This is a genomic window from Ponticoccus litoralis, assembly GCF_039769985.1.
In the GTDB taxonomy this organism is placed as follows: Bacteria; Pseudomonadota; Alphaproteobacteria; order Rhodobacterales; family Rhodobacteraceae; genus Ponticoccus; species Ponticoccus litoralis.
In genome coordinates this window covers 1,028,227-1,940,589 of the sequence record NZ_JBDNCH010000002.1, presented here as the reverse complement: position 1 = coordinate 1,940,589, position 912,363 = coordinate 1,028,227, and the positions used below count along the sequence as shown (strand labels likewise).

The 912,363-nt window shown below is 67.8% G+C and carries 737 protein-coding genes, 7 tRNA genes, 3 rRNA genes, 1 other RNA gene, 137 pseudogenes and 3 riboswitches (2 of these 888 cut by a window edge); of the genes and pseudogenes, 461 read left to right on the top strand and 424 right to left on the bottom strand.

The features are described from left to right. Positions 1-462, top strand: the 3' portion of a protein-coding gene (locus ABFB10_RS10525) for an SDR family oxidoreductase (RefSeq protein ID WP_347166493.1). 264 nt of this gene lie to the left of the window's left edge; only the last 462 of its 726 coding nucleotides appear in the window; its start codon lies off the left edge, out of view; the stop codon is at positions 460-462. Positions 463-595: 133 nt separating this feature from the next. Then, complete coding sequence (locus tag ABFB10_RS10520; protein WP_347166492.1) at positions 596-1,459, top strand: DMT family transporter; 864 nt, start codon at positions 596-598, stop codon at positions 1,457-1,459. Between the two features lie 51 nt (positions 1,460-1,510). On the opposite strand, the pseudogene ABFB10_RS10515 reads toward ABFB10_RS10520, so the two are convergent. Together ABFB10_RS10515 and ABFB10_RS10510 are read right to left on the bottom strand one after the other, a co-directional pair. Further along, positions 1,511-2,249, bottom strand: a pseudogene (locus ABFB10_RS10515) (SDR family oxidoreductase). A gap of 107 nt (positions 2,250-2,356) precedes the next feature. Continuing rightward, positions 2,357-4,142 (bottom strand): annotated as a pseudogene (locus tag ABFB10_RS10510) (IlvD/Edd family dehydratase). A gap of 106 nt (positions 4,143-4,248) precedes the next feature. Between ABFB10_RS10510 and ABFB10_RS10505 the strand changes: the two are divergent. The 4 genes from ABFB10_RS10505 to ABFB10_RS10490 are packed head-to-tail and all read left to right on the top strand — an operon-like array spanning position 4,249 to position 6,459. Further along, the gene (locus ABFB10_RS10505) at positions 4,249-4,713 is read left to right on the top strand and encodes a hypothetical protein (RefSeq protein WP_347166491.1); all 465 of its coding nucleotides are present in this window, start codon (positions 4,249-4,251) and stop codon (positions 4,711-4,713) included. Next, entirely contained in the window at positions 4,714-5,427 is a 714-nt protein-coding gene (locus tag ABFB10_RS10500; protein WP_347166490.1) for an AzlC family ABC transporter permease, read from the top strand. Beyond that, on the top strand, positions 5,424-5,753 hold the full coding sequence (locus tag ABFB10_RS10495; protein ID WP_023850283.1) for an AzlD domain-containing protein: 330 nt from the start codon (positions 5,424-5,426) through the stop codon (positions 5,751-5,753). Before ABFB10_RS10500 ends, ABFB10_RS10495 begins: the two co-directional genes overlap by 4 nt. A gap of 13 nt (positions 5,754-5,766) precedes the next feature. Further along, on the top strand, positions 5,767-6,459 hold the full coding sequence (locus tag ABFB10_RS10490; RefSeq protein WP_347166489.1) for an RraA family protein: 693 nt from the start codon (positions 5,767-5,769) through the stop codon (positions 6,457-6,459). 263 nt (positions 6,460-6,722) lie between these two features. Here the strand turns inward: ABFB10_RS10490 and ABFB10_RS10485 are convergent, their stop codons facing one another. From ABFB10_RS10485 to ABFB10_RS10470, 4 genes and pseudogenes are all read right to left on the bottom strand, one after another. After that, positions 6,723-7,202 carry a phytanoyl-CoA dioxygenase family protein gene (locus tag ABFB10_RS10485; protein ID WP_347166488.1) on the bottom strand — a complete coding sequence of 160 codons (480 nt, stop codon included), beginning with the start codon at positions 7,200-7,202 and terminating at the stop codon, positions 6,723-6,725. 115 nt (positions 7,203-7,317) lie between these two features. Beyond that, a pseudogene (locus ABFB10_RS10480) lies at positions 7,318-7,614 on the bottom strand (phytanoyl-CoA dioxygenase family protein); the annotation flags it as partial. Positions 7,615-7,617: 3 nt separating this feature from the next. Further along, the gene (locus ABFB10_RS10475; RefSeq protein WP_347166487.1) at positions 7,618-8,556 is read right to left on the bottom strand and encodes an NAD(P)-dependent oxidoreductase; all 939 of its coding nucleotides are present in this window, start codon (positions 8,554-8,556) and stop codon (positions 7,618-7,620) included. A 98-nt stretch (positions 8,557-8,654) separates the two neighbouring features. Further along, entirely contained in the window at positions 8,655-9,416 is a 762-nt protein-coding gene (locus ABFB10_RS10470) for an SDR family oxidoreductase (RefSeq protein ID WP_347166486.1), read from the bottom strand. A 118-nt stretch (positions 9,417-9,534) separates the two neighbouring features. Between ABFB10_RS10470 and ABFB10_RS10465 the strand changes: the two genes are divergently transcribed. The 6 genes from ABFB10_RS10465 to denD are packed head-to-tail and all read left to right on the top strand — an operon-like array spanning position 9,535 to position 15,554. Continuing rightward, entirely contained in the window at positions 9,535-10,566 is a 1,032-nt protein-coding gene (locus tag ABFB10_RS10465; protein WP_347166485.1) for an L-idonate 5-dehydrogenase, read from the top strand. Then, a complete protein-coding gene (locus ABFB10_RS10460) occupies positions 10,566-11,165 on the top strand; it encodes a LysE family translocator (RefSeq protein WP_347166484.1) in 600 nt (199 codons plus the stop codon). Before ABFB10_RS10465 ends, ABFB10_RS10460 begins: the two co-directional genes overlap by 1 nt. Continuing rightward, entirely contained in the window at positions 11,162-12,538 is a 1,377-nt protein-coding gene (locus ABFB10_RS10455; protein ID WP_347166483.1) for an FAD-binding oxidoreductase, read from the top strand. Before ABFB10_RS10460 ends, ABFB10_RS10455 begins: the two co-directional genes overlap by 4 nt. Before the next feature lie 9 nt (positions 12,539-12,547). Next, on the top strand, positions 12,548-13,675 hold the full coding sequence (locus tag ABFB10_RS10450; protein ID WP_347166482.1) for a fumarylacetoacetate hydrolase family protein: 1,128 nt from the start codon (positions 12,548-12,550) through the stop codon (positions 13,673-13,675). Then, entirely contained in the window at positions 13,672-14,577 is a 906-nt protein-coding gene (locus tag ABFB10_RS10445) for a sugar kinase (protein ID WP_347166481.1), read from the top strand. The genes ABFB10_RS10450 and ABFB10_RS10445 overlap by 4 nt, the downstream gene beginning before the upstream one ends. 14 nt (positions 14,578-14,591) lie before the next feature. Beyond that, complete coding sequence (denD, locus tag ABFB10_RS10440) at positions 14,592-15,554, top strand: D-erythronate dehydrogenase (RefSeq protein ID WP_347166480.1); 963 nt, start codon at positions 14,592-14,594, stop codon at positions 15,552-15,554. Positions 15,555-15,738: 184 nt separating this feature from the next. Here denD and ABFB10_RS10435 read toward each other — a convergent pair whose 3' ends face one another. After that, complete coding sequence (locus ABFB10_RS10435; protein WP_347166479.1) at positions 15,739-15,969, bottom strand: DUF2842 domain-containing protein; 231 nt, start codon at positions 15,967-15,969, stop codon at positions 15,739-15,741. 212 nt (positions 15,970-16,181) lie between these two features. Beyond that, entirely contained in the window at positions 16,182-17,477 is a 1,296-nt protein-coding gene (locus ABFB10_RS10430; protein ID WP_347166478.1) for an adenylosuccinate synthase, read from the bottom strand. Between the two features lie 150 nt (positions 17,478-17,627). On the opposite strand from ABFB10_RS10430, the gene ABFB10_RS10425 reads away from it, so the two are divergent. Further along, positions 17,628-18,023, top strand: a complete 396-nt coding sequence (locus ABFB10_RS10425) for a DUF6524 family protein (RefSeq protein WP_347166477.1) — start codon at positions 17,628-17,630, stop codon at positions 18,021-18,023. Positions 18,024-18,213: 190 nt separating this feature from the next. On the opposite strand, the gene ABFB10_RS10420 is transcribed toward ABFB10_RS10425, so the two are convergent. The 7 genes from ABFB10_RS10420 to ABFB10_RS10390 all read right to left on the bottom strand — a co-directional run bounded on the left by ABFB10_RS10420 (position 18,214) and on the right by ABFB10_RS10390 (position 25,607). Next, positions 18,214-19,161 carry a 2-hydroxyacid dehydrogenase gene (locus ABFB10_RS10420; protein ID WP_347166476.1) on the bottom strand — a complete coding sequence of 316 codons (948 nt, stop codon included), beginning with the start codon at positions 19,159-19,161 and terminating at the stop codon, positions 18,214-18,216. 12 nt (positions 19,162-19,173) lie between these two features. Beyond that, the gene (locus tag ABFB10_RS10415; RefSeq protein ID WP_347166475.1) at positions 19,174-20,343 is read right to left on the bottom strand and encodes a pyridoxal phosphate-dependent aminotransferase; all 1,170 of its coding nucleotides are present in this window, start codon (positions 20,341-20,343) and stop codon (positions 19,174-19,176) included. A 291-nt stretch (positions 20,344-20,634) separates the two neighbouring features. Further along, entirely contained in the window at positions 20,635-21,396 is a 762-nt protein-coding gene (locus ABFB10_RS10410) for a hydroxypyruvate isomerase family protein (protein WP_347166474.1), read from the bottom strand. Further along, a complete protein-coding gene (gene otnC / locus ABFB10_RS10405) occupies positions 21,393-22,043 on the bottom strand; it encodes a 3-oxo-tetronate 4-phosphate decarboxylase (protein WP_347166473.1) in 651 nt (216 codons plus the stop codon). Before otnC ends, ABFB10_RS10410 begins: the two co-directional genes overlap by 4 nt. After that, on the bottom strand, positions 22,040-23,299 hold the full coding sequence (otnK, locus tag ABFB10_RS10400) for a 3-oxo-tetronate kinase (protein WP_347166472.1): 1,260 nt from the start codon (positions 23,297-23,299) through the stop codon (positions 22,040-22,042). The genes otnC and otnK overlap by 4 nt, the downstream gene beginning before the upstream one ends. Further along, positions 23,296-24,198: an L-threonate dehydrogenase gene (gene ltnD, locus ABFB10_RS10395; protein ID WP_347166471.1), complete on the bottom strand. Its 903-nt coding sequence runs from the start codon at positions 24,196-24,198 to the stop codon at positions 23,296-23,298. The genes otnK and ltnD overlap by 4 nt, the downstream gene beginning before the upstream one ends. A 203-nt stretch (positions 24,199-24,401) precedes the next feature. Further along, positions 24,402-25,607 carry an NAD(P)/FAD-dependent oxidoreductase gene (locus ABFB10_RS10390; RefSeq protein ID WP_347166470.1) on the bottom strand — a complete coding sequence of 402 codons (1,206 nt, stop codon included), beginning with the start codon at positions 25,605-25,607 and terminating at the stop codon, positions 24,402-24,404. Between the two features lie 120 nt (positions 25,608-25,727). Here ABFB10_RS10390 and ABFB10_RS10385 point away from each other — a divergent pair, with 120 nt between their 5' ends. The 3 genes from ABFB10_RS10385 to ABFB10_RS10375 all read left to right on the top strand — a co-directional run bounded on the left by ABFB10_RS10385 (position 25,728) and on the right by ABFB10_RS10375 (position 29,804). Next, positions 25,728-27,107 carry a phosphomannomutase gene (locus ABFB10_RS10385; RefSeq protein WP_347166469.1) on the top strand — a complete coding sequence of 460 codons (1,380 nt, stop codon included), beginning with the start codon at positions 25,728-25,730 and terminating at the stop codon, positions 27,105-27,107. Between the two features lie 111 nt (positions 27,108-27,218). Further along, a complete protein-coding gene (locus ABFB10_RS10380) occupies positions 27,219-28,541 on the top strand; it encodes a UDP-glucose dehydrogenase family protein (protein ID WP_347166468.1) in 1,323 nt (440 codons plus the stop codon). Between the two features lie 198 nt (positions 28,542-28,739). Next, positions 28,740-29,804: a Hint domain-containing protein gene (locus ABFB10_RS10375; protein WP_347166467.1), complete on the top strand. Its 1,065-nt coding sequence runs from the start codon at positions 28,740-28,742 to the stop codon at positions 29,802-29,804. 274 nt (positions 29,805-30,078) lie between these two features. Here the strand turns inward: ABFB10_RS10375 and ABFB10_RS10370 are convergent, their stop codons facing one another. Continuing rightward, positions 30,079-30,570, bottom strand: a complete 492-nt coding sequence (locus ABFB10_RS10370; protein ID WP_347166466.1) for an SH3 domain-containing protein — start codon at positions 30,568-30,570, stop codon at positions 30,079-30,081. Positions 30,571-30,675: 105 nt separating this feature from the next. Here ABFB10_RS10370 and ABFB10_RS10365 point away from each other — a divergent pair. Then, a pseudogene (locus ABFB10_RS10365) lies at positions 30,676-31,663 on the top strand (2-hydroxyacid dehydrogenase). Positions 31,664-31,751: 88 nt separating this feature from the next. Here the strand turns inward: ABFB10_RS10365 and purU are convergent. Beyond that, positions 31,752-32,636, bottom strand: coding sequence for a formyltetrahydrofolate deformylase (purU, locus tag ABFB10_RS10360; RefSeq protein ID WP_347166465.1), 885 nt, complete (start codon positions 32,634-32,636; stop codon positions 31,752-31,754). A 290-nt stretch (positions 32,637-32,926) separates the two neighbouring features. Between purU and ABFB10_RS10355 the strand changes: the two genes are divergently transcribed. The 4 genes from ABFB10_RS10355 (at position 32,927) to ABFB10_RS10340 (ending at position 39,801) form a co-directional block, all read left to right on the top strand. Next, on the top strand, positions 32,927-33,859 hold the full coding sequence (locus ABFB10_RS10355) for an SMP-30/gluconolactonase/LRE family protein (protein WP_347166464.1): 933 nt from the start codon (positions 32,927-32,929) through the stop codon (positions 33,857-33,859). Positions 33,860-34,368: 509 nt separating this feature from the next. Further along, positions 34,369-36,702 carry a Tex family protein gene (locus ABFB10_RS10350; RefSeq protein WP_347166463.1) on the top strand — a complete coding sequence of 778 codons (2,334 nt, stop codon included), beginning with the start codon at positions 34,369-34,371 and terminating at the stop codon, positions 36,700-36,702. A 732-nt stretch (positions 36,703-37,434) separates the two neighbouring features. Beyond that, positions 37,435-39,216 carry a gamma-glutamyltransferase gene (ggt, locus tag ABFB10_RS10345; protein ID WP_347166462.1) on the top strand — a complete coding sequence of 594 codons (1,782 nt, stop codon included), beginning with the start codon at positions 37,435-37,437 and terminating at the stop codon, positions 39,214-39,216. A 72-nt stretch (positions 39,217-39,288) separates the two neighbouring features. Beyond that, complete coding sequence (locus ABFB10_RS10340) at positions 39,289-39,801, top strand: alkylphosphonate utilization protein (RefSeq protein ID WP_347166461.1); 513 nt, start codon at positions 39,289-39,291, stop codon at positions 39,799-39,801. 51 nt (positions 39,802-39,852) lie between these two features. Here the strand turns inward: ABFB10_RS10340 and ABFB10_RS10335 are convergent. Beyond that, positions 39,853-41,419 (bottom strand): annotated as a pseudogene (locus tag ABFB10_RS10335) (2-isopropylmalate synthase). 15 nt (positions 41,420-41,434) lie between these two features. Continuing rightward, positions 41,435-41,791: a cupin domain-containing protein gene (locus ABFB10_RS10330; protein WP_347166460.1), complete on the bottom strand. Its 357-nt coding sequence runs from the start codon at positions 41,789-41,791 to the stop codon at positions 41,435-41,437. Positions 41,792-42,086: 295 nt separating this feature from the next. Between ABFB10_RS10330 and ABFB10_RS10325 the strand changes: the two genes are divergently transcribed. After that, positions 42,087-44,642, top strand: coding sequence for a calcium-binding protein (locus ABFB10_RS10325; RefSeq protein ID WP_347166459.1), 2,556 nt, complete (start codon positions 42,087-42,089; stop codon positions 44,640-44,642). Then, a complete protein-coding gene (locus tag ABFB10_RS10320) occupies positions 44,582-44,998 on the top strand; it encodes a hypothetical protein (protein ID WP_347166458.1) in 417 nt (138 codons plus the stop codon). Before ABFB10_RS10325 ends, ABFB10_RS10320 begins: the two co-directional genes overlap by 61 nt. Positions 44,999-45,301: 303 nt before the next feature. Here ABFB10_RS10320 and epsE read toward each other — a convergent pair whose 3' ends face one another. Next, positions 45,302-46,531, bottom strand: coding sequence for an exopolysaccharide biosynthesis GT4 family glycosyltransferase EpsE (gene epsE / locus ABFB10_RS10315; RefSeq protein ID WP_347166457.1), 1,230 nt, complete (start codon positions 46,529-46,531; stop codon positions 45,302-45,304). 158 nt (positions 46,532-46,689) lie between these two features. Between epsE and ABFB10_RS10310 the strand changes: the two genes are divergently transcribed. The 8 genes and pseudogenes from ABFB10_RS10310 (at position 46,690) to ABFB10_RS10280 (ending at position 63,494) form a co-directional block, all read left to right on the top strand. Further along, entirely contained in the window at positions 46,690-47,544 is an 855-nt protein-coding gene (locus ABFB10_RS10310) for a glycosyltransferase (RefSeq protein ID WP_347166456.1), read from the top strand. Between the two features lie 96 nt (positions 47,545-47,640). Then, positions 47,641-49,002, top strand: coding sequence for an oligosaccharide flippase family protein (locus ABFB10_RS10305; protein ID WP_347166455.1), 1,362 nt, complete (start codon positions 47,641-47,643; stop codon positions 49,000-49,002). A 228-nt stretch (positions 49,003-49,230) separates the two neighbouring features. Then, positions 49,231-55,708, top strand: a pseudogene (locus ABFB10_RS10300) (type I polyketide synthase). Continuing rightward, positions 55,705-56,712, top strand: a complete 1,008-nt coding sequence (locus tag ABFB10_RS10295) for a glycosyltransferase family 2 protein (RefSeq protein WP_347166454.1) — start codon at positions 55,705-55,707, stop codon at positions 56,710-56,712. The pseudogene ABFB10_RS10300 and the gene ABFB10_RS10295 overlap by 4 nt, the downstream one beginning before the upstream one ends. A gap of 12 nt (positions 56,713-56,724) precedes the next feature. After that, positions 56,725-57,150 (top strand): annotated as a pseudogene (locus ABFB10_RS24085) (formyltransferase family protein); the annotation flags it as partial. A gap of 328 nt (positions 57,151-57,478) precedes the next feature. Continuing rightward, complete coding sequence (locus ABFB10_RS10290; RefSeq protein ID WP_430523006.1) at positions 57,479-61,231, top strand: MupA/Atu3671 family FMN-dependent luciferase-like monooxygenase; 3,753 nt, start codon at positions 57,479-57,481, stop codon at positions 61,229-61,231. After that, positions 61,228-61,890, top strand: a complete 663-nt coding sequence (locus ABFB10_RS10285) for a 4'-phosphopantetheinyl transferase family protein (RefSeq protein ID WP_347166453.1) — start codon at positions 61,228-61,230, stop codon at positions 61,888-61,890. Before ABFB10_RS10290 ends, ABFB10_RS10285 begins: the two co-directional genes overlap by 4 nt. 269 nt (positions 61,891-62,159) lie before the next feature. Next, positions 62,160-63,494 (top strand): GumC family protein, encoded by a 1,335-nt coding sequence (locus tag ABFB10_RS10280; RefSeq protein WP_347166452.1) that lies wholly within the window; start codon positions 62,160-62,162, stop codon positions 63,492-63,494. 180 nt (positions 63,495-63,674) lie between these two features. On the opposite strand, the gene ABFB10_RS10275 is transcribed toward ABFB10_RS10280, so the two are convergent. The 6 genes and pseudogenes from ABFB10_RS10275 to ABFB10_RS10250 all read right to left on the bottom strand — a co-directional run bounded on the left by ABFB10_RS10275 (position 63,675) and on the right by ABFB10_RS10250 (position 71,541). Beyond that, positions 63,675-64,394, bottom strand: a complete 720-nt coding sequence (locus ABFB10_RS10275; RefSeq protein ID WP_347166451.1) for a CpsD/CapB family tyrosine-protein kinase — start codon at positions 64,392-64,394, stop codon at positions 63,675-63,677. A gap of 710 nt (positions 64,395-65,104) precedes the next feature. Beyond that, a pseudogene (locus ABFB10_RS10270) lies at positions 65,105-67,207 on the bottom strand (NAD-dependent epimerase/dehydratase family protein). Between the two features lie 7 nt (positions 67,208-67,214). Beyond that, positions 67,215-68,174 carry a glycosyltransferase family 2 protein gene (locus ABFB10_RS10265; RefSeq protein ID WP_347166450.1) on the bottom strand — a complete coding sequence of 320 codons (960 nt, stop codon included), beginning with the start codon at positions 68,172-68,174 and terminating at the stop codon, positions 67,215-67,217. After that, positions 68,171-69,416: pseudogene (locus tag ABFB10_RS10260) on the bottom strand (glycosyltransferase). The gene ABFB10_RS10265 and the pseudogene ABFB10_RS10260 overlap by 4 nt, the downstream one beginning before the upstream one ends. Next, on the bottom strand, positions 69,413-70,426 hold the full coding sequence (locus tag ABFB10_RS10255; RefSeq protein WP_347166449.1) for an NAD-dependent epimerase/dehydratase family protein: 1,014 nt from the start codon (positions 70,424-70,426) through the stop codon (positions 69,413-69,415). Before ABFB10_RS10255 ends, ABFB10_RS10260 begins: the two are co-directional and overlap by 4 nt. Next, a complete protein-coding gene (locus ABFB10_RS10250) occupies positions 70,414-71,541 on the bottom strand; it encodes a Gfo/Idh/MocA family protein (protein ID WP_347166448.1) in 1,128 nt (375 codons plus the stop codon). Before ABFB10_RS10250 ends, ABFB10_RS10255 begins: the two co-directional genes overlap by 13 nt. 222 nt (positions 71,542-71,763) lie before the next feature. On the opposite strand from ABFB10_RS10250, the gene ABFB10_RS10245 reads away from it, so the two are divergent. Then, positions 71,764-72,537, top strand: coding sequence for a WecB/TagA/CpsF family glycosyltransferase (locus ABFB10_RS10245; RefSeq protein ID WP_347166447.1), 774 nt, complete (start codon positions 71,764-71,766; stop codon positions 72,535-72,537). A 2-nt stretch (positions 72,538-72,539) separates the two neighbouring features. On the opposite strand, the gene ABFB10_RS10240 is transcribed toward ABFB10_RS10245, so the two are convergent. The 5 genes from ABFB10_RS10240 to ABFB10_RS10220 form a co-directional block, all read right to left on the bottom strand. Next, complete coding sequence (locus tag ABFB10_RS10240; RefSeq protein ID WP_347166446.1) at positions 72,540-73,307, bottom strand: SDR family oxidoreductase; 768 nt, start codon at positions 73,305-73,307, stop codon at positions 72,540-72,542. Then, positions 73,304-74,866 carry a GMC oxidoreductase gene (locus ABFB10_RS10235; RefSeq protein WP_347166445.1) on the bottom strand — a complete coding sequence of 521 codons (1,563 nt, stop codon included), beginning with the start codon at positions 74,864-74,866 and terminating at the stop codon, positions 73,304-73,306. The genes ABFB10_RS10240 and ABFB10_RS10235 overlap by 4 nt, the downstream gene beginning before the upstream one ends. Beyond that, positions 74,863-76,917, bottom strand: coding sequence for an acyltransferase family protein (locus ABFB10_RS10230; protein ID WP_347166444.1), 2,055 nt, complete (start codon positions 76,915-76,917; stop codon positions 74,863-74,865). Before ABFB10_RS10230 ends, ABFB10_RS10235 begins: the two co-directional genes overlap by 4 nt. 293 nt (positions 76,918-77,210) lie before the next feature. Beyond that, positions 77,211-78,428 carry a glycosyltransferase family 4 protein gene (locus ABFB10_RS10225; RefSeq protein ID WP_347166443.1) on the bottom strand — a complete coding sequence of 406 codons (1,218 nt, stop codon included), beginning with the start codon at positions 78,426-78,428 and terminating at the stop codon, positions 77,211-77,213. A 54-nt stretch (positions 78,429-78,482) separates the two neighbouring features. Then, positions 78,483-79,937 (bottom strand): hypothetical protein, encoded by a 1,455-nt coding sequence (locus tag ABFB10_RS10220; protein ID WP_347166442.1) that lies wholly within the window; start codon positions 79,935-79,937, stop codon positions 78,483-78,485. 212 nt (positions 79,938-80,149) lie between these two features. On the opposite strand from ABFB10_RS10220, the gene ABFB10_RS10215 reads away from it, so the two are divergent. From ABFB10_RS10215 to ABFB10_RS10185, 7 genes and pseudogenes are all read left to right on the top strand, one after another. Next, positions 80,150-80,800, top strand: a complete 651-nt coding sequence (locus ABFB10_RS10215) for a glycosyltransferase (RefSeq protein WP_347166441.1) — start codon at positions 80,150-80,152, stop codon at positions 80,798-80,800. 46 nt (positions 80,801-80,846) lie between these two features. Beyond that, complete coding sequence (locus tag ABFB10_RS10210) at positions 80,847-81,533, top strand: glycosyltransferase (RefSeq protein ID WP_347166440.1); 687 nt, start codon at positions 80,847-80,849, stop codon at positions 81,531-81,533. 345 nt (positions 81,534-81,878) lie between these two features. Beyond that, positions 81,879-82,454, top strand: coding sequence for a hypothetical protein (locus tag ABFB10_RS10205; RefSeq protein WP_347166439.1), 576 nt, complete (start codon positions 81,879-81,881; stop codon positions 82,452-82,454). A 515-nt stretch (positions 82,455-82,969) separates the two neighbouring features. Beyond that, a pseudogene (locus ABFB10_RS10200) lies at positions 82,970-85,772 on the top strand (molybdopterin oxidoreductase family protein). 74 nt (positions 85,773-85,846) lie between these two features. Further along, a pseudogene (locus ABFB10_RS10195) lies at positions 85,847-86,595 on the top strand (4Fe-4S dicluster domain-containing protein). A 422-nt stretch (positions 86,596-87,017) separates the two neighbouring features. Beyond that, positions 87,018-87,608, top strand: a complete 591-nt coding sequence (locus ABFB10_RS10190; RefSeq protein ID WP_347167991.1) for a dimethyl sulfoxide reductase anchor subunit family protein — start codon at positions 87,018-87,020, stop codon at positions 87,606-87,608. After that, the gene (locus ABFB10_RS10185) at positions 87,566-87,841 is read left to right on the top strand and encodes a hypothetical protein (protein WP_347166438.1); all 276 of its coding nucleotides are present in this window, start codon (positions 87,566-87,568) and stop codon (positions 87,839-87,841) included. The genes ABFB10_RS10190 and ABFB10_RS10185 overlap by 43 nt, the downstream gene beginning before the upstream one ends. A gap of 578 nt (positions 87,842-88,419) precedes the next feature. Here ABFB10_RS10185 and ABFB10_RS10180 read toward each other — a convergent pair. From ABFB10_RS10180 to ABFB10_RS10165, 4 genes are all read right to left on the bottom strand, one after another. Continuing rightward, the gene (locus ABFB10_RS10180; protein ID WP_347166437.1) at positions 88,420-89,031 is read right to left on the bottom strand and encodes a DUF1523 family protein; all 612 of its coding nucleotides are present in this window, start codon (positions 89,029-89,031) and stop codon (positions 88,420-88,422) included. A 13-nt stretch (positions 89,032-89,044) separates the two neighbouring features. Then, a complete protein-coding gene (locus ABFB10_RS10175) occupies positions 89,045-89,314 on the bottom strand; it encodes a hypothetical protein (RefSeq protein ID WP_206562943.1) in 270 nt (89 codons plus the stop codon). Between the two features lie 87 nt (positions 89,315-89,401). Beyond that, positions 89,402-89,734, bottom strand: coding sequence for a hypothetical protein (locus ABFB10_RS10170; protein ID WP_206562942.1), 333 nt, complete (start codon positions 89,732-89,734; stop codon positions 89,402-89,404). 198 nt (positions 89,735-89,932) lie between these two features. Next, positions 89,933-90,730 (bottom strand): alpha/beta hydrolase, encoded by a 798-nt coding sequence (locus ABFB10_RS10165; protein ID WP_347166436.1) that lies wholly within the window; start codon positions 90,728-90,730, stop codon positions 89,933-89,935. Positions 90,731-90,808: 78 nt separating this feature from the next. Between ABFB10_RS10165 and ABFB10_RS10160 the strand changes: the two genes are divergently transcribed. From ABFB10_RS10160 to ABFB10_RS10150, 3 genes and pseudogenes are all read left to right on the top strand, one after another. Further along, the gene (locus ABFB10_RS10160) at positions 90,809-92,281 is read left to right on the top strand and encodes an NAD-dependent succinate-semialdehyde dehydrogenase (RefSeq protein WP_347166435.1); all 1,473 of its coding nucleotides are present in this window, start codon (positions 90,809-90,811) and stop codon (positions 92,279-92,281) included. Between the two features lie 35 nt (positions 92,282-92,316). Next, positions 92,317-92,634, top strand: a complete 318-nt coding sequence (locus ABFB10_RS10155; protein ID WP_347166434.1) for a hypothetical protein — start codon at positions 92,317-92,319, stop codon at positions 92,632-92,634. Positions 92,635-92,835: 201 nt separating this feature from the next. Then, positions 92,836-94,038 (top strand): annotated as a pseudogene (locus ABFB10_RS10150) (aminopeptidase P family protein). A gap of 129 nt (positions 94,039-94,167) precedes the next feature. Here the strand turns inward: ABFB10_RS10150 and arfB are convergent. The 6 genes and pseudogenes from arfB to ABFB10_RS10120 all read right to left on the bottom strand — a co-directional run bounded on the left by arfB (position 94,168) and on the right by ABFB10_RS10120 (position 99,651). Beyond that, positions 94,168-94,587 carry an alternative ribosome rescue aminoacyl-tRNA hydrolase ArfB gene (arfB, locus tag ABFB10_RS10145; RefSeq protein WP_347166433.1) on the bottom strand — a complete coding sequence of 140 codons (420 nt, stop codon included), beginning with the start codon at positions 94,585-94,587 and terminating at the stop codon, positions 94,168-94,170. Between the two features lie 261 nt (positions 94,588-94,848). Then, positions 94,849-95,489, bottom strand: a pseudogene (locus tag ABFB10_RS10140) (queuosine precursor transporter). A 346-nt stretch (positions 95,490-95,835) separates the two neighbouring features. Next, on the bottom strand, positions 95,836-96,732 hold the full coding sequence (locus tag ABFB10_RS10135; protein ID WP_347166432.1) for an esterase-like activity of phytase family protein: 897 nt from the start codon (positions 96,730-96,732) through the stop codon (positions 95,836-95,838). Between the two features lie 7 nt (positions 96,733-96,739). Beyond that, positions 96,740-97,663 (bottom strand): penicillin-insensitive murein endopeptidase, encoded by a 924-nt coding sequence (gene mepA / locus ABFB10_RS10130; protein ID WP_347166431.1) that lies wholly within the window; start codon positions 97,661-97,663, stop codon positions 96,740-96,742. Then, positions 97,660-99,027 carry an MFS transporter gene (locus tag ABFB10_RS10125; protein WP_347166430.1) on the bottom strand — a complete coding sequence of 456 codons (1,368 nt, stop codon included), beginning with the start codon at positions 99,025-99,027 and terminating at the stop codon, positions 97,660-97,662. Before ABFB10_RS10125 ends, mepA begins: the two co-directional genes overlap by 4 nt. A gap of 87 nt (positions 99,028-99,114) precedes the next feature. Next, on the bottom strand, positions 99,115-99,651 hold the full coding sequence (locus ABFB10_RS10120; protein ID WP_347166429.1) for an acyl-CoA thioesterase: 537 nt from the start codon (positions 99,649-99,651) through the stop codon (positions 99,115-99,117). 131 nt (positions 99,652-99,782) lie between these two features. On the opposite strand from ABFB10_RS10120, the gene ABFB10_RS10115 reads away from it, so the two are divergent. From ABFB10_RS10115 to yaaA, 3 genes and pseudogenes are all read left to right on the top strand, one after another. Continuing rightward, on the top strand, positions 99,783-100,076 hold the full coding sequence (locus tag ABFB10_RS10115; RefSeq protein ID WP_347166428.1) for a YggT family protein: 294 nt from the start codon (positions 99,783-99,785) through the stop codon (positions 100,074-100,076). A gap of 160 nt (positions 100,077-100,236) precedes the next feature. Next, a pseudogene (recQ, locus tag ABFB10_RS10110) lies at positions 100,237-102,289 on the top strand (DNA helicase RecQ). Between the two features lie 101 nt (positions 102,290-102,390). Next, entirely contained in the window at positions 102,391-103,161 is a 771-nt protein-coding gene (yaaA, locus tag ABFB10_RS10105) for a peroxide stress protein YaaA (protein ID WP_347167990.1), read from the top strand. A gap of 159 nt (positions 103,162-103,320) precedes the next feature. Here the strand turns inward: yaaA and ABFB10_RS24080 are convergent. Then, a pseudogene (locus ABFB10_RS24080) lies at positions 103,321-105,793 on the bottom strand (hybrid sensor histidine kinase/response regulator); the annotation flags it as partial. Positions 105,794-105,980: 187 nt separating this feature from the next. Here ABFB10_RS24080 and ABFB10_RS10090 point away from each other — a divergent pair. The 3 genes and pseudogenes from ABFB10_RS10090 (at position 105,981) to pbpC (ending at position 114,103) form a co-directional block, all read left to right on the top strand. Further along, the gene (locus ABFB10_RS10090) at positions 105,981-111,413 is read left to right on the top strand and encodes an alpha-2-macroglobulin family protein (protein WP_347166427.1); all 5,433 of its coding nucleotides are present in this window, start codon (positions 105,981-105,983) and stop codon (positions 111,411-111,413) included. A gap of 20 nt (positions 111,414-111,433) precedes the next feature. Next, positions 111,434-111,970 carry a putative glycolipid-binding domain-containing protein gene (locus ABFB10_RS10085; protein WP_347166426.1) on the top strand — a complete coding sequence of 179 codons (537 nt, stop codon included), beginning with the start codon at positions 111,434-111,436 and terminating at the stop codon, positions 111,968-111,970. Continuing rightward, positions 111,870-114,103, top strand: a pseudogene (gene pbpC, locus ABFB10_RS10080) (penicillin-binding protein 1C). The gene ABFB10_RS10085 and the pseudogene pbpC overlap by 101 nt, the downstream one beginning before the upstream one ends. A 245-nt stretch (positions 114,104-114,348) precedes the next feature. On the opposite strand, the pseudogene ABFB10_RS10075 reads toward pbpC, so the two are convergent. Both ABFB10_RS10075 and ABFB10_RS10070 read right to left on the bottom strand, forming a co-directional pair. Then, a pseudogene (locus ABFB10_RS10075) lies at positions 114,349-115,528 on the bottom strand (acetyl-CoA C-acyltransferase family protein). Between the two features lie 422 nt (positions 115,529-115,950). Continuing rightward, complete coding sequence (locus tag ABFB10_RS10070; RefSeq protein WP_347166425.1) at positions 115,951-116,205, bottom strand: hypothetical protein; 255 nt, start codon at positions 116,203-116,205, stop codon at positions 115,951-115,953. Positions 116,206-116,304: 99 nt separating this feature from the next. On the opposite strand from ABFB10_RS10070, the gene leuC reads away from it, so the two are divergent. The 9 genes from leuC (at position 116,305) to ABFB10_RS10025 (ending at position 123,943) form a co-directional block, all read left to right on the top strand. Next, positions 116,305-117,720, top strand: coding sequence for a 3-isopropylmalate dehydratase large subunit (gene leuC / locus ABFB10_RS10065; protein ID WP_347166424.1), 1,416 nt, complete (start codon positions 116,305-116,307; stop codon positions 117,718-117,720). Positions 117,721-117,732: 12 nt separating this feature from the next. After that, positions 117,733-118,338: a 3-isopropylmalate dehydratase small subunit gene (gene leuD, locus ABFB10_RS10060; protein WP_347166423.1), complete on the top strand. Its 606-nt coding sequence runs from the start codon at positions 117,733-117,735 to the stop codon at positions 118,336-118,338. Positions 118,339-118,665: 327 nt separating this feature from the next. After that, the gene (locus ABFB10_RS10055; RefSeq protein WP_347166422.1) at positions 118,666-119,496 is read left to right on the top strand and encodes a hypothetical protein; all 831 of its coding nucleotides are present in this window, start codon (positions 118,666-118,668) and stop codon (positions 119,494-119,496) included. A 23-nt stretch (positions 119,497-119,519) separates the two neighbouring features. Then, the gene (locus tag ABFB10_RS10050; RefSeq protein WP_347166421.1) at positions 119,520-119,804 is read left to right on the top strand and encodes a hypothetical protein; all 285 of its coding nucleotides are present in this window, start codon (positions 119,520-119,522) and stop codon (positions 119,802-119,804) included. After that, positions 119,801-120,451 carry an endonuclease/exonuclease/phosphatase family protein gene (locus ABFB10_RS10045; RefSeq protein ID WP_347166420.1) on the top strand — a complete coding sequence of 217 codons (651 nt, stop codon included), beginning with the start codon at positions 119,801-119,803 and terminating at the stop codon, positions 120,449-120,451. The genes ABFB10_RS10050 and ABFB10_RS10045 overlap by 4 nt, the downstream gene beginning before the upstream one ends. A 239-nt stretch (positions 120,452-120,690) precedes the next feature. Next, complete coding sequence (leuB, locus tag ABFB10_RS10040; RefSeq protein WP_347166419.1) at positions 120,691-121,794, top strand: 3-isopropylmalate dehydrogenase; 1,104 nt, start codon at positions 120,691-120,693, stop codon at positions 121,792-121,794. A gap of 260 nt (positions 121,795-122,054) precedes the next feature. Next, on the top strand, positions 122,055-123,005 hold the full coding sequence (locus ABFB10_RS10035) for a DMT family transporter (RefSeq protein ID WP_347166418.1): 951 nt from the start codon (positions 122,055-122,057) through the stop codon (positions 123,003-123,005). Positions 123,006-123,049: 44 nt separating this feature from the next. Continuing rightward, positions 123,050-123,126, top strand: a tRNA-Pro gene (locus ABFB10_RS10030). A gap of 220 nt (positions 123,127-123,346) precedes the next feature. Beyond that, positions 123,347-123,943: a histidine phosphatase family protein gene (locus ABFB10_RS10025; RefSeq protein ID WP_347166417.1), complete on the top strand. Its 597-nt coding sequence runs from the start codon at positions 123,347-123,349 to the stop codon at positions 123,941-123,943. A 134-nt stretch (positions 123,944-124,077) separates the two neighbouring features. Here the strand turns inward: ABFB10_RS10025 and ggpS are convergent, their stop codons facing one another. Both ggpS and ABFB10_RS10015 read right to left on the bottom strand, forming a co-directional pair. Next, positions 124,078-125,580 (bottom strand): glucosylglycerol-phosphate synthase, encoded by a 1,503-nt coding sequence (gene ggpS, locus ABFB10_RS10020; RefSeq protein ID WP_347166416.1) that lies wholly within the window; start codon positions 125,578-125,580, stop codon positions 124,078-124,080. Positions 125,581-125,584: 4 nt separating this feature from the next. Continuing rightward, positions 125,585-126,367, bottom strand: coding sequence for an HAD family hydrolase (locus ABFB10_RS10015; protein WP_347166415.1), 783 nt, complete (start codon positions 126,365-126,367; stop codon positions 125,585-125,587). A gap of 482 nt (positions 126,368-126,849) precedes the next feature. Here ABFB10_RS10015 and xylB point away from each other — a divergent pair, with 482 nt between their 5' ends. From xylB to ABFB10_RS09990, 5 genes are read left to right on the top strand one after another with little or no spacing between them, the layout of a single operon-like run. After that, positions 126,850-128,301: a xylulokinase gene (gene xylB, locus ABFB10_RS10010; protein ID WP_347166414.1), complete on the top strand. Its 1,452-nt coding sequence runs from the start codon at positions 126,850-126,852 to the stop codon at positions 128,299-128,301. Positions 128,302-128,313: 12 nt separating this feature from the next. Then, positions 128,314-128,736, top strand: coding sequence for a hypothetical protein (locus tag ABFB10_RS10005; protein ID WP_347166413.1), 423 nt, complete (start codon positions 128,314-128,316; stop codon positions 128,734-128,736). Next, a complete protein-coding gene (locus tag ABFB10_RS10000; RefSeq protein ID WP_347166412.1) occupies positions 128,733-129,638 on the top strand; it encodes a 2-dehydro-3-deoxygalactonokinase in 906 nt (301 codons plus the stop codon). Before ABFB10_RS10005 ends, ABFB10_RS10000 begins: the two co-directional genes overlap by 4 nt. Beyond that, on the top strand, positions 129,635-130,240 hold the full coding sequence (locus tag ABFB10_RS09995) for a 2-dehydro-3-deoxy-6-phosphogalactonate aldolase (protein ID WP_347166411.1): 606 nt from the start codon (positions 129,635-129,637) through the stop codon (positions 130,238-130,240). Before ABFB10_RS10000 ends, ABFB10_RS09995 begins: the two co-directional genes overlap by 4 nt. A gap of 60 nt (positions 130,241-130,300) precedes the next feature. Beyond that, on the top strand, positions 130,301-131,002 hold the full coding sequence (locus tag ABFB10_RS09990; protein WP_347166410.1) for a GntR family transcriptional regulator: 702 nt from the start codon (positions 130,301-130,303) through the stop codon (positions 131,000-131,002). A 43-nt stretch (positions 131,003-131,045) separates the two neighbouring features. On the opposite strand, the gene rlmN is transcribed toward ABFB10_RS09990, so the two are convergent. Next, entirely contained in the window at positions 131,046-132,236 is a 1,191-nt protein-coding gene (gene rlmN, locus ABFB10_RS09985; RefSeq protein WP_347166409.1) for a dual-specificity RNA methyltransferase RlmN, read from the bottom strand. A 215-nt stretch (positions 132,237-132,451) separates the two neighbouring features. Continuing rightward, a pseudogene (locus ABFB10_RS09980) lies at positions 132,452-132,983 on the bottom strand (invasion associated locus B family protein). Positions 132,984-133,151: 168 nt separating this feature from the next. Here ABFB10_RS09980 and ABFB10_RS09975 point away from each other — a divergent pair. Next, a complete protein-coding gene (locus ABFB10_RS09975; protein WP_347166408.1) occupies positions 133,152-134,147 on the top strand; it encodes an asparaginase in 996 nt (331 codons plus the stop codon). Positions 134,148-134,230: 83 nt separating this feature from the next. On the opposite strand, the gene serB is transcribed toward ABFB10_RS09975, so the two are convergent. The 3 genes and pseudogenes from serB to ABFB10_RS09955 all read right to left on the bottom strand — a co-directional run bounded on the left by serB (position 134,231) and on the right by ABFB10_RS09955 (position 139,512). Further along, the gene (gene serB, locus ABFB10_RS09970) at positions 134,231-135,088 is read right to left on the bottom strand and encodes a phosphoserine phosphatase SerB (protein WP_347166407.1); all 858 of its coding nucleotides are present in this window, start codon (positions 135,086-135,088) and stop codon (positions 134,231-134,233) included. Between the two features lie 114 nt (positions 135,089-135,202). After that, a pseudogene (locus ABFB10_RS09965) lies at positions 135,203-136,859 on the bottom strand (Y-family DNA polymerase). Between the two features lie 187 nt (positions 136,860-137,046). Beyond that, positions 137,047-139,512, bottom strand: a complete 2,466-nt coding sequence (locus ABFB10_RS09955; protein WP_347166405.1) for a mechanosensitive ion channel domain-containing protein — start codon at positions 139,510-139,512, stop codon at positions 137,047-137,049. Positions 139,513-139,706: 194 nt separating this feature from the next. Here ABFB10_RS09955 and ABFB10_RS09950 point away from each other — a divergent pair, with 194 nt between their 5' ends. The 4 genes from ABFB10_RS09950 to ABFB10_RS09935 all read left to right on the top strand — a co-directional run bounded on the left by ABFB10_RS09950 (position 139,707) and on the right by ABFB10_RS09935 (position 142,255). Further along, positions 139,707-140,468, top strand: a complete 762-nt coding sequence (locus ABFB10_RS09950; protein ID WP_347166404.1) for a potassium channel family protein — start codon at positions 139,707-139,709, stop codon at positions 140,466-140,468. Beyond that, on the top strand, positions 140,465-140,956 hold the full coding sequence (locus tag ABFB10_RS09945) for a GNAT family N-acetyltransferase (RefSeq protein WP_347166403.1): 492 nt from the start codon (positions 140,465-140,467) through the stop codon (positions 140,954-140,956). Before ABFB10_RS09950 ends, ABFB10_RS09945 begins: the two co-directional genes overlap by 4 nt. A gap of 69 nt (positions 140,957-141,025) precedes the next feature. Next, a complete protein-coding gene (locus ABFB10_RS09940; RefSeq protein WP_347166402.1) occupies positions 141,026-141,427 on the top strand; it encodes a hypothetical protein in 402 nt (133 codons plus the stop codon). 120 nt (positions 141,428-141,547) lie between these two features. Further along, entirely contained in the window at positions 141,548-142,255 is a 708-nt protein-coding gene (locus ABFB10_RS09935; RefSeq protein ID WP_347166401.1) for an NYN domain-containing protein, read from the top strand. A 296-nt stretch (positions 142,256-142,551) separates the two neighbouring features. On the opposite strand, the pseudogene ABFB10_RS09930 reads toward ABFB10_RS09935, so the two are convergent. The 5 genes and pseudogenes from ABFB10_RS09930 to argH all read right to left on the bottom strand — a co-directional run bounded on the left by ABFB10_RS09930 (position 142,552) and on the right by argH (position 148,501). Continuing rightward, positions 142,552-145,132, bottom strand: a pseudogene (locus ABFB10_RS09930) (DUF4175 domain-containing protein). Positions 145,133-145,171: 39 nt separating this feature from the next. Beyond that, positions 145,172-146,438: pseudogene (lysA, locus tag ABFB10_RS09925) on the bottom strand (diaminopimelate decarboxylase). A 229-nt stretch (positions 146,439-146,667) separates the two neighbouring features. Next, positions 146,668-146,976 (bottom strand): DUF2834 domain-containing protein, encoded by a 309-nt coding sequence (locus ABFB10_RS09920; RefSeq protein WP_347166400.1) that lies wholly within the window; start codon positions 146,974-146,976, stop codon positions 146,668-146,670. Beyond that, on the bottom strand, positions 146,976-147,116 hold the full coding sequence (locus ABFB10_RS09915) for an argininosuccinate lyase (RefSeq protein WP_347166399.1): 141 nt from the start codon (positions 147,114-147,116) through the stop codon (positions 146,976-146,978). Before ABFB10_RS09915 ends, ABFB10_RS09920 begins: the two co-directional genes overlap by 1 nt. Continuing rightward, positions 147,113-148,501 carry an argininosuccinate lyase gene (gene argH / locus ABFB10_RS09910; protein ID WP_347166398.1) on the bottom strand — a complete coding sequence of 463 codons (1,389 nt, stop codon included), beginning with the start codon at positions 148,499-148,501 and terminating at the stop codon, positions 147,113-147,115. Before argH ends, ABFB10_RS09915 begins: the two co-directional genes overlap by 4 nt. Before the next feature lie 21 nt (positions 148,502-148,522). On the opposite strand from argH, the gene ABFB10_RS09905 reads away from it, so the two are divergent. Continuing rightward, positions 148,523-149,083 carry a TlpA family protein disulfide reductase gene (locus ABFB10_RS09905; RefSeq protein ID WP_347166397.1) on the top strand — a complete coding sequence of 187 codons (561 nt, stop codon included), beginning with the start codon at positions 148,523-148,525 and terminating at the stop codon, positions 149,081-149,083. A gap of 136 nt (positions 149,084-149,219) precedes the next feature. Here ABFB10_RS09905 and ABFB10_RS09900 read toward each other — a convergent pair whose 3' ends face one another. The 8 genes from ABFB10_RS09900 to ABFB10_RS09865 form a co-directional block, all read right to left on the bottom strand. Next, the gene (locus ABFB10_RS09900) at positions 149,220-149,438 is read right to left on the bottom strand and encodes a hypothetical protein (protein WP_347166396.1); all 219 of its coding nucleotides are present in this window, start codon (positions 149,436-149,438) and stop codon (positions 149,220-149,222) included. Between the two features lie 218 nt (positions 149,439-149,656). Further along, positions 149,657-150,316: an extensin-like domain-containing protein gene (locus tag ABFB10_RS09895; protein ID WP_347166395.1), complete on the bottom strand. Its 660-nt coding sequence runs from the start codon at positions 150,314-150,316 to the stop codon at positions 149,657-149,659. Beyond that, the gene (locus ABFB10_RS09890; protein WP_347166394.1) at positions 150,313-151,236 is read right to left on the bottom strand and encodes a prephenate/arogenate dehydrogenase family protein; all 924 of its coding nucleotides are present in this window, start codon (positions 151,234-151,236) and stop codon (positions 150,313-150,315) included. The genes ABFB10_RS09895 and ABFB10_RS09890 overlap by 4 nt, the downstream gene beginning before the upstream one ends. Next, on the bottom strand, positions 151,233-152,318 hold the full coding sequence (gene hisC / locus ABFB10_RS09885) for a histidinol-phosphate transaminase (RefSeq protein WP_347166393.1): 1,086 nt from the start codon (positions 152,316-152,318) through the stop codon (positions 151,233-151,235). Before hisC ends, ABFB10_RS09890 begins: the two co-directional genes overlap by 4 nt. A gap of 553 nt (positions 152,319-152,871) precedes the next feature. After that, positions 152,872-153,666 carry an SDR family NAD(P)-dependent oxidoreductase gene (locus ABFB10_RS09880; RefSeq protein ID WP_347166392.1) on the bottom strand — a complete coding sequence of 265 codons (795 nt, stop codon included), beginning with the start codon at positions 153,664-153,666 and terminating at the stop codon, positions 152,872-152,874. Further along, the gene (locus tag ABFB10_RS09875) at positions 153,666-155,030 is read right to left on the bottom strand and encodes a TRAP transporter large permease (protein ID WP_347166391.1); all 1,365 of its coding nucleotides are present in this window, start codon (positions 155,028-155,030) and stop codon (positions 153,666-153,668) included. Before ABFB10_RS09875 ends, ABFB10_RS09880 begins: the two co-directional genes overlap by 1 nt. Then, complete coding sequence (locus ABFB10_RS09870) at positions 155,027-155,548, bottom strand: TRAP transporter small permease subunit (RefSeq protein ID WP_347166390.1); 522 nt, start codon at positions 155,546-155,548, stop codon at positions 155,027-155,029. The genes ABFB10_RS09875 and ABFB10_RS09870 overlap by 4 nt, the downstream gene beginning before the upstream one ends. 53 nt (positions 155,549-155,601) lie before the next feature. Then, on the bottom strand, positions 155,602-156,624 hold the full coding sequence (locus ABFB10_RS09865; protein ID WP_347166389.1) for a TRAP transporter substrate-binding protein: 1,023 nt from the start codon (positions 156,622-156,624) through the stop codon (positions 155,602-155,604). A gap of 164 nt (positions 156,625-156,788) precedes the next feature. On the opposite strand from ABFB10_RS09865, the gene ABFB10_RS09860 reads away from it, so the two are divergent. The 6 genes and pseudogenes from ABFB10_RS09860 to ABFB10_RS09835 all read left to right on the top strand — a co-directional run bounded on the left by ABFB10_RS09860 (position 156,789) and on the right by ABFB10_RS09835 (position 162,876). Next, complete coding sequence (locus ABFB10_RS09860) at positions 156,789-157,634, top strand: IclR family transcriptional regulator (protein ID WP_347166388.1); 846 nt, start codon at positions 156,789-156,791, stop codon at positions 157,632-157,634. Further along, complete coding sequence (locus ABFB10_RS09855) at positions 157,631-158,800, top strand: acetyl-CoA acetyltransferase (protein WP_347166387.1); 1,170 nt, start codon at positions 157,631-157,633, stop codon at positions 158,798-158,800. Before ABFB10_RS09860 ends, ABFB10_RS09855 begins: the two co-directional genes overlap by 4 nt. Continuing rightward, positions 158,797-159,900, top strand: a pseudogene (locus ABFB10_RS09850) (AMP-binding protein); the annotation flags it as partial. The gene ABFB10_RS09855 and the pseudogene ABFB10_RS09850, both read left to right, overlap by 4 nt. After that, positions 159,866-160,408, top strand: a complete 543-nt coding sequence (locus tag ABFB10_RS09845) for an AMP-binding enzyme (RefSeq protein WP_347167989.1) — start codon at positions 159,866-159,868, stop codon at positions 160,406-160,408. The pseudogene ABFB10_RS09850 and the gene ABFB10_RS09845, both read left to right, overlap by 35 nt. Next, a complete protein-coding gene (locus tag ABFB10_RS09840; protein WP_347166386.1) occupies positions 160,405-161,244 on the top strand; it encodes a PPC domain-containing DNA-binding protein in 840 nt (279 codons plus the stop codon). Before ABFB10_RS09845 ends, ABFB10_RS09840 begins: the two co-directional genes overlap by 4 nt. A 324-nt stretch (positions 161,245-161,568) precedes the next feature. Continuing rightward, positions 161,569-162,876 carry a short-chain fatty acid transporter gene (locus ABFB10_RS09835; RefSeq protein WP_347166385.1) on the top strand — a complete coding sequence of 436 codons (1,308 nt, stop codon included), beginning with the start codon at positions 161,569-161,571 and terminating at the stop codon, positions 162,874-162,876. A gap of 265 nt (positions 162,877-163,141) precedes the next feature. Here ABFB10_RS09835 and ABFB10_RS09830 read toward each other — a convergent pair whose 3' ends face one another. From ABFB10_RS09830 to puuE, 3 genes and pseudogenes are all read right to left on the bottom strand, one after another. Continuing rightward, a complete protein-coding gene (locus tag ABFB10_RS09830) occupies positions 163,142-164,566 on the bottom strand; it encodes a uracil-xanthine permease family protein (RefSeq protein WP_347166384.1) in 1,425 nt (474 codons plus the stop codon). Between the two features lie 52 nt (positions 164,567-164,618). Continuing rightward, a pseudogene (locus ABFB10_RS09825) lies at positions 164,619-165,103 on the bottom strand (ureidoglycolate lyase). Continuing rightward, the gene (gene puuE, locus ABFB10_RS09820) at positions 165,100-166,512 is read right to left on the bottom strand and encodes an allantoinase PuuE (protein WP_347166383.1); all 1,413 of its coding nucleotides are present in this window, start codon (positions 166,510-166,512) and stop codon (positions 165,100-165,102) included. The pseudogene ABFB10_RS09825 and the gene puuE overlap by 4 nt, the downstream one beginning before the upstream one ends. 145 nt (positions 166,513-166,657) lie before the next feature. Here puuE and uraH point away from each other — a divergent pair, with 145 nt between their 5' ends. Then, a complete protein-coding gene (gene uraH, locus ABFB10_RS09815) occupies positions 166,658-167,014 on the top strand; it encodes a hydroxyisourate hydrolase (protein WP_347166382.1) in 357 nt (118 codons plus the stop codon). A gap of 90 nt (positions 167,015-167,104) precedes the next feature. Here the strand turns inward: uraH and ABFB10_RS09810 are convergent, their stop codons facing one another. After that, positions 167,105-168,016: a LysR family transcriptional regulator gene (locus tag ABFB10_RS09810; RefSeq protein WP_347166381.1), complete on the bottom strand. Its 912-nt coding sequence runs from the start codon at positions 168,014-168,016 to the stop codon at positions 167,105-167,107. A gap of 189 nt (positions 168,017-168,205) precedes the next feature. On the opposite strand from ABFB10_RS09810, the gene ABFB10_RS09805 reads away from it, so the two are divergent. Beyond that, a complete protein-coding gene (locus tag ABFB10_RS09805) occupies positions 168,206-169,444 on the top strand; it encodes a urate hydroxylase PuuD (protein WP_347166380.1) in 1,239 nt (412 codons plus the stop codon). A 107-nt stretch (positions 169,445-169,551) separates the two neighbouring features. Here the strand turns inward: ABFB10_RS09805 and gcvP are convergent, their stop codons facing one another. From gcvP to gltX, 5 genes are all read right to left on the bottom strand, one after another. Next, positions 169,552-172,398 (bottom strand): aminomethyl-transferring glycine dehydrogenase, encoded by a 2,847-nt coding sequence (gene gcvP / locus ABFB10_RS09800; protein WP_347166379.1) that lies wholly within the window; start codon positions 172,396-172,398, stop codon positions 169,552-169,554. 156 nt (positions 172,399-172,554) lie between these two features. After that, positions 172,555-172,914: a glycine cleavage system protein GcvH gene (gene gcvH / locus ABFB10_RS09795; protein ID WP_347166378.1), complete on the bottom strand. Its 360-nt coding sequence runs from the start codon at positions 172,912-172,914 to the stop codon at positions 172,555-172,557. A gap of 16 nt (positions 172,915-172,930) precedes the next feature. Continuing rightward, positions 172,931-174,055: a glycine cleavage system aminomethyltransferase GcvT gene (gcvT, locus tag ABFB10_RS09790; RefSeq protein ID WP_347166377.1), complete on the bottom strand. Its 1,125-nt coding sequence runs from the start codon at positions 174,053-174,055 to the stop codon at positions 172,931-172,933. A 143-nt stretch (positions 174,056-174,198) separates the two neighbouring features. Next, positions 174,199-174,285, bottom strand: a riboswitch (glycine riboswitch). An 8-nt stretch (positions 174,286-174,293) separates the two neighbouring features. Then, complete coding sequence (locus ABFB10_RS09785) at positions 174,294-174,785, bottom strand: RrF2 family transcriptional regulator (RefSeq protein ID WP_347166376.1); 492 nt, start codon at positions 174,783-174,785, stop codon at positions 174,294-174,296. 742 nt (positions 174,786-175,527) lie between these two features. Further along, positions 175,528-176,847 (bottom strand): glutamate--tRNA ligase, encoded by a 1,320-nt coding sequence (gene gltX / locus ABFB10_RS09780; protein WP_347166375.1) that lies wholly within the window; start codon positions 176,845-176,847, stop codon positions 175,528-175,530. Between the two features lie 111 nt (positions 176,848-176,958). Between gltX and ABFB10_RS09775 the strand changes: the two genes are divergently transcribed. Together ABFB10_RS09775 and thpR are read left to right on the top strand one after the other, a co-directional pair. Continuing rightward, entirely contained in the window at positions 176,959-177,900 is a 942-nt protein-coding gene (locus ABFB10_RS09775; protein WP_347166374.1) for a 1-phosphofructokinase family hexose kinase, read from the top strand. Then, positions 177,900-178,430, top strand: a complete 531-nt coding sequence (gene thpR / locus ABFB10_RS09770) for an RNA 2',3'-cyclic phosphodiesterase (RefSeq protein ID WP_347166373.1) — start codon at positions 177,900-177,902, stop codon at positions 178,428-178,430. Before ABFB10_RS09775 ends, thpR begins: the two co-directional genes overlap by 1 nt. Positions 178,431-178,565: 135 nt before the next feature. Here the strand turns inward: thpR and ABFB10_RS09765 are convergent, their stop codons facing one another. Beyond that, a complete protein-coding gene (locus tag ABFB10_RS09765; protein WP_206562864.1) occupies positions 178,566-179,120 on the bottom strand; it encodes an ActR/PrrA/RegA family redox response regulator transcription factor in 555 nt (184 codons plus the stop codon). A gap of 83 nt (positions 179,121-179,203) precedes the next feature. After that, complete coding sequence (locus ABFB10_RS09760) at positions 179,204-179,815, bottom strand: SCO family protein (protein WP_347166372.1); 612 nt, start codon at positions 179,813-179,815, stop codon at positions 179,204-179,206. 78 nt (positions 179,816-179,893) lie between these two features. On the opposite strand from ABFB10_RS09760, the gene regB reads away from it, so the two are divergent. From regB to trxA, 9 genes and pseudogenes are all read left to right on the top strand, one after another. Continuing rightward, the gene (gene regB, locus ABFB10_RS09755; protein ID WP_347166371.1) at positions 179,894-181,285 is read left to right on the top strand and encodes a sensor histidine kinase RegB; all 1,392 of its coding nucleotides are present in this window, start codon (positions 179,894-179,896) and stop codon (positions 181,283-181,285) included. Positions 181,286-181,367: 82 nt separating this feature from the next. Continuing rightward, positions 181,368-182,888 (top strand): PAS-domain containing protein, encoded by a 1,521-nt coding sequence (locus ABFB10_RS09750; RefSeq protein ID WP_347166370.1) that lies wholly within the window; start codon positions 181,368-181,370, stop codon positions 182,886-182,888. Between the two features lie 49 nt (positions 182,889-182,937). After that, the gene (tsaE, locus tag ABFB10_RS09745) at positions 182,938-183,420 is read left to right on the top strand and encodes a tRNA (adenosine(37)-N6)-threonylcarbamoyltransferase complex ATPase subunit type 1 TsaE (protein ID WP_206562860.1); all 483 of its coding nucleotides are present in this window, start codon (positions 182,938-182,940) and stop codon (positions 183,418-183,420) included. Continuing rightward, complete coding sequence (locus ABFB10_RS09740) at positions 183,408-184,109, top strand: phosphotransferase (protein WP_347166369.1); 702 nt, start codon at positions 183,408-183,410, stop codon at positions 184,107-184,109. The genes tsaE and ABFB10_RS09740 overlap by 13 nt, the downstream gene beginning before the upstream one ends. Beyond that, complete coding sequence (locus ABFB10_RS09735; RefSeq protein WP_347166368.1) at positions 184,093-184,350, top strand: hypothetical protein; 258 nt, start codon at positions 184,093-184,095, stop codon at positions 184,348-184,350. Before ABFB10_RS09740 ends, ABFB10_RS09735 begins: the two co-directional genes overlap by 17 nt. Further along, entirely contained in the window at positions 184,350-185,021 is a 672-nt protein-coding gene (locus ABFB10_RS09730) for a nucleotidyltransferase family protein (RefSeq protein ID WP_347166367.1), read from the top strand. Before ABFB10_RS09735 ends, ABFB10_RS09730 begins: the two co-directional genes overlap by 1 nt. Beyond that, positions 185,014-187,923 (top strand): double-strand break repair protein AddB, encoded by a 2,910-nt coding sequence (gene addB, locus ABFB10_RS09725; protein ID WP_347166366.1) that lies wholly within the window; start codon positions 185,014-185,016, stop codon positions 187,921-187,923. The genes ABFB10_RS09730 and addB overlap by 8 nt, the downstream gene beginning before the upstream one ends. After that, positions 187,920-191,304: pseudogene (addA, locus tag ABFB10_RS09720) on the top strand (double-strand break repair helicase AddA). The gene addB and the pseudogene addA overlap by 4 nt, the downstream one beginning before the upstream one ends. 73 nt (positions 191,305-191,377) lie before the next feature. After that, a complete protein-coding gene (trxA, locus tag ABFB10_RS09715; protein WP_347166365.1) occupies positions 191,378-191,698 on the top strand; it encodes a thioredoxin in 321 nt (106 codons plus the stop codon). A 355-nt stretch (positions 191,699-192,053) separates the two neighbouring features. Here trxA and ABFB10_RS09710 read toward each other — a convergent pair whose 3' ends face one another. Continuing rightward, entirely contained in the window at positions 192,054-193,013 is a 960-nt protein-coding gene (locus ABFB10_RS09710; RefSeq protein ID WP_347166364.1) for a phosphotransferase, read from the bottom strand. A 78-nt stretch (positions 193,014-193,091) separates the two neighbouring features. On the opposite strand from ABFB10_RS09710, the gene hslV reads away from it, so the two are divergent. Both hslV and hslU read left to right on the top strand, forming a co-directional pair. Continuing rightward, complete coding sequence (gene hslV, locus ABFB10_RS09705; protein WP_347166363.1) at positions 193,092-193,649, top strand: ATP-dependent protease subunit HslV; 558 nt, start codon at positions 193,092-193,094, stop codon at positions 193,647-193,649. A 60-nt stretch (positions 193,650-193,709) separates the two neighbouring features. Next, positions 193,710-195,017, top strand: coding sequence for an ATP-dependent protease ATPase subunit HslU (gene hslU, locus ABFB10_RS09700; protein ID WP_347166362.1), 1,308 nt, complete (start codon positions 193,710-193,712; stop codon positions 195,015-195,017). 87 nt (positions 195,018-195,104) lie between these two features. Here hslU and ABFB10_RS09695 read toward each other — a convergent pair whose 3' ends face one another. The 6 genes and pseudogenes from ABFB10_RS09695 to pip form a co-directional block, all read right to left on the bottom strand. Next, positions 195,105-195,809, bottom strand: a complete 705-nt coding sequence (locus ABFB10_RS09695) for a hypothetical protein (RefSeq protein ID WP_347166361.1) — start codon at positions 195,807-195,809, stop codon at positions 195,105-195,107. Positions 195,810-196,379: 570 nt separating this feature from the next. Continuing rightward, positions 196,380-197,934 (bottom strand): annotated as a pseudogene (locus ABFB10_RS09690) (ABC transporter substrate-binding protein). 49 nt (positions 197,935-197,983) lie between these two features. Then, on the bottom strand, positions 197,984-199,642 hold the full coding sequence (locus ABFB10_RS09685) for an ABC transporter ATP-binding protein (RefSeq protein ID WP_347166360.1): 1,659 nt from the start codon (positions 199,640-199,642) through the stop codon (positions 197,984-197,986). A 261-nt stretch (positions 199,643-199,903) separates the two neighbouring features. Next, positions 199,904-201,101 (bottom strand): annotated as a pseudogene (locus ABFB10_RS09680) (ABC transporter permease). Then, positions 201,098-202,093, bottom strand: coding sequence for an ABC transporter permease (locus ABFB10_RS09675; protein ID WP_347166359.1), 996 nt, complete (start codon positions 202,091-202,093; stop codon positions 201,098-201,100). Before ABFB10_RS09675 ends, ABFB10_RS09680 begins: the two are co-directional and overlap by 4 nt. Positions 202,094-202,179: 86 nt before the next feature. Then, complete coding sequence (pip, locus tag ABFB10_RS09670) at positions 202,180-203,151, bottom strand: prolyl aminopeptidase (RefSeq protein ID WP_347166358.1); 972 nt, start codon at positions 203,149-203,151, stop codon at positions 202,180-202,182. Positions 203,152-203,198: 47 nt separating this feature from the next. Here pip and ubiG point away from each other — a divergent pair, with 47 nt between their 5' ends. Next, the gene (gene ubiG / locus ABFB10_RS09665) at positions 203,199-203,951 is read left to right on the top strand and encodes a bifunctional 2-polyprenyl-6-hydroxyphenol methylase/3-demethylubiquinol 3-O-methyltransferase UbiG (protein ID WP_347166357.1); all 753 of its coding nucleotides are present in this window, start codon (positions 203,199-203,201) and stop codon (positions 203,949-203,951) included. Between the two features lie 123 nt (positions 203,952-204,074). Here ubiG and ABFB10_RS09660 read toward each other — a convergent pair whose 3' ends face one another. The 4 genes from ABFB10_RS09660 to ABFB10_RS09645 are packed head-to-tail and all read right to left on the bottom strand — an operon-like array spanning position 204,075 to position 206,340. After that, the gene (locus ABFB10_RS09660) at positions 204,075-204,530 is read right to left on the bottom strand and encodes a MarR family winged helix-turn-helix transcriptional regulator (RefSeq protein WP_347166356.1); all 456 of its coding nucleotides are present in this window, start codon (positions 204,528-204,530) and stop codon (positions 204,075-204,077) included. Then, on the bottom strand, positions 204,502-205,335 hold the full coding sequence (locus ABFB10_RS09655) for a carbon-nitrogen hydrolase family protein (RefSeq protein WP_347166355.1): 834 nt from the start codon (positions 205,333-205,335) through the stop codon (positions 204,502-204,504). The genes ABFB10_RS09660 and ABFB10_RS09655 overlap by 29 nt, the downstream gene beginning before the upstream one ends. Then, entirely contained in the window at positions 205,335-205,592 is a 258-nt protein-coding gene (gene grxC, locus ABFB10_RS09650) for a glutaredoxin 3 (protein WP_206562843.1), read from the bottom strand. Before grxC ends, ABFB10_RS09655 begins: the two co-directional genes overlap by 1 nt. A gap of 34 nt (positions 205,593-205,626) precedes the next feature. Next, positions 205,627-206,340 (bottom strand): ComF family protein, encoded by a 714-nt coding sequence (locus tag ABFB10_RS09645; RefSeq protein ID WP_347166354.1) that lies wholly within the window; start codon positions 206,338-206,340, stop codon positions 205,627-205,629. Positions 206,341-206,370: 30 nt separating this feature from the next. On the opposite strand from ABFB10_RS09645, the gene ABFB10_RS09640 reads away from it, so the two are divergent. Together ABFB10_RS09640 and hemH are read left to right on the top strand one after the other, a co-directional pair. After that, positions 206,371-207,192, top strand: a complete 822-nt coding sequence (locus ABFB10_RS09640) for a methyltransferase domain-containing protein (protein ID WP_347166353.1) — start codon at positions 206,371-206,373, stop codon at positions 207,190-207,192. 58 nt (positions 207,193-207,250) lie between these two features. Continuing rightward, the gene (gene hemH / locus ABFB10_RS09635; RefSeq protein WP_347166352.1) at positions 207,251-208,312 is read left to right on the top strand and encodes a ferrochelatase; all 1,062 of its coding nucleotides are present in this window, start codon (positions 207,251-207,253) and stop codon (positions 208,310-208,312) included. A 79-nt stretch (positions 208,313-208,391) separates the two neighbouring features. Here hemH and ABFB10_RS09630 read toward each other — a convergent pair whose 3' ends face one another. Continuing rightward, a complete protein-coding gene (locus tag ABFB10_RS09630; RefSeq protein ID WP_347166351.1) occupies positions 208,392-208,622 on the bottom strand; it encodes a hypothetical protein in 231 nt (76 codons plus the stop codon). A gap of 148 nt (positions 208,623-208,770) precedes the next feature. Next, positions 208,771-209,367, bottom strand: coding sequence for a L,D-transpeptidase (locus tag ABFB10_RS09625; protein WP_347166350.1), 597 nt, complete (start codon positions 209,365-209,367; stop codon positions 208,771-208,773). 170 nt (positions 209,368-209,537) lie between these two features. On the opposite strand from ABFB10_RS09625, the gene dalA reads away from it, so the two are divergent. Then, positions 209,538-210,107 carry a divisome-associated lipoprotein DalA gene (gene dalA, locus ABFB10_RS09620; RefSeq protein ID WP_347166349.1) on the top strand — a complete coding sequence of 190 codons (570 nt, stop codon included), beginning with the start codon at positions 209,538-209,540 and terminating at the stop codon, positions 210,105-210,107. 110 nt (positions 210,108-210,217) lie between these two features. Here the strand turns inward: dalA and ABFB10_RS09615 are convergent. The 10 genes and pseudogenes from ABFB10_RS09615 to hslO all read right to left on the bottom strand — a co-directional run bounded on the left by ABFB10_RS09615 (position 210,218) and on the right by hslO (position 221,775). Continuing rightward, a pseudogene (locus tag ABFB10_RS09615) lies at positions 210,218-210,716 on the bottom strand (L,D-transpeptidase family protein). A 37-nt stretch (positions 210,717-210,753) separates the two neighbouring features. Further along, a complete protein-coding gene (locus tag ABFB10_RS09610) occupies positions 210,754-211,560 on the bottom strand; it encodes an ion transporter (protein WP_347166348.1) in 807 nt (268 codons plus the stop codon). Between the two features lie 2 nt (positions 211,561-211,562). Beyond that, entirely contained in the window at positions 211,563-212,801 is a 1,239-nt protein-coding gene (locus ABFB10_RS09605) for a class I SAM-dependent RNA methyltransferase (protein ID WP_347166347.1), read from the bottom strand. Between the two features lie 6 nt (positions 212,802-212,807). Beyond that, positions 212,808-213,335 carry an AAA family ATPase gene (locus ABFB10_RS09600; protein WP_347166346.1) on the bottom strand — a complete coding sequence of 176 codons (528 nt, stop codon included), beginning with the start codon at positions 213,333-213,335 and terminating at the stop codon, positions 212,808-212,810. Next, positions 213,332-215,168: pseudogene (locus ABFB10_RS09595) on the bottom strand (ABC transporter ATP-binding protein). Before ABFB10_RS09595 ends, ABFB10_RS09600 begins: the two are co-directional and overlap by 4 nt. Next, on the bottom strand, positions 215,165-217,024 hold the full coding sequence (locus tag ABFB10_RS09590) for an ABC transporter ATP-binding protein (protein WP_347166345.1): 1,860 nt from the start codon (positions 217,022-217,024) through the stop codon (positions 215,165-215,167). The pseudogene ABFB10_RS09595 and the gene ABFB10_RS09590 overlap by 4 nt, the downstream one beginning before the upstream one ends. After that, positions 217,024-218,868, bottom strand: coding sequence for an ABC transporter ATP-binding protein (locus tag ABFB10_RS09585; protein ID WP_347166344.1), 1,845 nt, complete (start codon positions 218,866-218,868; stop codon positions 217,024-217,026). Before ABFB10_RS09585 ends, ABFB10_RS09590 begins: the two co-directional genes overlap by 1 nt. A 177-nt stretch (positions 218,869-219,045) precedes the next feature. Continuing rightward, on the bottom strand, positions 219,046-220,209 hold the full coding sequence (locus ABFB10_RS09580; RefSeq protein WP_347166343.1) for a CCA tRNA nucleotidyltransferase: 1,164 nt from the start codon (positions 220,207-220,209) through the stop codon (positions 219,046-219,048). Then, positions 220,206-220,805, bottom strand: coding sequence for a CoA pyrophosphatase (locus ABFB10_RS09575; RefSeq protein WP_347166342.1), 600 nt, complete (start codon positions 220,803-220,805; stop codon positions 220,206-220,208). The genes ABFB10_RS09580 and ABFB10_RS09575 overlap by 4 nt, the downstream gene beginning before the upstream one ends. Then, on the bottom strand, positions 220,792-221,775 hold the full coding sequence (gene hslO, locus ABFB10_RS09570) for an Hsp33 family molecular chaperone HslO (RefSeq protein ID WP_347166341.1): 984 nt from the start codon (positions 221,773-221,775) through the stop codon (positions 220,792-220,794). Before hslO ends, ABFB10_RS09575 begins: the two co-directional genes overlap by 14 nt. Before the next feature lie 76 nt (positions 221,776-221,851). On the opposite strand from hslO, the gene ABFB10_RS09565 reads away from it, so the two are divergent. Continuing rightward, the gene (locus tag ABFB10_RS09565; protein ID WP_347166340.1) at positions 221,852-222,289 is read left to right on the top strand and encodes an NUDIX domain-containing protein; all 438 of its coding nucleotides are present in this window, start codon (positions 221,852-221,854) and stop codon (positions 222,287-222,289) included. A 5-nt stretch (positions 222,290-222,294) separates the two neighbouring features. Here the strand turns inward: ABFB10_RS09565 and ABFB10_RS09560 are convergent, their stop codons facing one another. Next, a complete protein-coding gene (locus tag ABFB10_RS09560; protein ID WP_347166339.1) occupies positions 222,295-223,566 on the bottom strand; it encodes a PP2C family protein-serine/threonine phosphatase in 1,272 nt (423 codons plus the stop codon). A 165-nt stretch (positions 223,567-223,731) separates the two neighbouring features. Between ABFB10_RS09560 and ABFB10_RS09555 the strand changes: the two genes are divergently transcribed. Then, entirely contained in the window at positions 223,732-224,067 is a 336-nt protein-coding gene (locus ABFB10_RS09555) for an Hpt domain-containing protein (RefSeq protein WP_347166338.1), read from the top strand. Positions 224,068-224,159: 92 nt separating this feature from the next. Here ABFB10_RS09555 and ABFB10_RS09550 read toward each other — a convergent pair whose 3' ends face one another. The 3 genes and pseudogenes from ABFB10_RS09550 to ABFB10_RS09540 form a co-directional block, all read right to left on the bottom strand. Then, a complete protein-coding gene (locus ABFB10_RS09550) occupies positions 224,160-224,417 on the bottom strand; it encodes a hypothetical protein (RefSeq protein WP_347167988.1) in 258 nt (85 codons plus the stop codon). 120 nt (positions 224,418-224,537) lie between these two features. Further along, positions 224,538-225,343 (bottom strand): annotated as a pseudogene (locus ABFB10_RS09545) (pyridoxal-phosphate dependent enzyme); the annotation flags it as partial. A 73-nt stretch (positions 225,344-225,416) separates the two neighbouring features. Next, positions 225,417-226,196 (bottom strand): hypothetical protein, encoded by a 780-nt coding sequence (locus tag ABFB10_RS09540; protein ID WP_347166337.1) that lies wholly within the window; start codon positions 226,194-226,196, stop codon positions 225,417-225,419. Between the two features lie 122 nt (positions 226,197-226,318). Here ABFB10_RS09540 and ABFB10_RS09535 point away from each other — a divergent pair. The 3 genes and pseudogenes from ABFB10_RS09535 to msrA all read left to right on the top strand — a co-directional run bounded on the left by ABFB10_RS09535 (position 226,319) and on the right by msrA (position 228,789). Beyond that, positions 226,319-227,546: pseudogene (locus ABFB10_RS09535) on the top strand (argininosuccinate synthase). Positions 227,547-227,607: 61 nt separating this feature from the next. Further along, positions 227,608-228,024, top strand: coding sequence for a DUF1810 domain-containing protein (locus tag ABFB10_RS09530; RefSeq protein WP_347166336.1), 417 nt, complete (start codon positions 227,608-227,610; stop codon positions 228,022-228,024). A gap of 120 nt (positions 228,025-228,144) precedes the next feature. After that, entirely contained in the window at positions 228,145-228,789 is a 645-nt protein-coding gene (gene msrA / locus ABFB10_RS09525; RefSeq protein ID WP_347166335.1) for a peptide-methionine (S)-S-oxide reductase MsrA, read from the top strand. Between the two features lie 64 nt (positions 228,790-228,853). Here the strand turns inward: msrA and ABFB10_RS09520 are convergent, their stop codons facing one another. Then, entirely contained in the window at positions 228,854-229,732 is an 879-nt protein-coding gene (locus ABFB10_RS09520; protein ID WP_347166334.1) for a ribokinase, read from the bottom strand. A gap of 50 nt (positions 229,733-229,782) precedes the next feature. Beyond that, the gene (locus ABFB10_RS09515) at positions 229,783-232,038 is read right to left on the bottom strand and encodes an NADP-dependent malic enzyme (protein ID WP_347166333.1); all 2,256 of its coding nucleotides are present in this window, start codon (positions 232,036-232,038) and stop codon (positions 229,783-229,785) included. A 143-nt stretch (positions 232,039-232,181) separates the two neighbouring features. Here ABFB10_RS09515 and mutS point away from each other — a divergent pair. Next, a pseudogene (gene mutS / locus ABFB10_RS09510) lies at positions 232,182-234,813 on the top strand (DNA mismatch repair protein MutS). A gap of 49 nt (positions 234,814-234,862) precedes the next feature. Here mutS and ABFB10_RS09505 read toward each other — a convergent pair. Further along, the gene (locus tag ABFB10_RS09505) at positions 234,863-235,426 is read right to left on the bottom strand and encodes a nucleotide exchange factor GrpE (protein ID WP_347166332.1); all 564 of its coding nucleotides are present in this window, start codon (positions 235,424-235,426) and stop codon (positions 234,863-234,865) included. 3 nt (positions 235,427-235,429) lie between these two features. Continuing rightward, positions 235,430-236,500, bottom strand: a complete 1,071-nt coding sequence (gene hrcA, locus ABFB10_RS09500) for a heat-inducible transcriptional repressor HrcA (RefSeq protein ID WP_347166331.1) — start codon at positions 236,498-236,500, stop codon at positions 235,430-235,432. 105 nt (positions 236,501-236,605) lie between these two features. On the opposite strand from hrcA, the pseudogene rph reads away from it, so the two are divergent. The 3 genes and pseudogenes from rph to hemW all read left to right on the top strand — a co-directional run bounded on the left by rph (position 236,606) and on the right by hemW (position 239,052). Continuing rightward, positions 236,606-237,327 (top strand): annotated as a pseudogene (gene rph / locus ABFB10_RS09495) (ribonuclease PH). Beyond that, positions 237,324-237,935, top strand: a complete 612-nt coding sequence (gene rdgB / locus ABFB10_RS09490) for an RdgB/HAM1 family non-canonical purine NTP pyrophosphatase (protein WP_347166330.1) — start codon at positions 237,324-237,326, stop codon at positions 237,933-237,935. The pseudogene rph and the gene rdgB overlap by 4 nt, the downstream one beginning before the upstream one ends. Positions 237,936-237,966: 31 nt before the next feature. Continuing rightward, entirely contained in the window at positions 237,967-239,052 is a 1,086-nt protein-coding gene (hemW, locus tag ABFB10_RS09485) for a radical SAM family heme chaperone HemW (protein ID WP_347166329.1), read from the top strand. Between the two features lie 32 nt (positions 239,053-239,084). On the opposite strand, the gene ABFB10_RS09480 is transcribed toward hemW, so the two are convergent. The 6 genes and pseudogenes from ABFB10_RS09480 to rho all read right to left on the bottom strand — a co-directional run bounded on the left by ABFB10_RS09480 (position 239,085) and on the right by rho (position 245,868). Continuing rightward, positions 239,085-239,990: a ParB/RepB/Spo0J family partition protein gene (locus ABFB10_RS09480; protein WP_347166328.1), complete on the bottom strand. Its 906-nt coding sequence runs from the start codon at positions 239,988-239,990 to the stop codon at positions 239,085-239,087. A 17-nt stretch (positions 239,991-240,007) separates the two neighbouring features. Further along, on the bottom strand, positions 240,008-240,811 hold the full coding sequence (locus ABFB10_RS09475) for a ParA family protein (RefSeq protein ID WP_347166327.1): 804 nt from the start codon (positions 240,809-240,811) through the stop codon (positions 240,008-240,010). Continuing rightward, entirely contained in the window at positions 240,804-241,424 is a 621-nt protein-coding gene (gene rsmG / locus ABFB10_RS09470) for a 16S rRNA (guanine(527)-N(7))-methyltransferase RsmG (protein ID WP_347166326.1), read from the bottom strand. Before rsmG ends, ABFB10_RS09475 begins: the two co-directional genes overlap by 8 nt. Then, positions 241,421-243,299, bottom strand: a pseudogene (mnmG, locus tag ABFB10_RS09465) (tRNA uridine-5-carboxymethylaminomethyl(34) synthesis enzyme MnmG). The gene rsmG and the pseudogene mnmG overlap by 4 nt, the downstream one beginning before the upstream one ends. Positions 243,300-243,302: 3 nt before the next feature. Beyond that, entirely contained in the window at positions 243,303-244,589 is a 1,287-nt protein-coding gene (gene mnmE, locus ABFB10_RS09460; RefSeq protein ID WP_347166325.1) for a tRNA uridine-5-carboxymethylaminomethyl(34) synthesis GTPase MnmE, read from the bottom strand. A gap of 7 nt (positions 244,590-244,596) precedes the next feature. Further along, a complete protein-coding gene (gene rho / locus ABFB10_RS09455; RefSeq protein ID WP_347166324.1) occupies positions 244,597-245,868 on the bottom strand; it encodes a transcription termination factor Rho in 1,272 nt (423 codons plus the stop codon). A gap of 530 nt (positions 245,869-246,398) precedes the next feature. Between rho and ABFB10_RS09450 the strand changes: the two genes are divergently transcribed. The 4 genes and pseudogenes from ABFB10_RS09450 to dnaQ all read left to right on the top strand — a co-directional run bounded on the left by ABFB10_RS09450 (position 246,399) and on the right by dnaQ (position 249,109). Then, positions 246,399-246,998 carry a Maf family protein gene (locus ABFB10_RS09450; protein WP_347166323.1) on the top strand — a complete coding sequence of 200 codons (600 nt, stop codon included), beginning with the start codon at positions 246,399-246,401 and terminating at the stop codon, positions 246,996-246,998. Next, positions 246,995-247,768, top strand: coding sequence for a shikimate dehydrogenase (locus ABFB10_RS09445; protein ID WP_347166322.1), 774 nt, complete (start codon positions 246,995-246,997; stop codon positions 247,766-247,768). Before ABFB10_RS09450 ends, ABFB10_RS09445 begins: the two co-directional genes overlap by 4 nt. Then, on the top strand, positions 247,725-248,426 hold the full coding sequence (gene coaE, locus ABFB10_RS09440) for a dephospho-CoA kinase (protein ID WP_347166321.1): 702 nt from the start codon (positions 247,725-247,727) through the stop codon (positions 248,424-248,426). The genes ABFB10_RS09445 and coaE overlap by 44 nt, the downstream gene beginning before the upstream one ends. Next, positions 248,419-249,109, top strand: a pseudogene (dnaQ, locus tag ABFB10_RS09435) (DNA polymerase III subunit epsilon). The gene coaE and the pseudogene dnaQ overlap by 8 nt, the downstream one beginning before the upstream one ends. A gap of 1 nt (position 249,110) precedes the next feature. On the opposite strand, the gene secB reads toward dnaQ, so the two are convergent. Both secB and ABFB10_RS09425 read right to left on the bottom strand, forming a co-directional pair. After that, positions 249,111-249,614, bottom strand: a complete 504-nt coding sequence (gene secB / locus ABFB10_RS09430; RefSeq protein ID WP_347166320.1) for a protein-export chaperone SecB — start codon at positions 249,612-249,614, stop codon at positions 249,111-249,113. A gap of 57 nt (positions 249,615-249,671) precedes the next feature. Then, complete coding sequence (locus ABFB10_RS09425) at positions 249,672-250,178, bottom strand: FxsA family protein (RefSeq protein WP_347166319.1); 507 nt, start codon at positions 250,176-250,178, stop codon at positions 249,672-249,674. Positions 250,179-250,282: 104 nt separating this feature from the next. Between ABFB10_RS09425 and ABFB10_RS09420 the strand changes: the two genes are divergently transcribed. The 3 genes from ABFB10_RS09420 (at position 250,283) to ABFB10_RS09410 (ending at position 252,581) form a co-directional block, all read left to right on the top strand. Beyond that, positions 250,283-250,942 (top strand): Tim44/TimA family putative adaptor protein, encoded by a 660-nt coding sequence (locus ABFB10_RS09420; protein WP_347166318.1) that lies wholly within the window; start codon positions 250,283-250,285, stop codon positions 250,940-250,942. Next, positions 250,939-251,979: a murein transglycosylase A gene (gene mltA, locus ABFB10_RS09415; protein WP_347166317.1), complete on the top strand. Its 1,041-nt coding sequence runs from the start codon at positions 250,939-250,941 to the stop codon at positions 251,977-251,979. Before ABFB10_RS09420 ends, mltA begins: the two co-directional genes overlap by 4 nt. 176 nt (positions 251,980-252,155) lie before the next feature. After that, positions 252,156-252,581, top strand: a complete 426-nt coding sequence (locus ABFB10_RS09410; protein ID WP_347166316.1) for a Smr/MutS family protein — start codon at positions 252,156-252,158, stop codon at positions 252,579-252,581. Between the two features lie 322 nt (positions 252,582-252,903). On the opposite strand, the gene ABFB10_RS09405 is transcribed toward ABFB10_RS09410, so the two are convergent. Continuing rightward, complete coding sequence (locus ABFB10_RS09405; RefSeq protein ID WP_347166315.1) at positions 252,904-253,881, bottom strand: polysaccharide biosynthesis/export family protein; 978 nt, start codon at positions 253,879-253,881, stop codon at positions 252,904-252,906. Between the two features lie 541 nt (positions 253,882-254,422). Here ABFB10_RS09405 and ABFB10_RS09400 point away from each other — a divergent pair. Beyond that, positions 254,423-255,619, top strand: a complete 1,197-nt coding sequence (locus ABFB10_RS09400) for a sugar transferase (protein ID WP_347166314.1) — start codon at positions 254,423-254,425, stop codon at positions 255,617-255,619. A 70-nt stretch (positions 255,620-255,689) separates the two neighbouring features. On the opposite strand, the gene ABFB10_RS09395 is transcribed toward ABFB10_RS09400, so the two are convergent. Both ABFB10_RS09395 and ABFB10_RS09390 read right to left on the bottom strand, forming a co-directional pair. Next, positions 255,690-256,367 carry a YjbF family lipoprotein gene (locus ABFB10_RS09395; protein WP_347166313.1) on the bottom strand — a complete coding sequence of 226 codons (678 nt, stop codon included), beginning with the start codon at positions 256,365-256,367 and terminating at the stop codon, positions 255,690-255,692. Next, positions 256,364-258,472, bottom strand: a complete 2,109-nt coding sequence (locus ABFB10_RS09390) for a YjbH domain-containing protein (protein WP_430523041.1) — start codon at positions 258,470-258,472, stop codon at positions 256,364-256,366. Before ABFB10_RS09390 ends, ABFB10_RS09395 begins: the two co-directional genes overlap by 4 nt. A 256-nt stretch (positions 258,473-258,728) precedes the next feature. Here ABFB10_RS09390 and ABFB10_RS09385 point away from each other — a divergent pair, with 256 nt between their 5' ends. The 11 genes and pseudogenes from ABFB10_RS09385 (at position 258,729) to ABFB10_RS09340 (ending at position 272,297) form a co-directional block, all read left to right on the top strand. Continuing rightward, entirely contained in the window at positions 258,729-259,565 is an 837-nt protein-coding gene (locus ABFB10_RS09385; RefSeq protein WP_347166311.1) for a flagellar motor protein MotB, read from the top strand. Between the two features lie 96 nt (positions 259,566-259,661). Continuing rightward, positions 259,662-260,957, top strand: coding sequence for a flagellar hook protein FlgE (locus ABFB10_RS09380; protein ID WP_347166310.1), 1,296 nt, complete (start codon positions 259,662-259,664; stop codon positions 260,955-260,957). Between the two features lie 35 nt (positions 260,958-260,992). Next, positions 260,993-262,441, top strand: coding sequence for a FlgK family flagellar hook-associated protein (locus ABFB10_RS09375; protein ID WP_347166309.1), 1,449 nt, complete (start codon positions 260,993-260,995; stop codon positions 262,439-262,441). 12 nt (positions 262,442-262,453) lie between these two features. Beyond that, positions 262,454-263,356: a flagellin family protein gene (locus tag ABFB10_RS09370; RefSeq protein ID WP_347166308.1), complete on the top strand. Its 903-nt coding sequence runs from the start codon at positions 262,454-262,456 to the stop codon at positions 263,354-263,356. A gap of 96 nt (positions 263,357-263,452) precedes the next feature. Next, on the top strand, positions 263,453-264,559 hold the full coding sequence (locus ABFB10_RS09365; RefSeq protein ID WP_347166307.1) for a flagellar basal body P-ring protein FlgI: 1,107 nt from the start codon (positions 263,453-263,455) through the stop codon (positions 264,557-264,559). A 68-nt stretch (positions 264,560-264,627) separates the two neighbouring features. After that, positions 264,628-265,497 carry a flagellar motor stator protein MotA gene (gene motA, locus ABFB10_RS09360; protein WP_347166306.1) on the top strand — a complete coding sequence of 290 codons (870 nt, stop codon included), beginning with the start codon at positions 264,628-264,630 and terminating at the stop codon, positions 265,495-265,497. Continuing rightward, positions 265,497-267,791: a hypothetical protein gene (locus ABFB10_RS09355; RefSeq protein ID WP_347166305.1), complete on the top strand. Its 2,295-nt coding sequence runs from the start codon at positions 265,497-265,499 to the stop codon at positions 267,789-267,791. The genes motA and ABFB10_RS09355 overlap by 1 nt, the downstream gene beginning before the upstream one ends. Before the next feature lie 139 nt (positions 267,792-267,930). Continuing rightward, positions 267,931-268,185: pseudogene (locus ABFB10_RS24075) on the top strand (FHIPEP family type III secretion protein); the annotation flags it as partial. A gap of 25 nt (positions 268,186-268,210) precedes the next feature. After that, entirely contained in the window at positions 268,211-270,007 is a 1,797-nt protein-coding gene (locus ABFB10_RS09350; RefSeq protein ID WP_430523005.1) for a flagellar biosynthesis protein FlhA, read from the top strand. After that, complete coding sequence (locus tag ABFB10_RS09345; RefSeq protein ID WP_430523004.1) at positions 270,004-270,771, top strand: flagellar biosynthetic protein FliR; 768 nt, start codon at positions 270,004-270,006, stop codon at positions 270,769-270,771. Before ABFB10_RS09350 ends, ABFB10_RS09345 begins: the two co-directional genes overlap by 4 nt. A gap of 5 nt (positions 270,772-270,776) precedes the next feature. Then, positions 270,777-272,297, top strand: coding sequence for an EscU/YscU/HrcU family type III secretion system export apparatus switch protein (locus ABFB10_RS09340; protein WP_347166304.1), 1,521 nt, complete (start codon positions 270,777-270,779; stop codon positions 272,295-272,297). Between the two features lie 44 nt (positions 272,298-272,341). On the opposite strand, the gene ABFB10_RS09335 is transcribed toward ABFB10_RS09340, so the two are convergent. From ABFB10_RS09335 to ABFB10_RS09295, 9 genes and pseudogenes are all read right to left on the bottom strand, one after another. Beyond that, positions 272,342-272,749: a flagellar basal body-associated FliL family protein gene (locus tag ABFB10_RS09335; RefSeq protein WP_430523003.1), complete on the bottom strand. Its 408-nt coding sequence runs from the start codon at positions 272,747-272,749 to the stop codon at positions 272,342-272,344. A 109-nt stretch (positions 272,750-272,858) separates the two neighbouring features. Beyond that, positions 272,859-273,587, bottom strand: a complete 729-nt coding sequence (gene flgH, locus ABFB10_RS09330) for a flagellar basal body L-ring protein FlgH (protein WP_347166303.1) — start codon at positions 273,585-273,587, stop codon at positions 272,859-272,861. Positions 273,588-273,595: 8 nt separating this feature from the next. After that, on the bottom strand, positions 273,596-274,009 hold the full coding sequence (flgA, locus tag ABFB10_RS09325; RefSeq protein ID WP_347166302.1) for a flagellar basal body P-ring formation chaperone FlgA: 414 nt from the start codon (positions 274,007-274,009) through the stop codon (positions 273,596-273,598). After that, positions 274,009-274,795, bottom strand: a pseudogene (gene flgG, locus ABFB10_RS09320) (flagellar basal-body rod protein FlgG). Before flgG ends, flgA begins: the two are co-directional and overlap by 1 nt. 10 nt (positions 274,796-274,805) lie before the next feature. Further along, positions 274,806-275,520 (bottom strand): annotated as a pseudogene (locus ABFB10_RS09315) (flagellar hook-basal body complex protein). 1 nt (position 275,521) lies between these two features. Next, a complete protein-coding gene (locus ABFB10_RS09310) occupies positions 275,522-275,791 on the bottom strand; it encodes a flagellar biosynthetic protein FliQ (protein WP_347166301.1) in 270 nt (89 codons plus the stop codon). 3 nt (positions 275,792-275,794) lie between these two features. Beyond that, complete coding sequence (gene fliE / locus ABFB10_RS09305) at positions 275,795-276,088, bottom strand: flagellar hook-basal body complex protein FliE (RefSeq protein ID WP_347166300.1); 294 nt, start codon at positions 276,086-276,088, stop codon at positions 275,795-275,797. A gap of 31 nt (positions 276,089-276,119) precedes the next feature. After that, positions 276,120-276,509 (bottom strand): flagellar basal body rod protein FlgC, encoded by a 390-nt coding sequence (gene flgC / locus ABFB10_RS09300; RefSeq protein ID WP_347166299.1) that lies wholly within the window; start codon positions 276,507-276,509, stop codon positions 276,120-276,122. A gap of 12 nt (positions 276,510-276,521) precedes the next feature. Continuing rightward, positions 276,522-276,899, bottom strand: a complete 378-nt coding sequence (locus tag ABFB10_RS09295; RefSeq protein ID WP_347166298.1) for a FlgB family protein — start codon at positions 276,897-276,899, stop codon at positions 276,522-276,524. Between the two features lie 85 nt (positions 276,900-276,984). On the opposite strand from ABFB10_RS09295, the pseudogene ABFB10_RS09290 reads away from it, so the two are divergent. Then, positions 276,985-278,468: pseudogene (locus ABFB10_RS09290) on the top strand (FliI/YscN family ATPase). Here ABFB10_RS09290 and ABFB10_RS09285 read toward each other — a convergent pair. The 6 genes and pseudogenes from ABFB10_RS09285 to ABFB10_RS09260 form a co-directional block, all read right to left on the bottom strand. Then, positions 278,386-279,597, bottom strand: coding sequence for a DUF1217 domain-containing protein (locus ABFB10_RS09285; RefSeq protein WP_347166297.1), 1,212 nt, complete (start codon positions 279,595-279,597; stop codon positions 278,386-278,388). The pseudogene ABFB10_RS09290 and the gene ABFB10_RS09285 sit on opposite strands and share 83 nt — an antisense overlap. Then, a complete protein-coding gene (gene flbT / locus ABFB10_RS09280; protein WP_347166296.1) occupies positions 279,594-279,998 on the bottom strand; it encodes a flagellar biosynthesis repressor FlbT in 405 nt (134 codons plus the stop codon). The genes ABFB10_RS09285 and flbT overlap by 4 nt, the downstream gene beginning before the upstream one ends. Further along, positions 279,995-280,378 carry a flagellar biosynthesis regulator FlaF gene (gene flaF / locus ABFB10_RS09275; RefSeq protein ID WP_347166295.1) on the bottom strand — a complete coding sequence of 128 codons (384 nt, stop codon included), beginning with the start codon at positions 280,376-280,378 and terminating at the stop codon, positions 279,995-279,997. The genes flbT and flaF overlap by 4 nt, the downstream gene beginning before the upstream one ends. A gap of 82 nt (positions 280,379-280,460) precedes the next feature. Beyond that, positions 280,461-281,751, bottom strand: a pseudogene (locus ABFB10_RS09270) (flagellin N-terminal helical domain-containing protein). Between the two features lie 205 nt (positions 281,752-281,956). Continuing rightward, a complete protein-coding gene (locus ABFB10_RS09265) occupies positions 281,957-282,301 on the bottom strand; it encodes a flagellar protein FlgN (RefSeq protein ID WP_347166294.1) in 345 nt (114 codons plus the stop codon). Beyond that, positions 282,294-282,563: a rod-binding protein gene (locus ABFB10_RS09260; protein ID WP_430523002.1), complete on the bottom strand. Its 270-nt coding sequence runs from the start codon at positions 282,561-282,563 to the stop codon at positions 282,294-282,296. The genes ABFB10_RS09265 and ABFB10_RS09260 overlap by 8 nt, the downstream gene beginning before the upstream one ends. 1,303 nt (positions 282,564-283,866) lie before the next feature. Here ABFB10_RS09260 and fliK point away from each other — a divergent pair. From fliK to ABFB10_RS09245, 3 genes are all read left to right on the top strand, one after another. Beyond that, a complete protein-coding gene (gene fliK, locus ABFB10_RS09255; RefSeq protein ID WP_347166292.1) occupies positions 283,867-284,226 on the top strand; it encodes a flagellar hook-length control protein FliK in 360 nt (119 codons plus the stop codon). 3 nt (positions 284,227-284,229) lie between these two features. Next, entirely contained in the window at positions 284,230-284,949 is a 720-nt protein-coding gene (locus ABFB10_RS09250; protein WP_347166291.1) for a flagellar hook capping FlgD N-terminal domain-containing protein, read from the top strand. A 216-nt stretch (positions 284,950-285,165) separates the two neighbouring features. Next, positions 285,166-285,348: a hypothetical protein gene (locus ABFB10_RS09245; RefSeq protein ID WP_023848817.1), complete on the top strand. Its 183-nt coding sequence runs from the start codon at positions 285,166-285,168 to the stop codon at positions 285,346-285,348. A gap of 71 nt (positions 285,349-285,419) precedes the next feature. Here the strand turns inward: ABFB10_RS09245 and ubiB are convergent. Beyond that, a pseudogene (gene ubiB, locus ABFB10_RS09240) lies at positions 285,420-286,948 on the bottom strand (2-polyprenylphenol 6-hydroxylase). Beyond that, complete coding sequence (gene ubiE / locus ABFB10_RS09235; protein ID WP_347166290.1) at positions 286,949-287,701, bottom strand: bifunctional demethylmenaquinone methyltransferase/2-methoxy-6-polyprenyl-1,4-benzoquinol methylase UbiE; 753 nt, start codon at positions 287,699-287,701, stop codon at positions 286,949-286,951. Positions 287,702-287,776: 75 nt separating this feature from the next. Between ubiE and mutM the strand changes: the two genes are divergently transcribed. The 9 genes and pseudogenes from mutM to ABFB10_RS24060 all read left to right on the top strand — a co-directional run bounded on the left by mutM (position 287,777) and on the right by ABFB10_RS24060 (position 296,723). After that, the gene (gene mutM, locus ABFB10_RS09230; protein WP_347166289.1) at positions 287,777-288,628 is read left to right on the top strand and encodes a bifunctional DNA-formamidopyrimidine glycosylase/DNA-(apurinic or apyrimidinic site) lyase; all 852 of its coding nucleotides are present in this window, start codon (positions 287,777-287,779) and stop codon (positions 288,626-288,628) included. Positions 288,629-288,692: 64 nt separating this feature from the next. Next, on the top strand, positions 288,693-289,469 hold the full coding sequence (locus ABFB10_RS09225; RefSeq protein WP_206562758.1) for an enoyl-CoA hydratase: 777 nt from the start codon (positions 288,693-288,695) through the stop codon (positions 289,467-289,469). Between the two features lie 165 nt (positions 289,470-289,634). Then, positions 289,635-289,907, top strand: a complete 273-nt coding sequence (gene rpsT, locus ABFB10_RS09220) for a 30S ribosomal protein S20 (RefSeq protein WP_347167985.1) — start codon at positions 289,635-289,637, stop codon at positions 289,905-289,907. A gap of 482 nt (positions 289,908-290,389) precedes the next feature. Then, the gene (dnaA, locus tag ABFB10_RS09215) at positions 290,390-291,772 is read left to right on the top strand and encodes a chromosomal replication initiator protein DnaA (RefSeq protein ID WP_347166288.1); all 1,383 of its coding nucleotides are present in this window, start codon (positions 290,390-290,392) and stop codon (positions 291,770-291,772) included. A 146-nt stretch (positions 291,773-291,918) separates the two neighbouring features. Continuing rightward, complete coding sequence (gene dnaN, locus ABFB10_RS09210) at positions 291,919-293,037, top strand: DNA polymerase III subunit beta (RefSeq protein WP_347166287.1); 1,119 nt, start codon at positions 291,919-291,921, stop codon at positions 293,035-293,037. 64 nt (positions 293,038-293,101) lie between these two features. Beyond that, positions 293,102-294,196, top strand: coding sequence for a DNA replication/repair protein RecF (recF, locus tag ABFB10_RS09205; RefSeq protein WP_347166286.1), 1,095 nt, complete (start codon positions 293,102-293,104; stop codon positions 294,194-294,196). A gap of 107 nt (positions 294,197-294,303) precedes the next feature. Further along, positions 294,304-294,687 (top strand): annotated as a pseudogene (locus tag ABFB10_RS24070) (ATP-binding protein); the annotation flags it as partial. Further along, complete coding sequence (locus ABFB10_RS24065) at positions 294,569-295,705, top strand: DNA gyrase subunit B family protein (protein ID WP_430523001.1); 1,137 nt, start codon at positions 294,569-294,571, stop codon at positions 295,703-295,705. The pseudogene ABFB10_RS24070 and the gene ABFB10_RS24065, both read left to right, overlap by 119 nt. Next, positions 295,602-296,723 (top strand): toprim domain-containing protein, encoded by a 1,122-nt coding sequence (locus ABFB10_RS24060; protein ID WP_430523000.1) that lies wholly within the window; start codon positions 295,602-295,604, stop codon positions 296,721-296,723. The genes ABFB10_RS24065 and ABFB10_RS24060 overlap by 104 nt, the downstream gene beginning before the upstream one ends. 259 nt (positions 296,724-296,982) lie before the next feature. Here the strand turns inward: ABFB10_RS24060 and ABFB10_RS09195 are convergent, their stop codons facing one another. From ABFB10_RS09195 to dsbD, 6 genes and pseudogenes are all read right to left on the bottom strand, one after another. Beyond that, complete coding sequence (locus ABFB10_RS09195; RefSeq protein WP_430523040.1) at positions 296,983-297,516, bottom strand: L,D-transpeptidase; 534 nt, start codon at positions 297,514-297,516, stop codon at positions 296,983-296,985. Between the two features lie 56 nt (positions 297,517-297,572). Then, a complete protein-coding gene (locus ABFB10_RS09190; RefSeq protein WP_347166284.1) occupies positions 297,573-298,199 on the bottom strand; it encodes a DsbA family protein in 627 nt (208 codons plus the stop codon). A gap of 20 nt (positions 298,200-298,219) precedes the next feature. Further along, on the bottom strand, positions 298,220-298,912 hold the full coding sequence (locus ABFB10_RS09185; protein ID WP_347167984.1) for a L,D-transpeptidase: 693 nt from the start codon (positions 298,910-298,912) through the stop codon (positions 298,220-298,222). Then, on the bottom strand, positions 298,909-299,502 hold the full coding sequence (locus tag ABFB10_RS09180; RefSeq protein WP_347167983.1) for a TlpA family protein disulfide reductase: 594 nt from the start codon (positions 299,500-299,502) through the stop codon (positions 298,909-298,911). Before ABFB10_RS09180 ends, ABFB10_RS09185 begins: the two co-directional genes overlap by 4 nt. 7 nt (positions 299,503-299,509) lie before the next feature. Continuing rightward, positions 299,510-299,728, bottom strand: a pseudogene (locus ABFB10_RS09175) (TlpA disulfide reductase family protein); the annotation flags it as partial. Then, positions 299,725-301,548, bottom strand: coding sequence for a protein-disulfide reductase DsbD (gene dsbD / locus ABFB10_RS09170; RefSeq protein ID WP_347166283.1), 1,824 nt, complete (start codon positions 301,546-301,548; stop codon positions 299,725-299,727). The gene dsbD and the pseudogene ABFB10_RS09175, both read right to left, overlap by 4 nt. A 79-nt stretch (positions 301,549-301,627) precedes the next feature. Here dsbD and ABFB10_RS09165 point away from each other — a divergent pair, with 79 nt between their 5' ends. Together ABFB10_RS09165 and ABFB10_RS09160 are read left to right on the top strand one after the other, a co-directional pair. Continuing rightward, complete coding sequence (locus ABFB10_RS09165) at positions 301,628-302,293, top strand: response regulator transcription factor (protein WP_347166282.1); 666 nt, start codon at positions 301,628-301,630, stop codon at positions 302,291-302,293. Beyond that, entirely contained in the window at positions 302,290-303,642 is a 1,353-nt protein-coding gene (locus ABFB10_RS09160) for an ATP-binding protein (RefSeq protein ID WP_347166281.1), read from the top strand. Before ABFB10_RS09165 ends, ABFB10_RS09160 begins: the two co-directional genes overlap by 4 nt. 301 nt (positions 303,643-303,943) lie before the next feature. On the opposite strand, the gene ABFB10_RS09155 is transcribed toward ABFB10_RS09160, so the two are convergent. From ABFB10_RS09155 to ABFB10_RS09125, 7 genes are all read right to left on the bottom strand, one after another. Beyond that, a complete protein-coding gene (locus tag ABFB10_RS09155; protein ID WP_347166280.1) occupies positions 303,944-304,222 on the bottom strand; it encodes an amphi-Trp domain-containing protein in 279 nt (92 codons plus the stop codon). Positions 304,223-304,252: 30 nt separating this feature from the next. Next, entirely contained in the window at positions 304,253-305,434 is a 1,182-nt protein-coding gene (locus tag ABFB10_RS09150; RefSeq protein WP_347166279.1) for a metallophosphoesterase family protein, read from the bottom strand. A 147-nt stretch (positions 305,435-305,581) separates the two neighbouring features. Beyond that, the gene (locus ABFB10_RS09145) at positions 305,582-305,836 is read right to left on the bottom strand and encodes a hypothetical protein (protein ID WP_347166278.1); all 255 of its coding nucleotides are present in this window, start codon (positions 305,834-305,836) and stop codon (positions 305,582-305,584) included. Continuing rightward, on the bottom strand, positions 305,836-306,264 hold the full coding sequence (locus ABFB10_RS09140; protein WP_347166277.1) for a phosphoglycerate mutase family protein: 429 nt from the start codon (positions 306,262-306,264) through the stop codon (positions 305,836-305,838). Before ABFB10_RS09140 ends, ABFB10_RS09145 begins: the two co-directional genes overlap by 1 nt. Then, complete coding sequence (locus tag ABFB10_RS09135) at positions 306,257-307,342, bottom strand: HprK-related kinase B (protein ID WP_347166276.1); 1,086 nt, start codon at positions 307,340-307,342, stop codon at positions 306,257-306,259. The genes ABFB10_RS09140 and ABFB10_RS09135 overlap by 8 nt, the downstream gene beginning before the upstream one ends. Next, positions 307,339-308,220, bottom strand: coding sequence for a GAK system ATP-grasp enzyme (locus ABFB10_RS09130; protein ID WP_347166275.1), 882 nt, complete (start codon positions 308,218-308,220; stop codon positions 307,339-307,341). Before ABFB10_RS09130 ends, ABFB10_RS09135 begins: the two co-directional genes overlap by 4 nt. After that, positions 308,213-309,856: an aminoglycoside phosphotransferase family protein gene (locus ABFB10_RS09125; protein WP_347166274.1), complete on the bottom strand. Its 1,644-nt coding sequence runs from the start codon at positions 309,854-309,856 to the stop codon at positions 308,213-308,215. The genes ABFB10_RS09130 and ABFB10_RS09125 overlap by 8 nt, the downstream gene beginning before the upstream one ends. Positions 309,857-309,978: 122 nt before the next feature. Here ABFB10_RS09125 and ABFB10_RS09120 point away from each other — a divergent pair, with 122 nt between their 5' ends. From ABFB10_RS09120 to ABFB10_RS09105, 4 genes are all read left to right on the top strand, one after another. Continuing rightward, on the top strand, positions 309,979-311,127 hold the full coding sequence (locus ABFB10_RS09120) for a GAK system CofD-like protein (RefSeq protein WP_347166273.1): 1,149 nt from the start codon (positions 309,979-309,981) through the stop codon (positions 311,125-311,127). 131 nt (positions 311,128-311,258) lie between these two features. Further along, positions 311,259-311,426 (top strand): ribbon-helix-helix protein, CopG family, encoded by a 168-nt coding sequence (locus ABFB10_RS09115; RefSeq protein WP_023848834.1) that lies wholly within the window; start codon positions 311,259-311,261, stop codon positions 311,424-311,426. Positions 311,427-311,461: 35 nt separating this feature from the next. Further along, the gene (locus ABFB10_RS09110; RefSeq protein WP_347166272.1) at positions 311,462-312,982 is read left to right on the top strand and encodes a CHAD domain-containing protein; all 1,521 of its coding nucleotides are present in this window, start codon (positions 311,462-311,464) and stop codon (positions 312,980-312,982) included. Beyond that, complete coding sequence (locus tag ABFB10_RS09105; protein ID WP_347166271.1) at positions 312,976-313,722, top strand: ParA family protein; 747 nt, start codon at positions 312,976-312,978, stop codon at positions 313,720-313,722. The genes ABFB10_RS09110 and ABFB10_RS09105 overlap by 7 nt, the downstream gene beginning before the upstream one ends. Before the next feature lie 235 nt (positions 313,723-313,957). Here the strand turns inward: ABFB10_RS09105 and ABFB10_RS09100 are convergent, their stop codons facing one another. The 5 genes and pseudogenes from ABFB10_RS09100 to bhcA all read right to left on the bottom strand — a co-directional run bounded on the left by ABFB10_RS09100 (position 313,958) and on the right by bhcA (position 319,919). Continuing rightward, complete coding sequence (locus ABFB10_RS09100) at positions 313,958-314,935, bottom strand: type I glyceraldehyde-3-phosphate dehydrogenase (protein ID WP_347166270.1); 978 nt, start codon at positions 314,933-314,935, stop codon at positions 313,958-313,960. 145 nt (positions 314,936-315,080) lie between these two features. Next, positions 315,081-316,047: pseudogene (gene bhcD / locus ABFB10_RS09095) on the bottom strand (iminosuccinate reductase BhcD). Positions 316,048-316,545: 498 nt separating this feature from the next. Then, positions 316,546-317,709: a 3-hydroxy-D-aspartate aldolase BhcC gene (gene bhcC / locus ABFB10_RS09090; protein ID WP_347166269.1), complete on the bottom strand. Its 1,164-nt coding sequence runs from the start codon at positions 317,707-317,709 to the stop codon at positions 316,546-316,548. A 60-nt stretch (positions 317,710-317,769) separates the two neighbouring features. After that, positions 317,770-318,735 carry a beta-hydroxyaspartate dehydratase BhcB gene (bhcB, locus tag ABFB10_RS09085; protein ID WP_347166268.1) on the bottom strand — a complete coding sequence of 322 codons (966 nt, stop codon included), beginning with the start codon at positions 318,733-318,735 and terminating at the stop codon, positions 317,770-317,772. Then, the gene (gene bhcA, locus ABFB10_RS09080) at positions 318,732-319,919 is read right to left on the bottom strand and encodes an L-aspartate--glyoxylate aminotransferase BhcA (RefSeq protein ID WP_347166267.1); all 1,188 of its coding nucleotides are present in this window, start codon (positions 319,917-319,919) and stop codon (positions 318,732-318,734) included. The genes bhcB and bhcA overlap by 4 nt, the downstream gene beginning before the upstream one ends. A 169-nt stretch (positions 319,920-320,088) precedes the next feature. Between bhcA and bhcR the strand changes: the two are divergent. Beyond that, positions 320,089-320,932 (top strand): annotated as a pseudogene (bhcR, locus tag ABFB10_RS09075) (HTH-type transcriptional regulator BhcR). Here bhcR and ABFB10_RS09070 read toward each other — a convergent pair. The 7 genes and pseudogenes from ABFB10_RS09070 to xdhA form a co-directional block, all read right to left on the bottom strand. Next, complete coding sequence (locus tag ABFB10_RS09070) at positions 320,916-321,782, bottom strand: bifunctional allantoicase/(S)-ureidoglycine aminohydrolase (protein ID WP_347166266.1); 867 nt, start codon at positions 321,780-321,782, stop codon at positions 320,916-320,918. The pseudogene bhcR and the gene ABFB10_RS09070 sit on opposite strands and share 17 nt — an antisense overlap. Positions 321,783-322,092: 310 nt before the next feature. Further along, positions 322,093-324,248, bottom strand: a pseudogene (locus ABFB10_RS09065) (malate synthase G). 143 nt (positions 324,249-324,391) lie between these two features. Then, positions 324,392-325,700 (bottom strand): annotated as a pseudogene (gene guaD / locus ABFB10_RS24055) (guanine deaminase). 79 nt (positions 325,701-325,779) lie between these two features. After that, positions 325,780-327,378: a xanthine/uracil/vitamin C permease gene (locus ABFB10_RS09050; protein WP_347166264.1), complete on the bottom strand. Its 1,599-nt coding sequence runs from the start codon at positions 327,376-327,378 to the stop codon at positions 325,780-325,782. Between the two features lie 39 nt (positions 327,379-327,417). Beyond that, a complete protein-coding gene (gene xdhC / locus ABFB10_RS09045; protein ID WP_347166263.1) occupies positions 327,418-328,278 on the bottom strand; it encodes a xanthine dehydrogenase accessory protein XdhC in 861 nt (286 codons plus the stop codon). Beyond that, positions 328,275-330,596, bottom strand: coding sequence for a xanthine dehydrogenase molybdopterin binding subunit (xdhB, locus tag ABFB10_RS09040; protein ID WP_347166262.1), 2,322 nt, complete (start codon positions 330,594-330,596; stop codon positions 328,275-328,277). Before xdhB ends, xdhC begins: the two co-directional genes overlap by 4 nt. A 13-nt stretch (positions 330,597-330,609) precedes the next feature. Then, a pseudogene (xdhA, locus tag ABFB10_RS09035) lies at positions 330,610-332,072 on the bottom strand (xanthine dehydrogenase small subunit). Between the two features lie 160 nt (positions 332,073-332,232). Between xdhA and ABFB10_RS09030 the strand changes: the two are divergent. Further along, positions 332,233-333,165: a LysR family transcriptional regulator gene (locus ABFB10_RS09030; protein WP_347166261.1), complete on the top strand. Its 933-nt coding sequence runs from the start codon at positions 332,233-332,235 to the stop codon at positions 333,163-333,165. 9 nt (positions 333,166-333,174) lie between these two features. On the opposite strand, the gene ABFB10_RS09025 is transcribed toward ABFB10_RS09030, so the two are convergent. The 3 genes from ABFB10_RS09025 to ABFB10_RS09015 all read right to left on the bottom strand — a co-directional run bounded on the left by ABFB10_RS09025 (position 333,175) and on the right by ABFB10_RS09015 (position 337,379). After that, positions 333,175-333,948: an inositol monophosphatase family protein gene (locus ABFB10_RS09025; protein ID WP_347166260.1), complete on the bottom strand. Its 774-nt coding sequence runs from the start codon at positions 333,946-333,948 to the stop codon at positions 333,175-333,177. Positions 333,949-334,071: 123 nt separating this feature from the next. Next, positions 334,072-336,687, bottom strand: coding sequence for an ABC transporter permease (locus ABFB10_RS09020; protein WP_347166259.1), 2,616 nt, complete (start codon positions 336,685-336,687; stop codon positions 334,072-334,074). Next, positions 336,684-337,379 (bottom strand): ABC transporter ATP-binding protein, encoded by a 696-nt coding sequence (locus ABFB10_RS09015; RefSeq protein ID WP_347166258.1) that lies wholly within the window; start codon positions 337,377-337,379, stop codon positions 336,684-336,686. The genes ABFB10_RS09020 and ABFB10_RS09015 overlap by 4 nt, the downstream gene beginning before the upstream one ends. 15 nt (positions 337,380-337,394) lie before the next feature. Here ABFB10_RS09015 and ABFB10_RS09010 point away from each other — a divergent pair, with 15 nt between their 5' ends. Then, positions 337,395-338,066, top strand: coding sequence for an arylesterase (locus tag ABFB10_RS09010; protein ID WP_347166257.1), 672 nt, complete (start codon positions 337,395-337,397; stop codon positions 338,064-338,066). Here ABFB10_RS09010 and ABFB10_RS09005 read toward each other — a convergent pair. From ABFB10_RS09005 to ABFB10_RS08980, 6 genes are all read right to left on the bottom strand, one after another. Next, on the bottom strand, positions 338,058-338,264 hold the full coding sequence (locus ABFB10_RS09005) for a hypothetical protein (RefSeq protein ID WP_347166256.1): 207 nt from the start codon (positions 338,262-338,264) through the stop codon (positions 338,058-338,060). The genes ABFB10_RS09010 and ABFB10_RS09005 overlap by 9 nt on opposite strands. An 80-nt stretch (positions 338,265-338,344) precedes the next feature. Continuing rightward, positions 338,345-338,986 carry a hypothetical protein gene (locus ABFB10_RS09000; RefSeq protein WP_347166255.1) on the bottom strand — a complete coding sequence of 214 codons (642 nt, stop codon included), beginning with the start codon at positions 338,984-338,986 and terminating at the stop codon, positions 338,345-338,347. Positions 338,987-339,512: 526 nt separating this feature from the next. Then, positions 339,513-340,061 carry a L,D-transpeptidase gene (locus ABFB10_RS08995; RefSeq protein ID WP_347166254.1) on the bottom strand — a complete coding sequence of 183 codons (549 nt, stop codon included), beginning with the start codon at positions 340,059-340,061 and terminating at the stop codon, positions 339,513-339,515. Positions 340,062-340,328: 267 nt separating this feature from the next. Continuing rightward, complete coding sequence (locus ABFB10_RS08990; protein ID WP_347166253.1) at positions 340,329-341,006, bottom strand: MotE family protein; 678 nt, start codon at positions 341,004-341,006, stop codon at positions 340,329-340,331. 10 nt (positions 341,007-341,016) lie between these two features. Further along, the gene (locus tag ABFB10_RS08985) at positions 341,017-341,364 is read right to left on the bottom strand and encodes a hypothetical protein (RefSeq protein ID WP_347166252.1); all 348 of its coding nucleotides are present in this window, start codon (positions 341,362-341,364) and stop codon (positions 341,017-341,019) included. 11 nt (positions 341,365-341,375) lie between these two features. Beyond that, positions 341,376-341,879, bottom strand: a complete 504-nt coding sequence (locus ABFB10_RS08980; RefSeq protein WP_347166251.1) for a flagellar basal body-associated FliL family protein — start codon at positions 341,877-341,879, stop codon at positions 341,376-341,378. A gap of 116 nt (positions 341,880-341,995) precedes the next feature. Here ABFB10_RS08980 and fliF point away from each other — a divergent pair, with 116 nt between their 5' ends. From fliF to fliP, 4 genes are read left to right on the top strand one after another with little or no spacing between them, the layout of a single operon-like run. After that, positions 341,996-343,600 carry a flagellar basal-body MS-ring/collar protein FliF gene (gene fliF, locus ABFB10_RS08975; RefSeq protein ID WP_347166250.1) on the top strand — a complete coding sequence of 535 codons (1,605 nt, stop codon included), beginning with the start codon at positions 341,996-341,998 and terminating at the stop codon, positions 343,598-343,600. Continuing rightward, positions 343,597-344,208, top strand: a complete 612-nt coding sequence (locus tag ABFB10_RS08970; RefSeq protein ID WP_347166249.1) for a FliH/SctL family protein — start codon at positions 343,597-343,599, stop codon at positions 344,206-344,208. Before fliF ends, ABFB10_RS08970 begins: the two co-directional genes overlap by 4 nt. Beyond that, positions 344,205-344,486, top strand: a complete 282-nt coding sequence (locus tag ABFB10_RS08965; RefSeq protein WP_347167982.1) for a FliM/FliN family flagellar motor switch protein — start codon at positions 344,205-344,207, stop codon at positions 344,484-344,486. The genes ABFB10_RS08970 and ABFB10_RS08965 overlap by 4 nt, the downstream gene beginning before the upstream one ends. Before the next feature lie 3 nt (positions 344,487-344,489). Beyond that, positions 344,490-345,224, top strand: coding sequence for a flagellar type III secretion system pore protein FliP (fliP, locus tag ABFB10_RS08960; protein WP_347166248.1), 735 nt, complete (start codon positions 344,490-344,492; stop codon positions 345,222-345,224). A gap of 39 nt (positions 345,225-345,263) precedes the next feature. Here fliP and ABFB10_RS08955 read toward each other — a convergent pair whose 3' ends face one another. After that, the gene (locus ABFB10_RS08955; protein WP_347166247.1) at positions 345,264-346,217 is read right to left on the bottom strand and encodes an aldose epimerase family protein; all 954 of its coding nucleotides are present in this window, start codon (positions 346,215-346,217) and stop codon (positions 345,264-345,266) included. 64 nt (positions 346,218-346,281) lie between these two features. On the opposite strand from ABFB10_RS08955, the pseudogene ABFB10_RS08950 reads away from it, so the two are divergent. Then, positions 346,282-347,500, top strand: a pseudogene (locus ABFB10_RS08950) (MFS transporter). A gap of 131 nt (positions 347,501-347,631) precedes the next feature. Here the strand turns inward: ABFB10_RS08950 and trhO are convergent. Together trhO and ABFB10_RS08940 are read right to left on the bottom strand one after the other, a co-directional pair. Next, the gene (gene trhO / locus ABFB10_RS08945) at positions 347,632-348,549 is read right to left on the bottom strand and encodes an oxygen-dependent tRNA uridine(34) hydroxylase TrhO (protein WP_347166246.1); all 918 of its coding nucleotides are present in this window, start codon (positions 348,547-348,549) and stop codon (positions 347,632-347,634) included. A gap of 15 nt (positions 348,550-348,564) precedes the next feature. Then, complete coding sequence (locus ABFB10_RS08940; protein WP_347166245.1) at positions 348,565-349,806, bottom strand: Hsp70 family protein; 1,242 nt, start codon at positions 349,804-349,806, stop codon at positions 348,565-348,567. A gap of 105 nt (positions 349,807-349,911) precedes the next feature. Here ABFB10_RS08940 and pncA point away from each other — a divergent pair, with 105 nt between their 5' ends. From pncA to ABFB10_RS08885, 11 genes are all read left to right on the top strand, one after another. Continuing rightward, positions 349,912-350,505, top strand: a complete 594-nt coding sequence (gene pncA / locus ABFB10_RS08935; RefSeq protein ID WP_347166244.1) for a bifunctional nicotinamidase/pyrazinamidase — start codon at positions 349,912-349,914, stop codon at positions 350,503-350,505. Between the two features lie 251 nt (positions 350,506-350,756). Beyond that, positions 350,757-352,046, top strand: a complete 1,290-nt coding sequence (gene pncB / locus ABFB10_RS08930; RefSeq protein WP_347166243.1) for a nicotinate phosphoribosyltransferase — start codon at positions 350,757-350,759, stop codon at positions 352,044-352,046. 377 nt (positions 352,047-352,423) lie between these two features. Next, positions 352,424-353,398, top strand: a complete 975-nt coding sequence (locus tag ABFB10_RS08925; protein WP_347166242.1) for an ABC transporter substrate-binding protein — start codon at positions 352,424-352,426, stop codon at positions 353,396-353,398. A gap of 18 nt (positions 353,399-353,416) precedes the next feature. Next, positions 353,417-354,169, top strand: a complete 753-nt coding sequence (locus tag ABFB10_RS08920; protein ID WP_347166241.1) for an ABC transporter permease — start codon at positions 353,417-353,419, stop codon at positions 354,167-354,169. Next, a complete protein-coding gene (locus tag ABFB10_RS08915) occupies positions 354,166-354,759 on the top strand; it encodes an ABC transporter ATP-binding protein (protein WP_347166240.1) in 594 nt (197 codons plus the stop codon). Before ABFB10_RS08920 ends, ABFB10_RS08915 begins: the two co-directional genes overlap by 4 nt. 260 nt (positions 354,760-355,019) lie before the next feature. Continuing rightward, the gene (locus tag ABFB10_RS08910; RefSeq protein WP_347166239.1) at positions 355,020-355,739 is read left to right on the top strand and encodes a LuxR C-terminal-related transcriptional regulator; all 720 of its coding nucleotides are present in this window, start codon (positions 355,020-355,022) and stop codon (positions 355,737-355,739) included. Between the two features lie 15 nt (positions 355,740-355,754). After that, complete coding sequence (locus ABFB10_RS08905) at positions 355,755-356,942, top strand: FIST N-terminal domain-containing protein (RefSeq protein ID WP_347166238.1); 1,188 nt, start codon at positions 355,755-355,757, stop codon at positions 356,940-356,942. Continuing rightward, the gene (locus tag ABFB10_RS08900) at positions 356,920-359,586 is read left to right on the top strand and encodes a hybrid sensor histidine kinase/response regulator (protein ID WP_347166237.1); all 2,667 of its coding nucleotides are present in this window, start codon (positions 356,920-356,922) and stop codon (positions 359,584-359,586) included. Before ABFB10_RS08905 ends, ABFB10_RS08900 begins: the two co-directional genes overlap by 23 nt. A gap of 58 nt (positions 359,587-359,644) precedes the next feature. Continuing rightward, positions 359,645-360,772: an S-(hydroxymethyl)glutathione dehydrogenase/class III alcohol dehydrogenase gene (locus ABFB10_RS08895; protein ID WP_347166236.1), complete on the top strand. Its 1,128-nt coding sequence runs from the start codon at positions 359,645-359,647 to the stop codon at positions 360,770-360,772. 7 nt (positions 360,773-360,779) lie between these two features. Continuing rightward, positions 360,780-361,604, top strand: a complete 825-nt coding sequence (gene fghA, locus ABFB10_RS08890) for an S-formylglutathione hydrolase (RefSeq protein WP_347166235.1) — start codon at positions 360,780-360,782, stop codon at positions 361,602-361,604. Between the two features lie 27 nt (positions 361,605-361,631). Beyond that, the gene (locus ABFB10_RS08885) at positions 361,632-362,033 is read left to right on the top strand and encodes a c-type cytochrome (protein ID WP_347166234.1); all 402 of its coding nucleotides are present in this window, start codon (positions 361,632-361,634) and stop codon (positions 362,031-362,033) included. A gap of 577 nt (positions 362,034-362,610) precedes the next feature. On the opposite strand, the gene ABFB10_RS08880 is transcribed toward ABFB10_RS08885, so the two are convergent. From ABFB10_RS08880 to ABFB10_RS08865, 4 genes are all read right to left on the bottom strand, one after another. Beyond that, positions 362,611-362,686 (bottom strand) — tRNA-Thr (locus ABFB10_RS08880). A gap of 45 nt (positions 362,687-362,731) precedes the next feature. Continuing rightward, the gene (locus ABFB10_RS08875) at positions 362,732-364,276 is read right to left on the bottom strand and encodes a heme biosynthesis protein HemY (RefSeq protein WP_347166233.1); all 1,545 of its coding nucleotides are present in this window, start codon (positions 364,274-364,276) and stop codon (positions 362,732-362,734) included. Position 364,277: 1 nt separating this feature from the next. Beyond that, positions 364,278-366,014: a hypothetical protein gene (locus ABFB10_RS08870; RefSeq protein WP_347166232.1), complete on the bottom strand. Its 1,737-nt coding sequence runs from the start codon at positions 366,012-366,014 to the stop codon at positions 364,278-364,280. Positions 366,015-366,052: 38 nt separating this feature from the next. Then, on the bottom strand, positions 366,053-366,760 hold the full coding sequence (locus ABFB10_RS08865; protein ID WP_347166231.1) for a uroporphyrinogen-III synthase: 708 nt from the start codon (positions 366,758-366,760) through the stop codon (positions 366,053-366,055). A 75-nt stretch (positions 366,761-366,835) separates the two neighbouring features. Here ABFB10_RS08865 and tsaD point away from each other — a divergent pair, with 75 nt between their 5' ends. From tsaD to ABFB10_RS08835, 6 genes and pseudogenes are all read left to right on the top strand, one after another. Beyond that, a complete protein-coding gene (gene tsaD / locus ABFB10_RS08860) occupies positions 366,836-367,915 on the top strand; it encodes a tRNA (adenosine(37)-N6)-threonylcarbamoyltransferase complex transferase subunit TsaD (RefSeq protein WP_347166230.1) in 1,080 nt (359 codons plus the stop codon). Beyond that, positions 367,912-368,860, top strand: a pseudogene (locus tag ABFB10_RS08855) (NAD(P)H-dependent glycerol-3-phosphate dehydrogenase). The gene tsaD and the pseudogene ABFB10_RS08855 overlap by 4 nt, the downstream one beginning before the upstream one ends. 3 nt (positions 368,861-368,863) lie before the next feature. Further along, a complete protein-coding gene (locus ABFB10_RS08850) occupies positions 368,864-369,136 on the top strand; it encodes a YciI family protein (RefSeq protein WP_347166229.1) in 273 nt (90 codons plus the stop codon). After that, positions 369,133-369,552 (top strand): EVE domain-containing protein, encoded by a 420-nt coding sequence (locus tag ABFB10_RS08845; RefSeq protein ID WP_347166228.1) that lies wholly within the window; start codon positions 369,133-369,135, stop codon positions 369,550-369,552. Before ABFB10_RS08850 ends, ABFB10_RS08845 begins: the two co-directional genes overlap by 4 nt. Before the next feature lie 244 nt (positions 369,553-369,796). Continuing rightward, the gene (locus tag ABFB10_RS08840; RefSeq protein ID WP_347167981.1) at positions 369,797-370,192 is read left to right on the top strand and encodes a DUF1761 domain-containing protein; all 396 of its coding nucleotides are present in this window, start codon (positions 369,797-369,799) and stop codon (positions 370,190-370,192) included. Between the two features lie 318 nt (positions 370,193-370,510). Next, on the top strand, positions 370,511-371,161 hold the full coding sequence (locus tag ABFB10_RS08835; RefSeq protein WP_347166227.1) for a glutathione S-transferase family protein: 651 nt from the start codon (positions 370,511-370,513) through the stop codon (positions 371,159-371,161). 116 nt (positions 371,162-371,277) lie between these two features. On the opposite strand, the gene ABFB10_RS08830 is transcribed toward ABFB10_RS08835, so the two are convergent. The 3 genes and pseudogenes from ABFB10_RS08830 to ahcY form a co-directional block, all read right to left on the bottom strand. Beyond that, complete coding sequence (locus ABFB10_RS08830; protein ID WP_347166226.1) at positions 371,278-371,619, bottom strand: DUF2853 family protein; 342 nt, start codon at positions 371,617-371,619, stop codon at positions 371,278-371,280. 130 nt (positions 371,620-371,749) lie between these two features. After that, the gene (locus ABFB10_RS08825) at positions 371,750-372,715 is read right to left on the bottom strand and encodes a ketopantoate reductase family protein (RefSeq protein ID WP_347166225.1); all 966 of its coding nucleotides are present in this window, start codon (positions 372,713-372,715) and stop codon (positions 371,750-371,752) included. 139 nt (positions 372,716-372,854) lie between these two features. Beyond that, positions 372,855-374,244 (bottom strand): annotated as a pseudogene (ahcY, locus tag ABFB10_RS08820) (adenosylhomocysteinase). Between the two features lie 208 nt (positions 374,245-374,452). Here ahcY and ABFB10_RS08815 point away from each other — a divergent pair. The 3 genes and pseudogenes from ABFB10_RS08815 (at position 374,453) to ABFB10_RS08805 (ending at position 376,222) form a co-directional block, all read left to right on the top strand. Then, the gene (locus tag ABFB10_RS08815; RefSeq protein WP_347166224.1) at positions 374,453-375,151 is read left to right on the top strand and encodes an FkbM family methyltransferase; all 699 of its coding nucleotides are present in this window, start codon (positions 374,453-374,455) and stop codon (positions 375,149-375,151) included. Positions 375,152-375,163: 12 nt separating this feature from the next. Continuing rightward, positions 375,164-375,758: pseudogene (locus ABFB10_RS08810) on the top strand (hypothetical protein). Beyond that, positions 375,752-376,222, top strand: a complete 471-nt coding sequence (locus tag ABFB10_RS08805; RefSeq protein ID WP_347166223.1) for a GNAT family N-acetyltransferase — start codon at positions 375,752-375,754, stop codon at positions 376,220-376,222. Before ABFB10_RS08810 ends, ABFB10_RS08805 begins: the two are co-directional and overlap by 7 nt. 185 nt (positions 376,223-376,407) lie before the next feature. Here the strand turns inward: ABFB10_RS08805 and wrbA are convergent, their stop codons facing one another. Then, entirely contained in the window at positions 376,408-376,992 is a 585-nt protein-coding gene (gene wrbA, locus ABFB10_RS08800; protein ID WP_347166222.1) for an NAD(P)H:quinone oxidoreductase, read from the bottom strand. Positions 376,993-377,122: 130 nt separating this feature from the next. Between wrbA and ABFB10_RS08795 the strand changes: the two genes are divergently transcribed. Beyond that, positions 377,123-377,560 (top strand): metallopeptidase family protein, encoded by a 438-nt coding sequence (locus ABFB10_RS08795; protein WP_347166221.1) that lies wholly within the window; start codon positions 377,123-377,125, stop codon positions 377,558-377,560. 166 nt (positions 377,561-377,726) lie between these two features. Here ABFB10_RS08795 and ABFB10_RS08790 read toward each other — a convergent pair whose 3' ends face one another. Next, entirely contained in the window at positions 377,727-379,385 is a 1,659-nt protein-coding gene (locus tag ABFB10_RS08790; protein ID WP_347166220.1) for an NAD+ synthase, read from the bottom strand. A 130-nt stretch (positions 379,386-379,515) separates the two neighbouring features. Between ABFB10_RS08790 and ABFB10_RS08785 the strand changes: the two genes are divergently transcribed. The 16 genes and pseudogenes from ABFB10_RS08785 to ABFB10_RS08705 all read left to right on the top strand — a co-directional run bounded on the left by ABFB10_RS08785 (position 379,516) and on the right by ABFB10_RS08705 (position 390,145). Continuing rightward, on the top strand, positions 379,516-380,190 hold the full coding sequence (locus tag ABFB10_RS08785; protein ID WP_347166219.1) for an MORN repeat-containing protein: 675 nt from the start codon (positions 379,516-379,518) through the stop codon (positions 380,188-380,190). Between the two features lie 110 nt (positions 380,191-380,300). After that, positions 380,301-381,771: pseudogene (locus tag ABFB10_RS24050) on the top strand (MORN repeat-containing protein). Between the two features lie 190 nt (positions 381,772-381,961). Then, positions 381,962-382,069: pseudogene (locus tag ABFB10_RS08770) on the top strand (integrase); the annotation flags it as partial. Positions 382,070-382,291: 222 nt separating this feature from the next. Next, the gene (kdpF, locus tag ABFB10_RS08765; RefSeq protein ID WP_347166217.1) at positions 382,292-382,381 is read left to right on the top strand and encodes a K(+)-transporting ATPase subunit F; all 90 of its coding nucleotides are present in this window, start codon (positions 382,292-382,294) and stop codon (positions 382,379-382,381) included. 10 nt (positions 382,382-382,391) lie between these two features. Next, positions 382,392-384,405, top strand: a pseudogene (gene kdpB / locus ABFB10_RS08760) (potassium-transporting ATPase subunit KdpB). A gap of 99 nt (positions 384,406-384,504) precedes the next feature. After that, entirely contained in the window at positions 384,505-384,855 is a 351-nt protein-coding gene (locus ABFB10_RS08755) for a potassium-transporting ATPase subunit KdpA (RefSeq protein WP_347166216.1), read from the top strand. 7 nt (positions 384,856-384,862) lie between these two features. Continuing rightward, positions 384,863-385,684: a potassium-transporting ATPase subunit KdpA gene (locus tag ABFB10_RS08750; RefSeq protein WP_347166215.1), complete on the top strand. Its 822-nt coding sequence runs from the start codon at positions 384,863-384,865 to the stop codon at positions 385,682-385,684. Between the two features lie 43 nt (positions 385,685-385,727). Further along, positions 385,728-385,964 (top strand): potassium-transporting ATPase subunit KdpA, encoded by a 237-nt coding sequence (locus ABFB10_RS08745; protein WP_347166214.1) that lies wholly within the window; start codon positions 385,728-385,730, stop codon positions 385,962-385,964. 7 nt (positions 385,965-385,971) lie between these two features. Beyond that, positions 385,972-386,169 (top strand): potassium-transporting ATPase subunit KdpA, encoded by a 198-nt coding sequence (locus tag ABFB10_RS08740; RefSeq protein WP_347167979.1) that lies wholly within the window; start codon positions 385,972-385,974, stop codon positions 386,167-386,169. A 24-nt stretch (positions 386,170-386,193) separates the two neighbouring features. Beyond that, complete coding sequence (locus ABFB10_RS08735) at positions 386,194-386,763, top strand: potassium-transporting ATPase subunit C (protein WP_347166213.1); 570 nt, start codon at positions 386,194-386,196, stop codon at positions 386,761-386,763. A 17-nt stretch (positions 386,764-386,780) separates the two neighbouring features. Further along, a pseudogene (locus tag ABFB10_RS08730) lies at positions 386,781-387,452 on the top strand (histidine kinase); the annotation flags it as partial. Positions 387,453-387,888: 436 nt separating this feature from the next. Beyond that, a pseudogene (locus tag ABFB10_RS08725) lies at positions 387,889-388,221 on the top strand (DUF4118 domain-containing protein); the annotation flags it as partial. A 207-nt stretch (positions 388,222-388,428) separates the two neighbouring features. Beyond that, on the top strand, positions 388,429-388,815 hold the full coding sequence (locus ABFB10_RS08720; RefSeq protein ID WP_347168080.1) for a hypothetical protein: 387 nt from the start codon (positions 388,429-388,431) through the stop codon (positions 388,813-388,815). Positions 388,816-388,829: 14 nt separating this feature from the next. Next, positions 388,830-388,931, top strand: a pseudogene (locus ABFB10_RS08715) (hypothetical protein); the annotation flags it as partial. 102 nt (positions 388,932-389,033) lie between these two features. Next, on the top strand, positions 389,034-389,438 hold the full coding sequence (locus tag ABFB10_RS08710) for a sensor histidine kinase (RefSeq protein ID WP_347167978.1): 405 nt from the start codon (positions 389,034-389,036) through the stop codon (positions 389,436-389,438). After that, positions 389,435-390,145, top strand: coding sequence for a response regulator (locus ABFB10_RS08705; RefSeq protein ID WP_347166212.1), 711 nt, complete (start codon positions 389,435-389,437; stop codon positions 390,143-390,145). The genes ABFB10_RS08710 and ABFB10_RS08705 overlap by 4 nt, the downstream gene beginning before the upstream one ends. Before the next feature lie 122 nt (positions 390,146-390,267). On the opposite strand, the gene ABFB10_RS08700 is transcribed toward ABFB10_RS08705, so the two are convergent. The 10 genes from ABFB10_RS08700 to ABFB10_RS08655 all read right to left on the bottom strand — a co-directional run bounded on the left by ABFB10_RS08700 (position 390,268) and on the right by ABFB10_RS08655 (position 399,893). Beyond that, positions 390,268-391,794 carry a cryptochrome/photolyase family protein gene (locus ABFB10_RS08700; RefSeq protein WP_347166211.1) on the bottom strand — a complete coding sequence of 509 codons (1,527 nt, stop codon included), beginning with the start codon at positions 391,792-391,794 and terminating at the stop codon, positions 390,268-390,270. A 43-nt stretch (positions 391,795-391,837) separates the two neighbouring features. Next, positions 391,838-392,503, bottom strand: a complete 666-nt coding sequence (locus ABFB10_RS08695; protein ID WP_347166210.1) for an SDR family NAD(P)-dependent oxidoreductase — start codon at positions 392,501-392,503, stop codon at positions 391,838-391,840. Positions 392,504-392,584: 81 nt separating this feature from the next. Beyond that, a complete protein-coding gene (gene modC / locus ABFB10_RS08690) occupies positions 392,585-393,658 on the bottom strand; it encodes a molybdenum ABC transporter ATP-binding protein (protein ID WP_347166209.1) in 1,074 nt (357 codons plus the stop codon). Then, positions 393,655-394,347 carry a molybdate ABC transporter permease subunit gene (gene modB, locus ABFB10_RS08685; RefSeq protein ID WP_347166208.1) on the bottom strand — a complete coding sequence of 231 codons (693 nt, stop codon included), beginning with the start codon at positions 394,345-394,347 and terminating at the stop codon, positions 393,655-393,657. Before modB ends, modC begins: the two co-directional genes overlap by 4 nt. Continuing rightward, complete coding sequence (gene modA / locus ABFB10_RS08680) at positions 394,347-395,096, bottom strand: molybdate ABC transporter substrate-binding protein (protein WP_347166207.1); 750 nt, start codon at positions 395,094-395,096, stop codon at positions 394,347-394,349. Before modA ends, modB begins: the two co-directional genes overlap by 1 nt. Before the next feature lie 292 nt (positions 395,097-395,388). Beyond that, the gene (locus ABFB10_RS08675; RefSeq protein ID WP_347167977.1) at positions 395,389-397,266 is read right to left on the bottom strand and encodes a sensor histidine kinase; all 1,878 of its coding nucleotides are present in this window, start codon (positions 397,264-397,266) and stop codon (positions 395,389-395,391) included. Between the two features lie 94 nt (positions 397,267-397,360). Then, positions 397,361-397,942, bottom strand: coding sequence for a DUF6505 family protein (locus tag ABFB10_RS08670; protein WP_347166206.1), 582 nt, complete (start codon positions 397,940-397,942; stop codon positions 397,361-397,363). Next, a complete protein-coding gene (locus ABFB10_RS08665) occupies positions 397,939-398,643 on the bottom strand; it encodes a biotin/lipoate--protein ligase family protein (protein WP_347166205.1) in 705 nt (234 codons plus the stop codon). The genes ABFB10_RS08670 and ABFB10_RS08665 overlap by 4 nt, the downstream gene beginning before the upstream one ends. Continuing rightward, entirely contained in the window at positions 398,640-399,701 is a 1,062-nt protein-coding gene (locus tag ABFB10_RS08660) for an Mrp/NBP35 family ATP-binding protein (protein ID WP_347166204.1), read from the bottom strand. The genes ABFB10_RS08665 and ABFB10_RS08660 overlap by 4 nt, the downstream gene beginning before the upstream one ends. Beyond that, positions 399,702-399,893 carry a DUF6494 family protein gene (locus ABFB10_RS08655; protein ID WP_347166203.1) on the bottom strand — a complete coding sequence of 64 codons (192 nt, stop codon included), beginning with the start codon at positions 399,891-399,893 and terminating at the stop codon, positions 399,702-399,704. Positions 399,894-399,947: 54 nt separating this feature from the next. Between ABFB10_RS08655 and ABFB10_RS08650 the strand changes: the two genes are divergently transcribed. Beyond that, positions 399,948-400,700: a hypothetical protein gene (locus ABFB10_RS08650; RefSeq protein ID WP_347166202.1), complete on the top strand. Its 753-nt coding sequence runs from the start codon at positions 399,948-399,950 to the stop codon at positions 400,698-400,700. Here the strand turns inward: ABFB10_RS08650 and ABFB10_RS08645 are convergent. Next, positions 400,678-402,623, bottom strand: a pseudogene (locus tag ABFB10_RS08645) (4Fe-4S binding protein). The gene ABFB10_RS08650 and the pseudogene ABFB10_RS08645 sit on opposite strands and share 23 nt — an antisense overlap. A gap of 372 nt (positions 402,624-402,995) precedes the next feature. On the opposite strand from ABFB10_RS08645, the gene ABFB10_RS08640 reads away from it, so the two are divergent. The 10 genes and pseudogenes from ABFB10_RS08640 (at position 402,996) to ABFB10_RS08595 (ending at position 412,920) form a co-directional block, all read left to right on the top strand. Beyond that, positions 402,996-403,532 carry a DUF3305 domain-containing protein gene (locus ABFB10_RS08640; RefSeq protein WP_347167976.1) on the top strand — a complete coding sequence of 179 codons (537 nt, stop codon included), beginning with the start codon at positions 402,996-402,998 and terminating at the stop codon, positions 403,530-403,532. After that, positions 403,529-404,110, top strand: coding sequence for a DUF3306 domain-containing protein (locus ABFB10_RS08635; RefSeq protein WP_347166201.1), 582 nt, complete (start codon positions 403,529-403,531; stop codon positions 404,108-404,110). Before ABFB10_RS08640 ends, ABFB10_RS08635 begins: the two co-directional genes overlap by 4 nt. Continuing rightward, a pseudogene (locus tag ABFB10_RS08630) lies at positions 404,107-404,708 on the top strand (TorD/DmsD family molecular chaperone). Before ABFB10_RS08635 ends, ABFB10_RS08630 begins: the two are co-directional and overlap by 4 nt. A gap of 76 nt (positions 404,709-404,784) precedes the next feature. Beyond that, the gene (locus ABFB10_RS08625) at positions 404,785-404,970 is read left to right on the top strand and encodes a twin-arginine translocation signal domain-containing protein (protein ID WP_206563838.1); all 186 of its coding nucleotides are present in this window, start codon (positions 404,785-404,787) and stop codon (positions 404,968-404,970) included. A gap of 274 nt (positions 404,971-405,244) precedes the next feature. Beyond that, positions 405,245-408,233: pseudogene (locus ABFB10_RS08620) on the top strand (formate dehydrogenase subunit alpha). A gap of 12 nt (positions 408,234-408,245) precedes the next feature. Further along, positions 408,246-408,839 (top strand): formate dehydrogenase FDH3 subunit beta, encoded by a 594-nt coding sequence (gene fdh3B, locus ABFB10_RS08615; RefSeq protein ID WP_023848587.1) that lies wholly within the window; start codon positions 408,246-408,248, stop codon positions 408,837-408,839. 127 nt (positions 408,840-408,966) lie between these two features. After that, complete coding sequence (locus ABFB10_RS08610) at positions 408,967-410,208, top strand: formate dehydrogenase subunit gamma (protein ID WP_347166200.1); 1,242 nt, start codon at positions 408,967-408,969, stop codon at positions 410,206-410,208. After that, positions 410,208-411,464, top strand: coding sequence for a c-type cytochrome (locus ABFB10_RS08605; protein WP_347166199.1), 1,257 nt, complete (start codon positions 410,208-410,210; stop codon positions 411,462-411,464). Before ABFB10_RS08610 ends, ABFB10_RS08605 begins: the two co-directional genes overlap by 1 nt. Beyond that, positions 411,461-411,589 (top strand): hypothetical protein, encoded by a 129-nt coding sequence (locus ABFB10_RS08600; protein ID WP_285803642.1) that lies wholly within the window; start codon positions 411,461-411,463, stop codon positions 411,587-411,589. Before ABFB10_RS08605 ends, ABFB10_RS08600 begins: the two co-directional genes overlap by 4 nt. Beyond that, a complete protein-coding gene (locus ABFB10_RS08595; RefSeq protein WP_347166198.1) occupies positions 411,589-412,920 on the top strand; it encodes a sigma-54-dependent transcriptional regulator in 1,332 nt (443 codons plus the stop codon). The genes ABFB10_RS08600 and ABFB10_RS08595 overlap by 1 nt, the downstream gene beginning before the upstream one ends. 129 nt (positions 412,921-413,049) lie before the next feature. Here ABFB10_RS08595 and ABFB10_RS08590 read toward each other — a convergent pair whose 3' ends face one another. The 10 genes and pseudogenes from ABFB10_RS08590 to ABFB10_RS08545 form a co-directional block, all read right to left on the bottom strand. Next, a complete protein-coding gene (locus ABFB10_RS08590) occupies positions 413,050-413,559 on the bottom strand; it encodes a substrate-binding domain-containing protein (RefSeq protein ID WP_347166197.1) in 510 nt (169 codons plus the stop codon). A gap of 29 nt (positions 413,560-413,588) precedes the next feature. Then, a pseudogene (locus tag ABFB10_RS08585) lies at positions 413,589-413,921 on the bottom strand (helix-turn-helix domain-containing protein); the annotation flags it as partial. A gap of 27 nt (positions 413,922-413,948) precedes the next feature. Continuing rightward, on the bottom strand, positions 413,949-414,770 hold the full coding sequence (locus ABFB10_RS08580) for an ABC transporter substrate-binding protein (RefSeq protein WP_347166196.1): 822 nt from the start codon (positions 414,768-414,770) through the stop codon (positions 413,949-413,951). A gap of 35 nt (positions 414,771-414,805) precedes the next feature. Next, positions 414,806-415,546 carry an ATP-binding cassette domain-containing protein gene (locus ABFB10_RS08575; protein WP_347166195.1) on the bottom strand — a complete coding sequence of 247 codons (741 nt, stop codon included), beginning with the start codon at positions 415,544-415,546 and terminating at the stop codon, positions 414,806-414,808. Then, a complete protein-coding gene (locus ABFB10_RS08570; protein ID WP_347166194.1) occupies positions 415,539-416,249 on the bottom strand; it encodes an ABC transporter permease in 711 nt (236 codons plus the stop codon). The genes ABFB10_RS08575 and ABFB10_RS08570 overlap by 8 nt, the downstream gene beginning before the upstream one ends. Before the next feature lie 236 nt (positions 416,250-416,485). Beyond that, positions 416,486-416,836, bottom strand: coding sequence for a substrate-binding domain-containing protein (locus tag ABFB10_RS08565; RefSeq protein WP_347166193.1), 351 nt, complete (start codon positions 416,834-416,836; stop codon positions 416,486-416,488). Between the two features lie 76 nt (positions 416,837-416,912). After that, positions 416,913-417,290: pseudogene (locus tag ABFB10_RS08560) on the bottom strand (substrate-binding domain-containing protein); the annotation flags it as partial. A 246-nt stretch (positions 417,291-417,536) separates the two neighbouring features. Further along, positions 417,537-418,583, bottom strand: coding sequence for an ABC transporter permease (locus tag ABFB10_RS08555; protein ID WP_347166192.1), 1,047 nt, complete (start codon positions 418,581-418,583; stop codon positions 417,537-417,539). A 16-nt stretch (positions 418,584-418,599) separates the two neighbouring features. After that, positions 418,600-420,150 carry a sugar ABC transporter ATP-binding protein gene (locus tag ABFB10_RS08550; protein ID WP_347166191.1) on the bottom strand — a complete coding sequence of 517 codons (1,551 nt, stop codon included), beginning with the start codon at positions 420,148-420,150 and terminating at the stop codon, positions 418,600-418,602. After that, a complete protein-coding gene (locus ABFB10_RS08545; RefSeq protein ID WP_347166190.1) occupies positions 420,147-420,800 on the bottom strand; it encodes a DUF2291 family protein in 654 nt (217 codons plus the stop codon). Before ABFB10_RS08545 ends, ABFB10_RS08550 begins: the two co-directional genes overlap by 4 nt. Before the next feature lie 399 nt (positions 420,801-421,199). Here ABFB10_RS08545 and ABFB10_RS08540 point away from each other — a divergent pair. The 6 genes and pseudogenes from ABFB10_RS08540 to ABFB10_RS08515 form a co-directional block, all read left to right on the top strand. After that, a pseudogene (locus tag ABFB10_RS08540) lies at positions 421,200-421,493 on the top strand (FGGY family carbohydrate kinase); the annotation flags it as partial. Positions 421,494-421,560: 67 nt separating this feature from the next. Then, positions 421,561-421,896, top strand: a pseudogene (locus ABFB10_RS08535) (FGGY family carbohydrate kinase); the annotation flags it as partial. A 277-nt stretch (positions 421,897-422,173) separates the two neighbouring features. Continuing rightward, entirely contained in the window at positions 422,174-422,776 is a 603-nt protein-coding gene (locus tag ABFB10_RS08530; protein WP_347167975.1) for an FGGY-family carbohydrate kinase, read from the top strand. Continuing rightward, a pseudogene (locus ABFB10_RS08525) lies at positions 422,773-424,282 on the top strand (glycerol-3-phosphate dehydrogenase). The gene ABFB10_RS08530 and the pseudogene ABFB10_RS08525 overlap by 4 nt, the downstream one beginning before the upstream one ends. Further along, a complete protein-coding gene (locus ABFB10_RS08520) occupies positions 424,282-425,214 on the top strand; it encodes a sugar phosphate isomerase/epimerase family protein (RefSeq protein ID WP_347166189.1) in 933 nt (310 codons plus the stop codon). Before ABFB10_RS08525 ends, ABFB10_RS08520 begins: the two are co-directional and overlap by 1 nt. 82 nt (positions 425,215-425,296) lie before the next feature. Next, positions 425,297-426,250, top strand: a complete 954-nt coding sequence (locus ABFB10_RS08515; protein WP_347166188.1) for a sugar-binding transcriptional regulator — start codon at positions 425,297-425,299, stop codon at positions 426,248-426,250. 358 nt (positions 426,251-426,608) lie between these two features. Here ABFB10_RS08515 and fba read toward each other — a convergent pair whose 3' ends face one another. Both fba and ABFB10_RS08505 read right to left on the bottom strand, forming a co-directional pair. Next, entirely contained in the window at positions 426,609-427,643 is a 1,035-nt protein-coding gene (gene fba, locus ABFB10_RS08510; RefSeq protein ID WP_347166187.1) for a class II fructose-bisphosphate aldolase, read from the bottom strand. A gap of 8 nt (positions 427,644-427,651) precedes the next feature. Continuing rightward, positions 427,652-428,638: a class 1 fructose-bisphosphatase gene (locus tag ABFB10_RS08505; protein WP_347166186.1), complete on the bottom strand. Its 987-nt coding sequence runs from the start codon at positions 428,636-428,638 to the stop codon at positions 427,652-427,654. A 125-nt stretch (positions 428,639-428,763) separates the two neighbouring features. On the opposite strand from ABFB10_RS08505, the gene ABFB10_RS08500 reads away from it, so the two are divergent. The 7 genes and pseudogenes from ABFB10_RS08500 to ABFB10_RS08475 all read left to right on the top strand — a co-directional run bounded on the left by ABFB10_RS08500 (position 428,764) and on the right by ABFB10_RS08475 (position 434,087). After that, positions 428,764-429,030 (top strand): DeoR family transcriptional regulator, encoded by a 267-nt coding sequence (locus tag ABFB10_RS08500; protein ID WP_347166185.1) that lies wholly within the window; start codon positions 428,764-428,766, stop codon positions 429,028-429,030. Then, positions 429,006-429,539 (top strand): DeoR/GlpR family DNA-binding transcription regulator, encoded by a 534-nt coding sequence (locus tag ABFB10_RS08495; protein WP_347166184.1) that lies wholly within the window; start codon positions 429,006-429,008, stop codon positions 429,537-429,539. Before ABFB10_RS08500 ends, ABFB10_RS08495 begins: the two co-directional genes overlap by 25 nt. Then, positions 429,536-430,303, top strand: a complete 768-nt coding sequence (locus ABFB10_RS08490) for a triose-phosphate isomerase (RefSeq protein WP_347166183.1) — start codon at positions 429,536-429,538, stop codon at positions 430,301-430,303. The genes ABFB10_RS08495 and ABFB10_RS08490 overlap by 4 nt, the downstream gene beginning before the upstream one ends. A gap of 4 nt (positions 430,304-430,307) precedes the next feature. Next, positions 430,308-430,763, top strand: a complete 456-nt coding sequence (locus ABFB10_RS08485; protein ID WP_023848565.1) for an RpiB/LacA/LacB family sugar-phosphate isomerase — start codon at positions 430,308-430,310, stop codon at positions 430,761-430,763. A gap of 165 nt (positions 430,764-430,928) precedes the next feature. Next, positions 430,929-432,446 (top strand): FGGY-family carbohydrate kinase, encoded by a 1,518-nt coding sequence (locus tag ABFB10_RS08480; RefSeq protein ID WP_347166182.1) that lies wholly within the window; start codon positions 430,929-430,931, stop codon positions 432,444-432,446. Beyond that, positions 432,443-432,916: pseudogene (locus ABFB10_RS24045) on the top strand (FAD-dependent oxidoreductase); the annotation flags it as partial. The gene ABFB10_RS08480 and the pseudogene ABFB10_RS24045, both read left to right, overlap by 4 nt. Continuing rightward, positions 432,807-434,087, top strand: a complete 1,281-nt coding sequence (locus ABFB10_RS08475) for a glycerol-3-phosphate dehydrogenase/oxidase (RefSeq protein WP_430523039.1) — start codon at positions 432,807-432,809, stop codon at positions 434,085-434,087. The pseudogene ABFB10_RS24045 and the gene ABFB10_RS08475, both read left to right, overlap by 110 nt. A 378-nt stretch (positions 434,088-434,465) precedes the next feature. Here the strand turns inward: ABFB10_RS08475 and ABFB10_RS08470 are convergent, their stop codons facing one another. Next, the gene (locus ABFB10_RS08470) at positions 434,466-434,816 is read right to left on the bottom strand and encodes a phosphogluconate dehydrogenase C-terminal domain-containing protein (protein ID WP_347166181.1); all 351 of its coding nucleotides are present in this window, start codon (positions 434,814-434,816) and stop codon (positions 434,466-434,468) included. Then, entirely contained in the window at positions 434,746-435,294 is a 549-nt protein-coding gene (locus tag ABFB10_RS08465; RefSeq protein WP_347166180.1) for an NAD(P)-binding domain-containing protein, read from the bottom strand. Before ABFB10_RS08465 ends, ABFB10_RS08470 begins: the two co-directional genes overlap by 71 nt. A gap of 115 nt (positions 435,295-435,409) precedes the next feature. Here ABFB10_RS08465 and ABFB10_RS08460 point away from each other — a divergent pair, with 115 nt between their 5' ends. After that, positions 435,410-436,759, top strand: coding sequence for a four-carbon acid sugar kinase family protein (locus ABFB10_RS08460; protein WP_347166179.1), 1,350 nt, complete (start codon positions 435,410-435,412; stop codon positions 436,757-436,759). Between the two features lie 156 nt (positions 436,760-436,915). Here the strand turns inward: ABFB10_RS08460 and nanR are convergent, their stop codons facing one another. Together nanR and ABFB10_RS08450 are read right to left on the bottom strand one after the other, a co-directional pair. Next, entirely contained in the window at positions 436,916-437,650 is a 735-nt protein-coding gene (nanR, locus tag ABFB10_RS08455; RefSeq protein ID WP_347166178.1) for a transcriptional regulator NanR, read from the bottom strand. After that, a complete protein-coding gene (locus ABFB10_RS08450; protein ID WP_347166177.1) occupies positions 437,647-438,726 on the bottom strand; it encodes a Gfo/Idh/MocA family protein in 1,080 nt (359 codons plus the stop codon). Before ABFB10_RS08450 ends, nanR begins: the two co-directional genes overlap by 4 nt. A 108-nt stretch (positions 438,727-438,834) precedes the next feature. Between ABFB10_RS08450 and ABFB10_RS08445 the strand changes: the two genes are divergently transcribed. Then, positions 438,835-439,386: a hypothetical protein gene (locus ABFB10_RS08445; RefSeq protein ID WP_347166176.1), complete on the top strand. Its 552-nt coding sequence runs from the start codon at positions 438,835-438,837 to the stop codon at positions 439,384-439,386. Continuing rightward, on the top strand, positions 439,386-440,078 hold the full coding sequence (locus ABFB10_RS08440; protein ID WP_347166175.1) for a RuBisCO large subunit C-terminal-like domain-containing protein: 693 nt from the start codon (positions 439,386-439,388) through the stop codon (positions 440,076-440,078). Before ABFB10_RS08445 ends, ABFB10_RS08440 begins: the two co-directional genes overlap by 1 nt. Positions 440,079-440,280: 202 nt before the next feature. On the opposite strand, the gene ABFB10_RS08435 is transcribed toward ABFB10_RS08440, so the two are convergent. Continuing rightward, entirely contained in the window at positions 440,281-441,426 is a 1,146-nt protein-coding gene (locus ABFB10_RS08435) for an ROK family transcriptional regulator (protein ID WP_347166174.1), read from the bottom strand. Positions 441,427-441,701: 275 nt separating this feature from the next. Between ABFB10_RS08435 and ABFB10_RS08430 the strand changes: the two genes are divergently transcribed. The 15 genes and pseudogenes from ABFB10_RS08430 to infB all read left to right on the top strand — a co-directional run bounded on the left by ABFB10_RS08430 (position 441,702) and on the right by infB (position 463,612). Continuing rightward, complete coding sequence (locus ABFB10_RS08430) at positions 441,702-442,727, top strand: sugar ABC transporter substrate-binding protein (RefSeq protein WP_347166173.1); 1,026 nt, start codon at positions 441,702-441,704, stop codon at positions 442,725-442,727. 126 nt (positions 442,728-442,853) lie between these two features. Continuing rightward, complete coding sequence (locus tag ABFB10_RS08425; RefSeq protein WP_347166172.1) at positions 442,854-443,924, top strand: ABC transporter permease; 1,071 nt, start codon at positions 442,854-442,856, stop codon at positions 443,922-443,924. A gap of 88 nt (positions 443,925-444,012) precedes the next feature. Beyond that, positions 444,013-444,813: an ATP-binding cassette domain-containing protein gene (locus ABFB10_RS08420; protein ID WP_347166171.1), complete on the top strand. Its 801-nt coding sequence runs from the start codon at positions 444,013-444,015 to the stop codon at positions 444,811-444,813. 212 nt (positions 444,814-445,025) lie between these two features. Continuing rightward, a pseudogene (locus tag ABFB10_RS08415) lies at positions 445,026-447,405 on the top strand (glycogen/starch/alpha-glucan phosphorylase). Further along, positions 447,402-449,598 (top strand): annotated as a pseudogene (gene glgB, locus ABFB10_RS08410) (1,4-alpha-glucan branching protein GlgB). The pseudogenes ABFB10_RS08415 and glgB overlap by 4 nt, the downstream one beginning before the upstream one ends. A gap of 28 nt (positions 449,599-449,626) precedes the next feature. Next, a pseudogene (gene glgC / locus ABFB10_RS08405) lies at positions 449,627-450,884 on the top strand (glucose-1-phosphate adenylyltransferase). A 6-nt stretch (positions 450,885-450,890) separates the two neighbouring features. After that, positions 450,891-452,323: pseudogene (gene glgA, locus ABFB10_RS08400) on the top strand (glycogen synthase GlgA). Continuing rightward, positions 452,320-454,426 (top strand): annotated as a pseudogene (gene glgX / locus ABFB10_RS08395) (glycogen debranching protein GlgX). The pseudogenes glgA and glgX overlap by 4 nt, the downstream one beginning before the upstream one ends. Then, positions 454,423-456,045 (top strand): annotated as a pseudogene (gene malQ / locus ABFB10_RS08390) (4-alpha-glucanotransferase); the annotation flags it as partial. The pseudogenes glgX and malQ, both read left to right, overlap by 4 nt. Further along, positions 455,969-456,334, top strand: coding sequence for a 4-alpha-glucanotransferase (locus tag ABFB10_RS24040; RefSeq protein ID WP_430523038.1), 366 nt, complete (start codon positions 455,969-455,971; stop codon positions 456,332-456,334). The pseudogene malQ and the gene ABFB10_RS24040, both read left to right, overlap by 77 nt. 64 nt (positions 456,335-456,398) lie before the next feature. After that, positions 456,399-458,033, top strand: coding sequence for an alpha-D-glucose phosphate-specific phosphoglucomutase (locus ABFB10_RS08385; RefSeq protein WP_347166169.1), 1,635 nt, complete (start codon positions 456,399-456,401; stop codon positions 458,031-458,033). Positions 458,034-458,246: 213 nt separating this feature from the next. After that, the gene (gene rimP, locus ABFB10_RS08380; protein ID WP_206563800.1) at positions 458,247-458,837 is read left to right on the top strand and encodes a ribosome maturation factor RimP; all 591 of its coding nucleotides are present in this window, start codon (positions 458,247-458,249) and stop codon (positions 458,835-458,837) included. After that, positions 458,837-460,469 (top strand): annotated as a pseudogene (gene nusA / locus ABFB10_RS08375) (transcription termination factor NusA). The gene rimP and the pseudogene nusA overlap by 1 nt, the downstream one beginning before the upstream one ends. Before the next feature lie 8 nt (positions 460,470-460,477). Beyond that, entirely contained in the window at positions 460,478-461,113 is a 636-nt protein-coding gene (locus tag ABFB10_RS08370; RefSeq protein ID WP_347166168.1) for an RNA-binding protein, read from the top strand. A 9-nt stretch (positions 461,114-461,122) separates the two neighbouring features. Then, a complete protein-coding gene (gene infB / locus ABFB10_RS08365; protein WP_347166167.1) occupies positions 461,123-463,612 on the top strand; it encodes a translation initiation factor IF-2 in 2,490 nt (829 codons plus the stop codon). Between the two features lie 101 nt (positions 463,613-463,713). On the opposite strand, the gene ABFB10_RS08360 is transcribed toward infB, so the two are convergent. The 4 genes from ABFB10_RS08360 to ABFB10_RS08345 form a co-directional block, all read right to left on the bottom strand. After that, positions 463,714-463,854 (bottom strand): hypothetical protein, encoded by a 141-nt coding sequence (locus ABFB10_RS08360; RefSeq protein ID WP_347166166.1) that lies wholly within the window; start codon positions 463,852-463,854, stop codon positions 463,714-463,716. Between the two features lie 177 nt (positions 463,855-464,031). Further along, positions 464,032-464,430, bottom strand: a complete 399-nt coding sequence (mutT, locus tag ABFB10_RS08355; protein WP_347166165.1) for an 8-oxo-dGTP diphosphatase MutT — start codon at positions 464,428-464,430, stop codon at positions 464,032-464,034. A gap of 88 nt (positions 464,431-464,518) precedes the next feature. Beyond that, on the bottom strand, positions 464,519-465,736 hold the full coding sequence (gene argJ, locus ABFB10_RS08350) for a bifunctional glutamate N-acetyltransferase/amino-acid acetyltransferase ArgJ (protein ID WP_347166164.1): 1,218 nt from the start codon (positions 465,734-465,736) through the stop codon (positions 464,519-464,521). A 2-nt stretch (positions 465,737-465,738) separates the two neighbouring features. Continuing rightward, positions 465,739-466,455 (bottom strand): peptidylprolyl isomerase, encoded by a 717-nt coding sequence (locus ABFB10_RS08345; RefSeq protein WP_347166163.1) that lies wholly within the window; start codon positions 466,453-466,455, stop codon positions 465,739-465,741. Here ABFB10_RS08345 and ABFB10_RS08340 point away from each other — a divergent pair. From ABFB10_RS08340 to ABFB10_RS08325, 4 genes are all read left to right on the top strand, one after another. Continuing rightward, positions 466,454-466,588, top strand: coding sequence for a hypothetical protein (locus ABFB10_RS08340; protein WP_347166162.1), 135 nt, complete (start codon positions 466,454-466,456; stop codon positions 466,586-466,588). The two genes, ABFB10_RS08345 and ABFB10_RS08340, sit on opposite strands and share 2 nt — an antisense overlap. Positions 466,589-466,763: 175 nt before the next feature. Beyond that, positions 466,764-469,508 (top strand): preprotein translocase subunit SecA, encoded by a 2,745-nt coding sequence (gene secA, locus ABFB10_RS08335; protein ID WP_347166161.1) that lies wholly within the window; start codon positions 466,764-466,766, stop codon positions 469,506-469,508. 148 nt (positions 469,509-469,656) lie between these two features. Beyond that, complete coding sequence (locus tag ABFB10_RS08330; RefSeq protein ID WP_347166160.1) at positions 469,657-470,649, top strand: translocase; 993 nt, start codon at positions 469,657-469,659, stop codon at positions 470,647-470,649. Positions 470,650-470,670: 21 nt separating this feature from the next. Then, positions 470,671-472,230 carry a phosphate ABC transporter substrate-binding/OmpA family protein gene (locus ABFB10_RS08325; protein WP_347166159.1) on the top strand — a complete coding sequence of 520 codons (1,560 nt, stop codon included), beginning with the start codon at positions 470,671-470,673 and terminating at the stop codon, positions 472,228-472,230. Positions 472,231-472,288: 58 nt separating this feature from the next. Here ABFB10_RS08325 and radC read toward each other — a convergent pair whose 3' ends face one another. From radC to dnaK, 5 genes and pseudogenes are all read right to left on the bottom strand, one after another. Further along, entirely contained in the window at positions 472,289-473,059 is a 771-nt protein-coding gene (gene radC / locus ABFB10_RS08320; RefSeq protein ID WP_347166158.1) for a RadC family protein, read from the bottom strand. Between the two features lie 213 nt (positions 473,060-473,272). Further along, on the bottom strand, positions 473,273-473,827 hold the full coding sequence (locus ABFB10_RS08315) for a DnaJ C-terminal domain-containing protein (RefSeq protein WP_347166157.1): 555 nt from the start codon (positions 473,825-473,827) through the stop codon (positions 473,273-473,275). Positions 473,828-473,840: 13 nt separating this feature from the next. Next, positions 473,841-473,918: pseudogene (locus ABFB10_RS08310) on the bottom strand (hypothetical protein); the annotation flags it as partial. A gap of 104 nt (positions 473,919-474,022) precedes the next feature. After that, the gene (locus ABFB10_RS08305) at positions 474,023-474,418 is read right to left on the bottom strand and encodes a DnaJ domain-containing protein (RefSeq protein WP_347166156.1); all 396 of its coding nucleotides are present in this window, start codon (positions 474,416-474,418) and stop codon (positions 474,023-474,025) included. 81 nt (positions 474,419-474,499) lie between these two features. Beyond that, on the bottom strand, positions 474,500-476,425 hold the full coding sequence (gene dnaK / locus ABFB10_RS08300; protein WP_347166155.1) for a molecular chaperone DnaK: 1,926 nt from the start codon (positions 476,423-476,425) through the stop codon (positions 474,500-474,502). Between the two features lie 208 nt (positions 476,426-476,633). Here dnaK and ABFB10_RS08295 point away from each other — a divergent pair, with 208 nt between their 5' ends. Further along, positions 476,634-477,248, top strand: coding sequence for an alpha-ketoglutarate-dependent dioxygenase AlkB family protein (locus tag ABFB10_RS08295; RefSeq protein ID WP_347166154.1), 615 nt, complete (start codon positions 476,634-476,636; stop codon positions 477,246-477,248). Positions 477,249-477,697: 449 nt separating this feature from the next. Here ABFB10_RS08295 and ABFB10_RS08290 read toward each other — a convergent pair whose 3' ends face one another. Together ABFB10_RS08290 and ABFB10_RS08285 are read right to left on the bottom strand one after the other, a co-directional pair. After that, positions 477,698-478,291 (bottom strand): COG3650 family protein, encoded by a 594-nt coding sequence (locus ABFB10_RS08290; RefSeq protein ID WP_347166153.1) that lies wholly within the window; start codon positions 478,289-478,291, stop codon positions 477,698-477,700. Positions 478,292-478,336: 45 nt separating this feature from the next. Then, complete coding sequence (locus ABFB10_RS08285) at positions 478,337-479,167, bottom strand: ABC transporter permease (protein WP_347166152.1); 831 nt, start codon at positions 479,165-479,167, stop codon at positions 478,337-478,339. Between the two features lie 154 nt (positions 479,168-479,321). On the opposite strand from ABFB10_RS08285, the gene cysQ reads away from it, so the two are divergent. The 8 genes and pseudogenes from cysQ to ABFB10_RS08245 all read left to right on the top strand — a co-directional run bounded on the left by cysQ (position 479,322) and on the right by ABFB10_RS08245 (position 488,125). Further along, the gene (gene cysQ, locus ABFB10_RS08280) at positions 479,322-480,119 is read left to right on the top strand and encodes a 3'(2'),5'-bisphosphate nucleotidase CysQ (protein ID WP_347166151.1); all 798 of its coding nucleotides are present in this window, start codon (positions 479,322-479,324) and stop codon (positions 480,117-480,119) included. A gap of 4 nt (positions 480,120-480,123) precedes the next feature. Then, a complete protein-coding gene (locus tag ABFB10_RS08275) occupies positions 480,124-481,350 on the top strand; it encodes a glycosyltransferase family 2 protein (protein WP_347166150.1) in 1,227 nt (408 codons plus the stop codon). A gap of 165 nt (positions 481,351-481,515) precedes the next feature. Further along, positions 481,516-482,406: a UTP--glucose-1-phosphate uridylyltransferase GalU gene (gene galU / locus ABFB10_RS08270; RefSeq protein ID WP_347166149.1), complete on the top strand. Its 891-nt coding sequence runs from the start codon at positions 481,516-481,518 to the stop codon at positions 482,404-482,406. A gap of 337 nt (positions 482,407-482,743) precedes the next feature. Continuing rightward, complete coding sequence (locus tag ABFB10_RS08265) at positions 482,744-483,448, top strand: glycosyltransferase (protein ID WP_347166148.1); 705 nt, start codon at positions 482,744-482,746, stop codon at positions 483,446-483,448. Next, positions 483,445-483,936: a glycosyltransferase gene (locus tag ABFB10_RS08260; RefSeq protein ID WP_347166147.1), complete on the top strand. Its 492-nt coding sequence runs from the start codon at positions 483,445-483,447 to the stop codon at positions 483,934-483,936. Before ABFB10_RS08265 ends, ABFB10_RS08260 begins: the two co-directional genes overlap by 4 nt. A gap of 83 nt (positions 483,937-484,019) precedes the next feature. Continuing rightward, complete coding sequence (locus ABFB10_RS08255) at positions 484,020-485,000, top strand: glycosyltransferase family 2 protein (RefSeq protein WP_430522999.1); 981 nt, start codon at positions 484,020-484,022, stop codon at positions 484,998-485,000. After that, positions 484,997-486,699: pseudogene (locus ABFB10_RS08250) on the top strand (DUF5927 domain-containing protein). Before ABFB10_RS08255 ends, ABFB10_RS08250 begins: the two are co-directional and overlap by 4 nt. A 4-nt stretch (positions 486,700-486,703) precedes the next feature. After that, a complete protein-coding gene (locus tag ABFB10_RS08245; protein ID WP_347166146.1) occupies positions 486,704-488,125 on the top strand; it encodes a sulfotransferase family 2 domain-containing protein in 1,422 nt (473 codons plus the stop codon). A gap of 168 nt (positions 488,126-488,293) precedes the next feature. Here ABFB10_RS08245 and ABFB10_RS08240 read toward each other — a convergent pair whose 3' ends face one another. The 6 genes and pseudogenes from ABFB10_RS08240 to ABFB10_RS08215 all read right to left on the bottom strand — a co-directional run bounded on the left by ABFB10_RS08240 (position 488,294) and on the right by ABFB10_RS08215 (position 492,182). Continuing rightward, entirely contained in the window at positions 488,294-488,758 is a 465-nt protein-coding gene (locus tag ABFB10_RS08240) for a PTS sugar transporter subunit IIA (RefSeq protein WP_347166145.1), read from the bottom strand. 54 nt (positions 488,759-488,812) lie between these two features. Beyond that, a pseudogene (gene hpf / locus ABFB10_RS08235) lies at positions 488,813-489,377 on the bottom strand (ribosome hibernation-promoting factor, HPF/YfiA family). A gap of 258 nt (positions 489,378-489,635) precedes the next feature. Further along, positions 489,636-490,394, bottom strand: coding sequence for an LPS export ABC transporter ATP-binding protein (lptB, locus tag ABFB10_RS08230; protein ID WP_023848514.1), 759 nt, complete (start codon positions 490,392-490,394; stop codon positions 489,636-489,638). Then, positions 490,395-490,901: a lipopolysaccharide transport periplasmic protein LptA gene (gene lptA, locus ABFB10_RS08225; protein ID WP_347166144.1), complete on the bottom strand. Its 507-nt coding sequence runs from the start codon at positions 490,899-490,901 to the stop codon at positions 490,395-490,397. Further along, positions 490,898-491,515: an LPS export ABC transporter periplasmic protein LptC gene (gene lptC / locus ABFB10_RS08220; RefSeq protein WP_347166143.1), complete on the bottom strand. Its 618-nt coding sequence runs from the start codon at positions 491,513-491,515 to the stop codon at positions 490,898-490,900. The genes lptA and lptC overlap by 4 nt, the downstream gene beginning before the upstream one ends. Before the next feature lie 13 nt (positions 491,516-491,528). Continuing rightward, positions 491,529-492,182, bottom strand: a complete 654-nt coding sequence (locus ABFB10_RS08215; protein WP_430522998.1) for a ribonuclease D — start codon at positions 492,180-492,182, stop codon at positions 491,529-491,531. Between the two features lie 851 nt (positions 492,183-493,033). Between ABFB10_RS08215 and ABFB10_RS08210 the strand changes: the two genes are divergently transcribed. After that, positions 493,034-493,726, top strand: a complete 693-nt coding sequence (locus ABFB10_RS08210) for a sugar transferase (protein WP_347166142.1) — start codon at positions 493,034-493,036, stop codon at positions 493,724-493,726. Between the two features lie 132 nt (positions 493,727-493,858). Here the strand turns inward: ABFB10_RS08210 and ABFB10_RS08205 are convergent, their stop codons facing one another. Continuing rightward, the gene (locus ABFB10_RS08205) at positions 493,859-494,527 is read right to left on the bottom strand and encodes a YiaD family glycine zipper/OmpA-like lipoprotein (protein WP_347166141.1); all 669 of its coding nucleotides are present in this window, start codon (positions 494,525-494,527) and stop codon (positions 493,859-493,861) included. A 155-nt stretch (positions 494,528-494,682) separates the two neighbouring features. Further along, a pseudogene (locus tag ABFB10_RS08200) lies at positions 494,683-495,526 on the bottom strand (methylated-DNA--[protein]-cysteine S-methyltransferase). Positions 495,527-495,784: 258 nt separating this feature from the next. Between ABFB10_RS08200 and nth the strand changes: the two are divergent. From nth to ABFB10_RS08185, 3 genes and pseudogenes are all read left to right on the top strand, one after another. Beyond that, positions 495,785-496,431 (top strand): annotated as a pseudogene (nth, locus tag ABFB10_RS08195) (endonuclease III). After that, positions 496,428-497,417, top strand: coding sequence for an adenosine kinase (locus ABFB10_RS08190; protein WP_347166140.1), 990 nt, complete (start codon positions 496,428-496,430; stop codon positions 497,415-497,417). Before nth ends, ABFB10_RS08190 begins: the two are co-directional and overlap by 4 nt. Positions 497,418-497,564: 147 nt before the next feature. Beyond that, entirely contained in the window at positions 497,565-498,740 is a 1,176-nt protein-coding gene (locus ABFB10_RS08185) for a S8 family serine peptidase (protein ID WP_347166139.1), read from the top strand. A 53-nt stretch (positions 498,741-498,793) separates the two neighbouring features. Here the strand turns inward: ABFB10_RS08185 and ABFB10_RS08180 are convergent, their stop codons facing one another. The 6 genes and pseudogenes from ABFB10_RS08180 to ABFB10_RS08155 all read right to left on the bottom strand — a co-directional run bounded on the left by ABFB10_RS08180 (position 498,794) and on the right by ABFB10_RS08155 (position 504,809). Beyond that, on the bottom strand, positions 498,794-499,267 hold the full coding sequence (locus tag ABFB10_RS08180) for an Hsp20 family protein (protein WP_347166138.1): 474 nt from the start codon (positions 499,265-499,267) through the stop codon (positions 498,794-498,796). A 194-nt stretch (positions 499,268-499,461) separates the two neighbouring features. After that, positions 499,462-500,256, bottom strand: coding sequence for a trypsin-like serine peptidase (locus ABFB10_RS08175; RefSeq protein ID WP_430522997.1), 795 nt, complete (start codon positions 500,254-500,256; stop codon positions 499,462-499,464). Between the two features lie 157 nt (positions 500,257-500,413). Further along, a pseudogene (glcF, locus tag ABFB10_RS08170) lies at positions 500,414-501,771 on the bottom strand (glycolate oxidase subunit GlcF). A 1-nt stretch (position 501,772) separates the two neighbouring features. Beyond that, positions 501,773-502,105 carry a hypothetical protein gene (locus tag ABFB10_RS08165; protein WP_347166137.1) on the bottom strand — a complete coding sequence of 111 codons (333 nt, stop codon included), beginning with the start codon at positions 502,103-502,105 and terminating at the stop codon, positions 501,773-501,775. 7 nt (positions 502,106-502,112) lie between these two features. After that, positions 502,113-503,306 (bottom strand): FAD-binding protein, encoded by a 1,194-nt coding sequence (locus ABFB10_RS08160; RefSeq protein WP_347166136.1) that lies wholly within the window; start codon positions 503,304-503,306, stop codon positions 502,113-502,115. A 66-nt stretch (positions 503,307-503,372) separates the two neighbouring features. Continuing rightward, the gene (locus tag ABFB10_RS08155) at positions 503,373-504,809 is read right to left on the bottom strand and encodes an FAD-linked oxidase C-terminal domain-containing protein (RefSeq protein WP_347166135.1); all 1,437 of its coding nucleotides are present in this window, start codon (positions 504,807-504,809) and stop codon (positions 503,373-503,375) included. A 109-nt stretch (positions 504,810-504,918) separates the two neighbouring features. On the opposite strand from ABFB10_RS08155, the pseudogene ABFB10_RS08150 reads away from it, so the two are divergent. After that, positions 504,919-505,332 (top strand): annotated as a pseudogene (locus ABFB10_RS08150) (CopD family protein); the annotation flags it as partial. Positions 505,333-505,347: 15 nt separating this feature from the next. Beyond that, positions 505,348-506,070 (top strand): DUF599 domain-containing protein, encoded by a 723-nt coding sequence (locus tag ABFB10_RS08145; RefSeq protein WP_347167970.1) that lies wholly within the window; start codon positions 505,348-505,350, stop codon positions 506,068-506,070. Between the two features lie 309 nt (positions 506,071-506,379). Here the strand turns inward: ABFB10_RS08145 and ABFB10_RS24035 are convergent. From ABFB10_RS24035 to ABFB10_RS08115, 5 genes and pseudogenes are all read right to left on the bottom strand, one after another. Further along, positions 506,380-508,329, bottom strand: a pseudogene (locus ABFB10_RS24035) (vWA domain-containing protein). Beyond that, the gene (locus tag ABFB10_RS08130) at positions 508,326-508,856 is read right to left on the bottom strand and encodes an RNA polymerase sigma factor (RefSeq protein WP_347166133.1); all 531 of its coding nucleotides are present in this window, start codon (positions 508,854-508,856) and stop codon (positions 508,326-508,328) included. Before ABFB10_RS08130 ends, ABFB10_RS24035 begins: the two are co-directional and overlap by 4 nt. A gap of 187 nt (positions 508,857-509,043) precedes the next feature. After that, on the bottom strand, positions 509,044-511,851 hold the full coding sequence (gene polA, locus ABFB10_RS08125) for a DNA polymerase I (protein ID WP_347166132.1): 2,808 nt from the start codon (positions 511,849-511,851) through the stop codon (positions 509,044-509,046). Between the two features lie 119 nt (positions 511,852-511,970). Beyond that, the gene (trhA, locus tag ABFB10_RS08120) at positions 511,971-512,639 is read right to left on the bottom strand and encodes a PAQR family membrane homeostasis protein TrhA (protein WP_347166131.1); all 669 of its coding nucleotides are present in this window, start codon (positions 512,637-512,639) and stop codon (positions 511,971-511,973) included. 115 nt (positions 512,640-512,754) lie between these two features. Further along, complete coding sequence (locus tag ABFB10_RS08115) at positions 512,755-512,934, bottom strand: zinc-finger domain-containing protein (RefSeq protein WP_347166130.1); 180 nt, start codon at positions 512,932-512,934, stop codon at positions 512,755-512,757. A 151-nt stretch (positions 512,935-513,085) separates the two neighbouring features. On the opposite strand from ABFB10_RS08115, the pseudogene ABFB10_RS08110 reads away from it, so the two are divergent. After that, positions 513,086-514,100, top strand: a pseudogene (locus ABFB10_RS08110) (ABC transporter ATP-binding protein). Positions 514,101-514,224: 124 nt separating this feature from the next. Here the strand turns inward: ABFB10_RS08110 and ABFB10_RS08105 are convergent. Both ABFB10_RS08105 and ABFB10_RS08100 read right to left on the bottom strand, forming a co-directional pair. After that, positions 514,225-514,596, bottom strand: coding sequence for a histidine triad nucleotide-binding protein (locus ABFB10_RS08105; protein WP_347166129.1), 372 nt, complete (start codon positions 514,594-514,596; stop codon positions 514,225-514,227). 72 nt (positions 514,597-514,668) lie between these two features. Beyond that, a complete protein-coding gene (locus ABFB10_RS08100; RefSeq protein ID WP_347166128.1) occupies positions 514,669-516,246 on the bottom strand; it encodes a DUF5928 domain-containing protein in 1,578 nt (525 codons plus the stop codon). Positions 516,247-516,407: 161 nt separating this feature from the next. Between ABFB10_RS08100 and ABFB10_RS08095 the strand changes: the two genes are divergently transcribed. Next, the gene (locus tag ABFB10_RS08095; RefSeq protein ID WP_347167969.1) at positions 516,408-517,226 is read left to right on the top strand and encodes a sulfotransferase family protein; all 819 of its coding nucleotides are present in this window, start codon (positions 516,408-516,410) and stop codon (positions 517,224-517,226) included. 52 nt (positions 517,227-517,278) lie between these two features. Here the strand turns inward: ABFB10_RS08095 and ABFB10_RS08090 are convergent, their stop codons facing one another. Further along, the gene (locus ABFB10_RS08090) at positions 517,279-517,503 is read right to left on the bottom strand and encodes a DUF2798 domain-containing protein (RefSeq protein WP_347167968.1); all 225 of its coding nucleotides are present in this window, start codon (positions 517,501-517,503) and stop codon (positions 517,279-517,281) included. A 146-nt stretch (positions 517,504-517,649) separates the two neighbouring features. Between ABFB10_RS08090 and ABFB10_RS08085 the strand changes: the two genes are divergently transcribed. Next, the gene (locus ABFB10_RS08085; protein WP_347167967.1) at positions 517,650-519,809 is read left to right on the top strand and encodes an esterase-like activity of phytase family protein; all 2,160 of its coding nucleotides are present in this window, start codon (positions 517,650-517,652) and stop codon (positions 519,807-519,809) included. Positions 519,810-519,939: 130 nt separating this feature from the next. Here the strand turns inward: ABFB10_RS08085 and ABFB10_RS08080 are convergent, their stop codons facing one another. Next, positions 519,940-520,518 carry a DUF1285 domain-containing protein gene (locus tag ABFB10_RS08080; protein WP_347166127.1) on the bottom strand — a complete coding sequence of 193 codons (579 nt, stop codon included), beginning with the start codon at positions 520,516-520,518 and terminating at the stop codon, positions 519,940-519,942. A gap of 72 nt (positions 520,519-520,590) precedes the next feature. On the opposite strand from ABFB10_RS08080, the gene ABFB10_RS08075 reads away from it, so the two are divergent. The 4 genes and pseudogenes from ABFB10_RS08075 (at position 520,591) to ABFB10_RS08060 (ending at position 527,318) form a co-directional block, all read left to right on the top strand. Next, positions 520,591-521,598: an AAA family ATPase gene (locus ABFB10_RS08075; RefSeq protein WP_347166126.1), complete on the top strand. Its 1,008-nt coding sequence runs from the start codon at positions 520,591-520,593 to the stop codon at positions 521,596-521,598. Further along, on the top strand, positions 521,595-522,473 hold the full coding sequence (locus tag ABFB10_RS08070) for a DUF58 domain-containing protein (RefSeq protein WP_347166125.1): 879 nt from the start codon (positions 521,595-521,597) through the stop codon (positions 522,471-522,473). Before ABFB10_RS08075 ends, ABFB10_RS08070 begins: the two co-directional genes overlap by 4 nt. Continuing rightward, positions 522,470-525,282: pseudogene (locus tag ABFB10_RS08065) on the top strand (DUF4159 domain-containing protein). Before ABFB10_RS08070 ends, ABFB10_RS08065 begins: the two are co-directional and overlap by 4 nt. Continuing rightward, positions 525,279-527,318, top strand: coding sequence for a glutamine amidotransferase (locus ABFB10_RS08060; RefSeq protein ID WP_347166124.1), 2,040 nt, complete (start codon positions 525,279-525,281; stop codon positions 527,316-527,318). The pseudogene ABFB10_RS08065 and the gene ABFB10_RS08060 overlap by 4 nt, the downstream one beginning before the upstream one ends. 42 nt (positions 527,319-527,360) lie before the next feature. Here the strand turns inward: ABFB10_RS08060 and ABFB10_RS08055 are convergent, their stop codons facing one another. The 3 genes from ABFB10_RS08055 to ABFB10_RS08045 are packed head-to-tail and all read right to left on the bottom strand — an operon-like array spanning position 527,361 to position 528,852. Then, the gene (locus ABFB10_RS08055) at positions 527,361-528,290 is read right to left on the bottom strand and encodes an AEC family transporter (protein WP_347166123.1); all 930 of its coding nucleotides are present in this window, start codon (positions 528,288-528,290) and stop codon (positions 527,361-527,363) included. Between the two features lie 30 nt (positions 528,291-528,320). Next, positions 528,321-528,533, bottom strand: a complete 213-nt coding sequence (locus ABFB10_RS08050) for a hypothetical protein (RefSeq protein ID WP_347166122.1) — start codon at positions 528,531-528,533, stop codon at positions 528,321-528,323. Beyond that, on the bottom strand, positions 528,496-528,852 hold the full coding sequence (locus ABFB10_RS08045; protein WP_347166121.1) for a hypothetical protein: 357 nt from the start codon (positions 528,850-528,852) through the stop codon (positions 528,496-528,498). Before ABFB10_RS08045 ends, ABFB10_RS08050 begins: the two co-directional genes overlap by 38 nt. A 263-nt stretch (positions 528,853-529,115) precedes the next feature. Here ABFB10_RS08045 and ABFB10_RS08040 point away from each other — a divergent pair, with 263 nt between their 5' ends. The 4 genes from ABFB10_RS08040 to ABFB10_RS08025 all read left to right on the top strand — a co-directional run bounded on the left by ABFB10_RS08040 (position 529,116) and on the right by ABFB10_RS08025 (position 533,127). Then, on the top strand, positions 529,116-530,006 hold the full coding sequence (locus tag ABFB10_RS08040; RefSeq protein WP_347166120.1) for a CPBP family intramembrane glutamic endopeptidase: 891 nt from the start codon (positions 529,116-529,118) through the stop codon (positions 530,004-530,006). A gap of 217 nt (positions 530,007-530,223) precedes the next feature. Continuing rightward, complete coding sequence (gene accD, locus ABFB10_RS08035) at positions 530,224-531,165, top strand: acetyl-CoA carboxylase, carboxyltransferase subunit beta (RefSeq protein WP_347166119.1); 942 nt, start codon at positions 530,224-530,226, stop codon at positions 531,163-531,165. A gap of 51 nt (positions 531,166-531,216) precedes the next feature. Further along, positions 531,217-532,494 carry a bifunctional folylpolyglutamate synthase/dihydrofolate synthase gene (locus ABFB10_RS08030; RefSeq protein WP_347166118.1) on the top strand — a complete coding sequence of 426 codons (1,278 nt, stop codon included), beginning with the start codon at positions 531,217-531,219 and terminating at the stop codon, positions 532,492-532,494. Between the two features lie 414 nt (positions 532,495-532,908). Further along, the gene (locus ABFB10_RS08025; RefSeq protein ID WP_347166117.1) at positions 532,909-533,127 is read left to right on the top strand and encodes a hypothetical protein; all 219 of its coding nucleotides are present in this window, start codon (positions 532,909-532,911) and stop codon (positions 533,125-533,127) included. 81 nt (positions 533,128-533,208) lie between these two features. Here ABFB10_RS08025 and zapE read toward each other — a convergent pair whose 3' ends face one another. Beyond that, positions 533,209-534,264 (bottom strand): cell division protein ZapE, encoded by a 1,056-nt coding sequence (zapE, locus tag ABFB10_RS08020; RefSeq protein ID WP_347166116.1) that lies wholly within the window; start codon positions 534,262-534,264, stop codon positions 533,209-533,211. A gap of 144 nt (positions 534,265-534,408) precedes the next feature. Between zapE and ABFB10_RS08015 the strand changes: the two are divergent. After that, positions 534,409-535,654, top strand: a pseudogene (locus tag ABFB10_RS08015) (MFS transporter). Positions 535,655-535,804: 150 nt separating this feature from the next. On the opposite strand, the gene ABFB10_RS08010 reads toward ABFB10_RS08015, so the two are convergent. The 5 genes from ABFB10_RS08010 to ABFB10_RS07990 all read right to left on the bottom strand — a co-directional run bounded on the left by ABFB10_RS08010 (position 535,805) and on the right by ABFB10_RS07990 (position 539,240). Then, entirely contained in the window at positions 535,805-536,713 is a 909-nt protein-coding gene (locus ABFB10_RS08010; RefSeq protein ID WP_347166115.1) for an ornithine cyclodeaminase family protein, read from the bottom strand. Positions 536,714-537,041: 328 nt separating this feature from the next. Beyond that, positions 537,042-537,497, bottom strand: a complete 456-nt coding sequence (locus tag ABFB10_RS08005) for a YaiI/YqxD family protein (RefSeq protein ID WP_347166114.1) — start codon at positions 537,495-537,497, stop codon at positions 537,042-537,044. A 3-nt stretch (positions 537,498-537,500) separates the two neighbouring features. Then, positions 537,501-538,331 (bottom strand): S-formylglutathione hydrolase, encoded by an 831-nt coding sequence (gene fghA / locus ABFB10_RS08000; RefSeq protein ID WP_347166113.1) that lies wholly within the window; start codon positions 538,329-538,331, stop codon positions 537,501-537,503. Between the two features lie 70 nt (positions 538,332-538,401). After that, entirely contained in the window at positions 538,402-539,016 is a 615-nt protein-coding gene (locus tag ABFB10_RS07995) for a TetR/AcrR family transcriptional regulator (RefSeq protein ID WP_347166112.1), read from the bottom strand. 62 nt (positions 539,017-539,078) lie between these two features. Beyond that, on the bottom strand, positions 539,079-539,240 hold the full coding sequence (locus ABFB10_RS07990) for a hypothetical protein (RefSeq protein ID WP_347166111.1): 162 nt from the start codon (positions 539,238-539,240) through the stop codon (positions 539,079-539,081). Positions 539,241-539,409: 169 nt separating this feature from the next. Here ABFB10_RS07990 and mbfA point away from each other — a divergent pair, with 169 nt between their 5' ends. From mbfA to ABFB10_RS07965, 5 genes and pseudogenes are all read left to right on the top strand, one after another. Beyond that, positions 539,410-540,381, top strand: a complete 972-nt coding sequence (mbfA, locus tag ABFB10_RS07985; RefSeq protein ID WP_347166110.1) for an iron exporter MbfA — start codon at positions 539,410-539,412, stop codon at positions 540,379-540,381. Between the two features lie 166 nt (positions 540,382-540,547). Then, positions 540,548-541,294 carry a dihydroxy-acid dehydratase gene (locus ABFB10_RS07980; protein ID WP_347166109.1) on the top strand — a complete coding sequence of 249 codons (747 nt, stop codon included), beginning with the start codon at positions 540,548-540,550 and terminating at the stop codon, positions 541,292-541,294. 143 nt (positions 541,295-541,437) lie between these two features. Further along, complete coding sequence (locus ABFB10_RS07975; protein WP_347166108.1) at positions 541,438-542,208, top strand: DUF6478 family protein; 771 nt, start codon at positions 541,438-541,440, stop codon at positions 542,206-542,208. A 10-nt stretch (positions 542,209-542,218) separates the two neighbouring features. Next, positions 542,219-542,594 (top strand): annotated as a pseudogene (locus tag ABFB10_RS07970) (hypothetical protein). A gap of 284 nt (positions 542,595-542,878) precedes the next feature. Further along, positions 542,879-543,793, top strand: coding sequence for a DMT family transporter (locus ABFB10_RS07965; RefSeq protein WP_347166107.1), 915 nt, complete (start codon positions 542,879-542,881; stop codon positions 543,791-543,793). 184 nt (positions 543,794-543,977) lie between these two features. Here ABFB10_RS07965 and ABFB10_RS07960 read toward each other — a convergent pair whose 3' ends face one another. From ABFB10_RS07960 to ABFB10_RS07930, 7 genes and pseudogenes are all read right to left on the bottom strand, one after another. Next, positions 543,978-544,727: an NAD(P)/FAD-dependent oxidoreductase gene (locus tag ABFB10_RS07960; RefSeq protein WP_347167966.1), complete on the bottom strand. Its 750-nt coding sequence runs from the start codon at positions 544,725-544,727 to the stop codon at positions 543,978-543,980. After that, the gene (locus ABFB10_RS07955; RefSeq protein WP_347166106.1) at positions 544,724-545,296 is read right to left on the bottom strand and encodes an NAD(P)/FAD-dependent oxidoreductase; all 573 of its coding nucleotides are present in this window, start codon (positions 545,294-545,296) and stop codon (positions 544,724-544,726) included. The genes ABFB10_RS07960 and ABFB10_RS07955 overlap by 4 nt, the downstream gene beginning before the upstream one ends. Before the next feature lies 1 nt (position 545,297). Beyond that, positions 545,298-546,117: pseudogene (locus ABFB10_RS07950) on the bottom strand (ABC transporter permease). 79 nt (positions 546,118-546,196) lie between these two features. Continuing rightward, positions 546,197-547,087 (bottom strand): ABC transporter permease subunit, encoded by an 891-nt coding sequence (locus tag ABFB10_RS07945; RefSeq protein ID WP_347166105.1) that lies wholly within the window; start codon positions 547,085-547,087, stop codon positions 546,197-546,199. A 10-nt stretch (positions 547,088-547,097) separates the two neighbouring features. Beyond that, positions 547,098-547,586 (bottom strand): TOBE domain-containing protein, encoded by a 489-nt coding sequence (locus ABFB10_RS07940; RefSeq protein ID WP_347167965.1) that lies wholly within the window; start codon positions 547,584-547,586, stop codon positions 547,098-547,100. A gap of 100 nt (positions 547,587-547,686) precedes the next feature. Next, a pseudogene (locus ABFB10_RS07935) lies at positions 547,687-548,466 on the bottom strand (ABC transporter ATP-binding protein); the annotation flags it as partial. A gap of 61 nt (positions 548,467-548,527) precedes the next feature. Further along, complete coding sequence (locus ABFB10_RS07930) at positions 548,528-549,613, bottom strand: polyamine ABC transporter substrate-binding protein (RefSeq protein WP_347166104.1); 1,086 nt, start codon at positions 549,611-549,613, stop codon at positions 548,528-548,530. A gap of 147 nt (positions 549,614-549,760) precedes the next feature. Between ABFB10_RS07930 and ABFB10_RS07925 the strand changes: the two genes are divergently transcribed. The 3 genes from ABFB10_RS07925 (at position 549,761) to ABFB10_RS07915 (ending at position 552,766) form a co-directional block, all read left to right on the top strand. After that, on the top strand, positions 549,761-550,423 hold the full coding sequence (locus ABFB10_RS07925; protein ID WP_347166103.1) for a GntR family transcriptional regulator: 663 nt from the start codon (positions 549,761-549,763) through the stop codon (positions 550,421-550,423). 183 nt (positions 550,424-550,606) lie between these two features. Next, a complete protein-coding gene (locus ABFB10_RS07920; RefSeq protein WP_347166102.1) occupies positions 550,607-552,001 on the top strand; it encodes an aspartate aminotransferase family protein in 1,395 nt (464 codons plus the stop codon). A 102-nt stretch (positions 552,002-552,103) separates the two neighbouring features. Next, complete coding sequence (locus ABFB10_RS07915; RefSeq protein WP_347166101.1) at positions 552,104-552,766, top strand: NYN domain-containing protein; 663 nt, start codon at positions 552,104-552,106, stop codon at positions 552,764-552,766. Positions 552,767-552,780: 14 nt separating this feature from the next. Here ABFB10_RS07915 and ABFB10_RS07910 read toward each other — a convergent pair whose 3' ends face one another. Together ABFB10_RS07910 and ABFB10_RS07905 are read right to left on the bottom strand one after the other, a co-directional pair. Then, a complete protein-coding gene (locus ABFB10_RS07910) occupies positions 552,781-553,155 on the bottom strand; it encodes a rhodanese-like domain-containing protein (RefSeq protein WP_347166100.1) in 375 nt (124 codons plus the stop codon). An 11-nt stretch (positions 553,156-553,166) separates the two neighbouring features. After that, on the bottom strand, positions 553,167-554,063 hold the full coding sequence (locus tag ABFB10_RS07905; RefSeq protein ID WP_347166099.1) for an MBL fold metallo-hydrolase: 897 nt from the start codon (positions 554,061-554,063) through the stop codon (positions 553,167-553,169). A 426-nt stretch (positions 554,064-554,489) separates the two neighbouring features. Between ABFB10_RS07905 and mutL the strand changes: the two genes are divergently transcribed. The 5 genes and pseudogenes from mutL to lpdA all read left to right on the top strand — a co-directional run bounded on the left by mutL (position 554,490) and on the right by lpdA (position 563,589). Next, the gene (mutL, locus tag ABFB10_RS07900) at positions 554,490-556,346 is read left to right on the top strand and encodes a DNA mismatch repair endonuclease MutL (protein WP_347166098.1); all 1,857 of its coding nucleotides are present in this window, start codon (positions 554,490-554,492) and stop codon (positions 556,344-556,346) included. After that, entirely contained in the window at positions 556,343-557,503 is a 1,161-nt protein-coding gene (locus ABFB10_RS07895) for a DNA recombination protein RmuC (RefSeq protein ID WP_347166097.1), read from the top strand. The genes mutL and ABFB10_RS07895 overlap by 4 nt, the downstream gene beginning before the upstream one ends. A gap of 386 nt (positions 557,504-557,889) precedes the next feature. Then, positions 557,890-560,549: pseudogene (aceE, locus tag ABFB10_RS07885) on the top strand (pyruvate dehydrogenase (acetyl-transferring), homodimeric type). Positions 560,550-560,570: 21 nt separating this feature from the next. Beyond that, positions 560,571-561,827 carry a dihydrolipoyllysine-residue acetyltransferase gene (gene aceF / locus ABFB10_RS07875; RefSeq protein WP_347166093.1) on the top strand — a complete coding sequence of 419 codons (1,257 nt, stop codon included), beginning with the start codon at positions 560,571-560,573 and terminating at the stop codon, positions 561,825-561,827. A gap of 10 nt (positions 561,828-561,837) precedes the next feature. Continuing rightward, a complete protein-coding gene (gene lpdA, locus ABFB10_RS07870; protein ID WP_347166092.1) occupies positions 561,838-563,589 on the top strand; it encodes a dihydrolipoyl dehydrogenase in 1,752 nt (583 codons plus the stop codon). Between the two features lie 125 nt (positions 563,590-563,714). On the opposite strand, the gene ABFB10_RS07865 is transcribed toward lpdA, so the two are convergent. Both ABFB10_RS07865 and ABFB10_RS07860 read right to left on the bottom strand, forming a co-directional pair. Further along, positions 563,715-564,362 carry a ChrR family anti-sigma-E factor gene (locus tag ABFB10_RS07865; RefSeq protein ID WP_347166091.1) on the bottom strand — a complete coding sequence of 216 codons (648 nt, stop codon included), beginning with the start codon at positions 564,360-564,362 and terminating at the stop codon, positions 563,715-563,717. A gap of 5 nt (positions 564,363-564,367) precedes the next feature. Then, positions 564,368-564,934, bottom strand: a complete 567-nt coding sequence (locus ABFB10_RS07860) for a sigma-70 family RNA polymerase sigma factor (RefSeq protein ID WP_347166090.1) — start codon at positions 564,932-564,934, stop codon at positions 564,368-564,370. Between the two features lie 345 nt (positions 564,935-565,279). Between ABFB10_RS07860 and ABFB10_RS07855 the strand changes: the two genes are divergently transcribed. Genes ABFB10_RS07855 through ABFB10_RS07835 form a run of 5 tightly spaced genes read left to right on the top strand, consistent with a single transcriptional unit; the run spans position 565,280 to position 569,030 of the window. Next, the gene (locus tag ABFB10_RS07855) at positions 565,280-566,578 is read left to right on the top strand and encodes an NAD(P)/FAD-dependent oxidoreductase (protein ID WP_347166089.1); all 1,299 of its coding nucleotides are present in this window, start codon (positions 565,280-565,282) and stop codon (positions 566,576-566,578) included. Next, the gene (locus tag ABFB10_RS07850; RefSeq protein ID WP_347166088.1) at positions 566,575-567,351 is read left to right on the top strand and encodes a DUF1365 domain-containing protein; all 777 of its coding nucleotides are present in this window, start codon (positions 566,575-566,577) and stop codon (positions 567,349-567,351) included. The genes ABFB10_RS07855 and ABFB10_RS07850 overlap by 4 nt, the downstream gene beginning before the upstream one ends. Continuing rightward, positions 567,351-567,914 (top strand): DUF3833 family protein, encoded by a 564-nt coding sequence (locus tag ABFB10_RS07845; RefSeq protein ID WP_347166087.1) that lies wholly within the window; start codon positions 567,351-567,353, stop codon positions 567,912-567,914. Before ABFB10_RS07850 ends, ABFB10_RS07845 begins: the two co-directional genes overlap by 1 nt. Further along, positions 567,911-568,642: an SDR family NAD(P)-dependent oxidoreductase gene (locus ABFB10_RS07840; RefSeq protein ID WP_347166086.1), complete on the top strand. Its 732-nt coding sequence runs from the start codon at positions 567,911-567,913 to the stop codon at positions 568,640-568,642. The genes ABFB10_RS07845 and ABFB10_RS07840 overlap by 4 nt, the downstream gene beginning before the upstream one ends. A 58-nt stretch (positions 568,643-568,700) precedes the next feature. Further along, positions 568,701-569,030: a DUF3775 domain-containing protein gene (locus tag ABFB10_RS07835; protein WP_206563701.1), complete on the top strand. Its 330-nt coding sequence runs from the start codon at positions 568,701-568,703 to the stop codon at positions 569,028-569,030. Positions 569,031-569,059: 29 nt separating this feature from the next. Here ABFB10_RS07835 and ABFB10_RS07830 read toward each other — a convergent pair whose 3' ends face one another. Then, the gene (locus ABFB10_RS07830) at positions 569,060-570,313 is read right to left on the bottom strand and encodes a DNA polymerase IV (RefSeq protein ID WP_347166085.1); all 1,254 of its coding nucleotides are present in this window, start codon (positions 570,311-570,313) and stop codon (positions 569,060-569,062) included. Here ABFB10_RS07830 and ABFB10_RS07825 point away from each other — a divergent pair. Continuing rightward, on the top strand, positions 570,312-570,767 hold the full coding sequence (locus ABFB10_RS07825) for an NUDIX domain-containing protein (RefSeq protein ID WP_347166084.1): 456 nt from the start codon (positions 570,312-570,314) through the stop codon (positions 570,765-570,767). The two genes, ABFB10_RS07830 and ABFB10_RS07825, sit on opposite strands and share 2 nt — an antisense overlap. 148 nt (positions 570,768-570,915) lie before the next feature. Here ABFB10_RS07825 and ABFB10_RS07820 read toward each other — a convergent pair whose 3' ends face one another. The 3 genes from ABFB10_RS07820 to ABFB10_RS07810 all read right to left on the bottom strand — a co-directional run bounded on the left by ABFB10_RS07820 (position 570,916) and on the right by ABFB10_RS07810 (position 572,417). Beyond that, positions 570,916-571,185 (bottom strand): hypothetical protein, encoded by a 270-nt coding sequence (locus ABFB10_RS07820; protein ID WP_347166083.1) that lies wholly within the window; start codon positions 571,183-571,185, stop codon positions 570,916-570,918. Positions 571,186-571,365: 180 nt separating this feature from the next. Then, a complete protein-coding gene (pyrF, locus tag ABFB10_RS07815) occupies positions 571,366-572,091 on the bottom strand; it encodes an orotidine-5'-phosphate decarboxylase (protein ID WP_347166082.1) in 726 nt (241 codons plus the stop codon). Between the two features lie 53 nt (positions 572,092-572,144). After that, on the bottom strand, positions 572,145-572,417 hold the full coding sequence (locus ABFB10_RS07810; RefSeq protein WP_347166081.1) for a hypothetical protein: 273 nt from the start codon (positions 572,415-572,417) through the stop codon (positions 572,145-572,147). Positions 572,418-572,612: 195 nt separating this feature from the next. Here ABFB10_RS07810 and clpB point away from each other — a divergent pair, with 195 nt between their 5' ends. Then, a complete protein-coding gene (gene clpB / locus ABFB10_RS07805; RefSeq protein WP_347166080.1) occupies positions 572,613-575,228 on the top strand; it encodes an ATP-dependent chaperone ClpB in 2,616 nt (871 codons plus the stop codon). A 160-nt stretch (positions 575,229-575,388) separates the two neighbouring features. Here clpB and ABFB10_RS07800 read toward each other — a convergent pair whose 3' ends face one another. Continuing rightward, positions 575,389-575,874 carry a fasciclin domain-containing protein gene (locus tag ABFB10_RS07800; RefSeq protein WP_347166079.1) on the bottom strand — a complete coding sequence of 162 codons (486 nt, stop codon included), beginning with the start codon at positions 575,872-575,874 and terminating at the stop codon, positions 575,389-575,391. A gap of 213 nt (positions 575,875-576,087) precedes the next feature. Further along, positions 576,088-576,531, bottom strand: coding sequence for a DUF302 domain-containing protein (locus ABFB10_RS07795; RefSeq protein WP_347166078.1), 444 nt, complete (start codon positions 576,529-576,531; stop codon positions 576,088-576,090). 117 nt (positions 576,532-576,648) lie between these two features. Between ABFB10_RS07795 and ABFB10_RS07790 the strand changes: the two genes are divergently transcribed. From ABFB10_RS07790 to ABFB10_RS07760, 7 genes are all read left to right on the top strand, one after another. Beyond that, positions 576,649-578,169: an FMN-binding glutamate synthase family protein gene (locus ABFB10_RS07790; protein WP_347166077.1), complete on the top strand. Its 1,521-nt coding sequence runs from the start codon at positions 576,649-576,651 to the stop codon at positions 578,167-578,169. Between the two features lie 104 nt (positions 578,170-578,273). Beyond that, the gene (msrP, locus tag ABFB10_RS07785; protein ID WP_347166076.1) at positions 578,274-579,185 is read left to right on the top strand and encodes a protein-methionine-sulfoxide reductase catalytic subunit MsrP; all 912 of its coding nucleotides are present in this window, start codon (positions 578,274-578,276) and stop codon (positions 579,183-579,185) included. Then, positions 579,185-579,799 carry a protein-methionine-sulfoxide reductase heme-binding subunit MsrQ gene (msrQ, locus tag ABFB10_RS07780; RefSeq protein ID WP_347166075.1) on the top strand — a complete coding sequence of 205 codons (615 nt, stop codon included), beginning with the start codon at positions 579,185-579,187 and terminating at the stop codon, positions 579,797-579,799. Before msrP ends, msrQ begins: the two co-directional genes overlap by 1 nt. 768 nt (positions 579,800-580,567) lie before the next feature. Beyond that, positions 580,568-582,029, top strand: a 16S ribosomal RNA gene (locus tag ABFB10_RS07775). Positions 582,030-582,182: 153 nt separating this feature from the next. Then, positions 582,183-582,258: transfer RNA gene (locus ABFB10_RS07770), tRNA-Ala, on the top strand. Positions 582,259-582,279: 21 nt separating this feature from the next. Further along, positions 582,280-582,356 (top strand) — tRNA-Ile (locus tag ABFB10_RS07765). Between the two features lie 589 nt (positions 582,357-582,945). Further along, positions 582,946-585,803 (top strand): 23S ribosomal RNA (locus tag ABFB10_RS07760). Between the two features lie 35 nt (positions 585,804-585,838). Here ABFB10_RS07760 and ABFB10_RS07755 read toward each other — a convergent pair. Next, positions 585,839-586,066: a hypothetical protein gene (locus ABFB10_RS07755; RefSeq protein ID WP_347164816.1), complete on the bottom strand. Its 228-nt coding sequence runs from the start codon at positions 586,064-586,066 to the stop codon at positions 585,839-585,841. Here ABFB10_RS07755 and rrf point away from each other — a divergent pair. Then, positions 586,055-586,171: ribosomal RNA gene (gene rrf / locus ABFB10_RS07750) — 5S ribosomal RNA — on the top strand. The two genes, ABFB10_RS07755 and rrf, sit on opposite strands and share 12 nt — an antisense overlap. Together the 16S, 23S and 5S rRNA genes with 2 tRNA genes alongside form the textbook arrangement of a ribosomal RNA operon. A gap of 966 nt (positions 586,172-587,137) precedes the next feature. Here the strand turns inward: rrf and ABFB10_RS07745 are convergent. Next, positions 587,138-587,224 (bottom strand) — tRNA-Leu (locus ABFB10_RS07745). Between the two features lie 146 nt (positions 587,225-587,370). Here ABFB10_RS07745 and ABFB10_RS07740 point away from each other — a divergent pair. Then, a complete protein-coding gene (locus ABFB10_RS07740) occupies positions 587,371-588,354 on the top strand; it encodes a complex I NDUFA9 subunit family protein (protein WP_347166074.1) in 984 nt (327 codons plus the stop codon). 110 nt (positions 588,355-588,464) lie between these two features. Here ABFB10_RS07740 and ABFB10_RS07735 read toward each other — a convergent pair whose 3' ends face one another. Together ABFB10_RS07735 and ABFB10_RS07730 are read right to left on the bottom strand one after the other, a co-directional pair. Continuing rightward, entirely contained in the window at positions 588,465-588,728 is a 264-nt protein-coding gene (locus tag ABFB10_RS07735) for a DUF6455 family protein (protein WP_347166073.1), read from the bottom strand. A 65-nt stretch (positions 588,729-588,793) separates the two neighbouring features. Next, on the bottom strand, positions 588,794-589,399 hold the full coding sequence (locus ABFB10_RS07730) for a M48 family metalloprotease (RefSeq protein WP_347166072.1): 606 nt from the start codon (positions 589,397-589,399) through the stop codon (positions 588,794-588,796). A 422-nt stretch (positions 589,400-589,821) separates the two neighbouring features. Here ABFB10_RS07730 and ABFB10_RS07725 point away from each other — a divergent pair, with 422 nt between their 5' ends. After that, positions 589,822-590,052 carry a hypothetical protein gene (locus tag ABFB10_RS07725; RefSeq protein WP_206566391.1) on the top strand — a complete coding sequence of 77 codons (231 nt, stop codon included), beginning with the start codon at positions 589,822-589,824 and terminating at the stop codon, positions 590,050-590,052. A 34-nt stretch (positions 590,053-590,086) separates the two neighbouring features. On the opposite strand, the pseudogene ABFB10_RS07720 reads toward ABFB10_RS07725, so the two are convergent. Next, positions 590,087-590,351, bottom strand: a pseudogene (locus tag ABFB10_RS07720) (DUF167 domain-containing protein). 97 nt (positions 590,352-590,448) lie between these two features. On the opposite strand from ABFB10_RS07720, the gene ABFB10_RS07715 reads away from it, so the two are divergent. Then, positions 590,449-591,027 (top strand): nitroreductase family protein, encoded by a 579-nt coding sequence (locus ABFB10_RS07715; RefSeq protein WP_347166071.1) that lies wholly within the window; start codon positions 590,449-590,451, stop codon positions 591,025-591,027. Continuing rightward, positions 591,024-591,723: pseudogene (locus tag ABFB10_RS07710) on the top strand (EI24 domain-containing protein). The gene ABFB10_RS07715 and the pseudogene ABFB10_RS07710 overlap by 4 nt, the downstream one beginning before the upstream one ends. Before the next feature lie 87 nt (positions 591,724-591,810). Here the strand turns inward: ABFB10_RS07710 and ABFB10_RS07705 are convergent. Together ABFB10_RS07705 and mce are read right to left on the bottom strand one after the other, a co-directional pair. Then, positions 591,811-592,095: a DUF1467 family protein gene (locus ABFB10_RS07705; RefSeq protein ID WP_347166070.1), complete on the bottom strand. Its 285-nt coding sequence runs from the start codon at positions 592,093-592,095 to the stop codon at positions 591,811-591,813. Next, positions 592,095-592,490 (bottom strand): annotated as a pseudogene (gene mce, locus ABFB10_RS07700) (methylmalonyl-CoA epimerase); the annotation flags it as partial. The gene ABFB10_RS07705 and the pseudogene mce, both read right to left, overlap by 1 nt. 155 nt (positions 592,491-592,645) lie before the next feature. Between mce and ABFB10_RS07695 the strand changes: the two are divergent. From ABFB10_RS07695 to ABFB10_RS07685, 3 genes and pseudogenes are all read left to right on the top strand, one after another. Beyond that, positions 592,646-593,364, top strand: a pseudogene (locus ABFB10_RS07695) (response regulator). A gap of 195 nt (positions 593,365-593,559) precedes the next feature. Further along, entirely contained in the window at positions 593,560-594,036 is a 477-nt protein-coding gene (locus ABFB10_RS07690; protein ID WP_347166069.1) for a hemerythrin domain-containing protein, read from the top strand. A gap of 204 nt (positions 594,037-594,240) precedes the next feature. Beyond that, the gene (locus ABFB10_RS07685) at positions 594,241-594,519 is read left to right on the top strand and encodes a hypothetical protein (protein WP_347166068.1); all 279 of its coding nucleotides are present in this window, start codon (positions 594,241-594,243) and stop codon (positions 594,517-594,519) included. Positions 594,520-594,607: 88 nt separating this feature from the next. On the opposite strand, the gene ABFB10_RS07680 is transcribed toward ABFB10_RS07685, so the two are convergent. From ABFB10_RS07680 to aspS, 3 genes are read right to left on the bottom strand one after another with little or no spacing between them, the layout of a single operon-like run. Continuing rightward, positions 594,608-595,111 (bottom strand): DUF1993 family protein, encoded by a 504-nt coding sequence (locus ABFB10_RS07680; RefSeq protein ID WP_347166067.1) that lies wholly within the window; start codon positions 595,109-595,111, stop codon positions 594,608-594,610. After that, positions 595,112-595,513: an acyl-CoA thioesterase gene (locus tag ABFB10_RS07675; RefSeq protein WP_023848319.1), complete on the bottom strand. Its 402-nt coding sequence runs from the start codon at positions 595,511-595,513 to the stop codon at positions 595,112-595,114. Positions 595,514-595,517: 4 nt separating this feature from the next. After that, positions 595,518-597,299, bottom strand: a complete 1,782-nt coding sequence (aspS, locus tag ABFB10_RS07670; RefSeq protein ID WP_347166066.1) for an aspartate--tRNA ligase — start codon at positions 597,297-597,299, stop codon at positions 595,518-595,520. 447 nt (positions 597,300-597,746) lie between these two features. Between aspS and carB the strand changes: the two are divergent. Next, positions 597,747-601,096, top strand: a pseudogene (carB, locus tag ABFB10_RS07665) (carbamoyl-phosphate synthase large subunit). A gap of 106 nt (positions 601,097-601,202) precedes the next feature. Here the strand turns inward: carB and ABFB10_RS07660 are convergent. Then, on the bottom strand, positions 601,203-602,039 hold the full coding sequence (locus ABFB10_RS07660; RefSeq protein ID WP_347166065.1) for a hypothetical protein: 837 nt from the start codon (positions 602,037-602,039) through the stop codon (positions 601,203-601,205). Positions 602,040-602,131: 92 nt separating this feature from the next. Then, positions 602,132-602,854 carry a MipA/OmpV family protein gene (locus tag ABFB10_RS07655; protein ID WP_347166064.1) on the bottom strand — a complete coding sequence of 241 codons (723 nt, stop codon included), beginning with the start codon at positions 602,852-602,854 and terminating at the stop codon, positions 602,132-602,134. A gap of 174 nt (positions 602,855-603,028) precedes the next feature. Here ABFB10_RS07655 and gpmI point away from each other — a divergent pair, with 174 nt between their 5' ends. The 5 genes from gpmI (at position 603,029) to ABFB10_RS07630 (ending at position 607,993) form a co-directional block, all read left to right on the top strand. Beyond that, on the top strand, positions 603,029-604,534 hold the full coding sequence (gene gpmI, locus ABFB10_RS07650) for a 2,3-bisphosphoglycerate-independent phosphoglycerate mutase (protein ID WP_347166063.1): 1,506 nt from the start codon (positions 603,029-603,031) through the stop codon (positions 604,532-604,534). Next, positions 604,531-605,649: a murein hydrolase activator EnvC family protein gene (locus tag ABFB10_RS07645; protein ID WP_347166062.1), complete on the top strand. Its 1,119-nt coding sequence runs from the start codon at positions 604,531-604,533 to the stop codon at positions 605,647-605,649. The genes gpmI and ABFB10_RS07645 overlap by 4 nt, the downstream gene beginning before the upstream one ends. Positions 605,650-605,656: 7 nt before the next feature. Then, on the top strand, positions 605,657-607,003 hold the full coding sequence (locus ABFB10_RS07640) for a S41 family peptidase (RefSeq protein WP_347166061.1): 1,347 nt from the start codon (positions 605,657-605,659) through the stop codon (positions 607,001-607,003). A gap of 112 nt (positions 607,004-607,115) precedes the next feature. Continuing rightward, entirely contained in the window at positions 607,116-607,610 is a 495-nt protein-coding gene (locus tag ABFB10_RS07635; RefSeq protein ID WP_347166060.1) for an RNA pyrophosphohydrolase, read from the top strand. Continuing rightward, positions 607,607-607,993, top strand: coding sequence for a hypothetical protein (locus ABFB10_RS07630; protein ID WP_347166059.1), 387 nt, complete (start codon positions 607,607-607,609; stop codon positions 607,991-607,993). The genes ABFB10_RS07635 and ABFB10_RS07630 overlap by 4 nt, the downstream gene beginning before the upstream one ends. Before the next feature lie 117 nt (positions 607,994-608,110). Here the strand turns inward: ABFB10_RS07630 and ABFB10_RS07625 are convergent, their stop codons facing one another. From ABFB10_RS07625 to dapE, 5 genes and pseudogenes are all read right to left on the bottom strand, one after another. Then, a complete protein-coding gene (locus ABFB10_RS07625) occupies positions 608,111-608,815 on the bottom strand; it encodes a helix-turn-helix transcriptional regulator (protein WP_347166058.1) in 705 nt (234 codons plus the stop codon). Positions 608,816-608,890: 75 nt separating this feature from the next. Next, positions 608,891-611,203, bottom strand: a complete 2,313-nt coding sequence (rnr, locus tag ABFB10_RS07620) for a ribonuclease R (protein WP_347166057.1) — start codon at positions 611,201-611,203, stop codon at positions 608,891-608,893. Between the two features lie 56 nt (positions 611,204-611,259). Beyond that, positions 611,260-611,844, bottom strand: a complete 585-nt coding sequence (locus tag ABFB10_RS07615; protein WP_347166056.1) for a TIGR04282 family arsenosugar biosynthesis glycosyltransferase — start codon at positions 611,842-611,844, stop codon at positions 611,260-611,262. After that, a complete protein-coding gene (locus tag ABFB10_RS07610; RefSeq protein ID WP_430522996.1) occupies positions 611,829-612,260 on the bottom strand; it encodes a GNAT family N-acetyltransferase in 432 nt (143 codons plus the stop codon). Before ABFB10_RS07610 ends, ABFB10_RS07615 begins: the two co-directional genes overlap by 16 nt. Continuing rightward, positions 612,257-613,397, bottom strand: a pseudogene (dapE, locus tag ABFB10_RS07605) (succinyl-diaminopimelate desuccinylase). The gene ABFB10_RS07610 and the pseudogene dapE overlap by 4 nt, the downstream one beginning before the upstream one ends. A gap of 235 nt (positions 613,398-613,632) precedes the next feature. Here dapE and ABFB10_RS07600 point away from each other — a divergent pair. Together ABFB10_RS07600 and ABFB10_RS07595 are read left to right on the top strand one after the other, a co-directional pair. Further along, a complete protein-coding gene (locus ABFB10_RS07600) occupies positions 613,633-613,935 on the top strand; it encodes a hypothetical protein (RefSeq protein ID WP_347166055.1) in 303 nt (100 codons plus the stop codon). Next, entirely contained in the window at positions 613,857-614,705 is an 849-nt protein-coding gene (locus tag ABFB10_RS07595; RefSeq protein WP_347166054.1) for a Hint domain-containing protein, read from the top strand. The genes ABFB10_RS07600 and ABFB10_RS07595 overlap by 79 nt, the downstream gene beginning before the upstream one ends. Positions 614,706-614,745: 40 nt before the next feature. On the opposite strand, the gene ABFB10_RS07590 is transcribed toward ABFB10_RS07595, so the two are convergent. The 5 genes and pseudogenes from ABFB10_RS07590 to ABFB10_RS07570 form a co-directional block, all read right to left on the bottom strand. Further along, positions 614,746-615,069 (bottom strand): hypothetical protein, encoded by a 324-nt coding sequence (locus ABFB10_RS07590; RefSeq protein WP_206566416.1) that lies wholly within the window; start codon positions 615,067-615,069, stop codon positions 614,746-614,748. A 258-nt stretch (positions 615,070-615,327) separates the two neighbouring features. Beyond that, positions 615,328-616,364 (bottom strand): annotated as a pseudogene (locus ABFB10_RS07585) (sodium:calcium antiporter). 33 nt (positions 616,365-616,397) lie between these two features. Beyond that, positions 616,398-616,640: a GlsB/YeaQ/YmgE family stress response membrane protein gene (locus tag ABFB10_RS07580; RefSeq protein ID WP_347166053.1), complete on the bottom strand. Its 243-nt coding sequence runs from the start codon at positions 616,638-616,640 to the stop codon at positions 616,398-616,400. A 280-nt stretch (positions 616,641-616,920) separates the two neighbouring features. Next, entirely contained in the window at positions 616,921-617,748 is an 828-nt protein-coding gene (gene dapD / locus ABFB10_RS07575; RefSeq protein ID WP_347166052.1) for a 2,3,4,5-tetrahydropyridine-2,6-dicarboxylate N-succinyltransferase, read from the bottom strand. 277 nt (positions 617,749-618,025) lie between these two features. Next, positions 618,026-618,943, bottom strand: coding sequence for a threonine/serine dehydratase (locus tag ABFB10_RS07570; RefSeq protein ID WP_347166051.1), 918 nt, complete (start codon positions 618,941-618,943; stop codon positions 618,026-618,028). Positions 618,944-619,014: 71 nt separating this feature from the next. Here ABFB10_RS07570 and ABFB10_RS07565 point away from each other — a divergent pair, with 71 nt between their 5' ends. Continuing rightward, on the top strand, positions 619,015-619,857 hold the full coding sequence (locus ABFB10_RS07565) for an LOG family protein (protein ID WP_347166050.1): 843 nt from the start codon (positions 619,015-619,017) through the stop codon (positions 619,855-619,857). Positions 619,858-620,016: 159 nt separating this feature from the next. On the opposite strand, the gene ABFB10_RS07560 is transcribed toward ABFB10_RS07565, so the two are convergent. Next, positions 620,017-621,912 (bottom strand): polysaccharide biosynthesis protein, encoded by a 1,896-nt coding sequence (locus ABFB10_RS07560; RefSeq protein WP_347166049.1) that lies wholly within the window; start codon positions 621,910-621,912, stop codon positions 620,017-620,019. 377 nt (positions 621,913-622,289) lie between these two features. Between ABFB10_RS07560 and ABFB10_RS07555 the strand changes: the two genes are divergently transcribed. Both ABFB10_RS07555 and ABFB10_RS07550 read left to right on the top strand, forming a co-directional pair. Further along, the gene (locus tag ABFB10_RS07555; protein ID WP_347166048.1) at positions 622,290-623,312 is read left to right on the top strand and encodes an aspartate-semialdehyde dehydrogenase; all 1,023 of its coding nucleotides are present in this window, start codon (positions 622,290-622,292) and stop codon (positions 623,310-623,312) included. A 622-nt stretch (positions 623,313-623,934) separates the two neighbouring features. After that, positions 623,935-624,276 (top strand): hypothetical protein, encoded by a 342-nt coding sequence (locus tag ABFB10_RS07550; RefSeq protein ID WP_347166047.1) that lies wholly within the window; start codon positions 623,935-623,937, stop codon positions 624,274-624,276. Between the two features lie 75 nt (positions 624,277-624,351). Here the strand turns inward: ABFB10_RS07550 and ABFB10_RS07545 are convergent, their stop codons facing one another. Continuing rightward, positions 624,352-624,993: a carbonic anhydrase gene (locus tag ABFB10_RS07545; RefSeq protein ID WP_347166046.1), complete on the bottom strand. Its 642-nt coding sequence runs from the start codon at positions 624,991-624,993 to the stop codon at positions 624,352-624,354. A gap of 186 nt (positions 624,994-625,179) precedes the next feature. Here ABFB10_RS07545 and ABFB10_RS07540 point away from each other — a divergent pair, with 186 nt between their 5' ends. From ABFB10_RS07540 to speB, 4 genes and pseudogenes are all read left to right on the top strand, one after another. Continuing rightward, entirely contained in the window at positions 625,180-625,548 is a 369-nt protein-coding gene (locus ABFB10_RS07540; protein WP_347166045.1) for a hypothetical protein, read from the top strand. Between the two features lie 28 nt (positions 625,549-625,576). Further along, positions 625,577-626,957, top strand: a pseudogene (locus ABFB10_RS07535) (leucyl aminopeptidase family protein). After that, positions 626,954-627,814, top strand: a complete 861-nt coding sequence (locus ABFB10_RS07530) for a C40 family peptidase (protein ID WP_347166044.1) — start codon at positions 626,954-626,956, stop codon at positions 627,812-627,814. The pseudogene ABFB10_RS07535 and the gene ABFB10_RS07530 overlap by 4 nt, the downstream one beginning before the upstream one ends. 340 nt (positions 627,815-628,154) lie before the next feature. Next, positions 628,155-629,111, top strand: coding sequence for an agmatinase (gene speB, locus ABFB10_RS07525; protein WP_347166043.1), 957 nt, complete (start codon positions 628,155-628,157; stop codon positions 629,109-629,111). Between the two features lie 126 nt (positions 629,112-629,237). Here speB and ABFB10_RS07520 read toward each other — a convergent pair whose 3' ends face one another. The 3 genes and pseudogenes from ABFB10_RS07520 to ABFB10_RS24030 form a co-directional block, all read right to left on the bottom strand. Further along, positions 629,238-629,582 (bottom strand): DUF2794 domain-containing protein, encoded by a 345-nt coding sequence (locus ABFB10_RS07520; RefSeq protein WP_347166042.1) that lies wholly within the window; start codon positions 629,580-629,582, stop codon positions 629,238-629,240. 39 nt (positions 629,583-629,621) lie between these two features. Continuing rightward, positions 629,622-630,014 (bottom strand): PaaX family transcriptional regulator C-terminal domain-containing protein, encoded by a 393-nt coding sequence (locus ABFB10_RS07515; protein ID WP_347166041.1) that lies wholly within the window; start codon positions 630,012-630,014, stop codon positions 629,622-629,624. A gap of 148 nt (positions 630,015-630,162) precedes the next feature. Further along, positions 630,163-630,408 (bottom strand): annotated as a pseudogene (locus tag ABFB10_RS24030) (PaaX family transcriptional regulator C-terminal domain-containing protein); the annotation flags it as partial. A gap of 104 nt (positions 630,409-630,512) precedes the next feature. Here ABFB10_RS24030 and paaI point away from each other — a divergent pair. From paaI to serA, 5 genes and pseudogenes are all read left to right on the top strand, one after another. Then, positions 630,513-630,956 (top strand): hydroxyphenylacetyl-CoA thioesterase PaaI, encoded by a 444-nt coding sequence (paaI, locus tag ABFB10_RS07510; RefSeq protein ID WP_347166040.1) that lies wholly within the window; start codon positions 630,513-630,515, stop codon positions 630,954-630,956. After that, entirely contained in the window at positions 630,949-632,133 is a 1,185-nt protein-coding gene (gene pcaF / locus ABFB10_RS07505) for a 3-oxoadipyl-CoA thiolase (RefSeq protein ID WP_347166039.1), read from the top strand. The genes paaI and pcaF overlap by 8 nt, the downstream gene beginning before the upstream one ends. Positions 632,134-632,164: 31 nt before the next feature. Beyond that, positions 632,165-633,470: pseudogene (gene paaK / locus ABFB10_RS07500) on the top strand (phenylacetate--CoA ligase PaaK). Positions 633,471-633,791: 321 nt separating this feature from the next. Then, entirely contained in the window at positions 633,792-634,937 is a 1,146-nt protein-coding gene (locus ABFB10_RS07495) for a phosphoserine transaminase (protein ID WP_347166038.1), read from the top strand. A gap of 94 nt (positions 634,938-635,031) precedes the next feature. Continuing rightward, positions 635,032-636,627, top strand: a complete 1,596-nt coding sequence (gene serA, locus ABFB10_RS07490; RefSeq protein ID WP_347166037.1) for a phosphoglycerate dehydrogenase — start codon at positions 635,032-635,034, stop codon at positions 636,625-636,627. A gap of 221 nt (positions 636,628-636,848) precedes the next feature. Here the strand turns inward: serA and ABFB10_RS07485 are convergent, their stop codons facing one another. After that, the gene (locus ABFB10_RS07485; protein ID WP_347166036.1) at positions 636,849-637,304 is read right to left on the bottom strand and encodes a GFA family protein; all 456 of its coding nucleotides are present in this window, start codon (positions 637,302-637,304) and stop codon (positions 636,849-636,851) included. Positions 637,305-637,423: 119 nt separating this feature from the next. On the opposite strand from ABFB10_RS07485, the gene ABFB10_RS07480 reads away from it, so the two are divergent. Further along, positions 637,424-638,191, top strand: a complete 768-nt coding sequence (locus ABFB10_RS07480) for a metallophosphoesterase (RefSeq protein ID WP_347166035.1) — start codon at positions 637,424-637,426, stop codon at positions 638,189-638,191. Here ABFB10_RS07480 and ABFB10_RS07475 read toward each other — a convergent pair. Together ABFB10_RS07475 and ABFB10_RS07470 are read right to left on the bottom strand one after the other, a co-directional pair. Next, positions 638,188-639,948: pseudogene (locus tag ABFB10_RS07475) on the bottom strand (SulP family inorganic anion transporter). The gene ABFB10_RS07480 and the pseudogene ABFB10_RS07475 overlap by 4 nt on opposite strands. A gap of 276 nt (positions 639,949-640,224) precedes the next feature. Continuing rightward, positions 640,225-641,035: pseudogene (locus ABFB10_RS07470) on the bottom strand (ABC transporter permease). Positions 641,036-641,157: 122 nt separating this feature from the next. Here ABFB10_RS07470 and ABFB10_RS07465 point away from each other — a divergent pair. From ABFB10_RS07465 to ABFB10_RS24025, 4 genes are all read left to right on the top strand, one after another. Further along, on the top strand, positions 641,158-641,751 hold the full coding sequence (locus ABFB10_RS07465) for a GcrA family cell cycle regulator (RefSeq protein ID WP_229245950.1): 594 nt from the start codon (positions 641,158-641,160) through the stop codon (positions 641,749-641,751). A 193-nt stretch (positions 641,752-641,944) separates the two neighbouring features. Next, positions 641,945-643,321 (top strand): 30S ribosomal protein S12 methylthiotransferase RimO, encoded by a 1,377-nt coding sequence (gene rimO / locus ABFB10_RS07460; protein ID WP_347166034.1) that lies wholly within the window; start codon positions 641,945-641,947, stop codon positions 643,319-643,321. A 377-nt stretch (positions 643,322-643,698) separates the two neighbouring features. Continuing rightward, the gene (locus ABFB10_RS07455; protein ID WP_347167962.1) at positions 643,699-644,811 is read left to right on the top strand and encodes a GmrSD restriction endonuclease domain-containing protein; all 1,113 of its coding nucleotides are present in this window, start codon (positions 643,699-643,701) and stop codon (positions 644,809-644,811) included. Positions 644,812-644,814: 3 nt separating this feature from the next. After that, positions 644,815-645,429 carry an MAE_28990/MAE_18760 family HEPN-like nuclease gene (locus ABFB10_RS24025; protein WP_430522995.1) on the top strand — a complete coding sequence of 205 codons (615 nt, stop codon included), beginning with the start codon at positions 644,815-644,817 and terminating at the stop codon, positions 645,427-645,429. Positions 645,430-645,632: 203 nt separating this feature from the next. Here ABFB10_RS24025 and ABFB10_RS07450 read toward each other — a convergent pair whose 3' ends face one another. Both ABFB10_RS07450 and ABFB10_RS07445 read right to left on the bottom strand, forming a co-directional pair. After that, a complete protein-coding gene (locus ABFB10_RS07450; RefSeq protein WP_347166033.1) occupies positions 645,633-646,532 on the bottom strand; it encodes a helix-turn-helix transcriptional regulator in 900 nt (299 codons plus the stop codon). Next, positions 646,519-646,977, bottom strand: a complete 459-nt coding sequence (locus ABFB10_RS07445; RefSeq protein ID WP_347166032.1) for a hypothetical protein — start codon at positions 646,975-646,977, stop codon at positions 646,519-646,521. Before ABFB10_RS07445 ends, ABFB10_RS07450 begins: the two co-directional genes overlap by 14 nt. A 373-nt stretch (positions 646,978-647,350) precedes the next feature. On the opposite strand from ABFB10_RS07445, the gene ABFB10_RS07440 reads away from it, so the two are divergent. The 3 genes from ABFB10_RS07440 to ABFB10_RS07430 all read left to right on the top strand — a co-directional run bounded on the left by ABFB10_RS07440 (position 647,351) and on the right by ABFB10_RS07430 (position 649,896). Continuing rightward, positions 647,351-647,938: a thymidine kinase gene (locus tag ABFB10_RS07440; protein WP_347166031.1), complete on the top strand. Its 588-nt coding sequence runs from the start codon at positions 647,351-647,353 to the stop codon at positions 647,936-647,938. A gap of 169 nt (positions 647,939-648,107) precedes the next feature. Then, the gene (locus tag ABFB10_RS07435) at positions 648,108-649,349 is read left to right on the top strand and encodes a lytic murein transglycosylase (RefSeq protein ID WP_347166030.1); all 1,242 of its coding nucleotides are present in this window, start codon (positions 648,108-648,110) and stop codon (positions 649,347-649,349) included. 169 nt (positions 649,350-649,518) lie between these two features. Beyond that, positions 649,519-649,896: a hypothetical protein gene (locus tag ABFB10_RS07430; protein ID WP_347166029.1), complete on the top strand. Its 378-nt coding sequence runs from the start codon at positions 649,519-649,521 to the stop codon at positions 649,894-649,896. 84 nt (positions 649,897-649,980) lie between these two features. On the opposite strand, the gene ABFB10_RS07425 is transcribed toward ABFB10_RS07430, so the two are convergent. Beyond that, positions 649,981-650,286: a 3-oxoacyl-[acyl-carrier-protein] synthase III C-terminal domain-containing protein gene (locus ABFB10_RS07425; RefSeq protein ID WP_347166028.1), complete on the bottom strand. Its 306-nt coding sequence runs from the start codon at positions 650,284-650,286 to the stop codon at positions 649,981-649,983. Continuing rightward, on the bottom strand, positions 650,226-651,101 hold the full coding sequence (locus tag ABFB10_RS07420; RefSeq protein WP_347166027.1) for a beta-ketoacyl-ACP synthase III: 876 nt from the start codon (positions 651,099-651,101) through the stop codon (positions 650,226-650,228). Before ABFB10_RS07420 ends, ABFB10_RS07425 begins: the two co-directional genes overlap by 61 nt. A 113-nt stretch (positions 651,102-651,214) precedes the next feature. Here ABFB10_RS07420 and ABFB10_RS07415 point away from each other — a divergent pair, with 113 nt between their 5' ends. Continuing rightward, complete coding sequence (locus tag ABFB10_RS07415) at positions 651,215-651,463, top strand: hypothetical protein (protein ID WP_347166026.1); 249 nt, start codon at positions 651,215-651,217, stop codon at positions 651,461-651,463. 157 nt (positions 651,464-651,620) lie between these two features. Here the strand turns inward: ABFB10_RS07415 and ABFB10_RS07410 are convergent. The 4 genes and pseudogenes from ABFB10_RS07410 to doeA all read right to left on the bottom strand — a co-directional run bounded on the left by ABFB10_RS07410 (position 651,621) and on the right by doeA (position 655,351). After that, positions 651,621-652,575: pseudogene (locus ABFB10_RS07410) on the bottom strand (2-hydroxyacid dehydrogenase). Between the two features lie 115 nt (positions 652,576-652,690). Further along, positions 652,691-653,029: a tRNA-binding protein gene (locus ABFB10_RS07405; protein ID WP_347166025.1), complete on the bottom strand. Its 339-nt coding sequence runs from the start codon at positions 653,027-653,029 to the stop codon at positions 652,691-652,693. Beyond that, positions 653,022-653,837: a pyrroline-5-carboxylate reductase gene (gene proC, locus ABFB10_RS07400; protein ID WP_347166024.1), complete on the bottom strand. Its 816-nt coding sequence runs from the start codon at positions 653,835-653,837 to the stop codon at positions 653,022-653,024. Before proC ends, ABFB10_RS07405 begins: the two co-directional genes overlap by 8 nt. A 317-nt stretch (positions 653,838-654,154) precedes the next feature. Continuing rightward, complete coding sequence (doeA, locus tag ABFB10_RS07395) at positions 654,155-655,351, bottom strand: ectoine hydrolase DoeA (RefSeq protein ID WP_347166022.1); 1,197 nt, start codon at positions 655,349-655,351, stop codon at positions 654,155-654,157. Between the two features lie 113 nt (positions 655,352-655,464). Between doeA and ABFB10_RS07390 the strand changes: the two genes are divergently transcribed. The 4 genes from ABFB10_RS07390 (at position 655,465) to ABFB10_RS07375 (ending at position 660,148) form a co-directional block, all read left to right on the top strand. Continuing rightward, positions 655,465-655,938, top strand: a complete 474-nt coding sequence (locus ABFB10_RS07390; protein ID WP_347166021.1) for an Lrp/AsnC family transcriptional regulator — start codon at positions 655,465-655,467, stop codon at positions 655,936-655,938. 452 nt (positions 655,939-656,390) lie between these two features. Next, the gene (locus ABFB10_RS07385; protein WP_347167961.1) at positions 656,391-657,815 is read left to right on the top strand and encodes an NAD-dependent succinate-semialdehyde dehydrogenase; all 1,425 of its coding nucleotides are present in this window, start codon (positions 656,391-656,393) and stop codon (positions 657,813-657,815) included. A gap of 13 nt (positions 657,816-657,828) precedes the next feature. Further along, positions 657,829-659,202, top strand: coding sequence for an aspartate aminotransferase family protein (locus ABFB10_RS07380; RefSeq protein ID WP_347166020.1), 1,374 nt, complete (start codon positions 657,829-657,831; stop codon positions 659,200-659,202). A gap of 136 nt (positions 659,203-659,338) precedes the next feature. Next, positions 659,339-660,148, top strand: a complete 810-nt coding sequence (locus ABFB10_RS07375) for a division plane positioning ATPase MipZ (protein ID WP_347166019.1) — start codon at positions 659,339-659,341, stop codon at positions 660,146-660,148. 109 nt (positions 660,149-660,257) lie between these two features. Here the strand turns inward: ABFB10_RS07375 and ABFB10_RS07370 are convergent, their stop codons facing one another. Both ABFB10_RS07370 and ABFB10_RS07365 read right to left on the bottom strand, forming a co-directional pair. Next, entirely contained in the window at positions 660,258-660,803 is a 546-nt protein-coding gene (locus tag ABFB10_RS07370) for a DUF3859 domain-containing protein (protein WP_347166018.1), read from the bottom strand. A gap of 163 nt (positions 660,804-660,966) precedes the next feature. Continuing rightward, positions 660,967-662,567: pseudogene (locus tag ABFB10_RS07365) on the bottom strand (phosphoenolpyruvate carboxykinase). 350 nt (positions 662,568-662,917) lie between these two features. On the opposite strand from ABFB10_RS07365, the gene ABFB10_RS07360 reads away from it, so the two are divergent. The 7 genes and pseudogenes from ABFB10_RS07360 (at position 662,918) to ABFB10_RS07330 (ending at position 668,350) form a co-directional block, all read left to right on the top strand. Next, positions 662,918-663,619, top strand: a complete 702-nt coding sequence (locus ABFB10_RS07360) for a response regulator transcription factor (protein WP_347166017.1) — start codon at positions 662,918-662,920, stop codon at positions 663,617-663,619. Positions 663,620-663,622: 3 nt separating this feature from the next. Continuing rightward, a complete protein-coding gene (locus ABFB10_RS07355; protein ID WP_347166016.1) occupies positions 663,623-665,344 on the top strand; it encodes an ATP-binding protein in 1,722 nt (573 codons plus the stop codon). Between the two features lie 5 nt (positions 665,345-665,349). Next, positions 665,350-665,766 (top strand): HPr kinase/phosphorylase, encoded by a 417-nt coding sequence (locus tag ABFB10_RS07350; protein ID WP_347166015.1) that lies wholly within the window; start codon positions 665,350-665,352, stop codon positions 665,764-665,766. Between the two features lie 2 nt (positions 665,767-665,768). After that, positions 665,769-666,692, top strand: a complete 924-nt coding sequence (rapZ, locus tag ABFB10_RS07345) for an RNase adapter RapZ (RefSeq protein WP_347166014.1) — start codon at positions 665,769-665,771, stop codon at positions 666,690-666,692. Beyond that, positions 666,689-667,087, top strand: coding sequence for a PTS sugar transporter subunit IIA (locus ABFB10_RS07340; RefSeq protein WP_347166013.1), 399 nt, complete (start codon positions 666,689-666,691; stop codon positions 667,085-667,087). Before rapZ ends, ABFB10_RS07340 begins: the two co-directional genes overlap by 4 nt. A gap of 45 nt (positions 667,088-667,132) precedes the next feature. Next, complete coding sequence (locus tag ABFB10_RS07335; RefSeq protein ID WP_347166012.1) at positions 667,133-667,411, top strand: HPr family phosphocarrier protein; 279 nt, start codon at positions 667,133-667,135, stop codon at positions 667,409-667,411. A 191-nt stretch (positions 667,412-667,602) separates the two neighbouring features. Then, positions 667,603-668,350 (top strand): annotated as a pseudogene (locus tag ABFB10_RS07330) (lysophospholipid acyltransferase family protein). A 150-nt stretch (positions 668,351-668,500) separates the two neighbouring features. Here ABFB10_RS07330 and ABFB10_RS07325 read toward each other — a convergent pair. After that, on the bottom strand, positions 668,501-669,376 hold the full coding sequence (locus ABFB10_RS07325) for a 3-hydroxybutyryl-CoA dehydrogenase (RefSeq protein ID WP_347166011.1): 876 nt from the start codon (positions 669,374-669,376) through the stop codon (positions 668,501-668,503). A 155-nt stretch (positions 669,377-669,531) separates the two neighbouring features. On the opposite strand from ABFB10_RS07325, the gene ABFB10_RS07320 reads away from it, so the two are divergent. Then, the gene (locus tag ABFB10_RS07320) at positions 669,532-670,362 is read left to right on the top strand and encodes a DUF6473 family protein (RefSeq protein ID WP_347166010.1); all 831 of its coding nucleotides are present in this window, start codon (positions 669,532-669,534) and stop codon (positions 670,360-670,362) included. A gap of 158 nt (positions 670,363-670,520) precedes the next feature. Further along, complete coding sequence (locus ABFB10_RS07315; protein ID WP_347166009.1) at positions 670,521-671,660, top strand: alpha-D-ribose 1-methylphosphonate 5-triphosphate diphosphatase; 1,140 nt, start codon at positions 670,521-670,523, stop codon at positions 671,658-671,660. A gap of 90 nt (positions 671,661-671,750) precedes the next feature. Here the strand turns inward: ABFB10_RS07315 and ABFB10_RS07310 are convergent. The 3 genes and pseudogenes from ABFB10_RS07310 to ABFB10_RS07300 form a co-directional block, all read right to left on the bottom strand. Next, positions 671,751-672,820: pseudogene (locus ABFB10_RS07310) on the bottom strand (5-(carboxyamino)imidazole ribonucleotide synthase). 9 nt (positions 672,821-672,829) lie between these two features. Beyond that, complete coding sequence (gene purE / locus ABFB10_RS07305; RefSeq protein WP_206566509.1) at positions 672,830-673,312, bottom strand: 5-(carboxyamino)imidazole ribonucleotide mutase; 483 nt, start codon at positions 673,310-673,312, stop codon at positions 672,830-672,832. A gap of 64 nt (positions 673,313-673,376) precedes the next feature. Further along, positions 673,377-673,601, bottom strand: a complete 225-nt coding sequence (locus ABFB10_RS07300) for a YdcH family protein (protein ID WP_347166008.1) — start codon at positions 673,599-673,601, stop codon at positions 673,377-673,379. Between the two features lie 158 nt (positions 673,602-673,759). Between ABFB10_RS07300 and ABFB10_RS07295 the strand changes: the two genes are divergently transcribed. After that, positions 673,760-674,170, top strand: coding sequence for an Hsp20 family protein (locus ABFB10_RS07295; protein WP_023851941.1), 411 nt, complete (start codon positions 673,760-673,762; stop codon positions 674,168-674,170). 4 nt (positions 674,171-674,174) lie between these two features. Next, entirely contained in the window at positions 674,175-674,402 is a 228-nt protein-coding gene (locus ABFB10_RS07290; protein ID WP_347166007.1) for a DUF1150 family protein, read from the top strand. On the opposite strand, the gene ABFB10_RS07285 is transcribed toward ABFB10_RS07290, so the two are convergent. Then, on the bottom strand, positions 674,335-675,165 hold the full coding sequence (locus tag ABFB10_RS07285) for a Hint domain-containing protein (RefSeq protein WP_347166006.1): 831 nt from the start codon (positions 675,163-675,165) through the stop codon (positions 674,335-674,337). The two genes, ABFB10_RS07290 and ABFB10_RS07285, sit on opposite strands and share 68 nt — an antisense overlap. Before the next feature lie 140 nt (positions 675,166-675,305). Here ABFB10_RS07285 and ABFB10_RS07280 point away from each other — a divergent pair, with 140 nt between their 5' ends. Then, the gene (locus tag ABFB10_RS07280; protein ID WP_347166005.1) at positions 675,306-675,566 is read left to right on the top strand and encodes a hypothetical protein; all 261 of its coding nucleotides are present in this window, start codon (positions 675,306-675,308) and stop codon (positions 675,564-675,566) included. Positions 675,567-675,576: 10 nt separating this feature from the next. On the opposite strand, the gene ABFB10_RS07275 is transcribed toward ABFB10_RS07280, so the two are convergent. The 3 genes from ABFB10_RS07275 to trxB form a co-directional block, all read right to left on the bottom strand. After that, a complete protein-coding gene (locus tag ABFB10_RS07275) occupies positions 675,577-677,652 on the bottom strand; it encodes a bifunctional sulfate adenylyltransferase/adenylylsulfate kinase (protein WP_347166004.1) in 2,076 nt (691 codons plus the stop codon). A 236-nt stretch (positions 677,653-677,888) separates the two neighbouring features. Next, positions 677,889-678,233: a ribonuclease E inhibitor RraB gene (locus ABFB10_RS07270; protein ID WP_347166003.1), complete on the bottom strand. Its 345-nt coding sequence runs from the start codon at positions 678,231-678,233 to the stop codon at positions 677,889-677,891. Between the two features lies 1 nt (position 678,234). Further along, the gene (gene trxB, locus ABFB10_RS07265; RefSeq protein ID WP_347166002.1) at positions 678,235-679,239 is read right to left on the bottom strand and encodes a thioredoxin-disulfide reductase; all 1,005 of its coding nucleotides are present in this window, start codon (positions 679,237-679,239) and stop codon (positions 678,235-678,237) included. Positions 679,240-679,434: 195 nt separating this feature from the next. Between trxB and ABFB10_RS07260 the strand changes: the two are divergent. The 3 genes and pseudogenes from ABFB10_RS07260 to ABFB10_RS07250 all read left to right on the top strand — a co-directional run bounded on the left by ABFB10_RS07260 (position 679,435) and on the right by ABFB10_RS07250 (position 681,299). Further along, positions 679,435-679,936: pseudogene (locus tag ABFB10_RS07260) on the top strand (Lrp/AsnC family transcriptional regulator). Positions 679,937-680,037: 101 nt separating this feature from the next. Continuing rightward, on the top strand, positions 680,038-680,670 hold the full coding sequence (locus tag ABFB10_RS07255; protein WP_347166001.1) for a PAS domain-containing protein: 633 nt from the start codon (positions 680,038-680,040) through the stop codon (positions 680,668-680,670). A gap of 140 nt (positions 680,671-680,810) precedes the next feature. Further along, on the top strand, positions 680,811-681,299 hold the full coding sequence (locus tag ABFB10_RS07250) for a hypothetical protein (protein WP_347166000.1): 489 nt from the start codon (positions 680,811-680,813) through the stop codon (positions 681,297-681,299). Between the two features lie 204 nt (positions 681,300-681,503). Here the strand turns inward: ABFB10_RS07250 and ABFB10_RS07245 are convergent, their stop codons facing one another. The 5 genes and pseudogenes from ABFB10_RS07245 to lgt form a co-directional block, all read right to left on the bottom strand. Then, positions 681,504-682,292: a Hint domain-containing protein gene (locus tag ABFB10_RS07245; RefSeq protein WP_347165999.1), complete on the bottom strand. Its 789-nt coding sequence runs from the start codon at positions 682,290-682,292 to the stop codon at positions 681,504-681,506. A gap of 249 nt (positions 682,293-682,541) precedes the next feature. After that, entirely contained in the window at positions 682,542-682,682 is a 141-nt protein-coding gene (locus tag ABFB10_RS07240; RefSeq protein WP_347165998.1) for a hypothetical protein, read from the bottom strand. Positions 682,683-682,842: 160 nt separating this feature from the next. After that, a pseudogene (gene pgeF, locus ABFB10_RS07235) lies at positions 682,843-683,595 on the bottom strand (peptidoglycan editing factor PgeF). Beyond that, entirely contained in the window at positions 683,585-684,619 is a 1,035-nt protein-coding gene (locus tag ABFB10_RS07230) for a class I SAM-dependent methyltransferase (protein ID WP_347167960.1), read from the bottom strand. The pseudogene pgeF and the gene ABFB10_RS07230 overlap by 11 nt, the downstream one beginning before the upstream one ends. Before the next feature lie 46 nt (positions 684,620-684,665). After that, a complete protein-coding gene (gene lgt / locus ABFB10_RS07225) occupies positions 684,666-685,568 on the bottom strand; it encodes a prolipoprotein diacylglyceryl transferase (RefSeq protein WP_347165997.1) in 903 nt (300 codons plus the stop codon). Between the two features lie 93 nt (positions 685,569-685,661). Here lgt and ABFB10_RS07220 point away from each other — a divergent pair, with 93 nt between their 5' ends. After that, positions 685,662-685,910, top strand: a complete 249-nt coding sequence (locus tag ABFB10_RS07220) for an accessory factor UbiK family protein (protein ID WP_023851954.1) — start codon at positions 685,662-685,664, stop codon at positions 685,908-685,910. A gap of 32 nt (positions 685,911-685,942) precedes the next feature. Here ABFB10_RS07220 and ABFB10_RS07215 read toward each other — a convergent pair. The 4 genes and pseudogenes from ABFB10_RS07215 to dapF form a co-directional block, all read right to left on the bottom strand. Further along, positions 685,943-686,639 (bottom strand): annotated as a pseudogene (locus ABFB10_RS07215) (CDP-alcohol phosphatidyltransferase family protein). A gap of 7 nt (positions 686,640-686,646) precedes the next feature. Then, positions 686,647-687,387, bottom strand: coding sequence for an FMN-binding negative transcriptional regulator (locus tag ABFB10_RS07210; protein ID WP_347165996.1), 741 nt, complete (start codon positions 687,385-687,387; stop codon positions 686,647-686,649). Between the two features lie 79 nt (positions 687,388-687,466). Further along, positions 687,467-688,719 (bottom strand): annotated as a pseudogene (mtaB, locus tag ABFB10_RS07205) (tRNA (N(6)-L-threonylcarbamoyladenosine(37)-C(2))-methylthiotransferase MtaB). Then, positions 688,716-689,546: a diaminopimelate epimerase gene (dapF, locus tag ABFB10_RS07200; protein WP_347165995.1), complete on the bottom strand. Its 831-nt coding sequence runs from the start codon at positions 689,544-689,546 to the stop codon at positions 688,716-688,718. The pseudogene mtaB and the gene dapF overlap by 4 nt, the downstream one beginning before the upstream one ends. A 128-nt stretch (positions 689,547-689,674) precedes the next feature. On the opposite strand from dapF, the gene ABFB10_RS07195 reads away from it, so the two are divergent. After that, positions 689,675-689,750 (top strand) — tRNA-Lys (locus ABFB10_RS07195). A gap of 352 nt (positions 689,751-690,102) precedes the next feature. Here ABFB10_RS07195 and ABFB10_RS07190 read toward each other — a convergent pair. Together ABFB10_RS07190 and ABFB10_RS07185 are read right to left on the bottom strand one after the other, a co-directional pair. Beyond that, positions 690,103-690,975: a hypothetical protein gene (locus ABFB10_RS07190; RefSeq protein ID WP_347165994.1), complete on the bottom strand. Its 873-nt coding sequence runs from the start codon at positions 690,973-690,975 to the stop codon at positions 690,103-690,105. A gap of 2 nt (positions 690,976-690,977) precedes the next feature. After that, positions 690,978-691,592, bottom strand: a complete 615-nt coding sequence (locus tag ABFB10_RS07185) for a hypothetical protein (RefSeq protein ID WP_347165993.1) — start codon at positions 691,590-691,592, stop codon at positions 690,978-690,980. A gap of 802 nt (positions 691,593-692,394) precedes the next feature. Between ABFB10_RS07185 and ABFB10_RS07180 the strand changes: the two genes are divergently transcribed. Beyond that, entirely contained in the window at positions 692,395-692,754 is a 360-nt protein-coding gene (locus ABFB10_RS07180; protein WP_347165992.1) for a hypothetical protein, read from the top strand. 2 nt (positions 692,755-692,756) lie between these two features. Here ABFB10_RS07180 and ABFB10_RS07175 read toward each other — a convergent pair whose 3' ends face one another. The 4 genes from ABFB10_RS07175 to ABFB10_RS07160 form a co-directional block, all read right to left on the bottom strand. Continuing rightward, on the bottom strand, positions 692,757-693,365 hold the full coding sequence (locus tag ABFB10_RS07175; protein ID WP_347165991.1) for a hypothetical protein: 609 nt from the start codon (positions 693,363-693,365) through the stop codon (positions 692,757-692,759). A 30-nt stretch (positions 693,366-693,395) separates the two neighbouring features. Beyond that, complete coding sequence (locus tag ABFB10_RS07170) at positions 693,396-694,073, bottom strand: hypothetical protein (RefSeq protein ID WP_347165990.1); 678 nt, start codon at positions 694,071-694,073, stop codon at positions 693,396-693,398. Between the two features lie 51 nt (positions 694,074-694,124). Beyond that, a complete protein-coding gene (locus ABFB10_RS07165) occupies positions 694,125-694,991 on the bottom strand; it encodes a GntR family transcriptional regulator (RefSeq protein WP_347165989.1) in 867 nt (288 codons plus the stop codon). Positions 694,992-695,115: 124 nt separating this feature from the next. Further along, positions 695,116-695,910: an SDR family NAD(P)-dependent oxidoreductase gene (locus ABFB10_RS07160; protein WP_347165988.1), complete on the bottom strand. Its 795-nt coding sequence runs from the start codon at positions 695,908-695,910 to the stop codon at positions 695,116-695,118. A gap of 153 nt (positions 695,911-696,063) precedes the next feature. Between ABFB10_RS07160 and ABFB10_RS07155 the strand changes: the two genes are divergently transcribed. From ABFB10_RS07155 to ABFB10_RS07135, 5 genes and pseudogenes are all read left to right on the top strand, one after another. Next, a complete protein-coding gene (locus tag ABFB10_RS07155; protein ID WP_347165987.1) occupies positions 696,064-697,038 on the top strand; it encodes a TRAP transporter substrate-binding protein in 975 nt (324 codons plus the stop codon). Between the two features lie 48 nt (positions 697,039-697,086). After that, positions 697,087-697,578, top strand: coding sequence for a TRAP transporter small permease (locus ABFB10_RS07150; RefSeq protein WP_347165986.1), 492 nt, complete (start codon positions 697,087-697,089; stop codon positions 697,576-697,578). 9 nt (positions 697,579-697,587) lie between these two features. Beyond that, positions 697,588-698,136 (top strand): annotated as a pseudogene (locus tag ABFB10_RS24020) (TRAP transporter large permease subunit); the annotation flags it as partial. A 4-nt stretch (positions 698,137-698,140) separates the two neighbouring features. After that, a complete protein-coding gene (locus ABFB10_RS07140) occupies positions 698,141-698,875 on the top strand; it encodes a TRAP transporter large permease subunit (protein WP_347167959.1) in 735 nt (244 codons plus the stop codon). 197 nt (positions 698,876-699,072) lie between these two features. Next, positions 699,073-700,128 (top strand): RuBisCO large subunit C-terminal-like domain-containing protein, encoded by a 1,056-nt coding sequence (locus ABFB10_RS07135; RefSeq protein WP_347165984.1) that lies wholly within the window; start codon positions 699,073-699,075, stop codon positions 700,126-700,128. A gap of 468 nt (positions 700,129-700,596) precedes the next feature. Here the strand turns inward: ABFB10_RS07135 and ABFB10_RS07130 are convergent. Next, a tRNA-Met gene (locus ABFB10_RS07130) sits at positions 700,597-700,673 on the bottom strand. Positions 700,674-701,164: 491 nt separating this feature from the next. On the opposite strand from ABFB10_RS07130, the gene ABFB10_RS07125 reads away from it, so the two are divergent. Both ABFB10_RS07125 and ABFB10_RS07120 read left to right on the top strand, forming a co-directional pair. Further along, entirely contained in the window at positions 701,165-702,058 is an 894-nt protein-coding gene (locus ABFB10_RS07125) for a LysR family transcriptional regulator (protein ID WP_347165983.1), read from the top strand. A 46-nt stretch (positions 702,059-702,104) separates the two neighbouring features. Continuing rightward, positions 702,105-702,812, top strand: a pseudogene (locus tag ABFB10_RS07120) (NAD(P)-dependent oxidoreductase); the annotation flags it as partial. Between the two features lie 303 nt (positions 702,813-703,115). Here ABFB10_RS07120 and ABFB10_RS07115 read toward each other — a convergent pair. The 4 genes and pseudogenes from ABFB10_RS07115 to ABFB10_RS07100 form a co-directional block, all read right to left on the bottom strand. After that, positions 703,116-704,111 (bottom strand): annotated as a pseudogene (locus ABFB10_RS07115) (isocitrate/isopropylmalate dehydrogenase family protein); the annotation flags it as partial. Continuing rightward, positions 704,108-705,211, bottom strand: a complete 1,104-nt coding sequence (gene tcuB / locus ABFB10_RS07110; protein ID WP_347165982.1) for a tricarballylate utilization 4Fe-4S protein TcuB — start codon at positions 705,209-705,211, stop codon at positions 704,108-704,110. The pseudogene ABFB10_RS07115 and the gene tcuB, both read right to left, overlap by 4 nt. Next, positions 705,201-706,601 (bottom strand): FAD-dependent tricarballylate dehydrogenase TcuA, encoded by a 1,401-nt coding sequence (tcuA, locus tag ABFB10_RS07105; protein ID WP_347165981.1) that lies wholly within the window; start codon positions 706,599-706,601, stop codon positions 705,201-705,203. Before tcuA ends, tcuB begins: the two co-directional genes overlap by 11 nt. A 163-nt stretch (positions 706,602-706,764) precedes the next feature. Continuing rightward, a complete protein-coding gene (locus tag ABFB10_RS07100; RefSeq protein WP_347165980.1) occupies positions 706,765-707,028 on the bottom strand; it encodes a hypothetical protein in 264 nt (87 codons plus the stop codon). Here ABFB10_RS07100 and ABFB10_RS07095 point away from each other — a divergent pair. The 8 genes and pseudogenes from ABFB10_RS07095 to ABFB10_RS07060 all read left to right on the top strand — a co-directional run. Further along, positions 706,913-707,239, top strand: a pseudogene (locus ABFB10_RS07095) (AbrB family transcriptional regulator); the annotation flags it as partial. The gene ABFB10_RS07100 and the pseudogene ABFB10_RS07095 sit on opposite strands and share 116 nt — an antisense overlap. 103 nt (positions 707,240-707,342) lie before the next feature. Further along, entirely contained in the window at positions 707,343-707,840 is a 498-nt protein-coding gene (locus ABFB10_RS07090) for an AbrB family transcriptional regulator (RefSeq protein WP_347165979.1), read from the top strand. A gap of 143 nt (positions 707,841-707,983) precedes the next feature. After that, on the top strand, positions 707,984-709,069 hold the full coding sequence (locus ABFB10_RS07085) for a tricarboxylate transporter (protein WP_347165978.1): 1,086 nt from the start codon (positions 707,984-707,986) through the stop codon (positions 709,067-709,069). 81 nt (positions 709,070-709,150) lie between these two features. Then, entirely contained in the window at positions 709,151-711,157 is a 2,007-nt protein-coding gene (locus ABFB10_RS07080; RefSeq protein WP_347165977.1) for a tripartite tricarboxylate transporter permease, read from the top strand. 14 nt (positions 711,158-711,171) lie between these two features. Beyond that, positions 711,172-712,266, top strand: a complete 1,095-nt coding sequence (locus tag ABFB10_RS07075; RefSeq protein WP_347165976.1) for a 4-oxalomesaconate tautomerase — start codon at positions 711,172-711,174, stop codon at positions 712,264-712,266. A 153-nt stretch (positions 712,267-712,419) separates the two neighbouring features. Further along, a complete protein-coding gene (locus ABFB10_RS07070; RefSeq protein ID WP_347165975.1) occupies positions 712,420-714,096 on the top strand; it encodes a thiamine pyrophosphate-binding protein in 1,677 nt (558 codons plus the stop codon). After that, positions 714,093-714,506, top strand: a pseudogene (locus tag ABFB10_RS07065) (Rossmann-fold NAD(P)-binding domain-containing protein); the annotation flags it as partial. The gene ABFB10_RS07070 and the pseudogene ABFB10_RS07065, both read left to right, overlap by 4 nt. A 55-nt stretch (positions 714,507-714,561) precedes the next feature. Continuing rightward, on the top strand, positions 714,562-715,077 hold the full coding sequence (locus ABFB10_RS07060) for an NAD(P)-dependent oxidoreductase (protein ID WP_347165974.1): 516 nt from the start codon (positions 714,562-714,564) through the stop codon (positions 715,075-715,077). Here the strand turns inward: ABFB10_RS07060 and ABFB10_RS07055 are convergent. Beyond that, positions 715,043-715,984: a LysR family transcriptional regulator gene (locus ABFB10_RS07055; RefSeq protein ID WP_347165973.1), complete on the bottom strand. Its 942-nt coding sequence runs from the start codon at positions 715,982-715,984 to the stop codon at positions 715,043-715,045. The genes ABFB10_RS07060 and ABFB10_RS07055 overlap by 35 nt on opposite strands. 62 nt (positions 715,985-716,046) lie before the next feature. On the opposite strand from ABFB10_RS07055, the gene ABFB10_RS07050 reads away from it, so the two are divergent. Beyond that, on the top strand, positions 716,047-716,814 hold the full coding sequence (locus ABFB10_RS07050; protein ID WP_347165972.1) for a sulfite exporter TauE/SafE family protein: 768 nt from the start codon (positions 716,047-716,049) through the stop codon (positions 716,812-716,814). A 139-nt stretch (positions 716,815-716,953) separates the two neighbouring features. Here ABFB10_RS07050 and ABFB10_RS07045 read toward each other — a convergent pair whose 3' ends face one another. From ABFB10_RS07045 to ABFB10_RS07035, 3 genes are all read right to left on the bottom strand, one after another. Then, positions 716,954-718,009 carry a 4-oxalomesaconate tautomerase gene (locus tag ABFB10_RS07045; RefSeq protein WP_347165971.1) on the bottom strand — a complete coding sequence of 352 codons (1,056 nt, stop codon included), beginning with the start codon at positions 718,007-718,009 and terminating at the stop codon, positions 716,954-716,956. Positions 718,010-718,022: 13 nt separating this feature from the next. Beyond that, positions 718,023-718,694: a 4-carboxy-4-hydroxy-2-oxoadipate aldolase/oxaloacetate decarboxylase gene (locus ABFB10_RS07040; RefSeq protein WP_347165970.1), complete on the bottom strand. Its 672-nt coding sequence runs from the start codon at positions 718,692-718,694 to the stop codon at positions 718,023-718,025. 79 nt (positions 718,695-718,773) lie between these two features. Then, complete coding sequence (locus ABFB10_RS07035) at positions 718,774-719,505, bottom strand: PIG-L deacetylase family protein (protein ID WP_347165969.1); 732 nt, start codon at positions 719,503-719,505, stop codon at positions 718,774-718,776. Between the two features lie 217 nt (positions 719,506-719,722). On the opposite strand from ABFB10_RS07035, the pseudogene tal reads away from it, so the two are divergent. Further along, positions 719,723-720,690 (top strand): annotated as a pseudogene (gene tal / locus ABFB10_RS24015) (transaldolase). Positions 720,691-720,900: 210 nt separating this feature from the next. Here the strand turns inward: tal and ABFB10_RS07020 are convergent. Next, positions 720,901-721,665: an HpcH/HpaI aldolase family protein gene (locus ABFB10_RS07020; protein ID WP_347165968.1), complete on the bottom strand. Its 765-nt coding sequence runs from the start codon at positions 721,663-721,665 to the stop codon at positions 720,901-720,903. 438 nt (positions 721,666-722,103) lie between these two features. Between ABFB10_RS07020 and ABFB10_RS24010 the strand changes: the two are divergent. The 3 genes and pseudogenes from ABFB10_RS24010 to ABFB10_RS07010 all read left to right on the top strand — a co-directional run. Continuing rightward, positions 722,104-722,325 (top strand): annotated as a pseudogene (locus ABFB10_RS24010) (chemotaxis protein CheB); the annotation flags it as partial. A gap of 50 nt (positions 722,326-722,375) precedes the next feature. Next, positions 722,376-724,094, top strand: a complete 1,719-nt coding sequence (locus ABFB10_RS07015; RefSeq protein WP_347167956.1) for a CheR family methyltransferase — start codon at positions 722,376-722,378, stop codon at positions 724,092-724,094. Next, entirely contained in the window at positions 724,006-724,527 is a 522-nt protein-coding gene (locus ABFB10_RS07010) for a PAS domain-containing protein (RefSeq protein ID WP_347165967.1), read from the top strand. The genes ABFB10_RS07015 and ABFB10_RS07010 overlap by 89 nt, the downstream gene beginning before the upstream one ends. Positions 724,528-724,660: 133 nt before the next feature. Here the strand turns inward: ABFB10_RS07010 and ABFB10_RS07005 are convergent, their stop codons facing one another. From ABFB10_RS07005 to ABFB10_RS06995, 3 genes are all read right to left on the bottom strand, one after another. Next, positions 724,661-726,256, bottom strand: coding sequence for a PAS domain-containing sensor histidine kinase (locus tag ABFB10_RS07005; RefSeq protein WP_347165966.1), 1,596 nt, complete (start codon positions 726,254-726,256; stop codon positions 724,661-724,663). A gap of 299 nt (positions 726,257-726,555) precedes the next feature. Then, a complete protein-coding gene (locus tag ABFB10_RS07000; protein WP_347165965.1) occupies positions 726,556-727,839 on the bottom strand; it encodes a transporter substrate-binding domain-containing protein in 1,284 nt (427 codons plus the stop codon). Next, positions 727,836-728,273 (bottom strand): response regulator transcription factor, encoded by a 438-nt coding sequence (locus ABFB10_RS06995; protein WP_347165964.1) that lies wholly within the window; start codon positions 728,271-728,273, stop codon positions 727,836-727,838. The genes ABFB10_RS07000 and ABFB10_RS06995 overlap by 4 nt, the downstream gene beginning before the upstream one ends. Before the next feature lie 183 nt (positions 728,274-728,456). Here ABFB10_RS06995 and glpK point away from each other — a divergent pair, with 183 nt between their 5' ends. Next, positions 728,457-729,941 carry a glycerol kinase GlpK gene (gene glpK / locus ABFB10_RS06990; RefSeq protein ID WP_347165963.1) on the top strand — a complete coding sequence of 495 codons (1,485 nt, stop codon included), beginning with the start codon at positions 728,457-728,459 and terminating at the stop codon, positions 729,939-729,941. 306 nt (positions 729,942-730,247) lie between these two features. On the opposite strand, the gene cobS is transcribed toward glpK, so the two are convergent. Genes cobS through cobU form a run of 3 tightly spaced genes read right to left on the bottom strand, consistent with a single transcriptional unit; the run spans position 730,248 to position 732,512 of the window. Further along, positions 730,248-730,985 (bottom strand): adenosylcobinamide-GDP ribazoletransferase, encoded by a 738-nt coding sequence (gene cobS, locus ABFB10_RS06985; RefSeq protein WP_347165962.1) that lies wholly within the window; start codon positions 730,983-730,985, stop codon positions 730,248-730,250. Beyond that, positions 730,982-731,989 (bottom strand): nicotinate-nucleotide--dimethylbenzimidazole phosphoribosyltransferase, encoded by a 1,008-nt coding sequence (gene cobT, locus ABFB10_RS06980; RefSeq protein WP_347165961.1) that lies wholly within the window; start codon positions 731,987-731,989, stop codon positions 730,982-730,984. The genes cobS and cobT overlap by 4 nt, the downstream gene beginning before the upstream one ends. Positions 731,990-732,005: 16 nt before the next feature. Continuing rightward, complete coding sequence (gene cobU / locus ABFB10_RS06975; protein ID WP_347165960.1) at positions 732,006-732,512, bottom strand: bifunctional adenosylcobinamide kinase/adenosylcobinamide-phosphate guanylyltransferase; 507 nt, start codon at positions 732,510-732,512, stop codon at positions 732,006-732,008. A gap of 43 nt (positions 732,513-732,555) precedes the next feature. On the opposite strand from cobU, the gene ABFB10_RS06970 reads away from it, so the two are divergent. The 3 genes and pseudogenes from ABFB10_RS06970 (at position 732,556) to cobD (ending at position 735,823) form a co-directional block, all read left to right on the top strand. Beyond that, entirely contained in the window at positions 732,556-733,905 is a 1,350-nt protein-coding gene (locus tag ABFB10_RS06970; protein ID WP_347165959.1) for a histidine phosphatase family protein, read from the top strand. Further along, positions 733,902-734,838, top strand: a pseudogene (gene cbiB, locus ABFB10_RS06965) (adenosylcobinamide-phosphate synthase CbiB). Before ABFB10_RS06970 ends, cbiB begins: the two are co-directional and overlap by 4 nt. A gap of 10 nt (positions 734,839-734,848) precedes the next feature. Beyond that, positions 734,849-735,823 (top strand): threonine-phosphate decarboxylase CobD, encoded by a 975-nt coding sequence (gene cobD, locus ABFB10_RS06960; RefSeq protein WP_347165958.1) that lies wholly within the window; start codon positions 734,849-734,851, stop codon positions 735,821-735,823. Here cobD and ABFB10_RS06955 read toward each other — a convergent pair. From ABFB10_RS06955 to ABFB10_RS06930, 6 genes and pseudogenes are all read right to left on the bottom strand, one after another. After that, positions 735,820-737,262, bottom strand: a complete 1,443-nt coding sequence (locus tag ABFB10_RS06955) for a cobyric acid synthase (RefSeq protein WP_347165957.1) — start codon at positions 737,260-737,262, stop codon at positions 735,820-735,822. The genes cobD and ABFB10_RS06955 overlap by 4 nt on opposite strands. Continuing rightward, a complete protein-coding gene (locus tag ABFB10_RS06950; RefSeq protein ID WP_347165956.1) occupies positions 737,259-738,059 on the bottom strand; it encodes a metallophosphoesterase in 801 nt (266 codons plus the stop codon). The genes ABFB10_RS06955 and ABFB10_RS06950 overlap by 4 nt, the downstream gene beginning before the upstream one ends. Beyond that, entirely contained in the window at positions 738,056-738,655 is a 600-nt protein-coding gene (locus tag ABFB10_RS06945; protein ID WP_347165955.1) for an HAD family hydrolase, read from the bottom strand. The genes ABFB10_RS06950 and ABFB10_RS06945 overlap by 4 nt, the downstream gene beginning before the upstream one ends. A gap of 6 nt (positions 738,656-738,661) precedes the next feature. Further along, positions 738,662-739,001: pseudogene (locus tag ABFB10_RS06940) on the bottom strand (Lin0512 family protein). After that, on the bottom strand, positions 739,001-739,342 hold the full coding sequence (locus ABFB10_RS06935) for a Lin0512 family protein (protein ID WP_206566249.1): 342 nt from the start codon (positions 739,340-739,342) through the stop codon (positions 739,001-739,003). Before ABFB10_RS06935 ends, ABFB10_RS06940 begins: the two are co-directional and overlap by 1 nt. Positions 739,343-739,723: 381 nt before the next feature. Beyond that, on the bottom strand, positions 739,724-740,380 hold the full coding sequence (locus ABFB10_RS06930) for a TetR/AcrR family transcriptional regulator (protein ID WP_347165954.1): 657 nt from the start codon (positions 740,378-740,380) through the stop codon (positions 739,724-739,726). Positions 740,381-740,499: 119 nt separating this feature from the next. Between ABFB10_RS06930 and ABFB10_RS06925 the strand changes: the two genes are divergently transcribed. Continuing rightward, positions 740,500-742,545 carry an FAD-dependent oxidoreductase gene (locus ABFB10_RS06925; protein ID WP_347165953.1) on the top strand — a complete coding sequence of 682 codons (2,046 nt, stop codon included), beginning with the start codon at positions 740,500-740,502 and terminating at the stop codon, positions 742,543-742,545. Positions 742,546-742,929: 384 nt separating this feature from the next. Here the strand turns inward: ABFB10_RS06925 and cobO are convergent, their stop codons facing one another. Then, the gene (cobO, locus tag ABFB10_RS06920; protein WP_347165952.1) at positions 742,930-743,553 is read right to left on the bottom strand and encodes a cob(I)yrinic acid a,c-diamide adenosyltransferase; all 624 of its coding nucleotides are present in this window, start codon (positions 743,551-743,553) and stop codon (positions 742,930-742,932) included. A 33-nt stretch (positions 743,554-743,586) separates the two neighbouring features. Further along, positions 743,587-743,791: riboswitch (cobalamin riboswitch) on the top strand. An 80-nt stretch (positions 743,792-743,871) separates the two neighbouring features. Between cobO and ABFB10_RS06915 the strand changes: the two genes are divergently transcribed. The 7 genes and pseudogenes from ABFB10_RS06915 to cobJ all read left to right on the top strand — a co-directional run bounded on the left by ABFB10_RS06915 (position 743,872) and on the right by cobJ (position 752,161). Beyond that, complete coding sequence (locus tag ABFB10_RS06915; protein ID WP_347165951.1) at positions 743,872-744,267, top strand: DUF1636 family protein; 396 nt, start codon at positions 743,872-743,874, stop codon at positions 744,265-744,267. Then, a complete protein-coding gene (cobW, locus tag ABFB10_RS06910) occupies positions 744,264-745,316 on the top strand; it encodes a cobalamin biosynthesis protein CobW (protein WP_347165950.1) in 1,053 nt (350 codons plus the stop codon). The genes ABFB10_RS06915 and cobW overlap by 4 nt, the downstream gene beginning before the upstream one ends. Before the next feature lie 32 nt (positions 745,317-745,348). Continuing rightward, a pseudogene (gene cobN / locus ABFB10_RS06905) lies at positions 745,349-748,695 on the top strand (cobaltochelatase subunit CobN). 58 nt (positions 748,696-748,753) lie between these two features. Beyond that, positions 748,754-749,899, top strand: a complete 1,146-nt coding sequence (gene cobG / locus ABFB10_RS06900; protein WP_347165949.1) for a precorrin-3B synthase — start codon at positions 748,754-748,756, stop codon at positions 749,897-749,899. Beyond that, positions 749,900-750,529, top strand: coding sequence for a precorrin-8X methylmutase (locus tag ABFB10_RS06895; RefSeq protein ID WP_347165948.1), 630 nt, complete (start codon positions 749,900-749,902; stop codon positions 750,527-750,529). After that, positions 750,526-751,251: a precorrin-2 C(20)-methyltransferase gene (locus ABFB10_RS06890; protein ID WP_347165947.1), complete on the top strand. Its 726-nt coding sequence runs from the start codon at positions 750,526-750,528 to the stop codon at positions 751,249-751,251. The genes ABFB10_RS06895 and ABFB10_RS06890 overlap by 4 nt, the downstream gene beginning before the upstream one ends. 160 nt (positions 751,252-751,411) lie before the next feature. Next, entirely contained in the window at positions 751,412-752,161 is a 750-nt protein-coding gene (gene cobJ / locus ABFB10_RS06885) for a precorrin-3B C(17)-methyltransferase (RefSeq protein ID WP_347165946.1), read from the top strand. On the opposite strand, the gene ABFB10_RS06880 is transcribed toward cobJ, so the two are convergent. Continuing rightward, the gene (locus tag ABFB10_RS06880) at positions 752,134-752,889 is read right to left on the bottom strand and encodes a cobalt-precorrin-6A reductase (RefSeq protein ID WP_347165945.1); all 756 of its coding nucleotides are present in this window, start codon (positions 752,887-752,889) and stop codon (positions 752,134-752,136) included. The two genes, cobJ and ABFB10_RS06880, sit on opposite strands and share 28 nt — an antisense overlap. On the opposite strand from ABFB10_RS06880, the gene cbiE reads away from it, so the two are divergent. The 6 genes from cbiE to cobF all read left to right on the top strand — a co-directional run bounded on the left by cbiE (position 752,888) and on the right by cobF (position 758,169). Beyond that, positions 752,888-754,078, top strand: a complete 1,191-nt coding sequence (gene cbiE, locus ABFB10_RS06875; RefSeq protein ID WP_347165944.1) for a precorrin-6y C5,15-methyltransferase (decarboxylating) subunit CbiE — start codon at positions 752,888-752,890, stop codon at positions 754,076-754,078. The genes ABFB10_RS06880 and cbiE overlap by 2 nt on opposite strands. Then, entirely contained in the window at positions 754,075-754,452 is a 378-nt protein-coding gene (locus ABFB10_RS06870; protein WP_347165943.1) for a cobalamin biosynthesis protein, read from the top strand. Before cbiE ends, ABFB10_RS06870 begins: the two co-directional genes overlap by 4 nt. Next, the gene (cobM, locus tag ABFB10_RS06865) at positions 754,449-755,243 is read left to right on the top strand and encodes a precorrin-4 C(11)-methyltransferase (protein WP_347165942.1); all 795 of its coding nucleotides are present in this window, start codon (positions 754,449-754,451) and stop codon (positions 755,241-755,243) included. Before ABFB10_RS06870 ends, cobM begins: the two co-directional genes overlap by 4 nt. A 138-nt stretch (positions 755,244-755,381) precedes the next feature. Next, the gene (locus ABFB10_RS06860; RefSeq protein WP_347165941.1) at positions 755,382-756,692 is read left to right on the top strand and encodes a cobyrinic acid a,c-diamide synthase CobB; all 1,311 of its coding nucleotides are present in this window, start codon (positions 755,382-755,384) and stop codon (positions 756,690-756,692) included. Beyond that, the gene (gene cobA / locus ABFB10_RS06855; RefSeq protein ID WP_206566268.1) at positions 756,689-757,435 is read left to right on the top strand and encodes a uroporphyrinogen-III C-methyltransferase; all 747 of its coding nucleotides are present in this window, start codon (positions 756,689-756,691) and stop codon (positions 757,433-757,435) included. The genes ABFB10_RS06860 and cobA overlap by 4 nt, the downstream gene beginning before the upstream one ends. Then, entirely contained in the window at positions 757,432-758,169 is a 738-nt protein-coding gene (gene cobF / locus ABFB10_RS06850) for a precorrin-6A synthase (deacetylating) (RefSeq protein WP_347165940.1), read from the top strand. Before cobA ends, cobF begins: the two co-directional genes overlap by 4 nt. 87 nt (positions 758,170-758,256) lie before the next feature. Here cobF and ABFB10_RS06845 read toward each other — a convergent pair. From ABFB10_RS06845 to ABFB10_RS06825, 5 genes and pseudogenes are all read right to left on the bottom strand, one after another. Then, a pseudogene (locus ABFB10_RS06845) lies at positions 758,257-758,908 on the bottom strand (energy-coupling factor ABC transporter ATP-binding protein). Further along, positions 758,899-759,690, bottom strand: a complete 792-nt coding sequence (gene cbiQ / locus ABFB10_RS06840) for a cobalt ECF transporter T component CbiQ (RefSeq protein ID WP_347165939.1) — start codon at positions 759,688-759,690, stop codon at positions 758,899-758,901. Before cbiQ ends, ABFB10_RS06845 begins: the two are co-directional and overlap by 10 nt. After that, entirely contained in the window at positions 759,687-760,262 is a 576-nt protein-coding gene (locus ABFB10_RS06835) for an Ig-like domain-containing protein (RefSeq protein ID WP_347165938.1), read from the bottom strand. The genes cbiQ and ABFB10_RS06835 overlap by 4 nt, the downstream gene beginning before the upstream one ends. Further along, positions 760,259-760,876 (bottom strand): cobalt transporter CbiM, encoded by a 618-nt coding sequence (gene cbiM / locus ABFB10_RS06830; RefSeq protein ID WP_347165937.1) that lies wholly within the window; start codon positions 760,874-760,876, stop codon positions 760,259-760,261. The genes ABFB10_RS06835 and cbiM overlap by 4 nt, the downstream gene beginning before the upstream one ends. A 4-nt stretch (positions 760,877-760,880) precedes the next feature. Continuing rightward, the gene (locus ABFB10_RS06825) at positions 760,881-761,663 is read right to left on the bottom strand and encodes a DUF4198 domain-containing protein (RefSeq protein ID WP_347165936.1); all 783 of its coding nucleotides are present in this window, start codon (positions 761,661-761,663) and stop codon (positions 760,881-760,883) included. A gap of 142 nt (positions 761,664-761,805) precedes the next feature. Further along, positions 761,806-762,012, bottom strand: a riboswitch (cobalamin riboswitch). 250 nt (positions 762,013-762,262) lie between these two features. Here ABFB10_RS06825 and ABFB10_RS06820 point away from each other — a divergent pair. The 3 genes from ABFB10_RS06820 (at position 762,263) to ABFB10_RS06810 (ending at position 763,952) form a co-directional block, all read left to right on the top strand. Next, positions 762,263-763,096, top strand: a complete 834-nt coding sequence (locus ABFB10_RS06820) for an SDR family NAD(P)-dependent oxidoreductase (RefSeq protein ID WP_347165935.1) — start codon at positions 762,263-762,265, stop codon at positions 763,094-763,096. Between the two features lie 73 nt (positions 763,097-763,169). After that, complete coding sequence (locus ABFB10_RS06815; protein ID WP_206566276.1) at positions 763,170-763,373, top strand: twin transmembrane helix small protein; 204 nt, start codon at positions 763,170-763,172, stop codon at positions 763,371-763,373. A gap of 3 nt (positions 763,374-763,376) precedes the next feature. Then, positions 763,377-763,952, top strand: a complete 576-nt coding sequence (locus ABFB10_RS06810) for a cob(I)yrinic acid a,c-diamide adenosyltransferase (protein ID WP_206566277.1) — start codon at positions 763,377-763,379, stop codon at positions 763,950-763,952. Between the two features lie 317 nt (positions 763,953-764,269). Here ABFB10_RS06810 and ABFB10_RS06805 read toward each other — a convergent pair. Next, positions 764,270-765,635 (bottom strand): annotated as a pseudogene (locus ABFB10_RS06805) (cytochrome P450). Positions 765,636-765,762: 127 nt separating this feature from the next. Here ABFB10_RS06805 and ABFB10_RS06800 point away from each other — a divergent pair. From ABFB10_RS06800 to ABFB10_RS06790, 3 genes are all read left to right on the top strand, one after another. Then, positions 765,763-766,374 carry a hypothetical protein gene (locus ABFB10_RS06800; protein ID WP_347165934.1) on the top strand — a complete coding sequence of 204 codons (612 nt, stop codon included), beginning with the start codon at positions 765,763-765,765 and terminating at the stop codon, positions 766,372-766,374. A gap of 130 nt (positions 766,375-766,504) precedes the next feature. Further along, entirely contained in the window at positions 766,505-767,680 is a 1,176-nt protein-coding gene (tuf, locus tag ABFB10_RS06795; protein WP_347165933.1) for an elongation factor Tu, read from the top strand. Between the two features lie 217 nt (positions 767,681-767,897). After that, positions 767,898-768,188, top strand: coding sequence for a DUF5818 domain-containing protein (locus ABFB10_RS06790; RefSeq protein WP_347165932.1), 291 nt, complete (start codon positions 767,898-767,900; stop codon positions 768,186-768,188). Between the two features lie 92 nt (positions 768,189-768,280). On the opposite strand, the pseudogene rpoC reads toward ABFB10_RS06790, so the two are convergent. From rpoC to ABFB10_RS06775, 3 genes and pseudogenes are all read right to left on the bottom strand, one after another. Further along, positions 768,281-772,532, bottom strand: a pseudogene (rpoC, locus tag ABFB10_RS06785) (DNA-directed RNA polymerase subunit beta'). A 102-nt stretch (positions 772,533-772,634) separates the two neighbouring features. Beyond that, a pseudogene (gene rpoB, locus ABFB10_RS06780) lies at positions 772,635-776,776 on the bottom strand (DNA-directed RNA polymerase subunit beta). A 436-nt stretch (positions 776,777-777,212) separates the two neighbouring features. Further along, positions 777,213-778,115, bottom strand: coding sequence for an ImuA family protein (locus tag ABFB10_RS06775; RefSeq protein WP_347165931.1), 903 nt, complete (start codon positions 778,113-778,115; stop codon positions 777,213-777,215). A gap of 299 nt (positions 778,116-778,414) precedes the next feature. Between ABFB10_RS06775 and ABFB10_RS06770 the strand changes: the two are divergent. Continuing rightward, positions 778,415-779,466, top strand: a pseudogene (locus ABFB10_RS06770) (aldo/keto reductase). A gap of 21 nt (positions 779,467-779,487) precedes the next feature. On the opposite strand, the gene ABFB10_RS06765 reads toward ABFB10_RS06770, so the two are convergent. Continuing rightward, on the bottom strand, positions 779,488-780,354 hold the full coding sequence (locus tag ABFB10_RS06765; RefSeq protein WP_347165930.1) for a helix-turn-helix domain-containing protein: 867 nt from the start codon (positions 780,352-780,354) through the stop codon (positions 779,488-779,490). Positions 780,355-780,487: 133 nt separating this feature from the next. Between ABFB10_RS06765 and ABFB10_RS06760 the strand changes: the two genes are divergently transcribed. Beyond that, positions 780,488-780,667 (top strand): DUF2061 domain-containing protein, encoded by a 180-nt coding sequence (locus tag ABFB10_RS06760; protein ID WP_347165929.1) that lies wholly within the window; start codon positions 780,488-780,490, stop codon positions 780,665-780,667. A gap of 391 nt (positions 780,668-781,058) precedes the next feature. After that, positions 781,059-781,961 (top strand): EamA family transporter, encoded by a 903-nt coding sequence (locus ABFB10_RS06755; protein WP_347165928.1) that lies wholly within the window; start codon positions 781,059-781,061, stop codon positions 781,959-781,961. On the opposite strand, the gene ABFB10_RS06750 is transcribed toward ABFB10_RS06755, so the two are convergent. Then, positions 781,933-782,796, bottom strand: coding sequence for a DUF817 domain-containing protein (locus tag ABFB10_RS06750; RefSeq protein WP_347165927.1), 864 nt, complete (start codon positions 782,794-782,796; stop codon positions 781,933-781,935). The two genes, ABFB10_RS06755 and ABFB10_RS06750, sit on opposite strands and share 29 nt — an antisense overlap. Before the next feature lie 237 nt (positions 782,797-783,033). On the opposite strand from ABFB10_RS06750, the gene ABFB10_RS06745 reads away from it, so the two are divergent. The 3 genes from ABFB10_RS06745 (at position 783,034) to ABFB10_RS06735 (ending at position 784,721) form a co-directional block, all read left to right on the top strand. Next, a complete protein-coding gene (locus ABFB10_RS06745; protein ID WP_347165926.1) occupies positions 783,034-783,636 on the top strand; it encodes a TetR/AcrR family transcriptional regulator in 603 nt (200 codons plus the stop codon). A gap of 84 nt (positions 783,637-783,720) precedes the next feature. Beyond that, complete coding sequence (locus ABFB10_RS06740; RefSeq protein WP_347165925.1) at positions 783,721-784,398, top strand: PspA/IM30 family protein; 678 nt, start codon at positions 783,721-783,723, stop codon at positions 784,396-784,398. 44 nt (positions 784,399-784,442) lie between these two features. Then, entirely contained in the window at positions 784,443-784,721 is a 279-nt protein-coding gene (locus tag ABFB10_RS06735; RefSeq protein WP_023851971.1) for a hypothetical protein, read from the top strand. 175 nt (positions 784,722-784,896) lie between these two features. Here the strand turns inward: ABFB10_RS06735 and glyA are convergent, their stop codons facing one another. Continuing rightward, a complete protein-coding gene (glyA, locus tag ABFB10_RS06730) occupies positions 784,897-786,192 on the bottom strand; it encodes a serine hydroxymethyltransferase (RefSeq protein ID WP_347165924.1) in 1,296 nt (431 codons plus the stop codon). Positions 786,193-786,355: 163 nt separating this feature from the next. Here glyA and ABFB10_RS06725 point away from each other — a divergent pair. Next, positions 786,356-787,119: pseudogene (locus ABFB10_RS06725) on the top strand (NAD kinase). Between the two features lie 155 nt (positions 787,120-787,274). Then, the gene (gene nhaA, locus ABFB10_RS06720; RefSeq protein WP_347165923.1) at positions 787,275-789,071 is read left to right on the top strand and encodes a Na+/H+ antiporter NhaA; all 1,797 of its coding nucleotides are present in this window, start codon (positions 787,275-787,277) and stop codon (positions 789,069-789,071) included. A gap of 57 nt (positions 789,072-789,128) precedes the next feature. Here nhaA and prpE read toward each other — a convergent pair whose 3' ends face one another. Then, entirely contained in the window at positions 789,129-791,018 is a 1,890-nt protein-coding gene (gene prpE / locus ABFB10_RS06715) for a propionate-CoA ligase PrpE (RefSeq protein ID WP_347167955.1), read from the bottom strand. Positions 791,019-791,581: 563 nt separating this feature from the next. On the opposite strand from prpE, the gene ABFB10_RS06710 reads away from it, so the two are divergent. Continuing rightward, on the top strand, positions 791,582-792,352 hold the full coding sequence (locus ABFB10_RS06710; protein WP_347165922.1) for a hypothetical protein: 771 nt from the start codon (positions 791,582-791,584) through the stop codon (positions 792,350-792,352). A gap of 144 nt (positions 792,353-792,496) precedes the next feature. On the opposite strand, the pseudogene ABFB10_RS06705 reads toward ABFB10_RS06710, so the two are convergent. Then, positions 792,497-794,777: pseudogene (locus ABFB10_RS06705) on the bottom strand (NADP-dependent malic enzyme). 452 nt (positions 794,778-795,229) lie between these two features. After that, on the bottom strand, positions 795,230-795,415 hold the full coding sequence (locus ABFB10_RS06700; RefSeq protein WP_347165921.1) for a DUF3072 domain-containing protein: 186 nt from the start codon (positions 795,413-795,415) through the stop codon (positions 795,230-795,232). A gap of 113 nt (positions 795,416-795,528) precedes the next feature. On the opposite strand from ABFB10_RS06700, the gene ABFB10_RS06695 reads away from it, so the two are divergent. The 6 genes from ABFB10_RS06695 (at position 795,529) to ABFB10_RS06670 (ending at position 801,682) form a co-directional block, all read left to right on the top strand. Then, positions 795,529-795,930, top strand: a complete 402-nt coding sequence (locus tag ABFB10_RS06695; RefSeq protein ID WP_206564241.1) for a cytidine deaminase — start codon at positions 795,529-795,531, stop codon at positions 795,928-795,930. Further along, a complete protein-coding gene (locus tag ABFB10_RS06690) occupies positions 795,930-797,216 on the top strand; it encodes a thymidine phosphorylase (RefSeq protein WP_347167953.1) in 1,287 nt (428 codons plus the stop codon). The genes ABFB10_RS06695 and ABFB10_RS06690 overlap by 1 nt, the downstream gene beginning before the upstream one ends. Then, positions 797,213-798,415 (top strand): phosphopentomutase, encoded by a 1,203-nt coding sequence (locus ABFB10_RS06685; RefSeq protein WP_347165920.1) that lies wholly within the window; start codon positions 797,213-797,215, stop codon positions 798,413-798,415. The genes ABFB10_RS06690 and ABFB10_RS06685 overlap by 4 nt, the downstream gene beginning before the upstream one ends. 44 nt (positions 798,416-798,459) lie before the next feature. Next, positions 798,460-799,455, top strand: coding sequence for an adenosine deaminase (locus ABFB10_RS06680; RefSeq protein ID WP_347167952.1), 996 nt, complete (start codon positions 798,460-798,462; stop codon positions 799,453-799,455). Continuing rightward, a complete protein-coding gene (gene upp, locus ABFB10_RS06675) occupies positions 799,452-800,084 on the top strand; it encodes a uracil phosphoribosyltransferase (RefSeq protein WP_347165919.1) in 633 nt (210 codons plus the stop codon). The genes ABFB10_RS06680 and upp overlap by 4 nt, the downstream gene beginning before the upstream one ends. A 179-nt stretch (positions 800,085-800,263) precedes the next feature. Beyond that, positions 800,264-801,682, top strand: coding sequence for an SPOR domain-containing protein (locus ABFB10_RS06670; RefSeq protein ID WP_347165918.1), 1,419 nt, complete (start codon positions 800,264-800,266; stop codon positions 801,680-801,682). Between the two features lie 417 nt (positions 801,683-802,099). On the opposite strand, the gene ABFB10_RS06665 is transcribed toward ABFB10_RS06670, so the two are convergent. The 3 genes from ABFB10_RS06665 to ABFB10_RS06655 all read right to left on the bottom strand — a co-directional run bounded on the left by ABFB10_RS06665 (position 802,100) and on the right by ABFB10_RS06655 (position 806,282). Next, positions 802,100-803,002 carry a hypothetical protein gene (locus tag ABFB10_RS06665; protein ID WP_347165917.1) on the bottom strand — a complete coding sequence of 301 codons (903 nt, stop codon included), beginning with the start codon at positions 803,000-803,002 and terminating at the stop codon, positions 802,100-802,102. 266 nt (positions 803,003-803,268) lie between these two features. Next, positions 803,269-804,660 (bottom strand): COG3904 family protein, encoded by a 1,392-nt coding sequence (locus ABFB10_RS06660; protein ID WP_347165916.1) that lies wholly within the window; start codon positions 804,658-804,660, stop codon positions 803,269-803,271. Beyond that, complete coding sequence (locus ABFB10_RS06655) at positions 804,657-806,282, bottom strand: AMP-binding protein (RefSeq protein WP_347165915.1); 1,626 nt, start codon at positions 806,280-806,282, stop codon at positions 804,657-804,659. Before ABFB10_RS06655 ends, ABFB10_RS06660 begins: the two co-directional genes overlap by 4 nt. 77 nt (positions 806,283-806,359) lie before the next feature. Here ABFB10_RS06655 and ABFB10_RS06650 point away from each other — a divergent pair. Continuing rightward, a pseudogene (locus ABFB10_RS06650) lies at positions 806,360-807,006 on the top strand (sulfotransferase family 2 domain-containing protein). Between the two features lie 111 nt (positions 807,007-807,117). Here ABFB10_RS06650 and ABFB10_RS06645 read toward each other — a convergent pair. Continuing rightward, positions 807,118-807,972 (bottom strand): DUF4394 domain-containing protein, encoded by an 855-nt coding sequence (locus ABFB10_RS06645; protein WP_347165914.1) that lies wholly within the window; start codon positions 807,970-807,972, stop codon positions 807,118-807,120. 379 nt (positions 807,973-808,351) lie between these two features. Beyond that, positions 808,352-808,987 carry a ribonuclease T2 family protein gene (locus tag ABFB10_RS06640; protein WP_347165913.1) on the bottom strand — a complete coding sequence of 212 codons (636 nt, stop codon included), beginning with the start codon at positions 808,985-808,987 and terminating at the stop codon, positions 808,352-808,354. A 158-nt stretch (positions 808,988-809,145) separates the two neighbouring features. Between ABFB10_RS06640 and ABFB10_RS06635 the strand changes: the two genes are divergently transcribed. Continuing rightward, positions 809,146-809,919, top strand: a complete 774-nt coding sequence (locus tag ABFB10_RS06635; RefSeq protein ID WP_347165912.1) for a DUF1013 domain-containing protein — start codon at positions 809,146-809,148, stop codon at positions 809,917-809,919. A 251-nt stretch (positions 809,920-810,170) separates the two neighbouring features. Here the strand turns inward: ABFB10_RS06635 and recR are convergent, their stop codons facing one another. From recR to ABFB10_RS06610, 5 genes are all read right to left on the bottom strand, one after another. Then, on the bottom strand, positions 810,171-810,767 hold the full coding sequence (gene recR, locus ABFB10_RS06630; RefSeq protein WP_347165911.1) for a recombination mediator RecR: 597 nt from the start codon (positions 810,765-810,767) through the stop codon (positions 810,171-810,173). Beyond that, positions 810,764-811,828, bottom strand: a complete 1,065-nt coding sequence (locus ABFB10_RS06625) for a TraB/GumN family protein (RefSeq protein ID WP_347165910.1) — start codon at positions 811,826-811,828, stop codon at positions 810,764-810,766. Before ABFB10_RS06625 ends, recR begins: the two co-directional genes overlap by 4 nt. A 188-nt stretch (positions 811,829-812,016) precedes the next feature. Beyond that, complete coding sequence (locus tag ABFB10_RS06620; RefSeq protein ID WP_347165909.1) at positions 812,017-812,361, bottom strand: YbaB/EbfC family nucleoid-associated protein; 345 nt, start codon at positions 812,359-812,361, stop codon at positions 812,017-812,019. Between the two features lie 94 nt (positions 812,362-812,455). After that, the gene (locus ABFB10_RS06615) at positions 812,456-812,890 is read right to left on the bottom strand and encodes a hypothetical protein (RefSeq protein WP_347165908.1); all 435 of its coding nucleotides are present in this window, start codon (positions 812,888-812,890) and stop codon (positions 812,456-812,458) included. 82 nt (positions 812,891-812,972) lie between these two features. Next, entirely contained in the window at positions 812,973-814,733 is a 1,761-nt protein-coding gene (locus ABFB10_RS06610) for a DNA polymerase III subunit gamma/tau (protein ID WP_347165907.1), read from the bottom strand. A gap of 162 nt (positions 814,734-814,895) precedes the next feature. On the opposite strand from ABFB10_RS06610, the gene ypfJ reads away from it, so the two are divergent. From ypfJ to ABFB10_RS06590, 4 genes are all read left to right on the top strand, one after another. Next, positions 814,896-815,738 carry a KPN_02809 family neutral zinc metallopeptidase gene (gene ypfJ / locus ABFB10_RS06605; protein WP_347165906.1) on the top strand — a complete coding sequence of 281 codons (843 nt, stop codon included), beginning with the start codon at positions 814,896-814,898 and terminating at the stop codon, positions 815,736-815,738. A 326-nt stretch (positions 815,739-816,064) separates the two neighbouring features. Beyond that, the gene (locus ABFB10_RS06600) at positions 816,065-816,283 is read left to right on the top strand and encodes a hypothetical protein (protein ID WP_347165905.1); all 219 of its coding nucleotides are present in this window, start codon (positions 816,065-816,067) and stop codon (positions 816,281-816,283) included. Beyond that, positions 816,273-817,592: an ankyrin repeat domain-containing protein gene (locus tag ABFB10_RS06595; RefSeq protein WP_347165904.1), complete on the top strand. Its 1,320-nt coding sequence runs from the start codon at positions 816,273-816,275 to the stop codon at positions 817,590-817,592. Before ABFB10_RS06600 ends, ABFB10_RS06595 begins: the two co-directional genes overlap by 11 nt. Positions 817,593-817,697: 105 nt before the next feature. Next, positions 817,698-818,273 (top strand): protein-tyrosine phosphatase family protein, encoded by a 576-nt coding sequence (locus tag ABFB10_RS06590; protein WP_347165903.1) that lies wholly within the window; start codon positions 817,698-817,700, stop codon positions 818,271-818,273. A 129-nt stretch (positions 818,274-818,402) separates the two neighbouring features. Here ABFB10_RS06590 and ffs read toward each other — a convergent pair. After that, positions 818,403-818,502: signal recognition particle sRNA small type (gene ffs, locus ABFB10_RS06585), an RNA gene on the bottom strand. Positions 818,503-818,562: 60 nt separating this feature from the next. Here ffs and ABFB10_RS06580 point away from each other — a divergent pair. Further along, positions 818,563-819,662 (top strand): annotated as a pseudogene (locus ABFB10_RS06580) (THUMP domain-containing class I SAM-dependent RNA methyltransferase). Positions 819,663-819,938: 276 nt separating this feature from the next. On the opposite strand, the pseudogene ABFB10_RS06575 reads toward ABFB10_RS06580, so the two are convergent. Continuing rightward, positions 819,939-821,922 (bottom strand): annotated as a pseudogene (locus tag ABFB10_RS06575) (bifunctional 2',3'-cyclic-nucleotide 2'-phosphodiesterase/3'-nucleotidase). 187 nt (positions 821,923-822,109) lie between these two features. Between ABFB10_RS06575 and nudC the strand changes: the two are divergent. The 6 genes from nudC to ABFB10_RS06545 all read left to right on the top strand — a co-directional run bounded on the left by nudC (position 822,110) and on the right by ABFB10_RS06545 (position 825,957). Next, the gene (gene nudC / locus ABFB10_RS06570; protein WP_347165901.1) at positions 822,110-823,072 is read left to right on the top strand and encodes an NAD(+) diphosphatase; all 963 of its coding nucleotides are present in this window, start codon (positions 822,110-822,112) and stop codon (positions 823,070-823,072) included. A gap of 149 nt (positions 823,073-823,221) precedes the next feature. Next, complete coding sequence (locus ABFB10_RS06565) at positions 823,222-823,689, top strand: SRPBCC family protein (protein ID WP_347165900.1); 468 nt, start codon at positions 823,222-823,224, stop codon at positions 823,687-823,689. Between the two features lie 62 nt (positions 823,690-823,751). After that, complete coding sequence (locus ABFB10_RS06560; protein ID WP_347165899.1) at positions 823,752-824,144, top strand: hypothetical protein; 393 nt, start codon at positions 823,752-823,754, stop codon at positions 824,142-824,144. Continuing rightward, a complete protein-coding gene (locus ABFB10_RS06555; protein ID WP_347165898.1) occupies positions 824,038-824,559 on the top strand; it encodes a DUF4198 domain-containing protein in 522 nt (173 codons plus the stop codon). The genes ABFB10_RS06560 and ABFB10_RS06555 overlap by 107 nt, the downstream gene beginning before the upstream one ends. Continuing rightward, positions 824,556-825,608 carry an FAD-binding oxidoreductase gene (locus tag ABFB10_RS06550; protein ID WP_347165897.1) on the top strand — a complete coding sequence of 351 codons (1,053 nt, stop codon included), beginning with the start codon at positions 824,556-824,558 and terminating at the stop codon, positions 825,606-825,608. The genes ABFB10_RS06555 and ABFB10_RS06550 overlap by 4 nt, the downstream gene beginning before the upstream one ends. Then, complete coding sequence (locus ABFB10_RS06545) at positions 825,514-825,957, top strand: FAD-binding oxidoreductase (RefSeq protein ID WP_347165896.1); 444 nt, start codon at positions 825,514-825,516, stop codon at positions 825,955-825,957. Before ABFB10_RS06550 ends, ABFB10_RS06545 begins: the two co-directional genes overlap by 95 nt. Positions 825,958-826,222: 265 nt before the next feature. On the opposite strand, the gene ABFB10_RS06540 is transcribed toward ABFB10_RS06545, so the two are convergent. The 8 genes from ABFB10_RS06540 to ABFB10_RS06505 form a co-directional block, all read right to left on the bottom strand. Next, on the bottom strand, positions 826,223-826,444 hold the full coding sequence (locus tag ABFB10_RS06540) for a hypothetical protein (RefSeq protein ID WP_347165895.1): 222 nt from the start codon (positions 826,442-826,444) through the stop codon (positions 826,223-826,225). Positions 826,445-826,516: 72 nt separating this feature from the next. After that, complete coding sequence (locus ABFB10_RS06535) at positions 826,517-826,879, bottom strand: MarR family winged helix-turn-helix transcriptional regulator (protein WP_347165894.1); 363 nt, start codon at positions 826,877-826,879, stop codon at positions 826,517-826,519. A gap of 614 nt (positions 826,880-827,493) precedes the next feature. Further along, positions 827,494-828,231, bottom strand: coding sequence for an OmpA family protein (locus ABFB10_RS06530; RefSeq protein ID WP_347165893.1), 738 nt, complete (start codon positions 828,229-828,231; stop codon positions 827,494-827,496). Positions 828,232-828,245: 14 nt separating this feature from the next. Beyond that, positions 828,246-830,675 (bottom strand): DUF4384 domain-containing protein, encoded by a 2,430-nt coding sequence (locus tag ABFB10_RS06525; protein WP_347165892.1) that lies wholly within the window; start codon positions 830,673-830,675, stop codon positions 828,246-828,248. A 54-nt stretch (positions 830,676-830,729) separates the two neighbouring features. After that, a complete protein-coding gene (locus ABFB10_RS06520; protein WP_347165891.1) occupies positions 830,730-832,934 on the bottom strand; it encodes an SH3 domain-containing protein in 2,205 nt (734 codons plus the stop codon). Between the two features lie 149 nt (positions 832,935-833,083). Beyond that, entirely contained in the window at positions 833,084-833,806 is a 723-nt protein-coding gene (locus tag ABFB10_RS06515; protein WP_347165890.1) for an amino acid ABC transporter ATP-binding protein, read from the bottom strand. Further along, entirely contained in the window at positions 833,806-834,618 is an 813-nt protein-coding gene (locus ABFB10_RS06510; protein ID WP_347165889.1) for an amino acid ABC transporter permease, read from the bottom strand. The genes ABFB10_RS06515 and ABFB10_RS06510 overlap by 1 nt, the downstream gene beginning before the upstream one ends. Positions 834,619-834,628: 10 nt before the next feature. Further along, entirely contained in the window at positions 834,629-835,441 is an 813-nt protein-coding gene (locus ABFB10_RS06505) for an ABC transporter substrate-binding protein (protein ID WP_347165888.1), read from the bottom strand. Between the two features lie 157 nt (positions 835,442-835,598). On the opposite strand from ABFB10_RS06505, the gene ABFB10_RS06500 reads away from it, so the two are divergent. The 9 genes from ABFB10_RS06500 to ABFB10_RS06460 all read left to right on the top strand — a co-directional run bounded on the left by ABFB10_RS06500 (position 835,599) and on the right by ABFB10_RS06460 (position 844,763). Further along, a complete protein-coding gene (locus tag ABFB10_RS06500) occupies positions 835,599-836,417 on the top strand; it encodes a metallophosphoesterase (RefSeq protein WP_347165887.1) in 819 nt (272 codons plus the stop codon). A 294-nt stretch (positions 836,418-836,711) separates the two neighbouring features. Next, entirely contained in the window at positions 836,712-837,989 is a 1,278-nt protein-coding gene (locus ABFB10_RS06495; RefSeq protein ID WP_347165886.1) for an ABC transporter substrate-binding protein, read from the top strand. Positions 837,990-838,044: 55 nt separating this feature from the next. Next, positions 838,045-839,460 (top strand): carbohydrate ABC transporter permease, encoded by a 1,416-nt coding sequence (locus ABFB10_RS06490; RefSeq protein ID WP_347165885.1) that lies wholly within the window; start codon positions 838,045-838,047, stop codon positions 839,458-839,460. A 94-nt stretch (positions 839,461-839,554) separates the two neighbouring features. Continuing rightward, positions 839,555-840,631, top strand: a complete 1,077-nt coding sequence (locus tag ABFB10_RS06485; RefSeq protein ID WP_347165884.1) for a carbohydrate ABC transporter permease — start codon at positions 839,555-839,557, stop codon at positions 840,629-840,631. Further along, positions 840,628-841,701, top strand: a complete 1,074-nt coding sequence (locus ABFB10_RS06480; protein ID WP_347165883.1) for an ABC transporter ATP-binding protein — start codon at positions 840,628-840,630, stop codon at positions 841,699-841,701. The genes ABFB10_RS06485 and ABFB10_RS06480 overlap by 4 nt, the downstream gene beginning before the upstream one ends. After that, a complete protein-coding gene (locus ABFB10_RS06475) occupies positions 841,698-842,579 on the top strand; it encodes a Gfo/Idh/MocA family protein (protein WP_347165882.1) in 882 nt (293 codons plus the stop codon). Before ABFB10_RS06480 ends, ABFB10_RS06475 begins: the two co-directional genes overlap by 4 nt. Then, positions 842,546-842,719 carry a hypothetical protein gene (locus ABFB10_RS06470; RefSeq protein ID WP_347165881.1) on the top strand — a complete coding sequence of 58 codons (174 nt, stop codon included), beginning with the start codon at positions 842,546-842,548 and terminating at the stop codon, positions 842,717-842,719. Before ABFB10_RS06475 ends, ABFB10_RS06470 begins: the two co-directional genes overlap by 34 nt. Before the next feature lie 3 nt (positions 842,720-842,722). Further along, on the top strand, positions 842,723-843,727 hold the full coding sequence (locus tag ABFB10_RS06465; protein ID WP_347165880.1) for a Gfo/Idh/MocA family protein: 1,005 nt from the start codon (positions 842,723-842,725) through the stop codon (positions 843,725-843,727). Continuing rightward, positions 843,720-844,763 (top strand): Gfo/Idh/MocA family protein, encoded by a 1,044-nt coding sequence (locus ABFB10_RS06460; RefSeq protein WP_347165879.1) that lies wholly within the window; start codon positions 843,720-843,722, stop codon positions 844,761-844,763. Before ABFB10_RS06465 ends, ABFB10_RS06460 begins: the two co-directional genes overlap by 8 nt. 12 nt (positions 844,764-844,775) lie before the next feature. Here ABFB10_RS06460 and ABFB10_RS06455 read toward each other — a convergent pair whose 3' ends face one another. The 6 genes from ABFB10_RS06455 to urtA form a co-directional block, all read right to left on the bottom strand. After that, positions 844,776-846,281: a methyl-accepting chemotaxis protein gene (locus ABFB10_RS06455; protein WP_347165878.1), complete on the bottom strand. Its 1,506-nt coding sequence runs from the start codon at positions 846,279-846,281 to the stop codon at positions 844,776-844,778. A 214-nt stretch (positions 846,282-846,495) separates the two neighbouring features. Next, on the bottom strand, positions 846,496-847,194 hold the full coding sequence (gene urtE / locus ABFB10_RS06450) for an urea ABC transporter ATP-binding subunit UrtE (RefSeq protein ID WP_347165877.1): 699 nt from the start codon (positions 847,192-847,194) through the stop codon (positions 846,496-846,498). Positions 847,195-847,278: 84 nt separating this feature from the next. After that, positions 847,279-848,001, bottom strand: coding sequence for an urea ABC transporter ATP-binding protein UrtD (gene urtD / locus ABFB10_RS06445; protein ID WP_347165876.1), 723 nt, complete (start codon positions 847,999-848,001; stop codon positions 847,279-847,281). A gap of 61 nt (positions 848,002-848,062) precedes the next feature. Continuing rightward, positions 848,063-849,295 carry an urea ABC transporter permease subunit UrtC gene (gene urtC, locus ABFB10_RS06440; RefSeq protein WP_347165875.1) on the bottom strand — a complete coding sequence of 411 codons (1,233 nt, stop codon included), beginning with the start codon at positions 849,293-849,295 and terminating at the stop codon, positions 848,063-848,065. Positions 849,296-849,517: 222 nt separating this feature from the next. Then, a complete protein-coding gene (gene urtB / locus ABFB10_RS06435; protein WP_347165874.1) occupies positions 849,518-851,473 on the bottom strand; it encodes an urea ABC transporter permease subunit UrtB in 1,956 nt (651 codons plus the stop codon). A gap of 95 nt (positions 851,474-851,568) precedes the next feature. Continuing rightward, a complete protein-coding gene (gene urtA, locus ABFB10_RS06430; protein WP_347165873.1) occupies positions 851,569-852,861 on the bottom strand; it encodes an urea ABC transporter substrate-binding protein in 1,293 nt (430 codons plus the stop codon). Between the two features lie 399 nt (positions 852,862-853,260). On the opposite strand from urtA, the gene ABFB10_RS06425 reads away from it, so the two are divergent. The 11 genes and pseudogenes from ABFB10_RS06425 (at position 853,261) to ABFB10_RS06375 (ending at position 861,115) form a co-directional block, all read left to right on the top strand. After that, a complete protein-coding gene (locus tag ABFB10_RS06425; protein ID WP_347165872.1) occupies positions 853,261-854,118 on the top strand; it encodes an urease accessory protein UreD in 858 nt (285 codons plus the stop codon). Next, positions 854,115-854,417: an urease subunit gamma gene (locus tag ABFB10_RS06420; RefSeq protein WP_347165871.1), complete on the top strand. Its 303-nt coding sequence runs from the start codon at positions 854,115-854,117 to the stop codon at positions 854,415-854,417. Before ABFB10_RS06425 ends, ABFB10_RS06420 begins: the two co-directional genes overlap by 4 nt. Positions 854,418-854,479: 62 nt before the next feature. Beyond that, positions 854,480-854,644 (top strand): peptidase M23, encoded by a 165-nt coding sequence (locus tag ABFB10_RS06415; protein WP_347165870.1) that lies wholly within the window; start codon positions 854,480-854,482, stop codon positions 854,642-854,644. Then, the gene (locus tag ABFB10_RS06410; protein ID WP_347167951.1) at positions 854,641-854,946 is read left to right on the top strand and encodes an urease subunit beta; all 306 of its coding nucleotides are present in this window, start codon (positions 854,641-854,643) and stop codon (positions 854,944-854,946) included. Before ABFB10_RS06415 ends, ABFB10_RS06410 begins: the two co-directional genes overlap by 4 nt. Positions 854,947-855,013: 67 nt before the next feature. Beyond that, positions 855,014-855,343 (top strand): hypothetical protein, encoded by a 330-nt coding sequence (locus tag ABFB10_RS06405; protein ID WP_347165869.1) that lies wholly within the window; start codon positions 855,014-855,016, stop codon positions 855,341-855,343. Between the two features lie 13 nt (positions 855,344-855,356). Then, positions 855,357-857,082: pseudogene (gene ureC / locus ABFB10_RS06400) on the top strand (urease subunit alpha). Positions 857,083-857,464: 382 nt separating this feature from the next. Then, positions 857,465-858,043: a hypothetical protein gene (locus ABFB10_RS06395; RefSeq protein WP_347165868.1), complete on the top strand. Its 579-nt coding sequence runs from the start codon at positions 857,465-857,467 to the stop codon at positions 858,041-858,043. Then, positions 858,040-858,672: an urease accessory protein UreE gene (locus tag ABFB10_RS06390; protein WP_347165867.1), complete on the top strand. Its 633-nt coding sequence runs from the start codon at positions 858,040-858,042 to the stop codon at positions 858,670-858,672. Before ABFB10_RS06395 ends, ABFB10_RS06390 begins: the two co-directional genes overlap by 4 nt. Next, positions 858,668-859,300, top strand: coding sequence for an urease accessory protein UreF (locus ABFB10_RS06385; protein ID WP_347167950.1), 633 nt, complete (start codon positions 858,668-858,670; stop codon positions 859,298-859,300). Before ABFB10_RS06390 ends, ABFB10_RS06385 begins: the two co-directional genes overlap by 5 nt. 106 nt (positions 859,301-859,406) lie before the next feature. After that, positions 859,407-860,018, top strand: coding sequence for an urease accessory protein UreG (gene ureG, locus ABFB10_RS06380; RefSeq protein WP_347165866.1), 612 nt, complete (start codon positions 859,407-859,409; stop codon positions 860,016-860,018). Then, positions 860,015-861,115 (top strand): NAD(P)/FAD-dependent oxidoreductase, encoded by a 1,101-nt coding sequence (locus tag ABFB10_RS06375; protein WP_347165865.1) that lies wholly within the window; start codon positions 860,015-860,017, stop codon positions 861,113-861,115. Before ureG ends, ABFB10_RS06375 begins: the two co-directional genes overlap by 4 nt. Positions 861,116-861,346: 231 nt before the next feature. On the opposite strand, the gene ABFB10_RS06370 is transcribed toward ABFB10_RS06375, so the two are convergent. From ABFB10_RS06370 to ABFB10_RS06350, 5 genes and pseudogenes are all read right to left on the bottom strand, one after another. Further along, a complete protein-coding gene (locus ABFB10_RS06370; protein WP_347165864.1) occupies positions 861,347-862,111 on the bottom strand; it encodes a FadR/GntR family transcriptional regulator in 765 nt (254 codons plus the stop codon). Beyond that, on the bottom strand, positions 862,080-863,039 hold the full coding sequence (locus tag ABFB10_RS06365) for an ABC transporter ATP-binding protein (RefSeq protein ID WP_347165863.1): 960 nt from the start codon (positions 863,037-863,039) through the stop codon (positions 862,080-862,082). The genes ABFB10_RS06370 and ABFB10_RS06365 overlap by 32 nt, the downstream gene beginning before the upstream one ends. After that, positions 863,036-864,901, bottom strand: coding sequence for a dipeptide/oligopeptide/nickel ABC transporter permease/ATP-binding protein (locus tag ABFB10_RS06360; protein ID WP_347165862.1), 1,866 nt, complete (start codon positions 864,899-864,901; stop codon positions 863,036-863,038). The genes ABFB10_RS06365 and ABFB10_RS06360 overlap by 4 nt, the downstream gene beginning before the upstream one ends. Further along, positions 864,898-865,845 carry an ABC transporter permease gene (locus ABFB10_RS06355; RefSeq protein WP_347165861.1) on the bottom strand — a complete coding sequence of 316 codons (948 nt, stop codon included), beginning with the start codon at positions 865,843-865,845 and terminating at the stop codon, positions 864,898-864,900. Before ABFB10_RS06355 ends, ABFB10_RS06360 begins: the two co-directional genes overlap by 4 nt. A 168-nt stretch (positions 865,846-866,013) precedes the next feature. Further along, positions 866,014-867,591 (bottom strand): annotated as a pseudogene (locus tag ABFB10_RS06350) (ABC transporter substrate-binding protein). A 99-nt stretch (positions 867,592-867,690) separates the two neighbouring features. Here ABFB10_RS06350 and ABFB10_RS06340 point away from each other — a divergent pair. From ABFB10_RS06340 to ABFB10_RS06295, 10 genes and pseudogenes are all read left to right on the top strand, one after another. After that, a pseudogene (locus tag ABFB10_RS06340) lies at positions 867,691-868,373 on the top strand (DUF1028 domain-containing protein). A gap of 255 nt (positions 868,374-868,628) precedes the next feature. Then, positions 868,629-869,105, top strand: a complete 477-nt coding sequence (locus ABFB10_RS06335; RefSeq protein WP_347165858.1) for a hypothetical protein — start codon at positions 868,629-868,631, stop codon at positions 869,103-869,105. 40 nt (positions 869,106-869,145) lie between these two features. Next, positions 869,146-870,403, top strand: a pseudogene (locus ABFB10_RS06330) (imelysin family protein). Between the two features lie 61 nt (positions 870,404-870,464). Next, complete coding sequence (locus tag ABFB10_RS06325; RefSeq protein WP_347165857.1) at positions 870,465-870,707, top strand: (2Fe-2S)-binding protein; 243 nt, start codon at positions 870,465-870,467, stop codon at positions 870,705-870,707. A gap of 69 nt (positions 870,708-870,776) precedes the next feature. Then, on the top strand, positions 870,777-871,262 hold the full coding sequence (gene bfr, locus ABFB10_RS06320) for a bacterioferritin (protein WP_347165856.1): 486 nt from the start codon (positions 870,777-870,779) through the stop codon (positions 871,260-871,262). A 31-nt stretch (positions 871,263-871,293) separates the two neighbouring features. After that, a complete protein-coding gene (locus tag ABFB10_RS06315; protein WP_347167949.1) occupies positions 871,294-872,814 on the top strand; it encodes a di-heme oxidoreductase family protein in 1,521 nt (506 codons plus the stop codon). Next, entirely contained in the window at positions 872,814-873,596 is a 783-nt protein-coding gene (locus tag ABFB10_RS06310) for an imelysin family protein (protein ID WP_347165855.1), read from the top strand. Before ABFB10_RS06315 ends, ABFB10_RS06310 begins: the two co-directional genes overlap by 1 nt. Then, a complete protein-coding gene (locus ABFB10_RS06305; RefSeq protein ID WP_347165854.1) occupies positions 873,517-873,780 on the top strand; it encodes a hypothetical protein in 264 nt (87 codons plus the stop codon). The genes ABFB10_RS06310 and ABFB10_RS06305 overlap by 80 nt, the downstream gene beginning before the upstream one ends. Before the next feature lies 1 nt (position 873,781). Then, a complete protein-coding gene (locus ABFB10_RS06300; protein WP_347165853.1) occupies positions 873,782-874,840 on the top strand; it encodes a DUF1513 domain-containing protein in 1,059 nt (352 codons plus the stop codon). Between the two features lie 418 nt (positions 874,841-875,258). Beyond that, positions 875,259-875,732: a DUF2938 family protein gene (locus ABFB10_RS06295; RefSeq protein WP_347165852.1), complete on the top strand. Its 474-nt coding sequence runs from the start codon at positions 875,259-875,261 to the stop codon at positions 875,730-875,732. Positions 875,733-875,794: 62 nt separating this feature from the next. Here the strand turns inward: ABFB10_RS06295 and ABFB10_RS06290 are convergent, their stop codons facing one another. The 3 genes from ABFB10_RS06290 to ettA form a co-directional block, all read right to left on the bottom strand. Further along, entirely contained in the window at positions 875,795-876,001 is a 207-nt protein-coding gene (locus ABFB10_RS06290; protein ID WP_347165851.1) for a cold-shock protein, read from the bottom strand. A gap of 157 nt (positions 876,002-876,158) precedes the next feature. Next, positions 876,159-876,593, bottom strand: a complete 435-nt coding sequence (locus ABFB10_RS06285) for an RbsD/FucU family protein (protein WP_347165850.1) — start codon at positions 876,591-876,593, stop codon at positions 876,159-876,161. A 206-nt stretch (positions 876,594-876,799) separates the two neighbouring features. Beyond that, complete coding sequence (gene ettA / locus ABFB10_RS06280) at positions 876,800-878,455, bottom strand: energy-dependent translational throttle protein EttA (protein ID WP_347165849.1); 1,656 nt, start codon at positions 878,453-878,455, stop codon at positions 876,800-876,802. A 404-nt stretch (positions 878,456-878,859) separates the two neighbouring features. Between ettA and ABFB10_RS06275 the strand changes: the two are divergent. Both ABFB10_RS06275 and dacB read left to right on the top strand, forming a co-directional pair. After that, positions 878,860-879,454, top strand: a pseudogene (locus tag ABFB10_RS06275) (nicotinate-nucleotide adenylyltransferase). 57 nt (positions 879,455-879,511) lie between these two features. Next, on the top strand, positions 879,512-881,026 hold the full coding sequence (gene dacB / locus ABFB10_RS06270) for a D-alanyl-D-alanine carboxypeptidase/D-alanyl-D-alanine endopeptidase (RefSeq protein ID WP_347165848.1): 1,515 nt from the start codon (positions 879,512-879,514) through the stop codon (positions 881,024-881,026). 54 nt (positions 881,027-881,080) lie between these two features. On the opposite strand, the gene ABFB10_RS06265 is transcribed toward dacB, so the two are convergent. Continuing rightward, positions 881,081-881,509, bottom strand: coding sequence for a L,D-transpeptidase (locus ABFB10_RS06265; RefSeq protein ID WP_347165847.1), 429 nt, complete (start codon positions 881,507-881,509; stop codon positions 881,081-881,083). Positions 881,510-881,687: 178 nt separating this feature from the next. Next, a complete protein-coding gene (locus ABFB10_RS06260) occupies positions 881,688-882,110 on the bottom strand; it encodes a tellurite resistance TerB family protein (RefSeq protein ID WP_347165846.1) in 423 nt (140 codons plus the stop codon). A gap of 102 nt (positions 882,111-882,212) precedes the next feature. Here ABFB10_RS06260 and ABFB10_RS06255 point away from each other — a divergent pair, with 102 nt between their 5' ends. The 3 genes from ABFB10_RS06255 (at position 882,213) to ABFB10_RS06245 (ending at position 886,829) form a co-directional block, all read left to right on the top strand. After that, entirely contained in the window at positions 882,213-883,817 is a 1,605-nt protein-coding gene (locus ABFB10_RS06255) for a lysine--tRNA ligase (RefSeq protein WP_347165845.1), read from the top strand. Between the two features lie 83 nt (positions 883,818-883,900). Continuing rightward, a complete protein-coding gene (locus ABFB10_RS06250; protein ID WP_347165844.1) occupies positions 883,901-884,317 on the top strand; it encodes a DUF4864 domain-containing protein in 417 nt (138 codons plus the stop codon). Positions 884,318-884,567: 250 nt separating this feature from the next. Beyond that, positions 884,568-886,829 carry a glycosyl hydrolase family 28-related protein gene (locus tag ABFB10_RS06245; protein WP_347165843.1) on the top strand — a complete coding sequence of 754 codons (2,262 nt, stop codon included), beginning with the start codon at positions 884,568-884,570 and terminating at the stop codon, positions 886,827-886,829. Positions 886,830-887,036: 207 nt separating this feature from the next. Here the strand turns inward: ABFB10_RS06245 and ABFB10_RS06240 are convergent, their stop codons facing one another. Beyond that, on the bottom strand, positions 887,037-887,699 hold the full coding sequence (locus tag ABFB10_RS06240) for a hypothetical protein (RefSeq protein ID WP_347165842.1): 663 nt from the start codon (positions 887,697-887,699) through the stop codon (positions 887,037-887,039). Positions 887,700-887,890: 191 nt separating this feature from the next. On the opposite strand from ABFB10_RS06240, the gene parA reads away from it, so the two are divergent. The 8 genes and pseudogenes from parA to uvrC all read left to right on the top strand — a co-directional run. Beyond that, the gene (gene parA / locus ABFB10_RS06235) at positions 887,891-888,532 is read left to right on the top strand and encodes a ParA family partition ATPase (protein WP_206564155.1); all 642 of its coding nucleotides are present in this window, start codon (positions 887,891-887,893) and stop codon (positions 888,530-888,532) included. Positions 888,533-888,622: 90 nt separating this feature from the next. Then, on the top strand, positions 888,623-889,465 hold the full coding sequence (locus ABFB10_RS06230) for a DUF6206 family protein (RefSeq protein ID WP_347165841.1): 843 nt from the start codon (positions 888,623-888,625) through the stop codon (positions 889,463-889,465). Between the two features lie 128 nt (positions 889,466-889,593). Further along, positions 889,594-891,783, top strand: a complete 2,190-nt coding sequence (locus ABFB10_RS06225; RefSeq protein WP_347165840.1) for a primosomal protein N' — start codon at positions 889,594-889,596, stop codon at positions 891,781-891,783. Between the two features lie 266 nt (positions 891,784-892,049). Next, positions 892,050-892,844, top strand: a complete 795-nt coding sequence (locus tag ABFB10_RS06220; RefSeq protein ID WP_347165839.1) for a S49 family peptidase — start codon at positions 892,050-892,052, stop codon at positions 892,842-892,844. Positions 892,845-892,847: 3 nt separating this feature from the next. After that, positions 892,848-893,036 carry a hypothetical protein gene (locus ABFB10_RS06215; protein WP_347165838.1) on the top strand — a complete coding sequence of 63 codons (189 nt, stop codon included), beginning with the start codon at positions 892,848-892,850 and terminating at the stop codon, positions 893,034-893,036. Position 893,037: 1 nt separating this feature from the next. Further along, the gene (locus tag ABFB10_RS06210; RefSeq protein WP_347165837.1) at positions 893,038-893,985 is read left to right on the top strand and encodes a calcium/sodium antiporter; all 948 of its coding nucleotides are present in this window, start codon (positions 893,038-893,040) and stop codon (positions 893,983-893,985) included. 9 nt (positions 893,986-893,994) lie between these two features. Continuing rightward, positions 893,995-894,778: pseudogene (locus ABFB10_RS06205) on the top strand (SDR family oxidoreductase). A 324-nt stretch (positions 894,779-895,102) separates the two neighbouring features. Then, positions 895,103-896,856 (top strand): annotated as a pseudogene (gene uvrC, locus ABFB10_RS06200) (excinuclease ABC subunit UvrC); the annotation flags it as partial. A gap of 72 nt (positions 896,857-896,928) precedes the next feature. On the opposite strand, the gene ABFB10_RS06195 reads toward uvrC, so the two are convergent. From ABFB10_RS06195 to ABFB10_RS06120, 16 genes and pseudogenes are all read right to left on the bottom strand, one after another. Further along, positions 896,929-897,462, bottom strand: a complete 534-nt coding sequence (locus ABFB10_RS06195) for an acyl-CoA thioesterase (RefSeq protein ID WP_347167948.1) — start codon at positions 897,460-897,462, stop codon at positions 896,929-896,931. An 86-nt stretch (positions 897,463-897,548) separates the two neighbouring features. Next, positions 897,549-898,307: a TIGR02186 family protein gene (locus ABFB10_RS06190; RefSeq protein ID WP_347165836.1), complete on the bottom strand. Its 759-nt coding sequence runs from the start codon at positions 898,305-898,307 to the stop codon at positions 897,549-897,551. Then, positions 898,307-899,217: pseudogene (locus tag ABFB10_RS06185) on the bottom strand (sulfite exporter TauE/SafE family protein). Before ABFB10_RS06185 ends, ABFB10_RS06190 begins: the two are co-directional and overlap by 1 nt. Before the next feature lie 74 nt (positions 899,218-899,291). Next, positions 899,292-900,056, bottom strand: coding sequence for a class I SAM-dependent methyltransferase (locus ABFB10_RS06180; protein ID WP_347165835.1), 765 nt, complete (start codon positions 900,054-900,056; stop codon positions 899,292-899,294). Positions 900,057-900,173: 117 nt separating this feature from the next. Beyond that, positions 900,174-901,139, bottom strand: a complete 966-nt coding sequence (locus ABFB10_RS06175) for an ABC transporter permease (RefSeq protein WP_347167947.1) — start codon at positions 901,137-901,139, stop codon at positions 900,174-900,176. A 9-nt stretch (positions 901,140-901,148) separates the two neighbouring features. Next, positions 901,149-902,235 (bottom strand): annotated as a pseudogene (locus tag ABFB10_RS06170) (ABC transporter permease); the annotation flags it as partial. Between the two features lie 208 nt (positions 902,236-902,443). Next, positions 902,444-904,045 (bottom strand): ABC transporter ATP-binding protein, encoded by a 1,602-nt coding sequence (locus tag ABFB10_RS06165; protein ID WP_347165834.1) that lies wholly within the window; start codon positions 904,043-904,045, stop codon positions 902,444-902,446. A 23-nt stretch (positions 904,046-904,068) separates the two neighbouring features. After that, positions 904,069-904,545 carry a hypothetical protein gene (locus tag ABFB10_RS06160; RefSeq protein WP_347165833.1) on the bottom strand — a complete coding sequence of 159 codons (477 nt, stop codon included), beginning with the start codon at positions 904,543-904,545 and terminating at the stop codon, positions 904,069-904,071. 71 nt (positions 904,546-904,616) lie between these two features. Beyond that, positions 904,617-905,621 (bottom strand): BMP family lipoprotein, encoded by a 1,005-nt coding sequence (locus tag ABFB10_RS06155; RefSeq protein ID WP_347165832.1) that lies wholly within the window; start codon positions 905,619-905,621, stop codon positions 904,617-904,619. A 116-nt stretch (positions 905,622-905,737) separates the two neighbouring features. Further along, positions 905,738-906,151: a GNAT family N-acetyltransferase gene (locus tag ABFB10_RS06150; RefSeq protein ID WP_347165831.1), complete on the bottom strand. Its 414-nt coding sequence runs from the start codon at positions 906,149-906,151 to the stop codon at positions 905,738-905,740. Further along, on the bottom strand, positions 906,141-906,737 hold the full coding sequence (tsaB, locus tag ABFB10_RS06145) for a tRNA (adenosine(37)-N6)-threonylcarbamoyltransferase complex dimerization subunit type 1 TsaB (protein WP_347165830.1): 597 nt from the start codon (positions 906,735-906,737) through the stop codon (positions 906,141-906,143). The genes ABFB10_RS06150 and tsaB overlap by 11 nt, the downstream gene beginning before the upstream one ends. A 114-nt stretch (positions 906,738-906,851) precedes the next feature. Further along, positions 906,852-907,415, bottom strand: coding sequence for a NifU family protein (locus tag ABFB10_RS06140; RefSeq protein ID WP_347165829.1), 564 nt, complete (start codon positions 907,413-907,415; stop codon positions 906,852-906,854). 253 nt (positions 907,416-907,668) lie between these two features. Beyond that, entirely contained in the window at positions 907,669-908,124 is a 456-nt protein-coding gene (locus ABFB10_RS06135) for a universal stress protein (RefSeq protein ID WP_206564135.1), read from the bottom strand. Then, positions 908,079-908,474: a hypothetical protein gene (locus tag ABFB10_RS06130; protein WP_347165828.1), complete on the bottom strand. Its 396-nt coding sequence runs from the start codon at positions 908,472-908,474 to the stop codon at positions 908,079-908,081. The genes ABFB10_RS06135 and ABFB10_RS06130 overlap by 46 nt, the downstream gene beginning before the upstream one ends. A 9-nt stretch (positions 908,475-908,483) precedes the next feature. After that, a complete protein-coding gene (locus ABFB10_RS06125) occupies positions 908,484-909,344 on the bottom strand; it encodes a branched-chain amino acid aminotransferase (protein WP_347165827.1) in 861 nt (286 codons plus the stop codon). Positions 909,345-909,509: 165 nt separating this feature from the next. Further along, positions 909,510-909,989: a VOC family protein gene (locus ABFB10_RS06120; protein WP_347165826.1), complete on the bottom strand. Its 480-nt coding sequence runs from the start codon at positions 909,987-909,989 to the stop codon at positions 909,510-909,512. A gap of 312 nt (positions 909,990-910,301) precedes the next feature. Between ABFB10_RS06120 and ABFB10_RS06115 the strand changes: the two genes are divergently transcribed. Then, positions 910,302-911,504 (top strand): hydantoinase/carbamoylase family amidase, encoded by a 1,203-nt coding sequence (locus ABFB10_RS06115; protein WP_347165825.1) that lies wholly within the window; start codon positions 910,302-910,304, stop codon positions 911,502-911,504. Positions 911,505-911,554: 50 nt separating this feature from the next. Further along, positions 911,555-911,743, top strand: a complete 189-nt coding sequence (locus tag ABFB10_RS06110) for a hypothetical protein (protein ID WP_347165824.1) — start codon at positions 911,555-911,557, stop codon at positions 911,741-911,743. 168 nt (positions 911,744-911,911) lie between these two features. Here ABFB10_RS06110 and ABFB10_RS06105 read toward each other — a convergent pair whose 3' ends face one another. Continuing rightward, positions 911,912-912,363 carry the 3' portion of a response regulator transcription factor gene (locus ABFB10_RS06105; RefSeq protein ID WP_347165823.1) on the bottom strand. 244 nt of this gene lie beyond the right edge of the window, so 452 of the gene's 696 nt are visible here — the last part of the coding sequence; its start codon lies off the right edge, out of view — the gene reads right to left on this strand; it ends in the stop codon at positions 911,912-911,914.

Genomic DNA, 912,363 nt, shown 5'->3' with positions numbered 1-912,363 from the left:
ACGGACGCGGACTTCGACTTTGCCTTCACGCTGAACGTCCGGTCGCAGTTCCACACCATGCAGGCCGCCCTGCCCGGCATGATCGGGCGCGGCGGCGGCTCCATCGTCAATATCGCCTCGGTGGCGGGCAGCATCGTGGCGGCCCCCAACCGCTGCATCTACGGGGCGTCCAAGGCGGCGGTGATCGGGCTGACCAAATCGGTGGCGCTGGACTTCGTGACCAAGGGCATCCGCGTGAACTGCATCTGCCCGGGCACGGTGGACAGCCCCTCGCTGCATGACCGGCTTCGGGCGATGGGCGACTACGCCGAGGCCCGCCGCGCCTTCGAGGCGCGCCAGCCCATGGGCCGCATCGGCACGGCGGAAGAGATCGCGCATCTCGCGGTCTACCTCGGGTCCGAGGAAAGCGCCTTCACCACCGGACAGGCGCATGTGATCGACGGCGGCTGGGCGGTCGGCTGATCCCGGAGAGGGCCGGTTTCTTCGAAAGAAACCGGCCCGCATTCCGTGCCGGAATGCGCCATCGCCTGAAGGAGAACACCCGTGTCAGATACAAAACCCAGGGGAAGACCGCACCGGTGCAGGCGTGCTGCTGATGGCGCTCGCCGTCACATGGTTCACCTGCATCGACAGTTCCGCCAAATGGCTGATCCTCGGCGGCATCCCGGCGCTGCAGGTGGTCTTTGTCCGCTACCTCGGGCACACGCTGGTGGCCATCGCCACCTTTGCCCCGCAAGAGGGGCTGGCGGCCTTCCGCTCCAACGCGCCGTTCAAGCAGCTCTTGCGGTCGCTGTTCCTGCTGGGCAGCACAACGCTCAACTTCACCGCGCTGCAATACCTGCCGATCACGGTGACGACGACGATCATGTTCGCCGGACCCATCGTGGTGACCCTGCTGGCGATCCCGATCCTTGGAGAACAGGTCGGCCTGCGCCGCATCGTCGCCGTCTGCGTGGGCTTCGTGGGCGTGCTGGTGGTGATGCAGCCCTGGGGCGCCGAATTCCACCCGGCCATGCTGCTGACGCTCGGCGCGCTCTGCATGGCCTCGATGTATTTCATCATGACCCGCCTGCTGGCGGGGGTCGAAGGCAACGCGGTCTCGCAGATCTGGTCCGCCGGCATCGCGGCGGCGGCGCTCTTTCCCTTCGTGCTCAAGGGCTGGACCTGGCCCAGCGGCGTCGACTGGATCGCCTTCCTGCTGATCGGCTGCTTCGGCGCGCTCGGCCATATCGCCGCGACCACGGCGCACCGCTGGGCCGATGCCTCGATCCTGGCGCCGGTGATCTACATCCAGCTCTTCCTGGCCGCCATCGCCAGCATCCTGCTTTTCGATACATGGCCGACGCTCTGGACGCTGGCCGGGGGCAGCATCATCATCGCCTCGGGCCTCTACATCTGGCAACGCGAGCGCATGGTCCGCAAGGGGGGCGTGCGCAAGCCGGTGCCCGCCACCCGCTGACGCAAAAGGGGCGCGGTCTCCCGCGCCCCCTTTCCACGATACCGAACCCGCTCAGCCGCGCCCGATATAGGGCATCGCGCTGGCCATCACGGTGATGAACTGCACGTTCGCCTCCAGCGGCAACGAGGCCATGTGCAGCACCGAAGAGGCCACATGCGCCACGTCCATGACCGGCTCGACCGCGATGGAACCGTCGGCCTGCGGCACACCCGTGGTCATCTTCGCCGCCATGTCGGTCAGCGCGTTGCCGATGTTGATCTGTCCGCAGGCGATGTTGTAGGGCCGCCCGTCCAGCGAAATGGACCGCGTCAGCCCCGTCACCGCGTGTTTCGACGCCGTATAGGCGGCAGAGCCCCAGCGCGGCACATCCGACGAGACAGAGCCGTTGTTGATGATCCGCCCGCCCTGCGGGTCCTGTGCCCGCATCCGGGCAAAGGCCGCGCGCGCGCAGATGAACGACCCGGTGGTGTTGATGTCCATGCAGCGGCGCCAGTCCTCCACCGACAGCTCGTCGATGGTGCCGCCCATGACCGAGATCCCGGCATTGTTGAACAGGCAGTCGATCCGCCCCCACTCGGCCAGCGCCTTGTCGAAGGCGGCGTCGACCTCGGCCTCGTTGACCACGTCGCAGGGCAGCGCCAGCGCGTTCTCGTGGCTGTCGGCCATCTCGGCCACCGTCGCCTCGGTGCGGCTCGACGATGCCGACCTTCCAGCCCGCCGCAAGGAAGGCCTCGGCGCAGGCCTTGCCGATCCCGCGCGCGCCGCCGGTGATGATGATTGTCTGTGTCATGTCCCCTCCATCCCGGGCATCGGCCCGATGGTTCTTCTGTCCTCAAATATCCCGGGGGCGCGCAGCGCGGGGGCAGAGCCCCCTGAAACGCCCCCCGACAGGTGCCGTCAGTGGTTGTCGCGCGGCAGCACGCGGGCGACCTTCTGGTAGGCCGTCGCCAGTTCCGTGCAACCGCCCTCGCCCAGCTGGCCCACGTGGCGGCGGTAGATCTCCTGCCACGGGGTCTGGTTGACGATCTCGGGCGCCTCCCAGTGCCTCCTCGGCGGGCGGCCCACTCGGCCTCGTCGACCAGAGCGTCCATGCGGCTGGCGTTCAGGTCCAGACGCACGGTGTCCCCGGTCTGCAGATAGGCCAGCCCGCCACCGACCACCGCCTCGGGAGAGGCGTTCAGGATCGACGGCGATTCCGAGGTGCCCGACTGCCGCCCGTCGCCCACGGTGGGCAGATGGGCGATGCCCTGCCTGATCAGCGCATCCGGCGGCTGCATGTTCACCACCTCGGCGGAACCGGGATAGCCGACGCAGCCGACGTTGCGGATGAACAGGATGCAGTGCTCGTCGATCTTCAGATCGGGATCGTTGATCCGGTCGTGGTAATCCTCGGGGCCTTCGAAGACCACGGCCCGCGCCTCCAGCACGCCCTCGTTGCCGGGCTGCGACAGGAAGCGTTTCTGGAAATCCTCCGAGATCACGCTGGTCTTCATCAGCGCCGAATCGAAGAGGTTGCCCGACAGGACCTTGAAGCCCGCGTTCCGGCGCATCGGCGCAGCACAGGTCTTGACCACGTCCTCGTCCATGCTCTCGCAGCCGGCCAGGTTCGCGCCCATGCTGTTGCCGGTCGCCGTCATCGCGCCCTCGCGGATATGCCCCGCCTTCATCAGCTCGCCCATGACCGCGGGCACCCCGCCGGCGCGGAAGAAGGATTCGCCCAGGTACTCACCCGCGGGCTGCATGTTCACCAGCAGCGGCACGTCGAAGCCGATGGTCTCCCAGTCCTTGACGTTCAGCTCGACGCCCGCATGCCGCGCCACGGCCTGCAGATGCGGCGGCGCGTTGGTCGAGCCGCCGATGGCAGAGTTCACCACGATGGCGTTCTCGAAGGCCTCGCGGGTCAGGATGTCCGAGGGCTTCAGGTCGTCCAGCACCATCTGCACGATGCGCTTGCCGGTCTCGTAGGCCATGGCCATGCGCTCGCGGAAGGGCGCCGGAATGGCCGAGTTGCCGGTCAGCGACATCCCCAGCGCCTCGGCCATGGCGTTCATCGTCGAGGCCGTGCCCATGGTGTTGCAATGCCCCAGCGAGGGCGCCGAGGAACAGACCCGGGACATGAATTCCTCGTAGTCGATCTTGCCCTCGGCCAGCAGGCGGCGGCTTTCCCAGACGATGGTGCCGGACCCGGCGCGCTTGCCCTTCCACCAGCCGTCCAGCATCGGGCCGCCGTTCAGCGCGATGGCGGGAATGTCGACCGTGGCCGCACCCATCAGCATGGCGGGCGTGGTCTTGTCGCAGCCGGTGGTCAGCACGACGCCGTCCAACGGATAGCCGTGCAGCACCTCGACGAGGCCGAGATAGGTCAGGTTGCGGTCCAGCGCGGCGGTGGGCCGCTTGCCGGTCTCCTGGATCGGGTGGACCGGGAACTCCATCGGCACGCCGCCGGCCTCGCGGATGCCCGCCTTGATGCGGTCCATCAGGAAGACATGGATCTTGTTGCACGGCGCGATGTCGCTGCCCGAGTTGGCAATGCCGATGACCGTACCGCCCGCCACTGGATCTCTTCGCGGGTGAAGGTGCTGTTCTGGTAGCGTTCGACGTAAAGCGCCGTCATCCCCGGGTTGTTCGGATTGTCGAACCACTCTTGCGAGCGGAACCGCTTGTTCGCGCGCGTGTCACTCATGTCTTCTCCTCCGGCGCCTTGGCTGATGTGGCTGCGCCCTTGTGGCAAACTTTCATTTTGGTATACCAAATGCAAGAGGAGTCATACCGCTTTGGGAGGAGGGGTCATGAAAGCAGTCCCGGTTGCGTCGGCCTTGGTGGCGTTTGTCCTGTCCACGGCCCTGCCCGCCGCGGCACAGGAGTTGACGGAGTGCGTCGCGGCACGGATCGATCAGGGCAGCCTCCCCGGCGCCTGTGTGGCAGAAGGCCTGTCGGCCTGCGACAGCGAACCTTCGGACATGCCCGCCGTTGCCATGCTCTGCTACCAGAAGGCGCAGGACGGTTGGGGCGACGGCCTCGCCGCCCGCATGGCAGAGGTCCGCGCGACGGCATCCCAGCAGATCGCGGCCCTGACCTCGGTCGAGGTGAAATACGACCTGCTCGGCAAGCTGATGCAATGCGACCGCCTGGAAGCGCTTGCGCTGATCGGCGAGGGCGATGCGCAGGCGATCCAGCGCGACAAGGCCCGCTGCGCCGCCGCCGCGACCGGGCTGACCCTTGTGCGGCTGCTCATCAGCGCAAAGGATCTGTAGATGACCCCAACACAGGCTTTCTGGCGCGGCTATCGTGACTGCGCCCCCTTCATCGTGATCGTGGCCCCCTACTCGATGCTGTTCGGCGTCGTGGCCCGGGACGCTGGCCTCGACGTGCTTCAGGCCATGGCCATGGCGGTTCTGGTCATCGCGGGGGCCTCGCAGTTCACCGCGCTGGCGCTCTTGCAGGATCAGGCCCCGGTCTTCATCGCGCTGCTGACCGCGCTGGCGGTCAACCTGCGCATGGCAATGTATTCGGCGGCGCTGGTGCCGCATCTGGGCCATGCACGCCTGGGGACACGGGCGCTGATGGCCTACCTGATGGTCGATCAGGCCTTTGCCGTGGCGGTGCGCACCTACGAGGACAATCCGCAGATGCCCAAGGCGGCCAAGGTCGCCTATTACTTCGGCTGCATGATGCTGATCTGCCCGATCTGGTACGGCTTCACGCTGACCGGCGCGCTGGTCGGACAGGCGATCCCGGCCAGCCTCTCGCTGGATTTCGCCGTCCCGGTCTGCTTCATCGCCCTCGCCGCGCCGCTGCTCCGGACCCTGCCGCACATGCTGGCCGCCGGGGTTTCGGCCATTGCGGCGCTGGCCTTCGCCTGGGTGCCCCGGAGTCTCGGGCTCCTGGTCGCGGCGGCGCTGGCCATGGTGACGGGCGCGCAGGCGGAACTCTGGCTGAAGCGCCGGGCTGAAAGGAGTGTCGCATGATCTCGGATACCGCCTTCTGGCTGCTGACCGCCGGGCTGGGGATCGGCACCTTCCTGATCCGCTTCTCCTTCCTGGGACTACTGGGCGGCAGGCAACTGCCGGACTGGGCACTGCTGCACCTGAAATACGTGGGCGTCGCGGTCTTCCCGGCGCTGGTCGCACCGCTGGTACTCTGGCCCGAGGCGACGGGGGGCACAACCGACCTGCCCCGCCTGCTGGCCGCACTGATCGCCTTTGCCGTGGGCCTGCGCGGCAATGTCATCGCCACGATCCTCGCGGGGATGGCGGCGCTCTACGGATTGCAATTTCTCACAGGCTCTTTCTGAAAGGACCACAGCAATGATCGAAGAACCGCCCGTCCTCACCCTGATCGAGGGCTTCCCGCGCCCGACCCAGGCCCAGATCGACGCGCTGAAGGGCATCCCCACCGGATTTGTCTGCGACGCGATGAACGGCCTCGGCTCGCTGGCGACACAGATCGCCCCCATCGGCCCCGACATCGACTGTGTCGCCGTGGGCCCGGCGCTGGTCGCGGACAACGGCGCCGCCGATATCCTCGCCACCCTCGCCGCCATCGAGGTCGCGCAGGCGGGCGACATCGTGGTTGCCTCGGTCGCGGGCCACCGGGGCTGCTCCGCCTCGGGCGATCAGGTCATGGGCATGCTGAAGAACCGCGGCGCCGCGGGTTTCGTCACCGACGGCCCGATGCGCGACTACGAAGGCATCGTCGAGGTCGGCCTGCCGGCATGGTGCACCGGGCTGAACCCGAACTCGCCCTACGGCAGCGGCCCGGGTACGGTCGGCGGCACCGCCGTGGTGGGCGGCGTCAGCGTCAGCAGCGGAGACCTGATCGTCGCCGACCGCAACGGCGTCGTGGTCATCCCCCATGCCCGCATCGACGCGGTCATCGCCCGCGTGGCAGAGGTGAAGGCGCTGGAAGACGGGCTCGAGGCCAAGGTCCGCAACGAAGGCTTCTGCACCCCGGTGGACATCCAGAAGATGCTGGCCGAAGGCCGAGCCGTGAAGGCCTGAACAGAACCCGGGCGCCGGTGACCGCCGGCGCTCTCAGGTATTTGTCTCCAAGAAGAAACCCAAGCCGGCTCTTTCGCGCAGACCTGGGTTTCTTCTTGGCCCAAATACCTTGAAGCCACGCGCGCCCGACGTGGCACCGTCGAAAAGGCGCGCCCCCGGCCATGCTTGCATCTGTTCGCAGGGCAGTGGCCCCGAGCGCGCGCCTCTGTCTTCTTCCCTATCCAGATCCTCACCCCGGCCAACCGCGCCTCCCGGCATCCGGTTCAGGCAAAGGCGCTTCGAGCCCCACCCGAGGCCTGGGTCTTGAAGATCGAGGTATTGTCCTTGGCGGGCGGCAGCGGCATCGTGACCGGCACGTTTGCCAGCCGTGGCGTCAGGCAGGGGGCGCCGGTCACGACACGGTCCTGCAGGTCGGCCCAGAAACCGCGCTGCCCCAGGGCATGGATATAGCTCGAGGCGCCGAGTATCGGCCAGGCGTCGGCGCGGGCCAGTTCGTAAAACAGGATCTTGCGCGCCCGGTCGGACCGGTTCGGCGCAGAGCCGTGCAGCGTGCGGACGTGGTGGATGGTCATGTCGCCCGCCTTGCCGGTCAGGGTCACCGCCTTGTCCTGTTCGAACAACGGATCCTCCGGGTCGACCGCTCCGCAGAACACGCCGCCCGCGTGGTGCGACAGCACCGGGCCCTTGTGGGTGCCGGGGATCACCTTCAGCGGGCCATTGGCCTCGTCCACATCCTCCAGCATCAGGCCGAAGGCCAGCAGGTCGTCGTTGGTATGCGGGTAGAAGGCCCAGTCCTCGGTGCCATTCCACCGCCGCCCCGCCGCCCGGCGCCTTGGTGTTCAGCTTCGAGGTGTTGATATAGGTGTCCGGCCCCAGGAGATCGGTCAGCACCTCGGTCACGCCCGACTGGGTCAGCGCCTCCCAGAACACCGGGTCCTGCTTGTGCGGCAGCTTGATCCGGGTCAGGCGTGGCGCCTCAGCCGTATGGCCGGTGTCGAGATCGTAGACATCGTTGCTGTCGGTCACCTCGCGCGAGGCCTCGATCAGCCGGTTCGTCACCTCCTGAAGGCGCGAGAGCAATGCGCCGGTCACCGCGCCCTCGACCTTGAGATAGCCGTTTTCCGCGTAGAAGTCTTTCTGGTCCTGCGTCAGCATGGCCTATCCTTTCGAACCTGTGTCCGGTTCCCCGGCGGTGATTTCTTCCATATCGATCCCGTTCAGCGCGCCGACGATGTTGGACAGCATCGGCACGTAGTCCTGCCCGGCGCCGATCGCCTCGGCATGGGCAAAGTACTGCCGCGCGGCGCCCGCCATCAGGGTCATCATCCCCGCATCGGTCGCCATGGCATTGACGTAGCGCAGGTCCTTCGCCGCATTGGCGATGGCGAACTTGTGGGCGTCGCGGTTGCGGTCCACCACGTAGTTCATGAAGGTGTCGAAGAAGCCGCAACCCATGCGGCTGGGGGCGATCACCTCGCGCAGCTGCGCCGGGCTGATGCCGACCTTCGCGCCCATCACCACCGCCTCGGAGTAGAGCGCCGCGTAGCTCATGGAGAGGAAGTTCATCATCAGCTTCATCTTGTGGCCCATGCCGACCGCGCCCATGTGGGTGATCGAGCCGGACCAGCAGGCGATGACCGGGCGCACGCGCTCCAGCACCGCGGCGTCCGCGCCGACCATGGCATCCAGCTGGCCCTCTTCCGCCTCCTTCGGCGTCCGGCCCAGCGGCGCGTCGACCATGTGGCAGCCCTTTTCCGCCAGGAGTTTCGCCATGGCGAGGGTCGAGGTCGGGTCCGCGGTCGTGGTGTCGATCACCACCAGCCCTTCGCGCGCACCGGCAAGGATGCCGTCCGGACCCGCGATCACCTCTTCGACCAGCGGCGAGTTGGACAGGCACAGGTGGATGATGTCGCAGCGCTCCGCCATCTCGCGCGGGGTCCGGACCTCTTCCGCCCCCATGCTCTTGAGGCTCTCGACCGGCTCGCGGTTGCGGTTGCCCTTGATGACCAGCGCGTAGCCGCCCTTCAGGATGTTCTTGGCCATGCCGTGACCCATCAGCCCGACGCCGATAAAGCCCACAACGGGTTTCTCTGTCATGCTCCGTTCTCCTCCCAAATCCCGGTTCGATGTATTGCGCCCCAAGGGACGGCGGGCGGGGCGCCTTTCGCGTCAGCGAAACAGCGTCCGCCCGTCGGTCACAGGGATGCGGTGATGCCGCCGTCCACGAACAGCGTATGGCCGTTGACAAAGCTGGACGCGGGCGCCGACAGGAAGACGCAGGCGCCCACCAGCTCCTCGACCTTGCCCCAGCGCCCGGCGGGCGTGCGCTTTTCCAGCCATGCGCTGAACTCGGCATCCGCGACCAGCGCCGCGTTCAGAGGCGTATCGAAATAGCCCGGCGCGATGGCGTTGCAGTTCAGCCCGTGTTTCGCCCAGTCGGTGGCCATGCCCTTGGTCAGGTTGCCGATGGCGCCCTTGGAGGCCACGTAGGGCGCGATCCCGGGCCGGGCCAGCGCCGTCTGCACCGAGGCGATATTGATGATCCGTCCGGCGCCGCGCTTGATCATGTGGCGCGCAACCGCTTGGCCCACGTAGAAGGCAGAGTTCACATTGGTCCGCATCAGCCGGTCGAAGGCCTCGACCGGGAAATCCTCCAGCGGGGTGCGGTGCTGCATCCCGGCGTTGTTCACCAGGATGTCGATGGCGCCCTTTTCCGCCTCGAAGCCGTCGATGGCGGCGCGCACGCCCTCGGCATCGGTGGCGTCGAAGACCAGTTCTTCGACCGTCGCGCCCTCGGCCCGCAGCGCTTCGGCGGCCTCGGCCAGCCGTTCGGCGTTGCGCGCGTTCAGAACGACAGAGGCCCCCGCCTGCGCCAGACCGCGCGCCAGCGCGAACCCGATCCCCATGGAAGAGCCGGTCACGAGCGCCCGGCGCCCGCTGAGATCGAAAAGTTGCATGTGTCCTCCCGTCCTGCCGCCCGTGGCAGAGGTTGACATTTCGTGCCCGAGCAGACTTGATTGCGCAAAATGGTATACCATTCCGGCGCACATGCAAGGCGCCACCTGGAGGACACCCATGAAAGCGCTTTACGCCCATGCGGCGCGCGACCTGCGCCTGTCGCCCTGTGACGCGGGCGACCCCGGTGCCGGAGAGGTCCGCCTTCGGCTCGCCCGTGGCGGGATCTGCGGGTCCGACCTGCACTATTACCAACACGGCGGCTTCGGCACCGTGCGCCTGAAGGAACCGATGATCCTCGGGCACGAGGTCTCGGGCCATGTCGAGGCGGTCGGCGACGGGGTCGAGGGGCTGGCGCCCGGCGATCTGGTGGCCGTCTCGCCCTCGCGGCCCTGCGGCGCCTGCGGGGAATGTCTGCGCGGCCTGCCGAACCACTGCCTGAACATGCGCTTCTACGGCTCTGCCATGCCCTTCCCGCATATTCAGGGCGCCTTCCGCGAGGTGATCGTGGCCGATGCCGCGCAATGCGTGAAGGCCGAGGGGCTGAGTGCCGCAGAGGCCGCCATGGCCGAACCGCTGTCGGTCACGCTGCACGCGGTGCGCCGCGCCGGTAGCCTCGTCGGCAAGCGTGTGCTGGTCACCGGGTCCGGTCCCATCGGCGTGCTGGCGGTGCTTTGCGCGCGTCGCGCCGGGGCCGAAGAGATCATCGTCACCGATATCGCCGACGGCGTACTGGGTTTCGCGCGCGAGGCCGGGGCGGACATGACGCTGAACACGCTCAGCGACCCCGAGGCGCTGGCCCCGTACCAGCAGGGCAAGGGCAGCGTCGATGTGCTGTTCGAATGCTCGGGCGCCGAACCGGCCCTGCGCGGCGGCATCGCGGCGCTGCGCTCGCAGGGCCTTGCGGTGCAGCTTGGCATGTCCGGCGACATGAGCATTCCGCTGATGCAGGTCACCGCCAAGGAACTGTCGCTGATGGGCTCCTTCCGCTTTCACGAGGAATTCGGCACCGCCGTCGCGCTGATGCAGAAGGGGCTGATCGACGTCAAACCGCTGCTCACGCATAGCTTCGCCTTCGACGACTTCCAGAAGGCCTTCGACACAGCCGGCGACCGCAGCCGCGCCATGAAGGTGCAGCTGGAAATCGCCTGATGCTGACCTTCGCCGCGGCCGTCTTCTTTCTGATCGTGACGCCCGGTCCGGGTGTCCTTTCGGCTGCGGGCGTGGGATCGGGCTATGGCTTCCGCGCCGGGCTTCGCTATCTCACCGGCCTCTTCATCGGCACCAATATCGTCGCGCTTGGCGTGATTTCGGGCGTGGCCGCCGTGGTGCTGGCGGTTCCGGTGGTGCGCACGGTGCTGATGGTGGCCTCTGTCGGCTACCTGCTGTATCTCGCCGCCGGGATCGCCTTTGCCGGGTCGAAACTGGCCTTCATCGAGGCCAAGACCGCGCCCGGCATCGGTTCCGGCCTGCTGTTGCAGGCGATCAACCCCAAGGCCTATGCCGTCAACACCACGCTTTTCGCGGGCTTCCCCTTTGCCCCGGACAATCTGGCCTTCGAGACCATCGCCAAGCTGGTGATCGTTGCCGCGATCTGGATCCCGATCCACCTCGGCTGGCTCTACGCCGGTGCAACCCTGCACCGCCTGAACCTGTCCGAGACGGCGCACCGCCGGATCAACCACCTGATGGCCGCCTCGATGCTGGCGGTCGTTGCCCTTGCCCTTTACGCCGGACTGACCCCGTCATGACCATCGACACCGCCCTTTCCCGCCTGACCGACCTGCTTGGCGACCGCCTGTCCACCTCGGACGCGGACCTTGCCCTGCACGGCCAGAACGAGACCTATTACGCCGACACCCCGCCGCATGGCGTCGCCTATCCCGAGACCACCGAAGAGGTCTCGGAGATCCTGAAGATCTGCCACGACGAAAACTGCCCGGTGACCGCCTACGGCGCGGCCTCCTCTCTGGAGGGCCAGCACCTTGCGATCCGTGGCGGCATCAGTCTCGACATGAACCGGATGAACCGCGTGCTGGCGGTCAATGCCGAGGACATGAACGCCGTCGTGCAACCGGGCCTGACGCGCATCGCGCTGAACGAGGAACTGCGGGCCACGGGCCTGTTCTTCAGCGTCGATCCCGGCGCCGATGCCTCTATGGGCGGGATGGCGGCGACGCGGGCCTCGGGCACGACCGCCGTCAGATACGGCACCATGCGCGACAACATCCTCGCCATGGAGGCGGTCATGGCCGACGGCACGGTGATCCGCACCGGCACCAAGGCACGCAAATCCTCGACCGGCTACGACCTCAACCACCTCTTGATCGGGTCAGAGGGCACGCTGGGCATCATCACCGAACTGACGGTGAAGCTGCACGGCATCCCCGAGGCCATCTCGGCGGCCACCTGCCGCTTCGAGTCCGTCGAGGATGCGGTCAATTGCGTGATCCTGACCATCCAGTCCGGCCTGCCCATGGCGCGGATCGAGCTGCTGGACGAGATGATGGTGCGCGGCTTCAACCAATACGCCGGTGCGGGCCTGCCCGAGAAGCCGCACCTCTTCCTAGAATTCCACGGCTCGCCCGCCGGTGTGACCGAGCAGATGGAAACCTTCGCCGCCCTCGCCGGGGACTTCGGCGCCGAGGCCATGAAGACCGCCACCACGACAGAGGACCGCAACGCGCTTTGGGCGATGCGGCACAAGGCGCATTACGCCTCCGCCGCGCTGGGGGCCGGCAAGCACATCTGGCCCACGGATGTTTGCGTTCCGATCTCGCAACTGGCAGAGGCAGTGGTGCAGGCCCAACGCGACGCCGTCGCCATGGGTCTGACCTGCACCATCGTCGGCCATGTCGGCGACGGCAACTTCCACGCCGGCCTGTCGGTCGATCCCGGCAATGCCGACGAGATGGCCCGCGCCAAGCTGTTCACCGGCAAGCTGGCCGAAACCGCGCTGCGCCTTGGCGGCACCGTCAGCGGAGAGCACGGGATCGGCATCGGCAAGCAGGGCTACATGGACGCCGAACACGGCCCCGCGCTGGCCTATATGCGCGCGATCAAGCAGGGGTTCGACCCCAAGAACATCCTGAATCCCGGCAAGATGCTGCCGGACAACCACTGAGGAGACGCCATGCTGCCGACATCCAACCCCGATCCCGACGCCCTTCTGATCGGCCGCGTCTGGCGCGAGGGGCTTGGCCCCTCCGTCGTGCGCGTCGCCGGGTCCGCCCTGATGGACATCACCTCGCGGCAGGTGCCCACGGTCTCGGCCCTGCTGGAGCGCGACGACCTCGTGGACTACGTCCGGGGCGCGGCGGGTGAGCTGATCGGGTCGCTGGACGACGTGGCCTCTGGCACGCTGAAGCTGCTGGCGCCCTGCGATCTTCAGGCCGTGAAGGCCAGCGGCGTGACCTTCGCCGAAAGCATGGTCGAACGGGTGATCGAGGAACAGGCGGCGGGCGACGCCGACCGCGCCGACGAGATCCGCAAGAAGGTGCAGTCGGTCATCGGCGACAGCCTTTCCGGCATCGAGCCGGGCAGCGAGAAGGCGATGGAGGTCAAGCGCGTCCTTCAGGCAGAGGGCCTGTGGTCCGCCTATCTGGAAGTCGGCATCGGCCCCGACGCCGAGGTCTTCACCAAGTGCCAGCCCATGGCCTCTGTCGGCTGGGGCGATTTGATCGGTCTGCACCCGATCTCGACCTGGAACAACCCGGAACCGGAAATCGTGCTCGCCGTGACCTCGACCGGCAAGATCGTCGGCGCGACGCTGGGCAACGACGTGAACCTGCGCGACGTCGAGGGGCGGTCGGCCCTGCTCTTGGGCAAGGCCAAGGACAACAACGCCTCGTGCTCGATCGGGCCCTTCCTGCGGCTGTTCGATGACAGCTTCGGCATGGACGACGTGGAGAACGCCGAGCTGACCCTGACGGTCGAGGGCGAGGACGGCTTTACCCTGAACGGCCATTCCTCGATGACCAAGATCAGCCGCCGCCCCGCCGATATCGTCAAGCAGACCATCGGCCAGCACCACCAGTACCCCGACGGCTTCATGCTGTTCCTCGGCACGCTCTTCGCGCCCATTCAGGACCGCGACAAGCCCGGTCAGGGCTTCACCCACAAGATGGGCGACGTGGTCCGCATCGAAGAGGCCAAGCTGGGCCAGCTGAAGAACACCGTCCGCCTGTCGACCGAATGCCCCCCGTGGGAGTTCGGGGCAGGCGCGCTGATGCGCAACCTCGGCCAGCGGGGCCTGCTGTGAGCCGCCTGCTCTGCGTCGGAGAGATCATGGTCGAGATGGCCCCCGCCGACGGGGGGCTGTTCGGCATGGGTTTTGCCGGGGATACCTTCAACACGGCGTGGTACGCGCGCCGCCTGCTGCCCGATGACGTGGGCGTCGGCTACCTGACCGCCGTCGGCACCGACGCCGTGTCCGATAGCATGGTGGATTTCATCGCGGCGCAGGGTGTCGACGCCAGCGCCGTGCAGCGGGTCCCGGACCGCACCGTGGGCCTCTACATGATCCAGTTGCAGGATGGAGAGCGCAGCTTTTCCTACTGGCGCGGGCAATCGGCGGCCAAGACGCTGGCCGATGACGCGGCGGCGCTGGACGCGGCCTTCGCCGAGGCCTCGGTGATCCAGTTCTCAGGGATAACGCTGGCGATCCTGTCGGACGCGGCGCGCGCCCGGTTCTGCGCGGCCCTGACCCGCGCGCGGGCCAATGGCGCGCATGTGGCCTTTGACACCAACCTGCGCCCGCGCCTCTGGGCCGGGCCGCAGGCGATGCGCGACGGGCTGTTGCTGGGCGCGGGCGTCGCCGACACCGTGCTGCCCTCGTTCGACGAGGAACAGATGTGCTTCGGCGACGCGACCCCGGCCGAGACCATCGCCCGTTACCGCGCGGCAGGGGCCCGCACCGTCGTCGTCAAGAACGGCGCCGACCGCTGCCACATCTGGGACGCGGACGAAGGCGAGGCGACCCATGACCCCGCCCCCGTGGCCCGGGTCGTGGATTCCACCGCTGCCGGGGACAGCTTCGGCGCCGGCTTCCTTGCGGCCCGCATGACGGGCGCATCAGCCCTTGAGGCCACGCAGCAGGGCGCGGCGCTTGCGGGCAAGGTGGTGCAGAAACGCGGCGCGTTGGCGCCGGAGATTTTCGAATAAACGGAGGAGAGACAATGAAGGTTCTTATCATCGGCGGCGGCGGTCTCGTCGGTCAGAAACTGGCGCGCAAACTGGCCGAGCGCGGCACCCTGCGCGGTGAAACCATCGACACGATGGTCCTTGCCGACATCGTCGACCCGCAGCCGGTCGAGGCCGGTTTCACGGTCGAGACCGCGGCCTGCGACATCGCCGACCCGGCATCGCTGGCGGCGACCATCGACGACAAGACCGACGTGATCTACCTGCTGGCCGCCATCGTCTCGGCGCAGGCCGAAGAGGACCTGGATATCGGCCTCAAGGTCAACATGATGGGCACGCTCAACGTGCTGCAACGCTGCCGCGAGCTGGGCACCAAGCCGGTGCTGGTCTTCACCTCTTCGGTGGCGGTGAACGGCGGCGAGGTCGAGCAGCCCTACAACGACCAGACGCTTCTGAACCCGCAGACCTCCTACGGCGCGCAGAAGGCCATCGGCGAACTCTTGGTCAACGACTTCTCGCGGCGCGGTCTGGTCGACGGGCGCGGCTTCCGCCTGCCGACGATCTCGGTGCGTCCCGGCAAGCCCAACCGCGCGGCCTCGGGCTTCATGTCGTCGATCTTCCGCGAGCCGCTTCAGGGCGAGACCGCGAATTGCCCGGTGGACGAGGACTTCAACCACTACTACCTCAGCCCGCGCAAATGCGTCGAGAACCTGATCAAGGGCGCCGAGATCCCCGAAGAGAAGCTGGGCAAGAACCGCTGCATGATGATGCCGGGCCGGGTCTGGACGATTCGCCAGATGATCGACGCCATGACGGCGGTCGTGGGCCCCGAAACGGCAGAGCGTATCACCTGGAACAAGCAGCCAGAGCTTGACGCGATCCTCGCGGGCTGGCGCATGGACATCCGCGCCGACAAGGCAGAGGCGCTGGGTCTGGAAGCCGACGCCAGCTTCGAGGACAACATCCGCTACTTCCTCGAAGACGACATCGCCAAGTGATGCACCCCGGGCGCCCGTCAGCGGGCGCCCTGCGGGACGGCGGGCCGGGCTGCGGTGCCACGGCACTGGATGGCCCCCTGCCCCGCACCGAACATGCCCAGCCGCACAAAGGCGGCCCCGGCAAGGCACATCAGGACCGCTCACCGCCTCGGCGCAACAGGCTCCGGCAGGGGCACCCTTGCCCTTACTTGTCGGACTTGTCGGCCTCCGGATCGGCCTGCCCCACGCCCTTGAAGACGAATTTGAACGGCAAGGCCCAGAGGAAGCCCAGCCCCACGTAGACGAGGAATTCCACCGCGATCGAGGGCCGGTCCAGCCAGTTCACGGTCGTCACCGCCGCCACGATATAGGCGGGCAGACCCACCAGCAGGATCACCAGCGACCAGCGCCGCCGCGCCTTGTAACTCAGGGCCATGGCCTGTCTCCCGTTGCGCGGACCGGCATGACGCCCGCCCGCGTTCCTGCATTCCGCGCCCGCATCGGCGCGCTGTCTGCGGCGCCGCGCAGATCATGCCTGCACAGCACCGTCAATCCAACCCGGCAGCGGCGGCTGGTTCGCGACGCCGCCCGGGACCGGGCCGCGCCAGAGTGTCGTTGCGGGGTGGAGTCGCCCCCACCCTGCCGCGCTCAATCCGCGAAGGGATCGGTCACGAGGATCGTGTCGTCGCGTTCCGGCGAGGTCGAGAGCAGCGCCACCGGGCAGCCGATCAGTTCCTCGACCCGGCGCACGTATTTCACCGCAGCGCCCGGCAGGTCGGCCCAGGACCGCGCGCCTTCGGTCGATTCGCTCCAGCCTTCCATCTCTTCGTAGACGGGCGTGCAGCGCGCCTGTTCCTCGCTGGCGAAGGGCAGGTAATCCAGCCGCTTGCCGTCCAGCTCGTAGCCGACGCAGATCTTCAGTGTCTCGAAACCGTCGAGCACGTCGAGTTTGGTCAGCGAGATGCCGTTGACGCCCGAGGTCGCGCAGGTCTGGCGCACCAGGGCCGCGTCGAACCAGCCACAGCGCCGCTTGCGGCCCGTGACGGTGCCGAATTCGCGCCCGCGCTCGCCCAGCCGCTGGCCGTCGTCATCGTCCAGCTCGGTCGGGAAGGGGCCTTCTCCGACGCGGGTGGTATAGGCCTTCACGATGCCCAGCACGTAGTCGATGGCGCCCGGCCCGATGCCGGTGCCCGTGGCCGCCTGCCCGGCGATCACGTTCGAGGAGGTAACGAAGGGATAGGTGCCGAAGTCGATGTCCAGCAGCGCGCCCTGCGCCCCCTCGAAGAGGATCCGCGTGCCCGCCTTGCGCTTTTCGTTCAGCACCTTCCAGACCGGCGCGGCATAGGGCAGGATCTGCTCGGCGATCTCGCTCAGCGCGGCGATCAGCGCCTCGCGGTCCACCGGCTCGATCCCCAGCCCCTTGCGCAGCGGGTCGTGGTGCTGCAGCGCGCGGTCCACCCGCGCCTCCAGCGTCGCCCGGTCGGCAAGATCCGCGACACGCACCGCGCGGCGGTCGACCTTGTCCTCGTAGGCGGGGCCGATGCCGCGCCCGGTGGTGCCGATCTTGGTGCCCTTCGAGGCCGCCTCTTCGCGCGCCCGGTCCAGCTCTCCGTGGATCGGCAGGATCAGCGGCGTGTTCTCGGCGATCATCAGCGTCTCGGGCGTGATCTCGACGCCCTGCTCGCGGATCGTCGCGATCTCCTTCACCAGGTGCCAGGGATCCAGCACCACGCCGTTGCCGATCACCGACAGCTTGCCGCCGCGCACCACGCCCGAAGGCAGCGCGTTCAGCTTGTAGACCTTGCCGTCGATGACAAGCGTATGACCCGCGTTGTGCCCGCCCTGAAAGCGGCAGATGACGTCGGCGCGTTCCGACAGCCAGTCCACGATCTTGCCCTTGCCCTCGTCGCCCCACTGAGCGCCCACGACAACCACATTCGCCATATCGGTCCCCTTCTTTGCCGGGAAATGTCTGCAAACCCGCGCCGGTATAGTCGCCGCGCGCCACGGGTGAAACCGCTAAATCGCGGCAAGAGGCTGGACAGGGGCGAATGAAGAGGGCAGCAAGGCAGCGATCCGAACGGGAGCCCGCCCATGTCCTTCACCCTTCGCTGGCTTTTCGCCTTCCTCCTGCTGGCCGCCACCTACAATCCGACGCGGCTCAACTTCCTCCGCTGGGCAGAGGCCAACTGGTCCACGCAGATGCCGCTGGTCGTGCTGGCGGCGCTGGTCCTGCTGGTGGGCTACGTGATCTACATTCGCGCCACCCTGCGGTCGATCGGCGCCTCCGGCATGCTGCTTGTGCTGGCCCTGGTGGGCGCGATCCTCTGGGTGCTCTGGGACTTCGGCCTCGTCAGCCTCGACAACCCCGGCTTCGCCACATGGCTCGGCATCCTCGCGCTCTCCATCGTGCTGGGCGTGGGCCTGTCCTGGTCCATCATCCGCCGCCGCCTGTCCGGTCAGGTCGACATGGACGACGTCGAAGAATAGCGCCACACCGGCCCCGACGCCGCGATCTGCACCGTCGGGGCGAGGGGCCAGCCCCTCGCGCTCCCCGGGATATTTGTGGACAGAAGAAACAGGGGCCGGCCCGCCCCTTCTTCTGTCCACAGATATCCTGGGGTCCGGGGTGAAACCCCGTACCGGTCGCCTCGCGCAAGCGAGGCGAAACCCTGTCCGATCAGTTCACCGCGGTCGGCAGCGCCGCGCCCTCCAGAAAGGCCCGCACGTTGGCCAGCTGCAACAGCGCCATATCGCGCCGGGTCTCGACCGATCCGGACCCCTGGTGCGGCTGCAACACGACGTTCTCCAGCTTCAGGAAGCGCGGATCCAGATTGGGTTCGTTCAGGAAGACATCCAGCCCGGCCCCGCCGATCCGCCCCTCTTCCAGCGCGTCCAGCAAAGCCCCCTCGTCGACCGTCGTCCCGCGCGAGATGTTCACCAGCACGCCGCGCGGCCCCATGGCGTCGATCACCTCCTTGGACACGTAGCCCTCGGTCGCCGATCCGCCGACCAGAGCCACGACAAGGAAATCCACCGCGCCCGCAAGGCGCGCCGGATCGGCATGATAGGTCCAGCCCGGCGTCTCCTTCTCGGAGCGCGAATGGTAGTGGATCTCCATCTTGAAGGCCGCCAGCCGGTCCGCGATCTCACGCCCGATCCGCCCCAGCCCCACGATTCCCACCGTCGAGCCCGAGACCTTGCGGTTCAGCGGAAGCTCGCCCTTCTTCGCCCAATCGCCCGAACGCACATGCGCCTCACCCAGACGCATGGTCCGCGCCTGCGCCAGCAGCATCGCCACGGCAAGGTCCGCCACATCGTCCGACAGCACATCCGGCGTGTTCGTCACCTTGATGCCCCGCGCGCTGGCCGCCGCCACGTCGATGGCATCGTAACCCACGCCATAGTTCGCAATCACGCCAAGGTTCGGGAAGAGGTCCATCTCGGCCCCGCCAAAGGGCTTGTGCCCCTTGTAGGCCACCGCGCGAATCGCTCTGCGCTGGCCCTCGGGCACGCCGGACATGGCATCAGGGCCGTCCACAAATGTCGCGGGATAGGCCTCGGCAAGCCGCGCGCGCTCGTCTTCCTTGAAGCTCGCGCCAGAGATCAGCAGGACAGGGTCAGTCATCGGTCAGGCCTTTCACAGCAGGTCACGGATGCGCCGCAGCGCCTCCTGAATGTTCTCGGTGGAATTGGCATAGGAGAAGCGCAGGTAACCCTCGCCATGGGCGCCGAAGGAGGTCCCGGCCACGGTCGCCACCCCCGCCTCGTCCAGGAAGCGGTCCTGCGCCTGCATGGCCGTCAGCCCGGTGCCCTCGATGTTCGGGAAGGCATAGAAGGCGCCCGCGCAATCGGCGCAGCGCACCCCCGGCAGGGCGTTCAGCCCCTCGACGATCACCTGGCGGCGCCTGTCGAACTCGGCCACCATGCGCGTCACCTCGTCCTGCGGCCCTTCCAGCGCGGCGATACCCGCGAACTGGGTCGCGGCGTTGACGCAGGAATGGTCGTTGATGCACAGGCGCGTGACGTGGTCCACGAGGCTCTCGGGCCAGACCGCGTAACCCAGCCGCCAGCCGGTCATGGCATAGGTCTTGGACCAGCCGTCCAGCATGATCAGCCGGTCGCGGATCTCGGGATATTGCAGCAGGCTGACGTGCTCGCGCCCGCCATAGAGCATGTTGGAATAGATCTCGTCCGACATCAGCGCGACCTGCGGGTGCTCCATCAGCCCGGCGACCAGCTTGTCGATCTCCGCGCGCGGCGTGACCCCGCCCGTGGGGTTGGCGGGCGAGTTGATGATGATCAGCCGCGTCTTCTCGGTGATCTGGCCCAGCACCTCCTCGGCGGAGAAGGCAAAGCCGTTCTCTTCCCTCAGCGCGATCGGCACCGGGGTGGCGCCGGAATACTTGATCACCGATTCGTAGATCGGAAAGCCGGGGTTGGGATACATGATCTCGGCGCCCGGTTCCCCGAACATCAGGCAGGCAAAGAACATCGTCGGCTTGCCGCCCGGCTGCACCACCACGTGATCCGGGTTCACCTCGACCCCGTGACGGCGGTTCAGGTCGGCGGCCACCGCCTGCCGCAGCGCCGGCAACCCGTTCGCCGGCGTATAGCCGTGATGGCCGTCCTGCAGAGCCTTGATCCCGGCCTCGACGATATGCTCGGGCGTGCGGAAATCCGGCTGACCGATGCCGAGATTGATGATGTCGCGCCCCTCGGCGGCCAGCTTGCCCGCGCGCGCCAGCACGACAAAGGCCGACTCGGTGCCAAGCCGGGACATGCCCCCGGCAAGCTTCAACTGCGTCATGGCGTGTTCTCCTCCCGTCGCGGCCACCCTGAGCGGCCAGGTTTCGCAATTTGGTATACCAAAATCCGCCCCAAGGGAAAGCCGCTTTCACCGCCTCGCAACAGGCCGTCCCACAGCGCAGAGACGCGCACACCTCGTGTTTCTTCTTGGCAAAAATACCTCTGTGCGACGGCGCCGCCCGAACCGGACCTGTCCGACAAGGCGCGCCTGCGGGCATCTTTTCTGCAAAAAAGCCACCCGAAGGAGGCATCCAACCGCGCCGCCTGCCGGGGACGGCGCGGCGGAGGGGCCTCAGCGGGTCAGGGTGAACCAGCCCAGCGTGTCCTCGGTCGGGCCGCCGGGCTTGTATTCCGCGCCCATCGGTGCGGCCCATCCCAGTGCGTCGATCACCTTGAACATATACGAGAAATCCACCTCGCCCCGGTCCGGTGCACCACGGTCCGGCACCCCCGCGAACTGGATATGGCCGATGATGGGCAAGAGTCTCTTCAGTCGGTTGGTCAGGTCGCCCTCCATCAGCTGCACGTGGTAGCAATCGAACATCAGCTTCAGGTTCGGCGCCCCCACCGCCTCGATCACCGCGCGCGCGTGGCCCGTGGTCGCAAGGTAGTAGCCCGGTGCGTCGTAGTGGTTCAGGGGCTCGATCAGCACCGTGATCCCATGCGGATGCGCCGCCTCGCAGGCGTAGGAGAGATTGGCGACAAAGGCCGCGTCCGCCTCTGCGCCAGAGGCGAAACCGGCCATGACATGCACGTTGGCCGCGCCGATGGCCCGGGCGTAGGCCAGCGCCTCGTCGATGGCGGCGCGGGCCTCGGCCTCGCGGCCCGGCAGCGCGGCCAGCCCGTTTTCGCCCGCCGCCGTATCGCCGCGCCGGGTGTTCAGGCCCAGCATCGGCAGGCCGGTCTCTTCCAGCGCCGCGCGGACCTCTGCGACCGGCTCGTCATAGGGCCAGTGACATTCCACCGCGTCGAACCCCGCCGCCTTCGCGGCATGGATCGCCTCGGCCAAAGGCCGGTCGGTCCAGAGGAAACCAAGGTTGGCCGAAAACTTCATGTGTCCCACTCCACGTCGAATGTATTGACCACCGCGCGGACCTGTCCGCCGGTCAGGGGCTCCGCCCCCATGCCGCGCGTCATCAGCGCCAGCCGGGCGGTGGCTTCCAGTTCCTCGATGGCGTTGCAGGCCGCCTCGACGTCCTTGCCCGCCACCACGGGGCCGTGGTTGGCCAGCATCACCGCCGAGCGCTTGCCCGCCAGCCCGCGCACCGCCTGCCCCATGGCCGGATCGCCCGGCACGAAGAAGGGCAGCAGCTTCACCCGGCCCACCTGCATGATGCCATAGGGCGTGTAAGCGGGCAGGAAGTTGTCCTCGTCCACCCCCGGCAGCAGCGACAGCGCGACCGAGTGGCAGCTGTGCAGGTGCACCACCGCCCCCGCGGTGCCGCGCGTGTCGTAGAAGGCCGTGTGCAGCGGCATTTCCTTGGTCGGCCTGTCGCCGTCGATATGCTGGCCCGCCGCGTCGAAGCGCGCCAGCCGCCCGGGATCGAGCCGGCCGAAGCTGGTGCCGGTGGGCGAGACCAGCAGGCCGCCGTCCTCAGTCCGGGCCGAGATATTGCCGGTCGAGCCATGGGTCAGCCCCCGGTCGAAGAGCGATTTCGCCAGCGTGCAAAGCTGCTCGCGCAGGCGGGCCTCTGCGCTCATGCCGTGGCCCCCAGCGCGTCGGCAAAGAAGGTCTCGGCGCCGAAATTGCCGGACTTCAGCGTGATCGCGATGCGCGCGCCGCCGCTGTCGCAGGTGCACCAGGGCACGCCGGGCGCGATTTCCGCGCCGATGTCCAGCCGCGCGATGCCCAGCGCCTGCGACACCGCACCCGAGGTTTCGCCGCCCGCGACGACGATGCGCCGCGCGCCCCTGTCCCGCGCCGCGACTGCCAGTTTCGCCAGCGCGCGCTCGACCACGGCGCCCGCCTCTTCGCGGCCCAGCGCGGCCTGCGCGGCGCGCACCTGGTCGGGCTCTGCCGTGGCATAGAGCAGCGGTGCCTTGCCAAGATCCTGCGCGGCGAGCCAGTCCAGCGCCTGCTGCGGGCCTTCCTCGTCCAGCTTGACCGGATCGAGGCGGAAGCTGACCGCGCCGGTGGCCTTGTAGGCCTCGACCTGCCTGCGGGTCATGGCAGAGCAGCTGCCGGACAGGACCACCGCGCCGGGGCCGATCTGCTCGGGCGCCTTGGCGGTATCCGCCTTCAGCGCCCCGTCCTGCATCCAGAGCGCAGGCAGCGGCATGGCGACGGCGCTGCCGCCGGTCATCAGCGGCATGTTCCGGCAGGCCTCGGCGATGGTATAGAGATCCTCGTTCGCCACCGCGTCGATGACCACATGGGCGACGCCCTCGCCGGCCAGACGCGCCAGTTCCGCCCTGAGCGCCTCGGCGCCCTGCGCCACGGTCAGCCGGTCGGCAAGGCCCACGGGCCGCGTCACCTGCGGCTCCAGCAGGCGCATCAGGTTGGAATCGGTCATCGGCGTCAGGGGATGGTCCTTCATCGGGCTTTCCGCCAGCGGCTGACGCCCGACGAAGAGGTTGCCCATGAAGATCGACCGGCCGTTTTCCGGGAAGGCGGGGCAGTAGATCGTCTGATCGGTGCCAAGGTCCGCCATCAGCGCCTCGGCGACCGGGCCGATATTGCCCTCGGGCGTCGAATCGAAGGTCGAGCAGTATTTCCAGAAGAAGCGCTGCGCGCCCGCCGCCTGCAGCCACTTCAGCGCGGCGCGGCAGTCGGCGACGGCCTTGTCCACCGGTTCCGTCCGGCATTTCAGCGCGATAACCTCGAAGGGGGCGGTGTCGGTGGGCGGTGCGTCCGGCACCCCCAGCCGCAGCGAGACCGGCACGCCGGAACGGGCCAGAAGGCCGGCAAGGTCGGTGGCGCCGGTGAAATCGTCGGCGATGGCTCCGAGAAGGGTCATGTCTTGTCTCCCGGCAGGCTCAGGCCTGCGTGCGTGGCGTAAAGTTTGGCAATGGCGGCGTCGTCCTCGCCCCCCATGCCCATGCCGCTGGCCGCGACCCACTGCTGCAGCGCCGCCGCCGTCAGGGGCGCGCTGAACTTGGCGCTGCGGGCGATATCGGAGACGATGCCGAGATCCTTCAGCCAGATGTCCACGGCAGAGAGCGGCGTGTAGTCGCCCGAAACCACATGCGGCGCGCGGTTTTCAAGCACCCAGCTGGTGCCGGCGCATTCGGGGATGACCTCGACGAATTGCTCGGGTGTGACGCCCTGGGTCATGCCGAAGGTCATGGCCTCGCCCATGGCGGCCAGATGCACGCCGACCAGCAGCTGGTTGATCGCCTTCATGGCAGAGCCCGGCCCGGCCTCGTCGCCCAGTTCGAAGACCCCGGCGGCCATGGCGTCGAGCACCGGGCGCGCCCCGGCGAAGGCCTCGGGTGCGCCGGAGGCCATGACCGACAGCTCGCCCGAGGCGGCCTTGACCTGCCCGCCCGAGATCGGCGCGTCGAGGTAGAGCACCCCCGCCTCGGCACAGCGCGCGGCCATGGCGCGGGCGAAGTCCGGCGCGACGGTGGCGCAGGAGACCACGACGGCGCCGGGTTTCATCTGCGCCACGGCGCCCTGCTCTCCGAAGAGCACCGCCTCGGTCTGCGCGGCGTTCACCACGACGGTCACGACAACATCGGCCTCTGCGTAGTCGCCGGGGCCGGTCACGGGCCTGCCGCCCTCGCCCGCGAAGCGATCCACCCGGGCGGCGTTGACGTCGGCGCCCCATGTCTCGAGCCCTGCTTTCAGGCAGTTTGCCGCCACCCCATAGCCCATGGAGCCGAGGCCGATCACGGCCACCCTTGTCTGTGTCACGATGTCCTCCCGGAAGGTCTGATTGCGCTACCAGCACATTCGGGGCGGATCATCCCTTGCCGGAGCAAAAAGCGCAAGCGGATCGCTCGGAGGGCGCTTTTTCGGCAGCGTGGCAAGGGCTTGAGGCGCTGCGCAGAGGTATTTGGACCAAGAAGAAACCCCGGGGGAGGCGCAGGATCGCGGCGTGGGACGGCTTGCCGGGGTCAGATCACGTTCTTCTCGAGAAAGGGGGTGCCGGTCAGGATACGGTCCACGCCCAGCGGCGAGAGATCGAGTGTGCGGTAGGCGCCGTGGACGATCAGTTCGGCAATGGCGCGTCCGGTGGCCGGGGCCTGCTGAAGGCCGTGGCCGGAGAAGCCGTTGGCAAAGAGCATGTTCGGCACCTCGGGGTGCGGGCCGACGATCATGTTTTGGTCGAGCCTGTTCCAGGCATAGTGGCCGGCCCAGCTGCGGATCACCTTGATCGCCTCGAAAGCCTCGGAGCGGGCGGCGAGGACGGGCCAGATCCGCTCTTCGAACTCGGCGTGGCTGGGCTCGAAATCACCGACATCCACGGCGCGGTCGTCTTCCGGCGGGCATTGGGTCATGAAATAGTGGCCCTCGGGGCGGCAGTAGACACCCGAGGGGTCGATCATCAGCGGCAGACGGCCATGGTTGACGCGGGCCGAGCCCTCGGGGCTTCGGGCGCAGTCGTAGAGGAAGACCGTGCGCTTGCGCGGCTCGACCGGGATGTGCAGCCCGGCCATCCGCGCCACCTGTGCAGCGCGCGGCCCGGCGGCGTTGACCAGCGTGCCGCAGGAGACCCGGCGGCCCGAGGCGAGGGTGACATGGGTGATGCGGCTGCCCGCGCGCGCGAGGCCGGTGACCTCGTCGCGGATATAGTCGACACCCTGCGCCCGGGCCCTGTTGCGAAAGCCGTTCATCAGGCCGGTGTTGTCGAACCAACCCTCGCCGCTTTGCCCGTAGGAGGCGAGGCGGATATCCCCGGTCCTCAGGTGCGGGAAGGCCGCGGCCAGTTCTTCCGGCGACCAGAGCACGACATCGGCGCCGCAGGCCCGTTGCACCGCGTGGTTTTCGCGCAGGGTTCGTTCCTGGTCCGGTGTCGCGGCAAGGTAGAGATAGCCGCCCTCGTGGAAGTTCAGGTCGGGCGCGTCCTCTCCGCTGGCCATGCATCGGGCGAAGTCGCGGATCACCTCGGCGCCATACTGGCTGATGGCCACGTTGATCGCGTTGGAGAACTGGGTGCGGATCGAGGCCGCCGACAGCGCCGTCGAGGCCTGCGCATAGCTCGGGTCGCGTTCGACCACCAGCACGCGCCCGTCGAACCCTTCGGCGCCGGACAGGTAGCAGGCCACGCTGGACCCGATCGCCGCGCCCCCCACGATCACCACGTCGTAGACTTCCGACATTGCCTGCCTTTCGTTGTCTGCCGGACTCAGGTTCCACGTTGCCGCCGCAGATGCAACGGTTGGCGCTTGCCTGCCCGGGCCGGACGCGGGAAAACCCCGGCATCAAAGAGGGAGACGACGATGGCGCCGAAATTCGGAACAAGCGGCCTGCGCGGGCTGGTGACGGAGCTGACCGCGCCGCTGGTGCGCGACTACGTGACGGCCTTCCTGACCGCCTGCCCGCATGGCGGGGCGGTTCATGTCGGGCGCGACCTGCGCCCGTCCTCGCCCCAGATCGCGGGCTGGGTGATCGACGCGGTGCGTGCCATGGGGCTGACAGCGGTGGACTGCGGCGCGGTGCCGACGCCGGCGCTGGCGCTGTCCTCCATGGCTGAGGGCGCGGCGGCGATCATGGTCACCGGCAGCCACATTCCCGCCGACCGCAACGGGCTGAAGTTCTACGTGCCGGGCGGCGAGATCCTGAAAGAGGACGAGGCGCGCATCAACGCCGCCCTTGGCCAGACCCCGCCCGAGGCGCCGCTGGGCGCGGCAGAGACCCGGGACGCGGCGGCGGGCTATCTTGCGCGCTACACCGGCGGCTTTGCCGCGGACACGCTGGCCGGCAGGACGGTGGGCGTCTACCAGCATTCCTCGGTGGCGCGCGACCTGATGGTGGCGGTCGTCGAAGCCCTGGGCGGGCGGGCCGTGCCCATCGCGCGCTCTGACACCTTCATTCCCGTCGACACCGAAGCGCTGGACCCCGACACCCAGGCGCTGTTTGCCGGATGGTTCGCAGAGCATGCGCTGGACGTCCTGATCTCGACCGATGGCGACGGTGACCGCCCGATGGTGGTCGACAATGCCCGGCGGGTGGTGCCCGGAGACGTGCTGGGCACGCTCACCGCGCGGCACCTTGGCGCCGGGGTGGTCTGCACGCCGGTCTCGTCGAACAGCATGGTCGCGGACCCGGTCTTTGGCCTGAGGGTAGAGCGGACGCGCATCGGATCGCCTTTCGTGATCGCGGCCATGGAGGCGGCCCGCGCCGCGGAGCCCGACGCGAAGGTGGTCGGCTACGAGGCCAACGGCGGCTTCCTGCTGGGCTTCGACACCGGCGCGCTGACGCCGCTGATGACGCGCGACTGCCTGCTGCCGATCCTTGCGCCGCTGGCGGCGGCAAAGGCGGCGGGGACCACGCTGGCGGCGCTGATCGACGCGCTGCCGCCGCGCTTCACCGCCGCCGACCGGATCGCCGGGATCGCGACGGAGCGGGCGCAGGCCTTCATCGCCGACCTGACGGAGAACAGCGCCGCCCGGGCGGCCTTTTTCACAGGCTGCGGAGCAGAGGTCGCGCTGGACCTGACCGACGGGCTGCGGGTGACCTTCGAGGGCGGCGCCGTCCTGCACCTGCGCCCCTCGGGCAACGCGCCCGAGTTCCGCTGCTACGCCGAAGCCGACAGCCGCGAGACCGCCGCCACGCTGGTGACCCGAACGCTGGCATCCCTGCGCGCGCGCCTCGGGTGAATTCCTCAGCATATCCCCGCCGGTTCCGACCGTCGTGTTGACAGAGCCCCGTTGCGGTCGCATGTGGGAACGATGCAAGGGCCGGGCAGAGGCCTGAAAGGACTGTAGACGATGAAAATTGCCATGATCGGTACGGGCTATGTCGGCCTGGTCTCGGGTGTCTGTTTCTCGGATTTCGGGCACGAGGTTGTCTGCGTCGACAAGGACCCCCGCAAGATCGAGATGCTGGAACGCGGCGAGGTGCCGATCTACGAGCCGGGGCTCGACACGCTCATGGCGAAGAACGTCGAGGCCGGACGCCTGACCTTCACGCTCGACCTCGCCAAGGCCATCGACGGCGCCGAGGCGGTCTTTATCGCCGTGGGCACGCCGACCCGGCGCGGCGACGGTCACGCCGACCTGACCTATGTCATGGCCGCCGCCGAGGAAATCGCCCGCGCGGCGAAGGACTATGTCGTGGTCGTGACCAAGTCGACGGTGCCGGTGGGCACCAACGCCGGGGTGCGCGAGGCCGTGGCCGCCGCCAACCCCGCGCTGGACTTCGACGTCGCCTCGAACCCCGAGTTCCTGCGCGAGGGCGCGGCCATCGACGACTTCATGAAGCCCGACCGCGTGGTGGTGGGCGTCGAGACCGAACGCGCCGCCAAGGTGATGGAGGGCATCTACCGCCCGCTCTACCTGCGCGACTTCCCCATCGTCACCACGGACCTCGAATCCGCCGAGATGATCAAATACGCCGCCAATGCCTTCCTCGCGACGAAGATCACCTTCATCAACGAGATTGCGGCGCTGTGCGAGAAGGTCGGCGCGGACGTCAAGCAGGTGTCCAAGGGCATGGGCATGGACGAGCGCATCGGCAACAAGTTCCTGCACGCAGGCCCCGGCTATGGCGGGTCGTGCTTTCCCAAGGACACCAAGGCGCTGGCCCGCATCGGGCAGGAACACGCCAGCCCCATCAGCATCGTCGAGACGGTGATCAAGGTGAACGAGGACACCAAGCGGCGGATGATCGGCAAGCTGCTCGATCTCTGCGGCGGGTCCTTCAACGGCAAGACCGTGGCGGTGCTGGGGGTGACTTTCAAGCCCAATACCGACGACATGCGCGACGCGCCCTCGCTGACCATCGTGCCGGCCCTCGTGGGGGGCGGTGCCAAGGTCCGCGTGGTCGACCCGCAGGGCCGTCGCGAGGGTGAGCAGCTGCTGCCCGGCGTCGACTGGGCCACCGATCCCTACCGCGCCGCCGAGGGCGCCGACCTGCTGGTGATCCTGACCGAGTGGAACGAGTTCCGCGCGCTGGACCTGACCCAGCTTGCCGGCAGCATGGCGACTGCCCGCATGGCCGACCTGCGCAACATCTACAGCCCCGAAGACGCGCGTGCCGCCGGCTTCACCGGCTACGAAAGCGTCGGTCGCAGCGGCTTCGAATCGGCCTGAGCAAGGACCTTAACACCCTGAGCGAAAGCCGATTTTAGCGACACAACCTAAAGGCGGCATTTTTGTGACTGGCCGGGCACAGGCCCGGATTCAGGCACCTGCGACCCTGCCCGCAGCCCGGCGCAGCATTCTCAGGATGTGCCCCGTTCGATACTGTCTTGGTAACAAAACAAGAAAACTGAGGCAGGCATTTCAGGCATGGCAACGGGCTATCGCGGCACGTTCGTCATCTCCTGGTCGCAGACGGAAATAGACGGCCTGAAGGCCGCGCCTCCATCTGCACTGATCGTCGGGGCCGCATGGTCCTGGCACGGGGTTCCGGTGCGGGTCGATGGGCCTTCGTCGATCCTCCAGCTCGACCGGGCAGAAGGCGACGCAGACATCAGGACGCGCGCGGCGCGCATGGTGCGCCGGCTGGTGGGCGCGGCGCTGACGCAGGAAACGCGCCTGGATCGCGTGGCGGTCGAACACCCGGTCACCGACAGCAGCTTCGTCGTCACCGACGGCGCGAAAAGCTATACGGTCACCCTGATCGAGGTCAGCGGGGAAAGCCCGCCGCTGCTGATGTTCCTCGACGAGATCCCGCCCGCGGGGCGCGACCTCTGGGTCGTGCATCACCGGCTGGACGCGCGCGCCTGCCGGGCCACGGACGACCAGGCCAGCGGGGTCATCTGCTTTACCCCCGGCACGATGATCCTGACCCCCTCCGGCCCGGTTCCGGTCGAGACGTTGCGCGCAGGCGACAGGGTGCAGACCAAGGACAGCGGGGCACAGGAAATCCGCTGGACCGGCTCGCGCTACATGACCGGGGCGCGCCTCTTCGCGATGCCGCGCCTGCGCCCGGTGCGCATCCGCCCCGGCGCCTTCGGCATCGGCGAGCCGGACCGCGAGATCGTCGTCTCGCCCGAGCACCGGATGGTGGTGAAGGGCGTCGTGGCCCGCGCCCTGTTCAACACCCCCGAAGTCCTGGTGGCGGCCCGCGACCTGCTGAACGGCGACAGCGTCGTGCTGGACACCGCCGCCCGCGACGTCACCTATCACCACCTGATGCTGCCCCGGCACGAGGTGCTCTTCGCCAATGGCGTGGAAACCGAAAGCTTCCACCCGGCGAATACCGCGCTCTCCTCGCTCGCCGAGGACGATCGCGCGCGGCTCTTGCGGGAAATGCCCTCGGCGGTCGAGAACCCGCATCTTTACGGGTCCTACGCCCGGCGGAACCTGTCGAAGTCCGAAGCCGCGATCCTTCTGCACGAGGCCGCCTGAGGCGGGCCGCGGGACAAGGGGGCTCTGCCCCCTCACCCCCGAGGGTATTTGGACCAAGAAGAAACCAAGGGCCCTGCCCCGTGCCGCACGGCGTGCCGGGTTTGCCACCCGAGAGGGCGCCCGGCGCATCCGAGGTACAGGTCCGGCACGCCGGCCCTTCGTTGGTCTGGAAATCGGCCCGGGGGCGCCCGCGTCGCGGCAGCGGCCCAAGCGGCGATGGCGACGGGCAGAGGCCGGTCCGGGCGTCCGGCCCGAAGTCTGGCTGCGACGGGCGCTACTCGCGCAGCTCGTCGGGTTTGACGCCCCAGAGCGCCGCCTTGGGTGCCCAGCCGCTGTAGCCGCCTGCCGTCAGTTCGCACCAATGCGGCTCGCAGGCGCCGAGGCGGGCGACAACGCCCAGTTCGAGCCGGGCGTTCACGCGGCTGTCCGGATCGGGCCGCTGGTAGAGCGACACCATGTCCTGCTCGACAATCACCGTCCGCACCCCCGAGAGCAGCGAGTAATGCACCCAGCCGCCCGCGCCGTCGCGGTCACGCACCCGGCGCCAGTGCCCGTGTTCGGCGGTGATCTCCAGCGGCATGTCGCGGCGCTTGTAGACCCAGTCGATCCGGTGTGTCAGCGACGGACCGCGCCGCACGTTGCCCTCTGCCGCCTTCATCGAGACGTAGCGCGGCAGCGGCAGATTGGTGATCGGTCCAAGTTCCTGCCCCGCAGAGGCGATCTGCGCGCAGAGGATGACCACTAGCACGATGGCTTTCCTGAACATAGGTCGGTCCTGCCCGAGTTTTTCCGGCGGGGTTCTTGTGCCCCGCATTATCCTGTACCAGTCTAGCCAAGCGCCGGTGCGCCGGGAAGGTCAGGGAGAGCCGCAATGCCATCAAAACGTCTGAGTGTTGTCGTCACGCGACGCTTGCCGGAGGTGGTGGAGACACGCCTGTCCGAGCTCTTCGACGTGACGCTGCGCAGCGACGACAGCCCGATGACCCGGGGCGAGCTGGTGGACGCGGTCCGGTCGGCGGATGTGCTGGTGCCCACGGTGACCGACCAGATCGATGCCGGCCTGATCGGTCAGGCGGGTGAGCGGTTGAAACTGATCGCCAACTACGGCGCCGGCTTCGACCACATCGACGTCTCGACCGCGCGCTCGCGCGGGATCCTCGTGTCCTACACGCCCGGCGTGGTGACCGAGGACACCGCCGACATGGTGCTGGCGCTGATGCTGGGCGTCACCCGGCGCCTGCAGGAGGGCATCACCGTCATGCAGAAGGGCGACTGGTCCGGCTATGCCCCGACCGCGCTCTTGGGCGGGCGGCTGGGCGGCAAGCGGCTGGGCATCCTCGGCATGGGCCGGATCGGGCAGGCGGTGGCGCGGCGCGCGCAGGCCTTCGGCATGCAGATCCACTACCACAACCGCCGCCGCCTGCGCCCCGAGGTCGAGGAACCGCTGGAAGCGACCTGGTGGGAGAGCCTCGACCAGATGGTGGCGCGCATGGACATGATCAGCGTGAACTGCCCCTCGACGCCATCGACCTACCACCTGCTGAACGCCCGGCGGCTGAAGCTGATGAAGCCGTCGTCGGTGATCGTGAACACCTCGCGCGGGGAGGTCATCGACGAGAATGCCCTGACCCGGATGCTGAAGGCGGGCGAACTGGCAGGCGCGGGTCTCGACGTCTACGCGCACGGGATCCGAGGGCAATCCCGAGCTGCGCGACATGCCCAACGTGGTGATGCTGCCGCATATGGGATCGGCCACCTACGAGGGCCGGATCGAGATGGGCGAGAAGGTCATCATCAACGTCAAGACCTTCGCAGACGGCCACCGCCCGCCGGATCAGGTCGTGCCCTCGATGCTCTAGGCGCGGCGACCCCGGGCCCCACCGCGAAACGGCCCCCGGCCCCGCGCAGGGCCCGCCCCGCACCATGGCGCAGGGCAGGCCGAAGGCGTCAGCCCATGCGTTCCGATGCGTAAGAGCCCGGCGAGGGCGGGAAGACCACGGTCTTCTCGCCGTTCAGGAAGACCCGCCCATGCACATGGGCATGCACCGCCCGCGACAGCACCTGCGATTCCACGTCCCGGCCCAGCGACACGTAGTCCTCGCCGGACTGCGCATGGGTGACGCGGATGATGTCCTGCTCGATGATCGGCCCCTCGTCGAGATCGGCGGTCACGTAATGCGAGGTCGCGCCGATCAGCTTCACGCCTTTCTCGAAGGCCTGCTTGTAGGGGTTGGCGCCCTTGAAGGAGGGCAGGAAGGAGTGGTGGATATTGATGATCCGCCCCGACATCTTCTGGCACATGGCATCCGACAGGATCTGCATGTAGCGCGCCAGCACGATCAGCTCGGCGCCGGATTCCTCGACCACCTGCAGGATGCGGGCCTCGGCCTCGGGCTTGTTGTCCTTCGTGACCCTGATGCAGTGGAAGGGGATGTCCTGGTTCACCACGACCTTCTGGTAATCCATGTGGTTCGAGATCACCGCGACGATCTCGATCGGCAGGGCGCCGATGCGGGCGCGGTAGAGCAGGTCGTTCAGGCAGTGGCCGAAGCGGCTGACCATGATCACGACCTTGCGCTTGACGCTCTCGTCGAAGAACTCCGAGTTCATGCCGAACCGCGCCTTGATCGCCTCGAAGCCGCTTTCGAGATCGGCAAGGCCCGCGCCGTCCTCGGACTGGAAGCTGACGCGCATGAAGAAGTTGCCGGTATGGGCATCGTCGAACTGGGCGCTGTCGGTGATATTGCAGCCCGTTTCGGCAAGGTAGGTGGAAACGGCGGAGACGATCCCGCGTTTCGAGGCGCATTTGGCGCGCAGGGCGAATTTGGTCATCGAAGTCCCTTGGGTGGTGCTGAGGGTGGTGCGAGTCGGTCGAAGCCTGCGGGGATGGCGTCCCATGCCCCCGGCGGGCTGTCAAAGCCAATTCCGGCACCCGGGACCCGCGCCCCGACACCCTGCCCGAAAATGCAGCGCGCCGCCGGATCCGGGCGACGCAAAGCCCTTCGAAGGGCTTTGCAAATCCCGTCCACGGGATTTCCCCCACCCCGGGCAGGCCCCGCATTTGCGATGCCCCTTCCGGCCCCATAGGCTACCCGCACCGTGACCAGGCAGGAGAACGCGCCATGTGGCAGCCGTCAGAGACCTATCCCGACCCCGCCATCGAGGTGCTCGACCCGCGCTTCGAGGCGCTGACCCTGCACCATGCCGCCGTCGAGCGCCTGTATCACGGCAGCCGCTGGGCCGAGGGGCCGGTCTGGTTCGGCGATCAGAACGCCCTGGTCTGGAGCGACATTCCCAACGACCGACTGCTGCGCTGGGACGAGGCCTCGGGTACGGTCACGACTTTCCGCACCGGCGGCTTCACCAATGGCAATACCCGCGACCGGCAGGGGCGGCTGGTATCCTGCCAGCACCAACGGCGCGCCGTGCTGCGGACGGAATGGGACGGCACCCTGACCGTGCTGGCGGACGGCTTTCAGGGCAAGCGGCTGAATTCGCCCAACGACGTGGTGGCGAAGTCGGACGGCAGCATCTGGTTCACCGACCCGGTCTTCGGCATCTCGGCGGAGTACGAGGGCGGCCTGGCCGAGCCGGAACTGCCCACCAATGTCTACCGCATCGACCCGGACGGCACGCTGAGCCTCGCCGTCGAAGGCGTGAACCAGCCCAACGGGCTGTGCTTCTCGCCCGACGAGAGCCTGCTGTATATCGTCGAAAGCGGCGCGCGGCCCAAGCGCATCCTCGTGGCCGAGGTTTCTGCCGACGGGCGCAGCGCCCCGGAGCCGCGCCCGCATATCGACGCCGGTGCGGGCGGCAACCCCGACGGCTTCCGCGTCGATGTTCAGGGCAACCTCTGGGCCGGATGGGGCACCGGCGCGGGCCGCAACGGCGTGCGCATCTTTGCCCCCGACGGCAGCGCCATCGGCCATATCCACCTGCCCGAACGCTGCGCCAACCTGTGCTTCGGCGGGCGCGCGCGCACGCGTCTCTTCATGGCCGCCAGCCAGTCGCTCTACGCGCTCTACGTCAAGGTCCCCGGCGCGCCGTATTTCTGACCCGGCGCGCCGCCGAGGGCAAAGGCCTGCGCGCTCTCCGCGGCCCCTCCCCCGGTACAAAGCCGCCAGGGAGGCGCCGAACCATCCCCGCACCCTGGCCCGGCGGCCCCTCTCCGGCTGCCGCTTGATCCCCACCCAGTCCACGCAACACCCGTCGACTCGCGCTGCGGACAACCACATCACCGGCCCCCCGCACCGCCGCTGCGCCCTCTCCAACAGCCCGCCTTTGGCGGGACGGACGGCCCTGCTGTCGAAGACAGACCTTCTGCATCATGCGCGGCGGCGTCGCCCGGTATCCGCGCCCGGCGACCGATCGCACCACCGGGTGCGGCCAGGCCTTTCCCGGCCCCCACCCCTGCCCCTTCGCGCCCCCTTGCGCTTCTTCTTGGTCCAAATACCTCGACGCCACACCGCCCCCGGCACACCGCCGCCACCAGGGCGCCACCCCCTTGGCGACCCGCGCGCACCCGGCTAAACCGGCGCTCCAACGCCCGACCGGAGGACGCCCCGTGGACCAGACCGAAGCCCGCATCAGCCGCACCATCGCCACCGAGATCGCCGCCAGCCCGGCGCAGGTCACCGCCGCCGTGGGCCTTCTGGACGGGGGCGCCACCGTCCCCTTCATCGCGCGCTACCGCAAGGAGGTGACGGGCGGCCTCGACGACACCCAGCTGCGCACGCTGGGCGACCGCCTGACCTACCTGCGCGAGATGGAAAAGCGCCGCGCCGCCATCCTCGACTCGATCAAATCGCAGGGCAAACTGACCGACACGCTGGTCCGCGACATCGCGCAGGCCGACAGCAAGGCCCGGCTCGAAGACATCTACCTGCCCTACAAGCCCAAGCGCCGCACCAAGGCGATGATCGCCCGCGAAAATGGCCTCGAACCGCTGCTGCGCGGGATCATCGAGGACCGCTCTGCCGATCCCGCCACCCTTGCCGCAACCTTCACCAATGAAACGGTCGAAACGACCAAGGCCGCGCTGGACGGCGCCCGCGACATCCTCGCCGAAGAGCTCTCGGAAAACGCCGACCTTCTGGGCCGCCTGCGCGACTTCATGCAAAAAGAGGCGCAGATCACCGCCCGCGTGGTGCCGGGCAAGGAAGAGGCCGGGGCCAAGTTCTCGGATTACTTCGACCATTCGGAGGCTTGGGCGAAGATCCCCGGCCACCGGGCGCTGGCCATCCTGCGCGCCTCGAAGGAAGAGATCGTCACCGTCGAGATCGCCCCCGACCCGGAAACCGGCGCCGAGCGCGCCAAGGGCATCGTCGCCTCGGCCATCGGCATCCCCGGCGACGCGCCCGGGGATCAGTGGCTGCGCGACGCGGCGGGCTGGACATGGCGGGTGAAGCTGTCGCTGACCATGTACATGGACCTGATGACCGACCTGCGCCGCCGCGCCCATGAAGAGGCCATCGCCGTCTTTGCCCGCAACCTCAAGGATCTGCTTCTGGCGGCGCCTGCGGGCAACCGCGCGACTCTGGGGCTCGACCCGGGCATCCGCACCGGCGTGAAGGCCGCCGTGGTGGACGCCACCGGCAAGCTGGTCGAGACCGCGACGCTCTACCCCTTCCAGCCCAAGAACGACCTGCGCGGCGCGCAGGCCGAGATCGCGCGGCTGGTCAAACGCCACGGCGTCGAACTGATCGCCATCGGCAACGGCACCGCCAGCCGCGAGACCGAGCGGCTGGTGGGCGACACGCTGAAGCTGCTCGACGGGCCCAAGCCCACCAAGGTCGTCGTGTCAGAGGCCGGCGCCTCGGTCTATTCCGCCTCGGAACTGGCGGCGATGGAATTCCCCGACCTCGACGTCTCGCTGCGGGGCGCGGTCTCCATCGCGCGCCGCCTGCAGGACCCGCTGGCGGAACTGGTGAAGGTGCCGCCCGAAAGCATCGGCGTCGGCCAGTACCAGCACGACGTCGACCAGCGGCGTCTGGCGCAGGCGCTGGAAGGCGTGGTCGAGGACGCGGTGAACGCCGTGGGCGTCGACCTCAACATCGCCTCGGCGCCGCTTCTGGCGCATGTCTCGGGCCTTGGCGCCTCGGTCGCGCAGGCCATCGTCGCGCACCGCGACGCGCATGGCGCCTTCGCCTCGCGCAAGGCGCTTCTGAAGGTGGCGGGCCTCGGTCCGCGCGCCTTCGAGCAATGCGCGGGCTTCCTGCGCATCCGCGACGGGGCGGAACCGCTGGATGCCTCGTCCGTCCACCCCGAGGCCTATGACGTGGCCCGCCGCATCGTGCAGGCCTGCGGGCGCGACATCCGCCAGATCATGGGCCAGCCGCAGGCGCTGAAGGGCCTGCGGGCAGAGCAGTTCGTCGACGACCGCTTCGGCCTGCCCACGGTGCGCGACATCCTGACGGAACTGGAAAAGCCCGGCCGCGACCCGCGCCCCGGCTTCAAGACCGCCGCCTTCACCGACGGGGTCGAGGACATCAAGGACCTCAAGCCGGGCATGATGCTGGAAGGCACGGTGACCAATGTCGCGGCCTTCGGCGCCTTCGTGGACATCGGCGTGCATCAGGACGGGCTGGTCCATGTCAGCCAGCTGGCGGACCGCTTCGTCAAGGACCCGCATGAGGTGGTCAAGGCGGGCGATGTGGTCAAGGTCCGCGTGACAGAGGTCGACGTGCCGCGCAAGCGCATCGGGCTTTCGATGAAGAAGGACGGCGGCGCCTCGGATCGCGGCGCACCGCGCGGCGGCGCCGCGCGCCCCGAGCGCACCGACCGTGGCCCCGGACGGCCCCCGAAGGGACCGAGGGGCGGCAGCGCTCCGAAGCAGCCGCAGGGCGGCGGTCAGGGCGCGCTTGGCGACGCGCTGCTGGCGGCGATGAAGAAGAAGTAGGGCGCGGGGATACGCTTGGAGGCAAGATCGCCCCCAGATGGCATCGCTCCGCGAGACCTCAGGCAACGCCGCACTGCCGTTCCGCAACAGCGACCGCGCCGCCTGTCCCAGTGCGCAGGCGCGCGGTCCGTCACGACAAGCTGAGCCGCGCCATCGCAGGGCCGTGGTCCGGCGATCTACCGTCTCTGGATGGCAGTTTATCCCGGCCAAGTCCGTATGCCCTCCGTCAGGTCGAGCCTGCATCAGCCAAATCGCCGGGCCGTCGCACCGAAGGTGCGCCGATCTTTCTGGCTCGCCTCCGGCGAGACGGAACGGCCCGTCATGTCGGAGACATGCCTCTGGCATGATGACGCGGCGGCCTGCGGCCTTGATTCCGCGCCGGGTGGTGGACGGCGATGGGCTGACGGTATGTGTGGTCAGAGCAATCAAGTTTCTGAGAGTTTGGTTTTGCACAGCCAAACATCTGCGCCGTGCCGGATCGTGACCGAACCCCGGCGGACGCGCGCACAGGGCCGACTGACTCGGCATCGCTTCCGGACGGTCCGGCAGCCTACGGCGCGCTGCCATCTGTCGAAGCCACCCGCCAGCCAGCCCGCTTTTCCGCACCGCACACCGCCCCAAACCGTGCCTCTCCGCACGGCAGCCGCCCGCCCATGTTCACCCGCGCAGGGTTCCCACGCGACCCATCCCATGGTTGAGTATCGCCATAACAATCACTCGGGAGGTGAACACATGCGATTTCTGACACTCATGCTGGCCGCGACCAGCCTGTCCGGGGCGGCCCTCGCGCAGGACGCGGCGGATGCCGTCGCGCCCGAGGGCGCCTCCAGCGGCGACCTCGCCGCCATCTCTCCCGAAGTCGCCGCCGCGCTCGAGGCCAAGGCCGCGGGCCAGCCCGTCGAGGCGCAGGAGTGGATGGTCGCCGCCGCCAATCCCCATGCCGTCGCCGCCGGGGCCGATGTCCTGCGCGCGGGCGGCACCGCCGCCGATGCCATGGTCGCCGTGCAGACCGTGCTGGGGCTGGTCGAGCCGCAAAGTTCCGGCCTTGGCGGGGGCGCCTTCCTCGTCTGGCACGATGGCGAGACCGGCGAGATCACCACGCTGGACGGGCGCGAAAAGGCCCCGCTGGCGGCCACACCCAAGCTCTTCCAGAACGACGCCGGAGAGCCGCTGGGCTTCTTCGATGCCGTCGTCGGGGGGCGCTCGGTCGGCGTTCCGGGCACGCCCATGCTGATGTACCGCGCGCATGAGAAGTGGGGCACCGCCGAGTGGTCCAGCCTCTTCGACGCCGCCACCACGCTGGCCGAGGAGGGCTTTGCCGTCTCGCCCCGGCTTGCCGAACTGGTCGCCGGGGATGCCGAGCGGCTCGGGCGCTTCGACAGCACCGCCGCCTATTTCCTGCCCGACGGCCAGCCGCTGGCCGAGGGCAGCCAACTGACCAACCCGGATTACGCCAACGTGCTGAAGCGGCTGGCCGAGGAAGGCCCCGACGCCTTCTACACCGGCGAGATCGCGCAGGGCATCGTCGACACCGTGAAGGCGGTCGAGGGCAACGCCGGCGTGATGGAGATGATCGACCTCGCGCTGTACGACGTGGTCGAACGCGACGCGGTCTGCGCCGATTTCCGCGGTTTCGAGGTCTGCGGCATGGGGCCGCCGTCCTCGGGCGCGCTGACCCTGGGCCAGATCCTCGGCATGATGAACGCGCTGGAGCCGGGGACGGCGGACGACGCCGACACATGGCGCGTGATCGGCGACGCCTCGCGCCTCGCCTTCGCCGACCGGGGCCGCTACATGGCTGACAGCGACTTCGTCCCGATGCCCACCGCCGGGCTGGTGGACCCGGATTACCTGTCCGCGCGCGCCGAGCTGCTGAAAACCGACAAGGCCCTGACCGAGGTCAGCCCCGGCGAGCCCGAATGGGACCACGCCCAGCTTTGGGCCGACGACCAGAGCATCGAGTTCCCCTCGACCTCGCATATCTCGATCGTCGACCAGTACGGCAATGCGCTGTCGATGACGACGACCATCGAGAACGGCTTTGGCTCGCGGCTGATGACCGACGGCTTCCTGCTGAACAATGAGCTGACCGACTTCTCTTTCCAGTCGCATTCGGCGGGTGTGCCCATCGCCAACCGGGTCGAGCCGGGCAAGCGTCCGCGCTCTTCCATGGCGCCGACCATCGTGCGGCAGGACGGCGCGCCGGTGTTGGTGATCGGCTCGCCCGGCGGGTCGCGCATCATCGGCTATGTCGCGCAGGCCATCGTGGCGCATGTCGACTGGGGCATGGACGTGCAGCAGGCCGTGGCCATGCCGCATGCGGTGAACCGCTTCGGCACCTACGATCTGGAGGAAGGCACCCCCATGGCCGAGATGCAGGGCGCGCTGGAAGAGATGGGCTTCGAGGTTTCGGTCCGCGACCTGACCTCGGGTCTGCACGCCATCTCCATCGGCGAGGACGGGCTGAAGGGCGGCGCCGACCCGCGCCGCGAGGGCATCGCGCTGGGAGAGTAGGCGCGTTTCGACGCATGGACAGGCGGGGTGGGGTCGGGTCTTCAGGGCGCAAGCCGGATAGGAGACCCGACCATGACCCAATGCGCCCTGTGCAAGGCCGAAGACACGCAGCCCGTCACGGTTGGCCCCAAGGACGATGAAGTCGCGCTGTGCGCCATCTGTGCGGCGGGCGTCTCCGAAGGGCCGACGGACGCGCCGCACTGGCAGTGCCTGAACGAGGCGATCTGGAGCACGGAACCCGCAGTGCAGGTCCTGGCCTGGCGCCTGCTGACCGCGCTGGACGCGGCCTGGGCGAACGACCTGCTGGACATCGCCTACCTGGAGCCCGAGGTGCTGGAATGGGCGCAGGCGCGTCAGCCCACCGGCGATGCCGTCGTGCATCGCGACTGCAACGGCACGGTGCTGCAGAACGGCGATTCCGTGACGCTGATCAAGGCCCTGCCGGTCAAGGGTGCCGGGTTCACCGCCAAGCAGGGCACCGCCGTGCGGAAGATCTCGCTGGAACCGGACAATGCCGAGCATATCTCGGGCCGGGTCGAGGGGCAGCGCATCGTCATCCTGACGAAGTTCGTCAAGAAGTCCTGACCAAGATCGGGCCGAAATGAAAACGCCGGGGTCATGGCCCCGGCGTTCCGCTTAGAGTTCCTTGTAGGAAATCTCGCGCTTGTCGGCGCCCGCACCGACCTTGGCGCGGCGCACGATCAGGCGGTTGAGCGCCTCGGATATAGGCCCTGACCGACGCCACCACCGTGTCGGTATCCGCCGACTGGCCGGTGGCGATCACGCCCTCCTCTTCCAGCCGCACGGATACCGTCGCCTGCGCGTCCGTTCCCTCAGTCACCGCGCTGACCTGATACAGCTGAAGCCGTGCCTTGTTCGGGTGCAGCTCGCGCACCGCCTTGAACGAGGCATCGACCGGCCCGTCGCCCTCGGAGGTGGCGGTCAGGTCCTGTCCCTCGATCTCCAGCTCGATCTCGGCCTTCGCCGGTCCGCCGGTGCCGCAGGTGACAGAGAGGTTCACGAGGCTGATCGCATCCGCGCCCTCGGTCGTGGCCGAGACCAGCGCCAGAACGTCGTCGTCGAAGACCTCTTTCTTGCGGTCGGCCAGATCCTTGAAGCGGACGAAGATGTCCTTCAGCTGGTTGTCGCCCACCTCGGTGCCCAGATCCTTCAGCTTGGCGCGCAGCGCGGCCCGGCCCGAGTGCTTGCCCAAGGGCAGCGAGGTTCCGGAAAGACCCACGTCCTCGGGGCGCATGATCTCGAAGGTCTCGGCGTTCTTCAGCATGCCGTCCTGGTGGATGCCGCTTTCATGCGCGAAGGCGTTCTTGCCGACGATGGCCTTGTTGGGCTGCACGATGAAGCCGGAAACCGTCGCGACGCGGCGCGAGATATGCATGATCTTCCCGGTGTCGATCCCGGTCGAGAACGGCATGATGTCGTTGCGCACGCGCATCGCCATGACCACCTCTTCCAGCGCGGTATTGCCCGCGCGCTCGCCCAACCCGTTGATCGTGCATTCGATCTGCCGCGCACCGGCCTCGACGGCGGCGAGGCTGTTGGCCGTCGCCATGCCAAGGTCGTTGTGGCAATGGGTGGCAAAGACCACCTCGTCGGCGCCCGGAACCGTCTCGATCAGGCGGCGGATCAGGTCGGCGGACTCGCGCGGGGCGGTGTAGCCCACGGTGTCGGGAATGTTGATCGTGGTGGCGCCCGCCTTGATGGCGATCTCGATCACCCGGCAGAGGTAATCCCACTCGGTCCGCGTGGCATCCATCGGCGACCACTGCACGTTGTCGGTCAGGTTGCGGGCATGGGTCACGGTCTGCTCGATCCGCTCGGCCATCTCGTCCTGCGTCAGGTTCGGAATGGCGCGGTGCAGCGGCGAGGTACCGATGAAGGTGTGGATACGGGGCCGCTCGGCGTGCTTCACCGCTTCCCAGCAGCGATCGATGTCGGGCAGCTGCGCCCGCGCCAGCCCGCAGATCACCGATTGCTTCGAGCGTTCGGCGATCTCCTTCACGGCGCGGAAATCGCCCTCGGAGGCGATCGGGAAACCCGCCTCGATGATGTCGACACCCATGTCGTCGAGCAGCTCGGCAATCTCGAGCTTCTCGTCATGGGTCATGGTGGCGCCGGGGCTTTGTTCGCCGTCGCGGAGGGTGGTGTCAAAGATCAACACGCGGTTCTTGTCTTGGTCGGTCATCTTGTCTCTTCCCTGTCAGATTCGCGGTTTCATCGAGGCTTCGCGGTCGCTGTCGCCCGAATTGGGCTCGCCCTTGGGCTCGATCAGCATCACGGTCACCTCCGTCTCGGCGCGGGGCCGGTGTACGACGCCCCGGGGCACCACCACAAGCTCGCCCGCGCGCACGGTCTGCGGGGCGGCGTCCTGGTACTCCATCACCATCTCGCCCGAGAGGACGAGGAAGAAGTCGTCGGTACTGTCGTGCTTGTGAAAGGGGTATTCGCCCTTGATCTTCACGACCATCACGTCGTTGTCGTTGTAATCGGCGATGACATGCGGGTCCCAGTGGGACGAGACCATCGCCAGCTTTTCAGCCAGTTGAACGGATTTCATGGGGTCCTAACCTTGGATATGCGGGTGTGACGGCGCGGCACGCTTACCTCTGAGCACGCGCGCCGAGACTGGCCGCGCTCAGAGGCCGGTTAGGAGCAGGTCGATGCCACGCGCAAACGGCGCCGGAAGGCGCGCGGGGTCTGCGATATGGTGGATCATCGACATGGGCGCCACTATAGACCGCATTCGTTAAATGAAAACCCGTGAAATCACGCCGACGCGATTGCGCCCCGCTTTGAGAAGCGCGCGCCATGGGGCATAGTGGCGTGAGGCTGGAAAAAACAGGGCAGACCCGATGATCCGCACATGGCTGGCCGCTGGCGCGCTGGCGCTTTCCGCTTACCCCGCAGGGGCAGAGCGTGACGCGGCGCGCGTCTATATCTTCGGCAATTCGCTGGTGAACCACCTGTCAGAGCAGTCCGCGCAGACCAGCGTGCCCTACTGGCTGGGCCAGATGGCGCAGGCCGGGGGGCGCGGGCTGGCGCTGGACGGTGAATGGGGCTTTCTGCGCGATTTCGCCGACAGCCTGCCGCCGGTGCCGAACTGGTCCTTCCCGGCTGTGCAGGGGGCGTGGTCCTCGGGCGATTTCGGCAGCGCCGATTTCGACGCGGTGATCGTGACGCCCGCGAATTTCATCCAGTACCAGCTGCCCGACGTGCCCTATGACGGCGACAACCCCTCGGGCGAAAGCCCCTTCGGCGCGACGCTGCGGCTGTTCGACTGGGTGCATGAGGCCGAACCCGGCGCGCGGCTTTTCGTCTACGAGGGCTGGTCAGAGATCGGCAGCGTCACCGGCGGCTTCCCGCCCTCGCCCGAGGCCGCCCGCCGCTATCAGGACCACAACGCGGGCGACTACCACCTGTGGTACACCGACCTCATCGACCGTCTGAACACCGCCCGCCCCGACCGCAGCGTGACGCTGATCCCCGTGGCCTCGGCGCTGGCCGACCTCTTGGGCGAGGGCGGGCTGCTTCAGGACATGCCCGCTGAGGCGCTTTATACCGATGCCGACGGCCACGGCACGCCGACGCTCTACCTGCTGGCGGCCATGGCGGTCTGGCCGCATCTCTACGAAACACCGCCGCCCGAAGGCTTCACCCCGCCCGCCACCCTGCACCCGCTGCTGGCCGAACACTACGCCGAGATCGCCGCCGCGCTCTGGCAGGCCACGCCCGCCCCCGCCCCGGAGCGCGCCGAGGCCGCACCGGACACACCCGAAACCGCCGCCGAGCCCCTGCCCGAACGCCAGCCTGTCGCCCTGCCGCCGCCGGGCCTGCGCCCCGAAGGGGTGCCCGCGCTGGGGATGGGGCTGAACGGGCTGGCGGACTGGTCCACCCAGCACCCCTTCCTGAACCTGATGAAGACCGCCCGCCCATGGGTCGGCCATGCGGATGGCCAGTGGGGCGCCGTCTCGACCGAGGCGTTGCGCGCCGGCGGCCACCTGTCCGAGGACGGCTGGCCCCTGTCGCTGCCCGAAGGCGTCACGGCGCTGGAAGCCGTGCTGCTGACCGACCAGCCCGAAGAGGCCGAATTCCTGCGCGGCGACTACGTGCTGACCTATAGCGGCAAGGGTGACCTGTCCCTGACCGGGCGCGCCCGCCGCATCCGCCCGGAACCGGGCCGCATCACCTTCAGCTACGACCCGGGCGAAGGCCTCGTCGGCGTGAAACTGACCGCCACCGATGCCGCCGACCCGATCCGCGACATCGCCATCGTCCGGCAGGAGATGCTGCCGCTGCACGAGGCCGGTGCGCTCTTCAACCCGCTCTGGCTGGAGCGGGTGCAGGACTTCCGCTCGGTCCGCTTCATGGACTGGATGATGACCAACGGCTCGCCGATCCAGACCTGGGCGGACCGCCCGCGCCTGACCGATGCCACATGGACCGAATGGGGCGTCCCGCCCGAGGTGATGATCCGGCTGGCCAACCAGATCGGCGCCGACCCGTGGTTCACCATGCCGCACATGGCCGACGACGACTATATCCGCCGCTTCGCCGGGATGGTCGCCGAAGGGCTGGACCCGCGCTTGAAGGCCTATGTCGAATACTCCAACGAGGTCTGGAACCGCATCTTCCCGCAATCCGTCTGGGCCAACGATCAGGCGACGGCTCTCTGGGGCACATCGGAAACCGGCTGGGCACAGTTCTACGCGATGCGCGCCGCGCAGGTCATGGACCTCTGGTCCGAGGCCTTCGAGGACGAAAGCCGCCTGATCCGCGTGGTCGCCACCCACACCGGCTGGCCCGGGCTGGAAGAGACGATTCTGCAGGCCCCGCTGGCCTACCTGAAGCTGGGACACCTGCCCGCCGACAGCTTCGACGCCTACGCGGTGACCGGCTATTTCGGCTACGAGATGGGCGGCGAGGACATGGCGCAGCGCATGAACGCCTGGCTCGACCGCTCCGAAGAGGCGGCAACGGCAAAGGGCGAGGCGCAGGGCCTGCGCCGCGTCGCCCTGCGCGAGTTCGTCAAGGACACCCGCTTCGACGCCGCCATCGCCCCGGTGACGCTGGCGCTACAGGAAGGCTCTCTGCGGCAACTGGTCGAAGAGGTCTTTCCCTACCACGCGGACGCGGCGGACAAGGCCGGTCTGCGGCTGGTGATGTACGAGGGCGGCACCCATGTCACCGCCCACGGCGCGCAGGTCGACGACGAACGCCTGACCGATTTCTTCACCGCCTTCAACTACAGCCCCGAGATGGCGAAGCTCTACGAGCTCCTGCTGGCGGGCTGGACGGCCAGCGGCGGCACGCTGTTCAACGCTTTCGTGGATGTGGCCCCCGCGTCGAAATGGGGCTCCTGGGGGCGCTGCGGCATCTCGACGACGCCAACCCGCGCTGGGACATGCTGACCGCCTTCAACGCCTCCGGTCCCAACGGCTGGGAAGCGCGCGACGCGCAGGCCTTCGCCAATGGCGTGACGGCGGTCGCGGGCAACGGCGCCCAGCGGCTCGAGGGCACCCCGGAAGAGGACGTGCTGCTCGGCGGAGCCGGCGACGACGTGCTGGTCTCGGGCGGCGGCGCCGACGTGCTGGGCGGCGGCGCGGGCAATGACCGCGCCATCCTGCCCGGCCTGCGCGCCGACTACAGCGTCACCCGCGCCGAAGGCCGCCTTCTGGCCACCGGCCCGGACGGCACGGTGATCCTGCACTCCATCGAGACGCTGGAATTCTCGGACGGCCAGAGCCTGGCGGCAGAGGATCTCTGACCGCCGCAGCACCTCCCCGCATCACAGCCCGCTCCCGACAGCACCCCCGGCGCGCGCCCTCGAAGCCCCCGGTCTTCTTCTGTCCCGAAATATCCCGGGGGAGCGTAGCGGGGGCAGAGCCCCCTCCACGCCCGCCAGGCCAAGCCGCGCCCGGCAGGGACACCACAAGGCGCCGGGGGACAAGCAAGACCCCGCGCCCGGGACCGCAAGCCAGGCCCCGGCAAGACCTCGCGGACCACAGCCTACCGGTCCGCACCCAGCCAAGGGCCCCATACCCGCCCCGCCAGCCCGCTCCGGGATGGCTCAGGCCGACGGCGCCCCGCCCGCATCCTTCAGCCGCGCGATCTCGTCCGCCAGGACCTCGGCCCCCAGCGAGGCGCGGAAATGCGCCTCGACATGGGCGCGGCCCTCGACCGACAGGCGCATCAGCGCATCCGGGTCACCCGCCAGCGTGCGGATCGTGCGCGCCAGCTGCCCGGGGTTCTTGGGTTCCACCGGGTAGCCCGTCGAGCCGTCCGAGATCAGCTCGCGCACGCCGCCCGCATCGGTGCCGATGGTCGGCACGCCCATGGACATCGCCTCCATGTAGGCCACGCCCAGCGGTTCGTGCCACGAGGCCAGCACGAACAGATGTGCCTCTTCCAGCTTGGCCCGCACGGCGCCGGAATCGATGGCGCCCAGCAGCTTGACGTGATCCTGCAGGCGCAGCTTCTTCAGCTGCTCTTCCAGGTCCTTGCGGAAACCGTCGCCGCCCTGGTCGTCCTCTCCGGCAATCTCGACGCGGATGTCGACGCCCTGGTCCAGCAACTGCCGCGCCGCGGTCATCAGGTCCTGATGGCCCTTCACCACGTTCAGCCGCCCGCAGGAAAAGATCCGCAGGGGCCGCCCGTGCTCCGGCGGCGCATAGGGGGTCGTGCGCTCCAGCACCGCCGTGTCCACCCCCATGGGCCGCACGATCAGGCGTTCGGGCAGGTCCTCGGGGGGCAGGGTCTGATGCACCTCCTCCAGCAGGCGCTGCGTGATGATCGTGGCAAAGCGCGCCTCCCGCCACTTCAGCCGCTGCCCGGAGCCGTAGTCCGACAGCGGCCCGTGCAGGGTCAGCGAATAGCCCGGGCCGCCCATGTGATGGGCCAGCATGGCGATCAGCGCCGCCCGCCCGCAGGAATGCGCATGCACGTGATCCAACCGGTGCCGCACCGCCTGTGCCCGCAGCAGGTCGGCGGCAGCCGGGGACAGCGCCACATCCTTCATCACCGCCGGCCCGGCCCGCAGAAGCCGCGGCCACAGCGCCCGCGGCAGCCGCGCCGCGCCGGTCGCCATGTGCAGCGGATCGACCTTGCCAAGATAGGCGGTGCGCGCCATGGCCTGCGTCGACCAGTCATGCGCGATCAGCCCGGCAGGCGGCTTGCGCGTCGACAGGACCTTCACGGCATGGCCCATCCGCTCCAGCGCGAGGATCTCGCGCCAGAAGAAGATATGCGTCTGTCCCGGAAACTGCGGGACGATATATCCTATACGCAGGCCTTGCGTCACGGTGAATCCCTGGATGGCGGCAGCCCTGCCCTCCCAACGGCAGATATCCCGGAGTATTCTGCGGCTTTCCATGGTTTGGCCACAGTTGACGGGCATTCCGAAGGGATTGGGGGCTGGATTTTTCGCAGGTGTGGCCCCATGGGTACGGGTTATGACACATGACACCGCGAGCCGGGCCTGTTGCCCTGTCGATCATCCTTCCGGCAAGCAACGAGGCGGCGCTGATCGGCGACTGCCTCTCTGCCGTGCTGGCCTCGGACTGGCCGGGGTCGCTTGGCGCCGTGGAAACCCTCGTCATCGCCAATGGCTGCCACGATGCCACCGCCGAGCGCGCCCGCGCCCTGCAGCCCGCCTTTGCCGAACGCGGCTGGCCGCTGACGGTGCTGGACCGCGCCGAAGGCGGCAAGCTCGGCGCGCTCAATGCCGGCGACGCCCCGGCCAGCGGTCCGATCCGCGTCTACCTCGACGCCGACGTCACCGTTTCGCCGTCGCTGCTCCATCAACTGGCCCTCGGCCCTCTCCCCGGACACCCCCTCTACGCCAGCGGCTCGGTGCGGATCACCGCGCAGGGCGCCGCCAGCCGCGCCTATGCCCGCTTCTGGCGCCACGTCCCCTTCATGGTAAACGGCGTGCCGGGCTGCGGCCTCTTCGCCGTCAACGCCGAGGGCCGCGCGCGCTGGGGCGCCTTCCCCGACATCATCTCGGACGACACCTTTGTCCGCCTCAGCTTCGCCCCCCGGGAACGCCGCAAAGTCCCCGCCCCCTACCTCTGGCCCATCGCCGAGGGGCTGGCCGCCCTGATCCGCGTGCGCCGCAGGCAGGACGCCGGGGTCCGGCAGATCGAACGCGAGCACCCGGCGCTGCTGGCCAACGACGACAAGCCGCCCTTTCCGACCACCAGGAAACTCGCCCTCGCCCTGCGCGATCCGCTGGCCTTTGCCACCTACACCGCCGTGGCGCTGGCGGTGAAACTCTCGCCCCAAAGCGACCAAAGCTGGACCCGCAGCCGATGAGCGACCCACGCCCCCCTTCGCGCCGCCCCCGGGCTTCTTCTTGGTAAAAATACCTCTGCGCGGCGCCGGCCCCGCCGCACAACGCCCGGGGCGCAGATGACCCTTCTCGCCCGCCTGCAAGGCGCCTCGCTGGGCGCCCGCGTCATGCGCTCGTCGCTGTTCACCCTGGGCGGCTTCGGCGCCAATCAGGTGATCCGGCTGGCCTCGAACCTGATCCTGACGCGGCTGCTCTTCCCCGAGGCCTTCGGCCTCATGGCGCTGGTCACCGTCTTCCTCGTGGGCCTCGGCCAGTTCAGCGACGTCGGCGTGACCCCGGCCATCCTGCAATCGAAGCGCGGCGACGACCAGAGCTTCCCGGACACCGCCTGGACGATACAGGTGGCGCGCGGGGTCGGGCTGTGGTTCGTGGCCGGCGCCTGCGCCTGGCCCATGGCCTGGGCCTACAACGAACCGGTCCTGGCGCAGATGCTGCCCGTCGCGGCGCTGGTTCTGGTCATCAACGGCTTCAGGCCCACGCGCATGGTGACGGCCAACCGGCACCTGATGCTGGGCCGCGTGACCCTGCTGGACATCGGCACGCAGGTCGGCGGCGTCGTGACCGCCGTCGTGCTGGCCTGGTGGATGCAATCGGTCTGGGCGCTGGTGATCTCGGGCATCGTCGGCGCCGCGCTCGAGGTCCTGCTCAACAGCCGCTTCCTGCCCGGCCCCGCCAACCGCCTGCACTGGGAACGCGCCGCGGCGCAAGAGCTGATCGGCTTCGGCAAATGGGTCTTCCTCGCCACGGTCTGCGGCTTTGTCTTCAGCCAGGCCGACAAGATCCTGATCGTACCGTTTCGCGCCGCTCGATCTCTTCGGGGTCTACAATATCGGCTATTTCTGGGCCTCCTTCCCGATGATGCTGGGCAGCATGCTGGTGCTGAAGATCCTGATCCCGATCTACCGCGAACGCCCCCCGCCGAGAGCCGCGCCAACTTCCTGAAACTGCGCCAGATGCGCCTGGGCGTGACCGGCCTGCTGCTGGGCTTCACCGGCCTCTTCGCCCTGGGCAGCAGCTGGATCGTCCATACGCTCTATGACGGGCGCTATCATCAGGCCGGGGCCATGGCGGTGCTGCTGGCCTGCATGCAAATGCCGCAGATCATCGTGCAGACCTACGACCAGGCGGCGCTGGCGGCAGGCGATTCGCGCCGCTTCTTCGTGCTGGCGCTGGTGCGCGCGACGCTGATGGTGCTCTGCATCCTCGCCGGCATCCAGGCCGCCGGGCTGGTGGGCGCGATCCTCGGAATCGGCGCCGCCTATCTATTGGCCTACCCGGTCGTGGTCTGGCTGGCCCGCCGCATGGGCGCCTGGGACCCGATGCACGACATCGCCTATGGGCTGGTTGCGGCGCTGCTGGCCCTGGCTGCGATCCGGTTGAACTGGGACGACATAGCCGCCCTGAGCGAGAGCTTCCCCTGAATCGTGACCGGGTATTCCCGTCTCGCGTTCAGGCAGAAGCGCATGAACAGGCCCTATTTCCGATTCCGCAACAATTCGGGTATACTGCCCGAGTGTTGGGAAACACGAAACAAGTGTCGGAAAAAGCCGGAGAAATACGGCTTTTTTTCGGGGAGTACCTAAAAAACGCCGTATTCCCCACTCATTTCCGAATGAGGGTGGCGGCGTCTTACGTGGGGTAGGGGAAACATGACAGACGCAGCGGATATCGGCGAGAACGACATCGCCATCGTCGGTATGGCGGCGCATCTGCCGGGGGCCGAAGACATCGGCGCCTACTGGCGGAACCTGCGTGACGGCGTCTCCTCGATCCGCAGGCTGACAGAGGCCGAGCTGCGCGAGGCCGGCGAAGACCCCGGCCTGATGCGCCACCGCGATTACGTGCCCTTCGCCGCCCCCCTCGACGGGTTCGAGATGTTCGATGCCGACTTCTTCGGGTTCTCGCCCAAGGAGGCGGCGATCATGGACCCCCAGCACCGGCAATTCCTCGGAAACCGCCTGGGAGGCGCTGGAGACGGCGGGCCATGTGCCCGAGAATTTCCCCGGTCAGGTCGGCGTCTTCGCGGGCTGCGGGATGGGGTCGTATTTCTACTTCAACGTCTGCTCGAACCCGGATCTGGTCGAGAACACCGGCATGTTCCTGCTGCGCCACACCGGCAACGACAAGGACTTCATGACCACGCGGCTGAGCCATGTGCTGAACCTGCACGGGCCGTCGATCAACCTGCAGACGGCCTGCTCGACCTCGCTGGTGGCGACGCATTACGCCGCGCAGGCGCTGCTGAACGGCGAATGCGACATGGCCATCGCGGGCGGCGTGACCATCGAGCTGCCGCAGGGGCGCGGCTATCTCTACAAGGAAAACGAGATCCTCTCGCCCGACGGCGCCTGCCACGCCTTCGACCACCGCGCGCAGGGCACCGTCTTCGGATCCGGCGCGGGGGTCGTGGTGCTGCGGCGGCTGGCGGATGCGGTGGCCGACGGCGACCACATCTGGGCGGTCATCAAGGGCAGCGCCGTGAACAACGACGGCGCGCAGAAGGCGGGCTACCTCGCGCCCTCGGTCGAGGGGCAGGCGGATGCGGTGGCCGAGGCGCAGAGCATGGCGGGGGTGACGGCGGATACCGTCGATTACGTCGAGTGCCACGGCACCGGCACCTACCTTGGCGACCCCATCGAGGTGGCGGCGCTGACGCAGGCCTTTGCCGAGACCTCGGACGCCCTGGGTCACTGCCGCATCGGTTCCGTCAAGACCAATATCGGCCATCTGGATACGGCGGCGGGCGTGGCCTCTCTGATCAAGGCCAGCCTCGCGCTGCACCACCGCCAGATGCCGCCCTCGCTGGGCTTTGAGGCGCCGAACCCCGCCATCGACTTCGAGACCTCGCCCTTTCGCGTCAACGACCGGCTGACCGCCTGGAAGCGCGGCGCCCATCCGCGCCGCGCCGGGGTGAACTCGCTGGGGGTCGGCGGCACCAATGCGCATGTGGTGCTGGAAGAGGCACCCGAGCGCGACGCGCCCGCCGAAAGCGACTGGCCGTTCCAGATCCTCACCGTCTCGGGGCGGTCCAAGGCGGCGCTGGATGCCAATGCGGCGCGGCTGGCCGCGCATCTGCGCGCCCATCCGGGGCAATCGCTTGCGGATGTGGCCTGGACGCTGAAAGAGGGCCGCCGCGCCTTCGAGAAACGCCGCATCGTGGTGGCCGAAACGCCTGAGCAGGCCGCCCGCCTGCTGGAGGGCGCCGAGCCGCGCCGGATGCACGACCATAGCGCGCTGGACCGGCCCGAGGTGGTCTTCATGTTCCCCGGCGGCGGCGCGCAATACGCCGGCATGGCGCGCGACCTTTACGAGACAGAGCCGGTCTTCGCCGAGTGGATGGACCGGGGGCTGGCGCATCTCGAAACGCTGACCGGGGCATCCGGCGGCGATGGCGCTGAAGGTATTTTGACCAAGAAGAAGCCGGGGGTCCGGGCGCTTTGGCTGCCCGAGCGCGGGGATGAGGCGGCGGCGGACAAGGCGCTGCTGAAGCCCTCGCTGCAACTGCCGCTGATCATGATCACCGAGGTCGCCCTGGCCCGGCTGTGGATGAGCTGGGGTCTGGAGCCTGTGGCCCTGACCGGGCATTCCATGGGCGAGAACACCGCCGCCTGCATCGCGGGCGTGATGAGCTTCGAGGATTGCATCGGGCTGGTGCACCTGCGCGGCGCGCTCTTCGACGAGGTGCCGGAGGGCGGGATGCTGTCGGTTGCCCTGCCCGCAGAGGAGCTGCGGTCGCTTCTGGGCGAGGCGCTGGACCTTGGCGCCGTGAACGCGCCGGGGTTGTCGGTGGCCTCCGGCCCGCAGGCGGACCTGGACGCGCTGGAGGAACGGCTGAGGGTGCAGGAGGTGGAGTGCCGCCGCATCGGCATCGACATCGCCGCGCACAGCCGGATGCTGGCGCCGATCCTCGAGCGCTTCCGCGCCTACCTGCGCGCGATCCCGCTGCATGCGCCGCAGATCCCGCTGACCTCGAACCTGCACGGGCGCGCGATGACGGCGGAAGAGGCGCAGAGCCCCGACTACTGGGTCGATCACCTGCGCGGCACGGTCCTGTTCGCCGATTGCCTGGGCGCTCTGGCCGGGGAGAACCGCGTCTTTCTGGAGGTCGGGCCGGGCAAGGCGCTGACCTCGCTGGCGCGCCAGCATGGCCAGACCAACGCCAATGCGGTGCTGTCGTCGCTGCGCCACCCCGATGAGGCGGTGGCCGACGACGTTCATATGTTCGAGGTGCTGGGCCGGCTCTGGGCCCTGGGCGTGGACATCGACTGGGGGCAGGTCTGGGGCGAGGCGCCGCGCCACCGCGTGCCGCTGCCGACCTATGCCTTCCAGCGCAGCCCCTATTTCATTGCCCCCGGCGAGGCGGCGACCGAGGCGGCGCCGCAATACCTGATGCGCAGCGACGAGATCGGAGGCTGGGGCTGGGCGCCGGTCTGGCGACCGCGCGGCGCGCCGGTCGAGGTCGATGTGGTCGACGGGCTGGAGGAGGCCGCGCCGCAGGTCTGGCTGGTCTTCCTGGACGACGCCGGGATCGGCACCCGGCTGGTCGAACGCCTGCGCGGCGCCGGGCAGGCGGTGATCGACGTCCGGGCAGGCGATGCCTTTGCCCGGACGGCAGAGCATTCCTACCTGCTGGCGCCGGAACGCGGGCGCGAGGGCTATGACCTGCTGATGCAGGACCTGTCTCAGCGCGGCCTTGTCCCCACCCGGATCGCGCATCTCTGGCTGCTGACCGCGGACGAGGGCCACCGGCCCGGGTCCTCCTTCCTGCACCGGGTGCAGGAGCAGGGCTTTTACGCGCTGCTGTTCCTTGCGCAGGCGCTGGAGGCGGAGAGCATTCCGCGACCGCTGCACATCTCGGTGGTCACCAACGGTGCGGCCCGGCTACGGGACGAGGCGCTGCCCTACCCGTCCAAGGCAACGCTGGCGGGACCGGCGCGGGTGATCCCGCGCGAGCTGCCGGGCGTGACGGTCGGCACGCTGGACCTGACCCTGCCGGTCACGGCGGAACCCTCGTTCCTCGGGGCCGCCGGGGCGCGTGCCGCGCAGGCGCAGGCCATGGATGCGCTGGCCGGCCGGGTGCTCGAAGAGCTGCTGTCCGAACCCGGCAACCGGATCGCGGCGCTGCGCGGCGACCGCCGCTTCGAATGCGCGATGAAGCCGCGCGCCCTGCCCGAGGCCGCCGAGCTGCCCGAAGGCGGCACCGTCCTGCTGACCGGCGGCTTTGGCGGCGTCGGGCTGACGCTGGCGCGGGCCATGGCGCGGCGCGGCACGAACCTTGTCCTGCTGGCGCGCAGGGCCCTGCCCGATCGCGCCGACTGGGCCGACTACCTCGCCCGCCATGCCCCGCAGGACCGCACCGCCCGCCGCATCCGCGCCGTCGAGGCGCTGGAGGCCGAGGGCGCCGAGGTCCTGACCACGGCCGCCGATGTCTGCAACACCGGCCAGATGCAGGCCGCGCGGGCCGAGGCCGAGGCGCGCTTTGGCCGCATCACCGGGGTCATCCACGGCGCCGGGATCATCGACGACGCGCCGCTGCTGGCCAAGACCCCCGCCAGCATCGAGGATGTCTTTACCCCCAAGATCCACGGCACGCTGGTCCTGGAAGAGGTCTTCCCCGACGGCGATCTGGACTGGATGGCACTGTTCGCCTCTTCCTCCACCGTCACCGCGCCGGTGGGGCAGGTCGACTACGTCGCCGCGAACGAGTTCCTGAACGCCTATGCGCAGGGGCGGCAGGGCAGGACCCGCGTCACCGCGATCAACTGGGGCATCTGGGCCGAGGTCGGCATGGCCGCCGAGGCCGTGGCCGCGCGCACCGGCGACATCGCCCCGGCGCCGGTGCAGGAGGTGGCGCTGCCGCTGCTGGACACCGCCAGCTTCGACAATCACGGCAACCGGGTCTTCGACAGCACGCTGGGGCAGGACGACTGGATCATCGACGAACACCGCACCCGCGACGGCGACGCCCTGCTGCCCGGCACCGGCTACCTGACGCTGGCCGCCCATGCGCTGAGCGCCCACCACGAGGACGGCCCCTTCGAGATCCGCGACCTTGCCTTCCTGCGCCCCCTGCGGGTGGCCGAGGGCGGCGCCCGCCAGATGCGCACGCGGCTGGTGCGAAGCGACTCGGGCTATCGCTTCGAGGTGCTGGCCGATGCCACGCTGAACGGTCGCAAGGGCCGCGCGCCCATTGCCGAGGCTTCGCTGTCGCTGCTGCCGATCCACCGCCCGGCGCCGCTGGACCTGTCCGAGATCCGCGCCCGCTGCAACGCCCGTGTCGAGGGCAACGGCGCCAAGCTGAGTGCCGCGCAAGAGGTGCTGCTGGACTTCGGGCCGCGCTGGCGCGTGCTGGACCGCACCGCCCTTGGCAAGGGCGAGGGGATCGCCGACCTGTCGCTGCCCGCCGAGGCCGCCGGGGATAACTGCCTGTTGCACCCCGCGCTTCTGGACATCGCGACCGGCTGGGCGATGGAGCTGATCGACGGCTGGCAGCCCACGCATCTCTGGGCGCCGGTGCGTTATGCCTCGGTCCGGGTGCATGCGCCGCTGGGCGACAGCATCGTGTCCTGGGTCCGCAACGCCGCCCGCAACCGCGCCGATGCGGAAACCGCCAGCTTCGACGTCACGCTCTGTGCGCCGGACGGCACCGTGCTGGTCGAGGTCAAGGGTTTCACCATCCGCAAGCTGGCCAGCACCGACATCCTGCGCGCCACCCCGGCCCTGACAGCGGCCGAGGTCGAGGTCGACGGCAGCGACGCCACGCAGCCGCTGTCGCCCGCCGAAGAGCGTCTGGCCCACAACCTCAGCCAGGGCATCCGCCCGGAGGAAGGGCCAGAGGCCTTTGCCCGCGCCCTTGCCCTTGGCCTGCCGCAGGTCGTCGTCTCTTCGATGGATCTGGACGCGCTGACGCAGCAGGCCGGGGCCACCAGCGCCGAACGCGGCCCGGTGCAGACCTTCGACCGCCCGCAGCTCGACAGCGACTTCGTCGCCCCCGAGGGCGAGATCGAGACCCGGCTAGCCGGTTTCTGGCAAGAGCTTCTGGGCGTCTCGAACGTCGGCGCCGAGGACAGCTTTTTCGACCTTGGCGGCCACTCTCTGATCGCCGTGCGCCTCTTCGCCATGGTCAAGAAGGCCTTCAACGTCGATTTCCCGATCTCCATCCTGTTCGAGGCGCCGACGATCCGCGCCTGTGCCGCGCTGATCGAGGCGCAGACCGGGCCGCTGGACCAGCCCGGAGAGGCCCCGAAGGCGCCCGAGCGCCGCTTTACCCACCTTGTGCCGATGCATGACGGCGACGGCGGCGCGCGGCAGCCCTTCTTCCTGATCGCGGGCATGTTCGGCAACGTGCTGAACCTGCGCCATCTCGCGCATCTTCTGGGCGCCGACCGGCCCTTCTACGGGGTGCAGGCGCGCGGTCTTTACGGCGGCGAGGCGCCGCACGAGACCATCGAAGAGGCCGCCCGCGACTACATCGCCGAAATCCGGCAGGTGCAGGCGCAGGGGCCCTACATGCTGGGCGGCTTCTCGGGCGGCGGCATTTCCGCCTACGAGGTGGCGCGCCAGCTTGAAGCGGCGGGCGAAGAGGTCTCTCTGGTGGTGATGCTGGACACGCCGCTGCCGCAGCGCCGCCCGCTGACGCGCGGCGACCGGCTGGCGATCCAGTGGCAGCAGGCCCGCGCCAGGGGGCCGCTTTATCCCTTTGTCTGGGCGAAGAACCGCGTCGCCCGGGAAATCGCGAAACGCCGCCGGGCAGAGCCCACCGGCGCGGTTCACGGCTTCCACAACGCCGAGATCGAGGCCGCCTTCTACCGCGCCATCGCCGCCTATACCGTCGCCCCCTGGAGCGGTCGGCTGGTGCTGTACCGCCCGCCGCTGACGGGCAAGTGGACGGTCGGCGGCGGGCGTCTGGTCAGCTCCGAACGGGCCTATGTGACGCAGGACAACGACTGGGGGCTGGTGGCCCCGCAGGTCGAGGTGCACGAGGTGCCGGGCGATCACGACAGCATGGTGCTCGAACCGAACGTCCGTGTTCTGGCCGCCCTGATGGGTCGCGCCATCGAAGAGGCCGAGGCCTTCTCGGGCGGGCGCGACGACGTGGTGCCTTTCCGGGGGAGGGCGGCGGAATGACCCCGGCGCCTCGTATACTTGTTGTATCCCTGAACTTCCGCACCGCCGAGATGACCCTGCGCTCGGCAGCCTCGGCGCTGCGCGCGATGGAGGGGCTGAACGCAGAGCTGGTGATCGTGGACAACGACTCGGGCGACGGGTCGTTCGAGGCGATGCAGGCCCATGTCGCGGCGCAGGGCTGGCCGGTGCGGGTCATCGCCTCTGGCCACAACGGCGGCTTCGGCGCGGGCAACAACGTCGGCATCCGCGCGGGCATGTCGGACGGCAAGGCGCCGGACTATGTATACATCCTGAATTCAGACGCTTTCCCGCGCCCCGACGCCCTGCGCCTGCTGGTCGATCACCTCGAAACCCACCCGCAGGCCGGGATTGCAGGCAGCTATATCGAAGGCGAGGACGGCGTGCCCCATGTCACCGCCTTCCGCTTCCCCTCGGTCTGGTCCGAACTGGAAGGCGCCGCGCGCTTCGGCCCGATCTCGCGGCTGCTGGCCGGGCACCGCGTGCCGCTGGAGATCCCCGAGACCACGCAGCGGGTCGACTGGCTGGCCGGCGCCTCCATGCTGATGCGGCACGAGATGCTGGAGCGCATCGGCCTCTTCGACGAGACCTTCTTTCTGTATTTCGAGGAAACCGACCTGTGCCGCCGGGCCGCGGCCGCGGGCTATGAAACGCATTACCTGCGCGACAGCGTGGTGGCGCATATCGGCTCTGTCTCGACCGGCATGAAGACCTGGTCGCGCATCCCCGGTTTCTGGCTGGACAGCCGCTGGCATTACTTTTCAAAGGCTTACGGAAAGGGCGGCGCCATTCTGGCAACCCTTGCCCATGTCACCGGCGGCGGGCTCTGGCGCCTGCGCAGGCTGGTGCAGGGCAAACCGCCCGCCGACCCCCCGCGCTTTTTGCGCGACATGATTGCACATGACATGCATGCAATGCTCCGGCCGCTGCCGGGAAAGCCGCAGGCGGTCCGGGCGGCGACGCGCCGGGCCGCGGGCAAGCTCTGAAGGATTAACGACATGGCATTTTCCTCGATCCTCATCGGCGACCAGTCCCTGCTGGTACAATGCGCGGAACAGCTGCTGGCCCGGGGCAATGCGGTCTCTGCGGTTGTCACCCGCAACACCGACGTCGCGGGCTGGGCGCAGGCCCGGGGCCTGCGGGTCGAGGCGCCGGGCGCCGACCTTGGGGCGCGGCTTGCGGGCCTGTCCTGCGACTGGCTGCTGTCGATCGCGAACCTGTCCATCATCCCCCGGGACGTGCTGGCCCTGCCCGCGAAGGGCGCGGTGAACTTCCACGACGGCCCGCTGCCGCGCCACGCCGGGCTGAACGCCCCGGTCTGGGCGCTGATCGAGGGCGAGACCCAGCACGGCATCACCTGGCACCTGATCGAGGGCGGCGTGGACGAGGGCGATATCCTGGTGTCGCGCGCCTTCGACATTGCCGCCAATGACACCGCGCTGACCCTGAACACCAAGGCCTACGAGGCGGCCATCGCCTCTTTCCCGGCGCTGCTGGACCAGCTGGAAGGCACGCCGCGCCGGGTGCCGCAGGACCTGTCCGCGCGCAGCTATCACGCCCTGACCGACCGGCCCGCGCAGCAGGGCGTGCTGGACCTCACCCGCCCGGCGGCGGATCTGGCGCGGCTGCTGCGCGCGCTGGATCACGGCCCCTACTGGAACCCGCTGGCGCGCGCGAAGCTGCGGACGGCGGGCGGGCTCTGGCTGGTCACGGGCGCCACGGAAACCGCCAGCCAGGCCGCGCACTGGCACCGTGCTGGAGACCTCCGAGGCCGCGCTGACCGTCGCCTGCGGGGGCGGCGCGCTGCGGCTGTCGCTGGCGCGGATCTGCGGCGCCCCGGTCAGCGCCACCCAGGTCGCCTCGGTCGGGGACGTCCTGCCCACCGGCCCGCTGCTGCCCGTGGCCGAGATCGCCGCGATCGCCCGCCACGATGCGACGCTGCGGCGCGCCTTCGCCACCTTCGACGCGGCCATGCTGCCCGGCCTGCGCGGCACGGGCAGCGGGATCGAGACGCGCGCGCTGCACCTGCCCGAGGGCTGCGACCGCGACGCGCTGACCGCGCTTTGGGCGCGGCGGATCACCGGCCAGTCCGCGCCGGACCTCGCCTTTGCCGACGATGCCGTCAGCCGCGCGGCGCAAAGCGGCCTCTGCCTGCCATGGACGCCGCGCCGCGCCAGCGAAAGCGGCCTGTCCGACAGCGCCGGGCCGGTCTTTGCCGATCTCTTCGCCCGCGACCCCGACCTCGACTGGCCCGAGACCCCGGCGCTTGGTATCTCAGAGGCGGCCCATGTGCCCGGCACCGCGCTGACGCTTCAGCGCACCGGCGCCCTGTCCTACGACACCGCCCGCATCGACCCGGCGCAGGCAGAGCTTCTGGCCGCCCGGCTGGAGCTTTGGGCCACAGCGCCCGACACCCCCCTGCCCAAGGCGGAACGGGCGCAGGTCCTCGACCTGTGGAACGCCACCGACACTGGCCACGATCGCGGGCTGACCATGCAGGCGGCCTTCGAGGCGCAGGTGGCCAGGACCCCCGACGCCGTGGCGCTGATCTTCGAGGACCAGCGCGTGACCTACGCCGACCTGAACGCCCGCGCCAACCGCGCCGCGCACCTGCTGCGCGAGATGGGCGTCGGTGCCGAGATCGTCGTCGGCCTGTGCTGCCGCCGCTCTGTCGACCTGATGGTGGGCGCGCTGGCGATCCTCAAGGCGGGCGGCGCCTACCTGCCGATGGACCCGGGCTACCCCGCCGACCGGCTGAAGCACTTCGTCGAGGACAGCGGCGCCCCGGTGATCGTCACGCAGGCGGGCGTGGCGCCGCAGCTGCCAGAGCATCAGGCCGCGCTTCTAGTGCTGGACGCGGAACCGCGGCTTGCCACCGCGCCGGACAGCAACCCCGCCCCTCTCAGCGGGCCGGAGAACCTTGCATACCTGATTTATACAAGCGGCTCGACCGGCAAGCCCAAGGGCGTGATGATCGAACACCGCAACGTGCTGAACTTCTACACCGGCATGGACGCGCATATCCCCGCGCAGGGCAAATGGCTGGCGGTGACCTCTCTCAGCTTCGACATTTCCGTGCTGGAATTGTTCTGGACCACCGCGCGCGGGCTGACGGTGGTTCTGACCGGCGACGAGGATCGCGGGCTGATCTCGAAGGGGCCGATGACCACCGGCGGCGCCGGGATTGAATACAGCCTGTATTATTGGGGCAACGACGATGGCACGGGCCGCGACAAGTACCGCCTGCTGCTGGAAGGCGCGCAATTCGCCGACGAAAACGGCTTTGTCGCCGTCTGGACGCCCGAGCGGCATTTTCACGCCTTCGGCGGCCCCTATCCGAACCCCTCTGTCACCGGCGCCGCCGTCGCGGGTGTGACCAAGCGGATCGGCGTGCGCGGCGGCTCCGTCGTGGCCCCCCTGCACCACCCGGCGCGGATCGCCGAGGAATGGGCGGTGATCGACAACCTGACGAACGGGCGCGCAGGCATGGCCATCGCCAGCGGCTGGCAGCCGGACGATTTCGTCCTGCGCCCCGAGAACACGCCACCCGCCAACAAGCCCGCGATGATGGAAAGCATCGAGACCGTGCGAAAGCTGTGGCGCGGCGAGGCGGTGGCCTTTCCCCGCAAGGACGGCACGCTGCACGAGGTGGTGACGCAGCCGCGCCCCGTCTCCAAGGAGCTGCCGGTCTGGGTCACCACCGCCGGCAACCCCGAGACATGGCGCGAGGCCGGGCGCGCCGGCTGCAACGTCCTGACGCACCTTCTGGGCCAGTCCGTCGACGAGGTCGGCGGCAAGATCGCGCTGTACCACGAGGCCCTGCGCGAGGCGGGGCACGACCCGGCCAATTTCAGCGTCACGCTGATGTTGCACACCTTCCTGTCGGACAGCCGCGACCACGCGCGCGAGATCGCCCGCGAGCCGATGAAGGACTACCTGCGCTCTGCCGCCGGTCTGATCAAGCAATACGCCTGGGCCTTTCCCGCCTTCAAGCGGCCCGAGGGGGTGTCGAACGCCTTCGACCTGCAACTCGACGGGCTGGAACCCGAGGAACTGGACGCCATCCTCGACTTCGCCTTCGAACGCTATTTCACCGACAGCGGGCTGTTCGGCACGGTCGAGGATGCGCTGGCGCGGACCGACGACCTGAAGCGCATCGGCGTGACGGAAATCGCCTGCCTGATCGACTACGGCATCGACCGCGAGACGGTGCTGGAGGGGCTGAAGCCGCTGGCGCAGGTGGTCAAGGCCGCGAAGGCCGCGCCAGAGCTTGCGGCGGATGACTTCTCTATCGCCGCGCAGATCGTGCGGCACGGGGTGACCCATCTGCAATGCACCCCCTCGATGGCGCGGATGATCGCCATGAACGACGAGGCGCGCTTTGCCCTGCGTGGTGTGCAACATGTATACGTCGGCGGCGAACCCCTGCCCGGGGCGCTGGTGGACGAGTTCCGGGGCCTGACCGGCGCCACCCTGACCAATATGTACGGCCCGACCGAAACCACGATCTGGTCCTCGGTCGAGCCGGTCACGGGCGGCGAGGCGGTGGTCAATATCGGCCAGCCGCTTGCGAACCAAAGGCTTTACGTGCTGGACGACGACCGCCAGCCGGTCGGGGTCGGCATGGAGGGCGAGCTTTGGATCGGCGGCGAGGGCGTCACCCGCGGCTACTGGAACCGTCCCGACCTGACCGCGGACCGCTTCACCGACAACCCGTTCCACGCCGGGCGGATGTACGGGACGGGCGATCTGGTCCGCCGCCGCGCCGATGGCCGCATCGACTTTGTCGGGCGGGTCGACGGCCAGATCAAGCTGCGCGGTCACCGGATCGAACTGGGCGAGATCGAGGCCGCGCTGGAGGCGGTGCCGGGTGTGACCCAGGCCGTGGTGGTCCCGCGCGAGGATCAGCCCGGCGACCTGCGGCTGGTCGGCTATTATACAGGCGGTATGCAGGACGAACCGACGCTGCGCGCCACCCTCTCCGAGACCCTGCCGGCCATCATGGTGCCCGCCCGCTTCGTCGCGCTGGACGCCTTTCCGCTGACCCCGAACAAGAAGGTGGACCGCAAGGCCCTGCCCGCCCCCGCCGCACGCAGGGTCGAGGCCCCGGCGCCCCGGCGCGAAGCGGCGGCCACCGCCGCCCCGGCCCGGCCCGGCAAACCCGCGAAATCCGTCGAACAGGCGGTGGCGCGGATCTGGACCTCTGTGCTTGGCGTTTCGGAAATCGGGCCGCGCGACAGTTTCTTCGACCTCGGCGGGCATTCCCTGCTGGCGGTGCAGGCGCATCGCGCCCTGCGCGACGAGCTGGGCGCAAAGCAGCTGTCGATCACCGACATCTTCCGCTTCCCGGTGCTTTCGGACCTTGCCGAGCGGGTCTCGCAGCTGGTCGACGGCCTGCCTGCCCCGCACCCCGCACAGGCCCCTGCCGCAGCGCCCGAGCGCGCGCAGTCGCGCAGCGATGCCATGGCGCGGCGCCGCGAGATGCGGGCCCGCCGCCGCGCATGAGCCCCCTGTCCGACCTGCCGGACCTCATTCGGCAGGTCACCCGCCCCGGCCTGTTCTGGGGAACCGCCCGGATCGGCGAGGAGGGCAGGCTGTTCCCCGAGGAGGCCGCCCATGTCGCGCGCGCGGTCCCGGCGCGCCGGGCCGAGTTCCTCGCCGGCCGGATCGCCGCCCGCCGGGCGCTGGCGCAGCTTGGGTACAAGACGCCGCCGCTGCCCGCCGGACCCGACCGCGCGCCGCTCTGGCCCGCCGGGGTGTCGGGCAGCATCAGCCACAGCGCCGGCGCCGCCATCGCCGTGGTCGGTGACAGCACCCGGCACCCGCTGCTGGGCGTCGACATCGAACCCGCCGAGCCGCTGCCCGTGGCGCTGATCGCCGAGATCTGCCGCCCCGAAGAGATCGCGGACCGGCCTGCCGGGGACCGGCCCATGCTGGCGCGCAGGCTCTTTTCCGCGAAAGAGGCGCTGTACAAGGCGCAGTATCCGCGCAGCCGGACGGTCTTTGGCTTCCATGGCCTGACGGTCGATCTGCACAGCGGCGAGGCCCGCTTTCCGCCGCACCCCGAGACCGCCGGCTTCGCGCCCGACTCGCAGCAGGCCCTGCGCCTTGCGCAGACCGCCGGGCCGCGGCTGATCCTGTCTTTGGGCCTCGCACCCGACTGATTCCCCCGACCAGCCCGCCACCCGGGCGCCACATTTGGCGCTGATTTCGCGTAACTTTCTGTGTTTACGGCAGAAATATGGCGCCGGTTCACGGGGTGGACACGCATTGTTTCCCCCGGGCCGCCGGAAAGTCCGTGGCAAAATTGCGGCATCCGGCCTAGATTGCGGCGTGAAGGCGGCGAAGGCCGGACGCAATCCCGGCGAGACCGGGACGCAACCGGGACAGGCTGTCTCCGCATTGGGGGCCTCTTTGCGGGAGCGCGAGAAGAATGAACCAGTTCCAGTCGATCGACGAGGTCTTTGCCGCCCTGCGCCGTCGCGGGTGGCTTATTGTCATCGTGGCCGTGGTGGGCTGCGTGCTGTCCGTGCACCTCGCGCTGGGGCAGGTGAAGGCATACGAGGCCACCGCCGTCGTGCAGATCGAGGACGCCCGCCTGCCCGACCAGCTGGCCGGTGCCAGCGCCTCGCAGAGCGCCGATGCCTCGCGCCGCGTGCGGCTGATCGAACAGCGGCTGATGGCGCGTGACAACCTGGTCAACATCATGGAAAAGCACGACCTTTTCACCGATCGCCCGGGCATCACCATGAACGAGCGCGTCGCCGCCATGCGCGAGGCCGCCCGGATCCAGGAAATCGTGAACGCGGCGCAGGCCTATGCGCCCGGCGGCAACGCCCCGTCCGGGCTGATCATCACCGTGCGGCTGAACGACGCCCAGAAGGCGGCGGATGTGGCCAACGACCTGATGACCCTGGTGATCGACCAGTCGCGCGACCGCAGCAGCGGCCGTGCCCGCGAAACCCTTGATTTCTTTTCCGCGGAAGAGACCCGGATCGCCGGGGCGATCGAGGCGCAAGAGGGCCAGATCGCCGCCTTCAAGCGCGAGAACGCCGAGCAGATCCCCGACGGCGTGACGGAACTGCGCGCCCAGCTTGGCACCCTGCGCGACACCGACCTGGATCTCGACCAGCAGATCGTGACGCTGGAGGCGACCACATCACGGCAGCGCGAAGAGGTCACCGCCCGTCAGGTCGAGCTGTTGCAGGACCAGAAGCTGCTGATCACCGAACGCATCGCGCAGATCGAAGCGCTGCTTGCCGGTGCCCCCGAGGTGGAGCGCGAGCTGAACCGGCTGGAGCGCGAGCTGACCAAGCTTCAGGATCAGTACAGCGTCATCACCCGCCGCAAGGCCGAGGCCGAGATGGGTCAGCTTCTGGAAGACCGCCAGGCCACCGACCGGTTCGAGGTGCTGGAAACCGCGCTGGTGCCCGAGGCCCCGGTCTCCCGCTCGCGCAAGCAGCTTGCGATGATGGGCGGATTTGCCAGCATTCTTGCCGGGCTGGCCGCCGCCTTCATCGTCGAACTGATGAACCCGGCGATTCGCAGCGCCGCGCAGATGGAGCGTATGCTGGGTGTGCAGCCGGTCGTCTCGATCCCCACAATCACCACCCGCCGCGACCGGACGATTGGCGGGCTGAAGCTGGGCGCCAAGATCCTGATGTTCCTGGCGCTGATCGCCGCCGGGCTGCGACTGCTGGCCAACCGCGTGCCTGCCCTGGCGGAACTGGCGGGGCGCTTCCTGCCGCGCCGGATTGCCCGCGGCTGAAAGACAACCGGGCTGCGCCGCTTTGACGGGATTGCCGGGCGCATATTGGTCCGCCTCGGGGCCTTGTCCCTGCGCACCCATGCGCCCCGTACAACCCGACCGGGCCCGTGACACGGGCCGGGGCGCGGATGCTCCGGCAGCGCGACCGGCAGGGGTGTCCCGGCCAAGACAGCGGATGCGTCAGTAGGTGTAGCGGTCCATTTCCGTGCCTTCGGCCTTGTTCAGCACCATGCCCAGCAGCGGGGTATCCGCGCCCAGCCGCCGCTCGACGTCCTTGATTTCCTTTTCGGTCGTCAGCCCGCCGCCAATCACCAGCAGCACGCCGTCGAACATCGGGCGGAAGGCAATCACGTCGTCGTAGAACAGCGCGGGCGGCAGGTCGAACAGCATGACATCGGTGCCAAAGCCGGTCTCGATCCGGTGCAGGGTCTCGGCCGTGCGCGGATCCTGAAGCAGTTCCGATGCATAGGGCTCCATCACGTCGTTGAAACCGAAGGCGATGTTGCGCCCGGCCTGAACCGGGTTCCGGCCCATGCGCTTGAGGTGATCCCCGGGGCTGGTCCGCCCCCGCAGCATGTCGCCAAGCGAGCCCGGCCTGTCGACGCCCATGACCTGATGCAGGGTCGAGCGGCGCAGATCGCAATCCAGCAGCAGCGTCCGACAGTTTTCCTGCCGCGACAGCGATATGGCAAGGTTGGCGGCGGTAAAGGTCTTGCCGCAGCCCTGCCCCGGCGAGGTGATCGCGATCCGCTTCCAGCCGTGTTCGTGCAGTGCCTGCAGCAGGCGTGTGCGCAAGACGTCAAAGGCGGTATGGGCCGGGTCGTCGCGCCGCGCGGTGATGATGCGGTTGCGGTGCAGGTGGCTCTCGTCGACGGTGATCTCGCCCAATGCGGACCACAAGCGGTCCGGCTCGGGCGCGGGCCGGTGGGGGGCTCGGCGGGCCGGGCTGCCGTCGCCGCCGGGGCCACCGGATCGGTCAGCGTCAGCGGCGCGGCGGCCTCGGCCGGCAGCGGTCTTGCAGGCGGCTTTGCGACATGGCCAAGGGCCTCTGCCTCGGCCTCGGCGGCCCGCCGCGCCTCTGCCTCTAACCGCTCCGCATCGGCGCGCGCCTGACGGGCCCGCGTCTCGGCCAACCGGCGTTTCTCGGCAAGATCCCTGCGCCGCTGGTCTTCGTCGACAGTCTTGTGACGGGCGGCATCGGCGCGCGCCTGCCCGGCCTCGGTCGTGTCGCGGGCTTCTTCGGGTGCAGCCGAAGCCACCGCCTGCCCCTCTTCGGGACGGGCAGGGCCTTCGGCACGGGTTTCACGGGGCGGAAGCGGGGCGGCGGCCTCGTCGCCGGGTATCTTGCCGGTCGCTGTCTGGTGTTTCCGGCGGAACCGGGGGCGGTCCATCATGGTCATGCCCCCCGCCCCGGTGCAGTCCGACACCGACCCGCGGTACGCCCACCCGGGCGGGCCGCCGTCTGACTTGCGATGCTGACTTGTCCTGCGGTCACGCGCGATAGCCCCGTTTCCGGTCTGAATGCCGATCTTTCTTCCGTTTAACCAAAGAAATCAGGCCAGAATAAGTCCGTTTTACGGGAATTGTTCACGGTTGGCGCCGCGCCCCGCCTAGAAGCCAAAGAGATTGGCGCGCACAATCGCCTTGTCAACAAAGCTGGGGCGATCGGTCTCGGGCTGCCAGCCCAAAGCCGCCTTCGGGTGCCGGTTGTCGAAGGGCGAGAAATGCGCCCGGCTTTTCCAGTCCGCCAGCGAGGGCCGGATGACCCCGGGCCGCCGCAGGGCGTATTTCTTCAGCCCGTATTTCACCGCGTCCGAGGCATAGAAGGCATAGAGGTTGCCCGGCACGACGCGGATCTTCGCGCCCAGAGCCTTGTGGATCTCGTTGAAGTAGCCGCGCGCGGACAGCATCGGCTCTCCGATCAGGTTGAAGCTCTGGCCCGTGACCGGCGCGTCGATCATGCGCACCAGCCCGTCGACGACATCGTCGATCAGCACGAAGGGCAGGATGTTGTTGCCGTGGCCCCAGATGCGCACCGCACCGGCCCCGTGCCAACGCCCGATGCCCCAGTGCTGCAGGGGCCCGCCGGGGCCGACGACGATGCCGGGCCGGGCGATGACCACCGGCAACCCGCGTTCCGCGTGCAGCTTCATCAGCTGGCGTTCGCATTCGGCCTTGGAGCGCGCGTAGATATTGCGGTCGCTCATGTCCTCGGGAAAGCCGGTGTCCTCGGTGATGGTCACGCCCGGGTCGGACATGTCGTAGCTGGCGATGGTGCCGGTATAGACCAGCCGCTTCACCCCCGCCCGTTCAGAGGCCATGGCGATCCGCGTCGTCACGCCCACGTCGTTCACCAGCGCGTCGGCCCATGTCTTGTCCATCGACTTGGCAAGGTTGAAGACCACGTCGATGCCCTGCATCGCCTCTGTCAGCGCGTCCAGATCGTACAGAGAGGCGGCCATGGTCTCGACCTGATCGGGCAGGTCGGGAAAGGGACCGTGACGCCCGCGCGACAGCACGCGCACATCGCGCCCCTCGGCCACAAGGCGCCGGGTCAGCGCGCGCCCGATGAAGCCGGTGCCGCCGATGACCATGGCGCTGGGTTTCGGGTCGCGGGTGCGCACGGCGGGTGCCTTCACCGCCAGCACCTCAGCAGGCAGCGCGTCGATCACCGCATCAAGCGTGCGCATCACTGCCACCGCGCTTTCGCCCGAGAACCGCGCATCGACCGGGGTGCGGTCGGCGATGGCGCCGTAGACCGCCCGGTTCATGCCGAGAAAGCTGCGGCCATAGGGGTTCTGCCTGTTCAGGCTGCGCATCTGCACCAGCGCGTTCCGCCAGCCCTCGCGGCGGTGCTGCCGGGTCAGCTCCAGCTGTTTGCGCAGCGGATTGGCGACCAGATCGGCGGCATTCTCACGCTCTACCAGCAGAACGTCCTGCGCGAAATCCAGCCGCGCCCGCGCCGAGGACCCGCGCAGCGTGACAGAGCGGTCGTCCACCGTCTCGACCATGGAAATGGTGAAGTTCACGTCAACCTGGCCCGCCCGCGCCAGCACCCGGACGCTCTGGGGACGCGGGTCGTCGCCCGGCAGCATCACCGGCTTCGACGCCTCGGCGTGCAGCACCTCGACCGGGCCAAAGAGGTCATGGGCGAAGGCCACCAGATGCGGCCCCAGTTCCAGCACAAGGTTCTTCGGCTCGCGCAGCAGCCACAGGTTGTAGGGCCCCGACCGCAGCGGCGCCGGGGCAGCGCCCAAGTGATCTCTGCCGAAGAGATGCGCCCGTAATCCCCCGCCATCATCGCGGCCTTCATGCGCTCGTAGGACGGCAGGCCGAGAAAGTTGTGCCCGGCGTGGAAACGCGCGCCGCCCTGCTGGGCTGCGGCCAGCACTCTTGACGCACCGTCACCCGATTCGGCCACAGGTTTTTCCACAAGCACGTGTATGCCCGCGGCAAGGCATTCTGTCGCGATTTCCTCATGAACGTTGGGCGGCGTGAGGATATGCACCGCATCGCAAAGCTGCGCGTCGATCATGGCCCCGAGCGTTGTGAACACCCGCGCGCCGTGGGGGGCCGCCGATGCCTGCGCCGCCGATCTCGTTCAGATCGCAGACCGCCGAGATCGTCACACCGGGGGTGGCCGCCAGGGCTTCGGCGTGCCAGTCGGCGATGTATCCGGCCCCGATCAGACCGACTCGGATGGGGTTTGCCATGAATGCCTCACTTATATTCGATAATCCGCATTTTCGCTCCGGTCAGGCGTCGCAGATGGTAGCGCGCGAGGCCGATCATGTTGGGAAATTTCGACAGGGTGATTAACGCCGCGTGGTTGCGGACGTCATCGGCGGGCAGGCCCAGCCGCCTGAGACCGCGTGCCGTGCGGATGTGGTTCACCACGTAGACCAGCAACGCCAGCAGGCTCAGCCATGGCTCGGTGAACAGCCCCAGCACGAAAAGCACCGGCAGCACGGCGCCGTAAAACAGCACCCGGCGCACTTCGGTGACGAAGAAGTCCGGGTGCAGCCCGTGGACCTGCCCAAAGGCGTGCCCGGTGCGCACGGCCCGCGCCCACCACTGGCCAAAGCGCGTCATGGCGGCGTCGTGGCGCGTCATCTCCAGCGGCAGCCGATGCAGCGCCCAGCCCGCCTTGCGGAACCGGCAGCAGACGTCGTCGTCCTCTCCGGCGATGACCACCGGATTCATGCCGCCGACCTGCCGCCAGAGGTCGGCGCGCACCATCATGTCGCCGCCGCAGGTCAAGATCTCGCCCGCCGGGCGGCGCCATTCGAAATCGCAGAGCTGGTTGTAGACCGAGGCATCGCGGTGGATCTCGGACCGCCAGCCGGTGACCATGCCGACATGCGGGTTCGCTTCGAGAAAGGCGCGCCCGGCATCCAGCCAGCCATCCACCAGCGCGCAATCGCCGTCGATGAACTGCACGATCTGCGGGTCGTCCAGCGCGTCGAAACCCGCGTTGCGGGCGCGCGCGGCGGTAAAGGGCACCGACATGTCAAGGCGGACAACCCCGGCGCCGCGCGCCTCTGCCGCGGCCACAGAGGCGTCGGTGGACCCGCTGTCCACATAGATCACCTGCCGCGCCTTGCCGCGCACCGAATCGAGCGCCGCGACAAGCCGCGCGCCCTCGTTCCGGTCGATCAGGACCACATCAATAGGCGTCATTCTGGCACCTCCGGGCGGCGCGGCATGGGTCTGCCGTCGATATAGCCGCAAAACAGGGATGAGAGGCGCGCGGCCTCCCGGGAAACATCAAAGGCCGCCTCGACGCGCGCGCGGCCCTCGGCGCCCATGCTCCGACGCAGGCTGTCCGAGCGCAAGAGCCCGGCGATGGCCTGCGCCAGCGCCCGAATGTCGCCCGGCGGCACCAGCCGCCCGCTGGCGCCGTCCTGCACCAGTTCCGGCACACCGGCAATCTGCGTCGTGACCACCGGAACATGAGAGGCCAGCGCCTCCATCAGGACCACGGGCACGCCCTCGGCAAAGCTGGGCAGGGTGAAGATATCGGTCTCTGCCAGCGCCTCGGCAACCTCGGACTGGCTGCGGTAGCCAAGGAACTGCACGGTCTCGCCCAGCCCCAGCGCGCGGGCCTGCGCCTCGAGTGCGGGGCGGTCGGGGCCGTCGCCGATCAGGGTCAGGCGCAGCGCCGGAAACCGCGGCTTCAGCGCCGCCACCGCCTCCAGCAACACCGGCACGCCCTTCACCGCCGCCAGCCGCCCGACGAACAGCAATTCCTGCCCCTCGTGCGGGGCGGGGCGATAGCGCGCCGGATCGACGCCGCAGTGGATGATGTGGAAGCGGTCCCAGTGCTCCTGCCCCGCAAAGCACATCAGCTGCGAGCGGCAGAAGTCGCTGATGCAGGCAACAAAGCGCGCCCGCGCGGCCTTTTCGTCGATCTCGCCAGTGGTGCGGTTCGAAGAAGATGTCGGGGCCGTGGATGGTAAAGCTGTAGGGGATGCCGGACAGCTCTGACGCCAGCATCGCCACGGTGCAGGAGGCCTTGGCGATATGGTTGTGCAGATGCTCGACGCCGCGCTGCGCGAGGTGGTCAGCCAGCACGGCGGCCTCTGCGAAATAGATCAGGTTGTAGAGCCGTCCCTTGATGCCCTTGGGCGCGGTCTTCCACGCCAGCGCCAGCGCCCGCAGGTAGCGCCCCGGCTGCTGCATCCAGCGCAGATGGGCAGAGAACAGGCGACGCGGCGACTTGCAGGCGTCCAGAACCTTGAAGGTCCGCGCATGTTCGTCGCGCTGTTCCGGCCCGACGAGATGTTCCGCGCCTGTCGTGCGGATCGAGCAGGTTTCGACCGGGTGGCCAAGCGCGCGCAGGGCCGCCACCTCGCGCTGGATGAAAGTGTCAGAGGCGCGCGGATACTCTCCGGTCAGGTAGGCGATGCGCGGCAGGCTCATGTCTCGGCCTCGCGGGTGCGGGCCATGAGGCCCTCAAAGGTGTCGGTGTCCTCACCCGGGAAGGCACTGCGCATCGCCGTGTTCGGATAGCGCAGCGGCATCATGCGGGCGCGCAGGATCGGTTCCCGGAAGAGGCCCGGCAGGCGGCTGGCCAGGGGCTTCAGCAGCCGGACCAGCGCCAGCCACGCGCCATAGGGTACGGTGACGTTCAGGCGCGGCCAGCCGTAGCAGCGGCGGTGCACCTTCAGGAACCGCGCCCGCGTGGGCCGGTCGTCGTCGAAGACGTTCAGGACGGATGTGCCCTGCGGAGCGGTCCGCGCGCAGTCCACCGCGACCCGCGCCACGTGGTCCACATGGGCCAGCGGCAGCTCCCCGTCCGAGCCGATGGTGACAAACAGCTTCGAGGCCCAGAACCCCTGAAGCGCATGCCGGGACCGCCCCGGTCCCCAGATCGCGCCCGGGCGCAGGATCCAGTTGCCCCCGGCCTCGCCATCCTGCGCCATCATCGCCTCTTGCAGGCGCTTGGACCCGGCATAGGGATCGCGGGCGCTGCGCAGGTAGGCCTCTGGCTGGTCCAGAGCGTCGGGCGCGAGCGCGATCAGCGGGCTGGCCTCTGTCACCGGCTCGCCCGGCGACAGCGCGTCGGTGTCGTAGACCGCCAGCGACGAGACCATCACCAGCCGCAGATCGGCGGCCCCGCAGGCCGCCAGCACCGCGCCGGTGGCGGCGAGGGTGTCGCGCACCAGCACCTGCGGGTTGTCCCCCATGAAGGCGGCGGCATGGATCAGCGCCTCGACCGGCGCCAGCAGGGCGCGCAAGCGCCCGGCCTCGGTCGAGAGGTCGATCCGCGCAACGGTGATGCCCGCATCCGCCTCCCACTCCGGCAAGGGCGCGCTGCGGCAGAGCGCCAGCACCGGGTGCCCGCGCCGCCGCGCTTCGGCCACGCAGGCGCGCCCGACAAAGCCATTCGCGCCGGTGACGGCGATAAGACCAGCGTTCAGGTCGCCCATGGCATCGGCTCCATCGGCGCGCAGCGGGTGACCATGTCGACCGCCGCGCCCTCGCGCGCGTTCTGGATCGCCAGCGTGACCTCGGTCAGGTGCAGGGCGAAATCGTTGGACAGGCGGCAGGGGCGCCCCTCGCGCGCCGCCGCCAGCACCTCTGCGGGGCCGAGCATGAAGTTCATCGCCGCAGCCCCCCAGCGCTTGACCTTGGGATGCGTCGGGCCGGGCAGCTTCACGCGGGACGGAAAGGGATGCTCCATCAGCCGGCGCCGCAGGGTCAGACGGCGGGCAAAGCGCACCTTGGCCTCGTTGTCCCAGGCCGCCTTGCAGGACAGCACACCCCTGTCGCCGACGATGCGGATGCCGTGGTCGTGCGGCGCGACGATGGAACAGGTCAGCCGCGTCACCGGCCCGTTCTCGAAATAGAGAACCGCGACAGAGACGTCGGGCGCATAGGGGCCGCCGCCGCCCTTGTCGGCGGGCGGGATCGTCTCGGCGCTGGCGGCCACGACGCGACGCACCGGCCCGAACCACGAGATCAGCCATGTCAGGTAATAGCCCGCGTGTTCCAGCGTGCAGCCGACGCGGAATTCGTCCTCGGCGGGCCAGGGCGCGCCGGTGTCCGAGCGCCACTTGTCATAGGCCGCCTGCGGAATGAAGCCGTCGTCGAGTTCCGCGTAGATCGCGCGCGGGGTCCCGGCCAGACCGGCCCGCAAGGCATGGCCCAGCGTCTGCGCCGCCTCACCCAGGGCCGAGCAGGGCGCCGAGGCCAGCGCCAGCTGCTTGTCCGCCGCCAGCGCATGCAGCGCCTGCGCGTCCTCCAGCGTCATGGCAAGCGGCTTTTCCGAGTAAACCGGGTGCCCCGCCAGAAGGCAGGCGCGGGTGGTTTCGAAATGTGATTCGGGATTCGTGAGGTTCAGCACTAGCGCCCCCGGAGACGCGGACAGCAGCGCCTCTATCGAGGGTTGCGGAACAATGCCCCAGGAAGTGCAAAACCGTTCCAGCCGGGCGGCATCACGGTCATGTGCACCGACCACCTCGATGCCCTCCATCGCAGCCAGCGACAGCATGTAGAGATCGGCCACAAACCCGCATCCCAAAAGGATAATCTTGTCACGCACGTTCTGCGCCCCCGCTTCCGGCGAACAGTTTGTTTCCCGATTCTGACGCCTGTGACAGATATTTCCACCTTGGATAAACGAAGCAAAAGACAGAGAATTGAGGCGGGAATTTGGCGCCGGGGGGCGCAATCCGGAAACACCGTCAATGACGGGATCCAGCTTCATCCCTGCTGCGGGATGGGGTCTGGGGCTGATGTTTCCTGCGCAGGCCAAGGAGGTCGCATGAAAGGTATGCTTTTCTCTGTCGCGGATCAGCCGATCCGGGTCAATGTGCCGGATTGGTACGCGCTTGCCGACCATGTGGTGTCCCGCATGGAGCGCCGCGAAGGCTTTGCCCTTGCCACGCTCAACCTCGACCACCTCGTGAAGCTGCGCGAGCCGGGCGCCTTCCGCGACGCCTATGCGGCGCAGGATCTGATCACCGCCGACGGCAACCCGATTGTCTGGATGTCGCGCCTTGCCGGGCGCCCGGTGAAGCTCATTCCCGGATCCAACCTGATCATCCCGCTGGCGCGCATGGCCTCCAACGTGGGGGTCACCGTGGCGCTGTTCGGCTCGACCGAAGAGGCGCTGGCCGAGGCCAAGGCCCATATGGAAGGCGAGCTGCGCGGCCTGAACGTGGTCTGCTGCATCGCGCCGCCTATGGGCTTCGACCCGGCCGGGCCAGAGGCCGAGGCGATGCTGAAGCAGATCGAGGCCTCTGGCGCCGGCCTGTGCTTCGTCGCGCTTGGCGCGCCCAAGCAGGAAATCTTCGCGGCGCTGGGTCGGCGCGTGACGCCGGGTCTGGGCTTTGCCTCGATCGGCGCCGGGCTGGACTTCTTCGCGGGCCGTCAGAAACGCGCGCCGCAATGGGTGCAGCGGCTTGCGCTGGAATGGCTGTGGCGCATGGCCCTGGACCCCAAGCGGATGACCAAGCGCTACCTGAAGTGCATGGCGATCCTGCCCCGGCAGATGGCCCAGGCCGCGGCGCTGCGGCTGTCGCGTCACAAGCTCTGACATCACGACAGGCTCCGCGCGCGGGGCCTGCGCATCAGCAGCGCATCTTTCAGCTTTCGCTTGAGGCTGCGGGGCGGCAGGATCTCCTGCCCCATCTCGAAGGTCGATCCGGTCAGCGAGGGGTCGCACATCAGGGCCAGCCTGACGCCCCAGCGCGCCGCGACCTCTGCGGGCAGCCCGTCGGGAATACCCATCCCGGTCCGCAACATGCCCGGCATCCAGTCGGATATGACGATCCCCGGAAAGCGATCCGCAAGGTCGGCGATCAGCGCCCGGCTGTGGATGCGCGCAGCCCCCTTCGACACCGCATAGGCCGAGGACGCGGGCAGCGGGTTCAGATCCGCGAAGGTGGCGACGTTCAGGATGCGCCCCTGCCCGCGCGGGCCCATGTCCTCCAGCGCGGCGCGGGTGCAGTTGACCGTGCCGCCAAGGTTGATCGCGACCGTCTGCATGAAGCTGTCGCCGCTTTCGTCCAGTGTGTCCCGGCGCGGGTAGATGGCGGCATTGTTGATCAGCAGGGCCAGGGCGCCATGGGTCGCGGTCAGCCCGGCAAAGCAGGCCCGGACAGCGCCCCAGTCGGCCACGTCCACCGGGACGGGAACGAAGGTACCGGTGCAGGCGGCCCCGGTTTCCGCCAGCGGCGCGGCGCGGCGGCCCAGCCCCGCCACGGTGAACCCCTGCGCGCAGAGCTGCACCGCCAGCGCCCGACCCAGCCCAGAGCCCGCGCCCGTCACCACGGCGAAACCGTCCTGCGGGGTCAGCTGCGTCATGTCTCCTCCGTCAGAATGCCCCGGGCCACGCGCAGGGCGTTGGCGGCCACGGTCAGGCCCGGGTTCACCCCCATCGAGGTCGGCATGAACCCGGCATCCGCCGACCAGAGGTTCGTCACGTCATGGCTTCGGCAGTCGGGGCGCAGCACAGAGCGCGCCGGATCGGTGCCGAAGCGCAGGGTGCCGCAGGGATGGCCCCAGTTCAACTCTGGCGCGACGCCGAGGAAGAGCCTTCTGTGCCCCCGGAACCCCTTGCGGATCGCGGTGCGAAAGGCTCTTCGGCGCGCCTTCAACTCGTCCGAAAGCCTGTAGGTCACGGACAGGCGCGCCGGCTGCGCCCTGTCGAAGGTGACGCGGTTCTCGGGGTAGGGCAGATCCTCCATCAGCCCGACGAAGACCTGCGCGCCGCCCAGCATCCGCTGCGCCAGAGCGGCGGGCAGGCGCGCGGCGGGGTGCAGGCGGGACAGGCCGCGCTGCGTCAGCATCCGGTTCATGTAGAACAGGATTTCCCCGTAAGAGGCGCGGATGCCCATGGCCTGCACCGTGCCCAGCCGCTGCCCGTCGCGGTGATAGAAGTCGCGCAGCGCGATCGCCTTTGTCGCGCCTTCGTCCGGCCCCTTCGGCCAAACTGCGAACATTTCGTTGAGATGAAACATCAGGTTGCGCCCGACCAGCCCCGAGCGATTGGCAAGACCCGTGGGCCAGGCCTCGGAGGCCGAGGCCAGCAGCAGCCGCGCCGAGCCAAGCGCCCCGCCGCAGAGGATATAGCGCCGTGCCCGAAGCCGGTGCTTCTGGCCGCCGACCAGCACCTCTGCGTGGTCGATCATGTCGCCGTTCGCCACCAGCCGCAGAACCTGCGCGCCCTCCAGCAGCGCCGCCTTGCCGGTCGCCAGCGCCGGTTCCACCCCGGCAGAACGCCCGTCCATCTTGCAGGGCTTCGGGCATTTGCGGCCAAGGCAGTTTTCGCAATCCGCCACCCGGTCGACGGCGGTCGGAGCGTGATAGGGATGCAGGCCGCGCGCCCGCAGGCTGACCATCAGCCCCTCTTCCATCCGCGACAGCGCGGGCGGCGCGCGCAGCGGCAGCGGCTCTTCCGCCGAAAGCGGATCGGCGCTGCCATGGACGCGGTACATCCGGGCGGCGCTGGCATACCACGGCGCCATGGCGTCGAAACCCACCGGCCAGCCGCCGCTGGGGTGCGGGCGCGCGGCGCTGTCGTCGAGGTCGTGCCGTTCCGGCCGTTCCAGCGTCGCGGCGTAGAAGGCGGAACTGCCGCCCACCCCGGCGCCCAGCGGCGCGTAGAAGGCCTGTTCCACGCCATCCAGCGTGACATGCAGCGGCTCGGGCCAAAGCCCGCGCGCAAGCCGCGCCTCGGGCACGAAGATCTCGGACAGCCCGTTGCGCTCGGACCGCAGGCCCGCGCGGCCCTGTTCCACGAAGAGCACCTTCTGCCCCGCCTCGGCCAGCGCGCGGCCCAGCGTGCCGCCGCCCAGCCCGGCGCCGATCACCAGCGCATCCCATGGCCCCCGGTCGAGCGGATCTTGCCCCGGCGCGGTCATGGGCTGCTGGCGCCATGCAGCACCGCGCGCGCCGAAGGCCCGCGGAAGACCGGGGCAAAGAGGTCGCGGACCCGCAGCGCCGCCGCGTTGGTGACGTGGTTGTTGTCGAAATACTGGCCGGTGCCGTCCTCGACCGCGCGGCAGGTGCCCCCGTCACAGAAGCGGGGCCAGCTGTCGAGGACCGTGATGGCCCCGCGCTCTGCCAGCGCGACCCACGGCGCCTCGGCCATGGCGGCGCGCGGGGCCAGCGCCGCTTCGGGCACCTCTGCCTCTGTCTCGGGCGCGGGGGCGAGCGGCCAGCCCGCATGGGCGGCCTCGCGCGCGGCCTTGCGGCTGTCGTAGCGCGGGATCTCGGGCGGCTGGCGCAGCACGAAGACCTGCGGCACCCGCTGGCGCAGCTCCGCCACCGTGCTGGCCGCTGCCTCGGACAGCAGGGCGCCCTGCGCCTGCCCGGTGTTTTCGGGCCGGTCCGTCGGATAGAGCGCGATGCGGTTGTGCGCATCGCGGCCCACCCCCTGACCGGAGGCATAATAGCTCCACCGTCCGATCAGCAGGACCCTGTCGAGGCTGTCGAGCCGCCCGATGGCCTGCCGGATCTGAAGGTTCGCCTGCGTGCAGGCCATGTCCTGCGCGGGAGTCGCGGCGCTTTCGACCTTGCGGAGGCCAAAAAGCGGCGGGCAACCCGCGCGCCACAGGATGAGGCCGGGCACATCCGCCTCATGCGCGGCAAGGTCCAGCCCCTCCTTGAAGGCGCGGGTGTGGCTGTCGCCCCAGACCAGCACGCGCGGCGGGCCCTCGGGGCCGATGGGACAAACCTCCAGCCCGTCCAGCGGCAGGCTGTCGGCGATGTAGCAGCGGCTGAAGTCCTGCAGGAAGTCGCCGGAAGCGGCGATATGGACCCGCGCCTCTGGCCCGAAGCGGTCGGGCAGGCCGTCGGCCTTGTAGACATAGGCCCCCAGCGCCAGCACGCAGGCCGAGGCGATGGCCGTGCCGCCCAGAACCACGCCGCCCGGCAGGCGGCGGGCATAGCGCACCGGGTTCTCGATGAAGCGCCAGGACAGCCAGGCCAGCAGGACCGACAGCGCCATCCACACCACCGCCTCGCCCGCATTGGCATATCCGTCGCGCAGGTAGGTCGACAGCGTGTAGACCGGCCAGTGCCACAGGTAGAGCGAATAGGAGATCACCCCGAAGAACCGCGCCAGCGGATGCGTCAGCAGCCGGTTGATCGGATTGTCGCCGGTGCCGCTGGACAGCAGCAGCAGCGTGCCCGCCACCGGCAGCACCGCCAGCAGCCCCGGAAAGGCCGGTCCCGCCGGGATCAGCACCACCGACCCCAGCACCAGCAGCAGCCCCAGCCACGACAGGGCAGCCCTGCCGCGCCATGGCCGGTTGCTCCCCTGCCCCCAGATCGCCAGCAGGACGCCCGACAGCATTTCCCACGCGCGGAAGGGAAAGAGATAGAAGGTCGCGGTGGGCGAGACCGGCGTCAGCGCGATGCAGGCCGCCAGCGACAGCGCCCAGGCCGCCACCAGCGCGCCGATCAGCCCCCAGCGCCAGCGCGCCAGCAGGAGGATCACCAGCGGCAGGAAGACGTAGAACTGTTCCTCGACCGCAAGGCTCCATGTGTGCAGCAGCGGCTTTTCTTCCGAGACGGTGTCGAAATAGCCCGCCTGCCGGAAGAACAGCACGTTCGACAGGTAGAGGGTCGAGGCGATGGCCGCCTTGCCGTATTCGCGGAACTCGAAGGGCAGAAGCAGCGCCCAGGCCACCGCGCCGGCCCCGAGGACCGTGGCGAAGAAGGCCGGCGCAAGGCGGCGGAAGCGGCGGATGTAGAAATGCTTCAGCCGGATGCGGCCCGTGGCATCGTATTCGCGCCAGAGGATGCCGCCGATCAGGAAGCCCGAGATGACAAAGAAGACGTCGACGCCGACAAAGCCGCCCTGCAGCGGAAAGCCGAAATGGTAAAGCACGACAGAGACGACCGCGACGGCGCGCAGGCCGTCGATGTCGCCGCGATAGGGCATGGGGCTGATGGGCGGCCCGCTCATGCCTTGGGGCGCCCCTTGGGTGCGGCTGTCATCCTGCTCCTTCCGGTTTCTCCGGTCGTGCCTGTGCTGGGGATACTACCGCCCGTCGGCGGCAAGGTCAGCGACAAGAATTGCAATTTTCTTCACGATACCCGGTTTCACGGCGGCAATGTGGCCTTTCGCGGGTCATGGCGTGAAGGCGCCCGGATTTCGGGCGGTGTGCGGCGGGGCGGGCCGGGTCAAGAGGTATTTGGACCAAGAAGAAGCAGGGGATGGCCCCTGCCCGGTGCGGCTGCGCCTTTGGCTCCGGGCGGTCAGGGGATGAGGGTCAGATCGGCGGGCCTGTCCTGCGCGCGCACGGCCCGGTAGACCCGGGCGACCTGACGGGCCTTCTGCGCCCATGTGAAATGCTGCCCGACCCTTGCGCGGGCGGCGGCGGCCATGGCGGCGAGGGGCGCGGGATCCTCGGCCAGGCGGTCGAGTTCGGCGCGGAAGGCCGCGGTGATCTGGGCCCGCGTGCCGCAGGGGACCTTGAGGCCGGTTCCGGGGGTCACAAGCTCGCCCGGGCCGGCATAGTCGACGATCAGCGGCACGACACCCAGCGCCATCGCTTCCAGAACCACGCCGCCGCCGAATTCGCGGATCGAGGGGAAGGACAAGAGGTGGCAGCGGGCCATGATGCCCTGCACCTCGGCATGCGGTTGCCAGCCGTGGAAGGTGATCCCCGGCAGGCCCTGCGCCTGTATTTCCAGCGCCGGGCGCATCGGCCCGTCGCCGATGATGTCGAGGTGAAGCCTGCCCTGTTCCAGCAGCGGGCGGGCCGCCTCTATCAGCATGTCGCAGCCCTTGTAGGGCACCAGCCGCCCGGTGAAACAGGCGCGCAGGGGGCCGGGGGCGGGCGCCGCCACGCGGCTGAAGCGCGCCGGGTCGATGCCGTTTTCGGGCAGCCAGACCAGCTTGTCGCGGACCGTCGCCGGGAATTCCGACGCCGTGTGCCGCGATCCGGCAAGGATGGCCGAGGCATGGCGCAGGGTCGCGCCGCGCCCCGGCAGCAGCTTGTAGGCAGAGCGGACACGGCTCAGCCACTCTTTCTCGGCGTCGCGTTCGGCCTCGAAGCCCTTGGGCCAGGGCACGCCGCCGTTCAGCGGGCCGAGGATGAAGGGCACGCCCGCCCGGGCGCAGCGCCCCGCCGGGGACGAGGAGATGGTGGGCGAGAGCGGCGTGATGCGGTGGACGATGTCGAAATCGCGGATCGATGGACCGAAATGTTTCCAGACCAGCCGCTCGAAATAAGGGTAGCTGAGCGCGTTGATCGCCTGCACCATGGTCCAGCCCTTGCCCTCGCCCATGCGCAGCCGCTCTGCCAGGCGCCACATCGGCGCGGCGAAGGCTTCCGAATCGATGGCGGTGAAATCGGTGCCTTCCACCATGCCGGCGCGCAGGAAGGCCGCGCGGTTGCGCACCTGCGTGACGATATGCACCTCGGCCTCCGCGCGCAGGGCGGTGGCGAGGGACCAGCCGACCAGCGGCACGCTGACCCATTCGGGGTTGGCCGCCTCGGCGATGGCCGAGGACGCGGGGGCGGCTCACAGGATGGATTTCCATTTCAGCCCCTTCGGCCCGGTCTTGCCCTTCGGCCCCTTGCTTCCGGTCTCGCCCTGCAGCCCGCCGGGCCCGATCTTGCGGAGGCCCAGGCGTTCGGACCGCAGCCTCTCGGCGTAGCCGGTCAGGGCGCCGGCCACCAGCAGCGTCAGCGGCGTGATGGTCGCGTTTGGCAGGAGGTCCAGCATGTTGATCGCCAGCAGCAGGGAGAGCGGCGCGATGAACTGCGAGACCTGGCCCGCGCGCGCCGCCGCCTCGCGCCCGATCAGCAGGAGCGGCAGCAGCAGTAATCCGAATTCCGCGAGGAAGCCGACCCAGCCGTAGACGCCGATGACGATGATCCAGCGCCCGTCCGTCACCGTCAGGATTGTGCCGAAGACCGGGTCGAGGATGTGGTTCCGCCCCCAGCTGCCCCAGCCGAAGATCGGCTTTTCATAGGCGCGGTCCAAGAGCGTGTTCTCATTGCTGAAGCGGAAGTCGAGCGAGGCCGCGCGGTCCGGGTCGATGGCGGCGGCCTGGCTCAGCAGCCATTGCTGCGGCACCAGATCGGCGCCCTTGAGGATAGGATAGGCCAGCGCGATGGAGCCCAGCACCACCGCCACGCGGATCTGCATCCGCGTCGGCAGGACGATCACCATGGGCACCAGCAGGACGGCGAAGATCAGCGCGCCCAGAGACTTGGACAGCACCAGCACCGCCGACAGGTAGAGCGCGGCGAAGAGGTACTTCAGCCGCCCGCTTCCCGCTTCCGACCAGCGCCAGAGCGACCAGGCCGAGACGACCGCCGTCATGCAGAAGAAGGCCACCCAGAGGCCGTGGTACAGAAAGACCACCGGGCGAAAGCCGCCAGCCCGCATCGATTGGCCGAAGAAGTGCTGGTAGTAGCCGTAGACCCAGAGGTTCAGCTGCGGCGAGAGGCGGATCTCGATCAGCATGAACAGCGAGTAGACAAGCCCCCCGACCATCAGCGCGCGCAGAAGCTCGCGCTGCGCGCCGCTGCTGGCAAGGTGCTGGCGGGCCAGCAGGAAGGGCAGGATCCTCATCATCTGTTCCAGCGGGAGCGCGACCATGTCCTTCAGCCCCAGCCCGGGCAGGCCGATCTGGCCGTAGAAGACCGGCTCTGCATTGGTGGCGACGGTCAGCACCGGCGAGAATATGAAGGTGAAGACCAGCGCCTTGCCGACGGCGCTTTGCGGCAGCAGCGGGACCCTGTTGCCGTCCTTCCACAGGATCAGGGCAAAGGCGGCAAGCGCGGGCAGGTTGTGTTTCGTGAAGGGCGGGAACATCGGCAAGTCGAAGACCGCAGGCGGTTCCGGCAGGAAGAGATAGCCCAGCATCAGCGACCAGATCACCGCACGGTCGCGCGGCAGGCGCGTGAACATCACGCCCGCGATCAGCGGCCAGAGGGCCAGCGCGAGATAGGCGATCGGGTTGGGCATCGGTCCCGTCAGATTGTGGCCGCATCGGGCCGTTCCCCGCCCTTGTACCGGGATCACGGGGCAAAGTCGCGGCTGCAATGCGGTGAAAGCGGGGTGCGTGACACAACTGCGGGATTGCCGCCATACTGGAAACGATATCCCGCCCGGGGTCATGGAATCACCGCATTTTCAGGATAATCAGGGAACAAGGGGAACGCCGGGGGCTGACGACCATGACAAAGGACAGGCTGCGCATCGCCTACCTGTGCGATCTGTCGCCGCTTGACCGGAACCTCTATTCCGGGGGCAACGCGCGGATCTTCGAGGCGCTGCAACGCCATGCGGGCGATGTCACGATCCTGCCGCAGCACTGGGGCGCGGCAGAGCCGCTGCGGCGCGCAATCGAAGGCCTGCCCGAGCACTGGACGATCCGCCTGCGCTGGCGCGCGCATTTCGCGCTGCGCCACGTGATCGGCAGGGCGGCGGGGCGGGCCCTGCGCGGGGGGCGCTTCGACGTGGTCTTCGGTGCCTATTCGCTGCCCGCCTTCTCGGGCGTTCCGATCCCCGGGGACGTGGTCAGCGCCTTCACCTCGGATGCGGTGCAGTCCGTCTATCGACAGTCCGAGATCGGCCAGCAGTTCGACCGCCCGGGCGGCATCGGCGCGGCATTGGACGGCTGGGTGGAACGGCGCGAGCGCGCCGCCCTGCATCGCGCGGATCTGCTGCTCTGGCCCTCCGACTGGCTGAGCCAGGCGGTGACGGCGCGCTACGGCACCGATCCGGCGCGCGCGCATGTGCTGCCGCTAGGGCGCCAATATCGCGCCGCAGCCAGCCCCAGCCCCGCGCGCCTTGGCCCCCGACCGTACCGCTGCACCTGCTGGTGATCGGGCGCGACTGGTGTGCCAAGGGCGGCCCCCGGCCTTCGACTGCATGACCGCGCTGCGCGACAGCGGCATCGATGCCCGCCTGACGGTGATCGGCTGCACGCCGCCAGAGGCTCACCGGTCAGAGCATGTCACCGTCCACCCGCAGTTGAACAAGGCCGTGCCGGAGGAATTGCACCGCTTCGAGGCGGCGATTGCGGCGGCGCATTTCCTCGTCCAGCCGTCTTACGAATCCTACGGCTTCGCCTTCTGCGAGGCCTCGGCCATGGGGCTGCCCGCGCTGTGCCTGCGGGTCGGGGGCGTGCCGGTCCGGGACGGCGTCAACGGCCACGCCCTGCCCCCCGGCGCGACACCCGGGGATTTTGCCGCGCTGATCCGGCGCTATCTGGACGACGCCCCCGCCTATGCGGCGCTCTGTGCCTCGGCCCGGCGGGAATACGAGGTTCGTCTGAACTGGGATGCCTGGGGATGGGCACCGCGGCCTTGCTGCGCAGGGCCGTCGCGCAGAAACAGGGGCGCGCGCTGGCGTGACCGGGGTCGCGTGCTACCTCTGCGGGGCAGATCCCGGCAGGAGCACACAGATGTCCCACTCTCCGCTGACCGACCACAGGGCGCAGGGGCGGCAATCCGGCGGCGCAGGCTGGATCGTCACCAGCCGGTTCGTCCCCGCCCCGGCGGAGCGGATGCGCACGGTTTCGGGCGCGGGCGCCGCGCGGCTGTCCACCCGCCTTGACCCGGCCCCTCAGCCCGCGCCCATGTCAGCACCCATGCCTAAACCGGCATCGATGGTCCCGCCGCCGCAGCCCGCGCCCAACGGCGGGCCGGACCTGCGCTCCGATCAGAGCCATTCGATGCCGGTCAAGCCCGGGGCGCTGCGCGCGGCGGGCATCCTCACCAAGAGGGCATGCGCCGCCAAGACCTCCCTGCCTCTGTTCCGACCTTGACCGCAGGCCCCCCGAGTGTACCGCAGCAGCCTAGTCACCATCACACGCGCCTTTCCGGTCCTTGCGCTTCTGACGCTTCTGGCCACGGCTGCGGAGTACATCGGCCCGCGGGGCCGCGCGCGGCGGCGGCCTTCGTGCTCTATGCGCTGGCCGCCCTGTTCGCCCACCGGGCCGGCCTTCTGAAAGAGCGCGCCTTGCTGAAGCAGGCCCTTGCGGGACGCGGCGCCGACGGCACGCGCCTGCCGGTCGCCGGGTTCCTGCTGCGGGCGGCGCTCTTTATCGGGGCTCTGGTGGCGCTGATCTACGGTCTGGGCTGGGGCATCGCCGTCACGGCGGAGGTGCCGGAACGGCTTCAGCGTGCCACGGTGGTCGGCGGCATCCTGCTGGGCATCGCGATCCACGGCGTCCTGCTGGCCCATATCGGCACGGTGCTGCCCGCCTGCGCCGTGGGCGGCGACAGCACGCTGCGCGCGGCCTGGCGGCGCGGCGCCCCGCGCTTCGGGCACACGCTGGGGCGGCTGGCCTACGGGCCCTTCCTCTTCACCGCCGTCACGCTCTTCCTCTTCCTCGTGATCGAGGGAACGCTGGGCGAGGCCAGCGGACTGCGGCTTGCCGCCCAGCGCCTGCTGGGCGCGGCGATGGCGCTGTTCTCGACCGTGCTGGCGGCGACGGCGCTGGGGATCACCTACGAGGAAGCCGGGTCACGCTGAAACGCCTGCCCCCCGCATGGCTCGACCGGGGCGCGCGGCCTGCCGACGGGCCTACCAACGGGCCTGTCGGACGCAGCCGAGGAGAGGGGCGAAAACAGCCACCGCGACCGCCGCAAGGCCACCATCGCCGCCCCGCGGGCCCGGACGGTCAGGCTGATCGCGCCCACAACCCACCCGGCGCCGGAACAGCCCCTTCCCCGCGAAGCCCTGCCCCCCTCGGTGGCCGGGATCGACGCACGCCGGAGGGCTGAGGCGCATCGCCCCCCGCAACCGGGCATCCACGCTCGCCGGGCCTTCGCCCCGGGGCACCGGCGCCACAAGCACACCCCCGGCAAAAGGGCTCCTGACCCCTGCTTCTTCTTGGCAAAAATACCAATCGCCGGGGTCAGCCCCGGGCGGCTCGGCCCGCCGCCCCTGTGCTCCGGCGCCATGTCGCCAGCCGCAGCGGCAGCGACCAAGCCCGCCCTTGCCCAAATCCCGACAATCGCTAGGGTTTCCCGCATGGGAGTGCGCCGATGAAAGACGAGGCAGAGATCGACCTGACCCCGGCGGTCTCCGACACGGTCCGCAAGACCACCTGCTACATGTGTGCCTGCCGCTGCGGCATCGACGTCCACCTGAAGGACGGGCGCGTGACCTATATCGAGGGCAACCGCGACCACCCGGTGAACCGCGGCGTGCTCTGCGCCAAGGGCAGCGCCGGGCTGATGCAGCACCTCTCCCCGGCGCGACTGCGGGCGCCGCTGCGGCGCACAGGCCCGCGCGGATCCGGCCAGTTCGAGGAAATCTCCCGGGAAGACGCGCTGGAGACGGCGCGCGGCTGGCTGGCGCCCCTGCGCGAGACGGCGCCGGAGAAACTCGCCTTCTTCACCGGGCGCGACCAGAGCCAAAGCTTCACCGGCTGGTGGGCGCAGCAGTTCGGCACCCCCAACTACGCGGCGCATGGCGGCTTCTGCTCGGTCAACATGGCGGCGGCGGGGATCTACACCATGGGCGGCGCCTTCTGGGAGTTCGGCACCCCGGACTGGGACCACGCACGCCTCTTCCTGCTGTTCGGCGTGGCAGAGGACCACGATTCGAACCCGATCAAGCTGGGGCTGGCGCGGCTGAAGGAACGCGGCGCCAAGGTCATCGGGATAAACCCCGTGCGCACCGGCTACAACGCCATTGCCGACGACTGGGTGGGCATCACGCCGGGCACCGACGGGCTGCTGGTGCTGTCGCTGGTCCACTGCCTGTTGAAAGCGGGGCGGATCGACACGGATTACCTGTCGCGCTTCACCAATGCGCCGGTGCTGCTGGTCTCGGACCCGAAATCGCCGGACTTCGGCCTCTTCCTGCGCGACGACGCGGGCCGCCCGCTGGTGATCGACCGCCGCACGGGCAAGCCCGCCGCATGGGACGCGCCCGGGGTGCGCCCGGACCTCACCGGCACCCTGCGCCGCGCCGGGCAAACCCACGTCAGCGTGATGCACCGCATCGCGGAACGCTACCTGTCGGACGCCTACACGCCCGAGGCGGTGGCCGGGCGCTGCGGCCTGCCCGCCGCCCGCATCCGCGCGCTGGCGGCGGAAATCGCCCGCGCCGCCTTTGACGCGCCGGTGGTGCTGGAGCGCCCGTGGACGGACTTCCGCGGCGAGCGGCACCAGACCATGACAGGCCGCCCGGTCGCCATGCACGCCATGCGCGGCGTCTCGGCCCATGCCAACGGCTTCCAGACCTGTCGCGCGATCCACCTGCTGCAGATCCTCATCGGCGCGGTCGAGACCCCCGGCGGGATGCGGTTCAAGCCGCCCTACCCGAAGCCCGCCGAGGCCCACCCCCGCCCGCATGCCCGCGCCCGTGCCGGGGCAGCCGCTGGACGGCCCGCATCTGGGCTACCCGCAGGGCCCCGAGGATCTGGCGCTCAAGCCGGACGGCAGCCCGGCGCGGATCGACAAGGCCTTTACCTGGGAGAACCCGCTGTCGGCGCATGGCCTGATGCACATGGTGATCTCGAACGCCCACGCGGGCGATCCCTACCGCATCGACACGCTGGTCCTCTACATGGCGAACATGGCGTGGAATTCCTCGATGAACACGCGCGGCACCATGGCGATGCTGGCGGATACGGACGACAGCGGCGCCTATGTTATCCCGCATGTCATTGTCTCGGATGCCTATTCCTCGGAGATGGTGGCCTATGCCGACCTCGTCCTGCCGGACACCACCTACCTCGAACGCCACGACTGCATCTCGCTGCTGGATCGTCCGATCTCGGAACCGGATGCGGCGGCGGATGCGATCCGCTGGCCGGTGGTGGAACCGGACCGGAACGTGCGCGGCTTCCAGTCGGTGCTCTGCGATCTCGGCGCGCGGCTGGGCCTGCCCGGCTTCACGGCACAGGACGGAAGCCCGGAGTTCCGCGATTACGCCGACTACATCATGCGCCACGAGCGCCGCCCCGGCATAGGCCCGCTGGCGGGCTGGCGCATGGGCCCCAATGGCCTGCAACACGGGCGCGGCGGCCCGAACGAGGCGCAGCTGGACAGCTACATCGGGCAGGGGGCTTCTTTCAGGCCCACGTCCCGGAAGAGGCGGCCTATTTCAAGCCCTGGAACCGCGCCTATCAGGACTGGGCGGTGGAGCTTGGCCTGACCGACAAGCCCGCCCCCTACCTCTTCCAACTCTACGCCGAGCCGCTGCGCCGCTTCCAGCGCGCCGCCGAGGGGCACGGGCCAGAGCAGCCGCCCGACCACCTGCGCGCCCGCATCGCGCAGACCCACGATCCGCTGCCGCTCTGGTACGAACCCGACATGGCCGGGGGTTTTCCCCTGCACGCCCTGACCCAGCGGCCCATGGCCATGTACCATTCCCTGGGGCTCGCAGAACGCCTGGCTGCGGCAGATCCACGGACAGAACCCGCTCTACGTGCCGACCGCGCTGATGCGCGAACACGGGCTGACCGACGGCGACTGGGCGCGGCTGACCTCGGCGCATGGCTCGATCACCGTGCCGGTGCTGGAAATGGCCGCGCTGAACCCGCAGACGGTCTGGACATGGAACGCCATCGGCAAGCGCGGCGGGGCCTGGGCGCTGGACCCCGGCGCCCCCGAGGTCACCAAGGGCTTCCTCATGAACCACATCATCCACGAGCTGCTGCCGCCCGAGGGCGACGGGCTGCGCTGGTCCAACTCGGACCCCATCACCGGGCAAGCCGCCTGGTTCGACCTGCGCGTGCGCATCGAAAAGGCCGCAGGGCCGGAGGCGGCGATTCCGCCGCAGGCCAGCCCCGTCCCACCGGCCCCGGCATCGCGCCCCCGGACAAAGGGCTCCTGACCCATGCTTCTTCTTGGCAAAAATACCGACTGCCACGGCCAGCCCCGGGCGGATCGGCCTCCCGGAGGGCACCCATGACCACCCTGCCGCCCCCCGGCCCGGTCAAGCTGGGCCTCGTCATCGACCTCGACACCTGCGTCGGCTGTCACGCCTGCGTCGTGGCCTGCAAGGGCTGGAACGATCAGGCCTATGGCGCGCCGCTGTCGGATCAGGACCCCTATGGCGCCGCCCCCTCGGGCACCTTCCTCAACCGCGTGCACAGCTACGAGGTCACGCCGCCGGACGCCCCGCCGCAGCTGGTGCATTTCCCCAAGTCCTGCCTGCATTGCGAGGATGCGCCCTGCGTCACCGTCTGCCCCACCGGCGCCAGCTACAAGCGCACCGAAGACGGCATCGTGCTGGTCAACGAGGCCGCCTGCATCGGCTGCGGCCTCTGCGCCTGGGCCTGCCCCTATGGCGCCCGAGAGATGGACGGCGCCGAGCAGGTGATGAAGAAATGCACCCTCTGCGTCGACCGCATCTACAACGAGGTCCTGCCCGAGGAAGACCGCCAGCCCGCCTGCGTCCGCACCTGCCCGGCGAAGGCCCGCCATTTCGGCGACCTGAACGACCCGGAGAGCGCCGTCAGCCAGCTGGTGGCCGAGCGGGGCGGGATCTCGCTGATGCCCGAGATGGGCACGAAGCCCGTCAACCAGTACCTGCCCCCCGCCCCCGCGACACCTGGGAGGGCGAGGTCGATGTGCTCGCCCCCTGGCTCGAGCCGGTGGCCGAAGAGCCGAAAGGCTTCCTCGCATGGCTCGACAAGACGCTGGAGCGGCTGTGAGACGACCCGACTTCGCCCCGACGCCCCGCTGTCGCACCGCGCGCCACAGGCCCGCGACCCGGGGCAGCCATGGCGCCAGGCCGCAGGCAAAGGCCCCGGCCCGGCCCCTGCGCGCCCTGCCACCCAAGGACCCGGACCGGGGCGCCGCTTGCCTCGCGCGCTGTCACCGCGCGCGCTTGATGGACCCGGGCGCGGCGCTGTCGTTGCCCTGCGGGTGGATCGGTCGACACACCACCTGCACAAACCTCGGCGCCCCCCTGCGGCGAGCCGACCGGCGCGCGCAGCACCGCAACCCGTCGAGGCCGGACCCCGCCGCAGCCCACGCGCCGGGGTCACGCCGCGCCACCCGCCGAAGGAGACGCTGATGCATCCGGCGCGCTCGCTGATCCTGTTCACTACGCTGTCGGGCCTCGGGCTTCGGCCTGCTGACCTGGCTGGGCCTCGACCCTTCGCCGCCCGGGTGTTGGGTCGCCTTCGCCTTCTTCGGCCTGGGTTTCGCGCTGGCACTGGGCGGGCTCGCGGCCTCGGCCTTTCACCTCGGCCACCCGGAGCGCGCCCTGCGCGCCTTCACGCAATGGCGGTCAAGCTGGCTGTCGCGCGAGGCCTGCCTCTCGGTCGCGGCCCTGACGGTTTCCGGCCTCTACGCCGCCGCGCTGGTATTCTTCGGGGCGCATGTGGCGCCGCTGGGCTGGCTCTCGGCCTTGCTGTGCCTCGCCACGATCACCGCAACCGCGATGATCTACACACAGCTGCGCACGGTGCCGCGCTGGCACCACTGGTCGACGCCCGCGCTCTTCGGGCTGACGGCGCTGGCGGGTGGCGCGCTGCTGTCGGGGCGCGCGATCCCCGCCGCCGTGCTGCTGGCCGCCACGGGGCTGGCGCAGCTGGGCTGGTGGCAAAGCGGCGACCAGCGCGAGGCGGCCCGGCCAGCACCCGCGCCTCCGCCACCGGCCTCGGCGCGCGCGGCACTGTGCGTCCCTTCGAGCCGCCGCACACCGGCGACAGCTACCTGACCCGCGAGATGGCCTTTGTCGTCGCCCGCAAACACGCCCGGAAACTGCGGATGATCGCGCTGGTCCTGATGGCTGGCCTGCCGGCGCTTCTGCTGCTGGCGGCACCGGGCCATGTCACCGGCGCACTGGCCCTGATGATGCATCTGGCGGGAACCCTTGTCGCGCGCTGGCTGTTCTTTGCAGAGGCGCGACACGTCATGGCGCTGTACTACCCGCCCCGGGCCGAAAGCTAGGCCATGCCGACTGTCCTGCTGCTGCCCCTGTCTGCGCTGGCCGATACCGCGCCGCGCGGGCGCAAAAGGCGCTGAGCGGCTGGGCGCCGGTTCTGTCGGCGCAGGATGGCGAGACAGGGAAAGGCGCACTGGACCGGCTGACCAATGCGGTCTCTCTCTGCACAACGGACTGGCCGAGGCGATGGATTGCGGTGCCCTGCATGCCCGCGCCGGGCACGCCGTGGATCAGGCCGCAGAGACCTGCCTGCAAAAGGCCGACCTGCGCTGCCATCGCAATAAGGGACGCGGGCGTGCCGGTTAGATGCCACCGTTGGGATAATGCGGTTTCGTTCGGCGAAAGCTGCGGTCGACTGAGGCGGGCAGGTTCGCTCGGACAGGCCGTGTTCGCCTTGGCAAGGCCCCCCATTCTATCCGGGGAGCCTTTTCATCTGGAGAACCCCTGTTCGTCCTGGGAACGCCGGGGGCATCAGGAAAGGCCTGGCAAGACGTCAGCCGAAGCGGTCAGGGGCCATCCACCGCCGCACGGGCTGCGCGGATCGGCCCATACCCTGACCCGCGAGCGGCAGCACCGCGTCGCCTTACTTGCGGAACCAGCCCTTCACGCGGTCGCTGCCCGCGTCGAGACGGTCGCCGGTGCGCTCCAGCGCCGGGTCGATGCGGCGCGCGCGGAAGCGCAGCCAGCGCACCCGCAGGGCCCAGAAGACCGCCAGCAGCACCACCAGCACCACGATGGTGGTCCAGGGGATGATGCGCACGTCCGGGCCTTCGACCGGGCGGACGGAAATGGCGTTCGGGAAGATCGACAGGAATTCGTTGCGCCAGCCGTAATGCTTCAGCGCCACCCAGCGCGGGTTGTCCGGGGCCGAGCGCATGTCCGTCGCCTCGGCCTGCAGGTTCGAGGTGTCGAACTTGAAGTAGGGCGGCCAGCCCCAGCCCGTGTCCTCGTTGCGGTAGACCATGATCTTGCCGTTCTCCAGCCGGGTCTGGATGAAGAAGACGTCGCGGCTGGGCAGGGTGCCGTCGGCGCCCACATCGGCCTGCGCCCAGAACCAGCGGTTCTCGCCCGGGTCGACGCGCTTTTCATAGGTATCGGTGATCCGCACGATATCGTGCTGCGGCAGCGTGTAGTGCAGCACCATGCCCACCAGCAGCCAGAAGACGATGATCAGCGTCCATTTCACGTAGGTCATGCGGCGGGGCCTTTCATTCGAAGTTGGTGCGGTAGACGATCAGGGCCACAAGACACAAGGGCAGCAGGTAAACAAGCAGCAACAGGGTCCTCGTGCGGCGTTTGTCATGCTCTGCCAGTTCCTCGCGGACATAGTCCTCCCGGTCGCGCGGCTCGTCCGCCTCGGCGGCCCAGTCGTCCTGCAGCAGGTCGCGCCTGCGTGCCCGAAGGTACAGCCACAGCGACCCGTAGACCACCGTCAGCACGACGAACCCCATGATCAGAAACCGCGCAAGCGCGAACATTGCCGTCTCTCCTTTGGTTCAGGTGATACGGCTGGCGCTGAAAATCAACGACGAATGGCCCGGGGCGGAGCAGTTTGGCCGGGCCTGTCACCAAGTTGCGGTCTTCCAGCGGCCCGGCGCGGTGCTGACCGCCAGCACGAGGACCGGCGCCCAGATCAGCGCGGCCTTCAGCCCCAGCGCGGCAAAGTGGCGAAAGGCCGGGGCCGCGTTGTCGCCCGTCAGCAGCGCGAAAGTGGCCCCGCGCAGGTGGTAGAGCAACGCGAAGCCAAGGCCCGAGACCGCCCAGAGCAGCAGCGCCGAGAGCCCGGCCAGCGCCACCAGCCCGCCGGGGCTTTCGGGCACCAGAGGCTCCAGCCCGCGCGGCACGAGGATCGCGGCGGCGATCAGCAGGACGGCGGGCAGGGCAAGCGACAGGATCATGCCGCAAGATCTGGGGCAATGCGCCCACCGGATCAAGGCGATCACGCCGCCACCGTCCGGACACCGCGCATCCGGGGCCATGCGCGCAGCGGATCAAGTCTGCGACGGCTGCCCCTCCAAGCGCAGACCCGGCAGCGGTGCCCCGTTTCCCGGCGCCCCGGCGGCCACGTCCCCGTCTCGATACCCGGCCCCTTGGCCTTATCGGTCCAGCAGCGTCGTCACCATGGCGCTGCCCGGGTCCTTCAGCGCGTCGATGACGTCGAAATGATGCTTGCCCGGGACCACCACGTTGCCGCAGCCCCACGCCTTTTCCAGCCAGCGCGCGTGGTCGAGGAAGACGGGCCTTTCGTCGCCGCCCACCTGCACCGTCACCGGCACCTTTGGCGGCGCCATGGCAATCGGGCTTTCCGCCATGGCCTCGGCCCGGTCCAGACCCAGCACCGCGTTCATCGTCAGGTCCAGCAAGGGCCGCAGGTCGCTGAGCGGAGAGATCGGCATCACATGCGCCACCCGCCCGGCCACCGCCTCGGGCAGCATGCCGGGCGCCAGCATCCGCGCCACGAGGTGCCCGCCCGCGGAATGCCCGGTCAGGCGGATGGGGCCGCTCACTTCCTGCGCGGCGACGGTGACGGCCTGCGCCACCTGCCGGGTGATGTCGCGGATGCGCACCCGGGGGCAGAGGTCATAGGACGGCATCACCACCGCCCAGCCCCGCGCCCGCGCGCCCTCGGCGAAATGCGACCAGATCGAGCGGTCGAACTTGTGCCAGTAGCCGCCATGGACAAAGACGACGAGGCCCTGCGGCACGCCCTCGGGCAGGAACAGGTCCATCATCTCGCGCGTTCCATGACCGTACATCAACCCCGGCCTCAGCCGCCGGGCGACCGAAAGACGGGCGCGATAGGCCTCGGCCTCCGCCTCCCAGCGGGGTGGAAAGCTGGCGGCATCGGGGATATGCGCCGCATTGGCATAGGCATCGTCATTGGGGTTTGGCATGGTTTCCTGGCTCCGGCTCTCGACAACGATCGAAACAGATGCTCAGGCTGATGCCAAGACTTGGACAAGGAGGGCAAGATGCTCGACCATGCGACCAACCTGAAATCCCTGCTGAAGGACCCGGCCCTGCTGGAAACCCGCGCCTATATCGACGGCGCATGGGTCGAGACCGCCAAGACCTTCGAGGTGACCAACCCGGCGCGCGGCGACGTCATCGCCAAGGTGACGGACCTCAGCCGCGAAGAGGTGGCGACGGCCATCGATGCCGCCCATGCCGCGCAGAAGGACTGGGCGCAATGGACCGGCAAGGAACGCGCCGCCGTGCTGCGCCGGTGGTTCGACCTGATGATGGAGAACCAGGACGACCTTGGCACCATCATGACCGCCGAACAGGGCAAGCCGCTGGCCGAGGCGAAGGGAGAGGTGGCCTATGGCGCCTCTTTCGTCGAGTTCTTCGCCGAAGAGGCCAAGCGCATCTACGGCGAGACCATCCCCGGCCATGCCCGCGACAAGCGCATCACCGTGATTAAGCAGCCCATCGGCGTCGCCGCCTCGATCACGCCGTGGAACTTCCCCAACGCGATGATCACCCGCAAGGCCGCTCCCGCGCTGGCCGCCGGCTGCGCCTTCGTCGCCCGCCCCGCCGCCGAAACGCCGCTGTCCGCCATCGCCCTTGGCGTGCTGGCGGAACGCGCGGGCATCCCGGCGGGCGTGTTCAACGTGGTGCCCTCCTCCTCGTCCTCCGAGGTCGGCAAGGAATTCTGCGAGAACCCCAAGGTGCGCAAGCTGACCTTCACCGGCTCGACCGAGGTCGGGCGCATCCTGCTGAGGCAGGCCGCCGATCAGGTCATGAAATGCTCGATGGAGCTGGGCGGCAACGCGCCCTTCATCGTCTTCGACGACGCCGATCTGGATGCGGCGGTCGAGGGCGCCATCGTCTGCAAGTTCCGCAACAACGGCCAGACCTGCGTCTGCGCCAACCGGATCTACGTGCAGGACGGCGTCTATGACGCCTTCGCCGAAAAGCTGGTCGCGGCGGTCGGCAAGCTGAAGGTCGGCGACGGCCTGGAAGAGGGCACGGACCTTGGCCCGCTGATCAACCAGAAGGCCATCGACAAGGTGCAGGAGCATATCGCCGACGCCGGGTCCAAGGGCGCCACGGTGGTCTACGGCTCGGAAACGCAGGACCGCGACGGCACCTTCTTCGGCCCGACCGTGGTCACCGGCGCGACGAAGGACATGGCCTTCTCGACCGAAGAGACCTTTGGCCCGCTGGCGCCGCTGTTCCGCTTCAGGGACGAGGACGAGGTGATCGCACTGGCCAACGACACGATCTTCGGCCTTGCCTCCTACTTCTACGCGCGTGACCTCAGCCGCGTGTACAAGGTCGCCGAGGCGCTGGAATACGGGATCGTGGGCGTCAACACCGGCCTGATCTCGACCGAGCTGGCGCCCTTCGGCGGCGTCAAGCAGTCGGGTCTTGGCCGCGAGGGCAGCCACCACGGCATCGAGGATTACCTCGAGATGAAATACATCTGCATGACGGTATGACGAGCCGCGACCCGGCGGCCGCCGACGGGCCGTCCATGCTTGCCCGGTTGCGCGCCGAGGCCCATACCGGGTCCGGCGCGCGCTGGCTGTATTCCGATCAGGCCGACGCTCTGGCGCGCTATGCGCTGAAGTTCCACGAGGGCGTGCGCCTGATGGAGGCCTGCGCCCCGACCTTCCACGAACCGGTGCGCGATGTTTCGTGGGAGATGATCGGCGCGGATTGCGAGGGCGAGAACTGGGAGGATCACCGCGACCCCCAGCGCGCCTACCGTCTGTTCCGGGCCAAGCTGCGCAGGGCCGCGCAGGACGGCGTGCGGCTGAAGTACAAGCTCTGGCTGGGACGCGGCGCCTAGCCTCCGGCCCGGGCCGGGGCAGGCGCGTCCCCTCGGCGCCCCAACTTTCCCCTTGCCAGACAGACAGCCTTGCGCCAACGCTTGCCCCATGGGCCGGGCGATGGCGTCGCCCCCAGCATGGCCCTGTCCGTCCTGCACGCCGGGACCTTGCTTTGCCGACGCGGCGGGGAAGGTCCTTCCCTCCGCGACAAGGAGGGTTTCATGGAACGTCCCCAGCACTACCGCTTTCATCAGGGCGAAAAATCCCTGCCCTTTGCGCCCGCCGAATACGACGCGCGCCTGAAGGGCCTGCGGGCCATCATGGCCGAGACGGGCGTCGAGGCCTGCGTGCTGACCTCGATGCACAATATCGCCTACTACTCGGGCTTTCTCTATCTGTCCTTCGGGCGGCCCTACGGGCTGGTCGTCACGGCGACCGACAGCGTCACCATCAGCGCGGGCATCGACGCCGCGCAGCCCTGGCGGCGCAGCCACGGCGACAATATCACCTATACCGACTGGGCGCGGAACAACTTCTGGCGCGCGGTGGAAACGGTCGCCGGCACCGGCAAGGTGGTGGGCTACGAGGGCGATCACCTGACGCTGGTGCAGATGTCCCTGCTCGAGGAGTTCCTGCGCCCCGCCCTGAGCCTCGACATCGCCCCCGCCACCATGCGCCAGCGCATGATGAAATCCCCGCAGAGCTTGACCTGATCCGCGCCGGGGCCGCCGTGGCGGACGTGGGCGGCTATGCCATCCGCGAGGCCATCCGCGAAGGCACGCGCGAGATCGACGTCGCCATGGCGGGCCGCGACGCGATGGAACTGGAAATCGCCAAACGCTTCCCCGAGGCCGAGTACCGCGACACATGGGTCTGGTTCCAGTCCGGCATCAACACCGACGGCGCCCACAACCCGGTCACATCCCGCAAGCTCCGGCGCGGGGACATCCTGTCCCTGAACGCCTTCCCGATGATCTCGGGCTATTACACAGCGCTCGAACGCACGCTCTTCGTGCAAGAGGTCGACGCGGCCAGCCTGAAGATCTGGCAGGCCAATGTCGCCGCCCATGAATACGGCATGTCGCTGCTGAAACCGGGCGCCACCTGCTCCGAGGTGACGGGCAGGATCAACGCCTTCCTCGCCGAACGCGACCTGCTGCAATACCGCACCTTCGGCTACGGCCACAGCTTCGGCCTGCTCTCGCATTACTACGAGCCGCGAGGCCGAGCTGGAACTGCGCGAGGACATCGACACGGTGCTAAAGCCCGGCATGGTCATCAGCATGGAACCGATGCTGACCATCCCCGAGGGCCAGCCCGGCGCCGGGGGCTACCGCGAGCACGATATCCTCTTCATCACCGAAGAGGGCGCCGAGAACATCACCGGCTACCCCTACGGCCCGGACACCAACGTCGTCGGCTGACCCGCCGGGCGGCCCGTTTCCCCGGGCCGCCCCACCGAGGCACGACACCGCGCCCTGCCCCTTCTTCTGTCCCGAAATATCCCGGGGGAGGCCGCAGGCCGGGGGGCAGAGCCCCCGCTGCCCGCCGGATCAATCCGGCTCCACCCGCCCGCGCAGGGCCTTGACCTCGCCGCGCTCCTTCTTGGCCTTCAGGCGGCGCTTCTTCGATCCCAGCGTCGGCCTGGTGGCGATCCGCCGCTTCGGCGTTTCCAGGGCCTTGCGGATCAGCTCTGCCAGCCGGTCGCGCGCGATCTCGCGGTTGCGGGCCTGGCTGCGGGTGTCCTCCACCTGCAACACCAGCGCGCCCTCCTTGGTCCAGCGCCGCCCCGCGATCCGGCGCAGCCGCGCCTTGACCGGGGCCGGCAGGTTCGGCGACCGCTCTGCCTCGAACCGCAGTTCGACCGCGGTCGAGACCTTGTTGACGTTCTGACCGCCGGGACCGGACGCGCGCACGAATTGCTCGGTCAGTTCCCAGTCCTCGATGGTGATGCGTTCGTTGATCCGGAGCATGTGCGAAAGATGGGCCGCTGTGGTGCATTGAAAAGGGCCGCCCCGTGGGACGGCCCTTCGAGAATTCGGAGGCGGGCCGGTTAGGCGCTGCCAATCCGGGGATTGTCACCCCAGGGGTCTGCCCCTAGAGCGCGTCCTCCCGCACTGTTCCGACACCCTTCTCCAATGCTTCTCTCGACACTGGATCACCTCCTTTCAGCTGTTGAAAACGCAAGACCAGCGTTGCACGCAATCCTGCATCCACAAAGCCTTTTTTACCGACTATGCGAAGTTTCGGGTCTCCGTTGCCTTCGAAACGATCAGTTTGAAAGGCACCAGCGCGATCAGTGCCAGGGACAGCTTCACCAGCCAGTCCGCGAGGCCCAGCGAAACCCAGAGCGGCGCCACCGGGCCCAGGCCCAGAAGCGGCAGGGCCTCGCCCGCCCAGGACACGTCATTGCCGGGCTCGAGGACGGTCAGCGCGCCGGAAAAGGCGACGGTGAAGAAGATCGCGGTGTCGAGCGAGGAGCCGACCAGCGTCGAGGCCAGCGGCGCGCGCCACCACTTGCCCCCGCGCAGGCGGTCGAAGATCGCCACGTCGACCATCTGCGCGGTCAGGAAGGCCAGGCCCGAGGCCAGCGCCACCCGCAGCGTCACGGCGGGGAAGGTATAGCCGTCGCCCTGCAGCACGATCTGCGTGCCGATCAGCGAGCAGACGACCCCCACGACAAAGCCCGCGACGACCACGCGGCGCGCCGCCGCGGCGCCGTAAAGCCGGTTCATCAGGTCGGTGACGAGGAAGGCGAGGGGATAGGTGAAGGCCCCCAGGTCAGCCAGTTGCCGAAGAGGAACTGGACGAGGATGTTCGAGGCCAGCACGATGGCGGCCATGGCAAGGATGCCGGGAATATGCTTGCGCGTCATGATTGGACCCGTTTTTGCAAGGTTGCGGGGACTTGGCCCGCCGCTGCGGACGGGCGGGCTATACCGGGGCCGCGCCCTTGTGGCAAGGGTCCTGCCGCTTGCGCCCGGCGCGCGCATGGCATGGCGGGCGACGGACAGGCGTGGGGGCAGGTCCGTCGTCGGGACACTTGGCGCGCAGGCGTCGTGCGCCACGATGGCGCCGGTCTGTGTGTCGGGGGCCGGAGGGGGCTCTGCCCCCGCTCCTGCGGAGCCCCCCGGGATATTTCCGGACAGAAGAAGACGGGGCCTCGGAGCCTTGCGCGGCACGGTTTCCCGATTGCACGCGCGGGCCTTGGACGGTTTCGCTTCAGAGGCCTTCCCGGACGCGGTATTCCACGAATTCGGTGCGCTGGATGGGCTGGAAGTTGTCGTCCGAGATCATCGTCAGCCGGATATCTCCCGCCGCGTCGCGCCAGACCGAGAGGCCTTCGAGGTTGTCGTGGCGCAGCGTATGTGTGCTCAGCAGCGTATCGTCCCGCGCGATCCGGTCGCCTTCGAGCGTGAACCGCCGCACCCGGCTGCGAAAGCCGAAGCCGGAGAAGCCGCGTTCCAGCACGTAGAGCCGACCGGCATCGTCGAAATCCGCCCCGACGACCAGAAACCCGTCCGAGCGCGGGATGGAGAAGGGCTGCTCCCATGTGTCGCCCTCCAGGCGGTAAACGGGGAAGGGCCGCGTCAGCTGTCCCGAGCGCTCGGGCATGGTGTAGAGCCGCCCCTCTGCGTCCACGGCCAGAGCCTCCAGCCCGCCGTTCGGGTTGGGGATCTCCCTGAAGGCCGGGGCAACGGGCAGCGGGTCGGCCCGGGACAGGCTGGGGTAGGCCCAGACGCGGTGGGCGCCCTCGAAGGAGATGAAGATCCGGCCCTGCCCGTCTATTGCCAGCCCCTCGGCATCGGAAAAATAGACGGACAGCGCGCCGCCCGAGGCATTGCCCAGCGGGGTCAGCGCCGCGCCGTCGACGCCGGCAATCAGGCCCCCCTCGCGCCGGAACCGCCCCGTCACCAGGGCGCCGCGGTCCGAGATGGCGGTGAAGCCCCTGCCCCCGTCGGAAACCTCGAGGCCCGAGAAACCGCCGAAGCCCGGCGTCTTCGCGCTCCAGGTATAGCTGCCGAGGTATTCCGCCGGGGTGATCTGCGCCGCCGAGGCCGTCAGCCAGAGGCACGAGACGAAGAGCGCCGCAAGACGGCGTGTGAAACGCGGAAACACGGGGCGCTCAGTTCGCGGCCAGAACCGCGGCGCAGGCGTTCGGCAGGTCGCCCATGGTCAATTCGCGCCTGGGCGGCGCGGGCTTGGCGTTGGGGTCGGGCGGCGGCGGGTTGAGGATATTGTTCACCCAGGCCTGCGCGTCGGCGCAGCCGTCCCCGGCGGGCGGCGCGGCCTGATCGACACAGCCCCCGGCGCCCCCGGGGCAGTTCAGGCGCACGTGGAAATGGTAGTGGTGCCCGTACCGGGGCCGGATCTTCCGCAGCCAGGCGCGGTCGCCCTTTTCGTCGTTGCACATCTGCACCTTGGCACCGGGGAAGACGAAGATCCGCGCCACGCGCGGGTCCGAGGCGGCGGCCTTGAGGATCTCGTGGTGCGCGCGGGTCCAGTTGTTGTTGGTATAGGCCCCCGAGGACCGGCGGGTGGAGATCGACGAGATGTTCTCGCGCTCGCGGGCCGAGAGCGTCAGAGTGTCGGCGGGCAGCATCCAGATGTCCACGTCCAGCCCGATCTGGTGGCTGGCGTGGCCCGTCAGCATCGGTCCGCCGCGCGGCTGGCTCATGTCGCCGATGTAAAGCCCGTTCCAGCCGGGTTGCTGCGCGGCCTTGCGGCTGAGGTCCTGCACGTAATCGACCAGCTCGGGGTGGCCCCAGTTGCGGTTGCGCGACAGGCGCATCGCCTGCCAGGTCGGGCCGGTTTCGGCCAGCTGCACGCCCCCGGCGACGCAGCCCTTGGCGTAGGAGCCATGCGGGGCGGGTGCCTGCGGCGAGGGCCCGGCCTTGGCGCCGAACAGCTGCTTGGCCTCTTTTGAGGACAGGACCGGGTCCATCACGCGGGTCGGCGTATGCATCACGGCGCCGGAAATGTCGCGCGGGGCGGGGCCGCACGACAAAAGCGTCGCGGCCAGCGAAAGGGAAATCAGGGTGCGGATCATGCTGCTCGTGCTCCGTCTGGATGGACGTAGCGTAGCAGAAACAACCCCACGAGGAAAAGCAGGATCACCGGCAGAAAGGCCAGCTGGTTCGAATTCGTGAGAATCCCGAAGGCGGTGATCAGCGCGGGCGCAAGGAAGGCGGTGGCCTTGCCGGCAAAGGCGAAAAGGCCGAATGCCTCGGCCGGATTATGCGGGTCGGTGTGGCGCACCATCATGCTGCGCGAGGCCGAGTAAAGCGCCCCGCCCGCGCCGCCGATGGCCGCGCCGCAGATGTAGAAGAGGGTATCGGGCAGGGTCGATCCCTCGGCCAGCGGGATGCCGAAGATCTGCTCGCGCGACATGCCGACGATGATCGCGCCGACGCCGATCATGGCCCAGATACAGAAGGCGATCACCGGCTTCGGCCCCAGCTTGTGGTCGGCGATGCCGCCGATCCACGAGATCACCGCCGCGGCCACGGCGGCGATGATGCCGAAGACGCCGATCTGGATGGTCTCCCAGTCCAGCACCTGCCGGGCGTAGATGCCGCCATAGGCGTAAAGCGCCGTCAGCGCGTCGCGGTAGAACAGCGAGGACAGCAGGAAGGCGCGGGTCGAGGGCTGCACGGACACGCGGCGGATGCTGGCCCAGAGCCCGCCCAGAACCGCGCCGAACTTTGGGCGCGCGCGGTCCAGCGCCGGGTTCTCGCGGGTCCAGAGGATGAAGGGGATCAGGAAGACGGCGAACCACAGCGCGATGAAGGGCCCGACAAAACGCGTGCCCTCGCGTGTCTCGGGGTCGAGGCCAAAGGCGGGGGCCAGCGCGATCAGCGTCTTGCCGCTTTCGTTCTCGGCGAAGAACAGTAGCATCAGGAACAGCGCGACGACACCGCCCCAATAGCCGAAGGCCGTGGCCCCGCCGGAAATGCGACCGACCTCTTCGGGGGTGCCCAGTTCCGGCAGGAAGGCATTGTTGAGGTTGAAGGCGACCTCGGAACAGACGAAGCCCAGCCAGAACAGCGCAAGAGCCAGCATCAGGTTCGAGCCGTCGGGCATCAGCATCCACAGCGATGCCGCGCAGGCGACGGCAAGCGCGGTGAAGACAAGGATCCATGGCCGCTTGCGCCCCGAGGCATCGGCCCAGGCGCCCAGGAAGGGGGCCGAGAAGGCGATGATCAGCCCGGCCACGGTCTGCGCCGAGGACCAGAGCGTCTGCGCCTCGACCTTGGCATCGTCGACGGCACTGCCCTGCGCGATCAGCATGTCGGTGGCGACCGCCGCGAAATAGGGCGCGAAGATGAAGGTCAGGCCCAGCGTCGCATAGGGCTGCTGCGCCCAGTCGAAGAACATCCAGCCCCAGATGCGTTTTCTTGGTGAAGTGCCCATGCCTGCCCCCGTCTGCCTGGCGCGATAGAACATCCGGGGCGGGGGCTGTCCAGTGCGATGGGCCCGGTGCTGCCGCCCGCCTTCGTCTCAGCCCCGCGCCGGGGGCCGGGGCCGCTGATCCTCGGCGGCGATCCAGCCCTGCACCCAGTCCGGCAGCGGCGGCGAGGGTTCGGCGTGGCGCATCGCCTGCATCACCCGCTCGGGCGCGACGATCCCGTTGCGATCCGTGCAGGCCGTGCGGAAGACCGCCTGGCTGGAGCAGTCGCCGTCCGGGCGCCACATGCTCTGGTCGATGTAGCTGAAGCGCCGGTCCCAGCCCAGAAAGCGCGAGCGGATCTCGATGCGGTCGAACATCCGCACCCGGCGGCGGTAGCGCACCACCGATCCCGCCACCGTCAGCCCCCAGCCCTCTTCTTTCAGCACGTCGATCAGCCCGGTCCGCATCGCGAAGGGAATGCGCCCGAGATCGTAGATCGTCAGCGTGCGCCCGTTGTTGAGCTCGTTCCACGGGTCGAGATCCCGGGGCAGGCACCGGTGGTGCGAGACATGGGTGTCGAAGAGGCCAAGCCGGGGCATGCCCTCGGCACGGCGGGCGTCCTTGAGGAGGCGGAAGAAGGGATACATGCGGGGGTCTCCTTTGTGCCCTCGCTGCCGCGCTGCGGCGCCCGCGTCAACCGCAACCCTGCGGCACACTTGCCCTTTTCCCCCACCATGCTTAGGTCTGCGCCGACCCGGTTCATGACGAAAGGCCCGCGATGCAGTCCCTTTTCCAGATCATCATGCTGATCCTCGACGTGGTGTGGTTCATCATCATCGCCCATGTCATCATGAGCTGGCTGATCAACTTCCGGGTCCTGAACCTGCGCCAGCCGCTTGTCGCGCAGATCTGGGACGGGCTGAACCGCCTGCTGGAACCGATCTATTCGAAGATCCGCCAGATCCTGCCGCAGATGGGCGGGCTGGACCTGGCGCCGCTGATCGCGCTGCTGGGCCTTCTGGCGATCCGCATCGTCCTGCAGAACAATGCCGGTCTGTTCTTCGGCTACTGACCGGCGCGCCCCGAAGTCTTCGACGAAGACTTCGCCCTGCGCAGAGTTTTCGTCGAAAACTCTGCGCAGGCGGCTCCGGCCCGCCCATCTCGGGGGTTGATTCACCGAATCTCAATGTGGGATTGTCGATGCTGAGCAGAGACAAGATATAGACAGGCCCATGCCAAAGGATCAGCCGCCCGCAGAGGCGTTTCTGAAGGACATCTTCGGCTTCGACAGCTTTCGCCCCGGTCAGGGCGAGATCGTCGAAACCGTGGCCGGCGGCGAGAACGTGCTGGCCATCATGCCCACGGGCGGCGGCAAATCCCTGTGCTTTCAACTGCCCGCGCTGATGCGTTCGGGCGTGACGGTGGTGATCTCTCCGCTGATCGCCCTGATGCGCGACCAGGTGCGCGGGCTGCGCGAGGCGGGCGTGGTCGCGGGGGCGCTGACCTCCGGCAACACGCCGGAAGAGACCGACGCGGTCTGGGACGCCCTGCACGACGGCTCGCTGAAGCTGCTCTACCTCGCGCCGGAACGGCTGGCCAATGCCGGCACGCAGCGGATGCTGGCCGAGGCGGGCGTCTCGATGATTGCCGTGGACGAGGCGCATTGCGTCAGCCAGTGGGGCCACGACTTCCGCCCCGACTACCTGCGCATCGGCGAGCTGCGGCGCATGCTGGACGTGCCGCTCGCCGCCTTCACCGCCACCGCCGATGTGGAAACGCAGCAGGAGATCGTCACGCGGCTCTTCGACGGGCAGGCGCCGCGCACCTTCCTGCGGGGCTTCGACCGGCCCAACATCACGCTGGCCTTCCAGCCCAAGAACGGCCCGCGCGCGCAGATCCTGTCCTATGCCGCCGCCCGGCGCAGCCAGTCCGGCATCGTCTACTGCGGCACCCGCGCCAAGACAGAGGCCATCGCCAAGGCGCTGCGCGACGACGGTCACCCGGCCTGCCACTACCACGGCGGGATGGAGGCCGACGACCGCCGCCACGTCGAGGACCGCTTTGCCCGCGAGGACGGGCTGATCGTCTGCGCCACCGTCGCCTTCGGCATGGGCGTCGACAAGCCCGACATCCGCTGGGTCGCCCACGCCGACCTGCCCAAGTCCATCGAGGCCTATTACCAGGAGATCGGGCGCGCCGGGCGCGACGGCGCCCCCGCCGAGACGCTGACGCTCTACGGCCCCGACGACATCCGCCTGCGCCGCGCCCAGATCGACGAGGGCAATGCCCCGCCCGACCGCCGCGCCGCCGACCACGGGCGGCTGAACGCCCTTCTGGGTCTGGCCGAGGCTCAGGGCTGCCGCCGTCAGGCGCTGCTGGCCTACTTCGGCGAAGCGGCGCAGCCCTGCGGCAACTGCGACCTCTGCGAGACCCCGCCAGAGCTGTTCGACGGCACCGAAGCGGTGCGCAAGGCGCTCTCCGCCGCGCTGCGCACCGGCGAGAGCTTTGGCGCCGGGCACCTGATCGACATCCTGATGGGCGCCGATACCGACAAGATCCGCCAGCGCGGCCACGATGGCCTGCCGACCTTCGGCGTCGGGCGCGACCTGTCCAAGGGCCAGTGGCATGCGGTGTTCCGGCAGATGATGGGGCTGGACCTGATGCGCCCCGACGCCGAGCGCCACGGTGCGCTGGTCATGACCGACCGCGCCCTGCCGATCCTGCGCGGCGAAGAGACGATCCGCCTGCGCCGCGACGTGCTGAAGGCGCAGGACCGCCGCCCCGCCGCCCGGGCGCTGGTCAGCGAAGAGGATGCGCCGCTGTTCTCTGCCCTCAAGGCCAAGCGCACCGCGCTGGCGCGCGAGGCGCAGGTGCCGCCCTACGTGATCTTCCCCGACCGCACCCTGATCGAGATGGCCGAAAAGCGGCCCGAGACACTGGACCAGATGGCGCGGATCACCGGGGTCGGCGCGAAGAAGCTGGACCGCTACGGCGCCGACTTCCTCGGCGGTCCTGACCGGCGCGGGCGCACCGGACCTGCACCCGCTGCGCCGCAAACAGGCCGCGCAGGGCACCGGCGCGCTGTACGACGCCCTGCTCGAGGCACAGGCCGACCTGCTGCGCGGCGCCGACGGGACAGAGAAACCGCTGTCCTGTTCGGCCTCGCTGCTGGCCAAACTGGCGGAACAGAAACCCGACAGCGACGCGGGCCTCACCCGCCTGCTGGGGGAACGGCGGGCGGAACGCTTTGGCGCCGCCTTCCTGGACGTGCTGCGCAACGCCTGACGGTGCCCGCCTGCATCGAAAACTCCGCCATCCCGCGGCAGCGGCTGGACCTCCTGCGGCGAAACCCGTAACCCGGGGCGCGAACTGGACAGGAGACGGGTATGCTGGTGGTGATTTCTCCGGCCAAGCGGCTGGACTGGCAGGACCGCGACATCGCGATGACGCGCCCGGTCTTCGAGGAAGACGCACAGCGGCTGGCCCGGACGGCGCGCAACCTGTCCCTGCGCGATCTCAAGGCGCTGATGGATCTGTCGGACGACCTGGCCCGGCTGAACCGGGACCGCTTCCGCAGCTTTTCCGACGAGCCGCAGGACGCGGCGCTGCGTCCCGCGATGCTGGCCTTTGCCGGGGATACCTACATGGGCCTCGAAGCCGGGTCGCTGGATGCCGAGGAACGGGACTGGGCGCAGGAGCACCTGCGCATCCTCTCCGGCCTCTACGGCGTGTTGCGGCCCGCAGACGGCATCCAGCCCTACCGTCTGGAAATGGGCACGCGGCTGAAGACACGGCGGGGCGGATCGCTTTACGACTACTGGCGGGACGCGCCCGCCAAGGCCCTGCGCGCCCAGGCCGAGGCGGTGGGCACCGACGTTCTGGTGAACTGCGCCAGCCAGGAGTATTTCGGCGCGGTCGATCTGAAGGCGCTGAACCTGCGCGTGATCACGCCGGTCTTCCTGGAAGACAAGCCCGGCGGGCCGAAGGTCGTCAGCTTCTTCGCCAAGCGGGCAAGGGGTGCCATGGCCCGCTTCATCGTCCAGAACCGCCTGACCGATGCAGAGGCTTTGACGGGCTTCGACGCGGGCGGCTATCGCCACTGCCCCGAGCTGTCGCAGCCCGACGCCCCGCATTTCCTGCGCCCCGCCGAAAGCTGACGCGCCGCCTTCTCCGCCAGGACGGATCCCCCGCCCGCGTCGCGGGGGGCATGGCGCGACAGGCGGTCCGGCGAAGGCCAGCGACGGCGCGGTCCCGATCCCCGGCCCGCTCTTCCGGCACCGGTCAGGACGCTTGCCGCCCCCGTCCCCGCCGTCGCGGCTGGCGTAGCGTTCCAGTTTTTCCGCAAGCGCGGCCTTGCGCAGCGGCTTTGACAGGTAGTCGGTCAGCCCGGCCTCCAGCACGGCCTCGCGGTCGCCCGCCATGGCATGCGCGGTGACGGCGATGATCGGAACCGGCGCGCCGTCGCCCTCCAGCCGCCGGATCTCGCGCGTGGCCTGCTTGCCGTCCATGCGCGGCATGGAAATATCCATGAAGACGATATCCGGGCGCCGTTCGCGAAAGGCCTCGACCGCCTCCAGCCCGTTGTTGGCAAAGCGCAGCGCGATGTCGAAGCCCGCAGCCATCTTCCTGAAGACCAGCTGGTTGGTCTTGTTGTCCTCGGCCACAAGCACGTCCAGCAGGCCCGCCGCAGGCACCGGCGCAGGCTCCATGTCCAGCGGCGCCTGAACCCCTTCGAGCGCCGCGAAGAGCCTGCGCCGCGCCACGGGCTTTTGCAGGATCACCGGCGCCCCGCCTTCCTCGTCGCCCCCCGGCGCATCCCCGGCCCGGTCACACAGCAGGATCGCGGCGATGTCGCGCCCGCCGCGCCGGACCCGATCCAGAAGCTCGGGGCCGCCCATGTCCGGCAGATTCTGTTCCGCGATGATCAGGTCGGGGCGCAACTCCAGCAGATCCAGCGCCTCTGCCCCGGTCTGGCAGAAGGTCACCTCCAGCCCGAGAATCGCCAGTTGCCTCGACAGGATCGACCGACTCAGCCCGTTGTCGTCCACGACCAGCACCCGCTTCAGATGCGCGGGCAGGCTGGCCCCCGGAGCATAGGCGGGCTCTTCAGCGGGCAGCACCAGACGGACGCCGAAGCAACTGCCGCGCCCCGGCTCGGACTCGACCCAGATTTCGCCGCCCATCCGCTCGATCAGCCGCCGGGTGATGGCAAGGCCAAGCCCGGTGCCCTCGAAGGTGCGGTCGCGTTCGTCCTCGACCTGGTTGAACTCGCCGAAGACGTGATCGACCTTGTCGGGCGAAATGCCGATGCCGGTGTCCTCGACGGTCAGGTGAATGGCGGTCCGGCCCGTGCTGTCCTCGACGCCGACGACCCCCACACGGACATGGCCCCGCACTGTGAATTTCACCGCATTGCCGACGAGGTTCGTCAGGATCTGCCGGATGCGGCCAACATCGCCGATGAAGCGCGTCGGCAGGAACATGTCGTAATCCAGCAGCAGCGCCACGTCCTTGTCGCGCGCGGTCGGCTGCAAGAGGGTCACGACCTCGTGGATGGCGCGTTCAAGGTCGAAGGGTTCGGGATGAAGGATCAGCCGGTCCGCCTCGATCTTGGAGTAGTCGAGGATGTCGTTGATGATGACCAGCAGCGCCTCGCCCGAGTTGCGGATCGTGTCGAGATAGAGCGCCTGTTCCTCGTTCAGCGCGGTGTCCGCCATCAGGTCCGCCATGCCGATCACGCCGTTCATCGGGGTCCGGATCTCGTGGCTCATATTGGCAAGGAAGGCGGATTTGGCGCGGTTGGCCGCTTCGGCCCGGATCGTCGCCTCTTTCAGGCGCTGCTGGTCCTGCTTGATCTGGGTGATATCGATGCGCAGGCCGACGCGGCTCGCCGTCCCGTGTCTCGCGCTCGTAGATGCGCAGCCAGCGGCCATCGTCCAGCAGCTGCTCGTGTTCCTGCCCGCCCTGACGGTGGCGCGTCATGCGCTCTTCGAGCCAGGCCTCCTCGCGGCCCACCGCCTCGGCGTACTGGCCGCGCTCAAGACCGTAGCGCAGGATCTCCTCGAAGGTGGCGCCGGGCACGATGGCCGGGGCGCTGGCCCGGTAGCAGTCGCGGTAGGGCGCGTTGCACATCATCAGCCGGTCTTCGGAATCGTAGATGACAAAGCCGTCGGGCAGTTCCTCGACCGCGGACCACATGCGCATCAGCTCGGTGATGTCGACGCTCAGCTTGACGATGCCGCCGTCCGGGCGCCGCCGGTCGCGCAGCTTGACGAACCGCCCGTTCCACAGGCGCAGCGTCTCTGTCGGGATCGGGTCCTGCGCCCAACGCGACAGCATCCGCAGCTGCCAACCCTGCGGATCCTCGCCCTGAAGGTCCACAAGCCCCTCTTCGACCATGATTTCAAGGATCTGCGCGTAGTGCACGCCGGGGCGCACCGCTTCGATGCCGTCGAAGGTGGCCAGATAGGCGGGATTGGCCAGTTCCAGCCGCCCGGCCTCGTCGAACATGGCAAAACCGTCGCGGATCGTCTCCATCGCGGACCACAGCTGGTCGGTCACGATTTCCAGGTGCTGCGTGGCCTGCCCAAGCTCTTTCTTCACGCGCTGGTTCTCGTCGCGGACGGTCGCCACCTCGCTGCGCGTTTCGCGGATTTCATGGCTCAGCTGAAGCGCGTGCTTGCCAAGACGCTTGTTCGCCTCGAACAGCTCCTTCTGTTTCAGGTCCAGCAATCGTTCCGCCGCCAGCCGAGCGCGCCGCTCTTCCGCCAGCCGATCGGCAAGGTTCATCCGTCACCCTCCGAGGCACTCGCCCTTCCCTTGTGACGAAACTCTCTGAAGAACCGCTTAACCCCGGACCAAACCCGCCGCGAAAGCCTGTCGGTCGGGTATACCTTGCCCCCGCAAGCCCCGAGAATCGTTGCCGCTCGGGGGGCGCCATGGCACCATCGGGGCATTGATCGCGAAGGAGCTTTTCATGCGCCCTGTTGCCTTGGCCCTTGCCCTCGGGCTTGCCGGACTGTCCGCCCACGCCCAGGACCTCATCCCCGACAGACGGCTCGTGGTCACCCGGGACATCGACTATCGCGGCAACGACCTGAGCGCGCTTTTCGACACCACGCTCGACAGTTGCCAGAGGCTTTGCCTGAACGATCCGGCCTGTATGGCCTTCACCTTCAACAGCCGGTCGAACAGCTGTTTCCCAAAATCCACGGTCACCGACCGCGAGACCTATCAGGGCGCGATTTCCGCCCGGGTCGTCGATGTCGATGCGGCGCTGATCGCGCAGGGCGAGACGCGCGCCGGGGATCTGGACTTCCTGCGCGGCTCGGATCTGGAGAACGCCCGGAAAGAGGCCGAGGCCATGGCAGAGCGCCATGCCGGGGGCCAGTATTCCGAAACCGCGCTGACCGATGCCGCCACGCAGGCGCGCGAGGCGGGCAACCTGCGCGACGCGATCCACTGGACCGGCGCGGCGCTGGCGCAATCCGACAGCCCCGCGCTGTGGCTGCAATACGCGGAGTGGTCGGTGGACTACGCCGACACCCTCAGCGGCGCCGACCAGCGGCGCTATCGCGGGCGGGCGCTGACTGCCACGATCAACGCCTACCTGCGCGCCGACAGCGACGCCCAGCGGTCCACCGCGCTCTACCAGATGGCGCTGGCGCTGGAAGCCGACCGCCGGGGCCGCCAGATGATCCCGGCCCTGCGGCTGGCCGAAAGCATCGCCTCGCGCGCCGACACCAGCGCGCTGCTGGACGAGGCGATCCAGAAATACGGCTTCCGCATCGCCGAACATACGGTCGAGGCGGACAGCGCCGATCCGCGCATCTGCGCCGAGTTCAACGAGACCCTCAGCCGCGCCGGGCAGGATTACGCGCCCTACGTGCGCCTGCCGGATCCGCGCATGGCCGTCACCCACGACGACCAGCGCATCTGCGTGACGGGCGTCGAGCACGGCCAGCGCTACACGATCACCTTCCGCTCTGGCCTGCCGTCGGAAAGCGGCGAGGAGCTGGCCCGCGACGTCGAGATCACCGCCTATGTGCGCGACCGTTCGCCCTCTGTCGTCTTCCCGGGCCGCGCCTACGTCCTGCCCCGCACCGAGGACGCGGGCCTGCCGCTGGAAACGGTGAACCTGGACGCAGTGGATCTGGTGCTGCGCCGGGTCTCTGACCGCAACCTGATCCGGGCCTTGCAGGACAACTACTTCGGCCAGCCGCTGAACGAATACGAAGAGCAGTATTTCGCCTCGGACATCGCCGAGGAGGTCTGGACCGGCACCGGCGCGGTGCAGAACACGCTGAACACCGACATGCTGACGCGCCTGCCGATGGGCGAGGCGCTGAAGGGGCGGCCCGCCGGGATCTACGCGCTGACCGCCTCTGTCGCGGACGCGGGGGACGACAACAATGCCCGCGCAACGCAGTGGTTCATCCTGTCGGACATCGGCCTGACGACCATGCAGGGCAGCGACGGGTTGACCGTCTTTGCCCGCCATCTGGGCAGTGCCGAACCGCTGGCGGGGCTGGAGGTCTCGCTTCTGGCGCAGGCCAACCGGGTGCTCGACACGGTGCAAACCGACGCCGAAGGCATCGCGCGCTTCGACGCGGGGCTCTTGCGCGGCACCGCAGGCGCCGCCCCGGCGCTGGTCATGGCGCAGGACGGCGAGGCCGACCTTGCCTTCCTCTCGCTGACCGATCCGGCCTTCGACCTCTCGGACCGGGGCGTCGCGGGCCGCGCGCCTGCCGGGCCGCTGGACGCCTTCCTTGCCACCGACCGGGGCGCCTATCGCGCCGGAGAGCAGATCCACGTCACCGCCCTGTTGCGCGACGCGCAGGCAGAGGCCGTGGCCGATGTGCCCCTGACCGCGATCCTGATGCGCCCCGATGGCGTCGAATATGCGCGCCACCTGTCCAATGGCGCCGGGGCGGGGGGCCATGTCTTCACCCTGCCGCTGGGCGGCGACGTGCCGCGCGGGACGTGGCGGCTGGACCTCTTCGCCGATGTCGACGCCGCCGCGCTGGCCTCTGACACCCTGCTGGTCGAGGACTTCGTGCCCGAGCGTATCGACTTCGAGCTGCTGCTGCCCGAGACGCCGATCAACCCGCTGGCCCCGCCGCCGCTGGGGGTCGAGGCGCGCTATCTCTTTGGCGCTCCCGGCGCAGATCTGGCCATCGAGGGAGAGCTGCGCCTCTCCACCTCCAACACGCTCGACGCCTTCCCGGGCTACCACTTCGGACGCCATGACGAGGACCGCGCCGTGCGCAGCGGCACCTTCCCCGCCGACCTTGTCACGGACGAGGCGGGCAAGGCCCAGCTGCGCCTGCCCCTGCAAGAGATCGACGCCCTTGGCCGCCCGCTGTCGGCGCGCGTGACCCTGCGGCTGTCCGAGGCCTCGGGCCGCCCGGTGGAACGCAGCGTGACCCGCGCCGTCGCGCCGGAGACCGCGATGATCGGCATCAGGCCCGCCTTCGACGGCACGCTCTCCGAGGGCGCGACCGCGCGCTTCGACGTGATCGCGCTTGGGCCGGACCTCTCCCCGGTCGAGATGCCGGTGACCTGGACGGTCAACCGCGTGAACACGCGTTACCAGTGGTACCAGCAATACGGCTCGTGGAACTGGGAGCCGGTGACGACCCGCGAGGCCGTCGCCCGGGGCGAAGGCACATTGGGCGCCGATCCCCTGCGGATCGAGGCCGCGACCGACTGGGGCGCCTACGAGGTCGTGGTCGAGCGCGCGGATGGCGCCTATCTTGCCGCCTCCACAAGCTTCTCGTCGGGCTGGTACGCCGCCGCCTCTGAACGCGACACGCCCGACATGCTGGAAATGTCGCTGGATGCCGAGGCCTACGCCCCCGGAGAGACCGCAACCCTGCGCATGGTGCCGCGCTACGCCGGCAAGGCGCTGGTGACGGTGCTGGCGGACCGCGTGGTTTCCATGCAGGCCATCGAAGTGTCGGAGGGCGAGAACACCCTGCAACTGCCGGTGACGGCGGATTGGGGCGCGGGCGTCTATGTCACCGCGCAGGTGATCCGGCCCATGGATGTCAGCGCGGGCCAGAACCCGGCGCGCGCCCTGGGCCTGACCCATGCCGCCGTCGATCCCGGCCCGCGCGCATTGGCGGTGTCGCTGGATGCCCCCACCGAGACCGCCCCGCGCGAGACCCTCAGCGCCGCCGTGATGATCGACGGGCTGGCCGAGGGCGCGACGGCCCACGCCACGGTGGCCGCCGTCGATCTTGGCATCCTCAACCTGACCGGCTTCGAGACACCGGACCCGGCGGGCTACTACTTCGGCCAGCGCCGTCTGGGCGTCGAGATCCGCGACATCTACGGCCGGTTGATCGACGGCAGCAACGGCGCCATGGGCACGATCCGCTCGGGCGGCGACGGCGGCGCGTCGATGTCGCTGCAAAGCCCGCCCCCGACAGAGGCGCTGGTGGCCTTCTTCTCGGGCCCCGTCACGGTGGGCGCCGATGGCCGGGCCGAGGTTTCCTTCGACCTGCCCGACTTCAACGGCACCGTGCGGCTGATGGCCGTGGCCTGGTCGCCCGAGGGCGTGGGCGCTGCCGAGGCGGATGTGATCGTGCGCGACCCGGTGGTGATCTCCGCCTCGATGCCGCGCTTCCTTGCGCCGGGCGACGAAAGCCGCCTGCTGGTGGAACTGACCCACACCAGCGGCCCGGCAGGGGAGATGCCCTTCGCGCTGACCTCGGACGGCGTGGCGCTGGAGGCCACGGCGATCCCCGGCTCGGTGACGCTGGAAGGCGGCGGCAAGCTGTCGCTGAGCGTGCCGCTGACCGGCGGAGAGATCGGCGACCACGGCATCACGCTGGCGCTGACCACGCCGGACGGCAAGCGGCTGACCAAGGACCTGACGCTGGGGGTGCGGGCGAATGACCCCGCCACCGGCAGCACCCTGCGCCTCAGCCTTGCCTCCGGGCAGACCTTCACGCTGGACGACTCCATCCTCGCCGGGCTGCGCCCCGAAAGCGCCGAGGTGCTGGTATCCGCCGGGGCGCTGGCGCGCTTCGACGCGCCGGGGCTGCTGGCCTCGCTGGACCGCTACCCCTATGGCTGCACCGAACAGGTGACGTCGAAGGCGCTGCCGCTGCTGTACCTGTCCTCGGTCGCCGAGCCGCTTGGCTTCGGCAATCGCGACCGCATCGCGCTGCGGATCGAACAAGCCATGACGCAGATCCTGACCCGGCAGGCGTCGAACGGGGCCTTCGGCCTCTGGGGCGCCTACTCGGGCGATTTCTGGCTGGACGCCTATGTGACCGACTTCCTGTCACGCGCCCGGGCGGCGGGCCACGAGGTGCCCAAGGTCGCCTGGCAGAACGCGCTCGACAACCTGAAGAACCGCATCGCCTATGCGCCCGACTTCGACGAGGGCGGCGAGGACATCGCCTATGCGCTGATGGTTCTGGCCCGCGAAGGCCGTGCCGCCATGGGCGACCTGCGCTACTACGCCGACGAAAAGGCCGATGCGCTGTCCACGCCCTTGGCACAGGCGCAGCTTGGCGCGGCGCTGGCCAGCTACGGCGACCAGCCGCGCGCCGACCGGCTCTTTGCCAAGGCCGCCGCGCGCATCGCAAACCGCCAGGAGGCGACCGCGCAGGCGTGGCGCGCCGACTACGGCAGCGTGCTGCGCGACGCGGCGGGCGTGCTGTCGCTGGCGGTCGAGGCGCGTTCGGAGGCGGTGGACCGCGAGGCGCTGACCGCGCGGATCGCCGCCGCCGACGGGCCGCTGTCCACGCAGGAACAGGCCTGGTCGCTGCTGGCGGCGCATGCCATGGTGCAGGATCCGACCGTCTCGGGCCTTGCGCTGAACGACCAGCCGCTCTCGGGTCCCTTCGTGCGGCGCCTGGACGGCGCCACGCTGGAGCCGCAGCGCCTGACCAACACGGCGCAGACGCCGACCTTCGTCACCGTCACCGCGCTTGGCGTGCCCGAGGGCGCGACAGAGGCGGCAGGCTACGGCTACGGCATCACGCGGGATTACTACCGGCTCGACGGGCAGCCTGCGGATCTGGCCTCGCTGAAGGCCGGCGACCGGCTGGTCGCGGTGCTGACGGTGAAGCCCGCCGAGGATGTCCAGGCGCGGCTGATCGTGGACGACGCCCTGCCCGCCGGGTTCGAGATCGACAACCCCTCGCTTCTGCGGGCGGGCGACATCGGCGCGCTGGACTGGCTGGAGACCTCCGAGACCGAGCATTCCGAGTTCCGCACCGACCGCTTCGTCGCCGCGCTGGACCAGCGGGACGCGGAACCGCTGCGTCTGGCCTATGTCCTGCGCGCGGTGTCCCCGGGCACCTTCCACCACCCGGCGGCGCTGGTCGAGGACATGTACCGCCCGGAATACCGCGCGACGACGGCCTCTGGATCGGTTATCATCGCGGAATGACAGGAGAAACCATTGCAACCATGCATTGGCGCGCGCTTGATCGGGACGGCGAGGACAAGTGCCGCCTCGCCCGGACAAGCGGCGGCTTCATGCTGGTGGGCCACGCCCGTTTCCGCGACGGGCTGGGCTGGGCGGCGCTCGATTACGTCGTGCGTCTGGGCGGGGACTGGCACGCGCTGGGGGCCGATGTGAGCGGCGACTACGGCGGCGAAACCATCGCCTGGCGGCTTGCCCGGGCCGGACAGGGCTGGGCGCTGAACGACGAGGCCCTGCCGGGGCTGGAGGGTGTGACCGACATCGACCTCAGCTTTACCCCGGCGACGAACACCATGCCGCTGCGGCGCCTGCCCGAGGTCGGGCGGCTGGACTGCACCGCCGCATGGCTGCGGCTACCGGGGCCGAAGGTCTCGGCCCTGACGCAGGGCTACACGCGCGAGCGTGGCGGGCTGGTGCGCTATGCCGCCCGGGAAACCGAGTACGAGACCCATCTGGCGGTCGATGCAAATGGCTTCGTCACGCTCTACCCGGGTCTCTGGGAACGGGCGGATCATGGCTGAGAGGGGCGACCCAGCCGGGTCGGACGCCCTGTCCGGCCGGGTCGCCCCGGGGCGGGGGCGGAAATTTCCAAAATTTCCGGGCCGTTTTCCGCGTCGGAAAACGGCGCCCGCCCGCCGCCTCGCGCTGCTGGCGCTGGCGCTCTGGTCGGTCGGCGCGGCGCGGGACGGGTTCGACCGCTTCATCGAGGCGACCCGGATCCCCTCGCTGATCCATGCCACCTCTCCCGAGGTGCGCGACCGCAATGGCACGCTGCTGCGCGCCTATACCATCGACGACGGGCGCTGGCGCATGGCACTGTCGCCGGATCAGGTCGATCCGCTGTTCTACCGGATGCTGGTGGCCTACGAGGACCACCGCTTTTACGACCACGCCGGGATCGACCCGCTGGCCACCCTGCGCGCGCTGGCGCAGGCGGTGCGGCACGGGCGCATCGTTTCCGGCTCGTCCACGCTGACCATGCAGGTCGCGCGCCTTCTGGAGGACGGCACCACCGGCCAGTGGCAGGGCAAGCTGCGGCAGATGCGGCTGGCGCTGGCGCTGGAACGGCGGTTGTCCAAGGAGGAAATCCTTTCGCTTTATCTGGGCCTTGCGCCCTATGGCGGCAATGTCGAAGGGCTGCGCGCCGCCGCGCTGATCTGGCTGGGGAAGGAACCCGCGCGGCTGACCCCGGCAGAGGCCGCGCTGCTGGTCGCCCTGCCGCAGGCCCCCGAAAGCCGCCGCCCGGATCGCCACCCAGAGGCCGCGCGCCTTGCCCGCAACCGGGTGCTGGTCCGCATGGCCGAGGCGGGCGTGATCCCGATGAGCGCCGCGCGCTCGGATGCCCTCGACCCCGCGCCGCCGGGGCGCAAGCCGATGCCGCAACTGGCGCCGCACATGGCCGACCGGGCGCTGGCGCTGGGGCCGGGGCGGCACGACCTGACGCTCGACGCGCGCCTGCAAGGCAGCCTCGAAGACCTCCTGCGCCGCCACCGGCGGGGGCTGGACCCGCGCCTGTCGCTGGCCATCGTGGTGGCGGATCACCAGAGCGGCGAGATCCTCGCCGCCATCGGCTCGCCCGATTATACCGACACGCGCGGGCAGGGTTTCGTCGACATGACGCAGGCGCTGCGCTCGCCGGGCTCGACCCTGAAGCCGCTGGTCTACGGGCTGGCCTTCGACCGCGGGCTGGCGCACCCCGAGACGCTGATCCTCGACACGCCGGTGCAATACGGGCGTTACGCGCCGCAGAACTTCGACGGGCTTTATCGCGGAGAGCTGCCGGTGCGGCAGGCGCTGCAACTGTCGCTGAACATCCCGGTGGTGCGGCTGACCGAGGCGCTGGGTCCGGCACATCTGATGGCGGCGCTGGACGGCGCCGGGGTCGAGGCGGTGGTGCAGGGCGGCGCGCCGGGGCTGGCGCTGGCGCTGGGGGGCGTCGGCGTCTCGCTGGAGCAGATGGTGCAGCTTTATGCGGCGCTGGCGCGCGGCGGCGATCCGGTGGCGCTGCGCTGGCACGGGGGCGGGCATGAGGCCGGGCGCGGGACCCGGCGGATCCTCAGCCCGGCCTCGGCCTGGCAGGTCGGCAATATCCTCGCCGGGCTGGTGCCGCCGCCCTCTGCAGGGCCGCCGGGGCGCGTGGCCTACAAGACCGGCACCTCTTACGGGCACCGCGACGCATGGGCGCTTGGCTGGGACGGGCGGCACGTGGCGGGCGTCTGGATCGGGCGGCCCGACGGCACACCGGTGCCCGGCGCCTTTGGCGGCGAGCTTGCCGCGCCGCTGCTATTCGAGGCGCTTGGCCGCGCCGCGCCGCGCCTGACGCCCCTGCCCCCGCCGCCGCCCGAGACGTTGATCACCAGCCGCGCCCGCCTGCCCGAGGCCCTGCAACGCTTCGGCCCGCGCGAGGCGGTGCCCGCCTTGCAGGTGACCTTCCCGCCCGAGGGCGCGCGGCTGGAAACCGCGGGTGGCGCCGGTATCCCGGTGAAGCTGCGCGGCGGGCGGCCCCCTACACGCTGCTGAAGGACGGGGCGGTGGTGGCGACGGGGCTGCGGCGGCCCGAATTCACCGCGCCGCTTGCGGGCATCGGGTTCACCACGCTGTCGGTGATCGACGCCGAGGGGCGCTCTGGCCGGGTTTCGGTGGAGCTGCGCTGAGGGCTGGGAGGGGGCTCTGCCCCCGCGCCTGCGGCGCCCCCCGAGGTATTTGGCGGACCAAAGAAGGGGCGGTTCCCATGCCCTGGCGCGCCGGGGGCAGGCTGCCCGGGGCCGAGATGCGCCGCCGCAGCTTGCGACGGTGTGGGGGGCGCTGCCCCCTCGGCCCATGCGGGCCTCACCCCCGGGATAGTTGCGGACAGAAGAAACGGGGGCCGGCGGTTTGACTGGCCCCCGAAAGGAGTGGTTCAGAGGCGCTCTATGGCCAGCGCGATGCCTTGCCCGCCGCCGATGCACATGGTTATCAGCGCCCGCGCGCCGCCGGTGCGGTCGAGTTCGTACATCGCCTTGACCGTGACGATCGCGCCGGTGGCGCCGACCGGGTGGCCCAGTGGCGATGGCGCCGCCGTTGGGGTTCACCTTGGCCGGATCGAGGCAAAGGCCCTTGTTCACGGCGAGGGCCTGCGCGGCGAAGGCCTCGTTCGATTCGATTACGTCGAAGTCGGAGATCGAGAGGCCGGTGCGGGCGAGCAGCTTTTCCACCGCCGGGATCGGGCCGATGCCCATGACCTCGGGGCGGACGCCCGCATGGGCATAGCCGAGCACCCGGAAGCGCGGTGTCAGCCCCGCCCTTTCGGCGGCCGCGGCCCGGGCGAGCACGATGGCCGCCGCGCCGTCGTTGATGCCCGAGGCATTGCCCGCCGTCACCGTGCCGTCCTTTCTGAAGACCGTGCGCAGGCCGCCCAGCGCCTCTGCGGTGGTCGCCTTGGGGTGTTCGTCGGTGTCGAAGGCGACCGTGTCGCGCTTCACCTTGACCTCGACCGGGACGATCTGCTCCTTGAAGCGGCCCTCGGCGATGGCCTTGGCCGCGCGGGTCTGGCTTTCCAGCGCGAAAGCGTCCTGCTGCTCGCGCGTGACGTCATGTTCGGCGGCGACGTTTTCCGCCGTCACACCCATGTGGCCGGTGCCGAAGGGGCAGTTCAGCGCGCCCAGCATCATGTCCAGCGACCGCACGTCGCCCATCTTGGCGCCCCAGCGGGCGTCGGGCAGGATGAAGGGGCTGCGCGACATGCTTTCGGCGCCCCCGGCGAGCGCGAAGTCCGCGTCGCCCAGCATCAGCCCCTGCACCGCCGAAACGATGGCCTGCGCGCCCGACCCGCAGAGGCGATTGACGTTCATCGCGGGCGTGTCCTGCGGGATGCCCGCCTGCATCGCGGCAACGCGGCTGAGGTACATGTCGCGCGGTTCGGTGTTGATCACATGGCCGAAGGTCACCGAACCGACCTGCGCGGGGTCGACGCCCGCGCGCTCCATCGCGGCCTTTGCCGCCACGGTGGCCAGGTCGATGGGGGGCGTGCCTGCAAGGCTGCCTCCGAAAGTGCCGATGGCGGTGCGTGCGCCGCCGAGAATCACGATATCGTCGCTCATGGTGTCCTCCAGATCCGGGTTGCGGACAGGATGACGCCGCGCGGCGGGGATGAAAACCGCAAACGCTGCGGCATGGATGGGCGGGCGGCGCGGAGCAGGGCGACACCCGGCCATCGTCATCTGCGACAGAGGGCTGGCGGAACTCTCCGCCGCGCTCGGAGGCGAGTGGCCTGCATCAGGGTCTGCGCCGACATAGGGAAGCCGGTCCGCCGCCCTGGTGAAAGCCTGTCCCGGGGCAGGGTGCTCGGGTCCGGGCACAAAAGTGCGGGCCCGACCGCGCGGCGGCGCCTGCGGGCATCCCTGTGGTCGCAGGGGCGCATGCGCGGATGATCGGCCCCGGCCATGGCCCCGTCCGCACCGGCATACCCCAACCGCCGGTTCATCGCCGGACCCGGCGCCGGGGGTCCTTTGCCCCGACGCGGTCAGGTCAGGACGCCGGTCACGACCATCAGGGTCAGACCGGCGATCGCGAGGATCATCGCAAGGCTCACAATGTTCATCGCTGTCGGCATGATCGCCCCCCGGATCGTGTCGACCAACGCCCCTCGACCGGAAAGGTTCACCGCCAGTGGCGCTTGCGAGACTCGGGCAAAGCCTGTATTTGCGGCTTCATGACCCAAGTCTTCGACCTCGGGGATCGCGCCCGTCTGCGCGAACGTTTTTTCGGCGCCGAGCACTCTGTGCTGGCGCGCCTAGACGGCTGACATGCCTTTCGGGCCGCCCCCCGGCGCCCAGCCCAAAGCCATTACCCAATAGCCAAACCACGGGAGAGGACCATGTCCCCCAAGACGCTCTACGACAAGATCTGGGATGCCCACGTCGTCCACGAAGATACCGACGGCACCTGCCTTCTGTACATCGACCGCCACCTCGTCCACGAGGTCACCAGCCCGCAGGCCTTCGAAGGGCTGCGCATGGCGGGCCGCAAGGTGCGCGCGCCGGAAAAGACCATCGCCGTGCCGGACCACAACGTGCCCACCACCGAGGGGCGCGAGAACCCCGAAACGATGACCGAGGACAGCCGCATCCAGGTGGCCGCGCTGGACAAGAACGCCCGCGACTTCGGCGTGCACTACTACCCGGTGGATGACATCCGTCAGGGCATCGTGCACATCGTCGGCCCGGAAAACGGCTGGACCCTGCCCGGCATGACCGTGGTCTGCGGCGACAGCCATACCGCGACCCACGGCGCCTTCGGCGCGCTGGCGCATGGCATCGGCACCTCGGAGGTCGAGCACGTGCTGGCCACCCAGACGCTGATCCAGAAGAAGTCCAAGAACATGAAGGTCGAGATCACCGGCAAGCTGCGACCCGGTGTGACCGCCAAGGACATCACGCTTTCGGTGATCGGCCACACCGGCACCGGCGGCGGCACCGGCTACGTGATCGAATATTGCGGCGAGGCGATCCGCGAGTTGTCCATGGAAGGCCGCATGACGGTCTGCAACATGGCCATCGAGGGTGGCGCCCGCGCCGGCCTGATCGCGCCCGACGAAAAGACCTACGACTACGTCAAGGGCCGGGCGCATGCGCCCAAGGGCGCCCAGTTCGAGGCGGCGCTGAACTGGTGGAAGACGCTTTATTCGGACGATGACGCCCATTGGGACAAGGTCGTGACCATCAAGGGCGAAGAGATCGAGCCGGTCGTGACCTGGGGCACCTCGCCCGAGGACGTGCTGCCGATTTCCGCCGTCGTGCCCTCGCCCGAGGACTTCAAGGGCGGCAAGGTCGAGGCGGTGAAGCGCGCGCTGGCCTACATGGGCCTGACGCCGGGCCAGAAGCTGACCGACGTGGCCATCGACACGGTCTTCATCGGCTCCTGCACCAATGGCCGGATCGAGGATCTGCGCGCCGCCGCCGAGGTGGTGAAGGGCAAGAAGATCAAGGTGACACGCGCCATGATCGTGCCCGGCTCGGGCCTTGTCCGGGCGCAGGCCGAGGAAGAGGGCCTGGCCGATATCTTCCGCGAGGCCGGTTTCGAATGGCGCCTTGCGGGCTGTTCCATGTGCCTTGCGATGAACCCCGACCAGCTGTCCGAGGGTGAGCGCTGCGCCTCGACCTCGAACCGCAACTTCGAGGGCCGTCAGGGCTACAAGAGCCGCACGCACCTCATGTCCCCCGCCATGGCTGCCGCCGCCGCGCTGACCGGTCACCTGACCGACGTGCGCGCGTTGACGACCGAGACCGCATAAGGACCGCCGACAATGGAAAAGTTCGAGACACTCACCGGGATCGCGGCCCCCATGCCGCTGGTCAACATCGACACCGACATGATCATCCCCAAGGTCTTCCTGAAGACCATCAAGCGGTCGGGCCTTGGCGTGAACCTCTTCGACGAGATGCGCTATGACCGGCAGGGCAACGAGATCCCCGATTTCGTGCTGAACCAGCCGCAGTACCGCGACGCCGAGATCATCGTCGCGGGCGACAACTTCGGCTGCGGGTCGTCGCGCGAGCACGCGCCCTGGGCGCTGAAGGATTTCGGCATCAAGTCGGTCATCTCGACCAGCTTCGCCGATATCTTCTACAACAACTGCTTCAAGAACGGCATCCTGCCCATCGTGCTGCCGCAAGAGGCCGTCGATGTGCTGATGAAGGACGCCGAAAAGGGGTCGAACGCGCGGATGATCGTGGATCTCGAGGCGCAGACCGTGACGACCTCGGACGGCGAAAGCTTTGCCTTCGACGTCGATCCCTTCAAGAAGCACTGCCTGCTCGAAGGTCTGGACGACATCGGCCTGTCGATGGAGAAGGCGCCCGCCATCGACGCATTCGAGGCGAAAGCCGCGCAGGATCGCCCCCGGGTCTGACTCGCCGTCGCGATCCTTGAGAGCCTATTGACCGGGGCGTCGCAGAAGCGGCGCCCCTTTCTTGTGGGCGATTTCCCTTTTTCTACAAGATGCTGCGGCCTTCCCAAGGTCTGCCAAGACCCGCCCCGCGGAATGATGCAACGCGGCACCACCGGCCCCGCGAAACCGCGCGAAACGCGGTGGAGACCGTCAATCGGCCTTGAGGCGCCACGGGAAAAAGGGCAAAACTGGGGCAAGATTGAGGCAACCCGCCGTAAAGTGCGGGAATCGGGATGGAACAAGGGCGCGGCATTGCATCGCGCCTGTCCGGAACGAAAGGGCAGAAATGTGATCACACGGATGGTGACCGCCGCCGCGCGGGCAATTCTTGTGGCGTTGCTGATCGCGATGCCCGCGCTGGCCCTGCCCGGGGTCCGCGCCGAAAGCGCCCAGGTGGTCGCGCTGCTGTCCCTTGCCGCGGCGATGCTGACCTTCGTGGAATACGTCTCCGACAGCCCGTCCCTGATCGAATTCCGCGACGCCGCGCCGTTCAACCGCATCCGCTTTTTCGCCCTTTTCGCCATCGTGGCGATGCTGACGCTGATCTGCCGCGGGCAGGTCTACCCCAGCCCCCTGACACAGACCCTGTCCGACATCGGCGCCGATATCGGCGCGACGATGGACTTTCCCTTCTCGCCGGTGCGCCTGATGGTGCTTGTCCTGCCCGAAGACGCGTCAAAGATGCAGGTCGAGCTGATCCGCGAGCTTGCGGGCCTGTCCTACCTGACCTCCCTGACCGTTCTGCTCGCCTTCGTCGCGCTGGTGCGGCTGATGGACTGGCCGATCCGCAGGGGCGCCTTCAATTTCTGGGTGAACCTGCCGCTTTACGACCCGACCGCGGGCGGCGATATCCTGATGCGCCTCAAGCGGGGCAGCCATATTAACGTGGCCTTAGGGTTTCTTCTGCCATTCCTGATCCCGGCGGCCCTGAAGGCTGCTTCGGCCTATGTGACGCCCCTGTCGCCGGTCGATCCGCAAACCCTGATCTGGACGATGACGGCATGGGCCTTTCTACCGGCAAGCCTGATCATGCGGGGCGTGGCCCTGATGCGCATCGCCGTGCTGATCGAGGAAAAGCGCCGCCGCGCCTACGCGCAGGCCCACGTGCAACCGGCCTGATCCTTGCGCTGACCTATGTTCTGGTGCTTGCGCTGGCCGCCTCGGCAGAGCCGGTGCGCCTTGCCACATGGCACGGCGACTTCAGCCGCAAGGGCCCGGGCCTGCTGCTGAAAGAGCTGGAAAGCGGCGGCCCCGACCTGTCGACCATCCTCGGGGCGGAACCGGATGTATTGCTGCTGACGGATTTCGACTACGACGCCGGGGCCGCGGCGCTGGGGGCCTTGCAACGACGGTTGAAGGCCGGCGGCCTCGGACCTGCCCCACCGGTTCGCGGCGCGGCCCAACACCGGGCGGGCGACGGGGCTTGACCTCGGATGGCGACGGCCTGCTGGGCGGGCCGCGCGACGCGCAGGGCTTTGGCTGGTTTTCCGGGCAGGGCGGCATGGCGGTTCTGGCGCGCTGGCCAGTATCGCTGGCCGCCGATCGCAGCGCGACCCTGTGGAAGGACCTCCCCGACAGCGCGATTGCCGCCGACGACCCGGGCTTTGCGGTGCAGCGCCTGTCCTCGACCGCGCACTGGCGGCTGACGGTGGCACTGCCCGGCGCGCCGCTGACCCTGCTGACGCTGGCCGCGACGCCCCCGGTCTTCGACGGGCCGGAGGATCGCAACGGCAGGCGCAACCGTGACGAGGTGCTGCTCTGGATCAGGGTGCTGGACGGCGCGCTCGGCCCCGCGCCAGAGGGGCCGGTGATCCTGCTCGGGAATTTCAACCTCGACCCCGCGCGGGGCGATGGCCGGCATGAGGCGGCGCGCAGGGTGCTTTCGCATCCCCGGCTCCGCGATCCGCACCCCGGGACGGACACCGTGACATGGGACAGCACCGGGCCGATGCGGGTCAGCTACGTCCTGCCCGACAAGGCGCTGCCGCTTGCCGGTGCCGGGATCACCCCGCCATCGCCGGACCCGGCGCTGGGGCCGCATCGGCTTGTCTGGATCGACATCGCGCCCCCCTGAACGCGCCCGGGCCGCCGCGCACCCTGCCCCGGTTCCGGCCCCGGGGACGCGCCCCCTGCCTGCGGTCGGGCCTGCCTGACCGTCCGTCCGGTCCGGGTCGACGCGCCAACCGCTCTGGCCAGCCCCGCGTCCGGCTGCCGAAGCCGGTGCCCCGGCGGCCCCCAAAGGGCGCGGCTTTCTTGACGCCCCGTCCTGCCCGCGCTACGCGACTGCGGACCCACGAACAGAGGATGACCCGCATGACCACCCCTTCGCTTCTTATCCTGCCCGGTGACGGGATCGGCCCCGAAGTCATGGCGGAGGTGCGCAAGGTCATCGACTGGTTCGGCGCCAAGCGCGACCTCACCTTCGACGTCTCCGAAGACCTCGTCGGCGGCTGCGCCTATGACAAGCACGGCACGCCCCTGCACGACGACACCATGGCCAAGGCGCAAGAGGTCGACGCGGTGCTTCTGGGCGCCGTCGGCGGGCCGCAGTACGACTCGCTCGACTTCAGCGTCAAGCCCGAGCGCGGCCTGCTGCGCCTGCGCAAGGAAATGGACCTGTTTGCCAACCTGCGCCCGGCCCAGTGCTTCGACGCTCTGGCCGACTTCAGCAGCCTGAAGAAGGACGTCGTCGCCGGTCTCGACATCATGATCGTGCGCGAACTGACCTCGGGCATCTACTTCGGCGAGCCGCGCGGCATCATCGAAGAGGGCAATGAGCGCGTCGGCATCAACACCCAGCGCTACACCGAATCCGAAATCGACCGGGTTGCACGGAACGCCTTCGAGCTTGCGATGAAGCGCAACAAGAAGCTGTGCTCGATGGAAAAGGCCAACGTCATGGAATCCGGCGTGCTGTGGCGCGAGGTCGTGACCGAGGTCGGCAAGGACTACCCCGAGGTCGAGCTGTCGCACATGTACGCCGACGCGGGCGCCATGCAGCTGTGCCGCTGGCCCAAGCAGTTCGACGTGATCGTCACCGACAACCTGTTCGGCGACCTTCTGTCCGACGCCGCCGCCATGCTGACCGGCTCGCTGGGCATGCTGCCCTCTGCCAGCCTCGGCGCGCCGATGGCCAATGGCCGCCCCAAGGCCATGTACGAGCCGGTGCACGGCTCGGCCCCCGACATCGCCGGTCAGGGCAAGGCAAACCCCATCGCCTGCGTGCTCTCCTTCGCCATGGCGCTGCGCTACTCCTTCGATCAGGGCGCAGAGGCGACGCGCCTTGAAAAGGCCATCGAGACCGTGCTGGCGGACGGCTACCGCACCGCCGACCTGCTGGGCGAAGAGGGCAAGGACCCGGTTTCGACCTCGCAGATGGGCGATGCCATCATCGCGGCGCTGGACGCCTCGCTGTAAGACGCTTCCGGCCCCTGCCTCGCGGCGGGGGCCTTTTGATCCGACGCCCCGCCCGTGTTGCGCCACGGGGCCGGAACCGCGCCCGCCGGGAACGCGATCCCCGGGCTGCCCGATCCGCCGCACCCCTGCCCGGACAGTCGCCTTTCGCCAACATCCTTCGGACATGATACGGGAATTGGCCGATGCCCGGCGCGCGGACTTGCATCCCGCAAGGGCCTGTGAATAGCCTCCGGGAACCGGCTTCAGACAGGCGACGTCCCATGACCTCCAATGCGAAAGGCGCGCTCTTCGCGCTGCTCTCCTTCGGTACTTTCGCAACGCATGACGTCGTGGTGAAGGCCCTTGGCGCGACCTACTCGCCCTTCCAGATCATCTTCTTCTCGACGCTGCTGTCCTTCCCGCTTGTCACCTTCATGCTGATGCGCGACCGCACACCCGGCACGCTGATCCCGGCGCACCCGTGGTGGACGGCGCTGCGCACCGGGGCGGCGGTGATCAACGGCATGTGCGCCTTCTATGCCTTCACCGTGCTGCCCTTGGCGCAGACCTATGCCATCCTCTTCGCCACGCCGCTGGTCATCACCCTTCTGTCGGTGCCGATCCTCGGCGAGAAGGTCGGCTGGCGCCGCGGCCTTGCCGTCTGCGTCGGTCTGGCGGGGGTCATGGTGGTGTTGCGGCCCGGGTCGCACCCGCTGTCCTCGGGCCACCTCGCGGCCATGGGCTGCGCCATCTTCGGCGCGACCTCGGCGATCATCGTGCGCAAGATCGGGCAGGACGAGCGGCCCGCCGTGCTGTTGCTCTACCCGATGGCGGCGAATTTCGTCGTGGTCGGCGGGCTGATGATCGCGGTCTACAAACCCATGCCGCTGCCCGATCTCGGCGGCGCGGCGCTGATTTCCTTGCTGGGCTTCGTCGCGGGGCTGTGCCTGATCGCCGCCTACAAGGCCGGAGAGGCCACCATCGTGGCGCCGATGCAATATTCCCAGATCATCTGGGCGACGGCCTACGGTTGGTTTCTGTTCGGCGAGACGGTGGACGGCTTCACCGTGATCGGCGCCGCCATCATCATCGCCTCGGGCGTCTACATCGTGGTGCGGGAAAGCGCGCGGGGCGGGTCGTCCCAGACGCCGGTGCTGCGCACCCGGTCACGCGGCTACGGCTCGTCTTTTCGGATCTCTCCGTTCCTGCGCCGCACAAATGCCGGAAACTGAGGCTTGCCAAAGGCGCCAGCCTCGGCTATGCCGCCCGCCACGGTCGGAGTGTAGCGCAGCCTGGTAGCGCACCTGCTTCGGGAGCAGGGGGTCGGAGGTTCGAATCCTCTCACTCCGACCAATTTGCAAAGGCCCCACGGGGCCAGCTCCCTTCAGAACATGATATCGACGCTTGCGCATGTCCTTCTGGACAGTACGCCCTGTCGGCCTGCCCGCTTGCGCAAGCCCGGCGAAGGCTGCCCGAATGGCTGGCCGCCATGCGGTCCGTCCGCGTGTTGACCGCCAGAGACTGCGACGCGAAACTCGCCGTCAGCCCCGGCGTGCCGCCCGATGGATCCCCGATGCCTGTCACCGTTCGATATCTGACTCACCCGCAGGTTCTTATCGAGCCGCGAAAGGACGTCCGGCGCTGGTCGCTGAGCCCCGCCGGGCGCGAACGGGTCGCGGCGCTGGCCGCAGGCCTCGGGTCCCTCTCGCAGACGCGCAGGGTGATCAGCAGCGACGAGACGAAGGCGGTCGAGACCGCCGCCCCGCTGGCCCAGGCGCTGGGGGTCGGGCTGGAGATACGGCCGCGCATGCATGAGAACGACCGCAGCGCGACGGGCTTCCTGCCCCCGGCGGAATTCGAAGCGGTGGCAGACCGGTTCTTCGCCGAACCCGCCAGCAGCGTGCGGGGCTGGGAGACGGCGGAAGATGCGCAGCGGCGCATCCTGTCGGAAGTCGACGCCTGCCTCGCGGCTCCGCAAGAGGGGGACGTTCTCTTCGTCGGTCACGGCGCGGTCGGGACGCTTCTGTTCTGCGCCCTGTCCGGCCTCGGGATCGACCGCCGCTTTGATCAGGGCCCCGGCGGCGGCGGATGCTGGTTTCAGTTCGACATCCAGCACAGGCAGCCGCGGCAGCGCTGGCAGCCGATGGAAGCCCTGATCGCCGGCGGCTGAGGGCGCGCAGCCATGGTACAGGCCGCCCCGATCAACCGGGCAGCGCCCTATGCACAGGCCCGGCGCGGCGTTTCCCCTATGCCGATCGCGCGCCGATCCCGATATCGCCGCTGTCCCGCCGGGGTGTGACGGCGCTATTCGGCGGCAAGGCCGCGTCCGGCGCCAAGGCTCTTGTCGAAGCCCTTCATCTGATCCTCGGCCCAGAAACGCACGTCCTGCCGGGCCACGATCTCGCGATTCTCCGCCATGCGCCCCCGGCGTTCGGCCTCGTCCAGCTGAAGGGCGAAGAGAATCGCGCTGTCCATGGACTTGTGAGAGAAGGGGTTCGTCGGCACCGCCGCGCCCAGTTCCACCGCCGCCCCGGCGAATTCCGACAGCACCAGAACGCCGTCGCCGTCGGTCCGCGCCGCGCAGTATTCCTTGCAGACAAGGTTCATCCCGTCCGCCAGCGGCGTGATCCAGGCGACCTCGGCGGCGCGGTAATAGGCCACGAGATCCCTGAAGGGCACCGGGCGCGAGATCAGCGCCACCGGCTGCCATTCGAAGGTGCCGTAGCGCCCGTTGATGCGGCCCGCGATGGCCTCCAGCGCCTCCTGTATCTCGACATAGGCGGTCATGTTGGCGTTGGCGGCGACCGAAACATGCATCAGCCGCACCGTGCCGCGCAGCTCGGGGTTCGATTCCAGCAGCCGCTCGAAGCTTTCGAGCTGCTCGATGCCGCCCTTTGTGTAATCCGTGCGCCCGACCGAGAGGATCAGCTTGGCCTCGCCCTTCTCGGCGCGGATCTGCTGCACGCGGGCCTCGGTCTCTTGGCTGCGGGCCAGCGTCTCGATGTAATCCACGTCCACGCCGACCGGGCTGGCCTGCAGCCGCACGGTCCGGCCCTGATAGTCGAGGTCGGTGACCACGGACTGTTCCGACAGGGCCGAGGTTTCGGTGGTCATCTCGGGCTTCACCTTCTGGCGCTTCAGCGTCTCGACCTCCAGCAGCGAGCGCGCGGCAGAGACGAAGTTGTTCACGTAGCGCGGGATGTGGAAGCCCACGACATCGCAGCACAGCAGCGATTCGAGGATCTCCTTGCGCCACGGCAGCACGTTGAAGATATCGGCGCCCGGGAAGGGCGTGTGGTGGAAGAAACTGATCTTCACGTCGGGCCGCAGCGTGCGCAGGTAGCCCGGCACCAGCCACAGGTTGTAGTCGTGCACCCAGACCACGGCACCCTGCGCGGCCTCGGCGGCGGCGGCCTCGGCAAAGGCCCAGTTCACCTCTCGGAAGGTCGGCCAGTCGACGGGGTCGTAATTGTAGCGCTCCTTGAAGCCGTGCAGGATCGGCCAGAAGGCCTCTTTCGACGAGACGTGGTAGAAGCTGCTGACCTGTTCCTTGGTCAGCGGCAGGCGCGAGACGGTGTATTTGCCGTGCTGGTCGTCGATCTCGATCACCCGCTCGAAGCCGGGATTGGCCGGGTCGGCGGCCTCTTTCCACGCCACCCAGGCGCCCTTGTCGACGCGCCCGAAAAAGCTTTTCAGCGTCGGCACGATGCCGTTCGGGCTTTTGTTCTCGCGGTATTCGGTTTTGCCGTTCACCGCGACCTCTTCGTAGGGCTGGCGGTGATAGACGATGACCAGATCGGACGGCATGGGGTCAGGCTCCTTTCGGGATATCGTGAAGGTCGAGCGCGGCGATGGCTTCCATGATGCCCGCCGCGCCATGGGCTTCCGCATGGTAAACCGTGGGGTGGCCCGCCAGTTCCGCCAGAAGCGCCGGTTCGGAATTGCCGACCGCGACGGCGGGCAGGCCCGACACCAGCATCGACAGGTCGTTCAGCGTGTCCCCGGCGCAGAGCACGCGTGGCTCGGGGATGTTCAGGTACTGCACCAGCCGCCGGATGGACGGCCCCTTCGACACCCCGCGCGGCAAGACGTCGAAATAGCGGTTGTCGGAAATCAGCCAGTCGTGGCCCAGATCCGCGACGATCTGCTTGGCGGAAGGATCGAAACCCGCCGCGTCGAGGTCATAGCTGACCCGGTAGCGAAAGGCGGTGGGTTGCAGCGTCAGGCCCGGGTGCCCCTCCAGCAGGGCGGCGACCTGCGGCCCGGCCTCGCCCCAGCGGTCCGCGATATCCTGTTCCAGTGCCGGGATCGGATCGACATGGCCATCGGGGCGGACCTCGGCGATGGTGGTGCCCACGTCACCCACCACGTATTCCGGCCAGGGCAGCCCCTCTTCTCGGCACATCTGCATGATGAAGGCCGGGTCGCGCCCGGTGACGAAGATCAGCCCGACAGAGGCGCGGTTCTCCTCGATCCACCGGTACAGCCGTGCCCGGGCATCGTCGGTCCCGCCAAGGAAGGTGCCGTCGAGGTCGGTCGCCAGAACCATGCGGCGGTCGGCGATCACGGGACGGGGGGAGGCATGGACAGTCATCGGTTTTCTCCGAATGGCAGCGGCATCTCGGGCAGGGGATGCGCCCGCGACAGGCCGGGCGCGGCAGGGTGCAAGGGATCGGGGGGCGCGGACTTGGGTGCGCAATCCTTCATGAGAGCTCCTTTCGGGGGCTCGGGGCGGGCTGACAGGGCAAATGACGCGCAGCCCGCCGGAAGGTCCGGCCCGTGTGCGGGGCGAGGGCACGGCAGGTGCCCGGCGCGGCGATGACCCGAGGACTGCACGGCCCCCGAGGCGGGTCAAGGCGTCTGACCCATGACGAAAGGGTAGGCCCGCGTGCCCGGGGGTCAAGGCAAAATTGCCGCAGCGCAGCGAAACCCTTGCAAAGCCCCGCCTTTCCGCCTGCGAAAGGGGATGTTAGGGGTAACATCGTCCGAAACGCGGCAGGCGGCGGACCCGCGGGGCAGTTGCGCCCCGGCGGGCTGCATCACAGCCTGCGGCGCAGCCATCGGGGAGCGCGGGGCATGAGCTATCTGGGGATCGATCTGGGCACCTCGGGCCTGCGCGCCCTTTTGACCGACGACGGCGGCGCGCCCCTTGCTTCGGTTGAACGGCACTACGGCCTGTCGCACCCGCACCCCGGCTGGTCCGAGCAGGACCCGGCCCTGTGGATCGCGGCGCTGGAAGGGGCGGTCGAGGACTTGCGCCGCACTCAGCCCGCCTTTGCCGCGCTGCGCGGCATCGCGGTGGCGGGCCACATGCACGGCGCCACGCTTCTCGATGCCTCGGACGCGGTCCTGCGGCCCTGCATCCTGTGGAACGACAGCCGCGCACACGCAGAGGCGGCGGCGCTGGATGCCACGCCGGGCCTGCGCGAGACCTCGGGCAATATCGTCTTTCCGGGCTTTACCGCGCCCAAGCTGGCCTGGGTGCGGAAACACGAGCCCGAGATCTTTGCGCGCGTCGCCAAGGTGCTGCTGCCCGCCGCCTACCTGAACCTCTACCTGACCGGCCTGCATGTCGCGGATATGTCCGACAGCGCCGGAACCGCGTGGCTGGACACCGGCGCGCGCGACTGGTCGGACGCGCTGCTGCGCGCCGGGGGCATGCGCCGCGATCAGATGCCCCGCCTTGTCGAGGGATCAGAGGCCGCCGGACCCCTGCGCGAGACGCTGCGCCGCACCTGGGGGCTGGACGGTCCGGTGACCGTCGCGGGCGGCGCCGGGGACAACGCCGCCGCCGCCTGCGGGATCGGCGCGCTGGCCGACGGGCAGGGCTTCGTCTCGCTCGGCACCTCGGGCGTGCTGCTGGCGGCGCGGGACGGCTATGCGCCCGACCCGGCCAGCGCGATCCACAGCTTTTGCCACGCCGTTCCGGGCCGCTGGTACCAGATGGGCGTGATGCTGTCGGCCACCGACAGCCTGAACTGGCTGTCCTCGATCACCGGCCCGACCCCGGCGGAGCTGACCGCGCCGCTGGGCGAGACGGTCAGGGCCCCCGGTCCCGTGCGCTTCCTGCCCTACCTCAGCGGCGAGCGCACGCCCCACAACGACTCCGCCATGCGCGGCAGCTTTACCGGGCTGGGGTCGGGCACCACGCGCGACGACCTGACCCGTGCCGTGCTGGAAGGCGTGGCCTTCGGCCTGCGCGACTCGCTGGATGCGCTGCAGGGCACCGGTGCGCGGCTGGACAGCCTGCTGGCGATCGGCGGCGGGGCGCGCTCGCGCTACTGGCTGAAGCTCATTGCCAGCACCTTCGGCCTGCCCCTTGTGCTGCCTGCGGATGCCGAATTCGGCGCCGCGCTGGGGGCCGCGCGGCTGGCGCTTTGTGCCGAGGCCGGCACCGCGCCGGAACAGGTCATGACTGCCCCCGGCACCGCCACGCAGATCGACCCCGAGCCCGCCCTGGTCGAGGCCTGCGCGGCGGCCCACCGGCAGTTTCGCGCCGCCTATCCCGCCATCCGCGCCATCCAGTAGGGAGGGGCGACGGTGCGGCGGATCCTTCACGCAGGCTTTGACAAGGCCGGAACCACCAGCGCCCGGACGGCACTGGCCGTCAATGCCGCGCGGCTGGCGCCGCACCTGCGGCTGCTCGGGCGCGAGGGCCTGCACCCGGGCCGCGCCGCGCAATGGCCCGCCTTGGTCGAGAGCGCGCGCCAGCGGTCCAATGGCCCGATGACGCCGCTGCCCGGGACGGCGCGCGACGCAGGGACCAACAGCCCAGCCGCCAATGCCCGGCCCAAGTCGGGGCGGGAAGCGGCCTGTCCGGGGCTCAACCGCAGCGGCCAGACAGATATCCGTGTTGCGCGCGTCAGGGCCATGCTTCAGATCGGGACGGGACGGGATGGCGGCAGGGCCGTGGACAGCGGCAATCAGGACGACGACCGGAACGCAGACGGGGGAAAGACATGACGACAGAAACGCCGGTGGCCTGGATTGCCGCCGACTGGGGGACCTCGCATCTGCGGGTCTGGCTGATGGACGCAGAGGACCGGGTGATCCGCCGCCTGACCTCGGACAGGGGCATGGGCGGGCTGGCCCCCGATGCCTTTGAATCGGCGTTGCTGGACCTTGTCGGTGACACCCTGGGCGAGGGTGTGACCGACGTGCTGATCTGCGGCATGGCGGGCGCGCGGCAGGGCTGGGCCGAGGTGCCCTATGCCAAGGTGCCCTGCCCCGCGCCCACCGCCGCCATGAAAATCCTGACCGCCGACCCGCGCCTGTCGGTGCGCATCCTGCCGGGCCTGTCGCAGGCCCAGCCGCCCGACGTGATGCGCGGCGAGGAAACCCAGATCGGCGGCTTCCTCGCGCTGGAGCCGGGCTTTGACGGGGTGCTCTGCCTGCCCGGGACGCATTGCAAATGGGCCCATGTCAGCGCGTCCGAGATCGTGTCCTTCCGCACCTTCATGACCGGCGAGGTCTTTGCGCTGCTGACCAAACACTCGGTCCTGCGCCATTCCACCGGCGGCGACGACTGGGACGCGGCGGCCTTCGACGCGGCGGTGTCGGACGCGCTGTCCAAGCCCGGGCGGCTGTTGTCCGACCTCTTCACCCTGCGCGCCGACGGGCTGCTGAACGGCACCGGCGCGGGGGTGTCGCGGGCGCGGCTGTCGGGCCTGCTGATCGGCGCGGAACTGGCGGCGGCGCGGCCCTACTGGCTGGGCCAGCCGGTGGTGATCCTCGGCGAGGACGCGCTGGCAAGAAACTACCTCGCGGCGCTGACCGCGCAGGGCGCGGAGGCGCGCAGCGTCGCCGCCGAAGACATCACGCTGGCGGGGCTGAAAGCCGCGCGCACCGGAAAGGACAAGACATGACCCGGGACATCATCGCCATCCTGCGCGGGCTGACCCCCGACGAGGCGGAGCCCATGGCCGAGGCGCTGATCGCCGCCGGCATCACCCGGATCGAGGTGCCGCTGAACTCTCCGCAGCCCTTCGACAGCATCGCGCGGATGATCGCCGTCGCGGGCAGCGACGCGGTGATCGGCGCGGGCACGGTGCTGGACCCGGCGGACGTGCTGCAGCTGGCGCAGATCGGCGCGCGGATGGTCGTGTCGCCCGACTGCAACCCGCGCGTGATCGTGGCGACCAAGGGCGCGGGGCTGCTGTCCTACCCCGGCGTCTTCACCGCGACAGAGGCCTTCACCGCGCTGCGCAACGGCGCCGACGGGCTGAAATTCTTCCCCGCCTTCAAGCTGGGCCTCGACGGCTTTTCGGCGCTGAAGGCGGTGCTGCCCGCCGAGGCGCCGACCTATGCCGTGGGCGGTGTCGGCCCCGAGAACTTCGCCGACTGGCGCAGGGCCGGGATCACCGGCTTCGGCATCGGGTCCAACCTCTACAAGCCGGGCCGCCCGGTGGCCGAGGTCGCGGCCCGCGCGACAGAGATGGTTGCCGCCTTTGATGCCGCCTTTGCCTGAGGCTTGACCCGCTGCATGCAGGATGCATGCTGAATGCAGGCCGTATGCAAAGGAAAAGCCATGGACCGCAAGACCGAAGCGCACAGCACGCTGAAGGCCCGCATCCTGTCGCAGGCGCTGGCGCCGGGCGCAGAGCTGGACGAAACGCGGCTGGCGCAGGAATTCGGCCTGTCGCGCACGCCCCTGCGCGAGATCCTGCAAGGCCTTGTCTCCGAGGGCTATGCCAGCGCGCAGAAACATCGGGGCGCCCGGGTGGCGGGGATGGAGGCGGCCAGCCTGCGCGCCTTCTTCCAGACCGCACCCGGATTGCTGGCCACGGCGGCACGGCTGGCCAGCACCGAAGGCGCGCCCGAGCAGGCGGAGGCCCTGCAAGAGGCGCTGTCAGCGATCCGCGTCGCGACAGAGGCGGACGACGCGACCGCCGCCGCGCTGGCGACCCACGCGCTGCTGCATCAGATCGGGGAGATGACCGCCAATCCCTACCTGCGCCCCGCCCTGACCCGCGTGCTGATCGACTACACCCGACTGTCGGCCCCGGTCTTCGAAACCTCGGGCAAGAAGGACCGCAAGCAGCTGCGCAAGCTTCTGGCGCAGAAGGAAATCCTGGTGCAGACGATCACCGCGCAGGACCCCGCGCAGGCGGCAGAGGCGATGCGGGCGCTGTGGCAGATGGCGCAGACCCGCATGATGGCGCGCCTGCAACCGGAGCCGCTGCCCGAAGAACCGGATGAAACGGAGCAGCCGCCCGCGCCCGCAGGCTGATCCGCCCGGACGCGGCGCCCCCCGTCGCAAAGCCCGCAGGCGGTCAGAGACCGGCGTCCTGCGCGATCTGAGCCCGCGACTTGCGGGCGCGTTCCGTGGCGGACTTCAGCTGGCCGCAGGCGGCCATGATGTCCTCGCCCCGGGGCGTGCGGATCGGCGAGGCGTACCCGGCCTTGTGCACGATATCGGCGAAACGCTCGATCCGCTCCCAGTCCGACCGCTGGTAGGGCGCGCCGGGCCATTCGTTGAAGGGGATCAGGTTGATCTTGGCCGGGATGCCCTGGATCAGCTTCACCAGCCGCCGCGCGTCGGCGTCCGTGTCGTTCACGTCCTTCAGCATCACGTATTCAAAGGTGATCCGCTCGGAATTCGACAGGCGCGGGTATTCGCGCAGCGCGTTCAGCAGCTGCTCGATGTTCCAGCGCTTGTTGATCGGCACCAGCTTGTTGCGCACCTCGTCCGTGGTGGCGTGGAAGCTGACCGCCATCAGGCAGCCGATTTCCTCGGCGCATTTGGCGATCTCGGGCACCACGCCCGAGGTCGACAGCGTGATGCGGCGGCGCGACAGGGCGATGCCCTCGCCATCCATGGCGATCTTCATCGCGTCGCGCACGTTGTCGAAGTTGTACAGCGGCTCTCCCATGCCCATCAGCACGATATTGGACAGCAGGCGCGGGCCGTTGTCCCCCGTGCCGGTGCCGGGCGCGGGCCATTCGTCGAGATCGTCGCGCGCCAGCATGATCTGGCCGACGATTTCCCCGGCGGTCAGGTTGCGCACCAGCTTCTGCGTGCCGGTGTGGCAGAAGGAACAGGTCAGCGTGCAGCCGACCTGGCTGGAAATGCACAGCGTGCCGCGATCGGTCTCGGGGATATAGACCACCTCGACCTCGTGCCCGCCGGCGATGCGGACGAGGTACTTGCGCGTGCCATCGGCAGAGACCTGCTTCGACACGATTTCCGGCAGGTCGATGGTGAATTTCTCGGCCAGAAGCGCGCGGTAGGGCTTGGCCAGGTTGGTCATCGCCTCGAACTCGCGCACACCCCAGTGATAGAGCCACTGCCAGATCTGGTTGACCCGCATCTTGGCCTGCTTCTCGGGCGTTCCCGCCTCGATCAGCGCCTCGCGCAGGGCGGTGCGGGTCAACCCGATCAGGTTGACCTTGCCGCTTTCGCCCTCGGGCAGCTTGCGGGGGATCGTCAGGACGTCCTGGGTGATGGGTGTTTCGGCGGTCACGGCAGCGAGTCTCCGGGTTCAGAAGCGGCGCGTATACACCATTTGGGGCTTCAGGGAAACGGCATCAACGGGCGCGTCATGGTGACACGCCCGCAAACTGGCCTGGTCTGGTGCGGCGGGTCCGCAGTCGTTCGACGGACCCGTGATCGGTCTGGCTGGCGATGCACCGCTCGGACACCCCTGTCCGATGATGGTTCACCGCGGCACAGGCGCTCTTAGCTGGAACAGCGCTGCGCGGCATCCTCGACGGCGGCGGTGAAGCCGAGCAGCGAGAAGGTGTCTTTCGTCGTGGTGCCCCGGCTCGACCGGGCGGTGGCCACGGCATCGGCGCCGCGCTTCATCGCGGTGATCAGGCGCGCGTCGTCCTGCGGCGTGGCCGGCCAGGCCCATTCGCCCTCGGTATAAAGCTCGAAGGTGGTGCCGCCGATATCCAGCTCGACCGTAGACCCGCTGGCGAAGGGATACCCGCCGGTAAAGGCGACCTGACCGCTGACACCCGCCCCCGGACGGTGGAAGACCATCAGCAGGATCTCGCCCCGCGTCACGGCGACAACCCGCCCGTCCTTGGTGTTGACGCTTTCCTTGTAGGTGGTCACCGCCCAGCATTCGCGCGGATCGTTGCCTTCGAAGACAGACCAGTCGGTCATCGAGATCGACGCGGTTGGTGCTGGAGTCCTGTGCCGATGCCATGCCTGCACCGAGCGCCAGCACACACGCACCCAAGACCCGCCCAAGTCCTGAAATCATTTCTGCAGCCTCCAGCTGACTGTGCCCCATTTTCTCTGCCCCTTGCCCGCCTTTTCATGGCGTTTGAGGTATATGGGCATTGTGTCTCGACGGCGGGACAATAGCCTGAAAAAACCGGGGCGTGAAAGCCCTGTTGGCAGATTATCGCTCAAGCGTGAGGTGCATGTTATGACCGGCCCCCATCCCATGGTCGAAATTCATCGCGGCGGTTTTGTCGAAAGCCGCCACAGCGGACATGCCGTGGTTTGCGATTCCGGCGGCACGATCGTCGAGGCCTGGGGCGACCCGGATGCGGTGATCCTGCCGCGAAGCGCCGCCAAGATGCTGCAGGCGCTGCCGCTGGTGGCCTCGGGCGCGGCGCGAGCGGCGGGGCTGGGGCCGCGCCAACTGGCGCTGGCCTGTGCCTCGCATCAGGGCGCGCCTCTGCATGTGGCCGAGGTCGGCACATGGCTGGAGCGGCTGGGCCTGAGAGCCGAGGATCTGCGCTGCGGCCCCGAACCCTCACGCGACAAGACCCTGCGGTTCGAGATGATCCGCACCGGACAGAGGCCCGGGCGGATCCACAACAACTGTTCCGGCAAGCACACCGGCTTTCTGACGCTGGCGCGGCATCTGGGGACCGGGCCGGATTACGTGGCGCCCGAGCATCCGGTGCAACGCGCCTGCCGGGCGCATTTCGAGGACATGACCGGCGCCCCCAGCCCCGGCTTCGGGATCGACGGCTGTTCCGCCCCGAACTTCGCGACAACCGTGGCCGGGCTGGCGCGGGCCATGGCGCGCATGGCAGGGGCCGCCGGTCGGGCCGGGGCGGCAGAGCAGGCCAGCGCCGCACTGGTCGAGGCCATGATCGCGCATCCGGATCTGGTGGCCGGAGAGGGCCGCGCCTGCACGCTGCTGATGCGCGCGGCCTCAGAGCCGGTGGCGATCAAGACCGGGGCCGAGGGGGTCTTTGTGGCGATCCTGCCGCAGCGCGGGCTTGGGCTGGCGCTGAAGATCGCCGACGGGGCGACCCGCGCCTCGGAATGCGCGGTGGCGGCGCTGCTGGTCCGGCTGGGCGTGCTGGAGGCCGGCCACCCGGATGTCGCGCGCTTCCTGAACCCGCCGATCCGCAACTGGGACGGCCAGGTGACGGGCGAGATCCGCACGGCGGACCGTTTCGGCTGAACGCGCGAAGTCTTCGAAGACTTCGCACCGGAAATCGGCGCGATTTCCGCCACCGGCACCGGGCACCGCGCGCCCGCAGGCCGTCACCAGTCGCGCATGTAGCCCTGCAGGTACAACAGCGCGGTCAGGTCGCCGTGGTTCACGCGCAACTCGCATTGCGCCTGAACGCTGGGCTTGGCATGCAGGGCGACGCCCATGCCCGCGCGGCCCAGCATGCCCAGATCGTTGGCCCCGTCGCCCACCGCGAGCACCTCCGCGGGGGTGAGGCCCAGCCGCGCGGTGATCGTCTCCAGCGCCTGCACCTTGGCCTCGCGGCCAAGGATCGGGCGCCCGACCTCTCCGGTCAGCAGGCCGTCTTCGACCAGCAGGGTATTGGCCTGGTTCTCGTCGAAGCCCAGCAGCGCCGCGACCCGCCCGGTGAAAGCGGTGAACCCGCCCGAGACCAGCGCGCAGTGCCCGCCTTCCGCATGCATGCGGTCCAGCAGGGTCCGACCGCCGGGCATCAGGGTGATGCGGGTCTCGACCACACGGTCGATGACCGCCTCGGGCAGGCCCTTCAGCAGGGCGACCCGCTCGATCAGGGCGCCCTCGAAATCCAGCTCGCCATTCATCGCCCGCGCGGTGATGTCCTTGACATGGGCGCCCACCCCGGCCTCTTCGGCCAGTTCGTCGATGCACTCCTGCTGGATCATGGTGCTGTCCATATCCGCCAGAAGCATCCGCTTGCGGCGCCCTTCGGCGGCCACGAGGTTCAGGTCGGCCATATCGGCCACCTCTGCGCGGAGCCGGTCGAACTCGGCGGGGCACGTCGCGACCGGGAATTCCGCCGCCTCGTCCGGGGCCAGCCAGTCCACGGTGCCGCCACCGCAGGCGTTGCGGAGGCTTTCGACGAGGGCGGCATCAAGCCCGCCGGGCCGGGCGATCAGCGATACGATGAACATGGGCGGTCCCTTTGCCGGTTTCGGCGCGGTTTTGGCATCAAGCGCCCCGCTTGACCAGAGCGCCAAATGTCTTCGAAGACATTTGCCCGGATTTTCGAAAATCCGGCGCCCGGGTCAGGCGAAGCTGCCCTGACAGAACCAGCCCGGGGACAGCCTGTCGCCATGGGCGTAGTACAGCCACAGCCGTTCCCCGTGATCGGTATCCACAAGCCAGTAGTCGCGCGGGCCGCTGCGCCACTCCGGGTCGTCGAACCACCATTCCGGCAGGATGCGTTCCGGCCCGGTGGCCTGCGTCACCCGCCAGTCGCGGCGGCGCCAGCGCAGCCGCTCGGGCGGGCGCGGCACGTCGGGCGCCATGACCGGTTCCGGCGGCCAGAGCATCAGCGGGCGCGGCCCCGGCGGCGCGGGCCAGTCCGGCGCCGGGGCCGACCATGCCGCCGCCAGCACCTGCGCGGCCTTCTCGGGGATGTGGCTTTGCGCCGGGTGGCGGCGGGTCACCGCCTCCATCCCCAGCCGCGCGCCGAGCCGCCCGATCAGGTCCTCCAGCGCCGCACCGCCCGCCGGGCGCCGGGCGCCTTGGGCCGCTGCCTCGAGGTGGCCGGCGGCGGTGCGGGCGTGCAGCGGCTCGTGCTGCACCGCTTCCAGCCGCAGCATGTCGATGCCCGGGCCCGCGTCGAAGGCCCCGACCCGCATCCGCAAGAGATCCATCAGCCGCGCCGCCTCGGCGCTGGCCACGGCGGCGGTCACCACCTGCCACTGCATGACATGATCGCAGCGGTGCGCCTCGACCCGCAGCACCCGCGCGCCACGCCCCTGCCCCGTCAGAAGGGTGCACAGACGCTCTGTCATCCGCCGCAGCGCCTCTGTCACGTCCTCTTCCAGCCCGATCGGATCGGGAAGGGTCAGGCGGACGGCAAAGCGCCGGGGCGGCGCGGTCGGAGAGACCGGTTCCTGCGCGCTGCCCAGCGCCTGATCGAGCCGGTCCAGAAGGCCGCGCCCGAAGCGGCGGGTGACGCTGGCGCGCGGCAGCCCCAGCAGGTCCTGCACCCGGCGCAGGCCCAGCCGGTTCAGCTGTTCGCAGGTCGCCGCGTCCAGCCGCAGGGCCGCCACCGGCAGCGGCGCCAGCGCGCGCCAGGTCTCTCCGGGCCGGGCGATGGTGCCCGCGCCGGTGGCCCGCACCGCCGGGGGCAGGGTGGCGCCACCGCGCTCCCAGTGGCGGCGCTTGCCGGCGCGGGCGCGGGTGGCGGGCGCCTCCTCGGTCGATGGCATCGCCCGTGCGCGCCGTCCCGGGCCGTGCCCCCGCGTAGCGCGCCAGCGCCCATGCCCCGCCCAGCGTGTCGGCGATGCCCACCCGCGCCGTCAGCCCGAGGTCGGCGCAATCCTGCACCACCTGCGTGGCCAGCGCCTCTTCGCCGCCGAAGAGATGCGCGCAACCGGTCAGGTCGATCACCAGCGCGGCGGGCGGCTCCGCCGAAACCCAGGGCGAGAACTTGCCCGCCCAGCGGTGCAGCGTGCCAAGGAAGGCGGCCTCGCGATGCGCCACGCGGGGCCGCGTCAGCAGGTCGGCGCACATGGCGTAGGCGTCGCGCAGCGGCTGCCCCGGATAAAGCCCCGCCTGCGAGGCCGCCAGCGACAGCGACCCCAGCACCTGCGCCGGGCCATCCTCGTCCACCGTGGCAAAGGGCAGTTCGGCCAGGTGCGGCTCTGCCCGGATCAGGCGTTCGGCACCGAGGCGGGGAAACCAGAGCGAGAGGATACGGCGGGCGGGCATGCGGGAATCGACAGCATATGTTCACTTTACGTTCTACAATGTCGATACGGGCCGAGTCGAGTCCGCTCTGCGCGCCTTCTGCGCCGCACGGCCCTCTGCCGGCGGCCAGCCCGCCCGGGCCGCCCAGACGGAAAGCGCCCCCCGCAGACCTCTGCGGGGGGCGCCAGACAGCGTCTGACCGCAGACCTCAGCTTTCTTCCGGGGCCGTGCGGACGTGGAAGGGCTGAGTCGCGCCCTGCTTCGATTCGCCCAGGAAGATGGTCTGATGCGGGAAGGGGATCTCGATGTTGCGCTCGTCGAAGACCTGCTTGAGGTAGCCGTTGTATGCGCGCCCCACACCCCACTGCGTGCCCGGCTCGCACTTGATCCGGGCGCGCACCACGACGGCGCTGTCGCCGAAGGCATTCACGCCGAACCATTCCAGCTCGTCCATGATCTTCGCGGCCTGCTCGGGGTCGGCCCGCAGCATGTCGAAGGCATCGTGCATCGCCTGTTTCACATCCGCGATGTTCTCGCGGTAGGCCACGCCCATGTCGCAGACGAAATAGCCGAAATCGCGCATGAAGTTCGACACCATGTCGACCGAGGAGAAGGGGATCAGGTGATAGGCCCCGCTGACGTCGCGCAGCGAGACAGAGCGGATCGTCAGCTTTTCCACCACGCCGGTGGTGCTGCCCGCCGTCACCACGTCACCCACGTTCATCGCGTTCTCGAACTGGATGAAGATGCCGGTGATGATGTCCTGCACCAGCTTCTGCGCGCCGAAACCGATGGCAAGGCCCAGCACCCCGGCAGAGGCCAGAAGCGGCGCGATGTCCAGCCCGATCTCGGACAGCACGAACATCAGCGTGATCACGAAAAGCGCGATGGTGAAGGCGTTGCGGGCCAGCGTCAGCAGGGTCTTTTCCCGGGCCGTGGCGACGGTGCCGAACTCGGGGTTCAGGCGGTAATCCACCCAGGACGTCATGGCGACCCAGATGATGAAGGCGACCAGCAGCACCGCGCCGACCGAGAAGATCGTGCCGGTCAGGCGCAACCCGATCTGGCTGGCCATCCAGGCCCGCAGGTCGATCAGGTTGATGGCGTTCAGCGCAATGGCGACCACGCCGACGAAGATCAGCGCCCGCAGCACGAAAAGCGCCTTGGGCACGAAGGTGTTCAGCCGCCGCTCCAGAAGCGGCAGGCGGGCGTTCACGGCCTCGGGCAGTTGCACGCCGCGGACCATGGCGCGGGTCAGGATACCCGACAGGGTGATTCCCAGCAGGATGACCACCAGCACCTGACCCGAGTTCATGAGCGACCGGAAGGCGGCATCGGCGGGCTGCACCAGCACCAGCATCAGCATCACCACCAGATACAGTAGCACCGGCCAGTGCCAGTGCCGCATCAGGAAACCCAGCGCGCCCCCGCGCCGCTGGTCCAGCTCGGCGTCGGCTTCGGGCTCTGCCATCGGAAACTCCTCTGGCGTGTCCTCGGTCTCCGGCGCCTCCGCCGTGGAAAGGCGGCGCTCTGCCGGCATCGGCCCCTCGGCCAGGACAGAGCCATCCGCCGCAACCGCCCGTTCCGTCAGGACGGCGCCTTCCTCGACCACGATCCCGTCCTCGGTCACCGTCGCGGGGGTTCCGGTCTGGGCAAGGTGCTGCTCTGCCGCGTGGTGGTGGACGGGCTGCGCGCCGCGCTGCAGCCACTCGGCCACCGGCCTGCGGTTGCGCAGCACCATCCAGATGGCAATCGCCACGACCACCAGCGCCACCAGCGCCGAGAGCGCGCGACCGGCGGCCAGCGAGACATTGGCATTGAGGATCGGCACCACCAGAAGCTGGCCATAGCCGACAAGGCTGATGATCCAGTTCAGCCGGCTTGCCAGATAGGCCGCCGCCTCGTCCGAAACCGGAAGCGGGCGCAGGTCGCGGGCGCTGGGGGACAGGGCCATGCGCATGACGACCTTGGCCATCTCGACCAGCAGGAAGGCATTGAGATACAGCGTCTGGCGAATGCCGATCTCGCCGAAGTTGCCCAGGAACAGCGTGGCGATCAGGTAGCCGGTGGCCCAGGCGACGACGACGATCAGCGCGTCGATCAGCCCCGAGGCAAGGAACAGCATGACCGTCCGGACCACCCCGCTTTCCGCCGCGCTGGCCCCCATGCGCCGGTACAGCGCCTTGCCCATGCGCCGCAGCACCAGATAGACCGCCACCGTCACGACGATGATCAGCGCAAGCTGTTGCAGCGCCTCGACCAGCACACCGGCCTCGTTGCCGCTGAAGCCGTCGAAGACAGCGGGGATGGTGTTCAGCTGCGCCCAGAGCGCGGCCAGACGCGCGGCAGAGCTTTCCGCCACCTCCTGCGTGATCAGGGCAATGCGGCGGCTGAAGGACAGCGCTTCGGGCGGCGGCGCCTGCTCTCCGGCAAGGGCATCCACGACCCCGTCGCCAACCGGTTTCTCCGCCGTCTGCTGCGCGGCGCGCAACTCCTCGATCAGCGCGGCGCGGCTTTGGTCATCCTCGATGACGTCCAGCAGCAGATCGAGGCTGCTGGGCGGCGGCGGCGTCGCCTCTGCGTCCTGAGCCAAGGCGCCGGAAGGCGAGAGGGACCCCAGCGCCAGCGTCACAAGCGCCACCAGCGTCAGGAGCCAAAATCTGAATATCGTCATGTCACCACGTGTCTTGTCGTTCTGCCCGGCAGGGGCGCCCCGGTGTTCTGCCTGCGGAAGCATGCGACCGGCCCGGGGCCCTGCGCCCCACTGTCCAGCGCGGACATAGCCCGGGGCAGGCCGGATACCAGCCAAAGCTTGGCGACAGGGGCGGTTTCTGCCAGTTTCAGCCCAAACGACATCAGGATAACGCGATGCGCAACCGGATAAGGGGCCTTTATGCCGGAGACAGCGACGCGGCGCACAGGTTCCGCTATGCGCTTCTGGCCTTCGACGTGGTCACGATCCTCTATGTGATCCTGACCTCCTTCTCGAACCACGGGCCGGTGGTCGAAACCATCGACGTGCTCTTCGGCATCGTCATCCTCGCCGATTTCTCCGCGCGGATCTGGATCTCGACCAACCGCTGGCGGCTGCTGACCCGGCTGAACACTGTCGCGGACATGGTGGCCATCGTGTCCTTTCTTGCGCCGCTGGCGGGCGAGGGGCTGGGCTTCATGCGCGTGCTGCGGACGCTGCGCCTGCTGCATACCTATCAACTGTCGGAACGGCTGCGGCAGGATTTCCCCTACTTCCGGCGCAACGAGGACATCATCCTTGCCGTCCTGAACCTGTCGGTCTTCATCTTCATCATGACCGGGCTGGTCTACGCGACCCAGCACCTGACCAACCCGCAGATCCGCAACTTTGCCGATGCGCTCTATTTCACCGTGACGGCCCTGACCACCACCGGCTTTGGCGACATCACCCTGCAGGGCACGCTGGGGCGGATGATCTCGGTTGTGGTGATGCTGTTCGGGATCACCCTGTTCCTGCGGCTGGTGACCGTGCTCTTCCGGCCCGACAAACTGCGCGTGCCTTGCACCCGCTGCGGGCTTGTGCTGCACGATGCCGACGCGGTGCACTGCAAGCACTGCGGCAAGGTCATGAACATCGAAACGGAGGGCCAGCTATGAGCCTGACCCTGAGAGAAGCGGCACGCGGCGCCGACGATGCGCTGGTCTGGGAGATCATCCGCCCGACGGTGGAAAGCGGCGCCTATTTCTGCGCCGACCCCGACGGCGGGATCGCGGGCGGGCTGGCCTATTTCTGGCCCGAGACCGCCCGGGTCTGGATCGCCGAAGAGGCCGGGGAGCCGCTGGGCTGCTTCTACCTGCGGCCCAACCAGCCCGGCAACGGCAGCCACGTCTGCAATGCCGGATACTGCACCACCGGGGCGGCCCGCGGGCGCGGCGTGGCGCGGCGGATGCTGGATGCCTCGCTGGACGAGGCGCGGCGGCAGGGCTTCGCCGCCATGCAGTACAACTTTGTCGTGGCCACCAACACGCGGGCCATTGAGATATGGCAGCGCGCCGGGTTCCAGACCGTCGACCGCCTGCCCGGCGCCTTCCGGCATCCGGACAAGGGCCGCGTGGATGCTCTGGTGATGTTCAAGGAACTGTGACCGCGCAAATGAACTTTCAGCCCCGGCAGGGCGTTGGCGTGCAGAACCTGTGACGAAAGGACTGACCCCATGACCCTGACCAAAACCGCCATCGTCGGCGCTGCCATGATCCTCGGAACCGCCGCTGCCGCCCAGCAGGCGCCCTACCTGACCCTGAACGTCGGCGAGATGTCGCGCGAGGTTTCGAACCAGGAGGTTCTTCTCAGCGAGCTCGAGGCGACCCCCGCAGGCCCGACCCTCGGCGTCGACCTGACACCGGATGCGGCGCTGTGGCTGACCGAGGCCGTGGCCGCCAACCCGGGCGCCCAGATGAGCATGTCGATCTGCGGCAACAAGCTGGTGACCCCGCTGGTCGGCGACATGATCACCGACGGCTCGATGAAGGTGACCGGCTCGATGGAAACCTTCGAACCGCTCTATGCCAGCCTGACCGATGGCGTGGTCGATTGCACCGTGCTGCCCGAGATGTAATCGGCGCCGGAACCTGAACGACGCGAGGCCGGGGATTGTCCCCGGCCTTTGTCGTTTCCCAACCCGGCCCTCGCATCCGCGGCCCCGCCGGGTTAGGAAGGCACCAACAACGGAGGCCACATGGCAGACAGCAAGCTCCTGGCGGTCCTGATCGACGCCGACAATACATCGCCGCGCTACACCAAGGCGATCTTCGACGAGATCGCGACACTGGGCGAGGCCTCGGTCCGCCGGTGCTACGGCGATTTTTCCAGCCAGCAGATGTCGGGATGGAACAAGGTGCAGGCGGAATTCGGTCTGGTGCCGCACCACTCGCCCGCCAATACCGTCGGCAAGAACGCCAGCGACATCGCGCTGGTGATCGACGCGATGGACCTGATGCACCGCGACCGCTTCGACGGCTTCGTGCTGGTCTCGTCGGATTCCGACTTCACCCGGCTGGCCAGCCGCATCCGCGAACAGGGTCTCGATGTCTTCGGCATGGGCATGCAAAAGACCCCGGATGCCTTCCGAAAGGCCTGCAAACGGTTCATCTTCCTGGAAAACCTCGACAGCGCACCCGAAAAGGGCACCGAGGCGAAGCCGAAGAAGAAGCACGACCTGACCGAGGTGCGCGACCTCATCTTCAAGGCGATGGATGCAATCGAACAGGACGACGACTGGTATCGCCTGGGCGACATCGGCCAGGTGATCACGGCGGCAAACCCGGATTTCGACACGCGCACCTACGGCAAGCGCAAGCTCTCCGACCTCGTGGGCGAGTTGAAGGTCTTCGAGACCCGAAAATCCTCCTCCGGCAACCAGCTTCTGGTGCGGCGCGTGGACTGAGGCCTCCCGCCGCTCCTGCCGCGACACGAAGATCCTGCCGGGCCTTCGGACCAACTGCGCTGCGACCACCCCCGCAGCAGCCCGCGTCCAGCCGAAGGCCGCGCCGCCCCCTCTTCTTTGGTCTTCCAAATACCCTCGGGGGAGCGCCGCAGGCGCGGGGGCAGAGCCCCCTCTTCCGGGACAACGGGCGTCCACGAATGCTTTACCGACTCACCATAGGGTAGAGGGCGGTAGGGAGGGGGAACATTGAAATCCCGCAAAGCCACCGCGCGGTGGCCCGGCGACGCGGGCGCGTCTCAGAACCGGTCCAGCAGCCTTTCCAGGTAATCGCGTTCCTCCTGCGACCGGTCCGCGTCGCCCGACCGACGGCGCAATTCGCCCAGCAGCTCCTCGGCCCGGCGATAGACGTCCTCGCCCTGCAACAGCCCTTCGTCGGTGCCGACCCGCCCCGAGTTGCCGGAATCGCGGCCCAGCGGATCGCGCTGTTCGCGCGGGTCGCCGCCCTCGGCAAAGCCCTGCTGGCCGCCGCCCTGCTGCTCCTGCTGCTGCTCGGCCATGGCCTCGCCAAGGCTGCGGATGCCCTCGCGCAGCGCCTCCATGGCCTGGCTCTGGCGGTCGATGGCCTCGGCCAGGTCGCCGTCGCGCAGCGCCCGTTCGGCCCCGTCCATGGCTCCCTCAGCGCGCTCCAGCGCCTGCCCGGCGCGCTCTCCGGCTTCGCTGCCCTGCCCCGGCAGGTTCCGGCGCTGGCGGTTCAGTTCATCCCGCAGCGCCTGCTGACGCTGGGCAAGCCCGTCCTCCAGCGACCCCTCGCCGCCCTGACCCGGCTGCCCTTCGGCGCGATCCCGACCCTGCCCCTGACCGGGTTGCTGGCCGGGCTCTTGCCCCGGTTGCTGACCCGGCGGACGCCCGCCCTGCTGGCCCTGGTTCAGGTCGCGGAACGCCTCGTCGGACAGCTCCTGCTGGTCGCGCAGCGTCTCGGACAGGCCCTCCATCGCCTGCTCGCCCGGCGACTGCCCGCCCTGGCCCTGCCCCTGGGTGATCTGCATGTTCTCCAGCATCTCCTGCAGCTGGCGCATCGCCTCGGCGGCCTCGGCCATGCGGCCCTCTTCCATCAGCTCCTGGATGCGGTCCATCATGCGCTGGATGTCGTCCTGCGACATCTCCACCATGTCCTGCGGGTTGCCGCCCTGCTGCATCTCGGGGTTCTGTTCCCGCTGGCGCTGCTGTTCCTGCGCCAGCTGGCGCATGTAGTCGCGTGTCGCCTCGCGCAGCTCCTGCATCAGCTCGGCGATCTCCTGCTCCGAGGCGCCGTTCTTCATCGCCTCTTCCAGCCGCTCCTGCGCGCGCTGCATGCGCTGGCGCGCGTCCTCCAGGTCGCCCTCTTCCATCTCCAGCGCCAGATCCCAGAGCGCCCGGGCGATCTCCTCCTGCTGGGCGTCGGTAAAGCCGTAGGGCGCCAGCGTCTCGATCCGCTCCATCAGCAGCCGCGTCCGCAGCGCCATCATGTCCTTGCGAAACAGCTCGTCGGGCCGGTTCAGCACCGCCCGCAGGGTCACCGCGATGTCCTCCGCATTCAGGCGGTTCCACAACAGCGCCTGCCGCTGCTCGATCACCGCCGCCGCGACCGGGTCGAAGAAGCGCCGCCCGGGCAGCGTCAGATACTCCGGTTCCGACAGGCCGCGCTGGCCGCGCCCGTCCTCGACCCCAAGCTCCAGCCGCACCGGCAGGTTGGCCCAGTGCATGTTCCGAGAAATTGGCCACCAGCGTTTCGGTGAATTCGGACCGGGCGCCGGTGACCGGCATCGGCAGGGGCACCTCGATCACCGGGCGCGCTTCGGGGTCGATGGCACGGCCATAGCGCCGGTCGACCGCCTCCAGATCCAGCGCGATCCGCGCCACGCCCGCAACCACGCCATGGTCGTCGGTCCCGGCAAAGGGTATCTGCGCCTCGCCCTCGTAGCTGGTCTCGATCTCGCCCTCGCGCCGCACCGAGGGTGCCTCGTCGGGCACCATGGCAATCTGCCAGACCCGCCCGCCGGGGCCGTCAACGGCCACCTGCCCAGAGCGCAGCACCTCGAAATCCTGCGCCGTGTCCTGCGCCTCGGCCTCGCTCAGATCCCGGCCCGACACATCCTCGGCCACCGACAGGGCGCCCACCTCGCCATACATGCGCAGGGTGATCTCGGCGCCCTCGGGCACCGACAGGACGCCGGTGATGTCGTTCAGGTAGACCGTCGGCAGGCGCGTGTAGGACGGCGGCTGCATCCAGCCTTCCCAGGCCGGGCCCTGCGCCAGATCCGGCCCGCCCGCGCCCATCGAGGTCACGGATTGCACCCGCATCAGCGACCCGAAGAGGATCGCCACCGACAGCACCAGCAACGCCGGGTAGCGCAGCGCAAAGGGATCGACCGCGGCGACCCGCATGTCCGGCTCGACCGCGCGCGCCCCTTTCAGGCGGTCGCGCATGCGGGACTGATGCGCATGCCAGACCGCCAGCGAGGCCGCGTCCCCGGCGCCGATGGCCTGCCTGTCCAGCGCCGCCTGAATGGGGTTGCCGCGCATCGTCCGGTCAAGCCGCGCCAGCGCCTCGCCGCGGGTGGGCCAGCGGAACATCCGCAGCCCCCGCCACAGCGCCCAAGCGGCCCCGGCCAGCAGCGCAAGCCCGGCGCCCCAGACCCATTCCACGGCGACCTCATCCTGCAGCCCCAGCATCAGCAGACCCAGCGCCACGAATGCCGGGGACCACAGCGGCCAGAAGGCCCGGGTTCCGCGCTCCGCCACCATGCCGGCGCGCGTCAGCGCCAGCGGCCAGCGAAGCGTGCGGAAAATTCCCTGTGCGGAGGTCTGACGGTCGGTCGTGGCGCGGTCAGGGGCCATGTCGCTCCTCGCAAGCTGGATGCCTGCAAGGAGGATACCCTACAGCCATGCAGGGATCGTATCGCGGTTTATCATCTCGTCAAAGGTCGTACCGGGCGCGAATGACCGAGAATTGATCGGCTCGAACCAGCACCTCGGGCACCAGCGGACGCGAGTTGTACTCGCTCGCCATGACCGCGCCATAGGCCCCGGCAGAGCGGAACGCCACGAGATCCCCGGCCTTGACCGGCGGCAGGTCGCGGCCCTTCGCAAAGGTGTCGCCGCTTTCGCAGACCGGGCCGACCACGTCGAAGGGCGCCATCTCGACACCCGGCGCCGCCTCGATCACCGGCACGATGTCGTGATGCGCCTCGTACATGGCGGGCCGCAGCAGGTCGTTCATCGCCGCGTCGAGGATCAGGAAATTGCGCCCCTCGCCCTCTTTCACGTAGATCGTGCGGGACACCAGAATGCCCGCGTTGCCGACGATCAGCCGCCCCGGCTCGATCTCAATCTCGCAGCCCAGGTGGCCGACGGTGCGCTGCACCATGGCACCGTAATCCGTGGGCAGCGGCGGCGCCTCGTTGGACCGCGTGTAGGGAATGCCCAACCCGCCGCCCAGATCCAGCCGCGTGATCTCGTGGCCATCGGCGCGCAGCACCTCGGTCAGCTCGGCGACCTTGCGATAGGCCTGCTCGAAGGGCTCCAGCTGCGTCAGCTGGGATCCGATATGCACGTCGATCCCCACCACCTTCAGCCCGGGCAGCGAGGCCGCCTCGGCATAGGCGGCCCGCGCCTTGGCGATGGGAATGCCGAACTTGTTCTCGGACTTGCCGGTGGCGATCTTGGCGTGGGTCTTGGCATCCACATCCGGGTTCACCCGCAGCGCGATGGGCGCCTCGACCCCCAGCGCCGTGGCGATGCGCGAAATCGCCCGCATCTCCGGCTCGCTCTCGACGTTGAACTGGCGGATGCCGCCCTGCAGGGCGGCGCGGATCTCTCCCTCGGTCTTGCCGACACCGGAAAACACGATCCGCTCACCCGGCACGCCCGCCGCCACGGCGCGGGCGTATTCCCCGCCAGAGACCACGTCCATCCCGGCGCCCTCCTCCGCCAGCGTCTTCAGGATCGCCTGGTTCGAAGCCGCCTTCATGGCATAGCAGACCAGATGCGGCCCCCAGGCCAGCGCCTCATCGAACAGCCGGAAATGCCGCACGAGGGTCGCGGTGGAATAGAGGTAAAAGGGGGTCCCCACCTGCTCGGCGATCTCGGCCACCGGCACGTCCTCGGCCCAAAGCTGCCCGCCCCGGTAGATGAAATGATCCATTGCGCCCTCCTGGAAACACGCGCCGCTCTACCGCAAAGCCCCGGGCCGCAAAACCCCCGATTTCGCGGGCTTGCGGTCACCCCGCAACAAGGCCTTCGACGTGCCATGCGTTACAAATCGCCCGGAAACTCTCGCGCGCGTCGCCCTTCTCTGGTCCGAAAATACCGCGGGGGGGAGGCTGAAGGCCGGGGGGCAGAGCCCCCCTCATCTCGCGCGGGCTGACACGGGATCAGACCGGCCGGGACCGGAACCACAGGTACAGCGGCAAGCCGCAGCTGACACCGATGCAGAAGGTCGCAGGGATCGCCAGCAGCGCCACCCAGTTGCGGCGCACCGCGACCTCGGCCAGCACCCACAGCGTCAGGGTCACCGCGGCGATGGTCAGATCCGAGGTCAGCCCGCGCGTGGCGTCGGTGACGAACCACGCGTCGACCAACCCCGGCAGGTCCCAGCCGTTGGCGGACAGCCAGCGCAGGAAATAGGCCATCGGATGCACCGCACCCCAGACCGCCAGCGCCAGCCAGAGATGCCGCAGCATCAGCGGCTGCCGATGCCGACCTTGGCGGTGCCGGTCACCGTGACACCGGCCTTCTCGCCCGTCCCGGGGCGCTCCGGTTCGCCATCGGCGCCGCAGGCCGCAAGCGTGACCATGACAAGGATCAGTCCAAGCCGTTTCATTGCAGAATCTCCTTCCAGCGCGCCACCTGCGCGCGCACCTGCGCGGGCGCCGTGCCGCCGTAGCTGACCCGCGAGGCCACCGAGTTGTGCACCCCCAGCACGTCGAAGATGCCCTCGGTGATCGCCCCGTTCACCCCCTGCATATCCGCAAGCGTCAGGTCCGGCAGGTCGCAGCCGCGGCTTTCGGCCATGGCCACAAGCGTCCCGGTGACGTGATGCGCCTCGCGGAAGGGTAGCCCGGTTTCGCGCACCAGCCAATCCGCCAGGTCGGTCGCGGTCGAGAAGCCCGCCGAGGCGGCGGCCTCCAGCGCGGGCACATTGGCGGCCATGTCGCGGACCATGCCCTCCATCGCGGCCAGCGCCAGCATCCAGTTGTCAGCGGCGTCGAAGACCTGCTCCTTGTCTTCCTGCATGTCCTTGGAATAGGCCAGCGGCAGCCCCTTCATCACCATCATCAAGGCCACATTGGCCCCGAAGATCCGTCCGATCTTGGCGCGGATCAGCTCTGCCGCGTCGGGGTTCTTCTTCTGCGGCATGATCGACGAGCCGGTCGAGAAGCGGTCCGACAGGGTGACAAAGCGGAACTGCGCCGAGGACCAGATCACCAGCTCTTCGGCGAAGCGCGACAGGTGCATGGCGCTGATCGAGGCCACCGACAGGAACTCCAGCGCGAAATCGCGCGCCGACACCGCGTCGAGCGAGTTCGCCATGGGCGCGGCGAAGCCCAGTGCCTCGGCGGTCATCTGGCGGTCGATGGGAAAGCCGGTGCCGGCCAGCGCGGCGGCGCCCAGCGGCGATTCGTTCATCCGCTTGCGGGCATCGCGGACCCGGGACAGATCGCGCGAAAACATCTCGACATAGGCCATCATGTGGTGGCCCCATGTCACCGGCTGCGCGGTCTGCAGATGCGTGAAGCCCGGCATCACCCAGTCGGCCCCGGCCTCGGCCTGCGCCAGCAGCGCCTTCATCAGCGCCTCCAGCCCGGCCTCGGCGGCGTCCAGCTGGTCGCGTACCCAGAGGCGGAAATCGGTCGCCACCTGATCGTTGCGCGACCGGCCCGTGTGCAGGCGGCCCGCCGGTTCGCCGATGACCTCTTTCAGCCGCGCCTCGACGTTCATGTGAATGTCTTCCAGCGCGGTCGAGAATTCGAAGGTTCCGCCCTCGATTTCTGACAAGACCGTGAGCAATCCTTTCCGGATCGCCTCGGCATCGCTATCACTGAGGATGCCCGTGGCAGCCAGCATGGCGGCATGGGCCCTCGACCCGGCGATATCCTGCGCCGCGAGCCGCTTGTCGAACCCGATCGAGGCGTTGATCGCCTCCATGATCGCGTCCGGTCCGGCGGCAAAGCGACCGCCCCACATCTGGTTCGAGGTCTTCGACATGCCCTGTCCTTCGGAGGTCAAATGAATAAGCTGGTTCACGCGCTGCTCTATACCGCCACACTGGCGCTTGCAAACCCGGCGCTGGCCGATGTCGAGGCCGCCAAGGCCTCTGCCACGGGCGACATGAAGAAGCTGGTCTGGCACAGCGACCCCGACCCGGCCTCGGATACGGGTTTCATCACCTTCGACGAGAAGCCGCTGACGCTGGCCGACTGGCAGGGCAAATGGGTTGTGGTGAACTTCTGGGCGACCTGGTGCGCGCCCTGCAAGAAAGAGATGCCGATGCTCTCGGCGCTGCAATCCGACATGGGCAGCGAGACCTTCGAGGTCGTGACCATCGCCACCTCGCGCAACGCGCCCGCCAAGATGCAGGACTTCTTCGAGGAAATCGGCGTCGACAACCTGCCGCTGCACCGTGATCCGCAATCGGCGCTGGCGCGGTCCATGGGCGTGTTGGGCCTGCCGGTGACGCTGATCCTGAACCCCGAGGGCGAGGAAGTCGCCCGCCTGACCGGAGAGGCCGACTGGGCCTCGGACGAGGCCCGCGCGATGCTGACGGCGCTGACCGGCGCGGGATCGTGAACAAACCCCCGGGCCTTGCGGTCCGGGCGGCCCCCGGCTCGCGGGCCTTCGACCAGATCACGATCCACGCGGGACGGGCCTTTGGTCCCCGCAGAGCCATGCCGCTGTGAAACCCGGCCGCAGGGCAGAAGCGGTCTTAGACCTGTCTGAGCATGCCCGGGCGGTAGATCACCGGCGCGGGTTCGACCTCGGGTTCGGGCGCGGCCCCGGTATCGGTTTCCGTGGCGGGCGGATGGCAATCGGGACCCGGAGCGACACGCTGTTCCACGGCTGACGCATCCCCCCGAAAGGGGCTCATCGTGTAAGCCAGCGATGCCGGGATGGCCAAGGCAAGGGCCAGGAACAGGGTGCGCATGTCGTCTTGTCGCTCCGGGTCGTCGGCCCCCACCGACAGGGGCAAACTGGGCGGAATTACGGCAGCGGGCAACAGGGTTTCGCCACAAACCGCCGATAGCGCCCCAGGCCGGAAACAATCCGCCCCCAGGGCGCTGACCGTTGCGCATGCACGTGTGGCTGGCAGCCGCCGCACGGCCAGGGGGGCGAGATCACCCCCTGCGAAAGCCCGCCGCCGGATCACCGGCAATAGGCACCGTTTCCGTGTTGCGCGATGTCGAAGTGGAAGTGGTCTTCGTGGTGGCCGTCGGATCCCGGCCCCAGCACCGTGCCGAAGATCCCGCAGGCCCGGCTGTGCATGGTCTTGAGGTCCGGCCCGTAGGTCTTGGAGCGCCAGTCGTTCAGCACCGTGACCTGCGTGCCGTCGCGCAGGTGGATCGCAGAGATGTCGATGGCCCGGCCCTTGGCATGTTCGGACAGGCGCGCGCCCCGCTTGTGGTTGCGCGTCCGGCAGGCGTAATGCGCCGCGACCCGCAGCTCTCCGATGCCGCCGCCCTTGGCGCCCACCGCCGGCACCGCCGCCACCTGCAACCATTGCTTCAGCGCCTTGGCGGTGCCGCATTCGATGGTGGCCGACTGGCTCAGGCCGATGTGCCCCACCGCCCGCAGCCGCACCGCGTTCTCGACGCCGCAGCCGCCCGGTCCGGGAATGTCGCCGATGGCCTCGCCCACCAGCAGCGGGTCGCCACAGAGCCCCCCGCCCTCGACAGAGCCGTCCTTGCCGAAGGCGGCGGCGAAGAGGGCCTTCATGCCCGCGACCCCCTCCTTGGCCCGGTCCTTCGCGCCCCCGCAGCCGGATAGCATCAGGGCAAGCATCAGGGTCAGGGCAATCGGTTTCACGGGTCTACCTTCGCACGGCCAAAGTCCGGTTTATCCGTATCCTGTCCGGCCTGCAGAATGCCACGGCGGATGGCCCGGGTGCGGGTGAAATAGGCGTGAAGCTGCTCACCGTCGCCCGTCCGGATGGCGCGTTGCAGGGCGAAAAGCTCTTCGGTGAAGCGGCCCAGCATCTCGATGGTGGCTTCCTTGTTGGTCAGGAAGACATCGCGCCACATGGTCGGATCGCTCGCCGCGATGCGGGTGAAGTCGCGAAACCCGGCGGCAGAGAACTTGATGACCTCTTTCTCGGAGACCTTCGACAGGTCGTCGGCCACGCCCACCATGGTGTAGGCGATGAGGTGCGGGATATGGCTGACCACGGCGCAGACGAGGTCGTGGTGGTCGGCCTCCATCCGCTCGGTATTGGCGCCCAGCCGGTGCCAGAACGCCTCCAGCCGCGCGACATCCGCCTCGGGCGTGCCGGGGGTCGGCACGATCAGGCACCAGCGGTTGTCATAGAGCGAGGCAAAGCCCGCGTCCGGCCCGGAATGCTCTGTCCCGGCCATGGGGTGCGCGGGTACGAAATGGACACCCTCGGGGATGTGCGGCGCGACCTCTTCGATCACCGTGCGCTTGACGGACCCCACGTCGGTCACCGTGCAGCCGGGCTTCAGGTGCGGCGCGATCTCGCGGGCCAGCGGGCCCATCGCGCCCACCGGCACGGCCAGCACCACGAGGTCGGCGTCCTGCACCGCCTCGACCGCGCTGTCGCAGACCACGTCGCAGAACCCCAGCTTGCGCGTCTTGTCCCGGCTTTCGGCAGAGCGCGCATAGCCGCGGATCTCGCCCGCCACATCGTCGCGGCGGCAGGCCCAGGCGATGGACCCGGCGATCAGGCCCAGCCCCAGCAGCGCAACCTTTTCGTAGACCGGCGTGCTCATCGCGCGCCGGCCTTGAACTGCCCCACGCAATAGGCCACGCGACGGCACGAGGCCTCGTCCCCCACGGTGATCCGCAGGCAGTTGGGCAGGTTGTAGCCCGCCACGCGCCGCACGATCAGCCCCTGCGTCTGCAGGTAGGCGTCGCAGGCCTCGGCCTCTTCGCGGCTGCCGAAACGGGCCAGCACGAAATTCGCCGTCGAGGTGTCGCAGGGCACGCCGTGCTCGGCCAGCGCCTCGGACAGCCAGGCCCGCAGGCGGGTGTTGTCGTCGCGGCACTTCTCGACATAGGCGGTGTCGCGCACGGCGGCCTCGGCGGCGGCCAGCGCGGTGCTCGACAGGTTGAACGGCCCGCGCACCCGGTTCAACACGTCAATGACGTGCTTCGGCGCATAGCCCCAGCCGACGCGCAGCCCGCCCAGCCCGTAGAGCTTCGAGAAGGTCCGCGTCATCACCACGTTGTCGCGCATCTCGACCAGCCGCGCGCCGCCGTCGTAGCCCTCGACATATTCGGCATAGGCGCCGTCGAGCACCAGCAGGCACTGCGGCGGCAGCCCCTCGGCCAGCCGCTCGATCTCGGCCAGACCGATCATCGTGCCGGTCGGGTTGTTGGGGTTGGCGATGAAGACCAGCCGCGTGTTCTCGTTGCAGGCATTCAGGATCGGATCCACATCCGTCACCCGCTCACGCTCGGGCACCTCGACCGGCGTGCCGCCCGCCGCCAGCGTGCTGATGCGGTACATGGCAAAACCGTGTTCGGTGTGGATCACCTCGGTGCCCGGCCCGGCATAGGCCTGGCAGAGAAAATGGATGACCTCGTCCGAGCCGACGCCGCAGATGATCCGCGCCGCATCCAGCCCGTGCATCTCGGCAATCGCCTGCCGCAGCGCGGCATGATCGGTCGAAGGATAGCGGTGCAGCTCATGCACGGTCCGCCGAACCGCCTCCTGCGCCGCCGGGCTGGGGCCGTAGGGGTTCTCGTTCGAGCTGAGCTTGACCACGTTGCTGACGCCCTCGACGGTGGCCTTGCCGCCTTCGTAGAGCGCAATTTCCATGATCCCGGGCTTGGGTTCGATCTGTGCCATGCCGTTCTCCTTGACCCGGGTTGCATACCTGCCGGGCCGGGCCAAGAAAAGCCGGAAACGGGCGTCAATCCGCGCCGGTCCGGCGATGCCCGCGCCGTGTTTTCCGGGGCGCTTGCGATGAAAGCCGGTTTGCGGCCTTTCCCGCCCGTGTCGGCCTGACCGGGGCCGCGATCTTTCCCGGGCCCCGCCAGATCGGGCGCCGCAGGCCGCTGACCAGCGTCGTCCCGCCGGGCCCGGCCATCCGCGCGCCGATGCCGGGCGACCGGGGGCCGATGATCGTCGCCCAGGGCGACAGCGCGGGGAGGCTGCGGGCCTTCGGCAACAAAGGCCGTTTCGCGGCGCCGACCGCAGGGGCCGGGCTTGTCGGCCCGGTCACCCGGCATGGCGGCAGGCGCGATCACCCGCCCCGCCGCCAGTCTCGCGCCGGTCGCGGGCGGGCGGAAAGCCCTTCACAGCGCAGCGGTCGGGTTGATCCCCGTGGCCGAAAAGGGCTTTCCCCCGGCGGCGACGGCAGCGCGACAGCGCCGGCGTCCCGGCAGGAAGCCCGCGCGCCCTACCCGCCTGCCGAACCGAAGAGCGTGCCCATCCCGCCGTCGACGCGCAGGTCCACCCCGGTGACGAAGCCCGCCGCGTCCGAGGCAAGGAACAGCGCCGCTTCTGCCACGTCCCAGGCCGTGCCCTGACGGCCCATCGGCACCTTGGCGGCGCGCGCCTCGGCCAGCGCCTCGGGGTCGGTGCCCGGGCCGATGAAGCTGGCCGCGTGCGGCGTGTCGATCATGCCCGGCAGCACGCAGTTGGCCCGCACGCCGCGATGCGCGTATTCGATGGCCACCGACTTCGACAGCCGCTGCAGCGCCGCCTTCGACGCCTCGTAGCCGACGTAGCGATACGGCCCGTTCGATTCCCCCGCCAGGCTGGAGATATAGACGATGGCGCCGCCACCCTGCTCGAGCAGCGGCAGGGCCGCCTGCGTGCAGTGGAAGGCCGCGTCGAGGTTCACCGCGAAGACCTTCTGCCAGTCCGCGAAACCGGTCTGTTCGACGCCGCCTGGCGTGCTGATGCCGATGTTGAAATGCAGGATGTCGAGGCCGCCCATGGCGCGCGCCGCCTCTGCCATGCCCTGCGCGGCCCCGGGGTCGGTCATGTCCCCGGCAAAGACCTCTGCCGCGCCGCCTTCGTCGCGGATCAGGGCCGCCGTCGTCTCGGCGGCCTCCGCGTTTCGGTCGACACAGAGCACCGTGGCCCCTTCGCGCGCATAAAGCACCGCCGCCGCCTTGCCGTTGCCCCAGCCTTCGCCAACCGATCCCGCGCCGATCACCACGGCGTATTTGCCCGCGACCCGCCCCATCAGTCGAACACCTTGTTCGGCAGCCACATCGCCAGTTCCGGCCATGCGATGGCCACGCCGAGGATCACCAGCTGGATCAGCACGAAGGGGATGATGCCCCGGTAGATGTCGCGCATCGACAGCAGGTTGCCCGCCGCGCCCTTCAGGTAGAACAGCGCAAAGCCGAAGGGTGGCGTCAGGAACGAGGTCTGCAAATTCAGCGAGACGAGAATCGCGAACCAGTAGATCATGTCGCCCCGCGCCACGTGCTCGCCCAAGTCCATGACCTGCACGATGGGCGCGAAGATCGGCAGCATGATCAGCGTGATCTCGATCCAGTCGAAGAAGAAGCCCATGAGGAAGATCATCGCCATCATCGCCATCAGCAGGCCCCAGTCACCGAAGGGCAGCGCATTGGCGCTTTCGACGATGAAGTGCTCTCCGCCAACCTTGCGGAAGATATAGCTGAAGGCGGTGGCGCCGACGAAGATGAAGAACAGCATCCCCAGCGACCGGATAGAGCCGTCCATGCTGTCCGACAGGGTGGCGCGGTTCAGGCGGTCGCGCAGCGCGCCCAGCAGCAGCGCCGCGCAGACGCCCACACCCGAGGCCTCGGTGGGCGTGGCGATGCCGCCGAGGATCGAGCCCAGCACGGCGACGATCATCACCAGCGGCGCCAGCACCGATTTCAGCGATTCCAGCCAGAGCCCCGCGCGATCCTCGTCCGAGGCGGGCTGGCGCGGCGCAAGCGAGGGTTGCAGGAAAGACCGCAGGACGATGTAGATCACATAGGCGCCCGACAGCAGCAGACCGGGCATCAGCGCGGCGACGAACAGGCGGCCCAGCGAGATCGACAGCAGATCGCCCATGAAGACCAGCATGACCGAGGGCGGGATCAGGATGCCCAGCGTCCCGGCGCTGGCCACGGTCCCGGCGGCAAGGCCCTTGTCATAGCCGCGCTCGACCATCGTGGGGATCGCCAGCGCGGTCAGCATGACGACAGAGGCGCCGATGATGCCGGTCGCGGCGGCAAGGATCGTGCCCATCAGCACCACCGCCAGCGCCAGACCGCCGGGCACCACGCGCATCAGCCGTTGCAGCGTCAGCAGAAGATCCTCGGCGATGCGCGTCTTCTCCATGATCAGGCCCATGAAGATGAACATCGGCGCGGCCACCAGCACCGCGTTCTCGATGGTGCCGGAAAAGATCCGGTTCGGCAGCAGCGTCGCGTGAACCAGCCGCATGTCGCCGGTCCAGACCGCAAGCAGGCCGAAGACCAGCGAGATGCCCATCAGCATGATCGCGACGGGGGCGCCCGAGAACAGCGCCACCACCAGCGACAGGAACATCGCGCCGGGCAGCGCGGCGGAAACCAGCTCGATCATATCCGCGGCTCCAGGTCGGGATTCTTCAGCGCGGCAAGGCAGCGGAACAGCACCGAAAGCCCGCCGAAGATGGTCAGCACGGCGCCAATGGGAATGGCGGATTTCACGATCCAGCGGTTCGGCAGGCCGACCCCGCCCGGCGATCCCTCACCGCGCTGGAAGCTGCGCAGGGTGAAATCGTAGCCGTACCATGTCAGCAGGGCCATGAAGGGGATCAGGAAGGCCACGATGGCCACGATCTCGAACCACAGCCGGGTGTTGCGGCGCATGTGCTGGCTGATCAGGTCGATGCGGACGTGGGCGTTCTCGACGTAGGCATAGCCGAAGCACAGAACCGCGATGGCGCCGTGCAGATGCCATTCCAGTTCCTGCAGCTTGAACGAGCCGGTGGAGAAGAACCGCCGCCCGATCACGTCGTAGAGGATGACGGCCATCAGCACCAGCAGCAGCCAGCCGCAGAGTTTGGCCACCGCCCGGCAGGGCAGCGCCAGCCGTTCGGACCACGTCAGCAAATCCATGGGAAACCTGTAGGGGAAGGGCCGGGCGGCACATCAGCCGCCCGGCGGGAGTGTTACTTGATGTAGGCGAGGTCGGCCCACTTCGCGAAGTCCTGGCGGAACTGCGACAGGCTTTCCCACGCGCGCTTGAAGTCGGCGTCGGCTTCGGACTGCTCGGCCACGACTTCGTCCCAAGCGCCGCGGAAGGCGTCCATCATCTCGTCGTTCCACTGGTGGACCGTGACGCCCGCCTCTTCCAGCTGGGCCAGCGGCTCAAGCTGCTTGGCCTCGCCCTCGGCAGAGGTCAGGGCGACATTGGCCGCGCAGGCGGTCTGGATCGCGAACTGCTTCTGCTCGTCCAGACCGTCCCAGACGTCCTGGTTGATGATGAAGGTGATCAGCGAGGTCTGCTGGTGCCAGCCGGGGAAATAGTAGTTGCCGGCGTAGTCGTTCATCGACACGGACTTGTCGATCAGCGGGAAGCTGACCTCGGCGGCGTCGATGGTGCCCAGACGCAGGCCGGTCAGCGTATCGGCCACCGGCATCGACTGCGCTTCGACGCCCAGCTTCTGCATGACGTTGGCGCCAAGGCCGAAGATCCGCATCTTCACGCCCTGAAGGTCTTCGGGCTTGTTGATCTCGTTGGCGAACCAGCCCGAGGCCTCGGGGACGAGGATGGTGCAAAGCTCGGTGTGGATGTTGTAGGGCTCGGTGATCTCGGCCCACAGTTCCTTGCCGCCGCCCTCATACCACCAGGCGGTGTATTCGCGCACGTCCGGGCCGAAGGGCACGGCGGTGAAGATCGCGGTAGAGGGGATGATGCCCTGCGCGAAGCCCGGAGAATACCAGCCCGCGTCGACCGCGCCGGTGGAGATCGCGTCCCACATCTCGTTGCCGCCGACGATGGCGCCCGGTTCGTTGAACTCGATGTTCAGCTCGCCGCCGGTCAGCTTGGACACCTGCTCGGTCAGGGTGACACCGCTGCTGCCCAGAAGCGGCAGCGAGGACGGGTAGATCGACTGCATCACCGGGTCCTGCGCATGGGCCGCGCCGGTCAGCGCCATGGACAATGCCACGGCAGAGGTCAGGGTCTTCATGGGGTCTCCTCCAGACTATGTTTTCGCGTCCATATGGTGGACGTCTTCTGTTGGCCGGCAGCCTAAGCGGGCCTGCGGGGGAGTGTAAACAGAAAAGTGCCGGCCTCTTGCCAAGCTTGGGATGATCGCGCACGATTGGCCGGAGCGAGGAGAGACCCATCCACATGATGGACATGTATGAGACCCCCGGCAAAGAGGCTGGCGGCGCGCAAAGCGTCGACCGCGCCCTTGCGCTGCTGTCTCTGGTGGGTCAGGGCGGCGGCGCCCCGGTGCCGATGGCGCGGCTGACCGAGGCCACGGGCCTCAGCCGCCCTACCGTGCGGCGCCTGATGCTGGCGCTGATGCGCTCGGGGCTGATCGTGCAGGACGCGGGCAGCCGCGCCTATGCGCTGGGGCCCGAAAGCTACCTGCTGGGGGTGATGGCGCGGCGGCGGCTGGACGTGCTGAAGGTCGCGATGGACAGCCTTGTGCGGCTGGCGGACGAGAGCGAGGAAAACACCTATCTCTCGCTGCGCCGGGGCACCTATTCGGTCTGCGCCCACCGCGAGGAAGGCAGCTACCCGATCCGCACGCAGGCGCTGAAGACCGGCGACCGCCATCCGCTGGGCGTCGGCGCGGGCGCCATGGCGATCCTTGCCGCCCTGCCCGACTGCGAGCGCGCCGAGGTGCTCGAGGTCATCACCCCCATGCTGGCCGAGGGCTACCCCGGCTACACACCCGGGGTCGTGGCGGGGTGCATCGCCGACGCGCAGGCGCGCGGCTGGGCCCTGAACCCCGGCCTCTACCTGTCGAATTCATGGGCCATCGGCATGGCGGTGCGCGCGCCGGGCTTCGACGACCGCCCCGGCGAGGTGCTGGGCGCCGTTTCCATCGCCGCCATCGACGCACGGCTGAAACCCGACCGGCAAGAGGCGCTGGCCGCGCTGCTGCGCCGCGAGGTCACACGCATCGAACAAAGACTGACACATCAGATGACGGGCACGGCCCGCCCCTTGGGAGGAAGACCATGACAGAGCAACCGCAGATCGTCGGCTGGGCGCATTCGAAATTCGGCAAGGCGCCCGAGGAAACCCTTGTCGCGCTTATGCAATCGGTGGTGCCGGACGCGCTGGCCCATGCCGGGATCGGCGCGCAGGACGTCGACGGCATCTTCGTCGGCACCTACAACAACGGCTTTTCCAAGCAGGCCTTCGAGGGCGCGCTGGTCGGCATGGCGGTGCCTGAACTGGCAGGCGTGCCCGCCGTCCACATGGAAAACGCCTGTGCCACCGGGTCGGCGGCGCTGTACGGGGCGCTCGACTTCATCGCCGCCGGGCGCGGCAAGGTGGCGCTGGTGGTGGGCGCCGAGAAGATGACCGCCACCCCCGGCGCGCAGATCGGCGAGATCCTGATGACCGCCGCATGGGGCGAAGAGGAAAGCAGCGACGCGGGCTTTGCCGGTGTCTTCGGCCAGATCGCCGACGGCTATTTTCAGCGCTACGGCGACAATTCGATGGAACTGGCGATGATCGCCGCCAAGAACCACGCCAACGGGATGCTGAACCCCTACGCGCATATGCAAAAGCCCTTCACCGCCGAATTCTGCAACACGGTCAGCGACAAGAACCCCCGCGTGGCGGGCCCGCTGCGGCGCACCGACTGCTCGCTGGTGTCGGACGGCGCGGCGGTTCTGGTGGTGGCGCATCCGGACGTGGCCAAGGATCTTGCCCGCGGCATCGCCTTCAAGGCGCGCGCGCAGGCCAACGACGTGCTGGCGCTGTCGCGCCGCGACCCCTGCGAATTCGCCGGTCCCCGCCGCGCATGGGCGCAGGCGCTGGAGACGGCGGGCGTGACGCTGGACGACCTGAACATGGTCGAGACGCATGACTGTTTCACCATCGCCGAACTGCTGGAATACGAGGCCATGGGCACGGCAGAGCGCGGTCAGGGCGGTCGGGTCATCCGCGAGGGCGTGACCACCCGCGACGGCAAGCTGCCGGTGAACCCCTCGGGCGGGCTGAAATCGCGCGGCCACCCCATCGGCGCCACCGGCGTCAGCCAGCACGTCATGGCGGCGATGCAGCTGGATGGCTCCGCCGGTGACATGCAGCTGGGTGACGTGCGGATGGCGGGCGTCTTCAACATGGGCGGCGCGGCGGTGGCCTCTTACGTCTCGATCCTGGAGCGCGTGAAATGAACCGCGATCCGCGTCTTCCCTGGTCGACCCGCTCGCACAACCTTTCGCATTTCCTGACCAAGAACGCCGCCCGTCTCGGCGACCGTCCGGCGATCATCTGGCAGGACCTGACGATCACATGGGCCGAACTCGACGCCCGTGTCTCGGCGCTGGCCACGGCCTTCGTGCAGGACTTCGGCCTGCAACCGGGCGACCGCGTGATGGTGCAAAGCGCCAACAACAACCAGATCACCGAGGTCATGCTGGCCTGCTGGCGCGCGGGCGTGGTCTGGGTGCCGTCGAACTTCCGCCAGCGCCCCGACGAGGTCGCCTATCTGGCGCAGAAGGCCGATGTCTCTCTGATGGTCTGCGAGGCCGCCTTTCCCGACCATGCGAGCGCCTGCGTCGAGGTCGCGCCGAAGCTGTCCGAGGTCATCTGCATCGGCGAGGGCTTCGGCACGCCCTATGATACGGTCATCGCCGGGCACCTCGGCACCCATATGCCCAACGCCGCCGTGGACCGCGACGCGCCCTGCTGGCTGTTCTTCACGTCCGGTTCGACCGGGCGCCCCAAGGCGGTGGTGCTGACCCATGGCCAGCTGACCTTCACCGCGCTGAACCACCTGCAGGACCTCGTGCCCGGCACCACACCCGAGGACATGAGCCTCGTGGTCGCGCCGCTCAGCCACGGCGCCGGGATGCACCAGCTGATGATGATCGCGGGCGGCGTCTGTTCGGTGCTGGTGCCGCCGGGGCGCTTCGACGTCGCCGCCGCACGGGAACTGGTCGAACGCTACAAGGTGACCAATATCTTCACCGTGCCGACCATCGTGAAGATGCTGACCGAACATCCCTCGGTCGACGAACACGACCATTCCAGCCTGCGCTACGTGATCTACGCGGGCGCGCCGATGTACCGCGAGGACCAGAAGCACGCGCTGCGCAAGCTGGGCAAGGTGCTGGTGCAATACTTCGGCCTTGGCGAAGTGACCGGCTGCATCACCGTGCTGCCGCCGCACGACCACCACATCGAGGACGGGCCCGAGGCGCGCATCGGTTCCTGCGGGATAGAGCGCACCGGGCTGCATGTCTCGATTCAGGACGACGATGGTCGCGAATGCGCGCCCGGAGAGACCGGAGAGATCTGCGTCGCCGGTCCCGCCGTCGCGGCGGGCTACTACATGGACGACGGCGCGAACGAGAAATCCTTCCGCGACGGCTGGTTCCGCACCGGCGACCTCGGCCACATGGATGCAGAGCGGTATCTGTATATCACCGGTACGAAGCTCGGACATGTACATCTCGGGCGGGTCGAACGTCTATCCGCGCGAGATCGAAGAGATCATGCTGACCCATCCGGCGCTGTCAGAGGTCGCGATCCTCGGCGCGCCGCATCCGCGCTGGGGCGAGGTCGGGCTGGCGGTCTGCACCTGCGAACCGGGCCAGAGCGTCACGGCAGAGGAGCTGGCCGCCATGCTGGAACCGAAGCTGGCCAAGTACAAGCTGCCGCAGCGCTACGTCTTCCTCGATGAGATGCCCAAGACCGGCTACGGCAAGATCACCAAGAAGCTGGTGCGCGAGGAACTGGAAGCGCGCGGTCTCTGGCCGGAACCGGAGGCGGTGTCATGAACGTCACCCTCGACAGCCGCGAGATCATCCGCCACCCCGGCACCCCCGCGCCGCAGCCCTGGACCATGGCGCGCGGCACCGCGAAGACGCTGCAGGTGACGCTGCCCAAGGGCGCGGTGCTGATGCAGGCGGTCGCCGAGGCCATGGACGCGGCGGGCGCCGAGTCGGGTGTGATCGAGGTCGGGGGCCCGGTGATCGGCCCCTACCGCTTTGTCGGGCCGGGCCCGTCCTCGGACGGGCTGCACGCGGCATGGTACAGCCCGCCGCGCGGCGGCGACCGGGCCGGGATCACCGACGGCACCGCCATCGTCGGGCGGCGCGACGGCGCGTGGTGGCTGCATTGCCACGCCGTGTGGCAGGATGGCGACACCGCATGGTGCGGCCACCTGCTGCCGGACGAGGTGACGCTGGCCGAAGAGGCCACCGTGACTCTGCACATGATCACCGGCGCGGTCTTCGACGTCTCGATGAACGAGGAAACGCGCTTTCCGATCTTCCACCCGACGCGGGGCCGCGACACGGGCAATGCCGTGCTGGCCAAGCTGGCGCCGCACAAGGACATCACCGAGGCGGTCGAGGAAATCGCCGCCGCTGCCGGTTTCGCCCGCGCCCGGGTGCTGGGCATCGGCAGCCTGATCGGCGCGGTCTTCCATCAGGGCACACCCATGGCCTCGCCGATCTCCGAGGTGCTGATCCTGCCCGGCGCCACCACCGGGGCGGAGACACATCTGCCCATGCACTGCGTCGATCCCGACGACGCGCAGTTCCAGGGCGCCATGGTGCGGGGCAAAGGCCCGGCCTGCGTCACCTTCGAACTGATGCTGTTCGAGATATGACCCCGCTGGCTCCTGTCCGGGCCGGACCACGGGCGGCGCGCCTGCGGCGCCGGAAGACCCCCGGTCCCGGTCAGGCCCCTGCCCGCGCGGGGGCGCGCCCTGATCGCCACCCGGTAGTCCCGCGGGGTCGACCGCACCCGCCTGCGCAGCCGTGACAAAGGGGCCGAATCCGCAGGGCGTTGACCACGGGTCACCAAGCATAGGTCACCCTTGAAATCCGGTCTTCGGGCTATACAGGATAGCCGCGCTACCGGCGCCCTCCCCAAGGTCACAGGCGGCAATTGAACCGACAGAATTCCCGAATGCCAGAACAAGGAGCACAGCATGCTCGGCTTCCTCTCGCGCCCGATGGTGCGCATCGTTGACCGCTACCTCCCCGATCCCTTTGTCTTCGTGCTGATCCTGACCCTTGTCGCCGGGATCGCGGCGGCGCTGACGCAGGAAGCGGGTCCGCTGGAAATCGTGACCTTCTGGGGCGATGGTTTCTGGTCGCTGCTGACCTTCTCGATGCAGATGCTTCTGGTGCTGGTGACCGGCTACCTGATGGCCTCGACGCCGCTGGTGCGGCGCGGCCTTGCGGCGCTGGCGGGCCTTGCCAGCAGCGCCGGGGGCGCCATCGTGCTGGTCAGCCTTGTGTCGCTTGCCGCGTCGTGGATCAACTGGGGCTTCGGCCTTGTGGTCGGCGCGCTCTTCGCCAAGGAACTCGCGCGCATCGTCAAGGTGGATTACCGCCTGCTCGTCGCCTCGGCCTATTCCGGGTTCATCGTCTGGCACGGCGGTCTGGCCGGGTCCATTCCGCTGTCGATCGCGACCGAGGGCCATCCCTTCGCCGAAATCACCGGCGTCGTGCCGACCTCCGAGACCATCTTCAGCGTATACAACCTGTGTATCGTGGTGGCGCTGTTCATCGCGGTGCCGCTGGTCAACCGCGCGATGATGCCCTCTGAAAAAGAGTCCGTCTATGTCGACCCCGCATTGCTGACCGACGACCCCTACACCCGGCCCGACAGCCCCACCCCGGCAGACCGGCTGGAAAACAGCCTTGCGCTGTCGGTTCTGGTCGGCGCCGCCGGTGTGGCATGGCTGATCCAGTATTTCGCCACGGGCGGCGGGCTGTCGCTGAACGTCATCAACTTCCTGTTCCTGACGCTGGCGATCCTGCTGCACGGCACGCCGAAGAACCTGCTGAACGCGCTCGGCGACGCGGTGAAGGGCGGCGCGGGCATCGTGATCCAGTTCCCCTTCTACGCGGGCATCATGGCAATCATGGTCCAGTCCGGCCTTGCCGCCAGCATCTCTGAAGGGCTGGTCGGCCTTGCCTCGGCCAGCACCCTGCCCTTCTGGTCCTTCCTCTCGGCGGGGATCGTGAACTTCTTCGTGCCCTCGGGCGGCGGGCAATGGGCGGTTCAGGCGCCGGTCATCCTTCCGGCGGCAGAGGCCCTTGGCGCCGATCTGGCGCGCACCTCGATGGCCGTGGCCTGGGGCGACGCCTGGACCAACATGGTGCAGCCCTTCTGGGCGCTGCCGATCCTCGGCATCGCCGGGCTGCGGGCCAAGGACATCATGGGGTTCTGCGTCGTGCACCTGATCCTGTCGGGCATCATCATCGCGGTCGGCCTGACCTTCCTCTAGGTCCCGCAGCGGCCATCACCGGCAAGACCACGAAAGGCCGGGTGCAGCGATGCACCCGGCCTTTTTCCATGGCGCGGTACTCTGCGCGGCGCCCCAAGCGCCTGCCTGCCGAGGCCAGCGACAGGCGCCTGCGGGCCGGGCCGGGCGGGCGGCGGCGCAGCCGGTCGCGGAACCCGGGCCAAGGTCACGCGCGGCACAAAAAAGGCCCCGCGATCACGCGGGGCCGAAGCAAGGCGGGTTGCCCCCGGCGCCGGGGGTGTGCCTCTCAGACGTGGTCGTCCTTGGCGTAAGAGCCCTGTCCGTGGCCCGCCATGCCGCCCGAGACCTCTTCGGTGGCCTCGTCCGCCAGCTCTTCCGGCAGGACGAGGTTCAGCACGATGGCGATGACCGCCGCGGGCAGGATGCCGCTTGTCGCCAGAACCTGAATCGTGCCGGGCAGGTATTGCAGCGCGTCCGGTTCCAGTTGCAGGCCCAGACCCAGCGACAGGGCGATGGCGAAGATCACCATGTTGCGGCGGTTCCAGTGCACGTCCGACAGCATCGAGACGCCCGCCGCGACCACCATGCCGAACATCACGATCACGCCGCCGCCCAGAACCTCGATCGGCACCGAAGAGATGATCGCGCCGATTTTGGGCACCAGGCCGCAGAGGATCAGGAAGATGCCGCCGATGGTGACAACCGTGCGGCTCATGACGCCGGTCATGGCGATCAGGCCGACGTTCTGGCTGAACGAGGTGTTGGGCAGCGCCCCGAAGAGACCCGAGATCGCCGTGCCGATGCCGTCGGCGAAGGTCGCGCCACGGATCTCGTGGTCGGTGGCCTCGCGGCCCGCGCCGCCCTTGGTGATGCCGCTGACATCCCCCACGGTTTCGACCGCCGAGACGAAGCTCATGAGGCAGAAACCGACAACGGCGGCGACCGAGAACTCCAGTCCGAAGTGCAGCGGATTGGGCAGGGCGAAGGGCGCGGCAGTACCGACGTTGCCAAGGTTCACCTGCCCCAGCGCAAAGGCCAGCACATAGCCGACCAGCAGACCGATGAGCACCGCAGAGACCGACAGCATGCCGCGGGCGTAGAACTTCAGCCCCAGCGTCACGACGATCACCGTGCCCGCCATGAACCAGTTCAGGCCCGACCCGTATTCCGGCGTGCCGATGGCGGGCACACCCCCGGCGGCGTATTGGACACCCACCTTGACCAGCGCGAGGCCGATCATCGTCACCACCAGGCCGGTCACCAGCGGCGGCAGGGCAAAGCGGATCTTGCCGATGAACAAGCCGAGGACGGCGTGGAACAACCCGCCCACGAAGACCCCGCCCATCAGCACCGCGATGGCGTCGACCCCCTTGCCCGAGACCAGCGGGATCATGATCGGGATAAAGGCAAAGCTGGTGCCCTGCACGATGGGCAGGCGCGCGCCGACCGGGCCGAAGCCGATGGTCTGGAACAGCGTGGCGATGCCCGCGAAGAACATCGACATCTGGATCATGTAGATCATTTGCGGAAAGTCGGGAGAGTTCGAGCCAAAGCCGAAACCCGCCGCCCCGCAGACGATGATCGCGGGCGTCACGTTCGAGACGAACATGGCCAGGACGTGCTGGATGCCCAGCGGCACCGCCTTGATCATCGGCGGCGTGTAATTCGGATCCCTTAGCTGCTCGGGTGTTCCGATGGATGTGTCTGCCATTCTTGTCGTCTCCCTCTGGATGTGGGTGCCGGCTCCTCCTCCGGCTGCCCATTCAGTCTTCTACGATGTAAGCGTCCTCGAAGCGGTGCTCCTGCAGGTTCTCCCCCCGCCGATCCGGTCGACCACGGCAAAGAGGCCGGAACCGGAGAGCGGGGTCAAAACCCCGTGCCACGTGTTGCGATGGAAATTGATCCCCTGCCCGGGCGCGGTGCGGAAGGCGAGCGGCGTGCCCGGTTTTCCGGCATCGTCGGGCGCGACGACGACCAGAAAGCCGTCCATCGACATCGGCAGGAAAGCCTGCGACCCCAGCGGGTGCCGCTCCATCAGCTTCAGCGTGACGGGCAGGCTGCACAGCTCTGACCTGAACAGGCTGATGCCCGCCCGGCCCGCTTCGGTGAAGTCCAGCGTGGCGCGGTCGTGGTAGCGCCCGCAGAGGCCCTGATTGATCAGCTTGTCGGGCGCGCCCGCGGTGTCGAGGATCTCGCCGAAAGGGGCGAAGGCCTCGGGCGTCAGCGGTTGTATACGGATTGTACTCATGCGCCCAGCTTCTCGATCAGGCGCAATTCGGCGATGCGTTCGACCTGTCGGCAGGCCTCGGCGAATTCGGTCGCGCGGTCGTTGCCGATGCGGCGGTGGAAGGCCTCAAGGATCGAGGCCTTGGTGTTGTCCTTCACCGCGATGATGAAGGGGAAACCGTGGCGCTCGACATAGTCGGCGTTGAGCTTCTGGAATGTCTCGCGTTCCGCGTCGGTCAGCATGTCCAGCCCCGCGCCCGCCTGTTCGGCGGTGGATTCGGCGGTCAGCCGCCCGGCGGCGGCAAGTTTGCCCGCAAGGTCCGGGTGCGCAGTCAGCACGCCCAGCCGCTGCTCCTCCGTGGCCGAACGGAAGACCCGGGCAAGTGCATTGTGCACCCCCGCCGCGCTGTCGCTATAGGTGCCCAGTTCCAGCGCATGCGCGCCCTCGGCGATCCACGGGCTGTGCTCGAAGATGCCACCGAACTGCGCCACGAAGGTCTCGCGGTCCATCTGCGAGGGCGTCACGCCGGTGGGCGCCGGATGTTCGGCGGCCCAGTGGTCGGCAATTTGTTCGCGCGTGGCGAACCAGACGCCCTCGTGGCCCTGCATGTATTCCATGACGCGGCGAAGCGCGGCCATGCGGCTGGGGCGCCCGATCAGGCGGCAGTGCAGACCGATCGACATCATCTTGGGCGCGCCCGCCTGCCCCTCGGCATAAAGCACGTCGAAGGCATCGCGGACCATGGCCTCGAAATCGGCACCCTGCGTGTAGCCCGCCTGGATCGCGAAGCGCATGTCGTTGCAATCCATGGTGTAGGGCACGATCAGCTGGTCCTTGCCGCCCGCATGCGTCCAGTAAGGCAGGTCGTCGGAATAGCTGTCGGCGATATAGGCAAGCTCGCCCTCTTCCGCCGCCAGCGGGATCGTGTTCATCGAACAGCGCCCGGTGTACCAGCCGCGCGGCGGCGTGCCCGTAACCTCGGTGTGCAGGCGGATCGCCTCGCGGATCTGCGCGCGTTCCTCTTCGGCGGGCATGTCCTTGTGTTCGACCCATTTCAGGCCGTGGCTGGCGATCTCCCAGCCCGCATCCTTCATCGCCTTCACCTGCTCGGGCGCGCGGGCCAGCGCGGTGGCGACACCATAGACGGTGATGGGGGTGTCCTTCAGCAGGTCATGCACGCGCCAGAACCCGGCGCGGCTGCCGTATTCATAGATCGTTTCCATGTTCCAGTGCCGCTGCCCCGGCCAGGGCGCGGCGCCGGTGATCTCGGACAGGAACCCTTCGGACGCGGCATCCCCGTGCAGGATGTTGTTTTCACCGCCCTCTTCGTAGTTCAGCACGATCTGCACGGCGATCTTCGCGCCGCCGGGCCAGTTCGCCTGCGGGATGCGGGGGCCATAGCCCGCCATGTCTCTGGGATAACGCTGCACGTCTGTACCTCCGATTTCCTTACGTCATAATCCAAGAAATTGCCGCTCATTATCAAAAAATATGCGAAGGAGCCTCAAACCACGGCGTCTTTGCCCGGGGCGGCGCGACGGGTATGACGGGACAAACCTTGCAGGAGATCGAGACATGAGCGGATATCTGACGACACACGTCCTTGATACGGCGCGCGGCTGCCCTGCGGAAGGCATCCGGATCGTGTTGTATCGCCTCGCGGGCGACACGCGCGAGAAACTGGCAGAGACGGTGACGAATGACGACGGGCGGACCGATGCGCCGATCCTGCCGGCGGAGCGTTTTGCCACCGGGACCTACGAGCTGGTGTTCTTCGCGGGCGACTACCTGCGCGCCACGGGTCAGGCCGAGGGCGATGTGCTGTTCCTCGACGAGGTGCCGATCCGGTTCGGCATGGCGGATGCCGCAGCGCATTACCATGTGCCGCTGCTGCTGTCGGCCTACGGGATGAGCACCTACCGGGGCAGCTGAGCGGTCAGCGCCGTCCGGGCTGCGCTTTTTGCCAGTTTCGCAACCGCTTTCGCCGGTCGGCCCTATCCGGTGGCCAGAACCCGGGCCGCCCTACCCGGCCGTCTGAAAGACCGCGCCGATCCGGTCGATCATGTATTCCATGAAGATCCGGGTCTTGGGATCCTGCCGCCGCCGGTGGGTGAACAGGCAGGCCATCTGGATCGCCTCGGGCGGGGTCTTTTCCGCCACCGGCACCAGCGCGCCGGATTTCAGATGCTCGGCCACCTCGAAGACCGGCTTCAGCACAATGCCGTGGCCCCCCAGCGCCCAGTCGGTCAGCACGTCCCCGTCGTCCGATTCATAGCGCCCCGCCACGGCGAAACGGCGTGGCCCCTCCGGCGTCTCCAGCCGCCACTGGAACTCTGCCGCGCCGGGGAAGCGCAGGTTGATGCACTCGTGCTTCTCCGCCAGCAGCGCATCGCCATCGGCGGGCATCCCGCGCCGCGTGATATAGTCCGGCGAGGCACAGAGAACCCGGGGCACGTCGGCGATCTTGCGGATGCGCAGGTTGCTGTCCTCGGGCTGGCCAAGGAAGAAGGCAAGGTCCAGCCCCTCGGTCGTCAGGTCCACCTTGCGGTCGGTCAGGCGCAGCCGCACCGAAACCTCGGGGTATTCCGCCAGGAACCCCGGCACCTGCGGTGCGATCAGCCGCCGCCCGACGCCCAGCGGCGCCGCCACGTAGAGCGCGCCCTTCAGGTTTTCGGTCACGTTGACGATCTGCGCCTCGGCGCTGTCCACCGCCTCCAGGATCTCTGTCGCGCCGCGATAGAAGCTCTTGCCATGCTCCGTCGGCGTCAGGCTGCGGGTGGTGCGCTGGAACAGCCGCACGCCAAGATGCTCTTCCAGCTGAGAGATCCGCGAAGAGGTCACCGCCGAGGAAATGCGCAGATCGCGCCCCGCCGCCGACATGCTGCCCAATTCGTAGACACGGACGAAAGTGCGGATATTGTCGAAGTAGGACATGGCTCTGGTTCCGGTTTCATGATCGGCACAGACGGTCCCGCGACCGAAACGAAGACAGCCGACATGGGAACCCGAACAATCCGACCCTGCATTCTTCGGTTTTTTTGATGCTGCTTGGTCTTTCCTGCAAATAGCAGAGAAAATTTCGTTCCGCTACTGTCGCGACACTCATCGACCCCGGAGGACACCATGTACGACTTCGCCATCATCTGGGACTGGATCGCCTTCAGCGTCCGCTGGCTGCATGTCATCACCGCGATGGCCTGGATCGGCGCGTCCTTCTACTTCATCGCGCTCGACCTGATGCTGAAACCCAACGGCGACCTGCCCGAAGGCGCCTATGGCGAGGAATGGGAGGTCCACGGCGGCGGCTTCTACCACACGGTCAAGTACCTCGTGGCGCCCGCGTCGATGCCCGAGCACCTGACATGGCACAAGTGGCAAAGCTACGCGACATGGCTGTCCGGCGCGGCGCTTCTGATGATCATCTACTGGGTCGGCGGAGAGCTTTTCCTGCTGGACCCGACCAAGGCCGACCTGGCCCTGTGGCAGGGCATCCTGCTTTCGGGCGGTTCGCTGACCATCGGCTGGCTGGCCTATGACGCCATGTGCAAGTCCAAGCTGGCGGACACCCCGACGCTGCTGATGCTGCTGCTGTTTGTGATCCTCGTGGTCATGTCCTGGGGCTATCACCAGATCTTCACCGGGCGCGCGGCCCTGCTGCACCTCGGCGCCTTCACCGCGACCATCATGACCGGCAACGTCTTCTTCCAGATCATGCCGAACCAGCGCATTGTCGTGGCCGACCTGAAGGCCGGGCGCACGCCGGATGCCAAATACGGCAAGATCGCCAAGGTGCGCTCGACCCACAACAACTACCTGACGCTGCCGGTGGTCTTCCTGATGCTGGCGAACCACTACCCGCTGGCCTTCGGCACGCAATACGCCTGGATCATCGCGGCGCTGATCTTCCTGACCGGGGTCACGATCCGGCACTACTTCAACACCATGCACAAGACCGGCAAGGGCCCGCACTGGACCTGGCCGGTGACGGTGGTGATCATGGTGCTGATCGCCTGGCTGTCGACGCAGTCCGGCATGGATAGCTACGAGGAAAGCGAGGCCCGCGCCCTGACCCCCTACGAGGAGAAATTCGCCTCTGCCGAGAGTTTCGAGGATGCCTATTTCACCGTGGTCGGCAATTGTTCCATGTGCCACGGACGCGAGCCCTCGTGGGAGGGGATGCACTGGCCGCCCAAGGGCGTGGTGCTGGAAACAGAGGCCGACGTGGCGCGCCACGCGGACCAGATCTACCTGCAGGCGGGGCGCTCACATGCCATGCCGCCGCCCAACGCGATCCAGATGACGCCCGAGGCGCGGCAGCAGATCGTGACCTGGTATCGCTCGGTCACGGTCGGCGAAAGCTGACCGCGCCCCGGCGGGACGTCTACAGGCTGCTTTGATCCACCGCTGATTTCAGCCGCCGCAGCGGGGTCGGCGGGGAAATGCGGGGCCTTCACGGCCCCGCACAGCGTTTACTCGGCTGCCTCGGCATAGTCCGACATCGGCGGACAGGTGCAGACAAGGTTCCGGTCGCCAAAGACGTTGTCGACGCGGTTCACCGGCGGCCAGTACTTGTCGACCCGGAAGGCGCCCGGCGGGAAACAGCCCTGCTCGCGCGAATAAGGCCGATCCCATTCCTTCACGAGGTCTTCCATCGTGTGCGGCGCCAGCTTCAGCGGGTTCTTCTCGGCGTCGATCTTGCCGTCCTCGATGGCGCGGATCTCCTCGCGGATCGCCAGCATGGCATCGCAGAAGCGGTCGAGTTCGGCCTTGGTCTCGGACTCGGTCGGTTCGACCATCAGCGTGCCCGCCACCGGCCAGCTCATCGTCGGCGCATGGAAGCCGCAATCGACCAGCCGCTTGGCGATGTCCTCGACCGTGACGCCCGCCGATTTCTCGAAGGGCCGGGTGTCGAGGATGCATTCATGCGCCACGCGCCCCTTGCCGCCGCGGTAAAGCACGTCATAGGCGCCCTCCAGCCGCTTGGCGATGTAATTGGCGTTCAGGATCGCCACGCGGGTCGCCTGCGTCAGCCCCTCGCCGCCCATCATCAGGATATAGGCCCAGGAGATCGGCAGCAGCGAGGGCGAGCCGAAGGCCGACGCCGAAACCGGCCCGACCTTGCCCGACAGCGGGTCGCCGGGCAGATGCGGGGCAAGGTGTTCCTTCACGCCGATGGGGCCCATGCCGGGACCGCCACCGCCATGCGGAATGCAGAAGGTCTTGTGCAGGTTCAGGTGGCTGACGTCGCCGCCCAGATCGCCGGGCCGCGACAGCCCGACCATGGCGTTCATGTTCGCCCCGTCGATATAGACCTGCCCGCCGTGTTCGTGGGTGATCGCGCAGACCTCCTTCACCGTCTCCTCGAAGACCCCGTGGGTCGAGGGATAGGTGATCATGCAGGCGGCCAGCGCGTCCGAATGCTTCGCGGCCTTGGCGCGGAAGTCATCCAGATCGATGCTGCCCTGCGCGTCGCATTTCACCGCCACCACCTTCCAGCCGACCATCTGGGCCGAAGCCGGGTTGGTGCCATGGGCGTTGGTCGGGATCAGGCAGACATTGCGCTGCCCCTCGCCGCGCGCCGCCTGCCAGTCGCGGATCGTCAGCAGGCCCGCGTATTCCCCCTGCGCGCCGGAATTCGGCTGCATGGAAAAGGCGTCGTAGCCGGTGATCGTGCACAGCTTGGCCGAGAGGTCGTGGATCATCTCGGCATAGCCCGCCGCCTGATCCTTGGGCGCATAGGGGTGGATCTTGGAAAACTCGTCCCAGGACACCGGCATCATCTCGGCGGCAGAGTTCAGCTTCATCGTGCAGGACCCCAGCGGGATCATGGCACGGTCCAGCGCAAGGTCGCGGTCCGCAAGACGGCGCATGTAGCGCATCATCTCGGTCTCGGCCCGGTTCATGTGGAAGACGTCGTGCTGCAGGTAGTCCGTCTGCCGCACCAGCCCTTCGGGCAGGCGATAGCCCGCGTCGAAATCCTCATCCTTGCGGACCAGGCCGAAGGCGCGCCAGACCGCCTCGATGGTGGCGGGGCGGGTGCGCTCGTCCAGCGTGATGCCCACCCGGGTCTTGCCGACACGGCGCAGGTTCAGCCCCTGCTGCACGGCGGCCTGCAGGACGCCGCGCTGCAACAGGCCCACATCCACGGTGATGGTGTCGAAGAACTGCTTCGGCTCGACGGCAAAGCCCGCCGCCTCCAGCCCCTTGGCCAGCCGCACGGTCTTGCGGTGGATCCGCTGGGCAATGGCGCGCAGCCCCTTGGGCCCGTGGAAGACCGCGTAGAAACCCGCCATGACCGCCAGCAGCGCCTGCGCGGTGCAGACGTTCGAGGTGGCCTTCTCGCGCCGGATGTGCTGCTCGCGCGTTTGCAGCGCCAGCCGGTAGGCCTTGTTGCCGTGGCTGTCGATCGAGACACCCACGATCCGCCCCGGCATGGCGCGCTTGCAGTCCTCGCGGCAGGCCATGTAGGCGGCATGCGGGCCGCCATAGCCCAGCGGCACGCCAAAGCGCTGGGTCGAGCCCACGGCAATGTCGGCACCCATGGCCGCAGGCTCCTTCAGCAGACACAACGCCATCGGATCGGCAGAGACGATGCCCACCGCGCCCGCCGCGTGCAGGGCCTCCATCTGCGCCGTCAGGTCGCGCACATGGCCGAAGGTGCCGGGATACTGGAAGATCGCGCCAAAGACCGACGCGGCGTCCAGCGCCTCGGGATCGCCCACGACCACCTCGATGCCCAGGGGCTCGGCCCGCGTCTTCATCACGGCGATGTTCTGCGGGTGGCAGTTCTCGTCCACGAAGAAGGCCTTCGCCTTCGTCTTCGCCACGCGCCCCGCCATGGTCATCGCCTCGGCGCAGGCGGTCGCCTCGTCCAGCAGCGAGGCATTGGCCACCTCCAGCCCGGTCAGGTCGCAGATCATGGTCTGGTAGTTCAGCAGCGCCTCCAGCCGCCCCTGCGATATCTCGGGCTGGTAGGGTGTATAGGCCGTGTACCAGGCCGGATTCTCGAAGATATTGCGCAGGATCGCGGGCGGCGTGACCGTGCCGTGATAGCCCTGCCCGATCAGCGAGGTCATCACGGTGTTCTTGCCCGCCACCTGCTTCATCCGGTACAGCAATTCCCGCTCGGACAGCGGCTTGCCGAAATCCAGCGGCTCGGCCTGCCGGATCGCCGCCGGCACGGTCTCTTCGATCAGCGCGTCGAGGTCCGAGACCCCCAGCACCTCGAACATGCGCGCCATCTCTTCGGGCGAAGGCCCGATATGGCGGCGGTTGGCGAAATCATAGGGAAGATAGTCGATGGGATCATAGGTCATGGCACAGCCTCTCCATCCGGGGGACGAACCCCCGGCTTCTTCTTGGCAAAAATACCCTCCGCCGGAGGCTCCTGCCCTCTCAACCGCCACAAGCGGCAAGGCAGGGCGCGGGCCCCGGCAAAGGCCCCCGGGCCGGGGTCGCCCCGAGCCGCGTCGTCAGGAGATGAACGCCTTGTAGGCCGCGTCGTCCATGTAATCGTCCATCTGCGCGGGATCGGCGGGCCGGATCTTGAAGAACCAGGCGTCGCCCTCGGGGTCCTCGTTGACCTTGCCCGGATCCGCGACGATGGCCTCGTTGACCTCGACGATCTCGCCGTCGATGGGCGCGAGGATGTCGGACGCCGCCTTGACGCTCTCGATCACCACGACCTCGTCGTCCTTGCTGACCTCGGTGCCGGTCTCGGGCAGTTCGACAAAGACGACGTCCCCCAGCTGCTCCGCCGCATGTGCGGTAATGCCCACGACGACAAGGTCGCCCTCGGTTTCAAGCCATTCGTGCTCTTCGGTGAATTTCATACCGGTCTCCTGTCGTTCACCGTTTGAATCCCGCCGGGACGAAGGGCAGTTTCACCACCTCGACCGGCATTCTCTTGCCCCGGACCGCGCCGTAAAGCCGGGTGCCCGGCTCTGCCTTTGCGGTCGGGACGTATCCCATGGCCACCGGCCCACCCGAGGTGGGGCCGAAGCCGCCAGAGGTCACCCGGTCGATCTCGACCCCGCCCTCTGCGCTGTCGTAAAGCACGGTGCCCTCGCGCATCGGCGCCCGGCCCTCGGGCTTCAGCCCGACACGGCGGCGCGGCGCACCGCCGGACATCTGGCCAAGGATCACCTCTTCGCCGGGAAAGCCGCCCGCGCGGTCGCCCTCGATGCGGCGCACCTTCTGGATCGCCCGGGTCAGCCCCGCCTCGACCGGGGTTGTCCTGTCGTCGATGTCATGGCCGTAAAGGCACAGCCCCGCCTCCAGACGCAGGCTGTCGCGCGCGCCAAGGCCGATGGCCTCCACCCGCGCGTCCTCCAGCAGGGTCTTCGCCAGCGCCTCCGCCGCCGCATCCGGCACGGAGATCTCGAAGCCGTCCTCGCCGGTATAGCCCGACCGCGAGACCCAGCACTCGGCCCCGTTCAGCGTCACGGTGGCCACATCCATGAAGGCCATCTCCGCCACCTCGGGCGCAAGCCCCGCCAGCACCGCCTCGGCCTGCGGGCCCTGCAATGCCAGCAGCGACCGGCCCTCGACCAGCTCGACCGTCACGCCACGCGGCTCCAGATGGGCGCGCATCCGCTCCAGGTCCGGCCCCTTGCGGGCGGCATTGACCACCACGAACAGGTGGTCGCCCCGGTTGGCGATCATCAGGTCGTCCTCGATCCCGCCGTCGCGGTTGGTGAAGAAGCCGTAGCGCTGCCGCCCCGCGCCGATGCCCGCGACATCCACCGGCACCAGCGTCTCCAGCGCCGCGGCCACAGCCTCGCCGCGCAGAATCACCTGCCCCATGTGGCTGACATCGAAGAGCCCTGCGGCAGAGCGCGTGTGCAGATGCTCCTGCATCACGCCAAGCTTGTACTGCACCGGCATCTCGTAGCCGGCAAAGGGCACCATCTTCGCGCCAAGCGCGTGATGCAGCCCGTTCAGTTCGGTCGTTTTCAGATCGTCGTCCGCCATGCGCCTTCCCGGTCCCCGAGCGCAGCGCGACGGGGCATCTCTGGCCCGGGACCATCCCAGACCGTCCATGCCCCCTCTGTCCCTTCGCCTGAGATCGTTATCCCTTCGGCGCCCCGGTCCTGCCGGGATCTCTCCAGAGTTCGTGAATCGCGACGGTCCATGGGGCCTGAGCGTTTCCGGGGCGGTTGCGCCTTCGGCACCGGCAAGGCCGGTTCTCCCGTCGTGATCGTTCCAGAGGCTAGTGCAGGTCACCGGCATTGACAAGGACACCCGCGCCGCTTTTCGCACGACACGGGCCCTTTGGGGCGAGAATGGTCATCAGGTCGGCATTGTCGCAGACCAGATCCTCCAGCGTGATCGGGTCGAGCGTGGCGTAGAAGGCCTGCGCCGCCTGCGCCAGCGCATCCCGCAACCGGCAGGCCCGGGTCAGCGGGCAGGTGTTGTCCACATCGGCAAAGCACTCGGCCAGCGGCACCGGCGCCTCGAGCGCCCGGAACACATCGCCGATGACGACCTCCCCGCCGAGCAGGGCCAGCGTCAGCCCGCCGTTGCGACCGCGCTGCGTGCTCAGGAAGCCCAGTTGCGCCAATTGGTTGATGACCTGCGCCAGGTGGTTTTCCGAGGCATTGCAGCGCCCGGCGATCTCGTGTTTCGTCACCAGCCGCCCGGGATTCCCGGCGCAGAACATCAGGACACGCATGGCGATATTGGTTCTCTTGGTGACGCGCACGTAGGACTCCTCCGGGACACAAATGGCGCAGGCACCCTACACCAGCCCGGCAAAGCCGCATTTGACTTGCATCAATGCACAGGGTTAGTGGCGGCATGAAACACGCCTATTTCTTCGGCTACGGCTCTCTCGTGAACCACGCCACTCATGGCTTCGCCCCGGTCCACAAGGCCAGTGCCCGCGGCTGGCGCCGGGCACGGCGCGCGGTCCCCGACCGCGACCTCTGCTTCCTGACCGCCGTGCCCGATGCCTCCGCCCGCATCGACGGGCTCATCGCCCCGGTCCCGCCAGAGGGTTGGGCCACGCTCGACCTGCGCGAGGAAGCCTACCTGCGCCGCGACGGCACGGACCAGATCGACCACGCCAGCGAGGCCACCGAGATCGCGCTCTACGCCATCGCCGAGGGCCGCAGCACCGATCCCGGCCCCGGCAACGGCATCCTGCTCAGCTACCTCGACGTCGTCATCCAGTGGCTACCTGCACCATTTCGGCCCCGAGGGCGTGGCGCATTTCTTCGACAGCACAACCGGCTGGAACGCCCCGATCCACGACGACCGCGCCGCACCGCTCTACCCGCGCGCGCAGATCCTCACGCCCGAGGAAACCGCCATTGTCGATCATCACCTGTCACGGCTTGGCACCCCGGCCCGCACATCCGGGTGAGCCCTGCGCTTCTTCTTGGTCCAAATACCCTCGGGGGGCGCGCGCAGCGCGCGGGGGCAGAGCCCCCTTCCGCCGCGCCTCAGCCCGGCTTCTTCTGCAACAGCGGCATCACATCCGCCATCTCGGGCCCCTTGGCGCGCTCGGTGACCGCCTTGCGCAGCGGCATGAACAGCCCCTTGCCCTTGCGGCCCGTCGCCTCTTTCACCGCGGCGGTCCAGGTGCCCCAGGTCGCGGCGTCATAGGGCGGCTCGCCCAGCATCGCCAGCGCCTCGGCGACGAAATCGCGGTCCTCTTCGGCCACCATCGGCGCGGCGCCGTCGCGGAACAGCATCCACCAGTCGGCCATGTCCTTGCGGATGGTGATGTTCTCGCGCACCACCGACCAGAAGGCCCCGGCCCTGTCCTCGGGCACACCCAGCGCGGCGATCTCTTCGGCCACCGCCTCCAGCGGCAGGCCGTGCAGCTTGCGCGCGGTCAGCGGGTACAGGTCCTGCACGTCGAACTTCGTGGGCGCCGATCCGAACTGCGACAGCTCGAAGCCCTCGGCGATCTCGTCCAGCGACATCCGCAGCTCGACCGGCTGGCTCGACCCCAGCCGCGCCATCAGCGACAAGAGCGCCTCGGGTTCGATCCCGCTTTCGCGCAGGTCGCGCAGCGACAGGGTGCCAAGGCGCTTGGACAGCGACTCGCCCTGCGCGCCGGTCAGCAGCGAATGGTGGGCGAAGGCGGGCGGCTCGCCGCCCAGCGCGCGGATCATCTGGATCTGCGTCGCGGTATTGGTCACGTGGTCGTTGCCGCGCACGACATGGGTGATGCCCATGTCGATGTCGTCGCAGACCGAGGCCAGCGTATACAGGAACTGCCCGTCGGCGCGGATCAGCACCGGATCCGACAGGCTGGCCGCGTCGATCGACACCTCGCCGAGGATGCCGTCTTCCTGGGCAATCCGCTCCTGATCCAGCTTGAAGCGCCAGACACCCGGCCCCCGCTCGTCGCGCATCTTGGCCTTCTCGTCCTCGGACAGCGCCAGCGCGGCGCGGTCATAGACCGGCGGCTTGCCCATGTTCAGCTGCTTCTTGCGCTTCAGGTCCAGTTCCGTCGGCGTTTCCCAGGCCTCGTAGAAGCGGCCCATCTCGCGCAGCCGGTCGGCGGCCTCGTGGTAACGGTCCAGCCGCTGCGACTGCCGCTCGACCCGGTCCCAGGTCAGGCCCAGCCATTCCAGATCCTGCTTGATCGCGTCGACATAGGCCTCTTTCGAGCGCTCGGGATCGGTGTCGTCGATCCGCAGCACGAAGGTGCCGCCGGTCTTGCGGGCGATCAGATGGTTGAACAGCGCGGTCCGCAGGTTACCGACGTGGATGTAACCGGTGGGCGAGGGTGCAAAGCGGGTGACGGTCATGACAAGGGCCTCCTGACAGGGGGCGGTGTTTTCACATGGGCGGGGATTTGTCCAGATTCCGGTTTGCACCGGCGGGGCGGATAGCCTTTCCTGCGCCCGAAGGAGACCACGATGACAGAGATCCTCACCGTCACCCTGAACCCCGCGCTGGACCTCGCGACTTCGGCGCCCTTCGTGCGGCCCGGGCCGAAGCTGCGCTGCGCGCCGGAAACGGCGGAACCCGGAGGCGGTGGCGTCAACGTGGCCCGCGCCATCACCCAGCTTGGCGGGCAGGCCCGGGCACTGGTGGCTTTGGGTGGCCCGAACGGCGAGGCGCTGCGGGCACTGTTGCAGGCGCAGGGCCTCGACCTGCTGGAGGTGCCCGCGCCCGGCCAGACCCGGCACAGCTTTTCCGTCACCGACGAGGGCACCGGCGAACAGTACCGCTTTGTCCTGACCGGCCCGACATGGGGCGACGCCGACCTCGACGCGGTGCTCGACCGGATTGACGACAGCGCCGCCGGGAATGCCTTTGTCGTCCTGTCGGGGTCCATGCCGCCGGGGGCACAGCCGGGCTGGATCACCCGCGCCTGCAACCGTCTGGGGCAGCGGCGCGTGGTCGTCGACACCTCTGGCCCGCATCTGGCGGCGCAGGCGGTCGGCCCGCAGCCCACGCCCTATGTGCTGCGCATGGACAGCCACGAGGCGATGGAGCTGGCGGGTGACCCGCTGGCGACCCGCGAGGACAGCGCCCGCTTTGCCGAGACCCTGCGCCAGCGCGGTGCGGCGCGGATCGTCATCATCGCGCGCGGCAGGGACGGGTCGGTCATGGCGGATGGCGACGGGCTGTGGCGCGTGACGGCGGAGAACGAGACCGTGGTCAGCGCCATCGGCGCGGGCGACAGCTTTGTCGGGGCCTTCGTCATGACGCTGGCCGAGGGTCTCGGTGCCCCCGAGGCGCTGCGGCGCGGGGCCGCCGCCGCCTCTGCCGCCGTGCAAAGCGCGGGCACGCAGCTGTGCCTGCCCGACGACTACGCCCGGATGCTGGACCTGACGGAGCTGGACCGGCTCTGATGCGGCTTTTCCTTGCGCTGAGCCTGCCGGAAGAGGCGCTGGACCTGCTGTCGGACCTTCAGGACGGCATGCCGGAAGGCCGCGCCGTGGATCTGGATACGCTGCACCTGACGCTGGCTTTCCTTGGCGAGACCCCCGCCGAGGCGCTGCCCGAAATCGACGCCGCGCTGCGCAGCATCCGCGCCCCGGCCATCGCGCTGCATTTTCATGGCGGCGCGGTCTTCGAGGGTCGGCTGAACCGCGTGGTCGCCGTACAGGCCGAGGGCGGCGCGGCGCTGACGGACCTGCACGACCGCATCCGCTCGCGCCTGCACGGCATCGGCATGGCCCTGCCCCGGCGGCGTTTCCGTCCGCATGTGACCCTGCTGCGCACGCGCGACAAGCGGGCCGCCACGCTGGGCCTTGCGGCGATCCCGCCCGGGGCGCTGGGGCCCTTTGCCTGCGACAGTTTCGGCCTGTTTTCCTCGGTCCTGCACCCGGACGGCGCCCGGCACGAAGAGCGGGCCCGCTATCCGCTGACCGGCATTTGACCCGGCTTTGGGACACGGCGACCCGATCGGCGGCACGGCGCCCGGAGCACAGGGCGTCAGCGCCGGGCGCTGAAGGCTATCCTCGAATGGAAAGGCCGCGCTGGGACCGCGCGCCTTGCCCTGTCGCTGCGGTGATCAGCGCGGCGAGCGTTTGGCGAGGATACGTTGCAGCGTGCGCCGGTGCATGTTCAGCCGCCGCGCGGTTTCCGACACGTTGCGGTCGCACAGCTCGTAGACGCGCTGGATGTGTTCCCACCGCACGCGGTCGGCGCTCATGGGGTTTTCCGGCGGCGGCGGGAGGTCGTCACCGCGCGCCAGCAGCGCATTGGTGATGTCGGTCGCATCGGCGGGTTTCGACAAGTAGTCGGTAGCGCCGATCTTGACCGCGGCGACGGCGGTGGCAATGGCGCCGTAGCCGGTCAGCACGACGATCCGGCTGTCGGGCCGTTTCTCGCGCAGCACCTCGACCACGTCCAGCCCGTTGCCGTCTTCCAGCCGAAGGTCAACCACGGCATAGGCCGGGGGCCGGGCCGTGGCGATGGCCGTCCCGGCGGCAACCGATCCCGCCATCTCGACGTCGAAGCCGCGCTTTTCCATCGCCTTGGCGAGGCGTCTCAGGAACGGCTCGTCGTCGTCCACAAGAAGAAGGGACTTGTCCGGGCCAAGGTCGTCCTGATCGCGATCCGCCACTGATGGTCCTCCAACGTTTCCCAGCCCTGGGAGAAAGTCTTACCCGCGCCTCAACTTATGGTCAAACGCAACCTAAGTGCCTGTCAGGAAGCGTCAATGTAGCAGGCAACCGTATCGGCCATCTGCTCCGGCGTCGCCTCGCGCCGGAAGAAGTCGACAAAGCCCTCGTCGGGCAGGACGAGGTAGGTAAAGGTCATGTGGTCGACCAGATAGAACTCGTCGCCACTGTCCTGCGCCTTGTAATAGGTGCGATAGGCGGCGGCGGCGGCCTTCACCTGCTCGGGCGAGCCGGTCAGGCCGATCGCCTTGTCATGCAGGTTCGAGGCAAAGTCACCGACCGCCTCGGGCGTGTCGCGGGCCGGGTCGATGCTGATGAAGACCGGCGTCGCGCTGTAGCCGCGCTCTGCCAGCACATCCACCGCCTCGGCATTGCGCGCCATGTCGAAGGGGCAGATGTCCGGGCAGAAGGTATAGCCGAAGTAGACCAGCGTCGGCTCCGTGATGACGTCGGTGTCGGTCACCGTCTCGCCCTGCGCGTTCAGCAGTTCGAAGGGGCCACCGATCTCGCCCGCCGCGGTGCCGTTGCGGCACTGGGCGAAGGCGTCCGATCCCGAGGACTGCATCGTGTAAAGCCAGCCGCCACCCACAAGGGCGACAACGGCGACGGAAGCGGCGATTGCGGCAAGACGCTGCATGACTCGGGCCTCTCAAGCGGTTACAGAGTGGGAGTTACAGGACCAAGCCGCAGGTGCAAGAGGGGCAAAAGGGCGCAGATGGCCGATACCGAACTGGGTTTGCTGGGCGCGCGCCAGCGCAGCAACTGGATTCGCCTGCGCACCATGATCCTTCTGCGCTGGTTCGCGGTGATCGGTCAATTATCCGCGATCGTGATCGCGCAGCGGCTCTACAACCTGCAACTGGAACTGGGGCTGTGCTACCTGGCCGTCGGGATCTCGGTGGTCGGCAACCTCGTCGCGATCTTCATCTTTCCGGAAAACAAGCGCCTGAGCGAAGGCGAGAACTTCCTGATGGTGATGTTCGACCTCTTGCAGCTGTGTTTCCTGCTGTTCCTGACCGGCGGGCTGCACAATCCCTTCTCGCTGCTGGTTCTGGGGCCGGTCACCGTCTCGGCGGCGGTGCTGTCGCTGCGCTCGACGGTGATCCTTGGCGCCACCGCGCTGTTCCTTGTCTCGGCCATGGTGGAATACCATATGCCGCTGCGCACGGACGAGGGCTTTGTCCTGCGAATACCGGATATCTTCGTTTACGGGCAATGGGTTGCCATCGTCATCGCGGTGGTCTTCATCTCTGTCTATTCGCGCCGGATCACGCGCGAGATGCATTCCATGTCCGATGCGCTGGCCGCGACGCAGATGGCGCTGGCCCGCGCGCAGAAGCTGAACGACCTGGGCGGCGTCGTCGCGGCGGCGGCCCATGAACTGGGCACGCCGCTGGCGACGATAAAGCTGACCTCGTCGGAACTGGCAGAAGAGCTGGAGGGCGACCAGCGCGAGGACGCACTGCTGATCCGCGAACAGGCGGACCGCTGCCGCGACATCCTGCGCGGCATGGGCCGGGCCGGAAAAGACGACCTGCACATGCGCCAGGCGCCGCTGATCGAGGTCATCCGCGAGGCCGCGGAACCGCATCAGGACCGCGGCAAGGAGATCGTCATCGAAAGCGGCCCCGGGCCGGGCGGCGGCTACAACCAGCCGCTGATCCTGCGCCGCCCCGAGATCATCCACGGGCTGCGCAACCTCGTTCAGAACGCGGTGGACTTTGCCCGCACGACCGTCTGGATCGAAGCGATGTGGACCGACGACCTTGTCTCGATCCGCATCCTCGACGACGGGCGCGGCTTCCCGCCCCACCTGCTGGGCCGCATGGGCGATCCCTTCATGCGCCGCCGTCGGTCCGATGCCGACCGCAGGCAGCGCCCCGAATACGAGGGCATGGGCCTTGGCCTGTTCATCGCCAAGACCCTGCTGGAGCGCAGCGGCGCGGAACTGGGCTTTGCCAACGGGTCCGACCCCTTCTCGCCCATGCACAACGCCGGAGAGCGCCGTGGCGCCATCGTCGAGGTCGCCTGGCCCCGGTCGAAGGTCGTGGCGGAAAGCCATCCCCCCGGGAAACCTATGGGAGAGAATCGCCTTATAGAGATATAGTCCGACCAGGGAGACCTTAACGTCCTGTTAACCAAGGAATTCTACACAGGTTGGCGGGGGCGGTTGGGGAAGGAACCGGGATTTGGAGGATATACTCTTTCTGGCGATCGGTGCCGGGGTCGGCATTGCCGTTCTTCTGGCACTGGGTCTGTTGCTGGCGGTCGGCAGGCAGACGCGCGGGCGGCAGGCGCCCGACGCGGGCCGGCTGACCTCTGTCCTGCTGATGCGCAATGGCCGTGTCGTCGATCACAGCCCGGACCTCGTCACCCTGCTTGACCGTCCCGCATTGACCGGGCTGGACTGGGAGCCGCTGCGCGAGGCCTTCTCTGCCGGCTTTCCCGACCTGCCCGCACGGGCACCGGACAGCCACCGGGTCTGGCACTGCGCCCTGCTGGACGAATGCACCCTGACCGCAGAGCCGCTGGCCGACGGGCTGCGGCTGACGCTGTCCTGCGTGCCCGACGGCGCCGCCGCCGTCTTTCGCGCCGCCGCCCTGCTGCCGGAATTCGACCGGCTGTCCGACATTGCGCTGCGCGCGCCGGAACCGGTCTGGGAGATGGACGAGGACGGCGCCGTGATCTGGCACAACGAGGCCTACGCAGAGCTGTGCCGTGACGCCGGGCACGACCGCCCCGAGGTCTGCCCCTTCGCACTGCCGCTGCCAGAACATGGCACCGCCCGCAGCACCCGCGTCAGCCTGCGCAGGCAGGCCGGGACGCAGGTCAGCTGGTTCGAAATCTCGTCGCGGTCGATTTCTTGCGGCTGGATGCATTACGCCAAGAGCATCGACAGCCTCGTGAACGCCGAGATGGCGCAGCGCAACTTCGTGCAGACCCTGACGAAGACCTTCGCCCATCTGCCCATCGGGCTGGCCGTCTTCGACAGGGACCGCCAGCTGGTGCTGTTCAACCCGGCACTGCTGGACCTGACGCATCTGCCGGTGGATTTCCTGTCGGCCAAGCCCAACCTGCTGTCCTTCTTCGACCACATGCGCGAAAGCCGCATGATGCCCGAGCCGAAGAATTACACCAGCTGGCGGGGCAAGCTGTATGACGTGGTCTCTGCCGCGCGCGAAGACCGCTATTGCGAAACCTGGAACCTGCCGTCGGGCCTGACCTACAAGATCACCGGCCGCCCGCATCCCGACGGCGCCGTGGCCTTCCTGATCGAGGACATCAGCGCCGAGATCTCGCTGACCCGCCGCTTCCGGTCAGAGCTGGAACTGACGCAATCGGTGCTTGACTGCTTTCCCGAAGGCGTGGCGGTCTTCTCGCGGCTGGGCGTCCTGACCTTCTCGAATGCGGCCTACCGCGCGCAATGGAAATGCGACCCCGACAGCGCCTTTGCCGAGGTCACCATCGTCGATGCGACGCGGGACTGGCAGGCAAAATGCCAGCCAAGCCCGATCTGGCAGGAGATCCGCGAGTTCGTGCTGGTGCTGCGCGACCGCAGCGCATGGGACAGCGATATCACCCTGACGGACGGCGACCGGCTGGTCTGCACGGTCGAACCGGTCGCGGCGGGGGCCACGATGGTCCGTTTCACCCATCCGGCCCGGCCCGCCGAGGCGCTGCCGCTGCTGCGGAGCAGCTCTGGCGGCTGACCGGACGAACGGGCTTGCGCGGCCCGCACGCCCGGGTATTTTCGCCGCCATGACGACACCCCGACGCCGGACCCTTACGCTGCGCTCGCCCGAGGAAACAGCCGCCGTCGCCAGACGCATCGGGCAGGCCCTGACGGCGGGCGACGTGCTGCTGCTGTCCGGGGGCATCGGCGCCGGGAAGACGCATTTCGCGCGCGCGCTGATCCATGCGCTGCAAGACCCGCCCGAGGACGTGCCCTCGCCGACCTTCACGCTGGTCCAGACCTACGACACCACCGCCGGAGAGCTCTGGCACGCCGACCTCTACCGGCTGACCGGCCCCGGCGAGATCGAGGAGCTGGGCCTGCCGGAGGCCTTCGACAGCGCGATCTGCATCGTGGAGTGGCCCGACCGGCTGGGCGATCTCACCCCGCCGCAGGCGCTGTCGCTGTCCTTCGAGACCCTCGCCGAAGAAGACGCCCGGGCGCTGACCCTCAGCTGGACCGCGCCGCGCTGGGACACACTGGACACGGGGGCGGCATGCGCTTTCTGACCGATTGCGGCTGGGGCGGGGCCCGGCATGTGCCGCTGGCGGGCGATGCCTCGTCCCGGCGCTACACGCGGCTGGTCCGCGACGGCGAAACGGCGATCCTGATGGAGGATCCCGAGGGCGACGTGGCGCTTTTCGCCCGGCTGGCGCGGCATCTTTCGGGGCTGGGCCTGTCGGCACCGCGCATCCTGTCCGAAGACGGCGCGGCGGGGCTTCTTCTGATCGAGGATCTTGGCGATGGCTTGCTGGCGCGGCTGGCCACCGACGCCCGGACAGAGCGCGCGCTGTACCTTGTGGCGACTGAGGCGCTGGTGACGCTGCACCGCGCGCCGCCGCCCGACGGCCTGACCATGGCCACGCCGGACCACCTGACCGGCATGATCGACCTCGCCTTCCGGCACTACACCAAGGCCCCGGAGCTGCTGGCGCAGGCACAGGCGGCGCTGCACCCCCTGCTGGAGCAATACGCCCGGCCCGCCGAGGTGATGATCCTGCGCGACTACCATGCAGAGAACATCCTTCACCTGCCGGACCGGCCCGGCGCGGCGGCGGCGGGGCTGCTCGATTTCCGAGGATGCGCTGGTCGGGCACCGGGCCTACGACCTTGTCTCTCTGCTGGAGGATGCCCGCCGCGACGTGGCCGGGGAAACCCGCGCCGCCTGCATTGCACACTACTTGCATGCAACGGGTGAGGCGCCCGAGACCTTCGCCGCCGCCTTCGCGGTTCTGGGGTTCCAGCGCAACCTGCGGATCCTCGGCATCTTTGCCCGGCTGGCCCGGGAACGAGCCAAACCGCATTACATCGACCTGATCCCGCGGGTCTGGGGGCATCTGGCCCGCGACCTGTCGCACCCGGTGCTTGCGCCGCTGAGGCCGGTGATCGCCGCCCTGCCGGCGCCGACCGCAACCCATCTGGAAAGCCTGAGACCGTGATGCCCGATGCCGTGATGCTTTTCGCCGCCGGATTCGGCACGCGCATGGGCGCCCTGACCGCAGAGCGGCCCAAGCCGCTGATCGCGGTCGCGGGCCGTCCGCTGCTGGACCATGCCCTTGCCCTGACCGCAGGGGTCCCGACCCGCGTCGTGAACGCCCATTACCGCGCCGAACAGGTCATCGCGCATCTGAAGGACACCAACATCGCCGTCTCCGTCGAGACGCCGGAGATCCTCGACACCGGCGGGGGGCTGCGCCATGCGCTGCCCCTGCTTGGCACACAGCCTGTATACACGCTGAACACCGATGCCGTCTGGAGCGGCCCGAACCCGCTGGACCGGCTGGCCGCGGCATGGCAGCCGGATCGCATGGACGCGCTGCTGCTGTGCATCCCGCTGGCGCGCGCGGTGGGGCGCAGCGGCGGCGGGGACTTTGCGCTGGGGCCGGGCGGCGCCCTGATGCGCGGCGGCGACTTCGTCTATACCGGCGCCCAGATCGTCAAGACCGACGCCTTGGCCGGGATCGGGGAAAAAGCCTTTTCCCTCAATGTCCTGTGGAACCAGATGGCACAGGAAGGAAGGCTTTTCGGCACCGCCTATCCGGGCCGTTGGTGCGATGTGGGCCACCCCGAGGGCATCACGCTGGCAGAAGAGATGCTGGCCGATGTTTGACACCCCCGGCCCCCGTCTCTTCGGCACCGCGCCCGGCGTCGACTTTCCCCGCGCGCTGGTCCGGGGCCTGCGCGACCGCGTGCAGGGCCCACCCGACGCCATGGCCCGGGTCGAGCTATACGTGAACACAACCCGGATGGCGCGGCGCCTGCGCGAGGTCTTCGACGCCGGCCCCGCCGCGCTTCTGCCCCGCGTGCGGCTTGTGACCGACCTCGCCGATCCGCTCAGCGCCGCCGAGCTGCCGGACCCCGTGCCGCCGCTGCGGCGCCGGCTGGAGCTGACCAACCCGGTATCCCGCCTGCTGGACGCCCAGCCCGACCTTGCGCCGCGCGCCGCGCTGTTCGATCTTGCCGACAGCCTTGCGACCCTGATGGAGGAAATGCAGGGCGAGGATGTCCCGCCGGAAAAGATCGCGGCGCTGGACGTCACCGACCAGTCGGGCCACTGGCAGCGCAGCCTTCAGTTCCTCAATATCGTGCAGGACTACTTTGGCGACGACACCGCCCCCGACGCGCAGGCCTTTGCCCGCCTTGCCCTGCGGATGCGGCTGGCCGCATGGCAGGCCGATCCGCCGCAGCATCCCGTGCTGGTCGCGGGCTCGACCGGGTCGCGCGGCACCACGCACGAGCTGATGTGCGCCGTCGCCCGCCTGCCGCAGGGCGCGGTGCTGCTGCCCGGCTTCGACTTCGACCAGCCGCGCGCGGTCTGGGACAGGCTGAACGAGCCGCTGACCGGAGAGGACCACCCGCAGTTCCGCTTTGCCAAGCTGATGCAGGCGCTGGATCTGGCGCCCGGCGATGTGCTGCCCTGGACCGGGGACGCGGCCCCCGCCCCCGCGCGCAACCGCACCGTGTCGCTGGCGCTGCGGCCCGCGCCGGTCACGCACCAGTGGCTGGCGGAAGGCCCGGCTCTGCCGGATCTGCCCGGAGCCATGGAGGGCGTGACCCTGACCGAGGCGCCCAGCACGCGCGACGAGGCGCTGGCCATCGCGCTGCGCCTGCGGCAGGCGGTGCTGGACGGCCAGACCGCCGCGCTGATCACGCCGGACCGGATGCTGACGCGGCAGGTCACCTCGGCGCTGGACCGTTGGGACATCACGCCCGACGACAGCGCCGGAACGCCCGCCCAGCTGTCGCCCCCGGGGCGGCTGTTGCGGCATGTGGCAAGGCTGTTCGAGGCACCGCTGACCGCCGAGGCCCTGCTGACGCTGCTCAAGCACCCGCTGGTGCATCGCGGCGCCGGGCGCGGCCCGCATCTGCGCAACACCCGCGAGCTGGAACTGCACATTCGCCGCACCGGCATGCCCTTCCCCGACCCCGGTGCGCTGCTGGACTGGGGCACCGAAGTCGCCCCATGGACCGCGTGGGTCACCGGCCTGTGCGGGCAGGACCGGACGGGCAAGCGGCCCCTGGCGGACTGGCTGGCCGATCACATCGCCCTGGCGGAACGCCTTGCGCGGGGGTCCGACAGCGAGGATGCCTCGGCGCTCTGGGACGAGAACGCGGGCCGCACCGTGCGCGACGCCGTCGAGGCCCTGCGCGCCGAGGCGCATCGCGCCGCCGACCTGACCGCGCGCGACTATGCCGACCTCTTCGACGCGGTGCTGTCCCGCGCCGAGGTGCGCGACCGCGACGCCGCGCATCCGCTGGTGCTGATCTGGGGCACGCTCGAGGCGCGCGTCATGGGCGCCGACCTCTTGATCCTTGCGGGCCTGAACGAGGGCAGCTGGCCCGAAAGCCCCGGCGCCGACCCCTGGCTGAACCGGCAGATGCGGGCGCAGGCGGGGCTGTTGCTGCCGGAACGGCGCATCGGCCTCTCGGCGCATGACTTCCAGCAGGCGGTCGCCGCGCCCGAGGTCTGGCTGACCCGATCGCTGAAATCCGACGACGCGGAAACCGTGCCCTCGCGCTGGGTGAACCGTCTGGTGAACCTGATGACCGGCCTGCCGCAACGGAACGGCCCGCAGGCGCTGGCCGCGATGCGGGCGCGCGGCGCGCACTGGCTGGCGCTGGCCCGCGCCGCCGAGGCGCCGATTGCGGCCGCGCCCGCGCACCGGCCCTCGCCCGCGCCGCCGCTGGAGGCGCGCCCGGAAAAGCTGTCGGTGACCGAGATCAAGCGCCTGATCCGCGACCCCTATGCGGTCTATGCCCGCCGCACGCTGGGGCTGAAGCCGATGGACCCGCTGATGCAGGCGCCCGATGCGCTGTTGCGCGGCATCCTGCTGCACGACATCCTCGAAACCTTCCTGACCGCCGCGCTGGAGGACCCCGCCCGCCTCGATGCCGCGACCCTGACGCAGATCGCCCGCGACAAGCTGGCCGAGGTGCCCTTCCCGACGACCCGCGCGCTGTGGCAGGCGCGCATCGCCCGGGTGGCCGCGTGGTTCGTCACGACAGAGCGCGCCCGGCAGGACCGCGCCACGCCCTCTGTCGCGAATTTCGAGAAGACCGGCGAGATCGTGGCGCAGGGCGTCACCCTGACCGGCAAGGCCGACCGCATCGACATCGACGACCGCGGCCTTGCGGTGATCTACGACTACAAGACCGGCGCCGCGCCCTCGAAATCCGAACAGGAACATTTCGACAAGCAACTGCTGCTGGAGGCCGCGATGGTGCAGCGCCGCGCCTTCCCCGGCCTTGCGCCGCGCGACGTGGCGGGCGCCGTCTTCGTCTCGCTGAAACCGGGCGACCCGAAAGAGGTCCCCGCACCCTTGGACGTGGCCCCGCCCGAAAAGGTCTGGGAGGAGTTCATCGCCCTGCTGACCGCCTATGCGGACCGCGAAAAGGGCTATTCGGCGCGCCGGGCCCTGCAGAAGGACAATGACGTGTCGGACTACGACCACCTTGCCCGCTTCGGCGAATGGGACGTGACCGACCTGCCCGAAACCGAGGTGCTGGAATGATCCGCGACGAGGCCACCCAGCGGCAGGTGGACGCCGCCGAACCGGGCAATTCGACCTGGCTGGCCGCCAACGCCGGGTCGGGCAAGACCCGCGTGCTGACCGACCGGGTGGCGCGGCTGCTGCTGGAGGGCGTCGACCCCAGCCACATCCTTTGCCTGACCTACACCAAGGCCGCCGCGACCGAGATGCAGAACCGCCTGTTCCGGCGGCTGGGCGGCTGGGCGATGCTGGCAGAGCCGCTGCTGCGGGACGAATTGCGCGCCCTGGGGGCCGACGACCAGCTGGACACCGAGGCGCTGCAACAGGCGCGGACGCTGTTTGCCCGCGCCATCGAGACACCGGGCGGGCTGCGCATCCAGACGATTCACTCGTTCTGCGCGGCGCTGTTGCGGCGCTTCCCGCTGGAGGCCGGCGTCAGCCCGCAGTTCCGAGGAGATGGAGGACCGCGCCGCCCAGCTGATGCGCGCCGAGCTGCTGGACCGCATGGCCGACGGGCCGCAGGCCGGGCTGGTGCACGGCATCGCGCCGTTCATCAGCATGGACGACGACACGCACAAGCTGCTGGCGCAGATCGCGGGCATGGCAGAAGATTTCGCCACGCCCCGCACGCCGCGGGACATCCGCGCCGCCTATGGGCTTGGCGCGGATCAGGACCACGCGGCGATGCTGGGGCAGGTCTTCCTTGGGTCCGAAACCGATCTCTGCGCCGCCCTGCAAGAGCCGCTGAAGGCGGGCGGCAAGACGGACCAGACGCTGGCCGAGGGGCTGGCCGCCTGCACGGCGCCGGACCTTGCGGGCTTCGCGGCGCTGAAGTCCGCGCTGCTGACCGACGCGGGCACGATCCGCAAGACGCTGGGCACCAAGGGCGTGCGCACCGCGCATGGCACGCTGTTCGAAAAGCTCGACCAGCTGGCCGCCCGCGTCGAAGGCGCACTGGAGACCGAACGCGCGCTGGCCTGTGCAACGCGGGACATCGCCCTGCACGCCTTTGCGCAGGCCTTCCTGCCCGCCTATGCCGCCGAGAAGGAGCGGCGCGGCTGGCTCGACTTCGACGACCTGATCACCCGCGCCCGCGACCTGCTGTCCGATCCCAAGGTCGCGGACTGGGTGCTTTACCGGCTTGACGGCGGCATCGACCATATCCTTGTGGACGAGGCACAGGACACGTCCCCCGTGCAATGGCAGGTGATCGAGCGGCTGGCACATGAGTTCACCTCGGGCGAGGGTGCGCGGGCAGAGGTCCGCCGCACGATCTTCGTCGTCGGCGACAAGAAACAGTCGATCTACAGCTTTCAGGGCGCCGACCCGTCCGAATTCGACCGCATGCGCGAGGATTTTGCCGACCGCCTGCGCCGCACCGATGCGCCGCTGGTGCCGATGACGCTGGAATTCTCCTTCCGCTCGGCGGAACCGATCCTGCGGCTGGTGGACAACACCTTCATGGACGCCGAGGCCTCGGGCTTTGCCGCCGACCAGAAGCACCGCGCCTTCAAGGCGGCGATGCCGGGCCGCGTCGATTTGTGGCCGGTGGTCGAGACAATCAAGGAGGAAAAGCCCGGCCCCTGGTTCGAACCCGTCGACCGCGTCGGCCAGACCCATGCCACGGTGATCCTCGCCCGCCGGGTGGCGCTGTTCGTCCGCCGCACCCTCGACGCGGGCACGCCGCTGCCGGTCGAACGGGGCCACAGCGGGGAATATCAGGCGCGGCCCGTGCATGCGGGCGATTTCCTGATCCTCGTGCGGTCGCGCGCGCGGCTTTTCAAGGAGATCATTCGCGCCTGCAAGCAGGAGGGCATTCCCATCGCGGGCGCCGACCGGCTGAAGGTCATGGCGGAGCTGGCGGTGCGCGACATCATCGCGCTCTTGCGCTTTCTCGCCACGCCCGAGGACGACCTGTCGCTGGCCACGCTCTTGCGCTCGCCCCTGTTCGGCTGGTCCGAGCAGGCGCTGTTTACGCTCTCGCATGGCCGCAAGGGCTATCTGTGGGAAACACTGCGGGCGCGGCGCGAGGCCCACCCCGAAACGCTTGCGGTGCTGGACGACATGCTGGGGCAGACCGACTTCCTGCGCCCCTACGACCTGATCGAACGTCTGCTGACGCGCCACAGGGGGCGGCGCCTGCTGATCGGGCGGCTGGGGCCAGAGGCCGAGGACGGCGTCAACGCGCTGCTGCAACAGGCGCTGGCCTATGAACAAAGCGCCGTGCCCTCGCTGACCGGCTTCCTTGAATGGGCGCAGGCGGACGACCTGCAGATCAAGCGCGCGCCCGACAGCGCCGGGGAGGTGCTGCGCGTCATGACCGTACATGGCGCCAAGGGGCTGGAGGCGCCCATCGTCATCCTGCCCGACTGCGCCCAGCCCGACACCGCCCTGCGCGGCACCTTCCTGACCGACGCGGACGGCCCGCTGTGGAAAGCCGGCGCGAAAGAGCAGCCTGCCCGCCAGACCGCCGCCGTCGAGGCCGCCAAGCTGAAAGAGGCGCAAGAGCGCGACCGCCTGCTCTATGTCGCCCTGACCCGGGCCGAGAAATGGCTGGTGGTGGCCGCTGCCGGGGAACTGGGCAAAGAGGGCCTGTCCTGGCACGAGAAGGTGCGCCGCGGGATGCAGGCCTCGGGCGCGGTCGAGCAGGTCTTCGACTTCGGAGAGACCGGCACCGAGACCGGCTTGCGGCTGGGAGAGGCGGATTTCGCCGCCCTGCCGCTGGTGACCCACGACCGGCCCGCGCCCGAAAGCGTCGCCCTGCCGCCGCAGCTGATGACCCCGGCCCCCACGCCGGAAAGGCGCGTCGGCACGCGCAGCCCCTCGGACCTTGGCGGCGCCAAGGCCCTGCCCGGCGCCTCGGGCGATACCGAGGACCGCGCCAAGCTGCGCGGGACGCTGGTGCATCTTTTCCTCGAACATCTCGCGCCGCTGGGGGCCGAGGCGCGCGGTGCGGCCTCCGAGCCGCTGGTGTCGTCGCTGTCGGACCAGCACGCGGCGACCTTCCCGGCAGAGGACTTGCGCGCCCTGTGCGACGAGGCCCTGACGCTGCTTTCCGCCCCCGCGCTGGCAGGGATCTTCGCCGCCGACGCGCTGGCCGAGGTGCCGGTGACCGCCGACCTCGGCCCCCTGGGCCGCGTGCATGGTGTCATCGACCGGCTGGTGGTCGCGCCCGACCGCGTGCTGGCGGTCGACTTCAAGACCAACCGCACGACGCCGGACAGCGCCGGGGATACGCCGGAAGGCCTGCTGCGGCAGATGGGTGCCTATGCCGCCGCGCTGGGGCAGCTGTACCCCGACCGGCGCGTCGAAACGGCGATCCTGTGGACATGCAGTGGGCAGCTCATGCCCCTGCCGCACGATCTTGTGACGGCGGCCTTGCAAAGGGCCGCGCTGCCTTGACCTTCACCCGGTGCGTCCATACCTTCCGCCTCCGGACACGCCGCCCAACGCCCAACCTGATAGGAGAGATCCCATGGCCACCGTTGCCGTCACCGACGATACCTTCGAGAGCGAAGTGAGGAATTCCGACCTGCCCGTGGTCGTCGACTTCTGGGCCGAGTGGTGCGGCCCCTGCAAGCAGATCGGCCCCGCCCTGGAAGAGCTGTCCGAAGAGATGGACGGCAAGGTGAAGATCGTGAAGATCGACGTCGACAGCAACCCCAACACCGCCGCCGCCATGGGCGTGCGCGGCATCCCCGCGCTGTTCATCTTCAAGGACGGCCAGCCGGTGTCGAACCGCGCCGGTGCCGCCCCCAAGGCCGCGCTGCAAAGCTGGATCACCGAAAGCATCTGAGCTTTCGCCTGACTAATAATGAAAGGCCCCGGCATCGCCCGGGGCTTTTTGTTGGCCGGCAGGCAGAAGCCGCGCCATCGGCGGGCCGTGGTCCGGCGATCCGCCGTTTCAGGATGGCACTTTATCCCGGCCAGGTCCGTACGACCTCACTCAGGTCGCGCGCCCATCTGCCAAATCGACGGGCCCCGGGACGGCCCGTCGATGGCGCGGCGGCTTCGCCTTGATTCCGCGCCTGATGGTCGATCGCAGTCGATCGCTCGTTGCAGAAGCGCCGTTTGGTCGATCGCGGCTCGACAAGTCCTTGGGCAACCGCCTGCGGATTGGATCAGCCCACAAAAAAGCCAACCCCCTCGCGTCACCCCTCCCCAAACACCCGCTCCGCCAGCCTGCCCAGCCGCTGCAGGCGCCGCGTCTGCCCCGCCGAGCGCGCCATGCGCCGCGCCGGGATCGCAGCCCAGTCCATCAGGAGGCGCACATGCAGCAGGTACTGCACCGAAGGATCCTCGGGGCCGACAAGATCGTATCCCTCGAAGAAGGCGGCCAGCAGGTCGGGCTGCACCACCGCCCCCGGCGGCAGCGCGTCCAGATCCGCGAAGACCCCGGTGTAATGCAGCAGCAGCCGCGCGATGTCGAAGCCGACCGGCGCGGAATGCAAGGCCGAGAAGTCGATGCCCCAGCTGCGCGCGCTATCCAGCAGGATATTGCGCAGGTGCATGTCGCCATGGGTGGCCGAGGATACCGTCTGCCGCCCCTCATGCGCCCCGGCCAGCGCGATCACCGCCGCACCGTGGCGGGCGAACTCAGCGGGGCGGGCCAGCGCGATCTCTCCGGCCTCCTGCTGGCGCATCAAATGCCCCACATGGTCGCGCATGAAGCGTGGCTGAAAGACCCGCGCCTCGGTCCCGCTGGCGCGGTGAAAGGCCGCCAGCCAGCGCCCGGCGCGGCGCAGGACATCCGCCGCCTCGGCGCCATGGTCGAGCAGGTCATAGACCGTCCGCCCCGGCGCGGCCTGCATCAGCACGGCGCGCGCGCCGGTGTCGAAGGCCAGCAGCGCGGGCACAGCCTCGGCGCCGGTCGCCATGGCTTCGACCGCGCGGGCCTGCGCCTGCACCAGCGTGACGAAGGGTTTCTCTGCGACCGGGTGGAAGATGCGCTTGAGGATCACCGCGCCCGCGGGCCCCTCGTATCGCATCACCACATGCCGGTGCGTGGCGGTGTCCTTGCGCCATGTGCGGGTGACAGCGTAGCCCCCCGGATCAAGCCCCGCATCCCGGGCCAGCCGCTCCCACACCGTGTGATCGGTTGGAATCTCCATTCAGATCAGTGCCTTGGCCTACCCCGGTTGCAATGGCAAACCATTGCACAGATATAGGTCTGAAAGGAAGGGATGCAGATGCAAGATAGCGATTTCCCCGGCTGGCACGGCACCACGATCATCGGCGTGCGCAAGGGCGGCAAGGTTGTCGTCGCGGGCGACGGACAGGTCAGCCTGGGCCAGACCGTGATCAAGGGCACCGCGCGCAAGGTGCGCCGCCTCTCGCCCGGCGGCTTCGACGTGGTGTGCGGGTTTGCGGGTTCGACCGCCGACGCCTTCACCCTGCTGGAGCGGCTGGAGACCAAGCTGGAGGCCACCCCCGGCCAGCTTCAGCGCGCCTGTGTCGAGCTGGCCAAGGACTGGCGCACCGACAAGTACCTGCAAAAGCTGGAGGCCATGCTGATCGTCACCGACGGCAAGGATCTTCTGGTCATCACCGGCGCGGGCGACGTGCTGGAACCCGAGCATGACGTCGCCGCCATCGGATCGGGCGGGAACTTCGCCCTCGCCGCGGCGCGCGGAATGATGGACAGCGACAAGGACGCCGAGACCGTGGCCCGCGACGCCATGGCCATCGCGGCGGACATCTGCGTCTACACCAATGGAAAGCTGACCGTGGAAACGATCGGCGGCTAAGAGTTTTGCAAAACTCTTGGCAAAATTCTTCGAAGAATTTTGGCACCAGGACCAACCCTCATGACAGACCTCACCCCCCGGGAAATCGTCTCGGAACTCGACCGTTTCATCATCGGGCAGGCCGAGGCCAAGCGCGCCGTCGCCGTGGCCCTGCGCAACCGCTGGAGGCGCAAGCAGCTGGGCGACGACCTTCGTGACGAGGTCTATCCCAAGAACATCCTGATGATCGGCCCCACCGGGGTCGGCAAGACCGAGATCAGCCGCCGTCTGGCGAAACTGGCGCGTGCGCCCTTCATCAAGGTCGAGGCGACCAAGTTCACCGAGGTCGGCTATGTCTACCGGGACGTGGAACAGATCGTCCGTGACCTTGTCGACACCGCCATCGTGCAGACACGCGAGTGGATGCGCGAGGACGTGAAGGCCCGCGCCCATCAGGCCGCCGAGGACCGCGTGATTGCCGCCATTGCCGGCGAGGGTGCCCGCGAAGGCACGCGCGAGATGTTCCGCAAGAAGCTGAAGGCCGGAGAACTCGACGACACCGAGATCGAGATCGAGGTCAGCGAAAGCGCCAATCCCATGCCGATGATGGACCTGCCCGGCCAGCCCGGCGGCCAGATGGGCATGATGAACCTCGGCGATATCTTCGGGAAGGCCTTCGGCCAGCGCACCGTGAAGAAGCGCATGAGTGTGGCGGAAAGCTACGACGTGCTGATCGAGCAGGAGGCCGACAAGCTGCTGGACGACGAGGTGGTCAAGGCCGCCGCGCTGGAAGCGGTCGAGCAGAACGGCATCGTCTTCCTCGACGAGATCGACAAGGTTTGCGCCCGCTCCGACGCGCGTGGCGGCGATGTCAGCCGCGAGGGTGTGCAGCGCGACCTGCTGCCGCTGATCGAGGGCACGACCGTGTCGACCAAGCATGGCGCGGTGAAGACCGATCATATCCTCTTCATCGCCTCGGGCGCCTTCCACATCGCCAAGCCCTCGGACCTGCTGCCCGAGCTTCAGGGCCGCCTGCCGATCCGCGTCACCCTGCGCGACCTGACAGAGGCGGATTTCGTCCGCATCCTGACCGAGACCGACAACGCCCTGACGCGCCAGTACACCGCGCTGATGGCCACCGAAGAGGTCACGGTCAGTTTCACCGACGACGGCATCGCCGCGCTGGCGCGCATCGCCGCCGAGGTGAACGGCTCAGTCGAGAACATCGGCGCGCGGCGGCTGTACACGGTGATCGAGCGGGTCTTCGAGGATCTCAGCTTTGACGCGCCGGACAAGGGCGGGCAAAGCGTCACCGTCGATGCGGGCTTTGTCGAGCAACACCTGGGCGAGCTGACCCGGTCGACCGACCTCAGCCGCTACGTCTTGTAGGGCCCGGTTCCGCCCCCTGAAAGCAGTTCGGGCGCCGAAATGGCGCCTGAACCGATAATGCGATCTTTTTAAAAGAGCCTTGGGGGATCAGGCCGCGTCGTCGTGCAGCGGAATGATGTTTCTCAGGCCGAAGTTCAGTCCGGCGGCGATGACCGTCATGACATGGATGCCCCGATCCATGATCTGCACGTCGGTATTGACGTTCTCGGGGTCGACGTGGTGGACCGACAGGCCATCGGCCGTCCCGTCGGCGGTGACATAGAGGATGACGTCCTCTGCCTCGTCGAACTCCGCGATGATGCGCACACTGTCCGGCCCCAGCGGTTCGCTCTGGTCCAGCATCTCGATGAAGCGGCGGTCATCGTCCAGCAGTTCGGCGCTGTCGCCGCCCGTCAGCATCTCGGCGTAGCTGTCCGGGGCGCTGGAATAGAGGTCGGCGGTCCGGTCGTCCCAGATCTCACGCGGCGCGGCCTGCCCCTCTGCCAAGTCCTCATCCTGCGCAAGGGCTTCCGCGGCCAGACGGTCGTCGATCTCGGCAAGATGCTCGGCCTCGCCAAGGCCCATCTGATAGCTCTTGTAGGCTTCCAGCAGCAGGCCGCCTTCTTCGGGGTCGGCGCGGCCTTCGAGGTCGAAGAACCCCGGTTGGTCAGAGGCCACGTCGAGGTCGAAGGTTGTCGAAGACCCGTCCACCGGTTCCTCGGCGGCGGCTTCCTCTGCTTCTTCGGTGATCGCGCTGCCAACGATGGCCATGCTGGCGGCGGCGAACACGCCCATTATGGTGATTGTTAACATGCGTTTCTCCTGCATCTCGCAACAATGATTATCCGGGGAATTGAGGCGAAATCTGGATGGAAAGCCGGAATCTACTCGTCTTTAAGATGAAAAGAACAGTCGCGTTAACTATTCGTTTACGTATCCTGAACTTACGTCACTTTCGTGTTTTCAACGCCTTACCCCCCGCAAAATAGCTGCTTCTGGCAGACATGTGCCGATGAAGGCTATTCCACTCCCGTTTAACGGGTCCGCGCCGACACAGAATTGCCCCATTCCCGCCCCCTGACCGGATCCGGCAAACAAGGATTGCGCCGCAATCTCGCCTTAATTGCACCCGTCGGCGCCCGATTTCGACAACCTGAAGGTGTGCAGATTCACCTTTGCGCACGATTTCCGCGAATCACCGCGACAATCTTGCAGCCTCTGGTTGAATCTCGCTCAGGAGTGGTGGGCCCGCGCCCCGGTTTTGGAAACAATCCCGCGCCACAGGCAGGCCACGACCCGTCAACCGGCGGCGCCCTCGGGCCAAAGCAAAACGCCCCGCCGGAGATCGGCGGGGCGTTGCAATCCTTGGTCAGTCGTGGGCGCTTAGGCCATCCACCACCGTTCCGCCATGCGAGCGTTGTCCATCTGCCAGAGGTTGCCGACGGTTTCCGGCGTGGCGATCTTGTTGGAAATCGCCTCGACGAAGTTCGCGAACATCGGCAGGACCAGCCCGCCGTCCGCGTTCAGGATCTGCTGCATCTCGAAATACATCTCGCGACGCTTGGCGCTGTCCAGTTCGGCGCGCGCCTCCAACAGCAGGTCCTCGGAACCTCTCGCTGTCCTCGCGGCCCCACTGGGTGTCGTTCCACGGCACACCTTCTTCGTAGGCGGAGGAGAACATCCAGTCCTCGGTGGCGCGGCCCGACCAGTAGCAGGCGCAGAAGGGCTTCTTGATCCAGACGTTGGACCAGTAGCCATCCGCCGGTTCCTGCACGACGTTGATATTGATGCCCGCCGCCTTGGCCGAGGCCTGATACAGCTGCGCCGCATCCACCGCGCCGTCGAAGGCCGCCGAAGAGGCGGAAAGGTCGATGTCGAGCGACGTCATCCCGGCCTCTTTCAGGTAGAACTTCGCCTTGTCGGGGTCGTAGGTCGTCTGCTCCATCTCGGCGTTGAAGTACTGGTTGGCCGGGCCGATGGGGCTGTCGTTGCCGACGCGACCGTGGCCCAGCAGGATCTTGTCGACCATCTCTTGCCGGTTGATCGAATGCTTCAGCGCGCGGCGCACGTTCACATCGTTGAAGGGCGCGATATCGGTCAGCATCGGGAAGGTGAACTGCTGGTTGCCCGTCACCTCGTGGATGCGGATCATCGGGTTTGCCTTCAGCAGGGCCTCTGTCTTGAAGTCGATGCGGTTGATCGCGTCCACCTGCCCGGTCATCAGCGCGTTCATCCGGGCGGTGTTGTCGTTGATCGCGATATACTCGATCTCGTCGAAGAAGCCCGCGGTGTCGCCCTTGTAGTGATCCGGGTAGCGGGTCGCCACCATGCGCGCGCCGGGTTCGAAGGACTGCACCTGGTAAAGGCCGGTGCCGATGCCCTTGGCGATGGCTTCCTCGATCTGGCCCGCCGGATACATCAGCAGGTGATAGTCGGACAGCAGGTAGGGGAAATCGGCGTTGCCGGCCTCCAGCGTGAACTGGACCTGATGTTCGCCCAGCTTCTTCATTTCGGTGATGGCGCTGACGATGGGCTTGGCGGCGGACTTGGAATCCTCTGCGATGTGCAGTTGCAGGGATTCGATCACGTCGTCGGCGCCGAAGCTCTTGCCGTTGTGGAAGGTCACGCCCTGACGCAGGGTGAAGGTCCAGGTCTTGGCATCCGCCGAGGCATCCCAGCTTTCCGCCAGTTCACCCTTCAGCGAACCGTCGGCGGCGTTCTCGGTCAGCGTGTCGAAGACCGCGCCCTGCGACGAGGCGATCATGAAGAGGTCGGAATGGGTCCGCCCGTCCCGAGAGTCGGAAGAGTTGGCCCCGTTCAGGCCGCAGCGCAGGCGCCCGCCCCGTTTGGCCTGAGCGCGCAACGGCAGGCCGGAGGCCGCCAGCACACCGGCGGCGGCACCGGTGGTCAGAAGTCCGCGTCTGGAAATGCGTGTCATCGTGAGGTCTCCCTGTTTTTGTCCCGGTGTCCCGATCTTGCCCTTAATTCTAAGGGTCGCGGGCCATCTTATCAACGGCGGCATCGCCGAGGTTCTCCGCGCCGCGTTCACGAAGCAGCGTGTTCAGCCAGTCCGGGTCCATCTCGGGGACCGAGGACAGCAGCAGGTCGGTGTAGGGGTGATGCGGCGGCTGGAACATCTCTGCCTTGGGGCCCTGTTCCACCACTGCGCCGTCCTTCATCACCACCACCTCGTCCGCAATGCTGCGCACCGTGGCAAGGTCATGGGTGATGAACATGTAACTGAGGTGACGCTCGTCCTGAAGCCGCGCCAGCAGACGCAGGATGCCCTCGGCCACAAGCTGGTCGAGCGCGCTGGTGACCTCGTCGCAGATGATGAAGCGGGGTTCGGCGGCCAGCGCCCGGGCGATACCGACGCGCTGCTTCTGCCCGCCCGACAGTTCCGACGGCAGGCGGTGGAAGTATTGCGCGGCGGGCAGCTCGATCTCTTCCATCAGCTGCTCGACCCGGGCGCGTTTCTCGCGCCCCCTGAGGCCCATGTAGAACTCGATCGGGCGGTCGATGATCTCGCCGATGGTCTTGCGCGGGTTCAGCGCGGTATCGGCCATCTGGTAGATCATCTGGACCTGCCGCAGCTGCTCTTTGGTGCGTTTGCGATAGTCGGCGGGCAGCGGCACGCCGTCCAGCTCGATCTGGCCGATGCGCGGCGGCAGAAGGCCGGTGATGCAGCGCGCCGTGGTCGATTTGCCGGACCCGCTTTCGCCCACGACGGCAACGGTGCGCCCGGCGTGGATGTCGAAACTGACGCCGCGCAGCACATCGACGGTGCCATAGGCGGCAGTGACGTTCTGGACAGAGATCACCGGCGTGGCGTCCAATGCGGGGGCGGGCTTTGCCGGGCGCTGGAATTCGCGCACCGCCCAGAGGCTTTTGGTATAGTCCTCCTGCGGGTCGGACAGCATCTTGCGCGTCTCGGCCTCTTCGACCTCGTCGCCTTTCAGCAGCACCTTGATGCGGTCGGCCATCTGCGCCACCACCGCAAGGTCGTGGGTGATGTAGATCGCCGCCGTGCCGAATTGCTCGACGATGTCGCGGATGCTGGCCAGAACCTCGATCTGCGTGGTCACGTCCAGCGCGGTGGTGGGTTCGTCGAAGATGATCAGGTCGGGGCGGCAGGACATGGCCATGGCGGTCATGGCGCGCTGCAACTGCCCGCCGGACACCTGATGCGGATAGCGAAAGCCGATCTCGTCCGGGTTGGGCAGGCGCAGCTTGCGGTACAGCTCGATGCCGTCCTCGGCAGAGGCGGTGCGGCCCTCGACCCCGTGCTGCACGGGCGCCTCGGTGTGCTGGTCGATCAGCCGGTGCGCGGGGTTGAAGCTGGCGGCGGCGGATTGCGCGACATAGGCGATGCGCTTGCCCAGCAGGCGGCGCTTGTCATCGGCACTGGCAGAAAGCAGGTCGATGCCGTCGAAGTCCACCGACCCGCCCGAGATCCGCACCCCGTCGCGGGTGAAACCCATGGCGGCAAGGCCCAGCGTCGACTTGCCCGCGCCGGATTCACCGATCAGGCCCAGCACCTCGCCCTTGTTCAGCGTCAGGTCCACGCCCTTGATGATCGGGGTCCATGTCTCGTCCGAGCGGCCCTCGATCTGCACGTTGCGCATGGTCAGGAGGGGTGTGGTCATGGTCTTTCTCCAGCCGTGCCGCCGGTCGAAGGGGCCCGCCTTAAAACGCAGCCGGGGCGCCTGCGCCATTTCCGGTCTTGCAGCGGTCGAAGGTCAAGCGCCCGCCCGGCGGCACCGCCGGGCAGCCCCCGACCGCCCCCCGGGCGGGGGCTTGGCCCCCACCCGCGGTCGCGGGCTGCCCTCTAAAGCCAATGTGGGCAGGATGCCCTGTCGGGGCGCAGGTCCGGTATGGCGCGGGCTCTTGCATCGCGCGACCCCCGCTCATTCCTTCAGCCCCGACGAGCGGTGCAGCATCCAGTCCACCACGAAGTTCACCGCCACGGTCAGCAGCGCGATGGCCCCGGCGGCCAGTAGCGGCGCGGCGGCAATCTGCGGCGCGAAGGCGGCGTAGTTGATGAAGGCCGCGAGATCCTTGACCATGGTCCCCCAGTCCGCCAGCGGCGGCTGGATGCCGAGGCCGAGGAAGCTGAGCGCCGAGATGGTCAGGAAGACAAAGCAGAAGCGCAGCCCGAATTCCGCCAGCAGGGGCGCGGTCGCGTTGGGCAGGATCTCCTTGAAGATCAGGTAGGCCAGCCCCTCGCCGCGCAGCTTGGCGGCCTCGATGTAGTCCATCACCACGATGTTCATGCCCACCGCCCGCGCCAGCCGGAAGACCCGCGTCGAATCGATCACCGCGATGATCACCACCATGGCCACGGTCAGCCCCGCGCCGGACACCCAGTGCCGAGGCCACGGTGATCAGCAGAAGCGAGAAGATCAGCGAGGGGATCGCCATCAGCACGTCGACCGCGCGGGACAGGATCTGGTCGGTCCAGCCCTGAAGCGTCGCGGCAAGGAACCCCAGAGAGCCGCCCAGGACGAAGGCCAGCACCGTCGTGGCAAAGGCGATGCCGACGGTATTCTGCGCGCCGTAGATCAGGCGGGACAGGATGTCCTGGCCGATCTGGTCGGTGCCCAGCGGGAAATCCGGGTTGCCGCCCGTGGCCGGATTGCCGCCCGGCACCACGTTGGCCTGCGCAAAGACCTGTTCCTGCCCGTGCGGCGCGATCAGCCCGGCGAAGATCGCCAGCACCGCGTAGACGAGGATGACGAGGATCCCGAAGCTGGCCGTCAGCGGCATGCCGCGAAAGGCCTTGCGGGTCGCGCCGGTGCCCACCGACCGCCCCAGCAGGCGAAAGAGGAAGGCCGCGGCGGCGCCCACGGCGATGCCATGCACCGCCCAGCGGAAGTAGAGGACAGAGGCGCTTGGCGTGCCCGCCTCTGTCACCGCAGGTTGCAGGTACAGCCAGACGCCCCCCAGCATCAGGGCCGCCGCCAGCGCATAGCCGAAGGCCACGGCAAAGGGCATATCACGGAAATAGGGCTTGTTGCCCGTCGCCTGCTGCCCGGCGAAGCGGATCAGCCAGCCTGCCACGGCGACCCCCGCAAGGGCGGTCAGAAAGAAGGTCCAGCCGCTCATTTCGGATGCCTCAGGCGCGGGTTGGTCAGGATCGACAGGATGTCGGCGATCAGGTTCAGCAGGATGTAGGCGGCGGCGAAGATCAGGCAGCAGGCCTGCACCACCGGGATGTCGCGGATCTTCACGCTGTCCACGAACAACTGCCCGATGCCCGGGTAGACAAAGACCACCTCGACCACGACGACGCCGGTGATCAGATACGCGAGGTTCAGCGCGATCACGTTGATGATCGGCGCCAGCGCGTTCGGCACCGCGTGGTGCACGATCACCCGCATCGGCTTCATCCCCTTCAGCCGCGCCATCTCGATATAGGGCGAGGCCAGCAGGTTGATGATCGCCGCCCGCGTCATCCGCATCATATGCGCGGTGACCACCAACGTCAGCGTCAGCGCCGGCAGCAGCGTCTTGGTCAGCCGCTCGGAGAAGGAAATCCCCTCGTAGATGTTCGACAGCGAGGGCAGCACCGGATTCAGCACCGCGAGGAAGAGGATCAGGATGTAGGCCAGAAAGAACTCGGGGCTGGAGATCGAGGTCAGCGTCGCAACGTTGGCCGCCTTGTCGAAGACCGAGTTGCGATAGAGCGCCGCCAGCACCCCCAGCGTGACCGCGAAGGGCACCGCGATGGCCGCCGTGACGCCCGCAAGGAACATGGTATTGGCAAAGCGCGGCGCGATCTGCTGCGCCACGGTGGTGCTGTTGCCGCTGCCTTCGCCCACGAAACTGGCAAAGTTCGCCTGTGCGAAGGAATTTCCAAGATCGCCGGTCAGCACACCGCCAAGCCAGTCGAAATAGCGAAGCACCGGGTTCTGATCCAGACCCAGATCGCGGCGGATCGAGGCGACGGCTTCGGGGGTGGCGCCCTGCCCGAGGATGGCCTCGGCAAAGTCGCCGGGCAACATGTTCACCGCAGTGAAAATGACGATCGAGACGATGAACAGCGTCAGGACACCCAGCGCAAGACGCTGGAGTATGATTCGGAGAACCGGGTTCACGATACCTGTTGGTGTATGGTTTTTGTTGACTGACAAGTTAACAAAAACCGCTTCCAAGTAAACCTTTTGTTTCGAAGCCTTGAAAATTAGCCTGTCGAAAGATCATCCATGACGCGGACAAGCTCTGCGCTGATACCCGGTTCGCTGAGCGCGTGCCCGGCGTTGCGGATCATCCGAAGCTCTCCGGCGGGCCATGCGCGCGACAGCTCCCACGCGCGGCGCGGCGGGCAGATCATGTCGTAGCGGCCCTGCACGATCACGCCGGGAATATCCGCGATCCGGTGGGCGTTTTTCAGGATCCAGCCGTCCTGTTCGAGAAAGCCGCGGTTGGTGAAATAATGGTTCTCCAGCCGCGAGAAGGCGCGGGCGTAGTCGCCGGGCGCCTCGCCGCCCTGCCCGTTCGAATAGACCGAGGCCAGGGCGTTTTCCCACGACGACCACGCGCGGGCGTATTTCGTTTCAAGCCGCATGTCGCCGGAAAACAGCCGCCTGTGATAGGCGGCGATCAGGTCGCCGCGCTCATCCTCGGGGATCAGCTCCACGAAGCGCGCCCATGTCTCGGGCCAGAACTGCCCGGCGCCGCCGCCGTAGAACCAGTCAAGCTCTGCCTCGGTCATCAGGAAGACGCCGCGCAGCACCAGCGCCCTTGCGCGCTCGGGGTGGGTGATCGCGTAGATCAGCGACAGTGTCGCGCCCCAGCTGCCGCCGAAGACGATGAAACGGTCGATGCCCAGCGTCTCGCGGATGGTCTCGATGTCGCTGACCAGATCCCAGGTCGTGTTGTCCCTGACCGAGGCGAAGGGCCGCGAGCGCCCGCAGCCGCGCTGGTCGAACAGCACCACGCGGTAGACCTCCGGGTCGAAGTAGCGCCGCATCGCCGGGCTGCATCCGCCGCCCGGGCCGCCGTGCAGGACGATGACCGGAACCCCGTCGGGATTGCCGCATTCCTCGACATAAAGACTGTGCCCGCCCGAGACCTCCAGCCTATGCTGGGCGAAGGGGTCGATCGGCGGGTAAAGGTACTGCACTGCGCGCTTTTGGCCCGGGATTTTATCCATGTCTCACCTATATTGGCATCGAAGACCAAAAGACCATGGGGAATGTCATGACCGTCACGGTGGACGCCGGTGAAATTGCCAAGTTCGAGGCCATGGCCGCCGAGTGGTGGGACCCCAATGGCAAGTTCAGGCCGCTGCACATGATGAACCCGGTGCGGCTGGATTACATCTGCACCCAGATCGCCGGAGAGTTCGACCGCAGCCTTGGCACCGACCGCCCCTTTGCCGGGCTGCGGGTGCTGGATATCGGCTGCGGCGGCGGCCTTCTGTCGGAACCCATGGCGCGGCTGGGCGCCGAGGTGGTGGGCGTCGACGCGGCGGAACGCAACATCCCCGTGGCCGAGGCGCATGCCCGCCAGTCGGGTCTGGCCATCGACTACCGCCACACCACCGCCGAGGCCATGGCCGCGGCGGGCGAGCGTTTTGACGTGGTGCTGAACATGGAGGTGGTCGAGCATGTGGCCGACCCGCTGGCCTATCTGACCGCCTGCCGGCAGCTGCTGAAACCGGGCGGGCTGCACCTGTGTTCGACGATCAACCGCAATCCGAAAAGCTTTGCCGTGGCCATCCTTGGCGCCGAATATGTCATGCGCTGGCTGCCCAAGGGCACGCACGAGTGGTCCAAGTTCATCACCCCGGACGAGCTTTACGACCTGATGGAACGGGCGGGCCTGACGCCGGTCGACCGCAAGGGCTATGTCTTCAACCCGGTGTCGTGGAAATGGTCGATCTCTGACCGCGACCTGTCGGTGAACTACGTCACGGCGGCGCTGGCGCCTCATGGGCCAAGTGGCGCCTGAATGACCCACCTTTGCTGAATTGTTTCGCCCGACGGCAACGTCGGGCCGCGCCGGTCCGCCCCCACGGGGCGGCGCGATGCGCCACCCCTCGGACCGACGCTAGCAATCGACGGTAGGACGAACCTACGCCTCCAGCCGCAGCCGCAGCTCGCGCAGGACCGGCAGGGCGGCCTTGACCTTGGCCTCTCCCAGATCGCCCAGCATCTCGTCGATCAGCGGCGTGATCGCCGCCAGCGCCGCATCGCGCGCCGCCCGCCCGGCGGGGGAAATCGACACCAGCTTGCGCCGCGCATCGTCCCAGTCGGGGCGGATGTGGACGTATCCGGCAATCTCCAGCTTCGACAGGGTGTTGGTCATGGCGCCGCGCGTGACGTGGAAGGATTTCGCCAGTTGCGCCGGGGTCTTCTCGCCGCCGCGCGCAAGCTGGTTCAGCACCGAGAAATGCGAGATTTCCATCCGGTTCGGCAGCACCCGGGTCAGGCGCGACCGCAACAGCTGATCCGCCGTCAGAAGCTCTGAAAAAGCGAGATCGCCAGCCCGCTCGTGTCGCTCATGCCAGCCCCCTGACGGCCCTGTCATGAGTCAGAGAAGGCAGGCGGCGCCGGGCCTCTGTCACCGCCCCGGGGTCGAGTTCGACACAGAACACCCCCGGTTCGGTCCCTGCATCCAGCAGGACGCGGCCCCAGGGGTCGATGGCCATGCTGTGCCCGTAGGTACGGCGCGTCTTGCCCGCCTGCGCGGCATGGCTGCCGGTCTGCGCGGGGGCCAGAACGTAGCAGCCCGTTTCGATGGCGCGCGCCTGCAACAGCGGCTGCCAGTGGTCCGGCCCGGTGCCGGGCGAAAAGGCCGAGGGCACGGTCAGCACGACCGCCCCGGCCTGCGCCAGCGCGCGGTACAGGTAGGCGAAGCGCAGGTCGTAGCAGACCGTCAGGCCCACGGCGCCAAAGGGTGTCTGCGCCAGAACCGCGCGGTCGCCGGGCGCGAACCCCGCCGATTCGCGGTAGGTTTCCGTCTCGCTGACCTGCACGTCGAACATGTGCATCTTGTCGTAGCGCGCGACGATGCCGCCATCGGGCGCGATCAGCAGCGAGCGGTTGGCAAAGCGCGGCTCGGGCGGGTCGGACTTCACCGCGACAGAGCCCAGCAGCAGCCAGATCCCCAGCGCCGCCGCCTCTTCCCGGCAACCCGCGATGAAGGCATCCTCGGCCTCGGGGCGCAGCACGGCGGTCTGCCGCGCGCGGTCCGTGGAGACGCAGTTGCTCACCTCGGGGGTCAGCACGAAACCGGCCCCCTGCCCCGCCGCCTCGCGCAGCATGGCGCGCACCGTCACAAGGTTGGCGGCGGGATCGTCCGAAGACGTCAGCTGCAACAGCGCCGCGCGCATCAGCCTGCGAGCATCGGGTCGAGTTTGCCGGCGCGCTCAAGCTCGTAAAGCTCGTCGCAGCCGCCGACATGGGTGCCGCCGATGAAGATCTGCGGCACCGTGTGCCGGCCATGCGCGCGGTCCATCATCTCGGACTTGCGGGCCGGGTGGCGCAGCACGTCGACCTCGGTGAAGGTGACGCCCTTCTTGGTCAACAGCCGCTTCGCCGCGTGGCAGAAGCCGCACAGCGGCGAGGTATAGATTTCGACGTCCTGCATCGGGTTCTCCGGGATCGTGGTGGTCCCGACAGACTTAAGGCTCTTTTGCAACACGCGCCAGAACGCAGGTGAAAACTTCTTTTGCGCCCGCAGCATGGCAGGCCTCTGTCGCGGCGGCCAGCGTCGCGCCAGAGGTCATGACGTCGTCGATGACCATCACCGGGCGGTCGGCCAGCAGGGCGCGGCGGGCGGGCCGGACCCCGATCACCCCCTCCAGCACCGCGAAGCGTTCGTCGCGGCTGCGCCCGTCAAGGCTTGGCGTGGGCTGCTTGCGTTCCAGCGCGTCGGGGCAGAAGGCCATGCCCATTTCCTCGGCCATGGCCCCGGCCAGCAGCGCCGACTGGTTGTAGCGCCGCGCGATATGGCGGTGATGGTGCAGCGGGACCGGTAAAAGCAGCAGGTCGCCGCGGTGCAGGTCGCGCGCCGCCCGTGCCATCCACCGCGCGGCGGGGCGCGCGATATCGTGGCGGTCGCCGTGCTTCAGCGCCAGCACCAGCCGCCGCCCGATGCCCCGGTACAGCAGCGCCGCCCGCCCCTGCGCCCGGGGCCTGCCGATGCGCAGGCAGTCGTCGCAATGCTCTGCCCGGTCCGACAGCCCCGGCAACGGCACCCCGCAGAGGTCGCAGGCCAGCCCCGCCACGAAGGGCGTGTCCCGCCAGCAGGCGCCGCACAGCCCGAAGTCGCTGTCCACCAGCCCGCCACAGGACAGGCAGCGCGGCGGGTAGACCATCTGCACCAACGTTTGCATGCCCGCGCGGATCGCCCTATCTGCCCGCATATGTCCACGACTCCCCGACTGACAGACCATCCCGCCCTGACCCGGCACCGCGCCCGGGCGGCCGAGGCCCCGGCCCTGTTCCTGCACGACTCGGCCTGCGACGAGGCTCAGGATCGGCTGGCCATGGTTAACAGGGCCTTTACGGATGTGGTCATCGTGACACCCTGGCCGCAGGTCTGGGCGCCGCACTTCCCTGCGGCGCGCATCGTGCCGGACGCCGAGACGCTGGACCTGGCCGAAGGCTCTGCCGATCTGGTGATCCACGCGCTGGCGCTGCATTGGGCCGACGATCCGGTGGGCCAGATGATCCAGTGCCGCCGCGCGCTGCGGCCCGACGGGCTGTTCCTTGGCCTGACCTTCGCGGGCCGCACGCTGCACGAATTGCGCGCCGCGCTGTCGCAGGCCGAGACCGAGGTCTGCGGCGGATTGTCCCCCCGGGTCGCGCCGATGGCCGAAATCCGCGACCTTGGCGCCCTGATGCAGCGCGCCGGGCTGGCCCTGCCGGTGGCCGATGCCGCCACCCTGACCGCCAGTTATGAAAGCGCCCTGCACCTGATGCGCGACCTGCGCGCGATGGGCGAAGGCAACGCGCTGGCCGCCCGCCACCGCCGAATCCCGCCCCGGGCCCTGTTTCCAAGGGCCGCGGCGCTTTATGCGCAGGCCTTCGCCCTGCCGGACGGGCGCGTGCCCGCAACCTTCGAGATCATCACCCTGACCGGCTGGGCCCCGGACGCCAGCCAGCCGCAACCGCTGCGCCCGGGCTCTGCCTCGGCCCGCTTGGCGGACGCCCCGGGCACGCCCGAGCAGCCGTTGAAAGATTGACCTATCGGCTGCGTGCGATACTTCTGCCCGCGACATCAGACAGACAGGAGCCACGCCTTTGCCGGACGCCATCACCCCCTCTGCCGCCCGTCCCGCCCATGCGCCGTCCGACCACCCGAAGGTGACCTCGGGCAAGGTCGGCGTGCTTCTGGCCAACCTCGGCACCCCGGACGGGCACGACTACTGGTCGATGCGACGCTACCTGAACGAGTTCCTCTCGGACCGCCGGGTGATCGACTATCCGCGCTGGAAGTGGCAGCCGCTGCTACAGCTGATCATCCTGTCGAAACGGCCCTTTACCTCGGGCGCGGCCTATCGCTCGATCTGGAACGAGGACAAGGGTGAAAGCCCGCTGATGACCATCACCCGCGACCAGACCGCGGCCATCGCGGCGAAGATGCAGGGGCAATACGGCGACCGCGTCATGGTCGATTTCTGCATGCGCTACGGCAACCCCTCGACCACCTCGAAGGTGCGCGAGATGGTCGAGGCGGGCTGCCACAAGATCCTGTTCTTCCCGCTTTATCCACATTACGCGGGCGCCACCTCTGCCACCGCGAACGACCAGTTCTTCCGCGCGCTGATGGCCGAGACATGGCAGCCCACGGCCCGCGTCGTCGATCCCTACTTCAAGCACCCGCAGTACATCGAGGCGCTGGCCCAGTCGGTCGAGCGCGGCTATGCGGCGGCCGAGCAGGAACCTGACATCCTCGTGGTCAGCTACCACGGCATGCCGAAACGCTACCTGATGCAGGGCGACCCCTACCATTGCCAGTGCCAGAAGACGACGCGCCTGCTGCGCGAGCGGCTGGGCTGGGACGAAAGCCGGATCACCACGACCTTCCAGTCGGTCTTTGGCCCCGAGGAATGGCTGAAGCCCTACACGGTCGAGCATGTGGCCGAGCTGGCGAAGCAGGGAAAGAAGAAGATCGCCGTGATCGCGCCGGCCTTTTCGGCGGATTGCATCGAGACGCTGGAAGAGATCAACGAAGAGATCCGCGAAAGCTTTGAACACGCAGGCGGTGAGTCGTTCACCTATATTCCCTGCCTGAACGACGACCCGGCGCATGTCGACGCGCTGTGCGCGGTGATCGACGAGAACCTTGGCGGCTGGGTCTGACCCGGTCGCGCGGCCTGCGGACAGCGGGCCGCCAAGGGGCCGCCGGGCCGGGGGCCGACAAAAGAAAAAGGCGGGGTCGTCACCCCGCCTTTTCCATTTCAGAACTGTCTGAACCGATCAGTCGGCAGCAGCAGCAGCCACGATCGCGATCAGCAGCAGCGGGATCAGAAGCCCGTACTGAAGAAGACGACTGCTGGGTTTCTTCCACAACGACAACGGGTTCCATGACCACGTCGTCTTTTGCGTAGGAGCCGGCCATTGCGGTCGAAGCGGCACCGGTCAGCACGGCGGCGAGAGCGAGTTTCTTCATTATATCCTCCAGATATTCGCCTGGCGCGGGACACAATTGCCCACACGACAGGCACCCAAGACTTACCTCGTATCTCTCTCTAAGCAGCATTTCCGGGGCTTTGCAATTGGTGAATCAGCCCCGGAAATTCATGTCCGCCATGCTGTCGTCAAATCAGCAACACCTGCGTGCCGACGCGCGCCATGTCGTAAAGCTGCTCGATATGCTCATTATAGAGGCCGATGCAGCCATTCGACGACCGGCGTCCGATCTTGCGCGTGTCATGCGTGCCGTGGATGCGATAGTAGGTCCAGCTCAGGTGCAGGGCGCGGGTGCCCAGCGGGTTGTCCGGGCCCGGGGCGACGTAATCCGGCCAGTCGGGGTTGCGCTTTTTCATCGAGGGCGTCGGGCGCCAGTCCGGCGAGGGATCCTTCAGCGTCACCGAGGTGCGGCCCCGGCGCGTCAGATCCTCGGTCAGCGGCACCGAGGACGGATACAGGTAATACTGCCCGCTTTCCTGCCAGAAGTGCAGCGCCCGAGAGCTGATATCGACAAGGATCGCGCCCTTGTTCAGGTTGTTGAAATAGGGCCGCCAGTCCAGCGTGCGGAAGCTGGAGATATTGCGGCGCACGGCATCGGTGACATTGCGTTCAATCTCTGTGGTGCCGGTATTGATGTCCTGGGCCAGCGCCGGTGCGCCGATCATCGCAGCGGTGCCGGCCAGAAACGCGCGGCGACCCAAAGCCTTCTGAGCCTCGTCCTTCATGGCGGTGTCCTCTCGGGGATTCATACTTGACCCCGGGATAATATGGCCTGAATGCCTCAGTCGCAATTCAAAGGCGCTTGATCGGGCAAGCTCACGCCGATGTGGGTTTGAATGGCAACGCTGCTTGGGTAAGGCGGAAGTTGACCCCGGAAAATAGCCGAAAGTTGATCATGAAACGCCGCGCCTTCATCGCCCTAGCCTCTGCCTATGCCCTTGCCGCCTGTACGACGACGCCTTCCGGCCCGCCCCAGCTGGGCCCCGATGGCAAGCCCCTGCCCAAGGTCTACCGTATCGGGTCCGGCGACACCGGGCGCATCCAGTACCGGATGCTGGACGCGGTGAACGCCCTGCGGCAAAGCGCGGGCGCCCCGGCGCTGACCCTGAACTCTTCGCTGAATGCCGCTGCCGCGACCCACGCCCGCGACATGGCGATGCAGAACCGGCCCTGGCACTTCGGCTCTGACGGGTCGTCGCCGATCGACCGCATCAACCGCGCCGGGTACAACGGCCGCCTCGTGGGCGAGAACATCTCGGAGACCTACGAGACGGAACTGGAAACCCTCGCCGCCTGGATGGAAGAGCCGCACACCCGCGACGTGATCCTCGACAAGACGGCGCAAGAGCTGGGCTTTTCCCGGCACCAGGAGAACAACGGCAAGATCTGGTGGACGATGATCATCGCCGCGCCCGGCGCCGGTGTGACCCCGCAGGCCGCCGCCGTCGCCGCGAACTTCGGCTGATCGCCAGCACCGCAGGCCATCACCGCACATGGAAAAGCCGCCCCAAGGGGCGGCTTTTTTCGTCTGCGACCTGGGGCGCAAGGCAAGGCGCCCTGCCGGGCCCCATGGCGCTAGGGATTGATGCGGATCGGCGTGCCGTCCTTCACCATGGCGTAGACGTCGCGCATCTGCTTGTCGGTGATGGCGATGCAGCCCGCCGTCCAGTCGCGCGGCGCGCCACGCGGGTAGGTCGGCCCCTGCCCGTGAATGAAGATGTCGCCGCCGGGCTGCTTGTTCAGCGCCTTGGCCAGCGCCGCATCCTCTTCGTTCGGGTAGTTGATCCCGATGGACAGGTAGAACTTGCTGTCCGGGTTGCGGCGGTCGATCGTGTAGTCGCCTTCGGGCGTGCGCCCGTCGCCCTCGAAGGCCTTGTGACCGGCGGGCGCGAAGCCCAGTGCCCACGTCGTAGGCCTTCAGGACCTTGTTGTGATGCAGGAGGTACATCTTGCGGTCGCTCTTGTTGACGACGACCTGCGTGACCTCCGGCCCGTGATAGGATTTGAATTTACTGCTACAGGCCGAGACGCCAAGCATCACCGCCAATATCAAGAAAACCTTGATGAACCGCATGTCCACTGCCCCATGGATTGTTTTCTTGCATCCTACACTATTCGCGCGGCTTGGTTAACATCACATTATCGCCAGACTGTGCCGCAAGGCGCTCTTCGATGGCCACCAGGCGCGCCAGCACCTCGTCGCGATAGCTGCCGGTCGCGGCGTTGGTTTCCTCGGCATGGGCGTCCTGCATCGAGTTCACGATCAGGCCCACCAGCAGGTTCACCACCGCGAAGGTCGTGATCATGATGAAGGGCACGAAGAAGGCCCAGGCATAGGGGTAGACCTCCATCACCGGGCGCACGATTCCCATGGACCAGGATTCCAGCGTCATGATCTGGAACAGCGAATAGGCCGACAGGGGCAGGTTGCCGAACCAGTCGGGGAAGGCGTCCCCGAAAAGCTTGGTCGAGATCACCGAGCCGATGTAGAAGATGATCGCCATCAGCAGGAAGACCGAGGCCATGCCGGGCAGGGCGGTGATGAAGCCTTCGACCACGCGGCGCAGGCGCGGCGCGACCGAAATCACCCGCAGCACCCGCAGGATGCGCAGCGCCCGCAGCACCGACAGCCCCCGGGTCGAGGGGACCAGCGCGATGCCCACCACGACAAAGTCGAAGACGTTCCAGCCGTTGCGGAAGAAGGCCGGGCCGCGGGCCACCAGCTTCAGCCCGATTTCGACAAGGAAGATGCCAAGGCAGACCAGATCCAGCGTGCGGATCAGCCCGCCTGCTGTCGCCATCAGGTGGTCCGAAGTCTCCATCCCCAGCAGGACGGCGTTCACGACGATCACGCCGATGATGAAGTTCTGAACGGCGGGTCGATCGACGAAAGCGCCGATCCGTTGGCGAAGGGTCATGGTCAGTCCTGAAGCGAAAGGGCGGAAACGACTTCCACATGGGTAGACCAGCGGAACTGGTCAACCGGCATCACCCAGTCAAGGCGATAGCCCGCCGCGACAAGGGTTGCGCAGTCCCGGGCGAAGGTCACGGGGTTGCACGAGACATGGGCGATCTTCGGCACCCGGGCGCTGGCGATCTCGGCGATCTGCGCCTCGGCCCCGGCGCGGGGCGGGTCGATCACCACCCCGTCGAAGCGTTTCAGCTCGTCCGGCAGCAGCGGGTTGCGGAACAGGTCGCGGGCCTCGTGGGTGACATGGCGCAGACCCTGCGCCTGCCGCCAGCCCTGATCCAGCGCCCGGACCATCGCCGCCTCACCCTCGACCGCGTGCACCCGGGCGCGCTTTGCCAGCGGCAGGGCAAAGGTGCCGCAGCCCGCGAAGAGGTCGACAAGATGTGTACAACTCTCGAGCGCCGCGTTCACCCCGGCGCGCAAGGTCTGTTCCCCGGCCTCGGTGGCCTGCAAGAAGGCGCCCGGGGGCGGCACAACGTCAATGCCGTCGAAGCTCTGGAAAGCGGGTTTGAAAGCCAGCGTCTCGTCGTCCCAGGTCAGGCGGGACAGCCCGTGATCCTGTGCCAATGCCGCCAGATCGGCGCGCAGGGCCGTGTCCAGCGGCTTGCCGCCGCTCACCGCCACGTCCAGCCCCGAGGCGCAGTCCGTCACCAGCACCGACAGCTCGCCCTTGCGCGAGGCGCCCAGCACCGCCAGCGCCTCGACCAGGGGCAGGGCGGCGGCAAGGGCAGGGGTCACGAGGATGCAGTCCGGCACCGCGACCACCACGTCGGACGCCTTGCGGTGAAAGCCCGCCAGCGCGCCCTTCTTGGTGCGCCGCGCGGAAAAGGCGGCGCGGCGGCGCGACTGGCTTGGGGAGGTCGCGATGGGGCGAAGCTCTGTCTCCAGCCCCTGCGCGCTCAGGGCACGGCGGATCACGTCCACCTTCCACCCGGCGACGAAATCGTCCGAGGCGTGCTGCAACTGGCAGCCGCCGCAGGCCTTGGCATGGCGGCAGGGCGCCGCGACCCGGTCGGTCGAGGGCGTGACAATGCGCGGTGCCGCGATCACGCCGCTTTGCACCGCACCCTCGACCACTTCGCCGGGCAGGGCGCCCGGCACATAGACCGGCCCCGCCGCGATCCCGTCGCCGCGGTGGCCCAGACGTTCAATGGTGACACGGGTTGCGTGGGGGCTGCCTTGTTCCATGCGGCCCTATTGCCCCGCAAAACCGCCGCTGTCGAGATCCCGCAGAAAGCGCCGCACGGCGCGGGGGCCGGTCAGCAGGCAGGTCCGCCTGGGCGCGGCCCGGGCGATCAGGGCGCGGTTTCGCAGGCGGTTGCTGTGCCGCGTGTCCCAGATCCAGCGCAGGAACGCGGCATCGAAGCGTTCCGGGCAATCCGGTGGCAGGTCGGGCCGGGTCTGCCCGCCCGCATATTCGATCCGCCGCTTGACCACCCGCCAAAGCCGCAACCAGGTCGGGAACTCCGGGACGATCACTGTATCGGCGCGCGCCAGCCGGGTGTCCCAGGTGGCGGACAGCCCGCCCTCGATGATCCAGGCGTCGCGCTCTTCCTCGGCGCGCATCAGGGCGATCTTGCTGGCCCTGTCCCGCTCCACCCAGCCCGGCTGCCAGTGTATACAGTCGATATGCACGACCGGCAGACCGGTCCGCTGCCCCAGCGCCCGGGCCAGCGTTGACTTGCCCGCGCCGGGCTGGCCCACGATCATCACCCGTTTCATTCCGCCGCGTCCTGCGCCCCAAGGAACCCGCCCGACTGTCGCGACCAGTAGCGGGCATAGACGCCGCGCTTGGCCAGAAGGGCGTCGTGGGTGCCCTGTTCGACGATGCGGCCCTGTTCCATCACGATGATCCGGTCCATCCGGGCGATTGTGGACAACCTGTGTGCAATGGCGATGACGGTCTTGCCCTGCATCACCACGTCCAGCGCCTCCTGGATCTCTGCCTCGACCTCGGAGTCCAGCGCGCTTGTCGCCTCGTCCAGCACCAGAACCGGCGCATCCTTCAGGATCGCCCGGGCCAGCGCGATGCGCTGCCGCTGCCCGCCGGACAGCTTGACGCCGCGCTCGCCCAGCCGCGCCTCGTAGCCCTCGCGCCCGCGATGATCGCGCAGGGCGAGGATGAAGTCATGGGCCGAGGCACGCCGGGCGGCCTCGAAAACCTCTTCGTCACTGGCATCAGGGCGCCCGTAGCGGATGTTCTCCAGCGCCGAACGGTTGAACATCGAGGTTTCCTGCCGCACCACCGAGACCGCCCGCCGCAGCGCCGCCTGAGTCAGGTCGCGGATGTCGTCGCCGCCCAGCAGGATGCGGCCCTCTTCGACGTCGTAAAGCCGCAGCAGAAGCCCGATCACCGTGGATTTCCCCGCGCCCGAGGCCCCGACCAGCGCGATCTTCTCGCCCTGCCGCACGGTCAGCTCGAAATCGTTCAGCGCCGCCTGTTTGCCGCCGTAGCGGAAGGTCAGGTGATCGAAATGCAGCGGGCCGGGGCGGGCCTCGTCCCGCGCGCCGGGGCGGTCGGTGATCGCATGCGGCGGGGTCAGCGTGCCGATGCCGTCGGCCACCACACCGATATTGGTGAAGATCGACATGGCCGCGCGGCCCAGCCGGTTGGTCAGCATCGCCAGCCGCGTCGTCAACATCGCCGTCATGGCAATATCGCCCGAAGAAGCCGAGCCGATGGAAAAGAGGTAGAGCGAGGACAGGATCGCCATCAGCGGCAGCAGCCCGCCCAGCGTCATCAGCCCCAGCCGGAACAGCGCCGAGACCACGCCGAAGTCGCGCGCCTTGCCGCGCCAGCGCACCAGCGTGGCGCGCGTCGCCTCGTCCTCGCGCAGGTCATGGGCGAACAGCTTGACCGTCGCGATATTGGACAGCGTGTCGACGATCTGCCCGGTGACCAGCGTATTGGCATCGGCGCGCTCGCGCGCCAGCCGCCGCATCCTCGGGGATCATCAGCCGCAGGAACAGCGCGTAGACCACGAACCAGCCGGTGAAGATCAGCAGCAGCCGCGGGTCGATCCCCGCCAGCAGCACGAAGGTGCCGAGGAACATGGCGACGGCATAGACCAGCACGTCGGTCATCTCGTTCACGAGGTCGTTCAACCCGCGCGCGACCTGCGTCGCCTTCTGGCTGATGCGCCCAGCGAAGTCGTTGTCGAAATAGGACAGCGAATGCCCCAGCGTGTAGCGGTTCACCCGGCTGAGCACCAAGGGGTAGAGGTTCGGCCCAAGGCTGACCGAGGACACCGCCGCATCGGCCAGCACGATCAGCGGGCGGATCAGCAGGAAGAACATCAGGCCGAAGCCGATCAGCAGCGTGTAGGGCCCCCAGTAGGCGCCGGGGCCCTCGGCGGCGGCGGCATCCACCACCCAGCCGGTGAACCGGGCCGAGACCAGTTCCGCCACTCCGGTCAGCAGCGTCACGAAACAGGCGGTCCAGATCGCGGGCCAGGCGCCCTGCAGCGCCCAGCGGGAAAAGGGCCAGACATCGCGGGGCGGGGTGCCCTCTGCCGGGGCGAATGCATCGACGAAGGACAGCAGGCGGTGGATCATTCCGCCGCCTCGGGCAGGCCGTCGCTGCCAAGGAAACCGCCGGACTGCCGTTCCCAGTAGCGCGCGTAAAGCCCGCCGTTTTCCAGAAGCGTGTCGTGGGTGCCTTCCTCGACGATGCGGCCCCCGTCCAGAACGATGATCCGGTCCATGCTGGAGATTGTGGACAACCTGTGTGCAATGGCCAGAACCGTCTTGCCCTGCATCACCCGGCCCAGGGCCTCCTGGATTGCGGCCTCGACCTCGGAATCCAGCGCGCTTGTCGCCTCGTCCAGGACGAGGATCGGCGCGTCCTTGAGGATCGCGCGGGCCAGCGCAATCCGCTGCCGCTGGCCGCCCGACAGTTTCACGCCGCGTTCGCCCAGATGCGCCGCATAGCCCTTACGGCCCCGGTGATCGCGCAGCGCGCCGATGAACTCATGCGCCTCCGCGGCGCGGGCGGCGGCGATGACCTCGGCGTCAGAGGCCTCGGGGCGGCCATAGCGGATATTGTCCATGGCCGAGCGGTTGAACATGGCGGTTTCCTGCGTGACCATGCCGATCTTGCGGCGCAGGCTTTCCTGCGTGACACCAGAGACATCCTGCCCGTCGATCCGCACCACGCCGCCCTCGCTGTCGTAGAGCCGCAGCAGAAGCGCCAGCAGCGTCGACTTGCCCGCCCCCGAAGCGCCGACAATCGCCAGCTTTTCGCCCGGGGCGATGGTCAGGTCGATGCCCTCGACCCCGCCGCTTTCGCCGCCATAGGTGAAGGTCACATCGTCAAAGCGGATCTCTGCCGCCGGAACCACCAGCTCTGCCGCGTCACTTGCATCGGTCAGCGTGTGGGGCACCGACAGCGTGTTCATGCCGTCCTCGACTTCTCCGAGGTGGGAATAGATCACCATCAGGGTGAAGCTGATCCAGCCAGTCATCTGCGCCAGCCGGATCGTCACGGCGCCGACCGCGGCGATGTCACCGGGGCTGACGCCACCGGCGCGCAGCGCGATGGCCGCGCCGACCATGAGGATCGGCAGCAGCCCGGCGATGAAGATCAGCCCAAGGCGGAAAGCGGTCTGCGCCTCGCCGTAGTGCAGCGTCTTGTCGCGCAGGTCCGACATCGCCCCCAGCGCCATCCGGTCCTCTTGCGCGCCGCCCGCGAACAGCTTGACCGTCTTGATATTGCTGATCGTATCGACGACCTGCCCGGTGACCATGGCCTGCGCCTCGGCGCGTTTGGCAGAGCGCGCGCGGACCGTCGGCAGCATCAGCTTCAGGAACCCGGCATAGGCCACCAGCCACAGCGCCAGGACCCCCAGCAGCCAGCCGCTGATACCGCCCAGCAGGACGGCGGTGGCCATGACGGTCGCCAGCCCGAAGGTCACGGCGTTCACCGTCTCGACCACGATCTCTGTCAGGGACCGCGCGGCCTGCATCTTCTTCTGCGCCACGCGACCGGCAAAGTCGTTGTCGAAGAAGCTGACCGGCTGGTCGATGGTCCAGCGATACAGCCGCGCCAGCACCAGCTTCAGGATGTTCGGCCCGATCATGACCGCCTGCGTCAGGGCCAGCCCGCCGAACAGCAGCGGGCGCGCCACCAGCAGCAGCCCGACGGCGGCGGCAATCAGCCAACCCACGGGGACCACCGCATTGGCGGGCGCCGCGACCGCATCGACGACCAGGCCCAAGAGCCACATCGAGGCGACCTCGGTGATGCCCGCAAGCACGGAAATCGCCACGCCCAGCCAGATCACGGTCCAGCCGCCCTTGAGCGCCCAGAAGACGAAGGGGCGCAGCCTGCGTGGCGGCGGCCCCTCGGCGGGGGCCTCGGCGTCGATCATGTCGCCCGCACGGCGGACAAACCTTTGAAACCACTGCTGCATCACTCTGCCGCCTCTGAATCCGCGTCGATGAACCCGCCGGACTGGCGCGCCCAGAACCCGGCATATAGCCCGCCCCGCGCCAAAAGCGCGTCATGGGTGCCCTCTTCGACGATCCGGCCCGCGTCCATCACCAGGATGCGGTCCATCTGCGCGATTGTAGACAACCTGTGTGCAATCGCGATGACGGTCTTGCCCTCCATCATGCCGTAAAGCGTGTCCTGGATCACCGCCTCGACCTCGGAGTCCAGCGCGCTGGTCGCCTCGTCCAGCAGGAGGATCGGCGCGTCCTTCAGGATCACCCGCGCCAGCGTCACCCGCTGCCGCTGGCCGCCGGACAGCTTGACGCCGCGCTCGCCCACATGGGCGTCGTAGCCGGGCCGCCCCTTGGGATCGGTCAGGTCGAGGATGAAGTCATGTGCCTGCGCCTGCCGGGCGGCGCGGATCATGTCGTCTTCCGAGGCATCGGGACGCCCGTAGAGGATATTGTCCCGGACCGAACGGTGCAGAAGGCTGCTGTCCTGCTGCACCATGCCGATGGCCAGCCGCAGGCTGTCCTGCGTGACCTCGGAAATGTCCTGCCCGTCGATGCGGATCGTGCCCTTCTCGGCGTCGTAGAAGCGCAAGAGCAGCTTCACCAGCGTCGACTTGCCCGCGCCGGAGCGGCCGATCAGCCCGACCTTCTCGCCCGGTTCGATCACGATGTCGATGTTGTCCAGACCGCCGGCCTCGCGCCCGTAGTGGTGGCTCAGCCCCTTGATCTCGATCCGCCCGTCGGTCAGCCGCAGCGGCTGCGCGCCACCGGAATCGGTCAGCGCAATCGGCTGGGCAATCGTTTCCATCCCCTCGGCCACGACGCCAAGCTGGCGGAAGAACGAGGTCAGCGCCCACATGATCCAGCCGGTCATGGCGTTCAGCCGCAGCGTCAGCGCGGTCGCCGCCGCCACGGCCCCGGTCGAGGCCGCGCCCTGCATCCACAGCGCCAGCGCCCAGCCGACGACACCGACGATCAGCAGGCCGTTCAGCACCATCAGGGTGACGTCCATGATGGTGTAGATCCGCATCTCGTCCTGGAAGGTCTTGCGCGAGGTCTCGATGGCCTCTTTCGCGTAGTCCAGTTCCGACCCGGTGTGGGCGAACATCTTGACCGAGTGGATGTTGGTGTAGCTGTCCACCACGCGCCCCGTCACAAGGCTGCGCGCGTCGCTGGCCGCTTTCGAGGCCGGGCCGACGCGCACGACGGTCCAGCGCATCAACGCGCCGTAGAGCACCAGCCACAGCGCCATGGGGATCATCAGGCGCGGGTCGGCATCGCCCAGAAGCACCATGGCGCCCACCACATAGGCGATGGAAAAGGTGATCGCGTCGAAGATCTGGAACACCGCTTCGCCCGCCGCGGGGGGCGTCTGCATGATGCGGTTGGCGATGCGGCCCGCAAAGTCGTTCTCGAACCAGCCGACCGACTGGCGCAGCACATGGCCATGCGCGCGCCAGCGGATCAGCGTGCCGAAGTTCGGCAGGATCGTGTTGTTCAGAAGCAGCACGTCCGCCGCCTGGATCAGCGACCGCAGGACCAGGATGAAGGCGCCGATGCCGATCAGCGCCCAGCCGTGATCCTGCCAGACCTGTTGCGGGTCGCCCGACAGGATGTCGACCACCCAGCCCATGACCCAGATCAGCCAGATTTCCACCGCCGCGACGACGATGGACAGCAGGGTGGCCCAGACAAAGACCCCCCGAAAGGGCTGCGCATAGTCCAGCATGAAGGGCAACAGCCGGCGCGGCGGCGTGTCGGTCTGCCGGTACTTGGCATAGGGATCGACAAGATTTTCAAAGAAACGGAACATTCCGGAGGCTCCTCACAGAGCAAAAGCAAAAGCGAAACACGAGATGGGAAGCGGGGGCCATGGGCCACCCGTGCAAAACAAGGCGGCTCAGGCGAGGCTGGGCTGGATCCTGTCATGCACCATCAAGTGTCCTCCGGTCGGGTTCGGAAGTCCTCTTACCCGAAAAGGATGCGTTTGTCACGCTTCAGGGGGCGCTGTCAGCAAATCTTCACGGTCGAGCGCGAAACCCGAGGCAATCCATTGCGCTTCCAGCGCCCGCAGCCGGTCGCCCAGCGCCTTGCCCGAAAGCGCGGGCATGAGATCCTGCGCCGTCACCGGAAAGCGCGCCTGCGCCGCTGCGGCAAGGTCGGGCAGGGCGGCGGGATCGACCGGCTGTTCCAGCATGGCGGCGCGCAGCGCGGCGGTGTCGCTGGCGGTCTCCGCACCATGGCGCCAGGCCACTTCGGGCAGGCCCGCCGTGCCTTCGGTCAGCTCTCGCAGCAGCGTCAGGCGCTTCTGGTCCGGTTTCGACAGACGCAGCGCGGCGCCATCGGCAAAGCCCGTGGCGGCAAGGCGGCGCAGCGGATCAGGGGCGAGGCCCAGCGCCTCTTCGGCCATCAGCAGCGGCCCAAGCGCGCGCGGGCTGGCGCCGGGCAGGATGCGCGGCAGGACGCCGGTCTGCGCCATCACCGCGACGGCCTGCACCGGATCGGGCGCCGCCAGCAGCTTCAGCAGTTCGGCGCCCACGCGCTCGGCGGACAGCCGGTCGAGACCGTCGAGGTTGTAGGCGATGGCGGCCAGCGCCTCGGCATCCATGCCCTGCGCCGGGTCGCCGTACCAGGCGTGAAAGCGGAAATAGCGCAGCGTGCGCAGGTAGTCCTCGCGGATGCGCTGCGCGGCGTCCTGAATGAAGCGCAGATGCCGCGCGCGGAGGTCGGGCAGCCCGCCAAGCGGATCGACCACCGTGCCGCGCCGGTCGGCATAAAGCGCGTTCATGGTGAAGTCGCGGCGCACCGCGTCCTCTGCCATCGTGTCGGCAAAGCGCACCACGGCGCGGCGCCCGTCGGTTTCCACGTCGGCGCGGTAGGTGGTGACCTCGAAGGGCTCGCCCCCGGCGACGACGGTGACGGTGCCGTGGTCGATGCCGGTGGGCACGGGCTTCAGCCCCGCCGCCCCGGCCAGCGCGATGACGGTTTCGGGCCGGGCGTCGGTGGAGATGTCCACATCGGCCACCGGCGCGCCCAGAAGCGCGTTGCGCACGCAGCCGCCGACCGCATGGGCCTGATAGCCCGCGTCTTCGAGCATGCCCATGACCGCCTGCGTGCCGGGTGCGGTCAGCCAGTCGCCGGTCACCTGCGTCATGTCATCCGCTCCGCCAGCCCCCGCAGCATCCGCGCCGTCGCGCCCCAGATGTAATAGGGACCAAAGGGCACCGTGTAATACAGCCGCCGCTGCCCGCGCCAGCGCCGCCACTGCACCGAAAAGCGCGCCGGGTCGGTGACATGGGCCAGCGGCACGCTGAAGACCTCGTCGACCTCGCCCGGTTCCGGCACCGGGGTGAAGGGCGCGCGGACCATCGCCAGCACCGGCGTCACGGTGAAGCCGGTGACCGTTTCATGTGGGGGCAGGGTGCCCAGCACCTCGACAGCCGCCGGGTCCAGCCCGACCTCTTCCTGTGCCTCGCGCAGGGCGGCGGCGGTCTCGTCGGCATCGCCGGGATCGACCTTGCCGCCGGGAAAGGCGATCTGGCCCGGGTGGTGCTTCAGCCGCGACGAGCGCTTGGTCAGGATCAGGTCAAGGCCCTCAGCCCCCTCCTGAAAGGCGACAAGCACCCCCGCCGCCCGCAGCTTGCGGTCCGGCGGCAGCGCAACGTCGCGGTTCAGGTCGAAGTCGGACGAGGCGCCCGCCGCGCGGGTCAGCGCGCGGCGCAGCGCCCGTTCCTGATCATGCCTTGTCATCGCTTTCGAACCCCACCGATGCCGGGTCCAGTTCGTAATGCGCGCCGCAGAACTGGCAGTCGGCGGTCACGAGACCCTCGTCGGTGGTCATCTTCTCGATGTCCCGGGCCGAGTAGATCGACAGCGACTGCCGCACGCGATCCTCGGAACAGGTGCAGCCGAAGCGGATCGTCTGGCTGTCGTAGACCCGCGGCTGTTCCTCGTGAAACAGGCGCACCAGCAGGTCGGTCGGCGGCACGCTGGGGCCGATCAGCTCCAGCTCTTCCAATGTCGCGACATGCGCGTTGACCCGGTTCCAGTTCTCTTTCTCGTCGCCCTCGACCAGGTCCTCGGCCGCCAGCAGGCCCGCGTCGCCGGTCGCCTCGCCCGAGGCGAAGGGCGAGGCCTTGGGCATGTGCTGCAGCATGATGCCACCGGCGCGCCAGTGCTCTGGCACGCCCGGCTCTGTCGAGCGGCCATAGGCCAGCGCGAAGGTGGTGGGCAGCTGCTCGGACTGGGCGAAATAGGCGGCGGCGCAGTCGGACAGCGACGTACCCGCGACGGGGGTGATACCCTGATAGGGCTGCATCCCCTCGCCCTGATCGATCAGGATGGCGAAATAGCCCTGCCCAAGCTGATCGAAGGGCGCGGCCTCGGTGATCCGGTCCGCGTCGAAGCTGGCATAGGCGCGGATGCGCGCCGGCTGGCCCTCTTCCTCGGGGCCGTAATAATCGGTGGCGATCATCCGCACCGGGCCATTGGTCTGGACCTGCAGCGACAGCTTCCACCGCAGCTTGATCGTCTGGCCGATCAGCGCGGTCAGCAGGGCCATCTCGGCCACCAGCGCCTCGACCGGGGCGGGATAGTTGTGCTGCTTCAGGACGCCGGACAACACGCCATCCAGACGCGCCACGCGTCCACGCATGTCGGAGCGGTCAAGCTGGAAAGGAAGGACGGTATCGTCCCAGGCGAGTTTGGTGCCGAAGCTCATGGGGTTTCCTTGTCTGCCGGTGAGTGGCAATAGGCGGTCATATAGGGAAAGCTGACGCAAACGCAAAGGGGTCCCCATGGCGCCGCGATACGGAGAGGCCCCCGAAACGGGCCGCAGATACATCTTTCGGCCCGGAGTCTACGCGATCCTGCCGCGCGACGGGGCGCTGCTGCTGACCCACCAGTCAGAGCCCTATCCCGAATACCAGCTGCCCGGCGGCGGCATCGACCCGGGCGAACAGCCCCTTGCGGCACTGCACCGCGAGATCCGCGAAGAGACCGGCTGGACCATCGCCAATCCCCGGCGGCTGGGGGCCTTCCGGCGGTTCACCTTCATGCCCGAATACGAGATCTGGGCCGAGAAGATGTGCATCCTTTACGCCGCAGAGCCTGTCCTTGGCCGCGAAGCCCCGTCAGAGCCCGGCCATACCGCGCTGTGGATGCCCGCCGATCTGGCCGCCGAGATGCTGGGCAACCCCGGCGAGCGCGACTTCGTGCGGCGCCTGTGCCTTTGACCGGGTCAGCGCAGCACGTCGTATTCCAGCAGCGCGGCAGAGACATCGTCGCCCAGCCGGTCCGGGTCGGCCATCTCGGTGGTCAGCCGCCAGAACATGTCGCTTAGCAGGTCCGGCCCCTTCCCGGCCTGCGCGCTGTCGCACAACAGCTGTGCCAGCCCGTCCTCGCCCAGCATGCTGCCGTCTTTCGTCACCGCCTCGGTGAAGCCGTCGGAATAAAGCAGCAGCAGGTCGCCCCGCTGCATCCGAAAACTGTGCTGGTCGTATGTGACGTCATCCACAAGGCCGATGGGCAGGCCGCCGTCGCCGATGAACTGCACGGGCCCGTCGCGGCGCAGCAGGATCGGCGGCGAATGCCCGGCCTGCACCAGGCGCATCACGCCGGTCGACAGGTCGGCGGCGACATAGGCCATGGTCAGATATTCCTCGACCCCGGGATCGGCGGCGAAACGCTGGTTCAGGCGCCGCGCGGTGTCCCCGGGTTCGCGCAGCGCGAAAGGGCGGTCGCTTTGCCGATCGAGCGCCACGTTCTGCTCCGGAAAGGTGCTGGACAGATACCCGGCCACCCGGGCCGTCACCATGGCAGAGGTGATGCCGTGCCCGGAAACGTCGATGCTGTAGAGGCCCAGCTGATCCGGGCCGGGGCTGAACATGCCGACCAGATCGCCGCCGACATGGCCGCAGGGCTGCAACAGCAGGCTGACCCGCGAGCTGCCGAAGATCCGCACCCGCTCCGGCACCAGCGACTGCTGGATCGTGCGCGCCTGCCGCAGGTCGTTCTCGATGGCCTCGTGGATGTCGCGCAGCTCCCTTAGCGCGTCCGACACCTGCCGGTTGGTCTCGGTCAGCTGCCGTTCCATAGAAACGATGCGCTCACCGGCCTTGATGCGCGCCCGCAGTTCGTGGGCGTTGACCGGCTTGGTCAGGAAATCGTCGGCCCCGGCATCCAGCCCCTGCGCCACGTCGGCCTTGTCGCTCTTGGAGGTCAGAAGGATGAAGTAGCCATAGCCGTCCCGGTCAAGGGCCCGGAACCGGCGGCAGAACTCCAGCCCGGTCATGCCGGGCATCATCCAGTCCGAAAGCACAAGGTCCGGCGGGCTGCGAAGGCAAAGCTGCAAAGCCTCTGGCCCGGATGTGGCGACATCGACCTCGAACCCCCAGCGTTTCAGCATGGCAGAGACGATGCGCAATTGCAGGTTGCTGTCGTCGACCACCAGCACGCGGCTGATTGCACCGGTCTGGCCCGATGGGCATTCGAGGCGTTCCGAGTTCGACAAGACCGTCCCTCACCGGACAAAGTGCATACAGCCAAGGTGCCTAACGCAGAGATCTTAACGGTATCTGAAACGTAAAATTTTGCCTTCCCGGCCCAAGCCCGCCGCCCGGTCGAAACCATTTGTTCATGTTTTACCCCCAGCCTGACGACACGTTGGAGGTGCATCATGATTGACTGGGCGCGTGTCGAAGCCCTTGTGGACGAGGTCGGGGCCGAGGATTTCGGCGAAATCGTCGACCTGTTCCTGACGGAGGTGGACACCGCGGTGGCCGGGCTTGAAGCCGCCGGTGACAACCCCGTGCTGCTGGCGGAACACATGCATTTCCTGAAAGGCGCGGCGCTGAACCTTGGCTTCGACGCGCTGGCCCGGGCCTGCCAGAAGGGCGAAACCGCCGCCGCCATGAACGCCCCGCAAGCGGTCACCGCCGCCGAGCTGCAAGAGATCTACAACCAGTCCCGGGGGGTGTTCGAACGCGATCTTCCCGGCAAGCTGGCCGCCTGAGGCGCCCCGGTGCAAACCCGCGACAGACATAACCCCCACGCCCTTCGCGGCACAGTCGTATCAGGGATACGACAGGCAAGACCCGGAACGCGCTAGATCACGAACTGCGCGACCGTCTCGTTTTCGGTGATGTCCTGGTAGGTGAAGCCATGGGCATCCAGCTTCGCCAGAAGCGTCTGAAAGTTCTGCGGTCGCGCCGTCTCTATCCCGATCAGGACAGAGCCGAAGTTGCGAGCCGACTTCTTCAGATACTCGAAGCGGGCGATATCGTCTTCCGGTCCGAGGAAGTTCAGGAAATCCCTCAGCGCGCCGGGCCGCTGGGGCAGGCGCAGGATGAAGTATTTCTTCACACCGGAATAGCGTTGCGCACGCTCCTTCACCTCGGGCAGCCGCTCGAAATCGAAGTTGCCGCCAGAGGTGATGCAGACCACCGTCCGGCCCCGGATCGACAAGCCGAGATCCTTCAGCGCATCCACCGACAGCGCCCCCGCCGGTTCCAGAACGATCCCCTCGACGTTCAGCATGTCCAGCATCGTCGTGCACAGCCGGTCTTCGTTGATCGTCAGGGTATTGGCGACGCCGACGTCCCTCAGGCAGGCAAAGGTCTTCTCGCCGATCTTCGCCACGGCGGCGCCATCGGCAAAGGTGTTGACCTGGGGCAGGGCGACAGGCTCTCCGGCTTCCAGCGCCGCGCGCAGGCAGGCGCCGCCGAGGGTTCCACAAAGGTGTACTGCACAGAGGTCCCGAAATAGGAAAACAGCCCCGAGGCCAGCCCGCCGCCGCCCACGGGCACCACCATCAGGTCCGGCAGGCGGCCCAGCTGGCGCTCGACCTCGACCGCGACAGAGGCCTGCCCCTCGATCACGTCGTCGTCGTCGAAGGGCGACAGGAAATGCCCGCCCTCTGCCGCCACGAAGGCCTGCGCCGCATGCAGGCAGTCGTCGAAATAGTCACCGATCAGGCGGATCTCGACATTGGCGCCGCCGAACATCTCTGTCTTCCGGATCTTCTGCTGCGGCGTCGTCACCGGCATGAAGATCACGCCCTTCACGTCGAACTGGCGGCACATCCAGGCCACGCCCTGCGCGTGGTTGCCCGCGCTCGCGGCCACGAACAGCGCCTCTCCGGTCTGCTTGCGCATGGCGTTGAAGGCGCCACGCAGCTTGTAGCTGCGCACCGGCGACAGATCCTCGCGCTTCAGCCAGATGTCGGCGCCGTAAAGCTGCGACAGGTGGTCGTTGCGCAGCAGCAGGGTTTCGGGGAAGGCCGCGCGCATCGCCTCTTCGGCGGCGCGGGCGCGGGACTGAAATTCGGTCATGGCAAAAGCCTTCCCCAGATCATGGTTTTGTTCAGGCGATCGTGCGCCCTTCGACGCAGATACCGTAGAGCGAGGTCAGAAGCGAGGCACCGACCATGGTCACCACCCAGCCCACGGCAAGACCGTAGACCGTCGACAGCAGGGACAGGCTGTCCCCCGCGACGATATTGGGGATCATCACAAGGGTCATGCCCAGCACCGAGATCACCGCCAGCGCGAAGATCGCGCCGCTTTCGGCGCCGGTCGCCTGCCACGCGTTGTGCAGCGTCAGCTTGCGTCCCAGGGTCCCGGCGGGCAGGATCACGCCCAGCCTGAGAAAGACGTAAAGCACACCCGCCACCGTCGCCAGCACCAGCGGCAGCGTCGCGCCGGGCATCGAGGTCATCAGCAGCCCCGCCGGAATGGCCAGCGTGAACAGCGCAATCACCAGCAAGAGCGCGATCAGCACCGACCGCCCGAAGTACCCCAGCACGAGGTCGCCCCGGAACGGCGGCACCGGGCCGGCGGGGATCTCTTCCAGCAGCACGTAGCGGTGCCAGTTCACCGCGATCCACAGGCTGGCGATGGCAGCCGCGAATTGCAGGCAGAAGAAAAGGGCATAGGCCAGCGGGTCGACCTGGGGCAGGGCGCCACCCATGGTGGCGTCGATATCCGTCCCGACCTCCGTCGTGGCCAGAAGCGCGGGGTTCAGAAGCAAGAAGATCTGCGCCGCGATGTGGGCGCAATAGGGCACCGCAGAGATCCGGAAGGCCGCGTCGAGGTTGCGGAAAACCAGCCCCGCTGAATGGGTAAAGATATGCCAGCCGCGCATGTTCGACCTCCCTGCCGTGCCGGGGATGGCTACCACGTCGGGCGCGGGCGTCAACGGCCCAGCCTTGCCCAGCCCTTCAAAACCCGGTAATCCGCGCGCCGTATAGAAAGAGGATCCCCGACATGAGCGCGCCCAAGAAAGTTGTCCTGGCCTATTCCGGTGGCCTCGACACCTCGATCATCCTGAAATGGCTTCAGACCGAATACGGCTGCGAGGTGGTGACCTTCACCGCCGACCTCGGCCAGGGCGAAGAGCTGGAACCGGCGCGCAAGAAGGCCGAGCTGCTGGGGATCAAGCCCGAGAACATCTACATCGAGGACGTGCGCGAGGAATTCGTCCGCGATTTCGTCTTCCCGATGTTCCGCGCCAATGCGGTCTACGAAGGGCTTTACCTGCTGGGCACCTCGATTGCCCGCCCGCTGATTTCCAAGCGGCTGGTCGAGATCGCCGAAGAAGTCGGCGCTGATGCCATCGCGCACGGCGCAACCGGCAAGGGCAACGACCAGGTGCGTTTCGAACTCAGCGCCGCCGCGCTGAACCCCGACGTGAAATGCATCGCGCCGTGGCGCGAATGGGACCTGTCCTCGCGCACCAAGCTGCTGGAATTCGCCGAGCAGAACCAGATCCCGATCGCCAAGGACAAGCGCGGCGAGGCGCCGTTCAGCGTCGACGCGAACCTGCTGCACACCTCCTCCGAGGGCAAGGTGCTGGAAGATCCCGCCGTCATGGCGCCCGACTATGTCTTCCAGCGCACCGTCGCCCCCGAAGACGCGCCCGAGACGCCGGAATTCATCGAGATCACCTTTGAAAAGGGTGACGCCGTGGCGATCAACGGCGAGGCCATGTCGCCCGCCACGATCCTCACCGGGCTCAACGAGCTGGGCGGCAAGCACGGCTGCGGCTCGCCTCGACTTCGTCGAGAACCGCTTCGTCGGCATGAAGTCCCGCGGCATCTACGAGACCCCCGGCGGCACCGTCCTGCTGGAGGCCCATCGCGGCATCGAGCAGATCACGCTGGACAGCGGCGCGGGCCACCTGAAGGACAGCCTGATGCCGCGCTATGCCGAACTGATCTACAACGGCTTCTGGTTCTCGCCCGAGCGCGAGATGCTGCAGGCCGCCATCGACAAGTCGCAGGAACTGGTCTCGGGCACCGTCCGGCTGAAGCTGTACAAGGGGTCTGTGACCTGCGTTGGCCGCTGGTCCGACGCCTCGCTCTACTCCGAGGCGCATGTGACCTTCGAGGACGACGCCGGCGCCTACGATCAGAAGGACGCGGCGGGCTTCATCCAGCTGAACGCCCTGCGCCTGCGCCTTCTGGCCGCGCGCAAGCGGCGGTTGGGCTCCTGACGCCCAGCCTGTTACTTCGGCCAGCGCGACACCGGGCTGGCCGCCATGCTACAGTGTCGCCATGGCTGAGTTTCAGGAATTCGTCGGCGCGCAGGATGCCGTCTGGACCGACGTCCTGCGCGAGCTGCGCGCGGGACAGAAGACCTCGCACTGGATCTGGTGGGTCTTCCCGCAATTGCGCGCTTTGGGCCGCAGCCCGCGCGCCCTGCATTTCGGGCTGGCCGGTCTGGACGAGGCCGCAGCCTATCTTTCCCATCCGACCCTCGGCCCGCGCTTGCAGGATTGTACCGCGCTGTTGCTGACCCATGACGGCACCGACCCCGAGCGCATCCTTGGCCCTGTCGATGCGCTGAAAGTCCGCTCCTGCATGACCCTGTTCGAGGCGGTCCCGAAGGCGCCAGCGGCGTTTTCCACCGTTCTCGACCGGATGTATGGCGGCGCCCGCTGCCCCGTGACCACCCGGGCGCTGTCCCCCTGACAGCAGCCGCTTCACGCGCCTTACCCCCCTCACAGCCCGGTCACCTTGCGGTGAAACGGCGTTGCATCCGTTGCCAAACCGCCCCGCTGCATCACACCATCGGGGCAAAGGAGGACTCTCATGCGAACCCGTATCATCCGGGGCCTGACCGGCCTGTGCCTTTCGGCGCTGGCGATCTCGGCCCAGCCCAAAGCCGTACAAGCGGCAGAGCTTTACGTCGCCGGCGGCTGTTTCTGGTGTGTCGAGGCGGATTTCGAGAAGGTCAAAGGCGTGTCCGAGGTCGTGTCCGGCTACATGGGCGGGTCGCTGGCCAATCCGACCTACAAGCAGGTGACGCGCGGTGGCACCGGCCATTACGAGGCGGTGCGCATCGACTACGATCCGGCGCAGGTCTCTGCCCGGCAGCTGTATGATCTGTTCTTCCGCTCCGTCGATCCGCTGGACGCGGGTGGGCAGTTCTGTGACCGGGGCGACAGCTACCGGACCGCGATCTTCGCCGATGGCGCCGACCGGCAGGCCGCTCAGGCAGCCAAGGCCGCGGCCAGCAAGGCGCTTGGCAGGCAGGTGGTGACCCCGGTTCTGGACAGGGCACCCTTTTACGAGGCCGAGGACTACCATCAGGACTACTACAAGGGCACCAATACCGTGGTGACCCGCTTCGGCATCATCAAGCAAAGCGATGCCTACAAGCGCTATCGCACCGGCTGCGGACGGGACCAGCGGATCAGGGCGCTTTGGGGCAGCGCCGCGCCCTTTATCAACTAGGGCGCCCGGGCAGCAGGTTCGCGGCCTGCAGAGCGCCCCCGTCACGGCCCGAGGCCTCGGGGCCTCAGGCGGGCGGGTTGAAGGCCTGAACCTCCTTGAGGTCCGGGATCACATCCGCCGCACCCATGCGCGTGACCATCAGCGCCCCGGCCTTGGATGCCAGTCGGATGGCCTGTTCCATCGGCATGCCGCGATCCAGCCCGGCCATGACATAGCCGGTAAAGGTGTCGCCCGCGCCCGTGGTATCGACCGGGGACACCTTGAAGGCCGGAAAGCTCCGGGTCTCGCCGCTATCGGTGTTGTGCCAGCGGCAGCCCTTCGATCCCAGCGTCACGATGATGTCGCGCACCGGCAGAGAGGCCGCTTCTGTCCCCGTGGCCTCGGCCAGCTGCGCGGCCTCGACCTCGTTCAGGAACAGCAGGTCGAGCAGCGGCAGCACCTGCTGGACCGAGGCCGCGTCAAAGGGGGCGGCGGCATGGGCCACGCGCATCCCCCGCGCCGAGGCGCGTTCGGCGCCGATCCGCAGGGCGTTGGTCTCGTTCTGGAACAGGAAGCTGTCGGCCTCTGTCGCCTCTGTCAGGGCGCGAGCGATGTGGTCCTCGGTCAGGGCGCGATTGGCGCCGGGCAGGATGATGATATTGTTCTCGCCCGCGTCGTCGACGGCGATCACCGCATTGCCGGTGACATCGTCCACCGTGGCAACGGGGCGGGTGTCGACGCCGTATTCCATCAGCCGCTCGACCGCCCAGCGTCCGTCGGCCCCTACCGCGCCGATATGCAGGCAGCGGGCGCCCGCCCGGGCCGCGGCCACGGACATGTTGGCGCCCTTGCCGCCAAGGCCGCGGCTGAAAGAGCGCGCCGCCAGCGTTTCCCCGGCGCCGGGCAGGTGCGGCACGCGGTAGACGAGATCCGCGTTGATGGACCCGAGATTGAAGATGGCCATGGCGTATACTCCTGTGCGGCGGGTGGGTTGGAAACCCACCCTACGACAGTTCAGCCGACCTTGCAGGCGGCAAGAACGGCCATGTTCAGGATGTCGTTCGCGGTCGAGTTGGTCGAACAGATCTGGATCGACTTGTCGATGCCCGCAAGGATCGGCCCGATCACCGTGGCGCCCGCCATCTCCTGCATCAGCTTGACCGAGATCGAGGCCGAGTGCCGCGCCGGAACCACGAGGATGTTCGCCGGGCCGGACAGGCGCTGGAAGGGATAGCTTTCCTGCGCGCGGGTGTTCAGGGCCACGTCCACGGTCATCTCGCCCTCGTATTCGAAGGAGACGCCGCGCCGGTCCAGCACGCGGGGCGCGAGGTGCATCTTCTCGGCCCGCTCGGACACCGGGTAGCCGAAGGTCGAGAAGGACACGAAGGCGACGCGCGGCTCCAGCCCCAGGTGCCGGGCCACGCCCGCGGCGCTTTCCGCGATATTGGCAAGGTCGTTCTCGTCCGGCCATTCATGCACCAGCGTATCGGCGATCAGCACGATCCGCCCCTTGTGCAGCAGTGCCGTGATCCCCGCCGCGCCGTGTTTCGCATCGGCGTCGAAGACGTGGTTGATCAGCTCCATCGCATGGGCCGACTTGCGCGTGGCGCCGGTGATCAACCCGTCGCCATGGCCATGCGCCAGCATCAGCGCCGCGAAGACATGGCGGTCGCGCGCCGCAAGGCGGTGGATGTCCTGCCGGTCCATGCCCTTGCGCTGCAGCCGGGTGTAAAGGAAGTCCTTGTAGGTGTCGAAGTGGCGCGAATTGGCGGCGTTCACCACCTCGAGCTCGCGCACCGCATCGCCAAGGCCCGCGGCCTCCAGCTTGGCCTTCACGTCGCTTTCGCGGCCCACGACCAGCGCCTTGCCGAAACCGGACCGCTGGTAGGTCACCGCCGCCCGCAGCACGCGGGGGTCGTCGCCCTCGGCGAAGATTATCCGGGCCTGCGCGGCGCGGGCGCGACTGTTGATCGACCGCAGGATCGAGGCGGTCGGATCCATCCGCGACTTCAGCCCCAGCTCATAGCTGTCCATGTCCACGATGGGACGGCGCGCGGCGCCGGTCGCCATGCCCGCGCGCGCCACGGCGGGCGGGATGCGGTGGATCAGGCGCGGGTCGAAGGGCGTGGGGATGATGTAATCGCGCCCGAAGCTCAGCGATTTGCCATAGGCCAGCGCCACCTCGTCCGGTACGTCCTCGCGCGCCAGATCGGCCAGCGCCTGCGCGCAGGCGATCTTCATCTCGTCGTTGATGGCGCGGGCGTGGATGTCCAGCGCACCCCGGAAGAGATAGGGGAAGCCCAGCACGTTGTTGACCTGGTTCGGGTAGTCCGAGCGCCCGGTGGCGACGATGGCGTCGACGCGGACCTCATGCGCCTCTTCGGGCGTGATTTCCGGGTCGGGGTTGGCCATGGCGAAGATCACCGGGTTGTCGGCCATGCTGGCCACCATGTCCTGCGTGACCGCGCCCTTGGCCGAGACGCCAAGGAAGACGTCCGCGCCCTTCATCGCCTCTTCCAGCGTGCGCAGATCGGTGGCGACCGCATGGGCCGATTTCCACTGGTTCATGCCCTCGGTGCGGCCCTGGTAGATCACGCCCTTGGTGTCGCACATGATGCAGTTTTCGTGCCGCGCACCCATGGACTTCAGCAGTTCCGGGCAGGCGATCCCCGCCGCGCCGGCGCCGTTCAGGACGATCTTCACGTCCTCGATCTTCTTGTCCGACAGGTGCAGCGCGTTGATCAGCCCCGCCGCGCAGATCACCGCCGTGCCGTGCTGGTCGTCGTGGAAGACGGGGATGTCCATCTGCTCCTTGAGCGCCTGCTCGATGATGAAGCATTCCGGCGCCTTGATGTCTTCAAGGTTGATGCCGCCGAAGGTCGGCCCCATCAGCTTGACCGCCTTGATGAATTCCTCGGGGTCCTCGGTGTCCAGCTCGATATCGATCGAGTTCACATCGGCGAAGCGCTTGAACAGAACCGCCTTGCCCTCCATCACCGGCTTGCCGCCGAGCGCGCCGAGGTTGCCAAGACCCAGCACCGCCGTGCCGTTCGAGATCACGGCGACGAGGTTGCCCTTGTTGGTGTAGTCATAGGCCAGCTCCGGGTTCTCGGCGATGTCCTCGCAGGGGACGGCGACGCCGGGAGAATAGGCAAGGCTCAGATCCCGTTGCGTGGTCATGGGAACGGTGGCCTGCACCTCCCACTTGCCCGGGGTCGGTTCAAGGTGAAAGGCCAGCGCCTCTTCGCGTGTCAGCTTTACCTTGGCCATGCTCTCTCCTCTTCGTCGCGGCGGATTTTGCCTTAGCCCAAGGGGTCTTCGGGTACAACTGAATCCGGGGTTGCAGGGGTTTTTCGGCTTTCGGGCCGGGCGCCGCATTTGTAGGGTCGCGCCAATTCGCGACGGGGGACTGCATGACAACCGTGACGCCGATGATGGCGCAATATCTCGAGATCAAGGCACAGTATCCGGACGCCCTGCTGTTCTACCGCATGGGCGATTTCTACGAGATGTTCTTCGACGACGCCGTGGCCGCATCCGAAGCGCTGGACATCGCGCTGACCAAGCGCGGCAAGCACGACGGCGACGACATTCCCATGTGCGGCGTGCCGGTGCACGCGGTAGAGGGGTACTTGCTGACGCTGATCCGCAAGGGCTTTCGCGTCGCCGTGGGCGAGCAGCTGGAAAGCCCCGAAGAGGCGAAGAAACGCGGTTCGAAGTCGGTGGTGAAGCGCGACGTGGTGCGGCTGGTGACGCCCGGCACGCTGACCGAGGATTCGCTGCTGGAGGCGCGGCGGCACAACTACCTTGCCGCCCTGGGCGCGGTGCGCGACGATTTCGCGCTGGCCTGGTGCGACATCTCGACCGGGGCCTTCCACGTCATGCCGCTGTCGCGCGCACGCATCGGCGCGGAACTGGCGCGGCTGGCGCCGTCGGAACTGCTGCTGTCGGAGAAGATCGAAGAGGCGCTGCGCGAGGTGCTGGAGGATCTGGGGCTGGAGGCCACCGTTCTGGGCGCCGCCTCTTTCGATTCCGGCGCGGCGGAAGGGCGGCTTTGCGGGCTGTTCGGCGTGCAGGAGCTGACGGCCTTCGGCGATTTCGGGCGGGCCGATCTGTCGGCCATGGGTGCGCTGGTGGATTACCTGCACATCACGCAGAAGGGGCGGCTGCCGCTGTTGCAGCCGCCGCGTTCGGAAGCGGTCTCGCGCCTGATGCAGATCGACGCGGCGACCCGGCGCAACCTCGGAACTGACCTCCAGCCTTCAGGGCGGGCGGGCCGGGTCTTTGCTGTCGGTGATCGACCGCACCGTGACCGCCGGTGGCGCCCGCCTGCTGGAGCGGCGGGTGTCCTCGCCCTCGCGCGAGCTGGCCGTCATCCGCGAGCGGCTGGAGGCGGTGCAATGGGGCGTGGAATCCTCCGGCTCTGACGGGCTGCGCGACGCGCTGCGACGCGTGCCCGACGTCGACCGCGCGCTGTCGCGGCTGGGGCTGGACCGGGGCGGCCCGCGCGACCTTGCCGCCGTGCGCAACGCGCTGGCGCAGGCAGAGGCGCTGTCCGACCGGCTGACCGGTGAAAGCCTGCCGCCGCTGCTGGAGCGCAGCAAGGCAGAACTGGCCGGTTTCGACGACCTACTGGGCCTGCTGGACGCCGCCCTGATCGCCGAGCCGCCCCTGATGGTGCGCGACGGCGGCTTTGTCGCGCCGGGCTACGACGCGGCGCTGGATCAGGCGCGCACGCTGCGGGACGAGGGCAGGGGTGTCATCGCTCGTATGCAAGGTGAATACAGCGCCGAGACGGGCATTGGCTCGCTGAAGATCAAGCACAACAACGTGCTGGGCTACTTCATCGAGGTCACAGCCACCCATGCCGAGAAGATGCACGCCCTGTCCGAACGCTTCATCCACCGCCAGACCACCGCCAACCAGGTGCGGTTCACGACGGTGGAACTGTCGGATCTGGAAACGCGGATCCTGAATGCCGGGAACGAGGCGCTGGAGATCGAAAAGCGGCTCTACGAGGTGCTGAAGGCCGCGATCCTCGAACAGGCACCGGCGCTGTCGACACTGGCGCTGGCGCTGTCGGAATTCGACCTGACGCTGGGCCTGGCCGAACTGGCGCGGCAGCGTGACTGGTGCGCGCCGCAGGTGGACGACAGCCGCGCCTTTGCCATCGACGCCGGGCGCCACCCGGTGGTCGAGGCCGCGCTTCAGGCCAGCGGCACGCCCTTCATCGCCAATGATTGCGGGCTGAGCGCCGAGGGCGAGGCCGCCGCCGTAACCCTGCTGACCGGCCCAAACATGGCCGGTAAGTCGACCTACCTGCGGCAGAACGCGCTGATCGCGCTGCTGGCGCAGATGGGCTCCTTTGTCCCGGCGCGCGCCGCGCATATCGGCATCGTCAGTCAGATCTTCAGCCGCGTCGGCGCCTCGGACGATCTGGCGCGCGGGCGCTCGACTTTCATGGTCGAGATGGTCGAAACGGCGGCGATCCTCAATCAGGCCGATGCACGGGCGCTGGTGATCCTCGACGAGATCGGGCGCGGCACGGCGACCTATGACGGACTGTCGATCGCCTGGGCCACGCTGGAACATCTGCACGAGGTCAACCGCGTGCGCGGGCTCTTCGCGACGCATTACCACGAGATGACCGTGCTGGCGGGCAGGCTGAAGGGCGTGAAGAACGCCACCGTCGCCGTCAAGGAATGGGAGGGCGAGGTGATCTTCCTGCACGAGGTGCGCGAGGGCGCGGCGGACCGGTCTTACGGCGTGCAGGTGGCGCAGCTGGCGGGGCTGCCCAAGCCGGTGATCGCGCGCGCGCGGGACGTGCTGGAGGCGCTGGAAAAGGGCGAACGCGACAGCGCCTCGCCCATGGCGCTGATCGACGAGCTGCCGCTGTTCAGCGCGGCGTCGCAGCGCGAGGCGCCGAAGAGCGTTTCCCGTGAAACATCCGAAGTCGAAGAGCGTCTGGCGCAGTTGCAGCCGGACGAGATGACCCCGCGCGAGGCGATGGACGCGCTTTACGCGCTGAAGGGTCTTCTGAAATGAAAAAGCCGGGCGTCAGCCCGGCTTTCGGTTCTGTGCGATCTGGCCCGGCTTAGCTGGCGGGCATCGAGCTGACGCCGACCTGCGCGGGGCGCAGCAGGCGGTCATACAGCAGGAAGCCTTCGGCAGAGACCTGAATGATCTCGCCCGCCTTGGTGCCCGGCACCGGGGCCTCGAACATGGCCTCGTGCTCTTTCGGGTCGAAGCGGTCGCCGACCTCGGGGGCAATGCGGGTGACGCCGTGGCGGTCGAAGACCTTCAGCAGCTCTTTCAGCGTCAGTTCCACGCCCTCGACCAGCGCCGCCGAGGCGCCGCTTTCATCCTCTTTCGCGGCCACCAGCGCGCGGTTGAGGTTGTCGTAGACCGGCAGCAGGTCCCGCGCGATGCGGCTGCCGCCATAGGCCTGCGCCTCGCGGCGGTCCTTGTCGGCCCGCTTGCGCGCGTTTTCGGCATCGGCCAGCGCCCGCATGAAGCGGTCCTTGTAATCGTCGCGCTCGGCCCGGAGCGTATCCAGTTCCAGCGCCTCTTCGTCGATCTCTTCCGTCAGACCCGCCGATTCCTCGGCCTCTGCCGTGTCGATGTCATCCAGAAAATCGTCTTTGTTCGCGTCTGCCATGCTTCACCTCTGACTCTGCCCGGACAGCAGGCGTCCGACCAGTTGGGCCGTGTAATCCACGATGGGAACGATGCGCCCGTAGTTGAGGCGCGTGGGTCCGATGACCCCAACCGCGCCGATGATCTTTCGGTCCGCGTTCATATATGGAGAGACCACCAAAGAGGAACCCGAAAGTGAGAAAAGTTTGTTCTCGGACCCGATAAAAATGCGGACCCCTTCGCCCTCGTCGGTCAGTTCCGGGAACTCGGCGATATCGCGCTTGCGCTCGAGGTCGTCAAACAGGCTGCGGATGCGGTCCAGCTCTTCCTCGGCGGATTCGTCGCCCAGCAGATCTGCCCGGCCCCGCACGATCAGCCGTTCGGTGCTGTGGCCCGGCTGATCCCAGACGGCGATGCCCGCGTCGATCAGGTCGGCGGCCAGCGTGTCCAGCTCCTGACGGCGGCGGGCAATCTCGGAGGCCATGACCCGGCGCAGGTCCGACAGGGTCCGGCCCTCCAGCAGGGCGTTCACGAAATTCGCCGCCTCGCGCATCGAGGACGGCGTCTGCCCGGGCGGCGGCGTGAAGACGCGGTTTTCCACATGGCCGTCGGCAAAGACGATCACCACCAGCGCGCGGTCCTGCGCAAGGCTGACGAACTCGATATGCTTCAGCGGCGCCTCGTGTTTCGGCGTCAGCACCAGCGACGCGCCCTGCGTGACCCCCGACAGGGCAGAGCCGACCTGATCCAGCAGCCCGCCCACGTCGCCCAGATTGGTCCCGGCGGTGGCGTCCAGCTTGACCCGATCCTCGTCATCGAGGTCGCGCACTTCCAGCAGGCTGTCGACGAACATGCGCAGGCCCAGATGCGTCGGCACACGCCCGGCAGAGACATGCGGGCTGTCGAGCAGGCCAAGGAATTCGAGGTCCTGCATGACATTGCGGATGGTCGCGGCAGAGACCTTTTCCGACAGACTGCGCGTCAGGGTCCGCGAGCCCACCGGCTCGCCGTTTTCCAGATAGCCCTCGACCACGCGGCGAAACACCTCGCGCGAACGGTCGTTCATCTGGGACAGGATTTCCGCTCTTTCTTTCATCGCTCGCCTCGTCTTGCTGTCATTAAAGACGGGTCATGGGCCGCGTCAATCGGGGTTGCACCGGGGGCAGGGCCGGGATTATCCCGAGTTAGCTCAAGGAAGGACATGACATGCGTACCGTCAGGACGAGATTTAAGCGAAATGCGCGCGGTTTCAATCGAGACCAACGTGACCAAGCACGCCGAAGGGTCGTGCCTGATCAAGATGGGCGACACCCATGTGCTGTGCACCGCCTCTCTGGAAGAGCGGGTTCCCCCGTTTATCAAGGGCTCTGGCCAGTGGCTGGGTGACGGCGGAATACGGCATGCTGCCGCGTTCGACCTCGTCGCGGATGCGGCGCGAGGCCGCATCGGGCAAGCAGGGCGGGCGCACGGTGGAGATCCAGCGCCTGATCGGCCGCGCGCTGCGCGCCGGTGTCGACCGCAACGCGCTTGGCGAACGCCAGATCACCGTCGACTGCGACGTGATCCAGTGCCGATGGCGGCACCCGCTGCGCCGCGATCACCGGCGGCTGGGTGGCCCTGCGGCTGGCGGTGAACAAGCTGCTGAAGGCGCGTGACATCGTGACCGACCCGCTGATCTCGCCGGTCGCGGCGGTCAGCTGCGGCATCTATGCCGGGCAGCCGGTGCTGGACCTCGACTACCCCGAGGACAGCGAGGCGGGCGTCGACGGCAACTTCATCCTGCGCGGCGACGGGTCCCTGATCGAGGTGCAGATGAGCGCCGAGGGCTCTGTCTTCAGCCGCGACCAGATGGGCCAGCTGATGGATCTGGCCGAGAAGGGTGTGCAGGAGCTGGTTCAGGCACAGCTGGCGGCGACCGCATGACACGGCGGTTTCAGGGCGACCGGCTTCTGGTCGCCACCCACAACAAGGGCAAGCTGGAAGAGATCGCCGACCTGCTGAAACCCTACGGGGTTTCGGTGGTGGGCGCGGCAGAGATGAACCTGCCCGAACCGGTCGAAGACGGCACCACCTTTGTCGAGAACGCCCGGACCAAGGCCCATGCGGCGGCCCGGGCCACCGGCCTTCCCGCGCTGTCGGACGATTCCGGCATCGAGATCGACGCGCTGGACAAGGCACCGGGCGTCTACACGGCGGATTGGGCGGAAACGCCCAATGGCCGGGACTTCGTGATGGCCATGACCAAGTCGCACGACAAGCTGGTGCAAAGCGGCGCACCGCAGCCCTGGACGGCGCGGTTTTGCTGTACGCTGGTGCTGGCATGGCCCGACGGCCACGACGAGGTCTTTCCGGGCGTGATGGAAGGGCAGGTGGTCTGGCCCATGCGCGGCGATCAGGGCCACGGCTACGACCCGATCTTCCAGCCCCAGGGCTACGACGTGACCTTCGGCGAGATGGATCGCTGGGAAAAGAACCGCATCAGCCATCGCGCCGATGCCTTCCGCAAATTCGTGGCGGGCTGCTTTGCCTGAAACCTGGCAAATCGGGGGCTTTGGCCTGTACGTGCATTGGCCCTTTTGCGAGGCCAAATGCCCCTATTGCGACTTCAACTCGCATGTCACGCGCGAGATTGACCAGTCCCGCTGGGCCCGCGCCCTTGCCGCCGAAGTCCGGCGCGCCGCAGAGGAAACGCCGGGCCGGGTGCTGACCTCGATCTTCTTCGGCGGCGGGACACCCTCGCTGATGGCGCCGGAAACCGTGGCCGCCGTGATCGAGGCGGCGCGCACGGCCTGGACCTTTTCCAACGACATCGAGATCACGCTGGAGGCCAACCCCCGGTCGGTCGAGGCGGCGAAGTTCCGCGGCTTTCGCGAGGCCGGGGTGAACCGGGTGTCCCTTGGGGTCCAGTCGCTGCGCGAGGACGACCTGCGGCGGCTGGGCCGCCTGCACGACGTCGCAGAGGCCCGCAAGGCGGTGGAGGTGGCCCGGGCGGAATTCGACCGCGTCAGCTTTGACCTGATCTATGCACGGCAGGGGCAGGGGCTGGACGACTGGCGAAGCGAGCTGCGCGAGGCGCTGGAAATGGCCGCCGACCATCTGTCGCTGTACCAGCTGACCATCGAACCCGGCACCGCCTTCTGGGACCGGGCGCAGGTGGGGCGCCTGCGCGGCCTGCCCGGCGACGATCTAGCCGCCGACATGTACGAGCTGACGCAGGACCTGTGTGGCGAGGCCGGGATGGCCGCCTACGAGGTCTCGAACCACGCAAGGCCCGGTGCTGAATCGCGGCACAACCTGATTTACTGGCGGCAGGGTGACTGGGTCGGCGTTGGCCCCGGGGCGCACGGGCGCCTGTCCATTGGCGGCCTCCGTCAGGGGCGCGTCGCGCATATGGCGCCGGGCCGCTGGATCGCCGCCGCCGAGGCCGGAAGCGGGGAAGAGTCCCGCGAAACCCTATCCGCGGCGGATATGGCCGCAGAATACCTTATGATGGGGCTTAGAATCTCTGAACCACTGGATTTGGTACGCTTGCGCAGACTGGATCCCGCTGCGGCCCCTGAAGGCAAGCTGCAGGATCTGGTCGATCTTGGCCTGCTGACGCAGGCGGATCAGGGATCAGGACCACGCCAAAGGGGCGCATGGTCCTGAATGCGGTGATTTCCGAGCTTTTGCCCTGATCCTCAGGACGGGCGGCTGAGAATGCTACACAGCACATCGAGCTGCTCGAGCGTGTCGTAGGCAATACTCACCCGCCCTTTTTCCTGCCCCGGCTTGTGATCGATCTGCACTTTCATGCCCAGGGCTGCCGACAGATCGGCTTCCAGCGCCTTGGTATCGGCGTCCTTGTCAAAGCTGTAACTGGCCGGATCGGGCTGCCGGCGCGGGGCCGGGGCCTCGCCGCCCTTTGCCAGACGCTCTGCCTCGCGGACCGACAGGCCCTTGCTGACGATGGTCTGGGCCAGGCTTTCCGGGTCGCGCGCGGTGACCAGCGTACGGGCGTGGCCGGCACTCAGCTCTCCGGCGGTGACCATTTCCTGCACCGTTTCCGGCAGGTTCAAAAGGCGCAGGAGGTTGGCAATATGGCTCCGGCTTTTGCCGAGGGCTTCCGCCAGCTTTTCCTGCGTATGGCCGAATTTGAACATCAGCTGCCGATAGCCGGCGGCCTCTTCGATCGGGTTCAGATCGGCGCGCTGGATGTTCTCGATGATCGCAATTTCAAGAACTTCGGTGTCGTCGAGATCGCGCACGAGGACGGGAACCTCGTGCAATTGCGCCATCTGGGCCGCGCGCCAGCGCCGTTCCCCCGCAACGATCTGGAAACGGTCGGGCTGGGCCGGATCGGTGCGGACGATCAGCGGCTGGATAACGCCCTTGGTCCGGATGGAATTGGCCAGATCATCCAGCTGCGACTGCGTGAACGTGCGCCGGGGCTGGTCCGGGTTCGGCGAGATCAGCTCTACCGGAAGCACACGATCCGGCCGCCGGGGCGCATCAGTCTGGCTTTCCTGCTCAACCGGCGCGACATCCGCCATCAGTGCGGACAGCCCGCGCCCCAATCCCCGACGTTGTTCCTTGCGTTCCGCCATGTTCTCTCCTTCGCGACTCAGGCCGCGCGTTTTTCGTTTTTTGCGAGCAATTCCTGCGCCAGCGCCCGATAGGCCGCTGCGCCCTTCGACGAACCGTCATAGGCCAGCACCGGCAGGGCGTAGGACGGCGCCTCGGACACCCGGACATTGCGCGGGATCACGGTTCGGAACACGAGATCCCCAAGATTGGCCCGGGCATCGGCTTCGACCTGCTGGGACAGGTTGTTGCGGGCGTCGTACATCGTCATCACCACGCCTTCGATCCGCAGATCCGGGTTGGCGCTTTGCCGCACCTCGCGGATCGTCAGCATCAGTTGCGACAGCCCTTCAAGGGCAAAGAATTCGCTTTGCAGGGGCACCAGGACAGAGTGGGCGGCCACCATCGCATTGACCGTCAGAAGGTTGAGAGAGGGCGGGCAATCGATGAGGATGACGTCGAACCGGAACGCGTCGATGCCTTTCTGACGCAGGGAATCGTGCAGCAGAAAGCTGCGTTTTTCGTTTGAAAACAACTCGATATCCGCAGAGCTGAGGTCCACGGTCGCCGGAATGAGCGACAGGTTTTCCGTCCCCGTCGGCAGGATCACCTGAGACAGATCGACATCGTCGAGCAGCAGGTCATAGGTGGTATAGGGGCGATCATCGACACCAAGCCCGGTGGAGGCATTGCCCTGCGGATCCAGATCGACGACGAGCACCCTGTGCCCCATTTCGCACAGGGCCGCGCCCAGATTGATCGTCGTGGTGGTCTTGCCCACGCCGCCTTTCTGGTTCGCGATGGCGATGATTTTGGGACCGGCGGGCCGGGTGGGATCAGACATGGGAAAGCTCTCTCACTTCCAAAACGACGGCTTCGGGGCTTGTCTCGCTTGTATGCGATTTGGCATCAAAACGCCATTCTGCGCGCGCGTCATCCAGCTCCTTTTTCCAACCCGCACCCTTGTGAAACAGGGCCGTCGCGTTCCGGGCCAGGTGCGGATGCGCAAGGCGGAACAAAGCGGGCAGGGGTGCCAGGGCCCGGGCAGAGATCACATCGCTGGCCTGCGGCGGAAGGGCCTCGATCCGGCTGGCCTGAACCTCGACGGGCACGCCGGTTTCACGAGCCACGGTTCTCAGGAAGGTTGCCTTGCGTTGATCGGATTCCACAAGCGTCACGCGCCCCGGGTGCCCGGCGCCTGCGGCAAGGATCGCAACGACCAGCCCCGGGAAGCCGCCCCCGGACCCCAGGTCTGTCCAGCGGCGCCAATCCAGATCAGCGAGGGCAAAGACCTGCGCTGAATCGCGAAAATGGCGGTCAACCGCTGCTGTGAGCGTGCTCGGGGACACCAGGTTGATCACCGGGTTCCACTTTTTCAGAAGCGAATCGTAAAGGGCCAGGCGTTCGCGTGTTTCACGTGAAACATTGGGGAACGCCTCTTCGAGAACTGGAGTCACGCGCTCTTGCTCCGATCACGCTGCCGAAGCTTCGCCAGCACAAGGGTCAGGGCCGCGGGCGTCATGCCATCCACCCGCGCCGCCTGGGCAAGAGACTCGGGGCGGGTGGCCTTCAGCTTTCCTTTCAGCTCTGTCGACAGACTCGACAGCGAATCGTAGTCAAAATCGGCAGGAATCCGAAGGTTTTCGTCGCGGCGCAGGGATTCCACGTCCCGCGACTGGCGGTCGATATAATTCGCGTAAAGCGCTTCCTTCTCGATCTGCGCACCCGTCACTTCGTCAATCTCGGCAAACGCCGCACTGAGACCTCTGATCTGCTCGAAACCGACGTCCTTCAAGGACAGGGCCTGATAGGCCGTGCGTCTTGTCCCATCCGCGTTGACTGAAACACCAAGCGCGCGCAATTCGGAGGAAGACACACTGTGCGCGCGCAGGGCCTCACGTACCGCGGTCCAGCCGGTCCATCTTTTCGTTGAAATGTTGCTTTCGTGTCTCGGAAACACAGCCCAGCTCCGCGCCAAGAGGCGTCAGCCGCTGATCGGCATTGTCTGCCCGCAGGCTCAGACGGAATTCAGCGCGGCTGGTGAACATCCGGTAGGGTTCGGTCACACCACGGGTCGTAAGGTCGTCGAGCATGACACCGATATAGCCGTCGGACCGGCACATCACGAACGGTTGTCGATCGAGGCTTTCACAAGCGGCATTCAGACCCGCGATCAATCCCTGGGCCGCAGCCTCTTCGTAGCCGGTCGTACCATTGATCTGGCCGGCGAGATAGAGGCCTTTCATGGCCCGCAGCGCGAGCGTCGATTGCAAAGCTCTGGGGTCGACATAATCGTATTCGATGGCATAGCCCGGCTGCAGGATCTCGGCCTGCTCCAGCCCGACGATGGTCCGAACATAGGCTTCCTGAACCTCTTGCGGCAGGGAGGTGGAAATCCCGTTGGGATAGATCGTGGAATTGGAGAGGCTTTCGGGTTCCAGGAAGACCTGATGCGAATCCTTCTCCGCGAAGCGTACCACTTTATCCTCGATCGAGGGGCAGTAGCGCGGCCCGACGCCGTCGATATGCCCGCCGTACATGGCCGAGCGGTTTAGATTTTCGCGAATGATTTCATGGGTTTGAACTGACGTATGTGTGATGCCGCAGGACACCTGACGCGCGACGGGACGGCTGTTCATAAAGCTGAACATCACGGGATCGTCGTCGCCGGGCTGCATGTCCAGCCGGTCCCAGTCAATCGTCTTGCCGTCCAAGCGGGGCGGGGTGCCCGTTTTCAGACGACCGGTGGGCAGATCAAGCGCGCGCATGCGATCCGCCAGACGGTTGGATGGTTTGTCGCCCATGCGACCGCCCGGCGTCTTCTGGTCGCCGATGTGGATGACACCATTCAGGAAGGTGCCGCTGGTCAAGACAACCGTCCTGGAAGAGAGGGTCGTGCCATCCGCCAAGACGATCCCGGTGACGCGGTCGGCCTGCAGAGAGAAGTCGATGACCTCGCCGACAACCACCTGCAATCCGTCGATATCCGCGAGGGTCTTCTGCATCGCCTGCGCGTAAAGGGCACGATCCGCTTGCGCGCGGGGACCTTGCACAGCTGGACCCTTGCGGCGGTTCAAGAGGCGGAACTGGATCCCGACCGCATCCGCCACGCGCCCCATGATCCCGTCCAGCGCGTCGATCTCGCGAACAAGGTGGCCTTTGCCAAGCCCGCCAATCGCCGGATTACACGACATCACGCCAAGGTCCGAGGCGCGGAGCGTCACCAAGGCGGTCCGTACTCCCATGCGGGCGGCAGCGGCGGCCGCCTCTGTTCCGGCATGTCCGCCGCCCACGACGATCACATCGAAGTCGCAATGTTTCACGTGAAACACTCCTTACTTGCCGACACAAAAATTGGCGAAGATCTCGTCCAGCAAGTGTTCCACATCGACGTAGCCAAGAAGGCTCTCCATTCGACGGGCCGCGACTCGCACGTTCTCGCTGACCACATCATACAGGTCGGGACCGTCCTGCAAAAGGTCCAAGGCGTCGGCAAGAAGAGATCCGCCGTCTTCCAGCATGATCCGGTGGCGTTCTCGCGACGAAAGGCTGACCCGCTGGACACGTTCTGCAAGTGTCTCTTGAATATGCCGTTGCAGGGCCTCGACACCATGCCCGGTCTGGCCGGAGATGCCGTTGATCCCGTCGACAGGGTGGTCCTGTTTCGCGGTCAAAACCAGATCCCCGGGCCGGACCGCGATCATGGGTGCCTCGCCGGGCGGAACCAGATGAACCCTCAGGTCCGCGTCGTCGGCCCGCGCCCGGGCGCGGGCCACGCCGATGGCCTCTACCGTATCCGTTGTATCGCGCAGCCCGGCGGTATCCAGAACCACAACCGGCAACCCGTTGATATCCATCCGAACTTCGAGCACGTCCCGAGTCGTCCCGGCAATCTCGGAGGTGATGGCCGCCTCGCGCCCGGCAAGGTGGTTCAGCAAGGTCGACTTGCCGGCGTTCGGTGGGCCGACGATGGCAACCTCGAAACCGGTGCGAATTCGCTCGGCGACGGTCAACCCGGCCAGCTCTGTCTTCACCTCTCTCAGGACAGAGGTCACAAGATCGCGCACCTCGTCGGATACATCCACGGGCACGTCTTCGTCGGCAAAGTCGATGGTCGCTTCGAGAAGCGAGGCCGCCCGCACAAGGCTGCGCCTCCAGTCATGCACCCGTGCACCCAGATCGCCGGACAGAACTTTCAGGGCTTGCTGCCTTTGAACCTCTGTCTCGGCATCGATCAGGTCGGACAGACCCTCGACCTGTGTCAGATCCATGCTGCCGGTTTCCAGCGCCCGGCGGGTGAACTCGCCGGGCTCCGCCAGGCGCAGTCCCGGAAAGGCGCCGATCGCCCGCAGCACAGCCCGCTGAACCGCGATGCTGCCATGCAGGTGAAATTCCGCAACCGGTTCGCCGGTAAAGCTGCCGCCTTCTTCGAAAATCAGGACAAGTGCCTGATCCAGAAAGGCACCGTCCTGGTCGCGAAGAACACGCAAAGCGGCCTGCCGCGGTCGGGGCAGGGGCGCGGCCATCCCGTCGACGACCGCCCAGGCATTCGGGCCAGAGAGGCGCACGATGGAAACGCCCGCCCGGCCCGGTGCGCTTGCAAGCGCGTAGATGGTGTCCATAGCAGCCTCAGCTGTTCATGGAGTCGAAGAATTCCGAATTCGTCTTGGTCTGCTTCAGCTTCGAGATCAGGAATTCGACCGCGTCCGTCGTGCCCATCGGGTTCAGGATACGACGCAGGACAAAGGTCTTTTGCAGATCCGTCTTGTCGACCAGAAGATCCTCTTTCCGGGTGCCGGACTTGAGGATGTCCAGCGCCGGGAAGACCCGCTTGTCCGCCACCTTCCGGTCCAGCACGATCTCGGAGTTGCCGGTGCCCTTGAATTCTTCGAAGATCACCTCGTCCATGCGCGAGCCCGTGTCGATCAGCGCCGTCGCAATGATCGTCAGCGAGCCGCCTTCCTCGATGTTGCGCGCCGCGCCGAAGAAGCGCTTGGGCCGCTGCAGGGCATTCGCGTCGACACCGCCGGTCAGAACTTTGCCGGAGGAGGGCACCACAGTGTTGAAGGCTCTACCAAGTCTTGTGATGGAGTCCAGAAGGATGACTACATCTCGCTTGTGTTCCACAAGCCTCTTGGCCTTCTCGATGACCATCTCGGACACGGCCACGTGCCTCTGTGCCGGTTCGTCGAAGGTCGAGGACACGACCTCGCCCTTCACCGAACGCTGCATGTCGGTGACTTCTTCCGGGCGTTCGTCGATCAGCAGGACGATCAGGTAGCACTCGGGGTGGTTCTTCTCGATCGAGTTGGCGATGTTCTGCAAGAGCACCGTCTTACCGGTGCGCGGCGGCGCCACGATCAGCGAGCGCTGGCCTTTGCCGATGGGTGCGACCAGGTCGATGATCCGCGCAGAGCGGTCCTTGATGGTAGGATCCTCGATCTCCATCTTCAGGCGCTCGTCGGGGTAGAGTGGCGTCAGGTTGTCGAAGGCGATCTTGTGGCGCGCGCGCTCGGGATCCTCGAAGTTGATCTTCGACACGGCCACCAGGGCGAAATAGCGCTCATCGTTGTCCGGTGCGCGGATCTCGCCCTCTATGCTGTCCCCGGTCCGCAGAGAGTGCTTCCGGATCATGTCGGGCGAGACATAGATATCGTCCGGGCCCGGCAGGTAGTTGGCCTCGGGCGAGCGCAGGAAGCCAAAACCGTCCTGTAGCACCTCCAGCACCCCGTCGCCGAAGATCTGCCAGCCGTCGTCCGCCCGCTCGCGCAGGATCTGGAACATCATCTCGCCCTTGCGCATGGTCGAGGCGTTCTCGATCTCCAGTTCTTCGGCCATGGCCAGAAGATCCTTCGGAGACTGCGCCTTCAGATCGGCGAGGTTCAGCTTTTCTTCACTCATGGGACACTCTGTCAGAACCGGCAGGAGGCTCTGCTTTTCTATGAATAGGGGAAGACCGCTTCGGGACCGAAGCTGGGAAGGGTGCTAGACCACCGGGACCATGCAAGTCAACGCTGAATGCCGGAAGCCTTGGAACACTGAATAAATAGAAAAGATGAAAGGATTTTGAAGTGTGTTGTGCGGCGATTTCCTGTGGATCCTTGATATGTCCTTGCAGTCGCCCACAGGGAACAGGGCTGGGGAAAACCTTGTGCAACATTTCTGGACGTGGAAGAACATGTAAAAAATTTTGATTTTAGGGCAGCGACTTATATCGGTATTCACCGGATCATTGACCTGTGGATAACCCTGGGCGCAACAGGGCGTCAGAGACGATGTTCCATGGTTGGCGAGTTATCCTCTCCCACAGGTCCACAGCTTCGGGAAACCGGCTGAAAACCGCGGAAACCGCCCCCAGCCTTGCAACCGCTTGGGTTTTTCCTCAGAACCATCGCACAGTGCCACACAAACCTGTCCCCGAAGTTGTCCCCATGAATCTCGACCTTGTCCTCGCTTCCGGCTCTTCGACGCGGGCGGAACTGCTTCGAAAGGCCGGTCTGACCATTCAGATCGAATCGCCACGGGTCGATGAAGAGGCGATAAAGGCGTCGCTGATGCATGAGGGCGCGAATCCTCGCGACATTGCCGACGCTCTGGCCGAGGCCAAGGCGCAGAAGGTGGCCCGGAAGTGTCCCGAGGCGCTTGTCCTTGGCTGCGATCAGGTTCTGGAGTTCGACCGCCGGGTGATTTCCAAGCCGGAAAGCTGCGAAGAGGCCCGCGCCCAGGTCGAGATGCTGCGCGGGCAGACCCATCGGCTGCTGTCCGCCGCGGTGCTTTACCACGAGGGCCGGGCAATCTGGCGCCATGTCGGGACTGCGCGCCTGACCATGCGTGCGGTGTCCGACGACTACCTGACCCAATACCTGGACCGGAACTGGCCCGATGTCGGTGCCTCGGTTGGGGGCTACAAGCTCGAATCCGAAGGTGTCCGGCTGTTCGCGCGCATCGAAGGCGACCATTTCACCATCCTCGGCCTTCCGCTTCTGGAACTTCTGAATTTTCTCTCGATACGAGGCAGCATACCCGCATGACCCTCTCCCGTATCCCGCTGGCCGCCGTCATCGGTTCCCCGATCGCGCATTCCCGTTCGCCGCGCCTGTTTCGCCACTGGCTGCGCAAATACGGCATGCCGGGCCATTATATCCCGATGGAGGTCCCCGCCGAGCGGCTGGAAGAGACCCTGCGCCTTTTGCCCGAACTGGGTTTCGTCGGGCTGAACGTCACCATTCCCTACAAGGAAAAGGTGATGGAGATCGCCGACCAGGTGTCCGACCGCGCAACGCTGATCGGCGCCGCGAACACGCTGATCTTCCGCAAGGACGGGTTGATTCATGCGGACAACACCGATGGCTACGGCTTTGTCGAGAACCTGCGCCAGTCGGCGCCGGACTGGCAGCCCGAGGCCGGGCCTGCAACGGTCTTCGGGGCAGGCGGCGCGGCGCGGGCTATCGTTGCCTCGCTGCTCGACGTGGGCGTGCCCGAGATCCGGCTGACCAACCGCACCCGTCCGCGCGCCGAGAAGCTGCGCGAGGATTTCGGCAACAAGGTGCAGGTCTATGACTGGGTGCAGGCGGGCAATATCGTCGAGGGCTGCGCCACCGTGGTCAATACCACCTCTCTGGGCATGACGGGCAAGCCCGAGCTTCGCGTGCCGCTGGATGCCATCGGCCCGGGCATGCTGGTCACGGACCTTGTTTACACGCCGCTGGAAACCCGGCTGCTGCGCGAGGCGAAAGAGCAGGGCGCCCGGACCGTCGATGGCACTGGGCATGCTGTTGCATCAGGCCGTACCCGGGTTTGAGCGCTGGTTCGGCACCCGTCCCGAGGTCGACGAGGCCACGCGCAAGGCCATCCTCGGGATGAGCTTTCGCCTTGGCCTGACCGGCTCTATCGGCATGGGCAAGTCGACAACCGCGCAGATGTTCGCGGCAGAGGGCTGTGCCGTCTGGGATGCGGATGCGGCTGTACACCGCCTGTATGCAAAGGGCGGGGCGGCGGTCGAACCGCTGGCCCGGGCCTTTCCCGAGGCGATTGACGCGGGCGCGGTGTCGCGCGACCGGCTGCGGTCGGTGATCGCGTCGGACAAGACCGCGCTGGCGCGGATCGAGGCCATCGTGCATCCGCTGGCCCGGCAGGACCGCGAGACCTTTGCCGCCGCCGCGACCAGCGAGGTGACGGTCTTCGACATTCCGCTGCTGTTCGAGACCGGCGGCGATGCCGAGATGGACTCGACCGCCTGCGTCACCGTCGCGCCAGAGGTGCAGCGCGAGCGGGTGCTGGCCCGTGGGACCATGACGGCAGAGGATCTGGAGACCATTCTGTCGCGCCAGATGCCCAATGCCGAGAAATGCCGCCGCGCCACCTACGTCATCGAGACCGATACGCTTGAGACCGCGCGCCGACAGGTGCAGAACGTCCTGAGGGACATCCGGGCCAGACTGGGGAAAGATCATGCGTGAGATCGTTCTCGATACCGAGACCACGGGCTTCGAGCCCGAGCAGGGCGACCGCATCGTCGAAATCGGCGCGGTCGAGCTGTACAACCACATGCCGACCGGCAAGACTTACCACCAGTACATCAACCCGGAACGCGCCATGCCGGCAGAGGCCTTCGCGGTGCATGGGCTGGGTGACGATTTCCTGCGCGACAAGCCGGTTTTCGCGAAGATCGTCGACGAGTTCCGCGCCTTCATCGGCGAGTCGAAGCTGGTGATCCACAACGCCGCCTTCGACGTGAAATTCCTGAACGCCGAACTGCGGTGGGCCAAGCGTCCGCTGCTGGCCGCCGATTGCGCCATCGATACGCTGGACATCGCGCGGCGCCGGTTTCCGGGTTCGCCTGCCTCGCTGGATGCGCTGTGCCGACGCTTCGGCATCGACAACTCGTCGCGGACCCTGCACGGCGCGCTTCTGGACAGCGAGATCCTTGCCGAGGTCTACCTTGAACTGATCGGCGGCAAGCAGCCCGACCTTGTGCTGACGCCGGTGCAGACGAAATCCGCGAACGGCGAGTCCGACAGCGACTGGCGGCTCGAAACCCCGGCCCACGCCGCTGCCGTCGCGCCTGTCGGAAACGGAAAAGGCGGCTCACGCCGCCTTTGTCGCCAAGCTTGGGCCCGAGGCCCTTTGGACGAAGACCTGATTTAGGCCTGCGCCACCGGCGTTTCGCTTTTCTGCGCGGCCTGACGGCGCTGCAGTTCGTTGCGATACAGCGCAAGGAAGTCGATCGTTTCCAGGTTCAGCGGCGGGAAACCACCGTCGCGCGACACGTCGGACACGATGCGGCGCACGAAGGGGAACAGCATCCGCGGGCATTCGATCAGCAGGAAGGGGTGCAGCTGCTCTTCCGGGACGTTCTCGATGTGGAAGACGCCGGCATATTCCAGCTCGAGCACGAAGAGATGCGCGCCGCTGTCCTTGGCCTTGGACTCGACCTTCAGCTTCATCACGACTTCGTACTGGTTGTCGGTGGGGCGCTTCTTGGCGTCGAGGTTCACCTGAACCTGAACGTCGGGCGTCACCTCGCCGCTGACACCCTTGGTCGAGAGAATATTCTCGAAGGAAAGATCGCGAATGAATTGTGCGAGGACGTTCATCTTAGGCGCTTGCGGCTGCTGCGCCGTGTCCGCTCCGTTCGTTTCTGCCATTGTTCTGGCCTCCCGTGTACAACTTGGCTCATCGCATAGCAGGCTGCGCCAGCGCGCTCAATGCCTGGTCCAGCCAGAGCCGGGGTGATTGGGTTTCTTCTCGCGGCGGACCTCGGTGAACTCGCCTTCGATCACGTCGGGCCGGGGATCGTGGCGCGGGTCGTGCTGCCCGTGACGCGGGTCGTGGCGCGGATCCGCGCCCATCTGGAACGAGGCCACGGTGACCCGCGATTTCAGCCATTTGAACATGGCGACGCGCACCGCCGGGATCAGCAGGGCAAAGCCCACGGTATCGGTGAAAAAGCCCGGCGTCAGCAGCAGCGCGCCCGACAAGAGGATCATCGCGCCATGCGCCAGCGGCTCACCGGGATCTTCCAGCCGGTTGAAGCTTTGCCGCAGGTCGTTCATCGCCAGACGGCCCTGTGCCCGGACCATCCAGGTGCCGAGGATCGCGGTCACGATGACCACGCCCAGCGTCGGCCAGAGGCCGATCAGACCGCCGACCTGAATGAACAGGGCGATTTCGATCAGCGGAACCATCAGGAAGGCTACGAAAAGCCACATGTGTCTGTCCTCCAAGTCGGGCGGCGCCGGTGGACTCGCCCCGGTGCCTCACCTACATAGGAAGGCAACACCAAAGTTTCCATGTACGCCGCCAAGAGGTGACGATGAACTCCCCCATTCTCCAGCTGCTTGTCCTCGCCGGAATTGCCATATTTCTCGTACTGCGCCTGCGCAGCGTTCTCGGCACGCGGGAGGGGTTCGAGAAACCCCCGGCGCCGGCCCCGTCCGAAACCCGCGGCAACCGCGCCGGGTTCGAAGTGATCGAGGGTGGACCGGATCGCGACATCGTCGACCATGTCCCCGAAGGCAGCGATGCCGCCGACGCGCTGGCCGCGATGAAGAAGGTCGAGCCGAGCTTTTCGGTCTCTGAATTCCTCTCGGGCGCGCGGGGCGCCTACGAGATGATCCTGATGGGCTTCGAGAACGGCAAGGTGGAGGATTTGAAACCCTTCCTGGCCGAAGACGTCTACGAGACCTTCGCAGAGGTCGTCGCCCAGCGGGAAGAGCAGGGGCTGACCATCGAGGCGACCTTCATCGGCGTGCGGGAACTGACCCTTTCCGATGCCAGCTATGACGAGACTTCGGGCCTTGCCGAGATCACCGTGCGCTACGTGGCCGAACTGACCTCTGTGGTGAAGAACGCCGAGGGCGAGGTGGTCGAAGGCTCTGCCACGGCGGTGAAGCGCCAGAAGGACGTCTGGACCTATGCCCGCACCATGGGCGCCTCTGATCCGAACTGGCAGCTTGTCGCCACGGACGAATGACACGACTGATCCTTGCGCTTGTCCTTGGTCTTGCCGCCATGACCGGCCGCTCTGATGCAGAGAGCGGGCCGGTCTACGCGGTTCTCGATTTCGAGGACCTGACCGGATGGGCCGAGGATGACCATGCTGCGGCGCTTGAGGTGTTTCGCAACACCTGCCGCGACTTCGACGATCCCGACTGGCGCTCGCTTTGCGGTTTCGCCGAGGACACGCGGGATGCGAAGGGGTTCTTCGAACTGCTGTTCCGTCCGGTGATGATCACCGACGGCGCGGATGCGCTGTTCACCGGCTACTTCGAGCCGGAACTGCGCGGGTCGCCCTACGAGACGGAAACCTACCGTTACCCGATCTACGCCATGCCGCCAGAAGCCGCCGAGACCCGGCCCTGGTTCACCCGGCGCGAGATCCTGACCTCGGGCGTGATGCAGGGCCGGGGGCTGGAAATCGCATGGGTCGATGACCCGGTGGAGCTGTTCTTCCTGCAAATCCAGGGGTCCGGGCGCGTGCGCTTTCCCGACGGGCGCACGATCCGCGTCGGCTATGGCGGTTTCAACGGGCATCCCTATCGGTCGATCGGCAAGGAAATGGTGCGGCGCGGCATCTACGAGGCGCATCAGGTTTCCGCCCGGGTGATCCGCAGCTGGGTACGGCGCAATCCGCTGATCGGAGAGGAACTGCTGTACCACAACGCCTCTTATGTCTTCTTTCGCGAGGTTAGCGAGGTTCCGGCGGATCGCGGTCCCCCGGGGGCCATGAACCGGTCGATCACCGCGATGCGGTCGATCGCGGTCGATCCTGCCTATACGCCGCTGGGCGCCCCGGTCTGGATCGAGAAGCAGGGCGACAGCCCCCTGAACCGGCTGATGATCGCGCAGGACACCGGCTCTGCCATCAAGGGCGCGCAGCGGGCGGATATCTTCTTTGGCACCGGCGAGGTGGCCGGGGCGGAGGCCGGAGAGGTCAAGGACCCCGGGCGCATGGTGGTGCTGCTGCCGATCCAACGGGCCTATGCCCTGCTGCCGGAAGCGGTGCAATGAGCCGCCGCCGACTGCGGCACGGACGAGCTGGATCTCTGGCATCGGGTGGCGCGGCAGACAGAGGCCTTGCCGGGGCGGCCCAAGCCAAAGGCTCCGGCCCCGGATCCGAAGACGCCAGACCGGTCGGTTCGTCCCCCGAACCGGCCGCTTTGCCTCCGCCGTTGCCGCCGTTCCGGATGGGGCAGAAAACCGCGCCCCGGACCGAGACCCACGATTTCCACAAGACCACCTCGGACCGCATGAAGACCGAGGGCGTCAAAATGGACGCCCGCGCCTTCACGCGGATGAAGCGGGGGCGGCTGGAACCCGAGGGCCGGATCGACCTGCACGGCATGACGCTGGATCAGGCGCACCCGGCGCTGTCGCAGTTCATCCTGACGGCGCAGGCGCGGGGCTTGCGGCTGGTGCTGGTGATCACCGGCAAGGGCCTGCGCGAAGACCCCTATGACCCGATGCCCCGGCGGCGCGGCGTGCTGAAGACGCAGGTGCCGATGTGGCTGAAGATGCCGCCGGTTGCGCAGGCGGTGCTTCAGGTCACGGAGGCGCACCGCAAACACGGCGGCGGCGGCGCCTATTACGTCTATCTCAGGCGGCGGCGGTAAGCAGGCGGCCTAGCATCGCTGCCGCCAAGGCGGTGGGGCGCAGCCTGTTGATCCCGCACCACCGTCCATGGCCAAGCGCGTCGGTCCGGCGGATTTCCCCGCCGCAGACCGAAAGGAAGAGGGGCTGGCCGGGGCCGGAGCGAAAACTCGGCAGCACATCGACGGAAGGCCAGCGATGGTTTCGCGCGATGACGCGGAACCCGGATATGGCGGAGCTGCGTGGCAGACCGGCGGCCTCAAGGCTGGCGGTGGGCGGGCATGGTCAGGCAGGCGCCGAAGAGGGCAACGCGGCGTCGGGGCAGGGGCCGTGGCACGGCCCCCGTCAGTTGGACACCGCGGCGGCACGGGCGCTGACCCCGAAGACAGAGCCGATAAGCCCGAGGATCGTCCGGGCGTTCGTCACCGGGCTTTCGGTGGCAAGCACGGTATCGCCGGGCTGGACGTGAAACTGCCGCGCCGCAAAAAGGCCGTCGGCGCTGGTCAGGTCGAAGGTAAAGACGACCTGCTGCATCCCGGGGCCGCGCCCGTCGGCACGGATGTGTCGGGCCGCGTATTCGCGCAGGACCAGAACGCCCTTGGGATCGGCACGGCTGTCGTTGATGCCGCCCATCAGCGAGACGGCTTCCAGCGCGGTCACGCGATCCTTGGGAAAGTACACGAGATCCTCGACCCCCGAGGCCCCCAGCGCGGTAAAGCTGCGGTCGTCTTCCTCGATCACCACGGTATCGCGCGGATGCAGAAGCGCGTTGCGCGACCCGTCGCGGAACAGCACATCCGACGAAATCTCATAGGTCGAAGAGCCCCGGATCAGGCGCACCTGCGGGTTGCGCAGCCCCTGAGGGATGCCACCCGCGTCCGCCAGCACGTTGAGGATCTTGTAGTTGCGCGAGGGCATCGGGTAGGCGCCGGGCTTTGTCACCCCGCCCACCACGTCGACGGTGTGATCGCGGCCCTGCTGAAGGCTGACCTGCACCTGCGCGGCGGGCACGATGGGTTCCAGTCGGGTCTGGATCTTCGCCCGCGCGCCTGCGGGTGTCAGCCCGCGGACACCGACCTTGTTGGCATAGGGCAGGAAGATGGAGCCGTTGCCGTCGACCTCGACGCCCGCGATCTCGGTATACCGCTGGCCGGGGTTGGTGATCAGCGAGTTTTCCGAGCTGTCCCAGATGGTCACGTCCAGCCGGTCGCCGGTGCGGATCACCGAAGAGCTGCTGCCCTCGGAGGTGCCGGGCCAGTGGTATTCCCCGTCCCATCCGGTGGCGGGCCAGCTTTCGATACCGGGAATATTCGCGCGCGTCACCGGAACGACCTGAAAGGTGGGACTCTCGGCGTTCTTTTGATTTACAACTTCGGATTGCAAGGCGGCCCCGCGCGGCAGGCTGCAGGCGGTCAACAGGATGGCTGCGCCCAGAAGGGCCAGTACGGTCCGTCGTCTTTGTTCCAATCCGCCCCTCCGGGTCCGGTATGCTTCAGTCTTTTTAGTCGTTGTCTACGCTGATAAACACTCTGGCAAGAGTTGGGAAGTGGAATGAGGTCGGGACCGTGGCAGACAGAACGCAGCCGACACTGCTGCTTTTGGGCGCGACAGGCAAGCTGGGGCGTGCGTTGCAGGCCTGCTGGCGCGTTGCACCGCCGGGGGGATGACGGTTGCCGGTCTGGCGCGTCGGCGAAATTCCTCCGATATCCCGGTCTGGGTTCCCGGCGGACCCCTGCCCGCAACCGGCCCTGTGCGGGCGGTGATCGCGGCCTGGGGGTGACCTCTGGCACGCGGGAGGACATGGACGGCAATATCGCGCTGGCCCGCGCGGCGCTGGATCTTGCCCGCGAGGTCGGGGCAGAGCGTGTGCTGCATTTCTCTTCCGCCGCCGTCTACGTACCGGGGCGAAGGACCGCTGGGCGAAGAGGATGCCCCCGATCCGCAGGCGCCCTACGGTGCCAGCAAGCTGCGGATGGAGAATGCGGTGGACGACTGGCACAAGACCTTCGAGGGCGGGCCGCGGTCGGTGATCCTGCGGATCGGCAATGTCGCCGGGGCGGACATGCTTTTCGGCAATATGCGGGCGGGCCAGAGCGTGACATTGCATCGCCTGCCGGACGGCACCGCCCCGCGCCGCAGCTACATCGCCCCCGCCGATCTTGCACGGGTGATCGCGGCGCTTGTGCAGGCACCGGATCCGGCGCGGATCTACAACGTGGCGGCCCCGGCGGTGACCGGGATGGATGCGATCGCGACAGAGGCGGGCGTTCCGATCCGCTGGCAAGAGGCGCCCGAGACGGCCCTGCCCCGAGGTCTGGCTGAACACCGACAGGCTGGCCGCCGTCCTGCCCCTTGGCCCGCAGAGCGCCCAGCCGCGGCACCTGATCGACGGCGCGCGGCAAGCCGGGCTGTGGCCATGAAGAGGGGCCTTTTGCGGCTTCTCGACGTTCTCTATGCCATTGGAATGACGGTGCTTCTGGCACCGCTTCTGGTCTATGTGGCGTTTCGGGTCTGGCGCGAGGACGGGCGCCCGATCCTGTATAAATCCGAACGCATGCACGCCCCGGGCAAGCCTTTCCAGCTTTGGAAGTTCCGCACCATGACGGTGGTCGAGACCGATTCCGGCGTCTCTGGCGGGGACAAGGCGGCGCGGATCACGCCCACCGGAAAGTGGCTGCGCGCCAAGCGGCTGGACGAGCTTCCGCAGCTTTGGAACGTGCTGCGCGGCGATCTTGGCTTTGTCGGACCCCGCGCGCCGCTGCGGCGCTATGTCGAGATGTATCCCGATCTCTATGCCGAAGTGCTGAAGGACAGGCCGGGCATCACCGGGATGGCATCCATGGTCTTTCACCGGACCGAAGAGCGGCTGTTGGCCCGCACGACCACGCCGGAAGAGACAGAGGCGGTCTATTGCGCCCGCTGCATTCCGCGCAAGGCCCGGCTGGACCTGCTTTATGCCAGGCGGCGCAATCCCTGCACGGACATGCGGCTGATGTTCGCGACGGTCTTTCGCCGGGTATCCATGCATGACCGGCAGACGCGGGGACGCAAGGACAGGTGACCGGGCGCGCTTGGCGGGCGGTCCCGCGAGGACGCCCGGTGCCTGCCGATAAATCCGACAGGTAACCGCCTCAGCGGCGCAGCGCCTGCGTCGCCATGTAGCCGGTGAAGCCACCCATGTATTGCCGCGCGCTCAGCACATAGCCGTCGGAGGCGACGACATAGGTGTTGGTGAAGCTGTGAACGGGGTCGGTGCTGTTGCACTCTGCCGTGACAACCGTCCCGGTGGTCTGCACAAGGCCGCCCTGCACCGCCCGCGACCCGCCCGGCGTGACCTGACACAGGTAGCTGGCGACCACGGTCACGTCTTCCGGCGTCAGATAGCGCAGGTCGTAACGCGCGGTTCCGGCGCGGCGGGCCGAGACCTGGGACAGCAGCGCGCCGACCTCGGAGGACATCAGGTCGCCGCCGAAGCCCCGGGTCGAGGTCATCATGCCGCCGCGCATGTTCACGACCTGCCGCGTCGAGGAACCATAGGTCCGGTAGGGACCGTTGGTCTCGATCTGTTGCATCAGGAACTGCCCCTTGCGGCTTTCGATCTCGAACATCTGCACGGGCCGGGGCGTGGCCGTCAGGGCCTGCGCGACCTGCTGGCCGGTCAGGGGTTGCGGCGCCGGCTTCTTCTGAAAGAGCGTCGGAAGCTGCTTGATGATCTGGCTGCGGTCGTCGGGCCCGTTGCCGCAGCCAGCAAGGATCAGGCCTGCGGCCAGCAGGGCAAGGCCGGTGCGCATCGTCTTGGCTGCGGTCATCGCCAGAACCTTCCCCAGGATTTCGCCGCGTCGGGGCGGTGGTAGTCGCGCACCTGCTCGTACAGGCGCCCGTTCACGTCCAGCCGCGCGCCGCCGTCGCGGGTCAGCGACTGGATCACGATGTCGTTGCGGTCGCGCGAGGGTGTGCCGAGGAACGAGGCCAGCGGGATGGTGAACCGCAGACCCTTGTCGAAGGAGCCTTCGCCGAAGTCCTCGAAAGAGGCGTTGGTGAAGGTCGCGTAGGCCCCGACCTTCCATCCGTTGGCGAACTCGCGGTCGACGGTGACGGTCGCGCCGTAATCGCCCGCAAGGAAGCGTCCCGCGTCGATCTGCCCGTGAAAGCCGTTGCCGAAGGCGTAATAGGCCGAGACATGGCCGTTCACGTTCGGGATGTCGCGCTCGATCCCGGTTTCGGGGTCGACGGTGGTCATCGACTGGAACTCGAACAACTGGTCGTAGGCGCGGCGCTGGACATAGTTGACCTCTGCCCCAAGCGCGAAGCGGCTGCCGACCGGCTTCCACAGAACTTCCGCAGAGGCGCCGCCGTACATGGGTTCAAGGTAGCCGAGCGTCAGGCGCGAATAGACGTCCTTGGCCGGGCGCCCGTACATGGCCAGCGTCAGGTATTCGATCGCCGGGTCGCCCTCTTTCGAGTACCGCGCGCGGTCGGTGCGCACGCGCGGCAGCTTGATCTCGTCTGCGCGGGTGATCTCGTCGAGGTTGCCCGCCAGCTTCTTGGTGACAGAGCCGGAAAGGATGACGTTCGGCGTGATCTCGACCTTGCCGGCGGCGCGGATGCCCGCGTCGATGCGGACCGGGTTGTCGGGGTCGAAGACCGAAAGCTGTCCGTAGGGCGCAATGGACCAGGTGAATTTCGGATAGATGCCAGCGTCGGGCGCGGGCGCGCGCCCGTAGGCGTCGACGATGCTGGTGCGGGCCAACATCTCGGCAGCGGCCTCATGTTCCAGCGCCTCGAGGTCGGAACGCCGCATGACCACGGCGGACATCGGCATGCCGTTGACGACGGGGATGACCTCGAAGGTCTCGACCGAGGCGGGCAGCGAGCGCGTCATCGCGCGGGCGACCCTGCCGATGGCCTGTGCGGGGGCGCCGAAGCGCGGGTTCAGGATGCGGACCGTGGCGCGGTCCTGCTCCAGCCGCAGGCTTTCGACGACGATGCCGTCCTTGGCGGCCAGCTCGCCCAGCGACTTGCGGGCACTGGCCGAGGTGCCGGGGTCCGTCGTCCAGCCCAGATCGCGCGCCGCGCCGGGGGCGCGGACCTGCACCGGCAGGCCGGCGGTCTCGATGCCGCCGGGGATGCCCTGCGTCTTGGGGTTCGTGACAAAGGTGAAGGAGGCGCCGACCTCGGAACCCAGAACGTGATACAGCGACATCTGCGCGCCGTTCCTGAACCGGTAGTCGAGGCCGAAGTTCAGCGCGCTTTTCGCGTCGTAGACACCGCGATCCTGTTCGGGATCGTAGCTGTCAGAGGAATATTCGACCTTGAAGTTCCACTGGTCGTTGGGCGCGTAGGACAGACCGGCAAAGCCCGAGATATCGCCCCGGAAGAAGCGGTCGTAGCTGGGCACGCCGCCCTCGGCGAGGAATTCCTCGGGCCGCGATCCGAAGCCGTTGCCAAGCCTGTTGGTCCCGGCAAGACGGCCCCAGCCGAGGCCGCCGGTGACCTTCAGCCCCGGCGCAAGGGTCTTTGTCGCCACGAGGTACTCGCCGCTGTAAAGCCCGGTGCCGATGAAGTCCTGAAGCCCCAGCACAAGCGAGGGGCGATACCGGCCCTCGGTCAGGATCTGATAACGCAGGTCGAAGCTGCGGTCGTAGCGGGTTTCATTCGACAGCTGCGTGTCGAAGTTCGGGATCGAGCTGTATCGAAAGCTGCCGGACAGACGCGGCATGATCTGGAAATACAGCGTGGTGCGCGTGGTGCCACCCATATAGGCGAAGGTGCCGGCGATGGTTGCATCGGGCAGAACCTCGGCGGTGGGCATGTCGATCAGACCGGGGCTGCCGTAGAGGTTCAGACTGGCGCGGTCGCGCGTGATTTCGACCGCCGCTGGTGTCGCCGCCAGGACGGACAGACCGGCCAGCATGGCAAGACGCGACACGACGCCTGCAGTTTTCCGGCGAAAACCCGGCATGCCCTTCCCCTCGTTTCCCGTGTTCGTTCGCCATTGCTAACCGTTTCCGCTGGGGCTGTCCATTCGGCGGCTCTGGGCGTCCGGCGATTGTGGGAAAATCGGCACGCCGCCGCCACCGCGGCTTTTAACGCAACATTTTGAATCGTTAAGCCGGTGGAAAGGCCTGCCCGCTACTCCTGCCTTCGGGTGAGATACGAAGGTGGGAAAGATGCGTGACGACACTGTTGCGCCCATCATCATCAAGCGCAGGAAGGTGGTCGCCGGTGACGGCCATCACGGCGGCGCCTGGAAGGTGGCCTATGCGGATTTCGTGACCGCGATGATGGCTTTCTTCCTGTTGATGTGGCTTTTGAACGCGACGACGGAAAAGCAGCGCAAGGGGATTGCGGATTACTTCAGTCCGACCATTGCCATGGCCAAGGTCTCTGGTGGGGGGGACGGTCCCTTGGGTGGGGAATCCGTCTTTGCCGAGAATACCTTGCCACGGATGGGCACCGGGGCGACCAGCCTCAGCCCGACGGTGGAGCGGCGTGAAAAGGGGGCCGCAGATGCCGGTGCGGCGGAGGATGGCAAAGACCCCGAACAGGAACAGTTCGAGGTGCTCGAGGACATGCTGATGGGCCGTGGCGGCGAAAGCGCGGTTGCCGATGCGCTGCTGGATCACATCGTCACCGAGGTGACCGACGAGGGGCTTGTGATCGAGCTATTCGAGACCCGGACCGCGCGCCTTTTTACCGAAGAGGCAAGGCCGACCCGGCTGCTGGAGGATCTGGCGATCGTCCTGAAGCGGGCGGCGGGCGTGGTCACCAACCCCATCGCGATAGAGGGTCATACCGCGGCCTATCCGGTGGTGCTGGCCCGGAACCCGTCCTGGGATGTCTCGGGCCTGCGGGCGACCGCGTTCCGCGAGCTTCTGACCCGCGACGGGCTGGCGCAGGGCCGCATCCGCCGGGTCACCGCGCATGCGGATCGCGAACCGGCGCACGAAAACCTCATGGATGTCCGGAACAACCGGCTGGAAGTGGTCTTCCTTCGGACGAAGTGACGGAGTTTGGCTTGGATTTTAGCTGTTAGCCGGGCGTTAAACCCGGGGCTCTATCTGTGGATGCGGAATGAAACGCGACAGCAGAAAGGCGTGTCCATGACTATCTCTTCGTCATTGAATGCAGGTGTTCTGGGGCTGAATGCCAATGCCAGCCGCCTTGCAACGATTTCCGACAATATCGCGAACTCGGCGACCTACGGCTATCGCCGGGCGGAGACAGAGTTCAACGCGCTGGTGATGGACAACAGCGGCCGAAGCTACACCGCCGGGGGCGTGACCAGCAACAACCTGCGCCTGATCGACCAGAAAGGGTCCATCGTTTCGACGAACAATGCCACCGACCTTGCGGTGCGTGGCCGCGGCATGCTGCCGGTCGTCGCGGCCTCGCAATACGAGGCGACGGGCGAGCCCGAGCTTCTGCTGACCTCGACCGGGTCCTTCCGGCTGAACGAGGAAGGGTTTCTGGTCAATGCCTCGGGGTACTATCTGATGGGATGGCCCGCCGATGTCGACGGCTCCATTCCGCCCTTCCCGCGCGACACCGTCGACGGGCTTGAACCGGTTCGGTTCAGCCTCAGCCTGACCTCGGACCCGACCACCGAGGTCTCGCTCAGCCTGAACCTTCCGGCGACGGACACGGCCTTCGATGCCTCGGGCGATCCCTACACGCTGTCGGTGGAATACTTCGACAACCTCGGCGTTTCGCAATCCATGGGCCTGACCTTCACGCCGACCATTCCCGGCGCCGGGGCGTCCAACGAATGGACGATGCAGATCACCGATTCGGCCTCTGCCGGTGCGGTAGTCGGCGAATACATCATCAGTTTCGACGACAGCCGGGCCGGTGGCGGCAAGATCCTTGGCGTGACCACGGTCCTGGGCGGCGCCTATGATCCGGTGACCGGCGTGGCCGAGGTCACGGTGGCGGGTGGCCCGGTCGATTTCGACATCGGCGCCGTCGGTGCGAACTCGGGCCTGTCGCAGCTTTCCGACAGTTTCGCGCCCATAGCGATCAACAAGAACGGCTCTCCGGTCGGCAATATGACCTCGGTCGAGGTCGATGCGAACGGCTATGTCAGCGCCAGTTACGACACCGGGGTCAGCCGCGTGATGTACCAGGTTCCGCTGGCCGACCTGCCGAACCCCAATGGCATGATCGCGCTGGACAGCCAGACCTTCCGTCCGTCCAAGCAAAGCGGCGCCTATTTCCTGTGGGATGCCGGTGACGGACCGACCGGCGACATCAAGTCCTATGCCCGCGAGGAATCGACCACCGATGTCGCGAAAGAGCTGACCTCGATGATCCAGACCCAGCGCGCCTATTCCTCCAACGCCAAGGTCATCCAGACCGTGGACGAGATGCTGCAGGAAACCACCAATATCAAGCGCTGATCCGGCGCGTGATCCCCTGACACAGGAGGACGCTCATGTCTCTTTCGACGGCTCTGTACGGCGCGTTCAGTGGCCTCAAGGCGAATTCAAGGGCTGCCGCGCTGGTGTCCACGAACATCGCGAATGCCACGACCGAAAGCTATGGGCGGCGCGAACTCGAGCTGCGGTCCGGGGCGTCCGGCACCGGGGGCGGCGTGCTGATCGATGGCGTTTTGCGCAACGTGAACCCGGTCCTGATCGCGGATCGCCGCCACTCGGACGCGGAAATGGGGCTGGGCCGCGCGCTTTACGATTTTGCCGCGCGCTTTGAAACGGAATTGGGGGACAGCGAGTCGCCCGGGTCCCTGGTGGGGCGCTACACCGCGCTTGAAAACGCGCTGCTGGTGGCGGCGGCGGACCCGTCTTCCGCGCAACGGCTGGACCAGGTCTCGCTGACGGCGGATGCGGTATCGACCAAGCTGAACGCGCTGTCGCGCGATGTTCAGGCGGCGCGCCTGGATGCCGACACAGAGATCGGTCGGCAGGTCACGTTGCTGAACGAAACCATTCTGCGGCTCGACGGGATCAACGACGACCTCAGACGGGTCTCTTCGGCGAATGCCGATCCGGCGGGGCTTCTGGACGAACAGGCCCGGCTGATCGACAGCATCTCGGAGATCGTGCCGCTGCGCGTGGTCCGGAAGGACGCAGGCGATATTGCGCTGTATACCACCGGCGGCGCGGTCCTGCTGGACGGGCGCCCGTCCGAGATCGGATTCACCCCCGTCAACGCCATGGATCCGGTCTTTACGCTGGCGGGTGGCGACCTGTCCGGTCTGACGATCAACGGCATGTTCGCCAGGGCATCGGGCAATGGTGTCCTGAAAGGTGGCAGCCTCGCCGCCCAGTTCGAGATCCGGGACGAGGCCGCACCGGCCCGGCAGGCGCAACTGGATGCCATTGCGCGCGACCTGATCGAACGGCTTGGCCCCGGCGGACCGGACGCCACGCTGGCCGCCACCGATCCCGGCCTGTTCACAGATGACGGGTTTGCCTTCGACCCCCTGAACGAGACCGGCATCGCCGGGCGCATCCGGATCAACACCCTCGTGGCGCCGGACAGCGGCGGGTCCTGGCAGCTGCGGGACGGGCTTGGTGCCGTGACCACCGGCCCGGTCGGCGAGGCGCGCCTGCTGCAGGGCATCACCGCCGCGCTGGAGGCCGGGACCGTGCCAACCTCGCCCGCGCTGCCCGGTGTCAGCGCATCCTTCGCGACGCATGTGGCGGATGTCACTTCGGATGCCGCCGCCGCCCGTGTCCGGGCGGAGGGGCAGAAGACCTACCTGAGTGCCCAGAATACCCGGCTGAAAGAGCTGGAGCTGGCGAACGGGGTCGACACCGATGCCGAACTTCAGCGGCTCATGCAGATCGAGCAGCTTTACGCCGCGAACGTCAAGGTCATGCAGACCGTCGACGACCTGATGCAGCGGTTGATGTCCATCTAAGGGAGAAACGCCATGCAAACCGTCGGAGACATGTCCCGCGCGCTGGTTCTGCGCACCAACCAGGCCAGCCTGCGCGCCGAAATGGACAGGCTTGCGGTCGAGGTCTCCACCGGCTTCGTCCGCGACAGTGCCGCGCATCTGAAGGGCGATACATCGGCGCTTCTGTCCATCGACCGATCTTTGGAAAAGCTCGAGGCCTACCGCGTCAACGCGGCCTCGGCCACCTTCCTGACGGGCACGATGCAGGCCACGCTGGACGAGGTGCAGGACCGCAGCGAGGGCCTGTCGCAGACCCTGATCTCTGCCGAGCTGACGCCGAACGACGCGCTTCTGAACACCCTGTCCGAGGATGCGGCGACGGCGCTGAACCAGGTGCTCAATGCCCTGAACCGCAACGTGGCGGGGCGCTTCTTGTTCTCCGGCACGGCGACGGACACCGCGCCCATGCCCGCTGTCGACACGCTTCTCGCCGATGTCCGGGCAGCCCTTGCCGGAGCGACCGACATGGCCTCGGTCGATGCGGCGCTGGACAGTTTCTTTGGCGCCGGGGGCGGCTTCGAGGTCACGACGTACCAGGGGTCGGATACCGGCCTTGCGCCGCTGCGGTTGAGCGAGACGGAAACCGCAACCGTCGACATCCGCGCGACGGATGAGGCATTCCGCGCCGTCCTGAAACCGATGCTGAAGGCCGCATTGTCGACCGATGGCCTGCTGGCCTTGGACCAGACGCTTCAGATCGAGATGCTGAGCAGCGCAGGCCGCGAATTGCTGTCGGCCCAGGCTGATGTGGTCGAGATGCGCGCCGGGCTGGGCGCGCTCGAGGCGCGGCTGGAAGAGACGACAACCCGCATTTCGGTACGAACGCGCTGCGACCATCACCGCGCGCCTCGATCTTGTCGGGGCCGACCAATATGACACCGCCGCGCGCTATGAAAACATCCAGTCGCAACTGGAAAACCTCTACGCCATCACCGCGCGGTCCCAACGCCTTTCGCTGGCGGAGTTCCTCTGATGCGCCCCCTGATCGCCGCATTGATCGCCCTGACGCTTGCCCTGACATCCGCCGCCCAGGCCCAGTCGGTCCGCATCAAGGACCTTGTCGAGGTCGACGGCGTGCGCGCGAACGACCTTGTGGGCTATGGGCTCGTCGTGGGTCTGAACGGATCGGGGGACGGTCTGCGCAACGCGCCCTTCACCGAGGAAATCATGTCCAACATCCTCGAACGGCTGGGCGTGAACGTCACCGGAGAGCAGTTTCGGCCCCGCAACGTGGCGGCGGTCATCGTGACCGGGCGCCTGCCTGCCTTCGCCCGCGTCGGCAGCCAGATCGACATCACGGTTTCGGCCATCGGCGATGCCAGCAGCCTGTTGGGCGGCACCCTGATCATGACGCCCCTCAATGCCGCGGACGGGCAGATCTATGCGGTGGCGCAGGGCACCGTCATCGCCGGCGGGGTCGAGGCCGAAGGCGATGCGGCGCGGGTCGTGCAGGGTGTGCCCACCGCCGGGGTCATTCCCTCGGGCGCGCGGGTGGAGCGAGAGGTCGACTTCGACTTCACCGCGCTCTCGACCCTGCGGCTGGCCCTGCGAGAGCCGGATTTCACCACCGCCGCGCGGATCGAGGAGGTGATCAACCGCAGGGTCGGGCGCCGTGCCGCGACCATGCTGGATGCCGGAACCGTCTCTGTGAACCTGTCGCAGACCGGGGCGAACTCGCCCGCGCGGGCCGTCGTCGCCATCGAGAATCTCGCGATAGAGCCGCAGCGCCGGGCCCGGGTCGTTGTCGACCAGCGGTCGGGGACCATCGTGATGGGCTCTGACGTGCGCATATCGCGGGTGGCCGTGTCGCAGGGCAACCTGACCCTGCGGATCGAGGAGGCGCCCCTTGCAATCCAGCCGAATCCCTTCTCCGACGGGCAGACGGTTGTCGTGCCGCGCACCGGAGTCGCCATAGAGGAAGAGCCGGGCATCGGCCTTGCCGAGGTTCCGACCGGCACGAACCTCTCCGAGGTGATCGCCGGCCTGAACGCGCTGGGCGTCAGCCCGCGCGACATGATCGACATCCTGAAAAGCATCAAGGCCGCGGGCGCCCTGCACGCCGATTTTGTCGTGATGTGACGCCGCCGCAGAGGCTTTCTTAACGACTGCCTGCGAGTGTCGGGCAGGGCCAGTTCAGGAGACCGGGAATGCTCGGAATCATCGGTATCGTCGTGATCTTCGCCATGGTCTTTGGTGGGTACATGGCAGCGGGCGGAAAGCTCGGGATCATCCTCAAGGCGCTGCCCTTCGAATTCATGATGATCGGGGGGGCCGCCGCCGGTGCCTTTCTGATCAGCAATGATGGCGGCACGGTCAAACAGGCGCTGAAGGACATCGGCAAGGTCTTCAGGGGGGCCAAGTGGAAGCCCGACGACTACCGGGATCTGCTGTGCCTGCTGTTCGAACTGATCCGTCTGGCCCGTCAGAACCCGGTGGCCATCGAAGAGCATATCGAGGCTCCGGCGGACTCCAGCATTTTCGGGAAGTACCCGAAGATCGCCGGGGACAGATACGCGATGGAGCTGATCTGCGACACCATGCGCTCTGTCTCGATGAACTACGACGATCCGCATCAGGTCGAAGAGGTGCTGGACAAGCGGCTCGACGCCATGTCGCACCACGGCGGTCACAGCGCCCACGCGTTACAGGCCATGGCGGATGCGCTGCCGGCGCTGGGCATCGTCGCGGCCGTTCTGGGTGTGATCAAGACGATGGCCTCGATCGACCAGCCGCCCGAGGTGCTGGGCAAGATGATCGGTGGTGCGCTCGTGGGCACCTTCCTCGGCGTTTTCCTGGCCTACGGGTTCGTTGGCCCCTTCGCCGCCAAGGTGAAGGCGGTCGCGGAAGAGGACATGCACTTCTACCACCTGATCCGCGAAGTGCTGATTGCCAACCTCCACAATCATGCCACCAACATCTGTATCGAGGTCGGGCGCCAGAACACGCCAAATCACTTCCGGCCCAGCTTCGAGGATCTTGAGGAGGCGCTGAAATCGGTCAAGCAGGAGGCCGCGTGATGCGGCTTGCGCTGGTCATTCTGGCGTGGCTTCTGCCGGGCCATCTGCTTGCCCAAACGGTTGCTGTCCGAAGCGGCGAACATGGCGCGTTCACCCGGCTTGTCTTCGACGTTCCGCCGGGCCTTGGCTGGACACTGGATCAGGTGCCGGAAGAGCGGCGGGTCAGGCTGGATCTTGACGCAGAGGGGCTGGGATTTGACCTGTCGCGCGTCTTCGACCGGATCGATCGCGATCGTCTTGCCAGCATCAACGCGGCGGAGGGTGGCAGCAGCGTGACCCTTGCGCTGGCCTGTGCCTGTGATGTCGAGGCATTTGTACTGCGGGACAGGATGCTGGTCCTGGACATTCGCGCAGCGGATCCGGCGGAAGATGTTGCGGACAAACCTGCCGCCGGGGCGCCCGGGCTGTCCGGTCCGGCGGATGCCGGGCTGGCAGGCGATCTTTCGCGGGTGCGGGTCGATGGCATTCCCGGCATCGGCCCCGCCCGAACCGCCGATCCCTTGTTGCCGCGCCTTCCGGCGGGCAGGCCACCGACCTCGCACCAAGACGCTGTCGCGACCGGTGAGCCGGTTCGGGACATGTCCGACGCTATGGCAATCGGCGACCAGATTGCCGCCGACCTCGCAGCCGCCGCAACCGAGGGCATTCTGACCGCAGCGGTTGCTTCGAAGCCGCATTTCCCGGCGACGTCAGCCGACCAACCTGCTGGCCGCGACGCCAAAGACACCGCCGATGCCGACCCGGATGGAGATATCGTGCAACAGTTGGCCGCAGGCCTGTCCGACGTGGATCACACCGCAGCGGGCAGGCGACGGATTCAGGTGGGCGGCTTGTCTTGCATTTCCGACGAATCCCTCCGGGTTGCTCAATGGGTCGCGCCGGGAAGGGATATCAACGCCGTTCTGGCGCATCGCCGAGGCCTGGTCTTCGGGGAATTCGACCGGATCGATGAAGCGGCGCTTGTGTCCTACGCCAAGAGCTTGCTGCATTTCGGTTTCGGGGCAGAGGCGCGCGCGACATTGAACTTGTCCGCGGACGACGGGACCGAGGCCTTGAAGGCGCTGTCCTACCTGATGGATCACCGATCAGATCCCACGGGATTGTTCGGCGGCCAGACGAATTGCCCGGGCGACGCGGCGCTTTGGGCCGTCATTGCCCTGCCCGAGGACCCGGGCAGCCATCTTGTCGATACCGCCGCTGTCCTGCGGGGATATGAGAGCCTGCCGATCCACCTGCGCGAACATCTGGGGCCGGTACTGGCCAATCGACTGTCGGGGGCGGGCTATCCCGGCGCGGCGCGCGACGTCCTGAACCGGTTGCAGCGGTCCAAGGGAGAGGAGACCGACAGCATCGCGCTTGGCCGGGCGCAACTGGATCTGCATCAGGGTAATCTCGGCGCGGCAGAGGCCCCTCTGCGGAGTCTCGCCACCGGGGCAGGACCGGAATCACCAGAGGCCGTCCTTGCCTCCATCGAACTGGCGCGTACCGCAGGCAAGCCCGTGCCCGGATACCTCGTGGAGCTTGCGGATGCTTTCTCGGTCGAGTTCCGCAACAGCGAGGAGGGGCCGGAATTCTGGAAGGCCCATGTCACCGCCTTGTTGCTGAACGATGCCTTTCAGGCTGCGCATGACCGCATCTCGGATGCCGACGGGACCTATGTTCCGGAGGATGTCATGGGTGCCATGCGGAATGTGGCGGTGGAGGCTGTTGTCGAGCGGGCGGATGACCTGACCTTTCTGAAACTGGCGATGCGGGATCTTCAGACGGGTTTCCGCCCGGCGCGGGATCGGACCGTGCTGGCCATCGCGCAGCGGTTCCCGGCAACCGGCTTGCCGGATGCGGCGCTCAACCAGCTTGCGATGATCCCCTCGGCCAGTTTGGTCGGCCCCGAGGCGGCGATCCTTCGGGCCGGGGCTTTGCTGGATCTCGGGCGGCACGAGGAAGCCGAAATCATCCTGATCGGGCAGACCGGCGAAGAGGTGACCCGGCTGCGGGCCGAGCTGCGTGATCACATGGGTGATCACGAACTGGCGGGCCGCATGTATTCGGAACTGGGCGAAGAGGCGCTTGCCCGTCAGGCGGCCTGGCTTTCGGGCGACTGGGGATCTGTCGCCGACGGGTCGGAGGACGCTCTGGCACAGGCCGCGGCGCTGATCCGGTCCCCGCCCGACGACATCGATGTCGCGAACCCCAGCCTTGCTGCCGCGGAAGGGCTGTCCCGGGCCAGCGTCGATACTAGGGAAAAGATCCGCGCCCTGCTGGAGGCGACGAAACTCACCGGAAACGAAGGATAACCCACCCAAACACGGGGCACAGAACCTGTACCAGAGGCCAAGAAATGGCAAGAAACGACATCAGGGGCCCGCAAGCCCGCTACCGGCTTAGGGATCAAAGCGTCTCTCCGGCCAATCCCGGCGGGGAGGGGCGGTAGCGATGCAGGCCAACACGCTTTTCAAGCCGACAATCCTCATGGCGCTGGCCCTCATGGCGGTGATCGTCATGATGATCCTGCCCATGCCGTCCTGGGTGCTGGACGTGGGCCTTGCCGCATCCTTCGGACTGGCGATCCTGATCTTCACGGTCACGTTGTTCATCGAGCGGCCTCTGGATTTCTCGGCCTTTCCGACGATCCTCCTGACCTCCCTGATGCTGCGCCTGTCGCTGAACGTCAGTTCGACCAAGCTGATCATCGGCGAGGGGCACACCGGAACGCATGCCGCCGGAGAGGTTATCCGAGGGCTTTGCCAACTTCGTCATGGGCGGCAGCGTTTTCCTGGGCCTCGTGGTCTTCGGCGTTCTGATGATCGTGAATTTCGCCGTGATCACCAAGGGATCGGCCCGAATGGCCGAGGTCTCGGCCCGCTTCGCGCTGGACGGGATGCCCGGCAAGCAGCTTGCCATCGACGCGGATATGTCCGCCGGCGCCATCGATCACGCCGAGGCCAAGCGCCGCCGCGAGACCGAACAACAGGAGACAACCTTCTTCGGCTCGCTCGACGGCGCTTCGAAATTCGTCAAGGGCGACGCGGTCGCGGGCCTGCTGATCACGGCGCTGAACCTCGTGATGGGCGTCATCATGGGGTCGGTCGTTCACGGCATGCCGCTGTCCAGCGCGCTGGAAACCTACGCCATCCTGACCGTTGGTGACGGGCTGGTGTCACAGATCCCCGCAGTGATCATTTCCATCGCTGCCGGTCTTCTTCTGGCGCGCGGCGGTGCCACCGGCGCAACCGACGTGGCGGTGGTGTCGCAGCTTGGCAAGCACCCTTCCGCCCTGCTGGCCGTCGGGGTACTCATGGCGCTTTTCGCGCTGGTGCCCGGGCTGCCCTTCCTGCCCTTCATGGCCGGTGCGGCGGTGCTGGGGTTTCTTGCCCGGCGCATGGCGACGCGCAAGCCAGAGGCGCCGCGGCACGACGATGCAGAGGAAGAGCCGCTGGCCCCCGCCGGGCAGGTCATGGGCGATGTCCTCGACCTCGACGACATCCATGTCGAGTTCGCCCCGGACCTGGTGAACATGGCGCTGGATCCGGGCACGGGTCTCGACGTGCGGATTGCCAACATGCGCACACATATCGCCTCGCACTTCGGGCTGATCCTGCCCGAAATCCGTCTGACCGACGCGCCCGCCCTGCCGACGGGGACCTATGTCATCCGCATCCACGGGGTCGAAATGGCGCGCGGCCTCCTGAACCCGGATTCGGTTCTGGCGCTCTTGCCGGAGGCCTCCACGTCGCTGCCGGGCGGCAAGGATGTGACCGAACCCGTCTATGGCGCCCCGGCGCGCTGGATCCGCCCCGAGGATCAGGAAAAGGCCGCGATCACCGGCGCGACCATCGTCACCCCGACCGAGGTTCTGGCGACCCATCTGCTGGAGATCATCCGTCGCAACTTTGGCCGCCTGCTGACCCTGAAGGCGCTGCGGCGCCTGCTGGACGAAATGGTCTCGCTGACCAACCAGAATCGCGCCGAAGCGAACCGCAAGCTGCTGGACGAACTGATCCCGGAAAAGGTGCAGATGGATACGCTGCTTCAGGTCCTGAGGCTTTTGCTGGACGAGCAGGTCTCGATCCGGAACCTGCCGCTGATCCTTGAAACCATTGCCGAGATGCGCGGCCAGCAAAGCCAGCCAGAGCCGATCTGCGAACATGTTCGGCAAAGGCTGGGATTCCAGTTGGTGGCCAATTTGCGGCGCGAGGACGGGACCATCCCGCTGATCCAGCTTGCCCCGGAATGGGAAGAAACCTTCCTGTCCTACCAGATCGAAGGCAGCCATGGCGCGCTGGACGTGGCCCTGCCGCCGGACCGGTTCGAGGCGCTGTGCAGCGGGCTGGCCACGACGATCGCCGAGGCGGCGGACCGTGGCGTTTCCGCCGCCCTGATCACCTCTGCCCGGCGCCGGCGCTTTTTGCGGACCGTGATGACCGCCAAGGGCCTGACGAACCCGGTCATGTCCTTCGAAGAGGTCGGGCTGGAGGCGCGGCCGGCGCTTGTTGGCGTGGTGGCCGCGTGATCGACCTGCTGCCCTTGATCGAGCCGGTCTTCGGCTCGCTTTGGGGCGCGCTGATCGTCTTCCTGCGCGTCGGCGCCACCATGGCCGTGCTGCCGGGTCTGGGAGAGCGGGTGATCTCTGTCCGCCTGCGGCTGGTCATCGGCCTCATGCTGACCGCCGCCGTGGCGCCCGCTGTCCTGCCACAGATCGACCTGCCAGAGCCCGGCCCGGGGGCGGCGGTGCACGCGCTTCTGACAGAGAGTGTGGCGGGTCTTTTCCTTGGCCTGATGCTGCGGCTCTTCGTGCTGGCCCTGCAGACGGCGGGCGCCATTGCGGCGCAATCGACCTCGCTGTCGCAGATCATGGGCGCCCGGGGCCTGGATCCGCTGCCCGCGCTGGGCCACATCCTGACGACCGCGGCGCTGGCGCTGCTGATGCTGAGCGGGTTCCACGTCAAGGCGGCGGCCTTCCTGATCCTCTCGTACGAGCTGATCCCGGCGCTGTCCTTCCCCAGCGCCACGGCCCCGGCAGAGGCCGGGCGCGAAAGGGTCAGCCAGAGCTTTGCGCTTGGTTTCACCCTCGCGGCGCCCTTCGTCATTCTGTCGGTCTTGTACAACCTGACGCTGGGGGTCATCAACAAGGCGATGCCGCAGCTCATGGTGGCCTTTGTCGGCGCCCCGGTCATCACCTTCGGGTCCATCGCCCTGCTTCTGGTGGCGGCGCCGGTCCTGTTGACGGTCTGGTTGCAGGCCTTCGATGCCTTCATCACCGCGCCGTTCCGGTAGCGGCCATGGCGGGAAGTGAAGACGACGGCGCCGAAAAGAGCCACGAACCCTCGCAACGCAAGCTGGAAGAGGCGCGCAAGAAGGGCGAGATCCCGCGCACGGCGGATCTTCAGACCGCGATGGCCTACCTTGGGCTGTTGCTGTGCGCGACGGCGGTCGGCGGATATTGCCTGCGCGGCTTTGCCGAGGCCCTGCTGCCGCTGATCGAGCAGCCCGACCGGCTTGAGGCGCTTTTCTTCCGCGAGGGCGCGACAGCCCCCGCCGGGTCGCTGATCGCGGCGGGGCTGACACCGGTGATGCCGATCCTGCTGGTTCCGGCAGGATTTGTCCTGCTGACCTTGCTCGCAATGCGGGGCGTCGTCTTCACCGGCTCGAAACTCGCCTTCAAGGTCAGCCGGGTGAACCCGATCGAGAACGCCAAGAACAAATACGGGCGCCGGGGTCTGTTCGAGTTCTTCAAGAGCTTCGTCAAGCTGACGGTCTATTCGATCCTGCTGGCGCTCTTCCTGCGCGGGCAGCTGGACGTGATCACCGGCTCTTTGCGCGGCACCCCGGCGCAGGTCGTGCTGACGATGCTGGACCTCATGATGCGGTTCCTCTTCATCGTCGTGCTGATCGCCATGGTCATCGGGGCCATCGACGCGTTCTGGCAGCGCGCCGAGCACCACCGGAAGAACCGCATGACCCTCAAGGAGTTGCGCGACGAGATGAAGGAGGTCGAGGGCGATCCGCATGTCAAGGCGCAGCGCCGGATGAAGGCGCAGGAACTGGCGCTGAACCGGATGATGCAGGACGTGCCCGGCGCCGATGTGGTCATCGTGAACCCGACGCATTACGCGGTGGCGCTGACATGGGACCGGTTGCCCGGGTCGGCGCCGGTCTGCGTGGCCAAGGGCAAGGACATGGTGGCGGCCCGCATCCGCGAGGCCGCGCAGGCGGCGCAGGTGCCGATCCATTCGGACCCGCCGACCGCCCGGGCTTTGTTCGCCACGACCCGGATCGGCGAACAGATCGCGATAGATCACTACCGGTACGGTCGCGGCGGCGATCCGTTTTGCAGAGGCGATGCGCCGCAAGGCCGGGCAGAGGGGCTGGAAATGACGGATTATGCGCAGCTGGCGACGATCACCCAGATCCTGCTCGAGACCGAGCTGAAGAAGGTCCGGGGCCACCGACAGGAGGTCGCGGCGCTCGATTTGTCGCTGACGCAGATGGATGCGCTGCGCGAAGCGGCGCTGGCGGATGGCGAAACCGTCACCGCGCGGCAACAGATCGGGGCGGATACGCTCTGGCAGGGCTGGCTGGTGCAGAAGCGGGCCGAGCTTTTGCGCCACATGGCGCTGGCGCAGGCCCGCGAGGACGACAGCCTGTCCCGCGCGCGCCGGGCTTTTTCGCGGGCGCAGGCGGCTGCCGCCCTGATCGAGGATCAGCAGCGCGCCGCGCGGGCAAAACAGTTGAAAACGGATGCGGACAGGCTGGATGCGCTTGGCATCCTGCGCCGGTCCAGCTCAGGCGATCCGGCCTGACACAAGTCGTCGGTCCCGGAACCGGGGCCTTTCCGGGATGGGCGTCAGGCTTCCTGTCGGGCGATCTCGGTGATCAGCACATCGCTGACGTCGCTGCCAAGGACAGAGCGGGCGGCGTCCAGAAGCGCGCCGCGCAGGATCTTCATGCGCTCGCCGGTGGTGAAGGCGCCTTCGAAGCCGCCGATGTTCGCGTGATCGAACATGACCTGCAGGAACACATCCCGCAGTTTCGGTTCGCGCAGGTAGACCGTTTCGGTGGCGCCGATAGAGACCTCGACGCTCAGCGATGCGACCACAAGCGCCCGCACCCGCTCGCTGCCCATGATCGGCACGACGAACTGGTTGCTCAGCTTCACGTATTCGCGTGCGGCGTCGGGCAGATCCGGGTCGTCGGGCGCGGTCGCGACGGTCTCGTGCCGGACCGTGCCGTCGGGGAGGGCACTCTGTGGCATCGGCATGGTCCTCGCCGGTGGGCATCAGAAAGAGCCCGGCGCCGACGCCCGCGCCGGTCCCCATGAGGGCCAGCAGGATGGGCAGGAGTTTCTTGATCATGGCCACTCCTCAGAAGGGCAGGACGGCGTCCAGCACCTGCTGGCCGACCCGGGGTTGCTGCATGTCGGAAATCTGACCGCGACCGCCGTAGGAAATCCGGGCAGAGGCGATCTTGTCGTAGGTGATCTCGTTCTGGCGCGAGATGTCTTCGGGCCGGACATAGCCCGAGACGAGCAGTTCCCGCATCTCGAAGTTGACGCGCACCTCCTGCGTGCCTTCGATGGCCAGCACGCCGTTCGGCAGAACGTCGACCACCGTGGCCGCCACGCGCAGGGTCAGGCTTTCGCTGCGCCGCACAGAGCCGTCGCCGCTGGAATCGCTCGACGATCCCGGGGACACCGCATTGTCGAGGCTGGCGCCGTCGGTGATGCCCTGGTTGATGCGCTGCGGAATGCCGAAGAAATGAGGGATCTCAAGGCTTTCGGTGCCCGACCGGGACCGCGAGGTGCTGTTGGAAATCTGCGCCTCCTCGTCGATCTCGATGACGATGGTCATGATGTCCCCGCGTTTCATCGCCCGGCGGTCGCCCAGCAGAGAGGTCTGCCCCCCGCTCCACAGAGAGGCGCCATCGGTCACCCGGGCGGGCATGGCCTGATCGGTCACGCCCGCGGCGATCATGGCGACCCGTTCGGGGCTGCTGGTGGTGGGGGTGAAATCCGGCGGTTTGCCGATGTGGTTGACGCGGCTGCAGGCGGTCAGTGTCAGGGCAAGGCCGATCAGGCAGGCGATACGAAACATGGCTCTCCTCACTTCTGCACCACGACGGTGCCGTCCGGGGCAATGGTTCCGAACAGCACGGCGCGCGAGTCGATGTTCATGACGCGAATGCGCTCTCCGGCGGCGCCGCGCCCCAGCGCGCGGCCCTCGGCCTTGATGCGCAGGCCGGCGTGGGCATAGACCAGCTCGACCATCTGGTTGCGGTCGATCAGCGCCGGCACCCCCAGCGCCCCGCGCATGACCGCGCGGCCCGGGTAGATCGCGACGCGCGCCTCCAGCCCGACGACCTCGTCGAGGGTCGTATAGGCGCCTGCGATCTCGGCCGGGTCCAGGCGCACCAGGTCGGCGGTGATGATCTGCTGCGGCCGGATCGTCTGGGTGGTGACGATGGTGTCGGCCCCGGCGGCTGAGGCCAGCAGAAGAAGCAACCCGGCCAGTTTCATCAGCGCACCTGCGCCGTGGCGCCCAGCATCTGGTCGGCGGCAGAGATCACCTTGGAGTTCAGCTCGTAGCCGCGCTGGGCCTCGATCAGATCGGTGATCTCCTTGACCGCATCGACCGAGCTATCCTCCAGATAGCCCTGCCGCAGGGTGCCCAGCCCGTCCTGCCCCGGTGTGGACTGGATCGCGGGGCCCGAGGCCTCTGTTTCGAGGAACAGGTTGGCGCCGATCGCCTCCAGTGCCCTTGGCATTGGTGAAGCCGGTCATGGCGAACTGGCCCAGCAGCTGCGCTTCGGTGGAGTCGGCGAAATAGGCGTAGACCTCGCCCTCGGCGTTGATCGAGACGCGCCGCGCATCCGAGGGGATGGTGATTTCGGGGGCCACGGGAAACCCTTCCGAGGTGACGATCAACCCCTCGCCGTTGCGTTTCAGGGCGCCGTCGCGGGTATAGGCGATCTGGCCCGAGGGCAGCGTCACCTCGAGATAGCCGTTGCCCTCGATGGCAAGGTCGAGGTCGCCGCCGGCGTTCACAAGGGACCCCTGCGCAAGCTGGACCGACACGGCAGAGGGCCTGACGCCAAGGCCAAGCTGGATGCCGGTGGGCAGCACCGTGCCGTCCGAGGCGTTCACCGTCCCGGCCCGCGCAACCTGCTGGTAATGCAGGTCCGCGAACTCGGCCCGGCGGGCGTTGTAGCCCGTCGTGTTCATGTTCGAGAGGTTGTGCGAGATCACTTCGACGCGCATCTGCTGGGCGCTCATGCCGGTGGCGGCGATCTGGAGGGCTTTCATCTGATTGCTCCTATTTCACGAATGCCTTCAGGGCATTTCTGATCCGTTCGTCTTCCCGTTCCATGAAGCTTTGGCCCAGTTCGTAGGCGCGCTGGACCTCGACCATGCGGGCGACCTGAAGGATCGGATCGACGTTCGACGCCTCGACAAAGCCCTGCATGACACGCGGGTTTTCGACCGGCTCTGTCCCGGCCTGGCTGTCGAACAGGGTTCCGCCCTCGCGCAGCATGCGGTTGACGTCGAGGGGGCGCACCACGCCGATCTGCCCGACGGCGCGGCCCTCCGCGCTGATCGTGCCGTCGCGGCTCGATGGCCATCTCTGCCGCGTTCGGCGGCAGGAAGATCGGCGCGCCGCCGCCGTCCAGCACCGGATAGCCGTCGGGCGTCACCAGCGTGCCGTCCCCGGCGGGGGAAAAGGCACCGGCGCGCGTCAGCCGCTGGCCGCCGGGCGCCTGCACAAGGAAGAAGCCCTCGCCCTCTATGGCGAGGTCGAAGACGCTGCCGGTCTGCTCCAGCGTACCCTGCATCCACGAGGTGTTGCGCACCCGGGCGCTTGCCATGGCAACGGCGGGCAGTCCGTCGCCCTCCTGCACGTATTCCGAGAAGATCACGCCCTGTTGCCGGTATCCGGTGGTATTGGCATTGGCGATATTGTTGGCGATGACCTGCATCTCGTGCATCAGGCCCGATTGGCGCGACAGGGCGGTATAGCCGGCGGTTTCCATCTCAGCCTCCGATGATGATCGGGATGATATGTCCCTGAAAAAACTCGACGAGCGTGCTGGTCATGAAGCCCATCGACATCCAGAAGACGGCGACGATGGCCAGAAGTTTGGGCACGAAGGTCAGCGTCATTTCCTGGATCGAGGTCAGGGCCTGAAAGAGCCCGACGCCGACGCCCGCGATCAGCGCGGCGCTGAGGATCGGCACCGCGGTGATGGTCGCGATCCACAGCCCGGCGCGCAGGGTGTCGAAGAAGATGGTCTCTGTCAGCATGGGTCAGACCGGCATCCGCAGGATTTCCTGATAGGCCTCGACCACCTTGTCGCGCAGGGCGACGACGGTCTCGACCGCCAGTTCGGACTGGGCCAGCGCCTCGACCAGCGCATGCGGATCGGCATCGCCGGTCATCGCCTGCTGCGCGGTCTGCTCTGCCGCATTCAGCTGGTTGGTGAAGTCCTGCGTGACCCGGGCGAAGTCCTGCTCGATCGGACGGGCCTGTTTCGGATCGGGCTGCAGGGCCGGGCGCGAAGAGGCATAGCTTTGCGCGGCGGTCAGGGATCGGACGTCCATTCTGGTCTCCTATCTATATGAAATCAGGGGGTTATCGGCGCAGAAGCTCCATCAGCCCGCTGGACATCTGCCGGGTCTGGTCGAACATCTTGAGGTTCGCCTCGTAGGATCGCTGCGCTTCGCGCGCGTCGGCGATTTCAATGATGAGGTCGACGTTGGAGCCGTCATAGCGCCCGGTCTCATCCGCCAGCGGGTGAGAGGGATCGTGGATCTGCTCCAGCGCGCGCCTGTCCAGGTTGACGCGCCCGATCTCGACCCGGGAAATGCCGCTGGCGCCGGTGTCGGTCCTGAAGGGCATGGTCTTGCGCCGGTATCCCGGCGTGTCGACATTGGCGATGTTCTCGGACAACAGCCGCAGGCGCGAGGCCTGGGCCTTGAGTCCGCTGGTTGTGACGCTCAGGGCATCGGAAAAGGCGCTCATATCGTCCTCCGGTCAGCGGCGCCCGAGGGCGGCGCGCAGCATGGTCAGGTTGCTTTTGTAAATGGCGAGGGCGCGGTCGTGCTGACGCTTGGCGCCGACAGCCATCACCATCTCTTCCTCGAGCGAGACAGTGTTGCCGTTGGGGTCGAGCGCGTCCCGCCGTTCCGTCATGTCGATGTCGCGGCTGTTGCCCCCATGAAGGTGGCTGGCCCGGGTGGCGCGCTGGCTGCCCATGGCGTCGCGCAGGGTCGCGGCGAAGGCCGGAATGTCGCGGGCGCGGTACCCGGGGGTATCGGCATTCGCGATATTCTGGGCGCTGACCGCCTGTTGCAGCCCCGCATGCCGCGCCATGGCCATCGCCGTTCTGAAGACGTCCAGGTTCTGGAACATCGGGGCTTCTCCCTCGATTGGCTTCAATCAAGGTTTAACGGTGATTCCTTTAGAAACGGTTCGTGGGAGATGAACGGAGCGAACGATGGACGAAGAGATCACCGGCCTGATGGCGCGGCTGGCGCATATCCAACCGGTGCGGGCCGTCGGCAGGGTCCAGGCGATTGACGGGACGACGATCTGGGTGCGCGGGCTGGCAGAGACCGCCTGCATCGGCGACCGGCTGCGCCTGATGCATCCCGGCCACCTGCTGGGCGGTGAGGTCCTGCGTATCAAGGACGATCTGGTGGCCATGATGCCCGACGAGATGGCCGAGGGCGTGTCGCGCGGCGACCGGGTTGCCGTGCTGGGTCCGCCGACGCTGGCCCCCTCGGACAGCTGGGTCGGGCGGGTGATCGACGCCTACGGGCGGTACCGCTCGACGGGGCGCCGCTTGGGCCCGGCCCGGTCCGCAGGCCGTTCCGGGCCAGCCCGCCGCCCGCTGCCTCGCGCGGGCGTCTGGGGGATCGGCTGGGCACCGGACTCGCGGTTTTCGACACGCTTCTGCCCTTGGTTCAGGGACAGCGAATCGGTCTCTTTGCCGGGTCCGGCGTCGGAAAATCGCGGCTTCTTGCGGATCTGGCCCGGGGGGTCGAGGCGGATGTCGTCGTCCTTGCGCTGGTCGGGGAACGCGGGCGCGAGGTGCTGGATTTCGTCCGCACGGTTCTGGGGCCGGAAGGCATGGCGCGCAGCGTCGTGGTGGCCGCGACCTCGGACCGGTCGCCGCTGGAGCGGCGCCGCTGCCCGCTGGCGGCCATGACCATCGCGGAACACTTCCGGGATCAGGGAAGCCACGTGCTGTATCTCGCCGATTCGATCACCCGGTTTGCAGAGGCGCATCGCGAGGTCGCCATCGCTGCCGGAGAGCTGCCGGCGCTGCGCGGCCATCCCCCCTCTGTCGCGCATCAGATCATGCGGCTGGCCGAACGCGCCGGACCGGGGCTGGCGGGAGGCGGCGATATCACCGCTGTTTTCAGCGTGCTTGTTGCGGGGTCTGACATGGATGAGCCTGTGGCGGATATCCTGCGCGGCGTTCTCGACGGCCATGTGGTCCTTGACCGGCTGATCGCGGAGCGCGGTCGCTTCCCGGCGGTGAACCTTCTGCGTTCCGTGTCCCGTAGCCTGCCGGAGGCCGCGACAGAGCAGGAAAACGCGGTGATCCAGAGCGTCCGGCGTCTTCTGGGGGCCTATGAGCGGTCGGAAACGATGATCCGGGCCGGGCTTTACAAGGAAGGTGAAGATGCGGTCCTCGATCAGGCTGTGCGGGTCTGGGAGGATCTTGACGGCTTTCTCGCCGCCCGCTCCCCCGATGGGCCGGAGCATGCTTTCCAGAAGCTCGAGCTGATCCTGCGCCGCGCGCAGGGCGCCGCGCCGTCGCGCCGGGGTCCGAGCCGGGGTGGGTATGCCCGCAGCGAAGCGTGGTCAGGCGCGGGCCTGAGCACCGGGGTCATCCAAGCAGCGATCGGCGCGGAATGCTTTGGAGCAGGGTCAGGGCCGTCTGCCCGGACCCGAAGGAACTGCCCTGTTTGATCTGATCCTGAAGAAGGTAGCTGTGGATCAGTTTCTCCATCACCTTGGGGTCCGACATCTCGGAAAAGGATTCGACACCGAAGCGTGCACTCATCTTGTCCTTCAGGGTTTCGGCCTGACGGTCGATGTCGATCTGGCTGAACCCGGCTGGCAGCCCGAGGGCGGCTTCGAACACATTGCGCAGCGATGTGGTGCCAAGAACCTGAAACCACTTCGTATTCTCCGAACTGTCCCCGGTCGCCAGTTGGGGGATCGCGCGTTCGAAATTCAGGGCGGTGCGCAGGCTTTCATCGACGGACCCGACCGCGACTTCGAACTCGTGCAGGAAGTAATCCGAGACGATCTCGTCCGCATATCCGGCTTCCGCCATGGGCGAGACCGGCGCGCGGTCGAATTCGAAGGCCTTGGCAAGGTCGATATAGCGTTGATCGCCGAGGATGTTCGCCAGGGCCTGTGGCTCTTGTGCGCCCTGCTCGAGAACGCGCTTGATCAGCGATGTCCGTCCCGACTTGTCCTGCAAGTCGAAGGTGATCATCGCGAAGGCGTAAAGCCGGGGCGAGTTGATCAGCCCCTGCGCTGAACTCACCTTGCCGATGTTCTCCTTGAAGAAGGCGGTTTCGGTCTCGATGTTCACCGCCACCTGTTCCCGCACCGACGCGCCATAAGCGATATCGGTATCGCCGCTTTCTGCGAGACCGGCCTCCATATTGGCGAGGACGTTTTCGCGGTATCGCGCGATCATGTCGGTGCCGAATCCCGGTTCCTGCGTTTTGGCGTTCAGAACCTTCTCGAACGTGAAGGCCCTCGCCAGCGCGACATAGCGCCCGTCGCCAAGGCGATTGGCCAGGGCCTCGTCGCCCTCCGCCCCTTCTTCGAGAACCTTCCGGATCAGGAACTTGGCGTCGATCTTGTCTTCGAGGCCGAAGGCGCTGAGGGCGACGCCAAGAAGACGCCGGTCGTTGACCAGATCCTCGGCGCTGTTGATCGTGCCGATCTTCTCCCTGAAGTACTCCGCATCCCGTTTCAGTACCGTCGATTCATCGAAAACCGCGCGCTGGGTGTCCTGCGTCGCCTTGAGAAACTGCCGGGCAACAAGACCAGAGCCGACGACGACCGGGCTATAGGTCATAGCGGTTTCGCGGCGAGAAGCCGGTCCTCTCTGGGGATCAGGGCCCGCAGGGCCTTGAGGCACTGGTAGAACTGCTCCTCCAGAAGGGAGTCCGTTGCCTGTGTCAGAAGGCGGCGGCTGTCCGGATCGCGCAGGATCTGGCTCAACTCCTCGATGCGCGGCAGCAGCTGGGCGCGGGCATCGCCGGGCTCTGCATCGCCGGTCAGGATAAGCTGCGCGGCATAGCAGATGCGCCTGACGGGCGTTCGCGCTTCCTCTGGGTGGATGGCGTCCCGCAGGCGCAGGACGTTGGCGTTGGGCGTCACGATGGATAGGCGGCTGCGCCTGTCGCCGTTTTCAATCACGGCACCGTTGATCAGCACACGTTCGCGCGGGCCGAGTTTCAGGACCAATCCACTCATGACTTCGGCCTCCGGCCGCTTAATCCCCGCAGGATCGCGGCGTTGATTTCAAGGAGCGGCGCTAGGCGCGCTTTGCGGTTGAGCACCTGCGCGGTGTGCTGGTGAACGAATTCGGCAAGGTAGAAGACCTGCGCGCGCAGGTCCTGGGGCAGGCCGTTGTCCTTGTCCGCGACGCCGACGGCCAGCGCCGTCCAGAGCCGGTGATTGTCGGACAGGGCTGCCACGAGCTTTGGATAGGCGCGCGGCCCGGCCTCGGCAGAGGCCTTGATGCGATGGGTGACGCGGGCGATCAGCTCGTATTCCGTGGCGCGCGGTGTCTGCGTCGTTCGGGCGTGCTGGGCATAGCCCTTTCGGGCTTGCGCGAGTGTCTGGGCGTTCACGTCAAAACCTTCTGGCTATGAGGGATCGGGATGCAATCGAGAAAGGCGGGGACCGAATGGACCGGCCCCCGCCGTCCATCGATCAACGGAACAGCGACAGCAGCTGCTGCGGCGCCTGGTTGGCGATCGACAGCGCCTGAACGCCCAGCTGTTGCTGGACCTGCAGGGCCTGCAGGCGGGCCGAGGCTTCTTCCATGTCGGCATCGATCAGCGTACCGATGCCGGATCTCAGCGCGTCGGTCAGGCCAGAGACGAACTCGGTCTGGGTCTCGATGCGGCCACTGGGCCGAACCGAAGGCAGAGGCCGAGTCGATCGAGGTCTGGATCAGGCCTTCGATGCCGGCCAGGGCGGCTTCGGTGCCTTCGTCGGTGGTCACGTCGAACTCGGACAGCAGTTCCAGACCGCCGCCGATGGTGCCGTCGGCCTCGGCCTCCAGCGTTGCCATGTCGGAAATGTCGGACTGTTCCACCACGCTGTTGTCGTCAGAGATCGCTTCATCGTAGTTGTTGGTGAAGTCGATCTGACCGGCGTTGGTGTCATTCACCGAGAAGGTGATGTCCAGGCCGTCCTTGGCGGCCTGGAAATTCAGCCGCTCGACCATGGCCGAGGTCACATCTGCCGGGGTATCGCCATCGCGCGCCACGTATTCGACGTCTTCCGAGAAGTCGAGCGCATCACCCGAGGAATCCAGGGCAAAGTTGCCGCTGCCGGTCACCTTGAAGTTGGCACCGGCCACAAGGTCATTGCCTGCGCCGACGCCATCGAAGGTCGCAAATGTCGCCGTCGCGCCCGCCGCCACGCCGGTGGTGTTGATCGAGACGTCAAGGTTCACCGTTGCGGTTGTTGCTGCGCCGGTGCCCGGGTCCTGCTTGCCGACCGCGATCTCCGAAGCGGCGACGCCGGTGCCCGAACGGTCGAGCGAGGCCAGAACGTTGATTTCGCCCGAGCCCACATCGGATTCGGTGTTCTGCAGCAGGTTCAGACCGTTGAACTGGGCTGCGCCCACGACTGCCGAGATCTGGTCACGCAGGGCGTCGATGTCTGCCTGGATCTTGCCCCGGTCGACGTTTTCCTCTTGCGAGGCGACGATCTTGCCCTTGATGTCGGTGAGCAGTTCGGTGACGGTCTCGGCGGCCTGGCGGGCCACGGAGACGGTCGACTGACCCAGGTTGAGGCTGTCGGTGATACCCTTGAAGCCTTTGACATCGGCCTCCATGACTTTCGAGATCGCCCAGACGGCAGAGTTGTCCTTGGCGGAGGAAACGCGCTTGCCGGTCGAGATTTCGGCCTGCGTGTCGGCCAGCGAGTTGTTGATGGATTTCAGGGTCTGCAGCGCCACCATGGCGCCGTTGTTCGTCAGGATGCTAGACATAGAGAGTGTCCTTGCTGTTCTCTTGGCGCTTTGCGCCGGTTGCACTTGCCGCTTGCGCGGCATCTCTGTCGTCTTTCTGACCTGTGCAGCCCGACCCTTTGTCAGCCTGCGCCACCCCCCTAGAGGTGCGCGGCCAATGTCGCCCCCAGTTCCTAACGAAGTGCTAAACGCTCCTTCCACGATTTCAGGCATTTGAGGAAAATCGTCATGCCCGCCGCTCCAATGTGCGTATGGACGGGGCGTCGATCGTGTTTCGGCGCCCCTGCGCATCGTAGGTGTCCATGGATTTCCGGATGCGGTTCAGGTCTCCGAGCCGCGCGGCCACGTTTCTCAGCCCGGCCAGCGCGTGGTCGAACAGCACCTGGTTCCGGCGCAGCCCGTCACGCAGGGGCGCAACCGTCTCGGCGTTCAGGGGCCCGGCGTCCAGATTGGCGACCAGGGTGGCTTTTTCTTTCATCAGGTCGGCGATCCTGTCGAAATCGCCTTCCAGCAGGGCCGTGCGTTCGGCGTCAAGCAGAGCTGCCAGCCGGTCCATCGCGCTGTCAGTCATGGCGTCTCTCCTTGAGGGATTCGAAGATTGCTTCGGCCAGGCCGATGCCGCCCTGGCGGCTCATCTGGCGGGCCTGCTCGGTGCGCAGAAAAGAGGCGAACTGATCCTCGCCGGCGCCTCCTCCGAAGGTTTCGGGCGTCTTCCCGACGCCGGCTGACTTCAGCATCTCTGCAAGGAAGTTGGTCTCCAGCGCCATCGCGGCCTCCCGAAGGGCCCGGTCCGTGTCGGTCGAGGGCGCCATCGCGGCATTCGGTATTTGCATCGGATCGCTCCAATTCGACTCAGATGGCCCGACCCTGCCAGTGTCCGCGTAAAGATTTGGTTAGGATGTTCGCTTTAGCTTCGCCGAAGTCGGAAGAACTCCAGAGGCACAGATGTTCACACAGTTGACGGCTTTGTTCGGCCTTGGAACGGCGCACATGACGGCGAAGGGCGCGCCTGTTCCCGCGCCGGCTGAGGCGTTTTTCAAGGTTTTCTCGGTTCTGGGAGATGCAAACCGGGACGGGGGCAGTCTCGCCGAAACGCCAGAGCCCGGAACACGCGCGGAGCAGGTGGATAGGGTCGAAAAGCCTGTGCCGGATAGCGATCCTGACGGCGACCGCGATGCAGGCGACCCTGTGGCCGCCGTGGCTGCGGGTGTCTCCGATCCGGTCATGGCGGTCGGGGAACGCCCGGTTTCGGTGGCCGGCAGGGTGCCGCCGCAGGATATCACGGTCTTTCCCAAGGCTCGCCGGAACACCGGATCCCATGATCCGGGGGCCGCCGCGCCGTTCGGCGTCTTGGGCAAGACCGGTCCCGGCCCAAGGGCAGAGCATGCGGCGCGGGATGCAAGACCGGGACCGACGGGATTGGCCGCTGGCGGTGTGGGCTTGCCGCGCGCCGGACCGGAAGGCGCGCAATTGCCGGGGATGGAAAGCGCGCCGATGCCGCTGCGTGGGGTGTCTTCCGCCGGGCACAGGGAACGGCAGGGCGCAGGCCGTCTACCGGCTTTCCAGACGCGGACGGATCCTGGCGCGCTGGCCTGGGCGGAGGGCGGGGGCAGGCCCCCCGCGGCGACCCCCGTTGGTGACGGCCCGGAGGCCGATGCCAAAGCGCCTGCCCCGAAGGTCTGGCCCCGCCCCGATGGACCTGTGCCAACCGGATCGCCGCAGTTTGCATCTGCACCGCCGCCAAGGACGCCGACCATGGAGCTTTTCGCGGCAATGCCTCCACCTGGCCATGGACCTGACGGCGGTGAGGCGGACCCGGGGAAATCGCGGGCAATGGGCACAGAGGGGGCGGAGCCGTCTCTGACCGGCCCGGCGCGGAGGGCGAGGCCATTCTCTGGTACGGTCGGGAGGGGGCATCCCCTGTCACTGTCAACGAAAGCAACGCGTCGCGTCGTGGCACGCCCTTTGACGCGGCGCCCTTTCTGGCCGACCTCGACGAGCCGCGCCGGACCGAGGATGCCGGCGTCATGGGGCCGGCAGAGGCACGCGGGACCGTCGGCGGCACGCATCAGACGGTTTCGATGCCGGGCGGGCCGCTGCGTTCCGAGCCTGCGGCCATTCTCCGTCAGGTTGCCGATGCACTGCCACGGGCGGCGGACGGGCGAGATCGAAGTCCAGCTGAATCCGGAAGAGCTTGGGCGGGTCCGGTTCCAGATCCATTCCGGCGAAAACGGCTTGCTTGTGCAGGTGGCGGCAGATCGCCCGGAAACGCTGGACCTGATGCGCCGTCATCTCGATCAGCTCGCCCGTGACTTTGCCGAGGCCGGCTATGAAGGCGCCCGTTTCAGCTTTGGTGGCGATGCCTCTGACAGCCGCGGCGATACGCCCGGGCCCCGCCTTGGGCCCGACGGGGACCCGCATCCGGAGGATGCAGCCGATGTCGCCCGGACTATGCAACAGCAGGCCCCCAGCGCGGGGCTGGACATCAGGATCTGAGCCATGACCGACGCGACAACCACGCTGCCTCTGTTCCCAAGGACCACAAGCGCGACCGGGGCAAAGCCCGTGGCCATGGATGATGAGGCGGCGGGTTCCGATACCAAGAAGATCAGTTCCGATTTCGAGACCTTCCTGAGGATGCTGACGGTCCAGATGCAGAACCAGGATCCGCTGAATCCCGTGGATTCAACCGATTACGCCACGCAGCTGGCGACCTTTTCCTCTGTCGAGCAACAGGTTCTGACCAATGACCTGCTTCGGGAGCTCACGGCTCAATTCGGCGGCGGGGCGGGCGCTGGAAATGCCTTGCAATCGGTCAGCGGCTGGATCGGGATGGAAGCCCTGTCCGAGGAACCGGTTGCCTTCACCGGCGCGCCGGTGTCGATCCGGGCAGACTATCCGCCAGAGGCTGACAGCGCCAAGCTTATCGTGCGCAACGCCGAGGGCGAAGAGGTGCAAAGCTTCTCTGTCGACGTCACGCAAAAAGACCTCGTTTGGGGGGGCGTGGATGGCTCGGGCAGCCTGTTGCCCACTGGGCAGTACAGTTTTCACATCACGAGTTTCCGCGACCAGATGGAGATCGGCACCGGGGCAGCGGCAACCTACCGGCCCATTGTCGAGGCCCGTGGTACGGACGCGGGGTCGGTCGTGCTGACCCTGAGCGATGGAACGGAAATCTCGCGCGACGCGGTCATGGGCTTGCGGGACAGCCCATCGTAAGGACGGGCCTGCGGGCCGACCGGCAGCCTGCAGGGAGGCCCGCAGGCGCCATATGCCGGTTCGTTGGGCAATTGTTGCGAATTTGACGCGCCTGCATCCTTGGCCGAAGTGGATCTTGCAGTTGCAGAAGATCACGTTTGAACGGATTTCGCTTTGAGTATACAGTCTTGTGCGTGGGGCGCGTGGCGCCCTGGACTGTACAGTTTGGAGAAAACCATGAAAAAGCTCTCGATCGTGGCTGCAGCCGCAGCGATCGCAGCTGCAGCAGCCGCCCCGGTGGCCGCTCAGGAAGCGAACGACCCCTTCGTTTCCACCCAGGTCAGTGCCGTTCCGGCGCTCGCGGTCCTTGGTGGTATTGCTGTCATCGTTGCCATCGCGGCATCCGACGGCACCAACTGATTCGTTTGCCTATTGCGACTTCGGAAACGGCGGCCACTGGCCGCCGTTTTCATTTATAAGCGCGGCGCCGTTCAGGCCAGCATCCACAGCGCGCCAAGGCCAAGGCCGGCACAAAGCCCGGCGCCGGCCCACAACAGCCGCGCCAGCCACGGCGAGGGCGCGCGTTCCGGTTCCGGCTGGGCCTGCCGGATCAGGGCCGCTTCCACGAGGCCGGGAAGCCTTGGCCCGAAGCGGGCCATCACCAGCGCCGTCTTCCACAGGTCCGAGGCCGCGGCCCGCGGCCCGATCGACTGCTTGATATAGGCCTCGACCACCGGCTTCGCGACGTTCCAGATGTTCATCCGCGGGTCGAGCGACCGCGCCACACCCTCGACCACGACCATCGTCCGCTGAAGCAGGATCAGTTCGGTCCGGGTTTCCATCCCGAAGCGTTCGGTCACCTCGAACAGGTAGGACAGCAGTTTCGCCATGGAGATCCGCGTCGCATCCATGCCGAAGATCGGCTCTCCGACGGCACGCAGGGCGCGGGCGAATTCATCCACGTCGCGGTCGGCGGGGACATAACCCGCCTCGAAATGGACCTCTGCCACGCGCTGGTAGTCGCGCCGGATGAAGCCGAAGAGGATCTCGGCGTAGACCCGGCGCGTGTATTCGTCGATATGCCCCATGATCCCGAAATCGAAGGCGACGATATCGCCGTTCGGGGCCACCTTCAGGTTGCCCTGATGCATGTCGGCGTGAAAGAAACCGTCGCGCAGCGCGTGGTTCAGGAACAGTTGCAGCACGCGTTCCGACAGGGCCGCGCGGTCGTGCCCGGCGGCATCCAGTGCCGCATTTTCACCCAGCGGCACACCCTCGACCCAGCTCATCGTCATGACCCGGCGGCCAGAGTAGGGCCAGCGCACCACCGGCAGGTCAAAGCCCGCGTCATCGGCGGTGTTCGCGGCGAACTGGCTGGCAGAGGCCGCCTCCAGCCGCAGGTCCAGCTCGCCCAGAACCACGCCCTCGAAATGCTCGATCACGTCGCGGGGACGCAGGCGGCGCGAGGCCGGCGAAAGCGCCTCGATCACGTTGGCGGCGAAGTAGAAGGCATCGATATCGCGCCGAAAGGCCCGTTCGATGCCGGGGCGCAGGACCTTCACGGCCACGTCGTCGCCGGTCTCCGCCAGGCGCGCGCGGTGGACCTGCGCGATCGAGGCGGCGGCCACGGGGGGCTGAACTCGGAAAACACCTCGGACACGGGCTGGCCGATTTCCTCGGCGACCTGCCGCTTGGCCTCGTCGATGGAAAAGGGCGGCAGCTTGTCCTGCAACACCCGCAATTGCCGGGCGAGGTCGTCGCCGACCACGTCGGGGCGCGTCGACAGGATCTGTCCGAACTTGATGTAGGCCGGGCCAAGCGCCTGAATGGCGCGGACGGCGGGCGGCAGGGCCGGATCGCCCTTTTCGCCAAGCCACTTGAAGGGCCAGCCCAGCACGCGCGCGGCCACCCGCAGCGGCGCCGGTGCTTCCATGGCGTCCAGCACGACACCCATGGCGCCGGTGCGCTCCAGCGTGGCGCCGGTGCGGATCAGACGCAGGATATTGTGGGGGCCGCGCACCTAGAGTTTCCAGCCGGAATGCAGGCAGGCCACGCCCATGGTCAGGTTCCGGTACTTGGCGTTCTCGAACCCGGCGCCGCGCACCATGCCCAGAAAGGTCTCTTGATCCGGGAAGCGGCGGATCGATTCCACCAGATACTGGTACGAGTCGCGGTCGCCGGCGATCATCTGGCCCATGCGCGGGATGATGTTGAAGGAATAGAGGTCATAGGCCTTCTGCATCATGTCGTTGGGAATATGGCTGAATTCCAGCACCATCAGGCGCCCGCCGGGTTTCAGCACGCGATATGCCTCGGCCAGGGCGACCTCGGGGCGGGTGACATTGCGGATGCCGAAGGACACCGTGTAGACGTCAAAGCTGTTGTCGGCGAAGGGCAGGGCCATGGCATCGCCCACCACCCAGTCCAGCGAGTCGCCAAGCGCCTCGGCCTCGGCGCGCTTGCGGCCTTCGACCAGCATCGGTTCGGTCAGGTCCAGAACCGTGGCGTGACCGCGGCCCGCGCGCTTCAGGAACCGGAACGAGATGTCGCCGGTTCCGCCTGCCACATCCAGCAGCCGCTGGCCGGGCCGGGGCGCCAGCCAATCCATCATCGCGTCCTTCCAGACCCGGTGGATGCCCATGGACATGGCGTCGTTCATGACATCGTATTTCGTCGCGACAGAGCTGAAAACGCCCTGCACCCGTCCGGCCTTTTCCGATTCGGGAACTTCGGCATATCCGAAATGTGTCGTCTTTCCGGTCTCTTCGCTCATGGGCCTTGCCGTTTCTTTCTGCGTGCCTTTCTTATAGGTCGCCCCGGCGCCGTTACAATGAGCAGGACCCGTCCCATGCCCGAATTGCCCGAAGTCGAGACAGTCCGTCGCGGTCTGGCCCCCGTGATGGAGGGCGCGGCGATCGCGCGGGCCGCCGTGAACCGGCCCGATCTGCGCTGGCCCTTCCCGCCGGACATGGCCGCGCGGCTGACCGGCGCGCGGGTCGACCGGCTGCGGCGGCGGTCGAAATACATCCTCGCGGACCTGTCCACGGGGGAATCGCTGCTGATCCACCTTGGCATGTCGGGGCGGATGCTGGTGTCGGGCGATCCGCTGGGCCTCTTCGTGCACGATCACCCGGCGCCCGAGAAACACGACCACGTGGTGTTCGACATGGACAACGGCGCGCGGGTGACCTTCAACGACCCGCGCCGCTTCGGCGCGATGGACCTGCTGCCCACGGACAGCGCAGAGGGCCACCCGCTTCTGGCCTCTCTGGGGCCTGAGCCGCTGGGCAACCAGTTCAGCGAATCCCACCTTGTCGAGGCCCTGAAGGGGCGCAACATGCCGATGAAATCGGCGCTTCTGGATCAGAAGATCGTCGCGGGGCTGGGCAATATCTACGTCTGCGAGGCGCTCTTCCGTTGCGGCATCCATCCCGCGCGCAAGGCGGGCCGCGTTTCGGCGCGGCGCGTGGCCGCACTGGTGCCGGTGATCCGCGCGGTGCTGACCGATGCCATCGCGGCGGGCGGCTCCAGTCTGCGGGATTTTCGGCAAGCCGATGGAGAGCTTGGATATTTCCAGCACAGCTTCGACGTTTACGGGCGCGAGGGTGCGCCCTGCCGGACGCCGGGATGCTCTCAGGAGATCCGCCGTCTGGTGCAGTCGGGGCGGTCTTCGTTCTATTGCCCGGCCTGCCAAAGATAATTGACCGACCTGCCCAAGATGGTAAGGCTGGGCGACTGACGGAACCGGACGGAGCCCAGAACTCATGGCTTATGAGACGATCATCGTCGAAGTAGAAGACCACGTCGCCACCATCAAGCTGAACCGGCCCGACGCGCTGAACGCCCTCAACTCCGAGTTGCTGGGCGAGCTCTCCGAGGCGCTGGCAGAGGCGGACGGCAACGAGAAGGTGCGCTGCATCATCATCACCGGCTCGGCCAAGGCTTTTGCCGCCGGGGCGGACATCAAGGAGATGTCGGAAAAATCCTATGTCGACATGTTCCTGTCGGACTTCTTCGGCAAGGAAGGCGCGGCGATCACCTCGACCCGCAAGCCGGTCATCGCCGCGGTCGCGGGCTATGCACTGGGCGGCGGCTGCGAACTGGCAATGATGTGCGACTTCATCATCGCCGCCGACACGGCCAAGTTCGGCCAACCCGAGATCAACCTTGGCGTGATGCCGGGGCTGGGCGGGACGCAGCGACTCACCCGTTACATCGGCAAGTCCAAGGCAATGGACATGAACCTGACCGGTCGCTTCATGGATGCCGAAGAGGCAGAGCGCGCCGGGCTGGTCAGCCGCGTCGTGCCGGCCAAGCAGCTGATGGAAGAGGCGCGCGCCGCCGCCGACAAGATCGCCGAAAAGTCGATTCTCTCGGCCATCGCCTGCAAGGAAGCGGTCAACCGCGCCTATGAGACGACCCTCTCCGAAGGCCTGCTGTACGAGCGCCGCCTGTTCCACGCGCTCTTTGCAACCGAGGATCAGAACGAGGGCATGGCCGCTTTCATGGAAAAGCGCACGGCGCAGTTCCGCGACCGCTGAGGCCCTGAACCGGATTCGGGCATAATCGCCTTGCCCGAATCCAGCGGGGCCTGTATAGACGCCCGTCATACATGCGCGTGATGCCCGCTCTGGCAAGAATCGGTCCCGGATGACGTTCGGGTTTGTGTCAGGCGTTGCGCCTTTAACAGAAGCTTAAGACTCAGGATCGATCATCATGGCAAATACCCCCAGTCGAAGAAACGCGCCCGTCAGAACGACTCGCGCTTTGCTGTCAACAAAGCCCGCCGCTCGCGCATCCGCACCTTCCTGCGCCAGGTCGAAGAAGCCATTGCCTCGGGTGACAAAGAGGCCGCTCAGGCCGCTCTGAAAGCCGCTCAGCCCGAGCTGATGCGGGGCGTTACCAAGGGCGTTTTCCACAAGAATACCGCGTCGCGCAAGCTGTCGCGTCTGTCTTCGCGTGTGAAGGCACTAGGCTGAACTCTCACTATATCTAGTGGTTTTCGTGAAAGGCATCGCTATATGCGGTGCCTTTTCGCATTGTGGGGATTCCTTGCCATACCCTTAGATTCGTTTCCTCACTATTCCCGAGTCAAGCAAGAGTTTCAGTTGCCGCTCTGCTGAGAGACTTGCTAGTTTCACCAAGCGAGTCACGGAGTCGTCAAGACGCCGGGACGACCTTGGGGGACAAAGCTGCCACCACCGCTAGGGGATAGAGCGGTGTCGCCCGGCATGCCGCACTGCGCGGTGTATCGGGCCAAAGGGGAAACCCTTGCTGCGTCCAAATTAGATCTTGCGGTCGGCAAGCCGTATTCCGGGAACGGAATCGTGCCAGCCGACCTTCCGCGGGGCCTGTGCCCCGAGCGATTCCCTTCCGGGAAGCGCGTGGAAAGGATTTGCCCGAGGTTCAGCACCACGCCGGGAAGGGGCCCGGCGGGGACGGGAACACGAGGAAGAGTAGAATGACACGAGACAAGTGGATCGCACTTCAAGAGCAGATCCGCGCGACCATCGGGCAGAACAATTACAAGACCTGGATCGAGCCGCTGCTGTATGGCGGTGTGGATTCCGAGGGCGAGTTCACCCTTCTGGCGCCGACCAATTTTTTCGGAAGCTACGTAGAGTCGAACTACGGGGACATGCTGCTGGCCCAGATTTCGCTCGTCAGTGCCGAGGTGCGCAGGCTGGCCTTCACCGTGGGCCGCGCAGAGCACCCCGAGGCGCCGCGCGCCGAAACCGCCCCGGTGGCGGAACAGGCCGTTGTCGCCGATACGGTCGTCAAGGAAGCACCCGCAAAGGACGCGCTGCCCGGCGCGCCGCTGGATGCGCGGTTCAGCTTTGACACCTTCGTGGTCGGCAAGCCGAACGAGCTGGCACATGCCGCCGCCAAGCGCGTGGCGGAAGGTGGTCCCGTCACCTTCAACCCGCTTTTCCTCTATGGTGGCGTCGGCCTCGGCAAGACGCACCTCATGCACGCCATCGCGCACGAGCTGAAGACCCGCAATCCCCACCTCACCGTGCTCTACCTTTCGGCGGAACAGTTCATGTACCGCTTCGTGCAGGCCCTGCGCGAGCGCAAGATGATGGACTTCAAAGAGCTGTTCCGCTCTGTCGACGTGCTGATGGTCGACGACGTGCAGTTCATCGCCGGCAAGGATTCCACGCAGGAGGAATTCTTCCACACCTTCAACGCGCTGGTGGACCAGAACAAGCAGATCATCATCTCGGCGGACCGTGCCCCGGATGAGATCAAGGATCTGGAAACCCGCATCCGAAGCCGCCTGCAATCCGGGCTGGTGGTCGACCTGCACCCGACGGACTACGAGCTGCGCCTCGGCATCCTTCAGTCCAAGGTCGAGGTCTACAAGGGCATGCACGCGAACCTGACCATCCAGGACGGCGTGCTGGAATTCCTGGCCCACCGGATCAGCACCAACGTCCGCGTGCTGGAAGGCGCCCTGACCCGTCTGTTCGCCTTTGCCAGCCTCGTGGGCAAGCCGATCGACATGGATCTGGTGCAGGACAGCCTTGCCGACGTGCTGCGCGCCTCGGAACGCAAGATTTCCATCGAGGAAATCCAGCGCCGCGTGGCCGAGCATTACCACATCCGCCTCAGCGACATGATCGGGCCCAAGCGGGTGCGCAACTTTGCCCGACCGCGGCAGGTGGCGATGTATCTCTGCAAGCAGCTGACCAGCCGCTCGTTGCCGGAAATCGACCGCCGTTTCGGCGGGCGCGATCACACCACGGTCATGCATGGGGTGAAGCGGATCGAGGAACTGCGGATGAAGGACGGGCAGATCGACGAGGATGTCGAGATGCTGCGCCGCGCGCTCGAGGCCTGAGCCCTGCTTACCACAAGGGGGGCTGCGTGCCCCCCGATGCCTTGACGCCCTTTTAAAACAATCCGAAAACAGACAAAACGGCCTTGGAGCAAGCGCTGGCCCAAGCTAGGGTGCGCCTCCGGGACACGCGAAGAGGGCTGGGGACGATGAAGATCAGCATGGAACGTTCGGCGCTTCTGCGCGCCGTGGCGCAGGCGCAATCGGTCGTGGAGCGGCGCAACACGATACCGATCCTTGCAAACGTGCTGATCGAGGCCGAGGGCGAGGCAGTCACCTTCCGGGCCACCGATCTGGACATCGAGGTGCTCGACAAGGCCGTGGCGCAGGTCGAACGCGCGGGCGGCACGACGGTTTCCGCGGTGACCCTGCACGAGATCGTCCGCAAGCTGCCCGACGGCGCGCTGGTGACCCTGTCCGAAGAGGGCGGGTCCGGGCGGCTGACGGTCTCGGCCGGGCGGTCGAACTTCAACCTTGCGACGCTGCCGAAAGAAGACTTCCCGGTCATGGCGACCTCGGAATACGGCACCAATTTCAAGGCCAAGGCGCAGGTGCTGCGCCGTCTCTTCGACAAGTCGAAATTCGCGATTTCCACCGAGGAAACGCGCTATTACCTGAATGGCGTCTACATGCATGTGGCCGACAGCGAGGATGGCCGGATGCTGCGCTGCGTGGCAACGGACGGCCACCGGCTGGCGCGCATCGACGCGCCGCTGCCCGAGGGCGCGGCAGAGATGCCGGGCGTCATCGTGCCGCGCAAGACCGTGGGCGAGCTGCGCAAGCTGCTGGACGAGGACGACATGGAAATCGCGGTGTCGGTCTCCGAGACCAAGGTGCGCTTTGCCACGCCGGACATCACGCTGACCTCGAAGGTCATCGACGGCACCTTCCCCGATTACACGCGCGTCATCCCGCAGGGCAACACCCGCAAGCTGGAGGTCGACGCCAGCGAATTCGCCAAGGCGGTGGACCGCGTGGCGACGGTGTCCTCGGAACGCTCGCGCGCGGTGAAGCTGCAGCTGGACGAAGACCGGCTGATCCTGTCGGTGAACGCGCCGGACCAGGGCGCCGCCGAGGAAGAGCTGGCCGTGGCCTATGGCGACGAGCGGCTGGAAATCGGGTTCAACGCCAAGTACCTGCTGGAAATCGCAAGCCAGGTGGATCGCGAGAATGCGGTGTTCCTGTTCAATTCCTCCGGCGACCCGACGCTGATGCGCGAGGGGACCGACACCAGCGCGGTCTACGTCGTCATGCCGATGCGCGTGTGATCGGCGGCAGAAGCCTCCGGCGGAGAGTATTTGTACCAAGAAGAAGCGCAAGCGCGGTGATCCGATGCACCTGTCGCGCCTGAGCCTGTCGCATTTCCGGTCGCACAAGCAGGTGTCGCTGGAGGTGGACGCGCGGCCCGTCGCCCTGTTCGGGCCGAACGGGGCGGGCAAGACCAACCTGATCGAGGCGGTGTCGCTGTTTTCCCCCGGTCGCGGGCTGCGGCGGGCGGCGGCCTCTGACATGGCGCGGCGGCCCGAGGCCCTGGGCTGGAAGGTCTCGGGCGTGTTGGACGGGCCGGATGGCGCGCATGAGGTGGATTTCCTGTCCGAGGGCGGCGCCGCCCAGGTGGTGCGCATCGACGACAAGCCTGCCAGCCAGGTGGCCACGGGGAAGATCGCGCGGGCGGTCTGGCTGGTGCCGGCCATGGACCGGCTCTGGATCGAGGGCGCCGAGGGGCGGCGCCGCTTCCTTGACCGGCTGGCCCTGTCCTTCTTTCCCGATCACGCGCAGGCGGCGCTGGATTACGAGAAATCCATGCGAGAGCGCAACCGGCTGCTGAAGGATCAGGTTCGCGACGGGCATTGGTATCTTGCGCTGGAGGCGCAGATGGGGCGCAGCGGCGCGGTGTTGCACGCCAACCGCCTGCGGACGCTGGCGCGGCTGGCGCGGGCGCAGGAGGGCGCGCAGACGGCCTTTCCCGTGGCCGAGCTGACCCTGACGCAGGGCGAGGGAGAGATGCCCGCCGACGAGGCCGCGCTGGTCGGTGCGCTGGCCGAGAGCCGGGGTCGCGACCTGCAGGCGGGGCGCAGCCTTGTCGGGCCGCACCGTGCGGATATGCTGGGGGTCTTCGCCGCCAAGGGGGTGCCGGCCTCCGACTGTTCGACCGGCGAGCAGAAGGCGCTGCTGATCTCGCTGATCCTTGCCAATGCCCGGGCGCTGGCCGAGGACGAGGGCGCGCCGCCGCTGGTGCTGCTGGACGAGGTCGCGGCGCATCTGGACGCGGGTCGCCGGGCGGCGCTTTACGACGAGATCTCTGCCCTTGGCGCGCAGGCCTGGATGACCGGAACCGGGCCGGAGCTTTTCGCGGAACTGGGGGCGCGGGCGCAGCGGATCGAGGTGCGTGACGAGGCGGGTGTCTCGGCTGTCGTCCCGCTGTAATCCGGAGGGGTAAGGCCCGGCGGATACTCACCAAATCTTGTGTCCTTTGCGTGACAACCCCCGGCGCGGACGCTATAAGTTGCGGCACAAGAACAAAGGATCAGGCAATGTCCGAACCCGCACCGGCGCCCCGGGAATACGGCGCTGATTCAATCAAGGTTCTCAAGGGCTTGGAGGCGGTGCGCAAACGCCCCGGCATGTACATCGGTGACACCGACGACGGGTCCGGCCTGCATCACATGGTCTACGAGGTCGTGGACAACGGCATCGACGAGGCGCTGGCCAGGCATGCCGACTACGTCCACGTCAAGATTCACGCGGATTCCAGCGTGTCGGTGCGCGACAACGGTCGCGGGATTCCCACCGATATCCATGCCGAAGAGGGCGTTTCCGCGGTACGAGGTCATCATGACCCAGCTGCACGCGGGCGGGAAGTTCGACCAGAACAGCTACAAGGTTTCGGGCGGTCTGCACGGGGTCGGCGTTTCCGTGGTGAACGCCCTGTCGGTCTGGCTGGAACTGCGCATCTGGCGCAACGGCAAGGAACATTACGCCAAGTTCGAGCATGGCGAGACGACAGAGCATCTGCGCGTCGTCGGCGATGCCAATGGCGAGAAGGGCACCGAGGTGCGCTTCCTTGCCTCGACCGATACCTTCAGCAATCTCGACTACGATTTCCACACGCTGGAAAAGCGCCTGCGCGAGCTGGCCTTCCTGAACTCCGGCGTGCGCATCATCCTCGAAGACGACCGCCCGGCAGAGCCGCTGCATATCGAGCTGCACTACGAGGGCGGCGTGCGCGAGTTCGTCAAATACCTCGACCGCTCGAAGCAGCCGGTCATGCCGGCCCCGGTCTACATGGAAGGCGAGCGCGACGGCATCGGCGTCGAGATCGCCATGTGGTGGAACGACAGCTACCACGAGAACGTGCTGCCCTTCACCAACAACATCCCGCAGCGCGACGGCGGCACGCATTTGGCGGGCTTCCGCGGCGCGCTGACGCGGCAGTTGCAGAAATACGCGACCGAAAGCGGCATCGCCAAGCGCGAGAAGGTGACCTTTACCGGCGACGACGCGCGCGAGGGGCTGACGGCGGTTCTGTCGGTCAAGGTGCCGGACCCGAAATTCTCCAGCCAGACCAAGGACAAGCTGGTCTCGTCCGAGGTCCGTCCGGCGGTCGAAAGCCTGATGAACGAGAAGCTGGGCGAGTGGTTCGAAGAGAACCCCAACGAGGCCAAGCAGATTGTCGGCAAGATCATCGAGGCCGCCATGGCCCGCGAGGCGGCGCGCAAGGCGCGCGAGCTGACGCGGCGCAAGAACCCGATGGATGTGAACTTCCTCGCGGGCAAGCTGAAGGATTGTTCCTCGAAGGATCCGAGCCAGACAGAGGTCTTCCTCGTCGAGGGTGACAGCGCCGGCGGCTCTGCCCAGACCGAGCCGCGACCGGCGCACGCAGGCGATCCTGCCGCTGCGGGGCAAGATCCTGAACGTCGAGCGGGCGCGCTTTGACCGGATGCTCGGCAGCCAGGAGATCGGCAACCTTGTGATGGCTCTGGGCACCGGGATCGGGCGCGACGAGTTCAACATCGAGAAGCTGCGCTACCACAAGATCGTCATCATGACGGACGCCGACGTCGACGGGGCGCACATCCGGACGCTGCTGCTGACCTTCTTCTACCGTCAGATGCCGGAACTGATCGAAGGCGGCTATCTCTATATCGCGCAGCCGCCGCTGTACAAGGTCGCGCGCGGCAAGTCCGAGGTCTACGTCAAGGACCAGACCGCGCTGGAGGACTACCTGATCCAGCAGGGCGTCGAAGGCGCGCAGCTGACGCTGGACAACGGAGAGGTCATCGCCGGGCAGGATCTTGTCCGGGTGATCGAGGAGGCGCGGCAGCTCAAGCGGGTGCTGGATGCCTTCCCGACGCATTACCCGCGCCACATCCTTGAACAGTCGGCGATTGCCGGGGCCTTCGTGCCCGGCGCGGTGGATTCGGACCTGCAGGGCGTGGCCGACAAGGTCGCGGCGCGGCTGGACCTGATCGCGCTGGAATACGAAAAGGGCTGGGCCGGGCGCATCACCCAGGACAAGGGTATCCGGCTGGCGCGGGTTCTGCGCGGCGTCGAAGAGGTGCGCACGCTGGACGGCCCGATGCTGCGCTCTGGCGAGGCGCGCAAGACGGGCTCCTTCACGCAAAGCCTGCAGACCATCTACGACCGCGCCGCCATGCTGGAACGCAAGGACCGCCGCCAGATCGTCTACGGCCCGCTGGGCCTGCTGAAGGCGATCCTCGACGAGGGCGAAAAGGGTCTGACGCTGCAACGCTACAAGGGTCTGGGAGAGATGAACCCCGGACAGCTTTGGGAAACGACGCTGGACCCGGACGCGCGGACGCTTTTGCAGGTGACGATCGACGATATGGCCGAGGCGGACGACCTGTTCACCAAGCTGATGGGCGATGTGGTCGAACCGCGCCGCGAGTTCATCCAGCAGAACGCGCTGACGGTGGAAAACCTCGACTTCTGAGGGGCTTGTCGGCGCGCGCGACGGCTTGATGCGCGTGCCGATATCCGGCTTTGCCCGCGTCCTCCGTCGCTGTCATGTGGTGACCGCGGGTTCCCCGGCTGGTCCGCCCGTGGGCAGCGGCGTGCAGAGCGCGACAATCCGCCATTGACGGGGCCGCCGGGGCGGCGCCGGACGTCAGAAAGTCATCCCGCGATGTCCTTGGGGCTTCGCTTCGGGTCTGGCCGGCAGATCACCGGCCAGACCCCGTGTCCGCGCCCTGTCAGATGATCCGGACCTGTGTTCCGACGGGGGTGATCTCGAAAAGCTCGGCGATCTTGTCGTTGTAAAGCCCGATGCAGCCGTCAGAGGACCGGCGACCGATCTTGCGGGTGTCGTGGGTGCCGTGGAGAAGGTAGGCGGGCCGGGACAGGTACAGCGCATGGGTGCCAAGCGGGTTGTCGGGCCCCGGCGGCATGTATTTCCACCCGAAGCGTTCCACCTGGCTGGGCGTCGGCGTCCAGTCGGGGCCGACCTTCTTGCGCACGATCCGGGTATAGCCGCGCTTGGTCAGATCTTCCGAGATCGGCACCGAGGTGGGATAGACCCGGTAGTCCGACCCGTCGGCGTTCCAGTAGTGCAGCGCCCGCGATGCGGTATCGGCCACGATGGTGGCAACACCCAGGTCATCGAAATGGTCCTGCCAGCGTTGCACCACAAAGCTGGACAGGTTGCGGCGCACCGGCTCGGAGGCCTGGATCACCGTGGGGGCGGCAAGACCGGCGAGGCCGGACAGGATCGCGGCGCGGCGCGTCAGGGGGTTGTCATCTGCTTTCTCCTTCCGTTTTTCCGGGGTGTCCTGGGGGGACGCGGTCAGCCACGGGCCGTGGCCACGGCGTCCCGCAGTTCGCTGGCGCCCATCGCACCGGCATAAAGCGCTTCGCCGACGATGAAGGCGGGCGTTCCGCGCAGGCCGATCAGGCTGGCCTGCTCGCTGTTGCGGCTCAGCAGCGCGTCCCATTTTTCGCGGTCGCCGCGATAGGCCTTGTCCAGGGCCGCGACATCGAAACCGGCCCGTCCAAGCGCCCGGTCGATCGACCGGTTGTCCAGCCGTCCCTCGGTTTCCATCAGCGCGGTGTTCGCGTCCTCGTAGCGGCCCAGCGAAGCGGCCCCCAGCACCAGCTGACTTGCGCGGACCGAAGGCGCGCCGAAGATCGGCCAGTCCTTCATCACCAGGCGGATATTGCCGTCGGCCTTCACGACCTCGGTCAGCGGGGGGTGGTTGGTCTTGCAGTAGGGGCACTGGTAGTCGAAGAATTCGACGATGGTGACGTCGCCCTCGGGGTTGCCGAGCACCGGGTTCACCGGATCGAAAAGCACGTCCTCGACGGTCAGCGCCTTGGCTGAGGCGGGCGACCGCAGCATCGACATCAGGCCGGCCCCGGTCGCTGCGACGATCAGGCCGCCGGTTACAAAAGTCCTTCGCGTGGATTTGGGCATGGGGGTCTCCTTGTGGCGTTTCAATTGGTTTCGGGATTGCGGCCCGGCGGCGTGGCGCCCTTGCCGCTTTCCTCTTCGGTCAGCACCACCACCCGGGCGCCCGCCTGCACACGGTCGTGCAGGTCCAGAATGTCCTGGTTGAACAGGCGGATGCAGCCGGAAGAGACGGCCTTGCCGATCGAGAAGGGGTTGGTTGTGCCGTGAATGCGGTAAAGCGTGTCGCGCCCGCCCTTGAAGAGGTACAGCGCCCGCGCCCCGAGCGGGTTGTCGAGACCGCCCTCCATGCCGTTGCGCACGGGTCCGTAAAGCTCGGGGTCGCGGCGCAGCATGTTCTGCGTCGGGGTCCAGCGGGGCCATTCGCGCTTGAACGGGATCACCGCCTCGCCCGAGAAGGCCCGGCCCTGTTCGCCGACGGCGACACCGTAGCGCAGGGCCCGCTGATCCTCGAGCACGAGGTACAGAAACCGTGCATGGGGATCGACGACAATGGTGCCCGGCGCCTCGTCGGTCCGGTAGGCCACTTCCTGGCGCCGGTTGCGCGGGCTCAGCGCCGCCTCGGGGACGGCGGGAATGATCCGCCCGGCATCCTCTACCGGGCCGTAGATCGGGTCTGGCGGCGGGGGACCGGGCTCGGGCTCGGGCGTGGTGGAGGCGCAGGCCGCCAGCAGCACAAGGCCGGCGACGGCGGTCAGGGTGGTCAGGCTGGATGTCATGGGGCCTCCGGGGACAGGTCGTTCATGCGATTGGCCAGTGCGGCGCGGGAAATCTCTCCGGTGTGCACGGCGACGAGGCGACCGTCGGCGTCGAAGAACAGGGTGCTGGGCAGCCCGAGAAGGCCGAAGGTCTCCATCAGGCGCTGTTCGGGATCCAGAAGCACCCGCTCGCCGCCCAGGTCCTGGCTGTCGAGGTAGCGCAGGACGGTTGCGCGCGGCTCGCCCTGATTGGCGAAGCGCACCACCACGTCGTCGCGGTTGCTGGCCAGATCCATCATCATCGGCATCTCGCGACGGCACGGCGGGCACCAGGTGGCCCAGAGGTTCACGACCACCGGGCGTCCGCCGGCATCGGCAAGCGGCACCGGCGCGCCGTCGAGTGTCGGAAGGGCGATCTGCGGCAACTGCCCGCGCGCCTCGACCGGAAAGACCTGGCCCGCTGCGGTATATGCAAGACCGCCGGCGAACACCGCGAAGGCCAGCGGGCGCAGCACCCCGGGGCGCCGCAGCAGCATGGCCAGGGCGGCAAGGGCCGAGGCCGACCGCGCCGCCGGAGGCCGCGAAACCGCCCTGCCAGATCGCCAGGGCACTGAGCGGCTCGGCGGCAAAGCTGTCGAGGTTGGCAAGCACGAAACCCGCCCGCGCGGCCACGATCCAGCAGGCCACGACGATCAGGGACCACCGGTGGACGTCGGGCGAGCGTGTCGCCCGGAACCAGGCCGCCAGCTCGACCGCCCCCAGAAAGGCCGCGATGGCGATCACCACGTGCAGGCGCTCGTGCGAAAAGACCAGAGGTCCAAGGGAAACCGCGTTCATTGGACCGCCCGCGCCGCAGTGATCACATCCTCGGGCCCCGGCTCACCGACAAGCCGCGTGCCGGGCGCCTCGCGACCCATGGCATCAAGAAAGATCATCGTCGGCGGCCCGACAGAGCGCAGATGCTCCAGCAGCGCCTGGCTGTCGGCGTCGAATTCGGTGAGGTCGGCGGCGATGACCCGCAGGTCGGCCAGGGCCGCCTGAACCCCGGCGTCCGGCCAGACGCGGCGCTCGATGGCGCGGCAGCTGACGCACCACTCGGCGGTGAAATAGATCATCGAAGGCTGCTGCGCCTCGGCGAGGGCGGCTTCCAGCTCGGGCACCGAGCGCACGGTGGTGAAGCCGATCGCCCGGGCCGAGGTCGGCGCGTCGGCGGATGCCCGCAGCCCGGCGAGCGGGCGCAACGGATCGCTCCCGCCACTGGCCGCACCAAGCCCAAGGAGAGCAGCGGCAAGCAGCGCCATCGCGCCGGTCGCCTTGCGCAGACGCGCAGCGGGTGTGGCGCCGGTTTCCATCCGGTCCAGACCGCCGAGAAAGACGCCCGCCAGCACCAGCACGCCCGCCCATACCGCCAGCCCCGCGGCAGGCGGGATGACCCGCGCCGCAAGCCAGGCCGCCATGCCGAGGAAGACGAAGCCGAAGACCCGGTTCACCGCCTGCATCCAGTGGCCCGCTCGCGGCAGCGCCTTCGATCCGAAGGCCCCGAGCAGCAGCAGCGGCACGCCCCGGCCAAGGCCAAGCGAAAAGAGGGCGGCGGCGCCCAGTGCGGTGTCGCCGGTCTGCGCGATGTACAGCAGCGCACCGGCCAGCGGCGCGGTGACACAGGGCCCCATGATCAGCGCCGAGGTGAACCCAAGCGCCGCCGCGCCGCCAAAGGTGCCGCGCCGCCCGGCGCCCGCCGCCGCGACCCTGTCGTTCCAGGCCCGCGGGAGGCGCAGCTCGAAGAGGCCGAACATTGCCAGCGCCAGCGCCGCGAAGACGATGGCGACGCCGCCGACCGCCCGGGGCGATTGCAGCACGATCTGCAGGTTTCGGCCCGACCATGCGGCGGCGATCCCCAGCAGGCCGAAGGCGGAGGACATGGCAAGCACGTAGGTGGTGCTGAGGGCCAGCCCCCGCCGCATCGTCAGGGCCGTGCCCTGACCGGCCAGCAAGCCGCCCAGAACCGGGATCATCGGCAGGACGCAGGGGGTGAAGGCCAGCAGCAATCCGAAACTGAAGAAGCCCAGCAGCACCAGCGCCGTTCCGCCCCGGTTCATCAGGTCGGCGACCAGCCCCTCGTCCTCGGCGAGCGTCAGGCCGGAGGCCGGGGCGGATGTGACCGGGGCCGCGCTTGCGGGCGCCGTTTCGACCGGTGCCGTCGCGACCGGGACGGCGGGCAGGGTGTCGGTGACGGGCGGATAGCAGATCCCGTCTTCCTGACAGCCCTGGTAGGTGACACTCAGCGCGCCCGCCACCGGCGGAAGCCGCACCGCCGTCTGGTCGTAGTAGACCCCGACGGCCCCGAAGGTGGGGTCCTGCTTCTGGATGGCGGGCGCGCTGTCGAAGGCGACCGCCGCGCCTTGGGACGTCTCGACCGAAAGGTAATCCCGGTATAGGTAATAGCCTTCTGCGATCTCCCAGCGCAGCACCCGACCGCCGTCCGGCAGGGTCTCGACGGACAGGGTAAAGGCCTCTCTCGGGTCAAGGGGCTGGTCCGATCCGAAGGGGCTGCCCTGAGCAGCGGCGGCTCCGGCCAATCCGGCCATCAGCGCAAGTGCCTGCAGCAGGGCAAGCAGGGGACGGATCGGGTGAAGGGATGTGAGTATGGTGGCTGTCATGCGGGCCGAGTCGGTTGCCAACCTTAACACTGCCTTAATGTTCGCCGCCGATTGAGCCTGCGGACGGAAGGAGCTTTCTATGCGGATACTGGTGGTGGAAGACGATGCTTCGCTGGCCGACGGGCTTTGCGCCGGGCTGCGGCTGCACGGTTTCCTGCCCGAGCTGGTGGGCACCTGTGCGGATGCGGTCGAGGCCTGGGCGCAGGGGGGCTTCTCTGCGGTCGTGCTGGACGTGATGCTGCCCGACGGTTCCGGCGCCGATCTGCTGGCCGCGATGCGTGCCCGGGGGGATCGCCTGCCGGTCCTTCTGCTGACGGCGCTGGATCAGGTCGGCGACCGGATCGCCGGGCTGGACGCGGGCGCCGACGACTACCTTGCGAAACCCTTCGATCTTGGGGAACTGGGGGCGCGGCTGCGGGCCATCACCCGGCGCGCGCAGGGTCAGGCCAGCCCCACGATCAGCTGGAACGGGCTGGAGTTCGATCCGGCGCGCATGGCCGGACGCATCCGGGATGAGGACGTGCATTTTTCGCGCCGGGAGTTCGCGCTGATGCAGGCCCTTCTGGAACGGCCCGGCGCCGTCGTCACCAAGGACCGGCTGGAAGAGCGGCTTTACGGCTGGCAAGACGGCGTCGAAAGCAACACGGTCGAGGTCCATGTGCACAAGCTGCGCGCCAAGCTGGGGGCCCGCTACATCGAAACGGTGCGCGGTGTCGGCTACCGGCTGTCGGGGGGCGGATCATGAGCTCTATTCGCGGGCGGCTGTTTTTCATCCTGCTTGTCGCGACCGGGGCGATCTGGTTCTCTGCCGTCCTGTGGATCCAGCATTCGACCCGAACAGAGGTCGAGGTCGTGCTGGATGCCCGGCTGGCGGAAGCGGCGCAGATGGTATCGTCGCTGCTGTCAGATGGCAGGGTCGAAGTGGCTGGCGCGGCCGGGACGCTGGCCATCGCCCCCGGTCGCACCGGTTCCGGGTATTCGCGGCAATTGTCCTGCCAGATCTGGTCGCTGGAGGGCGCCATGGTCGGCGCCTCGGGAAGCGCGCCCGAGGGGCGGCTGACAGAGGCCGAGACCGGCTATTCGGAGAATGTCGTCGATGGCGAACGGTGGCGTGTCTACACCGAGGTGAACGAGGATCTGGGCGTTCGCGTGATGGTTGGGGATAGGCTCACCGTCCGCGAAAGGCTGGTGTCCGACGTGACGCGCGGCCTGCTGATCCCCGCGCTGGCGATCCTGCCTGTTCTGGCCGGGCTGATCTGGCTCAGCGTGGGGCAGGGCCTTGCCCCGCTCTACCGGATGGCGAATGCGCTGGCCGCGCGTTCGGCGGACAACCTCGAACCGGTCCGTGCCGGCCCGCTCCCGCCAGAGCTGCGCCCCATGGGGGCCGCTCTGGACGCGCTTTTCGCGAGGGTCGCCGCCGCCCGCGACCGCGAGCGCAACTTCTCGGCCTATGCCGCGCATGAGCTGAAGACACCCCTCTCCGCCATCAAGACGCAGGCACAGGTGGCCGCCATGGCGCCGGACGAGGATACCCGGCGTCACGCCCTCGCGCAGATCGAAGAGGAGTTGCCCGCACCGACCGCATGGTGCGTCAACTGCTGGAGCTGGCCGCCGTGGACGGCGCGGCGCACAGTGGCGCCGGGGACATCGATATCGGCGATGTCCTGGCCGGAGTCCTGTCCTCTCTCGAACGGACGGCACGAGGCGAAACAGGTGCATTTGCGCTGCACCCTCCCCAAGGCCCTGCCGATGGTTCCCGGCGACCCGGTGATGGGCACGCTGGCGGTGCGCAACGTGGTCGAGAATGCCATCGGGGCAAGTTCGGACGGCGATACGGTGGAAATCCGCGTCGCCGAGGCCGCGGATTTCCTCCGCGTTGCGGTTCTCGATCGGGGTCCGGGCATCGCGGAAAAGGATCGCTCACGCATCACCGAACGCTTTTTCCGGGGCGCCAATGCCCCGGAGGGGGGCAGCGGGCTGGGGTTGGCCATTGCAACGGCGGCCATGCAGCAACTCGGCGGCGCGATGGACTTCCGGCGAAGAGACACCGGCGGCGAGCAGGTGACCCTGACGTTCAGGAAGGCGGTCGCCTGAAGGCCGACGACGTCAAACGCAGGCATCCGGCAAGGCGCCTCGCGCAGAGAAGGCGCGCTTCCGAAGCGCGCGAAGACAACCGGCAGGGCACCTTGAGCTCAGGGCCCGGGTAGGCGTTGGCGCGTTCCGCGTCCCGCAAGACGACCTGCAGGCCTGCCGGTGGCGCTGCGTCTCGGACAGATCCGCCTCGACCGTCAGCTATGCAAGGGGCCCGCCCGGTCGGGGGCCCCGGTGCGGGCATGGCCCGGCGCCACGTCGCCCCCGAACCGCGTCCGGCGCAGGGGCCGCCGGTGGTGTGGGATCACGATCCGTTTTCGATCTTCGGTCGCCCACTGGCGCCCCGGTCCGGCGCCTCGGGGTCGGCCCAGCTGATCCGCAGCCCGACAGAGCACCGCCCTTCGGCCCGCTCTCCCTTGATCCGGACCGTCATCAGCTCACCGGTGTGCAGCACAAGGGTATCGTCGTCGTCGCTCAGCGTCATCTCGCCCTTGCCGAAGCCCTTGGACAGGGCGCTGAGCAGCGTCTTGATGGTCTTCGCATCCTGCAGCGATTCATGGGAAAAGCGCTTGTCAGAGCTCATGAGGGTGTCCTTGCAGGCCTTGGGCAGGGGTCAATGGGCGGTCATACGCTCGGGAGCGAAGTGCTTGGCGCGCGGGTGGTCACGGCTCAGACCGATCACATCCCCGGACGGAAAGATCAAGGTCGCGCCGGCGCCGATGCCCTCCAGCCCTTCCAGCGCGCGCGAGGCGCGGTCCAGCGTGATGTCGCCTTCGAGGTGCAGCAGGCCCTGCTTGGCCAGAAGCCGCTGTCCCGCATGGTTGTTCACATGGCCCTGCACCACCATGTGCAGCCCGGCGCGGTTCAGGGTCTCGACCCCGGTTTCTGTCAGGGCGCAATCCGAGGCGCGGTACTTGGTCCGCACGAGGTTCGCCAGCGGCCCGAAGTAAAAGCCAAGCGTCGCACCCTCGGCGGCGCGGGCATAGGCGGCATTGACCCTGTCGACCCCCTCGCGGACCAGCGCATCGGCCATCTCGTCACACAGCCCGGCATGCACGAAAAGCAGCGAGCCGGACCGCGCGACCACCTGCATCCGGTCGAAGAACCAGGCGTAGTGGCCGCCGGGCTCCAGAAAGATCTCGTGGCATTTCAGCAGCGCCGCCAGCAGTTCGCGATGGGTCAGCCCGATGCGCGCGCGGTCGCCGTCGAACTTGGCGCGCTTTTCCTCCAGCTTGCGGATTTCCTTGGCGATGACCCTGCGGGGCAGTTCCTTGCGCGCGGCGCTGGCAAAGCGGTCGGACCAGTCCGGCCCGGGCATCAGGCGGGCCTTGCAGGCCGCCTCGGAGGGCAGCGCGGCCAGGTCTTCGGGCGTGACGAAGCGGTCCAGAACCTCGCGCAGCGCGGGCAGGATCTTGCGGCCCATGCGCACGAAGAGATGCTCGGTCAGCGCGCTGCGGGGGCCGCGCACCGCCGTGATGGCAAGGCGCATGCGCAGATCGTGGTTGCCCGCAAGGATCGTCAGCCGGGCGCCGGTGTCCAGCACCGCGGCGATGGCATCCAGCAGGGCAAGGTTGCTGGGCCCCTTGTCCAGCGCGTCGCCGCCCAGCACGATCTGCGCGGCGCGGCCAAAGGCGGTCAGCCCGATCCGGCCCCGGGTGCGATGGATCACCCCGGCGGCAATCAGCGAGCGCAGGAAACCCTCGGCATCGGCATGGGGGTCGGAGACAAAGACCACCGGACGCTCGGGCCAGTGCCAGCCGCCATGACGCCGGGCGCGCGACAGGCAGTCGGCCACCGGGCGGGCGGCGGCGTCTTCCAGGGTTCCAGCAGGCGCGGCAGGTCGGCGGTGCAGACATCCCTGTCGAGGATCGGGGGCAGCAGGGTGTCCGTCGCGCAGAAGTCTCGAAGATCGTCCATGCCGGCCCCCGTCTTGCCTACAGGGTCAATCCTTCGGTTCGGACTTCGGTTCCCTGATTTTCCATGCCCCTGCTAGGTGCCGCCATGTACCATCCGCTTCGTGACAGATCAGTGACGGGCGGGCGTGAAACATGGAAAACCGCGCGATATCGTCCCGCGACAGCAGCCCGAGGTGGTGGCAGGCGTGGCGGAAAGAGGCGCCGTGGCCGACGTGGATCGTCACGCGCCCGGGCTGGCCAGAGGTTTCAAGGTGCGTGGCTACGCGGGCACCGGCCATCATCAGGCTTTCGGCGCCTTCCAGCGGCAGGCAGTAATCGCTGTCCGACTTCCAGCCCCGCGGGGGCGGGCGTGGCGCGGATCGGCGGCCAGCGCCTCTTCGATCCGGGCCACCGTCAGGTTCGCCGCGGACCCAAGGCCGCGTTCGGCCAGCGCCGAGGTTTCGCGCAGGTCCGCGATGTCGTGACCCTGCGCGCGCAGGGCGCCGATCAGCAGGTCCGCCGTCTGCCGGGCCCGCAATTGCCGCGAGCAAAAGGCCACGGGGGCGAGGCTGAGGCCGTGCTCGGCCAGCATCCGGGCCAGCAGCGCGGCGCCCTCGCGCGCCTGCGCCGCGCCATCCTCGGTCAGTGCCCGGGGCTGGCGCGCCGAGGGCACGCCCGCCCATTGGTGATAGGCGCCGTGGCGAAAGAAGGCGTGGTAGGTTCTAGCCATCGAACAGGGCCTTGCCAGCCGCCGCGATGGCGTCGAAGTCGATCCGCCCGGAGACCTCGCAGACCGTCACCCCCGACAGCGCCGCGACATAGGGCGCGGGGTCGGGGCTGTTGCCGTTCGGCTCGAACCGGCCATCGGCGTGCTGGTAGAAGGGGCCGGGGCTTTTCATGATCGCGCCCAGCAGGTCGGGGCGCTGGCCAAGCGTGACCGGCGTGACCTGCGTCGGGCGGTCGCTGTCATGCGACCAGTTCAGCACCCAGAAATCGGTCAGCGGCCCGTCAAGCCGCATCCGTCCCGGGCCGTAGACCTCGGGGACGATGAGGTCGTATTTCTCTTCCAGCGCCCAGAGATCGGCGGGCGGCGTGGCCCGAAGCGCGGCCTTGCGGGTCTCGGACAGCAGTCCCGACAGGCGCGGGTTGCCGAGGATCGTGCCGGGATTGATGCGCGGGTGCTTGGGAATGCCAAGGGCGCGGGCCGGGTCGCCGCCGCTGATCAGAACCCGGTCGTTGGACAGGAACCGCGTGCCGGGCAGGTCCATCATCCGCAGGATCGAGGTGGATTTGCCGCCCCCCGACAGGCCCGAGATCGCCAGTGTGCGCGTGCCATCCGTCACCGCCGCCGCATGGGCCAGCTGCCAGCCCTCGCGCAGGCAGCGGTTCAGGATCTGGGTGTTGATGAAGTTGATGACGGTGCTTTCGTGATCCTCCAGCGGTCCCAGCGCGATGGCCGGGCCCGGCGCCTGCACGAAGGTCACGCCGCTGCGGACCTTGCGGATCAGCCGCGCGCCCCGAGGGGCGCCGCCAAGGTCGCAGACCGCGTCCTTGCGCCCGCTCTTGCCGCCTTCGCGCTGCCAGTCGGTCCAGTCGGGGTCGCGTGGCAGGCTCTGGCCGTTCAGCAGGTGGACGGGATCGGCGCCGGGCGCGGCATCGCAGACGGTTTCCCCGAAATAGGCGATCAGGCGGCTGCGCAGCGGCTCGGGCGCATGCACCGCAAGCGAGACGGGACCGGCGCGCAGGCCGAAGGGCGCCGCGCCGGCGGCGTTCAGGTCAAGCGCCGCAAGGATATCGGAGAGGGTCATTTCGAGACCTCCGCCAGCACGTGATCGGCCACCAGCGCCGCCGCGTCGATGCCGCAGCCCTTCTGCGCGCCGGAATAGCCGCCGAAGGCCGAGACCTCGAAGACGATCGGGCCCTCGGGCGTCAGCGCGATATCGACGGTGGTGAAGGTCAGGCCAAAGGGCGCCTGCGCGCGGCGGCCCAGCTCGATCAGCTCGGGAGAGGGCTCGAAGGGCGCGTATTTGCCGCCCGAGTGGATCGTGGTGTTCCACGCGCCGGTCTGGCTGACCCGCGCGTAGGTGCAGACATAGTCGCCATTCAGGAAGACCATGCCCAGATCCTCGCCGGACAGGTCGGCCTTTTGCTGGACATACATCATCGGGTTGGCCGCCTTGAAGGCGGCGATCTGCGCCCCGGCATCGGGGGCCTCGGCCTCCAGCAGCACCATGCCGCGCGCCTTGGTGGAAAACAGCGGCTTGAACACCGCCGAGCCGAACTGCTCCAGCGCGTCACGCGCTGCGCCTTCGTCCTCGGTGACGATGGTCTTCGGCATCGGGATGCCCGCGTTGCGCAGGGTCACGGTGCAGGCGAGGCGATCCATCAGCCGGATGACGTTTTCGGCGGGCGAAAAGACCCGCACCCCGGCGGCCTCGGCCAGGCGCAGCATCTCCAGCCGGTCCAGCGCGTCGGGGCTGTAGGTCTCGGCCACCTTCTTCAGCACCAGCCCGTCCAGCTGGCACAGGTCCACGCCGTCACAGGTCAGCCGCCCGGCATCAAGGTCCAGCACGGCGGCGCCCATGTCGATCACCTGCCGGTGGCCGGTGCGGGCGGCAAAGGCATCGGCCAGGGTCTCGGTCGACCATTTTCCGGGGGTGCCGATGACCCCGATGCGTTTAGTCATGAAACAGGTCCTTCACGGGAAGCTTGAACCGCGCTTCGCGCCCCTCGGGCACGGCCAGCGCGATGTCCAGAATGTAGCGGGCACGCAGCAGCATCCGCCGGGCGTGGTCCTCGTCGACGACGAAACGGGTCGAACTGGCAAAGCTGCGCGCCAGCCCCAGCGCCAGCCGGTAAGAATAGGTGCTGTCCTTCTGCCGCCGCGCGAACTTGGCGGCCATCTCCTGCATGGCGGTGGCAACACCGGCGATCCGCGCCCGGGTGGCGGCGTCCAGCACCTGAAGGCGGTAGTTCGACACCATGAAGACCGACACGTCCTGCACGTAATCCATGTAGCGAGAGCGGTGCAGGTCGATGAAGCGGATCTTCCCGGCGACCGGATCGTAGATCACGTTGTCGAGGTTGAAATCCCCGTGGATGTAGACAGAGAAGGGCGCGGGCAACCCGGCCTCGCGCGCCGCTGCCCGTTCGATCAGCGTGGCAAGGCCCGGCACCATGGCGCCGTTGATCGACTGCGGCCCGGGCACCAGCCGGGGGTGCAGCCGCGTCACGTCCTTCATGCGCTTCGCCAGCTGGTCCATCGCGCCCATATGCGCCGGTTCCGGGGTCAGGGTGGTGCGCCAGATGTCGCGCACGGTCCTGTGCAGCGCCTTCTGTGCCCGCTCCAGGGCCGCATCGCTGCCGCCCAGTACGATATCCTCGAAGGTTTCGCCCTCAAGGTGTTCGATCAGCAGCGCGGCGGACTGGCCGTTCTTCTCGTAGGACAGGATCTCGGGCGCGAGGCCGGGATAGACCGAGTTCCAGCTTTTCACGCCGACGCGCTCTTCCTTGACCTTGCGCTTGTCGCCGTCCTTGAAGACCGCCGCCACAGAGCGCCCCTTGCGGTCGCGCATCTCGACCCCGGAAATCGCCGAGCCGGATCGGGTCTCGGCCAGCGGCTTCAGGCTGATGTCCTCGTCGCGGGACACGCCCGCCAGCACGCTGCGCAGGGTAAAGTAGCGCTCGAACTGCACGGTCTGGCCGATATTGATCGACAGGATCGCCTCCGAGATCGCCTCCAGCGCCTCGCCCATGCGGGTGACCTCGTTCAGCGCCAGAAGCGCATAGGCAAGGTCTTCGGTGTGCTTCGTCTCGGCCATGTCGCGGGTGTAGGTGCGAAATAGCTGGTCGTGGAACTGCGCGATCTCGCCCCGCGCCTGACCGATCTTGACCGCCAGCCTGCTGTCCTGCCCGTCCAGCGCGTCCTGTATGCGGGCCACCGTCTTGCGCACCAGCGTCAGCGGCGGCACGAAGGTCCCGGCGCGCAGCAGCTTCACCCGCTGGGCGCGTTCGGCCTGATCCACCGCGCGCCGCCCGAGGCGCGACAGCAGGTCGAGGTTGCGCGCCACGGTCTCGATGCCCTGAAGGCGCAGGCGCCGTGCCTCGTCCGTCTTCTTGCGCAGCATCGCCGCAAGGCAGGCCTTGCGCACCCGCCCGGCCAGATTGCTGGAATAGCCCGCGCGCTGCATGAGCTGCGCGGCCACGGCCCCCTGCGGCGCGCCGAAATAGGTGATCAGCCGCGACAGTTGCCCGTCCAACTCGGCCAGCAGAAGGGACATGTTCTCGGTGATGGGATCGGGAAGGGCAGCGGATCGGGGCACGGGCATGGCTCCTGAGGCGCGGGTGACAGGACCGGGCTTCTGTCGTAAGGAAACCCGGCGTGTTCCCGGGCCGTATGGCCCAACAGGCGGCGAATGCAAAGAGGCCAGTGTCAGGCAAACCGATGAAACCGACCCCCATCACCCTGACGCGGCAGGGATTGCTGCCCGACGACCTGCGCGTGGCGCGGGCCGAAAGCGCGCCGCATCTCGGGCCGCGCATCCTGTTCTTCAGCGGCGGCAGCGCGCTGAACGGCATCGCGCGGCGGCTGAAACGCTACAGCTACAACACGATGCACCTGATCACGCCCTTCGACAGCGGCGGCAGTTCGCAGCAGCTGCGGCTGGCCTTCGACATGCCCGCCGTGGGCGACCTGCGGTCGCGGCTGATGGCGCTGGCGGATGAAAGCGTGCTTGGCCAGCCCGACGTCTATGCGCTGTTCAGCCACCGGCTGCCGGGCGATGCGCCGCCCCGCGCCCTGCGCGACACGGTCGACGAGCTGAGGCGCGGCAAGCATCCGCTGATGTCCGCCATTGCCCGCCCGATGCGCCAGCTGATCCGCACCCAGCTTGACTGTTTCGCCGAGGCGGTGCCGGAGGGGTTCGACTATTGCAGGGCCAGCATCGGCAACCTGATCCTTGCCGGGGGCTATCTGGGCCACGGGCGCGCTCTGGAGCCGGTGCTGTTCATGATGTCCAAGATGGTCGACGTGCGCGGCACGGTGCGCGCCATCGTCGACGAGAACCTGCACCTTGGCGTGACGCTGGTGGACGGGCGGCGCGTGCTGGGCCAGCGCGCCCTGACCGGCAAGGAGGTCGCGCCGCTGGATGCGGCCATCGCCAGTGTCTTTCTCTTCGCGGATCCGAAGACGGGCGCCCCGGTCGAGGTCGCCCTGCCGAAGCGCAACCGCCGCCTGATCGAGCAGGCAGAGGTGATCTGCTACCCGCCCGGCAGCCTCTATTCCTCGGTCATCGCCAACCTGCTGCCCGCAGGTGTCGGGCGGGCCGTGGCGCGGCAGCCGGTGCCCAAGGTCTACCTGCCCAGCCTCGGCCCCGATCCCGAAGCCCGCGACCTGACGCTGGCGGATCAGGTGCAGGCGATCCTTGCCCCCTTGCAGCGCGACGCCGGGCCGGATGTCGAGACAGGCAGGCTGCTGACCCATGTCCTGTGCGACCTGTCCGTGCCGCAGGCCGAGTGCGACGCGGTGACCCGGCGCCACGGCATCCCCTGCCTGCGCCTGCCGATGAAAGACCCCGTACCGCGATATCTATGACGTCGAGACGGTCTCGCGCGTGCTTGTTTCGCTGAACTGACCGGGCGCGCCATGGGCCGGGTTGCGGGCCGGTTCGATGCGTGATGTAATGACGTCATTATTTCAAGATCGAAACGACGTCGGATAAGTGCATGGCGAAGAACAAGAAGGATGACGGCGGGGATCGCAAGAACACCTCGCTGCGGCTGCGGGCCAAGACGCTCAAGGCCCTGAAGATCCGCGCCATCGAGCAGGACACCAGCGTCCAGAAGATCATCGAGCAACTGGTCGAGGACTACCTCGACAGGCCGCGCAAGTAAGCCGACGCCAAGGCGATTCCCGCAGAAGAGACCCCATGCCCCCCGGTTCCTCCCTTTACACCCTGCCGCCTGCGGCGGTTGCCGTGCTTCTGTCAGAGCCGCTGGGCAAGCTGCGCCCGCTTCGGCAGGACGATGACCCGCAGGGGTTCACGCTGCTGGACACCTTCGACCATGCGGTGGCCCGTCGCCACCTCGCGCTGGTCGAGACCGCCGAGGTGCTTCACCTGTTCTGCGCGGACGGCCAGTGGCTGACGCAATCCCCGGCGCGGCGCGGCAGCTTTGTCACCGACCTGCAGGACGGTCCGGTGCGGGCCGCGCTTCAGGCCATGGCGATCCGCCGCAGCCTGCAACCGCTGTGCGGGGGCACCGCATGGCGCGGCACGGCGGCTTTTGTCGACGACGAGGGCAAGACCCATGTCCGCCTGCGTCTGCTGACGCTGGAAACCGGGGACGGGGCGCTGACCCTGCTGACGCTTTCGGGGTTGCGCGGCTACGACAAGGCGCTGGACCGGCTGCGCGCCCGCATCGCGGCGCTTGGCGGCACGGCGCCGGGGGCGCTTTGCCCGGTGCTGGCGCCGGAGGCCGTGGCATATGTCTCGCGCCCCGAGGTGACGATCGCGCCCACCGACCGTGCCTTCGACACCGCGACCGATATCATCGCCGCGCACCTGCCGCTGGCGCGCCGGAACGAACAGGGCGCGCTGGAGGACATCGACACCGAGTTCCTCAAGCACTACCGCATCGCCCTGCGCAAAATCCGCTCTGTCCTGAGCCTGTTCAAGGGCGTCTACGACGAAGGCCAGACCGCCCACCTGAAGGCGCGCTTCGCGGCGCTGATGGCCGCGACGGGCCGCCTGCGCGATCTGGACGTCTACCTGCAGGACCGGCAGTCCTTCTACGACAAGGTGCCCGTGGACCTGCACGGCGGGCTGGACCGGATGTTCCAGCTCTTTGCCGCGGAGCGCAGGCGCGAGCTGGCGCGGCTGCGCCGGCACCTGCGCAGCCGCGCCTACGCGACAGAAATCGCCCGCCTGGAAAAGCTGTTCCGCAAGCGCAAGCCGCTGCAGAAGGGGCCGAAGGCGGGCACGCCCGTGGGGGACTACGCCGCCCGACTAATCTGGAAACGCTACCGCAGGATCTGCACCATCGCCGCCGGGATCACCGACCTGACGCCCGACGACGATGTTCACGCGCTGCGCATCCAGTGCAAGAAACTGCGCTACCTCATGGAGTTCTTCACCCCGCTTTACGGCGCAGAGCAGTTAAAGCCGCTGATCAAGGCGCTGAAGAAGCTGCAGGCGACGCTGGGCGCATTCAATGACTGCTCGGTCCAGCAGGACAGCCTTCGGGCCTTCGTCGCGTCGCTGGACCCCGAGACCCCCGAAGCCATGGGGGTCGCGCAATCGGTCGGCGCACTGGTCACCGTGCTGCACCGCCAGCAACTGGAGGAACGCGCCCGCGTCTCCGACCGCTTTGCCCGGTTCAACAGCCCGGCGGTGCAGGCGCAGTTCGAAACCCTGTTCCACGCGGCCCGGAAGGGAGACAAAAGATGCTGATCCTGTCATGTTATTCCAACAAGGGCGGCGTCGGTAAGACCGCGACCGCCGTCAATCTGGCCCATGCGCTGGCGCTGGCCGGGCAGCGCACCCTGCTGTGCGATCTCGACCCGCAGGGCGCCTCGGGCTTCTGTTTCCGGGTGAAACCCTCGAAGAAGCTGACCGAGGCCCGCTTCTTCGAGGATGTGCAGCGCTTTACCAAGGCGATCCGGGGCAGCGACTACGAGAACCTCGACATCCTGCCCGCCAATATGACCTTCCGCGATTTCGACGTCTTCCTCGCCCGGATGCGCAACACGCGCTCGCGGCTGAAGAAGGCGCTGAAGGCGGTGAAGGGCGATTACGACGTGGTCCTGCTGGACTGCCCGCCCAATATCTCGACCCTGTCCGAGAACGTGTTCCGCGCCTCGGACGCCATCGTGGTGCCGGTGATCCCGACCACCCTCTCACAGCGCACCTTCGAGCAGCTGGAGGCCTTCTTTCGCGACCACGACCTGCCGCTGTCGAAGCTGCACGGCTTCTTCTCGATGGTGCAGGGCGTGAAATCCCTGCATGGCGACACGATCACGGAGATGTCCAAGGCCCACAAGAAGCGCATCCTGAAGACGCAGATTCCGTTTTCCTCGGATATCGAGCGCATGGGGGTGCACCGCGCGCCGGTGACCGCAACGGCCCCGCGCAGCGCCGCCGCCCAGGCCTACAGCGCCCTGCACAGGGAACTGGTGGCCCGGCTCGGGTGAGGGCGACCGCCTGCCCCGGTGGGCTGCACCGCCACCCGGGGCCAAGGGTCTCTGCGCCGGACCGGGTGGTCTTCGGGTAAGGGGCCGCGCCGGTCCGGCAGGGCAGCGCATGCATTGGACAGATGCGCGGGGGGCGGCGGGTCGAACCGCCGAAGGTCAGGCGCCGGATCGGCATCGCCCGATGCCGGGGGTGGCCCCTTCCGGTCGGCCCGTCCCCGTGTTCAGGCGGGGGCCGTCACGCCGGGTGGTTGTCCCGGGCGGCCATGCGCCGGGCCATCTCGACCATGCGGGCCGAAAATCCCCATTCGTTGTCGTACCAGCCCAGCACGCGCAGCTGGCGGGCGCCGGTCGCCATGGTTTCCGGCAAGGCCAGCACCAGCGATTCGGGCCGGGCGCGAAAGTCGGTGGACACGCAGGGATCGTCGCAGAGCCCGACCAGGGGCGACCCCGCGAAGGCCTCGCGCAGGAAGTCCGTCGCCGGTTCGTCGATGTCCTCGCAGGTGTGGATCACCGCGTCGATGGCCGAGACCGAGATGCTGGGCACCCGCACGGCGGCGATGCTGAGGCGGCCCTGAAGGTCGGGCAGCACGCCGATCACCTGCCCGGCGGCGCTGGTGGTGGTGGGGATCATCGACACGGCTGCGGCGCGTGACCGTTCGGGCGACGGCCCGGGTGCATCCACCGTCGGCTGGCTGCCGGTGTAGCAGTGGATCGTCGTCACATGGGCGCGCTCGATGCCCAGCCCAAGGTCCAGCGCCCGCAGCAGCGGCGCGATGGCATTGGTGGTGCAGGATGCATTGGACACGATGCGCGCATCGCGCAGGTCCTGCTCGTTCGCGCCCAGCACCACGGTCACATCGGCGGCGGGCGAGGGGCCGGAGATCAGCACCGCCCCGGCGCCCGCCTGCAACCCGGCCTCCGCGATCTCGCGGCTTTGCGCGCGCCCGGTGCATTCCAGCACCACGTCGACGCCGGTCAGATCCAGCGCCCGCAGGTCGCGCTCCTGCGTGAAGGGGATGCGGGTGCCCTGCGTTTCCAGCCAGCCCGGGCCATGGGTGACGGGGGCCGGAAATGGGCCATAGACGCTGTCGTAGCGCAAGAGGTAGGCGCAGGTGTCCAGCGCGGCGATATCGTTGATGCCGACCACCTCAAGGTCAGTTCCGCCCCGGGCGATCTGGCGGAACAGGGTGCGGCCAATGCGGCACGAATCCATTGAGGAAGACGCGGACGGGGCGGGTCATGGCGGGCCTTTCCGGTTTGGGCAACATGCGGGCAGGGTCGACATCAGGGCACTCGGAACAGGGACCGCGACTCATGCGCCGCGGCCCCCGTGCAGTCATGACAGGCTTGTGTGGCGGTTAGAAGTCCACCTCGATGGCAACGCCCTTTTCCACCGCAAGGTCGACGACAGAGGCGGCGACGGCAAGATCCTGAAGCCCGACCCCGGTGCCGTCGAACAGCGTGATCTCTTCCGCCGATTGCCGCCCCGGATGGGTGCCGTTGATCACCGCGCCAAGCTGGGCGATGTCCCCGGGCTTCAGCGTGCCGTCGGCCACCGCGTGCTGCGCCTCGCCGATGCTGACGGACTGCGCGACCTCGTCGGTGAAGACGGTGGCGTGGGTCAGCAGCGCGGCCTCGACCTCTTGCTTGCCCTTGGTGTCGGTGCCCATGCAGGCGATATGCGTGCCGGGGCTGACGTGCTCGGCCAGCAGAGAGGGCGCAAAGGCCGAGGTGATGGTGATGATCACATCCGCCTGCGCCATGCCGGGCAGCTCGACCGCCTCGAAGGGCACGTCCGCCTCCTGCGCGACCTTTTCGAGGTTGGGCAGCATCTCGGGGTGCAGGTTCCAGTGCCACGACCTTCTCGAAGGGGCGCTGCTCCAGCGCGGCGCGCAGCTGGAAGGTCGCCTGATGGCCCGCGCCGATCATGCCCAGAACCTTGGCCTCCTCGCGCGCCAGATGCCGGATCGAGACCGACGAGGCGGCGGCGGTCCGGAGCGCGGTCAGAAGGTTGCCGCCGACCATGGCGCGGGCCTTTCCGGTATCCGGGTCGAACAGGAAGACCGTGGACTGGTGATTGATTTCCTTGCGCTTTTCAAGGTTGTGGGGCCAGTAGCCGCCCGCCTTCAGGCCCAGCGTCAGGCCCGCGCGGTCAAAGCCGCCCTTGAAGCCGTAAAGCGCATCCTCGTGCCCGATCGCCTCGCGCACCACGGGGAAGTTGTAGGCGTCGCCAGAGGCCATGGCGGCAAAGACGCTCTCGACGGCGGCAAAGGCCGCCTCGCGGGTCATCAGGTCGGCAATCTCGCGTTCGGGCACGATCAGCATGGGGGTATCCTTTGCGTTGGGGGTCGGGGCCGCCGCTTGGCGCGGCCCCGGTGTCGTTTGCTGCGACGGCGCGCGGCCGTCGGTGGCGCGGTTGCAAGGCAGGCCGCCCAGCACCGGGCCGCCCGCCCATGCGCCGCCGTTCAGGCAGGCCCCGGACGGTGGCGATGAGCCATGTTCGCGGCCCGCCGATCACCGGCGCAGGGACCGGGGCGGCCAGCGCCGGACGGCGAACCGAAGCGACAGGCAGCCCGGCGCGGTTGCCGGGCCTGACCCCTGTCTTGTCCGGGGTCACGGGATCCGGCGCCCTATGGCTCCCCGGACCGGCGGCAGAACCGGCGCCCTGCGTGATATCGGTCATTGCCCTTTTCCCTTTCAGACAGGGGCCCGTTCCGGTTTTCCGACGGTCCTTTCGCGCAGCTGTCCGCCACCGCCCTGAGGGCATGGGGAACAGGCGGATTCCCGGCCCATCGCGGACCGGGAGCCGCCCGTCACGAAGGGTCAGTAGGCCTTGCCGCGGGCCGAGACCGGCCAGACGGTTTCGACCTTGCCGTTCCGCACGCCGACGTACCAGTCATGCACGTTGGCGGTCGGGTCGCAGTGGCCGGGGACGAGGCGAAGCTTGTCGCCGACCTTCAGCGCGCCCTTGGGGTCGCTGATCACGCCGTGCTCGTCCGAGCACTTGATGTATTCCACGTCGTCGCGCCCGAAGATGAAGGGCAACCCGCTGTCCACCGACTGCGCCTTCAGGCCCGCGTCGCAGATCGCCTTGTCGGCCTTGGCGTGGGACATGACGGAGGTGAGGATGAAAAACGCGTTCTCCCACTCGCCCGCGTCGATGCGCTTGCCGTCTTCGTCGAGGATGCGGTCGTAATCCGCGTCCATGAAGGCGTAGCTGCCGCACTGAAGCTCGTTGTACAGGCCCGAGTTCGACTCGAAGTAGTAAGAGCCGGTGCCGCCGCCGGACACGAGGCCGGTCTCGATCCCCAGCGCCTTCAGCGCCGCGACCGCGTCGCCGACCTGCGCCACGGCGGCGTCGATCTTGGCCTTGCGGTCTGCGTAGCTGTCCATGTGCTGCATGGCGCCCTGATAGGCCTGAATGCCCTTGTAGGTCAGGTTGGGCGCGGCCTCGACGGCCTTGACGATCTCGACCACCGCCTCGGTGGTGGTGACGCCGCAGCGGCCCGCGCCGCAGTCGATCTCGACGAAGATGCCCAGCTCGGTGCCGTGCTTCTGCGCCGCCTCGGAGAGTTCGGCGATGTTGGCCACGTCATCGACGCAGACGGTGATCTGCGCGCCGTGCTTGGGCAGCCCGGCCAGACGGTCGATCTTGGCCGGGTCGCGGACCTGGTTGGAGACCAGCACATCCTTGATGCCGCCGCGCACGAAGACCTCGGCCTCGGACACCTTCTGGCAGCAGACGCCCGCCGCGCCGCCCAGTTCCATCTGAAGCTTCAGCACGTCGACGGATTTGTGCATCTTGCCGTGGGCGCGGTGGCGCATCCCGTGCGCCTTGGCGTAATCGCCCATCTTCTTCACGTTGCGCTCCAGCGCGTCGAGGTCGAGGACCAGCGCGGGGGTCTGGATGTCGGCGGCGTCCATGCCGGGCTTGGCGGGGATGTCGAAACCGACTTCGTAAGCGTCGAGGTTGGTCATGTCTTTCATCTCGTGTTCCTTTTCGGGGTCAGCCGGGCAGAGGCCCGACCTGCGGCGTTTCACTGTGGCTCAGACCATCCAGGGCAGGCGGTCGAGGTCGACGTTGCCGCCGGTGAGGACGAGGCCCACGCGCTTGCCGCGGAAGGCCTCGGGGTTCTTCAGGACGCAGGCCATGGGCACCGCCGAAGAGGGCTCCATCACCACGCGCAGGTGCTTCCAGACCAGCTTCATCGCGTCGACGATCTCTGTCTCCGAGGCGGTGTAGATCTCGGTCACGTGGTTCGACACGAAGTGCCAGGTCAGGTCCTTCAGCGGCACCAGCAGCCCGTCCGCGATGGTCTTGGGCGCGTCGTCGGCGATGATGTGACCGGCCTTGAAGCTGCGGTAGGCGTCATCCGCCTGTTCCGGCTCTGCCGCGATCACCTGGCATTCCGGCGCCAGCGTCGACAGCGTCAGGCAGGTGCCCGAGATCATGCCACCGCCGCCGATGGGGGCCACCACCATGTCGAGACCGTCGGTCTGCTCCATGAACTCCTTCGAACAGGTGCCCTGCCCGGCGATCACGCGCGGGTCGTTGTAGGGGTGGACGAAGTCGCCCCCCGTCGCGGCCTGAACCTCGGCAAATGTGGCCTCGCGACTGCTGGTCGAGGGCTCGCATTCGGTGATCTGCCCGCCGTAGCGGCGCACCGTGTCCTTCTTGGCCTGCGGCGCGGTGCGCGGCATCACGACGTTGCAGGGGATGCCCCGCCGCATCGCCGCATAGCTGAGGCAAGAGGCATGGTTGCCCGAGCTGTGGGTCGCCACGCCCTTGGCCGCCTGTGCGTCGTCCAGACCGAAGACCGCGTTGCAGGCGCCGCGGACCTTGAAGGCCCCCGGCTCCTGAAAGTTCTCGCACTTGAAGAACAGCTCGGCACCGGCCCGCTCGTTCAGATAGGCCGAGGTGCGCACCTCTGTCCGGCGGATATGCGGCTTGATGCGCTCATGCGCGGCCAGCATGTCCTCGTAGGTGGGGATGATCATGGCGTGATCCTTCATGCCGCGGCCTGCAAAGCGGTGCGGTTGGCGCGGTAGTAGTCCTGCGCCGCCGCGACGCCCGACCCCAGCGTGATGTTCAGGCCCAGATCGGCCATGACCATCTCTGCGGTGGCGATGCCGGACAGGGCCATCACGTCGGTCAGCGAGCCAAGGTGCCCGATGCGGAAGACCTTGCCCGCGACCTCGCCCAGCCCGGTGCCGAAGGCGACGCCATAGGCGCTTGCCGCATGCTCGACAATCCGGGTCGCGTCAAAGCCCTCGGGCGTGCGGATCGCGCTGACGGTGTCCGAGTAGACCTCCGGCGAGGCGGCGCAAAGCTCCAGCCCCCAGGCCTTGACGGCGGCGCGCACGCCTTCCGCGATGCGGTGGTGGCGGGCAAAGACGTTGTCCAGCCCCTCGGACAGCAGCATCCCGCAGGCCTCGTTCAGCCCGTTCAGCAGGCCGACGGCGGGGGTGTAGGGATAGGCGTTGTTGGCATAGCCCTTGGCCATGTCCGCCACGTCGAAGAAGGTGCGCGGCAGGGTCGCGGTCCTGGTCGCCGCCATCGCCTTGGGCGAAAAGCCGGTGATCGCCAGACCCGGCGGCAGCATGAAGCCCTTCTGCGAACCGGTGACGGCAACGTCCACGCCCCATTCGTCGAAGCGGAAGTCCATCGAGGCGATGGAGCTGACGCCATCCACGAACAGCAGCGCCGGGTGACCGGCGGCGTCCAGCGCGCGGCGGACGGCGGCGATGTCGGACTTCACGCCGGTCGCGGTCTCGTTATGCGTGGCCAGAACCGCCTTGATCCGGTGGCCGGTGTCGGCGGTCAGGATTTCCTCGTAGCGGTCGGCGGGCAGGCCCCGGCCCCGGGGGGTTTCGACGATCTCGACGTCCAGCCCGTGGCGTTGGCACATGTCGATCCAGCGATGGCTGAACATGCCGTTGCGCGCGGCCAGCACGGTGTCGCCCGCCGACAGGCAGTTCGACAGCGCGGTTTCCCAACCGCCGGTGCCGGTCGAGGGGAAGATGAAGACCTCGGCGCTTTCGCTTTTCAGAACCTTGCGCACGCCCTCGCGCGCCGGGTGCAGGATCTGACCGAACAGCGGCGAGCGGTGGTCGATCGTCGGCATGTCGCAGGCCTTGCGCAGCCGCTCGGGGATATTGGTCGGGCCGGGAATGAAAACCGGGTTCTGAAAGCTCATGGCGTGTCTCCCTTCGTCATGATGGGCACCATAGGCGTGGCCCCCGCGCTGGGATACTTTTTTGAATGCGTTTTTCATTTTGAAAGGGTGCAGGGAAAGTTGATTATTTACAGAGCATTACATTTTTCATATCGTGAATGTGCATTTCATGAAAAACGAAAGGCATCTCATGGATTCGCAAGATAATGGCCCGCGCGGCAGCCGCAAGGCCCGGGGCCGCCCGCGCGACTGGGCGGACAAGACCGCCCAGAACACCATCAAGTCGCTGGATCGCGCCATGGAGGTCTTCGAATTCCTCAGCGAGCGGCAGGGCATGGCGCTCAGCACGATCTCGGACGAGATGGACCAGTCGCCCTCGACGGTCTACCGCGTGCTGGTCACGCTGGAGGGGCGCGGGCTGGTGGAATTCGACGCCGAGGAACAGCTTTGGCACATCGGCGCGCGGGCCTTCACCATCGGCGCGCGCTTCCTGCGGCGCACCAGCCTTGTCGACCGCGCCCGCCCGGTGATGCGCAGGCTGATGGAGGCGACCGGCGAGACCGCCAACCTTGGCGTCGAGAAGGAGGGGCAGGTGCTGTTCCTCAGCCAGGTCGAGACCCATGCCAATATCCGCGCCTTCTTTCCGCCCGGCACGCTTTCGGCGATGCATGCCTCGGGGATCGGCAAGGCGCTTCTGGCGCAGATGGACGAGGGCAGGCTGATGCGGCGGCTCGACGGCGGGCTGGAGGCCTTTACCCCCCATACCGTGACCGACCGCGCGGCACTGCTGGAGGATCTCGCCCGCATCCGGGCGCGCGGTTACTCCATCGACGACGAGGAACGCAACCTCGGGGATGCGCTGCATCGCGGCCCCGGTCTTCGACGCGGCGGGCGAGGCGCTGGCGGGCATCTCGGTGTCGGGCCCGACAAGCCGGGTCACACAAGACGAACTGAACAGATTGAGCCGCCCCGTGATCGAGGCGGCCCGGACCCTGACAGAGGCCATCGGAGGGCAGGTTACTCCGCGGCCTTGAGCCTTTGCCCGCGCGGCTGCGCCGGGGCACCGGGGCGCAGGCTCATGTGGCGGTTGACGTCCTTGTAAAGCAGGTAGCGGAACGGCCCCGGGCCGCCCGCATAGCAGGCCTGCGGGCAGAAGGCGCGCAGCCACATGAAATCGCCGGCCTCGACCTCGACCCAGTCGTTGTTCAGCTTGTAGACCGCCTTGCCCTCGAGCACGTAAAGCCCGTGCTCCATGACATGGGTTTCCAGAAAGGGGATCACGCCGCCGGGTTGCAGGGTGACGATGGTCACATGCATGTCGTGGCGCAGGTCGGCGGGATCGGCGAAACGCGTCGTGGCCCATGCGCCTTTGGTGTCGGGCATCGGCGTCGGCGCGATGTCGGCCTCGTTCAGGATCAGCACGTCCGGCTCCGAAAGGCCCGGGGCCGGTTCCCAGATCTTGCGCACCCAGTGGAACCGCAGCACGTCCGAGCCGCGGTTGTGCAGCCGCCAGTCGGCGCTGGGCGGCAGGTAGGCATAGCCCCCGGGCGTCAGCACATGGGTCTCGCCGTTCACGTCCAGCGTGGCCTCGCCCTCGACCACGAAGAGCACGCCCTGCGCGCCCTCTTCGGTCTCGGGCATGTCGGACCCGCCGCCGGGCTGGACCTCCATGATGTACTGGCTGAAGGTCTCGGCGAAGCCCGACATCGGGCGGGCGATCACCCAAAGCCGCGTGTCGGTCCAGCCGGGCAGGAAGCTGGTGACGATGTCGCGCATCGTGCCCTTGGGGATCACCGCATAGGCCTCTGTAAAGATGGCGCGGTCGGTCAGAAGCTGGTCCTGCCCGGGCAGGCCACCGGTCGGGGCGTAATACTTGGGCGACATCTCGGGTCTCCGTCAAAGCCGTGTTCGACCGAGTATGCGCCGCGCTCATTTCCCATGAAAGCCGCAATGATCGGACAGGTCTTTTCCGGAAAATTTGAAAGTCACCGCAAGCGGCGCATTCGGGACCGAGGGGCGCTGCCCCCGGACCCCCGAGGTATTTCGAGGACCAGAGAAGATGAGGCGCGCCGCTCCACTTCTTTGGTCCAAAAGTACCTTGGGGGTTCGGGGGCAAAGCCCCGTACCGGTCGCCTGCACGAAGGGCAGGCGAAACACAAAGAAAAAGGGCGGACCCTTTGGCCCGCCCGATCCGTCAGCCTGCCTTCAGCTGCAGGCGGCGCCGGTGCAGGACCGGTTCGGTGTAGCCGGAGGGTTGCTCGCGGCCCTCGAAGACCAGATCGCAGGCGGCCTGATAGGCGATCCCGTCGAAATCCGGCGCCATCGGGCGATAAAGCGGATCGCCCGCGTTCTGGCGGTCCACCACCTCGGCCATCTGCTGCATGATCTCGGAGACCTCCTGCCGCGACACGACACCGTGGTGCAGCCAGTTGGCGATGTGCTGGGCCGAGATCCGGCAGGTGGCGCGGTCTTCCATGAGACCCACGTCATTGATGTCGGGCACCTTGGAGCAGCCGACGCCCTGATCGATCCAGCGCACCACGTAGCCCAGGATGCCCTGCGCGTTGTTCTCGACCTCGCGGCGGATCTGCGCGGGGGTCCACTTGCGGTAGGCCGCCAGCGGGATATCCAGCAGCGCGTCGACGTAGGCGCGGCGCCCGCCCTTGGCCAGCTGCGCCTGCACCGCCAGCACGTCGACCTTGTGGTAATGCGTGGCATGCAGCACCGCCGCCGTGGGCGAGGGCACCCATGCGCAGTTGGCGCCCGCGCGGGGTGCTCGATCTTGGTTTCGAGCATCGCGGCCATGCTGTCGGGTTGCGCCCACATGCCCTTGCCGATCTGCGCCTTGCCGGACAGCCCGCATTCCAGACCGATATCGACGTTCTGGTTCTCGTAGGCGGTGATCCAGCCCTTGCGCTTGATGAAGTCCTTGCGGCTGAAGGGCCCGGCCTCCATCGAGGTGTGGATCTCGTCCCCGGTCCGGTCGAGGAAGCCGGTGTTGATGAAGCACACGCGGTTCTGCGCGGCGCGGATGCATTCCTTGAGGTTCACCGAGGTGCGGCGTTCCTCGTCCATGATGCCCAGCTTCACCGTGTAGCGCGGCAGGCCAAGCGCCTCTTCCACATGGGTGAAGATCGCGTCGGAAAAGGCCACCTCTTCCGGGCCGTGCATCTTGGGCTTCACCACGTAGACCGAGCCGGTGACCGAGTTGCGCGGCCCCTCGGTCTTGGCAAGGTCGTGTTTGGCGATCAGCGTGGTGACCATCGCGTCCATCAGGCCCTCGAAGATCTCGTTGCCGTCGCGGTCGAGGATCGCGGGGTTGGTCATCAGGTGGCCGACGTTGCGCACCAGCAGCAGCGCGCGGCCCTTCAGGCTGACCTCACCCTCCGCGCCGGAATAGGTCCGGTCGGCATTCAGCTTGCGGGTCACCGGTTTGCCGCCCTTCTCGAAGGTCTCGGACAGGTCGCCCTTCATCAGGCCCAGCCAGTTGCGATAGGCTTGCACCTTGTCGGCGGCATCCACGCAGGCCACCGAATCCTCGCAGTCGACGATGGCCGAGACGGCTGATTCCAGCAGCACATCCGCCAGCCCCGAGGGCGTCTGCGCGCCGATCGGGTGGCTGCGGTCGAAGACCAGCTCGACGTGCAGCCCGTTGTTCTTCAGCAGCACGGACGAGGGCGCCGAGGCCTCGCCCCGGTAGCCCACGAAGGCCTCTGGCGTCTTCAGCGCCGAGCCGTCCACCGACAGCGCGCCGTCCTTGACGCTGTAGGCCTGCGCGCGGACGTGCGAAGTGTCTGTCAGCGGGAAGATCTGGTCGAGGAAGACCGCCGCCCGCGCCACGACCCGCGCGCCGCGCCCGTCGTCGAAGCCGCCCATGGGCGGCAGGCCGCCCATGGCATCGGTGCCGTAGAAGCCATCGTAGAGGCTGCCCCAGCGCGCGTTCGCGGCGTTCAGGACAAAGCGCCCATTGGTCACCGGCACCACAAGCTGCGGGCCGGGAACCGTGGCGATCTCGGGGTCGACATTGGCGGTCTGGATGGTGAAGTCGTCGCCCTCGGGGACGATATAGCCGATCTCTTCGAGGAAGGCCTTGTAGGCGTCGCCGTCATGCGCCTTGCCCGCGCGCTCGCGGTGCCATGCGTCGATCTGCGATTGCAGATCCTCGCGGCGGGCGAGCAGCGCCCGGTTCTTCGGGCCGAAGTCATGCGCCAGCCCCGACAGCCCGGACCAGAAGGCATCCGCCGTGACGCCGGTGCCGGGCAGCACCTCTGTTTCAAGGAACGCCGCAAGCTCGGAAGCGACGGACAGGCCTTCTCGGGTCACGCGGTCTTGGGTCTGGGGCACGGGCATCTCCTTGGCGGGTCTGTGCGGCGGCGCGAATGGTATGCCGCGGTGCACAATGGCTTTGGATGCGGTCATACCAGACAGGCCGCCCCCGGTCATGCCCAAATTCCGAAAGGCGTTTCAAGGAAAGGAAGACAATCGCCCGCGTGCTAGGCCGGTTCGGCGGCCCTTTGCTGCGTAAGCGGGCGCGATGCAGCCTTGCGCGGCGTCCCGGCAACGTAGGTTTCGACGATGGCCCGGTCGTCGCCCATCACCTGCAGGACAAAGAGTTCCTCGGCCAGCGTCGCGGCGCGTTCGCACCGCAGCGCCATGGCCGGGGTCGCGCGGCTGTCCAGCACCACGACATCCGCCTCGGTGCCCGCGTCCAGCGTGCCGATGCGATCCTGAAGCCCCAACACGCAGGCATTGCCGCGCGTCGCCCAGTGGAAGGCGTTCAGCGGGTGCAGCGCGTGGCCCTGCAATTGCAGCACCTTGTAGCCCTCGTTCAGGGTCTGAAGCATGGAATAGCTGGTCCCGGCACCCACATCGGTGGCGATGCCGCTGGTGATGCCGCGCGCGCCAAGGCCCGGCGCATCGAACAGCCCGCTTCCAAGGAACAGATTCGAGGTCGGGCAAAACACCGGATGCGCCCCGGTCTCTGCCAGCGCGTCGATCTCGCGCGGGGTCAGGTGGATGGCATGACCCAGCAGCGTCTTCGGCCCCAGCAGGCCAAAGCCCTCGTAGACGTCGAGGTAATCGCGCGCCTCGGGGTAGAGTTCGGCGGTATAGGCGATCTCGGCACGGTTCTCGGACAGATGCGTCTGGACGTGACACTCCGGGTGCTCGGCGGCCAGCGCACCCGCCATGGCCAGCTGTTCCGGCGTCGAGGTGATGGCGAAGCGCGGCGTGATCACATAGCCGTTGCGCCCCTTGCCGTGCCAGCGGTACGATCAGCGCCTTGCTGTCGTCATAGCCGCCTTGGGCCGTATCGCGCAGCCCGTCGGGGGCGTTGCGGTCCATCATCACCTTGCCCGCCAGCATCCGCATGTCGCGGCGCGTGGCCTCGGCAAAGAGCGCCTCGGCGCTGGCGGCATGGACAGAGCAGAAGCTGACGGCGGTGGTCGTGCCATGGGCTGTCAGCAGGTCGAGGAAGGCCTGCGCCATGCGCGCGGCATGGGCGGGATCGGCAAAGCGCGTTTCCTCGGGAAAGGTGTAGCCGTTCAGCCAGTCCAGCAGCTGTGCGCCCCAGGAGGAGATGACCTGCACCTGCGGAAAATGGATATGCGTGTCGATGAAGCCCGCCATCATCAGGTGCGGGCGGTGGTCCGTCACCGGGGCTTGGGGCGCCTGCGCCCGGACCTCGGCAAAGGTGCCTCGGGCGGCGATCAGCCCGTCCCGCATCAGCAGGCCAGCGTCCTCGATGTAGCTATAGGCCTCGGTGTCATCGGGGCCTTGCGGGTCGCGGTGAAAGCTCAGCAGGCGGCACGCGCAGCAGCGTCTGGGTCATGTTTTGTGTCCTTGTCGGGGAAGGGGCGGCGCGCTGGCCGCCCCGGGGGTCTCAGGCCCGCTGCGGCGGGGTCTCGTCCAGCATGTCGGGTTCGTCCGGCACGATGATCCGCTGTTCCAGATCCTCCTTCGGGGCGACCAGCGGGTACAGCCAGAGGAAGCCGCCGATGATCAGGTAGCCCACGGTGATCCCGTCGAACTGCGGTGCCTGAAGCGCGGCGGCGTGGATGATGCCGACCGAGGACATGAAGGCCGCCGCCAGCGCAAAGCCGCCCGCCGCGCGGAACCGCCCGTCGATCACGTCGGCGACGATGGCGCCCCAGATCAGGCCGGTCAGGATCGCGCCCTGGCTGAGCGCGAGGTGGCCGTCGTAATGCGCCCCCTCCATCAGCAGCGCGGCGGTCAGCCCTTCGTCACCCAGCGCGGGCAGGCCTTCGACCCCCTCGGCGCGCAGCGCGTTCAACAGAGAGCCCCATTTCGTCACCAGCAGCGACGAGACATGCGGCAGGATGGCAAAGCTGACGGCGGCCATATGCGCGGGCTTCACCGCCCAGGCCGTGTTGGTGATCAGGCTGACAGAGACGAAGACCAGCACCGGCGCCGCCGCCGCGACGGGGATCAGCCCGGCGAGGAAGGACAGGAAGCCAAGGAAGGCCGCCGCGCCGATCACCAGCGCCACGCCGATGACATAACCCGCCCGCGCGTCCAGCCGCTTGTAGGCCGGGTGGCCGATGTAGACCGTCGTCGGGAAGGGCGAGCCGAAGACCGCGCCCAGCATGGTGCCCGCGCCGTCGGTGACCTGGCACAGGCCCACCGGGTAGCTGTCGCCCGCTGCCTCGGCGCTTTCGACGTTGTTCATGGTCTCGATGAAGTTGTAGATCTGCACCGGCACCAGCACGAGGAACAGCTCGGGGTTGGCAAAGAGGTACTGGATGCCCACGATCAGGTCGCCCAGGTAGGGCACCGGCGGGTAGAATCCCGTGCCCGATGTGTCGAAGGTGGACTGGCCCAGAACCACGGCGATCACCGTGCCCGCAAGGATCGCGACAAGGCCCGCGGGCAGGTTGCCGGGCAGGCGAAAGCGCCCGATCAGCCCCCAGAGGATGAACAGCAGGGCGGTGAAACCGATCACCGGCTGCTCGAAGATCTGCGACAGCGGCACGGCCCCGATGAACATCAGCGCGATGCCGCAAAGCGTGCCCAGCATGCCCGCGCGCGGGGTGATCCGCTTCAGCCAGGGGCCGACAATGGCGCCCATGGCGGCGACGATACCGCCCATGAAGCCCGCGCCGATGCCCACCTGCCAGGCCAGCAGCGGGTCCTGCGTGGCCCAGTAGATCGGGCCGATCACGCCGAAGAGGTAGACGAACATCACCGGCGTCGAGATGCCGTATGGTAGGGCGGTCACGTCGCGGCCCAGCCGCTCGGCGGTGCGCCCGGCCATCAGCGTATAGACGGCGACGCCCGCGAGGATCGCGATGGCGGCGCCCGGCACGATGCGGTCGAAGACGATCTCTGCGGGCATGCCAAAGACGAACTGGCAGATCCCCGAGAGGATCAGCAGGTTCACGAGGTTGTCGGTAAAGAGCGCCCAGAAGGCGCTGCCGTCCCCTTTCGAGAACAGGGTGTATTCGTATTTTATGCCGCTCATGGCGGTCTCCCCCTTATGTGTGACCGGATCTCCTGTCCGTCAGCGGATCAGGGCTCCCTTCCGGTCTGGTTGATGGTTCCGGGTGGCGATGGCCGTGGCCGTCACCCGCGCGGTGCTGGCGGTCAGTTGCCCCATGACCTCGGCCACGACGAAGGCGGCGATGACGGCGGGGCGCTTGTCGGCGCTGCCCTGCGCGCCGATGGGACAGGTCAGCCGGTCAAAGGGCACCTCTGCGCAATGGTCGCGCATCCAGTTGCGCAGCTTCACCCGCTTGGTGGCAGAGCCGATCATCCCGACATAGGCGGCATCCCCGCGTTCCAGCGCGGCGGAGGTCAGCAGGAAGTCGAGCCCGTGGTCATGGGTCAGCACGACAAAGGCACTGCCGGAGGGCGCCTGGGCGATGTCGATCTCGGGGATGGCCGAGACGCGGGTTTCCACGCGGGCGGTGCTTTGCGCGATCTCGGCGGCGCGCTGGTCGACAAGGATGCAGCACACCGGCATATGCTGCAACAGATCCGCCAGCGCGCGCCCGACATGCCCTGCACCCGGGATGTATACATGCGGCAGCGCCGCTGCCTCCTGCTCTGCCCGGTCCAGCGCCGCGCGCTTGTCAGAGCTGCGCATCCGTCTCAGGCGCATCTCCACCCGACCGCCGCAGCATTGGCCGATCTCGGGGCCAAGCGGCAGGTCCAGCACCTCTGACAGCACGCCGTCGCGCAGCATCCTGCGCGCGGCGTCGATGGCGCGGTGTTCCAGCTGCCCGCCGCCGATGGTGCCGTGCAGGGCCTCGGCGGCCACGAACATCTCGGTTCCCGCCTCGCGCGGGGACGACCCGCGCACCCGCGTCAGGGCCACGCGGACCACCGCCGCCTGGGTGTCGAGGAACCGGGCCAGCGTCATGCGGCGCCCCGGCGCAGGCGGTCCACCGCCATCAGCACGCGTTCCGGCGTGGCGGGCGCGTCAAGGCGCGGGCATTCGCGGTAATCCGCGACAGAGGCCACCGCCATCGACAGCGCCTCGAAGACCGAGATGCCCAGCATGAAGGGCGGCTCGCCCACGGCCTTGGACCGCTTGATCGTCAGCTCGCGGTTCTCGGACCAGTCGGCGAGGTTCACGTTGAAGACGCGCGGCCGGTCCGAGGCCAGCGGGATCTTGTAGGTCGAGGGCGCATGTGTGCGCAGGCGCCCGGCATCGTCCCACCAAAGCTCTTCGGTGGTCAGCCAGCCCATGCCCTGGATAAAGGCGCCCTCGACCTGCCCGCGATCCAGCACCGGGTTCAGCGAGCGGCCCACGTCATGCAGAAGATCCGTCCGATCGACCCGGTATTCGCCGGTCAGCGTGTCGATGGTGACCTCGGAACAAGAGGCGCCATAGGCGAAGTAGTAGAACGGGCGGCCCTGCCCCTTGTCACGGTCCCAGTGGATATCGGGTGTCTTGTAGAAACCCGCCGCCGACAGCTGCACGCGGGCCAGGTAGGCCTGCTTGATGAAGGCGTCGAAACTCAGGACCTCGGTGCCGATATGGACCTGATTGGCCTCGAAGCGCACCGCCTCGGGCGCGACCTGCCAATGCCCGGCGGCAAAATCCACCAGCCGCGCCTTGATCTGTTCGACCGCGTTCAGCGCCGCCATGCCGTTCAGGTCGGTCCCCGAAGAGGCGGCGGTGGCCGAGGTGTTGGGCACTTTTTCGGTTGTGGTCTTGGTGATCTTGATGCGCTCGAAATCGACCTCGAAGGCCTCTGCCACGACCTGCGCGACCTTGGTGTTCAGGCCCTGCCCCATCTCGGTGCCGCCGTGGTTCAGGTGGATCGAGCCGTCGTTGTAGACATGCACCAAGGCGCCCGCCTGATTGTACCAGGTCGCGGTGAAGGAGATGCCGAATTTCACCGGCGTCAGGGCGATGCCCTTCTTCAGAACCGGTGAATGCAGGTTGTATGCAAGGATATCGGCGCGGCGCTGGCGATAGTCGGCGCTTTCTTCCAGCTCGGTCACGAGGCGGTCGAGGATATTGTCCGTGACCTCCTGGTGGTAGGGCGTCAGGTCGCGACCGGCGCCGCCGTAGAAGTTCGCCTTGCGCACGTCCAGCGGGTCCTGCCCGGTGGCATAGGCGATTTCCTCGATGATCCGCTCTGCGGCGATGACGCCCTGCGGCCCGCCGAAGCCCCGGAAGGCGGTGTTCGAGACGGTGTTCGTCTTCATCGGGCGGCTGGACAGGCGCACATGCGGGTAGAAGTAGGCGTTGTCCGCGTGGAACAGCGCACGGTCGGTCACCGGGCCCGACAGGTCCGCCGAAAAGCCGCAGCGCGCGGCGAAAGTGCCGCCCACCGCCTCGATCCTCCCTGCGTCGTCAAAGCCGACCTCGTAGTCGATCACGAAGTCATGGCGCTTGCCGGTCGCGGTCATGTCCTGATCGCGGTCGGGGCGGATCTTGACGGCCCGTCCCCATTTCTTCGCGGCCAGCGCGGCGACGGCGGCAAAGAGGTTCATCTGGCTTTCCTTGCCTCCGAACCCGCCGCCCATGCGCCGCACGTTGACCACCACCGCATTCGACGGCACGCCCAGCACTTGCGCCACCATATGTTGCGCCTCGCTGGGGTGCTGGGTCGAGGAATAGACGATCACGTCGTCGTCTTCTCCGGGGATGGCACAGGCGATCTGGCCTTCGAGGTACATGTGATCCTGCCCGCCGACCGTCATGCGGCCCTTCAGGTGGTTCCGGGCAGCGGCCATGCCGGCGTCGAGATCCCCCCGTTGCAGCGTCAGCGGCGCGGTGACATGCGGATAGCCCGCCTCTTGCGCGGCGATGGGGTCCAGCGCGTGGGGCAGCGGCGTGGCGTCGATCTTCGCCAGCAGGGCGGCGCGGCGGGCGATGTCGCGGCTCTCTGCCACGACGGCGAACAGGGGCTGGCCGTGGAACTGGATCAGGTCGGTCGGAAAGACCGGCTCGTCGTTCTGATGGGTCGGGCTGATGTCGTTCACGCCGGGAATGTCGGTGGCGGTCAGCACGCCGACGACGCCCGGCGCGGCACGGACCGCGCTGAGGTCGAGGCTGTTTATCCGCGCATGGGTCACGTCGGAGACGCCAAGATAGGCGTGCAGCGCGCCCTCGGGCAGGGCGATGTCGTCGGTGTAATCGGCGCGCCCGGTGACATGCTTGGCGGCGCTGTCATGTATGCGATCTGTATGCGCGGCGCCGGTGATGGTTGTCAGGTCTTTCATCTCTCGGCCTCCCTCAGGCGGTTTCCAGCTGGACGGGCGTGGCCGCGCCGTCCTGTTCAAGGAAAAAGCGGCGCAGCAGGTTCTGCGCGGCCAGCGTCCGGTAGGCGGACGAGGCGCGCCAGTCGCTGAGCGGGGTGAAGTCCTGCGCCAGCGCCTCTGCCGCCGTCTCGAAGGCGTCGCGACCCCACGGCTGGCCGATCAGCGCGGCCTCGGCCCCCGCGGCGCGTTTCGGCGTCGCCGCCATGCCGCCGAAGGCAAGGCGGGCGGCGGTGATGCGGCCATCCTCGACCGTGACGGAGAGCCCGTACCGCGACCGAAGAGATGTCCTCGTCGCGGCGCTTCGACAGCTTGTAGGCGGCGTTGCGGGTCTGCGGCCCGGGCAGCGGGATGCGGATGCTTTCGACGAACTCTCCGGCGGCGCGGTCCTGCTTGCCGTAGTCGATGAAGAAGGCCTCCAGCGGCAGGGTCCGGCGGGTGTCGCCGCGCCGCAGGGTGATCTGGGCGCCAAGGGCGATCAGCACCGGCGGCGTGTCCCCGATGGGCGAGCCATTGGCGATATTGCCGCCGACGGTGCCCATGTTGCGCACCTGCCAGCCCGCGATCCGGTCCCAATAGCCGGAGAGGTGGGGCAGGTGGCGCGACAGCAGGGACTGGCACTCGGTATAGCTGGCACCGGCGCCGATATGCAGGTCATCGCCTTGGTGCGCCACGGTTTTCAGGGCGTCCAGATGCCCGGTGAAGATGGCGGGGCCGATGGGGCGCAGGAACTTCGTCACCCACAGACCCACATCCGTGGCGCCCGCGACGATGGTCGCCTTCGGGTGTTCCAGCAGGCAGGCGGCAAGGTCGTCCACATCGGCGGGCAGGATCGCGCGGTTGTCTTCCGGCCCGGTGACCACACGGCGCCCGTCGCGCAGCGCCGACAGGCGGGCGGTCATGGTCTCGCGTTCCGTTGTCAGGTGGTCCGAGGCGGGGGTGCCGTAGCGGCTGACGGCGACGGCGGCGCGGATGATCGGTGCGTAGCCGGTGCAGCGGCAGAGGTTGCCCTGAAGCGCCGTCTCGACCTGCTGCTCGGTCGGTTCCGGCGTTTGCATCCAGAGTGCATACAACGACATGACGAAGCCCGGCGTGCAAAAGCCGCACTGGCTGCCGTGGTGGTCGATCATGGCCTGTTGCACCGGGTGCAGGCGCCCGTCCGGGCCGCTGAGGTGTTCGACCGTGACGACGTGGCAGCCATCCAGAGAGGCAAGGAAGCGGATGCAGGCATTGACCGGGTCGTAGCGCAGCCCGGCAGCGGTCAGGCGACCCACCAGCACGGTGCAGGCGCCGCAGTCGCCCTCGGCGCAGCCCTCCTTGGTGCCGGTCAGGCGCCGGTCGAGCCGCAGGAAATCCAGCAGCGTCTGGTCGGCGCCGACCTCGGGCACGGCGATCTCGCGACACGTTGAGAAGAAAGCGGATGTGGTCGCGGTCTGTCATGTCGTCCTCCCGTTGCCCCAAGGGCAAGGGCCAAGGGGACGGCGGAAGCATAGGCCCCGCGATTGAGTCGAAAAATCACCCTTAACGGCAAAGACTTTCAACGAACTGTTGAAAAAGGCGTGGCTGCCGGGCAGTCTGAGCGGCGTCGGGGGAGGCCGTCATGTCCTATATCGAAAGCCTGCGCGTCTTTGTCCGGGTGCTGGAGCTTGGCAGCATCACCTCGGGCGGGCGCGACCTGCGCCTGACCCCGGCGGTGGCCAGCAAGCGCCTGAAAGAGCTGGAGAAACACCTTGGCGTGCGGCTGTTCAACCGAACCACGCGCTCGATGACGCCGACCGAGGCGGGCAGCGTCTTCTACGACGAGGCCAAGGCCGTCCTGACCGCGATCGACCATGCCGAGGCGCGGGTGGCCAGCTTTTCACAGGTGCCGCGCGGGGCGATCCGGGTGCTGGCGCCGCTGGGTGTCGGGCGCCGGATCGTGGCGCCGCTGGTCCCGGCCTTCTCGGATGCCTACCCGGAAACCGAGGTGCGGATGCGCCTTTCGGACCGCAAGGTGGACCTGCTGGCGGACGGGCTGGATATCGCCTTCTTCGTCGGAGAGCCGGGCGATTCCACCATGAAGCTGCGCAAGATCGCCGATTGCGACCGGGTGCTTTGCGCCGCGCCGGACTATCTGGCGCGTTGCGGCACGCCGCAGGCGCCGGAGGATCTGCTGGCCCCCGATCACAACTGCCTGCTGCTGCGCTACCCGCGCTCGCCCGAGTATTTCTGGATGCTGCGCAGCCCCTCGGGGCCGCAGAAGCTGGAGGTGCGGGGCCGTTACGACGCCGACGATGGCGATGTGCTGACCGACTGGGCGCTGGCCGGGCGCGGCATTGCCAACAAGCCGCGCTTCGACGTGGCGGCGCATCTGGCCTCTGGCCGGCTGGTCGAGGTGCTGCCTGAAACCCCGCCGCTGGCGACCATCTTCGGCTGTCTCTACCCGCACAAGAAGTTGCAGGACCCCAAGATCCGGCTCTTCGTGGAACATGTCGCCCGGCAGAGCAAACCGCTGTTCGCCCGCCCGAAGGGCCCGGGGGCCCCTCAGGCCTAGCAAGCCGGCTCAGGCGTCGCTGTCGACGGCGGCCTCGCCGGGAAAGCTGTTCTTCTCGGGCGGCGCGGTGTTCTCGGGCGCGGCATCGACAAGGAAATCCCGGGCGTCGCGGATGCGGCCCCAGGTCTCGACATTGCAGGCGGCCAGCAGGTAGCCGGTCTTGGCGTCGCCACGATAGTCAGAGCCGTCCAGCATCGCCACATGCCCGCCCGCCTGACGGATCGCCACAACCCCGGCGGGCTGGTCCCGTGGCGTCAGCTTGGCATAAAGCAGGAAATCCATCTGGCCCTGCGCGACCATCCGCGCCTCGTGGCAGGCACAGCGCAGCATGGCCGAACGGTCAAAGCGCGGCATCGAGGCGGCAAAGGCCGCCTGCTTGTCGGCGGGAATGAGGTTCAGCGGCATGAAGCCCTTCAGCTCTTCCACCGGGCCGCCCTTCGAGGTCGCCAGCTTGCGGCGCACGCCGCGCGGCATGACCAGTTCGGCGCCGCGTTCCGCATCGGCGATGACGAAGTCGTTCAGGATCGGGTCGTAGAGCATCCCGAAGACCGGCTGGCCGAAGCGCATGATCGAGACCATGACCCCGAAGACCGCCAGCCCATGCGCGTAGTTCCAGGTGCCGTCCACCGGGTCGATCGAGATGCAGAACTCGGCATCGGCGATCTTGTCGATGATCTCGGGATTGTCCGAGGCATGTTCCTCTCCGACGATCAGCGCATGCGGGAACATGATCTGAAGCCCGCGCGTGATCATCGCCTCGGCGGCCTTGTCCGCCTCTGTCACCGAGGTCCTGCGGGCCGCTCTTCTCGTCGATCTGGTGGCTGCCGAGGTTGCGGAAGCGCGGCAGGATCTCGGCCACGGCGGCACGGCGCACGAGGTTGATGACCTGTGCCCGTTGCGACGGGGTCAGGGGGGCGGTGATGGGCATCGGCAGGGAATCGGACATCGGACTTCCATGTTGCTGCGGTCGGGCAAGGCTTGCCAGCCCGGGACCGCGGGTTCAAGGCTACTCCGCGCGCGCAGGATGCGGGCAGGGCGGGCGGCCAGAGGGCGCCAGGCGAACAGCAGACCGGCGGCCAGCGTGGCAAGCACACCCCCGGTCACGATGGCAAGGGCCGAGGGCCACATGATTTCGAACCCGGTCTCCATGATGAAGGTGGCAATGGCCCAGCCGCCGGCGATGCCCGCGCCCAGGGCGACCAGACCTGCGGCGGCGCCCAGCAGGCCGGAGCGCAGGGCAAAGCTGCGCAGGATGCGGGCGCGGCTGGCGCCCAGCGTCTTCAGCACGGCGCTTTCGTAGGTGCGCGCGCCCTCGCCTGCGGCGGCGGCCCCGATCAGCACGAGAAAGCCGGTCAGCAGGGTCGCCGCCGCGCCCCAGCGCACGGCGCCCGCGATGCCTTCCAGCAGGCCGGACACGCGGTCGATGGCGTCGCGCACGCGGATCGCGGTGATATTGGGGTACTGGTTGGCCAGGTCGCGCAGGATCTGCGCTTCGGCCTCGGGCCCGGCGTAGACGGTCGAGATGAAGGTATGCGGCGCGGCCTGCAAGGCGGCGGGGTTCATCGTCATGACAAAGCCGATCCCGGCGGTCGAGAAATCCACGGCGCGGAACGAGGTGATCGTCGCGGTGATGTCGCGCCCGAGGATATTGACGGTGATCTCGTCGCCCAGATCCAGCCCCATCTCTGCGCCCTCTTCGGCGGCAAAGCTGATCTGCGGCGGGCCGTCGTAATCCTCGGGCCACCATGCGCCGCGCGTGACGGTGGTGCGGGCGTCGGGCTGCGCGGCATAGGTCACGCCCCGGTCGCCGCGCAGAACCCAGTGTTCGCCCGCCACCTCTGTCGCCGGTTGCCCGTTGATGCGGGTGATGATGCCGCGCAGCATGGGTGCGCTGTCGACTCGGCTGACGGCGGGATCGCTGTCCAGACGCTGCATGAAGCCGGGCATCTGGTCCCGCTGGATATCGACGAAGAAATAGGACGGCGCGACCTCGGGCAGGTCGCGGGCGATGGCGCCGCGCAGGTTGCCGTCGATCTGGCCGATGGCGGCCAGCACCGAGAGGCCAAGCCCCAGCGACAGCACCACAGACCCGGCGCTTTCGCCCGGCCCGCCGATGGCCCCCAGCGCCCAACGCAGGACGGGCCGCCCGCGCGCCGCCCGGACCGAGCGGCGCGCGGCAAGGCGGATGCCCCATGCGGCCAGCGTCAGGACGGCCAGCGCCCCGAGGATGCCCCCGGCGGTCCAGAGCGTCAGATCGGGGTCGCCCGAAAACAGCATGGCGGTGCCCACCAGCAGCCCCGCCAGCGCAAGCGTGGCGGCGATGTAGCGCGCCGCCGGAAGCGTGCGCGCGCCGTCCAGCGCGTCGCGGAACAGGGTCGCGGCACGCACCTCTTCGGCGCGGGCCAGCGGCCAGAGCGTGAACAGCAGCGCGGTCAGCACGCCATAGAGCGCGGCCTCTGCCAGCGGCGCGGGATGCAGCGCAAAGATCGCGGGCGCCGGCAGGGCGGCGTTCATCACCGGTCCCAGCAGGATCGGGATCGCCGCGCCAAGCGCAAGGCCGATGGCGATGCCCAGAAGGCTGAGCACGCCGATCTGGAAGAAATAGGTCAGGAAGATCACCCGCCGCGTGGCCCCGAGCGTCCTGAGCGTGGCGATGACAGAGGTCTTGCGGCCAAGATAGGCGCGCACGGCAGAGGACACGCCGATGCCGCCAACCGCCAGCCCCGACAGGCCGACCAGCACGAGGAAGCTGCCCAGCCGCTCGACAAAGCGCGCGATGCCGGGGGCGCCGTTGCGGGCGTCTCGCCACCGCAGGCCGGTGTCCTCGTAGCGCGCCAGCGCCTCTGCGCGCAGGGCATCGAGGTCGGTGCCGGGGGGCAGGGTCATGCGGTACTCGGTCTCGAACAGCGATCCCGGTTCCAGCAGGCCGGAGCCCTCCAGCGCCTCGGTGCGCACGATGGTGCGCGGGCCAAGGCCAAAGCCGTCCCCGGCGTCGTCCGGTTCGGTCCGGATCACGGCGGAAAGGGTGAAGGTCTGACTGCCAAGGCGAAAGCTGTCGCCCGGCACAAGGCCCAGCCGGTCCGCCAGCACCGGCGCCATGACGCCGCCCTGCCCCTGAAGCGCCTGCGCCAGCGGCATCGGCGGGTCCAGCACCATCTCGCCAAGCAGCGGATAGGCCGCATCGACGGATTTCACCTGCGTCAGCCCGCGTTCCGTGCCCCCGGGCCCGTCGACCACCGCCATGGAGCGGAAATCCGTCACCTCGGAAACGCCGGTTGCGATGGTCCCGAGCCAGGCGCGTTCGTCCGGGGTGGCAAAGCGGTAGGTGAATTCGGCCTGCGCGTCGCCGCCCAGCAGGATGGCGCCCTGATCCTCCAGCCCGGCCTGAATGGCAGAGCGGACAGAGCCGACACCGGCGATGGCCGCCACCCCCAGCGCAAGGCAGGCCAGGAAGATGCGGAAGCCGCGCAGGCCGCCGCGCAGCTCGCGGGCCGCGAAGCGGGCGGCGATGCGGGCGCTCATTCCGCCGCCTGCCGGGCCGCCTCGCCGTCGATGCGCCCGTCGCGCAGCCGCACCACGCGGTCGCAGCGCTCGGCCAGTTCCGGCGCGTGGGTCACCAGAACCAGCGTCGCCCCGTGATGGTCCGACAGGCCCAGCAGCAGATCCATGATCGCGGCGCCGTTGGCCCCGTCCAGATTGCCGGTCGGCTCATCTGCCAGCAGGATATCCGGTTCCGGCGCCAGCGCGCGGGCCAGCGCCACGCGCTGCTGTTCGCCCCCCGACATCTGCGAGGGATAGTGATCGGCCCGCGCCGCCAGCCCGACGCCCTCCAGCATGGCGCGCGCCCGGTCGAAGGCGTCGCGATGGCCGGCAAGTTCCAGCGGGGTGGCGACGTTTTCCAGCGCGGTCATCGTCGGGATCAGGTGGAAGGACTGGAAGACCACCCCCATGTGATCGCGCCGGAACCGCGCCAGCGCGTCCTCGTTCATCGCGGTCAGGTCCTGACCCAGCGCCAGAACCTGCCCGCTGGTGGCCCGCTCGAGCCCGCCCATGACCATCAGAAGCGAGGACTTGCCGGACCCGGACGGGCCGATCAGGCCAATCGTCTCGCCCTTTTGGACATCGAGGTCGATACCGTGCAGGATATCGAGCATCCCGGCATTGCCCTTCAGGCGCAAAGTCACATCTGAAAGCGAAAGCACGGGTTTGGTCATGGAAAGGGTCCGGTCATGAGGCTACGGGTCAGATATGGGGCCGGGGCGCTGGCCAGCAAGGCGGCGCTTGCGGTCACGCTTGCGTGGGGACAGCCCGCGACGGCGGAGCAGGTCCATATCCTTGCGCTGGGCGACAGCCTGACGCAGGGCTACGGGCTGCTGGAAAGCGAGGGATTTGTGCCGCAGCTGCGGGCCTGGCTGGCCGCGCGCGGGCATGATGTCCGCATCGTCAACGGCGGGGTGTCCGGCGATACGACCGCAGGCGGGCTGGCGCGGGTCGAATGGTCGCTGACGCCCGAGATCGACGCGATGATCGTGACGCTGGGCGGCAACGACCTGCTGCGCGGGATCGACCCTGCCGTGGCGCGCGGGAATATCGAGGGTATCCTGAAGGTCGCGCAGGCCGGGGAACTGGAGGTCCTGCTGGTCGGCATGCAGGCGCCGGGCAACTACGGCCCCGACTACAAGGCGGCGTTCGAGGCGATCTATCCCGAGCTTGCCGAATCCTACGGCACGCTGCTGGCGGGGAATTTCTTTGACGGTCTGATGGAGGACGGGGCCGCGCCCGCCGATCTCGATGCCTTCATGCAGGCCGACGGCATTCACCCGAACGAGGACGGCGTTGCCCGGATCGTGGAAACCCCGGGGCCGCAGGTCGAGGCTTTGATCGCCCAGGCCTCAGAATGAGGTCTGGGCCTCGGGCTCGTGGCGTGCACCGAAAAGGCCGCGCAGCTTGCCCAGCACCACGATCAGGGTGCCAAGCAGGACCGAGCCGCCGAGGTAGATCAGGGCCGAGGTGCCGAAGCTTGCGTCGGTGAAGGCAAAAGCGATCAGGCTGGCCATGAAAGCCACCACACTGCCGAAGACATATGCCACTGCTGCCATTTCCACCTCCTGCTATGACACTACAGCTGCGAGAGCCTAATGTCATCTAAACAACTTTAAGAGGAAAAGGTTCCCAAAGGTCAACGACCAAATAAGGCGCGGGCGGCGAATCCCGGCATTCTCCGGGCTGTTTTACGCATCAAGGGGGCGTAATCGGTCTCTCCGGCCAGCAGGCGCAGGTATTCTTCGCGCAGCCTGCGTGATTCGCGAAAGCTTCGGATGAAGGCGGGCCTGAGGGCGTGGCGGAACATGATTGTGCGCAGAAGGCGGGCCAGGGTCAGGCCGTTGTGAATCGGGCGAAGGGCGGTGGTGTAGCGCCCCAGCGCCGCCTCGGGGTGATCCGCGCCAAGCGCCTGGGCGGCGGCCTGCGCGGCAAGCTCGCCGCTGTGAAGGGCATGGGCGATGCCCTCTCCGGTGATCGGGTCGACCAGACCGGCGGCATCCCCCGCCAGCAGCACGCGCCCCTGCCCGGGCCGTTTGCGGAACCCGCCGAAGGGCAGGAACTGGCCCTTCACACGGGCGCCTTCGGGGATGTCGAGCCGCGCCATATAGGCCTTCATGGCGCGTTTCAGGTCGGGGTTGCGGGCCATGATGCCGCCAACGCCCACGGTGGTTCCGGTGGTTTTCGGGAACTGCCAGCCATAGCCCCATTCCGCCGCGCCGAAGTCGATCTCGCAGGGGGCGCGCGGGGTCGGCGCCGGGGTGCTCGATCTCCAGCGCAAAGCCGATCCGGTCGCGGTCGAAGGCCCGCCCGAACAGGGCATTGGCCGTGGGGCTGTTGACGCCGTCCGCCGCGATCAGCAGCGGCGCCGTCAGCCGCATCGTTTCGTTGAACAGTGCCGGGCCTGCGGGATCGCCCGGGTCGAGGTCAAGCGCATGGCCGGTGACATCCACCGCCCCGGCGGCCAGCGCCCGGTCGACAAGGTGGCGATCCAGCTCGCGGCGCATGGCCAGATGGATCGGCGGGGCGTCCCGCGTCATGCCCAGATCCTGCCCGAAGGCATGAAAGGCGAAATCCCGGCGCACCTCCATCGGGACATCCGGGTGGTCGGCGCCGAAGATTCGCCGGTGGTGCGCCATGGCGCGCCCGGTCAGCCCGCCACCGCAGAGTTTGTCCCGGGGAAAGCGCTTGCGGTCGACAAGCGCCACGCGCAGGCCGAGTTTCGCCGCGGTCATGGCGAGTCGCGGCGCCTGCCGGGCCGGCACCCCGAACGATCAGATCGAAGTCCCGGCGCCCGTTCAGGTCTGTCACAGAACGGTGACTTTGGTTCCCACCGGCACGCGCGGGTACAGGTCCAGCACATGGTCGTTGACCAGCCGCACACAGCCGTTCGAGACAGAGCGCCCGATCGACTGCGGCTCGGTTGTGCCGTGGATGGCGTCGAAGGTGTAACGCCCGTCCCGATACAGGTACAGCGCGCGGGCGCCCAGCGGGTTGGACGGGCCGCCGGGCTGGACATAGTCATTGCCCTTGAAGCGCCCGTAGGCCGCAGGATTACGCTCGATCATGGCATTGGTCGGGCGCCATGTCGGCCATTCCTTCTTTCTGCCGATGACATAGGTGCCCGAGATCGCCTGTCCGGCCCGGCCAAAGCCGACGCCGTAGCGCATCGCGGACCCGGGCTGGTCGATGTAATAGAGGAAATGCGCGCCGGGCAGGATCAGGATCTGACCCGGGGCAACGTCTCCCTTGATGGACACACGCTGGGGCCGGAAGATCGGATCGACCTCGAAGGCATGGGCGGGCATCGCGGCAGTCGCTGCCGCGGCGGCGAGGAGGGTACGGCGATTGATCATGGCAGCACTCTTTCTGGCAGTGAAGGCAGAGGTATCATGGACGAGTAACGTCGAAAGACAATCCCGGGTTCGGGAATCCCGATCTCACGATAGCGTCAGGGCTTATATACGGAAAGGACTATGTCATGACCTTCCGGTTGACCAGTGCGAAGGCCGCATTGACCCGCCGCCATCGGCGAGTCTCGGCTGGCTGTTGCGCGGATGCACCCGCCGCGCCACGACAGGCGGCGCAAAGCAAGCGGGACGGCGCCGCGGTCCCGGACAGGGCTACTCCTTCGGCACCTCGGCATTCCGCCCCGCGACGATAACGCTGACGAGATAGGCGGTTTCGGGCTTCATCCCCGCCATGATGGCGGCGGCCACGTTGGGCCTCATCCGTCCCGGGAAGCCTGCCGCGAACTCGGGGTCCATCTGCTCGAACAGCGCCGCGGCCTGCTTCGGCTTCATGTTGGCATAGACATCGGTCAGGCGGGCCAGGTCATCCTCTGCGGCGGTCTGGGCGAGGGCGAGCGTTGCGCGCAGGGCCTTCTCGGCCTCTTCTAGCGCCGCCAGCTTCCGGTCGATTTCCTGCTCGGCGACGGAAAGGGCCTGCATGCGGATGTCGATCTCGCTTTCGCGTTTGCGGATGCGCGCCTCTCGCGCCCTCAGCGAGTCGAGGAGCGGCATGAGGTCGGCCTCTGCCAGTATCGGCGCGCCGCCTGGCGGGGCCGCCGCGGCGTGTTGCCGTGCCATGGGCGCGGGGTCCTGCGCGGTCGCGGCCTGCATCCCGGGCCCCGGCGCCGGGTCTTCCCCGGCGAGGGCCTCCCCGGCGCCGATGGCGGTGCGCAGCAGGGCCGAGGCCACAAGCAGGCTGCCGACGGCGGCCAGCGTGCCGCGCGCACGCCCTTTGCGGCGCCGGGGCTTCGGGGCGGATCCGGGCGGCGGGGCGGTCTGTGTCCGGGTCATGACGGCGCCCTCAGTTGCGGGAGTGGCGGACAAAGACCGGGTCCGCGCCCTCTGCCGGGGCCGCGCCATTGGCCTGCGGCAGGTCGTGCATCGAGGCAACCAGCAGCTCCAGCCGCCGCGCCACATCCTCGGCCCGGTCGGTCAGGTCCTGCAGAGACCTCGACGAATCGCCCGCCGTGGCCTGCGCCGCGTGCAGGGTTTTCGTCAGATCGTCGACCTGCGCGGACAGGACGGCCACCGCCCCGCCGACCCCGTTTTCCAGGTCGGTGAACCGGGTCAGCCGCCGCGCAAGGATGAAGCAGTAGAAGCCGGCCCCAAGCGCGCCCGCCACCAGCAGGATATCCGCAATCATTTCCATTCCCGTTCCTTTCAGTTCAGGACAAATTCGAGGACGAGAAGGTCGCGCACCCGTCCCTCTCCGGCGACGAGCTTGACCCGCCGCAGCATCTGCCCGCGCAGACGCACCAGCGCGCCCTGCGCCCGCAGGTCTTCCGGTTCCAGCGCGCGCAGGTAGCTGTTCAGCACGTCCTGCACGCGCGGCAGAATGCCCTGCACTTCGGCCTCATGTGCGACGGGCACTTCAAGGCTTGCGCGGAACCGCAGGTGGTCGACATCCGAATGCGGCCCCAGCGACACGGTGATCTGCGGCACTTCGACGAAGGCGACCTGCGGCAGCGGCGCGGTGTCGGGGACGTCCCCGGCCAGGTGCTCTTCTTCTGTATGCGCGCCGGAACCGCCGCCGATCATCCCGGACTGCACGGCAAGGAACCCGCCGCCGCCGCCGGCCAAAGCCAGCACAATCCCGATGATCAGCGGCAGCCTGGAGGGCTTCTTCGCTGCCAGCGCCACTTCGTCGACGGTGGTGTCAGACATTCTTCACCTCTTGTCCGGTGCTGTCCGCTTATAGGCCGAAAGGGGCTAACTGATTGTTAAGTCGGATCGGTCAATCTTCCCCCAACCGAACAGAACGTTTGGAGCGGAGGTCGATCTTGAGCCAGGTCCTGAAAAGCTGGAATGCCCTGGGCGGGCGCCAAAGAATGGTCGTTGTCGGTGCCACGCTTGCCATGGTGCTTGCCGTGCTGGGGTTGTCGCGGCTTGCCTCGGCGCCGAATTTCGCGCTGCTTTACGCGGGGCTGGAAAACGAGGCGGCGGGCGAGGTGGTGAAGGCGCTGGAGGCGCGCGGCATCGCCTATGACGTGCGCGGCGGGGCCATTTTCGTCCCCGATTCGGACCGCGATGCCCTGCGCCTGACCCTCGCCAGCGAGGGGCTGCCCGCCAACAACGGGCAGGGCTACGAACTGCTCGACACGCTGTCGGGCTTCGGCACCACCTCGCAGATGTTCGACGCCGCCTACTGGCGCGCGAAAGAGGGCGAGCTGGCGCGCACCATCGTGTCGAACCCGCAGATCGCCAGCGCCCGGGTCCACATTGCCAACAGCTCTGCGAATCCCTTCCAGCGCGACATCACGCCCTCTGCCTCGATCTCGGTAACCACGACCGGCGGCGTCCTGTCGGTACAGCAGGCGCGGGCGCTGAAGTTCCTCGTGGCCTCCGCCGTGCCCGGCATGACGCCAGAGGCCGTGGCCGTGATCGACGGCAAGGGCGGGCTGATCGGTGCCGAGGACGAAAACGGCGGCGGCATCACCGCCGAGGACAAGGCGGCGCAGCTGCGCGACCGTGTCCAGCGCCTGATGGAGGCGCGGGTCGGCACCGGCAACGCGGTGGTCGAGGTCAGCGTCGACCAGGTCACCGACAGCGAGCTGATTCGCGAGCGCAGCTTCGATCCCGAGAGCCGTGTGGTCATTTCCACCGATACCGAGGAGCTGACCGACCGGGCGGAAAACACCGGCGGCGGCGATGTCACCGTGGCCTCGAACCTGCCCGACGGCGCGGCGGGCGGGCCGGAAAGCTCGTCCTCGCAGAAGGCCGAAACGCGCGAGCGGATCAACTACGAGGTGTCCGAAACCACGCGCGAGATCAAGCGCCAGCCGGGCGCGATCCGGCGCCTGACCGTCGCGGTGCTGGTGAACGGCAGCTATGAGACCGGCGCCGACGGCACGCAGACCTTCGTGCCGCTGCCGGAAGAAGAGCTTTCGGCCCTGCGCGAGCTCGTCGCCTCGGCGGTCGGCTTCGAGGAGGCGCGCGGCGACCGGATCACCCTGCGCTCGCTGCCCTTCGACCGGCCCGAGGGGCTGGGCACCGGCCCGGCAGAGCCCGGCCTGTTCGCCGGGGCCATCGACACCATGCGGTTGATCCAGATGGGCGTTCTGGCCATCGTCGCGCTGATCCTCGGGCTTTTTGTCCTGCGCCCGATCCTGTCGCGCGGCGAGGCCGCCGTGGCCGGGGCCCTTCCGGCGCCCGAAGAAGAGGTCGGCGCGGCCCTCGACGGCGAGATCGACCCGGTAGACGCTCTGGGCGACCTGCCGGTGATGGGCGACGGCCCGGACTTCGGCGGCATGGGCATGGTCGATTTCGATGCCCCGGCAGAGGAGGACCCGGTGGATCGCCTGCGCGGCCTCATCGAGGAACGCAAATCGGAAACCGTCGAAATCCTGCGCAGCTGGCTCGAAGATGACCGGGAGAACGCGGCATGAGCCTGCTTGCCAGCCTGCTGGAGGACTTCGGAAGCCCGGGGTCAGGCGGCGCCGTCGAACCCGAGGCGCCCGGGATCGGCGAGGCCGAGATCGAGGGGGCAAAGCTGGAGGCCTTCGAAAAGGGCTACAAGGCCGGGTGGGACGACGCGGTGAAGGCGCAGTCCGATGACCGGACCCGGATTTCCAGCGCCTTCGGCCAGCATTTGCAGGATCTGTCCTTCACCTATCACGAGGCCTACAGCCAGGTCATGAGCGCCGTGGCCCCGATCCTCAACGAGATGGCGGGAACCGTGCTGCCGCAGATCGCGCGGGCCACGCTGTCGCAGCATATCGCGGACCAGCTGGATGCCCTGACGCAGGAAATCGGCGCGCTTGACGTGGTCATCGCCGTTGCGCCCGCGCGGGTCGAGGCGGTGCAGGGCCTTCTGCAACAGGACTTCGGCTTTCCGATCAAGCTGGCGGCGGACGCAACGCTGAACGAGGACCAGGCCGATATCCGCTTTGGCGAGACCGAGCGGCAGATCGACCTTGGAGAGTTGATCGCATCGGTCACCGAGGCGGTCGAAGGCTTCACCCACGACAATCAGAGGAAGATCGCCCATGGATAACGCCCAAGGCCGGCTCGCAAGAGGCCAGCACGCCCTTCACCAATGTCCCGATCGAGATCACCGTCTCTGTCGGGCGGGCGCGTCCGCTGGTGCGCGAGTTGCTGCAACTGAACGAGGGGTCGGTCCTGACGCTCGACAAGCAACTCGACGACCCGGTGGAGCTTTTTGTCGGCGACAAGCTGATCGGGATCGGCGTGCTGGAGGTGATGGAGGGCGACGGCGCGGGCCAGCTTGCCGTGCGCCTGACCGAGGTCGTCGATCTGCAGACCCCGGCCTGATCCATGCGCCGCCCGCCCGCCGCCCTGCTGGCCGCCGCGGGGCTTCTGCTGCTGCCCGATGCGGCCATGGCCCAGTCGATCGCCATCGACCTTGGCGAGGGCGGCTCTGTCGCCGCGACCTCGGTTCAGCTGATCGTCCTGATCACGCTGCTGAGCACGGCGCCCGGCATCGCGATCATGGTGACCTGCTTTCCCTTCATGGTCACGGTTCTGGCGATCCTGCGGCAGGCGGTGGGGCTTCAGCAATCGCCGCCCAACATGCTGATCGTCAGCCTTGCGCTGTTCCTGACCTATTTCGTCATGGAGCCGGTCGTCACCGAGGCACGGGAGACCGGCATAGAACCGCTTTTGAACGAAGAGATCGCGGTCGAAGAGGCGGCGCAGAATACGCTGGCGCCGTTCCGCGTCTTCATGGCGGGCCGGGTCGATCCCGATACCTTCCGGGCCATGGCGGATCTGAGGCCCGATGCCGCCGGACGGCTGTTGGAACCCGGGGCGCCGCTGTCGATCCTTGTCCCCAGCTTTATGCTGTCGGAAATCGCGCGGGCCTTTCAGGTTGGCTTCCTGATCTTCCTGCCCTTCCTGATCATCGACCTTGTCGTGGCCGCCGTGCTGATGTCGATGGGCATGATGATGGTGCCGCCAGCCATCGTTTCGCTGCCGTTCAAACTTGCCTTCTTCGTGATCGCCGATGGCTGGGCGCTGTTGGCCGGAAGCCTCGTGCGGGGCTATTTCTAGGCACGCCCGCCGCGCCGCGCGGGCCCTCTGCCCGCCGGATCAGGTCGGCGCGATCTCGATGGTGGTGCGCTGCCGGTAGGGGTGGTCGGGCGTGCAGAGCGTCGGGGGAAAACCGGGCCGGTTGACCGCGTCCGGGAAATCCTGCGCCTCCATGCAGAAGCCGCCGAAGGCGGCGTGATCCACACCGGGCCGGGGCGTGCCGTGGTGCGTCAGATGGGCGCCGGTGTAGAATTGCAGCCCGGGCCGGTCGGTCCACAGCCGCAGCCGCATGCCGTCCGGGCTTTCCGCCGTGGCCGCCGGACCGGCGCCCCCGTCGAGGGCGAAGTTCAGGTCGTAGCCCGCCCGCCCGGGGTCGATCTCGGCCAGCCGCTGCGGTGCGCGGAAGTCGTAGCGCGTGCCCGCGACCGGCAGGATCTCTCCGGTCGGCAGGGTTGCGGCGTCGGTCGGGGTATAGCGCTCTGCGGCGATGTGGAAACGGTGGTCGCGGATGTCGCCCCGTAAGGCGAGGTTGAAATAGAGGTGCTGGCACAGGTTCACCGGCGTCGGGCGATCCGGGCGGGCCAGCATCTCCCAGGTGAGGGCGGCGCCGTCCAGCGTCAGGCGCACAGAGACCTCGAGCGCGCCGGGAAAGCCCTGATCCAGATGCGGCGAGGCCAGGTGCAGTGTGACGGCGCGCGCGCCCTCGGGCTGCATCCGCCAGAGACGCTTGCCGAAACCGTCGGGGCCGCCGTGGATCGTGTTCGGCCCGCTGTTGCGCGGCAGATCCGAGGTCCGGTCGTCCAATGTGAAGCGCCCGCCAGAGATGCGGTTGGCGACGCGGCCCACGGTCATGCCCATGGATTTCGGGTTCGCACGGTAATCCTCGGGGTCGGCGTAGCCCAGCACGACACGCCGTCCGGCGACCTGCCAGTCCTGCACGCAGCAGCCCAGCGACAGGACCGTCACTTCGGTCTGGCCATCGCGCAGGACATGGCGCCTGATCGCATCGGACATCGTCTTTCCTCCTCCGGTCGGATTCGACCTACCAGAGCGGCGCGTCCGGGCCTAGCTTGCGGCCATGAAAAGCGATTCTCTCTTCGACAGCCGGTACAGCTGGCTCCGTCTTGGCATGACCGTGCTGATCGCGGTCATGGGCAATGTCGGAATGTGGGCCATCATCGTCATCATGCCGGAGGTACAGGCAGAGTTCGGCTCTGGCCGGGCGGAGGCCTCGCTGCCCTATGTCACCACCATGTTGGGATTCGCGCTGGGCAATATGGTCATCGGCTAGGGCGGTCGACCGCTACGGCGTGACCGCCGCGCTTTGCGGGGCGGCGGTGCTCAGCGCGGCGGGCTACGGGCTGGCGGCGCTGTCGCCCTCGATCGCGGTGCTGGCGCTGGTGCAGCTGGTCGTGGGTTTCGGCACGGCGGCAAGCTTCGGGCCGCTGATCGCGGATGTCAGCCAGTGGTTCCAGCGGCGGCGCGGCATCGCCGTGGGCATCGCGGCCTCGGGCAACTACCTGTCGGGGGCGCTTTGGCCGGTGCTGCTGGGCTGGCTGGCCGCCGATGCGGACTGGCGCATGATCTACCTGATCCTGGCGGTGCTGACCGTGGTGATCGTGCTGCCGCTGGCGCAGCTGCTGCGGCGGCGGGTGCCGGAAGAGGCGCTGGCACAGGCCGAGGCGGCCTCGCTCAGCCGCGCCCGCGCCACCGGCTTCAGCCCGCGCCAGTTGCAATGGATGCTGGGGCTGGCCGGGGTGGCCTGCTGCGTCGCCATGTCGATGCCGCAGGTGCATATCGTGGCGCTTTGCGTCGACCTGGGCTTTGGCGCGGCGGTGGGCGCCGAGATGCTGTCGCTGATGCTGCTGGGCGGTGTCGTGTCGCGGCTGGTCTCGGGGGTGCTGGCGGACCGGCTTGGCGGCGTGCGCACGCTGCTGATCGGCTCTGCCCTGCAATGCCTTGCGCTGTTCCTCTACCTGCCCGCCGGGGGGCTGGTGAGCCTCTATGTGGTCAGCCTGATCTTCGGCCTGAGCCAGGGCGGCATCGTGCCGAGCTATGCGGTGATCGTGCGCGAGTACCTGCCCGCGCGGGAGGCCGGCGCGCGGGTCGGTTTCGTGATGATGATGACCATCGTGGGCATGGCCCTGGGCGGCTGGATGTCCGGCGCGATCTACGACTGGACGGGCAGCTACCAATGGGCCTTCATCAACGGGATCGTGTGGAACGGGCTGAACATCGCGATCATGGTGGTGATCCTGACGCGCGGCAGCCGGGCGCGGGGCATGGTGGCGGCGTAAGAGGGGGCGCTGCCCCCGCCTTCGGCCCCCGAGGGTATTTTTGCCAAGAAGAAACCGGAAGGGGGCTGTGACGCGGCCCGCGCGGTGAGCGGACCGTTGCGAAGGCGTGGCGCGAGGAGGAGGCCCGGGTCTCAGTCGTCCTCGACATCCGCATGCAGGTGGCGTTCGCCGCGTGCGCGGGCGAGGGCGATCTGTTTCTGCCGCTCGCGGAAGCGGGCCTTGTCCTCGGCGGAGGTTTCCCCGGCGCAGAGGTGGCAGGAGACGCCGTCTTCGTATTCCGGGCGGACGCGGTCCCCGGGCAGGATCGGGCGGCGGCAGGCGTGGCACAGGTCGTGCGGGCCTTCGACAAGCCCGTGGCCGACCGAGACGCGGCCGTCGAAGACGAAGCAGTCGCCCTGCCATGTGCTGTCAGCCTCGGGCACCTCTTCGAGGTATTTCAGGATGCCGCCCTTGAGGTGGTAGACCTCTTCGACGCCCTGTCCGATCAGCCAGTTGGTGGATTTCTCGCAGCGGATGCCGCCGGTGCAGAACATGGCGATGCGCTTGTTGTGGAAGCGGTGCTTGTTGGCCTCCCACCAGGCGGGGAAGTCGCGGAAGCTGTCGGTCTTCGGGTCGACGGCGCCTTCGAAGGTGCCGATGGCGACCTCGTAATCGTTGCGGGTGTCGATCACGGCGACGTCGGGGCTGCGGATCAGCGCGTTCCAGTCGGCGGGTTCGACGTAGTGGCCGGTGCGTGCCGTCGGATCGACGTCGGGCTGGCCCATGGTCACGATCTCGCGCTTCAGCCGCACCTTGAGGCGGGCGAAGGGGCGGTCCGTGGCGGTCGAGAGTTTCCATTCGAGGTCGGCGCAGCCGGGCAGGGTGCGGATCTGCGCCAGGAGCCGGTCGATGCCCGCGCGCGGCCCGGCGACGGTGCCGTTGATGCCTTCGCCCGCCAGAAGCAGCGTGCCGGTGATGCGTTCCGCCGTGCAGAGGTCGATCAGCGGCTGGCGCAGGGCCTCCGGATCCTCGAATCGGGTGAAGTGGTAGAGGGCGCAGACGGTGAACATGGGTTTTCGATAGGCCTAGGCGCGCGCGGTCTCAACAGGTCTTTCTGACGCAATGGCAAGGCCGTTCACGACGGCGGTGAAGACCTCTGTGTCCACTGGCAGGGCGTCGGGCAGGGCGCGGGCCATGGCGGCGCGGACCGGCGCCAGCAGGCTGGAGCCGCCGACGAAAACGCATTGGGTGACGGTGCCCGGCGCCACGCCCGCCTCGGCGATGCAGTCGAGCGCGGTCGCCGCGATCTGCTCGGCAAAGCCCTGCGTGGCCCCGGCCAGCGCGTCCTGCGTCAGCGGGACGGACAGGCCGCGTTCGACCTCTGTCAGGCGGATCAGGCCCTGCGGCGCGCCGTTGGCCTCGATCTTGCCGGCCTCGACCGCATAGGCGATGTCATGGCCAAGGTGGCTTTCCAGCACCTCGGCCAGCCGTTCGAAGGGTTCGGGATCGGGCGCCAGCCGGACCCAGCGCTGCACCTCGCGCAGGAGCGCGGCCTCGTAGACGAAGGGGATCTTCTCCCACGAGGCGAGGTCCTGGAACAGCGCGCGGGGCGCGGTGTGGGTGCGGCTGCCCAGTTCGGCGCCGATCTCGGATTCGTAGCCCAGAAGCGGCATGGCATGGGCCAGCGACAGCGCCTTGTCGAAGTCGGTGCCACCGAGGCGCAGGCCGGTGCTGGCCAGCACCTCTGTCCGGTCGCCCACGCGGTCGCACAGCGTGAAGTCCGAGGTGCCGCCGCCGATGTCGACGATCAGCATGCGGCCCGCGCCGTCGACGGCCAGCGCGGCGGCCTCGGGTTCGGGCAGGAAGTCGACGGCCTTGAAGCCCGCCATCAGGTAGGCCTCGCGCAGGTCCTCCAGCGCCTGTGCGTGCCGCTCTGCGGAGGCGGAGTGGAAGCGCACCGGGCGGCCCGAGAGCGCCGTGTCGAAGCGCATGCCGGTATGCGCCTCGGCCCTTTGCCGGATCTCGGTGAGGAAGCGCGCGATCACCTCGATCAGCGTCACGCGCTCGTTCAGCAGGCGGCGCGGTTCGCGGGCCAGCGGGGTGCCCGGGATCGACTTCAGCGCGCGCATGAAGCGGCCCTCTTGCCCGTCGCGCATGGCCCGGGCGGCGGCGCTGCCGTAGACATAGCGGCGCTCGGCGTAGTCGATGAAGACGGCGGTGGGCAGCGTCTGGGCGCCCGGCTCCAGCGGGATCGCGTAGGGGCGTCCGCCCGCCATGACCCCGGCGGCGGTGTTCGAGGTGCCGAAGTCCAGTCCGATGCGTGCCATCACAATGCCTCCCGAGAGAAAGGGGCGGGGCATAGACCGGCGCGGCGGCCATGGCAATTCCCTTTCGGCGCCCCTAGGGTGGGCGCAAGCAAACGGAGGACTGCCATGCAGGCGCTGATCGTCATCGACGTGCAGAACGACTTTTGCCCCGGCGGCGCGCTGGCGGTCGCGGGCGGGGACGAGATCGTCCAGCCGATCAATGCCCTGATGGCGGATTTCGAGGCCGTCGTGCTGACGCAGGACTGGCACCCGGCGGGGCATTCCTCTTTCGCGTCGCACCACGCGGGCAAGGCCCCCTTCGAGACGGTCGAGATGCCCTATGGTACGCAGGTCCTGTGGCCGGACCACTGCGTGCAGGGCAGCCCCGGCGCCGGGTTCCACATGGCGCTGGAGGTGGACCGCGCCGACATGATCGTCCGCAAGGGCTTTCGCCCCGCTATCGACAGCTATTCCGCCTTCTTCGAGAACGACCGCCAGACCCCCACCGGGCTGGAAGGCTACCTGCGCACGCGCGGCATCGAGAGCCTTGTCATGGTCGGGCTGGCGACGGATTTCTGCGTGGGCTTCAGCGCCATCGACGCGGCGCGGCTGGGCTTTGGTGTCACGGTGCGGCGCGAGCTGTGCCGGGCCATCGACCTCGACGGATCGCTCGCCGCCTCGCTGGCCGCGATGCAGGAGGCGGGCGTCACCCTGACCTAGGGGCTTTGCGGTTCGGTCCGGGCGGGCAGGGGCGCGGCGCGCCCCGATGCGCCGTTGGGTTCCGGCCTGTGTCCTTGTGGCGCGGGCGGTCAGCGCCGGGTTCCGCGCCAAGGCACCATGCCGCGACGGTGCGCTGCGCGCCGGGCGGGTCTGCTGGCCGCACCGGTCCGCCCGGAGCACGGGGAGAAAACGCTTTTCCCTCCCGGAAGCAATGGCGTATCACCCCCAAGGCAGGATGAGGGGGACGTGCCATGGACATCGCCACGCGAGTCTGGAACCACAAGTGGAAGATCGACCCGATCGTCAGGTCGCTGATCGACACCGATTTCTACAAGCTTCTGATGTGCCAGTCGGTCTTCCGCAACCGTCGCGACACGCAGGTGACCTTTTCGCTGATCAACCGGACGCAGTCGGTGCCGCTGGCCAAGCTGATCGACGAGGGCGAGCTGCGCGAGCAGCTGGACCACATCCGCTCCCTGTCGCTTTCGCGCGGCGAAAGCACCTGGCTGCGCGGGAACACCTTTTACGGCAAGCGCCAGATGTTCCGCCCCGACTTCATGGAGTGGTTCGAGGGGCTGCGCCTGCCCGCCTACCATCTGGAGCGCGTGGGCGACCAGTACGAGCTGACCTTCGAGGGCAACTGGCCCGAGGTCATGATGTGGGAGATCCCGGCGCTTGCGGTGCTGATGGAACTGCGCGGGCGCGCCGTCCTGCACGACATGGCGCGGTTTGAGCTTCAGGTGCTTTACGCCCGCGCCATGACCAAGCTGTGGGAAAAGGTCGAGCGCCTGCGCACTGTCCCCGAATTGCGCATCGCCGATTTCGGCACCCGGCGGCGGCACTCGTTCCTCTGGCAGGACTGGTGTGTGCAGGCCATGCTGGAGGGGCTTGGCCCCGAGTTCGTCGGCACCTCCAACTGCCTGATCGCCAAGAACCGCGATCTGGAGGCGATCGGCACCAATGCGCACGAGCTGCCCATGGTCTATGCCGCGCTGGCCGATGGCGACGCGGCGCTGGCCCGCGCGCCCTACGATGTGCTTGCCGACTGGCACGAAGAGCACGAGGGCAACCTGCGGATGATCCTGCCCGACACCTATGGCACCGAGGGCTTCCTGAAGCGCGCGCCGGACTGGCTGGCGGGCTGGACCGGCATCCGCATCGACTCGGGTGATCCCGCGACCGGGGCCGAGGTGGCGATCCGCTGGTGGCAGGAGCGCGGCGAGGATCCGCGCGACAAGCTGATCATCTTCTCGGACGGTCTGGACGAAGAGAAGATCCTTGAGCTTTACGCCCAGTTTGCCGGGCGGGTGCGGATATCCTTCGGCTGGGGCACGCTTTTGACCAATGATTTCCGGGGCCTGACCCCCGGCGACCGGCTGGCGCCTTTCAGCCTTGTCTGCAAGGCGGTCAGCGCCGATGGCCGCCCGACGGTGAAGCTGTCCGACAACCCGAACAAGGCGATGGGCCCGGTGGAAGAGATCGAGCGCTACAAGCGCGTCTTCGACGTCGGCCAGCAGGACGCGATGGAGGTCGTGGTCTAGGCCGGGCGCAGGCGGCGCTTCGTGCACGCGACGGCCCGGGTCTTGTGCCTGCGGCTGACCGTGCCCGTCCCGTCATCGCCCCTGCCGCGCCGGTCCGGGCAGAGGGCGGCGATAGGGGGCTGCCGGCAGGCCCTTGATTCCGGCATGGCGATGCCGACGTTTTTGGTTACCGGCGCCGCGCCGGACGGCGTCGGGAGGAATGCCGGGCCATTCGGCCTATCGGACAAGACCCGCTGCAAGGCGGGCCGCCACGCCGGATGCCTAGGTGACCGGACCGGCTGCACCAAAAAGGCCGGGCCGTCATGCCCGGGCCTGCGATCAAAGTGATACGGGGGCCGGGGAATGCGGGCGTCCGGCTGTCGAAGGGAAGGACAGAGATGCCCGATTTCATCAAGCGCCTCGGGGCCGCCGCGCTGATGGTGACGCTGGCCCTGCCCGCCGCCGCGCAGGATCTGCCGGTGGTCCGCGCCGCGACGCTGAAGATCGGCACCGTCAACTGGGAGCTGGAAACCATCATCCGGAACGGGCTGGACGAGAAACACGGCTTCACGCTGGAGATGCAGCCCTATGCCGACAACGGCGCCACCCGCGTTGCCGTCGAGGGCGGCGAGGCCGACATGGCCGTGGCCGACTGGATCTGGGTCGCGCGCCAGACCGCGGGCGGCAAGGATTACACCTTCATCCCCTATTCCGGGGCCGTGGGCGGCCTTCTGGCGCCGGCGGGCAGCGGCGTCGAGACGCTGCAGGATCTGGCCGGGGGCAAGCTGGGCATCGCGGGCGGCCCGCTGGACAAGTCGTGGCTGATCCTGCGCGCCTATGCGCAGCAGGAGTACGGCATGGACCTCGCCGCCGAGACCGAACAGGTCTTCGGCGCGCCGCCGCTGATCTTCAAATCCGGCCTGTCGGGCGAGCTGGACGGTGCCATCAACTTCTGGCACTTCCTCGCCAAGATGAAGGCGTCGGGCATGGTCGAGGTGATCTCCGTCGCAGAGGCGGCCACCGCGCTGGGCCTGAACACCGACACGCCGCTTCTGGGCTACTACTTCAAGCAGGGCTTCCTGAACGAGACCTCCGGTCTGGCGCAGGCCTTCTACGAGGCCAGCCGCGCGGCCAAGGACATGCTCGCCAAGGACGATGCGGCATGGGAGGCGATCCGCCCGATGATGAACGCGAACACCGACGCGCAGTTCGAGGCGCTGAAGGCCGACTGGATCGCGGGCATCCCGGCGCGCGGGCCGGTTGACATCGAGGGCGCCAACAAGATGCTGGCGCTGATGAACGCGTTGGGCGGCGAGGCGCTGGTGGGCGCGGCCACCGAGATCCCCGGCGGCCTCTTCGCCGACGTGGAATAACGGCAGAAGGATCGCCCGATGACCGGCCCCCCTGCGGCCACCTCTGCCCTGTCGCTTGTCGGGCTGCTGGTGCTCTGGATCGTGGCGGCGGCGCTGACCGCCGACCCGCAGATCCTGCCGCAGCCACGGGCGCTGGTGCAGCCCTTCCTGCGCGAGACCTCTTCCGGCGAATTGCCCTACCACCTTGGCGCGACGCTCTGGCGGGTGGCCTGGGCCTTAGCGCTGGCCATGGGGCTGGGCATCGCGCTGGGGCTGGTCATGGGGCGGTCGGACCGGGTGAATCGCTGGCTCGATCCGTGGCTGGTGGTCTTCCTGAACCTGCCCGCGCTGGTGCTGATCGTGCTCTGCTATCTCTGGATCGGGCTGAACGAGACGGCGGCCATCCTTGCCGTGACGCTGAACAAGATCCCCAATGTCGCGACCGTGGTGCGCGAAGGCGCGCGGGCGCTGGACCCCAACCTCGACGCCATGGCGCGGGTCTACCGGATGTCGGCGCTGTCGCGGCTGCGGCATGTGACCCTGCCGCAGCTGGCGCCCTTCATCACCGGGGCGGCGCGGGCCGGGATCGCGGTGATCTGGAAAATCGTGCTGGTGGTCGAATTCCTTGGCCGCTCGTCGGGCGTCGGTTTCCAGATCCACCTCTATTTCCAGCTTTTCGACGTGGCCATGGTGCTGGTCTACGCCCTGTCCTTCATCGCCGTCATGCTGGTGGTCGAGTGGCTGGTGCTGCAACCACGGGAGCGCCGCGTGCGCCGCTGGAGGCAGGCGTGATCGCGGTCGACGTCACCTCGAAACGCTTCGGAGCCACGCAGGTGCTGGGCCGCGTGCGCTTCGACGTCGCGCCGGGCGAGACGGTGGCGCTGCTCGGGGCCTCGGGGATCGGCAAGTCGACGCTGCTGCGGATCGTGGCGGGGATCGACAGCGATTTTCAGGGCCGGGTGACGCGCCCCGACGCCACGGCCATCGTCTTTCAGGAGCCGACCCTGCTGCCGTGGCGCTCGGCGCTGGACAACCTGCTCTTGACCCAGCCGGGGCTGGACAAGCCCGCCGCCCGGGCCGCGCTGCAGCGTGTCGGCCTTGCGGGCAGGGGCGATGCCTTTCCCGGCCAGTTGTCGCTGGGCCAGCAGCGGCGGCTGTCGCTGGCGCGGGCCTTTGCCGGGCGCCCGGCCTTCCTGATCATGGACGAGCCCTTCGTCTCGCTTGACCCGGAACGGGCTGCTCAGATGATCGGCCTGACCGAGGCGCTGATCGCCGAAACCCGGCCCGCGACCCTGTTCGTCACCCATTCGCGGGCCGAGGCCGACCGCCTTGCCGACCGCGTGCTGGTGCTGTCGGGCCAGCCCGCCACGCTGGAGGCCTGAGGCGCGCCGCGTGTCCCGGCCCTGTCGCTGATCGGTGCCGACCGCATTCGCCCCGGCGCCGTGCTGCCCGACCTGCGGGGCCGCGCCCGGTCCCGACCGGGTCTTCTGCAGCGGGCGGAATAGGGGCCGCAGGCTGCCCTATCAGGCATCCGCATCCGACAGGCCCGGAAAACAGGCGTTCCGCCCGGCCTCTGCAAACCCGCGCGAGATGGTTGCATTACGGTGCATTTCGGCTAGCTTTCCGGTGGGGAGGATTGGCCATGCAACACTTCAAGATGGTCGACTCGGGGCCTTCGGTTTCCACGGTGCTTATCGTGGACGATCATCCGCTGTTCATCGACGCGCTTGCATCCGCACTGGAAGGCGTGTTTCGCGGCGTGACCGTCCGCAAGGCCGGGTCGCTTGGCGCCGCGCTGAAGGCGCTGGACGAAGGGTTCCGCCCCGATCTGGTGATGTTCGACCTGAAGCTGCCGGACGTGCACGGCATTTCCGGCTTCGTGACCCTGCGGGCAAGGGTGCCGGACGTGCCGATCCTGGTGATCTCGTCGCTGACCTCGCGCGCCGTGGTCACGGCGCTGATGCAGGAGGGCTCTGCGGGGTTCCTGACCAAGGACACCCCGGTCGAAGAGCTTCAGTCGGTGCTGGGCGAGATCGCCAAGGGCCGCAAGCATGTGCCCAAGGACTACCGCGACGAAGGCGAAGGGGAAGAGCCCCTGCCAGAGGGCCTGCAAGGCAACCTCGCCTCGCTGACGCCGCAACAGCAGAAAGTCATGAAGCTGATCTGCGCCGGCAAGCCCAACAAGCAGATCGCCTACGAGCTGCAGCTGGCCGAGGCGACGGTAAAGGCCCATATCACCGCCCTGCTGCGGCGTCTTGGCGTGCGCAACCGCACGCAGGCGGCGCTGATGGTCGAGGCGGCGCGCGCCAGCGCCATCGCCACGGAAGAAGAGCCCGAGACCCGCAACTTCCTGTGCCACTGACACCACGGGACTGCCATGCGTGACGATGATTTCCCCCGCGAGGGGCCGTCCTACGTGACGGTCTCGCATTCCCATTCGGACGACCCGCGCACCGCCGTGGCGGAAGCGGCGGGCAGGATCAGCCTGCCCGATACCTGTTTCGTGCTGGCCTTCCTGCCCGCGGCGCTGGACTGCGAAAGCGTCGCCGAGGCGCTGAACGCCCACCTGCCGGGGGTGCCGGTCTTCGGCTGCACCACGGCGGGCCAGATCACCGCCGAGGGCTATCAGAACGACGCCCTGCTGCTGATCGCCTTCAGGCGCGAGAATTTCCGCTGTTCCTCGGCGCTGTTCACGCCGCTGAAGCCGCTGTCCATCGCCTCGATCGTCGAAACGGTCGGCAAGCGGAATGCCAAGTTCACCCATACCGCGGGCTGGAACCGGCTGGCGCTGGTCTTTGCCGACGGGTTGTCCAAGCAAGAGGACCTGCTGGCCTCGGTGCTGGAATCGGTGCTGGAGGGCATCCCGGTCTTCGGTGGTTCCGCCGGGGACGGGTTGTCCTTCGACCGCACGATGATCCTGCATGACGGCGCCTGTCACGACAACGCTGCCCTGCTGCTGCTGGTGGAAACCAACCTGCAGTACCAGGGCCTCAGCTTCGACCATTTCCTGCCCGCCGGGCGCGAACTGGTGATCACGCAGGCGCTGACCGAGGAACGGCTGGTGCTGGAAATCAACGGCGCCCCCGCCGCGCAGGAATACGCCCGGCTGATCGGCTGCGCGGTCGAGGACCTGTCGCCGCAGGTCTTCGCCGAGAACCCGATGCTGGTCTGCCACAGGAACAACCACTACATCCGCGCCGTCGCGGGCATCCACGAGGCGCAGGCCATGTCCTTTCTTGCCGCCATCGACGACGGGCTGATCATGACGCTGGGGCGCGGCAAGGAGATCCTGCCGACGCTGGAGGCAGAGCTGGACCTGCGCACGCCCGCAGGGGCGCCGCCCGACTTCATCCTCGCCTTCGACTGCGTGCTGCGAAAGCTGGAGATTGAGCAGAAGCAGCTGGGCGCGCAGGTCTCGGACATCTTCCGGCGGCACAGCGTCTTCGGCTTCAACACCTACGGCGAACAGCACCGCGGGCTGCACATGAACCAGACCTTCGTCGGCATCGCCTTCTTCGATCCGGAGGAGGTCGCCTGCATTGATGAACCTGATCGACCCCGATGAAGCGCTGGAAACCCGGCTGGAGCGGCAGAACAAGATCATCAACGCGCTGGTGCGCCGCGCCACCCGGCAGAACGACATCGGCCAGACCGCCTACAGCGCCTTCCAGTCGGCCATCGAGTTGCAGGCGCAGGTCGCCGCCAAGAACCGCGATCTGGAACGCGCCACGACCGAACTGGAAAGCGTCCGGGTCGAACGCGAGCGCACGCGCAAGAACCTCGACGAGGCGCTGTCTGCCATGGGCGAGGGCTTTGCGCTCTTCACCGAGGGGCGGCTGGACGTCTGCAACGACCTGTTCCGCAACATCCTGCCCGACATATCCCCGCGCCTGACGCCGGGGCTGTCGCTGCAGGGCTATTTCGCGCTGATGGGCGACAGCCGGCACCTGGTCTCCACCGACCGGCAGATCGGGTCTACCGCCATGGCCGCCCCCTCCGGTTCGCTGGTGATCGAGCTGACCGGCGACCGCTGGTATCAGCTTTCGGTGCAGCGCACCTCGTCCGAGAACATGATCCTGCTGCTGACCGAGATCACCTCTATCGTGCGGCAGAACCGCAGCGAGAAAGAGCACCTGATCGACAGGCAGGCCGATTATTTGCAGGCGGTCTTCGAGAACATGACATCGGGCATCTGCACCTTCTCGGCAGAGGGTGAGGTGGTCATGCACAACCAGCAGTTCCGGCAATTGTCGGGGCTGCCCTACACGGCGCTGCAAAAGGGCATGACCCTGACGCGGCTGCTGCACCTGCTGTCCAGCCGGGGTTACATCGCGGAACGCGCGCTGTTGCAGGTGGACGTCTGGCGCCAGCGGCTGATGCGGAAGGGCCGGGTGCGGCGGCAGGTGCGCAGCCGCACCGGGCAGGTCTTCGACCTGCAGGCCAACCTTCTGCCCGACGGCGGCTTCATCGTGGAACTGAAGGACGTGACGCTGGAAAACCGCGCCACCGAGACGCTGGAAAACCGCGTGACGGAACGCACGGCGGAACTGACCCGCACCAACGAGCGCCTGACCCAGCAATACGAGGAAAAGGCCCGTGTCGAAGAGGAACTGCGGCTGGCCAAGGAACGCGCCGAGGCGGCGGTGCGCTCGAAGACGCGCTTTCTGGCGGCGGCCTCACACGACCTTTTGCAGCCGATCAACGCGGCCAAGCTGCTGATCGCCACGCTGAAGCAGAACGCGGTGGATACGGTCCACGCGCCGATGATCGACCGGCTGAAGGGGGCGTTTTCCTCGATAGAGCAACTGCTGCACGCGCTTCTGGACATCTCGCGGCTGGACAGCAGCGATCAGGACACGGTGCATCCGACGGTGCTGAGCCTCGGGTCGATCATGCAGGGCGTCTTCGAGGACCAGATGCCGCTGGCCGAACAGCGCGGGGTCGATCTGCGCATGGTGTCCTGCCCGGTGCATGTGCGCTCTGACCCGACCTACCTGCTGCGCTCGGTGCAGAACCTCGTGGTGAACGCGATCCAGTACTCGCAACCCGGCGGGCGCGTGCTGATGGGCTGCCGCAGGCGCGGCGACAAGATAGAGCTTCAGGTCTGGGATACCGGCATCGGCATCGGCGAAGAGGACCAGGGCCGCATCTTCGAGGAATTCGCCCGCGCCGGGAACGTGCCGTCGGGGTCGGGCGTGGGGCTGGGCCTGTCCATCGTGGAACGCACCTGCCGCCATCTGGGGCACCGGCTCTGGATGCATTCCGAGATCGGCGTCGGGTCGGTCTTCTGCATCGAATTCGACCCGGTCGACGGCGCCGACCTGATCCCCGAGCCGCAGCCCGGCCCGGCGGTGATCGGCGACGTGCCGATGGACCGCATCGCGCTGGTCGTCGAGAACGACGCCAACGTGCTCTTTGCCACCACCCAGACGCTGGAGACATGGGGCGCCAGCGTCCTGCCCGCCGGGTCCACCGCCGAGGCCCTGCAGCATGTGCGCGATATCGGCATGGCGCCGGACATCCTTCTGGTCGACTACCAGCTGGACGATCAGGACACCGGCATCGCCGCGATCCGCGCGATCCGGGCCGAAACCGGCGTCGAGGTGCCCGCCATCATGATCACCGCCGACCGGCGCGAAAGCCTGCGGCAGGCCGGGGAAGAGATGGGCTTTGCGGTGATGACCAAGCCGGTGCAGGTGTCACGGCTGCGCCCGCTGATCGAATGGAAGATCCGCGAACACGCGCAGCGCGCCGCCGCCGCTGACGGCAATGCCGGGGGGACGGCGGGCGCCAGCCGCCCAGCCTTGGCTGACGACGGCTTGCGGCAAGGCAATGCCGGTGGCCGCTGGTTGCGCGGACGACGGGGCTGTCCACGCGCCGCAGCGGAGGCGGAGGGATGGCGGCGCATGCCTCTGGGTGGTGTCGGAAAAAATGCGGGTGACCTGCGGCGGGCGCGGGCCGCGCCGGTCTGCGCGGCAGGCGCGGTCCCGGGCAATGGATGCAATCGCAGCGGGCCCATCGATAGGGGCGGGGCAATTGGCCGTCGTGACCGGCGCAGCACCCGGAAATTCAGTGAAAACAGGCCTCTAGCGGATCTTCCGGGCCAGCCCCTTTCCCGGGAAACCATGCCGGTGGCCCCCCGGTCCCGCCCCCGGCCGCGTCATGCAAACTATAGTCTGCATTGTTCGGTATACCCTGGCCTTCCATAGTGGCTATCAAGGATGTGCCTGCCCCTGAAACCGTGGGCACGATAAGAGGATACAGACGATGAGAACACGCGCCGCCGTGGCCCTCGAGGCCGGCAAACCCCTTGAAATCATGGAAGTCGAGCTGGAAGGCCCCAAGGCCGGAGAGGTCCTTGTCGAGATCAAGGCAACCGGGCTGTGCCACACCGACGAATTCACCCGCTCGGGTGACGACCCCGAAGGCATCTTCCCCGCGATCCTCGGCCACGAAGGCGCCGGTATCGTTCTGGAAGTGGGCGAGGGCGTGACCACGCTGAAGCCGGGCGACCACGTCATCCCGCTGTATACGCCCGAGTGCCGCGAGTGCGCGTCCTGCCTGTCCGGCAAGACCAACCTCTGCACCGCGATCCGCAACACGCAGGGCAAGGGCCTGATGCCGGACGGCACCACCCGCTTCAAGATGCTGGATGGCACGCCGATCCATCACTACATGGGCTGCTCGACCTTCGCGAACCACACCGTGATGCCGGAAATCGCGCTGGCCAAGGTGCGTGAGGACGCGCCCTTCGACAAGATCTGCTACATCGGCTGCGGCGTCACCACCGGCATCGGTGCGGTGATCAACACCGCCGGCGTCGAGATCGGTTCCACCGCCGCGGTCTTCGGTCTGGGCGGCATCGGCCTGAACGTGATCCGGGGCCTGCGCATGGCGGGCTGCGACATGATCATCGGCGTCGACCTGAACGACGACAAGGCGGAGATGGCGAAGAAGTTCGGCATGACGCATTTCGTCAACCCCTCGAAGGTCGAGAACACGGTGCAGGAGATCGTCAACCTGACCAAGCGCGGCAACGACCAGATCGGCGGCGTCGACTACTCGTTCGATGCGACCGGCAACGTCAAGGTGATGCGCGACGCGCTGGAATGCTCGCACCGTGGCTGGGGTGTCTCGGTCATCATCGGCGTGGCCCCGGCGGGCGCCGAGATCAGCACCCGCCCGTTCCAGCTGGTCACCGGCCGGGTCTGGAAGGGCACCGCCTTCGGTGGCGCCAAGGGCCGCACCGATGTGCCGAAGTTCGTCGACTGGTACATGGACGGCAAGATCGAGATCGACCCGATGATCACGCACAAGCTGACGCTGGACGAGATCAACCACGGCTTCGAGCTGATGCACGAAGGCAAGTCGATCCGCGCCGTCGTGGAATTCTGAGGCCGCAATGGAGACGATTTCCGAGAACCGGAGCTTTGACGGCGTGCAAGGTGTATACAAGCACGCCTCTGACGCCTGTGGCTGCGATATGACCTTCGCGGTCTACCTGCCGCCGCAGGCGGCCGAAGCGCCGGTGCCGGTGCTGTGGTACCTGTCGGGCCTGACCTGCACGCATGAGAATGCGATGACCAAGGCGGGCCTGCAGGAACATGCCGCGATGCACGGGCTGGCCGTGGTCTATCCCGATACCTCGCCGCGCGGCGAGGGGGTGGCCGACGATGCGGCCTATGATCTGGGGCAGGGGGCGGGGTTCTACGTGAACGCCACCCGCGACCCGTGGAAGCCGCATTTCCGCATGTACGACTACGTGCTGACCGAACTGCGCGACCTCGTGTCGGGCAACTTCGCGGTGCAGGACCGTCACGGAATCACCGGCCATTCCATGGGCGGGCACGGGGCGCTGACCATCGCGATGCGCAACCCGGACCGGTTCCAGTCTCTCTCGGCCTTCGCGCCGATTGCCAATCCGACGCAATCCGACTGGGGTCGCAAGCAGCTTTCCGCCTATCTGGGCGACGACGAGGCCAGCTGGGCGGACCATGATGCGACGTTGTTACTAGAGGACAAAGGCTGGCAAGGCGATATTCTCGTCGACCAGGGTGGGGCGGATCAGTTCCTTGATCTGTTGAAGCCCGAAGCCCTCGCGGGGATGATGACCCGCCGCCGCCAGCCCGGGACGTTTCGGATGCAGAAAGGCTATGATCATTCGTACTTCTTCGTGAACTCCTTCGCGGGGGATCACGTTGCCTGGCACGCTGAGCGGCTCTACTGAGCAAAACCGGAAATCAGGAAACAGAACATGATCAAGCAAGCAATCGCCGCCAGCCTCGTGACCCTGCTGCCGCTCGCAGTGGCCGCGCAGGAAGGGGATGCCGAGAAGGGCGAGCGGGTGTTCCGCAAGTGTCAGGCCTGCCACGCGGTGGGCGAGGACGCCAAGAACAAGGTCGGCCCGGCGCTGAACGGCATCATCGGCAGCACCATCGCCAGCGTCGAGGGGTTCAGCTACTCCAGCGTGCTGGCCGACATGGGCGCCGAGGGCAAGACCTGGACCGAAGAAGAGCTTGCCGCCTTCCTCGAAAAGCCGCGCGACTATGCCAAGGGCACCAAGATGGCCTTTGCCGGTCTGCGCAAGGAAGAGGAACGCGCGAACGTGATCGCCTATCTCGCCACCTTCTCGGAAGAGGCAGACGGCGGGTCGTGACCTGAACCCTTTGTCCTGCCCGCCGGGGTCTTCCGGCGGGCAGGACAGCATGCGGCGCGGCCTGACCCGTGCCGCTACGCGCAGCTGTCGCGGCAAGATGCAACGCCGCATGCGCCTTGAGCCTTCGGGCAGGCGTTTCGCCGGTCCCGAATGGCCCCGTCCTTCCTGGGGGATAGGTGGCGGGCAGGCATCGCCGCCATCGCGGGCCGCCCGCAAGGCTCTGCCCGGCGCAAGGCGCGTCGGCGCCGAAGCCGCCTGCGACCCGGGCAACAGGGCGCTGATTTCACCGACCTTCTGCCGCAGAGGCAACCGCAGACTCCGCCCCCGGGGCGCTGTCAGCATGATCGGCAAGCGGTCCGGTGCTGCGGAGAGGCATCAGCGTGATGACCAGCAGGTACGGCGCTGCGGAGAGGCTGCGAGTTCCTATGGTGGAGGACAGCAAGGGCCCCGTGCCGCGCGCGATTGTCCGGGGGCCTGGCTGACGCAACTGGACAGGGCGCCCGAAGCGGGGCGCATGACCGGGGTGACGGGCGTTTGGCGTGTCGGGCCAGGGCCGTTCGCGATTGCTTTTGGGAAGTGGTGCCGCTGAAGGGACTCGAACCCCCGACCCCATCATTACGAATGACGTGCTCTACCAGCTGAGCTACAGCGGCACTGGTGGGCGGCCTCTTAGCAGGCCGCCCGACCAAGGGGAAGGGCTATTTTGCCGCCGTCCGCGCCTGCGGTTCGTCCTCGACGATCTCGGCATCCTCGGCCACCGGGGCTGCCGGGGCCGCCACGGTGTCCGCGCCGGGATCGGCGGTCTCGACCTCGATCACGCCGGGCACCTCGTTCTCTTCGACCGGCACGGGGGCTGTTTCGTCGGCGCCGGAGCCGACCAGCAGCGGCAGCATGTTGGCGCCTGCGGGCAGCACCACCTCGGCCTGCGGCGGGGTCTTCCACGACAGCGTGTCGAAGGCCTGGCAGTTTGTGCAGATCGGCGTCCATTCCGCGTGGATCGTGTTGCAGTTGTCGCAGACCCACTGCGGCCCGCGCGGCGCGGTCAGCGCCTTGGCCAGCCAGCCACGCACCACCGCGTCGGACGCGCCCTCGCCCTTCTCGATGGCGGCCATGATCGCCAGAACGCGGGCGTCCGGGTCGGTCTGGGCCAGATCGCCAAGGGCGCGCCGCGCCTCGGGGAAGTGCTCTGCGGCGAGGTTCAGTTCCGCCCGCAGCAGCTTCGTCTCGCGGTGCTCGGGGTTGATCCGGGTGAGATGCGCAAAGCGCTTCACGCGCTCGTCCGGTGTCTCGTTCGGCTCGATGGCGGCGAAGGCGGCGGCCAGATCCGGGTGCGGATGGCTTTCCCACGCCTTCTTGATGACCCGCACGGCGTTGCGCTTGCGGTCCTGCGCGATGTAGCCCTCGGCGGCCATGGCGGCGGCGGGGATCAGGTCGGGCGAGTTGCGGTTGGCCTCGATCGCCTGCTCGGCGGCCTTGCCGCTGGCCTCGGCGTCGTCGATCTCTGTCGCGGCGGACAGGGCCAGAACCGCATCGCGGCGCTTGTAGACGTCACGCGGCAGCGAGCCGTGCTTCAGCTTCGCGGTCAACGTCTTGCGGGCCCCGGCCCAGTCGTGCTTTTGCGCCTGAAGCTGTAGCAGCGTGTCCTGCACCTCGGTGTGCTTGGGTTTCAGCGCGAAGGCCCGTTCCGCCAGTTGCAGGGCGGTGTCGGTGTCGCCCGCCGCCAGCTTCTGCTTCATGATCCCGCGCACGCCGACAAAGCGGGTGTTCTCGTTCTTCAGAAGGCGCTTGTAGGTCTCTTCGGCCTTGCGATGGTCGCCCGCCATCTCGGCGGCCTGCGCCGCCACCAGATCGGTCAGCTCGGGCTTTTGCAGGTATTTCTCGGCCCGTTGCGCCTTGGCGATGGCCAGCCGCCCCTCGCCCGAGGCCAGCGCCATAAGCCCCTCGGACAGCGCCTGATAGCCCTTCTTCTCGCGGTTGCGGTCGAAGTAGCGCGACAGCGAGGTTTCGTCCCCGTTGATGAACTTCAGCACGGCGATCAGCAGGCCGAACAGCTTGAAGACCAGCCAGACGGCGACGACCAGAAGGATCGCGGCGATCACGGATTGCAGCGGGCCAAGGGTGAATTCCATCCCCGCCACGGTGATCTGCAACCCGCCAGAGCTTTCCATCAGGTAGCCTGCGCCAAGGGTCAACGCGCCCACGAGGGCGACGAACACGACGATCTTTGTGAGTGACCAAAGCATATTATTCAGACCCTTGTTCGTTATCCAAATCCTTGCCGAGCGCCGAAGCGGCATCCAGCGCGTCGCGGCGCAGGGTGGCCTGTTCGGTCCAGCCGGCAAGTTCGGCCTGTGCCTCGGGCGGCAGGGCCTCCAGTTCGGTCAGGGCCGTGGCGATGTCGCCCGCCTTGACCGCCGCCTCTGCCCGGCTCAGCACCGCGTCGGGGTCGTCGCCCTCGCGCGGGATGACAGAGCGGGCGCCAAGCTGGCTTTGCAGGAAGCCGCCGATGCCGCCGCCTGCCTCCGTGTCGGCGGCCCGGGCCGCGCGCAGCGCCGCGCGGGCCGGTTCGGGGAAGCTTTCGGCCAGCGCGGTCACGGTGGGCACGCCGGTTTCGGCGCTGGCCACCAGCGCGTCGGGCACCGCGACGGCGTTTTCCTGAAGCACCGCCAGCGGGTCGGTGAAGGGCCTGCCGTCCTGCGCCCGCGCGGTCAGTTCCGCCAGCGCGGCGCGGCTTTCGGCCAGCACCGCCTTGGCGTCGGCCTGCGCCTCGGCCTCCAGCGCCTCTTGGGCCAGTGCCTCGATCTCTTCGCGTTCGGCGGCGATGGCGGCGCTTTGCTGGGCGATCTCGCTGCGCAGGTTTTCAAGCTCGCGCTCGTAGGCGGCAATCGCCTCGGGCGAGACCGTGTCCGCCACCGGCGCCTTTTCCAGCGCGGTCAGGCGTTCGTCCAGCGCGGTCAGCGCCGTGCCAAGGTCGGCAAGGCCGGTTTCGCCGCTGGCAACACTGTCCTGAAGGCCGGTGATCGCGGTCGCCAGCGCGGCGGTGTCGAGATCGCCCAGGGCACCCTCGGTCGCACTCAGGCGGCTGGAAAGGTCGGACAGGCTGGCGTCCAGCGTGGCAATCCGGTCGCCCTGCGCCTGAAGCGCGGACCGGGTTTCGGCCACGAAGGGGTCTTCTTCCTCGTCGGCACCGAAGCCCACGAAGCCGCCCGCCGCAAAGCCGATCCCGGCGGCGATCACGCCACCCAGCAGCATCGGGACAAAGCCGCCCCTGCGTTCCACCACCGTCTTCTCGACGATCTGGGGCTCCGGCGACGCGGCGGCCTGGGTGTCGTCCCCGGCCGAGGACGGTGACGGGGGTTCCCCCTCTGGTCCGGTCGCGCTGCGGGGCGGGTCGAGCGTGTCGTCCTCGGCGCCGCTGACGGGTTCCTCGGGGGCGGTGTCGGCACCGCCGAGGCTGTCAGAACCCGCGACGGTGTCGCGTCCGACGCCATAGGTGTCCTCGACCGTGGTGGTGTCCTCGGCGGCCAGCGTGTCGGCGCCTGTCACGGTATCGCCGGCCTCCGCTGCGGCGCTGTCCGCCTCTGCGGCACCGGCGTGGCCCGTATCGTCCCCCGCGAGGCCGTCAGAGACGTCGGCGGCGACATTGTCCGCGGTCGTGTCGGCAGAGGCCGCGTCGCCGCCAAGGGTATCGGCGGGCTCTGCGGTGGCCGCGACGGTATCCGTGGCGTCAGCGCTTTCGACGGTGTCGGCGGTTTCGGTGGCCCCGAGCGTATCGGGCGCCTCGGCGCCAAGGGTGTCCTCGACCGTGGTCGCGGTCTCTGCGGCGGGGGTGTCGGCGCCGTCAACGGTATCCGGGACAGAGGTCACGGTGTCGTCGCCTGCCGCCGCGTTGCTCTTCTTCGGCGTCGTGCGCCGTGTTGAAGCCGTGCTCCGGCGGGTGCTGCTGCCGGTGCCGCCCTTGCCCCGTGTCGATCGTGCCACGTTCGTCTATCCTTTCCCGCCCGGCCTGTGCTGCCGGATCAATGCTCCCCCGCGCGTGCCCGGCGAAGCAGGTCCGCGACCAGTTCCCGCATGCTGGCCGAGTCGGGCCGCGATGCGATCTTCAGGTCCTGTTTATGCAGTGGCGCAAGCGCCTTGGCCACCGCTTCGCTCATCGCCGCGACAAGAAGCGGCGCCTGAACCTCCAGTTCGGAGAATAATGCGCCCGTGCGCGGAGAAAAGACCGGAGCGACGATGGTCTCGGGTCCGGACAGGGCGGCGCGGGCCTCTGGCGTCGGTGGCAGGGCGGGCTGTTCGTAGAGAATGGCCGTCGCCACGGGCAGCCCGGCGGCGGTCAGGCGCGGCGCGACGTCGCCGCGCGCGTGTCGGCCCCGGATATGCAGAAGCGGGCCGGGCGGGCGGCGCTCTTTCAGGATGGCGATCAGCGTCTCTGCAAAACCGTCGGCGGCAAGGGCCGTCATCCCGGCCGCGCGGGCGGCCTCTGCCGTGGCCTCGCCCACGGCGAAGGCAGGCAGGGGCGGGCCGCCAAGGGCGCGATAGGCGGCGACGCCGTTGACAGAGGTGAAGATCAGCCCCCTGAAGCCGTCCATGTCGGGCAGCGCGCCGGTGGGCGCGATGCCGATCAGCGGCGAGATCACAAGGCGGAAGGGCCCGGCATCCGCCAGCGTGGCGGCAAAGGCACGGGACTGCGCCTCGGGGCGGGTCAGCAGGAGGACGGGCAGGGTCAAGCGGGGGCTCCCGGGATTGTGGGACAGCACCGGCGGTGGTACTCGCTGACGGCAGGCAAGGCAATGGAAGGCCGCATGACCGATCCCCTCATCCTCGGACTGGAAAGCAGCTGCGACGACAGCGCCGCCGCGCTCACGCGCGGGCGCGACGTGCTGGCCTCGGTCGTGAAGGGGCAGGGCGCCCTGCACGCGGCCTATGGCGGCGTCGTCCCAGAAATCGCCGCCCGCGCCCATGCGGAACGGCTGGATCTCTGTGTCGAAGAGGCGCTGGCCGAGGCGGGCGTGACGCTGCGCGCGGTGGATGCCATCGCGGTGACGGCGGGGCCGGGGCTGATCGGCGGCGTGCTGTCGGGCGTGATGCTGGCCAAGGGGCTGGCGGCGGGGCTGGGCAAGCCGCTGGTGGGGGTGAACCACCTTGCGGGCCACGCGCTGACGCCGCGCCTGACCGACGGGCTGGCCTTTCCCTACCTGATGCTGCTGGTCTCGGGCGGGCATTGCCAGTTCCTGACCGTGCGCGGCCCGCAGGATTTCAGCCGCCTCGGCGGCACCATCGACGACGCGCCGGGCGAGGCCTTCGACAAGACCGCCCGCCTCTTGGGCCTGCCGCAGCCCGGCGGCCCCTCGGTCGAGGCCGAGGCGCTGAAGGGCGACGAGAGGCGCTTTCGCTTTCCGCGCCCGCTGCTGGACCGGCCCGGCTGCGACCTGTCCTTTTCCGGGCTGAAGACCGCGCTTCTGCGCCAGCGCGACCAGATCGTGGCGGCGCAGGGCGGGCTGACGCGGCAGGACCGCGCCGACCTGTGCGCCGGGTTTCAGGCGGCGGTGCGCGACGTGCTGGCCGAAAAGGCGCGGCGCGCCATCTCTCTTTACATGGACGAAGCCCCCGCATCCCCCGCCCTTGCCGTCGCCGGCGGCGTCGCCGCCAACCGTGCCCTGCGCGGTGCCCTTGAAGCCCTCTGCGCCGAGACCGGCCTGCGCTTTACCGCGCCGCCGCTGGCGCTGTGCACCGACAACGCGGCGATGATCGCCTATGCGGGCGGCGAACTGTTCGCGGCGGGCGTGACCCACGACATGGACCTTGCCGCGCGCCCGCGCTGGCCGCTGGACCGGACCGCGGCGCCGCTGGTGGGATCGGGCAAGAAGGGGGCAAAGGCATGAAGATCGCGATCCTCGGCGGGGGCGCCTTCGGCACGGCCCTTGCGGTCTCGCTTGCGGCCAACGGGCCGGTGACGCTGTGGGCGCGTAACGCGGACGCCTGGCAGGGGCGCCGCTGTCCCAAGCTGGAGGGCGTGACCCTGCCCGCCCCGGTGACCCTGACCGGTGACGTGGCACAGGCGCTGGCGGCTGACGCGCTGCTGTTCGCGCTGCCGATGCAAAGCCTTGCGGGGGTGCTGGAGGCCCTGCCCGGCGCGCTGGACGGCAAGACGCTGGTGGCCTGCTGCAAGGGCATCGACCTGCACCGCCTGACCGGCCCCGCCGCGATCCTCGGCAGAGCGCGCCCCCGAGGCGGTGCCCGCCATCCTGACCGGCCCGAGCTTTGCCGCCGACATCGCGCGCGGCCTGCCCACGGCCCTGACGCTGGCCTGCGCCGACGAGGACCGGGGCAAGGCGTTGCAGGCGGCGCTGTCGACGCCTGCGCTGCGGCTCTACCGCTCGCGAGACGTGATCGGGGCGGAACTGGGCGGCGCGCTGAAGAACGTCATCGCCATCGCCTGCGGCGCCTGCATCGGGGCGGGCCTTGGCGACAGCGCCCGCGCCGCCCTGATGACCCGCGGCTTCGCCGAGATGACCCGGCTGGCCGCGCGTCTGGGGGCGAAGCCCGAGACCCTCGCGGGCCTCTCCGGGCTTGGTGACCTGACGCTGACCTGCACCTCGGACCTGTCGCGGAACTACCGTTTCGGCCTTGCACTGGGCCGGGGGCAGGATTTCGACCCCGCCACCACCGTCGAAGGCGCCGCCACCGCGCAGGCCGCCGACAGCCTTGGCCGCCGCGACGGCATAGCGCTGCCCATCTGCGGCGCCGTCGCGCAGCTGACGCAGGGCGGCTTGACGGTGCCCGAGGCCATGGACCAATTGCTGACACGACCGCTGAAGGAGGAATGAGACATGCTCGTCGCCCTGTTCGCCCATGACAAGGACGGTGCCCTGCAGACCCGCAAGGACAACCGGCAGGCCCATCTGGACTACATCGAAGCCACCGGCGTGGTGACGCAGGCCGGGCCGCTGATGGACGCGGCGGGGGAAATGTGCGGCAGCCTCGTGATCCTCGACGTCGCGGACATGGACGCGGCCCGCAACTGGGCCGACAACGATCCCTACGCGCAGGCGGGCCTGTTCGAAAGCGTCACCCTGACCGAATGGAAGAGGGTGATCGGATGAGCTTCTGGCTCTTCAAGTCGGAACCCTCGACCTGGTCCTGGCAGGATCAGGTCGCCGAGGGCGACGCGGGCGAAGAGTGGGACGGCGTCCGCAACTACCAGGCGCGCAACTTCATGCGCGAGATGAAGGTGGGCGAGCGCGGCTTCTTCTACCACTCGCAGAAAGAGCGGGCCGTGGTCGGAACGGTCGAGGTCATCGCCGCGGCCCACCCCGACAGCAAGACCGACGATCCGCGCTGGGAATGTGTGGACATCAAGGCGGTGCAGGCGGCGAAACGCCCGGTCACGCTGGACGAGATCAAGGACGACCCCCGGCTGGCGGATATGGTGCTGGTGAAGAACTCGCGCCTTTCGGTGCAGCCGGTCACCGCCGAGGAATGGCGCGTGGTCTGCGAACTGGCGGGGCTGGACCCCTAGGGCCCGTCGGGTCGGGGCGCCAAGCCGGGACATCGGGCAGGCCTCTGCCCGGGTGGGCGGTGGCCTTTGCATAGCGGACCTGCCTTGCCCTGCCTTACAGGGGAACGCGCGGGGGCGGGTCGTCACCAGAGGAGGTCCGGCGCCCCCTGCTGCGCCATCCGCCGGAAAGCCGTGCAGAGAGCCCTTGCCTGAAGGCCCGGCGCGGCGTCTACTGGGCCAGGCGGTGCGTGGGAGAAGGTCGATGCTGGACATTCTGAACGTCATACTCGCGACGGTGGTGGCCTTCGGGGCCGGTGCCGTCTGGTACATGAAGCTGGCCGAGCCATGGATGGCGGCGGCGGGCATTCCCGAGGACGCCGAGGGCAGGCCGCAGGGCGGCATGGACCCGAAGGTCATGGCCCTGACCTTCGTCATGCAGCTGGTGGTGGCCGGAATGATGCGCCACGTCTTCGCGCTGGGTGGGATCGACACGGTCGCCAAGGGGCTGGTGGCCGGGCTGGGGATCGGCCTGTTCCTCATCGCGCCGTGGATCGCGCTGAACTACGCCAATGCGATGCGGCCCTTCCGCCTGACGCTGATCGATGCGGGCTATGCGACGCTGGCCTGCACGCTGATGGGGATCGTGCTTACCCTGTTCTAGGGGCGCGGCAATAAAGCAATAAAACAGGGGGGTCCGACCGCACCCGGACCCCCCTGTCCACCCACGTGCTCCCTATACACCACACGTGAAACGGAAAATCGGTTCGGGCCTTCTGGCCGATGGGTCGGTTGTATCGCGGGCGTGCCCCGGGTGGCAAACGCCAAGTCCTTACAAATTCGCTAAAACCGGCGGCGGGCTTCGACGGGTCCGCCGTGCTGGCCCTTTGCGGGCCCGAGGGCTTTGGCCGCATCAAGCCGCGACCGGCCCCTGATTGCGTGTTAGGCTGACGCCAATCGAGGTTTGTCAGGAGGCTGTTGGATGTCCGCACCACTCACCATCTGGACGCTGGATTGGGTGCCGGAAGGCCCGCGCGGCTTTGTTCGTGACCTGCGGTTGCGATGGGCCGCGGAAGAGGCCGGTCTGCCCTACGAGGTGCGCAGCGTGCCGTTCGAGGACCGCGAAACAAATCACCTGGATCGCCAGCCCTTCGGTCAGGTGCCCTTCCTGTCGGACGGGGACCCGGAAGTCTTCGAGAGCGGCGCCTGTCTGCTGCATATCGGCCAGAAGAGCGAGACGCTGATGCCGACCGATCCGGTCGAAGCATCGGACACAGGGCAATGGATCTTTGCCGCGCTCAACTCGATCGAAATGGTTTCGGTGCCATGGTGGTTTCTGGAAATGAGCGGTGTCGGGGAAAACCCCCTGTCCGGCTGGCTTGGCAGTCGCCTTGGCCAGTTGGAAGACGTCCTGCAACAGCGCCAGTGGCTGGCCGCCGACCGCTTCACGCTTGCCGATCTGTTGATGGCGGACGTCCTGCGCGTCGAGAAGGTGCGGGGCTTCGGTCATCGCCCGGCCTCCGAGGCCTACGTGAGGCGCGTGACCGAAAGGGATGCCTTCAAGACGGCATTGGAGGCGCAGAAGGCTCATTTCGCGGCTGCGGATGCGGCCCGGGCCCAAGCCTCGGCCTGAAGGTCGCAGGCCGCGCAGGGCAGGCGGCAAGGCTGCGGCGGACGCAAAGGCAAAACCTGCCCCCGGACAAGCAAAAGGCCCCGCGCGGGGGCCTTTTTCGTCCGCTGCCGGACTGGTCAGCCGTAGACGGCTTCCTTGCCGAAATGCTTGGTCAGCATGTAGTAGACGACGGCGCGGTACTTGTTGCGCTCGGACTGGCCGTAGGTTTCGATCACCGTGTTGATCGCCTCCATCAGCTCGGGACCGTCGGACAGGCCCAGCTTCTTGACGAGGAAATTGTCCTTCACGGTCTCGATCTCGCCGGGCTGGCTGGCGGCGACGGTCGAGGAATCCGCGTTGTAGATCGCCGGGCCGCAGCCGATCGTGACCTTCGTCAGCAGATCCATGTCCGGCTCCATTCCGCACTTGTCGCGCAGATCCTCGGCGTATTTCTGGATCAACTCGTCCCGTTTTCCCATTGTCCGACTCCCTCGGTCCGTGACGGGGCTTCGCCCCTTTTGCTGTGTGGCTGCCAGTGCGGCAGATGCGGGCAGCCTAGCGGTTCCGACCCTCGTGGCAAGGAAAATGCTGGCGCCGCTTTCCCCGTTGTCAGCCGATCAGGGCCCGCAGGTCGGCGGCGGTCAGGGCGCCGGGCCGCAGATCCTCGCGCAGCATGCGGGCGGCCAGATCCAGCATGGCGGCGTTGGCGGGGGTGGGGATACCGTGCAGCCGCCCAAGCAGGACGATCTCGCCGTTGAGGAAATCCGTTTCCACCGAGCCGGTGCCGCGTTGCAGGCTTTGCGCGGTCGAGCCGCCCAGCGGCGCTTCGCCGGGAACATCGGTGACGTCGAGGATCCCGGCGCGGCGGGGGTCGTCGCGCCCGACGTCCGTCACGGCAATCCCGGCGGCAGTGAGCACGGCCTGCGCCTCGGTCTTCAGCCTTTCGTGCAACCCGCCGTCCCCGGCCCCCGGGCCAAGGCTGGCCATCACGATATTGCCGAGGTTCATCAGAAGCTTGCCGTACTTGGACTGCATGACCTCGGGCTGCGGATAGGCGGCGAAATTGGCGCGGTTCATGGCGGCGCAAAAGGCCGCGTCCGCCGCATCGGTGCCGCCGGGATAGCGGCCCACGTCGAAGATGCCAAAGCGGGGCCGGGCGTGGCAGACCACCTTGCCCGGTTCAAGAAAGGTCGAGGGCAGCAGGACGGTGACGCCGTGGACATTGGCGAACCGGCGCAGGGCGCGGCGTTCGTTCTCGACGCCGTTCTGCAGGCAGAAGACCGGCTGATCGCGGACGCCCGCCGCCACCAGCGCATCCAGCGCGGCCTCGGCGTGCTGGGTCTTCATGCACATCAGGATGGCGTCGTCCGGGCCGAAGGCGATCTCGGCGGGCGCGCCGACACAGTCGAGGCTGTGGGTCTCGTCGATCTCGGGTGTCTTCAGGCGCAGGCCGTGGGCGCGGATCGCCTCCAGCTGCGCGCCGCGGGCGATGCCCAGCACCTCTTGCCCCGACCGTGCCAGCGCCGCCGCGACGACGCCCCCGACGGCGCCCACGCCGTAGACGATGAACCGCATGTCTGCCTCCTGTGCTGTGCGCGGGCAGACTAGGGGCTGGGGCAGCGGGGGCAAGTCATCCCCGGGGCCGGAATGCGAAAAGGCCGGGCGCAGCGGCCCGGCCTGTCCGTAAGATGGGTCTGTGACCGGCTTTTGCCGGTCAGTAGCGGTAGTGTTCCGGCTTGAACGGACCCTCGGGCGAGACGCCGATATAGGCGGCCTGCTCGGTCGAGCAGGGTCGTCAGCTTCACGCCGATCCGGCCAAGGTGCAGGCGCGCGACCTTCTCGTCCAGATGCTTGGGCAGGATGTAGACGCCCGGCTTGTAGTCGTCGCCGTTCTTCCACAGCTCGATCTGCGCCAGCACCTGGTTGGTGAAGCTGGCCGACATCACGAAGGAGGGGTGGCCGGTGGCGTTGCCGAGGTTCAGCAGACGGCCTTCGGACAGCAGGATGATGCGGCTGCCCGAGGGCATCTCGATCATGTCCACCTGGTCCTTGATGTTGGTCCACTTGTGGTTCTTCAGCGCCGCGACCTGGATCTCGTTGTCGAAGTGGCCAATGTTGCCGACGATGGCCATGTCCTTCATCTCGCGCATGTGCTCGATGCGGATCACGTCCTTGTTGCCGGTGGTGGTGATGAAGATGTCGGCAGAGCCAACCACGTCTTCCAGCAGCACCACCTCGAAGCCGTCCATCGCCGCCTGCAGCGCGCAGATCGGGTCGGCCTCGGTCACCTTCACGCGGGCACCGGCACCGGCGAGCGAGGCGGCAGAGCCCTTGCCCACGTCGCCGTAACCGCAGACCACGGCGACCTTGCCGGCCATCATGGTGTCGGTGGCGCGGCGGATGCCGTCGACCAGCGATTCCTTGCAGCCGTATTTGTTGTCGAACTTCGACTTGGTGACAGAGTCGTTCACGTTGATCGCCGGGAAGGGCAGCTGACCCTGCTTTTGCAGCTCGTACAGGCGATGCACGCCGGTCGTGGTTTCCTCGGACACGCCCTGGATCGCGTCACGGGTCTTGGTGAACCAGCCCGGGCTTTCCTTCATGCGCTTGGCGATCTGCTTCTTGATCACCGCTTCCTCTTCGGACTGCGGCACCGGGATGATGTCCTCACCGGCCTCGGCGCGGGCGCCCAGCAGCACGTAAAGTGTGGCGTCGCCGCCGTCGTCGAGGATCATGTTGGCGCCCTCGGCGAACATGAACGACTTGTCGAGGTAATCCCAGTGCTCTTCCAGCGACTGGCCCTTGACCGCGAAGACCGGGATACCGGCCTCGGCGATGGCCGCCGCCGCGTGGTCCTGCGTCGAGAAGATGTTGCACGAAGCCCAGCGGACGTCGGCGCCAAGGGCCACCAGAGTCTCGATCAGCACGGCGGTCTGGATCGTCATGTGCAGCGAGCCGACGATGCGGGCGCCCGCCAGCGGCTTGCTTTCACCGAATTCGGCGCGGCAGGCCATCAGGCCCGGCATCTCGGTCTCGGCGATGTCCAGTTCCTTGCGGTCGAAACCGGCCAGCGCGATGTCCTTGACGACGTAATCCTGCGACATGAGTCTTTCCTCGAATGGCGTCTCGACCGGATCGGGCCCTCCCGCCGGTCATACGAGGGGGCGCTTATCATCCGGGCGGGTCCGGCACAACGTGCGGCTTTGGCGCAACGGCGGATATTCTCCGGGCAAATCGTGGCGTTTCGGAGCGACAATTGACACCGCAGGGCGATGGCCTATCCAGAGGGGGCAACAGGGCGGGCAGACACCGATGGACTTCGAGCACCGGATCAGCGTGAACGAGCACGGCTTTTATTGCGTGCCAGAGGCCTATGCCAAGCGCGAGATCCCGAAGATCCTGTCGCAGGGCGCGGTCTACGAGCCCGCCACCCTGCGGCTGATGGCCCGCCATGCCCGGGGCGGCGACATCGTGACCGGCGGCGCCTTCATCGGCGATTTCTTCCCGGCCCTGTCGCGGGCGCTGGCGCCGGGCTGCCGGGTCGTCAGCTTCGAGCCGAACCCGCTGTCGCGGGCCGCCGCCGAGCGGACCATCGCCCTGAACGGCCTGACCAATGTCGACCTGCACCCGGTCGCCGTGGGCGAAGGCCCCGACCGGCTGAACCTGCAACTGTCCCGAGAGGGCGGCAGCCCCTCCGCCGCCCGCGCAAAGATCGTCGCGGATCCCGATGCCGGAGAGACCACGCCCGTCGAGGTGGTGACGCTGGACAGTCTGGTGGCGCCGGGGCGCATCGTCTCTGTCCTGCACCTTGACGTCGAAGGCCACGAAAAGCCCGCCCTGCTGGGCGCCTCGCGCATCCTGTCGGAGAACCGCCCGCTGATCGTGCTGGAGGCAGAGCGCCCCTGGCAGCGCAAGATGTATGCCGAGTTCCTTGCCGAACACGCGCCGGGCGCGGGCTATACCTTCGCCGGCGGCATGGAGCGCAACGCCTTCTATCTACCCACATCCTGACAGGAGGACACGATGGCCCGTCCCCCCCGCGCATGGCAGCGCATGCTGTCCGTACCGCAGGCTTGACCTGCTGGACCCGACCCCCGTCGATGTCGAGATCGAGGACATCGCCCACGGCCTTGCCTTCGTGGCACGCTGGAACGGCCAGACGAAAGGCGATTTCGCGTTTTCCGTGGCCGAGCACTCGCTGCTGGTCGAGACGCTGTTCGGGCGGCTGGTGCCCAACGCGACCCCGGCGCAGCGGCTGACCGCGCTGCTGCACGATGCGCCCGAATACGTGATCGGGGACATGATTTCCCCGGTCAAGGCGGCGGTCGGGCCGGACTACGGCGTTCTGGACAAGCGGCTGTCGGCGGTGATCCACATCCGCTTTGGCCTGCCTGCGGTGACGCCCGCGCGGCTGAAACGGCAGATCAAGAAGGCCGACAATATCTCTGCCTGGATGGAGGCCACGCAGATCGCGGGCTTTACCCGGACCGAGGCAAACAAGTTCTTCGGGGCGCCGGACGAGGGCATGATCGCCGACCTGCAGATCGTCCTGCGCCCGCCGGTCGAGACCGAGGCCGATTTCACCGCGCGCCACGCGGCGCTTCTGGCGCAATGCTGAGCGTGCGCGCCATGGGCCGGGGCGACGTTCCGGCCTGCACCGACATCGTGAACCACACCATCGCGCTGGGTGGGTCGACCGCCTACGAAGACCCCTTCACGGAACCGGCCTTTGCCGCGCATCTGCTGGAGGAGCCAGCCGTCGCGAACGTCGCCCTTTGCGGCGGGCGCGTGGTCGGCTTTCAGGTCTGTTTCGATCTGGGCGAGGGGCTGTATTCCATCGGCAGCTTCACCGACCGGCAGGCCCCGGTGAAGGGCGCGGGCCGCGCGCTCTTTGCACAGACGCTGGCGGATTGCCGAAGCCGGGGCGGGCAGGCGATCCTTGCGAAGATCACCGCCGATAACACCGGCGGGCTGGCCTATTACGCGGCCATGGGCTTTGCCGACTGGCAGGTGATCCCCGGCGACCACATCCGCAAGGACGGGACGCCGGTGGACCGGATCGTGAAACGCCTGCCGCTGTAGCGGGCGGCGGAGAACCGGATCGCCAAAGGCTTCCCGTCACGGCGGGGACGGGCCGAGAGCGGACCGCATCGTCAGACGCTTTCCGCTGCGTCGCTGTCGGGCCGCCGGTGTGACGGCTCGTGACGCGCTTCACTTGTGTCGCGCGGGCGGGCCCCCGGGGGCTTGGCACCCGGTTGCCGCGTGGCTCAGACCAGCTTGGCGGTCATCTCGACCAGGCGCCTGGCCTGATGCGCGACCGCGGCCTTGCCCTTGTCGTCGAACTGACCGGCCTGCGCCGAATAGCCGTAGGGGTTGCCGCCCGCGTCAAAGATCGACTGGTCGGTGTAGCCCGGCGCCACCAGGATCGCGCCCCAGTGCATGAAGGTGGTGTAAAGGCTCAGCAGCGTGGATTCCTGCCCGCCGTGCAGATTCTGCGCGCTGGTGGTGGCGGTGGCGGTCTTGTTGGCCAGCTTGCCCTCCATCCACAGCGGGCCGAGCGTGTCGATGAAGGCGCGCAGCTGGCTGGCGACCACGCCGTAGCGCGTCGGCGCGCTGAAGAAGTAGCCGTCAGCCCATGTCATGTCATCGGCGCTGACCTCGGGGATATCGGACATCTTGTCGGCCTGCGCTTTCCGGGCATCCTGCCCGGCGACGACCTCGGCGGGGGCGGTTTCCCTGACGCGGCGCAGGCGGACCTCGGCGCCCGCGGCCTCGGCTGCCTTGGCGGCTTCCAGCGCGATGGCGTGGTTGGTGCCGTAGGTGGAATAGAAGATGATGGCGATCTTGGTCATGGTCTCTTTCCCTTGGGTGGCCGTGGTTGCGTTCGATAGGGTAAACATTTGCGCCGCCGTCGCGTTCCTCCAGTCCGAACCTCCGCAGGGGGGCTGTGCGGCGCGCAGGGCTCTTTTCGCGGGGCCTGCCATGGGCCATATCGGGGGCATGAACGCGCGCGCCGACACCCCCGACCCCGATGCCGACCAATCCGCCGAGGCCTTCCACCGCATCGCCGAGGCGACGGCGCAAGGTTTTCCCGAGGCCTTCCGCAGGATGGCCGCCTCGGTGCTGTTGCGGGTCGAGGACTGGCCGCCCGAGGACATGCTGCGCGAGATGGGGATCACCGATCGCTATGACCTGACCGGCCTCTACGACGGCATCCCGATGACGGAGAAAAGCTTTGCCGACCCCGCGCCATGGCCCGACACGGTCTGGCTGTTCCGCGAACCGATTCTTGCGGAGTGGGAGGACCGGGGCGACGTCACGCTGCCCGACCTGATCGCCCATGTGACGGTGCACGAGTTCGCCCATCATTTCGGCTGGTCGGATGACGATATCGCAACAATCGACCGCTGGTGGGAGTAGCGGCTGACGCCGGGACCGCGTGAAACAGGCTTTGACCGGGGTGAATGGCCTTGTCCGCGGGCCGGTTTAGCCGTTCCCGCGCAGGCCATCCCTATGCCCTTGCCCCTGTGCTTGGCGGCGGTCGGCCAGCCCCGGCCCCTTGCCCTGACGGCGCGGGCGCAAGCCTTCAGCCCGGATCGCGCCAGCGGTTGACGATGGGATAGCGCCGGTCGAGCCAGAAGGCGCCCCTGGTCAGCCGTGCGCCGGGCGCCGACTGGAAGCGCTTGTATTCGCTGATGTAAACGAGGTGCTCGACCTTTTTGGCGTCCTCGCGCGCATAGCCCGCCGCCACGCAGTCCTCGATGGAGCCGTCGCGGTCCACGAGGATTTCGAGGATGCCGTCCAGCACCGGGTAGTCGGGCAGAGAGTCGCTGTCCTTCTGGTCCTCGCGCAGCTCGGCGCTGGGGGGCTTGGTGATGATGCGATCGGGGATGACCTCGCCCTCAGGTCCCATCATCCACGCCCGGTGGTTGGCATTGCGCCAGCGGCAGGTTTCGAACACGCGGGTCTTGTAGAGGTCCTTGATCGGATTGTAGCCGCCCGCCATGTCGCCATAGATCGTGGCATAGCCCACCGCGACCTCGGACTTGTTGCCGGTGGTCAGCAGCATCTCTCCGAACTTGTTGGACAGCGCCATCAGCAGCAGCCCGCGCAGGCGGGACTGGATGTTTTCCTCTGTCAGGTCCGGTTTCAGGTCCTTGAACAGCGGCTCCAGCGTGGTGGTGATGGCGGCGCGGCCCTCGGCGATGGGGACGTAGTCGTAGTGGCAGCCAAGTGCTCTGGCGCAGGCCTCGGCGTCCTCCAGCGAGTGCTGCGAGGTGTATTCCGACGGCAGCATCACGCAGCGCACGTTTTCCGATCCCAGCGCGTCGACGGCGATGGCCGCCACCAGCGCCGAGTCCACGCCGCCCGACAGCCCCAGCAGCACCTTGCCGAAGCCGGTCTTGCGGCAGTAGTCGCGCAGCGCCTCGACCATGACGCGGTAATCCTGTTCCCAGGCGTCCGGGTGCTTCTGGAACGGGCCTTCCAGCGCGCGCCAGCCCTCGGGGCCGCGTTCGAAATCCACATGCGCCACGCAGGCGTCGAAGACCGGCAGCTGTACCGCCAGCCTGCCGCCGGGGTTCAGCACGAAGGACCCGCCGTCGAAGACCTGATCGTCCTGTCCGCCGACCATGTTCAGGTAGACCAGCGGCAGCCCGGTTTCGACCACGCGGGCCACCATGTGGTTCAGCCGCGTCTCGAACTTGTTGCGGTAGTAGGGCGAGCCGTTGGGCACGATCAGGAACTCGGCGCCGGTTTCGGCCAGCGTTTCTGCCACATCCTCGTGCCAGGCATCCTCGCAGACCGGCGAGCCGATGCGCGTGTTGCCGACGGAATAGGGCCCCATCAGCGGGCCGGAGTCGAAGATCCGCACCTCGTCGAAGACGGTCTCGTTCGGCAGGTGGTGCTTCAGCACGCGGCTGACCACCTTGCCGCCGGTGCAGATGTGGTAGGCGTTGAACAGCTCCGTGCCCTCGATCCACGGGCCGCCGATGGCCAGCGTCGGCCCGTCCGCGCAGTCCTTGGCCAGCGCCTCGATATGGGCAATGGCATCGGTGTGGAAGGCGGGCTTCATCACCAGATCCTGTGCGTTGTAGCCGGTGATGAACATCTCGGGCAGGGCGACCATGTCGGCCCCCGCCTCCTTGCCCTGCCGCCACGCGTCCAGCGCGAGGCCCGCGTTGCCCTTCAGGTCGCCCACGGTGGGGTTCAGCTGTGCCAATGTCAGGCGGAACCTGTCACTCATCGCCTTGTCGTCTCCGGCTTGCCGCATCCCGTCCGACATAGCAGAAGCAGGCGCGGGGGAAACCCGCCTTGCGGGATTGCCCGGTCTGCGCAACGATCCATGCCGAAGAACCGCGACCGGAGAAGACCCGATGTTCCGCCTCGTTTTCCTGCTGATGCTTCTGGCCCTGCCCGTCCGGGCCGAGACGATCACCTATCCGGACGGCACGACCTACGACGGTGCGGTGCGGGCGGGCGCGCCGCACGGGCAGGGGACAATGCGCAGGCCCGACGGTCTGGTCTACACCGGCAGCTTCGCGGACGGGCAGATCCAGGGCACGGGCACGATCACCTACGCGGACGGCACGATCTACACCGGCGCCTTCGTCACTGGCGCCCTGGAGGGTCAGGGCCGCATCGTCTACCCAAACGGCGCCAGTTACGCGGGCAGCTTCAAGGGCAATACCTTCGACGGCTACGGCCAGGCGGCCTATCCGAACGGCATGATCTACCGCGGCGAATTCCGCGCCGGGGTGATCCACGGGCAGGGCTACCTGACCGACCCCTCGGGCTATGTCTACATGGGCGCCTTCGAGAACAACGACCGTCAGGGCGAGGGCTGGGCCTACTACCCGCAGGGCGCCCTGTACCGGGGCCGGATGGAAGCCAACCTGCGCCACGGGCAGGGCCGCCTGCTGATGGAGGACGGAACCGTGATGGAAGGCCGCTGGGAGCGTGGCGAACTGGTCTCTGGCGCGGAGCGCATCGCGCCCGACGTGACCGAGTTCAGCGGCTCGCTGTCGATGAGCGGCGCCTCGGGCGAGTAGCGCCGGACCGCCCACCGCGCCCCCGCCGGGGCAAAAGAGATTGCCCCCTGCCATGGCCTCCTTTACGGTTCGCAAAGGCTTGAAAACCCGGGGAGGCGCGCGGCCAAGGTATGAAAACTCTTAGTCTTTTCACCCTGATCGCGGCGGTTTCGCTGAGCGCGGGCGCGCTTGCACAGGACGAGGGCGTCCAGACCAAGCAATATGACGACGGCGGCGTCTACGAGGGCACCTTCCAGGACGGGCTGCAGCATGGCACCGGCACCTACCGGCTGCCCAACGGCTACGAATACACCGGCGAATGGGTCGAGGGCGAGATCCGCGGCGAGGGTGTCGCGCGTTTCCCCAACGGGTCGGTCTACGAGGGCGCCTTCGCCAAGGGCAAGCCCGAGGGCATCGGCAAGATCGTCTTCGCCGACGGCGGCACCTACGAAGGGTCGTGGCTGGACGGCAAGATCACCGGGCAGGGCGTGGCGGTCTATGCCAACGGCGTCCGCTACGAGGGCTCTTTCCGCAACGCGCTGCACCACGGCAAGGGCGTGATGACCGCGCCCAACGGCTATGTCTACGACGGCCAGTGGGTGAACGGCGTCAAGGAAGGCATGGCGAAGATCGCCTACCCCGACGGTTCCGCCTACGAGGGCCGCGTCGCGGACGGCAAGCGCGACGGCACCGGCACGCTGACCATGGCGGACGGGCTGGTCTATCAGGGCGCCTGGCGCGCCGGGCAGATCGACGGCTCGGGCAAGCTGGTGCAGACCAACGGCGACACCTACGAGGGCGCGCTGGTGGACGAGCCGCCGCGAGGGGCAGGGCAAGGTCACCTACGAGAACGGCGACGTCTACGAGGGCGAGTTCAACAACGACCAGCGCCACGGCGAGGGCACCTTCATCGGGGCGGACGGCTACAGGTACGAAGGCACCTGGGTCACCGGCCAGATCGAGGGGCAGGGCAAGGTCACCTATCCCGACGGCTCTGTTTATCAGGGCGAACTCAGCGGCGACCTGGCCAATGGCAAGGGCAAGATCACCTACCCGGACGGCGCCACCTATGACGGCGACTGGGTCGATGGCGTGATTCAGGGCAGCGGCACGGCGACCTATCCCAACGGGCTGGTCTACGTGGGCGGCTTCGAGAATGCCCGCAACCACGGGCAGGGTGTGATGACCTTCCCCGACGGCTACCGCTACGAGGGCGCATGGCGCGACGGCCAGCGCCACGGCGAGGGCAAGGCCACCTATCCCGACGGCTCTGTCTATCAGGGCCAGTTCCGCGAGGGCCAGCGCCACGGCAAGGGCACGATCCTCATGGCCTCGGGCTTCACCTACACGGGTGACTGGGACAAGGGCGAGATCAATGGCGAGGGCATCGCCACCTACGCCAACGGCGACGTCTACGAGGGCAGCTTCGTGAACGGCAAGCGGCAGGGCGAGGGCACCATGCGCTACGCCACCGGAGAGCAGGCGAGCGGAGACTGGGTGCGCGGCGCGCTGACCTCTGACAGCGCGGTCCTGACCCCCGCGCCGGGCGCCGAGGGTGAGGCGCTGGAGGGGGAAGAACCGGAGGGTGCGGCGGATCAGTGAGGGGGTAGCGGTTTTGCGACTCTGTTCAACTCACAGAGCGCGCCACGCTTGTGCTTCTGCATAGTAGTGCGATTGCCCTGGCGCTGCAGAAGGTCCGCAGAGCGGGACAAAGTGTGAATTCGTCACGTACCGCGCGAATGACTGCCTGGCCTCTTTCTTGGCGCGGCTGGCTTTGCCATGGTCAGAACAGCGTGCAGTTCAGCTTTTGTCGGGTCAAACCAAGATGGATGATACAATGCGCACTTTGGGCGTTGAGCTTGAAGATGCACTCGTCATCGCCGAGGCTATCGAGATCTGACGGGACCCGGGTCGCCGTACAGCATCAGTGCGACCGGGCTTTTTAGTTCCCCTGACGCGAGCATTGGGCTGTTTGTCGCGCGAGGTGGTGAGAGAGCACCGGACCGGCTCACCCTCCGTCTTTATGCCTTTCTTATGTCGCGGCTGTAACTTCCGCATGGAGCCATTATGGGCTCCGGGCTCAAGTACAGGATGAAAATTCTGTATCTGGAGGGTCCAACAAATGGGCTTCGAACTCGTCCTCGGCGGCCTCATCGCCGTGGCGCTTCTTGTGTATCTTCTGGCCGTGCTGATGCGGCCCGAGCGGTTCTGAGGGGCGCATCATGGCACGACAACCGACACAATCCATTTTCGCGGTCGAACTCGTTGGCCCCGCGCTGCGGCAAAGCTTCGCGAAGCTTCATCCTCGTCTGCTTGTCCGCAACCCGGTGATGTTCACGACAGCAACCGTCGCGCTCCTCGCTACGGTGCTGCTTCTGCGAACTGCGGTCACCGGCGGCGCCTTCCTCTTCGAGATTCAGATCGTCTTCTGGCTCTGGCTCACGGTCCTCTTCGGCAACTTCGCCGAGGCGCTGGCCGAAGGGCGCGGCAAGGCGCAGGCGGCGGCACTTCGGTCTACGAAGGCTGAACTGAGAGGCAAGCGCGTCAAGGGCGACAGCTTAAAGAAAGTCCCTGCAAGCGAGTTGAGGAAGGACGACATCGTGCTTGTCGAGACAGGCGACCTGATCCCCGCCGATGGCGAGGTGATCGAGGGCGTAGCCTCCGTGAACGAGGCGGCGATCACGGGCGAGAGCGCCCCGGTGATCCGCGAAGCGGGCGGCGACCGGTCGGCCGTGACCGCGGGCACGCGTGTCATATCCGACTGGATCAAGGTCAAGGTGACGGTACGAGCCGGGTACGGGCTTCCTTGATCGGATGATCGCGCTCGTGGAGGGCGCAAGCCGGGCCAAGACACCGAACGAGATCGCGCTCACGGTCCTGCTGACCGGGCTCACGCTGATCTTTCTCGTCGCCGTCGGCACGCTGCCCGCGTTCGCCGCCTATGCCGGTGGATCGATCGCTGTCCCTGTTCTGATCGCGCTCTTCGTGGCGCTGATCCCCACGACAATCTCGGCGCTGCTGTCGGCCATCGGCATCGCGGGCATGGACCGGCTGATCCGCTTCAACGTGCTCGCGAAGTCGGGCCGCGCGGTGGAGGCCGCAGGCGACATCGACACGCTGCTTCTCGACAAGACCGGGACGATCACGCTTGGCGACCGGCAGGCTTCCGAGTTTCTGCCACTCTCGGGCATTCGCGATGCCGAACTCATCGAGGCGGCGCGGCTCTCGTCTCTTGGCGATGAGACGCCGGAGGGCCGTTCGATCATCGACCTTGCCGGACAGGGCGGAGCGGCCCCTGCTGGCGCGGAAGTGGTCGGGTTCACGGCCCAGACCCGGGTGAGCGGCCTTGATATTGGCGCCCGCAAGATCCGCAAAGGCGCGGTCGAGGCCGTCCTGAAGCTGCATTCCTTCGAGCCCGCAGCGGTGCGCGAGATGAAGTCGCTGACCGACAGGATCGCGCGGGCGGGCGGTACGCCCCTCGCGGTGGCAGACGGAACGCGCCTTCTGGGCGCGATCCACCTCAAGGACATCGTCAAATCCGGGATCAAGGAGCGCTTTGTCGAACTGCGGCGCATGGGCATCCGCACCGTGATGATCACCGGCGACAACCCCCTGACCGCGGCGGCTATCGCAGCCGAGGCGGGGGTGGACGATTTCCTCGCCGAGGCGACGCCCGAGGACAAGCTGGCGCTGATCCGGAAGGAACAGGCCGGCGGCAAGCTGGTGGCCATGTGCGGGGACGGCACGAACGACGCGCCCGCGCTGGCGCAGTCCGACGTTGGCGTCGCGATGAACACCGGCACGCAGGCCGCGCGCGAGGCCGGCAACATGGTCGACCTCGACAACAACCCCACGAAGCTCATCGAGATCGTGGGCATTGGCAAGCAGCTCCTGATGACGCGGGGCGCCCTCACCACGTTCTCGATCTCGAACGACGTGGCGAAGTATTTCGCGATCCTTCCGGCGATCTTCGTGGCGCTCTACCCGGGCCTCGGGGCCCTCAACGTCATGGGGCTCGCCAGCCCCGAGAGCGCGATCCTGTCGGCGCTGATCTTCAACGCGATCATCATTCCGCTTCTCGTGCCGCTGGCGCTGCGCGGCGTGACCTACCGACCGCAGAGCGCGGCGCGGCAGCTCATCCGGAACCTCGGCATCTACGGCGCGGGCGGCCTGATCGTGCCCTTCGTCGGGATCAAGCTGATCGACATGGCCGTCTCGGGCCTCGGCCTCGCCTGACAGGAGACACTCACATGATCTTTCTCACCTACGCACTCGGGATCCTCGTGTTCGCCGTCCTGATCGGCGCCGTGACACGGGCTTTCAAGGACTGACCCCATGGACCACATATCTGTCATTCTTTTCATCGTCGGCGGCACGGCGCTGCTGTCTCTGCCGCTCGGCGCCTATATGACATGGGCGATGGACCCCGCGCCCGGGCAGGCCAATCGCTGGACCGGACTGTTCCAGACCATCGGCGGCGCATCCGCCGACCAGGACTGGAAGCGCTATCTGGTCACGCTGCTCGTCTTCAACGCCATCATGTTCTCGGTGACCTTCGCAATCCTCGCGCTGCAGCAGTGGCTGCCGCTCAATCCCGACGAGCGGGGCGCGCTCGACCCGACGCTGGTCTTCAACACGTACCGCGTCCTTCACCACGAACACCAATCTGCAGCACTATTCCGGTGAGGTCTCGATGAGCTACCTCAGCCAGTTGGCAGGCCTGATGTGGCTGCAGTTCGTCTCGGCCGCGACCGGCATCGCCGCACTGGCGGCACTGGCGCGCGGGATCGCAGGACGGCCGGCACTGGGCAACTTCCTCGTGGACGTTCAGCGAGCGAGCTTTCTTGTGCTCCTTCCGGTGGCGATGGTGGTCGCGCTCCTGATGGTGCTCGGCGGCATGCCGATGACACTTCAGGGTTCCGCTGTAGCGACGACGGTCGAAGGGGCGATGCAGACCATCGCGCGCGGACCGGTCGCGGCCTTCCTGACCATCAAACAGCTTGGCACTAACGGTGGCGGCTTCTTCGGCCCCAACGCGACGCATCCGCTGGAAAACCCGACCTTCTGGACCAACGCGCTGGCGATGTTCTGCCTCATCATCATTCCGATGTCCTGCGTCTGGATGTTCTACCGCATCGTCGGGCGGATGCGGCACGCGACCGTGATCTTTTCGGTCATGGCGGTGTTCATCCTGGTGAAAATCACGGGCTCCGTCGCCTTCGAGAGCGCGCCGACGCCGGCCTTCTCCGAGCTTCCTGTGTCGGAAGCGACCGGCAACCTCGAGGGCAAGGAGCTGCGCTTCGGCGCGACGGGTGGACCGCTTTGGGCGGTGCTGACCACCGCCACCTCGAACGGCTCGGTTGGCGCGATGCACGACAGCCTCAACCCGCTCACCGGCCTGATGCCAATGGCGGGCATGTGGCTCAACGCCACCTTCGGCGGCGTCGGCGTCGGCATGATCAACATGTTCCTCTACATCGTCGTGGCGGTCTTCGTTGCAGGCATGATGGTCTAGCCGAACGCCTGAATATCTCGGCCACAAGATCGAGGCCAAGGAGGTGCGTTTCGCCGTCCTCGCGCTCTTCACCCACGCCGTCCTGATTCTAGGCGGCACGGCCCTGTTCGCGGCGACGTCGCTCGGTCAGGCGACCGTCCAGGATCCCGGCGCGCACGGGTTCTCGGAGATCCTCTATGAGTTCACGTCCGCCGCGGCCAACAACGGCTCGGGCTTCGAGGGGCTGGGCGACGGCACCGGACCCTGGAACATCGCCACGGGGATCGTGATGCTGCTCTAGCCGCTACCTGCCGATCATCCTGCCCTTCGCGATCGTCGGCAGCCTCATGGCCAAGCGGCGCGCGACCGAGAGCGCCGGCACGCTCGGCGTGGAGGACGCCACCTTCGGCACCATGCTGGGGCTGACCGTCGTCATCTGCGGCGCGCTCACCTTCCTCCCGGCAGCGGCCCTCGGTCCGCTCGCGGAACACTTCTCGCTGCCTTGAGCGGCTGAAACAGGAGACATGCTCATGTCAGACTTCATTTCCGGCCTGCGCGTCGCAGCTGCGACCATGGCCATCTGCGTGGCAGGTTACACCGCCCTCATCCTCGGGTTCGCGCAAGTCGTGACACCGGCCACCGCGAACGGATCACTCGTCTCCAACGCGGAAGGCGAGGTCGTCGGCAGTCGCCTGATTGCTCAGGCGTTCACGTCGCCGGAGTACTTCTGGCCCCGTCCCTCGGCCGTGGACTACGACGCAGCTGGCGCCGGTGGCTCGAACCTCTCTCCGGCGAACCCGGAGCTGACCGAACGGGCGGAGGCCCTGATCTCCGCCCATGGCGGCGCCACCGAGGAGCGGCCGATCCCGGCCGACCTCGTCACTGCGTCCGGTGCCGGACTCGACCCCCACATCTCGCTTGAGGGCGCTCTGTTCCAAGCCGAACGGGTCGCCACGGCGCGGGGGGCGCGGTCGGCGCCGTTGCCTCCATCATCCGGGACATGGCCTACGCGCCCGGCGCCTTCTTCACCGAAGGCCGCATCGTCAACGTCCTGGAACTCAACCTCGCACTCGACGCGGAACTGGCTGCCCCGGCGGTGACCGAATAAGGTGTTCCCATGACTGAAGAAACGCGCCCCTCCCCAGATGCATTGCTCCGTGAAGCGGAACGGGAGGGGCGTGGCACTCTGAAGATCTTTCTCGGCGCCGCACCCGGCGTCGGGAAAACCTACGAGATGCTGCTGGAAGGTGCCGAGAAGCGCACGGCGGGCAAGGACGTGGTCATCGGCATCGTCGAGACCCATGGGCGCAAGGAGACCGAAGCGCTCGTGGCGCCCCTGCCGGTCATCCCGCGCAAGGAGTTGGTCTACAAAGGCCAGACGCTCACCGAAATGGACATCGACGTGGTACTCGAGCGGCGTCCTGAGATTGTCCTGGTCGACGAACTCGCCCACACCAATGCCCCGGGCAGCCGTCATCCCAAGCGCTGGCAGGACATCAAGGAGCTGCTCGCCGCGGGCATCGACGTGATGACCACCGTGAACATCCAGCACGTCGAGAGCCTGAACGATGTGGTGGGTTCCTTCACCCATGTCCGCGTGCGCGAGACGGTGCCCGACAAGGTCTTCGAGAACGCCGAGATCGAATTGATCGACCTGCCGCCCGAGGACCTAATCGTCCGGCTTGAGGCGGGTAAGGTCTACATTCCCGACCAGGCCCGTCAGGCGCTCGACCACTTCTTCTCCAAAGGCAACCTGCTCGCACTCCGCGAACTCGCGTTGCGCCACGCGGCGCAATACGTCGACGCCCGGATCAAGGAACACCAGAGCGTCACCGGCAGAGAAGGCTATGGCGGCGGGCAGCGGGTTCTGGTGGCGATCTCCGAGGCAGCCGGCGGCGAGCAGGTCGTGCGCGCGGCGAAGCGGCTCGCGGATGCCCTCAAAGCACCGTTGATCGCGCTTTATGTCGAAACTCCGTCAGCCGCCCGGCTCAGCGATGCGGAGAAGACACAACTCGCCCGTACCCTGGCGCTGGCCTCGTCGCTCGACGCCACACTGCAGTCGGTCCCCGCGACTTCCGTGCAGGAAGCAATCCTCGCGCAGTGTCGCGAGACACGGGCGACGCAGCTGGTCATCGGCAGTTCGCGCCATGGTGGTCGTGGCTTCCCGCCGTTCCGGCGCTCGATCGTGAAGGACCTCATCGACAGGACCAGCGGCGTCGCCGTGCATGTCGTTCCGTTGGCCGAGGAGCGCCGGGGCAGTGACTGGCGGCGCTATCTTCCCGCGGCGCCGTTCACCGGTGATGGCGTGGCCCTCGGAGCTGTCGGCGTCACCACCCTCGTGCTGTTCTTCGCCCAAGGCTGGATCGAGCCGCGGCCCGATCGACATGCTCTACCTCGTTCCAGTGATCGCGAGCGCGAGCCTCTTCGGTTTCCGGTCGGGTCTCGTGGCGGCCGTCGCTGCCGGCATCGCCTACAACTTCTTCTTTCTGCCTCCCGTCTATACGTTCAACATCTACGGCCCGGCCAACGTCATCACAGCAATCCTGCTGGTCATCGTGGCCATCATAACCGGGCAACTTGCCGCGCAAGCGCGGGCGGCGGCGGGGCTTGCGATGCGGAGTGCTCGCGAGAACGCTTCGCTCGCCCGGTTCGCGACGCGGCTCGGTGCCGCATCCGATACCTCGGAGACAGCGCAGATCGTCTGCGATGAAGTCCGCTCGATCCTCGTCGTCCAGACGACGATCCTGCATGGATCGGAAAATGGCGTGAAGATCACCGCCTCCGGCCAGACGAAGCCCGAACTCAGCTCTGTAGACAGGGCGGCTGCAGAGTGGGCATTTGAGCACGGGGAGGCCGCAGGGCGTGGCACCAACACGCTCACCGCGAGCGACTGGCAATTCCGCCCGCTTAAGACCTCGCTCGGCACTCTGGCGGTCCTTGGGCTGCGCAGCCCCTCGGGCCGCGACGCCGTACCGACGAAGCGGGCGGCGCTTGCAGAGAGCCTGATCGACCAAGCTGCGCTTGCCCATGAGCGGCTCAAGCTCGAGACCGACATGCGGGAAATGGAGGTGGTGCGCCAGCGTGATAGCCTGCGCGCAGCACTGCTCGCGTCGCTTAGCCACGATCTCAGGACACCACTGACGGTACCGTAACGGCCGCGGTCGAGGCCTTGTCCTCCAGCGGCGAGGACGCCGAGCTCGTCGAGACGGTGCGCAGCGAGGCGCGTCGGCTGAACCGCTTCCTGTCGGACCTGCTCGACCTCACCCGGATCGAGGAAGGGGCGGTCACGCCCGATCTTCAGCCCATTGACCTGACCGACGCGATCACCTCGGCCATTGCCGACCTCGCCGCGCTGCTGGAGGGCCGCAAGGTGCAGACATCGATTGATCCGAACTTGCCGCTCGTCCGTGCGGATGCCGTGCTGCTGCACCATGCGATCCTGAACCTCATCAACAACGCGGTGAAGTATTCGCCCGAGGAAGAACCGATCGAGGTGGTCGCGCGCATGGGACGGCGCGGCCCGGTGATCGACGTGCTCGACCGTGGCCCCGGCATCCCGCAGGGCAGCGAGCAGCGCATCTTCGACCGTTTCGCGCGCGGCGAGACTTCCGACAGGACCGGCGGATCGGGGCTTGGCCTCGCCATCGTCAAGGGGTTCTCTCAAGCGATGGGGTTCAGCGTCGAGGCGGCGCGGCGGCAGCGTGGCGGTTCGCGGTTCACGATCCGAATCCCGCCCGAGGCAATCGTCCAAGTCTCGATGGAGGACATTGCATGAGCGACCACATCCTGATCGTAGACGACGAACTGCCGATCCGGCGTCTCCTGCGCGTGTCCACCGAGCGAAGCGGCTATACGGCCGAGGAAGCCGCGACCGCCGCAACGGCTCTTGCGGAGCTTCATCGGTCCAGACCGAGGCTCGTGCTCCTCGATCTCGGCCTGCCGGACCGAGACGGCCTCGAACTCATCGGCCCATTCCGCGACAAGGGTGTGCCGATCATCGTGCTCACCGCCCGCGAGGGCTCGAGCGAGAAAGTCGCGGCGCTCGATCTCGGGGCGGACGACTACGTCACGAAGCCTTTCGACAGCGAGGAACTCTTGGCACGCATCCGCTCCTGCCTGCGCCGCGCCGATCGCAGCGCCGGTGTCACGCGGCGGGTCAAGGCCGGCCCGGTCGAGATCGACCTCGATGCGCACAGCGTCCGGAAATCAGGCGCCGAGGTGAAGCTGACACCGAAAGAGTTTTCGCTGCTTGCAGAGCTGGCCGGTCATCCGGGCAAGGTGTTGACCCACACCCATCTGCTGCGTGAGGTCTGGGGCCCGGCCCATACCGATAACGTCGAGTATCTGCGAGTCACCGTTAGATCGCTGCGCAAGAAACTCGAGGACGCCCCTTCCAATCCAACGCTGATTCTGAATGAGCCGGGCGTCGGTTACCGCTTCTGCGAGCCGAGTTCACCCCGCAGCGGCGCGCATTCCTCTTGAAACGCCAATGAATTTCCTAACCACATCTTGAAGAGACGCCCTGAGAGCATCTTAGGAACGGGATGCCCCAGAAGCAGTCGTTCGCGCGTCTCGCAGCATTTGTCAACCGGACGCCGCCCCCCTCACACTCGCTCCCCCTTGGACAAGCGCGCCAGAAACGCCTCCGCCTCCGTCAGCACCCTCTCGCGGCGGTCGGCGTCCTTGCGGTCCCATGTGCGGTACATGTTGCCCATGCGGGGGTTCCCCTCGAACCGTTCGCGGTGGCGGTCGAGGAAGTGCCAGTAGAGCAGGTTGAAGGGGCAGGCGTCCTTGCCCGTCTTCGCCTTCACGTCGTAGGCGCAGTGTTTGCAGTAGTCCGACATCTTGTTGATGTAGTTGCCGGACGAGATGTAGGGCTTTGACGCGATCACACCGCCGTCGGCGAACTGGCTCATGCCCAGGGTGTTCGGCGCCTCGACCCATTCGAAGGCGTCGATATAGACCCGCAGGTACCAGTCGTGCACCTCTGCCGGGTTCACCCCCGCCAGCAGCGCGAAGTTCCCCGTCACCATCAGCCGCTGGATGTGGTGGGCATAGGCCTCGTCGCGCGTCTGCTCCACCGCCACGGACAGGCAGCGCATGTCGGTCGGCGCCCCCCAGTAGAGGGCGGGCAGCCCGCGCTGGTGGTTCAGCCCGTTGCGGCGCGGATAGTCGGGGCCTTCGTGAAAGTAGATCCCGCGCACGTATTCGCGCCAGCCGATGATCTGGCGGATGAAGCCCTCGACCGCGTTCAGGGGGGCGTGACCCTCGCGATAGGCCGCTTCGGCGGCGCGGCAGACCTCCATGGGGTTCAGAAGGCCGATGTTCATATAGGCGGAGATCCCGGCGTGATACAGGAAGCGGTTCCCGTCCAGCATGGCGTCCTGATAGTCGCCGAACGAGGGCAGGGCATGCGTGATGAAATGCGTCAGCGCCCGGCGCGCCTGCCCCGGTTCGGTGGCGAAGCTGAACGGGCGCGGGCTGCCGAAGCTTTTGCCAAAGCGCGCCTCGACCAGCGCCAGCACCTCTTCGGTGACGGCGTCGGGGGTGAATTGCATCGGGCCGGAGAAGGCCACGCCATCGGGCGGCGGCTTGCGGTTCTCGGCGTCGTAGTTCCATTCGCCGCCCTCGGGCTGGTCGCCGTCCATCAGAAAGCCCGTGGCGCGCCGCATCTCGCGGTAGAAATACTCCATCCGCAGGGCCTTGCGGCCCTTGGCCCAGGTCTCGAAGGTCTTGTGCGCGGCAAGGAAACGGTCGTCCTCCAGCTGCGTGACCTGCAGGGGGGCCTCGTTCAGCGCCTCGATCAGCCGCCATTCGCCGGGTTCTGTGGCGATCACCTCGGAGGCGCCGGTTTCCTCGGCGCGGCGCAGCAACTCGCCCGCGATGGAGCCGGAATTGCCGGTATCGTCCAGTTCCGTGTAGCGCAGATCCCACCCGGCCTCGCGCAGGCGGGCGGCGAACTTGCGCATGGCGGCGAAGATCAGGGCGATCTTCTTGGGGTGGTGCTGGACGTAGTCGGTTTCCTCGGCGACCTCGGCCATGACCACCACGTCGCTGTCCTTGTCCGCCCGTTTCAGCGCAGCGATCTCTTCGGTCAGCTGGTCGCCGAGGATCAGGATCAGGCGGGTCATCGGCGGCGCTCCGGCGTTGGGGACATGTAGCGAGGGCCCGGGCTCACCATGGGATTTCCTTGCCGGCGTAGTCGTAGAAGCGACCCGTATCGGCAGGGGTCAGGCCCTCGATCACCGCCAAAAGGCGGGCCGCGGCCTTGTCCGGCGGCACGGTCGGATGGCGCCCGGCGTATTTCGCGGTGAAGTCCGTGGCCACGGTGCCCGGGTGCAGGCAGACGCAGGCGAGGTGCCGGTGAGAGCGCGCCAGTTCGATGGCCGCGCCGTGCAGCAGCGCGTTCAGCCCGGCCTTGGCGGCCCGGTAACTGTACCAGCCGCCAAGGCGGTTGTCGCCGATGGATCCGACCCGCGCCGAGAGGGCGGCGAAGACCGCAGGCCGGTCGCGGGGCAAGAGCGGCAGGGCGTGTTTCAGCGCCAGCACCGGGCCGATGGCGTTCAGGGCGAATTGATCCGCCAGAGCCTTGGAGGACAGCGCCGACAGGGTCTTCTCCGGCTCGGCCCCGTCGATCACCAGCGCGCCGGTGGCGACGAAAATCAGGTCGAAGGGGCCTTGCAGTCCGCCGAGCGCCCTTTCGATGCTGGCCTCGTCGGTCATGTCCAGACGATCGCGGCTGCGCGACAGGCCGGTGACCGCGACGCCCCGGGCGCGCAGGGTCTCTGCGATGGCGGCGCCGATGCCGCCCGTTTCTCCGATGATCAGGGCCGTTTCCATGCGCCAGCCAGCTAGCGGCGCGCGGGAGTGGTTCAAGGCCTATTGGCATCGGGTTGCCGTCGAAGGGACGCGCGTGCCGCTCTAGGCCCCGCCCACGTCCTCGCGCGCGATGGCGACGGATTTGATGACCGCGTAGCAGGTCACGCCGGGGGCGAGGCCAAGCGTCTGGGCCGAGCGCTGGGTGACCCGCGCCAGCACCCGTCCGGCGGGCGTGTCCAGCGACACCATGGCCCCCGGGCCGTCGCCCTCGCGCACCGTGTCGACGGTGCCGGGCAGGATGTTCAGGGCCGAGAGCCCCTCGGGGCGGTGGCGGGCCGGGATGACCTCTTGCGCGGCGATGCGGACCCGCAGCACGGCCCCCGGGGGCTGCGCCACGGCGGGCAGGAACAGCGGCACGCCGCCCGCGTCCAGCTCGGTCAGCCCGTCGGCGTGCTGCCGTGTCACCCGCGCGGTCAGGATGGCGCCCACGGCGCGCACCCCGGTCGGCGTCACGGCGGGGTCGGCCAGCACCGCGTCGGCGCTGCCCTGCCGGATCACCCGCCCGGCCTGAAGCACCACGACCGAGGTCGCCAGCCGCGCCACCTCTGCCGCCGAGTGGCTGACGTAGAGGATCGGGCACTGCGCCTCGTCCCTGAGCCGCTCGAAATAGGGCAGGATCTCGGCCTTGCGGGCCTCGTCCAGCGCCGCCAGCGGCTCGTCCGCAAGGATCAGGCCGGGGCGCGCCAGAAGCGCCCGCCCGATGGCGACCCGCTGCTTTTCGCCGCCCGACAGCGCGGCGGGGCGGCGCGACAGCAGCGCCCCCAGCCCCAGCATCTCGACCACGCGGGTCAGGTCTGCGCCCGGCCCGTTGAACCAGCGCCCGTAAAGCAGGTTCTGCCGCACGGTCAGATGCGGGAACAGCCTCCCCTCCTGAAAGATGTAGCCAAGGCGCCTGCGGTGCGGCGGCAGCCAGATGCCGCGCGTGCTGTCGGCCAGCACGCGCCCGTCCACGACCACGCGGCCCGCGTCGGGCCGCATCAGCCCGGCGACCGCGTTGATGACGCTTGTCTTGCCCGACCCGGACCGCCCGAACAGCACCGTCACCCCGGCGGGCGCCTCGAAGGCCGCATCCAGCGTGAAGCCCGGCAGGGCGTGGCGGAGCGCGACCTCTATCATGCGCCGGCGATCCGGGCGGCCACGCGCCGCGACAGCCATTCCGACAGCAGCAGCGCGCCCATGGCCACCACGACAGAGACCACGACCAGCCGCAGCGCCGATCCCTCGCCCCCCGGTACCTGCAACAGCGCGTAGATGGCCGAGGGCAGGGTCTGCGTCTGCCCGGGGATGTTCGAGACGAAGGTGATCGTGGCCCCGAACTCGCCCATGGCCTTGGCGAAGGCGAGGATGGCGCCGGTCAGGATGCCGGGCAGGATCAGCGGCAGGGTGACGGTGGCGAAGACCCAGGCGCGCGAGGCGCCCAGCGTGGCGGCGGCCTGTTCAAGCCGCGGGTCGACCGCCTCGATCGACAGGCGCATGGCACGCACCATCAGCGGAAAGGCCATAATCGCGGCGGCCAGCGCCGCGCCGGTCCAGCGAAAGGCGACGGTGATCCCGACCTCCTGCAACAGCGACCCCACCGGCCCGCGCGTCCCGAAGGTGATCAGCAGCAGGTAGCCGGTGACCACGGGCGGCAGGATCAGCGGCAGGTGCACCAGCCCGTTCACGACTTGCTTGCCGGGAAACTGCCAGCGCGCCAGCGCGTAGGCCACGAACAGGCCGAAGGGCAAAGACAGCAGCATTGCCCAGAAGGACACGCGCAGGGACAGGGCGACCGCCTGCCATTCCTGCGGCGTCAGCCAGTCCATCAGTCCCCCAGAACGGCGAAGCCGTGCGTTTCGAAGGTCTCTGCGGCCTCTGGGCTGGAGAGGTAGGTCAGGAAGGGCTGTGCCAAGGCCTCCTGCCCGGTCCGCGCGGCCATGGGGTAGGTGATCGGGTCGTGGCTGTCTTCGGGGAAGAGGCCCGCGATGCTGACCCCCGGATCGGCCAGCGCGTCGGTGCGGTAGGTCACGCCGAAGGGCGCCTCTCCCAGCGAGACCAGCGCCAGCGCGGCGCGCACGTTGTCGGTCTGGGCCACGTTGCCCGAGACGCTCTCCCAGAGGTCAAGGGTCGTGAGCGCCTGCTTGCCGTAGAGGCCCGCCGGGACCGCGTCGACCAGCGCCATGGCAAGGCGGCCCTCGCCCAGCATCCCGACAAGATCGAGGTCGGGCGTGATCTCGACCGGCGCGGAGGGCCCATGCGCCACCAGAGCCAGCCGGTTGGCCAAGAGGTCCGCGCGGGTGTCTTCGGCGATCAGCCCGTCCTCTTGCAGGACGTCCATCCACGCGGTGTTGGCAGAGACGAAGACCTGCGCGGGCGCGCCCTGCTGGATCTGGCGGGCCAGCGCCGAGGACCCGGCGTAGGACAGCACCACGGTGTCGCCGCTGGCCGCCTCGTAGGCGGTGGCGATCTCGTCGAGCGCGGTCTTCAGGCTTGCGGCGGCAAAGACGGTGACCTGCTCGGCGGTCGCGGCGGAACCGAGGGTCAGGGCGAGAAGCAGGGTCAGGGTGCGTGTCATGCCCGATTGATGCCACGGCTTGCGGGGGCGTGCCAGTGGGCCTTTGTCCAGTATCCCGCTTGCGCGATGAAGCCGGTTGGGGCGGCGCGGGCGACGCAGGGCAGCCGGATAGGCAGCGCCCCGGGCTGTGACGGCTCGTGCGCCGCAAGTCCGGGCGCTGGCCCCGCAGCGACCCTATCCTGTGGCGCGCGCTGTCAGAGGCAGAGCCGGACCCACGGCGCGTCCGTTTCCGCGACCTGCGCCGCGCAGGATTGCGCCCGCTCCGCAGCGCAGCCGGTCCCGCAGGGGGCCGTCAGGCAGCGGGCAGCCAGACAGAGAACTCGGCGCCGCCCTCGGGCGGGTTGCGGTAGGTGATGCGGCCCCCGGCGCGCTGCACCAGCGTCTGCGAGATCGACAGGCCCAGCCCCGTGCCCTCGGCCTGCTTGGTGGTGAAGAAGGGGTCGAAGACCGTGTCCACCAGCGCCGCCGGTACGCCCGGGCCGGTGTCGCGGACGATCAGCAGCGCGCCGTCGCGGTCCCGGGTCTCTGGCCGCAGCGTCAGGAAGATCGTGCCCTCCACCTCCATCGCGTGCACAGCGTTCACCAGAAGGTTGATGACCACCTGCTGTATCTCGCCGCGCCCGATGCGCACGGGCGGGGTTTCTTCATGAAGATCGGCCCTGACCCGGACATCGGCGCGCGACAGCACGTGGTCCACCAGCACGAGGCAGTCGCGCACCACCGGCGCCAGCGCCACCGCCTCATCGGTTCCGGCATAGTCGTCGGGCCGCGCGAATTGCAGCAGCTTGCCGACGATCGAGTTGATCCGCCCGACCTGCGCGTCGATCAGCGCGATCTCAGTCTCGACGGGGGCCGACCGCGCGCCCAGCGTCTCGCGTAACACGTCGAGGTTGCCCTGAATGACGGCGACGGGGTTGTTGATCTCATGCGCGACCCCCGCCGTGATCTCGCCGATCGAGGCCAGTTTCTCGCTCATGACCAGCTGTCGCCATGTGTCTTCCAGCTTGGCATTGGCCTCGCGCAGCTCTGCGGTGCGGTCCTCGACCCGTTGTTCCAGTTCCTCGGCCCAGGCGCGCAGGCGGGCGTCGCGGTCCTGCACCTGATCCAGCAGGTCGTCGAGATGTCCCGCGACCTGCCCGATCTCGTCCGAGGACCGCCGCACGCCGTTGCGCGCGGACAGGTTGCCCTCGCGCACCCGGCGCATGGTCTGGGTCATCTGCTCCAGCGGCGCGAAGACGCCCTTGGCCAGCCACAGGAACAGCGGCACCGACAGCAGCAGCACGCCCGCGAAGGCGGCCAGCATGGTCAGGTAGGCCTTGCGCTTGGCGGCGGCGAAAGGCGCCTCGAGGAAACCGACATAGAGCATCCCCACGGGCCGGTCGAAGCTGTCGCGCAGGGGCAGGTAGCCCGAGATATACCACTCGTTCACCACGAAGGCCCGGTCGAGCCAGGTCTGGCCTTCGTCAAGCACCGCGTGGCGGACCTCGGCGCTGACGCGGGTGCCAAGGGCGCGCACGTCCTCGAAGAGGCGGACATTGGTGGAAATGCGCACATCGTCGAGGAACAGCGTCGCGGTGCCCTGCCGGTCGCCTCCGGTGATGGCGTTCAGGTAGACCAGCGCGTTGATCGTATCGATGAAGGTCAGGTTGCGGTTCAGAAGGATACCGCCCACCAGCGCGCCCGCCTTGCCGTTCAGCCGCACCGGGGCGGCGGAATGCACGACCATGCCGCGATCCTCGGCGGCGCGGTCTGTGGGCACGGCGGCGCGGGTGGGGATCAGGTCGATCTTCGCCCGCTGCTCCAGCGCGCCGGGAAAACTGGCCAGAACCTCGGGTCCGAAGAGGTCGATGGCGGTGGCGGCCTGACCGTCCAGCGCATTGCGGATCACCGGCCAGCGCGCCTCGGTGCCCTCGGGCACGAAGGTGAGGAAGTCCAGCCCCAGCGCCTGCCGCTTGCCCGCGAAGAAAGAGGCCTGCGTCTCGGGCGGGGCGTCCAGCACGGCGGCGAACTCGACCGACTCGGCCACGCCCGCCAGCTCGTCGCCCGTCGTCCGCATGATCCGCGACAGGTATTGTTCCGCGATCCGAAGATCGGATTCGACGTTTGCGATCAGGACCTTGTCGTAATCCGAAGTCCAGCGCGTCATGCCCAGAAGCAGAAGCAGCGGCATCAGGATGACCAGCGGCGCCAGCGCGAGGAACAGCAGGCGGACGCGAATGGTCCGCAACAGCCCGCGCCGCGCCGCGCCGGTCACCGGGCCGCGCTCAATGCTTGCAGCCCGGGCCGTGGACGTGGCCCTGCCCCGGGCCGTCGCCATGATCGTCGCCATGGCCGTGCCCGTGGTCGTGCCCGTGGTCGTGAGCGTGCAGCGGCTCTGCATCGCCGTGCACGGCGAATTGCGACAGGTCCGCCTGATCCGCCTCGATCACGCGGAAGGCCTCGCGGACCCCGGCATCGGAGAGCTCGCGCACCACGGTCAGCAGCGTGTTCGGGTCGTGATCCTCGCAGAGGTCGCCCATGTGGAAGATCTCTTCGCGGGCGACCGGGCGGGCGGCCTCGACCGAGGGCGCGCCGTAGTAGGTGACGAAATGCTGCGCCAGGGCGATTTCCAGCGCCTCGATCTCGGAGGCCTCCGCCTGCGTCACGGCGACGAAGGTCACGCGCCCGAAGGTTTCCAGCCCCAGCCAGCCGTTGGCGAAGGCCTGCCGCGCCTTGCCGACAAGGTCGCCCTCGGTCCAGTCCGAGAACTCAAACCCGCCGGAGATGCACCACTCGCCGGTCCGCGCCGGAGAGGCAAAGACGAACTGGTCGCTTTCGTCGAAATGGATGGCCCTTGCCAGTTTCACGGGGTGTCCTCCAGAAGCGTCGTAAGCGGGATGGCCTGCGTGTCCTTGCCGACGCGCAGCAGCATGCCAAAGTCCTCGTCCACGCCGAGGAAGGTGCCGGTGGCCCCGCCCTGCGTGACCTCGTCACCGATGCCATGCGCCAGCCCGCGCCATTCCGCGTGCAGCGGGCGGGGGCCTTCGTCTTCCCAGCGGGCAATCCACGCCAGCGTGTGCCGCGCCCAGCTTTCGACCAGCCGCGCCGGATCGACATCGGCGCAGCCCTCGACGAAAAGCGCGGTACGGTCGGGGGTCAGGCCGGTCTCTTGCTGCGTGGGCAAGAGGTCGAGGTCGAAGGAAACCACCAGCCAGTCGGGTTGCAGGGCAGGGTCCTGCGTCGCCGCAAAGACCCGCATCCGCCCGCAACCGGCGCCGTTGACGCGCAGGCCGCCGTTCCAGTCCAGATGCACCGCGACCTCTGGCGGGGCCAGCGCGCCCAATGCGTTCTGGAAGCCGACGCCGCAGAGCGGCAGCATGGCCATGGCCTGCGCCAGCGCCACTTCGGGCGCCAGCACCAGCGCCGCGCCCACCCGGTCGGCGGCCACGCGCCAGGTCACGAGGCCCGCGTCCACGCCCTGAATGGCGCGCAGCACGGCGGCCTCTGCCGGGTCGCGGGTGACCGCCTCGCCATGCATGGCCGGGGGGAAGGTCAGCGCCTCCGTCATGCGACGCCCTGATCCACCAGCGCCTTGGCGATGGCGTGGAAGGCCTGCGCCTGCGGGCTGTCGGGCTGGCTGACCACGATGGGTGCGCCGCCGTCCGAGGCCAGCCGGATCTGCAGGTCCAGCGGCACCTCTGCCAGAAGGGGCACGCCCAGCTTGGCCGCCTCTGCCGCGACGCCGCCATGGCCGAAGACATGTTCCTCATGCCCGCAGTTCGAACAGATATGCGTCGACATGTTCTCGATCATGCCGAGGATCGGCACCTTCAGCTGCTTGAACATGTCCAGCCCCTTGCGCGCGTCCAGAAGCGCCACGTCCTGCGGGGTGCTGACGATCACCGCGCCATCGACCTGCGCCTTCTGCGCCAGCGTCATCTGCACGTCGCCGGTGCCCGGCGGCAGGTCCACGATCAGCACGTCGAGCGCGCCCCATTGCACCTGCATCATCATCTGTTGCAGCGCGCCCATCAGCATCGGGCCGCGCCAGACCACGGCCTGGTCCTCGTTGGTCATCAGGCCAATGGACATCATCGTGACGCCATGGTTGCGCAGCGGCAGGATGGTCTTGCCGTCGGGCGAGGCGGGCCGCCCGGACACGCCCAGCATGCGCGGCTGCGAGGGCCCGTAGACGTCGGCGTCCAGAAGCCCCACGCGCCGCCCCTGCGCCGCCAGCGCACAGGCGAGGTTGGCCGAGACGGTGGATTTGCCCACGCCGCCCTTGCCCGAGGCCACCGCGATCAGGTGGTTCACGCCGGGGATCTTCTGCGGGCCTGCAGGCTCTGCCCGGCGCTGCGGTTTCAGGTCCGGCGGCGGCGCCTTTTCGGTATGCCCGGTCAGCGCGATCATCACCTTGGGCGCGCCGGCGGCCTTCAGCGCCGTCTCGGCCTGGGCCTGCACGGGCTGCCACTGGGCGGCCTGCTTGGGCGGCACCTCCATGACGAAGCGCACGGCCCCGTCCTCTGCCACGTTCAATGCACGCATGACGCCGGAAGAGACGATATCCTCGCCCCCCGGCCCCTTGATCCCCTTGAGAAGGGTCAGAACCTCGTCGCGGTCAGGCACTCAGGATTGTCCCTTGATCTCGCCGGTGACCTCGTGGGTCAGGTCCAGTTCCTCGATGGTGACGACGGCCTTGACCCTGTAGGCCTTGCCGGCGGTGTCATGCTCGCGCATGGCTTCCTCGATGGCCTGCTGCGAGGTGACGCCCACCTGCTTCAGGAACTTGCGCATCGACATGTTGAAATCGTCGCTCATCTCGTCTCTCCCATGGTCGTTGACGGATCGCTCTGGCGCGGCCTAGGCTGCGCCATGCGTGTCTGGTTGCTGATACTGGTCCTTGCGGTGCTGCCCTTCAAGGCCGCGGCACAGGATCGGGCGGTCGCGCTTTACGCCCCGCCCGCGCTGGTGGACACCGGCCTGCTGGACTATGCGCTGCCCCGCTTCAAGCTGAAGACGCAGGTGCGCGTGGATCTGGTTGATACGCCCGAGGCCGCGCAGGTGGTGCTGGGTGCGACAGGCGTGCCGCTGTTTCAGGGCGGCGGGCAGGTCTGGGCCATGCAGGTCACCGATCAGACCGAATGGACCGACCGCTTCGCCGACTGGCTGGGCGGCGAGATCGGCCTGACCACGGTGCTGTCCTACGCGCCCGAGGGCGCGCCGCTCTTCACCGCCGCCGAGGTGGCAGAGGTTCAGGACGCGGTCCCGGTGATGGATGGCGACCCGGCGCTGGGGCTGACCGTTGCGCGGGTGAAATGCACCCGCTGCCACAGGGTCGAGCCGGGCGGCGGCGTGATGGGCATCGGCTCGACGCCCAGCTTTTCCCTCCTGCGCGGCCTGCCCGACTGGGAGGCGCGCTTTGCCGGATTCTACGCGCTGAACCCGCACCCGGCCTTCACCCAGATCGAAGAGGTCACGCCGCCCTTCGACATCGCGCGGCCCAGCCCCATCGTGCCCATCGAGCTGACGCTCGACGAGGTCGACGCGGTGCTGGCCTATGTCGCCGCGATGCAGGCCGCAGACCGGGGGCGCCGCTTGCGCATCAGTGATCGCGCCGCTTGCTGAGGTAGTCGTCGGTGGTGCGCGGGCGCGGACGCTCCTTGCCCGCGAAGGGGTTGTCCTCGGCGTGGAACTGCGCGTTCACCCGGCAATCGTCGCACATCTGGATCATCCGCAGCTTGTCGCCCGCGAACATCGCATGCGAGGACAGCTTTTCCGTGATCCGCTCGATGGTGGATTTCACGCCGAAAAGCGCGCCGCATTCGATGCAGGGGAAGGGTTCTTCCTCTTTCAGGACGCGCTGGCTTAGCGCCGCCTGCGTCAGGTCGAGGCGCGGCTCCAGCGTGATGGCATCCTCGGGGCAGATGTTGGCGCAGAGGCCGCATTGCAGGCAGGCGTCCTCCTGAAAGCGCAGCTCGGGCCGGTCGGGGTTGTCGCCAAGCGCGCCCGAGGGGCAGAGCGAGACGCAGGACAGGCAGAGCGTACACGACTCCTGATCCACCAGCACCGCGCCGTAGGGCGCGCCAGCGGGCAGGTTCAGTACCTCGGTCTCGGGGTGCAGGGCGCGGGCCGCAAGGCGGGTGATCTGGCGCTGCGTGCCCATGGGGCGGACCGGCTGCGCGACCGCGGCCGGGGCTTCTTCGCCATAGAGGACGTCGGTCATCGCGTCGGGGTCGGCGGGTTCCAGCAGCTGCACCGCCATGTCACCGCCGATGGCGCGGGCCAGCGCGACCTGCGCCTCGACGGCATCGCGTTCGAACCCGGGGCCGGGCAGCAGGCTGACAGAGGCGAACCCAGCCCCCAGCGCGGCGACGATCTGGGCATGGCCGAAGGCGCCCAGCTTGGGCAGCTCCAGCGGGATCACGTCGGCGGGCAGGCCCGCACCATGGCGCGCGGCAAGGCGGATCATCTCGGCCCCGTGGGCGTCATGTGCCAGCAGGCGCGGGGTCGTGCCGCCCGCCTTGAGGTAGGCCTGCGCAAGGGTCTGCACGCGGCGCATGATCTCGTCGACCGGCGGGGCGTCGTAGGTGATCGCGCCCGAGGGGCAGACGGCGGAACAGGCGCCGCAGCCCGCGCAGATCATCGGATCGACGGTCACATGCTCCCCGGCGGGGGTGATCGCGCCGGTTGGGCACAGATCCAGGCAGCGCGTGCAGCCGGTCTGTTCGGCACGGGAATGGGCGCAAAGCAGCGGCTCCATCCGCACGTGCAGCACCTTCTCGAAGGTGCCGGTCAGATGCGAGGCCGCCAGCACCGCCGCCGACACCGCCGCCGCGTGGCCGGGATCGGCGCGCAGGTAGCCTTCGCGCTTTTCATGCGCCGGGAACAGCGGCGCGGCGCCGCGCAGGTCCAGCAGGATATCGCATTCCGAGACCCCGCCGTCGCGCGGCTCGGTCAGGGTCAGCGGGCCACGCCCGCCGGGTTCCACCATGCGCAGGGCGTCGATGACCACCTCGAATTGGCCCAGAGCGCCCTTGGCGCGGCGCAGCTGGCCGGTCAGCACGTCATAGGCGCGGGTGTCGGGGATGTCAGAGCCTTCGGGCAGCAGCACCGTGACGCCAAGGTGGTCCTTCAGCGCCTCGGCGGCGGGCAGGGCCACCTCGGGCGCGCCGAGGATCAGGCACAGCCCGTCCGAGATCACGTCCATGGTCTTTTCCGGCGCGGCGGGCAGCAGGGCCTCGGCGGTCAGCGCGGACATTTTGGCCAGTTTCGGGGCGGGATCGTCGCTCCACCCGGCGCGGTCGCGCAGGTCCAGCAGGGGGGCGGGGCGACCGCCAGTTCCTCGGCGAGGGCCTCGAAGACCGCCGCCTCCTGGGTGCAGCAGAAAATCGTGTCACCCTGCGTCAGGGCCTCTGCCGCGCGGTCGATCTGGGTGGTGCAGAGGGCCGAACAGGCGGGCCGCACGTCACAGCCGGTGGCCTGTGAAAGGGCCTCTGCATCGATGGTCTGCGTGCCCAGACAATCGCATGTTATCAGCGTCTTGACCATGGATCCTCCTCTTGGTGAGGGCGCCGTCGAAGGCTGTGCCCGCTGCCTGGATAGGCGGCTAGCTACACATGATTCGGGTGGCCTCACAACCGCTTTCGCCCGCTCTTGGGCCCGCCCCCGGCCTTGCCCGCACCCCGCTTTGGGTTCGGTGATTCGGTCGTACACACTCTGCCCGTTTCCTGAGCGAAACAGTCATGATGGACACATTGGCCAAGCTGTCCCGGCGCCCGGTTCAGGCCCGGTCAAAATGACCGCAAAGCGCGAATGGAATACGATGGCGTACAAATCCGCTTTCGCAAAAGGCCCGTATTTTGCAAGGGTAGAGCCAAGGAGGAGCCCGTGATCCACCACAACCCGAAAGCCTATCGTACCCTGCCGGTGGGTGTGGTCCTGCGCCGCACGCCCGGCGTCACGCGTTGGGCAAAGTGGCACTGGACCTGTTCCGCCGTCCTGCCGGGCGCCGCGCCCGCCGACTGGAAAGAGATGCGGCGCGAGGGCGAGGCGGTGGAATACCACGCCGCCACCCCGGTGCTGGAACTGCATGGCGCCGAGGCAGAGGCCTATCTGCACGGGCTGTCGATCGCGGTGCCCAGTCTTTACGTGGTCATGCGCGCGGTGCATGGGCAGGACTTTCCCTACGAGGTGCTGCTGGTGACGGCCTCGCCCTACGAGGCGCAGGATTACACCGACAGCGGCGAAGAGGTGGTCGAGAAGGTGCCGATGCCCGCCGGGCTGGTGGCCCGGGTGCAGGAATTCGTCGAGGAACATTACCGCGAAGAGACCTTCGTCAAACGCAAGCGCGACAAGAAGCGCACCGACCTCACGCAGGACGGCATCGGCGATCCGCGCGTCGGCAAAGCGGCGGATGTCTACGCGTCCCCGGCGCTGAAGCGGGGGCGTCTGATATGAGCGATTTCTGGTCCCGCCGCCGCGCCGCCGTCCAGCAGGAAACCCGGGCCGAAGAGGCCGAGCAGGAGGCCGCCGTTCAGGCCCGCACCGAGCAGGCACTGGCCGAGCGCTCGGACGAGGAGTTGCTGGCCGAGGCCGGGCTGCCGCTGCCCGAGGATATCGTCAGCGGCGAGCAGGTGCAGGCCTTCCTTAAGGCCGCGCTGCCGCAGCGGCTGAAGACCCGCGCGCTGCGCGCCCTGTGGAAATCGAACCCGGTGCTGGCCTGCGTGGACGGGCTGAACGACTACGACGGCGATTTCACCGCTGCCGCCTACGAGGGGCAGGAGGTCAAAACGCTCTACAAGGTCGGGCGCGGGCTGGTGGATACCTTCGCCGACCTCAAGCCCGCCGTTGCCACGCCCGAGCCGGAAGTCGACGAGGCCCCCGAGGCCGCGCCCGAAGGCGACGAAGCCCCGCAGGAGGCCGTGCAGGTGGCCGCCGCGCCGGACCCCGCCGCAGAGGCGCCGGAGGCCGACCCGATCCCGGTCGCCTCGCGCCGGATGCGTTTCACATTCGACCCGCTGGAAGGAGCGTCATGACCGCCGCAACCGCGCCCCAGATTGCCGAGGAAGACCGCCTCCGCGCCGATCTCTACAATTTTCTGGGCCTGATCCTGTCGGGCCCGCCGGACGAGATGCTGCTGGCCCAGACCGCCAGCCTTTCGGGCGACGCGGGCCCCCGGGGCAGGCGATCACCACGCTCGCCAAGATGGCGAAGGTGACGAAGCCGCGGTCTGTCGCCTCCGAGTACAACGAGCTGTTCATCGGGCTGGGGCGCGGCGAGCTTCTGCCCTACGCGTCCTTCTACCTAACCGGTTTCCTGAACGAGAAGCCGCTGGCGGTGCTGCGGCAGGACATGCGCGCACAGGGGCTGGCGCGGGCCGAAACCGTCTTCGAACCCGAGGACAATATCGCCAGCCTGATGGAGATGATGGGCGCGCTGATCGTGGGCCGCTTTGGCACACCCGCGTCGCTGGGGAAGCAGCGCGACTTCTTCAACAAGCATATCGCGCCCTGGGCCGGGCACTTCTTTGCCGACCTCGAAGGCGCGAAGAACTCTGTCTTCTACGCGCCCGTGGGCACCATCGGTCGCTGCTTCGTCGAGATCGAGGCAGAGGCCTTCCGCATGGGCGGATAGGGATTTTTAACCGCCGGTCGGACTGCCGGCATTTCTGGCGCCAAGGCGCTGCAACACCAAGAAGAGGAGGCTCTTGATGAAGAAGGAAGAAGGCGCATCGCGCCGTGATTTCCTCAAGCTGGCCGGAACGGCGGCACCCGCGGCAGCGGTTGCCGTGGCGACCGCCGGGCAAGAGGCGCAGGCCGCCGAGCCCGACCTGTCGTCCGACCGGATGCAGGATACCGCGCACACCCGCGCGTACTTCGCCAGCGCGAAGTTCTGAGGGAGTGCAGCCCGAAAAGTGGGCACCGGTTTTCGGACAAGCTGCGCGACACCAAGCGTGCAGCCCGAAAAGTGGGCACCGGTTTTCGGATAGGCTGCGCGTCCGGGCAAGACCGGGTCCGCAACGATCCCGATACATCCGCAAGGCCCGCCAAGGCGGACCCGGCACAAGAACCGACCGAGGCGACTGGTTGCGTGACGCCCGACTGCCAAGGTCATGAGCCCCAACCAAGCAAGCAAGGACATGGGTCCGCGCGAGCAAGGGAGAGAGAAACATGCTTAGGAAAAAGACCAACGGGGTAGCGAGACGCCCCCAGCGGACTTCGATCCTGTCCGAGGCCGCAAATGCCTCGGTCGACCGCCGCGCCTTCCTGCGCGGGTCCGGTCTGGCCATCGGCGGCCTTGCCGCCATTGCCGCGACGGGCGGAACCGTCCAGCAGGCCAGCGCCGCCACCGCCGCCGCGACCGGCGCCGTGGAGCTGAAGAAATCCGTCTGCACACACTGCTCGGTCGGCTGTACCGTCATGGCAGAGGTGCAGGATGGCGTCTGGACGGGTCAGGAACCCGGCTGGGACAGCCCCTTCAACCTGGGGTCCCACTGCGCCAAGGGCGCCTCGGTGCGTGAGCACGCCCATGGCGAGCGCCGCCTGAAGTATCCCATGAAGAAGGTCGCCGGAGAATGGGTCCGCATCTCGTGGGACGAGGCGATCAACGAGATCGGCGACCAGATGATGTCGATCCGCGAGGAAAGCGGGCCGGATTCCGTCTACTGGCTGGGCTCTGCCAAGCATTCGAACGAGCAGGCCTACCTGTTCCGCAAGTTCGCCGCCTACTGGGGCACGAACAACGTGGATCACCAGGCGCGGATCTGCCACTCGACCACCGTTGCGGGCGTTGCGAACACATGGGGCTACGGCGCCATGACCAACAGCTACAACGACATCCATAACTCCAAGGCGATCTTCATCATCGGCGGCAACCCGGCCGAGGCGCACCCCGTCTCGCTCTTGCACGTCCTGCGCGCCAAGGAGCAGAACAACGCCCCGCTGATCGTCTGCGATCCGCGCTTCACCCGCACCGCCGCGCATGCGGACGAATACGTCCGCTTCCGTCCCGGTTCGGACGTCGCGCTGGTCTGGGGCATCCTCTACCACATCTTCGACAACGGCTGGGAGGACAAGGAATTCATCCGCACCCGTGTCTGGGGGATGGACCAGATCCGCGAAGAGGTGAAGAAGTGGACGCCCGAAGAGGTCGAGCGTGTCACCGGCACCCCGGGCTCGCAGCTGAAGCGCGTGGCCATGACGCTGGCCAACAACCGTCCCGGCACCGTGATCTGGTGCATGGGCGGCACCCAGCACTCGAACGGCAACAACAACACCCGCGCCTACTGCATCCTGCAGCTTGCGCTGGGCAACATGGGCACCTCTGGCGGCGGCACCAACATCTTCCGCGGCCATGACAACGTGCAGGGCGCCACGGACCTTGGCGTTCTGGCCGATACCCTGCCGGGCTACTACGGCCTGTCCAAGGGGTCCTGGCAGCACTGGGCGCGCGTCTGGGAAGAGGATTTCGATTACCTCGCCGGTCGCTTCGCGACCATGAAAGGCGCGGACGGCAAGGACAAGGCGATGATGAACATCACCGGCATCCCCGTCAGCCGGTGGATCGACGGTGTCCTCGAAGCCAAGGAGAACCTCGAACAGCCCGACAACACCCGCGCGATGGTGTTCTGGGGCCACGCGCCGAACTCTCAGACCCGTCTGGTCGAGATGAAGGGCGCGATGGAGAAGCTCGACCTGCTGGTCGTGGTGGACCCCTATCCCACCGTCTCGGCGGTGCTGCACGACCGCACCGACGGCGTGTACCTGCTGCCCGCCGCGACGCAGTTCGAGACCCGGGGTTCGGTCACCGCGTCCAACCGCTCGCTGCAATGGCGCGAGCAGGTGGTCGCTCCGCTGTTCGAATCGCTGCCGGATCACACGATCATGCACAAGTTCGCCACCAAGTTCGGCTTTGCGGACCGCATGTTCCGCAACATCGAGGTGGTCGACGGAGAGCCGGTGGTCGAGGATCTGACCCGCGAGTTCAACAAGGGCATGTGGACGATCGGCTACACCGGGCAAAGCCCGGAGCGCCTGAAGAAGCATATGGCCAACCAGCACACCTTTGACCGCACGACGCTGCGGGCGCTGGGTGGACCCTGCGACGGCGACTTCTACGGGATGCCGTGGCCCGCATGGGGCACAGCCGAGATGAACCACCCCGGGTCGGCCAACCTCTATGACGTCTCGCTGCCGGTGGCGCAGGGCGGCATGGGCTTCCGGGCGCGTTTCGGCGTCGAGCACGAGGGCGACAACCTGCTGGCCGAGGGCGTGGCCCCGGTCGGGTCGGAAATCCCCGACGGCTACCCCGAGTTCACCATGCAGATGCTCATCGACCTCGGCTGGGACAGCGACCTGACCGCGGAAGAGCGCGCGGTGATCGAGCGTGTCGCGGGCTACGAGGCCCCGGAAGAGGCCGACGAGGGTCAGGCGGAGGTCGGCGAGACCTCGCAGCAGGGTGACCGCCCCAGCGACTATGCTGCGGCTGTCGGCGGCGTAAACTGGAAGACCGACCTTTCCGGCGGCATCCAGCGCGTTGCCATCGCCCATGGCTGCGCGCCCTATGGCAACGCCAAAGCGCGTGCGGTGGTCTGGACCTTCCCGGACCCGATCCCGCTGCACCGCGAGCCGCTGTACACCAACCGCCGCGATCTGGTGGCCGACTACCCGACCTACGAGGACAAGTCCTTCTGGCGGGTGCCGACCATGTACGCGTCGATCCAGAAGAACGACTTCAGCCAGGATTATCCGATCATCCTGACCTCGGGGCGCCTCGTGGAATACGAGGGCGGCGGGGACGAGACCCGGTCGAACCCCTGGCTGGCGGAACTGCAACAGGACATGTTCGTCGAGATCAACCCGCGCGACGCCAACAACCTTGGTGTGCGTGACGGGGCCGATGTCTGGGTCGAAGGCCCGGAAGGCGGCAAGGTCAAGGTCATGGCTCTGGTGACCGAACGGGTGGGCGAGGGCGTGGCCTTCATGCCCTTCCACTTCGGCGGCCATTTCCAGTGGCGAGGACCAGCGGTCGAAATACCCCGACGGGGCCGACCCCTATGTCCTGGGCGAAAGCACCAACACGGCGCAGACCTACGGCTACGACTCGGTCACCCAGATGCAGGAGACCAAGGCCACCCTCTGCAAGATCATGCCGGCATAAGGAGAGAACGATATGGCAAGAGCGAAGTTTCTCTGTGACGCCGAGCGCTGCATCGAATGCAACGCCTGTGTCACGGCCTGCAAGAACGAGCACGAGGTGCCCTGGGGGATCAACCGCCGCCGCGTGGTGACGATCCAGGACGGCAAGCCGGGCGAACGCTCGATCTCGGTGGCCTGCATGCACTGTTCGGACGCGCCCTGCATGGCCGTCTGCCCGGTGGATTGCTTCTACCAGAACGAGGAAGGCGTGGTCCTGCACTCCAAGGACCTGTGCATCGGCTGCGGTTACTGCTTCTACGCGTGCCCCTTCGGCGCGCCGCAGTATCCGCAGGCCGGCAACTTCGGGTCGCGCGGCAAGATGGACAAATGCACCTTCTGCGCCGGTGGCCCCGAAGAGAACAACTCGAATGCAGAGTTCTCGAAGTACGGGCGCAACCGGATCGCCGAGGGCAAGCTGCCCATCTGCGCCGAGATGTGTTCCACCAAGGCCCTGCTGGCCGGGGACGGCGACGTGGTCTCGGGGATCTACCGCGAGCGCGTCGTGGCCCGTGGCTTCGGCTCGGGCGCATGGGGCTGGGGCACCGCCTACGACCAGAAAGGCGGCTGAGGCCGTCCGCCGAGGGTGGGTCCGCGACCCGCCCTTCCTGAACCTAATCCGGTCCGCGCCGCAGGGTGCGGGCCGTTTCCCCCTTGGCCGTGCGGCGGCGGGGGCAGATTTCCTGACGGGGTAAGTGATGTCAAAACGGTCCAGCGGCTTCGGCCTCTTCATGCTTCTGGCCCTCGGGCTGGTGATCGCCGGGGTCTTCTTCCTGCAACCGCCACGGATCGAGACCAGCCGCGAGGCGGAACTGGCGCAGGCGCGCGAGGCGACCGGCGGCGCGCAGACGCTGGAGGACATCCTTGCCCGCCAGCGCGGCGAGCAGATCGACGACAGCTTCCGCTCTTCCAACACCGGTTTCGGCGAAGAGGCGGGCGTGCCGCAGCTTGGCACGCTGGGCGGGGCCTCGGACCCCGACCTCTGGCGCGCGCTGCGCTACGACACCATGCCGGACGTCCGCGCGTCCACCCGCAACGACGTGGGCAAGGTGCTGGTGCAGGACGGCGGCATGGCCTGGTGGCAGTTCCGCGAGGGCCCGCTGGCCATCTGGGGCGGCTGGGCGCTGCTGGGCACCATCGGGCTGCTGGGCCTGTTCTTCCTGCTGCGTGGCCGCGTGCGGATCGAGGGCGGCACGACCGGCACCACGGTCACGCGCTTCGCCGGGTTCGAGCGCTTTACCCACTGGATGACGGCGGGTTCCTTCATCCTGCTGGGCCTGACCGGGCTTGCCACGCTCTTCGGGCGCATGTTCATCGCGCCGCTTCTGGGCAAAGAGGTGAACGCGACGCTGCTGGTCTGGTCCAAGCTGATCCACAACAATGTCTCTTGGGCCTTCATGCTGGGCGTCATCCTGATGTTCGTGCTCTGGGTCTGGCACAATATCCCGAACAAGCTGGACCTGATCTGGTTCAAGCAGGCCGGTGGCATCATCGGCAAGAACCACCCGCCCGCGAAGAAATTCAACGCCGGTCAGAAGATCATCTTCTGGTCCGTGGTGGTCTTCGGCTTCTCGATCTCGCTGTCGGGGCTGTCGCTGCTCTTCCCCTTCGAACTGCCGCTCTTTGCCAAGACCTTCAGCATCATCAACGAGCTTGGCCTGCCCGGCTGGGTCGGCATGGGGCCGCTGCCCACCAACCTTGCCCCGCAAGAGGAAATGCAACTGGCGCAGGCCTGGCACGGCATCGTGGCCTTCCTGTTCATGGTGATCATCCTCGCCCATATCTACATCGGCTCCGTCGGGATGGAGGGCGCCTTCGACGCCATGGGCTCCGGTCAGGTGGACGAGAACTGGGCCGAACAGCACCACTCGATCTGGTACGCCAAGGTCAAGGCGAAGGAGGGCGGCAAGCCCGTCGCCCACCACAGCCCGGCGGAGTGATGCGCGCGCTTGCGGGCGCGCTGCTGGTGGCCCTTGCCGGGGCCGCCGCGCAGGCGCAGGAGTTCACGACGCTGAAGGGCCACGGCGGGCCGATCATGGGCATCGCCGTGGACGATGCGGGCCGGGTCGCGACCGCAAGTTTCGACAACTCTGTCGGGGTGTGGACCGGGCGCGCGCCGGACTGGCTGGAAGGGCACGAGGCCGCCGTGAACACGGTTCTGGCGGTCGGGGGCCTGCTGCTGTCGGGCGGGGACGACTACACCGTCCGTCTGTGGGGCGAGGCGCCGCGCGTGCTGGGCACCCATCTGGGCAAGGTCACCTCGCTGGCTGTCCGCGACGGCGTGGTGGCCAGCGGATCGTGGGACGGGACCGTGGGCCTCTGGCCGCTGGAGGGCGCGGGCCGCAGGCTGGAGGCGCCGGGCGGCGTCAACGCCGTGGCCTTCGGGGAGGGCGCGCTATACGCCGCAACCTCTACCGGCCAGCTGATGCGCTACGATCTTGCAACGGATCAGGCCCTGCCGGTGATCAGCCACGGCTTCGGCATCAACGAGGTCATCGTGACGCCGGACTGGATCGCCTATGGCGCGGTCGATGGCGGCACGCGGGTCATCGACCACGACGGCGCAGAGATCGCGGACTTCACCCTCGACCGCCGCCCGATCCTGTCGATGGCCTACGACGCCGGGACCCACAGTCTGGCCGTGGGGGACGGGCAGGGCTACATCATGATCGTGGACACCGCCGACTGGACCATCGCCCGCGACTTCCGCGCCACCCGGCAGGGGCCGGTCTGGGCGCTGGCCTTCTCGCCCGATGGCGCGACGATCTGGGCGGGCGGCCTCGACGACGTGGCCTATGGCTGGCCGGTCGCCAGTCTCGACGCCTTCGACCCGGGCATCACCGGAGAGCGGTCCTTCCTTCAGGACCCCGAGACCATGTCCAACGGCGAGCGGCAGTTCATGCGTAAGTGCTCGATCTGCCACGCCCTGACCCCCGGCCCCAGCCGCAAGGCCGGGCCGACACTGCACGGGGTCTTTGGCCGCGCCGCCGGGGCGGTGCCGGGCTATATCTATTCCCCGACCCTCGACGGGTCGGATATCGTCTGGACGGACCAGACGATCGACGCATTGTTTGACGAGGGCCCGGATCACTATATTCCGGGTTCCAAGATGCCGATGCAGGTGATCTCTGGCGCGCAGGACCGCGCCGACCTGATCGCCTTCCTGCGTTCGGCCAGCACGGAGACAAAAGAATGAAGGCAATGATCCTTGGTTTCGTGGCAATCGCCGCCATCGGATACGGCGCGCATTGGGCGCTGACCAACGAGCTGGACTATTCCACCGCCGACCGTGCCACGGGCCAGAACGTCCGCCTGGACTGATGGACGGCAAGGACTACGGCAGCGACCTCGCCGGTGCCTCGATCCTGGTGATCGACGACGAGCCGGGGATGCGCAATTTCCTGTACAAGACGCTTCAGCCCCGGGTGAAGCGCATCGAACTTGCGGGCTCTGCCGAAGAGGCCTCGACCAAGCTGGACGAGAGCCATTTCGACGTGGTGATCCTCGACAACGTGATGCCGCGCAAGACCGGCCTGGAATGGGTGACCGAGCAGCGCAAGCTGGGCTTTCTGGCGGATACGATCCTGATCACCGCCTATGCGGACCTGGAAACGGCGATTGCCGCGCTGCGCGCCGGGGTCAGCGATTTCGTGCTGAAGCCCTTCCGCGCGAACCAGATCCTTGGCGCGGTGGCGCGCACGCTGGACCGCAAGTACCTGCGCCGCGACAACACGCTGCTGCGCCACGAGCTGAACGCCGAGGCGCAGGGCAGCAAGCTGCTTGGCACGTCGGAACCGATGGCCGAGGTGCGCACCATGCTGAAGAAGCTGGCGCCGCTGCCGACGCCGGTTCTGTTCACCGGCGCCAGCGGCACCGGCAAGGAACTGGCGGCGCGGCACCTGCACCAGTTGTCGGACCGTGCCGGTCGGCCCTTCGTGGCGGTGAACTGCGCGGCGATCTCGCCCGATCATATCGCGCAGGAGCTCTTTGGCGTGAACGGGCCGGGCGACGAGATGAAGCCGGGGCTGTTCCTGCTGGCCGATGGCGGGACGCTGTTTCTGGACGAGATCGCGCAGATGCCCGATCAGGTGCAGGCGGCGCTTCTGCGGGTGCTGGAAGACCAGCGCGTGCGGCCCATCGGCGCCGAACGCGAGTTTCCGCTGAACCTGCGCTTTCTCTTCGCCACCAATACCGCGCTGGAAGAAGAGGTCGGGCAGGGCCGCTTCCGCGCCGATCTTTACCACCGCATGAACGTGGTGCGCATCCATATGCCGCCACTGAAGGACCGTTCCGAGGACATCACCGAACTGGCGGCGCTGTTCATGCAGCAGTTTTCCGCGACGCTGGGCCTGCCGGCGCTGGACCTGTCCGGCGAGACGCTGCTGAAGATGCGGCGCTACGACTGGCCCGGCAATGTGCGCGAGCTGAAGAACCTGGTCGAGCGGTCGGTGATCCTTGGCGATTTCCCGGCGGAATTCGCCGGTGACACGCGGGTGACCGGCGCGCGCGCCATCGAGAACCTCGAACAGGTGATGCAGCGGCATATCCTGCACGTGCTGGACCTTTGCGAGGGCAACCGGGCCGAGGCCGCGCGGCGGCTGGGGGTCAGCCGCAAGACCATCGACCGGCGCGTGACCGCCTGGGAGGGGTAATGCGCGGCTGATCGCGGCAGAGGGGCGCTGCCCCTCGTCGCTGCGCGCCTCACCCCGGGATATTTGCGGACAGAAGAAGCAGGGTCCTGTGCCGGAGCCGGAGCCGGGGCCGGGGCCGGGGCGGCGGGGTCAGGCGTTCCAGCGCACGGTGCCGAGGCCGGTGAGATCGTAGCCGCCCATGCGTTCGGCCCGGGTGGCCATGGCCTCTGACTGGCAGAAGGTCATCAGGCGCTGCATCGGCGTTTCGAACCATGCGCGGCGGTTCACCAGGAGGTCGAAGCGTTCGTCGATGAGCGGCACGAAGGGCAGGCCGAAGTCCTGCGCGACCGAGTGCAGGCCAAGGGTGGCGTCGGCCTCGCCGCGGGCCACTGCCTGCACGGCCTCTGTTTCGGTGCGGGCGATGTCGGTCAGGACCATGTCCGAGAGGGCGAGGCCCGCGCGATCCGCCAGTTGCCGGAACAGCACGTCGCTGCCGGAATCCGGCTGGCGGGGCACGACGCGGCGCCCGCGCAGATCGGGCATCGCGGTGATGCCGGTGATGCTCTGACCCAGCACCAGACCGCGCGCGCGCGTGGCGAAGCGCACCAGAACGGCGTTCTGGTCGAGCCAGAGTAGCGGTCGACGCTGGGGATGTTCCATTCGCGGCCTTCGGGATCCTGAAGGTGCAGGCCCGCCGCGACGCCTTCGCGCCGGTTGAAGCGGGCCAGCCCGTCGGTGGAGCCGTCGAAGTAGCTGGCCAGCCCGCAGCGCGATTCGCGGATCGCCCAGTCCAGCAGCGGATCGTGGCTGCCCAGCACCACGGCGGGGCGCGGCACCTTGGGCACGTGGCCCTGGCTGTGTTTCAGCAGCCAGGCCCGCACGCCGCGCGCGGGAAACAGCAATTTGCCGGTGGCGCGGGTGCAGGGCACCTCTCCGCTGGAGGCAAGGTCGTAGACCTTGCGCTCCTTGATGCGCAGAAGCTCTGCCAGTTCCGGGACCGTCAGGTATTCGGGTTCTGCCATGGGGGCCTGTGTTGTGGCTTACCCCTGTCAGCTACCCTGTTTCGGCGCGTTGGGGAAGAACAGCTGCTGGCCGTCGACCTTGTAGGCGCCGATGGCCTCTTGTCCCTCTGCCGACAGAAGCCAGTCGGTGAAGGCCTGTGCCGCGTCGACATTGACCGAGGGGCATTTCTCGGGGTTCACCGGGATCACGCCGTACTGGTTGAAGAGGTCGTTGTCGCCCTCGACCGCGATCTGGTAGTCCTGCTTGTTGGCAAAGCTGATCCAGGTCGCGCGGTCGGTCAGCACATAGGCGCCCATGCCGATGCCCGCGTTCAGCGTCGCCCCCATGCCCGAGCCGGTCTCGCGGTACCATTCGCCCGAGCCGCTGGCCGGGTCGACCTCTGCCGCCGTCCACAGCGCGCGCTCCTTCTTGTGGGTGCCGCTGTCGTCGCCGCGCGAGGCAAAGAGCGCCTCGGCCTCGGCGATGGCGGAAAGCGCCGCCTCGATGTCCGAGGTTCCGGCGATGCCGGCGGGATCATCGGCGGGGCCGACCAGCACGAAGTCGTTGTACATCAGGTCGGTGCGCAGGGTGCCGCCGCCCTCGGCGACGAATTTCTCTTCCGAGGCCTTGGCATGCACCAGCAGCACGTCGCCGTCGCAATTGGCGGCATTGCTGATCGCCTGACCGGTGCCCACGGCGACCACGTTCACGGTGATGCCGGTCTTGTCCGAGAAGATCGGCAGCAGGTGGTCGTAGAGGCCGGAGTTGGCGGTCGAGGTGGTCGACTGCACGATGATCGCCTCCTGCGCGGCGGCGCAGAGGGGAAGCGCTGCCAGAAGGCCGGCAACGGTCAGGGTCTTGAATGTCATGGTATCCTCATTGGTCTTTCGGGGTGGGTCGGGGGTCAGACGATCAGCCTGCCGTTCAGGAAATCCACGGCCTCGGCGCTGCGGGGCGCGGCAAAGAAGGTCTCTGCCGGGGAATGTTCGGTGACGCGCCCCCGGTTCAGGAAGACCACGTCGTCGGCCAGGCGCCGGGCCTGCCCGATGTCATGCGTCACGAGGATCACCTTCACGCCCCGGTCGCGGGCCTGCAGCGTGATGTGCTCGATCGCGAGGACAGAGGCGGGGTCGAGGCTGGCGGTGGGTTCGTCCAGCAGCAGCACCTTCGGGTCCAGCGCCAGCGCGCGGGCCATGGCAAGGCGCTGCGCCTCGCCGCCGGACAGGGCGCGGGCGGGCTGGCGGGCCTTGTCGGCAAGGCCGACATGGGCCAGCAACCCCGGCGCCAGCGTGCGGTCCTTGCGGCGGGATTTCAGCACGAAGTCGAGATTGGCGGCGACCGAGCGGCGCAGCAGAACGGGTTTCTGGAACACCAGCGCCTGCGAGGCCGTCATCGTCGCGGCGGGTCGGCCGTTCCATGTTGCGGTGCCCGCCGTGGGCACCGTCAGCCCGTGGGCCAGCTTCAGCAGCTGGCTTTTGCCGGCGCCGTTCGGGCCCATGACGGCGGTCACACCCTGCCCGGGCAGGGCAAGGTCGACGCCGTCCAGCACCGCCCGCCCGCCAAGGATCAGCCGGACGCCCGAGAGGCGCAGCGCCATGTCGGTCGACGTGTCGAGCAGGGCCTCGGGTGCCGAGAGATCACGCATGGGCTTCCTGCCTTTCAGCGGAGATCCGCAGCCCCTGCACCAGCGCGTTCACGCCAAGGGCCAGCGCCATGAGGATGATCCCCAGCGCCATGGCCAGCGCCAGTTCGCCCTTCGAGGTTTCCAGCGCGATGGCGGTGGTCATGACGCGGGTCAGGTGGTCGATGTTGCCGCCGACGATCATCACCGCGCCGACCTCTGCCACCGCGCGGTCGAAGCCCGCCAGCGCCACGGTCGCCAGCGCCGTCCGCGCGTCCCAGAGCAGCGCCTGCACCCGTTGCAGCCGCGACAGGCAGAGCGAGCGGAAATGCTCGGCGTATTCGGCGTTCATGTCTTCGAGGATCTGCCGCGACAGGGCGGCGACGATGGGTGTGATCAGGATCGTCTGGGCGATGATCATCGCCGTCGGCGTGTAGAGCAGCCCGAGAAAGCCCAAAGGCCCCGCGCGCGACAATTGCAGGTAGACGATCAGGCCCACGACCACCGGCGGCAGGCCCATCAGCGCGTTCAGCAGCACCAGCGCCGCGCCGCGCCCGCGAAACCGCGCGATGGCCAGCAGCGCGCCCAGCGGCAGGCCGATCAGGCAGGCGATCAGGGTGGCGGACAGGCTGACGCGCAGCGACAGGGCGACGATTTCGGCAAGGTCGCCCGAAGGCGAGACCACCAGCCCGAGGGCCAGAGAAAATGCCTCTCCGAAATCCTGCATGATTTCCCGTCACCTCTCCCGGCAATGACCCTTAGGGTACGGGGCAGGAATGGCCCTTCGCAAGAGGAAGTTTGACCGTTCACGATGCCCGATGCCAGCTGTGGCGGGGCGTGCTGTCCCGCAAGGCTGGAAGAAATGCGCCATATTGCAGGATTATGCAGGGGTGGATGCCCTGCGCCTGAAACGCAACAGGCGCCCCCGAAGGGACGCCTGCGATACTCGTTACGCTGTCCGGGTCACTCGGACAGAACGAAGGGGGCGGTGTACTTGTCAACGTTGTCGGCGGTGATCAGGACGCAGTCGAACAGTTGCTTTTCCTCGGCCACCATCGGCTCGCCGTTCTTGATGTAGTAGTCGGCCTGACGCACCGCCGCTTCGGCGAAGACGGCGACCGGCTGCAGCACGGTATAGGCCAGTTCACCGGCCTTGATGGCGTCGACCGCATCCGGCGAGCCGTCGAAACCGCCGACGATGGTGCCTTCGAGCTTGCCGGCCTCTTTCAGCGCGGCGATGGCCCCAAGCGCCATCTCGTCGTTGCCCGAGATCACGGCGTCGATTTCGGGGTTGGCCTGAATGATCGACTGCATCTTGTTGTAGCCACTGGGTGCGGTCCCAGTTGGCCACTTCCTGCGCGACCTTTTCCAGCGTCGGGTACTGCGACAGAACGGTGTTGTAGCCGTTCGAGCGGGTCGCGGCGTTGTTGTCCGACGGGTTGCCGAAGAGCTCGACGAATTTGGCCTCGTCGCCGACCATTTCCTGCCATGCGACGGCACCGAGGGCCGCGCCCTGCGCGTTGTTCGACACCAGCTGCGCGATGGCGATGCCGCTTTCGTTGATCTCGGCGTTCACGAGGAAGACCGGGATCCCCGCGTCGGTGGCCTTGCGCACCACGCCGACGGAACCGTCCGCGTTGGCCGGGTCGAGGATGATGGCCTTGGCGCCGTTGGTGATGGCGGCGTCGATCAGGTTCGACTCGGTATTGGTGTCCCCCTTGTGCGCGGCGACGGTGGTCTCGTAGCCCAGTTCCTCGGCGGTGGTCACTGGCGACCTCGCCCTCGGTGAACCAGTAGGGGTTCGCCGGTTCGGTGACGATGATCGAGATCAGGCCCTGGTCCTGCGCCCGGGCCGATCCCGCCATCAGGGGCAGCGAGGCAGCAGCGGCCAGAAGGGCGCGTTTGGTGAAGGTCATCATGTGGTGGTCTCCCATTGGTTGGTCTTGGTGCCGATTCTGCGGCGGTTTATCCACGCCGGGGCTCCTCTCCCCTGACGGCGCAGGAAAGGGGGCGGTCAGGTCTTCTTCTTGCCGCCGTACTGGATCGAGTTCAGCATCACGGCCAGCACGATGACCGCGCCGGTAAAGACGGTCTGCCAGTAGGACGAGACGCCGATGATCACGAGCCCGTCGGACAGAAAGCCGATGACGAAGGCGCCCAGAAGCGTGCCGCGCACGGTGCCGCGCCCGCCCATCAGGCTGGCCCCGCCCACCACGACCGCGGCGATGGCGGTCAGCTCGTAGGTGGTGCCCGCGGTCGGCCCGGCAGAGGTCAGCTGCGACGACAGGACGAGGCCCGCGATGGCGGCGCACATGCCCGACAGCATGTAGACGATGATCTGCACCCGCTTGACCGGCACACCGGACAGTTCCGCCGCGCGCTCGTTCCCGCCCGAGGCATAGAGCCAGCGCCCGAAGGCGGTGCGCGACAGCAGAAGCCCGGCGGCCACGGCGACCAGCGCAAGGATGATCACGCCTACCGGCACGCCCGCGATGCGGTTGAAGCCCAGCCAGTCGAAGCCGGTATTGCCCAGGGAGGGGTCGCCCGACAGGTTGTTGAAGGTCAGGCCGTTGGTCATCAGCAGCGCCACGCCGCGCGCCACGTAGAGCGAGCCAAGGGTGGCCACGAAGGCGGGCACCTTGAAGAAGGCCACGAGGATGCCGTTGCAGAAGCCCACAAAGGCCCCCAGCGCCAGCGTCAGCACCACGACGGCCCAGACCGGCGGGTAGAGGATCACGCCCGCGGCCTCCAGCTCGACCCCCTGCATCAGGAAGCCCGCGAAGACCCCCGTCAGCCCGAGGACAGAGCCCACCGACAGGTCGATGCCGCCGTTCAGGATCACCAGCAGCATGCCGATGGCCAGAAGGCCGAAGATCGCCACGTGGTTGGCCATGATCAGGAAGTTCGACACGGTCGCGTAGTTCGGTGACAGCAGCGAGAAGGTGACGATGATCGCGATCAGCGCAAAGAAGGCGCGGCCCTCGAGCAGCAGGTGCATCAGGTTGAAACCGGATTTCTTCGCGGGGCTTTGCCCGGCGGCGGAAGTCGTTGTGTCCGTCATTCTTGGGTTCCTCCCGTCAGGCGACCAGGCTCTCGCCAGAGGCGGCCATGATCGCTTCTTTCGTCGTGTCGGATGAGAATTCGGCGGCGATCTTGCCGCGGCGCATCACGATGATCCGGTGCGCGATGGACAGGCATTCGCCCACCTCCGAGGTCGAGTAGACCACCGCCATGCCGCGCGCCGCGTGTTCGGCGAGGATGCGGAAGACCTCGGCCTTGGCGCCGATGTCGATGCCGCGCGACGGTTCGTCCAGCAGGATCACGTCGGGATGCGTCACCAGCATCTTGCCGATCACGACCTTCTGCTGGTTGCCGCCCGACAGCGAGCCGATGGGCGCGCCGGGGCCGTCGGTCTTGACCGTGACCTCCTTGATCGCGCCGTCGATGATCTTGCGCTCGGCCCTGAGGTTGGTGAACAGCCCCTTGGTGAAACGCCCGATCGAGGACAGCGACAGGTTGCGGCCCACGGTCATGGTCTGCACCAGCCCGTCGCGCTGCCGGTCCTCGGGAACCAGCACAAGGCCCGCCTCGATCCGCTGCGCGATGCCGAGGCCCCTGACCGACTGTCCGCTCAGCAGCACGTCGCCCGCGACCGGCTTCAGGCGGCCCGCGACGGTTTCCATCATCTCGGTGCGCCCGGCGCCCATCAGGCCGTAGATGCAGACGATCTCGCCCTTGCGGACGGTCAGGTCCATTGCGTCGACCGCAAGGCCCGCACCGGAATGCGAGGCGACGGACAGGCCCTTCAGCTCCAGCGCCGGGGCGCCGAAGGTCGATTGCGGGGGCGAACCAAGGTCGAAGTTCTCGCCGACCATGTTGCGCACGATCCATTCCAGATCGATCTCGGCGCGCGGGGCATAGGCGGTCATGACGCCGTCGCGCAGCACGACCGCGTGGTCGGTGATGGTCAGCGCCTCTTCGAGGTGGTGCGAGATGTAGACGATGCTGACGCCGCGCGCCTTGAGGTCGTGGATGACCTTGAACAGCACCTCGACCTCTGACGCCGACAGGGCCGAGGTCGGTTCGTCCATGATCAGGATGCGCGAGTTCACCGACAGGGCGCGGGCGATTTCCACGATCTGCTGCTGGCCAAGGCGCAGGTTCTCGACCGGGGTCAGCGGGTCGATGTCCTCTTCCAGTTCCGCCATCAGCGCGCGGGTCTGGCGGGCCTCTTCGGCGTAGTCCACGCCCATCGGCCCCATGATCTCGCGGCCCATGAAGATATTGTCGCGCACCGACATGTTGGGCGCCAGCGACAGCTCCTGGTGGATGATCGAAATGCCCAGCTCGCGCGCCTCGACGGTCGAGTTGATCTCGACCGGCTTGCCGTCGAGGATCAGCTCGCCGGACGAGGGCAGGTGCACGCCCGAGAGGATCTTCATCAGGGTCGATTTGCCCGCGCCGTTCTCGCCGAACAGCGTGGTGACCTGCCCGCGATGCACGTCGAAGTTGACACCCTTCAGGGCCTGCACGGCCCCGAAGGTCTTGGCGACATTGCGGGCGGCCAGAACGACCTCGGCCCGGTCGGGGCTGGCCTCGGGGGTTTCGTCGTGGATCGGGGTCTTCATTCCGCAACCTCGAGGCGGACGGGGGTCACCAGCCAGCTTTTCGGGTTGATCATGGTGAAGGCGCCGGTGACCGTGACGGTCTTGCCGGTCAGGGTATCGCGGTCGAGATCCGACAGCACCTCTGCGGACATGGCCCGGTTCAGAGCGGCACCGGCGTCCTGGAACTCGATCTGGTTGGTAAAGGCGCCAAAGACGATGTCGCCGGGAAAGTCGCGCAACTCGGTGCCGTTGATGGCGGGGCCGGTCTGCACGCGGATGGTCTGGCCGTCCGGCAGGTCGGGCACGGTCACGGCGAAGATGCCGGACTTGCCCTCGCCCAGGGTGCCGGTGAAGGTCACGGCCATCACCGGGAAGGCGCCCGCCTGAATGCCGTGATCCGCCACCGCGCCCGCCTTGTCGGCGGCCAGCTTGGTCACCAGCGCGGGCGCCTCTGCGGCGCGCTCCACGATGGCCTCGCGGATGCGGGGGAATTCTGCCGCGCCGAAACGGTCGGGATCGAAGGCCTGCTGGCGCAGGTCCTGTTCCGACCCGACGTGGACCACGGTGGTGTCGAGCGCGATGGCGACGAGAACGAGGGCCGCGCCCCCGCCAAGGATCAGGCTGCGGCGCGAGACCTTGCTGCGTGCTGCCGTGGTGCCGGTCATGGCCATGACGTGATGCCTCCTCAACCCTGTGTCGGGGTGCGCCCCGTTCCCGGGGGCTTGGTTCATGTCGGACGGGAAGTCGGCAACCTCTTGGGTGCGCGCATGAAATCCTCCCTCTCCACCAGCCCCGAAACTCCTCAATTCCCGGTGTCGGTCCCCGTTCGGGTCACCCCGGGTGCGGCGGATTGACAGGACCGTAATTGAAAAAAATTACTATGTCTGCAAAAAAATTCATGCACTGGTAAAATTTCGTGCTAAGCCTTGGGCGGGAAAACGGGGGTCATGCCTGCTTTGCGGGCATAGGTGAAACCGACCCGGTGACCGCCCGCAGCGGGGCGGCGACCAGATGACTAGAGGGAGGAAAGCCGTGCCGGACATGGTGGGATTTGCACGAGAGGGCAGGGGATGAGCGATTCGTCCGACCTGATCGTGGGCATCGACGCGGGGACCTCGGTCATCAAGGCGGTGGCCTTCACGCTGGGCGGTCGCCAGATCGCCGCCTCTGCCGTGCGCAACACCTATACGACAGGCGGCGACGGCGCCGCGACGCAATCCCTGACCCGCACATGGGCCGATTGCGCCGAGGCGCTGCGCGGCCTTGGCGAGAAGGTTCCGAAGCTCGCCGCCCGCTGCGCCGCCGTGGCGCTGACCGGGCAGGGTGACGGCACCTGGCTGGTGGGGCGCGAGGATGCGCCGGTGACCGACGCGTGGCTCTGGCTGGATGCGCGCGCCGCGCCGACGGTGAAGGCGCTGGCGAGCCGGCCCGATGAACCGCGCCCGGTTCGAGGCGACGGGCACCGGGCTGAACACCTGCCAGCAGGGCGCGCAGATGGCGCATATGCACCGCAGCTGCCCGGCGCTTCTGGACGCGGCAGAGGTGGCGCTGCACTGCAAGGACTGGCTGTACCTGCGGCTGACCGGGGTGCGGGCGACCGACCCTTCCGAGGCCTCCTTCACCTTCGGCGATTTCCGCACCCGCCAGTACAACGACACGGTGATCGAGGCGTTGGGCCTGACCGCGCGCCGCGCCCTGCTGCCCGAGATCCTCGACGGCACGCAGGTCACGCATCCGCTCAGCGCCGAGGCCGCGGCTTTGACCGGGCTGCGTGCGGGCACACCCGTCTCGCTGGGTTACGTCGACATGGTCATGACGGCGCTGGGTGCGGGCGTGCACACCGGCGATGCGGGCGCCGCCTGTTCGACCGTGGGCTCCACCGGTGTCCACATGCGGGCCGTGACCTCGGACGGGGTCCACCTGAACGCCGAGGGCACCGGCTACGTCATCTGCCTGCCGGTCCCCGGCCTCGTGACGCAGGTCCAGACCAACATGGCCGCCACGCTCAACATCGACTGGGCCACTGGCGCTCGCCGCCGACCTGATGGCGGAATTCGGGCCAGAGCCGTCGCACGCCGACCTCGTCGCCCATATCGACACATGGATGCTGAAGTCCAAGCCCGGCGCGCTGGTCTATCACCCCTATATCTCCGAGGCCGGAGAGCGCGGCCCCTTCGTCAACGCCGATGCCCGCGCCAGCCTTGTGGGCCTGAACGCCGGTCACCGCTTTGCCGACGTGATCCGCGCGGTGATCGAGGGGCTGGGGATGGCGGCGCGCGACTGCTACGCCGCGATGGGAGAGATGCCCGCCGAACTGCGCCTGACCGGCGGCGCCGCCCGCTCTGCCGCGCTGCGCCGCGTGCTGGCGGCCTCGCTGCACACGCCGGTGCGCGTCTCGGCCCGCGAAGAGGCGGGTGCGGCGGGCTGCGCCATGATGGCCGCCGTGGCCATCGGCGCCTATGGCGACATGGATGCCTGCATCGCCGACTGGGTCACGCCGCTGCTGGGCCAGCCGGAACAGCCGGACCCGGCGCTTGTCCCCCTCTACGACCGACTTTTCACCTCATACGCAGCATCGCGCAGCGCGCTGGCGCCCGTCTGGGACGGGCTCGCCGCCGCACGCGGCACGGAAGGAGCACACATATGACGGATATCCCCAAGGTCGATCTCTTCGTCATCGGCGGCGGCATCAACGGCGCGGGCATCGCGCGCGACGCGGCGGGGCGGGGCCTGTCGGTCGTGCTGGCCGAAAAGGACGATCTGGCCGAGGGCACCTCGTCCCGGTCGGGCAAGCTGGTGCACGGCGGGCTGCGTTACCTCGAATACTACGAGTTCCGGCTGGTCCGCGAGGCGCTGATCGAGCGCGAAGTGCTGATGAAGAACGCCCCGCACATCATCTGGCCGATGCGCTTCGTCCTGCCGCACAGCCCGCAGGACCGGCCCGCCTGGCTGGTGCGGCTGGGGCTGTTCCTTTACGACCACCTCGGCGGGCGCAAGAAGCTGCCCGGCACCCGCACGCTGGACCTGCGGCGCGATCCCGAGGGCGCGGCGATCAAGGACCAGTATACCCGGGGCTTCGAGTATTCCGACTGCTGGGTGGACGATGCGCGGCTGGTGGTGCTGAACGCCGTCGATGCGGCAGAGCGCGGCGCCACGGTGCTGACCCGCTCGCCCTGCATCTCGGCGCGGCGCGAGGGTGGTGTCTGGCACGTCACCACGTGCAACTCTGTCACCGGCGAGACGCAGGAGTTCCAGGCCAAGGTTCTGGTCAATGCCGCCGGTCCACTGGGTGACGGATGTGGTGACCCGCGTCGCAGGGTCGAACAGCGCGCGCAATGTGCGGCTGGTCAAGGGCAGCCACATCATCGTGCCGAAGTTCTGGAAGGGCGAGAACGCCTATCTTGTGCAGAACCACGACAAGCGGGTGATCTTCATCAACCCCTACGAGCGCGACAAGGCGCTGATCGGCACCACCGACATCGCCTACGAGGGCCGCGCCGAGGAGGTGACGGCGGACGAGAGCGAAATCCAGTACCTGCTGGACGCCGTGAACCGCTACTTCAAGGAAGAGCTGACCCGCGAGGACGTGGAAACCACCTTCTCGGGCGTGCGGCCGCTGTTCGACGACGGGCAGGGCAACCCCTCTGCGGTGACGCGGGACTATGTCTTCGACGTGGACGAGACCGGCGGCGCGCCGCTGCTGAACATCTTCGGCGGCAAGATCACCACCTTCCGCGAGCTGGCAGAGCGGGGCATGCACAAGCTGGACCGCTTCTTCCCGCAGATGGGCAAGGACTGGACAGAGGATGCGCCGCTGCCGGGCGGCGACCTCGAAAACGCCGATTACGAGCAGTTCCGCAATACGATGAAGCGTGACTACCCCTGGATGCCGCGCGAATTGCGCCGCCACTACGGGCGTTGCTACGGCAGCCGCGTGCGGCAGATCGCGGGCGAGGCGAGGTCCTTGGACGGGCTGGGCCGCCACTTCGGCGGGCAGCTTTACGAGGCCGAGGTGCGCTATCTGGTGGATTACGAATGGGCGCAGACCGCCGAGGATATCCTCTGGCGCCGCACCAAGCACCGGCTGCACCTGACCGAGGACCAGCAGCGCGCCTTCACCGACTGGTTCGACACAAGGGCGGAGGCGGCGTGATGGCTCTGACACTTTCGCTCAACACCAACCCGCTGGTGAACCGCTACGCCGATCCCGACGACCTGATCGACGCCATCGCCCGCGACATCCGCATCCGCGACATCCAGCTGACGCATGAGTTCATCAACCCCTCGTGGCCCGCGCCGGTGATCCGCCGCCTGACCCGCCAGATGGACCGCGCCCTGCAGCGCACCGGCGCCCGCGTGACCTCGGGCATGACGGGGCCCTACGGGCGGCTCAACCACTTCGGCCACCCGGACGCGGACGTGCGGCGCTACTACGTCGACTGGTTCAAGAGTTTCGCCGACATCACCGCCGACCTTGGCGGCGTCTCGGTGGGCACGCAGTTCGCGATCTTCACCTACCGCGACTACGACGACCCGGCTCGCCGCGAAGAGCTGATCCAGATCGCCATCGACTGCTGGGCCGAGGTGGCCGAGCACGCCAAGGCTGCCGGATTGCAGTACGTCTACTGGGAGCCGATGAGCGTGGGCCGAGAGTTCGGCGAAACGATCGCGGAATGCATGAAGCTGCAGGACCGCCTGACCGCTGCCGACATGGCCGTGCCGATGTGGATGATGGCCGATATCGACCACGGCGACGTGACCAGCCCCAACCCCGACGACACCGACCCCTATGCCTGGGCGCGGGCGGTGCCCAAGGTCAGCCCGATCATCCACATCAAGCAGTCGATGATGGACAAGTCCGGCCACCGGCCCTTTACCAAGCAGTTCAACGAAAAGGGCGCGATCCAGCCGGAACCGCTGCTGAAGGCCTTTGCCGAGGGCGGGGCGGTGGACAACGAGATCTGTCTCGAACTCAGCTTCAAGGAGCGTGAGCCCAATGACCGGCAGGTGATCGAACAGATCGCTGAAAGCGTGGCCTTCTGGGCGCCGCATATCGACAGCGGCGCGGATGATCTGAAGGTCTGAGCCTTGGCAATGGACGATAAGCCAGAGAGCGTAATAAAAGACGGCAAGGCGGCGTGACCGCCCGCCGAGGGGAGGAAGGCATATGGCAAAGGACAGAGCCGTCGTGGATGGCGAGCGGTCTCTGGCGATCCGTGCCGCATGGCTTCACTACGTCGGCGGCCTGCGGCAGGCCGAGGTCGCCAAGCGGCTGGGCGTGCCCTCGGTCAAGGCGCACAGGCTGATCCAGCGCGCGGTTGCCGAGGGGGCGGTCAAGGTTTCCATCGAGGGCGATATCGTCGAGTGCATCGAGCTGGAGCAGGCGCTTTGCGCGCGCTACGGGCTGGACACCTGCGAAGTCGCCCCGGATCTGGAAGAAGAGGGCATGCCGCTGCGCGCGCTGGGTCTGACCGGCGCGACATGGCTGAAACGCTGGCTGGAAAGCGGCGAAGAGACCACCATCGGCATCAGCCACGGGCGCAGCCTCTCCGCCGTCGTGCAGGCGATGCCGCGCATGGCGCTGCCGGATCAGCGCTTCGTCTCGCTGCTGGGCGGGCTGACGCGGAACTTCGCCGCCAACCCGCATGACGTGATGCACCTGCTGGCGGAGCGCACCGGCGCGCGGGCCTACGTGATGCCGGTGCCCTTCTTCGCCAATTCCTGCGAGGACCGCGAGGTGCTCTTGTCCCAGCGCGGCGTGTCCGAGGTCATGCAGCTGGCCGAAAGCGCGCCGCTGAAGCTGGTGGGCGTGGGATCGGCGGACAAGCAGGCGCAGCTTGTGGTCTCTGGCCTGATCGAGCCGTCGGAGATCGAGGCGATTTCCTCGACCGGGGGCGTGGGCGAGATGCTGGGCCATTTCTTCGACCGCGATGGCGGCTATATCGCCACGCCGCTGACGGCGCGCACCGTGGCGGTGTCGCTGCGCGAACGGCGCGAGGACCGGATCGTGGCGCTGGCCGGTGGGCCGGAGAAGGTCGAGCCGCTGCGCGCGGTGCTGAACAGCCGGAGGCTCTCCGGGCTGATCACCGACGAAAAGACCGCGCGGGCGCTGCTGGACTGATCGCAGGGGCGGGGGCGCAGGGGCCGGTCAAGCGCCGACCCTGCCGCAGGCGCCAAGGCCTTGGTGCGCCCTGTCCGGCGCGCATGAAGGGGGCATCCCCTGGCAACGCGGATGCAGCCCTTGCCACCAAGCGCGCACTCTCCCTCATCAGGCACGCACCCTTTGGCGTTGGGGGCGCAGCCTCCACCATCGAGCACAGACATTCCGCTATCGAGCGTGCCTTCTCTTGCATCGCGGGTGCGCTCTGCGGTGTTGTGGAGGCATTCCCCGGCGTTGAAGGTGCATCGTCCGGCAAGGAGGACGCACTCTTCGGCAAGCAAGAAAGCGCGCCGCCTCGGTCGGCGGCGCGCCTGTGGGGTCAGTAGGCGGCGGCCATGGTGGCCAGAGAGCGCACGCGGATCTTCTCGGCCTGACCGGCGGTGCCGAAGGCCTCGAACTTCTCGATGCACTGGGCCGCCATCGCGTCCATCGCGGGCTTCAGGTACTTGCGCGGGTCGAACTCGGCGGGGGCCGAGACCAGCGTCTTGCGGATCGCCGAGGTCGCGGCCAGCCGCAGGTCGGTGTCGATGTTCACCTTGCGCACGCCGTGCTGGATGCCGCGCCGGATCTCCTCCAGCGGCACACCCCATGTCGGTTTGATGTCGCCGCCGAATTCGTTGATCAGCAGCCGCAGCTCTTCCGGCACCGAGGACGAGCCATGCATGACGAGGTGCGTGTTGGGCAGCCGCTTGTGGATCGCCTCGATCACCTCCATCGCCAGCACGTCGCCATCCGGCTGGCGAGAGAATTTATACGCCCCGTGCGAGGTGCCCATGGCCACCGCCAGCGCGTCAACGCCGGTTTCGGCCACGAAACGCTCTGCCTCTTCGGGGTCGGTCAGAAGCTGGTCGTGCGACAGCTTTTCCGTCGCGCCATGGCCGTCCTCCTGGTCGCCCATGCCGGTCTCGAGCGAGCCCAGAACGCCCAGCTCCCCCTCGACCGAGACGCCAGCCGCATGGGCCATGTCCACAACCGCCTTGGTCACCGCGACGTTGTAGGCGTAGTCGGCGGGGGTGCTGCCGTCTTCCTTCAGCGAGCCGTCCATCATCACAGAGGTAAAGCCGTGCTGGATCGCCGTCACGCAGGTCGCAAGGTTGTTGCCGTGGTCGAGGTGCATGCAGACGGGGATATGCGGGTAGATCTCGACCAGCGCGTCGATCAGCTTGGCCAGCACCACGTCGTTGGCATAGGCGCGCGCGCCGCGGCTGGCCTGCAGGATCACCGGCGCGCCGGTGCGGTCGGCGGCGGCCATGATGGCCAGACCCTGCTCCATGTTCGACATGTTGAAGGCGGGCACGGCATAGCCGTTCTCTGCGGCGTGATCCAGAAGCTGGCGAAGGGTGATGCGGGCCATGGGGCCTCCTAGCGGTTGAGGGTGTCGAGCAGGGCGGTCATCTCGCCGCTGCTGCCGAAATAAAGCGGGGTGCGGTCGTGCAGGTGCTCCGGCACGCGGTCGAGGATCGGGCCAGCGCCGTCCGAGGCGATGCCGCCCGCCTGCTCGATCAGATAGGCGATGGGGAAGGCCTCGTAGGCGAGGCGCAGGAAGCCTTCTGTATAGGCGGGGCGCGTGTCGGCGGGGTACATGAAGACGCCGCCCTGCCGCAGGATGCGGTGCAGGTCGCCCACCGCCGCCGCGATCCAGCGCATGTTGAAATCCTTGCCGCGCGGCCCGTCCTTGCCCGCGATCAGCCCGTCGATGTAGCCGCGCAGCGGCCCGGGCCAGCGGCGGTGGTTCGAGGCGTTGAAGGCCACGGTCGCGGTCTCGGGCTTCACCCGCACATCGGGCGCGTCGACGTGGTACATGCCGCTGACCGGGTCGAGCGCGGCAATCGCCACGCCCCGGCCCGTCGAGAACCCGAAATCGACGCTGTGCCCGAAGGACACGTAGCAGGCGGCCACCATCTCGCGGCCCCTGCGCAGGAAGGTCTCGCCCGCCGGGAAGATCGCGAACAGCGCGCCAAGGGGCGCCCCGATGCCGATGCTGCCCGAGCCGTCGATCGGGTCCATGGCGATGTCGTATTGGCCCTCGGGGTTCAGGGTCTCGACCGCGTCGGCCTCTTCCGACAGCACGTTGCGCACGGACAGGCCCCGGAACAGCGCAAGGAAGTGGTCATGCGCCGCCATGTCCAGCGCCTTCTGCTTGTCACCCGAGTCGTTGACGCCCACCACGGCGGTCGGGTCGCCGGTCAGGCGCCCCTGTGCCAGCCGCAGGGCCACCGCGACGCTGCCCTCGGCAATCGCCTCGATCAGGCGCGCCAGCTCGCGTTCGGTCCCCTGCTGTTGCAGGTGCTGGGCCAGAACCGGGGCCGTGATCGGCGCGTCCTCCGCGCAAGCCAGTGGCGTATCCATGGGTGTCCTCCGTGTTTGAGGCAGCGATAACGCGCGCCTCCGTGCATCACAACAAAAAATCACAAGATCACATAATTGACGTTACCTTTGTGATCTGCAATGTTAGCGCTCAAGGAGGATCCCCGGTGAAACGCGACGACCGACAACAGGCGATCATGGACCTGCTGGTCTCTGACGGAGAGGTGGAGCTTGACGCCCTCGCCGACCGCTTCGCCGTGTCCCGCATGACCATTCACCGCGACCTCGACGAGCTGGAGGGCGGGGGCTTCTGCGCAAGATCCGGGGCGGGGCGACCATCGCCTCGGGCACCCGTTTCGAAAGCGACTTCCGCCTGCGCGAGCGGCAGGGCGAGCCCGCCAAGACCGCCATGGCCGAGGCCGCGCTGGCGCTGATCGAACCCGGCATGACGGTGATGATCAACGACGGCTCCATGGCCGCGATCCTCGGGCGCATGTGCGTGGCGCGGCGCCCGCTGACGGTGATCACCAACAACGCCGCCGTGCTGGACGCGCTGCGCGGCGAGGCGGGGATCACGCTGATCGCGCTGGGGGGCACCTATTCGGCGAAGTTCAACGCCTACCTCGGCAAGGTGGCCGAGGATGCCATCGCCCGGCTGCGCGCCGACATCTGCTTTATCTCTTCGCCGACCGTGTCCGGCCTTGAGGTCTTTCACATGGACGACGACGTGCTGCGGGTGAAGCGCGCCATGATCGATGCCGCCGCGACGCGCGTCCTGCTGGTGAACCACGCGCGCTTCGGCCATGCCGCGCTGCACCGGCTGGCGGGGCTGGACGAGTTCGACCACATCATCACCGACCGCGCCCCCGCCCGCGACACCCTCGACGCCCTGGCGCGGGCCGGGCTGACCCTGACCCTCGCAGACAAGGACCAAGCCGCATGAGCCAATTCTGGATCGGCACAAGCTGGAAGATGAACAAGACGCTGGCCGAGGCGCAGGCCTTCGCACAGGGTCTGGCGGCGGCGGATGACACCCGCGACCCGCGCATCCAGCGCTTCGTGATCCCGCCCTTCACCGCCGTGCGCGAAGTGGCCGCGATGCTTTCGGGCGCCTCGGTCAAGGTCGGCGCGCAGAACATGCACTGGGCTGATGCGGGCGCATGGACGGGCGAGGTCTCGGCCCCGATGCTGGTCGATTGCGGGCTGGATATCGTCGAGCTTGGCCATTCGGAACGGCGCGAGCATTTCGGCGAGACCGACGAGACGGTGGGCCTGAAGACCGAAAGCGCCGTGCGCCACGGGCTGATCCCGCTGATCTGCATCGGCGAGACGCTGCAAGAGCGCGAATCCGGTCGCGCGCAAGAGGTGCTGGCCCAGCAGGTGCGCGGCGCCCTGGGCAAGCTGTCGGACGGTCAGAAGGGCGCCGAGATCCTGCTGGCCTATGAGCCCGTCTGGGCCATCGGCGAAAACGGCATCCCCGCCACCTCGGATTATGCCGATGCGCGGCAGGCCGAGATCATCGCCGTGGCCGAGGAGGTTCTGGGCCGCCGCATCCCCTGCCTCTACGGCGGCTCGGTCAACCCGGGCAACTGCGAGGAGCTGATTCAATGCCCGCATATCGACGGGCTGTTCATCGGGCGTTCCGCCTGGAGCGTCGAGGGCTACCTCGACATCCTCGCCAAATGCGCCGCAACCCTGAAAGGATAACACCATGAAAGTCGCAATCGCCGGAGACAGCGCAGGCGAAGGCCTGGCCAAGACGCTCGCCGACCACCTTGGCGCCAAATACGAGGTGTCGGAAATCTCGCGCACCGATGCGGGCCCCGATGCCTTCTACGCCAACCTCTCGGACCGCGTGGCCAGCGCCGTTCTGGCCGGTGAATACGACCGCGCCATCCTTGTCTGCGGCACCGGCATCGGGGTCGCCATGTCGGCCAACAAGATCCCCGGCATCCGCGCCGCGCAGTGCCACGACACCTATTCCGCCGCCAAGGCATCCACCTCGAACAATGCGCAGATCATCACCATGGGTGCGCGGGTGATCGGGGCAGAGCTGGCGAAGGACATCGCAGAGGCCTTCCTGTCGACCGCTTTCGACCCCGAGGGCCGCTCGGCGGGCAACGTGCAGGCGATCAACGACGTCGACGCGAAATACAACAAGGCATGACGTCACGGCACTGCGTGCCGCACCCCCTTTGCGGGGCGAAATTTAACATATGTCAATCCGCGTGAACGACCGGATTCACACAGATCGGGGTGCGCGCGCCCCGGTAGCGCCGGGACCCTGACCCCTCCTCCCCGGGGTCCCGGCAAACCTCTCCCGGAGATCCCCATGAGCCGCATTCTCGCCATCGACAGCGGGCTGACCGTCACCAAGGCGGTGGTCTTCGACCTTGCGGGCCGCCCCCGCGGCGTGGCGCGCCGGAACCTTGCGCAGATCATGCCCGCGCCGCGCCGGGTGGAACGCGACATGCAGGACTTCTGGCGCCAGACCGCAGAGGCGGTGCGCGAGGCGCTTGAGGTCAGCGGCACCGCCCCCGGGGACATCCTCTGCGTCGCGGCCACGGCCCATGGCGACGGCATCTACCTGCTGGACAAGGCCGGGGCACCGCTGGGCAAGGGCATCCTCTCTCTGGACAGCCGGGCCGAGGCCGTGGTGGCGGGCTGGGCGGCCACCGACCTGCCCGACCGCGCGCTGGCCCGGACCGGGCAGGCGCCGCATGTCTCGGCGCCCTCGGCGCTGCTGGCGTGGATGATGGCGGAAGAGCCGGAGCGTTTCGCCCGCATCAGCCATATCCTCGCCTGCAAGGACTGGCTGCGCTATTGCCTCTGCGGCGTCATCGGCACCGACCGGACAGAGGCCAGCACCTCTTTCACCGACGTCAGGACGCAGGAGTGGTCCGCAGCGGCGCTGGATCTCTACGGGCTGGGCGCGCTGCGCCATGCCCTGCCAGAGGCCGCGCATTCGGCGGAGGTTGTGGGCCAGGTGACGCCCGAGGCCGCCGCGCTGACCGGGCTGGCACAGGGCACGCCGGTCGCGGCGGGGCTGCATGACGTCACCGCCTCGACGCTGGGCATCGGTGCCCATAGGTCCGGCGTGATCGGCGTCGTCGCGGGCACCTATTCGATCAACGAGGCCGTCTCGGACGCCCCCAAAACAGACGCGCGCTGGTTCTGCCGCAACGCAATTCAGCCCGGGCAGTGGAATTCCATGTCCATCTCGCCCGCCTCGACCACCAATTACGACTGGTTCCTCGATACGCTCTGCGCGTCAGAGCGCGCCGCCAAGGGCGCCGCGATCCATGCCGACCTGACGCCGGAAATCGAGGCCGCCCTCGCGCGGCCCTCGCCGATCCTCTACCACCCCTATCTCTTCGGCTCGCCCATGGGCGCGGCCCCCAGCGCCGGGTTCCTTGGCCTGCGCGGCTGGCACGGGCGCGGCGACATGCTGGCGGCGCTGCTGGAAGGCATCGCCTTCAACCACCGCCAGCACGTCGAGGCGCTGCGCGACGGTTTCGGCGGGGACGTGGCCCGCCTGACCGGCGGCGCCTCGCGCAACCCGCTGGTGGCGCGGCTGTTTGCGGATGTGCTGAACATGCCGGTGACGGTCACGGATACCGACGAGGCCGCCGCCCGGGGCGCGGCGCTCTGTGCCGGGGCCGCCGTGGGCGCCTTCGCGCGCTTCGATGCCGATCCGCGCGACCTGTCGGATGCGGTGACCCACCGGCCCGACCCCGGGCGCGCCGCCCATTACCAAGCCCGCTACGAGGTCTTCCGTGCCGTGGCCGCGGACCTGTCGCACACCTACGACCGGCTCAATGCGCTGGAAACCATGGAGCGCGGGGCATGAGCGAGGCTTTCGACGTTGTCATCATCGGCGCGGGTGTGAACGGCGCGGGGCTGTACCGCGACCTCTGCGCGCAGGGCCTGCGCTGCCTGATCCTGGACAAGGGCGACTTTGGCTCGGGCACCTCCGCCGCGCCGTCGCGGCTGATCCATGGCGGGCTGAAGTACCTCGAAACCGGCGAGCTTCGGCTGGTGGCCGAGTCCACCTACGAGCGCAACCTGCTGTTGCGCAATGCGCCGCATCTGGTGAAGCCGCTGCCGACTCTGCTGCCGATCTTCTCTTGGACCGGGGGATCGGGGCGGCGCTGCGCACGCTGCTGGGGTCGACCACCGCGCCGCGCAGCCGGGGGCTTTGCTGGTGAAGATGGGGCTGGCGATGTACGACTTCTACGGGCGCCGGGCGCGGGTCATGCCGCGCCACCGGATGTTCTCGCGCGCCCGCGCGCTGGAGGAAGTGCCCGCCCTGACGCCGCGCATTGCCGCCGTGGGCCGCTACCACGATGCCACCGTGACCGCGCCCGAGCGGCTGGTGCTGGAACTGGTGCAGGACGGGACGCGGCTGTCGCCGGGCTCCGAGGCGCTGAACTGGACGGCGCTGACCGGGCGCAGCGGCGCGGTGCTGCATCTGGACGGTCCCGACGGGGTGCGGGAGGTGACCGCGCGGCTGGTGGTCAACGCCGCCGGGCCATGGATCGACAGCGTCAACCGCGCGCTGGCCATGCCGCTGCCCCGGCAGATCGGCGGCACAAAGGGGTCGCATATCCTGCTGGATCACCCCGAATTGCTGCGCCAGCTGGATGGCCGGATGATCTATTTCGAGGGCAACGACGGGCGCATCCTGCTGGTCTTCCCCTATCACGGGCGGGCGCTGGTGGGGTCCACCGACATCCCGGCCGAGGATCCCGACCAGGCCGTCTGCACACCCGAAGAGGTGGCCTATTTCATCGGCGCCCTGCGCGACCTGCTGCCGGGGCTGCGCTTCGACGAGGGTCAGATCGTCTATGCCTACGCGGGCATCCGGCCGCTGCCGAACTCGGAAGGGGTGGCGCCGGGGCTGATCAGCCGCGACCACTCGGCGCCGGTGGCGGAGCCCGAGGGCGACCGCCCCTTCCCGGTGATCGCGCTGATCGGCGGCAAGTGGACGACCTTCCGCGCCTTCTCTGCCGAGGTGGCCGACAGCGTGCTGAAGCGGCTGGGCCATCCGCGCCGACAGGGCACGGATACGCTGCGCATCGGCGGCGGGCAGGGCATGCCGGACGCGGCAGCGCGCGGGGACTGGATCGCCGAGGCCTCTGCGGCGACCGGGGCGGACCCCGGGCGTGTGGCCCTGCTGCTGGACCGCTATGGGGCCACGGCCCGCGCGGTGGCCGCCGAAGAGGGCGCCGACCCGGTGCTGCTGGGGGGCACGGATACCTCGGAAGGCGAGATCCGCCACATTGCCCGGGTCGAGCAGGTCGTGCATCTGGAAGACATCGTCCTGCGCCGCACCACGCTGGGGGTGACCGGACAGGCCTCGCGCGCCGTGATCGCCCGGGTCGCCGAGGTCGCCGGTGCGGCACTGGGCTGGGACGCGGCGCGGCGCGGCGAGGAGGTCGCGGCCTGCACGGAAACCCTGACACGCCGCCACAACGCCCCGCCGTCCTGAGCGGACCCGGCGCCCCGTGGGAGCGCGATCCCTGTGGCTGTCCTCGGAAGAGCAGGCCGACCGCGCTGGCGCGGGTGAAGTCTCCCGAGCTTTCCCTTTTGTTGCGCGACGCCCGCCCGACGGCATCGTCGGGCCACGCCGGTCCGCCCCCACGGGGCGGCGCTAAAAGTCGAGGGTAGTCCGGGCCTCGGTGCGTGTTTTGGAAAGGCCCCCGCACAGGAAAAAGCCCGACGCAGGGATGCGTCGGGCTGAAGGGATGCCGCTTCTCATCGCATCGCCAGTACCCCGCCAGGCCTTCAGGGCGTTCGGGACTTTTACGATGCCCTGTCCAGAGGGACTCTGAGAACGCGGAAGTCTGCCGTCAGGGGGCTGACGCGGTCAGGTGATCCGCTTGATCGAATCCATGATCTCCTGCTGATCGAAGACGCGTTTCCAGTCGTCCTTCATCAGCGCGGGGATGCCGAATTCGATGGCCTTGTTGCAGGCGTCCGAGAACTGGCCTTCCTGAACGCCGAAGATCACCGCGCCGAGGATGTTCATGTGGCCCAGCAGGAAGTCCTTGGCGCATTCCTCGGAAATGCCCTGCTTCACGCATTCGTCCATGGCCTGTTTCATCACCACCAGAAGCGAGGCGCAGACGGTTTCCGACAGGCCGGGTTCAAGATAGGCCAGTTGCTCGACCGTGACGCGGTAGGTCTGGCGGACGGGTGCGTAGATCGCCTTGGCCACCCGGTCGCCCAGTGGCGTAGTGCTCCTCGGGGCCCTGCATCAGCGCGTTCACGACGCCCTGCGGATGGGCCACGCCGCCGAAGCGGTCGAGGCGCGCGGCCTCGGTCGGCTCGTTGTGGTAGATCGCCGGGTGGCAGGGGTGGGTGACGAAATAGGTGATGTCCGCGCGCTCGGGCAGATGGCCCGCATAGGGCGCGGCGGCGTCGAGGATCACGACCATGGTGCCCGGCTTCAGCACCGGCACGATGCCCGAGGCGACCTTGCCGATCAGCGTATCCGGCACCGCCAGCACCACCACCTCGGCACCGTCGAGCGCCTCTTGCTGGTCGACGCAGTCCACGCCCACCGCATCCTTCAGCCGCGCGCGACCGGCCTCGGAGACCTCGACATGGGAAACCTCGAAATCCGTCTTGGCAAGGTTCAGAGACAGGCGCACGCCCATCTTGCCGCCGGCGCCGAGCAGGGCAAGTTTCGTCATGATGTTTCCTCCATCCCGGGACAGCCCACGGGTCAACGGCTCGTTAACCGGGCTTGAATAACTGGTATGATCAGATAATGTGCGGGCGATTAACCTGTCAACAAGGAATTCGGGGGTGACTGTGGCGCGACTGCTGAGCTGGTTCGGGGACGACTTTACCGGGTCGACCTCGGTGATGGAGGTGCTGGCCTTTGCCGGGATCGACACGGTGCTGTTTTCCGACATCCCGTCGCCCGCCCTGATGGCGCGCTTCGCAGGCGCGCAGGCGGTGGGCATCGCCTCGACCGCGCGGACCGAGGGGCCAGAGTGGATGGCGGCCAACCTGCCGGGGCCCTTCACCTTTCTGAAGGGGCTGGGCGCGCCGCTCTTGCACTACAAGGTCTGTTCGACCTTCGATTCCGCGCCGACATCGGGGAATATCGGCAAGGCCATCGAGATCGGGCTGGAGGTGACCGGCAGCCGCGCCGCCCCGGTGCTGACCGGCGCGCCGCAGAACCGGCGCTATCAGGCCTTCGGGCATCTCTTCGCGGGCACCTTCGACGGCGTCTTCCGGCTGGACCGTCACCCGGTCATGGCGCGCCACCCGGTCACCCCGATGCATGAATCGGACCTGTTGAAGCATCTCGCCGCGCAGACCGACCTGCCCTCGGCGCTGGTGGATCTGGAGGCGCTCTGGTCCGATCCGCAGGCGGCGCTGGATCATGCGTTGCGGGCGGGGGCGCGCATGGTGTCCATCGACTCGATGGACCCGGTGACAGAGCAGGCCGCCGGGCGCCTGCTGTGGGAGAACCGCGCAGAGATGGGCTTTGTCGCGGGATCGCAGGGCGTGGAATACGCGCTGGTCCGGCATTGGCAGAAGGCCGGGCTGATCCCGCCGCCACAGCCCCTGACCGGCGCGGGGCGAGTCGAGCGCATCGCCGTCGTGTCCGGCTCTGTCTCGCCCTCGACCGCGCGGCAGATCGGCTGGGCGGCGGCGAACGGGTTCGAGGTGATCCGCTTCGACGCGGCCAGCGTCATCCGCGACCCGGCGCAACTGGACAGCGAGATCGCCAGGGCCATCGAGGCGGGCGCCGCGTCGCGGGCCAGCCCGCTGGTCTGTTCCGCCACCGGCCCGGACGACCCGGCGGTTGCCGCCGTGCGCGCGGCGCTGACAAGCGGAACCATGAGCGGCCCCGAGGCCAACGAGATGATCGGCAAGGCGCTGGGGCGCATCCTGGACGGCATCCTGCGGGAAACCGGGCTGCGCCGCGCGGTGATCTCGGGCGGCGATACCTCGGGGCACGGGATGCGCGCGCTGGGTATCGAGGCGCTTCAGGCGCTGGCCCCGACGATCCCCGCCGCGCCGCTCTGTGTCGGTCATGGCGGCGGCATCCACGACGGGTTGCAGATCGCGCTGAAGGGCGGGCAGATGGGCAGCGAGGACTTCTTTGGCTGGATCCGAGACGGCGGCGGCCCGCGCGGCTGATCCCGCCCGTCCCGGCGATTGCGGCCCGCTGCGGGGGGCTGTCGCCGGACCGGGTGACGGCGCAGGTGGTGCGGGGGCGGTTCCGGCGCACCGGGCCGGTGGCGTCTGGATCGCGGCCGCCGTCCCGGCATGGCCGAAGGGAACGGGGGCGCGGCTTCAGGCCTTTCCGCCCTCGCCCTCACGGTGCAGGGAAAAGGCCTCGCTGGAGCGGTCGAGATGCGTGGCCATCTCGGCCACGGCGCCCTCGGCATCCCGCGCGCGCAGGCGGTCCAGGATACGCTGGTGTTCGGCCAGCGTGACCTCTTCGTTGCCGGACCAGTGCAGCATCCCCTGATGGAAGGCGAAAAGCCAGCCGACCATGGCGCGAGACACCGCGTGGATGATCGGATTGCCCGCGATCTGCGCAATCTTGGAATGGAAGGCCATGTCGGCGGCGATGAAGTGCTGCATGTCCTGCGACAGGTAGGCGCGCTGCCGGACGATGGTGTCCTCGAGGTCGAAGAGGTCGTCCTCGGTGCGCCGCTCGGCGGCCAGCCGGACCATGCCCAGCTCGAACATCCGCCGCGCCTCGCGCAGGTGGTCGACGTTGGCGGGTTCCATGGCCAGCACCAGCCGGATGATGTCGTCGGACTGGGTGAAGACCGTTTCGGCGTCGATCTCGTTCACCCGCGACCGTTCACCATGGCTGATGGTGATCAGCCCGCTGTTGTGCAGCGTCTGCAGGGCCTCGCGCACGGCGGGACGCCCGACACCGAAGCGCGCCATCAGCGCCCGTTCCGACGGCATGGTGTCGCCGGGCCGCAACTCTCCCGCGATGATCATCTTGCGCAGGCGGTCGAGCACCTCGTCCGACAGCTTGCGCCGGGTAATCTTCTCGGGTTCGCTTGTCATGGCCTCTCCTTCGTTTCGCGCATGATGGCGCAAGGCTTCGGGGCGGGAAAGCCGTCAGATTTCCGACAGTTCGACGGTGCGGTGTTCGGTACCGCGGACAGATAGGCCGCCTCGACCAGCGCCAGCGTCAGGACGTTGTCGGCGCCCGAGGTTTCGGGCTGCCTGCCTGCCGCGAGGCTGTCGACGAAGTGCTGCTGGATCAGCGCCACGCTTTCCTGGATGTTGTGCCAGGGCCGCGCGGCCCGAGGGCAGAACCGGCGGGCTGACATCGCGCGTCTCGGCCCCCCGGGCGTCTGGATCGTCAGCCTGTACCCCGCGTCGAGCCGCAGGGTGCCGCCGGTGCCGTCGATTTCCAGCAGGCTTTCGGGAAAGGTCTCGGGCGCGCGCTTCGTGGCATAAGAGCAGTCGACGACGCAGGTCACGCCGTCCTTGTGTTCCAGCAGCATGGTGGCGACATCCTCGCCTTCGATGCCGGGATTGATGCGCCTTGTGGTCGCGGTCAGGCGGCGCACGTCGCCGAACAGCGCGCGGGCAACGTCGAGGATATGGATGCCCAGATCCTCGATGATGAAGCGTTCGCCCTCTGCCAGGTAAGGCTGGCCGCTGAACACGTCATAGCCCGACCGGAAGGACACGCGGCCAAAGAAGGGGGTGCCGATGGCGCCGCCGCGCAGGGCGTCGATGGCCGCGCGCAGGGCGCTTTGCCAGCGGAAGTTTTCGTGCACCATCAGCACCTTGCCGCTGGCCTCGACGGCGCTGACCATGGCGCGGGCGTCCTGCATGGTCTGGGCGAAGGGCTTCTGGCAGATCACGTGCACGCCGTGGCGGGCGGCCAGCTCGACCAGCGGGCGGTGCGACTGGACCGTGGTGGCGATGTCGACGGTGTCAAAGCCGCCCTCGGCGAACATCGCGCGCGCGTCGGTATAGGTGCGGGTCACGCCGAACTGCTCCTGCACCAAGCGCAGCCGCTCGGGGTCGCGATCGCAGACCGCCACCACCTCGGCCCCCGTGGCATCCTGCCAGCCATGCAGCTGGTTGATGGCAAAGAACCCGCATCCGATCAGCGCGACTTTCATGGTGACCCTCCCTTGAATGGCAGCGCGACCATGCCTCATGCGGCGGTGGTTGCCAACAGGTATGATGAGTATTACTGATCCGTGAACGCGGCGTTCGGAGGGGTTGCCATGACCGAGAGCAGGATCACCGTCACCTACCGGCTGGAAACGCCCGGCGACATCGAGGCCACGGCGGTCAAGGTCGCCTCGGACCAGTCGACCGGCACCTTCACGGCGCTGCCCGGCGAGACCGATGCGGTGCGCGCGCGCTGCGCCGCCCGGGTCGAGCAGGTGACCATGCTGGCGGATGCAGAGCGGTCGGGCCTGCCGGACGACCGGCCCGGCCCGTTCCACCGCGCCGACGTGAAGATTTCCTTCCCGCTGGAGGCCGTGGGCACCGATGTGGCGGCGCTGATGACGATCTGCGTGCATGGCGCCTGGTCGGTGCGCGGGCTGACCGGCGCCCGGGTGATGGACATCGACCTGCCGGACGAATGGTCCTGCCACCCCGGTCCGCAGTTCGGCGTCGCGGGCTCGCGCCGCCTGATGGGCGTGGACGAAGGCGTCATGATCGCCTCTATCATCAAGCCGTCGCTGGGGCTGCTGCCCGGGGAAACGGCGGCGGTGGTAAAGAGCTCTGCGAGGCCGGTGTCGATTTCATCAAGGACGACGAAAAGCTGATGAGCCCCGGCTACTCGCTGCTGGAGGACCGGCTGAAGGCGATCATGCCGGTGATCCGCGACCACGAGCAGAAGACCGGCAAGCGGGTGATGTACGCCTGGGGCATCTCTTCCGCCGATCCCGAAGAGATGATGGCGAACCACGACCTGGTGCTGGAGCACGGCGGCAACGCGGCGGTGGTGAACATCAACGCCATTGGCTTCGGCGGCATGACCTACCTGCGCAGGCGCTCGCGGCTGTGCCTGCACGCGCATCGCAACGGCTGGGACGTGCTGACGCGGCATCCCGCCATGGGGATGGAGTTCCGCGCCTACCAGAAGATCTGGCGCCTGCTGGGGGTCGACCAGTTCCAGATCAACGGCATCCGGGCCAAGTACTGGGAGCCGGACGAGAGCTTTCTGCGCAGCTTCGAGGCGGTGACGACGCCGATCTTCGCGCCCGAGGATTGCGCGCTGCCGGTGGTCTGTTCCGGCCAGTGGGGCGGGCAGGCGGTGGATACCTACAACCGCACCGGCGGCACGCTTGACCTGATGTACCTTGGCGGCGGCGGCATCCACGGGCACCCCGGCGGCGCGGCGGGCGGCGTGCGCGCGATCCGGCAGGCCTGGGATGCGGCGGCGGCGGGGCGCTCTTTGGCGGCGCAGGCGCAGGACCATCCAGAGCTTGCGGCAGCCCTTGCGACCTGGGGCTGAGGCGGGACGCCGGGCCTTGGCGGCGACACGCTGCGGAATGGGGTGCCCGAAAGGTTCGGGGGATGCTTCGGGCGGTGCGGGTTGTCCGGGAGGTTCAGGGGCGCAGGGGCAGGGTTGCGGCCTCTGCGTCCGGCGGTGCGGGTTGGTATCTTGCCGCGCCCGGGCAGCAGACGGGGACGATATCCGAACGTCCCCGGCGCGCTCAGCCTTTCAGAAAGGCGTTGCGATCCACGAGGAAGCGTTCCGACAGCGGCAGGCTTGCGGCGCCAAGGGCGCGGGCGTCCGGGCCGATGGTGCCGGCGCGCACCTCGGGTATGTCGATCCCGGCGATGCTGATCCGGGTCAGCTGCTCGGCTGTGTAGTCCACCAGCCGGGCGCGCACCGGCCACGGCATCCAGCCGTCGATCATCGCGCTTTCGAAGTCGATCAGGCAGGCCGAGGAGAAGATGGCATAGGCCAGCCCCTCTGCCGCCTGCCTCAGCCATGCGTCAAGGACCGGCTCGGGGATATCCCAGACGGTGCAGCCGGCCCATATCGCCTCGGAGGGATGGCCGGCCTCCTTCAGCGCCTTTTCCAGCGAAACCAGCGAGGCCACATCGACCAGTTGCCGGACCGTCGTGCCCTCGATCCCGATGGGGATCGACCCCAGCGCGGCGGCGTTCCCGGTCCGCCCGGTGTACAGCGTATTGTCCAGAACCAGCCCGCCGCCGACGAAGAAGCCCATGAAGAAATACAGGAAATCGCGCGGCCTGTTCTGATCCCCGAAGACCAGTTCGGCCCCGCAGGCGGCAGAGGCATCGTTGCGCAGGAAGACGGGAAAGCTGCACTGCGCGGCGATCTCGGCGGCAATGTCGCGGTCGCGCCAGGCGTCCATGGCGCCCGGCTCCAGCGCAAGCAGGTCCGGCCAGTCGTGCAGGCGGAAGGGGATCGCGATCCCCAGCCCCGCGACCCGCGTGCGCCGGTCCTGCGGCAGGTCCGCCAGCAGCGTTTCCATCGCCCCGGTCGCGAAGCGGACCACCGCATCGGGCGAGGGGAAGCGATGCGCCTGCGCCTGCCGCCCGACGACCGTGCCGCGAAAATCGGTCAGCACAAGTTCAAGGCTGCGCCGCCCGACCTTGAGGCCAAGGAAATAGGCGCCCTCGGCGACAAGGCTCATGGGCACCGAGGGCTGGCCGACCTTTCCGCGCAGCGGCTCGCCCTTTTTCAGCAGGCCCTCGGCCTCGAGCGCGCGCATGATCACCGACACCGTCTGCGCCGACAGTCCGGTCATCCGGGCGATCTCTGCCTTGGGCAGGGCCCCGACCTGCCGGATCAGCGTCAGCACAAGCCGCTCGTTGTGCGCGCGCACTCCGGATTGGTTCGACCCGCGGGCAAAAAGGGTGGCCGCGGTCTGTGCCTCTGATTTGGTCTTTTTATCAGGGCTTTGCATGGCGGTATCGGGCTTTTCCACAGGATTGAAACGCGAAGAAGGCTGTCAGCAAGACAGGCGCAGTGTCAATAATAAATGTGATTGATTTATTTAATATTGACAGAAAGCGGGCGAATCTGTTTCCTGATTATAGCGGGAGGAATCCGTGGCGTCATGTCACAGGCCGCAGAGCTTATGTTTTTTGGGAGGATACGATGAAGACATTCCTTGCCGGTACGGCAATCGCCCTGACCGCCGCGGCGCTGGCGTCGGGCGCGCAGGCTGCCAGCCACTCGGTCGGTGCCTGCCTGATCACCAAGACCGACACCAACCCCTTCTTTGTCAAGATGAAGGAAGGCGCGACCGCCAAGGCCGAAGAGCTGGGCATCGACCTGAAGTCCTTCGCGGGCAAGGTCGACGGCGACCACGAAACGCAGGTTCAGGCCATCGAGACCTGCATTGCCGATGGCGCCAAAGGCATCCTGATCGCCGCCTCCGACACCTCGAGCATCGTGCCCGCCGTGCAGCAGGCGCGCGAGGCGGGCCTTGTGGTGATCGCGCTCGACACGCCGCTGAACCCCATCGACGCCGCCGATGCGACCTTTGCCACCGACAACTTCCTTGCCGGTGAGCTGATCGGCAAATGGGCCGCCGCCAAGCTGGGCGACGCCGCCGCCGACGCCAAGATCGCCATGCTGGACCTCGCCGTGTCGCAGCCCACCGTGGGCGTGCTGCGCGATCAGGGCTTCCTGACCGGCTTCGGCATCGACGTCATGGACCCCAACAAGTGGGGCGACGAGGAAGATCCGCGCATCGTCGGCAATGACGTCACGCAGGGCAACGAAGAGGGCGGCCGCCGCGCCATGGAAAGCCTGCTGGCCTCCGACCCGATGATCAACGTCGTCTATACCATCAACGAGCCTGCCGCCGCCGGTGCCTACGAGGCGCTGAAGGCCATCGGGCGTGAGAACGACGTTCTGATCGTTTCGGTCGACGGCGGCTGCCCCGGCATCCAGAACGTCGCTGACGGCGTGATCGGCGCGACCTCGCAGCAGTACCCGCTGAAGATGGCCTCGCTGGGCATCGAGGCGATTGCCAAATGGGCCGAGGACGGCACCAAGCCGGAACCGACCGAGGGCAAGGACTTCTTCGACACCGGCGTGGCCCTGGTCACCGACCAGCCCGTCGAGGGCGTCGAGTCGATCTCTGTCGCCGAGGGCACCGACCTCTGCTGGGGCTGATCGCGCACTGACAGGCGCGAGGGGGCGGCGGGCCCGCCCCTTCGCCGTGGACGCGACCGGTTCCCCTGCGTTAGGCTGAACCGGGATCGTGCATCAAGACGGACCCAGACACAGGGGGAGGAACCCATGTCAGAGACTGCCTCGAAGGGGCAGGACTACGAATCGTCGTTGTCCGGCGCCACCTCCGGCGTGGCCGAGTTCGAAAGGCGCAAGGGGCTGCTCTATTCCGTCCAGCACGCGCTGCACACGAACCCCGCGCTGGTGCCGCTGATCGTTCTCGTCCTGTCGATCGTCACCTTCGGCCTGCTGCTGGGGTCGAAATTCTTCTCTCCCTTCGCGCTGACGCTGATCCTGCAACAGGTGCAGATCGTCGGCATCGTCGCGGCGGCGCAGTCGCTGGTGATCCTGACCGCGGGCATCGACCTGTCGGTGGGCGCGATCATGGTGCTGTCCTCTGTCGTGATGGGGCAGTTCACCTTCCGCTACGGGCTGCCGCCCTCTGTCGCGGTGCTCTGCGGGCTGGCCTGCGGGACGCTGATGGGCTTCATCAACGGCGTCCTCGTGGCCAAGGTCAAGCTGCCGCCCTTCATCGTGACGCTGGGCATGTGGCAGATCGTGCTGGCGACCAACTTCCTTTATTCCGCGAACGAGACGATCCGCGCGCAGGAGATCGAGGCCGAGGCGCCGCTGTTCCAGTTCTTCGGCACGGTGATCGCCATCGGCGGCGCGCGGCTGACCTATGGCGCCATCTTCATGGTCGTGCTGTTTCTCTTCCTTGCCTACGTGCTGAAACAGACCGCCTGGGGCCGCCACGTCTACGCCATCGGCGATGACAAGGAGGCGGCAGAGCTGTCGGGGATCGAGACCGACAAGGTGCTGATTTCCGTCTACATGGCCTCGGGGCTGATCTGCGCCTTTGCCGGATGGGCCCTTGTGGGGCGGATCGGGTCGGTGTCGCCGACCTCGGGCCAGCTGGCCAATATCGAAAGCATCACCGCCGTGGTGATCGGGGGGATTTCTCTGTTCGGCGGGCGCGGTGCCGTGCTGGGTTCGCTCTTCGGGGCGCTGATCGTGGGGGTTTTCACGCTGGGCCTGCGCCTTCTAGGGGCGGATGCGCAGTGGACCTACCTGCTGATCGGGGTGCTGATCATCGCCGCCGTCGCGGTGGACCAGTGGATCCGGAAGGCCTCCGCATGACCCGGCCCGCATCTCGGCCGCCCGTCGGGATCGCGCCCGGCCTCCAGTGGACCGCGGCACAGCCGCTTTGGATCAGAAAGGCATCGGCATGAGCGTTCAACCCGTCGTTCAGGGCCGTGGCATCGTCAAGCGATACGGCCATGTCACCGCCATCGACCACTCGGACTTCGATCTCTACCCCGGCGAGGTGCTGGCGGTGATCGGCGACAACGGGGCCGGCAAGTCGTCGATCGTCAAGGCGATCTGCGGCGCCGTCCAGCCCGACGAGGGCGAGATCCGGATCGAGGGCAAGCCGGTGCATTTCTCCTCGCCGTTGCAGGCCCGCGAGATGGGGATCGAGATCGTCTACCAGCAACTGGCGCTGTCGCCCGCGCTGTCCATCGCGGACAACATGTTCGCGGGCCGAGAGCTGCGCAAACCCGGCATCATGGGCTCGGTCTTCCGGCAGCTCGACAAGAAGGCGATGGAGAAATTCGCCCGCGACAAGCTGACCGAACTGGGTCTGATGACGGTGCAGTCGATCAATCAGGCGGTCGAGACGCTTTCGGGCGGGCAGCGGCAGGGCGTCGCCGTGGCCCGCGCCGCGGCCTTTGCCAAGAAGTTCATCATCATGGACGAGCCGACCGCCGCGCTGGGGGTCAAGGAAAGCCGCCGCGTGCTGGAGCTGATCCAGGACGTGCGCGCCAAGGGCATCCCGATCATCCTGATCAGCCACAACATGCCGCATGTCTTCGAGGTGGCCGACCGTGTGCACATCCACCGGCTGGGCAAGCGCCACGCGGTGGTCGACCCGAAGAAGATCACCATGTCGGATGCCGTGGCGATCATGACCGGCGCGCAGGAACCGCCCCCGGTCGAGGAACAGCAACTGACGCCCAAGGCGGCGTGACCCGCAGGCCCGCCTTCCCTGTCGGGGCGCGGGCCTTTTCCATCCTGCTGCTTCTCCGGGCAGATCCTCGGGGGATGCAGGGGCTGGCCCCCGCGCAGGCTTGCCAAATGCGCAACATGGCCATGTTGGCGTTGCCGGGTGAGCGGGGCGGACTTGTGCGGTCCGTGCCCCGGTGCTGATGTGGGGAGATCGCAAGCTACGGGACGCCTGTCATGAAAGATGCCATCCTCGCCCATCTTCGCTATGGTCTTGGCAAGGACGCCAGCCACTCTTCCGTCTACGACTGGCGCATGGCGCTGTCCCACGCGCTGCGCGACCGGGCCGTCGATCACTGGATTCCCTCGACCCAGACGACCTACGCCCGCAGGGCGAAGCGGGTCTACTACCTGTCGATGGAATTCCTGATCGGGCGTCTGGTCGAGGACATGGCCGCCAACCTCGGCGCCACCGAAGAGGCGCGCGCGGCGCTGGCCGAGCTTGGGCAGGATTTCGACACGCTGGTCCGGGACGAGCCCGACGCCGCGCTTGGCAACGGCGGGTTGGGGCGGCTGGCCGCCTGCTTCATGGACAGCCTCGCGACGCTGGGCATCCCGGCGATGGGCTACGGCATCCGCTACGAGCACGGGCTCTTCGAGCAGGATTTCGTCGACGGCCAGCAGATCGAGAAGCCCGAGACCTGGCTGAGCCAGAAACACGCCTGGGAGTTCGAGCGCCCCGAGGTGCAGTATTCCATCACCTTCGGCGGCCACGTCGAACACCACGACTAGCCGCGCCCACTGGCACCCGCATGAGACAGTCTTTGCCACCGCCCATGACACGCCGGTGATCGGCTGGCGGGGGCGCTGGGGCAATACGCTGCGGCTGTGGTCGGCGCAGCCGGTCAAGGTCTTCGACCTCGCCAGCTTCAACCGGGGCGACTACCTGTCCGCTTCCCGGTCAGAGGCGCTGGCCCGCACCATCTGCCGCGTGCTCTACCCCGACGACACCACCGAGACCGGCAAGGAGTTGCGGCTGAAGCAGGAGTATTTCTTCACCGCCGCCTCGATCCAGGACCTGATCCGGCGCTTTCTCGTCACCCATGACGACATTCGCAGGCTGGACGAGGCCGCCGCGATCCAGCTGAACGACACCCACCCCGCCATCGCCGGGCCGGAACTGGTGCGCCTGCTGGTCGACGTGCACGGGCTGGGCATGGGAGAGGCCATCGACCTCGCCCGCCGCTGCCTTGGCTATACCAACCACACGCTTTTGCCCGAGGCGCTGGAACGCTGGCCCGAGTGGCTGTTCGGTCGCGTCCTGCCCCGGCATCTGGAGATCATCCGAGAGATCGAGGCGAGCCATCAGGCGGAATTCGCGGGCAGCCCGCGCATCCTTGACCATGGCAACGTGCAGATGGGGGAGCTGGCCTTCATCATGGCGCATAAGGTCAACGGGGTCTCGGCGCTGCACACCGATCTGGTCAAGCAGACGCTGTTTTCCGACCTGCACCGCATCCACCCGACCCGGATCATCAACCAGACCAACGGCATCACCCCGCGCCGCTGGCTGCACACCTGCAACCCGGCGCTGTCGGGCCTGATCACGGGTGCCATCGGCGACGGCTGGGTCGCGGATCTGGAGCAGTTGAAGGCGCTGAAGGACAAGACCGGCGACGCGGCCTTCCTGTCGGACTTCATGGCCGCCAAGCGCCACAACAAGGAACGCCTGTCGAACTGGGTGCGGCAGACGCTGGGGCAGAGCATCGACCCCGACGCCATGTTCGACGTGCAGATCAAGCGCATCCATGAATACAAGCGCCAGCACATGAACATCCTCGAAACCATCGCGCTGTGGAACGAGATGAGGGCCAACCCCGGCGCGGGCTGGCAGCCGCGCGTCAAGATCTTCGGCGGCAAGGCCGCGCCCGGCTATCACGTCGCGAAAGAGATCATCCACCTGATCAATGACGTCGCCACCGTCATCAACAGCGATCCGGCGACCAAGGACCTGCTGCAGATCGTCTACCCGCCCAACTACAACGTCACCATGGCAGAGATGCTGATCCCCGCCGCCGACCTGTCGGAACAGATCTCCACGGCGGGCAAGGAGGCCTCGGGCACCGGCAACATGAAGTTCGCGCTCAACGGGGCGCTGACCATCGGCACGCTGGATGGTGCCAATGTCGAGATCCGCGAGCATGTGGGGGCCGAGAACTTCTTTCTCTTCGGCCTGACCGCGCAAGAGATCATGGAGGCCCGCAAGCGGCCCGGTTTCGCCCGCGCCACCATCGAGCAAAGCCCCCGGATGCAGCGCGTGCTGCAGCAGATCGCCGAGGGGCGGTTCTCGCCCGGGGACACGTCGCGCTACCACGGTTTTGTCGGAAACCTCTGGGATCACGATTATTTCTGCGTCTCGCAGGACTTCGACAATTACTATGACACCCAGCGCCGAGCGGATGAGGCCTTTGGCCATCGCGACGCATGGGCCGCCATGGCGCTGGCCAACACCGCGGGCATGGGCTGGTTCTCGTCCGACCGCACGATACAGGGCTACGCCCGCGACATCTGGGATGTCGGCCCGGCGGATGCCACGACACTGGAGAAGACCGGATGACACTCATCGACCCCGGAACCGCCGACGAGATCACGTCGGGCCGCCATGGCGACCCCTTCGCGGTTCTGGGGTTGCACGGCCTGCCCGACGGCAGGCTGGTCGCCCGCGTCTTTCGCCCCGGTGCCGAAGGGGCAGAGGTGCTGGACGCCAAGGGCAAGCAGGTGGCGGTGCTGGAGCCGCTGTCCGAGGGCCTGTTCGCCGGAGTGATCCCGCGCCGCAAGACCCGCTTTCCCTACCGGCTGCGCTTCACCCGGGGGGCGGACACATGGGAAGAGCGCGATCCCTACGGCTATGGCCCCGTGCTGGGCGAGGTCGATGAATACCTGCTGGGCGAGGGCACCCATGGCCGCCTCTGGGACGCCTTGGGTGCGCATGTGCGCACACACGAAGGCGTCAGCGGCGTGCATTTCGCTGTCTGGGCGCCGAATGCGCGGCGGGTCTCGGTCGTGGGGGATTTCAACGGCTGGGACGGGCGGCGGCACGTCATGCGGCGGCGCGGCCAGACCGGCGTGCACGAGATCTTCCTTCCGGATCTGGGCGAAGGCACGGTCTACAAATACGAACTGCTCGGTGCCTCGGGCGAGGTCCTGCCGCTGAAGGCCGACCCGGTGGGCTTTGGCGCCGAACTGCCGCCCGCGACCGCATCGGTGGTGCGCGATCTGGACGGCCACGACTGGCAGGACGGCGACTGGATGGGGCGGCGCGCCGACGCGCATCGCATCGACAAGCCGATCTCGGTCTACGAGGTCCACCTCGAAAGCTGGCGGCGGGTGCCCGAGGACGGCAACCGCCCGCTGACCTACCGCGAGCACGCCGAGCAACTGGTGGGCTACGCCGCCGGGATGGGCTTTACCCACATCGAGCTGACGCCGATCTCGGAATATCCCTTCGGCGGCTCGTGGGGCTATCAGCCGGTGGGCCTTTATGCGCCGACCTCGCGCTTTGGCACGCCGGATGATTTTCGCGCCATGGTGGACGCGGCCCACGCGGCGGGGCTGGGGGTGATCATCGACTGGGTGCCGGGGCATTTCCCGACCGATGCCCACGGCCTTGCCCAGTTCGACGGCACCGCGCTTTACGAACACGCCGACCCGAAAGAGGGCTACCACCCGGACTGGAACACGCTGGTCTACAACTACTACCGGACCGAAGTGCGCAACTTCCTGATTTCCAACGCCAAGTTCTGGGCCGAGGAGTTCCATATCGACGGGCTGCGGGTGGATGCAGTGGCCTCGATGCTCTACCGCGACTACTCGCGGAAAGAGGGCGAATGGGTGCCCAACGAACACGGCGGGCGCGAGAACTTAGAGGCGATCGGTTTCCTGCGGCAGATGAACGAACAGGTCTATGCGGCCTGTCCCGATATCATGACCATCGCTGAGGAAAGCACCGCCTTTCCGGGTGTCTCTGCGCCCACGGATCACGGCGGGCTGGGCTTCGGCTTCAAGTGGAACATGGGGTGGATGAACGACACCCTGCGCTACATGGCCGAGGACCCGATCAACCGCAAATACCACCACGACAAGATGACCTTCGGGCTGCACTACGCCTTTTCCGAGAACTTCGTCCTGCCGCTCAGCCATGACGAGGTGGTGCATGGCAAGGGCAGCCTGCTGGGGCGGATGCCGGGGGACGACTGGCAGCGCTTTGCCAACCTGCGCGCCTATTTCGGCTTCATGTGGGGGCATCCGGGCAAGAAGCTGCTTTTCATGGGCGGGGAATTCGCCCAGCCGCGGGAGTGGAACCACGAAAGCAGCCTCGACTGGCACCTGCTGGAGTATGGCAGCCACAGGGGCATGCAACGCCTCGTGCGCGACCTGAACGCGCTCTACCGCGCCACGCCCGCGCTGTATGAAAAGGACAGCAGGCCCGAGGGCTTCCGCTGGATCGACGGCGGCAATGCCAGCGATCTCGATCTTTGTCTGGCTGCGCGAGGGGACGACGGGCAGCGCCCCGGTGCTGGTCATCGCGAATTTCACGCCGGTGACACGGACCGGCTACAGGATCGGCGTGCCGCGCCCCGGCTACTGGGTCGAGAGGCTGAACACCGATGCCGAAGCATATGGCGGCAGCAATCAGGGCAACGGCGGCGGGCGGGCATCCGACCCGGTGCCCGCGCACGGCTGCGACCACTCGCTGGAGATTACCGTGCCCCCGCTTGCCACGGTCTTTTTCGAGCTGTCGCAGGGGTGAGGGCGGAACAGGGATAAGGGGAGGAATAATGCAACACGACAGATTCAGCCTGGCGCAGCAGACCATGGCCTATGTCCTTGCGGGCGGGCGCGGCAGCCGCCTGAAAGAGATGACGGATGTGCGCGCGAAACCGGCGGTCTATTTCGGCGGCAAGACGCGGATCATCGACTTTGCCCTGTCGAACGCGGTGAACTCCGGCATCCGCCGGATCGGCGTGGCGACGCAGTACAAGGCCCACAGCCTGATCCGCCACCTGCAACGCGGCTGGTCCTTCTTCCGGGCCGAGCGCAACGAGGGGCTGGATATCCTGCCCGCTAGCCAGATGATCGACGAGACCAACTGGTACAAGGGTACGGCGGACGCGGTCACGCAGAACCTGTCGATCATTCGCGGCTACGGGCCGAAATACATCCTGATCCTCGCGGGCGATCACATCTACAAGCAGGACTATTCCGTCATGATCGAGCAGCATGTCTCGACCGGGGCCAAGGTCACGGTGGGCTGCATCGAGGTGCCGAAAGAAGAGGCCACCGGCTTTGGCGTGATGGGCGTGGACGCGACCGACAAGATCCTCGGAATTCGTCGAAAAACCCGCCGATCCGCCGACCATGCCGGGCGACGATACGCGGTCCTTGGCCAGCATGGGGATCTACGTCTTCGAGGCGGAGTATCTCTACGGCCTGCTCGAGGCGGATGCAGAGGACCCGGAGTCCGAGCATGACTTCGGCAAGAACATCATTCCCGCCATCGTGGCCGAGGGCGGCGCCTATGCGCATCCTTTCGGGCGCTCCTGCGTGATGACGGGACTGGAGAAAGAGCCCTACTGGCGCGACGTCGGCACCATCGACGCCTACTGGAAGGCCAACATCGACCTGACCGACTTCGAGCCCAAGCTGGACATCTACGCCACCGACTGGCCGATCTGGACCTATTCGGAACTGACGGCCCCGGCGAAGTTCATCCACAACGAGGAAGGTCGACGCGGGCAGGCGGTGTCCTCGATGGTCTCGGGCGGCTGCATCGTGTCGGGCTCGTCGCTCTATCGCTGCCTGCTGTTCACCGGGGTGCGCACGCATTCCTTTTCCCAGATGGAGGGGGTCGTGGCGCTGCCCCATGCCGAGGTCGGGCGGCGCGCCTACATCAAGAACGCCATCATCGACCGGGGCGTGAAGATCCCGCCGGGGCTGATCGTCGGCGAAGATCCCGCGCTGGATGCAAAGCGTTTCCGCCGGACCGAAAACGGCATATGCCTGATCACGCAAAGCATGATCGACAAGCTGGGATAACGCGGCATGAACGTCCTGATGGTCACCTCGGAATGCGCGCCTTTCGTCAAGACGGGGGGCTTGCGGACGTGGTGGGCGCCCTGCCCGGGGCGCTGGCGCCCCTGGGCCTGGACGCGCGGGTGTTGCTGCCCGCCTATCCGGCGCTGTTCCCGCTGCTGCCGCAGGGCGAAGAGGTCGCGCGGTTCGACGACCTTCCCGGCGGGCCGGGGCGGCTGGTGCAGGTTCAGGCGCAGGGGCTGGTGCTGCTGCTGCTGGATGCGCCGCAGCTTTATGACCGCGCGGGCAATCCCTACACCGGCCCCGACGGGCGCGACTGGGCCGACAACCACCTGCGTTTCGGCGCGCTGGCGCAGGCGGCGGCGCGCATCTGCTTCGACGGGCTGCCGGGCTGGAAGCCCGAGGTGCTGCACGCCCATGACTGGCAGGCGGGGCTGGTGCCGGTGTACCTGAAGCAGGCGGGCCGCGCCGGGCCGAAGTCGGTGCTGACGATCCACAATATCGCCTTTCAGGGCCGCTTTGGCCCGCAGGTGCTGGGCGAGCTTGGGCTGCGCGACGACTGGTTCCATCCCGAGGGTCTGGAATACTACGGCGACCTGTCCTTCCTGAAGGCCGGGCTGGTCTATGCCGATGCGGTGACCACCGTCAGCCCCACCTACGCGCGCGAGATCCTGACGCCCGAATTCGGCATGGGGCTGGAGGGCGTGTTGCAGGCCCGCGCCGCCGATCTGACCGGCATCCTCAACGGCATCGACACCGGCGTGTGGGATCCGGCAACGGACGCGGCGCTGGCCCGGACCTTCGACGCCAAGACGCTGGTCCGTAAGGCCGAGAACCGCGCCGCGATCGCCGCGCGTCTGGGGCTGGAGCCGGGCGAGGGGCCGCTTTTCTGCGTCATCAGCCGCCTGACCGGACAAAAGGGCCTCGACACGCTGGCCGAGGCGATCCCGCATCTGGTGGCCGAGGGCGCGCAGCTGGCGCTGCTGGGCTCGGGCGAGCCCGCGCTGGAAGAGGCCTATACCCGTGCCGCCCGGCAGTTCCCGGGCCGCGTCGGGGTGCAGATCGGCTATGACGAGGCGTTTTCGCACCTTCTGCAGGGCGGGGCGGACGCCATCCTGATCCCCTCGCGGTTCGAACCCTGCGGCCTGACCCAGCTTTACGGGCTGCGCTACGGCACCCTGCCGGTGGTGGCGCGCACCGGGGGCCTTGCCGATACGGTGATCGACGCCAACGCGGCGGCTCTGGCGGTGGGCGTGGCCACGGGCTTCGTGCTGGACACCGTCAGCCGGCAGGGGATCGAGGCCGGGATCAGCCGCACCTGCGCGGCCTATGCCGACCGCAAGCTCTGGCAGGGAATGCAGCGCGCCGCCATGCGCCAGCCCGTCGGGTGGGAAACCTCGGCCCGCGCCTATGCCGACCTCTACGCGGCCCTGCAGGCATGACCATGCAGACCCGCGTCAACCCCGAGGTCCGGCCCGGCACGCCCCACCGCATGGGCGCGCATTTCGACGGAGAGGGCACGAATTTCGCCGTCTTCTCGGCGCATGCCTCGCGGGTGGACCTCTGCCTGTTTACCCCGGACGGCGAGACAGAGACGGCGCGTGTCCCCCTGCCCGAACGCAGCGGCGATACATGGCACGGCTACCTGCCGGGGCTGGCGCCGGGGGCGCTTTACGGCTACCGCGTCGACGGGCCCTATACGCCGGACCGGGGGCATCGCTTCAACCCGAACAAGCTGCTGCTGGACCCCTACACACGCGAAATGGCGGGCGGCTTCATCCGTCACCGCGCGCTTTACGGCTACAAGGTCGGCAATGCCGGGGCCGATATGTCCTTCGACGGGCAGGACAGTGCGCCCTACCTGCCGAAGTCGGTGATCTCGGACCCCGAGACCTTTCCCATGGACGCCACCCGGCTGGGCCGCGACTGGTCCGAGACGCTGATCTACGAGGCCCACGTCAAGGGCGCCACCATGCGCCACCCCGATATCCCGAAGGCGATGCGCGGCACCTATGACGGCATGGCCTCGGACGCGATGCTGGACCACCTGACCCGGCTGGGCGTGACGGCGGTGGAACTGCTGCCAGTCCACGCGCTGAAGTCCGAGGACGCGCTTCTGTCGCGCAGCCTTGTCAACTACTGGGGCTACAACACCGTGGGCTTCTTCGCGCCCGAACCGCGCTATTTCGGCCCCGAGGGCGTGGCGGGCTTTCGCCGCATGGTCGACCGCTTCCACGCGGCGGGGATCGAGGTGTTGCTGGACGTGGTCTTCAACCACTCCGCCGAGGGCGACCACCTTGGCCCGACCCTGTCCTTCCGGGGGCTGGACAACGCCAGCTACTACCGCCTCGCCGCCGGAGAGCCGCGCTATTACGTCAACGACACCGGCACCGGCAACACGCTGAACACCGCGCATCCGCAGGTGCTGCAGCTGGTCATGGACAGCCTGCGGTTCTGGGTGCAGGCCATGGGCGTCGACGGCTTCCGCTTCGACCTTGCCACCGCCGTCGCGCGCGAGGCGCATGGCTTCGACCGGAATGGCGGGTTCCTCGACGCGCTGAGGCAGGACCCGGTGCTGGCGGGGGTGAAGCTGATCGCAGAGCCACTGGGATATCGGTCCGGGCGGCTACCAGCTTGGCCAGTTCCCGCCCGAGTTCGCCGAGTGGAACGACAAGTACCGCGACACCGTGCGCCGCTTCTGGCGGCGTGACCGCCATGCGGCGCAGGATCTGGGCTCGGCGCTTCTGGGCACGGCGGAACTGTTCGACAAGCGCGGGCGGCGGGCCTGGTCCTCGGTCAATTACGCCGCCTCGCACGACGGGTACACGCTGGCCGATTGCGCCGCCTACGAGGATCGCCACAACCACGCCAACGGCGAGGGCAACCGCGACGGCCACCACGCCAATTACTCCGAGAATTTCGGGGTGGAGGGGCGGACCGACGATCCCGCCATCCTCGCCGCGCGGCAACAGCGGGTGCGCAACCTTCTGGCGACGGTTTTCGTCTCGCAGGGGGTGCCGATGATCCTGTGCGGGGACGAGGGCGGCAACACGCAGGACGGCAACAACAACGCCTATTGTCAGGACAACCGGACCACATGGATCGACTGGGCCGCGATGGACGAAGACCTGATCGGTTTCACCGCCGCCTGCGCTGCCCTGCGCCGCGCCCACCCGGTGCTGCGGCAGACGACCTTCCTGCACGGGGCTGAGCGCACGGCGGACGGGCTGCGCGACGTGGAATGGCGCGACTTTGCCCACCGGCCCGCCGACTGGTCGGACCCGGCGTTGGGCTGCCTCTGCCTGCACCTGCGCGGCTCTGGCGAAAGCGCCACGGGCAATGCGCTGGCGGACGAGGTCTACCTTGCCTTCAACACGACCGCCGAGGCGCAGGAAGTGACCCTGCCCGCGCTGGAGCGGGGGCAGTGGAGCATGGCGCTTGATACCAGCCGCAGCGCCCAGTCCCGGCTGCGCATCGAGGGGCCTTCGGTCAGCCTGTCGGCGCATGCGCTCGGGGTCTTCGTGCCGGAGGGGGCGGCGACATGACCGGCGCGGATGCGGCGCTGCGCGCCCTTGCGCAGGCATATGGCGTGCATGCGGGGTTCTACGACCTGCAAGGGCGGCGCAAGGATGCCAGCCCGCCGACGCTGCGCGCGCTGCTGGGCGCCATGGGCGTGGAGGCCGGGACCGACGCCGCCGTGGTCGCCGCCCTGAAAGAGACGCAGGCGCAGGCCGCCGCCGCCCTTCCCGCCGAGGTGATCGCCCGCGCGGGTGTGCCCCTGTCGGTGCCGCTGGCCACGCCGTCGGAGTTCAGCCTGACCGACGAGGCGGGGGCCGAGGTGGCGCGGGGCCGCGCCGATGGCACCATCGACCTGCCCGGGCTCGAGATGGGCTATTACACCCTGCAGGCGGGCGGGGCCGCGTGTTTCATCCTCTGCCGTCCCGCCCATGCGCCGTTGACCACCGAAGTGGCCGATGGCCCCGGCTGGGGCTATTGCGGCGCGCTCTACGGCCTGCGGTCCGAAGACAACGGCGGCCTTGGCAGCTATCGCGATCTTGGCCGCGCGGTGGCGGCGCTGGCCCGGACCGGGGCGGATTTCCTCGGCCTGAACCCCGTGCACGCGCTGGGCTGGGCGACCGAGGACATCACCAGCCCCTATTCGCCCACGCATCGCGGTTTTTTCAGCACCGATCACATCGCCCTCGCGGCGGGGCTGGGGCCGACGCCCGAGGCGCCGCTGGTCGATTACGCCGCCTTCCGCAAGCGCCATCGCGCCGCTTTGCAGGACGAGTTCCGGGCCTTCATTGCGTCAGACGGTGACGCGGGGTTCGACCGCTACCGGGTCGGGGCAGACAGGGCGCTGGTCGATTTCGCCACGTTCGAGGCGATCAGCGCGCGGCAGGGCGACGACTTCCGCCACTGGCCCGCGGCATTGCGCACCCCCGGCGCCGAAGCGACGCAGGCGGCGGGCGACACCAGCTTCCACCAGTGGCTGCAATGGCGGGCCGAGGTGCAGCTGGATGCGGCGCAGGGGGCGGCGAAGGCGGCGGGGATGGACTATGGGCTCTACCTCGACCTTGCCGTCGGCTCGCGCCCCGGCGGCGCCGAGGTCTGGATGAACGCCGAGACCATCGCCAAGGGCGTGACCATCGGCGCGCCGCCCGACATGCTGAACCCCGAGGGCCAAAGCTGGGACCTTGCCGCCCATGCCCCCGCCCGCCTGAAGGCCGCGCGCTACGCGCCGCTGCGCGCCATGCTGCGCAAGCTGATGCGGCACGCGGGCATCCTGCGCATCGACCACGTGCTTGGCCTGACCCGCAGCTTCTGGCAGCCCGACGACGGCAGCCCCGGCGGCTACATCAGCCAGCCGCTCGAGGCCTTCCTCGCCGTGATCGCCATCGAGGCGCGGCGGGCGGGCTGCGTCGTGGTGGGCGAGGATCTGGGTCTGGTGCCCGAGGGCTTTCGCGAGAGGCTGAACGAGGCCGGCCTCTACAGCTACGCGGTCTGGCAATACGAGACCTTTGACGATGGCACCCTGCGCCCCGTGGACCGGCTGCGCGATTTTTCGCTGGCCTGTTTCGGGACGCATGACACGCCGACCATCACCGGCTTCTGGTACGGGCAGGACATCGCGTGGTGGCGGCGGATGGGCTGGATCTCTGACGCCGAGGCGCAGGCCCGCCATGACATCCGCGCCCGCCAGCGCCATGTTCTGCGGGCCATGTGCCACCTGCCGCCCGACGCGGCGCCCGCCCGAGATCGTCGATCACCTGCACGGGCAGCTGGCGCAGTCGGGCGCGGCGCTGGTGGCGGTGCAGCTGGACGATGCCTTCGGCTGTCTCGAGGCGCAGAACCTGCCCGGCACCATCGCGGAACACCCCAACTGGCGGCGGCGTTTGCCCGTCGCGGTGACGGCGCTGGACCGCGCCGCCGGAATGACACGCAAGACCTGACGGGCGGCCATCCATCCGCCCGGACACGACAGAAGACAGGCCCCGCCTGCAAGGAAGGACGACCATGACCACCCCCGTGACCCGCGAGATCACGCCTTTCGACGGGCAGAAGCCCGGCACCTCGGGCCTGCGCAAGAAGACCGGGGTCTTCATGCTGGAGGGCTATGTCGAGGCCTTCGTCCAGTCGATCTTCGATGCCATCGAGGGCTGCGAGGGCAAGACCTTCGTCGTCGGCGGCGACGGGCGCTATTTCAACGCCGAGGCGATCCAGACGATCCTGCGCATGGCCGCCGCCAATGGCGCGGCGCGCTGCATCGTGGGGCAGGGCGGGCTGCTGTCCACCCCCGCCGCGTCGAACCTGATCCGGCAACGCGAGGCGAACGGCGGGCTGATCCTGTCGGCCAGCCACAACCCGGGCGGCATCGACGAGGATTTCGGCCTGAAGTACAACACTGCCAACGGCGGTCCGGCCCCCGAAAGCGTGACCGGGGCGATCTTCGAGAACACCAAGACGATCTCGCGCTACGTGACGCTGGAAACGCCCGACCTGGACCTGTCCGCATTGGGAGAGGTCGCCCCGGGCGACATGGTGGTCGAGGTGGTGGACCCGGTCACCGACTACGCCGCGCTGATGGAGACGCTGTTTGACTTCGACGCCATCCGGGCGCTGCTCGCGGGCGGCTTTGCGGTGAAGTTCGACGCCATGCACGCGGTCACCGGCCCCTATGCGCATGAGATCCTCGAGAACCGGCTGGGCGCGCCGAAGGGCACCGTCCTGAACGGCACACCCAAGGTGGATTTCGGCAAGGGCCACCCGGACCCCAACCCGATCTGGGCAAAGCCGCTGGTCGATCTGGTGATGTCCGAGGATGGTCCGGATTTCGCGGCCGCCTCGGACGGCGACGGCGACCGCAACATGATCCTTGGGAAGGGTGTCTACGTCACGCCCTCGGACAGCCTTGCGGTGCTGGCGGCCAATGCGCATCTGGCGCCGGGCTACGCGCGCGGGCTGGCGGGCGTGGCGCGGTCGATGCCGACCTCGCGCGCCGCCGACCGGGTGGCGGAAAAGCTGGGCATCGGCTGCTACGAGACGCCCACCGGCTGGAAGTTCTTCGGCAACCTGCTGGACGCGGGCAAGGCGACGCTCTGCGGCGAGGAAAGCGCCGGGACGGGCAGCGACCACGTGCGCGAGAAAGACGGGCTTTGGGCGGTGCTTCTGTGGCTGAACGTGCTGGCGGTGCGGAAGATGTCGGTGGCTGACATCCTGCGCGACCACTGGCAGACCTTCGGTCGCAACTACTACTCGCGCCACGACTACGAGGCGGTCGAGACCGAGAAGGCCAATGCCGTGGTCGAGGGGCTGGTGGCCAAGCTGGACGGGTTGCCGGGCACCGGGGTCGCCGGGCTGACCGTCGAGGAGGCCGACCAGTTTGCCTATCTCGACCCGGTGGACGGGTCGGTCAGCGAGAAGCAGGGCCTGCGGGTGATGTTCCGGGGCGGCTCTCGCGCGGTGATGCGTCTGTCGGGCACCGGGACGGAGGGCGCGACGATCCGCGTCTACCTCGAACGCTACGTGCCCGCCGAGGGCGATCTGGAGATCGAGACGCAACAGGCGCTGGCCGAGATCGTATTGGCGGTCGAGGAACTGACGCAGCTGCGCGCGATCACCGGGCGGGCGGAACCCGACGTCATGACCTGAGCGGGGAAAGCCGCTTGGAAGCGGCTTTCGGAAGGCCCTTCGAAGGGCCTTTCCACCGCCCCGGGCGGCTGATCGGCGAATCCGCTTGCGTTGCGGGAGGGGCTGGCCTATATGCCCTTGCAACAGCGGCGCGTCGGTCCCCCGGCGCCCACCGAGACTTTCGAGCGGGCCGCTGGCCCGCTTTTTTGTTTTCCGCCCATTGGGAGGACCCGAATGACCGACCTGATCGCCAAGACCGGCATGGACAAGCGCGTGGCCGAGATCATCACTCCGGTGATCGAGGACATGGGCTTCGAAGTCGTGCGCATCCGCCTGCAGGGCGGCAACACGCCCCTGTTGCAGATCATGGCAGAGCGGCCCGAGGGCGGCATCGAAGTCGACCAATGCGCCGAGATCTCGACCGCCGTCTCTGCCGTGCTGGACGTCGAGGACCCGATTTCCGACCAGTACACGCTGGAAGTCTCCAGCCCCGGCATCGACCGGCCGCTGACCCGGCTGAAGGATTTCGAGACCTACGAGGGCTACGAGGCCAAGCTGGAAACCACCGAGATGATCGACGGCCGCAAGCGCTTTCGCGGCGTGCTGGCGGGTGTCGAGGACGGCGAGGTGCTGGTCAATCTCGACGAGGGCACCGTGGGCCTGCAGTTCGACTGGCTGTCCGACGCCAAGCTGGTGATGACCGACGAGCTGATCCGCGAGATGCTGCGCGCCCGCAAGGCCGCGCCGGGCGGCGCGTCCGAAGGCGCCATCGACGAAACAAGGTTTGACGAAATCGAGGCCGAGGGGCCCGAGGAGGAAGAATAATGGCAATCACCTCTGCGAACCAGCTCGAGCTGCTTCAGACCGCCGAGGCGGTCGCACGCGAGAAGATGATCGACCCCGGCCTCGTGGTCGAGGCGATGGAAGAAAGCCTCGCCCGGGCCGCCAAGTCGCGCTACGGCAGCGAAATGGACATCCGCGTGTCCATCGACCGCAAGACCGAGCCGCGCCACCTTTACCCGCGTGCGCACCGTGGTCGAGGATGAGGAGCTGGAGAACTACCAGGCAGAGATGACCGTCCAGCAGGCCAAGCAGTACATGGCCGACCCGCAGGTGGGCGACACCTTCGTCGAAGAGGTTCCGCCGGTGGAACTGGGCCGGATCGCGGCGCAGTCGGCCAAGCAGGTGATCCTGCAGAAGGTCCGCGAGGCCGAGCGTGACCGCCAGTACGACGAGTTCAAGGACCGCGCGGGCACCATCATCAACGGCCTGGTCAAGCGCGAGGAATACGGCAACGTCATCGTCGACGTGGGCCGTGGCGAGGCGATCCTGCGCCGCAACGACAAGATCGACCGCGAGGCCTACCGCCCCGGCGACCGCATCCGCTGCTACATCAAGGACGTGCGCCGCGAGACCCGCGGCCCGCAGATCTTCCTGTCGCGCACCGCGCCCGAGTTCATGGCAGAGCTGTTCAAGATGGAAGTGCCGGAAATCTACGACGGCATCATCGAGATCAAGGCCGTGGCCCGCGACCCGGGTTCGCGCGCGAAGATCGCAGTGATCTCCTATGACGGCGGCATCGACCCGGTCGGCGCCTGCGTCGGTATGCGCGGCAGCCGCGTGCAGGCCGTCGTCAACGAGCTTCAGGGCGAGAAGATCGACATCATCCCGTGGAACGAGGACGTGCCGACCTTCCTGGTGAACGCGCTTCAGCCCGCCGAGGTGTCCAAGGTCGTCCTCGACGAAGAGGCCGAGCGCATCGAAGTCGTCGTCCCGGACGAGCAGCTGTCGCTTGCCATCGGTCGTCGCGGTCAGAACGTGCGTCTGGCGTCGCAGCTGACCGGTCTCGACATCGACATCATGACCGAAGAGGAAGAATCGAAGCGCCGTCAGGCCGAGTTCGAAGAGCGCACCAAGCTGTTCATGGATACGCTGGACCTCGACGAGTTCTTCGCCCAGCTTCTGGTCTCGGAAGGCTTCACCAACCTCGAAGAGGTGGCCTATGTCGAGATGGACGAGCTTCTGGTCATCGACGGCGTCGACGAAAGCACCGCCGAAGAGCTTCAGACCCGCGCCCGCGAATTCCTCGAGGAACAGGCCCGCAAGGCTGAGGCCCGCGCCCGGGAACTGGGCGCCGACGACAGCCTGTTCGGCTTCGAGGGCCTGACCCCGCAGATGATCGAGGTGCTGGCCGAGGACGGTGTGACCTCGCTGGAGGACTTCGCCACCTGCGCCGACTGGGAGCTGGCCGGCGGCTGGACGACCGTCGACGGGCAGCGCACCAAGGACGATGGTCTGCTGGAGAAATTCGGCGTCAGCCTCGAAGATGCGCAGGAAATGGTCATGACCGCCCGCGTGCTGCTGGGCTGGGTCGACCCGACCGAGCTGGAAGAGGGCGAAGAGGGTGAAGAGCCGGAAGACGGCGAAGACACCGACGAAGAAGAGCGGGAGGCCTGAGGCAATCCATGACCCGAGGCAGCCAGGCAAAACAGCGCGAGGACGGACCGGAGCGGAAGTGCATCGCCACCGGCGAGGTGCAGCCGAAAAACGGTCTTGTCCGCTTCGTGCTTGGCCCCGACGGGCAGATTGTTCCGGATCTGGCTGGAAAACTGCCCGGACGGGGGGTATATGTGTCTGCCGACCGGGCGGCGCTGGACAAGGCTGCCGCCAAGGGGCTGTTCTCGCGGGCCATGAAGCAGCCGGTCAAGGTGCCGGAGGGGCTGGCCGATCTTGTCGAGCAGATGCTCGCCCGGCGCGTGATCGATCTGATTTCGCTGGCGCGCAAGTCCGGTGGGGCGGTGTCGGGGTATGAAAAGGTAAAGGCGTGGCTTCAGGCGGAAGAGGCCACGGTACTGATACAGGCCGAAGACGGATCGGGTCGCGGCAAGTCGAAACTCAGCACGCCCTACGGGGGGCGCTATATCGGCTGGCTCACGGCGGACGAGTTGGGAATGGCCTTCGGTCGACAAACTGTGATACATGCCGCGCTTGGCTCTGGCGGTCTGGTGCCGCGTATTGTAGAGGATGCGCAACGCCTGAAGGGTATGCGCGTCGCAGCGGCGACTGCGGATCTTGGCGGCAGGGGCCGCCTGAAAGGATGAAGAAGCTTGATGAGCGATAACGACGGGAAAAAGACATTGGGTGTTCGTGGCGGCGGTTCGCGCTCTGGCAGCGTGAAGCAGAGCTTCAGCCATGGCCGGACCAAGAACGTCGTGGTGGAGACCAAGCGCAAGCGCGTCGTGGTGCCCAAACCGGGTTCCGGCGCGGCGGCTGGTGCGGGCGGTGGCAAGGGGCCGATTGGCGGCTCTGGCAAGCGTCCCGCGGGCATTTCCGATGCAGAGATGGAACGCCGCCTGAAGGCGTTGCAGGCCGCCAAGGCCCGCGAAGCGGAAGAAACCGCGCAGCGCGCCGCCGACGAAAAGGCCCGCGCCGAAGAGCGTGAGCGCCTGCGCGCCGAGAAGGAACAGAAAGAGCGCGACCAGCGCGAGGCCGAAGAGGCCCTGAAGCGCAAGGTCGAGGAAGAAGAGCGCAAGGCGCGCGAGGCCGCCGAGGCGGCCAAGGCCGCCGCTGCGCAGCCTGCCCCGGCAGAAGAGGCGCCGCGCGCCAAGACGCAGGGCAAGCCCGCACCGCGCCGCACCGAACCGCAGGACACCAAGGACGACCGTGGCGGTCGCCGTGGACGCAGTGACGAGGGCGGTGGCCGTCGGGCCGGCAAGCTGACGCTGAACCAGGCGCTCTCGGGCGAAGGTGGTCGCCAGAAATCCATGGCCGCGATGAAGCGCAAGCAGGAGCGTGCGCGCCAGAAGGCGATGGGCGGATCCCAGCAGCGCGAGAAGATCGTGCGCGACGTTCAGCTGCCCGAGGCGATCGCGGTGGCCGAACTGGCGAACCGGATGGCCGAGCGCGTGGCCGATGTGGTCAAGGCGCTGATGAACAACGGCATCATGGCGACCCAGAACCAGAGCATCGACGCCGACACCGCCGAGCTGATCATCGAGGAATTCGGCCACCGCGTGACGCGCGTGTCCGATGCCGACGTCGAGGATGTGCTGAAGGTCGAGGACGACAAGGCCGAAGACCTGATGCCGCGTCCGCCGGTGATCACGATCATGGGTCACGTCGACCACGGCAAGACCTCGCTTCTGGATGCGATTCGCAACGCCAACGTGACCTCGGGCGAGGCCGGTGGCATCACCCAGCATATCGGCGCCTACCAGGTGACCACGAAGGACGGGCAGATCCTGTCCTTCCTCGATACGCCGGGCCACGCGGCCTTTACCTCGATGCGTTCGCGCGGGGCCCAGGTGACGGATATCGTCGTGCTGGTGGTTGCGGCGGACGACGCGGTGATGCCGCAGACGGTCGAGGCGATCAATCACGCCAAGGCCGCCAAGGTCCCGATGATCGTGGCGATCAACAAGATCGACAAACCCTCGGCCAATGCCACCAAGGTGCGCACCGACCTGCTGCAGCACGAAGTCGTGGTCGAGCAGATGTCGGGTGAGGTGCAGGACGTGGAGGTTTCGGCCACCACCGGCCAGGGCCTCGATTCGCTGCTGGAGGCCATCGCGCTTCAGGCCGAGCTTCTCGAACTGAAGGCCAACCCGAACCGCAATGCCGAAGGCGCGGTGATCGAGGCGCAGCTTGACGTGGGTCGCGGCCCCGTGGCCACCGTTCTGGTGCAGAACGGCACGCTGAAGCAGGGCGACATCTTCGTCGTGGGTGAGCAGTTCGGCAAGGTCCGCGCGCTGATCAACGACAAGGGTGAGCGCGTCTCCGAAGCCGGTCCGTCGGTTCCGGTCGAGGTGCTGGGCATCAACGGCACACCCGAGGCCGGCGACGTCCTGAACGTCGTCGAGACCGAGGCGCAGGCCCGCGAGATCGCCGAGTATCGCGCCAGCGTCGCCAAGGAGAAGCGCGCCGCCGCCGGTGCCGCGACGACCCTCGAGCAGCTGATGCAGAAGGCCAAGGACGACAAGGACGTGTCGGAACTGCCGGTTCTGGTGAAGGCCGACGTGCAGGGCTCTTCCGAGGCCATCGTTCAGGCGCTGGAAAAGGTCGGCAACGACGAGGTCCGCGTGCGCGTGCTGCACTATGGTGTCGGCGCGATCACCGAGACCGACGTGGGTCTGGCCGAAGCCTCCGGCGCGCCGATCCTGGGCTTCAACGTCCGGGCCAATGCACCGGCGCGGAACGCCGCGAACCAGAAGGGCGTCGAGATCCGCTACTACAGCGTGATCTACGACCTCGTGGACGACGTGAAGGCGGCGGCCTCTGGCCTGCTGTCCAACGAGATCCGCGAGAAGTTCATCGGCTACGCCGAGATCAAGGAGGTCTTCAAGGTCTCCAACGTCGGCAAGGTCGCGGGCTGTCTGGTCACCGAAGGCGTGGCGCGCCGCTCTGCCGGAGTGCGCCTGCTGCGCGACAACGTGGTGATCCACGAGGGCACGCTGAAGACGCTGAAGCGTTTCAAGGACGAGGTGGCAGAGGTCATCTCGGGTCAGGAATGCGGCATGGCCTTCGAGAACTACGAAGACATCCGCCCGGCGGACGTCATCGAGATCTTCGAGCGGGAAGAGGTCGAGCGGTCGCTCGACTGATCCCCGCCCGTACCGGAGAGGCCGATAGGATTGCGCAAAAGGCCCCCGAAATTCGGGGGCCTTTTCATTTGTTCCGGTTCCGTCAGGGCCAGAGCCGCGGCTCAGGCCGAGGCTTTGCCCACCACCGGCAACCCGGTGTAGATGCGATTGCCGACGCGGACGGAAACACGGCCGTCCGGCAGGATCTTTTCAAGAAGCCCCTGAACGGAGACGCAGCTTCCCAGAGTGATGGTCCGCAGCATGTCGTTACCTCCCCAATTGTGCATTGCGTATAGAATGCCTGACGCGCAAGATTATTGCTATCGAAACCCGGACGGGAAATGCCGAAAGATCAGGCAGAGAGCCCCCTCACCGGGCCCTTGCCGCACAAAAATTGACAAAACCTGAAGGTGAGGCGGTTTGACCCGAGGCGCGCCCGGTCAGAGCCAGTCCCGCAGAATCGGGATCAGCGGGATGTCCGCGGGCGGCATGGGGTAGTCTTTCAGCGCATTGGCGCGCACCCATTTCAGCGCCTGTCCCTCTCGGGATTGCGGTGTCCCGCCCCATTTGCGGCAGGCGAAAAGCGGCATGAGCAGGTGGAAATCGGGATAGGAATGCGAGGCGAAGGTCAGCGGCGCAAGGCAGCTTTCCCATGTCTCGATGCCCAGTTCCTCGTGCAGCTCGCGGATCAGCGCCGCTTCGGGCGTCTCTCCGGGCTCTACCTTGCCGCCGGGAAACTCCCAGAGGCCGGCCATGGATTTCCCTTCCGGCCGTTGCGCCAAAAGGACCCGGCCATCGGGGTCGATGAGGGCGACGGCGGAAACGAGGACAATCTTCATGGGTCTGGCACCTGCGGCGAGGGGAGGAGCGGGGCGCTGCCCCGCACCCCGGGATATTTCCGGACAGAAGAAGCGCAGGGCTTGCGCCTCAGGAGCGATAGTCCGCGTTGATCTGGATGTAGCCGTGGGTCAGGTCGCAGGTCCAGACGGTGGCGCTGCCCTGGCCCAGGCCGATATCGACGGTGATGTCGATCTCTGGCTCTTTCATCAGCGCCGCGCCCTGTTCCTCGCGGTAGTCGGGGGCGCGCCAGCCCTTGTCCGCGACAAGCACGTCTCCGAAGCGGATCGAGAGGGTGTCGCGATCCGCCGCGGCGCCGGATTTGCCCACGGCCATGACGATGCGGCCCCAGTTCGGGTCTTCCCCGGCGATGGCGGTCTTGACCAGCGGCGAGTTGGCGATGGCCAGCGCGTGGGTCCTGGCATCGGCATCCGAGGCGGCGCCGGTCACGGTGACCGTGACGAACTTGGTCGCGCCCTCGCCGTCGCGCACCACCTGATGCGCGAGGTCGAGAAAGACCGTCTCGACCGCTTCGGCAAAGGCGGCATTGCCGGTGACATCGACGCCGGAGGCGCCGGTGGCCGCCATCAGCAGAGTGTCCGAGGTCGAGGTGTCGCTGTCGACGGTGATATTGTTGAAGGTCCGGGCGTTGACGGTGCTGACGATCTCCTGCAGCGCGCCGCGGGAGATCTGCGCGTCGGTGAAGATATAGACCAGCATGGTGGCCATGTCGGGCGCGATCATGCCCGAGCCCTTGGCGATGCCCGCGATCTTCACCGGCTTGCCCTCGACCTCGATGGTCGCGGTGGCGCCCTTGGGGAAGGTGTCGGTGGTCATGATCGCCTTGGCGGCCATCTCGATGGCGTCCTCGGTCAGCCCCTCGTTCAGCTCTTCGAGCTTGGCGATGATGCGGTCGTGCGGCAGTGGTTCGCCGATCACCCCGGTCGAGGAGGTGAAGATGCGTTCGGCCGGAAGGCCGGTGATGCCGGACGCGGCCTCGCAGATCGCGCGGACCGAGCCGTCACCGGCCTTGCCGGTGAAGGCGTTGGAATTGCCGGAGTTCACGATGATCGCCGCGCCCGCCTTGCTGTCGTGGCCGATCTTGGCCTGACAGTCGAGCACATTGGCCGAGCGCGTGGCCGAGCGCGTGAAGACGCCGGTCACCACGCTGCCCGGGTCCAGAAGCGCCAGCATGACGTCGACACGGCCCTTGTAACGCACCCCGGCCTGGGCCGCGGCGAAGCGCACCCCGCCGATGACCGGCAGGGCGGGGAAGCTGTCAGGAGCGAGAGGAGAGCGCGGCGGCATCGTTACTGATCCAGAAGTTGGAAGTTGGAAAGAACCGAGGTGTCGAGGGTCTCGGCAGCCTTGCTGTCGACCTCGGCGCCCTCGACCAGCCCGTCGATATGGGCCTGCACGGCCTCGGCCTGAAGCTTCTGCGCGATCTCGCCGCGCACCGCGTCGAGGGCGGGGGCCTCCATGTTGCGGGTCTCGTTCAGCTTGATCACATGCCAGCCGAACTGCGTCTGCACCGGGTCGGAGACCGCGCCCGGCTCCATCGTCTCGACGGCCTCCTGGAAGGGCGCGACCATCATGCCCTCGCTGAACCAGCCCAGCGAGCCGCCGTTGGGGCCCGAGGGGCCGGTCGACTTGGTCTTGGCGGTTTCGGCGAAATCGGCGCCGTCGCGGACCTCGGCGGCGATGGCCGTGGCCTCTTCCTCTGTCTCGACGAGGATGTGCGAGGCGTTGTATTCCATGCCCAGCTCGCCGTTGACGTATTCGTCCTCATAGGCCTTCTGGATCAGTTCGTCGGTCACCGCGGCCTCTGCAACCTTGGTGATCGCCTCGGCGGCGCGCAGCGAGCGTTCCTCGTTCTCCAGCGCGATGCGGGTGCGCAGGGTTTCCGCCTGACCCTCGGACTGGGACAGCACTTCCTGCTGGATGATCTGGTTCAGGATGCCGTCCCAGAGCGCCGCGTCGGGCAGCTGCTGGTATTGCTCGGGCAGGCCGGCGCGGACCATCAGCATGTGGCCCACCGTGATGTCGGTCCCGTTCACCGTGGCGACCACGCTGTCGACCGCCAGCTCTTCCTCGGGCCTGCGCGGGCAGCGCGGCGGAGAGCGCCGGGGCGGCGGCTGCGAGGATCTTGCGTGTTTCTGACATCGTTTCGTCCTTTGTAGACTGGCCGCGTCCCCCTGCGGCGTTGACACTTTTCAGCCCGCCCCTTACATGCCCCAATGGCTCTGCGAGGCCGGTCGTTTCCACCGTCATATGGTTCATGGGCGTGGCGGGCAAGCAGATGCCGCACACGAAGACGGGATAGGATCGGGTTCGAATGTTCGGAAAAGTCGCACGCAAGATCTTTGGCACGCCCAATGACCGCAAGGTCAAGGCGACGCGGCCGCTGGTCGAGAAGATCAACGCGCTGGAGCCGGAGTTCGAGACGCTCGACGACGCCGGGCTGATCGCCAAGACCGAGGAATTCAAGAAGCGGATTGCCGAGGGCGAGAGCCTCGACAACCTCCTGCCCGAGGCCTTTGCCAACTGCCGCGAGGGCGCCAAGCGGGCGCTGGGTCTGCGGGCCTTCGACGTGCAGCTGATGGGCGGGATCTTCCTGCACCAGGGCAATATCTCGGAGATGAAGACCGGTGAGGGCAAGACGCTGGTCGCCACCTTCCCGGCCTACCTGAATGCGCTGACCGGGCGCGGCGTGCATGTGGTCACCGTCAACGACTATCTCGCCAAGCGCGACGCGGAGTGGATGACCAAGGTCTACGGCGCGCTCGGCCTGACCTGCGGCGTGATCTACCCGCGCCAGCCCGAGGACGAGAAGGCGCAGGCCTATGCCTGCGACATCACCTACGCGACCAACAACGAGCTTGGCTTCGACTACCTGCGCGACAACATGAAGTCGGACCTCGCCCAGATCAACCAGAAGGACCACTACTTCGCCATCGTCGACGAGGTGGACTCGATCCTGATCGACGAGGCGCGGACGCCGCTGATCATCTCGGGCCCGGCGCAGGACCGGTCGGAACTGTATCAGGCCATCGACAAGCTGATCCCCGAGTTGCAGGAGGATCACTACGACCTGGACGAAAAGACCCGCAACGTGACCTTCACCGACGAGGGCAACGAGTACCTCGAAGAGCAGCTTCAGGCGCGCGGCCTGCTGGCCGAGGGGCAGACGCTCTATGATCCCGAGTCCACCACCGTCGTGCACCACGTCAACCAGGCGATCCGGGCGCACAAGCTGTTCCTGCGGGACAAGGATTACATCGTCCGCGACGGCGAGGTGATGCTGATCGACGAATTCACCGGGCGCATGATGCAGGGCCGCCGCCTGTCGGACGGTCTGCACCAGGCCATCGAGGCGAAGGAAGGCTGCACCATCCAGCCCGAGAACGTGACGCTGGCCTCTGTCACCTTCCAGAACTACTTCCGCCTCTACGAAAAGCTGTCTGGCATGACCGGCACCGCCTCGACCGAGGCGGAGGAATTCCAGCAGATCTACGGCCTTGGCGTTGTCGAGGTGCCAACCAACCTGCCGATCGCGCGGATCGACGAGGACGATGCGGTCTATCGCACCGGCGCCGAGAAATACGCCGCCATCGTCGAGGAAATCCGCAAGGCGCATGAGAAGGGCCAGCCGGTTCTGGTGGGCACGACCTCCATCGAGAAGTCCGAGATGCTCAGCCGCCTGCTGACCGAGGCCGGTCTGAAGCACAACGTGCTGAACGCGCGCCAGCACGAGCAGGAGGCGCAGATCGTCGCCGACGCCGGCAAGCTGGGGGCGATCACCATCGCCACGAACATGGCGGGCCGGGGCACCGACATCAAGCTGGGCGGCAACGTCGAGTTCAAGATCATGGAGGCCATCGCGGCAGAGCCCGATGCCGACCCCGAGGCGATCCGCGAGCGCATCGAGGCCGAACACGGCGCTGCCGAGCAGGCGGTGAAAGAGGCCGGGGGCCTCTTCGTGCTTGCGACCGAGCGCCACGAAAGCCGCCGCATCGACAACCAGCTGCGCGGCCGTTCGGGCCGTCAGGGCGACCCGGGCCGGTCCTCCTTCTTCCTGTCGCTCGAAGACGACCTGATGCGGATCTTCGGCAGCGAACGTCTGGACAAGGTGCTGTCCTCTCTGGGCATGAAAGAGGGCGAGGCCATCGTCCACCCCTGGGTGAACAAGTCGCTGGAGCGCGCGCAGGCCAAGGTCGAGGGGCGCAACTTCGACATCCGCAAGCAGCTGCTCAAGTTCGACGACGTGATGAACGACCAGCGCAAGGTGATCTTTGCCCAGCGGCGCGAGATCATGGAGGCGCAGGATCTCAACGAGATCGTCACCGACATGCGCCACGAGGTCATCGACGAACTGGTCGATACCTACTGCCCGCCCGTGGCCTATGCCGAACAGTGGGACATGCAGGGTCTTTATGCCGCCTGCATCGAGAAGCTGAGCCTTGATGTGCCGGTGATCGGCTGGGCCGAAGAGGATGGCGTCGACCAGGACGTGATCCGCGAGCGGCTTGAAGAGGCCTCTGACAAGATGATGGCCGAGAAGGCCGAAGCCTTCGGCCCGGACACCATGCGCCAGATCGAAAAGCAGGTGCTGCTGCAAAGCATCGACGCCAAGTGGCGCGAGCACCTTCTGACGCTGGAACACCTGCGCTCTGTCGTGGGCTTCCGGGGCTACGCGCAGCGCGATCCGCTGAATGAGTACAAGAACGAAGCCTTCCAGCTGTTCGAGAACATGCTCGAAAGCCTGCGCGAACAGGTGACGGTGCAGCTGTCGCAGGTTCGCCCGATGACCGAGGAAGAGCAGCGCAGGATGGTCCAGCAGATGGCGCAGCAGCAGGCCGAGATGCAGCGCGCCGCGCAGGCCGCCCAGGCCGCCCAGCAGCCGGAACCGGCCCCGGGCGCTGTCGCACCGAACCCGGCGACGATGGAAATGGCCGGAGGCGCGGCCCTCGAAGGTTTCGACGAGAACGATCCCTCGACCTGGGGCAACCCGGGCCGCAACGACCTGTGCCCCTGCGGATCGGGCCAGAAGTTCAAGCACTGCCACGGCAAGCTGAGCTGAAACGGTTCAAACGGTTGGAAAGGGCGCCTTCGGGCGCTCTTTTACCGTGAGAGCCGGACAATCGACAAAATGAGTCCGCCGGTTGGACAAACCGGCGCCTTGTTTGCGGAACAGAGTGTTTCCTGACCTTGTGGATCAGGAGGCCGCCATGTCGCGGATCAGAAGCTATATCATGGGCGGTGCGACCTTCGCCTGCGCCCTGGGCATCGGATACCTCATGCAATACGGCCTGCCCGGCCAGACAACGGAAACCGTGGCGGCGCCATTGACGGTGACCGCGATCACGCCGACCTCTTCCGCCGGGGTCATGCCGCTGCTGCCGATGGACGCCGGACAGGGCATTGCCCGCGCCGATCCCGAAGCGGCGGTGACCCTCGCCGCCGTCGACGGTCCGATGCCCGTCGCCGGGGACGATCCCCTTGCGGTGGAAATTCCCGCCGACCAGCCCGCCGCCGGGCCTTCCTGCGAGATTGCCATGACCGCAGAGCCCATGGCCGGGGCCATGGTGACCCTGACCCTCGATGCGCCCTGCCAGGCGGGCGAACGGGCGACCCTGCACCATCAGGGCCTGATGTTCACAGAGATCCTGCCGTCGGACGGTCGGCTGAAGCTGTCCGTCCCGGCCTTCGCGCAGCGGGCCAGCTTCATGGTCAGCTTCCCCGGGGGCGCGGGCGCCACCGCCATCGCGGACGTCACATCGCTGGCTTTCTACGACCGGGTCGCGGTCCAGTGGAAGGGCGAGGCGGGCCTGCAACTGCACGCCCGCGAATTCGGGGCCGACTACTTCCAGCCCGGGCACATCTGGTCGGACAGTGCCGGCGAACTGGCGGCGGCGGCCCGTGGTGAGGGCGGCTTTCTGGTGCGGCTGGGCCGCATGGACACGCCAGAAGCACTGGTGGCCGAGGTCTATTCCTTCCCCAGCGGCACGGCGCGTCAGGGCGGCGACGTGGCGATGACGGTCGAGGCCGAGGTCACCGCGCAGAACTGCAGCCAGACCGTCGAGGCCCAGACGCTGGAAATCCGCGACGGTGCGGGCCTGCGGGTGCGGGACCTCGTGCTCGACATGCCCGGATGCAAGGATCTTGGGGATTTTCTGGTGTTGAAAAACCTCGTCGAAGACCTGAATATCGCCGGACGGTGACAGGCGACTGACGGGGCTTCCATGGCGCATCTTCGTGCGGCGATCTTCGCCGCACTTTTCATTGCGGTCGGGGCTTTGGGCGCCGCCGCGCAGGACGTGACGCTGCGGTCCCGCGACGGGGCCATCGAGATCGTCGGAACACTGCTGGGCTTCGACGGAGAGTTCTACCGCGTCGAGACCGAATTCGGGGAACTGACCGTCGACGGGTCCGGCGTGAACTGCACCGGCTTCGGCTGCCCCTCGCTGATCGACTTCGTGGCCGAGATCTCTGTTTCCGGCTCCGCGACCATCGGGCGTGTGCTGATGCCCGCGCTGATCGAGGGCTTTGCCCTGCGCAACAACCTGACCTCGGAACGGCTGACCGAGGAGGAAGACCCGGCCCGCTTCACCTACGTGCTGCGGGACGGCGACAAACCCGTGGGGCGGTTCCATTTCCACGTCTCGAACACCGATGAGGGCTTTGCCGATCTGCTGGCGGACGAGGCGGATATCGTCATGGCCATGCGCGAGATCCGCCCGGAGGAGGTGCGGCAGGCACGCGAGGCCGGGTTGGGCGACATGGCCGATGCTCGCCGTTCGCGGGTGATTGCGCTGGACGCGATGGTGCCGCTTGTCGAGGCGGGCAATCCGGTGGTGGCGCTGTCGATCACCGATATCGTGCGCGTTCTGACCGGGCGGGTCGACAACTGGTCGGCCTTCGGCGGGCCCGATGCGCCCATCACGGTGCATCTGCGCGGCGCGCAATCGGGCCTGTCTCAGGCGATGGAAGACCGGCTGCTGCGCCCGGCCCGCGCCGAGCTGGGCGCCAGCGTGGTCCGGCACGCCAGCAACCGGGCGCTGGTCGCGGCGGTGGCCAACGACCCCTTCGGCCTTGGGCTGGGCAGCTTCTCGGACACCGGGCTGACCAAGACGCTGGTCCTGACCGGCCCCTGCGGCTTCCAGCTGCGCGCCGCGCGGCGGACGATCAAGACAGAGGATTACCCGCTGACCGCGCCGATGTTCCTCTACGTTCCGGCGCGGCGGCTGCCGGCGCTGGGGCGCGACTTCCTGACCTATACCCGCAGCACCCCGGCGCAGATCGTGATCCGGCGGGCCGGGTTCGTCGATCAGGAACCCGAGGCGGTGCCCATGGACCTGCAGGGCGACCGCTTCGCCAATGCGGTGCTGGTGGCGAGGGATGCCGGCGGGCTGGAGAACCTGCAGGCGATGACCCGGGCGCTGCTGCGCAAACAGCGGCTCAGCCTGTCCTTCCGCTTCGAGGCCGGGTCGGCCCGGCTGGACGCGCAGTCGCGGTCGAACGTGATGCAGCTGGCCAGCGCGCTGGAGGCGGGCCGCTTCGACGGGCGCTCGCTGCATTTCGTCGGGTTCTCGGACGGCGCCGGACCGGCGGAGGGCAACCTGACCATCGCCACGCGCCGGGCCACGGCGGTGCGCGAGGCGGTGGAACTGGCCGCCGACACCGCCGATCTGTCGCGGGTGACGCTGTCGGTGATGGCCTTCGGCGAGGCCATGCCCATGGCCTGCGACGACAGTGCCTGGGGGCGGCAGGTCAATCGTCGGGTCGAGATCTGGGTGGACTGAGGGCGAGCCGAATTCCGTCACGGAATTCGGGCCGGTTTCTTTGAAAGAAACCGGCGCGCTACAGCAGGCCTTCCGCGCGAAAGCTGAGTTCGCGCGATTTGCCGATGACGAGGTGATCGTGCAACGCGATGCCCAGGCTGTCGGCGGCGCGCTGGATCTGCGTGGTCATCTCGATATCCGCCTGGCTCGGGGTCGGATCGCCCGAGGGGTGGTTGTGCACGAGGATCAGCGCCGTCGCGTTCAGTTCAAGCGCGCGCTTCAACACCTCGCGCGGGTAGACGGGCACATGGTCCACGGTGCCGCGGGCCTGCGGCTCGTCGGCGATCAGCACGTTCTTGCGGTCCGGGAAGAGCACGCGGAACTGTTCGATATCGTCATGGGCCATGGAGGTCTGGCAGTAGTCCAGCAGCGCGTCCCATGAGCTGACCACCGGCTTTCTCAGCACCCGCGCCTGTGCGAGGCGCTGCGCGGCGGCCTGGACGATCTTCAGTTCCGTGATGACGGCGCGGCCCACGCCGCTGACCTCTTCGAGCCGGGGCAGGGGGGCAGACACGACGCCGTTGAAATCGCCGAAGCGGTCGAGCAGCAGACGGGCCAAGGGTTTGACATCCTGTCGCGGAATGGCACGGAACAGGAGCAGCTCCAGCAGTTCGTAATCCGGCAGGGCCTCGGCGCCGCCGACAAGAAAGCGGTCCCGCAGCCGGGCGCGGTGATCGCGGATATACGAGGGCTGCGTTGTCCTGCCGTCGGGTCGTGGGGGCGCGGCGGGCGCTTCGTCCGCATCGAAAAGCGCGGGCTGGGTGTCGGAGAAATGCCGGATGCGTGCCATGCGCCATCATGGGCCGAAGAAGGTGAACGCGGGGTTAAAATCATCCGCCCATGCGGGCCTTCGGGTCCTCAGCCGCGCCCAAGGCAGGCCCCCGCGCGGCAGAGGCGCTGGCCGCGCCCGCGCTCAAGGGGGATGTGACGCCCTTCCGACAGGGCGCAGCGTCCTGTGGGGATGTCCGGGGCCGTCGCAGCGACGGCGCCCGGACGGGTCTTCTCAGCCCTTCATGGAATCCCAGAAGTTCTTCACCGACTTGAAGAAACTGGTGGATTCAGGGTTGTTGTCCTCGGCCAGCGACTCGAACTCTTTCAGAAGCTCTTTCTGGCGCGAGGTCAGGTTCACCGGGGTCTCGACCGCAAGCTCGATGAACATGTCGCCATGCCCCGGCTGCCGCAGACCCGGCATTCCCTTGCCGCGCAGGCGCATCTGCCGCCCGGATTGGCTGCCCGAGGGGATCTTCACCCGCGACCGCCCGCCGTCGATGGTCGGCACCTCGATGTCGCCCCCCAGCGCCGCCACGGTCATGGACACGGGCACGCGGCAATGCAGCTCGCGGCCTTCGCGCTCGAAGATCTTGTGCGGCGTGACCTCGACGAAGATGTAGAGGTCGCCCGGAGGGCCGCCGCGCATCCCGGCCTCGCCCTCTCCGCCAAGGCGGATGCGGGTGCCGGTCTCGACCCCGGCGGGGATGTTCACCGAGAGCGCCCGATCCCGCTGCACACGTACCGGAACCGGAACAGGTGCGACAGGGGTTCTTGATGATCTGGCCAAGGCCCGAACAGGTCGGGCAGGTGCGCTCGACGGTAAAGAAGCCCTGCGTGGCGCGGACCTTGCCCATGCCCGAACAGGTCGGACATTGCACCGGCTCGGCGCCGCCTTCAGCCCCGGAGCCGCTGCACGACCCGCATTGCACCGAGGTCGGCACGTTGATCGTCTTCTGGATGCCGTTAAAGGCCTCTTCCAGCGTCACGCGCAGGTTGTAGCGCAGGTCATCGCCACGCGCCGCGCGCTGGCGCCCGCCACGCTGGCCCCCATGAAATCGCCGAACAGGTCGTCGAAGACATCGCTGAAGGCGCTGGCGAAGTCGGCATTGCCGTGCATCCCGCCGCCGGGGCGCGGCCCGCCGCCCATGCCGCCCTCGAAGGCCGCATGACCATAGCGGTCGTAGGCCGCCTTCTTGTCGGCGTCCTTCAGAACCTCGTAGGCCTCGTTGACTTCCTTGAACTGCGACTCGGCCTCGGGATTGTCGGCGTTGCGGTCGGGGTGAAGTTCCTTGGCCTTCTTGCGATAGGCCTTCTTCAACTCGTCTGCAGAGGCCCCCTTGGTCGCGCCGAGAACATCGTAGTAATCGCGCTTGGACATTAGCCGTCCTCCTTATGCGGGAACGTCTAAGGGCCGGCCCGGTGTCCGGACCGGCCCCTGATTGGTTCCGACAGCGAAGCCTCAGGCCCGCTTGTTGTCGTCGAGATCCTCGAAGTCCGCGTCGACGATGCTGTCGTCGTCGGCGGGGCCAGAAGAGGTGTCGGCAGCGGCGGGCTCGGCGTCGTCACCGGACTCGGCCTGTGCCTTGTAGATCGCTTCGCCCAGACGCATCGCGGCCTCGGTCACGTTCTGGATGCCCGACTTCAGCTTGTCCGCCGAGATGTCGTCCTTTTCCAGATCGTCCTTCAGCGCGGCCACGGCCAGCTCGATCGCTTCGACGGTCGAGGGGTCGACCTTGTCGCCGTGATCTTCCACCGACTTCTCGGTCGAGTGGATCAGGCTTTCCGCCTGGTTGCGGGCCTCGACCAGCTCGCGGCGGCCCTTGTCGGCCTCGGCGTTGTCCTCGGCCTCCTTGACCATGCGCTCGATGTCGTCGTCCGACAGACCGCCCGACGCCTGGATCGTGATCTTCTGCTCCTTGTTGGTGCCCTTGTCCTTGGCACCAACCGACACGATGCCATTGGCGTCGATGTCGAAGGTCACTTCGATCTGCGGCATGCCGCGCGGGGCCGGCGGGATGTCCTCGAGGTTGAACTGGCCGAGCATCTTGTTGTCGGCAGCCATCTCGCGCTCACCCCGGAAGACGCGGATCGTCACAGCCGACTGGTTGTCCTCGGCGGTCGAGAAGACCTGGGACTTCTTCGTCGGGATCGTGGTGTTCCGGTCGATCAGGCGGGTGAAGACACCGCCCAGCGTCTCGATGCCCAGCGACAGCGGGGTCACGTCCAGCAGGACCACGTCCTTGACGTCACCCTGCAGAACACCGGCCTGAATGGCGGCGCCCATGGCGACGACCTCGTCGGGGTTCACACCCTTGTGGGGCTCTTTCCCGAAGAACTTGGTGACCTCTTCGATGACCTTCGGCATCCGTGTCTGACCGCCGACCAGGACGATCTCGTCGATGTCGGAGGTGGTCAGGCCGGCATCCTTCAGGGCCGCCCGGCAGGGCTTGATCGAGTTCTTGACCAGGTCACCGACGAGGCTTTCCAGCTTGGCGCGGGTCAGCTTCATCACAAGGTGCAGCGGGGTGCCGCCGGCGCCCATCGAGATGAACGGCTGGTTGATCTCGGTCTGGGTGGCCGAGGACAGTTCGATCTTGGCCTTCTCCGCCGCCTCTTTCAGGCGCTGAAGGGCCATCTTGTCCTTGGTCAGGTCGACCTGGTGCTCTTTCTTGAACTCGGACGCCAGGTAGTTGACGATCCGCATGTCGAAGTCTTCGCCACCGAGGAAGGTGTCGCCGTTGGTCGATTTGACCTCGAAGAGACCGTCGTCGATTTCCGGGATGGTCACGTCGAAGGTGCCGCCGCCAAGGTCATAGACGGCGATGGTCTTGCTGTCCTTCTTGTCGAGACCATAGGCCAGCGCAGCCGCGGTCGGCTCGTTGATGATGCGCAGGACTTCGAGGCCCGCGATCTTGCCGGCGTCCTTGGTGGCCTGACGCTGGGCGTCGTTGAAGTACGCGGGCACGGTGATGACCGCCTGCGTGACTTCCTCGCCAAGGTAGCTCTCGGCGGTCTCTTTCATCTTCTGCAGCGTGTAGGCAGAGATCTGCGAGGGCGAGTACTTCTCGCCGCGGATTTCCACCCAAGCGTCGCCGTTGCCGCCGTCGACGATCTTGTACGGCACGATGTCCTGATCCTTCGTCACCTCGGGGTCGGTGGTGCGACGGCCGATCAGGCGCTTGACGGCAAAGACGGTGTTTTCGGGGTTGGTCACGGCCTGACGCTTTGCAGGCTGGCCAACCAGACGTTCGTCGTCGGTGAAGCCGACGATAGAGGGCGTGGTACGCGCCCCTTCAGCATTTTCGATCACCCGGGCCTGAGAACCATCCATGATGGCCACGCAGGAGTTGGTTGTCCCGAGGTCGATACCGATCACTTTACCCATGAGTTCGATCCCTTTTTGCTTCAGGCGATGTCACGAGGCCGAGACCCGTTACGGCATCCCGCCCCGCATTCGATGTCGCTGGCGGAATGGCCCGGCCAGCGCGTTCGGACGGTATATAAGGAGGGCAAAAGGGGCCTGCAAGCGTTCCGAGAGGTGCATTTGACGGGAAATTCTTGGACTCGGCCCGGATTTGACCGACAAGGGGCGCATGGGCGATTTCCTTGATGTGAAGGGGTTCCGGGTCTACCCCGGCTGGCTGGACCGCGCCGCGCAGGAGCAGCTGGTCGAGCATCTGCGCGCGGTGTTGATGCAGGCCCCGCTGGTGCAGCCGGTCACGCCCCGGGGCAAGCCGATGTCGGTGCGCATGGGCGCCTGCGGCGATTACGGCTGGGTGACCGACCGCAAAGGCTATCGCTACGAGCCACGGCATCCCCAGGGCATGGGCTGGCCGCCGATCCCCGAAGCGGTGCTGGCGATCTGGCGGGATGTGTCCGGCTGCGCGCGCCTGCCCGAGTGCTGCCTGATCAACTGGTACGGCGAGGGCGCCCGGATGGGCCTGCATCAGGACAAGGACGAGGGCGACTTTTCCTGCCCGGTGGTCTCGGTCTCTTTGGGCGATGACGGGCTGTTCCGCATGGGCAACGTCGAACGGGGCGGCAAGACCGAGTCGGTCTGGCTGAAGTCCGGCGACGTGGTGGTGATGGGCGGCGCGGCGCGGCTGGCGCATCACGGGGTGGACCGGATCCGCTTCGGCTCTTCGACATTGCTGCGGGACGGCGGGCGGATCAACCTGACCCTGCGGGTGGTGACGGCAGCGGCATGAGGGCCTTCGGCTCTCCCGTGCTGTCGCCTCGCGTCTCAGGGCGGGGCGCCCCTTGCGATAGCCTTGTGCGCGGTGTCTCGTGCCGCCGTGCCGAAATTCAGACATCCAGAAAGTCCGACGCTCCTGCGAATCGTTCCTCGCGCCGTTCCGAGCTGTTGACCACCCAGCGCGGAATCAAGGCGAAGCCGCCGCGCATCATGCCAGAGGCAGGCCTCCTTCATAACGGGCCGATCAAGCGGCGCACCTCTGGTGCGACGGCCCGGCGATTTGGCTGCCGCCAGCGCGACCTGATTGAGGGCTTACGGCCTTTGCAGGGATAAACTGCTTTCCTGACGCGGAGGATCGCCGGACCACGGCCCGACGCTGCACGGCTTGGCGTGCGTTGGTGACAGAGGTGCATATCCTTCTTTCGCAGGCGTGATGGCACTCGTCCTGACCCGCGTCGGCGCTCACTCGTCCAGCGTGCAGCACCCGGAATACACCCGGTCCTCGCGCGACAGGAACAGGGTCACGTCAAAGCCGTACTCGCGGTCGGACATGCCGTCGTCGCAATAGGCGGGCATGATCATCGCATCGAGGGAGCCTTCGCCGCCCTCGCCGCGCAGCGTGTATTTCAGCGTCGGCGACCACAGCCGTTGCAGCGGGCCGACGCCGTAGGTCTCTCCGTCCATGACCTCGGGAGAGCGATACTGCGCCGTCTGGCCGGGGCGTATGTGCAGGCTCCAGAACGGTTCGGTGCCGAAACAGGTCAGCGCCTGCGCGTTCGGCAGGTCGCCGTCGGCGCGCGGGGCGAGGTAGCGTATGGACGCCCAGCCAGCGCGCTCTTCGATGTTGACGAGCCCCCAGCCGTTCTCGACGCGCATCACCTCGATGGCGCGGGCATCGTGGGCCAGTTCTCCCACCACGGGGGCCTTGGCCGAAGGCGCCTCGCGCAGGTTCAGCGTGTCGTCAGAGGCAACACCGGACACGTCGTGCAGGCGGGGATAGTCCTGTGCGGCGGCCGCCCCGGCGAGCAGCGTGAAGAATGCGATCCGTGAAAACATGTCCTGTCCTTTCGCAGGCGCCGGGCCCCCGGACAGGCCCGCCGTCTAGCGGCGCGCGTTCCACGAGGCAGAGGCGTGTTTGCGGGTGTAGAATTCGCCCATCAGGCCGATCATGAGCAGAACGATAGACAGGTAAAAGGCATATTCCCAGTTGGAATTCCGGGGGTTGTAATCGACGAAAGCGTACCCGCGGGACTGGTCGATGGTGTGGAACAGCGGGTTCCAGTCGAACATCACCAGCATGTAGGTGGGCAGTGTATTGGCCACGAACATCTTGCCCGAGGCGATCATGTTGGCGCGCTGGTAGATCGTCGTCAGGATGCTGACCGGCGTCGGGAACCAGGGCTTGATCGCCAGCACCACCATGCCGATCGCCGCGCCGGAAAACCACGACAGCAGCAGCATCGCCAGGCAACCGATCGGGTCGTGGATCTCCTGCAGGACGAAGGGGTTGAAGGCGACATCGTAGATGAACAGGATCGCCATCAGCGACAGCACCTGGATATACAGCGACGACAGCATGGCCGAGATGATTGCGATCATCGTGTTCATCGGCGCGTGCTGCATCATCGGGCTGGCCGGCCCTTCCGACCCGGCGACCGCGCCCAGCGTCTTGGTATGCGTCATGTAAAGGAAGACGCCGGTCATGATGTAGACGAGGAAATCGCCGCGCAGGGCCGATCCGCGCATCCCGAGGATCAGGAACATGAAGTAGAAGGCCAGCACGAAGATGATCGTCTGCAGCATGTTCATGAAGATCGCCATGAAGGCGTTGTTGTGCGTCTTGCGCACCGCGCGCACGGAATTGTGGTAGATCAGTTCGGCGATGTAGACGGCGGATTCCAGCCGCGAGCGGGGTTTGGCGGTCTCGAACATGGGTCGCGGGTCTCCGGTCTGCTCGTGGATGCCGCCGGGATCCGTCGTCCCTGCCTCGGGCGGTGCGGCGCTTGCCGTTCTGATTGATCCGAACCATAAGCGGAATGGGTTTTCAAATCAATGAATCCGCGTGGTCGCGCGGGGGAGCTTTGCGGTGAATTATTCCGAACTGACCATCGTGCTGCGCCGGCTGGCGCTGGAGGCGGGCGACAAGATCATGGCGATCTACGAGGCAGACGATTTCGAGGTGAAGTCGAAGTCCGACGACAGCCCGGTGACAGAGGCGGACGAGGCGGCGGACGCGCTGATTTCGGCCGGTCTGCGCGCGGCCTTTCCCGACATGCCTCTGGTCACCGAAGAGCAGGCCGACAGCCACGATCTGGACGCGATGACCTTTCTGATCGTCGATCCGCTGGACGGCACCAAGGAATTCGTGAAGCGGCGCGGCGATTTCACCGTCAATATCGCGCTGGTCGAGGATGGCGTGCCGACGCGCGGCGTCGTCTATGCCCCGGCGCGCGGGCGGATGTTCTACACCGACAGCGTCGGCAACTCGGTCGAGGAAATCGGTCCCTTCGACAAGGCCGCGCCGGGCGAGACCAAGCGGATCAGGGTGTCCGAGCCCGACAACGCCGCGCTTCTGGTGGTGGCCTCGAAGTCGCACCGCGATCAGGCGACCGACGACTACATCAACCTCTACGAGGTCGCGGACGCCAAGAGCGCCGGTTCCTCGCTGAAGTTCTGCCTTGTTGCCACCGGCGAGGCGGATATCTACCCGCGCCTCGGGCGGACCATGGAATGGGACACCGCCGCCGGTCACGCGGTGCTGAACGGCGCGGGCGGGCGCGTGGTGCGCTTCGACGATCACACGCCGCTGGCCTATGGCAAGGAGGGTTTCGCCAACCCCTTCTTCATCGCCTACGCGCCGGGGGTCGAGCTGAAGCAGGGCTGATGCGGTGACCGGTCCGGTCAGCGTCAGCGTCGTCATCGTCAGCCGCGACAGACCGGCGGCGCTGAAACGCTGCCTGACCGGGATCGCACAGCTGGACTACCCGGATTTCGAGGTGATCGTCGTGGGCTGCCCCGCCGGGATCGCGGCGGCCCGCGCGCGGCCCGATGCGGAACACCTGAAGCTGGTCGCCTTCGACGCACCCAATATCTCTGCCGCGCGCAACGCGGGGCTTCGGGTGGCGGCGGGCGAGGTCGTGGCCTTCATCGACGACGACGCGGTGCCGGAACCGCTTTGGCTGCGGCACCTCTGCGCGCCCTTCGCGGGAGACATCGCCGCCGCCGGGGGCTACGTGCTGGGGCGCAACGGCATTTCCTTCCAGTGGCGGGCGCGCAGCGTCGACCGGCTGGGCGTGGCGCAGGACATGGAGCTGCCGGGCGAGGCGCCGCGCGTGCTTCAGCCGACCGGCGACCGGGCGATCAAGACCGAGGGCACGAACATGGCCCTGCGCCGCGCCGTGCTGGCGGCGCTGGGGGGCTTCGACCCGGCTTTCCACTTCTACCTCGACGAAACGGATCTCAACATGCGGCTGGCCGGTGCGGGGCTGGCGACCGCCCTTGTGCCGCTGGCGCAGGTTCACCACGGCTTTGCCGAAAGCAGCCGCCGCGCGCCGGACCGGACCCCGCGCGACCTGTTCCAGATCGGTGCCTCGCAGCGGGTGTTCCTGCGCAAACATTGCCCGCCGTCGCAGCAGGACGAAGCCCGGCGGGCGTTCCGGGCAGCGCAGCGCAGGCGCCTGCTGGGCTACATGCAGCGCGGTCCGCTGGACCCGCCGGGCCTGCTGCGCCTGATGCGCAGCCTCGACCGGGGCGGGGCAGAGGGGCTTCGGCGGGATGTCGCCCGCCCGCAGGCAATTCCCTGCGCACAGGCCCCGTTTCTCCCCTATCCTTCGACGGAGGGCGCGCAGAGGGCCTGTTTTACAGGCAGGCCGTGGCAGGCCCGCACCCTGAGACGGCGCGCGGCAGAGGCCGTTGCCCGGGGGCAGGTCGCCACGCTGTTCCTGCTGTCGCCAACGGCGCTTTACCACCGCGTTTCCCTGACGGAGACTGGCGTCTGGGAGCATCGCGGCGGCCTGTTCGGGCGAAGCCTGCGAAGCGGTCCGCTGGTGCGGCCCCGGCGGTTCCGGCGTCGTGTCGCGGCAGAGCTGGCGCGGATCGCGGCGGTGCGGGGCTGACACCCGAAGCCGGGGCCGGGGCCCGGGGGTATGATCTGCCCGCCATAGGCGGTATTCCGTAAAAAAATGAGGATTTCGCCTTTCGCAGGCGCAGTATTAATCCGAACCGTGTATAACGCCTCGAAACGATATGGCCAGCCGTTCTGGCATGAAAGGAGCATTCGCATGCGCAAGAAGGTCACCAAGGCAATTTTCCCTGTCGCGGGCCTCGGCACCCGGTTCCTTCCGGCGACCAAGTCGGTCCCGAAGGAGATCATGACTCTGGTCGACCGGCCGCTGGTGCAATACGCGATCGACGAATGCCGCGCTGCGGGCATCAAGGAATTCATCTTCGTCACCGCGCGCGGCAAGTCGGCGCTGGAGGACTACTTCGACCACGCGCCGCATCTGGAGCAGGAGCTGCGCAAGAAGGACAAGACAGAGCTTCTGGAGGTTCTCAAGACCACCAATATGGATTCGGGCGAGATCGCCTATATCCGTCAGGCCAAGGCGCTGGGTCTGGGGCACGCGATCTGGTGCGCGCGCCGTCTGGTGCACAACGAACCCTTTGCCGTGGTGCTGCCCGACGACGTGATCGCCGCCGAGAAACCCTGCCTTCAGCAGATGATCGAGGCCTACGAGGAAACCGGCGGCAGCATGGTCGCGGCGATGGAAGTGCCGCAGGAGAAGGCCAGCGCCTACGGCGTGCTCGACGTGGCAGAGGACATGGGCGCCATGGTCAGGGTCAAGGGCATGGTCGAAAAGCCCAAGGCCGAAGAGGCGCCGTCCAACCTTGCGGTCATCGGGCGTTACGTGCTGTCGCCCAATGTCTTCAAGCATCTCAATAAGATGAAGACCGGCGCGGGCGGCGAGATCCAGCTGACCGATGCCATTGCCGAGGAAATCGACGGCGACGGCGTCTATGGCTACCGCTTCCGTGGCCAGCGTTTCGATTGCGGCTCCAAGGCGGGTTTCCTTCAGGCCACCGTTGCCTTCGGCCTGGCGCGGGACGACCTGCGCGGCGATCTGGAGGCCTACCTGCAAGAGGTCATGACCTCGCGCAAGGCTGCCGAGTAAGGCGCCGGGGTGGCACCCGTTCTGGCAACGGGCGGGGCTGGCGAGATCGACAGCCCCGCCTGCAAGGCCTTGAAGACCGCGGGTTTCGCGCCGGTGGTCTTTAACAGTCTGCCGACGGGCTGGACGGCGCCGTGACCGTCGGCCCCTTCGGCCGAGGGCGACCTGACCGGTCGCCCCCGGCGGGACGCGGGCTTGCGGCTGTGGCGGCCCGAGGCGGTCCTGCGCCTTGCTGCCCGCAGCCGGGCCGCAAAGGCCATGGCCGGGCCCGGACCCTGCGGGCGCAATGGCCTCTGCGGGTCGCTTGCCCTGATCGCGGACACCTGCCGATGGCACAAGAATGGCCGATACGCAGCCTGACCCCCTTCGCCTGCTGGATCTGACACGGCTGGTCAGCCGCGCCGGACGGCCGCTGACCGGTGTCGACCGGGTGGAATACGCCCGGCTTCGGCATCTTTGCGGGCTGGGGCCCTTCTACGGGCTGGTGCGCACCTCGCTGGGCTATGCGCTGCTGGACGCGGCGGGCTGCGCCGCCCTGCGCGACCGGGTGGCGCAGGGTACATGGGGGCCGGCGGACCGGTTGTCGCGCCTCGTGCGCGACATCGACCCGATGCGCGCCCGGGCCGAGGCCGACGTGCGGCGCCTGTGTATCGCCCGCTGCATAAAACCGCTGCTGGGCCGCATGCTGCGCCGCCACCTGCCGCGCGGGGCGCATTACATCAACCTTGGCCATACCAACCTGACCGAGGCCGTCGCGGCGGCGCTGAAGGCGCAGGGCGCCCGGATCGCGGTGCTGGTGCATGACACGATCCCGCTGGACCATCCGCAGTTCCAGCGCCCCGGCACGGTGGATCGCTTCGCCGCCTTCCTGTCCCGCGTGGGGCGCGTGGCCGATGTGGTGATCTGCAACTCGCAGCAGACCCTGGCCGATACCGCGCGCCATCTTGGCGACCGGATGCCAGAGGCCATCGTCGCGCCGCTGGGCGTCGACCCGACCCCGCCCGGAGCGCCGCCCGGGGGGCGTGGCGCCGCCCCTATTTCGTGACGGTCGGCACCATAGAGCCGCGCAAGAACCACGCCCTGCTGCTGGACCTCTGGCCCGAGATCCCCGAGGCCGACCTGCTGATCTGCGGCTCTCGCGGGTGGGAGAACCACGCGGTCTTTGCCCGCCTCGATGCGCGGCCCGACCGGGTGCACGAACTGCCCGGCCTGAGCGACGCGCAGATCGCGGGCCTTTTGCGCGGCAGCGCGGGCATGCTGTTTCCCAGCCTCGCCGAAGGCTATGGCCTGCCCCCGGTCGAGGCGGCACTGCTGGGTGTTCCGGTCCTGTGCAACGATCTTCCGATTTACCGGGAAGTCTTGGGAAACATTCCCGTTTACGCCGATGCTTCCGACCGCTATCTTTGGCGCAACAAGATAATTGAGATGGCAGCGCACCATCGGGCAGACCGAGACGGCCAGGGGCGGGCAGCCCCGACTTTCGACCCTCCCACATGGGAGACGCATTTCAACAAGGCCTTAACCCTGACCTGATAGCTGCGCCTTTGGCAGGTCGGACCACCGGTACCGTTGGGGAAGATCGGCTCTTGGGCGCATGGCGGTCATACAAACTGCGGGTGCAGCGAAAACGCTGGCTGATCCGCGCCTTCCGCAAGCGCCGCGAGCTGCGTCCCGTCGCCAATCGCACCGCCGATATCCGGCCCTCGGACCTGCTGGTCTTCTCGACCCAGCGCAATGAAGGTGTGCGCCTGCCGTGGTTCCTGCGCTATTACCGCGAGATGGGGGTGAATCACTTCCTCTTCGTGGACAACGACTCCACAGACGGGTCGCTCGACTACCTCGCCAGCCAGCCCGACTGTTCGGTCTGGACGACGACCGCCAGCTACAAGCGCTCGCGCTTCGGCGTGGACTGGATGAACTGGCTCTTGTTCAAATACGGCCATGGCCACTGGGCCCTGACCGTCGACCCCGATGAGCTGTTCCTCTACCCGTTCTGCGACACGCGGCCCCTGCGCGCGCTGACCGACTGGCTGGATGCCTCCTCGATCAAGTCCTTCTCGGCCATGCTGCTGGACATGTACCCGAAGGGGCGGATGGACCTGCAACCCTACAGCGCCGGGCAGGATCCCCCGGAGATCGCCAACTGGTTCGACGCGGGCAATTACGCGATCTCGAAGAACTGGAACTTCGGCAATCTCTGGATTCAGGGCGGACCGCGGGCGCGGATGTTCTTTGCCGACACACCCGAACTGGCCCCGGCGCTGAACAAGGTGCCGCTGGTGAAATGGAACCGGCGTTATGCCTACGTGTCCTCGACCCACAACCTGCTGCCGCGTGGGCTGAACCTCGTCTACGACGAATGGGGGGGCGAGAAGGCCAGCGGCATCCTGCTGCACACCAAGTTCCTGTCGACCTTCGCCGACAAGGCCGCCGAAGAGCTGGAGCGCGGGCAGCATTACGGCGCCAGCCGCGAATACATCGCCTATGCCGAGGGGGTGAAGGACAACCCCGACCTCTGGTGCAAGTGGTCCGAGAAATACATCAACTGGCGCCAGCTCGAGATCCTCGGCCTGATGTCCAAGGGCAACTGGGCATGACCGTCGGCGTCGTCATGCTGGTGCATACGGCCTTCGACCGGGCCGAGCAGGTGGCCCGGCACTGGGCCGCCGCCGGGTGCCCGGTGGTGATCCACGTCGACAAGGCGGTGAAGACGGACCGTTACGACCGCTTCGTTCAGACGCTGTCCGATCTTGAAACGGTGCTGTTCTCGAAACGCCACCGCTGCGAATGGGGCACTTGGGGGCTGGTCGCCGCCAGCCAGGACGCCAGCGAACTGATGCTGACCCGCTTCGCGGAGGTGCGCCACGTCTACCTTGCCTCGGGGTCCTGCCTGCCGCTGCGCCCGGTCGAGGAACTGATCGACTACCTCGCCGACCGCCCGCGCACCGATTTCATCGAAAGCGCGACGACGGCGGATGTACCCTGGACGGTGGGCGGGCTGGACGAGGAACGCTTCACCCTGCATTTCCCCTTTTCGTGGCGCCGCAACCGCTACCTCTTCGACGCCTTTGTCGAGCTTCAGCGCCGCGTCGGCTATCGCCGCAGCCTGCCGAACGGGATCGTGCCGCATATGGGCAGCCAGTGGTGGTGCCTGACGCGCCAGACCCTGTCGGCGATCCTGCAAGACCCCGAACGCCGCAAGTACGACGCCTATTTCCGTCGCGTCTGGATCCCCGACGAGAGCTATTTCCAGAGCCTTGCGCGGCTTTACTCCACGAATATCGAAAGCCGCTCTCTGACCCTGTCGAAGTTCGACTTCCAGTGGCAAACCGCACATCTTCTACGACGATCACCTGCAATTGCTGCGCCGCTCGGACTGCTTTGTCGCGCGCAAGATCTGGCCGCATGCGGGGCGGCTCTACGACGCCTTCCTGACCGATCCCAACCGCGCCACGTCCCGGCAGGAACCGAATCCGGGCAAGATCGACCGCATCTTCGCCAAGGCGGTGGAGCGGCGGACGCGCGGGCGGTCGGGCCTGTACATGCAATCGCGTTACCCCAACATCGGCTGGGAAAACGGCGTGACGGCGGGCAAGTATTCGGTCTTTCAGGGGTTCTCAGAGCTTTTCGAGGATTTCGAGACATGGCTGGCCCGGGCCACCGGGGCGCAGGTGCACGGGCACCTCTTCGCGAAACGCCGGGCCGAGTTCGCGGGCGGGCAGACGGTGGTGAATGGCGCGCTGTCGGACAATGCCGGGCTGCGCGACAACAACAGCAAGGCCTTCCTGACCAACCTCTTGTGGAACACGCGCGGCGAGCGGCAGTGTTTCCAGCTTGGCCCGCAGGACAATATCGACATCCTCTGGAGCCTGTCGCGCGATCCCAACGCGCAGATCAGCGTGATCTCGGGCGCACTGGGCGGTGCCGCTGTTCAAGTCCAACGCCAATTTCGCCGATATCCGCGCCAAGGCCGCCGCGTTGCAGAAGATCGAAAGCGGCATGCTGGACACGCTGCGCAGCCCGGACGTCAAGGCGCGCATCCGCATCTGGTCCATGGCCGAGTTTATCGAGGCCCCGATGGAGCCCCTGCAGGTCATCATCGACGAGATCGGCCAGAAAGGCCTGCGGCGTCTGGCCGAGGCGCCACGGCTGGAGCCGCTCGCCGGCTTCGGGCAATTCCTGCAAAATCTGAAGAACCAGGGAATGCATCCCTACCTGATGGGCGATTTCCCGGTCGATATCGTCGCGCGCAACCCGGATGCGCCGCGGCGCAAGCCCTACCTGATCAAGAAGTAGCCCCATGACCCGTTTCGACTGCTTCGTGGTGTTTGCAGAAATGCGCACCGGTTCGAATTTCCTCGAAGCCAACCTGAATGCCTTCGACGGGATTTCCTGCCTCGGCGAGGTCTTCAACCCGCATTTCATCGGCTATCCCAATGCCGAGGACGTTCTGGGCATCTCGCAGGAAGAGCGGGATGCCAAACCGCATCGCCTGCTGGACGCGGTGCGGGCGGCGCCTGACATGGCGGGCTTTCGCTATTTCCACGACCACGACCCCCGCGTTCTGGACGCGCTGCTGACCGATCCGAAGGTCGGCAAGGTGGTGCTGACGCGCAACCCGGTGGACAGCTACATCTCGTGGAAGATCGCGCAGGCGACGGGGCAGTGGAAGCTGACCAACGTCAAGAAACGCAAGGCCGGGCGGGCGGTCTTCGACGGGCCCGAGTTCGAGGCGCATCTGGACGCGCTTCAGGCCTTTCAGGTGCAGATCATGAACACGCTGCAACGGACGGCGCAGACCGCCTTCTACGTGGCCTACGAGGATCTGCAGGACGTTGCGGTGATGAACGGGCTGGCGGCCTGGCTGGGGTGCCCGGCGCGGCTGGACAGCCTGAACACCGCGCTGAAGCGGCAGAACCCGCAGCCGGTGGCCGAGAAGGTCGAAAACTTCGAGGCCATGGCGGCCTCCCCGGCGCGGCTCGATCGCTTCAACCTGAGCCGCACGCCGAATTTCGAGCCGCGGCGCGGCGCGGCGGTGCCGACCTATTTTGCCGGGGCGAAGACGCCGCTTTTGTACATGCCCGTGCGGTCCGGGCCGGAGGCGGCGGTGCTGGGCTGGCTGGCCGCGCTGGACGGCGTGGCGGAAAAGGATCTTTCGTCCGATTTCACGCAGGGCACGCTGCGGACCTGGAAGCGCGAACGACCCGGCCACCGCAGCTTTACCGTGATCCGGCACCCGCTGGCCCGCGCGCACGAGGCGTTTTGCGCGAAGATCCTGACCACCGAAAAGGGCAGCTTCAAGGGCATCCGCAAGACCCTGCGCCGCGCCCATGCCCTGCCGATCCCCGAGGGCGAGCCGGGGGCGGATTATGACGTCGATGCCCACCGCGAGGCCTTTACCGCCTGGCTGACCTTCGTGAAGGCGAACCTGTCCGGGCAGACGGCGGTGCGGGTGGACGGGCACTGGGCGTCGCAGGCGCAATGCATTCAGGGCATGGCCGACCACACGCTGCCGGACATGGTCGTGCGCGAGGACGAGATGGCCATGTACCTGCCCGCGCTGGCGATGCAGGCGGGGCACGAGGCGCCGCCCGATCCGCAGCCGGTTGCCACCCGCGCGCCCTTTGCGCTGGCGCAGATCTACGACGACCGGATCGAGGCGCTGGCGCGCGAAGCCTACCAGCGCGACTACGACATGTTCGGCTTCGACGACTGGTCCTGAGACGACTGGACCTAGGCGCGGCCCCGGCGGGCGGCACTGTTTGCGCTGGCGCGCAAAGGCGCCCACCCACCGGCCCCGGTGCAGCAAACGCAACCGCCGGCCCGGGGGCCGGCGCGTCCTGTGGTGAGATTTGGCGGATGCCGCGGGGCAGGCGCCGGAGGACGGGCCTCAGGCGGCCTTCACGGCCTCGGCTTCTGTCAGGATGGTGTAAAGCGTCGCCGGGTCCGGGTTCGCCCGCAGCTTGGCACAGAGTGCCGGATCGCGCAGCGAGCGCGAGACCAGCGCCAGCGCCTTCAGGTGCTCGACACCCGCATCCTCGGGCGCGAACAGCCCGAAGACCAAATCGACCGGCTGCCGGTCGACAGAGGTGAAATCGACGGGGCGATCCAGGAGGATGAACACCCCGGCGACCTTTTCCAGCCCCTGCAGGCGGGCGTGGGGCAGGGCAACGCCGTGCCCCACGCCGGTCGGCCCAAGCGATTCACGCTCGAGCAGGGCCTCTATCGTGGCCTGGCTGTCGAGCCCGTAGGCACTTTCTGCAAGTTCGGCGACATCGTGGAGCAGGCGTTTCTTGCTCGAGGTTGATTGGACAACCTTGATGGCGTCGCTCTTCAGAAGGTTGGTAAACTTCATGCCGTGCCTGTCATGCTGTTAAGACTTGCCCGTAGCGTGAGACCGCCCCCGGTTTTACGGGTCGATCCAGCCGATATTGCCATCGTCGCGACGGTACACGACGTTCACGCTTTCCTTCTTCTCGTTCCGGAACACCAGGACGGGCGCGCCTGCAAGTTCCATCTGCATCACTGCTTCGCCGACTGACAGCGAGGGAATCTTCGTCTCCATCTCTGCCACAATCATCGGCTGCAGCGAGTCCGGCTCGGTTTCGACCGAGATCCAGTTCTCCGGCGAGGATATACGAGGACGCGCCGAAATGTTCAACAGGACCGGTCCTGTCCTTGTGATGGTCCTTCAGGCGGCGCTTGTAGCGGCGCAGCTGCTTGTCCATCTTTTCGGTGCAGGACTCGAATGCGGCATAGATTTCGGGGGCATGGCCCTTCGCCGCGGCGTTCAGGCCGCTCGACAGATGCACGATGACTTCGCAGACATATTCGTGCGCGGCCTTTGAAAAGATCACGTTCGCATCGGTGGGGCGCTGGGAATACTTCTCCAGCATCGAGCCCAGCTCGTTTGTGACGTGGGTCTGCAGCGCTTCGCCGACGTCGATCTGCTTTCCGGTGATCTGGTAACGCATGGTGTTTCCTTTACGTCATGGTCCGATAGCGGAATGACCCCGGGGGAGGCCCCGGTGGGATCGCTTCATATCGGACTCTAGGGAAGGTGCATGGACGCGGATCGGGGCGATCCGGCCTCGGGATCGAGGGTCATGCCGTTCAGCCTGTCAGCGTCTGGATGCACCATAACCTCATTTGAGTTGGAAAGCCCCCCTGCTGTCAATCGAAACCGTCATGCGACTGTCACGTAAGCGGGGACGGACCGTCGTTGATCTGACTCAACCGAAGCGAAAATTGTCGCCAAGGTAGACGCGGCGGACGTTTTCGTTCTGGACCACCTCTTCCGGGGTGCCGGACATCAGCACGGTGCCGTCGTGCAGGATATAGGCGCGGTCGACGATCTCCAGCGTTTCCCGCACGTTGTGGTCGGTGATCAGCACGCCGATGCCGCGCGTCTTGAGATCGGCCACGAGGTGGCGGATGTCGCCGACGCTGATCGGGTCGACCCCGGCGAAGGGTTCGTCCAGCAGCAGGTACTTGGGGTCGGCGGCAAGGCAGCGGGCGATCTCGACCCGGCGCCGCTCGCCGCCCGACAGGGCCAGCGCCGGGGCGCGGCGCAGGTGCTCGATAGAGAACTCGCCCAGCAGTTCCTCCAGCCGCTCGCGCTTCTGCTGGTTGTCGCGGACGGATATGTCCAGAACGGCGCCGATATTGTCCTCGACCGAGAGGCCGCGGAAGATCGACATTTCCTGCGGCAGATAGCCGATGCCCAGCCGCGCGCGGCGGTACATCGGCAGGTAGGTCGCGTCGCGCCCGTCGATCAGGACCTGCCCGGCGTCGGGATTCACCAGCCCGGCAATGGCGTAGAACGAGGTTGTCTTGCCCGAGCCGTTGGGCCCGAGCAGCGCCACCACTTCGCCGCGATCCAGCCGCATGGTCACGTCGCGGATCACGACGCGCTTGCGGTAGCTCTTGCGCAGGTGGGACACGCGAAGGCCGCTGTCGCCCTCGGTCACCGTCAACTCGGGTCTGGCCAACTACTGCCCTCCGCCGGTCTGCGCATCGTCCTGCTGCTGAAGCACCGTCTTCACCCGGCCCGACATCCGCGCGGTGCCGTCTTCGAGGTTGACGGTCATCCGTTCCGAGGTCAGCGCGTTCGGCCCCTGCGTCAGCAGCACGTTGCCGGACATGACGACCTGCCCGGCCTCGATGTTGTAATCGGCGCGCTCGGCCTCTGCTGCCTCGGAGCCGCTGACCATGACGACGCCGCCGGTGGCCTCCAGCCGCTCGATCCGGCCCGCCGCTTCGGCATAGACCACCAGAACGCGCGGGGCCGACAGGCGCATCTCGCCCTGTGCGATGATCACGTTGCCGGTATAAAGGGCGGTGCCGTCGGACTGGTTCACCTGCAGATGGTCCGCGGTGACCTCGACCGGGGCGCGGGTGTCCTGCTGCATCCCGCCGAACTGCACCTGTGCCCCCTGCTGGGCCATGGCAGACAGCGGAAGCGCGGCAAGGGCGGCAGCAAGGACAAGGCGCATCATTCGGCAGAACTTCCTTCTTTTGGCGGCTGATATACCAGCTTTACGCCTTCGGTGAACAGCAATTGCACATCGCCGCCCGTGCCAGAGGCCTCTATCCGCATCCGTCCCGCCTCTAGCGTGCCAAGCGGGCCCGCGCCGCTGACCGGGCCAAGGGTTTCCGCCTCTATGCGGTCCAGAACCGTCGTCATGGCATCGGTGTCCAGCGTGTAGCCGGTCGAGCTGCGTATCCGCACGCCGCCTTCCAGAAGGGCCGTCTCTGTGCTGTCGGTCAGGGTGGCGCTGAGCGCATCGAGAAGGATCTCGCTGCCGTCTGTCAGGCGCACGGCGGCGGCAAGATCGTCGGCCACGACGCGCCCGTCGCTCTGCGGGCGGACACGGGTGGCGGTCATGGTCAGGAAGTCGCCGCGCTGGGTCTTGCCGGAGTAATAGGGCGCGGACACTCCCTCGCGCGTGGTCTCGCCGTCCTGCAGGGCCTCGACGAAGGGCACGGTCTCCATCGGTTCGCGGCGATCCGACAGCAGGAAGATCGTCGACAGAAGCGCAAGCGCGACCAGCGGCAGGACGATCTTCGCCCAGGCGATCACCCGCGAGTAAAGGCCCGGGGCCCGGGCCATGGATCAGCGCGCCTCAGGCATGGGCGAAGATATCCGTGTCCGGCCAGCCTTCGAGGTCCAGCACCGCGCGCGCCGGAAGGAAGTCGAAGCAGGCCTCGGCCAGGTCGCGGCGCTCTTCGCGGTCCAGCATGGCGGTCAGGGCGTCGCGCAGGCGATGCAGGTACAGCACATCCGAGGCGGCATAGGCCATCTGCGCATCGGTCAGGGTTTCCGCGCCCCAGTCGCTGGACTGCTGCTGCTTCGAGATGTCGACGCCCAGCAGTTCCTGCGTCAGCGCCTTCAGCCCGTGCCGGTCGGTATAGGTCCGCACCAGACGGCTGGCGATCTTGGTGCACCAGACAGGCGCGGCAAGGGCGCCGAAGGTGTTGTACATGGCGGCGATGTCGAAGCGGCCATAGTGGAACAGCTTCAGAACCTCCGGGTCTTCCAGCAGGCGGGACAGGTTCGGGGCGTCGGTCTGGTCCTTCGCGACCTGTACAAGATGGGCATGCCCGTCCCCGGCTGACAGCTGCACGACGCACAGCCGGTCGCGATGGGGGTGCAGCCCCATGGTCTCGCAGTCTATGGCGACAACCGGCCCAAGGTCGAGGTCGTCGGGCAGGTCGCCCCGGTGCAGGAAGTTCGTCACGGCTGACCTTCGGAAGTTCTCGGCTTTGATGCTGGACATATCGCCGGGGCGCGGGTCTTTCAACTCTGCCCCGCCCCGGTGCAGGGGTAAAATGGGGCGATCCGATGGCAAGGCGGCGCTTCCGCGAATCGGAATCGGGCGGATTTATGGCGATGCCCGGGCAAGGTTTGGGCGCCCCGATCACGCCAAAGCCGGGTTTGTAACATTTCGTGAGGAAAGTTACTCACCTCTAGGGTGTTTTGCGCCGGGCCGCCGTCGCGGCGGTGTCTTGGGCCGGGCTGCAGGCCCGGGGGCAATCCTGCGCGGCAAGAGGGCAAGCGCATTGTTTCCCGCCAGAGGGAGAAATATCCGCGACGATAGCGGGCACTACCGCAGGGATTGTGAAGAACTTTGACCGAACCGTCAAAAAACCGGGAATTCCGGACAAACCCGTCGGCAGGGCTGGACGGCGGCGACCGAACTGTTTCCTCCGCCCCCGCCCGGGCGTGTCCCGTCATGCGCTGGCATCAGAGGCTTCAATCGCAATTTTGCGGGTCGTTTTGAGGTGCGCAAAAGAGCGAAAAACTTCTCTTTAATCCGAATGGCCGAGACCGCAATTCAACCCAAAAGTGTATTACGTAAGCTCGGTTGACGGAAGGCAAAGGTCCATTCATAACAGCAAGGTACGGCGAATTTGACAGGATTTGGTCTCAATTTGCCGGGCTGCTGCGCTAGGGGGTTGGTGCAATAGGTGAATTGGGAGTGTGCCGTGCGCGCAGCGTCAGCTGGCGACGTCCGGACAGGCTGTGGCCGCAGGGCCGCAGAATACGCCGTTGCGGCGTGCCTTGTCCGTGACCCGCTGAACGCGGCTCTGGTGGCTCTCGTCTTTGATTGGCTCGAGGGAGGTCAATTTGTCATTATTCATGCGCCAGCCGATGCCCACGGCAGCCGAGGGACACGCCCGTGCCCACACCAGCCTGACCGCTGCCTCGCACGGCCAGCTTTACCGCCATGGCCTGAAGCGCGTCCTGGACATCGTTCTGGTGCTCCTCACCGCCGTGCCCGCCCTGATCGTGGTGCTGTTCTGTGCCCTGCTGGTGGCGCTGGACGGGAAATCGCCGTTCTACACGCAACTTCGCGTCGACCGGGACGGTCGGACCTTCCGCATGCTCAAGCTGCGCTCGATGGTGCCCGATGCCGATGCCCTGCTGGCCAAGCACCTGCAGGACGACCCGGCGGCCCGGGCCGAATGGGCGCATTCGCAAAAGCTGCGCAACGATCCCCGGATCACATGGATTGGCCGGATCATCCGCAAGTCCTCGCTGGACGAGCTGCCGCAGCTGTGGAACGTCCTGATCGGCGACATGAGCCTTGTCGGACCGCGCCCCATGCTGCCCTGCCAGACCGGCATGTACCCCGGCATGGCCTATTACGCACTGCGCCCCGGTCTGACCGGTTTCTGGCAGATCTCGGTGCGGCACGAGAGCTCTTTCACCGAGCGCGCCCGCTATGACACGGCCTACCTGTGGGAGCTTTCGCTGCGCACGGATATCGGCGTGATGCTTCGCACCGTACAGGTGGTGCTGCGCGGCACCGGCTGCTGACCGGTCGACCGCCGGGGGCCGCGCGCGCAGCGACGCGCGGGCCGACACAGGGCCAGCCCGCACCAATTCTCGCACAAAAAAACGCCGCGGCCTGGGCCGCGGCGTTTCTGTTTGTCCGAAGCGACGCCTGGATCAGGCGTTCGGCAGGATCACGATTTCGACCCGGCGGTTCTGCGCCTTGCCGGCAGAGGTCAGGTTCGACGCGATGGGCTGATCCTCGCCACGGTCGATGACGCTGAGACGCGAGGACGGCACACCCTCGGAGACCAGCACGTTGGCGACCGACTGGGCGCGGCGCTGCGACAGGTTCAGGTTGTAGGATGCCTCGCCGTCAGAGTCGGTGTGGCCGATGACCTGCGCGGTGGTGTTGGGGTAGGCCAGCAGGCTCTGGCCGACGTCGCGCAGGTCGGAGACCAGCGTCGGGCGCAGGGTTGCGCTGTCGGTGGCAAAGAGGATGTCCTGCGGCATGGTGACGATCAGGCGGTCGCCGGTGTTGCGGATGTCGACCTCGGACCCCAGCTGCTGGCGCAGCTCGGCGGCCTGCTTGTCCAGCTGGTTGCCGATGGCGGCACCGGCGGCTGCGCCGACGAGGGCGCCCGCGACAGTGGCGCGGTTGCGTTCGCCGACATCGCTGCCACCCGCGGCGCGGCCCGCGAGGGCACCGGCGGCGGCCCCCAGCAGGGCGCCCTGCTTGGCCTTCTGGTTCGGGTCGTTCTGGAACATGCCGCTGCCATCGGTACAGCCGGCCAGGGCCAGCGCCAGGCCGGCGGTGATCAGGATAGGTTTGCGAGCTCGGATCATGGGTCTACTGTGCCTCTTCCGCGTTGGGATAGCATGCCCGCTTGGCGGACATTTGCTCATACGTAAACCCTATGTAGAGGGGCTGCGACAGCTGTCACCGGGAAAATCGGAAAACCGGCGCCAATCGGCGGAATAGTGCCCGAAAACAAGGGGTCTCAGGCCTCCAGCCGGGCGGATTCCCACGCCAGGATGGCGCGCTTGACCGGAAGGCCCCAGTGGTAGCCGCCCAGCCCGCCGGATTTGCGCAGCGCGCGGTGACAGGGGATCAGGTAGCTGATCGGGTTGCGGCACGACCGCCGTGCCGACCGCCCGCACCGCCTTGGGATGGCCCACCGCCTGGGCGATTTCCGAGTAGGTGGTGACATGGCCCGAAGGGATCCGCATCAGCGCCTCCCAGACCTTGATCTGGAACGGCGCCCCGATCAGGTAAAGCGGCACCGGCCCGTCCTGCGCGACGCCGAAGGCCCTTCGGACCCGGGGGCGCAGACGCATCGGATCCTCGGTATAAAGGGCCTTGGGCCAGCGCGAGACGAGATCGTCCATGGCCGCCGCCTCGGAGGTTTCGGCGGCGAAGGCGATGCCGCAGAGGCCCTTCTCGGTACCCATCACCAGCGCCGGGCCGAAGGGGCTTTCGAACCAGCCCCAGTAGATCACCAGCCCCTCGCCGGCGCGGGCGAAGTCGCCGGGGCTCATGGCCTCCCAGCGCAGGAAGAGGTCGTGCAGGCGCCCGCTGCCCGACAGGCCGGTGGCCAGCGCCGTGTCCAGCGTGGTGAAGCGATCCGCCAGCAGGCACTTGGCGTGGCCCGGGGTAAGGTACTGGCGGTATCGTTTCGGAGAGACCCCGGCCCAGGCGCTGAAGAGGCGCTGGAAATGCGCCGCGCTCATGCCCATCTCTGCCGCGATCTGATCCAGCGAGGCCTGCGGGCCAAGGCGGTCGACCGCCTCGATGGCGCGGCCCATGACCTTGTAGTGATAGCTGTCGGTTTCGTCCCCGGGCATCGTCTCTCTCCGTCGCGGATGGCGTCAGGATAGCCCGGCGCAGGCTCTGCCGCGACCCGGATGTTGCGCAAGCGCCGCCCGGGCCAGAGGTATTTGGGCCAAGAAGAAGCAGGGGGGCGGCCCCGGGGCGGCTGTCGGTCCGTTTTGCGCTTTTTTGCAGGGGAGGCGCCGGGCGGTGTGGCCCTGCGGCGATCTGGGTTGCCATGGGCGCGCGGCTTTGCCTTGCGGCGCGCTGCGGCAATTGGCATGAGGGGCGGCATGGCGAAACAGCTCGATTATCACACTCTGCGAGAGATCTTCACGCGCTTCCGCGATGCCGAGCCGGAGCCGAAGGGTGAATTGAACCACGTCAACGCCTATACGCTGGTCGTGGCGGTGGCGCTTTCGGCGCAGGCCACGGATGCCGGGGTGAACCGGGCCACGGCGCGGCTTTTCGAGATCGCCGATACCCCGGACAAGATGCTGGCGCTTGGCGAAGAGGGGGTCATCGAGCATATCAAGACCATCGGCCTGTTTCGCAACAAGGCGAAGAACGTCATCAAGCTGAGCCGCATCCTTGTCGAGGAGTACGGTGGCGTGGTGCCCTGTTCGCGGGCCGCGCTGGAAAGCCTGCCCGGTGTCGGGCGCAAGACCGCCAACGTGGTGCTGAACATGTGGTGGCACTATCCGGCGCAGGCGGTGGACACGCATATCTTCCGCCTCGGCAACCGCACCGGCATCTGCCCCGGCAAGGACGTGGTCGCCGTCGAGCGCGCCATCGAGGATCACATCCCGGTCGATTTCCAGCAGCATGCCCATCACTGGATGATCCTGCACGTACCGTTACATCTGTGTCGCGCGCAAGCCCAAATGCGGGGCCTGCCTGATCTCGCGACCTCTGCCCCTTCGAGGAGAAGACCCAATGAAGAAGTACCAGGTTGTCGGCATCGGCAACGCCGTCGTCGACGTTCTGACCCGCGCCGACGACAGCTTTCTCGAACATATGGGCGTCACCAAGGGCATCATGCAGCTGGTGGAGCGCGAGCGCGCCGAGACGCTGTATGGCGCGATGGAGAGCCGCGTGCAGGCGCCCGGAGGTTCGGTCGCGAATACCCTGGCCGGGATCGGCAACCTTGGCCTGCGGACCGCCTTCATCGGGCGCGTGCACGACGATACGCTGGGCCGTTTCTACGCCGAGGCCATGGCGAAGGACGGCACCGATTTCGTGAACCCGCCGGTGCCGGGTGGCGAGCTGCCGACCTCGCGGTCGATGATCTTCGTCTCGCCGGACGGCGAGCGGTCGATGAACACCTACCTGGGCATCTCGGCCGAGCTTGGCCCCGATGACGTCGCCGAAGCGGTGGCGGGCGAGGCAGAGGTGGTCTTTCTGGAAGGCTACCTCTTCGACAAGCCCAAGGGCAAAGAGGCCTTCCTGAAGGCGGCGCGGGCCTGCCGGGCGGCGGGCGGCAAGGCCGGGATCGCGATTTCCGACCCCTTCTGCGTCGAGCGGCATCGCACCGACTTCCTGACGCTCATCGAGGACGAGATGGACTTCGTGATCGGCAACGAGGCCGAGATCCGCTCGCTCTACCAGAACGACGACCTGGAGGCGGACCTTGCCGCGGTGGGTGCGATCTGCCCGCTGGTGGTCTGCACGCGGTCGGGGGACGGGGTGACGATCCTGCACGAGGGCACGCGCACCGACGTGCCGGTGAAGAAGGTCGTGCCGGTTGATGCCACCGGGGCGGGCGACCAGTTCGCCGCCGGGTTCCTCTACGGGCTGGTCACCGGCTGCGACATGGGCCGGGCCGGGGCCATGGGCACGGTCGCGGCGGGCGAGGTCATCGGCCACATGGGGCCGCGCCCCGAGGCGAACCTTCAGGCGCTCTTCCGCCAAAAGGGCCTGATCTGAGCGGAGCCACGCCGGCTCTGCCGGTCGGGCCCCGGGGGCGGCGGGCGGATTTCACGCCTTTTTCACGTAGCACCCCTTTTGCATTTCCGGCGGCCCTGTAGCCTGAAACCCTGACCGGCGCGGTCGGGTTTCGGGTTTGGGGATTTCATGACGACCTATATCTTGCTCAGGGACCGAAGCGGCAACTGGCGCCGCCCCTCCGTGTCGCTTGGGCCACGGATCGAGCCGCGCAACCCGGCCCGGCCCGCCGAGCCCTTCATCGAGGTTGCGGACCTGTCGCCCGGCGATCTGCGCGCGGCCATGCGCGACGAGGCCGTGCTGACCGCCAGCCCCGCCATGCCGACCCGGTTGATCAGCCCGGCGCCGCTGGACGGGCTGCGCGACGATTCCGCCGAGGCCGGCTGGGGCCTGCGCGCCATCGGGGCCGATTGCACGCCGCTCTGCGGGCAGGGTGCGCGGGTGGCGCTGCTGGATACCGGGCTGGATGCCGCGCACCCGGCCTTTCACGGGGTCACGGTGACGGGCCGGGACTTCGCCGGGACGGGGCTGGAGGATGCCAATGGCCATGGCACCCATGTGGCGGCCACGATCCTGGGTCGCGACCTTGGCGGGGTCCGCATCGGCGTGGCCCGGGGGGTCACGGAACTGCTGGTCGGCAAGGCCCTTTCGGACAACGGTCTGGGGCGCTCCGACGATTTCCTGAACGCGGTGCTCTGGGCCCTGCAGGAAAAGGCCGATGTGCTGGGCTTCTCGCTGTGTTTCGACACCGTCGCCCATGTCATGGCCCTGATCGAGGAAGGCTATCCGCAAAGCCTTGCCACCGCCTCTGCGGTGCATGCCTATCGCGGCAACCTGCGGGTCTTCGAGATGATCCTCGACATGCTCGGCGGGGACTCGGGCACGCTGATCCTTGGCGCCGTGGGCAACGACAGCCTTCGGGTGATCTCGGAGGGCTTCGAGACCGGCCCGGCGGCCCCGGCGGCGGCGCGCGGGGTGCTGTCGGTTGCGGCGCTGGGACGGGAGGAGGGCGCCCTGACCCCGGCGCCCTTCTCGAACCTCGGGGCGGCGCTCTGCGCCCCCGGAGAGGGGGTGGTCTCTGCCGCGATGGGGGGCGGGACGCGGGTGCTGAACGGCACCTCGATGGCGATGGCCCATGTGGCGGGGATCGCGGCGCTTTGGGTGCAGCGGCTGCACGAGGGCAAAGAGGCCGTGACCGCCCTCAGCCTTGCGGCCCGGCTGATCGGCGGCGCCACGCGCAGCGGGCTGGGCCCGGCGGCCTCCCGCGTGGACATCGGCCACGGGCGGGTGCAGGCGCCGCGCTGACAGCAAAAGGCCCCGGCGGTTGCCGGGGCCCGGTCTGTGCGCGGCGCGAGGGGTCAGTTGACCGTTTCGGCGTCCACCACGTCTTTCTGGACGGCCACCGACTGCGGGCGGGCGATCTCGATCCGGCGCGGCTTCAGCGCCTCGGGGATCTCGCGTTGCAGGTCGATGTGCAGCATGCCGTTTTCATGCAGGGCGCCCGAGACGCGGACATGGTCGGCCAGATGGAAGCGGCGCTCGAAGGCGCGGGTGGCAATGCCGCGGTGCAGGAAGCTGCGGCCTTCGTCCTCTTCGGCCTTGCGGGCCGAGACGACCAGCGCCTGCTCCTTCACCTCGACCGACAGGTCGCTTTCGGCGAAGCCGGCCACGGCGATCGAGATGCGGTAGGCGTCATCCGCCGTCTTCTCGATGTTGTAGGGGGGATAGCCCGCCTGCGTGGTGTCGCTGGCCAGAACGCGATCCATCATCTGGGCGATCTGGTCGAACCCGACGGTCGAGCGGTAGAGCGGTGCAAAATCGAAATGTCGCATGGAATCCTCCGTTGAGCGATCCTGTTCAAGTGCGGCGCCTTCCCATGGGGGACAGGCGTCTTGGGGTGTGCGGGACCCTGTCGCAGGCATCCCGGTCTCCTTGATTTGGGAAGTGTTCCGGCGGTTTCAAGTGCGCCTGCCGCGCGTTTTCTTGCAAAGAAAACGGACCGAAATCTTTGCAAGATTTCGGCGCGTCAGGGCCGGATGAAGCGGGCGCCCGTGTCGCGGCGGGTGCCCGCCTGCATCGGTTCCAGCCCCGCCCCGCTGTCCGCCTGCGCCTCCAGTTCGGCGCGCAGCCCGGCCAGCGGTTCGGCAAGGTCCAGCGCCAGCGAGACCGGCGCGCCGTTGGCTTCGGCCTTGGCCGAGACGACCGACACGATGCGCGCCAGACCGTCCTCTCCGAAGCGGAACACCGGAGAGCCGGAGGCGCCGAAGTCCACGGTGCAGGACAGGATCAGGATCGCGTCCTGCAGCGAGATCACGTCGCACAGCTCTTGGAGCGAGGGCGCCTCAGAGCGGTCATGGGCGTAAGAGACGACGCCGACGCGGTCGCCGGTGCCGGGCCGGGGGCCGGTGTCGAAGGGGGTGACGGTGGTGTTGCGGATCGGGTGTTGCAGGCGGATCAGGGCAAGGTCGCGGCCGACGCGCCGCGCGTCCGAGGGGGCGTCGTAGGCATAGTCCGGGTGGGCGACCGCGCGGCGCACGCGACGGTAGGCGGCGGCCCGTCCGTTGCGCCATCCCGCCAGAAACTGGATCTGGTCCTCCGGCACCCGCGCGCCGGTTTCGGCGTCAAAGAGGCAATGCGCGGCGGTCACGACGATATCCGGCGCGATCAGGGCGCCGGTGCAGAAGGCCTTGCCCGCGAGTTCCAGCCGCCCGACGGCTTCCCATTGCCGTCCGTCCTGCCGCGAGCCCATCGACAACAGGCCCTCTGCCGGGGCCATGCCACCCCAGAGCAGCAAAAGGACGGAAAGGAGTAATCGGTTCATTGGCATCCCGCGCATCTGCCAAGGGCTCTAGGCGCAGTCTTGGGCGAAAATGCGGCAAACGCCGCCCGGGGACGCCACGTCAGCGGGATCGCGCGCGGCCCCCTTGGGCCATGAACGCGTCCCCTTCATCCCGAAACCGCAGGCCGGCGCCGTACTGTCATCCCCGGTCCCCCAGCGCGCGCGGCTTCGGCCCGCCACTTGCCCAGTCCAGCAACTCGACGCTGTGAACGACGGGGATTCCGGTGCCAGAGCCGATCTGCATCATGCAGCCGATATTGCCCGCCGCGATGACATCGGGCGCCTTGGCCTCCAGCGTCCGGACCTTGCGGTCCTTCAGCTGGCCGGAAATCTCCGGCTGCATCAGGTTGTAGGTGCCCGCAGAGCCGCAGCACAGATGCGAATCCGCCGGTTCCACCACCTCGAACCCGGCGGCCTTCAGCAGCGCCTTGGGGTGGTCCTTGATCTTCTGCCCGTGCTGCAGCGAACAGGCGGCGTGATAGGCCACCCGGATCGGCCCGCCGTCGGGGCGCGCGCCCGGCGCCGCCTCGGTGCCCGCGATCTCGGTCCGGGCAGGGGTGGCCGCGCGCAGCGGCGCCTCTGGCATCAGCTGCGCCAGAACCTCGCTGACGTCCCGCGCGATGCCCGCGACCCGCGCCGCGTCCCCGGCCATGTCCGAGTTGCGGAACATATGGCCGTAGTCCTTCACGGTGGTGCCGCAGCCCGAGGTGTTGATGACGATGGCATCAAGGCCTGCGCCGTCCATCTCAGCCACCCAGGCGCGGATGTTCTGCGCCGCGGTGCCGTGGCTTTCGGCAGTCTTGCCCATGTGATGTGTCAGCGCCCCGCAGCAGCCCGCGCCCCGGGCCACCACCACCTCGCAGCCCAGCCGGGTCAGCAGGCGGATGGTGGCGTCGTTGATGTCGGTGTTCAGCGCCTTCTGCGCGCAGCCGGTCATCAGCGCGACGCGCATCCGGCGCGCGCCCTTGGGGGCAAAGCTCTGCGGGTCGTCGTTGCGCGAGACCGGGGGATCCGCTTCGGCGCCATGGCCAGCATGGCGCGCAGGCGCGGGTCGGGCAGGAAGCGGGCGAAGGGGCGCCCGATCTTCGCCCCCAGCAGGGCCAGCCGGAAGCGCCCCGGATAGGGCAGGATGCGCGCCAGCAGCCAGCGCAGGGCGCGGTCGCTCCATGGCCGGTCATAGTGCGTCTCGATATACTCGCGGGCGTGATCGACCAGATGCATATAATGCACGCCCGAGGGGCAGGTCGTCATGCAGGCAAGGCAGGACAGGCAGCGGTCGATGTGCTTGACCGTCTTTTCGTCCGGCACCCGCTCGTTTTCCAGCATGTCCTTGATCAGGTAGATGCGGTCGCGCGGGCTGTCCAGCTCGTCGCCCAGCACCTGGTAGGTCGGGCAGGTGGCGGTACAGAACCCGCAATGCACGCAGGTCCGCAGGATCTGGTTGGCGCGCGCGGTGCCGGGATCGGTTAGCTGCTCGGGGGTAAACGTCGTCTGCATGTCACACCATCAGTCGCGCCGTGGCGAGGCCGAACCACGGCAGGGTCGTTGCAAGGAGGGCGATCACCGTCACCCAGCGGCGGGTCTGCGGCGCGCGGCGCATCACGGCCAGGGCGACCATGGCCACCGCCAGGACCCAGCCCAGCCAGATCAGGCCCAGCGACAGCACCGGGCGCCCGCCCCGGAACCGCAGCGCCAGCGTCATCGAGACCACGACCGCCCCGGCCAGCACAAGCAGCACAAACAGGCTGCGGGGCAGGGCCAGCAGGGCCGAGCACAGCAGCGGACCGCCGATGAAGCTGACCAGGAAGGAGATCAGAAGCGGCGCGCTCATGCCGGTCTCATGCCATCAGGCCGGGGTTGAGGATGCCGCGCGGGTCGAACCGCTGCCGCAGCGCCGCCGTCAGGGCGGCAAGGGCCGCGGGCTCCGGCTGGAAGCGGGGGACCTGCGTGGCGACCGGCTCGGGCGCCTTCACCAGCGTCGCATGCCCGCGCAGGCGGGTCGCGGCATCCGGGGCGACCATCCTCTCCTGAAGGCCGCGATGCACCGCCACGGCGGTCGCCCGGGGATCGCCGGTGCCGAAGTGCGCGGCGCAAGCATCCAGCTGCGCCACCGTCATGCCCAGCCAGCACAGCCCGCCGCCCCAGTCGAGCTGGTAGTCGAAGCCCATCTCCCGCGCGGCGGGCTCCAGCAGGGCCGGCACCATGTCGCGGGGCGCCATGGACAGCTTCCAGACCAGCGGATGGTCCTTCAGCGCCGCCACGTCGCGCAATGCGCGCCATGTCTCACCCACATCTGCGCGGTCGATCTCTGCGCCGCGCCCGGCGAAAAGCGCCGCCAGCCGCTCGGCCCGGTAACCGACAGAGCCGTCGAAACCCTCGATCCGCAGCACCACGCACCCGGCCTCGGGCCGGTAGGCCGCCCCGTTCACGTCGAAGGGAGAGCCAAGCGCCGCCGACATCACCGCCACCGCCTCCGCCGGTGTCGCCACCGGAACCGCCAGCGAAGCCGCGGCCTCGGGCGCGGGCAGCACCTTCAGGCTGACCTCGGACAGCACGCCCAGCGTGCCCCGGGATCCGGCCATCAGCTTGACCAGGTCGTAGCCGGTGACGTTCTTCATCACCCGTCCGCCGTTCTTGACCACGATGCCGCGCCCGTCGACGAAACGCACCCCAAGGCAGAAATCCCGCGCCGCGCCCGCCTGTATCCGGCGCGGTCCGCTGACATTCGCCGCCACCACCCCGCCGACCGTCGGCGCGCCGGTGCCGCCCAGCAGCACGCGGTGATCCATCGGCTCGAAGGCCAGCCGCTGGCCTTCGGCGGAGAGCGCCGCCTCGATCTCGGCCAGCGGCGTGCCCGCCCGCGCCACCAGCGTCAGGGCGCCCGGCTCGTAAAGCGTGATGCCCGACAGGCCACCGGTCTCCAGTACCTCGCCCGGCACCGCGCCGCCGCGCGTGCCGCCGCCGCGAATGGCCAGCGGCCCCTGCGCGCCCGCCACCGCCTCGGCTAGATCCGCCTCGCTTTCCGGTCTCATGCTGCCCTCGTGTTTCTTCTTGGTCCAAATACCCTCGGGGGCCCGAAGGGCGGGGGCAGGGCCCCCTCATCCCGCCGCCCGGCGCGACGCGCTGGCCTCCAGCGGAAAGACCTTCGCCGGGTTCAGCAGCCACGAGGGGTCGAAGACGTCCTTCACCGCCATCTGCGCTTCCAGATCCTCGGGCGCGTATTGGTGGCTCATCAGGTCGCGCTTCTCGATGCCCACGCCATGCTCTCCGGTCAGGCAGCCGCCGACCTCGACGCAGAGCTTCAGGATCTCGGCGCCGAATTGCTCGCACAGTTCCAGCTGGCCGGGCTGGTTGGCGTTGAACAGGATCAGCGGGTGCATGTTGCCGTCGCCCGCGTGAAAGACATTGGCGACGTCGAGGCCGAAGTCCTTCGACATCTCGCCGATGCGGCGCAGCACGTAGGGCAGTTCGTTGACCGGGATCGTGCCGTCGAGGCACATGTAGTCGTTGATATTGCCCATGGCGCCGAAGGCCGACTTGCGGCCCAGCCAGATCCGCGCCGCCTCGTCCGCCGATTTGGCCTCGCGCAGTTCGACAGGGTCGTGGCGACGGGCGATCTCGCAGATCTTTTCCAGCTGCTCGGCGATCTCGGCCTCCGAGCCCTCGACCTCGACGATCAGTAGCGCCTCGCAATCGGGATAGCCCGCCTTGGCGAAATCCTCGGTGGCGCGGATGCAGGGGGCGTCCATGAATTCGATCGCCACCGGCAGCACGCCGGCCTTGATGATGTCCGACACGCAGGCGCCGGCCACCTCGTTCGAGGCATAGCCGATCAGCACGGGCCGCGCGCCCTCGGGCTTGGGCAGGATGCGCAGGGTCGCCTCCGTCACGACGCCCAGCTGGCCTTCGCTGCCGCAGACGACGCCCAGCAGGTCCAGCCCGCCCGCGTCCAGATGTGCGCCGCCCAGTTCGACCACGGTGCCGTCCATCAGCACCATGGTCACGCCCAGCAGGTTGTTGGTGGTCACGCCGTACTTCAGGCAATGCGCCCCGCCCGAGTTCATCGCGATATTGCCCGCGATGGCGCAGGCCAGCTGCGACGAGGGGTCGGGGGCGTAGAAGAAATCGTTCTCTTCCACCGCGCCGGTGACCGACAGGTTCGTGCGCCCGGTCTGGACGCGGATGAAGCGGCTGTCGTAGTCGGTTTCCAGCACCGCGTTCATGCGCGCCACGCCGAGGATGACGCTGTCCGCCGTGGGCAGCGACCCGCCCGCAAGCGAGGTCCCGGCGCCGCGCGGCACCACCGGCACGCCCTCCTCGAAGCAGACCTTCAGCACCGCCGCGACCTCTTCGGTGGTGGCGGGCAGCACCACGGCCAGCGGCGGGCAGCGATAGGCGGTCAGCGCGTCGCATTCATAGGCCCGGGTCTCGGCCTCGTCGGTGATCAGCGCATCGGCGGGCAGTACCGCAGAAAGGCGGTCCGCAATGCGCGCCTTGGCATCCAGAACGCGGGCATTCGGTTCGGGCATCTGCATGGTCGGGCCTCCCTCTCTGCCGGAAATCCGGGCAATTGGTAAACTCATATAACCAAAATAGTCTTTTGACGAGAGCCAATGCTGCGGCATCTTGCGCTTTGCCGCCTTGGTGGGTCATCTGCGCCCATGGCACTGGGTCAAGATCATACATATTCTCTGCGTCATGGGGTGGATGACCTCCATCTTCGCGGTGCCGCGCGCGCTGATCTACTGGAAGCGCGAACACGCGCGGCTGGGCGAGAACGGCCCGCTGGGCGACCTGACCTTCCGGCTTTACCGCTTTTCCTTCGGGCTGGGGGTGGTCGCCATCGTCACCGGCCTCTGGTACGGCACATGGCTGGGCTGGCCCGCGTGGCTGCACCTGAAGGCGACGCTGGTGCTGGTGCTGGCGGCACATTACCTCTGGACCGGCAAGCTGGTGCGCCGCGCGCAGGCCGGAGAGTTCCGCGAAAGCGACATGTTCCTGCGCATCTTCAACGAGGTCTCGGTCTTCATCGTCATCGCCGTGCTCTGGGCCGTTGTCGCCCAGCCGTTCCTGATGGACGCGCGCTATCTCAACGCCTTCACCGTCCTGGACTACGCGGCGCTTGCGCTGCTGCTGCTGGCGTGGCTCGGGTCGAGTTGGATCATCGAGCATCCGCCCGCCGCGCGCCCCTCGACCTCGAAGATCATGGCGCAGTATCGACGGGTCTGGATGGTGGCCTTCCTGCACCGCGACCCGCGCATCTTCGACAGCCAGATCGTCAACAGCCTGCGGCAAAGCACGGCCTTCTTCGCCTCGGGCAGCATGATCGCCATCGGCGGGGGCTTTGCCCTGCTGGGCAATGCCGAGCGGTTGCGCGGCGTGGCACAGGACCTGACGCAGGCGACGGACCCGGTGATCGTCTGGGAGATCAAGATCTTCGTCATGCTGGGCTTCGCCGTGAACGCCTTCCTGAAGTTCGTCTGGTCGCACCGGCTGTTCGGCTATTGCTCGATCCTGATGGCGGCGGTGCCCAACGACCCCGAGGACCCGGTGGCCCTGCCGCGCGCCCAAAAGGCCGGAGAGATCAACGTCACGGCGGGGCGCGGCTACAATCGCGGCCTGCGGTCGGTCTATTTCGGCATCGCGAGTGCCGCCTGGCTGGCGGGGGCGGTGCCGCTGTTCGTGGCGACCCTGTTCACGCTGGGCGTGGTGCTGCGCCGCGAGTTCACCGCCGAATCGCGCGCGATCCTGCTGGAGACGACGGACGGCATGCCGGTGTTTCCGCCGAAGAAGTGAACCGCGACCGGGGCCAACATCGGGGTACTCGGATCAAAAAACTGTCACCCCAAGCGATGAGCCGCGCCATCGACGGGCCGTGGCGCGGCGATCCTACCTTTCAGGAAGGCAGTTTATCCCGGCAAAGTCCGTACGGCCAAAGTCAGGTTGCGCCTTCATCAGCCAAATCGCCGGGCCAAGGGGACGGCCCGTCATGTCGGAGACATGCCTCTGGCATGATGGCGCGGCGGCTTCGCCTTGGTTCCGCGCAGGGTGGTTGATCGTGCCCGTCCCGAACACATAAGCCCCGGGACGGGGCAGGGCGGCGCCTTACTGGCTCAGGCTCTCGGCCAGCCGCATCAGGGTGATCGCCTCCTGCCGGTAGCCGTAGGGGTCTTCGCCCCGGGCGCCTTGGGCCAGCGCCATGGCGTCGCCGATGCTCCAGTCACCGACCATGTCCGAGCCGCGCAGGATCTGGCCGAAGCCCGCGATGGCCGTGGCCCATTGCGCGTCCGGCAGGGGGCGGCATCGGCCATGACCGGCACCTCGATCAACTGGCTCACCTCTTCGCCCGGCGCCTTGTAGCGCAGCTTCAGGAAGCCCAGTTCGGAGGCGTCGCCCGCCACAGGCTGCGCCGCGCCGTAGCGCAGCGGGTCGGTCATCCGCGCGTCGGATCCGGCGGGCGTGATCTCGTAGATCGCGGTGACCTGATGGCCCGCGCCGATCTCTCCGGCATCGACCTTGTCGTTGTTGAAATCCTCGCGCCGCAAGGCGCGCGTTTCATAGCCGATCAGCCGGTATTCGGACACGGCGGCGGGGTTCCATTCCACCTGGATCTTCACGTCGTCGGCGATGGGTACCAGCGCGCCGGTCAACTGGTCCACCAGCACCTTCTGCGCCTCGGCCAGCGTGTCGATGTAGGACGCCATGCCGTTCCCGGTCTGCGCCAGCGCCTGCATGGTCGCATCGTCCAGATTGCCGCGCCCGAAGCCCAGCACCGACAGGTAGGTGCCATCCTCGCGCCGGGCGGCGATGTAGTCTTTCAGGGCCTCGGGATCGCTGATGCCGATGTTGAAATCGCCGTCGGTGGCAAGGATCACGCGACTGACCTCTCCGTCCTCGGTCATCTCGGCGGCGGTGGCATAGGCCTGCTGCAGACCCGCCTGACCGGCGGTGCCGCCCCCGGCCTGAAGACGGTCGAGCGCGGCGAGGATGGTCCCGCGCTCTGTCGCCGGAGTCGGGTCCAGCACGCGGCCCGCACTGCCCGCATAGGTCACGATGGAAACGCTGTCCTCGGGGCCAAGCTGGCCCAGCATCAGGCGAAAGCTCTGTTTCAGCAGCGGCAACTTGTCGGGCTGGTCCATCGATCCGGAAGTGTCGATCAGGAAGACAAGGTTCATCGCGGGGCGTTCTGCGGGCAGCGCGCCTTGCAAGCCGATATGCACGACCTGCGTGCCCGCGCGCCATGGCGTGTCCGAGACACCGATGGCGGCGGCGAAGGGTGCATCGCCCCCGGGCGCGGGGTAATCGTAGGGGAAGTAGTTCACCATCTCCTCGATCCGCACCGCGTCCTTCGGCGGCAGCATCCCGTTCGTCAGAGAGTTGCGCACGATCGACCAAGAGGCCGTGTCCACGTCGACCGAGAAGGTTGAGACCGGCTCTTCCGCCGTGACCTTGACGCTGTTCTCCTCGGCTTCGGGGAAGGCCTCGGTGTCGGGCAGACCGGCGACCGGCGCGTCGAAGGACGGCGCGGGCATGGGGGCGGGGCTGACGACGCCGGGCGCCATCTTGGCGGCGCCGCCCATGGCGCGGTTCTGAACGAGCCGCACTGGGCGCGGCGAAGGTCTCTGGCATCGGCTCCGCCGCCATGTCGGCCATGGGGGGCGCGGCCTCGACCTCTTCGACGGGCGCGGGTTCCACCAGCGGCGGCTCTGCCTCTTCGGTCGACACGACCGGCTCGGGCGCGGCCTCGCGGCTGCGCAGGCTTGGCGGCTGTTCCTGCAACACGGGAATGACGGCGACCATGGCGACAGCGGCCAGCGCGGTCGTGGCGGTCAGAAAACCCTTGCTTGAAATCCCTGCGATCATCTTGCGTACTCCTCTGGAAAGGCCGCCCCTCCGGGCAGGCTCAGAGGTCAGACGCGCCGGATCGGTCGATCCTTGGACATCGTCGAAATTTTTCATCGCCAGCGTCAGGGCGCGCTTGCGCGCCTCGGGGTCCGGCGGCGGCAGGGCCGCGTCGAAGGCACGCTTCAGGTCGTCGAACTCGTCACCGCTCATTCTTCTGCCTCCTTCATCGCCTTCAGCCGCTTGCGGCATTCCGAGACGCGCCAGCTGACCGTGCCTTCCGAGACCTCCAGCACCTGCGCGGCCTCGGCGTGGGTCACGCCGTCCAAGACCAGCGCCAGCGTCTCGCGCATCTCGACCGAGAGGCCGCGCATCGCCTCTGTCAGCCAGTCCAGCCGCTCTGCCGTCTCGGCCTCTGCGGCGCGGCGGTCCAGTTCCCAGTCGCCCCAGCCCTCGGCGGCCCCGGCATGGGTGGCGCGGCGGCGAAACCGGTCCCGCGCCGCGTTCACCGTGATCCGGTAAAGCCATGTGGTCAGCGTCGCCTCGCCCCGGAAGCCGCGCAGCTTGGCGGGCAGGGCGGCGCAGATGTCCTGCGCCAGATCCTCGGCCTCTGTCCGGCTGCCGGTCAGCTTCACCGCATAGGCATAGACACGGTCATAGAGCCGCTCGACCAGCAGGGCAAAGGCCTGCCGGTCGCCGTCCGCCGCCGCGCGGGCAAGGGTTTCGTCACTGACATCCATCCGCATCTTGTCACTTGGACGCGCGCCGGGGTGCAATCCTTGGATACCCGACCAGTTTTTTCAGGCGCGCCCGGATTTCAGCAGGCGGGGCCGAGCGACAGGCCGCAGAGATGCGCCAGCCTGTGCCTTGCCGGGCCGATTGGCTGATCCCGCAGGCCTGGCTGTGGCCCGGCCCCCGAGGGAACGCTCAATGTGCCTCGGCCCAGTTCGCGCCCTGTCCGGCGTCGACCACAAGCGGCACGTCCAGCTTCACCACCGGTTCCGCCGCGCCCTCCATGACCGACCGGGCCGCGCCAATCAGGTCGTCCACCGCGCCCGCCTCGACCTCGAACAGCAGTTCGTCGTGGACCTGCAACAGCATCTTCGCGGGCAGGCCCTCGATTGCCTCGGGCATCCGCACCATGGCGCGGCGGATGATATCCGCCGCCGTGCCCTGAATAGGCGCGTTGATCGCGGCGCGCTTGGCGAACCCGGCGCGCGGCCCCTTGGCGCCGATCTCGGGCGTGTGGATGACCCGCCCGAACAGCGTCTCGACGCGCTTGTGCTCCTGCGCGAAGGCCACGGTGTCGTCCATGTACTGCTTGATGCCGGGGAAGCGCTCGAAGTAGCGGTCGATGAAGCCCTGCGCCTCGGCCCGCGGGATGCGCAGGTTGCGGGCAAGGCCGAAGCCCGAGATGCCGTAGATCACGCCGAAGTTGATCGCCTTGGCCTGCCGCCGCACCTCCGGCGTCATCTGATCCATCGGCACGTTGAACATTTCCGAGGCGGTCATGGCGTGGATGTCCTGCCCTTGCCGGAAGGCCTCTTTCAGCGCGTCGATCCCGGCCATATGGGCGAGGATGCGCAGCTCGATCTGGCTATAGTCGAGGCTGACCAGCACCTTGCCCTCGGGCGCGACAAAGGCCTCGCGGATGCGGCGGCCTTCCTCGGACCGGACCGGGATGTTTTGCAGGTTCGGATCGGCAGAGGCGAGACGCCCGGTGTTCGCCCCGGTCTGCACATAAGACGTATGCACCCGCCCGGTGTCGGGGTTGATGTGCTCTTGCAGGGCATCCGTGTAGGTCGATTTCAGCTTGGACAGCTGCCGCCAGTCCAGCACGCGGCCCGGCAGGTCGTGTTCGGTCGCGAGGTCTTCGAGCACGTCGGCGGGGGTGGAATACTTGCCGGTCTTGCCGCGCTTGCCGCCCGGCAGGCTCATCTTCTCGAACAGGATGTCGCCCAGCTGCGCCGGGGAGCCGACGTTGAACTTCTCGCCCGCCAGCTCGTGGATTTCTGCTTCCAGTTCGGCCATCTTCTGCGCGAACTTGCCGGACATGCGCGACAGCGTGCCCCGGTCGACCGCGATGCCCGCCATCTCCATCGTCTTCAGCACCGGCACCAGAGGGCGTTCGAGCGTCTCGTAGACCCGCGTCACACGCGCCCGGTGCAACTGCGGCTTGAAGGTCAGCGCAAGGCGCAGGGTGACGTCCGCATCCTCGGCGGCATAGCCGGTGGCCTTGTCCAGCGGCACCCGGTCGAAGGTGATCTGGCTCTTGCCGGTGCCCAGCAGCTCCTTGATCGGGATCGGCGTGTGCGAAAGATAGCGTTCCGCCAGCGTGTCCATGCCGTGCTGATGCTCGCCGCCGTGCAGCGCGTAGGACATCAGCATGGTGTCGTCGATGGGTGCGATCTCGATGCCGTAGCGCGACAGCACCTTGGCGTCGTATTTCATGTTCTGGCCGATCTTCATCACAGCCGCGTCTTCCAGCAGCGGCTTCAGCGCGGCCAGCGCCTGATCCATCGGAAGCTGCCCCTCGGCCACGGCGTCCGAGGCAAAGAGCCCCTCTCCGCTGTCCTCGGCCAGATGGGCGAGGGGGATATAGCAGGCCTCTCCGGGCGCGACCGCAAGGCTGACGCCGACGAGGTCGCAGAGCATCTCGTTCAGGCCGGTCGTCTCGGTGTCGACGGCCACGGTGCCAAGGTCGGTGGCCCGTGCGATCCAGCGGTGAAGCGCCTCCATGTCCGAGACGCATTCATAGGAGGCGGCGTCGATGGCGGGCCAGTCCGGCGCGGCCTCGGGCGCATCGGCGGCGGTGGCGGGTTCGGGAATCGCAGGCGCCTCGACCCCGGCATTGTCGGCGATCCGCTTGGTCAGGCTGCGGAATTCCATCTTGGTCAGAAAGCCCAGCAGCACCTCGGGGTCCGGCTCTTTCACCTCCAGATCGTCCAGCGTGAAGGGCAGCTCCATGTCGCAATCCAGCTGCACGAGGCGTTTCGACAGCTCGATCTGGTCGCGCTTTTCGATCAGGGTCTGGCGGCGCTTGGGCTGCTTGATCTCTTCGGCGCGGTCCAGCAGATCCTCGAGCGAGCCGAATTCGTTGATCAGCAGCGCCGCCGTCTTGATCCCGATCCCCGGCGCGCCGGGCACGTTGTCGACGCTGTCGCCCGCCAGCGCCTGCACGTCCACCACGCGTTCCGGCCCGACGCCGAACTTCTCCAGCACGCCGTCGCGGTCGATGACCTTGTTCTTCATCGGGTCGAGCATCTCGACCCCCTCGCCCACAAGCTGCATCAGGTCCTTGTCCGACGACAGGATCGTCACCCGTCCTCCGGCCTCGCGCGCCCGGCAGGCCAGCGTCGCCATGATGTCGTCGGCCTCGAACCCCTCGATCTCCTTGCAGGCGATGTTGAAGGCCTCGGTCGCCTCGCGGGTCAGCGGGATCTGCGGGCGCAGATCCTCGGGCATGGCCTCGCGGTTGGCCTTGTACTGGTCATAGAGATCGTTGCGGAAGGTGTGGCTGCCCTTGTCGAAGACAACGGCGACATGAGTCGGCGCGTCGGGGCCGGTGTTGCCCTCGACGTAGCGGTGCAGCATGTTGCAAAAGCCCGAGACCGCACCGATGGGCAGCCCGTCGGACTTGCGCGTCAGCGGCGGCAGCGCGTGGAAGGCCCGGAAAATATAGGCCGACCCGTCGATCAGGTGCAAATGGCACCCCTTGCCGAAATTTCCTGCCATGGTCTTCGCCTCCGCGTCCTGTTCCGCATGGGGTTTGCCACGATCCGGGCCTGCCTGCCAGTTGTCCTTTTGCCTGCCGCCCCGGCAACCGGCGGGCGGTGGTCAGGCGGCTGCTTTTGTCAGCCCCGGTCGAGGTCGATCAGCTCGGGCGGCGCGGCGGCCACAAGGAAGACGGCGACGAAGAAGACGATCGAGGCCGCGACCACCATCACGTGCCAGATGGTGTTGTGAAACCGCAGGCGCGAGGCCAGCAGGAAGGGCGTTCCGACGGAATAGAGCAGGCCGCCCAGCAGCATCAGAACCGTGGCCGAAAGCGGCAGGCTGCCCAGCAGGTCGCGCCCGCCGACCACGACAACCCAGCCGGAACACAGGCACATCAGAACGGCGGCACCGGCGGGCAGATGCCTGCGGATCATGGTGACAAGCGTGGCCCCGGCCGCCGCGCTCCAGATTGCGGTCAGCAGGCCCAGCCCGGACCCGGAAAGCAGCGCGAAGGGTGTGTAGGTGCCCGCGATCTTGAGATGGATCGCCGACATGTCCAACCGCCGCAGGAAGCCGGTCCAATGCGGCGCGGGCAGGTGGTTGTAGAGCAGCGAGGCGGTCAGCATCAGCAGAAGCGTGCCGCCGTAGACGGACACGCCGACGATCCCGGCGGCATCGCCGCGCCAGATCACCGTCAGCGTGATCAGCACCGGCACCGCGGCCAGGGCCAGCACGATGGCGGCAAGATGCACGATCATGTCGCTGGCCCGTTCGGCCCGGCTGTAGACACGCCGGTCGCAGGCCACCGGCGGCAGCCCGCGCCGGGGAGGGGGATCATTGCCGCGCCCCGGGGACCCCCGTCCGCGTCACCGCCGGGGCGGGGCCGGTCTGCGGGGGATATGCCGGGGCGGGGATCACGGCCTAGGCCTTGTCCGCGAAATCGGCGTGAACGTATCTGGCATCGCAATAGGGACATTCGACAAAGCCGGTCTCCAGCGGGATCTGCAGCCAGACCCGCGGATGCCCCGTGGCGGCCCCGCCGCCGTCGCAGGCAATGCGATGGGCCTTGACCACCACGGTTTCCGGCGCTTGCGTTGTCATGGGCCTTCCCCTTCCCTGCGAAGCGGCGAAGGCCCCGCGATTCCAGTCTACCGGCAAGCCCTTTCCCGGAGGTTTACAAGGTTTCGGGTTCCCGTCCGGGCCCTGCCGCTCTAGATGCGGGTATGACCGATGCAACAGGGTGGAGCAAGCGTTGACACAGGACGCAATCCGGATCGAAGGGCTGGCCAAGACCTACGAGGGTGGAAAACAGGCGCTGCGGGGGGTGGACCTCTCGGTCCCGGCGGGGTCCGTCTTTGGCCTGCTGGGGCCGAACGGTGCCGGGAAATCCACGATGATCAACATTCTCGCCGGGCTGGTGACCAAGACCGCCGGCAGGGTGACGATCTGGGGCTGGGATCAGGACGTGAACCCGCGCCAGAGCCGCGCCGCCATCGGCGTGATGCCGCAGGAACTGAACCTCGACCCCTTCTTTACGCCCCGCGGCGCGCTGGAAGTGCAGGCGGGTCTCTACGGCGTTCCGAAATCCGAACGCCGCTCGGACGAAATCCTCGAGATGGTCGGCCTGACCGACAAGGCCGAAGCCTATGCACGCACGCTGTCGGGCGGGATGCGCCGCCGCCTATTGCTGGCCAAGGCGCTGGTCCATTCGCCGCAGGTGCTGGTGCTGGACGAGCCCACGGCGGGTGTGGATATCGAGCTGCGGCAGATGCTCTGGCGCAACGTCCGACGGCTGAACCGCGAACGCGGCATGACCATCATCCTGACGACACACTACCTCGAAGAGGCCGAAGAGATGTGCGACGAGATCGCCATCATCAACCACGGCGCTCTGGTGGCGCGCGATCTCGACCGTTAACCTGCTGGGGCAGATCGACCGCCGTACCATGGTCATCGTGCCGGAAACGCAGCCCGAAACCCTGCCTGAAACGCCCGGTGTCGAAACCCGCCGCCGGGACGACGGCAGCCTCGCGCTCAGCTACCATGCCGAACGGACCAGCGCCGAGGACGTGCTGAACGCCGTGCATCGCGCGAACATCCGCATCCGCGACGTGCGGACAGAACAGGCCGACCTCGAAGATGTCTTCCTCGGAACTGACGCGCTCCACCGGCTGACCTCCCGCCCGGCTTTTCCGTCGGATGCCTCCGGCGGAGGGTATTTGGACCAAGAAGAAGCCCTGGTTTTTCTTCTTGGCCCAAATACCTGAAAGCAAGGGTACCGCGCGTGCATCGTGCAAGTGGCGGACGTGGGTTCCACAGGCGCCGGCCCGAGGCGCAGGCCGCAGGCCGAAGCCGAGACAGCATGCGCGCGCGGCAGCGCGCCCATTTGGATCAGTCCTGTTTCTGGAGCATCCGGTCGAGGACGCGACCGCCGAGGATGTGTACGTGCAGGTGCGGAACCTCCTGCACGCCGTTGCGGCCCGCGTTGGAGATCAGCCGCCAGCCGTCTTCCTCGACGCCTTCCATGCGGCAGACCTCGCCGACAAGGCGGATATAGTCGAGGATCTCGGCGTCCGAGGCGTCCTGCGCGAAATGGTCGAAGCTGACGTAGGCGCCCTTCGGGATCACCGGGACGTGCAGCGGCGCCTGCGGGTAGATGTCGCGGAACGCGAGGCTGTGGTCGGTCTCCTTCACCGTCTGGTTCGGGATCTCTCCGCGCAGGATCTTCGCGAATATGTTCTGGTCGTCGTAGCTGTAGGCCATGGGGTCCTCGGGAATGTCAGGGCGCCGTGCGGGCCGCATCAAGGCCGAAATCCCCGCCACATGCAACCGGCCTCAGTCCGCGAAGAGGTGCTCCGCCCCGGCGATCTCCTGCGCTGTCGCGCCCGGCACCGACAGGAAACGCTCCAGCGTGCGGGCGTTGACCTCGGTCGGATCGATCTCGCGCAGGCGCTGGTAGTTCTCGAACTGGGCATCCCGGATGCGGTCGCTTTCATGCGTCATGTCGTTGCGCACCGTCGGCAGCAGGCGTTCGATGGTCTCGAAGGGCGTCCGGTCGCCAGCCAGGCCCACCCGCTTGGCATGGCCGATCAGGTAGGCGTCCGAGAACTGGCATTCGACCTCGAGGATGCGCGTCAGCGCGCGATCCCGTCCGAAGTCCTCGATCAGGTCGAGGTTGGCGGGGTCCATGCAGACGATCAGGCGCTCGGTCTCGTAGTAGTCATAGAGCATCCGCATCAGCGCCCGCCGGTGGCGGTGGCGCTTGCCCATGGTCGACTGGATGCCGCCAAGGTCCGGCAGCGCGCAGCTTTCCTCGTTGAAGAGGTATTCGATGCAGGGAATGTTCGTCACCTGGCGGATGCGCTCCACCAGCCGCTTGGCCACATGCCACTTCTTGCAGACGATGATCAGCAACTCGCGTTCGCGGCCCAGAGAGCTTTCGGTTTCCCAGAACCGCGGCGCGAAGCGGCGACCGCCCCGGCCCTTCTCGGTCAGGAACCTGAACAGCGACCGCCCTTCGTTGGAAATCTGGAACCGTGCCCCTTCCGAGGCATAGAGCACGCCAAGGCGCCGCCGCAGTTCCGTCGCCTCGGGAGAGATCTTCCGCGCGAAGAGCGCGTCCTGCGACAGGAGCAGGTCGTAGTGGTCGTTGTAGAGGGTCACCGGCATGCCGTAGTCGGTGAACATCAGGAAGGTCAGTGTGCGGCTTTCGATCTCGTGCTCGGGGATCAGGTGGCGGACCAGCGTCTGAAAGAAGGTCTCGTCCGGGATCCACGTGGTCGCGAAGAAGCGCATCACGTCGCGCCGCTTTCTCGCGAAGGCAAGGATCGCCTCGATGGTGCGGCGACGCAGGCACCACCACTGGCTGCCGATCATCACCTCGATGTCTTCGGGGATCGCCCGCGTCAGGCCCAGCCGCTTCTGCATCCGGTACAGCGCGTAGAAGCGCCGCTTTTGCGTGCGTTCGTTGAACCAGTGGCGGTAGATCAGCCGCTCTTCCTTCCAGCCGGTCTTGATCCAGTCGCTTTCGAAGTAGTCGCAGCTTTCGATATAGTCGCAGTCGCGCCGGTCGAGGAATTCATGCGCGTATTCCGCCGATTTGATCGCCATGCAATCGCCGGACAGCATGTAGAAATGCGTCGCGCGCGGAAAGGCCTCCGCCGCGGCCTCCACCGTGCCCAGCGTGGCGCGCACAAGGCTCCATTCCCCCCAGCCGCACCTGACCCGTTTCTTCGCGAAGGTGACGTTCGGGTTGTCCTTCAGGGCGGCGCGCAGGCGCGTGTAATGCGCCGCCGGGGACCGGGCGTCGAAATGGATCGCCATGTAGTCCCCCGCCGCCGTCAGGCTGTTGGCCTGACGGATGATCGCATCCGGGTCCTTGTGACACAGAAGGATGAAGGCGATTTTTGCCATGCAGCGAACGGTTGCCCTGGAGTTGCCCGATTGTTTCTGTTGATAAAGCCTGCGGGGCGTTGAATAAACCGGCTTTGTTTGGTTTTTTGTAGCAGGTCAGACGTCAAGTAGCAGGTCAGGCGTCAAGAAGACCATAACGGATGTCAGCGGAGGCAGCAGGCATGGGCTTTCCCGGCACATGGATGACCGAAAGCGAGAGCATGGTGTATCGGGTCGTCCCGAAATGCGCCTGTTCGACCATTGGCCAGATCATGTTCTATTCCGACCACGGGCGGTTCTACGACGGCGACATTCACGACGCCACCGAGGGCCTGCACAAATGGGCGCGCGAGGACAGCCAGCCCGCCATCAAGGCCAACGTCAAGACGCGCTCGTCCTATGCCTTCACCTGTGTGCGCAACCCCTACACGCGCATCCTGTCCAGCTTCTTCGACAAGATCTGCGGCATCCAGCGCAACGGCAAACGCTATCGCGGCAACCTCGTGCCCCTGCTGATCCAGAAATACGGGATCGAGGTCGGCGGCGACGACGGCCAGCAGGAGTTCGACCAGATCCGGTCCTTCCGGCGTTTCCTGCTGTTCGTGCGCGACACCATCCGCTGGCGCCGCCCGATGGAGCCGGACATTCATTGGTCCGCCATGTCGGGCCATGTCTCGACCTTCATCGTGAACGGCGGGCGCTACGACCAGATCTTCTGGACCGAGGATTTCAACGCCGGGATGCAGGGGGTGCTGGACAAGGTCCAGACCCGCCACCCGGTCGACCTGACGCAGATCCCGCGCTTCAACGAGTCCGAAGGCCACGGGCCCAAGCGCCTGCACCCGGTCGAGGATTACTTCGACGACCTCTCGATGCATCTGGTCTACGAGATCTTCAAACGCGACTTCGAGCTGTTCCGCTACGATTTCGAGAACCCCGCCAACAAGATGCCGGTGGGCGAGATCGACCTTGCCGAGGTTCACGCCAAGCTGGGCGATTGATCCGTCCGGGCCGTCCCGTCGCGAAGCGGGGCGTTGACCGTCATCGGGCCGGTCAGCGGCGCGTGTAACGCGCCACCAGCCGCCGGACGACGGGGGCAATGACCAGCACCGAGGGGAAGGCGATCAGCCAGCTCGAGACCCATGCGCTCATCCACAGGCCGAAGAAGTCCGGGACCACACCCAGGGCCCGCAGCGTGGCGACGCCCGACACGATCAGCGACATGAAGCCCGACAGCAGCAGGCCGAAGACGACGGGGGCAAGGCGGGGCGGGATCAGGGCGGGGCTCCTTTCCCACCCTGCTTAGGGCTTTCCCCTGCCGCCACAAGGGGGCGCGCGTCTTCGCCGGAGCGTCACCAAACCGTCATCGCCCCGTTACCCTGGCGCCGGAAAGAGGCATGGAACCAGAAGAACAGGGGATTCCCATGCCGATCCGCACGCTTTGTCTGACCAGTGTGCTGGCGCTTGCCGCCGGGGCCGCTTCGGCGGACATGACCTTCAATCGCATCGCCTCTTTTGCGACGCCCATGAACATGGCGGAGGGCGAGGATACCGCGCGCGAAACCTCGGCAGAGATCATCGCCGCGACCGAAGACGGCATGACGCTGGTCTACACCGACAGCCCGCTGGGCGTGCTGGGCCGCATCGACATCACCGACCCGGCGAACCCGCAGCCGCTGGGCAACCTCGCGCTGGACGGAGAGCCGACCTCGGTCGCCGTCAAGGGCACCGCGGCCTTCGTGGGTGTGAACACCTCGGAAAGCTACACCGATCCCTCGGGCCGCCTTGCGGTCTTCGACCTGCAGGCGGGCGTCGAGGCCTATTCCTGCGACCTTGGCGGCCAGCCCGACAGCGTGGCCATGGCCGAGGACGGCAGCTTTGTCACCGTCGCCATCGAGAACGAGCGCGACGAGGATCTGGGCGACGGTCGCACCGGGCAGATGCCCGCCGGTTACGTGGTGATCGTCCCCGTCGAGGGCGGCACGCCCGATTGCGACGGGCTGATCAAGGTCGACCTGACCGGGCTGGCCGAGGTTTCCCCCGAGGACCCCGAGCCCGAGTTCGTGGACGTCAACGCGGCGGGCGAGATCGTCGTGACGCTTCAGGAAAACAACCACCTCGCGGTGATCGCCTCTGACGGCACCCTGCTGAACCACTTCTCTGCCGGGGCGGTGGACCTTGAGGGCATCGACACCGGGGACGAGCGCGGCGCGCTGATCTTCACCGACAGCCAGCCCGCCCGCAAGCGCGAGCCCGACGCGGTCAAATGGATCGACGCCGACCATTTCGCCACCGCCAACGAGGGCGACATGGACGGCGGCTCTCGCGGCTGGACGATCTTCAACAAGGACGGCACGGTCGTCTATGAAAGCGGCGCGTCCTTCGAACATGCGCTGGTGCGGATCGGCCACTACCCGGACAAGCGATCCGACGCCAAGGGCGTGGAGCCCGAATCGATCGAGTTCGCGGAATTCGACGGCACGCCCTATGTCTTCGTCGGGTCCGAGCGCGGGTCGGCGGTCGGCGTCTACGACGTCACGGACCTGTCGGCGCCGGTGCTGAAGCAGATCCTGCCCTCGGGCATCGGGCCGGAGGGCTATGTCGCCATCCCCGCGCGCAACCTGCTGGTCTCGGCCAATGAGACCGACCTCGGCCCCGAGGGCGGCGTGCGTGCGCATGTCATGCTGTTCGACTACGCGGAAGGCGCGGCGCAATATCCGCAGCTGACCTCGGAAGGCGCGGATGAACTGATCGGCTGGGGCGCGATTTCCGGCATGGTGGCGGGCGAGAATGGCCTTGTCTACGCGGTGAACGACAGCTTCTACGGCTACCAGCCGACGATCTTCACCATCGACACCACGCGGAGCCCGGCACGCATCACCAAGGCCCTGCGGATCACCCGCGCCAATGGCGACGCGGCGCAGAAGCTGGACCTTGAGGGCATCACGCTGGACGGCGAGGGCGGCTTCTGGGTCGCTTCCGAAGGCCGCACCGATCGGGTGATCCCGCATGCGCTCTACCACGTCACCGCGGAGGGGGTGATCGACGCGGAAATCGGCCTGCCCGCCGAATTGATGGCGGTCGAGACGCGCTTTGGCTTCGAGGGCATCACCCTGAAGGACGGCACCCTCTGGATGGCCGTGCAGCGCGAGTGGGGCGACGATCCGAAGGGCCGCGTGAAGCTGGTCTCCTATGACCTCGAAAGCGGCGAATGGGGCGCGGTCCACTACAAGAAGGCCGAGCCGGAAACCGGCTGGGTCGGACTGTCCGAGATCGTGGCGCATGGCGACTGGTTCTACGTGGTCGAGCGCGACAACCAGATCGGCGACGCGGCGGTGACCAAGAAGGTCTACCGCATCCCGGCCGCCGAGATGGTTCCGGCCCCGCTGGGCGGCGACCTGCCGGTGGTGTCGAAGGAAGAGGTCCGCGACCTGATCCCCGACCTCAAGGCGCAGGGCGGCTACGTGGTCGACAAGGTCGAGGGTCTGGCGATCTTCGAGGACGGCACCGTCTGGGTCTCGACCGACAACGACGGCGTCGACGACAGCTCGGGCGAGACCTTCTTCTGGTCCTTCACGCTCTGAATTTCACCCAAGTCCCTTTTCAGCAGGTCAGGCGCCGTTCCCTCGGGAGCGGCGTCTATTTATGCGGTGGCGAATTCTTGCAAAGAATTCGATCCGTTTTCTTTGCAAGAAAACGGCGCCCCCGGCGCCGTCAGTCCGGCAGGTCCTCTGACGGGATGAGCGGAAAGAAGCGGCCCGAGGACCACAGCCCGAACCAGCCGTCATGGTGCGTGCCCAGATCCACCAGCCGGTAAAAGCTCTTGCGGTCGATCAGTGCCTCGAGGTTGGCGCGCACCAGCACATAGGGCGCGGGCTCTCCGGTCTCGGGGTCGCGCTCGACGCGGATGGGGTGATCGGGCCCGGCCACGGCGTGGTCGTCCACATGGGTGCGGAAGGTCAGCACCTGGTCCGGCCCCGCGCCCTCGGCCTCGAAATCGACCGCCACGAAGGGGGCGTCTTCTACCGTGATGCCCACTTTTTCGACAGGCGTGACCAGAAAGTAATCCTCGCCGTCCCTGCGCAGGATCGACGAGAACAGCTTGACCAGCCCCATGCGCCCGATCGGCGTGCCAAGGTAGAACCACGTCCCGTCGCGCGCGATGCGCATATCGAGGTCTCCGCAGAAGGGCGGGTTCCATTTGTGGACCGGCGGCGGACCTTTGCCACCGGCCTTGCGGGCTGCCTCTGCGATGCCCTCCGCCGAGGGCGGCACGCCATTTTGTGAACGCATTGCTTTTGCCATTTCCGAACCGCGCGATACACTCGCATCAACAGCATACTAGCCCGGAAGTGGAGAGTTAACATGGCCGAGGCCGAAAATCTGGTCGCAGAGATCGAAGCGCTGGAAGACAAGCTGGCGCTGGCCGGGCAGTCGATCCAGGCGCGCTTCATCGGGCAAGAGCGTGTCGTCGACCTGACGCTGGCGGCGATGCTCTGCGGCGGCCATGCGCTGCTGATCGGCCTGCCGGGTCTGGGCAAGACCCGCCTGGTGGAAACCCTGTCCACGGTCATGGGGCTGAACGGCAACCGCATCCAGTTCACGCCCGACCTGATGCCCGCCGATATCCTCGGCTCCGAGGTGCTGGAAACCGGCGCCGACGGCAGCCGGGCCTTCAAGTTCATCGAAGGCCCGATCTTCTGCCAGCTGCTGATGGCGGACGAAATCAACCGCGCCTCGCCCCGGACGCAGTCGGCTTTGCTTCAGGCGATGCAGGAGAAGGTTGTCACCGTCGCGGGCGAGACCCGCGCGCTGGACGCGCCCTTCCACGTGCTGGCCACGCAGAACCCCATCGAGCAGGAAGGCACCTACCCGCTGCCCGAGGCGCAGCTTGACCGGTTCCTCGTGCAGATCGACGTGGCCTATCCCGACCGCAAGACCGAACGCGATATCCTGATGGCCACCACCGGCACCGAAGAGGCGCAGTCGCATCAGGTCTTCACCGGCGAAGAGCTGATCGCCGCGCAGCGCCTCTTGCGGCGGATGCCGGTGGGCGAGGCGGTGGTCGAGATGATCCTCGATCTGGTGCGCGCCTTCCGGCCCGACGATCCCTCGGCGACCGAGCGGGTCAAGGACCCGGTGGCACTGGGCCCCGGCCCGCGCGCCGCGCAGGCCTTGATGCTGACCGTGCGCGCCAAGGCGCTGCTGGAGGGCCGTCTTGCGCCTTCGCCCGCCGACGTTCTGGACATGGCCAAGCCGGTGCTGGTGCACCGTATGGCGCTGACCTTCTCGGCGCGCGCCCGGGGTGAGGACCTTGGCCGCCTGATCGACGAGACCGCCGCGCAGATGGCCCCCGCCGAGGCAGCCGCGTGACAGCCACCGTCGCCCATCTGCGCACCCGCGCGCAGGAAGAGGCCGGGCGCTTTCCCGCCCTTCTGGCGCGGGCCGAGCAACTGGCCGGGACCGTCCTTCTGGGCGAACACGGGCGCCGTCGCGCCGGTCTGGGCGACGACTTCTGGCAGTACCGCCCGCTGACCGTGGGCGACAGCTACCGGCAGATCGACTGGCGCCGCTCGGCCCGCGGGGACGAGCAATTCGTGCGCGAGCGCGAATGGCAGATTGCCCAGTCCGTGCAGGTCTGGGTCGATCCCGGCGCCTCGATGCGGTTTTCCTCGTCCAAGAAGTTGCCGACCAAGGCCGACCGGGCACGTCTGGTGGCGCTGGCCGCCGCGATCCTGCTGGTGCGGGGCGGCGAGCGCGTCGGCCTGACGGGGTGGAAGCTGCCGCCCCGGCGTGGCGACCAGCAGACCCTGCGGCTGGCGGAACTGCTGTCGGAGGACGGCGAGGACGACTATGCCGAACCCGAGGCGCGCGGCATGCTGCCTCATGCCAAGGCGCTCTTCGTTTCGGACTTCCTCTCGGACCCCGCGCCGGTCGAGGCGGCGCTGACCAAGGCCGCCGACCGCGGCGTGCGCGGTGTGCTGTTGCAGGTGCTCGACCCCAGCGAAGAGGCCTTCCCCTTCGACGGGCGCACCATTTTCGAAAGCGTGAACAAGAGCCTGCGGCACGAGACCTTGAAGGCGGGCGACCTGCGCAGGACCTACCTGCACAGGCTGGCCGAGCGGAAGGCGCGGCTGGACGCCATATGTCGGTTGACCGGCTGGCAACATTTTACGCATCACACTGACCAGACGGCGCAATCCGCGCTGCTCTGGGTCTATCGCGCCCTGGACGGGAGCAACGGATGACACTCTTCGGCCTTCTCGGCTTTACCACGCCCCGGCTTCTGCTGGGGCTTCTGGCGCTTCCCATCCTCTGGGTGATCCTGCGCGCCGTGCCGCCCGCGCCGATCCGCCGCCTGTTTCCGGGCGTCGTGCTTCTGCTGGGCCTGAAGGATCAGGAACAGGTCACCGACCGCACGCCCTGGTGGCTGCTTTTGCTCAGGATGCTGGCGGTGGCGGCTGTCATCATCGGCATGGCCGGTCCGGTGCTGAACCCCGACCGGGGCGAGGGCGCCGAGGGCGACGGCCCGCTTTTGGTCGTCATGGACGCAAGCTGGGCCTCTGCCGCCGACTGGCGCGCGCGCATGGTGGCGCTGGACGGGCTTCTGGCCGAGGCCGGGCGCGACGGGCGCCCGGTGGCCCTGATGCGTCTGACCAACCCCGAGCCGGTGCAGTTTCTTGCCGCCGACGTGGTGCGCAGCCGCCTGACCGGCGTGTCGCCGGAGCCGTGGGAGCCGGGCAACGACAGCCTGAGCCGAGCCACGGAGATGCTGCCCGAGGGGCGCTTTGACAGCTACTGGATGTCCGACGCGCTGACCCGCGACAGCCGCGCCGATTTCCTTGCCTCTCTGGAAGGCCGGGGCACCGTCACCGTCTTCGAGGCGCCGCGCACGCTGTACGCTTTGGAACCGGCGCGGGTCGAGGATGGCAACCTGCACTTCGCCCTGCGCCGCCTGCGCGCCGAGGGCGCGGCAGAGGTCACACTGGCCGGGCGCGGTACCGCGACCCGGCGGGCAATCAGGCGGTGCTGCTGCGCCAGCCCGTCAGCTTCGAGGCCGGTGCCCTGACGGCAGAGGTGGAGCTTTCGCTGCCTGCCGAACTGCGCGCCCGGGTCGACCGCTTCGAGATCGAGGGCATCCGCAGCGCGGGTGCCGTGACCCTGCCCGACGACAGCCTGCGCCGCCGCGAGGTCGCGCTGATCGCGGGCCGCGAGGACCGCGAGGGGCTGGAGCTGCTCTCGCCGCTGCATTACCTCGAAAAGGCGCTGCAACCCACCGCCGACCTGCTGGACGGTGCGCTGACCGACCTGCTGCCCGCCAACCCCGACGTGATCGTGCTGGCCGACGTGGCGACCCTGTCGGGGGCAGAGGAAGAGGCGGTGCTGGAGTGGGTCGAGAAGGGCGGCATGCTGCTGCGCTTCGCCGGGCCGCGCCTTGCCGCGTCCGATGTCAGCCGCGACGCCGAGGATCCGCTGATGCCGGTGCGCCTGCGCGCCGGGGGCCGCACCGTGGGCGGCGCCATGTCCTGGGGCGAGCCCAAGGCGCTGGCGCCCTTCACCGAGGACAGTCCCTTCTTCGGCCTGCCGGTGCCGGAGGACGTGACCATCAACAGCCAGGTCATGGCCCAGCCCGACCCGACGCTCGCCGACCGCGTGGTGGCGCAACTGACCGACGGCACGCCGCTGGTGACGCGCAAGGAGATCGGGCAGGGGCAGGTCGTGCTGTTTCACGTCACCGCCAACGCCGAATGGTCGACCCTGCCGTTGTCGGGTCTCTTCGTGCAGATGCTGGAACGGCTGGCGGTCTCTTCCGCCACCGCCCAGCCCGAGGTCGAGGACATGGAAGGCACCGTCTGGCAGCCGGTCATGGTGCTGGACGCCTTCGGCAATGCCCGCGACGGCGAGACCCTGCCCGGGGTCGAAGGCCCCGCACTGGTCGAGGCCGCGCTTGGCCCGGAGCTGCGCCCCGGTCTCTATCAGGGCGAGGACCGCAGCCTTGCCCGCAATGTCGTCACCGCCGATACCGCGCTGAAGCCGATGGTCTGGCCCGACCGGATCGCCGTCGAGGGTCTCAGCCAGCCGCGCGAGCGCCCGCTGGCGGGCCTGCTGCTGGGGCTGGCGATTGCGCTGCTGGTGGTGGATGTCGTGGCCTCTCTGGCGCTGTCGGGGCGGCTGCGCGGGGCGGTTTCGGCCTCTGTCCTGCTGGCGGCGCTGGCGCTGGTCCCGCGCGAGGGCATGGCGCAGAACGCGGTGCCGGTCGAAGACCCCGCGCAACCCGAGACCGCCGAACCGGACACCGACATCGAGCGCGCCATACGGGCGACCTCGGAGGTGGTGCTGGCGCATGTCTTGACCGGCGACGATCGCATCGACGAGGTTGCGCATGCGGGGCTTCAGGGCCTGTCGGACACGCTGTACTTCCGCACCTCGGTCGAACCGGCGGAACCCATGGGTGTCGATCTGGAGCGCGACGAGCTGGCCTTCTACCCGCTGCTCTACTGGCCCATCACGCCGGACCAGCCGACGCCCTCGGCGGCGGCCTATGCCAAGCTGAACACCTACCTGCGCTCGGGCGGGATGATCCTGTTCGACACCCGCGACGCGGATGTGGCGGGCTTCGGCAGCGGCACCCCGGAGGGCCGCAAGCTGCAACAGCTCGCCCGCCCGCTGGACATCCCGCCGCTGGAACCCCTGCCCGCCGATCACGTGCTGACGCGGACCTTCTACCTGTTGCAGGACTTCCCCGGGCGCTGGACGGGCCGCGATGTCTGGGTCGAGGCGGCGCCGCCCGACGCGGAACTGATCGAGGGGATGCCCTTCCGCGACCTCAACGACAACGTCACGCCCGTGGTGATCGGCGGCAATGACTGGGCCGCCGCATGGGCCATGGACGCCAGTGGCAACCCGATGGTGCGTTTGGGGTCCGGCTTCACCGGCGAGCGGCAGCGCGAGATTGCCTACCGCTTTGGCGTGAACCTCGTGATGCACGTCCTGACGGGCAATTACAAAAGCGATCAGGTCCATGTGCCTGCATTGCTGGACAGGCTTGGCCAATGACCGGATCCTTCGTTTTCGACCCGCTTCTGCCACGGGCGGTGATCGCCGTGCTGGGCGCGCTGGCCCTCGGCGGCGCCGCACTGGCACTGTGGCGCGGGCTGTCCGGCTGGGCTTTCCGCGCGCTGACCGCGCTGGTGCTGGTGGGCGCGCTGGCGCAGCCTTCGTATCAGGTCGAGGACCGCGCGCCGCTGACCAATATCGTGCTGATGCTGGTGGACGAAACCGCCTCGCAGAACCTTGCCGAACGGGCCGGGGTGACGGCAGAGGCCGCCGACCGGCTGGAGGCGACGTTGCTGGCGCGCGACAACACAGAGGTCCGGCGCATCCCCGTGCCGGATGGCGAGGGCGACGCCGGCACGCAGCTGATGACGGCGCTGTCAGAGGCCATCGCAGAGGAGCCGCGTGGGCGCATCTCGGGCATCGTGCTGCTGTCGGACGGGCGCCTGCACGATCTGGAACGCGCGCCCGACCTGCCCGCGCCGCTGCACCTGCTGATGACCGGGCAGGAGGACGACTGGGACCGCCGCCTGATCGTGCGCAATGCGCCCGCCTTCGCCATCCTCGGCGAAGAGGTCGAGCTGACCCTGCGCATCGACGACGACGGCGCGGCGCCGGGGGATGCCCTGACCGACATCGAAATCTCGGTCGACGGGTCCGAGCCGGAAACCTACCGGGTGCCGGTGGGCGAGGATCTCTCGCTGCCGATCACGCTGCCCCATGGCGGCATGAACGTGATCCAGTTCACCGTGCCCGAGGCCGAGGGCGAGCTGACCGACCGCAACAACACCGCGCTGGTACAGATCAACGGGGTGCGCGACCGGCTGCGCGTGCTGCTGGTTTCCGGCGAGCCGCACGCGGGCGGGCGGACCTGGCGCAACCTGCTGAAGTCGGACAGCAGTGTCGACCTCGTGCATTTCACCATCCTGCGCCCGCCGGAAAAGCAGGACGGCGTGCCGGTCAATGAACTCTCGCTGATCGCCTTCCCGACGCGCGAGCTGTTCCTTGAAAAGATCGACGACTTCGACCTGATCATCTTCGACCGCTACAAGCGGCGCGGCATCCTGCCGTCGATCTATCTGGATAACGTGCGCAACTACGTCGAGAACGGCGGCGCGGTGCTGGTCGCCGCCGGGCCGGACTTTGCCTCGGCGGATTCGATCTACCGCTCTCCGCTGGCCGAGATCCTGCCCGCCGAGCCCACCGCCCGCGTGCTGGACGAGAGTTATCGCCCGGTCGTGACCGACCTTGGCGCGCGCCACCCGGTCACGGCGGGCCTGTCGGGATCCGAGACATGGGGGCGCTGGCTGCGGCAGGTCGAGGTGACGCCGACCGAGGGCGACGTGGTGATGTCGGGGATCTCCGACCAGCCGCTGTTGATCCTCGACCGGGTGGGCGCGGGGCGCGTGGCGCTTCTGGCCTCGGATCAGGCCTGGCTGTGGAACCGGGGCTTCGAGGGCGGCGGCCCGCAGCTGGAACTGCTGCGGCGGCTGGCGCACTGGATGATGAAGGAACCCGAGCTTGAGGAAGAGGCGCTTTGGGCCGAAGCCACCGGCCAGACCATGCGCATCATCCGCCGCTCGCTGGACGAGGATGTGGACAGCGTCACCGTCATAGGCCCGGACGGGCAGGAAACGGTGATCCCGCTGACCGAGGAAACCCCGGGCCGCTTCGAGGCGGTCTTCGAGGGGCCGGACATCGGCCTTTACAGGCTGGAAGAGGGCGACCTGTCCGCCGTCATCGGGCTTGGCCCCGCCGCCCCGCGCGAGTTCGTGCAGACCATCGCCAGCGGTGCCGCCCTGACCCCGCTGATCGACAGCACGCGCGGCGGCGTGCTGCGGCTGGAAGAAGGCCTGCCCTCTGTGCGCGAGGTCCGCGCGGGCCGTCCGGCGGCGGGGCGTGGCTGGATCGGCGTGACCCCGCGCGAGGCCTATGAAACGCTGGATGTCCGCCAGACGCCGCTGCTGCCCGCCTGGCTGGTCTTGCTGCTGGGCTCTGGCCTGATCGTCGCGGCCTGGCTGCGCGAGGGGCGCAGCTGAGGCGGGGCGCCTCTGACCGGGATCGAACGCCCGCCTGCGTGGTCAGTTGGTCGCCACGGTGGCGATCACGGCGCTGACCGTCAGGATGCTGAAGGTCGTCGAGATCAGGATAGAGGCCGACACCCGCTGCGGCGCCACGCCGTAGTGTTGGGCCAGGATGAAGACATTGCCCGCGACGGGCAGCGCGGCGGCCGAGACCGCGACAGAGGCGCGGTAGGCGTCGACCGGGAAGAAGAGATAGACCCCCGCCGCGACGAAGGCCGGGTGCAGGATCAGCTTGGCAAAGGACAGCCAGGCCGCGATCTCCAGCCGTTCCGCCGATTTCGTCGCCAGCGAGGCGCCGATGGCGAAAAGCGCGCCGGGCGTCGCCGCATTGCCAAGCGTTTCGAGGAAGGCATTGGCGACCTCGGGCACCGGCAGGCCGGAGGCCGAGATGCCCAGGCCGAAGGCGATGGCCACGATCATCGGATTGGCCAGAAGGCCCAGCCCCACGGTGCGCAGCAGGCGCAGCCCGACCTGACCGCCCCGGGCGCCGACCACGATGATGGTCAGCAGGGACGAGAACACCACGAGGTCAATCGACAGGATCAGGATGATCGGCCCGATGGCCTCTTGCCCCAGCAACAGGGCAAGCATCGGCACCCCGAGGAAGCCGGTGTTGCCGATGGCCGCGCATTGCGCCTCGATCGCGGCGGTCGAGGCGTCGGTGCGGCGCAGGAAGGCCACCGCCATGGCGATGCCATAGGTCACGGCGGTGCCCCAGAGATAACCGGCGGCAAGCCGTGGCTCGAAGATGTCGGAGAACGACAGGTTGGCCGAGAAACGCAGCAGCATGGCCGACAGCGCGAAGTAGAAGACGAACTTCGTCAGGTGCGCCGTCGCCTCGGGCGGGAAGAAGCGGGACTTCGCGGCGCCGTAGCCGACCCCGATCAGGGCAAAGAACGGCAGGGTCTTGAGGAAGACGTCGAACATGCAAAGTGCTTAGCACGGGGCCTTACTGCGTCAAGACACCCGGCGCGATGCGGCGCCCACTGTGGCGGGTTCGGCGACACGGGCGTCTTCCGCGCCGAGATACCGGACACCGGCCAGCGCGTAGAGCGGCGCGCGACCCGCTCCCTCGTCGGGGCGCAGCGGCAGCAGGACTTCGACCGTTTCGGTGATCCCGGCGGCGGGGCCGTCATAGGGCAGCCGGGCCAGCAGCGGGCCTTGGCCCATGGCCGAGGGCCTCGTAGGCCGCCCAGATCCCTGAACCGGGGCCCTTGCCCGGCAGGGTCGACAGGCGCTGGCCGATCATCGGTTGCGCGATCCGGTCGCGGACCGACTTCCCCAGAAAGACCGGCTCGAAGTCGACCGCGCCTGTCACGGCGTCGCGATGGATCTCTGTCAGGACGATGACGTCCAGATCGCTGGTCAGTTCCGCGAGGTCGATATCCCTCAGCCGGACCCCGTCGCCGCGATCCGAGGCCTGCCACATCAGAAAGACCCGGCGCAGGGCGCCGGGCAGTTCCGCGAGTGTGAAGTCTGTTTTATGCATTTTTGGCCGCCGACCCCAATCCGGAAGCCCACCTGCGAAAACAATGCGGATCCATGCGGGCCTTGCCAAGCGCCGCGTGTCCCGTCGGCGGATGTGCGCTGAACCCGGCCCCTTGGGCGGCGGTTGACAGAACCGGCGCGGGCAGAGAGTCTTCGGGCAAGCGAAAGGGGGCAGGGCGGCAATGCACAGGACCGGCGACCGGGGTTCACCGACCATCAGCGCGCCGTGGCCCGGACGCGCCCCCGATCATGCAGGCGCCCGCCTTGCGCTATAGCCGTTTCGCCCTGCTGACAGAGCCGGCACGGCCCTCGGCGGCCCTGTGGCGGCTGGCGCTGGGGCTGGTGGTCGTTCTCGCGGTGACGCTGGGGCTGTCGCGCGGCGTGGTGGCGCTGGTCGAGGGGCTGGCGCCGCCGCGCGCGGCGGCGGCCTTTCTGGACGCGCTGACCCATGCGGAGGATCCGCTGGGCATGCTGGCCCTGCTGGGGCTGACCGGGGCACTGGGGCTGGCGACGCTGGTGGTGGCAGAGACCATGCACTGGCGCGGGCTGCAAAGCCTGCTGGGGCCGTGGCCGCTGTTCCGGGCGCAGGCACTGCGCGTGGCGCTGGCGCTGGTGGCGCTGAATGCCGCCGTGGCGCTGCTGCCGCCCTGGCCCCTGCGCGCCGCCAGCGAGCCGGGGCTGGACCCCGGTCTCTGGCTGGCGCTGCTGCCGCTGACCCTGCTGGCGCTGCTGGTGCAGACCGGCTCGGAAGAGCTGTTCTTCCGCGGCTACCTGCAATCGCAACTGGGCGCGCGGCTGAGAACGCCTGTGGTCTGGCTGGTCGTCCCCTCGGCTCTCTTTGCGCTGGGGCATTACGCGCCGGGGCACTACGGCGGCAATGCCGCGACGATCGCGCTGTGGTCCTTTGTCTTCGGGCTTGCCGCCGCCGATCTGACCGCGCGGGCGGGGTCGCTGGGTCCGGCGATTGCCCTGCACATGGTCAACAACACCATGGCCGTGGCGGTCGTGGCGCTGTCGGGCGACATGTCGGGGCTGGCGCTTCGGTTGTACCCCTTCGGCGTCGGGGACGAGACGGCGCTGGCGGCGCTTCTGCCCGCCGATCTTGTCCTGATCGGCCTCAGCTGGCTGGCCGCGCGCCTCGCGCTGCGGCTCTGACGGGCGCCCCCGGCACGGGGCGGGCCGCTGGCGCGGGGTGGGCCGGGATCGGGCGGCGCCACGCCGGGGCAACGGGCCCGGGGCGTGGCGGAGAAACCGGCATCGGCGGCTCCGTGCGTCCGGGCCCCCAAAGAAGAACGCGGCCCGATGGGCGGGCAAGATTGCAATTCGACGCAGCCCGGCATAAGTCACGCCCAAGAGCGAAGCCGAGGCTGTCATGAACTGGATTACCAACTACGTCCGACCGCGGATCAACTCGATCTTCTCGCGCCGCGAGGTGCCCGAGAACCTGTGGTCCAAGTGCGACGGCTGCGGCACCATGCTGTTCCACCGCGAGATCAGCGACAATCTGAACGTCTGCACCAATTGCGGGCACCACATGCACATCACGCCGCGCGACCGCTTCTTCGCGCTGTTCGACGGCGGCGTCTTCTCCGAGGTCGCGGTGCCCGAGCCGACGGTCGACCCGCTGCATTTCCGCGACCAGAAGCGTTATCCCGACCGCCTGAAGGCCGCCCAGAAGGCAACCGGAGAGCGAGAGGCGATGCTTGTCGCGACCGGCGAGATCGGGCGCACGCCCGTGGTCTGCGCCGCGCAGGATTTCAGCTTCATGGCCGGCTCCATGGGCATGTACGTGGGCAATGCCATCGTCGCCGCCGCCGAAGAGGCAGTGCGGCTGGGGCGCCCGCTGATCCTGTTTTCCGCCGCCGGGGGCGCGCGCATGCAAGAGGGCATTCTCAGCCTGATGCAGATGCCGCGCTCGACCGTGGCGGTGCAGATGCTCAAGGAACGGGGCCTGCCCTATATCGTCGTGCTGACCCATCCGACGACCGGCGGGGTCACCGCCTCTTACGCGATGCTGGGCGACATCCAGATTTCCGAACCCAATGCGCTGATCTGCTTTGCCGGGCCGCGCGTGATCGAACAGACGATCCGCGAGAAGCTGCCCGAGGGCTTCCAGCGCGCGGAGTACCTGCTGGAACACGGCATGCTCGACCGGGTCACCGACCGCCGCAAGATGCGCGAAGAGCTGATCGTGATGTGCCGGATGCTGATGAAGATGGCGCCTCCGACATGGGGCGACCTGCCGCCGCCGGGACCGGAGGACGAGGCCGCCTCGTCGCCCGCCGCCCCTGCCACGGATGCGAAGCAGGGCTAGGCCATTGCCGCCCCGCGTTGTCGTTTCGTCCTTTTTTCCCGGGGTACGCCCATGACGCCGAATGCGAAGTCCGATGTCATCCTGCAACGGATGATGGACCTTCATCCCAAGATCATCGACCTTGTGCTGGACCGGGTCTGGCGTCTGCTGGAGGCGCTGGATCATCCCGAACGGCGCCTGCCGCCGGTGATCCATCTGGCCGGAACCAACGGCAAGGGCTCGACCCAGGCGATGATCCGCGCCGGTCTGGAAGGCGCGGGCAAGCGTGTGCACGCCTATACCTCGCCGCACCTCGCCCGGTTCCACGAGCGCATCCGGCTGGCCGGTCAGCTGATCACCGAGGATGACCTGAGCGCCGTGCTCGACGAATGCTACGAGGCGAACGGCAGCACGCCGATCACCTATTTCGAGATCACCACCTGCGCGGCGCTTCTGGCCATGGCGCGGACCCCGGCGGACTTTACCCTGCTGGAAACCGGCCTTGGCGGGCGGCTGGACGCGACCAATGTCGTCGACCGCCCCGCGATGACGGTCATAACCCCCATTTCCATGGACCACGAAGCCTTTCTGGGCGACACGCTGACCAAGATCGCGACCGAGAAGGCGGGCATCCTGAAGCGCGGCGTGCCCTGCGTCGTCGGCCCGCAGCCGGATCCGGCGATGGAGGCGATCGAGGCGCGCGCCGCCCAGCTTGGCGCACCGCTTCTGGCGCATGGCCAGCACTGGCACGTCTGGGAAGAGAATGGCCGCCTTGTCTATCAGGACGAGACCGGCCTGCTGGACCTGCCGCTGCCCGCCCTGCGGGGGGCGCATCAGGTGCAGAATGCGGGGGCCGCGCTGGCGGTCCTGCGTCATCTGGGCATGGGCGAGGATGCCTTCGAGGCCGCCATGACCCGCGTCGACTGGCCCGCCCGGATGGAGCGCCTGTTGGCCGGGCCGTTGGTGGGGCTGGCACCGCGGGCCGAACTTTGGCTGGACGGCGGTCACAACCCCGCCGCGGGCGAGGCGCTGGCTGCGCTGCTGGCGCAGATGCCGGAGCGCCCGACACACCTGATCTGCGGCATGCTCAACACCAAGGACGCGCGCGGCTTCCTGCGGCCCCTTGCCGGTCAGGCGACCTCTCTGACCGGGGTTTCGATCCCCGGAGAGACCAATACCCTGTCCGGCGAAGAGACGGCGAAGCTGGCGGCGGATTGCGGCCACCACACCCGGACCGCGCCCTCGGTGGCGGCGGCCCTGACCGCCATCACCGACGCGACGCCCGAGGCGCGGGTGCTGATCTGCGGCTCGCTCTACCTTGCCGGATACGTGCTGCGCGACGCGCTCTAGGCCTGTCCGGGGCTTTCCATCCTGCCGCGCTGCTGCACCGGGTATCGGTTCGGTGCAACAGCGCGACAGCCTCGTTTCCATCGCCGGGATGCTCTGCGAGAAGGCCAATATGCCGGACCGCGTCTTGTCGCGAACGGCGCCTTGCCGGTCCGCTCCGGCCGTCTGCGCCGCAGGACGCGGCGGGCTCTGCCGAAAAAATGACTCTCTATCCGTAGGTTAGCCGAAAAAATGCGCCACCACACCTTGACAGCGGCCCAAGATATTGACGTGAGGCCATGGAGTCACCTATAAATGATGCAGCTTGCGGTGGGACTGCCAATCATCAGCCGCGGCGACTGGGGGACTGCCAATGAATGCGCGTGATGGGGCGTGGGTGAAAGCCTGCGTGCCGGTGGAAGAGTCTCGGGGTCTGACATGATCCGCATGGTTGCTCTTGGCATCGGTTTCCTCAGCGTGACCTACGTGCTTCTCTGGACCGTGGGCGAGGCCTCGGAACAGACGCCGGACGAGGCGGTCAGCCGGGCTGCGTCGCTGCCGCCTGGTCTTGCCCCCGCTCTGCCGACCGCCGCGCCGATGACCCTTGCCGACCCCTTGCAAAGGCAGGCCGACATGGCCCTGCCCACACCGGATTGACCAGAATTATCAAGCAGGCAGAAGACGACCATAACAGAGCAGACCTGAGGGCCCTTCGTGGCCCTCTTTTTTGCCCGGTCCTCAGGTGCCCCAATCGGCGGCCTGCATCTCGCGCAGGCGCGAGGCGGTGCGTTCGAACTCGAAGCTGCCCGACCCCTCGACGTACAGGTATTCCGGTTCCGCCGCCGCCGAGGCGATCAGGCGCACGCGGGCCTCATAGAGGGCGTCGATCAGCGTCACGAAGCGCCGGGCCTCGTTGAAGTTCTGCCGCGACAGGCGCGGGATGTCTTCGAGGATCAGCACGCGCACACTCTCGGCCAGCTTCAGGTAATCCGCAGGCCCCAGCGCCTTGCCGCAGAGCGTGAAGAAGCTCGCCCGCGCGACGCCGTTGTAATAGCGCGGCAATTCGATCTCGCGGCCCTTGACGTGCAGGGTCAGGGTCTCTTCCTGACCCGGGGTCAGTTCCGACCAGAGCGCGTCGATCCCGGCCCGCGCGGCGCTGTCGGCGGGGGCAAAATAGACCTGCGCGCCGGACAGGCGATCCTGCCTGTGATCCTTGTCAGAGGCCAGTTCCCGCACTTCCATCCGCTCTTTCAGGAGGGCGATGAAAGGCAGGAAGAGCTGGCGGTTCAGCCCGTCCTTGTACAGATCGTCCGGCACCCGGTTCGAGGTCGTGACCACCACCACGCCCGCATCGAAGAGCCGCTCGAACAGGCGCCCCACGATCATCGCATCGGTGATATCGGTGATCTGCATCTCGTCGTAGGCCAGCAGGCGGACAGAGTCGCTGATCTCTTTCGCGACCGGCTTGATCGGATCCTCGACGCCTTCTTTGCGCAGCTCGTGGATGCGCGTCTGCACCTCTTGCATGAAGGCGTGAAAGTGGACCCGTCGGGCGGGCACGGTCAGGCTTTCGACGAAAAGATCCATCAGCATCGACTTGCCGCGCCCGACGCCGCCCCAAAGGTACAGCCCCTTGGGCGGTTCGGGCGCGCGGCGGAAGAAGCCGCGCTTCACCGGCTCTGCCAGCGCGGCGCGGATGCGTTCGAGCGCGGGCAGGACGGCGCGCTGCGCCTCGTCGGGTTTCAGGCGGCCCTCGGCGACGCGGGCCTCGTAAAGCTCTGTCAGCGTTGTCATGATCCGGCTTTAGCGCGGGCGGGGCGGCTTGTGTAGAGGGGCCGGTCATCAGGGCCGTTGAATGCCCGCATCATGCTTTCGCATTTGACGTCGGGGCGAAACGGGTGAAAAAAGGTCAGATATGCAGACCTGAAAGGCCCCGCCATGGATCGCCAAGCCCCCCTTATCACCCCCGTCCTGCTGGTCGGCTGCTTTATCATCCTCGTGTCTTTCGCGGTGCGGGCCAGCTTTGGCGTCTTCCAGATCCCGATCGCCGAGGAATTCGGCTGGGCGCGGGCCGAGTTCAGCCTTGCCATCGCGATCCAGAACCTGGCCTGGGGCATCGGGCAGCCGCTGTTCGGCGCGGTGGCCGAGAAGGTCGGCGACCGCAAGGCCATCGTGCTGGGCACCGCCTTCTACGTGGCGGGCTTGCTGCTGTCAGCGATGTCCGAGACGCCCTTCGCCATGCAGGCACTGGGAGGTGCTGGTGGGCTTCGGCATCGCGGGCACCGGGTTCGGCGTGATCCTGGCGGTCGTGGGCCGCGCCTCCTCGGACGAGAACCGGTCCATGAGCCTGGCCATCGCCACCGCCGCCGGATCGGCGGGGCAGGTCTTTGGCGCGCCGGTGGCAGAGGCGCTTCTGGCCGTCATGCCGTGGCAGGGGGTCTTCGTGGTCTTCGCCGCCGCGCTGGTCGCCATGCTGGCGACCCTGCCGCTGATGAAGTCGCCCGAGGCCGCCAGCAAGGCAGAGCTGCAGGAAGGCATGGGCACGATCCTCGGCCGGGCGGCGCGCGACCCGTCGTTTACGCTGATCTTCCTCGGCTTCTTCTCCTGCGGCTATCAGCTGGCCTTCTTCACCGCGCATTTCCCGGCCTTCGTGACAGAGATGTGCGGCCCGATCCTGCCGGGCGGTATGCTGCACGGGCTGGGGATCACCACGACCTCGGCCCTGGGGGCGGTGTCGATCTCGCTGATCGGGCTGTTCAACATCATGGGCACGCTGCTGGCGGGCTGGCTGGGCAAGCGTTACACCAAGAAATACCTGCTGGCGGGCATCTACACCCTGCGCACCCTCGTGGCGGCGGCCTTCATCATGCTGCCGATCACGCCAACCTCGGTGCTGGTCTTCTCGGCGGTGATGGGGGCGCTCTGGCTGGCGACGGTGCCGCTGACCTCGGGCCTTGTCGCGCATCTTTACGGCCTGCGTTACATGGGCACGCTTTACGGGATCGTCTTCCTCAGCCACCAGATCGGCGGCTTCCTCGGCGTCTGGCTGGGCGGGCGCTTCTACGATATTCACGGCGATTACACGATGGTCTGGTGGATCGGCGTGGGCGTCGGTGCCTTCAGCGCCATCGTGCACCTGCCGGTGCGCGAAAACCGCCCGGCCTCGGCGGTGCAGCCCGCCTGAGCCCGGTTGTGACCCGGTCCGGGCCGCGACGCGATAGCCCGGCGCGGTCGGGCGCGGCGGCTGTCAGCCCGGGCAGGCCGGGATCGGAGGGGCTGGCTGTCGCGGCTCGGGCCCTGCGGTTGCGCGGCGAAGGCCGGCCCTGCCCCGCGGTCAGCCTGCCCGCCATGTGTCGAGGATATGGCGGGCGGTCATCAGGTCCAGATGCGCGCCGCCGCCGTTCTTGCACAGCGTGATCTCGTCGTCGCTTTGCCGTTCGAAGCGGTCGAGGTCGTAGAAATCCGCGCGGATCGCGTCGCGGGTGATGGCGCCCGAGGCCAGCGGGATCTTCAGCTCGCCGATATGGTCCACCGTGGTGGCAAGGCTGTCGACGTAAAGCGTGGCGCGCTGCAGGGCGGTATCGTCGGCCTCGCGCATGTCGGGGCGGTAGGCGCCGATCAGGTCGACGTGCTGGCCCGGTTGCAGCCAGTCCCCCTTCAGCACGGGGTCCGTGGACATGGTGGCAGAGCCGATGATGTCGGCCCCGGCCACAGCCTCTTCGAGGTCTTCGGCCCATGCGATGCCGTGGTTTTCGGCAAAGGCGCGGGCCTTGTCCGGCGTGCGGTTCCAGACGGTAAAGCGCGCCTGCGGGAAGGCCGCGCCATAGGCGGCGATCAGCGAGGCGCCGACGGTGCCCGCGCCGACGATCAGGATCTCGCGGCTGTCGGGCCGGGCCAGTCGGCGCGCCGCCAGCAGGCTGTCCCCGGCGGTCTTCCACTTGGTGACCAGGTGGAAATCGACCACCGCCACAAGCGCCCCGTCCGTATCGTCGAAAAGGTTCACCGCCCCGCCGACCATCGGCTTGCCCTCTGCGGGGTTGCCGGGAAAGACCGTCGCGGCCTTCACCGCCAGCCCCAGCCCGTCGATCCAGGCCGAGCGGTTCAGCAGCGTGTCCTTGCCGCGATAGAGAAAGACGTCGGCGATCTCTGCCCGGGGGCGCCGGTGGCCCTCTGCCGGGGCATCGGTCAGGGCCAGCCAGTCGAGCCGCTGTTCGCCTTCGTCGAAGGAGATGATCGTGGTCATGTGGTCTCGCTTTCCGTCAGAAGTCTGCCGCCCGTCGGCCATGCGGCCCGGCGCCCGGGTCCGGTAGACAGGGGGTTTTGCCTGCCGCGTGCCCCGGTGTCCCCGGCGCAGAACAGGACGTTGCCCGGCAGGCCGGTTGCCTGCGGCGCAGGGGCAGGGGCCGCCGGGGTGGCCTTGGCCGCGCGCCCGTGCCCGGTGGGGAAGGCCCGGGCGATTGCGGACGGGCAGGGCGGGGCGCTGTCCCGTGTGCCGGTGCCAAGGTCGGGCAGCGCGTCGACCGGCCCGCGCGCGGCGCAGGGGGCGCGCGACAGCCGGACCGGGCCCGGGGTCATTGCGCCGCCTTTGCCGCCTGTCGCACGGCGTTTTCCAGCGCGTTCAGAAAGCGGCTGCGGTCGGCCTTGGTGAAGCCCTTGCCGCCGCCCTGCCGGAACGGGTCGGCGGCGCGCAGGTCGGCCATCAGGTCGCGCATGGCCAGCTGCTGGCCGATGTTGCGCGCGTCCAGCACCGATCCGTCGTGCCGCAGCACCTGCGCACCCGCCGCGACGCATTTCGCCGCCAGCGGCATGTCAGAGGTCACCACTACGTCGCCGGTCTTGGCGCGGTCGGCGATCCACATATCGGCCACGTCCGGCCCGTCGGGCACGATCACCGTTTCGACCAGCGGATTGCGCGAGGGGCGCAGCCCGCCGTTCGACACCAGCTTCAGCGGCGTCTTGTGGCGGGTCGCGACCCGTTCGGCCTCTTCCTTCACCGGGCAGGCATCGGCGTCGACATAGACCACCATGGCTCAGCCCAGCAGAGCCTCGGCATGGAAGGCGACGTGCTCTTCCATGAAGGTCGAGATGAAGAAATACGAATGGTCATAGCCCTTCTGCATGCGGAAGGCGCCGTCCTGCCGCCGCTGCACCATGGCCTCTGCCAGGGTCTCGGGTTTCAGAAGGTCGAGGAACTGGTCCTCTGTCCCCTGATCGATCAGGACCGGGCCGTCGAAGCCCTTTTCCGCCATCAGCAGCGAGGAATCATGCGCCCGCCATGTCGTCTCGTCGGCGCCAAGGTAGGCCGCGAACTGCTTGCGGCCCCAGTCGCTGGCGGTCGGGTTGGCGATCGGCGCGAAGGCCGAGACGCTGGCAAAGCGGCCGGGCAGCGACATGGCAAGGGTCAATGCCCCGTGGCCGCCCATCGAGTGGCCGCTGATCGCCTGCCGGTCGAGGTCGACGGCAAACTGTTCACCCAGCAGCGCGGGCAGCTCTTCGGCGACGTAGTCCCACATGCGGAAATGCGGCTTCCAAGGGTCCTGCGTGGCGTTGACGTAGAAGCCCGCGCCCTGCCCAAGGTCATAGGCATCGTCGTTGGCCACGCCTTCGCCGCGCGGCGAGGTGTCGGGGAAGACCAGCGCGATGCCATAATCCGCCGCCCAGGCCTGCGCGCCGGCCTTGGTCATGGCGTTCTCATGGGTGCAGGTCAGGCCCGAAAGATACCACAGCACCGGCACGGGCACATGGCGCGCCTCTTCCGGCAGGAACAGCCCGAAGGTCATCTCGCCCCCGGTGGCCTTCGAGGCATGGGAATAGACGCCCCGGACCCCGCCAAAGCACGCGTTTTCGGATATGGTCTGCATCGGTCCTCCGGGCGCGGCGTTCCGGGCCGCGCTGACTGGATTGGTTGTCACGGCGCGCAGGGCACCGGGTTCACGCGCCGTACCGTGCCATGAAGGTGTCGACGGCGCCATCCACAATCCGGGCGATTTCCGGCTTCGACGGCATGTCGCGCACGCCGAACAGCAGCTTGATCCAGATATCCGCCTTGCACAGCTCGGCGAACTGGTCGGCGGCCAGCTCGAGGTCGTCGATCCTGACCTCGCCGCGCTGCACCGCGGCCTCCAGATAGCCGACGAGCGCGCCGTGCATCAGCTGCGGCCCGCTCTGGTAGAACTGGCGGCCCAGCTCGGGGAAACGGTCGGCCTCTGCCACGCAGATGCGGAAGATCCGCTGGCCCATCTCGGAATAGATGAACGACAGGAAGTGATGCGCGGCCTTGGGCAGCACCTCGCGCGGGGGGCGGCTGAGGTCGATGGACAGCATCGCCTCGTCCGCCTGACGGCAGCACTGGCTGGAGGCGACTTCCATGAACAGCAGCCGCTTGTCCGGGAAATAGCTGTAAAGGGTGGCCTTGGATACGCCAGCCTCGCGCGCGATGTCGTCGACGCTGGCACCTTCAAAGCCGTCGCGCATGAAGACCTCACGCGCGCCGTCCAGTACCTGCTCGAACTTGCGCCCTTTGCGGACGACAGCCTCTGCGGTCATGCAGACCCTCCTTTGACCGGACCGACTATAAACCGTTCAGTTCAGACCGGGCAAGGAGCCCCTTACCGGCAAAGCGCGGTGTCGGTCGTTGTGCAGCCCTGGGTCGAAACGTCCGGATGTGCCACCGGTTCCGGAAAGGTCAGTTCGGGCAGGTTGATCGGGCTGGCGGTCGCGGCAAGCGGAAGGGCAAGCGCAAGGGCGGCGGCGGTAAGGATACGGGTCATTGTCTGTCTCCAATATAAACTGAACCGTTCTGTCCAGTTATCTAAACCGATCAGTTCAGAATGCAAGGGGGCTGACGGATTGCCGCATTGCGGCAAAGGTCGGATATCCGGGCTTGCAGTTCCCGCCTCTCTCAGTAGATTAGAATCATTCTAATCCGAGGCCCCAGCCATGTTTTCGATCTATCGCCGCCGCATCGACGACCTTTCCGAGCAGGAAATCCTCGCGCTCGCCATTTCCTCGGAAGAGGACGACGCGCGCATCTATCGCAGCTATGCCGCGCGCCTGCGCGACGACTACCCCGACACCGCGCGGGTCTTCGACGGCATGGCCGCCGAAGAGGACGGCCATCGCGGCCAGCTGATCGCCCTGCACCAGAAGCGCTTCGGCGAGGTGATCCCGCTGATCCGTCGCGAACATGTGGCGGGCTATTACGCGCGGCGCCCGGTCTGGCTGGTGGAAAACCTCTCGCTGGAGCGCATTCGCGAAGAGGCGCAGGCTATGGAGCAGGACGCCGAACGCTATTACCGCGAGGCGGCGAAGCGGGTGAGCGATGCGGGCACGCGCAAGCTGCTGGGCGATCTCGCCGCGGCAGAAGCGGGCCACGGGCACACGGCAGAGCGGCTGGCGGTCGAGCACCTCGGCCCCGACGCGCGAGAGGCCGAGGGCCGGGCCGAGAAGCGGCAGTTCGTGCTGACATGGGTCCAGCCGGGGCTGGCGGGGCTGATGGACGGTTCCGTCTCGACGCTGGCGCCGATCTTCGCGACGGCCTTTGCCACGCAGGACACCTGGACCACCTTCCTGGTGGGGCTGGCCGCCTCTGTCGGCGCGGGCATCTCGATGGGCTTCACCGAAGCGGCCTCGGACGACGGGGCGCTGTCGGGTCGCGGCTCGCCGGTCAAGCGCGGCATCGCCTCGGGGGTGATGACGGCGGTGGGCGGGCTGGGCCATGCGCTGCCCTACCTGATCCCGCATTTCTGGACAGCCACCACGGTGGCGCTGATCGTCGTCTTCATAGAGCTTTGGGCGATTGCCCGGATCCAGAACCGCTTTATGGAAACGCCGTTCTGGCGGGCCACCTTCCAGGTCGTTCTGGGCGGCGCGCTGGTCTTTGCGGCGGGCGCGTTGATCGGCAGCGGATAGGGACATCGCGGGACACCTTGCGGGGATGTGCGGCCAGCCCCACGACCGCGCGGGGCTGCGGCGCTTGCCCGGTGCGGCGGGACTGGGTAATGGTTCAAAGGTCTTATCATCCGGTTCGGGAGGAGCCGTTGACCCTGTCCAGACCCGCCGCGCAGGGGCCAGCCGCATGAGGCCTGGCCGCTGCCTTCTTGTTCTTGGCCTGTTGTGGCTTGCGGGATGCGCGCCGGTCCCCGGTGCGGCCCCGACAGGGGCGGGCGGCAAGGGCCTGCTGTCCGGTGCCGTCGACGGGGCCGCGGCGCCGAAAGCGGCGAAACCGCTGCTGCGGCTGACATTGGCCGGGGGCGACGTGCCCGTGGTCCCGCCCGAGGGCTACTGTATCGATCCCAAGTCCCGCAGGGGCGGCGCGCAGCGGGGCTTTGCCGCCATCGCCTCTTGCCGCATCCTGACCGGCGGACAGGTGGGCGGCTATGTCGAGCCGGTGCTGATTACCGTCGCCGCCGGATCGCGCGGCACGGCGGAGGACCTGCCCTCGCCGGAGCTGCTGGCCAAGGCCCGCCGGGCGCCGCTGCTGTCCGGCAGCCGGACGCCGGATGCGGTCATTGCCCATCTCGGGCAGGGCGGCGCGGCGATCCTGCCCGGCGGCGACCCGAAGCACTGGCGCACCGTCTTCGTGCTGGACGACCGGCTTGTCGGGGCGGCGCTTTACGCGCCTGCGGGCAACCCCATGGCGGGACCGGAGGGGGCGGAGCTGCTGATGCGGCTGAAGGCCCGGATGGCTGCAGAGGTGGCGAAACCCGCGACGCCCAAGGCAGCGCCCGGGGCGGCCCCCAAGGCAGCACCCGGGGCAGCACCCGGGGCGACAGCGCCTCAGCGCAGGAAACGCGGCCTCTTCGCCGGATTGACGCAGCGGTGAGCCCTTCACGGCGCGGAAAGACCCGGTTGCTATATCCGGCCCGTCCCGGCGCCTTGCACTTGTCGACGGTGCCGGGCATTTGCTTTAGTGGTTTCCGATATGGAAACAAATGACGGCTTGCCGGGAAACGGACGCGCGGGGCGATGACGAAGCAGCAGGGATGGATCGACCGGGCGGTCTTTGCCACGGGCCTCAGGCGCTGGACCCGCGCCGCGCGCGAGGCGCGCGAGGCCGACCTGCCCGTCCTGCGGCGCCAGCGCGCCCGCGCCCGCCGCCTGCGCAGCCAGCTCGACGCCCTGATCCATGTCGCGGAGGAACGGCTGGCGCTGCCGCTGATCGGCAATCAGGCCTTTCCCAGCCCGCCGGATTCGGACTGGGCCTGGCGCCCGGAACTGTGGTGCGGGCCGCTGCCGGTGGGCGGCATCTCTTCGGTGCCGTCGAACAGTTCGCTGGGCCGCGAGGCGACCCTGTTCCACGATTGCCAGCACTCTGAAATGACCCTGCGCCAGATCCGCAACCAGCGCGAGGCGGACCTTGCCGCCTACGGGTTGCGGCTGGACGTCTTCCGCTTCGACGGGTCCTACCTGTCGCTGGCCGTCGACCTGCCGGAGCACGTCGGCCACGGGCTGAAGCGCGACCACCTGATCCGGGTGCGGACCATCGTCGAAATGGAAAAGCCGCTGGAGATCTTCGCGCGGCTCAATATCAAGCATGGCCCCAATACCGAACAGATCGTGCGCGAGCTGCCGCTGGGCGCCGAGTCGGTCGAGGTGGAATTCGACCTCGCCTACACCCGGCTGAACGAAAAGCGGGTCGAGCGCCTGTGGCTCGACCTGATCTTCGAGGGGCCGGAGATGAACCAGGTGATCCTGCGCGACCTGACCTTCAGCCGCCGCAAGCGGGCCGCCTTGTGAGAGGGACCAGATGAGCGCCTATACACTGACCAAGACACGTTTCCCGGAAGGCGTGTGGGAGGGGCTGCTGGTGGCCTCGGAGGATGGCGCCCCCGCCCCCGAGATCGCGGTGACCCTGCACGACAAGCCCGTCGGCGGCGTCACGGTGACCGAAACCACAAGCGCCGGTCGCTGGGCGGTCGAGGTGCCGGTACCGGTGCAGGCGGTGGGGGACGGGGTGCAGACCTTCCTGATCACCGACGCCCGGGCAGGGGGTGCTGGACAGCTTCACCCTGATCGCCGGAGAGGCGCTGGCCGATGACATCCGCGCCGAAGTGGACCTGCTGCGGGCAGAGCTGGACATGCTCAAGCGCGCGTTCCGGCGGCATTGCCCGGAAACCACCTGAGACGCGGCAGGCGGGCCGGTCGGGACCGCGCCGGACGGGCCGCCGGGGCCGCGTGACCGCGCAGCCATGCGCCCCTGTCGGCGCGATGCCGGGACAGGGCGAATGGTCGGGCGCCCCGCTGGTCCGATTGCGCAGACCCCCGATCCGTGCCGCTAGGCCGATGCCCTGTTTCGCAAGCCGCAGGGACAGCCCCGGCGCCACCCGGTACGGCGCCGCCCCCATCCCGCCCCATTGACCCCGGCGCCCCGCGGCGTAGTCTGCGCCCAGTCACCGCAGGAGCCGCCATGAATCCGACGCGCGCGATCGCGCTGAAACTGACCTCGGTTGTGCTGTTCACCATCATGGCCTCGCTGATCAAGGCGACCGCCGATGTGGTGCCAACCGGCGAAGCGGTGTTTTTCCGCAGCTTCTTCGCGATGCCGGTGATCGTTGGATGGCTGTGGATGCGCGGCGACCTCAGCACCGGGCTGAAGGCAAAGTCCTGGGGCGGCCACAGCTGGCGCGGGCTGCTGGGGGTCTCGGCCATGGGCTGCAACTTCGCCGCCCTTGGCCTGCTGCCCCTGCCCGAGGTCACGGCCATCGGCTTTGCCGCGCCGATGCTGACGGTCTTCGCCGCCGCGGTGCTGCTGGGCGAGCGCCTGCGCCTGTTCCGCACCGCCTGCGTGCTGCTGGGGCTTGTCGGCGTCATGGTGGTGCTGTGGCCGCGCCTGTCGCTGGACAGCCTCGAAGGGGCGGCGCTGTTCGGCGTGATGCTGGTGCTGGCCTCGGCGGCCCTGCGGGCGCTGGTGCAGGTGCAGATCCGGCGCATGATCCAGGTCGAGGAAACCTCTGCCATCGTCTTCTATTTCTCGCTGACGGCGACGCTGTTCTCGCTGCTCACGCTGCCCTTCGGCTGGGTCTGGCCGGCGCCATGGGCACTGGCCATGCTGGTGGCCTCGGGGCTGATTGGCGGGGTGGCGCAGATCTTCCTGACCTCGGCCTACCGCTTTGCCGGGGCATCGGTGGTGGCGCCCTTCGACTATGCCTCGATCCTCTTCGCCATCGTCTTCGGCTGGGTCTTCTTCGCCGAGGTGCCGACGCCCATGGTGATCCTGGGCTCTTCGATCGTGGTCGCGGCGGGCGGCCTGATCATCTGGCGCGAACGCCAGCTGGGCCTGCGGCGCGGGCAGGCGCGTTCCAACATGACGCCGCATGGCTGAGGCGCCCGGGCTTGGTGGGCCGCAGTGGGGCTGCCCCCCAAGCCCCGGGGCCTGACGGGAAGCCGACTGCGGCGGGCCGGTCCCGCAACGGCGGTTGGTGTGACAGATGCGCGACACGACCGGTCCGCGACCGCCGGGGGCGTGGCGGGGTTTCCTTGTTTCAAAGGGGGCAGCGGGGCGGGGCCTAGAGGTCCAGCGCCTCCGCCGCGACATAGGCCGGTCGCAGCAGCGAGCGGCGGAAGCGGCCCAGCGGGAAGCGCCCGGGCGGCTGGCTGAGGAAGGTGGGGCAGTCTGCCGGGGGCTCGCCCCGGACCATGGCGGCGACGCTGGCGCCCGCATGGGTGCCCATGGCAACCCCATTGCCGTGAAAGCCCATGGCGGCAAACAGGCCGGGGGCCTCGGGCACGGCACCGACGAAGGGGGTCAGGCTGCGCATCAGGCAGACCAGCCCGTCCCATTCATGGGTGATCTCCACGTCGCGCCAGGCGGGAAACAGGCGGTGAAAATGCTGGCGGATGCGGCGGCTGAGGCTGGCGCGCTCGCGCCGGGTGGCCCGCAGCCCGCCGCGCATGCCAAAGAGAAAGCGGCCCTCGGGCAGCATGCGGAAGTAGTGCAGCAGGACGCGTGAATCGTAAGCCATGCGGTCGCTTGTCCAGCCCTGCGCGGCGCGCTCGCCGTCGGTCAGCGGGCGGGTGACGATGACGCTGGACTGCGCGGGCAGGTAGCGCCCGGCCAGCCAGTCCGGCAGGTCCTCGGAGGAATAGCCGTTGGTGGCAAGGATCACCCGCCGGGCGGTTATGCGCCCCGTGGGCGTGGTCAGGTGCCAGCGCCCGCCTTGCGGCGTGAGGGCCGTCACCGGGCTGTCCGAGTGCAGCCCGGCCCCGGCGGCGCGGGCCGCCACCGCCAGCCCGGCGTGATACTTGCGCGGGTTCAGGGCAAAGCCGAGCGGCAGGTGCAGGGCGCCGTGCCGGTGCCGCCCAGCCCGTGGTCCGCAAGGGCCTCGGGCGGGATCAACAGGGGCGTGACGCCATAGGCCCTTGCCAGATCCGGCATCTCTGCCCGCAGGGCCGCAAAGGCGCGGGGCTTGTGGGCCAGCAGGACTTCCCCGTCCGAATGGGTATCGGCGTCGATCCCGAAGCGGTCGATCAGGGCGCGGGCGCGGGCGACGGCGGCCTTCTCGGTCCCGGCCCAGGCCTGCGCGGCGCCGGACCCGAAGCGGCGCTCGATGGTGGCGGGCGAGGCCTTGGCGCCGCCGAGGCAGCAGAAGCCGCCATTGCGGCCCGAGGCGCCGTAGCCGGGATGTTCGGCCTCCAGCACCGTCACGGCGGTGCCGGCTTCGGCCAGATGCAGCGCGGCGGAGAGGCCGGTGAAGCCGCCGCCGATCACCGCGACCTCGGTGCCGGCATCGCCCTCGGGGCGGCCCCAGTCGGCGGCGGGCAGGGTGCCGGCCCAGTAGCAGGCGCCCTGCGGCCCGTAGGCCGCCGGTTCGTAGAGGCGCCGCATGTCAGCTGGTCCGGACGGCGGCCTGTTCCTCGCGCGCGCGCTGGACGGCGCTGCGCTTGGAAATCAGCGAGGCGGTGATCACGCCGACCGTGACGATACCGATCATGATGGTCGACAGCGCGTTGATCTCGGGGCTGACCCCAAGGCGGACGGCGGAGAAGACCTTGATCGGCAGGGTCGTGGCGCCGGGGCCGGTGGTGAAGGAGGCGATCACGAGGTCATCGAGCGACAGCGTGAAGGCCAGCAGCCAGCCCGAGATCACCGCGGGGGCGATGATCGGCAGGGTCACGAGGCGGAAACTGTCGAAGGGCGAGGCGCCAAGATCCAGCGCAGCCTCTTCCAGCGACATGTCGAAGCTGGCAAGCCGCGAGGAGACCACCACCGAGACGTAGCACATGGCGAAGGTGGTATGGGCAAGCACGACCGTCAGCACGCCGCGATCCAGCCCGATGCCGATGAACAGAAGCAGCAGCGACAGGCCGGTGATGACCTCGGGCATGACGAGCGGGGCGTAGATCATGCCGGAAAACAGCGTGCGCCCCGGGAAACGGCCCGCGCGGATCAGCACATAGGCCGCCATGGTGCCCAGCACCGTGGCCAGCGTCGAGGAAAAGAAGGCGACGCGCAGGGTGACCCAGTGCCGCGTCGAGGAATTCCTCGTTGCGCAGGAGTTCCCCGTACCACTTGGTCGAGAAGCCCGCCCAGACGGTGACAAGGCGGGAGGCGTTGAAGGAATAGACGACCAGCAGCACCATGGGCAGGTAGAGGAAGGCGAAGCCCAGCGTCAGCGAGGTTGTGTTGAACCACGAAAAGCGTCTCATGCGCGGCCTCCGTCGCAGGGGGCTCTGCGCCCGCCCTGCGGGCTCCCCCGGGATATTTCGGGACAGAAGAAACGCGGGATCATTGGTCGGCCTCCCGGGCCTTTTCCTCGGAGCGCTGGAACAGGACGATCGGGACGATCAGGATCAGCAGCAGGATCACCGCCACGGCGCTGGCGACGGGCCAGTCGCGGTTGGAGAAGAACTCCTCCCAGAGGACCTTGCCGATCATCAGCGTGTCGGAGCCGCCCAGAAGCGAGGGGATGACGAATTCGCCGAGCGCCGGGATGAAGACGAGGAAGCAGCCCGCGATGATGCCGCCCCGCGACAGCGGCACGGTCACCAGCCAGAAGGCGGCGAGGCGCGAGCAGCCGAGATCTTCGGCGGCCTCGAGCAGGCTGGAGTCGAGCTTTTCCAGCGCCGCGTAGATCGGCAGGATCATGAAGGGCAGGTAGGTGTAGACGATGCCGATGTAGACGGCGGTATTGGTGTTCAGGATGGTCAGCGGTGCGTCGATGATCCCGAGGCCCAGCAGCAGCTGGTTCAGCGTGCCGTCGGTCGAGAGGATCCCCATCCACGAATAGACGCGGATCAGGAAGGAGGTCCAGAACGGCAGGATCACCAGCATCAGGAGTGTCGGGCGCCATTCCGGCGCCGCGCGGGCCATGCCGTAGGCCATGGGGTAGCCCACCGCGAGGGTCAGCAGCGTCGAGATCAGCGCGATCTTGAGCGAGGAAAGATAGGCCTTCCAGTAGAGGTCATCGGTGGCGAGGAAGGTGAAGTTCTCGAAGTCGAGCCCGGCAAAGAAGGTTGCGATGCCCTGCCACCCGGCGGAAAGGTCGAGTTGCGGCATGTAGGGCGGGCGCGCCAGGGCCACGTCCGACAGCGAGATCTTCAGCACGATCAGGAAGGGCACGAGGAAGAGCGCCAGCAGCCAGAGATAGGGCAGGGCGATGAGGGTGAGGCGGCGCATCACTGTGGCCTCACTCTTCCAGGACCACGCCGGCGGTGGCGGTGAAGCCGACCCAGACCCGGTCTTCCCAGGTGATGTGGCGCCGTGCGATGCGCGTGGCATTGACCATCTGCGCCTTGACCATCGTGCCGCCCGCGATCTCGACATGGTAGGTCGAGACATTGCCGAGGTAGCCGATGTCGATGACCTTGCCTTCCAGCGTGTTGGCGCGGTCGGGGCGCTCCCGTGCGATGGTCAGCTTTTCCGGGCGCAGCGCCAGCACGACCGGCTTGCCGTCCAGCGCGGGGTCGCCATTGGTGGAGATCAGCGGCGGCTGGCCCTCGGCCCAGTGGATCTCTATCCCGCCGGCGGCGATGCCGGGGTCGGTGGCGGGCGGCGCGGCCTCGGCGCTTTCCTCGGCGCTGGGCGGCGGAAGCTGGCGGGGTTGGTCGGCCAGTGGCCTCGCGCTTGCCGAGGATCGGCTGCAGCAACGTATCGTGCAGCCATGCGCCCATGGCATTGGGCTGGGCGCGGGGTGTGTCGGGCTGCGGCGCGGGCGCCGTGGCGGCCGGGGGCTCGGGGTCCGGCGGAGGGGCGGCGGGTGCGGGGGCCGTTGGGCGGGCCTTCGCGGTGCCGCGGATCAGGTTCACGTCGCCGATGAAATCCGCCACGTAGACGGAAGTGGGTGCCTCGTAGATCTCGGCGGGGGTGGCGACCTGCACGATGCGCCCCTCGTCCATGACGGCCACGCGGGAGGCGACGGTCATCGCCTCTTCCTGATCGTGGGTCACGATGATGAAGGTCGTGCCGGTCTTTTCCTGGATGTCCATCAGCTCGAACTGGGTCTCTTCGCGCAGCTTCTTGTCGAGCGCGCCCAGGGGTTCATCCAGAAGCAGCAGCTTCGGCGCCTTGGCGAGCGAGCGCGCCAGCGCCACGCGCTGCCGCTGGCCGCCCGAGATCTGGTGCGGTTTGCGCTTGGCGAAGCGGTCCAGCCGGGTCAGGCGCAGCATTTCTGTCACGCGGGCGTCGATCGTCTCTTTGTCCTTGCCCTCGCGGCGCAGGCCAAAGGCGATATTGTCGTAGACCGACAGATGCGGGAACAGCGCGTAGCTCTGGAACATCATGTTCACCGCGCGCCGGTTCGGCGGGACGTGGCCGATGTCCTGCCCGTTCAGCAGGATCTGGCCCTCTGTCGGTTCCTCGAAGCCCGCGAGCATCCGCATCATCGTCGTCTTGCCGCAGCCCGAGGGGCCGAGCAGGGCGAAGAATTCGCGTTCGTAGATGTCCTGCGTGAGGTTGTCGATTGCGGTGAAGTCGCCGAAGCGCTTGGTGACATTCCGGAACTGGATCAGCGGCTTGGCATCCGGGTCGGTCCAGGGGGCAAAGACGGTGTCGGCCATGGGGTCTTTCGCTGGAAGGAAGGACCCGCGCGCCGTGGGGCGCACGGGCCGGGAAGGGGCGTCAGGTGCCGGACTTGATCCTGGTCCAGAGGCGCGTCAGGTTGCGCTGCTCGCGCGGCGGGAAGGGCGTGACGGTGTAAAGCGTCTCGAGCGCCGCCTCGTTGGGGTAGATCGCGGTGTCGCCGATCACGTCCTCGACCAGGAAGTCCTGCGAGGCCTTGTTGCCGTTGGCGTAGTAGACGTAGTTCGACGCCGCGGCCATGTTCTCGGGGTCCATGATGAAGTTCAGGAAGGTATGCGCGGCGTCCGGGTTCGGCGCGTCGACCGGGATGGCCATCTGGTCGAACCACATCAGCGCGCCTTCGACCGGTGCGTTATAGGCGATCTCGACGCCGTTGCCGGCCTCGGCGGCGCGGTCGCGGGCCTGCAGGATGTCACCGGACCAGCCGAAGGCCACGCAGATGTCGCCGTTGGCCAGAGCGTTGATGTATTCGGACGAGTGGAACTTCTGGACATGGGGGCGGATCGCCATCAGCACCTCTTCGGCCTTGGCCAGCGCCTCTTCGTCCTTGCCGTCCGGATCGGCGCCCGCGTAGGTCAGGGCCGCCGGGATGATCTCTGTCGGCGCGTCCAGCATGTGGATGCCGCAGGCGGCCAGCTTTTCCGCATTCGCCGGGTCGAAGATCAGCGCCAGGCTGTCGATGGGCGCATCCTCGCCCAGCACGTCCTGCACCTTGGCCAGGTTCACCCCAAGGCCGGTGGTGCCCCACATGTAGTTGATGGAATATTCGTTGCCGGGATCGTAGGTCGCCGTCCGCTTGGAGATCACGTCCCACATGTTGCCCGCGTTCGGCAGCTTTTCCATATCCAGCGGCTGGAAGGCGCCCAGGGTGATCTGGCGTTGCAGGAAGGTGCCGGTGGGGACCACCACGTCGTAGCCGGAGCCGCCGGCGAGCATCTTCGTTTCCAGCACCTCGTTCGAATCGAAGACGTCGTAGATCAGGTCGATCCCGGTCTCTTCCTCGAACTTGGTCAGCAGGTCTTCGTCGATGTAGTCGGACCAGTTGTAGACACGCACTTCCTCTGCCCCGGCCACAGAGGCCAGCAGGGCGAGGGCGGCAGTTGCCGTCGTCAGGGTCTTGGTCATTGCGTTCTCCCGTTGGTGGCGGGGTCTTTGGCGCCCCGTCCCCGGATTTGATCATAAGTTGCGTAAGCTGGCAACTTCGGCGATGTTTCCACGGGTGACGAACCGGCGCAAGAGCGCGGCGCGCAGGGGCGCTGAAGCGAGAGGCAGATGGCGGAAAAAGCGACAGAGACAGCGGGGCGGGCAGGCCCCCCGGCGCATGAGCGGGTCTATCGCGACCTGCGCGAGATGATCCTGTTCGGGGCGCTCATGCCCGGCGAGGCGGTGACCATCCAGGGCCTGGTGGAACGCACCGGCGCGGGCATGACCCCGGTGCGCGAGGCGCTGCGCCGATTGACCGCCGAGGGCGCGCTGCGGGCGTTGGGCAACCGCCGCATCGCGGTGCCGGTGCTGGACCGCGCCGCGGTCGAGGAGCTGACCGAGGCGCGGCTGGCGCTGGAGCCGCGGGTCGCCGCGCGGGCGGCGCTGCGGGCCGGGCCGGGGGATGTCGCGGCGCTGACCGCGATCGACGCGCGGCTCGACTCCGCCATCGCGCGGGGCGACATCGAGGCCTACCTGCGCGAGAACCACGCCTTTCACGCCCGCATGAACGCGGCGGTCGGGGCGCCGATCCTGACGGCGATGATCGAAACGCTGTGGCTGCGGTTCGGGCCCTCGTTGCGGACGGTCTGCGGGCAGTTCGGGACGCGGCAGTTGCGGGACATGCACAAGGATCTGATCGCGGCGCTGGCGGCGCGGGATGCCGGGGCCGCGGCGGCGGCGCTGGAGGGGGATGTGCGGCAGGGGATGGACCTGATCGCGGCGGCGCTCTGACCCCGGGGCGGCGTCCCTCTGTCCTGCGGACATTCGGCCCGCCCGCCCCGGCGATCCCCCTTGCGGCAGCCTGCGGGGCAGGGCGGCGAAACCGGGCCTTGGCGAAGCGCCGAAAACGGTGATTCGATTGACAGTGCGGAATTTGATCATATTCTGCGCGCCAAACCCGCAAAGGAGTGCCCGATGACCCTTTTGACCGCCAATTCCCCGACCGCAGAGCTTCAGGCGCTGGATGCGGCGCACCATATGCATCCCTTCACCCACGGGCAGGAGCTGGGCGCCAAGGGCGCCCGGGTGATCACCCGGGCCGAGGGCTGCTGGCTGACCGACAGCGATGGCAACCGCATCCTCGACGCCATGGCGGGGCTGTGGTGTGTGAACGTGGGCTATGGCCGCAAGGAACTGGCCGAGGTGGCGGCGAGGCAGATGCAGGAACTGCCCTTCTACAACACCTTCTTCCAGACCACCCATGTCCCCGCCCTGAACCTTGCCGCCAAGCTGGCGGAACTGGCGCCGGGCGACCTGAACCACGTCTTCTTCGCCGGTTCGGGGTCCGAGGCGAACGACACCAACCTGCGGATGGTGCGCACCTACTGGGCCGAGAAGGGGCAGCCGCAGCGCGACGTGATCATCTCGCGCTGGAATGCCTATCACGGGTCTTCGGTCGGCTCGGGCAGCCTTGGCGGGATGAAGGGCATCCACATGCAGGGCGGCCTGCCGATCCCCGGCGTCCACCACATCGACCAGCCGAACTGGTGGTCCGAAGGCGGCTACAGCACCCCAGAGGCCTTTGGCCTTGAACGCGCGCGGGCGCTGGAGGCGGCGATCCTGGAAATCGGGCCCGACCGCGTCGCGGCCTTCATCGCGGAACCGGTGCAGGGCGCGGGCGGCGTCATCGTCCCGCCGGAAACCTACTGGCCCGAGGTGCAGAAGATCGTCGACAAATACGGCATCCTGCTGATCGCCGACGAGGTGATCTGCGGCTTTGGCCGGACCGGCGAATGGTTCGGCTCGCAGACCATGGGCATCCGTCCCGACATCATGACCGTCGCCAAGGGCCTGTCGTCGGGCTACATCCCCATCGGCGGCTCGATCGTCTCGGACGAGGTGGCCAGCGTCATCGGCAACACCGAGTTCAACCACGGCTATACCTACTCGGGCCACCCGGTCGCCTGCGCGGTCGCGCTGGAAAACCTGCGCATCATCGAGGAGGAAGGGCTGGTGGAGAAGGTCCGCGACGACACCGGCGTCTACCTGCGCGAACGCTTCGAATCGCTGACCGATCACCCGATGGTGGGCGAGGCGAAGATCGTTGGCATGATGGGGTCCATCGCCCTGACCCCGCAGAAGGAAACCCGCGCGCCCTTCAAGGCCGAGGCCGGGACGGTCGGCTTCAAGGTGCGCGAGCGCTGCTTCGCCAACAACCTGATCATGCGCCATGTGGGCGACCGGATGATCATCTCTCCGCCGCTGGTGATCTCGCGCGAGGAAATCGACACGCTGATCGAGCGCGCCTGGCAGAGCCTCGACGAGGGCTATGCCGCGGTGAAGGCGGAAGGCCTGTTCGAACCCGCCTGAAGACGGCGCCGCAATTTCGGCGCGATTGCCTGTCAGGGTTGAAACACGCGGCGCCTCCGGTCCTTCCGGGAGCGCTGTCTTGAATGGATCGGGACGGATTGGATGACTCGGATTGCGGTACTGGTAGACGGGGACAACCTGTCTGCCGACTATGCCGACCACATATTGAAACTGGCAACTGTGCATGGACGGATCGACGTTGCGCAGGTTTATCTGAACGCGGCACGACCTTCTGACTGGCTGTCGGCCCCCGGCTATCGCGCGGTACACGCGGGCACCGGCAAGAATGCCAGCGACCTGCTGCTTGGGCTCGATGCGTTGGAACTGGCGCTTTCCTGCGGCATCGAGGGGTTCGTGATCGCCAGTTCGGACGGGGACTTCGTACACCTCGCGCAGCGGCTGCGGTATCACGGTCACAGCGTCCACGGTATCGGCCAGACAAAAGCGCCGATGGGCTTCCGCAGGGCCTGCAGCACCTTCGCAGTCCTCCCGCCGCTCTTGACGACGAAGGCCGGCGCGGACGCGATCACCGAGGTGGACCGCAACGCCCGAGCCCTGATCCAGCGTAACAGCCGGGGCGGGCAGGGCATGCGTATGGCAGACTTCGGCGTGCAGATGAGCAGGGAATTCGGGGCGCGGGTCAGCCAGATGCCGGAACGGACATGGCGCGCCTACCTGTCTGCCCGCCCGGCACTGTACAGCGTCGGGCCGAAAGGACCCGACGCCATGGTGCGCTTCCTTCCGGAAGGCTTCGCCCTGCAATAGCAAGGCCCCGGGTCTCAGGTCACCCGGTGCGGGGCGCCGGTGGCCATGTTGGTGCCGATATAGGGCTGTTTCGCGCCCTTCCACGCGCCAAAGCCGCCCTCCAGATGCGCGACGCGGGCCATGCCCGCCTCGATGGCCGCGCGGGCGACCTTTTCCGACCGCACGCCAGAGCCGCAGTGGAAGACGATGCGCTTCTCGGACTGGCCGGGCAGGGCGTCGGCCTTGAAGAAGGCCATGGGCATCAGCAGGGCGCCCTCGATATGTTCGAACATGTATTCCTGCGGGGTGCGGACGTCGATGACGACGATCTCGCCCTCGGCGAAGGCCTGGGCCACCTCGTCGACGGTCCAGGTTTCGAGGATGGATTGTCCGACTTCTTCGGTCTTCATGGCTGTCTCCTTCAGAAGCTGTTCGCGGGGATCTTGAAGTAACTGGTGCCGTCGTCTTCCGGCGGCGGCAGCTGTCCGGCCCTCAGGTTGACCTGAAGCGCGTGCAGCATCCGGTCGGGCAGGGTCAGCGTGGCGTCCCGTTTGTCGCGCAGGGCACAGTAGTCGGCGCGCGAGATGCCGCCGCCGAGGTGCTTGTTGTGGGTGCGGTGTTCGGCCACCGTGGCTTCCCACGCCGGATCGCTGCGGTCGCCGACGGGCGGGTAATCGTGGCCGACGAAGAGGCGCGTATCGTCGGGCAGAGCGAGAATCGCCATGAGCGAATCGTACAGCTCGGAGGACGAGCCGCCGGGAAAATCCGCCCGCGTGGTGCCGCTGTCCACATGCATGAAGGTGTCGTGCACGAAGGCCGCGTCGCCCATGACATAGGTCACCGATCCCAGCGTATGGCCCGGCGACAGCATCACGCGGACCTCGATCTCGCCCAGCATGAAGGTCTCGCCGTCCGCGAACAGGCGGTCGAAATCCGCCTCGACGTCGAAGGCCTTGGGCAGGTTGTAGATGCCACGCCACAGCCCGGCGATCTCGCGGGTTTTCTCGCCGATGCCATTGGGGGCGCCGGTCTGCCGTTTCAGCCAGTGCGAGGCCATCATGTGATCGGCATGGGGGTGCGTGTCGAGCACCCGGGCCACCGTCAGCCCCCGGTCGCGCACGAAGGCCAGCACCTCTTCGGCGCTGTCGGTGCGGGTGCGGGCGCTTTGCGGGTCGAAGTCGAGCACCGTGTCGATCAGCGCTGCCTTGCCGGTCTTCGGGTCGGCGGCGACATACATGATGGACCCGGTGTCCTTGTCGTAGAACCCGGTGACTTCAGGAGATCCTGCGCCGGTCGCGGCGCTGGTGCGGGTGAACATGACGTACTCCGGTCCGTTTCGCATTCTCTGTATTGAATGTGAAGCAGGGATTTTGGTTCCCTGCAATGCGAAATTCCGGTTTGTCGCTCGGCGGCGCGCGCCGTTGCTCAGCTGTGGCCGACCGCGTCCCGCTTCCGGGGCGCGGCGGGTCTGTTCGGCTCAGGCGCGGTGGCGTACCGCGGATACCGTACCGGAACCAGGTCTTTGCGAAATCCTCGCCATACATGGCGGAAATGCACTCGTAGGTTATGCGCGGAACCAGCATCGTTCCCTCCTTTGTTATGCGCTAACAGAATTATTAACGCAGGAAAGTGTCCGAGGGTATAAGACTTTTGTTCAAATCTTGCGTCAGGCTGCGGATTGCACCGAAACATTCCGTGACGCGACCCGTTCCAGAATCAAGAGGCCCCTGCTAGGTCTTGTGGAATGAATAACCATAGCCCCAATATGCGCCCGGAGATCCGGCAGTTGGACGAGGCGGCGATCAACCGGATCGCGGCGGGCGAGGTTGTGGAACGGCCCGCCTCTGCCGTCAAGGAGCTGGTCGAGAACGCCATCGACGCCGGGGCCCGGCGCATCACCATAGAGATCGCGGACGGCGGCAAGACCCTGATCCGGGTCACCGATGACGGCTGCGGGATGACCGGACAGGACCTGCCGCTGGCGCTGTCGCGCCATGCGACCTCGAAGATCGACGGGTCGGACCTGCTGAACATCCACAGCTTCGGTTTCCGGGGTGAGGCGCTGCCCTCGCTGGGGGCCGTGGGCCGGCTGACGCTGCAAAGCCGCGCCGAGGGGCACGAGGCCGCGTCCCTGTCCGTCGAGGGCGGGCATCCGGGTGCGGTGAAGCCCTGCGCCCTGAACGGCGGCACGGTCGTCACGCTGCGCGACCTGTTCTTTGCCACCCCCGCGCGGCTGAAATTCCTGCGCAGCGACCGGGCCGAGATGCAGGCGATTTCCGACATCGTGAAGCGGCTGGCCATGGCAGAGCCCTCGGTCGGCTTCACCCTGAAAGACGTCTCTGGCGGGGCGGATCGCGTGACCTTCCGGGTCGATCCCGAAACCGGCGACCTTTTCGACGCTCTGCGCGGGCGGCTGTCGCGAATCATGGGCACCGAGTTCACGGAAAACGCCCTGCCCATCGACGCGGAGCGCGAAGCCGTGCGGCTGACCGGCTACGCGGCGCTGCCGACCTATTCGCGCGGATCGGCGGTGGCGCAGTATCTCTTCGTCAACGGGCGCCCGGTGCGGGACAAGATGCTGATCGGCGCGCTGCGCGGCGCCTATCAGGACTTCCTGTCGCGCGACCGCCACCCCGCCGTGGCGCTTTTCGTGGATTGCGAGCCGCACCGGGTCGACGTCAACGTGCATCCGGCCAAGTCCGAGGTCCGCTTTCGCGAGCCGGGCGTTGTGCGCGGGTTGATCGTCTCCGGCCTGCGGCACGCGCTGGCAGAGGCCGGGCACCGCGCCTCGACCACCGTGGCAGGCGCGACGCTGGGCGCCATGCGCCCCGAGGCCCCGGCAGAGCCGCGCGTCTACCAGATGGACCGCCCCGCGCCGGGCCGCTGGTCGCCGCCCGTGCCGCCCTCTGCCGCCGCGCGAGAGGCGGCCTTTGCCGCGCAGGCCCCCGGCTTTGCCGAGATGCAGGCCGACTGGTCCGCCCGCGTGGTCGAGCCAGAGCCGGAAGAGGCCCCGCCCACCGCGCTGCCGCTGGGGACCGCGCGCGGGCAGGTGCATGAGAATTACATCATCGCCCAGACCGCCGACGGCATGGTGATCGTCGATCAGCACGCCGCGCATGAACGGCTGGTCTACGAGAAGCTGAAGCGCCAGATGGCCGAGAACGGTGTCGCCGCGCAGGCCCTGCTGATCCCCGAGATCGTGGAACTGTCATCCGACGACGCGGGCCGCCTGCTGGCCGTGGCCGAGGATCTGGGGCGCATGGGCTTCACGCTGGAACCCTTCGGCGCGGGGGCGGTGGCAGTGCGCGAAACGCCCGCGATCCTGGGCGAGGTCAATGCGCAGGCGCTGATCCGCGACATCCTCGACGAGCTTGACGACACAGGGGAAACGGCGCTGGTGCAGGAGCGGCTGGAGGCGATCCTCAGCCGCGTCGCCTGCCATGGCTCGATCCGCTCGGGCCGCCGGATGCGCGCCGAAGAGATGAACGCGCTTCTGCGCGAGATGGAGGCGACGCCGCATTCCGGCCAGTGCAACCACGGGCGTCCGACCTACGTGGAACTGAAGCTGGCGGATATCGAGCGGCTGTTCGGGCGCACATGATCCGGCTGGGCACCTTCGAGGTTTCTCTGGAAGATCCCCTGACGCTGGCGGCGCTTGGCCTCGCCCTGCTTGTCCTGTTCCTGCTTTGGCGCGCAGCGCGGGCGGCGTCGCGCTCTGCCCGGATGATCGAGGCGTTGACGCAGCAGACCGGCACCATGGCGCATCGGGTGCAACGGCTGTCCGACGGGCAAGAGCGGTTGGCGGGCGGGTTACACCATGTCTCCGAGGGGCAGGCCAGCAGCCAGACCGCCATGCTGCAACTGATGGAGCAGCGCCTTGCCGAGGTGCAGGAGCGCATGGCTGAGAGCCTGCACGGCACATCCCGGCGCACCGCCCATTCGCTGGGCGAGCTGCGCGAGCGGTTGCAGGTGATCGACAAGGCGCAGGCCAATATCACCAAGCTGTCGGGCGACGTGCTGTCGCTTCAGGACATCCTGTCGAACAAGCAGACGCGGGGCGCCTTCGGTGAAATCCAGCTGAACGACATCGTCGCCAAGGCGCTGCCCTCGGACAGCTATACGCTGCAGGGCACGCTGTCGAACGGGCGGCGGGCGGATTGCCTTATTCACCTGCCGCAGCCCCCGGGCCCCATCGCCATCGACGCCAAGTTCCCGCTGGAAGGCTATGAGGCGCTGCGCAGGGCCGACAGCGACGAGCGCCGCCAGCGCGCGGCGCAGGGGTTCCGGCTGGCGGTGCGCAAGCATCTGCGCGACATCGCCGAACGCTACATCATCGAGGGCGAGACGGCGGACGGCGCGCTGATGTTCCTGCCCTCCGAGGCGGTCTATGCGGAACTGCACGCGCATTTCCCCGAAGTCGTGCGCGAGGGGTTCAACCTGCGGGTCTGGATCGTCTCGCCGACAACCTGCATGGCGACGCTGAACACCATGCGCGCGATCCTCAAGGACGCGCGGATGCACGAGCAGGCGGGTGCGATCCGCAAGGAGCTGCACCTGCTGTCCGAGGACGTGGACCGGCTTTCGACCCGCGTCGGCAACCTCGACCGGCATTTCGGGCAGGCTTCGCGCGATCTGGAGGAAATCCGCATCAGCGCCGACAAGGCGGGAAAGCGGGCGCGGCGGCTGGACAACTTCGACTTCGAGGATCTGGCGCCCGAGACGCGGAGCGTCTTGCCCGCGACGGCGCCCGGAGAGTAGCCCGCGCGACCCGGGGGGAGACAGCGCGCCAGTCTCTGCTACCATGACAGACAGAATCACGCAGCCGGATCGTGGCAAGCTGTTCGAATCCCGAGGGGTTTCCCGACGGGATTGGCGGCTGTAGCCACGGCAAGAGCGAAACAATCTTGCGTGGGATGCCATTGGGAGGTGGTAATGTTTAAGGTTGAACTATTGCCATGCGTCTGACGCATGGAGGCTATGCGCGACACCGGCTGCCGCTGCGACAGGCTGGCTGCTAGGACAGGATCCAGCAATGATCGGTCTGGGGAGGCGCGCTGGTCAGCTGACTCCTCCCGATTCCACAAAAAGTATGGTTTAAGGCTAAACCATAAATTGCGCAGAATGCGCGAAAGGGAAGAGGACACATGAAAGACACCCCTCAGGACATCGACCCGACCGAAAGCCAGGAATGGCAGGAGGCCATCGAGGACGTCATCATGCGCGACGGTCCGGACCGGGCGCATTTCCTGCTGGACAAGGCGGTGCAACAGGCGCGCGCGGCGGGCGCGATGCTGCCCTTCTCGGCCACCACGCCCTACCAGAACACGATCTCGCCCGATGACGAGGTCGAGGTCCCCGGCGACACCGAGATGGAATGGCGCATCCGCACCATCAACCGCTGGAACGCCATGGCCACGGTGGTCAAGCGCAACAAGGAAAGCAGCGAATACGGCGGCCACATCGCCTCTTTCGCCTCGTCCGCCGCGCTGTACGACATCGGTCTCAACCATTTCTGGCGGTCCAAGTCGGCGATCCACGGCGGCGACCTGGTGTTCTTCCAGTGGCCACGTGATCCCCGGCATCTACGCCCGGTCCTTCATGGAAGGCCGCCTGACCGAAGAGCAGATGCTGAACTTCCGCTCCGAGGTCGCGGGCGAGGGGCTGTCCTCTTACCCGCACCCCTGGCTGATGCCGGATTACTGGCAGTTCCCGACCGTCTCGATGGGCCTTGGCCCGCTGATGGCGATCTATCAGGCGCGGTTCATGAAGTACCTCGAGAACCGGGGCCTGATCGAAAAGCAGGACCGCAAGGTCTGGGCCTTCCTCGGCGACGGCGAGATGGACGAGCCCGAAAGCCTTGGCGCCATCCACCTTGCGGCCCGCGAGGGTCTCGACAACCTGATCTTCGTGGTCAACTGCAACCTGCAACGCCTCGACGGCCCGGTGCGCGGCAACTCGAAGATCGTGCAGGAGCTCGAAGGCAACTTCCGCGGTTCCGGCTGGGACGTGATCAAGCTGCTGTGGGGCCGGGGCTGGGATGAACTGCTGGAGCAGGACACCAGCGGCAAGCTGCGCCAGCTGATGGATGAAACCATCGACGGCGACTACCAGACCTTCAAGTCGAAGGACGGCGCCTATATCCGCAAGCATTTCTTCGGCAAGTACCCCGAGACCGCCGAGCTGGTGAAGGACTGGACCGACGACCAGATCTGGGCGCTGCGCCGGGGCGGTCACGACCCGAAGAAGGTCTACAACGCCTTCCTGCGCGCCACCAAGGCCAAGGGTCAGCCCACCGTCCTTCTGGTCAAGACCGTCAAGGGCTACGGCATGGGCACCGCCGGTGAGGGGCAGAACACCACCCACCAGCAGAAGAAGATGCAGCTGGACCAGCTGAAGGCGATGCGCGACCGCTTCAAGATCCCCGTCACCGACGAGGAACTGGAAAAGGACATCCCCTTCGTCACGCTGAACAACGCGCAAAAGGCCTATATGGCCGAGCGGCGCAAGGAGCTGGGCGGCGCCTTCCCCAAGCGGGAAACGGAATCGCCGAAGCTGGAGATCCCGCCGCTGGAGACCTTCAAGAAAGAGCTTCAGTCCTCGGGTGAGCGGGAATTCTCGACCACCATGGCCTTCGTGCGCATCCTGACGACGCTGCTGCGCGACAAGAAGATCGGCAAGAACGTTGTGCCGATCGTGCCGGACGAAAGCCGCACCTTCGGGATGGAGGGGCTGTTCCGCTCTGTCGGCATCTACAATCCGAAGGGGCAGCTTTATACCCCCGAGGACCGCGAGCAGATGTCCTACTACAAGGAATCGGCGGACGGGCAGGTGCTTCAGGAAGGCATCAACGAGGCCGGCGCCATGGCCGACTGGATCGCGGCGGCAACCGCGTATTCCAACCACGGCGTGCCGATGATCCCCTTCTACATCTACTACTCGATGTTCGGCTTCCAGCGGATCGGCGACCTGGCCTGGGCCGCAGGCGACAGCCGCGCGCGCGGCTTCATGCTGGGCGGCACGGCGGGGCGGACCACGCTGAACGGCGAGGGCCTGCAGCACGAGGACGGCCACAGCCACATCCTTGCCAGCACCATCCCGAACTGCATCACCTATGACCCGACCTTCAGCTACGAGGTCGCGGTGATCGTGCAGAACGGCATGAAGCGGATGTATCAGGATCAGGAGGACGTCTTCTTCTACCTGACCCTGATGAACGAGAACTATCACCACCCGGAAATGCCGATGGGCGCCGAAGAGGGGATCCTGAAGGGCCTCTACCGCATGTCCAAGGTGGCGAAGCCGGGCAAGAAGCACGTCAACCTGATGGGCTCGGGCACGATCCTCGTTCAGGCGCTGCAGGCGGCCGAGATGCTGAAGGAAGACTTCGGCGTCACCTCGGACATCTGGTCGGCGACCTCGTTCAACGAGTTGGCGCGCGACTACCAGGATTGCGAACGGCACAACCGCCTCAATCCCTTCGCCGAAGAGCGGGTGCCCTACATCACCCAGACCCTGACCAATGTGTCCGGGCCGATCATCGTCGCCACCGACTACATGAAGAACTACGCCGAGCAGGTGCGCGGCGCGGTCAAGCAACGCTTCACGGTGCTGGGCACGGACGGTTTCGAGCCGCTCTGACAGCCGCGTGAACCTGCGCCGCTTCTTCGAGGTGGACGCAAACCACATCGCGGCGGCGGCCATGGTCGACCTGTTCCGCGAGGGCGCCGTCTCCGAGAAGGACCTGCAGGCGGCCCTGAAGAAATACGACATCGACGGCGGCAAGCCGAACCCGCGGCTGAGCTGATCGGGACTGGAGGAAGAATACATGAGCACAGAAGTCAAAGTCCCCGATATCGGCGATTTCAACGAGGTTCCGGTGGTGACCGTTCTGGTCAGCGTCGGTGACACGATTGCCGAAGAAGACCCGATCGTCGAACTGGAGAGCGACAAGGCCACGATGGAGGTTCCCTCCTCCGCCGCCGGTGTCGTGAAGGAAATCAGGGTCGCCGAGGGTGACAAGGTCTCCGAAGGCTCGGTCATCCTGATTGTCGAGGGCGACGGCGCGGGCGCCGCGAAGGAACAGAAGAAAGAGGAACCCAAGGCCGAGGCGCCGAAGGAAGAGCCCAAGCCCGCCAAGCAGGAAAGCTCTGCCGCGCCGGTCACCGATGCGGGGTTCTCCAAGGTCCATGCCTCGCCGTCGGTCCGGGCCTTTGCCCGCCGGGTCGAGGTCGACCTGAACCGCGTCAACGGCTCGGGACGCAAGGGCCGCATCCTGCGCGAGGATGTCGAGAAGGCACTGAAATCCGCCGCTCCGGCTGCCGCAGGCGCGCCCGCGCAGGGCGGCATGGGCATCCCGCCGATCCCCGCTGTGGACTTCTCGAAGTTCGGCCCGGTGGAAGAGGTCGAGATGTCCCGGATCAAGAAGATCTCGGGCCCCGCGCTGCACCGGTCGTGGCTGAACATCCCGCATGTGACGCATAACGACGAGGCCGACATCACCGACCTCGACAAGTACCGCAAGGAAATGGACACGATGGCCAAGGAAGACGGCTATCGCGTGACCCTGCTGTCCTTCGTCATCAAGGCCAGCGTCTCGGCGCTGAAACAGCATTGGGAGTTCAACTCGTCCATCCATCCCGACGGCGACAAGCTGATCAAGAAGGACTTCTACAACATCGGTTTCGCGGCGGACACGCCGAACGGCCTGATGGTCCCGGTGATCAAGGACGCCGACCGCAAGGGGCTGGTCGATATCTCGAAAGAGCTGATGACCCTGTCCAAGGCCGCCCGCGAGGGCGAGCTGAAGTCCAAGGACATGCAGGGCGCAACCTTCACGATCTCGTCTCTGGGCGGCATCGGCGGCACGTCCTTCACGCCAATCGTGAACGCGCCCGAGGTGGCGATCCTTGGCCTGACCCGGTCGAAGATGCAGCCGGTCTGGAACGGCGAGGAGTTCGTGCCGCGCCTGATGCAGCCGCTGTCCCTGTCCTACGACCACCGTGCCGTGGACGGCGCCCTGGCCGCACGCTTCGTCGTGACGCTCAAGACGCTGCTCGGCGACATGCGCAAGCTGATGTGGTGAGGTGAGGAATATGGAAGTCAAAGTACCCGATATCGGTGATTTCAAGGATGTTCCCGTCGTCACCGTGCTCGTTGCCGTCGGCGACGAGGTGAAGGAAGAGGACGCGCTCCTCGAACTGGAGAGCGACAAGGCCACGATGGAAGTGCCCTCGCCCGCGGCGGGCAAGGTCGTGGAAATCAAGGTGAGCGAAGGCGACAAGGTGTCCGAAGGCTCTGTCATCATGGTGCTGGAAGGCGCCGATGCCGGTGACTCGGACGGGGCCGCCAAGGAGGCGCCGAAAGAGGCCCCGGCCTCGGACGCGCCGAAATCCGTCGCGGCGACCGGCACGGCCTCCGGTCAGGGCGACATCCATGCCGAGGTGGTCGTGCTGGGCTCTGGCCCCGGCGGCTACACGGCGGCCTTCCGCGCCGCCGACCTTGGCAAGAAGGTGGTGCTGATCGAGCGCTACCCCTCGCTGGGCGGTGTCTGCCTGAACGTGGGCTGTATCCCGTCCAAGGCGCTGCTGCATGTCGCCAAGGTGATCACCGAGGCCGAGGAAATGAGCGCCCATGGCGTGACCTTCGGCAAGCCGAAGATCGACCTCGACGAGATCCGCGCCTTCAAGGACGACGTGGTCGGCAAGCTGACCGGCGGTCTGGAAGGGCTTGCCAAGGGCCGCAAGGTGACCACCGTGCAGGGCGTCGGCAAGTTCACCGGCCCGAACATGATCGAGGTCACGGGCGACGACGGCTCCGGGACCGTCAGCTTCGACCAGTGCATCATCGCCGCCGGGTCCGAACCCGTGGACCTGCCCTTCATCCCGCATGACGACCCGCGGGTGATCGACAGCACCGGCGCGCTGGAACTGGCCGACATTCCGGGCCGTATGCTGGTGCTGGGCGGCGGCATCATCGGGCTGGAAATGGCCTGTGTCTACGATGCGCTTGGCAGCAAGATCACCGTGGTCGAATTGATGGACCAGATCATCCCCGGCGCCGACAAGGATATCGTCAAGCCACTGATGACCCGCATCAAGGACCGCTACGAGAACATCTTCCTGAAGACCAAGGTCACCGCCGTCGAGGCGCAGGACGACGGTCTGAAAGTCACCTTCGAGGATGACAAGGGTGAGAAATTCTCGGACACCTTCGACAAGGTGCTGGTCGCGGTGGGCCGCAAGCCCAACGGCAAGCTGATCGACGCCGAGAAGGCCGGTGTGGCGGTGGACGATCGCGGCTTCATCGCCGTGGATCGCCAGATGAAGACCGGCGTGGGCCATATCTTCGCCATCGGCGACGTCGTGGGCCAGCCGATGCTGGCGCATAAGGCGGTGCACGAGGGCAAGGTCGCGGCAGAGGTCGCCAGCGGCGAAAAGCGCTTCTTCGATGCCAAGCTGATCCCCTCGGTCGCCTATACCGACCCCGAGGTCGCGTGGTGCGGGCTGACGGAAACTGAGGCCAAGAAGCAGGGCGTGACATACGAAAAGGGCGTCTTCCCCCGGGCTGCCTCGGGTCGCGCGCTGTCGCTGGGCCGTTCGGAGGGCGTGACCAAGCTGCTTTTCGATCCCGAGAATGACCGCGTGATCGGCGCCTGCATCGTCGGCGTGAACGCCGGCGACCTGATCGCCGAGGCGGCGCTGGCCATCGAGATGGGGGCCGATGCCACCGACCTTGGCCACACGATCCACCCGCACCCGACCCTGTCGGAGACGGTGAATTTCGCGGCCGAGATGTTCGAGGGCACGATCACCGACCTGATGCCGCCCAAGAAGAAAAAGCACTGACCGGCCCATATGGTGCAGATCAGGCGCGCGGCCCCGTGACGGGACCGCGCGTTTTTGCTTTCCCAGGGGGGCGGATCGGCCTGCGACGTGGTCTGGTTCCGGCAATCGGGGCGGGCGGTCGCCGGTCAGATGCCCAGAAAGGGCTGCGCAAGCCTTGGCAGCCATCCCTTGAACCGCAGCGGTGCGTCGGTCACCGCAAGGCAGATGCAATCCTCGGACACATCGGCCACCGGCATATGATCCAGATCGGCATCGGCGATCTCGATATCGCCCCGGGCAAAGCGGCCTTCCTCGTCCTCGAAGGCGCCCTGCAGCACCAGCGTCAGTTCCAGCCCGCGGTGGCCGTGGTCCGGGACCGCGGTTCCGGCGGGGATATACAGCAGCCGCGCGGTGGCCTCGGTCGAGGTCGGCAGAACCGCCTGCCGCACCCCCATGCCGACCGACCGCCAGCGCACGCCGTCGATGCCGCCGGAGAGGTAGCCCTGCAGGGGCGCGGGCAGCGTACTGCGGGGCGCCGGGGCGGGGCGGGGCTCGGGGCGGGCGCCGCGGATCGCGGCCATGGTGCCGGCAAGGCAGCTCTCGGGCACATCCACGCCCTCGACCCTGTCCATCAGCGCGCCGCCGACGGCATCGCAGGCCTCGTAGGCGGCGCGGCAGTGATCGCAGAGCGAGATATGCGTGGCCACGATCAGGTTGACCGCCTCGGGCAGGGTGCCGGCGGAATACCCCAGGATCAGCTCTTCGGTCAGGTGGTGGGTGATCTTTGTCTTCATGGCTTTCACGTCCTGTCCATGGCGTGCCGCAGGCGGTCCAGAGCCAGCCGGATACGGGACTTGATCGTCCCCAGCGGCAGGCCGGTCACATCCGCGATTTCGCTGTGCGAGAGTTCGCCGAAATAGGCCTTCTCGATCAGGTCGCGCTGTTTGTCCGGCAGCGCGGCGATGGCTTTTCCAAGGGTCCGGGTGTCCTCTTGCAGACCCAGCGCGGTCTCCTGATCCGGCTCGGCCTCGGGGCCCCAGCCCAGATCCTCCGGTTCGGGGCGCCTTTGCCGCCGCAGGATGTCGATGCGGCGGTTGCGGGCGATGGTGAAGACCCATGTCGCCACCGAGGCCCGGGCCGGATCGAACTGCCCTGCTTTGCGCCAGACCGTCGCCATGACGTCCTGCACACATTCCTCGGCGGTGGTTTCATCGGCGCCCGACTTCATCAGGAAGCCCTTGATGCGCGGGGCAAAGTGCCGGAACAGCGCCACGAAAGCCTCTTCGTCGGCGTGGTCCCGGATGCGCGCGACGGCGTCGATCCATTCCGCGTTGTCTGGGGGAGGGGCGGGCGCCTTGGGGGTCACGTCTGTCCTTCGGTCTGCCTGTCTGACCCTGATCTGGGGCACCGCGACGGGTGTCGCAACGGGCGAAGAGTCGCGGGCAGGATATGCATCGGTCTGGACAAACATAGCCTGAATACGCAGCGGCGGCAGGGGTGGATCAAAAATCCTGTGACCTGTTGCGGCAGGCGTCGTGGTGGTCGGGGGCATGTGTCCCTTGGTGGGCGCGGTCATGCGGGCCGGACCCTGTCAGCCGGGCGCGTCGCGGCGCTGTGGATCCGGGCCTGCCGCTGCCGCCAAAGCAAAACTCATCCGATCCGCGTCGCGGCGCGTAATGCCTTGAAAGACCGGAACGACAAGGACGTGACCATGCCATTCGAAGCCACCCCTCCCGGCCCGCGCCGCATCGCCGTTATCGGCGGCGGCATTTCCGGGATGGGCGCCGCCTACAGCCTTGGGCAAGACCACCAGGTCACCCTGATCGAGGCGGAGCCCGACCTGGGCGGCCATGCCCGCACGCGGCTGGCGGGCCGCAATGGCGATCAACCCGTGGACACCGGTTTCATCGTCTTCAACCGCCCCAACTATCCGCATCTGACGCGGCTTTTCGCGGATCTGGACGTGCCGGTGGTGAAATCCGACATGACCTTTTCCGCCAGCCTGCGCGGCGGTGCGATGGAATACGGGTTGCGCGATATCCGGGCGGTCTTTGCGCAGCGCAGGAACGCCTTCAACCCGCGCTTTCTGCGGATGATCCGGGATATCCTGCGCTTCAACGCGCGCGCGCTCGATGCCGCGAACGACCCGCAGCAGCCGCTTGGGGACTTCCTGCGCGGCATGGGCACCGGGGACTGGTTCCGCGATTACTACCTGCTGCCGCTGTCGGGGGCGATCTGGTCGACGCCCACCGAGAAGGTGCTGGATTTCCCGGCCCATGCGCTGGTGCGCTTCTTCGAGAACCACGCCCTGCTCAGCCACAGCGGTCAGCACCAGTGGTACACGGTCAGGGGCGGCTCGGTCGAATATGTGCGACGGCTGGAGGCCGCCCTGACGGCGCGCGGGGTCGCGCTGCGCACCGGCTCGCCCGTTCAGGGTGTGCGGCGGCTGGATGCGGGCGGGGTCGAGATCCGCATGCGCGGGGGCCAGTGGGAGCGGTTCGACGAGGTGGTACTTGCGACCCATACGGATGTCAGCCTGCGGCTGCTCTCCGATGCCCGCCAGCACGAGCGCGCGGCGCTGTCGAAGTTCGCCTACCAGCCGAACCGGGTCGTGCTGCACGCCGACACCTCGCTGATGCCGCGCCGCCCGGTCTGCTGGTCGGCGTGGAACTACACCGAAACCGACCGCAAGGAGATGAACCAGATCGACCTGACCTACTGGATGAACTGCCTTCAGCCGATTCCGAAGGACGACCCGCTGTTCGTGACGCTGAACTCGACGCGCCCGATCCGCGAAGAACTGATCCACGACGAGGTGACGCTGCATCATCCGGTCTACGACCTGAACGCGCTCGACGCGCAACGCGAGGTGGCGGGCTTCAACGGCACCGGCAATACCCGGTTCTGCGGCGCGTGGATGCGCAACGGCTTCCACGAGGACGGGCTGGCCAGCGGCATCGCGGTGGCCGAGATGATCCGCGCCCGCACCGGCGCGATGGAGGCGGCATGACAGGGGTCAAGCTGCTTCGGGGGCACACCTTCCATGGACGAAAGGGGGCGGTCGAGAACGGCTTTCGCTATTCCATCGACTACGTGCTGCTCGATGCCGAGGCCCCTGTCGCCGCGCCGCGCCTGTTTGCGCGCAACCGCGCCGGAATGATGTCGGTGCAGGACCGCGATCACGGCGGGCCGCCCCGCAAGGGCCGTGGCGCGCCATGGGCCCGCGCGGTGCTGGCGGCGCATGGGCTGCGGGCAGAGCGGCTGATGCTGCTGGCGCAGCCCCGGCTGCTGGGCCATGTCTTCAACCCGGTTTCCTTCTGGCTGGCCTATGACGGCGCGGCGCTGCGGGCGGTGATCGCCGAGGTGACGAATACCTTTGGCGACCGGCAGTCCTACCTCTGCACCGCGCCCGGCGGTCGCGCGATCCGGCCAGAGGACCGTATCGAGGCGCAGAAGATCCTGCATGTCTCGCCCTTCCAGCCGATCGCCGGGGGCTATGTGTTCCAGTTCGACATCCGGCCCGATCACATCGGCATCCGCATCGACTATACCCATGACCGGGGCGGCGTGATCGCCACGCTTGTCGGCCCGCTGGTGCCGCTGACGGCCCGGGGCATCCTGTGGTCCGCCCTGCGGCGCCCCCTTGGCGCGCGGCGGGTTCTGGCGCTGATCCACTGGCAGGCGCTGAAGCTCTGGTGGAAGGGCGCCTCTTACCGCACCCGCCCGACGGCGCCCGACCAAGAGGTCAGCGGCGGCCCGCGCCCGTTGAAGGAGGTCTCGTGATGTCCCTGCTGTCCGTGGTGCTTGGCGCCGGGCTGGCACTGCTGGCGGTCTGGATGGTGCGGCGCTTCGCGACCTTCAGGGCGCAGCGCCCCGCCGACTATGAGCAGGCGGGCGGAGAGGCCTTCGACCTGCGCCGACACCTGAACGGCCCGCTGGTCTGCGACGGGGTGATCTACGGGCCCATGGGCCGCGTGATGTCGCGCTTCACCGGCGATTTCGACGTCCGCTGGCAGGGCAACGCCGGGGTGATGACAGAGGTCTTCCGCTACGACTCCGGCAAGGTCCAGCACCGCGAGTGGCGCCTGACCCTTGGCAGCGACGGGCGCATCACCGCCCGCGCCGACGACATCCCCGGCGAGGGGCAGGGCTGGCAAAGCGGCCCGGCGGTTCTGCTGCGCTATCGCATCCGGCTGGAAGCAGACGCCGGCGGGCATGTGCTGGACACGACCGACTGGATGTATCTGACGCCCGGCGGGACCATCGTGAACCGCAGCCAGTTTCGGAAGTTCGGTTTCAAGGTGGCCGAACTGGTGGCCACCATGCGACGCAAGGAGGCCCTGTGATGGACTGGACCGGAAAACGCTACTGGCTGGTCGGCGCCAGCGACGGTCTGGGCGAGGCGCTGGCCCGCAGGCTCAGCGCGGCGGGCTGCGCCCTGGTGCTGTCGGCACGCTCCGGCGACAAGTTGCACAGCCTGGCCCGGTCCCTGCCCGGCAAGGCCGAGGCTTTGCCGGTGGATGTCACCGATCCCGGAAGCCTTCAGGCGGCCTACCGCGACATGGGCGAGATCGACGGCGTTGTGCAGCTGGCCGGGGTCTACTGGCCCTTCGGCGCGAAAGACTGGGATGCGACGCAGGCGACCACCATGGCCGAGGTGAACTTTGTCGGGGCGATGAACCTGATGGGCGCCGTGATCCCGCATTTCGTGCAGCGCGACCGGGGGCATATCGTTCTCACCGGGTCGTTGACCGGCTACCGGGGGCTGCCGCGATCGGCGCCCTATACCGCCTCGAAGGCGGGGGTCATGGCGCTGGCCGAGTCGCTGCATGCCGATACCCGCGGCTCGGGCGTGCGGGTGCAGCTGTTGAACCCCGGCTTCATCAGGACGCGGCTGACCGACAAGAACGACTTCAGGATGCCCTTCATCATGGAGCCGGAGAAGGCCGCCGACATCGTCCTGAAACATATGGAGAAAGGCGGCTTTCAGCGGGCCTTTCCCCATGGCTTCGGGTTGCTGTTCCGGGCCGCGCAGTTCCTGCCGGACGCGCTGTACTACCGGCTGTTTGCTTAAGATCAATGCGCCCGCGCCCCTGTGCTATAGTGCTTGGTGGCACGCAAGGAGGCGCGACATGGAAAAGATCAGCACAAGCAAGGTGGCCGCCGTTATCGTCATGGCCCGCGAGTTGAACCGGGCCGAGGGCGAATTGCGGGCGCTTGTCGACCGCATGGACGAGGAAGAGCAGGCGGCCCTGACCGCGATCATGTGGATCGGTCGCGGCGCCTTCGAGGCCGAGGAATGGGACGAGGCCTATGACACCGCCATCGCAGAGGCCACGACCCCCACGGCGGATTACCTGATCGGCACGCCCCATCTTGCCGACCACCTCGAGGCGGGGATGGAGGCGCTGGGGTTCGACCCGACCGATGAGGAAGACGCGCTGATGACCCGGGGCGCCTGACCGGCGTCGGATGCCCGGCGCGCGCCGCCCTATCGCAGGGCGCGGCCCTTGAGGATCGCGTTCTCGCCGAAGCGCGCGCGGATCGCATCGGTCGCCTTTTCCGCCTGCCGCCGCGCCCGGGCCTGCGGGTCGAGCAGGTCGTCGACCAGATCGGCGCGGTCGTCGGGCACCAGTTCGGACAGTCCCGTGCCCACCAGCCGGAACGGCCCCTGATCCGCCACCTGCTCGAACAGGCCGCGCGCCACGCGGTACAGCCGGTCCGCCGTCTGGGTGCAGTCCGGCAGCGACTGCCGCCGTGTCAGGGTGCGGAAGTCGGCGCGCTTCAGCTTCAGCGTGACGGTGCGCCCGGCCAGCCCCTTGGCCTTGGCCCGGTCCGCCACCTGTTCCGACAGCCGCCAGATATGCCCGTCCAGAATCTCGGGATCGGCGGTGTCCTCGTTGAAGGTCGTTTCCTTCGAGATCGACTTTACCGGCGCATTGCGGCTGACCCGGCGCCGGTCCTCGCCGCGCGCAAGGTGCCACAGCCGCTCTCCCATGCCGCCGAAACGGTGGATCAGGTCGGTCTTTTCCCACCGCAGCAGGTCCTCGAAGGTGCGGATGCCGGCCTTGTCCAGCGCCTGCTGGCTGACCTCGCCCACGCCCCAGATCAGGCGGATCGGTTTCGGGCGCAGGAAGGCCTGCGTCTCGGCCTGCCCGATCACCGCGAAGCCGTGCGGCTTGTCGAGGTCGGACGCGATCTTGGCGAGAAACTTGTTGTGCGACAGACCGATGGAACCGGTCAGCCCCAATTCGTCGCGCATCCGCTTTACCAGCCCGGCCAGCACCACGGCGGGCGGCGCCCCGTGCAGGCGTTCGGTGCCGGTCAGGTCGAGGAAGGCCTCGTCCAGCGACAGCGGCTCGATGGCGGGGGTCAGGTCCTCCATCATGGCCCGGATCTGGCGGCTGACCTCGGCGTAGACCGCGCCGCGCGGCTTGACCACCACGGCGTCCGGGCAAAGTTGCAGCGCCTTGAACATCGGCATGGCCGAGCGCACGCCGCGCACCCGCGCCACGTAGCAGGCGGTGGACACGACGCCCCGGCGTCCGCCGCCGATGATCACCGGCTTGTCGCGCAGTTCGGGGTTGTCGCGTTTTTCGACGCTTGCATAAAAAGCGTCGCAATCCATGTGGGCAATCGAAAGACTGTTCAATTCGGGATGCGCCACGATCCTCGGTCTGCCACACTGGGGGCAGCGGGAACCGGTTTCGAACCGGGCAAGACAATCGCGGCAGAGGGCGGGCATGACCTCAATCTACAGCAGCGCAGCGACGCAGGCCACAGGCGCCGCGCGGCGTGATTTCGCCGGAGCCAAGGTGATGCTGTTCTTCGGGGGCAGCATGGCGATCCTGCGGCGCGACCACAGCCCCGGCATTCCCCGGCCCGGATGCCTCGACTTTCCCGGCGGCGGGCGCGAGGCGGGCGAAAGCCCGGAAACCTGCGCGATCCGCGAAACCGCCGAGGAGCTTGGCACTCTCCTGCGACCGCGCGACCTTGTCTTCGCGGCGGTCCATGCAGGCGCGCGGGGACCAAGCTGGTTCTTCGCGGCCCATCTTCCGGTCGAGGGGCTGCGCGAGGTGCGTTTCGGCGGAGAGGGCGCGGGCTGGTGCGAGATGGCGCCGGAAGCCTATTGCGCGGCGCCCGATGCGATCCCGCATTTCAGCGCGATCCTGTCGGCCTACCGGCGTCGCGGGACGTAGCGGGTGGGCTGAAGGCCCTGACCGCGGCCAAGAAAAAGCCGGGGCCGCCAGAACACTGGACGAACCCCGGCGAAGTCCCGACACCCCAAGGGGACGAAGAGGGGGCCGGGTGCAGGCTCATACAGGCAGATATGAGCCGAGGCAGATGTTATGCCGCGAAGGGCATGCAATGGGGAAGGTGGCGGCGCGGTGGTGTACTTGGCGCCCGCGAGCGCAGTGCCTCGGGCGCGGTCCGGTTGCGCAGGGCGTTGCGAAGCAGGCCGTTCGAGACCTCTTCGAACTCTGCCGTCACAGGGGCGGGGTAGGCGCTTGCGATCCGCATCGCGCCGTCGATGGTGTTCAGCGTGACGAGGGCCTCAAAGCATTCCTCGGCGGCGTTGTAGCGGATCTCGTCGATCCGGGGCGAACCGTTATGCATGACCAGTCTCCTCTGCTCGGACCCGGTGGGGTCGAAGATGGTGTTGCATATATACGTCCAGGCCTGTGGATAAGTTCCATACCGGAATTCATGACCTTGTTTGGAACCGGCAGAAAGCAGCTTATCTAGTGCGCTCAAGTCCCCGTGATCGAAGATCTGGTGTCAAACGAAATCCGGCAGCTAGGTGTTGGGGGTCCGGGCCTGCGGCGAGGCCATCTCTGCCACGATGTCCAGCGCCGCCTTGCGGGGGTCGGCGGCCTTGTGCACGGGGCGCCCCACAACGATGTGATCGACACCGTCGCGGACCGCCTGCGCCGGTGTGGCGATCCGCTTCTGGTCACCCTTGTCGGCGCCGGTGGGGCGGACGCCCGGCGTGACGATCAGGCGCCCGGCGGCTTCCGGCAGCGCGCGGATCAGCGCCGCCTCGTTGGGCGAGGCGATGACGCCATCGGCGCCCGCGTCAAAGGCGCGGCCCGCGCGTTCGGTCACAAGGTCGGGGATCGTGCCGCCGCGGATCATCGAGTCGTCGAGGTCGTCGCGGTCCAGCGAGGTCAGGATGGTCACGGCGAGGATCTTCAGGTCGCTGCCCGCCGCGCCCTGTTTCGCGGCGCGGACCACATGGGGGTCGCCGTGCACCGTCAGGAAATCGAGGTCGAACTGCGCGATGCCGCGCACCGCCGCCTCGACCGTGGCGCCGATGTCGAAGAACTTCATGTCGAGGAAGATGCGCTTGCCGTGCTCTGCCTTCAGTTCGTTGGCCAGCGCCAGCCCGCCGCCGGTCAGCATCCCCAGCCCGATCTTGTAGAAGGAGACCGAGTCGCCCAGCGTCTGCACGAGGTCCAGCCCGGCAATCACGTTCGGCACGTCGAGGGCTACGATCAGGCGGTCGTCGGCGGGGGTGGTCATGGCGCGGGCTCCTTGCTGGGGTTGCCCTTCCATGCGGAGAAGCCCGGCAGAGGTCAAGCGGAGAGGCGGCGCAGGCGGTCCGGCAAGAGGCCCGGCGCGAAGCGCAGGCTGCCCCGGTCGCGGAATTCCGGCAGGCGGCGGGTGCGGTAAAGCGCCTGCGCCAGCAGCAGCATCCGCTGGCGCGCCCCGATTGCGCCATGGCCGGCGGGCAGCGACAGCGGGATCTGCACCCGGCTGCCGTCCGCCTCCAGCGTGACAGAGCCGTGCCGCTGCCCGTCGGCACCCGGCGGGCCAAAGCCCTCGATCTCGATCCCTGTGATATACATCGGGCCTCCCTCCGGTGCGCAGACTGCCCTGCATCGGCTTAACATTCGGTGGATGGGCGCCGTTGCAATAATGCAACGCAGGGGGCTTGAAACCGGCGTCGCCGCCCGCCAAATTCAAACCCGAGGCCCCGTGGGGCTGCGTGCCGCAAGGGTGGGCGCAGCAAAGGCAGGGGCGCTTGATAAAGGAGAGAGATTATGAACTTGGAGAAGTTCACAGAGCGCGCGCGCGGGTTCATTCAGGCCGCCCAGACGATTGCGATGCGCGAAAGCCACCAGAAGCTGGCGCCCGAACACCTGCTGAAAGCGCTGATGGACGACGAGCAGGGGCTTGCGTCCAACCTGATCGCCGCCTCGGGCGGTGACGCGAAGCGTGTCGTGCAGGTGCTGGATACGAAACTGGCGCGCATCCCCAAGGTCTCGGGCGATGCCGGTCAGGTGTATCTGGACAGTGCCACCGGCAAGGTGCTGGACGAGGCCGAGAAGATTGCCACCAAGGCGGGCGACAGCTTTGTTCCCGTCGAGCGGATGCTGATGGCGCTGGCCATGGTGAAAAGCCCCGCGAAAGAGGCGCTGGAGGCGGGCAGGGTCACGCCGCAGGGCCTGAACGAGGCGATCAACGATATCCGCAAGGGCCGCACGGCTGACAGCGCCAATGCCGAAGACGGCTATGACGCGCTGAAGAAGTATGCCACGGACCTGACCGCCCGCGCCGAAGAGGGTCGCATCGACCCGATCATCTACCGCGACGAGGAAATCCGCCGGGCCATGCAGGTGCTGTCGCGCCGGACCAAGAACAACCCCGTGCTGATCGGTGAACCCGGCGTCGGTAAAACGGCGATTGCCGAGGGTCTTGCCCTGCGCATCGTCAACGGCGACGTGCCCGAGAGCCTGCGCAACAAGCGGCTGATGGCGCTCGACATGGGCGCACTGATCGCCGGTGCGAAGTATCGCGGCGAGTTCGAAGAGCGGCTGAAGTCCATCCTGAAAGAGGTCGAGGCCGCCGCGGGAGAGATCATCCTCTTCATCGACGAGATGCACACGCTGGTTGGCGCAGGCAAGGCGGACGGCGCCATGGATGCGTCGAACCTGCTGAAACCGGCGCTGGCACGCGGTGAGCTTCATTGTGTCGGCGCCACCACGCTGGACGAATACCGCAAGCATGTGGAAAAGGACGCGGCCCTTGCCCGGCGTTTCCAGCCCGTGATGGTGCAGGAGCCGACGGTCGAGGACACGATTTCCATCCTGCGCGGCATCAAGGAGAAGTACGAGCTGCACCACGGCGTGCGGATCTCTGACTCTGCGCTGGTGGCGGCGGCGACGCTCTCGCACCGCTACATCACCGACCGCTTCCTGCCGGACAAGGCCATCGACCTGATGGACGAGGCCGCCAGCCGTCTGCGGATGGAGGTCGACAGCAAGCCCGAGGAACTTGACGCGCTCGACCGTGACATCCTGCAAAAGCAGATCGAGGTCGAGGCCCTGCGGCTGGAGGACGATCAGGCCTCCAAGGACCGGCTGGCCAAGCTGGAAAAGGATCTTGCCGACCTGCAGGAGCGGTCCGCCGAGATGACGGCGGCCTGGCAGGCGGAGCGTGACAAGCTGGCCTCGGCCCGCGACCTGAAGGAAAAGCTGGACCGCGCCCGCGCCGAGCTGGAGCAGGCCAAGCGCGAGGGCAATCTCGCCCGCGCCGGGGAACTGTCCTACGGCATCATCCCCGCGCTGGAGCGGCACCTGTCCGAGGCCGAAAGCGCCGAGGACGACCTGATGGTCGAGGAAGCCGTGCGCCCGGACCAGATCGCGTCCGTCGTGGAGCGCTGGACCGGCATTCCGGCGGGCAAGATGCTGGAAGGCGAGCGCGAGAAGCTGCTGGGTATGGAGGCCAACCTGCATCGCCGGGTTGTCGGCCAGAACCAGGCGGTGACCGCCGTGGCCAATGCCGTGCGCCGGGCGCGTGCGGGCCTGAACGACGAGAACCGCCCGCTGGGCTCGTTCCTCTTCCTCGGGCCGACCGGCGTGGGCAAGACCGAGCTGACCAAGGCCGTGGCCGAGTTCCTCTTCGACGACGACAGCGCCATGGTGCGTATCGACATGTCGGAGTTCATGGAGAAGCACGCGGTGGCCCGCCTGATCGGCGCGCCTCCGGGCTATGTCGGCTATGACGAGGGCGGTGTCCTGACCGAGGCGGTCCGCAGACGTCCCTATCAGGTCGTGCTGTTCGACGAGGTCGAGAAGGCGCACCCGGACGTCTTCAACGTCCTGCTTCAGGTGCTGGACGACGGTGTCCTGACCGACGGTCAGGGGCGCACGGTCGACTTCAAGCAGACGCTGATCGTGCTGACCTCGAACCTTGGGTCGCAGGCGCTGAGCCAGTTGCCGGACGGTGCGGACGGTGCGCAGGCCAAGCGCGACGTGATGGACGCGGTAAGGGCGCACTTCCGCCCCGAGTTCCTGAACCGTCTGGACGAGACCATTATCTTCGACCGCCTCAAGCGCGAGGATATGTCGGGGATCGTGGACATCCAGCTCGCCCGCCTGCTGAAGCGGCTGGCCGCCCGCAAGATCCGGCTGGAGCTGGACGACGACGCGAAGAAATGGCTGGCCGACGAGGGCTACGACCCGGTGTTCGGTGCCCGCCCGCTGAAGCGCGTGATCCAGCGCGCCTTGCAGGACCCGCTGGCAGAGATGCTGCTGGCCGGCGACGTGGCGGACGGCCAGACGATCACGGTGTCCGCCGGATCGGACGGGCTGCTGATCGGCGACCGGGTCGGCGCGACCAGTCGGCCCAAGCCGGAGGACGCGGTGGTCCACTGAAAGACCTGATGCGCATCGGGAAGGCGGGGGAGACCCCGCCTTTTCGCACCCCGGGCCTGCTCGCCAGACGGTGGGCCGGGCCCGCGTCCAGCCCATGAAGAATGGCCCGGCCTCCCTGCGGAGACCGGGCCTTTTTTGCGTCCGGCCCGGGAGTGCCGGATCACATCTCGGGCATGATCACCTTGTCGATCACATGGATCACGCCGTTCGACGCCTCGATATCGGCGCTGGTCACGGTCGCGTCCTGCACCATCACGCCGTTGTCGAGGTCGATCATCACGTCAGAGCCCTGCACGGTGGTGGCCGCCATGTCGTCCGACAGGTCCGAGGACATCACCTTGCCCGGAATGACGTGGTAGGTCAGGATCGCCGTCAGCTGGTCCTTGTTTTCGGGCAGAAGCAGCGACTCCACGGTGCCCTCGGGCAGGGCGGCGAAGGCCTCGTCGGTGGGTGCGAAGACGGTGAACGGGCCGTCGCCCGACAGCGTTTCGGCCAGACCGGCAGCCTGTGCGGCGGCCAGCAGGGTTTCGAAGGTACCGGCCTCTTTGGCGGTGTCGACGATGTTCATAGAGTGGCCGGCGGCATAGGCGGTGGACCCGAAGAGGGCAGCGGCTGCGGTGGCGGCGAAGAAGGTCTTGCGAAACATGGGTGTCTCTCCTGTTGTGTGCATCACGATGCGACAACCGTCTCATCGCGAAGGCTACGGAGGAGAAACGCGGCCAGATCAGGCTTACGATTTCGTGGGGTGCCGTTGACGGGGCAACCGCCCCGCCTAAGCCCGCGCCTTCGCGGCTCGTCCACTCAGGTTTTCGTGAACCGCCGCGCGCGTCCCGTGATCGGAAATCGCCCGATCCGGGTATCAGTCTTCGCCGATGGCACTGCGGGCGATGCCGTCCAGCATCTCTTGCACTGCCTGCATCGGGCCTTCGGGATAGCTGCGGAAGCCGATGGTGGTGCCCTCTGTGTCGGGCCGGGTCATGACGAAGATGTCGTAGGGGCAGTAGGCGATGTTCATCGGATCCGCCTCCATCACCTGCCGCGACACCACCGCCGAGCAGAAGCTGAACACATCCGCCTGGTCGAAGAGCACCACGTCGGAACCGACGTCGGCGCGGGTGCGCTCGAGCATCTCGCCGACGTGGCTGGTGTGGTCGATCACCAGACCGGCGTCGAGAATCGCGCTTTCCAGCCCGAAGACCACGTCGTCGAAGCTTTGGTCGGTTTCATAGGTGACCAGCTCCTGCGCGGTTGCGGGCAGGGCCAGACAGGCCAGCGCCGCGGTCATGCAAAGAAACGGTTTCATTTGTCTTTCCTTTCGCAAAGGATGCGCACCAGCATCCGCTTGCACATCCTGCCGTTACAAAAGGGGAAGTAAACGGCCCGGGTGGTGAGACAAATCAACACATTCGGAGCGTAGAATATGGGACTTGCCGGAACGGCGCTGGAATACCTCGCATTGCTCTTCGTTCTTCTGATCGCGCTGGCGGTCGCCGTGGCGGTGATCTTCTTCATTGTGGACCGGACCCAGACCGAGGATGCGATCCGTCGAAACTACCCGGTCATCGGGCGTTTTCGCGGCCTGTTCACGGAGCTGGGAGAGTTCTTCCGGCAGTATTTCTTTGCCATGGACCGCGAAGAGATGCCCTTCAACCGGGCGCAGCGGAACTGGGTCTATTCCTCCAGCAAGGGGGCGGGGAACACCGTGGCCTTCGGCTCGACCCGCAATATCCAGGTGCCGGGCACGCCGATCTTCGTGAACGCGGTCTTTCCGCCGCTCGACGATCAGTATGCGGCGACCGCGCCGATGACCATCGGCCCCTTCGCGCGGGAACCCTTCAAGGCGCCGTCGATCTTCAACATCTCGGGCATGTCCTACGGCGCCCTGTCGGAACCCGCGGTCCGGGCGCTGTCGCGTGGCGCGAAGAAGGCGGGCATCTGGATGAACACCGGCGAAGGCGGCCTGTCGCCCTTCCACCTGGAAGGCGGCTGCGACGTGGTCTTCCAGATCGGCACGGCCAAGTTCGGGGTGCGGGACGAGGACGGCATCCTGTCGGACGACAAGCTGCGCGCGGTGGCGGCCCGACCGCAGGTGAAGATGTTCGAGATCAAGCTGAGCCAGGGGGCAAAGCCGGGCAAGGGCGGCATCCTGCCCGGGTCGAAGGTCTCGAAGGAGATCGCCGAGATCCGGGGCATCCGCGTCGGGCAGGACGCGATTTCCCCGAACCGGCACACAGAGGTGGATACCTTCGCGGACCTGCTGGACCTGATTCACCACATCCGCGAGGTGACCGGCAAGCCGGTGGGCATCAAGACCTGCCTCGGCTCTGCCGATCCCCGGGTGGAGTTCTTCGAGCTGATCCAGGAGCGCGGTCCGCGCAGCGCGCCCGACTTCATCACCATCGACGGCGGCGAAGGCGGCACCGGCGCCGCGCCCATGCCGCTGATCGACCTCGTCGGCATGCCCCTGCGCGAGGCGCTGATCCGCATGGTCGACATACGCGACCGCTTCGACCTGCATGAGCGCATCCGCATCGTCGCCAGCGGCAAGATGGTGACGCCGGGCGATGTGGCCCGGGCCATCTGCTGCGGCGCGGACTTCGTGACCTCGGCGCGGGGCTTCATGTTCTCTCTGGGCTGCATTCAGGCGATGAAATGCAACAGGAACACCTGCCCGACCGGCATCACCACCCACAACAGGGACCTGCAGAAGGGGCTGGTGGTCGAGCGCAAAGAGGACAAGGTCGCGAATTACGCCCGCTCGATCATCAACGAGGTCGAGACGATCGCCCATTCCGTCGGCGTGGCCGAACCGCGCATGATGCGACGGCGGCACGTGCGCGTGGTGATGGACGACGGGCGCTCTGTCCAGCTGAACGAGATCAACCCCTCGATCAAGCGCAAGACCCCCGACAAGGAAAGAATGCTGCGCGGCGACGGCTGACGCGTTTTGTTACAGCGCCCGCGCGCCAACGTGACAAGGCGTTTCTTTGTCCGAAAGGGCAGGGCGGCTATCTATCCGGAAACGCCAGACACAGGAGGAACACGATGGCCAACCGCTGGACAAACCGGCTGACGATGCAGGATGTGACGCCCGAGGCGGCCTTCCTGAACCGCCGCCAGATCCTGGCCGGGATGGGAATGGCGGGGGGCGCGATGGCCCTTGGCGCCCCGGCCATGGCGCAGGAAGAGGGGGCGCTGAAGCCCAACAGCTTCGAAGAGATCAGCAGCTACTGCAATTATTACGAGTTCGGCACCGGCAAGGGCGATCCCTCGGCCAATGCCCACAGGCTGACGACCGAACCGTGGTCGGTGACGATCGACGGCATGGTGGACCGGCCCGGCGACTACGCGCTCGAGGACATCCTCAGCCAGATGACCATCGAGGACCGCCTGTACCGCTTCCGCTGTGTCGAGGCCTGGTCGATGGTGGTGCCGTGGAACGGCTTTGAACTGGCGGACCTGCTGGATCTTGCGGGCGTGCAGTCCGGCGCGCGCTACGTCGCCTTTGAAACGGTCTACCGCCCCGAAGAGATGCCGGGCCTGCGCCGCCCCGTGCTGGACTGGCCCTATGTCGAGGGACTGCGGCTGGACGAGGCGCTGAATCCGCTGACCATCATGGCGACGGGGATCTACGGCAAACCGCTGCCCAACCAGAACGGCGCGCCGCTGCGGCTGGTGGTGCCGTGGAAATACGGCTTCAAGTCGATCAAGTCCGTTGTGCGCATCACCCTGACCGACAAGCAGCCGCCCACCGCGTGGAACAAGGCCGCGCCCCGCGAATACGGCTTCTACTCGAACGTGAACCCGAGCGTGGATCATCCCCGCTGGTCGCAGGCGACCGAGCGCACCATTGGCGGTGGCCTCTTTGCCAAGCGCAAGCCGACGCTGATGTTCAACGGCTACGAGGAAGAGGTCGCGGCCCTCTATGACGGCATGGACCTGAAGGCGCAGTTCTGATGCCGGTCGATGCCATCAACCGCGCGGCGCGCCACGTGCCGGTCTGGATGGTCTACCTTGCGCTCGCGCTGCCGGCGCCCTGGCTGTTCTGGCTGGGGCTGACCGGCGGGCTGGGGGTGGACCCGATCGAGGCACTTGAACATGAATATGGCGCGCTGGCGCTGAAGCTGCTGATTGCGGGCCTCTGCGTGACGCCGCTGCGGCGCTTCGCCGGGGTGAACCTGCTTAAGTTCCGGCGCGCGATCGGCCTGATGGCCTTCTTTTATGTCACGGCACATCTGCTGGTCTGGCTGCTGCTCGACGTCCAGCTTCTGGGGCAGATCTGGGCCGACATCGTAAAGCGCCCCTATATTACCGTGGGCATGGCGGGCTTCGCTCTGATGATCCCGCTGGCGGCGACCTCGAACAACCGCGCGGTCCGCGCCCTTGGTCCGCGCTGGCGCAGGCTGCACCGGCTGACCTATGTCGTGGCACTGCTGGGGGCGCTGCACTTCGTGATGCTGACGAAGGGCTTCCAGCTGGAGCCGCTCCTGTACATGGGGCTTGTTCTGGTCCTCCTGGCGCTTCGGACGATCCCCAGGGGCCAGCCGAACCGGCAGGCCGCCCCGAGCTGAAGGCCGAAGAGGTCCCGCGAGTTGCTCGCGGGGCTTCTTTCTGTCCGCGAGTCGCCGGTGCTTCACGCTCAAGGGTTGTTTGGACTCGGTGGAATCGGGGGGCTTTGGGGGTAAGCCTGTGGATAAGCGGTACGGGGGTGTCTGGCGGGCGTGCGGGGGCCGGGGTTTTGCGGGGGGAAAGCGGGAATTCGGGCGTCGTGGGGTGGAGAAATGAAGAAATAAATCCTTTTGTAACAGTCTGATAAGTGGTTTCGTGAAGAAAATCTGACATTCCGTGAAGAAAGCGCTTGCGGGTCTGGGGAACTAACCGTAGAACCCCCTTCACCGGCGGCGCTGAGGCGCACGACGGGACGCCAGACGGAACGGACGGGACGCCAACGAGGGGTTCGGAAAGGGAAGCGCGGCGGCAGAAATCAGAGGCATGACGGGCGGGCGCGCCGAAGAAGTTAGGGCGCACCGGTTCGGTATTTGTTTCTACGCTATTTGACATCGCTAATATCTGAAGAGATATGCGGGCGGCTTTGGTTCAAATCGATGGATCAACTGTCTGTATGTCGCGCCACTAGGCTTCGACCGATGATGTGGTGTCAGCTTCACTGTTTGAGCGGCTTTCGGTTTCTGATGAAACCTGAAGCACAATCAAACAGATGACTTCCAATACGTATCCTTCCTTAGCCGGGTGGATATAGCCGGATGCCCCCAAAGCACCGGTGAGTATTGGAGATGTGCAGAGGTTCGAACGTCAAGGATAGCATCGCAAGATGCTTTCAACTTGAGAGTTTGATCCTGGCTCAGAACGAACGCTGGCGGCAGGCCTAACACATGCAAGTCGAGCGCGCCTTCGGGTGAGCGGCGGACGGGTGAGTAACACGTGGGAATATGCCCTTCTCTGCGGAATAGTCTCGGGAAACTGAGGGTAATACCGCATACGCCCTTCGGGGGAAAGATTTATCGGAGAAGGATTAGCCCGCGTTAGATTAGGTAGTTGGTGGGGTAATGGCCTACCAAGCCTACGATCTATAGCTGGTTTTAGAGGATGATCAGCCACACTGGGACTGAGACACGGCCCAGACTCCTACGGGAGGCAGCAGTGAGGAATCTTAGACAATGGGCGCAAGCCTGATCTAGCCATGCCGCGTGTGTGATGAAGGCCTTAGGGTCGTAAAGCACTTTCGCCAGAGATGATAATGACAGTATCTGGTAAAGAAACCCCGGCTAACTCCGTGCCAGCAGCCGCGGTAATACGGAGGGGGTTAGCGTTGTTCGGAATTACTGGGCGTAAAGCGCACGTAGGCGGACCAGCAAGTTGGGGGTGAAATCCCGGGGCTCAACCCCGGAACTGCCTCCAAAACTGTTGGTCTTGAGTTCGAGAGAGGTGAGTGGAATTCCGAGTGTAGAGGTGAAATTCGTAGATATTCGGAGGAACACCAGTGGCGAAGGCGGCTCACTGGCTCGATACTGACGCTGAGGTGCGAAAGTGTGGGGAGCAAACAGGATTAGATACCCTGGTAGTCCACACCGTAAACGATGAATGCCAGTCGTCGGGTTGCATGCAATTCGGTGACACACCTAACGGATTAAGCATTCCGCCTGGGGAGTACGGTCGCAAGATTAAAACTCAAAGGAATTGACGGGGGCCCGCACAAGCGGTGGAGCATGTGGTTTAATTCGAAGCAACGCGCAGAACCTTACCAACCCTTGACATCCTGTGCTACATCCAGAGATGGATGGTTCCCTTCGGGGACGCAGTGACAGGTGCTGCATGGCTGTCGTCAGCTCGTGTCGTGAGATGTTCGGTTAAGTCCGGCAACGAGCGCAACCCACATCTTCAGTTGCCAGCAGTTCGGCTGGGCACTCTGGAGAAACTGCCCGTGATAAGCGGGAGGAAGGTGTGGATGACGTCAAGTCCTCATGGCCCTTACGGGTTGGGCTACACACGTGCTACAATGGTATCTACAATGGGTTAATCCCCAAAAGATATCTCAGTTCGGATTGTCGTCTGCAACTCGACGGCATGAAGTCGGAATCGCTAGTAATCGCGTAACAGCATGACGCGGTGAATACGTTCCCGGGCCTTGTACACACCGCCCGTCACACCATGGGAGTTGGTTCTACCTGACGGTACCGTGCGCTAACCTTCGGGAGGCAGCGGACCACGGTAGGATCAGCGACTGGGGTGAAGTCGTAACAAGGTAGCCGTAGGGGAACCTGCGGCTGGATCACCTCCTTTCTAAGGATGCTTCTAGCATCAAGGTTCGCCTTGATCATGATGCACTTAGCAGAAGATCGGCAATCAAAGCCGATCACACCGGGCCATCGCCGTCCTCATATCTCTTCAGAACGCTAGGTTCCGCACGGATCGCCGTGTGGGGTTCCAAAGCACGGGGCCTTAGCTCAGCTGGGAGAGCGCCTGATTTGCATTCAGGAGGTCAGGAGTTCGATCCTCCTAGGCTCCACCATCAAGCAGGGCCCGAAAGAATGGGTCGGTAGCTCAGGTGGTTAGAGCGCACGCCTGATAAGCGTGAGGTCGGAGGTTCAAGTCCTCCTCGACCCACCACTTTCCGCAGGAAAGTGGTCCCGACAGTGGCTTTGCGAAGCAAAGCTCACGAGAGGGCACCATTCAGCGAAAACCGGACCAGCATAGTTCTCCGATTAGATCGGCAAGCATTTGCGAATGCTTCCCCGTCCAATCGGACGAGACTTCGTCCTCAAGCAGCCGCAAGGCGCTGGGACAAACTCAATGACATCGTATAGAGAGAAACAATCAACGTTGCTTGATTGCCGTAAGTGTTCGGCAATCTCAGTTGGTTCACCCCTGACCGGGGATCGCCGCAAGGCGTGACGCGGAAAGGACCACGGTGAAGGTTCCAAGGTGGTCTAGCCGTACCGTCGCGGGATATCCCTTCTGAAAAGAGCAATCGTTGTCCAAGTCAAGTACACTAACCAAAGTCACCTTAACCAGGTGACAGTCCTCGCCGGAAGGCGAGGGCGGGAAAGTATGCTTTGTCCGGTAAGAGAGCGGGGCGGTCTGCCGACCGTGTCGCTCAACGCAAGGCCCTGTGAACCAGCGGGGCGGAGGAACGATCCTAAAGCGATCCTCCATTTGGTCCTTCGGGACCATCTAAAACCTTGCTCTTACTGGATCAAATCAAGCGCGAGAAGGGCGTTTGGTGAATGCCTTGGCAGCAAGAGGCGATGAAGGACGTGATACTCTGCGATAAGTCATGGGGAGCCGAGAATAGGCTTTGATCCATGAATCTCCGAATGGGGCAACCCACCTGACAGTTCGATATAATTACTTCGGTAGCTTATATCTTGCTGAACCAGGTACTTCTTACCTGAATACATAGGGTTTGAAGAGCAAACCCGGGGAACTGAAACATCTAAGTACCCGGAGGAAAGGACATCAATTGATACTCCCCTAGTAGCGGCGAGCGAACGGGGACCAGCCGAGCCTTGAGAGTGATCAGAATAACCTGGAAAGGTTAGCCATAGCGGGTGACAGCCCCGTATGAGAAGCTCGATGGGACGTATTAAGTAGGGCGGGACACGTGAAATCCTGTCTGAAGATCGGAGGACCACCTTCGAAGGCTAAGTACTCCTTGCTGACCGATAGTGAACCAGTACCGTGAGGGAAAGGTGAAAAGCACCCCGACGAGGGGAGTGAAACAGTACCTGAAACCGAACGCCTACAATCAGTCGGAGCTTCCTTGTGAAGTGACGGCGTACCTTTTGTATAATGGGTCATCGACTTGGTCTATCTAGCAAGCTTAAGCCGATAGGTGTAGGCGCAGCGAAAGCGAGTCTTAATAGGGCGATGAGTTAGATGGATCAGACCCGAAACCGAGTGATCTAGGCATGACCAGGATGAAGGTTAGGTAACACTAACTGGAGGTCCGAACCCACACCTGTTGAAAAAGGTCGGGATGAGTTGTGCCTAGGGGTGAAAGGCCAATCAAACTCGGAGATAGCTGGTTCTCCGCGAAATCTATTTAGGTAGAGCGTCATCCGAATACCCCGGGGGGTAGAGCACTGGATGGGTAATGGGGCCCCACAGGCTTACTGATCCTAACCAAACTCCGAATACCCGGGAGTACTAGATGGCAGACACACTGCGGATGCTAACGTCCGTAGTGGAGAGGGAAACAACCCTGACCTACAGCTAAGGCCCCCAATTCATGGCTAAGTGGGAAAGCAGGTGGGACGACCAAAACAACCAGGAGGTTGGCTTAGAAGCAGCCATCCTTTAAAGATAGCGTAACAGCTCACTGGTCTAATCAAGTTGTCCTGCGGCGAAGATGTAACGGGGCTCAAGCCATGAGCCGAAGCTTAGGATGCCGTAAGGCATGGTAGCGGAGCGTAGTGTGACATAGCACTGATCTTTACTATCGCTTAGGTTGGTTGATCGCGGGAAACCGCGCTCAAGTAGCCGCTAGGCGGTAGCGCAAGATCATGTGCTTTCTGTGAAGCCGGGGCGTGAGCCATCCGGTGGAGAGATCACTAGCGAGAATGATGACATGAGTAGCGACAAAGAGTGTGAGAGACACTCTCGCCGAAAGTCCAAGGGTTCCTGCTTAAAGCTAATCTGAGCAGGGTAAGCCGGCCCCTAAGGCGAGGCCGAAAGGCGTAGTCGATGGGAACCAGGTTAATATTCCTGGGCCGTGTGGTGGTGACGGATCGTGGCGACGCATGTACCTTATCGGATTGGTGCATGTTCAAGACGGTCCCTGGAAATAGCCCCACTGTAAGACCGTACCCCAAACCGACACAGGTGGACTGGTAGAGAATACCAAGGCGCTTGAGAGAACGATGTTGAAGGAACTCGGCAAAATACCTCCGTAAGTTCGCGAGAAGGAGGCCCGGTACAAGAGTGCCGGGGGCACAAACCAGGGGGTGGCGACTGTTTATTAAAAACACAGGGCTCTGCGAAGTCGCAAGACGACGTATAGGGTCTGACGCCTGCCCGGTGCCTGAAGGTTAAAAGGAGGGGTGCAAGCTCTGAATTGAAGCCCAGGTAAACGGCGTACCGTAACTATAACGGTCCTAAGGTAGCGAAATTCCTTGTCGGGTAAGTTCCGACCTGCACGAATGGCGTAACGACTTCCCCGCTGTCTCCAACATCGACTCAGCGAAATTGAATTGCCTGTCAAGATGCAGGCTTCCCGCGGTTAGACGGAAAGACCCCGTGCACCTTCACTACAGCTTCGCACTGGCATCAGGCACAACATGTGCAGGATAGGTGGTAGACTTTGAAACCGTGACGCCAGTCGCGGTGGAGTCATCCTTGAGATACCACCCTTGTTCTGCTTGATGTCTAACCGCGGTCCGTCATCCGGATCCGGGACCCTGCGTGGTGGGTAGTTTGACTGGGGCGGTCGCCTCCTAAAGCGTAACGGAGGCGCGCGAAGGTTGGCTCAGAGCGGTCGGAAATCGCTCGTTGAGTGCAATGGCAGAAGCCAGCCTGACTGCAAGACTGACAAGTCGAGCAGAGACGAAAGTCGGCCATAGTGATCCGGTGGTCCCAAGTGGGAGGGCCATCGCTCAACGGATAAAAGGTACGCCGGGGATAACAGGCTGATACTGCCCAAGAGTCCATATCGACGGCAGTGTTTGGCACCTCGATGTCGGCTCATCTCATCCTGGGGCTGGAGCAGGTCCCAAGGGTACGGCTGTTCGCCGTTTAAAGAGGTACGTGAGCTGGGTTTAGAACGTCGTGAGACAGTTCGGTCCCTATCTGCCGTGGGTGTAGGATACTTGAGAGGAGTTGCCCCTAGTACGAGAGGACCGGGGTGAACGTTCCACTGGTGGACCAGTTGTCGTGCCAACGGCAGTGCTGGGTAGCTATGAACGGACAGGATAACCGCTGAAGGCATCTAAGCGGGAAGCCCCCTCAAAACAAGGTATCCCTGAGGACCGTGGAAGACCACCACGTCGATAGGCCGGAGATGTAAGTGCAGCAATGCATTCAGTTGACCGGTACTAATGGTCCGATAGGCTTGATTTGATCCAGTAACAGCAAGGTTGGATACGCCTCCGCGCTCAAGTAGCAAAGCGGTAGCGCATCAAACCTGTTACGGAAAACAAGCATACACAGAACGTGTACATGACCTGGACGACGATGTTGATTGTGCTGCGTATCAGCGCCCAGCTTGCTAGGGTGCGGGTTCTCGGGCCGTCTTGCTGTGCAAGATACCCTGTCACCCGCTCACCAAACCAAGCAAAAGCAAAATGCGCAGCATTTTGGTTTTTCCTTGGTTTGGTGGTCATAGCGAGAGCAAAACACCCGGATCCATTCCGAACCCGGTACCGTTAAGTGCCTCCGCGCCGATGGTACTGCGTCTCAAGACGTGGGAGAGTAGGTCGCCGCCAAACCTAGTAAAAACCAAATCTCTCTATACAAAAAACACCAGAACGCCCCGACTGATCCCATCAGCCGGGGCGTTCTTGCATCCAAAATCCAAAAAATTCCCGAAAAAAAACTGCCAGGCCAGGGCAACCCGCCCTCAACGCGTGCCCCCACGCCGTCAGCCACAGCGTGGAAAATGAACGCCCGGGACATGCACCGGACAGGTCCGGCCAGGAAGGTCTATGGCAACCCGCGAAGCCCTGGGGGCTGCCGGGACGGGATCGGGGCTGCAGCCGGACGTCCCTTGAGGGCGGGTGCTGCCCCTGCGCCATGACCCGCTGGCGCCGACCAGACTGTATCAGGACCGACGATTCCCCGTGCAGCGCGCTCGATATCGATCGCCTGGGGAGGCGGCCTTTCGGGAGAGCCTCAGGTGCGCCGGAAAAACGGCGACAGGGGCGCCTCGTGTCTCGCTCGGCGGCTTGAGGCCGACCGTGGGATATGGCCGTTTGGTCGCCGTGATCGTGGCGGTCGGACTGGTTGCCCCGCTGCGCTTTTCGGGCCGCAGGGAGGGCATCTCTGCGACGCAGCCGGGGAGGTCAGGGCAGAGGCCATGGCGGCGCTGAGGTGCCGTTCTGGGGCGCCGGGTGTCCATGCGTCGGGCCGGTATCCGGCTGCCAGCATGGCTGTCATCCGCCGACACAGGTGACGCAAGTCGCGGCCACATCGGCAGGCCGAACCGGACTGTTCCACGGCCTGCGAAGCAGGGCTGCACGGATCCTCTGGCGGGGCAGGATGGCCAGCGGCTTGCCGCGCCGGGATCGGGCGAGGGAGAGGGGCAGGCACCCCCGAGGTCTGTCCTCAAAGCCAGTGTCGCCCGCGTCTGGGATGTGGTGAGGGGCCGCTATCGGCATGGCCCATGCCGAGGGTCAGGCGCTGGTCCAGAGACTGCATAACCCAATGATCCGACGGATGATTTTTAAAGGGGATAATGGTGCCCAGAAGAGGACTCGAACCTCCACGGCCTTGCGGCCACTGGCACCTGAAGCCAGCGCGTCTACCAATTCCGCCATCTGGGCACGGGTTGGTGAGGCATGCATTTACGGGTTGTCCGCGGGGGTGTCAACGCCCTTCCGCAAAGTTTTTCACGCGGCAATCGGGCGCCTTGCCGGAGATGCCCCGGGCCTGTATCCCGGGACCATACCTCGTGGAGAAAAGGCAGCGCATGTCCAAACTCGTCACCATCTTCGGAGGATCGGGCTTCGTCGGTCGCTACATTGCCCGGCGCATGGCGCAGGAGGGTTGGCGCGTGCGCGTCGCCTGCCGCCGCCCGAACGAGGCGATCTTTGTCCGACCCTACGGTGTTGTCGGCCAGGTCGAGCCGGTCTTTGCCAATATCCGCGACGACGACAGCGTGCGCGCGGTGCTGAAGGGCGCGGACGCGGTTGTGAATTGCGTCGGCACCTTCGACAAATCCGGCAAGAACAACTTCGACGCCGTGCAGGCCGAAGGGGCGGGTCGAATCGCCCGGGTCGCGGCAGAGCTGGGCGTCGCTCGCATGGTCCACCTTTCGGCCATCGGCGCGGATGCCGAAAGCGACAGCCTTTATGCGCAAAGCAAGGGACGCGGAGAGGCGGCGGTTCTGGCCCATATGCCGGAGGCGGTGATCCTGCGCCCCTCGGTGATCTTCGGCCCCGAGGACGCCTTCTTCAACCGCTTCGCGGGCATGACGCGGCTGTCTCCGGTGCTGCCGGTGGTCGGCGGCGACACGCGGTTCCAGACCGTCTATGTCGACGACGTGGCCCGTGCCGCAGTCATGGGGGTCACGGGGGCCGCCGCGCCGGGTGTCTACGAGCTTGGCGGCCCGGATGTGCACAGCTTCCGCGAGTTGATGCGGGGGATGCTGGGGGTGATCCGTCGGCGTCGTGCCATCGTGAACATCCCGTTCTGGCTGGCGGCGCCCATGAGCTGGGTCATGGATCTTGTGCAGACGGCGACACTTGGCCTTGTTCCTGCGCAGGTCACCCGTGACCAGGTGCGCACGCTGCGACATGACAACGTGGTTGCCGCAGGGGCGAAGGGATTTGCCGATCTGGGCATCCAGCCGACGGCCCCGGAGGCGGTGCTGCCCGAGTACCTGTGGCGCTTCCGGCCCTCGGGCCAATACGACGCGATCAAGGAATCGGCGCGGAACCTGCGCGCGGATTAAGTGGGGCCGGGACGCTCTTCCCGCCCGAGGGGCGGAGAGTGCCGCGCCCGGTCCGCGTCAGGCATTCACATGCGCTGTTCGGCCCGGGCGCATCGCCCTGAACGCGCCGGTCAGGGCTTGTCGGCCTGAAGACTGGCGAAGAGCGGGGCGTTGCGGCAGTAGTCCGGCGGAGCCGCCCGGGTGCCCTGATGCGCGGCCTGCCACTGTGCGCAGCGGTCCGGCGCGGTGCAGCCGGTGCAGCGCAGCACGGCGTCCTCCAGCGCGCTGAACGACAGGGTGCCGCGCAGCATCTGTTCTTCGAGGTCCAGCCCCTGCAGGCTGGCCATGTCATCGACCAGGGCGGCGTGGCGCTTCAGCGTGGACGGGCTTTGCATGGCAGTCTCTCCCTCGGGCTAACCTTGGAACAGACTGCGGGCAGAATCGGCGCCTGTGCCTTGACTCAGGTCAAGCGCCTCAGGAGCCGCCGGTCATCCGAGCCGCCGTCCGGCGCACGATGTCGACGCGTGCGGCGTTGGGGGTGAGAGCCCGAGAAGCGGTTGCCCGGGTCGGGGATGCGCGTGAAGAAGGCCGCGCCGCGCACCGGGTCGTAGCCGGCCTGCAGGGCGATGATGGTGCCCAGCTGGTCGGCCTCCAGCTCGAATTCCTTCGAGTAGGCGCGCGCGCCCACCGCCGCGCCCAGCTGTTCGGCGCTGCGCACGGCCTCGGCCTCGGCGCCCCCGATGGCGGCAATGCCCGCGAAGATCACCGCGCCGTAGGTGGCGCTTTCCCGCGTCTTGGCGAGGTGGTTCATGACGTGGTGCGCGGCCTCGTGGCTCATGATGAAGGCCAGTTCGTCGGCATTGCGGACAGAGTTGATCAGGCCCAGGTTGAAGGCAAGGATCGGGCGGTCGAAGCGGTCTTCGGTCTGGAAGGCATTGGGCGCCTGCCCGGGCCGGTCGTCCACCACGATCTGGAAATTGCAGTTCATGCCGCTGGTGCGGGCGCGGCATTCCTCTTCGGCCACCGGCTCGACGGTGGCCACCACTTCGACGAACTGCCGCGCCATCCGGTTGGCCTTGGCCTCGGGCCCCGGCAGAGATCCCGAGGCCGGGCGCCTCCGAGGGGGCGGGGTCCGGCAGCATGACAGGCGCGCAGGCCGACAGAAGCACGAGGACGAAGGGAAAGAGGCGAAGCATGATGGGGCGGGTTCCGGAGTGGTGTCGGCGAAGGATAGGGCGCCCGGCATCGTTGTGCCAGTCCGCAGAGGTCACGAGGCGGTGTTGCGCCGACCGTTTCGGCGGCCCTGCGGCCTTTTGCGCTTCATCCGCACCCGCCCGACCGCAACAGGCGTTTGCCGCGGCCAGGGGACGCGTCTTTCGATTCAAATCGCGGGGAAACTGGGCTAGGCTCCGGGGCAGGGCCCCCGCGCCCGGACGCTGGTGCCGGGCCGCGGCAGCGGCCCCGAGATAGGACCGGGAAAGGACCGACATGTTCAGCATCGAGCACGATTTCGACGCCACCGTGGTCACGCTTGTCGACGAGGGCGCGCGGCATCTTCAGGAGGACGTGGTGATCTCGAGCTTCGAGGATTGCGTCACGGTCGAACAATACGATCCACGCAGCGATACGCTGCAGCGGATCACCCTGTCGCTGTCCCAGATGGGCGATCTCGTGACCGCCGTGAACCTGCCCGAGGGGGTCTACCGCCGCAAGGCCTAGACCGGCCTGCCAGCTGCCGCGCCACGACCGGGCCTCAGTCTTCGATCCGGAAAACCTTGTCCCGCGCGGTGGCCCCGGAATCGAGGCTCAGCCGGGATTTCGGGATGCCCAGTGGCCTTGGCCAGCAGCTTCTGGACCGCGGCAGTGGCCTTGCCGTCCTCCGGCACCGTCGTCACCCAGACCTTCACGGTGTCACCCTCCCGCGCGATGCGGTTGCGCGCGGCCCGGGGCGTGACGCGCACCGCCAGGCGGGTGCCCGGCACCGCAAGGTCCGAGAGGTCTGGAAGCGGCTCTGCCATGGCTCGCGGCTACCAGCCTGCCGGGCCGCGCACAAGATCGCGGTTGAATCCCGGCCCGCAAGGTCTGACATAAGGACCGAACAACGCCGGAGACCCCATGCCCGCACTGAACCAGGCCGCCCTCGACTTCCTGCTGTCCCGCCGCTCGCGCCCCGCCAAGACGCTGGCCCGGCCGGCGCCCGACCGCGCGGCGCTGCTGACCCTGCTGACCGCCGCCGCGCGCAGCCCCGACCACGGCAAGCTGGAGCCCCGGCGCTTCATCGTTCTCGAAGGCGCCGCGCTGCACCGCATCGCCGGGGCGGTCGAGGCCTGCGGTGCGCGGCTGGGCAAGGATGCGGATGCCGTGGCCAAGGCGCGTTCGGCCTTTGCCGACAGCCCGCTCTGCGTGGCGGTGATCGAATCGCCGGTGGACTCCGAGAAGGTGCCCGCCATCGAACAGACCTATTCGGCGGGCGCCGTCTGCCTCGCGCTGCTGAACGCGGCGCTTGCGGCGGGCTGGGGGGCGAACTGGCTCTCGGGCTGGGCCAGCCACGATGCCAGCTTCCGCACCGAGGCGCTGGACCTCGCCCCGCAGGAACGCATCGCGGGCTTCCTCCACATCGGGACGGAGAAAAGCACCCCGCCGGACCGCCCGCGCCCCGATCTCTCGGCCAAGACCACCTGGGTCGAGGCATGATCCTCGACGCAGCCTTTCGCGCCATCGGCCAGATGGGCGACCGCCGCTTTCAGGGCGTGCTCCTGCGCGGCATCGGCCTGACCGTGGCGCTGCTGGTTGCCGTCATCTGGCTGGTGATGTGGGCGGCGGGCTGGCTGGTCGGCGATTCGATCACCCTGCCATGGGTCGGCACGCTGACATGGCTCGACAATGCCGCCAGCCTCGCCGCGCTGCCGGTCATGCTGCTGCTCTCGGTCTTCCTGATGGTGCCGGTCGCCTCGGCGATCACCTCGCTCTTCCTCGATGACGTGGCACAGGCGGTCGAGGACGCGCATTATCCGCACCTCGGTCCCGCCGCACCGGTCTCGTTTGCGGATGGGTTGCGCGACTCGCTGGGGTTCCTCGGCACGCTGGTGCTGGCGAATATGGTGGCGCTGGTGCTCTACCTGATCTTCGCGCCTCTCGCGCCCTTCATCTTCTGGGCGCTGAACGGCTTCCTGCTGGGCCGCGAATACTTCACCCTCGCCGCCATGCGCCGGGTCTAGCCGGACAGAGGCCTACCGCCTGCGCCGCCGTCACCTGCTGACGATCTGGGCCGGGGGCGTGCTGATGGCCGTCCCCCTGACCGTCCCGCTGGTGAACCTGATTGTCCCGGTGCTGGGCGCGGCCACCTTCACCCATGTCTTCCACAGGCTTTACGACCCGCGCAGGGGCTGACGCTTCTTCTGTCCCGAAATATCCCGGGGGAGGCCGAAGGCCGGGGGGCAGAGCCCCTTGGCGCCCGGCCCCCGAACCCGGTGCCGGTCACTCGGACCGCGGCTCCATCCGGTTGAACATCCATCCGTCGATATCGCGCACGGTGATGGCGCCCGACAGGATGGTTCCGGCGATGATCGCCCACAAGACGGCAGAGACCAGCGTCGTGATCCAGGCCTTGCGCCTGAGGTTGTGAACCTCGGGGCTGCCGGCATGGGTGCCGGGCACGATCTCGCCGAGGTCGCCCTGCGTTTTCAGGCGAATCGGGATCACCACGAGGAAGGTCATGAACCAGATGACCGCGAACAGCACGATGCCGGATGTAAGACCCATCAGACCTGCTCCAGTTCCACGAGGCAGCCGTTGAAATCCTTGGGGTGCAGGAACAGCACCGGCTTGCCATGGGCGCCGATCTTCGGCTCTCCGGTCCCCAGCACGCGCGCACCGGTCGCCTTCAGGTGGTCGCGGGCGGCGAGAATGTCGTCGACCTCGTAGCAGACGTGATGGATGCCGCCCGAGGGGTTCTTGTCCAGAAAACCCTGGATCGGAGAGTTCTCGCCCAGCGGATACAGCAGTTCGATCTTGGTGTTGGGCAGCTCGATGAAGATCACGGTGACGCCGTGATCGGGTTCGTCCTGCGGGGCACCGACCGATGCGCCAAGAGCAGAGCGGTACTGCTCGGCGGCGGCGTCCAGGTCGGGAACGGCAATGGCGACGTGGTTGAGGCGGCTCGATCATCGGGGTCTCCTTGGGCTCGGGCTCTGGCTGCCATGGGTTATGGCGTCCGCGGTGCCCCGGAACAAGCGGGTGCGGCCTTTAACCGCTTGTTCACCACAAGCGGTCACTCTGGCGGAAGACCGCCATCGCACCAGAGGGGATGACCATGGACGACCACTCACTGCTTGCCGCGCAGCTGCGCCCGACCGCCACCCGCCCCCTGCTGGGGCTGACGATCCTCGTGGTCGAGGACAGCCGGTTTTCCTGCGATGCCATGCGGCTTCTGTGCCTGCGCTCGGGCGCGCGCATCCGCCGGGCGGACTGCCTGAAATCGGCGCGCCGCCATCTTCAGGTCTACCGCCCCAGCGCGGTCGTCGTCGATCTGGGCCTGCCCGACGGGTCCGGCGCGGAACTGATCTCGGAACTGGCGGTGACCGTGCCGCGTGTCGACGTGATCCTGGGAACCTCGGGCGACAGTTTCGGCGAAGAGGTGGCGCTGGCCGCGGGCGCGGACGGTTTCCTCGGCCAAGCCAGTCCATTCGGTCCTCGCCTTCCAGACCGCGATCCTCTCCGCCCTCCCGCCAGAGCGGCAGCCCAACGGCCCGCGCCTGGTGTCGGACGATCCGATCCACCCGGACCCGCTGGCCTATCGCGACGATCTGGCCCATGCCGCCGATGTGCTCGACGATCGCGACGACGAACGCATGCTGGCCTATGTCACGCAGTTCCTGCGCGGTGTCGCGGGCAGTGCCGGGGACACGGTGCTGCAACGCGCGGCTCGAGGATCTGGCCGATGCGCGGGCGCGCGGCACGCCGGTGCAATCGACCCTCGCCCGGGTGGCGGGGCTGGTGCAGGACAGGCTGTCCGCCCGCATCGCGATCTGAACGGCCCGGGCCGGGTGGGACCGGCCCCCGCCACAGGGCCGCGCGGGTGGGCCATCGCTCCGCGCGCCCCGCCGCCCTCCGAACCGTCATGGCTTCAGGGGGCGTCGGGCTGTCGAATTGCAGGCGGCGCGGAACCGGCGGCGCGTCCGCGCGTTTTCGGGCGAACAGCCATTCTGTCTCGCACAGGGGAAAGCCATGCCCGATATCTACAGCGCCATCAAATCCGACCACGACCGTCACCGCGCCCTCATGGAACGGATCGCCGATACCTCCGGCGCATCGGAAGAGCGTAAGGCCGCCTGGGATGAATTCTACCATGACGTGAAAAGCCATGCTGCGGCAGAGGAAGAGACCTTCTACTCGAAGTTGATTTCCAAGACCTGGGGTCAGGACGCCGCGCGCCATTCCGTGCACGAGCATCAGCAGCTCGACGATCTCATGGAAGAGCTGAACGAAATGGATATGGCGTCCTCGGGCTGGCTCAACAGGTTCAAGACCCTCCAGCACGACTACGCGCATCACATCGAAGAGGAAGAGGACGAAGTTTTCAGCCGTGCCAAGGAGATAATCGACAGCGCAGAGCTTGAGGGCTACGGCGAGCGCTTCCTTGAACGGAAGCGGAAAGAGGCCGGTCTGATCGAGGAGAAAAAGGCCGACGCGCTGGAAGACTGAAGCATTGGAAAACCCTGACAAGACAGGGCGGGGTCGGGGCGGATGCCTCGGCCCCATTTTCTGCCGTCACCAATCCGCGTCACAACCAGGGATTGTGCGCGGCAGGACTTAACATTTCGTTAAAAAAACCGATTGCCGACCCGTGGCTGCCACAATCCAAACACAGCCTTACGTTGAGCGTGGCCATGGATGGAGCTTGGGACAATGGGAACAGACGCAGCCTTGTTGATGGCGGTAACGACGGTTTCACTCTTGCTGCCACTGGTGGTGATCAAGCACATGATGCGGCGGATCCTGCGTCACAGGTATGGCGACGCGGTGGCGCAGAACCGTTTCGAGGCCGGGCGCCTGGTCATCGTGTCCTGCACCGCGGCCTTCATGCTGGGCGCCGTGCTGATGCTTGGGCCGGGAACCATCGCGCCGGACATGATCGCCCCGGCCCCCGGGCCGGTCCCGGTCACTGTCATCGCCGAGGCGCGGTGAGGGAGCGGGCGCCGGCTGTCGACGCGCTGCGGGCAAATCGAACGAAGAGCGGCAGGACCCTTCCGACCCGGGTGACGGAACCGATGCCCTAGAACCGGAACCCCGGCGGGTAGTCGTGCTGACCGTCGAAATCGGCCTTGCCGATCTCCAGCCCGGCCTGCCTGAGCACCGCAAAGCCCATGGACATGTGGAAGAAGAAATTCGGCGCCGCGAAGCGGTGCAGGTAGTCCGACGCGCTCTGGTTCAGGTCGGCGAAGCCCGCGATATGGCTCACCGTTCTGTCCTCGCAGCCCTCGAAATCCGCCCGGTCCAGCCCGCGCAGACGCGTTTCGGCAAAGCCGATCCGCGCCATCAGCCCATCCAGGTCCATGGCGGCAGAGGGGAACCCGGGCACGGGCAGACCGATCAAGGGAAAACTACCCCTCAGGGCAAAGCCCGCCGCACTGGCGAACTGCTGCGCGGCGCTGAACATGTCGGGCGCCAGCCGCGCCTCCAGAAACTCGGCCCGGCCCCCGGTGCGGTCCAGGATCAGGCGCGACCGGTCGAGGTAGTGCAGGAAGACCGGCACAGAGGCGTCGTAGAGCGCGGACATTCAGGCCTCGGGCAGGGCGCGCTTGCTGCCGTGGTCGTCCAGCGCGACAAAGTAGAAATCCGCCGCCGTCACCACCACGGCATCCTCGGCAAAGCGCCGCCGCGCGTGGGCCTCGACCGCGATCCGCATCGAGGTCCGCCCGCGCGAGACCAGCCGCGCGAAGATCGTCACCTCGTCCCCGACCTTGACCGGCTGGTGGAATTTCATGCCCTCGACCGCGACGGTGGCCGCGCGCCCGCGCGACACGCGCCCCGCGACGTTGCCCGCCGCGAGGTCCATCTGGCTCATCAGCCAGCCGCCGAAGATATCGCCCGACGGGTTCGTGTCGGCGGGCATGGCGATGGTGCGGATCGCAAGGACCGAGCCGTCTTCCGGGTCGGTGACGGGCCGCGATTCGTCCATCGCCTCAGTCCTGCGGAATGACGCGCAGCGACAGCTCCATCAGCTGGTCGCTGCTGGGGGCGGAGGGCGCCTGCATCATCAGGTCTTCGGCGCGCTGGTTCATCGGGAACATGATGACCTCGCGGATGTTCGAGGTGCCCGCCAGCAGCATGACGATCCGGTCGATGCCCGCAGCACAGCCGCCGTGCGGCGGGGCGCCGTAGTGGAAGGCGTTGAAGAGCGCGCCAAAGCGGTTCTTCACCTCGTCGGCGCCGTAGCCCGCGATTTCGAAGGCCTTCAGCATGACGTCGGGCTTGTGGTTCCGGATCGCGCCGCTGACCAGTTCGTAGCCGTTGCAGGCAAGGTCGTACTGGTAGCCGCGCACCGCCATCGGGTCGCCGTTCAGCGCCTCCATGCCGCCCTGCGGCATCGAGAAGGGGTTGTGCTCGAAGTCGATGGCGCCGGTTTCCTCGTCGCGCTCGTAGATCGGGAAGTCGACGATCCAGGCAAAGGCAAAGCGGTCCTTCTCGGTCAGGCCCAGTTCCTCGCCGATCACGTCGCGGGCCTTGCCGGCCACGCGCTCGAAGGCCGCGGGCTTGCCGCCAAGGAAGAAGGCCGCGTCGCCGACGCCAAGGCCCAGCTGTTGGCGGATCGCCTCGGTGCGCTCGGGGCCGATGTTCTTGGCCAGCGGACCGGCGGCTTCCATGCCCTCGCCCTGATCGCGCCAGAAGATATAGCCCATCCCCGGCAGGCCCTCTTTCTGCGCGAAGGCGTTCATCCGGTCGCAGAACTTGCGGCTGCCGCCGGTGGGCGCGGGAATGGCGCGGATCTGCGTGCCGTCCTGCTCCAGCAGCTTGGCGAAGATCGCGAAGCCGGAACCGCGGAAGTGCTCGGACACGTCCTGCATCTCGATCGGGTTGCGCAGGTCGGGCTTGTCGGTGCCGTATTTCAGCGCCGCTTCCTTGTAGGGGATCTGCGGCCAGGACGCCGGGTCATCGACCTTCGCCCCGCCGCCAAATTCCTCGAAGACGCCCGCGATCACCGGGGAGACGGTGTCAAAGACGTCCTGCTGCTCAACGAACGACATCTCGAGGTCGAGCTGATAGAAGTCGGTGGGCGAGCGGTCGGCACGCGGGTCTTCGTCGCGGAAGCAGGGCGCAATCTGGAAATACTTGTCGAAGCCCGAAACCATGATCAGCTGCTTGAACTGCTGCGGCGCCTGCGGCAGCGCGTAGAACTTGCCCGGGTGCAGACGCGACGGCACGAGGAAGTCGCGCGCGCCCTCGGGGGAAGAGGCCGTGATGATCGGCGTCTGGAACTCTCGGAAGCCCTTGTCCCACATGCGCTTGCGGATCGAGGACACAACGTCCGAGCGCAGGGTCATGTTCTTCTGCATCGCCTCGCGGCGCAGGTCGAGGAAGCGGTACTTCAGGCGCGTCTCTTCCGGGTATTCCTGATCGCCGAAGACGATCAGCGGCAGTTCCTGCGCCTCGCCCAGCACTTCGATGTCGCGGACGAAGACCTCGACCTCGCCGGTGGGTAGCTTGGGGTTCACCAGATCGGCGTCGCGCGCCTTCACGGTGCCGTCGATGCGGATACACCACTCCGAGCGGACCTTCTCCATCTGGGCGAAGACCGGGCTGTCGGGGTCGCACAGCACCTGCGTCGTGCCGTAGTGGTCGCGCAGATCGACGAAAAGGATGCCCCCGTGGTCGCGGATGCGATGCACCCATCCTGCAAGGCGGACGGTCTCGCCCACATTCGACTTGGTCAGTGCGGCGCAGGTGTGGCTGCGGTAAGCGTGCATATCAGTGTCCCCGAGAGAATTCCGGGCCGGTCAACCAAGGCGCGGCGGCAAAGTCAAGCTGTGCGTGCCCGGACGGGCCGTTTGCAGCCTGCTCCGGACGCCCCGTTTCCGGCGATTCGCAGCCTGCGACGGCCCGGTTTTCGCCTCGGCGCCGGGGCTTGGAACGGCCGCACCCCATTGCCCGGATAGAAACAGACCCCGATCCCCACCGCAAGGAAGCGCAGCCGCGCCGCGACCGTTTCGGGCCGGTTTTCGGTCAGGGGCGGCCTCGTGCCCTGGCCCGGTCCCGCAGATATCGACCCGGTTTCCGTGAAATTCCCGTGTCAGGGCCGGGACGAGGGCTTGCACCGGCAGGGTGCATGTCTATAACCCGCAACAATTTGCGGGCCGGGCTGTCGCGGCCCTGCTGCCCCCTGCCCGAAACGCGCCGTCAGACGAGGTCACCCCATGCCCAAACGTACCGATATCAAATCCATCATGATCATCGGCGCAGGTCCCATCGTCATCGGTCAGGCCTGCGAGTTCGATTATTCCGGCGCACAGGCCTGCAAGGCCCTGCGCGAAGAAGGTTACCGGGTCATTCTGGTGAACTCCAACCCGGCGACGATCATGACCGACCCGGGGCTGGCCGATGCCACCTATATCGAGCCGATCACCCCGGAAGTGGTCGCCAAGATCATCGAGAAGGAACGCCCCGACGCGCTGCTGCCGACGATGGGCGGCCAGACCGGCCTGAACACCTCTCTGGCGCTCGAAGAGATGGGCGTGCTGGAGAAATTCGGCGTCGAGATGATCGGCGCCAAGCGCGAGGCCATCGAGATGGCCGAGGACCGCAAGCTGTTCCGCGAGGCGATGGACCGCATCGGGCTGGAGAACCCCAAGGCCGAGATCATCACCGCGCCGAAGAAAGAGAACGGCAAGCGCGACCTCGAAGAGGGCGTGAAGCTGGCCCCGGAAACGCTGGAGCACATCGGCCTGCCCGCGATCATCCGCCCCGCCTTTACCCTTGGCGGCACCGGCGGCGGCGTGGCCTACAACCGCGAGGATTATGTCCACTATTGCCGCTCGGGCATGGACGCCTCTCCGGTGGGCCAGATCCTCGTCGATGAATCGCTTCTGGGCTGGAAGGAGTTCGAGATGGAGGTCGTCCGCGACAAGGCGGACAACGCGATCATCGTCTGCGCCATCGAGAACGTCGACCCGATGGGCGTGCACACCGGCGATCTCGATCACCGTGGCCCCGGCGCTGACGCTGACCGACAAGGAATACCAGATCATGCGCAACGGCTCGATTGCCGTGCTGCGCGAGATCGGCGTGGAAACCGGCGGCTCCAACGTGCAATGGGCGGTGAACCCGGAAAACGTACCGCATGGTCGTGATCGAGATGAACCCGCGCGTGTCGCGCTCTTCGGCGCTGGCGTCGAAGGCCACCGGCTTCCCCATCGCCAAGATCGCCGCCAAGCTGGCCGTGGGCTACACGCTGGACGAGCTGGACAACGACATCACCAAGGTCACGCCCGCCTCCTTCGAGCCGACCATCGACTATGTCGTCACGAAGATCCCGAAGTTCGCCTTCGAGAAATTCCCCGGCTCGCAGCCGCATCTGACCACCGCGATGAAGTCGGTCGGCGAGGCCATGGCCATCGGCCGCACCATCCACGAGTCGCTGCAAAAGGCGCTCGCGTCCATGGAATCCGGCCTGACCGGCTTTGACGAGGTCGAGATCCCCGGCCTGACCGGCAATGCCGCCTCGGACAAGGCCGCCGTGATCAAGGCTATCTCCGAAGCGACGCCGGACCGGATGCGCACCATCGCACAGGCCATGCGCCACGGTCTGACCGACGACGAGATCCACGGCACCACCATGTTCGACCCGTGGTTCCTCGCCCGCATCCGCGAGATCGTCGACGCCGAGGAACAGGTCCGCGCGCAGGGTCTGCCCGCGGATGCCGAGGGCCTGCGCGAGCTGAAGATGCTGGGCTTTACCGACGCCCGCCTTGCCACGCTGACCGGCCAGTCCGAAAGCGCCGTGCGCGCGGCCCGCCACGAGGCCGGTGTCACCGCCGTCTTCAAGCGCATCGACACCTGCGCGGCGGAATTCGAGGCCCAGACCCCCTACATGTATTCGACCTACGAGATGCCCATGATGGGCGAGGTCGAATGCGAGGCGCGCCCCAGCGACCAGAAGAAGGTGGTGATCCTGGGCGGCGGCCCCAACCGGATCGGGCAGGGCATCGAGTTCGACTACTGCTGCTGTCACGCCTGCTTTGCGCTGACCGCGCAGGGCTACGAGACCATCATGATCAACTGCAACCCGGAAACCGTGTCGACGGACTACGACACCTCGGACCGGCTGTATTTCGAACCGCTGACCTTCGAGCACGTGATGGAGATCCTGCGCGTCGAGCAGCAGAACGGCACGCTGCACGGCGTCATCGTCCAGTTCGGCGGCCAGACGCCGCTGAAGCTGGCCAATGCGCTGGAAGAGGCGGGCATCCCGATCCTCGGCACCACGCCCGACAGCATCGATCTTGCCGAAGACCGCGACCGCTTCCTGAACCTGGTGAACGATCTGGGTCTGAAGCAGCCGAACAACGGCATCGCCTCGACCGATGAGGAAGCCTTTGCCATCGCCGAGAAGATCGGCTTCCCGCTGGTGATCCGCCCCTCCTACGTGCTGGGTGGCCGCGCCATGGAAATCGTGCGCGACATGGAGGGGCTGAAGCGCTACATCCGCGATGCCGTGGTGGTGTCGGGCGACAGCCCGGTCCTGCTCGACAGCTACCTCTCGGGCGCCACCGAACTGGACGTCGACGCGCTTTGCGACGGCACCGACGTGCATGTGGCGGGCATCATGCAGCACATCGAAGAGGCGGGTGTGCACTCGGGCGACAGCGCCTGTTCTCTGCCGCCCTATTCGCTGTCCAAGGACACGCTGGCCGAGATCGAGCGCCAGACCCGCGCGCTGGCCAAGGCGCTGAACGTGGTCGGCCTGATGAACGTGCAGTTCGCGATCAAGGGCGAAGAGATCTACCTGATCGAGGTCAACCCCCGCGCCTCGCGCACCGTGCCCTTCGTGGCCAAGGCGACCGACAGTGCCATCGCCTCGATTGCCGCGCGGCTGATGGCGGGCGAAAAGCTGTCCGCCTTCCCGAAGCGTCCGCCCCACGAGGCGGATATCGACTATGACACCGACCTGCCCATCGCCGACCAGATGACGCTGGCCGATCCGAACATGCCGTGGTTCAGCGTGAAAGAGGCCGTGCTGCCCTTCGCCCGCTTCCCCGGCGTGGACACGATCCTCGGGCCGGAAATGCGCTCGACCGGCGAGGTCATGGGCTGGGACAAGTCCTTCCCGCGCGCCTTCCTCAAGGCGCAGCTGGGCGCGGGCACCCACCTGCCGACCGAAGGCGCGGTCTTCTTCTCGATCAAGGACGACGACAAGACGCCGCAGATGGTCGAGGCCGCGCAGATCCTGTCGGATCTGGGTTTCACCCCGGTCGCCACCAGCGGCACCGCGGGTTTCCTCAAGGACCACGACATCGCCTGCGAGACGGTCAAGAAGGTCTACGAGGGCCGTCCGAACATCGTCGACCTGATGAAGGACGGCGGCATCCAGCTGGTGCTGAACACCACCGAGGGCGCCGCCGCCGTCGAGGACAGCCGCGAGATCCGCTCTGTCGCGCTGTACGACAAGATCCCCTACTTCACGACCGCCGCCGGCGCCCATGCCGCCGCACAGGCGATCAAGTCGCGGGACGAGGGCGAGCTGGTGGTGAAGTCGCTTCAGGGCTGAGGACAGTCGGGCGGCGCGTCCGTCCAGCATCAGGCGGGCGACGACCCGACATTGTAAATGCAACAAGGGCGGCCCGGTCTATCGGTGCCGCCCTTCGCTTTGTCGGTCAGGAATAGGGGACGTTGCGCCAGCTGATCTTGCTGCTGCCACCGAGTTCGAGCAGAAGCACACCTTCAGCGTTGTCGGTAACACTGAAGACAACGTCATATCGTGACGGGATGCCGGCGATCAGGGGCACCTTGACCCAGTTGTCTGAACTGTCACCCGCCAATGTGATTCTGGAAGCTGTCGCGAAAGACCCATCTGCCAATGCGATCCTGTTGTACTCCGCATGGTTGGAGAACGTCAGGTCTTCATCCGGTGTCAGTATAAACGAGCACTGGATCTTTCCACCGCCGTTCTTGCAGCCCAGCAACTCGGTTTTCGAGCCGCCCCAATACTGCGCCGGAAAATCGCTTTCGAAATTCGCGGAGATCTGGATCGGGCGGGTCGGATCGCCGGTTCCGCCGCTCGTTCCGGCAGCCCCTGCGGGCCCCTCTGCGCCTTGTGGCCCTGCCGGTCCGCGCTCTCCACGTGGCCCGCGCAGGACATCCGCGTAGTCGCGCGCAAGGATTTCCGCGACCTGCTCCGCGGAGGCAGAGCCACCGCTTGACGGGCGGTTCTCCAGTGCCTTCAGCCGGTCAGCGATTTCATCCAGTTCCGCGCGAACCACGGCATTCTGGGTGATGCTCGCGACACTTTCCAGTCGTTGGGTCAGGGTCTTCAAGTCGGTCGCCGCATCCTCCAGCTTGGTTGTGCTGTTCTGAATGCTCATCTCGTTTGCACGGATGCGTTCAGCGTAGGCGGCGACACCCGAGTCCGACTGCTGCTGATAGGTGGCATAGGATATGAGAACCGCGCCACCTGTGGCAGCCCCGACCGCGGCTGCCTTCAACCAATCCATCAAAGCGGTTTTCCTCCTCTTCCGTTGGGTCAAATGAACAACGGCAGGGTGAACCTCGCAACACTAAATTGAACCGGACCGCCGGAGTGTTCTCACCAGCGCCAGTCGAAGGTCCGGATCACCTGCACGCTGACGCGGTCGGAGTCGCGTTCCTGCACCACAGGAGAATCCGCCATGGAGCCGGTCAGGTGGGTCCAGCCCACAGTGCCCTGCACCGCCCAGCTTTCGTTGAAATCGTGGCGGACCGACATCTCCAGCCCGTAAGCGTAAAGCCCGGCGTCGGCGTCATATGCCGCCAGCGCGGCCCCGGTGGGGACGTCGAAATAGGTGTCGGCATAGGCGTCGTTGGCAAAGCTCAGGCGCGGGCCGACGCGGACCTCGGTGCGCGGGGCGGCGGCAAGGATCGCGTCGCCGCCAAGGTCCAGAACCAGCCCGTCGTGTCCCGTGACGCCCTTCCGCAGCGCGCCGAAGATCTCGGCCTGTTGCCAGCGGTAGGACAGCTTCAGCCCCAGTTCCAGCGCCGTGTCGACATCGTCGATCCCGGCAAGGCGGGAGTAGTCGTTCTCGGTGCGCTCTGACAGCAGGCGGAAGGACGGGCCGAAGCCGAAGCCCAGACCGTCGCCGCGGTCGATGTTGAAGAACAGGAAATCCAGACGGCTGACGCTGCCCGACAGGCTTGGCCCGGCCTTGTAGTCGTCCGAGCCCTCGTAGGCGGGCGCGGCGCCGACGCCTGCGCCGATCTCGAAGGTCAGCTGTTCGGCCTGCGCGGCCAGCGGCAGGGCAAGCGCAAGGGCGGTGAGGGCAGCGGTACGCATGGGGCAGACTCCCGGGCGCCGGGCGGGGCGCCCGGGGTGGCTGCCTTTAACCATAGCCCATGCGAAGATCCGGAAAACCCTGCGGGGCGTGCCCCCGTGCTGCGCTGTTGCAGGCTCTCCACATCCCGGCGCGCGCCTGCTAAACCCCGGGCCAGACAGCACGGAGAGCCGCACTTGAAACCCGTCATCCTGACCATTCTCGACGGCTGGGGCCTGCGCGAGGACCCGGCGAACAACGCACCGGTGCTGGCGAAGACGCCGACCATCGACCGGCTGATGCAGACCTGCCCGCATGCCACCCTGATCACCCATGGCCCGGATGTCGGCCTGCCGACCGGGCAGATGGGCAACTCCGAGGTCGGGCATACCAATATCGGCGCCGGGCGCGTCGTGGCCATGGACCTCGGCCAGATCGACCTTGCCATCGAGGACGGCAGCTTTTTCGAGAACGAGGCGATCCTCGGCTTCGCGGCCGAGGTGAAGGAAGCGGGCGGCACCGCCCATGTCATGGGGCTGACCTCGGACGGGGGCGTGCATGCCCATACCGATCACATGCTGGCGGCGGTCAAGGTGCTGACCGGACAGGGGCTGCGCGTTGCCGTCCATGTCATCACCGACGGCCGCGACGTCGCGCCGCAAAGCGCCGCCGCGCAGGTCGCAGCCTTTGAAAAGGCCCTGCCCGAGGGCGCCTTTGTGGCCACCGTGTCGGGGCGCTATTTCGCCATGGACCGGGACACGCGATGGGAGCGGGTCGAAAAGGCCTGGCGCGCCGTCTGCGAGGGCAGGGCGCCCGACCGGGACGCGGCTGTCGCGGGGATCGAGGCCTCTTACGAGGCGGGCAAGACCGACGAATTCGTCGAACCCTTCACCGTCGGCGGCTATGGCGGCTTCGCCAAGGGCGACGGGCTGTTCTTCGTCAACTTCCGCGCCGACCGCGCGCGCGAGATCCTCGCCGCCATCGGGGCGCCCGATTTCGACGGGTTCGAACGCGACAAGCCCGCGCTTTCGGCGCTGCTGGGCATGGTCGAATATTCCGACGCGCATAACGGCTACATGACCACGGCCTATCCCAAGCGGAAGATCGTCAACACGCTGGGCGAATGGGTCGCAAAGGCGGGCAAGACCCAGTTCCGCCTTGCCGAGACAGAGAAGTATCCGCATGTGACCTTCTTCCTCAACGGCGGCAAGGAACTGCCCGAGCCGCATGAGGACCGTTTCATGCCCAAGTCGCCCAAGGTGGCAACCTACGACATGCAGCCCGAGATGAGCGCGGGCGAGGTGACCGGCAAGTTCGTCGAGGCGATCGAGCATGGCTACGATCTGATCGTGGTGAACTACGCCAACCCCGACATGGTCGGCCATACCGGCGATCTGGAGGCCGCCATCAAGGCCTGCGAGGCGGTGGATGCCGGGCTGGCGCAGGTGGTTGCCACGCTGGAAAAGACCGGCGGCGCGCTGCTGGTGATCGCAGACCACGGCAATTGCGAGACCATGGTGGACCCGGAAACCGGCGGCCCGCATACGGCCCATACCACGAACCTCGTGCCGGTGATCCTGTATGGCGGCCCCGAAGGCGCGCGCCTGCGCGACGGGCGGCTGGCGGATGTGGCGCCGACGCTTCTGCAGCTGATGGAGCTGGACCAGCCCGAAGAGATGACGGGCGAAAGCCTGATCGCATGAAGCGCCTTGCGCTGATCCTTGCGCTGGCCGCCGGGGCCGCGCAGGTGCAGGCGCAGACCGCCGGCGATGCCGCGCAAAAGGCCGCCGAGGCGCTCGAGGCGGCCTCGGTCCTGCTGCAGTCCGCCGACTCGGGCAATGACCGGGTCGCGGCGCTGACCGACACGATCCGCGCCTACGAGGACGGGCTGGCCGCGATGCGCGAGGGCCTGCGCGCGGCGGCGGTGCGCGAGACCGAACTCAGCCGCAAGCTGGCCTCGCAAGAGGCAGAGGTGGCGCAGCTGCTGGGGGTGTTGTCCTCGGTCGGCGGTCGCGCCGCGCCGCAGACGCTGCTGCATCCGCAGGGGCCGCTGGGCAGCGCGCGCGCGGGCATGCTGGTGGCCGCGGTGACCCCGGCGCTGGCGGGGCGGGCCGCCGAGCTGCGGGCCGACCTCGAAGAGGTCTCGGCCCTGCGCGCGCTTCAGGAGAATGCCGCCGAAACGCTGGAAGAGGGCCTGTCGGGCGTGCAGCAGGCGCGTACAGAACTGTCGCAGGCCATCGCCGACCGCGTGGATCTTCCGAAACGCTTCTCCGAAGACCCGATCAAGACCGCCATCCTGATCTCCTCCACGGAAACGCTTCAGGGCTTCGCTTCGGGCCTCAGCCAGATCGCCGAGGGCGAGGGCGCCGCGCCGACCGATGCCATCGAGGGGTTGCGGGGCACGATCCCGCTGCCGGTGCGCGGCACCGTCCTGCGGCAGGCGGGCGACCGCGACGCCGCCGGGGTCAGCCGCCCCGGCGTGGTCATCGCCACCCGCCCCGGCGCGCTGGTCACCACGCCCACCGCCGCGACCGTGCGCTATGCCGGGCCGCTGCTGGACTACGGGCTGGTGATGATCCTCGAACCGCAGGCCGATCTTCTGTTTGTCTTCGCCGGTCTCGATGTGATCTATGGAGAAGCCGGGCAGGTTCTGCCCGCGGGCAGCCCCATCGGCCTGATGGGTGGAGAAGCGGCGGATGTCCTGTCACCTTCGGGTGAGGGGGCTGGCGCCGGGCGTTCGGAAACGCTCTATATAGAGGTCAGAGAGGGCGACGTGCCCGACGATCCGCTGAGGTGGTTCGCAACCGACAAGGGATGACTCGAGTATGAAGAAATTTCTGATGGCAGCGGCGGGCGGGGCAGTGGCCTCTGTCGTCGCGACCACGCAATTCGTCGGACCGCTGCTGGCGCAGGAGACGTCCCGCGCGCCCAGTGTCTACGAACAGCTTGACCTGTTCGGCGACATCTTCGAACGGATCCGGGCGCAATATGTCGAAGAGGTCGACGACTCGGACCTGATCGAGGCCGCCATCAACGGCATGCTCACCTCTCTCGACCCGCATTCCAGCTATCTGCCCCCCGATGACGCCGCCGACATGCGCGTCCAGACGCGCGGCGAATTCGGCGGCCTTGGCATCGAGGTCACGCAGGAAGAGGGGTTCGTCAAGGTCGTCTCTCCGATCGACGGCACCCCGGCAGAGGATGCGGGCATCGAGTCGGGCGATTTCATCACCCATGTCGACGGCGAAAGCGTGCTGGGCCTGACGCTCGATCAGGCGGTCGACATGATGCGCGGGCCGGTCGGTTCCGAGATCGTCATCACCGTCGTGCGCGAAGGCGAGGACGAGCCCTTCGACGTCTCGATCATCCGCGACACCATCAAGCTGACCGCCGTGCGCACCCGGACAGAGGGCGACACCGTGGTCCTGCGGGTCACCACCTTCAACGAACAGACCTATCCCAACATGCGCGACGGGCTGGAGGAACAGATCGAGGCACTGGGCGGCCTGGAGAACGTCAACGGCGTCGTGCTGGATCTGCGCAACAACCCGGGCGGGTTGCTGAACCAGGCGATCATGGTCTCCGATGCCTTCCTGGAGGCGGGCGAAATCGTGTCGACCCGGGGCCGCGACCCGGCGGACGGCGACCGCTACAACTCGGAAACGCTGGTGCCGGGCGATCTGGTCGAGGGCAAGCCCATCGTGGTGCTGATCAACGGCGGCTCTGCCTCGGCGTCGGAAATCGTCGCCGGTGCGCTTCAGGACCACCGCCGCGCCATCGTCGTGGGCACCAAGAGCTTCGGCAAGGGGTCGGTCCAGACCGTCATGCCGCTGCGCGGGGACGGGGCCATGCGCCTGACCACGGCGCGCTACTACACGCCCTCGGGCCGCTCGATCCAGGCGCTTGGCGTGTCGCCCGACATCGTCGTGGCGCAGCCGCGCCGTGACCGGAATGCAGAGGAGGAAGAGGAGGACACCGGCCTGTTCTCGCGCTCCGAGGCGGACCTGCGCGGCTCTCTGGACAACGACTCGCTGACCGAGGACGAGATCAAGCAGATCGAGGCCGACCGCGAAAAGGCCGAGCAGGCTGCGGCGCTGCGCGAAGAGGATTACCAGCTGGCCTATGCCATCGACATCCTCAAGGGCCTCTCGGCCCTCGGTCCGAAGAACTGATCGGTCGGGGCGGGCCCTGGTCCGCCCCTGTCCGGCGCCGGCCCATGCCGGCGGCCCACAGGGCGGGCAGCGGCCCGCCGTCCCCGTGCAAGACAGGCAGAGGCCCGCGCCCATGACCCCCGACGACATCGCGAAACTGCCCTATCGCCGCAACGTCGGCGTCATGCTGGTGAACGCCGCGGGCGAGGCCTTTGTCGGCCAGCGCGCCGACCGGCAGCCGCACGAGCCGCCCGCCCGGCAGATGCCCCAGGGCGGCATCGACAAGGGTGAGGACCCGCGTGCCGCCGCCCTGCGCGAACTGACCGAGGAAACCGGCGTGACGCCGGACCTCGTGACCGTCGAGGCCGAGACCGAGGGTTGGATCGCCTACGACCTGCCGCATGACATCGTGCCACGCATCTGGAAGGGCCGTTTCAGGGGGCAGGAACAGAAGTGGTTCCTGCTGCGCTTCCACGGCAGCGACGACCAGATCCGTCTGGACGCGGACGATCATCAGGAATTCACCGAATGGCGCTGGCTGTCCGCCGATCGAGTGCTGTCGCAGATCGTGCCCTTCAAGCGCGCGGTCTACGAGCAGGTGATCGACGCCTTCCGGGACCACCTGTGAAACGCGCGCTGGCGCTTCTGCTGACGCTCACGCTGGGCTCTCAGGCGCAGGCCCTGTCCTGCATCGCCCCCGATCCGATCCGCGACTTCAAGGAAGCCCACGCAAGCGAGGACCGCTGGAGCGCCGTGGTCGGACGTCTTGATTTCGACGAAAGCCGCCTGCCCGTGGTGCCGCTGGACCAGCAGGCAGAGCCGAAGGCCCCGACAGAGCTGCGCGCGCAGATGGTGGGCCGCTTCCTTGGCCCCGAGGGCTTTGTCCAGCCGTTTCAGGGCAATGTCACGCTGCGCGTCTCCTGCTACCTGTCATGGTGCGGCGGGGCGCAGAGCGGTGGCCGATACCGGCCTTCCTCCGGCACGAGGATGGCAAGCGCATCGTGCAGGTAGAGCCCTGCGGGCAGTGGCTGTATCGCGATCCCGCGCCCGCGCTGCTGGACGCGGTGCATGCCTGCTTTGCCGGTGGCCCCTGCGCAGAGGGCGGCCAGTTCTGATCACACCCGGACGTCAGGTCCGGATGTCTGGCCCGCAGTCGCCCTGCATCCGCGCCATGTAGTCCCGCAACAGCGACACGCGCCGTGGCCGGAAGGACCGGCCCGACCGCTCCAGCCCGGTCATGCGGTCCAGTCTGAACATGCGAAAGTCCTGCCGCAGCAGGCACCATGCCATCAGGCAGTGGCTTTGCTCGAAGAAGACGATGGACAGCGGCATGACCTCGCGCCGGGTCGCCGCGCCTGCCTTGTCGGCGTAGTCGAAGACCACCTGCTCCTCTTCCCAGCAGGCCTTGCGCAGCGCCTTGGCGTCGATGGTCGGCGCGGGCGGCAGGTTGAACCGATGCGCCGTCAGCACCGCGTGGCGCAGCCGGTGCGCCTGCGCCTCGGGCAGGCGGGCGCGCAGCTTGGCCAGCGCCGTTCCGGCGGCCTGCGCCAGTGCCGGATCGCCCACCGCCGTGACCTCGCGCAGCCCGACGATCAGCGCCTCCAACTCGTCGTCGTCGAAGCCCAGAGGCGGCAGATGGGCGCTTTCGATCAGCCGGTAGCCAAAGCCCGGCTCGCCGTCGATGACGGCGCCAAGGCTGCGCAGCGTGTCGATGTCGCGGTACAGTGTGCGGGTGGACACGCCGGTTTCCCGGGCAAGCTGCTGCCCCGTCACCGGCGCGGGCAGGCAGCGCAGGGCGGTCATCAGCTGGAAAAGGCGGTGGGTGCGGGACATGGCTGCGGTATCCTCTACCCTCTTGCCAGAAACTGGCAAGAGGGGGTGCGACCGGCTGGCCCGCCCCCGGCGCCCTCAGGTCTTGGCGCGGCGCTGACGGCTGACCTTGCGCTTGGTCTTGGCGTCCTTGGTCTTGGCCTTGGCCAGCTTGCGCTTGGGCGAGGCCCCGCCGCGCGACCGGCCCGCGCCGCCGCCCCGGGGGCGCCCGCGCCGGAACGACCCGCCGCCGCGCCCGCTTTCGTATTCCTCGCCGTCAAGCTCCAGCAGCTCGAAGGCGATGCCGCCGGTGACCGGCGCCGCCTCGACCAGCTTGACGCGCGCGCGCATGCCCAGCCCGATCTCGCGCCCGCTGTCGGCGCCCATCAGCGTGCCGCTCTCGCGGTCGAAGTGGAAATACTCGTTGCCCAGCGTCGAGATCGGCACCAGCCCGTCGGCCCCGGTCTCGTCCAGCTTCACGAAGAGGCCGAACTTGGCGATGCCCGACACGCGGCCGGTGAACTCGGCGCCCAGCCGGTCCGACAGGTAGGCGGCAAGGTAGCGGTCGGTGGTGTCGCGCTCGGCCATCATCGAGCGGCGTTCCGTGTCGCTGATGTGCTGCCCGGTCTTTTCCAGCCCGTCGATCTCTTCCGCCGTCAGCCCGTCGTCGCCCCAGCCATGCGCGGTGATCAGCGCGCGGTGCACGATCAGGTCGGAATAGCGCCGGATCGGAGAGGTGAAATGCGCATAGTTCTGCAGCGCCAGCCCGAAATGGCCGAAGTTCTTCGGCGTGTAATAGGCCTGCGTCATGCTGCGCAGGGTCGACAGGTTGATCAGCTCGGCCTCGTCGGTGCCCGCCGCCTGATGCAGCAGCCGGTTGAGGTGTTCGGTCTTCAGCACCTGCCCCTTGGCCAGCGTCAGCCCGGCGGCCTGCGCCGTGTCGCGCAAGGATTCCAGCTTGTCCTGCGGCGGTTCCTCGTGGACGCGGAACAAAAGCGGGGTCTTCTTGGCGATCAGGGTCTCGGCGGCGGCGACATTGGCCAGCACCATGTATTCCTCGATCAGCCTGTGCGCCTCCAGCCGGTCGACGAAATCGACCGAGGTCACCTTGCCGTCCTCGCCCAGCTGGACCCGGCGTTCGGGCAGGTCCAGATCGAGCGGCTGGCGCCTTTCGCGGGCGGCCTTCAGCGCGGCATAGCCCGCGTAGAGCGGCTTCAGGACCGGCTCCAGAAGCGGGCCGGTGGCTTCGTCTGGCTGGCCATCGATGGCCGCCTGAACCTGCTGGTAGGTCAGCGAGGCGGGCGAGCGCATCAGCCCGCGCAGGAATTTCTGCCGCAGCTTGTTGCCGTCGCGGTCCACGGTCATGCAGACCGCGATGCAGGCGCGCGGCACGCCTTCGTGCAGCGAACACAGGTCGCCCGACAGCCGGTCCGGCAGCATCGGCACGACGCGGTCGGGGAAGTAGCTGGAATTGCCGCGCTTTCGCGCCTCGCGGTCGATCCCGGACCCCGGCGTCACGTAATGCGCCACATCCGCGATGGCCACCCACAGGCGCCAGCCGCCCGGGTTCTTCGGGTCGTCGTCGGCCTCTGCAAAGACCGCGTCGTCGTGGTCGCGCGCGTCCGAGGGGTCGATCGTCACCAGCGGCATGTCGCGCAGATCCGTGCGACCGCTCAGCCCGGCGGGCTTCATGCTGTCGGCCTCTTCCAGCACGTCGGCGGGGAAGTCGTCGGGGATGCCGTGCTGGTGGATCGCGATCAGCGAGACCGCGCGCGGCTCTGACGGGTCGCCCAACCGCAGGGTGATGCGCGCCCGCGGCAGGCCCATGCGCCCGCCCGGTCCGGCCTGTTCCGCCTCGACCAGTTCGCCGTCCTTTGCGCCAAGGGCGGCGTCGGGGCCGACGGTCCATTCCTTGTCGCTGCCCTTGTCGATGGGCATGATCTGCCCGCCCTCGGCGCTCTTGCGGAAGATGCCGACGATCTTGCGCGGGCTGGCGCCGATGCGGCGGATCAGCCGGGCCTCGTAATTGTGGTCCTCTTCGTGGACCACCTGAAGGCGGGCAAGGATGCGGTCGCCTTCCCCCAGCGCGGGGTCGCTGGCGCGCGGCACGATCAGCACCACCGGCTCTACCCCTTCGCCGTGCCACTCCAGCGGCTGCGCATAGAGATCGCCGTTGTCGTCGGGCGCCTTGACCTGCAGGACGCTGACCGGCGGCAGCCGGTCCGGGTCGCGGTAGGTCTTCTTGCGCTTCTCCAGATGGCCCTCGGCCTCCAGCTCCTTCAGCAGGCGCTTGAGGTCGATGCGATCCGCGCCCTTGATGCCAAAGGCCTTGGCGATGTCGCGCTTCGAGGTCAGCGTTGGGTTCGCGGCGATCCAGTCGAGGATTTCCGGCTTGGTGGGCAGCTTTGTCATGGCCCTCAGGTAGCACGGGCGCGTGACAATGCGAAGATGCCTCGCGCCGGGGATCGCTAGGGCAGGGACGCGCTGCCCGGAAGATCGGCAGCCTCGTCCACGTCGGCCAGTTCGTCGACAAGGGCGATGCGGGCGCCGGGGACAGAGGCGATGCTGTCGGCCAGCGCATGGGGCGTGGACCAGCGCACGTTGTCGAAGAGGGTCGCGGGCAGGCGGGCGCCGCCCCGCACCCCGACCAGCCAGTAGCCGCCATCCGTCGCGGGGCCGAAGACCACATCGTGGTCGCCCAGGGCGCGGAAGCCCCGCCAGAGCGCGGCGCGGCTGATGCCGGGAATATCGGCGCCGATCAGGCAGACCGGGCCGGGCCCGGCGGCGCGCAGGGCGCGCGCCATGCGGTCCCCCAGCGTGCCGGTGCCCTGCGCGATGCGCGGCAGGGCGGGCAGGGCGCGTGTCGCGACGGCGCGGTCGGGGGCCACCGCCAGCACCACGCGCCAGCGCGGGTCGCGGATGTCGCGCAACAGCCGCCGGACCCGGTGGCGGAACCACCAGGCGGCGGAGATCACGCCGATATCCCGCGCCAGCCGGGTCTTGACCCGGCCCGGGCGCGGCTCCTTGACCATGACGATCAGGGTGCCGCGCATTCCAGAACCATGTGGCGATGTGGGATGCCGGCGTCGTCGTAGCTGTCCCCGCGCGGCACGAAGCCCAGCCGCTCGTAGAAGGGGATGGCGTACTCCTGGGCGCTGAGCGCAATGCCCCGGACACGGGGATCGGCAGTCAGCCGCGCGATGCCTTCGCGCACCAGCGCCGCGCCAAGCCCGGTGCCCCGGTGCGAGGGCAGGACGCAGATGCGCCCGATCCGGCCCGTGCCCTTCGCGACCAGCAGCCGCGCGGTGCCCACCGGCGTGCCACCGTCCAGAGCCAGCAGGTGCAGGGCGGTGGCGTCGAGGTCGTCCCATTCCTCGGTCTCGGGGATGCCCTGTTCGTCGATGAAGACCGCCCGGCGCAGCGCGTGGCAGGCCGCAAGGTCCTCCGTGGCCCGGACCGTCACGGTCACGCGAAATACTCGGTCAGGATGCGGCTGTAGATCGCCTTCAGCTGGCCGATCTGGGCGACCTCGACCCGTTCGTCCACCGCGTGCATGGTCTTGCCCACGAGGCCGAATTCCACCACCGGGCAGTGATCCTTGACGAAGCGCGCGTCCGAGGTGCCGCCCGTGGTGGACAGCTCCGGCGTGACGCCGGTCTCGGCCTCGACGGCGCGGGCCACCAGATCCGACAGCGGCCCCGGGGGCGTCAGAAAGCTTTCGCCCGAGATGCTGATCCGCAGGCCGGTGCGCGTGCCGAAGGCCTGATCCACCGCCGCCGCCTCTGTGCGCAGCCACTCGGACAGCGCGGCGCCGGTATGCGTGTCGTTGAAGCGGATGTTGACGCAGCTCGTGACCTTGCCGGGGATCACGTTGGTCGCCGGGTTGCCGGTGTCGATGGTCACCACCGCCAGCGTCGAGGGGTCGAAATGCTCGGTGCCCTCGTCCAGCTTGTGCGAGGCCAGCCGGTCCATCAGCCGGGCCATGGCCGACAGCGGGTTCACCGCGCGGTGCGGATAGGCGGAATGGCCCTGCACGCCTTCCACCTCGAACCAGGCCGACATCGACCCGCGCCGCCCGATCTTCATCATCTGGCCCATGTGGTCGGGGCTGGTCGGCTCTCCGACAAGGCAGACGGCCATGCGCTCCTGCTCATGCGACATCCAGTCCAGCAGGGCGGTGGTGCCGTCGTTGGCATCGCCCTCTTCGTCGCCGGTGATGGCAAGGATCACCGCGCCGTCGGGCGGCGTCTGCGTCACGAAATCCACGGCGGCGGCGGCAAAGGCGGCCACGCCGGACTTCATGTCCGTCGACCCGCGCCCATAGAGGAAGCCGTCCACGATCTCGGCGCCGAAGGGGTCCTGCGTCCAGTCCTCGCGGCGGCTCGATCGGCACCACGTCGGTATGCCCGTTGAAGCCGAAGGTCCGGACGTGGCCCTTCTGGCCCCAGCGCGCGAAGAGGTTCGGCGTGCCGTTGCGGTCGACCCGCGTGCAGGCAAAGCCCGCCCCCTCCAGCAGCTCTTGCAGGGCAACCAGCGCGCCGCCTTCCTCGGGCGTGACAGAGGGGCAGCGCACAAGGCGGGCGGTCAGGGCGACGGGATCGGTCATGGGGGCTCCTTCGGCGGGTCACCCCTTGGCTACCCGCTGCCCGCGGTCTTGGCAAATGTGGCGCAACTGCACCAGCGGGCGCGGCGGAAGGGCAGGGCGCGCCGCGCCATGGCGGGGCGGGGGCGGGGCGTGCTAGGCTGGGCAAAACAGACGACGAGGCCCGGCACCGACCGGCCCGCAGAGCAGGACGACAGGCCATGACCCCGCATTCCCCCCGCGCCGGGATCCTACCGCGATGAGCTGGATCGGGCTTTGTGGACAGGGCCGCGCCTGGACCTGCCCCCGCCGCGTCGCGGCCACCGCGCCAGAGCGGCATGTCCTGATGCCGCGCGGCTCGATCATGATCGAGACCCGCGTCCCGCCAGAGGAGCGCCCGCAGACGCTGCTCTATTACCGCCGCGAACATCCCCGGCCCGGCACCATCTCTGTGCAGGCCATGCCGGGGGCGGCATCATTCTCGTGCTGGATCAGGGTGGCGAGGTCTTCCACACCGTGCTCGAACGCCGCAACGACAGCCGCGTCGACCTGCTGCGCGTGACCTTTTCATGGGACAGCGAGGCGCGGCGCGGCTGGCTGACGGTCGAGCAGCCGGGCACCGACACCGTCGACACGACCGAGACGCCGCCGCCGCCGCCCTTCCTGATGGAGGATGTCTTTACCCTGTGCCACCGCCCGCAGCTGGTGACGCGGGACCCGGACGTGATCTTCCACGCCGTTTCGGAGGCGGTGGAGCCGGTCGGCCCGATGCCGGGGCTCGTGGCGCAGGTGCCGGTGCTGACCCCGCAGGGCTACCGCCGCGCCGGCGACCTGCGTCTGGGCGATACGGTGACCACCCGCAATGCAGGCGTGGTGCCGGTTCTGGCGCGGGTGACCCGGCGGATGCCCGCGCTTGGCTCGTTCCGGCCGGTGCGGCTGCGGGCGCCCTATTTCGGCCTGACGCGCGATCTGGTGGTCGCACCCTACCAGCGCATGGTGATCGGCGGGTCGGAGGTCGAATACATCTTCGGGCGGCAGGCGGTGCTGATCCCGGCGCTGGCGCTGGTGAACGGCTTTGCCGCCGTCTACGAGGAAGGTCATGACCTCGTCCGCTACCACCAGCTTCTGCTGCCGGGGCACGAGCCGGTGATCTCCGCCGAGGCGGAACTGGAAACGCTTTATGTCGGGCGCCTGCGCCGCCGCCGGGAATTCCTGCAAAGGACGCTTCTTGCGGATGTGCCGCCGGGGCTGATCCCTGAACATGCCCGCGCGGGGCTGAAGATCCTGCGGCCCTTCGAGGCGATCACCCTTGCCGAGGCGCGCGCCGCCTGACCGGCCTTTGACGGATGCCCGGGGCGCGTGGCCCTTCCCGTCAGTCGAAGAACGGAGAGACCTGCGCCACGATCACCGCGTTCTCGGCCAGCGCGCGCGCCATCAGTTCGCGCTCGTCGTCCTCGATCTCCTGCCCGGCGGCCTCGCGTTCCTCGGGCGTGCCGTAGCCGGTCACGTCCAGCGGCGCCATATCCGCCTGTTTCAGGATCGCGACGGTCTCGCGCACGGCCTCGGCCTCGTCCACGCCCGAGGCGTAGCACATCAGCGCCGCGCCGGTCGCCTTGTCCGGCAGACCGTCCCCGGCCTTGCGACCGACCTCGACAAGCAGGGTAAAGACCTGCTGGATGCGCTTTTCCTTTGTCATGCCGCGGGAGTGCGCCGCGCGGCTCCGCTTGTCAAGCGCGACAGCGGCATCCGGCTTGCCGCGAGGTTGCCGGGGCAGGGGCGTCATGCCCCCCGGTGTCCCGGTTTGTTGCCTTGGCGCAGGGTGGGGCGTCCCGGAGCCGCGCCATGCAAGACAGCCTTGGCGCCCGGTGGCGGCGCAGGGAGCCGGGGACAGGCGCGTCCGGCAGCGCCCGGTCCTGTCAGCGGTTGGCGCGGCTCCGGCGCCCCCACCAGGCCGTCACGCCCCGCGAAAGGTGATCTCCACCGTCACGGCGATGGCGTAGACCACCATCATCAGCACCGATTCCACGCCGATCCGCGCCGGCCCCTCGCGCTGGCGCAGGATCAGCCCCGCCAGCAGGATCACCGTCATCACCAGCCCGGTGGCAAGCCAGAACAGGTCTTCCCTTCCGGCGGCGTGATAGATCGACCCGTCGCGGTAAGCCACGTCCGAGAACACCAGGAAGAGCGTGTCGAAGGTATTGCCGCCGATGATCCCGCCAACCGCCAGTTGCAGCGCGCCCCGCCGGACCGCGGTCAGCGTCGTCACCAGTTCCGGCAGCGAGGTCACCACCGCCGTGCCCAGGGCGCCGACCATGCTGGAGGACAACCCGAACCGGCCGATCACGGTGGTGCCGATCTGGCTGATCACCCAGCCCGCCGCTCCCATGATCGCGACCAGACCGGCGAATGCGGCGGCCTGCCGGTGCCGGGCCTGCCGGCCTCGTCCTCGTCCTCGGGTTCGTCGGCTCGGGTGTCCGAGGTCTTGACCGGGCGCCACATCGGCTGGTCCCGCATCCAGGCCGTCAGCCGCACGCCGCCGACATAGGCCACGGCCAGCACCACCGACACCGGATGCACCCCCAGTGCCGAGACATCCGGCCCGGCCATGGCGGCCACGGGCAGGCTGAGAAAGCCGATCAGCAGCACCGTCTGGAACAGGTTCGCGGGCTCCGCCGCCGCATGCTCAAGGTTCGGCCCGCGATAGAACAGGTCGGCCAGCGCAAGGAACAGGGTCTGCGCCGCGATGCCGCCGACGGCATTCGAGACGGCGAAACTCGCATCGCCCTGAGAGGCGGCGGTCACCGACACGACAATGCCGGACAAAGAGGTGGCGGCGCCCAGCACGATCCCGCCCGCCATGGCCTCTCCCATGCGGGTGCGGTCGGCAATGACGTCCGCAAGGCCGGTGGCCCGGATCGAGGCCGCGACGACGATGGCGGCGGTGACGATGAAAAGGATGAAAAGGGCGGGGGTCGTCAGGTCCGCGATCATGCCGCGGACCCTTCGGATGCGTGGCTCAACCGGTCAGCCGATCTTGCGGTAGCCCCAGATCAGCAGGCTGGCCCCGATGATGCCGACGATCAGCTGCGGGATCCATGCGTCGGCGGCGTAGATGCCGATCAGCGACAGGATGAGGTTCAGCACAACCGCGCCGATGATCCCGAGCAGGATGTTGAGAAACAGGCCGGTGTCGGCCTTCATGATCATGCTGGCGATCCAGCCCGCCAGCCCGCCGACAATGATCGATCCGATAAATCCGAGACCCATGAAATATCCCCCTGAAGGTGTTGCGCTATCACAGCTGCAACGCGGAAGCGGGGGTCTGGTTCCCGAAAGGTTTGGGGAAGGGGTCCCGGCAGGGCTGTCCCGGTCCTTAGGGCCTGCGGGCGGGCGCCGAAGATGGGGCCGGAAAGGCCGCCCCCAAGACCCTCGCGGGCCTGCGCGCGCAGGGGGCGGCGCACAGGGCCGGGCGGGACAGGCCGCCGCGCCCGGCGGGTGCAGGACCGGGCCGGGGGACAGCCCCCACCCCGCCCCTGCGGATTGCCGGTCAGTCGCGCAGCAGCTCGTTGATGCCGGTCTTCGAGCGCGTCTTCTCGTCCACGCGCTTGACGATCACCGCGCAGTAGAGGTTCAGGTTGTTCTTGGTCGGCATGGAACCGGAGACGACCACCGAATAGGGCGGCACCTCGCCATAGGTGACCTCGCCGGTCTCGCGGTCGACGATCTTGGTGGACTTGCCGATGTAGACGCCCATGCCCAGCACCGAGCCCTCGCGCACGATGCAGCCCTCGACCACCTCGGACCGCGCGCCGATGAAGCAGTTGTCCTCGATGATCGTCGGACCGGCCTGCATCGGCTCCAGCACGCCGCCGATGCCGACGCCGCCGGAGAGGTGCACGCCCTTGCCGATCTGCGCGCAGGACCCGACCGTGGCCCAGGTGTCGACCATGGTGCCCTCGCCGACATAGGCGCCGAGGTTCACGAAAGAGGGCATCAGCACCGCACCCGGCGCGATATAGGCCGAGCGCCGCACGACGCAGTTCGGCACCGCGCGGAACCCGGCGGTTTTCCAGTCCTCCGCGCCCCAGCCCTTGAACTTGCTGTCGACCTTGTCCCACCAGCCAGAGCCCTGCGGCCCGCCGGACTGCTCTTCCATGTCCTTGATCCGGAAGCCCAGAAGCACCGCCTTCTTGGCCCACTGGTTGACGTGCCAGTCGCCGTTTGCCTGCTTTTCGGCCACGCGCAGCTTGCCGCTGTCCAGCGCGTTCAGCGTCTCTTCGATGGCGTCGCGCGCCTCGCCCGTGGTGGCGGGGGTGATGGTGTCGCGCGCCTCCCGGGCGGCTTCGATGGCGGTTTCAAGCTGAGCGTTGGACATCTGTCCCTCCCGGTCCGGATCAGGTTTCAACGCCCTATAGCGGGCGCGGGCGATACCGGCAATGCCGCGCGCCCCGCCCTCGTGGCCCCGCAGACTCCGGCAGGGATGCCACAGAGCCGAAAGACCACGCCCGCCCGCCCCTTCTTCTGTCCGGAATTATCCCCGCCGGAGGCATCCCGCGTCGCCGCAGGCGCCATCCTCCCCGACACGCGCGCGCCCAGGGTTTCTTCTTGGTCCAAATACCTCCGCCGGAGGCAACCGCCCCCACCGGTCGCCCCTAGGCCAGCGGGTCGGGCGCGACGTTGCCGCCGCAGACCAGAACCGCCACACGCTCGTCCGGCTCGGGCTGGTAGATGCCCCAGCGCAGCGCGGCCAGGGCGCAGGCGCCAGCCGGTTCGACCAGGATGCGGTGCGCCTGCCAAAGCGCCGTCTGCGCCGCAAGGATGGCGCCGTCGGGCACCTCCAGCACCGGCGTGCCGTCCCGGCGCACCAGGTCGTAGCAGATCGACCCGATCCGCCGCGCCCCCAGCGCATTGGCCGCCACGCCCGAGACGCCGATGTCCACCGGCCCGCCGTTCTTCAGCGCCGAGGCCAGCGTGTTGCAGCCGATCGGCTCGACCGCGACGATCTTGCGCCGCCCGTCGTTCCACGCCAGCGACCCGCCGATCAGCCCGCCGCCGCCGACGGCGATCAGCACCGTGTCGGCCTCCAGCCCCTGCTCCTCCCATTCGCGCAGGCAGGTGCCCTGTCCGGCCACCGTTCCCGGCGCGTCGTAGGCATGGACCTGCATGGCGCCGCGCTCTGTTTCCCAGCGTTGCGCCATGGCCATCGCGTCGGCGTATTCTCCCGGCACCACCGTCAGCCCGGCGCCGGTGCGCTTGATCAGGGCGATCTTCGAGGGACCGGCGATCTCGGGCACGAAGATCTGCGCCGGGATGCCCAGCCGTGCCGCCGCAAAGGCCACGGCCGCGCCGTGATTGCCGCCCGAGGCGGCGACGACCCCGCCCTCGGGCACCTCCGCCGCCAGCAGCGTGTTGAAGGCCCCGCGCGCCTTGAAGCTGCCGGTGTGCTGCATCTGCTCCAGCTTCAGCGCCACCGGGCGTTCCCACAGGGCCGCGCTCTCCATCACCGGGGTGCGCACGACATGCCCCGAAATGCGCCCCGCTGCCGCCTCGATCGCGCTCTGCCAGTCCATGCCTGCTCTCCTTCTGGTCATCCGAAGCGCCACGCTATACCTGTGGACCAAGGCCAACAAGGAGCGCCCGCATGACCGAAGACCGCCGCAATCCGCTGCGCGACGCGCATCTCGACCGCGCAACGGCAAAGCATATCCCGGACACGCCGCAGTCACGCTCTCCCAGCTATCGCCTCGCCTTCGCGGACGAGGATTTTCTTTGCCGGGACGAGTTGCGGCCCGTGCGCCTGCAGCTGGAGCTGCTGAAGTACGAGATGCTGATGGACGAACACGGCATCGAGGGCACGGTGGTCCTGTTCGGCGGCGCGCGCATCCCGGAACCGGCGAAGAAGGACACCGCGCGCACCGAGACGCTGGCAGAGCTGACGCGCTTCTACGACGAGGCCCGCAGCTTTGCCCGGCTGATCACGCGCAAGTCCATCGCGGCGGAGAACCGCGACTGGGTGATCGTCACCGGCGGCGGCCCCGGCGTGATGGAGGCGGGCAACCGCGGCGCCGCGGACGAGGGCGGCGTCTCCATCGGGCTGAACATCGTGCTGCCGCACGAGCAGGCGCCGAACCCCTACGTGACGCCGCATCTCGCCTTCAACTTCCATTACTTTGCCATTCGCAAGATGCATTTCCTGATGCGCGCCCGCGCCGTCTGCGTCTTTCCGGGCGGCTTCGGAACGCTGGACGAGCTGTTCGAGGCCCTGACCCTGATCCAGACCGACCGCATGCGCCCGGTGCCCTTCCTGCTCTTTGGCCGGGACTTCTGGGAAAGCATCGTCAACTGGCAGGCGCTGGCCGAGGCCGGAACGATTTCCCAGCAGGACCTTGGCCTGTTCCAGCTTGTCGAGACCGCCGAAGAGGCGCTGGAGATCATCGAGGCATGGGAGCCGCAGCCGCGTCGCGGCGATATCCCGGACCGGTAACTCCGTCTTCACTGGGCAATGCAGGGGGAAGGGGCCTGAGCGCGGGGGCAGACCCTTGTGCCGCGCCGCCCCGGGGCCGCGCTCCGCCTTCGTCTTCGGCCTTGCCTTGCCGATGGCGCTTTCGGTGGGGACGCGGCCTGTCCGAAGGCCGCGTCGGGTCTAGAGGGCCTCTTCGGCGACCTTCTTCGCCTCGACAGGGGCAACCGCCGCCGCCGGTTCCACCCAGCGGGCGATGACAGAGCGCGCGGCGGCCTCGTCGCGCGCATCGATGGCTTGGCGCAGGTCCTTCAGGGCCGTGGCGACCTCGAATTCGGACAGGAAGCTTTCCTGCGCGCGCAGGATCTTGGGGTGCGGCGTCGTCAGCATATCCGCCGAGATCAGCAGTTCCTCGTGCAGTTTCTCGCCCGGGCGCAGGCCGGTGATGCGGATTTCGATGTCGCCCTCGGGGTTGTCGCGGTCGCGGACCTCGTAGCCCGCGCCCTCGATCATCTGGCGCGCCAGTTTCTTGATCGGCACCGGGTCGCCCATGTCCAGCACGAAGACATCGCCGCCGCGCGCGAAGGATCCGGCCAGCAGCACCAGCCGGGCGGCTTCGGAAATGGTCATGAAATAGCGCGTCACGTTCGGATCGGTCAGCGTGACCGGGCCGCCGTTCAGGATCTGCTCCTGGAACAGCGGGATGACAGAGCCGGAAGAGCCCAGCACGTTGCCGAAGCGCACCATGGAAAAGCGGGTGCCGGGGCTGCGCGCGGCAAGATCCTGCACGCTGAGTTCGGCCAGCCGCTTCGAGGCGCCCATGACGTTTGTCGACCGCACGGCCTTGTCCGTCGAGACGAGGATGAACCGCTCGACGCCGCTGGTGCGCGCGGCATCCGCCATGACCTTCGTGCCAAGGACATTGTTGCGCAGGCCGCTGATGACGTTCTGGCTTTGCTCGACCATCGGCAGGTGCTTGTAGGCTGCGGCGTGCAGGACCACCTCGACCCGGTGCCGGGCCATGGTCTCGCACATCAGGGGCTCGTCGAGGACCGAGCCCAGAACCGGCACCACGGTCAGCCCGTCGCCCAGCTCGCGCAGTTCCTTGTCGATGCTGTAGAGCGCATGTTCCGAGTGATCGACCAGCACGAGGCAGTCGGGTTTGCAGTCCAGCAGCTGGCGGCAGAGTTCCGACCCGATCGACCCGCCCGCGCCGGTCACCAGGATGCGGCGGCCGGTATAGGCGTGGCTGACACCGGGCAATTCCTTTTCCAGCCGGTTGCGGCCCAGAAGATCGTGCAGCGAGACCGGGGTCACCTTCTGACGCAGTTCGGCTTCGCCCACCAGCGCCGCGAAGGAGGGCACGGCGTGGACCTCGCAGCCGATGTGGCGCAGGCGGTGGGCGATACGGGCGATCTTGGGGGCGCTGAGCGAGGGCATCGCCAGCACCACGCGGTCGATGTCCTTCTTGTCGACCAGGGACTTGATGGCCGAGGGCGAATAGACCCGCAGGTTGGCGATCATCAGGCTTTGCAGGGTCGGGTTGTCGTCGATGAAGGCGACGGGCTGCACGGCGTCGTCGGTGCGCAGCGCCGCGACAAGCTGCTGGCCGGTCTGGCCGGCGCCGTAGATCAGGACACGCGACACGTCCCGCCGGCTGCGGTAGATCTGTACGGTTGCCTGACGCAGAAGCACCCGCCAGCTGGCCGAGACAACCAGCAGCAGAAGCGAGAAGATCACGAAGACACTGGCAGGCAACAGCCCCAGCGTAAGCTGATCGATGGAGGCGCCCAGCAGGCCGAGCGTGGCGGAATAGGTCGCCGTGCGGATCACGCCGCGCAGCTCGTAGTCGTTCAGCCGGCAGCGGGTCAGGCCGATCCGCCACCCGAAGACGGTCCCGGCAATGCTCAGGATCGCGGCAAGCGGAAGCACGGCCCGAAGCGTTTCGAGATTGGCGGTGGCATCTACCGCAAGGACAAGCGCGGCGAACAGGCACAGGGGGATAACGATCGCGTCGACAAGCACGAAAACCGCTTGTTTCTGAGCCCGGCTCATACCAATCACGACGTTATAAAGCATCCGTATTGAGTCCCTCTGCCCGTTCCACCAGATCTGTATTCGTTCTTGGACCCGGATGCGTGCCGCGACCGGCTTTGCGGATCTTGACCGTCCGCTGCAGGTTTGTTGGCGCCAAAAAACTGCCAAACTCCTTCGACTTCTAGTGTATCGTACACAAATCCGGCAAGTCTGGAATTTCTGCGCTTGCGAGAATCGGCGCAAAAGCCGCCGGTGGACTCGGAATTTGCCTCAGGAGAGGCCAGAGTTTCCCGCGCAGGCCAATTTCCTGCACGCCACGGGCAGCGAATCGCCCTTTCACCCGTACCGTGGCTGCGGTATGCACCGCGCCAGCCGCGCGGACCCCTGTCCGCGGGCACCGAAACCGATAGGAGGGCCGTATGGGCTACCGTATTGTCGTTGCGGGCGCCACGGGCAACGTGGGCCGCGAAATGCTGAACATCCTTGCCGAGCGGGGGTTTCCCGTCGACGAGATCGCCGTGCTGGCATCCCGCCGGTCGCTGGGGACAGAGGTCAGCTTTGGCGACAAGACTCTGAAGACCCAGGACCTTGCCACTTTCGACTTCACCGGCTGGGATATCGCGCTCTTTGCCGTGGGCTCCGGTCCGACGAAGGAATTCGCGCCCAAGGCGGCAAAGGCCGGCTGCGTGGTGATCGACAACTCGTCGCTCTACCGCTACGACCCGGACGTGCCGCTGGTGGTGCCGGAAGTGAACGCCGAGGCCGTCGACGGCTACACCAAGAAGAACATCATCGCGAACCCCAACTGCTCGACCGCGCAGATGGTGGTGGCGCTGAAGCCGCTGCATGACCGCGCCAAGATCAAGCGCGTCGTGGTGTCGACCTACCAGTCGGTCTCGGGCTCGGGCAAAGAAGCCATCGACGAGCTCTGGGACCAGACCAAGGCGCATTACAACCCGACCGACGACTACCAGCGCAAGGTCTACCCGAAGGACATCGCCTTCAACGTGATCCCGCACATCGACGTCTTCATGGAGGACGGCTCGACCAAGGAAGAGTGGAAGATGGTCGCGGAGACGAAGAAGATCATCGACCCGTCGATCAAGCTGACCGCGACCTGCGTGCGCGTGCCGGTCTTCGTCGGCCACTCCGAGGCGATCAACATCGAGTTCGAGGAGTTCCTCGACGAGGACGAGGCGCGCGACATCCTGCGCGAGGCGCCGGGCCTCATGGTGATCGACAAGCGCGAGGACGGCGGCTACGTCACGCCCAAGGAATGCGTGGGCGATTTCGCGACCTTCATCAGCCGGATCCGGCAGGACGCGACGATCGACAACGGCCTGAACCTCTGGTGCGTGTCGGACAACCTGCGCAAGGGCGCCGCGCTGAACGCGGTGCAGATCGCCGAGGTTCTGGGCCAGCGCTGCCTGAAAAAGGGCTGACGGCTCTTCCAGCCTGTTGCGACCGGCCGGTTCGGATCCCCGAACCGACTCGGTTTGCGTTTCGGGGCCGGGAGGCGGTGGGCGGATACCTCTTTCGGATAGGGCGCCCTGTGCCTTGGGGTGCCCCAACTATGCCCGAAACTTGTCGCAATTGCCCGCAAGCCCTGCTAGGAATGGTGTCAGGCCAGAGCGCGGTTTGCAGCGCCCCGGTCGCGATGACGCAGCGCCACGGCGTGCCGGATCTCTCTCCTACTCTCTCACACAATCCGGCATGCCGCGGCTCCGGGCGCCTGCGCCCGGCGCGGTCGAACCGCGCGCAGCCCTTGCCCGAACCGCACTGAGGTGTTGTGCGGATCGACCCCGGGAACCAAGCCCAACAGCCAGAAACGGCCTTGCCGCTTTGCCCGGCATGGCGGCGGTCGAAGCGACCCGGCGCCAGATGACGTGGACAGCGTTTCGCTCAGGTGCTCCGGCCTTTGCGCGGATGGTTAAGGCATCCTTGCCACAATCGTGAAAATGCGGGGCGACTGTCGCCGTCCGGGCCATGGCCTGTCCAATTTTTGCCGCAATCTGTTGCGACCCTCGGTTCAGGGGCAGCAGGAAAGCAGGCAAGGAGCCTATCATGCGCCATCAGACCGAATTCAGGCTCGACCGGACCGTCCTTCAGTCTTTGGGTGGCCTACCGGCCCCGCTGGATTGTGAAACCAACGCGCTGTTGCGGCTTTTCCTTGCCCCCATCCTCGAAACCGCGCCCGATTGGGCAAGCCTTGCCGAGGCGCTTGGCGAAAAGGGCTATGACCTGTGCTTCCGCGAGGGCCATCTGGTGATCCTCAACGATCTCGGTGAGGCGCTGTGCACCGGCAGCGACATCGGTGTGCCCATGGCGCGGATTGCAGGGCGCATTGGGCGGCCCTGCGTGCGTGCGCATCGCGACGGACACTCGGGCAGGCTCTGGCAGGCCTGACCCGGGCGCGCGACAGAAGTGCCCGCGCCGACCCGCGCCCCGCGCCGTCGGCCCGGGGCGCGAAGGCCAATCCCGTCAGATCGCGGCGAATTCGTCGGTGGCGGGGTCCAGATGTTCCAGCCCGCCCTCGGCGATCTCGTTCCAGACACCGTGCAGCGACAGCTGCCGCGCGGCCACGGCCTTTTCGACGAAGGGGAAGGTCATCAGGTTGCGTAGCGAGGTGCGGATGGCTTCCTTCTCGAAGGCTTCGGGCTTGTTCTCGGCGTCCTTGATCGCCTCGTAGCCGGGCCGCAGGATATCCATCCAGCGCCCGACGAAAGAGGTCTGGTCCTCCAGCTCGGGCGCGCGGCCTTCGCACATGTCCAGACAGCCCTGCACACCGCCGCAGCGCGAATGGCCGACCACCACGATATGCGCGACCTTCAGCGCGGTGACCGCGTATTCCACCGCCGCCGAGGTGCCGTGCTGGTTGCCGTCGGGCTCATAGGGCGGCACGAGGTTCGCGATATTGCGGTGGATGAAGAATTCGCCCTGATCGGCGCCGAAGATCGACGTGACGTGAACCCGCGAATCGCAACAGGCGATGATCATGGCGCGGGGCCGCTGCCCTTCGGTCGCGAGGCGCCGATACCAGGCGCTGTTCTCGGCGTAGGCCGTTGCTTTCCAGCCCTGAAAACGCTGGACGAGGAAGGTGGGCAGGGGGCGGACGAACTCCATGGCTTGCTCCAGTCATGTCATGTTCGCCTTGAATTACGCAGGATTCGCGGGAAATTCGAGCGAAAACCATCTTGGCGGCTAACCTTTTGACAAGGCCGCCCCTGCAAGGTGCGCCTGCCGTGGGGGCCATGAATGGGGTGCGTTGTGACAGAGGTAACCTTCATCGCGCCGGTCGAAAGACCGGCCATGAATACTGCGCAGATCGAAACGCTGTGCTGCGATCTTGGCCCGAATGCCGCCGAGGACGTGGTCTGCCGCGCGATGGAGGAACTGGCCCTGCGGCTCTGCATCATTGAGCAGCAGGCCGACGCCGGCCCGCGCGAGGATATGCACAAGGGCCTGAAGGCGCTGGCAGCCATCGCCGACCAGATCGGCCTGTCCACGCTCAGTCGGGTCGCGCATGACGTCATGGCCTGCATCGTATACGGCGACCGCGTGGCAGAGGCGGCGACCACTGGCGCGGCTGGCCCGCACCGGCGAACGCTCATTGACCGAACTCTGGGACATCAGCGCCTTTTCTCTGTGACCCCTTGCGGCTGTCGGCGGCGGGGATAGGCTGCGCGCCAACCAGACAGGAGCCGCCATGACCCCCCGTTTCGCCGAACCCGATGCCGCAACCCTGACCCTGCATGTGATCGAGGCCGACGCCCTGTCCGGCTGGCTTGACGGGCAGGACGCGCAGGCCCGCGCCCGGGTCGAGGCAAGCGGCTTCAAGGGCGCCCCGGGGCAGGCGCTGATGCTGCCGGGCGCGGGTGGCAGGCCCGCGGGCGCGGTTGCGGGCTACGGCACCGCCTCGGCCCGCGCGCGGCTGCGCTTCCCTCTGGCCGGGGCCATTCCGTCTCTGGCGCCGGGGTCCTACCGGCTTGCGGGCCTGCCTGACAGCGCCGCGCCGACAGAGGCGCTGGGCTGGCTGCTCTCGTCCTACCGCTTCGACCGCTACCGCGCGAATGCGCCGCAGGAACAGCAGCTCGTCGCCCCCGAGGGCGTGGATGCCGCCCGGCTCGAAGTGCTGGCGGCCAGCGAATGCCTGACCCGCGATCTGGTCAACACCCCCGCCGCCGACATGGGCCCCGAAGCGCTGGAACAGGCGGTGCGCGCCCTCGCGTCCGAGTTCGACGCCGCCATCGAGGTGACCACGGGCGCGGCGCTGGAAAGCGGTTTCCCGATGATCCACGCGGTGGGCCGCGCCGCTGCGCAGGCGCCGCGCCTGATCGACCTGCGCTGGGGCGACGAAGGCCCGCGCCTGACGCTGGTCGGCAAGGGCGTGTGCTTCGACACCGGCGGGCTGAACCTGAAGCCGGGGTCGTCCATGGGGCTGATGAAGAAGGACATGGGCGGCGCCGCCAATACCATCGGCCTCGCCCGGGCGATCATGGCGCTGGGGCTGAAGGTGCGCCTGCGCCTGCTGATCCCGGCGGTGGAAAACAGCGTCGCGGGCAACAGCTTCCGCCCCGGCGACATCCTGACCTCGCGCAAGGGGCTGACGGTCGAGATCAACAACACCGATGCCGAGGGTCGGCTGGTTCTGGCCGATGCGCTGGCCCTGGGCGACGAAGAGGCGCCCGAGCTGATGATCTCGATGGCCACGCTGACCGGCGCGGCGCGTGTCGCCGTCGGCCCGGACCTCGCGCCCTTCTACACCGACGCCGAAGACTTCAACGCCGCGCTGACCGCCGCCTCGGGGCCGCAGGCGGACCCGGTCTGGCGCATGCCTTTTCACGAACCCTACGAGGCGATGATCGAACCCGGCATCGCCGACCTCGACAACGCACCCTCCGGCGGCTTCGGCGGCTCGATCACCGCCGCGCTCTTCCTGCGGCGCTTCACCGGGCAGGCGGCGCGCTACGCCCATTTCGACATCTATTCCTCGGCAACCCACGGCCGCCCCGGGCCGCGCCAAGGGCGGCCTGATGCAGGGCCCGCGCGCCATCCTCGCGGCGCTGCCAGAGGTTCTGGGCCTGTGACGGACCGCCGCCTGACGCCGTTCAACGGGCGCGTCGCGGCGCTGCATCTGAAAGGCACCGTCGCGGCGGAGCGCTTCGCAAAGCCGGAAGCGCATCGCGTGGTGGCACCCCTCTCCGACCTGCGCGCCGCGCCCGATGGCCCGCGCGAGCGCCAGCTTCTGAGGGGCGAGACCTTTCTGACGCTGGAGGCACGCGACCAGATGGTCTTCGGCTACGCCGAGAAGGACGGCTACTGCGGCTGGATCGCCGCCGCCGACCTGACCGGTGCGCCGCCCGAGGCGCCCACGCACCGCGTCAAGGTCGCCCGCAGCTACGGCAAGTCGACGCCCGGTCTCAAGGCATTCGGCAGCGTCACGCCGCTGTCGCTCGGTATGCGGCTGCCGGTTCTGGAGACGGCGGAGGGCTGGTCCCGGATCGCGTGGTCGCGCGGCGCGGCTCCGCGCGATCTCTTCGTGCCCTCCGGCCATCTGGCGCCGCTGGACAGCCCCGAGACAGAGCCGGTCCGGGTCGCGGAACGCCTGATCCATACACCCTACCTCTGGGGCGGCAACTCGGCCTTCGGCATCGACTGCTCGGGGCTGGTTCAGGCCGCGCTCCCGGCCTGCGGCATCCCGTGCCCCGGCGACAGCGACCTGCAGGAGAAGGGGCTGGGCGACACCCTGCCTCCCGGCACGCCGCCGCAACGCGGCGACCTGATGTTCTGGAAAGGCCACGTCGCCTGGGTCGCGGATCGCGACACCCTCCTGCACGCCAATGCCTTCCACATGGCCGTGGCCTCCGAGCCAATCGCGGAAGCCCTCCGGCGCATCGCCGCACAGGGCGACGGCCCCGTCACCCGCCACGCCCGCCTGACCTGAGCGGCAAGGGCTAGGTCACCTGCCACAGATGCCTGCCTGCCCCCCGCAGAGACCGCAGCCCTCCGCAGGCGGGCCGACCGCCCGCCACGCCGCGCCGTCTGCGTGGCACGGGCCGCAGGCCGCCTCCGGTCCATCGCCCCGGCCAGGCCGCGCCTGTCTCTCCATCCTCCCCCCGCTTCTCTGGTCCCGCAAATACCGCGGGGGCGCCCCGCAGGGGCGGGGGCAGAGCCCCCTCCGACGCCGCCCGCCGCGCGACGACCCGGACGTCGAGCTTCAACCGCGCCCTTGAGCCGCCGCCCGCGACCTGCCACGCTCCGCCCAGAGCCAGCAAGGAGCCGCCATGCCCTCCGATCCTTTCTTCCACCCGGTTTCGGGCTTCGACCTGCCGCGCTTCGCCGGGGTGCCGACCTTTATGCGCCTGCCGCAGGTCACGCCGGATCACCCGCGCTTCGCGGAGGTCGAGATCGGCCTCGTCGGCGTGCCCTGGGACAGCGGGACGACGAACCGCCCCGGTCCGCGCCATGGGCCGCGGCAGCTGCGCGATGCCTCGACCATGATCCGCGCCCAGCACGCGACCACCGGAATGCGCCCCTTCGAGGCGGCGCATTGTGCCGACCTCGGCGATGTCGGCCCGAACCCGGCGGATATCGCCGACACGATGACCCGCATCACCGCCTTCTACGACGGGCTGGTGGCCAAGGGCATCCGTCCGCTGACGGCGGGTGGCGACCACCTGACCTCGCTCCCGGTCCTGCGCGCGCTGGCCAAACCGGGCCCGCTTGGCATGATCCACTTCGACAGCCATACGGACCTCTTCAAATCCTACTTCGGCGGCACGCTCTACACCCATGGCACCCCCTTCCGCCGCGCGGTGGAAGAGGGGTTTCTGGATCCGAAGCGGGTGATCCAGATCGGCATCCGCGGCACCATGTACGACACCGAGGACCGCGACTTCGCCGGGGCCAACGGCATCCGGATCGTGACCATCGAAGAGCTTTTCGAGCGCGGCATCCCCGAGGTCATGCAGGAGGCCCGAGAGGTCGTGGGCACCCGGCCCTGCTATGTCAGTTACGACATCGACTTCGTCGACCCGGCCTTCGCGCCCGGCACCGGCACACCCGAGGTCGGCGGACCGAACAGCTTTCAGGCGCTGCAGGTCTGCCGCGAACTGGCGGGGCTGGATATCGTCGGCGCGGACCTGGTCGAGGTCTCGCCGCCCTTCGACGCCAGCGGCGGCACTGCCTTCCTCGGCGTGTCGGTGATGTTCGAACTGCTCTGCGCGATGCTGGCGCAATAAGCGCCTCTCCCGGGCACCGGGTGCCCGGCGGGCCAGCCCCGGGACCAAAGACGCAAAGGCGCCCGCCCGCGGCCCGCGCCCGGAATTTTCCAAAAATTCCGATCCGGAAACTTTGAAAGTTTCCGGCTACTCCACCGCGCGGATCAGCTTGCGCTCCAGCACCCGAAGGACCGTGCGCAGGTCGGACCCGCGTTTCAGCGCCTGCCCGTCCATGCCGAAAACCGCATATTGCCCCTGCCGCCCGCGCAGCTTGGGCCGTTTCTCGATCCGGTAAAGCGGCGTCTCGGCGGTCCGCCGGAAGACCGAGAAGACCGCAACCTCGCGCAGCGACGAGATGCCGTAGTCGCGCCACTCTCCGGCGGCCACCATGCGCCCGTACAGCGACAGGATCACGTTGAGCTCGTTGCGCTGAAAGGCGACCACCTCGTCTGGGGGCGCGCCGCGACCGGGGAAGGGCGTCAGGCTGTTCATGCCACCAGAGTTGCGCTCTTTCAGAGGCAAATCAAGAGGTCAGGCGAACCGGGTGCGAGACCCGGGGGCCGGGGCGGGCAGGGCGGGCATATCGGCGTCGCCGCTGTCCAGCCAGGCCTCGGCATCGGGGGTCAGGCGGGCATAGGCAGCGGCGACGGCGCTGTGCAGATCGCCCGCCGGGATATCCTCGGGCAGCACGCCGGGCGGCACCTCGGGCCAGAGCAGGATCAGCCGCCGCCACCGGTGGATCAGCAGGACACGGGCCGCAGCGCAGTCCAGCGGGGGGCCTGCAAACCCCTGCAGCGCCGTCAGGTCCTTGCCCAGGCGTTCCAGCGCCGCGCGGTGCCCCGGCTCCAGTGCCTGCCAGATCTCTCGCGCGCTTTCGGGCGCCAGCCGGCCGGTCAGCCGAAACCCCTGCGCGGTGTTGGCCACCGGCCCCGTACCGCAGCCATCCGCCGGCCACGCGCAGCCCGCGCGGCGGCTCGCGGGTGTCGAAGACCCATTCCCCGGCCCGGCCCCCGGGCGCGGCATAGATCCGCGCGGTGGCGGGGCCGAAGTCTTCCAGCCCGCGCGGGGTCAGGCTGTAGCTGCTGGTGCGCCCGCTGCGCGTGCTCTGCACCCAGCCGTCCGAGGACAGCCGCGAGAGCGCGGTCCGCAGGGCGCCGGTCTCGATGCCGATGCGCCCCAGCAGGCGGCTCAGCCGCTGCGTTGCCACATGCCCGCCGCGATGCTGCACGCAGTCCCCGAAAATCGTGATCACGATGGACCAGACCCGCGGGCGACCATCCGCGTTCAGGCTTTCGATCAGGGGCGACAAGCGGTCCATACCCCTGATTAGACGCGCTTTCCGCTGCGGCGCAAGCCTGCCCTCTGTTATTCCTTGACCGACCGGTCGGTTTTAGGCATCGTCACGGGCAGGGAGGATAGGGCATGACACCGGAAGAGCGCGCAAGCCGCTCGGCCCGGGCGATGTGGGCGCAGGACGTCGCAAGCCGGGGCATGGGCATGGTGATCGAGGCCATCGCGCCCGGTCGCGCCACGCTGACGATGACGGTCCGGCCCCACCACCTGAACGGGCATGGCATCTGTCACGGCGGCTTCATCTTCACCCTCGCCGACAGCGCCTTCGCCTTTGCCTGCAACAGCTACAACGCCCTGACGGTGGCGCAGGAGAACCAGATCACCTTCCTGTCCCCGGGCCGGGACGGCGAGCGCCTGACCGCCACCTGCGAAGAGCAGGCGCGGCAGGGGCGTTCGGGCATCTACGACGTGCGCGTGACCGGCGAGGACGGGCGCACCGTGGCCCTGATGCGGGGCCTCTCGCGGCAGGTGACGGGCCGGCATTTCGACGAAGAGGAGACCGGCGATGCGTGAGGCATGGCTTTGTGCGGGCACCCGCACCCCCATCGGGCGCTACGGCGGCGCGCTTTCCGGCGTCCGCCCCGATGACCTGCTGGCGGGCGTGATGCGCGCCGTGGTCCCCGCAGGCCTGAAGGTCGACGAGGTCATCATGGGATGCGCCAACCAGGCGGGCGAGGACAACCGCAACGTCGCCCGCATGTCGGCGCTGCTGGCCGGGCTGGGCGAAGAGGTGCCGGGCGTCACGGTGAACCGGCTTTGCGGCTCCGGCCTCGACGCGCTGGCCATGGCCATGCGGCAGGTGAAATGCGGCGAGGCCGAGGTGATCGTGGCGGGCGGCGTCGAATCCATGTCGCGCGCGCCCTTCGTCATGCCCAAGGCGACGCAGGCCTTCACCCGCGCCAACGAGGTCTTCGACACCACCATCGGCTGGCGCTTCGTCAACCGGCAGATGAAGGCGCAGTTCGGCGTCGATTCGATGCCCGAGACCGCCGAGAACCTCGCCGCCGACTTCGGCATTTCCCGCGCCGATCAGGATGCCTTTGCGCTGCGCTCGCAGGAACGCGCCGCCGCCGCCATCGCCTCGGGGCGTATGGCGCGGGAAATCACCCCGGTCACGATCCCGCAGCGCAGGGGGGATGCGCGGGTGGTCGACACCGACGAACACCCGCGCGCCACGACCCTCGACAGGCTCGCCAGCCTGCCGACACCCTTCCGCGAGGGCGGCAGCGTGACGGCGGGCAATGCCTCGGGCGTCAACGACGGGGCCTGCGCGCTGATCGTCGCCTCTCCGCAAGCGGCGGAAAAGCACGGGCTGACCCCCATGGCGCGGCTGATCGGGGCCGCGACGGCAGGGGTGGCGCCGCGCATCATGGGCTTCGGTCCCGCGCCCGCGACGGACAAGCTGCTGGCCCGCCTTGGGCTGGGCATCGCCGAGATGGACGTGATCGAGCTGAACGAGGCCTTCGCGGCGCAGGCTCTTGCCGTGACGCGCCACCTCGGCCTTCCGGACGACGCGGGTCACGTGAACCCCAATGGCGGCGCCATCGCGCTGGGTCACCCGCTGGGCATGTCCGGCGCCCGCCTCGCCCTGACGGCGGCGCATTCGCTGGCCGGGGGCGGGCGTTACGCGCTTTGCACCATGTGTATCGGCGTGGGGCAGGGGATCGCGCTGGTCATGGAACGCCTCTGAGCGCGTTTTGAGGGAGGGCAGGGAGGACGCCATGAAGGATCTGACACCGGAGCGCGACAGCCTCGACCCCATCGAGATCGCCTCGCGCGACCAGATCGCGGCCCTGCAACTGGACCGCATGACATGGTCGCTGCGCCACGCCTACGAGAACGTGCCGCACTACAGGGCCAGCTTCGACGCGGCGGGCGTGCATCCGGACGACCTGCGCAGCCTCGAAGACCTTGCGAAATTTCCCTTCACGGTGAAGTCGGACCTGCGCGCCAACTACCCCTTCGGCATGTTCGCCGTGCCGCGCGAACAGGTGAAACGCATCCATGCCTCCTCGGGCACCACCGGGCAGCCGACCGTGGTCGGCTATACCGAACGCGACCTCGACACCTGGGCCACCGTGGTGGCGCGGTCCTTGCGGGCAAGCGGGATGCGCCCCGGTGATATCCTGCACAACGCCTATGGGTACGGGCTGTTCACCGGCGGGCTGGGCATCCACCTGGGCGCCGACAGGCTGGGGCTGTCGACCGTGCCGATCTCCGGCGGGATGACCCAGCGGCAGGTGCGGCTGATCGAGGACTTCGGCGCCAAGGGCATCACCGTCACGCCCTCCTACGCGCTGTCGATCATCGACGAATACGCGGCGCAGGGGCTGGACCCGCGCAGGTCGCCGCTGCAGGTGGGCATCTTCGGCGCCGAGCCCTCGGACCAATGCCATGCGGCGCGAGATCGAAGAGGCCTTCGACATGCACGCCGTGGACATCTACGGCCTCTCCGAGGTCATGGGGCCGGGCGTCGCCAATGAATGCGTCGAGACCAAGGACGGGCTGCACATCTGGGAAGACCACTTCTACCCCGAGGTCATCGACCCGGAAACGGGCGCGGTGCTGCCGGATGGCGAACTGGGCGAGCTGGTTTTTACCTCGCTGACGAAAGAGGCCTTCCCGATCGTCCGCTACCGCACCCGCGACCTGACGCGGCTCTTGCCCGGCACGGCGCGGTCGATGCGCCGGATGGAAAAGGTCACGGGCCGGTCCGACGATATGATCATCCTGCGCGGGGTGAATGTCTTCCCGACCCAGATCGAGGAACAACTGATGACGGTCGCGGCCCTGGCGCCGCATTTCCAGCTGGAACTGAACCGCGTGGGCCACAGGGACGAGATGACGGTGCTCTGCGAATGCCTGCCCGAAACCGCCGCCGCCCGAGAAGCCGCCGCGCGGGACCTGTCCACGCGGATCAAGCAGGTGGTCGGCGTGACGGTGCGCGTCTCTGTCGCCGACCCGGGCGGCGTCCAGCGCAGCCAGGGCAAGGCGGTGCGCATCCTCGACAACCGCCCGAAGACCTGAGCCCGGCGGGCCGCCGCTCGTCCTTCGGACATCGCCCCGCCCACCGTCCCGTGACCGCACGCGCGCCCCTGTCTTCTTCTTGGTCCAAATACCCCGAACCCGGCCAGCCCCGGGGCGCCCGGTCGGCGGGGCTCCCGTTCCGCGCCGCGCCATCCCAACGGGGCATGCAGGTTTCCGATCGGCGCCAGGGCGTCCCGACAAAACGCCGTTTCCGACCGATCCACCCGCGAATCCGACTTGCCGGAACGCGCGCCCTGCCGTATTTGCGCACTTGGGACACCTCTCCCCAACGAGAGGCATCTATCTGGAAGGTTAGCAGATATGACGACGAAACACCCGGCTCACCGGCCGGCAAACCCGCGTTTTTCCTCCGGCCCCTGTGCCAAGATCCCCACATTCTCGCTCGACAAGCTGTCTGACGCCGCGCTGGGCCGGTCGCACCGTGCCGCCGTGGGCAAGGACAAGCTCAAGGCCGCCATCGAGGGCACCCGCGAGATCCTGAACATCCCCGCCGACTACCGCATCGGCATCGTGCCCGCATCCGACACCGGCGCCGTGGAAATGGCCATGTGGTCGCTGCTGGGCGAACGCAAGGCCACCATGGTGGCCTGGGAAAGCTTCGGCGCGGGCTGGGTCACCGATGTGGTCAAGCAGCTCAAGATCGACGCAGAGGTCAAGACCGCCGACTACGGCGAGATCGTCGACTTCGCCGAGATCGACTTCGACACCGACGTCGTCTTCACATGGAACGGCACCACCTCGGGCGTGCGCCTGCCGAACGGCGAGGCCATCCCGGCAGCGCGTCAGGGCCTGACCATCTGCGACGCCACCAGCGCCGCCTTCGCGCAGGACCTGCCCCGGGACAAGCTGGATGTGACCACCTTCTCCTGGCAGAAGGTCATGGGCGGCGAGGCCGCACATGGCATGATCGTCCTCAGCCCCCGCGCCGTCGCGCGGCTGGAAAGCTACACGCCCGCATGGCCGCTGCCGAAGATCTTCCGCATGACCAAGGGCGGCAAGCTGATCGAGGGCATCTTCGTCGGCGAGACCATCAACACGCCGTCGATGCTGGCGGTCGAGGATTACCTCGTCGCGCTGGACTGGGCCCGCGAGATCGGCGGCCTGCCGAAGCTGATGAACCGGGCCGACACCAATGCCCGCGTGCTCTGGGACTTCTGCGACCGCAACGACTGGATCGCCAACCTCGCCACCGACCCGGCGACGCGCTCGAACACCTCGGTCTGCCTGAAGTTCACCGACGAGCGCATCAAGGACGGCGCGGCTTTCGCCAAGGCGGTTGCGAAGAAGCTTGCGGACCACAACGTGGCGCTGGACGTGGGTGCCTACCGCGACGCCCCGGCGGGCCTGCGCATCTGGTGCGGCGCCACGGTCGAATCCTCGGATGTCGAGGCCCTGACACCCTGGCTGACCTGGGCCTTCGAGGCCTGTATCGAGGAACAGGCGTAACCCGCGCGACCTCGATTTCTTGCAAAGAAATCGTGCCGGATCCTTTGAAAGGATCCGGCCTCTCCCCCCATATCTTCCGTAAAGGACCCGACCCATGGCTCCCAAGGTACTCATCTCCGACAAGCTCTCCGACGCCGCCGTGCAGATCTTCCGCGATCGCGGCATCGACGTCGATTTCATGCCCGAACTGGGCAAGGACAAGGACAAGCTGGCCGAGATCATCGGCCAGTACGACGGCCTCGCCATCCGCTCGGCCACCAAGGTCACCCCCTCGCTGCTGGAACATGCGGACAAGCTGAAGGTCGTGGGCCGCGCCGGCATCGGCACCGACAACGTCGACAAGGAAGCGGCCTCGAAGAAAGGCGTGATCGTCATGAACACGCCCTTCGGCAACATGATCACCACCGCCGAACACGCCATCGCGATGATGTTCGCCGTCGCCCGCCAGATCCCCGAGGCCTCTGCCTCGACCCATGCGGGCAAGTGGGAGAAGTCCAAGTTCATGGGTGTCGAGCTGACCGGCAAGACGCTGGGCGTGATCGGCGCGGGCAATATCGGCGGCATCGTCTGCGACCGGGCCCGGGGCCTCAAGATGAAGGTCGTGGCCTACGATCCCTTCCTCTCGGACGAGAAGGCCGAGCGGATGCAGGTCGAGAAGGTCGACCTCGACACGCTGCTCAAGCGCGCCGATTTCATCACCCTGCACGTGCCGCTGACCGATCAGACCCGCAATATCCTGTCGAAGGAGAACCTCGCTAAGACGAAGAAGGGCGTGCGCATCATCAACTGCGCCCGCGGCGGACTGGTGGACGAAGAGGCGCTGGCCGAGCTGCTGAAGTCTGGCCATGTCGCCGGCGCCGCCTTCGACGTCTTCGCCGAGGAGCCGGCGAAGGAAAACGTGCTGTTCAACCTGCCCAACGTGGTCTGCACGCCGCACCTCGGCGCCTCGACCACCGAGGCGCAGGAGAATGTCGCCCTGCAGGTGGCCGAGCAGATGGCCGACTACCTGCTGACCGGTGCCGTGCAGAACGCGCTGAACATGCCCTCGGTCACCGCCGAAGAGGCGAAGGTCATGGGGCCGTGGATCGACCTTGCCGGGCACCTCGGCAACTTCATCGGCCAGATGACCGATGAACCGATCAAGGCGATCAACATCCTCTATGACGGCTACGCCGCCGAGATGAACCTCGAGGCGCTGAACTGTTCGCTGATCGCGGGCATCATGACCTCGGTAAACCCGGACGTGAACATGGTCTCGGCGCCGCTGATCGCCAAGGAACGCGGCATCCAGATCGCCACCACCAACCAGGCGCAGTCGGGCATCTTCGAAGGCTACATCAAGGTCACCGTAACCACCGAAAAGCGCGAGCGGTCGATCGCGGGCACCGTCTTCAGCGACGGCAAGCCGCGCTTCATCCAGATCAAGGGCATCAACATCGACGCCGAGGTCGACCGCCACATGATCTACACCACCAACGAGGACGTCCCCGGCATCATCGGCGCCCTCGGGCAGACCATGGGGACCCATGGCGTGAACATCGCGAACTTCACCCTTGGCCGCCGCAGCGCCAAGGCCGAGGCCATCGCGCTGCTCTACATCGACGAACCGGCGCCCGCCGATGCCGTCGAGGCGCTCAAGGCCACGGGCCTGTTCCAGCAGGTCAAGACGCTGGAATTCGACGTCCGCTGACCCATGCAAGGGGCGCCCGCCGGGCGCCCTCCGCGGGACCTGCGCAGCCCGCAACCGGGGAAGGTATTTGGAAGACCAGAGAAGGGCAGGACTCCCGCCCGGCTTCTTTGGTCCTGTAAATACCCTCGGGGGAGGCCCGCAGGGACGGGGGCAGAGCCCCCTCTGCCCCCGCCTTGTCCACCCCCGTCGCAATCCGCGACCGGCGGTCTTGCCAGGCCCTTTCAGGCTTCGGCGGCAAATTCTGCCATGAGCGTCTCCAGGGCCTCCATCGGGGGAAACCCCTCGAAGCTGTGCCGCGCGGGTGTTTGTGCCCGGGGCAGCTTCTCCGCCGTCATCGTCTCTATGAAGGGGGTGAACCACGAGGGGTCGTCCAGCATCGTGGGCCGGACGTTCAGGAACATGTCCAGCCCGGTGATCCGCGTGAACATCCAGGTCATGCAGTCCGGGCAGCACATGTGGCTCAGCTGGTCGCCTGCCGCGCCGCCCCGCACGGGTTCTCCGGCGATGACCTCGAAGCCCTCGGTCGGGACCATGGCGGTCAGGGAAAAGGCGCTCGCCGCCATCTTCTGGCAGCCCCGGCAGTGGCAGGCGGCGGTCATCAGGGGCGGCGCGGTGATGCGGATGCGGGTCGCGCCACAACGGCAGCTTCCTTCCATCGGCAGGTCGGGTTTCGGCATCAAGGGTCTCCTCAGTCGGCTTCGGGCGCAGCATAGCGGCCCCATCGGCGCAGGCCAGCCTTTCGCCTTGTATCCCGCTGCCGTTGCCGGTTGAGTGCGCCCCGGGAAAGGACGCCCCCATGCCGCTTTACGCCGTCGGCGACATTCACGGACAGCTTGGCCAGCTGGAACAGGCGCTCGACCGGATTGCCCGGGACGGGGGCACGGATGCGCCGGTGGTCTTCCTGGGGGATTTCGTCGACCGGGGCCCCGACAGCCGCGCGGTGATCGAGACCTTCCTGGCCGGTCTGGCCGGGGGCCGCGACTGGTCCTTCGTCAAGGGCAACCACGACCGCATGTTCGAGCGCTTCCTGACCGAGGGCATCCTGTCCGACGCGCAGATCAAGTCGGGCAAGCTCTACCTGCATCCGAACCTCGGCGGGGCAGCGACGCTGCAATCCTATTTCGACCTCGCGGGGGCCTTCGGCATCGACGACGCGACCGCCGCCCGCTTCGGCGTCGAGGGCGTGCCGGGCGACATCCTGCCCGATCTCATCGCGGCGGCGCGCACGGCGGTGCCCGAAAGCCACAGGGCCTTCCTTCGCGACCTGCCGCTCTGGCTGGACCGGGGGCCGCAGATTTTCGTGCATGCGGGCATCCGCCCGGGCCTGCCGATGGGCTACCAGCAAGAGGACGACCTCTTGTGGATCCGGCATGAGTTCCACCGCGACACCCGCGATCACGGCGCCCTGATCGTGCACGGGCATACGCCGGTGGACTGGCCGGAATTGCACCTCAACCGGCTCAACCTCGATACCGGCGCGGGTTACGGGCGCGAGCTGGTGCCGGTGGTCTTCGACGGCGACGGCATCTTTGCCCTGACCGCCCGGGGGCGCGCGCGGCTTTAGCCCGCCTGCGCCTGCCCGGCCTCTGCCGCCGTCAGCGCGGCCCATGCATCGTATTGCGCCAGAAAGACCTGCCCCGACAGGTCATCCGAGGAAATGCGAGCGCTTGAGGCGGTCCATGACCGGCCCCTTGACCTCTGACAGGTGCAGGGTGATGCCGGCTTCGGCCAGCCGCCGGTTCAGCTCTTCCAGCGTTTCCAGCGCGCTCATGTCGACCTCGTTCACCGCCGCGAACATCAGCACGACGTGTTTCGGCGCCGGGTCGCGGGCGATGCGGTCCAGCACGTAGTCCTCGAGAAAGCGGGCGTTGGCGAAGTACAGGCTTTCGTCCACGCGCAGCGTCACGATATCCGCGCGGGTCAGCACCCGGTGGCGCAGGATATTGCGGAAATGCTGGGTGCCGGGCACCAGTCCGACCTCGGCCACATGCGGCCGCGAGGTCTTGTAGAGATGCAGCAGGATCGAGATCAGCACCCCGGCAGAGACCCCGGCCTCGACCCCGAAACCCAGCGTCAGCGCGATGGTGGCGAAGACCGCCGCGAAGTCCACCCGAGAGTAGCGCCACGCGCGCCCGAGGATCGAGAAATCGACAAGGCTGAGGACGGCGACGATGATCGTCGCGGCCAGCGTTGCCTTGGGCAGGAAATACAGCAGCGGCGTCAGAACCAGCGTCGCGACGAGGATGCCGACGGCGGTATAGGCGCCCGCCGCGGGCGTCTCGGCCCCGGCATCGAAGTTCACCACAGAGCGCGAAAAACCGCCCGTCACCGGAAAGCCCCCCGACAGCGATGCGGCCAGGTTCGAGGTGCCCAGCCCGATCAGCTCCTGGTCCGGCGAGATGCGCTGGCGCCGTTTCGCGGCCAGCGTCTGCGCCACGGAAACGGATTCGACGAAGCCGATGATCGAGATCAGCAGCGCCGACAGGAACAGCTGGCTCCAGAGCGTCGGATCAAAGAGGGCAGGGTCAGCGGCGGCAGGCCCATGGGCACCGCGCCCACGACCTTCACGCCGCCCCAGCCCGACAGGTCCAGCGCCCATGTCAGCAGCGTCGTCACGAAGACGGCGGCCACCGGACCGGCCTTGGCGCCGATGTCGGCAAGGCGCGGCGGCAGGCCCGCCGCCAGCAGGCGTGGCTTCAGCCCCTTGCGGACCCAGAACAGGAAGGCGGTGGCAAGGCTGCCGATCACCAGCGTCAGGATATTTGTCTGCCCGATCTGGGCCAGCAAGGACCCGATCAGGCCGATCAGCGTATGGCCCTCTGCCTCGACCCCAAGGATATGTTTCAGCTGCGAGGCGGCGATCAGCACACCCGAGGCGGTGATGAAGCCCGCGATCACCGGGTGGGACAGAAAATTCGCCAGAAAGCCCAGCCGCAGAAGGCCGAGCGCGGTCAGCATCAGGCCCGAGAGAAAGGCCAGCGTTCCGGCTGCCAGGGCGATCGCCGCCGGGTCCGTCAGGCCAAGGTTGGCCACCGCCGCGGCGGTCATCAGCGAGATCACCGCCACGGGCCCGACGGCCAGCGTGCGCGAGGTGCCGAAGATCGCGTAGGCCACCAGCGGCAGGATCGAGGCATAAAGGCCCATCTGCGCGGGCAGCCCGGCCAGCAGCGCATAGGCCAGCGATTGCGGGATCAGCATGATCGTGACGATCACGGCGGCCACGAGGTCCGAGGCGGCGGTGCTGCGGTCGTAGTGGCGCGCCCAGCCGAGAATCGGAAGGTATCGGGTCAGCCGACGGGTGGCGGGACGGGCAGGGGACATTCCGGAAGATCCTGTAAGGGGGCCGCCGTGCGGCCATTGTCCCACCCTATATATTCATCAAAATGAATTTGAAACCCCCGCGGTGCGGCGTTTCCGCATTCCTGCGTTCCGGGCGGGGCCATTCACCGGGGCCCGGGTGCTGGCCTTGGCTCGGCAGGGGGCGACAGAGCGGGGCGTGGGGCGGCAACACAGGGAAATCGATCCGGCGCCGGGGGGCAGGCGGGCGCCGCGCGCCAAAGCGTCGCGGTGCCCGCCTGCGGCCCGGATCTCGCCCGGTCAGGCCTTCAGCCGGTAGCCCCTGCGGAACATCGCCCAGGCCAGCAGGCAGACCGCCAGCGTTGCGGAAAAGGCCACGGCGAATCCCAGGGCCGGATGGCTGTCCGAGACGCCGATCATGCCCCAGCGCGCGCCGTCGATCAGGTAGAAGACCGGGTTCAGATGGGTCACCTGGTAGAGGCCCGGCGGCAGCGATTCGACCGAGTAGAAGGTGCCCGACAGGAAGGCCAGCGGCGTGACGATGAAGTTGGTGATCGCCGCCATCTGGTCGAACTTGTTGGCATAGATCCCCGCCAGCAGACCCAGCGCCGACAGGAAGGCCGCGCCCAAGAGCACGAAGGCCAGCGCCGCAAGGGGATGCGCCGGCACGATCCCCAGCGCCAGCCACAAGGCCAGCGCAAGGCAAAGCGCCACGATGGCCCCGCGCGCGATGCCGCCCGCCAGATAGCCCAGCACCAGCTCTCCGGCGGAAAGCGGCGGCATCAGCGTGTCGACGATATTGCCCTGCACCTTCGAGATCACCAGCGAGCTCGAGGTATTGGCAAAGGCGTTCTGGATCACCGTCATCATCAGGATGCCCGGCGCGATGAAGGTGGTGAAGGGCACGCCCATGACCTCGCCGCGCTGCGGGCCGATGGCGATCGAGAAGATGACCGGGAACAGCCCGCCGGTCACCAGCGGCGCGGCCAGCGTCTGGGTCCAGACGTTCAGGAATCGCAGGATTTCGCGGCGGGCCAGGGTCTGGAGGCCAAGCCAGTTGATCCGGTCAGAAGCGGCGATCGCCCTGGGCGTATTGGGTGGGGCTGTGCATGTGTCCTCCTGTCCGGTGTCGGGCGCCTTGTATCTCGCCCTGTGATGATTAGAATAGGGGGCACCAAGCAAATTTCCGGCGGCCCCGACATCCGTGGCCGCTTTTTTCAGTGGGAAAGCCGCATGTCCTGGACCGATGAACGCGTAGAACTGCTCAAGAAGATGTGGACGGAAGGGCAGTCCGCAAGTCAGATCGCCAAGGAACTGGGCGGCGTGACGCGCAACGCGGTGATCGGCAAGGTCCACCGCCTGGGCCTGTCGAACCGCGCCGGCGGCGCCCCGGTGGCCGAGGCAAAGCCCGCGCCCAAGCCGGAACCGGCCGCCAAGCCCGCCCCGGCGGCCAAGGCGGCCCGCCCGGCACCGGCCCCGCAGCCGGAACCGGAACCCGCACCCGCTCCGGAACCCGTGGCGGCCGCGCCCGCGCCGACCCCGGCGCGCAAGCAGATCATCCCGGCGGGCCAGCCCCTGCCGCCGCAGCCCTCGACCAACGAGATCAGCCCCGAGGCGCTGGCCAAGGTCAGCGAGATCGAGAAGAAGGCCAAGCGCCTGACCCTGATGGAACTGACCGAGCGCACCTGCAAATGGCCCGTGGGCGATCCGGCGACCGACGACTTCTGGTTCTGCGGCCTGCCGGTTCAGCAGGGCAAGCCCTACTGCGAGGCGCATGTGGGCGTGGCCTTCCAGCCGATGTCCTCGCGCCGCGACCGCCGCCGCTGAGGCCGCGACCCGGACGCGGGCCTCATGGCCGGGCGTCCGCCGCTGCGCTCCTCCTTCTTCTTTGGTCTTCCAAATACCTCGGGGGAGGCCGCAGGCCGGGGGGCAGCGCCCCCGCCCGGTCGCCTGCCGCGGGGCAGGCGAAACCCCGTGGCTGCGACGGAACCCCCTTCCCGTGCGCCCGATCCGCGCGTATATGCCGCCCATGCAGAATCCGCCCGATCTTCGCCCCGACCTGGCCCGCGCCCGCATTTCCGACACCGTCCGCGACGGCCAGCCGACCATCGGCATGGTCTCTCTCGGCTGCCCCAAGGCGCTGGTCGACAGCGAGCGCATCCTGACGCGCCTGCGGGCCGAGGGCTACGGCATCTCGGGCGATTACGCGGGCGCCGATGCGGTGATCGTGAACACCTGCGGTTTCCTCGACAGCGCCAAGGCCGAAAGCCTCGGTGCCATCGGCGAGGCGCTGGCCGAGAACGGGCGGGTGATCGTCACCGGCTGCCTAGGCGCCGAGCCCGAGTATATCACCGGCGCGCATCCCAAGGTTCTGGCGGTCACCGGCCCGCACCAGTACGAACAGGTACTGGACGCGGTCCACGCCGCCGTGCCGCCCAGCCCCGATCCCTTCATCGACCTGCTGCCCGCCAGCGGCGTCAGCCTGACCCCGCGCCACTACAGCTACCTCAAGATCGCCGAGGGCTGTAACCACAGCTGCAAGTTCTGCATCATCCCCGACATGCGCGGCCGCCTCGTCAGCCGCCCGCAGCGCGCCGTCATGCGCGAGGCCGAAAAGCTGGTCGAGGCCGGGGTGAAGGAGCTGCTGGTGATCAGCCAGGACACCTCGGCCTATGGCACCGACTGGAAGGACCGCGACGAGAAGTTCCCGATCCTGGGCCTGTCGAAGGCGCTGGGGGCGCTCGGCGTCTGGGTGCGGATGCATTACATCTACCCCTATCCGCATGTCCGCGAGATGATCCCGCTGATGGCGCAGCGCGCCGAAAACGGCCTCCTGCCTTACCTCGACATCCCCTTCCAGCACAGCCACCCGGACACGCTGCGCCGCATGGCCCGCCCCGCCGCCGCCGAGCGCACGCTGGACGAGATCGCCGCCTGGCGCGCCGCCTGCCCGGATATCACCCTGCGCTCGACCTTCATCGTCGGCTACCCCGGAGAGACCGAGGCCGAGTTCCGGCACCTGCTCGACTGGATGGACGAGGCGCAACTGGATCGCGTCGGCTGCTTCCAGTACGAGAACGTCGCCGGCGCTCGCTCGAACGCGCTGCCCGATCACGTCCCTGAAGAGGTCAAGGCCGAACGCTGGGCCCGCTTCATGGAGAAGGCGCAGGCGATCTCCGAGGCCAAGCTGGCGGCTAAGGTCGGACAAGAGATCGAGGTGATCGTCGACGAGGTCGACGAGGACGGCATCGCCACCTGCCGCACCAAGGCCGACGCGCCCGAAATCGACGGCAACCTCTTCATCGACGAAGGCGCAGGGGCGCTGGCCCCGGGCCAGATCGTCCGCGTCGAGGTGGACGAGGCCGGCGAATACGACCTCTGGGGACGGCTGGTCTAGCGGGTGGACCTGAAAAGGCGGGCGCCCCTGAGGGGCCAGCGGCGCGGCTGAAATCGGGGTGAAGGAATCCGACGGTTACGGCAGACGCGGCGACCGGTCGCATCGAGATCCGAGCAACCGTGATGAGTGCAGAATGCGACGCGGGTGCAATATGCGTGGGCCTGTCGCGACACGGCCCAGAGCCGACATTCGTGTCAAGCGCAGCGGATGACCGGTCCAGCCCAGAAGTCGACTACCCGCCTTGAAACGTCAAAAAGTCCAACATGGCTTCAAAATCACCATCCATGGCTCCGATACCTTGCACAGCTGGCGGTTGAACATTCCTTGAGCCGGAGCGCTAGGCGAACTATCAGTGTCAAAAGGAAAACTGAGGATTGATGATGAGCCTTCAGGATCAAGTAAACAGCGCCAAGCGTACGGTCAACACGGACACTCTCTCGTTCTCGATCAACGAGTTTATCGGCATGTACGAGTCTGGGGAGATCAACATCAACCCAGCCTTCCAGAGGACCTTCCGGTGGGGCCCTGAACAGCAATCCAACCTCATTGAATCGCTTCTGATAGGAGTCCCGCTGCCGCCTGTGTTTGTCTACGAAAATATCGATGGCACGTGGGAGCTGATCGATGGGCTGCAGCGGTCATCCACGATCATAAAGTTTTTTGGGAAGCTGAAGGCGGCAGGAACTGACGACCTTCAGCCGCCTTCTATCTTGAGCGCAACCGAATATCTCCCTGATTTGAATAACGTTGTCTGGCAGAAAAGCGCTCTAATTGAAGGTGTTCCTTTTGATGAGCAAATCGAACTCGATAGTGCGCAGCAGTTATTTTTGAAACGCTGCCGGATAAACGTCGAGGTGCTAAAACAGCCGAGTAGCAATGAGACGAAGTTTGATCTTTTTCAAAGATTGAATCGGGGTGGATCGGCTGCGAATGACCAAGAGATACGCACGTGCCTGGTAGTGATGAAATCGCCAGAATTCGCAGAGGTACTGACGAGTTTTGCGTCTTTTAACGAGATGCAGGAGCTCTGCAAGCTATCGCCAGACGATGTGAAAAAGCAGAGAGACGTTGAATTCGCAACAAGAATTGTGTGCCATACGTACAAAGACCTCCGTCCCAGAGATGACCTCAATGAGTTTCTCGATAGGTCTGTGTTGGAAATCATTGACGAAGCAGACCTGGAAGAACTCAAAGAGAGATACTTTGGCAGTATAAGAATGGTATATGCTGCAGGAGATGACGCCCTGCTACCCAGGCAGGGGCGGCGTAAGGTTTTCACGCTTCAAGGTTTGGAAACGATTATAGTTGGCGTCTGCAGAAATTACCGAAAGATTGTTCAGCTTTCTAATCCAGACGAATTCGTTTCTAAGCGGATTGATGACTTCTGGAGTTCTGAGGAAATGAAAGTCTACACGTCATCTGGGATGTCTGCTTCAGATCGAATACGGCAGACGGTACCTCTTGGAGATCATTGGTTCGCTCCCGAGTGAAGGATGTTCAGCTTTGAAACCATAGCTTCTAATGAGCGAGCAAGGCGTGCAAGGAGCCTTTCAAACTCTCGCGCTCTATTTATCGGTGCCACGGAGCCTTTAAAGGAGGTTGCAGCGCAATCCCTCATCGTTATGTGTTACGCCCATTGGGAGGGGTTTTTCAATTACTGCGTTGATCTTTATATTAAGGCAGTCAATAGCGCTGGGAAGAATATTTCTCAAATAAATCCAGCCCTTCTGGCTTGCGAAATCGAACCGCATCTTATGTCCTTGAGAGATCGGAACTTTCGGATAGATGCACGTCCAGATTTTGCACGGCAGGTCTTCGCGCTGAGTGATCACACGAAGATCACAAGCGATCACTCAATTCTCAAAGCGGCGTCGAACCTAGATTTCAAGAGACTTCGAAACTGCCTAAGCGCGTTGGATGTCGATGAGGGCCGCCTTCTTCAACATCAAAATTTTATAGTCCATGAGCTCGTAAAATGGCGACATCAAGTTGCGCACGGTGACGAACCTGATCTGGGCTCAGCGGACCTGATCGCTCACTCCCATAGAGCCGAGGAATTACTTATCATAGTTCTTGAGGTATTTTCGGACAGAGTCGCAAGGTTTTAAGACTTAGGATCGATGAACGGCACTCGGATTAACGCTCACCCTGAATCAGAATTGCCGCACTGTAGTTTTTCATAAACATCTACGGTGACGTCCGCTTCCTCCGCATGACCGCGCAGATGGGGCCCCAAGCACCGGCGGCGAGGGCCAAGGCAATCCGCACGGTACGACCGCCGATTGGCCCGGTTCCGCGACCCGTCCCGCCGTCAGGGTTCCGGCCCGTATTCCTGCGTCCGGATGTCCTCGCTGTCGCCGGATTGGACCAGAACGGCGGGGGCGCTGCCGGGGCTGTAGAGCGGGTCGGGCAGCATTCCGATCGACATGGCCAGCGCCGCAAGCTCTACCCGGTTCGTCGTGCCGGTCTTCTGCATCAGCGCGTTCAGTCTTTGGCGCACCGCCGAGACGGAAATCTCCAGGTGGTCGGCGATGTGCTTGTCGAGATAGCCGCGCCCGATCAGCTCCATCAGCTCCAGCTGCTTGTCGGTGATGCGGTTGCGTTCCACGTATTCCTGCGTGAAGTGCAGCAGGTAGCGCTGGTGTGCCGCCTGCGCGCAATGGGTCAGGGTCCAGCCCTCGGCGGCGAGGATGTCCAGCAGGGCGCCGCGATCATGATCGCCGAGAAAGCTCATCATCGCCGCCTGCCGCGGGGCGTGCTGTCGCAGCGGGATCGAGATCCCGGCGCGCATGCCCCGCCGCGCCGCCTCTCGCAGGACCTTGATGCGGCCATCGGGCAGCGTGCGGTACTCGCGCAGGAACTCCAGCCCGACGACGATGGGTGTCAGGCAGGCGATGCCATGGCTGCGGAAATAGGACCAGCGGTACAGGTCCGGGTCGGTGTTGGCATCGTGCAGCCAGCTTGCGTCGTAAGAGGTGCGCACGAACATGGTGCGCCGCCAGTCGCCGTAATCCGTCGCCGCGATGAAGTCGATGCAGGGCAGTCCGACGTCCTGCCCGAGGGCCTTCAGAAGCGCCCAGACCTCGTCGGAGTGGGTGGTCTGCTCCAGCCGCCGCAGGAACTTCTGCATGCGGGGCGGAAAGAAGCTCTCGGCCCCGAAGGCGCCGCGCGGGGCAGCGCCCTGCGGCTGGTTGCCTTCAGGCGCCTTCATCTTCGAGGTGCAGCTTCATGTCGATCAGCACCTTCTGCAGCGCCAGCGTCTCTTTCAGCAGGCGCTTTGCCTCGGTCGCGGAAATCACGCCATCGGCAATAGACTGGTGATACTCGGCCATCAGCATGCCGAAGCGCTGCGACAGGGCGATCACGTCGGAATTCACCCCGCCCGTGCTGCGGTCGTTGGACCGCGTCTCGGTGAACTCCAGCGAGATGCCTTTCAGCTCGGCCAGCGCCGCGGTGACATGCGGAAAGGTTGCGGCCTCTTCCAGCGCCGCCACAGCATCCACGGGCATGAAGCGCTCGGCGTGTTCGTCGTAGTCGGAGTAGTAGCGCCCCAGCGTCGCCTTCGATTTGCCGGTCAGCGCGCAGGCGGCTTCGATGCCGACGTCCTTGACCAGCGCCTCTGTGTGCTTCTTCAGGTATCGTCCGACAATCGCCATCGCTTCTCCATCCGGCCCGGCTCCGGAACGGGAGGGGAACCTGCAAATCGCTTTCCCATTAGCCAAACCTGTCAGAAATGTCATGCTTAAATCCAGTCCGGGCTGTGCCGGGCCGTACCAGTGCCGGGCCGTTTGGGTCCGGATTGGCCGGGTTCTGTCCCGCCGCGCGCCGCGCGACAGGCGGTGCCCGGCCTGTTTTTGCCCTGTGTTCCGCATGCGCCCCTGCCGGTGCGTTCTGCCGCGGCATCGCCGCCCGGAAAGCGCCGTGGGGGGCGCGGCAGGCGGGTCGTCTTCGTGGTGTCTGTCCGGCCTTGTCCCGGGCGCGCCCCTGCCCGGTTGCGAGGGCGGCGGTCTTCGGGCAAAGGGTTCGCCCATGGCCAAGCTGCATTTCCATTATTCGACCATGAACGCGGGCAAGTCGACGCTGCTGTTGCAGGCCGCGCACAACTACAACGAACGCGGGATGCAGACGTTGCTGCTGACCGCCGCGCTGGACAGCCGTGCCGGGCCCGGGATGATCGGCTCTCGGATCGGGCTGTCGCAGCCCGCGCGCACCTTCGATGCGGAAACCGACCTTCAGGCGCTGATCGCGGCGCGGCTGGCCGAGGGGCCGGTGGCCTGCGTCTTCATCGACGAGGCGCAGTTCCTGACCCGCGAGCAGGTCTGGCAACTGGCGCGGGTGGTGGACGATCTGAAGCTGCCGGTCATGGCCTACGGGCTGCGCGTGGATTTCCGCGGCGCGCTGTTTCCCGGCTCTGCCGCGCTTCTGGCGCTGGCCGATGTGATGCGCGAGGTGCGCACCATCTGCCACTGCGGCCGCAAGGCGACGATGGTGGTGCGGCAGGGGCCGGACGGGCAGGCGCTGCGCGACGGGGCGCAGGTGCAGATCGGCGGCAACGAGACCTATGTCAGCCTCTGCCGCCGCCATTGGCGGCAGGCGATGGGCGATCCTGCGGCCTGACGCCCCTGCGATCCGCGCCGCGCTGGCCGGTGTCGGCGTGCCCGGCCCGCCGGGCCGGAGGCTGGCGGGGATCGGCTCATGCCCTCGGGCCCGGCGCGGAGGGCGCCAATAACCGATTCATCTGAGGGCCGAAACGCGCTAGGTTCCGGGCAAAGGCAGGGGTGAGCGGATGCGTGTCAGGGCGATGTGTGTGGCGGTGATGCTGGTTCTGGGCTGGGCGGTGCAGGCCCCGGCGCAGGATCGCGCGGGCGTGGAACGGCAGTTCCGGGGCTGGCTGGAACAGACCGTCTGGCCGCAAGCCAGCCGCAAGGGGGTCAGCCGGGCGACCTTCGACCGGGCGTTTCAGGGCGTCTCGCTGGATTGGGACCTGCCCGACCTGGTGCCGCCGGGCACCCCGGTGCAGACGCCGAAACGCCAGCGGCAGGCCGAATTCGGCAACCCGGGCAAGTATTTCAACCGGGGCTCGGTCGAGGGCGCAACGGCGGTCGGGCGCCAGATGGCGCGCGCCCATGCGCAGGCGCTTGCGCGGGCAGAGGCGCGCACGGGCGTTCCGGGCCGGATTGTTCTGGGCATCTGGGGCCGCGAGTCCGGCTATGGGCGGGTCGCGATCACCCACGACGTCTTCCGGGTACTGGGCACCAAGGGCTTCATGTCCACCCGCGCCGGGTATTTCACCGAGGAACTGGTCGCCGCCCTGCAGATCGCCGAGGCCGGCCACGCGCCCTCGGGGGCGATGAAATCCAGCTGGGCGGGGGCGCTGGGACAGCCGCAGTTCATGCCCACCAGCTTTCTGAAATACGCCGCCGACGGGACCGGGGACGGCCACGCCGACATCTGGCGCTCCGAGGCGGATACCATCGCCTCGATTGCCAATTACCTCGCGAAACACGGCTGGCAGAAGGGCCGGGACTGGGGCTTCGAGGTACAGGTGCCCGAGGGCGTGTCCTGCACGCTGGAAGGGCCGGACCAGGGCCGGCGCATCCGCGACTGGGCCGCCATGGGGATCACGCGGGTCGGCGGCAAAGCCTTCCCCGAGGCAGAGGCGCGGCAGCAGGGCTTTCTCTTGATGCCTGCGGGCCGGTCGGGCCCCGCCTTCATCGTGACGCCGAACTTCTACGTGCTGAAGGACTACAACATGTCCGACCTCTACGCGCTTTTCGTGGGCCACGTGGGCGACCGGATCCAGTACGGCATGGGTGATTTCACCGCACGCTGGGGGCAGGTCGGCGGGCTCTACCGGTCGGACGTGGCGGTGATGCAGCGCGCGCTGGAAGGCATGGGGCACGACGTGGGCGGGGCCGACGGGCTGCCGGGGTTCAAGACCCGCCGCTCGATCGGGCGCTGGCAGGAGGCCACGGGCCAGCGCGCCACCTGCTTCCCCGAAGCGGCGATGAAGGCGCGGCTTCGCTAGCGGCAGGCGGGAAGCGTTTTCGAAAACGCTTGCAAATTTCATGCATGAAATTTCCCAGCGCCCAGGGCTGCCGGATCAGTGAAACCTTTGCGGCGGAAGGCCTTTTGCGGCTAGGCTTGACGCAGGGGCAGGGCGGCAGGCGCCCGGCCCATGGTGCAAGGAGTTCCGCATGACCCGCATTCCCACGCTCTTTTTCGCCACGGCGGCCCTGTTTGCCCTGATCGGCATGGCCTGGGGTATCCAGATGTCGGCTTCGCAGGACCATGCGCTGTCGCCCGCCCATGGCCACCTCAACCTGATCGGCTTCGTCGCCATGGCGGTCTTTGGCGGCTACTACGCGCTGAACCCGCTGGCCGCCGCGTCGCGGCTGGCGATGGTGCATTACGCGCTGACGCTGGCGGCGGTGATCGTGCTGGTCCCGGGCATCGTCATGGCGCTGAGGGGCACGGGCGAGGCGCTGGCCAAGGGCGGCTCGGTTCTGGCGCTTCTGTCCATGGCGCTGTTCCTCGTCGCGGTCCTGCGGCATGCGCGAGGCCTGATGCGCTGAACACCCTTGCACGGGGCAGGCAACGGGGCAGGCAAACCCTGCCGCCCGCGCACCGCCCGGCAGGGGGCTGGGGCAAGGGAGGCCTCAGGCGCGTTGCACCAGCACCGAGCCGACAGAATACCCGGCCCCGAAAGAGCAGATCACCCCCGGTCGCCCGGTGCGAGGTCCGCTGAGTTCTGTGAGAAGGCGATGATCGACCCGACTCGAAGAGGTATTGGCGTAGTCCTGCAGGATATTCGGCTGCTCGCCCGCCTCCGGCTCGCGGCCCAGGACCTTCTTGCCGATGAAGTCGTTCATCGTCTTGTTCGCCTGATGCAGCCAGAGCCGTTTCAGGTCATCGGCCTGCCAGCCTTCCTCGCCGAGGTGCCCGAGGATATGGGCCGAGACCATGGGCAGCACCTCCTTGAAGACCTTGCGGTACCGTTCTGCATGAACTGCATGTCCCGCCGGTCCTCCATCTGGTCGCGGGTGCGCCGCAGAAAGCCGTCGTTGTTGCGGATATTGTTGGAGAACTGCGTCGCGCAGCGGGTCGAGACCACGTCCCAGCGCGCGCCCTGCGCCTCTTCGGCGCGTTCCAGAACCAGCGCGGTGCAGACGTCGCCGAAGATGAAGTGGCAGTCGCGGTCGCGCCATTCCAGATGGGCCGAGCAGATCTCGGGGCAGACCACCAGCGCCCGCCGGGCGCTGCCCGCGCGGATCATGTCGCCCGCCGCCTGAATGCCGAAGGTGGCCGAGGAACAGGCCACGTTCATGTCGAAGGCAAAGCCCTGCGCGCCCAGCAGCTGCTGGATCTCGATGGCCACCGCCGGGTAGGCGCGTTCGTGGTTCGAGGCGGCGCAGATGATCAGGTCGATGTCGGCGCCGGTGCGGCCCGCCATCTCCAGAGCCCCGGTGCAGGCCTCCTGCGCCATCTCGGCCATGATGCCGGGCTGATCGTCGGGCCTTGCGGGCAGGGCGGGATACATGCGGTCGGGATCCAGCACGCCGGATTTGTCCATGACGAACCGCCGCTCGATCCCGCTGGCGCTGAAGATGAAATCGGCGCTGGACGGCGTCTTGGCCTCGACCTCTCCGGCGGCGATTTTCTCTGCGTTGCGGGCGTTCCAGCCTTCGGCATAGGCGTTGAAGGCCTCGACCAGTTCGTCGTTGGAAATGCTCTGGGCGGGGGTAAAGACCCCGTGTCCCGAGATGGCGGGCTGGTACATGCGCGGCTCCTTCTGTGCGGTGACGGAACCGCAGTCGGGCGCGGAGGTCAAGCGCAGCGTGACGGAACCGTGGCGGTCCCTGCGGGGTTTCCCCTTCGGAAGGGAGCATCCAGATGGACAGACTTTCGCATTATATCAGCCTGCTGACCCATACGGTCGTGACCGGGTCGCTGATCGTCGCCTTCCTCGCCATGGGGTACTATTCCTGGCAGGCGATCGCCGTGGCGGTGGTCATTGGCGTGGTGGCGGCATGGCCGCTGGCCAAGCTGATCTCGCGCCGGATCAAGACCCGCGATCCGGCGTTCAATCCACCCCCCAGCAAGGGGATCCTGCCCGACCCGCAGGCGCCGGAAAGTTACTGAACCGGGCCTTGCGGGAGGTTTCGGCGCGCGGGTTGCGTGCCGCGCCTGTGGCTGCATCACGCCGGAAAGGCCTCGTGGCCGTCACCCTGCACAGCCAGCAGCGGTGGGCGCAGAGGGATCCCGCCAACCGCGCCACGTTTTCCTGGCCGGGCCGTTCCTAGACCGGGTTCGGCAGCGGCTCTCCGGCGAAGAAGGCGCGCAGGTTGGCGACGGCCAGCCGCCCCATGCCCTCGCGCACTTCCAGCGTCGCCGTACCGAGGTGCGGCAGCAGGGTGACCGTATCGAGCGCCTTCAGCCGCTCCGGCACCTGCGGCTCGTTCTCGTAGACGTCCAGCCCGGCGCCGCCGATGCTGCGGGCTTCCAGAGCCTCGATCAGCGCCGTTTCGTCCACCACGTCACCCCGGGCGATATTGACCAGATGCGCATGCGCGGGCATCGCCTTCAGCACGCTGGCATTCACCGTGTGCCGGGTCGCGGCGCCGCCGGGTAGGGCGACGACGAGGAAGTCGACCTGGGCGGCCAGGGCCTCCGGGCTGTCGCAGCGGGTCGCGGGGAACCCCAGCTCTTTCTCCGAGCGCGAGGCATAGGCCACGCTCATGCCAAAGCCAAAGTGGCAGCGCCGCGCGATGGCCTGCCCGATCCGCCCCATGCCCAGCACGCCCAACCGCTTGCCGGTGACGTGATGGCCCAGCATCTGCACCGGGTGCCAGCCTTCCCAGTGCACCGGTGCGGACCAGCCGCTCGCCCTCGGCGGCGCGGCGCGCCGACATCAGCAGCAGCGTCAGGGCGGTGTCAGCGGTGGCGTCGGTGACGGCGCCGGGGGTGTTGGTGACGGCGATGCCTGCGGCCTTGGCGGCCTCTACGTCGATGTGGTTGAAGCCCACGCCGAAGTTGGCCAGCAGCTTGCAGCGCGGGTCCGGCACGGCGGCGAAGACCTGTGCATCGTAGAGGTCGCCCAGCGTCGGCAGCACGCCGTCGTAATCGCGCAGAGAGGCCTCCATCTCGGCCCGGGTCATCGGGTCGGGGCGGTCGCGGTATGTGACGTCGAAGAGCGCGCGGGCCTCTGCGACCACGGCGTCGGGCAGGTTTCGGGCAATCAGAACCTTGGGCAAAGCGCTCTCGTCTCTCTGGGGGCGGTCGGGCCGGGGCTTGCCGGGACGGCGGCCCCGGAGTTGGGAAGGGTCCGGTCCCGCGCCAAAGGCTTGGGGCGGGGGACCGGGGCGGGGGTCACAGCATCCTCGATCCGTTGGGGACGGGCTTGTCGGGGGTCAGCAGCACGACCGCCTCGGCGTCGTCGTAGAGCCCCAGCACCAGCGCCTCGGACATGAAGGGGCCGATCTGGCGGGGCGGAAAGTTCACCACGCCCATGACCTGTTTTCCGACCAGCTCTTCGGGTGCGTAATGCAGGGTGATCTGGGCCGAGCTTTTCTTGACGCCGATCTCTTCGCCGTAGTCGACCCAAAGCTTGATGGCGGGCTTGCGCGCCTCGGGAAAGGGTTCGGCCTGCACGACCGTGCCGACGCGGATGTCGACCTTCAGGAAGTCGTCGAATGTGATCTCAGCCATCGGCAAGCACCTTTGACCGGGCGGCGGCGGCGCGCACGGTGGCGCGCATCAGGGGCGGCAGGCCCTTGTCCGCATCCATCAGCACCTCCAGTCCCGCCTGCGTGGTCCCGTTCGGAGAGGTCACGTTGCGCCGCAACTGCGCCGGGTCCTCGCCGGTCTCCTGCGCCAGCGCCCCGGCCCCCGCGACGGTGGCGCGGGCCAGCGACAGCGCGAGGTCGGGCGCGAGGCCCTCGGCCTCAGCGGCGGCGGCGAGGCATTCGATCATGTGGAAGACATAGGCCGGGCCAGAGCCGCTGACCCCGGTCACCGCGTCCATCTGGTCTTCGGATTCCAGCCGCACGACCTCTCCGACGGCGCTCAGCAGGCTTTCGGCCATGTCGAGATGCGCCACTGTCGCCTGCGCGTTGCCGATCACCGCAGTGATGCCGCGCCCGATGGCGGCGGGGGTGTTGGGCATGGCGCGCACGATGGGCGCCTTCGCCCCCAGCGCCGCCTCGTAAGAGGCCATGGTGACCCCGGCGGCGACCGAGACAAACAGCGTCTCACCGCCACCCATGGAGGCCAGCACCGGCAGCGCCTCGGCCATCATCTGCGGCTTGACCGCGATCAGTACGATGGCCGGATCGGCGGGCAAATCTTCGTTGACGTGAACGCCCTGCGCCGTGACCCAGTCCGAAGGCTTCGGATCCTGCACCCAGACCGATGCAGGCGGCAGCCCGCGCCCAAGCCAGCCTTCCAGCATGGCCGATCCCATCTTGCCGCAGCCCAGCAGCACCAATCCGCGCTGCGCGATCTCTCCGTCTTTCATGACGCCTCCATCCGGTTTGCCCAAGGGGTAAGCAAAGACGCGGGCCGCTGCAATGGCGGGGGGCACGGCGCGGGGCTGTACGGGACAGGCGCCTGTTGAAGCGGCGCCCGGAGACCGCGGGCTGTAACAAGGCCGGGCGACGACGGTCGCCGCCTTTTCTCAGAGAGACGACGACCTGCCACGAGGCGCGGAGGATACGGGCTGCCGCGATGCTGCGAGACGACCGTCCCCGCGACCCCGAAACATTTCGGGCCGCCGCGATGTCGCGACGGCCCCTTTTGTGGGTCACGGCGCCGGGAGGCCGGTCGTTGCCGCGCCTAGCCCTTCACCAGCATCTTGCGGGGCAGGTCGCAGAAGACCTCCGGCTCGCCGTCGGTGATGGCGATGCTTTCGGTCGTCTCGTAGCCCCATGTCTCCATCCAGAGGCCGGTCATGAAGTGGAAGGTCATGCCCGGTTTCAGAACGGTCCGGTCGCCCCGGCGCAGCGACATGGTGCGCTCGCCCCAGTCGGGCGGGTAGCTGAGGCCGATGGAATAGCCGCAGCGGTTGTCCTTGACGATGTTGCGCTTTTCCAGCGACTTGAAGAAGGCGTCGGCGATGTCGTGGCAGGTATTGCCCGCGCGCGCGGCCTCCAGCCCCGCGTCCATGCCTTCCAGAACCGCCTCTTCCGCGTCGAGGATCTCTTGCGGCGGCTTGCCAAGGAAGATCGTCCGCGACAGCGGCACGTGGTAGCGCTGGTAGCAGCCCGCGATCTCGAAGAAGGTGCCCTCGTTTGCCTTCATCGGCAGGTCGTCCCAGGTCAGGTGCGGCGCGGCGGCATCGGGGCCCGAGGGCAGCAGCGGCACGATGGCGGGGTAGTCGCCGCCGTGTTCGTACCACTCGTCATAGCGCAGCCCGGCGTCGTAGATCTCGGCCACCAGATCGCACTTGCGCACGCCCACATCGACCTCGCGCGCGATGCGGCGGTGCATGCGTTCCACGATGCGGGCGGCCTGCCGCATGTATTCCAGTTCCTTCTCGGATTTCACCGCGCGTTGCCAGTTGATGAAGCCGGTGGCATCCTTGAACTTGGCGTCCGGCAGCCCGTGGGTCAGCCGTTCATGCGCGCGGGCCGAATACCAGTAGTTGTCCATCTCGACGCCGATGGTGCCCTTGTTCCAGCCCATGTCGGTGAGCCTGTCGCAGAGATACTCCATCGGGTGGATCTCGGTCGACTGCACGTAGTGGTCGGGGTAGCCGATGACATTGTCGCGCCCGACCCAGACGGTGCGATAGGCGCCCTGCGCATCCTGCCCGCGCCCGAACCAGATCGGATTGCCGGTGGGGCCGATGATCACGCATTGATGCACGTAGAAGGACCAGCCGCCATAGCCCGAGACCCGGGACATGTTCGACGGGTCCGACAGGATGAGCATGTCGTAGCCCTCGCGCTCCATCCGGGCGCGGATATGGACCAGCCGTTCCTGGTATTCTTCCGTGGTGTAGCGTTCGGGCGTGCGTTGCAGCTTGTTCATGGGGACCTTTCGGGGTTTGCCGGCAGGGGCGATGGCCAGAGCCTGCCAACACCGGTGCGTTGGGGCAACCCCCTGCCGATTGACAAGGCGGTGCCGGGACGGAACAAGTCCGCATGGACAACCGCCTAGACGACCGGGACATCGCCATTCTTGCCACGCTTTGCCGCGAGGGCCGCATCGCCAAGACCGAACTGGCGGCGCGGGTGAACCTGTCGCCGACGCCCTGCTGGGAACGGATGAAGCGGCTGGAAAAGGCCGGGCTGATCCGCGGCTACCGGGCCGAGATCGACCTCGAGGCGCTGGGGCCGCATGTGCAGGTCTTCGTCACCGTGGAACTGGAAAGCCACAGGGCCGAGAGCTTCCAGCTGTTCGAGCGCACGGTGGCGCGGATGCAGGCGGTGACCGGCTGCTGGGCCATCGGCGGCGGCTACGACTACCTGATGCAGGTGGTCACCGAAGATGTGGCCTCTTTTCAGGCGCTTATGGACGGCCTTCTGGAAAGCCGCGCCGGGGTGCGGCGCTATTACAGCTATATCGTCACCAAGCCGGTGAAGGATCTGCCGCCCGCCTTGGGGCTTCTGGGCTAGGCGGGCAGGCTCGCGGCGGCGCGCCGGTTTGCGCGCTGGGATGCCTCCGGCGTATTTGGGCAGAAAAAGACCGGGGTGCGGTCTGGTTGCGGGGTCGGTTCTCTTGCCGTGCCGGGTGTATTCCGGTCGGGCCGCCCTTTGGGTCGCTCAGGGTGAAATCGGGGCGCAGGCCGCCCTTTGGGTCGGGCAGGGCGCGTTCGGGGCGAAGACCGTTCTTCTGGTCGCACCGGGTGCACGCTGATCGTAGGTCATGCCTCTGATCGCGCCGGGCGCAGCGCTCGCCCTGCCTGCGCGGTCCGGCAGGCAGTTTCTCTGCCTTGGATGGCCGGAACAGAGGAATCCTCTGCCGCGTGACCTGCAAACAGGCAAAGCCTCTGCCCTGCCCGTGCGAACCATCCTTCGAAGAAGGAGATTTGCCATGAGTGACATGTCGAACGGACCAAAGCCACTGGATCGCCGATGCGGCGCTTGTGCAGCACGCGGGCGACTTTCCCGGACACGGGCGGCTTGCGGTGCGCAACCCCGCCACCGGCGACGTGGTGGCGCAGGTCGCCATGAGCGATGCCACCGGCGCGCGAGAGGCCGTGGAGGCCGCGCACAAGGCCTTTGCCGGGTGGTCGGTGACGCTGCCGCAGCACCGCGCGGCCATCCTGCACCGCTGGCACGCGCTGATCGTCGAGGCCAAGGAAGACCTCGCCCGGATCATGGTGGCCGAGCAGGGCAAGCCAATCGGCGAGGCGCGCGGAGAGATCGATTATGCTGCCAGCTTCGTACAGTTCTACGCCGAAGAGGCGCTGCGCCCGAACATCGAGGGCGTGACCTCGCATCTTGCCGATGCGGAAATGGAGCTGTGGCGCGAACCGGTGGGCGTGGCCGCGCTGATCACGCCGTGGAATTTCCCCTGCGCCATGATCACCCGCAAGGCCGCCGCCGCGCTGGCGGCGGGCTGTTCCGTGGTCATCCACCCCTCGGTAGAGACGCCGCTCTCGGCGCTGGCGTTGTCGGTGCTGGCCCATCGCGCGGGCTTCCCCGAGGGCGTGATGTCCACCGTCATCGGCGATGCCGCGACCATCGTGGGCGAATGGACGGCGGATGCCCGCGTGCGCGCCCTGTCCTTCACCGGCTCGACCGAGGTCGGGCGGCTGCTCTATCGCCAGTCCGCCGACACCGTGAAGCGGCTGGTGCTGGAGCTTGGCGGCCACGCGCCCTTCATCGTCTTCCCTTCTGCGGATCTGGACCGCGCTGTGAGCGAAGCGGTGAAGGCCAAGTTCGCCACCTCGGGGCAGGACTGCCTTGGCGCGAACCGCTTCTACATCCACCGCGAGGTCTACGACGCCTTCTGCGAGAAGTTCACCCGCGCCGTCGAGGCGCTGAGCATGGGGGTGGGCGAGAACGACCCCGACATCGGCCCGCTGATCCACGAGCGCGCCGTGGCCAAGCAGGTCGAACAGGTCGCGGATGCCGTCGCCAAGGGCGCGAAGCTGCTGACCGGCGGCACGGTGGATGAGGGCCTCGGCCCGCTGTTCTTCCGCCCGACGGTGCTGGCCGATGTGCCCGACGAGGCCGCGATCATGTCCGAGGAAAACTTCGGCCCCGTCGCCCCGCTGACCCCCTTCGACACCGAGGAAGAGGTCATCGCGCGGGCCAATGCCACCGAATACGGCCTTGTGGCCTATGTCCACAGCCAGGACCCGCGCCGGATCTACCGCATGACCCGCGCGTTGCAGTTCGGCATGGTCGCGGTCAACCGCACCAAGGTCACCGGCGCACCGATCCCCTTTGGCGGGGTCAAGCAGTCGGGGCTGGGCCGCGAAGGCGCCCGTCAGGGGCTCGAGGCCTTCACCGATATCAAATACGTCTGCCGCGACTGGGGCTGAAAGGAGACTACATATGCTTAGAAACGACGACCAACTCGACCAGTGGGACCGCGAGAACTTCTTCCACCCCTCCACCCACCTTGCGCAATTCGCCCGGGGCGAGGCGCCCAGCCGCATCATCAAGGGCGGGCAGGGCTGCCATATCGAGGACCGTGACGGCACCCGCCTGCTGGATGCCTTCGCCGGTCTCTACTGCGTGAACGTGGGCTATGGCCGCCCCGAGATCGCCGAGGCCATCGCCGCGCAGGCGCGCGAGCTGGCCTATTACCACGCTTACGTGGGCCACGGCACCGAAGCCTCGATCACGCTGGCCAAGATGGTGCTGGACCGCGCGCCGGACCACATGTCGAAGGTCTACTTCGGCCTGTCGGGGTCGGACGCGAACGAGACCAACATCAAGCTGGTCTGGTACTACAACAACATCCGCGGGCTGCCGCAGAAGAAGAAGATCATCTCGCGCTGGCGCGGCTACCACGGTTCGGGCCTGATGACCGGCTCGCTGACCGGGCTGGAGCTGTTCCACAAGAAGTTCGACCTGCCGCTGGCGCAGGTGATCCACACCGAGGCGCCCTATTACTACCGCCGCCCCGATCTGGCGATGTCCGAGGCCGATTTCGTCGCGCATTGCGTGGCCGAGCTTGAGGCGCTGATCGAGCGCGAGGGCGCCGACACCATCGCCGCCTTCATCGGCGAGCCCGCGCTGGGCACCGGGGGCCTCGTTCCGCCGCCCGCGGGCTATTGGGCCGCCATTCAGGAGGTGCTGGCCAAGCACGACATCCTGCTGATCGCCGACGAGGTGGTGACGGGCTTCGGGCGGCTGGGCACCATGATGGGCTCGACCCACTACGGGCTGAAGCCGGACCTGATCACCATCGCAAAGGGTCTGACCTCGGCCTATGCGCCGCTGTCGGGGACCATCGTGTCGGACAAGATGTGGAAGGTTCTGGAGCAGGGCACCGATGAAAACGGCCCCATCGGCCATGGCTGGACCTACTCGGCCCACCCCATCGGCGCGGCGGCGGGTGTCGCGAACCTGCGGCTCATCGACGAGCTGAACCTCGTGCAGAACGCGGGCGAAACCGGGGCCTATTTCAAGGCCGCGCTGACCGACGCGCTGGGGGCACACCGCAACGTCGGCGAGGTGCGCGGCGAGGGCCTGCTCTGTGCCGTCGAACTGGTGCAGGAGCGCGAGGACCGCGTGTTCTTCGACGCCTCCGAGAAGGTCGGCGCGCGCATCGCGGCGGCGCTTCTCGACCGGGGCGTGATCGCGCGGGCGATGCCGCAGGGCGATATCCTCGGCTTTGCGCCGCCCTTCTGCCTGACCCGCGAAGAGGCCGACGAGATCGCCACCAAGACGGCGGCGGCGGTTGCCGAGGTGCTGGGCTAGGAAAGGCCGAATCCCAAAGGGGCAGGGCGGTATTGCTTCCGTCCTGCCCGACAGTCACGGCGCCTCTTGACGCCGGTCGCAGGATCATGTTGCACGGCAGCAGCCACCGCACAGACGGGGCAGAGGCAGGGGCGACATGGCACATATCATCGTCATCGGGAACGAGAAGGGCGGCGCGGGCAAATCCACCGTCTCGATGCATATCGCAACGGCGCTGGCCCGGCTGGGGCACCGCGTCGGCGCCATCGATCTTGACCTGCGCCAGAAGAGCCTTGCCCGCTATCTTGAAAACCGGCGCAAGCATCTGGATGAGGTCGGGGTCGACCTGCCCACGCCCAGCTACATGGACCTGCCCGAGATCGACGAGGCCAGCCTGCCGCCCGGCGAGGATCCCGTGGCCCACCGCCTGACGCAGGCCGTGGCGGCGCTGAAGCCGGTCTCGGATTTCATCATCATCGATTGCCCCGGCTCTCATACCCGGCTGGCAGAGGTGGCGCATTCGCTGGCGGATACGCTGGTGACGCCGCTGAACGACAGTTTCGTGGATTTCGACCTGCTGGCGCATATCGACAGCGACGGCGACCGGATCATCGGTCCCTCGGTCTATTCGGAAATGGTCTGGGCGGCCCGCCAGCAGCGCGCGCAGGCCGGGCTTCCGGCAATCGACTGGGTCGTGCTGCGCAACCGTCTGGGCGTGCAGCAGATGGTCAACAAGATGAAGATCGAACGCGCCATCGCGGCCCTGTCCAAGCGGATCGGGTTCCGCATCGCGCCGGGCTTTTCCGAGCGCGTGGTCTTCCGCGAGCTGTTCCCGCGCGGGCTGACCCTGCTGGACCTCAAGGACATCGGCGTGCGGCAGCTGAACATCTCGAACGTCGCGGCGCGGCAGGAATTGCGGGACCTTCTGAAGACGCTGAAGCTGCCCGGGGTCGAGGTGAAGTTCTAGACCGCTTCGCATGGGGCGCGACGGGCTTGCCGCACCGCCGGCCTTGCCGGGCCGCCGTGTCACGGGGCCTCGGGCGCAACCCGAAAGCCTGCAGGCCGCGCCCCGGTCGTCAGGACATCAGCCGCGCGCCGAAGCAGGCCTTCTGGACCGGCGGCACGCTGCCCGAGGGGGTGACCTCGAAGGGTTGCTGAAGCAGCACCTCGCCGTCCTTGACGATCTGGAAGAGCCGGGGCCCCTCGACCATCTCGAAGGCGTGCTCGAAGGTGAATAGGTTGATCGTGGTTTCCCCGCCGCTCATCACCGCCTGCCAGCGCTCGACGGTGATGCCGCTGTCGCCCATGGGCGGGTGGGTCACCACGATATCGACCATTCCCGGGACCGCCGTGCCGGGCAAGAGACCCGCCCGGACCCCGAAGCTGAGCCCGAGGTCGGCGGGGACGCGGGGCGTGGTCACGTCGATCTCGCGGTCCTGATCGACGATATTGAGGATGCCGGACAGCGTGTCCGGCGCCTCGCGCTGGCCCTGCAGTTCGACCTCACAGATCACGCCGAAGCCCAGCAGCTCGACCGGAGTGTTGGAGAAGGCGCCGGTGGCCGTCTCGGCGGCAAGGGCGCTGGCGGACAGCAGCAGGGCAAGCGTGGCGGTGCGGATCATGCATGTCTCCGGATCGGTCGCGGGTCCGGTGCAGGCTATCACGCGGCGGTCCGCCCGGGAACGCACGGCGGCGTGAGAGCGGCGGGCCGCCGATCCCGCTGCCGCATGTGAAGACGCCCCCGCGATGGCGAGGGCGTCAGGGTCGTCAGCGATGCCTGCGGGCTCAGCCGATGGCGGCGGCCTTCACGTCGTCGTCGATGTAGGGCACGTACTGGGCGAAGTTCTCGGCAAACATGCCCACCAGCTTTTCGGCCTGCGCGTCATAGGCGGCCTTGTCGTCCCATGTCTTGCGCGGGTCCAGCAGCAGTTCCGGCACGCCCTCGACCGAAACCGGGACTTCGAAGCCGAAGTTCGCGTCCTTGCGGAACTCTGCATCCGCCAGAGAGCCGTTCAGGGCCGCGTGCAGCAGGGCGCGGGTCGCCTTGATCGGCATGCGCGAGCCGGTGCCGTAGGCGCCGCCGGTCCAGCCGGTGTTGACCAGCCAGCAGGTCGCGCCGTGCTTGGCGATCTTTTCCTGCAGCAGCTTGCCGTAGGCTTCGGGGCGGCGCGGCATGAAGGGCGCGCCGAAGCAGGTCGAGAAGGTCGGCTGCGGCTCGGTCACGCCACGCTCGGTCCCGGCCACCTTGGCCGTGAAGCCCGACAGGAAGTGGTACATCGCCTGCGCCGGGGTCAGCCGCGCGATCGAGGGCAGGACGCCGAAGGCGTCGCAGGTCAGCATGATGATGTTCTTGGGGTGCCCGCCAAGCGCCGTCTTCGAGGCGTTCGAGATGTAGTGCAGCGGGTAGGCGCAGCGCATGTTCGCGGTCAGGCTGTCGTCCTCGAAATCCAGATCGAAGGTTTCGGGGTCGAAGACCATGTTCTCGATCACCGTGCCGAATTTCTCGGTGGTGGCGTAGATCTCGGGCTCTGCCTCGCGGCTGAGGTTGATGGTCTTGGCGTAGCAGCCGCCCTCGAAGTTGAAGGTGCCGCGATCCGACCAGCCGTGCTCGTCATCGCCGATCAGCACCCGGTCGGGGTCAGCCGAAAGCGTGGTCTTGCCGGTGCCGGACAGGCCGAAGAACACCGCGGTGTCGACCGGGTTGCCGGGGGCGTGGTTGGCAGAGCAGTGCATCGCCATGATGCCCTTGCCCGGCAGGATGTAGTTCAGCAGCGTGAACACGCCCTTCTTGTTCTCGCCCGCGTATTCGGTGTTGCCGATCAGGATCAGCTTTCGGTCGAAGTTCAGCGCGATCACCGTTTCGGACCGGCAGCCGTGCTTTTCCGGGTCGGCCTTGAAGGAGGGGCAGTTGATGATCGTGTAATCGGCGGTGAAGCTGTCCAGATCCTCGCGGTCGGGGCGGCGCAGCATGTGGCGGATGAAGAGGTTGTGCCAGGCCAGTTCCGTCACCACGCGCACGTCGATGGCGTTCTGCGGATCGGCGCCGCCGGTGAGGTCCTGCACGTAAAGGTCCTTGCCCTTCATGTGCGCGATCATGTCGTCGTAAAGCCGGTCGAAGGCGTCCGGGTCCATCGGCTGGTTGTTTTCCCACCAGATGGTGTCCTCGACCGAAGGCGTGCGGACCACGAATTTGTCCTGCGGCGAACGGTACCGGTGTATTTGCCGGTGGTGACGAGGAAGGCGCCGCCTTTGCCCAGCGTGCCTTCGCCGCGCTTCAGGGCGGCTTCGATCAGCGCGGGCTCCATGAGGTTGTAGTAGACATTGCCCAGCCCCTCGATCCCCTGATCCTCAAGCCGGAAGTTCGGGTTGACCCGTCCAGATGCCATCTGTCTTGCTCCTGTCGCACGCGTGATCACGCGTAATAAAACTGCGGCGCAGAGCCGCGCCGATGGCGGATGCTTTAACACGGGGGTTTTGGAATGGAACAGGACGCAATCGCGCGGTTAGCGTTATCAGGCAGGGTTTAGCGCAACCAAAATGCCGTTAGCGGAACCAATGGGCAGCCGCTGCAATGCATCGGAAACAGGTGAGGCTTTTTAGCCATTCCTTTGCGAAATTCGGGTCCGATGAGGGGCGCGGGCTGGCCCGATCTCGCACTTTTACATTGTCGGAAAGCGGGAAATCGCCGATAGTTCGGAAAAAATAAGGCAACCAGAGCAGTATAAGGACAAGTAGAATGTCTAAGATCGCCCTTGTGGACGATGACAGGAACATCCTGACATCGGTGTCGATGACTCTTGAGGCAGAAGGGTTTGAGGTCGAGACCTACAATGACGGACAGGCGGCGCTTGAAGCGTTCAACAAGAAGATGCCCGACATGGCCGTCTTCGACATCAAGATGCCGCGCATGGACGGCATGGACCTGCTGCAGCGCGTGCGCCAGAAATCCAAGATGCCGGTGATCTTCCTGACCTCCAAGGACGACGAGATCGACGAGGTTCTGGGCCTGCGCATGGGTGCCGACGACTACGTCAAGAAGCCCTTCAGCCAGCGCCTTCTGGTGGAACGCATCCGCGCCCTGCTGCGCCGGCAAGAGGCCGTGGCCGGCGAGGTCGTGGGCGACACCGAAGAGACCAAGCTGATGACCCGCGGCTCTCTGACCATGGACCCGCTGCGCCACGCGGTATCGTGGAAGGGCAAGGACGTGTCGCTGACCGTCACCGAATTCCTGCTGTTGCAGGCGCTGGCCCAGCGTCCCGGCTTCGTCAAGTCGCGCGATCAGCTGATGGACGTGGCCTATGACGATCAGGTCTACGTCGACGACCGCACCATCGACAGTCACATCAAGCGTCTGCGCAAGAAGATGCGCAGCGTCGATACCGATTTCTCGGCGATCGAGACATTGTACGGCATCGGCTACCGCTACAACGAAGAGTAGGTCATGGCCCTGGCCGAGCGGGTCCCGAACCAAGGCGAGGTGGATCGCCGCGATGCCGATGTTGTTCTGGGCGACGATTGGGTTGCCCCGGACAGCACGGTGGAACAAGAGCTGCGCGACAGCCGCGCGCGGCGCGGCGGCCTGTCGACGCTCAACCGCTCTCCGCTGACGCGCAAGATCATCACCTTCAACCTGATCGCCCTGAACGTTCTGGTGGCCGGGGTGCTTTGGCTGAACTCGTCACGCGACACGCTTGCTGTGCAGCGCATCAACGGGTTGCAGGCGCAGGTGGAGCTGATCGCCGACGTCTTCGAGGCCGGGCTGGAGGCTGCGCCGGACAGCGGCCCGGGCCGCGTCGGGGGGCCGGATATCGCCGCGACCGTCGCGGGGATCGAGCTGCGCCAGGGCGCACAGCTGCTGGTCTACGACAGTGCAGGTTTTCTCGTGGGCGAGGCCACGGGCGCTCTGGCACCCGCGATCCCCGCCGCGCCGGGGGACACCAAGCCCACCCTGATCACGGATTTCCTCGACACCGTCTGGCAGGGCGTGGCCGGCCTTTTCACCTATTACGCCGCCGAGCCCGAGCTGGTGCTCGAAGACAGGCTGCGCCGCCTGATCGAAGCGGGCGATCCCGCCGAGACCCGGGTCGAGACCGGCACCGGGCCGGAGGGCGAAACCCTGTTCCACGCGTTCAGCCCGATCCGGCAGGGCGACGTGATCCTCGGCACCGTGGCGCTGGTCTCTCCGGCGCGCGAGATCGACGCCGCCGTCAGCGCAGAGCGTGAGCGCGTGTTGCAGATGTTCGTGATCGCGACGCTGGTGTCCATCGGTCTCAGCCTCGTGCTGGCCTCGACCATCGCCAACCCGATCTCGGACCTTGCCGACGCCGCCGAAATCGGTCGCGACCGCAACCGCAAGCACAAGGGCGTGGGCCGCATCCGCATCCCCGACCTGACCGCGCGCCCCGACGAGATCGGCCGCCTGTCCGGCGCCCTGCGCGGCATGGTCGGCGCGCTTTACGACCGGATCGACAGCAACGAACAGTTCGCCGCCGACGTGGCGCATGAGATCAAGAACCCGCTTGCCTCGCTGCGCTCTGCCATCGGCAGCCTGCGCATCGTCAAGAAGGAAGAGCATCGCAACAAGCTGCTGGACGTGATCGAGCATGACGTGCGCCGCCTCGACCGGCTGGTCAGCGACATCTCCAACGCCTCGCGGCTGGATTCCGAGCTTGTGAAGGAAGACGAGCAGGAATTCGACCTGCTGGACATGCTGGGCAACCTCGGGGAATTCCTCGGGCAGGACGCCCGTTCCAAGGGGATCGAGTTCATCTCGGACCTGCCCAAGCGCCCGATCACCATCAACGGGCTGGAGCCGCGGCTGGCGCAGGTCTTCGTCAACCTGATCTCCAACGCCATTTCCTTCTGCGAGGACGGCGACGCGATCCGGGTCTGGGTGCGCAAGCGCGACAACCGCGTGCTGGTGGTGGTCGAGGATACCGGCCCCGGCATCCCCGAGGAATCGCTGGGCAAGATCTTCAAGCGCTTCTACACCTCGCGCCCCCAACAGGATTTCGGCAACAACTCGGGCCTCGGCCTGGCGATCTCCAAGCAGATCGTCGAGGCGCATGGCGGCGTGATCTGGGCCGAGAACATCCGCCCGACCGAAGCGGACGTGACCTCTGAACCTCTTGGCGCCCGCTTCGTGGTGGGCCTGCCGGTCTGATCCCGGTGTCGGAGGTTCTGCATGCCTCTGCGGTCGCGCTGCGCGGGCGCGGCCTGCTGATCTGCGGGGCCAGCGGCTCTGGCAAGTCGGGGCTGGCGCTCGAGCTGATGGCGCGCGGTGCGGCGCTGATCGCCGACGACCGGGTGATTGCCACGCGGCAGGGCGACACGGTCCGCCTGACCGCCCCCGAGGCGATTCGCGGCATGATAGAGGCGCGCGGCATCGGCCTGCTGAACGCGACCCCTGCGGGCGACACGGCCCTGGCCGCGATCCTCGATCTCGACACCCCGGAAACCGAACGTTTGCCGCCTTTCCGGACAAGGCGCCTGCTGGGGGTCGAATTCCCGTTGCTTCACAATCCCGCGTCCCCCTATTTGTCCGCAGCCCTGGTGCAATATCTTTGCCAGGGTCGGAGACTGTGAACATGGACCAGACCATCGCCAATACCAGCCGCATCGTGCTTGTCACCGGCCCTTCGGGGGCCGGACGCTCGTCCGCCATCAACGTGCTGGAGGATCAGGGGTTCGAGGCAATCGACAATATTCCCCTCAGCCTTATCCCGCGCCTGATCGAGGGCGACGGCGCGCAGCTGCGCCCGATGGCCCTGGGCATCGATGTGCGCAACCGCGACTTCAGCACCGAGGGGTTGCTGGAGCTGCGCAGGGTTCTGGCCGGGGATGCCGCGCGTTCCGTCGATCTGCTCTACCTCGATTGCAGCACAGAGGTGCTGGCGCGGCGCTACAGCGAGACCCGCCGCCGCCACCCGCTGGCCCCGGACGAGACGCCGACAGACGGCATCCTGCGCGAGAAGGCAATCCTGGAAGACCTGCGCGGGCGCGCCGACATCCTGATCGACACCTCGGAACTGTCGATCCACGACTTCAAGGCCGAGATGGAGGGTTGGTTCGCCCGCGCCGGCGCGCAGGGCATGGCCGTGTCCGTGCAGAGCTTTTCCTACAAGCGCGGGCTGCCGCAGGGCCTCGACATGGTCTTCGACTGCCGCTTCCTGTCGAACCCGCATTGGGTGCCAGAGCTGCGGCCCCATACCGGGCTCGAACCGGAGGTGGCGCAATACGTCGCCGCCGATCCGCGCTACAGCCCGTTTCTCGACAAGGTCCGCGATCTGTCGCTTCTGGTGCTGCCGGCCTGCGTCGAAGAGGGCAAGGCGCATTTCGCCATCGGCTTCGGCTGTACCGGCGGCAAGCACCGCTCTGTTGCACTTGCAGAAAACCCGGCCGATGCTCTTGCACAGGAAGGCTGGCGGGTGTCTATTCGGCACCGCGAGCTGGAGCGCCGCGGGCAACCCGCGGCAGGGCCGGCCAGCCATACCGGAAAGGCATCCGAGTGATCGGGATCGTTATCGTCGCGCATGGTGGCCTGGCCAGGGAATACCTGGCTGCAGTGCAGCATGTGGTGGGCGAACAGAAGGGCATGACCGCCATCGCCATCGAGGCCGACTGCGACCGCGACGGCAAGAAGGCAGAGATCGGCGCCGCCGCCAATGCCGTGGACCAGGGGCAGGGGGTCGTCATCGTGACCGACATGTTCGGCGGCTCTCCGTCCAACCTGTCGCTGGACGCCTGCCGCCACGCCGACCGCCGCATCCTCTACGGCGCGAACCTGCCGATGCTGATCAAGCTGGCCAAAAGCCGCCACCTGTCGGTGGGCGAGGCCGTGCGCGCGGCGCTCGAGGCGGGGCGGAAGTATATTGACGCGCAGAACGTCCCGGCGCATCCCTCCTGACATCGGGGCCTGCGCCCCGCCAAAGACCCAAGGAAGGCCTTCGCCATGACCTCACCCCTGCGCCGCGACATGAAGATCGTCAATGAGAAGGGCCTGCATGCCCGCGCCTCGGCCCGGCTGGTCGAAGTGGTAGAGGCATTTGACGCGACGGCAGAAGTCTGTCGCGACGGAATGTCCGCCAGTGGCGACAGCATTATGGGGCTTTTGATGTTGGCAGCCGCCAAAGGAACCACTATTGAGGTCCAGACCTCGGGACCGGATGCCGAGGCACTGGCGGATGCGGTCGAGGCGCTTGTGGCCAACCGCTTCGGAGAGGATCGCTAGGCCCGGCTGACGGATGCGGATGGGCCAGCCTTTGCACGGGATCGCAGAGAGACGCATGGTCGACAGCACCCGTGCAACGGGCCGCAAGGCCCAGTGCGCGCAGACCGGCGGCCCCCGCGCCCTACGACAAGCGCAAGATCAGCTACGCCAATACCTTCACCAATCCGTGGAAGGCCAATACCATCCGCGCGATGGAATGGGCGACGGGCAAGATCCCCTTGCTGCGCATGGTGCGCCGGTTCGAACGCATCGGCCCGGCTCGAGGGTCAGGCCTTCTGGCGGCAGGCGCTGAGCATCATGCGGATCGGGCTGAACACCCCGGCGGACCAGATTGCCCGCATCCCGAAGACGGGGCCGGTGATCGTCGTGGCCAACCACCCGCACGGGCTGGTGGACGGCATGGTGCTCGCCGATCTGATCGGTCGCGTGCGCGAGGACTACAAGATCCTGACCCGGTCGCTGCTGACCGGCGTCAAGGAGATCGAGCCCTTCATGATCCCGGTGCCCTTCCCGCACGAAGAGAACGCCAAGGAACAAAGCCTGGACATGCGCGCCCGCGCCATGGATCACCTCGCCGGCGGCGGCGTGATCGTGCTCTTCCCATCGGGGGTGGTCGCCTCGTCCGAAACATGGTTCGGCCCGGCGGTCGAGGCCGGCTGGAACCCCTTCACGGCGCGGATGATCCAGCGCTCGGGGGCGACCGTTGTGCCGGTCTTCTTCCCGGGCCAGAACTCGCGCGCCTACCAGATCGCCAACAAGGTTTCTCCGACGATCCGGCAGGGGCTGCTGATCCACGAGGTCGTGCACGCCTGCGGCAGGGACCAGAAGCCGGTCGTGGGCCAGCCGATCTCCCCGGCAGAGGTCAGGGCCTTCACCGGCGGCACCCGCGATTTCGTGCAATGGCTGCGCGATCGGGTGCTGTCGCTGCGCGAAGACTGAACCGGCGCCGCCACCCGCGCCGGCGCCCCTGTTTCTTCTTGGTCCAAATACCCTCGGGGTTTGGGGCAGAGCCCCAAGACCGCGAGACCGTCAGGCCGAAACCACGCCATGGGGCGCGTTTCGGGGGCGCATCGACGCTCCCGCCAGATCTCAGCGCGTCGGCACCGGGCTGTCGCCGCGATAGTCGTAGAAACCGCGCTTGGTCTTGCGGCCCAGCCAGCCCGCCTCGACGTATTTCGTCAGCAGCGGGCAGGGGCGGTACTTGGTGTCCGCCAGCCCGTCGTGCAGCACGTTCATGATCGCAAGGCAGGTGTCCAGCCCGATGAAATCCGCCAGTTCCAGCGGCCCCATGGGATGGTTGGCGCCCAGTTTCATCGCCATGTCGATCGACCGCACGTTGCCGACGCCTTCGTACAGCGTGTAGCAGGCTTCGTTGATCATCGGGATCAGGATGCGGTTGACGATGAAGGCGGGGAAATCCTCGGCGCTGGCGGCGGTCTTGCCAAGGGTCTCGACGACGTTCAGGCAGGCCTCGTAGGTCTCCTGGTCCGTGGCGATGCCGCGGATCAGTTCCACCAGCTGCATCAGCGGCACCGGGTTCATGAAATGGAAGCCCATGAAGCGCTCGGGCCGGTCGGTCCGGCTGGCCAGCCGGGTGATCGAGATCGACGAGGTGTTCGAGGTCAGGATCGTGTTCTCGGCCAGTTCCGGCACCAGTGCCTCGAAGATCTTGTGCTTGACCTCCTCGCGCTCGGTCGCGGCCTCGATCACCAGGTCGGTCTTGGCGACCTGCGACAGTTCCAGCGTCGTCCGGATGCGGTCGAGCGCCGCGTCGCGCTCCTCGGCGGTGATCGCCTCGCGGCTGACCTGCCGGTCCATGTTCTTGCGGATCAGGGCAGAGGCCTTGTCCAGCGCCTCCTGGCTGATGTCATTGAGGCGGACGTCGTACCCGGCCAGAGCCATGACGTGGGCAATGCCGTTGCCCATCTGCCCGGCGCCCACGACGCCGACCGACTTGATTTCCATGTCCGTTCCCTTCTGCCCGTCCGGGGCACAACATAGGGCCGCTGTCCGGGCATTCGCAAGGGCAGGCCGGAACAGTTCGACAGGCATTGTCGCATTAGCGATTTGGCAAGGGGATTTTGTGATTCTCCCCCTCGGGTGAAAAGGGGGTGGACGCAATGTCCGTACAGGATGGGGGCCAGGGCGCCCTTGAATATCATCCGTGCCGCTACGGCACGTCGCGGATCCTGTTCCGGGGGCCGCGCAGGCTGCTGGACGGTGCCTACGTGGCCTTCCTCGGCGCGACGGAAACCTACGCGTACTTCGTGGAACAGCCGTTTCCGGCGCTGCTGGAGGACCGGCTGTCGGTTTCCTGCGTGAACTTCGGCGTGGTGAACGCCGGGGTCGACCTGTATCTCAACGATCCGGCTGTCATGGATCTTGTGGCCGGGGCCCGCGTCAAGGTCGTTCAGGTCATGGGCGCGCAGACTCTGTCCAACCGCTTCTATGCCGTGCATCCCCGGCGGAACGACCGCTTCCTGCGGGCCTCGGACCGCCTCGGGGCACTCTACCCCGAGGTGGATTTCACCGAGTTCCACTTCGTCCGGCACATGCTTGGCCGGTTGCAGGCGATCTCGGCAGGGCGTTTCGCGGCGGTGACCGACGAATTGCGCATGGCCTGGATTGCCCGGATGAAACATGTGCTGACGCAGATCCGCGGTCGGGTCGTGCTGTTCTGGTTTGCCGATCATGCGGTTCCGGCAGGGATCACCGGCCCGGCGGCGCGCGATCCGCTTTTCGTGACGCGCGACATGATCGAGACGCTGCGCCCCCGGGTGCAGGCGGTGGTCGAGGTGGTGGCGTCGGACCGGGCGGTGGCAGAGGGCACGCGGGGCATGGTCTTCAGCGATTTCGAGGCCTGCGCGGCGGCGGAACTGCTGGGCCCGGCGGCGCATCTCGAGGCGGCGCAGGCGCTGGAAGACGTGTTGATGCCCCTCGTCTGGGATTGAGCCGCCCGGGCCCTGTCCCGGGAAGGCTGCCCGGCCTTCGAGGCAGGGCCGGGGGCGGGGGCAGGGTGGCCCGCCGCCGGGCATCGCGCCATTCCGGGCTTTTCGGCGGCGCGGTGCGGGGCTATGCCCCTCTGCGCAACCACAGAGGTCTTCGGCGCATGCTGGAACTGACGATCACGGGGGCGCGGGTGCTGCGCCCGGGCGGCTGGGACTCCGGCGCGCTGGCCATGGCCGGGGGGCAGCTGCAGGCCGACCCGGTTGGCCGCCGCGTCGATCTGTCGGGCTACGACGTGTTGCCCGGTATCGTGGACCCGCATGGCGACGGGTTCGAGCGCCACATGGCGCCGCGCCGGGGCGCGCTGCGCGAGCGGGACAGCGGCATGGTCGCCTGCGCGGCGGAGCTGGCGGTCAGCGGGATCACCACCGCCGTGCTGGCGCAGTTCTGGTCCTGGGAGGGCGGCATGCGCGGCCCCGACTTCGCGGCAGAGGTCTTTGCCGCCGTGGATGCGGTGGCCCCCTCGGTGCCCATCGACCTGCGCCTGCAACTGCGCCTGGAAAGCTACTTCGTCGAGAGTTTCCCGCAGGCCCTGGCGGCGGTGGAGCGGTTCGGCATCGGCTATGTCGTGTTCAACGATCACCTGCCGCACGCCCGCCTCGCCGAGGGGCGGACACCCCGGCGCCTGACCGGGCAGGCGCTGAAATCCGGTCGCAGCCCCGAGGCGCATCTGGCCCTGATGCAGCGCCTGCATGCCGAGGGCGCAGGGGTTCCGGGGGCGCTGGATGCGGTCTGCGCGGCGCTGGCGGCGCGGGATGTGCGCATGGGCAGCCACGACGACCGCGACGGCGCCATGCGCGCCGACTGGCGGGCGCGCGGTGTGACGATCTCGGAGTTCCCCGAGACCCTCGAGGCCGCCGAGGCCGCGAAGGCGGCGGGCGAGCCGGTGATCCTTGGCGCCCCCAATGTGGTGCGCGGGGCCAGCCACGCGGGCAATGTCTCTGCCCTGTCGCTGGTCGAGGCGGGGCTGTGCGACGCGCTGGCCTCGGACTACCACTACCCCTCGCCCGCGCGGGCGGCCTGGCGCTGTGTCGAACTGGGGGTGCTGGACGCGGCGGATGCCTGGGCGCTGGTCTCTGACGGTCCGGCGCGCCTGCTGGGCCTGACCGACCGGGGACGGCTGGACAGCGGGCTGCGCGCGGATCTCGTGGTGGTGGAGCGTGAGACGCGCCGCATCGTGGCGAGTTTCGCGGGCGGGCAGGTGGCCTGGATGAGCGGCGCGGTGGCGGAACGGTTCTTCTGACCCTCCCTGCCGGGGCGCCCTGCGCGCAGGGTGGTCTGCGTTCAGGCCACGCAGGCCCCGGGGGAGGGATCTCCCCGGCCCCCTCCGCCGTCAGCCGCGCGTGATGCGGTTGACGTGACCCATCTTGCGGCCGGGTCGGACATCGGCCTTGCCATAAAGGTGCAGCGCGCAATCCGGGGTCTTGGCCAGCTCGGGCAGGCGGTCCATGTCGTCGCCGATCAGGTTCTCCATCACCACGTCGGCGTGGCGCTTGCCGTCGCCCAGGGCCAGCCCGCCACCGCGCGGATATGCTGTTCGAACTGGTCGACGGCGCAGCCGTTCTGCGTCCAGTGGCCCGAGTTGTGGACGCGCGGCGCGATCTCGTTCACGATCAGCCCCTGCGGCGTGACGAAGAACTCGACCCCCAGAACGCCCACGTAATCCAGCGCGTTCAGCACCTTGGCGGCGGCCAGAACCGCGTCGGTCAGCAGCCGCTGCGGCACCTTGGCGGGCACCGTGGTGGTGCGCAGGATGCCCTCGCGGTGGACGTTCTGGCCCGGATCGAAAGCCGCGACCTCACCCGAGGTGCCGCGGGCCGCGATCACGCTGATCTCGCAGGAGAAGTCGACGAAGCCTTCCAGAACGGCGGGGGCACCGGCCAGGGCCTCCAGCGCCCCGGCGGCGTCCGAGGGCGCCTTCAGCCGCGCCTGCCCCTTGCCGTCATAGCCGAAGCGGCGGGTCTTCAGGATCGAGGGTGTGCCGATGGTTTCCAGCGCGGTCTCCAGCGCCGCGGCGTCGGGGATGTCGGCGAAGGGCGCCACGGTCAGCCCCTGATCCGTGAGGAAGGTCTTTTCGGTCAGCCGGTCCTGGCTGATCCGCAGCGCCTCGCGGTTGGGATGGATCGGGCGCAGCGCCTCGAGCACGTCCAGCGCCGAGGTCGGGATGTTCTCGAACTCGTAGGTGATCACGTCCACGGTTTCGGCAAAGGCGCGCAGGGCGGCCTCGTTCTCATAGGGCGCGGTTGTCACGCGGTCGGCGACATGGCCGGCGGGCGGGTTGGCGCCGGGCTCGAAGACATGGGTGCGAAAGCCGAGGCGGCTGGCGGCCACGGACAACATGCGGGCAAGCTGGCCGCCGCCAAGGATGCCGATCACGGCGCCGGTGGGCAGGGGAGTGGTCATTGGAAGGCCTCAGTCGGTCGGGGCGTCGGGGATGGAGGCGGAAAGCGCGGCGCGCCAGTCGTCCAGCCGCTGCGCCAGCGCCGGGTCGTTCAGGGCGAGGATTCCGGCGGCCATGAGGCCCGCGTTCTTCGCGCCCGCCGCGCCGATGGCCATGGTGGCGACGGGAAAGCCGCGCGGCATCTGAAGGATGGAATACAGACTGTCGACGCCGCTCAGGGCCTTGGTCTGGACCGGCACGCCGATCACCGGCACGCGGGTCTTCGACGCCATCATGCCCGGCAGGTGCGCCGCCCCTCCGGCGCCCGCGATGATGACCTGAAGGCCCCGGTCCACGGCGGTCTTGCCGTAGTCCCACAGCCGGTCCGGCGTGCGGTGGGCCGAGACGATCTTTGCCTCGTAGGGCACGCCCAGCTCGTCCAGAACCTCTGCCGCTTCCTTCATGGTGGGCCAGTCTGACTGACTGCCCATGATGATGCCCGTCCTGACCGTCATCGCGTCCCCCGGCTGTTTCAAGGCCTTTGTTTATAGGGGCTCTGCGCCCAAGCGCAACGGGGCCTCAGGCGATGATGTCGGGCAGCAGCCGGTCCTCGATCAGCGCGATGCGGTCCTTCAGCGCCAGCTTCTTCTTCTTCAGGCGCTGAAGCGTGATCTGATCCGCCGTGCCGGTGCCCTGCATGGCGCGGATGGCCTCGTCGAGATCGCGGTGTTCGCGCTTGAAGACCTCAAGCTCGACCCGGAGAACCTCGTCGGTTTTCATGGAGATATCCGAGGGCGCGTTCATGCTGGTTTCCATGGCAAGGAGTGGCGAGCTACAGGATAGCCAAATCCGATGCTTCGCGCAAAGGCTCTTGCACGGGCTTCGTCGCGCTCCCATATTTCAGGTGTCCGGGTCGCCGCACGGGGCCCGGGCAAGACGGTCGCTTGTTGAAGGACGTGTCGATGACCAAACTGACCCTGGGATCCTATCCCCATATGCTCGGCTTCGAACAGCTCGAGCGCCTGCTGGAACGAACCGCCAAGTCGAGCGAAGGCTATCCGCCGTTCAATATCGAGCAGACCTCCGAGCAATCCTATCGCATCACGCTGGCCGTTGCCGGTTTCTCCGAGGGCGATCTCTCGATCACCGTGGAAGACCGTCAGCTGGTGATCCGCGGACGCCAGCGCGATGACGGCGCCGAGCGGGTTTTCCTGCACCGCGGCATCGCGGCGCGGCAATTCCAGCGGAGCTTTGTGCTGGCCGACGGCGTTGAAGTCGGAGAGGCGGCCCTGGAAAACGGGTTGCTGCACGTGGATTTGACCATGAGCCGACCGGAGACGGTGGTTCAGACGATCAAGATCAAGAAGGGGTGATGCCATGCATACCAAGTATGATTTCGGACAGTTCGAGCAGGGCCAGGTGGTCTATGTCCGCGCCGTGAAGGCGCAGGACCTGCCGGAAGACGTGCGCTCCCAGATCGGCCCGCGCGACACGCTTTATGCGGTGCACCGCTCTGACGGCGAACGTCTGGCGCTGGTCAAGGACCGCTCGCTGGCCTTCGTGCTGGCGCGACAGAACGATTTTGCGCCGGTGACGGTGCACTAGGATCGCGGCGCGGAGAGGGTGTCTTTCCGCGCTGTCTGCGCGATCCGGGCAGCAGGCCCATCCTTGACAACAAGACATTGGCTTCTGTCGCGGTCAGGCTGCGGCAGAAGGATTTTTCCCTTGGCGCCGAGCGCGTGGCAGCCATCAGGCCGCGCCATGCGGAGGGCGGCATAGACGCCTTGCCCATCGGGCCGGGAAGGAAGCTCTCGCACCACAGCCCCGGGGTGCGCAGCACAGAGTGGCGGCGCGTCTTCAGGTGAACATAGGTGATGCGGTCCAGCGGCTGGCGGGAAACCCCGGGCAGGCCAAGCAGGTGCCGGGCGGCCACCAGTACCCGGCGTGACCCGAAGACAAGGCTGGCCTCGGGGCTGGCGATCATGACCCGATGCTGCGGCGAGAGCCGGATCGGCACCGTCAGGCCCAGCACCCCTGCATCCAGCACGATCGGCGCCGAGGCCTCGTCCAGCGCGGGGCCGGTCATGCGCGCGGTCCATGTCAGTGGCTCGAACCGGCGCCCTGCCGCCATCACGGGGTCGCCGCCCCGCAGCCGGTCCGCCCGTCGCCACCCGCCGGGCGTCAGGATCGGCGTTTCTGCGGCAAAGCAGAGCATCCCGTCCATGGAGGTCAGGTGGGCGCCGCTGTATTCGGTGGGAAAGAAGCTGCCGAGGCGCGCGCCGGTGATGTCTGCGGGGGACCAGCCCGGCTGGATGTCCGCATCGTGAATGCGCACGGCCCAGCTGCCGGTGGCGGTGACCGTGACCACAAGGCGCAGGGTTTCCGTGACCCCGTTCGCGGCAATGGTAGAGTTCTCGTAGACCGCGAATTCATGGGCCTTCGAGAGGGTTCCGTCGATGACGATCCCCTCCCCCGGGCGGGGTGGGACCAGTCGTCGAGGTCGCTGTCATGGACGATCCCGTCACCGTCGAGGTCGCGCAGGGCATATTCGGTATAGGCATCCGTCGTGATGGCGGTGCCATTCAGCCCGGATCCCAGATTGTCCTGCTTCAGCAGGCTGAACCCCGGCAGCCTGCCGGGCTGCAACCAGCCCCATGTTTGCGTGTCTGCCATGTGCCGCCCCTCGGGATTGGCATAGGCGGCAAACCTGAAGAAATGCTGAACGAAAAAGGGCCGGGAAGATCCCTCCCGGCCCTGTCCGTCACTTGAAACGCCCGTGTCAGCCGGCGATCAGGCCCATGCTTTCCAGCTTCAGGATCACCTGATGTGCGCAGTTGTCGACGTCGACATTCTCGGTCTCGACGCGCAGCTCGGGGTTCTTGGGCTCTTCGTAGGGGTCCGAGATGCCGGTGAACTCCTTGATCTTGCCTTCGCGCGCCAGCTTGTAGAGCCCCTTGCGGTCGCGGCGCTCACATTCCTCCAGCGAGGTCGCGACGTGGATCTCCAGGAAGGCGCCGAACTGCTCGATGTCCTCGCGCACGGCGCGGCGGGTCGCGGTATAGGGCGCGATGGGCGCGCAGATCGCGATGCCGCCGTTCTTGGTGATCTCGGAGGCGACATAGCCGATGCGGCGGATGTTCAGGTCGCGGTGCTCCTTGGAAAAGCCCAGCTCGGACGACAGGTTCTTGCGGACGATGTCGCCGTCCAGCAGCGTCACCGGGCGTCCGCCCATCTCCATCAGCTTGACCATCAGCGCGTTGGCGATGGTCGACTTGCCCGACCCCGAGAGGCCGGTGAAGAAGACCGTGAAGCCCTGCTTGGAGCGCGGCGGCTTGGTCTTGCGCAGTTCGGCGACCACCTCGGGGAACGAGAACCACTCGGGGATCTCCAGCCCTTCGGCCAGACGGCGGCGCAGCTCGGTGCCCGAGATGTTCAGGATCGTGACGTCGTCCTTGTCCGCGATCTCGTCGGCGGGCTCGTACTGGGCGCGCTCCTGCACGTAGACCATGTGCTTGAAGTCGACCATTTCGATGCCGATCTCGGCCTGATGCTCGCGGAACAGGTCCTGCGCGTCATAGGGGCCGTAGAAGTCCTCTCCGGCAGAGTTCTTGCCGGGGCCCGCGTGGTCGCGGTCGACGATCATGTGGGTGCAGCCGTGGTTCTTGCGGATGATCCCGTGCCAGACCGCCTCGCGCGGGCCGGCCATGCGCATGGCAAGGTTCAGCAGGCTCATCGAGGTGGTGGCCGAGGGGTACTTGTCCAGCACCGCCTCGTAGCAGCGCACGCGGGTGAAGTGATCGACGTCGCCCGGCTTGGTCATGCCGACGACCGGGTGGATCAGCAGGTTGGCCTGCGCTTCCTTGGCGGCGCGGAAGGTCAGTTCCTGGTGTGCGCGGTGCAGCGGGTTGCGGGTCTGGAAGGCCACGACCTTGCGCCAGCCCAGCTTGCGGAAGTGGGCGCGCAGTTCGTTCGGCGTGTCGCGGCGGGCGCGGAAGTCGTAGTGCACGGGCTGCTGGATGCCGGTCACCGGGCCGCCGAGGTAGATCTTGCCGGCCTGGTTGTGCAGGTAGTTCACCGCCGGGTGCGCGAGGTCGTCGGCGCCGAAGACCTTCTCGGCCTCATGTGCCTTGTTCGGCTCCCACTTGTCGGTGACGGTCATGGTGGCGAGGATCACGCCCTCCTGGTCGCGCAGGGCGATGTCCTGCCCGACCGCGATGCTTTCGGCGAACTTCTCGCTGACATCCAGCGTGATCGGCATCGGCCAGAGCGTGCCGTCGGACAGGCGCATGTTGTCGACGACGCCGTTGTAGTCTTCTTCGCTCAGGAAGCCCTTCAGCGGGTTGAAGCCGCCGTTCATCAGCAGTTCGAGGTCGCAGATCTGGCGCGGGGTCAGGTCCAGCGAGGTCAGCTCGGCGGCTTCGACCTTCAGCTTCTGGGCGCTGTCGTAGGAAACATACAGCTCCGGGATCGGGGCGAGGTTGGATTGCATCAGGCTACTCCTGTATTTCAAAGGCATGAGATCGGTGACAGAGCCGGTCAGCTCTGCATGAAGGGCGGCGTATTCGGCGAATTTCCGGGACAGGAAGGCCCGCACGAGGCGCTCCTTGGCGGCGTGGCCGTGATCGGTCAGCGCGTAGGCAAAGCGCTGGCGGCGATCCGGGCCCTGTCGCCTGCTCACCGTGACCAGCCCGGCCTCTGCGGCGGCCCGCAGTTGCGCGTTCAGGCGCCCCAGAGAGACGCCAAGCGCCTCGGCGGTGGCGCGCTGGCTGGCCTCTGGCGCATGCGCAAGCTGGCGCAGCAGCTCGAAGAGCTGCGCGTCCTCGGCGCGTGCGGGCAGGGGGGCGGGGTCGGACATTCCGGTGACTCAATCTGTGTTCACGGATGAACATATGTCACTCTTTGCAGGCGCAGCAAAGCCCTTTTGTCCCGCCGACAGAAGAAAAGGCCCCGATGGTGCCCTTTTGCCGGGCGTTCTGTCCACGGAAAAGGGCCGGGCGCGAAAAGCGGCCCGGCCCCCGTGCGGTGGTGTGGAATGGTTTGGGCTTCCGGCGCCATGGGCCGGAACGCGGTTCTTTTTGCCCGCTTCGGGGCTCAGTCGCTGAGCAGGCCCCAGCCGTCGGGTGCAAAACCGTGGTCAAGGGCGCAGCGCGCGGCGATCTCTTCGCCGATCCAGATGCCCTCTGCCGAGATCAGCTGGTCGGGCAGGGTGGCGACGAGGTAGGGCCCATCCGCGTCGTCTTCGGCGTCGGGCTCGATCCATTCGCAGTCGAAGCCCTCCACCGAAAGCGCCTCGGCCAGTGGACGCCAGTCGGCGCCGTCGGCCTCGGGGACAAGGAAGTAATCCACGTCCGCGACCTCGGGCAGGTCGCCCTCGTCGCGCATTTCGCGGTAGGCCCTTTGCGTCTCGGCGCGCTGCGCGTCGAAATCGTGCGCCATCTCAGTGACCGGCGGCGACGGGGGCGCCGTATCCCAGCGGCTGCGTCTCGTCCTTGCCGCTGTCGAGGTCCTGTTCCGCCAGCCAGCGTTCCGCTTCCAGCGCCGCCATGCAGCCCATGCCCGCAGAGGTCACCGCCTGCCGGTACTTGTGGTCGGTCAGGTCGCCCGCGGCGAAGATGCCGGGGATCGAGGTCTCGGTCGAATCGGGCTTGGTGACGACGTAGCCGCCCATGTGGGTTTCCAGAACGTCCTTCACCAGTTCGTTGGCGGGCGCGTGGCCGATGGCGACGAAGACACCGGCGCAGGGGATCTGGGACAGCTCGCCGGTCTTGACGTTCTTCACCTTCACGCCGGTTACGCCCTTGGGGTTGTCCTCGCCGACGACCTCTTCCAGCTGGTGGAACCACAGCGGCTCGATCTTGGGGTGTTTCATCAGGCGGTCCTGAAGGATCTTCTCGGCCCGCAGCTCGTCGCGGCGGTGGATCAGCGTCACCTTGCTGGCGAAATTGGTCAGGAACAGCGCCTCTTCGACAGCGGTGTTGCCGCCGCCGATCACCACGATTTCCTTGCCGCGATAGAAGAAGCCGTCGCAGGTCGCGCAGGCCGAGACGCCGAAGCCCTTGTAGGCCTCTTCCGAGGGCAGGCCCAGCCATTTGGCCCGGGCGCCGGTGGCGAGGATGATGGAATCGGCGGTGTAGGTCGTGCCAGAGTCGCCATGCGCCACGAAGGGCCGCACGTCGAAGTCGATCTTCTGGATGATGTCGCCGATGATCTCGGTGCCCATGGCGCGGGCGTGCGCCTCCATCTGGACCATCAGGTCGGGGCCCTGGATCTCGGTGTGGCCGGGCCAGTTCTCGACCTCGGTGGTGGTGGTCAGCTGGCCGCCGGGCTCCAGCCCCTGCACGAGGATCGGCTCCAGCATGGCGCGCGAGGCATAGACCCCGGCGGTGTAGCCCGCGGGGCCAGAGCCGATGATCAGAACCTTGGTGTGCCGTGTCTCGGGCATGATCTTTCCTTCCAACCTGCGCTTTGGCGGTGATATAGCCGCGCGGCGCCGCCTGTGAAAGAGGGCGCCGGGCGGCCATGCGGTCGTTGCAGGACTTGCGCGAAGGGGAGAAAGAATCTTGCCGTTGCGTGAAACATAATTGCGCGTGGCGCCCGCGCTGCTATAACATTCGCGAAATCACACCCGGGGGGACATATGCCGTCGCACAGGCTCGATCCGATTGACCGCAAGATCCTTGCAGAGCTTCAGACCGACGTACCGGATGACCAACGTGGAGCTGGCCCGCCGCGTCGGCATTTCCGCGCCGCCCTGCCTGCGCCGCGTGCGGGTGCTGGAGGAACAGGGCTTCATCAAGGGCTACCACGCCGACGTCGACATCCGCGAACTGGGGTTCGAGGTGCAGGTCTTTGTCATGGTCGGCCTGCAAAGCCAGGCCGAGGCGGACCTGAGCGCCTTCGAACGGCGCTGTGTCGACTGGTCGCTGGTGCGCGAGTGCCACATGCTGAACGGCGAGGTGGATTTCATCCTGAAATGCGTGGCGCCGGACCTGTCGACCTTCCAGAGCTTCCTGACCGGGCAGCTTCTGACCGCGCCCAACGTGGCCAGCGTGAAGACCAGCCTCGTGATCCGGGTGGCCAAGGACAACCCCGGCGTGCCCTTCGACGTGCTTGAGGATCGGCTGAACCGCTCTGCCTGAACGGGGTTTTTCCCGACAATTTGCGCTGTTGCCGCGGGTGTTCACGGTTTTACAAGGCTTCGGGCCGAAAGTCCTCGCAGAGGCTGACCCGAGGACCATCCATGACCGAACACAGGCCGCGAATCGAAGCTGACAGCGCCTATGCCGCGTCCGAGGCGCAGTTCCACCTGTCGGAACTGTTCTATTCGCGCACCGACGACCGGGGGGTGATCAGGGCCGGCAACACGGTGTTCCAGCGTGTCGCGGGCTTCGAATGGGGGGAGCTGATCGGCGCGCCGCACAAGATCATCCGCCATCCCGACATGCCCAAGGCCGTGTTTCACCTGCTGTGGGACCGGATCAGGGCGGGCAAGCCGACCGGGGCCTACGTCAAGAACCGCTGCAAGACCGGGCGGTACTACTGGGTCTTCGCCCCGGTCTCTCCGGCGGAGGGCGGGTTCATCTCGACCCGGCTGAAACCGTCGTCGCCGCTATTCGACTCCGTGCGCGACATCTATCAGGCCGCGCTGGCGCGCGAGGCAGGCGGCGCCCTGTCCCCCGCCGACAGCGCCGAGGCCCTGCTGGCCGACATCCGCGCGGCGGGCTACGCCAATTACGAGACCTTCCAGAGCCACGCGCTTGCGACAGAGTTCGAGGCGCGGGCCCGGCAGCTTGGCCAGCCGCTGGATCCGTTTCAGAAGCGGTTCCTCGGACATGGCCAAGGCCATTGCGCAGGTGCAGGTCGAAACCTCTGAAATGACAGAGGCGTTCCGGGCGATCCGCACGGTGCCGATGAACATGCGCATCATCGCCTCGCGGCTGGAAAGCGCGGGCGGTCCGATCAGCGCGATCTCCGTGAACTACAGCCAGATGCTGGAAGAGATGGCGACCTCGGGTGAAGACCTTCGTCGATGGCGAGGCCTGCGTCTTTGCCCGCATCCGCGACGCGATCTTCACCGGGCAGTTCCTCGGCTTCGCCTCGGCGATCGAGGAAGAGATGATCGGGGTTTTCGGCAAGGAGATCCGCAACTTCCCCGAGGCCTACCCGACAACGGTGGTCCCCGCGCGCGAGGTGGAGGAGGTCGAAGTCCACCGCAGGCACTTCATGGACCAGACCGCTGCCTCGCTCACCGCCGTCGAGGCAGAGGCAAAGCATTTCGCCCGGTCGGTGCTGGACATGAAACGCTATGTGACCGGCCTCAGCTCGACCCGGATGATGTGCAAGATCGAAAGCGCCGCGCTGTCGGAGTCGGGGGCTGCCCTGGTCGGGATCGTGGAGCAGCTTGATGCCTGTCAGAACGAAATCGAACAGCGTCTTGCCCGGGTGGTAGAGCTCAACTCTGTCATTCAGGGCAACACGTCGATGCTGCGGTCACTGCACTAGGCCCGGCATCTCCGCGCGGGCGGGGTCTGGGGTGCGTGGGCAATCGGTCTGCCCCGGCCTCTGTCTTGCAGGTGCCCTGTTGCGTGCCCCGCCCCGCGTTCCGATACCGCCCCGACCGGGCCCGCGCCGATTGAACGGCTGGCGTGATCGTGCCGCGCGGGGGGCGCGCGAGGCGAGGGGCGCCCCCGCCGTCCTCCCCCGGCCTCAGGCGTCGAGCAGGCTGTCGATCACCTCGCGCGCGGTGCGCGTCAGCGTGGTCTGGCCGAAATCCTCGAGACCGGAGATGTTCGGGAACATCGACAGGTAGAGCGCGCGCAGGTTCTGTCCCAGCCCCTGCCCGATGGCCTTGCCGGGGTGATAGGTCTCCATCTCGATGCCGCCGACGGTGATGATCGTGTGCCGGGGCACCATCAGGTGGTACAGTTGCACGGTTCCGGCAGGGGCCACCTGCAGGTAACGGTCGCCGTCCACGTAGTCGGAGACCGGTGCCAGCACCGCCTCTTCCCCCAGCAGAGACCGCAGCCGGGGGTGGCGCACGATCATGCGCGCGGCGGGACCGACAAGCGTATCCACCGGCGGATGCCCAAGGCCGAAGGCCTCGGCGGTGATCCGGGTCATATGGGTCAGCGTGGTGGCCTCGACCGCGTGGCCCGGCACATAGGTTGTCGATCCGATCCATGTCACCGGCTCGGTGCCAGAGGCGGTCTGGATGTAGTCGCCGGGCACCAGGTCCTCGATGGCGACGGCACCGTGCAGGGTCTCGATCAGGGTGCCGCGCGCAAAGGCGCTGGCACAGCCTTCGAACAGCGGCGTCGCCGGGGCGATGACCTGCTTGGTGGTGACAGAGAGATCGGGCAGCAGCGCCGCAACCTCGAACCGGCGCATGAAAGAGACGGCGCGGGCCGGGGGCCGGGCAGGAGACGGCACCCGCGCCGGGGCGACGGGCGTGGAAAGAGAGCCGGTTCCTGCAAGGCCGTGGCGGATAGAGGACATGTGAACACCCCGAAAAGGTTGGTCACATCCGTGTTGGCCCCCACCAACAACGCCAGAAGGACAAGTGAGCAGATTTGTTTTTATCGACCGCCATAAAGCTCGTTTGACCGGTCGCCGTCAAAATCCCGGCCCCGAAACGGCAAAAGCCGGGGTAAATCCCGGCTTCGTGGTCTGATTGTTCTGTGGTGGTGGACGACGCTGCCTCAATTGGGCGGCGCCGTCTCTGGGCCGCGCCGAATCGGCGGCGGTTCAGGCGCGCTGGCGCTGCGGCTGGGGGCGGTCCTTGCGGCGCGTGATCATCGCGCTGCGCGGCGTGCCGCGATCCCGGGGAAGGGGGGCGCGGGTGGTCCGGGCCGTTTCCACGATGGACTTGATGAAACGGGTTTTCATGGCGGCCTGCTGTCCTCTGCTCTGATTGGTCCCGGGGCGCCGTGCGCTCTGGTCGGGGCAGGCGCCAGTTTGCCGGGAAAATGGGGCAGACTTGTGACCGAAGGCGGATAATCTGGGGCGGGCCGCAGAATTGTTTCCGGCGCGGTGGCGGGGTGGGCGGTCAGATCCGGATGGCAGAGATCAGCCGCCCGTAATCCGCCTCTTTGCGGTGGGTGCTGCGCCGGTAGGAATAGAAGCGACCCTCGTCCGCATAGGTGCAGTGGCGCGTCCATTCCGCCTCGACCCCGGCGGCGCGCAGTTTTGCCAGCCCGTAGGCGGGCAGGTCGAAGTGCACCCGATCGCCCGCGCCCCCGGCGAAGAAGCGGCTGTTGTCCGGGTCCTCGGCCATGAAATCCTCGAGGAACTCGGGGCCGACCTCATAGGCCCGCTGACTGATGGAGGGGCCGATGACGGCGCGAATCGATCCGCGCGTGGCGCCAAGCGCGACCATCGCCTCGACCGTCGCCTCCAGCACGCCGTCCCGCGCCCCGCGCCAGCCCGCATGGGCGGCGCCGATCACCTGCGCCCGGGCATCGGCGAAAAGCACCGGCTGGCAATCCGCCGTCAGCACCGCCAGCGCCAGACCCGGCGTCGCGGTCACCATGGCATCGGCCTTGGGCTTGCCGGAGAGCGGTTCCGTCAGGGTCACCACATCCGCCGAATGCACCTCGGTGGACAGAGTTCAGCGCGCCCGGGGCGACGCCCATGGCCTCGGCCACGCGGGTGCGGTTGATGCTGACGATCTCGGCCTGATCGGACGAGCCCGGCCCGCAGTTCAGCCCCGCGAAGATGCCCGAAGAGGCCCCCCGCGCCGGGTGAAGAACCCATGTCGGAACGGCAGCAGGGCGCTGTGGGAAAGGATCTCAAGGGTCATCGTGCGATACGCGCGGCTCCAGTCCGGGTGGCGGTGGAGCCCCGTCGGGAAACAGGGCCATTACCTTGAACAGTGACCCCATTTCATCGGGGTGCGTCAACCGGCGATGTGCGGCGACATGGCTGTGCAGCGCGGAGCCGCTGAGCCCCTGCGCCAGTGCCTCGGCCCGCGCGGTGATCCCGAGCCGTTCCAGAAAGACGCCCTGCGGCGTCATCTGCGAGGTCCGGGCCGGCGCGGCGGCCCGGGCCAGCGCCTCGAAATCCACATGGGCGGTCAGGTCGGCGGCGCCGGGGGCGGCGAAGGGATCGGCGGGCCGGTGGTCCTTCAGGGCCTGAAAGGTGTCGCCGAAAGAGCGCCAGCCGCCATAGTCGATCACCAGCGCGGCGCCGCCGTGCCGGGCGATCCGGGCGCCGATCTCCTGCGCCAGCGCGGCGGCGGGGGCGCAGGTTTCCACCAGATGCCCGGCGGTGGTATCCGCCAGCCGGTGATCCAGCGCGGCGACCGGTGTGGCAGCGGCCAGCCCCGAGACCGGCGCGTCGTCCGTCAGGCCGACCATGCGTTCGCGCCAGCCGCCGTCGCTGCGGAGGAACTGCCGGATCGGCAGCGCGTCGAAGAACTCGTTCGCGAGCAGGTAAAGCGGCCCCTCGGGCAGGCTTTCTGCGGTCTCGTGCCAGGTGGGCGCCCGGCCCTGCAGGCGCGCGGCCTGTTCGGCGCGCAGCGGCGGCGAGGCCTCGACCAGATGCAGCCGAAGCGCGTCGTGAAAGCCGGGGACGCGGGCGGTGGCCCGTAGGACGTCGGTCATCAGCGTGCCGCGCCCGGGGCCCAGCTCGGCCAGCACGAAGGCGGCGGGGGCGCCCTGATCCATCCAGGCCTGCGCAAGGCAGAGGCCCAGCATCTCGCCGAACATCTGGCTGATCTCGGGCGCGGTGGTGAAATCCCCGGCGGCGCCAAGCGGGTCGCGGGTGGCGTAATAGCCGTGTTCGGGGTGCAGCAGGCAGGCGGCCATGTAGTCGGCCAGCGTCATTGGCCCGGTCGCCGCGATCTGCCGGGACAGCAGCACGCCCAGGGTGTCATGGGGCGACCGGCGTCGCCATCCTCCGGCGCGCCCAGAGCACGAGGGCGAGACCGCCGAGAATCATCGGCAGCGTCAGAACCTGCCCCATGGTCAGCCCGTAGCCGTTCACATGCAGCGCAAGGCCCAGCGGGTTGCCCGGCGTCTGGAACTGCGCGTCCGGCTGGCGGAAGAACTCCACGAAGAAGCGCGCCAGCCCGTAGCCGGCGAAGAACACGCCCGCCACGGCGCCCGGCGTCTTCAGCCAGCCGCGCCGCACGAGGATCCAGATCGCCAGTCCCAGCACCAGCCCTTCCAGCCCGGCCTCGTACAGCTGCGAGGGGTGCCGCGCGCAAAGTTCACCGGCGGGCTGGCCGCAGTCCTGCGCGCGCTGGCCGGGAAAGATCACCGCCCGGGGCAGGTCCGACGGGCGGCCCCAAAGCTCGGCGTTGACGAAGTTGGCCAGCCGCCCCAGCAGCAGGCCGGGCGGGGTCGCAAGCGCCATCATGTCGGCGGTGGGCGCGGGCGCGATGCCGTTGCGCCAGCAGAACACCGCCACGGCGACGACCACACCCAGAAGCCCGCCATGGAAGGACATGCCGCCGGTCCAGATCATCGGGATCTCCAGCGGGTTCGCCAGGTAGTAGCCGGGCATGTAGAACAGCACGAAGCCAAGCCGCCCGCCCGCGATGATGCCGAGGATCACCCGGGTCAGCAGGTCTTCGGCCTGCTTGGGTGTCATCGGCGGCGTCTCCGCGTGCCAGAGCGCGGGCCGCCGCAGGCAGCGCACCGCCAGCCACCAGCCCAGCACGATGCCCGCGATATAGGCCAAGGCGTACCAGCGCAGCGCGAACTCCAGCCCGAAGAGGCTGATCGAGAAGATCTCGGAGGAAAGGTCGGGGAAGGGGATGGCGGCGATCATGCGTCCTGTTGCCTCGTGTTTCGGGGCGAAGTCAACCTTGAGCGGAAGGCCCGCGCAGCCCATATAGGGGGGAATGAAACGGGGGAGTGACCCATGCAGACCCGCAACAAGGTGTTCGACGACATCTCGCAGCTTATGACCAACGCGATGGGCGTGGCGCAGGGCGCCCGGCAAGAGGCCGAGACCGCCATGAGTTCGATGATCGACCGCTGGCTGGCCGATCGCGACTTTGTGACCCGCGAGGAATTCGACGCGGTGCGCGGCATGGCCCAGAAGGCCCGCGAAGAGAACGAGGCGCTGAAGGCGCGGCTCGCCGCGCTCGAGGCCAAGCTGAACGGCTGACAGGCCGCGCGCCGCCCCCGGGGCGGCGCGGCTCAGGACCGGCGCGGCGGGATGACCTGCTGCGCGATGCCGGCGAAGATCAGGTAGACCGAGGTCGCCACCAGCCCCCAGTGCGCCCAGCTCTGGGGATGGAAATCCACCCAGTGCCGCCCATCCGGCAAAGAAGGTCCAGGCCAGGGCAATCGGCAGTGACAGCGCCCGCCAGCGTTCGGTGCGCACCGGGTGGATGAATTTCAGCGGCAGGAACATGGCCACGGCCAGCACGGTGACCAGCAGCAGGATTACCCAGAAACCCGGCTTGATAGCGAAGAGCACCAGCACCAGCATGTTCCAGCAGCCCGGGAAGCCCTGGAACGAGTTGTCGGTGGTTTTCATCCGGTTGTCGGCGAAATACATCGCGCTGGCGAAGGTGATCACGATGATCGCGAACCAGCCGGTCCAGCCGGGCAGAAGGCCGCTCTGGAACAGGGCGAAGGCCGGGATGAAGACATAGGTCAGGTAGTCGATGATCAGGTCCAGCAGGACCCCGTCGAACCGGGGGGCGTTGGACTTCACGTCGTATTTCCGGGCCAGAGGCCCGTCGATCCCGTCGACCACGAAGGCCACCACCAGCCACAGGAACATGACCGGCCACTGCGCCTGCACCGCCGCCAGCATGGCAAGCATGGCAAAGACGGCGCCGGTGGCGGTGAAAAGGTGAACGAAAAGCGCGCGCTGCTGGAGTTTCATCGGCACGTCATGACCGATTCTGGTCACAAGCGCAAACCGTCCCGCCATGGCCCGGCCCATCAAGGCCGTTTGGCCGCGCGAAAGTGGCGCCGCCCGCCGTCCCGCAGCATCCCGCGCCTGGCATCGGCAGGGCGCGCGCCTTGTGCTTCTTCTTGGTCCAAATACCTCTTGGCGCCGCTGCCGCACCCACCCCGGCTGCAGGCCGGGCGCCGGTCAGGCCGGGGGCTCTTTCATCAGTGCCGCCAGCGCCCCCAGGTCCGAACCGAACCCCGTTTCCAGCCGGTCGAGCCGCGGCAAGGCGCACCGCCGCGTCCTTGTTCTGGCCCAGCTTCACGGTGCTTTGCACATCCTCGACATGCAGCCGGAAGGGCAGGATCATGCGCAGGAACCGCGCGGTGACCTCGGCGCTCATCTTGTCCATGGTCCATGGCGGCTTGGGCAGCAGGCGCGCTTCGAAGAAGGCCGACTGCCGCGCCAGCATCTCCGGCAGCCGATCGGCAGGCAGCGCCTCCAGCCGGCCGGACAGGTGCACGGCGGTATAGTTCCACGTCGGCACCTGGTCCGCGATCCCGTACCAGTCGGGCGAGACGTAGCCGTCCGGCCCGGTCACCACCAGCCGCGCCGGGCCGGTCGCCCGGCAGATCGGGTTGGAGCGCACGAGATGCAGGTCGACCCCGGCGCCATCCTCCGACAGCAGGAAGGGCACATGCGCCAGAAGCGGCACCGGCTCGGCAGAGACGCAGAGCATGCCGAAGGCCCGCTCTCGCGCGATCTCCAGTGGCGAGGGCGCTGTCGGCCTTTCGGAAGGTCGGGTTCGGATGCATCGCTCAGGCGGTCAGCTGGGTGCCCGAGGTGCCGGTGATCGTCACCGGAACGATCTGGCCCACGGGCTGCGGTGCGGCAAAGCGCACCTCGGTGAACTGCTCGGTCCGGCCCATGTCCGGCGCCTCTGTCAGGACGCGGTGCGCGCGTCCCTGCTGCTGGGCCAGGTGGCGGGTCACGGCGCGATCGCCTGCGGCACGCAGGCGGGCGGCGCGTTCCTTGATCACGCTGCCATCCACCCGCGAGGGGATGCGTGCGGCGGGGGTGCCGGGGCGGGCCGAATAGGGGAAGACGTGCAGCCAGGTCAGGTCGCAGTCTTCGACCAGCTTCAGCGAGTTCTCGAAATGCGCCTCTGTCTCGGTCGGGAAGCCCGCGATGATATCGGCGCCGAAGGTGATCTCGGGGCGCAGGCGCCGCGCCTCTTCGGTAAAGCGGATCGCGTCGTCGCGCAGGTGGCGGCGTTTCATACGCTTCAGGATCAGGTCGTCGCCATGTTGCAGCGACAGGTGCAGATGCGGCATCAGGCGCGGTTCCGTCGCGATGGCCAGCATCAGGTTCTCGTCCGCCTCGATCGAATCGATCGAGCTGATCCGCAGGCGCGGCACATCGGTCAGCCGCAGAAGCCGCATCACCAGGTCGCCCAGCCGTGGCGTGCCCGGCAGGTCGGCCCCCCAGAGGTCAGGTCGACCCCGGTCAGCACCACCTCGTTATAGCCCTGCTGCACCAGCCGCTTGACCTGATCGACCACGACCCCGGCGGGGACGGACCGCGAATTGCCGCGCCCATAGGGGATGATGCAGAAGGTACAGCGGTGGTCGCAGCCGTTCTGCACCTGCACATAGGCGCGCGAGCGCGAGCCGAAGCCGTCGATGAGGTGCCCGGCGGTTTCCGTCACCGACATGATGTCGTTGACCATCACGCGCTCGGTCTCGCCGATGAAATCGCGGCCCAGCCCCGCCCAGGTCCCGGGCGCCATCTTCTCGGTATTGCCGATGACGTGGTCGACCTCTGCCATGGCGGCAAAGCTGTCCGGGTCGATCTGCGCGGCGCAGCCGGTGACGATGACACGGGCCTCGGGGTTCTCGCGCCGCAACCGGCGGATTTCCTTGCGGGCCTTGGCCACCGCCTCGTTGGTCACCGCGCAGGTGTTCACGATCACGGCGTTGTCGACGCCCGCCTCTTCGGCCAGCGCCTTCATCGCCTCGGTCTCGTAGGCGTTCAGGCGGCAGCCCAGCGTGGTGAATTTCGGCGCGCTCACGGGTTCTGCTCCAGCCATGCGGCGGTGAAGGCGCCGTCGAAGACATGGGCCGTGCCGCCGGTCATCCAGACGCCGTCCTCGCGCCAGTCCACCTTCAGGCTGCCGCCGTCGAGGTCGATCCGCACCGAGCGCCCGGTCAGCCCGCGCCGCGCCGCCGCCACGGCGGTCGCGCAGGAGGAAGAGCCCGAGGCCAGTGTCACGCCCACGCCGCGCTCCCACACGCGCATGCGGATGTGGTCGGGGCCGATGACGCTGGCCACCTGCACATTGGTGCGCTGAGGGTAGAGCGGATGGTGCTCGTAGCGCGGGCCGAACTGCTCCAGCGGGATCGCCTCGGCATCCTCGACGAAGAAGGTGCAATGCGGGTTGCCCATGCCGGTCGCCACCGGCGCGCCCTCGATGGGCAGCTCCAGCGTGTCCATGGCTTCGGCCAGCGGGATCTCCTGCCAGTTGACCTGCGGCGGCCCCATGTTGACCGAGGTCAGCCCGTCGCCCGCATCCCGCGCCGACAGGGTGCCCCGGTCGGTCGTCAGCTCCAGCGCCGTGGCGCCGCTCTCGTCCATCAGGTAGCGGGCGATGCAGCGCGTGGCATTGCCGCAGGCCGCCGAGGTCGAGCCGTCGGCGTTGTAGAAGGTCAGGTGCGGCGCATTGCCCGCGCCCGAGATCACCGCCAGCTGGTCGAAGCCCACACCCCGGTGCCGGTCGGCAATGGCCGTGATGCGCGCAGGGGTCAGACCCGCCTCCCGCGCACGGGAATCGATCACGACGAAGTCATTGCCGAGGCCGTGCATTTTCATGAACGGCAGGGAGGGGGCAGAGTGTTTCATGGCGCGGATATACGTGCGAAGCGGGCGGCTTTCCAGTGTCGCGGCACCCGCCTTGCAGAAAGGTGGCAAAAAACGTGATTTTATGGGTTGACCATACCGGGCCATCCTCATAGTCAGGCCGCCACAGTGGGCCGTTAGCTCAGTTGGTAGAGCAACTGACTTTTAATCAGTGGGTCGCAGGTTCGAATCCTGCACGGCTCACCACTGTACACCTGAAATCGCTCGAATACACGGACGGATGCGCAAGCATCCGTCCGAGCGTCTCGATCCGTCCGAACTTGGAGGGGTCGGGAAAACCCGAGGCAATCCAGAGGTTTGCGCCGGTGCGGCTGCCTCCTGCGCCGAAGCGGGCGGCGGGCGCTTGGTCAGGGCTTCCCTGGTGGAGTGGGAATCGTCGACACGTGGGGCGGGGGCGGAACGGTCGTCCCCTGCGGTCCGGCGCATGAGCGCGCCGGGCAGAGGGCAAGCCGCTGCCGCGCCGGGTCGGAAGACGAGGGGCTCGCTCGACCGGCCTGCCTGTCTATAGAAGAATCGGTGCGGCACTGGCGGGCCGGGATCAGGGGCTGCCGCCGCGATCTTTCCGGGCCCGGTCGATGAACTGGAAGCTCAGCGAAATGAGGTTGGCCAAAACGCCCAGGATACCCCCGATGACGATGAGGTAGGGGCTGGCCAGCAGGGTGTCGATGACGTCCGGTTTGATAATCGCCTCGCTGACGCCAAGGGCGTCGATGCGGATCGCGGCCCCGTCCTCTGCGCTGCGGAAAACCGCCTGAAACCGATCTCCGTCGATCAGGACCACCTGCCCGAAACCCTGCGCTGCTTGCATATCGCGATTGTCCGAGACGATCGTGGCGGTATCGCCGTAGGTCAGCGCGCCGCTGCGGACGACATCGGACCGGCGCCCGAACCATGCGGACAGGCGGTTGCTTTCCCTGACCGTGTAGTCCCCCTCCAGCAAGAGACCACGCGCCCCCGGCGCCATGGCTTCGCCGATCTGCATGGTTCCGGCAAAGGTCATTGCGCCGAGACCGGCGAGGGACGTCGCCGGAAGAACAAGAATCGTGCCCTTGGGGTATTGGCCCTGCGCTTCCCGGATGACCAGCAGGACCCGGCTGCCGTCATGGCGCAGGGAAATCTGGTTGCCGCCCTGCCATTCCAGGGTCAGCGAGGTTTCTTCGCTCTCCTCGTAGATCCGGCCATCGCATTGTGCCGCTGTGGCCGGATCGGGCGACCGCCGCAGGGCGGTCTGGCGCGGCGTGCAAAGCGTAGCGGCGCCCAGGAACCAGGAGTTGCGGCCATCGAAGGTGATGTCGGCGCCAAGGGTTTGCGCGGAAAGGATGTAGGTGCGCGAGACCCCCTGATTGAGCCAGAGCAGGGCGGCGAGGATCGACAGGATCAGGCTCGCTGCGACAGCGTCAAGCCATCGCATGGTTATTCCACCAGGATCAGGTCGACGAATTCCGGAGGGGCTGCCACGCCGTCCGAAACGCGGAGGATTTCAATGCTCAGTGTGCCCGGCGCGGGGTCCGGCAGTGCAAAGCGGCAGATCGTGTCGAAGGCGGTGCGCACCTCTGCCGCGACCGGGTCGCAGGCAATCGCGGCGGCCATCGGATCGTCACCGACGAAGATATGCACGGTGTCCGCCCTGAACGCGTTGATCTGCAGCGCGACCGAAGTGGGCCTCTGATCCTCGACCGGGCGCCAGGCCACCGGCACCAGGCCGGTATTCGCCTCGCAACTGTCCAGCCGCCCCCGGACCGAGATCTCGCCCTCTGCGGCTTCGCGCAGGCGGTCGGGGTAATCGGTCGGGTAGGGCAGGCCGGTCAGCCCCCCGGGCACGTCGGCAAGGTCGTAAAGCCTGCGCGACTGGTACAGGCCGTCTGCGCTGATGACTTCCACGCACAGGGTCCGCCCCGACCAGGCCGGGTCCAGGGCGACGGCAAGCCGGGGCTCCGGATCCGTGCTTTCGGGAAGCAGCAGGGCACCGACAACGACGACGCCGGACACGGTTGCGGCCTCTCGCAGGGTTTCCTGCCAGTCCTTCAAAACGACGGTTTCAGCCTTGCACGGTGCCCCGAGAGCCGCAACTATCGCGATGCTCAGGAGTGCCCCATGCCGCATCGAAATCTCCCCATGCCCAATCGCCTGAAACATGCGCTTTCCAGTATGTTTTTGATGATATCATGTCTTTTCGCGATGGGAAGCGGTGTCTCGGCGCAGCCGGTTGCCCTGCGGTCGGGCGAGACCGGGCAGGGTTTCCTGTTTGCGCATGCGGGCACCTGCTATGTTGTTTTGCCCAGCCATGTCGCACGGGGCGAATTCCGCGCCCAGGTGATCGCAGAGAAGGGGCGCTCGGCCCGGGCCAGCATTCGCACGCCGTTCTGGCCCGGAGTGGACCTTGCCCTTGGCATTCTCAGTCGCGGCGGAGGTCTTTGCGAGACGCAGCTGGGCGATCTTGCGGGGCCGCGCGGAGCGGTGGCCCACAAGACGTCGGGGGCCTTGGTGCTGGTCGGCACGGATGGCCGGGTCGAGCGGCTGCCGATGGATATCACCCGGATCGGCTACCTGGACATCGAGGCGCGGTTTGCCTCTGCCGGGGCCGCAACAGCCAGACAGGGCATGAGCGGGGGCTTTCTGCTGGTCGACGGGGTGCCCGTGGGCATGGCTATCGATACGACGGGGGGCGACACGTTGCGCTTCATGCGCGTCGAGGAAATCCACATGAACCTGTCGCGGCTGCTGTCGACGCAGGCGGTCTTCGCCGCCGCCACCACGGCGCCGGCTGCGTCACCCGAGGCGGCGACCGCGCGGTCGGGGCTGGCCCTCGGACCTCGTTTCGGCAAGCGCCGTGGCCATCGGCCCCGGCCACATGGCCGAAAACATCCTGCTGCCCGAGGCGGCCTATGTGTTCGAACCGAAGGGCCCCGCGGTCATCGATCTGCTGCTGCGGGATGCAGAGGCGCTGTCGCAGCTGGAGCTGTTGGCCGGGGTCGAAGAGGGGCAGGCCGTGCCGCGCCGGGTTCTGATACAGGTCAACGCCAGTCCCGAGGGCGGACGCTGGCGGACCTTCTGGTCGGGCGAGATGCCGCTGGATGGCGTGCTGGACACCGGACCCCGGCTTGGCACCTCGGCACGCCGCCTGCGCATCACCATCGCCAGCGCCTGGACTGCGGGCCCCGTGCGCCTGGACAGTGTGACCGTAAAATAGGATCAGCGCGATATCGGGATTTCGACCGGAACCGGTGCAATATTGCGATTGAGCTGAACAACGCCAACCAGCTTCGCATCGTCCGAAATGGTCAGCTCGCTCCAGTTGTTGTCGAAATTGAGGATGATGGCATCGTCCGAGACTGAAACCGCGCAGTTGGAATAGGACTTCCAGATGTAGCAGTTGCGGTCAGCGTCGAAGGCCCCGACCACGTAGCTTGTTGTTCCGATGCCCTCAGCGTTCATCGTGCCTTTGAAATTCCCGATGTAGCGCGCGACCTCTTCGGCGCGGTCCTTCCCGGCCATGAAGCGGAACACGAGGGTTGGCTCGGTCTTGATCCATGTTTCAAAGGCTGTCCGCCTCACCCGGGCATCGGTGCTGTAAATCCCGAAATCCAGCGCCAGCCGTTCCAGCTCCGGGTCGCCCGAGCCCAGCATGATCTCCATCGCCTTGAGCGCGCGGCGCGGGTCGGGGTCATTCAGAAGCGCGGCATATTCGTCGAGCCCGGACATTTCCGCGTCGATCTGGCTGGTGATCTCGGCCACCGACAGGGACTGCGCGCCCGCCAGTGTCCCGGAGGCAATCAGAAGTCCGGCAAGAATTGCTTTCATGGTCATGGCCTCACTCGCTCAGCCGCATCGTCAAGGCCAGCGGGCCAAGGTCTTCCCGGTACCGTAGCGTGCTGTCATGGTCCCGCCAAGCGCGCCGTCATCCCCAAGTTCGAGCACGACCCATTGGCGCGGCGTGTTGTTGTCCGAGCTGACGAGCTGAAGGCTGACCGTCGTCGCATTGACCCGGAGCAGGCAAAAATCGGGCGCATCGAGGTTCAGATAGCAGCCCTTTTCGTCGTTCCACGCGCCGATCTTCAGGCTCAGGCTTGCGCGGTTCTTCGCGCCGACCGACCCGCGATAGCCGCGCATCAGGGCGTTGTAGGTCTCGATCTGATCGTCTTTGACGGTCTCGGATCCATCGAAAAAGAGATCCAGAGACGGCGTTCCTGCAAGGAATGCCTTGAGCGCAGTCTGCCGAAGATTGGCGTCCGCACTGTAGATGCCGACGGACAGGGCCATCTGAACCAGCGTCGGGTCGCCGGATTCCAGCATGATCTGCAGGGCCGCCATGGCGCGCTTGGGGTCGGGGTTTGTCAGATAGGACTCGTAGCCAGAGAGCGTGCCGGCGCGCTGGTTGACCTGCGCCTCGAAATCTTCAAGCGAAATGCTCTGGGCCACGGCGGCCTGCGCCGCGACCGTGCCGGAAATCCAGAGGGCATACTTCAGGTGCCGGACAGCGGCCCTTGTTCGTGAGATGGAGAAAAGCAATGCGAGCTCCTGCAAATGATAGCGTGAGGCTAGGCAAGTGCCGGGTGTTTCTCAAGCGGCAAGGCCCGGTGCCGCCGCAGTTTTCACGCCGGGGCACCAGTGCCCAAGCGCCTGCGCAGGGCCTTTGTTCAGGGTGAAGGCCGTGGGCTGCATGGCGGCAAGAGGCTGGCGCAGGCCTTCCGCGACATCCGGCGGGACAATCCGCACCGGGCGGTTCCCGCACTTGCACTTTGCCGCGCCCGAACCGCGCCCCGCCGGAGGCTGGCGCCGGTCGGCGGGGGCGATGTTGACGTCCCGACCCCATTGCAGGTGGGTTTCCATCGCCTGCCGCGCCTCTGCGCAGGACCCGTCGAGGATCGCCAGAACCACCTTCTCGTGCTGTTCGACGTTGGTGGCCAGCCGGTCCGGGTGGGTGCGGTGGATATACTTGGACAGGCGGTACATCTTGTCCCGCATCTGCGCCAGCGCGTGGACCATCTCGCGGTTACCGTACATCTCGGCCAGCGTGCTGTGAAAGGCCAGGTCGAGGCGGTGATACTCCAGCGTGTCGCCGGTCGTCGCCGCGCGGCGCTGGTCGGCGATCAGGGTCTTGAGCGCCTGGGCCTGCACCGGCCGCACCTGTCCGGCAAGACGGCCGGCGATGAAGGGCTCCAGCAGCATCCGCACCTCGAAGAAGTCCATCACCTCGCGATAGGTGATCTGCGGGATGCGCACGCCGGATTTCGGGATCATCTCGACGATGCCCTCGGACCGCAGCCGCTCGACCGCCGAGCGCACCGGCGCCAGCCCCATGTCCAGCTCTGCGGCAAGGAAGCGTTCGGAGTAGATCACCTCCGGATCGTCCGCATCCAGCAGCAGCTGGCGGATCGTCTGGTAGGCCTGGTCTTTCTTCAGCGGTTTGCGCGCCGGATCTGTCATGGTTCCTCGGTCTTCTGCCCGGTCGGGCGGGGTGGCCCAGCCTGCGCCGGGCCTGCCCTCGGGATCAAGAGGCGGCGGGCAGGACCGGGGGTGTCTGGGTCCGAAAGGTCACGCCGCCGTGACGTCATGCCCGGGGCGTGGGGGCCGCCTCGACGCCCTCGCGCTCGAACATCAGGCCGGCGGAAAGGAAGCCGCCGTCGACGTTCACCGTGGTCCCGCTGACATGCGAGGCCTCGTCCGAGGCCAGGAAGGCCACCATGAAGGCGACCTCTTCGGGGGTGCCGTAGCGGCGCTGCGGGATCAGGTAGTGATAGGCCTCGCGGGTCTTGGTGTCATGCTGTTCCACCGCCATCTGCGTGGCGATGGCGCCCGGCGCCACGTTGTTCACAAGCACGCCCTTGGCGGCCAGTTCCACCGACATGACCTTGGTCAGCAGTTCCAGCCCGGCCTTGGACGACCCATAGGCCGAGCGTCCGATGCCGCCGCGCTGGCCGGACAGGGACGCGATATTGATGATCCGCCCCGACCCGTTCGGCAGCATGTGCCGCACCGCCGCCTGCGCGCAGAGGAAGGCGCCGATCAGGTTGACGCCGATGATGCGCTCCATGTCCTGCTTCGTGGTTTCCGGGAACAGCTTCGTGGTCGAGATCCCGGCATTGTTCACGAGGATGTCCAGCCCGCCGAATTCCTGCACCGCGGTCTCGGCCAGCCGGGCCGCGTCGTCCTCGGAGGAGACGTCGATGCGGAGGCCGACCGCCTTGCCGCCACCGTCGCAGATCGAGGTCGCGACGGTCTCTGCCGCGGCGCCGTCGATATCGGACACGACCACCGCCGCCCCCTTGGCGGACAGCGTCCGCGCGATGGCCTCGCCCATGCCGCGCCCCGCGCCGGTGACCGTGGCTATCTTGTTGTTCAGCATCTTGCTTCTCCTCCGAAATCCCTTGGCGAGCAGGGCCCGGGCGCCGGGCCGCGTCATCAACCGCCTTGACTCCGGTTTTATGAAATGTCAGTGAAATGTCAAGCGATGCGGATTTGGAGGTTCGTATCCGCAACCATGGAGGAGAAAGAGACCATGACACTTCGCAATGCCTTCCTCGCCGCCACCCTGTTGGGGGCGCTGGCGATCCCGGTTTCCGCCGAAACCGTGTTCAAGTTGGGGGCTGTCGGCTCTCCGGGGACACCCGAGGTCGACGCGGCCCTGCGCTTCGCCGAGATCGTGGCCGAGCAGAGCGAAGGGGAATACCGCGTCGACGTGCTGCATTCCGGCCAGGCGGGCGGCGAGCGCGAAATCGCGGAGGGGCTTCAGTTCGGCACCTCGGACTTCGCCATCCTCGGCGGCATCGTGCAGAACTTCGACCCGGCCCTGATGATCGTGGAATGGGATCTGCTGTTCAAGAACAACGACCACGTGCGCGCGGTCATGAACGGCCCCATCGGTGACGACATTTCGGACCGGCTCAGCCAGAACCTCGGCGCCCGCAAGATCGCGACGCTGATGCGCTCGCCCCGGCTGCTGACCACCAACGCCGAGGTCAACGAGCTGGGTGACATCGCGGGCATGAAGGTCCGCGTGCCGGAAATGCCCGCCCGCATCGCCCTGTGGAAGGCGCTGGGGGCGCAGCCGACGCCCATGGCCTTCCCCGAGGTGGTTCCGGCGCTGCAGCTGGGCACCATCGACGGTCAGGAAAACCCGATCGGGCTGATCACCTCCACCGGCATCGACGAGGCCGTCGACTACCTTGCCGACACCAAGCACCTGTACGGCTTCATGTTCCTGCTTGCCGCCGAAAGCGCATGGGACAGCATCCCCGAGGGCGACCGCGCGATCTTCACCGAGGCCGCCGAACAGGCTGCCGCCTACAACGACGAGCTTGTCGAGGCCTCGGTTCAGGAGGGCATGGCCAAGGCCGGCGAGAAGATGACCGTGACCCGGCCCGACCTTGCGGCATGGCGCGCCGCGACGGCGGAGGTCTACCAGCAGTTCTCGGACGTCGAGGGCTTCACCGACCTGTACACCCGCATCGTCGAGGCGGGTCAGGACTACTGACAACGCAGGCGGCGGCTTCGGGCCGCCGCTTCCGCAAGGGGCCGTTCCATGTCCATCCTCCGCTTTCTCGATGCCTTCTTCGTGCGCGGCCTTGCCACGCTCTGTGGGCTGCTGTTCGCCGTCATGCTGGTGGCGATCCTCGGACAGGTCCTGATGCGCTACGCCTTCTCGGCGCCGCTGTCGTGGTCCGAGGAGCTGGCGCGCTACACCATGGTCTGGCTGGCCATGCTGGCCTCGGCGCTCTGTGCGCGCAAGGGCCAGCACCTGGCGCTGATCGGGGCAGAGATGCTGCCGCCGCGCCTGCGCCTGCCGCTGCGCCTGATCGGCACGGTGATCGCCTGCGCGATCCTTTCTGTCCTGTTCTGGCACGGCTGGGACCCGGCAGAGCGTGCCATCCGCCAGCGCACGCCGGGCCTTGGCCTGTCGATGTCCTGGATCTATGCCGCCCTGCCCACCGGCTTTGCCCTGATGATCCTCGGCCAGCTTCTGGGTCTCTTCGTTCCCGAAGAGCCCGCGCCCGCCGAGCCCGCCGCACACTGAGGTTTCCCCATGCCCGTTGCCCTGTCTTCCGTCACAGGTTTCCTTCTGCTTGTGCTCGGCATCCCCGTGGCGCTGGCGCTGGTCGCCATCCCGATGGTCTTCCTCTTTGCCGATCCGACCATCCGCACGCCGATGCTGGTGATCCCGCAGAAGATGTTCGGTGCCATGGACAGCTTTCCGCTGATGGCGGTGCCCTTCTTCGTGCTGGTCGGGCAGGTGATGAACACCGGCGGCATCACCAACCGCATCTTCGACTTCGCCAATGCGCTGGTCGGCCATTTTCGCGGCGGTCTGGCACAGGTGAACATCGTCGCCAGCCTGCTGATGTCGGGCATGTCCGGCTCTGCCGTGGCCGATGCCTCGGGCCTTGGGCAGGTGGAAATCGAGGTGATGAAGAAAGAGGGCTACGACCCGGGCTTTGCCGCCGCCGTCACCGCCGCCTCTGCCACGGTCGGCCCCATCGTGCCGCCGAGCATCCCGCTGGTGATCGTCGGCGCCATCACCAATACCTCGATCTCGCAACTGCTGGTGGCGGGGCTGCTGCCGGGCCTGTTGATGACCGCTGCCATGTGCCTGCTGGTCGCCTACATCGGGCGCCGGGACAACCTGCCGACCCGGCTCGCGCGCCACGGTCCGGCACCTGCTGGTGACCTTCGCGCGCTCCGCCCCCGCGCTCTTTGCGCCGGTGCTGCTTGTCGGGGGCATCCTGATGGGGGTCTTTACGCCGACCGAGGCCAGCGCCGTGGCCGCCGCCTATGCCATCCTGATCGCCTGCTTCTGGTATCGCGAGCTGTCGCTGCGCGGCCTCTGCACCGTGCTGTGGCAAAGCGCCATGACCGTGGGCGCGATCTTCCTTATCATCGCGGGCGCCGCCGCCGTGTCCTGGCTGCTGACCTGGCTGGGCGTGCCGCAATCGCTGGCCGCCAGCCTGTCCGGGCTGGCAGAGACGCCCGCGCTGCTGATGCTGGTCATGATCGGCTTCCTGCTGGTGATCGGCTGCTTTCTGGAAAGCAACGCGGCGCTGATCCTTGTGGCGCCCCTGCTGGTGCCCATCGGCCTCAGCGCCGGCTTCGACCCGGTCCACATGGGCACCGTCATGGTGCTGGTGCTGATGCTGGGGCTTGTCACGCCGCCCGTGGGGATGAACATGTTCATCGTCATGTCGATCGCGAAGATCTCTCTGCGGCACTACCTGCGCGCCATCTGGCCCTTCTTCGCCATCCTGCTGGTGGCGGTGCTGATCGTGGCCTTCGTGCCGCAGATCTCCCTGATCGTCCCGCAATTGCTGCTGCGCTGAGGCCCCCATGTCCGACCGCTTTTCCGCCGACTACATCCTGCGCACCCGGGGCGACGCCGCCCGCACCGCCGAGATCGCGGCACGGCGAGCAATCCTCGGGCACCTTCGTCGCCATCCCCGGCGAGGACGCGGCGCTGAAAGAGCGGTCCGCCGCCCGGGTCGAGCTGCTGGAGCAGGTCGAGGATCCGGGCACGCCGGTGCAGACCGGCAGCGCGGGCGACGGGCCGGTGACCTCTTGGAGGATGCGGATTTCCTGGCCGCTGGAAAACATCGGCCCCTCGCTTCCGAACCTCGTGGCGACGGTGGCGGGCAACCTTTCCGAGCTGAAGCAGGTGGCCGGGCTGAAGATCACCGCGCTGGACCTGCCCGAGGCCTTCCTGAAGGCCTACCCCGGCCCGGGTTTCGGAACCCTTGGCACGCGCCGCCTGACCGGGGTCGCGGATGGCCCGCTGATCGGCACCATCGTCAAGCCCTCGGTCGGGCTGACGCCCGAGGGCACCGCCACGCTGGTCGATGCGCTCTGCGCCGGCGGCATCGATTTCATCAAGGACGACGAGCTGCAGGCGGACGGCCCCTTCTGCCCCTTCGAGGGCCGTTTCGCGAAGGTGATGGAGGTCATCGACCGCCATGCCGACCGGCTGGGCCGCAAGGTCATGTATGCGGTCAATATCACCGGCGAGGTGGACGAGATGAAGCGCCGCCACGACATCGTGGCCGCGCGCGGCGGCACCTGTGTCATGGCCAGCCTGAACTCGGTCGGGCTGGCGGGGCTGACGGCGCTCCGGCGCCATTGCAGCCTGCCGATCCATGCCCACCGCAACGGCTGGGGCATGCTGGGCCGCCCCTCGGACAGCGGCTGGTCCTACCCGGCATGGGCGACGCTCTGGCGCGTGGCAGGGGTCGACCACATGCATGTCAACGGCATTGCCAACAAGTTCTGGGAGCCGGACGAAAGCTCTGTCGCCTCGGCCCGCGCCTGCCTGACGCCGCTGCATCCCGACCACCCCCGCACCGTCATGCCGGTCTTCTCCTCGGGGCAGACCGTGCTTCAGGCGGACGCGACCTGCCGCGCCATCGGCTCGACCGACCTGATCTTCTGCGCGGGCGGGGGCGTCGTGGCGCATCCCGACGGGGTCGCCGCCGGGGTGCACGCGCTGCGCGCCGCCCGGGAGGCTGCGGTTGCGGGGATCCCGCTGGAACAGGCCGCGCGCGACGACGCGCGCCTTGCTGCCGCGATCCGGGCCTTTTCCTGAGGGCAGGGCGCTTTGCCCCGGGGCGATGCTTCGCGCGTGCAGGGGTGGTGTCAAGGCTCGGCCAACGGCGCGCAGGGCGGGCGTCCGCGCGCCGCCGCGAACCGCCGGGGTGGTTGCGCCTGTGCCGGTGCCGATACCCGTGACAGGGGCGAGCCGGTGCGGCGCCGTCCCGTCCTACGCTTTCCGATGGCCGGGCAGGGCGGCGGCGCGGACCTCGGGCCGTGGTGCCTGCCGCCACCAGCCCCGGGTCGTGCGTCATCTCCGCCGCGGGGATCGCCCGGCCTGTGCGCTGCCTGCTCTGCGCTCGCGAAGCGGTGCCAGCGATGCGCCGAGACCTTCGGGTGGCTTAGGCGCCCCAGGCGGCGGGCGGCAATCCATGCGGCCCGCCCGCGAGTCGGTTGAAATGGTAAGGTGGCGTTGAGGCGAAAAAAGGGCCCCAGGCGCTATCGCCTCGGGGCCCTTGTTTTTTGGTTGCGGGGGTAGGATTTGAACCTACGACCTTCAGGTTATGAGCCTGACGAGCTACCGGGCTGCTCCACCCCGCGCCAATGTTTGGGTGAACTATTGTATTCCTCCGGGGTCCGCAAGGCCCCCAGAGACGGAATTGTAAAATTTTTTCGACAGGCGCGCGGAGCGGCGGAAACGGTCAGGGTGAGAAGGGGGCTGTGGCGTGGCAAGGACGGCTTTGGCGGGGCTGTTCGGGGCGTTTCTGCCCCGTGACCCGGGCGGCGGGACGTCTTGCGGCGTGTAATCGCCTGCCAGCGGCGGCATCCGTTGCCTGCCGCGCACCGATGGGCGACCTGCGGTTTACAGTAATCGAAAAATGTTCAACTGCAGTTCACACTTCAGGGGGTGCGCTGTATAGGCATGGCCCAGCTGGCCCGTTCCAGCGGTCGTTTCGGGAGGACAAGCCCATGTACGCAGCACATCCGCGCCATTCGTGGCGGTCGGCAGGCGTCCCTGCGGGCCGTTGCCGCCACCTGCAGCGCCGTTCTTGACCGGGCCTTCCTCGGGGCTAGGAAAAAGGGACAGGGGCATGGATCTGCGCGACCTGAGTTATTTCGAGACCATCGCGACCACCGCCACCTACGAAGAGGCGGCGGACCGGCTGGGCCTGACCAAGCAGGCGCTGACCAAGGCGGTGCGGCGGCTGGAGCAGGATCTGGGCGGCCCGCTTTTCCTGCGCGAGGGGCGGGGCAAGGCGATCACCCCGCTGGGCGAGGTGCTGCTGGAACGCGCGCGCCGCCTGCGCCTGACCGTCAGCGATATCGAGCGCGAGTTGCGCGGCCATGCGCAGGGGCTGGCGGGCGTGGTGCGGATCGGCGGCGGCACCACCTCGGTCGAGAACCTGCTGCCCGCCGCCTTCCGGGTTTTGAACGAACAGGCGCCGGGTGTGCGCTTCGAGCTGTCCATCGGCATGGCCGACGCGCTGAAGGACAAGCTGCGGCGCGACGAGTTGGACATCATCGTCTCGCCCTGCCACGGCGAGGACGAGACCGAGTTCGACACCCAGGTGGTGCTGCGCGACGAGGTCATCCTTGCCACCAGCCCGCGCCACCCGCTGCTGCAGCGCGGGACGCTGCGGATAGAGGACCTGGCCGAGGCCCGCTGGGCGCTGCAGTCGCAGTCGCTTTCGTTGCGGGCCTGGCTGGACGCCGCCTTTACCACGCATGGCTTCCCGGCGCCGACCCCGCTGATCGAATCCGATTCCATGATCATGCTGCACCGGATGGTCGAAGAGATGCAGCTTCTGACCTTCTGCGCTCGCTACATGCGGCGCGCGCTGGTGGAGCTGCCCTGCCCGCAGGTCACCATGCCGCGCAACTTTGCCCTGATGACCCGGCGCGACGCCTATCTGCCGCCCGCCGTGCATCTGCTGAAATCCGTGATCCTCAAGACCGCCGACCTGTCCGGCGGTCTGACCCCCTAGACCACCGGGCGGCGCAAGGACCGCCCGCCTACAGGAGACCCAGACCATGAACATCGCCTTCATCGGCTTCGGCGAGGCCGGTCGCGCCTTTGCCGACACGCTGCTGCCCGCCGGTCACAGCATCGCCGCCTACGACCTGATCGACAGCACCGAGATGAAAGAGGCCATGACCGCGCGTGGCATCCGCGCCGCCGCGAGCCCCGCCGAGGCCATCGAGGGCGCGCGCTGGGTGATCGCCGCCGTCACCGCCGACCAAAGCCTGAACGCCGCGCGCTCGGTGCTGCCGCACCTGGTGCAGGGGCAGGTCTACATCGACATCAACTCTGTTTCGCCGAACCGCAAGCGCACCACGGCGGCAGAGGTCGAGGAGGCCGGGGCGCGCTACATCGACATGGCGGTGATGGCGCCCGTCCACCCGCGCGGCCACGCGACGCCGGTGCTGCTGGCCGGGCACGAGGCCAGCACCCCGGGGGCGGAGTTCTTCGAGGCGGGCTTCAAGGGTGAGGTGGTCGAGGATGCGCCGGGCGCGGCGACGGCGATCAAGATGGTGCGCTCGCTCTTTGTGAAGGGGCTGGAGGCGATCACCGTCGAGGCGATGCTGGCCGCCAAGGCCTCGGGCTGCTTCGAGCGGGTGCTGACCTCGCTCTCGGGCAGCTTCCCGGGGCTCGATTGGCCCAACAATGTCTCGTACAATTTCGAGCGCACGCTGCGCCACGGCAAGCGCCGCGCGGCAGAGATGGAGGAAAGCGCCGCCACCCTGACCGACCTCGGCCTGAACGGCGCGCTGGCGGCAGAGGTGGCGCGGGTGCAGTCGCTGATGGGCAACCTTTCGGCGGACGACATCCCCGAAGGCGATCTGGAAGCCGCCGTCGGCGAGATCGCGGCGCTGCGCCGGGGTGAGGGGGAAGCCGCTTCGAAGCGGCTTCCAACGCTCTTCGAAGAGCGTTTCGAAAGGCCCTTCACAGGGCCTTTCCTTTTGCATCAGCCGGTCACATGCCGTGCGATTGCCGCGCCCATGGCGGCGGTGTCGGCGCGGCTCGCCCTGATCCGGGGTGCAGGTGTCCGGGCTGGCAAGCGCCGCGTCCAGCCCCGCGCGGATCGCCTGCGCGGCCTCGCTGAAGGCGGCAGTGTCCTTGCGCCCCGCCAGCCAGTCGAAGAGCATCGCGACCGAGCCCACCAGAGAGGCCGGATTGGCCCGCCCGGTGCCCGCGATGTCGGGGGCCGAACCGTGCTGCGCCTGTGCCATGGCATGCGTCTCGCCCGCGTTCAGCGAGGCCGCGAGGCCCAGCCCGCCCGCCAGCTCCGCCGCGAGGTCGGACAGGATGTCGCCATACATATTGGTCGTGCAGATCACGTCGTAGCGCCCGGCGTTGCGCACCAGATGCGCGGCCATCGCGTCCACCAGCACCTCGTCATAAGCCACGCCGGGGTGCAGCGCCGCCACCGCCCGCACCTCTTCCAGGAACAGCCCGTCCGAGACCCGCAGCACATTGGCCTTGTGCACCGCCGTGACGTGGCGCGCCTCGCGCGTCAGGGCCAGCGCAAAGGCGGCCTCGGCGATCCGGCGCGAGGCGCGGCGGGTGACCTTGCGCACCGCCAGCGCCATGTCCGCGTCGGGCAAGAGCTCGCCCGAGCCCTCGGCCATGTTGCGGTCGGCGTAGAAGCCCTCGGTGTTCTCGCGCACCGTCACCAGATCGACCGGCTGGCCGGTTGCGCCAGAGGCGCCCGGGGGCGTCTTGGCGGGGCGGATGTTGGCGAAGAGGTCCAGCCGCTTGCGCAGCACGCCCGAGGGGTTCAGCCCGCCTTCGGCCACCGGCGGGTAATCGTTGTGCGAGACCGGCCCCAGCACCACGCCATCCGCCGCCAGCGCCGCCTCGATCACCGCCTCGGGGATGGTCGTCCCCGAAGCCTTCAGCGCGGCAAAGCCGATCTCGGCGCGCTCGATGTGCAGGCCGAGGGCGAACCGCCTGTCGGCGGCCTCCATCACGGCGCGGGTGGCTGCCGTGATTTCCGGGCCGATGCCGTCGCCGTCCAGTGTCAGGATCGTGGTCATTTGACCCCCCTGTCGCCCGCGTCCTTCACCAGCGCGGTGAAGCGGTAGAAGCCGTGCGCCATCTTCGAAAACGGCGTCAGCAGGAAGAAGGCCAGCACCGCGCCCAGATGCACCGCCAGAAGCGGCCCGGTCAGCCCGGTGCCGCGCACGGCGTAAAGCACCAGCCCGGTCAGCCCGACGAAGCCCAGCAGCCAGATGAAGGCGGCGGCGCCGCTTTCGCGTGCGGGGGCGCCAAGGTTCGGATCGGCCTTGCGCTTCAGCATCACCATGCCGATGCAGCCCACGACCAGAAGCAGCCCGCCGGACACGCCCAGCAGCTTCGGCAGCGAGAAGAAGCCATAGGGCGCCTGCATCCCGAAGGCGTAGTGCATGATGGTCGCGGTCGAGGTCGAGGCGAAGCACAGCAGGAACCCGTACATGATCGCCTGATGCACATGGCGGCGCCCGTTCGAGAAGCGGTCTTCCTTCTCGAAGTTGCAGCCCTGTCCCTGTCCGCCGTCGAGGTTCTTCATCCGCGCCGCCGAGGCGCCCGCCTCGCGGATCATGCCCCATGTGACGCGCCCGCCGCCGACTTCGCGCCAGTAGCGCCGGATCGAGACGGCGATCGACAGAAGCGGGAACAGGAAGGCGGGCAGGAAGATCGCCACCATGGCGTTGTGCGAGAGGTAGGCGTAGAAGCCTTCGCCACTGCCGGGCAGGGCGGTGACCGCGAGGATCATCAGCGCAAAGCCCACCGCCAGCGCGCCCGCCACCGCCGTGCCGCTGCGCTGGAACAGCCGTGCCAGCCCGCCGGGCCGGGCCAGCCGCTCCCAGCTGTCGACGCGGGCATCGGCCAGCGCGCGCGGCAGGTTCAGCGCCCATTCGTTGGGTTCGGTGTACTGGCAGGCGTAGTAGCAGCCCCGGCAGTTGTGGCAGAGGTTGGCCAGCTGGGTGATGTCCCCGTCGGCAAAGACCTTCTCGCGGGTGATGGCGGGAAAGACCGAACAGAAGCCCTCGCAGTAGCGGCAGGCGTTGCAGATCTCGACCTGGCGGCGGGCCTCGGTGATCGGATCGTCCGAGATCAGCCCGGGGTCGGTTTGCAGGGTCACGTCAAGCGACATGTTTGGCAGCCTCCTGTCCAGCGATGCGGTCGAAGACGGTGCCGATGGTCATGCCGAATCCGGCCAGGTAGCCCTGGCCCAGGATCGAACCGGCCATCATCTCGCCCGCGCTCCAGATGTTGTCATATTGCCCCTCGGGCCCCGAGACCCGCGCCCGCTGATCGACCTTCAGGCCGAGGTAGGTGAAGGTCACGCCGGGGCGCAGGGAATAGGCGTAGAAGGGCGGTTCCGCGATGGCGCGCGCCCAGTTGGTCTTGGGCGGCTCGACCCCCTCGGTCGCCAGCCCGTCCAGTTGCTGCGGGTGGAAGGCCCCTTCGCGGCAACCGGCGTTGAAGGCCTCGACGGTGGCTGTCAGCCGGTCCACCGGCAGGTCCAGCTTCTGCGCCAGCCCCTCCAGCGTATCGGCGGAGAAGGGCGGGTAGACCGAGGGCATGAAGAGGTCGATCGACCGGCTGTCGATGATCGAATAGGCCACCTGATCGGGCTGCGCGGCCACCAGCCGCCCCCAGATCGCGTAGCGCTTGGGCCAGACGTCCTCGCCCTCGTCGTAGAAGCGTTCGCCGTTCTTGTTCACCACGACCGAGAAGGGCACGCAGTCCAGCCGCGTGGCGATGCCGCCGTCGTATTTCGGCGCGCGACCGTCGATGGCGACGGCGTGGCATTGCGTCGGGTCGCCCACGGATTGCGCGCCCTGATCGATCATGTCCTTCAGCACGACGCCGCGGTTGTAGGGCGTGCCGCGGATCAGGAAGTTGCGCGCCGCTTCGCCCCAGGCGCGGGCCAGCCAGTCGATGTCCGACTGGAAGCCGCCGGAGGCCAGCACCACCGCGCGCGCCTTGATGCTGTGCAGGGCGCCCTCGGCCTCGACCTCGACATGGGTCGCCGCGCGGCCCTCGATGCCGATGTGTTTCACCTGCGCCTCATAGAGCACCTGCACGCCCAGGTCCTGCGCGGTCAGGTAGTAGGCATTCACCAGCGCCTTGCCGCCGCCGAGGAAGAAGGCATTGGTCCGGTCCAGCGACAGCGTGCCCGACAGCGATTTCTGGAAGCGCACGCCGTGGTCCTGCATCCAGGGCAGGCAGTCCTGCGAGTAGCGGATCGCCATGCGGGCAAGGCCCTCGTCGGTCTCTCCCTTGGTGACGCGCAGGAGGTCGTCGTAGAACTCTTCTTCGTCGTAGGTTTCCACCAGCGGGCCGAGCGCGCCGTGGTGCATGCAGCGAAAGTTGCGGGTGTGGCGAGAGTTGCCGCCCCGATATACCTTGGGCGCGCCTTCGAGGATCAGCACGCTGGCCCCCGTCTCGGCGGCTTCGATGGCGGCGCAGAGCGCGGCATTGCCGCCCCCTGCAATGACGACATCCCACGCGCGCGCGGCTGCCTGTGTAGCGTTCATTCCATTCCTCCGGGTGCTGGCCTTTGCGGGGTTCCGCGGCTGGCCCCTTCGTCCTTGCCGCCTCGTGGCGGCTGTGGTCCGTCGTGACGGGGCAGGGGCGGCGGTGCCGCAAGATTCCTGTTCCCTTTCTGCATCCGATAGAATACACTTGGATACAAATGCGTCAAGACACACCTTCCCCCCGCTTTACCCCGATGGCCCATTGGCTTGGGACGCTGGCCATTGCCGGTGCCGGAACGCTGTTTTTCTGGTCGCTGTCCTTGCCGCTGCCCTTTCTCTTCGGTCCGATGACGGCCTGCCTGCTGGCGGCGCTGCTGGGCGCGCCGCTGAAAGGGGTGGGGCCGATCTCCAAGGGCGCGCGGACGATCCTCGGCGTCGCGGTGGGGGCCTCGATCACCCCGGAGGTGGTCCACCAGATCCCGAACATGATGGCATCGGTGATGTTCGTGCCGCTCTATGTCGCGGTGATCGGGCTTGTCGGGGTGCCCTACTTCCACCGCATCTGCGGCTTCGACCTGCCGACCTCTTACTATGCCGCGATGCCCGGCGGGCTGCAGGACATGGTTGTCTTCGGGCAAGAGGCCGGGGCGGACGTGCGGGCGCTGTCGCTGATCCATGCGACGCGGGTGCTGATCATCGTCACCATCGCGCCCATCGTGCTGACACAGCTATTCGACCGGCTCGCTGATCCAGCCCATCGGCGCCCCGGCGGCGGATCTTCCCGTCGTCGAGCTGGCGGTCATGGTGGCGGCGGCGCTGATCGGCTGGAAGGGCGGGGAGCGCATCGGCCTCTTCGGGGCCAGCATCCTCGGGCCGATGATCGTGACGGCGGTGCTGTCGCTGTCGGGCGTGATCGAACACCGCCCCCCGCGCGAGGCCATCGTCGCCGCGCAGTACTTCATCGGCATCGGGATCGGCGTGGGCTACGTCGGCGTGACGCTGCTCGAGATCCGCAAGGACGTGCTGGCGGGCATCGCCTTCGTCGGCATCCTTGCCGTGCTCACCGTCATGGTGACAGAGATCGTGGTCGTGCTTGGTTTCGCCAATCCGGTCGAGGGCTTTTTGTCCTTCGCGCCGGGCGGGCAGGCCGAAATGACCGTGCTGGCCATCGTGGCGGGCGCCGACCTCGGCTTTATCGTGGTCCATCACCTGACGCGGATCGTGCTCGTCATTCTTGGCGCACCGATCTTCGCGGCGTTCTTCAAGGTGCGTGGAAGGGGCGGCGACACGCCAGGGTAGAATGAATATTCTGCATCAGACCATTCCATAAATGAGTTTGATTAACTTGGCGCCGGGTGACATTTTCAACAGGCAGCCCGGTTGTGTCGGTTCGCTGTACAGTTGACCGACGTTCCGGGCGGATGAACAACGGGAGGACATCCATGAAACTTTCTTCGATTCTGTCGACCGCGGCCTTTGCGGCAGGTGCGGTCGCGTCCGCGTCGGCGGTGCATGCGCAATCCTACGAAGGCAAGACCATCGAATACGTGATCCCCTTCTCGGAATCCGGCGGTTCGGCGAAATGGGCGAACTTCTACGCGCCCAAGCTGGCGGCGGCGCTGCCCGGCAGCCCGACCATGGTGGTGCGCTACCGTCCCGGCGCCGGTTCGACCGAGGGTGCCAACTGGTTCCAGAGCCAGCAGGATGAAGGTGACGGCCTGCTGCTCTTCGGCGATTCCGGTTCCACCAAGTTCCCCTACCTGCTGGGCGACCCGCGGGTTCGCTACAAGTACGAGGAATGGCAGCCGGTCGTGGCCTCGGCCACCGGTGGCGTGGTCTACCTGCCGCCGGATCTGGGCGAGAAGTTCGACGGCGACATGGACGACCTGAAGGATCCCTTCTACCTCTATGGCTCGCAGGGCGCGACGACGCTGGACCTGGTTCCGCTGCTGGCGTTCAAGATGCTTGGCATGCAGGTCGATCCGGTCTTCGGCGTCGAGGGGCGCGGCGACGGCCGCCTGATGTTCGAGCGCGGCGAAGCCAATATCGACTATCAGACCTCCTCGGCCTATCTCGCCAACGTGCAGCCGCTGGTGGATGACGGCCTTGCGGTGCCGATCTTCACCTGGGGTGCGCTGGACGAGGAAGGTGTGATCGTGCGCGACCCGACCTTCCCGGACATGCCGACCTTCAAGGAGGTCTGCGAGGCCACCGAGGGCTGCGAAACCTCGGGTGTGGCATGGGATGCGTGGAAGGCCTTCTTCGTGGCGGGCTTCGCCAACCAGAAGACGATCTTCCTGCCGCAGTCGGCCAGCCAAGAGGTCTATGACGCCTATGTCGCCGCCGCCAAGGCGGTGGTCAGCGCAGAGGGCTTCGCCGAAGAGGCAGAGACCACGCTGGGCGTCTACCCGCAGATGACCGGTGCCGCCGCTGTCGAAGCGACGCGTCAGGCGACCTCGATCTCTGACGAGGCCAAGCAGTACGTGCTTGACTGGCTGATGGAAGACTACGGCATCTCCGTCCAGTAACCCCGTCCTCCGGGACACCTCGTCCCGTCCGGCCCGCGTGCCGGACGGGATTTTCCCAATTCCAGCCGAACGGAGACAGCCATGTTCGCGCAAGCCCTGCCCGAGCTGGGAGAGGCCTTTGCCCTCATCTTCCAGCCAGCCCAGATCATGTACCTTCTCGGAGGCGTGCTTCTCGGTCTCTCCATCGGCGTTCTTCCCGGGCTTGGCGGCATCGCCGGGCTCGCCCTTGTCCTGCCCTTCATGTACGGCATGGACCCGGTCGCGGGTCTTGCCCTGATGGTCGGCCTGATCGCGGTCATCCCGACCTCGGACACCTTCTCCTCGGTGCTGCTGGGCATTCCCGGCTCTTCCGCCAGCCAGGCCACCGTGCTGGACGGCTTTCCGCTGGCGAAACAAGGCCACGCGGCGCGGGCGCTTTCGGCGGCCTTCACCTCGTCGCTGTTCGGTGGCCTCTTCGGCGCCTTCATCCTGACCTTCATCATTCTGGCCGCGCGCCCGCTGATCCTTGCCTTCGGCCTGCCCGAGATGCTGATGATCACCGTGCTGGGCCTGTCGGTCGTGGCGATCCTTGCGGGCCGGGTGCCGCTGAAGGGTGTCGTCGCCGCCGGGCTTGGCGTGATGGTCGGCACCGTCGGCTCTGCCCCGGCGGGCGGGTCGCTGCGCATGTCGAGCTATGAGCTGCCGTATCTCGTGGACGGGCTGCAACTGGTCATCGTGGGCCTCGGCATCTACGCGATCCCGGAAATCACCTCGCTGCTGCGTCGGGACCGCCCGATTGCAGAGGGCGGTTCGCTGGGCGACGGCTGGTCGCAGGGCGTCAGCGACTGGTGGCGCAACAAGTGGCTGTCGCTGCGCTGCGCCGTGATCGGCGTGGTCGTCGGCATCATCCCGGGCCTCGGCGGGTCGGTCGTGGACTGGCTGGCCTATGGCTCCGCCGTGCAGACCGCCAAGGACCGGTCGATGTTCGGCAAGGGTGACATCCGCGGCGTCATCGCGCCGGAATCCTCCAACAACGCCAAGGAAGGCGGGGGCCTCGTGCCGACGCTGATCTTCGGCATCCCCGGCTCGGGGTCCATGGCGATCTTCCTCGGCGGCCTCGCGCTGCTGAACATGACGCCCGGCCCGCAGATGGTCCGCAACAACCTCGACATCACCTATACCATCGTCTGGTCGCTGGCGCTGGCCAACATCTTCGGCGCGGGTCTCTGCATCCTGCTGTCGAACCAGATCGCAAAGCTGACGACGATCCGCTTCACCATCCTCGCGCCGTTCCTGTTCATGCTGATCGGCTTCGCGGCCTTCCAGTCGCGCCAGTCGGCGCTGGACCTCGCGGCGCTGGTGGCCATCGGCATCTTCGGCATCCTGCTGCGCCGCTTCGACTACTCGCGGCCCGCCTTCCTGATCGGCTTCGTGCTGTCGACGCAGACGGAGATCTTCGTCAACCAGGCGGTGCAGATCGCCGGGGCGCGCTTCCGGCGCTCGGCAGAGGCGGGCTGGGATTACATCCTGTCGCCCATCACCATCGGCCTGCTGATCCTGACCGTCATCTCGGTGGTCGTCGGCATCCGCGCCTCGAAGAACATCCGCGAGAACATGGACGCGCCCGCCGTGTCCAAGACCGCGCCGGCGATCTTCCTTGGCGCGATCACGCTGTACCTCGTGGTGTCGATCTTCGACGCCTGGGGTGTGGGCCGCCTGCAGGACAAGATCTTCCCGCTGACCGTGGGCCTCGTGACCCTTCTCGGCGCGGTGGTGCTGCTGATCCGCATGGCGGTGAAACCGGCCACCGACGACGTCTTCATCGACCTTGAAAAGGGCGAGGACGGCGAGGCGCCGCACGGGCTGTGGACGACGCTGGCCTGGTTCGCCTCTCTGGTCGTGATGACCTTTGTCTTCGGCTACATCATCGCGCTGGTGCTCTTCCTTGTCGCCTTCTTCCGCAGCCGCGGTCGGTTTGGCTGGAAGACCACCATCCTCTCCACCGCAATCGGGCTGGCCTTCATCATGGGTCTTGCGGCCATCCTCGGGCGTGACTTCCCGCCGGGCTACCTGCAGACGCTGATCGACCTGCCCTGGCCCTTTACCTGAGGTTTCCCATAACCATGTCCCAGACCGGCATTCCCTACCTGTTCCTGCGCGGCGGCACGTCGCGCGGGCCCTACTTCCGCCGCGAGGACCTGCCGCAGGACCGCGACCACCTTGCCCGGGTGCTGATTGCCGCCGTCGGCGCGGGCCACCCGCTGAACATCGACGGCATCGGCGGCGGCAATGCGGTGACCACCAAGGTCGCCATGCTGTCCAAGTCCGAGCGTGACGACTGCGACGTCGACTATTTCTTCGCGCAGGTCGCGGTGGAGAAGGAAGAGGTCGACTTCAAGCCGACCTGCGGCAACATCCTGTGCGGTGTCGGCCCCGCCGCGCTCGAGATGGGCCTCGTGCCGATCACCGGGCCGGAAACCATCGTGCGCATCCACGCGGTCAACACCGGCGCGGTGATCGAGGCGGTGATCCAGACCCCCGAGGGCGCCGTCAGCTACGAGGGTGAGACCGCCATCGCCGGTGTGCCCGGCACCGCGGCGCCGGTGCGGCTGGCCTTCATGGGCACCGTGGGCTCGGTCACAGGCGCCCTGTTCCCGACCGGCAACAAGATCGACGTGATCGACGGGGTCGAGGTCACCTGCATGGATGTCGCCATGCCGGTGATGATGGCCCGGGCCGAGGATTTCGGCCTGACCGCCACCGAGACCGCCGCCGAGCTCGACGCCAATACCGCCTTCTTCGAGCGCGCCGAGGCGATCCGCCTGAAGGCGGGCGAACTGATGGGCCTTGGCGACGTGTCCAAGTCCGTGACGCCGAAGATCGCGATCCTTGCCAAGCCTTCGCAGGGCGGCACCATCGGCTCGCGCTACTTCATGCCCTGGGCCTGCCACCCCTCGATGGCGGTGACCGGCGGCCAGTGCATCGCCGCCTGCGCGATCACCCCGGGCACCGTCGCCGACGGCCTTGCGCAGGGCGTGGATGGCGATGCGCCGCTTCTGGTGCAGGTCGAACATCCCGCCGGGCTGCTGGACGTGCTGATCGACTTCGACGCCACCCCCGAGGGCCCGCAGATCAAATCCGCCGGGCTGGAGCGCACCGCGCGCCTGATTGCCCGGGGCGAGGTCATGGTGCCGACCCGGGTTTTCGCCGCAGAATGATGCAAAGCCCGCTTCGGCGGGCTTTCTCTTGCCCTGCGTAATTGTATACTCGGGGATACAGATGGCGACACGCCGGAGGCGGCGGCCCGCAGGGGCGGTCGGGCGTGTCGCGAGCGTTCCGCTGACGGGGGCGCGACGAGAGAGGAGATGCCCGTGTCCAGACATGTATTCGAACACCTTGCAGAGACTGTCGCGAATGAGCAGGTCGAGACCTGCTTTGCCCTTCTTGGCGATGCCAATATGAACTGGGCCACGGCGCTGGCGGGGCTGGGGACGTCGATGGTCTACGTCCGGCACGAACATTGCGCCGTCGCGGCGGCCACCGCCTATGCGCGCAAGTCCGGCCGGATCGGGGTGGCCACCGTGACCTGCGGGCCGGGGCTGACGCAGGTGCTGACCGCGCTGCCCGCCGCCGTGCGCGCTGGCATCCCGCTGGTGATCTTCGCCGGAGAGGCGCCGCTGGGGGCCGCCTGGTACAATCAGGCCATCGATCAGGCGCCCTTTGTCGAGGCAACCGGCGCCAGCTACCACAGCCTGCACCATGTGGCCCGGATGCCCGCCGCCATCCGCGATGCCTTTGTCGAGGCGCGCGAGACCCGGCGCCCGGTGGTGGTTGGCGTGCCCTTCGACCTTCAGGGCCAGATCGCGCCCGAAACGCTGAAACAGCCGGTGCCCTCGCGCGATCTGGCGCCGCGCCCCGCGCCGATGCCGCCGCACCCCGCCGACGTGGCCGTGGCCTGCGACCTGATCGCGGGCGCCCGGCGCATCGTCGTGCTGGGCGGTCTGGGGGCCGAGGCCTCTGGCGCCGCCGGGGCCTGCCGTGCGCTGGCAGAGCACATCGGCGCGGTGGTCACGACCTCGCTTCCCGCGCGCGGGATCTTTCACGGCGATGTCTTCGACATGGGTGTCTGCGGCGGCTTCAGCAGCACCTTCGCCCGCGCCTGTTTCGCCGAATCCGACCTGCTGATCGCCGTCGGTTGCAGCCTGACGCAGCACAACATGGACAAGGGCAAGCTGTTCCCCAAAGCGCGCGTGTTGCAGATCGACACCGCCATGCGTGCCATGAACCAGGGCCTTGCCGTGGCCACCGACCACCTGCGCGGCGATGCGAAGCTGAGCGTCGAGGCGCTGCTCGACCGCCTGCCGCCGCAAGCCGGCTGGCGCACCGAGGCCATGGCGCGCCGCATCGCCGGGGCGCCCTCTGACACCTGTAGCTTCCCGCCCGAGGCGGGGCTTCTCGACCCGCGCGACGTCGTCAGCGCGCTGGACGCGGCGCTGCCCGGCGACTGGCAGATGGTCAATTCCTCCGGGCATTGCTCCTTCTACTTCGCCCATATGCGCCGCCCCTTCGAGAAATTCCTGACGATCCGCGAGTTCGGCGCCATCGGCAACGGCACCTCCTACGCCATGGGCGTCGCCGCCGCGCGCCCGGGCGAGACGGTGGTGCTGCTGGACGGAGACGGCAGCCTGCTGATGCATGTGCAAGAGCTGGAAACCATGCGCCGCCACGGGCTGAACATCGTGGTCTGCGTGCTGAACGACGGCGCCTATGGCTCTGAAATCCACAAGCTGCGCGACGAGGGCCTGTCGACCGAGGGCGCTGTCTTCGGCCATGTCGACCTTGGCGCCATCGCCCGGGGTTTTGGCGGAGAAGGCGCGCGCGTCGACGACCTTTCTGCGCTGCCCGATCTCGTGGCGGGCTACAGGGGCGGCCTTGCGGTCTGGGATTTCCCGATCTCCGACAAGGTCGCCAACCCGGTTGTGCGCCGCGCCCATCCGGGCGGCCACATCGGCACCGAACATCCCGTAGACATCACGGAGCTGCTATGAAGATCCATATCCTCGACGACTGGTTCGACACCCTTCGGACCCTGCCCAGCTTTGACCTGCTGAAGGGCCATGACGTCACCGTCTGGACCGACCACAGCGAAGACGTCGATACGCTGGCAGAGCGCCTTGCCCCCGCCGACTGCCTTGTGCTGTTCCGCGAGCGCACGGCGATCACCGCGCCCCTGCTGGAGCGGCTGCCGAACCTGCGCCTGATTTCCCAGCGCAGCGTCTACCCGCATGTGGACGTGCCCGCCTGCACCGCGAACGGCGTGCTGCTGTGTTCCAACATGCACTCCGACACGCCCTCCATCGCGGCGGCGGAACTGACCTTCGCGCTGATCCTGTCCTCGGCGCGGCAGATCCCGCAGCAGATGGCCTCTTTGCAGGCCGGGCGCTGGCAGATGGGCGTCGGCCAGACGCTGGCGGGGCGGACACTGGGCCTTTACGGCTACGGGCGCATCGCCAGTGCAGGTCGCGGGCTACGCGCGCGCCTTCGGGATGCGGGTGGTCTGGTGGGCCTCCGAGGCGGGCCGGGCCCGCGCCAAGGCGGACGGAGAGACCGTCGCCGACAGCCGCCACGCCTTCTTTGCAGAGGCGGATTTCGTCTCTGTCCACGTCCGGCTGAAGCCCGAGACGCGCGGCATCGTCACCGCCGAAGACCTGCTGGCCATGAAGCCCTCGGCCAGCTTCGTGAACACCGCGCGCTCCGGCCTCGTGGCCAAGGGCGCGCTGGAACAGGCGCTGGCGGCGGGCCGCCCCGGGCGCCTTGCGCTGGACGTCTTCGACAGGGAACCGCTGACCGATGCCGCCGATCCGCTGGTCAACCACCCCGCGGTGATCGGCACGCCGCATATCGGCTACGTCACCGAGGACGAGCTGGACCTGCAATTCGCCGACATCTACGACCAGATCAATGCCTATGCCGACGGGACGCCGATCCACATGATCAACCCCGGGGTCTGGACTGGGGCTCGGTGTTGAATTCCAGATGATCGGCGAAGCGGTTCAGAAGCTCCGCCTCGATCCGGGCAAGGGTCTCTGTCGCATTGGTCGACAGCGGCACCGCCCGGCGCGAGACGATGCCGATGGTGCGGTCCAGCCGGATGCCCTCGAAGGGCACGGCCACAAGGTCCGCCGGGGCCATGGTGATCGAGGAGCGCGGCAGGATCGTCAGCGCCGCGCCCGCATTCACCAGCCGCATCGCCATGATCGCGTTCTGCACCTCGAAGTGCCAGCGGATCTTGTCCTTCATCTCGCCCATCGCCACGTCCAGCAATTGCCGGTTGCGCGACTGCGAGAAGATCCGCGCCATGGGCACGCCCAGCAGGTCGGTCAGCGCCACGCTCCCCTTCTGCGCCAGCGGGTGGTCGCGGCGCACGAAAAGCACGTAGTCCTCGACGAACAGAGGCCGAAGGCGCAGGTCCGACAGTTCCGCCGAGACGATGGTGATGCCGAATTCCGCCTTGCCGCTGCGCACCGTCTCGGCGATGCGCGTGACCGGGATGTCGAGGATGTGGAAGCCCATGTCGGGGCGTTCCGCCATCAGGTCGGAGAGCACGGCGGGCAGGATGGTGTTGGCGATCGAGGGCAGGCAGGCAAAGGACAGCCGCTTGGCCTGCCGCTGGGCCCCCGCGCGCACGCTTTCATAGGTGTCCTGCAATTCCTTCAAGAGGCGCCGGGCCTCGGGCAGCAGGCCCTGACCCAGCGCGGTCAGGGACACCTCGCGGCTCGACCGGGTCAGCAGGACATTGCCGAGGTCGTCCTCGATCTTGCGCAGACGGTGGCTCAGCGCCGCCTGACTGAGGTGCAGCGCCTCTGCCGCGCGCTGGAACGACCCGTAGTCGGCAATCGCCACGAAGGCTTCGAGCCCCAGATAATCCACCCGCATCGACAGGGCCCTTTCGCTTATTGCGCGCGGACCCTATCCCAAGCCCCGAGGGAGGCAAACCGTTGATCGCCATACCGGACCTGCTGCTGCCCGAGGGCATGACGGATCTCGTCTTCCTCGCGCTGATCTCCACCAGCTTCCTCGGGTCGCTGATCACCGTGGCCTTCGGCATCGGCGGCGGCGGCCTGCTTCTGGCGGTCATGGCGACGCTGGTGCCGGTCTCTGCGCTGATCCCCACGCATGGGGTGATCCAGGTGGCGTCGAACCTCGGGCGGGCGGCGATGACCTTCCGCTACATCTTCTGGCCCGCCCTGCCGATGTTCACGCTGGGCTCTCTGGTGGGCGCGCTTGCGGGCGGCGCGGTGGTGGTGAACCTGCCCGCCGCATGGGTGCAGATCGGCATCGGCGCCTTTGTCATGTGGTCGGTGCTGGGCAGGCCGCCGCGCGGGGTGCGCGACTGGCCGCTGCTCGTGGGCGCGGTATCGAGCTTCCTGACCATGTTCTTCGGCGCGACGGGGCTGTTCGTGGCCACCTACACCAAGTCGCAAGAGCTGCCGCGCCACGCCCATGTCGCCACCCATGCCATGCTGATGACCGTGCAGCACGGGGTGAAAAGCGTGACCTTCGGCCTGCTGGGCTTTGCCTTTGCCGAATGGTGGCCCTTTATCGTCGCGATGATGCTGGCGGGCTTTGCCGGGACCACCGTGGGCCTGCAACTCTTGCACCGCATCGACGACAGGCGCTTCCGCTACGCGCTGGACACGGTGCTTCTGCTGCTCTCGGCGCGGCTGATCTATGCCGGCGTGACGGACCTGTGGTCCGGGCGCTGACGGTCCCGCGGGAAGGCTGACCGCTGACGGGCTGACGGGGCAGGGGGCGGCAGCGGGGCAGGCGCGTCCAAGCGCATCGGCAGAGCGGATGCCGTCTCGCGCAGGGCGTTCTGCGAGGCCGCTTGCGGCCCCGGCCCGTTCAGCGCGGAAAGACGCGCCCGTCGAACAGCTTGCGCGCGGTGCGCAGGGTGCCCGCGCGGGTGACGGCGCCGGTTGCGTCCCGCTCCAGCAGCACCTCGGCGGCGCCGGTCGGGTGTTCCACGGCAAAGCTCTCACCCTCGGGCAGCACGCAGACCGCCGCCGCCGGAGAGCCGGGCAGCGTGCAGGCCGTCGCCACCGAGACGGCGGCAAAGACGCCGATGGTCGCGTGGCAGCGGTGCGGGATGAAGCTGCGCGTGCCGATCACGCCGCCCGCGCGGGGGGCAGAGACCAGCGTCATTTTCGGCACCGTGCTGTCGGCCACGTCGCCGAGGTTCATCAGGGGCCCGGCCTGAAGGCGGATCGCCTCGACCCGGGCGCGCAGGGCCTCGTTGGCCTCCAGCGCCTCGCGGCTTTCGCTGCCGTCGATGCCGAAGTCCTCTGCCTTCAGGATCACGCAGGGCATGCCGTTGTCGATCAGGGTGCAGGCGACGCCGTCGATCACGTCCACGGGCTTGCCGGTGGGCAAGAGCGCGCCGCTCATCGACCCGGCGATGTTCTGGAACATCAGCGGCACCGGCGCATGGTGGCCCGGCACGCCGTCGATGCGCGCCGCGCCCCGGTAGGACACCCGCCCGCCGGGGGTGGCGATGCGCGCGACCGCGACCTCGCCGGTGTTGCGCATGTGGATGCGCACGGGGGTTTCTTCACCCGAGGGCGCCACCAGCCCGCGCTCGATCGCCGCCGGGCCGACGCAGGCGAGGATATTGCCGCAGCCCTGCCTGTCGCTGACCAGCGCCTGATCGACGAAGACCTGCAGGAAGAGGTAATCGACATCCGCATCCGCCCGGGTCGAGGGCGACAGCACCGCGACCTTCGAGGTCAGCGGATCGGCCCCGCCGATGCCGTCGATCTGCGTCGGATCGGGCGAGCCCATGATCTCCAGCAGCAGCGCGTCCCGCGCGGCGGGATCGGCGGGCAGGTCGGAGGCGAGGAAGCAGGCCCCCTTCGAGGTGCCGCCGCGCATCCAGAGGCAGGGAATGCCCTCGTCGCTCATGTCACCCTCCGGTTCAGACGTATTTCAGGCCCTTCGAGGCCAGCCGTCCGCGCATGTCGTAGATGTCGAGGCCCAGCTCTCCGGCGGCCAGCCGCGCGCGCTTGGCGTCCTCGGCGGCAAGGCGGGCCTCGGCCTTCCTCAGTACCTCGGCGGCATCGGAGCGGCGGACCACGCAGACCCCGTCGTCATCGGCGACGATCACGTCGCCCGCCTCGATCGCCTGACCGCCGCAGACCACCGGCACGTTGACCGAGCCGGGTGTCTCCTTGACGGTGCCCTGTGCGCTGACGGCCCCGGACCAGACGGGAAAGCCCATGGCTGTCAGGTCGCGCACGTCGCGCACGCCCGCGTCAATCACCAGACCCCGGCAGCCGCGCGCCATGGCCGAGGTGGCCAGCAGGTCGCCGAAATAGCCGTTGTCGCAGGGCGAGGTGGGGGCCAGCACGAGGATGTCGCCCTCTTGCAGCTGCTCGATGGCGACGTGGACCATCCAGTTGTCGCCCGGGGGCGCCGAGATCGTGACGGCGGAGCCCGCCACCTGCGCGCCCGCGTAGATCGGGCGCATATGGCTGGCGAGGCAGCCGATGCGGCCCTGCGCCTCGTGGACCGTGGCCACCCCGGCGCGGCCGAGGGCCTCGATGACGGCGGGGTCGGCGCGGTCGATGGTCTGTCTGACGATATGCATGGCGGTTCCTTCGCGCTGTGGCTGGCGGGGGCAAGCGGTTTGGAAACCGCTTGCAAGGGCCTTCGAAGGCCCTTGCGGCTTACAAGGCGTCGACGGTGCGCGGGAAGACGGACTCGAAGCCCTCGGCATATTTGCAATCGCGTCCGCCGGACATGCCGCCCGAGTTGCGCTTGAAGTGGTTGGCGCGCTGCTGGGCCACGCGGGTATAGTAGTCCCACAGGTGGACCTGCCCGTTCATCGCCTCCATCGCCGCGCGCTTCTTCTCCCAGACCGGCGTGATGTCGAGGAAGGTGTCGGGCTTCCAGCCCATCTGCTCGGTCTGGTGCGGCTCGAACAGATAGAGCTGCGGCGCGCCCAGCACCGTCTCGCCCGGGTTATGGCCCCAGGCCTGCGCGATCATCCGGCATTCCAAAGCCACCTGCGTCATGTACATGTGGTCGGTGTTGTAGGGGTCGTATTTCGAATGGCTGAGCATGAAGGCGGGCTGCACCTGCCGGATCAGGTCGACCAGTCTGCCCTTGTCGTCGCGGTCCAGTTCCAGCGGGTAGTCGCCAAGGTCGAAGCATTCCAGCCGGTGCACGCCAAGCGCCTCTGCGGCGGCCTCGGCCTCGGCCCGGCGGATCGCCTTGACCTCGTCCAGCGTCTTGCCCTCTTTCCACAGCCGGGCGCTTTCGCCGCGTTCGCCGAAGGACATGCAGGCCACGGTGACCTCGTAGCCCATTTCGGCGTGCAGCGCGATGGCGCCCCCGCAGCGCCAGACGAAATCGGCGGCATGGGCGGACAGGACAAGCGCCGTCTTGGGTGCGGACATGGGGGAGCTCCTCGGTAAGTCTGGGCTATATGTCTCATGGTGGCGGGCGGCGGTTCAATTAGAAAACCATCCGCCGCTCATAAGTTATGGCTATAGTCACTGATCAGTCTATGCGCGGCCTGCGAGCGGCTGACGCTGGGGAAAGTTATCGCTAACAGCATGACATTGACCAATCGGCGCTTTCCTGTCAGGCAAGGGCCAGATTCCCCGAAGACCCATGCCCCAGCGAAGGACTGTTGCCATGACCAATGTTCTCGATCAGTTGCGCCAGATGACCACCGTCGTTGCCGACACCGGAGAGGTGGCGGCGGTGAAGACCCGGCAGCCCGTGGACTGCACCACCAACCCCTCGCTGGTGCTGAACGCCATCAAGGATCCGGCCTCGGAGGCGCTGATCGCGCGCGAGATCGAGGCGGGCCGCAAGGCGGGCAAATCCGCCGCCGAGGTAGTGGATACCCTGACCGTCGCCGTGGGCGCCGAGCTGACGACGCTGGTGCCGGGACGCGTCTCCACCGAGGTGGACGCGCGGCTGTCCTTCGACACCGAGGCCTCTGTCGCCCGTGCCCGGGCCATCATTGCCGATTACAAGGCGCGCGGCATCGAGAAGGACCGCATCCTGATCAAGCTCGCCTCGACCTGGAGGGCATCCGCGCCGCCGAGATCCTGCAGAAGGACGGCATCGACTGCAACCTGACGCTGCTTTTCAGCATGGCGCAGGCGGTGGCCTGTGCCGATGCGGGCGCCTACCTGATCTCGCCCTTCGTGGGCCGGATCACCGACTGGTACAAGAAGGCCGAAGGTGTCGACAGCTATGCGCCGGACGAGGATCCGGGCGTGAAGTCGGTGCGCCGGATCTACGACTACTACAAGTCGAACGGTATCGGGACGGTGGTCATGGGGGCCTCTTTCCGCAATATCGACCAGATCAAGGCGCTGGCGGGCTGCGACAACCTGACGATCTCGCCGAAGCTGCTGGACGAGCTGGCGAAGGACACGGGCGACCTGCCGCGCGTGCTGTCGCCGGAGAAGGCAAGCGGGGCGCCGAAGGTCGAGATGGACGAGGCGACCTTCCGCTGGGAGATGAACGCCGACGCCATGGCGACCGAGAAGCTGGCGGAGGGCATCCGCAACTTCGACGCCGATCACAAGAAGCTGGAGGCGCTGGTCTCCGAGCGGATGGGCTGAGGTCGCCCTCGGCGCATGGGGACCTTCTTCGAAGGTGCGAGAGGCGCTGCCTCTCGCGCTCTCCGAGGTATTTTCGGACCAAAGAAGGGGGCGATGCGCAAAGGGGGGCAGATGCTCAAGGAAGGGCGTGTGTCTGCCTGGTCTTGCCCTGTGGGGGCGGAGCGTCCGCGGGGCGCGTGCGACCTGCGGCGCGGCGCCCCGGCGGCAGGCTCAGTCGCGCCAGTCCTCGCGCCGGGCGACGGCGGCGCGGCGCAGCATGGCCACGTCGATGTCCACCGCGATGAAGACCGCGCCGGCCTCTTCGCAGGGGCGCAGGAAGGCGTCGCTGGCCGAGAGCACGCCCGCGGGTTTGCCCGCGGCGCGGATGCGGCGGATCGCGCCGGTGACGGCCTCGAGCACCTTCGGGTGCGCGGTCTGGCCCATCAGGTCCATGGAGGCCGCAAGGTCGGCGGGTCCGACAAAGATGCCGTCGACACCGTCGACCGCCGCGATCTCCTCGATCTGGTCCAGCGCCGCAACGGTTTCGACCTGAACCAGCACGCAGATCTCTTCTCCGGCGCGGGGGCCGTAATCGGCGATGGCGCCGTAGCGGCTGGCCCGGGTCAGGCCCGAGACGCCGCGCATCCCCTTGGGCGGGTAATGGCAGGCCGCCACGGCCTTCGCGGCCTCTTCGGCGGTCTGCACGTAGGGCACGAGCACCGTCTGGGCGCCGCTGTCGAGCAGGCGCTTGATCTCGACCGGATCGTTCCAGCCGGGGCGCAGGATCTGCGTGACCGGGTAGGGGGCCGCCGCCTGCATCAGCGGCAGGGTCATCACGTCGGTTGCCGGGGAATGTTCGGTGTCGATCAAGAGCCAGTCGTAGCCGCAGCCCGCCAGCAGTTCCACGACCGAGGGGTCTGGGATGGTGTTCCAGACACCGATCTGGCGGCGACCCTCCTTCAGGGCGGCCTTGAAGCGGTTGACGGGCAAATCCATGGTGGGGCGTCCTCCTGTCGCGTCCGGTAAGGCGCCGGGGCGGAAGAAAAGCGCCGCCCGGGCGCCGCCGAGAGCAGCCCGAACGCGGTGACATGTCAAGAGGTGCCCGGAAAAACACCCGAAGCCGCAGGGATTGCGGCGCAGCCCACCCGCCGGCAGGTGCCCGCGCCTGGAGGGCGCCGGTCAGAGCCGCGAAGCCCCCCGGGGTGCGATGCCTGTTGCCAGAAGGGAAGGACCCTGCGCACCGCAGGCAACCGTTCCATCAGTCGTTAATTGTCTGTAAACGATATTGGTGAAGAATGTCTTAAGATCGCAGCCAATGCGTGTGAGGGTGGATGACCGCGACGGATGCCGAGCAAGCCGATACTCCGGATACCCGGGTAGAGGGCGAAATGACCGTGGTGGGGATTGCCGCCTCGGTACCGGGGGCTGGAGGCGGTGTCGCTGCTTGCGCGGCATCTGCCGAACGACCTGCCCTGTGTCTACGTGCTGGCGCAGCATATGTCGCCGCATCACGCCAGCGTGCTGCCGACGCTTCTGTCGCATGAGACGCGGCTGGCCGTGAAGGCGGTGGAACGCGAGGAAGTGCTGGTTGCGAACACGATCTACGTGCCGGTGCCCAAGACCGATCTGGTGGTCGAAGGCGACCGGGTGGTGGTCAAGCAGCCCTCTGGCCGCCCGGCAGAGCCCAAGCCCTCGGTACCGACCGGCTGTTCACCTCGATTGCCGAAACCTATGGAGAGCGCAGCATGGGCATCGTCCTGTCGGGCACCGGCAGCGACGGCAGCTATGGCGTGCAGGCGATCCGCGAGGTCGGCGGCATCACCATCGCGCAGGATCTGGAATCCTCGAAATACGACACCATGCCCGCCTCGGCGGTGGAAACCGGCTGCGTCGATCTTGTGCTGTCGCCGCGCCAGATGGGCGAGCAGCTGTCCAATATCCTGTCGCGCCCGCGTGATTTCACGGCCCTGCAGGCGATCCTCGAACAGCCGACGGAATACGACGACCTGTTCCACCAGCTTCAGGCCCGGACCAAGGTCAATTTCCGCCACTACAAGGAAAACACCGTCAGCCGCCGCATCCAGCGCCGCCTGATCGCGCTGGGGTTCGAGGAATACGCCCGCTACGTCGAGTTCTGCCGCGACAACCCCGAGGAACTGGACGCGCTCTATCGCGACCTGCTGATCTCGGTCACCCGGTTCTACCGCGACCCCGAACAGTTCGACGCGCTGGAGGCAGAGCTGGCGGACTACGTGGAGGGCGTCAAGGACCGCCCGTTCCGCATCTGGGTGCCGGGCTGCGCCACCGGCGAGGAAGCCTATTCCATTGCCTTCATGCTGAACGACCTGATGGACCGGCGGGGCATGCCGCGCGACCGGGCGGTGCAGATCTTCGCCACCGATCTTGACGATTCCGCCCTGACCCGCGGGCGCAACGGGGCCTATCCGGCGGCGGCCTCTTCGGGCATCCCGGATGCGGTGCAGCAGAAGTATTTCACCCTGTCGGACGATGTGCTGCGGGTGAAACCCGAGATCCGCAATCAGGTGCTGTTCTCGCGCCACAACGTCTTTCAGGACCCGCCGTTCAGCGACATCGATCTCGTGAGCTTCCGCAACACGATGATCTACTTCGACACGCCCCTGCAGGAAAAGGTCATGTCGCGCCTGCTGTATGCGCTGAGGCCGGGCGGGATCCTGTTCCTTGGCGCCTCGGAAAGCATCGGCGCGATGGAGCCCTATTTCCACCGCGTCCGCGACGGCGCCCGGCTGTTCCGCAAGCGGCTGGACACGACCTTCGACCACAAGGCGCTGGTGCGCTTCGGCAATTCCAAGATCACCGACGGCGTGCGCCAGCGCCCGGACAAGGCGCGGGCCGGCAGCGACGTGCTGGAGACGGATACCTTCAAGGCGCTGGCGGAATCCGTGGCGCCTCAGGGGGTGCTGGTGAACGTGCACAAGGACATCATCCGCATCTTCGGCGACATCAGCCCCTTCACGCGGGTTACCGACGACCTGAGGGGGCGGCTGAACACCATGGTGCTGAAGGCGGAACTGGCCGCCGATGCCAGCAGCCTGATCCCGCTGTGCCTGAAGCACGGGCGCCCGCGCGACGGGCTGTGGCGCGACGTCAAGGGGCCGGATTTCAACCGGGTGCGGCTGCGGGCCTATCCGCTGAACATCGACCCGGGCAACCACGGGCGGCTGGCGCTTCTGTCCATCGACACGACGATGGTCGACGGCAGCACCGAACTGGACCGGGGCAGCGAGGAGGCGTCGAGCTACCTCACCCATGTCGAGAACGAGCTGGCGGATCTCGCGCGAGGCGCTTCAGATCACCATGGAGGAGTTGCAGACCTCGAACGAGGAACTGCAATCCACCAACGAGGAGCTGCAGTCCACCAACGAAGAGCTTCAGTCCACGAATGAGGAACTGGAGACCTCGAACGAGGAGTTGCAGTCCACCAACGAGGAACTGATCACCGTCAACGAGGAGCTGCTGATCAACTCGGACGAGCTGAACCGTCTGGTGGCCGAGAAGAACGCGATCCAGGTGGCGCTGCCGCTGCCGCTTCTGGTGCTGGACACCTCGCTCAACATCAAGAGCGCCTCGCAGAACGCCATCGAACTGTTTTCCCTGACAGAGCGCGGCGCGCATCTGGGCCACATCAGCCAGGTCTTCCTGCCCGAAACGCCCTTCCCGGCGCTGGTGGACATCTGCCACGATGTGCTGACGCGGCAGAAAAGCCGCAGCGAGGTCTTCCAGTTGAAGGGCGAGAAGACAGAGATGCGGATCACGCCCTATTTCATCAAGGAAAAGATCCTTCAGGGGCTGACGATTACCCTGCAACGCGCGCCCTGATCCGGCGGGGCGGGGCCGGTCGCGTCCCGCGCGCTGTCCCGTGCGTCGGGACCGCTGCGGAGAAAACTCCGGTGCCTCGGGGGCGGCCTGTGCCATGCGGCCCGCTGTCCCGCAGGCGGGTGGGGCCGTTCGGCTATTGCGTCCCGGCGCTGTCCAGCTGGCGGCGCAGGACTTCGGCCAGAACCCGGCGCGGGCAGGGCTTCTGCACCAGCGGGGCGGGAACCTCGCCCATTTCCGAGCGCGCGATGCCGGTGTAGCCCGACATGTAGACGATGGGCATGTCTGGGCGGCTGTCGCGCAGGTGCCGGGCCAGTTCGAAGCCGCCGATGCGGCCGGGCATGACCACGTCGCTCAGCATCAGGTCGAAGGGCACGCCTTCGTCAATGATCGCGATGGCCTCGTTGCCCGAGGCGGCAGAGATCACCCGGTAGTTCATCTGTTCCAGCATGTCGCGGATCATCCGCAGCAGGCCCTCGTCGTCCTCGACGACCAGCAGGGTTTCGCCGCGCCCCTCTTCGGGGTCGTCCATCGGCACCGGCTTCTCGCGCCCGCCGCCCTCTGCCGTGCCACGCGGCAGAAGGATGCGCACGCTGGTGCCCTTGTCGACCTCGGAATAGATCCGCAGTTCCCCGTTCGACTGCTGCACGAAGCCGTAGACCATGGACAGGCCCAGCCCGGTGCCAGAGTTGCTTTCGCGCGTGGTGAAGAAGGGGTCGACGGCGCGCCGCTTGACCTCGTCGGTCATGCCGGGCCCGTTGTCGCTGACCGAGAACTCGACGTAGCGATAGACCTTGCCGGTCTCGGTGACCGCGCCCTCGGCCTTCAGCCCCTCGGTGGTGACGACGCGGGCGGATTCCACAGGCGCCAGCGGCGCGGCCTTGCTGTGCAGCGCGGCGCGGGCCAGAACGGTGATCCGGTCGCCGGTGCCGCTGCGCAGGATCGCGTCGCGGCTGTTCAGCACGAGGTTCAGCAGCGCGTTGCCCAGTTGCAGCGCATCGCAGTGCACGTAAAGGTCCGGCTCGTCGACCGTGAACTCCAGCGCGATGCTCTTCTCGATCGAGGGCCGCGACAGCGCCTCGAAGTCCTGCAGCACGGTTTCGACGGGGTAGGACCGCGCAAGCCCCGGCTGCTGCTTGGCAAAGGCCAGAAGCCGCTTGGTCAGCGCCGCGCCGCGGTGGATCGTCTGCAGCGCGGTATCCAGAAAGCCCTGCGCGCGCGGCGAGGCCTCGGGCGCGGCAAGCTGTACCGCGTATTCGATCGTTGCCAGCAGGTTGTTGAAGTCATGCGCGACGCCGCCGGTCAGCTGCCCCAGCGCGTCCAGCCGCGTGGCGCGCTCCAGTTGCTGGCGGTTGGCCTCCTGCTCGGACACGTCGTCGAGGATCAGCACCGAATGCAGGCCCCCGGGATCGCCCGCCCCCACCGGCGCGCTGGAGACGCGGACATAGCGCTTCGACCGCGCCCCCGGCACCTGCAGCAGCGCCACTTCGCCCTTCAGGATCTGTCCGGCCAGGGCGCGCTGCATGGGATCGTGCGAGGCTTCCAGCGGCGCAAGGTCCTCGCGGTCCAGAAAGGTCACCGCGTCGGGCCAGGGTTTCGGCAGGTCGCCCGGACCAAGGGCCAGCATCTCCTGCGCGCTGGGGTTGGCCACAAGGATCTCGCCGCCGCGCGCCAGCCCCAGCACGGCGCCGCGCGTGGCGTCGAGGATCGCGCCCATGCGGGTATGGGCCATGGCGATCTGCCGGTTCAGCGCCTCGGCCTGCCGCCGTCCGCGCAGGCTGACCAGGGCGATGGACAGGGCCGACAGAACGGCGAGCGCGGCGATGGCATATCCGGTACGTGCGGATGCGCTCGGGCGTCCAGAACTGCGGCGCGCCGTACCATTCCCGGCGCAGGGCCTCGTAGCGCGGCGAACTGAGGTAGCCGGGGATCACCGCATTCAGCCGTTCGCGTGTGCCGGCAAGGCCGAAGCGCAGCGCGATGCCGCCTTCCGAGGTCAGCAGCGGCGGCTGGCGCAGGGTGATCCGGCCGTCAAGGCCAAGATCGCTCAGCGCGCGCGTGCCGGTCGTCGTCAGGTACAGCGCGACGTCGATCTGGTTGTCGACAAGCGCGCCAAACAGGGCCTCCTGACCGTCGAACGTCACAAGATCCAGCCCCGCCGCCTCGGGGATCAGCGCGCGCACCACGGTCGAGCCCTCGATGCCGACACGCAGCCCGTCCAGAGCCTCGAGCGTGGCCTTTTCGCCCTCGGCAAGGACGCGGGGCCCGCCGCGCCGCTCGAAGACCGAGAAAGCGGTACAGATCGAGCGGCAGCGTGAAATCCATCCGGTTGCGCCGGTCGTCGCTGAAGCCGACCAGAGAGATCAGGTCGATCTGCCCGCTGCGCGGCCCTTCGGCAAATTGCTCGTTGGTGATCGGGACGAAGCGCAGCGGCATCCCGGCGCGATCCGCCAGATCGCGCAGCACCTCGACGCCGAAGCCGGTGAAGCGCCCGTTCTCCGCCTGCATCTGGTAGGGCGGAAAGTCCGGCACCCCGACCACGTAGACCTGCGGCGGCGGCGCGGGCACGTCCATGGCCCACTTCCGGCGCAGCCCCGCCAGCGTGCCGTCCGCCTCCATCGCGTCCAGCGCCTCTTGCACGCGCGGCATGAGATCGGCGCGGGAGTCGTGCAGGGCGACCACGTGGCGGGTCGTTGCAAGGGCAGGGCCAAGGCGGCGCACCTCGGCTTCCAGCCCGTTGGCGCGCAACACGCCCATCACACCGGGATAGACCGCCACAAGCCCGTCGATCTGACCGAACAGCAGCGCCCCCAGCGCGGCGCCGAAGTCGGGATAGGCGATGACGGTGTTATCCGTGCCGATGCCCTGCGCCATGTCGGCGCCCGCGGTGCGGTCCACCACGCCAAGGCTGAGGCCGTCAAAGCTGTCGCGGGTGCGTTCGGGCGGGGCGTCGGCGCGGACAAACAGATGCACCTCGCTTTCCGCCAGCGGCGCCGAGAAGACGTTGCTGTCCGCCGGGGCCGGGATCCGGGCGGCGCCGGGCAGGATCTGCGCCTCGCCGCTGGCCTGTTGTTCGATGATCGAGATGACGTCCGGCAGCTTGCGGAAGGCGATGTCGATCCCGCTGCGCGCGGCGATCTCCTGCCCGATATCGCCGAAGAACCCCGACGGCGGGCCATCCCCTTCGACCGGCGTGAAGAACCCCGGCGTCGGCGTCCAGCCCGAGACCAGCGGCGCCGCGTCCTGCGCCGTGGCCATCCCCGCCGCGCCAAGCAGGGTCAGTGCGAAAGCAAGGGGCCGAAAGAGCGCGATCACGGCGCCCCGCCATCCCCGCCCTGGCCGGACAGCAGCGCGTCCAGCTTCTCGCGCAGGACCTGGGGCGCGAAGGGCTTGGGCAGCACATCGTCCGCGCCCAGCTTCCGGGTGGTGCCCAGAATGTCGTAGGGCATGCCGGCCCGCGCCGCGCCGGAGATGGCCAGCACCGGGATATCCGTGCGCGTGGCGTGGCGGGTTTCCGCCAGAAGCGTCCGCAACCGCGAGATGAACAGGACCCCGCCGTCCGAGGTCAGGCGCCCGTCGACCTTGATGTAGACGTCGACGATGGCGGCATCGAAGGCCTCGGCGATCACCAGCTCCAGCGCCTCGTGCCCGGTGGCGGCCAGCGAGACCGCGTGGCCGAAGGCTTCGAGATCGCGCCGCACAAGGCCGGCAAAAACCGTATCGTCTTCAAGGATCAGGATCTTGGCCACGCTTCCCCTCGCGATCGCGCTGCGCCCCCAGCGGCTGCGCCGTCACCTTCACACGGCGGTGCGCCGCAAGGCCAGAGAATTCCGAGGCCGCCGCCCGCGCATCCGTTTGACCTTTCGGCGCATTCCGGGCCACTGTGTGATCCGCGTCGGGGCGGCAAGACCCCGCAACCGGGAGGAGACCCCATGCCCTATATCCTGGCGATCGACCAGGGCACGACTTCCAGTCGCGCCATTCTCTTCGACGAGGCCATGAAAGTCGCGGTCGTCGCACAGGAAGAGTTCGCCCAGCACTACCCCGACAGCGGCTGGGTGGAACACGAGGCCTCGGACCTCTGGACCACGGTTGCCGCCACCTGCCGCGGCGTGATGGAAAAGGCCGGCGTGCGCGCAGGCGACATCGCCGGGATCGGCATCACCAACCAGCGCGAGACGACGCTGCTGTGGGACCGCAAGACCGGCAAGCCCCTGCACAATGCCATCGTCTGGCAGGATCGCCGCACCTCTGCCTTCTGCGCCGATCTCAAGAAACAGGGCCTCGAGGCGGCGGTGACACAGGCCACCGGCCTGCTGCTCGATCCCTATTTCTCGGGGACCAAGCTGGCCCGGCTGCTGGACAACGTCGAGGGCGCGCGCGCCCGGGCCGAGGCCGGAGAGCTGGCCTTCGGCACCGTGGACACATGGCTGATCTGGCACCTGACCGGCGGCGCCGAACATGTCACCGACGCCACCAATGCGGCGCGCACGATGCTGTACGACATCCGGCGCGGCGCATGGTCCGACGAGATGTGCGAGATGCTGCGGATCCCGCAATCGCTGCTGCCCGAGGTCAAGGATTGCGCCGCCGACTTCGGCATGGCCCGCGCCGACCTCTTCGGCGAAGAGATCCCGATCCTCGGCGTTGCGGGCGACCAGCAGGCGGCCACCATCGGGCAGGCCTGTTTCCAGCCGGGCATGCTGAAATCGACCTATGGCACTGGGTGCTTCGCGCTGATGAACACCGGGGCGGAACCGGTGGTCTCGCAGAACCGCCTGCTGACGACCATCGCCTACCAGATGGACGGCAAGCCGACCTATGCGCTCGAAGGTTCGATCTTCATCGCCGGTGCCGTGGTGCAATGGCTGCGGGACGGGCTGAAGATCATCCGCGACGCCAAGGAGACGCAGCCGCTGGCCGAGGCCGCCGACGATGCCCAGCAGGTGGTGCTGGTGCCCGCCTTCACCGGCCTTGGCGCGCCCTACTGGAACGCCGATTGCCGGGGCGCCATCTTCGGGCTGACCCGCAACTCGGGCCCCGAGGAATTCGCCCGCGCGGCGCTGGAATCGGTGGGCTACCAGACCCGGGACCTGCTGGACGCGATGCGCGCCGACTGGAAAGCCGAGGCCGAGTCGGTCTTGCGCGTGGATGGCGGCATGAGCGCCTCGGACTACGCGATGCAGTTCCTGGCGGACATCATCGGCGCGGGCGTCGACCGGCCCACGGTGCTGGAGACCACCGCCATGGGGGCCGCCCGGCTGGCGGGCCAGCGGGCGGGGCTTTATCCCGACATGGCCGGTTTCTCGGAAACCTGGGATCTGGACCGCAGCTTTGTCCCGGCGATGGAGGCGGAAAGTCGCGACGCGAAATACGCCGGCTGGAAGCGCGCGGTCGAGGCGGCGCAGGCCTTCTAGGCCGGGCGCGGGGAAGCGATTTTCCGGGCTGTGTGTCGACCGGGACCGCCCCGGGTCCAAATCGCTTCTCCCCCATCGCACCCGGCGCGCCCGTGGCCGCGGGGGCGCCGAAAGCGCTTTTGGGATCGCGGGCGAGGGGGATCAGCGTGGCGGCGAAGCGCTTTCCCCACCGCACCGGTCGCGTTCCCGGCTGGCCGGGTGGGGGCCGTGCTTTTGTGGAGCTTGGGGAAAGGGGGCCATCGATGGGCAAGGTCCTTTTGTCCGGGCTGCCCCCGTGCGCGCCCGGCTACGAAGGTGTTCGGACTGTCAGCCCGCGCCCAGCAGCGCCGCCAGCGCGACCCAGCCCGCGGTCTCCGAGGCCAGCTGCACCGCCCCCAGCACATCGCCGGTCTGCCCGCCCAACCGGCGCCGGGCCTGCCATCCGACCAGCGCGGCGGTGCCCAGCATGACGGCCCCGGCGCCCCAGACCGCAGCGCTGCCGGACAGCGCGCCGCAGGCCAGCGCCAGCGCCGCGCCGGGCAGCCATGCCATGCGGGAGGTCGTGCCAGAGGCCTGTTGCCCCAATCCCTCGGTCCGGGCCGGGGGCAGGAGGTCCAGCGTACAGACCATCAGCAGGCGGCTGAGAAGGCTGACGAAGAGGATCGCCCAGAGGTCGGCGCCCAGCTCGGCCAGCGCCAGCCCGCCCAGAAGCACCGTGAAGATCAGGACGATCACGCCATAGCTGCCGACCCGGCTGTCGCGCATGATCTCCAGCCGTCGCTCCCGGTTCTGCCCGCCCATGCCGTCGGCGAAATCCGCCAGCCCGTCGTGGTGCAGCCCGCCGGTGACCAGCGCCGCCGCGCCAAGGGCCAGCGCCGCTCCCACCGGGCCATCGGGCAGGGCCGCAAGCACCGCCCAGACCAGCAGGCCCACCGGCAGGCCGACCAGCGGAAAGGCCCATCGCGCGGCATTCATCGAGGGAAACCCGTCACCCAGTTGCCCCGCCGGGAGGCGGGACATCAGCATCACCGCCACCTGTATTTCTGACAGGCGGCGCCGGATCACGCGCCCGCCACTCCGGCCTCGGCGAAGGTGGCCATGCCGTTGTGGCAGGCCAGCGCGCCGCGCAGGACCGTCAGCGCCAACGCCGCGCCGGAGCCTTCGCCCAGGGCCATCCCAAGGTCGAGAAGCGGCGCCTTGCCCATCTTCTCGGCCAGTTGCCGGTGCCCCGGCTCGGCGCTGCGATGCGCGATCAGGCAGTGGTCCAGCGCCTCGGGCCGGGCCGCGAAGAGCGGCGCCACCGAGGCCGAGCAGATGAAGCCGTCCAGCATCACCGGAATGCGGGCCATCCGCGCCGCCAGCACCGCGCCGCAGATCGCCGCCTGTTCGCGGCCACCCAGCGCCGCCAGCTTGCCCATGGCGGACAGGCCGTCATGCAGCGCCACGCCTTCGGCGATCACCCGCGCCTTCAGGGACATGCCATCGGCGTCCGACCCGGTGCCGCGCCCGACCCAGCCCTGCGCATTGCCGCCGAAAGCGCCCAGAGCCAGCGCCGCCGCGACGGTGGAGTTGCCGATGCCCATCTCGCCCAGCAGCAGGATGTCGGCGCCGGTGTCGACCGCCGCCGCGCCCGTGGCCATGGCCTCCAGCGTCTCGGCCTCGGTCATGGCGGGGCCTGCGGTGAAATCCGCCGTGGGCAGGTCGAGCTCCAGCGCGACCACCTCCAGATCCGCGCCGGCGACCCGGCACAGCTGGTTGATCGCCGCGCCGCCGGCCTTGAAATTGGCGACCATCTGCGCCGTCACCTCTTGCGGGAAGGGGTTCACGCCGCGCGCGCAGATGCCGTGGTTGCCCGCGAAGACCAGCGCCTGTGCCTTGTCGATCCGCGGCTGTGCCACGCCGCGCCAGCCTGCCATGAAGGCCGCGAGGTCTTCGAGGCGGCCCAGCGAGGCGGGCGGCTTCGTCAGGGTCATCTGGCGCGCCTCGGCGGCGCGGGCCGCCTCGGTGTCGAAGCCGGGAAGGTCCAGCGCCGCCACGTCGTCGAGGCGCTTGAGGGGCAGGGCAGTCATGGGCAAGTCACCGTGTTCACTTGATTTGCAAAGGATGGCCCGCGACAGAGAGCCAAAGCTCGTCACAGGCCTGCGCGATGGTCTGGTTCAGGCTTCCCGCGGCATCGCGAAAGGCCCGTGCAAGGGCGTTTTCCGGCACGATACCGGCGCCGACCTCATTGGTGACGATCACCACCGGCGCCCTGTCGCGCGCCAGCGACCCGGCCAGCGCCTCGGCGGGGGCGCGCCAGTCGCGCTCTGCCAGCAACAGGTTGGTCAGCCAGAGCGTCAGGCAGTCGATCAGCACCGGGCGCGCGGGGTCGGCGGCCTCCAGCGCGCCGGGCAGGTCGAGCGGTTCGGCCACCGTGTGCCAGCCCGCGCCGCGCCGCGCCTGATGGTCCGCGATCCGCTGTTCCATCTCGGCATCGAAGGCCTGCGCCGTGGCGATATAGGTGGCGGGCAGGCCGAAACCCTCGACCATGCGTTCCGCCAGAGTGCTCTTGCCGGACCGGGCGCCGCCGGTGATGAGGATCGACTTTGTCATGGGATCGTGAAAAAGCAGGTTCCGACGCGATTGGAAAGACCGCATGGCCCTGTTTGCGACGAACGAGCTTTTGCTGATCCGCCACGCCCCCGCCGACCATGGCGGGCGCCTGTGCGGGCGGACCGACGTGCCCGCATGCCTGCCAGAGGCCGGAACTACCGCGCTGCGCAGCCTTCTGGCGGAGGTGCGCCAGATCCGTGTTTCGCCCGCCCTGCGCTGCGTGCAGACGGCACGCGCGCTTTGGCCCGGGCTGGCCCCGATCCCTGATCCGCGCCTGTGGGAGCAGGACTTCGGCACCATGGACGGCAGGCCCGTCGACAGCCTGCCGGATCTTGGCCCGATGTCGCGCGAGACACTGGCGCGACAGGCCTATCCGGGTGGCGAGAGCTTTGTGCAGATGGCCGCTCGGGTGCTGCCCGCGCTGGCGGACCTGCCAGAGGGGCCGGTTGCGGTCGTCGCCCATGCGGGCACCGTGCGCGCCGCGCTGGGCCATGCGCTGGGCGACATCGCCGCGGGCCTGACCTTCGAGGTTGCGCCGCTGTCCCTGACCCGCCTGCGCCGCCACGCCGGGGGCTGGTCGATCGTCCAGACCAACCGGGCGGGGGATGAGTTTTGTTGCCGGACATTTCGGCGAGTGGCTGCAAGGCCGCCTCGGTCCGGAGGGGCCGCTGGCGCTGGTGACGCTGGCCTGCCCGGACCGGGGCGTGCGCGTGACCCGAGAGCGCGCGGCGGCGCCCTTGCCCTGACCGGCGATCCCGTATTGCCGGAGGCGCTGGTCCGCGCGCTGCTACAGCGGATCGGTCGCGATGCCGAGGGGGCATGGGACCTGCGCGCCTCCTTCCCGGTCGGCGGCGGCGCGGGCATGTCGACGGCGGCGCTGGTGGCCATCGCCCGGGAGGCGGGCGTGCCCGAGGGGCTCGCAGAGGCCTGCCTTGCGGTCGAGGGCGCCACCGATCCGCTGATGTTGCCCGCGCCTGACGCGGTGCTCTGGGCGCCGCGTCAGGCGCGGGTGCTGGAGAATGTGGCGCCGCCGCCCCGCGCCGAGGTGGTGGGCGGCTTCTTCGGCCCGCCGCTGCGCACCGATCCGGCGGACCTGGCCTTTCCGGATGTCGCCGATCTGGTTGCCGCGTGGCGCGGTGCGCCGGGGCTGGCCGAGGCCGCAGGGATCGCATCAGAGTCCGCGCGGCGCTGCACCGCCCTGCGCGGCCCCTCGGACGACCCGACAGAGGCGCTTGCCGCAGCCCCGGGCGCCCCGGGCCACGCCCGCGCGCACACAGGCTCTGCCCGGGCGTTGATTTTCGCCCCCGGGGCGGTGCCGGAGGGCCTGTTCGAGCCTATGGCAGAGGCCGGCCTGACGGGCCTGTGCCACTTCACGACCGGGGGCCGGGGATGAGCGTCGCGGGGATGATGCTGCTGGCCATGGCGCTGGACGCGGCGGTGGGCTGGCCCGACCGGCTGTACCGGCGCATCGGCCACCCGGTGGTCTGGATCGGCGCGCTGATCTCGATGCTCGAGGCGCGACTGAACGGGAGCGCGCCGGGGCGCCGCCGCGCCATGGGGGCGCTGACCGTGGCGCTGGTCTGCGCGGCGGTGATGGTGCCCGCGCTCTGGGTGCAGGCGGCCCTGCCCGGGGGCTGGGCGGGCCTGCTGGTGGGTGCGCTGGCGGCCTGGCCCTTGCTGGCGGTGCGGTCGATGGACCAGCATGTCGGGGCTGTTGCCCGCCCCCTCGCTGCCGGAGATCTCGCCGGGGCGCGTCGGGCCGTGGCGATGATCGTCGGGCGCGACCCGGCGCGGCTGGACACCCGGGGTGTCGCCCGCGCGGCGCTGGAAAGCCCGGCCGAGAACACCTCGGACGGGATCGTGGCGCCGCTGTTCTGGGGGGTGGTGGCGGGGCTGCCGGGGCTGGCCGTCTACAAGGCGATCAATACGATGGATCTCGATGATCGGCCACAGGTCCGAGCGCTACGAGAACTTCGGCAAGGCCGCCGCGCGGCTGGACGATCTGGTGAACCTTCTGCCTGCGCGGCTGACCGGGCTGCTCTTCGCGCTGGCCTCGGGGCGGCCGGGCCGGGCCATTGCCGTCATGCGCCGCGATGCGCGGCAGCACCGCTCGCCCAACGCGGGCTGGCCCGAGGCGGCGATGGCCGGGGCGCTGCACCGGCGGCTGTCCGGTCCGCGCGTCTATGGCAATACCGTCGCCGATGAGCCATATGTGAACGCCGCGGCCCCGGACCCGGAGCCGCAGGACCTGCGGCGCGGGCTGGCGCTCTACCGGCGGACGATGGTGCTGGGGGCCGGGCTGCTGGCGCTGCTCTGGATGGTGTGACGGAGGGGTGATGCGCGATCACGGAGGCGATCTCGACCGCGCGCGCGCGGTTTACGGCGGCGGCGACTGGCTGGACCTGTCCACCGGCATCAACCGCCTGCCCTATCCGATGCCCGATCTTGCGGCAGAGGCCCTGACCGCCCTGCCGCTGGGGCGCGACATCGCGGCGGTGGAAAAGGCCGCGCGCGCGGCCTTTGGCGCCCCGCAGGGCTGTGAGTGCCTGGCTCTGGCGGGGGCTTCCGCGGCGATCCAGCTGGTCCCGCGCCTGCGGGCGCCGGGGCTGGCCCGGGTGCTGGGGCCGACCTACAACGAACATGCCGCCGCCCTGCGCGCCATGGGTTGGACGGTCGAGGAGGTCGCGACGTTGGACGCACTAGATGATTGCGGCGTCGCGGTCGTGGTCAATCCCAACAACCCGGACGGTCAGCGGCACGATCCCGATGCACTGCTTGCAGTGGCCGGGCGCGTCGGGCTTCTGGTGGTGGACGAAAGCTTTGCCGACGCCACGCCAGCTCTCTCGGTCCTGCCGCACTGGGGGCGCCTGCCAGAGCGCGCCCGGGCGGTGGTGCTGCGCAGTTTCGGCAAGTTCTACGGTCTCGCCGGGCTGCGGCTGGGCTTTGCGCTGTCCCACGGCCCCCTCGTCGACGACATGCGCCGCATGGCCGGGCCATGGGCGGTTTGCGGCCCGGCGCTTGCGGCGGGGCAGGCCGCCTATGCGGACACCGTCTGGCAGGCGGCCACCGTTGCGCGGCTGGCGCAGGATGCCGAGCGCATGGACCGGCTGGCCGGGCAGGCGGGCTGGTCGCTGGTGGGCGGCACGACGCTGTTTCGCACCTACGCGACGCCAGACGCCGCCAAAGCGCAGGACCGGCTGGCGCAGGCGCGTGTCTGGACCCGCCGCTTTCCCTATTCTGACCGTTGGCTGCGTCTCGGCCTGCCCGGAACAGAGGCCGAGTGGCGCTGGCTGACGCGGGCGATGGGTTAGCGCGCCGCCGCCAGCAGGCCCGCCACGTCCAGATGCTGTTCCATGTGGTCGGCCAGCGCGTCCAGCGTCGCCTCGACCGTTTCGCCGTAGCGCCCCGAGGCCTGCACCCCGAAGCCCGCCAGCCATGCCGCGCGAAAGCCGTCGTCGCGGAACATGCCGTGCAGGTAGCTGCCTGCCACCCGGCCATCGGCGCTGACCGCGCCCTCGGGGGCGCCGTCGACCAGCGCGAAGGGCCGCGCGCGGTCCGCCCCCTCGCTGCGCCCGATGTGGATCTCGTAGCCGTCGAACCCGGTGCCAGAGGCCGCGTGCACGGCCCGCACCTCTGTCAGGCGCTTGTCGCCGGTCATCACCGTGCCGACGCGCAAGAGGCCAAGGCCCTCATCGCGCCCGGCGGGGCCTTCGATGCCCTCGGGGTCGTCGATCCACTGCCCGAGCATCTGGAAGCCGCCGCAGATGCCCAGCACATGGCCGCCGCGCCTGACATGCGCCGCGATATCCACGTCCCAGCCCTGCGCGCGCAGGAAGGCGAGGTCGCCGCGTGTGGACTTGCTGCCGGGCAGGATCACCACGTCGGTGTCGCCGGGCAGGGCCTCTCCGGGCGGCAGCATGGTCAGGCGCAGGCCATCCTCCTGCGCCAGCGGGTCCATGTCGTCGAAATTGGCGATCCGCGAGAGCCGCAGGCAGACCACGTGCAGTCCCCCGGCCCGCACCGGTGCGCCGATGTCCAGCGCGTCCTCGGCGGGCAGCTTCCACGCCTGCGGGAACCACGGCGCGACGCCGTAGCCGCGCCAGCCGGTGCGCTGCTCGATCAGCGCATAGCCGTCGTCGAAGAGCGAGGGGTCGCCCCGGAACTTGTTGATCAGGAACCCCGCCACGCGGGCGCTGTCCGCCGCGTCCATGACCGCCTGCGTGCCGACGATCTGCGCGATCACCCCGCCCCGGTCGATGTCGCCGCAGAGGATCACCGGCACATCCGCCGCCTGCGCAAAGCCCATGTTGGCGATGTCGCCCGCGCGCAGGTTGACCTCTGCCGGGCTGCCCGCGCCCTCGACGATCACGAGGTCATGCGCGGCGCTGAGCCTGCGAAAGCTCTTTAGCACGGAAGCCAGAAGGTCGGGCTTCAGCCGGGCATAGTCGCGCGCCTTCACGGTGGCGATGCGCCGCCCCTGCACCACGACCTGCGCGCCGACATCGGTTTCCGGCTTCAAGAGCACCGGGTTCATGTCCGTATGCGGCGCCAGCCCGCAGGCCAGCGCCTGCAGCGCCTGCGCGCGCCCGATCTCTCCGCCATCCGCGGTCACGGCGGCGTTGTTCGACATGTTCTGCGGCTTGAAGGGCGCGACCGACAGCCCGCGCCGGCGGGCGGCCCGGCACAGCCCGGCGACCAGCATCGACTTGCCGACGTTCGACCCGGTGCCCTGAATCATCAGCGCGGTCATGCGATCTCCAGCAGCACCAGTTCCGGCGGCCTGCGGTAGCGGAACGGCGGCCCAGAACAGCCCAGCCCGCCCGAGACCACCAGTTGCCGCCCCTCTTCCTCGGTATGGCCGTAGGCATAGCGCGTGCCGAAGCGGGAGGGCACCACAAGCGGCTGGCCGAAGGGCAGGATCTGGCCGCCGTGGGTATGGCCGGAAACCGTCAGGTCGATATGGCCGGGCAGTTCGGGGAAGATGTCCGGCTCATGCGCCATCAGCAGGGTGAAGCGGGCCGGGTCCAGCTTGGGCAGCACCTGGTCCAGCCGGTCCGCCCCCGGCGCGTCGCGGTGCCAGAAGCTGCGGAAGGCGCGCTGCGAATCGAGCCCGGCCAGCGTGAAGGCGCCGCCGGGTGCCTCGATGGTCAGCGCGTCGTTGTTCAGGCAGGGCAGGCCGTGCGCGGCAAAGGCCCGGTGCCATATGGTCGGGTCGCCGGTGGCCCGGGCCTGCCGGTCGTCCTTCCAGTCGTGGTTGCCGAAGACGGCGAAGACCCCCAGCGGTGCGCTCAGCTGCGCCAGTGCCTCGGTCACCGGTTCCGGCGGCAGGCTGCGGCCGCCATAGACATGGCCCACGTAGTCGCCCAGAAGCAGGATCATGTCGGCCCCCAGCGCATTGGTCTGCGCCACCAGCGCCCGGATGCGCGGCAGGTCCATGAAGGGGCGGCAGGCGTGCAGGTCGGCGACAAGCGCGAGGCTGAGGCGCGGCGCGGGCACATCGCGGCGCGCGGTGATCCGGTAGCGGGTGACGCGGGCCGGGGCGCTCATAGCCCCAGCCTTTCGGGCAGCGCCTTGCGGGTCGTGTCGGTGAAATGGAACCCCTGCCAGCCCCGGGCCGTGGCGGCGGCGATATTGGCGGCGACATCGTCGACCAGCAGGATGCGCGCGGGCGCCAGACCGGCCCAGTGCTCGATCTGTGCAAAGAAGCCGGGGTCGGGCTTTGCCGCCCCCATCCGGCCCGAAGAAAAGACATGGTCCACATGGGCCGCATAGCCCATCTGCTCCTCGATGTAGCAGCAGCGCCGGTGTTCGTTGTTGGTGCCGATGACATGGCGCGCCGGATGCGCCTTCAGCCAGCCCAGCACCTCGGCGTCGGGATGGGCGTCCTTTTCGAACCAGTAGGCAAGGAAATCCTCGCCGCTGAGGTCATGCCCGTGGCGCGCCAGCCAGTCCGAGACATGCAGCAGGAGATCCCGCCGTCCGCGCAGGATGTCGCGAAAGTCGCCCGCCGTGAACATCTCGTGGCTGAAGCCGCGCGGGTCGATGCCCAGATCGGCCTTCATGTTGTCGGCCCAGAAGGTCCGCCCGCCGCGCAGGTTGGCGTTCAGGACGCCGTCGAAATCCCAGACGATCAGTGCGGGCATCACGGCTCAGACCTGCTTGGGCAGGAAGGCCTCGACGGCGGCCTGCGCGATGACCGTGACCTCTTTGCTGTCGGGATTGGTCACGTTCAGCCCGCCGTGCACCGCGCGGACCTCGGCCTTGCCGCGCGGCAGGCGGGCGGTCAGGGCGGCGCAGTCGACACGCTCGGGTTCCTGCACGGCGACGGTGACCTGCACGCGCATCTCGGCATGGTCCAGCCCCAGCGCGCCGAAGAGCGGGATCGACGAGTGCCGCAGCGCATCCTCGATCGCGCGGTACGACCGCCTTGGTATAGTCCATGCCGTGCAGGTCGTTGCCCATGCCCATCTCGATGATGAAGCGTTGCATCAGATGCCCTCCAGCGCGACCGAGATCGCGACATTCGCCATGACGGTCGGCAGCCCGTCGCCATCGGGGCGCGGCACGTCCAGCCCGCCCTTCGTCACGGTGACCGAGACGGTGCCGTAGGGAAAGACCGCCGCGACCTTCGCCACGTCGACACGCTCGGGCTGCTGCACGCCCACGTCGACGGTGATGTGCATATCCGCCTTCTCCTTGCCGAACAGCTCGGCGAGGTTGATCGAATTGTGCCAGAGCGCGTTCTCGACGCCCCGGCAGGCGGCCTGCGTATAGTCCTGCCGGCGGAGCGAGGTGCCCATGCCGAATTCGGTCAGAAGGCGTTTGGGCATGGGGCGGATCCTTCGAAGCTGGCGGCGTGCGTCGTATCTATAACGCGGGACGGCAGCCTGTTGAAGGACATCGGCCACAAGGATGCGCAGCGGTGCCCGGTTTTCGACGGGGCGGTCATTCCGGGCCCTGCGGAACCTGCGGCAAGGGGGGCAGGAGGTTCATCGGCAGGGCGGCGGAGGAACAACACGCGTCGCGGCGGAAACCGCCTGCCGGGGCGCGCCTGCCGGGCCTGCTGGCATCCTGTCCGCGCCAAGCTGCCCGAGGGTGGCGTCCCGCTCTGGTGGCCTGGTCAGGCCGTCGGGCCGTGAAGCCTTTCCAGAGGCCCCGCTGATCCGTCCGCGCCATGGCCGCAGGCTTTGCGCGCCCATGGCCCGCCGCAGTCAGGGCGCCGCCGGGTCGAACCTCAGCCGGGCGTGGAAGCGGGCCAGTTCGCTGGCGGTCGGGGCGGTGCCGCAGAAGGTCTTCACGTAGCCGGGCGTGCGCTGCATCCGGGTGGCAAGGCTTTCCGAAACCTGCATCGAGATATAGCCGATCTGGGTCAGGTAGACGGTGCGGGCGCGCACCTCTGCCTCGTCTGCGGCAAAGCCGAACCGCGCGAACATCGCCCGGATCGCGTCGATGCGGACCTCGTCGGCGGCATGGATCTGCGCCGCTGCGACCTCGGACTTATGCGCCCAGCCCCGGATCGCAAAGTCCAGCTGCGGCTCGAAAGCCGTCTCGTCCAGGAACACGGCGATCAGGTTCAGGATCGCCTCGGAGATCGTCTCCGCATAGGCGGCGCTGGCCTCGACGAAGGCGCCGGTGTTCTTGGCGTCCCATTCCTCCAGCAGCGCATCCAAGAGGGCCTTTCGATCCTTGAAGAACCAGTAAAAGCTGGTGCGCGACAGCTGCAAGCCATTGGCCAGCGGCTGGATTTTCACCGCATCGACCCCCGAGGCGATCAGCGCCGCCTGCGCGGCCTGCAACCAGACCTCGCGCGAGCCGCGCCAGCCGCTGGTCTTTTCCTCGGGGTGGGGGGGCTCTGCCTGTGTCGTCATGGCCGCGATGATTATCCCCGGGACCGCGTCTGTACAAGGAAATAAACACTAGTGATCTTTTTGTTGACACAAGTGAACATTTCCCGAAAAGTGCCGCCATTCAGCAAGAAGGCACAGCCATGTCCAGCGATCCGCTTCTTCAGCCCTACCAGCTCAAGCACCTGACCCTGCGCAACCGGATCATGACCACCAGCCATGAACCGGCCTACCCCGAGGACGGCATGCCCAAGGAGCGTTATGCCGCCTATCACGCCGAACGGGCGAAGGCGGGCGTGGCGCTGGCGATGACGGCGGGGTCTGCGGCGGTGTCCAAGGACAGCCCGCCGGTCTTCAACAATATCCTCGCCTATCGCGACGAGGTGGTGCCGTGGATCCGCCAGCTGACCGATGCCTGCCACGACCACGGCTGCGCGGTGATGATCCAGCTGACGCATCTTGGCCGCCGCACGGCGTGGAACAAGGGGGCCTGGCTGCCCTCGGTGTCGTCCTCCAAGCACCGCGAACCGGCCCACCGGGCCTTTCCCAAGCGGGCCGAGGACTGGGACATCGAGCGCATCATCACCGATTTCGCCGATGCGACCGAGCGCATGAAGGCAGGCGGCATGGACGGGATCGAGTTGCAGGTCTACGGCCACCTGCTGGACCAGTTCTGGTCGCCGCTGACCAATGACCTCGATGGCCCCTACGGCGGCCAGACGCTGGACACGCGGATGCAATTGCTGATGGATGTGCTGGGTGGCATCCGCAAGCGGGTGGGCGACGACTTCATCGTGGGGCTGCGCTACACGGCGGACGAGGCCGAGGCGGGCGGCATCACCGAAGAGGACGGCATCGAGATTTCCGGGCGGCTTGCCGCCTCGGGCATGGTCGATTTCCTCAACGTGGTGCGGGGCCGGATCCACAGCGACCCGGCGATGACCGACCTGATCCCGATCCAGGGCATGAAGAACGCCCCGCATCTGGATTTCGCCGGTCGGGTCAAGCAGGCCACCGGCATGCCCACCTTCCACGCCGCCAAGATCCCCGATGTGGCGACGGCGCGCCATGCGGTTGCGGCGGGGCTTCTGGACATGGTGGGCATGACCCGCGCCCACATGGCCGACCCGCATATCGTCAAGAAGATCGTGGAGGGGCGCGAGGACGATATCCGCCCCTGCGTCGGCGCCACCTACTGCCTCGACCGGATCTATCAGGCGGGCGATGCCTTGTGCATCCACAACGCCGCCACGGGCCGCGAACTGACCATGCCGCATACCATCGAACCGGCGTCGACCCGCAAGCGGGTGGTGATCGTCGGCGCCGGTCCCGCCGGGCTCGAGGCGGCGCGCGTCGCCGCCGAGCGCGGCCATGCCGTGACGGTGCTGGAGGCGCAGCCCGACCCGGGCGGACAGGTGCGCCTGACCGCGCTGAACCCGCGCCGCCGCGAGATGATCAGCATCATCGACTGGCGCATGGCGCAATGCGCGGCGCGCGACGTGGAATTCCGCTTCAACACATGGGCCGAGGCCGAAGACGTCACTGCCCTGAACCCCGACGTGGTGATCGTGGCCACCGGCGGCCTGCCCAACACCGAACTTTTCGAAAGCGGCAAGGAGCAGGATCTGGTCGTCACCGCCTGGGACATCATCGCGGGCGACGTGAAGCCCGGCCAGAACATCCTGATCTACGACGAAAGCGGCGATCATCCCGGTGTCATGGCCGCCGAGGTTGCCGCCAATGCGGGCAGCACGGTCGAGATCATGACCCCCGACCGGACCTTCGCGCCCGACATCATGGCGATGAACCTCGTGCCCTACATGCGCGCGTTGCAGGACAAGGACGTGACCTTCACCGTGACCCGCCGCCTCAAGGACGTGACCCGCGACGGCAACCGGCTGAAGGCCGTGATCGGCACCGATTACAGCGCCCTGAAGACCGAAAAGACCTACGATCAGGTGGTGGTGAACTACGGCACCCTGCCGATGGACGAGCTGTATTTCGAGCTGAAGCCGCTGTCCTCGAACGGCGGCGCGGTGGATTACGACGCGCTGATCGACGGCCAGCCGCAGGAGCTGACGCGCAACCCGGACGGGGGTTTCGCGCTCTACCGCATCGGTGACGCGGTGAGCGCCCGCAACACCCACGCGGCGATCTACGATGCGCTGAGGCTGATGAAGGACATCTGACCGCCGCGCATCCCGGGCCCTTCACCGCATCCCGGCATGGGGCCGGGGGCGCGGCGGGCGGCGGGACTGCCTCCAGCGTCCAGCCGCCGCCGGACGGGGCGACGCAAGCGCAGCGCCGCCGGACGGGAAGACGCGCAGGGGAGGCAACGCAGGGGCAGGGCCGTCGGGAGAGATGACGGGCGGACGGGGCTGTCGGCAGAGACAACGCTCCGGCATGGCCATCGGATCGTTTGGGCAGCGCCGCCGGGAGAGCCGACCCGGGAGCAAGGTCGCCGGATCGCGCGGCACGGTCGCTGCGCGCCTTGGTGCGAAACGATCCAAGGGGGCGACGACCCGCTTGGCCTTGCCCGGCCCGCGAAACGCCGCACTAGGAACGGTGGGAGCCTAGAACTCCACCCCCTTCTGCGCCTTGATCCCGTCGCGGAAGGGGTGCTTGACCAGCGTCATCTCGGTCACCAGGTCGGCGGCTTCGATCAGCTCGGGCTTGGCGTTGCGGCCGGTCAGGCAGACATGGGTCATCTCGGGCTTCTGGTGCAGCAGGAAATCGACCACCTCGTCGATGTCGAGGTAATCGTAGCGCAGCGCGATGTTGATCTCGTCCAGCAGCACGAAGCGGATCTCGGGGTCGAGGATCTGTTCCTTCGCGATCTTCCACCCGGCCTGAGCGGCGGCGATGTCGCGGGCCTTGTCCTGGGTTTCCCAAGTAAAGCCCTCGCCCGAGACGAAGAACCGACATTCCTCGGCAAAGCGTTCGCGGATCATCTCGGCCTCGCCGGTGATCCAGTTGCCCTTGATGAACTGCACCACCGCGCAGGGCATGCCATGGGCGATGCAGCGCATCACCATGCCGAATCCCGAGGAGGACTTGCCCTTGCCCGGCCCGGTGTGGACCATGATCAGCCCCTTCTCGCCGGTCTTGCCTGCCATCATCCGATCGCGCGCCGCCTTGATCTTCTTCATCTTCTCGGCGTGGCGGGCCTGCTCTTCGGGGGTGACCGTGTCGGACATGGCGCTTCTCCTTGACAACTCGGGGCGAATGGGCGCATCTCGCACCCTGCTGGTGCCTGTGTAAACAGGTGAAAAGGGAATGTGCAGCCCCGTGCGGGGTCAGGCGCAGCCGCCCCCGCGACCGTGAACCGGAAAGGGCCCCATCGCCACTGGCATCGCGCCGGGAAGGTCGGGGACCGCTGGGCCGCAAGGCCCGAGATCCGCAAGCCGGGAGACCTGCCAGCGAGAAGAGCTTTTGAGACCGGACGGGGTGTGCCGGTGTCGGGATTGGTCCCTGTCGAAGGGCCGCGCCCGTCATCCCCCCGGACAGGAGAGACGATGACCGCGCCCACTGCCCCGACCGAACTGCTTGTCTGCGTGAAATGCCGCAAGGGCATGGACGTCCCCGCCGACGACCGCCGCCCCGGACAGCGTCTGTACGACGAGATCACCGCGCGGGACGCGCCCGAAGGCGTGCGCGTCACCGCCGTCGAGTGCCTGCAGAACTGCGATCTCGGCTGCACCGTCGCGCTGCGGGGCGGCGACCGCTGGACCTATGTGTTCGGCAATGTCGACGAGGCGTCGCATTCCGACATGCTGCTGGAAGGCGCGTCGCTTTATCACCAGACGGCGGACGGGCTGATCCCGTGGCGCCAGCGTCCCGAGCACTTCAAGCGCAACTGCATCGCGCGCATCCCACCCCTGACCCCGCAAACGCAGGAGCCTGCCGAATGACCGATCTTTCGAAACTGCCCGTCACCGTGATCACGGGCTTCCTCGGCTCCGGCAAGACGACGCTGGTCCGCCACCTGATGCAGAACCCGGGCGGCAAGCGCCTCGCGGTCGTCGTCAACGAATTCGGCGATGTCGGCGTGGATGGCGAGATCCTGAAGGGCTGCGCCATCCCCGACTGCCCCGCCGAGAACATCATGGAACTGGCCAACGGCTGCATCTGCTGCACCGTGGCCGACGATTTCATCCCCACCATCGAGGCGCTGATGGCGCTGGAGCCGCGCCCCGATCACATCCTGATCGAGACCTCGGGCCTCGCCCTGCCCAAGCCGCTGCTGAAGGCCTTCGACTGGCCCGATATCCGCTCGAAGATCACCGTCGACGGCGTGATCGCGCTGGCCGATGCCGAGGCCGTGGCCTCGGGCCGCTTCGCCCCCGACGTGGCGCGGGTGGACGCGCAGCGGCTGGCCGACGACAGCCTCGATCACGAAACACCGCTGTCGGAGGTCTTCGAGGACCAGATCAGCTGCGCCGACATCATCCTGCTGACCAAGCCCGACCTTGCCGGTCCCGAGGGTGTGGCCGGGGCCAAGGCGATCATCGCCGCCGAGGCGCCGCGCGTGCTGCCGGTGGTCGAGGTTGCCGAGGGTGTGGTCGACCCGCGCGTCATCCTCGGGCTGGAGGCCGCCGCCGAGGACGACATGGACGCGCGCCCCTCGCATCATGACGGCCACGACGACCACGAGCATGACGATTTCGAGTCGATCGTGGTGGAGCTGCCGGAACTCGACAGCCCCGAGCAGCTGGTCACCGCCATCGAGCGGCTGGCGAACGAGCTGAACATCCTGCGGGTCAAGGGCTATGCCAGCGTCAAGGGCAAGCCGATGCGCCTTCTGGTACAGGCGGTGGGCGCGCGGGTGCGCCACCAGTACGACCGCCCGTGGAAGCCCGGTGAGGCGCGGGTCTCGAAGGTGGTGGTCATCGCCGAACATGACGACGTGAAGCCCGAGGCGATCCGCGCGATCCTTGGCGCGGCGCCGGTCGCCGCCTGATGTAGGGCGGGCCTTGGGCCCGCCGCACGCCCATGCATGTCATCTTTCGCGAAAGCCACGGGCTGGACGAGGCCGACACCCCTCGGGACCTTGCGCAGGACCCGGGCGATCTGGTGGTGCTGTCCTTCTCGGACTCGGACCTTGGGGCCTTTGCGGCGGGCTGGCATCGCGGCGGCGGCGCGAAGCGGATGCCCGCGCTGCGGCTGGCGAACCTTGCGGCGCTGAAGCACCCGCTGTCGGTCGACACCTATGTCGAGCAGACCTTGGCGGGGGCGAAGGGTGTGCTGATCCGGCTGATCGGCGGCGTGCCCTACTGGGCCTATGGGTTGCAACAGGTCGAGGCGCTGTGCCGCGAGAAGGGCATCGCGCTGGCGGTGCTGCCCGCCGACGGGCGGGTGGATGCGCGGCTGGACGCGGTCTCGACCCTGCCGGTCTCCACGCTGCGCCGGTTGCAGCATCTCTGCGACAGCGGCGGCGCGGTGGCGGCGCAGGCGGCGCTGGCGCAGATGGCGCTGGCCTCGGGGCTTTATGCCGGACCGGTGCGAGGCGCCAAGGGCCTGCCGCAGGTCGGCGCATGGACGCCCGAGGAGGGCGTCTGCTGTCCGGCGGTGGCCTTCGGGGCGATTGCCGGAGGGGCTGTCTGCCCCCCGCTCGGACAGGCCGAGCCCCCCGACGGTATTTTGACCAAGAAGAAACCCGGGGCGGTGGTGGTCTTCTACCGGTCTTACCTCGGTGGCGGCGGACCTGGAGCCGGTCGAGGCGGTGATGGAGGGCCTGCGGGCGCGGGGCTTCGAGGTGGCGGCGCTCTTCGTGCCCTCGCTGAAGGCGCCGGAGGCCACGGGCTGGCTGCGGCGGCAGGTGGCGGCGCTGGCGCCGGAGGTGATCGTGAACCTGACCGCCTTTTCCGGGCGTTCGGGCGGCGGGGCCTCGCCGCTGGACGCTGGCGGCGTGCCGGTGTTCCAGTGCGGCGCTGGCGACCTCGGACCGCGAGGCCCGGGACGCGGCGGAGCGCGGCTTGTCCCCGGCGGATCTGGCCATGCACGTGGTGCTGCCCGAGGTGGACGGGCGGATCTTCGGCGGCGTCCTGTCCTTCAAGGAAGCGGGCGAGCGCGACCCGGACCTGCAGTTCTCGCGTGTTGTGCACAGGGTGCATGCGGGCCGTGTCGCGGCCTTCTGTGACCGGGTGGCGGGGTGGCGGCGGCTGGCCGCTGTCCCGGCCGACGCGCGGCGGGTGGCGCTGGTTCTGTCGACCTACCCGGGGCGCGACTGGCAGATGGCCCATGCGGTGGGTCTGGATGCCGTGGCCTCGGCCCGGGCAATGCTGGAGGATCTGCGGGCCGCGGGCCATGCGGTCGAAACCGGGCTGGACGAGGCAACATTGGCCGCGGCCCGGCTGGTCTGGCCCTGGGCGGATTACGCGGCGGCGCTGGACACGCTGCCCGAGACGCTGCGCGCGGATCTGCAGGCCGCATGGGGCGCGCCCGAGGCCGATACCGCCGCGACGCCCGAGGGGATCACCCTGCCGGTGCTGCGGCTGGGCACTGCGCTGGTCGCGCTGCAGCCCGAGCGCGGCGAGGCCGCGAGCCGGGACGACGATTACCACGACCTGTCGCGCGTGCCGCGCCACGGCTACGTCGCCTTCTACCTCTGGCTTCAGCGGCATGCGGATGCGCTGGTGCATATCGGCGCACATGGCACGCTGGAGTGGCTGCCGGGCAAATCCGTCGCCCTGTCCGACACCTGCTGGCCCGAGGCGCTGACCGGCGCCCTGCCGGTACTGTACCCCTTCATCGTCAACGATCCCGGCGAGGCCGCGCAGGCCAAGCGCCGCATCGGCGCGGTGACGCTGGGCCATGTGCCGCCGCCGCTGAAGACCTCGGGCACGCCGGACCGGCTGGCGCGTCTGGAAAGCCTGCTCGACGAGTTCTCCAACGCCGACGGGCTGGACCCGCGGCGGCGCGACCGGCTGCAGCAGGACATCCGAGACGAGGCGCAGGCGCTGGGGGTCGAGGGGGATCTGGGGCTCGACGCCGCCACCTCTCTGGCCGAGGCGATCACGCGGATCGACCGCTTTGTCTGCGACGTGAAGGACAGCGTCTTCGGCGACGGGCTGCATGTCTGGGGGCGGATGTCCGAGGGGCAGGGCGCCTTCGATGCCGGTGCTTCTGCCGAGGCCGAGAGGCGCGCGCTGCCGGATGCGCTGCAGGGTCGCCGGATCGAGCCGGGGCCGGCGGGGTCGCCCTATCGCGGGCGGTCCGACGTGCTGCCCACGGGCCGGAACCTCTTTGCCGTCGATCCGCGCGCCGTGCCGACGCGCAGCGCCTATGCGCAGGGTGTGCGGCTGGGCGAGGAACTGGTGCGCCGCCACCTGCAGGACGAGGGCGACTGGCCCCGGTCCCTTGTGGTCGATCTATGGGGGTCGGCGACGATGCGCACCGCCGGAGAGGACTTCGCCATGGCGCTGCACCTGATGGGCGTGCGCCCGGTCTGGGACAAGGGCGCCGAGCGGGTTTCGGGCCTTGAAGTGCTGCCCATCGCCGAGCTGGACCGGCCCCGGGTGGACGTGACGCTGCGGGTCTCGGGGCTGTTCCGCGACGTCTTTCCGGGGCTCTCCGCGCTTTTCGGGCAGGCGGTCCGGGTGCTGTCCGAGCGTGACGAGGCGGCAGACTGGAACCCCTATGTGGCGCAGCAGGGCGCGCGCGTCTTCGGCCCGGCGCCGGGGCAATATGGCGTGTCCATGGGCGCGCAGCTCGACAGCTATACCGCAGAGGCGCGGCAGGCGGCGGGCGAGGCCCGGCTTGCGGCCTCGTCCTGGGCGCTGGACGGCGCGGACCCGGTGCGCGATCCCGAAGGCCTGCGGGCGCGAGTGCGTGGGGCCGAGGCCTTTGTCCATGCGCAGGACCTGCCCGAGACCGACCTTCTGCTGTCCGAGGACTACGCCAGCCACGAGGCGGGCTTTGCCGCCGCGCAGATGGTGACCGGCGGCAGCGCGCGGCTTTGGCATCTGGACAATACCGACCCGACGCGGCCCCGCGCGCGCGCCCTGTCCGAGGAAATCGCCCGCGTCGTGCAGGCCCGGGCGGCGCATCCGGGCTGGCTGGCGGGCATGCGCCGTCACGGCTTTCGCGGCGCCGCCGAGATCGCCGCGACGCTGGAGAACATGGCCGCTTTCGCTCAGCTTGCGGGGGTGGTGCCCGCGCATCTCTTTGACCTTTATTACGAGGCGACGCTGGGCGACGACGACCTGAGCGCCTTCATGGCAGAGGCCAATCCCGAGGCGCTGCAGGCGATGAAGGATCGCTTTGCCGCCCTGCACGCGGCGGGCCTGTGGCAGACCCGGCGCAACGCCATCCGCGCGGCGCTGGAGGCGGCGGAATGAGCGCGCGTCGATATAGCCGGTCTTGTCGCGAAGCGCGCGGTACGAACCCGGTGACGCCATGAGCGCGCCCGAGATCAAGGGCTGGTGCCCCGGCGCGTGGCGGCCCATGCGCTCGGGCGACGGGCTGGTGGTGCGGGTGCGGCCCTGGCTGGGGCAGATCGACCGGGCGCAGGCGCTGGGTCTGGCGGATCTTGCAGAGCGCCACGGGTCGGGCGTGATTGACGTCACCAGCCGGGCGAACCTGCAACTGCGCGGCATCGACGAGGCGGCGCATCCGGCGGTGATCGAGGGCCTGTCGACGCTGGCTCTGCTGGACGAGACGCCCGAGGCCGAGGCGCATCGCAATATCGTGCTGGACCCCTTCCGCAGCGATCCGGCGCAGGCGGGGCTGGCCATGGCCCTGTCCGAGGCGCTGCAGGGCGCGGAGTTCGCCGCGCTGCCCGGCAAGTTCGGCTTCGTCATAGATGCCGGGGCGGGGCGGCTGGCCGATGTCAGCGGCGACATCCGGATCGAACGCGCGGCCGAGGGGCTGATCCTGCGCGCCGACGGCTGTGCGACGGGGCGCGCCGTGGCCGACATGGACGCGGCGCTTGGCACGGCGCTGGCGCTGACGCGGTGGTTTATCGCCTCGGGCGGCATCGGCGCGGACGGGCGCGGGCGCATGGCGCGGCATGTCGCGGCGCACCCCTTGCCCGCCGATCTGGCCGGAGCGGTTGCCCCGGTTCAGGCGCCTTCCGCGCCGCACCCGGGTGCGCTGCATGAGGGCCTGTGCATCGCCGCCGCCTTCGGGCAGTTCTCGACCGACAGCCTGCGTGCACTGGCCGGGGCGCTGGACGCAGGCCAGCCGATCCGCGTGACACCCTTCCGCATGCTCTTCGTCCCCGGGCTGGCGCAGGCCCCGGCGCACCCCGACCTGATCACCGACCCCGCCGATCCGCTTTTGCGGGTCACCGCCTGCCCCGGGGCGCCCTTCTGCCCGCAGGCCAGCGTCGAAACCCGCCCGCTCGCCCGGCGCCTGGCCGCCGTCACCCCGCTGCCGCTGCATGTCTCTGGCTGTGCCAAGGGCTGCGCCTTGCCCGGCCCCGCGCCGCTGACCCTGACGGGCCGCGACGGTGCATTCGATCTTGTTCGGGGCGGCGCCCCGTGGGATGACCCTGCGCACCGTGGCCTTGACACTGACACCCTCGACCTCCGGACCCTCTGAATGCCCTACGAATACGAGAAAGACGGCGCCGCGATCTACGCCGAGTCCTTTGCCACCATCCGGCGAGAGGCTGAACTCGCGCGCTTTGCCCCGGATGCCGAGCAGGTGGTGGTGCGGATGATCCACGCCGCCGGTCTGGTCGGGCTGGAACGCGATGTCGCGGTCTCTGACGGGATGGTGGGGGCCGCCCGCGCCGCGCTGGAAGCCGGGGCGCCGATCTTCTGCGACGCCTACATGGTCTCGGAAGGGGTGACGCGCAAACGTCTGCCCGCCGACAACGACGTGATCTGCACGCTGCGCGATCCTTCCGTGCCGGATCTTGCGGCCTCTCTGGGCACCACCCGCTCTGCCGCCGCGCTGGAATTGTGGCGGCCCCGGCTGGAGGGCGCGCTGGTGGCCATCGGCAATGCGCCAACCGCGCTGTTTCACCTGCTGGAGATGCTGGAAGACCCGGACTGCCCGCGCCCGGCGGCGATCATCGGCTGCCCGGTCGGCTTCGTCGGCGCGCGCGAATCCAAGGACGCCCTGTGGGAGGCGCTGCCGGTCCCCTCGCTGATCGTGCGGGGGCGGCTGGGTGGCTCTGCCATCACCGTCGCCGCGATCAACGCCATCGCGAGCCGCGCGGAATGAGCGGCGTGATCCACGGCGTCGGCCTTGGCCCCGGCGATCCCGAGCTGATGAGCGTGCGCGCCGACCGGCTGGTCCGCAACGCCCGCCACGTGGCCTTCTTCCGCAAGGCGGGACGCGCTGGCCGCGCGCGCGGCATCGTCGAGGGGATGTTGCATCCCGAGGCGGTCGAGTTCGCCATGGAATACCCGGTGACGACGGAAATCCCGCTGTCCGATCCGCGCTACAACGAAATCCTCTCGGCTTTCTACGCCGACTGCGTGGCGCATCTTCGGGCGCTGGCCGCGCAGGGCGAAGAGGTGGTGGTGCTCTGCGAGGGCGACCCGTTCTTCTACGGTTCCTTCATGCACCTCTACGAGCGGCTCAAGGATGACACCGACGTGCGTGTCGTGCCCGCGATCACCGGCATGTCGGCGGCATGGACCGCGACGGGGATGCCGGTGACATGGGGCGACGACATCCTGTCGGTGCTGATGGGCACGCTGCCCCTTGCGGAACTGACGCGCGGCGCGCTGGACTCCGACGCGCTGGTGGTCATGAAGATCGGGCGCAACCTGCCCAAGATCCGCGAGGCCCTGACGGCGGCGGGCAAGATGGACCGGGCCTGGCTGGTGGAATACGCCAGCATGGAGGGCCAGACCGTTATGCCGCTGGCGCAGGCCTCTGACCGGGTGTCGCCCTATTTCTCCATCGTGATCGTGCACGGGCAGGGGCGGCGGCCATGAGCCCTCTCCTGCATAGGCGCCAGCCAGCGGCAGCTTGCTTGCACAGGCCGCGCCGCGCGGCGGACAGCCGGGCGGCGCGGGGCCTTTCTGTCTCGGCCCGCGCGCTGGCGGTGAAGGCTGCGGAGCGTTCGTCCTGTGCCGCGACCGAAGGACTGCGGCCATGACCGGCTGGGTGGTGATCGCGGGCCTTGGTCCCGGGGCCGAGGCGCTGGTGACGCCCGAGGTTTCCGACGCGCTGGCGCAGGCCACCGATATCGTCGGCTACATCCCCTACGTCCGCCGCGTGACCCCGCGCCCCGGCCTGACCCTTCACGAAAGTGACAACCGCGTGGAACTGGACCGCGCCCGCCACGCGCTGGAGATGGCGCAGGGCGGCAAGAGCGTGGTCGTGGTCTCGTCCGGTGATCCCGGCGTCTTTGCCATGGCCGCGGCGGTCTTCGAGGCGGTCGAGGCCGAACCCGCCTTTGCCGCGCTGGATATCCGCGTGCTGCCCGGCATCACCGCGATGCTGGCGGCGGCGGCGCGGGCGGGGGCGCCGCTGGGCCACGACTTCTGCGCGATCAACCTGTCCGACAACCTCAAGCCCTGGGCGCTGATCGAGAAACGCCTGCGGCTGGCGGCTGAGGGCGATTTCGCCATGGGCTTCTACAACCCGCGCTCGGCCTCGCGGCCCGAGGGTTTCGTGCGCACGCTGGCGGTCCTGCACGAGACCTGCGAGCCGGAGAGGGTGGTGATCTTCGCCCGCGCCGTCTCTACCGCCGAGGAAGCGATCCGCGTGGTCGCCCTGAAGGACGCCACGCCGGATATGGCGGACATGCGGACTGTCGTGCTGGTGGGGTCTTCGCGCACGCGGGTGATCCCGCGTGACGGCGCGCCCTTCGTCTACACGCCGAGGTTCACCCCGGCATGAGCGATCCAGTCCAGAACCGCTGCGGTCTCGTGCAGCTCGGTCCGTGGCGGCAGGGCGGGGCGGTCGATCATCACCACCGGCAGGCCCGTGGCCCGCGCCGCGTCCAGCTTGGCCCGCGCGCCGCTGCCGCCCGCGTTCTTGGACACCACAAGGTCGATGCCGTGGCGCTGCATCAGGGCGCGGTCACCCGCTTCGGTGAAGGGCCCGCGCGAGACCTCGACGGCGCAGTCCGGGAAGGGCAGCGCGGCCTCGGGCGGATCGACGAGGCGCAAGAGATAGAAATGCTGCGGGTTCGGGGTGAAGTCCTCCAGATGCATCCGGCCCACGGCCAGCATGACCCGGCGCGGCGGGCCGTTCAGGGCGGCGACGGCGGCGGGAATGTCCGCGACGGCCTGCCAGTTGTCGCCCGCACCGGGCTGCCGGGCCGGGCGCGTGAGGGCGGCCAGCGGCACGCCGGTGCGCTGCGCGGCCTCGACCGCATGGGCGCTCATCTGCGCGGCAAAGGGATGCGTGGCGTCGATGACATGGGTGATTTCCTGCGTGCGCAGGTAGGTGGCAAGGCCCTCGGTGCCGCCGAAGCCGCCGATGCGGTGCGGCAGGGCGGTGGGATAGGGGCGTTCGACCCGTCCGGCATAGGACACGATGCCCTGGTGGCCCGCAGCCGCCACGGCATCCGCCGGGCGGCGCGCCTCTGTGGTGCCGCCGAGGATCAGGAGGTTGGGTGACATGGGCAAGGCTCCGTGGCTGACCGTGATCGGGCTGGGCGAAGATGGACCGGAAGGCCTGTCGCCCGCAAGCCATGCCGCGCTGGCCGATGCCGAGGTGGTCATGGGGCCGGCGCGGCACCTGTCGCTGGTGCCAGACAGCGGCGCCGAGCGGATCGTCTGGCCGGTGCCCTTCTCGGAGGGGCTGGCGCTGCTGCGCGGGCTGGCGGGGCGGCGCGTTGCGGTGCTGGCCTCGGGCGACCCCTTCTGGTTCGGCGCGGGCTCGGTGATCGCGCGGGAGTTCGAGGCCCATGAGTGGCGGGCGCTGCCGGGGGTCTCGACCTTCTCGCTGGCGGCGGCGCGGATGGGCTGGGGGCTGGAGGGCACGCTCTGCCTTGGCCTGCATGCGGCGCCTCTGACGCGGCTGCGACCGCATCTGGCGCGGGGCCAGCGGGTGATCGCGCTGCTGCGCGACGGTGCGGCGGTGGCGGAGCTTGGCGCCTACCTGACCGGCCTGGGCTTCGGCGCCTCGGCCCTGACGGTGATGGAGGCGCTTGGCGGCCCGCGCGAACGGATGACGCGGGCGCGGGCGGAAGACCCGCTTGAGGGCTTCGGCCACCCGGTCTGTGTCGCGCTGGAGGTTGCGGGCGAAGGCGCGGCGCTGCACCGCGCCTCGGGGCAGGCGGATGCTGTCTTCGACAGCGACGGGGCGCTGACGAAACGACCCGTGCGGGCGCTGACGCTTTCGGCGCTGGCGCCCGGGGCGGGCGAGATGTTGTGGGACATCGGCGGCGGTTCGGGCTCGATCGGGATCGAGTGGCTGCTGTCGCACCCCGCCACGCAGGCCGTGGCCGTCGAGATGCGCCCCGAACGCGCCGCCCGCATCCGCGCCAATGCCGCCGCGCTGGGTGTCGACCGTTTGCAGGTGGTCGAGGGCCGCGCGCCAGAGGCTTTGGGCGACCTGCCGCGCCCGGATGCGGTCTTCGTCGGCGGCGGGCTGTCCGAGGCCCTTCTGGAGCAGCTGGCCGCGATGCCCGGTGTGCGGCTGGTGGTGAATGCCGTGACGCTGGAATCCGAGGCGCTGCTGGCCGCATGGCAGGCGCGGCTGGGCGGCACGCTTCTGCGCATCGAACTGGCCGAGGCGGGCGCGCTGGGAACACGGCGCGGTTGGAAGGCGTCATACCCCGTGGTTCAATGGAGTGTGACGACATGATCATCGCGGGGTTCGGATTTCGTTCAGAGGTCTCGGAAGAGGCCCTGATGGAGGCGCTGGAACTGGCGGGCGGGTTGCGTGCGCAGAAGATCGCCACGGCGGGGGACAAGGCCGTTGCAACGGCCTTCGTCGCGCTTGCCGAAAGGGTGGGCCTGCCGGTGGTGGCCGTCCCGCAGGCGGCGCTGCAGGCGCAGGCGGTCGAGACCCAGTCCCGCGCCAGCCTGAAAGAGCGGGGCGTGGGCAGCGTGGCCGAGGCCGCCGCGCTTTACGCCGCCGGAGAAGGCGGGCGGCTGATGGCGCCGCGCGTGGTCTCCAGCGACCGGAGCGCGACCTGCGCATTGGCCGAGGGGCCGGGAAGAGGAGAGAGCCTGTGACAGTCCATTTCATCGGTGCCGGACCGGGTGCGCCCGACCTGCTGACCCTGCGCGGGCGCGACCTGATCGCCGCCTGCCCGGTCTGCCTTTACGCCGGGTCTCTGGTGCCCGAAGCGGTGCTGGGGCACTGCCCCGAGGGCGCCGAGGTGGTGAATACCGCGCCGATGGATCTGGACGCGATTGTCGCGCGCATGGCCGAGGCGCATGAGGCCGGGCAGGACGTGGCGCGGCTGCATTCCGGCGACCTGTCGGTCTGGTCGGCCATGGGCGAGCAGGTGCGGCGCCTGCAGGCCCTTGGCATCCCCTACACGGTGACGCCGGGCGTGCCGTCGTTTTCCGCCGCCGCCGCCGCGCTGGGGCAGGAGCTGACCCTGCCGGGGCTGGGCCAGTCGGTGGTTCTGACGCGCACGCAGGGCCGCGCCTCGGCCATGCCCGCGGGCGAGACGCTGGAGAATTTTGGCCGCACCGGCGCGACGCTGGCGCTGCACCTGTCGGTGGGGAACCTGCCGAAGGTGGTCGCGGAACTGGTGCCGCATTACGGGGCCGACTGCCCGGTGGCGGTGGTCTACCGCGCGTCCTGGCCGGACGAACGGGTGATCCGCACCACGCTGGTGCGGCTGGAGGCGGATATCGACGCGGGCATCTCGCGCACGGCGCTGATCCTCGTGGGGCCGGCGCTGGCGGCGGAGGGCTTTGCCGAGAGCCGTCTCTATGCGGCGGATTACGACCGGCGCTATCGTCCGCAGACGGCGGAGAGCCCCCGGTCGGAGTGGCGCCATGGCGATGACTGACGCGGGCGTGACCGGCGCGGGGATGCCTGACGGCGCGGTGGCTGAGGTGGCGATGCGGGACATGGGGGCGCGGCTCCCCTTGGCCTGCGGCCAATTCCCCCCGGGATATTTCCAGACAGAAGAAACAGGGGCGTCGCGATGAGTTTTGCGCCGGGTGTGATGGTCTCGGCCCCGTCCTCGGGGACGGGCAAGACCACGGTGATGCTGGGGCTTCTCAGGGCCTTTGCCGAGGACGGGCTGGCGGTGCAGCCCTTCAAGTCGGGGCCGGATTACATCGACCCGGCCTTTCACCGGGCGGCCTCGGGGCGGGCGTCGTTCAACCTTGATACCTGGGCCATGGGCGAGGGCTTGCTGGCGGCCGTGGCGGGGCAGGCGGCGGGGGCGGACCTCTGCGTCGGTGAAGGGTCCATGGGGCTGTTCGACGGCGTGGCGACGCGGGGGTGCGTCGGCTACGGATCCAGCGCCGAGACCGCGCGGCGCATGGGCTGGCCGGTGGTGCTGGTGCTGGATGTGGGCGGGCAGGCGCAGTCGGCGGCGGCCACGGCGCTGGGGTTTCGCAGCTATATGCCCGAGCTGCCCTTTGCCGGGGTGATCCTGAACCGCGTGGCCTCGCCGCGCCACGAGCGTCTGACGCGTCTGGGCATGGAGCGGGCGGGCCTGCCGGTGCTGGGCGTGCTGCCGCGGCGCGGCGATCTGACCCTGCCGGAGCGGCACCTGGGGCTGATCCAGGCGGTGGAGCATCCCGACCTGGAGGCGGCGATTGCGGGCTATGCCGCCTTCCTGCGCGAGCATGTGGACCTGGAGGCGATCCGGGCGGCGGCTGCTGGTGCGGGGGCCGTTTCGGGGGCTCTGCCGCGCCCGCCTGCGCAGCGCATCGCGCTGGCGCAGGACGCCGCCTTTTCCTTCACCTACCCGCATCTTCTGGAAGGTTGGCGGCAGGCGGGGGCCGAGATCCTGCCCTTCTCGCCGCTGGCCGACGAGGCGCCCGATGCACGCGCCGACCTGGTCTGGCTGCCCGGCGGCTATCCCGAGCTGCATGCCGGGCGGCTGGCGGCGGCGGAGACCTTCCGGGCGGGCATGCTGGCCCATGCGCAGACGCGGCCCGTGCATGGCGAATGCGGCGGCTACATGGCGCTGGGTGAGGCGCTGATCGACAAGGAGGGCCTGCGGCACCGGATGCTGGGGCTGCTGGGGCTTGTGACCTCCTACGAGAAACGCAAGTTCCATCTGGGCTACCGGCGCGCGGTCCTGACGGCGCCGATGCCGGGCTTCGCGGTGGGCGCGGCGCTGCGGGGACACGAGTTCCACTACTCGACCATCCTCGAACAGCCCGATGCGCCGCTGGCCGCCGTGGCGGATGCGGATGGCACCCCTGTGCCCGAGACCGGATCGGTGCGCGGCGGCGTCACCGGCACCTTCTTCCATCTCATCGCCGGAGAGGCCTCATGACCGGCTTCGTCAGCTTCGTCGGCTCGGGGCCGGGCGACCCGGAGCTTCTGACGCTGAAGGCCGTGGACCGGCTGAAGCGGGCCGATGCGGTGCTCTTCGACGACCTGTCCTCGGGGCCGATCCTGTCGCATGCGCGGCCCGGTGCCGATCTGGTCGGCGTGGGCAAGCGGGCCGGGCGGCCCTCGCCCAAGCAGGATCACGTCAGCCGCCTCTTGGTGGATTACGCCAGCGAGGGCGGGCGGATCGTGCGGCTGAAATCCGGCGACAGCGGCCTCTTCGGGCGGCTGGAGGAGGAACTGGTCGCCCTGCGCGCGGCGGGCATCCCCTACGAGATCATCCCCGGCGTGCCCTCTGCCGTGGGGGCGGCGGCGGCCTGCGGCATTCCGCTGACCCGGCGGCTGACGGCGCGGCGGGTGCAATTCGTCACCGGCCACGATGCCTCGGGCGCGCTGCCCGAGGATATCGACCTGAAGGCGCTGGCGGACCCGCTGGCCTGCACCGTGGTCTTCATGGGCAAGCGCACCTTCCCGGCGCTGGCCGCCGCGCTGATGGCAGAGGGGCTGCCCGGCACGACCCCGGCGATCCTTGCCGAGGCGGTCTGGACGCCGGAACAGGTGCTGACACGCGCGACCGTGGCCGGGCTGGCCGAGCGGCTGGCCGGAGAGACCGGCACGCGCCCGGCGCTGATCCTCTACGGGCCGCTGGCCGAGATGGGCGTGGGCTTCGACGAGGGTGCGGCGTGAGGGATCTCTGGCTGATCGGCATCGGCACCGGCAATCCCGAGCATGTGACGCTGGAGGGGATGCGGCTGTTGCGCGAGGCGGCGGTGGTGCTGATCCCCCGCAAGGGGGCCGCGAAGGATGACCTTGCCACGCTGCGGCTGGCGATCCTGCGGGCGGCGGGGGCCGAGGCGCGGGTGCTGCCCTTCGACATGCCGGAACGCGACCCGGCGCTGCCCTATCAGGACCGCGTTGCCGCATGGCATGACGAGATCGCGCGGCGCTGGATCGCGGCGCTGGAGGGTGCGCCCGAGGGGCCGGTGGCCCTGCTGGTCTGGGGTGATCCGGGGCTTTATGATTCGACGCTGCGGATTGCGGAGCGGCTGGTGCCTGCGCCCGCCGTGCGGGTGGTGCCGGGGGTGACGGCCCTGCAGGCGCTGACCGCGGCCCATGCGATCCCCTTCAATACGGTGAACGGGGCGGTGACGGTCACCACCGGGCGGCGGCTGCGCGACCATGGCTGGCCGGACGGCGCCGAGACGGTGGTGGTGATGCTGGACGGCGAATGCAGCTTTCAGGCGCTGGAACCCTCGGGGCTGACGATCTGGTGGGGCGGTTTCCTTGGCATGGCGGAGCAGGTTCTGGAAAGCGGCCCGCTGGCCGATGCCGGGCCACGCATTGTCCGCGCGCGGGCCGAGGCGCGCGCGCGGCATGGCTGGATCATGGACACCTACCTGCTGCGGCGGGAGATGGGATAAGACCCCCTCCTGCGGTGCCTCGGGGTCACGGCCCGCGCGTGCCGTGGCCATCCCGGGCTGCAACCCGGCGCCACTGCCTTGCCCGGCCTATCCGGGCACGATCCGGCCCGCCTCCAGCCGCAGGGCGTCGGGCGCGATCCGTTGCCGGAAGGCCGGGTCGTGGCTGACCAGCAGGATCGCCTGCGGCAGGGCCTGCAGGATCTCCACCAGCCGGGCCTCGTTCTTCTGGTCCAGCGCATTGGTCGGCTCGTCCAGCAGCAGCGCTTCGGGCTCCATCGCCAGCACCGTGGCCAGCGTCACTAGGCGTTTCTCGCCGCCCGACAGCTTGTAGGTCACCCGGTCGCGCAGGTGGCGCAGGTCGAGGTCGTCCAGCACGCGGTCGACCAGGGCCAGCGCCTCGTCGCGGCTCTTGCCGAGGTTCAGCGGGCCGAAAGCCACGTCCTCGGCCACCGTGGGGCAGAAGAGCTGGTCGTCGGCGTCCTGAAACACCAGCCCGACGCGGCGGCGGACCTCGTGGAAGTCGGCCTCGGCGCGGCGGGGCAGACCGAAGGCCGTGACCGTCCCGGCATTCGGGCGTTGCAGCCCGAGCGCGATCAGCAGCAGCGTCGATTTGCCCGCGCCATTCGCGCCGACCAGGGGAAAGCCGTTGCCCTTCGGCCAGCGCAAGGCTGGCGCCGTCGAGGATCGGCGGCTGGCCGGGATAGCCGAAACGGATGTCGTCGAGGGCGATCAGCGCCATGTCATGTCCAGTCCCAGAAGCGCCGCACAGGCAAGGCCCGCGAGGGCGGCAAAGCGCCAGTCGGCGGCGCCCAGCCGGAAGTCCTGCAGCAGCATCATGCGCCCGGTGAAGCCCCGGCACTTCATCGCCGCAAGCACCCGTTCCGAGCGGTCGATGGCGCGCACCAGCATCATGCCGACAAGATAGCCGTAGCTGCGGTAGCTGTGCCAGTTGGTGCCGGGGCGAAAGCCGCGCACCTTCATGGCGGCGCGCAGCCGCAGGTATTCCGCCCGCAGCACCTCGACGTAGCGGATATTGAACATCATCAGGTGCACCAGCGTCTCGGGCACCTTCATCCGGTAAAGCGCATGGCCCAGGGTCACCGGCTCCAGCGTGCCGACCAGCACCAGCAGCACCAGCACCACGGCATTCGCGGTCAGGCCGATCTCCACCGCGCGGGCGAGGCCCTGCCATGTGGCCGGAAAGCCCCAAAGCGTGAAGATCGCGTCGCCCGGCACGGTGAAGGGCAGAAGCGCCAGCATGAAGAAGATGAAGCTGTCCATCATCGCCACCCGCTTCAGCGTGCGCCGGACCGGCAGCCGCGCCATGAGCAGCAGAAGCAGCGCGCAGGCCAGCGCCGCCGTCAGGGCGGGCAGGCCCGACAGGGCCACCGTGACCACCGCAAAGAGGCAGGCCACGGCGATCCGCATCCGGGGGTCCAGCCGTTCGAGCACGGCGGGAAAGCCGCCGGGCGGGATGGTCGGGTCCAGCGGAGCGGCAGCCTGCGAAAAGCTGTGGCTCATGCGGCCTCCTTCAGCTTGCGCCGCGCGGCAAGGTAGAACCCAAGGCCGAAGAGGCCCGCGATATAGCCCATGCCGCCAAGGATCGACTGAAGGTCGTTCTTCTCGCGGTAGGCGGCGATCTCGCGGCGCAGGGGGCGCATCTCGTCGCGCACGATCCCGGCGAGGGTGGCGCGCTGCTGGTCGCTCAGCGTGGCGCCGGGCGCCGGGGTCTCTGCCGCCGCCTCCGGGGTCCGGGGGCTCAGCGGCTCTTGTCCGAGGATCGCCGCCACCTCTTCGGCGGGCATGGTCACGTCTGCGACGTGACCGGCGCCGAGATTGGCGTGGAACCTGTGGGCCACGGGCTGTGCGGGCGTGAAGACGAAGAAGCCGTCCGCATCCGTCACCGCGGTTCCCAGTTCCGCGCCGTCCGGGCCGAAGACCGTGACGGTCTCGCCGACGGCCATGGTGCCGTTGGAAAAGCCGATCTCTCCCTCGATGGCATCGCCCGAGGGAAAGACCGAGGCGATGACCTTATGGGCCAGCGCGGGCAGGGGCAGGGCGCAGAGCGCAAGGGTCAGGGCAAGGCGTCTCATGTCCGGGTCTCCGCGAAGGTGGTGAAGAGTTCCGGTTTCACCCGGCGCGCCAGCAGCACCGCGAAGGCGGTCAGGAAGCCCTCGACCACCATGACCGGGATATGCGCCACGAAGACCAGATGCGCGGCGGCGATGAAGGCATCGCCCGAAAGCGCCAGCGAGGCCGCGACCATCGTGGTTGTCGCGGCGATGGCGAAAGCGCCGCCGATCCCGGCCCAGAGTGCCGCCGACAGCGGGCTGCCGCGCCGGATCATCGGGCCGAACAGCAGACCGGCCAGCACAGCGGGCAGCGCGATGTTCAGCGCGTTCACGCCAAGCACCGTCAGCCCGCCGAAGCCGAAGAAGACCGCCTGCAACAACAGCCCGACAAAAAGCGCCGGAAAGGCGGCCCAGCCAAGCACCAGCCCGGCCAGGCCGTTCAGGATCAGGTGGACGGAGGAGGGCCCGATCGGCACGTGGATCAGCGAGGCCACGAAGAAGCTGGCCGACAGCACGCCCGCTGCCGGAATGCGCTCCAGCGTCAGCGCGCGCAGGCCCATGGCCACGCCCCCGGCCGCCAGAACGGCGCCGCCGATCACGACCGGGTTGGCAAGGGCTCCGTCCACGATATGCATGGCGTTATTCCATGTCCCGGGCGCGGATCCAGATCACCGCATCCTGGCTGAGTTCCTTGCCCTCGTGTTCGGTGTCCGGTCCGCTGCCAAGCGCGGCAAAGCCCCAGTAGCCGGCCTTGGGCACGCCGAAGGTGAAATAGCCATTGGCATCGCTGATCGCGACGACGGCCCCGCCGGGCATGGGTTTGGCCTGCGGATCGCTGGCGGCATTGGTCTCGAACGAGGGTTCGGCGGCCATGTACTCGATCTCGATCTCGGCGCCCGCGACGGGTTCGCCCTCGGACAGCACCTGCCCGGTGAAGGTCGAGCCGGTGATGACGTTGTAGGGTTTGTTCAGCGGCAGGATCTCTGTCTTCAGGCCCTGCGGCTGGTCCCAGTCGGTGGGCAGCTCGTTGCGGTTCAGGTAGGCCTTGGTGATCTGCTGGATGTAGAGATCCTCGGTTTCCTCGTAGTAGGGCTGCGGCACCGTCACCAGCACGTAGTCGCCCGAGCGTTTCACCGGCACCGCGCCGATGAAGGCCGGGTTCTCGTTCTCGCCGCCGTTGAAGGTCGAGGGCGTCAGCGTATCCATCAGGTCGATCTTCTCGCCGTTGTGGATGGCGTAGAATTCCTGCGGCTTGTCCAGCGCCATGACGTGGCCCACGGTCATCGGGTGCCAGAAGATCAGCTTGACCGGCACGTCTCCGGGGCGGTCGATCATGGTGTCGGTGGTGTATTGCAGCAGGAAATGCGCCTGCGCGGCAACGGGAAGAAGGGCGGCCGCAGCGGCCAGCATAAGGGATTTCATCGGGTCGGTCTCTCCCGGCGCCTCACCCGGCGCATGGCTTTTGAACGCCAGAGAGGGCCGTGACCCGGAAGGAAAGGGCGAGGGCGCCCGGCACCGATCCAGGCCAGACGCGCACCCCGGCGTCCGGTGGCAGCGCCCCGTCCGAAGGGGCGCCCGACCGGCAGGTCTCCTGGCTTGCGGGTCGTCACCTTGGGCCTGCCTTCCCGGATTGCTCCAGTGGCGTCTTGGCCCGGCTCGCCGCTTACAGTTGCGGGGGCAGCTGCCGGTTTGGCCCGGATGGGCCGCACGGCATTCCCTCTTTCCCCCGGCGCGGATGACCCCCGCCGGGACCGGTCCCGACTTGGGTAGTCGCAACGCCGCAATGCGTCAACGGGATTCGCCGGGCGGGGTGTGGAGGCCTGTGCCGGGAGGTGTCGGCGGGCGGCGCGGGGCGGCGGGGACAGGCCCGGTGTGGCGCGCCCGGCTGTCTTGCGACGCGGCATGGCGGTCTGCGCCCCGGGGGCGGGGTCTGTCGGTCGGGGGCGCATGGCCCGGGCAGGCGCCTGGCAGGCACGTGGCGGCGGCTTTCCTTCGCCGCGCTGCGCGCCTATGGGAGGGGCATGACGACGCGTTCCATCCTCATCACCGGCTGTTCCTCGGGCATCGGCTTCGACGCCGCCCATACCTCGGCCGGGCGCGGCTGGCAGGTCTTTGCCGCCTGCCGGCAAGAGGCCGACTGCGCGCGGTTCCGGGCCGAGGGCTTCATCAGCCCGCGCATCGACTACACCGATGAGGCCAGCATCGGCGCGGGCCTTTCCGAGGTGCTGGAGCACACGGGCGGGCGACTGGATGCGCTGTTCAACAACGGCGCCCATGCGACCCCGGGCGCGCTGGAGGACCTGCCCACCGACGCCCTGCGCGCGATCTTCGAGGCCAATGTCTTTGGCTGGCACACGCTGACGCGCCGGGTGATCCCGGTGATGCGGGCGCAGGGCCACGGGCGGATCGTGAACCACTCGTCGGTGCTGGGGCTGGTGGTGATGCCCTGGCGCGCGGCCTACAATGCCTCGAAGTTCGCGGTGGAGGGGCTGACCGACACGCTGCGGATCGAGATGCGCGACACGCCGATCCATGTGGTCACGCTGAATACCGGGCCGGTGACCACGAAGATCCGGGAGAACTCTATCCCGCATTTCGAGCGCTGGGTGGACTGGCGCGCCTCGCCGCGCCGCGCGCAATACGAGGCAACCCTGCTGAAGCGTCTCTACGAAAGCCGTGGCGGCCCGGACCTTTTCGAACTGCCGCCCTCTGCGGTGACGGCGAAGCTGCTGCGGGCGCTGGACAGCCCGACCCCGCGACCCCGCTACTACGTCACCCGGGCGACGCACCTGATGGGGGCGGCGCGGCGGCTGCTGCCGACCCGGGGGCTCGACTGGCTGATCGCCAAGGGCTGAGCCTGCGACGCCAAGCGCGGTTCGCTTTTGCCCGCGTCTCCGCTATGTGGCAGGCAAAGCACTGGAGACCCCCATGTTACAGGACCCGCTCTTCATCGTCGTCGCGCTCGCCATGCTGGGTGTCGTGGCGATCCTGCTCTTCGGCATTGGCAGTTTCGCCAAGGGCGGGGCGTTCAACCGCAAATACGCCAACAAGGCGATGCGCTGGCGGATCATCGCGCAGTTCGCGGCGGTCTGCCTGATCCTGCTGTTCGTTTTCATTCGCCGGGGAGGCTGATCCATGGTTGTGCTCAACAAGATCTACACGCGCACGGGTGACAAGGGCGACACCGCCCTGGGCAATGGCACGCGGGTGCCGAAGTTCGCGGGCCGGGTGGAGGCCTATGGCACGGTCGACGAGCTGAACGCGGTTCTGGGGGTGGCGCGGCTGTCCGCCGGGGGCGATGTGGACGCCATGCTGTCGCGCATCCAGAACGACCTGTTCGACCTCGGCGCCGACCTCTGCCGCCCCGAGATGGAAAAGGACGCCACGGCGGAGTACCCGCCGCTGCGGGTCACCGACGCGCAGGTGGTCCGGCTGGAAAACGAAATCGACGACATGAACGCGGGGCTGGAACCGCTGCGCAGCTTCATCCTGCCGGGCGGCTCGGCGCTGTCGGCGCATCTTCACATGGGCCGCACGGTGGCGCGCCGGGCCGAACGGCTTGCGGTGGCGCTGTCGGCGGAAGAAAGCGTCAACCCGGCGGCGGTGAAATACCTCAACCGCCTGTCGGACTGGTTCTTCGTCGCGGCCCGTGTGGCCAACGACAACGGCAAGGCCGACGTCTTGTGGGTCCCGGGAGCGAACCGCGCATAGCGCGGCAGACCGTCCGGGGGACGGTCTGGAGACCGGGCGGGCGGAGCCCCGGCCCGGCGGGCGGGAGCGAACCGCGCATAGCGCGGCAGACCGTCCGGGGAGGGGCTGGCGACCGGGAGGGCGGAGCCCCGGCCGGTGAGGGCGGGAGCGAACCGCGCGTAGCGCGGCAGACCGTCCGGGGAGGGGCTGGCGACCGGGAGGGCCCCATTTCTGGGGCGGGAAGCCGCTTTGAAGCGGCTTTGTGAACCGGCTTCGAAGCCGCTTCGGGAACGCTCTGCGCAGAGCGTTCAGAAAGGCCCTTCGAAGGGCCTTCAGGCTCACAGAGGATCGGCTTCCAGCCAGACGCCGCCCTCGGGGCGCAGGGTGAGGATCATCACCGGGGACGGGTTGCGGCCCGGCACGGCGCGGAAGCGGAAGTTGGCCAGAAGCGTCGCGAGAATGATCACCGCCTCCTGCAGGGCGAAGCTGGCGCCGATGCAGATGCGGGGGCCGTCGCCGAAGGGCAGGTAGGCGTAGCGCTCGGGTTTCCCCCTCCCAGCGCTCGGGGCGGAAGGCATCGGGCGCCTCCCACAGCATGTGATGGCGGTGCAGCGCGTAGATCGGGATGATCACCGTATCGCCCCTGCGGATCTCGCGCCCGCCCAGCCTGTCCGCCGCCTGTGCCGTGCGCGAGACCATCCCGGCGGGCGGGTAAAGCCGCAGCGCCTCGTCCGCCACGTGGCGCACGAAGGGCAGGCGCTCCACGTCCTCGCCCTCGGCCACCCCGTCCGAGACGACCGAGAGGACCTCTTCGCGCGCCTGCTCCTGCGCCTCCCGGTCGAAGGCCAGCAGATAGAGCGACCAGGCCAGCGTCAGCGCCGTCGTCTCGTGGCCCGCGACGATGAAGGTCAGCAGGTTGTCGCGCAACTCCGGCACCGACATCCGCCGCTGCGTTTCCGGGTCCTCGCCCGCAAGCAGCAGGTCGAGCAGGTCGGGCACCCCCTCGGGACCGCGGTCGGCGCGGGCCTCGACCGCCTTGTCGGCGACGCGCTTCATCTGTGCCACGCCGCCCACCGACAGCATGCGCATGGGCCGGGGCACCCAGTCGGGCACCCCCAGCAGGTCAAGGATGGAGATCTTGCCGGCCTCGCTGATGTAGCCGTCTATCGCCTTGTGCACGCCGTCGCGGTCAAAGGCGCGGTCGCCGGAAAAGGTCACGTCGGAGATCACGTCGAAGGTCGTTGTCACCATCTCTTCGAGGAGATCCACCGCCCGTGGCCCGGCCCCCGCGATCCGCGCGACCGCGCGTTCGGCGGCGCGCGACATGACCGGCGCGAGGTTCATCACGTTGCGATGCGAGAACACCGGCGCGGCGGCACGCCTCTGCCAGCGCCAATGCGCGCCCTCGGCGATGAACAGCGACTCGCCGATGGCCGGGCGCAGCAGGTTCTTGGTGACCCGCGACTTGGGATAATTGTCGAGGTTCTCCAGCAGCATCCGCCGGATCGCCGCCGGATCCATGACCATGTGCCAGCGCGTTCCGGTCTTGCCGGACAGCATGGGCTGGCGGGTCGCGATCTCGGGGATGATCGACAGCACGTTGCGGCGCGTGGCCTGAAGGCTGCCCCAGACACCCGAGGGCCGCGTGTTCAGCGGCACCCGGACGGGGGTGCGGTCATGGACCGGCGGGCTGGGGACGGTCATCGGGTGGCTCCCTTGCAACGTTTGAGAAGATAGGCGCGCGGGGACCGGGGGCAAAGCCCTTGTGCGATTGCGCCGCACCCGGTGCCGGGGTATCCCGGCCCCCGTTCGAGACCCCGGGGGGACCGAGATGATCCGTATTGCCGCCATCCTGTCGCTGGCCCTTGGCCTTGCGGCCTGCACAGATGCCACCAAGGACCTTGCCGGTCCGACAGAGCCGCTTGGCACCTTCAAGCTGGGCCATGCCGAGGTCGTGGCGCCGGCGCCCCAGCAGCTGCTGGTGTCGCGCTCGGCCACGCCCGAAGAGTGGGTCGCGACCGTCGACAGCGCCTTCGAAGAGCGCTTTCGCCGCTTCGAGGGCGACAAGTTCTACCATCTTGGCATCAAGGTAGAGGCCTACTCGCTGCCGCCGCCGGTGGTGCCGGGCAAGTCCGCGCTGCAGCTTCTGGTGACGGTCTGGGACGACGAGGCCGCCCGCAACGCCCCCGAGGGGCAGGCCAGCGCCCGGGCCAAGATGAACGCCGAACCCTACGTGGTGAACGTCATCCAGGTCTTCGAATCGCGCCTGCAACTGACCCGCGAAGAGCAGATGCAGCGGCTGGCAGAGACCGGCGCGCTGGAGGTCGAGCGCCGGCTGCGCGAGCAGCAGGCGACGGAAGGCTGGTTCGGCGGGCTGCCGGAGCCCGCGCCAGAGCCCTCGATGTCGGCAAAGGCCGTGCCCGAGGCGGTCGTCGCAGAGTGAGCGCAGGGGCAGGCGGCCTTTGCCCCGCCTGCATCAAGCGCTTGATTTTTCCGCTCCGACTCTCTAAACGGCCCGCGATGAAAACCGTGGGCCGAGGCTATGGCCCAGTCAATCGCGAGGCGTCTGAGAGATGGCAAAGGCAAAGTTTGAACGCGGCAAGCCGCACTGCAACATCGGCACGATCGGTCACGTCGACCACGGCAAGACGACGCTGACGGCGGCGATCACCAAGTACTTCGGTGACTTCCGCGCCTACGACCAGATCGACGGCGCGCCCGAAGAGAAGGCCCGCGGTATCACGATCTCGACCGCACACGTCGAGTACGAGACCGAGAACCGTCACTACGCGCACGTCGACTGCCCCGGCCACGCCGACTACGTGAAGAACATGATCACCGGTGCCGCCCAGATGGACGGCGCGATCCTGGTGGTGAACGCAGCCGACGGCCCGATGCCGCAGACCCGCGAGCACATCCTGCTGGGCCGCCAGGTGGGTATCCCCGCCATGGTCGTGTTCATGAACAAGGTTGACCAGGTCGACGACGAAGAGCTGCTCGAGCTCGTCGAGATGGAAATCCGCGAACTGCTCTCCGCCTACGACTTCCCGGGCGACGACATTCCGATCATCGCGGGCTCCGCTCTGGCGGCGATGGAAGGCCGTGACCCGGAAATCGGCGAGAACAAGATCCGCGAACTGATGGCGGCCGTGGACGAGTACATCCCGCAGCCGGCACGCGCGATCGACCAACCCTTCCTGATGCCGATCGAAGACGTCTTCTCGATCTCGGGCCGCGGTACGGTTGTGACCGGTCGTGTCGAGCGTGGCGTGATCAACGTGGGCGACGAAATCGAGATCGTGGGCATCCGCGACACCTCGAAGACCACCTGCACCGGCGTCGAGATGTTCCGCAAGCTGCTGGACCGCGGTGAAGCGGGCGACAACATCGGCGCGCTGCTGCGCGGTGTCGACCGTGAGGGCGTCGAGCGTGGCCAGGTTCTGTGCAAGCCGGGTTCGGTGAAGCCGCACACGAAGTTCGAGTGCGAGGTCTACATCCTGACCAAGGAAGAAGGTGGCCGTCACACGCCGTTCTTCAAGAACTACCGTCCGCAGTTCTACTTCCGCACCACCGACGTGACCGGCACGGTCGAGCTGCCCGAGGGCACCGAGATGGTGATGCCGGGCGACAACCTGAAGTTCAACGTCGAGCTGATCGCCCCCATCGCGATGGAAGACGGCCTGCGCTTCGCCATCCGCGAAGGTGGCCGCACCGTCGGTTCGGGCGTCGTGTCGAAGATCGTCGAGTAATCACAGCTTTGCTGTGATGGTGGCGACAGTGCCTTCGGCCCTGGCCGAAGGTCACGAGAGCCACTCGGTGAAGATACGAAAGGGCGCCCCAAGGGGCGCCCTTTCTGCTTGGTGGCAGGTCTTTCGGGGGCGTGCTCCCCGTCTTCTTCTGTTATCGCGCAACAACCGCGCCGGGCCGGCGTTACCCCTGCAAGACGAGAACCGAAGGAGACCGTGTATGATGAAGCGAACGACGGCAGCAGCGATCCTCTCCGCCATGCCCATGATGCTCTGGGCGATGGGCGACCAGCCCGATCCCGATGGCTTGCTGGATATCGAGGGGACCCTGCAACAGGGCACCGAATGCCCCCTGATCGTGACCGAGTCCGGCACGGCCTTCGCCCTGTCGATGGGGGACCGGAAATGGGAGCCGGGGCAGCGCGTGCGGGTGCACGGCAGCCTTGTCGAGATGTCCATCTGCATGGAAGGCGAGGGGACCATCGGCGTCAGCGACATCGACCCGCTCTGAGCGTCATCCGACCCCGGTAACGAAAACGCCCCCGCGATCACTCGCGGGGGCGTTCGTTTGTGTCGGTTGTCCCGGGAAGGCCCGGGAGCCGCTTATTCGCGGCTCTCGGGGGTATCCACGATCAGCGTGTCGAACTCGTCGCCACCGACCGCGTCGTCTTCCATCACCGGCGCAGCCAGTGGCTGCGGCGGCTTCGGCTTCTTCCCGGCGCGCCTCGATCACGACGTTGTCGCGATCCTGCGCGATCTTGCGCACCTTCTGCGTCGCGCCACCGGTGCCGGCGGGGATCAGACGGCCCACGATCACGTTCTCCTTGAGACCGATCAGCGTGTCCTTCTTGCCCTGAACCGAGGCTTCGGTCAGCACGCGCGTGGTCTCCTCGAAGGAGGCGGCAGAGATGAACGACCGGGTCTGCAGCGAGGCCTTGGTGATGCCCAGCAGGATCGGTTCGCCCGATGCCGGACGGCTCGCCCTTCTTCTCGGCCTTCGCGTTGGCTTCGTCGAACTCCATCTTGTCGACGTGCTCGCCCTTCAGAAGCGTGGTGTCACCCGAGTCGAGGATCTCCCACTTCTGAAGCATCTGACGAACGATGACCTCGATGTGCTTGTCGTTGATCTTCACGCCCTGAAGGCGATAGACGTCCTGCACCTCGTCGATCATGTAGTTCGCCAGCGCCTCGATCCCCATGATCGAGAGGATGTCGTGCGGCGCCGGGTTGCCGTCCATGATGTAGTCACCCTTCTGGACGAAGTCGCCTTCGACCACCGGGATGTGCTTGCCCTTCGGGATCATGTACTCGCGCGGCTCGAGGCTGTCGTCGGTCGGCTCGATAGAGATGCGGCGCTTGTTCTTGTAGTCCTTCCCGAAGCGCACATAGCCGTCGATTTCGGCGATGATCGCGTGGTCCTTGGGACGACGCGCCTCGAAGAGTTCGGCCACACGCGGCAGACCACCGGTGATGTCCTTCGTCTTCGCGCCTTCGCGCGGGATACGCGCGACGACGTCACCGGCCTTGACCTCCTGCCCGTCTTCACAGGACAGGATGGCGTCCACGGACATCGGGTAGGTGATCGGGTTGCCCGCGTCGTTGCGCACCGGCTCGCCGTCGGCATCCATCAGGATGATCTCGGGCTTGAGCTCGTTGCCCTTGGGCGCCGCCCGCCAGTCGATCACGATCTTCTGGGTCATGCCGGTGGCATCGTCGGTCTCGTCGCGGACGGCAATGCCCGTCACGAGGTCGACGTGCTTCGCGACACCGTCCTTCTCGGCGATGATCGGCAGGGTGTAGGGGTCCCACTCGAACAGCTTGTCGCCGCGCTTGATGTCCTGCCCGTCGGTGACGAACAGCTTCGAGCCGTAGCCCATCTTGTGCGACGCGATCTCTTCGCCCTGATCGTTGACGATGAGCACCTGCATGTTGCGGTTCATCACGATCAGTTCGCCCGCGGCATTGGTGATCACGCCGGGGTTGGCGAACTGGATCTTGCCGTTCTGCGAGGCTTCGAGGAACGAGCGCGAGGAGCCCTGCGCAACGCCGCCCATGTGGAAGGTCCGCATGGTCAGCTGCGTGCCCGGTTCACCGATGGACTGCGCCGCGATGATGCCGACGGCTTCGCCGGTGTTCACGCGGGTACCGCGGGCAAGGTCACGCCCGTAGCAGGTGGCGCAGACGCCCTCTTCGGCCTCGCAGGTCAGCGGCGAGCGGATGCGCGCCGTCTGCAGCCCCGAGTCCTCGATGGCATCGGCCATGCGCTCGTCGATCAGCTCGCCCTGGCGGACCAGCATGTCGCCCGAGATCGGGTGCACAAGGTCCTCTGCCGCGACGCGGCCCAGAACGCGCTCGCCCAGCGTCGCCACCACTTCGCCGTCGTTGACGGCAGCCTCGGCGGTGATCGCCATGTCGGTGCCGCAGTCGATCATGCGAATGATGCAGTCCTGCGCCACGTCCACCAGACGGCGGGTCAGGTAACCCGAGTTCGCCGTCTTCAGAGCCGTATCGGACAGACCCTTCCGGGCGCCGTGGGTCGAGTTGAAGTATTCAAGAACGGTCAGACCTTCCTTGAAGTTCGAGATGATCGGCGTCTCGATGATGTCGCCGTTCGGCTTCGCCATCAGGCCGCGCATCCCGCCCAGCTGCTTCATCTGCGTGACCGAGCCACGGGCACCGGAGTGCGCCATCATGTAGACCGAGTTCGGTTCCATCACGGCACCGGCCTCGTCCCGGCGTTCCGCCGAGATGGTCGACATCATGGCCTCGGTGACCTTGTCGTTACACTTCGACCAGGCGTCCACGACCTTGTTGTACTTTTCGCCCTGGGTGATCAGGCCGTCCATGTACTGCTGTTCGAAGTCCTTCACCTGATCGCGGGTCTCTTCGACGATGTCCCACTTGTTGTCCGGGATCACCATGTCGGCCTTGCCGAAGGAGATACCGGCCTTGAAGGCCTCCTTGAAGCCCATGGACATGATCTGGTCGCAGAAGATCACCGACTCTTTCTGGCCGCAGTAGCGGTAGACGGTGTCGATGACGCGCTGCACGTCCTTCTTCCGCAGAAGCTGGTTGACCAGGTCGAAGGGCGCCTTGGCGTTCAGCGGCAGCAGAGCGCCCAGACGGACCCGTCCGGGGGTGGTCTCGAACCGCTGCCAGACCTCGTTGCCCTCTTCGTCGATCTGCTTCACCCGCGCCTCGGATCTTGGCGTGCAGGTGGACCTCTCCGGCGTTGAGCGCGTGCTCGACTTCCTCGATCGAGGAGAAGAGCATGCCCTCACCCTTCATGCCTTCGCGCATGATGGTGACGTAGTAGAGGCCCAGAATCATATCCTGCGAGGGAACGATGATCGGCGCGCCGTTGGCGGGCGACAGGACGTTGTTCGTCGACATCATCAGGACGCGCGCTTCCAGCTGTGCCTCAAGCGACAGCGGGACGTGCACGGCCATCTGGTCGCCGTCGAAGTCGGCGTTGAAGGCCGAGCAGACCAGCGGGTGAAGCTGGATCGCCTTGCCTTCGATCAGTTGGGGCTCGAACGCCTGGATGCCCAGACGGTGCAGCGTGGGCGCGCGGTTCAGAAGGACCGGGTGCTCACGGATGACCTCGTCGAGGATGTCCCAAACCTCGGGACGCTCTTTCTCGACCAGCTTCTTCGCCTGCTTCACGGTGCTGCTGAGGCCCTTGGCCTCGAGCCGCGAGTAGATGAAGGGCTTGAAGAGTTCGAGCGCCATCTTCTTGGGCAAGCCGCACTGGTGCAGCTTGAGTTCCGGGCCGGTCACGATGACCGAACGGCCCGAGAAGTCGACGCGCTTGCCCAGAAGGTTCTGACGGAAGCGGCCCTGCTTGCCTTTCAGCATGTCGGACAGCGACTTCAGTGGACGCTTGTTGGCGCCGGTGATGACGCGGCTCGCGACGGCCGTTGTCAAAGAGGGCGTCGACCGATTCCTGCAGCATCCGCTTTTCGTTGCGGACGATGATGTCCGGCGCGCGCAGTTCGATCAGCCGCTTGAGGCGGTTGTTCCGGTTGATCACGCGGCGGTACAGGTCGTTCAGGTCGGAGGTCGCGAAGCGGCCACCGTCCAGCGGCACCAGCGGGCGCAGTTCCGGCGGAATGACCGGGATCACGGTCAGGACCATCCACTCGGGGCGGTTGCCGGATTCCAGGAAGCTTTCAACCACCTTCAGGCGCTTGATGATCTTCTTGGGCTTCAACTCGCCGGTGGCTTCCTTGAGGTCGGCGCGCAGGTTCTCGGCCTCGGACTCGAGGTCGATGGCGGCCAGCATCTCGCGGATCGCCTCGGCGCCGATATTGGCCGCAAAGGCGTCTGCGCCGTACTGGTCCTGCGCGTCGTTGTATTCTTCCTCGGTCAGCATCTGGCCGTAGGTCAGGTCGGTCAGACCCGGCTCGATGACGACGTAGTTCTCGAAGTAGAGCACGCGCTCGAGGTCACGCAGGGTCATGTCCAGCATCAGGCCGATGCGCGAGGGCAGCGACTTGAGGAACCAGATATGGGCGCAGGGAGCGGCCAGCTCGATGTGGCCCATGCGCTCGCGGCGCACTTTCTGAAGGGTGACTTCGACGCCGCATTTCTCGCAGACGACGCCGCGGTACTTCATGCGCTTGTACTTGCCGCAGAGGCACTCGTAGTCCTTGATCGGGCCGAAGATGCGCGCGCAGAACAGGCCGTCACGCTCGGGCTTGAACGTGCGGTAGTTGATGGTTTCCGGCTTCTTGATCTCGCCGAAGGACCACGAGAGGATCCGCTCGGGCGAGGCCAGCGAGACCTTGATCTCGTCGAAGACCTTCTGCGGGGCCAGCGGGTTGAACGGGTTGTTGGTCAGTTCCTGGTTCATCTTGTTCCTCGTGAATGTGAGGGAAGCGGGGGAGAGGAGCCGCCAGGACCTTTCTAGCCGAAAGGTCCTCGGCAAGCAGAGTTTTCGTCGAAAACTCTGCGCTTACTCGTCTTCCTCCGCATCCAGGAGTTCCATGTTGAGGCCGAGGCCGCGCACTTCCTTGACGAGAACGTTGAACGATTCCGGCACGCCGGCCTCGAAGTTGTCCTCGCCCTTGACGATCGACTCGTAGACCTTGGTCCGGCCCGCCACGTCGTCCGACTTCACCGTCAGCATCTCCTGCAGGGTATAGGCGGCGCCATAGGCTTCCAGTGGCCCAGACCTCCATCTCCCCGAAGCGCTGACCGCCGAACTGCGCCTTGCCGCCCAGCGGCTGCTGGGTGACGAGCGAGTAGGGGCCCGTCGAACGCGCGTGGATCTTGTCGTCGACGAGGTGGTGCAGCTTCAGCAGGTATTTGACACCCACCGTCACCTTCCGGGCGAACTGCTCACCCGAGCGCCCGTCGAAGAGCACCGACTGGCCGCTCTCGTCAAAGCCCGCGCGGGTCAGCGCGTCGTTCACGTCCGCCTCTTTGGCACCGTCGAAGACCGGGGTCGCGATCGGCACGCCGCTCCGGACGTTGCCCGCCGCTTCCAGCAGGTCGGTCTCGTCCATCGTGGCAAGGCCTTCTTCGTAGACCTCGTCGCCATAGGCGATCCGCAGGGCCTCGCGCACCGGGGTCATGTCACCCGAGCGGCGGTATTCCTGCAGGGCCTCGTCCACCCTGATGCCAAGCGCGCGTGCGGCCCAGCCCATGTGGGTTTCGAGGATCTGACCGACGTTCATGCGCGAAGGCACGCCCAGCGGGTTGAGGCAGAAGTCGACCGGCGTGCCGTCCGCGAGGAAGGGCATGTCCTCCATCGGAACGACGCGCGACACGACACCCTTGTTGCCGTGACGGTACCGGCCATCTTGTCGCCCGGCTGAAGCTTGCGCTTCACCGCGATGAAGACCTTGACCATCTTCATCACGCCCGGCGGCAGGTCGTCGCCGCGACGCACCTTCTCGACCTTGTCCTCGAAACGGGCGTCAAGCGCGCGCTTCTGGATCTCGTACTGCTCGTGCAGGGCCTCGACGTGCTTGGCGTCCTGCTCCTCGGCGAGGGCAAGCTGCCACCACTGGCCACGCGTCAGCGTTTCCAGCAGGTCCTCGGTCACCTCGGAGTTCGCCTTGACGCCCTTCGGGCCCTTCACGGCGGTCTTGCCAAGGATCATCGTCTTGAGACGGGCGTAGATGTTGCGGTCGAGGATCGCCAGCTCGTCGTCCCGGTCCCGGGCCAGCTGTTCGATCTCTTCACGCTCGATCTGAAGCGCCCGCTCGTCCTTTTCGACGCCGTGACGGTTGAAGACGCGGACCTCCACGACAGTGCCGTAGTCGCCCGGCTTCACCCGCAGCGAGGTGTCGCGCACGTCCGATGCCTTTTCGCCGAAGATGGCGCGCAGAAGCTTCTCTTCCGGCGTCATCGGGCTTTCGCCCTTCGGGGTGATCTTGCCGACGAGGATATCGCCGGGTTCGACGTCCGCCCCGATGTAGACGATACCCGCTTCGTCGAGGTTGCGCAGGGCTTCCTCGCCGACGTTGGGGATGTCGCGGGTGATCTCTTCCGGCCCGAGCTTGGTGTCACGCGCCGCCACTTCGAATTCCTCGATGTGGACAGAGGTGAACACGTCGTCCCGCGCGATGCGCTCCGAGATCAGGATCGAGTCTTCGTAGTTGTAGCCGTTCCACGGCATGAAGGCGACGATGACGTTCTTGCCGAGCGCCAGTTCCCCCATGTCGGTGGACGGGCCATCCGCGATGACCTCGTTCTTGCGCACCGTCTGACCCACCTTCACCAGAGGCTTCTGGTTGATGCAGGTGTTCTGGTTCGAACGCTGGAACTTGCGCATGCGGTAGATGTCGACACCCGCGTCGCCCAGCTCCAGATCCTCGGTTGCCCGGATCACGATCCGCTGCGCATCGACCTGGTCGATGATGCCGGCGCGCTTGGCCATGACGGCCGCGCCGGAGTCGCGGGCCACGACTTCCTCGATGCCGGTGCCGACCAGCGGCGCCTCGGCGCGCAGCGTCGGAACCGCCTGACGTTGCATGTTCGAACCCATCAGGGCGCGGTTGGCGTCGTCGTTTTCAAGGAAGGGGATCAGCGAGGCCGCGACCGACACCAGCTGCTTCGGCGAGACGTCGATCAGGTCGACGTTTTCGCGCGGGGCGAGGGTGTAGTCACCGGACTGGCGCGTGCTGACCAGCTCGTTGTTGAACACGCCGTTTTCGTCCAGCGAGGCGTTGGCCTGCGCCACGGTGTGACGCATTTCCTCGGTCGCGGACATGTAGTGCACTTCGTCGGTGACCTTGGCGTCCTTGACGACGCGGTAGGGGGTCTCGATGAAGCCGTATTTGTTCACGCGGGCAAAGGTGGCCAGCGAGTTGATCAGACCGATGTTCGGGCCTTCCGGCGTTTCAATCGGGCACATCCGGCCATAGTGGGTCGGGTGAACGTCGCGGACCTCGAAGCCCGCGCGCTCGCGCGTCAGACCGCCCGGCCCAAGCGCCGAGAGGCGCCGCTTGTGCGTCACTTCCGACAGCGGGTTGGTCTGGTCCATGAACTGCGACAGCTGCGACGAGCCGAAGAATTCGCGGACCGCCGCCGCCGCCGGTTTCGCGTTGATCAGGTCCTGCGGCATGACCGTGTCGATCTCGACCGAGGACATGCGCTCCTTGATGGCGCGCTCCATCCGCAGCAGGCCGACGCGGTACTGGTTTTCCATCAGTTCGCCGACCGACCGCACGCGGCGGTTGCCGAGGTGGTCGATGTCGTCGATCTCGCCGCGCCCGTCGCGCAGGTCCACCAGCGCCTTGATGCAGGCGACGATGTCCTCGCGGTCCAGCGTGCGCTGGGTGTCGGGCTTTTCAAGCGCCAGACGCATGTTCATCTTCACGCGGCCCACGGTACCGACAGGTCGTAGCGCTCGCTGTCGAAGAACAGCGTGTCGAAGAGCGAAGAGGCGGCCTCGACGGTGGGCGGCTCACCCGGGCGCATGACACGGTAGATGTCCATGAGCGCCGAGTTGCGGTCCATGTTCTTGTCCTGCGCCATGGTGTTGCGCATGTACGGACCGACGGTGACGTTGTCGATGTCCAGAACCGGGATCTCGGTCACGCCGGCATCGATCAGGTCCTTGAGCGTGCCGCCGGTCACTTCGCCGTCCTTGTCGACGGTCCAGGTGAGCTCGTCACCGGCCTCGACGTAGATGGCGCCGGTCTCTTCGTTGATGATGTCCTTGGCGACATACTTGCCGACGATGTGCTCGAAGGGCACCAGCAGGTTCTTCACCGTGCCTTCGTCGATCAGCTTCTTCACCGCGCGCGGCGTCACCTTCTTGGTGGCCTCGGCGATGATCTCGCCCGAATCCGCGTCCACGAGGTCGAAGGTCGGACGGGTGCCGCGCACGCGGTCCGGGAAGAATTTCGTGACCCAGCCCTCGCCACGGCGATACTCGAAGTTCACCGTGTTGTAATAGGCGTCCATGATCGCTTCCTGGTCGAGACCAAGAGCGTAGAGCAGCGTCGTCACCGGCAGTTTCCGGCGGCGGTCGATGCGTGCGAAGACGATGTCCTTGGCGTCGAATTCGAAGTCCAGCCACGAGCCGCGATAGGGGATGATGCGGCAGGCGAAGAGCAGCTTGCCCGAGCTGTGCGTCTTGCCCTTGTCATGGTCGAAGAACACACCGGGCGAACGGTGCATCTGGGACACGATCACGCGCTCGGTGCCGTTCACGATGAACGTCCCGTTCGGGGTCATCAGGGGCATGTCGCCCATGAAGACGTCCTGTTCCTTGATGTCCTTGACCGACTTCGCGCCGGTGTCCTCGTCGATATCGAAGACGATCAGGCGCAGGGTGACCTTCAGCGGCGCGCTGTAGGTCATGTCGCGCTGCATGCATTCCTCGACGTCGTACTTCGGCTTCTCCAGCTCGTAGTCGACGAATTCCAGGATGGCGGTCTCGTTGAAATCCTTGATCGGGAAGACCGACTGGAAAACCCCCTTGATGCCTTCGCCGTCCATCGGCTTGGGCTGGTCGCCGGAGGCGAGGAACAGCTTGTAGCTGGATTTCTGAACCTCGATGAGGTTCGGCATTTCAAGGACTTCGCGGATCTTGCCGTAGTAACGGCGAAGACGTTTCTGGCCAAGGAAGCTTTGCGCCATGACAGATGTCACCTTTCGATATCTCGTCCGAGAAACGCGCCGTCGGGCTACGGTGCGCCTCGTCAGTGACGGCGTGGGGTCCGTTGATCCATTCTCGGTCCGCGTCCCACCGCAGACCACTCGATCAAGGGTCCCTGCCTTGGAAAGACTCCCGCCCGATGGGGGAGGCTTGCCAAGCCGGGGAAGGCCGATGAATGCCGGTCCATTCCGCGCATCCCGATGATTTTTCAGAAAATTTTCCGATGTTTCGGGGCTGGGCGGATGGTTAATTCTCTCTGCGCGCGACCCCCGATCATGCAAAACACGAAAGCGGCTTCGAATCAATCGAACCCGCGTGAGGTTTCCAGATATTCGGTGAACGGCGCAAAGGCAAGACCCCTGGCGGGGTGTTGCGGATTTATGCGTGCCCGGAGAATGACAAAATCCGCGCCGCAGGTCAAGCTGACTGGCGCCTCTCGTCGGACACCCTGCGGATTTTTGCACCCGCCGTCCCGGTGTCCGCCCGGGCGTCCGCTCCGGACCCGCCCGGGGCGGCCTCCCGGCAGGGGCCGGGGCCTTTGGGCCGGAAGCGGGGCGGGATGCGGACTGGACCCCCGGGCAGGGCGCCCGCCTCCCGCATGCGCGGCGCCCCCCAACCCTCAGCGCCCGGCGCGCCGCTTGCGGGCGGGATGGCGCAAGCCCCGGGGCCTGCCGGTGCAGAAGGGGGGGCGGCGGGCGCCGTCCCGGGCCCGCCGGGGGCTGTCCGCTCAGGTCCGGGGGCCAGCGCCCCGCCCGCCAGCCGCCAGGTCTTCGGCGGCAGCATCCGCGCCCGCAGCCGCTCCAGCCGCCAGGCCTCTCCGGCGGGTCCGTGCCGTGGCTCCATCCGCCAGCGCGTCTCGACGCCCGGCGCGCCGCCTGCCCCGGGCGTCAGCAACAGCCCCATCGGGCGGCAGCGCCCGGCAGCGCTGCCGGCCTCGGCGGCCAGATGCAGGCGCCGCACCGGTGTCAGGCCCGGAGGCTCCGGCAGTTCGGCCACCACCACCGGCACGGCGCCACTGCGCAGCGCCTCCTCCATCGCCCAAAGCCGGTCGATGGCGCGCGGGGCCGCGACGTGGATCACGTCCTGCGGCGGCAGGATCGGCTGCATGCCGCAGGGGTTCAGCCGCGCCCCCGAGGGGGCGCCCGCGATCCACAGAACCGGCGCCCCGGCCCGTGCCGCCAGCATCAGCGCCAGCCTGCGCCGCGCCTGCCCGCAGATCTCGTGCGCGCGCGACAGCGGCAGCACGACCTCCTCCCACAGCACCAGCCTGGGCGGCGGCGCATGGGGGCGACGGGACAGAAGGACGGCGGAATCGCTCATTCCTCAAATCTACAATGTTCCCTTTTCGTTCTCAAGAATTCCCGCCATGCGGCGCGCCGAGGGTCTCGCCCGGTGGCGGAAGGCCGCGACCCACCGGCGCCTCTCTCACCGGCCCGCCCTTCTTCTGTCCCGAAATATCCCGGGGGTCCGGGGGCAGAGCCCCCGTCGTGCCCGGCCTGGCAGGGCGCGGATCATCACGGCGGCAGGGCCCCTACCGGTGGCCCGGGTGGGCCGAAACCGCATGCTCTTGGCATCGCCTTCGCGCCCGCTATGCTCCGCCCCGACCACAGGAGACAGACATGCAGATGAAACCGCTGGGCCGCTCCGGCCTGATGGTGTCCGAGCTTTGCCTCGGCACGATGACCTACGGCAACCAGACCCCGCCGGAAGAGGCCCATGCCCAGATCGACCGCGCGCTCGATGCCGGGATCACCTTCATGGACTGCGCCGAAATGTACCCGGTGAACCCGGTGCGGGCCGAAACCGTGGGCCGCTCCGAAGAGATCCTCGGCGACTGGTTCGCAAGGACCGGGCGGCGCAACGACTGGGTGCTGGCCACCAAGCACACCGGCGAGGGCAGCGCCGTGGTCCGCGACGGCGCGCCGATCTCGGCGCAGACCATCCGCCCCACCATCGAGGCCTCGCTGAAGCGGCTGAAGACCGACCACATCGACCTCTACCAGTTCCACTGGCCCAACCGGGGCAGCTTTCACTTCCGCAAGAACTGGGGCTACGACCCCGCCGCCGCGCTCATGGACCGCGCCGCGATCCTCGCCGATATCGAGGACTGCCTCGGCGCGCTTCAGGCCGAGGTCGAGCGCGGCACCATCCGCGCCTTCGGCCTGTCGAACGAATCCGCCTCGGGGCACCGGGCAGTGGATCGAGGCGGCGCAGCGCGGCGGCGGGCCGCGGGTCGCCTCGGTGCAGAACGAATATTCGCTGCTCTGCCGCCTCGCGGATACCGACCTCGCCGAGACCCTGTACCAGGAAGAGGTGGGCCTCTTGCCCTATTCGCCGCTGGGCGCGGGCTTCCTGACCGGCAAGTACCAGTGGCGGCGCCGTGCCCGAGGGTTCGCGCATGGCGCTCAACGCGCAGATGGGCGGGCGTCGCAGCCCGCGTGTCCTGCCCGCGGTCGAGGCCTACCTGAAGGTCGCGCGGGACTTCGGCCTCGACCCGGTGCATATGGCGCTGGCCTGGTCGGCGCGGCGCAGCTTCGTCGCCTCGTCGATCTTCGGCGCGACCACGCTGGCGCAGCTGGACCACCTGCTGGGCGCCGTGGAGGTGACCCTCACCGAGGATCTTCTGGCGGCGCTGGATGCGGCCTACAAGGCCCACCCCATGCCCTACTGACGCCAAGGCGGCGCGGGGGGATCACCCCTGCGCCACCGTCCCGCGCAGCCGGTGCAGATACTGCGGCAGGGCGCGCGAGGACACGGCGGCCTCTTTCACGAGGTGGTCGAAATGCGCGGTGAAGGCGGTCACCCGCTCGGTGTCGCGAAAGGCAAGGTAGCTCTGCCCGACGTAAAGCACCGCCATCCGCGGCCCCATGACCGTGACCGGCGCCGAGAACAGCCGCCGCGCGTCGAAGAGATAGACCCGAAGCCGCGGATAGAGCCCCTCGACAAGGGCGATCATCCGGTCCAGCTGCTCCAGCCTCACCGGCTGCGGAACGCCGCGATAATAGCCCTCGCCCGCGGCAAAGCTGTCCAGTTCATGCAGCGGCACGGCGATCTCGAAATCCGACCGCGACACCCGCAGCCAGTCCAGCCGGTCCGCCGAGGCGTTGATCGCCTGTTCGGCGGTGCGCCCCAGATGCGGGCCGTATTCCCATTCCAGCACCGCGCGGGTCTTCAAAATGTCCGGCAGGGTCGTGGGCACGTGGCGGATCTTGTAGCCCTCGGCCTCCTGGTGCCAGCGAAAGATCGTCTCGTCGACCAGCGCGCGCGGCGCGCGGGTCAGCGTCGTCGAGGTCGCCAGCAGGTCGGCGGCGCTTTCGGGCCGTTCCGACAGGCCCAGCAGCCAGTCGCTGGACACACCCGCGGCCTGCGCGCAGGCCCCCACCAGATGCGCATTGGGCAGCCGCGCCCCTTCGTCCTTCAGCAGCTGCGAGACGGTCGAGCGGTCCACCCCCACGGCCCGCGCCAGCGCGGTCTGGTTCGACCCGGCGCGGGCCATGGCCTCGGAAAGGCGGGCGCGCAACAACGCGGCGCGACGACGTTTGTCAAGAATTTGCGGCATGTCGTGATAATTATCACAAATGCCGGATTTTGTGAACCAGAACCGCAATGGCGCAACAGCGCGGGCCGGGACAGTCTGCGGCCAAACCGAAACGACATGGACAGCCGCCTTGGACAGCCCCCGAAGAACCCTCGTGAAATCCCTGCTCTGGACCCTGATCGGCCTCGTGACCATGGGCCTCGTCGGCTTTGCCTTCACCGGCTCGCTCGCCTCGGGCGGCGGCATGGCGGCGATCAACGCGCTGATCGGCCCGGCCATGTACGCGCTCTACGAACGCCTCTGGGCGGCGATTCCATGGGGCCGCGATGCCTGAGCCAGCGCCGTCAGACTGCGCGGCCTCGACGGCCCCTCCCGTGCCTGCCGGCGAGCTGCCAGGCTGACCGGACGCCGGGCATGCCGGTCCCGGTGCTGACCACCGCGCGGCAGGCCGCGCCGAGGCATGAGAGGCGGTCGGGCCGCCCTTGTCGCAACCGCCCCTGACCGCCCCCTGCCACGACCCGGAAAGCAGCAGCCCCAACCTCGGGCCCTGTCCGACCCGGCTCGCGGGAAAGCCCGCGCCGCCACGGGGCATCCCACGTCCCGGAACTGCGCATCCCCGGGGCTTCTTCTTGGTCCAAATACCCAAGAGCAACAGCCGCCCCCGAACGCCGATCCTGGCGTTTTCGCACTGGCCCCCGCCGCCCATCGGCGTATGACCAATCGCCATGGACCTCTGGATCATCGCCACCCTCTCCGCCGCCACCTTCCAGACCCTGCGCTTCATGCTGCACAAGGTGCTGGCGGGCGGGGCGCTGACGGCCACCGGCAGCACCTTTGCCCGTTTCGCTTATGCGGCGCCCGCAGCCGTCCCGGCGCTGGCGCTCTATGCCCGCGCCACGCCCGGGCCGCTGCCGACGCTGGCGCCGGGCTTCTGGGGCTGGGCCGTGGCGGGCGGGCTGGGGCAGATCCTCGCCACGATCCTTGTCGTGCTCACCTTCCGCGAGCGCAACTTCGCCGTCGGCATCACCTTCAAGAAGACCGAGGTCATCCAGACCGCGCTGCTGGGCCTCGCGGTGCTCGGAGAGCGTGTTTCGCCGGGCGGCTGGGCCGCCATCGGGCTGGGGCTTGCGGGCGTTCTGCTGCTGTCGCGTACCCCCGGCAGCGCCACGCGGCTGGCCGAGGGTCTGAAAAGCCGGGCGCTGCTCTTGGGCCTTGCCTCGGGCTTCTTCTTCGCGATCTCCGGCGTCGGCTACCGCGCCGCCACGCTGTCGGTCGAAACCGGCGACCCGCTGATGCGCGCCGGGCTGACGCTGGCCTGCGTGACCACCCTTCAGACGCTGGGCATGGCGCTCTGGCTCAGGCTGCGCGAGCCCGGCCAGATCACCGCCGTCTGGGCCGCGCGCCGGACCGCGCTCTGGCTGGGTCTTGCCTCGATGGCGGGCTCGCTCAGCTGGTTCACCGCCTTCACGCTGCAGACCGCAGCCTATGTCTACGCGCTGGGGCAGATCGAGCTGATCCTCTCTCTGGCTGCCTCGGTGCTGTTCTTCCGCGAAAAGGTCTCGACCCGCGAGGTGGCGGGCATCGCCGTGCTGACCGTCTCTATCGTGTTGCTGGTTCTGCTGGGATAGCCGCCTCCAGCGGCGCGCGGGACGTCGCGTCGCGCAGCACCAGCAGCACGGTGGTGAAGCTGACGTACAAGAGCAGGTACCACGACCCCATCTTCGCAAGGCTCACGAGGTCGAGCGTCGTCTGCCCGGCGTAAAGCCATGTGTTGGAATTGGTGCCGACATTCTCGGCCACCCAGAGCGCCACCGACGACAGGAAGGCCGCCAGCGGCAGCGGCATCCAGTAGGCGTGCTCGGCGATGGTGAACCAGACGCGGGTGCGCGCATAAAGGATCACCGTCAGCGCCATCAGCACGTAGCGTGCGTCCCAGATGTAGTGATGCGCGAAGAAATTGACGTAGATCGCCACCGCCAGCGCCAGAGAGGCCGCGAAGGGCGGGAAAGGGGCAAAGCGCATGTCGAAGAGGCGGATCACCCGTGCCATGTAGCTGCCCACGGCGGCATACATGAAGCCCGAGAACAGCGGCACGCCCCAAAGCTTCAGCAGCGCCGGTTCCGGGTAGGCCCAGCTGCCCGCATTGACCTTGAACAGCTCCATCGCCGTGCCGGTCAGGTGGAACAGCAGGATCACCCGCGCTTCCTGAAGGGTTTCCAGCCGCAACAGCAGGAAGGCCGCCTGTAGCGAGAGGGCATAGACGAACAGCGCGTCATAGCGCGCAAAGGCCCAGTCGTCGGGCCAAAGCCGGTCCGAGACAAACAGCCCCGCCAGCAGCAGAAAGCCGAACAGCGCGGCCCAGGCCTGCTTCAGCAGGAACATCGTGAATTCCACCAGCCCGTGGGGCAGGCGGGCGCGCATCCAGTCGCCGAGGGCGCGTTCGATAAGGCGGGTCCGTGTCATGACAGCGCAATGACCCGTCGGGCCACTGTCGTCCAGTGCGGGTTTCCTGACCCCGGGCGGGGCAGCGGGGCGGGCGATCCCGCTTGCAGGGTGACCCGGGTGGCGGGCCACCGGGCGCACCGGAACGCTGCCGCCCGGGGCGGGGGGACACTCAGGGCAGCTTTCGCGAAGGGCCTTCCTTGCGGCCCGCGCCGCCGCCGTGCTAGGGCGTGAACAGTGTTCAAAAAGAGGGGCGTCATGGCGGGCAAGGTGGCAGAGCGCAAGGCGGCGCTGAGGGCGAAACTCATCGACCTGGCAGAAGAGCAGATCGCCGCCGAGGGGCTGTCCTCGCTGCGGGCGCGGGAACTGGCGAAGCAGGCGGGATGCGCCACGGGGGCGATCTACACGCATTTCGCCGATCTCGACGCGCTGGTGCTGGAAGTCAACGGGCGCACGTTCCGCCGCCTTGGCGCCGCCGTCGCGGCCTCGGTCCGGGACCAGCAGGGCGATCCGGTCCAGCGGCTGATCACCATGTCGCATGCCTACCTGCATTTCGCGGCAGACCAGCCGATGCTCTGGCGGGCGCTCTTCGATGTGCAGATGTCGGCGGAGGGCCCCGTGCCGCAGTGGTACATGGATGCGCTGGGGAACCTCTTTTCCCACATCGCCGAACCGCTGGCCGAGGTGTTCCCCGAGATGGACGCCCGCGCGCTGGACCTGATGACGCGGGGCCTATTCTCTTCGGTGCACGGCATCGTGCTGCTGGGGCTGGAGCAGCGCATCTCTGCCGTGCCGCTGCCGCAGATCGAGGAAATGATCGCGCAGATCCTGTCCCGGGTGGGGCATTCCACAGAAAAATGAACGCCGTTCAAAAAATGTCTTGAACGGCGTTCAGGGAATCGCTATACCAATTTCATGAACGATGTTCACGAAAGGAAAGCGACGATGTTCGGAACCCTGAAGACCCTCTTCGACGGTGCCAATGCCCGGGCCGAAGAGAACCTGCGTGACCGCTATTGCATCGAACTGATCGACCAGAAGATCCGCGAGGCCACGGCCAGCCTGAAGGCGGCCAAATATTCGCTGGCCTCGCTGATCCAGCGTGAACGGGCCGAGACCCGGCAGGTGGCGGCGCTGGAAGAGCGCGCCGCGGATCTGACAGGGCGCGCCAGAGAGGCGCTGGCCGCAGACCGCGAGGATCTGGCTCAGGAGGCCGCTCAGGCCATCGCCACGATGGAAAACGAACTGACCCTCCGGCGCGGCACGGTGCAGCGGCTGGAAACGCGCATCCTGCAACTGCGCCAGTCGGTCGAGACCGCGAACCGCCGCCTGACCGACCTGAAACAGGGCGCCATCGCCGCCCGCGCCGCCAAGCGCGAGGCCGACATCCAGAAGCGCCTTGGCGCTCATGTGGCCAAGGAAACCGCCTTCGAAGAGGCCGAGGCGCTGATCCAGCGGGTGCTGAACCGTGACGATCCCTTCGAGCAGGGCCAGATCCTGAAAGAGATCGACGCGGGCCTCGACCAGACCGACATGGCCGACCGCATGGCCGATGCGGGCTTTGGCCGGGCCACGAAATCCACCGCGGCAGACGTCCTGAGCCGTCTGCGCACCACCGACTGACACCCCTCATTCTGCTGAACGCAAACCCCTGAAAGGAAAGACCCATGAACCTCGACCGCAACGAAAACGGCCTCATCCTCGTCCTCAACTTCGCCGGTGTCGCGCTGGCCCTGGCCCTGCTGGCGGGCTCGCTCTGGCTTTCGACCGAAGTGCCGCTGGCGACCAAGGGCTTCTGGGGCATGGGGATCGTGCTGCTGAGCCTGTCGCTGGTGAACGTGGTGAAATACCGCTTCGACCACCGCTCGTCCGAGGACCGCCTGCGCCGCATCGAAGACGCCCGCAACGAAAAGCTGCTGGAAGACGCGCTGCGCGAAGAGGGCTGAGGACCGGGCAGCGCCCGGCCCATCCCGATGCCGGACAAGGAAAAAGGCGGGGCTGCGGCCCCGCCTTTCATGGTTTCTCCGGATCAGGGCGCTGCGCTGGCGGTGGCAAGATCGTCGACGATCTTGCGCAAATTCCATCCATGGAATTTGCGCTCCGCATCACGCGGAAGGGCCCTTACAGCCCCGGGTACACCGGGAAGCGCTGGCACAGGGCTGCGACCTCACCCTTCACCTTGGCCTCGACCGCGGCATTGCCTTCGGCGCCATTGGCCTTCAGCCCGTCCACGACCTCGACGATCCAGTCGGCGATCTGGCGGAACTCGGCCTCGCCGAAACCGCGTGTCGTCCCGGCGGGAGAGCCCAGGCGGATACCGGAAGTCACCGTCGGCTTCTCGGGGTCGAAGGGCACGCCGTTCTTGTTGCAGGTGATATGCGCGCGGCCCGGGGCCTTCTCGGTCTCGTTGCCCTTCACGCCCTTGGGGCGCAGGTCCACCAGCACCACATGGGTGTCGGTGCCATGGGTCACGGTGTCCAGCCCGCCCTTGATCAGCTGGTCCGACAGCGCCTGCGCGTTGCGGATCACGTTCTGCTGGTAGGTCTTGAACTCGGGGCGCAGCGCCTCGCCGAAGGCCACGGCCTTGGCCGCGATCACATGCATCAGCGGGCCGCCCTGAATGCCGGGGAAGATCGCCGAGTTGATCTTCTTGGCGATCTCTTCATCATTTGTCAGGATCATGCCGCCACGCGGACCGCGCAGGGTCTTGTGAGTCGTGGTGGTCGCCACATGCGCATGCGGGAAGGGCGAGGGGTGCTCGCCCGCCGCCACCAGACCGGCGAAATGGGCCATGTCGACATGCAGGTAGGCGCCGACGCTGTCGGCGATCTCGCGCATGCGGGCAAAATCGATCTGGCGCGGGATGGCGGAACCGCCGGCCACGATCAGCTTGGGCTGGTGTTCTTTTGCCAGCTCGGCGACCTGGTCGTAATCCAGCAGGTTGTCCTGCTTGCGCACGCCGTATTGCACGGCGTTGAACCACTTGCCGGACTGGTTCGGCCCGGCGCCGTGGGTCAGGTGGCCACCGGCGTCGAGGCTCATGCCGAGGATGGTGTCGCCGGGCTTGATCAGCGCCTGGAACACCCCCTGGTTGGCCTGCGAGCCCGAGTTCGGCTGCACGTTGGCGTATTCGCAGCCGAACAGCGCCTTGGCGCGGTCGATGGCGAGGTTCTCGGCCACATCGACGAAGTCGCAACCGCCGTAGTAGCGGCGGCCCGGGTAGCCTTCGGCATATTTGTTGGTCATGACCGAGCCCTGCGCCTGCAGCACCGCCCGGCTGACGATGTTCTCGGAGGCGATCAGCTCGATCTCGTCGCGCTGGCGGCCAAGCTCGCCGGTGATCGCGGCAAAGAGTTCGGGGTCACGGTCGGACAGGGCTTCGGTGAAGAAACCATCGTCACGGTGCGGTGCGTTCATGGGCCTGCTCCTGCGGATTCGAGATGCCCAGTGGGGTATAGGAAAGATCGGACGGCGCAAAGTCGTCAAAGCGACACTGTGCAATAATCCTGCGTCCTCTCTGGCCCTCGCGCAGCGGCTGTGCTTCCATCCGCGCAAAACGACCGGCACAGGAAACCCCCGCATGTCTCTTCGCATCGCCTTTTGCGCCTCGCCCGCGCCCATCGCGCAGGCGGCGCTGGAAGGGCTGACCCGGCGCTACGGCGACCACGCCGAGGACGGCGCCGATGTGATCGTGGCCCTGGGTGGCGACGGCTTCATGTTGCAGACGCTGCACCGGACCGAGGACAACCCGGCGCCGGTCTACGGCATGAACCGCGGCACCGTGGGCTTTTTGATGAACGAGTACTCCGAGCACGGGCTGCCCGAGCGGCTGCAATCGGCGGAAGAGGCGGTGATCAACCCGCTGGCGATGCGGGCGCTTTGCGTGGACGGGTCCGAGCACCGGGCGCTTGCGATCAACGAGGTCTCGCTGCTGCGCTCCGGGCCGCAGGCGGCACGGCTGAGGATCAGCGTCGACGGCAAGGTGCGCATGGCGGAGCTGGCCTGCGACGGCGCGCTGCTGGCGACGCCCGCCGGGTCGACGGCCTACAACTACTCGGCCCATGGACCGATCCTGCCGATCGGCGCGGATGCGCTGGCGCTGACGGCGGTGGCGGCCTTCCGGCCCCGGCGCTGGCGCGGGGCGATCCTGCCGAAGACCGCCGAGGTGACCTTTGAGGTGCTGCAGGGCGACAAGCGGTACCGGTCATGGCCGAGGCCGATGGCAATTCCGTGCGCAATGTCGTGCAGGTCCACATCCGGTCGGAGCCGCGGGTGGCGCATCGGGTGCTCTTCGATCCCGGTCACGGGCTGGAAGAGCGTCTGATCCGCGAACAGTTCACGTAAGCCCCGCCGGGCGGCGCTGTTTCCTGCGGACAGGCGTCCCAATGTGGCGGATCGCAGACCGCCCTGTGCGAATTTGAGGGGTTGTCCGGGAGGCCCCGGCGGCCATCTTGCCCCGACAGGCCGGGTACGGGGCGCCGGGACAGGAAAGAGACGACATGAGCCACACACTCGCCCGCGGCTTCGACCGTGACACCGACATAATCCCGGGCGGGGCGGAGGGCCGGGTGCAGATCGTCTGGTACGTCGATTACGCCTGCCCCCACACGCGGCGGATGCGCGACATCATCCGCCGTTCGCCAGAGCGTTTCGGCGGGCAGAACGCCTCTGTCGCGCTGCGTTTCATCCTGCCCGACGACGACAGCAGCGGCTCGGAACTGGCGGCGCGGGCTGCCTTTGCCGCCGGGCGGCAGGGCCGGTTCTGGGACATGCACGAGGCGCTCTTCCGCGCGCCGCCGACCTATACGCCGATGCGGGTGATGCGGATCGCGCAGAGGCTGGGGCTGGACATGGCGCGGTTCCGCGCGGATCTGGACAGCGAGGCGGCGCGGGAGAAGCTCGCCGCCGATCAGGCGGCCCTTGGCGAGGCCCGCGGCCTGCACATGCCGATGATCTTCATCGACGGGCGGTATTACGAGGGCGGCTGGGACGAGCAATCGCTGATCGAGGCCATCGAGAAACCTCTGGGGGTGCGCATCGCGCTGGCCAGCGAGGATTTCTTCCACTGGGCGGCCTCTGCCGGGCTGGTGCTGATCCTCGCCACGCTGGCGGCGCTTCTCGTGGCCAACCTTGGTGGACATGACTGGTACGAAGGCTTCCGCGAGACCGCTTTCGGGTTGAGTTTCGGCGGCGCCGAGTTCTCGCTTTCGCTGGAGTACTGGATCAACGACGGGTTGATGGCGCTGTTCTTCCTGCTGGTGGGGATCGAGATCAAGCGCGAGATCGTCTTTGGCGAGCTGTCGACGCGCGACCGGGCCATCCTGCCGGTGCTGGGCGCGCTGGGGGGCATGGTGGTGCCCGCGCTGGTCTACATGGCGTTTAACGCCGGCACCGACACGGCGCATGGCTGGGGGGTGCCCATGGCCACGGACATCGCCTTTACGCTGGGCATCATGGCACTGCTGGGCGACCGGGTGCCGACCTCGCTGAAGGTCTTCGTCTCGGCGCTGGCCATTGCCGACGACCTTGGCGCGATACTCGTGATCGCGATCTTCTACGGCGAAGGCTTCCACATGGAGGCCTTCGTGCTGGCCATGGCGGTCTTTGCGCTGATGCTGGGGCTGGCCGTGGGGCGGGTCTACAGCCGGATGCCCTACCTGCTGCTGGGCGTGGCGCTGTGGTACTACGTGCACGAGGCCGGGCTGCATGCGACCCTTGCGGGCGTGCTGACGGCGGCTGCGATCCCCTCGCGGCGTCCCGCCGATGCCAAGGCGGTGGCGGCGCAGGCGGCGGCCATCGTGGACGGAGAGCCCGACGCGACGCAGGTCGGGGACCGCGCCGTGCGGCGGTTGCAGAACGCCGTGAGCCGCCTGCGCGAACCGGGCTTTCACCTGCAGCAGGCGCTGGAAAGCTGGTCGAACTTCCTGATCCTGCCGCTGTTTGCCTTCTTCAACACCGGCATTCTTGTCATCGGCTCGTCGTTCTCGCCGCTGGCGCCGGAAAGCCTTGGGGTGATGCTGGGCCTGCTGATCGGCAAGCCGCTGGGGATCGTCGGCATCGTCTTCATCGCGACGAAACTGGGCATCGCGCGGCTGTCGTCGGAAATCTCGTGGATGCAGATGATCGGGGCGGGATTCCTCGCGGGCGTGGGTTTTACCATGTCGATCTTCATCTCTTCCGCCGCCTTTTCCGGGGCAGAGCTGGAAAGCGTGAAGCTGGCGGTGCTGCTGGCCTCGGCTGGCGCGGCGGTCACGGGATCGCTGCTGCTGGTGCTGGCGGGGGGCAGGGCGCAGTAGGGGGTAACCGACCGCGCAGGGACAAGGGCGGCGGGGACAATGCCCCGCCGCAGTCTGTTATCCGGCGTAGCCCAGCCCCTGAAGGGCCACGCGGATCTCGTCGAGGATCGCCGGGTCGTCGATGGTCGCGGGGGTCTTGAAGGCCTCGTTGTCGGCGATCTTGACCATGGTCGCGCGCAGGATCTTGCCAGAGCGGGTCTTGGGCAGGCGATCCACCACGCAGGCCAGCTTGAAGGCCGCGACCGGGCCGATCTGGTCGCGCACCAGCGTCACGCATTCCTTGACGATTTCCTCGTGCGGGCGGTTCACGCCGGACGACAGGCACAGGAAGCCCAGCGGCAACTGTCCCTTCAGCGGGTCCGTCACGCCGATCACCGCGCATTCGGCGACGTCGGGGTGGCTGGCCAGGACCTCTTCCATGCCGCCGGTCGACAGCCGGTGCCCCGCCACGTTGATGACGTCATCGGTGCGGGCCATGATGTAGACATAGCCGTCCTCGTCGATCATCCCCGCGTCGCCGGTCTCGTAATAGCCGGGGAAGTGGTCGAGGTAGGCCTTGCGAAAGCGTGGCTCGGCGTTCCAGAGCGTCGGCAGGGTGCCCGGGGGCAGGGGCAGCTTGACCGCGATGGCGCCCAACTCGCCGGTGGGCATCGGCTGCCCGGCCTCGTCGAGGATCTGGATGTCGTAGCCCGGCATGGGCTTGGCCGGAGAGCCGAGTTTCGTCGGCAGTTCCTCGATGCCCAGGGGGTTGCCCGCGATGCACCAGCCGGTTTCGGTCTGCCACCAGTGGTCGATGACCGGCACCTTCAGCTGCTCCTGCGCCCACTCGATGGTCGCCGGATCGGCGCGTTCGCCCGCCAGGTAGACGGCGCGCAGCCCGCTCAGGTCGTATTTCTTGACGAACTCGCCCTTGGGATCCTCGCGCTTGACCGCGCGGAAGGCGGTGGGCGCGGTGAAGAAGCTCTTGACCTTGTGCTCGGAAATCACCCGCCAGAAGGTGCCCGCGTCGGGGGTGCCCACCGGCTTGCCCTCGAAGATCACGGTGGTGTTGCCGTGGATCAGCGGCGCGTAGCAGATGTAGCTGTGGCCCACGACCCAGCCCACGTCCGAGGCGGCCCAGAAGACCTCTCCGGGCTCGACGTTGTAGAGGTTCTTCATCGTCCAGTTCAGCGCCACGAGGTGGCCGCCGGTGTGGCGCACGACGCCCTTGGGCTGGCCGGTGGTGCCCGAGGTATAGAGGATATAGGCCGGGTGGTTGCCTTCGACCGGCACGCAGTCGGCGGGTTTCACGCCATACTGGAAGCCGTGCCAGTTCACGTCGCGGCCTTCGACAAGGGCGGCGACCTCCTGCTCGCGCTGGAAGATCACGCAGAAGTCGGGCTTGTGGGTCGCCTGATCGATAGCGGCATCCAGCAGGGGCTTGTAGTGGACGACGCGCCCCGGCTCCATCCCGCAACTCGCGGCGATGATCGCCTTGGGCTGCGCGTCGTCGATCCTGACCGCCAGTTCATGCGCGGCGAAGCCGCCGAAGACGACCGAGTGGATGGCGCCAAGCCGTGCGCAGGCCAGCATGGCCTCCAGCGCCTCGGGGATCATCGGCATGTAGATGATGACGCGGTCGCCCTTTTCCACGCCCTTGGCACGCAGCGCACCGGCCAGCATGGCCACGCGGTTGCGCAACTCGACGTAGGAAATCTCGCGCTTGGTGTGGGTGATCGGGCTGTCGTAGATGATCGCCGTCTGCTCGCCCCGCCCGTTCTCGACATGGCGGTCGACGGCGTTCCAGCAGGTGTTGGTCTTGCCGTCGGCAAACCACTCGTAGAGGTGATCACCCTTGTCGAACAAGGCCTTCGAGGGCTTCACTTTCCAGTCGATGTCCCCTGCGGCGGACATCCAGAACGCCTCCGGGTCCGTTTTCCAGCTGTCGTAAACCGCGTCGTATCCCATGGTGTCCTCCCGTCGATCCCTTGGCATGCAAGCCTCCTCTCACACTTGCGGAATGGCTTAGGCCGCGCCACGGTTTTCCGGCAAGACTGTTGGCGCTGGTCAGGACAGATTACCGCAGGAATTTGCGGATTCACGCGGTTCCGCGCCTGCAAATTTTTGCAAAGCCCCTGAATTTCGGCATTTCGGCGCAAAGTTATCCAGGGTTTGCAAAGTCTCGCGCGGGGTTTCGCGAAGCGCGTGGATTCGCAGGTCTCGCCTGTGGCCTGGGCCCTCTTGCGTTGGGGCGGCGGCGCATCGGGTGCGCAAGGTGCTGTCGGGGGCCGCAGGCCTTGGCACCGCCGCAACATGCCGAAGCCGTGAACGCCCCGGTGCTTGCACTCCGGGGGCTGCTGCGCTGAATTACGGGCAGGGAAACAGCCGGAAAGACGCACCGATGCGGAAATTGGGGATGCTGATCTGGGCCTTGCTCTTGGCGGGTACGGCCCAAGCGCAGGCGTCCTGGGTGGTGGAAAGCGACCCGGCGACCGGGCGCCACGCCGCCCGGGCCTGCACCGAGGGCGGCGATGCCTCCGTCTGCACTGGAACTGTCCTGCTCGACCGAGCAACCGCTGTCCTGGGGCATGCGCACCGAGGGCATCGCGGATCTTGTCGTCGCGGAGTCGGTGGATGCCCTGATGGTGGTCGGCTCGTCCCTTGTCGGCACGCTGGAGTTCGAGTCGGTCGGGATGGAGTCCTTCCGTGCCCCGCTGGAGGAAACCCATGTCGACGGGCTGGAACGGCTGAAGGCCGGGATGCGCGCGGACATGCGCATGTGGTTCGGCCCCGAAGAGGCGCCGGAACTGTACCGGTTCGGCCTGTCGGGGTCGCGCAAGGCGATCAGCGAGGTCGAGGCCCTGTGTCCCTTGCCCGACTTCGCCGCCCGCGAGGTCGAGCGGCGGACACAGGTCGATCCGGGCAGCGTCGTGCTGGGTGAACTGGCAGAGGCCTGCCGGACGCTCGACGGCACGATTGCGGTGATGGAGGGCTTCCTCAGCGAGGTCGATCTTGACGGCAAGGGGGCCATGGATCTGGTGGTCGACCACAGCCTTGCGGAATGCTCGACCGCCACGAGCCTCGTGTGCAGCGACGCGGGATGCCAGAACTCGTTCTGGCTGGCGCAGGAGGACGGGCGTTACCGCCGGGTCTTCCTCGACACGATCCAGAGCTACCGCTCGGCAGAGCCGGGCGTCGTCGAGATTACCTTTCAGGGGGCCGCCTGCGGGCGCAGCGGCGGCAGCTGCACGCGCCACTACACGGTCGGACCGGATGCGCTGACCGAACGTTCCGCCGAGTGACGGGGCAAACCCGCCCGGAAGGGGGCGGGTCGCGTTTTGCCTTGCACCGCCTGCTTGCCATGACGACACACCGCCCGGCGCGGCCTGCGCGCCGGGGTCGGGCGCAGGCCGTGAAGGCGGCACAGCCGGGGACGCGGAGGCCGCCTAGCTGTAGTGGGCCACCGGGGTGCCCGCGATGGCCGCCATGTTCAGCAGCCCGCGCGCGGTGATCGAGGGCGACACGATATGCGCCCGGTTGCCCATGCCCATCAGGATCGGCCCGACCTCCAGCCCGTCCGCCTTTGTCTTCAGGATATTGCGGACGGCAGAGGCCGCGTCCGCATGTCCGAAGATCAGCACGTTGGCGGCGCCCGCCATCCGGTTGCCCGGAAGCAGCCGGGCCCGCAGGTCGGGGTCCAGCGCCGCGTCCACGTTCATCTCGCCTTCGTAGCAGAAGTCGTGGCCCTCGTTGTCGAGGATCTCCATGGCTTCGCGCAGCCGCAGGCCGGTGCCTTCGGTCAGGTTGCCGAACTGCGACTTGGAACAGAAGGCGATGTTCGGTTCCAGCCCGAAGCGGCGGACGTGGCGCGCGGCACCGATGGCGATATCCGCAAGCTCGCGCGGCGAGGGGTCCAGGTGCACGTGGCTGTCCGCGACAAACAGCGGCCCGCTTTCGAGGATCATCAGCGAGAGCGCGCCGACCGGATGCAGCTTGCGGTCGCCCAGCACCTGCCGGACGTAGTTCAGATGCCAGAGGTATTCGCCGAAGGTGCCGCAGATCAGGCTGTCGGCCTCTTCGCGCTGCACCATGACCGCGCCGATGGCGGTGGAATTGGTGCGCATGATGGCGCGCGCGATGTCGGGTGTCACGCCGCGCCGGGCCATGATGGCGTGGTAGGTTTCCCAGTAGTCGCGGTAGCGCGGATCGTTCTCGGGGTTGACGATGTTGAAGTCGCGTTCGGGGCGGATTTCCAGGCCCATGCGCTCGCAGCGGGTCTCGATCACCTCGGGGCGGTCGATCAGGATCGGGGTCTCCGTGGTCTCTTCCAGGATCGCCTGCGCGGCGCGCAGCACGCGCTCGTCCTCGCCCTCGGCAAAAACGATGCGGCGGCTGGCGGTCGCGGCGGCACTGGAAGACCGGGCGCATCAGCAGCGCGGACTTGTAGACCGAGGCGTCCAGCTTCTGCTTGTATGCGGCGATATCGGCAAGCGGGCGCACGGCGACGCCCGACTCCATCGCGGCCTTGGCCACGGCGGTCGAGACGACGCCGGACAGGCGCGGGTCGAAGGGTTTCGGGATCAGGTAGTCGGCGCCGAATGTCAGCTGCTCGCCGCGATAGGCGGCGGCGGCCTCGGCGCTGGTGGTCGCGCGGGCCAGCGCCGCGATGCCCTCGACGCAGCCGATCTGCATGGCGTCGTTGATCTCTGTCGCGCCCACGTCCAGCGCGCCCCGGAAGATGAAGGGGAAGCAGAGCACGTTGTTGACCTGGTTCGGGAAATCCGAGCGCCCGGTGGCGATGATCGCGTCGGGGGCGGCTTGCCGGGCGAGGTCGGGCATGATCTCGGGCGTCGGGTTGGCCAGTGCGAAGATGATCGGGCGGCTTGCCATCTGCGCCACGTGTTCGGGCTTCAACACGCCGGGGCCGGAGAGGCCAAGGAAGAGGTCCGCGCCCTCGATCACCTCGGAGAGCGTGCGCTTGTCCGAGGCCTGCGCAAAGGCGGCCTTCTGCGGGTTCATGTCCTCGGCCCGGCCCTCGTAGACCAGCCCGTGAATGTCACACAGCCAGATGTTCTCGCGCTTCACGCCCAGCTTCACCAGCATGTTCAGGCAGGCGATCCCCGCCGCGCCGCCGCCGGTCGAGACGACCTTGATCTGGTCGAAGCGCTTGCCCGCGACATGCAGCGCATTGGTCGCGGCGGCGCCGACGACGATGGCGGTGCCGTGCTGGTCGTCGTGGAAGACCGGGATGTTCATCCGCTCGCGGCAGATCTTTTCGACGATGAAGCAGTCGGGCGCCTTGATGTCCTCGAGGTTGATGGCGCCGAAGGTCGGCTCCAGCGCGCAGACGATGTCGGCCAGCTTCTCGGGGTCGCTTTCGTTCACCTCGATGTCGAAGCAGTCGATATTGGCGAACTTCTTGAAGAGCACGGCCTTGCCCTCCATCACCGGCTTCGAGGCCAGCGCGCCGATATTGCCCAGTCCCAGCACGGCGGTGCCGTTCGAGACGACCGCAACAAGGTTGCCGCGCGCGGTATAGCGGGCGGCGGTGGTCTCGTCGGCCTTGATCTCGAGGCAGGCCTCGGCCACCCCCGGCGAATAGGCGCGGCTGAGATCCCGGCCATTGGCAAGCGGCTTGGTCGCGCGGACCTCCAGCTTACCGGGCCTTGGAAATTCGTGGTAAGCCAGCGCCGCCTGACGCAGGCTATCGTTGGACGTATCGGACATGCGCTGGGCCCTCCTCCGAGGCATGGTTTAACGGTAAACTAAATTGAGTCTGCCGTTCGGTCATGCGCTGCGCCTAGCAGGTTCGGGGCTGGCTTGTAAACGCGCGAACACGCTGCGGTGCAGCGGTCGCAGGCGGTTTGGCGCCCTTGCTGGCAAGGCTGTGGCGGCGGATGGCAGTGGCGCCGGGACAACCGGTCTTGCCGGGCTTTGCGCCGGGTCGTGTGGTGCAGGTTTGCAGGGTGTCCGGCGCGGGCGCGGCCCGGGGTGGCGTCCGGTCAGGGTCGGGAAGGCCCCGCGGCACCTTGTCCGGCGGCTGCGTTCGCGCGGACCACGCAGAAGCCCGGGGTCGCAAGCCAATAACAAGCCAGCAAAAAGGCAGCGGTGCCGCTTGCGGCCACGCTGCCTGTGATGATTGTTTCCCGGTGTGCCGGGCCGCAGGGGGCGTCAGGCGATCACTCTGCCATCCCGCGCAGCGTATCGATCCGGCGGTCGGCCTGACGGCTGGTCAGCGCGTCGTCGTAATCCTCGCCGGTATCTTCGCACAGCTGTAGCAGCACGGCGGCCTGATAGTCGGTCATGGGGGCATGGGGATCGGCGGGTGTCTCGGCGGCGCCGTCGACAAGGGAGGTCTGGGTCATGGTTATGGGGTCTCCACCGTTTATGACGGGGGAACGCCGGAACCGAACGCCGGGTTCCCCTTGCAATCGCCGCCTGCCGTCGGAACAATGCGCTTCTGTTACAGGAGGCCCCGATGTCCGATCCGTCGCTTGCCGATGCCGCCCGCGTCGTGCGCGAAAACGCCTATGCCCCCTATTCCCGCTTCAAGGTCGGCGCCGCGCTGCGCAGCCGCTCGGGCGCGGTCTACGCGGGCTGCAACGTCGAGAATGTCGCCTACCCGGAAGGCACCTGCGCCGAGGCCGGTGCCATCGCCGCCATGGTCGCGGCGGGCGAGACGGCGATTGCCGAGGTCTACGTGATCGCCGACAGCCCCGACCCGGTGCCGCCCTGCGGCGGGTGCCGGCAGAAGCTGAAGGAATTCGCCGGGGCCGACGTGCCGGTGACCATGGCGACCACGGATGGTGCGACCCTGCGCCTGACCGTCGGCGACCTTCTGCCCGGCGCCTTCGACAGCGGACATATGGACCGCGCATGATGGATGCGCGCAGCGTCATCGCCAGCCTGCGCCGCGGAGAAGAGCCCACTGCCGAGGCGCTGCGCTGGTTCGCGCGCGGTCTTGCCGATCACAGCGTCAGCGCGGCGCAGGCCGGGGCCTTTGCCATGGGGATCTGCCTGCGCGGGCTCAGCGAAGAGGGGCGCGTTGCCCTGACCCTGGCGATGCGCGATTCGGGCGAGGTGCTGGACTGGGATCTCGACGCGCCGGTGGTCGACAAGCATTCCACCGGCGGCGTGGGCGACTGCGTGTCGCTGGTTCTGGCCCCGGCGCTGGCGGCCTGCGGGGTCTACGTGCCGATGATCTCGGGGCGGGGGCTGGGGCACACTGGCGGGACGCTGGACAAGCTGGAGGCCATCGCCGGTTACGACGTCTCGCCCGACGAGGCGCGGTTCCGTCAGGTGGTGGCCGACGCGGGCTGTGCCATCGTCAGCGCCTCGGCCCATACGGCGCCTGCGGACAAGCGGCTGTACGCGGTGCGCGACGTGACGGCGACGGTCGAAAGCCTCGACCTGATCTGCGCCTCGATCCTGTCGAAGAAGCTGGCGGCGGGGCTTCAGGCGCTGGTGCTGGACGTCAAGGTCGGCTCTGGCGCCTTCATGAAGACGGCGGAAGAGGCGCGGGCGCTGGCGCGGGCGCTGGTGGACACGGCCAGCGCGGCGGGCTGCCCGACGACGGCGCTGATCACCGACATGAGCCAGCCGCTTGCGCCCGCACTGGGCAATGCGCTGGAGGTGGACGCGGTGGTGCAGGTGCTGACCGGCACGCCCGGCCCGCTGCTGGACCTCAGCGTCGCGCTGGGGGCCGAGGTGCTGGCCTCTGTCGGCATCCCCGACGGAGAGGACCGCCTGCGCGCGGCGGTCTCCTCGGGCGCGGCGGCAGAGCGTTTCGGGCGGATGGTCTACGGCCTTGGCGGGCCGTTGCATTTCGTCGAGAACTGGCAGCGCTTCCTGCCCGAGGCGCCGGTGATCCAGGAGGTCGCGGCGCAGGCGGACGGCGTGGTCTCGGCCATCGACGGCGAGGCGCTGGGGCTGGCGGTTGTCGACCTTGGCGGCGGGCGCCGGGTCGAAAGCGACCGGGTGGACCCTGCGGTGGGTCTGGATCAGGTCGTGCGGCTGGGCGAGCGGGTCCGGAAAGGCCAGCCGCTGGCCCGCATCCACGCCGCACGCGAGGAACAGGCCGAGGCGGCGGCCCGCGCGGTGCGCGCGGCGGTGACGCTGGGCGAGGCCCCGACCGAAGGACCGCTGGTGCTGGAGCGCGTGACATGACCCGGGCCTTTCTTGTCGTGATGGATTCCGTCGGCATCGGCGGGGCGCCCGATGCAGGGGCCTTCTTCAATGACGGGGTGCCGGACACCGGGGCCGACACGCTGGGCCATATCGCTGCGGCCTGCGCCGCGGGGCGCGCCGAAGAGGGGCGCAGCGGGCCTTTGCAGGTTCCGACGCTGGCCGCGCTGGGGCTGTTCCATGCCCATGCGCTGGCCACCGGTGCGGCCATGCCCGAAACGCCCGCCCGGGGCCGCTGGGGCGCGGCGACCGAGGTCTCGAAGGGCAAGGACACGCCCTCGGGCCATTGGGAACTGGCGGGCCTGCCGGTGCCGTGGGAGTGGACCTATTTCCCGGACCGGACGCCCGCCTTTCCGCCGGATCTCATCGCGAAGACCTGCCGGATTGCGGGCACGGAGGGCACGCTGGCCAATTGCCACGGCTCGGGCACCGTGATGCTGGACCGCTTCGGGGCCGAGCATATCCGCACCGGCTGGCCCATCTGCTACACCTCTGCCGACAGCGTCTTCCAGATCGCCGCGCATGAAGAGCACTTCGGCCTCGACCGCCTCTTGCAGCTGTGTGAAACGCTGGCGCCGACGCTGCACGCCATGAAGGTCGGTCGCGTGATCGCGCGGCCCTTTGTCGGGCGGGAAGGCGCCTTCCAGCGCACCACCAACCGGCGCGATTATGCGATCAAGCCGCCCAAGCCGATCCTGACCAACTGGGCGCAGGATGCCGGTCGGCGGGTCTATGGTGTCGGCAAGATCGGGGACATCTTCTCGATGACCGGCATCGACACGGTGCGCAAGGGCGGTGACGCGACCCTGATGGGCCACCTGTCGGACCTGATCGACGAGGCCGAAGAGGGCAGCCTGACCTTCGCCAATTTCGTCGAGTTCGACAGCCTTTACGGTCACCGCCGCGATGTCTCGGGCTATGCCCGCGCGCTGGAATGGTTCGACGCCGCGCTGGCCCGCGTGCTGCCGAAGCTGCGCGACGGCGACTTGCTTCTGATCACCGCCGACCACGGCAACGACCCCACATGGACGGGCACCGACCACACGCGCGAGCGCGTGCCGGTGCTGCTGCATGGTGCGGGCAGCGGGCCGCTGGGGCAGGTGGCTTTTGCCGACGTGGCCGCCAGCGTGGCGGTGCATCTCAACCTGCCCGCGCAGGGCCCCGGAGGTTCCTTCCTGTGAACGATTACGACTACGATCCCGACGCCCCCATCGACGAAGAGCACATGGCCCGCATCCTCGATCTGCCCAAGGTCGAGCTGCACCTGCATTTCGAAGGCGCCGCGCCGCCTGCCTTCATCCGGGGGCTGGCGCAGGAGAAGAAGACCGACCTGTCGAAGATCTTCCGCGCCGACGGCTCTTACGCGTACCGCGACTTCGTGCATTTCCTGTCCGTCTACGAGGCGGCGACCAGCGTGCTGAAAGGCCCCGAGGATTTCGCCCGGCTTTGCACAGCCCTGATGGAGGAAAGCGCCAAGGACGGCGTCGTCTATTCCGAAACCTTCGTCAGCCCCGATTTCTGCGGCGGCGGCGATGTGGGCGCCTGGAAGGAATACCTGCACGCCATCCGCGAGGCGGCGGAGGCGGGCGAGAAGACCTACGGCGTCACCCTGCGCGGCATCGTCACCTGCATCCGCCACTTCGGCCCCGACAAGGCCAAGGCCGCCGCGCGCTGCGCCGCCGAGACCGCCGGCGACTGGATCACCGGCTTCGGCATGGGCGGCGACGAGAACATGGGCGAGCAGGGCGATTTCGCCTACAGCTTCGACATGGCCGCCGAGGCCGGGCTGCGGCTGACCACCCATGCAGGCGAATGGCGCGGCCCGCGCGAGGTGGAGAACGCCGTGACCGACCTGCGCGGGATGGAGCGCATCGGCCACGGCGTCCGCGCCATCGAGGACCCGCGCCTCTGCGACATCCTCGCCGAGCGCGAGATCACGCTGGAGGTCTGCCCCGGCTCCAACGTCTTCCTCGGCGTCTACCCCTCGCTCGACAAGCACCCGATCCAGCAGCTGCGCGCGCGCGGCGTGAAGGTCACCGTGTCGACCGACGACCCGCCCTTCTTCCACACGACCCTGCGGAAGGAGTACGAAAGGCTTGCCAAGACATTCCGCTGGGGGGCAGACATCTTTCAGGACCTGAACCGCACCGCCCTCGATGCCGCCTTCTGCGACGCGGCCACGAAAGAGGCGATCAAGAAGAAACTGGAGCCCGCGCCATGACTGAACACCTGACCGTCGTCCGCCACCCGCTGGTGCAGCACAAGCTGACGATCATGCGCGAAAAGACCACCTCGACCGCGTCTTTCCGGATGCTCCTGCGCGAGATCAGCCTGCTCTTGGCCTACGAGGTCACCCGCGATCTGGAGATGGGGGTGAAGACCATCGAAACCCCGATCTGCCCGATGGAGGCGCCGACCATCGAGGGCAAGAAGCTGGCCCTGGTCTCGATCCTGCGGGCGGGCAACGGGCTGATGGACGGCATACTGGAGCTGATCCCGGCGGCGCGTGTCGGCTTTATCGGGCTGTACCGCGACGAGGAAACGCTGAAGCCCGTGCAGTATTACAACAAGCTGCCCGAAGCGATGGGGGAGCGGCTGACCATCGTCGTCGACCCGATGCTGGCGACCGGCAACTCCTCTGCCGCGGCCATCGATCTGGTGAAAGAGGCGGGGGCCACCAATATCCGATTCCTCTGCCTTCTCGCGACGCCCGAAGGGGTGGCGAAAATGCGCGAACGGCACCCGGATGTCCCCATCGTGACCGCCGCACTGGACGAGCGCCTTGATGAAAAGGGCTATATCGTGCCCGGTCTGGGCGATGCCGGAGACCGGATGTTCGGCACCAAATAGGGGATTTCCTGCAGGCGGGGCGCCAGATCGGTCATTCCCGCCTTGGGGATTAATTCCACGATGCGGGCGCGGCGCGGCGATTGTCAGCCCGGCTGAAACGCCGAGCCTGCAAGGCTTCTCAAGGCTTTACAAGACCGGCGTCATTCGGGCATGCTTTCGCAATATCTGTGGGGGCAGACATGAAATTGAGTTCTATGAAGTTGACCGCATTGGTTGTGTCGTTTTTCGCGCTGTCTGCCGGCGCTGCCACGGCACAGGGGATGGACGCCACCCCGGCAAACTTTCCGCCCGCAGGGTTCAAGGGCACGCAGTTCGCGGATGCCCGGGGCTGCGTTTTCGTTCGGGCCGGGTTCGACGGAAACGTGACATGGGTTCCGCGCGTCACCCGCCAGCGCAAACATATCTGCGGCCAGACACCGACCAGCTTCGGCGGCGCGACGCGGACGGCGGCGGCCCCGGCGCCGCAGGAACGGCCCGTGCAGATCACCGTGACGACGCCGCCCGCTGCCACCCCGGCGGCCCCGGCGCCCACGGCGCGCGCAACGGCCCCGGCCCGCGTGGCCGCCCCGGCACCCGCCCGCGCCGCGCCTGCCACGGCGCCGGTGCGTGTCGCGCCCGCCCCGGCGCGCGTCGCGACGACAACGCGGGTGGTCCGCCAGCCCGCGCCGCAGCCCGCTCCCGCTCCGCAGCAGGTGGTGCGTGTCCCGGCCTCCAAGCCAGTCGCCGCAGAGCCGCCGCGCGTGGTGCGCCGCGTGCCCGCCGCAACGGCGCAGCCCGGTTCGCTGAAGACCTACCGCGTCGGCACGACCGTGAAGGTCCCGGCCCAGATCGCCTGCCAGAATGGTCAGACCACGCGCGTCGTCGACGGGCGCAGGGTGGCGCTGCGCTGCGGGCCGCAGGCGACCCCGCATGTCACCACCATCCGGCGCGGCGAGGCTCCGGCCCCCGGCAAGACCGTGCATTACAATCGCGGCAGCTGGGACGACAGCAGCCTTCGCGACCTGCCGGGCGATACCCGCATCGTGCCGCGCCACGTCTATGAAAGCCGCGATGTGTCCGACAACGTCGTGCCCGCCGGGTATCGCCCCGCGTGGGAGGACGGCCGCCTGAACCCCTACCGGGCCTATATGACGCTGGACGGCTACGACGCGACGCAGAAGCTGTGGACCCACACCGTGCCGCGCCGCCTGATCAAGCGGGTCGGCGGCTACGAGCATCGCGACCCGATCCTGGCCTATCGTGTGCAGGACAGCAGCTATCCCGCGACCTCGGGGCAATACGGTCACCGCTCCACGGTTTCGTACCATGCGCAGGGCGAGGCCTATCGCAGCCCGGTCATGTCCACGCGTGGCGCGGCGCCGGTGGCGACCGCCTCGGACCGCTGGGTCGAGATCGGCGCCTTCACCTCGGCCTCTGGCGCGCAGGAGGCCGCGGCCCGCCTGACCGCGGCAGGGCTGCCGGTGAAGATGGCAAGGCTGACGCAGGGCGGGCAGGTGATGCGCTCGGTCCGGGTCGGTCCCTTCGCATCGGGCGCCGCCCTGAACGATGCGCTGAGTGCCGTCAGGCGCACCGGCTACACGCAGGCCTACCTGCGCTGACCGCCGTACAGGTTTCCAGGCAAGGGGCGACGGGGCGATCCGTCGCCCCTTTTGCTTGTGACAGGATACGTCACGGGCGCGGTGCCTTCAGCGGTAACCAGGGATCGGGGCAGGGGCTCTTGGTCGCGTCAAAGCGGCGGTTTCGCAGGCCACCGTCGGTGCCATGGTTGCCCTGCGCGACACCCGCGGGCCGAGCCTTGTACCAGCGGGCCGCATCCGGCGATGGGCAGGTGTTTCGGGTGCCGTCGCCGCGCCGGGGGCCGGTCCCTTGGCCCCGCTATGCCCGCGCCCTTCGGACCTCAGGACCCGCAGATCCCCTGCAGGCGGACCCAGTCGGCATCGGTCAGCACAAGGCGGCTGCCCTGCGCCGCGCGGGGATCGGCCTCGATCAGGGTCAGGACGGACTCGCCGGTGATGTCACGCGCATAGGCATAGGGGCTGGACCGCAGCTCGGCCTCGGAGAAGGCGGCCAGCCAGCGGCTCCATCGGCGGATCGACGGGGCGGCTGGTCAGCAGGTGCTCTGCATAGGCGTCAAGCGCCGCATCCGGTAGGTTGCCGGTGGTCAGCAGGCGCAGGCTGGCCCAGAGCCCGGCGTGGTCCAGCACATCCGCAAGCGGGTCGCTTTGCCGGGCCCGGAGGGCTTCCGTCAGGATGAACCCCGCCGCGACGTCCGGATCCTCGTGATCCTCCAGCACATTGCGGTGCAGCAGGATGATCCGCCCGGGCAGGTGGGCCGACCGGCGGGCCCCGGCGGGCACGATGACGACGCTGCCGGTATCCCCCAGGACACGCCGCGCGAGGCGGCGCAGGGGCTGGCGGGCATCCGGGGTCATGCAGGGCTGGCCGGTCACGCGGGCGATCTGGGTCAGCAGGCGCTCGCCGATTTCGGCGCGCTTGACCATGGGCACGACCTGCACGGTGTAGCGTTCCAGCGCGCCCGGCAGCCAGAAGACCGCAAGCCCCAGCAGGATTGCGAAAATCGTTCCGCTGAGCAGGAAGCGCAGCTTTCCCGGGTGCGGGCGCTTGCGGTCGATGGCGCGCAGCAGCTTGTCGATCCCGGCGATCATGTCGCGCTCGCCCTCGCCCAGCTCCAGCGTTTCGCCGGGGTCGCCGTCGGGGTGGTAGATCGCCGGAACGGCAGAGCCGTTGGCCCGGATCACCGCCCCCAGCGACCAATGCGCCAGCGGGCGGTTCTGGATGTCGGACATGGTCAGGGTGGCGTCGCCCAGAGAGACCACAACCTCGCGCCGTTGAACGTCGGGCGCGGGGCGCCAGAGGCCAGTGGCCTCCAGCCGGTCGAACTCTTTCAGTGCTGTCATCGTGCGGGGCTGCTCTGCCTCAGGTCTCGGGCGACGCTATCATGCTGCCGGGGGCGGGCAATCTGGCACGCGCGCGGGCCGGGCGCGTTGTCCGGGGATGGCGCAGGTGAGCGCGACGCGACAGCCTGCGGGGGCGGGACGCCGGGGGCGCATCGCGGGGATGGCGTCGGGCCGGGCAGGGTGCGGCAACGCGGCGTGGCCGGTCCGGCGGGGCGACCAAGGCTCTTGCAAGAGCCTTGAAAATTCCGTGCACGGAATTTGCCGCCCTACCGCGCCCGCAGGAACTTGCGGCTGATGAAGCCCTCGGTGCCCTCGGCGTCGCGCACCCTGTACCAGACGGCGTTGCGGGCGATGCAGCCACGGACCGCACCGGCAGGGCCGGGATCCTCCGGGTCGGCGGCCATGCCGCGGCAGGCCGCCGCGCAGCTTTGCCGCTCGTCCTGCCGCCCGGCGACCACCGGGTTGCCGATCAGCGTCAAGGCCTCGCCCAGAGGCACCTCGCGCAGGATCTCGGCGCCAAAGCCGGTGCCGCCGCGCAGGTTGACGTATTCGCTGACCTCGCTGACCGCGACTTCGGGTCCGGCGATCCAGCAGGAATCCCCGGCGGCGGGCGCAAAGGGCCGGGCGTCCGAGGCCAGAAGGACCGGCTTCAGCGCCGCCACCGGGTCCGGGCCCGCCACCGGCAGATCGGTCAGGACGGTGTCCGGTGGGTGCATCATGTAGGGGTAGAGCGTCGCCAGCGCCTCGGTGAAGCCGCCGCTGCCGAAGGAGACCTCGCCGATGGCGCCGCCGGGCTGTGGCTCGGGGAACAGCGTGACCGTGCATGCATAGGCGCCATCGCCCAGGAAGGCGGGCAGGGTGGTGACGCGGACGCCGCCGTCGGGCGTCTCGATCGCGGTGTCGATCAGGGACAGCGCGTCGCTGATCCCGGCGGCGACCGGCGTCCCGTACCGCGCGCTCTGGGCATTGGCGCAGGCCTGTTCCACCAGCGCCTCGCGCGGCGCGTCGGGGGCGGCGGTGGGCGTCACGGGCATGCGCCAGCGCGCAGCATCGCCGACGGTGGCGATCCGGCGCATCTCTCCGGGGGGCGTGGCCAGCATCTCCAGCAGCAGGCTTTCCGCGAAGGTCATGCCGATATCGTCGCGCAGCGCCAGCAGGTCGCGCAGGCTGCGCAGCGCCACCCCATAGGCGGCGTCGATCTCGGCGCGGGAATGGCTGCGGTCTTCGGTGACCAGCGCCGGCGCGTCAAAGCCCAGCCGCCCGCGCGGGTGCAGCTGCCGGTCGGTGAGGGGCAGGTCTTCTTCGCCCTGCCGCTGCCCGGCCATGAAGATCAGCGCGCAGGCGCTGTCGCAGGTGGCGCCCGGCCCGACGGCGGTGCCCATGCCAAGGCCTGCCACCTGCCGCGCGATCTCCAGCGCCGCGCCATAGTCGCCGCCGGGACTGTCGAGGCAGAGCCTGCGGGTGCCGTAGACCTCGGCCTGCCAGCCCTGCTCGGCGGTAAAGGCGGCGAAGGCCTGCGCGCTCTCCGGGGTCAGCGGGCCCGAGAGGGTCGCGGTGCAGCCCATGGGCCCGGGCTCTTCGGACAGGGTCACGGCGGCGGTGACGGGGGCCGCGAGCGAGGCGGCGGCCAGCATCAGGGCAGGGAACAGGCGCATCACAGGGATTTCGCCTGCCCGCGCAGTTCGAACTTCTGGATCTTGCCGGTCGAGGTCTTGGGCAACTCCTGGAAGACCACCACCTTGGGGCACTTGAAGCCCGCCAGCCGCTCACGCGTGTAGGCGATCAGGTCCGCCTCGGACACGTCGTGCCCGTCCTTCAGCTCGACGAAGGCGCAGGGCACCTCTCCCCATTTCTCGTCGGGCTTGGCCACCACGGCACAAAGCAGCACCGCGTCATGCCCCATCAGGCAGCCTTCGACCTCGACGGACGAAATGTTCTCGCCGCCCGAGATGATGATGTCCTTGGCGCGGTCGGCGATCTGCACGTAGCTGTCGGGGTGCTGCACGGCGATGTCGCCGGAATGGAACCAGCCGCCCGCAAAAGCCTCTTGCGTGGCCTTGGGGTTCTTCAGGTAGCCCTTCATGACGCCGTTGCCGCGGAACATGATCTCGCCTTTGGTCTGGCCGTCCATGGGGATCGGCTGGCCCGCCTCGTCATGCACGGCGAGGCCTTCCATGAAGGGCATGGCGACCCCCTGACGGGCCTTGACGGCGGCGCGCTCGGCCCCCTGCAACGGCTCCCACTGGGCCTGCCATGTGCATTCCGTGGCGGGGCCGTAGACCTCTGTCAGGCCGTAGACCTGCGTCACGTCGAAGCCCATGGGCTCGATCTTGGCCAGCGTCGCGGGGGCCGGGGGCGCGCCCGCGGTGAAGACGCTGACGCTGTGCGAGAAGGGGCGGCGCTGGTCCTCGGGCGCGTTCACCAGCATGTTCAGCACGATGGGGGCGCCGCCGAAATGCGTCACGCCCTCGTCGGCGATGGCGTCGAAGATCGCCTTGGCGGTGATGTCGCGGCAGCAGACCACGGTGCCCCCGAGCGCGGGCATCATCCACGTGTGGCACCAGCCGTTGCAGTGGAACAGCGGCACGATGGTCAGGTACTTGGGATGCAGGGTCATGCGCCACGACAGCACCTGCCCCATGGCGTTCAGATAGGCGCCGCGATGGTGGTAGACCACGCCCTTGGGCCGCCCCGTGGTCCCAGAGGTGTAGTTGAGCGCGATGCTCTCCCACTCGTCTTCGGGCAGCACCCAGCCGAAACCCGGATCGGCGCCCGCCAGCACGTCCTCGTATTGCGGATAATCCGAGTGCCGGTGCACGCCCGCGAAATCGTCGGGCACCTCGATCACCTGCGGGGGCGTGCCCTCCATGCGGTCCATGGCCTCGGCCAGAACGGCCACGAACTGCGAGTCGCAGAGCACCACCTTCGCCTCGCCGTGGTCGAGGATATAGGCCACCGTATCGGGGTCGAGCCGGGTGTTGATGGCGTTCAGCACCGCGCCGCAGGCGGGCACGCCGAAATGCGCCTCTGCCTGCGCGGGGATATTCGGCAGGATCGTGGCCACCACGTCGCCGGGCCGCACCCCCATCTCCGCCAGAGCCGAGGCAAGGCGGGTGGCGCGCTCGATATACTGCGCATAGGTCTTGCGGTGCGGACCGTAGACCACCGCGGGGTGATCCGGCCAGACCTGCGCCGCGCGGGTCAGGAAGGACAGCGGCGTCAGCGGTACGTGGTTGGCGGCTGTCTTCTCCAGCCCGGTTTCGTCCTTCAGCCAACCCATCGCATACCCTCCTGCCTTGTGGTCGGCGCGATAATGGACAAGCTTGGGCGGGGTGAAAAGGGGCGTCGGAGGCGCGCATGATCATCTCGCCCGGGCGCGGCTATGTCTTTGTTCACATTCCCAAGACCGGCGGCACCTCGATGGCCGCCGCGCTGGAGGCGCGGGCGCATCGCGACGACATCCCGATCGGCGATACCGAAAAGGCGCAACGGCGCCGGGGGCGGGTGGCGAAGCTGCGCGGGCAGGCGGCGGGGCGGCTGTGGAAGCATTCGACGCTGGCGGATATCGACGGGGTCGTGACGGCGGCGGACCTGGACCGGATGCTGTGCTTTTGCCTCGTGCGGAACCCCCGGGACCGGGTAGTCAGCTATTACCACTGGCTGCGTGGGCAGAGTTTCGACCACGCGGCGGTGCGGATCGCCAAGGCGGTGGATTTCGCGGCGTTCCTGCGCCACGCCCACACGCAAGAGAGCCTGCGCGCATGGCCCTACGGGCGTTACATGCGCGATGCTTCGGGGCGGGAAAGGGGCTGTTCCTGCGGCTGGAACACCTTACCGAGGACTGGGCCCCGCTGGTGGACCATCTGGGCTTCACGCCCGGGATCGGACACCGGAACCGCTCTGACCGGGCGGCGGGTTGGCGCGGCTACTACGACGATGCGACGCGGGCCATCGTGGCGGATCTCTGCGCCGAGGATATCGCACGCTTCGGCTATCGCTTCTGACGGCTGGGGCCGGAACGATAATCGCCCCGCCTGAGTGAGGCGGGGCGGAAGAGGCGCAGGATCCCGGTTTAGGGAATGAATGGCGACCCCGCGCCCCTACCTCGTGCGGGCTTACATGCCCGAAGAGACAGCGAAGCCCGAGATGCCGCCCATGCCGAGGTCGGCCAGCATCGTCGCGGCGCCGGTTTCAAGGTCGATCATGTAGAGGCCCGCGCTTTCGGCGCCTTCCATCTGCAGGATCGCATAGGCCTGGTTCTCGTCCTCGGCGGGCGACAGGATGTCGAAGCCGCCCATGCCGGAGAGGTCGACCTCTTCGCCCTCGACGGTGACCTTGCCGATGGTTTCCAGCGTGCCCGCGTTGTTGGCGAGGCTCACCAGCGAGTCGGTGCCCGCGTCCAGCGCGTATTGGAAGGTGCTGCCCGCGACCGCGCCGTTGATGGCGTTGGTATAGGCGTTGGCGAAGATCATCGGCGTCGCACCTGCGTTGGCGTCACCCTCGGCATAGGCGAGGTCGGTGAAGCGCATGACCTTGCCGGCCTTCTCGTCGCCGTCGCCGAAGCCCTCGGGGAAGTAGACGAGGTTGTCCCCGGTCGAGGACACGGCGCGCACGGCGTCGATGGCATTGTTGAAGTCGAAGGCGACCATGGCGTCGGCGCCGATCGTGGCATCCTCGGCGAAGGCCGCGCCAAGGTCGGTCATCTCGCCCGACATCGGGTCGAGGGTGTAGATCATGCCGTCGGCGAAGCCCAGAAGCGCGCCGGTCACCGGGCGGAAGGCGATGGCGTCGAGGGCGGAGTCCAGCGGGTAGGTCTGTGCCTCGCCGGGGGCCGCGATGTCGGCCATCACCACCAGCGTGGCGCCGTCATCGGCCAGAGCGTAGCCCATGTTCCCGGCATGGCCCATCGCCAGAAGCGGCGAAGCGGACAGGGTTGCAAGGGCGGTGGCGGTCAGGAAACGCTTGGTCATTGTAAGCCTCTCTGTCGGTTGCGGGGGCGTCGCGCCCCTCGATGCAACGGAAGACACGAAGAGGCCGCGAAAACGGTTTCACCGCGTGGTGCAAAAGTTTTGCCTGACCTTGCGGCATGGTGGTCTGCGATGCCCCCGGGCGCCCGGCACCCGCAGGCCCGGTGCCCCCGTCGCGCCGTCGAGGGGCTCTGTCACGGTATGCGGCAGGGCCCGGGCCTGCCTCGCAGGCCAGTCTCTGCGCCGTCCTGACGCGCCCGCCCCGGCCGTCCCGCCCGCGCTATTCCGGCAGAGCAGGGAGGCGCGCGCTCTTGCTGCCCTGCGGGTTTCGCAGGGGGAGGTGCGGCGGGCTGGTCGCGCTGCCGGGTCTCTGGGGCCGCGCCTAGCGCAGCGGCGTGAACAGCGCGTCGGTCATCGTGCAATCGCGGATCGTGTCGCGCCCGCAGGGCACCGGGATCAGGTCGCGCGACAGGCAGACCCGCGCCTCATGGATCATGCCGTCGCGGCAGGTGATGGTCAGCATATCGGCCTTCAGCCCCGGGTTGGCCTTCAGAAAGGCCTCTTCCACCACCGCCGCGGGCAGTTTCACCGCCTTGTCGAGGCTGCGGAAGACCTCGGGCCGGGTGATCGAGCCATAGGCCTGCCGCGACAGGTCGTAATAGGCCCGCGCCGAAAGCCCCGAACAGACGCCGTGTTTCTTCCACTGGTGCCACGCCAGCCCGCCCGAGCCCATGATGTCCGCCATCGCGCCGGTCATCTGCCGCGAAGGCGCGCGTTCCACCGTCGGGCAGTAAGAGGGCCAGCCGCGATGGTACTGCGGCCAGAGCCCGTGCAGCACCCAGCCCGCGTCGGTGTCGCATTGCTCGGCCTCGCGGGCGTCCCCCTCCAGCGCGCACCAGTTCGGCGACCACGACAGCGCCATGACGTAGTAATCGAATGCGCCCGCCTTCTCGCCATCGGCAAAGGCCTGCGCGGGCAGGGCGGTCAGCAGGGCGGCGGCAAGGGTCGCGAGGCGCATTTTCTCTTCCTTTTTGGGTTCGGCGTCACTATATAGCGGCCAAGTTTCCCGACAACGGCAACCCGTCCCGGAGATCATCCGGGGCCTCCCGCGGCCCTCACCGGCCCGGGGTACGCGGAAGATTTGCCGTTCGCCAGACCGAGAAGGAGAAGAGAAAGATGTCCAAGCTGCTGCATCCCAAGGCGACCGCCGTCTGGCTGGTGGACAACACGACGCTGTCGTTCAAGCAGATCGCCGATTTCACCGGTTTCCACGAGCTCGAGATCCAGGGCATCGCCGATGGCGACGTGGCCACCGGGGTGAAGGGCTTTGACCCGGTCGCCAACAACCAGCTTGTGCAGGAAGAGATCGACAAGGCGGAGAAGGATCCGCTGTACAAGATGAAGGTCAAGTTCAATCCCGCCGCCCGGGACGAGGACAAGCGCCGTGGCCCGCGCTACACCCCGCTGTCCAAGCGGCAGGACCGCCCGAACGCGATCCTCTGGCTGGTGAAGTTCCACCCCGAGCTGACCGACGGCCAGATCTCGAAGCTGGTGGGCACCACCAAGCCGACGATCCAGTCGATCCGCGAGCGCACGCACTGGAACATCCAGAACATGCAGCCCATCGACCCCGTCGCCCTTGGCCTGTGCAAGCAGACCGAACTGGATGCCGCCGTTGCCAAGGCCGCGAAGGCCGTCGCCAGCGTCATGACCGACGACGAGCGCCGCAAGCTGGTCTCGACCGAGCAGAGCCTCGACATGGACGGAAACGAACCGCGCCTGCCCACCGCCATCGAGGGGCTGGAGACCTTCTCGCTGTCCGATCCGCGCGAGGATGACGAGGACGAGGACAAGAAGAGCGACGCCGATTATTCGGATGCCGACAGCTTCTTCAACCTGCCGGACAGCAGCGACGACGACGACGAAGAGGACGACGATCCGCGCGGCTGATCAGGCCCGGACCGACCCCAGTATGGCGCCCCGGTGGAGAGATCCGCCGGGGCGTCTTGCGTTTCGCACCGGACCTGTCGCGGCCACCGCCCCGGACCATGCGGCGACGGTCCCTGCGCCGTCCCGGGGGTGGCCTGCGTGATCCGGCATGGGGGGCGGTGCCGAGACCGCCGGCGGCGTGGCGGGTTCTGTCCGTCCCGGCGTCCGTTCGCACCCTTTCAGGGCAGGGGCAGGGGCAGTCCTGCCGGGCGTCAGAACCGTTTGCGCGCGTTCAGCGCCGCCGTGATGGTGCCGTCGTCGAGGTAGTCGAGTTCGCCGCCGATGGGCACGCCCTGCGCCAGCGAGGACAGCGCCACGCGCCCCTCCAGCCGGTCGGCGATGTAATGCGCCGTGGTTTGCCCGTCGACGGTGGCGTTCAGGGCAAGGATGACCTCGGTCACGTTCTCCGCCTCCAGCCGGGTCAGCAGTTGCGGGATGCGCAGCTGGTCCGGCCCGACGCCGTCCAGCGCCGAGAGCGTCCCGCCCAGCACGTGGTAGCGCCCGGTAAAGACATTCGCCCGCTCCATCGCCCAAAGGTCCGAGACATCCTCGACCACGCAGATCAGCCCGTTGCCGCGCGCCTCGGACCGGCAGATCTCGCAGATGTCCTCGGTGCCGACATTGCCGCAGTTCAGGCATTCGCGGGCGCTGTCGGCCACCGCCATCATGGCCTCGGCAAGGGGGCGCAGCAGGGCGGCGCGCTTGCGGATCAGGTGCAGCACCGCGCGCCGCGCCGAGCGCGGACCAAGGCCGGGCAGCCGCGCCATCAGCGCGATCAGCGCGTCGATGGGATCGTTGGGGCGGCTCACGGGGTCTGGACCTCTCCGGGGACGGCGACCCGCTCGACCCGGTAGCCCCGGTCGCGCAACAGCGCCACCATGCCCGCCTCTCCCGGCAGGTGAAAGCTGCCCACGGCGACAAAGGCCCCGCCTGCGTCGAGGGCGGGTGCCGCCGCCTCGACAAAGTCATGGTTGCGCTCGTCCAGAAGCCAGCTGTCGAGCGCGTCGAGCTGTTCCAGCCCGGCCTCGCCGAAGAGGGTCTCTATCCGCGCGCGGTCCTGCATCATGGCAATGGCGGAACGGCCCTGAAGATACAGGGCAAAGCCGGTGGCGCGGCCCTTCCAGTCCTCGACCGGGGCCAGATAGCTGCCGTAGATCGTCAGCATCGCCGCACCCATCGACCGCCCGCCGGTGCCGTCCAGCTTCTGGCGGATGCGCTGCGCCGGTTCCAGCCCGAGGATCCGCGCGCCCTTGATGTGGCCCAGCGTCTGGATCAGCGTGTCCTGCGTCGGATAGGTGCCCGAGGCGAAATCCTCGCAGGGCGACCAGAGCAGCACCTCCATCAGCGCGCCGAGGGTCAGGTAGTCGGTCGCCTCGCGCCCCCAGCCGATGCCGTCCAGCCGGTCGCGGATCCAGCCGTCGACACGCGGATCGAGCGAAAGCGTGTTGTAGGCCGAGGGCTGGCCGTCGGCGATGTAGCGGCCCTGGTGGGTGACATCGGCGTAATAGGCGGCACGGCTGGGATAGACCGGGTCGATCTCCAGCGCGACGGTCTTCGCGCGCGCGATCTCGGCCAGCACCATGTCCGGCAGGTCCAGAACCTCGCGCTGGGTGCTGTGGAAGGTGCCCCACAGATGCGAGACGGCGCCGCCCGGTGCGGTGATCCGCCAGAACCGGCCAAGGCCGTTGGGGATCTCCGCGGCCTGCCGTTCCAGCTCTGCCAGCGGCGCGTCCAGCGTATCCTCGTAGAGCGCGACCTGCGGCACGTCGCAGACGTCGCGCGTGGCCCAGTCCTGCGCCAGCGCGGGCCCGCCTGCCAGCGCGGCAAGGCCGACGGCAAGGGCTTTCAGGGGGAAGCGGGCAAGGGACATGGCGCGGGTTTCCTGCTCAACGACCCGCTTGCGGGGCCTGTTGCCGCCACTCTAGGGCCTTTTCGCACGATGCTGTATCGCTTTTCACAGCGGGCGGCGCCAGAACCGCAGCGGGGCCGCCGGTGCCGCGTCCCCAAGGCCGGTGGCCCGGGCAGGGCGCGGCGACCCAAGGGCCGCCCGCACAAGGGTCAGAACGGCAGCTTCATGTCCGCGGGCAGGCCCATCGCTTCGGTCAGCTTGCGCATTTCCTGCTCGGACCGCTCCGAGGCGCGGCTCTGCGCGTCCTTGATGGCGGCCGGGATCAGGTCCTCGACCACCTCTTTCTCGTTCGGGTCGAAGATCGTCGGAGAGATGTCCAGCGCGGTCAGCTCACCCTTGGCGGTGGCCGTCGCCTTGACCAGTCCCGCGCCGCTTTCGCCGGTGACGGTGATCGTGTTCAGGCTTTCCTGAAGCTCGGCCATCTTGGCCTGCATCTGCTGCGCCTGTTTCATCATCTTGGCCATGTCGCCAAGGCCGCCGAGACCTTTGAGCATTGGTATTCTCCGCTAGGGCTGAAGTTGCGGGTTTATCGCAGGGCTGACGAGAGGGGCAAGGGGCGGGCTGCCAGGGCCATTGCCCGCCCGGACCTCATGGCGAAATCTGCGCGGTTTCGATACGTTCGATCAGGGCGTCGAGGTCATGCGAGACGCTGCCGGGATCGCAGGTCAGCGTGGCGACTTCGGTCGCGCCCTTCATCACGGTGATCCCGCCCGTCTCGCCCGAGGACCAGACGTCGTAACGATAGTCGCCGCCCGGCGCGTTGAAGGTGACGCTGGACCACGGCTCGCCGCCCATGCCGTTCCAGGGGGTATAGTAAAGCGACGCCAGATCCTGCGTGATCGCCAGTTCCGGAGGCTGCCCGGGCCGGAAGAAGCCGTACTGTGCCTGATCGCCGTCCAGCCAGAAGGCATCGCAGACCTCTACCGCCTTGGCACCGCCATCGAAAGTGCAGGCAAACCGGACGGATTCGTCCAGCTCGCAGAACTGTTCGGCAAGAAGGGGCAGGGCGCTTGCAGCCAGCATGGCCGCAGCCAGAAGGGGGGCTTTGTCATGGTCTTTCCGTGTCTCATCATCATTCCCGCGACGGCAGCCGTCCGCAGAAGGGTCACTCTTCCTCGAAGGGATCCCATTCGTCCTCGACCTCGGGCAGGGCGTCCAGTTCCGCCTCGACCTGCGCCTCTTCGGCAGTCTTCACCGCCTTGATCCGCGCCTTGGGGAAGGCCATCAGCGCGGCCTGCACAAGCGGGTGCTGGCGGGCCTCTTCCTCGATTGCCAGCCGCGCGGCGTCGCGCCGCTCGAAGACCGTCTGCGCCTCGCAGCCGTTGACCACCGAGACGCCCCAGCGGTTGCCGGTCCAGCGTTGCAGGGCGGTGCCGAGACGCTGGGCGAGATCGGCGGGCGCGGTTTCGGTCGGGGTGAACTCGATCCGGTCGGGCTGGTAGGCGGCAAGGCGCAAGCCGCTTTCGACCTCGACCAGAAGCTGCACGTCGCGGTTGGCGCGGATCAGGTCCAGCACATGCTCGAAGGTCGGATAGCGCGCCAGCGCCTGATCGGCGGCCAGCGCCACCACGGTATTGCCATATGACGCGGACGGACCGCGCGGGCCGGGATGCGTGGGCTGGGGCACGCCCTGCGCCTGCACCTCGCCGCCGTGGCCATGGGCCATGCCGCCGCCGCCTCCGCCGGGGCCGGGAGCGGGCGGGGGCGGGCTGTCCTGCAACCGGCGCAGCAGTTCCTCGGGCGAGGGCAGTTCCGCCACATGGGTCAGCCGGATCACAGCCATCTCGGCGGCCATCATGGCCGAGGGCGCGTTCGCGACCTCTTCGATGGCCTTCAGCAGCATCTGCCAGGCCCGGCTGAGGGGCCGCATCCCGAGCCCATCTGCAAAGGCCAGCCCGCGCGCGCGTTCGTCCGGCGAGATCGTCGGGTCCTCGGCGGCGTCCGGGGTGATCTTCACCACGCTCACCCAATGGGTCAACTCGGCAAGGTCGCGAAGCACCGCCAGCGGGTCGGCGCCGTCGGAATACTGCGCCGAGAGCTCGGTCAGGGCGCCCGCCGCATCGCCGCGCATGATGCGCTCGAACAGGTCCATGACCCGGCCCCGATCAGCGAGGCCCAGCATGGCGCGCACCTGATCGGCGCCGGTTTCGCCAGCGCCGTGGGAAATCGCCTGATCCAGAAGCGAGGTCGCGTCGCGGGCCGAGCCTTCGGCGGCGCGGGTGATCAGCGCCAGCGCCTCGTCGGTGATCTCTGCCCCTTCGGCGCCCGCGATCTTGCGCAAGAGACCGATCATCACCTCGGGTTCGATCCGGCGCAGGTCGAAGCGCTGGCAGCGCGACAGGACCGTCACCGGCACCTTGCGGATTTCCGTCGTGGCGAAGATGAATTTGACGTGGGCGGGCGGCTCTTCCAGCGTCTTGAGCAGGCCGTTGAAGGCCTGCGTCGACAGCATGTGCACCTCGTCGATGATGTAGATCTTGTAGCGCGCCGAGGCGGCCCGGTAGTGCACGCTTTCGATGATCTCGCGGATGTCGCCGATGCCGGTGCGGCTGGCGGCGTCCATCTCCATCACGTCGACGTGGCGGCCCTCCATGATGGCCGTGCAGTGCTCGCACTGGCCGCAGGGTTCGGTTGTCGGGCCGCCGTTGCCGTCCGGGCCGATGCAGTTCATGCCCTTGGCGATGATCCGGGCGGTCGTCGTCTTGCCGGTGCCCCGGATGCCGGTCATGATGAAGGCCTGCGCGATGCGGTCGGCCTTGAAGGCGTTGCGCAGGGTGCGCACCATGGCATCCTGCCCGACGAGGTCGGCGAAGGTTTCCGGGCGGTACTTGCGGGCAAGCACCTGATAGGCGGGCGAGTCGGTCATGGGCTGTCCTCGGTCGGGCAGGCGCAGGGTATCGGCTGCATGGCATCGGGTGCAAGCCGAAGGGCGTGACGGCCCCGCCGTTGCCGGGCAAGGCCGGGCGGGCCGGGAACCGCTCGCGGGAGTGTGACGTTGGGGCATCATGCGCGGCATGGAGGGCAGGCGATGCGGTTGAGGAACATCCGGGGCAGCCGGAACGTCGAGGATCGGCGCGGACGCGGGGGCGGCGGCGCTGCCGTGGGAGGTCTGGGCATCGGCGGGGTGCTGCTGGTGCTGGCCATCGGCTATTTCACCGGCATCGACGTGACACCGCTGCTGAACGGCGGCGCGCCCCAGTCGCAAGGCGCCCCGCGCGAACTGACGGAGGCCGAGAAGCAGGCCGGAGAGTTCAGCGCCCGCGTGCTGGCCACCACCGAAGAGGTCTGGTCGGACGTCTTCCCCGACAGTTTCGGCGGTCCCTACGATCCGCCCACGCTGGTGTTGTTCTCGGGCGTGACCTCCAGCCCCTGCGGCGGCGCCTCGGGCGCCACCGGGCCGTTCTACTGCCCGGCGGACGAAAAGGCATATCTGGATACGGAATTCTTCGCCACCATGCGGTCGCAGCTTGGCGCCGGGGGCGATTTCGCCGCCGCCTACGTAATCGCCCACGAGGTCGCCCACCATGTCCAGAACGAGCTGGGCATCCTCGGCGAGGTCAACGCCCTGCGCCAGCGGGCGGGCCAGCGCGAGGCCAATGCGCTGACGGTGCGGCTGGAGTTGCAGGCCGATTGCCTGTCGGGCGTCTGGGCCAGCAAGGTGCAGGGCCTGATGGAAAAGGGCGACCTTGACGAGGCGCTGAACGCGGCCCGGCAGATCGGCGACGACACGCTGCAACGGCGCGCCGGGCGGGTGCCGCAGCCGCATACCTTCACCCATGGCACCTCGGAACAGCGGCAGCGCTGGTTCGCGACGGGCTTCGACAGCGGCGATCCGCAGGCCTGCGATACCTTCGGGACCGATACCCTGTAGGCCGCACGCCTCGCGCGTGTGTGAGGCGGCGCTGCGCAGCTTCGGCTTCGCCCCATCGCGCGCGCTCCACGGTATCCTCCAAATCAAAGAAGGGCAGGGGGCTGTGGTTCTGTCTTGCCTCTGGCGGGCGGAGCCTGCGTGGCACCGGCAGGCGCGCGCGGGGCTTGCGCTGCGGGCGCGATTCGTGGTCTTTGGCGGCAAGGGCCATCGCAGGGGGCCTCCTGATCCGCGGAAAGCGTGATGCACCTGCCCAAGGACGACCGACAGCATTCTTCGGTTCTCTCTTGCCCGACAGGCGGATCACGGGCGTTGACGGAGGAACCCTCATGCCCGAACTTTCTCTCGAATCCCTGCGCCGTGAGGCGAAGCTGTTGCAGCGCGCGTGGATCGCGCGCGACCCTCAGGCCGTGATACGGCTGAAAGAGCATCCGCCGCGCGGCGGGCAGGATCTTGTTCGCGCGGATTTTCTGCATGTGATCGCGCAGGAAAACGGCTTTGCCAGCTGGCCCCGGCTGAAACTGGCGGGCCGAGACCATGGGCCTTGACCGGGCCACCGCGCTGCAACGGCTGAAGATCGCGCTTTTTCACGACCGCAACGCGCTGGTGAAAGAGTTGCTGTTGCAGTGGCCGGATCTGGCGGACGGGATGTTCGGTCTGGAATGCGCGCTCTACCGGCGAGAGGCCGTTGCGGCGGCCCTTGCACGGAACCCGGCGCTTGCGGTGACAGAGGCGGGCGGACGGCGCCCCATCCTGCACCTTGCCTTCTCGCGATGGTTTCAGGGGCGGCCCGGCGTGGCGGCGGACATGCTGGCGGTGGCGGAACTGCTGCTGGCGCATGGCGCGGATGTGGACGACGGCTTTGCCATGACCCCGGGCGAGCGGCATCTTCTGTCGGCGCTTTACGGCGCCGTGGGGCATGCGGGCAACATGGTTCTGGCGCGCTGGCTGCTGGATCACGGCGCCGATCCGAACGACGGCGAGTCGCTGTATCACGCCACGGAACTGGGCCACCGCGAGGGGCTGCGCATGCTGCTGGAGGCAGGCGCCGACCCGCGCGGGACCAATGCGCTGCTGCGGGCGATGGATTTCAACGATCACGAGGCGGTGGCGCTTCTGCTGGCCCATGGCGCGCAGGCCGATGACTTCAACGATGCGACGGTGGCGGGCGAGGCACCGGTGGTGGTGCCTGCGCTGCATCAGGCGGCGCGGCGGGGGTGCGACCGGCGCATGGCAGAGCTGGTGCTGACGGCGGGCGCCGATCCCGACCGGCGGCACGCGGGCGTCACAGCCTATGCGCTTGCGCGGGTCTTCGGCTCGACGGCGGTGGCAGAGGCGATCGCGGATGCGGGCGGCAGCACCGAGCTGACCCGCGAAGAGGCGCTGATGGCCCGGGCGGCAGAGGGGCAGGACTCTCCGGGCGCCTATATCGACCCGGCGCGGCTGGCCCCGGCCTACGCCGACCTGATGCGCGAGCTGGTGCATCTGCCGGGGCGGCTGGCGCAGATGAAGCGGCTTGTCGACCTTGGCGTTCCCTACGACAGGCCCGATCCGCACGAGCAGGTCACGCCGACCCATGTGGCGGGCTGGGCCGGGAAGGCCGAGGTTCTGAAGTGGCTGCTGACCCTGCGGCCCGACCTGAGCCATGTGAACGGCCATGGCGGCACCCTGTTGGGGACGATCCTGCACGGGGCCGCGAACAATCCCGACCGGGCGGCGGGGGATTACCTCGGGTGCCTCGAACTGGCCCTGCGGCAGGGCGTGGCGCTGCCCCGGCGCGAGATCGCGCTGGCCCCCGAACCCCTGCGGGACTTCCTTGAAGACTGGGCCGAGGCGCGGCCCGGGCAGGTGGTCTGAGGCGCGCGGGCGCCGCCCCGCTGCCAGGCGTCAGGCGCTCTCTGGGCGCTGCCGCGCAAGTGTGTATCATCGGGCGATTCGTGTTGAATGGCCGAAAGGGACTGCATGGCGGAAGCGGAACAGAGGGGCGCGGCGGTGCTGCATGTGCTGCCGGTGGGCGGCGGGATCGTGGCCCTGTCGCCGCTGCCGGGCGCCGCGGGGGATTTCCGGGGCGATCTGGAGCATGTCACCAGCCTGCGGCCCGCTTTCGTGGTCTGTCTCGCCACCCAGGCCGAGATGGAAGAGGTCGGCGCGCGCAGCCTGCCGCAGGCGGTGCAGGACAAGGGCACGCGCTGGCTGCATGTGCCCGTGATGGCCGCAGAGGCGCCTTCCGCCGAGACCCTGTCCGCCTGGACCGAGGCCAGCGCGGCCCTGCGGCGCGCGCTGGCGGGGGGCGGGCGCGTGGTTGTCTACAGCCGTGCGGGCGCCGGGCGCGCCGGGATGCTGGTCTTGCGGCTGATGATCGAGGCCGGAGAGGCGCCGGACGAGGCCGAGGTGCGGCTTGTGTCGGTGCATCCGGGGGCGGTGGTTCCGGGCCCGCAGCGGGACTGGGCTCTGGCGGCCCCGCGCGAGGCGGTGGAGTTCCGCAGGCACCCGGACGAGGCGCGGCGCGCCGGGCCGGGCAGCGGCAAGAAGCCGTGAGTGAGGGGGCGATTCACAGCGCGGCCCGCCGGCAAGCGCGCTGCGATGAACAGGAAAGGGCTGGCCGCTTTAGGCAGCTTTCCTGCGGAAAGCGCCTGTCGCTTTGCGACTTGTGCAAGGCACAAATCGCTGGGTGAGAGATTGCAACGACCCAAGCGGGGCTCGTTACGGCTGCTTCCTTCCGGACCTGACCGGGTTGGCGAGGCGCTTGCCCGCACAACCTCTCAAGAGGGCATGTAGGACAGACGAGCGGCTTTTGCAATGGGGGCAGGTGCGCTAAGGGCTGCGGATGGACACGCGTTTCGAGATATTCCTGAGCGCCCCCCGGGGCTGGAGCCGGTGCTGCTGGAAGAGGTGGCCGAGGCGGGCTTTGCCGAGCCGCAGGCGGTGCCCGGCGGTGTGACCGTCATGGGCGGCTGGCCGGAGGTGCGGCGCGCCAACCTGGTGCTGCGCGGCGCCGGGCGGGTGCTGGCGCGGGTCGGTGAATTCCGCGCCTTTCACCTTGCGCAGCTGGACAAGCGGGCGCGCAAGTTCCCCCGGGCCGGGGTGCTGCGCCCGGATGTGCCGGTCCGGGTCGACGTGACCTGCCGGAACTCCGGGATCTACCACGACCGCGCAGCCCGCCAGCGGGTCGAACGGGCGATCACCGAGACGCTGGGCGCCCCCATCGAGGCAGAGGCGCCGCTGCGCGTCATGGTGCGGATCGAGGACGACCTCGTGACCATCTCGGTCGATACCTCGGGTGAGCCGCTGCACCGGCGCGGCTTCAAGGAGGCGGTCGGCAAGGCGCCCATGCGCGAGACCCTTGCCGCGCTGTTCCTGCGCCAGTGCGGCTACAGCGGGACAGAGCCGGTGGTGGACCCGATGTGCGGCTCGGGCACCTTCGTGATCGAGGCGGCAGAGATGGCCGCGGGGCTGGCGCCGGGGCGCGGGCGTGGCTTTGCCTTCGAGACGCTGGCAGGCTTCGATGCCGCAGAATGGGCGGCGGAGAAGGCCGGGTTGCCGCGGCGGGAGACGACGCTTGTCTTTCGCGGATCGGACCGCGACGACGGGGCGATCCGGGCGAGCCTTGCCAATGCCACGCGGGCCGGAGTGGCAGAGATCTGCGCCTTCGACCGCCACGCCGTCAGCGACCTGAAACGGCCCGACGGGCCGCCGGGGCTGGTGATCGTGAACCCGCCCTACGGCGCGCGGATCGGCGACCGCAAGCTGCTCTTCGCGCTCTACGGCGCGCTTGGCGCGCGGCTGCGCGAGGATTTCGCGGGCTGGCGGCTGGGCATGGTCACCAGCGACGGCGGGCTGGCCAAGGCCACCGGGCTGGCGCTGGAGGCCGGGCCGCCGGTGGCCTTCGGCGGGCTGGCGGTGAAGCTCTACCAGGCGCGCATCTAGCCTGTCGGCGGGGCGGCTCTGTTTGCGCTTCGCGCAAAGGCGCCCGCCCGCCGACCCCGAGCCGGTGCAATGCCGGTCCGGGCCCTGCGCTGCGCGGCCGCGTCGGAATGGATATTTGTAGACAGAAGAAACAGGCGCGCGCTCCTTGTTTCTTCTGTCCGGAAATATCCCGGGGAGCGCGAGGGGCTGGCCCCTCGATCCCGTCCGTGAAACCGGGTCCGGCGGTGAGGCCGGGGCGCCATGCGCCGCCGCTCCACCCCCCGGACCGTCAGACCGTCAGAGCGTCATGCGGAAGAGCGCGAAGCCGTTCTCCCCCTCGCCGGCCTCCTCGATCCGGACCGCCTTCACATCGAGTCGCATGGTTGCGCGCGCTGGGGCCGGTCTCGAAGAGCACCGTGGTGTCCTTGTCCATCGGGGCGAAGGACCAGTTGGCATCCGCCGCGGGGTTGATCGTGCCCTGATCGACAATGAAGCGCACGATGACGTCGCGGTTGGTGTCGGGGGCCTCGAAGATGATCGTGTCGCCTCCCGCGCCGGGGAAGCTGCCGCCGCCCGAGGCGCGGTAGTTGTTGGTGGCGATGACGAACTCCTGCCCCGGGTCGATCGGCGCGCCTTCGAATTGCAGGTTGACGATGCGATTGGCCTCGGGGTTCATCTCTTCGCCCTTGGGCCCGTATTTCGACGGCTGCGAGAGGTCGATCTGGTAGGTCACCCCGTCGATCACGTCGAAGTTGTAGGAGGGGAAGTCCGGGTTCAGCAGGGGCGCGTCAGAGGCGCCCGGGTCGACCTGGTTGAACATGCCCGCCGAGCGTTCCAGCCAGTCCTTGACCTGCGCGCCCGTCACCTTTACCGCGCGCACCGTGTTGGGATACAGGTACAGGTCGGCGACGTTCTTGATCGCCACCGGGCCGGGCGCCACGTCGGTGTAATAGTCCGGCCCGCCGCGGCCGCCGGCCTTGAAGGGGGCGGCGGCGGACAGCACCGGCAGGCCCGCGTATTCGGTCCCGGCCAGCATCTCTTCGATGTACCACTTCTGCGCCTGCGACACGATCTGCACCGAGGGGTCGTCGGCCACCAGCGCGAAGTAGCTGTGCAGCGGGGCCGCGGTCTCGCCGACGGCGCGGCGCACGTAGTCCAGCGTCTGCTGGTGGATGTCCTCGACCGAGGCCAGCACCTCTGCGTCGTCCTCGACCAGTGCGGTGATGGAGCGATCCTCGCCGCGCTCGTAGATCGGGCGCGCCTCGCTGGTGGCGCTGACCACGCGCCAGGTATTGCCGTCGCGTTCCAGCAGCAGGTCGATCAGCCCCATGTGCGACCCCCAGAAGCCGCCCATCACGGCGGGCTTGCCCTGCAGCGTGCCCGCCGCCAGGTCGACGCCCGCGACATCCGCGTAGGCGGGCGAGGGGAAGACGAGGTGGCTGTGCCCGGTGGCCAGCGCATCGATGCCCTCGACCCCGGCCAGCGCGGTCGAGGCGTTCTCCATCCCGTCGCTGGCCTCGGCGGCGCCGATGCCGGAATGCGACAGCGCGATGATGATCTCGGCGCCCTCTTCGCGCATCTGCGGCACATAGGCCTTGGCGGTTGCGACGATGTCGCGCGCGGTCACGTTGCCCTCGAGGTGCTTGCGGTCCCAGTTCATCACCTGCGGCGGGGTGAAGCCGATCACGCCGATGCGGATGGGGTGGGTCTCTCCGGCGCCGTCGGTCAGCTGGCGGTCGAGGATCACGTAGGGCTTGAACAGCGTCTCGTCCTTCGTCGGGTCGGCGCCCTCGGACTTGGCCACGTTTGCCAGCACCAGCGGGAAGTCGGCGCCCGCCGCCGCCTTCATCAGGAAGTCGAGGCCGTAGTTGAACTCGTGGTTGCCGATGGTGGCCACGTCGAAGCCCACGGTGTTCATCGCGGTGATGACCGGGTGCATGTCCCCCTCTTTCATGCCGCGCTCGTAGGCGATGTAATCGCCCATCGGATTGCCCTGCAGGAAGTCGCCGTTGTCCACGGTCAGCGTGTTGGTCGCCTCGGCGCGGATCGCGTCGATGATCGAGGCGGTGCGCGACAGGCCCACGGTGTCGACGGGTTTGTCGGCGTAGTAGTCATAGGGGTAGACATGCACGTGCAGGTCCGTCGTTTCGAGGATGCGCAGATGCGCCTGATTGGCGGCGGCGCGGGCCGAATAGGGGTGCAGCGCGATCAGGGCCGCCCCGGCGGCGGTGGTGGTCAGGAACTGGCGGCGCGAAAGGCCTTGGCGTGTCTTCTGTGGCATGGGGTTCCCCTGTCGGTTCGAGTGCTTGGCGCAGCATGGACTTGTTCGGCGACGGTAGCATGACAGCGACACGACTCGGCCCCTGCGCCGGGACAGCATAGCACCGGAGCGGGTCTCGCAACCCACGAGTTGATTGCATCGCCCCGGCGGGCGGGGCATTGCTGAGGCTCCGGGCAGGGGAGGGGCCATGAAACATGCGGAAGAGGTGACGTTCGGCGGGTCTGCGCTGGACCGCGCGGCAGAGATCCGGGGCGATATCCCGGCGCTGGCCGCCGCCCTGCAGGACCCCCGGGCGCGGGTGATCGTGCTGTGGCGGGGCAAGCCGCTGATCGCGGGCGAGGACCCGCTGGCCCTGCTGCGCCTGCCGCTGACCCATCCGATCCTGTCCGAGGCCCGCGCCGCGCCGATCCTGCTGGGCCGCGAGGACGGTGCGGCGGTCTTTGCCCATGACCTCTCTGCATGGGCGCCCGAGACCGGCGAGATGCCGGAGGCAGGCTTCAGCGACGCGACAGAGCAGGTCCACCCCGGCTGCCCGGAGGGCCGCTTTGCCGAGCTACGGCGCGTGATGACGCGGCTCTCCGCCCGCGATGCGGAACTGGCGGCGACCGCCAAGGCGATGCAATCGTGGCACGCCAGCCACGGGTTCTGCGCGCGCTGCGGCGCCGCCTCCGAGATCCATCAGGCGGGCTGGCAGCGCATCTGCCCGGCCTGCGGGGCGCATCACTTCCCGCGCACCGACCCGGTTGTGATCATGCTGATCACGCGGGGCAACCGCGCGCTTCTGGGCCGCTCTCCGGGCTGGCCCGAGGGCATGTATTCCTGCCTCGCGGGCTTCGTCGAGCCGGGCGAGACCATGGAGGCCGCCGTGCGCCGCGAGGTCATGGAAGAGGCGGGCGTGCCGGTCGGCCCGGTGCGCTACCTGGCCAGCCAGCCCTGGGCCTTCCCCTCCTCGCTGATGATGGGCTGCCATGGCGAGGCGCTGGCAGAGACCGTCACCGTCGACCCGATGGAGCTGGAGGACGCGCGCTGGTTCACCCGCGAAGAGGTGGCCGAGGCCTACGCGGGCCTGAACCCGGCGCTGATGCCCGCCCGCCGGGGGGCCATCGCGCAGTTCATGCTGCGCAACTGGCTGGCGGACCGGCTGGACTGACGGCGCGCGGCCCGCGACGGTGTCGCGGGCGCATCATTGCCGCTCTGCGCGACCGGCGGCGCTAGGATCGGCAGGGGCTTTCCTGTAGCTTCCGCCGGGATCGCCCCGGGGCGGTCGAGGCAAATCAGGCAGGAACAGGCAGAGACCCGATGCAACTGACCGCAACCGAAGACATTGAGGCCCCGCTCGACCGCGTGTTCGCCGAGCTTGCCGATTTCGAGACGCTGGAACGGCAGGCGATGCGGCGCGGCATCGAGGTGCGGCGCACCGGCGATCATAGCGCCCCCGCGCCCGGCATGGGCTGGCACGTGACCTTCCAGTTCCGGGGCAAGACGCGCACCGCAGAGATCGTTCTGACCGAATACGCCCCATCCGAGCGGATCGCCTTCCACACCGTCTCTGGCGGGCTGGAGATCGACACCGGGATCGACCTGATCGCGCTGGCGCGGGCGCGCACCCGGATCAACATGGCCGCAGAGCTGAAGCCGAAGACCCTGTCGGCGCGGCTGCTGGTGCAATCGCTGAAGTTGGCCAAGGGCGGCATCGACAAGCGCTTTCGTCACCGGATCGCGGGGCTTGCCACGGATCTCGAAGGGCGGTTGCAGCGCAGCGCGTGAATGCTGGCCTGCGGGCGCGGCTGGGCTATGCTGTACCGGTGAGGGCGTCGGGAGGACTGTGCTTGAGACTTTCGGGATTGGCATTCGTGCTGGCGGCTCTGGCGGCGCCGGGGCCCTTGGCGGCGCATGAGTTCTGGATCGAACCGCAGGCCTTCGCGGTCGCGCCCGGGGCGCCGCTGGTCGCCGATCTGCTGGTCGGCGAGAGCCTGGAGGGCGCGCGCTACGGCTACGTGCCGCCGAATTTCACGCGCTTCGACGTGCTGCTGGGGGGCGCCGCGCATCCGGTCGAGGGCCGCCCCGGCGACAGGCCGGCCCTGTCCATGGCGGTCGAGGGCAGCGGCACTGGCCGTGGTGGTGCATGTCACCCGCGACTACAAGCTGACCTACAACAGCTGGGACAAGTTCGAGAGCTTCCTTGCGGACAAGGATCTTTCCTGGGTGGCGGCACGCCATGACGCACGCGGCCTGCCGCGCGACAGCCTGCGGGAGCGCTATTCGCGCCACGCCAAGAGCCTGATCGCGGTGGGCGACGGGCAGGGCGCCGACCGCGAGGCGGGGCTGCTGACAGAGATCGTGGCGCAGGCCAATCCCTACACCGACGACCTGTCCGGAGGCCTGCCGGTTCGTGTGCTGTACCGCGGCGCGCCCCGGGCGGACACGCAGGTCACGGTCTTTGCCCGCGATCCCGGCGGCGCGGTTTCCGTCGCGACCTACCGGACCGACGCCGGGGGCCGCGCGGTGATCGAGGTGGCGCCGGGGCATGTCTACCTCGTCGACAGCGTCGTGATGCGCGAGCTGGAGGTTGCCGGCCCGAACGATCCGGCCTGGGAAAGTCTTTGGGCCTCTCTGACCTTCCGGGTGCCGGAATGAGTGTGATCCAGTCCCTGCGCGGGGCGCTTGGCGAGGACCGGGTGCTGACCGGGGGTGACATGGCGGCCTGGTCCGGGGATTGGACCGGACGCTACCGCTGGACGCCGCTTTGCGTTGTCCGGCCCGGATCGACCGAGGAGGTCTGTGCCGTGATGCGCATCGCCCATTCGGCGGCGGTGCCCGTTGTGCCGGTCTCGGGCCATACCGGGCTGGCGGGCGGCACCCATGGCGACGGCGCGGTGATGCTGTCGCTGGAGCGGCTGAACGCCATCGAAGAGATCCGCCCCGAGGCGCGCGTCGCGGTGGTTGGCGCGGGGGTGGTCCTGTCCGCGCTGCACGAGGCGGCAGAGGCGCAGGGCCTGAGTTTCCCGATAACCTTCGGCGCCCGTGGCTCGGCCCGGGTCGGCGGCCTTCTGGCGACCAATGCGGGCGGCTCCAACGTGCTGCGCTACGGCAATACGCGCGATCTGGTGCTGGGGCTCGAAGCGGTGACGGCGGAGGGGCGCGTGCTGGACCTGATGACGGCGCTGCACAAGAACAACGCGGGCTACGACCTGCGCCACCTGCTGATCGGATCGGAAGGCACGCTGGCGGTGATCACCCGGGCGGTGCTGAAGCTGGTGCGTCAGCCCCGTGCCCATGCCACCGCAATGGTGGCCGCGCGCTCGGTAAGCGAGGCGCTGGTGCTGCTCAACCGCCTGCAGGACGTGACGGGCGGCGCGGTGGAGGCCTTCGAATACATGCCCGCCGCCTATATGGACACCTATCTTGCCCTGCACCCGGAGGCGCGCGCGCCCTTCGACAGCCCGCAGGCGGTGAACATCCTGCTGGAGCTTGGCGTCACGTCACCGCGCGACAGCACCCCGGGCGAGGACGGCCTTGTCCCGGTGGTTGCTGCCCTCCGAGGAAACGCTGGTCGAGCTGCTGGAACAGGGGCTGGTGCTGGATGCGGTGGTGGCGCATTCCGAGGCGCAGCGGGCCGAGATGTGGGCGCGCCGCGAGGCGGCGGTCGAGGTCTCGCTGTCGCGGGGCGGCGCGCTGGTCAATGACGTCGCCGTGCCGCTGGACGCGGTCGAGACCTTCCTGACGGAGGCGGGCGCGCGCTGCCGCGCGCTCGACCCGGATGTGCAGGAGATGGTGGTCGCGCATCTGGGCGACGGCAATGTCCACTATACGCTCTGGCCCTCTGGGGCGGCGGAGGGCGGGGCGCTGATCGAGGCGGTCGAAGAGGTGGTGCGGGCCCCGGGTGGCAGCTTTTCCGCCGAACATGGCATCGGGCTGCACAAGAAGGCCTCGATGGCCCGGCACCGCGATCCGGTGGCGCTGGAGGTGATGCGCGCGGTGAAGACGGCGCTCGATCCGAAAGGCATCCTCAACCCGGGCAAGGTTCTGCCCTGAGCAGGAGCCTTGCGGGGGCGGCGTCGCGCCCTCTGGTGGCGCTGCCCGCCGCGACGGGGCGCGGTGCCAGGAGGCCCGCTGCGTGATCCCGGCAGAGGCGCCCGTCCGGGGGCGCGCAGGCAGGTGTTTGCGGTGGCAAGGCGGCGTTCCGTTTCCACGGGGCCGCGCAGATCGTCCCTTTGGCCCGGTTCCCCGGGGGCGCGGGCCGAACCGCAGCGCGTGCCGGGACAGGCGCGGCCACGGGGGCGGGCGCATCCGGGAGGGTTCAGTCGCTACCGTCGCGCGGCTGGTAGTCCTTCGGGTCGAAGATGGCGAAGAACTGGTAGCCGCACCAGCCCCCGATCGCGGCAAAGACCAGCGCCCAGAGCGGATTGCCCAGAGCCAGCTCCATCAGGGCCCAGCCGCCGCAGAGGGCAACCAGGGCAACCCGCCGCCAGAGCGGCAGGAAGAAGGGGTGGCGGACGTCGAGTATGCTTTGCAGGGACATGCGGAACCCGGTGTTGCGAGAAGGCCCTTGTGCCACGCCGCCGCCGTCGGGGAAAGGGGCGGCGGCCCGCGCTCAACCGAGGCCGGGATCCTCTGCGGCCTGTTCCAGCTTGTCGAGGGTTGCGAGGAAAGCCCTGACTTCTTCCTCGTCGAGCCGGTCGCGCAATGCGTTCTGGCGCGCCTGCATGCGGGGCAGGGTGCTGTCGAACAGGGCGCGGCCCTCTGCGGTCAGTTCAAGGTGCTGCAGGCGATTGTCCTCGGTGTCGCGGATGATCCGCACGAGGTTCTCTTCGCCAAGCGCCTTGAGGTTGCGGCTGATCAGCCCCTTGTCCATCGCGGCGTAGCGCGACAACTGGGCCGCCGTGCTGCGGTCGGTGGCGCCGATCAGGGCGATAAGCCGCCACTGGGTCAGCGTCAGTCCTGCGCAGTCCTTCACGAGGCGGTTGGCCTGTGCATTCAGTTTGGCCTGTACCCTGGCCAATCGATACGTCAAAAACTGTCCGATGGGGGTATCGGGCGGACGTGGTGTCCCGATGTTGTCTTTCATCTTGTCTCCGTACTGAGGGTGCCAATCAAGTGGTTGCTTTGTCAACGTTTGAAAATTTATCAACCTCAGGGATGAATGTGAGGCTCCCGTCTTGTCAAGAAAATCGGCCTATCCGAGGCGCCGCCAAGAGTCGCAGGCGGCCTAAAACCGCCGGTCTTTTAAACCTATGCATGTCTGAGCGGATGGGGCGCAACCTTTAGGCGAAAAGAATGCGCCGAGGGCCGCGCCCGTGTCGGATCGCAGCCGGAGGTCTTCGGGTCGTTTCCCGGATGGACCGCGGTGGGGCGGGATCTTCGGGCCGTCACCCGACTGGCGATTCTGCCCGGCGGGGCGGGAATCCGGGCGCCTGATCCGACGGCGCGCCTTGCGGCGCAGAGGGTCGATTTGCGTTCAGGCCACGCAGGCCCCGGGGAGGGCGCTGCCCTCCCCGAACCCCACCCGCGGTATTTGCAGACCAGAGAAGGACGGGGCGGACCCCTGCCCGAGGGCGGGGGCGGGCCGGGTCAGGGGCAGAGGGCGCTGACGGTCTGCTGCACCGCGCCCGGGCTGTCGGGCATGCGCAGGAAGGTTACGCGGCGGTGTTGCGGCGCGCGGGGGTCGTATCCGGGTTTCAGGACCTGTTCGCCGAAGCCCACCGGGTAGAGCGGCAGGGTGACGGCGCTGGTCTGAAGCATCCGCGTCACGGACGCGGCGCGGCGCACGGACAGGTCGCAATTGTAGATATCCGACCCGATGGCGTCGGTATGGCCGATCACCGCATAGGCGGTGCCCGCCAGCGCCGGATCGCGCAGCGCCGCCACCAGCTGGTCGATCTTGCCGCGCTGGTCGTGGCGCACCCGGTCGCTGTCGTAGTCGAACTCGATGGTCACGGCCACCGAGGGATAGGCCACCGTGCCATGTCGGGCGGGCTGCGGGTCGTCGTATCGCGGCGGCGCGGGGGGCGGCGTCTTGGCGACGGTCACCGTCTTGGTGTCGAGGTCCAGCACAAGCGTCTCGAACTGCACGTCGGAGGCCCCCGGCACCGCGCTTTCCAGCGCCAGCCCGTCCGGGTCGACGGTGACGCCGCCGCAGGTGCCGGCGTTGGGGTTGAGCAGACACCCGGCCAGCCGGTTGGCGGGCTGCGGTGCGCGCTGCACCGCGGGGGTGTCGTCGGCCCCGGGGATGAAGATCTCGCCCTGCGCAAGGCCTGCATGGGGCAGGCCGAGGCAGAGAGCGAGGGCAAGGGGTGCGGTCAGTCGCATCGCTCTCTCCTTTCTCAATACTGTTCGTTGTGGACGACGACCGAGATCTGGGCCTTCGTCACGTCGGGATTGTGGTCGCTGACGGCGCGGTAATCGGCGCCCGACAGGGTGGTCTTCCTGTCCGGCGCGCCGCCGTTCAGGTCCAGCACCAGCGTCTCGTTCACCACCGTCTCGTAGTGGTCCTTCGAGATCGGCTTGTGATCCGCCGCGCAGGAGACCTGCGTGGTGTCGCGGGTCACGGTGTCGATGGCCTTCTGGCCGCCGTTGCAGATCGCGAGGATCGTTTCCAGCCCCGGCTCGGAGGTGCGCAGCGACCCCTGCGGCGGGAAGACATACTGCGTGCCGCCCCTGATCACCACGTCGTCCAGTCCCGGGAAGGGATAGAGCACGCAGCTGTCGTGGTCGTCGTCGATCGAGATCAGCGTCAGGCGGCAATCGTGGCGCGGCTCGACGAAGATCTGCATGCCCTCACCCACCTTGTAGGCCGGTTTGTCGGTATAGACCGTCAGGTGGCTTTGCGCCGGGACCGAGTGCTGCGTGGGCACGTAGTCGTTCTCGGCCGGTGTCCTGGCCAGATCGGCATGGGTGGTGGGCGCGGCGTGGGTCTTGGCCGGGGCGGGGGTGTCGTAGACATCCGCAGGCGGTTCGTGGGCGGTGCCCTTCACGACCTGCTTGACCGAATGCGGCAGCGCCGTCGTCACCCTGTAGTCGGTCTTCAGCGGGCGGTAGTCGGTCAGCTTCTCCAGCAGCACCGGGTAGGCCGCGTTCCATTCGTCCCGCGCGATGGGCGAGATGTCCAGCCGGGTCAGCAGGCTGGCGTTCTCGTGGCCCGCAAAGGCCATGCGCCCGCGCAGGTCCTCTTCGGTCAGGCCCAGTTCATTGGCGGCCTGCTCGAAGTCGATGAAGTAGTCGACGTGGTAGACGAAGAGCCCGCGCACCGGTTCCAGCCCGGCGGCCTTGGTGTCGGGGTCGATGCCCGCAAGGGTGAGCGTCTCGAAGAAGGCATTCATGTCCTTCTCGAAGAAGCCGTTCACCACATCTTTGCCCGGGTAGATCGCGTCGATGGTCTGTCGCGCCGAGGGCGGCAGCGACAGGTTGTTCATCGCGACCTCGCGCACCGAGTCGTCGTTGAAGCGCATGCCCTTGATGTGGCACGAGATGCAGGAGATGCCGTTGACCACCTCGCCGGTGCCGTCGGGATAGTCGGTGTCGCGCACGATGGCGGTGGGGCCGACGTTCAGCCGCGCGCCGTCGGCGGTGTTCAGGTAATAGGCGTGGAAGCCGTTCGGCAGGGTGAAGATCGACTCGCCGCCGTCATGGTGAAAGGCAAGCTCGTCGCCATAGGCCGAGGTCGGCCCAAGCGGATATTCGAAGAAGCTCTGCCGCCCCTTCGATCCGGCGAAGTCGTAGGAGGTCCAGAAGAACCCGGTTCCCAGCGCGTGCCGCTCGATCAGGCGGTTGTGGGTCGAGACGCCCGAGTCCCGGAACCCGGCGCGCACCACCTGTTCGTTCAGGATGTTGCGGTTCATGTCGAGGCCAAGTTGGCGTTCCAGCCCCTGCACCGTATCCGCCAGCCCCAGCATGTCGTAGTAAAGCGGCGAGACAGAGGCGGTGGCGGTGAACCAGTCGGCCCGGATGACCGGCACCACGGTGCCCGACAGGTGCTGAAGCGGCCCGAGATAGGGGTCGGTGTCGCTTTCCATGGCGTAGGGATACTCGGCCTCCAGCAGGCTCCAGCGGTCGTGCGACCAGTCGAGGTCGGGCAGGAAGACGCGCAGCAGCACGCCGTGCTCGTCGACCTTTTCGTACTTGTAGACATTGGGGTTGAAGCTGAGCGCGTTCATCAGCTTGACCGTCGCGGCGAGGTAGGCCTCGTAGTTGGCGTCGGTGACCTCGCTGTCGTTCCACAGTTCCCGCATCGAGAAGTAGCGGATGCGGTCGCGGCGGTTCGTGGGCTGCTGTTGCAGGTCCGCATGGGCCATGGCGAAGAGGTCCGACAGCGGGATGAACTCGCGCGGCTCGGGCGCGGTCTCGCCCAGCTTGACGATCCATGTGTCCAGCGCCGCCAGTTCCTCTGCAGAGGGGGTGCAGGAGGGGTCCCAGCAGTTGTCGGGCATGGCCGGCGCGCCGCCCGCGATGACGTTGTAGAGCTTTGACTTCGCGCTGTCGCCCGCGACCACGAACTTCGGGTCGTTGGCCAGGCGGCGCATGTCCAGAACGTGGCCGAAGCCGGATTTGGGCGTGGTCAGCCCGTCTTCCAGCCGGCCCTCCTGGTGGCACTCGGCGCAATACTTGTCGAGGACCGCGTAGGCGGCGCTTTCCTCGGCAGTGGCATCGGCGGGCAGGGGCATGCCCCCGGCGGCTTCGTCCTGGGCCATGGCGGGCCCGGCCAGCGTGGCCGCAAGGGCCAGGGCGCTCACCTTGATCAGATCACTTGGGGTCATAACGCGTTTCCTCTGCAAATGATGTCCTGTTCGGGCGGTGTCCGTGCCGCCGGGTTATTGGCACCTGATCGACAGGTATGTCTTCGAGGCCCAACCCGTGGCACCGCCGGTGCCCCGGTAGGGAGAATTGCATAGGCCCGTGATGCAGCGGACCCGGGCCCAGCTGCCCTTTTGCGCCAGCACCTTCAGCTGGTCGCCAAGGTAGGCCTCTGACAGGATGCGCGAGCGGGGGCTGTCGTCGGCGCGGATGTTCAGAAAGCCCTGCCCGTTGGCGCGCGAGGCGTTGGAATAGGGCTGCAGGTTCACCACCCGGGCCGTGCACTGGCGGACATGCGGCGTCGCGCTGGTCAGCAGCGGGCGGTAGACCCAGCCGGTCTGGCCGTCGGGCATGCGGATGTTCGACCAGTCGCCCTGATCGCGCAGCACGGTCACCTGCGTGCCCGGCGCGATCTCGGTGAAGTCGCCGTAGTTGGTGCCCGGCCCGCGCCGCACGTTCAGCCCGCCCGAGGCATTGTTGTCGACATACATGGTGTAGCTGCCCGGCGCAGGCGCGCTGCCGCCGCGCAGCACTTCCAGCACGTAGCGGCTGCCGGTCGAGCAATAGCTGTCCGCCGGCACCTGTCGCCCGCTGACAAGGCTGGCGATCCGCGCCTCGGCAGAGCCGCGCGGCGTCGTGCCGATGATCACGCCGTAATAGCCGTTGTCAGAGCCGAAGATGCGGATGCCGTGGCGGTTCGGGAACCACTCTTGCGCAAAGGCGATGGCGGCCTCGACCGAGGGGCGCGAGGCGGTGACGATGTAGCACTCGCCATTGGTCAGCGCGTGGTTGCCCCGGACGATGCGGTAGCCTTTGCCGCTGTCGGGCCGGGGCGCGGGGGGTGTTTCCAGATAGGCGATGCGGTCGATCATGGCGCGGCTCAGGCAGGAGGCGTTCGACCCGCAGGCGTCGCGCGTGCCGGTCCGCCAGGCGTTTTGCTGCGACGCGGTGCTGACTCCGGACTGGCTGCCGTAGGCGCGCTCAAGCTTTTCGTCCAGACCGGCAAGGTAGGCATCGCCGCAGATCGTGCGCTCGGCGGTGTTCAGCACCGAGGCGTTGCACCACGGGCGCAGGGGGCCATGGTCCACGACCGGATCGTTGCCCGGGGGCGGGGCGATGGGGTCATCGGCAGGGTCCGAGCATTCCGCCGTCACGTAGGATCGGGCGAAGATGGCATAGCTGTGCTGGGCGCAGGTTTCCAGATAGGCCTCGTAGGCGAAGCATTGGCCGAAGGCCTTGGCCTCGTTGTAGAGCGCATCGCACAGCCGGGCCGCCTCGATCACCGGGTCGGTGGTGTCGATGGGATCGACCGGATCCACGGGATCGGCCGTGTCGACCGGGTCGGGCGCGGTGTCGGGGCCGGGGTCCTCGACGGGCCCCTCGACAGGCGCGTCCGTCAGCGCCGCCTTCAGCACCTGCGACTGTTCGAGGATCGCGGTCATCGGGATGGCGAAGTTGACGGAGTCCTTCTTGGACCCGGCGTGGTGCAGCCCCACGACCATCTGAAGCCCCGCGTCGATCACCGGAGAGCCGGAGTTGCCCGGCAGCGTGTCGCAGGTGTGCAGCAGCCGCTGGTTCGAGATCGCGGGCGCATTGGCGCGGCACTTCTCTCGGCTGATCCGCTGCGCCTCGCCCATCGGGTGGCCGATCACAAGGTAGGGGTCGTTGTCGTGGTGCTGGGCAGAGGCCAGCCGCAGGTGCCCGAAGTCCGCGCTAGGGTCGCCGATGACCTCGAGCACCGAGTAATCCAGGTCCTTCGAGGTCTCGACCGGCGTCGGGATCACGGTGTAGCGCTGGGTGCCTTCCTCGACGCCCTGCTGAACGTAACCCGCCACGAACATGACCGAGTCGATGCGCGTGGCCTTGGCCCGTTCGTTGTCCAGAATGCCGGGCACGCAGTGATGGTTGGTCAGCAGGTGCTTTTCATCGACGATGAAGGCGGTGCAGGGAAAGACGCCGTTGTCGGTCAGGATGTCCAGCCGCCCGACCGACAGGCCCATCTTGCGGAAGATGCTGGTGGGCGAATAGGTCTGGATCGGCTCGTTGTTGTAATCGCCGACCGAGAGCTCGAACTCGATATCGTCGATCCCGGCGGATTCCGTGCGGTTCAGCACCACCCGGCCAAAGCTCGCCCGGTCGAAGCCCACGAAATCCTGCGCGTGCCCGGGGTCGGGCAGGCCGATCGAGGTTGCCAGAATTGCCAGTGCCGCCAGCGCGCGCATCGGAAGTCCCTTTCGGAAAAAAGCATTGTCATTAAGATGCTTTCATGTTCCCCGGCGGACGGTTTTGAGTCAACGTGGGAATACCGGACCAAGGAATACCCGACCCCGAAGGGGCGGGTCTGCGCAACCCTTGCGGTGTCTGGATGGCCTTACAGCACGCGAGAGAGGAACGCGCGTGTCCGCTCCTGCTGCGGGGCGCCAAAAAGCCTGTCCGGCGGCCCCTGTTCCAGAATGCGCCCCTGATCGAGGAAACACACCGTATCCGCCAGATCGCGGGCAAAGCCCATTTCATGCGTGGCAAGGACCATGGTCATGCCCTCGGCGCGCAACTGGCGCAGCACGTCCAGCACTTCGCCCACCAGTTCGGGGTCGAGCGCCGAGGTGATCTCGTCGAAGAGCATCAGGCGCGGTTGCATCGCCAGCGCCCGCACGATGGCGACGCGCTGCTGCTGCCCGCCCGACAGCTGGTCGGGGTAGTGATGCATCCGGTCGCGCAGCCCGAACCGCGCAAAGAGCGCCTCGACCGGGGGCAGCAGGGCGGCCTTGGACAGGCGCTTGATCCGGCGCGGCGCCAGCAGCGCGTTGTCCAGCGCGGTCATGTGCGGAAACAGGTTGTAGCTTTGAAAGACCATGCCGATCTGCTGGCGGACCGGCTGCGGGTTCAGTCCCGGCTCGGAGATATCCGTGCCGTCCAGCAGGATTTGCCCGTCGTCGATGGGCTCCAGCAGGTTCATGCAGCGCAGAAGCGTCGACTTGCCGGACCCAGAGGCGCCGATCAGGCAGACCATCTGCCCGGCTCCCACGGTCAGGTCGATGCCCTGCAAGACGGAGGTGCCGCCAAAGCTCTTGCGGATGTCGCGCAGCACCAGCATCAGGCGGTGCGCCGGTTCTGCCGCGCCATCAGGTGGTCGGCGTAGCGCGTCGCGGGGATGGTCAGCGCAAGGAAGATCAGCGCGGCGCCGACATAGGGCGTGAAGTTCGCCATCAGCGACTTGTAGACACCGGCCTGCCGGAAGATCTCGACCGGGCCGATGAAGGACAGAAGCGCCACGTCCTTCTGCAGGGCGATGAAGAGGTTCATGTTTGCGGGCACGACGCGGCGGATCGCCTGCGGCAGGATCACGAAGCGCATGCTGTCCGAGGGTGACAGACCCAGCGACAGCGCGGCGGAGCGTTGCGAGGCGTGGATCGACTCGATGCCCGAACGCAGGACCTCTGCCACATAGGCGGAATAGACGAGGATCAGCGCCAGAGACCCCCAGAGGTAGGGCGAATTCCATGGGCGCGGCAGGCCGAGACCCGGGATGCCGAAGCCGATCAGGTAGATCACAAGGATCACCGGCAGGCCCCGGAAGATGTCGGTAAAGGCCACCGCCGCCAGCCTGAGCGGCGTCAGCGCCGGGTTGCGCAGGTCGCGGGCGATGGCCACGGCCAGCCCCAGCGCGGCGATCAGCGGCGCGCACCAGAGGAAGATTGCGATATCCAGAAGGAAGGCGTTCAGCAGCCCCGGAAAGGTCTTGGCGAAGACCTCTGCGTTGAAGAACACACGCTTGACCGCGGCCCAGCCGGGCGCCAGCGGGATCAGCACGTAAAGCGCGATGACAACCGCCGCCGTCGATCCGGCGGCGATCAGGTTGGCCCGGCGGCGCTGCCGGGCCTCGTAGATCTGTCTGCGGGTGGTCATGCCTGCGCGGTTACTCGATCACCGGTACGCCGGTGGTTTCCTGCAACCACTGGGCCTCTAGCTCTGCCAGCCTGCCGCTGTCCTTCAGGGCCGTCAGCGCAGAATCGACGCAGTCCTTCAGCGGGCTGCCGTCTTCCATCAGGATGCCGAACTGGTCCGGGTTCTCGGTCCGCTCGGGCGGGAACTGGCCCAGCAGCACCCCGTCCGGGACCGCCACAGCAGCAAGGTACAGCGCCGTCGGCAGGTCGAACAGCGCGGCGTCGATCTGGCCCGCCTGCATGGCCGCCGTCACGTCGACATTGTCGTTATACAGCATCGGTTGCGTCTCGGGCCCGATCAGGTCGGTCAGCATCGGCACGGCGGTGGTGTTGGCATCGGCGCCCCAGACCAGCCCCTTCAGGCTGTCGAGCGCCGGTGTCGCGCCCGCCTCCACCACGCGCTGCGTCGTCAGCACCGCCATGGCCGAGGTGTAATAGGGTGCCGAGAAATCCACGATCTGCTCGCGCTCGGGGGTGATGGAAAACTGCTGCATGTTCAGGTCGAAATCCTTCGCGCCGGGCTGGATCGCCTGATCGAAGGAGGACCGGACCCAGGTCACCGCCTCGGCGTCAAAGCCCATCTCTGCCGCCAGCGCATAGGCCACGGCGGCCTCGAAGCCTTCGCCCGATTCCGGGTTGTCGTCGATCACCCAGGGAAAATAGGCCGGGTTGCCGGTGGCGATGGTCAGCGTGCCTTCTGTCAGGGTCTTGCCCGCGGCACAGTCCTGGGCAGTGGCGGCGGAGGCAAGCGCAAGTAGGCTGGCGGCGGTTGCGAGGCGAAGCATGACGGGGGCCTTTCGGAGGAGTGACGGCGCCAGAGTTGCCGCCCGCGCGCGGCTTGTCAATTTGCCGCCCGCAGGTGGGCGGGAATTGTTGCGCTGTCGTATCCCCGTGACAAAATCCGTCTAGGCTGCGGCAGAGTCGCATGAAAGGGACGCGGACGTGAAGTTCATCCATATGTCGGACATCCATCTTGGCGTGCCCGGTCGCCTGATCGAGGGGATCGACCCGCATGCCCGGCTTGCCCGCGCCTTCGGCCATATCGCCGAGCATCATCGCGACGCGCAGCGGCTGGTGATCACCGGCGACCTGACCGACCGCGCCGATCCCGAGGCCTATGTCGCCCTGCGGCAGGCTCTGCAGGTTCTGCCGATGCCGGTTCGGCTGATGATCGGCAACCACGATTGCCGGCCCGGCTTCCTTGCCGCCTTTCCCAGCCATCCGGTCGATGCGCATGGCTTCGTCAACCACGCCGAGGACCTGCCCGAGGGCCGCTTTGTCTATTGCGACACGACCCGCGCGCAAACCCATCGCGGGCATTTCTGCGACAAGCGGCGCAGCTGGCTGGCGGCCCAGCTTGAGGGGGCAGAGCGCGCCTTCCTGTTCTTCCACCACAACCCGCTGCATCTTGGCGATCCGGCCACGGACCTGCTGTCGGTGGTGGACGAGGATCAGGCCCCGCTGCGCGCGATCCTGAAGGCGCACCGCGACCGCATCGCGCATATCTTCTTCGGCCACGTGCACGAACCGCTGTGCGGGACACTGGCGGGCATTCCCTTCTCGGGCGTGCCCTCGACGGTGCACCAGACCATCCCGACGCTGGCCAATGCGGATGTCAGCCTGTCCGCCGCGCTGGAGCCGTCCTACCGCGTCGTGCTGTTCCGCGGCGAGGATGTGGTCATCCATCAGGTGCCCTTCGCATGGGACGGCGAGGTGGTGGAACACGGCTGCGACTGGGAGGCCCGGGCCGGGCTGGCCTGAGCCCGTCGGCGCCCCGCCGCAGGGGCCGATCCAGCAGATGGGGGCAGCGCGCGCGCTCCCTGTCCGAGCGGGACAAACGCCGGTTTCACGCGGCGGCCCCGACTTGCCCGCCGCCGGCATGGCGTGAAGAGGCTGACCGCAGTTGCCCCGGACCGGCCCCCTTGGCGGATGGATCAATCGTCAATCACTTGGGCGGGGCGGGTGGTCATGACGGTTGACCCCCGGCCAAAGCTTTTCCACACTCTCCCCAAGACCGGCCGCTGGGGCGGCACGACCAACCGGGAGGAGATACCAATGACTTTCATGCGCGCGGGCGTGGCCGCGTCGGTTTCGACGCTTGCCCTGCTGTCGGCTTCGGCGGGCTGGGCAGTGGAGATCGACCTGATGATCTCGGACGTCGACGGCAAGGCCGCCATCGTTCAGGAGTTCGCCGACCGCTACCAGGAACAGAACCCCGAGGTGGCGATCACGCTGAACGCGGTGGGCTACAACGTCATCCGCGAACAGCTGCCGATCCAGCTGGAGGCCGGGACCGGTCCGGACCTGTCCTTTGTCACCAACCTCGGCGGTTTGCAGCCCTATTACGTCGACCTCACGCCCCATGTCGATGCCGCCGCATGGGAAGAGGCCTATGGCGCCGTCCTGCCGTGGTATCGCGCGGGCACCGAGGGCGGCATCTACGGCTTTCACACCGAGATGACGGTCACGGGGCCCTACGTGAACCTCACGATGTTCGAAGAGGCGGGCGTCGATCTGCCGGAACCGGGCGCGACCTGGGAGGACTGGGCCGAGGCGGCGCAGGCGGTGATGGATGCGACCGGCAGCTATGCCGGGATGGTCATGGACCGCTCGGGCCACCGCATGGCGGGCCCCGCCATGTCCTACGGGGCGGCCTATTACGACGATCAGGGGCATCTCGTGGTCGACGAGGGGTTCCGCACCTTCGCGCAGATGATGCTCGACTGGCACGAAAGCGGCCTGATGCCGCCCGATATCTGGCCCGCCGCCTCGGGCGCCAAATACACCAACGGAAACGAGCTGTTCTTCAACCAGGAAGTGCCCTTCTACATGTCCGGCTCGTGGAACACCGCGAATGTGCACGACAACGTGGGCGATGCCTTCGACTGGGCCGTGGTGCCGGTGCCCTGCGGTCCCGAGGGCTGCGGCGTGATGCCGGGCGGGCAGGGTTTCGTCGCCTTCAAGTCGGGCGATGCCGCGCAGGAAGAGGCGGCGGCGCAGTTCGTCGCATGGATGGCCGAAGAAGAGCAGGCGCGCGAGTGGTACACCCGCACCTTCGCCATTCCCGCCCACGCGGGCCTGCAGGCCGAGGGGCTGGATTACCAGTCGGCGGGCGCCTCCGATGCGGTGGCCAAGGCCCTGGCGCGCTTCACCGAGATGGCGGCGGCGGCAGCCGAACAGACCCCGCAGGCCTATGACCTGCAGGGCGACAAGTTCGGCTTTGTCATGTACAACGCCACGGTCCAGTACCTCTCTGCCGCGATGAACGGAGAGCTGACGCTGGACGAGGCGATGGACAAGATCGGCGAAGAGCTGGAAACCAACGCGCGCTGAGGCGTGAGGCGGCGGGCCGGTTTCTCCGGCCTGCCGGCACAGGGGGAGGGCCCGCTTGGCCGGTCTTTTGTTGGCGGTGTTGGGGGCGGTCTGGCTGTTGGGCGGGTCGCTGTGGTTGCTGTCGCGCCGCCGCTACGGGCTGCGACAGACGCCGCAATTCGCCATGGACCTGCTGGGCGTCCCGGTCGACCTCGCGCAGCGGGTCTTTGGCCGGGGTGGGGTGCCCTATGCGCTGCTTCTGCCGAACCTGCTGATCTTCGGCTTCTTCACCTTCCTGCCGATGCTGCTGAACCTCTACGTCTCGATGACCGGGGGCTCGTCCATCGCGCTCTTCGACCGGCCCTTCGTGGGCCTGCAGAAATTCGCGGAACTCTTCGACTGCGACAACCTGCTGATCCCCAAGACCTGCACGAATGCGGGCTATAACTTCTGGACGGGGATGTGGAACACGCTGCTGTTTGTCGTGGTGCAGGTGCCGGTCATGGTCGCGACGGCCATGGTCACGGCGCTGGTGGTGAACCGCGACATAAAGGGGCGCGGCTTCTGGCGGGCGATGTTCTTCTACCCGGTGATGCTGTCGCCGGTGGTGATCGCCAACATCTGGAACTGGGTCCTGCACCGCAAAGGCGCGCTGAACGCGGTGGTGGGCGAGGCGCAGGGCGGCCTTACGGCGCTGGCGGGACTGGCCGGGTTCGATATCGTGATGACGGTGCTCATGGGCATCCTGCTGATGGTGGTCACCGAACGCGCCCTGCGCGCGGGGCAGGGGCCGTCGCTGGCATGGACGGCGGTCTTCGCGGGGCTCTTCGTGCTGCTGGCGGCCCGGGCGCAGCCGCTGAGCCTGCTGGGCCTGCCGGGCTCGACGCTGGCGGGCGCGGCGCTGGCCGCCGGGCTGCTCTGCTGCGTGGCGGGCGACCGCGCCGCGCGCGCGGCGCTGACGCTGGCGGCGGTGCTGGCGGCGGCCATGCTGCTGGCGATCCAGTTCGACGCGGTCTTCGACTTCGGCCGCTACCGCCCGACCAACTGGCTGGTCACGCCCAACACCGGCTGGCCGTTCTTCTGGCTGGTCTTCGTCTTCTGCTGGTCGCACATGGGGTTCTACATGCTGATCCTGCTGGCCGGGCTGCAGGCCATCCCCCGCGATCTGTACGAGGCCGCGCGCATGGACGCCACGACATCCTGGCGCGCCTTCTGGCGGATCACCCTGCCGCTGGTCATGCCGACGCTGACCGTGGTGATCGTGCTCAGCCTGATCCGCAGCTTCCAGATCTTCGACGAGGTCTACCTGCTGACCGGCGGCGGCCCGGGGCGCGAGACCTTCATGGTGGTGCAGAACATCTACGAGACGGCCTTTTCTTCGAACAATCCCGACTACGGGCAGGCGGCGGCGGGCTCGATCCTCATGGCGCTGGTGATCGCGGTCTTCACCTTCGCCCAGTTGTGGCTGACCAGAAGGCAATCCGAGCTATGATGGCAGGACGCGTAGAAGGCGCTTCGAAGCGCCTTTCGAAAGCGGCGTTGACGCCGCTTGAAAGCCGTTTCGAAACGGCTTCGGGGTGCCCGGCATGAGCGTCGCGCGCTTCCTCACCCGGACCGCGGGCAACCGCGAGACCGCGCAGCGCTTCGGCCTGCAGGATGTCCTTGCCTATGGCTACCTGGTGCTGGGGGTGCTGATGATCCTCGTGCCGGTGCTCTGGACGCTGTTCTCTTCGATCAAGTCCGAGACCGCCGTCGACAGCTTCGACACCCGCCTGCTGCCGCTGAGCCAGGTCACCGCAGAGATCGAGGGCGCGGGGGAGAAACCGCTCTGGGTGCTGACCGAGGAGGGGCAGGAGCGGCTGGTCTTCAAGGCCGGGCCGACGCGCAGGATCACCGAGGTCTCGCCGCTGGACGATCCCGACACCGTGCTCGAAGTTCCGCGCGACCAGCTGCGCCCGCACGAGGAAATCCGCATCGCGACGGAGAACTACCTGGACCCGATCCTGAAGCGGAACGGCCAGACCACCTTCGACTTCTTCACCTACCTCTGGAATTCGGTCTTCGTCACCGTCGCCGCCACGCTGATCACGCTGCTGATCAATGCCATGGCCGCCTTTGCCCTGTCGAAACACCGCTTTCGCGGGCGACTGACCTTTACCATCCTCATCGTCGCGACCCTGCTGATCCCGCCTTCGATCATCCTCGTCTCGCTGTTTTTCGTGGTCTGGTCCTTCGGCATCTTCGGCAGCCTCTGGGGCGTCATCATCCCCGCCGCCGCCACGCCCACCGGCGTCTTCCTCTTGCGCCAATACATGCTGACCATCCCCGACGAGTTGCTGGAGGCGGCGCGCATGGATGCCGCCAGCGAATGGCTGATCTTCTGGCGCATCGTCATGCCGCTGTCGCTACCCGCGCTGTCTGTGCTGGCCATCCTCAGCGTCATCTGGCGCTGGAACGACTTCCTCTGGCCGCTGATTGTGCTGATCTCTGACCCCACGAAACACACGCTGCAACTGGGGCTCACCCAGTTCGCCGGAGAGTTCAACTCCGACTTCCACTACATCCTTGCGATGACCGTGGTGACGCTGATCCCGATCACCCTCGTCTTCGTCTGGCTCCAGCGCTTCATCACCACCGGGATCGCCACGACTGGACTGAAATGACCCACGCGCTGGAACTTCGCGACATCCGCAAGAGCTTTGGCGATGTCGACGTGATCCACGGCATCGACCTGCATATGGAGGACGGCGAGTTCGTCGTCTTCGTCGGCCCCTCGGGCTGCGGCAAGTCCACGCTGTTGCGCCTGATCGCGGGGCTGGACGATCCGACTTCGGGGGACATCCTGCTGCAGGGCAGGCGGGTGAACGGTGTGCCCGCGTCCGAGCGCGGGCTGTCGATGGTCTTCCAGAGCTACGCGCTTTATCCGCATATGACCGTCCGGCAGAACCTGTCCTTCGGGCTGGAAAACATCCGCATGCCGCGCGCCGAGATCGACAGGCGTGTCGAGGACGCGGCAAGGCTGTTGCAGATCGACCAACTGCTGAAGCGCCGCCCCGGCCAGCTGTCGGGCGGCCAGCGCCAGCGCGTCGCCATCGGGCGGGCTATCGTGCGCGAGCCGGTGATCTTCCTCTTCGACGAGCCGCTGTCGAACCTCGACGCGGAACTGCGGCTTCAGATGCGGGTCGAGATCAGCGAGTTGCACGCCAAGTTGGGCAACACGATGATCTACGTCACCCACGACCAGATCGAGGCCATGACCATGGCCGACCGGATCGTGGTCCTGCGGGCCGGACGGGTCGAGCAGGTGGGCAGGCCGCTGGACCTCTACAACCACCCGGCCAACCGCTTCGTCGCGGGCTTCCTCGGGGCGCCGCAGATGAACTTCCTTTCCGGCATGCTCGACGGCACCAGCCTGACGCTGGACTGCGGGCTGGTGCGGCAGGTGCCTGTCACACCCGCGCCCCGGCCCGTGCAGGTGACCTTCGGCATCCGGCCAGAGCGGGTCGCGGTCTCTCTCGACGGCGAGGGGGACATGACCGTGACGGTCGAGAACTACGAGCAGCTGGGCGCCGTGACCTACATCTACTGCGCCTTTCCGGGCGGCGAACGCCTGACCGTGCAGCATGCCCAACAGATCCCGCTGAGGCGCGGTCAGATCCTCGGCGTCCGCTTTCCGCCGGACGCCCTGCACCTCTTCGGCCCCGACGACACAGCGATGGAGATGACGCCATGAAATGCGCCCTGATCGGGCTGGGCATGGTCTCGAAGACCTATGCCGATGCCATTCGGAACAGCAAAGGCATCGACCTCTCGCTGGTCCACGCCCGCTCCGCCGACAGCCGCCGCACCTTCCTGAACGCCTTCCCAGACCTCGGCGCGCGAGAGGCAACATGCGTCGAGGAGATCGCCGCCTCTGACGTGGATTTCGTCATCGTGACCACGCCGCCCAACGCGCGCGAGACCATCGTCCGGGCGCTGGTGGCGGCGGGCAAGCCGATCCTCATGGAAAAGCCCGTCGAGCGCACGCTGGCGGCGGCGACCGGGCTGGTGACGCTTTGCGAGGACGGCGGCGTGCCGCTGGGCATCGTGTTGCAGCACCGCGCGCGGCCCGTGGTGGCCGACCTGCGCGCGCGGCTCGACGCGCTTGGCCCGTTGCACATGGTCGAGGCCAATATCCCGTGGTGGCGCCCGCAGGCCTACTACGACGAACCGGGCCGGGGCACCTACGCGCGTGACGGCGGCGGGGTCATGATCTCTCAGGCGATCCACACCATGGACCTGATGCTCTCGCTCACCGGGCCGGTGGCAGAGGTCAGCGCCATGACCGCGACCACCGCGCAGCACGCCATGGAGTCCGAGGATTTCGTCACCGCCGGGCTGCGCTTTGCGGGTGGCGCCCTGGGCAGCCTCTTTGCCACCACCGCCAGCTTCCCGGGCCGGGGCGAGACGATCACCCTGCATTGCGCCGGGGCTCCGCCCGGCTTGAGGCCGGTATGCTCGAGATCCACCGCCACGACGGCACCACCGAGACGGTCGGGCAGGCGGCGACCTCGAGCTCGGGCTCGGGGGCGGACCCCATGGCCTTTACCAGTGACTGGCACCGCTGGGTGATCGAGGATTTCGCCGCCGCTTTGACAGAGGGCCGCCCGCCCTTGGTGTCGGGCCGCGCGGCGCTGGAGGTGCACCGGCTGATCGCGGCACTGGAACGGGCGGGGGCCGAGGGGCGCACCGTTGCCTTGGACGAGGTCTGAGCCATGGCATTGAAACTGGGCATCCTCGGGATCGACCACGGCCATATCTTCGGGATGCTGGCGGGGATGATGGCCGAGGGCGCGACCTGCGCGCAGTACTGGACCGACGGCCCCGCCGTCACCGAGGCAAAATTCAACGCGACGCATCCCGGGGTGACCGGGGTCGCGGACCGCCGCGCGGTGCTGGAGTCCGACGTGGACATGATCCTGATCGCCGCCGTGCCGGAGGACCGCGCGGCGCTGGCCATCGAGGCGATGGAGGCGGGCAAGGACGTCATGGTCGACAAGCCCGGCTGCACCACGCTGGAGCAGTTGCAGGCGATCCGCGACTGCGTGGCACGCACGGGCCGCATCTGGTCGGTGAACTTCTCGGAACGCTTTCAGGTGCGCGCGGCGGCGAAGGCGTCAGAGCTGGTGGCCGAGGGCGTGGTGGGCCGCGTCGTGCAGGTGGTCACGCTGGCGCCGCACAAGCAGAACCTGAAGACCCGGCCCGACTGGTACTTCCGGCGCGAACGCTACGGCGGCATCCTCTGCGATATCGGCTCTCACCAGATCGACCAGGTGCTGCATTACACCGGCTCGACCGAGGCCACGATTGCCCATGCGCTGGTCGAGAACACCACTCATCCCGAATACCCGGGCTTTCAGGACTTCGGCGAGGCGACGCTGGTGGGCAACCGGGGCCATGGCTATGTGCGGCTGGACTGGTTCACGCCCGACGGGCTGCCGACATGGGGCGACGGGCGGCTCTTCATCCTCGGCACCGAGGGCAGCATCGAGTGCCGCAAGTACACCGAGATCGGGCAGCCGCACCGGACCGACAACCTGTACCTCGTGAACGGGACCGAGAACCTGCATATCGACTGCCGGGATGTGGCGCTGCTCTATTTCGCGCGGCTGACGGCGGATGTTCAGGACCGGACAGAGACGGCGGGCAGGCAGGCGCATAGCTTCCTGACGATGGAACTGGCGATCCGCGCTCAGATGAAGGCCGAGGGCGATGCATAGGGTCGCCATCGTCGGCGCCGGAATCGGGCGCGAACACCTTGCCGCCTACCGCACCCTGCCCGGGCGGTTCGAGGTCAGGGCGATCTGCGACCGGGACAGGGCCCGCGCCGAAAGCATTGCTCGGGGCATTCCGGTGACCGGGGACATGGCCACGGTGCTGGCCGATCCGGACATCGACCTGATCGACATCTGCCTGCCGCCGCACCTGCATTTCGAGGCCGTCATGGCGGCGCTGGAGGCGGGCAAGGCGGTGATCTGCGAAAAGCCGCTGGTGGCCTCGCTGGCCGAGGCCGATGCGCTGCTGGACAGGCTTGCGCAGGGCGGCCAACTTTTCCCGGTGTTCCAGTACCGCTACGGCGTCGGCACCGCGCAGATGCGGGCGCTGATCGAGGCGGGCCTGGCCGGGCCGCTGTTTGCCGGCACGATAGAGACGCATTGGAACCGCGACGCCGCCTATTACGCGGTGGACTGGCGCGGCACTTGGGCCGGAGAGCGCGGCGGCTGTATCCTTGGTCATGCCATCCACATCCACGACTTCCTGCCCGCCTTCCTTGGCCCCGTCGCACGGGTGCATGCGGAACTGGCGACGCGCGTGAACGAGATCGAGGTCGAGGACTGCGCCGCGCTGGCGATCCGCATGGAAAGCGGCGCGGTGCTGACCTCTTCGGTCACGCTGGGGGCGGCGCAGGACATGACGCGGATGCGGCTGGTGTTCCGGGGCTTCACCGCCGAAAGCGGGTTGGCGCCCTATGCGCCCGCCGCCAGCCCCTGGAGCTTTACCGCCCGCGCGCCGGTGGCACAGGCCGAGGTGGACGCGGTTCTGGCCGGGGTCGGGGCAGTGCCGACCGGCTTCGAGGGGTTCCTGACCGCGGTTTCAGAGGCGCTGGACGGCAGGCCCGGGGATGAGGTCACGGCGCTGGACGGGCGCCGGTCCATCGAGTTCGTGACGGCGGTCTATGCCTCGGCCCGCGCGGGCCAGCCGGAGGCGCTGCCGCTGGGCGAAGACCACCCGCTTTACCGCGGCTGGATGCCCTGACGCCGACCGGATTCAGGCGACCCGTGCGGCGCCGTCACCCGCGCCCCCGTCCGCAGCGCCGGGCCCGTCGAGGTCAGCGCCTTTGGCCGGGGCAGGGGCAGGATCGGCCTGCGGCACCCTGAGGCTGCCAAGCTGCGTCATCAGCCCCCGTGCCTCCTGGTTCATGCGGTCGGTCGCGGCGGTGGTTTGCTCGACCATGGCGGCGTTCTGCTGGGTGACGATGTCCATCTGCGCAATGGCGGAGTTCACTTCGGAGAGGGCGGTGGACTGTTCGTGGCTGGCCGCCGCGATCTCTGTCGAGAGATCCGCGACCTGATCGAAATTCGCCACGATGGCGCGCAGCGTCTCGGCGGCATGGTGGATCAGGTCGACACCGCTGGAGACCTCGCCCGAGCTTGCGTTGACGAGCTCCTTGATCTGGCGCGCGGCGTCCGAGGCATTGCCCGCAAGCTGGCGCACCTCTTCGGCGACCACCGCGAAGCCGCGCCCGGCGGCTCCGGCGCGCGCCGCCTCGACGCCGGCGTTCAGCGCCAGCAGGTTGGTCTGGAAGGCGATGTCGTCGATCATGCCGATGATCTGCGTGATCTTCTGCGACGAGGTCTGGATGCGCCCCATGGCATCCGAGGCCTCGGCCACCGTGCCGGCCCCGGCCTCGGCGGTGCGCGCCGCGTCAGAGGCCACGTCCCGCGCCCGCCCGGTATTGGCCGAGGACTGTTCGACGTTCCCGGTCAGCTCCTGCACCGCGGCGGCGGTTTCCTCCAGCGAGGCGGCCTGACTGGCGGTGCGGCTGGACAGGTTGTCGGTGGCACCGCCGACTTCCGCGATGATGCCCAGCAGCTGCTCCATGGTTCCGGTGACCGTGGCCAGCAGCGCGCCCAGCTTCCCGGTGGCGCCGTTCAGCTTGCGGCGCACCGGCTCGAACGAGGCGGGAAAGTCGCTGTCGTCGGGGGCGGGGATGACATGGGTCAGGTCGCCCTCCGCAAGCCGGTCGATGGCGCGGTTGATGTGGTCGAAGGCGCGGGTCTGCTCTTCAGCCTGCACGCGGAAGGTCGTGTCGACGACCCGCTCGATATCCATCGAGAAGGCCCGGTTCAGCGTGCAGACCTGATCGCGCACGCGGTCCATGTCAGAGGGCAGAAACCCGCGACGGCTTTTCTTCAGGAACAGCGTGCTGAGGTCGGAGGCCGCCAGAGAATAGGCCGACATATAGGCCTCGATCGGCAGGGCAATGCGGGCGTGGACCCGACCGATCCGCTCTACCGAGGCAAGATATTCCTCGTCGAAACTGGCGGTCAGGATGCGCTTCCAATGGGTCTTCTGCGCGCTGCGGGCGAAATCCATCCGCCCGGGGCCGTCGAAGAAGGCGGCGAGTTCCGGCACCGCCGTGGCCCGCTTGTAAAAGGCGTCGAGCACCCCGTCGAGTTCCGGGATGAGGATGGCGCCGGCCTGTTTGAGAAGCTCTGTATTGGCGCCGTCCAGTTGATAGCTGTGCAGTTTCCTGCTGAGTTCGTCCGACATGTTCGGGTCCCGCTTTGCCCTTGGTTCCGCCCGGTGATGCTGCGGTGAAAGAGTAAAGAAACCGGTGACCTCTGCGGAGGGCGGCGGCGATTTATGCCGGGCATTTGTCACAAATCGCGGGCAGCAGCCGCCTCGGGAGACCCGGCGCGGCTGCTGCCGCCCGGCCTGTCAGACAAGGCACAGGGTCACGGCGGCGGCGCGTGCCGGGAAAGGCTCAGACAGAGACCTTCCCGAGCAGCAGCTCCCGGGGCGTGTCGGCGCGGGGGGCGTCATGGATGACGCGCCCGCGTTCCAGCGCCACGAAATGGTCGCCCAGCTCGAAGGCGAAATCGAAGAACTGTTCCACGAGGATGATCGCCATGTCGCCCCGGGACCGCAGGTATCTGATGACCTCGCCGATCTGCTTGATGATATTGGGCTGTATGCCCTCTGTCGGCTCGTCCAGCAGCAGCAGTTTCGGCTGGGCGATCATGGCCCGCGCGATGGCCAGCTGCTGCTGCTGCCCGCCGGACAGGTCGCCGCCGCGCCGGTTGAGGAAGTCCCTGAGGATCGGGAAGAGGGTGAAGACCTCCTCCGGGATCGTCCATTCGCTTTTGGGGATGCAGGCGAAGCCGGTCATCAGGTTCTCGCGCACGGTCATCAGCGGAAAGATGTCGCGGCCCTGCGGCACGTAGCCGATCCCGGCACGGGCCCGGGCATGGGCCGGGGTGTTCGGCGCGATGTCCCGACCGTCGAGCACCATGGCGCCGCCAGAGCGCGGATGCGTGCCCGAGATCGCCTTGAGCAGGGAGGTCTTGCCCACCCCGTTGGTGCCCATCAGGCAGGTCACGGCGCCGGGCCGCGCCTCCATCGAGATGTCGTGCAGGATCTGGCTGTGGCCATAGTGCAGCGACAGGTTGGACAGGCTCAGCATGGGCGGGTTCCTCTGCGCCGTTGAGGGTTGGGGCAGGCCGGGCATTTCGGTATTTGGACCAAGAAGAAACACAGGGGCATCGCCTTATCTCCCGAGGTAGACTTCGATGACCTGCGGGTCCGAGGTCACGTGGTCGATGGAGCCTTCGGCGAGGACGGAGCCCTCGTTCAGCACGGTGACCCGGCAGTCCAGGCGGCGGACGAATTCCATGTCATGCTCGACCACGACGACGGCGCGGGTCTTGGCGGCCTCGACCAGCATCTCCGTGGTCTTCTCGCGCTCTGCGGGGGTCATCCCGGCGGCGGGCTCGTCGACCAGCAGCAGGCGCGGTTCCTGCGCCAGCAGCATGCCGATTTCCAGCCATTGCTTCTGGCCGTGGCTGAGTTCGCCCGCGATGCGGGGCAGTTCACCCAGAAGGCCGATCTGCGCGGCGAGGGCCTCGATCTTCTCGGCGCCCTGCCGGGTCTTCCTGTGGAAGAGCACGTCGAAGGGGCCGCGGGGGTTCTTCAGCGCCATGGCGAGGTTCTCGCGTACGGTCTGGGCCTCGAAGACGGTGGGCTTCTGGAACTTGCGCCCGATGCCTGCGCGCGCGATGCGGCTTTCCGAGAGGCCCAGCAGCGAGATGCCGTCGTCGCCCCAGAGCACGCGGCCCGCGTCGGGCCCGGTCTTGCCGGTGATGATGTCCATGAAGGTGGTCTTGCCCGCGCCATTGGGGCCGATGATGGCGCGCATCTCGGGCTCTGCAATCTGGAAGGACAGGTTGTTGATCGCCTTGAACCCGTCGAAGGAAACCGAGACGCCGGACATTTCCAGCAGGGTCGGTTTCCGCCTGCGCGTCTCGGGGGCTTTTGCGGCGTGGTCGCGGCGCTCATGTGCGGCTCTCCTCTTCGCGCGGGGCGCCGGCGTCGGGGCCTGCCTCCGCGCCGTGGCGGGCATGGGCGCGGCGATCGGTGATCAGGTCGACGAGGCCCCCGATGCCCTTGGGGGCGAACAATGTGACCGCGACGAAGCTGAGGCCCAGCAGCACCAGCCACCAGTCGGTCCACTGGAGGGTGTAGGACCCGAGAGTGATGTCGGGCGCGCCGCCGCCGGTGAACCAGCTGCTGAGCAGGGTCACGAAGACCGTGCCCAGCACCGCCCCATAAAGCCGCCCGCGCCCGCCGATGGCGACCCAGACCGCAAGGTAGATCGAGGCGATGGGCGCGATTTCCGCCGGGTTGATGATGCCCGCCTGCGGGTAGTAGAGCGCGCCCGCGATGCCCGAGACGACCGCCGTCAGGGTGAAGACGAAGAGCTTGTAGGCCTCGACGTCGTACCCCAGAAAGCGCACGCGGGTCTCGTTGTCGCGGATGGCGCGGATCACGCTGCCCATTTTGCCCGAGGTGACGAAGGCGAAAAGCACGTAGCCCAGGGCCAGGGCCAGCGCCGAGGCCCAGAAGAACCGGATCGAGATCAGCGCTTGCGGCACAGCCTCGGCGCCGGGAATGTTCTGCAGGCCGGAGAGGCCGTTGTTGCCCCTGAGCCCGCTGTCGTTCTGGAACAGGTAGAGCGACAGGGCCAGCGTCATCGCCTGCGTGAGGATCGACAGGTAGACGCCGGTGACGCGCGAGCGGAAGGCGAGCCAGCCGAAGACCAGCGCCAGAAGGCCGGGCACCAGCACCACCATCAGCAGTTGCAGCGGCAGCGAGTGGGCGAAGGCCCAGATCGGCGGAAACTCGGACGCGCCCACCACCCCGAAGATCTGGCTGGCAATGGCGTCCGAGACCTCCTGCGCGGTCGGCGGAATGATCTGGTTCGACAGGCTTTGCGCCACGATGGTCTCGGTCCGCGCATACATCAGCCACATGCCGACCGCGTAGCCGCCGATGCCGAAGAAGGCGAAGTGGCCGAGGCTGAGGATGCCGCAGTAGCCCCAGACCACGTCCATGGCGATGGCGATCAGGCACAGGCACAGCGTCTTGCCCAGCGTCTTGACGAAAGAGGTGGAAATCGCGCCCGTCCCCGTCGCCTCTGCCAGCAGCGTCACCGCAAGGGTAAACAGCGCGAGGATGGCGATGAACCACAGGACAGAGGGGTTCCGGGCGAAGAAGCTGCGTCTCATGAGCGGTCTCCCGTCGGTCCTGGGGTCGGGCCGGGCCGGGGGCTCTGCCCCCTCTTCGCATGCGCGAATTCACCCCCGGGATACTTTTGGACAGAAGAAGCCGGGCGCGGAGTGCCGACCGGGGCGAGGCGGCCTGTCTTCTTCTTGGTGAAAATACCTTCGCCGAAGGCAATCCCGAAGCCGATACCCGCGCTGGCGCGGCAGAATAAGGCGTGCATGGTCTCAGTCTCCCGCGGCGCGGCCCTTGAGGGCGATGATGCCCTTTGGCCGGACCTGGATGAAAAGGATGATGAAGAGGATCATGTAGGTCTGCGCCGCCAGCGTGTTGGACGGGTTGAACCATTCGATGCCCTTCTGCAGGACGCCGATCAGCGTGGCGCCCGCCAGTGTGCCCCAGACGTTGCCGACGCCGCCCACGACCACGGTCATGAAGCTTTGCACGATATAGTCCTGCCCCATTTCCGAGGTCACCTTGGCGTAAAGTCCGATGGCGACGCCCGCGATCCCGGCGATGCCGGATCCAAGGCCGAAGGTCAGCATCTTGATCCTGTCGGGGTTGATGCCCATCGAGGCCGCCATGCGCGGGTTCTGCGTCACCGCGCGCACCTCCAGCCCCAGCCGGGTCTTCTTGAGGATGAAGAGCAGCAGGCCGAGGAACAGCAGCGCCAGCACGAAGATCGCGACGCGGATGTAGCTGATCGAGATCACCTCGTTGAAGGCGAGGGTGCCGTCCAGCCAGGCCGGAGAAGTCAGCGGACGCGCCTGCGTGCCGAAGATGTTCTTGGCCAGCTGTTGCAGGGCGATGGACACGCCAAAGGTGGCCAGCAGCGTTTCCAGAGGGCGGTCGTAGAGCCAGCGGATCACCAGCCGCTCCATCGCCACACCGGCGCCGAAGGTCACGGCGAAGGCCAGCGGCAGGGCGACCATCAGCGACAGGGTGTAATCGGGGATGAACAGCTGCACCACGTAGCCGGTATAGGCGCCCATCATGATGAACTCGCCATGCGCCATGTTGATGACGCCCATGACGCCGAAGGTGATGGCAAGGCCGATGGCGGCGAGGAAGTAGATCGAGGCCAGCGACACCGCGTCTAACGCGAGGTCGGCGGTCTGGCTGAGGCCCACGCGGGTCTGCACCGCGCCCTGCGTGCGGCGGGCGGCCTCGGTGATGGCGGGGTTGTCCTCTTTGTAGACCTCGAAGATCGTATAGGCGGCGAGCGTCTCGTCGATGGTCTGCGCGCTGGCGCGGGGCGGCAGGGTGCCCGCGGCGGCGAGGCGGTCGTAGGCCTCGGCCCGCGCCTCCTGCGTGTCCAGACGGGCGATGGGCAGGCCCGCGATGACGCCGCCCTCGACGGTGGCCTCCAGCGCGGTGCGGATCCGGGCGGGCGACAGCACCGGCGGCGCGTCTGCCTCTGGCGCGATCAGCGCGTAGGCCTCGGCCCGGGGCAGGTCGCTGCCCGGTTCCAGCACGCGGGCCAGGTTGGCGCCCTCGGGTGCGGCCTGCGCGACCACGACATCGGTCGAGAGGATCTGCGACAGCACCGCGCGCCCGTCGACGCTGAGGTCGGTCGACAGCGCCTCGATGGCCGTGACGCGCTCTGCGGGCGTTTCGCCGAAGCGGGCCATGAGGTAGTTTGCCAGCCGCTCCTTGCGCAGCCGCAGGGCCGGGTCCTCTTCGTCCGCGATGGAATTGCGCAGCGGGCCGAGCTGCGCGGGGTCCAGATTGCGTGAAATCGCGTCCAGCGCGGCGCGGCGGCTGTCGATGTCGGGGTCCGACAGCTGGAACTGCACCAGAGCCTCGCCGATGACGCGGCGGACGCCGCCGTTGGGGCGGATCTGGGAGAGGGTCGCGGGATCGGCGCCTTCTTCGACGGGCTCCAGCGTGCCGGGATGCAGCAGGGTGACGGTGTCGCCGGTGCGTTCGATGCGGAAGAACAGGCCGTCCTCGTCGCGGATATAGAGGCCCTTGTCCTGCCAGGCCTCGAGGAAACCCTGCACGCCGGGCAGGCCGGAGGACAGCAGCGCCTCGATGGCCGGGCCGACCTTGGTGCGCGAGGGCCGGGCGATCTGCGCCTGATGCTCTTGCAAGACCGCCTGAAGGTCCGGGCCGGCCTCCTGCGCGGTGCCGGCAGGTGGCAGCAACAGCAAGGCAAGGGCCGTGAGAAGGGCACGGAGCATGGGCAGACCTGTCGTGTCGATGAAGGAAAGGGGAAGGCGGGCGCTGCGGGCAGGACGGGGCGAGGCCCGCCCTGCCACAGGTGCGTCGTGCCGGATCAGTAGTTGGACTTGATCTGGACGCAGGTCGAGGTCTGGGTGTTGTACATACCGCAGTCGAGGTCCTTCCAGTCAGAGGTCAGCACGGCGGATTCCGGCAGGAAGTCGGTCCATGCGTCGCCCGGGACCGGGTCGGTCTGGCTGATGATGTCGAACTGGCCGTCGGCGCGGATCTCGCCGATCAGCACCGGCTTGGACAGGTGATGGTTCACCAGCATCTCGGCGGTGCCGCCGGTCAGGTTCGGGAAGGTCTGGCCGTACATCGCGTCGCGCACGGCGTCGACATCGGTGGTGCCCGCTGCCTCGACCGCCTGCACCCACATGTTGAAGCCGATGTAATGGGCTTCCATCGGGTCGTTGGTCACGCGGTCCTCGTCGCCGATGAAGGCATGCCACTTCTCGATGAACGCGGCGTTCTCGGGCGTGTCGGCGGACATGAAGTAGTTCCACGCGGCGAGGTGGCCGACGAGGTTCGAGGTGTCGAGCCCCGACAGCTCTTCCTCACCGACCGAGAAGGCCACGACCGGGATGTCGTCGGCGGAGATGCCCGCCGCCGCCAGCTCCTTGTAAAAGCCGATGTTGGCGTCGCCGTTGATGGTCGAGATCACGCCGACCTGCTTGCCGTCCTCACCCAGGGCCACGACGTCGGCGACGATGGTCGCCCAGTCGGAATGGCCGAAGGGCGTGTAGTTCACGAAGATGTCCTCTGCGGCGATGCCCTTCTCCTGAAGGTAGCTTTCGAGAATGTTGTTGGTGGTGCGCGGGTAGACGTAATCGGTTCCGAGCAGGGCGAACTTCTCGACGCCGAGCTCTTCGAGGAAGTAGTCGGTGGCCGGGATCGCCTGCTGGTTCGGCGCGGCGCCGGTGTAGAAGACGTTCTTCGAGGATTCTTCGCCTTCGTACTGGACCGGGTAGAACAGCAGCCCGTTCAGTTCCTCGATGACCGGCAGCACGGATTTGCGCGACACCGAGGTCCAGTTGCCGAAGATCACGTCGACCTCGTGCACGGTCAGCAACTCGCGCGCCTTCTCGGCAAAGAGCGGCCAGTCCGAGGCCGGGTCGACGACAACCGCCTCGAGATCGCAGCCCAGAAGGCCGCCGGCCTCGTTCTGGCTGGCGACCAGCATTTCCATCGTGTCCTTCAGGGTGGTTTCGGAAATGGCCATGGTGCCCGACAGCGAGTGCAGCACGCCGACCTTGATCGGGCCGTCCGCGCAGTCCTGCGCCTGCGCGGCCCCGGCCACCAGGGCGGCGACAGCGGCGCCCGACAGCAGTTTGGTGAAGTGTGTCATGATCTCTCCCCGCGGGTCTGATGCGTGACGCACAAAAAGGGCCGCGCGCCGGATCGTCCCGCAACCTTGGTGTTGCGTCCCATGCGATACGCGCGACGATGTCCAATCACCGGCGGCCGCATTGCTTCTTGATGTGCCCCGGACAGCCTGGCGTCGATCGCATCGACAGGCCCCCGTGCGGCCCTCAGATCTAGGCGGCGCGGTTGCCGATGGGTCAACGATCCGGCCTGCGCGGGTGGGGTCGCGGCGTGCGTGGCCTATTTATTGGGCCGCTTTGCGCAAGCCTGATGAAATGTTGTGCGAACTTGCGGGCGATCGGGCCGGAGAAGCCGGGAATCATTGGTGTCGCCGGGCCGAAGGGGGAGGAAAGAGGCAGGACTGCGAAAGGAGGCGCGGGCGGTGACGCGGCACATGCGCGAAGAACCGGCAGGGACGGAAGGGCGGGTGGTGCCCGTGCAGCCACGGGCCGAGGGGCATCTGAGCCTCGCGACCAAGGCGCGCGGCGAAACCTCTGCCATCGACCGCCTGCGCGCACAGGGGGCGATGAAGGCGCTGTTTCCGCGCCGGGCGGATCGGGGTGTCGAGGCCATCGTCATCAACACCTCCGGCGGACTGACCGGCGGCGACCGGCTGACGGTCGAGGCCCGGGCCGGGGCGGGCTCTTCGCTGTGCCTGACCACGCAGGCGGCAGAGCGCGCCTACCGTGCCGCCTCTGGCGTGGCGCGGGTCGAGACGGTGCTGGCCGCCGAGGCGGGGGCCGAGATGCTCTGGCTGCCGCAGGAACTGATCCTCTTCGAGGGTGCGCGGCTGGAGCGGCGGCTGCGCGTCGCGCTTGCGCCCGACGCGCGGTTCCTGCTGGTGGAGCCGGTGATCTTCGGCCGCGCCGCCATGGGCGAGGTGCTGCGTGACGTGCGGTTCCGCGACCGGATCGAGATTTTCCGGGCCGGGCTGCCGCTATATGCCGACGGGCTGTTCCTGCGCGGCGACGTGGCGGCGCAGATGGCGCGGCCCGCTCTGGGTGGCGGCGCCGGGGCCATGGCGCAGGTCGTCTATGCGGCCCCCGACGCCGGGGCGCAGCTGGCGCCGGTGCGCGCGCTTCTGCCGGCTTCTGGCGGGGCCAGCCTGCCGGGGCCCGATCTTCTGGTGGTGCGCCTGCTGGCCGGGGACGGCCACGCGCTGCGCAGCACCCTTCTGCCCATCCTCGGACCGGCTCAGCCGGGACCGGCTTCCGACGTCGTGGAGACTGTGACGAGATGAACCTGACCCCTCGCGAGAAAGACAAGCTGCTGGTGGCCATGGCCGCCGTGGTGGCCCGCAAGCGGCTGGAACGCGGGGTGAAGCTGAACCACCCCGAGGCGATCGCCCTGATCACCGACGCGGTGGTCGAGGGCGCGCGCGACGGGCGGTCGGTGGCCGACCTGATGCAGGCAGGGGCCGAGGTCGTCTACCGGGAGCAGTGCATGGCGGGTATCGCCGAGATGATCCACGAGGTGCAGGTCGAGGCGACCTTTCCGGACGGAACCAAGCTGGTGACGGTGCACAACCCGATCCGGTGACGCCTGTTGCGGGCGTCGGAGCAGGTATTTGGACCAAGAAGAAGCACGAAAGGGGTGACAGGATGAGAACGGGTTTGAGCGCGGCGGCTCTGGCGATGGCGGCTTCGGCGGCGGTGGCGCATGAGGGCGCGCATCTGCATCCGCATGGTGCGGGATCGTGGCTGACCTTGCTGGCGGCGGCGGCGCTGGTCGTGGTGGCGGTGGTTGTGGCGAGGACGGGCCGGTGATCCCCGGTGAGCTTCTGCCCGCCCCGGGGGTTCTGACGCTGAACGAGGGCCGCGCCGCCCTGACGCTGATGGTCGCCAATACCGGCGACCGCCCGGTGCAGGTGGGCAGCCATTACCATTTCGCCGAGGCCAACCCGGCGCTGGATTTCGACCGGGGTGCGGCGCGGGGCATGCGGCTGGACATCGCCGCCGGGACGGCGGTGCGCTTTGAACCCGGCCAGCGGCGCGAGGTGGTGCTGATCCCGATGGCGGGCGCGCGCCGGATCCATGGCTTCAACCAGCAGGTCATGGGCGCGCTCTAGACCTGCCGGCCCTTCCGGTTCCGGCGCGCGGTGCGGCGGGGCCGTCTTTCCCGAGGACCCGATTGCGATGACCGAGACACAGACCCGGGACCCCTTTGCCGTCATGCGGCTGTCGACCGACCTTGCCTGGATGACCGTCGAGGCGGGCGCCGTCATCTGGATGCGCTCGCTGGGCATGGTCGGCCTCTGGCGCATGTCCGAGAGCGAGCCGTTGCGCATGGTCGCCGAGAAGCAGGGCGCCTTTGCCGAGGCCGGGCGCGCGGCCTGTTCCGCCGCCTGGCGTGGCGCGGCGCCGGAGGCGGCGCTGGCCGCCGCCCTGCGTCCCTTGCGCATCGTCACCCGTTCCAACGCCCATCGGCTTGCCCGCCGCGATCCCGCGCCCCACGCGCCCCAATAGAAAGGCCCCTGCGATGCCAGCCACGATCAAGCGTTCCGATTATGCCGCGATGTTCGGCCCCACCACCGGCGACCGGCTGCGGCTGGCGGATACGGAGCTGATCATCGAGGTCGAGCGCGATCTGACCGCCGAGGCGGCGGGCGGCTACGGTGAAGAGGTGAAGTTCGGCGGCGGCAAGGTGATCCGCGACGGCATGGGCCAGAGCCAGGCCACCCGCGCCGAGGGCGCCGTGGACACGGTCATCACCAACGCGCTGATCGTCGACTGGACCGGGGTCTACAAGGCCGACGTCGGCCTGCGGGACGGGCGGATCCACAGGATCGGCAAGGCGGGCAACCCGGACACGCAGCCGGGTGTGACCATCGTCGTCGGCCCGGGGACCGAATGCATCGCGGGCGAGGGGCGTATCCTGACGGCGGGCGGCATGGACAGCCACATCCACTACATCTGCCCGCAGCAGATCGAGGACGCGCTGCACTCGGGTGTGACCACCATGCTGGGCGGCGGCACCGGCCCCGCGCATGGCACGCTGGCCACGACCTGCACGCCGGGGCCCTGGCACATCGGGCGCATGCTGCAGGCCGCCGATGCCTTCCCGATGAACCTCGCCTTCGCGGGCAAGGGCAATGCCTCGCTGCCCGCCGCGCTGAAAGAGCAGATCCGGGCGGGGGCCTGCGCGCTGAAGCTGCACGAGGACTGGGGCACCACCCCCGGCGCCATCGACTGCTGCCTCTCGGTGGCGGATGCCCGGGACGTGCAGGTGATGATCCACACCGACACGCTGAACGAGAGCGGCTTTGTCGAGAACACGGTGAAGGCCATGAAAGGCCGCACCATCCATGCCTTCCACACCGAGGGCGCGGGCGGCGGCCACGCCCCCGACATCATCAAGATCTGCGGCGAGAGCTTTGTTCTGCCGTCCTCGACCAACCCCACCCGGCCCTTCACCGTGAACACCATCGAGGAACACCTCGACATGCTCATGGTCTGCCACCACCTCGACAAGTCGATCCCCGAGGACGTGGCCTTTGCCGAAAGCCGCATCCGGCGCGAGACCATCGCCGCAGAGGACATCCTGCACGACATGGGCGCCTTTTCGATCATCGCCTCTGACAGCCAGTGCCATGGGCCGGGTCGGCGAGGTGCTGATCCGCACCTGGCAGACCGCCGACAAGATGAAGAAGCAGCGCGGGCGGCTGCCCGAGGAAACGGGCGACAACGACAACTTCCGCGTCCGCCGCTACATCGCCAAATACACGATCAACCCGGCCATCGCGCACGGGATCGGCCACGAGATCGGCAGTATCGAGGAAGGCAAGCGCGCCGATCTGGTGCTGTGGAACCCGGCCTTCTTCGGCGTGAAGCCCGAGATGGTGCTGATCGGCGGCACCATCGCCTGCGCGCAGATGGGCGACCCCAATGCCTCTATCCCGACGCCGCAGCCGGTCTATTCGCGGCCCATGTTCGGCGCCTACGGGCGATCTGTCGAAAACTCGGCGGTGATCTTCGTGTCGGAGGCGGCGCAGGCCGAGGGGGTGCGGGCGCGGCTTGGCCTCGCCAAGCAGACGGTTGCGGTGACCAACACCCGTGGCATCGGCAAGGCGGACCTGAGGCTGAACGACGCGCTGCCCCGGGTCGAGGTCGACCCCGAGACCTACGAGGTGCGCGCGGACGGCGAGCTGCTGACCTGCCAGCCGGCGACAGAGCTGCCGATGGCGCAGCGGTATTTCCTGTTCTGAGCGATGTCGGAACGGCTGCATGATGGCGATGGCCTCCACTGGTCCGCAGGCGGGGCTTTGGGCTTGCCGCACATGGTGAAGGACCGCGCGGAGGCCGCAGATGAACCGGCCAGCCGGGTTGGCAAAACCGGCGCCGGGCAGGCGTGCCGGATGACCAGCCGGAATGCGGCGCCGTCGACCGGGGTGATCCGGCCCGACGCCCGAAGGATCGGCAGCCGCAGGGGGCGCTTTCCTGTGCACCGCGCCCCGGGCCGGGTGCAGGGGGGGCAGGACGCCGGGCAAGTCCGGGCAGGGCATCGGCTGGCGTCACGGGCAATTGGCTATCGAAGCCCGCGTGATCCGCGGTTAAGCTTTTCGTGAAGAACAACAGGGAGACCCCGCCATGAGACCGCTCATCCTGATGGCCGCGATGATCGGCACCGCCGCCTCGGCGCAGGCCTGCCCGACGCAGGCCGATCTCGACCGCGGCATCCGCTTTGGTGTCGATGGCGACAGCACAGAGGTCTTCACCCGGGGCGAGGGCCCGGGCATCGTGACGTCGATCTTCACCAATGGGGCGGGCGAGCGGACGCAAAGCCTGCTGGCGCAGGGGGTCTACCTGCTCGAAGCGCGCAGCCTCGAAGAGGGGGACGCGTGGCGCAGCGCCTATGCCTTCGAGATCAACGCCGACGAGATGCCGCTGCCCGTGCCCGGGGGGCAGGCCAGTTTCACGGTTATCTTCAGCGGCGACGGCAGTTTCTCGCAGGAGCGGCAGGTGTTCCGTTTCGGCCCGGCGACCGAGACGCAGATCGGCGCGTGCCGCTACGGGATGATCCCGGTCGAGGTCGAATACGGGTCGGACGAGGGGCTGACGGATGTCCTGCACTACCTGCCGGACCTCGGGCTCAGCCTGTTTGTCGAAAGCCGCTACGACGGCGGCGTGGATACCTACGATTACAACAGCGTGGAGGCCGTGGAATGAGCGGATTGCCGGTGGCGCAGGTCCTGCATCGCGCCGGATCATGGAGCGGCGCGGCGCAGAGCGTCGTGCTGGATTACGAGGCGCGGTTCCTGCGCCGCAAACGGCTGGTGACAGAGGCGGGGCTGTCCTTCGTGGTGGATCTGGCGCAGACGACCTCTCTGGACGAGGGCGACGCGCTGGAGCTGGCGGGGGGCGGCCTTGTGGCGGTGCGCGCGGCGGAAGAGCCGGTGCTGGAGGTGCGTGGCCCGCTGGCGCGGCTGGCATGGCATATCGGCAACCGGCACACGCCCTGCCAGCTGCTGGATGACTGCCTGCTGATCCAGCGCGACCCGGTGATCCGCCACATGCTGGAGCATCTCGGCGCCGATGTCACGGAGGCCATGCGCGCCTTCACCCCCGAGGGCGGCGCCTATGGTCACGGACGCACCCATGCGCATGAACACGGGCACACGGCCCATGCGCAGGACCACGGGTCGGACAAGCCCGCGCAGGATCACGGCCACGCCCATGGGCAGGCGCATCGTCACGGGCCTGCGCAGAGCCATGACCATCCGCACGGCCAGGGCCATGCGGAGGAGGGCGACGACCCCGCGCACCGGCATCGCCACGATACCGACCATGCCCATTGACGCCCGCCTGCTGACGCTGACGCAATGGCTTTCGCCGGCCTACCCGGTGGGGGCCTTTGCCTTCTCTCACGGGCTGGAAGCGGCGGTGGCAGAGGGCCGGGTCACAGAGGCCGCCTCGCTGGCGGCTTGGCTGCGGGATATTCTGGAAGAGGGCTCGGGGCGGACGGATGCCATCCTGATCGGACTGGCCGCCGAGGCCGGGGACATCACGACGGTTGAGGCTCTGGCCCGCGCATGGCAGCCTTCGGCGGAACGGCTGCGCGAGGCCGAGCGTCAGGGCGCGGCCTTCGCGCGGGTGACCGCAGAGGTCTGGGCCCTCGACCTGCCGCCGCTGCTGCTGCCGGTGGCTTTGGGCCGGGCCGCGCGCCTGCAGGGGCTGGACACGGAGGCGGTGACGGCCTTGTACCTGCAGGCCTTCGCGGGCAACCTTGTGTCGGCGGCGCAGCGCCTGATGGGGCTGGGCCAGACCGGGGCGCAGGCGGTGCTGGCCGGTCTTGCGCCGCTCTGCCTGATGGTGGCGCGGCAGGCGCGCGGGCAGGGTGCCGGGGATCTGTGGTCGAACGCCATTGCCTCGGACATCGCCTCGATGCGGCACGAGGTTCAGGAGCCGCGCCTGTTCCAGTCGTGACGGCTGCGGCTGCGGCGGGGGCGTTTTCCGTGACGGAAAACGGCCCGAATTCTTTGGAAGAATTCGGCACCGGCGGCGGTCGGGCCGGAAGGAAGGACAACGAGAGATGACAGGCATGAACGGCCCGCTCCGGATCGGTATCGGCGGACCGGTCGGCGCGGGAAAGACGACGCTTACCGCCCGGCTGGCGGAGCGGCTGAAGGATGCGTTTTCGATCGGGGTGATCACCAACGACATCTACACGCAGGAAGACGCAGAGGCGCTGATGCGCATGCAGATCCTGCCCGCCGACCGGGTGATCGGCGTCGAGACCGGCGGCTGCCCGCATACGGCGATCCGCGAGGATGCCTCGATCAACCTTGCCGCCGTGGCCGAGATGGTCCGGCGCCACCCCGAGGTCGAGATCGTGCTGATCGAGTCGGGCGGCGACAACCTGTCGGCCACCTTCAGCCCCGAGCTGGCCGACCTGACGGTCTACGTGATCGACGTGGCGGCGGGCGAAGAGATCCCGCGCAAGGGCGGACCGGCGATCCGGCGCTCGGATATCCTTGTCATCAACAAGACCGACCTTGCGCCGCATGTGGGTGCCTCGCTCGAGGTGATGGAGCGGGACGCGACGCGGGTGCGCGACGGGCGGCCCTTCCTCTTCACCGCGCTGCGCGCCGGAGAGGGCGCCGACCGGGTGGTTGCCGAAATCCGCGCGCAGGCCGGGCTATGAGCGGGCCGCGGATCGTCGTCATCGGCGGAGGCATCGCCGGGATCAGCGCCGGGGCGGCGCTGGCCTCTGACGCGCAGGTGACCGTGCTCGAGACAGAGCCGCAGCCGGGCTATCATTCGACCGGGCGCTCGGCGGCGCTGTACATTCGCAACTACGGCAACGCGGTGCTGCGGGTGCTGAACGCCACCGCCGGACCGGCGCTGGAAGGCGGGCTGCTGGGCGAGAGCGTGCTGGGCCCGCGCGGCGCCCTGATGCTGGCGGGCCCCGAGGAGATGGCGGCGCTGGAGGACTATGCCGCCGGGTCCTCGGGGTTGGAGCGGATGACGGCGCGCGAGGCGGCCGAGATCGTGCCGATCCTGCGTGTCGAGCGGATCGAGGCGGTCGTGCTGGAGCGCGACGCGCAGGACATCGACGTGGACCGGCTGCTGCAGGGCTGTCTGCGGCTGATGCGGCAGCGCGGCGGCACGCTGATGACCGGGGCGCCGGTCACGGCGCTGGCGCGCGACGGCGCGGGCTGGCGCATCGAGGCGGGCGGCGAAGTGCTGACCGCCGATATCGTGGTCAACGCGGCGGGCGCCTGGGCCGATCGGGTGGCGGCGCTGGCCGGTCTTCCGCCGGTCGGGCTGGTGCCGAAGCGGCGCTCCGCCGTGCTGATGGCGGTGCCGAACCCGGCGGAGGAGGTCGGGCGCTGGCCGCTCTTCGGGTCGGTGGCGGACACCTGGTACGCCAAGCCCGACGGCGGGCGGCTGATGATCTCTCCGGCGGACGAGGACCCGGTGGAGCCCGGCGACGCCTGGCCCGACGATATGGTGCTGGCCGAGGGGCTGGACCGGTTTTCGCAGATGGTCGACGTGCCGCTGGTGCGGCCCTCGCATTCCTGGGCCGGGCTGAGGAGCTTCGTGGCCGACAAGACGCCGGTGGTGGGCATGGACCCGCTGGCGCCGGGGTTCTTCTGGCTGGCGGGGCAGGGCGGCTACGGGGTGCAGACCGCGCCCGCGCTGGCGGCGCTGACGGCGGCGCTGTGCCTAGGCGGGAGGCCCGCGCTGGATGCGGACACGCTGGCGGCGCTGTCGCCGGAGCGCTTCGCCCGGGGCTGAGGGGGCGTTTCCGGGCGCAGGGTCGCGCCCGGGGCCGCTGCCGGATTTCGGTATTTGGGCCAAGAAGAAACGCAAGGGTGGGGCGGTCGGCGACCCCCGCGCCTGGGCCGCGGTTGCGGGGGGCAGGGCATGCCGAGGCCTGTGCGTCTTTGCGGAGAAGAGGCCCGGAGAGGGGGGCGATGCGGTGGATTGGGAGGCCTGCGGGCGCCCTGTCCGGCGGGGCTGCGAGGGTTACTCCTTGATGAAACGCTGCATCATCCGGACCTCCTGTCCGCGCATCAGGCCCCAGGCGGTTTCCATGTGGGCGGTCATGATCGCCCGGGCGGCGCCGGCGTCGCCTGCGCGCAGCGCCATGACGAGGCGGGTCTGGTAATCGGTGCCGCGGCGCCAGAGTTCGGCATTGGGCGGCTCGTAGAGGTGGCGGTGGACCGTCAGGTCCGAGAGCAGGTTCACCATGAAGTCGATGATGAAGCCCAGGAGCGGGTTGTCGGACTGTTCCGCCAGCAGCGCGTGGAAGCGCAGCGAGGCGACGTGCTGGGCGGCCTCTTCCTCGAGCGTCTGCGAGGGTTCGGCGTATTCCGAGATGTTCTCTTCGAGCCGGGCCAGCGTGTCCTCGTCCAGCGTTCCGGCCAGCGAGGCGGCAAGTTCCGGTTCCAGCGCGAGGCGCAGGCGGTAGATGTCGCCGATGGTCAGGTCCTTGAAGTAGAAGTAGTTCCCCAGCAGCGCCTTGGCGCGGGCGCGGCTGACCTCGTGCACGAAGTTGCCGCCGCCGGGGCCGGTGCGGGTCTTGATCAGCCCCTGCGCCTCGAGGATGCGCATGGCCTCGCGGATGGTGCCCTTGGCCATGCCGAAGCGGTCCATCAGCTCGGCCTCGCCCGGCAGCCGGTCGCCCGGCGTCAGGCCCTGTTCCACCACCCAGGACTTGATCGCCTCGGCCACCTGCGCCGGGCGGCTGCGTTTCGGTTCACGCCTCTTCGGGGTGGTGGCAGGCGGCAAGGTGGTCCTCTCCCATGTCTCTCAGTGCCGGGTCCTCGGTGCGGCAGAGGTCGGTCGCTTTCGGGCAGCGCCCGGCAAAGGCGCAGCCCACCGGCGGGTTGAGCGGGTCGGGCAGTTCGGTGCCCTTCTGCTCGGGCGGGGCCAGGGGGCGGCCCACGACCGGCGCGCTTGCCGCCAGAAGTTTCGTATAGGGGTGGCGGGGTGCCTTGAAAATGCGTTTCGCATCGCCGATCTCGACCACCGCGCCGAAATACAACACCATGACCCGGTCGCTGACCGCCTCGACCACGGCGAGGTCGTGGCTGATGAAGAGGTAGGTCAGGGTGTATTCCTCGCGCAGCGCCGCGAGCAGGTTCAGCACCTGCGCCTGCACCGAGACATCCAGCGCCGAGACCGGCTCGTCCAGCACCATGATGCGGGGGCTTGCGGCCAGCCCCCGGGCGATGCCGATGCGCTGCGCCTGCCCGCCCGAGAACTCGTGCGGATAGCGGTCCAGAAAGGTCTCGCGCAGGTTCACGCTGTCGAAGATCTCGGCAATGCGGGCCTCGCGCTGCGCCTTGTCCATGCCGTGGAGGCGTTTCAGCGGCACCTCCATGATCTGGCGGATCGACTTGCGCGGGTTCAGCGAGGAGATCGGGTCCTGAAAGACATACTGGATGAGGCGTCCGAAGGCGGCGGGGTCGGCGTTGTCCAGCGCCTTGCCGGCGATCTCGATATGGCCGGTCGAAGGCTCCAGCAGGCCCACCAGCATCCGCGCCAGCGTGGACTTGCCGCACCCCGACTCGCCGACGATGCCGAGGGTTTCGCCTTCGGCCACGCTGAAAGACAGGGGCCGGACGGCGCGCACCCCTGCGCGGGAGCTGCCGAAAAGACCGGTGCGCAGCGGGAAGGTCTTGGAGAGGTCGGTGACCTGCAGGGCGATGGTCATGTCACGGCCTCCTCGGGGTGGATGCAGCGGACCCTGCGCGTGGTGCCCGCCAGCGGGATCGGGCTTTCGGTGCAGGCCTCTGTGCGTTTGCGGCAGCGGGGCGCAAAGGCGCAGCCCGGCGGCAGCTCGTCGACCGAGGGCGGCAGGCCGGGGATGGCCTCCAGCGCGCGCTGGCCGCCGCCCAGTTCCGGCACGCAGGCGATCAGGCGGCGTGTGTAGGGGTGGGCTGCGGCCTCCAGCACCGCCTGCGTCGGGCCTTCCTCGACGATCCTGCCCGCATACATCACCGCGACCCGGTCGCAGAGCTGCGCCACCACGCCGAAGTCATGGGTGATGAAGACGATGGCCAGCCCGCGTTCGCGCCGCAGCGCATCGAGCAGGGCGAGGATCTGCGCCTGCACGGTCACGTCCAGCGCCGTCGTCGGCTCGTCGGCGATGATCACGTCGGGATCGTTGGCCAGCGCCATGGCGATGCCGACGCGCTGGCGCATGCCGCCCGACATCTCGTGCGGATAGTCCCTCAGGCGGCTTTCCGGGTTGGGGATGCGGACGTCCTTCAAGAGGCCAAGTGCCCGCTCCATCGCCTCGGCCTTGGGAATGGCGTGGTGCACGAGGATCGCCTCGGCCAGCTGGTCGCCGATCCGGTAGAGCGGGTGCAGCGTGGCCAGCGGGTCCTGGAAGATATAGGCGACGTTCTGACCGCGCTTCTGCCGCAGCTTGCGGAAGGGGGCGTCCAGCAGGTCCTCTCCGTCGTAGCGCACCGCGCCGCCGGTGATCACGCCGGGGGGCGAGGCGACAAGGCCCATGACCGACAGCGCCGTGACCGACTTACCCGATCCGCTTTCGCCGATGATGCCAAGGCATTCGCCCTTCTCGACATGCAGGGTGACGCCGCCGACCGCCTCGTAGACGCGGGGGCCGACGTGGAACTGCGTCTGCAGGTCTTGCAGCGCCAGCAGCCCCTTGCCATCGGCGGCGGGCACGGGGCCAGAACGGGCGACCCGCGTGCGGGGCAGGGGGCGCGACAGCGCGCCCGAACGCAGGCGCGGGTCCAGCGCGTCGCGGATGCCGTCGCCCAAGAGGTTGATGCTCATGACGATCAGGAAGATCATCACGCCGGGCACGATCGAGGTATGCGGCGCGGTGATCATCGCCGCCCGCGCCTCGCCCAGCATCGAGCCCAGATCGGCCTGCGGCGGCTGCGAGCCAAGGCCGAGGAAGGACAGGCCAGCGGTTTCGAGGATCATCCAGCCCACGGTCGTGGACATGGCGATGACGATGGTCGACAGCACGTTGGGCAGCAGTTCCGTCAGGATGATCCGCGTGTGGCCGAGGCCCGCCAAACGCGCCGCATCGATGAATTCGCGCCGGGCGAGGCTGACGGTCATCCCCCGGATATTGCGCGCGAAGAAGGGGATGTTCACGGCGGCCACGGCGATCAGCGCGTTCATCAGCCCGGGGCCAAGCGCCGCGACGATGGCCAGCGCCAGCAGGATGTAGGGAAAGGCCATCAGCATGTCGACGCCGCGCATGATGATGTTGTCCACGCGCCCGCCGAAGTAGCCTGCGACGATCCCGATGGCCGAGCCGATGGTGGCCGCGATCACCGCCGCCGCGACCCCGATGGCAAGGCTGAGGCGCGTGCCATGCAGCAGGCGCGCCAGCAGGTCGCGGCCAAGGTGGTCGGTGCCCAGAAGGTGACCTTCGGAGAAGGGGCGCAGGAACTTGTCGGCGGTGGCGGTGGTGTCGGGGTTCTGCAGCGGCAGCACCGGCACCAGCAGCACCAGCAGCAGGATCACCCCCAGGACAACGGCCCCAAGCGCGGCCAGACGGTTGCGGAAGACGAGGCGCGCGAAGCTCATGTCTTGATCCTCGGATCCAAGAGGCTTTGCGCCACGTCCACCATGATATTGAACAGCACGTAGCAGGCGGCCACGAAGACCACGCCGCCCTGCACCAGCAGGATGTCGCGCTTGAGGATGGCATCGACCAGCATCCGCCCGACACCGGGCCACTGGAAGACGATCTCGATGTAGACCGCGCCGGACAGGACAAAGCCCGCCTGAATGCCCAGCACCGGGATGATGCTCACCATCGCCGCGCGCAGGGCATGGCCGTAAAGCACCCGGCGCTCCGGCACACCCTTGGCCCGCGCGGTGCGGATGAAGTCCTGCCGCAAGACCTCCAGCATGGCCGAGCGAGACAGCCGCGCGATCACGCCGGTGGCCACGGCGGCCAGCGCCAGCGCGGGCATCACGAGATGTGCCAGAAGGTCCGGCAGGTCGCCGCCGCCATAGATCGCGTACATGCCCGACACCGGCAGCCAGCGCAGCTTCACCGCGAAGAGCAGGATCATCATCATGCCAAGGAAGAAGGAGGGGACCGAAATTCCGATCAGCACCGTGAAGGTGATCGCCTTGTCGGCCCAGCCATACTGCCGCGCGGCCGATACCACCCCGGCAAGGATGCCCAGCACCGAACACAGCACAAAGCTCGTTCCCGCCAGCACCAGCGTCGCATTGAACCGGTCGAGGATCTCGTCCAGCACCGGGCGGTTCAGGCTGAAGGATCGCCCGAAATCGCCGGTCAGCATATTGCCAAGCCAGATGAAATACCGCTGCACCATGGGTTTGTCCAAGCCCAGATCCCGGTTCAGCTTTTCGACGTTGTCGGGTGTCGCGTAGGAGCCAAGGATCGCCGTCGCCGGGTCGCCCGGGATCATCGCCATGATCAGGAACACGATCACCGTGATCCCCAGAAGCACCGGCACCGCCGACACCAGCCTTTTCAGGATATAGGAACCCATGCCTGGACCTCCGGCTGGGGTGAAGGACCACCAAGCCGCCCATTCGGGCGCCCCTGCTTCTCTGGTCCGAAAATACCTGCGGGGGTTGCCATTGTCGCGCCATTGGTCCGAGAGACAATGGCGACGGGGTGGCAGCCCCCGGCGGTCGGGCGCGTCAGCGCCCGAAACTCAGTTCTTCACCACGTCCGAGAGCATCAGCAGGAAGGACGGCTCCAGCGAGAAGTTCTCGACCCGGGCGCTCGTCACCGCATTCTGCTTCCAGTTCGCGACGAAGACCCAGGGCGCGTCATCCTGCACGATCTCCTGCATCTGCTTGTAGAGCTCAGCGCGCTCCGCCTGGTCGGTCGAGACGCGGGCCTGTTCCAGCAGGTCGTCCACCTCGGGGTTCGAGTAGTAGCCCGAGTTGAAGCCCCCGCCTCGGGCCATGCATCGGTGCGCAGGGCAAGGTAGGGCAGGGTGTCGGGGTCGTTGGTCATCCAGGCCATCTCGGCCATGTCCGCCTTGCCCTCCAACCCCGGGTTCACCTCGCCGAGGAAGGTGTTCCACTCGTAGGTCTCGATGCTGACATCGAAGCCCACCGCTTCCAGATCCGCCTCGGATGGCGGTGCCCATGGGGATCGGGTCCAGCATGCCGGAGCCGCCTTCGGTCACGTAGAAGGTCAGTTCCGCACCCTCGGCCCCGGCCTCGGCCAGCAGCTCCCCGGCCTTCTCCGGGTCGTAGGGGTAGGGCTCCAGCGCGTCGTTATAGGCCCATGCGAAGGCGGGCGGCGTCGGCCCCGCGGCGACCTCGGCGGTGCCTTCCAGCACGTCGTTGACCAGCGCTTCCTTGTTGATCGCGTAGTTGGCGGCCTGACGGACCAGCTTGTCGGAGAAGGGGCCTTCCTTGGCGTTCAGGATCAGGAACCAGACATGCGGTCCGGCCTGCTCGATCACCTTGTACTGGTCGCTCTCGAACTGGCCCAGCGAGTTCGGCGGCACCTCGACCATCATGTCGATGCCGCCCGCCAGCATTTCTGCCACGCGGGTGTTGGCGTCGGTGATCGGGCGGAAGACCACCGCCTCGGTGCCCGCCGTCTCGCCCCAGTAATCGGGGTTCTTCTCGATCACCACCGCTTCGTTCGAGCGCCACTCGGCGAATGTGAAGGGCCCGGTGCCAACCGGCGCGCGCCCGAAGTCGGCGCCGCCCGCCTCGACAGCGGCGGGCGAGACCAGCAGGCCGGTCGGGTAGGCGAGGTTCGACAGGAAGGGGGCGTAGGGCTCGGAGAGGGTGAATTTCACCGTCAGATCGTCCACCGCTTCGGTGGATGCGACCGAGCCGAAGAAGAAGGCCAGCGGGAAGGGGCCGGTGTTGTGGAAGGGGTGATCCTCGTTCAGCATCCGGTCGAAGTTGAACTTCACCGCCTCGGCATTGAAGGGCGTGCCGTCGTGGAAGGTCACGCCCTCGCGCAGGGTGAAGGTGTATTCGGTTCCGTCCTCGCTGACCTCCCATCCTGTGGCCAGCTGCGGTTCGACCTCCAGCGTGCCGGGCTTGTAGCGCACCAGACCCTCGTAAAGGTTCACGAGGATGCGGAAGTCGTTCACCGCCGTCACGGCTGCTGGATCCAGAGATTTCGGCTCTGCGATCTGGCCGACGATCAGCACGCCGGGCGGGGTCTGGGCCGGGGCGGGCGCGGCAAGCGAGCCAAGCGCCAGTGTCGACGTGGCGGCGGCAAGCAGCGTCCGGCGCGTCAGGCTGAGGATGGTCATGGAAGGGCTCCCTGTTTTTATATGGATTCGAAATTATCATGATAATTTGCACCGGTCAATTTTTCATGATAATTTCAGGGTGGCTTTCAGGAGACCTGTATGACCTTCTCGCTTCTTGCCCGGGATCCGGGCACCGGAACCCTTTGCGCCGCCGCCGCGACCGGATCGCTTTGCGTGGGGGGCTGGGTGCTGCGGGGACGGCTCGACGCGGGTCTGAGCGCAAGCCGAGGCGCCGCGCCCTCGACCTTCTGGGGAGAGGATGTGCTGGACCGGATGGCCGGGGGCAAGGCGCCTCGACCGCCGTGGCCGAGGTGACCGGCGCGGACAGGGGGCGCGCCTGGCGGCAGCTTGCGGCCCTTGATCCGACGGGGCGGGCGGCGGCCTTCACCGGCGAGGAGAACACCCCGCAGATGGGCGCACGGTCTTTTCCCGGCGGGATTGCCTCGGGCAATATGCTGGCCGGGCTGGAGGTGCTCGACGCCCTGTCGGAAGCCTTCCAGGGCGCGGGCGGTTCCCCGGCAGAGCGCCTGATCGCCGCGCTGCGCGCCGCCGACCGGGCGGGCAGCGACAGCCGGGGGTTGTTCTCTGCGGCGCTGCTGGTCCTCAGCCCGGCCCATGCGCCCCTGACCCTGCGCATCGATTACCATGACAGCGACCCCATCGGCGCGCTGCAGACGCTGCATGCCCGCGCGACCAGTGGCGGATATGGCCGCTGGGCGCGGCAGGTGCCCTGCGCCGAGGACCCCGAGCGCATCCTCTCCGAGACCGATTTCCGCGACTGACCGCACCGGCGCCGGCCTGCCCGCATTCATCCGACTAAAATAATCGGAATTGACATTCCCGACTGTAGTGGTCAGGTTTCCCGCAAAGCAACGGGGATTCTGGAGACCGCCATGGCTCTGCATCGGGACAGCGACAGCGAGACCGAGCCGCGCCGCCGACCTTGCGTTTTGCGCGGCAGAGGCGCGGGCCCTTGCGATGCGCCTGACGCCGCCGGGGGCGGGTCTTCTGGACCGGCTGATCGACGGGGCGCGGTCATGAGCCTGCACAACCCGCCGCGCGGCGGCTCTCCGGTCGGGCGCCTGTCGCAATATGGCGCCGTCGAATCCGGCGCGATCCTTTACCTGCGCCTCTGCCTTGGGTCGCATGGCGCGATCGACCGCGCCCGGTCCGGGCTGATCGAGGCGCTGGGGGATGCCGCCGGCAGCCGGGCGACCGAGGCGCTGACGGACCTCGTGACGATCCTCGTCGATCACGGACGCCGCCCGATGGCCTGCCACGGGCTGGCCTGCCAATGCGTCGGCGCCGACGAGGCCTGCCTTGCGCAAATGGTCGGATGTGCGGCGGAAGGCGCGATGGAGGATGCCACCCTGATGGCCACGCTGATGGTCCGGGCCGACCTTGCCCCGGCGCTGGCCGGGGCCGCGCAGGCCTTCGGGCTGTGGCTGAACCAGATGAACCGCCGCGTGATGGCGGCCCACCGGGCCGACGTCCATCGCGGGCGCCTGCATTGATCCACAACTGACTGACTGACTGACGAAGGGAACAGACCCCATGAAGACGACAGCGACAGCCATGGCTCTGGCACTGACCGCCGCCCTGCCCGCGATGGCGGACAAGGCCGCCGTGCTGGACACCTACGCCGATATCGCGCAGGCCGGATACGAGGACAGCCTGAGCAAGGCGCAGGATCTTCAGGCCGCCGTCGCGGCGCTGATCGCCAATCCGTCCGAGGCGACGCTGACCGCCGCCCGCACCGCATGGCTGGAAGCCCGCGTGCCCTACCAGCAGACCGAGGTCTTCCGCTTCGGCAATGCCATCGTCGACGACTGGGAAGGCAAGGTGAACGCATGGCCGCTGGACGAGGGCCTGATCGACTATGTCGATGCATCCTACGGCGGGGCCACGGATAAAAACGCCTATGCGGCGCTGAACGTGGTGGCCAACCCGACCTTCACCCTGTCGGGCGAAGAGGTCGACGCGACAGAGATCACCCCGGCGCTTCTGGAAGAGACCCTGCAAGAGGCCGATGCGGTCGAATCCAACGTTGCCACCGGCTATCACGCGGTGGAATTCCTGCTCTGGGGGCAGGACCTGAACGGCACCGATCACGGCGCGGGTGAGCGTCCCTGGACCGACTACGCGACGGGCGAGGCCTGCACCGGCGGCAATTGCGACCGCCGTGGCCAATACCTGAAGGCCGCGACGGACCTGCTGGTGTCCGATCTGGAATACATGGCCGCGCAATGGGCCGAGGGCGGCGAGGCGCGCGCCACCGTGACCGGCGACGAAGACGCGGGCATCGTGGCGATGCTGACCGGCATGGGCAGCCTGTCCTACGGCGAGCAGGCGGGCGAGCGCATGAAGCTGGGCGTCATGCTGAACGACCCCGAGGAAGAGCACGACTGCTTCTCGGACAACACCCACAACTCGCATTTCTATGACGGCATGGGCATCCGCAACGTCTACTTCGGGGAATACGTCCGCATCGACGGGTCGGTGGTGAGCGGTGAAAGCCTGTCCTCGCTGGTGGCGGCGGCTCGACGCGGATGTGGACGCGGCCCTGCGCGCCGACATCAACCAGACCATGGTGGAGCTGGGCCAGATCAAGGCCGCCGCCGAGGCGGGCTTCAGCTACGACCAGATGCTGGCGCGCGGCAACGCAGGCGGCGAGGCGCTGATCATGGCGGCGGTCGACGCATTGGTGCAACAAACCTCTGGTATCGAGCGGGCGGTGACCGCGCTTGGCCTCGACCGGATCGGCTTCGAAGGCTCCGACAGCCTCGACGACCCGGACGCGGTCTTCCAGTAACGCCACCCCGCCGGGGCGTCGCGGGCGCCCCGGGCTACCGCCCGTCCAGAAGGAAGCGGCCATGATCGTCTGCCACTGCATGAACATCTCGGACCACGATATCCACGCCGCCGTGGACTGGATGCGCGCCTCGGACGAGGCGACGCTGATCACGCCGGGCAAGATCTACCGGGCGCTTGGCAAGAAGGCCGACTGCGGCGGCTGCCTGCCGCTGTTCATGAAGACCATGCAGGCCAACGACAATTTCGAGGTGCCGCTGGAACTGCGGCACCTGCGCCGCCTCGAACGTAGAGGACGCGGCTGACCGCGCCCTTGCAGGACCCAAGGCAGAAGACCACACTAACGCCGGTAGGTAAGCAAAAGGATTCCGACCATGAAGGGTGATGCGAAGGTCATCGAATATCTCAACGCGGCACTGCGCAGCGAGTTGACGGCGGTCAGCCAGTACTGGCTGCATTATCGCCTGCAGGAAGACTGGGGTTTCGGCAAGCTCGCCGACAAGTCGCGCGCCGAAAGCATCGAAGAGATGCATCACGCCGACAAGCTGATCCAGCGGATCATCTTCCTGGAAGGTCATCCGAACCTGCAAAAGCTGGACCCGCTGCGCATCGGCCAGACCCTGAAGGAGACGCTGGAGTCGGACCTCGCCGCGGAACATGAGGCGCGCACCCTGTATATCGAGGCCCGCAACCACTGCGACTCCGTGGGCGACTACGTGTCGAAGAACCTCTTCGAGGCGCTCATCGCCGACGAGGAAGGCCACATCGACTACCTCGAAACGCAGCTGGGCCTTTACGAGACCCTCGGCGCATCCAACTACAGCCAGCTTCAGGCCAAATCCTCGGACGAGGCGGAATAAGCGCCCAAAGAGACCTGTTATGAAAAAACTCATGCTGTCGCTGCTTCTGGCGGCAGCCTTTCCCGTCGCCGCCGAACTGCCGGTTCTGGACGACCTGCACCTGCCGGTGGTGCCCCGCACCGCCGACGAGGCCGCGCGCATCGCCCGCGTCACCGCCGCGCCCACCGATTTCACCGCACCCGAGCGGTTCGAGGCCAAGCCCGGCGGCGCGGCCACGGTGCGCAGGCGGTCCAGCGCGGATGCCTTCTCGCAGCCCTCGGCCAATATCGGCTTCGAGGGCGAACTGACCTTCAAGATCGGCAACGGGCTGTTCAAGAAACTCTGGGTCTCGTCGCCTTCATCGACGCTGGCCTCTGACGGGCTGGGGCCGGTGTTCAATGCGCGGTCCTGCCAGCGCTGCCACCTGAAGGACGGGCGTGGTCATCCGCCCGAAGGGCCGGACGACAACCGCGTGTCGATGTTCCTGCGCCTGTCGGTGCCCTTCGATCAGACCGACATGACAGAGGTCGAGGCCTACCTCGCGACGCTGGGCGGGGCGCTGGCGCGGCCCGAACCCACCTACGGCGGACAGTTGCAGGACGTCGCCGTCCTTGGCCATGCCGCCGAGGGCCAGATGCAGATCACCTACGAAGAGGTGCCGGTGGCGCTGTCGGGCGGCGAAGAGGCGTCGCTGCGCAGGCCGACCTACAGTGTGTCAGACCTTGGGTACGGGCCGATGGCCGAGGACGTGATGCTGTCGCCCCGGGTGGCGCCGACCATGCTGGGGCTTGGCCTGATCGAGGCGATCCCGACGGCGGATATCCTTGCCCACGCGGACCCCGACGATATGGATGGCGACGGCATCTCGGGCCGGGCGCAGGTGGTCTGGTCGCTGGAACACGACGCGCCGATGCTGGGCCGGTTCGGCTGGAAGGCGGGCAACCCCACGGTCCGCGAACAGTCCGCCGGGGCCTTCGCGGGCGACATCGGCATCTCGAACCCGTTGCACCCCTTGCCCGGCGGAGATTGCACCGAAGCGCAGACCACCTGCCTTGCCGGGCCGCATGGCGACGGCGACGCGCGCGGCGCTGAGATCGACGCCGAGGGGCTCGACCTCGTGACCTTCTACAGCCGCAACCTGGCCCTGCCGGAACGGGTCCTTGTAGACGATCCGCAGGTGTTGCGCGGCAAGCGGGTGTTCCACGAGACCGGCTGCGCGTCCTGCCACGTATCGAAGTTCGTCACCCATCGGCTGGCGGAGGATAGCGCGCAGAGCTTCCAGCTGATCTGGCCGCACTCCGACTTCCTGCTGCACGACATGGGGGAGGGGCTGGCCGACAACCGCCCCGAAGGGCTGGCCACGGGCCGGGAATGGCGCACCGCGCCGCTGTGGGGGATCGGCCTGACCGAACAGGTCAACGGCCACACCTATTTCCTGCACGACGGTCGCGCGCGGTCGCTGCTGGAAGCCGTCCTCTGGCACGGCGGCGAGGCGCAACCCGCCCGCGACCGTGTCGTCGAGATGCCGCCCGAAGACCGCGCCGCCCTGATCCGCTACCTGGAGAGCCTCTGATGCGCCTAGCCCTTGCCCTGTGCTGCCTTGCCTCGCCCCTTGCCGCCGGGGTCGCGGAGGCTGTTGACGACCACATCCTGCCCGCCTTCGATAGCTTCGTGGGGGATACGCAGGCGCTGAATGAGGCCGCGCAGGCCGATTGCACCGCCGAGGCGGTGAAGCCCGCCTACCAACGCGCCTTCGATGGCTGGATGGGCATCGCCCACCTGAACTTCGGCCCGCTGGAGGCCGACGGGCGCGCGCTGGCCATCGCCTTCTGGCCGGACAAGCGCGGTATCGTGGCCGGGACGGTTGCGGCGCTGCAAGGCGACGAGGATGCGGCGGTGAACGATCCCGCCACCTTCGCCGAGGTCTCTGTCGCCGGGCGCGGGCTGTTTGCGCTGGAGCGGCTGCTGTACGAGACCGAATACACCGCCGGGGATTACGCCTGCCGCTACGTGCAGGCCGTCAGCGCCGATCTTGCCCGGATGGGTGCCGAGATGCGCGCCGGGTGGACGGAACACGCCGGGCTGCTGACCACGGCGGGTGACAATGCCACCTACCTGACTGGGCGCGAGGCGGCCTCGACCCTCTACACCGCGCTGCTGGCGGGGTTGGAGTTCACCGCCGACCAGCGGTTGGGGCGGCCCTCGGGCACCTTCGACCGGCCCCGACCGGAACGCGCCGAGGCGCGGCGCTCGGACCGGCTCGCTGCGGAATGTCGTGCTGTCGCTGGAGGCGACGCGCGGGCTGGCCCGGACCCTTGCCGAGGGCCCGATCCCGGCGACCGAGGCGGCCTATGACGAGGCGCTTCGGCTGGCCGCCGATCTGGATGATCCGCTGTTCGCGGGGGTCGACGACCCCGCGGGCCGCCTGAAGGTCGAGATCCTGCAACAGCACGTTCGCGCGCTGCGCACGGTGATCGCGGCAGAGATCGGCGCCGGGCTGGGCCTGTCCGAGGGGTTCAATTCGGCGGATGGAGACTGAGATGCGGCGGCGGCACTTCCTGACGGCTCTGCTGGCCTCGGCGACCCTGCCGCAGGTGACATGGGCGGACGCGGGCAACCCCGCCTTCCTCGCCGCCGCGCAAGAGCCCGACGGCACCTTCGCGCTGTTCGGATTGTCCGAGCAGGGGCAGGACCTGTTTCGCATTCCCTTGCCGGCCCGGGGCCACGCGGCGGCGGCCCATCCCCTGCGCCCGGAGGCAGTGGCCTTCGCGCGCCGTCCGGGCACCTATGCCCTTGTGATCGACTGTGTCTCGGGCCGGGTCGCGCATCGGCTGGAGGCGCCGGAGGGCCATCATTTCTACGGCCATGGCGCCTTTGTCGACGGCGGCGCGGTGCTGGTGACGACGGAAAACCACATCGACAGCGGCGTCGGGCGGCTGGGCCTCTGGGCGCGCGATGAGGGTTATCGCCGGATCGGGTCGCTGGCCTCGGGCGGCATCGGCCCGCACGAGATCCTGCGTCTGCCCGGTGACGTGCTGGCGGTGGCGAACGGCGGCATCCTGACCCATCCCGACCGGGGGCGCGAGAAACTGAACCTGGACAGCATGCGCCCCAACCTGTCCTACGTGACGGTGACCGGCGGCCTGCAGGAAAGCGTGGAGCTGTCGGAAGACCTGCACAGGGCCTCGATCCGGCACCTCGCGCATCGCGACGGCCTTGTGGGCTTTGCCATGCAGTGGCAGGGCGACCTGTCGGAGCCCGTGCCCCTGCTGGGGCTGCACCGCAAGGGCGGGCGCGTGACGCTGTGCGAGGCCGATCTGGCGGAACAACTGGCGATGCAGGGTTACGCGGGCAGCGTGGCCATGGACGCGGGCCGCGTGGGGATCACCTCGCCCCGTGGCGGGCGGCTGCATCTGTTCGGCCTCGACGGGGAGTTCCTGACCGCGCTCAGCCGCTCGGACATCTGCGGGCTTGCGGCGGGGGCCGAGGGTCTCGTGGCCACGGATGGCCACGGCGGCGTTCTGTCCTGCACGGACCGGCTGGCGCCCCTCACGGTCGCGCGCCGCGCCTGGGACAATCACTTGGTCCGGCTGGGTTGAGACCTCAGAGGCAGGCCCAGTCGGTGAAGGTGTAGCGGCGCGGCCTGGGGGCACCGGGCTGGGGCTGCGGGTGCTTGTCGCGGGGCGTGCGCTTCGGTTTGGTCATATGTTCGGTCATATCCAGTACCTCCTGAAGCGCCGGGCCTTATCCTTGAAACAGGATGGCCCTGCCGCGCCCTGGGCGCCTTGGGGCAATCCTGTCACGGCGTGAACCACGTTAAAGGCCGGACGCTGTAGATGTCCCAATGGTGCTACGCGGCAGAGGTTCCGAACAGTGTGGGAATCCGGAGGGTCGGGTATCCCGGACCGTTGCGCCCCTGCAACAGTGCCGGTCGGTCGGGGGGCCAGCCGGGCGGCGGTTGCCCGTTGCATGCCCCGGGCACGCAAGGCAGAGTGCGCGCAACCATGGGAGGGATGGATGGGCGTGATCCTTGCGGGCGTATTGATGGGCCTCGGCGGCACTCTGGCGATGGACCTCTGGGCGCTGTTGCTGAACCGGCTTTTCGGGTTGCCGCTGGCGAACTGGGCGCGGGTCGGGCGCTGGGTTCTCAACCTGCAAGAGCGGGTGTTCCACGACGATTTCGACCGGGTCGCCCCGGCACAGGGCGAGCTGGCGGTGGGCTGGGTGTTTCACTACGCGGTCGGCGTGGTCTATGGCGTGGTCTTCGCGGTGCTTGCCGGACGCGACTGGATCGCGGCGCCCAGCTTCGTTCCGGTCTGGATCTTCGGCATCCTGACCATCGCGGCGGGCTGGTTCCTGCTGCAACCGGCGATCGGCGCCGGCTGGGCGGCCTCGCGCACCCCAAGCCCGGCCCGGACCCGCATGCTGGGCCTGCTGGCGCATACGGTCTTTGCGCTGGGGATGTGGGTCACGGCCCTGCTGTTCTACTAGAAGGGCGCATGAAAAAGGGCGGGATCAGACCCGCCCTTCGTATTCAGTCGCCTGTGAACCGCTCAGAGCAGTTCGAGGTTGCCCGCGGACTCTTTGCCGTCGCGGTCGGACTGCAGTTCGTAGGAAACCTTCTGGTTGTCCTGGAGGCCGGTCAGGCCCGAACGCTCAACGGCGGAGATGTGCACGAACACGTCTTTGCCGCCATCTTCGGGCTGAATGAAGCCGTAGCCTTTGGTGGTGTTGAACCATTTCACGGTGCCGGTGGCCATCGTGAGAACTCCTGTCTGTGGTCCGCACGCGGGATGCTGCGGGTCGGCGTAGGTCAGAGCAAAATCGGAGCTCTGTCGCCGTGAAAGGCAGACAGGAAGGCGAATCTGGTAACGTAGCGGTGTGGTATATCGCAGGTTCCGTGATTCGGAGCAAGGGTCAAGGTGCGGCGCCGATCACACCCTTGGTGAGGATCAGGTTGCCGTAGAGCCGGAATTCGCCGGTCTGCACCACGGCAAAAGCCTTTTGGGCGCGTTCGTAGAATGCGAAGCGTTCCAGCCGCGCGATCGGCGCGGGATTGTCGGCGGTATCCACAAGGGCCTGAAACTCTGCGAAAATCGGCGGGCTGGCCGTTGCGTCGCCGACCACCTGCATGACATGCGCATTGGCCTCGACAAAGCTGTCGAGCGGCAGGAGGTGGAGGATCGCTTTCGCAGCCTCGGTGGCGGAAATCCCGTCCATGCGGTGAACGCGCCGGCCCATGGCGTGGGCGGGGAAATTGGCGTCTCCGATGACGATCTCGTCGCCGTGGCCCATCTCGGCCGGGGTCTTCAGGAGGTCGGGGGAGAGCAGGGCGGGGATGTGGTGCAGCATGGCGGCATGTGAACGCGGGCGGCGGCGTTAGGCAAGGGCGAAAGCGCCGGGCGGGCGGGTCCAACCTTCTGCGCTGGCGGCGCCCGGCATGGATCGAAGGTACGTTCCGCCCGGTGGCCTGCGGCAGGGCGACGGGCGGCCCTGGCCTTGCATCTCTGCCGCAGGGGGCTGGCCCGATCCCTTTCCGGGTCGGGCCGCTTTTTTGCTCAGCGCGTGAACTTCTTGTGCTTCAGGCGCTTGGGTTCCAGGGCATCGGCGCCCAGGCGGCGCTTCTTGTCCTCTTCGTAGTCCGAGAAGGCGCCCTCGAACCATTCCACATGGGCCTCGCCCTCGAAGGCGAGGATATGGGTGCAGATCCGGTCGAGGAAGAAGCGGTCGTGCGAGATCACCACGGCGCAGCCGGCGAAGTCGACAAGGGCGTCTTCCAGTGCACGCAGGGTTTCCACGTCGAGGTCGTTGGTCGGTTCGTCGAGCAGGATGACGTTGCCGCCTTCCTTCAGCAGGCGCGCCATGTGGACGCGGTTGCGTTCACCACCCGAGAGCAGGCCGACCTTCTTCTGCTGGTCGCCGCCCTTGAAGTTGAAGGCGCCGCAATAGGCGCGGCTGTTCTGCTCGGCATCGCCCAGCTTGATCACCTCGGCGCCGCCGGAAATCGCCTGCCAGACGGTGTCGTCGGGGTTCAGGTCGTCGCGCGACTGGTCGACGTAGGACAGCTGCACCGTGTCGCCCAGTTCCACCGTCCCGGCGTCGGGTTCTTCCTTGCCGGTCAGCATCTTGAACAGCGTCGACTTGCCCGCGCCGTTGGGGCCGATGACGCCGACGATGCCACCCGGCGGCAGCGAGAAGGACAGGTCCTCGATCAGAAGCTTGTCGCCCATGGCCTTCTTCAGACCCTCGACCTCGATCACCTTCGAGCCCGGGCGCTGGCCGTTGGGAATGATGATCTGGGCGCGCGACAGCTTTTCGCGCTCGGACTTCGAGGCCATCTCGTTATAGGCCTGAATACGCGCCTTGGACTTCGACTGGCGCGCCTTGGCGCCCTGCCGCATCCATTCCAGTTCGCGCTCCAGCGTCTTCTGCTTGGCCTTGTCCTCGCGGGCTTCCTGTTCCAGCCGCTTGGCCTTCTGTTCCAGCCACGAGGAGTAGTTGCCCTCGTAGGGGATGCCGCGACCGCGATCCAGTTCGAGGATCCAGCCGGTGATGCTGTCGAGGAAGTAACGGTCGTGGGTGACGATCAGGATCGTGCCCTTGTAGTCGATCAGGTGCTGTTGCAGCCAGGCGATGGTCTCGGCGTCGAGGTGGTTGGTCGGTTCGTCGAGCAGCAGCATGTCGGGCGCTTCGAGCAGCAGCTTGCACAGCGCAACGCGGCGGCGTTCCCCGCCCGAGAGGGTCGCGACGTTGGCGTCGTCCGGCGGGCAGCGCAGCGCCTCCATCGAGACGTCGATCTGGCTGTCGAGATCCCAGAGGTTCTCGGCGTCGATTTTGTCCTGCAGCTGGGCCATCTCCTCGGCGGTCTCGTCCGAGTAGTTCATCGCCAGTTCGTTGTACTTGTCGAGGATCGCCTTCTTCTCGGCGACGCCCAGCATGACGTTTTCGCGCACCGTCAGCGTCTCGTCGAGATGCGGTTCCTGCGGGAGGTAGCCGACCTTGGCGCCCTCTGCGGCCCAGGCCTCGCCGGTGAAGTCCTTGTCCATGCCGGCCATGATCTTCATCAGGGTCGACTTACCCGCGCCGTTGACGCCGACGACGCCGATCTTGACCCCGGGCAGGAAGCTTAGGCGGATGTTTTCAAAGCACTTCTTGCCACCCGGATAGGTCTTGGACACCCCGTCCATGTGGTAGACATACTGGTAAGAGGCCATGATATCGCTCCGCAAATCTGTGCCGGTTTGCTGCGGAGTATCTCAAGGGCTGTGCGGGCGCAATGCTGCGGCGGGACCGAGCCGCTGCCGGGGCCGTCTTTGATCCTGATTTTGCGAGGAAAGCCAGGGTCTTGACGGTCGTTCGGGGCAGTTGGGCAGCGGCCCTTGCCGATCGGCTGGCCGGGATCGCAGCCGACATTGTCCTCTGCCAATGCGCCGGGGGCAAAGCGCGGCGCGCCCGGACGCGCAACCCCGGGACGCCGGGCCCATGCTCTGTGCTTGCCTTCGGATGCGGGGCTTCGTACCCAAGGCACCGGCCTTGCCCGGTTCAATGACGTCCCGGACGGCCCTTGAGGAGACGTCTTGTGCGCGAAGGCCTTGCAGCTGGGGTACTGGCACCGGGTATGACCGTCGGTCTGCTTGGCGGCAGCTTCGATCCCCCCCACGCGGGGCACCTGCACCTGTCACGCGAAGCCCTGAAACGCTTCGGGCTGGACCGTGTCGTGTGGCTGGTGTCCCCGGGCAACCCGCTGAAGCCCGATGCCCCCGCGTCGATGATGCGCCGCATGCAGGCCGCCCGGGCGATGATCGACCACCCGCGAGATCGCCGTCAGCGACTTCGAGGCGCGCAACCGCACCCGCTTCACGGCGGAAAGCCTGTCTGCGCTGCGGGCGCGGCACCCGATGGTGCGGTTCACATGGCTGATGGGGGCCGACAATCTTGTGCAGATCCACCGTTGGGAGGATTGGCACAGCATCTTTGCCAGCGTGCCGGTCGGTGTCCTTGCCCGACCGGGCATGCGCCGCGCGGCGCGCAATTCCGTCGCCGCCCGGATCTATCGCGCCGCGCAGCTTCCGGCCCATGCGGCACGGCGCCTGCCGACCAGCGAGACCCCGGCATGGTGCTTTCTCAACATGCCGATGCTGGACGTGAGTTCTTCGGCGCTGCGGGCCTCGGGGCTGTGGAGCCGGGACGAGGGCGCCCTTGCCGAGAAGTGATCGGGCCCCCGCAAGGATCGGTTGCCGTATGGCGCGGGAATCGCTTAGATCGGCGGTATGAGCGACGGGATATCTAGACGCGGCATGCTGGGTGGGGCGCTGGCCCTGATCCTGACCGCAAACTCTGTGCGCGCGGAGTCTGCCGCGCCTGCGACCTCGCTGCGTCCGGTCGGGCGCGCGGACGATCTGCTCAGGCGCAACCAGGCCACTGGTGAGGAACTGATCGCCAAGGCGCGGCTGGGGGCGAATGCAGAGGTCAGCTATGCGGTGGCCAATATGCAGACCGGGCTTCTGCTGGAAGAGCATTCCCCCGCGACGGGCCTGCCCCCGGCCAGCGTGGCCAAGGCGCTGACGGCCTCTTATGCGCTGGACGTGCTGGGCCCGGAGTACCGTTTCGAAACGCGGATCCTAGCAACCGGCGGGATCAAGGACGGCATCGTTCAGGGTGACCTGATCCTTGCGGGCGGCGGCGACCCGACGCTTGACACCGACGGCCTTGCGGCGCTGGCGGCCAGCATGAAGGCGGCGGGCGTCACCAGCGTGCTGGGAGAGTTTCAGGTCTGGGGCGGGGCGCTGGCCTTTGCGCCCGAGATCGACACGGAACAACCGCCGCATGTGGGCTATAGCCCGGCGGTCTCGGGGCTGAACCTGAACTACAACCGTGTGCATTTCGAGTGGCGCCGCAACGGGTCCGGCTACGTGGTCAACATGGATGCGCGGACGGCGGCGCATCGGCCCTCTGTGCAGTTCGCGCGGATGGACGTGGTGGCCCGCAGTCTGCCGGTCTACACCTACGACGACCACGAGGGCCGCGACGACTGGACCGTGGCCCGCGGCGCGCTGGGTGATGGCGGATCGCGCTGGCTGCCGGTCCGCAAGCCAGAGCTTTACGCCGGCGAGGTCTTCCAGACCTTCGCGCGCACGCAGGGGATTTCCCTGAACGCGCCGGTGCCGGTGACGGCCCTGCCCGAGGGCGCCGAGGTCGTGGCCACGCAGGACAGCGCGCCGCTGCGGGTGATCCTGCAGGACATGCTCAAGTGGTCGACGAACCTGACGGCGGAGGCCGTCGGCATGGCGGCGAGCAAGGCGCGCCTGGGGCAGGTGCCCGAGACGCTGAAGGCCTCAGCGGCAGAGATGAACGCCTGGGCGAAAGAGCGGATCGGTGCCGTCGAGGTCGCGCTGGTCGATCACTCGGGCCTTGGCGGGGACAGCCGGGCCAGCGCGCTTGACATGATGCTGGCGCTCAAGACGGTGCGGCCTCTGCTGGAGCTGAAGCCGCTGCTGAAGCCCTTCACCATGCGGGACAGTCAGCGGCGCGTGGTCGAGGACCATCCGCTGAAGGTGCATGCGAAGACCGGCACGCTGAATTTCGTCAGCGGTCTTGCGGGCTTCGTCGATCTGCCGGACGGGACAGAGCTGGTCTTTGCGATCTTCTGCGCCGACGTGGCGCGGCGCGAGGCGCTGCCGATGGCGCAGCGCGAGCGTCCCGAGGGCGGGAACTCGTGGAACGTGCGGGCGAAGACCCTGCAACAGGCGCTGATCGAGCGCTGGGGCGTGATGTACGCGGCCTGAGGCCCCGCCTGACGCCGGATGTGACGAGGCGGGCCGCTGCCCGTCCCGATGGGGTCAGTTCTGTATCACCACGCGCATGTTGTTCTTGCCGACCTGCTGGGTCAGGCCGAAGAGCACGGCGGCATGTTCCGGGTGCAGGCGCACGCAACCGGCAGAGGCCGGGCGGCCAAGGCCGCTGATCTGGTTGGTCCCGTGGATCGCGTAATTGCCGTTGAAGAAGATCGAGTAGGGCATCGGCGCGTTATTGTAGAGCGATGACTTGTGGTAGCGCGACAGCCACTTCGCCGACCAGGTCCCGCGCGGGGTCCACTTGCCCGACCGCGCCGTCGAGACCGGCCAGCGGTAGGCGATCTTGCCATTGTGGATCACGGTCATGGTCTGCGAAGAAATGTCGACCTTGGCGACAAGCGCCGCAGCGTCAGAGGCGTCCGGAGACACCACCAGCATGGCCGCGCCGAAGGCGGCGGCGATCAGTCGTTTCATATCTGTCCCTCCAGGGTTTGCGTCGATGTGGCAGCATCGGCGGAAAAGTGCCTAGGGGAGAGTACAGCGCGAAAGCCCGCCGGTCAGTCCGGGATTCCGGACCTTTCCGGCCACAAATTGCTACGGTGTTGAAATCCTGCACCGATCCGGTCCGGGAATCGCCCCGGAATCATGCTTGTCAAGCCGGCAGGTGCCGTGCGCGTGCCCCACGTTCGATCGCGGCAGCGTGAAGCCGGTCGATGTCCAGTTCGTATCGAATCTCTTCCAGCAGGCGCAATTCCGATTCGTTCAGGGTGCCATCGGCGGCGGCGACGTCGCAGGCCATCGCGTAGGCGGTTTCGAACAGGCGCGTGGGCAGGTTGTCGCGGATCAGGCCGAAAAGGGTGTCGAGGCCGTCCTCCTGCTCGAACAGGTCGAAGACCAGGCTGGCCATGCTCTTGACCCGGTCCGCGTCGTATTCGGCGAAGATCGGCAGAAGGTTGACGGTCGAGTCGATCTTGACCAATTCGGCGGTGCGCAGGTTCTCATCCGAGGCCGATACGGCGATCATCAGCGCGACAAGGCAGTCCTGCGGGCTGAGCGGGTGGGCGGTGTCGGTCATGGTCTCGGGCCTTTGGGTCTTGTGTCCTTGCCCCGCAATTTATTGACGCCGCACCCCTGCCGCAATAGGAAGCGCGCGCAATCCCCTATGGAGTTTCAAGAGATGTCCGATCTGCGCGACGCCGCGATGACTGCGAAAGCCTGGCCTTTCGAAGAGGCGCGCCGCATCCTGAAACGCTATGAAAAGGCGCCGCCCGACAAGGGGCACGTCCTGTTCGAGACGGGCTACGGCCCCTCTGGGCTGCCGCATATCGGCACCTTCGGCGAGGTGCTGCGCACGACGATGATCCGCCGCGCCTTCGAGCTGCTGTCGGATATTCCGACGCGGCTGATCTGTTTTTCCGACGACATGGACGGCATGCGCAAGGTGCCCGGCAACGTGCCGCAGCAGGACATGCTGCGCGAGCACCTTCAGAAGCCGCTGACCAAGGTGCCCGATCCCTTCGGCACACATGAGTCCTTCGGCCATCACAACAACGCCATGCTGCGGCGCTTCCTCGACACCTTCGGCTTCGACTACGAGTTCTACTCGGCCACCGAGTTCTATGCCTCGGGCCAGTTCGACGAGATCCTGCTGCGCGCCGCCGAGCGTTATGACGACCTGATGAAGATCATGCTGAAGTCGCTGCGGGACGAGCGCGCGGCCACCTATTCGATCTTCCTGCCGATCCACCCGGTAACGGGCCGCGTGCTTTATGTGCCGATCAAGCATGTCGATGCGGCAAAGGGCGAGATCACCTTCGACGACGAAGAGGGCCGCGAGTGGGTGCTGCCGGTGACCGGCGGCAACGTCAAACTGCAATGGAAGCCGGACTTCGGTGCCCGCTGGGCGGCGCTTGGCGTCGATTTCGAGATGTACGGCAAGGATCACTCGACCAATACGCCGATCTACGACGGCATCTGCCGGGCACTGGGCGAGAAGGCGCCGGAACATTTCACCTACGAGCTGTTCCTCGATGACAAGGGGCAGAAAATCTCGAAGACCACGGGCAATGGCATCTCGATCGACGAGTGGCTGACCTATGCCTCGACCGAGTCGCTGTCCTATTTCATGTTCCTCAAGCCGAAGACGGCGAAGCGGCTGTATTTCGACGTCATCCCCAAGGCGATGGACGAGTATCACCAGCAGCTGCGGGCCTATCCGACGCAGGATCTGGCGGCGCAGCTGAACAACCCGGTCTGGCACATCCACAACGGCGACGTGCCTGAATCGAAGATGGTGGTGCCCTTCTCGATGCTTCTGAACCTCGCCAGCGCGGCGGGGGCCGAGGATACCGAGGCGATGTGGGGCTTCATCCGGCGCTACGCGCCCGATGCCACGCCCGAGACGCATCCCGACCTCGACGCGGCGGCGGGCTATGCGGTGAAGTACTACGAGGACTTTGTGAAGCCCGCCAAGGTCTTCCGCGCGCCCGACGCTAAAGAGCGCGCGGCGATGGAGGATCTGGCCGCGCGCCTGACCGCGCACGAGGGGGAGACCGACGACGAGACCCTGCAATCGCTGGTCTTCGCCGTGGGCAAGGACCACGGGTTCGAGCCGCTGCGGGACTGGTTCAAGGCGCTTTACGAGGTGCTGCTGGGACAGTCGCAGGGGCCGCGCTTCGGCGGGTTCATCGCGCTTTACGGCGTCGAAGAGACTGTGGCGCTGATCGGCAAGGGGCTGGCCGGCGATCTGGTGACGGAAACGCCGGAAGACACCGCCGGCTGAAACTCTGACGCGTCGTCAGGCGTGCCTTCTGGATCGGGGCGGAAAGCGGGCTAGCTTTCCGCCACCAGACAGGAGGACACCGCATGAGACGTCTTTTCCTTGGCACCCTTGCGGGGGTGATACTGGCCGGGGCGGCCTTCGCACAGGGTGTGCTAAAGCCCGACCCTGCCATTCGCGACACCATCCAGAGCCAGCTTGACGCCTTCATGGCGGATGACGTCGGCGCGGCCTTCGAATTCGCGGCGCCCAACATTCGCCGGATGTTCCGCACGCCCGAGACCTTTGGCGCGATGGTGCGGCAGGGCTACCCGATGGTCTGGCGGCCCGGCGCCGTGGAATACGGCGATCTGCGCGAGATCGGGGGTTTCCTCTGGCAGCGTGTGCTGGTCACGGACAGGGCCGGGCGGCAGTTCGTGCTGGAGTACCAGATGCAGGACGTTCTCGGGGACTGGCGCATCGCCGGGGTGCGGGTGGTCCCGGCGCCCGGCGTTTCGGCCTGAGCGCGTAGGGTCCGGCCCTCCCTGACGCTCGCCCGCTTTGCGTGGCATCGATCCCGCGCCGGGCCTGTGCGGCCTGCGCCATCGCTTTGATACTGACCTGCGGGACCGGCAGCCCTGTCTCGCCGCTTGCCATGGGCGTTGCGTGCCCATCCGGGGCGCCGTGCGGTCCGGTTCAGGAGCGTTAACAACCCGTTGATACTTCCCCGTCCCGACCGGGGCCTCCGCGCCCCTTCTTGGGAAAGGGATCAGGATGAACAAGGCGATCACCGACGGGCTGGTCTTCATGCCTCAGGCGTTTTCAGGCACCAACCTTGGCCAATGGTCGCGGGGCGACGGGGTGCCGGGGTCCGACACCTACGCCAGTCTCGCCACGGCGGCCTTTGTCCCGGCGGACGCGGATTTCGGCGGCTGCCTCGAAATCCAGAAGACCGCTTCGGTGCAGAAATTGCGCTTCATGGGGCAGACACCGCTGCCCACCGGCTGCTACCTGCGCGTGACCGCGCGGGTCAAGGCGGTGGCGGGCGCGCTGCCCTCAGTCCGGATCGCGGGCTATGCGGCGCGGTCGAACGGCTCTGCGGTGCCCGGGGTCGACACCACCGGCGACGCGGTGGCGCTGGCCAGCTATGGCGCGGTGGTCGAGGTCAGTGCCATCGTCGGCGCGGGCAACCGCGAGGGCGTCGACCTGGTCTGGGGCTCTGACGCGGTCTATGGCCATTTCGGCATCGACCTGACCGGCCCGAACGGCGGCGTGGTGCGGGTCGACGACATCGTCATCGAGGACGTCACGGGGGCCTTCCTGCGGAGGATGATGAACTGGGTCGACGTGCGCGACTACGGTGCCGTGGGCGACGGGACCACCGACGATTCGGCGGCCTTCGAGGCGGCGGACGCGGATGCCGACGGGCGGCGTATCCTTGTGTCGGCAGGCACCTACCGGCTGGCCGAGACGGTGTCGATCTACAACCCGATCACCTTCGAGGGCACCGTCACGATGCCCGTGGACGCGGTGCTGAACCTGACCAAGAACTTCGACATCGCCACCTATATCGAGGCCTTCGGGGACGAGGAACTTGCCTTCAAGAAGGCGGTGCAGTCGCTGATGAACGGCGCCGATGCCGAAAGCCTCGACCTTGGCGGGCGGCGGATCTCGGTGACCGCACCCATCGACCTTGCCGCCTGCGTGCCCAACCGCACCAGCTATGCGCAGCGCCGTGTCATCCGCAACGGCCAGTTGCGCGCCGAGAACACCGGCAACTGGACCCCGGAGGTGGTGACCAGCACCGCGACCTATTCGGCCAGCAACAACTGGCGCCTGACCAATGTCACGAATGCCGCCAACGTGCCGGTCGGGGCGCTGATCACCGGGGCCGGTGTCGAGCGCGAGGTCTACGTGCGGTCCGTCAACTTCGCCGCGCAGGAGATCACCCTGTCACAGCCGCTGTCCGACGCGGTCGGCACCCAGAGCTACACCTTTACGCGCTTCAAGTACCTGTTGGATTTCACCGGGTTCGAGCGCATCAACGTCTTCGAGCTGGAGGGGTTGGAGTTCCAGTGTCAGGGCTATGCCTCGGGTCTTGCTCTGGCGCCCATCGGGGCGGTCAACGTGATCCGCAACTGCGTCTTCAACCGGCCGGCGCAGCGCGGCATCACCTCGATCGGGGACGGCTGTCAGGGCCTTCTGGTCGACCTTTGCCAGTTCATCTCGACCGAGGGCGGGGCCGAGGTGCAGGACCGCACCACCGTCGCCATGAACGTCAACGCCAACGACGTGAAGATCCGGTCCTGCCGGGCCTCGCAGTTCCGGCATTTCGTCGTCATGAGCGGCGCGCATAACACGATCATGGGCAACCACTTCTTCCAGGGCGGCGCGTCCAACAACGGCGGGCGCACGGCGGGGATCGTGCTGACCCTGCGCGCCTGCAACACGCAGATCACCGGCAACTACGTCGACAATTGCAGCATCGAATGGACCAACGAGCGTGAGCCCGAGCCGGATTTCAGCGGCGGCTTCGGCTTCGCGGGCCTGTCGATCACCAACAACGTGATGCTGTCGTCGGATTGCGCGCCATGGTTCAGCCATATCGTCGTGAAGCCCTACGGCACCGGGCATTACATCAACGGCCTGAACGTCTCGGGGAACACCTTCCGCTGCGTGGGGACCTACATCAACCGGGTTGAGCGGGTGGATACCTCTTACGCGCCGCTGGACTTTGCCAAGATGCGCAGCGTCAGCTTTGCGGGCAACACCTACCACAATATCGAATACGGCGCGAAGAACCCGCTGCGGGTGGATCACGACCAGAACACCCATGCGACCGTCTGGGAGGTCGATACCGACAACCGCCTGCCGTTCAACGGCTACGCGATGGGGGTCGAAGGCCTTGTGACCACCACCCGACCGCGCGACGCGGCCAATATCTCCGGTACCACATGCCCTACACGCAGGCGGAACAGGGCGCGGGCAGGGACAGGGTCAACGTGGTCTGGCCGGAACCGATGCTTGGGGACGTGACCCTCAGCATCCGCGTGGACCGCTGACGGCAGCGTATCGGGACGGGTCCGGCGGCTATGCGCCGGGCCCGGTTGCGCAGCCGCGCGGCGCCGGACTGTTGCCCTTGGCGCGGGGGTCGCTGCATGGCGACGGGGGGCGACGGCTCCACGGGTGCCGGGCGCGGTCCGTTCTGTGTCGCGCCCCGGTGAACCTGTCCGGCGGCACACCTCAGAACTCTTTCCACAGACCCAGTTTCACGCCCAGGTTTTCGTCGGTGTGCAACCCCCATGTGACGCCGGCCTCGACACTGAGCTGCCCTCGCAGGGGCACCACCACAGAGGTCGCGGCGCGGGCGAATTCCTCCGAAGCCCAGGGCCGCCCGGTCTGAAGCTGCATGATCCACTTCGTGCCGCTGTCGAAGGTCACCCCCCATGTCAGATCAAGCTTCAGGTCGGTCAGGCCGCTGTCGGTGCGGATCTCGGCGACGGATTCGGCGCTGAGCCAGCCTTTCGGCAGCTCCCAGCCGAGTGCCAGCCCGGGCCGGAGGACCGCCTTTCCGGAGATCTTGCCAAAGCCGAGCTGCGCGGTGGCCTGAAGGCCACGCTCCCGGTTGCGCAGCGGGTACTGCAGGAAGACCACCGTCTTGCCATCGCCGGAAACGGAGCGCCCAAGATCCAATCCCAGCGTCCAGCGGTCGGTCAGCCCGTATTCCACGTATAGGGTGTAATACTGCTGGAACGCATTCTCGTGCCAGCGGTGCGCCACGTCCTGCGGCCGGGACAGCCGGGCATCGGCAGAGGCGAAGCCCGCGCCGCGCTCGCGCGGCCATGCGCCGGGCAGGGCGGATGTGGTGGAAAGCACGAGAAACAGGCAGGCGGCAAGCAGTCGCATCGGGGCGGCCCCGCGGTCCGGGTGGGCCTTCACTGTGGGGTCATCCCGGTTAACGCTGGGTTAAGCATCGATCACCCGGTTGCGCCGACAGAAGTGCCGCGGCGCCGAAGGCCCGGTAGCCGTGTCACGGGGGGCTGGCAGAGCGGGGCCGCTCGGTGCAAGGTGACGCAAGGACTGGCGAGGGGTGCAGCATGGCAGGACGGGTGATCACGGTGGCGCAGCAGAAGGGCGGCAGCGGCAAGACAACGCTGGCCGCACATCTCGCCATCGGATTTCGGGCGCGGGGCCTGACGGTTGCGCTGGTGGACCTTGATCCGCAGGGCAGCCTTGGGCGCTGGTTCATGACCCGGGTCGAGGCCACGCCGGAGGCCTGCGAGGGGCTGGACTTCGCCACCTCCTCGGCCTGGGGCATCTCTTACGAATGCCGCAAGCTTTCCGCCGCCAATGACATCGTCATCATCGACACGCCGCCCAAGGCGGACAGCGATCTGCGCCCCGCCCTGCGGGTGGCGGATCTGGTGGTGGTGCCGGTTTCCGTCAGCCATGTCGACCTGTGGGCGACCGAGGGCGTGCTGGATCTGGCCAACCGCGAGGGTCGCGACACGCTGCTGGTGATGAACCGCACCCGCAGCGGCACGCGGCTGGGGGCCGAGGTCACCGAGGCCGCGACCAAGCTGGGGGCAGAGGTGGCACAGGCCTCGCTGGCGCATCGCGTGGGCTATGCCGAGGCACTGGGCAAGGGGCTGTGCGCGCAAGAAGGCGCGCGGACCCCGGCCCGCGACGAGGTGGCTGCGCTGGTTTCCGAGGTGGCGGAGCGGCTGGGGCTGGGGTAAGCCCCGAAGCCAGGAAAGGCCGGTGCGGACCGGTCCCGTGGACTGCGGTGAAGGCAGACGGGGCGGGCAGGCCGGCGAAGGAGAGCTGACATGACGGACCTCGATGCGCTTGCCGCGCTGATCCGCGCCGACAGCGCGGCGCGCGGGCAGACCATTTCCCGGCTGGGCTACTTCTGCGCGCCCTTCCGGCCCGCCGAGGGGCCCTTCAGCGACCGGGTGATCAAGGTCTACCGGGGCCTGACCGACCGCGCCATGGCCGAGCGCCTGCGCGACTGCCACGAAGATTACGTCGCCGCCCTGCTGGCCGGTGGCGTGCCGATGCCGGAAACGGCCTTCCACCTGCTGGAGATGGAGGGCGCCTCGGTCCCCGTCATCGTGCAGGAGGCGCTGCCGGTGGACAGCCTGATGCGCCCGCTGATGCAGGCGCAGCCTTTGCCCGAGACGCTGGCGATGATGGAGGCCGCCGGTCAGGTCATCGCCCGCTTCTGGCACTGGGCCGAGGGGCAGGAGACGCGCATCGGCTTCCATCCCTCGATCCGCAACTTCGCGATCCGGGACGGCGCGGCGGTCTTCTTCGACACCTTCCCGCCGCTGATCCATTATTCGCGCGACGAGATGGGGCGCATGCTGCTGACCTTCTCGGAAAAGCGCTTGATGCGGGTGATCGGCCCGCTGATGCGCGCCCGCGTGACCGGCATTCAGGATGAATGGTATTCGCCGCCCGAGACGCTGGTGGGGCTGGTGGGATCGGCCTGCCGCCTGCGGCCTGACGATGCGCAGGCCTACCTCGACTGGGGCCGCGATTTCGCGCGACGCGAGATGGCGCCCTGGGCCGAGGAGGCGCTGGCGGGCATGACCGAGACGCCGAAGCTGCCGGGATACTGGACCGGTTTCCGCAAGCTTCTGGGGCTACAAGGCGAACCCAACGTCTGAGGCGGCGGCGTTTTCTTGGAAAGAAAACGGTCCGAAATCTTTGCAAGATTTCGGCGCCCCGCTCGGCGCTTGGATCTCGCGGGCGCGCTGGCGTACCCCTTTGGTCCAAGCTTCGTGGACCGCTGCCCGTGACCTCCTACTTCGACCCCGGCGCGCTGATCGGCGTGCTGACCACCCAGCCGCTCGACCGCCCGCTCGACTACCGCGCGCCCGAGGGCGGCTGCCATCTGGGCGCCTTCGTCGAGGTGCCGCTGGGGCCGCGCAAGGTGCTGGGCGTGGTCTGGGGGCCGGGGCGCGGCGATTTCGACCTGTCCAAGGTGCGCTCGGTGATCCGGGTGCTGGATGCGGCGCCGATGCGCGACGAGATGCGCGCCTTCCTTGAAAAGGCCGGGGCCTACACGCTGACCCCGATGCCCGCCATGCTGCGGCTCGCGACCCGTGCGCCGGGGCTGGGCGATCCGCCGTCGATGCGCAGGGTCTACCGGCTGGGCCGGGGCACCCCCGACCGCATGACCGACGCCCGCACCCGGGTGCTGGAGGCTGCCGCCGAGATGGGCGGCCTGTCGCTGACCCTGAACGAGCTGGCCGAGGCGGCGGGGGTCACGTCCTCGGTGGTCAAGGGGCTGGTGAAGTCCGGCGCCATTCTCGAGGAGGAAAGCCCGCGCGACACGCCCTTTCCGCTGCTCGACCCCGACCACGGCGGCAAGGCCCTGACCGAAGACCAGTCCGCCGCCGCCGAAAGCCTGCGGGCGGGGCAGCGGGCGGGCGGTTACGAGACCGTGCTGCTGAAGGGCGTCACCGGCTCCGGCAAGACCGAGGTCTACCTCGAGGCGGTGGCCGAGGCCCTGCGGCAGCACCGGCAGGCGCTGGTGCTTCTGCCCGAGATCGCGCTCTCGGCCGAGTTCCTGACCCGGGTCGAGGCACGCTTTGGCGCGCGGCCCGCCGAATGGCATTCCGGCGTCACCCTGACCGAACGCCGCCGGGTCTGGAAGATGGTCGCCGAGGGGCAGGCGCAGGTGGTGGTCGGCGCGCGCTCGGCGCTGTTCCTGCCGTTCCGGGACCTCGGGCTGATCGTCGTCGACGAGGAACACGACACCTCTTACAAGCAGGAGGAGGGTGTCCTTTACAACGCCCGCGACATGGCGGTGCTACGGGCCTCGATCCTCGGCGCGCAGGTGGTGCTGGCCTCGGCCACGCCCTCCTCGGAAAGCTGGGCCAATGCCGACGCGGGCAAATACAAGCGCCTGACCCTCAACGCCCGCTTCGGCGCCGCCGTGCTGCCCGAGATGCGCAGCCTCGACATGCGGGCCGAAAAACTGCCGGCGAACCGCTGGATATCCACCGCTTTGCAACACGCGATCAAGGCGCGCATGGCGAAGGGGGAGCAGGCGCTTTTGTTCATCAACCGGCGGGGCTATGCGCCGGTGACGCTGTGCCGGGCCTGCGGGCAGCAGATCGGCTGCGACCACTGCGACGCGCGCATGGTCGAGCACCGCTTTCTGAAACGTCTCGTCTGCCACCAGTGCGGCGAGAGCAAGCCCGTGCCCACCACCTGCCCGCATTGCCAGGCCGAGGACACGCTGGCCGCCGTGGGGCCGGGGGTGGAGCGGCTGGCCGAAGAGGCGGCGGAGCATTTCCCCGAGGCGCGGATCGCGGTGCTGTCCTCGGATCTCTACGGCACGGCGCGCGAGCTGAAGGCGCAGATCCTGAGCATCGCCGAGGGCGGGGCCGATGTGATTATCGGCACGCAGCTGGTGGCCAAGGGGCACAACTTTCCCAAGCTGACGCTGGTCGGGGTGATCGACGCGGACCTCGGGCTTCAGGGCGGCGACCTGCGCGCCGCCGAGCGGACCTTTCAGCTGATGCGGCAGGTGGCGGGCCGGGCCGGGCGGGCCGAGGCGCCGGGGGCGGCGCTGTTGCAGACCTACCAGCCCGAGCACCCGGTGATCCGCGCCATCCTTGCGGGCGACGAAGAGGCTTTCTGGGCCGCCGAGGCGCAGGAGCGCCGCGCCGCCGGGATGCCGCCCTACGGGCGGCTGGCGGGGATCATCCTGTCGGGCGAGGACATGGGCCGGGTCTTCGACCTGGGCAATCACCTGGCGCGGAACGATGGCGCCCTCCGGCGTGTCGGCGCGCAGGTCTTCGGCCCCGCCGCCGCGCCCATCGCGCGGGTGCGCGGGCGCCACCGGGTGCGGCTGCTGGTCAAGGCGCCGAAAGGGGTGGCCTTGCAGGCCGCGCTGACGGAATGGACCGGGCAGGTTTCGCTGAAGGGCGACCTGCGCATGGCCGTGGACATCGACCCGCAGAGCTTTTTCTGAGGCGCTGACCCTTTCGGATTGAGCGCCGGTGGCGCGCATCCCCTCTTGGGGACTGCGTCCCCAAACCCCCGTCGGGGGCGCTGCCCCCGCGCGCGGCGCGCGCCCCCCGAGGTATTTTCGGGACCAGAGAAGTCCGGGGCGGGGCGGTTTTCGGCGGGCTTGGGCCGGCATGCCCAAGGGGGTGACGCGAGGTGTGCGGGCCACAGGGGCGGGTCTTTTGGAGGGGTGCCTTGTTTCGCCCGCGGGGCGTCTCTACATCGCAGGGCATGAAGAAATGGATCCCCTTCGTGAAATCCGGGCCGCGGGTGCATGTGGTGCGCCTTCAGGGTGCCATCGGCATGGCCGGACGGTCCTCGATGAGCGACCGGTCGGTGGCGCATTCGCTGGAAAAGGCGTTTCGCGGCAAACCCGACGCTGTGGCGCTGGAGATCAATTCTCCGGGCGGGTCGCCGGTGCAGTCCTCGCTGATCGGAGCGCGCATCCGGCGCCTGTCCGAGGACAAGACGGTGCCGGTCTATGCCTTCGTCGAGGATGTGGCGGCCTCGGGCGGCTACTGGATCGCCAGCGCGGCGGATGAGATCTGGGCCGATCCGAGTTCGATCCTCGGCTCGATCGGGGTGATCTCGGCGGGCTTCGGGGCGCATGTCTTCCTGCAGCGGCAGGGGATCGAGCGACGGGTGCACACCGCCGGACGGTCGAAATCCATGCTGGACCCCTTCCGCCCCGAGCGCGAAGAGGACGTGGCGCGGCTGAACCGTCTGCTGGGGCAGTTGCATGAGACCTTCATCGCGCAGATCCGGGCGCGGCGCGGCGACAGGCTGGCCGAGAACCCCGACCTGTTCACCGGCGAGGTCTGGATCGGGCAGGCGGCGGTCGAGCAGGGGCTGGCCGATGGCGTCGGGCATCTCGTGCCGCAGATGAAGGCGCGCTTCGGCGACAAGGTGCAGTTCCGCCGTTTCGAGCACAAGAAACCGCTGCTGTCGCGGGTCGGGGCGCGGGCCCTGCAGGGCGCCATGGGCGAGATCGAAGAGCGCGCGGAATTCGCGCGTTTCGGGCTGTAGCGCGTGCTGGCGAAGATCGTTGCCCTCTTCCTTGTTTTCATTGCGGTGATCGCGATGTTCGGCAAACTGCGCGTTCCGGGGCAGAAGCACATCGACCGTTTCCGCACCCGCCGGCTGAGCGCCGCCCCCTGTCCCGCCTGCGGGCGACACAAGATCGGCAAGGGCCCTTGCCCCTGCGGCAAGAAAGGCTGACATGGTATTCCTCTACGCTGTTCTGGGACTGCTGATCCTGCTTCTGGCGGGTGACGCTTTGGTGAAGGGGGCCGTGAACCTCAGCCTGCGCGTCGGGATCCCGGCGCTGATCGTGTCGCTGACCATCGTCGCCTTCGGCACCTCGGCGCCCGAGCTGCTGATCTCGACCCAGGCCGCGCTGATGGACGCGCCGGGCATCGCGCTGGGCAATGTGATCGGCTCGAACACCGCCAACGTGCTGATGGTGCTGGGCATTCCGGCCCTGATCACGATCATGCACACCTCGGGCCACGACACCCGGAAAAGCTATCTTCAGATGCTGGGCGCCACGGCGCTGTTCTGCCTTCTGGCGCTGCGCGAGACCTTCGACTGGATCTCCGGCCTGATCCTGCTGGCGGCGCTTGCGGTGATCCTTTTCGACCAGATCGGCCAGGCCCTGGCGCATCGCCGCGCCGGGCAGCTGGAAGAGGATCTCGAGGAACCCGAAGGCGCCGACCCCAGCATGCCGGGCTGGAAGATCGCCCTGTTCCTTCTGCTGGGCCTGATCGGCCTGCCGCTGGGCGCCGACCTGCTGGTCGATGCCTCGACAGAGATCGCGCGCATGTTCAACGTCTCGGACGAGGTGATCGGGCTGACGCTGGTGGCGGTCGGCACCTCGCTGCCGGAGCTTGCGACCACCGTCATGGCGGCGATCCGCAGGCAGGCGGACGTGGCATTGGGCAATGTCATCGGCTCGAACATGTTCAACCTGCTGGCGATCATCGGCATTGCCTCGCTGATCGCCCCCATGCCCTTCGAGCTGCCCGAGCTGGCCTTCGATCTGGGTGTCATGGTCGCGGCGGCGCTGCTGCTGGTGCCCTTCGTCTTCCTCAAGCGCGACCTGACGCGGCTTTGGGGCGTGGTCTTGTCAGCGCTTTATCTGGGCTATGTCACCCTCGTACTGATCTGAGGAGTGACGATGACGGGACGGGCGCTTGTCACCGGCGGGGCGCAGAGGCTGGGCCGCGCCATGGTGCTGGATCTGGCGCGGCGGGGCTATGACGTCGCGGTGCATTACCGCGGCTCGGAAGAGGCCGCGACGGGGCTTGCGGCAGAGATCGGGGCCATGGGACGGCGCGCCGTGGCGCTGCAGGCGGACCTGCTGGACGAGGCGCAGGTCGGCGCGCTGGTGGCGCGGGCGGCGGAGGCCCTCGGGCGGGCCGCTGACGGTGCTGGTCAACAATGCCTCGATCTTCGAACATGACGATCTTGCAAGCGGCACCCGGGCCAGTTGGGATCGCGCGCTGGAAAGCAACCTGCGCGCGCCGGTGGTCCTGACGCAGCGCTTTGCCGCGCAGGTGCCGGACCCCCTGCGCGACGCCGGGGGCGAGCCGGTGGCGCAGGGGCTGGTGGTCAACATGATCGACCAGCGGGTGCGCAAGCTGACGCCCGAGTTCATGAGCTACACCATCGCCAAGACCGGCCTCTGGGCCTTCACCCGCACCGCCGCGCAGGCGCTTGCGCCGCGCGTCCGGGTCAATGGCATCGGCCCGGGTCCGACCCTGCGGGGCGGGCGGCAGAGCGAGTCCGACTTTGCCCGCCAGCGCGCTGCCACGGTGCTGGGGCGCGGCTCGGACGTCGAGGATATCGTCGGGGCGCTGGGGTATTTCCTGGGGGCCAAGGCGGTCACGGGCCAGCTGCTCTGCGTCGACGGCGGCCAGCATCTGGGCTGGGAAACGCCGGATGTGACGGGGGTGGAATAGGCCGCCCCCAGCGGTCGCGCAGGGCGCGGCGCGCGACACTTCTGCACCGGTCACGGGGCTGACGCAAAAGCGTTACGGAAATGTTAAGAAACTCAAGGGCTTGTGTCGGGACAGAATTAAACCCAGAAAAAACAGGTCTTTATGAACGTGATTAAATTTTGTGCAGTGCCCTGAAGTATACGAGATTCCATGGAAATCCGGACTTGCCAGAGATTTGCCTACAGAGTTGTCCACAGTTTCCGTGGATGTAATCCTGCTTGAACCCTGCGCCGTGCCGGGGCGGCCAGAGGGCAGAATCACGAAGGCCGGAAAGGGCGGACGATCATGACCGAACAGACCGAAACCGGGCATGCGGTGATCCAGTCCTACCTGAAGACGCTGCAGAGCTCTCCGGGCGTGTACCGCATGCTCGATGCGCAGTCGCGGGTGCTCTATGTGGGCAAGGCGCGCAACCTGAAGGCGCGGGTGTCCAGCTATGCGCGGCCCACCGGGCATTCGCGGCGGATCGAGCGGATGATCGCGGATACCGCCTCGATGATGTTCCTGACGACCCGGACGGAAACCGAGGCGCTGCTGCTGGAACAGAACCTCATCAAGCAGCTGAAACCGAAGTTCAACGTGCTGCTGCGGGACGACAAGTCCTTCCCGAACATCCATGTGACCGACCACGCCTTTCCGATGATCCACAAGCATCGCGGCGCGAAGAAGGCGGGCGGCAGCTACTACGGACCCTTCGCCAGCGCCGGGGCGGTGAACCGCGTGCTGAACCAGCTGCAGAAGGTCTTCCTGCTGCGCAACTGCTCGGATTCCATGTTCGAAAGCCGCACGCGCCCCTGCCTGCTGCACCAGATCAAACGCTGCTCGGCGCCCTGCGTGGGGCGTATCTCGGAAGAGGGCTATGCCGCCAGCGTGCGCGACGCGCAGCGCTTCCTCTCGGGCAAGTCGACCGACATCCAGGGCCTGCTGGCGGCGCAGATGGCCGAGGCCTCGGAGGCGATGGAGTTCGAACGCGCCGCCGCGCTGCGCGACCGCATCCGCGCGCTGACACAGGTGCAGACGGCGCAGGGCATCAACCCGGCGGGCGTGGCCGAGGCGGATGTCATCGCGCTCTACATGGAGCACGGGCAGGCCTGCGTGCAGGTCTTCTTTATCCGGGCGAACCAGAACTGGGGAACAAGGACTTCTACCCGCGCGTCGGCGAGGATGTCTCGCCCGCCGAGGTGATGGAGGCCTTCCTCGGCCAGTTCTACGACACCAAGGATCCGGCGCGGCTGCTGATCCTGTCACACGGGATCGAGGACGAGGACCTGATGTGCCAAGCGCTGTCGGAGAAGCTGGGGCGCAAGGTGGAGATCACGGTTCCACAACGCGGTGAGAAGGCCGAACTGGTCGAGGGGGCGGCGCGCAACGCGCGCGAAAGCCTCGGGCGGAAGATGTCCGAAAGCGCGGCGCAGGGCAAATTGCTGGCCGGGCTGGCCGAGGCCTTCGGGCTGGAGGCGCCGCCGCAGCGCATCGAGGTCTACGACAACTCGCATATCCAGGGCGCGCATGCGGTGGGCGCGATGATCGTCGCGGGCCCCGACGGCTTCATGAAGAACCAGTACCGCAAGTACAATATCCGGGGCGAAGAGCTGACGCCCGGGGACGATTTCGGCATGATGAAGGAGGTGCTCAAGCGCCGCTTCACCCGGCTGCAGAAAGAGGACCCGGACCGAGACAAGGGGCTCTGGCCGGACCTCCTGCTGATCGACGGCGGCGCCGGGCAGGTCTCGGCGGTGGCCGAGATCATGCGCGAGCACGGCGTCGAGGACGTGCCCATGGTGGGCGTCGCCAAGGGCGTCGACCGCGATCACGGCAAGGAGGAATTCCACCGCAGGGGCCAGCGCCCCTTCGCCCTGCGCCGCAACGACCCGGTGCTCTATTTCGTCCAGCGCCTGCGCGACGAGGCACACCGCTTCGCCATCGGCACCCACCGCGCCAAGCGTTCCAAGGCGGTCTCCGCCAACCCGCTGGACGAGATCGCGGGCGTCGGCGCCGCGCGCAAGCGCGCGCTGCTGGCGCATTTCGGATCTGCCAAGGCGGTGAGCCGCGCCAACCTCTCGGACCTTCGTGCCGTCGAGGGGGTCAGCGAAGCCACTGGCAGAGCGCATCTACGCCTTCTTCCACGAAAGGGCCTGAACGGTCCGTGTGTGGAAAAGGTGGACGGGGGCTTTGCCCCCTCTGCCTGCGGCATTCACCCCCAAGGGTATTTGGACCAAGAAGAAGCCCGGGACGGGCGCTCTTTGGTTTCTTCTTGGGGAAAATACCTCGGGGGTTTGGGGGCAGAGCCCCCTTACACGGTTGGCGGAAGAAGGGTGGTCAGGGCCGCGCGAAGCCGATCCGGCAAGGCGAGCCGGGCGGCCGTCGGCATCGGTCAGGACCATGGCGAAGAAGGCCTCGGTGCAGGCGCGTTCCTCGGTGTTGCGGAACAGGGCGAGCTCGAACCGGAAGGAACTGCGGCCCAAGTGCCCAAGGCGCAGGCCCGCGTGAAGGGTATCGGGAAAGCCCGCTTCCGCGAAGTAGCGGCAGCCGTTTTCGACCACCACGAAGCGCAGCGCCTCCGGGCCGGTGATCGCGATGCCGTTGTCGATCTGCCACAGGCTGATCGCCGTGTCGAAGAGCGAGAGATACTCGGCGTTGTTCATGTGGCCGAGCGCGTCGTTGTCCTTCCAGCGTGTCTGCAGCGGGCGCAGGCCGGGCCAGTCGGCGCGGCTGGACGGGCCGGGGCGGCTCATTGGTGACGGATTGCCCGGAAGGCCGCGGAGGCGCCCCAGCCCGCGGCGATGGCGAGGGCCAGCGACATCAGCCCGTAGACCAGCGGTTGCTGGCGCGAGAGCGCGTGCAGCCAGCGTTCCAGCCCGACCTTGCGGACCTCGATCGTCGTGGCGAAGCTGGACACCACCGCCCGGTTGCGGGTCAGGAAGACACGGGTGTTGTAGGTGCCTTCGGTCAGGTTGGCCGGCAATTGCACGGATGTGTCAAACAGCGTCTGTTCGCGCACGCCGACGCTGCTTTCGAGCACCTTGTAGGTGCCCTCGTGGGTGCGGACGCGGATCACCGCCTCGGTGAAGCTCTGCGCGTCCGGCACGGTTTCCGGCGCCCCGACAGAGCGGATCGCCCGCGGGATCGAGATGCGGTGGCGCAGGTCCTCGGTGTCCGAGATCACCTCTGCCCAGGGCCCCGAGGTCGCCACCGCGTAGAACGAGGGGGCGGCGTCCACGAAGACCGAGTCGGTGTTGATCCAGATGCCGAAGCGGCGTTCCTTGCGGCGCACGGTCAGCGGCTGGAACGGTCCGCTGACGGTGACGATGACCTGCAGCGGCGCTTCGGCGATGGGGGCCTCGCGCTTCACGGCGCCGTAGATCAGGATGTCGGAGCCGTCGAAATCGGTCGAGATCGCGACGGTGTCGCTGCTGAGGCCCAGCACCACCTCTTCGGCCTGGGCGGGCAGCGCGGCCAGCGTGACGAGGAGACCCAGCAGCCAGCGCATCAGTGGCTGCCCACGGCGGTGATGTTGTACAGCTCGGCGGGCCGCAGCAGCAGTTCCAGCGCCAGCTTGCCGCAGACCAGTAGCACCATCGAGGCCAGCAGGATGCGCAGTTGCTCGGCCTTCATCCGGGTGCCGATGATGGTGCCGAACTGCGCCCCACGACGCCGCCGAGGATCAGGAGCACCGCCAGCATCACGTCGACGGTGTAGTTGGTCGAGGCGTGCAGCACGGTGGTGAAGGCGGCGACGAAGATGATCTGGAACAGCGAGGTGCCGATCACCACCTTGGTCGGCATCCCCAGCAGGTAGATCATCGCGGGCACCATGATGAAGCCGCCGCCGACGCCCATGATCGCCGCCAGAACCCCGACCGACAGGCCGACCAGCACCGGCGGGATGACCGAGATGTAGAGGCCCGAGGTGCGGAACCGCATCTTCAGCGGCAGGCCGTGGACCCAGTTGTGCTTTTTCCGGGTGGGCGGGCCGCCGCGGCGGGACTTGCGCAGCGCCCGCAGGCTTTCGACGAACATCAGCGCGCCGATGACCCCCAGGAAGACCACGTAGAACAGCCGCACCAGCAGGTCGACCTGCCCCATGGTCTTGAGGTAGTTGAACAGCATCACGCCCAGCGTGGCGCCGACGATGCCGCCGGCCAGCAGCACCCCCATGCGGAAATCGACGGTCTTGCGCTTCAGGTGTGCCAGCACGCCGGAAAAGGACGAGGCGACGATCTGGTTGGCCCCCGTGGCCACGGCCACCGAGGGCGGGATGCCGATGAAGAACAGCAGCGGCGTCAGCAGAAAGCCCCCGCCGACGCCGAACATGCCCGAAAGCACGCCCACGAGGCCGCCCAGCCCCAGCAGCATAAGCGCATTGACCGAAACCTCGGCGATCGGAAGATAGACCTGCATGGTCTCAGCTAGACCCAAGCCCGCGCGTTTTGCAAGTGCAGCGGCGGGGGCGGGCGGCAGGGGGCGGGACAGGATCATGTCTTCAGAACCTCCGGCGGGATATTGGTGAAGTAGCGGTCCCGCCCGGGGACGTCCAGCGCGCGCAGCCCGAGGCTTTCGGCAAGGGTGGTCAGCCGCTCCGCATCGGCCCCGGTTTCGATCTGCCAGAGGCAGAGGTTCTCGGCCGAGGTGCGTCTGGCACCCTCGAGAAAGCCGGTGGCGTCTTCGCGCGCGTCGATGGCGCCGATGATCAGGCGCCCGCGCCAGCGGATCACCGCATCGAGCGGGCGGATCTCGACGCTTTGCCGCCGCCCGCGCGGCGGGTCCAGCGTCAGCACGGTGCCCATGGCGCCGCCGTCTTCGGCAAGGCGGCGCCGGTCGCGCCCGGCACTGCCGCCGATGGCAAGCGGCAGCACCTCGATCCGTCGCGACAGCGTGTTCAGGAACAGCTGCGCGCCCAGCTGGTTGCGGTTCTGGATGTCGGCTTCGAAGGCAAGGATGTCGCCGGCCCGCTCCTCCTGTGCCGCCAGCATCGCGAAGAGCCCCTTGCGGCTGCTGGCATCGAGCACGTCGAAGGGCTTGCCCAGCCGCTCGGCGGCGCGCCGGGCGAGCGGAAACAGCCGGGCGATCCGCTCGGCATCGGCCCTGTTGCGGCGGGCGAGGCGGCGATCCACCGCAGAGCCTTCGTCGATCACCAGAAGCAGGCCGTGCAGGCTGCGGATCATGTAATAGGGCGTCCGGAAGATCCGTCGGAACAGCGCCCGGATCAGCTTGTGCCGCCGTGGCGGAAAGAACGCCATGCCAGATCTCCCTGTGCCGGGCCGGGCCCGACCCGTCTTGTCCCGCGCCCGGCGGGGGCGGGGGGCGTGCTGCGCAAACCCGCCGCCCGCCTGCCGCCGCGCCGGGCGGCAGCGCGCCTACCGTTCCTTGACGTAGGGCTCGCCGCCCGCCCGGGGCGGGATCGCCTTGCCGACGAAGCCCGCAAGGATGACCACGGTCAGGATGTAGGGCAGGGCGTCCATCACCTGCACCGGCACCACGAAGAGCCCGAGGTCGAGGTTCTGGTAGCGCAGGGCCACCGCCTGTAACAGCCCGAACAGCAGGCAGGCCCAGAGCGCGTACCAGGGCCGCCACTTGGCGAAGATCAGCGCCGCCAGCGCGATATAACCCCGCCCCGCCGTCATTTCCCGGACAAAGCCCGCCTGCAGGCCGGTGGCGAGATAGGCGCCCGCCATGCCGCAGAGCACGCCGGTGATCACCAGCGAGGAATAGCGCAGCCCCACGACAGAGACCCCGGCGGTGTCCACCGCCTCGGGCGCCTCGCCCACGGCGCGCAGGCGCAGCCCGTAGCGGGTGCGGAACAGCACCCACCAGGTCAGGGGCACCGCCAGCAGCGCCGCGTAGACGAGGATCGAGTGGCCCGAGATCAGGTCGGCATAGATCGGGCCCAGAATGGGCACGCCGCGCAGGGTCTCGGCCAGGGGCAGGGTGATGTTCTCGAAGCGGCCACCGGACAGCAGCGAGGGTGTGCGCCCGCCCTGTCCGAACCAGACCTGCGCGATCAGCACCGTCAGGCCCGAGGCGAGGAAGTTCAGCGCAACCCCCGAGATCAGCTGGTTGCCGCGGAAGGTGATCGAGGCCAGCCCGTGCAGCGCCGACAGCGCCATCGACGCGGCGATCCCCGCCAGCAGGCCCAGCCAGACCGAGCCGGTGGAAAAGGCCACGGCGGCAGAGAAGAAGGCGGCGATCAGCATCTTGCCTTCCAGCCCGATGTCGATGATCCCCGAGCGTTCCGAGAACAGCCCCGCAAGGCAGGCCAGCAGCAGCGGCGTGGCAAGGCGGATGGTGCTGTCCAGGATCTGGATGAGGGTGTTCAGGTCCATCTCAGCGCGCCCCTTGCCGAAAGCCATGAAGATGCGTTCCAGCGGGATCCGCACCATGTTGTCCAGCGCCCCGGTGAAGAGGATCACCAGCGCCTGGATCACGGTGATCAGCTCGCGCGGGATGTTGGTCCAGAGCGCCAGCTCCGCCCCGCCCTGGTAGAGGAAGCCAAACAGCAGAGCGGCAAGGAAGACGCCCACCGGGTGGCTGCGGCCCATCAGCGCCACCGCGATGCCGATGAAGCCCGCGCCCTCGGTGGCGTTCATCACAAGGCGCTCGGCCTCGCCCATGGTGGTGTTGAGCGCCATCAGCCCCGCCAGCCCGCCCGAGATCAGCATGGCAAGCACGGTGATGCGCACCGGCGAGATGCCGGCGTAGCGCGCGGCGGATTCGGAATGGCCGAAGGCGCGGATCTCATAGCCCAGCCGGGTGCGCCAGATCAGCAGCCAGACCAGCACGCAGGCCAGAACGGCGATGAAGAAGGTGATGTTCGCCGGAGAGCCGCGGAACAGCGGGTTCTCGGCACTGGCGAACATGTCCTCGGAAGGTCGGCAGGTGGGTGGCGGCGGGAAAGCCCGCCGTGGCCGGGTCCATGGCGCCCGCCGGGCGCAGGATGTTGACCAGCACGTAGTTCAGCACCGCGGCGGCGATGAAGTTGAACATGATCGTGGTGATCACGATGTGGCTGCCGCGCTTGGCCTGCAGGTAGGCGGGGATAAAGGCCCATGCCGCGCCGAAGGCCGCCGCCGCCACGGTCGCGCCCACCAGCGCCAGCGTCCAGTGCGGCCAGGGGATGAAGAGGCAGGCCAGCGCCACGCCCAGCCCGCCGATCATCGCCTGCCCCTCGCCGCCGATGTTGAACATCTTGGCGTGGAAGGCGACGGCGACGCAGAGGCCGGTGAAGATGAAGTTGGTGGTGTAGTAGAGCGTGTAACCCCAGCCCGAAGAGCGCATCAGCGCGCCGTCGATCATCAGCTTCAGCGCCTCGACGGGGTTCTCGCCGATGGCAAGGATCACCAGCGCAGAGACCAGCGCCGCGAGCAGGATCGAGATCAGGGGAACGAGGACCGCGTCGGCCCATGCGGGCATTCTATCCATGGAGGGCTCCGGGGGTCGTGAAGGGTCTGGCGGTGGCGCCGGCGGCGCGGAAGGATGCCTCCGGCGGGAGGTATTTGGACCAAGAAGAAGACCGGGTCGCTGTGCCGGGTCTGGCCGGGAGACGAGTGGCGCGGTTGGAGGCCACCGGCGGGGATAGTTCGGGACGGAAGGCGCCGGGGGGCCTGTCCCGGCGGGGGCGGGGGCCGGGTCAGTCATGGTTCTCGGCCTCGCGCCGGTCCTGAGCGTGGAGCGCGGCGTCGACCGCCTCGATGGGGCTTTTGCCCCCGGTGTCCGTCACGCCCGCCATCAGGAGGCCCAGTTCGGTCTGGTCGGTCTCGGCGGGCAGGCGTTCGCCCATGATGTGGCCGTCGAACATGACGGCGATGCGGTCGGAGAGCGAGAGGATCTCGTCCAGCTCGACCGAGACCAAGAGGATCGCCTTGCCCGCGTCGCGCAGGCGCAGAATTTCCTGATGGATGAATTCGATGGCGCCGATGTCGACGCCCCGGGTGGGCTGGCCGATCAGCAGCACGTCGGGGTCGCGCTCGATCTCGCGGGCCAGCACGATCTTCTGCTGGTTGCCGCCCGAGAAGTTCCGGGCGGCAAGGTCGGGATCGGGCGGGCGGACGTCGTAGCGATCCATCTTGGCCGCCGCCTCGGCCCGGATGGCGGCATTGTTCATCAGCGGCCCGGACTGGATCGCCGGGTCGTGGTGGTAGCCGAAGACGGTGTTTTCCCGGGCGCTGTATTGCAGGATCAGCCCCTCGTGGTGGCGGTCCTCGGGCACATGGGCGATGCCGCGCTTGCGGCGCGACTGGCCGTCCGAGCGCTGGCCCGTCAGGTCGATCTCTTCGCCGTTGACGCGCACCGTTCCGGTGGCGTCGGCATAGCCGCCCAGCACATGCAGCAGTTCCGACTGGCCATTGCCCGAGACGCCGGCGATGCCCACGATCTCTCCGGCGCGGACGTCGAGGGAGATGCCCTTGAGGCGTTCCACCCCGTGGCGGTCCACGTGGTGCAGGTTCTCGATCTCGAGGATCTTGGCGCCGGGCTGCGCGGGTTTCTTGTCGACCCGCAACAGGACCTTGCGGCCCACCATCAGCTCGGCCAGTTCCTCGGGCGAGGTCTCGGCGGTCTTGACGGTGGCGGTCATTTCGCCGCGCCGCATGACGCTGACCGTATCGGTGATCTCCATGATCTCGCGCAGCTTGTGGGTGATCAGGATGATCGTCTTGCCCTCGGCCTTCAGCCCTTCGAGGATGCGGAAGAGGTGGTCGGCCTCGGCAGGCGTCAGCACGCCGGTGGGCTCGTCGAGGATCAGGATATCCGCCTCGCGATAAAGCGCCTTGAGGATCTCGACCCGCTGCTGGTGCCCGACCGAAAGGTTCTCGATCAGCGCGTCGGGGTCGACGTTCAGCTGGTATTCCTGCGCCAGGTGCTTGAGCACGCCGCGCGCCTTGGACAGCGAGGGTTTCAGCAGCCCGCCGTCTTCGGCGCCGAGGATGACGTTTTCCAGCACGGTGAAGTTCTGCACCAGCTTGAAATGCTGGAAGACCATGCCGATGCCCGCCGCGATGGCGGCCTGGCTGTCGGGGATCTCGGTGCGCTGGCCCTTGATGAAGATCTCGCCCGCGTCGGCCTTGTAGAAGCCGTAGAGGATCGACATCAGCGTCGATTTGCCCGCGCCGTTCTCGCCGATGATGCCGTGGATGGTGCCGGGCATGACGCGGATCGCGATGTCCTTGTTGGCCTGCACGGGGCCGAAGGCCTTGGAGATGCCCTTGAGCTCGATGGCGGGGGTGTCGGTCATGTCGGTCCTATGGCTGGGGCGGATCAGGACGGGGTCACGATGACGGTGCCGCCGCGGGTCGGGACCGCGCAGCTGTCCGGCGTCAGCGGCGGCATGCCGCGATCCACCAGCACCGCCGGTTTCTGCGACGCGCGGCAGGCCGGAAGGCTGACGGGGCGGTAGCCGAGGCGGGCCATGCACTGGGTGACGACATCGTCGCGCAGCGGCGCATTGGCGTCGTAGCTGTAGCGCTGGCCGCCGTAGATCCGTCCGGGGATCGTGTGGCAGCGCAGCTTGTCGCCCTTGCCGTAGCATTGCGTCCGGGGCGGCGTGCTGCGGATCGGCGTGACGCCGATCTGGGTATTCGCGGGCACGGTCCGCACGGCCTCCACCCGGCAGGCGGTCAGGTCCGCCGTCGACTGACCGGCGGTGCCTCCGGTCTTGTACCAGGTCTCGACCGGGGAACAGGCCGACACGAGAAGCAGGGCGGCGGCGATGAGGGGCTTGCTTGTCTGGGTCACGATCTGTCCGGGACTTCGGGGCGCACCTGCCGGAGGGTCCGGCAGGTGCCATGTGTCGGATCCCCGGCGGATCAGAACTGCAGGGCCGGGCAGCTGTCGTTGGCGTAGTAGCTGACCACCTCGATCTTGCCGTCGATGATCTTCTGCTTGGCCTCTTCCGCTGCGGCGGCCATCTCTTCGGTGATCAGGGACTCGTTGTTCTCGTCCACCGCGTAGCCGACGCCCTCTTCGGCAAGGCCGAGGGTGACGGTCTTGCCGGTCTCCAGCCCTTCGCCCGCCGACATGGCGTCGTAGACCGCGACATCGACGCGCTTGAGCATCGAGGTCAGCACGGAGCCGGGGTGCAGGTGGTTCTGGTTGCTGTCCACGCCGATCGAGTAGATGCCCTCGTCCGCGGCGGTCTGCAGCACGCCCACGCCGGTGCCGCCGGCGGCGGCGTAGATCACGTCCGCGCCCTGGCTGATCTGCGCCTTGGCCAGTTCCGAGCCCTTCACCGGGTCGTTCCAGGCGGCGGGCGTCGTGCCGGTCATGTTGGCGACGATCTTGATGTCGGGGTTGACCGCCTTGGCGCCCTGCGCGAAGCCGCAGCCGAAGTGGCGGATCAGCGGGATGTCCATGCCGCCGATGAAGCCGACGGTGTCGGTTTCCGAGGCCATCGCCGCCAGCATGCCCACCAGGTAGGAGCCCTGATGCTCCCGGAAGGTGGTGATCAGCACGTTGTCCGGCACCTCGGGCAGGAAGCCGTCGACGTTGACGAATTTCGTGTCCGGGTAATCCGCGGCGACCTTGCCCATGATGTCGGCGATGGCGAAGCCGGTTGTGACGACCGGGTTGAAGCCCGCCTCGGCAAAGCGGCGCAGGGCCTGCTCGCGCTGCGCCTCGGACTGGATCTCGATGTCGCGGTAGCTGCCGCCGGTTTCGTCGGCCCAACGCTGCGCGCCGTTGTAGGCGGCCTCGTTGAAGGATTTGTCGAACTTGCCGCCGAGGTCGTAGATCAGCGCCGGGTCGGCCAGAGCGGCCCCGGCCGAGAGGGCCAGCGCGGCGACGGTGCCGAGGGTCTTCTGCATGAAGGTCATGGAATGCTCCCAGTTGCATGTGCGGACAGAAGACCTGCCCGTCTGATTGTGACAGGCCAATCAAAGCCGCAGGGGCCGGGACGGGTCAACCGGTTTTTGCAGGCGCAGCAGTGACGTCAGGGAAGTGCGCGGTCCATCAGGACGGCATCGTCGGGGGGCTGGTCCGGACGCCGGTAGTAGCCCCGGCGCAGGCCGATCTCGCGGTATCGGTGCCGACTGTAGAAGGCGCGGGCCGGGGTGTTGGCGGCGGCAACCTCCAGCAGGACACGGGTGGCGTCGCGGGCGGCGGCCGCTGCGTGGAAGCCTGTAAGCGCGGCACTGGCGGCGCCCTGCCGCTGGTGGTCCGGGTCGGCGGCGAGGGCGAGGATTTCGGCCTCGCCCGCCACCACGAGGCCCAGCACGAAGGCGTGTTCGGTCGTGGTCAGCAGCGCATGGGGGCGGGCGAGCGTCTCGGCGAAGGCCTGCGCGCTCCACGGCGCCATGTGGCGGTAGGCGCGGGCCGAGAGCGCGGCGAGGGCCTCAGGCGTCATCGGCGTCGAGGATCACCGGCGGCGGGTCGCTGGCGGGCGCGGCATCGGCGGGTTTGACGTAGAGCGGCGCGGGCCGGGGACCGGGGGTCTTGGCGGCGGCGATCCGGGCGAGCGTCGCAATATTGGCCTGCCAGTCATCGTCCGGGCAGGCCGCCCCGGCCGGATCGGTGACCATGGGGCCGAAGGCGATGCTGCCGTCCGGCTGCTCGATATAGGCCTGCTCGCGCGGGCCGGGCACCACCGCAAGAAGGGCCCCGGTGCCCGTGCCGGCGCCGTGCACCGGCCCGTGGCGAATGATCTCGAAGCCGGACACACCCAGCGCGGGCACCTTCAGCGCCAGCGCCAGCCCGCGCGCCGCGCTGACGGCAAGGCGGATGCCGGTGAAGTTGCCGGGTCCGATGCCGACGCCGATGCGGGTCAGATCGGCCCAGGCGGCCCCGGTTTCGGCCAGCAGCTCTTCCAGAAGCGGCATCAGCCGCTCGGCCCGGCCCTTCTTCATGGCTTCGACGCGGGCAGCGAGGATGTGGTCGCCGCCCAGCAGGGCAGCGGCGCAATGCGGACCGGAGGTGTCGAAGGCGAGGATCATGGGCCGCTTATGCCGTGGGTGCGGGGTCTGTGCAACGCGGGGAAGCCGGTTGGAACCGGCTTCGAAGCGCCTGTGGAGGCGCTTTTGAAAGGCCCTTCGAAGGGCCTTTCACGCTCAGACCGCGACGGGGCGCACCTCGGAGACCTCGGGGATGTAGTGGCGCAGCAGGTTCTCGATGCCCATCTTCAGCGTCAGCGTCGACGAGGGGCAGCCCGCGCAGGCGCCCTGCATGTGCAGGTAGACCACGCCCCGGTCGAAGCCGTGGAAGGTGATGTCGCCGCCATCCTGTGCCACCGCCGGGCGCACGCGTGTGTCCAGCAGTTCCTTGATCTGGTTGACGATTTCGCCATCCTCGCCGTCGTGCTGGGCATGGCCGCCGGCCTGAGCCGCACCCTCTGCCATGACCGGCGCGCCGGACTGGAAATGCTCCATGATGGCGCCGAGGATCGCCGGTTTCAGGTGGTCCCAGTCGGCGCTTTCATCCTTGGTCACGGTCACGAAATCGGTGCCGAAGAACACGCCGGTCACACCCTCGACCGCGAAGAGGCGCTGCGCCAGCGGCGACTTCTCTCCGGCCTCGGGCGTCGGGAAATCGGCGGTCCCCATCTCCAGCACGGTCTGGCCGGGCAGGAACTTCAGCGTCGCGGGGTTCGGGGTGGATTCGGTCTGAATGAACATCGGTTCTGCACCTTTTCTGGCCTGACCTCCTATATGCGCTTCCGCGCCCGAGCCGTCAAGGATTGGAACCGTTCTAAACTGTGGGCGCCGGTCGACGCGGGCGCGCAGGGCGCTGGCGCTCATCCTGCGGTCCATGGGCGCGGGATGCAGCGCCACGGCGCAGGGGCCGCGCTGGTCGGGCAGCGGGCGGCGGCGAGGGCCGCGGCGCCATGGCGAAACCGGAGATAGCCTGATGAAACGGCTTGGGGTCGGTTCAGGTGATGGCTTCCAGCCGTTCCTTGGACAGATCGCCGGGCACGATGGTGACCGGGATCGGCAGAGAACCGGAGTTGCGGGTCATCTGGTTGACCAGCGGGCCGGGGCCCTTCTTGTCGATCGAGGCGCCCAGCACCAGCAGGCCGATCTCGGGATCGTCGGAGACCTGCGCGAGGATCTCGGTCACCGTGTCGCCCTCGCGGATGACCAGTTCCGGGTCGACGCCCTGCTTGTCGCGCATCCACTTGGCGAAGACTTCGAAATGCGCGTGGATGCGTTCGCGGGCCTCTTCGCGCATGATGTCTCCGACGCCGATCCAGTGGTTGAACTCGTCCGGCGGGATCACCGACAGGATGGCCACGCCGCCGCCTGACTTCGCCGCGCGCATGGCGGCGAACCGCATGGCGTTCAGGCATTCTCGGGAATCGTCGAGCACGACGAGGAACTTGCGCATCGGGGGCCTCCTGTTCCGGGACAGTGGCAGAGGGTCGCGGGCCTGTCCAGCGCGGCAGGCCGGCGGGGGCGCCGGATGCGGGGGCGGCGGGGTGCTGGGGGGGGCGGTCGCACGACAGCGGGCAGAGCGTGGCGTGGCCCGGCGGGACCGTCGGGCGGGTGCGGGTCAGGCCTTCGGGTCGCGGGGCCCGGGCGGGGGCTGTCCGCTGCCCCGGCGCCGCTGTCGGTGCGCGCCGCCGCCTGCCGGGCCGCGCGGCGCGCGGCCTGCTCGCGCTTGTGGTTGCGGTGGATCACGGCGATGGCGCCACCGAAGAGCGCCAGAACGATCAGGATGACGATCAGCTTTTCCATGGCCGTGCCCTACGCAGAGCCGGCCCAGTCCCAGTACATCTCGCGCACGCGTTTCGTCAGCGGCCCCTGCTGGTAGGACACATCCTCGAAGCCGCTGACCGCCGTGACCTTCTGCATGTTGCCGGACAGGAAGACCTCGTCCGCGGCCTCGAAATCCGCGAAGGACAGTACGCTTTCGACCACTTCGATGCCCTCGGCCTTCATATTGCTGATGTGTCGCGCGCGGGTGATGCCCGCAAGGAAGGTGCCGTTCGGGATCGGCGTGAAGACCACCCCGTCGCGCACCATGAAGACATTGGCCGTGGCGCTTTCGGCGACATTGCCCATGGCGTCGGTCACCAGCGCGTTGTCGAAGCCGCGCGCCCGCACCTCTGCCAGCATCCGGGCGTTGTTCGGGTAAAGGCAGCCCGCCTTGGCGTTCACGACCGCGCTTTCCAGAACCGGGCGGCGGAACCGCGTCTTGCCCAGCGTGACGCTGGCGGTGTCGGACGCCATGGGGATGCGTTCGAGGCAGATGGCAAAGCCGGTCTCATCGGGCTGCGGCACGATGGCCGTGACGTCGCCGTTGATGCCCCAGTACATCGGGCGGATGTAGACGGCGGCGTCCTCGGGGTAGGCCTTCAGCCCCTCGCGGACCATGTCCACCATGTCCCCGGTCGAGACGGTGGGCCTCAGCATCAGCGCCTCGGCAGAGCGGTTGACGCGGGCGCAATGGGCCTCGAGGTCGGGGACCATGCCGTTCACCGCCCGGGCGCCGTCGAAGACGCCGGAGCCCAGCCACGCGCCGTGATCGGCGGCGCGGATGATCATGGCATCGGCATCGTGCCACTGGCCGTTGAAATAGGTGCGGATGTCGGTGCCGGTCGCCATGGGTCTCTCCTCTTTGCGGCGGAGCCTAGGGGCGCCGCCGCGCAAGGTCCAGCCCGTGTGGCGCAGGGGGCGGGATGGCCCGCGCGCCGGGGCCGGGCCGCCCGCCCCGCGCCCGGGTCAGGCGCCCGCGACCGGACAGGCCGCCCTCGGGCGCGCCCGCTGGTTTCAGGCCAGCTCGCCCAGCAGTGCCTTCAGGTCCAGCGGGCGGTTCGACATGACCAGCTCGCCCTCACCGTTGCGCGGCCAGTCAGCCGGATCGCGGTCGCGGTACAGCTCGATCCCGTTGCCGTCGGGGTCCGAGAAATACAGCGCCTCGGAGACGCCGTGGTCGGCGGCGCCTTCCAGTTCGATGCCATGGTCCAGCGCCAGCTGGAACGCGGCGGCCAGCGCCTTGCGGTCGGGATACAGGAAGGCGGTGTGATACAGGCCCGGGGCGCGCGGATCGGGGCGGGGTCCGCCTTCGCTATGCCAGGTGTTCAGGCCGATGTGGTGGTGGTATCCGCCAGCGGCCAGAAACGCGGCCTGAATGCCGTATCTCTGCGTGACCTCCAATCCGATCACGTCGCGGTAAAAGGCGATGGAACGGTCGAGGTCTGTCACCTTCAGGTGAACATGGCCGATGCGGGTGTCGGGATGGGCTTTCATGGCAGGTCTCCTTCTTTGCCCCGGAATATAATGGGCGCGGCAGAGGCTGATAATCCGGATGGGCGCGCGGGATTGGTGCGCAACCGCACATTACGGGGTGCCGAGAGACGAATTCGCACACTTGCAGGGGCAGGGTGGCGCCAATCCTTCACGCGGGCCGCCCGCCCAAGGCCGCCGCAGCGCCGTCCCCCGATGCGTCGTGCAGCCCATGCGGCTCGCCGATACCGCCCCTGCATCGCGCCGTCCAATCTATCATGATAAATTGACAGTTCCCGCCCGGCGGCGCATCCTGCGCCGAAAGGAGGCCCCGTCATGATCCCAGTCCAGCCCGACCGTTTCCTCGCCGACCTGCACGCGCTGCGCGCCATCGGGGCCGCGGGCAGCGGCAAGGGCGTCGTGCGCACCGCCTACAGCGCGGCGGATGTGCAGGCGCGCGACTGGCTGGCCGGGAAATATGCCGAGGCCGGGCTGAGCCCGGTCTTCGACCCCATGGGGTCGGTTTTCGGGCTGGCCGAGCGGCCCTCGCTGCTGATGGGCAGCCACTCCGACACCCAGCCCGAGGGCGGGTGGCTGGACGGCGCGCTGGGGGTCATCGCGGCGCTGGAGATCGCGCGGGCCGCGCGGGAAAGCGGCGGCCCGGCGCTGTCGGCGGTGTCCTTTCAGGACGAAGAGGGGCGCTTTGGCGTCACCACCGGCAGCGCCTGCTGGGCGGGTGTGATCGACCTTGCCGCGGCGCTGGAACTGACCGACCGCCATGGTGAGACGCTGGGTCAGGCGCGCGCCGCCATGGGCAGCCGTCCCGGCACATGGGTCGATCCGGCGCGCTTCACCGGCTATCTGGAAATGCACATCGAGCAGGGGCCGGTGCTGGACCGCGCCGGAGAGGCCATCGGCGTCGTCGAGGCTATCGTGGGCATCCGCGACATGGTCATCCGCCTGACCGGAGAGCAGAACCACGCGGGCACGACGCCGATGCACCTGCGCCGGGACGCCTTTCAGGCGCTGGCCCGATTCAACGCCCGCATCGAAGAGCGTTTCGGCAATGTCGTCACCCCGGCGACGGTCTGGACCATCGGCCATGTCAGCCTGCATCCCAACGCGCATTCCGTGGTGCCGGGCCGGGTCTCCTTTTCCATGCAGTGGCGTGACGGCGACGAGGACCGGCTGGACCGGATGGAACGGATCATCCGCGACACCGCGACAGAGATCGCGTCGGAGGCGGGCATGGCGCTGGAATTCGGCCCCATGCTGGGCGTGGCGCCGGTCGCCATGGACGAGGGCCTTCGCCGCGCGCTGGAAGAGGCCGCCACCGAAGAGGTGCCGGGGCGCTGGCGTACCATGCCCTCGGGCGCGCTGCACGATGCCTCGAACATGGCGCGGCTGATGCCCTCGGCCATGCTTTTCGTGCCCTCGATCGGCGGCGTCAGCCACACCTTCGACGAGGATACGGACGAGGCCGACCTGGTGACCGGCCTTCGGGTCATGGCAAATGCGGTGGCGCGCATCGCGGGGTGACGCAGGGGCAGTGCCGCGCTATCCTGCCGTTGCAAGGCAAGGAGGCGGCGATGGATCCGGTTTCGCTGGGGTTCTATGCAACGGTCTGCGGCGTGCTGGGACTGGCCGGGCCAAGGCTGGGACGGGCGCCGGTGCGGCTGGCCATCGGCGCATTGGTCGGTGTGGTCGCGGTGGCGGTGTTGCCTCATGTCAAAACGCTGCTGGGCACGGCAGAGATCTATACCACGGTGCAGCCGTAACGCATGGGGCGCGCCGGGCTCGGGGCCGTGCACCACCATCGGCGTGTGGTTCCCCGGGGCCAGCGGGCAGGGCCTTGCGGAGGGACCAGCCGACAGGACGATCCTGCCCGGCGCAGCCGTGACAGGGCATCGCGGAAAGCCCGGCGACGATCCCGCGTGCCCGCGCGGTTATTCCCAGACGACCTCGCCCAGAAAGATATAGCCGGCGCCGTAGATCGTCTTGATCAGGCGCGGGTTGCGCGGGTCCTCGCGCAGCTTCGTGCGCAGGCGGGAAATCCGCACGTCCATCGCCCGGTCAAAGCTTTCGCCCGCCGCGCCGCCAAGGCTTTCCTGCATCTGCGCGCGCGAGATCAGCCGCTTGGGGCTTTCGAGGAACAGCCGCAGGACTTCGCCCTCGGCATGCGAGAAGGGGGTCTCTGTGCCGTCGTCCGCCTCCAGCGCGTAGCGGTCGAAATGGGCGGTCCAGCCCTCGAAGCGGGCGGTGTTGCCGGTGGCGCTGCGGCGCGGGCCGCGCAGGCGGGCGCGGATGCGGGCCACCACCTCGGCGGGATCGAAGGGCTTGATGATGTAGTCGTCGGCGCCCAGTTCCAGCCCGGTCACCCGGTCCTGCACCTGCGCGC

Excerpts from the sequence above, each read along its gene's own strand:
- ABFB10_RS06540 (WP_347165895.1), bottom strand. The coding sequence starts at position 826,444 with ATGTCCCTGCAAAGCATACTCGACGTCCGCCACCCCTTCTTCCTGCCG.
- ABFB10_RS10215 (WP_347166441.1), top strand. The coding sequence starts at position 80,150 with ATGACAAAGGACAGGCTGCGCATCGCCTACCTGTGCGATCTGTCGCCG.
- argH (WP_347166398.1), bottom strand. The coding sequence starts at position 148,501 with ATGTCGAAGACCTCGAACCAGATGTGGGGCGGTCGCTTTGCCGCCGGA.
- ABFB10_RS10220 (WP_347166442.1), bottom strand. The coding sequence starts at position 79,937 with ATGCCCAACCCGATCGCCTATCTCGCGCTGGCCCTCTGGCCGCTGATC.
- ABFB10_RS08105 (WP_347166129.1), bottom strand. The coding sequence starts at position 514,596 with ATGGCCTACAGCTACGACGACCAGAACATATTCGCGAAGATCCTGCGC.
- ABFB10_RS07080 (WP_347165977.1), top strand. The coding sequence starts at position 709,151 with ATGTTCGCGCAAGCCCTGCCCGAGCTGGGAGAGGCCTTTGCCCTCATC.
- ABFB10_RS08095 (WP_347167969.1), top strand. The coding sequence starts at position 516,408 with ATGGGCTTTCCCGGCACATGGATGACCGAAAGCGAGAGCATGGTGTAT.
- ABFB10_RS08985 (WP_347166252.1), bottom strand. The coding sequence starts at position 341,364 with ATGGAAATGATTGCGGATATCCTGCTGGTGGCGGGCGCGCTTGGGGCC.
- hrcA (WP_347166331.1), bottom strand. The coding sequence starts at position 236,500 with ATGAAAGAAAGAGCGGAAATCCTGTCCCAGATGAACGACCGTTCGCGC.
- ABFB10_RS09160 (WP_347166281.1), top strand. The coding sequence starts at position 302,290 with ATGAGCTCTATTCGCGGGCGGCTGTTTTTCATCCTGCTTGTCGCGACC.
- ABFB10_RS09375 (WP_347166309.1), top strand. The coding sequence starts at position 260,993 with ATGTCTCTTTCGACGGCTCTGTACGGCGCGTTCAGTGGCCTCAAGGCG.
- ABFB10_RS07825 (WP_347166084.1), top strand. The coding sequence starts at position 570,312 with ATGACCTCAATCTACAGCAGCGCAGCGACGCAGGCCACAGGCGCCGCG.
- ABFB10_RS07155 (WP_347165987.1), top strand. The coding sequence starts at position 696,064 with ATGACACTTCGCAATGCCTTCCTCGCCGCCACCCTGTTGGGGGCGCTG.
- leuB (WP_347166419.1), top strand. The coding sequence starts at position 120,691 with ATGACCACCCCTTCGCTTCTTATCCTGCCCGGTGACGGGATCGGCCCC.
- ABFB10_RS07420 (WP_347166027.1), bottom strand. The coding sequence starts at position 651,101 with ATGTACCAGCCCGCCATCTCGGGACACGGGGTCTTTACCCCCGCCCAG.
- leuC (WP_347166424.1), top strand. The coding sequence starts at position 116,305 with ATGTCCCCCAAGACGCTCTACGACAAGATCTGGGATGCCCACGTCGTC.
- fba (WP_347166187.1), bottom strand. The coding sequence starts at position 427,643 with ATGGCCCGCATCACCCTTCGCCAGCTTCTGGATCACGCCGCAGAGAAC.
- ABFB10_RS08565 (WP_347166193.1), bottom strand. The coding sequence starts at position 416,836 with ATGCAGTCGATCATTCAGGCCAACCCCGAAATCGACGCCGTGATCTCG.
- ABFB10_RS09135 (WP_347166276.1), bottom strand. The coding sequence starts at position 307,342 with ATGACCCTCTCCGATATCCTTGCGGCGCTTGACCTGAACGCCGCCGGC.
- ABFB10_RS07975 (WP_347166108.1), top strand. The coding sequence starts at position 541,438 with ATGACGAAGCAGCAGGGATGGATCGACCGGGCGGTCTTTGCCACGGGC.
- ABFB10_RS09140 (WP_347166277.1), bottom strand. The coding sequence starts at position 306,264 with ATGGCTAGAACCTACCACGCCTTCTTTCGCCACGGCGCCTATCACCAA.
- ABFB10_RS09050 (WP_347166264.1), bottom strand. The coding sequence starts at position 327,378 with ATGAGCGGCATAAAATACGAATACACCCTGTTCTCGAAAGGGGACGGC.
- ABFB10_RS06510 (WP_347165889.1), bottom strand. The coding sequence starts at position 834,618 with ATGACCACCCGCAGACAGATCTACGAGGCCCGGCAGCGCCGCCGGGCC.
- ABFB10_RS06220 (WP_347165839.1), top strand. The coding sequence starts at position 892,050 with ATGAAGAAATGGATCCCCTTCGTGAAATCCGGGCCGCGGGTGCATGTG.
- mutM (WP_347166289.1), top strand. The coding sequence starts at position 287,777 with ATGCCCGAATTGCCCGAAGTCGAGACAGTCCGTCGCGGTCTGGCCCCC.
- ABFB10_RS09420 (WP_347166318.1), top strand. The coding sequence starts at position 250,283 with ATGAACTCCCCCATTCTCCAGCTGCTTGTCCTCGCCGGAATTGCCATA.
- yaaA (WP_347167990.1), top strand. The coding sequence starts at position 102,391 with ATGCTGGTGGTGATTTCTCCGGCCAAGCGGCTGGACTGGCAGGACCGC.
- otnC (WP_347166473.1), bottom strand. The coding sequence starts at position 22,043 with ATGAGCGCAGAGGCCCGCCTGCGCGAGCAGCTTTGCACGCTGGCGAAA.
- ABFB10_RS09645 (WP_347166354.1), bottom strand. The coding sequence starts at position 206,340 with ATGCAAACGTTGGTGCAGATGGTCTACCCGCCGCGCTGCCTGTCCTGT.
- ABFB10_RS07255 (WP_347166001.1), top strand. The coding sequence starts at position 680,038 with ATGACCGAACACAGGCCGCGAATCGAAGCTGACAGCGCCTATGCCGCG.
- ABFB10_RS06255 (WP_347165845.1), top strand. The coding sequence starts at position 882,213 with ATGTCCGATCTGCGCGACGCCGCGATGACTGCGAAAGCCTGGCCTTTC.
- ABFB10_RS09250 (WP_347166291.1), top strand. The coding sequence starts at position 284,230 with ATGACCGACGCGACAACCACGCTGCCTCTGTTCCCAAGGACCACAAGC.
- ABFB10_RS09225 (WP_206562758.1), top strand. The coding sequence starts at position 288,693 with ATGGCTTATGAGACGATCATCGTCGAAGTAGAAGACCACGTCGCCACC.
- ABFB10_RS09710 (WP_347166364.1), bottom strand. The coding sequence starts at position 193,013 with ATGGAGATTCCAACCGATCACACGGTGTGGGAGCGGCTGGCCCGGGAT.
- ABFB10_RS09880 (WP_347166392.1), bottom strand. The coding sequence starts at position 153,666 with ATGGGGCGGGTCGCGGGCAAATACGCCGTGGTGATCGGCGCGGGATCG.
- ABFB10_RS09015 (WP_347166258.1), bottom strand. The coding sequence starts at position 337,379 with ATGACCAAACCCGTGCTTTCGCTTTCAGATGTGACTTTGCGCCTGAAG.
- ABFB10_RS08240 (WP_347166145.1), bottom strand. The coding sequence starts at position 488,758 with ATGAAGTTTACCAACCTTCTGAAGAGCGACGCCATCAAGGTTGTCCAA.
- ABFB10_RS07315 (WP_347166009.1), top strand. The coding sequence starts at position 670,521 with ATGCTGGAACTGACGATCACGGGGGCGCGGGTGCTGCGCCCGGGCGGC.
- ABFB10_RS07075 (WP_347165976.1), top strand. The coding sequence starts at position 711,172 with ATGTCCCAGACCGGCATTCCCTACCTGTTCCTGCGCGGCGGCACGTCG.
- ABFB10_RS07925 (WP_347166103.1), top strand. The coding sequence starts at position 549,761 with ATGGCGGAAAAAGCGACAGAGACAGCGGGGCGGGCAGGCCCCCCGGCG.
- ABFB10_RS08555 (WP_347166192.1), bottom strand. The coding sequence starts at position 418,583 with ATGACGGACACAACGACTTCCGCCGCCGGGCAAAGCCCCGCGAAGAAA.
- ABFB10_RS10180 (WP_347166437.1), bottom strand. The coding sequence starts at position 89,031 with ATGACCTACGTGAAATGGACGCTGATCATCGTCTTCTGGCTGCTGGTG.
- ABFB10_RS07705 (WP_347166070.1), bottom strand. The coding sequence starts at position 592,095 with ATGGGTCTTACATCCGGCATCGTGCTGTTCGCGGTCATCTGGTTCATG.
- ABFB10_RS07715 (WP_347166071.1), top strand. The coding sequence starts at position 590,449 with ATGCCCGCACTGAACCAGGCCGCCCTCGACTTCCTGCTGTCCCGCCGC.
- ABFB10_RS07390 (WP_347166021.1), top strand. The coding sequence starts at position 655,465 with ATGGACAACCGCCTAGACGACCGGGACATCGCCATTCTTGCCACGCTT.
- ABFB10_RS08145 (WP_347167970.1), top strand. The coding sequence starts at position 505,348 with ATGGACGCGCGCTATCTCAACGCCTTCACCGTCCTGGACTACGCGGCG.
- ABFB10_RS08995 (WP_347166254.1), bottom strand. The coding sequence starts at position 340,061 with ATGATCAATCGCCGTACCCTCCTCGCCGCCGCGGCAGCGACTGCCGCG.
- ABFB10_RS06710 (WP_347165922.1), top strand. The coding sequence starts at position 791,582 with ATGCCTCCGTCTGCACTGGAACTGTCCTGCTCGACCGAGCAACCGCTG.
- ABFB10_RS10385 (WP_347166469.1), top strand. The coding sequence starts at position 25,728 with ATGGCGCCGAAATTCGGAACAAGCGGCCTGCGCGGGCTGGTGACGGAG.
- ABFB10_RS09480 (WP_347166328.1), bottom strand. The coding sequence starts at position 239,990 with ATGGCGGAACGCAAGGAACAACGTCGGGGATTGGGGCGCGGGCTGTCC.
- hslO (WP_347166341.1), bottom strand. The coding sequence starts at position 221,775 with ATGAGCTTCGGCACCAAACTCGCCTGGGACGATACCGTCCTTCCTTTC.
- ABFB10_RS06300 (WP_347165853.1), top strand. The coding sequence starts at position 873,782 with ATGCGGCGGCGGCACTTCCTGACGGCTCTGCTGGCCTCGGCGACCCTG.
- ABFB10_RS06600 (WP_347165905.1), top strand. The coding sequence starts at position 816,065 with ATGCCCGAACTTTCTCTCGAATCCCTGCGCCGTGAGGCGAAGCTGTTG.
- ABFB10_RS09155 (WP_347166280.1), bottom strand. The coding sequence starts at position 304,222 with ATGAGCTCTGACAAGCGCTTTTCCCATGAATCGCTGCAGGATGCGAAG.
- flbT (WP_347166296.1), bottom strand. The coding sequence starts at position 279,998 with ATGAGTGGATTGGTCCTGAAACTCGGCCCGCGCGAACGTGTGCTGATC.
- dsbD (WP_347166283.1), bottom strand. The coding sequence starts at position 301,548 with ATGACAGCCACCATACTCACATCCCTTCACCCGATCCGTCCCCTGCTT.
- thpR (WP_347166373.1), top strand. The coding sequence starts at position 177,900 with ATGCGGCTTTTCCTTGCGCTGAGCCTGCCGGAAGAGGCGCTGGACCTG.
- ABFB10_RS06870 (WP_347165943.1), top strand. The coding sequence starts at position 754,075 with ATGATCATCGCGGGGTTCGGATTTCGTTCAGAGGTCTCGGAAGAGGCC.
- ABFB10_RS08080 (WP_347166127.1), bottom strand. The coding sequence starts at position 520,518 with ATGCGTTCACAAAATGGCGTGCCGCCCTCGGCGGAGGGCATCGCAGAG.
- ABFB10_RS06230 (WP_347165841.1), top strand. The coding sequence starts at position 888,623 with ATGACGGACCTCGATGCGCTTGCCGCGCTGATCCGCGCCGACAGCGCG.
- ABFB10_RS07640 (WP_347166061.1), top strand. The coding sequence starts at position 605,657 with ATGAAGAAATTTCTGATGGCAGCGGCGGGCGGGGCAGTGGCCTCTGTC.
- ABFB10_RS06175 (WP_347167947.1), bottom strand. The coding sequence starts at position 901,139 with ATGGACCTGAACACCCTCATCCAGATCCTGGACAGCACCATCCGCCTT.
- ABFB10_RS06645 (WP_347165914.1), bottom strand. The coding sequence starts at position 807,972 with ATGACCAAGCGTTTCCTGACCGCCACCGCCCTTGCAACCCTGTCCGCT.
- ABFB10_RS06670 (WP_347165918.1), top strand. The coding sequence starts at position 800,264 with ATGAAATTGAGTTCTATGAAGTTGACCGCATTGGTTGTGTCGTTTTTC.
- ABFB10_RS06745 (WP_347165926.1), top strand. The coding sequence starts at position 783,034 with ATGGCGGGCAAGGTGGCAGAGCGCAAGGCGGCGCTGAGGGCGAAACTC.
- trxB (WP_347166002.1), bottom strand. The coding sequence starts at position 679,239 with ATGCCCGAGACACGGCACACCAAGGTTCTGATCATCGGCTCTGGCCCC.
- ABFB10_RS08360 (WP_347166166.1), bottom strand. The coding sequence starts at position 463,854 with ATGCTGCGGACCATCACTCTGGGAAGCTGCGTCTCCGTTCAGGGGCTT.
- ABFB10_RS09590 (WP_347166345.1), bottom strand. The coding sequence starts at position 217,024 with ATGCAGCAGTGGTTTCAAAGGTTTGTCCGCCGTGCGGGCGACATGATC.
- ABFB10_RS08130 (WP_347166133.1), bottom strand. The coding sequence starts at position 508,856 with ATGGATGTCAGTGACGAAACCCTTGCCCGCGCGGCGGCGGACGGCGAC.
- ABFB10_RS06125 (WP_347165827.1), bottom strand. The coding sequence starts at position 909,344 with ATGGCGACCGGCACCGACATCCGCACCTATTTCAACGGCCAGTGGCAC.
- ABFB10_RS07830 (WP_347166085.1), bottom strand. The coding sequence starts at position 570,313 with ATGCCCGCCCTCTGCCGCGATTGTCTTGCCCGGTTCGAAACCGGTTCC.
- ABFB10_RS07560 (WP_347166049.1), bottom strand. The coding sequence starts at position 621,912 with ATGCTTTATAACGTCGTGATTGGTATGAGCCGGGCTCAGAAACAAGCG.
- ABFB10_RS10380 (WP_347166468.1), top strand. The coding sequence starts at position 27,219 with ATGAAAATTGCCATGATCGGTACGGGCTATGTCGGCCTGGTCTCGGGT.
- ABFB10_RS07020 (WP_347165968.1), bottom strand. The coding sequence starts at position 721,665 with ATGGATTTGCCCGTCAACCGCTTCAAGGCCGCCCTGAAGGAGGGTCGC.
- ABFB10_RS07430 (WP_347166029.1), top strand. The coding sequence starts at position 649,519 with ATGACCCGCATTCCCACGCTCTTTTTCGCCACGGCGGCCCTGTTTGCC.
- ABFB10_RS09120 (WP_347166273.1), top strand. The coding sequence starts at position 309,979 with ATGAAACCGACCCCCATCACCCTGACGCGGCAGGGATTGCTGCCCGAC.
- ABFB10_RS09730 (WP_347166367.1), top strand. The coding sequence starts at position 184,350 with ATGCCCGATGCCGTGATGCTTTTCGCCGCCGGATTCGGCACGCGCATG.
- clpB (WP_347166080.1), top strand. The coding sequence starts at position 572,613 with ATGAACTTGGAGAAGTTCACAGAGCGCGCGCGCGGGTTCATTCAGGCC.
- ABFB10_RS08490 (WP_347166183.1), top strand. The coding sequence starts at position 429,536 with ATGAGCCAATTCTGGATCGGCACAAGCTGGAAGATGAACAAGACGCTG.
- ettA (WP_347165849.1), bottom strand. The coding sequence starts at position 878,455 with ATGGCCTCTTACCAGTATGTCTACCACATGGACGGGGTGTCCAAGACC.
- ABFB10_RS07085 (WP_347165978.1), top strand. The coding sequence starts at position 707,984 with ATGAAACTTTCTTCGATTCTGTCGACCGCGGCCTTTGCGGCAGGTGCG.
- ABFB10_RS06515 (WP_347165890.1), bottom strand. The coding sequence starts at position 833,806 with ATGCTGGTGCTGCGCGACATCCGCAAGAGCTTTGGCGGCACCTCCGTC.
- ABFB10_RS10450 (WP_347166482.1), top strand. The coding sequence starts at position 12,548 with ATGCTGCCGACATCCAACCCCGATCCCGACGCCCTTCTGATCGGCCGC.
- ABFB10_RS08655 (WP_347166203.1), bottom strand. The coding sequence starts at position 399,893 with ATGAGCGACGATTTCAACATGTCGATGCGCAAGTTCCTGAAGCAGGTG.
- ABFB10_RS06285 (WP_347165850.1), bottom strand. The coding sequence starts at position 876,593 with ATGCTGCACCACATCCCCGCCCTGCTCTCCCCCGACCTCCTGAAGACC.
- ABFB10_RS10500 (WP_347166490.1), top strand. The coding sequence starts at position 4,714 with ATGACCCCAACACAGGCTTTCTGGCGCGGCTATCGTGACTGCGCCCCC.
- ABFB10_RS08530 (WP_347167975.1), top strand. The coding sequence starts at position 422,174 with ATGGCGGAATTCGGGCCAGAGCCGTCGCACGCCGACCTCGTCGCCCAT.
- ABFB10_RS06815 (WP_206566276.1), top strand. The coding sequence starts at position 763,170 with ATGTTACAGGACCCGCTCTTCATCGTCGTCGCGCTCGCCATGCTGGGT.
- ABFB10_RS06590 (WP_347165903.1), top strand. The coding sequence starts at position 817,698 with ATGGCGGAAGCGGAACAGAGGGGCGCGGCGGTGCTGCATGTGCTGCCG.
- ABFB10_RS06120 (WP_347165826.1), bottom strand. The coding sequence starts at position 909,989 with ATGAAAGCCCATCCCGACACCCGCATCGGCCATGTTCACCTGAAGGTG.
- addB (WP_347166366.1), top strand. The coding sequence starts at position 185,014 with ATGTTTGACACCCCCGGCCCCCGTCTCTTCGGCACCGCGCCCGGCGTC.
- mltA (WP_347166317.1), top strand. The coding sequence starts at position 250,939 with ATGACACGACTGATCCTTGCGCTTGTCCTTGGTCTTGCCGCCATGACC.
- ABFB10_RS07455 (WP_347167962.1), top strand. The coding sequence starts at position 643,699 with ATGATGAGCCTTCAGGATCAAGTAAACAGCGCCAAGCGTACGGTCAAC.
- ABFB10_RS06825 (WP_347165936.1), bottom strand. The coding sequence starts at position 761,663 with ATGAAATCCCTTATGCTGGCCGCTGCGGCCGCCCTTCTTCCCGTTGCC.
- parA (WP_206564155.1), top strand. The coding sequence starts at position 887,891 with ATGGCAGGACGGGTGATCACGGTGGCGCAGCAGAAGGGCGGCAGCGGC.
- ABFB10_RS08005 (WP_347166114.1), bottom strand. The coding sequence starts at position 537,497 with ATGGTGGTCTATGTCGACGCCGATGCCTGCCCGGTGAAGGAAGAGGCC.
- ABFB10_RS06970 (WP_347165959.1), top strand. The coding sequence starts at position 732,556 with ATGGCCCTGTTTGCGACGAACGAGCTTTTGCTGATCCGCCACGCCCCC.
- ABFB10_RS07915 (WP_347166101.1), top strand. The coding sequence starts at position 552,104 with ATGACTCGGATTGCGGTACTGGTAGACGGGGACAACCTGTCTGCCGAC.
- ABFB10_RS08325 (WP_347166159.1), top strand. The coding sequence starts at position 470,671 with ATGGCGCATCTTCGTGCGGCGATCTTCGCCGCACTTTTCATTGCGGTC.
- ABFB10_RS08795 (WP_347166221.1), top strand. The coding sequence starts at position 377,123 with ATGGGCCATATCGGGGGCATGAACGCGCGCGCCGACACCCCCGACCCC.
- ABFB10_RS09005 (WP_347166256.1), bottom strand. The coding sequence starts at position 338,264 with ATGGCAGCAGTGGCATATGTCTTCGGCAGTGTGGTGGCTTTCATGGCC.
- ABFB10_RS09575 (WP_347166342.1), bottom strand. The coding sequence starts at position 220,805 with ATGACAAGGCATGATCAGGAACGGGCGCTGCGCCGCGCGCTGACCCGC.
- ABFB10_RS06460 (WP_347165879.1), top strand. The coding sequence starts at position 843,720 with ATGCATAGGGTCGCCATCGTCGGCGCCGGAATCGGGCGCGAACACCTT.
- serB (WP_347166407.1), bottom strand. The coding sequence starts at position 135,088 with ATGTTCATCGTATCGCTGATCGCCCGGCCCGGCGGGCTTGATGCCGCC.
- ABFB10_RS09860 (WP_347166388.1), top strand. The coding sequence starts at position 156,789 with ATGATGGACATGTATGAGACCCCCGGCAAAGAGGCTGGCGGCGCGCAA.
- ABFB10_RS06700 (WP_347165921.1), bottom strand. The coding sequence starts at position 795,415 with ATGACCCAGACCTCCCTTGTCGACGGCGCCGCCGAGACACCCGCCGAT.
- tsaD (WP_347166230.1), top strand. The coding sequence starts at position 366,836 with ATGACCGATCCCCTCATCCTCGGACTGGAAAGCAGCTGCGACGACAGC.
- gcvH (WP_347166378.1), bottom strand. The coding sequence starts at position 172,914 with ATGAAATTCACCGAAGAGCACGAATGGCTTGAAACCGAGGGCGACCTT.
- ABFB10_RS07930 (WP_347166104.1), bottom strand. The coding sequence starts at position 549,613 with ATGACCAAGACCCTGACGACGGCAACTGCCGCCCTCGCCCTGCTGGCC.
- ABFB10_RS08790 (WP_347166220.1), bottom strand. The coding sequence starts at position 379,385 with ATGAGTGACAGGTTCCGCCTGACATTGGCACAGCTGAACCCCACCGTG.
- ABFB10_RS09890 (WP_347166394.1), bottom strand. The coding sequence starts at position 151,236 with ATGAGCACGCCGGTCTACGAAAAGGTTGCGCTGCTGGGGCTGGGCCTG.
- ABFB10_RS10235 (WP_347166445.1), bottom strand. The coding sequence starts at position 74,866 with ATGACCGCGCCGGGGCAAGATCCGCTCGACCGGGGGCCATGGGATGCG.
- ABFB10_RS07275 (WP_347166004.1), bottom strand. The coding sequence starts at position 677,652 with ATGTCCGACCCCGCCCCCCTGCCCGCACGCGCCGAGGACGCGCAGCTC.
- ABFB10_RS08900 (WP_347166237.1), top strand. The coding sequence starts at position 356,920 with ATGAACCTGATCGACCCCGATGAAGCGCTGGAAACCCGGCTGGAGCGG.
- ABFB10_RS09610 (WP_347166348.1), bottom strand. The coding sequence starts at position 211,560 with ATGACCCTTCGCCAACGGATCGGCGCTTTCGTCGATCGACCCGCCGTT.
- urtE (WP_347165877.1), bottom strand. The coding sequence starts at position 847,194 with ATGCTGAGCCTGTCCAACCTGTCGCTGCACTATGGCCACAGCCAGATC.
- ABFB10_RS09340 (WP_347166304.1), top strand. The coding sequence starts at position 270,777 with ATGGCGGGAAGTGAAGACGACGGCGCCGAAAAGAGCCACGAACCCTCG.
- ABFB10_RS09245 (WP_023848817.1), top strand. The coding sequence starts at position 285,166 with ATGAAAAAGCTCTCGATCGTGGCTGCAGCCGCAGCGATCGCAGCTGCA.
- ABFB10_RS07645 (WP_347166062.1), top strand. The coding sequence starts at position 604,531 with ATGAAGCGCCTTGCGCTGATCCTTGCGCTGGCCGCCGGGGCCGCGCAG.
- fliK (WP_347166292.1), top strand. The coding sequence starts at position 283,867 with ATGCACTGCCACGGGCGGCGGACGGGCGAGATCGAAGTCCAGCTGAAT.
- rimP (WP_206563800.1), top strand. The coding sequence starts at position 458,247 with ATGACCGACCTGATCGCCAAGACCGGCATGGACAAGCGCGTGGCCGAG.
- ggpS (WP_347166416.1), bottom strand. The coding sequence starts at position 125,580 with ATGCCGTCCGATCTGGTCATCGTCTATCACCGCCAGCCCTACGAAGAG.
- ABFB10_RS10330 (WP_347166460.1), bottom strand. The coding sequence starts at position 41,791 with ATGAAATCCGTTCAACTGGCTGAAAAGCTGGCGATGGTCTCGTCCCAC.
- ABFB10_RS08265 (WP_347166148.1), top strand. The coding sequence starts at position 482,744 with ATGGCCGATACGCAGCCTGACCCCCTTCGCCTGCTGGATCTGACACGG.
- ABFB10_RS08895 (WP_347166236.1), top strand. The coding sequence starts at position 359,645 with ATGAGAACACGCGCCGCCGTGGCCCTCGAGGCCGGCAAACCCCTTGAA.
- ABFB10_RS08180 (WP_347166138.1), bottom strand. The coding sequence starts at position 499,267 with ATGCGACATTTCGATTTTGCACCGCTCTACCGCTCGACCGTCGGGTTC.
- fghA (WP_347166235.1), top strand. The coding sequence starts at position 360,780 with ATGGAGACGATTTCCGAGAACCGGAGCTTTGACGGCGTGCAAGGTGTA.
- nudC (WP_347165901.1), top strand. The coding sequence starts at position 822,110 with ATGAAACATGCGGAAGAGGTGACGTTCGGCGGGTCTGCGCTGGACCGC.
- ABFB10_RS07150 (WP_347165986.1), top strand. The coding sequence starts at position 697,087 with ATGTCCATCCTCCGCTTTCTCGATGCCTTCTTCGTGCGCGGCCTTGCC.
- ABFB10_RS09265 (WP_347166294.1), bottom strand. The coding sequence starts at position 282,301 with ATGACTGACAGCGCGATGGACCGGCTGGCAGCTCTGCTTGACGCCGAA.
- ABFB10_RS06550 (WP_347165897.1), top strand. The coding sequence starts at position 824,556 with ATGAGTGTGATCCAGTCCCTGCGCGGGGCGCTTGGCGAGGACCGGGTG.
- ABFB10_RS10320 (WP_347166458.1), top strand. The coding sequence starts at position 44,582 with ATGGGGCTCCTGGGGGCGCTGCGGCATCTCGACGACGCCAACCCGCGC.
- ABFB10_RS06375 (WP_347165865.1), top strand. The coding sequence starts at position 860,015 with ATGAGCGGGCCGCGGATCGTCGTCATCGGCGGAGGCATCGCCGGGATC.
- ABFB10_RS06190 (WP_347165836.1), bottom strand. The coding sequence starts at position 898,307 with ATGCGCTGGCTGCTGGGTCTCCTCGTCACGCTGGCCGCGCTGCCCGCC.
- ABFB10_RS07055 (WP_347165973.1), bottom strand. The coding sequence starts at position 715,984 with ATGCGGGTGGATTATCTGGGGCTCGAAGCCTTCGTGGCGATTGCCGAC.
- dapF (WP_347165995.1), bottom strand. The coding sequence starts at position 689,546 with ATGAAACACTCTGCCCCCTCCCTGCCGTTCATGAAAATGCACGGCCTC.
- urtD (WP_347165876.1), bottom strand. The coding sequence starts at position 848,001 with ATGTCCGGCGTCTCGGTTTCCTTCGACGGGTTCAAGGCGATCAACAAC.
- ABFB10_RS06945 (WP_347165955.1), bottom strand. The coding sequence starts at position 738,655 with ATGCCCGCACTGATCGTCTGGGATTTCGACGGCGTCCTGAACGCCAAC.
- ABFB10_RS06620 (WP_347165909.1), bottom strand. The coding sequence starts at position 812,361 with ATGCTCAAAGGTCTCGGCGGCCTTGGCGACATGGCCAAGATGATGAAA.
- ABFB10_RS07545 (WP_347166046.1), bottom strand. The coding sequence starts at position 624,993 with ATGGAGTTCGTCCGCCCCCTGCCCACCTTCCTCGTCCAGCGTTTTCAG.
- nhaA (WP_347165923.1), top strand. The coding sequence starts at position 787,275 with ATGAGCCACACACTCGCCCGCGGCTTCGACCGTGACACCGACATAATC.
- lpdA (WP_347166092.1), top strand. The coding sequence starts at position 561,838 with ATGGAAGTCAAAGTACCCGATATCGGTGATTTCAAGGATGTTCCCGTC.
- ABFB10_RS08610 (WP_347166200.1), top strand. The coding sequence starts at position 408,967 with ATGTCAAAACGGTCCAGCGGCTTCGGCCTCTTCATGCTTCTGGCCCTC.
- ABFB10_RS10490 (WP_347166489.1), top strand. The coding sequence starts at position 5,767 with ATGATCGAAGAACCGCCCGTCCTCACCCTGATCGAGGGCTTCCCGCGC.
- ABFB10_RS06140 (WP_347165829.1), bottom strand. The coding sequence starts at position 907,415 with ATGTTCATTCAGACCGAATCCACCCCGAACCCCGCGACGCTGAAGTTC.
- ABFB10_RS10475 (WP_347166487.1), bottom strand. The coding sequence starts at position 8,556 with ATGACAGAGAAACCCGTTGTGGGCTTTATCGGCGTCGGGCTGATGGGT.
- proC (WP_347166024.1), bottom strand. The coding sequence starts at position 653,837 with ATGAAAGACGGAGAGATCGCGCAGCGCGGATTGGTGCTGCTGGGCTGC.
- ABFB10_RS08580 (WP_347166196.1), bottom strand. The coding sequence starts at position 414,770 with ATGACATTCAAGACCCTGACCGTTGCCGGCCTTCTGGCAGCGCTTCCC.
- ABFB10_RS08385 (WP_347166169.1), top strand. The coding sequence starts at position 456,399 with ATGACCACCCCCGTGACCCGCGAGATCACGCCTTTCGACGGGCAGAAG.
- urtC (WP_347165875.1), bottom strand. The coding sequence starts at position 849,295 with ATGAGACGCAGCTTCTTCGCCCGGAACCCCTCTGTCCTGTGGTTCATC.
- ABFB10_RS08215 (WP_430522998.1), bottom strand. The coding sequence starts at position 492,182 with ATGTCCAGCATCAAAGCCGAGAACTTCCGAAGGTCAGCCGTGACGAAC.
- ABFB10_RS09990 (WP_347166410.1), top strand. The coding sequence starts at position 130,301 with ATGGACCGCAAGACCGAAGCGCACAGCACGCTGAAGGCCCGCATCCTG.
- ABFB10_RS08330 (WP_347166160.1), top strand. The coding sequence starts at position 469,657 with ATGTCGCGGATCAGAAGCTATATCATGGGCGGTGCGACCTTCGCCTGC.
- ABFB10_RS08505 (WP_347166186.1), bottom strand. The coding sequence starts at position 428,638 with ATGGATACGCCACTGGCTTGCGCGGAGGACGCGCCGATCACGGCCCCG.
- ABFB10_RS07485 (WP_347166036.1), bottom strand. The coding sequence starts at position 637,304 with ATGCCGAAACCCGACCTGCCGATGGAAGGAAGCTGCCGTTGTGGCGCG.
- ggt (WP_347166462.1), top strand. The coding sequence starts at position 37,435 with ATGCGATTTCTGACACTCATGCTGGCCGCGACCAGCCTGTCCGGGGCG.
- ABFB10_RS08515 (WP_347166188.1), top strand. The coding sequence starts at position 425,297 with ATGGCAAAGGACAGAGCCGTCGTGGATGGCGAGCGGTCTCTGGCGATC.
- ABFB10_RS08570 (WP_347166194.1), bottom strand. The coding sequence starts at position 416,249 with ATGCAGGATTTCGGAGAGGCATTTTCTCTGGCCCTCGGGCTGGTGGTC.
- ABFB10_RS06325 (WP_347165857.1), top strand. The coding sequence starts at position 870,465 with ATGATCGTCTGCCACTGCATGAACATCTCGGACCACGATATCCACGCC.
- ABFB10_RS06180 (WP_347165835.1), bottom strand. The coding sequence starts at position 900,056 with ATGGCGTTCTTTCCGCCACGGCGGCACAAGCTGATCCGGGCGCTGTTC.
- dapD (WP_347166052.1), bottom strand. The coding sequence starts at position 617,748 with ATGTCCAACGCTCAGCTTGAAACCGCCATCGAAGCCGCCCGGGAGGCG.
- denD (WP_347166480.1), top strand. The coding sequence starts at position 14,592 with ATGAAGGTTCTTATCATCGGCGGCGGCGGTCTCGTCGGTCAGAAACTG.
- ABFB10_RS08475 (WP_430523039.1), top strand. The coding sequence starts at position 432,807 with ATGGGGCTGGCGATGTACGACTTCTACGGGCGCCGGGCGCGGGTCATG.
- cobJ (WP_347165946.1), top strand. The coding sequence starts at position 751,412 with ATGACCGGCTGGGTGGTGATCGCGGGCCTTGGTCCCGGGGCCGAGGCG.
- ABFB10_RS09585 (WP_347166344.1), bottom strand. The coding sequence starts at position 218,868 with ATGTTCCGTTTCTTTGAAAATCTTGTCGATCCCTATGCCAAGTACCGG.
- ABFB10_RS08480 (WP_347166182.1), top strand. The coding sequence starts at position 430,929 with ATGAGCCGCATTCTCGCCATCGACAGCGGGCTGACCGTCACCAAGGCG.
- ABFB10_RS07035 (WP_347165969.1), bottom strand. The coding sequence starts at position 719,505 with ATGTCCGCACCCAAGACGGCGCTTGTCCTGTCCGCCCATGCCGCCGAT.
- wrbA (WP_347166222.1), bottom strand. The coding sequence starts at position 376,992 with ATGACCAAGATCGCCATCATCTTCTATTCCACCTACGGCACCAACCAC.
- ABFB10_RS08055 (WP_347166123.1), bottom strand. The coding sequence starts at position 528,290 with ATGTTCGACGTCTTCCTCAAGACCCTGCCGTTCTTTGCCCTGATCGGG.
- ABFB10_RS09505 (WP_347166332.1), bottom strand. The coding sequence starts at position 235,426 with ATGGCAGACGCGAACAAAGACGATTTTCTGGATGACATCGACACGGCA.
- ABFB10_RS07370 (WP_347166018.1), bottom strand. The coding sequence starts at position 660,803 with ATGATCCGCACCGCCACGCTTGCCCTGCTGCTGTCCGCCAGCGCCCTT.
- ABFB10_RS06415 (WP_347165870.1), top strand. The coding sequence starts at position 854,480 with ATGAGAACGGGTTTGAGCGCGGCGGCTCTGGCGATGGCGGCTTCGGCG.
- ABFB10_RS10285 (WP_347166453.1), top strand. The coding sequence starts at position 61,228 with ATGAGCCCCCTGTCCGACCTGCCGGACCTCATTCGGCAGGTCACCCGC.
- ABFB10_RS07790 (WP_347166077.1), top strand. The coding sequence starts at position 576,649 with ATGGGACTTGCCGGAACGGCGCTGGAATACCTCGCATTGCTCTTCGTT.
- ABFB10_RS07465 (WP_229245950.1), top strand. The coding sequence starts at position 641,158 with ATGTCCTGGACCGATGAACGCGTAGAACTGCTCAAGAAGATGTGGACG.
- ABFB10_RS24040 (WP_430523038.1), top strand. The coding sequence starts at position 455,969 with ATGACACGCCGACCATCACCGGCTTCTGGTACGGGCAGGACATCGCGT.
- ABFB10_RS09955 (WP_347166405.1), bottom strand. The coding sequence starts at position 139,512 with ATGACGATATTCAGATTTTGGCTCCTGACGCTGGTGGCGCTTGTGACG.
- ABFB10_RS09945 (WP_347166403.1), top strand. The coding sequence starts at position 140,465 with ATGAGCCTGACCCTGAGAGAAGCGGCACGCGGCGCCGACGATGCGCTG.
- ABFB10_RS06115 (WP_347165825.1), top strand. The coding sequence starts at position 910,302 with ATGATCCCAGTCCAGCCCGACCGTTTCCTCGCCGACCTGCACGCGCTG.
- ABFB10_RS07725 (WP_206566391.1), top strand. The coding sequence starts at position 589,822 with ATGTTCAGCATCGAGCACGATTTCGACGCCACCGTGGTCACGCTTGTC.
- ABFB10_RS07910 (WP_347166100.1), bottom strand. The coding sequence starts at position 553,155 with ATGAAGACCGAAGAAGTCGGACAATCCATCCTCGAAACCTGGACCGTC.
- xdhC (WP_347166263.1), bottom strand. The coding sequence starts at position 328,278 with ATGACGCTGGCCCGGTTCCTCGACACCCAGGCGGCGGTGGTCCGCGTG.
- ABFB10_RS10460 (WP_347166484.1), top strand. The coding sequence starts at position 10,566 with ATGCTGACCTTCGCCGCGGCCGTCTTCTTTCTGATCGTGACGCCCGGT.
- ABFB10_RS10090 (WP_347166427.1), top strand. The coding sequence starts at position 105,981 with ATGCGCCCTGTTGCCTTGGCCCTTGCCCTCGGGCTTGCCGGACTGTCC.
- ABFB10_RS09130 (WP_347166275.1), bottom strand. The coding sequence starts at position 308,220 with ATGACTAAACGCATCGGGGTCATCGGCACCCCCGGAAAATGGTCGACC.
- ABFB10_RS10425 (WP_347166477.1), top strand. The coding sequence starts at position 17,628 with ATGTCCTTCACCCTTCGCTGGCTTTTCGCCTTCCTCCTGCTGGCCGCC.
- ABFB10_RS08705 (WP_347166212.1), top strand. The coding sequence starts at position 389,435 with ATGAGCGACCACATCCTGATCGTAGACGACGAACTGCCGATCCGGCGT.
- ABFB10_RS09625 (WP_347166350.1), bottom strand. The coding sequence starts at position 209,367 with ATGAAGGACGAGGCTCAGAAGGCTTTGGGTCGCCGCGCGTTTCTGGCC.
- ABFB10_RS06210 (WP_347165837.1), top strand. The coding sequence starts at position 893,038 with ATGGTATTCCTCTACGCTGTTCTGGGACTGCTGATCCTGCTTCTGGCG.
- ABFB10_RS07980 (WP_347166109.1), top strand. The coding sequence starts at position 540,548 with ATGAGGCCTGGCCGCTGCCTTCTTGTTCTTGGCCTGTTGTGGCTTGCG.
- flgA (WP_347166302.1), bottom strand. The coding sequence starts at position 274,009 with ATGAAACTGGCCGGGTTGCTTCTTCTGCTGGCCTCAGCCGCCGGGGCC.
- ABFB10_RS06135 (WP_206564135.1), bottom strand. The coding sequence starts at position 908,124 with ATGCGCAAGTTCCTCGTCGTGCTCGACGATTCCCGAGAATGCCTGAAC.
- ABFB10_RS07655 (WP_347166064.1), bottom strand. The coding sequence starts at position 602,854 with ATGCGTACCGCTGCCCTCACCGCCCTTGCGCTTGCCCTGCCGCTGGCC.
- ABFB10_RS09030 (WP_347166261.1), top strand. The coding sequence starts at position 332,233 with ATGTCCTATATCGAAAGCCTGCGCGTCTTTGTCCGGGTGCTGGAGCTT.
- ABFB10_RS08115 (WP_347166130.1), bottom strand. The coding sequence starts at position 512,934 with ATGACAACGCAAGCGCCGGAAACCGTGGTGGTCAAGGCCCATCGCATT.
- xdhB (WP_347166262.1), bottom strand. The coding sequence starts at position 330,596 with ATGAAAGACCTGACAACCATCACCGGCGCCGCGCATACAGATCGCATA.
- flgC (WP_347166299.1), bottom strand. The coding sequence starts at position 276,509 with ATGAGCGCCTTTTCCGATGCCCTGAGCGTCACAACCAGCGGACTCAAG.
- ABFB10_RS07865 (WP_347166091.1), bottom strand. The coding sequence starts at position 564,362 with ATGAAGACAAAGATCACCCACCACCTGACCGAAGAGCTGATCCTGGGG.
- ABFB10_RS06250 (WP_347165844.1), top strand. The coding sequence starts at position 883,901 with ATGAGACGTCTTTTCCTTGGCACCCTTGCGGGGGTGATACTGGCCGGG.
- ABFB10_RS06615 (WP_347165908.1), bottom strand. The coding sequence starts at position 812,890 with ATGCTGGCTGCAAGCGCCCTGCCCCTTCTTGCCGAACAGTTCTGCGAG.
- ABFB10_RS07895 (WP_347166097.1), top strand. The coding sequence starts at position 556,343 with ATGATCCGGCTGGGCACCTTCGAGGTTTCTCTGGAAGATCCCCTGACG.
- bfr (WP_347165856.1), top strand. The coding sequence starts at position 870,777 with ATGAAGGGTGATGCGAAGGTCATCGAATATCTCAACGCGGCACTGCGC.
- ABFB10_RS09810 (WP_347166381.1), bottom strand. The coding sequence starts at position 168,016 with ATGTCCTACTTCGACAATATCCGCACTTTCGTCCGTGTCTACGAATTG.
- ABFB10_RS07355 (WP_347166016.1), top strand. The coding sequence starts at position 663,623 with ATGGCCCTGGCCGAGCGGGTCCCGAACCAAGGCGAGGTGGATCGCCGC.
- uraH (WP_347166382.1), top strand. The coding sequence starts at position 166,658 with ATGAGCGGATATCTGACGACACACGTCCTTGATACGGCGCGCGGCTGC.
- ABFB10_RS08045 (WP_347166121.1), bottom strand. The coding sequence starts at position 528,852 with ATGCATAAAACAGACTTCACACTCGCGGAACTGCCCGGCGCCCTGCGC.
- ABFB10_RS06950 (WP_347165956.1), bottom strand. The coding sequence starts at position 738,059 with ATGAGCGCCCCGGCCCGCGTCACCCGCTACCGGATCACCGCGCGCCGC.
- ABFB10_RS08440 (WP_347166175.1), top strand. The coding sequence starts at position 439,386 with ATGAGCCCCGGCTACTCGCTGCTGGAGGACCGGCTGAAGGCGATCATG.
- gcvT (WP_347166377.1), bottom strand. The coding sequence starts at position 174,055 with ATGGCGGACGACGATCTGAAAACGACCGAACTGAACGGGCTGCATCAC.
- ABFB10_RS07675 (WP_023848319.1), bottom strand. The coding sequence starts at position 595,513 with ATGGACGAATCGCGGCCCGTCACCGACCCGGAAGACGGCTCGGTCCTT.
- ABFB10_RS10175 (WP_206562943.1), bottom strand. The coding sequence starts at position 89,314 with ATGTTCGCGCTTGCGCGGTTTCTGATCATGGGGTTCGTCGTGCTGACG.
- ABFB10_RS08370 (WP_347166168.1), top strand. The coding sequence starts at position 460,478 with ATGACCCGAGGCAGCCAGGCAAAACAGCGCGAGGACGGACCGGAGCGG.
- ABFB10_RS06335 (WP_347165858.1), top strand. The coding sequence starts at position 868,629 with ATGAGCCTGCACAACCCGCCGCGCGGCGGCTCTCCGGTCGGGCGCCTG.
- ABFB10_RS07480 (WP_347166035.1), top strand. The coding sequence starts at position 637,424 with ATGCCGCTTTACGCCGTCGGCGACATTCACGGACAGCTTGGCCAGCTG.
- ABFB10_RS08590 (WP_347166197.1), bottom strand. The coding sequence starts at position 413,559 with ATGGAACATCCCCAGCGTCGACCGCTACTCTGGCTCGACCAGAACGCC.
- ubiG (WP_347166357.1), top strand. The coding sequence starts at position 203,199 with ATGACCGTCACGGTGGACGCCGGTGAAATTGCCAAGTTCGAGGCCATG.
- ABFB10_RS07810 (WP_347166081.1), bottom strand. The coding sequence starts at position 572,417 with ATGTATATCACAGGGATCGAGATCGAGGGCTTTGGCCCGCCGGGTGCC.
- ABFB10_RS07040 (WP_347165970.1), bottom strand. The coding sequence starts at position 718,694 with ATGCATATCGTCAGACAGACCATCGACCGCGCCGACCCCGCCGTCATC.
- ABFB10_RS07175 (WP_347165991.1), bottom strand. The coding sequence starts at position 693,365 with ATGAAAGCAATTCTTGCCGGACTTCTGATTGCCTCCGGGACACTGGCG.
- ABFB10_RS10310 (WP_347166456.1), top strand. The coding sequence starts at position 46,690 with ATGACACCGCGAGCCGGGCCTGTTGCCCTGTCGATCATCCTTCCGGCA.
- trxA (WP_347166365.1), top strand. The coding sequence starts at position 191,378 with ATGGCCACCGTTGCCGTCACCGACGATACCTTCGAGAGCGAAGTGAGG.
- ABFB10_RS06565 (WP_347165900.1), top strand. The coding sequence starts at position 823,222 with ATGCAACTGACCGCAACCGAAGACATTGAGGCCCCGCTCGACCGCGTG.
- ABFB10_RS06130 (WP_347165828.1), bottom strand. The coding sequence starts at position 908,474 with ATGGAAAAGCTGATCGTCATCCTGATCGTTCTGGCGCTCTTCGGTGGC.
- ABFB10_RS08485 (WP_023848565.1), top strand. The coding sequence starts at position 430,308 with ATGAAAGTCGCAATCGCCGGAGACAGCGCAGGCGAAGGCCTGGCCAAG.
- ABFB10_RS09840 (WP_347166386.1), top strand. The coding sequence starts at position 160,405 with ATGAACGTCACCCTCGACAGCCGCGAGATCATCCGCCACCCCGGCACC.
- ABFB10_RS08545 (WP_347166190.1), bottom strand. The coding sequence starts at position 420,800 with ATGGCCATGACCGGCACCACGGCAGCACGCAGCAAGGTCTCGCGCCGC.
- ABFB10_RS09260 (WP_430523002.1), bottom strand. The coding sequence starts at position 282,563 with ATGCAAATACCGAATGCCGCGATGGCGCCCTCGACCGACACGGACCGG.
- ABFB10_RS09285 (WP_347166297.1), bottom strand. The coding sequence starts at position 279,597 with ATGACCTATAGCCCGGTCGTCGTCGGCTCTGGTCTTGTTGCCCGGCAG.
- ABFB10_RS10305 (WP_347166455.1), top strand. The coding sequence starts at position 47,641 with ATGACCCTTCTCGCCCGCCTGCAAGGCGCCTCGCTGGGCGCCCGCGTC.
- bhcB (WP_347166268.1), bottom strand. The coding sequence starts at position 318,735 with ATGAAGGATCACGCCATGATCATCCCCACCTACGAGGACATGCTGGCC.
- flgH (WP_347166303.1), bottom strand. The coding sequence starts at position 273,587 with ATGTTTCGTATCGCCTGCCTGATCGGCCTTGCCCTGACACTGACCGCC.
- tcuA (WP_347165981.1), bottom strand. The coding sequence starts at position 706,601 with ATGAACGCTACACAGGCAGCCGCGCGCGCGTGGGATGTCGTCATTGCA.
- ABFB10_RS09100 (WP_347166270.1), bottom strand. The coding sequence starts at position 314,935 with ATGGATTCGTGCCGCATTGGCCGCACCCTGTTCCGCCAGATCGCCCGG.
- ABFB10_RS07995 (WP_347166112.1), bottom strand. The coding sequence starts at position 539,016 with ATGACCGCAGAGGCTGTCGTCCGCAAAGGGCGCAAGTTCGAGCAGGTA.
- ABFB10_RS09630 (WP_347166351.1), bottom strand. The coding sequence starts at position 208,622 with ATGAAGAAACTCGCTCTCGCCGCCGTGCTGACCGGTGCCGCTTCGACC.
- ABFB10_RS07565 (WP_347166050.1), top strand. The coding sequence starts at position 619,015 with ATGACCGAAGACCGCCGCAATCCGCTGCGCGACGCGCATCTCGACCGC.
- ABFB10_RS07540 (WP_347166045.1), top strand. The coding sequence starts at position 625,180 with ATGAATACTGCGCAGATCGAAACGCTGTGCTGCGATCTTGGCCCGAAT.
- ABFB10_RS08835 (WP_347166227.1), top strand. The coding sequence starts at position 370,511 with ATGTCCGCACCACTCACCATCTGGACGCTGGATTGGGTGCCGGAAGGC.
- ABFB10_RS08495 (WP_347166184.1), top strand. The coding sequence starts at position 429,006 with ATGGCCGAGGCCGCGCTGGCGCTGATCGAACCCGGCATGACGGTGATG.
- ABFB10_RS06195 (WP_347167948.1), bottom strand. The coding sequence starts at position 897,462 with ATGAACAACGCCGAGTATCTCTCGCTCTTCGACACGGCGATCAGCCTG.
- rapZ (WP_347166014.1), top strand. The coding sequence starts at position 665,769 with ATGGACCAGACCATCGCCAATACCAGCCGCATCGTGCTTGTCACCGGC.
- ABFB10_RS06155 (WP_347165832.1), bottom strand. The coding sequence starts at position 905,621 with ATGACCTTCATGCAGAAGACCCTCGGCACCGTCGCCGCGCTGGCCCTC.
- ABFB10_RS07680 (WP_347166067.1), bottom strand. The coding sequence starts at position 595,111 with ATGTCCGCGCTCTACGACGCCTCTGTGCCGGTCTTCCTGCACTACCTC.
- ABFB10_RS07940 (WP_347167965.1), bottom strand. The coding sequence starts at position 547,586 with ATGCCATGGGCGCATGGCTGCACGATACGTTGCTGCAGCCGATCCTCG.
- ABFB10_RS08635 (WP_347166201.1), top strand. The coding sequence starts at position 403,529 with ATGAGCGATTTCTGGTCCCGCCGCCGCGCCGCCGTCCAGCAGGAAACC.
- ABFB10_RS07905 (WP_347166099.1), bottom strand. The coding sequence starts at position 554,063 with ATGTTCACCCGCACCAGCGCCGCGACCGGCGCAGGATCTCCTGAAGTC.
- pyrF (WP_347166082.1), bottom strand. The coding sequence starts at position 572,091 with ATGACCACCCCCGCCGACGACCGCCTGATCGTAGCCCTCGACGTGCCG.
- ABFB10_RS10000 (WP_347166412.1), top strand. The coding sequence starts at position 128,733 with ATGACGACAGAAACGCCGGTGGCCTGGATTGCCGCCGACTGGGGGACC.
- cobG (WP_347165949.1), top strand. The coding sequence starts at position 748,754 with ATGAGCGCGCCCGAGATCAAGGGCTGGTGCCCCGGCGCGTGGCGGCCC.
- ABFB10_RS08575 (WP_347166195.1), bottom strand. The coding sequence starts at position 415,546 with ATGCGTGATCTCTCGGCACCCGAGGCCCTGCTCGACACGTCGACCGAC.
- ABFB10_RS09845 (WP_347167989.1), top strand. The coding sequence starts at position 159,866 with ATGTCTCGATTCAGGACGACGATGGTCGCGAATGCGCGCCCGGAGAGA.
- ABFB10_RS09380 (WP_347166310.1), top strand. The coding sequence starts at position 259,662 with ATGACTATCTCTTCGTCATTGAATGCAGGTGTTCTGGGGCTGAATGCC.
- cobT (WP_347165961.1), bottom strand. The coding sequence starts at position 731,989 with ATGACTGCCCTGCCCCTCAAGCGCCTCGACGACGTGGCGGCGCTGGAC.
- ABFB10_RS08850 (WP_347166229.1), top strand. The coding sequence starts at position 368,864 with ATGCTCGTCGCCCTGTTCGCCCATGACAAGGACGGTGCCCTGCAGACC.
- ABFB10_RS10520 (WP_347166492.1), top strand. The coding sequence starts at position 596 with ATGGCGCTCGCCGTCACATGGTTCACCTGCATCGACAGTTCCGCCAAA.
- ABFB10_RS10165 (WP_347166436.1), bottom strand. The coding sequence starts at position 90,730 with ATGCCAAACCCCAATGACGATGCCTATGCCAATGCGGCGCATATCCCC.
- dnaA (WP_347166288.1), top strand. The coding sequence starts at position 290,390 with ATGACACGAGACAAGTGGATCGCACTTCAAGAGCAGATCCGCGCGACC.
- ABFB10_RS06880 (WP_347165945.1), bottom strand. The coding sequence starts at position 752,889 with ATGTCACCCAACCTCCTGATCCTCGGCGGCACCACAGAGGCGCGCCGC.
- ABFB10_RS06465 (WP_347165880.1), top strand. The coding sequence starts at position 842,723 with ATGGCATTGAAACTGGGCATCCTCGGGATCGACCACGGCCATATCTTC.
- ABFB10_RS10240 (WP_347166446.1), bottom strand. The coding sequence starts at position 73,307 with ATGACGCAGCTGACCCCGCAGGACGGTTTCGCCGTGGTGACGGGCGCG.
- fliE (WP_347166300.1), bottom strand. The coding sequence starts at position 276,088 with ATGGACGTCCGATCCCTGACCGCCGCGCAAAGCTATGCCTCTTCGCGC.
- ABFB10_RS10355 (WP_347166464.1), top strand. The coding sequence starts at position 32,927 with ATGTGGCAGCCGTCAGAGACCTATCCCGACCCCGCCATCGAGGTGCTC.
- ABFB10_RS07335 (WP_347166012.1), top strand. The coding sequence starts at position 667,133 with ATGACCTCACCCCTGCGCCGCGACATGAAGATCGTCAATGAGAAGGGC.
- ABFB10_RS10465 (WP_347166485.1), top strand. The coding sequence starts at position 9,535 with ATGAAAGCGCTTTACGCCCATGCGGCGCGCGACCTGCGCCTGTCGCCC.
- ABFB10_RS09540 (WP_347166337.1), bottom strand. The coding sequence starts at position 226,196 with ATGCGCGGCTGGCATATCTTTACCCATTCAGCGGGGCTGGTTTTCCGC.
- ABFB10_RS09640 (WP_347166353.1), top strand. The coding sequence starts at position 206,371 with ATGTCCACGACTCCCCGACTGACAGACCATCCCGCCCTGACCCGGCAC.
- bhcC (WP_347166269.1), bottom strand. The coding sequence starts at position 317,709 with ATGAAAGACATGACCAACCTCGACGCTTACGAAGTCGGTTTCGACATC.
- hisC (WP_347166393.1), bottom strand. The coding sequence starts at position 152,318 with ATGGCACAGATCGAACCCAAGCCCGGGATCATGGAAATTGCGCTCTAC.
- ABFB10_RS08340 (WP_347166162.1), top strand. The coding sequence starts at position 466,454 with ATGTGGCCCACCGTGATGTCGGTCCCGTTCACCGTGGCGACCACGCTG.
- ABFB10_RS08875 (WP_347166233.1), bottom strand. The coding sequence starts at position 364,276 with ATGCTTTGGTCACTCACAAAGATCGTCGTGTTCGTCGCCCTCGTGGGC.
- ABFB10_RS06775 (WP_347165931.1), bottom strand. The coding sequence starts at position 778,115 with ATGAGCGATTCCGCCGTCCTTCTGTCCCGTCGCCCCCATGCGCCGCCG.
- ABFB10_RS10125 (WP_347166430.1), bottom strand. The coding sequence starts at position 99,027 with ATGGGCACTTCACCAAGAAAACGCATCTGGGGCTGGATGTTCTTCGAC.
- ABFB10_RS07245 (WP_347165999.1), bottom strand. The coding sequence starts at position 682,292 with ATGTCCTCTATCCGCCACGGCCTTGCAGGAACCGGCTCTCTTTCCACG.
- ABFB10_RS09515 (WP_347166333.1), bottom strand. The coding sequence starts at position 232,038 with ATGGCCAAGGTAAAGCTGACACGCGAAGAGGCGCTGGCCTTTCACCTT.
- ABFB10_RS09760 (WP_347166372.1), bottom strand. The coding sequence starts at position 179,815 with ATGCAGCGTCTTGCCGCAATCGCCGCTTCCGTCGCCGTTGTCGCCCTT.
- ABFB10_RS09445 (WP_347166322.1), top strand. The coding sequence starts at position 246,995 with ATGACCCTCTCCCGTATCCCGCTGGCCGCCGTCATCGGTTCCCCGATC.
- ABFB10_RS08885 (WP_347166234.1), top strand. The coding sequence starts at position 361,632 with ATGATCAAGCAAGCAATCGCCGCCAGCCTCGTGACCCTGCTGCCGCTC.
- zapE (WP_347166116.1), bottom strand. The coding sequence starts at position 534,264 with ATGACAACGCTGACAGAGCTTTACGAGGCCCGCGTCGCCGAGGGCCGC.
- ABFB10_RS07635 (WP_347166060.1), top strand. The coding sequence starts at position 607,116 with ATGACCCCCGACGACATCGCGAAACTGCCCTATCGCCGCAACGTCGGC.
- ABFB10_RS10375 (WP_347166467.1), top strand. The coding sequence starts at position 28,740 with ATGGCAACGGGCTATCGCGGCACGTTCGTCATCTCCTGGTCGCAGACG.
- ABFB10_RS08990 (WP_347166253.1), bottom strand. The coding sequence starts at position 341,006 with ATGACCCGGACACAGACCGCCCCGCCGCCCGGATCCGCCCCGAAGCCC.
- ABFB10_RS09365 (WP_347166307.1), top strand. The coding sequence starts at position 263,453 with ATGCGCCCCCTGATCGCCGCATTGATCGCCCTGACGCTTGCCCTGACA.
- glpK (WP_347165963.1), top strand. The coding sequence starts at position 728,457 with ATGCCCTATATCCTGGCGATCGACCAGGGCACGACTTCCAGTCGCGCC.
- ABFB10_RS06895 (WP_347165948.1), top strand. The coding sequence starts at position 749,900 with ATGCCCTACGAATACGAGAAAGACGGCGCCGCGATCTACGCCGAGTCC.
- ABFB10_RS06695 (WP_206564241.1), top strand. The coding sequence starts at position 795,529 with ATGTCCGATCCGTCGCTTGCCGATGCCGCCCGCGTCGTGCGCGAAAAC.
- galU (WP_347166149.1), top strand. The coding sequence starts at position 481,516 with ATGCGCAAGAAGGTCACCAAGGCAATTTTCCCTGTCGCGGGCCTCGGC.
- ABFB10_RS07450 (WP_347166033.1), bottom strand. The coding sequence starts at position 646,532 with ATGAAGGCGCCTGAAGGCAACCAGCCGCAGGGCGCTGCCCCGCGCGGC.
- ABFB10_RS08980 (WP_347166251.1), bottom strand. The coding sequence starts at position 341,879 with ATGTCTGACACCACCGTCGACGAAGTGGCGCTGGCAGCGAAGAAGCCC.
- ABFB10_RS08845 (WP_347166228.1), top strand. The coding sequence starts at position 369,133 with ATGAGCTTCTGGCTCTTCAAGTCGGAACCCTCGACCTGGTCCTGGCAG.
- doeA (WP_347166022.1), bottom strand. The coding sequence starts at position 655,351 with ATGAACAAGCTGCAACGCACGCCCGAACGCTACACCACGGAAGAATAC.
- ABFB10_RS09905 (WP_347166397.1), top strand. The coding sequence starts at position 148,523 with ATGAATAAGCTGGTTCACGCGCTGCTCTATACCGCCACACTGGCGCTT.
- ABFB10_RS09105 (WP_347166271.1), top strand. The coding sequence starts at position 312,976 with ATGCTGATCCTGTCATGTTATTCCAACAAGGGCGGCGTCGGTAAGACC.
- ABFB10_RS10170 (WP_206562942.1), bottom strand. The coding sequence starts at position 89,734 with ATGATCCTGTCGCTTGCCCTGCCCGCCGTCCTGCTGATCGCCGCCGCG.
- cobD (WP_347165958.1), top strand. The coding sequence starts at position 734,849 with ATGCGCGATCACGGAGGCGATCTCGACCGCGCGCGCGCGGTTTACGGC.
- rho (WP_347166324.1), bottom strand. The coding sequence starts at position 245,868 with ATGAGTGAAGAAAAGCTGAACCTCGCCGATCTGAAGGCGCAGTCTCCG.
- ABFB10_RS08345 (WP_347166163.1), bottom strand. The coding sequence starts at position 466,455 with ATGCTGATGGTCCGCGCCGGCCTGCCCGAGCAATACCAGCAGCTGCCC.
- dalA (WP_347166349.1), top strand. The coding sequence starts at position 209,538 with ATGAAACGCCGCGCCTTCATCGCCCTAGCCTCTGCCTATGCCCTTGCC.
- ABFB10_RS07375 (WP_347166019.1), top strand. The coding sequence starts at position 659,339 with ATGGCACATATCATCGTCATCGGGAACGAGAAGGGCGGCGCGGGCAAA.
- coaE (WP_347166321.1), top strand. The coding sequence starts at position 247,725 with ATGGCACTGGGCATGCTGTTGCATCAGGCCGTACCCGGGTTTGAGCGC.
- ABFB10_RS06505 (WP_347165888.1), bottom strand. The coding sequence starts at position 835,441 with ATGCTTCGCCTCGCAACCGCCGCCAGCCTACTTGCGCTTGCCTCCGCC.
- ABFB10_RS08830 (WP_347166226.1), bottom strand. The coding sequence starts at position 371,619 with ATGGGAAAACGGGACGAGTTGATCCAGAAATACGCCGAGGATCTGCGC.
- ABFB10_RS09855 (WP_347166387.1), top strand. The coding sequence starts at position 157,631 with ATGACAGAGCAACCGCAGATCGTCGGCTGGGCGCATTCGAAATTCGGC.
- mutL (WP_347166098.1), top strand. The coding sequence starts at position 554,490 with ATGAATAACCATAGCCCCAATATGCGCCCGGAGATCCGGCAGTTGGAC.
- ABFB10_RS09385 (WP_347166311.1), top strand. The coding sequence starts at position 258,729 with ATGCGTGACGACACTGTTGCGCCCATCATCATCAAGCGCAGGAAGGTG.
- ABFB10_RS08625 (WP_206563838.1), top strand. The coding sequence starts at position 404,785 with ATGAAGAAGGAAGAAGGCGCATCGCGCCGTGATTTCCTCAAGCTGGCC.
- ABFB10_RS06475 (WP_347165882.1), top strand. The coding sequence starts at position 841,698 with ATGAAATGCGCCCTGATCGGGCTGGGCATGGTCTCGAAGACCTATGCC.
- xylB (WP_347166414.1), top strand. The coding sequence starts at position 126,850 with ATGAGCTATCTGGGGATCGATCTGGGCACCTCGGGCCTGCGCGCCCTT.
- ABFB10_RS08060 (WP_347166124.1), top strand. The coding sequence starts at position 525,279 with ATGACCGGATCCTTCGTTTTCGACCCGCTTCTGCCACGGGCGGTGATC.
- lptA (WP_347166144.1), bottom strand. The coding sequence starts at position 490,901 with ATGATGCGCCTTGTCCTTGCTGCCGCCCTTGCCGCGCTTCCGCTGTCT.
- ABFB10_RS08905 (WP_347166238.1), top strand. The coding sequence starts at position 355,755 with ATGCGTGACGATGATTTCCCCCGCGAGGGGCCGTCCTACGTGACGGTC.
- cobU (WP_347165960.1), bottom strand. The coding sequence starts at position 732,512 with ATGACAAAGTCGATCCTCATCACCGGCGGCGCCCGGTCCGGCAAGAGC.
- ABFB10_RS06240 (WP_347165842.1), bottom strand. The coding sequence starts at position 887,699 with ATGCGACTGCTTGCCGCCTGCCTGTTTCTCGTGCTTTCCACCACATCC.
- ABFB10_RS08520 (WP_347166189.1), top strand. The coding sequence starts at position 424,282 with ATGGCTCTGACACTTTCGCTCAACACCAACCCGCTGGTGAACCGCTAC.
- ABFB10_RS07845 (WP_347166087.1), top strand. The coding sequence starts at position 567,351 with ATGTCCCTGCTGTCCGTGGTGCTTGGCGCCGGGCTGGCACTGCTGGCG.
- ABFB10_RS07600 (WP_347166055.1), top strand. The coding sequence starts at position 613,633 with ATGAGCTGGATCGGGCTTTGTGGACAGGGCCGCGCCTGGACCTGCCCC.
- ABFB10_RS10485 (WP_347166488.1), bottom strand. The coding sequence starts at position 7,202 with ATGCTGGAGGATGTGGACGAGGCCAATGGCCCGCTGAAGGTGATCCCC.
- fghA (WP_347166113.1), bottom strand. The coding sequence starts at position 538,331 with ATGCAGACCATATCCGAAAACGCGTGCTTTGGCGGGGTCCGGGGCGTC.
- ABFB10_RS07955 (WP_347166106.1), bottom strand. The coding sequence starts at position 545,296 with ATGCGGCGCCTCTACGAACCGGCGGCCTACGGGCCGCAGGGCGCCTGC.
- ABFB10_RS06485 (WP_347165884.1), top strand. The coding sequence starts at position 839,555 with ATGAGCGTCGCGCGCTTCCTCACCCGGACCGCGGGCAACCGCGAGACC.
- fdh3B (WP_023848587.1), top strand. The coding sequence starts at position 408,246 with ATGGCAAGAGCGAAGTTTCTCTGTGACGCCGAGCGCTGCATCGAATGC.
- ABFB10_RS07835 (WP_206563701.1), top strand. The coding sequence starts at position 568,701 with ATGGAAAAGATCAGCACAAGCAAGGTGGCCGCCGTTATCGTCATGGCC.
- ABFB10_RS09865 (WP_347166389.1), bottom strand. The coding sequence starts at position 156,624 with ATGAAGACCCTGACCTCTGCCGTGGCATTGTCCATGGCGCTGACCGGC.
- radC (WP_347166158.1), bottom strand. The coding sequence starts at position 473,059 with ATGGCACGCATCCGGCATTTCTCCGACACCCAGCCCGCGCTTTTCGAT.
- aspS (WP_347166066.1), bottom strand. The coding sequence starts at position 597,299 with ATGCACGCTTACCGCAGCCACACCTGCGCCGCACTGACCAAGTCGAAT.
- ABFB10_RS08675 (WP_347167977.1), bottom strand. The coding sequence starts at position 397,266 with ATGCCGCTGCTTCTGCTTCTGGGCATGACGCGCTGGACTTCGGATTAC.
- ABFB10_RS08190 (WP_347166140.1), top strand. The coding sequence starts at position 496,428 with ATGAAGAAGTACCAGGTTGTCGGCATCGGCAACGCCGTCGTCGACGTT.
- ABFB10_RS07445 (WP_347166032.1), bottom strand. The coding sequence starts at position 646,977 with ATGGCGATTGTCGGACGATACCTGAAGAAGCACACAGAGGCGCTGGTC.
- ABFB10_RS07555 (WP_347166048.1), top strand. The coding sequence starts at position 622,290 with ATGGGCTACCGTATTGTCGTTGCGGGCGCCACGGGCAACGTGGGCCGC.
- ABFB10_RS09555 (WP_347166338.1), top strand. The coding sequence starts at position 223,732 with ATGATTGACTGGGCGCGTGTCGAAGCCCTTGTGGACGAGGTCGGGGCC.
- hslV (WP_347166363.1), top strand. The coding sequence starts at position 193,092 with ATGCAAGATAGCGATTTCCCCGGCTGGCACGGCACCACGATCATCGGC.
- ABFB10_RS06790 (WP_347165932.1), top strand. The coding sequence starts at position 767,898 with ATGATGAAGCGAACGACGGCAGCAGCGATCCTCTCCGCCATGCCCATG.
- pncB (WP_347166243.1), top strand. The coding sequence starts at position 350,757 with ATGGACATCGCCACGCGAGTCTGGAACCACAAGTGGAAGATCGACCCG.
- cbiQ (WP_347165939.1), bottom strand. The coding sequence starts at position 759,690 with ATGAGCCACAGCTTTTCGCAGGCTGCCGCTCCGCTGGACCCGACCATC.
- ABFB10_RS08165 (WP_347166137.1), bottom strand. The coding sequence starts at position 502,105 with ATGAGCGCGCCGCTTCTGATCTCCTTCCTGGTCAGCTTCATCGGCGGT.
- ABFB10_RS08050 (WP_347166122.1), bottom strand. The coding sequence starts at position 528,533 with ATGGGCCAAGGCCCGCTGCTGGCCCGGCTGCCCTATGACGGCCCCGCC.
- ubiE (WP_347166290.1), bottom strand. The coding sequence starts at position 287,701 with ATGAGCGAAGAGACCGGAAAGACGACACATTTCGGATATGCCGAAGTT.
- cobA (WP_206566268.1), top strand. The coding sequence starts at position 756,689 with ATGACCGGCTTCGTCAGCTTCGTCGGCTCGGGGCCGGGCGACCCGGAG.
- cobO (WP_347165952.1), bottom strand. The coding sequence starts at position 743,553 with ATGTCCGACACGGTCACCCCCGAAGAGCAGGCCCGCCACGCCGAGAAG.
- ABFB10_RS07735 (WP_347166073.1), bottom strand. The coding sequence starts at position 588,728 with ATGCAAAGCCCGTCCACGCTGAAGCGCCACGCCGCCCTGGTCGATGAC.
- serA (WP_347166037.1), top strand. The coding sequence starts at position 635,032 with ATGGCTCCCAAGGTACTCATCTCCGACAAGCTCTCCGACGCCGCCGTG.
- ABFB10_RS08100 (WP_347166128.1), bottom strand. The coding sequence starts at position 516,246 with ATGGCAAAAATCGCCTTCATCCTTCTGTGTCACAAGGACCCGGATGCG.
- ABFB10_RS08755 (WP_347166216.1), top strand. The coding sequence starts at position 384,505 with ATGGACCACATATCTGTCATTCTTTTCATCGTCGGCGGCACGGCGCTG.
- ABFB10_RS09605 (WP_347166347.1), bottom strand. The coding sequence starts at position 212,801 with ATGGAACAAGGCAGCCCCCACGCAACCCGTGTCACCATTGAACGTCTG.
- ABFB10_RS09935 (WP_347166401.1), top strand. The coding sequence starts at position 141,548 with ATGGCAGACAGCAAGCTCCTGGCGGTCCTGATCGACGCCGACAATACA.
- aceF (WP_347166093.1), top strand. The coding sequence starts at position 560,571 with ATGAGCACAGAAGTCAAAGTCCCCGATATCGGCGATTTCAACGAGGTT.
- urtA (WP_347165873.1), bottom strand. The coding sequence starts at position 852,861 with ATGACACACTTCACCAAACTGCTGTCGGGCGCCGCTGTCGCCGCCCTG.
- ABFB10_RS10495 (WP_023850283.1), top strand. The coding sequence starts at position 5,424 with ATGATCTCGGATACCGCCTTCTGGCTGCTGACCGCCGGGCTGGGGATC.
- tsaE (WP_206562860.1), top strand. The coding sequence starts at position 182,938 with ATGACGACACCCCGACGCCGGACCCTTACGCTGCGCTCGCCCGAGGAA.
- ABFB10_RS08010 (WP_347166115.1), bottom strand. The coding sequence starts at position 536,713 with ATGACCACGATCATCTCCTTCGACGAAGGCGAACAGCGGCTCGACTGG.
- paaI (WP_347166040.1), top strand. The coding sequence starts at position 630,513 with ATGACACCGGAAGAGCGCGCAAGCCGCTCGGCCCGGGCGATGTGGGCG.
- modA (WP_347166207.1), bottom strand. The coding sequence starts at position 395,096 with ATGACACGCACCCTGACCCTGCTTCTCGCCCTGACCCTCGGTTCCGCC.
- ABFB10_RS08420 (WP_347166171.1), top strand. The coding sequence starts at position 444,013 with ATGAGCGTTCAACCCGTCGTTCAGGGCCGTGGCATCGTCAAGCGATAC.
- ABFB10_RS08665 (WP_347166205.1), bottom strand. The coding sequence starts at position 398,643 with ATGACGGAGGCGCTGACCTTCCCCCCGGCCATGCATGGCGAGGCGGTC.
- ABFB10_RS10430 (WP_347166478.1), bottom strand. The coding sequence starts at position 17,477 with ATGGCGAATGTGGTTGTCGTGGGCGCTCAGTGGGGCGACGAGGGCAAG.
- ABFB10_RS07280 (WP_347166005.1), top strand. The coding sequence starts at position 675,306 with ATGGACGATCCCGTCACCGTCGAGGTCGCGCAGGGCATATTCGGTATA.
- ABFB10_RS09660 (WP_347166356.1), bottom strand. The coding sequence starts at position 204,530 with ATGACAGGGCCGTCAGGGGGCTGGCATGAGCGACACGAGCGGGCTGGC.
- ABFB10_RS07440 (WP_347166031.1), top strand. The coding sequence starts at position 647,351 with ATGGCCAAGCTGCATTTCCATTATTCGACCATGAACGCGGGCAAGTCG.
- ABFB10_RS08185 (WP_347166139.1), top strand. The coding sequence starts at position 497,565 with ATGACGACCTATATCTTGCTCAGGGACCGAAGCGGCAACTGGCGCCGC.
- ABFB10_RS07010 (WP_347165967.1), top strand. The coding sequence starts at position 724,006 with ATGGAGGAGTTGCAGACCTCGAACGAGGAACTGCAATCCACCAACGAG.
- leuD (WP_347166423.1), top strand. The coding sequence starts at position 117,733 with ATGGAAAAGTTCGAGACACTCACCGGGATCGCGGCCCCCATGCCGCTG.
- ABFB10_RS09475 (WP_347166327.1), bottom strand. The coding sequence starts at position 240,811 with ATGTCTGATCCCACCCGGCCCGCCGGTCCCAAAATCATCGCCATCGCG.
- ABFB10_RS08925 (WP_347166242.1), top strand. The coding sequence starts at position 352,424 with ATGCCCGATTTCATCAAGCGCCTCGGGGCCGCCGCGCTGATGGTGACG.
- ABFB10_RS09110 (WP_347166272.1), top strand. The coding sequence starts at position 311,462 with ATGCCCCCCGGTTCCTCCCTTTACACCCTGCCGCCTGCGGCGGTTGCC.
- ABFB10_RS09875 (WP_347166391.1), bottom strand. The coding sequence starts at position 155,030 with ATGATCGAGCTGGTTTCCGCCGCGCTGCCCGGCGCGATGTTCCTGTCG.
- ABFB10_RS10295 (WP_347166454.1), top strand. The coding sequence starts at position 55,705 with ATGACCCCGGCGCCTCGTATACTTGTTGTATCCCTGAACTTCCGCACC.
- ABFB10_RS06595 (WP_347165904.1), top strand. The coding sequence starts at position 816,273 with ATGGGCCTTGACCGGGCCACCGCGCTGCAACGGCTGAAGATCGCGCTT.
- rdgB (WP_347166330.1), top strand. The coding sequence starts at position 237,324 with ATGACACGGCGGTTTCAGGGCGACCGGCTTCTGGTCGCCACCCACAAC.
- ABFB10_RS07820 (WP_347166083.1), bottom strand. The coding sequence starts at position 571,185 with ATGCATAACGGTTCGCCCCGGATCGACGAGATCCGCTACAACGCCGCC.
- ABFB10_RS06395 (WP_347165868.1), top strand. The coding sequence starts at position 857,465 with ATGAGACCGCTCATCCTGATGGCCGCGATGATCGGCACCGCCGCCTCG.
- ABFB10_RS06930 (WP_347165954.1), bottom strand. The coding sequence starts at position 740,380 with ATGACGACACAGGCAGAGCCCCCCCACCCCGAGGAAAAGACCAGCGGC.
- ABFB10_RS06365 (WP_347165863.1), bottom strand. The coding sequence starts at position 863,039 with ATGACCATCGCCCTGCAGGTCACCGACCTCTCCAAGACCTTCCCGCTG.
- ABFB10_RS08920 (WP_347166241.1), top strand. The coding sequence starts at position 353,417 with ATGACCGGCCCCCCTGCGGCCACCTCTGCCCTGTCGCTTGTCGGGCTG.
- ABFB10_RS10415 (WP_347166475.1), bottom strand. The coding sequence starts at position 20,343 with ATGACGCAGTTGAAGCTTGCCGGGGGCATGTCCCGGCTTGGCACCGAG.
- ABFB10_RS09020 (WP_347166259.1), bottom strand. The coding sequence starts at position 336,687 with ATGAGCGCCCGCATCGCCGCCCGCTTCGCGGCCCGCGAGCTGCGCGGC.
- secA (WP_347166161.1), top strand. The coding sequence starts at position 466,764 with ATGTTCGGAAAAGTCGCACGCAAGATCTTTGGCACGCCCAATGACCGC.
- ABFB10_RS06405 (WP_347165869.1), top strand. The coding sequence starts at position 855,014 with ATGACCGAGACACAGACCCGGGACCCCTTTGCCGTCATGCGGCTGTCG.
- ABFB10_RS09410 (WP_347166316.1), top strand. The coding sequence starts at position 252,156 with ATGGGGCAGAAAACCGCGCCCCGGACCGAGACCCACGATTTCCACAAG.
- ABFB10_RS09950 (WP_347166404.1), top strand. The coding sequence starts at position 139,707 with ATGCGCAACCGGATAAGGGGCCTTTATGCCGGAGACAGCGACGCGGCG.
- ABFB10_RS24025 (WP_430522995.1), top strand. The coding sequence starts at position 644,815 with ATGTTCAGCTTTGAAACCATAGCTTCTAATGAGCGAGCAAGGCGTGCA.
- ABFB10_RS09915 (WP_347166399.1), bottom strand. The coding sequence starts at position 147,116 with ATGAAACGGCTTGGACTGATCCTTGTCATGGTCACGCTTGCGGCCTGC.
- ABFB10_RS06935 (WP_206566249.1), bottom strand. The coding sequence starts at position 739,342 with ATGCCCAAACGCCTTCTGACCGAATTCGGCATGGGCACCTCGCTCCGC.
- ABFB10_RS09655 (WP_347166355.1), bottom strand. The coding sequence starts at position 205,335 with ATGCGCGCGGCGCTGTTGCAGCTGACGTCTTCGGACGATCCCGCCGCC.
- ABFB10_RS07520 (WP_347166042.1), bottom strand. The coding sequence starts at position 629,582 with ATGAACAGCCTGACGCCCTTCCCCGGTCGCGGCGCGCCCCCAGACGAG.
- ABFB10_RS08425 (WP_347166172.1), top strand. The coding sequence starts at position 442,854 with ATGTCAGAGACTGCCTCGAAGGGGCAGGACTACGAATCGTCGTTGTCC.
- lgt (WP_347165997.1), bottom strand. The coding sequence starts at position 685,568 with ATGATCGCCGCCATCCCCTTCCCCGACCTTTCCTCCGAGATCTTCTCG.
- ureG (WP_347165866.1), top strand. The coding sequence starts at position 859,407 with ATGACAGGCATGAACGGCCCGCTCCGGATCGGTATCGGCGGACCGGTC.
- ABFB10_RS07230 (WP_347167960.1), bottom strand. The coding sequence starts at position 684,619 with ATGACGCTGGCCGACTACATGGCCGCCTGCCTGCTGCACCCCGAACAC.
- ABFB10_RS07210 (WP_347165996.1), bottom strand. The coding sequence starts at position 687,387 with ATGCTCTGCGTCTCTGCCGAGCCGGTGCCGCTTCTGGCGCATGTGCCC.
- ABFB10_RS10015 (WP_347166415.1), bottom strand. The coding sequence starts at position 126,367 with ATGACTGTCCATGCCTCCCCCCGTCCCGTGATCGCCGACCGCCGCATG.
- ABFB10_RS06655 (WP_347165915.1), bottom strand. The coding sequence starts at position 806,282 with ATGGGTTGGCTGAAGGACGAAACCGGGCTGGAGAAGACAGCCGCCAAC.
- ABFB10_RS08955 (WP_347166247.1), bottom strand. The coding sequence starts at position 346,217 with ATGTCCGATGCGATCAGGCGCCATGTCCTGCGCGATGGCCAGACCGAA.
- ABFB10_RS07415 (WP_347166026.1), top strand. The coding sequence starts at position 651,215 with ATGGACAGACTTTCGCATTATATCAGCCTGCTGACCCATACGGTCGTG.
- ABFB10_RS09565 (WP_347166340.1), top strand. The coding sequence starts at position 221,852 with ATGGCGCCGCGATACGGAGAGGCCCCCGAAACGGGCCGCAGATACATC.
- hslU (WP_347166362.1), top strand. The coding sequence starts at position 193,710 with ATGACAGACCTCACCCCCCGGGAAATCGTCTCGGAACTCGACCGTTTC.
- ABFB10_RS09010 (WP_347166257.1), top strand. The coding sequence starts at position 337,395 with ATGAGGCTACGGGTCAGATATGGGGCCGGGGCGCTGGCCAGCAAGGCG.
- ABFB10_RS08290 (WP_347166153.1), bottom strand. The coding sequence starts at position 478,291 with ATGTTTTCACGGATCGCATTCTTCACGCTGCTCGCCGGGGCGGCCGCC.
- ABFB10_RS07435 (WP_347166030.1), top strand. The coding sequence starts at position 648,108 with ATGCGTGTCAGGGCGATGTGTGTGGCGGTGATGCTGGTTCTGGGCTGG.
- pncA (WP_347166244.1), top strand. The coding sequence starts at position 349,912 with ATGCAGGCGCTGATCGTCATCGACGTGCAGAACGACTTTTGCCCCGGC.
- mnmE (WP_347166325.1), bottom strand. The coding sequence starts at position 244,589 with ATGGACACCATCTACGCGCTTGCAAGCGCACCGGGCCGGGCGGGCGTT.
- ABFB10_RS06530 (WP_347165893.1), bottom strand. The coding sequence starts at position 828,231 with ATGCGACTGACCGCACCCCTTGCCCTCGCTCTCTGCCTCGGCCTGCCC.
- prpE (WP_347167955.1), bottom strand. The coding sequence starts at position 791,018 with ATGGGATACGACGCGGTTTACGACAGCTGGAAAACGGACCCGGAGGCG.
- ABFB10_RS08735 (WP_347166213.1), top strand. The coding sequence starts at position 386,194 with ATGTCAGACTTCATTTCCGGCCTGCGCGTCGCAGCTGCGACCATGGCC.
- ABFB10_RS07740 (WP_347166074.1), top strand. The coding sequence starts at position 587,371 with ATGTCCAAACTCGTCACCATCTTCGGAGGATCGGGCTTCGTCGGTCGC.
- recF (WP_347166286.1), top strand. The coding sequence starts at position 293,102 with ATGCACCTGTCGCGCCTGAGCCTGTCGCATTTCCGGTCGCACAAGCAG.
- ABFB10_RS06420 (WP_347165871.1), top strand. The coding sequence starts at position 854,115 with ATGAACCTGACCCCTCGCGAGAAAGACAAGCTGCTGGTGGCCATGGCC.
- ABFB10_RS06310 (WP_347165855.1), top strand. The coding sequence starts at position 872,814 with ATGCGCCTAGCCCTTGCCCTGTGCTGCCTTGCCTCGCCCCTTGCCGCC.
- ABFB10_RS09310 (WP_347166301.1), bottom strand. The coding sequence starts at position 275,791 with ATGCTGACAGAGACCATCTTCTTCGACACCCTGCGCGCCGGGCTGTGG.
- ABFB10_RS07045 (WP_347165971.1), bottom strand. The coding sequence starts at position 718,009 with ATGAGCGACGAGGGCATTCCCTGCCTCTGGATGCGCGGCGGCACCTCG.
- ABFB10_RS08815 (WP_347166224.1), top strand. The coding sequence starts at position 374,453 with ATGGACTTCGAGCACCGGATCAGCGTGAACGAGCACGGCTTTTATTGC.
- ABFB10_RS06800 (WP_347165934.1), top strand. The coding sequence starts at position 765,763 with ATGATCCGTATTGCCGCCATCCTGTCGCTGGCCCTTGGCCTTGCGGCC.
- ABFB10_RS06520 (WP_347165891.1), bottom strand. The coding sequence starts at position 832,934 with ATGCGCGCGCTGGCGGCACTGGCAATTCTGGCAACCTCGATCGGCCTG.
- tcuB (WP_347165982.1), bottom strand. The coding sequence starts at position 705,211 with ATGTCGCTTGACGTGACCCTGCAAACCGACCCCGGGCTGATCTCGGAC.
- ABFB10_RS07220 (WP_023851954.1), top strand. The coding sequence starts at position 685,662 with ATGCAGACCCGCAACAAGGTGTTCGACGACATCTCGCAGCTTATGACC.
- ypfJ (WP_347165906.1), top strand. The coding sequence starts at position 814,896 with ATGCGGTTGAGGAACATCCGGGGCAGCCGGAACGTCGAGGATCGGCGC.
- fliP (WP_347166248.1), top strand. The coding sequence starts at position 344,490 with ATGCGCCGCCCGCCCGCCGCCCTGCTGGCCGCCGCGGGGCTTCTGCTG.
- ABFB10_RS09995 (WP_347166411.1), top strand. The coding sequence starts at position 129,635 with ATGACCCGGGACATCATCGCCATCCTGCGCGGGCTGACCCCCGACGAG.
- ABFB10_RS07660 (WP_347166065.1), bottom strand. The coding sequence starts at position 602,039 with ATGGATTGGTTGAAGGCAGCCGCGGTCGGGGCTGCCACAGGTGGCGCG.
- ABFB10_RS06525 (WP_347165892.1), bottom strand. The coding sequence starts at position 830,675 with ATGACCCCAAGTGATCTGATCAAGGTGAGCGCCCTGGCCCTTGCGGCC.
- msrP (WP_347166076.1), top strand. The coding sequence starts at position 578,274 with ATGGCCAACCGCTGGACAAACCGGCTGACGATGCAGGATGTGACGCCC.
- ABFB10_RS10245 (WP_347166447.1), top strand. The coding sequence starts at position 71,764 with ATGAAAGGTATGCTTTTCTCTGTCGCGGATCAGCCGATCCGGGTCAAT.
- ABFB10_RS09390 (WP_430523041.1), bottom strand. The coding sequence starts at position 258,472 with ATGCTGGCCGGTCTGTCCGTCCTGGCGGCGACACCAGCGGCGGTCGAA.
- ABFB10_RS06150 (WP_347165831.1), bottom strand. The coding sequence starts at position 906,151 with ATGACGCCTGAGGCCCTCGCCGCGCTCTCGGCCCGCGCCTACCGCCAC.
- ABFB10_RS09355 (WP_347166305.1), top strand. The coding sequence starts at position 265,497 with ATGCGGCTTGCGCTGGTCATTCTGGCGTGGCTTCTGCCGGGCCATCTG.
- ABFB10_RS06455 (WP_347165878.1), bottom strand. The coding sequence starts at position 846,281 with ATGTCGGACGAACTCAGCAGGAAACTGCACAGCTATCAACTGGACGGC.
- ABFB10_RS06835 (WP_347165938.1), bottom strand. The coding sequence starts at position 760,262 with ATGAGACGCCTTGCCCTGACCCTTGCGCTCTGCGCCCTGCCCCTGCCC.
- purU (WP_347166465.1), bottom strand. The coding sequence starts at position 32,636 with ATGACCAAATTCGCCCTGCGCGCCAAATGCGCCTCGAAACGCGGGATC.
- ABFB10_RS06925 (WP_347165953.1), top strand. The coding sequence starts at position 740,500 with ATGTCCAGCGATCCGCTTCTTCAGCCCTACCAGCTCAAGCACCTGACC.
- ABFB10_RS10470 (WP_347166486.1), bottom strand. The coding sequence starts at position 9,416 with ATGCAACTTTTCGATCTCAGCGGGCGCCGGGCGCTCGTGACCGGCTCT.
- ABFB10_RS07990 (WP_347166111.1), bottom strand. The coding sequence starts at position 539,240 with ATGACCCGTATCCTTACCGCCGCCGCCCTTGCGCTTGCCCTTCCGCTT.
- ABFB10_RS07855 (WP_347166089.1), top strand. The coding sequence starts at position 565,280 with ATGCCATTCGAAGCCACCCCTCCCGGCCCGCGCCGCATCGCCGTTATC.
- ABFB10_RS07800 (WP_347166079.1), bottom strand. The coding sequence starts at position 575,874 with ATGTTTCGCAAGACCTTCTTCGCCGCCACCGCAGCCGCTGCCCTCTTC.
- ABFB10_RS09335 (WP_430523003.1), bottom strand. The coding sequence starts at position 272,749 with ATGCCACAGAGTGCCCTCCCCGACGGCACGGTCCGGCACGAGACCGTC.
- ABFB10_RS10265 (WP_347166450.1), bottom strand. The coding sequence starts at position 68,174 with ATGACGCCTATTGATGTGGTCCTGATCGACCGGAACGAGGGCGCGCGG.
- ABFB10_RS09395 (WP_347166313.1), bottom strand. The coding sequence starts at position 256,367 with ATGACCGCAGCCAAGACGATGCGCACCGGCCTTGCCCTGCTGGCCGCA.
- ABFB10_RS07945 (WP_347166105.1), bottom strand. The coding sequence starts at position 547,087 with ATGCGCCGCCTCACCCTCATCGCCCTGCCCTATCTCTGGCTGCTGGCG.
- modB (WP_347166208.1), bottom strand. The coding sequence starts at position 394,347 with ATGGACTGGCTGACGCCGCAGGAATGGCAGGCGGTCGCCCTGTCCCTG.
- ABFB10_RS09425 (WP_347166319.1), bottom strand. The coding sequence starts at position 250,178 with ATGTGGCTTTTCGTAGCCTTCCTGATGGTTCCGCTGATCGAAATCGCC.
- ABFB10_RS07165 (WP_347165989.1), bottom strand. The coding sequence starts at position 694,991 with ATGACAGATCCGGCGCGCAAACCGCTGAAGAAAGACCAGGCCTACCAG.
- ABFB10_RS07100 (WP_347165980.1), bottom strand. The coding sequence starts at position 707,028 with ATGTTCGGGATCTGGTGGACCACCTCCGGGGTGATCGAGGCCCCCACC.
- ABFB10_RS10325 (WP_347166459.1), top strand. The coding sequence starts at position 42,087 with ATGATCCGCACATGGCTGGCCGCTGGCGCGCTGGCGCTTTCCGCTTAC.
- mutT (WP_347166165.1), bottom strand. The coding sequence starts at position 464,430 with ATGAAGATTGTCCTCGTTTCCGCCGTCGCCCTCATCGACCCCGATGGC.
- ABFB10_RS07360 (WP_347166017.1), top strand. The coding sequence starts at position 662,918 with ATGTCTAAGATCGCCCTTGTGGACGATGACAGGAACATCCTGACATCG.
- ABFB10_RS06355 (WP_347165861.1), bottom strand. The coding sequence starts at position 865,845 with ATGGGTTCCTATATCCTGAAAAGGCTGGTGTCGGCGGTGCCGGTGCTT.
- dacB (WP_347165848.1), top strand. The coding sequence starts at position 879,512 with ATGAGCGACGGGATATCTAGACGCGGCATGCTGGGTGGGGCGCTGGCC.
- ABFB10_RS07270 (WP_347166003.1), bottom strand. The coding sequence starts at position 678,233 with ATGGCGCACGATTTCGACGCGCAGCGCGCCGAGACGCAAAGGGCCTAC.
- ABFB10_RS08750 (WP_347166215.1), top strand. The coding sequence starts at position 384,863 with ATGAGCTACCTCAGCCAGTTGGCAGGCCTGATGTGGCTGCAGTTCGTC.
- trhO (WP_347166246.1), bottom strand. The coding sequence starts at position 348,549 with ATGTTCACCGTCTGCGCCCTCTACCACTTCACCCGATTCGAGGATCCG.
- ABFB10_RS09600 (WP_347166346.1), bottom strand. The coding sequence starts at position 213,335 with ATGAAACGGGTGATGATCGTGGGCCAGCCCGGCGCGGGCAAGTCAACG.
- ABFB10_RS07580 (WP_347166053.1), bottom strand. The coding sequence starts at position 616,640 with ATGGGTCTCGGATTTATCGGATCGATCATTGTCGGCGGGCTGGCGGGC.
- ABFB10_RS09115 (WP_023848834.1), top strand. The coding sequence starts at position 311,259 with ATGGCGAAGAACAAGAAGGATGACGGCGGGGATCGCAAGAACACCTCG.
- ABFB10_RS08910 (WP_347166239.1), top strand. The coding sequence starts at position 355,020 with ATGCAACACTTCAAGATGGTCGACTCGGGGCCTTCGGTTTCCACGGTG.
- gcvP (WP_347166379.1), bottom strand. The coding sequence starts at position 172,398 with ATGACCTATGATCCCATCGACTATCTTCCCTATGATTTCGCCAACCGC.
- ABFB10_RS06470 (WP_347165881.1), top strand. The coding sequence starts at position 842,546 with ATGGCCTTTACCAGTGACTGGCACCGCTGGGTGATCGAGGATTTCGCC.
- ABFB10_RS10255 (WP_347166449.1), bottom strand. The coding sequence starts at position 70,426 with ATGGGCGACCTGAACGCTGGTCTTATCGCCGTCACCGGCGCGAATGGC.
- ABFB10_RS06165 (WP_347165834.1), bottom strand. The coding sequence starts at position 904,045 with ATGACCGACACCCCCGCCATCGAGCTCAAGGGCATCTCCAAGGCCTTC.
- ABFB10_RS09775 (WP_347166374.1), top strand. The coding sequence starts at position 176,959 with ATGACAGAGATCCTCACCGTCACCCTGAACCCCGCGCTGGACCTCGCG.
- ABFB10_RS06245 (WP_347165843.1), top strand. The coding sequence starts at position 884,568 with ATGAACAAGGCGATCACCGACGGGCTGGTCTTCATGCCTCAGGCGTTT.
- pcaF (WP_347166039.1), top strand. The coding sequence starts at position 630,949 with ATGCGTGAGGCATGGCTTTGTGCGGGCACCCGCACCCCCATCGGGCGC.
- ABFB10_RS06890 (WP_347165947.1), top strand. The coding sequence starts at position 750,526 with ATGAGCGGCGTGATCCACGGCGTCGGCCTTGGCCCCGGCGATCCCGAG.
- dnaN (WP_347166287.1), top strand. The coding sequence starts at position 291,919 with ATGAAGATCAGCATGGAACGTTCGGCGCTTCTGCGCGCCGTGGCGCAG.
- ABFB10_RS09295 (WP_347166298.1), bottom strand. The coding sequence starts at position 276,899 with ATGTTCCAGAACCTGGACGTCTTCAGAACGGCGATGGCCATGGCGCGG.
- ABFB10_RS09165 (WP_347166282.1), top strand. The coding sequence starts at position 301,628 with ATGCGGATACTGGTGGTGGAAGACGATGCTTCGCTGGCCGACGGGCTT.
- ABFB10_RS06625 (WP_347165910.1), bottom strand. The coding sequence starts at position 811,828 with ATGTCCCTTGCCCGCTTCCCCCTGAAAGCCCTTGCCGTCGGCCTTGCC.
- purE (WP_206566509.1), bottom strand. The coding sequence starts at position 673,312 with ATGACGGTCAGGACGGGCATCATCATGGGCAGTCAGTCAGACTGGCCC.
- ABFB10_RS09920 (WP_347166400.1), bottom strand. The coding sequence starts at position 146,976 with ATGCTGCGGCATCTCTGGCTGGCGCTGGCGGTCTGGGGTGCGGTGCAT.
- ABFB10_RS06360 (WP_347165862.1), bottom strand. The coding sequence starts at position 864,901 with ATGAGCTTCGCGCGCCTCGTCTTCCGCAACCGTCTGGCCGCGCTTGGG.
- ABFB10_RS08970 (WP_347166249.1), top strand. The coding sequence starts at position 343,597 with ATGAGCCTGCTTGCCAGCCTGCTGGAGGACTTCGGAAGCCCGGGGTCA.
- ABFB10_RS08595 (WP_347166198.1), top strand. The coding sequence starts at position 411,589 with ATGGACGGCAAGGACTACGGCAGCGACCTCGCCGGTGCCTCGATCCTG.
- arfB (WP_347166433.1), bottom strand. The coding sequence starts at position 94,587 with ATGCTCCGGATCAACGAACGCATCACCATCGAGGACTGGGAACTGACC.
- ABFB10_RS06690 (WP_347167953.1), top strand. The coding sequence starts at position 795,930 with ATGGATGCGCGCAGCGTCATCGCCAGCCTGCGCCGCGGAGAAGAGCCC.
- ABFB10_RS08245 (WP_347166146.1), top strand. The coding sequence starts at position 486,704 with ATGACCCGTTTCGACTGCTTCGTGGTGTTTGCAGAAATGCGCACCGGT.
- ABFB10_RS08600 (WP_285803642.1), top strand. The coding sequence starts at position 411,461 with ATGAAGGCAATGATCCTTGGTTTCGTGGCAATCGCCGCCATCGGATAC.
- ABFB10_RS08825 (WP_347166225.1), bottom strand. The coding sequence starts at position 372,715 with ATGCGGTTCATCGTCTACGGCGTGGGCGCCGTCGGGGGCGTCGTCGCG.
- ABFB10_RS06765 (WP_347165930.1), bottom strand. The coding sequence starts at position 780,354 with ATGCCGCAAATTCTTGACAAACGTCGTCGCGCCGCGTTGTTGCGCGCC.
- ABFB10_RS08285 (WP_347166152.1), bottom strand. The coding sequence starts at position 479,167 with ATGTTCGAGACCGCCAAACCCCGCTCGCGGCTGGAATCCGCCGTCTAC.
- ABFB10_RS06755 (WP_347165928.1), top strand. The coding sequence starts at position 781,059 with ATGGACCTCTGGATCATCGCCACCCTCTCCGCCGCCACCTTCCAGACC.
- ABFB10_RS08160 (WP_347166136.1), bottom strand. The coding sequence starts at position 503,306 with ATGAGACCGGAAAGCGAGGCGGATCTAGCCGAGGCGGTGGCGGGCGCG.
- ABFB10_RS08785 (WP_347166219.1), top strand. The coding sequence starts at position 379,516 with ATGTTCCGCCTCGTTTTCCTGCTGATGCTTCTGGCCCTGCCCGTCCGG.
- ABFB10_RS09685 (WP_347166360.1), bottom strand. The coding sequence starts at position 199,642 with ATGACCACACCCCTCCTGACCATGCGCAACGTGCAGATCGAGGGCCGC.
- ABFB10_RS10155 (WP_347166434.1), top strand. The coding sequence starts at position 92,317 with ATGCTTGCCCGGTTGCGCGCCGAGGCCCATACCGGGTCCGGCGCGCGC.
- ABFB10_RS07295 (WP_023851941.1), top strand. The coding sequence starts at position 673,760 with ATGACCAAACTGACCCTGGGATCCTATCCCCATATGCTCGGCTTCGAA.
- ABFB10_RS07005 (WP_347165966.1), bottom strand. The coding sequence starts at position 726,256 with ATGGCCCATACCCGCATGGGCGCGATCCTCGACGCCACGCGCGGCGCC.
- secB (WP_347166320.1), bottom strand. The coding sequence starts at position 249,614 with ATGGCAGAAACGAACGGAGCGGACACGGCGCAGCAGCCGCAAGCGCCT.
- ABFB10_RS06860 (WP_347165941.1), top strand. The coding sequence starts at position 755,382 with ATGAGTTTTGCGCCGGGTGTGATGGTCTCGGCCCCGTCCTCGGGGACG.
- ABFB10_RS07550 (WP_347166047.1), top strand. The coding sequence starts at position 623,935 with ATGCGCCATCAGACCGAATTCAGGCTCGACCGGACCGTCCTTCAGTCT.
- speB (WP_347166043.1), top strand. The coding sequence starts at position 628,155 with ATGCCCTCCGATCCTTTCTTCCACCCGGTTTCGGGCTTCGACCTGCCG.
- ABFB10_RS06810 (WP_206566277.1), top strand. The coding sequence starts at position 763,377 with ATGGTTGTGCTCAACAAGATCTACACGCGCACGGGTGACAAGGGCGAC.
- ABFB10_RS06635 (WP_347165912.1), top strand. The coding sequence starts at position 809,146 with ATGTCCAAGCTGCTGCATCCCAAGGCGACCGCCGTCTGGCTGGTGGAC.
- ABFB10_RS08940 (WP_347166245.1), bottom strand. The coding sequence starts at position 349,806 with ATGGCACGCATCGGACTGGACTTCGGCACCTCGAACACCGCCGCCGGG.
- cbiE (WP_347165944.1), top strand. The coding sequence starts at position 752,888 with ATGGGCAAGGCTCCGTGGCTGACCGTGATCGGGCTGGGCGAAGATGGA.
- ABFB10_RS07615 (WP_347166056.1), bottom strand. The coding sequence starts at position 611,844 with ATGCGCGGCACCCTGATCGTCATGGTCAAGGAGCCGCGCCCGGGCCGG.
- msrQ (WP_347166075.1), top strand. The coding sequence starts at position 579,185 with ATGCCGGTCGATGCCATCAACCGCGCGGCGCGCCACGTGCCGGTCTGG.
- ABFB10_RS06640 (WP_347165913.1), bottom strand. The coding sequence starts at position 808,987 with ATGCGCCTCGCGACCCTTGCCGCCGCCCTGCTGACCGCCCTGCCCGCG.
- ABFB10_RS07300 (WP_347166008.1), bottom strand. The coding sequence starts at position 673,601 with ATGAACGCGCCCTCGGATATCTCCATGAAAACCGACGAGGTTCTCCGG.
- ABFB10_RS06750 (WP_347165927.1), bottom strand. The coding sequence starts at position 782,796 with ATGACACGGACCCGCCTTATCGAACGCGCCCTCGGCGACTGGATGCGC.
- ABFB10_RS09805 (WP_347166380.1), top strand. The coding sequence starts at position 168,206 with ATGTACGACTTCGCCATCATCTGGGACTGGATCGCCTTCAGCGTCCGC.
- mepA (WP_347166431.1), bottom strand. The coding sequence starts at position 97,663 with ATGATCCGCACCCTGATTTCCCTTTCGCTGGCCGCGACGCTTTTGTCG.
- ABFB10_RS09185 (WP_347167984.1), bottom strand. The coding sequence starts at position 298,912 with ATGACATCCAGCCTGACCACCCTGACCGCCGTCGCCGGCCTTGTGCTG.
- ABFB10_RS09740 (WP_347166369.1), top strand. The coding sequence starts at position 183,408 with ATGCGCTTTCTGACCGATTGCGGCTGGGGCGGGGCCCGGCATGTGCCG.
- msrA (WP_347166335.1), top strand. The coding sequence starts at position 228,145 with ATGCGAACCCGTATCATCCGGGGCCTGACCGGCCTGTGCCTTTCGGCG.
- ABFB10_RS08085 (WP_347167967.1), top strand. The coding sequence starts at position 517,650 with ATGCCGATCCGCACGCTTTGTCTGACCAGTGTGCTGGCGCTTGCCGCC.
- ABFB10_RS07405 (WP_347166025.1), bottom strand. The coding sequence starts at position 653,029 with ATGGCTGAGATCACATTCGACGACTTCCTGAAGGTCGACATCCGCGTC.
- ABFB10_RS09070 (WP_347166266.1), bottom strand. The coding sequence starts at position 321,782 with ATGTCGCCCAAGTATTACGCCCCGACCGGTGGCCTGCCCGGGCAGGAC.
- ABFB10_RS06665 (WP_347165917.1), bottom strand. The coding sequence starts at position 803,002 with ATGACAGCACTGAAAGAGTTCGACCGGCTGGAGGCCACTGGCCTCTGG.
- rnr (WP_347166057.1), bottom strand. The coding sequence starts at position 611,203 with ATGACAAAGCTGCCCACCAAGCCGGAAATCCTCGACTGGATCGCCGCG.
- ABFB10_RS06315 (WP_347167949.1), top strand. The coding sequence starts at position 871,294 with ATGCTGTCGCTGCTTCTGGCGGCAGCCTTTCCCGTCGCCGCCGAACTG.
- ABFB10_RS08025 (WP_347166117.1), top strand. The coding sequence starts at position 532,909 with ATGATCCGCATGGTTGCTCTTGGCATCGGTTTCCTCAGCGTGACCTAC.
- ABFB10_RS10115 (WP_347166428.1), top strand. The coding sequence starts at position 99,783 with ATGCAGTCCCTTTTCCAGATCATCATGCTGATCCTCGACGTGGTGTGG.
- pip (WP_347166358.1), bottom strand. The coding sequence starts at position 203,151 with ATGGATAAAATCCCGGGCCAAAAGCGCGCAGTGCAGTACCTTTACCCG.
- ABFB10_RS07240 (WP_347165998.1), bottom strand. The coding sequence starts at position 682,682 with ATGAAAACCCGTTTCATCAAGTCCATCGTGGAAACGGCCCGGACCACC.
- ABFB10_RS09530 (WP_347166336.1), top strand. The coding sequence starts at position 227,608 with ATGGCTGAGTTTCAGGAATTCGTCGGCGCGCAGGATGCCGTCTGGACC.
- ABFB10_RS06820 (WP_347165935.1), top strand. The coding sequence starts at position 762,263 with ATGACGACGCGTTCCATCCTCATCACCGGCTGTTCCTCGGGCATCGGC.
- ABFB10_RS07965 (WP_347166107.1), top strand. The coding sequence starts at position 542,879 with ATGAATCCGACGCGCGCGATCGCGCTGAAACTGACCTCGGTTGTGCTG.
- ABFB10_RS08445 (WP_347166176.1), top strand. The coding sequence starts at position 438,835 with ATGACCGAGAGCAGGATCACCGTCACCTACCGGCTGGAAACGCCCGGC.
- ABFB10_RS10420 (WP_347166476.1), bottom strand. The coding sequence starts at position 19,161 with ATGACTGACCCTGTCCTGCTGATCTCTGGCGCGAGCTTCAAGGAAGAC.
- ABFB10_RS09520 (WP_347166334.1), bottom strand. The coding sequence starts at position 229,732 with ATGGCCATCTTCAATCTCGGGTCCATCAACGCGGATCTCGTCTACCGC.
- ABFB10_RS09370 (WP_347166308.1), top strand. The coding sequence starts at position 262,454 with ATGCAAACCGTCGGAGACATGTCCCGCGCGCTGGTTCTGCGCACCAAC.
- ABFB10_RS08295 (WP_347166154.1), top strand. The coding sequence starts at position 476,634 with ATGGGCGATTTCCTTGATGTGAAGGGGTTCCGGGTCTACCCCGGCTGG.
- dnaK (WP_347166155.1), bottom strand. The coding sequence starts at position 476,425 with ATGGGTAAAGTGATCGGTATCGACCTCGGGACAACCAACTCCTGCGTG.
- ABFB10_RS08155 (WP_347166135.1), bottom strand. The coding sequence starts at position 504,809 with ATGCAGATGCCCGAACCGAATGCCCGCGTTCTGGATGCCAAGGCGCGC.
- ABFB10_RS08205 (WP_347166141.1), bottom strand. The coding sequence starts at position 494,527 with ATGATCCGAGCTCGCAAACCTATCCTGATCACCGCCGGCCTGGCGCTG.
- ABFB10_RS07290 (WP_347166007.1), top strand. The coding sequence starts at position 674,175 with ATGCATACCAAGTATGATTTCGGACAGTTCGAGCAGGGCCAGGTGGTC.
- ABFB10_RS10370 (WP_347166466.1), bottom strand. The coding sequence starts at position 30,570 with ATGTTCAGGAAAGCCATCGTGCTAGTGGTCATCCTCTGCGCGCAGATC.
- cbiM (WP_347165937.1), bottom strand. The coding sequence starts at position 760,876 with ATGCATATCGTGGACGGAGCCCTTGCCAACCCGGTCGTGATCGGCGGC.
- ABFB10_RS09350 (WP_430523005.1), top strand. The coding sequence starts at position 268,211 with ATGCCGCCGGAGAGGTTATCCGAGGGCTTTGCCAACTTCGTCATGGGC.
- ABFB10_RS07920 (WP_347166102.1), top strand. The coding sequence starts at position 550,607 with ATGACCCTTTTGACCGCCAATTCCCCGACCGCAGAGCTTCAGGCGCTG.
- ABFB10_RS10025 (WP_347166417.1), top strand. The coding sequence starts at position 123,347 with ATGCCTGTCACCGTTCGATATCTGACTCACCCGCAGGTTCTTATCGAG.
- ABFB10_RS09975 (WP_347166408.1), top strand. The coding sequence starts at position 133,152 with ATGACCGGCCCCCATCCCATGGTCGAAATTCATCGCGGCGGTTTTGTC.
- tuf (WP_347165933.1), top strand. The coding sequence starts at position 766,505 with ATGGCAAAGGCAAAGTTTGAACGCGGCAAGCCGCACTGCAACATCGGC.
- lptC (WP_347166143.1), bottom strand. The coding sequence starts at position 491,515 with ATGGCCCGGGCCCCGGGCCTTTACTCGCGGGTGATCGCCTGGGCGAAG.
- ABFB10_RS09835 (WP_347166385.1), top strand. The coding sequence starts at position 161,569 with ATGCTCGGCTTCCTCTCGCGCCCGATGGTGCGCATCGTTGACCGCTAC.
- cobW (WP_347165950.1), top strand. The coding sequence starts at position 744,264 with ATGACCGATCTTTCGAAACTGCCCGTCACCGTGATCACGGGCTTCCTC.
- ABFB10_RS10390 (WP_347166470.1), bottom strand. The coding sequence starts at position 25,607 with ATGTCGGAAGTCTACGACGTGGTGATCGTGGGGGGCGCGGCGATCGGG.
- ABFB10_RS08700 (WP_347166211.1), bottom strand. The coding sequence starts at position 391,794 with ATGACCCGCCTGATCCTGATCCTCGGCGACCAGCTGACCGAAGAGATC.
- ABFB10_RS07795 (WP_347166078.1), bottom strand. The coding sequence starts at position 576,531 with ATGAAACCGTTTCTTTGCATGACCGCGGCGCTGGCCTGTCTGGCCCTG.
- ABFB10_RS06260 (WP_347165846.1), bottom strand. The coding sequence starts at position 882,110 with ATGACCGACACCGCCCACCCGCTCAGCCCGCAGGACTGCCTTGTCGCG.
- ABFB10_RS10435 (WP_347166479.1), bottom strand. The coding sequence starts at position 15,969 with ATGGCCCTGAGTTACAAGGCGCGGCGGCGCTGGTCGCTGGTGATCCTG.
- ABFB10_RS10035 (WP_347166418.1), top strand. The coding sequence starts at position 122,055 with ATGACCTCCAATGCGAAAGGCGCGCTCTTCGCGCTGCTCTCCTTCGGT.
- glyA (WP_347165924.1), bottom strand. The coding sequence starts at position 786,192 with ATGAACGCACCGCACCGTGACGATGGTTTCTTCACCGAAGCCCTGTCC.
- gltX (WP_347166375.1), bottom strand. The coding sequence starts at position 176,847 with ATGACCGTCACCCGCTTTGCACCCTCGCCCACCGGTTACATCCACGTC.
- ABFB10_RS07590 (WP_206566416.1), bottom strand. The coding sequence starts at position 615,069 with ATGACAAAGGAAAAGCGCATCCAGCAGGTCTTTACCCTGCTTGTCGAG.
- ABFB10_RS08030 (WP_347166118.1), top strand. The coding sequence starts at position 531,217 with ATGACGCCGAATGCGAAGTCCGATGTCATCCTGCAACGGATGATGGAC.
- ABFB10_RS08805 (WP_347166223.1), top strand. The coding sequence starts at position 375,752 with ATGCTGAGCGTGCGCGCCATGGGCCGGGGCGACGTTCCGGCCTGCACC.
- ABFB10_RS09450 (WP_347166323.1), top strand. The coding sequence starts at position 246,399 with ATGAATCTCGACCTTGTCCTCGCTTCCGGCTCTTCGACGCGGGCGGAA.
- ABFB10_RS06680 (WP_347167952.1), top strand. The coding sequence starts at position 798,460 with ATGGCCCGCATCCTCGATCTGCCCAAGGTCGAGCTGCACCTGCATTTC.
- ABFB10_RS07320 (WP_347166010.1), top strand. The coding sequence starts at position 669,532 with ATGTCCGTACAGGATGGGGGCCAGGGCGCCCTTGAATATCATCCGTGC.
- ABFB10_RS09900 (WP_347166396.1), bottom strand. The coding sequence starts at position 149,438 with ATGCGCACCCTGTTCCTGGCCCTTGCCTTGGCCATCCCGGCATCGCTG.
- ABFB10_RS07325 (WP_347166011.1), bottom strand. The coding sequence starts at position 669,376 with ATGGAAATCAAGTCGGTCGGCGTCGTGGGCGCCGGGCAGATGGGCAAC.
- upp (WP_347165919.1), top strand. The coding sequence starts at position 799,452 with ATGACTGAACACCTGACCGTCGTCCGCCACCCGCTGGTGCAGCACAAG.
- ABFB10_RS07730 (WP_347166072.1), bottom strand. The coding sequence starts at position 589,399 with ATGGCGCGGCAGTTCGTCGAAGTGGTGGCCACCGTCGAGCCGGTGGCC.
- ABFB10_RS07690 (WP_347166069.1), top strand. The coding sequence starts at position 593,560 with ATGCCCGATATCTACAGCGCCATCAAATCCGACCACGACCGTCACCGC.
- otnK (WP_347166472.1), bottom strand. The coding sequence starts at position 23,299 with ATGACCCTTCTCGGAGCCATCGCCGACGATTTCACCGGCGCCACCGAC.
- ABFB10_RS10085 (WP_347166426.1), top strand. The coding sequence starts at position 111,434 with ATGCATTGGCGCGCGCTTGATCGGGACGGCGAGGACAAGTGCCGCCTC.
- ABFB10_RS08695 (WP_347166210.1), bottom strand. The coding sequence starts at position 392,503 with ATGGAAACGGCCCTGATCATCGGAGAAACGGGCGGCATCGGCGCCGCC.
- ABFB10_RS07380 (WP_347166020.1), top strand. The coding sequence starts at position 657,829 with ATGCTTAGAAACGACGACCAACTCGACCAGTGGGACCGCGAGAACTTC.
- ABFB10_RS10230 (WP_347166444.1), bottom strand. The coding sequence starts at position 76,917 with ATGAGCGGGCCGCCCATCAGCCCCATGCCCTATCGCGGCGACATCGAC.
- ABFB10_RS06915 (WP_347165951.1), top strand. The coding sequence starts at position 743,872 with ATGACCGCGCCCACTGCCCCGACCGAACTGCTTGTCTGCGTGAAATGC.
- ABFB10_RS10505 (WP_347166491.1), top strand. The coding sequence starts at position 4,249 with ATGAAAGCAGTCCCGGTTGCGTCGGCCTTGGTGGCGTTTGTCCTGTCC.
- ABFB10_RS07625 (WP_347166058.1), bottom strand. The coding sequence starts at position 608,815 with ATGTCCCGCACCCACCGCCTTTTCCAGCTGATGACCGCCCTGCGCTGC.
- ABFB10_RS08305 (WP_347166156.1), bottom strand. The coding sequence starts at position 474,418 with ATGTCCAAGCGCGATTACTACGATGTTCTCGGCGCGACCAAGGGGGCC.
- ABFB10_RS08430 (WP_347166173.1), top strand. The coding sequence starts at position 441,702 with ATGAAGACATTCCTTGCCGGTACGGCAATCGCCCTGACCGCCGCGGCG.
- ABFB10_RS07755 (WP_347164816.1), bottom strand. The coding sequence starts at position 586,066 with ATGACCACCAAACCAAGGAAAAACCAAAATGCTGCGCATTTTGCTTTT.
- ABFB10_RS10410 (WP_347166474.1), bottom strand. The coding sequence starts at position 21,396 with ATGAAGTTTTCGGCCAACCTTGGTTTCCTCTGGACCGACCGGCCTTTG.
- ABFB10_RS07190 (WP_347165994.1), bottom strand. The coding sequence starts at position 690,975 with ATGCGATGGCTTGACGCTGTCGCAGCGAGCCTGATCCTGTCGATCCTC.
- argJ (WP_347166164.1), bottom strand. The coding sequence starts at position 465,736 with ATGCCGCCGCGCTCTCCTCTCGCTCCTGACAGCTTCCCCGCCCTGCCG.
- ABFB10_RS08550 (WP_347166191.1), bottom strand. The coding sequence starts at position 420,150 with ATGAAGACCCCGATCCACGACGAAACCCCCGAGGCCAGCCCCGACCGG.
- urtB (WP_347165874.1), bottom strand. The coding sequence starts at position 851,473 with ATGCTCCGTGCCCTTCTCACGGCCCTTGCCTTGCTGTTGCTGCCACCT.
- ABFB10_RS06265 (WP_347165847.1), bottom strand. The coding sequence starts at position 881,509 with ATGAAACGACTGATCGCCGCCGCCTTCGGCGCGGCCATGCTGGTGGTG.
- nanR (WP_347166178.1), bottom strand. The coding sequence starts at position 437,650 with ATGACAAGCGAACCCGAGAAGATTACCCGGCGCAAGCTGTCGGACGAG.
- bhcA (WP_347166267.1), bottom strand. The coding sequence starts at position 319,919 with ATGAGCTTTCAGAACCCGGTTTTCATTCCCGGCCCGACCAATATCCCC.
- ABFB10_RS10340 (WP_347166461.1), top strand. The coding sequence starts at position 39,289 with ATGACCCAATGCGCCCTGTGCAAGGCCGAAGACACGCAGCCCGTCACG.
- infB (WP_347166167.1), top strand. The coding sequence starts at position 461,123 with ATGAGCGATAACGACGGGAAAAAGACATTGGGTGTTCGTGGCGGCGGT.
- ABFB10_RS09830 (WP_347166384.1), bottom strand. The coding sequence starts at position 164,566 with ATGGCAGACACATCCATCGGAACACCCGAGCAGCTAAGGGATCCGAAT.
- ABFB10_RS07090 (WP_347165979.1), top strand. The coding sequence starts at position 707,343 with ATGGTGGCGGCGGCGCTGATCGGCTGGAAGGGCGGGGAGCGCATCGGC.
- ABFB10_RS09940 (WP_347166402.1), top strand. The coding sequence starts at position 141,026 with ATGACCCTGACCAAAACCGCCATCGTCGGCGCTGCCATGATCCTCGGA.
- ABFB10_RS09870 (WP_347166390.1), bottom strand. The coding sequence starts at position 155,548 with ATGGATTTGCTGACGTGGTCCGAACGGCTGGCGCTGCCCTGCCGGGCG.
- ABFB10_RS07125 (WP_347165983.1), top strand. The coding sequence starts at position 701,165 with ATGGATCTGCGCGACCTGAGTTATTTCGAGACCATCGCGACCACCGCC.
- ABFB10_RS07425 (WP_347166028.1), bottom strand. The coding sequence starts at position 650,286 with ATGGTCTCGGCCCATATCCTCGGGCACCTCGGCGAGGAAGGCTGGCAG.
- kdpF (WP_347166217.1), top strand. The coding sequence starts at position 382,292 with ATGGGCTTCGAACTCGTCCTCGGCGGCCTCATCGCCGTGGCGCTTCTT.
- grxC (WP_206562843.1), bottom strand. The coding sequence starts at position 205,592 with ATGCAGGACGTCGAAATCTATACCTCGCCGCTGTGCGGCTTCTGCCAC.
- ABFB10_RS06735 (WP_023851971.1), top strand. The coding sequence starts at position 784,443 with ATGAACCTCGACCGCAACGAAAACGGCCTCATCCTCGTCCTCAACTTC.
- ABFB10_RS08450 (WP_347166177.1), bottom strand. The coding sequence starts at position 438,726 with ATGAAAGTCGCGCTGATCGGATGCGGGTTCTTTGCCATCAACCAGCTG.
- ABFB10_RS07495 (WP_347166038.1), top strand. The coding sequence starts at position 633,792 with ATGACGACGAAACACCCGGCTCACCGGCCGGCAAACCCGCGTTTTTCC.
- polA (WP_347166132.1), bottom strand. The coding sequence starts at position 511,851 with ATGGCAGGAAATTTCGGCAAGGGGTGCCATTTGCACCTGATCGACGGG.
- ABFB10_RS06290 (WP_347165851.1), bottom strand. The coding sequence starts at position 876,001 with ATGGCCACCGGCACCGTGAAATGGTTCAACACCACCAAAGGCTACGGC.
- ABFB10_RS10280 (WP_347166452.1), top strand. The coding sequence starts at position 62,160 with ATGAACCAGTTCCAGTCGATCGACGAGGTCTTTGCCGCCCTGCGCCGT.
- ABFB10_RS07570 (WP_347166051.1), bottom strand. The coding sequence starts at position 618,943 with ATGGACTGGCAGAGCGCGATCGAGGCGGCAGCGGGGCGCATTTCGGGG.
- ABFB10_RS06495 (WP_347165886.1), top strand. The coding sequence starts at position 836,712 with ATGACTTTCATGCGCGCGGGCGTGGCCGCGTCGGTTTCGACGCTTGCC.
- ABFB10_RS07160 (WP_347165988.1), bottom strand. The coding sequence starts at position 695,910 with ATGCTGAACAACAAGATAGCCACGGTCACCGGCGCGGGGCGCGGCATG.
- ABFB10_RS09190 (WP_347166284.1), bottom strand. The coding sequence starts at position 298,199 with ATGCCCAAATCCACGCGAAGGACTTTTGTAACCGGCGGCCTGATCGTC.
- ABFB10_RS10210 (WP_347166440.1), top strand. The coding sequence starts at position 80,847 with ATGACCGCGCTGCGCGACAGCGGCATCGATGCCCGCCTGACGGTGATC.
- ABFB10_RS06295 (WP_347165852.1), top strand. The coding sequence starts at position 875,259 with ATGGGCGTGATCCTTGCGGGCGTATTGATGGGCCTCGGCGGCACTCTG.
- ABFB10_RS06740 (WP_347165925.1), top strand. The coding sequence starts at position 783,721 with ATGTTCGGAACCCTGAAGACCCTCTTCGACGGTGCCAATGCCCGGGCC.
- ABFB10_RS09695 (WP_347166361.1), bottom strand. The coding sequence starts at position 195,809 with ATGTTAACAATCACCATAATGGGCGTGTTCGCCGCCGCCAGCATGGCC.
- ABFB10_RS06480 (WP_347165883.1), top strand. The coding sequence starts at position 840,628 with ATGACCCACGCGCTGGAACTTCGCGACATCCGCAAGAGCTTTGGCGAT.
- ABFB10_RS08465 (WP_347166180.1), bottom strand. The coding sequence starts at position 435,294 with ATGACGAAACTTGCCCTGCTCGGCGCCGGCGGCAAGATGGGCGTGCGC.
- ABFB10_RS24065 (WP_430523001.1), top strand. The coding sequence starts at position 294,569 with ATGCCGAAGAGGGCGTTTCCGCGGTACGAGGTCATCATGACCCAGCTG.
- ABFB10_RS08650 (WP_347166202.1), top strand. The coding sequence starts at position 399,948 with ATGCGTGTCTGGTTGCTGATACTGGTCCTTGCGGTGCTGCCCTTCAAG.
- regB (WP_347166371.1), top strand. The coding sequence starts at position 179,894 with ATGGCCGATACCGAACTGGGTTTGCTGGGCGCGCGCCAGCGCAGCAAC.
- tsaB (WP_347165830.1), bottom strand. The coding sequence starts at position 906,737 with ATGATCCTCGCCTTCGACACCTCCGGTCCGCATTGCGCCGCTGCCCTG.
- ABFB10_RS06390 (WP_347165867.1), top strand. The coding sequence starts at position 858,040 with ATGAGCGGATTGCCGGTGGCGCAGGTCCTGCATCGCGCCGGATCATGG.
- rimO (WP_347166034.1), top strand. The coding sequence starts at position 641,945 with ATGCCGCCCATGCAGAATCCGCCCGATCTTCGCCCCGACCTGGCCCGC.
- mbfA (WP_347166110.1), top strand. The coding sequence starts at position 539,410 with ATGTTTTCGATCTATCGCCGCCGCATCGACGACCTTTCCGAGCAGGAA.
- ABFB10_RS08075 (WP_347166126.1), top strand. The coding sequence starts at position 520,591 with ATGGCCGAGGCCGAAAATCTGGTCGCAGAGATCGAAGCGCTGGAAGAC.
- ABFB10_RS09145 (WP_347166278.1), bottom strand. The coding sequence starts at position 305,836 with ATGATGGCCGGTGCCCGCGTAGCCACGCACCTTGAAACCTCTGGCCAG.
- ABFB10_RS07685 (WP_347166068.1), top strand. The coding sequence starts at position 594,241 with ATGGGAACAGACGCAGCCTTGTTGATGGCGGTAACGACGGTTTCACTC.
- ABFB10_RS08175 (WP_430522997.1), bottom strand. The coding sequence starts at position 500,256 with ATGAACCGATTACTCCTTTCCGTCCTTTTGCTGCTCTGGGGTGGCATG.
- ABFB10_RS06610 (WP_347165907.1), bottom strand. The coding sequence starts at position 814,733 with ATGACCGACTCGCCCGCCTATCAGGTGCTTGCCCGCAAGTACCGCCCG.
- ABFB10_RS07850 (WP_347166088.1), top strand. The coding sequence starts at position 566,575 with ATGACAGGGGTCAAGCTGCTTCGGGGGCACACCTTCCATGGACGAAAG.
- ABFB10_RS06110 (WP_347165824.1), top strand. The coding sequence starts at position 911,555 with ATGGATCCGGTTTCGCTGGGGTTCTATGCAACGGTCTGCGGCGTGCTG.
- modC (WP_347166209.1), bottom strand. The coding sequence starts at position 393,658 with ATGATAGAGGTCGCGCTCCGCCACGCCCTGCCGGGCTTCACGCTGGAT.
- motA (WP_347166306.1), top strand. The coding sequence starts at position 264,628 with ATGCTCGGAATCATCGGTATCGTCGTGATCTTCGCCATGGTCTTTGGT.
- ABFB10_RS10160 (WP_347166435.1), top strand. The coding sequence starts at position 90,809 with ATGCTCGACCATGCGACCAACCTGAAATCCCTGCTGAAGGACCCGGCC.
- ABFB10_RS09580 (WP_347166343.1), bottom strand. The coding sequence starts at position 220,209 with ATGACGCAGGTGACCGGCGACTGGCTGACCGCACCCGGCACGCAGGCG.
- ABFB10_RS08605 (WP_347166199.1), top strand. The coding sequence starts at position 410,208 with ATGCGCGCGCTTGCGGGCGCGCTGCTGGTGGCCCTTGCCGGGGCCGCC.
- ABFB10_RS06685 (WP_347165920.1), top strand. The coding sequence starts at position 797,213 with ATGACCCGGGCCTTTCTTGTCGTGATGGATTCCGTCGGCATCGGCGGG.
- ABFB10_RS10120 (WP_347166429.1), bottom strand. The coding sequence starts at position 99,651 with ATGTATCCCTTCTTCCGCCTCCTCAAGGACGCCCGCCGTGCCGAGGGC.
- accD (WP_347166119.1), top strand. The coding sequence starts at position 530,224 with ATGAACTGGATTACCAACTACGTCCGACCGCGGATCAACTCGATCTTC.
- ABFB10_RS06955 (WP_347165957.1), bottom strand. The coding sequence starts at position 737,262 with ATGACCGCGCTGATGATTCAGGGCACCGGGTCGAACGTCGGCAAGTCG.
- ABFB10_RS10455 (WP_347166483.1), top strand. The coding sequence starts at position 11,162 with ATGACCATCGACACCGCCCTTTCCCGCCTGACCGACCTGCTTGGCGAC.